860 protein-coding genes, 7 tRNA genes, 3 other RNA genes, 16 pseudogenes, 5 riboswitches and 1 other annotated feature (2 of these 892 running past the window's edge) are annotated in these 914631 nt (G+C 54.7%); of the genes and pseudogenes, 404 read left to right on the top strand and 482 right to left on the bottom strand.

Features of this window, described 5'->3' with window-relative positions; all coding sequences use genetic code 11:
- On the top strand, positions 1-828 hold the 3' portion of the coding sequence (locus tag PGR10_RS00280) for a DMT family transporter (RefSeq protein WP_113374225.1). 99 nt of this gene lie to the left of the window's left edge; only the last 828 of its 927 coding nucleotides appear in the window; its start codon lies off the left edge, out of view; it ends in the stop codon at positions 826-828.
- A 45-nt stretch (positions 829-873) separates the two neighbouring features.
- Here PGR10_RS00280 and rutG read toward each other — a convergent pair whose 3' ends face one another.
- The 7 genes from rutG to rutA are packed head-to-tail and all read right to left on the bottom strand — an operon-like array spanning position 874 to position 6299.
- The gene (gene rutG, locus PGR10_RS00285) at positions 874-2196 is read right to left on the bottom strand and encodes a pyrimidine utilization transport protein G (protein WP_316424521.1); all 1323 of its coding nucleotides are present in this window, start codon (positions 2194-2196) and stop codon (positions 874-876) included.
- 21 nt (positions 2197-2217) lie between these two features.
- Entirely contained in the window at positions 2218-2712 is a 495-nt protein-coding gene (gene rutF / locus PGR10_RS00290) for an NADH-dependent FMN reductase RutF (RefSeq protein ID WP_087858038.1), read from the bottom strand.
- Positions 2713-2722: 10 nt separating this feature from the next.
- On the bottom strand, positions 2723-3313 hold the full coding sequence (locus tag PGR10_RS00295) for a malonic semialdehyde reductase (RefSeq protein WP_213317056.1): 591 nt from the start codon (positions 3311-3313) through the stop codon (positions 2723-2725).
- The gene (gene rutD, locus PGR10_RS00300) at positions 3310-4113 is read right to left on the bottom strand and encodes a pyrimidine utilization protein D (protein WP_430922734.1); all 804 of its coding nucleotides are present in this window, start codon (positions 4111-4113) and stop codon (positions 3310-3312) included. Before rutD ends, PGR10_RS00295 begins: the two co-directional genes overlap by 4 nt.
- Positions 4110-4502 carry a pyrimidine utilization protein C gene (gene rutC / locus PGR10_RS00305; RefSeq protein WP_213793815.1) on the bottom strand — a complete coding sequence of 131 codons (393 nt, stop codon included), beginning with the start codon at positions 4500-4502 and terminating at the stop codon, positions 4110-4112. Before rutC ends, rutD begins: the two co-directional genes overlap by 4 nt.
- Positions 4495-5205 carry a pyrimidine utilization protein B gene (rutB, locus tag PGR10_RS00310; protein WP_430923087.1) on the bottom strand — a complete coding sequence of 237 codons (711 nt, stop codon included), beginning with the start codon at positions 5203-5205 and terminating at the stop codon, positions 4495-4497. Before rutB ends, rutC begins: the two co-directional genes overlap by 8 nt.
- A gap of 2 nt (positions 5206-5207) precedes the next feature.
- The gene (gene rutA / locus PGR10_RS00315; protein ID WP_087858035.1) at positions 5208-6299 is read right to left on the bottom strand and encodes a pyrimidine utilization protein A; all 1092 of its coding nucleotides are present in this window, start codon (positions 6297-6299) and stop codon (positions 5208-5210) included.
- Between the two features lie 284 nt (positions 6300-6583).
- On the opposite strand from rutA, the gene rutR reads away from it, so the two are divergent.
- Entirely contained in the window at positions 6584-7222 is a 639-nt protein-coding gene (gene rutR / locus PGR10_RS00320) for an HTH-type transcriptional regulator RutR (RefSeq protein WP_015367241.1), read from the top strand.
- On the opposite strand, the gene PGR10_RS00325 is transcribed toward rutR, so the two are convergent.
- Together PGR10_RS00325 and putA are read right to left on the bottom strand one after the other, a co-directional pair.
- A complete protein-coding gene (locus tag PGR10_RS00325; RefSeq protein ID WP_087858034.1) occupies positions 7219-7614 on the bottom strand; it encodes a lysozyme inhibitor LprI family protein in 396 nt (131 codons plus the stop codon). The two genes, rutR and PGR10_RS00325, sit on opposite strands and share 4 nt — an antisense overlap.
- A 181-nt stretch (positions 7615-7795) precedes the next feature.
- The gene (gene putA, locus PGR10_RS00330; protein ID WP_047050552.1) at positions 7796-11758 is read right to left on the bottom strand and encodes a trifunctional transcriptional regulator/proline dehydrogenase/L-glutamate gamma-semialdehyde dehydrogenase; all 3963 of its coding nucleotides are present in this window, start codon (positions 11756-11758) and stop codon (positions 7796-7798) included.
- Between the two features lie 422 nt (positions 11759-12180).
- On the opposite strand from putA, the gene putP reads away from it, so the two are divergent.
- Positions 12181-13689 (top strand): sodium/proline symporter PutP, encoded by a 1509-nt coding sequence (gene putP / locus PGR10_RS00335; RefSeq protein WP_045365591.1) that lies wholly within the window; start codon positions 12181-12183, stop codon positions 13687-13689.
- 97 nt (positions 13690-13786) lie between these two features.
- Here putP and PGR10_RS00340 read toward each other — a convergent pair whose 3' ends face one another.
- Positions 13787-14875, bottom strand: coding sequence for an AI-2E family transporter (locus tag PGR10_RS00340; RefSeq protein ID WP_430922735.1), 1089 nt, complete (start codon positions 14873-14875; stop codon positions 13787-13789).
- 241 nt (positions 14876-15116) lie between these two features.
- Between PGR10_RS00340 and PGR10_RS00345 the strand changes: the two genes are divergently transcribed.
- The gene (locus PGR10_RS00345) at positions 15117-15551 is read left to right on the top strand and encodes a DUF3574 domain-containing protein (protein ID WP_087858032.1); all 435 of its coding nucleotides are present in this window, start codon (positions 15117-15119) and stop codon (positions 15549-15551) included.
- A gap of 33 nt (positions 15552-15584) precedes the next feature.
- Here the strand turns inward: PGR10_RS00345 and PGR10_RS00350 are convergent, their stop codons facing one another.
- Positions 15585-16769 carry a NupC/NupG family nucleoside CNT transporter gene (locus PGR10_RS00350; RefSeq protein ID WP_113374216.1) on the bottom strand — a complete coding sequence of 395 codons (1185 nt, stop codon included), beginning with the start codon at positions 16767-16769 and terminating at the stop codon, positions 15585-15587.
- 274 nt (positions 16770-17043) lie between these two features.
- Between PGR10_RS00350 and efeU the strand changes: the two genes are divergently transcribed.
- From efeU to PGR10_RS00375, 5 genes are all read left to right on the top strand, one after another.
- Positions 17044-17874 carry an iron uptake transporter permease EfeU gene (efeU, locus tag PGR10_RS00355; RefSeq protein ID WP_430922736.1) on the top strand — a complete coding sequence of 277 codons (831 nt, stop codon included), beginning with the start codon at positions 17044-17046 and terminating at the stop codon, positions 17872-17874.
- A gap of 53 nt (positions 17875-17927) precedes the next feature.
- Positions 17928-19055 carry an iron uptake system protein EfeO gene (gene efeO / locus PGR10_RS00360; RefSeq protein WP_087858030.1) on the top strand — a complete coding sequence of 376 codons (1128 nt, stop codon included), beginning with the start codon at positions 17928-17930 and terminating at the stop codon, positions 19053-19055.
- A gap of 4 nt (positions 19056-19059) precedes the next feature.
- A complete protein-coding gene (gene efeB / locus PGR10_RS00365) occupies positions 19060-20343 on the top strand; it encodes an iron uptake transporter deferrochelatase/peroxidase subunit (RefSeq protein WP_430922738.1) in 1284 nt (427 codons plus the stop codon).
- 510 nt (positions 20344-20853) lie between these two features.
- On the top strand, positions 20854-21642 hold the full coding sequence (gene phoH / locus PGR10_RS00370) for a phosphate starvation-inducible protein PhoH (protein ID WP_015367231.1): 789 nt from the start codon (positions 20854-20856) through the stop codon (positions 21640-21642).
- Between the two features lie 106 nt (positions 21643-21748).
- Positions 21749-21901 carry a hypothetical protein gene (locus PGR10_RS00375; RefSeq protein WP_316424528.1) on the top strand — a complete coding sequence of 51 codons (153 nt, stop codon included), beginning with the start codon at positions 21749-21751 and terminating at the stop codon, positions 21899-21901.
- A gap of 298 nt (positions 21902-22199) precedes the next feature.
- On the opposite strand, the gene PGR10_RS00380 is transcribed toward PGR10_RS00375, so the two are convergent.
- From PGR10_RS00380 to PGR10_RS00390, 3 genes are all read right to left on the bottom strand, one after another.
- A tRNA-Ser gene (locus tag PGR10_RS00380) sits at positions 22200-22287 on the bottom strand.
- Between the two features lie 146 nt (positions 22288-22433).
- A complete protein-coding gene (locus PGR10_RS00385; protein WP_015367229.1) occupies positions 22434-23111 on the bottom strand; it encodes an isochorismatase family protein in 678 nt (225 codons plus the stop codon).
- Between the two features lie 19 nt (positions 23112-23130).
- A complete protein-coding gene (locus tag PGR10_RS00390; protein ID WP_430922739.1) occupies positions 23131-23991 on the bottom strand; it encodes a pirin family protein in 861 nt (286 codons plus the stop codon).
- A 115-nt stretch (positions 23992-24106) separates the two neighbouring features.
- On the opposite strand from PGR10_RS00390, the gene PGR10_RS00395 reads away from it, so the two are divergent.
- Positions 24107-25012 carry a LysR family transcriptional regulator gene (locus PGR10_RS00395; RefSeq protein ID WP_015367227.1) on the top strand — a complete coding sequence of 302 codons (906 nt, stop codon included), beginning with the start codon at positions 24107-24109 and terminating at the stop codon, positions 25010-25012.
- 392 nt (positions 25013-25404) lie between these two features.
- Here the strand turns inward: PGR10_RS00395 and PGR10_RS00400 are convergent.
- Positions 25405-25492 (bottom strand) — tRNA-Ser (locus PGR10_RS00400).
- A 268-nt stretch (positions 25493-25760) separates the two neighbouring features.
- On the opposite strand from PGR10_RS00400, the gene ghrA reads away from it, so the two are divergent.
- From ghrA to ymdB, 7 genes are all read left to right on the top strand, one after another.
- On the top strand, positions 25761-26699 hold the full coding sequence (gene ghrA, locus PGR10_RS00405; RefSeq protein WP_113374210.1) for a glyoxylate/hydroxypyruvate reductase GhrA: 939 nt from the start codon (positions 25761-25763) through the stop codon (positions 26697-26699).
- An 85-nt stretch (positions 26700-26784) separates the two neighbouring features.
- On the top strand, positions 26785-27522 hold the full coding sequence (locus PGR10_RS00410) for a phosphatase (protein WP_162750207.1): 738 nt from the start codon (positions 26785-26787) through the stop codon (positions 27520-27522).
- Positions 27523-27545: 23 nt separating this feature from the next.
- A complete protein-coding gene (locus tag PGR10_RS00415) occupies positions 27546-28100 on the top strand; it encodes a TorD/DmsD family molecular chaperone (RefSeq protein WP_113374208.1) in 555 nt (184 codons plus the stop codon).
- Positions 28101-28202: 102 nt separating this feature from the next.
- On the top strand, positions 28203-28685 hold the full coding sequence (locus PGR10_RS00420) for a DUF1097 domain-containing protein (protein ID WP_080961886.1): 483 nt from the start codon (positions 28203-28205) through the stop codon (positions 28683-28685).
- A gap of 286 nt (positions 28686-28971) precedes the next feature.
- Entirely contained in the window at positions 28972-29268 is a 297-nt protein-coding gene (locus PGR10_RS00425; protein ID WP_228302313.1) for a fimbrial assembly protein, read from the top strand.
- 228 nt (positions 29269-29496) lie between these two features.
- On the top strand, positions 29497-29799 hold the full coding sequence (locus PGR10_RS00430) for a type 1 fimbrial protein (protein ID WP_430922740.1): 303 nt from the start codon (positions 29497-29499) through the stop codon (positions 29797-29799).
- A 90-nt stretch (positions 29800-29889) separates the two neighbouring features.
- Entirely contained in the window at positions 29890-30414 is a 525-nt protein-coding gene (ymdB, locus tag PGR10_RS00435; RefSeq protein WP_087858022.1) for an O-acetyl-ADP-ribose deacetylase, read from the top strand.
- A gap of 44 nt (positions 30415-30458) precedes the next feature.
- Here the strand turns inward: ymdB and mdoC are convergent, their stop codons facing one another.
- The gene (mdoC, locus tag PGR10_RS00440; RefSeq protein ID WP_430922741.1) at positions 30459-31619 is read right to left on the bottom strand and encodes a glucans biosynthesis protein MdoC; all 1161 of its coding nucleotides are present in this window, start codon (positions 31617-31619) and stop codon (positions 30459-30461) included.
- A 252-nt stretch (positions 31620-31871) separates the two neighbouring features.
- On the opposite strand from mdoC, the gene mdoG reads away from it, so the two are divergent.
- The 3 genes from mdoG to PGR10_RS00455 all read left to right on the top strand — a co-directional run bounded on the left by mdoG (position 31872) and on the right by PGR10_RS00455 (position 36235).
- Positions 31872-33425 (top strand): glucans biosynthesis protein MdoG, encoded by a 1554-nt coding sequence (gene mdoG / locus PGR10_RS00445; RefSeq protein ID WP_045393624.1) that lies wholly within the window; start codon positions 31872-31874, stop codon positions 33423-33425.
- Entirely contained in the window at positions 33418-35946 is a 2529-nt protein-coding gene (gene mdoH, locus PGR10_RS00450) for a glucans biosynthesis glucosyltransferase MdoH (protein WP_113374206.1), read from the top strand. Before mdoG ends, mdoH begins: the two co-directional genes overlap by 8 nt.
- 61 nt (positions 35947-36007) lie before the next feature.
- Complete coding sequence (locus tag PGR10_RS00455) at positions 36008-36235, top strand: YceK/YidQ family lipoprotein (protein ID WP_087858019.1); 228 nt, start codon at positions 36008-36010, stop codon at positions 36233-36235.
- Here the strand turns inward: PGR10_RS00455 and PGR10_RS00460 are convergent, their stop codons facing one another.
- The 3 genes from PGR10_RS00460 to PGR10_RS00470 form a co-directional block, all read right to left on the bottom strand.
- A complete protein-coding gene (locus tag PGR10_RS00460) occupies positions 36236-36622 on the bottom strand; it encodes a MysB family protein (protein WP_316424533.1) in 387 nt (128 codons plus the stop codon).
- A gap of 91 nt (positions 36623-36713) precedes the next feature.
- On the bottom strand, positions 36714-37964 hold the full coding sequence (gene mdtG, locus PGR10_RS00465) for a multidrug efflux MFS transporter MdtG (RefSeq protein ID WP_430922742.1): 1251 nt from the start codon (positions 37962-37964) through the stop codon (positions 36714-36716).
- A gap of 174 nt (positions 37965-38138) precedes the next feature.
- Complete coding sequence (locus PGR10_RS00470; protein WP_087858016.1) at positions 38139-39059, bottom strand: Kdo(2)-lipid IV(A) acyltransferase; 921 nt, start codon at positions 39057-39059, stop codon at positions 38139-38141.
- Positions 39060-39266: 207 nt separating this feature from the next.
- Between PGR10_RS00470 and PGR10_RS00475 the strand changes: the two genes are divergently transcribed.
- Positions 39267-40331, top strand: a complete 1065-nt coding sequence (locus tag PGR10_RS00475) for a rhodanese-related sulfurtransferase (protein WP_087858015.1) — start codon at positions 39267-39269, stop codon at positions 40329-40331.
- Here PGR10_RS00475 and PGR10_RS00480 read toward each other — a convergent pair.
- The 7 genes from PGR10_RS00480 to mdtH all read right to left on the bottom strand — a co-directional run bounded on the left by PGR10_RS00480 (position 40317) and on the right by mdtH (position 45671).
- Positions 40317-40430 (bottom strand): YceO family protein, encoded by a 114-nt coding sequence (locus PGR10_RS00480; RefSeq protein WP_015367210.1) that lies wholly within the window; start codon positions 40428-40430, stop codon positions 40317-40319. The two genes, PGR10_RS00475 and PGR10_RS00480, sit on opposite strands and share 15 nt — an antisense overlap.
- A 58-nt stretch (positions 40431-40488) precedes the next feature.
- A complete protein-coding gene (gene solA, locus PGR10_RS00485; RefSeq protein ID WP_430922743.1) occupies positions 40489-41607 on the bottom strand; it encodes an N-methyl-L-tryptophan oxidase in 1119 nt (372 codons plus the stop codon).
- A 124-nt stretch (positions 41608-41731) separates the two neighbouring features.
- The gene (gene bssS / locus PGR10_RS00490) at positions 41732-41986 is read right to left on the bottom strand and encodes a biofilm formation regulator BssS (protein WP_015367208.1); all 255 of its coding nucleotides are present in this window, start codon (positions 41984-41986) and stop codon (positions 41732-41734) included.
- Positions 41987-42291: 305 nt separating this feature from the next.
- Entirely contained in the window at positions 42292-42537 is a 246-nt protein-coding gene (gene dinI / locus PGR10_RS00495; protein ID WP_087858013.1) for a DNA damage-inducible protein I, read from the bottom strand.
- Between the two features lie 73 nt (positions 42538-42610).
- The gene (gene pyrC / locus PGR10_RS00500; protein WP_308959000.1) at positions 42611-43657 is read right to left on the bottom strand and encodes a dihydroorotase; all 1047 of its coding nucleotides are present in this window, start codon (positions 43655-43657) and stop codon (positions 42611-42613) included.
- Between the two features lie 130 nt (positions 43658-43787).
- Complete coding sequence (locus tag PGR10_RS00505) at positions 43788-44348, bottom strand: lipoprotein (RefSeq protein ID WP_087858011.1); 561 nt, start codon at positions 44346-44348, stop codon at positions 43788-43790.
- A gap of 114 nt (positions 44349-44462) precedes the next feature.
- A complete protein-coding gene (gene mdtH, locus PGR10_RS00510; protein WP_015367204.1) occupies positions 44463-45671 on the bottom strand; it encodes a multidrug efflux MFS transporter MdtH in 1209 nt (402 codons plus the stop codon).
- Between the two features lie 227 nt (positions 45672-45898).
- On the opposite strand from mdtH, the gene rimJ reads away from it, so the two are divergent.
- From rimJ to murJ, 4 genes are all read left to right on the top strand, one after another.
- Positions 45899-46483 (top strand): ribosomal protein S5-alanine N-acetyltransferase, encoded by a 585-nt coding sequence (rimJ, locus tag PGR10_RS00515; RefSeq protein WP_087858010.1) that lies wholly within the window; start codon positions 45899-45901, stop codon positions 46481-46483.
- A gap of 9 nt (positions 46484-46492) precedes the next feature.
- Positions 46493-47140 carry a YceH family protein gene (locus tag PGR10_RS00520; protein ID WP_430922744.1) on the top strand — a complete coding sequence of 216 codons (648 nt, stop codon included), beginning with the start codon at positions 46493-46495 and terminating at the stop codon, positions 47138-47140.
- A gap of 2 nt (positions 47141-47142) precedes the next feature.
- Positions 47143-48066 (top strand): Gfo/Idh/MocA family protein, encoded by a 924-nt coding sequence (locus tag PGR10_RS00525; protein ID WP_430922746.1) that lies wholly within the window; start codon positions 47143-47145, stop codon positions 48064-48066.
- 113 nt (positions 48067-48179) lie between these two features.
- A complete protein-coding gene (gene murJ, locus PGR10_RS00530; RefSeq protein WP_015367200.1) occupies positions 48180-49715 on the top strand; it encodes a murein biosynthesis integral membrane protein MurJ in 1536 nt (511 codons plus the stop codon).
- A gap of 55 nt (positions 49716-49770) precedes the next feature.
- On the opposite strand, the gene PGR10_RS00535 is transcribed toward murJ, so the two are convergent.
- Complete coding sequence (locus PGR10_RS00535) at positions 49771-50985, bottom strand: MFS transporter (RefSeq protein WP_430922747.1); 1215 nt, start codon at positions 50983-50985, stop codon at positions 49771-49773.
- A gap of 109 nt (positions 50986-51094) precedes the next feature.
- Between PGR10_RS00535 and PGR10_RS00540 the strand changes: the two genes are divergently transcribed.
- Positions 51095-52033, top strand: coding sequence for a LysR family transcriptional regulator (locus PGR10_RS00540; RefSeq protein ID WP_430922748.1), 939 nt, complete (start codon positions 51095-51097; stop codon positions 52031-52033).
- A 39-nt stretch (positions 52034-52072) separates the two neighbouring features.
- Here PGR10_RS00540 and rne read toward each other — a convergent pair whose 3' ends face one another.
- A complete protein-coding gene (gene rne, locus PGR10_RS00545; RefSeq protein ID WP_430922749.1) occupies positions 52073-55276 on the bottom strand; it encodes a ribonuclease E in 3204 nt (1067 codons plus the stop codon).
- A gap of 825 nt (positions 55277-56101) precedes the next feature.
- Here rne and rluC point away from each other — a divergent pair.
- Positions 56102-57055, top strand: coding sequence for a 23S rRNA pseudouridine(955/2504/2580) synthase RluC (gene rluC, locus PGR10_RS00550; protein ID WP_430923088.1), 954 nt, complete (start codon positions 56102-56104; stop codon positions 57053-57055).
- Positions 57056-57095: 40 nt separating this feature from the next.
- On the opposite strand, the gene PGR10_RS00555 is transcribed toward rluC, so the two are convergent.
- Complete coding sequence (locus tag PGR10_RS00555; RefSeq protein ID WP_087858005.1) at positions 57096-57680, bottom strand: Maf family protein; 585 nt, start codon at positions 57678-57680, stop codon at positions 57096-57098.
- Between the two features lie 141 nt (positions 57681-57821).
- Here PGR10_RS00555 and yceD point away from each other — a divergent pair, with 141 nt between their 5' ends.
- The 22 genes from yceD (at position 57822) to PGR10_RS00665 (ending at position 76755) form a co-directional block, all read left to right on the top strand.
- The gene (gene yceD, locus PGR10_RS00560; RefSeq protein ID WP_015705036.1) at positions 57822-58343 is read left to right on the top strand and encodes a 23S rRNA accumulation protein YceD; all 522 of its coding nucleotides are present in this window, start codon (positions 57822-57824) and stop codon (positions 58341-58343) included.
- Between the two features lie 16 nt (positions 58344-58359).
- A complete protein-coding gene (gene rpmF / locus PGR10_RS00565) occupies positions 58360-58533 on the top strand; it encodes a 50S ribosomal protein L32 (protein ID WP_000290724.1) in 174 nt (57 codons plus the stop codon).
- Between the two features lie 146 nt (positions 58534-58679).
- A complete protein-coding gene (plsX, locus tag PGR10_RS00570) occupies positions 58680-59780 on the top strand; it encodes a phosphate acyltransferase PlsX (RefSeq protein ID WP_087858004.1) in 1101 nt (366 codons plus the stop codon).
- Between the two features lie 53 nt (positions 59781-59833).
- A complete protein-coding gene (locus PGR10_RS00575; protein WP_045393676.1) occupies positions 59834-60787 on the top strand; it encodes a beta-ketoacyl-ACP synthase III in 954 nt (317 codons plus the stop codon).
- 15 nt (positions 60788-60802) lie between these two features.
- Entirely contained in the window at positions 60803-61732 is a 930-nt protein-coding gene (fabD, locus tag PGR10_RS00580; RefSeq protein ID WP_087858003.1) for an ACP S-malonyltransferase, read from the top strand.
- A gap of 12 nt (positions 61733-61744) precedes the next feature.
- Positions 61745-62479, top strand: a complete 735-nt coding sequence (gene fabG, locus PGR10_RS00585) for a 3-oxoacyl-ACP reductase FabG (protein ID WP_015367190.1) — start codon at positions 61745-61747, stop codon at positions 62477-62479.
- A 210-nt stretch (positions 62480-62689) separates the two neighbouring features.
- Positions 62690-62926 (top strand): acyl carrier protein, encoded by a 237-nt coding sequence (gene acpP, locus PGR10_RS00590; RefSeq protein ID WP_000103754.1) that lies wholly within the window; start codon positions 62690-62692, stop codon positions 62924-62926.
- An 88-nt stretch (positions 62927-63014) separates the two neighbouring features.
- Positions 63015-64256 (top strand): beta-ketoacyl-ACP synthase II, encoded by a 1242-nt coding sequence (gene fabF / locus PGR10_RS00595; RefSeq protein ID WP_087858002.1) that lies wholly within the window; start codon positions 63015-63017, stop codon positions 64254-64256.
- A gap of 128 nt (positions 64257-64384) precedes the next feature.
- Positions 64385-65194 (top strand): aminodeoxychorismate lyase, encoded by an 810-nt coding sequence (gene pabC / locus PGR10_RS00600; RefSeq protein WP_430922750.1) that lies wholly within the window; start codon positions 64385-64387, stop codon positions 65192-65194.
- A 2-nt stretch (positions 65195-65196) separates the two neighbouring features.
- On the top strand, positions 65197-66219 hold the full coding sequence (gene yceG, locus PGR10_RS00605) for a cell division protein YceG (RefSeq protein WP_113374197.1): 1023 nt from the start codon (positions 65197-65199) through the stop codon (positions 66217-66219).
- The gene (gene tmk / locus PGR10_RS00610; protein ID WP_113374196.1) at positions 66209-66850 is read left to right on the top strand and encodes a dTMP kinase; all 642 of its coding nucleotides are present in this window, start codon (positions 66209-66211) and stop codon (positions 66848-66850) included. The genes yceG and tmk overlap by 11 nt, the downstream gene beginning before the upstream one ends.
- The gene (holB, locus tag PGR10_RS00615) at positions 66847-67851 is read left to right on the top strand and encodes a DNA polymerase III subunit delta' (RefSeq protein ID WP_087857998.1); all 1005 of its coding nucleotides are present in this window, start codon (positions 66847-66849) and stop codon (positions 67849-67851) included. The genes tmk and holB overlap by 4 nt, the downstream gene beginning before the upstream one ends.
- Before the next feature lie 10 nt (positions 67852-67861).
- Positions 67862-68656: a metal-dependent hydrolase gene (locus PGR10_RS00620; RefSeq protein ID WP_430922751.1), complete on the top strand. Its 795-nt coding sequence runs from the start codon at positions 67862-67864 to the stop codon at positions 68654-68656.
- A gap of 297 nt (positions 68657-68953) precedes the next feature.
- Positions 68954-70387 (top strand): PTS glucose transporter subunit IIBC, encoded by a 1434-nt coding sequence (gene ptsG, locus PGR10_RS00625; protein ID WP_045393695.1) that lies wholly within the window; start codon positions 68954-68956, stop codon positions 70385-70387.
- 257 nt (positions 70388-70644) lie between these two features.
- A complete protein-coding gene (gene hinT / locus PGR10_RS00630) occupies positions 70645-71001 on the top strand; it encodes a purine nucleoside phosphoramidase (RefSeq protein WP_087857996.1) in 357 nt (118 codons plus the stop codon).
- A 4-nt stretch (positions 71002-71005) separates the two neighbouring features.
- Positions 71006-71380, top strand: coding sequence for a YcfL family protein (locus PGR10_RS00635; RefSeq protein WP_087857995.1), 375 nt, complete (start codon positions 71006-71008; stop codon positions 71378-71380).
- A gap of 21 nt (positions 71381-71401) precedes the next feature.
- A complete protein-coding gene (lpoB, locus tag PGR10_RS00640) occupies positions 71402-72040 on the top strand; it encodes a penicillin-binding protein activator LpoB (RefSeq protein ID WP_213316802.1) in 639 nt (212 codons plus the stop codon).
- Positions 72021-72848, top strand: coding sequence for a thiamine kinase (gene thiK / locus PGR10_RS00645; protein ID WP_113374194.1), 828 nt, complete (start codon positions 72021-72023; stop codon positions 72846-72848). The genes lpoB and thiK overlap by 20 nt, the downstream gene beginning before the upstream one ends.
- 23 nt (positions 72849-72871) lie before the next feature.
- On the top strand, positions 72872-73882 hold the full coding sequence (gene nagZ, locus PGR10_RS00650) for a beta-N-acetylhexosaminidase (RefSeq protein WP_430922752.1): 1011 nt from the start codon (positions 72872-72874) through the stop codon (positions 73880-73882).
- Between the two features lie 36 nt (positions 73883-73918).
- A complete protein-coding gene (gene ycfP / locus PGR10_RS00655) occupies positions 73919-74461 on the top strand; it encodes an alpha/beta hydrolase YcfP (RefSeq protein ID WP_087857991.1) in 543 nt (180 codons plus the stop codon).
- A gap of 244 nt (positions 74462-74705) precedes the next feature.
- Positions 74706-76010, top strand: coding sequence for an NAD(P)/FAD-dependent oxidoreductase (locus tag PGR10_RS00660; protein ID WP_087857990.1), 1305 nt, complete (start codon positions 74706-74708; stop codon positions 76008-76010).
- Positions 76011-76215: 205 nt separating this feature from the next.
- Positions 76216-76755, top strand: a complete 540-nt coding sequence (locus PGR10_RS00665) for a glycine zipper 2TM domain-containing protein (protein WP_430922753.1) — start codon at positions 76216-76218, stop codon at positions 76753-76755.
- 57 nt (positions 76756-76812) lie between these two features.
- On the opposite strand, the gene PGR10_RS00670 is transcribed toward PGR10_RS00665, so the two are convergent.
- The 3 genes from PGR10_RS00670 to PGR10_RS00680 form a co-directional block, all read right to left on the bottom strand.
- The gene (locus tag PGR10_RS00670; protein WP_087857989.1) at positions 76813-79002 is read right to left on the bottom strand and encodes a TonB-dependent siderophore receptor; all 2190 of its coding nucleotides are present in this window, start codon (positions 79000-79002) and stop codon (positions 76813-76815) included.
- Positions 79003-79227: 225 nt separating this feature from the next.
- Positions 79228-79863, bottom strand: a complete 636-nt coding sequence (locus tag PGR10_RS00675; protein WP_087857988.1) for a TetR/AcrR family transcriptional regulator — start codon at positions 79861-79863, stop codon at positions 79228-79230.
- Positions 79860-79979: a hypothetical protein gene (locus PGR10_RS00680; RefSeq protein WP_161801890.1), complete on the bottom strand. Its 120-nt coding sequence runs from the start codon at positions 79977-79979 to the stop codon at positions 79860-79862. The genes PGR10_RS00675 and PGR10_RS00680 overlap by 4 nt, the downstream gene beginning before the upstream one ends.
- A 133-nt stretch (positions 79980-80112) precedes the next feature.
- Between PGR10_RS00680 and bhsA the strand changes: the two genes are divergently transcribed.
- Complete coding sequence (bhsA, locus tag PGR10_RS00685; protein WP_045375056.1) at positions 80113-80370, top strand: multiple stress resistance protein BhsA; 258 nt, start codon at positions 80113-80115, stop codon at positions 80368-80370.
- Positions 80371-80600: 230 nt separating this feature from the next.
- Here the strand turns inward: bhsA and ldtC are convergent, their stop codons facing one another.
- Together ldtC and mfd are read right to left on the bottom strand one after the other, a co-directional pair.
- Positions 80601-81560: a L,D-transpeptidase LdtC gene (gene ldtC, locus PGR10_RS00690; RefSeq protein WP_087857987.1), complete on the bottom strand. Its 960-nt coding sequence runs from the start codon at positions 81558-81560 to the stop codon at positions 80601-80603.
- A 165-nt stretch (positions 81561-81725) separates the two neighbouring features.
- Positions 81726-85172 carry a transcription-repair coupling factor gene (mfd, locus tag PGR10_RS00695; protein WP_430922754.1) on the bottom strand — a complete coding sequence of 1149 codons (3447 nt, stop codon included), beginning with the start codon at positions 85170-85172 and terminating at the stop codon, positions 81726-81728.
- A 338-nt stretch (positions 85173-85510) separates the two neighbouring features.
- Here mfd and lolC point away from each other — a divergent pair, with 338 nt between their 5' ends.
- The 6 genes from lolC (at position 85511) to PGR10_RS00725 (ending at position 90935) form a co-directional block, all read left to right on the top strand.
- A complete protein-coding gene (gene lolC / locus PGR10_RS00700; RefSeq protein ID WP_087857985.1) occupies positions 85511-86710 on the top strand; it encodes a lipoprotein-releasing ABC transporter permease subunit LolC in 1200 nt (399 codons plus the stop codon).
- Positions 86703-87404 (top strand): lipoprotein-releasing ABC transporter ATP-binding protein LolD, encoded by a 702-nt coding sequence (lolD, locus tag PGR10_RS00705; RefSeq protein WP_087857984.1) that lies wholly within the window; start codon positions 86703-86705, stop codon positions 87402-87404. The genes lolC and lolD overlap by 8 nt, the downstream gene beginning before the upstream one ends.
- Positions 87404-88648: a lipoprotein-releasing ABC transporter permease subunit LolE gene (gene lolE, locus PGR10_RS00710; RefSeq protein ID WP_087857983.1), complete on the top strand. Its 1245-nt coding sequence runs from the start codon at positions 87404-87406 to the stop codon at positions 88646-88648. The genes lolD and lolE overlap by 1 nt, the downstream gene beginning before the upstream one ends.
- A gap of 103 nt (positions 88649-88751) precedes the next feature.
- Positions 88752-89663, top strand: coding sequence for an N-acetylglucosamine kinase (gene nagK, locus PGR10_RS00715; RefSeq protein WP_087857982.1), 912 nt, complete (start codon positions 88752-88754; stop codon positions 89661-89663).
- Between the two features lie 14 nt (positions 89664-89677).
- Entirely contained in the window at positions 89678-90508 is an 831-nt protein-coding gene (gene cobB / locus PGR10_RS00720; protein WP_430922755.1) for a Sir2 family NAD+-dependent deacetylase, read from the top strand.
- Between the two features lie 91 nt (positions 90509-90599).
- Positions 90600-90935: a hypothetical protein gene (locus PGR10_RS00725; protein ID WP_430922756.1), complete on the top strand. Its 336-nt coding sequence runs from the start codon at positions 90600-90602 to the stop codon at positions 90933-90935.
- A gap of 140 nt (positions 90936-91075) precedes the next feature.
- On the opposite strand, the gene PGR10_RS00730 is transcribed toward PGR10_RS00725, so the two are convergent.
- The 6 genes from PGR10_RS00730 to potA all read right to left on the bottom strand — a co-directional run bounded on the left by PGR10_RS00730 (position 91076) and on the right by potA (position 96964).
- Positions 91076-91702 carry a DUF6708 domain-containing protein gene (locus PGR10_RS00730; RefSeq protein ID WP_430922757.1) on the bottom strand — a complete coding sequence of 209 codons (627 nt, stop codon included), beginning with the start codon at positions 91700-91702 and terminating at the stop codon, positions 91076-91078.
- Between the two features lie 261 nt (positions 91703-91963).
- A complete protein-coding gene (locus PGR10_RS00735) occupies positions 91964-92839 on the bottom strand; it encodes a DUF6708 domain-containing protein (protein WP_430922758.1) in 876 nt (291 codons plus the stop codon).
- Between the two features lie 322 nt (positions 92840-93161).
- Positions 93162-94208 (bottom strand): spermidine/putrescine ABC transporter substrate-binding protein PotD, encoded by a 1047-nt coding sequence (gene potD, locus PGR10_RS00740; protein WP_020079135.1) that lies wholly within the window; start codon positions 94206-94208, stop codon positions 93162-93164.
- On the bottom strand, positions 94205-94990 hold the full coding sequence (potC, locus tag PGR10_RS00745; protein WP_012968557.1) for a spermidine/putrescine ABC transporter permease PotC: 786 nt from the start codon (positions 94988-94990) through the stop codon (positions 94205-94207). Before potC ends, potD begins: the two co-directional genes overlap by 4 nt.
- Positions 94987-95844: a spermidine/putrescine ABC transporter permease PotB gene (gene potB / locus PGR10_RS00750; protein ID WP_113374186.1), complete on the bottom strand. Its 858-nt coding sequence runs from the start codon at positions 95842-95844 to the stop codon at positions 94987-94989. The genes potC and potB overlap by 4 nt, the downstream gene beginning before the upstream one ends.
- On the bottom strand, positions 95828-96964 hold the full coding sequence (gene potA, locus PGR10_RS00755) for a spermidine/putrescine ABC transporter ATP-binding protein PotA (RefSeq protein WP_087857978.1): 1137 nt from the start codon (positions 96962-96964) through the stop codon (positions 95828-95830). The genes potB and potA overlap by 17 nt, the downstream gene beginning before the upstream one ends.
- 254 nt (positions 96965-97218) lie before the next feature.
- On the opposite strand from potA, the gene pepT (PGR10_RS00760) reads away from it, so the two are divergent.
- Positions 97219-98442, top strand: a complete 1224-nt coding sequence (gene pepT / locus PGR10_RS00760) for a peptidase T (RefSeq protein ID WP_087857977.1) — start codon at positions 97219-97221, stop codon at positions 98440-98442.
- Positions 98443-98550: 108 nt separating this feature from the next.
- On the opposite strand, the gene PGR10_RS00765 is transcribed toward pepT (PGR10_RS00760), so the two are convergent.
- The 8 genes from PGR10_RS00765 to rluE all read right to left on the bottom strand — a co-directional run bounded on the left by PGR10_RS00765 (position 98551) and on the right by rluE (position 106428).
- On the bottom strand, positions 98551-99672 hold the full coding sequence (locus PGR10_RS00765) for a cupin domain-containing protein (RefSeq protein WP_015367148.1): 1122 nt from the start codon (positions 99670-99672) through the stop codon (positions 98551-98553).
- 85 nt (positions 99673-99757) lie between these two features.
- Positions 99758-101224 (bottom strand): two-component system sensor histidine kinase PhoQ, encoded by a 1467-nt coding sequence (gene phoQ, locus PGR10_RS00770; RefSeq protein WP_430922759.1) that lies wholly within the window; start codon positions 101222-101224, stop codon positions 99758-99760.
- Positions 101221-101895, bottom strand: a complete 675-nt coding sequence (phoP, locus tag PGR10_RS00775; protein WP_047046826.1) for a two-component system response regulator PhoP — start codon at positions 101893-101895, stop codon at positions 101221-101223. Before phoP ends, phoQ begins: the two co-directional genes overlap by 4 nt.
- A gap of 167 nt (positions 101896-102062) precedes the next feature.
- A complete protein-coding gene (purB, locus tag PGR10_RS00780) occupies positions 102063-103433 on the bottom strand; it encodes an adenylosuccinate lyase (protein ID WP_045393751.1) in 1371 nt (456 codons plus the stop codon).
- Between the two features lie 3 nt (positions 103434-103436).
- Complete coding sequence (hflD, locus tag PGR10_RS00785; protein WP_015367144.1) at positions 103437-104078, bottom strand: high frequency lysogenization protein HflD; 642 nt, start codon at positions 104076-104078, stop codon at positions 103437-103439.
- A 56-nt stretch (positions 104079-104134) separates the two neighbouring features.
- Positions 104135-105241 (bottom strand): tRNA 2-thiouridine(34) synthase MnmA, encoded by a 1107-nt coding sequence (mnmA, locus tag PGR10_RS00790; protein WP_430922760.1) that lies wholly within the window; start codon positions 105239-105241, stop codon positions 104135-104137.
- A gap of 56 nt (positions 105242-105297) precedes the next feature.
- On the bottom strand, positions 105298-105756 hold the full coding sequence (locus PGR10_RS00795; RefSeq protein ID WP_015367142.1) for an NUDIX hydrolase: 459 nt from the start codon (positions 105754-105756) through the stop codon (positions 105298-105300).
- A gap of 21 nt (positions 105757-105777) precedes the next feature.
- Positions 105778-106428 carry a 23S rRNA pseudouridine(2457) synthase RluE gene (gene rluE, locus PGR10_RS00800; protein ID WP_430922761.1) on the bottom strand — a complete coding sequence of 217 codons (651 nt, stop codon included), beginning with the start codon at positions 106426-106428 and terminating at the stop codon, positions 105778-105780.
- A 239-nt stretch (positions 106429-106667) separates the two neighbouring features.
- On the opposite strand from rluE, the gene icd reads away from it, so the two are divergent.
- The 3 genes from icd (at position 106668) to yajD (ending at position 108892) form a co-directional block, all read left to right on the top strand.
- Positions 106668-107918: an NADP-dependent isocitrate dehydrogenase gene (gene icd, locus PGR10_RS00805; RefSeq protein ID WP_015705065.1), complete on the top strand. Its 1251-nt coding sequence runs from the start codon at positions 106668-106670 to the stop codon at positions 107916-107918.
- Positions 107919-108110: 192 nt separating this feature from the next.
- Complete coding sequence (locus tag PGR10_RS00810; protein WP_113374181.1) at positions 108111-108410, top strand: hypothetical protein; 300 nt, start codon at positions 108111-108113, stop codon at positions 108408-108410.
- Positions 108411-108544: 134 nt separating this feature from the next.
- Positions 108545-108892: an HNH nuclease YajD gene (gene yajD, locus PGR10_RS00815; protein ID WP_015367133.1), complete on the top strand. Its 348-nt coding sequence runs from the start codon at positions 108545-108547 to the stop codon at positions 108890-108892.
- Positions 108893-108925: 33 nt separating this feature from the next.
- Here yajD and PGR10_RS00820 read toward each other — a convergent pair whose 3' ends face one another.
- The 4 genes from PGR10_RS00820 to PGR10_RS00835 all read right to left on the bottom strand — a co-directional run bounded on the left by PGR10_RS00820 (position 108926) and on the right by PGR10_RS00835 (position 111732).
- The gene (locus PGR10_RS00820; RefSeq protein ID WP_213316708.1) at positions 108926-109885 is read right to left on the bottom strand and encodes a YbgA family protein; all 960 of its coding nucleotides are present in this window, start codon (positions 109883-109885) and stop codon (positions 108926-108928) included.
- Positions 109886-110033: 148 nt separating this feature from the next.
- Positions 110034-110762, bottom strand: a complete 729-nt coding sequence (locus PGR10_RS00825; RefSeq protein WP_430922762.1) for a MerR family transcriptional regulator — start codon at positions 110760-110762, stop codon at positions 110034-110036.
- Between the two features lie 88 nt (positions 110763-110850).
- Entirely contained in the window at positions 110851-111255 is a 405-nt protein-coding gene (gene tolA / locus PGR10_RS00830; RefSeq protein WP_430922763.1) for a cell envelope integrity protein TolA, read from the bottom strand.
- A 117-nt stretch (positions 111256-111372) separates the two neighbouring features.
- Positions 111373-111732 carry a helix-turn-helix domain-containing protein gene (locus PGR10_RS00835; protein ID WP_045393772.1) on the bottom strand — a complete coding sequence of 120 codons (360 nt, stop codon included), beginning with the start codon at positions 111730-111732 and terminating at the stop codon, positions 111373-111375.
- A gap of 328 nt (positions 111733-112060) precedes the next feature.
- Between PGR10_RS00835 and PGR10_RS00840 the strand changes: the two genes are divergently transcribed.
- Positions 112061-113236 (top strand): efflux RND transporter periplasmic adaptor subunit, encoded by a 1176-nt coding sequence (locus PGR10_RS00840; protein ID WP_430922764.1) that lies wholly within the window; start codon positions 112061-112063, stop codon positions 113234-113236.
- Between the two features lie 23 nt (positions 113237-113259).
- Complete coding sequence (gene oqxB, locus PGR10_RS00845; protein WP_430922765.1) at positions 113260-116412, top strand: multidrug efflux RND transporter permease subunit OqxB; 3153 nt, start codon at positions 113260-113262, stop codon at positions 116410-116412.
- A 63-nt stretch (positions 116413-116475) separates the two neighbouring features.
- Here oqxB and PGR10_RS00850 read toward each other — a convergent pair whose 3' ends face one another.
- Both PGR10_RS00850 and PGR10_RS00855 read right to left on the bottom strand, forming a co-directional pair.
- On the bottom strand, positions 116476-116955 hold the full coding sequence (locus tag PGR10_RS00850; protein WP_015705070.1) for an RrF2 family transcriptional regulator: 480 nt from the start codon (positions 116953-116955) through the stop codon (positions 116476-116478).
- Between the two features lie 104 nt (positions 116956-117059).
- Entirely contained in the window at positions 117060-117950 is an 891-nt protein-coding gene (locus PGR10_RS00855; protein ID WP_430923089.1) for an oxidoreductase, read from the bottom strand.
- A 171-nt stretch (positions 117951-118121) separates the two neighbouring features.
- On the opposite strand from PGR10_RS00855, the gene PGR10_RS00860 reads away from it, so the two are divergent.
- Both PGR10_RS00860 and PGR10_RS00865 read left to right on the top strand, forming a co-directional pair.
- A complete protein-coding gene (locus tag PGR10_RS00860; RefSeq protein ID WP_113374177.1) occupies positions 118122-118604 on the top strand; it encodes a cold-shock protein in 483 nt (160 codons plus the stop codon).
- A 50-nt stretch (positions 118605-118654) separates the two neighbouring features.
- Complete coding sequence (locus PGR10_RS00865) at positions 118655-119194, top strand: DUF2058 domain-containing protein (protein ID WP_045375126.1); 540 nt, start codon at positions 118655-118657, stop codon at positions 119192-119194.
- Between the two features lie 107 nt (positions 119195-119301).
- Here PGR10_RS00865 and PGR10_RS00870 read toward each other — a convergent pair whose 3' ends face one another.
- Positions 119302-119460: a hypothetical protein gene (locus PGR10_RS00870; RefSeq protein ID WP_316424555.1), complete on the bottom strand. Its 159-nt coding sequence runs from the start codon at positions 119458-119460 to the stop codon at positions 119302-119304.
- 34 nt (positions 119461-119494) lie between these two features.
- Here PGR10_RS00870 and PGR10_RS00875 point away from each other — a divergent pair, with 34 nt between their 5' ends.
- The 4 genes from PGR10_RS00875 (at position 119495) to PGR10_RS00890 (ending at position 122426) form a co-directional block, all read left to right on the top strand.
- Entirely contained in the window at positions 119495-119752 is a 258-nt protein-coding gene (locus PGR10_RS00875) for a YjhX family toxin (protein ID WP_015705074.1), read from the top strand.
- A 10-nt stretch (positions 119753-119762) separates the two neighbouring features.
- A complete protein-coding gene (locus PGR10_RS00880; protein ID WP_430922766.1) occupies positions 119763-120521 on the top strand; it encodes an SAM-dependent methyltransferase in 759 nt (252 codons plus the stop codon).
- 155 nt (positions 120522-120676) lie between these two features.
- The gene (locus PGR10_RS00885) at positions 120677-121702 is read left to right on the top strand and encodes an LLM class flavin-dependent oxidoreductase (RefSeq protein WP_430922767.1); all 1026 of its coding nucleotides are present in this window, start codon (positions 120677-120679) and stop codon (positions 121700-121702) included.
- A gap of 160 nt (positions 121703-121862) precedes the next feature.
- On the top strand, positions 121863-122426 hold the full coding sequence (locus tag PGR10_RS00890) for a YagU family protein (RefSeq protein ID WP_045393784.1): 564 nt from the start codon (positions 121863-121865) through the stop codon (positions 122424-122426).
- 81 nt (positions 122427-122507) lie between these two features.
- On the opposite strand, the gene ychF is transcribed toward PGR10_RS00890, so the two are convergent.
- Both ychF and pth read right to left on the bottom strand, forming a co-directional pair.
- Entirely contained in the window at positions 122508-123599 is a 1092-nt protein-coding gene (gene ychF / locus PGR10_RS00895; protein ID WP_015705079.1) for a redox-regulated ATPase YchF, read from the bottom strand.
- Between the two features lie 117 nt (positions 123600-123716).
- Positions 123717-124301, bottom strand: a complete 585-nt coding sequence (gene pth / locus PGR10_RS00900) for an aminoacyl-tRNA hydrolase (RefSeq protein ID WP_015705080.1) — start codon at positions 124299-124301, stop codon at positions 123717-123719.
- Positions 124302-124572: 271 nt separating this feature from the next.
- On the opposite strand from pth, the gene ychH reads away from it, so the two are divergent.
- A complete protein-coding gene (gene ychH, locus PGR10_RS00905) occupies positions 124573-124848 on the top strand; it encodes a stress-induced protein YchH (protein WP_045393789.1) in 276 nt (91 codons plus the stop codon).
- 43 nt (positions 124849-124891) lie between these two features.
- Here the strand turns inward: ychH and dauA are convergent, their stop codons facing one another.
- The 4 genes from dauA to lolB form a co-directional block, all read right to left on the bottom strand.
- Positions 124892-126583 carry a C4-dicarboxylic acid transporter DauA gene (gene dauA, locus PGR10_RS00910; RefSeq protein WP_213793785.1) on the bottom strand — a complete coding sequence of 564 codons (1692 nt, stop codon included), beginning with the start codon at positions 126581-126583 and terminating at the stop codon, positions 124892-124894.
- A gap of 124 nt (positions 126584-126707) precedes the next feature.
- Positions 126708-127655, bottom strand: a complete 948-nt coding sequence (gene prs / locus PGR10_RS00915) for a ribose-phosphate diphosphokinase (RefSeq protein WP_015367113.1) — start codon at positions 127653-127655, stop codon at positions 126708-126710.
- Positions 127656-127836: 181 nt separating this feature from the next.
- A complete protein-coding gene (ispE, locus tag PGR10_RS00920; RefSeq protein ID WP_430923090.1) occupies positions 127837-128688 on the bottom strand; it encodes a 4-(cytidine 5'-diphospho)-2-C-methyl-D-erythritol kinase in 852 nt (283 codons plus the stop codon).
- The gene (gene lolB / locus PGR10_RS00925; RefSeq protein WP_015705083.1) at positions 128688-129302 is read right to left on the bottom strand and encodes a lipoprotein insertase outer membrane protein LolB; all 615 of its coding nucleotides are present in this window, start codon (positions 129300-129302) and stop codon (positions 128688-128690) included. The genes ispE and lolB overlap by 1 nt, the downstream gene beginning before the upstream one ends.
- A 271-nt stretch (positions 129303-129573) precedes the next feature.
- Between lolB and hemA the strand changes: the two genes are divergently transcribed.
- The 6 genes from hemA to kdsA are packed head-to-tail and all read left to right on the top strand — an operon-like array spanning position 129574 to position 134903.
- Entirely contained in the window at positions 129574-130830 is a 1257-nt protein-coding gene (gene hemA / locus PGR10_RS00930; RefSeq protein WP_015367110.1) for a glutamyl-tRNA reductase, read from the top strand.
- A gap of 40 nt (positions 130831-130870) precedes the next feature.
- Positions 130871-131953 carry a peptide chain release factor 1 gene (gene prfA / locus PGR10_RS00935; RefSeq protein ID WP_015367109.1) on the top strand — a complete coding sequence of 361 codons (1083 nt, stop codon included), beginning with the start codon at positions 130871-130873 and terminating at the stop codon, positions 131951-131953.
- Complete coding sequence (prmC, locus tag PGR10_RS00940) at positions 131953-132804, top strand: peptide chain release factor N(5)-glutamine methyltransferase (protein ID WP_430923091.1); 852 nt, start codon at positions 131953-131955, stop codon at positions 132802-132804. Before prfA ends, prmC begins: the two co-directional genes overlap by 1 nt.
- Positions 132801-133193 carry an invasion regulator SirB2 gene (sirB2, locus tag PGR10_RS00945; protein WP_430922768.1) on the top strand — a complete coding sequence of 131 codons (393 nt, stop codon included), beginning with the start codon at positions 132801-132803 and terminating at the stop codon, positions 133191-133193. Before prmC ends, sirB2 begins: the two co-directional genes overlap by 4 nt.
- 3 nt (positions 133194-133196) lie before the next feature.
- Positions 133197-134009, top strand: a complete 813-nt coding sequence (gene sirB1, locus PGR10_RS00950; protein ID WP_045393803.1) for an invasion regulator SirB1 — start codon at positions 133197-133199, stop codon at positions 134007-134009.
- A 39-nt stretch (positions 134010-134048) separates the two neighbouring features.
- Positions 134049-134903, top strand: a complete 855-nt coding sequence (kdsA, locus tag PGR10_RS00955; protein WP_015367105.1) for a 3-deoxy-8-phosphooctulonate synthase — start codon at positions 134049-134051, stop codon at positions 134901-134903.
- Positions 134904-134981: 78 nt separating this feature from the next.
- On the opposite strand, the gene chaA is transcribed toward kdsA, so the two are convergent.
- Complete coding sequence (chaA, locus tag PGR10_RS00960) at positions 134982-136082, bottom strand: sodium-potassium/proton antiporter ChaA (RefSeq protein WP_430922769.1); 1101 nt, start codon at positions 136080-136082, stop codon at positions 134982-134984.
- 265 nt (positions 136083-136347) lie between these two features.
- Here chaA and chaB point away from each other — a divergent pair, with 265 nt between their 5' ends.
- On the top strand, positions 136348-136578 hold the full coding sequence (gene chaB, locus PGR10_RS00965; RefSeq protein ID WP_015367102.1) for a putative cation transport regulator ChaB: 231 nt from the start codon (positions 136348-136350) through the stop codon (positions 136576-136578).
- A 148-nt stretch (positions 136579-136726) separates the two neighbouring features.
- Complete coding sequence (locus tag PGR10_RS00970; RefSeq protein WP_015705085.1) at positions 136727-137407, top strand: gamma-glutamylcyclotransferase; 681 nt, start codon at positions 136727-136729, stop codon at positions 137405-137407.
- A gap of 28 nt (positions 137408-137435) precedes the next feature.
- Here PGR10_RS00970 and PGR10_RS00975 read toward each other — a convergent pair whose 3' ends face one another.
- Complete coding sequence (locus tag PGR10_RS00975; RefSeq protein ID WP_015705086.1) at positions 137436-137678, bottom strand: DUF1883 domain-containing protein; 243 nt, start codon at positions 137676-137678, stop codon at positions 137436-137438.
- A 228-nt stretch (positions 137679-137906) separates the two neighbouring features.
- Positions 137907-138260 (bottom strand): DsrE/DsrF/TusD sulfur relay family protein, encoded by a 354-nt coding sequence (locus PGR10_RS00980; RefSeq protein ID WP_430922770.1) that lies wholly within the window; start codon positions 138258-138260, stop codon positions 137907-137909.
- A gap of 66 nt (positions 138261-138326) precedes the next feature.
- Between PGR10_RS00980 and nasR the strand changes: the two genes are divergently transcribed.
- The 7 genes from nasR to PGR10_RS01015 all read left to right on the top strand — a co-directional run bounded on the left by nasR (position 138327) and on the right by PGR10_RS01015 (position 150886).
- Complete coding sequence (gene nasR / locus PGR10_RS00985) at positions 138327-139523, top strand: nitrate regulatory protein NasR (protein ID WP_087857958.1); 1197 nt, start codon at positions 138327-138329, stop codon at positions 139521-139523.
- A gap of 234 nt (positions 139524-139757) precedes the next feature.
- Entirely contained in the window at positions 139758-141014 is a 1257-nt protein-coding gene (locus tag PGR10_RS00990; RefSeq protein ID WP_213793781.1) for an ABC transporter substrate-binding protein, read from the top strand.
- A gap of 1 nt (position 141015) precedes the next feature.
- Entirely contained in the window at positions 141016-141900 is an 885-nt protein-coding gene (ntrB, locus tag PGR10_RS00995) for a nitrate ABC transporter permease (RefSeq protein ID WP_087857956.1), read from the top strand.
- Positions 141901-141909: 9 nt separating this feature from the next.
- Positions 141910-142698: an ABC transporter ATP-binding protein gene (locus PGR10_RS01000; RefSeq protein WP_213316718.1), complete on the top strand. Its 789-nt coding sequence runs from the start codon at positions 141910-141912 to the stop codon at positions 142696-142698.
- Positions 142699-142704: 6 nt separating this feature from the next.
- Positions 142705-146772 (top strand): nitrite reductase large subunit NirB, encoded by a 4068-nt coding sequence (nirB, locus tag PGR10_RS01005; protein ID WP_430922771.1) that lies wholly within the window; start codon positions 142705-142707, stop codon positions 146770-146772.
- Positions 146772-149378 (top strand): molybdopterin-dependent oxidoreductase, encoded by a 2607-nt coding sequence (locus PGR10_RS01010; protein WP_430922772.1) that lies wholly within the window; start codon positions 146772-146774, stop codon positions 149376-149378. The genes nirB and PGR10_RS01010 overlap by 1 nt, the downstream gene beginning before the upstream one ends.
- Before the next feature lie 131 nt (positions 149379-149509).
- Complete coding sequence (locus PGR10_RS01015) at positions 149510-150886, top strand: YchO/YchP family invasin (protein ID WP_213793777.1); 1377 nt, start codon at positions 149510-149512, stop codon at positions 150884-150886.
- On the opposite strand, the gene narL is transcribed toward PGR10_RS01015, so the two are convergent.
- Positions 150883-151533 carry a two-component system response regulator NarL gene (gene narL, locus PGR10_RS01020; RefSeq protein ID WP_015705094.1) on the bottom strand — a complete coding sequence of 217 codons (651 nt, stop codon included), beginning with the start codon at positions 151531-151533 and terminating at the stop codon, positions 150883-150885. The two genes, PGR10_RS01015 and narL, sit on opposite strands and share 4 nt — an antisense overlap.
- 10 nt (positions 151534-151543) lie before the next feature.
- Positions 151544-153322, bottom strand: a complete 1779-nt coding sequence (gene narX / locus PGR10_RS01025) for a nitrate/nitrite two-component system sensor histidine kinase NarX (protein ID WP_087857951.1) — start codon at positions 153320-153322, stop codon at positions 151544-151546.
- 311 nt (positions 153323-153633) lie between these two features.
- On the opposite strand from narX, the gene PGR10_RS01030 reads away from it, so the two are divergent.
- From PGR10_RS01030 to narI (PGR10_RS01050), 5 genes are all read left to right on the top strand, one after another.
- Positions 153634-155022: a NarK family nitrate/nitrite MFS transporter gene (locus tag PGR10_RS01030; RefSeq protein ID WP_045375160.1), complete on the top strand. Its 1389-nt coding sequence runs from the start codon at positions 153634-153636 to the stop codon at positions 155020-155022.
- A gap of 387 nt (positions 155023-155409) precedes the next feature.
- Positions 155410-159153, top strand: a complete 3744-nt coding sequence (locus PGR10_RS01035) for a nitrate reductase subunit alpha (protein WP_430922773.1) — start codon at positions 155410-155412, stop codon at positions 159151-159153.
- Complete coding sequence (gene narH, locus PGR10_RS01040; protein WP_087857950.1) at positions 159150-160685, top strand: nitrate reductase subunit beta; 1536 nt, start codon at positions 159150-159152, stop codon at positions 160683-160685. Before PGR10_RS01035 ends, narH (PGR10_RS01040) begins: the two co-directional genes overlap by 4 nt.
- On the top strand, positions 160682-161392 hold the full coding sequence (gene narJ, locus PGR10_RS01045) for a nitrate reductase molybdenum cofactor assembly chaperone (protein ID WP_045375167.1): 711 nt from the start codon (positions 160682-160684) through the stop codon (positions 161390-161392). Before narH (PGR10_RS01040) ends, narJ begins: the two co-directional genes overlap by 4 nt.
- Entirely contained in the window at positions 161392-162069 is a 678-nt protein-coding gene (narI, locus tag PGR10_RS01050) for a respiratory nitrate reductase subunit gamma (RefSeq protein ID WP_015367083.1), read from the top strand. The genes narJ and narI (PGR10_RS01050) overlap by 1 nt, the downstream gene beginning before the upstream one ends.
- Here narI (PGR10_RS01050) and PGR10_RS01055 read toward each other — a convergent pair.
- Positions 162066-162962: a DMT family transporter gene (locus tag PGR10_RS01055; RefSeq protein ID WP_430922774.1), complete on the bottom strand. Its 897-nt coding sequence runs from the start codon at positions 162960-162962 to the stop codon at positions 162066-162068. The genes narI (PGR10_RS01050) and PGR10_RS01055 overlap by 4 nt on opposite strands.
- A gap of 107 nt (positions 162963-163069) precedes the next feature.
- On the opposite strand from PGR10_RS01055, the gene PGR10_RS01060 reads away from it, so the two are divergent.
- The gene (locus PGR10_RS01060; protein ID WP_213316726.1) at positions 163070-163513 is read left to right on the top strand and encodes an Lrp/AsnC family transcriptional regulator; all 444 of its coding nucleotides are present in this window, start codon (positions 163070-163072) and stop codon (positions 163511-163513) included.
- Positions 163514-163629: 116 nt separating this feature from the next.
- Here PGR10_RS01060 and PGR10_RS01065 read toward each other — a convergent pair.
- The 6 genes from PGR10_RS01065 to PGR10_RS01090 form a co-directional block, all read right to left on the bottom strand.
- Positions 163630-163762: non-coding RNA, RtT sRNA (locus PGR10_RS01065), on the bottom strand.
- 43 nt (positions 163763-163805) lie between these two features.
- Positions 163806-163937, bottom strand: a non-coding RNA gene (locus PGR10_RS01070) — RtT sRNA.
- 43 nt (positions 163938-163980) lie between these two features.
- Positions 163981-164065 (bottom strand) — tRNA-Tyr (locus PGR10_RS01075).
- 143 nt (positions 164066-164208) lie between these two features.
- Positions 164209-164293, bottom strand: a tRNA-Tyr gene (locus PGR10_RS01080).
- A 159-nt stretch (positions 164294-164452) separates the two neighbouring features.
- On the bottom strand, positions 164453-165295 hold the full coding sequence (gene purU / locus PGR10_RS01085; RefSeq protein WP_087857947.1) for a formyltetrahydrofolate deformylase: 843 nt from the start codon (positions 165293-165295) through the stop codon (positions 164453-164455).
- A 44-nt stretch (positions 165296-165339) separates the two neighbouring features.
- Complete coding sequence (locus PGR10_RS01090) at positions 165340-165798, bottom strand: YchJ family protein (RefSeq protein WP_430922775.1); 459 nt, start codon at positions 165796-165798, stop codon at positions 165340-165342.
- A gap of 110 nt (positions 165799-165908) precedes the next feature.
- On the opposite strand from PGR10_RS01090, the gene rssA reads away from it, so the two are divergent.
- From rssA to galU, 3 genes are all read left to right on the top strand, one after another.
- Positions 165909-166808, top strand: a complete 900-nt coding sequence (gene rssA, locus PGR10_RS01095; protein ID WP_430922776.1) for a patatin-like phospholipase RssA — start codon at positions 165909-165911, stop codon at positions 166806-166808.
- An 89-nt stretch (positions 166809-166897) separates the two neighbouring features.
- Entirely contained in the window at positions 166898-167911 is a 1014-nt protein-coding gene (rssB, locus tag PGR10_RS01100) for a two-component system response regulator RssB (protein ID WP_213316728.1), read from the top strand.
- Positions 167912-168109: 198 nt separating this feature from the next.
- Entirely contained in the window at positions 168110-169012 is a 903-nt protein-coding gene (gene galU, locus PGR10_RS01105) for a UTP--glucose-1-phosphate uridylyltransferase GalU (protein ID WP_045397556.1), read from the top strand.
- Between the two features lie 124 nt (positions 169013-169136).
- Here the strand turns inward: galU and hns are convergent, their stop codons facing one another.
- Positions 169137-169544, bottom strand: a complete 408-nt coding sequence (gene hns, locus PGR10_RS01110) for a histone-like nucleoid-structuring protein H-NS (protein ID WP_004103116.1) — start codon at positions 169542-169544, stop codon at positions 169137-169139.
- 546 nt (positions 169545-170090) lie between these two features.
- On the opposite strand from hns, the gene tdk reads away from it, so the two are divergent.
- The gene (tdk, locus tag PGR10_RS01115) at positions 170091-170711 is read left to right on the top strand and encodes a thymidine kinase (protein ID WP_045397553.1); all 621 of its coding nucleotides are present in this window, start codon (positions 170091-170093) and stop codon (positions 170709-170711) included.
- A gap of 184 nt (positions 170712-170895) precedes the next feature.
- Here the strand turns inward: tdk and adhE are convergent, their stop codons facing one another.
- On the bottom strand, positions 170896-173574 hold the full coding sequence (gene adhE, locus PGR10_RS01120; RefSeq protein WP_087857943.1) for a bifunctional acetaldehyde-CoA/alcohol dehydrogenase: 2679 nt from the start codon (positions 173572-173574) through the stop codon (positions 170896-170898).
- A 478-nt stretch (positions 173575-174052) separates the two neighbouring features.
- Between adhE and PGR10_RS01125 the strand changes: the two genes are divergently transcribed.
- The 7 genes from PGR10_RS01125 to PGR10_RS01155 all read left to right on the top strand — a co-directional run bounded on the left by PGR10_RS01125 (position 174053) and on the right by PGR10_RS01155 (position 181922).
- Positions 174053-174700 (top strand): YchE family NAAT transporter, encoded by a 648-nt coding sequence (locus tag PGR10_RS01125; protein WP_045397549.1) that lies wholly within the window; start codon positions 174053-174055, stop codon positions 174698-174700.
- Between the two features lie 753 nt (positions 174701-175453).
- Complete coding sequence (oppA, locus tag PGR10_RS01130) at positions 175454-177085, top strand: oligopeptide ABC transporter substrate-binding protein OppA (protein WP_045397547.1); 1632 nt, start codon at positions 175454-175456, stop codon at positions 177083-177085.
- Between the two features lie 84 nt (positions 177086-177169).
- A complete protein-coding gene (gene oppB / locus PGR10_RS01135; protein WP_015367069.1) occupies positions 177170-178090 on the top strand; it encodes an oligopeptide ABC transporter permease OppB in 921 nt (306 codons plus the stop codon).
- A 14-nt stretch (positions 178091-178104) separates the two neighbouring features.
- On the top strand, positions 178105-179013 hold the full coding sequence (gene oppC / locus PGR10_RS01140) for an oligopeptide ABC transporter permease OppC (RefSeq protein ID WP_087857941.1): 909 nt from the start codon (positions 178105-178107) through the stop codon (positions 179011-179013).
- Between the two features lie 11 nt (positions 179014-179024).
- Complete coding sequence (locus PGR10_RS01145; protein ID WP_113374162.1) at positions 179025-180038, top strand: ABC transporter ATP-binding protein; 1014 nt, start codon at positions 179025-179027, stop codon at positions 180036-180038.
- Positions 180035-181039, top strand: a complete 1005-nt coding sequence (gene oppF / locus PGR10_RS01150; RefSeq protein ID WP_059304977.1) for a murein tripeptide/oligopeptide ABC transporter ATP-binding protein OppF — start codon at positions 180035-180037, stop codon at positions 181037-181039. The genes PGR10_RS01145 and oppF overlap by 4 nt, the downstream gene beginning before the upstream one ends.
- Before the next feature lie 16 nt (positions 181040-181055).
- The gene (locus tag PGR10_RS01155; protein ID WP_162750197.1) at positions 181056-181922 is read left to right on the top strand and encodes an ion transporter; all 867 of its coding nucleotides are present in this window, start codon (positions 181056-181058) and stop codon (positions 181920-181922) included.
- 68 nt (positions 181923-181990) lie between these two features.
- Here the strand turns inward: PGR10_RS01155 and PGR10_RS01160 are convergent, their stop codons facing one another.
- Both PGR10_RS01160 and cls read right to left on the bottom strand, forming a co-directional pair.
- A complete protein-coding gene (locus PGR10_RS01160; RefSeq protein WP_015367064.1) occupies positions 181991-182320 on the bottom strand; it encodes an HI1450 family dsDNA-mimic protein in 330 nt (109 codons plus the stop codon).
- A gap of 34 nt (positions 182321-182354) precedes the next feature.
- Positions 182355-183815, bottom strand: a complete 1461-nt coding sequence (gene cls, locus PGR10_RS01165; protein ID WP_045397543.1) for a cardiolipin synthase — start codon at positions 183813-183815, stop codon at positions 182355-182357.
- 144 nt (positions 183816-183959) lie between these two features.
- On the opposite strand from cls, the gene PGR10_RS01170 reads away from it, so the two are divergent.
- On the top strand, positions 183960-184133 hold the full coding sequence (locus PGR10_RS01170; protein ID WP_086538044.1) for a YciY family protein: 174 nt from the start codon (positions 183960-183962) through the stop codon (positions 184131-184133).
- A gap of 52 nt (positions 184134-184185) precedes the next feature.
- Here the strand turns inward: PGR10_RS01170 and PGR10_RS01175 are convergent, their stop codons facing one another.
- Positions 184186-184482 (bottom strand): YciI family protein, encoded by a 297-nt coding sequence (locus tag PGR10_RS01175; RefSeq protein ID WP_015367051.1) that lies wholly within the window; start codon positions 184480-184482, stop codon positions 184186-184188.
- Positions 184483-184692: 210 nt separating this feature from the next.
- Here PGR10_RS01175 and tonB point away from each other — a divergent pair, with 210 nt between their 5' ends.
- Positions 184693-185433, top strand: a complete 741-nt coding sequence (gene tonB, locus PGR10_RS01180; protein ID WP_271031887.1) for a TonB system transport protein TonB — start codon at positions 184693-184695, stop codon at positions 185431-185433.
- Between the two features lie 43 nt (positions 185434-185476).
- Here tonB and PGR10_RS01185 read toward each other — a convergent pair whose 3' ends face one another.
- The 3 genes from PGR10_RS01185 to pfkB form a co-directional block, all read right to left on the bottom strand.
- Complete coding sequence (locus tag PGR10_RS01185; RefSeq protein ID WP_087857938.1) at positions 185477-186337, bottom strand: fructosamine kinase family protein; 861 nt, start codon at positions 186335-186337, stop codon at positions 185477-185479.
- A 105-nt stretch (positions 186338-186442) separates the two neighbouring features.
- On the bottom strand, positions 186443-186727 hold the full coding sequence (gene ghoS, locus PGR10_RS01190) for a type V toxin-antitoxin system endoribonuclease antitoxin GhoS (RefSeq protein WP_087857937.1): 285 nt from the start codon (positions 186725-186727) through the stop codon (positions 186443-186445).
- A gap of 87 nt (positions 186728-186814) precedes the next feature.
- A complete protein-coding gene (pfkB, locus tag PGR10_RS01195) occupies positions 186815-187747 on the bottom strand; it encodes a 6-phosphofructokinase II (RefSeq protein WP_087857936.1) in 933 nt (310 codons plus the stop codon).
- 358 nt (positions 187748-188105) lie between these two features.
- Here pfkB and PGR10_RS01200 point away from each other — a divergent pair, with 358 nt between their 5' ends.
- From PGR10_RS01200 to ihfA, 9 genes are all read left to right on the top strand, one after another.
- On the top strand, positions 188106-188864 hold the full coding sequence (locus tag PGR10_RS01200; protein ID WP_015705111.1) for a DUF481 domain-containing protein: 759 nt from the start codon (positions 188106-188108) through the stop codon (positions 188862-188864).
- A gap of 430 nt (positions 188865-189294) precedes the next feature.
- Positions 189295-191223 (top strand): threonine--tRNA ligase, encoded by a 1929-nt coding sequence (gene thrS, locus PGR10_RS01205; RefSeq protein ID WP_430922777.1) that lies wholly within the window; start codon positions 189295-189297, stop codon positions 191221-191223.
- A 3-nt stretch (positions 191224-191226) separates the two neighbouring features.
- Positions 191227-191769 (top strand): translation initiation factor IF-3, encoded by a 543-nt coding sequence (infC, locus tag PGR10_RS01210; RefSeq protein ID WP_004189469.1) that lies wholly within the window; start codon positions 191227-191229, stop codon positions 191767-191769.
- Between the two features lie 90 nt (positions 191770-191859).
- Positions 191860-192057 (top strand): 50S ribosomal protein L35, encoded by a 198-nt coding sequence (rpmI, locus tag PGR10_RS01215; RefSeq protein ID WP_001124225.1) that lies wholly within the window; start codon positions 191860-191862, stop codon positions 192055-192057.
- Between the two features lie 50 nt (positions 192058-192107).
- Positions 192108-192464 carry a 50S ribosomal protein L20 gene (gene rplT / locus PGR10_RS01220; protein WP_004102963.1) on the top strand — a complete coding sequence of 119 codons (357 nt, stop codon included), beginning with the start codon at positions 192108-192110 and terminating at the stop codon, positions 192462-192464.
- A 118-nt stretch (positions 192465-192582) separates the two neighbouring features.
- Positions 192583-192707 (top strand) — a sequence feature (Phe leader region).
- Positions 192588-192632, top strand: coding sequence for a pheST operon leader peptide PheM (gene pheM / locus PGR10_RS01225; protein ID WP_001386830.1), 45 nt, complete (start codon positions 192588-192590; stop codon positions 192630-192632). (Overlaps the previous feature by 45 nt.)
- Before the next feature lie 63 nt (positions 192708-192770).
- Complete coding sequence (pheS, locus tag PGR10_RS01230) at positions 192771-193754, top strand: phenylalanine--tRNA ligase subunit alpha (RefSeq protein WP_015367044.1); 984 nt, start codon at positions 192771-192773, stop codon at positions 193752-193754.
- Between the two features lie 15 nt (positions 193755-193769).
- Positions 193770-196157: a phenylalanine--tRNA ligase subunit beta gene (pheT, locus tag PGR10_RS01235; RefSeq protein WP_113374159.1), complete on the top strand. Its 2388-nt coding sequence runs from the start codon at positions 193770-193772 to the stop codon at positions 196155-196157.
- Positions 196158-196161: 4 nt separating this feature from the next.
- A complete protein-coding gene (gene ihfA, locus PGR10_RS01240; RefSeq protein WP_015367042.1) occupies positions 196162-196461 on the top strand; it encodes an integration host factor subunit alpha in 300 nt (99 codons plus the stop codon).
- Between the two features lie 57 nt (positions 196462-196518).
- Here ihfA and PGR10_RS01245 read toward each other — a convergent pair whose 3' ends face one another.
- The 3 genes from PGR10_RS01245 to PGR10_RS01255 are packed head-to-tail and all read right to left on the bottom strand — an operon-like array spanning position 196519 to position 199087.
- Positions 196519-196872, bottom strand: coding sequence for a RidA family protein (locus PGR10_RS01245; RefSeq protein ID WP_430922778.1), 354 nt, complete (start codon positions 196870-196872; stop codon positions 196519-196521).
- Positions 196869-198134, bottom strand: a complete 1266-nt coding sequence (locus tag PGR10_RS01250; RefSeq protein ID WP_430923092.1) for a D-amino acid dehydrogenase — start codon at positions 198132-198134, stop codon at positions 196869-196871. Before PGR10_RS01250 ends, PGR10_RS01245 begins: the two co-directional genes overlap by 4 nt.
- A 38-nt stretch (positions 198135-198172) precedes the next feature.
- Positions 198173-199087 carry a LysR family transcriptional regulator gene (locus tag PGR10_RS01255; protein ID WP_015705115.1) on the bottom strand — a complete coding sequence of 305 codons (915 nt, stop codon included), beginning with the start codon at positions 199085-199087 and terminating at the stop codon, positions 198173-198175.
- A 277-nt stretch (positions 199088-199364) separates the two neighbouring features.
- Between PGR10_RS01255 and PGR10_RS01260 the strand changes: the two genes are divergently transcribed.
- Both PGR10_RS01260 and btuC read left to right on the top strand, forming a co-directional pair.
- A complete protein-coding gene (locus PGR10_RS01260) occupies positions 199365-200798 on the top strand; it encodes a gluconate:proton symporter (RefSeq protein ID WP_113374157.1) in 1434 nt (477 codons plus the stop codon).
- A 127-nt stretch (positions 200799-200925) separates the two neighbouring features.
- Entirely contained in the window at positions 200926-201912 is a 987-nt protein-coding gene (btuC, locus tag PGR10_RS01265) for a vitamin B12 ABC transporter permease BtuC (RefSeq protein ID WP_213316735.1), read from the top strand.
- Positions 201913-201948: 36 nt separating this feature from the next.
- On the opposite strand, the gene PGR10_RS01270 is transcribed toward btuC, so the two are convergent.
- Positions 201949-202749, bottom strand: a complete 801-nt coding sequence (locus tag PGR10_RS01270; RefSeq protein ID WP_087857930.1) for a MetQ/NlpA family ABC transporter substrate-binding protein — start codon at positions 202747-202749, stop codon at positions 201949-201951.
- 231 nt (positions 202750-202980) lie between these two features.
- Here PGR10_RS01270 and PGR10_RS01275 point away from each other — a divergent pair, with 231 nt between their 5' ends.
- From PGR10_RS01275 to selO, 4 genes are all read left to right on the top strand, one after another.
- On the top strand, positions 202981-203532 hold the full coding sequence (locus tag PGR10_RS01275; RefSeq protein WP_087857929.1) for a glutathione peroxidase: 552 nt from the start codon (positions 202981-202983) through the stop codon (positions 203530-203532).
- Entirely contained in the window at positions 203532-204281 is a 750-nt protein-coding gene (btuD, locus tag PGR10_RS01280; RefSeq protein ID WP_087857928.1) for a vitamin B12 ABC transporter ATP-binding protein BtuD, read from the top strand. Before PGR10_RS01275 ends, btuD begins: the two co-directional genes overlap by 1 nt.
- 81 nt (positions 204282-204362) lie before the next feature.
- Complete coding sequence (locus PGR10_RS01285) at positions 204363-204827, top strand: NlpC/P60 family protein (RefSeq protein WP_045374354.1); 465 nt, start codon at positions 204363-204365, stop codon at positions 204825-204827.
- A 113-nt stretch (positions 204828-204940) separates the two neighbouring features.
- Positions 204941-206383: a protein adenylyltransferase SelO gene (gene selO / locus PGR10_RS01290; protein WP_430922779.1), complete on the top strand. Its 1443-nt coding sequence runs from the start codon at positions 204941-204943 to the stop codon at positions 206381-206383.
- Positions 206384-206411: 28 nt separating this feature from the next.
- Here selO and hemP read toward each other — a convergent pair whose 3' ends face one another.
- The 3 genes from hemP to ppsR all read right to left on the bottom strand — a co-directional run bounded on the left by hemP (position 206412) and on the right by ppsR (position 208795).
- Complete coding sequence (hemP, locus tag PGR10_RS01295; protein ID WP_162750204.1) at positions 206412-206591, bottom strand: hemin uptake protein HemP; 180 nt, start codon at positions 206589-206591, stop codon at positions 206412-206414.
- 169 nt (positions 206592-206760) lie between these two features.
- Positions 206761-207807, bottom strand: coding sequence for a 3-deoxy-7-phosphoheptulonate synthase AroH (aroH, locus tag PGR10_RS01300; protein WP_047078818.1), 1047 nt, complete (start codon positions 207805-207807; stop codon positions 206761-206763).
- A 154-nt stretch (positions 207808-207961) separates the two neighbouring features.
- A complete protein-coding gene (gene ppsR, locus PGR10_RS01305; protein WP_087857925.1) occupies positions 207962-208795 on the bottom strand; it encodes a posphoenolpyruvate synthetase regulatory kinase/phosphorylase PpsR in 834 nt (277 codons plus the stop codon).
- Positions 208796-209125: 330 nt separating this feature from the next.
- Between ppsR and ppsA the strand changes: the two genes are divergently transcribed.
- The gene (gene ppsA, locus PGR10_RS01310; protein ID WP_015367026.1) at positions 209126-211504 is read left to right on the top strand and encodes a phosphoenolpyruvate synthase; all 2379 of its coding nucleotides are present in this window, start codon (positions 209126-209128) and stop codon (positions 211502-211504) included.
- Between the two features lie 82 nt (positions 211505-211586).
- On the opposite strand, the gene rprA is transcribed toward ppsA, so the two are convergent.
- Both rprA and ydiK read right to left on the bottom strand, forming a co-directional pair.
- Positions 211587-211694: antisense sRNA RprA (gene rprA / locus PGR10_RS01315), an RNA gene on the bottom strand.
- Positions 211695-211864: 170 nt separating this feature from the next.
- Positions 211865-212989: an AI-2E family transporter YdiK gene (ydiK, locus tag PGR10_RS01320; protein ID WP_113374151.1), complete on the bottom strand. Its 1125-nt coding sequence runs from the start codon at positions 212987-212989 to the stop codon at positions 211865-211867.
- Between the two features lie 218 nt (positions 212990-213207).
- On the opposite strand from ydiK, the gene ydiJ reads away from it, so the two are divergent.
- Both ydiJ and menI read left to right on the top strand, forming a co-directional pair.
- The gene (gene ydiJ / locus PGR10_RS01325; RefSeq protein WP_430922780.1) at positions 213208-216264 is read left to right on the top strand and encodes a D-2-hydroxyglutarate dehydrogenase YdiJ; all 3057 of its coding nucleotides are present in this window, start codon (positions 213208-213210) and stop codon (positions 216262-216264) included.
- Positions 216261-216671, top strand: a complete 411-nt coding sequence (menI, locus tag PGR10_RS01330) for a 1,4-dihydroxy-2-naphthoyl-CoA hydrolase (RefSeq protein ID WP_308958603.1) — start codon at positions 216261-216263, stop codon at positions 216669-216671. The genes ydiJ and menI overlap by 4 nt, the downstream gene beginning before the upstream one ends.
- A 37-nt stretch (positions 216672-216708) precedes the next feature.
- Here the strand turns inward: menI and PGR10_RS01335 are convergent, their stop codons facing one another.
- On the bottom strand, positions 216709-216897 hold the full coding sequence (locus PGR10_RS01335; protein ID WP_087857922.1) for a YegP family protein: 189 nt from the start codon (positions 216895-216897) through the stop codon (positions 216709-216711).
- Between the two features lie 167 nt (positions 216898-217064).
- Between PGR10_RS01335 and PGR10_RS01340 the strand changes: the two genes are divergently transcribed.
- Positions 217065-217313 carry a GlsB/YeaQ/YmgE family stress response membrane protein gene (locus PGR10_RS01340; protein WP_087857921.1) on the top strand — a complete coding sequence of 83 codons (249 nt, stop codon included), beginning with the start codon at positions 217065-217067 and terminating at the stop codon, positions 217311-217313.
- A 486-nt stretch (positions 217314-217799) separates the two neighbouring features.
- Here PGR10_RS01340 and PGR10_RS01345 read toward each other — a convergent pair whose 3' ends face one another.
- A complete protein-coding gene (locus PGR10_RS01345; protein WP_228302309.1) occupies positions 217800-218414 on the bottom strand; it encodes a hypothetical protein in 615 nt (204 codons plus the stop codon).
- Positions 218415-218574: 160 nt separating this feature from the next.
- Between PGR10_RS01345 and PGR10_RS01350 the strand changes: the two genes are divergently transcribed.
- A complete protein-coding gene (locus PGR10_RS01350; protein WP_430922781.1) occupies positions 218575-219381 on the top strand; it encodes an MBL fold metallo-hydrolase in 807 nt (268 codons plus the stop codon).
- 402 nt (positions 219382-219783) lie between these two features.
- Here PGR10_RS01350 and PGR10_RS01355 read toward each other — a convergent pair whose 3' ends face one another.
- Positions 219784-219903, bottom strand: a complete 120-nt coding sequence (locus tag PGR10_RS01355) for a small membrane protein (RefSeq protein WP_411325710.1) — start codon at positions 219901-219903, stop codon at positions 219784-219786.
- 554 nt (positions 219904-220457) lie between these two features.
- Between PGR10_RS01355 and sufA the strand changes: the two genes are divergently transcribed.
- The 7 genes from sufA (at position 220458) to ldtE (ending at position 227066) form a co-directional block, all read left to right on the top strand.
- Positions 220458-220835 carry a Fe-S cluster assembly scaffold SufA gene (gene sufA, locus PGR10_RS01360; RefSeq protein ID WP_063443660.1) on the top strand — a complete coding sequence of 126 codons (378 nt, stop codon included), beginning with the start codon at positions 220458-220460 and terminating at the stop codon, positions 220833-220835.
- Positions 220836-220837: 2 nt separating this feature from the next.
- Positions 220838-222325, top strand: coding sequence for a Fe-S cluster assembly protein SufB (gene sufB / locus PGR10_RS01365; RefSeq protein ID WP_113374145.1), 1488 nt, complete (start codon positions 220838-220840; stop codon positions 222323-222325).
- A gap of 16 nt (positions 222326-222341) precedes the next feature.
- Positions 222342-223088 (top strand): Fe-S cluster assembly ATPase SufC, encoded by a 747-nt coding sequence (gene sufC, locus PGR10_RS01370; protein ID WP_047050190.1) that lies wholly within the window; start codon positions 222342-222344, stop codon positions 223086-223088.
- Complete coding sequence (sufD, locus tag PGR10_RS01375) at positions 223063-224334, top strand: Fe-S cluster assembly protein SufD (protein WP_430922782.1); 1272 nt, start codon at positions 223063-223065, stop codon at positions 224332-224334. The genes sufC and sufD overlap by 26 nt, the downstream gene beginning before the upstream one ends.
- Positions 224331-225551 (top strand): cysteine desulfurase SufS, encoded by a 1221-nt coding sequence (gene sufS / locus PGR10_RS01380; RefSeq protein WP_430922783.1) that lies wholly within the window; start codon positions 224331-224333, stop codon positions 225549-225551. The genes sufD and sufS overlap by 4 nt, the downstream gene beginning before the upstream one ends.
- A gap of 11 nt (positions 225552-225562) precedes the next feature.
- Positions 225563-225979 carry a cysteine desulfuration protein SufE gene (sufE, locus tag PGR10_RS01385; protein ID WP_015705132.1) on the top strand — a complete coding sequence of 139 codons (417 nt, stop codon included), beginning with the start codon at positions 225563-225565 and terminating at the stop codon, positions 225977-225979.
- Positions 225980-226079: 100 nt separating this feature from the next.
- Positions 226080-227066 (top strand): L,D-transpeptidase LdtE, encoded by a 987-nt coding sequence (gene ldtE / locus PGR10_RS01390; RefSeq protein WP_087857911.1) that lies wholly within the window; start codon positions 226080-226082, stop codon positions 227064-227066.
- A 60-nt stretch (positions 227067-227126) separates the two neighbouring features.
- Here the strand turns inward: ldtE and PGR10_RS01395 are convergent, their stop codons facing one another.
- From PGR10_RS01395 to PGR10_RS01405, 3 genes and pseudogenes are all read right to left on the bottom strand, one after another.
- Complete coding sequence (locus PGR10_RS01395) at positions 227127-227363, bottom strand: major outer membrane lipoprotein (RefSeq protein WP_002908860.1); 237 nt, start codon at positions 227361-227363, stop codon at positions 227127-227129.
- A gap of 311 nt (positions 227364-227674) precedes the next feature.
- The gene (pykF, locus tag PGR10_RS01400; RefSeq protein ID WP_047056319.1) at positions 227675-229087 is read right to left on the bottom strand and encodes a pyruvate kinase PykF; all 1413 of its coding nucleotides are present in this window, start codon (positions 229085-229087) and stop codon (positions 227675-227677) included.
- Between the two features lie 7 nt (positions 229088-229094).
- A pseudogene (locus PGR10_RS01405) lies at positions 229095-229229 on the bottom strand (hypothetical protein); the annotation flags it as partial.
- Here PGR10_RS01405 and PGR10_RS01410 point away from each other — a divergent pair.
- Both PGR10_RS01410 and fumD read left to right on the top strand, forming a co-directional pair.
- A complete protein-coding gene (locus PGR10_RS01410) occupies positions 229225-229356 on the top strand; it encodes a hypothetical protein (RefSeq protein WP_161799851.1) in 132 nt (43 codons plus the stop codon). The pseudogene PGR10_RS01405 and the gene PGR10_RS01410 overlap by 5 nt on opposite strands.
- A gap of 235 nt (positions 229357-229591) precedes the next feature.
- Positions 229592-229804 (top strand): fumarate hydratase FumD, encoded by a 213-nt coding sequence (fumD, locus tag PGR10_RS01415; protein ID WP_087857910.1) that lies wholly within the window; start codon positions 229592-229594, stop codon positions 229802-229804.
- 26 nt (positions 229805-229830) lie between these two features.
- Here fumD and PGR10_RS01420 read toward each other — a convergent pair whose 3' ends face one another.
- Positions 229831-230469 carry a TetR family transcriptional regulator gene (locus tag PGR10_RS01420; protein WP_087857909.1) on the bottom strand — a complete coding sequence of 213 codons (639 nt, stop codon included), beginning with the start codon at positions 230467-230469 and terminating at the stop codon, positions 229831-229833.
- A 127-nt stretch (positions 230470-230596) separates the two neighbouring features.
- Here PGR10_RS01420 and PGR10_RS01425 point away from each other — a divergent pair, with 127 nt between their 5' ends.
- The 4 genes from PGR10_RS01425 to PGR10_RS01440 all read left to right on the top strand — a co-directional run bounded on the left by PGR10_RS01425 (position 230597) and on the right by PGR10_RS01440 (position 235494).
- The gene (locus PGR10_RS01425; protein WP_271031875.1) at positions 230597-232447 is read left to right on the top strand and encodes a bifunctional sugar phosphate isomerase/epimerase/4-hydroxyphenylpyruvate dioxygenase family protein; all 1851 of its coding nucleotides are present in this window, start codon (positions 230597-230599) and stop codon (positions 232445-232447) included.
- Positions 232448-232523: 76 nt separating this feature from the next.
- Positions 232524-233846: an MFS transporter gene (locus PGR10_RS01430; RefSeq protein ID WP_213793758.1), complete on the top strand. Its 1323-nt coding sequence runs from the start codon at positions 232524-232526 to the stop codon at positions 233844-233846.
- 15 nt (positions 233847-233861) lie between these two features.
- Positions 233862-234698 (top strand): shikimate dehydrogenase family protein, encoded by an 837-nt coding sequence (locus tag PGR10_RS01435; protein ID WP_213793757.1) that lies wholly within the window; start codon positions 233862-233864, stop codon positions 234696-234698.
- Between the two features lie 58 nt (positions 234699-234756).
- Positions 234757-235494, top strand: coding sequence for a substrate-binding domain-containing protein (locus tag PGR10_RS01440; RefSeq protein WP_430922786.1), 738 nt, complete (start codon positions 234757-234759; stop codon positions 235492-235494).
- On the opposite strand, the gene PGR10_RS01445 is transcribed toward PGR10_RS01440, so the two are convergent.
- The 3 genes from PGR10_RS01445 to PGR10_RS01455 are packed head-to-tail and all read right to left on the bottom strand — an operon-like array spanning position 235481 to position 238282.
- Positions 235481-236230: an ABC transporter ATP-binding protein gene (locus tag PGR10_RS01445; protein WP_430922787.1), complete on the bottom strand. Its 750-nt coding sequence runs from the start codon at positions 236228-236230 to the stop codon at positions 235481-235483. The genes PGR10_RS01440 and PGR10_RS01445 overlap by 14 nt on opposite strands.
- On the bottom strand, positions 236227-237234 hold the full coding sequence (locus PGR10_RS01450; RefSeq protein ID WP_430922788.1) for a FecCD family ABC transporter permease: 1008 nt from the start codon (positions 237232-237234) through the stop codon (positions 236227-236229). Before PGR10_RS01450 ends, PGR10_RS01445 begins: the two co-directional genes overlap by 4 nt.
- Positions 237224-238282, bottom strand: a complete 1059-nt coding sequence (locus tag PGR10_RS01455) for an ABC transporter substrate-binding protein (protein WP_430922789.1) — start codon at positions 238280-238282, stop codon at positions 237224-237226. Before PGR10_RS01455 ends, PGR10_RS01450 begins: the two co-directional genes overlap by 11 nt.
- A gap of 136 nt (positions 238283-238418) precedes the next feature.
- On the opposite strand from PGR10_RS01455, the gene PGR10_RS01460 reads away from it, so the two are divergent.
- Together PGR10_RS01460 and PGR10_RS01465 are read left to right on the top strand one after the other, a co-directional pair.
- Positions 238419-239138, top strand: coding sequence for a polyphenol oxidase family protein (locus PGR10_RS01460; protein WP_113374134.1), 720 nt, complete (start codon positions 238419-238421; stop codon positions 239136-239138).
- 80 nt (positions 239139-239218) lie between these two features.
- Positions 239219-240622, top strand: coding sequence for a DUF7594 domain-containing protein (locus tag PGR10_RS01465; protein ID WP_430922790.1), 1404 nt, complete (start codon positions 239219-239221; stop codon positions 240620-240622).
- Between the two features lie 54 nt (positions 240623-240676).
- On the opposite strand, the gene PGR10_RS01470 is transcribed toward PGR10_RS01465, so the two are convergent.
- Both PGR10_RS01470 and PGR10_RS01475 read right to left on the bottom strand, forming a co-directional pair.
- Positions 240677-242257 (bottom strand): rhodanese homology domain-containing protein, encoded by a 1581-nt coding sequence (locus PGR10_RS01470; RefSeq protein WP_430922791.1) that lies wholly within the window; start codon positions 242255-242257, stop codon positions 240677-240679.
- Positions 242250-242855, bottom strand: coding sequence for a cysteine dioxygenase (locus tag PGR10_RS01475; RefSeq protein WP_113374131.1), 606 nt, complete (start codon positions 242853-242855; stop codon positions 242250-242252). The genes PGR10_RS01470 and PGR10_RS01475 overlap by 8 nt, the downstream gene beginning before the upstream one ends.
- A 107-nt stretch (positions 242856-242962) precedes the next feature.
- Here PGR10_RS01475 and PGR10_RS01480 point away from each other — a divergent pair, with 107 nt between their 5' ends.
- From PGR10_RS01480 to PGR10_RS01510, 7 genes and pseudogenes are all read left to right on the top strand, one after another.
- Positions 242963-243856: a LysR family transcriptional regulator gene (locus PGR10_RS01480; protein WP_430922792.1), complete on the top strand. Its 894-nt coding sequence runs from the start codon at positions 242963-242965 to the stop codon at positions 243854-243856.
- Positions 243857-244001: 145 nt separating this feature from the next.
- Positions 244002-245106, top strand: a pseudogene (locus tag PGR10_RS01485) (LLM class flavin-dependent oxidoreductase).
- Positions 245107-245140: 34 nt separating this feature from the next.
- Positions 245141-246235 (top strand): acyl-CoA dehydrogenase family protein, encoded by a 1095-nt coding sequence (locus tag PGR10_RS01490; RefSeq protein WP_430923094.1) that lies wholly within the window; start codon positions 245141-245143, stop codon positions 246233-246235.
- Positions 246236-246240: 5 nt separating this feature from the next.
- Positions 246241-247215: an ABC transporter substrate-binding protein gene (locus tag PGR10_RS01495; protein ID WP_430922793.1), complete on the top strand. Its 975-nt coding sequence runs from the start codon at positions 246241-246243 to the stop codon at positions 247213-247215.
- Positions 247212-248249, top strand: a complete 1038-nt coding sequence (locus PGR10_RS01500) for an ABC transporter substrate-binding protein (protein WP_430922794.1) — start codon at positions 247212-247214, stop codon at positions 248247-248249. The genes PGR10_RS01495 and PGR10_RS01500 overlap by 4 nt, the downstream gene beginning before the upstream one ends.
- Positions 248230-249225 (top strand): ABC transporter permease, encoded by a 996-nt coding sequence (locus PGR10_RS01505; RefSeq protein WP_430922795.1) that lies wholly within the window; start codon positions 248230-248232, stop codon positions 249223-249225. The genes PGR10_RS01500 and PGR10_RS01505 overlap by 20 nt, the downstream gene beginning before the upstream one ends.
- Complete coding sequence (locus PGR10_RS01510; RefSeq protein WP_430922796.1) at positions 249219-249995, top strand: ABC transporter ATP-binding protein; 777 nt, start codon at positions 249219-249221, stop codon at positions 249993-249995. The genes PGR10_RS01505 and PGR10_RS01510 overlap by 7 nt, the downstream gene beginning before the upstream one ends.
- 95 nt (positions 249996-250090) lie before the next feature.
- Here PGR10_RS01510 and PGR10_RS01515 read toward each other — a convergent pair whose 3' ends face one another.
- Positions 250091-252163, bottom strand: coding sequence for a TonB-dependent siderophore receptor (locus PGR10_RS01515; RefSeq protein ID WP_430923095.1), 2073 nt, complete (start codon positions 252161-252163; stop codon positions 250091-250093).
- Positions 252164-252668: 505 nt separating this feature from the next.
- Here PGR10_RS01515 and PGR10_RS01520 point away from each other — a divergent pair.
- The 8 genes and pseudogenes from PGR10_RS01520 (at position 252669) to PGR10_RS01555 (ending at position 259820) form a co-directional block, all read left to right on the top strand.
- Entirely contained in the window at positions 252669-253490 is an 822-nt protein-coding gene (locus tag PGR10_RS01520; protein WP_430922797.1) for an ABC transporter ATP-binding protein, read from the top strand.
- Positions 253487-254512: a FecCD family ABC transporter permease gene (locus PGR10_RS01525; RefSeq protein WP_113374124.1), complete on the top strand. Its 1026-nt coding sequence runs from the start codon at positions 253487-253489 to the stop codon at positions 254510-254512. Before PGR10_RS01520 ends, PGR10_RS01525 begins: the two co-directional genes overlap by 4 nt.
- Positions 254509-255561: a FecCD family ABC transporter permease gene (locus PGR10_RS01530; protein ID WP_430922798.1), complete on the top strand. Its 1053-nt coding sequence runs from the start codon at positions 254509-254511 to the stop codon at positions 255559-255561. Before PGR10_RS01525 ends, PGR10_RS01530 begins: the two co-directional genes overlap by 4 nt.
- 11 nt (positions 255562-255572) lie before the next feature.
- Positions 255573-256525: pseudogene (locus PGR10_RS01535) on the top strand (iron-siderophore ABC transporter substrate-binding protein).
- Positions 256470-257421, top strand: a pseudogene (locus tag PGR10_RS01540) (MurR/RpiR family transcriptional regulator). The pseudogenes PGR10_RS01535 and PGR10_RS01540 overlap by 56 nt, the downstream one beginning before the upstream one ends.
- A gap of 95 nt (positions 257422-257516) precedes the next feature.
- Positions 257517-258284 carry a basic amino acid ABC transporter substrate-binding protein gene (locus tag PGR10_RS01545; protein WP_020079063.1) on the top strand — a complete coding sequence of 256 codons (768 nt, stop codon included), beginning with the start codon at positions 257517-257519 and terminating at the stop codon, positions 258282-258284.
- A gap of 62 nt (positions 258285-258346) precedes the next feature.
- Entirely contained in the window at positions 258347-259111 is a 765-nt protein-coding gene (locus tag PGR10_RS01550; protein WP_020079062.1) for an amino acid ABC transporter permease, read from the top strand.
- The gene (locus PGR10_RS01555) at positions 259098-259820 is read left to right on the top strand and encodes an amino acid ABC transporter ATP-binding protein (protein ID WP_032715551.1); all 723 of its coding nucleotides are present in this window, start codon (positions 259098-259100) and stop codon (positions 259818-259820) included. The genes PGR10_RS01550 and PGR10_RS01555 overlap by 14 nt, the downstream gene beginning before the upstream one ends.
- Positions 259821-259874: 54 nt before the next feature.
- Here the strand turns inward: PGR10_RS01555 and PGR10_RS01560 are convergent, their stop codons facing one another.
- Positions 259875-261074: an MFS transporter gene (locus tag PGR10_RS01560; RefSeq protein WP_042896330.1), complete on the bottom strand. Its 1200-nt coding sequence runs from the start codon at positions 261072-261074 to the stop codon at positions 259875-259877.
- A 257-nt stretch (positions 261075-261331) separates the two neighbouring features.
- On the opposite strand from PGR10_RS01560, the gene PGR10_RS01565 reads away from it, so the two are divergent.
- Entirely contained in the window at positions 261332-262489 is a 1158-nt protein-coding gene (locus PGR10_RS01565; protein WP_072382968.1) for a M20 aminoacylase family protein, read from the top strand.
- An 84-nt stretch (positions 262490-262573) separates the two neighbouring features.
- Here PGR10_RS01565 and PGR10_RS01570 read toward each other — a convergent pair whose 3' ends face one another.
- The 3 genes from PGR10_RS01570 to PGR10_RS01580 all read right to left on the bottom strand — a co-directional run bounded on the left by PGR10_RS01570 (position 262574) and on the right by PGR10_RS01580 (position 265020).
- Complete coding sequence (locus PGR10_RS01570; RefSeq protein ID WP_430923097.1) at positions 262574-263320, bottom strand: SDR family NAD(P)-dependent oxidoreductase; 747 nt, start codon at positions 263318-263320, stop codon at positions 262574-262576.
- Between the two features lie 70 nt (positions 263321-263390).
- Positions 263391-264080, bottom strand: coding sequence for a helix-turn-helix transcriptional regulator (locus tag PGR10_RS01575; protein ID WP_430922799.1), 690 nt, complete (start codon positions 264078-264080; stop codon positions 263391-263393).
- A 40-nt stretch (positions 264081-264120) separates the two neighbouring features.
- Complete coding sequence (locus PGR10_RS01580) at positions 264121-265020, bottom strand: LysR family transcriptional regulator (protein ID WP_101705696.1); 900 nt, start codon at positions 265018-265020, stop codon at positions 264121-264123.
- 295 nt (positions 265021-265315) lie between these two features.
- On the opposite strand from PGR10_RS01580, the gene PGR10_RS01585 reads away from it, so the two are divergent.
- From PGR10_RS01585 to leuE, 5 genes and pseudogenes are all read left to right on the top strand, one after another.
- The gene (locus tag PGR10_RS01585) at positions 265316-266545 is read left to right on the top strand and encodes an MFS transporter (protein WP_430922800.1); all 1230 of its coding nucleotides are present in this window, start codon (positions 265316-265318) and stop codon (positions 266543-266545) included.
- 13 nt (positions 266546-266558) lie between these two features.
- Positions 266559-267587, top strand: coding sequence for an alpha/beta hydrolase (locus tag PGR10_RS01590; RefSeq protein ID WP_430922801.1), 1029 nt, complete (start codon positions 266559-266561; stop codon positions 267585-267587).
- 204 nt (positions 267588-267791) lie between these two features.
- Positions 267792-268445 carry a LysE family translocator gene (locus tag PGR10_RS01595; RefSeq protein ID WP_015366973.1) on the top strand — a complete coding sequence of 218 codons (654 nt, stop codon included), beginning with the start codon at positions 267792-267794 and terminating at the stop codon, positions 268443-268445.
- Between the two features lie 257 nt (positions 268446-268702).
- Positions 268703-269243: pseudogene (locus tag PGR10_RS01600) on the top strand (GNAT family N-acetyltransferase).
- Positions 269244-269378: 135 nt separating this feature from the next.
- Positions 269379-270023 carry a leucine efflux protein LeuE gene (gene leuE, locus PGR10_RS01605; RefSeq protein ID WP_430922802.1) on the top strand — a complete coding sequence of 215 codons (645 nt, stop codon included), beginning with the start codon at positions 269379-269381 and terminating at the stop codon, positions 270021-270023.
- Positions 270024-270191: 168 nt separating this feature from the next.
- Here leuE and PGR10_RS01610 read toward each other — a convergent pair whose 3' ends face one another.
- A complete protein-coding gene (locus PGR10_RS01610; protein WP_161798772.1) occupies positions 270192-270548 on the bottom strand; it encodes an ASCH domain-containing protein in 357 nt (118 codons plus the stop codon).
- A gap of 338 nt (positions 270549-270886) precedes the next feature.
- On the opposite strand from PGR10_RS01610, the gene PGR10_RS01615 reads away from it, so the two are divergent.
- The 3 genes from PGR10_RS01615 (at position 270887) to PGR10_RS01625 (ending at position 273163) form a co-directional block, all read left to right on the top strand.
- Positions 270887-271435, top strand: coding sequence for a GNAT family N-acetyltransferase (locus tag PGR10_RS01615; protein ID WP_015705173.1), 549 nt, complete (start codon positions 270887-270889; stop codon positions 271433-271435).
- A gap of 252 nt (positions 271436-271687) precedes the next feature.
- Positions 271688-272308, top strand: a complete 621-nt coding sequence (locus tag PGR10_RS01620) for a histidine phosphatase family protein (protein ID WP_113375037.1) — start codon at positions 271688-271690, stop codon at positions 272306-272308.
- Positions 272309-272578: 270 nt separating this feature from the next.
- Positions 272579-273163 (top strand): helix-turn-helix domain-containing protein, encoded by a 585-nt coding sequence (locus PGR10_RS01625; RefSeq protein ID WP_316424616.1) that lies wholly within the window; start codon positions 272579-272581, stop codon positions 273161-273163.
- Positions 273164-273182: 19 nt separating this feature from the next.
- Here PGR10_RS01625 and PGR10_RS01630 read toward each other — a convergent pair whose 3' ends face one another.
- Both PGR10_RS01630 and PGR10_RS01635 read right to left on the bottom strand, forming a co-directional pair.
- Positions 273183-273626, bottom strand: a complete 444-nt coding sequence (locus PGR10_RS01630) for an acetyltransferase (protein WP_430922803.1) — start codon at positions 273624-273626, stop codon at positions 273183-273185.
- A 359-nt stretch (positions 273627-273985) separates the two neighbouring features.
- Positions 273986-275587: an aldehyde dehydrogenase family protein gene (locus tag PGR10_RS01635; RefSeq protein WP_430922804.1), complete on the bottom strand. Its 1602-nt coding sequence runs from the start codon at positions 275585-275587 to the stop codon at positions 273986-273988.
- 279 nt (positions 275588-275866) lie between these two features.
- Here PGR10_RS01635 and PGR10_RS01640 point away from each other — a divergent pair, with 279 nt between their 5' ends.
- Positions 275867-276877 (top strand): AraC family transcriptional regulator ligand-binding domain-containing protein, encoded by a 1011-nt coding sequence (locus PGR10_RS01640; RefSeq protein ID WP_430922805.1) that lies wholly within the window; start codon positions 275867-275869, stop codon positions 276875-276877.
- Positions 276878-276936: 59 nt separating this feature from the next.
- Here PGR10_RS01640 and fdhF (PGR10_RS01645) read toward each other — a convergent pair whose 3' ends face one another.
- Together fdhF (PGR10_RS01645) and PGR10_RS01650 are read right to left on the bottom strand one after the other, a co-directional pair.
- Complete coding sequence (gene fdhF / locus PGR10_RS01645) at positions 276937-279087, bottom strand: formate dehydrogenase subunit alpha (protein ID WP_046883917.1); 2151 nt, start codon at positions 279085-279087, stop codon at positions 276937-276939.
- A gap of 244 nt (positions 279088-279331) precedes the next feature.
- Complete coding sequence (locus PGR10_RS01650; protein ID WP_271031847.1) at positions 279332-280423, bottom strand: malate/lactate/ureidoglycolate dehydrogenase; 1092 nt, start codon at positions 280421-280423, stop codon at positions 279332-279334.
- A 373-nt stretch (positions 280424-280796) separates the two neighbouring features.
- Between PGR10_RS01650 and PGR10_RS01655 the strand changes: the two genes are divergently transcribed.
- Positions 280797-281420 carry a DUF2272 domain-containing protein gene (locus PGR10_RS01655; RefSeq protein WP_213316786.1) on the top strand — a complete coding sequence of 208 codons (624 nt, stop codon included), beginning with the start codon at positions 280797-280799 and terminating at the stop codon, positions 281418-281420.
- Positions 281421-281474: 54 nt separating this feature from the next.
- Here the strand turns inward: PGR10_RS01655 and PGR10_RS01660 are convergent, their stop codons facing one another.
- Both PGR10_RS01660 and PGR10_RS01665 read right to left on the bottom strand, forming a co-directional pair.
- Positions 281475-282167: a hypothetical protein gene (locus PGR10_RS01660; protein WP_430922806.1), complete on the bottom strand. Its 693-nt coding sequence runs from the start codon at positions 282165-282167 to the stop codon at positions 281475-281477.
- Between the two features lie 2 nt (positions 282168-282169).
- On the bottom strand, positions 282170-282844 hold the full coding sequence (locus PGR10_RS01665; protein ID WP_430922807.1) for a hypothetical protein: 675 nt from the start codon (positions 282842-282844) through the stop codon (positions 282170-282172).
- A gap of 522 nt (positions 282845-283366) precedes the next feature.
- On the opposite strand from PGR10_RS01665, the gene PGR10_RS01670 reads away from it, so the two are divergent.
- The 3 genes from PGR10_RS01670 (at position 283367) to PGR10_RS01680 (ending at position 287414) form a co-directional block, all read left to right on the top strand.
- Positions 283367-284455: an ABC transporter substrate-binding protein gene (locus PGR10_RS01670; protein WP_032707865.1), complete on the top strand. Its 1089-nt coding sequence runs from the start codon at positions 283367-283369 to the stop codon at positions 284453-284455.
- 126 nt (positions 284456-284581) lie between these two features.
- Positions 284582-286351 carry an ABC transporter permease gene (locus PGR10_RS01675; RefSeq protein WP_045361202.1) on the top strand — a complete coding sequence of 590 codons (1770 nt, stop codon included), beginning with the start codon at positions 284582-284584 and terminating at the stop codon, positions 286349-286351.
- Complete coding sequence (locus PGR10_RS01680) at positions 286344-287414, top strand: ABC transporter ATP-binding protein (RefSeq protein WP_271031843.1); 1071 nt, start codon at positions 286344-286346, stop codon at positions 287412-287414. Before PGR10_RS01675 ends, PGR10_RS01680 begins: the two co-directional genes overlap by 8 nt.
- Before the next feature lie 7 nt (positions 287415-287421).
- On the opposite strand, the gene PGR10_RS01685 is transcribed toward PGR10_RS01680, so the two are convergent.
- Entirely contained in the window at positions 287422-287793 is a 372-nt protein-coding gene (locus PGR10_RS01685; RefSeq protein WP_020079032.1) for a VOC family protein, read from the bottom strand.
- Positions 287794-288304: 511 nt separating this feature from the next.
- On the opposite strand from PGR10_RS01685, the gene PGR10_RS01690 reads away from it, so the two are divergent.
- From PGR10_RS01690 to PGR10_RS01710, 5 genes and pseudogenes are all read left to right on the top strand, one after another.
- Positions 288305-289054: a gluconate 2-dehydrogenase subunit 3 family protein gene (locus PGR10_RS01690; protein ID WP_026612334.1), complete on the top strand. Its 750-nt coding sequence runs from the start codon at positions 288305-288307 to the stop codon at positions 289052-289054.
- A gap of 2 nt (positions 289055-289056) precedes the next feature.
- Entirely contained in the window at positions 289057-290841 is a 1785-nt protein-coding gene (locus tag PGR10_RS01695; RefSeq protein WP_430922808.1) for a GMC family oxidoreductase, read from the top strand.
- Between the two features lie 10 nt (positions 290842-290851).
- The gene (locus PGR10_RS01700; protein WP_161801909.1) at positions 290852-292195 is read left to right on the top strand and encodes a c-type cytochrome; all 1344 of its coding nucleotides are present in this window, start codon (positions 290852-290854) and stop codon (positions 292193-292195) included.
- 79 nt (positions 292196-292274) lie between these two features.
- Positions 292275-294434, top strand: a pseudogene (ccmI, locus tag PGR10_RS01705) (c-type cytochrome biogenesis protein CcmI); the annotation flags it as partial.
- A 27-nt stretch (positions 294435-294461) separates the two neighbouring features.
- Positions 294462-294980: a tetratricopeptide repeat protein gene (locus tag PGR10_RS01710; RefSeq protein WP_430923098.1), complete on the top strand. Its 519-nt coding sequence runs from the start codon at positions 294462-294464 to the stop codon at positions 294978-294980.
- 184 nt (positions 294981-295164) lie between these two features.
- Here the strand turns inward: PGR10_RS01710 and PGR10_RS01715 are convergent, their stop codons facing one another.
- From PGR10_RS01715 to budA, 3 genes are read right to left on the bottom strand one after another with little or no spacing between them, the layout of a single operon-like run.
- Positions 295165-295935, bottom strand: coding sequence for a (S)-acetoin forming diacetyl reductase (locus PGR10_RS01715; protein ID WP_087857867.1), 771 nt, complete (start codon positions 295933-295935; stop codon positions 295165-295167).
- A gap of 22 nt (positions 295936-295957) precedes the next feature.
- Positions 295958-297637, bottom strand: coding sequence for an acetolactate synthase AlsS (gene alsS, locus PGR10_RS01720; protein WP_047046546.1), 1680 nt, complete (start codon positions 297635-297637; stop codon positions 295958-295960).
- A gap of 9 nt (positions 297638-297646) precedes the next feature.
- On the bottom strand, positions 297647-298426 hold the full coding sequence (gene budA, locus PGR10_RS01725) for an acetolactate decarboxylase (protein WP_015366940.1): 780 nt from the start codon (positions 298424-298426) through the stop codon (positions 297647-297649).
- Between the two features lie 106 nt (positions 298427-298532).
- On the opposite strand from budA, the gene PGR10_RS01730 reads away from it, so the two are divergent.
- Positions 298533-299405 carry a LysR family transcriptional regulator gene (locus PGR10_RS01730; protein ID WP_048228686.1) on the top strand — a complete coding sequence of 291 codons (873 nt, stop codon included), beginning with the start codon at positions 298533-298535 and terminating at the stop codon, positions 299403-299405.
- A 63-nt stretch (positions 299406-299468) separates the two neighbouring features.
- On the opposite strand, the gene PGR10_RS01735 is transcribed toward PGR10_RS01730, so the two are convergent.
- The 6 genes from PGR10_RS01735 to PGR10_RS01760 are packed head-to-tail and all read right to left on the bottom strand — an operon-like array spanning position 299469 to position 305194.
- Positions 299469-300239 carry a 3-hydroxybutyrate dehydrogenase gene (locus PGR10_RS01735; RefSeq protein WP_032707870.1) on the bottom strand — a complete coding sequence of 257 codons (771 nt, stop codon included), beginning with the start codon at positions 300237-300239 and terminating at the stop codon, positions 299469-299471.
- A 23-nt stretch (positions 300240-300262) separates the two neighbouring features.
- Entirely contained in the window at positions 300263-301654 is a 1392-nt protein-coding gene (locus PGR10_RS01740) for a GntP family permease (protein ID WP_430922809.1), read from the bottom strand.
- 47 nt (positions 301655-301701) lie between these two features.
- Positions 301702-302625: a 3-hydroxyacyl-CoA dehydrogenase family protein gene (locus PGR10_RS01745; RefSeq protein WP_113375023.1), complete on the bottom strand. Its 924-nt coding sequence runs from the start codon at positions 302623-302625 to the stop codon at positions 301702-301704.
- Between the two features lie 11 nt (positions 302626-302636).
- Positions 302637-303818: an acetyl-CoA C-acetyltransferase gene (locus tag PGR10_RS01750; protein ID WP_087857862.1), complete on the bottom strand. Its 1182-nt coding sequence runs from the start codon at positions 303816-303818 to the stop codon at positions 302637-302639.
- A 9-nt stretch (positions 303819-303827) separates the two neighbouring features.
- On the bottom strand, positions 303828-304484 hold the full coding sequence (locus PGR10_RS01755; RefSeq protein WP_430922810.1) for a CoA transferase subunit B: 657 nt from the start codon (positions 304482-304484) through the stop codon (positions 303828-303830).
- A gap of 2 nt (positions 304485-304486) precedes the next feature.
- The gene (locus PGR10_RS01760) at positions 304487-305194 is read right to left on the bottom strand and encodes a CoA transferase subunit A (protein WP_430923099.1); all 708 of its coding nucleotides are present in this window, start codon (positions 305192-305194) and stop codon (positions 304487-304489) included.
- A gap of 140 nt (positions 305195-305334) precedes the next feature.
- Here PGR10_RS01760 and PGR10_RS01765 point away from each other — a divergent pair, with 140 nt between their 5' ends.
- Positions 305335-306225 carry a LysR family transcriptional regulator gene (locus PGR10_RS01765; RefSeq protein WP_020079025.1) on the top strand — a complete coding sequence of 297 codons (891 nt, stop codon included), beginning with the start codon at positions 305335-305337 and terminating at the stop codon, positions 306223-306225.
- Between the two features lie 46 nt (positions 306226-306271).
- Here the strand turns inward: PGR10_RS01765 and PGR10_RS01770 are convergent, their stop codons facing one another.
- A complete protein-coding gene (locus PGR10_RS01770) occupies positions 306272-306412 on the bottom strand; it encodes a hypothetical protein (protein WP_015705194.1) in 141 nt (46 codons plus the stop codon).
- 315 nt (positions 306413-306727) lie between these two features.
- Here PGR10_RS01770 and PGR10_RS01775 point away from each other — a divergent pair, with 315 nt between their 5' ends.
- Both PGR10_RS01775 and PGR10_RS01780 read left to right on the top strand, forming a co-directional pair.
- Entirely contained in the window at positions 306728-307642 is a 915-nt protein-coding gene (locus PGR10_RS01775) for a DUF535 family protein (RefSeq protein ID WP_087857858.1), read from the top strand.
- Positions 307643-307962: 320 nt separating this feature from the next.
- Complete coding sequence (locus PGR10_RS01780; protein ID WP_430922811.1) at positions 307963-310362, top strand: membrane-bound PQQ-dependent dehydrogenase, glucose/quinate/shikimate family; 2400 nt, start codon at positions 307963-307965, stop codon at positions 310360-310362.
- A 68-nt stretch (positions 310363-310430) separates the two neighbouring features.
- Here the strand turns inward: PGR10_RS01780 and PGR10_RS01785 are convergent, their stop codons facing one another.
- Positions 310431-310889 carry a winged helix-turn-helix transcriptional regulator gene (locus PGR10_RS01785; protein WP_087857856.1) on the bottom strand — a complete coding sequence of 153 codons (459 nt, stop codon included), beginning with the start codon at positions 310887-310889 and terminating at the stop codon, positions 310431-310433.
- A 60-nt stretch (positions 310890-310949) separates the two neighbouring features.
- On the opposite strand from PGR10_RS01785, the gene PGR10_RS01790 reads away from it, so the two are divergent.
- Positions 310950-311180, top strand: a complete 231-nt coding sequence (locus PGR10_RS01790; protein WP_213793714.1) for a tautomerase family protein — start codon at positions 310950-310952, stop codon at positions 311178-311180.
- 17 nt (positions 311181-311197) lie between these two features.
- Here PGR10_RS01790 and PGR10_RS01795 read toward each other — a convergent pair whose 3' ends face one another.
- From PGR10_RS01795 to PGR10_RS01825, 7 genes are all read right to left on the bottom strand, one after another.
- Positions 311198-312190: an ABC transporter ATP-binding protein gene (locus PGR10_RS01795; protein WP_430922813.1), complete on the bottom strand. Its 993-nt coding sequence runs from the start codon at positions 312188-312190 to the stop codon at positions 311198-311200.
- Positions 312187-313167 carry an ABC transporter ATP-binding protein gene (locus PGR10_RS01800; RefSeq protein ID WP_430922181.1) on the bottom strand — a complete coding sequence of 327 codons (981 nt, stop codon included), beginning with the start codon at positions 313165-313167 and terminating at the stop codon, positions 312187-312189. Before PGR10_RS01800 ends, PGR10_RS01795 begins: the two co-directional genes overlap by 4 nt.
- Positions 313164-314111 carry an oligopeptide ABC transporter permease gene (opp4C, locus tag PGR10_RS01805; protein ID WP_430923100.1) on the bottom strand — a complete coding sequence of 316 codons (948 nt, stop codon included), beginning with the start codon at positions 314109-314111 and terminating at the stop codon, positions 313164-313166. Before opp4C ends, PGR10_RS01800 begins: the two co-directional genes overlap by 4 nt.
- Before the next feature lie 2 nt (positions 314112-314113).
- Positions 314114-315070, bottom strand: a complete 957-nt coding sequence (locus PGR10_RS01810; RefSeq protein WP_430922814.1) for an ABC transporter permease — start codon at positions 315068-315070, stop codon at positions 314114-314116.
- 43 nt (positions 315071-315113) lie between these two features.
- On the bottom strand, positions 315114-316817 hold the full coding sequence (locus PGR10_RS01815; RefSeq protein ID WP_430922815.1) for an ABC transporter substrate-binding protein: 1704 nt from the start codon (positions 316815-316817) through the stop codon (positions 315114-315116).
- Positions 316818-317000: 183 nt separating this feature from the next.
- Complete coding sequence (locus tag PGR10_RS01820) at positions 317001-317651, bottom strand: CatA-like O-acetyltransferase, family 1 (RefSeq protein ID WP_430915227.1); 651 nt, start codon at positions 317649-317651, stop codon at positions 317001-317003.
- Between the two features lie 29 nt (positions 317652-317680).
- Positions 317681-318064 (bottom strand): VOC family protein, encoded by a 384-nt coding sequence (locus PGR10_RS01825; protein WP_113375034.1) that lies wholly within the window; start codon positions 318062-318064, stop codon positions 317681-317683.
- A gap of 92 nt (positions 318065-318156) precedes the next feature.
- Here PGR10_RS01825 and PGR10_RS01830 point away from each other — a divergent pair, with 92 nt between their 5' ends.
- From PGR10_RS01830 to PGR10_RS01840, 3 genes are all read left to right on the top strand, one after another.
- Positions 318157-318927 carry a DeoR/GlpR family DNA-binding transcription regulator gene (locus PGR10_RS01830; protein WP_430922816.1) on the top strand — a complete coding sequence of 257 codons (771 nt, stop codon included), beginning with the start codon at positions 318157-318159 and terminating at the stop codon, positions 318925-318927.
- Between the two features lie 289 nt (positions 318928-319216).
- Positions 319217-322432 carry a molybdopterin cofactor-binding domain-containing protein gene (locus tag PGR10_RS01835; RefSeq protein ID WP_430922817.1) on the top strand — a complete coding sequence of 1072 codons (3216 nt, stop codon included), beginning with the start codon at positions 319217-319219 and terminating at the stop codon, positions 322430-322432.
- Between the two features lie 43 nt (positions 322433-322475).
- Complete coding sequence (locus PGR10_RS01840; RefSeq protein WP_015366918.1) at positions 322476-322934, top strand: (2Fe-2S)-binding protein; 459 nt, start codon at positions 322476-322478, stop codon at positions 322932-322934.
- Positions 322935-323322: 388 nt separating this feature from the next.
- On the opposite strand, the gene fdhF (PGR10_RS01845) is transcribed toward PGR10_RS01840, so the two are convergent.
- From fdhF (PGR10_RS01845) to PGR10_RS01855, 3 genes are read right to left on the bottom strand one after another with little or no spacing between them, the layout of a single operon-like run.
- Positions 323323-325470, bottom strand: coding sequence for a formate dehydrogenase subunit alpha (gene fdhF, locus PGR10_RS01845; RefSeq protein WP_430922818.1), 2148 nt, complete (start codon positions 325468-325470; stop codon positions 323323-323325).
- Between the two features lie 11 nt (positions 325471-325481).
- Positions 325482-325610, bottom strand: coding sequence for a hypothetical protein (locus tag PGR10_RS01850; protein WP_015366915.1), 129 nt, complete (start codon positions 325608-325610; stop codon positions 325482-325484).
- Between the two features lie 2 nt (positions 325611-325612).
- Complete coding sequence (locus PGR10_RS01855) at positions 325613-327082, bottom strand: nucleobase:cation symporter-2 family protein (RefSeq protein ID WP_430922819.1); 1470 nt, start codon at positions 327080-327082, stop codon at positions 325613-325615.
- A gap of 532 nt (positions 327083-327614) precedes the next feature.
- On the opposite strand from PGR10_RS01855, the gene ygfT reads away from it, so the two are divergent.
- Positions 327615-329552 carry a formate-dependent uric acid utilization protein YgfT gene (gene ygfT / locus PGR10_RS01860; protein ID WP_430922820.1) on the top strand — a complete coding sequence of 646 codons (1938 nt, stop codon included), beginning with the start codon at positions 327615-327617 and terminating at the stop codon, positions 329550-329552.
- The gene (locus PGR10_RS01865) at positions 329552-330028 is read left to right on the top strand and encodes a 4Fe-4S dicluster domain-containing protein (RefSeq protein WP_430922821.1); all 477 of its coding nucleotides are present in this window, start codon (positions 329552-329554) and stop codon (positions 330026-330028) included. The genes ygfT and PGR10_RS01865 overlap by 1 nt, the downstream gene beginning before the upstream one ends.
- A gap of 132 nt (positions 330029-330160) precedes the next feature.
- On the opposite strand, the gene ssnA is transcribed toward PGR10_RS01865, so the two are convergent.
- The 3 genes from ssnA to PGR10_RS01880 all read right to left on the bottom strand — a co-directional run bounded on the left by ssnA (position 330161) and on the right by PGR10_RS01880 (position 335435).
- A complete protein-coding gene (ssnA, locus tag PGR10_RS01870; protein WP_430922822.1) occupies positions 330161-331495 on the bottom strand; it encodes a putative aminohydrolase SsnA in 1335 nt (444 codons plus the stop codon).
- Positions 331492-334596 (bottom strand): putative selenate reductase subunit YgfK, encoded by a 3105-nt coding sequence (gene ygfK / locus PGR10_RS01875; protein WP_430922823.1) that lies wholly within the window; start codon positions 334594-334596, stop codon positions 331492-331494. Before ygfK ends, ssnA begins: the two co-directional genes overlap by 4 nt.
- Positions 334597-334865: 269 nt before the next feature.
- Positions 334866-335435: an NTP transferase domain-containing protein gene (locus PGR10_RS01880; protein WP_430922824.1), complete on the bottom strand. Its 570-nt coding sequence runs from the start codon at positions 335433-335435 to the stop codon at positions 334866-334868.
- Positions 335436-335469: 34 nt separating this feature from the next.
- Between PGR10_RS01880 and yqeC the strand changes: the two genes are divergently transcribed.
- Positions 335470-336228 (top strand): selenium cofactor biosynthesis protein YqeC, encoded by a 759-nt coding sequence (yqeC, locus tag PGR10_RS01885; RefSeq protein ID WP_087858452.1) that lies wholly within the window; start codon positions 335470-335472, stop codon positions 336226-336228.
- A 42-nt stretch (positions 336229-336270) separates the two neighbouring features.
- Positions 336271-337896 (top strand): selenium-dependent molybdenum cofactor biosynthesis protein YqeB, encoded by a 1626-nt coding sequence (yqeB, locus tag PGR10_RS01890; protein ID WP_430922825.1) that lies wholly within the window; start codon positions 336271-336273, stop codon positions 337894-337896.
- A gap of 80 nt (positions 337897-337976) precedes the next feature.
- Here yqeB and arcC read toward each other — a convergent pair whose 3' ends face one another.
- From arcC to ygeW, 5 genes are all read right to left on the bottom strand, one after another.
- Entirely contained in the window at positions 337977-338909 is a 933-nt protein-coding gene (gene arcC, locus PGR10_RS01895) for a carbamate kinase (protein WP_087858454.1), read from the bottom strand.
- Between the two features lie 11 nt (positions 338910-338920).
- On the bottom strand, positions 338921-340327 hold the full coding sequence (gene hydA, locus PGR10_RS01900) for a dihydropyrimidinase (RefSeq protein WP_316423811.1): 1407 nt from the start codon (positions 340325-340327) through the stop codon (positions 338921-338923).
- A 51-nt stretch (positions 340328-340378) separates the two neighbouring features.
- Positions 340379-341590 carry a YgeY family selenium metabolism-linked hydrolase gene (locus PGR10_RS01905; protein ID WP_087858456.1) on the bottom strand — a complete coding sequence of 404 codons (1212 nt, stop codon included), beginning with the start codon at positions 341588-341590 and terminating at the stop codon, positions 340379-340381.
- A 63-nt stretch (positions 341591-341653) separates the two neighbouring features.
- Positions 341654-342853 carry a diaminopropionate ammonia-lyase gene (gene dpaL, locus PGR10_RS01910; RefSeq protein ID WP_411324797.1) on the bottom strand — a complete coding sequence of 400 codons (1200 nt, stop codon included), beginning with the start codon at positions 342851-342853 and terminating at the stop codon, positions 341654-341656.
- 59 nt (positions 342854-342912) lie between these two features.
- Complete coding sequence (gene ygeW / locus PGR10_RS01915) at positions 342913-344100, bottom strand: knotted carbamoyltransferase YgeW (protein ID WP_015366901.1); 1188 nt, start codon at positions 344098-344100, stop codon at positions 342913-342915.
- A 485-nt stretch (positions 344101-344585) separates the two neighbouring features.
- Here ygeW and PGR10_RS01920 point away from each other — a divergent pair, with 485 nt between their 5' ends.
- The 4 genes from PGR10_RS01920 (at position 344586) to PGR10_RS01935 (ending at position 349863) form a co-directional block, all read left to right on the top strand.
- Complete coding sequence (locus PGR10_RS01920; RefSeq protein WP_087858459.1) at positions 344586-346364, top strand: sigma-54 interaction domain-containing protein; 1779 nt, start codon at positions 344586-344588, stop codon at positions 346362-346364.
- Between the two features lie 280 nt (positions 346365-346644).
- On the top strand, positions 346645-348294 hold the full coding sequence (locus PGR10_RS01925; protein ID WP_308958300.1) for an OFA family MFS transporter: 1650 nt from the start codon (positions 346645-346647) through the stop codon (positions 348292-348294).
- Between the two features lie 148 nt (positions 348295-348442).
- A complete protein-coding gene (locus PGR10_RS01930; protein WP_015366898.1) occupies positions 348443-349078 on the top strand; it encodes a carbonic anhydrase in 636 nt (211 codons plus the stop codon).
- A 110-nt stretch (positions 349079-349188) separates the two neighbouring features.
- Complete coding sequence (locus PGR10_RS01935) at positions 349189-349863, top strand: carboxymuconolactone decarboxylase family protein (RefSeq protein ID WP_430923102.1); 675 nt, start codon at positions 349189-349191, stop codon at positions 349861-349863.
- A gap of 89 nt (positions 349864-349952) precedes the next feature.
- On the opposite strand, the gene PGR10_RS01940 is transcribed toward PGR10_RS01935, so the two are convergent.
- The 3 genes from PGR10_RS01940 to PGR10_RS01950 all read right to left on the bottom strand — a co-directional run bounded on the left by PGR10_RS01940 (position 349953) and on the right by PGR10_RS01950 (position 351335).
- Complete coding sequence (locus PGR10_RS01940; RefSeq protein ID WP_430922826.1) at positions 349953-350162, bottom strand: YdgH/BhsA/McbA-like domain containing protein; 210 nt, start codon at positions 350160-350162, stop codon at positions 349953-349955.
- A gap of 114 nt (positions 350163-350276) precedes the next feature.
- Positions 350277-350627 (bottom strand): antibiotic biosynthesis monooxygenase family protein, encoded by a 351-nt coding sequence (locus PGR10_RS01945; RefSeq protein WP_032711514.1) that lies wholly within the window; start codon positions 350625-350627, stop codon positions 350277-350279.
- Positions 350628-350648: 21 nt separating this feature from the next.
- Positions 350649-351335 (bottom strand): B3/B4 domain-containing protein, encoded by a 687-nt coding sequence (locus PGR10_RS01950; RefSeq protein WP_430922827.1) that lies wholly within the window; start codon positions 351333-351335, stop codon positions 350649-350651.
- 43 nt (positions 351336-351378) lie between these two features.
- Here PGR10_RS01950 and PGR10_RS01955 point away from each other — a divergent pair, with 43 nt between their 5' ends.
- Complete coding sequence (locus PGR10_RS01955; RefSeq protein ID WP_087858464.1) at positions 351379-351981, top strand: cupin domain-containing protein; 603 nt, start codon at positions 351379-351381, stop codon at positions 351979-351981.
- A 101-nt stretch (positions 351982-352082) separates the two neighbouring features.
- On the top strand, positions 352083-352400 hold the full coding sequence (locus PGR10_RS01960) for a putative quinol monooxygenase (RefSeq protein WP_113374665.1): 318 nt from the start codon (positions 352083-352085) through the stop codon (positions 352398-352400).
- A 53-nt stretch (positions 352401-352453) separates the two neighbouring features.
- Here the strand turns inward: PGR10_RS01960 and PGR10_RS01965 are convergent.
- The 3 genes from PGR10_RS01965 to PGR10_RS01975 all read right to left on the bottom strand — a co-directional run bounded on the left by PGR10_RS01965 (position 352454) and on the right by PGR10_RS01975 (position 352690).
- Positions 352454-352530: transfer RNA gene (locus PGR10_RS01965), tRNA-Val, on the bottom strand.
- 3 nt (positions 352531-352533) lie between these two features.
- A tRNA-Val gene (locus PGR10_RS01970) sits at positions 352534-352610 on the bottom strand.
- A gap of 3 nt (positions 352611-352613) precedes the next feature.
- Positions 352614-352690 (bottom strand) — tRNA-Val (locus PGR10_RS01975).
- A 249-nt stretch (positions 352691-352939) separates the two neighbouring features.
- Here PGR10_RS01975 and PGR10_RS01980 point away from each other — a divergent pair.
- Entirely contained in the window at positions 352940-353509 is a 570-nt protein-coding gene (locus PGR10_RS01980; protein ID WP_430922829.1) for a TIGR00730 family Rossman fold protein, read from the top strand.
- 85 nt (positions 353510-353594) lie between these two features.
- Here PGR10_RS01980 and mdtK read toward each other — a convergent pair whose 3' ends face one another.
- Complete coding sequence (gene mdtK, locus PGR10_RS01985) at positions 353595-354968, bottom strand: MdtK family multidrug efflux MATE transporter (RefSeq protein WP_087858465.1); 1374 nt, start codon at positions 354966-354968, stop codon at positions 353595-353597.
- Positions 354969-355198: 230 nt separating this feature from the next.
- Between mdtK and PGR10_RS01990 the strand changes: the two genes are divergently transcribed.
- A complete protein-coding gene (locus tag PGR10_RS01990) occupies positions 355199-355834 on the top strand; it encodes a riboflavin synthase subunit alpha (RefSeq protein WP_087858466.1) in 636 nt (211 codons plus the stop codon).
- A gap of 50 nt (positions 355835-355884) precedes the next feature.
- Here the strand turns inward: PGR10_RS01990 and cfa are convergent, their stop codons facing one another.
- Both cfa and punC read right to left on the bottom strand, forming a co-directional pair.
- A complete protein-coding gene (gene cfa, locus PGR10_RS01995; RefSeq protein ID WP_015705219.1) occupies positions 355885-357033 on the bottom strand; it encodes a cyclopropane fatty acyl phospholipid synthase in 1149 nt (382 codons plus the stop codon).
- 298 nt (positions 357034-357331) lie between these two features.
- Positions 357332-358516 carry a purine nucleoside transporter PunC gene (gene punC / locus PGR10_RS02000; RefSeq protein ID WP_308958302.1) on the bottom strand — a complete coding sequence of 395 codons (1185 nt, stop codon included), beginning with the start codon at positions 358514-358516 and terminating at the stop codon, positions 357332-357334.
- 112 nt (positions 358517-358628) lie between these two features.
- Here punC and punR point away from each other — a divergent pair, with 112 nt between their 5' ends.
- Entirely contained in the window at positions 358629-359540 is a 912-nt protein-coding gene (punR, locus tag PGR10_RS02005) for a DNA-binding transcriptional activator PunR (protein WP_087858468.1), read from the top strand.
- Between the two features lie 19 nt (positions 359541-359559).
- Here the strand turns inward: punR and purR are convergent, their stop codons facing one another.
- Complete coding sequence (gene purR / locus PGR10_RS02010) at positions 359560-360585, bottom strand: HTH-type transcriptional repressor PurR (RefSeq protein WP_015366884.1); 1026 nt, start codon at positions 360583-360585, stop codon at positions 359560-359562.
- Positions 360586-360880: 295 nt separating this feature from the next.
- On the opposite strand from purR, the gene PGR10_RS02015 reads away from it, so the two are divergent.
- Both PGR10_RS02015 and PGR10_RS02020 read left to right on the top strand, forming a co-directional pair.
- A complete protein-coding gene (locus PGR10_RS02015; protein ID WP_032705726.1) occupies positions 360881-360970 on the top strand; it encodes a YnhF family membrane protein in 90 nt (29 codons plus the stop codon).
- 159 nt (positions 360971-361129) lie between these two features.
- Positions 361130-362296: an MFS transporter gene (locus tag PGR10_RS02020; protein ID WP_087858469.1), complete on the top strand. Its 1167-nt coding sequence runs from the start codon at positions 361130-361132 to the stop codon at positions 362294-362296.
- Positions 362297-362345: 49 nt separating this feature from the next.
- Here the strand turns inward: PGR10_RS02020 and sodB are convergent, their stop codons facing one another.
- Positions 362346-362927, bottom strand: a complete 582-nt coding sequence (gene sodB, locus PGR10_RS02025) for a superoxide dismutase [Fe] (protein ID WP_015366881.1) — start codon at positions 362925-362927, stop codon at positions 362346-362348.
- A 478-nt stretch (positions 362928-363405) separates the two neighbouring features.
- On the opposite strand from sodB, the gene PGR10_RS02030 reads away from it, so the two are divergent.
- A complete protein-coding gene (locus tag PGR10_RS02030) occupies positions 363406-363861 on the top strand; it encodes a helix-turn-helix domain-containing protein (protein ID WP_087858470.1) in 456 nt (151 codons plus the stop codon).
- Here PGR10_RS02030 and PGR10_RS02035 read toward each other — a convergent pair.
- Positions 363858-364733 carry a C40 family peptidase gene (locus PGR10_RS02035; RefSeq protein ID WP_087858471.1) on the bottom strand — a complete coding sequence of 292 codons (876 nt, stop codon included), beginning with the start codon at positions 364731-364733 and terminating at the stop codon, positions 363858-363860. The two genes, PGR10_RS02030 and PGR10_RS02035, sit on opposite strands and share 4 nt — an antisense overlap.
- A gap of 339 nt (positions 364734-365072) precedes the next feature.
- Between PGR10_RS02035 and PGR10_RS02040 the strand changes: the two genes are divergently transcribed.
- Entirely contained in the window at positions 365073-365420 is a 348-nt protein-coding gene (locus tag PGR10_RS02040) for a Grx4 family monothiol glutaredoxin (RefSeq protein WP_045392486.1), read from the top strand.
- A gap of 52 nt (positions 365421-365472) precedes the next feature.
- Here PGR10_RS02040 and rnt read toward each other — a convergent pair whose 3' ends face one another.
- The 4 genes from rnt to PGR10_RS02060 form a co-directional block, all read right to left on the bottom strand.
- Positions 365473-366117: a ribonuclease T gene (gene rnt, locus PGR10_RS02045; RefSeq protein WP_047040933.1), complete on the bottom strand. Its 645-nt coding sequence runs from the start codon at positions 366115-366117 to the stop codon at positions 365473-365475.
- Positions 366118-366221: 104 nt separating this feature from the next.
- On the bottom strand, positions 366222-366629 hold the full coding sequence (gloA, locus tag PGR10_RS02050) for a lactoylglutathione lyase (RefSeq protein WP_045373539.1): 408 nt from the start codon (positions 366627-366629) through the stop codon (positions 366222-366224).
- A 79-nt stretch (positions 366630-366708) separates the two neighbouring features.
- Entirely contained in the window at positions 366709-367806 is a 1098-nt protein-coding gene (locus tag PGR10_RS02055; protein WP_015366875.1) for an alkene reductase, read from the bottom strand.
- A 53-nt stretch (positions 367807-367859) separates the two neighbouring features.
- The gene (locus PGR10_RS02060) at positions 367860-368459 is read right to left on the bottom strand and encodes a TetR/AcrR family transcriptional regulator (RefSeq protein ID WP_045392477.1); all 600 of its coding nucleotides are present in this window, start codon (positions 368457-368459) and stop codon (positions 367860-367862) included.
- Positions 368460-368596: 137 nt separating this feature from the next.
- On the opposite strand from PGR10_RS02060, the gene PGR10_RS02065 reads away from it, so the two are divergent.
- The 3 genes from PGR10_RS02065 (at position 368597) to sodC (ending at position 370373) form a co-directional block, all read left to right on the top strand.
- Complete coding sequence (locus PGR10_RS02065) at positions 368597-368836, top strand: DUF1289 domain-containing protein (RefSeq protein ID WP_087858472.1); 240 nt, start codon at positions 368597-368599, stop codon at positions 368834-368836.
- Positions 368837-368884: 48 nt separating this feature from the next.
- Positions 368885-369781 carry an aldo/keto reductase gene (locus PGR10_RS02070; protein ID WP_430922830.1) on the top strand — a complete coding sequence of 299 codons (897 nt, stop codon included), beginning with the start codon at positions 368885-368887 and terminating at the stop codon, positions 369779-369781.
- 70 nt (positions 369782-369851) lie between these two features.
- Positions 369852-370373 (top strand): superoxide dismutase [Cu-Zn] SodC, encoded by a 522-nt coding sequence (gene sodC, locus PGR10_RS02075; RefSeq protein WP_113374668.1) that lies wholly within the window; start codon positions 369852-369854, stop codon positions 370371-370373.
- Here sodC and PGR10_RS02080 read toward each other — a convergent pair.
- Genes PGR10_RS02080 through PGR10_RS02090 form a run of 3 tightly spaced genes read right to left on the bottom strand, consistent with a single transcriptional unit; the run spans position 370366 to position 373533 of the window.
- On the bottom strand, positions 370366-372390 hold the full coding sequence (locus tag PGR10_RS02080) for an FUSC family protein (RefSeq protein ID WP_430922831.1): 2025 nt from the start codon (positions 372388-372390) through the stop codon (positions 370366-370368). The genes sodC and PGR10_RS02080 overlap by 8 nt on opposite strands.
- Positions 372390-373286 (bottom strand): efflux RND transporter periplasmic adaptor subunit, encoded by an 897-nt coding sequence (locus tag PGR10_RS02085; RefSeq protein ID WP_213317649.1) that lies wholly within the window; start codon positions 373284-373286, stop codon positions 372390-372392. The genes PGR10_RS02080 and PGR10_RS02085 overlap by 1 nt, the downstream gene beginning before the upstream one ends.
- A 10-nt stretch (positions 373287-373296) precedes the next feature.
- Positions 373297-373533: a DUF1656 domain-containing protein gene (locus PGR10_RS02090; RefSeq protein ID WP_015366868.1), complete on the bottom strand. Its 237-nt coding sequence runs from the start codon at positions 373531-373533 to the stop codon at positions 373297-373299.
- Between the two features lie 172 nt (positions 373534-373705).
- Here PGR10_RS02090 and slyA point away from each other — a divergent pair, with 172 nt between their 5' ends.
- The gene (gene slyA / locus PGR10_RS02095; protein ID WP_087858477.1) at positions 373706-374146 is read left to right on the top strand and encodes a transcriptional regulator SlyA; all 441 of its coding nucleotides are present in this window, start codon (positions 373706-373708) and stop codon (positions 374144-374146) included.
- Positions 374147-374183: 37 nt separating this feature from the next.
- On the opposite strand, the gene PGR10_RS02100 is transcribed toward slyA, so the two are convergent.
- Both PGR10_RS02100 and slyB read right to left on the bottom strand, forming a co-directional pair.
- Positions 374184-375539, bottom strand: coding sequence for a sensor domain-containing diguanylate cyclase (locus tag PGR10_RS02100; RefSeq protein WP_430922833.1), 1356 nt, complete (start codon positions 375537-375539; stop codon positions 374184-374186).
- 219 nt (positions 375540-375758) lie between these two features.
- Positions 375759-376226: an outer membrane lipoprotein SlyB gene (gene slyB, locus PGR10_RS02105; RefSeq protein WP_045392464.1), complete on the bottom strand. Its 468-nt coding sequence runs from the start codon at positions 376224-376226 to the stop codon at positions 375759-375761.
- Positions 376227-376489: 263 nt separating this feature from the next.
- Between slyB and anmK the strand changes: the two genes are divergently transcribed.
- The 5 genes from anmK to pdxY all read left to right on the top strand — a co-directional run bounded on the left by anmK (position 376490) and on the right by pdxY (position 381065).
- Positions 376490-377614: an anhydro-N-acetylmuramic acid kinase gene (gene anmK / locus PGR10_RS02110; protein WP_087858479.1), complete on the top strand. Its 1125-nt coding sequence runs from the start codon at positions 376490-376492 to the stop codon at positions 377612-377614.
- A gap of 91 nt (positions 377615-377705) precedes the next feature.
- A complete protein-coding gene (gene mliC / locus PGR10_RS02115) occupies positions 377706-378029 on the top strand; it encodes a C-type lysozyme inhibitor (protein ID WP_087858480.1) in 324 nt (107 codons plus the stop codon).
- Between the two features lie 57 nt (positions 378030-378086).
- Positions 378087-378743, top strand: coding sequence for a pyridoxamine 5'-phosphate oxidase (pdxH, locus tag PGR10_RS02120; RefSeq protein ID WP_032706215.1), 657 nt, complete (start codon positions 378087-378089; stop codon positions 378741-378743).
- A gap of 125 nt (positions 378744-378868) precedes the next feature.
- Positions 378869-380143, top strand: a complete 1275-nt coding sequence (tyrS, locus tag PGR10_RS02125) for a tyrosine--tRNA ligase (RefSeq protein WP_430922834.1) — start codon at positions 378869-378871, stop codon at positions 380141-380143.
- Positions 380144-380204: 61 nt separating this feature from the next.
- Positions 380205-381065: a pyridoxal kinase PdxY gene (gene pdxY, locus PGR10_RS02130; protein WP_087858481.1), complete on the top strand. Its 861-nt coding sequence runs from the start codon at positions 380205-380207 to the stop codon at positions 381063-381065.
- A gap of 37 nt (positions 381066-381102) precedes the next feature.
- Here the strand turns inward: pdxY and gstA are convergent, their stop codons facing one another.
- The 13 genes from gstA to blr form a co-directional block, all read right to left on the bottom strand.
- Positions 381103-381708, bottom strand: a complete 606-nt coding sequence (gene gstA / locus PGR10_RS02135) for a glutathione transferase GstA (protein ID WP_087858482.1) — start codon at positions 381706-381708, stop codon at positions 381103-381105.
- 108 nt (positions 381709-381816) lie between these two features.
- Positions 381817-383322, bottom strand: coding sequence for a dipeptide/tripeptide permease DtpA (gene dtpA, locus PGR10_RS02140; protein ID WP_430922836.1), 1506 nt, complete (start codon positions 383320-383322; stop codon positions 381817-381819).
- Positions 383323-383978: 656 nt separating this feature from the next.
- Complete coding sequence (nth, locus tag PGR10_RS02145; RefSeq protein ID WP_113374672.1) at positions 383979-384614, bottom strand: endonuclease III; 636 nt, start codon at positions 384612-384614, stop codon at positions 383979-383981.
- Position 384615: 1 nt separating this feature from the next.
- Positions 384616-385314 carry an electron transport complex subunit E gene (locus tag PGR10_RS02150; RefSeq protein ID WP_087858486.1) on the bottom strand — a complete coding sequence of 233 codons (699 nt, stop codon included), beginning with the start codon at positions 385312-385314 and terminating at the stop codon, positions 384616-384618.
- Positions 385315-385317: 3 nt separating this feature from the next.
- Positions 385318-385938 (bottom strand): electron transport complex subunit RsxG, encoded by a 621-nt coding sequence (gene rsxG, locus PGR10_RS02155; RefSeq protein ID WP_113374673.1) that lies wholly within the window; start codon positions 385936-385938, stop codon positions 385318-385320.
- A gap of 9 nt (positions 385939-385947) precedes the next feature.
- Positions 385948-387000 carry an electron transport complex subunit RsxD gene (gene rsxD, locus PGR10_RS02160; RefSeq protein WP_213794736.1) on the bottom strand — a complete coding sequence of 351 codons (1053 nt, stop codon included), beginning with the start codon at positions 386998-387000 and terminating at the stop codon, positions 385948-385950.
- The gene (gene rsxC, locus PGR10_RS02165; RefSeq protein WP_430917983.1) at positions 387001-389097 is read right to left on the bottom strand and encodes an electron transport complex subunit RsxC; all 2097 of its coding nucleotides are present in this window, start codon (positions 389095-389097) and stop codon (positions 387001-387003) included.
- Positions 389090-389668: an electron transport complex subunit RsxB gene (gene rsxB, locus PGR10_RS02170; RefSeq protein WP_045392444.1), complete on the bottom strand. Its 579-nt coding sequence runs from the start codon at positions 389666-389668 to the stop codon at positions 389090-389092. Before rsxB ends, rsxC begins: the two co-directional genes overlap by 8 nt.
- A complete protein-coding gene (rsxA, locus tag PGR10_RS02175) occupies positions 389668-390249 on the bottom strand; it encodes an electron transport complex subunit RsxA (protein ID WP_015366851.1) in 582 nt (193 codons plus the stop codon). The genes rsxB and rsxA overlap by 1 nt, the downstream gene beginning before the upstream one ends.
- A gap of 78 nt (positions 390250-390327) precedes the next feature.
- Positions 390328-390768, bottom strand: a complete 441-nt coding sequence (locus PGR10_RS02180) for a DUF2569 domain-containing protein (protein ID WP_015366850.1) — start codon at positions 390766-390768, stop codon at positions 390328-390330.
- 78 nt (positions 390769-390846) lie between these two features.
- Positions 390847-391062, bottom strand: coding sequence for a transcription modulator YdgT (gene ydgT / locus PGR10_RS02185; RefSeq protein ID WP_015366849.1), 216 nt, complete (start codon positions 391060-391062; stop codon positions 390847-390849).
- 214 nt (positions 391063-391276) lie between these two features.
- Entirely contained in the window at positions 391277-392647 is a 1371-nt protein-coding gene (locus PGR10_RS02190) for a GH1 family beta-glucosidase (protein WP_430922837.1), read from the bottom strand.
- A 109-nt stretch (positions 392648-392756) separates the two neighbouring features.
- Complete coding sequence (blr, locus tag PGR10_RS02195) at positions 392757-392894, bottom strand: division septum protein Blr (RefSeq protein WP_015366847.1); 138 nt, start codon at positions 392892-392894, stop codon at positions 392757-392759.
- Positions 392895-393064: 170 nt separating this feature from the next.
- Here blr and PGR10_RS02200 point away from each other — a divergent pair, with 170 nt between their 5' ends.
- Positions 393065-394105 carry an oxidoreductase gene (locus PGR10_RS02200; RefSeq protein ID WP_087858490.1) on the top strand — a complete coding sequence of 347 codons (1041 nt, stop codon included), beginning with the start codon at positions 393065-393067 and terminating at the stop codon, positions 394103-394105.
- Between the two features lie 33 nt (positions 394106-394138).
- On the opposite strand, the gene add is transcribed toward PGR10_RS02200, so the two are convergent.
- Positions 394139-395143: an adenosine deaminase gene (gene add / locus PGR10_RS02205; RefSeq protein WP_087858491.1), complete on the bottom strand. Its 1005-nt coding sequence runs from the start codon at positions 395141-395143 to the stop codon at positions 394139-394141.
- Between the two features lie 237 nt (positions 395144-395380).
- A complete protein-coding gene (locus PGR10_RS02210) occupies positions 395381-395776 on the bottom strand; it encodes a DUF1398 domain-containing protein (RefSeq protein ID WP_087858492.1) in 396 nt (131 codons plus the stop codon).
- Positions 395777-396121: 345 nt separating this feature from the next.
- Here PGR10_RS02210 and metQ point away from each other — a divergent pair, with 345 nt between their 5' ends.
- Positions 396122-396937 (top strand): methionine ABC transporter substrate-binding lipoprotein MetQ, encoded by an 816-nt coding sequence (gene metQ / locus PGR10_RS02215; protein WP_087858493.1) that lies wholly within the window; start codon positions 396122-396124, stop codon positions 396935-396937.
- Here metQ and PGR10_RS02220 read toward each other — a convergent pair whose 3' ends face one another.
- Positions 396938-397366 carry a MerR family transcriptional regulator gene (locus PGR10_RS02220; RefSeq protein ID WP_087858494.1) on the bottom strand — a complete coding sequence of 143 codons (429 nt, stop codon included), beginning with the start codon at positions 397364-397366 and terminating at the stop codon, positions 396938-396940.
- Positions 397367-397446: 80 nt separating this feature from the next.
- Between PGR10_RS02220 and PGR10_RS02225 the strand changes: the two genes are divergently transcribed.
- Complete coding sequence (locus PGR10_RS02225; RefSeq protein WP_430922838.1) at positions 397447-398673, top strand: NADH:flavin oxidoreductase/NADH oxidase family protein; 1227 nt, start codon at positions 397447-397449, stop codon at positions 398671-398673.
- Positions 398674-398706: 33 nt separating this feature from the next.
- Here the strand turns inward: PGR10_RS02225 and yedF are convergent, their stop codons facing one another.
- The 5 genes from yedF to malX all read right to left on the bottom strand — a co-directional run bounded on the left by yedF (position 398707) and on the right by malX (position 403434).
- A complete protein-coding gene (yedF, locus tag PGR10_RS02230) occupies positions 398707-398940 on the bottom strand; it encodes a sulfurtransferase-like selenium metabolism protein YedF (RefSeq protein ID WP_015366840.1) in 234 nt (77 codons plus the stop codon).
- Complete coding sequence (gene yedE, locus PGR10_RS02235) at positions 398937-400148, bottom strand: selenium metabolism membrane protein YedE/FdhT (RefSeq protein WP_087858495.1); 1212 nt, start codon at positions 400146-400148, stop codon at positions 398937-398939. The genes yedF and yedE overlap by 4 nt, the downstream gene beginning before the upstream one ends.
- A gap of 164 nt (positions 400149-400312) precedes the next feature.
- A complete protein-coding gene (ydfZ, locus tag PGR10_RS02240; protein ID WP_015705242.1) occupies positions 400313-400516 on the bottom strand; it encodes a putative selenium delivery protein YdfZ in 204 nt (67 codons plus the stop codon).
- A gap of 92 nt (positions 400517-400608) precedes the next feature.
- The gene (locus PGR10_RS02245; RefSeq protein WP_430922839.1) at positions 400609-401793 is read right to left on the bottom strand and encodes a MalY/PatB family protein; all 1185 of its coding nucleotides are present in this window, start codon (positions 401791-401793) and stop codon (positions 400609-400611) included.
- Positions 401794-401841: 48 nt separating this feature from the next.
- On the bottom strand, positions 401842-403434 hold the full coding sequence (malX, locus tag PGR10_RS02250; protein ID WP_213317640.1) for a maltose/glucose-specific PTS transporter subunit IIBC: 1593 nt from the start codon (positions 403432-403434) through the stop codon (positions 401842-401844).
- 173 nt (positions 403435-403607) lie between these two features.
- Between malX and PGR10_RS02255 the strand changes: the two genes are divergently transcribed.
- The gene (locus tag PGR10_RS02255) at positions 403608-404636 is read left to right on the top strand and encodes a Mal regulon transcriptional regulator MalI (RefSeq protein ID WP_430922840.1); all 1029 of its coding nucleotides are present in this window, start codon (positions 403608-403610) and stop codon (positions 404634-404636) included.
- A gap of 57 nt (positions 404637-404693) precedes the next feature.
- Here PGR10_RS02255 and PGR10_RS02260 read toward each other — a convergent pair whose 3' ends face one another.
- Entirely contained in the window at positions 404694-406187 is a 1494-nt protein-coding gene (locus PGR10_RS02260; RefSeq protein ID WP_430922841.1) for a YdgA family protein, read from the bottom strand.
- Between the two features lie 97 nt (positions 406188-406284).
- On the bottom strand, positions 406285-407463 hold the full coding sequence (gene manA, locus PGR10_RS02265; RefSeq protein ID WP_430922842.1) for a mannose-6-phosphate isomerase: 1179 nt from the start codon (positions 407461-407463) through the stop codon (positions 406285-406287).
- Between the two features lie 196 nt (positions 407464-407659).
- Here manA and fumA (PGR10_RS02270) point away from each other — a divergent pair, with 196 nt between their 5' ends.
- Positions 407660-409306, top strand: a complete 1647-nt coding sequence (fumA, locus tag PGR10_RS02270) for a class I fumarate hydratase FumA (RefSeq protein WP_032714392.1) — start codon at positions 407660-407662, stop codon at positions 409304-409306.
- 144 nt (positions 409307-409450) lie between these two features.
- Positions 409451-410851, top strand: coding sequence for a class II fumarate hydratase (gene fumC, locus PGR10_RS02275; protein ID WP_430922843.1), 1401 nt, complete (start codon positions 409451-409453; stop codon positions 410849-410851).
- Here fumC and tus read toward each other — a convergent pair.
- Complete coding sequence (tus, locus tag PGR10_RS02280; RefSeq protein WP_430915508.1) at positions 410841-411773, bottom strand: DNA replication terminus site-binding protein; 933 nt, start codon at positions 411771-411773, stop codon at positions 410841-410843. The two genes, fumC and tus, sit on opposite strands and share 11 nt — an antisense overlap.
- 73 nt (positions 411774-411846) lie before the next feature.
- A complete protein-coding gene (gene rstB / locus PGR10_RS02285; protein WP_087858501.1) occupies positions 411847-413148 on the bottom strand; it encodes a two-component system sensor histidine kinase RstB in 1302 nt (433 codons plus the stop codon).
- Between the two features lie 190 nt (positions 413149-413338).
- Between rstB and PGR10_RS02290 the strand changes: the two genes are divergently transcribed.
- Positions 413339-413920 carry a hypothetical protein gene (locus PGR10_RS02290; protein WP_430922844.1) on the top strand — a complete coding sequence of 194 codons (582 nt, stop codon included), beginning with the start codon at positions 413339-413341 and terminating at the stop codon, positions 413918-413920.
- Positions 413921-413926: 6 nt separating this feature from the next.
- On the opposite strand, the gene rstA is transcribed toward PGR10_RS02290, so the two are convergent.
- Positions 413927-414643 carry a two-component system response regulator RstA gene (gene rstA, locus PGR10_RS02295; protein ID WP_032707933.1) on the bottom strand — a complete coding sequence of 239 codons (717 nt, stop codon included), beginning with the start codon at positions 414641-414643 and terminating at the stop codon, positions 413927-413929.
- 125 nt (positions 414644-414768) lie between these two features.
- On the opposite strand from rstA, the gene PGR10_RS02300 reads away from it, so the two are divergent.
- Entirely contained in the window at positions 414769-415104 is a 336-nt protein-coding gene (locus tag PGR10_RS02300; RefSeq protein ID WP_015366825.1) for a GlpM family protein, read from the top strand.
- Here the strand turns inward: PGR10_RS02300 and folM are convergent.
- From folM to ydgH, 3 genes are all read right to left on the bottom strand, one after another.
- Positions 415101-415823: a dihydromonapterin reductase gene (folM, locus tag PGR10_RS02305; protein ID WP_047064908.1), complete on the bottom strand. Its 723-nt coding sequence runs from the start codon at positions 415821-415823 to the stop codon at positions 415101-415103. The two genes, PGR10_RS02300 and folM, sit on opposite strands and share 4 nt — an antisense overlap.
- Before the next feature lie 37 nt (positions 415824-415860).
- Complete coding sequence (locus PGR10_RS02310; protein ID WP_015366823.1) at positions 415861-417243, bottom strand: amino acid permease; 1383 nt, start codon at positions 417241-417243, stop codon at positions 415861-415863.
- Between the two features lie 177 nt (positions 417244-417420).
- On the bottom strand, positions 417421-418371 hold the full coding sequence (gene ydgH / locus PGR10_RS02315) for a DUF1471 family protein YdgH (RefSeq protein WP_032711543.1): 951 nt from the start codon (positions 418369-418371) through the stop codon (positions 417421-417423).
- 519 nt (positions 418372-418890) lie between these two features.
- Between ydgH and pntA the strand changes: the two genes are divergently transcribed.
- From pntA to PGR10_RS02330, 3 genes are all read left to right on the top strand, one after another.
- Positions 418891-420420, top strand: coding sequence for a Re/Si-specific NAD(P)(+) transhydrogenase subunit alpha (gene pntA, locus PGR10_RS02320; protein ID WP_113374689.1), 1530 nt, complete (start codon positions 418891-418893; stop codon positions 420418-420420).
- Between the two features lie 10 nt (positions 420421-420430).
- Positions 420431-421819 carry a Re/Si-specific NAD(P)(+) transhydrogenase subunit beta gene (gene pntB / locus PGR10_RS02325; RefSeq protein WP_020078971.1) on the top strand — a complete coding sequence of 463 codons (1389 nt, stop codon included), beginning with the start codon at positions 420431-420433 and terminating at the stop codon, positions 421817-421819.
- 131 nt (positions 421820-421950) lie between these two features.
- Positions 421951-422139, top strand: coding sequence for a YdiH family protein (locus PGR10_RS02330; RefSeq protein WP_045392396.1), 189 nt, complete (start codon positions 421951-421953; stop codon positions 422137-422139).
- Between the two features lie 135 nt (positions 422140-422274).
- On the opposite strand, the gene uspE is transcribed toward PGR10_RS02330, so the two are convergent.
- The 3 genes from uspE to ogt all read right to left on the bottom strand — a co-directional run bounded on the left by uspE (position 422275) and on the right by ogt (position 424839).
- Positions 422275-423225, bottom strand: a complete 951-nt coding sequence (gene uspE, locus PGR10_RS02335) for a universal stress protein UspE (RefSeq protein ID WP_045392393.1) — start codon at positions 423223-423225, stop codon at positions 422275-422277.
- 151 nt (positions 423226-423376) lie between these two features.
- The gene (fnr, locus tag PGR10_RS02340; RefSeq protein WP_004862555.1) at positions 423377-424129 is read right to left on the bottom strand and encodes a fumarate/nitrate reduction transcriptional regulator Fnr; all 753 of its coding nucleotides are present in this window, start codon (positions 424127-424129) and stop codon (positions 423377-423379) included.
- Positions 424130-424323: 194 nt separating this feature from the next.
- A complete protein-coding gene (gene ogt / locus PGR10_RS02345; protein ID WP_087858504.1) occupies positions 424324-424839 on the bottom strand; it encodes a methylated-DNA--[protein]-cysteine S-methyltransferase in 516 nt (171 codons plus the stop codon).
- A 479-nt stretch (positions 424840-425318) separates the two neighbouring features.
- Between ogt and PGR10_RS02350 the strand changes: the two genes are divergently transcribed.
- On the top strand, positions 425319-425411 hold the full coding sequence (locus PGR10_RS02350) for a phosphatidate cytidylyltransferase (RefSeq protein WP_372585015.1): 93 nt from the start codon (positions 425319-425321) through the stop codon (positions 425409-425411).
- 32 nt (positions 425412-425443) lie between these two features.
- On the opposite strand, the gene abgT is transcribed toward PGR10_RS02350, so the two are convergent.
- The 3 genes from abgT to PGR10_RS02365 all read right to left on the bottom strand — a co-directional run bounded on the left by abgT (position 425444) and on the right by PGR10_RS02365 (position 429841).
- Positions 425444-426970 carry a p-aminobenzoyl-glutamate transporter gene (gene abgT, locus PGR10_RS02355; protein ID WP_087858505.1) on the bottom strand — a complete coding sequence of 509 codons (1527 nt, stop codon included), beginning with the start codon at positions 426968-426970 and terminating at the stop codon, positions 425444-425446.
- A gap of 115 nt (positions 426971-427085) precedes the next feature.
- The gene (locus PGR10_RS02360) at positions 427086-428531 is read right to left on the bottom strand and encodes a M20 family metallopeptidase (RefSeq protein WP_087858506.1); all 1446 of its coding nucleotides are present in this window, start codon (positions 428529-428531) and stop codon (positions 427086-427088) included.
- Complete coding sequence (locus PGR10_RS02365; RefSeq protein ID WP_430922845.1) at positions 428531-429841, bottom strand: M20 family metallo-hydrolase; 1311 nt, start codon at positions 429839-429841, stop codon at positions 428531-428533. The genes PGR10_RS02360 and PGR10_RS02365 overlap by 1 nt, the downstream gene beginning before the upstream one ends.
- Before the next feature lie 166 nt (positions 429842-430007).
- Between PGR10_RS02365 and PGR10_RS02370 the strand changes: the two genes are divergently transcribed.
- Positions 430008-430916 carry a LysR family transcriptional regulator gene (locus PGR10_RS02370; RefSeq protein WP_087858508.1) on the top strand — a complete coding sequence of 303 codons (909 nt, stop codon included), beginning with the start codon at positions 430008-430010 and terminating at the stop codon, positions 430914-430916.
- 102 nt (positions 430917-431018) lie between these two features.
- Positions 431019-431582 carry a DNA endonuclease SmrA gene (gene smrA / locus PGR10_RS02375; RefSeq protein WP_087858509.1) on the top strand — a complete coding sequence of 188 codons (564 nt, stop codon included), beginning with the start codon at positions 431019-431021 and terminating at the stop codon, positions 431580-431582.
- Here the strand turns inward: smrA and PGR10_RS02380 are convergent.
- On the bottom strand, positions 431579-432385 hold the full coding sequence (locus PGR10_RS02380; protein WP_015366809.1) for an IclR family transcriptional regulator domain-containing protein: 807 nt from the start codon (positions 432383-432385) through the stop codon (positions 431579-431581). The two genes, smrA and PGR10_RS02380, sit on opposite strands and share 4 nt — an antisense overlap.
- Before the next feature lie 167 nt (positions 432386-432552).
- Here PGR10_RS02380 and PGR10_RS02385 point away from each other — a divergent pair, with 167 nt between their 5' ends.
- Genes PGR10_RS02385 through pcaC form a run of 6 tightly spaced genes read left to right on the top strand, consistent with a single transcriptional unit; the run spans position 432553 to position 437617 of the window.
- Positions 432553-433239, top strand: coding sequence for a 3-oxoacid CoA-transferase subunit A (locus PGR10_RS02385; RefSeq protein ID WP_032707939.1), 687 nt, complete (start codon positions 432553-432555; stop codon positions 433237-433239).
- 10 nt (positions 433240-433249) lie between these two features.
- Complete coding sequence (locus PGR10_RS02390) at positions 433250-433906, top strand: 3-oxoacid CoA-transferase subunit B (RefSeq protein ID WP_087858510.1); 657 nt, start codon at positions 433250-433252, stop codon at positions 433904-433906.
- 10 nt (positions 433907-433916) lie between these two features.
- Entirely contained in the window at positions 433917-435119 is a 1203-nt protein-coding gene (pcaF, locus tag PGR10_RS02395; protein WP_430922498.1) for a 3-oxoadipyl-CoA thiolase, read from the top strand.
- 9 nt (positions 435120-435128) lie between these two features.
- A complete protein-coding gene (locus PGR10_RS02400; RefSeq protein ID WP_430922846.1) occupies positions 435129-436481 on the top strand; it encodes a 3-carboxy-cis,cis-muconate cycloisomerase in 1353 nt (450 codons plus the stop codon).
- A complete protein-coding gene (gene pcaD / locus PGR10_RS02405) occupies positions 436471-437238 on the top strand; it encodes a 3-oxoadipate enol-lactonase (protein WP_430922847.1) in 768 nt (255 codons plus the stop codon). Before PGR10_RS02400 ends, pcaD begins: the two co-directional genes overlap by 11 nt.
- Positions 437228-437617 carry a 4-carboxymuconolactone decarboxylase gene (gene pcaC, locus PGR10_RS02410; protein WP_015705266.1) on the top strand — a complete coding sequence of 130 codons (390 nt, stop codon included), beginning with the start codon at positions 437228-437230 and terminating at the stop codon, positions 437615-437617. The genes pcaD and pcaC overlap by 11 nt, the downstream gene beginning before the upstream one ends.
- Before the next feature lie 485 nt (positions 437618-438102).
- Here the strand turns inward: pcaC and PGR10_RS02415 are convergent, their stop codons facing one another.
- The 3 genes from PGR10_RS02415 to PGR10_RS02425 all read right to left on the bottom strand — a co-directional run bounded on the left by PGR10_RS02415 (position 438103) and on the right by PGR10_RS02425 (position 443082).
- On the bottom strand, positions 438103-439719 hold the full coding sequence (locus PGR10_RS02415) for a mechanosensitive ion channel family protein (protein ID WP_308958785.1): 1617 nt from the start codon (positions 439717-439719) through the stop codon (positions 438103-438105).
- Positions 439720-439868: 149 nt separating this feature from the next.
- Entirely contained in the window at positions 439869-441521 is a 1653-nt protein-coding gene (fumA, locus tag PGR10_RS02420; RefSeq protein WP_213317628.1) for a class I fumarate hydratase FumA, read from the bottom strand.
- A gap of 55 nt (positions 441522-441576) precedes the next feature.
- Complete coding sequence (locus PGR10_RS02425; protein ID WP_032707943.1) at positions 441577-443082, bottom strand: anion permease; 1506 nt, start codon at positions 443080-443082, stop codon at positions 441577-441579.
- A 640-nt stretch (positions 443083-443722) separates the two neighbouring features.
- Between PGR10_RS02425 and PGR10_RS02430 the strand changes: the two genes are divergently transcribed.
- The gene (locus PGR10_RS02430; protein ID WP_430922849.1) at positions 443723-446500 is read left to right on the top strand and encodes a flavocytochrome c; all 2778 of its coding nucleotides are present in this window, start codon (positions 443723-443725) and stop codon (positions 446498-446500) included.
- Positions 446501-446562: 62 nt separating this feature from the next.
- Positions 446563-447513, top strand: coding sequence for an FAD:protein FMN transferase (locus PGR10_RS02435; RefSeq protein WP_430922850.1), 951 nt, complete (start codon positions 446563-446565; stop codon positions 447511-447513).
- Here PGR10_RS02435 and dcuR read toward each other — a convergent pair.
- Both dcuR and PGR10_RS02445 read right to left on the bottom strand, forming a co-directional pair.
- On the bottom strand, positions 447494-448213 hold the full coding sequence (gene dcuR, locus PGR10_RS02440) for a two-component system response regulator DcuR (RefSeq protein WP_430922851.1): 720 nt from the start codon (positions 448211-448213) through the stop codon (positions 447494-447496). The two genes, PGR10_RS02435 and dcuR, sit on opposite strands and share 20 nt — an antisense overlap.
- Positions 448210-449826 (bottom strand): sensor histidine kinase, encoded by a 1617-nt coding sequence (locus PGR10_RS02445; RefSeq protein ID WP_430922852.1) that lies wholly within the window; start codon positions 449824-449826, stop codon positions 448210-448212. The genes dcuR and PGR10_RS02445 overlap by 4 nt, the downstream gene beginning before the upstream one ends.
- Before the next feature lie 304 nt (positions 449827-450130).
- Here PGR10_RS02445 and PGR10_RS02450 point away from each other — a divergent pair, with 304 nt between their 5' ends.
- The 3 genes from PGR10_RS02450 to PGR10_RS02460 all read left to right on the top strand — a co-directional run bounded on the left by PGR10_RS02450 (position 450131) and on the right by PGR10_RS02460 (position 454035).
- Entirely contained in the window at positions 450131-451051 is a 921-nt protein-coding gene (locus tag PGR10_RS02450; protein WP_430922853.1) for an N-acetylmuramic acid 6-phosphate etherase, read from the top strand.
- A 244-nt stretch (positions 451052-451295) separates the two neighbouring features.
- Positions 451296-452951, top strand: coding sequence for a malate dehydrogenase (quinone) (mqo, locus tag PGR10_RS02455; protein WP_316423838.1), 1656 nt, complete (start codon positions 451296-451298; stop codon positions 452949-452951).
- 157 nt (positions 452952-453108) lie between these two features.
- A complete protein-coding gene (locus PGR10_RS02460; RefSeq protein ID WP_213317623.1) occupies positions 453109-454035 on the top strand; it encodes a LysR family transcriptional regulator in 927 nt (308 codons plus the stop codon).
- Here PGR10_RS02460 and mdcH read toward each other — a convergent pair.
- The 9 genes from mdcH to PGR10_RS02505 form a co-directional block, all read right to left on the bottom strand.
- Positions 454025-454927, bottom strand: coding sequence for a malonate decarboxylase subunit epsilon (gene mdcH / locus PGR10_RS02465; RefSeq protein ID WP_430923103.1), 903 nt, complete (start codon positions 454925-454927; stop codon positions 454025-454027). The two genes, PGR10_RS02460 and mdcH, sit on opposite strands and share 11 nt — an antisense overlap.
- Positions 454927-455544 (bottom strand): malonate decarboxylase holo-ACP synthase, encoded by a 618-nt coding sequence (locus tag PGR10_RS02470; RefSeq protein WP_271032604.1) that lies wholly within the window; start codon positions 455542-455544, stop codon positions 454927-454929. Before PGR10_RS02470 ends, mdcH begins: the two co-directional genes overlap by 1 nt.
- 3 nt (positions 455545-455547) lie before the next feature.
- On the bottom strand, positions 455548-456507 hold the full coding sequence (locus tag PGR10_RS02475) for an AEC family transporter (RefSeq protein ID WP_004148291.1): 960 nt from the start codon (positions 456505-456507) through the stop codon (positions 455548-455550).
- Positions 456508-456643: 136 nt separating this feature from the next.
- Positions 456644-457444, bottom strand: a complete 801-nt coding sequence (gene mdcE / locus PGR10_RS02480) for a biotin-independent malonate decarboxylase subunit gamma (RefSeq protein ID WP_430922854.1) — start codon at positions 457442-457444, stop codon at positions 456644-456646.
- On the bottom strand, positions 457444-458277 hold the full coding sequence (locus PGR10_RS02485; protein ID WP_012541866.1) for a biotin-independent malonate decarboxylase subunit beta: 834 nt from the start codon (positions 458275-458277) through the stop codon (positions 457444-457446). Before PGR10_RS02485 ends, mdcE begins: the two co-directional genes overlap by 1 nt.
- The gene (gene mdcC, locus PGR10_RS02490; RefSeq protein ID WP_008805033.1) at positions 458270-458569 is read right to left on the bottom strand and encodes a malonate decarboxylase acyl carrier protein; all 300 of its coding nucleotides are present in this window, start codon (positions 458567-458569) and stop codon (positions 458270-458272) included. The genes PGR10_RS02485 and mdcC overlap by 8 nt, the downstream gene beginning before the upstream one ends.
- 17 nt (positions 458570-458586) lie before the next feature.
- A complete protein-coding gene (locus tag PGR10_RS02495; RefSeq protein WP_430922855.1) occupies positions 458587-459429 on the bottom strand; it encodes a triphosphoribosyl-dephospho-CoA synthase in 843 nt (280 codons plus the stop codon).
- A complete protein-coding gene (gene mdcA / locus PGR10_RS02500) occupies positions 459429-461084 on the bottom strand; it encodes a malonate decarboxylase subunit alpha (protein ID WP_430922856.1) in 1656 nt (551 codons plus the stop codon). The genes PGR10_RS02495 and mdcA overlap by 1 nt, the downstream gene beginning before the upstream one ends.
- Before the next feature lie 225 nt (positions 461085-461309).
- Positions 461310-462344, bottom strand: a complete 1035-nt coding sequence (locus PGR10_RS02505) for an AI-2E family transporter (protein ID WP_087858529.1) — start codon at positions 462342-462344, stop codon at positions 461310-461312.
- Between the two features lie 448 nt (positions 462345-462792).
- Here PGR10_RS02505 and mdtJ point away from each other — a divergent pair, with 448 nt between their 5' ends.
- The 3 genes from mdtJ to PGR10_RS02520 all read left to right on the top strand — a co-directional run bounded on the left by mdtJ (position 462793) and on the right by PGR10_RS02520 (position 465729).
- On the top strand, positions 462793-463155 hold the full coding sequence (gene mdtJ, locus PGR10_RS02510; RefSeq protein ID WP_087858530.1) for a multidrug/spermidine efflux SMR transporter subunit MdtJ: 363 nt from the start codon (positions 462793-462795) through the stop codon (positions 463153-463155).
- Positions 463142-463471: a multidrug/spermidine efflux SMR transporter subunit MdtI gene (mdtI, locus tag PGR10_RS02515; protein ID WP_087858531.1), complete on the top strand. Its 330-nt coding sequence runs from the start codon at positions 463142-463144 to the stop codon at positions 463469-463471. Before mdtJ ends, mdtI begins: the two co-directional genes overlap by 14 nt.
- Positions 463472-463572: 101 nt before the next feature.
- Positions 463573-465729, top strand: coding sequence for a putative bifunctional diguanylate cyclase/phosphodiesterase (locus PGR10_RS02520; RefSeq protein ID WP_430922857.1), 2157 nt, complete (start codon positions 463573-463575; stop codon positions 465727-465729).
- Here PGR10_RS02520 and PGR10_RS02525 read toward each other — a convergent pair whose 3' ends face one another.
- On the bottom strand, positions 465730-466542 hold the full coding sequence (locus PGR10_RS02525) for a trypsin-like serine peptidase (RefSeq protein WP_162750230.1): 813 nt from the start codon (positions 466540-466542) through the stop codon (positions 465730-465732).
- Between the two features lie 653 nt (positions 466543-467195).
- On the opposite strand from PGR10_RS02525, the gene PGR10_RS02530 reads away from it, so the two are divergent.
- The gene (locus PGR10_RS02530) at positions 467196-467453 is read left to right on the top strand and encodes a hypothetical protein (protein WP_183269045.1); all 258 of its coding nucleotides are present in this window, start codon (positions 467196-467198) and stop codon (positions 467451-467453) included.
- A gap of 158 nt (positions 467454-467611) precedes the next feature.
- On the opposite strand, the gene asr is transcribed toward PGR10_RS02530, so the two are convergent.
- Together asr and PGR10_RS02540 are read right to left on the bottom strand one after the other, a co-directional pair.
- Positions 467612-468031 (bottom strand): acid resistance repetitive basic protein Asr, encoded by a 420-nt coding sequence (gene asr / locus PGR10_RS02535; RefSeq protein WP_430922859.1) that lies wholly within the window; start codon positions 468029-468031, stop codon positions 467612-467614.
- Positions 468032-468203: 172 nt separating this feature from the next.
- Positions 468204-469691 (bottom strand): carboxypeptidase M32, encoded by a 1488-nt coding sequence (locus tag PGR10_RS02540; RefSeq protein WP_430922860.1) that lies wholly within the window; start codon positions 469689-469691, stop codon positions 468204-468206.
- Positions 469692-469885: 194 nt separating this feature from the next.
- Between PGR10_RS02540 and PGR10_RS02545 the strand changes: the two genes are divergently transcribed.
- Positions 469886-469978 (top strand): KPN_01571 family protein, encoded by a 93-nt coding sequence (locus PGR10_RS02545; protein ID WP_020078946.1) that lies wholly within the window; start codon positions 469886-469888, stop codon positions 469976-469978.
- A 35-nt stretch (positions 469979-470013) separates the two neighbouring features.
- Here PGR10_RS02545 and PGR10_RS02550 read toward each other — a convergent pair whose 3' ends face one another.
- Positions 470014-471264 carry an MFS transporter gene (locus PGR10_RS02550; protein ID WP_307858951.1) on the bottom strand — a complete coding sequence of 417 codons (1251 nt, stop codon included), beginning with the start codon at positions 471262-471264 and terminating at the stop codon, positions 470014-470016.
- 131 nt (positions 471265-471395) lie between these two features.
- Between PGR10_RS02550 and PGR10_RS02555 the strand changes: the two genes are divergently transcribed.
- From PGR10_RS02555 to bioD, 3 genes are all read left to right on the top strand, one after another.
- Positions 471396-472298 (top strand): LysR family transcriptional regulator, encoded by a 903-nt coding sequence (locus PGR10_RS02555; RefSeq protein ID WP_213317617.1) that lies wholly within the window; start codon positions 471396-471398, stop codon positions 472296-472298.
- Positions 472299-472421: 123 nt separating this feature from the next.
- Positions 472422-473642, top strand: coding sequence for a sugar metabolism global transcriptional regulator Mlc (mlc, locus tag PGR10_RS02560; protein ID WP_087858535.1), 1221 nt, complete (start codon positions 472422-472424; stop codon positions 473640-473642).
- 127 nt (positions 473643-473769) lie between these two features.
- Positions 473770-474465 carry a dethiobiotin synthase gene (gene bioD, locus PGR10_RS02565; RefSeq protein WP_087858536.1) on the top strand — a complete coding sequence of 232 codons (696 nt, stop codon included), beginning with the start codon at positions 473770-473772 and terminating at the stop codon, positions 474463-474465.
- Here the strand turns inward: bioD and clcB are convergent.
- The 6 genes from clcB to PGR10_RS02595 form a co-directional block, all read right to left on the bottom strand.
- The gene (gene clcB / locus PGR10_RS02570) at positions 474418-475713 is read right to left on the bottom strand and encodes a voltage-gated ClC-type chloride channel ClcB (RefSeq protein ID WP_430922861.1); all 1296 of its coding nucleotides are present in this window, start codon (positions 475711-475713) and stop codon (positions 474418-474420) included. The genes bioD and clcB overlap by 48 nt on opposite strands.
- Positions 475714-475814: 101 nt before the next feature.
- On the bottom strand, positions 475815-476423 hold the full coding sequence (dmsD, locus tag PGR10_RS02575) for a Tat proofreading chaperone DmsD (protein WP_430922862.1): 609 nt from the start codon (positions 476421-476423) through the stop codon (positions 475815-475817).
- Positions 476424-476465: 42 nt separating this feature from the next.
- On the bottom strand, positions 476466-477323 hold the full coding sequence (locus PGR10_RS02580; RefSeq protein WP_430922863.1) for a DmsC/YnfH family molybdoenzyme membrane anchor subunit: 858 nt from the start codon (positions 477321-477323) through the stop codon (positions 476466-476468).
- 1 nt (position 477324) lies between these two features.
- Positions 477325-477942 (bottom strand): DMSO/selenate family reductase complex B subunit, encoded by a 618-nt coding sequence (locus tag PGR10_RS02585; RefSeq protein ID WP_430922864.1) that lies wholly within the window; start codon positions 477940-477942, stop codon positions 477325-477327.
- A 10-nt stretch (positions 477943-477952) separates the two neighbouring features.
- Positions 477953-480388 (bottom strand): selenate/tellurate reductase subunit YnfE, encoded by a 2436-nt coding sequence (ynfE, locus tag PGR10_RS02590; protein WP_430922865.1) that lies wholly within the window; start codon positions 480386-480388, stop codon positions 477953-477955.
- Positions 480389-480536: 148 nt separating this feature from the next.
- Positions 480537-480809, bottom strand: coding sequence for a DUF1161 domain-containing protein (locus PGR10_RS02595; RefSeq protein ID WP_430922866.1), 273 nt, complete (start codon positions 480807-480809; stop codon positions 480537-480539).
- A gap of 103 nt (positions 480810-480912) precedes the next feature.
- On the opposite strand from PGR10_RS02595, the gene PGR10_RS02600 reads away from it, so the two are divergent.
- Positions 480913-481623: a YnfC family lipoprotein gene (locus tag PGR10_RS02600; protein WP_087860675.1), complete on the top strand. Its 711-nt coding sequence runs from the start codon at positions 480913-480915 to the stop codon at positions 481621-481623.
- Here the strand turns inward: PGR10_RS02600 and speG are convergent.
- Positions 481617-482177: a spermidine N1-acetyltransferase gene (gene speG, locus PGR10_RS02605; protein ID WP_015366764.1), complete on the bottom strand. Its 561-nt coding sequence runs from the start codon at positions 482175-482177 to the stop codon at positions 481617-481619. The genes PGR10_RS02600 and speG overlap by 7 nt on opposite strands.
- A 51-nt stretch (positions 482178-482228) precedes the next feature.
- The gene (locus PGR10_RS02610) at positions 482229-482570 is read right to left on the bottom strand and encodes a DUF1283 family protein (protein ID WP_015366763.1); all 342 of its coding nucleotides are present in this window, start codon (positions 482568-482570) and stop codon (positions 482229-482231) included.
- Positions 482571-482683: 113 nt separating this feature from the next.
- Between PGR10_RS02610 and PGR10_RS02615 the strand changes: the two are divergent.
- The 7 genes and pseudogenes from PGR10_RS02615 to PGR10_RS02645 all read left to right on the top strand — a co-directional run bounded on the left by PGR10_RS02615 (position 482684) and on the right by PGR10_RS02645 (position 490624).
- Positions 482684-483045: pseudogene (locus PGR10_RS02615) on the top strand (YnfA family protein).
- Between the two features lie 132 nt (positions 483046-483177).
- Positions 483178-484461, top strand: coding sequence for an MFS transporter (locus PGR10_RS02620; protein ID WP_047048077.1), 1284 nt, complete (start codon positions 483178-483180; stop codon positions 484459-484461).
- Positions 484462-484603: 142 nt separating this feature from the next.
- Positions 484604-485818, top strand: a complete 1215-nt coding sequence (gene manD / locus PGR10_RS02625; RefSeq protein ID WP_087860676.1) for a D-mannonate dehydratase ManD — start codon at positions 484604-484606, stop codon at positions 485816-485818.
- 10 nt (positions 485819-485828) lie between these two features.
- Complete coding sequence (locus PGR10_RS02630; RefSeq protein ID WP_430922867.1) at positions 485829-486848, top strand: Zn-dependent oxidoreductase; 1020 nt, start codon at positions 485829-485831, stop codon at positions 486846-486848.
- A gap of 42 nt (positions 486849-486890) precedes the next feature.
- The gene (locus PGR10_RS02635; protein WP_087860678.1) at positions 486891-488273 is read left to right on the top strand and encodes an MFS transporter; all 1383 of its coding nucleotides are present in this window, start codon (positions 486891-486893) and stop codon (positions 488271-488273) included.
- Between the two features lie 208 nt (positions 488274-488481).
- Positions 488482-489945, top strand: coding sequence for a mannitol dehydrogenase family protein (locus PGR10_RS02640; RefSeq protein ID WP_430922868.1), 1464 nt, complete (start codon positions 488482-488484; stop codon positions 489943-489945).
- A 247-nt stretch (positions 489946-490192) separates the two neighbouring features.
- Positions 490193-490624, top strand: coding sequence for a universal stress protein (locus tag PGR10_RS02645; RefSeq protein ID WP_430922869.1), 432 nt, complete (start codon positions 490193-490195; stop codon positions 490622-490624).
- A gap of 45 nt (positions 490625-490669) precedes the next feature.
- On the opposite strand, the gene PGR10_RS02650 is transcribed toward PGR10_RS02645, so the two are convergent.
- Both PGR10_RS02650 and ydfG read right to left on the bottom strand, forming a co-directional pair.
- Positions 490670-491356 carry a GntR family transcriptional regulator gene (locus tag PGR10_RS02650; RefSeq protein WP_087860681.1) on the bottom strand — a complete coding sequence of 229 codons (687 nt, stop codon included), beginning with the start codon at positions 491354-491356 and terminating at the stop codon, positions 490670-490672.
- A 93-nt stretch (positions 491357-491449) separates the two neighbouring features.
- The gene (gene ydfG / locus PGR10_RS02655) at positions 491450-492199 is read right to left on the bottom strand and encodes a bifunctional NADP-dependent 3-hydroxy acid dehydrogenase/3-hydroxypropionate dehydrogenase YdfG (protein WP_213794103.1); all 750 of its coding nucleotides are present in this window, start codon (positions 492197-492199) and stop codon (positions 491450-491452) included.
- 172 nt (positions 492200-492371) lie between these two features.
- On the opposite strand from ydfG, the gene dcp reads away from it, so the two are divergent.
- From dcp to PGR10_RS02670, 3 genes are all read left to right on the top strand, one after another.
- Complete coding sequence (dcp, locus tag PGR10_RS02660; protein WP_430922870.1) at positions 492372-494411, top strand: peptidyl-dipeptidase Dcp; 2040 nt, start codon at positions 492372-492374, stop codon at positions 494409-494411.
- A 356-nt stretch (positions 494412-494767) separates the two neighbouring features.
- On the top strand, positions 494768-495028 hold the full coding sequence (locus PGR10_RS02665) for a hypothetical protein (RefSeq protein ID WP_015705301.1): 261 nt from the start codon (positions 494768-494770) through the stop codon (positions 495026-495028).
- Between the two features lie 24 nt (positions 495029-495052).
- Positions 495053-496168, top strand: a complete 1116-nt coding sequence (locus PGR10_RS02670) for an AAA family ATPase (RefSeq protein WP_087860684.1) — start codon at positions 495053-495055, stop codon at positions 496166-496168.
- A 4-nt stretch (positions 496169-496172) separates the two neighbouring features.
- Here PGR10_RS02670 and PGR10_RS02675 read toward each other — a convergent pair whose 3' ends face one another.
- On the bottom strand, positions 496173-497438 hold the full coding sequence (locus tag PGR10_RS02675; protein WP_430922871.1) for an MFS transporter: 1266 nt from the start codon (positions 497436-497438) through the stop codon (positions 496173-496175).
- A 41-nt stretch (positions 497439-497479) separates the two neighbouring features.
- The gene (locus PGR10_RS02680; protein WP_430922872.1) at positions 497480-500587 is read right to left on the bottom strand and encodes a beta-galactosidase; all 3108 of its coding nucleotides are present in this window, start codon (positions 500585-500587) and stop codon (positions 497480-497482) included.
- A gap of 207 nt (positions 500588-500794) precedes the next feature.
- Here PGR10_RS02680 and PGR10_RS02685 point away from each other — a divergent pair, with 207 nt between their 5' ends.
- The 3 genes from PGR10_RS02685 (at position 500795) to PGR10_RS02695 (ending at position 503488) form a co-directional block, all read left to right on the top strand.
- The gene (locus PGR10_RS02685; protein WP_087860687.1) at positions 500795-501859 is read left to right on the top strand and encodes a LacI family DNA-binding transcriptional regulator; all 1065 of its coding nucleotides are present in this window, start codon (positions 500795-500797) and stop codon (positions 501857-501859) included.
- Between the two features lie 382 nt (positions 501860-502241).
- Positions 502242-502490, top strand: a complete 249-nt coding sequence (locus tag PGR10_RS02690; RefSeq protein WP_430922873.1) for a hypothetical protein — start codon at positions 502242-502244, stop codon at positions 502488-502490.
- 41 nt (positions 502491-502531) lie between these two features.
- Entirely contained in the window at positions 502532-503488 is a 957-nt protein-coding gene (locus PGR10_RS02695) for a sensor domain-containing diguanylate cyclase (protein WP_087860689.1), read from the top strand.
- A gap of 120 nt (positions 503489-503608) precedes the next feature.
- Here the strand turns inward: PGR10_RS02695 and mgtS are convergent, their stop codons facing one another.
- The 3 genes from mgtS to ftrA all read right to left on the bottom strand — a co-directional run bounded on the left by mgtS (position 503609) and on the right by ftrA (position 505125).
- Positions 503609-503704 carry a protein MgtS gene (gene mgtS / locus PGR10_RS02700; protein ID WP_004102377.1) on the bottom strand — a complete coding sequence of 32 codons (96 nt, stop codon included), beginning with the start codon at positions 503702-503704 and terminating at the stop codon, positions 503609-503611.
- Between the two features lie 139 nt (positions 503705-503843).
- Positions 503844-504059, bottom strand: coding sequence for a DUF4177 domain-containing protein (locus PGR10_RS02705; protein ID WP_015366741.1), 216 nt, complete (start codon positions 504057-504059; stop codon positions 503844-503846).
- A 61-nt stretch (positions 504060-504120) separates the two neighbouring features.
- Positions 504121-505125 carry a transcriptional regulator FtrA gene (gene ftrA / locus PGR10_RS02710; RefSeq protein ID WP_411324854.1) on the bottom strand — a complete coding sequence of 335 codons (1005 nt, stop codon included), beginning with the start codon at positions 505123-505125 and terminating at the stop codon, positions 504121-504123.
- Between the two features lie 68 nt (positions 505126-505193).
- Between ftrA and PGR10_RS02715 the strand changes: the two genes are divergently transcribed.
- Both PGR10_RS02715 and PGR10_RS02720 read left to right on the top strand, forming a co-directional pair.
- Positions 505194-505607, top strand: coding sequence for a rhodanese-like domain-containing protein (locus tag PGR10_RS02715; RefSeq protein WP_113373449.1), 414 nt, complete (start codon positions 505194-505196; stop codon positions 505605-505607).
- 142 nt (positions 505608-505749) lie between these two features.
- Positions 505750-506853 carry a cobalamin-independent methionine synthase II family protein gene (locus PGR10_RS02720; protein ID WP_015366738.1) on the top strand — a complete coding sequence of 368 codons (1104 nt, stop codon included), beginning with the start codon at positions 505750-505752 and terminating at the stop codon, positions 506851-506853.
- A gap of 29 nt (positions 506854-506882) precedes the next feature.
- Here PGR10_RS02720 and PGR10_RS02725 read toward each other — a convergent pair whose 3' ends face one another.
- Both PGR10_RS02725 and ydeE read right to left on the bottom strand, forming a co-directional pair.
- Positions 506883-507353, bottom strand: a complete 471-nt coding sequence (locus PGR10_RS02725) for a helix-turn-helix domain-containing protein (protein WP_087860693.1) — start codon at positions 507351-507353, stop codon at positions 506883-506885.
- 117 nt (positions 507354-507470) lie between these two features.
- Positions 507471-508655, bottom strand: a complete 1185-nt coding sequence (gene ydeE / locus PGR10_RS02730) for an efflux MFS transporter YdeE (protein WP_430915193.1) — start codon at positions 508653-508655, stop codon at positions 507471-507473.
- Positions 508656-508848: 193 nt separating this feature from the next.
- On the opposite strand from ydeE, the gene eamA reads away from it, so the two are divergent.
- Positions 508849-509748: an O-acetylserine/cysteine exporter gene (gene eamA / locus PGR10_RS02735; RefSeq protein WP_411324856.1), complete on the top strand. Its 900-nt coding sequence runs from the start codon at positions 508849-508851 to the stop codon at positions 509746-509748.
- Positions 509749-509790: 42 nt separating this feature from the next.
- Here eamA and PGR10_RS02740 read toward each other — a convergent pair whose 3' ends face one another.
- The 5 genes from PGR10_RS02740 to marR form a co-directional block, all read right to left on the bottom strand.
- A complete protein-coding gene (locus tag PGR10_RS02740) occupies positions 509791-510282 on the bottom strand; it encodes a YbjP/YqhG family protein (RefSeq protein WP_430922874.1) in 492 nt (163 codons plus the stop codon).
- Positions 510279-510650 (bottom strand): NlpC/P60 family protein, encoded by a 372-nt coding sequence (locus PGR10_RS02745; RefSeq protein ID WP_087860697.1) that lies wholly within the window; start codon positions 510648-510650, stop codon positions 510279-510281. The genes PGR10_RS02740 and PGR10_RS02745 overlap by 4 nt, the downstream gene beginning before the upstream one ends.
- 173 nt (positions 510651-510823) lie before the next feature.
- A complete protein-coding gene (marB, locus tag PGR10_RS02750) occupies positions 510824-511030 on the bottom strand; it encodes a multiple antibiotic resistance protein MarB (RefSeq protein ID WP_087860698.1) in 207 nt (68 codons plus the stop codon).
- Between the two features lie 29 nt (positions 511031-511059).
- Entirely contained in the window at positions 511060-511443 is a 384-nt protein-coding gene (gene marA, locus PGR10_RS02755; RefSeq protein WP_015366733.1) for an MDR efflux pump AcrAB transcriptional activator MarA, read from the bottom strand.
- A 17-nt stretch (positions 511444-511460) separates the two neighbouring features.
- Positions 511461-511895, bottom strand: coding sequence for a multiple antibiotic resistance transcriptional regulator MarR (gene marR / locus PGR10_RS02760; RefSeq protein WP_015366732.1), 435 nt, complete (start codon positions 511893-511895; stop codon positions 511461-511463).
- A 262-nt stretch (positions 511896-512157) separates the two neighbouring features.
- Between marR and PGR10_RS02765 the strand changes: the two genes are divergently transcribed.
- Positions 512158-512826, top strand: a complete 669-nt coding sequence (locus PGR10_RS02765; protein ID WP_045394562.1) for a MarC family NAAT transporter — start codon at positions 512158-512160, stop codon at positions 512824-512826.
- Between the two features lie 99 nt (positions 512827-512925).
- Here the strand turns inward: PGR10_RS02765 and PGR10_RS02770 are convergent, their stop codons facing one another.
- Positions 512926-514125: a sugar transporter gene (locus PGR10_RS02770; protein ID WP_213316010.1), complete on the bottom strand. Its 1200-nt coding sequence runs from the start codon at positions 514123-514125 to the stop codon at positions 512926-512928.
- A gap of 194 nt (positions 514126-514319) precedes the next feature.
- On the opposite strand from PGR10_RS02770, the gene PGR10_RS02775 reads away from it, so the two are divergent.
- The gene (locus PGR10_RS02775) at positions 514320-515117 is read left to right on the top strand and encodes a PhzF family phenazine biosynthesis protein (protein ID WP_087860700.1); all 798 of its coding nucleotides are present in this window, start codon (positions 514320-514322) and stop codon (positions 515115-515117) included.
- Positions 515118-515159: 42 nt separating this feature from the next.
- Here the strand turns inward: PGR10_RS02775 and PGR10_RS02780 are convergent, their stop codons facing one another.
- The 6 genes from PGR10_RS02780 to PGR10_RS02805 form a co-directional block, all read right to left on the bottom strand.
- On the bottom strand, positions 515160-515837 hold the full coding sequence (locus PGR10_RS02780; protein ID WP_430922875.1) for an SDR family NAD(P)-dependent oxidoreductase: 678 nt from the start codon (positions 515835-515837) through the stop codon (positions 515160-515162).
- The gene (locus PGR10_RS02785; RefSeq protein WP_430922876.1) at positions 515834-516307 is read right to left on the bottom strand and encodes a YhcH/YjgK/YiaL family protein; all 474 of its coding nucleotides are present in this window, start codon (positions 516305-516307) and stop codon (positions 515834-515836) included. Before PGR10_RS02785 ends, PGR10_RS02780 begins: the two co-directional genes overlap by 4 nt.
- Positions 516304-517470, bottom strand: a complete 1167-nt coding sequence (locus PGR10_RS02790; RefSeq protein WP_087860703.1) for a sialidase family protein — start codon at positions 517468-517470, stop codon at positions 516304-516306. The genes PGR10_RS02785 and PGR10_RS02790 overlap by 4 nt, the downstream gene beginning before the upstream one ends.
- 2 nt (positions 517471-517472) lie before the next feature.
- Entirely contained in the window at positions 517473-518885 is a 1413-nt protein-coding gene (locus PGR10_RS02795) for a sodium:solute symporter family protein (RefSeq protein WP_113373440.1), read from the bottom strand.
- 73 nt (positions 518886-518958) lie between these two features.
- Positions 518959-519843, bottom strand: a complete 885-nt coding sequence (locus PGR10_RS02800; RefSeq protein WP_316423856.1) for a dihydrodipicolinate synthase family protein — start codon at positions 519841-519843, stop codon at positions 518959-518961.
- Positions 519844-521010, bottom strand: a complete 1167-nt coding sequence (locus tag PGR10_RS02805; RefSeq protein ID WP_430922877.1) for an iron-containing alcohol dehydrogenase — start codon at positions 521008-521010, stop codon at positions 519844-519846. It lies immediately after the preceding gene.
- 175 nt (positions 521011-521185) lie between these two features.
- On the opposite strand from PGR10_RS02805, the gene dtnK reads away from it, so the two are divergent.
- The 3 genes from dtnK to PGR10_RS02820 are packed head-to-tail and all read left to right on the top strand — an operon-like array spanning position 521186 to position 524163.
- The gene (gene dtnK, locus PGR10_RS02810; RefSeq protein ID WP_430922878.1) at positions 521186-522421 is read left to right on the top strand and encodes a D-threonate kinase; all 1236 of its coding nucleotides are present in this window, start codon (positions 521186-521188) and stop codon (positions 522419-522421) included.
- A complete protein-coding gene (locus tag PGR10_RS02815) occupies positions 522414-523400 on the top strand; it encodes a D-threonate 4-phosphate dehydrogenase (RefSeq protein WP_308957950.1) in 987 nt (328 codons plus the stop codon). Before dtnK ends, PGR10_RS02815 begins: the two co-directional genes overlap by 8 nt.
- 1 nt (position 523401) lies before the next feature.
- Positions 523402-524163, top strand: coding sequence for a DeoR/GlpR family DNA-binding transcription regulator (locus tag PGR10_RS02820; protein ID WP_430922879.1), 762 nt, complete (start codon positions 523402-523404; stop codon positions 524161-524163).
- Between the two features lie 10 nt (positions 524164-524173).
- On the opposite strand, the gene ptrR is transcribed toward PGR10_RS02820, so the two are convergent.
- A complete protein-coding gene (gene ptrR / locus PGR10_RS02825; RefSeq protein WP_015705323.1) occupies positions 524174-525052 on the bottom strand; it encodes a putrescine utilization regulator PtrR in 879 nt (292 codons plus the stop codon).
- Positions 525053-525157: 105 nt separating this feature from the next.
- On the opposite strand from ptrR, the gene sad reads away from it, so the two are divergent.
- The 7 genes from sad (at position 525158) to PGR10_RS02860 (ending at position 532287) form a co-directional block, all read left to right on the top strand.
- Complete coding sequence (gene sad, locus PGR10_RS02830; protein ID WP_430922880.1) at positions 525158-526543, top strand: succinate-semialdehyde dehydrogenase; 1386 nt, start codon at positions 525158-525160, stop codon at positions 526541-526543.
- 80 nt (positions 526544-526623) lie between these two features.
- Positions 526624-527550 carry a glutaminase B gene (gene glsB, locus PGR10_RS02835; RefSeq protein ID WP_045394518.1) on the top strand — a complete coding sequence of 309 codons (927 nt, stop codon included), beginning with the start codon at positions 526624-526626 and terminating at the stop codon, positions 527548-527550.
- Entirely contained in the window at positions 527550-527918 is a 369-nt protein-coding gene (locus tag PGR10_RS02840; RefSeq protein ID WP_430922881.1) for a DUF4186 domain-containing protein, read from the top strand. The genes glsB and PGR10_RS02840 overlap by 1 nt, the downstream gene beginning before the upstream one ends.
- Before the next feature lie 114 nt (positions 527919-528032).
- On the top strand, positions 528033-529454 hold the full coding sequence (locus PGR10_RS02845; RefSeq protein ID WP_162750147.1) for a GGDEF domain-containing protein: 1422 nt from the start codon (positions 528033-528035) through the stop codon (positions 529452-529454).
- An 81-nt stretch (positions 529455-529535) separates the two neighbouring features.
- Complete coding sequence (locus PGR10_RS02850) at positions 529536-530075, top strand: GNAT family N-acetyltransferase (protein WP_087860712.1); 540 nt, start codon at positions 529536-529538, stop codon at positions 530073-530075.
- A 103-nt stretch (positions 530076-530178) separates the two neighbouring features.
- Positions 530179-531630 carry a tagaturonate reductase gene (locus PGR10_RS02855; RefSeq protein ID WP_087860713.1) on the top strand — a complete coding sequence of 484 codons (1452 nt, stop codon included), beginning with the start codon at positions 530179-530181 and terminating at the stop codon, positions 531628-531630.
- 216 nt (positions 531631-531846) lie between these two features.
- A complete protein-coding gene (locus tag PGR10_RS02860; RefSeq protein ID WP_113373431.1) occupies positions 531847-532287 on the top strand; it encodes a GNAT family N-acetyltransferase in 441 nt (146 codons plus the stop codon).
- 159 nt (positions 532288-532446) lie between these two features.
- Here PGR10_RS02860 and denD read toward each other — a convergent pair whose 3' ends face one another.
- The 5 genes from denD to otnK (PGR10_RS02885) all read right to left on the bottom strand — a co-directional run bounded on the left by denD (position 532447) and on the right by otnK (PGR10_RS02885) (position 537503).
- The gene (denD, locus tag PGR10_RS02865) at positions 532447-533430 is read right to left on the bottom strand and encodes a D-erythronate dehydrogenase (protein ID WP_087860715.1); all 984 of its coding nucleotides are present in this window, start codon (positions 533428-533430) and stop codon (positions 532447-532449) included.
- 19 nt (positions 533431-533449) lie between these two features.
- On the bottom strand, positions 533450-534766 hold the full coding sequence (locus PGR10_RS02870; RefSeq protein WP_087860716.1) for an MFS transporter: 1317 nt from the start codon (positions 534764-534766) through the stop codon (positions 533450-533452).
- A 63-nt stretch (positions 534767-534829) separates the two neighbouring features.
- Positions 534830-535609, bottom strand: coding sequence for a 2-oxo-tetronate isomerase (gene otnI, locus PGR10_RS02875; protein ID WP_430922882.1), 780 nt, complete (start codon positions 535607-535609; stop codon positions 534830-534832).
- On the bottom strand, positions 535609-536238 hold the full coding sequence (locus PGR10_RS02880) for an aldolase (RefSeq protein WP_430922883.1): 630 nt from the start codon (positions 536236-536238) through the stop codon (positions 535609-535611). Before PGR10_RS02880 ends, otnI begins: the two co-directional genes overlap by 1 nt.
- Positions 536235-537503, bottom strand: coding sequence for a 3-oxo-tetronate kinase (gene otnK / locus PGR10_RS02885; RefSeq protein ID WP_430922884.1), 1269 nt, complete (start codon positions 537501-537503; stop codon positions 536235-536237). The genes PGR10_RS02880 and otnK (PGR10_RS02885) overlap by 4 nt, the downstream gene beginning before the upstream one ends.
- A 221-nt stretch (positions 537504-537724) precedes the next feature.
- Here otnK (PGR10_RS02885) and PGR10_RS02890 point away from each other — a divergent pair, with 221 nt between their 5' ends.
- Positions 537725-538498 carry a DeoR/GlpR family DNA-binding transcription regulator gene (locus PGR10_RS02890; RefSeq protein WP_015705335.1) on the top strand — a complete coding sequence of 258 codons (774 nt, stop codon included), beginning with the start codon at positions 537725-537727 and terminating at the stop codon, positions 538496-538498.
- Here PGR10_RS02890 and tam read toward each other — a convergent pair.
- Positions 538488-539252, bottom strand: a complete 765-nt coding sequence (gene tam / locus PGR10_RS02895; protein ID WP_430922885.1) for a trans-aconitate 2-methyltransferase — start codon at positions 539250-539252, stop codon at positions 538488-538490. The two genes, PGR10_RS02890 and tam, sit on opposite strands and share 11 nt — an antisense overlap.
- 177 nt (positions 539253-539429) lie before the next feature.
- Between tam and PGR10_RS02900 the strand changes: the two genes are divergently transcribed.
- Positions 539430-540230 (top strand): MBL fold metallo-hydrolase, encoded by an 801-nt coding sequence (locus tag PGR10_RS02900; RefSeq protein WP_430922886.1) that lies wholly within the window; start codon positions 539430-539432, stop codon positions 540228-540230.
- Between the two features lie 6 nt (positions 540231-540236).
- Here PGR10_RS02900 and PGR10_RS02905 read toward each other — a convergent pair whose 3' ends face one another.
- Together PGR10_RS02905 and PGR10_RS02910 are read right to left on the bottom strand one after the other, a co-directional pair.
- Positions 540237-540527, bottom strand: coding sequence for a hypothetical protein (locus PGR10_RS02905; RefSeq protein WP_015366702.1), 291 nt, complete (start codon positions 540525-540527; stop codon positions 540237-540239).
- Between the two features lie 215 nt (positions 540528-540742).
- Entirely contained in the window at positions 540743-541927 is a 1185-nt protein-coding gene (locus PGR10_RS02910; protein WP_087860723.1) for an MFS transporter, read from the bottom strand.
- A gap of 190 nt (positions 541928-542117) precedes the next feature.
- Between PGR10_RS02910 and PGR10_RS02915 the strand changes: the two genes are divergently transcribed.
- Positions 542118-542351: a hypothetical protein gene (locus PGR10_RS02915; protein ID WP_430922888.1), complete on the top strand. Its 234-nt coding sequence runs from the start codon at positions 542118-542120 to the stop codon at positions 542349-542351.
- Positions 542352-542402: 51 nt separating this feature from the next.
- Here PGR10_RS02915 and PGR10_RS02920 read toward each other — a convergent pair whose 3' ends face one another.
- A complete protein-coding gene (locus PGR10_RS02920; RefSeq protein ID WP_430922889.1) occupies positions 542403-543281 on the bottom strand; it encodes a DMT family transporter in 879 nt (292 codons plus the stop codon).
- Positions 543282-543379: 98 nt separating this feature from the next.
- Between PGR10_RS02920 and PGR10_RS02925 the strand changes: the two genes are divergently transcribed.
- Together PGR10_RS02925 and PGR10_RS02930 are read left to right on the top strand one after the other, a co-directional pair.
- Positions 543380-544708, top strand: coding sequence for a PLP-dependent aminotransferase family protein (locus PGR10_RS02925; RefSeq protein WP_430922890.1), 1329 nt, complete (start codon positions 543380-543382; stop codon positions 544706-544708).
- 181 nt (positions 544709-544889) lie between these two features.
- A complete protein-coding gene (locus PGR10_RS02930; protein ID WP_045387789.1) occupies positions 544890-546056 on the top strand; it encodes a YbfB/YjiJ family MFS transporter in 1167 nt (388 codons plus the stop codon).
- Here PGR10_RS02930 and PGR10_RS02935 read toward each other — a convergent pair.
- The gene (locus PGR10_RS02935; RefSeq protein WP_046883603.1) at positions 545988-546875 is read right to left on the bottom strand and encodes a LysR family transcriptional regulator; all 888 of its coding nucleotides are present in this window, start codon (positions 546873-546875) and stop codon (positions 545988-545990) included. The genes PGR10_RS02930 and PGR10_RS02935 overlap by 69 nt on opposite strands.
- A 91-nt stretch (positions 546876-546966) precedes the next feature.
- Here PGR10_RS02935 and PGR10_RS02940 point away from each other — a divergent pair, with 91 nt between their 5' ends.
- Complete coding sequence (locus tag PGR10_RS02940) at positions 546967-548013, top strand: NAD(P)H-dependent flavin oxidoreductase (RefSeq protein ID WP_015705345.1); 1047 nt, start codon at positions 546967-546969, stop codon at positions 548011-548013.
- Between the two features lie 18 nt (positions 548014-548031).
- Here PGR10_RS02940 and PGR10_RS02945 read toward each other — a convergent pair whose 3' ends face one another.
- Genes PGR10_RS02945 through PGR10_RS02960 form a run of 4 tightly spaced genes read right to left on the bottom strand, consistent with a single transcriptional unit; the run spans position 548032 to position 551329 of the window.
- Positions 548032-548691 carry a methionine ABC transporter permease gene (locus PGR10_RS02945; protein WP_161798788.1) on the bottom strand — a complete coding sequence of 220 codons (660 nt, stop codon included), beginning with the start codon at positions 548689-548691 and terminating at the stop codon, positions 548032-548034.
- Positions 548688-549479, bottom strand: coding sequence for a methionine ABC transporter ATP-binding protein (locus PGR10_RS02950; RefSeq protein WP_213292570.1), 792 nt, complete (start codon positions 549477-549479; stop codon positions 548688-548690). The genes PGR10_RS02945 and PGR10_RS02950 overlap by 4 nt, the downstream gene beginning before the upstream one ends.
- On the bottom strand, positions 549476-550282 hold the full coding sequence (locus PGR10_RS02955) for a MetQ/NlpA family ABC transporter substrate-binding protein (RefSeq protein WP_015366692.1): 807 nt from the start codon (positions 550280-550282) through the stop codon (positions 549476-549478). Before PGR10_RS02955 ends, PGR10_RS02950 begins: the two co-directional genes overlap by 4 nt.
- A gap of 18 nt (positions 550283-550300) precedes the next feature.
- Positions 550301-551329, bottom strand: coding sequence for an isopenicillin N synthase family dioxygenase (locus PGR10_RS02960; protein WP_113373476.1), 1029 nt, complete (start codon positions 551327-551329; stop codon positions 550301-550303).
- Between the two features lie 296 nt (positions 551330-551625).
- Here PGR10_RS02960 and PGR10_RS02965 point away from each other — a divergent pair, with 296 nt between their 5' ends.
- Positions 551626-551901, top strand: a complete 276-nt coding sequence (locus PGR10_RS02965) for a VF530 family DNA-binding protein (protein ID WP_047048980.1) — start codon at positions 551626-551628, stop codon at positions 551899-551901.
- Positions 551902-551907: 6 nt separating this feature from the next.
- Here PGR10_RS02965 and PGR10_RS02970 read toward each other — a convergent pair whose 3' ends face one another.
- The gene (locus PGR10_RS02970; RefSeq protein ID WP_213794073.1) at positions 551908-552867 is read right to left on the bottom strand and encodes an AraC family transcriptional regulator; all 960 of its coding nucleotides are present in this window, start codon (positions 552865-552867) and stop codon (positions 551908-551910) included.
- 104 nt (positions 552868-552971) lie between these two features.
- On the opposite strand from PGR10_RS02970, the gene PGR10_RS02975 reads away from it, so the two are divergent.
- Positions 552972-554171: an MFS transporter gene (locus tag PGR10_RS02975; RefSeq protein ID WP_430922893.1), complete on the top strand. Its 1200-nt coding sequence runs from the start codon at positions 552972-552974 to the stop codon at positions 554169-554171.
- 193 nt (positions 554172-554364) lie between these two features.
- Here the strand turns inward: PGR10_RS02975 and PGR10_RS02980 are convergent, their stop codons facing one another.
- Both PGR10_RS02980 and PGR10_RS02985 read right to left on the bottom strand, forming a co-directional pair.
- A complete protein-coding gene (locus PGR10_RS02980; protein WP_015366686.1) occupies positions 554365-554613 on the bottom strand; it encodes a hypothetical protein in 249 nt (82 codons plus the stop codon).
- Positions 554614-554888: 275 nt separating this feature from the next.
- On the bottom strand, positions 554889-555872 hold the full coding sequence (locus tag PGR10_RS02985) for a zinc-binding dehydrogenase (protein ID WP_430922895.1): 984 nt from the start codon (positions 555870-555872) through the stop codon (positions 554889-554891).
- A 174-nt stretch (positions 555873-556046) separates the two neighbouring features.
- Between PGR10_RS02985 and PGR10_RS02990 the strand changes: the two genes are divergently transcribed.
- Complete coding sequence (locus tag PGR10_RS02990; RefSeq protein WP_430922898.1) at positions 556047-556961, top strand: TIGR03571 family LLM class oxidoreductase; 915 nt, start codon at positions 556047-556049, stop codon at positions 556959-556961.
- On the opposite strand, the gene PGR10_RS02995 is transcribed toward PGR10_RS02990, so the two are convergent.
- The gene (locus tag PGR10_RS02995; protein ID WP_430922900.1) at positions 556958-557842 is read right to left on the bottom strand and encodes an SDR family oxidoreductase; all 885 of its coding nucleotides are present in this window, start codon (positions 557840-557842) and stop codon (positions 556958-556960) included. The two genes, PGR10_RS02990 and PGR10_RS02995, sit on opposite strands and share 4 nt — an antisense overlap.
- A 458-nt stretch (positions 557843-558300) precedes the next feature.
- Here PGR10_RS02995 and PGR10_RS03000 point away from each other — a divergent pair, with 458 nt between their 5' ends.
- The 6 genes and pseudogenes from PGR10_RS03000 to PGR10_RS03025 all read left to right on the top strand — a co-directional run bounded on the left by PGR10_RS03000 (position 558301) and on the right by PGR10_RS03025 (position 560738).
- Positions 558301-558486 (top strand): general stress protein, encoded by a 186-nt coding sequence (locus PGR10_RS03000; RefSeq protein ID WP_004143718.1) that lies wholly within the window; start codon positions 558301-558303, stop codon positions 558484-558486.
- Between the two features lie 89 nt (positions 558487-558575).
- On the top strand, positions 558576-559076 hold the full coding sequence (locus PGR10_RS03005; protein WP_015366681.1) for a ferritin-like domain-containing protein: 501 nt from the start codon (positions 558576-558578) through the stop codon (positions 559074-559076).
- 26 nt (positions 559077-559102) lie between these two features.
- Positions 559103-559318, top strand: a complete 216-nt coding sequence (locus PGR10_RS03010; protein ID WP_032705768.1) for a hypothetical protein — start codon at positions 559103-559105, stop codon at positions 559316-559318.
- 24 nt (positions 559319-559342) lie between these two features.
- Positions 559343-559849, top strand: a complete 507-nt coding sequence (locus tag PGR10_RS03015) for a ferritin-like domain-containing protein (protein ID WP_015366679.1) — start codon at positions 559343-559345, stop codon at positions 559847-559849.
- 264 nt (positions 559850-560113) lie between these two features.
- Positions 560114-560440: pseudogene (locus PGR10_RS03020) on the top strand (alpha-amylase family glycosyl hydrolase); the annotation flags it as partial.
- A 22-nt stretch (positions 560441-560462) separates the two neighbouring features.
- Positions 560463-560738: a hypothetical protein gene (locus PGR10_RS03025; protein ID WP_213794120.1), complete on the top strand. Its 276-nt coding sequence runs from the start codon at positions 560463-560465 to the stop codon at positions 560736-560738.
- Positions 560739-560743: 5 nt separating this feature from the next.
- Here PGR10_RS03025 and PGR10_RS03030 read toward each other — a convergent pair whose 3' ends face one another.
- Entirely contained in the window at positions 560744-561190 is a 447-nt protein-coding gene (locus PGR10_RS03030; protein WP_213794070.1) for a DUF421 domain-containing protein, read from the bottom strand.
- A gap of 11 nt (positions 561191-561201) precedes the next feature.
- Positions 561202-561705: a hypothetical protein gene (locus PGR10_RS03035; protein ID WP_430922901.1), complete on the bottom strand. Its 504-nt coding sequence runs from the start codon at positions 561703-561705 to the stop codon at positions 561202-561204.
- A gap of 144 nt (positions 561706-561849) precedes the next feature.
- Here PGR10_RS03035 and PGR10_RS03040 point away from each other — a divergent pair, with 144 nt between their 5' ends.
- Complete coding sequence (locus tag PGR10_RS03040; protein WP_015366670.1) at positions 561850-562254, top strand: YdeI family stress tolerance OB fold protein; 405 nt, start codon at positions 561850-561852, stop codon at positions 562252-562254.
- A 15-nt stretch (positions 562255-562269) separates the two neighbouring features.
- Entirely contained in the window at positions 562270-562434 is a 165-nt protein-coding gene (locus PGR10_RS03045; protein ID WP_015705356.1) for a hypothetical protein, read from the top strand.
- 37 nt (positions 562435-562471) lie between these two features.
- Here the strand turns inward: PGR10_RS03045 and PGR10_RS03050 are convergent, their stop codons facing one another.
- A complete protein-coding gene (locus PGR10_RS03050) occupies positions 562472-563617 on the bottom strand; it encodes a trans-sulfuration enzyme family protein (RefSeq protein WP_430922902.1) in 1146 nt (381 codons plus the stop codon).
- A gap of 9 nt (positions 563618-563626) precedes the next feature.
- Positions 563627-565003, bottom strand: coding sequence for a pyridoxal-phosphate dependent enzyme (locus tag PGR10_RS03055; protein ID WP_430922904.1), 1377 nt, complete (start codon positions 565001-565003; stop codon positions 563627-563629).
- Between the two features lie 95 nt (positions 565004-565098).
- On the opposite strand from PGR10_RS03055, the gene PGR10_RS03060 reads away from it, so the two are divergent.
- Entirely contained in the window at positions 565099-565272 is a 174-nt protein-coding gene (locus tag PGR10_RS03060; protein ID WP_213794067.1) for a hypothetical protein, read from the top strand.
- 83 nt (positions 565273-565355) lie between these two features.
- Complete coding sequence (locus PGR10_RS03065) at positions 565356-565841, top strand: E3 ubiquitin--protein ligase (RefSeq protein WP_213316046.1); 486 nt, start codon at positions 565356-565358, stop codon at positions 565839-565841.
- Between the two features lie 50 nt (positions 565842-565891).
- On the opposite strand, the gene PGR10_RS03070 is transcribed toward PGR10_RS03065, so the two are convergent.
- Entirely contained in the window at positions 565892-567226 is a 1335-nt protein-coding gene (locus PGR10_RS03070) for a gluconate:H+ symporter (protein WP_316423879.1), read from the bottom strand.
- Positions 567227-567297: 71 nt separating this feature from the next.
- Positions 567298-568368, bottom strand: coding sequence for a mannonate dehydratase (gene uxuA / locus PGR10_RS03075; RefSeq protein WP_316423880.1), 1071 nt, complete (start codon positions 568366-568368; stop codon positions 567298-567300).
- A 262-nt stretch (positions 568369-568630) separates the two neighbouring features.
- On the opposite strand from uxuA, the gene PGR10_RS03080 reads away from it, so the two are divergent.
- Positions 568631-568789 carry a YqaE/Pmp3 family membrane protein gene (locus PGR10_RS03080; protein WP_002903230.1) on the top strand — a complete coding sequence of 53 codons (159 nt, stop codon included), beginning with the start codon at positions 568631-568633 and terminating at the stop codon, positions 568787-568789.
- Positions 568790-568843: 54 nt separating this feature from the next.
- Here the strand turns inward: PGR10_RS03080 and PGR10_RS03085 are convergent, their stop codons facing one another.
- From PGR10_RS03085 to PGR10_RS03100, 4 genes are all read right to left on the bottom strand, one after another.
- Positions 568844-569944: an NADH:flavin oxidoreductase/NADH oxidase gene (locus tag PGR10_RS03085; protein ID WP_430922906.1), complete on the bottom strand. Its 1101-nt coding sequence runs from the start codon at positions 569942-569944 to the stop codon at positions 568844-568846.
- A 118-nt stretch (positions 569945-570062) separates the two neighbouring features.
- Positions 570063-571676: an FAD-NAD(P)-binding protein gene (locus tag PGR10_RS03090; RefSeq protein WP_430922907.1), complete on the bottom strand. Its 1614-nt coding sequence runs from the start codon at positions 571674-571676 to the stop codon at positions 570063-570065.
- A 71-nt stretch (positions 571677-571747) separates the two neighbouring features.
- Complete coding sequence (locus tag PGR10_RS03095) at positions 571748-572233, bottom strand: GNAT family N-acetyltransferase (protein ID WP_430922908.1); 486 nt, start codon at positions 572231-572233, stop codon at positions 571748-571750.
- A complete protein-coding gene (locus PGR10_RS03100; RefSeq protein ID WP_015705366.1) occupies positions 572221-572487 on the bottom strand; it encodes a DUF1778 domain-containing protein in 267 nt (88 codons plus the stop codon). The genes PGR10_RS03095 and PGR10_RS03100 overlap by 13 nt, the downstream gene beginning before the upstream one ends.
- 272 nt (positions 572488-572759) lie before the next feature.
- Between PGR10_RS03100 and PGR10_RS03105 the strand changes: the two genes are divergently transcribed.
- On the top strand, positions 572760-573995 hold the full coding sequence (locus PGR10_RS03105) for an MFS transporter (protein WP_047067471.1): 1236 nt from the start codon (positions 572760-572762) through the stop codon (positions 573993-573995).
- A 43-nt stretch (positions 573996-574038) separates the two neighbouring features.
- Here PGR10_RS03105 and PGR10_RS03110 read toward each other — a convergent pair whose 3' ends face one another.
- The 6 genes from PGR10_RS03110 to surE all read right to left on the bottom strand — a co-directional run bounded on the left by PGR10_RS03110 (position 574039) and on the right by surE (position 579273).
- Positions 574039-574536: a GlcG/HbpS family heme-binding protein gene (locus tag PGR10_RS03110; RefSeq protein WP_087860748.1), complete on the bottom strand. Its 498-nt coding sequence runs from the start codon at positions 574534-574536 to the stop codon at positions 574039-574041.
- 95 nt (positions 574537-574631) lie between these two features.
- Positions 574632-575249, bottom strand: coding sequence for a response regulator transcription factor (locus tag PGR10_RS03115; RefSeq protein ID WP_430922909.1), 618 nt, complete (start codon positions 575247-575249; stop codon positions 574632-574634).
- Positions 575249-576568 (bottom strand): sensor histidine kinase, encoded by a 1320-nt coding sequence (locus PGR10_RS03120; RefSeq protein WP_430922911.1) that lies wholly within the window; start codon positions 576566-576568, stop codon positions 575249-575251. The genes PGR10_RS03115 and PGR10_RS03120 overlap by 1 nt, the downstream gene beginning before the upstream one ends.
- Complete coding sequence (locus PGR10_RS03125; protein ID WP_213316051.1) at positions 576565-577152, bottom strand: hypothetical protein; 588 nt, start codon at positions 577150-577152, stop codon at positions 576565-576567. Before PGR10_RS03125 ends, PGR10_RS03120 begins: the two co-directional genes overlap by 4 nt.
- Positions 577153-577173: 21 nt before the next feature.
- The gene (locus PGR10_RS03130) at positions 577174-578127 is read right to left on the bottom strand and encodes a hypothetical protein (RefSeq protein WP_087860752.1); all 954 of its coding nucleotides are present in this window, start codon (positions 578125-578127) and stop codon (positions 577174-577176) included.
- 276 nt (positions 578128-578403) lie between these two features.
- Positions 578404-579273, bottom strand: a complete 870-nt coding sequence (surE, locus tag PGR10_RS03135) for a 5'/3'-nucleotidase SurE (protein ID WP_430922912.1) — start codon at positions 579271-579273, stop codon at positions 578404-578406.
- A gap of 360 nt (positions 579274-579633) precedes the next feature.
- On the opposite strand from surE, the gene PGR10_RS03140 reads away from it, so the two are divergent.
- The 6 genes and pseudogenes from PGR10_RS03140 to PGR10_RS03165 all read left to right on the top strand — a co-directional run bounded on the left by PGR10_RS03140 (position 579634) and on the right by PGR10_RS03165 (position 586889).
- On the top strand, positions 579634-580428 hold the full coding sequence (locus PGR10_RS03140) for a histidine phosphatase family protein (RefSeq protein ID WP_430922914.1): 795 nt from the start codon (positions 579634-579636) through the stop codon (positions 580426-580428).
- A gap of 61 nt (positions 580429-580489) precedes the next feature.
- Complete coding sequence (locus tag PGR10_RS03145; protein ID WP_430922916.1) at positions 580490-581797, top strand: OprD family outer membrane porin; 1308 nt, start codon at positions 580490-580492, stop codon at positions 581795-581797.
- Between the two features lie 563 nt (positions 581798-582360).
- A pseudogene (locus PGR10_RS03150) lies at positions 582361-582546 on the top strand (site-specific integrase); the annotation flags it as partial.
- Positions 582536-584086: a site-specific integrase gene (locus PGR10_RS03155; RefSeq protein WP_375547238.1), complete on the top strand. Its 1551-nt coding sequence runs from the start codon at positions 582536-582538 to the stop codon at positions 584084-584086. The pseudogene PGR10_RS03150 and the gene PGR10_RS03155, both read left to right, overlap by 11 nt.
- Complete coding sequence (locus tag PGR10_RS03160) at positions 584083-586446, top strand: hypothetical protein (protein ID WP_430922918.1); 2364 nt, start codon at positions 584083-584085, stop codon at positions 586444-586446. The genes PGR10_RS03155 and PGR10_RS03160 overlap by 4 nt, the downstream gene beginning before the upstream one ends.
- Complete coding sequence (locus PGR10_RS03165; RefSeq protein ID WP_077272010.1) at positions 586446-586889, top strand: hypothetical protein; 444 nt, start codon at positions 586446-586448, stop codon at positions 586887-586889. The genes PGR10_RS03160 and PGR10_RS03165 overlap by 1 nt, the downstream gene beginning before the upstream one ends.
- Positions 586890-587118: 229 nt before the next feature.
- Here PGR10_RS03165 and PGR10_RS03170 read toward each other — a convergent pair whose 3' ends face one another.
- The 3 genes and pseudogenes from PGR10_RS03170 to PGR10_RS03180 all read right to left on the bottom strand — a co-directional run.
- Positions 587119-587214 carry a DUF1778 domain-containing protein gene (locus tag PGR10_RS03170; protein ID WP_430922919.1) on the bottom strand — a complete coding sequence of 32 codons (96 nt, stop codon included), beginning with the start codon at positions 587212-587214 and terminating at the stop codon, positions 587119-587121.
- A 1264-nt stretch (positions 587215-588478) separates the two neighbouring features.
- A pseudogene (locus PGR10_RS03175) lies at positions 588479-591692 on the bottom strand (AAA domain-containing protein); the annotation flags it as partial.
- Between the two features lie 80 nt (positions 591693-591772).
- Positions 591773-592338 (bottom strand): annotated as a pseudogene (locus PGR10_RS03180) (phosphoglucomutase, alpha-D-glucose phosphate-specific); the annotation flags it as partial.
- 137 nt (positions 592339-592475) lie between these two features.
- Here PGR10_RS03180 and PGR10_RS03185 point away from each other — a divergent pair.
- Positions 592476-592853, top strand: a complete 378-nt coding sequence (locus PGR10_RS03185) for a VOC family protein (protein ID WP_430922920.1) — start codon at positions 592476-592478, stop codon at positions 592851-592853.
- Positions 592854-592910: 57 nt separating this feature from the next.
- Here the strand turns inward: PGR10_RS03185 and PGR10_RS03190 are convergent, their stop codons facing one another.
- The gene (locus PGR10_RS03190; protein WP_430923104.1) at positions 592911-593234 is read right to left on the bottom strand and encodes a gamma-glutamylcyclotransferase family protein; all 324 of its coding nucleotides are present in this window, start codon (positions 593232-593234) and stop codon (positions 592911-592913) included.
- 116 nt (positions 593235-593350) lie between these two features.
- Here PGR10_RS03190 and gcvA point away from each other — a divergent pair, with 116 nt between their 5' ends.
- Entirely contained in the window at positions 593351-594253 is a 903-nt protein-coding gene (gene gcvA, locus PGR10_RS03195; protein ID WP_430922922.1) for a transcriptional regulator GcvA, read from the top strand.
- Positions 594254-594381: 128 nt separating this feature from the next.
- Here the strand turns inward: gcvA and arsC are convergent, their stop codons facing one another.
- The 3 genes from arsC to PGR10_RS03210 are packed head-to-tail and all read right to left on the bottom strand — an operon-like array spanning position 594382 to position 596474.
- Positions 594382-594807 carry a glutaredoxin-dependent arsenate reductase gene (gene arsC / locus PGR10_RS03200; RefSeq protein ID WP_047041439.1) on the bottom strand — a complete coding sequence of 142 codons (426 nt, stop codon included), beginning with the start codon at positions 594805-594807 and terminating at the stop codon, positions 594382-594384.
- Between the two features lie 12 nt (positions 594808-594819).
- A complete protein-coding gene (locus PGR10_RS03205) occupies positions 594820-596109 on the bottom strand; it encodes an arsenic transporter (RefSeq protein WP_047041442.1) in 1290 nt (429 codons plus the stop codon).
- A 44-nt stretch (positions 596110-596153) separates the two neighbouring features.
- Positions 596154-596474, bottom strand: coding sequence for a transcriptional regulator (locus tag PGR10_RS03210; protein WP_047052019.1), 321 nt, complete (start codon positions 596472-596474; stop codon positions 596154-596156).
- Between the two features lie 85 nt (positions 596475-596559).
- Here PGR10_RS03210 and arsH point away from each other — a divergent pair, with 85 nt between their 5' ends.
- Positions 596560-597258: an arsenical resistance protein ArsH gene (gene arsH, locus PGR10_RS03215; RefSeq protein WP_047052018.1), complete on the top strand. Its 699-nt coding sequence runs from the start codon at positions 596560-596562 to the stop codon at positions 597256-597258.
- A gap of 224 nt (positions 597259-597482) precedes the next feature.
- On the opposite strand, the gene PGR10_RS03220 is transcribed toward arsH, so the two are convergent.
- The 5 genes from PGR10_RS03220 to PGR10_RS03240 all read right to left on the bottom strand — a co-directional run bounded on the left by PGR10_RS03220 (position 597483) and on the right by PGR10_RS03240 (position 602065).
- A complete protein-coding gene (locus tag PGR10_RS03220; RefSeq protein ID WP_430922923.1) occupies positions 597483-598610 on the bottom strand; it encodes an NADH-dependent flavin oxidoreductase in 1128 nt (375 codons plus the stop codon).
- Positions 598611-598649: 39 nt separating this feature from the next.
- Positions 598650-599483 carry an SDR family NAD(P)-dependent oxidoreductase gene (locus tag PGR10_RS03225; RefSeq protein WP_430922924.1) on the bottom strand — a complete coding sequence of 278 codons (834 nt, stop codon included), beginning with the start codon at positions 599481-599483 and terminating at the stop codon, positions 598650-598652.
- A 72-nt stretch (positions 599484-599555) separates the two neighbouring features.
- The gene (locus PGR10_RS03230) at positions 599556-600194 is read right to left on the bottom strand and encodes an SDR family oxidoreductase (RefSeq protein WP_430923106.1); all 639 of its coding nucleotides are present in this window, start codon (positions 600192-600194) and stop codon (positions 599556-599558) included.
- Positions 600195-600212: 18 nt separating this feature from the next.
- Complete coding sequence (locus tag PGR10_RS03235; RefSeq protein WP_079791412.1) at positions 600213-601145, bottom strand: alpha/beta hydrolase; 933 nt, start codon at positions 601143-601145, stop codon at positions 600213-600215.
- The gene (locus PGR10_RS03240; RefSeq protein WP_430922925.1) at positions 601142-602065 is read right to left on the bottom strand and encodes an alpha/beta hydrolase; all 924 of its coding nucleotides are present in this window, start codon (positions 602063-602065) and stop codon (positions 601142-601144) included. Before PGR10_RS03240 ends, PGR10_RS03235 begins: the two co-directional genes overlap by 4 nt.
- 138 nt (positions 602066-602203) lie before the next feature.
- Here PGR10_RS03240 and PGR10_RS03245 point away from each other — a divergent pair, with 138 nt between their 5' ends.
- The 3 genes from PGR10_RS03245 (at position 602204) to PGR10_RS03255 (ending at position 604556) form a co-directional block, all read left to right on the top strand.
- Positions 602204-603103 (top strand): LysR family transcriptional regulator, encoded by a 900-nt coding sequence (locus tag PGR10_RS03245; RefSeq protein WP_221695461.1) that lies wholly within the window; start codon positions 602204-602206, stop codon positions 603101-603103.
- A gap of 476 nt (positions 603104-603579) precedes the next feature.
- Positions 603580-604083 carry a DUF1543 domain-containing protein gene (locus tag PGR10_RS03250; RefSeq protein ID WP_160184393.1) on the top strand — a complete coding sequence of 168 codons (504 nt, stop codon included), beginning with the start codon at positions 603580-603582 and terminating at the stop codon, positions 604081-604083.
- Positions 604084-604265: 182 nt separating this feature from the next.
- Positions 604266-604556: a DUF2623 family protein gene (locus PGR10_RS03255; RefSeq protein ID WP_085522079.1), complete on the top strand. Its 291-nt coding sequence runs from the start codon at positions 604266-604268 to the stop codon at positions 604554-604556.
- Between the two features lie 45 nt (positions 604557-604601).
- Here the strand turns inward: PGR10_RS03255 and PGR10_RS03260 are convergent, their stop codons facing one another.
- The 6 genes from PGR10_RS03260 to PGR10_RS03285 form a co-directional block, all read right to left on the bottom strand.
- The gene (locus tag PGR10_RS03260; protein ID WP_085522081.1) at positions 604602-605033 is read right to left on the bottom strand and encodes a TOBE domain-containing protein; all 432 of its coding nucleotides are present in this window, start codon (positions 605031-605033) and stop codon (positions 604602-604604) included.
- A gap of 717 nt (positions 605034-605750) precedes the next feature.
- Complete coding sequence (locus PGR10_RS03265; RefSeq protein WP_085522162.1) at positions 605751-607070, bottom strand: NAD(P)/FAD-dependent oxidoreductase; 1320 nt, start codon at positions 607068-607070, stop codon at positions 605751-605753.
- Between the two features lie 214 nt (positions 607071-607284).
- Positions 607285-607986: a GntR family transcriptional regulator gene (locus tag PGR10_RS03270; RefSeq protein ID WP_032707853.1), complete on the bottom strand. Its 702-nt coding sequence runs from the start codon at positions 607984-607986 to the stop codon at positions 607285-607287.
- Between the two features lie 95 nt (positions 607987-608081).
- On the bottom strand, positions 608082-608390 hold the full coding sequence (locus PGR10_RS03275) for a hypothetical protein (RefSeq protein WP_227525227.1): 309 nt from the start codon (positions 608388-608390) through the stop codon (positions 608082-608084).
- On the bottom strand, positions 608365-609867 hold the full coding sequence (locus tag PGR10_RS03280; RefSeq protein ID WP_085522070.1) for an aldehyde dehydrogenase: 1503 nt from the start codon (positions 609865-609867) through the stop codon (positions 608365-608367). The genes PGR10_RS03275 and PGR10_RS03280 overlap by 26 nt, the downstream gene beginning before the upstream one ends.
- A 9-nt stretch (positions 609868-609876) precedes the next feature.
- Positions 609877-610773 carry a dihydrodipicolinate synthase family protein gene (locus tag PGR10_RS03285; protein ID WP_101881619.1) on the bottom strand — a complete coding sequence of 299 codons (897 nt, stop codon included), beginning with the start codon at positions 610771-610773 and terminating at the stop codon, positions 609877-609879.
- Positions 610774-611168: 395 nt separating this feature from the next.
- On the opposite strand from PGR10_RS03285, the gene yddG (PGR10_RS03290) reads away from it, so the two are divergent.
- Positions 611169-612080, top strand: coding sequence for an aromatic amino acid DMT transporter YddG (gene yddG / locus PGR10_RS03290; RefSeq protein ID WP_063411111.1), 912 nt, complete (start codon positions 611169-611171; stop codon positions 612078-612080).
- Between the two features lie 263 nt (positions 612081-612343).
- Positions 612344-613726: an MFS transporter gene (locus tag PGR10_RS03295; RefSeq protein WP_085522072.1), complete on the top strand. Its 1383-nt coding sequence runs from the start codon at positions 612344-612346 to the stop codon at positions 613724-613726.
- A gap of 63 nt (positions 613727-613789) precedes the next feature.
- On the opposite strand, the gene PGR10_RS03300 is transcribed toward PGR10_RS03295, so the two are convergent.
- Together PGR10_RS03300 and PGR10_RS03305 are read right to left on the bottom strand one after the other, a co-directional pair.
- Positions 613790-614806: a GlxA family transcriptional regulator gene (locus PGR10_RS03300; protein ID WP_430922927.1), complete on the bottom strand. Its 1017-nt coding sequence runs from the start codon at positions 614804-614806 to the stop codon at positions 613790-613792.
- Positions 614784-615272, bottom strand: coding sequence for a MarR family winged helix-turn-helix transcriptional regulator (locus tag PGR10_RS03305; RefSeq protein WP_032707845.1), 489 nt, complete (start codon positions 615270-615272; stop codon positions 614784-614786). The genes PGR10_RS03300 and PGR10_RS03305 overlap by 23 nt, the downstream gene beginning before the upstream one ends.
- Positions 615273-615368: 96 nt before the next feature.
- Between PGR10_RS03305 and PGR10_RS03310 the strand changes: the two are divergent.
- Positions 615369-615945: pseudogene (locus tag PGR10_RS03310) on the top strand (UbiX family flavin prenyltransferase).
- Between the two features lie 10 nt (positions 615946-615955).
- Entirely contained in the window at positions 615956-617422 is a 1467-nt protein-coding gene (locus PGR10_RS03315) for a UbiD family decarboxylase (RefSeq protein ID WP_430922929.1), read from the top strand.
- Between the two features lie 349 nt (positions 617423-617771).
- On the opposite strand, the gene PGR10_RS03320 is transcribed toward PGR10_RS03315, so the two are convergent.
- Together PGR10_RS03320 and PGR10_RS03325 are read right to left on the bottom strand one after the other, a co-directional pair.
- The gene (locus PGR10_RS03320) at positions 617772-617966 is read right to left on the bottom strand and encodes an MbcA/ParS/Xre antitoxin family protein (RefSeq protein WP_126478507.1); all 195 of its coding nucleotides are present in this window, start codon (positions 617964-617966) and stop codon (positions 617772-617774) included.
- A gap of 895 nt (positions 617967-618861) precedes the next feature.
- Entirely contained in the window at positions 618862-621852 is a 2991-nt protein-coding gene (locus PGR10_RS03325) for a DEAD/DEAH box helicase (RefSeq protein ID WP_430922930.1), read from the bottom strand.
- A 1448-nt stretch (positions 621853-623300) separates the two neighbouring features.
- Here PGR10_RS03325 and PGR10_RS03330 point away from each other — a divergent pair.
- On the top strand, positions 623301-624194 hold the full coding sequence (locus tag PGR10_RS03330; protein WP_026612317.1) for a GntR family transcriptional regulator: 894 nt from the start codon (positions 623301-623303) through the stop codon (positions 624192-624194).
- A gap of 44 nt (positions 624195-624238) precedes the next feature.
- Here PGR10_RS03330 and PGR10_RS03335 read toward each other — a convergent pair whose 3' ends face one another.
- Both PGR10_RS03335 and phbB read right to left on the bottom strand, forming a co-directional pair.
- Positions 624239-625576 (bottom strand): CitMHS family transporter, encoded by a 1338-nt coding sequence (locus PGR10_RS03335; RefSeq protein WP_277474668.1) that lies wholly within the window; start codon positions 625574-625576, stop codon positions 624239-624241.
- Between the two features lie 73 nt (positions 625577-625649).
- On the bottom strand, positions 625650-626393 hold the full coding sequence (gene phbB / locus PGR10_RS03340; protein ID WP_020078869.1) for an acetoacetyl-CoA reductase: 744 nt from the start codon (positions 626391-626393) through the stop codon (positions 625650-625652).
- Positions 626394-626704: 311 nt separating this feature from the next.
- Between phbB and PGR10_RS03345 the strand changes: the two genes are divergently transcribed.
- Positions 626705-627796: a lactonase family protein gene (locus PGR10_RS03345; protein WP_049003603.1), complete on the top strand. Its 1092-nt coding sequence runs from the start codon at positions 626705-626707 to the stop codon at positions 627794-627796.
- A gap of 10 nt (positions 627797-627806) precedes the next feature.
- Here PGR10_RS03345 and PGR10_RS03350 read toward each other — a convergent pair whose 3' ends face one another.
- The 7 genes from PGR10_RS03350 to PGR10_RS03380 form a co-directional block, all read right to left on the bottom strand.
- Entirely contained in the window at positions 627807-628742 is a 936-nt protein-coding gene (locus PGR10_RS03350) for a LysR substrate-binding domain-containing protein (RefSeq protein WP_430922931.1), read from the bottom strand.
- 2 nt (positions 628743-628744) lie between these two features.
- Complete coding sequence (locus PGR10_RS03355; RefSeq protein ID WP_430922932.1) at positions 628745-631393, bottom strand: aconitate hydratase; 2649 nt, start codon at positions 631391-631393, stop codon at positions 628745-628747.
- 123 nt (positions 631394-631516) lie between these two features.
- The gene (locus tag PGR10_RS03360; RefSeq protein ID WP_277474671.1) at positions 631517-632194 is read right to left on the bottom strand and encodes a transporter substrate-binding domain-containing protein; all 678 of its coding nucleotides are present in this window, start codon (positions 632192-632194) and stop codon (positions 631517-631519) included.
- Positions 632181-633560, bottom strand: a complete 1380-nt coding sequence (locus PGR10_RS03365; protein ID WP_277474672.1) for an MFS transporter — start codon at positions 633558-633560, stop codon at positions 632181-632183. Before PGR10_RS03365 ends, PGR10_RS03360 begins: the two co-directional genes overlap by 14 nt.
- A 14-nt stretch (positions 633561-633574) precedes the next feature.
- Positions 633575-634462 carry an amidohydrolase family protein gene (locus PGR10_RS03370; RefSeq protein ID WP_277474673.1) on the bottom strand — a complete coding sequence of 296 codons (888 nt, stop codon included), beginning with the start codon at positions 634460-634462 and terminating at the stop codon, positions 633575-633577.
- A gap of 37 nt (positions 634463-634499) precedes the next feature.
- Positions 634500-635153, bottom strand: a complete 654-nt coding sequence (locus tag PGR10_RS03375) for an arylsulfatase (protein ID WP_430922933.1) — start codon at positions 635151-635153, stop codon at positions 634500-634502.
- A gap of 51 nt (positions 635154-635204) precedes the next feature.
- Positions 635205-636275, bottom strand: coding sequence for an isocitrate/isopropylmalate dehydrogenase family protein (locus PGR10_RS03380; protein WP_020078861.1), 1071 nt, complete (start codon positions 636273-636275; stop codon positions 635205-635207).
- A 324-nt stretch (positions 636276-636599) separates the two neighbouring features.
- Here PGR10_RS03380 and otnK (PGR10_RS03385) point away from each other — a divergent pair, with 324 nt between their 5' ends.
- From otnK (PGR10_RS03385) to PGR10_RS03395, 3 genes are read left to right on the top strand one after another with little or no spacing between them, the layout of a single operon-like run.
- Positions 636600-637859, top strand: coding sequence for a 3-oxo-tetronate kinase (otnK, locus tag PGR10_RS03385; protein ID WP_020078860.1), 1260 nt, complete (start codon positions 636600-636602; stop codon positions 637857-637859).
- Positions 637852-638490: an aldolase gene (locus PGR10_RS03390; protein WP_023318252.1), complete on the top strand. Its 639-nt coding sequence runs from the start codon at positions 637852-637854 to the stop codon at positions 638488-638490. The genes otnK (PGR10_RS03385) and PGR10_RS03390 overlap by 8 nt, the downstream gene beginning before the upstream one ends.
- Positions 638491-638520: 30 nt before the next feature.
- Positions 638521-639873 carry an SLC13 family permease gene (locus PGR10_RS03395; RefSeq protein ID WP_430922934.1) on the top strand — a complete coding sequence of 451 codons (1353 nt, stop codon included), beginning with the start codon at positions 638521-638523 and terminating at the stop codon, positions 639871-639873.
- A 222-nt stretch (positions 639874-640095) separates the two neighbouring features.
- Here the strand turns inward: PGR10_RS03395 and PGR10_RS03400 are convergent, their stop codons facing one another.
- The 3 genes from PGR10_RS03400 to PGR10_RS03410 form a co-directional block, all read right to left on the bottom strand.
- On the bottom strand, positions 640096-640485 hold the full coding sequence (locus tag PGR10_RS03400; protein ID WP_020078857.1) for a DUF190 domain-containing protein: 390 nt from the start codon (positions 640483-640485) through the stop codon (positions 640096-640098).
- Complete coding sequence (locus PGR10_RS03405; protein ID WP_430922935.1) at positions 640482-641855, bottom strand: voltage-gated chloride channel family protein; 1374 nt, start codon at positions 641853-641855, stop codon at positions 640482-640484. Before PGR10_RS03405 ends, PGR10_RS03400 begins: the two co-directional genes overlap by 4 nt.
- 75 nt (positions 641856-641930) lie before the next feature.
- Positions 641931-642000: riboswitch (Fluoride riboswitch) on the bottom strand.
- A 212-nt stretch (positions 642001-642212) separates the two neighbouring features.
- Positions 642213-642791 carry an undecaprenyl-diphosphatase gene (locus PGR10_RS03410; RefSeq protein ID WP_074091246.1) on the bottom strand — a complete coding sequence of 193 codons (579 nt, stop codon included), beginning with the start codon at positions 642789-642791 and terminating at the stop codon, positions 642213-642215.
- Positions 642792-643006: 215 nt separating this feature from the next.
- Positions 643007-643083, top strand: a riboswitch (Fluoride riboswitch).
- A 42-nt stretch (positions 643084-643125) separates the two neighbouring features.
- Here PGR10_RS03410 and PGR10_RS03415 point away from each other — a divergent pair.
- From PGR10_RS03415 to PGR10_RS03440, 6 genes are all read left to right on the top strand, one after another.
- Positions 643126-644088 carry a DHHA2 domain-containing protein gene (locus PGR10_RS03415; RefSeq protein ID WP_074091245.1) on the top strand — a complete coding sequence of 321 codons (963 nt, stop codon included), beginning with the start codon at positions 643126-643128 and terminating at the stop codon, positions 644086-644088.
- Positions 644089-644091: 3 nt separating this feature from the next.
- Positions 644092-644526, top strand: coding sequence for a universal stress protein (locus tag PGR10_RS03420; RefSeq protein ID WP_074091244.1), 435 nt, complete (start codon positions 644092-644094; stop codon positions 644524-644526).
- A gap of 15 nt (positions 644527-644541) precedes the next feature.
- Positions 644542-645828 (top strand): phosphopyruvate hydratase, encoded by a 1287-nt coding sequence (eno, locus tag PGR10_RS03425; RefSeq protein WP_074091243.1) that lies wholly within the window; start codon positions 644542-644544, stop codon positions 645826-645828.
- Between the two features lie 318 nt (positions 645829-646146).
- Positions 646147-646833, top strand: coding sequence for a 2,3-bisphosphoglycerate-dependent phosphoglycerate mutase (locus tag PGR10_RS03430; RefSeq protein WP_074091242.1), 687 nt, complete (start codon positions 646147-646149; stop codon positions 646831-646833).
- Positions 646834-646867: 34 nt separating this feature from the next.
- Positions 646868-647242, top strand: a complete 375-nt coding sequence (gene crcB, locus PGR10_RS03435) for a fluoride efflux transporter CrcB (protein ID WP_074091241.1) — start codon at positions 646868-646870, stop codon at positions 647240-647242.
- A gap of 115 nt (positions 647243-647357) precedes the next feature.
- Positions 647358-649688, top strand: coding sequence for an HAD-IC family P-type ATPase (locus tag PGR10_RS03440; RefSeq protein WP_074091240.1), 2331 nt, complete (start codon positions 647358-647360; stop codon positions 649686-649688).
- A 63-nt stretch (positions 649689-649751) separates the two neighbouring features.
- Here PGR10_RS03440 and PGR10_RS03445 read toward each other — a convergent pair whose 3' ends face one another.
- The 24 genes and pseudogenes from PGR10_RS03445 to PGR10_RS03560 all read right to left on the bottom strand — a co-directional run bounded on the left by PGR10_RS03445 (position 649752) and on the right by PGR10_RS03560 (position 679146).
- Complete coding sequence (locus tag PGR10_RS03445) at positions 649752-651272, bottom strand: MutS-related protein (RefSeq protein WP_074091239.1); 1521 nt, start codon at positions 651270-651272, stop codon at positions 649752-649754.
- On the bottom strand, positions 651269-652807 hold the full coding sequence (locus PGR10_RS03450; RefSeq protein ID WP_074091238.1) for a MutS-related protein: 1539 nt from the start codon (positions 652805-652807) through the stop codon (positions 651269-651271). Before PGR10_RS03450 ends, PGR10_RS03445 begins: the two co-directional genes overlap by 4 nt.
- Positions 652808-653043: 236 nt before the next feature.
- Positions 653044-653463 carry a universal stress protein gene (locus tag PGR10_RS03455; RefSeq protein WP_052747016.1) on the bottom strand — a complete coding sequence of 140 codons (420 nt, stop codon included), beginning with the start codon at positions 653461-653463 and terminating at the stop codon, positions 653044-653046.
- Positions 653464-653514: 51 nt separating this feature from the next.
- A complete protein-coding gene (locus PGR10_RS03460) occupies positions 653515-654714 on the bottom strand; it encodes a cation:proton antiporter (RefSeq protein ID WP_033128511.1) in 1200 nt (399 codons plus the stop codon).
- Between the two features lie 124 nt (positions 654715-654838).
- Positions 654839-654899: riboswitch (Fluoride riboswitch) on the bottom strand.
- A 1061-nt stretch (positions 654900-655960) separates the two neighbouring features.
- Positions 655961-658171 (bottom strand): AAA family ATPase, encoded by a 2211-nt coding sequence (locus PGR10_RS03465; RefSeq protein WP_430922937.1) that lies wholly within the window; start codon positions 658169-658171, stop codon positions 655961-655963.
- Between the two features lie 199 nt (positions 658172-658370).
- Complete coding sequence (locus PGR10_RS03470; protein ID WP_430922938.1) at positions 658371-661892, bottom strand: DUF4020 domain-containing protein; 3522 nt, start codon at positions 661890-661892, stop codon at positions 658371-658373.
- Between the two features lie 86 nt (positions 661893-661978).
- On the bottom strand, positions 661979-663658 hold the full coding sequence (locus tag PGR10_RS03475; protein ID WP_430922939.1) for a hypothetical protein: 1680 nt from the start codon (positions 663656-663658) through the stop codon (positions 661979-661981).
- A 10-nt stretch (positions 663659-663668) separates the two neighbouring features.
- Positions 663669-664202: a hypothetical protein gene (locus tag PGR10_RS03480; protein ID WP_038980719.1), complete on the bottom strand. Its 534-nt coding sequence runs from the start codon at positions 664200-664202 to the stop codon at positions 663669-663671.
- A 542-nt stretch (positions 664203-664744) separates the two neighbouring features.
- Positions 664745-665692 carry a patatin-like phospholipase family protein gene (locus PGR10_RS03485; protein WP_430922940.1) on the bottom strand — a complete coding sequence of 316 codons (948 nt, stop codon included), beginning with the start codon at positions 665690-665692 and terminating at the stop codon, positions 664745-664747.
- Between the two features lie 81 nt (positions 665693-665773).
- Positions 665774-667105 carry a hypothetical protein gene (locus PGR10_RS03490; protein ID WP_430922942.1) on the bottom strand — a complete coding sequence of 444 codons (1332 nt, stop codon included), beginning with the start codon at positions 667103-667105 and terminating at the stop codon, positions 665774-665776.
- Between the two features lie 441 nt (positions 667106-667546).
- A pseudogene (locus tag PGR10_RS03495) lies at positions 667547-667732 on the bottom strand (integrase core domain-containing protein); the annotation flags it as partial.
- Between the two features lie 539 nt (positions 667733-668271).
- Entirely contained in the window at positions 668272-668664 is a 393-nt protein-coding gene (locus tag PGR10_RS03500) for a DUF1090 domain-containing protein (protein WP_430922943.1), read from the bottom strand.
- Between the two features lie 66 nt (positions 668665-668730).
- Positions 668731-668874, bottom strand: a complete 144-nt coding sequence (locus PGR10_RS03505; protein WP_430922944.1) for a DUF3789 domain-containing protein — start codon at positions 668872-668874, stop codon at positions 668731-668733.
- 201 nt (positions 668875-669075) lie between these two features.
- Positions 669076-669786: a DUF1120 domain-containing protein gene (locus tag PGR10_RS03510; RefSeq protein ID WP_430922945.1), complete on the bottom strand. Its 711-nt coding sequence runs from the start codon at positions 669784-669786 to the stop codon at positions 669076-669078.
- Positions 669787-669806: 20 nt separating this feature from the next.
- Positions 669807-670319 (bottom strand): hypothetical protein, encoded by a 513-nt coding sequence (locus PGR10_RS03515; protein ID WP_430922946.1) that lies wholly within the window; start codon positions 670317-670319, stop codon positions 669807-669809.
- 38 nt (positions 670320-670357) lie between these two features.
- Positions 670358-672787, bottom strand: a complete 2430-nt coding sequence (locus PGR10_RS03520) for a fimbria/pilus outer membrane usher protein (protein WP_430922947.1) — start codon at positions 672785-672787, stop codon at positions 670358-670360.
- A gap of 21 nt (positions 672788-672808) precedes the next feature.
- The gene (locus PGR10_RS03525) at positions 672809-673504 is read right to left on the bottom strand and encodes a fimbria/pilus chaperone family protein (protein WP_430922948.1); all 696 of its coding nucleotides are present in this window, start codon (positions 673502-673504) and stop codon (positions 672809-672811) included.
- A gap of 279 nt (positions 673505-673783) precedes the next feature.
- Positions 673784-674476, bottom strand: coding sequence for a DUF1120 domain-containing protein (locus tag PGR10_RS03530; RefSeq protein ID WP_430922949.1), 693 nt, complete (start codon positions 674474-674476; stop codon positions 673784-673786).
- 11 nt (positions 674477-674487) lie between these two features.
- Positions 674488-675174 carry a DUF1120 domain-containing protein gene (locus PGR10_RS03535; RefSeq protein WP_430922950.1) on the bottom strand — a complete coding sequence of 229 codons (687 nt, stop codon included), beginning with the start codon at positions 675172-675174 and terminating at the stop codon, positions 674488-674490.
- Between the two features lie 135 nt (positions 675175-675309).
- Positions 675310-675867, bottom strand: coding sequence for a hypothetical protein (locus PGR10_RS03540; protein WP_430922951.1), 558 nt, complete (start codon positions 675865-675867; stop codon positions 675310-675312).
- Positions 675868-676296: 429 nt separating this feature from the next.
- Positions 676297-676806 (bottom strand): hypothetical protein, encoded by a 510-nt coding sequence (locus PGR10_RS03545; protein WP_087860765.1) that lies wholly within the window; start codon positions 676804-676806, stop codon positions 676297-676299.
- Positions 676787-677518 (bottom strand): winged helix-turn-helix domain-containing protein, encoded by a 732-nt coding sequence (locus PGR10_RS03550; protein WP_430922953.1) that lies wholly within the window; start codon positions 677516-677518, stop codon positions 676787-676789. Before PGR10_RS03550 ends, PGR10_RS03545 begins: the two co-directional genes overlap by 20 nt.
- Positions 677519-677917: 399 nt before the next feature.
- Entirely contained in the window at positions 677918-678394 is a 477-nt protein-coding gene (locus PGR10_RS03555) for a hypothetical protein (protein ID WP_113373392.1), read from the bottom strand.
- On the bottom strand, positions 678391-679146 hold the full coding sequence (locus PGR10_RS03560; protein ID WP_430922954.1) for a winged helix-turn-helix domain-containing protein: 756 nt from the start codon (positions 679144-679146) through the stop codon (positions 678391-678393). The genes PGR10_RS03555 and PGR10_RS03560 overlap by 4 nt, the downstream gene beginning before the upstream one ends.
- A 302-nt stretch (positions 679147-679448) precedes the next feature.
- On the opposite strand from PGR10_RS03560, the gene PGR10_RS03565 reads away from it, so the two are divergent.
- The 5 genes from PGR10_RS03565 (at position 679449) to PGR10_RS03585 (ending at position 685294) form a co-directional block, all read left to right on the top strand.
- The gene (locus PGR10_RS03565; protein ID WP_087860769.1) at positions 679449-680198 is read left to right on the top strand and encodes a fimbrial protein; all 750 of its coding nucleotides are present in this window, start codon (positions 679449-679451) and stop codon (positions 680196-680198) included.
- A gap of 76 nt (positions 680199-680274) precedes the next feature.
- Positions 680275-680781: a CS1 type fimbrial major subunit gene (locus tag PGR10_RS03570; protein ID WP_087860770.1), complete on the top strand. Its 507-nt coding sequence runs from the start codon at positions 680275-680277 to the stop codon at positions 680779-680781.
- Positions 680782-680855: 74 nt separating this feature from the next.
- Entirely contained in the window at positions 680856-683573 is a 2718-nt protein-coding gene (locus PGR10_RS03575; protein WP_430922955.1) for a TcfC E-set like domain-containing protein, read from the top strand.
- Between the two features lies 1 nt (position 683574).
- The gene (locus tag PGR10_RS03580) at positions 683575-684732 is read left to right on the top strand and encodes a CfaE/CblD family pilus tip adhesin (RefSeq protein ID WP_430922957.1); all 1158 of its coding nucleotides are present in this window, start codon (positions 683575-683577) and stop codon (positions 684730-684732) included.
- A gap of 10 nt (positions 684733-684742) precedes the next feature.
- Entirely contained in the window at positions 684743-685294 is a 552-nt protein-coding gene (locus PGR10_RS03585; protein WP_087860773.1) for a LuxR C-terminal-related transcriptional regulator, read from the top strand.
- Here PGR10_RS03585 and PGR10_RS03590 read toward each other — a convergent pair.
- The gene (locus PGR10_RS03590; RefSeq protein ID WP_430922958.1) at positions 685277-686200 is read right to left on the bottom strand and encodes a LysR family transcriptional regulator; all 924 of its coding nucleotides are present in this window, start codon (positions 686198-686200) and stop codon (positions 685277-685279) included. The two genes, PGR10_RS03585 and PGR10_RS03590, sit on opposite strands and share 18 nt — an antisense overlap.
- A 130-nt stretch (positions 686201-686330) precedes the next feature.
- Here PGR10_RS03590 and PGR10_RS03595 point away from each other — a divergent pair, with 130 nt between their 5' ends.
- Positions 686331-687719, top strand: a complete 1389-nt coding sequence (locus PGR10_RS03595) for an MFS transporter (protein ID WP_430922959.1) — start codon at positions 686331-686333, stop codon at positions 687717-687719.
- 43 nt (positions 687720-687762) lie between these two features.
- On the opposite strand, the gene hpxK is transcribed toward PGR10_RS03595, so the two are convergent.
- From hpxK to hpxU, 7 genes are all read right to left on the bottom strand, one after another.
- Positions 687763-688989: an allantoate amidohydrolase gene (gene hpxK, locus PGR10_RS03600; protein WP_430922960.1), complete on the bottom strand. Its 1227-nt coding sequence runs from the start codon at positions 688987-688989 to the stop codon at positions 687763-687765.
- Entirely contained in the window at positions 688986-690227 is a 1242-nt protein-coding gene (locus tag PGR10_RS03605) for a pyridoxal-phosphate-dependent aminotransferase family protein (protein ID WP_430922961.1), read from the bottom strand. Before PGR10_RS03605 ends, hpxK begins: the two co-directional genes overlap by 4 nt.
- A gap of 14 nt (positions 690228-690241) precedes the next feature.
- Positions 690242-690979, bottom strand: a complete 738-nt coding sequence (locus PGR10_RS03610) for an amino acid ABC transporter ATP-binding protein (RefSeq protein ID WP_015705410.1) — start codon at positions 690977-690979, stop codon at positions 690242-690244.
- Entirely contained in the window at positions 690960-691616 is a 657-nt protein-coding gene (locus PGR10_RS03615) for an amino acid ABC transporter permease (protein ID WP_162750154.1), read from the bottom strand. Before PGR10_RS03615 ends, PGR10_RS03610 begins: the two co-directional genes overlap by 20 nt.
- Positions 691616-692281 (bottom strand): amino acid ABC transporter permease, encoded by a 666-nt coding sequence (locus PGR10_RS03620; RefSeq protein WP_032714492.1) that lies wholly within the window; start codon positions 692279-692281, stop codon positions 691616-691618. Before PGR10_RS03620 ends, PGR10_RS03615 begins: the two co-directional genes overlap by 1 nt.
- A gap of 9 nt (positions 692282-692290) precedes the next feature.
- On the bottom strand, positions 692291-693076 hold the full coding sequence (locus tag PGR10_RS03625) for a transporter substrate-binding domain-containing protein (RefSeq protein WP_430923107.1): 786 nt from the start codon (positions 693074-693076) through the stop codon (positions 692291-692293).
- A gap of 212 nt (positions 693077-693288) precedes the next feature.
- Complete coding sequence (gene hpxU / locus PGR10_RS03630; protein ID WP_430922962.1) at positions 693289-694128, bottom strand: MurR/RpiR family transcriptional regulator HpxU; 840 nt, start codon at positions 694126-694128, stop codon at positions 693289-693291.
- A 177-nt stretch (positions 694129-694305) separates the two neighbouring features.
- On the opposite strand from hpxU, the gene hpxW reads away from it, so the two are divergent.
- From hpxW to hpxZ, 4 genes are read left to right on the top strand one after another with little or no spacing between them, the layout of a single operon-like run.
- Positions 694306-695889, top strand: a complete 1584-nt coding sequence (gene hpxW / locus PGR10_RS03635; RefSeq protein WP_430922963.1) for an oxamate amidohydrolase — start codon at positions 694306-694308, stop codon at positions 695887-695889.
- Between the two features lie 10 nt (positions 695890-695899).
- Complete coding sequence (hpxX, locus tag PGR10_RS03640; protein WP_032708053.1) at positions 695900-696088, top strand: oxalurate catabolism protein HpxX; 189 nt, start codon at positions 695900-695902, stop codon at positions 696086-696088.
- Positions 696085-697482: an AtzE family amidohydrolase gene (locus PGR10_RS03645; protein ID WP_430922964.1), complete on the top strand. Its 1398-nt coding sequence runs from the start codon at positions 696085-696087 to the stop codon at positions 697480-697482. The genes hpxX and PGR10_RS03645 overlap by 4 nt, the downstream gene beginning before the upstream one ends.
- A complete protein-coding gene (gene hpxZ, locus PGR10_RS03650) occupies positions 697479-697868 on the top strand; it encodes an oxalurate catabolism protein HpxZ (RefSeq protein ID WP_213794049.1) in 390 nt (129 codons plus the stop codon). The genes PGR10_RS03645 and hpxZ overlap by 4 nt, the downstream gene beginning before the upstream one ends.
- 163 nt (positions 697869-698031) lie before the next feature.
- Here hpxZ and puuE read toward each other — a convergent pair whose 3' ends face one another.
- Genes puuE through PGR10_RS03665 form a run of 3 tightly spaced genes read right to left on the bottom strand, consistent with a single transcriptional unit; the run spans position 698032 to position 700436 of the window.
- Positions 698032-698964, bottom strand: coding sequence for an allantoinase PuuE (puuE, locus tag PGR10_RS03655; protein ID WP_430922965.1), 933 nt, complete (start codon positions 698962-698964; stop codon positions 698032-698034).
- Positions 698965-698979: 15 nt separating this feature from the next.
- Positions 698980-699720 (bottom strand): allantoin racemase, encoded by a 741-nt coding sequence (gene hpxA, locus PGR10_RS03660; RefSeq protein WP_015705420.1) that lies wholly within the window; start codon positions 699718-699720, stop codon positions 698980-698982.
- On the bottom strand, positions 699720-700436 hold the full coding sequence (locus PGR10_RS03665) for a GntR family transcriptional regulator (protein ID WP_430922966.1): 717 nt from the start codon (positions 700434-700436) through the stop codon (positions 699720-699722). Before PGR10_RS03665 ends, hpxA begins: the two co-directional genes overlap by 1 nt.
- A 143-nt stretch (positions 700437-700579) precedes the next feature.
- On the opposite strand from PGR10_RS03665, the gene PGR10_RS03670 reads away from it, so the two are divergent.
- Both PGR10_RS03670 and guaD read left to right on the top strand, forming a co-directional pair.
- Positions 700580-702076 (top strand): NCS1 family nucleobase:cation symporter-1, encoded by a 1497-nt coding sequence (locus PGR10_RS03670; protein WP_015366599.1) that lies wholly within the window; start codon positions 700580-700582, stop codon positions 702074-702076.
- Between the two features lie 84 nt (positions 702077-702160).
- Positions 702161-703474 carry a guanine deaminase gene (guaD, locus tag PGR10_RS03675; protein WP_430922967.1) on the top strand — a complete coding sequence of 438 codons (1314 nt, stop codon included), beginning with the start codon at positions 702161-702163 and terminating at the stop codon, positions 703472-703474.
- A gap of 43 nt (positions 703475-703517) precedes the next feature.
- Here guaD and uraH read toward each other — a convergent pair whose 3' ends face one another.
- From uraH to PGR10_RS03690, 3 genes are read right to left on the bottom strand one after another with little or no spacing between them, the layout of a single operon-like run.
- Positions 703518-703844: a hydroxyisourate hydrolase gene (gene uraH / locus PGR10_RS03680; protein WP_087860786.1), complete on the bottom strand. Its 327-nt coding sequence runs from the start codon at positions 703842-703844 to the stop codon at positions 703518-703520.
- Positions 703841-704341 (bottom strand): 2-oxo-4-hydroxy-4-carboxy-5-ureidoimidazoline decarboxylase, encoded by a 501-nt coding sequence (uraD, locus tag PGR10_RS03685; RefSeq protein WP_430923108.1) that lies wholly within the window; start codon positions 704339-704341, stop codon positions 703841-703843. Before uraD ends, uraH begins: the two co-directional genes overlap by 4 nt.
- On the bottom strand, positions 704319-705701 hold the full coding sequence (locus PGR10_RS03690; RefSeq protein WP_430922968.1) for a nucleobase:cation symporter-2 family protein: 1383 nt from the start codon (positions 705699-705701) through the stop codon (positions 704319-704321). The genes uraD and PGR10_RS03690 overlap by 23 nt, the downstream gene beginning before the upstream one ends.
- A 359-nt stretch (positions 705702-706060) precedes the next feature.
- On the opposite strand from PGR10_RS03690, the gene hpxO reads away from it, so the two are divergent.
- Positions 706061-707215: an FAD-dependent urate hydroxylase HpxO gene (gene hpxO / locus PGR10_RS03695; RefSeq protein WP_430920804.1), complete on the top strand. Its 1155-nt coding sequence runs from the start codon at positions 706061-706063 to the stop codon at positions 707213-707215.
- Here the strand turns inward: hpxO and hpxR are convergent.
- Positions 707194-708129, bottom strand: a complete 936-nt coding sequence (hpxR, locus tag PGR10_RS03700) for a LysR family hpxDE operon transcriptional regulator HpxR (protein ID WP_430917599.1) — start codon at positions 708127-708129, stop codon at positions 707194-707196. The genes hpxO and hpxR overlap by 22 nt on opposite strands.
- Positions 708130-708254: 125 nt before the next feature.
- Here hpxR and hpxD point away from each other — a divergent pair, with 125 nt between their 5' ends.
- Both hpxD and PGR10_RS03710 read left to right on the top strand, forming a co-directional pair.
- Positions 708255-709292, top strand: coding sequence for a molybdenum cofactor-independent xanthine hydroxylase subunit HpxD (gene hpxD, locus PGR10_RS03705; RefSeq protein ID WP_430922969.1), 1038 nt, complete (start codon positions 708255-708257; stop codon positions 709290-709292).
- 15 nt (positions 709293-709307) lie between these two features.
- Positions 709308-710276 carry a PDR/VanB family oxidoreductase gene (locus PGR10_RS03710; RefSeq protein WP_430922970.1) on the top strand — a complete coding sequence of 323 codons (969 nt, stop codon included), beginning with the start codon at positions 709308-709310 and terminating at the stop codon, positions 710274-710276.
- Between the two features lie 39 nt (positions 710277-710315).
- On the opposite strand, the gene PGR10_RS03715 is transcribed toward PGR10_RS03710, so the two are convergent.
- On the bottom strand, positions 710316-710921 hold the full coding sequence (locus PGR10_RS03715) for a hypothetical protein (RefSeq protein ID WP_430922971.1): 606 nt from the start codon (positions 710919-710921) through the stop codon (positions 710316-710318).
- Between the two features lie 40 nt (positions 710922-710961).
- Positions 710962-712221 (bottom strand): mechanosensitive ion channel family protein, encoded by a 1260-nt coding sequence (locus PGR10_RS03720; protein WP_087860792.1) that lies wholly within the window; start codon positions 712219-712221, stop codon positions 710962-710964.
- Positions 712222-712445: 224 nt separating this feature from the next.
- Here PGR10_RS03720 and ivy point away from each other — a divergent pair, with 224 nt between their 5' ends.
- On the top strand, positions 712446-712895 hold the full coding sequence (gene ivy / locus PGR10_RS03725) for an Ivy family C-type lysozyme inhibitor (protein WP_047049054.1): 450 nt from the start codon (positions 712446-712448) through the stop codon (positions 712893-712895).
- Positions 712896-712952: 57 nt separating this feature from the next.
- Here the strand turns inward: ivy and PGR10_RS03730 are convergent, their stop codons facing one another.
- From PGR10_RS03730 to PGR10_RS03925, 40 genes are all read right to left on the bottom strand, one after another.
- The gene (locus tag PGR10_RS03730) at positions 712953-713540 is read right to left on the bottom strand and encodes a hypothetical protein (RefSeq protein WP_430922972.1); all 588 of its coding nucleotides are present in this window, start codon (positions 713538-713540) and stop codon (positions 712953-712955) included.
- A 14-nt stretch (positions 713541-713554) separates the two neighbouring features.
- Entirely contained in the window at positions 713555-713947 is a 393-nt protein-coding gene (locus PGR10_RS03735) for a DUF4150 domain-containing protein (protein WP_087860795.1), read from the bottom strand.
- 10 nt (positions 713948-713957) lie between these two features.
- On the bottom strand, positions 713958-714563 hold the full coding sequence (locus PGR10_RS03740) for a DUF3540 domain-containing protein (protein WP_430922973.1): 606 nt from the start codon (positions 714561-714563) through the stop codon (positions 713958-713960).
- Positions 714564-714574: 11 nt separating this feature from the next.
- On the bottom strand, positions 714575-715645 hold the full coding sequence (locus PGR10_RS03745; RefSeq protein ID WP_047042645.1) for a pentapeptide repeat-containing protein: 1071 nt from the start codon (positions 715643-715645) through the stop codon (positions 714575-714577).
- A complete protein-coding gene (locus PGR10_RS03750; RefSeq protein ID WP_430922975.1) occupies positions 715642-718182 on the bottom strand; it encodes a DUF2169 family type VI secretion system accessory protein in 2541 nt (846 codons plus the stop codon). The genes PGR10_RS03745 and PGR10_RS03750 overlap by 4 nt, the downstream gene beginning before the upstream one ends.
- A gap of 45 nt (positions 718183-718227) precedes the next feature.
- Entirely contained in the window at positions 718228-718599 is a 372-nt protein-coding gene (locus PGR10_RS03755) for a hypothetical protein (protein WP_045394322.1), read from the bottom strand.
- A gap of 19 nt (positions 718600-718618) precedes the next feature.
- Positions 718619-718999, bottom strand: coding sequence for a DUF3592 domain-containing protein (locus PGR10_RS03760; RefSeq protein ID WP_430922976.1), 381 nt, complete (start codon positions 718997-718999; stop codon positions 718619-718621).
- 278 nt (positions 719000-719277) lie between these two features.
- A complete protein-coding gene (locus PGR10_RS03765) occupies positions 719278-719535 on the bottom strand; it encodes a DUF3592 domain-containing protein (RefSeq protein ID WP_430922977.1) in 258 nt (85 codons plus the stop codon).
- A gap of 9 nt (positions 719536-719544) precedes the next feature.
- Positions 719545-719796, bottom strand: coding sequence for a hypothetical protein (locus tag PGR10_RS03770; protein WP_430922978.1), 252 nt, complete (start codon positions 719794-719796; stop codon positions 719545-719547).
- 68 nt (positions 719797-719864) lie between these two features.
- Positions 719865-720242 (bottom strand): hypothetical protein, encoded by a 378-nt coding sequence (locus tag PGR10_RS03775; protein ID WP_430922979.1) that lies wholly within the window; start codon positions 720240-720242, stop codon positions 719865-719867.
- Positions 720243-720315: 73 nt separating this feature from the next.
- On the bottom strand, positions 720316-720690 hold the full coding sequence (locus PGR10_RS03780) for a hypothetical protein (protein WP_430922980.1): 375 nt from the start codon (positions 720688-720690) through the stop codon (positions 720316-720318).
- Between the two features lie 32 nt (positions 720691-720722).
- Positions 720723-721121, bottom strand: coding sequence for a hypothetical protein (locus PGR10_RS03785; protein ID WP_430922981.1), 399 nt, complete (start codon positions 721119-721121; stop codon positions 720723-720725).
- 12 nt (positions 721122-721133) lie between these two features.
- Positions 721134-723392 carry a type VI secretion system Vgr family protein gene (locus PGR10_RS03790; RefSeq protein WP_430922982.1) on the bottom strand — a complete coding sequence of 753 codons (2259 nt, stop codon included), beginning with the start codon at positions 723390-723392 and terminating at the stop codon, positions 721134-721136.
- Positions 723393-723430: 38 nt separating this feature from the next.
- On the bottom strand, positions 723431-723805 hold the full coding sequence (locus PGR10_RS03795; protein WP_045394304.1) for a DUF3592 domain-containing protein: 375 nt from the start codon (positions 723803-723805) through the stop codon (positions 723431-723433).
- Positions 723802-724191 (bottom strand): hypothetical protein, encoded by a 390-nt coding sequence (locus PGR10_RS03800; protein ID WP_020078763.1) that lies wholly within the window; start codon positions 724189-724191, stop codon positions 723802-723804. The genes PGR10_RS03795 and PGR10_RS03800 overlap by 4 nt, the downstream gene beginning before the upstream one ends.
- Before the next feature lie 94 nt (positions 724192-724285).
- Positions 724286-725710, bottom strand: coding sequence for a serine/threonine protein kinase (locus PGR10_RS03805; protein ID WP_064736556.1), 1425 nt, complete (start codon positions 725708-725710; stop codon positions 724286-724288).
- A gap of 24 nt (positions 725711-725734) precedes the next feature.
- The gene (gene tssH, locus PGR10_RS03810; protein WP_430922983.1) at positions 725735-728347 is read right to left on the bottom strand and encodes a type VI secretion system ATPase TssH; all 2613 of its coding nucleotides are present in this window, start codon (positions 728345-728347) and stop codon (positions 725735-725737) included.
- Positions 728348-728396: 49 nt separating this feature from the next.
- Positions 728397-729440 (bottom strand): type VI secretion system baseplate subunit TssG, encoded by a 1044-nt coding sequence (tssG, locus tag PGR10_RS03815; RefSeq protein ID WP_430922984.1) that lies wholly within the window; start codon positions 729438-729440, stop codon positions 728397-728399.
- The gene (tssF, locus tag PGR10_RS03820; RefSeq protein ID WP_430922985.1) at positions 729437-731308 is read right to left on the bottom strand and encodes a type VI secretion system baseplate subunit TssF; all 1872 of its coding nucleotides are present in this window, start codon (positions 731306-731308) and stop codon (positions 729437-729439) included. Before tssF ends, tssG begins: the two co-directional genes overlap by 4 nt.
- Before the next feature lie 2 nt (positions 731309-731310).
- Entirely contained in the window at positions 731311-731874 is a 564-nt protein-coding gene (gene tssE, locus PGR10_RS03825) for a type VI secretion system baseplate subunit TssE (RefSeq protein ID WP_015705452.1), read from the bottom strand.
- On the bottom strand, positions 731871-732665 hold the full coding sequence (locus tag PGR10_RS03830) for a type VI secretion system accessory protein TagJ (RefSeq protein ID WP_430922986.1): 795 nt from the start codon (positions 732663-732665) through the stop codon (positions 731871-731873). The genes tssE and PGR10_RS03830 overlap by 4 nt, the downstream gene beginning before the upstream one ends.
- Before the next feature lie 9 nt (positions 732666-732674).
- Positions 732675-733655, bottom strand: coding sequence for a hypothetical protein (locus tag PGR10_RS03835; protein WP_430922987.1), 981 nt, complete (start codon positions 733653-733655; stop codon positions 732675-732677).
- 21 nt (positions 733656-733676) lie between these two features.
- Positions 733677-734471: a PP2C family protein-serine/threonine phosphatase gene (locus PGR10_RS03840; protein ID WP_430922988.1), complete on the bottom strand. Its 795-nt coding sequence runs from the start codon at positions 734469-734471 to the stop codon at positions 733677-733679.
- A complete protein-coding gene (tagH, locus tag PGR10_RS03845; RefSeq protein ID WP_430922989.1) occupies positions 734471-736198 on the bottom strand; it encodes a type VI secretion system-associated FHA domain protein TagH in 1728 nt (575 codons plus the stop codon). Before tagH ends, PGR10_RS03840 begins: the two co-directional genes overlap by 1 nt.
- Before the next feature lie 80 nt (positions 736199-736278).
- On the bottom strand, positions 736279-736686 hold the full coding sequence (locus PGR10_RS03850; RefSeq protein WP_213794026.1) for a putative T6SS immunity periplasmic lipoprotein: 408 nt from the start codon (positions 736684-736686) through the stop codon (positions 736279-736281).
- A 9-nt stretch (positions 736687-736695) separates the two neighbouring features.
- Positions 736696-736875, bottom strand: a complete 180-nt coding sequence (locus tag PGR10_RS03855) for a hypothetical protein (protein WP_113373352.1) — start codon at positions 736873-736875, stop codon at positions 736696-736698.
- Positions 736876-736930: 55 nt separating this feature from the next.
- Positions 736931-737413 (bottom strand): Hcp family type VI secretion system effector, encoded by a 483-nt coding sequence (locus PGR10_RS03860; protein ID WP_015366565.1) that lies wholly within the window; start codon positions 737411-737413, stop codon positions 736931-736933.
- Positions 737414-737592: 179 nt separating this feature from the next.
- On the bottom strand, positions 737593-738015 hold the full coding sequence (locus tag PGR10_RS03865; RefSeq protein ID WP_113373351.1) for a T6SS amidase immunity protein Tai4 family protein: 423 nt from the start codon (positions 738013-738015) through the stop codon (positions 737593-737595).
- A complete protein-coding gene (locus PGR10_RS03870) occupies positions 738012-738518 on the bottom strand; it encodes a type VI secretion system amidase effector protein Tae4 (protein ID WP_182941316.1) in 507 nt (168 codons plus the stop codon). Before PGR10_RS03870 ends, PGR10_RS03865 begins: the two co-directional genes overlap by 4 nt.
- A 16-nt stretch (positions 738519-738534) precedes the next feature.
- Positions 738535-738921 carry a Rap1a/Tai family immunity protein gene (locus PGR10_RS03875; RefSeq protein WP_430922991.1) on the bottom strand — a complete coding sequence of 129 codons (387 nt, stop codon included), beginning with the start codon at positions 738919-738921 and terminating at the stop codon, positions 738535-738537.
- Positions 738922-738980: 59 nt separating this feature from the next.
- Positions 738981-740480, bottom strand: coding sequence for a type VI secretion system contractile sheath large subunit (gene tssC, locus PGR10_RS03880; RefSeq protein ID WP_015705459.1), 1500 nt, complete (start codon positions 740478-740480; stop codon positions 738981-738983).
- Between the two features lie 3 nt (positions 740481-740483).
- Positions 740484-741008 carry a type VI secretion system contractile sheath small subunit gene (gene tssB, locus PGR10_RS03885; RefSeq protein WP_015366559.1) on the bottom strand — a complete coding sequence of 175 codons (525 nt, stop codon included), beginning with the start codon at positions 741006-741008 and terminating at the stop codon, positions 740484-740486.
- Between the two features lie 75 nt (positions 741009-741083).
- Positions 741084-742094 (bottom strand): type VI secretion system protein TssA, encoded by a 1011-nt coding sequence (gene tssA / locus PGR10_RS03890; protein ID WP_430922992.1) that lies wholly within the window; start codon positions 742092-742094, stop codon positions 741084-741086.
- Between the two features lie 11 nt (positions 742095-742105).
- Positions 742106-742813, bottom strand: coding sequence for a type VI secretion system-associated protein TagF (gene tagF, locus PGR10_RS03895; RefSeq protein WP_430922993.1), 708 nt, complete (start codon positions 742811-742813; stop codon positions 742106-742108).
- A gap of 16 nt (positions 742814-742829) precedes the next feature.
- Positions 742830-746441: a type VI secretion system membrane subunit TssM gene (gene tssM / locus PGR10_RS03900; protein ID WP_430922994.1), complete on the bottom strand. Its 3612-nt coding sequence runs from the start codon at positions 746439-746441 to the stop codon at positions 742830-742832.
- A gap of 2 nt (positions 746442-746443) precedes the next feature.
- Complete coding sequence (locus PGR10_RS03905) at positions 746444-747673, bottom strand: DotU family type VI secretion system protein (protein ID WP_032714535.1); 1230 nt, start codon at positions 747671-747673, stop codon at positions 746444-746446.
- Positions 747674-747687: 14 nt separating this feature from the next.
- Positions 747688-749031, bottom strand: coding sequence for a type VI secretion system baseplate subunit TssK (tssK, locus tag PGR10_RS03910; protein ID WP_015366554.1), 1344 nt, complete (start codon positions 749029-749031; stop codon positions 747688-747690).
- A 24-nt stretch (positions 749032-749055) separates the two neighbouring features.
- Positions 749056-749562, bottom strand: a complete 507-nt coding sequence (gene tssJ, locus PGR10_RS03915; protein WP_015366553.1) for a type VI secretion system lipoprotein TssJ — start codon at positions 749560-749562, stop codon at positions 749056-749058.
- Positions 749563-749586: 24 nt separating this feature from the next.
- Positions 749587-750081, bottom strand: coding sequence for a hypothetical protein (locus tag PGR10_RS03920; protein ID WP_015366552.1), 495 nt, complete (start codon positions 750079-750081; stop codon positions 749587-749589).
- A gap of 647 nt (positions 750082-750728) precedes the next feature.
- On the bottom strand, positions 750729-751043 hold the full coding sequence (locus tag PGR10_RS03925; RefSeq protein ID WP_087860815.1) for a DUF2502 domain-containing protein: 315 nt from the start codon (positions 751041-751043) through the stop codon (positions 750729-750731).
- Positions 751044-751323: 280 nt separating this feature from the next.
- Here PGR10_RS03925 and PGR10_RS03930 point away from each other — a divergent pair, with 280 nt between their 5' ends.
- Positions 751324-752607 (top strand): glycoside hydrolase family 10 protein, encoded by a 1284-nt coding sequence (locus tag PGR10_RS03930; RefSeq protein WP_430923109.1) that lies wholly within the window; start codon positions 751324-751326, stop codon positions 752605-752607.
- A gap of 74 nt (positions 752608-752681) precedes the next feature.
- Here the strand turns inward: PGR10_RS03930 and PGR10_RS03935 are convergent, their stop codons facing one another.
- Entirely contained in the window at positions 752682-753659 is a 978-nt protein-coding gene (locus tag PGR10_RS03935; protein ID WP_113373346.1) for a nitronate monooxygenase, read from the bottom strand.
- A gap of 162 nt (positions 753660-753821) precedes the next feature.
- Between PGR10_RS03935 and PGR10_RS03940 the strand changes: the two genes are divergently transcribed.
- Positions 753822-754706 carry a LysR family transcriptional regulator gene (locus PGR10_RS03940; RefSeq protein ID WP_316423926.1) on the top strand — a complete coding sequence of 295 codons (885 nt, stop codon included), beginning with the start codon at positions 753822-753824 and terminating at the stop codon, positions 754704-754706.
- 47 nt (positions 754707-754753) lie between these two features.
- Here the strand turns inward: PGR10_RS03940 and PGR10_RS03945 are convergent, their stop codons facing one another.
- The 6 genes from PGR10_RS03945 to PGR10_RS03970 all read right to left on the bottom strand — a co-directional run bounded on the left by PGR10_RS03945 (position 754754) and on the right by PGR10_RS03970 (position 760137).
- Positions 754754-755302: an RNA polymerase sigma factor gene (locus tag PGR10_RS03945; protein ID WP_430923110.1), complete on the bottom strand. Its 549-nt coding sequence runs from the start codon at positions 755300-755302 to the stop codon at positions 754754-754756.
- Positions 755303-755319: 17 nt separating this feature from the next.
- On the bottom strand, positions 755320-755742 hold the full coding sequence (locus PGR10_RS03950) for a hypothetical protein (RefSeq protein ID WP_430922995.1): 423 nt from the start codon (positions 755740-755742) through the stop codon (positions 755320-755322).
- A gap of 109 nt (positions 755743-755851) precedes the next feature.
- Entirely contained in the window at positions 755852-756805 is a 954-nt protein-coding gene (locus PGR10_RS03955; RefSeq protein WP_430922996.1) for a hypothetical protein, read from the bottom strand.
- Positions 756806-756871: 66 nt separating this feature from the next.
- Positions 756872-757978: a DUF4056 domain-containing protein gene (locus tag PGR10_RS03960; RefSeq protein WP_045366070.1), complete on the bottom strand. Its 1107-nt coding sequence runs from the start codon at positions 757976-757978 to the stop codon at positions 756872-756874.
- A 66-nt stretch (positions 757979-758044) separates the two neighbouring features.
- Positions 758045-758998, bottom strand: a complete 954-nt coding sequence (locus PGR10_RS03965) for a hypothetical protein (RefSeq protein WP_221694444.1) — start codon at positions 758996-758998, stop codon at positions 758045-758047.
- A 14-nt stretch (positions 758999-759012) separates the two neighbouring features.
- On the bottom strand, positions 759013-760137 hold the full coding sequence (locus PGR10_RS03970) for a BamA/TamA family outer membrane protein (RefSeq protein WP_430922997.1): 1125 nt from the start codon (positions 760135-760137) through the stop codon (positions 759013-759015).
- A gap of 257 nt (positions 760138-760394) precedes the next feature.
- A riboswitch (TPP riboswitch) is annotated at positions 760395-760498 on the top strand.
- A 66-nt stretch (positions 760499-760564) separates the two neighbouring features.
- Between PGR10_RS03970 and PGR10_RS03975 the strand changes: the two genes are divergently transcribed.
- The 6 genes from PGR10_RS03975 to PGR10_RS04000 all read left to right on the top strand — a co-directional run bounded on the left by PGR10_RS03975 (position 760565) and on the right by PGR10_RS04000 (position 766860).
- A complete protein-coding gene (locus PGR10_RS03975; protein ID WP_087860820.1) occupies positions 760565-761260 on the top strand; it encodes a TenA family protein in 696 nt (231 codons plus the stop codon).
- The gene (locus tag PGR10_RS03980; RefSeq protein ID WP_162750143.1) at positions 761257-761982 is read left to right on the top strand and encodes an ABC transporter ATP-binding protein; all 726 of its coding nucleotides are present in this window, start codon (positions 761257-761259) and stop codon (positions 761980-761982) included. Before PGR10_RS03975 ends, PGR10_RS03980 begins: the two co-directional genes overlap by 4 nt.
- Positions 761979-762719, top strand: a complete 741-nt coding sequence (locus PGR10_RS03985; protein WP_308959049.1) for an ABC transporter permease — start codon at positions 761979-761981, stop codon at positions 762717-762719. Before PGR10_RS03980 ends, PGR10_RS03985 begins: the two co-directional genes overlap by 4 nt.
- A gap of 27 nt (positions 762720-762746) precedes the next feature.
- Positions 762747-763676 (top strand): ABC transporter substrate-binding protein, encoded by a 930-nt coding sequence (locus PGR10_RS03990; RefSeq protein ID WP_230249658.1) that lies wholly within the window; start codon positions 762747-762749, stop codon positions 763674-763676.
- A 307-nt stretch (positions 763677-763983) separates the two neighbouring features.
- A complete protein-coding gene (locus tag PGR10_RS03995; protein ID WP_015366536.1) occupies positions 763984-765369 on the top strand; it encodes a diaminobutyrate--2-oxoglutarate transaminase in 1386 nt (461 codons plus the stop codon).
- A 9-nt stretch (positions 765370-765378) separates the two neighbouring features.
- A complete protein-coding gene (locus tag PGR10_RS04000; RefSeq protein WP_430922998.1) occupies positions 765379-766860 on the top strand; it encodes a pyridoxal phosphate-dependent decarboxylase family protein in 1482 nt (493 codons plus the stop codon).
- A gap of 67 nt (positions 766861-766927) precedes the next feature.
- Here PGR10_RS04000 and PGR10_RS04005 read toward each other — a convergent pair whose 3' ends face one another.
- The 4 genes from PGR10_RS04005 to PGR10_RS04020 all read right to left on the bottom strand — a co-directional run bounded on the left by PGR10_RS04005 (position 766928) and on the right by PGR10_RS04020 (position 771375).
- Complete coding sequence (locus PGR10_RS04005; protein ID WP_430922999.1) at positions 766928-768118, bottom strand: cytochrome c biogenesis protein/redoxin; 1191 nt, start codon at positions 768116-768118, stop codon at positions 766928-766930.
- Positions 768119-768206: 88 nt separating this feature from the next.
- Positions 768207-769559, bottom strand: coding sequence for an ATP-binding protein (locus tag PGR10_RS04010; RefSeq protein ID WP_430923000.1), 1353 nt, complete (start codon positions 769557-769559; stop codon positions 768207-768209).
- A complete protein-coding gene (locus PGR10_RS04015) occupies positions 769559-770296 on the bottom strand; it encodes a response regulator (protein ID WP_430923001.1) in 738 nt (245 codons plus the stop codon). Before PGR10_RS04015 ends, PGR10_RS04010 begins: the two co-directional genes overlap by 1 nt.
- Before the next feature lie 86 nt (positions 770297-770382).
- Positions 770383-771375 (bottom strand): alpha/beta fold hydrolase, encoded by a 993-nt coding sequence (locus PGR10_RS04020; protein ID WP_430923003.1) that lies wholly within the window; start codon positions 771373-771375, stop codon positions 770383-770385.
- Positions 771376-771622: 247 nt separating this feature from the next.
- Between PGR10_RS04020 and PGR10_RS04025 the strand changes: the two genes are divergently transcribed.
- From PGR10_RS04025 to pqqF, 7 genes are all read left to right on the top strand, one after another.
- The gene (locus PGR10_RS04025; RefSeq protein ID WP_430923004.1) at positions 771623-772642 is read left to right on the top strand and encodes a dipeptidase; all 1020 of its coding nucleotides are present in this window, start codon (positions 771623-771625) and stop codon (positions 772640-772642) included.
- Between the two features lie 138 nt (positions 772643-772780).
- A complete protein-coding gene (gene pqqA, locus PGR10_RS04030) occupies positions 772781-772852 on the top strand; it encodes a pyrroloquinoline quinone precursor peptide PqqA (RefSeq protein ID WP_002905689.1) in 72 nt (23 codons plus the stop codon).
- 54 nt (positions 772853-772906) lie between these two features.
- Complete coding sequence (gene pqqB / locus PGR10_RS04035) at positions 772907-773824, top strand: pyrroloquinoline quinone biosynthesis protein PqqB (protein ID WP_113373334.1); 918 nt, start codon at positions 772907-772909, stop codon at positions 773822-773824.
- Between the two features lie 2 nt (positions 773825-773826).
- Positions 773827-774582, top strand: coding sequence for a pyrroloquinoline-quinone synthase PqqC (gene pqqC, locus PGR10_RS04040; RefSeq protein ID WP_045394234.1), 756 nt, complete (start codon positions 773827-773829; stop codon positions 774580-774582).
- 2 nt (positions 774583-774584) lie between these two features.
- Positions 774585-774863: a pyrroloquinoline quinone biosynthesis peptide chaperone PqqD gene (gene pqqD, locus PGR10_RS04045; protein WP_015366526.1), complete on the top strand. Its 279-nt coding sequence runs from the start codon at positions 774585-774587 to the stop codon at positions 774861-774863.
- Entirely contained in the window at positions 774850-775992 is a 1143-nt protein-coding gene (gene pqqE / locus PGR10_RS04050) for a pyrroloquinoline quinone biosynthesis protein PqqE (RefSeq protein ID WP_020078732.1), read from the top strand. Before pqqD ends, pqqE begins: the two co-directional genes overlap by 14 nt.
- Positions 775992-778289: a pyrroloquinoline quinone biosynthesis protein PqqF gene (gene pqqF / locus PGR10_RS04055; RefSeq protein ID WP_430923005.1), complete on the top strand. Its 2298-nt coding sequence runs from the start codon at positions 775992-775994 to the stop codon at positions 778287-778289. The genes pqqE and pqqF overlap by 1 nt, the downstream gene beginning before the upstream one ends.
- Before the next feature lie 5 nt (positions 778290-778294).
- Here the strand turns inward: pqqF and mrdA are convergent, their stop codons facing one another.
- Complete coding sequence (gene mrdA / locus PGR10_RS04060; protein WP_183269073.1) at positions 778295-780214, bottom strand: penicillin-binding protein 2; 1920 nt, start codon at positions 780212-780214, stop codon at positions 778295-778297.
- 186 nt (positions 780215-780400) lie between these two features.
- Complete coding sequence (locus PGR10_RS04065) at positions 780401-781033, bottom strand: LysE family translocator (RefSeq protein WP_087859615.1); 633 nt, start codon at positions 781031-781033, stop codon at positions 780401-780403.
- A 17-nt stretch (positions 781034-781050) separates the two neighbouring features.
- A riboswitch (ZMP/ZTP riboswitch) is annotated at positions 781051-781130 on the bottom strand.
- A 363-nt stretch (positions 781131-781493) separates the two neighbouring features.
- On the opposite strand from PGR10_RS04065, the gene katG reads away from it, so the two are divergent.
- Positions 781494-783671, top strand: a complete 2178-nt coding sequence (katG, locus tag PGR10_RS04070) for a catalase/peroxidase HPI (RefSeq protein ID WP_087859614.1) — start codon at positions 781494-781496, stop codon at positions 783669-783671.
- 76 nt (positions 783672-783747) lie between these two features.
- Here the strand turns inward: katG and zapE are convergent, their stop codons facing one another.
- On the bottom strand, positions 783748-784770 hold the full coding sequence (zapE, locus tag PGR10_RS04075) for a cell division protein ZapE (RefSeq protein ID WP_430923006.1): 1023 nt from the start codon (positions 784768-784770) through the stop codon (positions 783748-783750).
- Positions 784754-785362 (bottom strand): TetR/AcrR family transcriptional regulator, encoded by a 609-nt coding sequence (locus tag PGR10_RS04080; RefSeq protein ID WP_087859612.1) that lies wholly within the window; start codon positions 785360-785362, stop codon positions 784754-784756. Before PGR10_RS04080 ends, zapE begins: the two co-directional genes overlap by 17 nt.
- 168 nt (positions 785363-785530) lie before the next feature.
- Between PGR10_RS04080 and PGR10_RS04085 the strand changes: the two genes are divergently transcribed.
- On the top strand, positions 785531-786400 hold the full coding sequence (locus PGR10_RS04085) for an arginase family protein (RefSeq protein WP_213794007.1): 870 nt from the start codon (positions 785531-785533) through the stop codon (positions 786398-786400).
- Between the two features lie 98 nt (positions 786401-786498).
- On the opposite strand, the gene mgtU is transcribed toward PGR10_RS04085, so the two are convergent.
- Genes mgtU through mgtA form a run of 3 tightly spaced genes read right to left on the bottom strand, consistent with a single transcriptional unit; the run spans position 786499 to position 789442 of the window.
- Positions 786499-786585, bottom strand: a complete 87-nt coding sequence (gene mgtU, locus PGR10_RS04090; protein WP_257880777.1) for a magnesium transporter protection protein MgtU — start codon at positions 786583-786585, stop codon at positions 786499-786501.
- Positions 786586-786596: 11 nt separating this feature from the next.
- Positions 786597-786689 carry a protein MgtR gene (mgtR, locus tag PGR10_RS04095; protein ID WP_020078726.1) on the bottom strand — a complete coding sequence of 31 codons (93 nt, stop codon included), beginning with the start codon at positions 786687-786689 and terminating at the stop codon, positions 786597-786599.
- Positions 786690-786709: 20 nt separating this feature from the next.
- The gene (gene mgtA / locus PGR10_RS04100; protein WP_213794005.1) at positions 786710-789442 is read right to left on the bottom strand and encodes a magnesium-translocating P-type ATPase; all 2733 of its coding nucleotides are present in this window, start codon (positions 789440-789442) and stop codon (positions 786710-786712) included.
- Positions 789443-790129: 687 nt separating this feature from the next.
- On the opposite strand from mgtA, the gene PGR10_RS04105 reads away from it, so the two are divergent.
- Positions 790130-791251, top strand: coding sequence for a polysaccharide pyruvyl transferase family protein (locus tag PGR10_RS04105; RefSeq protein WP_213794004.1), 1122 nt, complete (start codon positions 790130-790132; stop codon positions 791249-791251).
- A gap of 39 nt (positions 791252-791290) precedes the next feature.
- Here the strand turns inward: PGR10_RS04105 and PGR10_RS04110 are convergent, their stop codons facing one another.
- Positions 791291-791809: an anti-virulence regulator CigR family protein gene (locus tag PGR10_RS04110; protein WP_087859608.1), complete on the bottom strand. Its 519-nt coding sequence runs from the start codon at positions 791807-791809 to the stop codon at positions 791291-791293.
- 272 nt (positions 791810-792081) lie between these two features.
- Between PGR10_RS04110 and PGR10_RS04115 the strand changes: the two genes are divergently transcribed.
- Complete coding sequence (locus PGR10_RS04115) at positions 792082-793488, top strand: MFS transporter (protein ID WP_430923007.1); 1407 nt, start codon at positions 792082-792084, stop codon at positions 793486-793488.
- On the opposite strand, the gene PGR10_RS04120 is transcribed toward PGR10_RS04115, so the two are convergent.
- Positions 793485-793685 (bottom strand): hypothetical protein, encoded by a 201-nt coding sequence (locus PGR10_RS04120; protein ID WP_228302254.1) that lies wholly within the window; start codon positions 793683-793685, stop codon positions 793485-793487. The genes PGR10_RS04115 and PGR10_RS04120 overlap by 4 nt on opposite strands.
- On the opposite strand from PGR10_RS04120, the pseudogene PGR10_RS04125 reads away from it, so the two are divergent.
- A pseudogene (locus PGR10_RS04125) lies at positions 793618-794346 on the top strand (substrate binding domain-containing protein); the annotation flags it as partial. The gene PGR10_RS04120 and the pseudogene PGR10_RS04125 overlap by 68 nt on opposite strands.
- Here PGR10_RS04125 and PGR10_RS04130 read toward each other — a convergent pair.
- Both PGR10_RS04130 and PGR10_RS04135 read right to left on the bottom strand, forming a co-directional pair.
- A complete protein-coding gene (locus PGR10_RS04130; RefSeq protein WP_087859606.1) occupies positions 794343-795239 on the bottom strand; it encodes a LysR family transcriptional regulator in 897 nt (298 codons plus the stop codon). The pseudogene PGR10_RS04125 and the gene PGR10_RS04130 sit on opposite strands and share 4 nt — an antisense overlap.
- A gap of 161 nt (positions 795240-795400) precedes the next feature.
- Positions 795401-797701 (bottom strand): FdhF/YdeP family oxidoreductase, encoded by a 2301-nt coding sequence (locus tag PGR10_RS04135; RefSeq protein WP_430923008.1) that lies wholly within the window; start codon positions 797699-797701, stop codon positions 795401-795403.
- A 453-nt stretch (positions 797702-798154) separates the two neighbouring features.
- Between PGR10_RS04135 and PGR10_RS04140 the strand changes: the two genes are divergently transcribed.
- Genes PGR10_RS04140 through PGR10_RS04150 form a run of 3 tightly spaced genes read left to right on the top strand, consistent with a single transcriptional unit; the run spans position 798155 to position 800737 of the window.
- On the top strand, positions 798155-799564 hold the full coding sequence (locus PGR10_RS04140; RefSeq protein ID WP_015366505.1) for a cytochrome ubiquinol oxidase subunit I: 1410 nt from the start codon (positions 798155-798157) through the stop codon (positions 799562-799564).
- A 1-nt stretch (position 799565) separates the two neighbouring features.
- Entirely contained in the window at positions 799566-800576 is a 1011-nt protein-coding gene (cydB, locus tag PGR10_RS04145; RefSeq protein WP_015705494.1) for a cytochrome d ubiquinol oxidase subunit II, read from the top strand.
- Positions 800576-800737: a DUF2474 domain-containing protein gene (locus PGR10_RS04150; protein ID WP_064568862.1), complete on the top strand. Its 162-nt coding sequence runs from the start codon at positions 800576-800578 to the stop codon at positions 800735-800737. Before cydB (PGR10_RS04145) ends, PGR10_RS04150 begins: the two co-directional genes overlap by 1 nt.
- Positions 800738-800775: 38 nt before the next feature.
- On the opposite strand, the gene PGR10_RS04155 is transcribed toward PGR10_RS04150, so the two are convergent.
- The 6 genes from PGR10_RS04155 to PGR10_RS04180 form a co-directional block, all read right to left on the bottom strand.
- Complete coding sequence (locus PGR10_RS04155) at positions 800776-801693, bottom strand: bestrophin family protein (protein ID WP_087859604.1); 918 nt, start codon at positions 801691-801693, stop codon at positions 800776-800778.
- Positions 801694-801952: 259 nt separating this feature from the next.
- Complete coding sequence (locus PGR10_RS04160; RefSeq protein WP_430917518.1) at positions 801953-802897, bottom strand: Dyp-type peroxidase; 945 nt, start codon at positions 802895-802897, stop codon at positions 801953-801955.
- 70 nt (positions 802898-802967) lie between these two features.
- Complete coding sequence (locus PGR10_RS04165) at positions 802968-803894, bottom strand: cation diffusion facilitator family transporter (RefSeq protein WP_430923009.1); 927 nt, start codon at positions 803892-803894, stop codon at positions 802968-802970.
- A gap of 166 nt (positions 803895-804060) precedes the next feature.
- Positions 804061-804930 (bottom strand): oxygenase MpaB family protein, encoded by an 870-nt coding sequence (locus PGR10_RS04170; RefSeq protein ID WP_213316125.1) that lies wholly within the window; start codon positions 804928-804930, stop codon positions 804061-804063.
- A 117-nt stretch (positions 804931-805047) separates the two neighbouring features.
- Positions 805048-805479, bottom strand: coding sequence for an OsmC family protein (locus tag PGR10_RS04175; RefSeq protein ID WP_430923010.1), 432 nt, complete (start codon positions 805477-805479; stop codon positions 805048-805050).
- A 44-nt stretch (positions 805480-805523) separates the two neighbouring features.
- Complete coding sequence (locus PGR10_RS04180; RefSeq protein WP_015366496.1) at positions 805524-806408, bottom strand: LysR family transcriptional regulator; 885 nt, start codon at positions 806406-806408, stop codon at positions 805524-805526.
- A gap of 112 nt (positions 806409-806520) precedes the next feature.
- Between PGR10_RS04180 and PGR10_RS04185 the strand changes: the two genes are divergently transcribed.
- From PGR10_RS04185 to PGR10_RS04230, 10 genes are all read left to right on the top strand, one after another.
- Complete coding sequence (locus PGR10_RS04185; RefSeq protein ID WP_430923011.1) at positions 806521-807372, top strand: Vmh family MBL fold metallo-hydrolase; 852 nt, start codon at positions 806521-806523, stop codon at positions 807370-807372.
- 174 nt (positions 807373-807546) lie between these two features.
- Complete coding sequence (gene sra, locus PGR10_RS04190) at positions 807547-807687, top strand: stationary-phase-induced ribosome-associated protein (protein WP_015366494.1); 141 nt, start codon at positions 807547-807549, stop codon at positions 807685-807687.
- Positions 807688-807872: 185 nt separating this feature from the next.
- Entirely contained in the window at positions 807873-809570 is a 1698-nt protein-coding gene (locus tag PGR10_RS04195) for an NAD-dependent malic enzyme (RefSeq protein WP_015366493.1), read from the top strand.
- Between the two features lie 175 nt (positions 809571-809745).
- On the top strand, positions 809746-810471 hold the full coding sequence (locus PGR10_RS04200) for a glycosyl transferase (RefSeq protein WP_430923012.1): 726 nt from the start codon (positions 809746-809748) through the stop codon (positions 810469-810471).
- Positions 810461-811147, top strand: coding sequence for a hypothetical protein (locus tag PGR10_RS04205; protein WP_395226277.1), 687 nt, complete (start codon positions 810461-810463; stop codon positions 811145-811147). The genes PGR10_RS04200 and PGR10_RS04205 overlap by 11 nt, the downstream gene beginning before the upstream one ends.
- Before the next feature lie 308 nt (positions 811148-811455).
- A complete protein-coding gene (locus PGR10_RS04210; protein ID WP_213316127.1) occupies positions 811456-812502 on the top strand; it encodes a LacI family DNA-binding transcriptional regulator in 1047 nt (348 codons plus the stop codon).
- 142 nt (positions 812503-812644) lie between these two features.
- Positions 812645-813952 carry an MFS transporter gene (locus PGR10_RS04215; RefSeq protein WP_015705501.1) on the top strand — a complete coding sequence of 436 codons (1308 nt, stop codon included), beginning with the start codon at positions 812645-812647 and terminating at the stop codon, positions 813950-813952.
- Between the two features lie 17 nt (positions 813953-813969).
- Positions 813970-814734, top strand: a complete 765-nt coding sequence (locus PGR10_RS04220; RefSeq protein WP_087859597.1) for an SDR family NAD(P)-dependent oxidoreductase — start codon at positions 813970-813972, stop codon at positions 814732-814734.
- 45 nt (positions 814735-814779) lie between these two features.
- A complete protein-coding gene (locus PGR10_RS04225) occupies positions 814780-815193 on the top strand; it encodes an RbsD/FucU domain-containing protein (RefSeq protein WP_045360957.1) in 414 nt (137 codons plus the stop codon).
- Between the two features lie 322 nt (positions 815194-815515).
- Positions 815516-817231, top strand: a complete 1716-nt coding sequence (locus tag PGR10_RS04230; RefSeq protein WP_430923013.1) for an ABC-F family ATP-binding cassette domain-containing protein — start codon at positions 815516-815518, stop codon at positions 817229-817231.
- A 45-nt stretch (positions 817232-817276) separates the two neighbouring features.
- Here the strand turns inward: PGR10_RS04230 and PGR10_RS04235 are convergent, their stop codons facing one another.
- The gene (locus PGR10_RS04235; protein WP_059443947.1) at positions 817277-818218 is read right to left on the bottom strand and encodes a bifunctional helix-turn-helix transcriptional regulator/GNAT family N-acetyltransferase; all 942 of its coding nucleotides are present in this window, start codon (positions 818216-818218) and stop codon (positions 817277-817279) included.
- Positions 818219-818468: 250 nt separating this feature from the next.
- Here PGR10_RS04235 and adhP point away from each other — a divergent pair, with 250 nt between their 5' ends.
- The 7 genes from adhP (at position 818469) to PGR10_RS04270 (ending at position 826747) form a co-directional block, all read left to right on the top strand.
- Entirely contained in the window at positions 818469-819479 is a 1011-nt protein-coding gene (gene adhP / locus PGR10_RS04240) for an alcohol dehydrogenase AdhP (RefSeq protein ID WP_015366486.1), read from the top strand.
- Between the two features lie 158 nt (positions 819480-819637).
- Positions 819638-821260, top strand: a complete 1623-nt coding sequence (locus PGR10_RS04245; RefSeq protein ID WP_430923014.1) for a TIGR04028 family ABC transporter substrate-binding protein — start codon at positions 819638-819640, stop codon at positions 821258-821260.
- A 9-nt stretch (positions 821261-821269) separates the two neighbouring features.
- Positions 821270-822214, top strand: coding sequence for an ABC transporter permease (locus tag PGR10_RS04250; RefSeq protein ID WP_411324946.1), 945 nt, complete (start codon positions 821270-821272; stop codon positions 822212-822214).
- Complete coding sequence (locus tag PGR10_RS04255) at positions 822211-823062, top strand: ABC transporter permease (RefSeq protein WP_430923015.1); 852 nt, start codon at positions 822211-822213, stop codon at positions 823060-823062. Before PGR10_RS04250 ends, PGR10_RS04255 begins: the two co-directional genes overlap by 4 nt.
- A complete protein-coding gene (locus PGR10_RS04260) occupies positions 823059-824660 on the top strand; it encodes a dipeptide ABC transporter ATP-binding protein (RefSeq protein ID WP_430923016.1) in 1602 nt (533 codons plus the stop codon). The genes PGR10_RS04255 and PGR10_RS04260 overlap by 4 nt, the downstream gene beginning before the upstream one ends.
- The gene (locus PGR10_RS04265; protein ID WP_183269077.1) at positions 824660-825646 is read left to right on the top strand and encodes a putative FMN-dependent luciferase-like monooxygenase; all 987 of its coding nucleotides are present in this window, start codon (positions 824660-824662) and stop codon (positions 825644-825646) included. The genes PGR10_RS04260 and PGR10_RS04265 overlap by 1 nt, the downstream gene beginning before the upstream one ends.
- A gap of 9 nt (positions 825647-825655) precedes the next feature.
- Positions 825656-826747, top strand: a complete 1092-nt coding sequence (locus PGR10_RS04270; RefSeq protein WP_113373313.1) for an alkylhydroperoxidase domain protein — start codon at positions 825656-825658, stop codon at positions 826745-826747.
- Here PGR10_RS04270 and araJ read toward each other — a convergent pair whose 3' ends face one another.
- The 6 genes from araJ to PGR10_RS04300 form a co-directional block, all read right to left on the bottom strand.
- Positions 826748-827929: an MFS transporter AraJ gene (gene araJ / locus PGR10_RS04275; protein ID WP_430923018.1), complete on the bottom strand. Its 1182-nt coding sequence runs from the start codon at positions 827927-827929 to the stop codon at positions 826748-826750.
- A gap of 84 nt (positions 827930-828013) precedes the next feature.
- Positions 828014-828730 carry an ABC transporter ATP-binding protein gene (locus PGR10_RS04280; protein WP_348854703.1) on the bottom strand — a complete coding sequence of 239 codons (717 nt, stop codon included), beginning with the start codon at positions 828728-828730 and terminating at the stop codon, positions 828014-828016.
- Positions 828730-829602: an ABC transporter ATP-binding protein gene (locus tag PGR10_RS04285; RefSeq protein ID WP_087859586.1), complete on the bottom strand. Its 873-nt coding sequence runs from the start codon at positions 829600-829602 to the stop codon at positions 828730-828732. Before PGR10_RS04285 ends, PGR10_RS04280 begins: the two co-directional genes overlap by 1 nt.
- Positions 829599-830885, bottom strand: coding sequence for a high-affinity branched-chain amino acid ABC transporter permease LivM (gene livM, locus PGR10_RS04290; protein WP_087859585.1), 1287 nt, complete (start codon positions 830883-830885; stop codon positions 829599-829601). Before livM ends, PGR10_RS04285 begins: the two co-directional genes overlap by 4 nt.
- A gap of 9 nt (positions 830886-830894) precedes the next feature.
- Positions 830895-831809, bottom strand: coding sequence for an ABC transporter permease subunit (locus PGR10_RS04295; protein WP_032711708.1), 915 nt, complete (start codon positions 831807-831809; stop codon positions 830895-830897).
- Between the two features lie 111 nt (positions 831810-831920).
- Positions 831921-833036 (bottom strand): branched-chain amino acid ABC transporter substrate-binding protein, encoded by a 1116-nt coding sequence (locus PGR10_RS04300; protein ID WP_015366474.1) that lies wholly within the window; start codon positions 833034-833036, stop codon positions 831921-831923.
- 561 nt (positions 833037-833597) lie between these two features.
- Here PGR10_RS04300 and PGR10_RS04305 point away from each other — a divergent pair.
- Together PGR10_RS04305 and PGR10_RS04310 are read left to right on the top strand one after the other, a co-directional pair.
- Positions 833598-833876, top strand: coding sequence for a hypothetical protein (locus PGR10_RS04305; RefSeq protein WP_087859583.1), 279 nt, complete (start codon positions 833598-833600; stop codon positions 833874-833876).
- 53 nt (positions 833877-833929) lie between these two features.
- Positions 833930-834115: a hypothetical protein gene (locus PGR10_RS04310; protein ID WP_430923020.1), complete on the top strand. Its 186-nt coding sequence runs from the start codon at positions 833930-833932 to the stop codon at positions 834113-834115.
- 13 nt (positions 834116-834128) lie between these two features.
- On the opposite strand, the gene PGR10_RS04315 is transcribed toward PGR10_RS04310, so the two are convergent.
- Positions 834129-834437 carry a monooxygenase gene (locus PGR10_RS04315; protein WP_430923021.1) on the bottom strand — a complete coding sequence of 103 codons (309 nt, stop codon included), beginning with the start codon at positions 834435-834437 and terminating at the stop codon, positions 834129-834131.
- A gap of 194 nt (positions 834438-834631) precedes the next feature.
- On the opposite strand from PGR10_RS04315, the gene ppk2 reads away from it, so the two are divergent.
- The 3 genes from ppk2 (at position 834632) to PGR10_RS04330 (ending at position 836146) form a co-directional block, all read left to right on the top strand.
- A complete protein-coding gene (ppk2, locus tag PGR10_RS04320; protein WP_430920904.1) occupies positions 834632-835450 on the top strand; it encodes a polyphosphate kinase 2 in 819 nt (272 codons plus the stop codon).
- Between the two features lie 187 nt (positions 835451-835637).
- The gene (locus tag PGR10_RS04325) at positions 835638-835823 is read left to right on the top strand and encodes a hypothetical protein (protein ID WP_113373308.1); all 186 of its coding nucleotides are present in this window, start codon (positions 835638-835640) and stop codon (positions 835821-835823) included.
- A complete protein-coding gene (locus PGR10_RS04330; protein ID WP_430923022.1) occupies positions 835820-836146 on the top strand; it encodes a CcdB family protein in 327 nt (108 codons plus the stop codon). Before PGR10_RS04325 ends, PGR10_RS04330 begins: the two co-directional genes overlap by 4 nt.
- A gap of 51 nt (positions 836147-836197) precedes the next feature.
- On the opposite strand, the gene fdnI is transcribed toward PGR10_RS04330, so the two are convergent.
- Genes fdnI through fdnG form a run of 3 tightly spaced genes read right to left on the bottom strand, consistent with a single transcriptional unit; the run spans position 836198 to position 840790 of the window.
- A complete protein-coding gene (gene fdnI / locus PGR10_RS04335) occupies positions 836198-836854 on the bottom strand; it encodes a formate dehydrogenase-N subunit gamma (RefSeq protein WP_213793984.1) in 657 nt (218 codons plus the stop codon).
- Positions 836847-837731: a formate dehydrogenase subunit beta gene (fdxH, locus tag PGR10_RS04340; protein ID WP_045414098.1), complete on the bottom strand. Its 885-nt coding sequence runs from the start codon at positions 837729-837731 to the stop codon at positions 836847-836849. Before fdxH ends, fdnI begins: the two co-directional genes overlap by 8 nt.
- 11 nt (positions 837732-837742) lie before the next feature.
- On the bottom strand, positions 837743-840790 hold the full coding sequence (fdnG, locus tag PGR10_RS04345) for a formate dehydrogenase-N subunit alpha (RefSeq protein WP_430923023.1): 3048 nt from the start codon (positions 840788-840790) through the stop codon (positions 837743-837745).
- A gap of 224 nt (positions 840791-841014) precedes the next feature.
- Between fdnG and yddG (PGR10_RS04350) the strand changes: the two genes are divergently transcribed.
- On the top strand, positions 841015-841893 hold the full coding sequence (gene yddG / locus PGR10_RS04350; RefSeq protein WP_113373304.1) for an aromatic amino acid DMT transporter YddG: 879 nt from the start codon (positions 841015-841017) through the stop codon (positions 841891-841893).
- Here yddG (PGR10_RS04350) and PGR10_RS04355 read toward each other — a convergent pair.
- The 7 genes and pseudogenes from PGR10_RS04355 to PGR10_RS04385 all read right to left on the bottom strand — a co-directional run bounded on the left by PGR10_RS04355 (position 841890) and on the right by PGR10_RS04385 (position 848139).
- Complete coding sequence (locus PGR10_RS04355; protein WP_271032596.1) at positions 841890-842663, bottom strand: 1,6-dihydroxycyclohexa-2,4-diene-1-carboxylate dehydrogenase; 774 nt, start codon at positions 842661-842663, stop codon at positions 841890-841892. The two genes, yddG (PGR10_RS04350) and PGR10_RS04355, sit on opposite strands and share 4 nt — an antisense overlap.
- 9 nt (positions 842664-842672) lie before the next feature.
- The gene (gene benC, locus PGR10_RS04360; RefSeq protein ID WP_113373302.1) at positions 842673-843689 is read right to left on the bottom strand and encodes a benzoate 1,2-dioxygenase electron transfer component BenC; all 1017 of its coding nucleotides are present in this window, start codon (positions 843687-843689) and stop codon (positions 842673-842675) included.
- Between the two features lie 9 nt (positions 843690-843698).
- A complete protein-coding gene (benB, locus tag PGR10_RS04365; RefSeq protein WP_087859573.1) occupies positions 843699-844184 on the bottom strand; it encodes a benzoate 1,2-dioxygenase small subunit in 486 nt (161 codons plus the stop codon).
- Positions 844184-845566, bottom strand: coding sequence for a Rieske 2Fe-2S domain-containing protein (locus tag PGR10_RS04370; RefSeq protein WP_430923024.1), 1383 nt, complete (start codon positions 845564-845566; stop codon positions 844184-844186). The genes benB and PGR10_RS04370 overlap by 1 nt, the downstream gene beginning before the upstream one ends.
- A gap of 111 nt (positions 845567-845677) precedes the next feature.
- Positions 845678-846604: a catechol 1,2-dioxygenase gene (catA, locus tag PGR10_RS04375; protein WP_430923025.1), complete on the bottom strand. Its 927-nt coding sequence runs from the start codon at positions 846602-846604 to the stop codon at positions 845678-845680.
- 69 nt (positions 846605-846673) lie between these two features.
- On the bottom strand, positions 846674-846964 hold the full coding sequence (catC, locus tag PGR10_RS04380; protein WP_015366454.1) for a muconolactone Delta-isomerase: 291 nt from the start codon (positions 846962-846964) through the stop codon (positions 846674-846676).
- 12 nt (positions 846965-846976) lie between these two features.
- A pseudogene (locus PGR10_RS04385) lies at positions 846977-848139 on the bottom strand (muconate cycloisomerase family protein).
- Between the two features lie 170 nt (positions 848140-848309).
- Here PGR10_RS04385 and PGR10_RS04390 point away from each other — a divergent pair.
- Complete coding sequence (locus tag PGR10_RS04390) at positions 848310-849146, top strand: IclR family transcriptional regulator domain-containing protein (RefSeq protein ID WP_271032587.1); 837 nt, start codon at positions 848310-848312, stop codon at positions 849144-849146.
- Between the two features lie 2 nt (positions 849147-849148).
- Here PGR10_RS04390 and PGR10_RS04395 read toward each other — a convergent pair whose 3' ends face one another.
- On the bottom strand, positions 849149-850639 hold the full coding sequence (locus PGR10_RS04395; RefSeq protein WP_047067687.1) for an MFS transporter: 1491 nt from the start codon (positions 850637-850639) through the stop codon (positions 849149-849151).
- A gap of 121 nt (positions 850640-850760) precedes the next feature.
- On the opposite strand from PGR10_RS04395, the gene PGR10_RS04400 reads away from it, so the two are divergent.
- The 6 genes from PGR10_RS04400 to narI (PGR10_RS04425) all read left to right on the top strand — a co-directional run bounded on the left by PGR10_RS04400 (position 850761) and on the right by narI (PGR10_RS04425) (position 859644).
- Positions 850761-851342 carry a TetR family transcriptional regulator gene (locus PGR10_RS04400; protein WP_087859567.1) on the top strand — a complete coding sequence of 194 codons (582 nt, stop codon included), beginning with the start codon at positions 850761-850763 and terminating at the stop codon, positions 851340-851342.
- Between the two features lie 180 nt (positions 851343-851522).
- On the top strand, positions 851523-852911 hold the full coding sequence (locus tag PGR10_RS04405; RefSeq protein ID WP_430923026.1) for a NarK family nitrate/nitrite MFS transporter: 1389 nt from the start codon (positions 851523-851525) through the stop codon (positions 852909-852911).
- Between the two features lie 55 nt (positions 852912-852966).
- A complete protein-coding gene (locus PGR10_RS04410; RefSeq protein ID WP_430923027.1) occupies positions 852967-856707 on the top strand; it encodes a nitrate reductase subunit alpha in 3741 nt (1246 codons plus the stop codon).
- The gene (gene narH / locus PGR10_RS04415; RefSeq protein ID WP_047080849.1) at positions 856704-858248 is read left to right on the top strand and encodes a nitrate reductase subunit beta; all 1545 of its coding nucleotides are present in this window, start codon (positions 856704-856706) and stop codon (positions 858246-858248) included. The genes PGR10_RS04410 and narH (PGR10_RS04415) overlap by 4 nt, the downstream gene beginning before the upstream one ends.
- Entirely contained in the window at positions 858248-858967 is a 720-nt protein-coding gene (narW, locus tag PGR10_RS04420; protein WP_430923028.1) for a nitrate reductase molybdenum cofactor assembly chaperone, read from the top strand. The genes narH (PGR10_RS04415) and narW overlap by 1 nt, the downstream gene beginning before the upstream one ends.
- The gene (gene narI, locus PGR10_RS04425) at positions 858964-859644 is read left to right on the top strand and encodes a respiratory nitrate reductase subunit gamma (protein ID WP_015366445.1); all 681 of its coding nucleotides are present in this window, start codon (positions 858964-858966) and stop codon (positions 859642-859644) included. The genes narW and narI (PGR10_RS04425) overlap by 4 nt, the downstream gene beginning before the upstream one ends.
- A 162-nt stretch (positions 859645-859806) precedes the next feature.
- Here the strand turns inward: narI (PGR10_RS04425) and nhoA are convergent, their stop codons facing one another.
- The gene (nhoA, locus tag PGR10_RS04430; protein ID WP_213316148.1) at positions 859807-860652 is read right to left on the bottom strand and encodes an N-hydroxyarylamine O-acetyltransferase; all 846 of its coding nucleotides are present in this window, start codon (positions 860650-860652) and stop codon (positions 859807-859809) included.
- Between the two features lie 174 nt (positions 860653-860826).
- On the opposite strand from nhoA, the gene PGR10_RS04435 reads away from it, so the two are divergent.
- Positions 860827-861408: a flavin reductase family protein gene (locus PGR10_RS04435; RefSeq protein WP_015366443.1), complete on the top strand. Its 582-nt coding sequence runs from the start codon at positions 860827-860829 to the stop codon at positions 861406-861408.
- A gap of 42 nt (positions 861409-861450) precedes the next feature.
- On the opposite strand, the gene PGR10_RS04440 is transcribed toward PGR10_RS04435, so the two are convergent.
- From PGR10_RS04440 to PGR10_RS04495, 12 genes and pseudogenes are all read right to left on the bottom strand, one after another.
- On the bottom strand, positions 861451-862044 hold the full coding sequence (locus PGR10_RS04440; RefSeq protein WP_430923111.1) for a LuxR C-terminal-related transcriptional regulator: 594 nt from the start codon (positions 862042-862044) through the stop codon (positions 861451-861453).
- Positions 862045-862110: 66 nt separating this feature from the next.
- Complete coding sequence (locus tag PGR10_RS04445) at positions 862111-862545, bottom strand: winged helix-turn-helix domain-containing protein (protein ID WP_015705537.1); 435 nt, start codon at positions 862543-862545, stop codon at positions 862111-862113.
- Positions 862546-862900: 355 nt separating this feature from the next.
- Positions 862901-863128, bottom strand: coding sequence for a tautomerase PptA (gene pptA, locus PGR10_RS04450; protein ID WP_015366439.1), 228 nt, complete (start codon positions 863126-863128; stop codon positions 862901-862903).
- Positions 863129-863196: 68 nt separating this feature from the next.
- On the bottom strand, positions 863197-863814 hold the full coding sequence (locus PGR10_RS04455; RefSeq protein WP_047058692.1) for a glutathione S-transferase family protein: 618 nt from the start codon (positions 863812-863814) through the stop codon (positions 863197-863199).
- 35 nt (positions 863815-863849) lie between these two features.
- Positions 863850-864548: a YoaK family protein gene (locus PGR10_RS04460; protein WP_430923029.1), complete on the bottom strand. Its 699-nt coding sequence runs from the start codon at positions 864546-864548 to the stop codon at positions 863850-863852.
- 73 nt (positions 864549-864621) lie between these two features.
- Complete coding sequence (locus PGR10_RS04465) at positions 864622-865491, bottom strand: transporter substrate-binding domain-containing protein (protein ID WP_015366436.1); 870 nt, start codon at positions 865489-865491, stop codon at positions 864622-864624.
- A gap of 20 nt (positions 865492-865511) precedes the next feature.
- The gene (locus tag PGR10_RS04470) at positions 865512-866288 is read right to left on the bottom strand and encodes an amino acid ABC transporter ATP-binding protein (protein ID WP_015366435.1); all 777 of its coding nucleotides are present in this window, start codon (positions 866286-866288) and stop codon (positions 865512-865514) included.
- Complete coding sequence (locus PGR10_RS04475; protein WP_430923030.1) at positions 866272-867192, bottom strand: amino acid ABC transporter permease; 921 nt, start codon at positions 867190-867192, stop codon at positions 866272-866274. The genes PGR10_RS04470 and PGR10_RS04475 overlap by 17 nt, the downstream gene beginning before the upstream one ends.
- A 9-nt stretch (positions 867193-867201) precedes the next feature.
- Positions 867202-867711 carry a GNAT family N-acetyltransferase gene (locus tag PGR10_RS04480; protein WP_087859555.1) on the bottom strand — a complete coding sequence of 170 codons (510 nt, stop codon included), beginning with the start codon at positions 867709-867711 and terminating at the stop codon, positions 867202-867204.
- Positions 867712-867722: 11 nt separating this feature from the next.
- A pseudogene (locus tag PGR10_RS04485) lies at positions 867723-869986 on the bottom strand (NtaA/DmoA family FMN-dependent monooxygenase).
- Between the two features lie 25 nt (positions 869987-870011).
- Entirely contained in the window at positions 870012-871133 is a 1122-nt protein-coding gene (locus PGR10_RS04490; RefSeq protein ID WP_087859552.1) for a M20 peptidase aminoacylase family protein, read from the bottom strand.
- Positions 871130-872131: an MsnO8 family LLM class oxidoreductase gene (locus tag PGR10_RS04495; RefSeq protein ID WP_213793966.1), complete on the bottom strand. Its 1002-nt coding sequence runs from the start codon at positions 872129-872131 to the stop codon at positions 871130-871132. Before PGR10_RS04495 ends, PGR10_RS04490 begins: the two co-directional genes overlap by 4 nt.
- A 205-nt stretch (positions 872132-872336) precedes the next feature.
- Between PGR10_RS04495 and PGR10_RS04500 the strand changes: the two genes are divergently transcribed.
- Together PGR10_RS04500 and ansP are read left to right on the top strand one after the other, a co-directional pair.
- Positions 872337-873224: a LysR family transcriptional regulator gene (locus PGR10_RS04500; protein WP_213793965.1), complete on the top strand. Its 888-nt coding sequence runs from the start codon at positions 872337-872339 to the stop codon at positions 873222-873224.
- Positions 873225-873411: 187 nt separating this feature from the next.
- Entirely contained in the window at positions 873412-874869 is a 1458-nt protein-coding gene (gene ansP, locus PGR10_RS04505; RefSeq protein WP_045382500.1) for an L-asparagine permease, read from the top strand.
- 51 nt (positions 874870-874920) lie between these two features.
- On the opposite strand, the gene PGR10_RS04510 is transcribed toward ansP, so the two are convergent.
- A complete protein-coding gene (locus tag PGR10_RS04510) occupies positions 874921-875142 on the bottom strand; it encodes a YgdI/YgdR family lipoprotein (RefSeq protein WP_015366425.1) in 222 nt (73 codons plus the stop codon).
- A 139-nt stretch (positions 875143-875281) separates the two neighbouring features.
- Entirely contained in the window at positions 875282-876343 is a 1062-nt protein-coding gene (locus tag PGR10_RS04515) for a YncE family protein (RefSeq protein WP_087859548.1), read from the bottom strand.
- A 264-nt stretch (positions 876344-876607) separates the two neighbouring features.
- On the opposite strand from PGR10_RS04515, the gene pqqU reads away from it, so the two are divergent.
- Positions 876608-878719 (top strand): TonB-dependent receptor PqqU, encoded by a 2112-nt coding sequence (gene pqqU, locus PGR10_RS04520; protein WP_430923031.1) that lies wholly within the window; start codon positions 876608-876610, stop codon positions 878717-878719.
- A 72-nt stretch (positions 878720-878791) separates the two neighbouring features.
- Here pqqU and PGR10_RS04525 read toward each other — a convergent pair whose 3' ends face one another.
- The 3 genes from PGR10_RS04525 to PGR10_RS04535 form a co-directional block, all read right to left on the bottom strand.
- Positions 878792-879085, bottom strand: coding sequence for a DUF406 domain-containing protein (locus PGR10_RS04525; protein ID WP_047054792.1), 294 nt, complete (start codon positions 879083-879085; stop codon positions 878792-878794).
- Positions 879086-879234: 149 nt separating this feature from the next.
- Positions 879235-880272 carry an NADP-dependent oxidoreductase gene (locus tag PGR10_RS04530; RefSeq protein ID WP_430923032.1) on the bottom strand — a complete coding sequence of 346 codons (1038 nt, stop codon included), beginning with the start codon at positions 880270-880272 and terminating at the stop codon, positions 879235-879237.
- Positions 880273-880337: 65 nt separating this feature from the next.
- Positions 880338-880913 (bottom strand): XRE family transcriptional regulator, encoded by a 576-nt coding sequence (locus tag PGR10_RS04535; RefSeq protein ID WP_113373281.1) that lies wholly within the window; start codon positions 880911-880913, stop codon positions 880338-880340.
- A 159-nt stretch (positions 880914-881072) separates the two neighbouring features.
- On the opposite strand from PGR10_RS04535, the gene PGR10_RS04540 reads away from it, so the two are divergent.
- Positions 881073-881591 carry a GNAT family N-acetyltransferase gene (locus PGR10_RS04540; RefSeq protein WP_015705550.1) on the top strand — a complete coding sequence of 173 codons (519 nt, stop codon included), beginning with the start codon at positions 881073-881075 and terminating at the stop codon, positions 881589-881591.
- On the top strand, positions 881588-882037 hold the full coding sequence (locus PGR10_RS04545) for a DMT family transporter (protein WP_015705551.1): 450 nt from the start codon (positions 881588-881590) through the stop codon (positions 882035-882037). Before PGR10_RS04540 ends, PGR10_RS04545 begins: the two co-directional genes overlap by 4 nt.
- Positions 882038-882045: 8 nt before the next feature.
- On the opposite strand, the gene PGR10_RS04550 is transcribed toward PGR10_RS04545, so the two are convergent.
- Together PGR10_RS04550 and PGR10_RS04555 are read right to left on the bottom strand one after the other, a co-directional pair.
- The gene (locus PGR10_RS04550; RefSeq protein ID WP_045414123.1) at positions 882046-882279 is read right to left on the bottom strand and encodes a YdcY family protein; all 234 of its coding nucleotides are present in this window, start codon (positions 882277-882279) and stop codon (positions 882046-882048) included.
- Positions 882280-882296: 17 nt separating this feature from the next.
- Complete coding sequence (locus tag PGR10_RS04555) at positions 882297-883895, bottom strand: ABC transporter substrate-binding protein (protein WP_430923033.1); 1599 nt, start codon at positions 883893-883895, stop codon at positions 882297-882299.
- A 233-nt stretch (positions 883896-884128) separates the two neighbouring features.
- Between PGR10_RS04555 and PGR10_RS04560 the strand changes: the two genes are divergently transcribed.
- A complete protein-coding gene (locus tag PGR10_RS04560) occupies positions 884129-884797 on the top strand; it encodes a hypothetical protein (RefSeq protein WP_087859541.1) in 669 nt (222 codons plus the stop codon).
- A 188-nt stretch (positions 884798-884985) separates the two neighbouring features.
- Positions 884986-886419: an aldehyde dehydrogenase gene (locus tag PGR10_RS04565; RefSeq protein WP_348854717.1), complete on the top strand. Its 1434-nt coding sequence runs from the start codon at positions 884986-884988 to the stop codon at positions 886417-886419.
- Between the two features lie 121 nt (positions 886420-886540).
- On the opposite strand, the gene PGR10_RS04570 is transcribed toward PGR10_RS04565, so the two are convergent.
- Positions 886541-886714: a GhoT/OrtT family toxin gene (locus tag PGR10_RS04570; protein ID WP_015366412.1), complete on the bottom strand. Its 174-nt coding sequence runs from the start codon at positions 886712-886714 to the stop codon at positions 886541-886543.
- Positions 886715-886907: 193 nt separating this feature from the next.
- Between PGR10_RS04570 and yncL the strand changes: the two genes are divergently transcribed.
- Positions 886908-887000: a stress response membrane protein YncL gene (yncL, locus tag PGR10_RS04575; RefSeq protein WP_064571558.1), complete on the top strand. Its 93-nt coding sequence runs from the start codon at positions 886908-886910 to the stop codon at positions 886998-887000.
- A 51-nt stretch (positions 887001-887051) separates the two neighbouring features.
- Here the strand turns inward: yncL and PGR10_RS04580 are convergent, their stop codons facing one another.
- Positions 887052-887336 carry a hypothetical protein gene (locus tag PGR10_RS04580; protein WP_259678461.1) on the bottom strand — a complete coding sequence of 95 codons (285 nt, stop codon included), beginning with the start codon at positions 887334-887336 and terminating at the stop codon, positions 887052-887054.
- A gap of 451 nt (positions 887337-887787) precedes the next feature.
- On the opposite strand from PGR10_RS04580, the gene PGR10_RS04585 reads away from it, so the two are divergent.
- Complete coding sequence (locus PGR10_RS04585) at positions 887788-887910, top strand: small membrane protein (RefSeq protein ID WP_087859538.1); 123 nt, start codon at positions 887788-887790, stop codon at positions 887908-887910.
- Positions 887911-888137: 227 nt separating this feature from the next.
- Here PGR10_RS04585 and patD read toward each other — a convergent pair whose 3' ends face one another.
- The 6 genes from patD to PGR10_RS04615 form a co-directional block, all read right to left on the bottom strand.
- Positions 888138-889562: an aminobutyraldehyde dehydrogenase gene (gene patD / locus PGR10_RS04590; RefSeq protein ID WP_087859537.1), complete on the bottom strand. Its 1425-nt coding sequence runs from the start codon at positions 889560-889562 to the stop codon at positions 888138-888140.
- A gap of 21 nt (positions 889563-889583) precedes the next feature.
- Positions 889584-890390, bottom strand: a complete 807-nt coding sequence (locus PGR10_RS04595) for an ABC transporter permease (protein ID WP_113373273.1) — start codon at positions 890388-890390, stop codon at positions 889584-889586.
- Positions 890380-891309, bottom strand: a complete 930-nt coding sequence (locus tag PGR10_RS04600) for an ABC transporter permease (RefSeq protein ID WP_430923034.1) — start codon at positions 891307-891309, stop codon at positions 890380-890382. Before PGR10_RS04600 ends, PGR10_RS04595 begins: the two co-directional genes overlap by 11 nt.
- A gap of 1 nt (position 891310) precedes the next feature.
- Positions 891311-892324 (bottom strand): ABC transporter ATP-binding protein, encoded by a 1014-nt coding sequence (locus PGR10_RS04605; protein ID WP_430923035.1) that lies wholly within the window; start codon positions 892322-892324, stop codon positions 891311-891313.
- A gap of 17 nt (positions 892325-892341) precedes the next feature.
- A complete protein-coding gene (ydcS, locus tag PGR10_RS04610; RefSeq protein ID WP_087859531.1) occupies positions 892342-893487 on the bottom strand; it encodes a putative ABC transporter substrate-binding protein YdcS in 1146 nt (381 codons plus the stop codon).
- A 318-nt stretch (positions 893488-893805) separates the two neighbouring features.
- Entirely contained in the window at positions 893806-895218 is a 1413-nt protein-coding gene (locus PGR10_RS04615) for a PLP-dependent aminotransferase family protein (protein ID WP_087859530.1), read from the bottom strand.
- An 866-nt stretch (positions 895219-896084) separates the two neighbouring features.
- Here PGR10_RS04615 and PGR10_RS04620 point away from each other — a divergent pair.
- The 4 genes from PGR10_RS04620 to PGR10_RS04635 all read left to right on the top strand — a co-directional run bounded on the left by PGR10_RS04620 (position 896085) and on the right by PGR10_RS04635 (position 899017).
- Complete coding sequence (locus PGR10_RS04620) at positions 896085-897482, top strand: cytochrome ubiquinol oxidase subunit I (protein ID WP_087859529.1); 1398 nt, start codon at positions 896085-896087, stop codon at positions 897480-897482.
- Positions 897482-898492: a cytochrome d ubiquinol oxidase subunit II gene (gene cydB / locus PGR10_RS04625; protein WP_430923036.1), complete on the top strand. Its 1011-nt coding sequence runs from the start codon at positions 897482-897484 to the stop codon at positions 898490-898492. The genes PGR10_RS04620 and cydB (PGR10_RS04625) overlap by 1 nt, the downstream gene beginning before the upstream one ends.
- Positions 898492-898617, top strand: a complete 126-nt coding sequence (locus PGR10_RS04630) for a DUF2474 domain-containing protein (protein ID WP_087859527.1) — start codon at positions 898492-898494, stop codon at positions 898615-898617. Before cydB (PGR10_RS04625) ends, PGR10_RS04630 begins: the two co-directional genes overlap by 1 nt.
- Before the next feature lie 163 nt (positions 898618-898780).
- The gene (locus PGR10_RS04635) at positions 898781-899017 is read left to right on the top strand and encodes a DUF2554 family protein (protein WP_087859526.1); all 237 of its coding nucleotides are present in this window, start codon (positions 898781-898783) and stop codon (positions 899015-899017) included.
- Positions 899018-899026: 9 nt separating this feature from the next.
- Here PGR10_RS04635 and PGR10_RS04640 read toward each other — a convergent pair whose 3' ends face one another.
- Complete coding sequence (locus tag PGR10_RS04640) at positions 899027-900988, bottom strand: peptidase U32 family protein (protein ID WP_271032626.1); 1962 nt, start codon at positions 900986-900988, stop codon at positions 899027-899029.
- 232 nt (positions 900989-901220) lie between these two features.
- Positions 901221-901766 carry a helix-turn-helix domain-containing protein gene (locus PGR10_RS04645; protein ID WP_045414130.1) on the bottom strand — a complete coding sequence of 182 codons (546 nt, stop codon included), beginning with the start codon at positions 901764-901766 and terminating at the stop codon, positions 901221-901223.
- 88 nt (positions 901767-901854) lie between these two features.
- Here PGR10_RS04645 and PGR10_RS04650 point away from each other — a divergent pair, with 88 nt between their 5' ends.
- Positions 901855-903027, top strand: coding sequence for a benzoate/H(+) symporter BenE family transporter (locus tag PGR10_RS04650; protein ID WP_430923037.1), 1173 nt, complete (start codon positions 901855-901857; stop codon positions 903025-903027).
- On the opposite strand, the gene PGR10_RS04655 is transcribed toward PGR10_RS04650, so the two are convergent.
- Complete coding sequence (locus PGR10_RS04655; RefSeq protein WP_430923039.1) at positions 903004-903873, bottom strand: helix-turn-helix domain-containing protein; 870 nt, start codon at positions 903871-903873, stop codon at positions 903004-903006. The two genes, PGR10_RS04650 and PGR10_RS04655, sit on opposite strands and share 24 nt — an antisense overlap.
- A 183-nt stretch (positions 903874-904056) precedes the next feature.
- Between PGR10_RS04655 and PGR10_RS04660 the strand changes: the two genes are divergently transcribed.
- Positions 904057-904953: a DMT family transporter gene (locus PGR10_RS04660; RefSeq protein ID WP_213316169.1), complete on the top strand. Its 897-nt coding sequence runs from the start codon at positions 904057-904059 to the stop codon at positions 904951-904953.
- A gap of 45 nt (positions 904954-904998) precedes the next feature.
- On the opposite strand, the gene PGR10_RS04665 is transcribed toward PGR10_RS04660, so the two are convergent.
- Both PGR10_RS04665 and PGR10_RS04670 read right to left on the bottom strand, forming a co-directional pair.
- Positions 904999-905667, bottom strand: coding sequence for a DUF3313 domain-containing protein (locus tag PGR10_RS04665; protein WP_087859521.1), 669 nt, complete (start codon positions 905665-905667; stop codon positions 904999-905001).
- 135 nt (positions 905668-905802) lie between these two features.
- Complete coding sequence (locus PGR10_RS04670; protein ID WP_183269070.1) at positions 905803-907395, bottom strand: ABC transporter substrate-binding protein; 1593 nt, start codon at positions 907393-907395, stop codon at positions 905803-905805.
- Positions 907396-907507: 112 nt separating this feature from the next.
- On the opposite strand from PGR10_RS04670, the gene pepT (PGR10_RS04675) reads away from it, so the two are divergent.
- Positions 907508-908737 carry a peptidase T gene (gene pepT, locus PGR10_RS04675; RefSeq protein WP_271032629.1) on the top strand — a complete coding sequence of 410 codons (1230 nt, stop codon included), beginning with the start codon at positions 907508-907510 and terminating at the stop codon, positions 908735-908737.
- Here pepT (PGR10_RS04675) and tehB read toward each other — a convergent pair.
- Positions 908734-909330 (bottom strand): tellurite resistance methyltransferase TehB, encoded by a 597-nt coding sequence (gene tehB, locus PGR10_RS04680; protein ID WP_087859516.1) that lies wholly within the window; start codon positions 909328-909330, stop codon positions 908734-908736. The genes pepT (PGR10_RS04675) and tehB overlap by 4 nt on opposite strands.
- Positions 909331-909332: 2 nt before the next feature.
- A complete protein-coding gene (gene tehA, locus PGR10_RS04685; RefSeq protein ID WP_430923040.1) occupies positions 909333-910331 on the bottom strand; it encodes a dicarboxylate transporter/tellurite-resistance protein TehA in 999 nt (332 codons plus the stop codon).
- Between the two features lie 111 nt (positions 910332-910442).
- Between tehA and ydcK the strand changes: the two genes are divergently transcribed.
- Positions 910443-911423, top strand: a complete 981-nt coding sequence (gene ydcK / locus PGR10_RS04690; protein ID WP_325899150.1) for a YdcK family protein — start codon at positions 910443-910445, stop codon at positions 911421-911423.
- Positions 911424-911427: 4 nt separating this feature from the next.
- Here ydcK and rimL read toward each other — a convergent pair whose 3' ends face one another.
- Positions 911428-911988, bottom strand: coding sequence for a 50S ribosomal protein L7/L12-serine acetyltransferase (gene rimL / locus PGR10_RS04695; RefSeq protein WP_087859512.1), 561 nt, complete (start codon positions 911986-911988; stop codon positions 911428-911430).
- A gap of 67 nt (positions 911989-912055) precedes the next feature.
- Positions 912056-913711, bottom strand: a complete 1656-nt coding sequence (locus tag PGR10_RS04700; RefSeq protein ID WP_087859511.1) for a glucan biosynthesis protein D — start codon at positions 913709-913711, stop codon at positions 912056-912058.
- 322 nt (positions 913712-914033) lie between these two features.
- Between PGR10_RS04700 and PGR10_RS04705 the strand changes: the two genes are divergently transcribed.
- Positions 914034-914631 carry the 5' portion of an NAD(P)-dependent alcohol dehydrogenase gene (locus PGR10_RS04705; protein ID WP_045382581.1) on the top strand. The gene runs 491 nt beyond the window's last position, so 598 of the gene's 1089 nt are visible here — the first part of the coding sequence; its start codon is at positions 914034-914036; the stop codon falls past the right edge of the window.

Genomic DNA, 914631 nt, shown 5'->3' on the forward strand with positions numbered 1-914631 from the left:
AGCTTTAGCGGGCCGTTTTTCTTCGTCGGCCTGCGCTTCGCCACCGCCGCGCTGGCGGTGGCGCTACTGTCGCTGCGTACGCTACGCGGCCTGACCTGGCTTGAGGTTAAGGCCGGTGTGGCGATTGGCGTAGCGATTGCGCTCGGATACAGCCTGCAAACCTGGGGCTTACAGTCCATCTCCAGCAGTAAATCGGCGTTTATTACCGCCATGTATGTGCCGCTGGTGCCGCTGTTGCAGTGGCTCTGTCTGGGGCGCATGCCCGGCGTCATGTCTTGCGTGGGCATCGTGCTGGCGTTTATCGGGCTGATCCTGCTGGCGGGGCCGGAAAACAACCTGCTGGCTTTGGGGATTGGCGAAATGATTACCCTGGCAAGCGCGGTGGCTATCGCTGCCGAGATCATTTTAATCAGCGCGTGGGCGCGTCAGGTCGATGTGCGCCGGGTGACGGTGGTACAGTTGGCGACTGCCTCGCTGGTGGCTTTTGCCGCGATGGGCCCGGCAGGGGAGTCTATCCCGCCGATGCGCCCGGAACTGCTGGCCGTCGCGCTGGGACTGGGGATTTTCAGCGCCATTATTCAGGTCACCATGAACTGGGCGCAGCGTAGCGTATCGCCGACGCGGGCGACGCTGATTTACACCGGCGAGCCGGTTTGGGCTGGCGTGTTTGGTCGTATCGCCGGCGAGCGTCTGCCGCTGCTGGCGCTGGTGGGCTGTCTGTTTATTCTCGCCGGGGTGCTGGTCAGCGAGCTGAAGTGGAAGAAAAAATCGCGGCCGCAGATCGTGGCGGAGGAAGCACCAGAGCTCGCGGATCGGCGCGAGCCCTAATTTTCGCCCCGGCAGCCGCGCCGCCGGGGCGAACCAATACTCACGTTATACCGTAGTGGCTTTCGCCACCTTTTCCTGATGCTGGCGGCGGTTAAGCAACGCATGCAGTAGAATAGCGCCGAAAGTCGCCGTGCCAATCCCGCCCAGGCGAAAGCCCCCCAACGACAAGGTAAAATCGCCTGCGCCCAGAACCAGCGTCACCGCCACCATGATTAAATTCGCATTCTGGCTGAGATCGACCCGATTCTGCACCCATATCCGCGCCCCGGTGACCGCAATCAAACCAAAAACCACGATTGACGCGCCGCCTATTACCGGGCCTGGGATCGTATGAATCAGGGCGCCGAACTTGGGCGAAAAGCCGAGCAGGATGGCGATCAGCGCCGCGGCGACAAACACCAGCGTTGAATAGACTTTGGTTACCGCCATGACGCCGATATTCTCCGCATAGGTGGTGACGCCACTACCGCCGCAGGCGCCGGAAAGCAGGGTCGCCAGCCCGTCGCCGACAAACGCGCGCCCCATCCAGGGATCCAGATTACGCCCGGTCATTCCCGCTACGGCCTTCAAATGCCCCAGGTTTTCCGCCACCAGAATAATCGCCACCGGCGCAATCAGCAGCATCGCCTGGGTGTCAAAGGTGGGCGAAGTAAAGTGCGGGACCCCAAACCATGCCGCCTGAGCGACAGGGGCAAAATCCAGCGGTTTGCCAAGACCGAATCCGTTGGCCAGCAGCGCATAGAGCGCACAGGCGATAATAAGCCCCATCAGGATCAGCAGACGCTGCAGCAGTCCTCGGGTAAACACCGCGACGGCGCCGATACACAGCACCGTCAGCATCGCCATCCAGCTGTCGAAGGCATTGGCGGAAACGCTGTGCACGGCAATCGGCGCCAGGTTAAGACCGATCGCCATCACCACCGCGCCGGTTACCGCCGGCGGCATCAGACGCTCTATCCAGCCGGTGCCGATTTTTATCACCACCAGACCGATCAGGGTATAGAGCAACCCGCAGGCGATAATACCGCCGAGGGCGATGCTGAGATGAGGATTCAACCCCTGACCGGTAAAGCCGGTCACGGTGATGACCACGCCGACGAAGGCGGCGCTGGAGCCAAGATAGCTCGGTACCCGGCCGCCGGTGACGACAAAGAACAGCAGAGTGCCCACTCCCGACATCAGGATAGCCAGGTTCGGATCAAGCCCCATCAATAAAGGCATTAATACGGTTGCGCCAAACATTGCCACGGCGTGCTGAACGCCCATGATCAGCGTTTGCCCGGCGGATAGACGTTCATCCGGGGCGACAACGCCGGCATCCGTGGCGGGGGAGGTCAACTGCCAGCGAGGAAAATTGAAGAGTGCCATGATGATATCCCGGGTGAGAGGTTAACAAACGGGCCGCATAAGCGTGTGGTAGCTGCGGTCAAACCACATCAAACCTCGCGGTTCCTGTTGGCGGGTGATGGCCACGACCTGGCAAAACAGAATGTCATGGGTGCCGACCTGCAGCCGCTGGTCGATGCGGCAGTCAAAACTGACCAGCGCCTCTTTCAGCCGCGGGCAGCCGGTCGCGCCGGTTTGCCAGTCGGCGGCGGCGAAACGTTCCGCCATCGGGGTTTTGCCGCCAAAAGTATTCGATAATGTCTCCTGCCCTGCCGAGAGGGTATTGACGCAAAGGGTTTGATGTTCGCTGAATACCGGCCAGACTGACGCCGAACGGTTGAGACATACCAGCAGCGTCGGCGGGGTATCGGTTACGCTGCATACTGCGCTGGCGGTAAAACCGGCGCGCCCGGCAGGCCCTTCAGTGGTGATGATGTTGACCGCCGCGCCGACATGAGCCATGGCGTCACGAAAACTGTGTTGATCCGCTACGTTCATTACTGTCTCCTTATGCCAGCAGGCAGGCTTCATCAAAGCTCAGGCGCGGCAGCCGGTCGTACAGTTTGTCGGGGTCGCCATAGCCGATATTCACCAGCAGATTGCTTTTCCAGCCGCTGTCGGCGAAAAACGCCGCATCGACTTTCTCGCGGTCGAACCCCGACATCGGACCGGTGTCGAGGCCCAGCGCGCGGCAGGCGAAAATCAGATACGCCGCCTGCAGCGAGCTGTTGCGAAAGGCGGTTTCCTCGGCCAGATGCGGGCTGGAAGTAAACCAGCTCCGGGCGTCGCCGTGGGGAAACAGCGCGGGCAAGCGGTCGTAAAACGCGCTATCCCAGGCCACGATGGCGGTGACCGGCGCCTGCATGGTTTTTTCCATATTGCCGCTGGAGAGCGTTGGGCGGAGTTTCGCTTTGCCCTCGGCGCTGCGCACAAAAACGATTCGCGCCGGTGAACAGTTGGCCGAGGTCGGCCCCATTTTCATCAAGTCGTAAATCTCCTGCAGTTGCCGATCGCTAACCGCCTGTTCGCGCCAGCCGTTGTAGGTTCGGGCGTGGGTGAATAGCGTCTCGCAAGCCTTTTGGTTGATTGCTTCGCTCATATATTCTCCTCGGCGACCGGCAGCAGGGCCGCCAGTCCGTCGCATAAAAGGGGGTTAAACGTCTCGCTGTCGGTAACGTTACAGGCGTGGCCGCCCCAGGCCATTTCCACGAGTCGGCTATTGGGGATAGACGCCCGCAGCATTCGCGAGCAGGAGGCGGGTACCAACAGGTCGTCGGCGGCGCTGATGATAAGCGTCGGGCAGGCGATAGCCGCCGCGCGGCGCGAAAAATCCGCCTGTTTCAGGGCCTGCAGCCGTTTCAATAGATTCTCCTTGCCCTGGAAATGGCTAATGGCCAACGCGTCTTCAGCTTCGAGACGCGGCAGGCGGGCCGCCATCCACTCCGCCGGATAGAGAAACAGCGGTTGAGCCTCGACCCACGCCTGAGCGCCGCCGGCATGCAGCAGGCGTTCGCGAACCTCAAAGCAGCGGCGGGTATGCGGGGAAAGGGTTAGCCAACCGTTAACCAGCACCAGCGCGCGGACCGCGCGCGGATAGTCGAGCGCAAGCTGCATCCCAATCAGCGCCCCCAGCGCGTGGCCAACCAGCGCGAAGCGCATGAGACCGGCCGCCTGCAGAGCGAGGAAAAGCTCCTGCGCCATCGACGCCATGCTGTAATTTTCCGGCAACGGGCCGTTGTTCTCCCCGGTACCGTTATGGTCATAGAACACCAGTTGATAATGCTGTGCCAGCGCCGCCCGCTGCGCCAGCCAGTACGCGCCACCGCCGCCAAGACCGGCGCTCAGCACCACCACCGGCGCGCCGGGCCACGGCGGTGGGGCAATATTGAGCCTCATCATATTGGAGTACCGATATGGGCGACGCTGGCAATCTCCACCAGCGCATCGGGTTTCACCAGCCCGCACTGAATACAGAAACGCGCCGGTTTATCACCGGGGAAAAACTCGGCGTAAACCTCGTTAATCGCGGCGTAATTTTGCCAGTCGGTGATAAAGATACTGTTGAAGGTCACATCCGCCATACTGCCCCCCGCCGTTTCGATAACGCTTTTGATAATCTCCAGCACGTGACGGGTTTGCGCTTTTGGGTCGCCGGGGTAGAGCACATTGTTTTGCTTATCAAACGGCAGAGTGCCGGAGACATATACCACCCCGTCGGCGAGCGTCCCAGGAACAAAGGGGGCAATCGGCGTAGCGGTGCCGGGGGGAATAATCACCTGTTTAGGCATAGCGTTTCTCCTCGGTAAAAGCGAGCGGGGCGGCGCCTTCTATGGCACGACAGAAGCTACCGACATCGCTGACCCAGCCGAAAAAGGTTTCAATGTTGAACAACGCCGCCTGTTGCGCGAAGGCGGGGCCTGCCTGATGGGTAGCATCTTCCAGCACCACGCCGAAGTATTCGAGGAAGAAGCCATCGCGCAGCGTCGATTCGACGCAGACGTTGGTGGCGATGCCGGTGAACACCAGGTGGCGAATACCGCGGCTGCGTAAAATGCTGTCGAGCGGGGTATTGAAGAAACCGCTGTAGCGGGGTTTCGGCAGGATGATATCGCCCTCACGGGGACGCAATTCGTCAACCAGTTGATAATCCCAGCCGCCTTTTGCCAGCAGCTTGCCCTGCAGTTCCGGGCGTTGGCGCATGGTCTTCAGCGCGTTGGATTTATGGTAATTCGGCGAGCCGGGGCCGCCGGCTTCCACATACTGTTCGTCCCAGCCATTCTGGAACCAGATGATTAACATGCCGGCGGCGCGGGCGGCGGCCACCGCGAGATTAATATTATCGATAACCGGCCGGGTGGCGGAGACGTCAAAACCGGCGAGATCCAGGTATCCGCCGTGGCTTGCATAGGCGTTTTGCATATCGACCACGATCAGCGCGCTGTGCTGCGGCGACAAGGTCAGCGATTCCGGGCGAGCGGGAAGGGTAATCATCATCAGGCCACCTCGCGGTTAATGGGAGCAATGTGGTCACGGCAGCGCATCAGCGGCTGAATACGTTCGCCGAAGGCGTCAATGCCCTGCAGGAAATCATCGAAGGTCAGCAGTACACCGTCGGTACCGGGGACCGCCGCCACCTCATCGAGCATACGGGCGACGTTGGCATAAGAGCCGACGAGGGTGCCCATATTGATGTTGACCGCGGAGGTGGGGTCGGCCATCTGGCGGACGTTGGTATCGCTGCCGGAGCGGGTATCTTTCTGGCTCTGTTCGGTCAGCCATGCCAGCGCCTCGTCATCCGCGCCGGCCTTGTAGTGTTCCCATTTAGCGCGGGCCGCTTCGTCGGTTTCGTCGGCGATCACCATAAACAGCACGTAGGAGCCGACGTCGCGACCGGTTTTTTCCGCCGCCTGCATCATACGTGCGGCGGTGGGCGCGAAGGCGGCGGGGGTATTAACCCCTTTGCCAAAGCAAAAGTTGTAGTCGGCGTGTTGGGCGGAGAATGCCATGCCGGCGTCGCTTTGCCCGGCGCAGATAACCTTCATCGGCTGCGAGGGCCGCGGGCTAACCCGGCAGTCGTTCATGGTGAAGTAATCACCTTTAAAATCGCTGCGCCCGGTGCCCCACAGATCGCGCAGAACCGTAACGTATTCAGTCAGGTAGTCATAGCGGCTGGCGAAGTATTCGTCGCCGGGCCAGATCCCCATCTGGTCATATTCCGGTTTTTGCCAGCCGGTCACCAGATTCACGCCAAAACGTCCGCCGGAGATAGAGTCGATAGTCGAGGCCATGCGGGCGACGATGGCCGGAGGGAGCGTCAACGTCGCGGCGGTGGCATAAATCTCTATCTTCGACGTCACCGCTGCCAGACCGGCCATCAGGGTGAACGATTCCAGGTTGTGATCCCAGAACTCGGTCTTCCCTCCGAAGCCGCGTAGTTTGATCATGGAGAGCGCGAAGTCGAAATGGTAGTGCTCGGCCTTCTGCACAATCGCCTTATTCAGTTCGAAGGAGGGCATATACTGCGGTGCATGGGTGGAAATTAACCAGCCGTTATTACCAATGGGAACGAAAACACCGATTTTCATAACTACCTCTCTGTCGTCATGGAAGATGAAATTGCGCGGTGCGGCATCCTGCCTCTCCCCGAACCACCTCGCAGTCGACATAAAGCAAAGGTAATGCCAGTTTTAAAAAAGGTTTTGTTATTAATGTGTTGCGTAATGGTTGCCGGATTTGATGATGAAAATGTGGACCGAATGGTCAAAATCAGTGCACGAAAAAGCGGCAGTCATGCGCGATCGGAGTGCGCAGGGTCGTGTCGGCGAGGGGCTTTTGCTATGCTGAAGACGACTAGTGAAGGAGAAGACGTATGGCACAGGGCGCCGTGAAAAAAACCGGCAAGCGTTCACAGGCGGTGAGCGCCAAAAAAGAGGCCATTCTGGCCGCTGCGCTGGAGACCTTCTCGCAGTTCGGCATTCACGGTACGCGGCTGGAGCAGGTCGCTGAACTGGCCGGGGTGTCGAAAACCAATTTACTCTATTACTACCCGTCAAAAGAGGCGCTGTACGTTGCCGTGCTGCAGCGGATCCTCGCCATCTGGCTGGCGCCGCTGCGGGCATTTCGCGAAGATATCAGTCCGCTGGTGGCGATCCGCGAATATATTCGCCTCAAGCTTGAGGTATCGCGCGATCATCCTCAGGCCTCCAGGCTGTTCTGTCTGGAGATGCTGCAGGGGGCGCCGCTGCTGATGGGCGAACTGACCGGCGATCTAAAGGCGTTGATAGATGAAAAGTCGGCGATAATCTCGTCATGGATTGATAGCGGCAAGCTGGCGGCGGTCGATCCGCAGCACCTTATCTTTATGATCTGGGCGACGACGCAGCATTACGCCGATTTCGCCACTCAGGTGGAGGCGGTGACCGGCGCAACGCTGCAGGATGAGTTGTTTTTCCAGCAAACCGTGGATAACGTGCAGCGGATGATTATCGAAGGGATCCGCGTACGTTAATTGGCCGGCGGCAGCGGGCAGTTTTGGTCGCCGTCTTCGCACTGAAGCAGCGAGGCGAGGAAGGCTTCGCGCTCGACGCTCTTATCGGTCATACACTGGCTTATCAGCATCGGTTGCATACTGCCGCCTTCCGCGCCGGAAGCGAGAAACGCGCAATCGGCGTCACGCAGGGAAATCCACGCCTGCTGGGCTTTTTTCAGCAATTCCAGCTGTTGGCCGGAGGCGCGTTTCAGCGCCTGCTGCCAGGTCTCATTCAGCTTTTTATCGGCCGCCTGATATTGTGCGGCGGCACACTGATTCATTTCGGTTTGCGTGTTGGCGTTGCTGCAGTCATCCGCCCACGCCGCACCGCTGGCTAATAGGGCAGCCACGGCAATTAAAGTGCGTTTCATCGTTCTACTCCCATAAAAAAAGCTCCCATCCGGGAGCCTTAATTAAGCACAGCTGACGTCGGCTGTCATTAGTTGAACACGCCGTAGATTTCCCGGAAGACGGCGCACAGCGCCTCATCCGGGCTACCCTTTGGCGGGGTTATGTAGCCCCGGTAAGCGTAGCGCCACCGGGGAGCCCGTTTTAGCCGATGGTCATGAGGCTGGCGTTACCGCCTGCCGCGGCGGTGTTGACGCTCAACGAACGCTCGATATACAGGCGCTCCAGCAGCAGATTGGTTTCGCCGCGGGCAAAGCCCTGCACCGATACAATCGCCCCGTCGCGCGCCGCCACCTGCTCACACAGTTCGCGCAACTGATCGGAATCACCGTGATAAATGACCGCGTCGAAAGCCTGGCTGGTCAACTGATCCGCTTTCGCAAAATGAATCCGCTCGCTGACCTCACGCGGCAGTTTCTTCGCCAGTTCGCGCTGCAGGGCGCTATCCGGCCACAGCACTTCACAGCCAACCGCCATCGCCGCCGCCAGCTGAATCAGCGCGTCCTGCTCGTTATCCGCCACGCACAATACGCGTTCGCGCGGCATCAGCGTCAGGGTATTACGCTCGCCGGTTGGTCCTGGCAGCAGGCGTTGAGTGCCGCTTTGCGCCAGCTCGCTGTATTGCTGACACAGCGCCTGCAGTTCAGGACGGCCTGCCGCCCACTGCTGCAGCGCCTGCAGCGGTTTTTCCAGCAGCGTTTTCAACTGGGCGTCCAGCGGACGCTCCGCATCCTGGCGGGCGAAAGTGACGCCGACCGCGCCCTGCGGGCGACTGGACAGCAGGCGATACAGGTACAGCGGGCCGCCGGCTTTCGGGCCGGTACCCGATAACCCTTCGCCGCCGAACGGCTGTACGCCGACCACCGCGCCAACCATATTGCGGTTAACATACAGGTTGCCGACTTTCGCGCTGCCGGTGACCTGAGCGATGGTTTCGTCGATGCGGGTATGCACGCCGAGGGTCAGACCGTAGCCGGAGGCGTTAATCTGCTCGACCAGCTTATCCAGTTCGTTACGGTTATAGCGCACCACGTGCAGAACCGGGCCAAAGACCTCTTTTTTCAGTTCGTCGAAGCTCTCGAGTTCGATAAGTGTCGGCGCGACGAACGTACCGTGATTCCATTCGCGGGCATCTTCGCTATTTTCACGTACCGCCTGGAAGACATTGCGGCCTTTCGCGCGCAGCGCCTGAATATGGCGTTCGATATTCTCTTTGGCTTCCGCGTCGATTACCGGGCCGATATCGGTGGTCAGGCGACCCGGATTACCCATCCGACATTCGCTCATTGCGCCGCGCAGCATGGTTAACGTATGGTCGGCGACTTCTTCCTGTAGGCACAGCACGCGCAGGGCAGAACAGCGCTGGCCGGCGCTGTCGAAAGCCGAGGCCAGTACGTCGATCACCACCTGCTCGGTGAGCGCCGACGAGTCGACGATCATCGCGTTCATGCCGCCGGTTTCCGCGATAAGCGGCGTCGGACGGCCCTGCGCATCAAGGCGGTTAGCGATGTTGCGTTGCAGCAGCGTCGCTACTTCGGTCGAACCGGTAAACATTACGCCGCGAACGCGTTCATCTGAGGTTAGCGCGGCGCCGACGGTTTCCCCGCGGCCCGGCAGCAGTTGAATCACCCCCGGCGGCACGCCGGCTTCCAGCAGAATCGCCACGCCTTGCGCGGCGATAAGCGGCGTCTGCTCGGCCGGTTTGGCCAGCACGCTGTTGCCTGCCGCCAGCGCCGCGGCAATCTGGCCGGTGAAGATCGCCAGCGGGAAGTTCCACGGGCTGATACAGACGACCGGGCCCAACGGGCGGTGGGTTTCATTATCGAAATCGTCGCGCACCTGACCGGCATAATAGTGCAGGAAGTCGACCGCTTCGCGCACTTCAGCAATGGCGTTGCTGAAGGTTTTGCCAGCTTCGCGTACCAGGATCCCCATCAGGGTCGGCATCTGGCTTTCCATCAACACGGCGGCGCGCTCAAGAATGGCGGCGCGTTCCTGCGGCGGGGTGGCGAACCAGATTGGCGCGTTATTGATAGCACTGGTTAGCGCCTGCTGCACTTCGGCATCGCTGGCTTCGCGCACGTAGCCGACGATATCTTTCGGTTCCGCCGGGTTGATGACCGGCTGCATTTCGCCTTCGGCCACCGGCTGCTCCAGCATCGGTAGCGCCTGCCATTTGTGCAGCGCGCTGTTAAGCAGCGAAGAGGAGAGGGAGGCCAGTCGGTGTTCGTTAGCCAGATCCAGACCGGCGGAGTTGCTGCGGCCGTTACCGTAGAGATCGCGCGGCAGCGGAATTTTCGGATGCGGCAGACCGGCCTGGCCTTCCTGCTGCGCCAGTTTTTCTACCGCGCTGACCGGATCGGCCACCAGTTCGTCCAGCGGCAGGGTATTATCCGCGATACGGTTAACGAAGGAGGTATTGGCGCCGTTTTCCAACAAACGACGTACCAGATAAGCCAGCAGCGTTTCATGGGTACCGACCGGCGCGTAGATACGGCACGGACGGTTTAGTTTGCCGTCGGCGACTTTGCCCACGACCTGCTCATACAGCGGTTCGCCCATGCCGTGCAGGCACTGGAACTCATACTGGCCAGGATAGTAGTTTTGCCCCGCCAACTGGTAGATAGCCGCCAGCGTATGGGCGTTATGGGTGGCAAACTGCGGATAAATCAGGTTCGGTACCGCCAGCAGCTTTTTGGCGCAGGCGAGATAAGAAACGTCGGTGTAGACCTTACGGGTATAAACCGGATAGCCTTCGAGGCCTTCCATCTGCGCGCGTTTGATTTCGCTATCCCAATAGGCACCTTTCACCAGGCGGATCATCAGGCGACGACGGCTGCGGGTCGCCATGTCGATCAGCGAATCAATCACAAACGGGCAGCGTTTCTGGTAGGCCTGGATAACAAAGCCGATTCCGTTCCAGCCGGCCAGCTCCGGTTCGAAGCACAGTTTTTCCAGCAGATCGAGGGAGATCTCCAGACGATCGGCCTCTTCGGCGTCGATGTTAATACCGATGTCGTACTGGCGCGCCAGCAGCGTCAGCGATTTAAGGCGCGGATAGAGCTCTTCCATGACCCGGTCATACTGCGCGCGGCTGTAGCGCGGGTGCAGCGCGGAGAGTTTAATCGAGATACCCGGACCTTCATAAATGCCGCGGCCGTTGGAGGCTTTACCGATGGCGTGGATCGCCTGCTGATAAGAGACCATGTAGGCCTGCGCATCGGCGGCGGTCAGCGCGGCTTCGCCGAGCATATCGTAGGAGTAACGGAACCCTTTCTCTTCCAGCTTGCGGGCGTTGGCCAGCGCTTCGGCGATGGTTTCCCCGGTGACGAACTGCTCGCCCATCAGGCGCATCGCCATATCGACGCCTTTGCGGATCAGCGGTTCGCCGCTCTTGCCAATAATGCGGTTCAGCGAGCGGGAGAGGCTGGTCTCGTTATGGGTCGACACCAGTTTCCCGGTAAACAACAAGCCCCAGGTGGCGGCGTTGACGAACAGCGACGGGCTACGGCCGATATGCGATTGCCAGTTGCCGTTGCTGATTTTGTCGCGGATTAGCGCATCACGGGTGGCTTTATCCGGAATACGCAGCAGCGCTTCGGCCAGGCACATCAGCGCCACGCCTTCTTGTGAGGAGAGTGAGAATTCCTGCAGCAAGCTTTGCACCATCCCGGCGCGGCCGCTGGCGGTTTTCTGATTACGCAGTTTTTCCGCCAGTTGGTAAGCCAGCTTGTGCGCCTGTTCGCCTAACGGCTGCGGCAGACGGGCCTGTTCCAGCAACATCGGTACCGCATCGGTTTCCGGGCGACGCCAGGCCGCGGTGATCGCCGCGCGGCTGACCGACTGCGGCAGGATTTGTTCGGCGAATTCGAGGAACGGCTGATACGGCTCGTCCGCCGGAGCGCCTGCTTCATCACTTTCATTGGCGGCGCCGGAGAGGAGCGCCGGCAGTTCCGGCAGCGTCTCGTCGTTTTCCAGCTTTTCCAGATAGTTGAAAATGGCTTGCTTAATCAGCCAGTGCGGCGTGCGGTCAATACGGCTCGCGGCGGACTTAATGCGTTCGCGCGTGGCGTCGTCAAGTTTTACACCCATGGTGGTGGTGCCCATTGCGGGAACTCCTGTTAGCTATGTAATGCCCTTTTATCGGTTGCGTAGAAATATCACCTATGTTGCAACTTTGTGCAACCTTGTTAATTGTGACCTGGCTAGCAAGCTGAGAAATGAATGAATTGTTAATGGTGTTGATAAGATTTTCCAATAAATAGCCTCATTCAAATAACGTATTTATCTGCGTTGCTTAACAGTTTTTTCAGGTGCAACCCGTAAAAACGTGAGGGAGTGCAACCTATAGAAAATTGCTATTTTTCCTGAGACAACTTTCGTGTAAATGCTGTGTTAAATCGTTTGTGAAATACCGACGCATCCGTCAGGATACGCTCGCCCAATACAACCAATACGCCATTACCCCGTTCCGGTAGTGGCTAAAACGACAAAGTTGGACGTTGTCGAAATAAATTCTGGAGATTTGCATGGCTATTAGCACACCCATGTTGGTGACGTTTATTGTTTATATTTTTGGCATGGTACTGATAGGTTTTATTGCCTGGCGCTCAACCAAGAACTTTGACGATTATATTCTCGGCGGCCGCAGCCTTGGGCCATTTGTGACCGCGCTCTCTGCCGGTGCATCGGATATGAGCGGCTGGCTGCTGATGGGGCTACCGGGAGCGATTTTTCTCTCCGGGATTTCCGAAAGCTGGATCGCCATCGGCCTGACCCTGGGGGCGTGGATTAACTGGAAACTAGTGGCCGGGCGTCTGCGCGTGCATACCGAAGTCAACAACAACGCCCTGACGCTGCCGGACTATTTTACCGGCCGTTTCGAAGATAAAAGCCGCGTGCTGCGTATTATCTCCGCGCTGGTTATCCTACTGTTCTTCACTATTTATTGTGCTTCCGGGATTGTTGCCGGCGCGCGTCTGTTTGAAAGCACCTTCGGTATGAGCTATGAAACCGCGCTGTGGGCCGGCGCCGCCGCGACAATCATTTATACCTTCGTGGGCGGTTTCCTGGCGGTAAGCTGGACCGATACCGTGCAGGCCAGCCTGATGATCTTCGCGCTGATTTTAACGCCGGTGATGGTGATTATCTCGGTCGGCGGTTTCGGCGATTCGCTGGAAGTGATTAAGCAAAAAAGCATCGAAAATATCGACATGCTCAAGGGACTGAACTTCGTGGCGATTATTTCGCTGATGGGTTGGGGTCTCGGTTATTTCGGTCAGCCGCATATTCTGGCGCGCTTTATGGCGGCGGATTCTCACCACAGCATTGTTCATGCGCGTCGTATTAGTATGACCTGGATGATCCTGTGCCTGGCGGGCGCGGTATCGGTTGGTTTCTTCGGTATCGCCTACTTTAATAACAACCCGAGCCTGGCGGGCGCGGTTAACCAGAACGCCGAACGGGTATTTATCGAGCTGGCGCAAATCCTGTTTAACCCGTGGATTGCCGGGATACTGCTGTCGGCTATTCTGGCGGCGGTCATGTCGACCCTGAGCTGCCAGCTGCTGGTCTGCTCCAGCGCTATTACCGAAGATCTGTATAAAGCCTTCCTGCGTAAAAACGCCGGTCAGAAAGAGTTGGTCTGGATCGGCCGCTTTATGGTGCTGGTGGTGGCGCTGATTGCGATTGCGCTGGCTGCTAACCCGGAAAACCGCGTACTGGGTCTGGTTAGCTACGCATGGGCAGGCTTTGGCGCCGCATTTGGCCCGGTGGTGCTGTTCTCGGTGATGTGGTCGCGTATGACCCGTAACGGCGCGCTGGCCGGGATGATTATTGGCGCGGTCACGGTTATCGTCTGGAAACAGTTCGGCTGGCTGGGACTGTATGAAATCATCCCTGGCTTCCTGTTCGGCAGTATCGGGATTGTGGTCTTCAGCCTGCTGGGCAAAGCGCCATCGGCGGCGATGCAACAGCGTTTTGCCGAAGCGGACGCGCATTACCATTCCGCGCCGCCGGTACGTGCTACCGCTGAATAAAAGTAGCGAGCATCAGAAACCGCAACGGCTCCCATCAGGGAGCCGTTTTTTTTCGCCGCCTGTAAGGCCCGGCGGAAAGCGACTGGCGGCAAGGCGGTTACTTCGCCGCGCCTTCGTTTACCCAGTTCATGAAGATCAGATACCCGATGGAGAGCAGGGTGGCGCCAATAAACATCCCGAGAATGCCATCGGTGGCCATGCCGCCCAACGCGCCGAGCAGAACGATCGGCATCGGCGCATCTACGCCGCGGCCCAACATCAGCGGTTTGAGGACGTTATCGACCATCCCGGCGACAATCAGCAGGACGGTAAACACGACATTCACCGCGGTGCCGTGGTCGCCGGTCATCCACATAATGGCAATCGCCGGGGCGGTAACCAGAATCACCGGGATTTGCGCGATGCCGAGCACCAGCGCCAGCACGAAGAAGATGCCGGCGGCCGGGATCCCCGCCAACGTAATGATAATTCCCGTCAGCAAGGCCTGAATCAGCGCCACGCCAATAACCCCCTGCGCCACGGCGCGAATGGTGCCGGTGCACAGGCGACTCAGGGCAAGACCTTTATTTTCATCGGTGATACGGATGGCGATACGTTTGGCGCTGTTGGCGCCCGCCGCGCCCCAGGTCATGATGGCGCCGGCAACAATAAAGGAGAGAACAAAGCCCAGCAGCCCGCCGCCCATACTTGCCAGCACGCCGAGCACCAGTTTCGCCGCCTCGCCAATTTGCGCGTGATAGCTACTCAGTACGGCAGGCAGGTCCACTGAGGCTTTCAGCCAGAACGCATATAGCTTACCGCCGACAAGGGGAATAGAGGCGACGTTAGCCGAAGGCGGCGGCAGCGTCAGATCGCTGCCGCTGACTTTATCAATCAGGCTACCGGCGCTTTCGCCAAGCGAGGTCACCATGAAAATGGTCGGAATGACGATAATCAGCAGGCCGAATAATACTAATATGGTCGATGCCAGCCCCTGCCGCCCGCCTATGCGTCGCGCGATGTGTTGATGTAAAGGATAGAGGGTGACGGCCAGAATCAGCGCCCACAGCATCATGTTCAGGAACGGCGAGAAGACGGTAAAGCAGAAGGAGGCCAGCGCCAGTATCAAGCCGAACTTAATAAACATATCGAGAAAGCGGGTGACAATTCTTTTCTCAATATTAGCTAACTCATTATTTTCTATCATGAATTATTCCAGTTGTTATTTTACGCGGCCGCCAGGCCAGTTAAAAACGCTCAACTATAGAGAAGTCTTTGAAATAAAAAACGCAGGAAATAATTTAAAAAAGAATTTCGCCCAGGCTGTGTTTATCAGTGTAGAACAAAAGAAAATACGCCGTATCGCCAGAGAGTAATGTTCGCGCATCTCTTGCTAATTCACTGAAAATACGCTGATATCTGTGTACAAAAAACCATGAGGATAGCAAATGAAATTACCCCAGGGCGCTGCGGCGCTGATCGTTGCCGCACTATTGGCAGGATGCGTGGCGCCATCCGAAAAAAGCGCCGCGCACGTTGATAATAACGCCTGCCCGGCGGACAACACGATGGTGCAAACCACCCTTTATTTTGGCCTTAGCCGGCCGGCGGGGAAAGATATTACCGCCCAGGAGTGGCAGCAGTTTGTCGACCGCGATGTGACGCCGCGTTTTCGCGATGGCCTGACGGTTTTTGACGCCCGCGGCCAGTGGTTAGGCAACAATGGCGCAGTCGCCCGCGAGTCCAGCAAGGCGCTCATGCTGATTCATAGCAAAGATGCGAAAAGCGAGCAGGGGATTGAAGCGCTGCGTAATACTTATAAGGCGCGGTTCGCCCAGGAGTCCGTTATGCGCGTTGATCAGCCGGTGTGTGTACATTTCTGAAGAACAGGGCGGGGAGAGCCCCCGCCCGACGAGTTACAGCACCAGCCCGGCAAAACTGGCTGACAGCAGGCTCACCAGCGTCGCGCCATAGACCAGACGCAGGCCGAAGCGGGAAACGGTGTTGCCTTGTTGCTCGTTAAGCCCTTTAATCGCCCCGGCAATGATGCCAATGGAGGCGAAGTTGGCAAACGAGACGAGGAACACCGAAAGGATCCCTAGCCCGCGCGGCGTCATGCTGGCGGCAATTTTCTGCAGCTCGATCATCGCCACGAATTCATTGGCAACCAGCTTGGTAGCCATAATACTGCCGGCATTTAACGCGTCGCTTAAAGGAATACCCACCAGCCATGCCAGCGGATAAAAGACGTAACCGAGGATTTGCTGGAAGCTTAGGCCGAAGACGGTCGCAAATAACGCATTAACGGCGCTAATCAGGGCGATAAAGCCGATTAGCATCGCCAGAATAATCATCGCCACCTTAAATCCTGCCAGGATATATTCACCCAGCATTTCAAAGAAGCTCTGCGATTCATGCATCTTTTCAAGCTTTATTTCTGCTTCGCTACCGGGGCGCGTAGGATTAATAATCGACAGCACAATAAAGGTGCTGAACATATTAAGAATCAACGCCGCCACCACGTATTTCGCATCAAGCATGGTCATATACGCGCCGACGATCGACAGCGATACCGTTGACATGGCTGTCGCCGCCATCGTGAACAGGCGACGCGAAGAGAGGTCGCCGAGTACGCCTTTGTAAGCAATAAAGTTTTCCGACTGGCCGAGGATCAGCGAGCTGACGGCGTTGAAGGATTCCAGCTTGCCCATGCCGTTCACCTTCGACAGTAGGGTGCCGATAAGACGAATAAAGATCGGCAGAATACGCCAGTGTTGCAGAATACCTATCAGCGCGGAAATAAAGACGATCGGACACAGTACGCCGAGGAAAATAAAGGCCAGTCCTTTTTCACCCATTCCGCCAAATACGAAGTTGGTCCCTTCAGCGGCGAACCCGAGTAACGAAGCAAAAAAGCCAGAGATATTTTTCACTATCCATAAACCGCTTTCGGCGTGAAGGAAAAAGAAAGCCAGGGCGATTTCAATAATAATTAACTGCAGAATATAGCGAATGCGGATTTTTTGTCGGTCATAGCTGGCAAGCCAGGCAAGGCCAAGAATAACCGCCAGCGCCAGCAGGAAGTGCAAAATTTGAGTCATGTTATTTATTTCGCAGATAAATCAGGACCGCCATTTAGCCACAGCGCTCAAGCCCGGTAAATATGCGACATAAAAAATCATGCTATATGCCATTTTAATGCTTAGCTGGTGAGATATTTTCGCAAGTGACTATTTTGTAGCGATTAATTTACAACTAGTCATCATTCCCTGAACATTTCGCTTGTGTTTCTCATTGTTGTAATGATAATCACTATCAGAAATATTTACCTATCTTTGCATCCGTTGACTGCGGTTCACATTTAAGGGTTTCGGCATGTTTGTTCCATTTCTCATCATGTTACGCGAAGGGCTGGAAGCCGCGCTGATTGTCAGCCTGATTGCCAGCTATTTAAAACGAACCCAGCGCGGCAGCTGGATCGGCGTCATGTGGATTGGCGTATTCCTCGCGGCGGCGCTCTGTCTCGGGCTGGGGATTTTTATTAACGAGACCACCGGAGAATTTCCGCAGCGCGAACAGGAGCTGTTTGAAGGCATCGTGGCGGTGATAGCGGTATTTATCCTCACCTGGATGGTGTTCTGGATGCGTAAAGTGTCGCGCAACGTCAAACAACAGCTGGAACAGGCGGTGGATAACGCGCTGCAGCGCGGGAATAACCACGGCTGGGCGCTGGTGATGATGGTGTTTTTTGCGGTTGCCCGCGAAGGCCTGGAGTCGGTCTTTTTCCTGCTGGCGGCATTCCAGCAGGATGTCGGCATCTGGCCGCCGCTGGGGGCGATGCTCGGCTTGGCGACGGCGGTGGTATTAGGTTTCCTGCTTTACTGGGGCGGTATCCGCCTTAATCTCGGCGTGTTCTTCAAATGGACCAGTCTGTTTATCCTGCTGGTGGCGGCCGGTCTGGCCGCCGGGGCGATTCGCGCTTTCCATGAGGCGGGACTGTGGAATTATTTCCAGAACGTCGCCTTTGATCTTAGCAACGTGGTATCGACGCATACGCTGTTCGGCACGTTGCTGGAAGGCATCTTTGGTTATCAGGAGACGCCAACCGTCAGTGAAGTGGCGGTTTATCTCCTCTATTTGATCCCGGCGCTGGTGTGCTTTGCCTTGCCGCCGGGCAGCAAAACGACATCATCGCGAGCCGCGTAATTCAGGCGCCGCTGATTAATATAGTTACAACATACTTTTCGAAAGGGATGGTCATGATAATTCATTTTCGCCGTACTGCGCTGCAGTTAACCGTCGCCGCGCTGTTTAGTTCCGCATTTTACGCTCAGGCTGCGGATATCCCGCAGGTGAAGGTCACCGTCAACGACAAGCAGTGCGAACCGATGAATGTGACGGTGAAGGCGGGTAAAACCCAGTTCATCATCCAGAACCACAGTCAAAAAGCGCTGGAGTGGGAGATCCTGAAAGGAGTGATGGTGGTCGAGGAGCGTGAAAACATCGCGCCAGGATTTACGCAAAAATTGACGGCCAACCTGCAGCCGGGCGAATACGATATGACCTGCGGCCTGCTGACTAACCCGAAAGGTAAGCTTATTGTCACCGGTGAAACCAGCAAAGATGCGGCAAAAGCCAATGCGGTGCTGAGTCTTGGCGAGGCGATTACTGCCTATAAAGCTTACGTTACCGCGGAAACCGCGCAGCTGGTTAGCGGCACTAAAGCCTTTACCGATGCCGTAAAAGCCGGTGATATCGAGAAAGCGAAGGCGCTGTACGCCCCGACCCGTCAGCACTACGAGCGCATCGAGCCGATTGCTGAGCTGTTCTCTGACCTCGACGGCAGCATTGACGCCCGTGAAGATGATTTTGAGAAAAAAGCTGAGGATCCGAAATTCACCGGTTTCCACCGCCTGGAAAAAGCGCTGTTTGGCGATAACAGCGTGAAGGGAATGGAAAACTATGCCGAACAGTTGAACAGCGATGTGCTGGAACTGCAAAAACGCATTAGCGAGCTGGCTTTCCCGCCGTCGAAAGTGGTAGGCGGCGCGGCTGGGCTGATCGAAGAAGTGGCGGCCAGCAAAATTAGCGGCGAAGAAGATCGTTACAGCCATACCGACCTGTGGGACTTCCAGGCTAACATCGACGGCGCGCAAAAAATCGTTGACCTGCTGCGCCCGCAGCTGCAAAAAGATAATAGCGCGCTGCTGGCTAAGGTTGACGCCAACTTTAAAAAAGTTGATGCCATCCTCGCTAAATATCGCACGAAAGACGGTTTCGAGACCTATGACAAGCTCACCACCGCTGACCGTAATGCGCTGAAAGGGCCGATCACGACGCTGGCAGAAGATCTGGCACAGCTGCGTGGGATTTTGGGCCTGGATTAATTCGATGACACAACAAAAATCACGCGACGTGAATGAACCGTCACGTCGCCGCTTACTGAAGGGGATCGGCGCGCTTGGCGGCGCGCTGGCCATCAGCGGTGGCTGCCCGATGGCGCAGGCGGCGAAAGCGGAAAGCTCTCCCGGTACGCTTGCACCGGATGCGCGTCAGGAAAAACAGCCATTTTATGGCCCGCATCAGGCGGGCATCCTGACGCCGCAGCAGGCCTCGATGATGCTGGTGGCGTTTGATGTGCTGGCGGCGGATAAAGCCGACCTCGAACGCCTGTTCCGCTTGTTGACCCAGCGGATCGCCTTTTTAACCACAGGCGGTCCGGCGCCGGATACCCCGAATCCCCGATTGCCGCCGATGGATTCCGGGATTTTAGGGCCGTGGATTGCGCCGGATAACCTGACTATCACCGTCTCGGTCGGCCATTCGCTGTTCGATGAGCGCTTTGGATTAGCGGATAAAGCGCCTAAAAAACTGCAGGCAATGACGCGTTTCCCGAATGATTCGCTGGATGCCGCGCTGTGCCATGGCGATCTGCTACTGCAGATTTGTGCCAATACCCAGGATACGGTCATTCACGCACTGCGTGACATTATCAAGCACACGCCCGATCTGCTGAGCGTGCGCTGGAAGCGGGAAGGGTTTATTTCTGATAGCGCGGCCCGTAGCAAAGGCAAAGAAACGCCTATTAACCTGCTGGGCTTTAAAGACGGTACCGCTAATCCGTCGAGCCAGGATAAAGCGCTAATGGATAATGTGGTGTGGGTTACTGCCGACCAGGGCGAACCGGCCTGGGCGATCGGCGGTAGTTATCAGGCTGCGCGTATCATTCAGTTCCACGTTGAGTTCTGGGATCGTACGCCGCTGAAAGAGCAGCAGACTATTTTTGGCCGCGATAAACATTCTGGCGCGCCGTTAGGGATGCAGCATGAACATGATGTTCCGGACTATAGTCGCGATCCAAACGGCGAAGTGATTGCCCTTGATAGCCATATTCGCCTTGCGAACCCGCGTACGCCGGAAACGCAGTCCAGCCTGATGATGCGCCGCGGTTACAGCTATTCGTTGGGAGTCACCAACTCGGGGCAACTGGATATGGGGTTGTTGTTCGTCTGCTATCAGCACGATCTGGAAAAGGGATTCCTGACGGTGCAGAAACGGCTGAACGGCGAGGCCCTGGAGGAGTACGTTAAACCGATTGGCGGCGGATACTTCTTTGTATTGCCCGGCGTGATGAATAACCAGCATTATCTTGGACAATCGCTGTTGCAAACCTGATAGACGTCCTGCCGGCGAAGGCAGGGCGTTTTCTGCTGTTTTTCTCGGATTCAATATATTTCCTGCCATGTGTTATATTTCTGTAATACAAATGACGGATAGTTTTCTACAATGATTTTAGAAACCATTGTTGCGTCAATGTAAAAAATAAGTTGCATTAAGAATAATTTTTGATGTACTTATTACATACGCGGTAGTTCCCGGCAGTGATGTCGCTCACTATGGAGATCGCGAATGGTAAGGTCCTGTAGCGGACAACGTAAAACCACATACCGTACTTTCCAGCACGGAGGCCCAGCTTCCGGCAGCGATTTTCACTCTGTAACCCCAATCTCTTCCACTACTAATCAGGCTAACTCTGGCAGGGTACGCGGTGCGCGTAGCCGCGACTCGTTGTCCATTCAATCGGCAAGCAATGGCTTACAAGGAAGCCAAACCTCAATCGTTCGTGCGCATAATCGCGTTGCTCTTGACGCGCGTGATGTAAACCAACAACGCAAGGTGCTATCCATGGGAAGACAAAAAGCAGTGATCAAAGCTCGTCGTGAGGCAAAACGTGTGCTGAGACGGGATTCGCGTAGCCATAAACAACGTGAAGAAGAATCGGTCACATCGCTTGTGCAAATGAGTGGCGTAGAAGCAATCGGCATGGCGCGGGATAGCCGCGATCTTTCACCGATTGAGGCGCGTAATGAAGCTCAGGCGCATTATTTGAATGCCATCGACAATAAACAGCTGATTTTCGCCACCGGCGAAGCCGGGTGCGGGAAGACCTGGATCAGCGCGGCTAAAGCAGCTGAAGCCCTGATCCATAAGGATGTGGACAGAATTATTGTTACCCGTCCCGTTCTGCAGGCCGACGAAGATCTCGGCTTCTTACCGGGAGATATCGCCGAAAAATTCGCTCCCTATTTCCGACCGGTATATGACGTGCTGGTGAAGCGGTTGGGCGCTTCCTTTATGCAATACTGCCTGCGTCCGGAAATCGGCAAGGTAGAAATCGCGCCGTTCGCCTATATGCGCGGACGCACCTTTGAAAACGCGGTGGTGATTCTGGACGAGGCCCAGAACGTGACCGCGGCGCAAATGAAGATGTTTTTGACCCGCCTCGGGGAGAACGTCACTGTTATCGTCAACGGCGATATTACCCAGTGTGATTTGCCCTCTGGCGTAAAATCGGGTCTGAGTGATGCGTTGTCGCGTTTTGAAGAAGACGACATGATTGGCATCGTACGCTTTACCACCGATGACTGCGTGCGTTCAACGCTCTGCCAGCGAACGTTGAAAGCCTATTACTAAACGCTAGTGAGTGTGCAAAGCCCGGGATATCCCGGGCTTTGTTGCTTTTGCAGCATTTCCCCGGCGGCGCTGCGCTTGGCCGGGCTACTGGCTAATGGTGCGGCCTGTGGGATACCCGGCGACGCTGCGCCTGGACTGGCTACTCGTTGGCGGTGCGGCCTGTGGGATTCCCGGCGGCGCTGCGCCTGGACTGCTACTCGTTGGTGGTGCGGCCTGCGGGTTTCCCGGCGGCGCTGCGCTTGGCCGGGCTACTGGCTAATGGTGCGGCCTGTGGGATGGGTAGCCCGGGCGAGGCATTTATGCCGACCCCGGGAAGGGCGGCGGTGCCACATGCGAAAAAAGCCCGTACTTTCGTACGAGCTCTCATCTCGAATATGGCGGTGAGGGGGGGGATTGACTCGCTTCGCTCGCCCCTGCGGGGCAGCCCGCTTACTGCGTTCGCGGTCTGTCCAACTGGCTGCGCCAGTTGTCGAACCCCGGTCGGGGATTCTCATCCCCCTGCGAGTGCCACATGCGAAAAAAAAGCCCGTACTTTCGTACGAGCTCTTCTTAAAATATGGCGGTGAGGGGGGGATTCGAACCCCCGATACGTTGCCGTATACACACTTTCCAGGCGTGCTCCTTCAGCCACTCGGACACCTCACCATATTGTCTTGCTGCTCACCTTGGGTGGGCAACGGGGCGCTACTATAGGGAGTTGAGCTAAAACGGTCAAGCATATTTTTTTCTTTCTTTACCGTTCGGTTAAGCAATGAACACTGCCCCGTCGATTCATCGACGGGGCAGCTATTTTAACGCTGGGAGTCCAGCTTTTCGTTATTCTTCACGACGTCCTGCGCCTTGCTGTAGCTTTCAATCAGCAACTGATACGCCGGGAAGACTTTGGTGTACACCTCAGCCCACTCGGCGGCATCCGGACGGTTCCAGGTGCGCTGCAGTTCTGAGGCTACCGCGGCAGTATCCATTGGCACTACACCGGCCTGGACTACGCGGGCCAGGGTGATCTCCTGCGCCATTTTGCTATAGGTACCCGAGGCGTCGATAACGGCAAACACCTTATAACCGTCGGCGACGGCGGCAATCGCCGGGAAAGCCATGCAGACGCTGGTAATAGTACCGGCAATGATTAAGGTTTTACGCCCGGTGGCTTTCACCGCGGCGACAAACTCCGGGTTATCCCAGGCGTTGATCTCGCCTTTACGCGCAATATACTTCGCATGCGGCGCATTCTCATGAATTTCCGGAATCAACGGACCGTTCGGGCCCTGCGGCACGGAAGCGGTGGTGATCACCGGGATCCCGGCAAGCGATGCCATTTTCGCCAGCGCGGCGGCGCGAGCGCGCAGTTCCGGCATCGGCATATCGCCAACGGTCTGGAACAGGCCGCTTTGGTGGTCAATCAACAGCATCGCGGTATCGTTAACATCAATCACCGGACGAGAACCGTTAAAGTTAGCTGGAGTAGACATATTCTTCACCTCAATTTCGTTAGATTTGGCCAAAACGGCCGCTGTTAAAATCGCGAATTGCTTCGGCAATTTGCGTTTTGGTATTCATCACAAACGGGCCGTAGCCCACGATCGGCTCCTGTAGCGGCTCGCCGGCCATCAGCAGAACCTTCGCGTTGGAGCCCGCTTCCAGATGGAAGGCTTCACCTTTTTGGCTCAGCACTACCAGCTGTCCTTCCCGTGCGTTTTCGGTACCGTTGACGGTGACTTCGCCCTCGAGTACGACCAACGCGGTGCTCCAGCCTTCCGGCTGATGCAATGTCACATCGTGACTTTGTTTGAGCTGCATATCCCACACGTTCAACGGTGAGAACGTATGCGCTGGGCCGGCGACATCGCCGTAACGCCCGGCAATCACTCTGACGCTCCCGGCATCTTCTTCCAGCGCCGCTTGCGGAATGACGTCTGCGGTAATGCTCTGATAGCCCGGAGTCGTCATCTTGTCTTTCGTCGGCAGGTTGACCCACAGCTGCATCATTTTCAGTTCACCGCCGGAGCGGGTGAACGCTTCCGAGTGGAACTCTTCATGCAGGATCCCGGCGCCAGCCGTCATCCACTGCACGTCGCCAGGGCCGATAACGCCGCCTCTGCCGGTTGAGTCGCGATGCTCTACTTCACCGGAGTAGACAATGGTGACGGTTTCGAATCCGCGATGCGGATGTTCGCCGACGCCGCGTTTACCGTTTCCCGCCGGAAAAGTATGCGGACCGGCATAGTCGAGCAGTAAAAATGGGCTCAGTTGTTCGCCGTGGGTCTGGTAAGAAAACATTGAGCGAACCGGGAAACCGTCGCCCACCCAGTGCTGCGAAGGGGCGGTGTAAACGCCAGTAATCTGTTTCATGGTTATCTCCTGCGTGTCTGTATATGATGTGAATAAGCTTATATCTTGGGCTAATATTCCGGTAGATAGCGAAAATGACCTATACTGTTCTAAAAATGGAACGATGGAGAAAAGGATGCAGGATCTCAACGACCTGGCATGGTTTGTTCAGGTGGTAGACCATGGCGGTTTTGCCGCTGCCGGTCGGGCGCTCGACCAGCCTAAATCCAAACTCAGCCGCCGCATTGCGCAACTGGAAGAACGCTTGGGCGTGCGCCTGATTCAACGAACTACCCGACAGTTCGCCGTCACGGAAGTCGGCCAAACTTTCTACCAACATTGCAAGGCGATGTTGATAGAAGCCGAAGCGGCGCATCAGGCGGTAGAAACGCTGCAATCTGAACCGCGCGGCAGCGTCAAGCTCACCTGCCCGGTAACCCTGCTGCATGCCCATGTTGGCCCGATGCTGGCACGCTTTATGGTGCGATACCCTGGAGTAACGCTGCATCTGGAAGCCACCAATCGGCGGGTGGATGTGGTGGGCGAGGGGGTTGACGTGGCCATCCGCGTGCGGCCAAGGCCATTTGAAGATAGCGACCTGGTCATGCGGGTGTTGGCCGATCGCGGTCATCGCCTGGTGGCGAGTCCGGCGCTGATCGCTCGGCTTGGGCGCCCACAGGCGCCGGCGGAATTGAGTACCTGGCCGGGGCTAAGTATTGGCGCCGGAAAACATCAGCATAAATGGCAGCTGACCGGCCCGGAGGGGGCGCGAGCCGAGGTTTATTTCACGCCGCGGATGGTGACCAGCGATATGCTGGCGCTGCGCGAGGCGGCCATGGCGGGCGTTGGCGTGGTTCAACTTCCTTTATTAATGGTGCGCGATCAACTGGCGTCAGGGGAGCTGGAAATCGTGCTTGATGAGTGGCAACCGCGTCGGGAAGTCATTCATGCGGTGTTCGCCTCGCGGCGCGGTTTATTACCTTCAGTCAGAGCGCTGGTGGATTATCTCAGCGAAGAGTATCAGCGGATGGAAGAGGATTAGCTTCGTTTTTTCCCGGCGGCGCTGCGCTTGGCCGGGCTACTAGTGGTGCGGCCTGTGGGGTTCCCGGCGACGCTGCGCCTGGTCGGGCTACTGGTGGTGCGGCCTGCGGGATGGGTAGCCCGGGCGAGGCATTTATGCCGACCCCGGGAAGGACGGCGGTGCCACATGCGAAAAAAGCCCGTACTTTCGTACGAGCTCTCATCTCGAATATGGCGGTGAGGGGGGGATTGACTCGCTTCGCTCGCCCCTGCGTGGCAGCCCGCTTACTGCGTTCGCGGTCTGTCCAACTGGCTGTGCCAGTTGTCGAACCCTGGTCGGGGGTTCTCGTCCCCCCCAACGGAGAATATAAAAGAAAAGAGCCCGTACTTTCGTACGAGCTCTCATCTCGAATATGGCGGTGAGGGGGGGATTCGAACCCCCGATACGTTGCCGTATACACACTTTCCAGGCGTGCTCCTTCAGCCACTCGGACACCTCACCATATTGTCTTTCCCGTTGTTGCTGGGAACGGGCGCTAATGTAGGGAAATACGTATCTCCCGTCAATCAACTTTTTTAAAAAAAGATGCGTTTAGCCAAACTTCAAACAACTTGCTTCTTAATCGCGCGGTAATCGTTTTTTTTGTCGCCATTCTCTTTATTGCTCGATAGCGATGCGGAATTTGTTATGCTGGCAAACCAATACAAAACAAAGAGTAAAACACGACGCAAACCTCAACCTACTCACGCGTCAGTAATCAGGAGTCATTATGGAGATTATTTTTTACCACCCAACGTTCGATACCCCATACTGGATAGCAGAACTGGAAAAACATCTGCCGGGAGCGCGCGTTCGTGAGTGGAAACCTGGCGACAATCAACCAGCCGACTATGCGCTGGTCTGGCATCCACCGGTAGAAATGCTGCAAGGCCGCGAATTGAAAGCGGTTTTTGCCCTCGGCGCAGGCGTGGATTCCATTCTTAGCAAGCTGCGGGAACATCCGGAAATGCTGCCGCTTTCGATTCCGCTGTTCCGCCTCGAAGATACCGGCATGGGCCTGCAGATGCAGGAATATGCGGTAAGCCAGGTATTGCACTGGTTCCGCCGCTTTGATGATTATCAGGCGCTGAAGCAGGAATCCCGCTGGCAGCCGTTGCCGGAATATCGTCGCGAGGATTTCACTATTGGTATCATGGGGGCAGGGGTGTTGGGCGGCAAAGTCGCGGAAAGCCTGTTGCGCTGGGGTTTCCCGCTGCGCTGCTGGAGCCGTAGCCACAAATCCTGGCCGCAGGTTGAGAGTTTTGCCGGTCAGGAAGAACTGGGCGCGTTTCTACAAGAAACCCGAGTGCTGATCAACCTGTTGCCCAATACGGCCGAAACCGTCGGCATCATTAATGAAACCTTACTTTCTCAACTTCCGGATAACAGCTATGTTCTGAATCTCGCCCGCGGCGTGCATATCGTCGAGCCGGATTTACTGGCGGCACTTAATAGCGGCAAACTGAAAGGGGCGATGCTGGATGTCTTTAGCCGCGAACCGTTGCCGAAAGAGAGCCCGCTGTGGGCGCATCCGCGCGTGGCCATGACGCCGCATATTGCCGCCGTTACCCGTCCGCAGGAAGCAATAGCCTATATCGCCAGCACCATTAGCCACCTGGAGCGGGGTGAAACGGTCAGCGGGCAGGTCGACCGCCAGCGCGGCTACTAATCGATAACCCCGCTACGGCGGGGTTTTTACTGATCATGACTCCTGATTCCTGCTATTCTTGCCACAAATAGAGGAGGAGATTGTGATGTATCCTGTTGACCTGCACATGCATACCGTCGCCAGCACCCACGCCTACAGTACCCTGCATGACTATATTGCCGAGGCCAAACGTAAAGGCATTAAACTATTTGCGATAACCGATCACGGCCCGGATATGGCAGATGCCCCGCACTACTGGCATTTCGTCAATATGCGTATCTGGCCGCGTCTGGTTGATGGCGTCGGCATTCTGCGCGGTATTGAAGCGAATATCAAAAATACCCAAGGTGAAATTGACTGTACCGGACCAATGCTGACTTCGCTGGATCTGATCATTGCTGGATTTCATGAGCCAGTATTCCCGCCCCAGGATAAAGCCACTCATACTGAAGCGATGATTGCCGCGATTGCCAGTGGCACAGTCCACATGATTAGCCATCCGGGTAATCCGAAGTTCCCAATCGATATTCCAGCGGTAGCCGAAGCGGCGGCAAAGCATCATGTGGCGCTGGAAATTAATAATTCCTCATTCCTCTCATCGCGTATTGGTAGTGAGGATAATTGCCGGGCGATCGCCGCCGCAGTGCGTGATGCGGGTGGTTGGGTGGCGCTGGGTTCGGACTCGCATACCGCCTTTACCCTTGGCGAATTTACCGAATGCCGCAAAATCCTTGACGCGGTGAATTTCCCGGAAGAGCGGATCCTAAACGTCAGTCCGCGTCGACTATTGAATTTCCTCGAATCACGCGGAATGCCGGCGATTGCGGAATTTGCAGACCTTTAATTTGAACCACTGGAACATATTGTATGAATGAATTTTCAATCCTCTGTCGCGTGCTGGGCTCGCTGTACTATCGTCAGCCGCAGGATCCGCTGTTGGTGCCGCTGTTCACGCTGATTCGCGATGGCAAGCTGGCCGCCAGCTGGCCGCTGGAACAGGATGAATTACTGGAGCGTCTGCAGAAGAGTTGTGATACCCAGCCGTTAACCGCTGATTACAACGCCCTGTTCGTTGGGGAAGAATGTGCGGTCTCGCCTTATCGCAGCGCGTGGGTTGAAGGTGCAACTGAAGCGGAAGTTCGTGGTTTTCTGACGCAACACGGCATTCCTACTGGCGAAGGTCCAACCGATCATATTGGATCCTTACTGCTGGCCGCATCCTGGCTTGAAGATCATGCCTCGGATGACGAAAGCGAAACGCTGGAAACGTTGTTTGCCGATTATCTATTGCCGTGGTGCGGCACCTTCCTTGGAAAAGTGGAAGCGCATGCGCAAACTGCATTCTGGCGCACCATGGCGCTATTAACGCGTGAAGCGATTTCCGCGATGTGGGATGAACTACAGGAAGAAAACGACGAATAAATGTGACACATGTCACTTTTGATGTGAAACAGCAAACTCACGCATTCATATTGTGTGTTCTGGATCGCATTTGGTTGCCGCGTATCTGCTATGATACGCGGCATGAACATACTCTTCGCAATCGCACTCACGACGGGCATTCTCTCCGGCATTTGGGGATGGGTGGCGGTCTCACTTGGCCTGCTGAGCTGGGCCGGATTCCTCGGCTGTACGGCCTATTTCGCGTGCCCACAGGGCGGTCTGAAAGGGCTGTTGATTTCCGCCTGCACGGTCATGAGCGGCGTGATATGGGCGCTGGTGATTATTTACGGTAGCGCGTTGGCGCCGCAGCTGGAAATCCTCAGCTATGTGATGACCGGAATAGTCGCTTTCCTGATGTGCATTCAGGCGCGCCAGCTGCTGCTCTCTTTTGTTCCCGGAACCTTTATCGGCGCCTGCGCGACGTTTGCCGCGAGCGGCGACTGGCGCATTGTCGTGCCGTCTCTGGCGCTGGGATTGGTCTTTGGCTATGCCATGAAAAATAGCGGGCTGTGGCTGGCAGCGCGAGCGGCAAAGAATAAATCTTTGGCTAACGATCACGTCTGATTTTCTTCACATTTCCTCGATGACGGGAGCAAGCTTCCCGTCACGCCTACATGAAAGCCTTTTCGCATCAACCCCTCTTCGATTGTTTTTTCCTCTTAATGCAGACATTTTGAGCAAACAAACCATAATAATTTGATACCGTTTGCAAAAACGAAGAGAAAAAAGTATCAACAGGTACTTCATATATATACTGATTTTGTATGTAGTTGCTTGTATTCAACTGCGCTCATGGATGATTTGTAAGGTTTTTTTGACCGTTACGCAGAGGGGTTTTGCCGTGAAAAAAATGACTGGCGTACTACTTGCTACAGTTTGTTTCCTTCCCGCTTTATTGACTTTTTCGACTACCTCTAGCGCCGCAAGCGGCGTGATTCGTTTCCACGGCGGCGTTGTCGAACCGCCTTGTCAAATTCGTTCTTCAGAAGATCAGGTCTCGATGGCCTGCGCTAAGCAGAAGTCAGTTACTTTTTCTGCTCAGCAGGTGGCCCGAGGGGATCTGCAACATGCCAATATCAAATCTACGCAATTAACCTATATTAATCCTCAGCACACCAACGCTATCCTCGAAGTGAATTATCGTTAACAGTACAGCCCCTGCCGAACCTGCAGGGGTTTTCCCGTCTCTCATCTGATATTCCCACGCAGATTTTTTGTAGCAAAATCAAGATGAATCGGTTTTGTTATCAAAAAGAAAACAAAAAGTAATATATTTGTGTTTTATAACGCAATCATTGCCTTGCCGTAGTCTGGCGGCGCAGTGCGCTCAGGGATGGCCTGTTGCTTCTTTGCTATTCATACAGAGGAGTCTGCCGTGATAAAAAAAATCCACGCCTTAGCGGTGCCATGTCTGATGTTGTCATGCTTATTTGGCTCAGTGAATGCCGCGCCGACCGGCGGCGTTGTCGCCATTTACGGGCAGGTCGTTGACCCCTCCTGCGAAGCCAATAGTGTGGGTGATAAGATTGAAATGGCCTGTCCGCGGCTGCGTACCCATACGGTTTCGCCGCAGGTGCTGACGACGGGGAATTACAGCAATGACTCCGTCCATTCGGCACAATTAAAGTATATTGATCCGCAACATACCCGCGCTATCCTCGAAGTGAATTATCGCTAAATACTGGCCCTCAGGCTTCCGCCTTGGGGGCTATCATGCCATAGTAGACATCACGCTAGGTATGAAGACGTTTGCCGACAGGAGGGGGAAATGGTTGTTCAACCTGAAGTGGTTCTCGGCGATATTACGACGTTGCAGGTAGATGTTATTGTCAACGCGGCCAACCCATCGTTACTGGGCGGCGGTGGCGTTGATGGCGCCATTCATCGGGCTGCGGGTCCGGAATTACTGGCCGCCTGCAAAATAGTCCGTCAGCAGCAGGGCGAATGTCCGCCCGGGCATGCGGTTATCACCAGCGCCGGTAATTTACCGGCCAGCGCGGTGATCCATGCGGTCGGCCCCGTCTGGCACGGCGGCGGCGAGCAGGAAGCTGAATTACTGGCGGATGCCTATCGCAATAGTCTGTTGCTGGCGGCAGCCAATAATTATCGTTCTATTGCTTTTCCGGCTATCAGCACCGGCGTATATGGCTATCCGAAACAGGCGGCGGCGGAAATTGCGGTAAAAACGGTGAATGCTTTCCTCACCCGATATAATCCGCTGGAACGGGTCTATTTCGTCTGTTTTGATAAAGAAACGGCGGAAATTTATCAGCGATTATTACAGGCAGAATGAATCTTGATACCGACAGCGCGCGGGCGCGCTGTCGGTTGCAGATTTTAGTTAACCGACACCGGCGCTTTCGCCGGTTTTTGTTGCGGTTTACCTGAGAACAGGAAGCGCAGCAGCGGAATACGTAGATGGATTTCGTACAATATCAGCGCAATCCCCACCACAAATACCAGTCCGGTGATAAAACCTAACAGGTTCGATTTTATTATCGGCGTAATCCATGCCCCATACAGCAGGGTGAGCGGATGGTGCACCAGGTAGATAAACAGCGAAGCGTTGACGAAGTAAGTCACCCGAGCGGACTGGAAGTTAAGCAGGCGGTGGCCCAGTGAGAAGACCACGTTTACCATCCACAGCCCCAGCACCATCGTAATCACCGATTCGGTTTCATACATCCAGCCATCGCCAGAACCATACTGCTGGTTAAGACGATAGGCGATAAAGCCCAGCAGTGCGCCAACAAAACACCAGGGTGACGAGGTGGTGAACATCGCTTTTAGCCGCGGATTGATGAACGTCTGCGCGCCGAGAATAAAGAACGGCAGATAAAACAGGGTCTGCATAACGATAAAGTTAAACAGTCCGTTGCTGAGAATCGGCGGGTATACGATAAAAATGGTGCGACGGATCACCGCATACAATACGCCAAGCCCCAGAAAAATCAGCGATAATTGACTGAATGTGACGGTGTCACCGAAGCTGACGGTCTGCGTTTTTCGCCGATTGGCCAGCCACTTAAACAGCACTACCCCGGCGGTGGTCAGCACCACGAGCACCAGCAAAAACCACAGATGGGAGATAAGCTCCCAGGCCAGGGTGTTGAATTTGTCATAGCCGGAGAGCGTATGCCAGTCCTGGGCTTTACCATTGACGTATTGCAGCATCAGAAACTGCGGCAGGGTGAGCAGCGGGATCGCGGTGAGCATCGGTATGCCAACTCGCTCTACACGCACTTTCCACCATTTCTTCAGCGGATAGCGGAGAAAGAGCATGTATGAGAAATAGCCGGAAATAACAAAGAAGACCTGCATACGGAAGGCATGGATAAAATCGTTGAACAGCGTTAGCCCCCAGGAGGGCTCCAGGCTATTCACATGCCAGCTGTGGCTGGAGTAGATAAGTGAGATGTGAAACGGGATCCCCAACAGCATCAGCCAGGCGCGGATACTGTCGAAGAAATATTCACGTTCTACTGGTGTTTTATTCATAAATTCACAACAATCTCAGACAATTCGTCTTATCACTCAGGGCGATAACGGTTACATTGCCAGCAACCCTACATGAACTCAGGGTATCTGTCTCCAGGATAAGTACGCAAAGTGCAATATGGGACAGAGAACTGTTTATTCCCTGGTCCGCTAAGCTGAACAATGCAGGGATTATGTTGTCGGATTGCCTGAGTTTCCATTAAAATAGATCGGATCGATTTAAGCACACAAAGGGGGAAGTGCTTACTTACTATGAAACATAAACCACAGATGATGAAAATGCGTTGGTTAAGCGCAGCCGTAATGTTGTCCCTGTGTACTTCATCTGCATGGGCATTCAGCATTGATGACGTAGCAAAACAGGCGAAAACGTTAGCCGGAAAAGGCTATGAAGCGCCAAAAAGTAACCTGCCCTCCGCCTTCCGCGATATGAAATACGCGGATTACCAGCAAATCCAGTTCAATCACGATAAAGCCTACTGGAATAATCTGAAGACCCCATTCAAGCTGGAATTTTACCACCAGGGCATGTATTTCGACACGCCGGTTACTATTAATGAAGTGACCAGCACCAGCGTACGTAAAATTAAATATAGCCCGGATTATTTTAATTTTGGCAATGTTCAGCACGATAAAGACACGGTGAAAGACCTTGGTTTCGCCGGTTTTAAAGTACTGTATCCGATCAATAGCAAAGACAAGAATGACGAAATCGTCAGCATGCTCGGGGCCAGCTACTTCCGCGTTCTGGGCCAGGGTCAGGTCTATGGGCTTTCCGCCCGCGGCCTGGCTATCGATACCGCGCTGCCGTCCGGCGAAGAGTTCCCTCGCTTCCGCGAGTTCTGGATTGAGCGTCCGAAAGCGACCGATAAGCGCTTAACCATTTATGCGCTGCTGGATTCCCCGCGTGCGACCGGCGCCTATCGCTTTGTGATTATGCCCGGGCGCGACACCGTGGTTGATGTGCAGTCGAAGGTTTACCTGCGCGACAAAGTCGGCAAGCTTGGCGTGGCGCCGTTGACCAGTATGTTCCTGTTTGGGCCGAACCAACCGTCGCCGACCACCAACTATCGTCCGGAATTACATGACTCCAACGGTCTGTCGATTCTTGCCGGTAACGGCGAGTGGATCTGGCGTCCGCTGAATAACCCGAAACATCTGGCCGTCAGTAGTTATGCGATGGAGAACCCGCAAGGGTTTGGCCTGCTGCAGCGTGGCCGCCAGTTCTCCCGATTTGAAGATCTCGACGATCGTTACGACCAGCGCCCGAGCGCGTGGATCACTCCGAAAGGCGACTGGGGTAAGGGTAAAGTCGAATTGGTTGAAATCCCGACCAACGATGAAACCAACGATAATATCGTCACCTACTGGACCCCGGATCAGCTGCCGGAACCAGGCAAAGAGATGAACTTCAAGTACTCTATTACCTTCAGCCGCGATGAAGACAAACTGCATGCGCCAGACAGCGCTTATGTGGTGCAGACTCGCCGCTCAACCGGTGATGTGAAGCAGTCTAATCTCATTCGCCAGCCAGATGGCACCATCGCTTTCATCGTTGATTTCACCGGCGCTGACATGAAAAAAATGGCGGCGGATACCCCGGTAACGGCGCAGGCGAGCATCGGCGATAACGCCGAAATCGTGGAAAATTCGGTCCGCTATAATCCGGTTATCAAGGGTTGGCGTATGACCCTGCGCGTGAAAGTGAAAGATCCGAAGAAAACCACGGAAATGCGTGCGGCGCTGGTCAATGGCGATCAGACGCTAAGCGAAACCTGGAGCTATCAGCTGCCTGCCAATGAATAAGATAACGAATTATATCGACGCATTGCCGCTGTCGGATGCAGAAAAAGCCGCATTACCTGATACGAGCCTGCAAGCCGTACATGAAGCGCTTGACGCAGAGCATCATCATTTTTCGCGCGATGAAGATTCCCCATTAGGATCGGTAAAAGCGCGGCTGGAGCATAGCTGGCCGGACTCTCTGGCCGGCGATCAGCTGGTGAAAGATGATGAAGGACGCACTCAGCTTCATGCGATGCCGAAAGCGAAACGTTCCTCGATGATCCCCGACCCGTGGCGTACCAACCCGGTAGGCCGCTTCTGGGATCGTCTGCGTGGCCGTGATGTGACTCCGCGCTATCTCTCTCGTCTCACGCAGGAAGAGCGCGAAAGCGAACAGAAATGGCGTACCGTCGGCACCATTCGCCGCTATATTTTGCTGCTGCTGACGCTGGCGCAAACGGTGGTGGCCACGTGGTATATGAAGACCATCCTCCCTTATCAGGGATGGGCGTTGATCAATCCATCCGATATGGTTGGCCAGGATCTATGGGTCTCCTTCATGCAGCTACTGCCGTACGTGTTGCAGACCGGCATCCTGATCCTCTTCGCGGTACTTTTCTGCTGGGTCTCGGCCGGTTTCTGGACCGCGCTGATGGGCTTCCTGCAACTGCTGATCGGGCGTGATAAATACAGTATTTCGGCATCCACCGTTGGTGACGAGCCGCTGAACCCGGAACACCGGACGGCGCTTATTATGCCAATCTGCAACGAAGATGTTGACCGCGTGTTTGCCGGCCTGCGCGCCACCTGGGAATCGGTGAAAGCGACGGGTAACGCTGCGCATTTTGACGTTTACGTGCTAAGCGACAGCTACGACCCGGATATTTGCGTTGCCGAGCAAAAAGCGTGGATGGAGTTGATTGCCGAAGTGCAGGGTGAAGGCCAGATCTTCTATCGTCGCCGTCGCCGTCGCGTGAAACGTAAAAGCGGCAACATCGATGATTTCTGCCGTCGCTGGGGTAGCCAGTATAGTTACATGGTGGTGCTCGACGCTGACTCAGTGATGACCGGCGAGTGCCTGAGCGGGCTGGTGCGCCTGATGGAAGCGAATCCGAATGCCGGGATCATCCAGTCTTCGCCGCGCGCCTCCGGTATGGATACCCTTTATGCGCGCTGCCAGCAGTTCGCCACCCGCGTGTACGGCCCCCTGTTTACCGCCGGGCTGCACTTCTGGCAGTTGGGTGAATCGCACTACTGGGGTCACAACGCCATTATCCGCGTGAAGCCGTTCATCGAACACTGTGCGCTGGCGCCGCTGCCGGGCGAGGGTAACTTTGCCGGTTCGATTCTGTCGCATGACTTCGTGGAAGCCGCGCTGATGCGCCGTGCGGGTTGGGGCGTATGGATCGCCTACGATCTGCCGGGCTCCTATGAAGAGCTGCCGCCGAACCTGCTGGATGAGCTGAAGCGCGACCGTCGCTGGTGCCAGGGTAACCTGATGAACTTCCGCCTGTTCCTGGTGAAAGGGATGCACCCGGTACACCGTGCGGTGTTCCTGACCGGCGTCATGTCTTATCTGTCGGCGCCGCTGTGGTTTATGTTCCTCGCGTTGTCGACTGCGCTGCAGGTCGTGCACGCCCTGACCGAGCCGCAATACTTCCTGCAACCGCGCCAGCTGTTCCCGGTATGGCCGCAGTGGCGTCCAGAACTGGCTATCGCGCTGTTTGCCTCGACCATGGTACTGCTGTTCCTGCCGAAACTGCTGAGTATCATTCTGGTGTGGTGCAAGGGGCCGAAAGAGTACGGCGGCTTCTTCCGCGTGACGCTTTCCCTGCTGCTGGAGGTGCTGTTCTCGGTGCTGCTGGCGCCGGTGCGCATGCTGTTCCACACCGTGTTCGTGGTCAGCGCGTTCCTCGGTTGGGAGGTGGTGTGGAATTCACCGCAGCGCGATGATGACTCAACGCCCTGGGGCGAGGCCTTTATGCGTCACGGCTCGCAGCTGCTGCTGGGTCTGGTTTGGGCGGTTGGTATGGCGTGGCTGGATCTGCGTTTCCTGTTCTGGCTGGCGCCTATCGTCGTGTCGCTAATTCTCTCTCCATTTGTCTCGGCGATTTCCAGCCGCGCGACGGTAGGTCTGCGTACTAAACGCTGGAAATTGTTCCTGATCCCGGAAGAGTATTCGCCGCCGCAGGTACTGAAAGATACCGATGCTTACCTGACTCTGAACCGTCAGCGTTCGCTGGGCGATGGCTTTATGCATGCGGTGTTTAACCCATCGTTCAACGCCCTGGCGACGGCAATGGCAACGGCGCGTCATCGCCACGGTCGTATTCTTGATATTGCCCGTGAACGCCACGTTGAGCAGGCGCTGAATGAAACGCCTGATAAACTTAACCGCGATCGTCGTCTGGTTCTGTTAAGCGATCCTGTAACGATGTCGCGTCTGCACTACCGCGTGTGGAACTCCCCGGAGAAATACTCTTCCTGGGTGGGGGAGTATCAGAAACTCACGCTGAACCCGCTGGCGTTGAAAACGAAGTAAGCCGTACGTTAAGGAAAATACCGGCAATTGTGCCGGTATTTTTTTGCCTGAGAGGAAGTGAATGAGAATATTTGTGCTTATCGCCATGACGCTGGTACTCAGCGGCTGCGGCAGCATTATTAGCCGTACGGTACCGGGGCAGGGCCATGGCAACCAATATTACCCCGGCGTACAGTGGGATGTTCGCGATTCAGGCTGGCGCTATCTGACCATTCTCGATCTGCCATTCTCGCTGGTATTTGATACGCTGTTGCTGCCGTTAGACGCCAGCCATGGTCCCTATGAGTAATTAACGCTCGTCCCACTCATCGGCTGCGGTCTGCCCCTCTTCGGTATCCAGGGAAGGCTCCAGCTGAAACTCGCCTTCATCCCATTCGTGTAGCGTATTTTCTTCCACCCACTCCTGGCGTAGCTCGATTTCGTCAAAATCACCGTCAAATACGCTTTGCGCCGCTTCACCACTGAGCATGGGGAGACACTCGCCTTCTTCATCTTCGCTGGCGAAGAATTCAGCCCGCCAGGCGATATCACCGTCCTGGAGTACGTACTTCTGCATATTGAACTGTTCAATATCGGCAGTTTCTTCATCGCTATCGGGATTATCGGCCAAAAACTCTTCCCGGGCGGCGTCGATTGCCTCTTCGAGCGTGGCGTAGAAAACTGATTCCGTTGACATAGCTAACCCCCTAAGAAGAATGAAAAAGGAACACGTTTCAATCTATAGAAGGCGGTTAGCCTGGCGTCAAGGCAGAGAAGCGCTGAAGCGCTTAATTTACCGAACGTTTACCCGGGCCTCCGTCATCCGCTGAAGCGTTATGCCGTGGGCGACGTAGACTGATGGTCGAGTAAAAAGCGTTAAACAGGACGACGCAGGCGGTGACGAGGAACACGGCGCGGAAGCCGTAGTTGGCCGAGACCGAGGCGCCGATTAACGGCCCGGTGACGTTGCCAATATCGCGAAACGACTGGTTATAGCTGAAGATACGCCCCGATATCTGGCTGGTGGAGTTGTACACCAGCAGAGTTTGTACGGCGGGTAATAGCGCGCCGTCGGCGGCGCCGAGCAAAAAGCGCAGAATGCCTAGCTGCAGCGGCGTCTGAACGAATGACATTGGGACCAGCAGCAGCATGGAAATAACCAGGGCAACGATCAGGATCTTTTCCGGCCCAATACGATCGCCGAGCTTGCCTAAACGTGGCGCGCTCAGCAGGGCGGCAATGCCGGGTACGGAGGCAATCATACCGCTAATAAAGGCGATATTGCTGACGTTACCCGCCAGGTCGCGCACGTAGAGCGTCAGGATCGGCGCAATGGAACCCGTCGCCACCTGGATAATCAATGAGGTCACGAACAAGCTGAGCACCAGTTTAGGGTTCTTGAGCGAACCGAAAACGTCCCTGGCATTGAGCATCTCTTTTTTGTTCACCGGAACAAAGTTTTCGCGAATCAAAAACAGAGTGAACAGGAAGCAGATAAACAGCACCGTGGCGGTCATGAAGAAGACGGTGCGCAAACCCCAGTGGTCGGCAAGGAAACCGCCCGCCAGCGGGCCAAGGAGGGCGCCGCTTACCGCGCCGGTTGAAAGCGTTCCTAGCGCCCAGCCGCTTTTCTGACGCGGGATCTGGGTTGCGATCAGCGCATTGGCATTGGGGATAAAACCGCCCAGTAAACCCAGCAGCGCGCGCAGGATCAGGAATTGCCAAATGTTTTGCGCCATGCCCATCAGCATCATGACGATGGCCATCCCCAGCGCTGAACGGAGCAGCATAATCTTACGCCCTTTACGGTCGGCCAATCCGCCCCAGAACGGCGAGGCAACGGCGGAAAACAGGAAGGTAATGCTAAACACCAACCCTGACCACATATTCAGCGCGCTATGGCCGGTCACACCCAACTGTTCGACATAGAGTGGTAAAAAAGGCATCACGAGGCTAAAGGCGGCGCCGGTTAAAAAGCAGCCAAGCCAGGTGACGGTAAGATTTCGTTTCCAGTTAATAGGCGTATCAGCAGACGACATAAGGTCTCACTGGCCCGCGGCGCGGGTCAAAATAAAGGAAAATATGAGCCTGCTAATTATGCGCCTGAGAAATGGTTGTCGCAATGGAGCGTAGCTTTTAAAGCTAAAGGAGTATTAAAAAGGATCGGCGGTAAAAATATATCCGGGCAGGGGACCACCCGGATAATGAGTCAATCAGTAGCGCGAAGGCACGCCTTCCGGACGCGTCTTAAAGCGACGATGCAGCCACATATATTGCTCTGGCGCCATCATGATGCATTGTTCGACGATTTTGTTCATCCATGCGGCGGTGGTCTCCGCGTTATCCAACGGCGGATCGCACTCCGGCGGCAGCATGATGAGCTCATAGCCTTTGCCGTTTGGTTTGCGGCGCGGAACAAATGGCACAATGCAGGCTTTGGACATTTTCGCCAGCATCCAGGTACCCGAAGTGGTGGCGGCCTGGTCGACGGCGAACAGCGGCGCGAAGACGCTGGCGGTCGGGCCGTAGTCGTGATCCGGGGCGTACCAGACCACTTCGCCTTTTTTCAGCGCGCGGATCATGCCTTTGAGATCTTTACGGTCAATCATATCTTTGTTGGAACGCAGGCGGCCCCAGGTCTGCAGCCAGTCGATAACCGGATTGTCATTCGGGCGATAGACGCCGATACCGGGCTCGTTCATGCCGAACATGCGCGCGCCCATTTCCAGCGTCAGGAAATGAATACCAATCAACAGAATGCCGCGCTGTTGTGCCTGCACGTCGCGGACATATTGGAAGCCGATGGTGTCTGTCCAGCGCGCAATGCGTCGGGTTGGCCAGAACCATGCCATCCCGGTTTCCATCAGGCCCATGCCGACGGACTCAAAGTTTTGTACTACCAGCTGATGACGCTCTTGCTCGCTCTTCTCAGGAAAGCAGAGTTCAAGATTGCGATAAGCGATTTTTGCGCGGCGTTTCATAAAACGCATTGCCAGGCGACCAATGGCATTACCGAGACGGTAGATAACCGGATAAGGGAGTTGGACAACTAACCACAACAGGCCTATGCCCAGCCAAAGCAGCCAGTAGCGCGGATGGAGCAGCGCGGCGGAAAATTTCGGTAAATGGGTCATTTCATACCTGTCTGATTTAACAACGCGTTCTATTATCGCATTTTTTTGCGCTGCCGCCAAAAGCAGTCTCCTGCTGAAGCAGATTGTTAACGGCTGAAAATTGCGTGGCTGAAATGTAGCGTAAAATGTAGGGATGTAAATTAACGGTGTTTGCTATATGATGCCCGCCGTTTATTTTACTCATTTCCTATGTCGAGCAGGTACACCATGCCAGTGTTACACAACCGCATTTCAAATGAGACGTTAAAGGCGCAGATGCTGGCTGAAACCGAGCCGCGCACGACGATCTCGTTCTATAAATATTTCACTATCGTTGACCCGAAAGCGACCCGCGACGCCCTGTGGCTGGCGCTGACTAAGCTGAATGTCTTTGGCCGCATCTATCTGGCCCATGAAGGTATCAATGCGCAGATCAGCGTGCCGGAAAGCAAGGTCGCGGCGTTACGTGAGTTTCTCGATGGTTTTGACCCGGCGCTGAAAGGGTTACGTCTGAATATCGCGCTGGATGATGACGGTAAATCCTTCTGGGTCCTGCGCCTCAAGGTTCGCGACCGTATTGTGGCCGACGGTATTGATGACCCGACTTTTGATCCCTCTGACGTGGGCGAGTACCTGAAAGCGGCGGAAGTGAACGCGATGCTGGACGATCCGGACGCGGTATTCATCGATATGCGCAACCATTATGAATACGAAGTCGGTCACTTCGAGAACGCGATGGAAATTCCGGCGGATACCTTCCGCGATCAATTGCCGAAAGCGGTTGAGATGATGCAGGAGTACAAAGACAAGAAGATTGTCATGTACTGTACCGGCGGCATTCGCTGTGAGAAAGCTAGCGCCTGGATGAAACATAGCGGTTTCAATAAGGTGTGGCACATTGAAGGCGGGATTATCGAGTACGCGCGCCGCGCCCGTGAACAGGGCTTGCCGGTACGCTTTATCGGTAAGAACTTTGTTTTTGACGAGAGAATGGGCGAGCGTATTTCTGATGATGTGATTGCCCACTGCCATCAATGCGGCGCACCGTGCGACAGCCACACCAATTGCCTCAACGACGGCTGCCATTTGCTGTTTATTCAGTGCCCGGCTTGTGCCGAGAAATTTGCCGGTTGCTGCAGCGAAGCCTGTATGGAAGAGCATAAACTGCCGGAAGAGGAGCAGCGCAAATTGCGGGCGGGGCGAGAAAATGGCAATAAGATTTTTAATAAATCCCGCGGCCGTCTTAATACCAAACTAGGTATCCCGGATCCCGACCCGTCAGTAAAACCATAACCAGATGAGGTCGATTACTGCTAGCAGCAGCCACAGCGCGAGATAAATCATAAAGTGCTCGCGTACGTTGTTGACTAACCAGTGGTACAGGCGACGCATACACGCTCTCTGAGATGAAACGGCCTCAATCGAGGCCGTTTTGTTTTATAGCTGGCTATTATTGTGAAAATCGCGCCAGCGAGAAGGGAGTCAGATCAAACTCCGTCGTTTCACCTTGCGCAAATTGCGTCGCAATTTCGCCAAGTACCGGCGCAAACTTGAAACCGTGACCGCTTAAACCGGTAATGAGTAATGTATTGTCGTGACCGGGAAGGGTATCAATGATGAAATCTTCATCTGCCGTATTATCGTAAGTACAGGAGGCGCCGTGCAGGCAGCCGCCGATTCCGGGCAGCACGTTGCGCAGGAAGTTGAACGACTCAGAGCCATCGCTGGCGACAGCGCCAAACGGTTTCCGCTCGCCCGGCTCGGAAATCAGCTGGCCGCCATTATGCTTGCCGATCTTCAATTCGTTGTCTTCCGCCGGGAAGCCATAATACTGATCGCCATTCGGCAGCTCGCCGGTGAAAGCCGGGAAGTTATTTTTCGCGCTATAGCGACCATCGGCCTGGAACCAGGCGAAGACTTTACGTACCGGTTGAATGGGCAGTTCCGGCAATAATTTTGTTACCCAGGTCCCGGCGCTGATCAGCAGTTTTTTGCCGCTGTAGCTACCATCGGCGGTATCAATGGTCACACCGTCGGTGTGATGGTGAATTGCGGTAACCGGGCAGTGGAACAGTTGGGCGCAGCCCGCTTCGCGCGCCAGGCGAATCCAGGTTTCTACCGCCAGCTCGCTGCGTAACACGCCGGAAGCCGGTTCAAAAATAGCCCGGTAATCTTGCGGGATACGAATCTCCGGCCAACGTTTCATAACCGCCTCAGCATCCAGCTCTTCCACGTTAAGCTCAAACTGACGCGCGCTGTGGGCCACGTTATTGAGAAAATCGGAGCCGGCGGGGCCAAGGTTAATAACCCCGGTTTTTTCGAATACGGCCTCGCCGCTGTCTTGTGCGAATTCGTCCCATAGCTGCTGGGCGCGTAGCACCAACGGTACGTATTTTTCGCCCTCGCCATAGGCGTGACGAATCAGCCGCGTGTTGCCATGGTGGCTGCCTTCCAGGTGCGGCGGTTTGTGGGCATCGGTCATCAGGACATTCAGACCGGCGCGGCGGGCGTAATAGCCGGCGGCAGCGCCAACGGAGCCGCTACCGATAATGATGAGGTCGTATTGCATGGTGAGTTCCGGGTTATTGTTTTATTAGCAGGGTAATTAACATCAGCCGGATGTACAAGCGCGAAAAATAATTCAGGCACCCGCAGGTGCCTGTTCAGTGAATATTTAGACATCATCGGTGATGCTAATGTCTGCGATACTCATTTGCCTGGTAATCGCCAGATTCTATCTTCGCTATTCCTGCTTCCAGAATAGAAATAAACTGACGTGCGACATCCGTCGTTAGCCATAGCGTCTGGCCAATTTCTGCTTCTTTATCGCTTTCTTGGGTGGGGTTTTGGTAGTGCAGGCGCAACATCAGCGCATCGTAGCTATCAACGGTGCTGATGTCCCATCCGACGAGGGGATGGGTCTGGATGACTTCATTATTCTTTTCCATCATAACCCCTTATTCATATGTTAAAAGACAACAATTCTCGAGGTTTAATGCTTGTTTTCTGAAGCAGGTTAATTATATCAGCAGTTAAGTGCAAACTCGAGAAAATAAATAATTAGAGACAAATTTTACGCTGATCGGTGGTTTTTTGCGCGGATTTCATCCTGGGGCTCATTATTTTTTAAGGAATTTATCAGGATATTAAGGAAAGTCTTAGTTATAAGCAGAGATAAAAAAGCCGGGGCGACCCGGCAAAAAAAAAGCACAATGAGGGAGCAAATTGATTTTGCGTAAGCAAACCCGGAGGCTTAGTCGTGGATAAACCAGTCGTCGGCGCTTTCCCAGGTTTCCTGCAGGATTTCGCTAATCCGGTCTTTGTCTTCTTTCAAACCACCGATGACGGACAAATTATTGCCGGCGGCGTAACGTACCGTGACCTGGTTTTCTCGTTCCGGATAATGTTGAGCGATACGCTTAGCGAGTTCGTTATTCAGCGCTTCCAGCGCGCCGCTGGGTAAGGCTGTGGTTTTGGCAATTGACACTTCGATGCGCATAATGGCCCCCTGGGTAATATACTGTTTATTTATACAGTAACGCTTGCGCATTTACAACAGGGGGCAAAAAACTTTATTTTTTCATCGTCCAACGCACGGTTTCACCGGCCAGGAACGGCACCAACGTATCGCCTGGAAGAGCGATACTTTCGGCAACGGTGCTCTCTTCACGTACCAGTTCAACGTAGCTTTCATTCACCGGCAGGCCGTAGAAACGCGGGCCATTCAGCGAGCTGAAAGCCTCAAAATGCTCCAGCGCATTCATCTCTTCAAAGACGGTGGCGTAGCTGCCGAGCGCGGTGGGGGCATTGAAACAGCCCGCACAGCCGCAGCTGGCCTCTTTACGGTGGCGCGCGTGCGGGGCTGAGTCTGTGCCGAGGAAAACGCGGTTGAACCCGCTGGCGACCAGTTCACGCAGCGCCTGCTGGTGGACGTTTCGCTTGAGGATTGGCAGGCAGTATAGATGCGGACGAATACCGCCAACGAGCATATGATTGCGGTTAAACATCAGATGCTGCGGCGTGATGGTGGCGGCCAGCAGTTCGTTGCCGTCGCGCACGTATTCAGCAGCATCTTTGGTGGTGATATGTTCGAAGACCACTTTTAACCCCGGCAGCCGTTTGCGCAGCGGTTCCATCACCGTCTCGATAAAGCGCGCTTCGCGATCGAAGATATCGATATCAGCATGGGTAACTTCGCCGTGCACCAGTAGCGGCATGCCCAGTTTTTCCATCCGTTCCAGTACCGGCATGATGGCGTCGGTGCTGGTTACGCCGTGACTGGAATTGGTAGTGGCGTTTGCCGGGTAGAGCTTGGCTGCGGTGAACACGCCTTCATGGAAACCGCGCTCCAGTTCGTCCGGGTCGAGCGTGTCGGTCAGGTAGCAGGTCATCAGCGGCGTGAAATCATGCCCGGCGGGAATTGCATCGATGATGCGCTGGCGGTAAGCAATGGCAGCAGCGACGGTCGTTACCGGCGGTACCAGATTCGGCATCACGATCGCCCGGCCATAAAACTCACTGGTGTAAGGCACGACGGTTTTCAACATATCATCATCGCGTAAATGAATATGCCAGTCGTCAGGGCGGCGGATTTTCAATACCTGGGGTTGTGCTGTCATGGAAGGCTCCGGCTAATTGGTTCAGTCATCAGGGCTGTTTTTTGCCGGGCACTAAGGATAAGCGTAAACGTTTTCCTTTGCACTCATTTCCGTAAAAAATTAAGGGCGCCATATTCAGCGCCCTTATCGTTTAGTCAGTGAAGGGGATGATTATCTCGCCCGGTTTCACTTCGATGCCTTTAGCGTATTTCTTCGCTAAGGCTTCGCCGGTGCTGGCATCTTCACGCAGAACGTAGGCCGGTTGCTGGTTGAAATAGCTGCGCAGCGACTGATTCAGATAAGGGATCAGCGTCTGTACCACGGAGGTGAGCTTTTCCGGCTTAACTTTCGCATCGACGACTTCCATTTCACGCAGATAAATCGCGCCTTGCTCTTTATTGAACACCGGCAGCGCTTTGAGCTTCAGGTCGATGGTCGCTTTCTGATTGCCAAACAGCGAATTCAGATCCAGATTAGCGGTTCCGCTCAGCGCCACTTTATTCGGCTCTTCACGACCGATGGCGCTGGTCAGGTTTTGCAGTTCAATATGCGCATCCGCTACGCCAGGCAGGCCGATATCTTTGGCGAAGTGATTACGTTTCTGCAGCGCCTGGTTAATCTCCTGCTCGCTAACGGAGTATTGCGTAAGCTGGTTACATCCGCTCAGAAGGCCGCCGACAATCAGCGCGGCCGCGATCAACATCTTTTTCATTGGGTTCCTTAACGTCATGCCATAGCTAATCCTGACACAAAGCAGCATGGTCTGCTAGCCCCGCTTGTACTAGCGGAAAATGCTGAAAAAAAGGATTACCACTTTGGCCGAGCGTCAGGTGCGCGGTTCCAGCATGCCGGAAGCCGATCGTTTTTGGCTGAACTGCCACCACAGCGCAATGAATGTCGCAAAGCCGATAATGCCCAGCATCAGCCACGGCAGCTCGGGCTGATTGAGCACTTTACCGGCGTCAAACAGCCAGCCGCCGCCGGCGTACCCCAGCGCGCCGCCGAAAGCCAGTCCAAGGCGGCTGAAGCCCATATAGCTGCCGCGAGCGCGGGCATCGGCCAGTGACGCGCCCAGCGTTTCGCGCGCGGGTTCGGCAATGATTGAGCCGATATAAAAGATACAGATTAGGGTAAACAACTGCTGCAGTGTGCTGGTTAAGCCAATCGGCAGCATCGCCGCCGTCATCACCAGCAAACCCGCCATCAGACGATGCTCGAGGCGAAAACGTTTCTCGCTCCAGCGGGCGATGGGGTACAGCAGCGTCAAGGAAATTGTCGCTTCAATGGCATACATCCATTTCACCGCCGCCGGAGAGCCTGCAATATCGTTAACCATAATCGGCAGCATGAGCATCACCTGCACGGCCAGCATGTAGTAACCGGTCAGGGTCAGCACGTAAGTGACAAAGCGCTTATCGCGTAACACCAGCCCCAGTCCTTCGCGGATTGGCGTTTTGACCGTCGAGAGTTTCCATGCCGGCAGATACCAGGCGTTAAACGCGGCACAGGCAATAAAGAGCGCTGCCCCTGCGCTGCACACCAGACGGAAATCGTACTGTAAGAGCCAACTGCCCAGCAGAGCGCCGATGACCGCGCCGGCGCTATCCTGCATCATCAGGATAGAGAAGAAGCGACCACGTTGATGCGGGCGCACCAGTTTGACCACCAGCGCCGCTCGCGGCGGGTCGAACAGGGTGCCGCCGAGACCGGACAAAATGCATGAAAGCCAGAGCACCCAGGGCTCATGGGCGACGGCCATCGCCGCGAAACCGCCGGCGCGCATCAGCATCCCGGTGACAATCATCGGTTTGGCGCCGAAACGGTCGGCAATCGCGCCGCCGAAGATGCCTAAACCTTGTTGCACCAGTTGACGTAGACCGAGGGCAATACCGACCATCAGCGCCGCCCAGCCCATTTGGTCGACAAAACGGATCGATATCAGGGGGAATACGACAAAAAAGCCGAGCACAACCAGCATGTTATCGACCAACAGGAAATATTTACCCAGGCTCCTTGCCTGCGATACGCGGGACATTTCCCCTCCAGGGAAAAAGAAAGATAAGCTTAGATATTCTGCGGTGGCGGCGGTTATTTTCCCAGCATACTGGCGACAATATTTTTTTATCAAAAAGCAAGATCGATTGAGGCTATTCATCGAAAAACGGAGGTGGTGCAGAAAATGGTATGTTGCTGTTTTCCCACCTTCACTCAGGGAAGGTATAGTGAAAGATATCAGTTTGGGGCAGGGAACAGGAGTGAGGAATGTTTGGCTATCGCAGTAACGTACCCAAGGTGCGTTTGACGACGGACCGGCTGGTGGTGCGGCTGGTTCACGATCGTGACGCCTGGCGTCTGGCCGATTACTACGCGGAAAATAAAGGGTTCCTGAAACCCTGGGAGCCGGTGCGCGATGAAAGCCACTGTTATCCCTCCGGCTGGCAGGCGCGGTTATCGATGATTACGGAGTTTCACAAACAGGGTTCGGCATTTTATTTCGCGCTACTCGATCCTGATGAGAAAGAGATTATTGGCGTAGCGAATTTCTCAAACGTGGTGCGTGGTTCATTTCATGCCTGCTATCTCGGCTATTCCATTGGTGAAAAGTGGCAAGGGCAGGGGCTGATGTTTGAAGCGCTGACCGCGGCGATTCGCTATATGCAACGTACGCAGCATGTCCACCGCATCATGGCCAACTATATGCCGCATAACAAACGCAGCGGCGATCTGCTCGCCCGGCTCGGATTCGAAAAAGAGGGTTACGCAAAGGACTACCTCCTCATTGATGGACAATGGCGAGATCACGTATTGACGGCGTTAACGGCCACTGACTGGACCCCAGGGCGCTAAGGAGACAACATGAAATATCAGCTAACCGCGCATGAAGCGCGCATCATTGGTTGCCTGCTGGAGAAGCAGGTAACCACGCCGGAACAGTATCCGCTATCAGTGAATGCGGTGGTTACCGCCTGTAACCAGAAAACCAACCGCGAGCCGGTGATGTCGCTGGCGGAAAGCGATGTCCAGGATTTGCTGGATGAGCTGGTTAAACGCCACTACCTGCGTACGGTAAGCGGTTTTGGCAACCGGGTAACCAAATATGAACAGCGCTTCTGCAATTCCGAATTTGGCGACCTCAAATTAACGGCGGCGGAAGTCGCCATCGTTACGATGCTGCTGCTGCGCGGCGCGCAAACGCCAGGCGAGCTGCGCAGCCGCGCGCAGCGGATGTATGAATTCCGCGATATGGCCGAGGTGGAAAGCACGCTCGACAATTTGGCCAGTCGTGAAGACGGTCCTTACGTCGCGCGCCTTCCGCGCGAGCCGGGTAAACGCGAAAGCCGCTATATGCACCTGTTTTGTGATGACATGGATTCGCTCATTACCGTCGTGGAAGCCGTGTCCCCGCCGAATGACGATTTGCAGGCGCGCGTTGAGGCGCTGGAAAGTGAAGTCGCTGAGCTCAAAATACGTCTTGATTCCCTGCTAGCTCATTTAGGAGAGTAACCGTGACGGCGAAATTACGTGTTGGCGTGGTGGGGCTTGGCGGCATTGCACAAAAGGCATGGCTGCCGGTGCTTGGCGCCGCTGATGGCTGGACGCTGCAGGCCGCCTGGTCGCCGGGGAAAGAGAAAGCGTTACGCATCTGCGAAACCTGGCGTCTGCCTTATGCCGATTCTCTGGATGCGCTGGCGGCGCAATGTGATGCGGTATTTGTTCATACATCAACCGCTTCACATTATGAAGTGGTTCATCATCTGCTGAATGCAGGCGTTCATGTTTGCGTGGACAAGCCGCTGGCGGACAAGCTCAGCGAAGCCGAATCACTGGTTGAACTGGCAGCGCGTCGGCGTTTAACGTTAATGGTGGGATTCAATCGCCGCTTTGCGCCGCTGTATCGTGAATTGAAAGCGCATCTCAATGATGCGGCGTCATTGCGCATGGATAAGCACCGTAGCGATAGCGTCGGCAAAGAACTGCGTTTTACCCTGCTGGATGATTATCTGCATGTTGTTGATACCGCACTGTGGCTGGCAGGAGATAAGGCGCGGGTGAATGGCGGGATCCTGCAAACCACTTCTCAAGGGGAAATGCTCTACGCCGAGCATCACTTCAGCGCGGGGCAACTGCAGATAACGACCAGCATGCATCGTCGCGCCGGAAGCCAGCGTGAGTGGGTGCAGGCGGTAACCGATGGCGGGCTGTATGAGGTGAGCGATATGCGCGAGTGGCGCGAAGAGCGGGGCAGCGGAATCTTGCAGCGCCCGGCGCCCGGCTGGCAGACAACGCTTGAGCAGCGCGGATTCGACGGCTGCGCACGGCACTTCATTGAATGCGTGCAAAATCAGACGGTTCCGGAAACCGCCGGCGAGCAGGCGCTTTTAGCCCAGCGGATCGTGGAAAAGCTCTGGCGTGAAGCGATGAGCGAATAACTGGTTGTAACAACTGACAGTAGTAATTCATTGCGAACCCGGTAGACTATCGCCACTTTCCAGCGCCCGCTTTTGCGGGCGTTTTACTCCATGGGTTGTGGAATAAGACAGTAATGAATCTATTAAAATCATTAGCGGCAGTCAGCTCGATGACCATGTTCTCGCGCGTGCTGGGGTTCGCCCGCGATGCTATCGTCGCGCGTATTTTTGGCGCCGGGATGGCGACCGACGCCTTTTTCGTGGCCTTCAAACTGCCAAACCTTTTGCGGCGTATTTTTGCCGAAGGCGCCTTTTCTCAGGCCTTTGTGCCGATCCTCGCTGAATATAAAAGCAAGCAGGGCGAAGACGCGACGCGGGTGTTCGTCTCCTATGTTTCCGGGCTGTTGACGCTGGTTCTGGCGCTGGTCACCGTGGCGGGGATGCTGGCTGCGCCATGGGTGATTACCGTAACCGCTCCGGGCTTTGCCGATACGCCGGATAAATTTGCCTTAACCACCCAACTGCTGCGTATCACCTTCCCCTATATTTTATTGATTTCGCTGGCGTCGCTGGTGGGGGCTATCCTTAACACCTGGAACCGCTTCTCGGTTCCCGCCTTCGCGCCGACCTTCCTTAACGTCAGCATGATTGGTTTTGCCCTGTTTGCCGCGCCTTATTTTCATCCGCCAATGTTGGCGATGGCCTGGGCGGTCACGGTTGGCGGTATCCTGCAACTGGCGTACCAACTGCCGCATCTGAAAAAAATCGGTATGCTGGTGCTGCCGCGGGTTAATCTGAAAGATGCCGGGGCGATTCGCGTGGTCAAGCAGATGGGGCCGGCGATTCTCGGCGTCTCCGTCAGCCAGATTTCGCTGATTATCAACACCATTTTCGCCTCCTTCCTGGTCTCAGGTTCGGTCTCCTGGATGTATTATGCCGACCGTCTGATGGAGTTCCCCTCCGGTGTGTTGGGCGTGGCGCTGGGGACCATTCTGTTGCCATCCCTATCAAAAAGTTTCGCCAGCGGCAATCACGATGAGTACTGCCGACTGATGGATTGGGGGCTGCGCCTGTGCTTCCTGTTGGCCTTGCCAAGCGCGGTTGCCTTAGGCATTCTCGCCAAACCGCTGACGGTATCGCTATTCCAGTACGGTAAGTTTAACGCTTTTGATGCGGCGATGACCCAGCGCGCGCTGGTGGCTTATTCGGTTGGTCTGATGGGGCTTATCGTCGTGAAGGTGCTGGCGCCGGGCTTCTACTCGCGCCAGGATATCAAGACGCCGGTTAAAATCGCCATTGTTACCCTGATTATGACCCAGGTAATGAACCTGGCGTTTATTGGTCCGTTGAAGCATGCCGGTTTGTCGCTGTCTATTGGTCTGGCCGCGTGTCTGAACGCCGCGCTGCTTTACTGGCAACTGCGTAAGCAGAAAATCTTCACCCCGCAGCCGGGCTGGTTCGTCTTCCTGCTGCGTCTGGTCATCGCGGTGCTGGTCATGGCGGCAGCGCTCGTCGGCGTGATGTATCTGATGCCGGAATGGTCGCAGGGGACGATGCCGTTCCGCCTGATGCGTCTGATGGTAGTGGTAGTCGCCGGCGTTGTCGCCTATTTCGCGACCTTGCTGCTGCTCGGCTTCCGCCTGAAAGAGTTTGCCCGCCGCACGATTTAAATTCATCGTTACGTCGGGCCTAATTAACCCGTTCCGCTATGCGGAGCGGGTTTTTTTATCTCACGGCGCGTTCAGCGGCCTGTAGACGGTCATTTTCCAGCAGGCGGATAATCAGAGCAATCGCGCCGCTGCTCACCGCCAGAATCACCACGCCATTCCAGCCAGCCAGCACGTACAGTTTACTTCCCAGCACCGATCCCAGAGCCATACCGATGAAGACCACGGTAAACAGCAAGGCGTTAAGCCTGCCGCGGGCCTGTGGCTCCAGGCTGTAAACCAGATTTTGATGCGCTACCAGGCTTGATTGCAGACCAAGGTCAAAACCGATAGCCGATAACGCAATCAGCGCCAGTTGGCCGTGTACCGGCAGGGCGGGCAGCAGCAACATCAGGGCAAAGGAGACGGTGACGAATGCCGCGCCGAGCTGGGTGACTCTCCCCGCGCCAACTTTATCCGCCAGACCGCCTGCCAGCGGTGCCGCCAGGGCGCTTGCCGCGCCCGCGATACCGAAGCCGCCGGCGACCGCGCTACCCATCTGATAACGTTCGGCGAGCATGACCGCCAGCGTCGACCAAAACGCGCTAAAGGCGATAGATAAAAAGCCCTGGGCGAATGCCGCGCGGCGCAGCGCGGGGTAGCGTTGCCACAAATGGGCCATTGACTTCATCAACTGCGGATAACTGAGGGTAGAGTGGATCTCAAAACGCGGCAGAACACGCCACATTAACAGGCCGATGAAAGCGATACTGACTGCCGCAGCCTGGTACATGACCCGCCAGCCAAATAGCGCGCCGACCAGCCCGCTGACGGTACGCGAAAGCAGGATCCCGAGCAGCAGGCCGGTCATCACCGTACCGACCATTTTCCCTTGTTTGCCCGCCGGCGCCAGAATCGCCGCCGCCGGGACAATATCCTGCGCCATGGTCGCCGCCATGCCGATCAGCAGGCTGACGACCAGCAGCGAGGTAAGCTGACCGGTCACGCTGCAGAGTAGCAACAGCGCCGCCAGCACGGCGCTTTTCAGCAGGATAAGCGTTCTGCGATCGTGGCGGTCGCCGAGCGGCAGCAGAAATAATATTCCCAATGCATAGCCTGCCTGAGTCAACGTGGGCACCAGCCCCATTCCCTCTACGCTGAGATGCAGGTTGGCGCCGATTAACGGCAGCAGCGGTTGGGCGTAGTAGATGGATGCGACGCTAAAGCCTGCGCCGAGCGCGAGAATAAAAATAACCCATCCGGCCTGGCGGGTGGATAAAGGAAGCGGTGTCATGGTAATGCCCTCGTAAATGCGTTGGCGCTATTGTTCCCCGAAGCGGACTGGCGCGGAAGATAGGGTAGTGGTAAAACGGTTATACGTAGCACGTATAGGCAAAATATAAATGAAGAAACAAGAGCGTATAGATCGGATTGAGCTGATGCGGACGTTTATTCGCATCGTCGAAGCGGGTTCGCTCTCGGCGGCAGCTCTCCAGATGAGTACGACACAGGCGACCGTTAGCCGACGCTTGCAGTCGCTGGAGACGTTACTTGGCGCAAGGCTTATTCTGCGCACGACCCATGCGATGAAACTGACCGATGACGGCGAGCGTTGCTATCAACATGCGCGACGGCTGGTGGAGAGTTGGCTGGCGCTGGAAGATGATCTACGCATCGAGGAAGACCGACCGGTTGGCGTGCTGCGGGTGCGGGCGCCGCACGCGTTTGGGCAACAGCAGTTGCTGGGCCCGCTGGTGAGTTTTCTGCAGCGATATCCTGAGCTCTCCGTTGAGTGGATGCTGAATGATAAAACCGTCGACTTTCTGAGCGATAATATTGATTGCGCGATCCGCGTCGGTGCGGAGGTCGATCCGGCAACGGTATCGGTACTATTGGCTGTGGTTCCCCGGAGCCTGGTGGTTGCGCCTGAGCTATTGGCGCGCCACCCGGAACTCAGCGAACCTCAGACGCTCTCCACGCTGCCCTGGGTCGCTATCAGCACTTTTTACCAGCATGAAGTCACGCTACAGCATCAGGTGGGCGGGCAGTTGATGAGCTTCCCGATTGTCCCTTGTCTGAGTATCGATAGCGTCTACGTTGCGCGTAACACCGCGCTGGCGGGGTTGGGGGCGGCTATTGTTTCCAGTTGGGCGGTGGAGGAGGATATTGCGGCAGGCCGGCTGATTGAGCCGTTTGCGCAGTGGCGGGCTTCGCCGCTGCCGGTGCATCTGGTTTACCCCTGGGCGCGCTATTATCCGACGCGGCTACGCAAGTTTCTCGATTTGATGCGCGAGGTAATGCCGCAGGTGGCGGGGATGCAGCGTCCGGACGAGAAGAAATAAAAAAACCGGCCAGTTGGCCGGTTTTTTAGTGGTGCACCGTTACTCTACAGGTTGCGGGCGAGTCGCTTCCGCCGTGGCCTGATGAGTGGCGCTATGGCCGCCTGCAGACCCTTTACCCTCAAAGGCAAACGGAGGACGAACCCAATCGCTTTGGCGCGGTGCTTCCGGCACGTATTCCGGAGCCGGGGCGCGGGTCATCGGCGCGGTCGCGTGGCGAGTCGCAGTGGATGTCGGTTGCGCTTTCACCACTGGCGCGGCGTTGACGACCGGTGTCGGTTCAACAACCGGCGCGGCTTCTTCAACGGCGGCAACGGTGGTTTCTTCGACAACAGCGGTTTCTTCTGCGACGGTTTCTTCAGTAGCCGGAGCAGGAGTCGTCTCAGTTTCTTCGGCTACCGTCTCTGTTGGTTCACTGACCTCTGCCTGCGGCACAACGTTTTCCGCAACAGCCGCAGTCTCTTCAACCACCGCCGTTTCTTCGACGACCGGCGCTTGAGCTACAGTCGCTTCTGGGGTCGGTTCGTTGGCCACTGCCGGTGCGGCAGTTTCAGCCGCGACGGTTTCCGCAACGACAACCGGAGCGATAGTCTCCGCGACGACTGGCGTAATGATAGGCTCAACGCTGGCGGTTTCTTGTACCGGTAACTCTTCCTGCTGCTGATCCTGCACGCGAGCAATCGGATAACGGATCCACGCTTTACCAGATGCCAGCTCAGGCGATGCGCAGGCGATAGCCAACGGCATCGGCGACTGGGTCGGATAACGCTCATCGCGGTAACGGCGACGACGCTGACCGCTTACGCGCAGGTGACGCGGAGAGCGACGTGAACGGCGAGGCATACCGTTAGATTCACGAGCGTCGCCGTTTTCATCCTGCTCAGCGGCAGTTTCAACGACGGCCGGCAGATCGACTTTTGCCAGTTCGGTACGCGGCGTAGTGGATTCCACCTGCTGCTCGGCAACGGCTTCGACAACCTGCTCGGTTTCTACGGATTCAAAGCGGACTTTCTGCGCCAGCTGACGCGGCTTACGACGCGGCATGCTCTGAACGCGTTCTTCCTGCTCGGTTTCCTGCTGGACTACCGGTTCTTCACGGGTCTGAGCTTTCGCTTCCTGCTGTGCCTGGCGCTTGTCATCATTACGACGACGGTTGCGTTCACGGCGCGGTTGCTGCTGCTCATCACGTGATTTGCCGGTATCAGCCTCATTGCCTGCGGTTTGACGAGATTCGCGCTGTTCAACGTTCTGCGGTTGTTTCTCACGGCGATTACGGCGGTTTTCCTCACGAGACTCACGAGAGTCGCGACCTTCAGCGTTTTCTCCACGGTTATCGCGATTGTCACGATTATCGCGGTTATCGCGGTTATCACGACGGTCATTGCGATCGCGGCGATTATTAGAACGCGGTTTACGACGCTCTTGCTGACGTTCCGGTTTCTCTTCTGTTTTTTGCTCAGTCTTGACTTCCGCCGGTTTGGCTTCTTCTGCGCCAGCAAAAATGTTTTTCAATGCGCCAAAGAAGCGGGACAGCAGGCCAGGTTGGGCAGGCGTTGCTACTTTTGCGGCTGGAGCGGCGGCGGCTTTCGCTGCGACCGGGGCGGCTGAGGTTTCTTCCTGTACCGGTACTGGCGGCGCATCCGGCATCACGAAAGCGGCCAGCGCAGGTTCCTCACGGCGTTTACGCTCAGCAGGTTCCTCGTCGGACGGCATCGCCATCTCTTCTTCGTGCAGTTTCGGCAGCAAATAGCTCAGGGTTGAGGTCTCTTCGCCTTTACGCACGCGCAGTACGGAGTAGTGCGGGGTTTGCATCTCGTCGTTCGGGACGATGATGACGCGAATGTCGCTCTGACGGGTTTCAATCGCGCTGACTGCGGCACGTTTTTCGTTAAGCAGATAAGACGCAATGGGGACCGGAACGATCGCGTGGACTTCTTTGGTGTTCTCTTTCAGCGCTTCTTCTTCAATCAGACGCAGGATAGAGAGCGACAGCGATTCGTTGTCACGCACGGTACCGGTGCCGCTACAGCGTGGGCACACGTGGTGGCTGGATTCACCCAGTGACGGGCTCAGACGCTGGCGGGACATCTCCAGCAGGCCGAAGCGCGAGATATGGCTGATCTGGATACGCGCGCGGTCCTGGCGGACGGCTTCACGCAGGCGGTTTTCAACCGCGCGCTGGTGGCGTACCGGGGTCATATCGATGAAGTCGATAACGATCAGGCCGCCAAGGTCGCGCAGACGCAGCTGGCGTGCGATTTCGTCAGCCGCTTCGAGGTTAGTATTGAACGCCGTTTCTTCGATATCGCCGCCGCGGGTCGCGCGAGCGGAGTTGATGTCGATAGCGGTCAGCGCTTCGGTACTATCAATAACGATAGAACCACCGGATGGCAGGCGAACTTCACGCTGGAACGCGGATTCAATCTGGGATTCAATCTGGTAGTGGCTGAACAGCGGGATTTCACCGGTGTACAGTTTGATTTTGCTGCTGAAATCCGGACGACCGAGGGCGGCGATATGCTGGCGCGCCAGCTCAAGCACTTTCGGGTTATCGATCAGGATTTCGCCGATGTCCTGGCGCAGGTAGTCGCGGAAGGCACGTACGATAACGTTACTTTCCTGGTGGATCAGGAATGGAGCAGGGCGGCTCTCCGCGGCTTTCTGAATCGCTTCCCAGTGCTTCAGGCGGAAGCTCAGATCCCACTGCAGCGCTTCAGCGGATTTGCCGACGCCCGCGGTACGTACGATAAGACCCATGCCGTCCGGCAACTGCAGGCTCGCCAGCGCTTCTTTCAGCTCGGTACGATCGTCACCTTCGATACGGCGTGAAATACCGCCGGCGCGAGGGTTATTCGGCATCAGTACCAGGTAGCTGCCTGCCAGGCTGATAAAGGTGGTCAGCGCAGCGCCTTTATTACCGCGCTCTTCTTTATCAATCTGAACAATGACTTCCTGACCTTCGCGCAGAACGTCCTTAATGTTAGGGCGGCCATGAGAGCTGTAATTGGCTGGGAAGTATTCGCGGGCAATTTCTTTGAGGGGGAGGAAACCATGACGCTCAGCGCCGTAATCGACAAACGCGGCTTCAAGGCTAGGTTCAATACGTGTGATTTTGCCTTTGTAGATGTTCGCTTTTTTCTGCTCGTGCCCGGGGCTTTCGATATCCAGGTCGTACAGGCGCTGCCCATCAACAAGAGCGACGCGCAACTCTTCCTGCTGAGTTGCGTTGATTAACATTCTTTTCATCGTAACTTACTCATTATTCTTACATTGACGACTAAGCTACGGGCAGAGTAACGCCTTACCGGGTGAAAACCGATGGCCTCGAGTCTGGTTCACGTCGCCAACCTCACGGTTGTCGCGCGCTTAAGAGGCGCAGAGTGTCGGTCGCCTGTGTTTCAAACGGAAACACAGCGCAATTATTCAGGGGAACAGCCTGGGATGTATCACCAGAGAATATTCCATTTATACACTTCATCCTTTAAGTGATTTCGCGTTGGCCGCGCTTGTTCACTTCAATCGATTGCTTGTACAACCGACTGAAGATTCTCTCTTTTGCAGCCTTGACGCACCTCAAACGATGTTGCGTATATTCTCATCGTCTCTCACGTCGCAGGGGTAATGGCTTAACCTGTTCACCTCAATCGGAGGATTCAGATGAACTCCCGGTAGTCCCGGAGTCGTCGCCGTCCTGCCACGCAAAAATCTTATAGAGCCTGTGCCGGTAAGGACTGCAACCCGCAGCCCGCTAACTGTCTGAAAGATCAATACGTCTTACGCCATTGCTGCGTGGATGATCGGTCAGACAAAATTGGTCATTCCGCTAATTTCTTGTTCTAACAAGTGTCAACACGGAAAACAGCCTCATTATTCCATTGCTAACCTTGTTATAGCAAGTTCACTTTTACCTTTTATCACCGGGTTACTCACAGTTTTTTCACCAGCGTCTACAGATTGTTCTAATAACAAACAAAACGCCGATGAAGCATGCGATGAAATCCGGATACTGATAAATATAAGCATATAAAAATGAGTGGCGCTAATGCCCTCGGCTATTTAGAATCGCCGACCATGAAAACTGAGACTCCAACCGTAAAAATGGTTGCCATTTCCGCCGATGAAGCGGGGCAACGTATCGACAACTTTTTGCGTACGCAACTTAAGGGCGTACCGAAGAGCATGATTTATCGCATCCTGCGTAAAGGCGAGGTGCGGGTAAACAAAAAACGCGTCAAGCCGGAATATAAACTGGAAGATGGCGATGAAGTGCGTATCCCGCCAGTGCGTGTCGCCGAGCGCGAAGAAGAGGCCGTTTCGCCGCACCTGCAAAAAGTGGCGGCGCTGTCGGATGTGATTCTCTATGAAGACGATCATATCCTGGTGCTGAATAAACCTTCCGGCACCGCAGTGCACGGCGGTAGCGGTCTGAGCTTCGGCGTGATTGAAGGGCTGCGCGCGCTGCGCCCGGAGGCCCGTTTCCTTGAACTGGTTCACCGTCTCGATCGCGATACTTCCGGCGTGCTGTTGGTGGCGAAAAAACGTTCGGCGCTTCGTTCGCTCCACGAGCAGCTGCGTGAGAAAGGGATGCAGAAGGATTATCTGGCGCTGGTGCGCGGTCAGTGGCAGTCGCACACGAAGGTGGTACAAGCGCCTCTGCTGAAAAATATTCTGCAGAGCGGCGAGCGTATCGTGCGCGTGAGCCAGGAAGGTAAGCCCTCCGAAACGCGCTTTAAAGTAGAAGAGCGTTACGCATTTGCCACGCTGGTGCGCTGTAGTCCGGTTACCGGGCGTACGCACCAGATTCGCGTTCATACGCAGTATGCGGGACATCCGATTGCTTTTGACGATCGCTATGGCGATCGCGAGTTTGACAAGCAGCTTTCATGGACTGGCTTAAACCGCCTGTTTTTGCATGCGGCGGCGTTGAAATTCACCCATCCTGGCACCGGAGAGGTGATGCGTATTGAAGCGCCGTTGGATAACCAACTGAAGCACTGCTTACAGGTTTTACGTAATAGCAAATAGGTAAAGCGGCGGATTTATACTCCGCCGCTTTCTTTTCTGACTAACTGAGTAACGGGTTGTAGCCTTCCCGGCGCAACATCTGGCATAGCGCTATTAGCGGTAACCCAACCAGCGAATTAGGGTCGCGTCCTTCCAGTCGTTCAAATAGCGTAATACCTAATCCTTCGCTTTTAAAACTCCCGGCGCACTGCAGAGGGTTCTCTTTACGGATATAGGCCTCGATCTCCTGATCGCTTAAATGCCGAAAATGGACGTCGAAAGGTTCGCATTCCGTTTGCAGGTGTCCGTTGGCGGAATTATAGAGCGCCAGTCCGGTATAAAAAGTGACAATCGTGCCGCTGGCTTTGCGTAGCTGACGGTGGGCGTTTTCTTCAGTGTGTGGTTTACCGGTAATTTCGCCGTCTAAGACGCAAACCTGATCGGAACCTATAATAAGGTGCTGAGGGAAGCGGGATGCCAGCGCCTGGGCTTTGGCTTGCGCCAGACGCACAACCAACTGGCGGGCGGATTCGCCGGGCAGAGGCGTTTCATCAACCTCAGGCGCTGCGCATTCGAACGGCAGCGAGAGTTTTTCCAGCAGCATCCGCCGCCACGGCGAGGTTGAGGCCAGGAGAAGATTAGACATATTTTTTCATCCACATATAGCGCTTCGCAGAGCATCATTTTAAACTATGCGCCGCAATGTGTGCGAATAAATGGCAAAAGGCAACCTGAGGCTGCCTTTTTCTTTGACTCTATGACATTACAAAGTTAATATGCGCGCCCTATGCAAAAGGTAAAATTACCCCTGACTCTCGATCCGGTTCGCACGGCTCAAAAACGCCTTGATTACGAGGGTATCTACGCCCGTGATCAGGTTGGCCGTGTCGCCGATTCAGTCGTCAGCGTGGACAGTGATGTGGAATGCAGCATGTCGTTCGCTATCGATAACCAGCGTCTCGCCGTTATTACCGGTGATGCGAAGGTATCGGTAACCCTCGAATGTCAGCGTTGCGGGAAACCGTTCCCTCATCATGTTCACACAACGTATTGTTTCAGCCCTGTCAGAAATGACGAACAGGCAGAAGCACTACCGGAAGCGTATGAGCCGATTGAGGTTAACGAATTCGGTGAAATCGATCTGCAGGCGATGGTTGAGGATGAAATCATTCTTTCCTTGCCGGTAGTTCCGGTGCATGATTCTGAACACTGTGAAGTGTCCGACGCGGACATGGTCTTTGGCGAACTGCCTGAAGAGGCACAAAAACCAAACCCATTTGCCGTATTAGCCAGCTTAAAGCATAAGTAATTGAGGAGTAAGGTCCATGGCCGTACAACAGAATAAACCAACCCGTTCCAAACGTGGCATGCGTCGTTCCCATGACGCTCTGACCGCAGTCACCAGCCTGTCTGTAGACAAAACTTCTGGTGAGAAACACCTGCGTCACCACATCACTGCCGACGGTTTCTACCGCGGTCGCAAGGTAATCGCTAAGTAATCACGCCTTACTCCGTGGATTTCACGTTGCAAGAAAACGTAATTAACGTCCTTGTAACGTGAAAGACAAGAGTAAAAGCGTGGTGAAGCTTAGTGAGGATCTCCCCAGGTAACTGGGGAATAACCGAACCGGGCAGCGACGATACCTTGACACGTCTAACCCTGGCGTTAGATGTCATGGGGGGCGATTTTGGCCCATCCGTGACAGTGCCTGCAGCACTGCAGGCACTGAACTCTAATTCGCAACTCACACTTCTTTTAGTCGGCGACCCCGACGCCATCACGCCATTACTTGCCAAAGCTGATTTCGAACAACGTTCGCGATTGCAGATTATTCCTGCACAGTCAGTTATTGCCAGTGATGCGCGGCCCGCTCAGGCTATCCGCAATAGTCGCGGTAGCTCGATGCGCCTGGCGCTGGAGCTGGTAAAAGAAGGCCGGGCCGAGGCCTGCGTTAGCGCGGGAAATACCGGCGCGCTGATGGGACTGGCGAAATTATTGCTCAAACCCATTGAGGGAATTGAGCGCCCGGCGCTGGTGACGGTGCTACCGCATCAGCAAAAGGGCAAAACGGTGGTGCTGGATTTAGGCGCCAACGTCGATTGTGATAGCACGATGCTGGTACAGTTCGCGGTGATGGGCGCAGTGTTAGCTGAAGAAGTCGTAGGGATTAAAAATCCACGCATTGCGCTGTTGAATATCGGCGAAGAAGAGATGAAAGGTCTCAATAGCATCCGTGATGCGTCGGCGATTCTCAAAAAGCTGCCGTCCTTCAACTATATTGGTTACCTTGAAGCTAACGAGTTGCTGACGGGTAAAACGGATGTTCTGGTTTGTGATGGATTCACGGGCAACGTCACATTAAAGACGATGGAAGGTGTTGTCAGAATGTTCCTTTCGCTGCTGAAATCACAGGGAGAGGGAAAAAAACGGTCGTGGTGGCTGATTTTATTAAAGCGTTGGTTACAAAAAAGCCTGAGCAGGCGATTCAGTCACCTCAACCCCGACCAGTATAATGGCGCCTGTCTGTTAGGATTGCGCGGTTCTGTGATCAAAAGTCATGGCGCTGCCAACCAGCGCGCATTTTGCGTCGCAATAGAGCAGGCAGTGCAGGCGGTGCAGCGGCAGGTTCCACAGCGGATCGCCGCTCGCCTGGAATCGTTATACCCAGCAGGCTTTGAACTGCCAGGGAGCAGCAGCGGTAACGGGAATGCCCGACGGCACAACGGGACCAACGGATACGACTGACGCCCTGCGGTTTGAACAACGCGGGTATATTACCCAAGAGTGACTGAGCGTACATGTATACAAAGATTATTGGCACCGGCAGCTATCTGCCTGAGCAAGTGCGTACTAACGCCGACCTGGAAAAAATGGTTGAAACGACTGACGAGTGGATTGTCACGCGTACAGGTATTCGTGAACGCCGTATTGCCGCAGCGAACGAAACAGTTGCTACGATGGGCTTCGAAGCCGCAAAGAAAGCGCTTGAAATGGCGAATGTCAACCCGGAGCAAATTGGTCTGATCGTTGTTGCGACCACCTCGGGCACTCATGCCTTCCCGAGCTCTGCGTGCCAGATTCAATCTATGCTGGGCGTAAAAGGTTGCCCGGCGTTCGACGTCGCAGCCGCCTGCGCGGGCTTTACCTATGCCCTGAGCATCGCCGATCAGTACGTGAAAAACGGCGCCGTTGATTATGCGCTGGTGATCGGCGCTGACGTGCTGGCGCGCACCTGCGATCCAACCGATCGCGGTACGATCATTATCTTCGGTGACGGCGCGGGCGCGGTAGTGCTCGGCGCTTCTGAAGAGCCGGGGATTATCTCCACGCATCTGCATGCCGATGGCCGCTACGGCGACCTGTTAACGCTGCCGAACGCCGATCGCGTTGAGCCGGAAAACCCGATTTATCTGACGATGGCCGGTAACGAAGTGTTTAAAGTTGCGGTCACCGAACTGGCGCATATCGTTGACGAGACGCTGGCGGCCAACAATCTTGAGCGCTCGGCGCTGGATTGGCTGGTGCCGCATCAGGCTAACCTGCGTATCATCAGCGCGACGGCGAAAAAGCTGGGAATGTCGATGGATAATGTGGTGGTCACGCTCGATCGTCACGGTAATACTTCCGCGGCCTCGGTTCCTTGCGCGCTCGATGAAGCCGTTCGCGATGGCCGTATTCAACGCGGTCAGTTGATTCTGCTGGAAGCCTTCGGTGGTGGTTTCACCTGGGGTTCCGCGCTGGTTCGTTTTTAGTATAAGGATTTAAACATGACGCAATTTGCTTTTGTGTTCCCGGGACAGGGCTCTCAGGCTGTCGGTATGCTGGCAGATATGGCCGCGACCTGGCCAGTTATTGAAGAGACCTTCGGCGAAGCTTCCGCAGCGTTGGGTTACGATCTGTGGGCGCTTGCCCAACAGGGCCCGGCAGAAGAACTGAACAAAACCTGGCAAACGCAACCGGCGCTGCTGACCGCGTCCGTCGCGTTATATCGCGTATGGCAGCAGCAGGGCGGTAAAGCGCCGGCGCTGTTAGCCGGTCATAGCCTGGGCGAATACTCTGCGCTGGTCTGCGCAGGCGTTATCAATTTCGCTGATGCTGTTCGTCTGGTTGAACTGCGTGGTAAATTCATGCAGGAAGCGGTACCGGAAGGTACCGGCGCGATGTCTGCAATTATTGGCCTTGACGACGCGTCCATCGCTAAAGCTTGTGAAGAATCTGCGCAAGGGCAGGTGGTTTCGCCAGTGAACTACAATTCACCGGGCCAGGTGGTTATCGCCGGGCACAAAGAAGCCGTTGAACGCGCGGGCGCCGCGTGTAAAGCCGCAGGCGCCAAACGCGCGCTGCCGCTGCCGGTCAGCGTACCTTCGCACTGCGCGCTGATGAAACCTGCCGCTGAAAAACTGGCGGTAGAGCTGCAGAAAATCACTTTTAACGCGCCGACCGTTGCGGTTGTGAACAACGTCGACGTGAAGTGCGAAACCGCGCCGGACGCTATCCGCGACGCGCTGATTCGCCAGCTGTACAGCCCGGTGCAGTGGACTAAGACCGTTGAGTTTATGGCATCTCAGGGCGTCGAGCACCTGTATGAAATGGGCCCGGGTAAAGTCCTCACCGGCCTGACCAAACGTATTGTTGACACCCTGACTGCTTCTGCGCTCAACGAGCCGGCTGCGATGTCTGCGGCGCTTGAGCAATAAAAGAGGAATACCATGAGTTTTGAAGGAAAAATCGCGCTGGTTACCGGCGCGAGCCGCGGTATCGGCCGCGCTATTGCTGAAACCCTCGCCGCGCGCGGCGCGAAAGTTATCGGTACTGCCACCAGCGAAAGCGGCGCGCAGGCAATCAGCGACTATTTAGGCGCCAACGGTAAAGGTCTGATGTTGAATGTGACCGACCCGGCATCTATTGAATCTGTTCTGGAAAATGTTCGCGCAGAGTTTGGCGAAGTTGACATCCTGGTCAATAATGCCGGGATTACTCGTGATAACCTGTTAATGCGAATGAAAGATGATGAGTGGAACGATATTATCGAAACCAACCTGTCATCGGTATTCCGTCTGTCAAAAGCGGTAATGCGCGCTATGATGAAAAAGCGTCATGGACGTATTATCACTATCGGTTCTGTGGTTGGTACCATGGGAAATGCTGGTCAGGCTAACTACGCTGCGGCGAAAGCGGGTCTGATCGGTTTCAGTAAGTCACTGGCACGTGAAGTTGCGTCTCGCGGTATTACTGTAAACGTTGTTGCTCCGGGCTTTATTGAAACGGACATGACGCGTGCGCTGACCGATGAGCAGCGTGCGGGTACGCTGGCGGCAGTTCCTGCGGGGCGCCTTGGCTCCCCAAATGAAATCGCCAGCGCGGTTGCATTCTTAGCCTCTGACGAAGCGGGTTACATCACTGGTGAAACCCTGCACGTCAATGGCGGGATGTATATGGTCTGACCGAGATTTGCGCAAAATGTTCAGGAAGCGCGCAGTCTGCACGCTTGCGGGTACTGTTTTGTGCGAAATCATTTGCGTTATTAGGGCAAACAGCCGCAAAATAGCGTAAAATCGTGGTAAGACCTGCCGGGATTTAGTTGCAAATTTTTCAACATTTTATACACTACGAAAACCATCGCGAAAGCGAGTTTTGATAGGAAATTTAAGAGTATGAGCACTATCGAAGAACGCGTTAAGAAAATTATCGGCGAACAGCTGGGCGTTAAGCAGGAAGAAGTTACCAACAATGCTTCCTTCGTTGAAGACCTGGGCGCTGATTCTCTTGACACCGTTGAGCTGGTAATGGCTCTGGAAGAAGAGTTTGATACTGAGATTCCGGACGAAGAAGCTGAGAAAATCACCACCGTTCAGGCTGCCATTGATTACATCAACGGTCACCAGGCGTAAGTGAACATCTCCAGGCGGTCATTCGACCGCCTGAGTTTTATCTTTTTTTGTCCCACAAGAATCTATTTTCCCTCCCTGGAGGACAACCGTGTCTAAGCGTCGTGTAGTTGTGACCGGACTGGGCATGTTGTCTCCTGTCGGCAATACCGTAGAGTCTACCTGGAAAGCTCTCCTTGCCGGTCAGAGTGGCATCAGCCTGATCGACCATTTCGATACTAGCGCCTATGCAACGAAATTTGCTGGCTTAGTAAAGGATTTTAACTGTGATGATATCATCTCGCGCAAAGAACAGCGCAAGATGGATGCCTTCATTCAATATGGAATTGTCGCTGGCGTTCAGGCCATGCAGGATTCTGGCCTTGAAGTGACGGAAGAAAACGCAACCCGCATCGGCGCCGCTATCGGTTCCGGTATTGGTGGCCTTGGCTTGATCGAAGAAAACCACAGTTCGCTGGTAAATGGCGGACCGCGGAAGATCAGCCCGTTCTTCGTACCGTCCACAATTGTTAACATGGTGGCCGGTCATCTGACCATCATGTTCGGTCTGCGTGGACCGAGTATCTCCATCGCGACCGCTTGTACTTCAGGCGTACACAATATCGGCCACGCGGCGCGTATTATCGCTTACGGCGATGCCGATGCGATGGTTGCCGGTGGTGCAGAGAAGGCGAGTACGCCGCTGGGCGTAGGCGGCTTTGGCGCTGCGCGCGCGCTGTCTACCCGCAATGACAATCCGCAGGCGGCAAGCCGTCCGTGGGATAAAGAGCGTGATGGCTTCGTGCTGGGTGACGGCGCCGGTATGGTCGTACTGGAAGAGTACGAGCATGCGAAAAAACGCGGCGCGAAAATCTACGCTGAGATCGTCGGCTTTGGTATGAGCAGCGATGCCTACCATATGACGTCTCCACCGGAAGATGGCGCTGGCGCTGCGCTGGCGATGGTTAACGCCATTCGCGACGCAGCAATTGAACCGGGCCAGATTGGCTACGTCAACGCCCACGGAACTTCTACGCCAGCGGGCGATAAAGCAGAAGCCCAGGCGGTGAAATCCGTGTTTGGCGATGCGGCACGCCGTGTGATGGTGAGCTCCACCAAATCCATGACTGGCCACCTGTTAGGCGCGGCTGGCGCAGTAGAGTCTATCTACTCTATTCTCGCGCTGCGCGATCAGGCGGTTCCGCCGACCATCAACCTGGATAACCCGGATGAAGGTTGTGACCTTGACTTCGTTCCTCATGAAGCGCGTCAGGTTTCCGGTATGGAATACACCCTGTGTAACTCCTTCGGCTTTGGCGGTACTAACGGTTCGATTATCTTCAAAAAAGTATGATCAACCGCTAATGCTGGTTTAAGCGTTGACGAAAGACCCGCCTGGCGGGTCTTTTTTTATTCGGTTTTCTCCGCTTGTTCTCTGCTTTTTATCCTGAGACACTGTGCCACCGGTGAGAGGAGCCCTCTATGTTCTTGATAAATGGTGTCGAGCAGGATGTGCTGGCAGCAAACGACCGCGCAATTCAATTCGGTGATGGCTGTTTCACCACCTCGCGAATCATCAACGGCCAGATAGCCTTTTTCAATGCCCATCTGGGCCGTTTGCAGGATACGTGCGAAAAACTCTTTATACCTTTTACTGAATGGCGAACGTTGGCCGCAGAGATGCAAGAACTGGCAAAGCCGCACAGTGAAGGCGTCCTCAAAGTGGTCATAACGCGTGGCTCAGGAGGCCGGGGATATAGCGCGACAGGCTGCATGCAGCCGAACCGCATGATGAGCGTTTCTTCTTTCCCCTCGCATTATGCGCGATGGCGAGAAGAGGGAATAACCCTGGCGTTAAGTCCGATCCGCCTGGGGCGCAATCCCTCGCTGGCCGGGCTCAAACATCTTAATCGTCTGGAACAAGTCTTGATTCGTTCTCATCTTGAGCAGACAGACGCCGATGAGGCGCTGGTCCTTGACAGCGACGGGTGGCTTACGGAATGCTGTGCCGCGAATGTGTTCTGGCGTAAAGGAAGCCATGTGTTCACGCCGCGCCTCGATCAGGCGGGCGTCAATGGCATTATGCGCCAGTACTGTATAGCCAAGTTGGCACGTTCGCCTTTTGATGTTGTCGAAGTATCCGTGCGCCCCGATGTGCTGCGCGATGTCGATGAAGTGCTGATTTGCAATGCGCTTATGCCGCTAGTACCGGTTCGTCGTTGGGATGACATCTGTTGGTCCGAACGCGAGCTTTACCATTTTTTAGCCCCATTGTGTGAGCTGCCTGGTTAGTCATGAAGAAAATGTTACGTTTTGTCTTGCTGTTAGTGGTGGTGTTCGGTATTGCCGCAGCGGCAGGGATGTGGAAAGTCCGCCAACTGGCAGACAGCAAGTTGCTTATTAAAGAAGAGACCATCTTCACCCTTGAGCCAGGAACCGGACGAGTGGTGCTTGGCCAGCAGCTTTATGGCGATAAAATTATTAATCGTCCGCGCGTATTCCAGTGGTTGCTGCGCGTCGAACCCGAACTTTCTCATTTTAAAGCGGGTACTTACCGCTTCACACCGCAAATGACGGTGCGCGAAATGCTGCAGCTACTGGCAAGCGGCAAAGAGGCGCAGTTCCCGTTACGTTTTGTTGAAGGGATGCGCGTTAGCGACTATCTGCATCAGCTGCGCGATGCGCCGTATGTAAAACACACTTTAGAAGACGATAGTTACGAAACGGTGGCCAAAGCGCTGGGGCTTGAGCATGCCGATTGGGTTGAAGGCTGGTTCTGGCCGGATACCTGGATGTACACCGCCAATACCAGCGATATCGCCATTCTTAAACGCGCGCATCAGAAAATGGTCGCTGCGGTAGCGAAAGCCTGGGAAGGGCGGGCGGATAATCTACCGTATAAAGATCAAAACCAATTACTGACCATGGCCTCTATTGTTGAGAAAGAGACCGCGGTTCCTGCCGAGCGCGATCGCGTGGCTTCGGTCTTTATCAACCGCCTACGTATTGGCATGCGTTTACAGACCGACCCTACCGTGATTTACGGCATGGGTGAGCGCTATAATGGTAAACTGACGCGCAAAGATCTGGAAACGCCGACCGCCTATAACACCTATGTGATTAGCGGTATGCCGCCAGGGCCCATCGCCGTGCCGGGCGAAGCGTCTCTCAATGCGGCCGCGCATCCGGCGAAGACGCCGTATCTCTATTTTGTTGCCGACGGAAAAGGCGGCCATACGTTCAATACCAATTTGGCCAGCCATAACCGCTCGGTTCAGGACTATTTAAAAGTACTTAAGGAAAAAAATGCGCAGTAACTATATCGTCATCGAAGGCCTGGAAGGGGCGGGGAAAACGACCGCACGCAATCTGGTCGTTGAGACACTCGAACAGCTGGGTATCCGCGATATGGTGTTTACCCGTGAGCCGGGCGGCACCATCCTGGCTGAAAAACTGCGCAGCCTGGTGCTGGATATCCAGTCTACCGGCGATGAAGTCATTAACGACAAGGCGGAAGTACTGATGTTTTACGCCGCCCGCGTACAGTTGGTTGAAACCGTTATCAAGCCGGCGCTGGCCCGCGGTCAGTGGGTCATTGGCGACCGTCACGATCTCTCAACTCAAGCCTACCAGGGCGGCGGGCGCGGTATCGATCAGGGAATGCTGGCGACGCTACGCGATGCGGTGCTCGGCGATTTCCGTCCTGATTTAACGCTCTATCTTGACGTGACGCCGGAGGTCGGCCTCAAGCGCGCGCGCGCGCGCGGCGATCTGGATCGGATTGAACAGGAGTCGATGAACTTCTTTAATCGTACCCGCGCGCGCTACCTTGAACTGGCGGCGCAGGATCCGACTATCCGTACGGTGGATGCAACGCAGCCTCTGGAAGCGGTTGAACGTGATATCCGTTCTGTCATCACACAATGGGTTGCGGAGCAACGCGCATGAAATGGTATCCGTGGTTACGCCCGTCCTTCGAGCAGCTAGTGGCTGGTTATCAGGCAGGACGGGGTCACCATGCGTTATTACTGCAGGCGTTGCCGGGGATGGGCGGCGATGCGCTCATCTACGCGTTATGCCGATTCCTGATGTGCCGCCAGCCGGAAGGGCATAAAAGCTGCGGCCATTGTCATAGCTGCCAGCTTATGCAGGCCGGCACCCATCCTGATTACTACACGCTTGCCCCGGAGAAAGGCAAGAGTGCGCTAGGTATCGATGCGGTGCGCGGCATCACTGAAAAACTCTATGAGCGCGCGCGTCTCGGCGGCGCGAAGGTGGTGTGGATCAACGATGCGACGTTGTTAACCGATGCCGCCGCCAATGCTTTGCTGAAGACGCTGGAAGAGCCGCCGGAACACACCTGGTTTTTCCTGGCCTGTCAGGAGCCGGCGCGGCTGCTCGCTACCTTGCGTAGCCGTTGCTTCTCATATCATCTTGCCCCGCCCTCTGAAGCCTGGGCATTAGGGTGGTTAGAGCGCGAAGTGACAATGTCACAAGATGCTTTGTTGGCCGCTCTGCGCCTCAGCGCTAACGCGCCCGCAGCAGCGCTAGAGTTACTGCAAGAGGCCAACTGGGCGCCGCGACAACAGCTCTGCCAGGCGCTAGCCAGCGTGTTAACCAGCGGCGACTGGCTGTCATTATTACCGGTTCTGAATCACGAACAGGCTCCGGTGCGTCTGCACTGGCTGGCATCGCTGTTGCTGGATGCGCAAAAAAGGCAACAGGGTATTTCGCTTCTGAGTAATCCGGATGCCTGGACGCTGGTTAACCAGCTGGCGCAAACACTCTCGGGCCCGCGTCTTGAAGCTATCACGCGCGATGTTAGCGCCTGTCGCGAACAGTTACTGAGCGTGGTCGGCGTCAACCGCGAACTACTACTCACCGAGCGCCTCCTGCGCTGGGAACATTACCTGCAACCCGGGGCGGTTTTGCCCGTCTCGCATCTCTGAGAATAAGAATATGTTTTTAGTCGATTCCCACTGCCATCTTGATGGCCTGGATTATCAAACGTTGCATAAAAACGTCGATGATGTTCTGGCGAAAGCCGCCGCGCGTGATGTCAGGTTTTTCCTGGCGGTCTCCACGACGCTGCCGGGATACCGCGGGATGCGTGAATTAATCGGCCAGCGCGATGACGTCGTGTTTTCTTGCGGCGTGCATCCCCTGAACCAGGATGAAGCTTATGACTTTGAGGAACTGCGTACGCTGGCAGCGGAAGAGGGCGTCGTAGCGATGGGGGAAACCGGGCTCGATTACTTCTATACCCCGGAAACCAAACTGCGCCAGCAGGAGTCTTTCCGTCAACACATTCGCATTGGCCGCGAATTAAATAAACCGGTGATTGTGCATACCCGCGATGCGCGCGCCGACACGCTGGCAATTTTGCAGGAAGAAAACGTGACGGATTGCGGTGGCGTACTACACTGTTTCACAGAAGATAGAGAGACTGCGGGTAAACTGCTCGATATGGGATTCTATATTTCGTTTTCCGGTATCGTCACATTCCGTAATGCCGAACAGCTACGAGATGCCGCGCGTTATGTGCCGCTCGATCGTCTGCTGGTGGAGACCGATTCGCCGTATCTGGCGCCGGTGCCGCACCGCGGCAAAGAGAACCAGCCGGCAATGGTTCGTGATGTCGCCGAATACATGGCGGTGTTGAAAGGCGTGCCGTTGGAGCAACTCGCGCAACAAACCACCGAAAACTTTGCCAGCTTGTTCCACATCGACCCTGCCAGACTGCAACCTGCCTGATCTTTCTATTATTTTAAGGCTCGTAATTAATACTTAAAGCGAGTAAAGTTCACCGCCGCGACAGAGGCGGTGAACGCATTTTTGCAACATACAGATACACATTATGTAAATCAGTGTAAATTTTTATATGTTGACTGAATGAAACGTGATAGCCGTCAAACAATCTCCGCGTTAATTATTTTACTCTGTGTAATAAATAAAGGGCGCTTAGATGTCCTGTCCACGGCCCGGTTCTCCCCCCGAGCCAATGCGTGAAAACGTAAAAAAAGTACCAAATACTCAGGAGCACTCTCAATTATGTTTAAGAATGCATTTGCTAACCTGCAGAAGGTCGGTAAATCGCTGATGCTGCCAGTATCCGTACTGCCTATCGCAGGTATCCTGCTGGGCGTCGGTTCTGCCAACTTCAGCTGGCTGCCAGCCGTGGTTTCTCACGTCATGGCAGAAGCAGGCGGTTCAGTATTCGCCAATATGCCGCTGATCTTCGCAATCGGTGTTGCGCTTGGCTTCACCAATAACGACGGTGTATCCGCACTGGCTGCAGTCGTAGCTTACGGCATCATGGTGAAAACCATGGCGGTAGTCGCGCCGCTGGTTCTGCATTTACCTGCTGAGGAAATCGCAGCGAAACACCTGGCTGATACCGGCGTGCTTGGCGGTATTATCTCCGGTGCGATTGCAGCCTACATGTTCAACCGCTTCTACCGTATCAAGCTGCCTGAATATCTGGGCTTCTTCGCGGGCAAGCGCTTTGTGCCGATTATCTCTGGTCTCGCTGCTATCTTCACCGGCGTGATCCTGTCCTTTATCTGGCCGCCGATCGGTTCCGCCATCCAGACCTTCTCTCAATGGGCGGCTTACCAGAACCCAGTAGTGGCGTTCGGTATCTACGGCTTCATTGAGCGCTGCCTGGTACCGTTTGGTCTGCACCATATCTGGAACGTACCTTTCCAGATGCAAATTGGTGAATACACCAACGCTGCAGGCCAGGTGTTCCACGGCGACATCCCGCGTTACATGGCAGGCGACCCGACTGCAGGTAAACTGTCTGGCGGCTTCCTGTTCAAAATGTACGGCCTGCCGGCTGCAGCTATCGCGATTTGGCACTCTGCTAAACCAGAGAACCGCGCCAAAGTCGGCGGTATCATGATCTCCGCTGCGCTGACCTCGTTCCTGACCGGTATTACCGAGCCGATCGAGTTCTCCTTCATGTTCGTCGCGCCGATCCTGTATATCATTCACGCGATTCTCGCAGGCCTGGCATTCCCGATCTGTATCCTGCTGGGTATGCGTGACGGGACTTCGTTCTCTCATGGTCTGATCGACTTTATCGTTCTGTCCGGCAACAGCAGCAAACTGTGGCTGTTCCCGATTGTCGGTATTTGCTACGCGATCGTGTACTACGTCGTCTTCCGCGTGCTGATTAAAGCGCTGGACCTGAAAACGCCGGGTCGTGAAGATGCAACAGAAGACAGCAAAGGCGCCGCTACCAGTGAAATGGCCCCGGCTCTGATTGCTGCTTTCGGCGGTAAAGAGAACATCACTAACCTCGACGCATGTATTACTCGTCTGCGCGTGAGCGTGGCTGATGTAGCGAAAGTTGATCAGGCTGGTCTGAAAAAACTGGGTGCTGCTGGCGTAGTTGTTGCAGGTTCTGGCGTTCAGGCCATTTTCGGTACCAAGTCCGATAACCTGAAAACCGAAATGGATGAATACATCCGCAACAGCTAAGACGTAGTGTGGGGAGACTAAGGCAGCCAAATGGCTGCCTTTTTTACGTCGGTATTCTGGTCATTGTTTGGCAATATCCGGAAAATGGGGAGAAATGCTTATTCCCTCAGCAGCTAAGTCTATAGTTGAATAAGAAAAACTGCATTCAGGTTGAAAGAGAGGGAGGAAGTCGCTCATACTCTTAGCTGATCCTGTGCATTCGTGTTTATCTGCAGAGGCAGGCCGGAGCACGGTATAAAACTAATAAGGAATCAGTCATGGCAGAAGAAACGATTTTCAGCAAAATCATTCGCCGGGAAATCCCGTCGGATATTGTTTATCAGGATGAGCTGGTCACCGCTTTTCGCGATATCTCTCCGCAGGCGCCGACCCATATTCTGATTATCCCGAATATCCTGATTCCGACCGTAAACGACGTCACTACCGAGCACGAACTGACTTTGGGCCGTATGATGACCGTCGCGGCCAGGATTGCCCGTGATGAAGGCCTTGCTGATGACGGCTACCGCCTTATCGTTAACTGCAACCGCCACGGCGGCCAGGAAGTCTACCATATTCATATGCACCTGCTGGGCGGTCGTCCGTTAGGCCCGATGCTGGCGCATAAAGGCTAAACCGATGCGCGCTGCTTATTCAGGCGTTTTGATTCTGACGGCGCTACTGGCCGGATGTAGCTCGCGCCCGGAAATTCCGGTTGGCGAACAGCAGACTTTGGTGATGGAATCCAGCGTTCTGGCGGCGGGTATCAGCGCCGATCCGCCGTCGGTCACCGCCTCGGAAATCCAGGCCACCGCTACCTCAAGATTATTTAATGAACGGCAACAGCCCATAACCGTGCACTACCGTTTCTTCTGGTATGACGCCCATGGGCTGGAGATGCATCCGCTGGAACCTGCGCGAAGCGTGACGGTTCCAGCCCACTCGTCCGTGGTGCTCTACGGCAGTGCCAATATTCTCGGGGCGCACAAAGCCCGTCTTTATCTTTATCTCTAAGAGGTCATCATAATGATTAAAATGTGTCGCTATGCGTTAATCACTGCACTGGCGATATTCCTGGCAGGCTGTGTGGGGCAACGAAATGAACCTGCGCCAGTCGAGGAGGCCAAGCCGAAGCCGGAACAACCTGCGCAGCCGCAGCCGACGGTACCTGCCGTGCCGACGGTGCCAACGCAGCCGGGTCCAATCGAACACGGCGGTGAACAGCCTTCGCAGCCGTCCCAGCCCGCGCCGCGCGTTCGCCACTATAACTGGGACGCCGCTGTGCAACCGATGGTCGGTCAGATGCTGCAGGCGGGCGGCGTGAACGCAGGTAGTATTCTGCTGGTGGATAGCGTCAACAACCGTACCAACGGATCGCTGAACGCATCCGAAGCGACGTCCGCGCTGCGCAATGCGTTGGCGGGCAACGGCAAGTTTACGCTGGTCTCCTCGCAGCAGCTCTCCGTAGCGAAACAACAATTAGGTCTTTCGCCGCAGGATAGTCTCGGCAGCCGCAGCAAAGCGATGGGAATTGCGCGCACCGTTGGCGCTCAGTATGTGCTGTATTCGAATGCCACCGGCAACGTCAACGCGCCGGAGCTGAAAATGCAACTGATGCTGGTGCAGTCCGGCGAGATTATCTGGTCAGGCAAAGGTGCGGTTCAGCAACAATAAGCTAACGCGCGACGAGCTCTTGTCGCGCTTTTTTCCCCGCTATTCGCCTGTCGCCGCGCTGACTGAAAACGGTCTTAGCGGCGGCAGCTGTATTATCAGCGATGGCGTTCGTCGGCTGGTGTTGCGCCAGCCACACGATCCGCTGGCGCCGCTCAGCCATTTTCTACGCCAGTACCGCGTGCTTCAGCGCCTTCCCGCGACCCTTTCCCCGGCGCCGGTGTTCTTTTCGCCGTGCTGGATGGTGGTGGAGTATTGCACAGGGGAAGTGAAAAGCGGGCTGCCGGAATGCCCCTCGCTTGCCGGGTTATTGTATCATCTGCATCAACAGCCGCGTTTTGGCTGGCGTATCGAGCTGGCGCCGTTGCTTGAATTGTACTGGCAGCAGTGCGATCCGGCGAGGCGTACGGTTTTCTGGTTACGCTGGCAGAAACGGTTATTACGCCGGCGAGAACCACAGCCGTTGCGTCTGGCGCCTCTGCATATGGACGTCCACGCCGGCAATATAATTCACCGCGACGACGGGCTGCGCTTGATTGATTGGGAGTATGCCGGAGACGGCGATATCGCACTGGAACTGGCGGCGGTATGGTGCGATGCCCCTACGCGTCGTCAATTGCTTAAAGCCTATTCACGGCTCGCGCATCTTGATGAGCGTCAGCTGCGGCGGCAAATACAACGCTGGCGACCGTGGGTGCTCATGCTGATGGCGGGATGGTATGAACGGCGCTGGCAGCAGAGCGGCGACCGGCAATTTATTACGCTGGCGGATGCGACATGGCGTCAGCTAAAAATAGAAAATAAAGGATAAGAGAGGTCTGTGTGGGTCCGGTAATGTTGGATGTCGAAGGTTTTGAACTGGATGCGGAAGAGCGTGAGATTCTGGCTCATCCTTTGGTCGGCGGCTTAATTTTGTTTACCCGCAACTACCACGATCCGGCGCAATTGCGTGAACTGGTACGTCAAATCCGCGAGGCCTCGCGTAATCATCTCGTGGTGGCGGTAGATCAGGAAGGCGGACGCGTGCAGCGTTTTCGCGAAGGTTTTACTCGCCTGCCGGCTGCGCAGTCTTTTGCCGCTCTGCTGGGGGTGGAAGAGGGCGGTAAACTCGCCGCTGAGGCCGGTTGGCTGATGGCCAGCGAAATGATCGCCATGGATATTGATATCAGCTTTGCGCCGGTGCTGGATGTCGGCCATATCAGCGCCGCGATCGGTGAACGCTCCTGGCATGAAGACCCGCAAAAAGCGTTGGCGATGGCGCGTCATTTCATCGACGGTATGCATGCCGCCGGCATGAAATCCACCGGTAAACACTTCCCGGGCCACGGCGCGGTGACGGCGGATTCACACAAAGAGACGCCGTTTGACCCGCGTCCTGCAGCGGAAATTCGCGCCAAAGATATGGCGGTGTTCAAAAGTCTGATCGATGAGCAACGCCTGGATGCGATTATGCCGGCGCACGTGATTTACTCTGAAATCGATCCGCGCCCGGCCAGTGGTTCAGAATACTGGCTGAAAACGGTGCTGCGCGGCGAGCTGGGCTTTGATGGCGTCATCTTCTCTGACGACCTGTCGATGGAAGGGGCGGCGATCATGGGCAGCTATGCTGAACGTGGACAGGCATCGCTCGATGCCGGTTGCGATATGATCCTGGTCTGCAATAATCGTAAAGGCGCGGTGAGCGTATTGGATAACCTGTCCCCGATCAAAGCAGAGCGTGTTACAAAATTGTATCATAAAGGTTCATTTACCCGTCAGGAACTGCGAGATTCCGCGCGTTGGCAGACGGTCAGCGCACAGCTGGAGGCGCTCCATGCGCGCTGGCAAGAAGCGAAGTCTGCGTAATTAACCTGAAGGGCGTTGTTGTCTGGTGAGGATACGATGATTATCTATTTACACGGTTTTGACTCTAACAGCCCCGGTAACCATGAAAAGGTGCTGCAGCTGCAGTTTATCGACCCGGACGTGCGGTTGATTAGCTACAGTACGCTCCATCCAAAACATGATATGCAGCATTTGTTGAAGGAAGTCGACAAAATGCTGCAGCTCAATGCCGACGATCGGCCGCTGATATGCGGTGTCGGGTTAGGTGGCTACTGGGCGGAAAGGATTGGTTTCCTGTGCGATATTCGCCAGGCCGTGTTCAACCCGAATCTGTTCCCTCACGAGAACATGGAAGGGAAAATCGACAGGCCGGAGGAGTATCAGGATATCGCCACCAAGTGCGTGAACAACTTCCGTGAAAAAAATCGCGACCGTTGCCTGGTAGTGCTATCACGCCATGATGAGGCGCTGGATAGCCAACGCTCGGCTGACTTGTTGCATCATTATTACGAAATCATCTGGGATGAAGAACAGACGCACAAATTTAAAAGTCTTTCACCGCATCTGCAGCGAATAAAGGCTTTTAAGACCCTCGGCTAACCTTGTTTTCACTTACTCAGCCCGCCGCGTGCAAACGCCGCGGGCTTTTTCTTGTCCATAATTGACGTTGTTCGTTTAAAAAATATGCGGTAAAACTTGATGCACATCAATTTTGGTATGACCAATGTTCCGTTCATGCTATTCTCGGTGCTGCTGAATGGTTTCATCGCTGCAACCTATTGTTAACTAAGAGCTATTTAAATAACTTTTACTTAACAATTGGTTAATAATTTTAGGGGGTCTTGTGACTACGCCATTGAAAAGAATCGTTATTGTAGGTGGTGGTGCCGGCGGACTGGAACTGGCTACTCAGTTGGGTAGAAAGCTGGGCCGCAGCAAAAAAGCGAAAATTACGCTGGTGGACCGCAACCATAGCCACCTGTGGAAGCCGTTGCTGCACGAAGTGGCGACCGGTTCTCTGGATGAAGGCGTTGACGCGCTGAGCTACCTGGCGCATGCGCGCAACCATGGTTTTCAGTTCCAGTTAGGCTCGGTGGTGGATATCAATCGCGAAGGGAAAACCATTACCCTCGCGGAACTGCGTAACGAGAAAGGCGAGCTGTTGGTTGCCGAGCGTAAGCTGCCGTACGACACGCTGGTAATGGCGCTGGGCAGTACCTCCAATGACTTTAACACGCCAGGGGTGAAGGAAAACTGTATTTTCCTGGATAACCCGCACCAGGCGCGCCGTTTCCATCAGGAAATGCTTAACCTGTTCCTCAAGTATTCTGCAAACCTCGGCGCCAACGGTAAGGTCAATATCGCCATCGTTGGCGGCGGGGCTACCGGGGTTGAGCTGTCCGCCGAGCTACATAATGCGGTGAAACAGCTGCATAGCTATGGTTACAAAGGGTTGACCAACGAAGCGCTGAACGTGACGCTGGTTGAAGCCGGCGAACGTATTCTTCCGGCGCTGCCGCCGCGCATTTCCGGCGCCGCGCACAATGAACTGACCAAGCTCGGGGTTCGTGTCCTGACGCAGACCATGGTGACCAGCGCAGACGTTAACGGCCTGCACACTAAAGATGGGCAGTTTATTGATGCCGATCTGATGGTATGGGCGGCGGGTATCAAAGCGCCTGATTTTATGAAAGAGATTGGCGGCCTGGAGACCAACCGTATTAATCAGCTGGTGGTGGAGCCGACGCTGCAGACCACCCGTGACCCGGATATTTACGCCATCGGCGACTGCGCCTCCTGCGCTCGCCCGGAAGGTGGGTTTGTCCCACCGCGCGCCCAGGCGGCGCACCAGATGGCAACCTGCGCGCTGAATAACATTCTGGCGCAGATGAAAGGCAAAGCGCTGAAACCGTATGTCTACAAAGATCACGGTTCACTGGTGTCGCTGTCGAACTACTCCACCGTTGGCAGCCTGATGGGCAACCTGATGCGCGGCTCGATGATGGTTGAAGGGCGAATTGCGCGCTTCGTGTATATCTCGCTGTATCGCATGCATCAGATTGCGTTACACGGCTATTTCAAAACCGGCCTGATGATGTTGGTAGGACGTATTAACCGCATCATTCGTCCGCGTCTCAAGCTGCACTAAGCGGCAGGCAATCAGGATAGCGTCATCGCGGCGCTATCCTGAAAACACAGCATATCCTTCTGCCAGAATCGCTAATTCCTGTTAGGAATCCTCTGAATCCCCTTGATTTGCCGTAGGTTCCCGCATTTTTCATCCGCTTTCTGATTTGCATACCCCCTGAGCAGAACGCAGAATTGCTAGTAACAGCAATGAAGGAGGAACTCCCGTGAATAAATCAATGTTGGCGGGTATTGGGATTGGCGTTGCCGCCGCGTTGGGCGTCGCCGCCGTTGCCGGTCTCAATGTATTAGATCGTGGCCCGCAATATGCGCAAGTGGTGTCCAGTACGCCAATAAAAGAAAGCATAAAAACGCCGCGTCAGGAATGCCGTAACGTGACCGTTACCCATCGTCGCCCGGTTCAGGATGAAAACCGTATTGCCGGTTCCGTTCTCGGCGCGGTCGCCGGCGGCGTGATCGGCCATCAGTTTGGCGGCGGTCGCGGTCGAAGCGTAGCGACCGTTGTCGGCGCGTTGGGCGGCGGCTATGTCGGCAACCAAATTCAGGGCTCAATGCAGGATAACGACACCTATACCACTACCCAGCAGCGCTGTAAGACGGTCTACGATAAGTCGGAAAAAATGCTCGGTTATGACGTCACCTATAAAATCGGCGACCAGCAGGGCAAAATCCGCATGGACCACCAGCCGGGGGCGCAAATCCCGCTGGACAGCAACGGTCAGCTGATTCTGAATAACAAAGCGTAAAACAGCAGTTTTAAGCTATTAGCCCCTCAATCACTCAGGCTGAGGGGCTTTTTTTTATCAGAACGTTAACGCGTAGTTCAGGCCGAAGGTCCGGCCGCGGCCTTTATATTCGTACAGCCCGGCGCTGCCATAGGTTGGACTATACAACAGCGGCGCACGCTGTCCCCAGATGGTGACGTAATCCTCATTCAGCAAGTTCTCGATGCTAAAGGTCAGTTTACCCACCGGGAGCAGATAGCTACCGATAAAATCGACGGTGTTGTACCCATCAAGTTTATTCCCGCTGGCATCGCTTAAATCAAATACCTGCTGGCTTTGCACACGCAGCGACCACGGGTCCGGCGCCCAGCCGACCCAGGCAGTAGCTTTCGACGGCGAGGCCAGGGTGACGTCCCACTTCTGCCAACTGCCATCAGTTTTTACTTGCGATTTCAGCACGTTGAAGTTAGCGCCCAGACTCCAGTCGCTATCAGGCACGAAGTAGTCCACCGCGCCTTCCACGCCGTAAATGCGTCGTTTATCCGATTGCACATCAATGGTCATATCGCTGCGGTTAACCACGATGGTTTTGTCTGATGTCGAGTAATAAGCGGCAAGCTGGGTGCGCAGGTTGTCGCCGGTGTAGCGCCAACCCAGCTCCCAGGAGTTAACTTTGATCCCCTGCAGCGGCGAGTCGCCGACGTTAACACTGGAGACCAGCGGCAGATGGCCGTTGACCGCGGCGCCGTAGCTGCCGATACCGTAATATTTACCCGGATCCGGGAGTTCGACGCCCTGAGAGAAGTTAAACCAGGTCTGCTGGCGTTCGGTAATGTGGGCGACGATCCCGGCGTTAAAGAGGAAGTTATCATAATCGGTCTTGCCGCCAGGAATGGCGTCAGCCGACCGGTATTTACCTTTGGCCACATCCTGCTGTTGCGCATAGCCGACAAAATCATCAACCCGATTTTCCGTCCACTGATAACGGACGCCGCCGCTAAGGGTGAAGATGTCGTTCAGGTCATAACTGCTTTGCAGGAACGGCGCGAGATTGGTGATGCTGTAGCCAGGGTAACGGCCCGTGGTATAGGCTGACTGGTTGTTCAGGCCGCCGGAAGCCATCGCTTTATCCAGATCGAAAAACATCTGGTTGGAATTAAAGGTTTCATGGTCGGCATCAACGCCCCAGGTTAGATCCCATCCCGTTAGCGGCTGGCTGTTGAAGGTAATTTTAGCGCCGTACTGGTCGGTATCCTGCTGTGAGGCGGAAAAACTGCTGATTTTACCTTTGCTCAAGGCCGGGAAGGGGTAGAAGGTCAGCGATTCGTCGCGATAGTAAATCTGGCTGACCAGGTTCTGACCGAAGAAGTCGGCGTCGGAATATTGCAGGCTGATCAAATGACGTTCGGTGCCGGGTACGCGGTCAGAGTTAAGCCCGTTAGAGGTCCAGGCTTTACTTTCGCCAAGTACCGCCGACATATCTTTGCCCAGATTCAGGCCATAATCATCGCCCTGGCTTTTATAGTACTGCGTGACTAGCTGGAGCTGACGCTGGTCATCGATTTCTATGGTACCGGTGCCCATCACGTCGAGTCGGTCTGAATGCTGTAAGCCGGTTTGCGTATTATCGAGGATCAGCGCGTCATTGTTGCCGTCATACCAGCCGCCGAAGCGCTGATAGGCCACCGATAGACGGCCGGAAGCATGATCGGTACCACCGCTGACGGCCGCCGCCACCCGTTCATCATGGTCGTTGCTATTGGCAAAGCCGGTTTTACCACCCAGCTCCAGATCCACCTGGCGTTCCTGCTGGCCTTTTTTCGTAACGATATTAATCAGACCGCCGGTACTACCGCCACCGTATAACGACGTCGCGCCGGAAATAACTTCAATATGCTCGATGTTAAACGGATCGATGGCATCAAGCTGGCGGCTATCGGTGCGCGATGAATTGAGGCGCACGCCGTCGATCAGCACGACGATGGCGCGTCCGCGCATGTTCATGCCGTAGTTGGTACGCCCCTGGCTGCTGACATCTATCCCGGGGATCAGCTGCGCGAGGACATCTTTAAACTCTTTACCACCCTGAACCTGTTGCTCGATTTCCTGGCCTTCAATCACCCAGGTGGTTTGCGCCATCTCAGCGACGGTACGGTGGTTACGGTTGGCGCTGACGATAATATCGTCTTCATCGGCAGCCTGCGCAGTAAACGCTGGCAGAGCGGTGGCCAGCAGCAGAGGATTGAGCAGCCAGAGGCGCTTGTTCATTCGCATTCCTTGATATGAGTTAGTCAGTACTGTTGTTATTTTTTTCAGCCACAGGCGCGGCTGTTACAGCGTGAAACATATAGAAAGACAAATGCGAATTTTGCACATATTGATTATCGTTATCAATATCATTTACAACAAATCAACATAATGAAAATATTGAGAAAAGTAAGGGTATTCAGCAGAAGGGGAAAAAACCGGCGAGCGATGGTCGCCGGTAGGGGATTAAGGTTGCAGGATTTGCGGCCACAGGCGCAGCGTAGTGTCGCTTATTTGTTTCAGGGTAGCGAAATCAGCGCCTTCGCGCGCGCTGATTGACATTCCTTGCAGCACGCAGTTTAAAAACTGCGCCAGCTGCAAGACATTGCCCTGCGCAGGGAGCTCGCCGCGCTGCTGGCGTTGCTGTAAAAATTGCGTCAGCGTTTGTTCCTGCACCGCGTGGCGCGACTTAATGGTGTTGGCGATATCGGTTGACGAGGCGGCCAGCGCCGCGGAGGTGTTAATCATAAAACAGCCTGCTGGGGTATCTTTGCTGGTAAAGCAGGTGGCGACGGCGGTGAAATAGTCGCGCAGCGCCTGATCGACGGTTTTAGCGTCATCGAATAGCAGGGCTTCGTGTTTGGCGGCGAAGCGGGAAATGTAGCGATCCAGCACCGCGCGGAATAAGCCTTCTTTGTTCACGAACTCGGCGTACAGCGTCGGGGCTTTCGCACCGGTCGCTTCGACGAGATCGGCCAGCGAAGTTGCTTCATAGCCGTGCTGCCAGAAAAGTGTCATGGCCTTGTCCAGCGCCGCGTCCCTGTCGAACACTTTAGGTCGGCCACGGCTTTTTTTTGTGCAACTTTGAACGTCAGTTGTCATGATGCCGTTGTACCTATGTTGGGTTGTTGAACGGCCATTATAAAAATAAACGTGTCATGCTGCCAGCGGCAGAAGTCCAAAAATAAATAATTCATATATGTATGAAAATTAAGCATTTTATAAATAGTTAAATGATCGTTATAAAAATGAGTTGACCTGTGACGTGGATCACATTATCATTTACCTATCGATCGTTAAGTTAATTCTTACGACCCTACTATAAAAATCATCTGCATAGGTATAATAATCATGAAAAACGTCCAAAAACTGGCACTTGCCGCCGTACTGAGCTCACTCTCATTCGCAAGTTTCGCCGCTGTTGAGGTGCAATCCACCCCAGCAGGTCAACATAAAATCGGTACCGTTTCCGCATCCGCCGGCACCAATCTGGGTTCGCTTGAAGATCAGCTGGCGCAGAAAGCCGACGAGATGGGGGCGACCTCTTACCGTATTACTTCGGTAACCGGTCCTAACACCCTGCACGGTACCGCGGTTATCTATAAATAAATGTTGTAACCCCTGTCATGCCACTGACAAAACGCGTTCCTGACCCCCTTCAGCAGAACGCGTGTAGTAAGCAGTAAAAGTCGTTCCCTTTGTTATGCCACTCTCGCGACGCGGTCCACACCCCTTCATGGGACCGCGCCCCGCGAAACCTCGTCAGCGACGCTGACGATTGCCACAAAAAAACCCGCCGTGCCTGGCGGGTTTTTTACTTTCTGCAATTCGGAAATGCATTACAAGGCTTGCTCGGCGGAAACCTGATGGCGGGTCACATCGATCGGCATTCCTGAACGCAGCTCCATCGCGCTTTCCATCACCTGCTGATTGGTCTGCGGCGCCTGTTTAAAGTTCTTCATGCTGGCGTTCAGGACGATTGGCAGCGTCTGCGGATCGTCATTGATATGTTCGGACAGTGGCTGGTGGACTTCCACCAGACGGGTACCGTTTGGTTCTACCGAAACTTTGATTGGTTCGTTGATGATATTCACCCTGGTGCCCGGCGTGATTTTGTTATACAGCGACTTGATATCGGCATCGCGCAGGCGGATACAGCCTGAACTGACGCGCATCCCGATACCAAAATCGGCGTTGGTGCCGTGCAGCAGATAGACGCCGCCGTAGGCCGCGAGACGAATCGCGTGATGCCCCATCGGGTTATTCGGCCCGGCAGGGACTACGGCTGGCAAATCGATCCCCATCGCTTTATATCGTGCGCGGATGTTGGCGGTTGGTGTCCAGGTGGGGTTGGCGCGCTTATCGGAAACGGTAGTGACCATCGTCGGGGTCAGAGTATCGCCGCCAAGCTGGCCGATACCGATCGGATAAACGGTCACGCTATTCTGTCCCGGCGGATAGTAGTACAGGCGCAGCTCGGCGATATTGAGCACCAGACCTTCACGGGGGGCGTCAGGCAGCAGCGTCTGTAGCGGGATAGTCAGCACGCTCCCGGCGCGCGGCACATAAGGATCGACCCCTGGATTAGCCTGCAGCAGCGCGAGAAAACCGACGTTGTATTTTTTAGCAATCGCTTCCAGCGATCCGCCGTTATCCTGCACCACATGAAACTGATTCTGCCCGACCAGCCGGCTACCGCTCGGCGGTAGCGGCCAGGTATTGGCGCGGGCGGGAAGGGCCAGCGTCGCCGCGAGAGCGAATGCCGTAAGCCAGGTTGAAACACGCGAGATATTTATCATTACCATAATTCCACAATAAACAAACGGTTATTTTTATAAGATAATCAATGTCAATTATGGCGCGGGAGAGTGTTGGGAAATCCAGGTGGATTGCAAAATGTTTGTAAAGTTTGCTAACTGTGACAGGTAACGAAATGCGGTTCTGACAACCGCATCTCTTTTTTATCAAGCGGTGGCGTTTTCTGCCAGCTGACGCATAAACTGGTTTACCCATTCCATGCGCGTTTTACGCTCATCAAGCTCCTGGAAGAATTTGAGCCTTGTCGGCCCATCCAGCCGGTAATGCTGCGGCTGTTTCTGCAGTAGACCGATAAGCCAGACCGGGTTAACGTTATTTTTCTCATTAAACTCGATCACGCCGCCTTTTTCATTGCACTCCAGCTTGCGGATCCCCAGCTTTTGCGCCTGCTGGCGTAGGCGCGCGATATCCAGCAAATTACGCGCCGCATCCGGCAATGTGCCAAAGCGATCGATCAGCTCGACTTTGATTTCATCGAGATCGTGTTCATTTTTGGCGCTGGCGATACGCTTATAGAATGACAGGCGGGTGTTAACGTCGGGAATAAAGTCATCCGGCAGCAGCGCCGGCATGCGCAGCTCCACTTCCGTCTGCTGGCTGGTGAGATCTTCCAGCGACGGCTCGCGACCCTCTTTCAGGGCATCGACAGCGTTCTCCAGCAATTCCATATACAGTGAAAAGCCGATAGTTTCCATCTGCCCGCTCTGACCTTCTCCCAGCAGTTCGCCAGCGCCGCGGATTTCAAGATCGTGGGTCGCGAGGGCAAAGCCGGCGCCAAGGTCTTCTAACGACGCGATAGCTTCCAGGCGTTTCTGCGCGTCGGTGGTCATGGCTTTCGGATGCGGGGTGAGCAGCCAGGCGTAGGCCTGATGGTGCGAACGACCCACGCGGCCGCGCAGCTGGTGCAGCTGGGCAAGGCCGAAGTGATCGGCGCGCTCAATGATGATGGTATTGGCGGTCGGGATATCGATGCCGGTTTCAATGATTGTCGTGCAAACCAGCACATTAAAACGCTGGTGATGGAAATCGTTCATCACCCGTTCCAGTTCACGTTCGCGCATCTGGCCGTGACCGATGGCAATTCGCGCCTCCGGTACCAGTTCAGCCAGACGATCCGCCGCTTTCTGAATATTTTCAACATCGTTATACAGATAGTAGACCTGGCCGCCGCGCAGGACTTCACGCAGAATCGCCTCGCGAACCACCAGCGCGTCGTATTCGCGGACAAAGGTTTTTACCGCCAGACGGCGAGCTGGCGGGGTGGCGATAATGGACAGATCGCGCATTCCGCTCATCGCCATATTCAGCGTACGTGGGATCGGCGTGGCGGTCAGCGTCAGGATATCGACGTCCGCGCGCATCGCCTTGATACGTTCTTTATGACGCACCCCGAAGCGGTGTTCTTCATCGACGATAAGTAGACCCAGGTCGCGCAGCTTGACTTCATTTTGCAGCAGCTTATGGGTACCGATCAAAATATCGATTTTACCCTCAGCCGCCTGTTCGAGGATCTGCGCCTGCTCTTTAGCGCTGCGGAAACGCGATAGCATCTCAATGCGTACCGGCCAGTTGGCGAAGCGGTCGCGGAAGTTATCGTAGTGCTGCTGGGCGAGCAGGGTGGTCGGCACCAGCACGGCCACCTGTTTGTGGTTTTCGACGGCGAGGAAAGCGGCGCGCATCGCCACTTCGGTTTTCCCAAAGCCAACGTCGCCGCAGACCAGACGGTCCATCGCCAGCGGCTGGCACATGTCGCTGAGGACGGCGTTAATCGCCTGTGCCTGATCCGGCGTGGTTTCGAACGGGAAACCGTCGCAGAATAATTGATACTGCTCGCGGTCATGCTTAAAGGCGAAGCCTTCTTTGGCCGCGCGCTGGGCGTAAATATCCAGCAGTTCGGCGGCCACGTCGCGCACTTTCTCCGCCGCTTTTTGCCTTGCCCGCGCCCAGGCGTCGCCGCCGAGTTTATGCAGCGGCGCATTTTCTTCCGCGCCACCGGCGTAGCGGCTGATCAGATGTAGCGATGATACCGGCACATACAGTTTGGCGTCGTTGGCGTAGGTCAGCATCAGGTATTCGCCTTTGATGCCGCCCGCTTCGAGGGTGGTCATCCCGGCATAACGACCCACGCCGTGTTCAAGGTGCACCACCGGCTGGCCGATATGCAGTTCCGCCAGGTTGCGAATGAGCGTATCGGGGTTGATGGTACGGCGGGAATCCTGACGGCGGCGGGCGACGCGTTCGCCCAGCAGATCGCTTTCGCAAATCAGCGCAAGATTGGCCTGACTGTCGATAAATCCGTGCTCGGCGGCGCCGATCATCAGGAAGCGGCCATTTCCGGTGGCTTCCTGCAGGCGCAATATATGTTTTGGCGCAATTTTGATGCGCGCCAGCATTTCGCCCAGCGCCTCGCGGCGGCCTTCGCTTTCAACTGAGAAAATCACCGGGCCGCTGAAGGATTCAAGGAAGCGACGCAGATTGTCCAGCGGCGCTTTATTCTGCGCCTGGATCGCCAGCTCGGGCAGGGGTTGATAGCCGAGGTTAGTATTAGCGGCTTTCTCCGCCAGACGCTCGGTTTTTAACTGGATCCGCGGCCATTTTTTCAGCTCGCTAAAAAGCTCGTCGCTGCGCAGCCACAGTTGTTCCGGCGGTAGCAGCGGGCGCATCGGATCGACGCCGCGGTTTTCAAAGCGGGCGCGGGTTTCATTCTGGAAACGCTCGGCGCTGTGCTCCAGATCGCCGGTATTCACAATCAGCGTACTGGGCGGGAAATAGCTAAACAGCGGCGGCAGCGGTTCGTTGAAGAACAGCGGTTGCCAGTATTCGATCCCGGCGGGCAGGGTACCTTTGCTCACCTGCTGGTAGATATGTTCAGGATCGCGCTTCACGTCAAAACGATCGCGCCACTGGCTGCGGAACAACTCGATCGCAGCCTGGTCGGTCGGGAACTCATGCGCCGGCAGCAGATTGATGGCCTCGACTTCTTCCAGGGTACGCTGGCTATCAACATCGAATAACCGCAGGCTGTCTATTTCGTCATCAAAGAAATCAAGGCGATAGGGCTGCTCGCTACCCATCGGGAAAAGGTCGAGCAGCGCGCCGCGGGTCGCGTATTCGCCGTGTTCCATCACCTGATCGACATGGCGGTAACCGGCGCTATCTAACTGCGTGCGTAGTGCATCGCGCGACAGACGCTGCCCTTTTTTCATTACCAGCGCGTGACCGTGCAGATAATTATGCGGGCAGACCTTCTGCATCAGAGTGCTGACCGGAACGATAAGCACGCCGCGCTGCATGGTCGGCAACTGGTATAAAGTGGCAAGGCGCGAAGAGATAATATCCTGATGGGGCGAAAAGCTATCGTAAGGCAGGGTTTCCCAGTCAGCGAGGCTTATCACCATGCTATCGGTAAATTGCCTGATTTCATCATTCAGACGCAGGGCGTTTTGCATGTCGGGCGCCACCAGCACCACCGGGCCGTGATGGCGTTCGGCCATTTCGGCTACCAGCGTGGCGCAGGCGGCGCCGGTGAGTTCGCCAAGCTGGCGCTGATCGCCGGCTTTGACCGGCAGAGTATAGCGATATTGTTCAGGCATAACGGTTGTCAGGATCCCTTAGCGCCTATCCCATCAGGCGATTGTTTGTACTGTTTGGCCGCAGTCGGCCAACTCGCTCTACGATGTAGGGGCAAATTGCTGATATTCAATGTCTCTGATTATCCGCAATTGGTCCGATTTCGCCAACCCGAATGGCCTTCCGCGCCAGGTTTTCTACAGCGCGTGGCGATTGATAAATATATACACTCTAAATTAACTTACTGATTTAAAACTATTATTTTGTTATTTTGGCGAAAAAATCTACCGTATCAGCGATTTACGCGTTGGGCTATGCCATATATACTCGAACATCGGCTATCAGCAACCAGATGGATTACATGTACCAACCTGCCGCACTATTTATCGGCCTTCGCTACATGCGCGGGCGCGCAGCCGACCGCTTCGGCCGTTTCGTCTCCTGGCTTTCGACCATCGGCATTACGCTTGGCGTGATGGCGCTGGTGACCGTCCTGTCGGTGATGAACGGTTTTGAGCGCGAGCTGCAAAACAACATCCTGGGGCTGATGCCGCAGGCTATCATTAGCGCCCAACAGGGCTCTATCAACCCGCAAAAAATGCCGGAAAGCGCCGTTAAGCTGCAGGGCGTGACGCGCGTCGCGCCGCTCACCACCGGTGATGTGGTGCTGCAAAGCGCCCGCAGCGTCGCCGTCGGCGTAATGCTGGGCATCGACCCGGCGCAAAAAGATCCGCTGACGCCTTACCTCGTCAACGTCAAACAGAGCGATCTGCAGGCAGGTAAATATAACGTCATTCTCGGCGAACAGCTGGCGGGTCAGTTGGGGGTTAACCGCGGCGATCAAATTCGCGTCATGGTGCCTTCCGCCAGCCAGTTTACGCCGATGGGACGCGTGCCGAGCCAGCGTCTGTTTAACGTCATCGGCACCTTCGCCGCCAACAGCGAAGTTGACGGCTATCAAATGCTGACCAATATCGATGATGCCTCTCGACTGATGCGCTATCCGCTGGGCAATATTACCGGCTGGCGATTGTGGCTTAGCCAGCCGCTGCAGGTTGACACCCTCAGCCAGCAGACGCTGCCGGAAGGTACCAAATGGCAGGATTGGCGCGAGCGTAAAGGCGAGCTGTTCCAGGCCGTGCGGATGGAAAAAAATATGATGGGGCTGCTGCTGAGCCTGATCGTCGCCGTCGCCGCTTTTAACATTATTACCTCGCTTGGCATGATGGTGATGGAGAAGCAGGGCGAGGTGGCTATTCTGCAGACCCAGGGGCTGACGCCGCGGCAGATCATGGCCGTCTTTATGGTACAGGGCGCCAGCGCCGGGATCGTAGGCGCGCTGCTTGGCGCGCTGCTCGGCGTGCTGTTGGCCAGCCAGCTTAATAATTTAATGCCGATTATCGGCGCGTTTTTGGACGGTGCGGCCCTGCCGGTGGCGATTGAACCGCTGCAGGTGATTATTATCGCTCTGGTGGCGATGGCGCTGGCCCTGCTGTCTACGTTGTATCCTTCCTGGCGCGCTGCCGCCACCCAACCCGCTGAGGCTTTACGTTATGAATAAGATCCTGCTGCAATGCGACAACCTGTGCAAACGCTATCAGGAAGGCAACGTGCAAACCGATGTGCTGCACGATGTCAGCTTCAGCATTCAAGAGGGTGAAATGATGGCGATTGTCGGCTCTTCAGGCTCCGGCAAAAGTACGCTACTGCACCTGCTTGGCGGGCTGGATACGCCGACCTCCGGCGATGTTATTTTCTCCGGTCAGCCGATGAGCTCGCTCTCCGCCGCGGCTCGCGCCGATCTGCGTAACCGCGAGCTCGGGTTTATCTATCAGTTCCACCATCTGCTGCCGGATTTTACCGCGCTGGAAAACGTGGCGATGCCGCTGCTGATTGGTAAGAAAAAAGCGGCGGATATCGAACGCCAGGCGAAAGCGATGTTGCAGGCGGTCGGTCTGGAGCACCGTAGCCACCATCGTCCGTCGGAGCTTTCCGGCGGTGAGCGCCAGCGCGTGGCGATTGCTCGCGCGCTGGTGAACAAACCGCGGCTGGTACTGGCGGATGAACCGACCGGCAACCTCGACGCCCGCAATGCCGACAGCATTTTTGAGCTGCTGGGCGAGCTTAACGTGTCGCAGCGTACCGCTTTCCTGGTGGTGACCCATGACTTGCAGCTGGCGAAACGAATGAACCGCCAGCTGGAGATGCGCGATGGCCGCCTGACGGCTGACCTGACCCTGATGGGGGCCCAGTAATGGCTTCACCGTTATCGTTACTGATTGCGCTGCGTTTTAGCCGCGGCAGACGCCGCGGCGGTATGGTCTCGCTGATTTCCGTCATCTCTACTATTGGCATCGCATTAGGCGTGGCGGTACTGATCGTCGGCCTGAGCGCGATGAATGGTTTCGAGCGCGAGCTCAACAACCGCATTCTGGCGGTGGTGCCGCACGGTGAAATCGAGCCGGTTAACCAGCCGTGGAATAACTGGAACGAAGCGCTGACGAAGGTTGAAAAAGTGAAAGGCATCGTCGCCGCTGCGCCTTATATCAACTTTACCGGGTTGGTGGAGAGCGGCAGCAATATGCGCGCCATTCAGGTCAAGGGCGTCGATCCGCAGCAGGAGAGCCGCCTGAGTTCATTACCAAACTTTGTGCAGAACAATGCCTGGGCTAGTTTTAAGGCCGGCGAGCAGCAGGTGATTCTGGGTAAAGGCGTCGCCGATGCGCTGCACGTGAAGCAGGGCGATTGGGTGTCTATCATGATCCCCAATTCAGATTCCGAGCACCAGCTGTTGCAGCCGAAACGCGTCAGGCTACACGTGAGCGGCATTCTGCAACTGAGCGGCCAACTGGACCATAGCTTCGCGATGATCCCGATGGCGGACGCCCAGCAGTATCTGGATATGGGCAGCAGCGTGACCGGCATCGCCATTAAAGTCACCGACGTCTTCCACGCCAATACGCTGGTACGCGACGCCGGCGAGGTAACCAATAGCTACGTCTATATCAAGAGCTGGATCGGCACCTACGGCTATATGTATCGTGATATTCAAATGATCCGCGCCATTATGTATCTCGCCATGGTACTGGTGATTGGCGTCGCCTGTTTTAACATTGTCTCGACGCTGGTGATGGCGGTGAAAGATAAAAGCGGCGATATTGCAGTGCTGCGCACGCTTGGCGCGAAAGACGGCTTAATCCGCGCGATTTTCGTATGGTATGGTTTATTGGCCGGTTCGGTCGGGAGCCTGATCGGGGTGGTTATCGGCGTGGTAGCCGCGCTGAAGCTGACATCGATTATCAACGGTATCGAAGCGTTGATCGGGCATAAATTCCTTTCCGGCGACATCTATTTTATTGACTTCCTGCCGTCTGAATTGCACTGGCTGGATGTCGTTTATGTGCTGGTGACAGCACTGTTGCTGAGTTTGCTGGCCAGCTGGTATCCCGCCCGCCGCGCCAGTCGTATTGACCCGGCGAGGGTGCTGAGTGGCCAGTAATTTATCGTCGTGGCCCTTCAACGCTGCATCTATTAAGCCAATTCTGTGACAGCAGAGGCCGCCCAAAGGATGTGGGGTTGGGGCTAATAAGAGGAATGGCTAAATGTATTACGGATTTGACATTGGCGGCAGCAAGATAGCGTTGGGGGTGTTTGATAACGCCCGGCAACTTCAGTGGGAAAAACGCGTTGCCACTCCAACGGAAAGCTATGAGGCTTTCCTGCAGGCGATTGAAGCGCTGGTTCGCGAAGCCGATCGGCGCTTTGGCGTGGAGGGCGCGGTCGGTATCGGTATCCCCGGCATGCCGGAAACCGCGGACGGCAAGCTGTATGCCGCCAACGTACCCGCCGCCAGCGGCCACCCGCTGCGCGTTGATCTCAGCGCGCGCCTGGGGCGCGAAGTACGTCTTGATAATGACGCTAACTGCTTTGCGTTATCTGAAGCGTGGGATGATGAATTTACCCAATATCCGCTGGTGATGGGATTAATCCTCGGCACCGGCGTCGGCGGCGGGATCGTGCTTAACGGCAAATCGATTACCGGTCACAGCTACATCACCGGCGAGTTCGGCCATATTCGTCTACCGGTGGATGCCCTGGAAGTGGTGGGGCGCGATTTTCCGCTGACCCGCTGCGGCTGCGGCCAGCTCGGCTGCATTGAGAACTATCTTTCCGGCCGCGGATTCGCCTGGCTGTATCAGCATTTTTATCACCAATCCTTAACTTCGCCGCAGATCGTCGATCTGTGGCTGCAGGGTGATGCGCAGGCGCGGGAGCACGTCGAGCGTTATCTCGATCTACTGGCCGTTTGTCTGGGCAATATCCTCACCATTGTCGATCCGGATCTGCTGGTGTTGGGTGGCGGATTATCTAATTTTACTGCTATAACCGAAGGGCTGGCGCAGCGCCTGCCGCGTCATTTGCTTCCGGTCGCCCGGGTGCCGCGCATTGAGCGCGCGCGTCATGGCGACGCCGGAGGTATGCGCGGTGCGGCCTTCCTTCATTTGACTCATTAATTACAGGGGTAGCTATGCTGTCGCGCCGCTTACATCGCTTAAGCCGTTTCCGCCGTAAAAAACGCCAGTTACGCGATCGCTTACGGCAACGTGTCTTCTTCGGCGAAGACAAAACGCCGCCGCAGGCAATAGATAAACCGCGGGTGGTGGTGTTAACCGGCGCCGGTATTTCGGCAGAGTCGGGGATTAAAACCTTCCGCGCCGCCGACGGCCTGTGGGAAGAACACCGGGTGGAGGACGTGGCGACACCGGAAGGTTTTGCCCGCGACCCGGCGCTGGTGCAGGCGTTTTATAACGCCCGCCGCCGCCAGTTGCAGAGCGCAGAAATCGCGCCTAATGCCGCGCATCTGGCGCTGGCGAAGCTGGAAGAGGCGCTTGGCGATCGTTTTCTGCTGGTGACGCAGAACATCGATAATCTGCACGAGCGCGCGGGTAACCGCCGGGTTATCCATATGCATGGCGAGCTGCTGAAAGTACGCTGTTCGTGGAGCGGGCAGGTGCTGGAATGGACCAGCGACGTGACGGCGGATGATAAATGCCACTGCTGCCAGTTCCCGGCGGCGCTGCGCCCGCACGTGGTATGGTTTGGCGAGATGCCGCTGGGCATGGATGAGATCTACAGCGGGCTGGCTGAGGCCGATATCTTTATCGCTATCGGAACCTCCGGTCACGTCTATCCGGCGGCGGGGTTCGTCCATGAAGCTCGTTTGCACGGCGCGCATACCGTCGAGCTTAACCTTGAACCAAGCCAGGTCGGCAGCGAATTCGCTGAGAAACATTACGGGCTGGCAAGCGAAGTGGTGCCCGAGTTCATAGATAAGCTGCTGCAGGAAAACTCGCTATAAACTGAAGCAGCCTGCCAGGTAGCATGGGCACAGCCCATTGCTTCCGGCAGCGCTGTTGACAAGGATGAAACGTCATGACAGGAGTCAGACTATGCATAATCCGCTGGTTATCGAAGCGATCATGTTGATCGCGGCCATTGTCGTCGGCGTATGGAGCCAGAGAGCTTTACCTATATACGCCGATAGTCGGCCGATTCTCTTTATACTGTGCTTGTTCATCAGTATCGGCAGCTCATTGGGCCTGCTGCTCGATGGCTTAGCCCTGCTCCTCACCGGCCAGGTAGCAACAGGTATTGTACGGATATATGGCCCCCTGCTGCTGCTGGTGGTGCTGTGGAAACCCATTAATGCGGTCTTCGGTATCATTGAAGATTTTTTGCAGCGCAGAGAAGCCAGGGGGAAATCCCGGCGGCGAAAGCGAAATTAGAAACGTCTTAACGGTCGGAAGTTTCCGACCGCGATGAGTTATTGCTTAAAAAAATTGATTACCTGTCTGCCTGAATATTATGGACAAATTTTAATGCTCGCAAGAATAGGTCTGTAAGCCACTCTGGCTACTTCTAACATTTAACTATCCAACGTCGATTCCGTCTGCGCGGAGTCAGACCACGGGGTGTCGGGTTTTATTCGTAACACCACATACGTTATTAATGCATCAGGTATCATTATTGGCAGCATGAAAAGAGCCAGAATCCAGAAGAAAGGGTTCCGGAAAGGAATAATAGTTGACCATTTATCATTTATATCAGCACGCAGGAAACCCCGACTAACTAATAACATGCAATATTTAAATGAGTGTTGAGGCTCTGGTGGTAAAATATGGACAGGCGTCATCATGCCGCGCATGTAGTTTTCACACCATGCCCATGATTTCGCATAGCTAAAGAGAAAATCTTCGTTTTCAATGGTAAAACGTGAAAATAGCGAAGCACTATGATCGGCGCTAATAACAAATTTTCTTTGGTAACCGCTGGGTTCAGTAACACGCCACTCATACCACGTACAACCGCAGCTTTTCCCGGATCCGGTCTTAAAGTTAGCGACTATCTCTTTCCAGTCATAAGTCAGCGTTTCGATAGGCCATCTGGCAAAGATGTTATAGGAAGTATTATGATGTTGAATATACACCCGCTGTTGCTTGCGATTCAGTCTGATGATTAAGCTTTTAGGCTGTGTTATGGCCACGCGTAGCACATATATACTGTAGTATCATATAAAAATAACGAATAGTATGGCGTAAAAGATTTCATCGGAATGGGTTAGTAGAGGCCCCACCAGAAAAAGAGAGTAAATAGTTCCAATTATTAAAAATAACCATATGGTTACGCCGGTTCCATTTCCTCGGAGGATGTTTCTATTAATATCACAGTAAGTGTCATTCACGAATACCACACCAAAAAGCGGTGGCGATTTAATTTTTATTTTATTTGACATTATTGTTTTCTCCTGGTTTTGTCAGTGTTCAGTTGTGGATTCTAACTCGGTGATTTCTGACAATGGAGTGGCGGGAAGTCTTCGCAGAATACTGCGCAGCGCCAGCGCATCGATTAATATAATTGGCACAAAAAGAAATGATATCAACCAAAAGAATGGATTACGGATAGGGAAAATGGTGGTCCAGCGATCGCTATCATCGACGCGTGATAACAATCTATTGCTCAGCGTCGTTACGCAGTATTTAAAGGTGGCGCGAGGTGGTGTCAAAAGAGTAACGGGAGAATTTATACCATTCATATAATCGTTACACCATTGCCAGGACTCGGCATAGCTAATAATCGTATCCTCAATGCTAATGAAGTAACGTGATGCGTAAAAAAATAAAGGTATATTATCATCGCTGATGATAATTTTGACCTTTGGGCTGTCAGGTGGATTAATATGCCAGGCATACCACGTCCGTGAACTTGCCGAACCGGAACCGTTTCTGAAACTGGGGCGAATAACGTCACTCCAGTCGAAAACTAGCGTTTCAACGGGCCATTTAGCAAAAATATTATGGTTATGGCGATGCTTCTGGATATATATTTTCTGCTGGCGGCGATTTAGCCGAATTATCATATCCTTGGGCTTGCTAATGAAAAGGCGTAGTGCATGTATTGCGCTATATAACAACAGGATAAGTATTGGCACAACAAATATAAGCTCCTGAAGGTAACCAACCAAAGGCACGATAATAAAAAGGCCTAACAGAGAAACAAAAACTAAGGCAAAAGGTAAGGTGACGCCTAACCACTCACTTCGTGGTAAATTTCTACTGATATCACAGTAAATATCATTAACTTCCGTAACGCCGAAGAGTGGCGGGGCTTTAATTTTTATGTTGTTTTTCATTCCATGTCCTTATGTAATGTCGAGGTTAATCCTTTAGATATTCATTTCGGTTATGCTTGGCATGCTAAATAATGACGATTATCTCTTTCAGCGTTACCTTGTTTTATTTATGCAGATTAGCGCCACCCGTAAAGCAGCAAGAACGATGTAGAATAACGACAGCGCGAGTGAGAAGCAATATATATAGCTATTGAATAAATTCGGGCGGAATGAATAACCCACAGCACTTTATTTGTATATGCTTATTAGCGGATAATTGGTAGTGAATATATTAATTTTTTATATGCTGGATAACATCGCGCTATCCAGCATAGTATTACAATTAGCGCCCGGCTTTCAGTTTCTGGTAATACTCTTCATAAATGGCGCTGGCGCTGCCGACGTCATTTTGCCATTCGCCTTTTTCGATAGTGGCGGCATCCGGATACAGCGATTTATCGTTGGCGACTTCCGGGCTGAGCATTTTGCGCGCGGCCAGGTTTGGCGTCGGATAACCGATAGTTTCGGCTACCTGTTTCGCGACATCAGGGCGCAGCAGGAAGTTAATCAACTTCAGCGCGCCGTCAACGTTTTTGGCATTCGCCGGAATCGACAGGCTATCCATCCAGAAAATGCCGCCTTCTTTTGGCCAAATCACTTCCAGCGGGGTGCCAGCCTGACGCGCGACATAAGCGGAACCGTTCCAGACCATGCCAAGGTTCACTTCGCCTTCCATATACGGGTTTGCCGGGTTATCGGAATTGAACGCCGCGACGTTTGGCATCAGCTTTTTCAGCTCGTTATAAGCCGCTTCAATCTCTTTTGGATCGGTGGTGTTGCCGGAATAGCCCAGTTTGCGCAGCGCCATCTGGAACACCTCGCGCGCGTCGTCGGTCAGCAGCAGGCTGCTTTTATATTCCGGTTTCCACAGGTCGGCCCAACTGGTTACGGTTTTCGGGTCGATAGCATCGCTATTGACGCCGATTGCCGTCGCGCCCCAGATGTAGGGAATCGAGTAGTCGTTATTCGGGTCGAAAGGTTTGTTCAGCATCTGCGGATCGAGGTTGCTGAAGTTACTCAGCTTGCTCTTGTCAATCTTTTGCAGCATGCCTTCTTTGCGCATTTTGTCGACGAAATAGGTTGATGGCACCACCAGATCGTAAGCGCCATCTTTATAGGTTTTGAGCTTGGCGTACATGGTTTCATTCGACTCGTAGGTCGAATAGATCACCTTGATGCCGGTCTCTTTGGTGAACTGTTCCAGCAGGCCTGGCGGCACGTATTCGGTCCAGTTATAGAAGTAGAGCGTTTTGCTATCGTCCGCCTGCGCGGCGCCCATGCCCAAAGCCAGAGCGCCCGCAGCGAGCAGGTGGCGTGACCATTTTTTCATTTTAACGTCCCCTGAGTTTTATCACGTGCAATTAACTGACTGGCGATAACCATCACCAGCGAAAGAACCAACAGAATCGTCGCCAGCGCGTTCACTTCTGGTGAAACGCCGACCTTCACCATGGAGTAGATCTTCAGCGGCAGGATTTCATAACCCGGACCCGTAACGAACGAAGAGACCACCACGTCATCCATCGACAGGGTAAAGCTCAATAGCCACCCGGCCGCTACCGCCGGCAGCGCCAGCGGCAGGATGATTTTGCGCAGGATGGTCATCTCGCTGGCACCGAGATCTTTCGCCGCTTCCAGCATGCGCACATCAAAGCCTTTCAGGCGAGAGAACACGGTCACCACCACGAATGGCAGACAGAAGGTGATATGCGAAAACAGCAGCGACCAGAAGCCCAATTGAATACCGATCAGCATAAACAGCACCAGCAGGGAGATAGCCATCACGATATCCGGCGACATCATCACGACGAAAAGCATTCCGCTGACGAACGGCTTACCGCGAAAACGGTAGCGATACAGCGCCACGGCGGTGAGCGAGCCGATAAGCGTGGCGAAGGTTGCCGACAGCACCGCCATGGTCAGCGAGTGCTGGGCGGCCTGCAGCAGGCTATCGTTATTCATCAACAGGCTATACCAGTCGGTGGTGAAGCCTTGCCAGTTGATACCAAAGCGTGAACGGTTAAACGAGTTAACGATCAGAATAATAATAGGGATGTAGAGATACGCGTAAATGGCGGTCATAAAGCCGCCGCGCAGCAGTCGACCGATCATTCCAGCTCCACCTTTTTATTCAGCAGGCGCGCCGCGCGCCAGTAAATCAACAACATCAGCCCCATCACCAGCGTTAAGGTAATACTGGTTGCCGCGCCGAATGGCCAGTCGCGGATATTAAGGAACTGACTCTTGATAACGTTGCCGATCAGCAGATTTTTGGCGCCGCCCATCAGGTCTGAGACGTAAAAGAGCCCCATTGCCGGCAGCATCACCAGCAGACAGCCGGCGATAATTCCCGGCATGGTCAGTGGAATAATGATGCGGATAAAAGTCTGCAGCTTGCTGGCGCCGAGATCTTTTGCCGCCTCCAGCAGCGGGCGGTCCAGTTTCTCAATGCTGGAGTAGAGCGGCATCACCATAAACGGCAGCAAAATATAGACCAGGCCGATGATCACCGCTGACGGCGTGTACATAATGCGTACCGGCGTATCGATAATCCCTAACCACAGCAGGAACTCGTTCAGATAGCCTTTGGTACTGAGGAAAATCTTCAGCCCATAGATGCGGATCAGCGAGTTCGTCCAGAACGGGACGATCAGCAGGAACAGCAGCAGCGGGCGTACCTTTTGCGGCAAGCGCGCCAGGAACCACGCGAACGGGTAGCCCAACGCCAGGCAGGCGAGGGTCGCCAGCAGCGCCATATTCAACGAGTGCAGCAGCACATCGTAATAGAGCGGATCCAGCAGCCGCGAGTAGTTATCCAGCGTGAAGACCATTTTGACGAAGTTCGCATCGTCGCGGGTCAGGAAGCTGGTGGCGATGATCATCAGGTTGGGCAGAAAGACGAACAGCACAAGCCAACCCACGATGGTGGCGATCACCACATTTTGGAATTTACTGGTGTTCTTCATCGGCCAGCACAACCTCCCAGCTTTCTACCCAGTTAATCGCCATTTTCTGGTCGAGTGAGTGGTCAAAGTCCGGATCGTCTTCATTGAAGAATTCGCTGACCATAACCATCTTGCCGTTTTCCAGCTCAACAACTGACTCAAGGGTCATCCCCTTGTAGTTGCGTTCGCGCACGTAACCGATAAGGCCATCCGCTTCGCTGCCGTGATGAATTTCATCAACGCGGAGATCTTCCGGGCGCAGCAGAACGTTCAACTGTTGCCCTTTTTCAACGGCGAAGTTGACATAGATATTGCACTCGCGGCCTTCGACGCAGGCGCGTACGCGCTGTTCATCCAGGCGTTCAATAACGGTCGCGTTGAAGATGTTGATTTCGCCGATAAAACTGGCGACGAACAGATTCTTCGGCTCTTCGTAGATTTCACGCGGGGTACCGTCCTGCTCGATTTTGCCATCGCGCATCACCACAATGCGGTCGGACATGGTCAGGGCTTCTTCCTGGTCATGGGTGACGAAAACAAAAGTGATGCCGAGCTTGCGCTGTAGCGCTTTGAGTTCGTTCTGCATCTGCTTACGCAGCTTGTAGTCGAGCGCCGAGAGGGATTCATCAAGCAGCAGCAGACGCGGTTTGTTGACCACCGCCCGGGCGATGGCGACGCGCTGCTGCTGGCCGCCGGAGAGCTGGTGAGGCTTACGCTGGGCAAACTCTTCGAGCTGTACCATTTTCAATGCGTCCACCACCCGCGGGGTGATTTCTGCCGCCGGGGTTTTCTGCATCCGCAGGCCGAAGGCGACGTTTTCGAATACGGTCATGTGCGGGAAAAGCGCATAGCTTTGGAATACGGTATTGACGTGGCGGTTTTCCGCCGGGACATGGGTGATATCCTGGTCTTCCAGGTGGATACGTCCGATATCGACGCTTTCCAGACCAGCGATTAGACGAAGAACGGTTGTTTTACCGCAGCCAGAGGGGCCAAGCAGGGTGAGAAATTCACCATTATTGATGGTTAAGTTGAGATCGGAGATAACGGTCTTACCATCAAAGCTTTTGCGAATTCCCGCCAGTTGTACCAGCGGAGAAAGCGAACGCGGTTGTATATTCAATTTTTGACTCTGTCCCATGTAGACGCAACGGAAAAGGGATCGCTGCGGGGTTTGTGATTAACCACCTTTGGGGTTGCACATAATTAATAAGGGCCAGCATTTTACGGCAAACGATTGTAATCGCCAATCATTGTTGTACCGCGGTGTATCACCTTTACACATAATGCACGTAAATGTATTAAATTTTGGTTTACGGGCTAAAAATGACCTGACGCAATATTTGTCTTTTCGCCCTTATTGATAATGTTGTCACAAAAAAAGAGGGTGGCCACATGGATAAATTGCTTGAGCGTTTTCTGCAGTATGTTTCTTTAGATACGCAATCGAAGCCTGGCGTGCGTCAGGTTCCCAGTACCGAAGGACAGTGGAAGCTGCTGCGCTTGCTGCAGAACCAGCTGGAAGAGATGGGGCTGGTCAACGTGACGTTAAGTGAGAAGGGCACGGTGATGGGGACCCTGCCGGCCAACGTCGCAGGCGAAATCCCGGCCATCGGTTTTATTTCCCACGTTGATACCTCGCCGGATTTCAGCGGTAAGAACGTGAATCCGCAAATTGTCGAAAACTACCGCGGCGGCGATATCGCCCTCGGCATCGGCGATGAAGTGTTGTCGCCGGTGATGTTCCCGGTTCTGCATCAACTGTTAGGCCAGACGCTTATCACCACCGACGGTAAAACGCTGCTCGGCGCCGACGATAAAGCGGGCATCGCAGAGATCATGACGGCGCTGGCGACGCTGCAGGCGAAAAAGATCCCTCACGGCGATATTCGCGTCGCCTTTACGCCGGATGAAGAAGTCGGCAAAGGCGCGAAGCACTTTGACGTCGCCGCGTTTGATGCCCGCTGGGCGTACACTGTGGATGGCGGCGGGGTCGGCGAACTGGAGTTTGAAAATTTCAATGCCGCCTCGGTGACCATTAAAATTGTTGGCAATAATGTGCATCCCGGCACCGCGAAAGGGGTGATGGTTAACGCTTTATCGTTGGCGGCGCGTATTCACGCCGAAGTGCCGGCCAGTGAGGCACCGGAAACCACCGACGGTTATGAGGGCTTTTATCACCTGACCAGTATCAAGGGCAGCGTTGACCGGGCGGAGATGCACTACATTTTGCGTGATTTCGATCGCAAGCAGTTTGAAGCGCGCAAACGCAAAATGATGGAGATCGCCAAAAAGGTCGGTAAAGGGCTACATCCGGATTGCTACATCGAACTGGTGATCGAAGATAGTTATTACAACATGCATGAGAAGGTGATTGCCCATCCGCACGTAGTGGACATCGCGCGTCAGGCGATGGTGGACTGCGATATCGAGCCGCAGATAAAGCCAATCCGCGGCGGTACCGACGGCGCCCAACTCTCTTTCATGGGGTTACCATGCCCGAATCTGTTTACCGGCGGCTATAACTATCACGGTAAGCACGAGTTTGTCACTCTGGAGGGTATGGAAAAAGCCGTGCGGGTGATTGTGCGGATTGCGGAGCTGACGGCAAAACGCTAAATCCAGAGCCCGGTCCTGTAGGCCCGGTAAGCGCAGCGCCACCGGGCAGGGTGTGGTTGATGCCGTTGTAGGCCCGGTAAGCGTAGCGCCACCGGGCAGGATGCCGACTCAGTCCTCAAAGAACCAATAGCCGCTGTTGACCAGCGCCGCCAGCATGGCGAGGAACGACGGGTCTTCCAGCGCATCGCCGAAATGTTCGGCGCGCAGCGACAGATGCGTTGCCAGCGCGTCAAGCGCCGGGCGGTGCGGGGAGTCGATTTTTTCGCCGTTGACGAACACTTCGCCATCGATCCGCAGCACGCGCAAACCGCCAAGGCGGGCGAGCTTATCGCCCTGCTGCAGCGCATCGTAAATTTCGTCCGGCTGATAAGGCGGCTCCGGCGGCGCTACGTCAAGTTCGTGGCGGGATTGGGTAATGAACTCGCCAAACCACTGCTTAAAGTGCTCAGGTTGGTTAATCAGCCCCAGCATCATCTCACGCAGGCGATCCAGTTCAACCGGCAGAATATCGGCCGGATGGTCGCGGGATGGCACGTCCGGGTCGGCGTAGCGCTGGCTGCCCAGCTCTCGTTGCAAAATATAGTCAGCAAAGCCGCTGAACAGCTCGCGGGCATTCGGCGCACGATAGCCGACCGAATAGTTAAGCGAATTTTCCAGCGAATAGCCTTCATGCGGGAATCCTGGCGGAATGTAGAGAATATCGCCAGGTTCCATCTCTTCATCGATGATGGCTTCAAACGGATCAACCTGCAGCAGATCCGGATGCGGGCAATGCTGCTTCATCGGCACCTTTTCGCCCACGCGCCAGCGCCGGCGACCGGTACCCTGAATAATAAACACGTCGTATTGATCAAGGTGCGGGCCCACGCCGCCGCCGGGGACGGAGAAAGAGATCATCAGGTCGTCGATACGCCAGTCCGGCAGGGCGCGGAAGGGGTGCATCAATGCCGCCGTCGGCTCGTGCCAGTTGTTCACCGCTTGCACCAGCAGCGACCAGTTGTTTTCGCTAAGATGATCGTAGCTTTCAAATGGACCATGGCTGACCTGCCATTTTCCGTCCTGATGACTCACCAGACGGCTGTCGACCTCGCTCTCCATGGCCAGGCCGGCCAGTTCATCCGGGCTGATTGGGTCGATGAAATTGGCGAAGCCGCGCTTTAACACTACCGGGCGTTTTTGCCAGTAGCGTTCGATAAAGTCGGGCCAGTTTAGCGTTAATTGATAGTCCATATTTATATTCCACAGCAGGTGTCTGTCTGGGATTATAACGGATGCGGCGCCGCGGCGATGCAGGCGCCGTTAAAAAACTGTTGCGTTAGCTCTCTTTATCATCAGGAAGCTGGCGGCCAAAGATAACTTCCATGCAGGCGCCGCCGAGCAGGCTGTCGCCGGTCAGGATATCGCCATCGTACTGTTCAACGATATCGCGGGCGACAGACAGGCCGACACCCTGGCCCGGGCGCAACGTATCGGCGCGCTGGCCGCGATCGAATACCGCCGTGCGCTGGTTGCGGGCAATTCCGGGACCGTCGTCCTCCACCAGAATATGCAACTGGTTGTCGTTGGTCTGGCGTACCGAGACTTCGACAAACTCCAGACAATACTTGCAGGCGTTATCGAGCACGTTGCCCATCACTTCCATAAAGTCGTTCTGCTCACCGACAAAGCTTATCTCCGGCGAAATATCCAGCGTGATGTTAACCCCTTTACGCTGGTAGACCTTATTTAAAGCAGAGGTCAGGCTATCCAGCAGTGGGGCGATCGGGTGTAGTTCGCGGCTGAGAAGCGCATTGCCGCTGCGCATGCTGGCGCGGTGCAGATAGTAGCCGATTTGCTGCGATATGCGGCTAATCTGCTCCAGCATCACCGGCTCCGCTTCGCTGACGCTAATTTTCTCGCCGCGCAGCGAACGTAAGGTGCTTTGCAGCACCGCCAGCGGTGTTTTCAGGCTGTGGGTTAAGTCAGTGAGGGTGGTCCGGTATTTGTCGTAGCGGTCACGTTCGCTTTTCAGCAGGCGATTGAGGTTACTGACCAGGCCGGTAAGTTCACGAGTGGTGTGAGAATCGAGTCTCTCACGATGATGTTCTTCCAGCTCGCGGACCTCTTTCGCCAGTGATTCGATAGGGCGTAAACTCCACCAGGCGGCAAGCCACAGCAGCGGGATGACCAGCAACAGGTTGGCCGCCAGCACGTAGATAAACCAGCTCCACACCATGTAAGAGCGTTTTAGCTCCACCGGAATGGTGTCGACCACCACAATGCTTAATTGCGGCATCTTCGCGGTGGCCGGATAGAGATTAATCGCCACCGAGTGCGTCATCTCCGAGGAGTCATCTTCCTCGCGGATGGCGTCAAGCTGCTCGCGAATTTCATCATTATTGCGCAGCAGCATACTACTGCTGCCTACATCGGCTTCGATTTCATGAAAGCCGTTGCTTTTCAGCCATTCAGGTTGGATCCGCTTCACCAGCCAGGGGACGTCATGCTGTGCCCACAGCAGTTTACCTTTGGCGTCGTAAATCAGCGTCACCGTCGGGCTCTGCATATTCAGGTGTTCCGGAATATCGACATCGATGTGGTTATTTTCCCACTTCGCCAGCATGTAGAACAGGTTGCTCTCGCCGCGCAGCAGGCGGAAAGTGGTTTTATCGAAACTGACGCTGTAGCCTACCAGCGCAACCATGCCGTACGCCAACGACAGGATCAGTACCACGGCGGCGGTCGCCAGCAGAAAGCGGACGCGCAGCGAAAGCGGGAGAATATGTCGCAACACGCCTTTCATCCGCGCAGTTCGAATAAGTAGCCCTGACCGCGCACGGTGGTGATCACCTCTTGCGGATATTGCGTCTGGATTTTCTTACGCAGCCGTCCCATCAGTACATCAATAGTGTGGCTTTCGCGGAGTTCGGCATCCGGATAGAGCTGCAGCATCAGCGAATCTTTGCTCACCACTTTGCCGCGGTTGCGGATTAGCGTTTCCATAATGGTGTACTCAAAGGCGGTGAGCTTAATCGGCTGGTCATTGACCGATAATTCGCGGCGCGATAAGTCAACCTGGAAAGGCGGAATCGAAATTACCTGTGACGCCAGGCCGCTATTGCGACGCAGCAACGCCTGCATGCGGGCGGCGACCTCTTCGATATGGAAGGGTTTGGTGACGTAGTCATCGGCGCCGGCGCTCAGCACCTCGACTTTATCCTGCCAGCCTTCACGGGCGGTCAGTACCAGTACCGGTACCGATACGTCGTGACTACGCCAGCGGCGGATCAGCGACAGGCCGTCTTCATCCGGCAGGCCAAGGTCAACGATGGCGACATCCGGGATATGCTCGCCCAGGTAGTAATCTGCTTCCTTTGCATCTTCCGCGGCATCCACCTGATGCCCCAGTTCCTGTAGCTGGACCTTGAGGTGATGGCGCAGCAGAGCATTATCCTCAACGACGAGTACGCGCATGCCCATTCTCCATTTCATTTTCGATTTGAATAGTTTAACGCGATTATGTGGCGCTGGGGGTAAACATTATTTAAACCAGGCGGGAGAGAGATTTTTTTGCGTGGAAAGTGGAAGGTTGCCAGGTAGCATGCGCGAAGAGATTGCCCATGCTACCTGAGGCAGGCTGGTTACTTCAGCTCGTCGACCATGGTGATCGCGCGGCCGATGTAGTTAGCCGGGGTCATCGCCTTCAGGCGGATTTTTTCTGCTTCCGGCAGCGGCAGGCCGTCGATGAACTGCTGCATACCTTCGGCGTCAACGCGCTTACCGCGGGTCAGCTCTTTCAGCTTCTCGTACGGCTTTTCGATACCGTAGCGGCGCATCACCGTCTGGATCGGCTCAGCCAGCACTTCCCAGTTGTGATCCAGTTCGTCCAGCAGACGATCCTGGTTCAGCTCCAGCTTGCTCACGCCTTTCAGGGTGGATTGGTACGCGATCAGCGCATAGCCGATGCCCACGCCGAGGTTACGCAGCACGGTGGAGTCGGTCAGGTCGCGCTGCCAGCGGGAAACCGGGAGCTTGCTGGCCAGGTGCTGCATCACGGCGTTCGCCAGGCCCAGATTGCCTTCGGAGTTTTCGAAGTCAATCGGGTTCACTTTATGCGGCATGGTTGAAGAGCCGATTTCACCCGCGATGGTTTTCTGTTTGAAGTGGTTGAGCGCGATGTAGCCCCACACATCGCGATCGAAATCGATCAGGATGGTATTGAAGCGCGCGATGCAATCAAACAGTTCGGCGATGTAGTCGTGCGGCTCAATCTGGGTGGTGTACGGGTTCCACTGGATACCCAGCGAGGTAACGAACTCTTCGCTGAACTGATGCCAGTCAACTTCCGGATAGGCGGCGATGTGGGCGTTGTAGTTACCGACCGCGCCGTTGATTTTACCGAGGATTTCCACCTGGTTCAGCTGACGGTACTGGCGCTCCATACGGTAGGCGACGTTAGCCATCTCTTTGCCCATGGTGGACGGGGTCGCCGGTTGACCGTGGGTACGAGAAAGCAGCGGCACGTCACGGTATTGGGTCGCCAGATCTTTAATCGCGTCAATCAGCTTGCGCCAGTACGGCAGCACCACTTCGTCACGGGCGGTTTTCAGCATCAGCGCGTGCGACAGGTTGTTGATGTCTTCAGAAGTACAGGCGAAGTGAATGAATTCTGACACCGCGTGCAGCTCGGCGATATCGGCGACTTTTTCCTTGAGGAAATATTCTACCGCTTTCACGTCGTGGTTGGTGGTGCGTTCGATGGTTTTGATACGCTCCGCGTCCTCTACGCTGAAGTCGGCAACGATTTTATCAAGGAAACCGTTTGCGTCGGCAGCAAAAGCAGGAACTTCCTTGATCGCTGCGTGCGCGGCCAGTTTTTGCAGCCAGCGGACTTCTACCTGTACACGGAATTTCAGCAAACCGAATTCGCTGAAGATACCGCGCAGCGCGCTGACTTTATCGCCGTAGCGGCCGTCTACGGGGGAAACGGCGGTCAGTGAGGATAATTCCATAAATCATAACTCCGGGGTTAAATGAGCAAGAATTTGTTTTGCCTGGTTAACCAGACGATTGCGAGAAAACATGAGCTGCAGACGTCCGCCGCCAACCTGATGCCAGAGCACGGCGGAACGAATGCCGGCGAGTAGGGTAGAGCGTACCTTCGCCTGAACCTGCGGGCTTTGCAGCACGGCAGGGGAACCTGTGACCTGAATGCGAGGCCCCAGCGGGCTGATGACGTCAACGTAAATGCCGGCCATCGCGCTGAGCAGCGTTTCAGATTGTAGATCAAAATGTTCTAACTGACGGCGCAGGCCGCCGATGCGGTTGCCGAGGGTATCCATCGCCCCTTTGCTGGCGGCGAGTTTACGTTCCAGCACCATCAGGCTTAATGTGTAGCGGGTGAGTTCCGCGTTGAGGCCCTGACGGCTGCTGGTATTCAGCACGCCGAGCAGAGTCTCAAGCCCGAGACGAAGATTGGCTTCACTACCACCGAATACCGCCAGCGTTGAATCCGGGTCGAGATCGATGATGCTGTTCAGCGAAACGTGCAGGGCGTCGCTGTCGCAATGCCCCTGATGCGCCAGTTGCTGAACCAGCCGCGCTGCCTGGCATACGCCCGCCAACGCCAGAGTGATGTCATAATAATTCTTCGCCACGCTTACTCCTTGTAACCCGCCGGGCGTTAATCAGGCATCCAGCGGAAAATGGTCGTTCAAGACGCCAGCGGCAGGCGCTGTTCGATAATTCCGCCGCCGAGACACACTTCGCCGCTATAGAAAACAGCCGACTGTCCCGGCGTCACGGCGGCGACGGATTCATCAAAGATAACCTCGATGCGGTCGTCATCCAGCGCCTTCACGGTGCAGGGGATGTCGGTCTGGCGGTAGCGGGTTTTTACGGTACAGCGAAGGGTGCCCTGCAACGGCTGACGATCGACCCAGTGTAGCTGCTGGGCAATCAGGCCGACAGACATCAGACGCGGGTGATCGTGACCCTGGGCGACGATGAGCACGTTGTTTTCCACGTCTTTATCGACCACGTACCATGGATCTTCGCTGCCCTCTTTAGTGCCGCCGATGCCGAGCCCTTTACGCTGGCCGAGGGTGTGATACATCAGCCCCTGGTGTTCGCCTATCTCATCGCCATCGACGGTGATGATTTTGCCCGGCTGCGCAGGCAGATAGCGGCCAAGGAAGTCGCGGAATTTACGCTCGCCGATAAAGCAGATACCGGTAGAGTCTTTTTTCTTCGCGGTGATAAGATCCAGCTCTTCGGCGATTTTACGCACCTGCGGCTTTTCCAGCTCACCGACCGGGAACAGACTTTGCGCGATTTGTTCGTGGCTGAGGGTGTAGAGGAAATAGCTCTGGTCTTTATTGCCGTCGAGCCCGCGCAACAGTTGGCTTTTGCCGTTGACATCGGCGCGGCGCACGTAGTGGCCAGTGGCGATGTAGTCAGCGCCGAGGTCTTCTGCGGCGAACTCAAGGAAGGCTTTGAATTTGATCTCTTTGTTGCACAGGATATCCGGGTTCGGCGTACGGCCTGCTTTATACTCTTCGAGGAACAGCTCGAAGACGTTATCCCAGTATTCTGCGGCAAAGTTGACGGTATGCAGTTCAATACCGAGCTTATCGCAGACGGCTTGCGCGTCGGCGAGGTCGGCAGCGGCGGTGCAGTATTCCTCACCGTCGTCTTCCTCCCAGTTCTTCATGAACAGGCCTTCCACCTTATACCCTTGCTGTTGCAGAAGGTAGGCGGAAACAGAGGAATCGACGCCGCCGGACATGCCGACGATCACTTTTTTTGGACTTTCTGACATTGGAATACTCACCACATTGAACTTCAAGGCGGCGTATTCTAGCACGCGCCAACCGTTCAGGCACCCCCTGTGAACGGCCAGTTAAATTCCGCAATCAGCGACAGCGGATGCCGCGGATCCTGCTGATAGCTGCGGATGCTTTCCGCCACCAGCGGCGAGCGCAGGTTTTTTGCGTTAAGAATTTCCTCAGCACTGAGCCACAGACAGCGGTCGATGTCGCTGTCGTGCGGTTCAGTAGCGCACGTATCGTTAAGCTCAATGGCAAACAGAAAGCGCAGGAACGGCGTATTATCCGGGGCTTGCCACTGGTGCATGCGGATGAAGTGCTGCGGCGCGGCGCGAATACCGGTCTCTTCCCACAGTTCACGCTCGGCGGCCTGCGCCAGAGTCTCATTGGCTTCGAGATGACCGGCTGGCTGGTTCCATAGCGCTTTGCCGTTAATCGTCTCTTCAACAATCAGGAATTTGCCTTTGGCGTGTACCACGCAGGCGACGGTGACGTGCGGTTTAAACATCGAGCTTCCTTATGAATGCGGTTATTCGGTTTGGCGCCATTCGCCGTTGGCTAAGCCATCAAGCGTATAGCCGCCCATGGCGTAGCGAATCAGCCTTAGCGTCGGAAAACCGACATGGGCGGTCATCCGACGAACCTGACGGTTGCGCCCCTCATGGAGGGTAATTTTTAGCCAGCGAGTGGGAATCGATTTACGCTCGCGAATCGGCGGATTGCGCGGCCAAAGCCAGGCGGGTTCATCCACCAGCTCCACGCCGGCAGGTAGGGTAGGTCCATCGTTTAGCGTCACTCCGTCGCGCAGCGCGCTGAGCGCGTCTTCTGTAGGTTCGCCTTCCACCTGAACGTAGTAAATTTTGCCGGTGCGCTTACCGGGCTGGGTCAGTTTTGCCTGTAGCGCGCCATCGTTGGTCAGCACCAGCAAACCTTCGCTGTCGCGGTCAAGACGACCGGCGGCGTAAACGCCGGCGACCGGAATAAAATCCTTCAGCGTGCTGCGCCCGGACTCGTCGGTAAATTGCGGCAACACATCGTAGGGTTTATTGAACAAGATCACAGTTTTAAGCTGGCGTTCTTTACGTTGTCTGGTCACTTGTTGTGTGCTGAATCGCTCAACGCGATGTTTTCTAAATGAAGTTTTCTGCATGGTATTTTCAGGCTCTCTCAATTGCCGCATTATAGCCTAATTACGAATGCCTTTCATGGACGCAAACATTCAGGTAGTATTGACATGCTCATTACAAATTATTAACAAAAAATTGCTCAAACCGATTCGCAATACAGGCAGGAAGGCAACACGGACGCGAATCTCCGGTTAGCGGGGCGACCCGGTACTCAGGAGTAGGCCGACTAAGCCAACACCAGGCTCGCGTGAAGAGGGAAGAGCAGAACCAGAAGCGCTCGAAGGAGAGGTTAATGGAAAGCAAAGTAGTAGTTCCGGCGGAAGGTCAGAAAATCACCCTGCAAAACGGCAAACTGAACGTCCCTCATAACCCGATTATCCCGTTCATTGAAGGCGATGGTATCGGTGTTGACGTTACCCCAGCGATGCTGAAAGTGGTTGATGCCGCCGTTGAGAAAGCCTATAAAGGCGAGCGTAAAATTTCCTGGATGGAAGTTTACACCGGTGAAAAATCTACCCACGTTTACGGCCAGGATGTCTGGCTGCCTGCTGAAACCCTCGATCTGATTCGTGATTACCGCGTTGCTATTAAAGGTCCTCTGACGACGCCAGTTGGCGGCGGCATCCGTTCTCTGAACGTGGCGCTGCGTCAGGAGCTGGATCTCTACGTTTGCCTGCGTCCGGTACGTTACTATCAGGGCACCCCGAGCCCGGTTAAACACCCGGAGCTGACCGATATGGTTATCTTCCGTGAAAACTCCGAAGATATTTATGCGGGTATCGAGTGGAAAGCAGATTCTGCCGAAGCTGACAAAGTTATCAAATTCCTGCGCGATGAGATGGGCGTGAAGAAAATTCGCTTCCCGGAACATTGCGGTATCGGCATCAAGCCGTGCTCTGAAGAAGGTACCAAACGCCTGGTACGCGCCGCTATCGAATACGCGATCACCAACGATCGTGATTCCGTGACCCTGGTGCACAAAGGCAACATCATGAAGTTCACCGAAGGCGCGTTCAAAGACTGGGGTTACCAGCTGGCTCGCGAAGAGTTCGGCGGTGAGCTGATCGACGGCGGCCCGTGGGTGAAAATCAAGAACCCGAACACCGGCAAAGAGATCGTGGTTAAAGACGTGATCGCCGATGCGTTCCTGCAGCAAATCCTGCTGCGTCCGGCTGAATACGATGTTATCGCCTGTATGAACCTGAACGGCGACTACATCTCTGACGCCCTGGCGGCGCAGGTTGGCGGTATCGGTATCGCGCCGGGCGCCAACATTGGCGACGAGTGCGCGCTGTTCGAAGCTACCCACGGTACTGCGCCGAAGTATGCCGGCCAGGACAAAGTGAACCCAGGTTCCATCATCCTGTCCGCAGAAATGATGCTGCGTCACATGCAGTGGTTCGAAGCCGCAGACCTGATTGTTAAAGGCATGGAAGGCGCTATCGCCGCTAAGACCGTGACCTATGACTTCGAACGTCTGATGGAAGGCGCTAAGCTGCTGAAATGCTCTGAGTTTGGCGACGCGATCATTAAAAACATGTAATCCGGTTTCCTGGATTAATGCGAAACGGGAGCCTAAGGGCTCCCGTTTTTATTTGCTTTGTACCGGGTTATCCATAATTAAATAACAGTGAGCTATTCATGCCCACTGCCGCTTGCTACGGTAAATCATCCATTGGCTTTATTGATTGCCATATTTTGCCTGGTTATCCAGGTTATTATTAGAGGTGATATTATGAAAAAGATTATTTTGACCCTGGTATTAGCATCAGCGAGTATTTCTGCCTTCGCGGGTTACCATCCGGTCGCAAGGACCGCAGCCGTAGCCTCAGCCGATCATCCGGTGGCGGTAGCGGCGGCAACCGGCGATAACGGTAACCATCCGGTGGCGCGCACCGCGGCTGTCGCTTCGGCTGACCATCCGGTGGCGGTGGCGGCGGCAACCAGCGATAACGGTCGCCACCCAGTTGCGCGTACCACGGTTGTCGCTTCAGCGGATCATCCGGTCGCGGCGGCGGCAGTGACCAGCCATTAATAATCCTCTTCCCGGCGCCACGCCGGGATTTAGCTACTGCTCACGTCTGCGCATCGATTTCCTTTCCTGCTCCGTTTTACGCTATATTGGCGCTATTATCGTAAATTATCTCTTTATCACAGGTAACATCTGCCATGGCTTTGATCCCTAAAAACTATGCCCGCCTGGAAAGTGGCTATCGCGAGAAGGCGCTTAAAATTTATCCATGGGTCTGCGGACGCTGCTCGCGCGAGTTTGTCTACTCCAACCTGCGTGAATTGACGGTACATCACATCGATCACGATCATACCAATAACCCGGAAGATGGCAGCAACTGGGAACTATTGTGTCTGTATTGTCACGATCACGAGCATTCCAAGTACACTGAGGCCGACCAGTACGGTACAAGAGTGGTGGCCGGTGAAGATGCGCAAAAGGATGTCGGTGAAGCCACCTACAATCCTTTTGCCGATTTAAAAGCCATGATGAACAAGAAGAAGTAGCTACGCTTCGTCGTAATGCACACAGCCTGGCTGCTAATTGACGCCCAGACGCAGGGCTAAATCCTGCGGGTAGGGATCAAAATAGTTCTGCGTCTGCAGATAGCGGTCGGGATATTCGGCCAGGTAGTGCTTAAGCAGCGTCAGGGGCGCCAGAATAGGGAGCAGCCCCGCGCGATAATGCAGTATCACGTCACGCAGCTCGCCGCGCTGACGGCTATTCAACCGTTCGCGGAAATAGCCCTGAATATGCATCAGCACATTGGTGTGGTTTTTCCTGGAGGCGGTATTTTTCAGGATCGCCATCAGTTTATCGCGGTAGGCGACGAAAAAGGCATCCAGGTCCTGCCATTGATGCATCGAGGCGACGAAAGGGCCAATTTCGCGATAGCCGGCCTGATGATGCGCCAGCAACTGCAGTTTATAGCGGCTATGAAAATCCATTAACGCCCGACGGGTCAGGCCATTGGCCCGCAGCGTATTCAGTTCATGTAGGGCGAAAAGACGCTCGACAAAATTCTCTCTTAACTGCGGGTCGTGCAGTCGTCCATCCTCTTCTACCGGCAACCACGGATAGGCTTCCATCAACGCGCGGGTAAACAGGCCGGTACCTTCTTTGCGCCCACGGTTGCCTTTTTCATCATACAGGCGCACGCGTTCCATACCGCAGCTCGGTGATTTGGCACAGACGATAAAGCCTGCTAATTCGCCGAGCCCAGGCAGGTAACCGGCGGTAAAATTCTTCATTTTGCCCGTGACATCGTCGTGCGGGTCGCTGCTAAAACGCATCTGAATCTCACCTGCGCCGGTCTGCACCAGGCGCAGGGCCGGTCGAGGAGAGCCCAGGCCGATGGCCATTTCCGGACAAATGGGTTTGAAGGTTACCCACGACGCCAGTTCATCCATCGCAAATGGCGATCGTTTATGTCCGCCATCAAAGCGCACGGACGAGCCGGTTAAACAGCCGCTGATGCCAATGACAGGTTGCTTATTCATGGCGTACTCCTCGCTTTGTTCTCACTGGATGAGCCGTCCCGCAAAAGCGTTCGACCCGATATATTAAACTTACACAATCATGATTTTTTGTCCAAGTTTTTGGTGTGCTTTTTTAGCGGAGAACATCGCGCACAGGTGCAAAGCTTTTTTACAGCGAGATAACGTCCAGAGAGGCAACGTGCTGGCGCCAGAGGTCTATCTGCCTCTGGCGTGCGGCGGTGAGCTGGCCCGAGGTCACCAGTAACCAGCGGCGTTGAGGGAATATTTCCGGGGCCAGCGCGGTGGGCGGCATCGGCAGCACATCAATGCGATGACCTTGTCCGGTGCGCATGAGCGTTTCCAGCCAGATTTCACATGGGTCGCTCAGGTGCCAGCCGGTAATCAGATAGTTATCGCCCGGCGCGCGTTTATCGCCTTCAAGACAAAAGGAGGTGTAGGAGATGATAATGCCGTCGAGGAGCTCACGCAGGGTCTGCATCGCCGGCACATTAGCCGATACCTTACTGCGTAACGGGCGCAATACGTTGGTAACCAGCTCAGGGCGGGGATATTCCCGACCGGCGTCGTAAATCAGCTGGCGCAGGGATTCGATTTTTCCCTCTTTCAGCCGCTGCAGCATGTTGTCCTGCAGGACAAGCCAGTTATTGCCTGGGCCGCTATCAGGGCGGGTCAACAGCGGTTTGACCTGGCTTACGGGAACACCTTTTTTTACCCAGTCGAGAATTTTCAGCGCCAGCTGGACATCGTTATCGTTATAGAGGCGGTGGCCTCCATCGGTGCGCTCGGGTTTAAGCAGGCCGTACCGGCGTTGCCAGGCCCGCAGCGTGGTTGCGTTGATGCCGCAAAGACGGGAAAATTCGCCGATGGAGTAAGACATTGCAATTACCTGATAACCGAGATTGCTTCTAATATACTACGGATGACGGCCGGTTGAATGCCGTATTGCTGGTAATTAAGCGCTGGTCTTATGGTTTAAAATCGACCGTGACATTATTAAATCCTTGATAAGCTTCATCATCAGGCGCAGCAGGAATTTTGGCCTGCTTAATTGCAGCTAATAGCTTGTCGCAGAGTTGCCGATCGCCTTTTTCTACGCTGGTGGAACTCACCGTGCCATCGCGCTGAAGCGACATACGAAGTGTACAGGTTTGCCCGGAATATTCCGCGGAATCAGGCATTTTGGCTTTGACGGCGGTCATTATCTGATACGCGTAGGTAGCCCGACTTGATGGCTTCGTCGAAGGGAGGCTGGCGAAAAGGTCGTCTACTTCGGTGGCGCTCGCCGCCGCGCGCGGCGTGGGCTGAGGATGATGACAGCCTGCCAGCAGTAAAGGGAACAATAACAACACCAACGGCGATTTGTTCAGCATGGTAACGCGTCCTTGTTTGTTTGGTATGGGCCAATCATAACGGTAGGCGCTACGACCTGATAGCTGCTAAACATAGGTGCTTCTACCTTTCGCTCACCGATTCCCTGAGGACGATTATCACGACGGTAAGCGCAGTGGTGGCGTTTGAGAGCCGGAGACGCTTCGTCGCCAGGCGCCGGGCGCCTGACCATACTGGCGTTTGAAGCTGCGGTTAAAAGATTGCTGGGAGTCGAAACCCAGCGCTATCGCTACGTTTAAAATGGGCTCGTCGCTGTTGGCTAAGCGCTCGACCGATCTTTGCAGCTTATGCATGCGAATATATTCAGCGAGAGGGTAACCGGTGTGCTCCTTGAAGATCCGCTGCAGGTGCCATTTCGAATAGCCCGCGCGCCTGGCAACGGTCTCGATATCCAGACGGCTCTCGAGATTATTGTCGATCCAATCGAGTAGATCATGAATTACCGCAGCAGTATTCATCTTGCGCTCCACGTAATTATAAAGCATCTTTAATTGTTGCATTTAAAAGTGGCTCGTTTTGGCATTAATTGCAAGTTTTATTGTTGCAATTAATTCATTGCCGTAAACAGGCCTTTCTACAGCCAGAGGAATAGCACAGAAAGTGCAACAATTATTCTTGCACTTAGTTAAGCGCCTTCCTACAATCGCCGCGATAGTGTATTCGCAACTGTTACAGTTTTGTGGCGATGAACGGCACAAATGGCCTCAAGCCTGCCCGGACAAAGGAAGTGGCGCGGCGTCTCCCGCAGCGTCTTGCCCGGCGGCGACAATTACCGGAATAAAAATAATGAGCCTGCAAAAAATCTGGGGAAAACGTCATCTGACTGCAGTAGGTATGGTGCTACTCTCGGCGCTGCTCGCCGGCTGCGATGAAGGCGTCGCGCAAAACGCCGCGCCGCAAGCGCCTGCCGTCAGCGCCGCTGAGGTGGTGGTGAAATCCATTAGTCAGTGGGATAGCTTTAATGGCCGGATTGAGGCGGTGGAAAGCGTGCAGCTACGTCCCCGCGTCTCTGGCTACATTGATAAAGTGAATTACACCGACGGTCAGGAGGTGAAGAAGGGGGAGGTGTTATTCACCATTGACGATCGAACCTATCGCGCCGCGCTGGAACAGGCGCAGGCAAGCCTGGCAAGAGCGAAAACGCAAGCCAGCCTGGCGCGCAGTGAAGCAAACCGCACCGATAAATTAATCAATACCAACCTGGTATCCCGGGAAGAGTGGGAGCAGCGCCGCTCCGCCGCGGTCCAGGCGCAAGCGGATATTCGCGCCGCGCAGGCGGCGGTTGATGCCGCGCAGCTTAATCTGGACTTCACCAAAGTGACCGCGCCTATCGACGGCCGCGCCAGCCGCGCGTTAATCACCAGCGGTAATCTGGTCACCGCCGGCGATACCGCCAGCGTTCTTACCACGCTGGTGTCGCAGAAAACGGTTTACGTCTACTTTGACGTGGATGAGTCTACCTATCTTCACTATCAAAATCTTGCCCGCAGGGGGCAAGGGGCCTCCAGCAGCCACCAGGCATTACCGGTTGAGATCGGCCTTGTGGGCGAAGAGGGCTACCCTCATCAGGGCAAAGTGGATTTTCTGGATAATCAGTTAACGCCGAGCACCGGTACGATCCGCATGCGCGCGCTGCTGGACAATTCGCAGCGTCTGTTCACGCCGGGACTCTTTGCCCGCGTCCGCTTGCCGGGTAGCGCTGAATTCAAAGCCACGCTTATCGACGACAAAGCGGTACTGACCGATCAGGACCGTAAATATGTCTATATCGTTGATAAAGAAGGTAAAGCTCAGCGTCGCGATATCGCGCCGGGGCGGCTGGCTGCCGGTTTACGTATCGTCAAGCAGGGGCTGAACCCAGGCGACAAAGTTATCGTCGATGGCTTACAAAAAGTGTTTATGCCGGGGATGCCGGTTAACGCGAAGAACGTTGCCATGACTACCAGCGCCGCCCTCAACTGATCCCTTATCTGAGAATCCGATCTATGGACTTTTCCCGCTTTTTTATCGATAGGCCGATTTTTGCCGCCGTGCTGTCGATTTTGATTTTTATCACCGGCTTGATCGCCATTCCGCTGTTGCCGGTCAGCGAATATCCTGACGTTGTACCGCCCAGCGTGCAGGTGCGGGCGGAATATCCCGGCGCCAACCCGAAAGTGATTGCGGAGACCGTGGCGACGCCATTGGAAGAAGCCATCAACGGCGTCGAAAATATGATGTACATGAAATCCGTCGCAGGCTCTGACGGCGTGCTGGTAACTACCGTCACTTTCCGTCCGGGAACCGACCCCGATCAGGCGCAGGTTCAGGTGCAAAACCGGGTATCACAGGCCGAGGCGCGTCTTCCGGAAGATGTGCGGCGTTTAGGCATCACCACCCAGAAGCAATCGCCAACCCTGACGCTGGTTGTGCATCTGTTTTCACCCGGCGGTAAGTACGATTCACTGTATATGCGTAACTACGCCACGTTGAAAGTCAAAGATGAACTCGCGCGTCTGCCCGGCGTCGGGCAGATCCAGATTTTCGGCTCGGGTGAATATGCGATGCGCATCTGGCTGGATCCCAATAAGGTTGCGGCGCGCGGGTTAACCGCATCGGATGTGGTGACGGCGATGCAGGAGCAAAACGTTCAGGTTTCCGCCGGACAGCTGGGCGCCGAGCCGCTGCCGAAAGAGAGCGATTTTTTGATCTCTATTAACGCCCAGGGGCGTCTGCATACGGAAGAAGAGTTTGGCAATATTATTCTGAAAACGGCGCAAGACGGTTCGCTGGTGCGCCTGCGCGACGTGGCGCGTATCGAAATGGGCTCGGGTAGCTATGCGTTACGTTCCCAGCTTAACAATAAAGACGCGGTCGGGATTGGTATTTTCCAGTCGCCGGGGGCGAATGCTATCGATTTGTCTAACGCCGTACGCGCGAAAATGAACGAACTCTCCACCCGTTTCCCGGAAGATATGAAATGGGCGGCGCCGTACGATCCGACAGTGTTTGTGCGCGATTCGATTCGCGCGGTGGTGCAAACGCTGCTGGAAGCGGTAGTGTTGGTGGTGCTGGTGGTAATTTTGTTCCTGCAGACGTGGCGTGCGTCGATTATTCCGCTGATTGCGGTGCCGGTATCGGTGGTGGGCACCTTCAGCATTCTTTATCTGCTGGGCTTTTCGCTGAATACCCTGAGTTTGTTCGGGTTGGTACTGGCGATCGGTATCGTCGTGGATGATGCCATCGTGGTGGTGGAAAACGTCGAACGAAACATTGAAGAGGGGCTGGCTCCGCTAGCGGCGGCGCATCAGGCGATGCGCGAAGTCTCCGGGCCGATTATCGCTATCGCGCTGGTGTTGTGCGCGGTGTTCGTGCCGATGGCATTCCTCTCCGGGGTAACGGGACAGTTTTACAAGCAGTTTGCGGTGACGATTGCGATATCGACGGTGATCTCCGCCATCAACTCGCTGACGCTCTCGCCGGCGCTGGCTGCGCTGCTGTTAAAACCGCACGGTGCGACGAAAGATTTCCCGACCCGGCTTATCGATCGCTTGTTCGGCTGGATTTTCCGTCCGTTTAACCGTTTTTTCCATCGTAGCTCAAACGGCTATCAGGGGCTGGTGGGCAAAACGCTCGGGCGACGCGGCGCGGTGTTTGTGGTCTACGTCCTGCTGCTCTGCGCGGCTGGCGTGATGTTTAAAGTCGTACCCGGCGGATTTATTCCGACGCAGGATAAACTGTATTTAATTGGCGGCGTGAAAATGCCGGAAGGCTCTTCACTGGCGCGCACCGACGCCGTGATCCGCAAAATGAGCGAAATCGGTATGAATACCGAAGGCGTGGATTATGCGGTGGCCTTTCCGGGGCTTAATGCCCTGCAGTTCACCAATACGCCGAATACCGGGACGGTCTTTTTTGGTCTGAAACCGTTCGACCAGCGAAAACATACCGCTGCGGAAATTAACGCCGAGATTAACGCCAAAATCGCGCAAATTCAGCAGGGCTTTGGTTTCTCGATTCTGCCGCCGCCGATTTTAGGACTGGGTCAGGGTTCCGGCTATTCGTTGTATATTCAGGATCGCGCCGGTCTGGGTTATGGCGCGTTGCAAAACGCGGTGAACGCGATGTCGGGTTCAATTATGCAGACGCCGGGAATGCATTTCCCTATCTCGACCTACCAGGCGAACGTGCCGCAGCTGGATGTGCAGGTCGATCGTGATAAAGCGAAAGCGCAGGGCGTGTCGTTGACCGACCTTTTCGGTACGCTGCAAACCTATCTGGGGTCATCGTATGTGAATGATTTTAACCAGTTTGGGCGTACCTGGCGCGTGATGGCGCAGGCCGATGGGCCGTTCCGCGACAGCGTGGAAGATATCGCTAATTTACGCACCCGCAATAATCAGGGCGAAATGGTGCCAATTGGCAGTATGGTGAATATTAATACCACCTACGGGCCGGATCCGGTGATTCGCTACAATGGCTATCCGGCGGCGGATTTGATTGGCGATGCCGATCCCCGCGTGCTCTCGTCCACGCAGGCGATGACGCAGCTGGCGGGCATGTCTAAGCAGATACTGCCGAACGGGATGAATATTGAGTGGACGGATCTCAGCTTCCAGCAGGCCACGCAGGGCAATACGGCGCTGATCGTCTTCCCGGTCGCGGTCCTGCTGGCGTTCCTGGTGCTGGCGGCGCTGTATGAAAGCTGGACGCTACCGCTGGCGGTTATCCTTATCGTCCCGATGACCATGCTCTCCGCGCTGTTTGGCGTCTGGCTGACCGGCGGCGACAATAACGTATTTGTGCAGGTGGGGCTGGTGGTGCTGATGGGGCTGGCGTGTAAAAACGCGATTCTGATTGTCGAGTTTGCCCGCGAACTGGAAATTCAGGGTAAAGGGATTATGGAAGCGGCGCTGGAAGCCTGTCGCCTGCGTTTACGCCCGATTATCATGACCTCGATTGCCTTTATCGCCGGGACGATCCCGCTGATTCTTGGCCACGGCGCGGGGGCGGAAGTGCGCGGCGCCACCGGGATCACGGTGTTCTCCGGTATGCTCGGCGTGACGCTGTTTGGCTTGTTCCTGACGCCGGTGTTTTATGTGACGCTGCGAAAACTGGTGACGCGTGGCAAACAGGCAAGGGACGTCCTGCCCGCGTAGGTCGCTGCTAATAACAAAAAACCGCCTTTTCGTTTAAGGCGGTTTTTTTCGCAACAAGAAAAGTTAATGCGCTTCTTTATAGCGGGCAGTCAGCTCAGGCAGCGGATCGCAGCCGCTGGTATCGGCTTTTTTGACCTCTTCCAGGGCGCTTGCCACGGTGTGGCGAGCTAACACCGCGAGCGACGCCTGCTCGGCTTCATCGGCTACGGACTTAAAGTACCAGCAAGCATTGGCGCTGACCACGCAGCGAGCCGGGACGTCAGGGCGAGACGCCCACAGTTTTTTATCTTCAATAACGGAAAGATAGATATCACGTAGCGTAATTTGGTCGGCAGGGCGGCCAAGATGAATAGAGCCGTTGCGGCCAAGCGTGGAAACGATGATACCGTCGCGAGTGAGCGGAACCATGAGTTTACGGATAAAGCTCGGGTTGGCCTCCAGGCCGTAGGCCAGAATCGCGCTCGTCGAACGTTCACCCAATTGCTCCGCCATCGCTACGCTGAGAACCATCTGCAAAGCTGTCGGGAAGCGGTAATCTAACATTTTCTTATCCTGGGTTGCGGTGAATCTTGTTCTTTTTGGCACCGCAGAGGTAAATAATCAGTGAGTAACACTATAACAAATACGGTAATTTTTTTGAAGCAATCTTAGCCAGGTCCCTCGCTTGCGGCCGCCAGCAGCGGCACGACGACATCGCTGATGGGTGTGGCAACGCCCAACCTTCGGCCATAGCGTTGTATGACTCCGTTACGGATGTCCCATTCCAGCGGACGATTGGCCTGACGGTCGGCGAGTATCGAGGTGCTTAAATCCGCCGGCGCCTGATGAAACCCATCAACAATTTCCTGCGGCACGCTATCGGCGAGTACCGCCCCTGCGGCGCGCGCCACCGCCAGACACTCGTGAAGATAGGCCAGCGCCAACCCGGTGATGTCCTGGCGCGAAAACATCCCGGCGCGGCGATTCGCCAGTACCATCAGGCCAGCGACGGCATTTTGCAGCAGTTTCCGCCAGGCGACCGAGGTGAAATCTGCCGTCAACTCAACCGCGCAGCGGGTACCGTTGAGAACCTCGACTATCCTCTTCACCTGCGGCGTATCGGGTAGCGTCAGGCGCGGTTTGGCACGTAACCATACCGAAGCATCCGCCTCTCGTTGTGCCGGAAACCAGACAACCGAAGGCAACACCTTTGCGCCGTTAACATAGGAGTCAAGCAGGCTTTCCTGTTCAACGCCGTTCTGTAGCGCGCAGACCACCGTGTTTTCATCACACAGCGCGTTAAGCCAGCCCGCGCAATCCGCTACCTGGGTGGTTTTCACCGCCACAAACAGCAACTCAACCGGGCGTTCCAGCGTATGCGGATCGGTCAATACGGGCCCTGGAAGGATCGTTTCGCCGTCATCCCGGCGTAAAATCAATCGCTGATGTGCGGTGCGTCCGCAGAGCAGCGGTTTACGGCCCGCTTCATGCAGCACGGCGGCAATGGTTGTGCCAATAGCGCCAGGACCTAGCAACGCGACGGAGGAAAAGTTAGACATCATGCATTCTCCTGATTGAAGCCTACCCATTAATGATACAAATTTTCGGCAAAAGCCAGGATCAATTGCCGATATCGGGCAACACTTAGAGCAAAGGCATGGTCTATGCTGGCATTGTGCTTTAAACTGCGCGCTGCAAAATTGAGTAGATAAACGATTAATCAGGCGGTAATGGCGATGAACGGTACGATCACAACGTGGTTTAAAGATAAAGGTTTCGGATTTATCAAAGATGAAAATGGTGATAACCGCTATTTTCACGTGATTAAGGTCGCCAATCCGGATCTGATTAAGAAAGACGCGGCAGTCACGTTTGAGCCCACGACTAATAATAAAGGTCTCTCGGCTTACGCGGTTAAAGTCATCCCGGAAAGCAAACATCTGTATATTGCCGGTGAGCGTGTGAAGCTGACATCGATCAAGTCTTACCTGGTATACAGTGAGGAAGTGCCGGCCGATACGCGTATCGACAAGGAAAATGCGGTGCTCTCCGTGGGACTACTGATGAACAGCATCAAGCCGAAAGAGAGCGTGAAGCCGGGCGAAATGCGCACGCTGAAAAAGTTGGCGATCACTACCTTTCAGGGCACAACGCTCATCTTCTCTGAAGATGAAATCGACATCGACGCCACGGTGAAGCTCCTTAAAGTCTAATCCTGATTTACCGTATCCGAAGCAGAATTCAAACGATTGTAGAAACGACGATGACAAAACTTACCTTACAAGAACAGATGCTGAAAGCGGGTCTGGTCACCAGTAAAAAGATGGCTAAGGTTCAGAGAACGGCGAAAAAGTCACGCGTTCAGGCGCGTGAAGCCCGCGAGGCCGTTGAAGAAAACAAAAAAGCCCAGCTTGAGCGCGACAAGCAGCTCAGCGAGCAGCAAAAGCAAGCGGCTTTAGCAAAAGAGTATAAAGCGCAGGTTAAGCAGCTGATCGAAATGAACCGAATCACGATTGCGAAAGGTCAGATCGCTTTTAACTTTACGGATAATAATCTCATCAAAAACATTGATGTGGATAAAACCACCCAGGCGCAGCTCATTAGCGGCCGTCTGGCGATTGCCCGCCTTGCTGTTGATAATAACGGAAAATACGAATACGCGATTATTCCCGCCAGCGTGGCGGATAAAATCGCCCAGCGCGACGCCGAAAGTATTGTGTTGAACAGCGCCCTGAGCCAGGAAGCCGAGGACGAAGACGATCCGTATGCTGACTTTAAAGTACCTGATGATTTGATGTGGTAATCCGGGTCAGTACGCTGAAGCTAGTCATTGTGCGTCTTCCGTCATGGAGCGGGGGGCGCAATTTCAGATATCGATCACAATTTTCCCGTTCATAAATATCCTTTCTGTCACTGGATGTTATTATCCGGCTGGTAAATACCTTTCAACTCTACCGAGGCTTTGATGCTGGAGAATGTAATCATCTGATAATCAGTTTGCCGACCTTTCAGGCCGGGCTGGTTATCAATGCGCTGAAATCGAATGCGGGCACCGCTGCGTGTTTGCACGTTTTGCACATGATGATTAAACAGGTTTTCCAGTATGAATTTATCCCGTCAGGAACAACGTACCTTACACGTTCTCGCGAAAGGCGGACGTATTGCGCACATTCGCGATACCTCAGGCCGCGTCATCGCCGTGGAGTGCTATAGCCGCGAAGGGCTACTGCTCAGCGACTGTACGCTCGCCGTCTTCAAAAAACTCCGCACTAAAAAACTGATTAAATCCGTTAACGGCCAGCCGTACCGCATCAACACCAGCGGGCTGAATAACGTTCGCGCTCAACCGGATAACCGCTAAGGAGAGTGGTATGACCACAACAATCGATATTCCCCGTATCTTTACCATCAGCGAAAGTGAACATCGTATCCATAACCCCTTCACGGCGGAAAAATATGCCACGCTTGGCCGCGTACTTCGCCTGCAGGCGGGGGCGCAGATCCTCGACCTTGGCAGCGGTTCTGGCGAAATGCTCTGCACCTGGGCGCGGGACCATGCTATCGGCGGTCTGGGCATTGATATGAGCCCATTGTTTACCGCGCAGGCTAAACAACGCGCCGCAGCGCTTGGCGTTAGCGATCGCGTCACTTTTCTCCATAGCGATGCGGCAGGTTACGTTGCCGAACGGCAATACGATGTAGCGGCCTGTATCGGCGCGACGTGGATAGCCGGCGGCGTCGCCGGAACCGTGGCGCAGTTAGCCCGAAGCCTTAAGCCTGGCGGTATGCTACTTATCGGGGAGCCCTGGTGGCGTAAGGTACCCGCCACAGAAGAACAAGCGCGCGCCTGCGGTGTTTCTGCGGTGGCTGATTTGTTGCCGCTTCCGGCGCTGGTCGCCTCTTTTGGCGAACTGGGCTATGACATTGTTGAGATGGTGCTGGCTGACCGCGAGGGGTGGGACCGTTATGAAGCCGCTAAATGGCTGACGATGCGCCGTTGGCTGCAGGCGCATCCGGATGATGAATTTGCGGTTGAGGTCCGTGCGGAGCTCAATGCCGCACCACTTCGCCACGTCACTTATACCCGGGAATATTTCGGTTGGGGCGTTTTTGCGCTGATGCAGAAATAGCCATCGTTACATTTGGTCAATTTATTTGAACCATTCTGTTAAATAAACGCCATTTATACATTTTGGTTAAGGGGTAGAGTAGGGGGAACCACCAACAGACGCGGAATATTATCTCCGCGTCTGCTGAATGTTTTGCCAAACCAGGGTCTATCCTCATGAAAAAGATTGGATTTTTGTCATTTGGCCACTGGACGCCATCGCCGCAGTCGGCGACTCGTTCCGCTGCCGACACGCTTTTACAATCCATCGATCTGGCCGTTGCCGCCGAAGAGTTAGGCGCGGACGGCGCCTATTTTCGGGTGCACCATTTCGCCCGCCAGCTCAGTTCACCGTTCCCGCTACTGGCCGCTATCGGCGCGAAAACTAAGAAGATTGAGATCGGCACCGGCGTTATCGATATGCGCTATGAAAATCCGCTATATATGGCGGAGGATGCCGGCGCTGCAGATTTGATCGCCGGTGGGCGTTTACAGCTTGGCATCAGCCGGGGTTCGCCGGAACAGGTGATTGATGGCTGGCGTCATTTCGGTTTTCAACCGCAGGATGGCGAGTCCGACGCTGACATGGCGCGGCGCCATACTGAGGTTCTGCTGGACGTGCTGCGCGGCGAAGGTTTCGCTAAACCTAACCCGCAACCGATGTTTCCCAACCCGCCGGGATTGCTGCGTCTTGAGCCGTACTCCGCCGGACTACGTGAGCGTATCTGGTGGGGCGCGGGCTCTAATGCTACGGCGATGTGGGCGGCGAAGCTCGGCATGAACTTGCAAAGCTCGACGCTGAAAGATGATGAGACGGGCGAACCATTCCATATTCAACAGGCGAAACAGATCCGCGCCTATCGTCAGGCCTGGACTGAGGCGGGGCACACGCGTACGCCGCGGGTATCGGTCAGCCGAAGTATTTTTGCCCTGATGGACGATCGCGACCGAATGTATTTCGGCTCCAGCCGGGATACTAGCGATAGTATTGGTTTTCTTGATGAGAAAACCCGCGCCATTTTCGGCCGCAGCTATGCCGCTGAACCCGATAAGCTCGTCGAACAACTGAAACAGGATGAAGCGATCGCAGAAGCTGATACTTTATTGCTGACGGTGCCGAATCAGCTGGGCGTGGATTATAACGCTCACGTGATTGAGTCTATTCTGAAGCACGTTGCGCCGGCAATGGGATGGCGTGATTAAAAGAATGCCTCGCGGGGCATTAATTGATGCCCCGCGATAATTTAAAAGTATTATCTTTGTTTATCTTTTGAACAAAAAGTGTGATCTTGATCAAGCCATACCCGCGCAGACTTAAAGAATATTGCAATGCTGTAACAATATTATTCATGGCGAGGGATTTATGGCAATTAAGGATTTTTTTGTACAGACTGCACCTGGTCGGCGTCGCTATGGCGTCGCCTTATTGGTTGGGGTTATTGCCGGAATCATGTCGGCATTCGTTAAGTGGGGGGCGGAAGTGCCTCTGCCGCCGCGAACGTTTTCCGGCGGGCGTGATGAATTCAACCCTCCTTATCTCTTTCTACGCGACTATCTTGGTATTGACCCAACGCATACCGTTTACACCTTTTCTGAGCATATCATCAACCCGGTGATGGTCACGCATATAATCTTCTCGTTGGTGTTTGCGATTGGCTATTGCGTGGTGGCGGAGATATTCCCAAAAGTTAAATTATGGCAGGGCGTGTGGGCCGGCATTGTCGCCACCATTGCGGTTCACTGGATATCTTTCCCGCTATTAGGACTTACGCCGTCGTTATTCAATATTCCGGCTGATGAATATATTTCCGAACTGCTTGGCCATATTTTTTGGTTCTGGGCAATTGAAATGATTCGTCGCGATCTGCGTAACCGAATTACCCACGAGCCTGACGCAGAAATTCCGTTAGATGCGCCGTTCAGATAATTTAAAACCTCGCGAGTTATAAAACCTGCGAGGCTTTGAAATGAAAAATCCGCGCCGGGGCGCGGATTTTATCGGCAGGGATTAGACGTTGAACAAGAAGTTCATCACGTCGCCATCTTTAACGATGTAGTCTTTGCCTTCCGCACGCATTTTACCGGCTTCTTTCGCGCCTTGTTCGCCTTTGTAAGCAATGAAGTCTTCATAGGCGATGGTCTGGGCGCGGATAAAGCCTTTTTCGAAGTCGGTGTGGATTTTACCGGCAGCCTGCGGCGCGGTCGCGCCAACCGGAATAGTCCATGCGCGAACTTCTTTCACGCCGGCGGTGAAGTAGGTTTGCAGGTTCAGCAGAGCGTAGCCTGCGCGGATTACGCGGTTCAGGCCCGGCTCTTCAAGGCCCAGCTCGGCCATAAACTCATCACGCTCTTCGTCGTCCAGCTCGGCAATGTCGGATTCAACGGCGGCGCAAACCGGAACTACCACAGAACCTTCTTGCTCAGCGATAGCGCGAACCTGGTCGAGATACGGGTTGTTTTCAAAACCGTCTTCGTTAACGTTGGCGATGTACATGGTTGGCTTCAGGGTCAGGAAGCTCAGATAGCGGATCGCTTCTTTCTCTTCTTTGCTCAGATCCAGCGCGCGCAGCATGCCTGCTTTTTCCAGCTGCGGCAGACATTTTTCCAGCGCGGCCAGTTCAACTTTAGCGTCTTTATCGCCGCCTTTGGCTTTCTTGGAAACGCGGTGAATGGCGCGTTCGCAGGTATCGAGGTCGGACAGCGCCAGCTCGGTGTTGATAACGTCAATATCTTCCGCCGGATCGACTTTACCCGCGACGTGGATAATATTGTCATTTTCAAAGCAGCGAACTACGTGGCCGATGGCTTCGGTTTCACGGATATTGGTCAGGAACTGGTTACCCAGACCTTCGCCTTTGGACGCGCCTTTAACCAGACCGGCAATATCAACGAATTCCATGGTCGTCGGCAGGATACGCTGCGGCTTGACGATCTCTGCCAGTTTGTCCAGACGCGGATCGGGCATCGGTACGACACCGGTGTTCGGCTCAATGGTACAGAACGGGAAGTTGGCCGCTTCAATACCTGCTTTGGTGAGCGCATTGAACAGGGTGGATTTGCCGACGTTGGGCAAACCGACGATACCGCATTTGAATCCCATGATTTAAATCACCTTAATCTTTGGATAATCAGTCTGTTATGAATAACAGACTGTAGAAAAGTAAATAGCTTCGCCTATTATACACGGTGTGCGGCAAAAATTCCGCACGTCGAACGCTTATTGCGCTTTAAACGCGTGTAAACGGTTGGTTGCTTTAGTTAAACCGTCTTTCAGCCACACCTCGGTACAACGCGCCGCTTCATCAACCGCTTCGTCAATTAACTTCTGTTCGCTGGCCGGTGGTTTACCCAGCACAAAGCCGACAACTTTGTTTTTGTCGCCCGGATGGCCAATTCCGACGCGTAAGCGGTGAAAGTTTGGGTTATTGCCCAGCTTGCTGATAATGTCCTTCAGGCCATTATGACCGCCGTGCCCGCCGCCAAGTTTGAATTTAGCGACGCCGGGCGGTAAATCGAGCTCGTCGTGGGCGACCAGAATTTCATCCGGATTAATACGGTAAAAGGTAGCCATCGCGGCCACCGCTTTGCCGCTGAGATTCATAAAGGTGGTCGGCACCAGCAGGCGCACGTCTTCCCCCGCCAGGTTGAGGCGCGAGGTATAGCCGAAGAATTTGCTCTCTTCTCGTAGCGGCGCGCGGTGGCGCTCCGCCAGTAAATCTACGTACCAGGCGCCAGCGTTATGGCGCGTTGCCGCGTATTCCGCGCCGGGGTTAGCCAGGCCGACAATCAGTTTTATCGTCACTTTTTATTCCTGCATGGGTCGTTCTTTGCCGCGTAGTGTACTGCCTGCGTCGGCGCTTGACAAAATTCTGCCGGCGAAACGCTACCCTTACTGATAATTTCCCCTTTGAACCATTAGAATTTGATGTTGTTCAGTGGCTTATTTGTAAACTTTTGTTGATCAGATGTTCCCGAATGTGATCACTAACGCAATCACTCATATCTCCATTGTCTATACTTAACCTATAAATTTTGGGGATATTCCCATGCAGCCCAAGGTCCGGAGGTGACATATGAAACGCAGAAACGCTTCGTTACTCGGTAACATACTGATGGGTTTAGGGTTGGTTGTGATGGTGGTCGGCGTTGGTTACTCTATTTTAAACCAGCTTCCACAGCTTAACCTGCCGCAATTCTTTGCTCATGGCGCCGTGTTGAGTATTTTCGTCGGCGCCGTTTTGTGGCTGGCGGGCGCTCGCGTAGGCGGTCATGAAAGAGTCACCGACCGCTATTGGTGGGTTCGCCATTACGATAAACGCTGCCGCCGCGATCCGCACCGTCACAGCTAACGGAATTCAGCTCGCCGGATAGCCTTTCCGGCGAGCCTCTCATTTATTGCCCTAATTCTATATCCGCCAGTGCCGCAGTACGGTCTGGGTAGAAGCTCAGGCGTCCCGGAATTGGCTGAACCCCTGCGCGAGCCAAAGTACGTAGCGGCTGGAATTCAAGGTTCGATACCCGAAGCTCGCAGCCTTCCGGCAGGCGTTTCACAAAGCGCAGGAACGCGTCAAGACCACCGGCATCCAGCACCGGTACCGCATCCCACTTCAGCACCACCACGCGTTTGCCTTCAATCCGGCTTTCCAAATCGGTAAATAGTCCTTCCGCCGCGGCGAAAAACAGCGGGCCGATAACTCGCAGCACCAGAACATCATCCGGTACTTCAACGTTCACCGGCGCAAGGCGCGTCATGCGCGCGATGCGGCGCATAAACAGCAGCGAAGCCAGCACGATACCGACGCTAATGGCGATGACCATATCGAACAGCACGGTCAGCGACATGCACATCAACAGTACGACGATGTCATCTTTTGGTCCGTGGCGTAGCAGGTTAATCACCTTATGCGCTTCGCTCATGTTCCACGCTACCATCAGCAGCAGGGCGGCCATGGCCGACAGCGGCAGCCATGAGAGCAGCGGGGCGAGGATTAACAATGCGAGGATCACCAGCAGGGCATGGATCACCGCGGAAATCGGCGAAGTTGCGCCAGCGCGCACGTTAGCCGCGGAGCGGGCAATCGCCGCGGTGGCGGTGATACCGCCAAAGAACGGCGCGATGATATTGCCAAGGCCCTGGCCGACAAGCTCGCTGTTCGCTTTGTGCTTGGTGCCGGTCATACCGTCGAGCACCACCGCGCAGAGCAGTGATTCAATGGCGCCCAGCATCGCCATAGAGAAGGCGGCAGGCAGCAGCGCGCGCAGCGACGACCAGCTCAGGGTAAACTCCGAACCCGGCATATCCCACGGCAACACCAGTTGCGGCAGCAGCTGCGGGATACCATTGCCCTGGCTGCCGTCGGCGAGTACATAGTGGAACTGCGAGCCGATGGTCGCCACATGCCCGCCAAGCACATTAACGATACCCATCACCGCGCAGCCCGCCAGCAGCGCCGGCAGGTGCCCCGGCAAGCGGATGCCCAAACGCGGCCAGAAAATCAGAATACCCAGCGTCACGATACCGATGGCGGCATCGCCAACGTTAATTGTCGGCAGCGCCATCACCAGCGCGCCGACTTTCTGCAGATAGTGCTCTGGGACATGCGCCATCTGCAGACCAAGGAAGTCTTTAATTTGCATGGTACCGATGGTGATGCCGATACCAGAGGTAAAGCCAAGGGTGACTGAAAGCGGGATATATTCAATCAGACGGCCAAAGCGGGCGAGGCCGAAAAGGATTAAGAAAATACCCGACATTAGCGTCGCCACCAGCAGGCCGGCAAGGCCAAACTGTTGTGACACCGGATAGAGGATCACCACGAAGGCCGCGGTGGGGCCGGAAACGCTAAAGCGCGAACCGCCGGTCAGGGCGATGACAATCCCCGCCACCGCCGAGGTGTAGAGTCCATATTGCGGCGCTACGCCGCTGCCAATTGCTAACGCCATCGCCAGCGGGATAGCGATGATCCCGACGGTTATCCCGGCGATGAGATCGCGGGTAAAGCGCGATGCGGTGTACTTTTCTTTCCAGCAAGCGTCGATGAGGGCGCGGAAAGGCATCACATGTGAGGAAAATAATCTATTCACAATAATGTTTCATCCATGAGCGCATCATCTGTCAACTGAATGGCAGGTGAAGGAGGCATTAGTCATACAAATATGAACCAGAGACAAAAAAACCCGCCGCAGCGGGTTTTTCGGCTGGGCTCGATTAGTGCTCGAACATAGCAGAAATGGATTCTTCGTTGCTGATACGACGAATCGCTTCGGCCAGCATACCAGACAGGGTCAGGGTACGGACTTTGTCCAGCGCTTTGATTTCTGGCGTCAGCGGAATGGTATCGCAGACGACGAATTCATCAATCACAGAGTTTTTAATGTTCTGGATAGCATTGCCGGAGAAGATCGGGTGAGTCGCGTAGGCGAAGACACGTTTCGCACCGCGTTCTTTCAGCGCTTCCGCTGCTTTACACAGGGTGCCGCCGGTATCGATCATGTCATCAACCATCACGCAGTCACGGCCAGCGACGTCGCCGATGATATGCATCACCTGAGAAACGTTAGCGCGCGGGCGGCGTTTATCGATGATCGCCATGTCGGTATCGTTCAGCAGCTTTGCGATAGCGCGAGCGCGAACCACGCCGCCGATGTCCGGAGAAACCACGATCGGGTTGTCCAGATTCAGCTGCAGCATATCTTCGAGCAGAATTGGGCTACCGAATACGTTATCAACAGGAACATCAAAGAAGCCCTGAATCTGTTCAGCGTGCAGGTCAACGGTCAGAACGCGGTCAACGCCGACACTGGACAGGAAGTCAGCGACGACTTTTGCGGTGATTGGCACACGAGCGGAACGTACGCGACGGTCCTGGCGGGCATAGCCGAAGTAAGGGATAACAGCGGTGATACGGCCTGCAGAAGCGCGACGCAGGGCATCAACCATAACAACCAATTCCATCAGGTTGTCATTGGTGGGAGCACAAGTGGACTGGATGATGAAAATATCACCACCGCGTACGTTTTCGTTGATTTGTACGCTGACTTCGCCGTCGCTAAAACGACCTACAGCGGCGTCGCCAAGAGAAGTGTACAGGCGGTTGGCAATACGTTGTGCTAGTTCCGGGGTGGCGTTACCAGCAAAAAGCTTCATATCAGGCACGAGAAGAACCTCAGGCATGCGTCCAGTGGTGGATGAAACGGGCCATTAAACTGTGCGGGCCGGCGCCATCTCATCCAGGCGGTGTATTAAAGAGCACGATGCAACGTCTGGAACAGGGTGACGTTGTCACCGATACTCTGTTTGCCCGGCAAACTTGCCGTTATTCATGCAAAAAGCAGAATTACTTCAGTAGGGCTTGCTTCAGCGGCGAGACATTAATTCCTCGCGCAACAAAGCCTTGCAGCCATTCCGGGGCTTTTTCCAGCACCTGACGAGCGGCGGATTCGGTGTCAAATTCAGCAAAGACACAGGCTCCTGTGCCAGTCAGGCGCGACGGCGCGTATTCTAACAGCCAGGAAAGCGTTGCATCAACCTCACGAAAACGTTTTCTTGCGATAACCTCGCAATCGTTGCCGAATTCACAGTTTAGTAAGGTATTAATTGACCTGCTCGGGGTATTTCGTGGTAACTCCGGATCGCGAAAAATGATCGGCGTCGGGATACTCACGCCCGGATGGGCGACCAGATACCATTTTTCCGGCGGATCGACCGGGGTGAGAATCTCGCCAACCCCTTCGGCAAACGCCGCGTGGCCGCGAACGAAAACCGGGACATCGGCGCCGAGCTGTAGCCCAAGCGTCGCCAGTTGGTCTTCGCTAAACCCGCAGCCCCACAGATGATTCAGCGCTACCAGCACCGTCGCGGCGTTAGAAGAGCCGCCACCTAAGCCGCCGCCCATCGGCAGGCGTTTGTCGATGCTGATATCCGCGCCGCTGCCAGCGGGGAGTTGACCGTGAGACTCCGCCGCCGCCATCAGTAGCCTGGCGGCGCGAATAATCAGGTTCTCTTCATCCGGCACGCCGGCGACCGGCGTTAACAGCCGCAGTTTCCCGTCGCGGCGTGGTTCAATAGTCAGCATGTCGCCATAGTCGAGAAACTGAAACAGTGTCTGCAGCGTGTGATATCCATCGGCGCGTTGACCGGTGATATACAAAAACAGATTCAATTTTGCAGGGGCGGGCCAGCGACTCATCATTTCACAATCCAGTTATCCATTTTCAGCTTGATGCGCTGGCTGCCGTTGTTGAGTTCCATATTAGACGGCAGGGTTGGTTTGGTGTCGCTGGTGTAGCCGCTGTAGGTCACGTGCCAGGTTTTACCGTTCTGCGTGTAGTTGAGTTCGCGCAGGCGGTACTGGTCATCCAGCGAATAGTCGGTGGCATCGCCCGGCAGGCCGATAATCCACTGACGCAGGCTGTTAAGCGGGATCGGCATGCCGGTCAGGCGGCCAATCATCTCTTCGGCATCGGTGGCGTTGTAGGTCTGGCCTTTGTTGTCAATCAATTGGACGCCGCCCGGCTGCGCGGTTAATGACAGTTCGGTGCTGCCAAGCGGGTTGGTCAGCAGCAGGCGGTAGCGGTCCTGGCCGGTTTGTTGCCAGAAGAAACGGGCATACACTTTCTGCTCATCGGACAGATAGGCAAACGCCCCGCGAGTCTGGAACTGGTTAAGGTTGCGGACATCCTGCTGGTGCTGGCGCCACTGCGGGGAATCCGGGCTTTTGCCGGGCCCTTGCGGCGGAGTATTGATTGCACAGGCGGTCAGAACGAGGCTTGCCAACGGCAGCAGGCGGAACAGTCGATTCATAATGATGACAAATCCTTGATGTCTACAGTGAAATGCGGCGACTGATGGTTCGCACACCGATTTGTGTAGCGGGTTGCAATAATAACCCTTAATGCTAGCGTCGCTGGCCGATAGCGTCTACGTTCAAGTTGTCTGAAATCAAAAAATTACCGTTAGTGGCTATTAAGCCCTGACTATTACTCCAAAAGGGGGGCGTCTCTTTTATTGAGTACGCGCATCCTGTATGATGCGCTCAGACTAACCTTAGCAACGCTGGTACTATTCCCTCACCATGACCCTTTTAGCTCTTGGCATCAACCACAAAACAGCTCCGGTAGCGCTGCGAGAACGCGTAACGTTTTCGCCGGATACGCTCGACAAGGCGCTGGAGAGCTTATTGGCTCAGCCAATGGTGCAGGGCGGGGTGGTGCTATCAACCTGTAATCGCACGGAGCTGTATCTCAGCGTTGAAGAGCAGGACAACCTGCAGGAAGCGCTGATCCGCTGGCTATGTGACTTCCACGGCCTGAATGAAGAAGACCTACGTAAAAGTCTTTATTGGCATCAGGATAACGACGCCGTCAGCCATCTGATGCGTGTCGCCAGCGGCCTGGATTCACTCGTGCTTGGCGAGCCGCAAATCCTCGGGCAGGTGAAAAAAGCGTTTGCGGATTCCAGCCGCGGCCATCTGAACGTCAGCGAACTGGAGCGCATGTTCCAGAAATCGTTCTCGGTGGCTAAGCGCGTACGGACCGAAACCGATATCGGCGCCAGCGCCGTTTCCGTTGCTTTCGCCGCCTGTACGCTGGCTCGGCAAATTTTTGAATCGCTCTCCAGCGTCACTGTGTTACTGGTTGGCGCGGGGGAAACTATCGAACTGGTCGCCCGCCATCTGCGCGAACATAACGTTCGCAAAATGGTGATTGCCAACCGCACCCGTGAACGCGCCCAGGCGCTGGCGGATGAAGTCGGCGCGGAAGTTATCGCCCTCAGCGATATCGACGAGCGCTTAAAAGACGCCGATATCATTATCAGTTCTACCGCCAGCCCGCTGCCGATCATCGGCAAAGGGATGGTCGAGCGCGCGCTGAAGGCGCGCCGCAATCAGCCGATGCTGCTGGTAGATATCGCGGTGCCCCGCGACGTCGAGCCGGAAGTCGGCAAGCTGGCCAACGCCTATCTGTACAGCGTTGATGACCTGCAAAATATCATTCAGCACAATCTGGCGCAGCGTAAGGCCGCGGCGGTGCAGGCGGAATCGATCGTCGAGCAGGAAACCAGCGAATTTATGGCCTGGCTGCGCGCCCAAAGCGCCAGCGAGACTATCCGCGAATATCGTTCCCAATCCGAGCAGGTTCGCGAGGAGCTGACGGCGAAAGCGCTTGCCGCGCTGGAGCAGGGCGGCGATGCGCAGGAAATTATGCAAGATCTGGCCCGTAAGCTGACCAACCGCCTGATCCACGCTCCAACCAAATCTCTTCAGCAGGCTGCCCGTGACGGGGATGATGAACGCCTGCATATTCTGCGCAACAGCCTCGGGCTGGAATAGCGCACATTTCTCTATTTAAAGACAGGGTGAATTCACGCCTATGAAGCCTTCTATTGTTGCTAAACTGGAAGCTCTGTACGAACGCCATGAAGAAGTTCAGGCGCTGCTTGGCGACGCCGCCACCATTGCCGACCAGGACCGTTTCCGCGCGCTGTCGCGCGAGTATGCGCAGCTTGGCGATGTCGCCCGCTGCTATACCGACTGGCGCCAGGTGCAGGACGATATCGAAACCGCGCAGATGATGCTCGACGATCCGGAAATGCGCGAAATGGCGCAGGAAGAGCTGCGCGATGCCAAAGAAAAAAGCGAAGCGCTGGAACAGCAGCTGCAGGTGCTGCTGCTGCCGAAAGATCCAGACGATGAGCGCAACGCTTTTGTCGAAGTTCGCGCCGGCACCGGTGGCGATGAAGCGGCGCTGTTCGCCGGCGATCTCTTCCGCATGTACACCCGCTACGCCGAAGCCCGCCGCTGGCGGGTCGAAATCATGAGTGCTAACGAAGGCGAACATGGCGGATTTAAAGAAGTGATTGCCAAGATCAGCGGCGATGGCGTCTATGGGCGGCTGAAATTTGAATCCGGCGGCCATCGTGTCCAGCGCGTTCCGGCGACCGAATCGCAGGGGCGTATCCACACCTCCGCCTGTACCGTGGCGGTGATGCCGGAGCTGCCGGAAGCCGAAATGCCGGATATCAACCCGGCGGACCTGCGTATCGATACCTTCCGTTCCTCGGGGGCGGGCGGCCAGCACGTCAACACCACCGACTCCGCTATCCGTATTACCCACTTGCCGACCGGTATCGTCGTTGAATGTCAGGACGAACGTTCGCAGCATAAAAACAAAGCCAAGGCGCTGTCGGTGCTGGGCGCGCGTATTCGCGCCGCCGAAGTCGCCAAGCGTCAGCAGGCGGAAGCGTCTACCCGTCGTAATCTGCTGGGCAGCGGTGACCGCAGCGACCGCAACCGTACCTACAACTTCCCGCAGGGCCGCGTGACCGACCACCGTATCAACCTGACCCTTTACCGTCTGGATGAAACCATGGAAGGCAAACTGGATATGCTGATCGAACCGATTGTGCAGGAATTCCAGGCTGACCAGCTGGCGGCGCTTTCTGAGCAGGAATGATGACCTTCCGACAGTGGCTCACTCAGGCGATAGCCCGGCTCGGCGCGAGCGAAAGCCCGCGTCGCGACGCCGAGATCTTACTGGGGCACGTCACCAGCAAAGCGCGGACCTGGATCCTCGCTTTTGACGAAACCCTATTGACGGCGAAACAGTTGGCGGAACTGGAAGCATTGCTGGCGCGCCGCGCCAACGGCGAGCCGGTGGCGCATCTGGTGGGTCAGCGCGAGTTCTGGTCGCTGCCGCTGTTTGTCTCGCCGGCGACGCTTATCCCGCGCCCCGACACAGAATGCCTGGTCGAGCAGGCGCTGGTACGCTTGCCGCAGACGGCCTGCCGCATCCTGGATCTTGGCACCGGCACCGGCGCTATCGCTCTGGCGCTGGCCAGCGAGCGGGCGGACTGCGAGATTATTGCCGTTGATTTTATGCCTGACGCCGCGGCGCTCGCCGCGCGCAATGCCGCTCATCTCGCTCTCAACAACGTGACCGTGCTGCAAAGCGACTGGTTTAGCGCGCTCAAGGAGCAGCGGTTCGCGATGATTGTCAGTAATCCCCCCTATATCGATGAAACCGATCCGCATCTTGCCGAAGGGGATGTCCGCTTCGAGCCGAGGACGGCATTGGTCGCCGCCGACCAGGGGCTGGCCGATTTAGCGCATATCATCCGTGAAGGACGCAACTACCTGCTACCCGATGGTTTTATGCTACTAGAACATGGCTGGAAACAGGGCGAGGTGGTACGCGCATTGTTTAATGAAGCAGGATATCGCGACGTCGAGACCTGCCGCGATTATGGCGATAACGAACGTCTGACTCTCGGGCGTTGGCCGCACAAGGAGCAAGCCGGCGAATGAATTTATTTACTACAGTACTCTATTTGCATATTGCCTGCGTGGTGACATCCGTCGGGCTTTTCGTGTTGCGTTACTGGTGGACCTACAGCGGTAGCGCGATGCTCAATCAGCGCTGGGTACGTATTGCGCCGCATTGTAGCGATACGCTGCTGTTCCTCAGCGGCGCGGGATTAATGGCGATAACGCACTATCTGCCGTTTACCGAAGATGGCGCATGGCTGACTGAAAAGCTGTTTGGCGTTATCATTTACATCGCATTAGGATTTATTGCGTTGGGCCGACGTCGCCCGCGCCGCCAGCAGACCCGGTTCATCGCCTTTCTGCTGGCGCTGGTGGTGTTGTTCTTCATCGTTCAACTCGCCATCACAAGAATACCGTTACTGGGGTAAGGCATGAGGTCATTAGCTGATTTCGAATTTAACAAAGCGCCATTATGCGAAGGCATGGTCCTCATTTCTGAATTGATCCGCGACGACTTTCCGACGCACTTTGTGCAGGATGAGCTGCAGCGGTTGTTAACACTGGCGCAGGAAGAGATTGCCACCTCCTGGGATCAGGAGCGTCAGCTCGACCGGTTGCTGGAATTGTTCTATCACGAGTGGGGCTTCGGCGCATCGCAGGGCATCTATCGTCTGTCCGATGCGCTATGGCTGGATAAAGTGCTGGTGAATCGCCAGGGAAGCGCTGTGTCGCTGGGGGCGATTCTGTTATGGATTGCCCAGCGTCTGGATCTGCCGGTGGTGCCGGTTATCTTCCCGACGCAGATGCTGCTGCGCGCCGACCCGGACACCAGCGAAGAGATGTGGCTGATTAACCCATTCAACGGCGAAACGCTTGATGAACACACGCTTGAGGTGTGGCTGAAGGGAAATATCAGCCCGGTGGCCGAGCTGTTTAATGAAGATCTCGATGAGGCCGACAACGCCGAAGTGATCCGCAAACTGCTCGATACGCTGAAATCGGCGCTGATGGAAGAGCGGCAGATGGAACTGGCGCTGCGCGCCAGCGAAGCGCTGCTGCAGTTTAATCCAGAGGACCCGTATGAAATTCGCGACCGCGGGCTTATCTACGCCCAACTGGAGTGCGATCACGTGGCGCTGCTGGATCTCAATTATTTCGTTGAGCAGTGCCCGGAGGATCCGATTAGCGAGATGATCCGCGCGCAGATCAACACGATTTCACATAAACAAATTACATTGCATTAGTCTGGAACCATTCCGGTTACACCCTGATAAGGCGATCTTATGAAACAAAAAGTGGTTAGCATTGGTGATATCAACGTAGCAAACGACCTGCCGTTCGTGCTGTTTGGCGGAATGAACGTGCTGGAGTCCCGCGATCTTGCGATGCGTATCTGCGAACATTATGTGACCGTCACGCAAAAGCTGGGCATTCCGTACGTGTTCAAAGCCTCTTTTGATAAAGCCAACCGTTCTTCCATCCACTCCTATCGTGGGCCAGGACTGGAAGAAGGGATGAAGATTTTCCAGGAGCTGAAGCAGACTTTCGGCGTGAAAATCATCACCGACGTTCACGAAGCCAGCCAGGCGCAGCCGGTGGCCGACGTGGTTGACGTGATCCAGCTGCCAGCGTTCCTCGCGCGTCAGACTGACCTGGTGGAAGCGATGGCTAAAACTGGCGCTGTCATCAACGTCAAGAAACCGCAATTCGTCAGCCCGGGCCAGATGGGCAACATCGTTGATAAATTCATCGAAGGCGGGAACGACAAAGTGATCCTGTGCGATCGCGGCGCTAACTTCGGCTACGACAACCTGGTCGTTGATATGCTCGGCTTCGGCGTAATGAAGAAAGCGTCCAACAACTCGCCGGTCATCTTTGACGTGACCCACGCCCTGCAGTGCCGCGACCCGTTTGGCGCTGCCTCAGGCGGCCGCCGCGCTCAGGTGACGGAACTGGCTCGCGCCGGGATGGCGGTGGGTATCGCCGGACTGTTCATTGAAGCGCACCCGGATCCGGACCACGCGAAATGTGATGGCCCGTCCGCGCTGCCGCTGGCTAAACTGGAACCGTTCCTGAAGCAAATGAAAGCGATCGACGATCTGGTGAAAAGCTTCGACGAGCTGGATACCAGCAACTAAGTTTCGTTGAGCAGTAAAAAAGCCTGCCGGTTTCGCCACCGACAGGCTTTTTTTTGGGCTTTATTGCTGATTACCCGGTCAGGCAAATATCGTCATCAGGTAGGCGGCGAACAGCGCCAGATGCGCCGCGCCGTTGAGGACATTGGTGCGTCCGGTTGAGAACGAGATATGGCACAGCACCAGCGACGCCACCATCACCACCATTTCCGACGCTCCCAAACCGAAGCGGAGTTCATTGCCGGTAAGGAAGGCGATAAGCGTGACGACAGGCACCGTCAGGGAAATCGTCGCCAGCACCGAACCAAAGAAGAGATTCATTGCGCGCTGCACCTGATTATTCAGCACCGCTTTCAGTGCGCCGAGTCCTTCCGGGGAGAGGATCAGCAGCGCCACCAGGAAACCGGTAAAGGCTACCGGCGCGTTCATGCTGGTCAACAGCGTTTCCAGCGGATTAGCGTTCATTTTGGTAACGGCGATAACCGCAACCAGGTGTACCAGTAACCAGGCTGTGTGCCAGCCGCTACTGTGCGCCGATGGCTTACCGTGATGCGGGTCGTCATCATCGCTGTCATCTTCATGCTCGTACACAAACAGGCTCTGGTGCGTTTTGGTCTGAATGAGCAGGAATACGCCGTACATGGCGGCGGAAATCAGCGCCACCAGCAGCGCCTGGCCAGTGCTGAAATTGGCGCCCGGCAGCGCCATAGGGAATACCAGTACGATAATCGCCAGCGGGAAGAGGGCGATCAGGTACTGCTTGATACCAAACAAATTCATATACTGCGTGGCGAATTTACGCCCGCCCAGCAGTAAAGAGAAGCCGACCAGACCGCCGGTGACGATCATAATGATTGAATATAACGTATCGCGCATTAGCGTTGGCGCGGCGTCGCCGGTCGCCATTAATGCGGAAATCAGGCTCACTTCAAGAATGACCACTGACAGGCTCAAAATTAATGAACCATAGGGCTCGCCGAGACGGTGAGCAAGAACGTCGGCATGGCGAACCACGCTAAATGCGCTACTCAGAATCCCGACCAGCGCCAGAATATTAATCGCAACGACCACTGGTAGTGATTGACTGCTTCCCCAGAGAAACAGCACCACCAGTGCTAAAACCGGAAAAACGAGGGAGGTCTCCTTGTGGCGGGTCTTAACCGCCTCATGTGCATGTGTCATGAACCATCTCCATTTATGCAGGTGTTATAATTATAGATAACGTAAGTTGATAAAATAACAGACATTGATAGGTTTAATTTGTATTTTTACTTAAATTTACCACTCTTGCATAAGAAATGCGTTGGTCTGCTAAAAAAAGCTGTTACGTATGTTTTATATATATTTTTCAGATGATTACTAAAATTCATTTCTCAATGTTCCTGCCATTTGCCAACCTGGCAATTGTGTTCCAGACTTAGCTTTTACCCTGATTCTGGAGGTCATTATGCCTTACCGTAGTAAACAAGAACTTCCCGATAGCGTTCAGCACGTCTTGCCGGAACACGCGCAGGAAATTTATAAAGAAGCTTTCAATAGCGCGTGGGACCAATATAAAGACAAAGCCGACCGTCGCGATGATGCCAGCCGTGAGGAGACGGCGCATAAAGTCGCCTGGGCGGCGGTGAAAAATGATTATCAAAAAGGCGATGACGACAAATGGCATAAGAAAAAGTAATCACTTTTGCGATCTAATTTTTTGTCAGCCCCCTTGTCAACGCTCCGTTAATTGCTTATTGAGTAATAAAGCTGGATAATAATTCAGCAATATTCACGGATGGCACAGATTATCGCCGGGAAGCAGGCAGTGGCGGAGGTAGTAGAAAGTGTTAACTCGTGATTTCTTGATGAATGCGGATTGTAAGACGGCGTTTGGCGCGATTGAGGAATCGCTGCTGTGGTCGGCTGAGCAACGGGCGGCCTCGTTGGCGGCGACTCTGGCCTGTCGTCCGGACAACGGTTCGGTGTGGATTTTTGGCTACGGTTCGTTGATGTGGAACCCGGCGCTGGAATACAGCGAATCCTGCACCGGTACGCTGCCGGGTTGGCATCGCGCGTTTTGCCTGCGCCTGACCGCCGGTCGCGGCAGCGCGCATCAGCCGGGCAGGATGCTGGCGTTGAAGGAAGGCGGGCGTACCACCGGCGTGGCCTATCGTCTGCCGGATGAGACGCTGGAGCAAGAGCTGACGCTACTGTGGAAGCGAGAAATGATCACCGGCTGCTATTTGCCAACCTGGTGCCGTCTTGAGCTCGACGATGGGCGCACGGTGAATGCGCTGGTGTTTATTATGGATCCGCGCCACCCGCTGTATGAATCCGATACCAGCGCACAAACCATCGCGCCGTTAATTGCCCGCGCCAGCGGGCCGCTTGGCACCAATGCCCAGTATCTCTTTTCGTTGGATCAGGAATTACGCAAGCTTGGCATGCGCGACGCCAGTCTTGACGATCTGATTATCCAGGTGCGACATCTGGTCGGCGAGGCGAGCCAACCCGGGCTCGCATAAAAACGCCCGGTCCGCCGGGCGTGGAGATTCAGGCTGGAACGTAGCTAATGGAGTGCTCCAGCGACTGGCTATGGCTATCGATCAGCACGTTCCAGGTGCCGCTGTAGGGCACGGTGAGATAAGCGCTATCCCTGTCCTGCACGCTAAAAATATCGGCGTGGCTGTCGCCGGCGGCCTTGGCGCTCATTAAGTGAATATGACAGCGCTCCGAACAGCGCACCACCAGCGTATCACCGCCGAATAACGTTAAACTTGCTTTTACCATTGCCATTTTCATAACCCCGTTTCTGTCTCTGAATACATCAACCCGCGCGTGATATTGTTCACACTTTGCTCGTTGCATAACACCAAAGGGGGAGCGCGTGGATGATGATTTCGATCAACAAAATGGATAACGATTAAACAAAAATGACAATCTTCCTGAAAGCGTTCAGGTGGCGTACTTTTGCATCAGCAATAGCCGCCAGCCTGACATTTAATCCTGTTAATGGCGATTAATTCAGAAGGTCAGCACTTTATCCGCCGCCAGCGTCCACTGCGCCAGCTCGACCAGCGTTCCCACTTCCACGCCCTCTACTAATGGCAAATGGGTGATCCCGCGTCCGTCCGTACAGGTCTTGCAGAGTTTTACCGGCACATTCTGCGCGGTGAGGATCTCAAGCATCTGCTGGATGTTATAGCCTTCCGCCGGTTTCTGTCCGCGAAGCCCGGCGGTCACCGCATCGGACATTAAAAACAGCTTCAGATCGAGGTCTGACTCCTGCTCGCGCAGGGCGATAGCCAGGCGCAGGCTATTAAACAGAGATTCGCTGCCGTAGGCGGCGCCGTTGGCGACAATCACAATACGTTGCATAAAGACTCCTTTTATCAGGCACGGTTATTGCTTAGCTTTACCTAAAGACGTAATTCGGGAGAGGGTATGAATAATACGACCGGCATGACGCCTGAAGCAATCGGCTGGTTTCATTATGCGCGCCAACTACAAAAACAGCAGCTCCGCCAGCTAACGCAGCAAGGGGCGCTGGCGAGCGAAATAAGTGGGTTGGTTCATATGCTGCAGTGCGAGCGCGGCGTCTCCAATATGTGGCTCTCTTCCGATGGCCGCTTGTATGACGCCGAACGCCGGGCTGGCGGGGCGCTGGTGGACGCGCGCTTAAGCGCTTTTTATGCTGCGCTGCAACCGGCGCGGGAATCCGCCAGTAGCGCGCTCTGTTGGCGAATAGCCAGCGCGGTGTGGTATCTGGCGCAACTTCCGGCGCTGCGAGCGGCGGTGCAAGGCCGCACGGTGGACGCTCAGGAGGCCACTCAGCGCTTTAGCCGTATTATTCGCCATTTATTGAATATCGTGCCGCAGTTGAATGACAGCATAGACGATCCGCAGATCGCCAGGCGTATGGTCGCCCTGTACAGCTTTATGCAGGGTAAAGAGCTGGCCGGCCAGGAGCGCGCGCTGGGGGCGTTGGGCTTTGCGCGAGGCCAATTTAACGGCGAGCTCCGTCAGCAGCTGGTTGACCGCATTGACGGTCAGCAGCCCTGTTTTGACAGCTTTCAGGCGCTCTCCGGTCTGCCACGGGCGCTTGAGCTTCTGCAGGGTTGCGAAGCCGGGCGCGAGATAGAGCAACTGCGGCGCATCGCCTGTACCCGCCAGCCCTCGGCGGACGAAGGGGCCGCGGCGCAGCGCTGGTTTAGCCTGCAAACTGAACGGCTTGAGCAGATGCGCGGTCTGGAGGAGGCATTGATTGCCGACCTGCTCAGCGCGACCCGGCAGTTGCTCGAACGTGGAGAAGACGATATGCCTCCGCTGCAATGGCCTGAAGAAGAAGGCGGCGATAGCCTGACTTTGCGCCTGGATAAGCAGCTGCTGCCGCTGGTCCGCCAGCAGGCGTGGGAACTTGAGCAACTTTCCGGCCAACTGGCTTCACTGAAAGCGACGCTTGAAGAGCGCAAGATTATTGATAAGGCGAAAGCGCTGCTGATAAGCCATCAAGGGATGCAAGAAGAACAAGCCTGGCAGGCGCTGCGTAAAATGGCGATGGATAAGAACCAGCGGATGGTTGAAATCGCCCGCGCGTTGCTAACGGTGAAAGCCCTGCTGCCGGACTCATCGTCAAATTGAATGCACAATCAGCGGGCAGGCATTGCCTGACGATGGTGCAATAGTTTACGCGGGGAGCGGTAAAACAACGTCTGGCGGGCAATGATAAATTGGCATCCGCTTTGCATTACTGAATTTGAGTGAATCAACAATTTGAGATAACGGACCAACGGCGGTCTGAGGGTCTCTGGATAAAGGCGTCCTGCGGTGCGAAAGCACTGCCGGGCGCTTTTTTTTGCGCGTTCTGGAGCGGCTATGGGCGATAAAGTTTTTATTTCACGACGGCGTTTTTTGCAGGCCGGGGCGGCGCTGGGCGGCGCTATGCTGCTGCCCGGCGTGATGCAGGCGGCGTGGGCGGCGGGTTCCGATAAACCGGAGTTGGCCACCGTGCGGGTTGGATTCATCCCGCTAACCGACTGCGCGCCGCTGGCGATCGCGGCACTGAAAGGATTCGATAAAAAGTATGGCATCAGCCTGCAGCCAAGTAAGGAGGCCAGCTGGGCGGCGGTGCGCGATAAGCTGGTTGCCGGCGAACTCGATGCGGCGCATATCCTCTACGGCATGCTGTATGGCCTTGAGCTTGGTATCGCCGGCAAGCCGCAGTCGATGGCCAACCTGATGACCCTGAACCGCAACGGTCAGGCGATCACCCTCTCAAGTGACCTGCAGGCGCAAGGCGTGAGCGATAGTCATGGGCTCAAGCGGCTGATCGACCAAAAAGCGCCTGGCAGCTACACCTTCGCCCACACCTTTCCTACCGGCACCCATGCGATGTGGCTCTATTACTGGCTGGCTAATGCTGGTATCGACCCCTTCGCCGATGTGCGCATGGTGGTCGTGCCGCCGCCGCAAATGGTAATGAACATGCGCATCGGCAATATGGTTGGCTTCTGCGTTGGCGAACCGTGGAACGCGCGTGCGATTAACGATCGCATTGGCTTTACGGCGGCAACCAGCCAGCAGATCTGGCCGGATCATCCAGAAAAAATCCTCGGCGCGCGCAGCGATTGGGTGGCGCGCTACCCAAATACCGCAAGGGCGCTGGTGGCGGCGCTGCTGGAGGCACAGCGCTGGATTGAAGCGTCTGCCGAAAACACCCGCGAAACCGCGCGGATCCTCGCCAGACGCGCGTGGCTCAACACCAAAGAACAGTACCTTAGCGGTCGAATGCTTGGCGAATACGACAACGGCATCGGCAAACGCTGGCGCGACGATCACCCCATGCGCTTCTTTCAGCAGGGCGAAGCCAGCTATCCGTGGCTCTCCGACGGCATGTGGTTCTTAACCCAATTCCGCCGCTGGGGCCTGCTGAAAAACGCGCCGGATTACCAGGCGGTAGCGCAGCGTATCAACCGCATCGACCTGTGGAAAGAGGCGGCGCAGGCCGTGGGCGGTATCACTGCGCCAACGCAAACGCTACGCAGCAGCACGCTGCTGGACGGCAAAGTGTGGAACGGCGTCGACCCGGAAGGGTACGCCGCCAGTTTCGCCATTCAACATAAGGGGGCATGAGATGAAACCAGCCATTAACACGCAGCCGCGCACGCAGACCTCACCCGCGCCGGGCGAAATCATTGTCCTGCCGCCGCTGCAGGTGCGCAAAGCTACGCCGTCCGCCAGTCGCTGGCTGAACGCCGCGCTGCAACGTCTGCTGCCGCCGCTACTGGGCCTGGGTCTGCTGCTGCTCGGCTGGCAGCTGGCGGCGCTTGGTACGAAAGGCTTCCCGACGCCGCTGAGCACCCTGGATTCGGCGCTGACGCTGTTTTCCGACCCGTTCTACCGCGACGGACCGAACGACATGGGCATCGGCTGGAACGTGCTGGCTTCGCTGCAACGGGTCGCGGTGGGCTTTGGTTTGGCGGCGCTGGCCGGTATTCCGCTGGGCTTTCTTATCGGCCGCTCGCTGTTCTTTGCGCGAATGTTTAATCCGCTTATCGCGCTGCTGCGCCCGGTGAGTCCGTTGGCGTGGTTACCGATTGGCCTGCTGCTGTTTCAGAAGGCGGAGCCGGCTTCCAGCTGGACCATTTTTATCTGCTCTATCTGGCCGATGGTCATTAACACCGCGGAAGGCGTCAGGCGTATCCCGCAGGACTATCTCAATGTGGCTCGCGTGCTGCAGCTGTCGGAATGGACGGTGATGCGCAAAATCCTCTTTCCGGCAGTGCTGCCCGCGGTATTAACCGGCGTGCGGTTGTCGATAGGCATTGCCTGGCTGGTGATCGTCGCCGCCGAGATGCTGACCGGCGGGTTGGGTATTGGGTTTTGGATCTGGAATGAATGGAACAACCTCAATGTGGAAAACATCATCATCGCTATCGTCATTATCGGCGTCGTCGGCCTGCTGCTCGAACAGGGGCTCATATTGCTCGCTCGCCGCTTCAGTTGGCAGGAAAAATAAGGAGTCGCTATGAAACCATTAATTCAGGTGCAGGCCGTCAGTCAACGCTTTAACACCGCCAGCGGCGAGTTCCTGGCGCTGCAAAACGTCTCATTTGATATTCACGAAGGGGAAACCATCAGCCTGATTGGCCACTCCGGATGCGGCAAATCCACGCTGTTGAATCTGATTGCCGGGATTACCCAGCCCACTGAGGGCGGGCTGCTATGCGATAACCGTGAAATTTCCGGGCCGGGGCCTGAACGGGCGGTGGTGTTCCAGAACCATTCGCTGCTGCCATGGCTGAGCTGTTTTGACAACGTGGCGCTGGCGGTGGATCAGGTGTTTCGCCGTACCATGAGCAAGGCAGAGCGCCGGGAGTGGATTGAGCACAATTTACAGCGAGTACAGATGGGGCACGCGCTGCACAAACGTCCGGGGGAGATCTCCGGCGGTATGAAGCAGCGCGTTGGCATCGCGCGCGCGCTGGCGATGAAGCCAAAAGTGTTACTGCTTGATGAGCCTTTTGGCGCGCTGGACGCGCTCACCCGAGCCCATCTGCAGGATGCGGTAATGCACATCCAGCAGGAACTAAACACCACCATTGTCGTGATCACCCACGACGTCGATGAGGCGGTACTGCTTTCCGACCGGGTGTTAATGATGACCAATGGCCCGGCCGCGACGATTGGCGAGATCCTTGACGTTAATCTGCCGCGTCCACGTAACCGGGTCCAACTGGCGGATGATAAACACTACCACCACCTGCGTCAGCAGATCCTCCATTTCCTCTACGAAAAGCAGCCGAAAGCGGCGTAAGGCGGAATGATGCGGCGACTGGTGATTATCGGCAACGGTATGGCGGCAACCCGGCTGGCTGAGAAGCTGGCGGCGCGCGCGCAGGGGCGTTTCATCATCACGCTAATCGGCGATGAACCGCAGCCGGCCTACAACCGCATTCAGCTCTCGCCGGTACTCGGCGGGGAAAAAACGGCGGCGCAAATACAACTGCTGCCGACGGAGTGGTACGCCCAGCATGGTGTCCGCGTGCGGCTTGGCGAGGCGGTCAGCGAAGTGGATGTCGCCGGGAGAAGACTACGCGTCGGCGGCGACTGGCTGGAATGGGATGAACTGGTGTTCGCCACCGGGTCGCAGCCGTTTATCCCGTCGCTGCCGGGTATTGAGCGCCCGCAGGTATTCGCCTTTCGCACCCTGGCGGATGTTAAAGGCATCCTGGCAATCCCCGGCCCGGCGGTGGTAATCGGCGGCGGCGTACTGGGCGTGGAGGCCTCGGCGGCGCTGCGTCGTCACGGTGGGGAAGTGACGCTACTCCATCGCGGTAGCGGTTTGATGGAGCCACTTACCGATGCTTTCGCTGCGGAACAGTTAAAACAACAGCTTGAGGCACGCGGCATCCGCTGCGTGCTGGAGAGCCGAATTGCCGCTATTGACGAACAGCATGTGCGGCTGGAAGACGGGCGCGCTTTTGCCGCAAGCCGGGTGGTGTTAGCCACCGGCGTGTGGCCGGATATCCGTTTGGCGACGCGCAGCGGCGTAGCCTGCCAGCGGGGTATTATCGTCGACCGCCGGATGGCGACCTCGCTGCCAGGGATCAGCGCTATCGGCGAGTGTTGTGAGATTGACGGCCAAACCTGGGGACTGGTGGCTCCCTGTTTGCGCCAGGCCGATGTGTTAGTTGAACGCCTGTGCGGGGCTCCCGGCGAAGAGTTCAGCTGGCAGGACGGCGGTACCCGGTTGAAGGTCACCGGTATCGAGTTTTTTAGCGCTGGCGAACAGCAGGCCGGCGAGCAGGACCAGATCTACAGCAGTTGGGACCCCATCGATCGCCACTACCGTCGCCTGCTGATCCGCGATGGCCGGCTGCACGGCGTGCTGCTGCTGGGCGACTGCCAGCAGGCGGCGCCGCTTACCGCGCTGCTCGGCAGCGATAGGTCTCCTTCAGCGGAGTGGCTTTTTGACCCTTCTATAACGCAGCCGCGGGCTGCAGGAAAAATGACGATGACTAAACCTGTATTAGTGCTGGTCGGACACGGCATGGTCGGCCACCATTTTCTTGAGCAATGCGTGAGCCGGAACCTGCACCAGCAGTACCGTATCGTGGTCTTTGGCGAAGAGCGCTATGCCGCCTATGACCGGGTTCATCTCTCGGAATATTTCGCCGGGCGCAGCGCAGAGTCGCTATCGCTGGTAGAGGGAGACTTTTTTAGCCAGTACGGGATTGAGCTGCGGCTAGGGGAGACGATCGCGGAAATCGATCGTCCGGCGCGAATCGTGCGCGATGCCCACGGCCATGAAACCCATTGGGATAAGCTGGTGCTGGCGACCGGCTCCTATCCCTTCGTGCCGCCAATCCGCGGTAACGATGAAGAAGGCTGCTTCGTCTATCGTACCCTTGACGATCTTGACCGCATTGCCGCCCGCGCCGCCACTGCGCAGAGCGGGGTGGTCATCGGGGGCGGGCTATTGGGGCTGGAAGCCGCCAACGCGTTAAAACAGTTGGGGCTCAAGACCCATGTGGTGGAGTTCGCCGCCAACCTGATGGCGGTGCAGTTGGATAACGGCGGCGCGGCGATGCTGCGGGAGAAAATTCTCGATCTGGAGGTTGGCGTGCACACCAGCAAAGCGACGACCGCGATAGTGCGCACCGCCGAGGGGCTGCAGCTTAACTTTGCCGATGGCGATACGCTGCAGACCGATATGGTGGTCTTTTCCGCCGGGATCCGCCCGCAGGATGCGCTGGCGCGCGGCGCAGGCCTGGCAATCGGCGAACGCGGCGGTATCGGTATCGATGACCACTGCCGGACCTCGGACGCAGATATATTGGCGATTGGCGAATGCGCGCTGTGGGACAACAAAATTTATGGCCTGGTGGCGCCGGGCTATCACATGGCGCGCACCGCAGCGGCGCAGTTGGCTGGCGAAGCGGCCCGCTTTAGCGGCGCCGATATGAGCACCAAACTCAAACTGCTCGGCGTGGATGTGGCGTCGTTTGGCGATGCTCACGGACGTACAGCTGGTTGCCAGAGCTATCAATGGACCGATGGTCCGCGGCAGATCTACAAAAAGATCGTTGTTAGCGCTGATGGCAAAACGCTGCTGGGCGGCGTACTGGTGGGCGATGCCGGTGACTACGCGACGCTGTTGCAGATGATGCTGAACGGCATGGCGCTACCGTCTCGTCCGGAAAGTCTGATCCTCCCCGCGATGGATGGGGCCACGACGAAAGCGCTGGGCGTGGCGGCGTTGCCGGATAGCGCGCAGATTTGCTCTTGCCATAACGTCAGTAAGGGGGACATTTGCCAGGCGGTCAGCGCCGGAGCGGGCGATATGGCGGCGATAAAAAGCTGCACTAAAGCGGCGACCGGCTGCGGGGGCTGTAGCGCGCTGGTCAAACAGGTGATGGAACACCAGCTTACCGGACAGGGCGTCGAGGTAAAAAAAGATATCTGCGAGCATTTTCCGTGGTCGCGGCAGGAGATCTATCATCTGGTACGAGTCAACCACATCCATACCTTCGATCAGCTCATTAGCCGTTACGGGCAGGGCCACGGCTGTGAAGTGTGTAAACCGCTGGTGGCGTCGGTACTGGCCTCCTGCTGGAATGAGTATCTGCTGAAACCGGCGCATCTGCCGCTGCAGGACACCAACGATCGCTACTTCGCCAATATTCAGAAAGACGGCACTTACTCGGTGGTGCCGCGGATGGCCGCAGGCGAAGTGACACCGGATGGGCTTATCGCTATTGGCCAGATCGCCAAACGTTACCAGCTGTACAGTAAAGTGACAGGAGGACAGCGTATCGACCTGTTTGGCGCGCGGCTGGAGCAACTGCCGGACATCTGGCGCGAACTGGCGGCGGCTGGATTTGAAACCGGACACGCCTATGGCAAATCATTACGCACGGTAAAATCCTGCGTCGGCTCGACCTGGTGCCGCTATGGGGTTCAGGATTCAACGGGGCTGGCGGTAAGGCTTGAACATCGTTACAAGGGGCTGCGCGCGCCGCACAAAATCAAAATGGCGGTCTCGGGCTGTACCCGCGAATGTGCCGAAGCGCAAGGTAAAGACATCGGGGTTATTGCGACTGAAAAGGGCTGGAATCTATACGTCTGCGGCAACGGCGGGATGAAACCGCGCCATGCGGACTTCTTTGCGAGCGACCTTGACGACGCCAGCCTAATCCGTACCGTCGATCGGTTGTTGATGTTTTATATTCGCACCGCTGACCGCCTGCAGCGCACCAGTAGCTGGATGGATAACCTTGAAGGCGGCGTGGCGTATCTACGTGAGGTGATCTTGCACGATAGTCTCGGTATCGGCGATGAGCTGGAGCAGGAGATGGCGCGGGTGGTGGATAGCTACCAGTGCGAATGGCAGACCACCCTGAACGATCCACAGCGGCTGGCGCTATTCCGTTCCTACGTTAACAGCGATGAGGCTGATGAGGCGGTGCAGCGGCAAATCCTGCGCGGTCAGCCGCAGTTGGTGGCGCCGCAAGGGCTTGGGCAACCGGTCCTGCCGTCGCGACCGTGGCAGGCGATCTGCGACCTGGACGCGATCCCACCGCAGGCGGGGATCGGCGCGCGCCTCGGCGAACGGCAGATTGCGCTGTTCCGCTTCGGCGAGCAAGTTTATGCGCTGGATAACCAGGAACCCGGCAGCGAGGCCAACGTGTTATCGCGCGGTATTTTAGGCGACGCGGGCGGCGAGCCGATCGTCATTTCGCCGCTCTATAAACAGCAGATTCGCTTGCGAGACGGTCGCTTGTACGACAGCGGCGAGCCGTCGGTGCGCGCGTGGCCGGTGAAGATCGAACAGGGAAAAGTGTGGGTCGGCAACCAGGCATTGCTGCTGCGCGCGGAGGCGAGCTGATGAGCGAAACCCGAACCACCTGCCCATACTGCGGCGTCGGCTGCGGGGTTATCGCCCGCGTTGAACCCAGCGGAACCGTCACGATTCGCGGCGATGAAAACCATCCTGCCAACTTTGGCCGCTTGTGCGTAAAAGGGGCGGCGCTTGGGGAAACGACCTCGCTTACCGGGCGATTATTACATCCTGAAGTCGATGGCCGGGCGGTCGGCTGGCCGCAGGCGCTGGCGGAGGCGGGTTCACGTCTGCGCGACATTATTGAGCGCTACGGCCCGCAGGCGGTCGCGTTTTACGCCTCAGGCCAGCTGTTAACTGAGGATTATTACGCCGCCAACAAGCTGATGAAGGGCTTTATCGGCGCCGCCAATATCGATACGAATTCGCGGTTATGTATGTCATCGGCGGTCACCGGCTATAAGCGGGCGTTCGGCGCGGACGTCGTGCCGTGCAGCTATGAAGATGTCGAGCAAAGCGATCTGGTGGTGCTGGTGGGCTCCAACGCCGCCTGGGCGCATCCGGTTCTCTATCAGCGGTTGGCGCAGGCGAAACGCGATAATCCGCGGTTGCGGATCGTGGTGGTGGATCCGCGACGCACCGCGACCTGCGATATTGCCGACGATCATCTGGCCTTGGCGCCCGGTAGCGATGGCGGGCTATTTGTCGGCCTGCTTAATGCCATTGCCGCCAGCGGTGAAATGGCGGCGGGTTTTCGCGACCAGCGGCAGGCGCTGACCATCGCCGCGCAATGGAGCGTGGAAAAAGCGGCCGCTTTCTGCGGCCTGCCGCCGGCGCAGGTGGCTCGCTTTTATCGTGATTTTATCGCTGCGCCTCGCGCCATCACGCTGTACACCATGGGAATTAATCAGTCCGCCAGCGGCAGCGATAAGTGCAACGCGATTATCAATGTCCATCTTGCCAGCGGGAAGTTTGCCCGCCGCGGCTGCGGGCCGTTTTCGCTGACCGGTCAACCCAACGCCATGGGTGGGCGTGAAGTGGGGGGATTGGCGACGATGCTGGCGGCGCATATGAATTTTGAGCCGCAGGATCTGCAGCGATTAGCGCGCTTTTGGGGCAGCGAGCGACTGGCGCAGACGCCGGGGCTAACCGCCGTCGAACTCTTCGCCGCGATTGGACGCGGCGAGGTCAAAGCGGTGTGGATTATGGGGACCAATCCGGTGGTCTCACTGCCCGATAGCCACGCGGTGAGTCAGGCGCTGTCCAGGTGTCCGCTGGTGATGGTCTCCGATGTCGCCGCCAATACTGACACCGGTCGCTTTGCCCATATCCGCTTTCCGGCGCTGGCATGGGGCGAAAAAAACGGTACCGTGACTAACTCGGAGCGGCGAATTTCGCGTCAGCGGGCTTTTTTGCCGCCGCCGGGGGAGGCGAAAGCCGACTGGTGGATCATTTCCCGTCTCGCCGCCGAATTAGGTTATGCCCGGGCTTTTTCATGGCAACATCCGCATGAGGTGTTTTGTGAACACGCGGCGCTCTCAGGGTTTGAAAATGACGGTCAGCGGGCGTTTGATATTGGAGGGCTGGCGGACCTCAGCCGGGAGGCGTGGGATGCCCTGGCGCCGGTGCGCTGGCCGGTGAGCCGCAGCGCCGCGCCCTGGCGGTTAACGGAGGGCTGGCACGGCGACGGCAGGTTGCGGATGGTGCCGGTGTCGCCGCAGCCGACCCGGGCGCGGACCGAGGCATTTTATCCATTAATCCTCAATAGCGGACGTATTCGCGATCAGTGGCATACCATGACCCGCACCGGCGACATACCGCGGTTGATGCAGCACATTGCCGAACCGGTCGTCGAGGTGGCGCCTGCCGATGCTCGTCGCTTTGAATTACGTGAGGGAGAACTGGCTCGCGTCTGGTCGCGCCACGGCGTGATGATTGCAAAGGTGATAGTTAGCGAAGGGCAGCGCGCCGGTTCGCTCTTTGTGCCGATGCACTGGAATAATCAGTTTGCCCGCCAGGGACGGGTCAATAATTTACTGGCGGCGGTCACCGATCCGCATTCCGGGCAGCCGGAGAGCAAGCAGTCGGCGGTGGCGATAGCGCCGTGGCGGCCGGCGTGGCAAGGGGAGCTATTATCTCGCGAGCCCTTGCCGTTGCCATCCTCGCTGCACTGGCGGCGGCGGGCGGCGGTAGGGATCAGCCATTTGTCGCTGGCCGCGGATACCGGCCCGCAAAGCTGGCTGAGCGAGTGGTGTCGCAAACAGGGATGGCAGTTGCAAATTGCCGAGGGCGGTGGGCTGTGGAACCTACTGGCCTGGCACGACGGACAATTGATGCTCGGCTGCTGGAGCGATATTAAGCCGCCGCAAATCGATGCTGAATGGCTGTATACGGTGTTCCGGACGCCGCCGCAGACCGCCGGGCTACGCCATGCGTTGCTCAGCGGCCGTAAGGGCGGCGACAGCGCGCCGCGTGGGCAGACTATCTGCAGTTGCTTTAGTATCGGTGAGCGGCAGATAGGCGAGGCGGTTGCCGGCGGTTGCGTCAGCGTAGAGGCGCTTGGCGCGAAGCTCAAGTGCGGCACCAACTGTGGTTCCTGTATTCCGGAACTCAAAGCGCTGCTGGCGGCAAATCAAACTCGAACGCCGGTTTGATGATAGGGGAAAGCAAACGCCAACCGGTTTCAGTTTATTCCTGGAATGGCCCACAGGGCTGCGGGGAAGGGCAAAAAACGATAAACTAACGTGATGTTGTTATTCCCCGTGAGCTTACGTTAATCCGTTTGATGCCTTTGCCGTACCGCTTAACCCCATCACTGACGCTTCTCCTGCTGCTGACAGGCGCTCCCGCCTGGGCGCTGATTGCCAACGATAGCAGTATGCCGCCGCAAACTACGCTGCCCGATTTAGGGATAGCGCCGCAGGTCGACGACGATGCCAAACATTTCGCCGAGATGGCCAAGAAATTCGGCGAAGCCAGCATGAGCGATAACGGACTCACCACCGGCGAGCAGGCGCGAATGTTCGCCATCGGCAAAATCGGCAATGAGTTCAGCCATCATCTGGAAAACTGGCTGTCGCCGTGGGGGAATGCCAATATCGACCTGTTGGTGGATAAAGAGGGTAACTTCACCGGCAGCAAGGGGAGCTGGTTTGTGCCGCTGCAGGACAATGAACGTTACCTCACCTGGAATCAATATTCGGTTACCCGGCGCGAGAACGATCTGGTGGGCAATGTTGGGCTCGGCCAGCGCTGGCGTGTCGGTGGCTGGCTGCTGGGCTATAACTCCTTTTACGACAAAGTGCTCAGCGAGAGTCTGGCGCGCGGCAGTATCGGCGCGGAAGCCTGGGGCGAGTACTTGCGCTTATCGGCCAACTATTACCACCCACTTGGCGACTGGCAGTTGCGGGAAAATCAGACCCAGGAGCAGCGGATGGCCGTCGGTTATGACGTGACTGCCCAGGCACGATTGCCGTTTTATCAGCACATCAATACCAGCGTCAGCGTCGAACAGTACTTCGGCGATAGTGTCGATCTGTTTCATTCCGGTACCGGATACCATAATCCGGTGGCGGTTTCGGTGGGACTGAATTACACCCCGGTACCGTTGGTGACGGTTACCGCTAAACACAAACAGGGTGAAAATGGCGTCAGCCAGAATAATGTCGGCCTGAAGCTGAATTATCGTTTTGGGGTTCCGCTGAAACAGCAACTGGCGGCGGATGAAGTGGCTATCAGCAACTCGCTACGCGGCAGCCGCTACGATAGCCCGGAACGCGATAATCTGCCGGTAGTTGAGTATCGACAGCGTAAGAATCTGACGGTCTATCTGGCGACGCCGCCGTGGGATCTGCACTCAGGCGAAACGGTACAGCTGAAGCTGCAAATTAATAGCCTGCACGGCATTAAATCACTGCATTGGCAGGGGGACACTCAGGCGCTAAGCCTGACGCCGCCGGTTAATGCCAACAGTGCGGATGGCTGGAGCATCATTATGCCGGTGTGGAACAGCGAGCCGGGCGCGGTGAATCGCTGGCGTCTGTCGGTGGTGGTTGAAGATAAATCGGGTCAGCGCGTCTCTTCCAATGAGATCGCACTGGCGCTGACCGAGCCGCTGGTGACGTTTACGGCTCCCGACGTTTCCTGGACGGAATCGCCTTAGAAGATCCGTTCCTGGTGAACCCAGACGGCGGCTTCAACCCGTGATTTCAGCTTCATTTTCTTCAGCATGTGTTTCACGTGCACTTTAACGGTGCTTTCGGTGATATCCAGGCGGCGGGCAATCATTTTGTTCGGCAGGCCCTGGGCAATCAGCTTCAGGATATCGCGCTCGCGCGGGGTCAGCTGGCTGATGTCGCGGTCGGACGTGGCGCGATTAGCGCGCAGGCTGGCGGCCAGTACCGGGGTTAACGCTTCGCTTAATACCATTTCGCCTGCAGCGGCCTGCTGCAGCGCTTTCAGCAGATCTTCTGGTTCCATATCTTTCAACAGGTAGCCGTCGGCGCCGCGTTTCAGGGCGGTCACTACGTCCTCTTCATGATTGGAGACGCTGAATACCACTACGCGGCCGGAGAGCGATTTTTCCCGCAGCTTGTCGAGCGTTTCGAGGCCGTTCATGCCCGGCATATTAAGATCCAGTAGAATCAGGTCCGGATCCAGCGATTCCGCCAGTTCGATACCTTGTTCGCCATTACTGGCTTCGCCGATAACCTGAATGTCCGGCGCCATGCTAACCAGTTGCTTTACGCCAGTGCGCAGCATGGGATGATCATCAATGAGAAGGATGGTTGCCCGTTCCTGTTGACTCATAGGGGTCTCCTTATTGGATTGAAAACGATTTTTCCGGGATAAACGTCACCACGACTTCGGTACCGCCGGTCTCCCGGCGGCGCACCTGACAGTCGCCGCGCAAGCTTTGCGCGCGATCCCGCATAATAATTAAACCGTAATGGTTACTTCGCTCCGCGTTTTCCGGTACCCCGCGGCCGTTATCGGCAACGACTAAACGTACCTGATTATCGCGTTGTGACACGGTCACGGTGACTTCCGTCGCGTTGGCATGCTTCAACGCATTGCTTAACGCCTCGCGGGCGATCTGCAGCAGGTGAATCGCCTGATGCGACGGGACAAAACGCGGCGGCAACTGATAATCCAGTTGTACCGTGAAACCAAAGTGCGCGCTGTACTCCTGACAGCTGGCCTCCAGCGCCGGGCGCAGACCCGCCTCGGTAAGCTGCAGACGGAAGGTGGTTAACAGCTCCCTTAACTGCGCCCATGAGGTGTTGAGTTCGTTGCGGATCTGCCCCAACAGCAGCCGGCTTTCATCCGGCAGGCTATCGCCCTGCATCTGCAGACAGCTGACCTGCATCTTCATGCACGAGAGCGACTGGGCGATAGAGTCGTGAAGTTCGCGGGCGATGGTGGCTCGTTCTTCCATCACGATGAGCTGCTGCTGTTTTTCCTGATGGCGGTCCAGCGCCAGGGTGCTGGTCAACTGCTCCACCAGCGTGTCGACCAGTTGCTGTTGGTCGTGGCTCAGGTGGCGGCCAACCGGCAGCGTTGCCAGCAGGATGCCATACTGGTTATGCGCGTCTGATAGTCGCCATTTCAGCGTTGTGCCGCCATCCGGCAGCGGGGGAAGATCGCGCGGACACAGATAGCAGCCTTTATCATCGCATTCGATATCGGAGTGGCAGGCAAACTCCTGATGATTGTCTTCATCCTCAAGGTCATAAACCCGCACTTCAATATCACGTAGCAACGTCAGCCCTTGCAGACCGTTCAGCACCGGTGAGATGCGCTCACACAGCGGAGCGCTGGAGTGTAACCGACGGTTGGCCTGCCATAAAAAGGCCAGGATCTCGTTTTTCTGCTCGAGCCCGGCAGTCTTTTCCTGTACCCGTCGTTCAAGCACGGCGTAGCTTTCCGCCAGCTCTTCCGACATGTTATTCAACGCCATGCCGAGGGTCGCCATTTCGTTGCGCCCGCTAATGTGCGCGCGCTGGGTAAAGTCGCGCTGGCTGACCGCCCGCGCCATACCCAGTAACTGTTTCCACGGTCGCAGCAGACGGGCGCGTAGCCAGATGATGGTAAAGATCAGCAGCAGCGCCATGCCAACGGCGAGGATCCGGTGGATCCAGACCACGCGCTCGATACGTTGTTCGGTGGTGTGGTCGAAGGCGGTCACCAATTGGTCAATACGGTCGACAAAATCGGCGACATCCTGTGCCACGTCGCTTTGCCTGACGGCCTGTTTCATACCTGGTCCCAGCGACAACTGCCAATATTGCTGTAGCGCTTTCAGCTGGACTTCCTGGCCGTCACGACGCGCGGAGTATTGCAACTCCGGGCTGAAAACGGTAGCGGTCATATCGTTAAACAGTTTTTGATCGTTGGCCGTTAGCGGAATAGCCGCCAGCAGGCGGTAGCTCTGCATACGCAACGAGCCGGCCTTGTTAATGGCGTGGGCGCTGCCCTGCACCCCATGCACCAGGCGGGCGGATATCGCCATGCCGGCCACGCCGATGATGGTGGCGAGCAGCACGATTAACGCCAGCTGATTAACCAACGTGAGCGGCGTAAAAAGACGTTTTAACATGGAATGGGTGGCTCCTGATGGGTCATCTCTCCGGGAGTGGCGCTTATTCTCAGCTATCCCCTGGAGTATACCCATACCCCTAAGGTATTACTCCTTAATTGTCGGTGGTAGACGCCGTGGTGGGAGGGATAACCAGAAACCCGGCAGCCGCGTGAAAAACCACACTTTTTTTCTCATAATTATCTACTCACTTCGGAGCATGATTTATTTTTGCACAAAATGGCCCGCGCTTTTCCTTTGATTTATATCAACTTACAGCCTTGAGCAACCCCTAAGGTAGCATCAGGAAATATGAATAATCAGAGGTATCTATGAGTCACTCTTCAATCCCGGAGAAGGCTAACAGCTCAGTCATCACCGACTGGCGTCCTGAAGATCCTGAGTTTTGGCAACAGCGCGGCCACCGTGTGGCGAGCCGTAATTTGTGGATCTCCGTTCCCTGCCTTTTACTGGCGTTCTGCGTCTGGATGTTGTTCAGCGCCGTCGCCGTGAATCTTAATAAAGTTGGCTTTCAGTTTACTACCGATCAGCTGTTTATGCTGACCGCGCTCCCGGCCCTTTCCGGCGCATTGCTGCGCGTACCTTATGCCTTTATGGTCCCGCTGTTCGGCGGCCGCCGCTGGACGGCGTTCAGTACCGGTATCATGATTATTCCGTGCGTATGGCTGGGCTTCGCGGTACAGGATACCTCTACGCCGTTTAGCGTGTTCGTGATTATCTCTCTGCTGTGCGGCTTTGCCGGCGCTAACTTTGCATCCAGTATGGCGAACATCAGTTTCTTCTTCCCGAAAGAGAAGCAGGGCGGCGCGCTGGGCGTTAACGGTGGGCTTGGCAACATGGGCGTCAGCGTGATGCAGCTGGTTGCGCCGCTGGTGGTCTCGCTCTCTATCTTTGCCGTATTTGGCGGAAGCGGTAGCGAGCAACCGGATGGCTCAATGCTGTATCTGGAAAACGCCGCGTGGATCTGGGTGCCTTTCCTGATTATCTTTACCCTGGCAGCGTGGTTCTTTATGAACGACCTGTCGGCCTCGAAAGCGTCACTGAGCGAACAGCTGCCGGTACTTAAACGCCTGCATCTGTGGATTATGGCGCTGCTGTATCTGGCGACCTTTGGTTCCTTTATCGGTTTCTCCGCCGGGTTTGCGATGCTGTCAAAAACCCAGTTCCCGGACGTGCAGATCCTGCACTACGCCTTCTTCGGTCCGTTTATTGGCGCGCTGGCGCGTTCGATGGGCGGGGCGATTTCCGACCGACTCGGCGGGACCCGCGTGACGCTGGTGAACTTCGTGGTGATGGCGGTTTTCTGCGCGTTACTGTTCCTGACTCTGCCGACCAACGGTCAGGGCGGCAACTTCATCGCCTTCTTCGCGGTATTTATGGTGCTGTTCCTGACCGCCGGACTGGGCAGCGCCTCTACCTTCCAGATGATTTCCGTTATTTTCCGTAAGCTTACGATGGATCGCGTGAAAGCGCAGGGTGGTAGCGAAGCGCAGGCGATGCGTGAAGCGGCAACGGATACCGCCGCGGCGCTGGGCTTTATTTCGGCGATTGGCGCGATCGGTGGTTTCTTTATTCCGAAAGCGTTTGGTATTTCGCTGGATCTGACCGGCTCGCCGGCCGGGGCAATGAAAGTCTTCCTCGTGTTCTATATTGCCTGCGTAGTGATCACATGGGCGGTATACGGCCGTAAACAGAAATAAGTCTTTTCTTAACGGTAAGTGACAGGGCGCGCCACAGGGTGCGCCCTTTTTATTATTTGTTGTTAGTTACAACATACTTTTAATCTGCGCAAGGTTGTTGAATTCAGGGAGATAACTATCGATATGCTATCTACCACTTAATACCTAAGCGTGGCATAAATCCCGGTTAACATTCTGTCATATTTAAAATAATCCTTATAAAACAATTGGATATTTAATAAATATCGTTACTACTTTGGTGGTATCTGCGGGTTGGGTGCGGATTTATAAGCTATTTCGCATTGATCGCCATCAATTCTCCTCCTCCGACATGGCGCTATTTTCGCTGCAAATCCAGCAATGTCGATTTATCAGAGAGCCGTCAGGCTCCATATCAGGAGAAACCCGATGAGTAAATTTCTGGACCGGTTTCGCTACTTCAAACAGAAGGGTGAAACCTTTGCCGATGGGCACGGCCAGCTTCTTGAAACCAACCGGGATTGGGAGGATGGATACCGCCAGCGTTGGCAGCATGACAAAATCGTGCGTTCCACTCACGGTGTGAACTGCACCGGCTCATGCAGCTGGAAAATTTATGTCAAAAATGGCCTGGTCACCTGGGAAACCCAGCAGACCGATTATCCGCGCACCCGCCCCGATCTGCCGAACCATGAGCCACGCGGCTGCCCGCGCGGCGCCAGCTACTCCTGGTATCTGTATAGCGCTAACCGCCTGAAATATCCGCTGATGCGTAAGCGTCTGATGAAGATGTGGCGTGAAGCGAAAGTTCAGCATAGCGATCCGGTTGAGGCATGGGCTTCTATTATTGAAGATGCCGATAAAGCGAAAAGCTTTAAACAGGCCCGCGGCCGTGGCGGTTTTGTTCGTTCTTCATGGAAAGAAGTGAACGAACTGATTGCCGCCTCAAACGTCTACACCGTCAAAACTTACGGTCCAGACCGCGTGGCAGGCTTCTCGCCAATCCCGGCGATGTCTATGGTTTCCTACGCGTCCGGCGCCCGTTACCTGTCGTTGATTGGCGGTACCTGCCTGAGCTTCTACGACTGGTACTGCGACCTGCCGCCGGCCTCGCCGATGACCTGGGGCGAACAGACCGACGTGCCGGAATCCGCCGACTGGTACAACTCCAGCTATATCATCGCCTGGGGTTCCAACGTCCCGCAGACCCGTACCCCGGACGCGCACTTCTTTACCGAAGTTCGCTACAAAGGGACCAAAACCGTGGCGATTACTCCGGACTATGCCGAAATCGCCAAGCTGTGCGATCTGTGGCTGGCGCCGAAGCAGGGTACCGATGCCGCGATGGCGCTGGCGATGGGCCACGTCATGCTGCGTGAGTTCCACCTCGATAAACCGAGCCAGTACTTCACCGATTACGTACGTCGCTACACCGACATGCCGATGCTGGTCATGCTCGAAGAGCGCGACGGCTACTATGCCGCTGGCCGTATGCTGCGCGCTGCCGACCTGGTTGACTCTCTGGGCCAGGAGCAGAATCCGGAATGGAAAACCGTCGCCTTTGACGAGAAGGGCGAAATGACCGTACCTAACGGTTCTCTGGGCTTCCGCTGGGGTGACAAAGGCAAGTGGAACCTCGAGCAGCGCGATGGTAAAACCGGCGAAGAGATTGAACTGCGTCTGAGCCTGCTTGGCAGCCACGACGATATCGCCAACGTCGGCTTCCCATACTTTGGCGGCGAAGGTTCCGAGCATTTCAACAAAGTCGACCTCGAAAACATTCTGCTGCACAAACTGCCGGTAAAACGCCTGCAGATGGCCGACGGCTCCACCGCGCTGGTGACCACCGTTTATGACCTGACCATGGCGAACTACGGCCTGGAGCGCGGTCTGAACGATGAAAACTGCGCCACCAGCTACGATGACGTCAAAGCGTACACTCCGGCCTGGGCAGAAAAAATCACCGGCGTACCCCGCGCGCATATCATCCGTACCGCTCGTGAATTTGCCGATAACGCCGATAAGACCCATGGCCGCTCGATGATTATCGTCGGTGCGGGCCTGAACCACTGGTTCCACCTGGACATGAACTACCGCGGGCTGATCAACATGCTGATCTTCTGCGGCTGCGTTGGCCAGAGCGGCGGTGGCTGGGCGCATTACGTTGGTCAGGAAAAACTGCGTCCGCAGACCGGCTGGCAGCCGCTGGCGTTCGCCCTCGACTGGCAGCGTCCGGCACGCCACATGAACAGTACATCGTACTTCTATAACCACTCCAGCCAGTGGCGTTATGAAACGGTCACCGCGCAGGAACTGCTGTCGCCGATGGCGGATAAATCCCGCTACAGCGGACATCTGATCGACTTCAACGTGCGCGCTGAGCGTATGGGCTGGCTGCCGTCGGCGCCGCAGCTGGGCGTGAACCCGCTGCGTATTGCTGACGAAGCGAAGAAAGCCGGCATGACGCCGGTCGATTACACCGTGAAATCGCTGAAAGAGGGGTCTATTCGCTTTGCGGCCGAACAGCCGGAGAACGGTAAAAACCATCCGCGTAACCTGTTTATCTGGCGTTCCAACCTGCTGGGTTCCTCCGGTAAAGGCCATGAATACATGCTCAAGTACCTGCTGGGTACCGAGAATGGTATTCAGGGCAAAGACCTTGGCAAGCAGGGCGGCGTGAAGCCGGAAGAAGTTGAATGGCGGGATAACGGTCTCGACGGCAAACTGGATCTGGTCGTTACGCTCGACTTCCGTCTGTCGAGCACCTGTCTGTACTCTGACATCGTGCTGCCGACCGCAACCTGGTACGAAAAAGACGACATGAATACTTCGGATATGCATCCGTTTATTCACCCGCTGTCTGCCGCCGTTGACCCGGCCTGGGAATCCAAAAGCGACTGGGACATCTATAAAGGTATCGCTAAGAAATTCTCTGAAGTCTGCGTAGGCCACCTCGGCAAAGAAACCGACGTCGTGACGCTGCCGATTCAGCACGATTCCGCCGCGGAAATGGCGCAGCCGTTTGACGTTAAAGACTGGAAAAAAGGCGAATGTGACCTGATCCCAGGTAAAACCGCTCCGCATATTATTCCGGTCGAGCGCGATTACCCGGCGACCTACGAGCGCTTCACCTCTATCGGCCCGCTGCTGGAAACCATCGGCAACGGCGGTAAAGGTATCGCCTGGAATACCCAGAGCGAGATGGATCTGCTGCGTAAGCTTAACTACACCAAGGCGGAAGGCCCGGCGAAAGGCCAGCCGAAGCTGGAGACCGCTATCGACGCCGCCGAGATGATCCTCACTCTGGCGCCGGAAACCAACGGTCAGGTAGCCGTGAAGGCGTGGAAAGCGCTGAGCGAATTTACCGGCCGCGAGCATGCGCACCTGGCGCTGAATAAAGAAGACGAGAAGATCCGCTTCCGCGACATTCAGGCGCAGCCGCGTAAGATCATCTCCAGCCCGACCTGGTCTGGCCTGGAAGACGAACATGTCTCCTATAACGCCGGTTATACCAACGTTCATGAGCTGATCCCGTGGCGTACGCTGTCCGGCCGTCAGTCGCTGTATCAGGATCACCAGTGGATGCGCGACTTTGGCGAAAGCCTGCTGGTCTATCGTCCGCCGATTGACACCCGTTCGGTGAAAGCGGTGATGGGCGAGAAGTCCAACGGCAATCCAGAGAAGGCTCTTAACTTCCTGACGCCGCACCAGAAGTGGGGGATTCACTCGACCTACAGCGATAACCTGCTGATGCTGACCCTGTCGCGCGGCGGGCCGATCGTCTGGATGAGCGAAGCGGACGCGAAAGATCTGGGTATCGAAGATAACGACTGGATCGAAGTATTTAACGCCAACGGCGCCCTGACGGCACGTGCGGTAGTGAGCCAGCGCGTACCGGCCGGAATGACCATGATGTACCACGCGCAGGAACGTATCGTTAACCTGCCGGGCTCTGAAGTCACCGGTCAGCGCGGCGGTATCCACAACTCGGTTACCCGTATTACGCCAAAACCGACCCATATGATCGGCGGCTACGGCCACCTGGCGTACGGCTTTAACTACTATGGCACCGTCGGTTCCAACCGCGATGAGTTTGTTGTGGTACGTAAGATGAAGAACATTAACTGGTTAGACGGCGAAGGTAATGACCAGGTACAGGAGAGCGTAAAATGAAAATTCGTTCACAAGTCGGCATGGTGCTGAATCTCGATAAATGCATCGGCTGCCATACCTGCTCCGTAACCTGCAAAAACGTCTGGACTAGTCGTGAAGGGATGGAGTACGCCTGGTTCAACAACGTAGAAAGTAAGCCGGGCGTCGGTTTCCCGAACGACTGGGAAAACCAGGAAAAATGGAAAGGCGGCTGGATCCGCAAAATCAACGGAAAACTGCAGCCGCGTATGGGCAACCGCGCGATGCTGCTGGGTAAAATCTTCGCCAACCCGCATCTGCCGGGAATCGATGATTACTACGAGCCGTTTGATTTTGACTACCAGAATCTGCATAACGCGCCGGAAAGCAAACATCAGCCGATCGCCCGTCCGCGCTCGCTGATTACCGGCCAGCGGATGGACAAAATTACCAGCGGCCCGAACTGGGAAGAGATCCTCGGCGGCGAGTTTGAAAAACGCGCCAAAGACCAGAACTTCGAAAACATGCAGAAGGCGATGTACGGCCAGTTCGAAAACACCTTCATGATGTATCTGCCGCGCCTGTGCGAGCACTGCCTGAACCCGGCGTGCGTCGCGACCTGCCCGAGCGGCGCCATCTATAAGCGTGAAGAGGACGGTATTGTCCTGATCGACCAGGACAAGTGCCGCGGCTGGCGTATGTGCATCACCGGTTGCCCGTACAAGAAGATCTACTTCAACTGGAAGAGCGGGAAATCCGAGAAATGCATCTTCTGCTACCCGCGTATTGAATCAGGCATGCCGACGGTGTGTTCCGAAACCTGTGTGGGCCGTATCCGCTATCTCGGTGTCCTGCTATACGACGCGGACGCGATTGAAAACGCCGCCAGCACCGAGAACGAGAAAGATCTGTATCAGCGTCAGTTGGACGTCTTCCTCGATCCAAACGATCCAAAAGTGATTGAGCAGGCGTTAAAAGATGGCGTCCCGCAGGGGGTCATTGAAGCCGCGCAGCAGTCGCCGGTTTACAAAATGGCGATGGACTGGAAGCTGGCGCTGCCGCTGCACCCGGAATATCGTACCCTGCCAATGGTCTGGTATGTGCCGCCTCTGTCGCCGATTCAGTCCGCCGCCGATGCGGGCGAACTGGGTAGCAACGGGATCCTGCCGGATGTAGAAAGCCTGCGTATTCCAGTCCAGTATCTGGCGAATCTGCTGACCGCGGGCGATACCCAGCCGGTACTGTTGGCGCTGAAACGTATGCTGGCGATGCGCCACTTCAAACGTGCGGAAACCGTCGACGGCGTCGTTGATACCCGCGCGCTGGAAGAGGTGGGGCTGAGCGAAGCGCAGGCGCAGGAGATGTACCGCTATCTGGCCATCGCTAACTACGAAGACCGTTTCGTGGTGCCGAGTAGCCATCGTGAACAGGCCCGCGATGCCTTCCCGGAGAAGAGCGGCTGCGGCTTTACCTTCGGCGATGGTTGCCACGGTTCTGATAGCGAATTCAACCTGTTCAACAGCCGTCGTATCGACGCCATTGACGTTACCAGCAAAACGGAGCCGCACTCATGATTGAACTCGTGATTGTGTCGCGTCTGCTCGAATACCCTGACGCTGCCTTATGGCAGCATCAGCAGGAGATGTTCGAGGCTCTCGCGTCATCGGAAAAACTCGCCAAAGAAGATGCCCAGGCGCTGGGCGTTTTCCTGCGCGATTTAGTGGCTCAGGATCCGCTGGACGCCCAGTCTGCGTACAGCGAGCTGTTTGACCGCGGCCGTGCTACTTCGCTGCTGCTGTTTGAACATGTCCACGGCGAGTCCCGCGATCGCGGGCAGGCGATGGTCGACCTGATGGCGCAGTACGAACGCCACGGCCTGCTGCTGGATAGCCATGAGCTGCCGGATCACCTGCCGCTGTATCTGGAGTATCTGGCGCAGCTGCCGGAAGAGGAAGCGCTTGGCGGCCTGCGGGACGTTGCGCCGATCCTCGGCCTGCTCAGCGCGCGTCTGCAACAGCGCGAAAGCCGCTATGCGATGCTGTTCGAGCTGCTGTTGAAACTGGCCAATACTCAGGTCGATAGCCAGAAAGTGGCGGAGAAGATCGCCGACGAGGCCCGCGACGATACGCCGCAGGCGTTGGATGCCGTTTGGGAAGAAGAGCAGGTCAAATTCTTTGCCGACCAGGGCTGCGGCGAGTCGGAGATTTCCGCTCACCAGCGTCGTTTTGCCGGAGCCGTGGCCCCGCAATATTTGAATATCTCTAACGGAGGACAGCACTAATGCACTTCCTGAATATGTTCTTCTTTGACATTTATCCGTACATTGCGGGTTCGGTGTTCCTTATTGGCAGCTGGCTGCGCTACGACTACGGTCAGTACACCTGGCGCGCCGCCTCCAGTCAGATGCTGGATCGTAAAGGGATGAACCTGGCGTCAAACCTGTTCCATATTGGGATCCTGGGTATTTTCGCCGGTCACTTCCTCGGCATGCTGACCCCGCACTGGATGTATGAGTCCTTCCTGCCGATCGACGTGAAGCAGAAGATGGCCATGTTTGCCGGCGGCGCGTGCGGCGTGATGACGCTGGTCGGCGGCTTACTGCTGCTCAAGCGCCGTCTGCTGAGCCCACGCGTTCGTGCCACCACCACCACAGCGGATATTCTGATCCTCTCGTTGTTGATGGTGCAATGCGCGCTGGGACTGCTGACCATTCCATTCTCCGCCCAGCATATGGACGGTAGCGAAATGATGAAACTGGTCGGTTGGGCGCAGTCGGTGGTCACCTTCCACGGCGGAGCTTCGCAGCATCTCGATGGCGTGGCGTTTGTCTTCCGCGTTCACCTGGTGCTGGGGATGACGCTGTTCCTGCTGTTCCCGTTCTCTCGTCTGGTTCACATCTGGAGCGCGCCGGTCGAGTACCTGACGCGCAAATACCAGATTGTGCGCGCGCGTCGCTAGTTCATTCGCGACGGCTGACTTACCCCGCCATGGCGGGGTTTTTTTTCGCCCCAACCAAGGTTGTTGCCGGCAGCGGCAAGCAGAATCAGTACCCCTCCAGCCAACTGCAGCGGCGCCAGCGCATGATGGAAAACCAGATAGTCAACCAGAATGGCCACCAGCGGATAGATAAACGAGAGCGAACCGGTGACCGGCGTCGGCAATTTTTGAATCGCGCTATATAAAAGCTGGTACATAATCCCGGTATGGACGATGCCGAGGATTAACAAATAGCGCCAGGGAAAATGGCTGTTAAATTCGGGGTGATGAACCAGCGGTAAAAGCATCACCGTGCCGACGATAACCTGAATAAAAGCGATATGCTGCGCCGGTAGCGGCTGCAGTTTGCGGGCGATAATGGCGGTCAGGGCATAGAAAAATGCCGCGCCTAACGCCAGGATAATACCAGTGACGAGATTATCGTTGTGGGAGGGAGTCAGTTCGCTCGACAGCAGAATCACCACGCCGCCAAAGGCCAGGAGTAACCATCCCCATTTTACCGCGCTTACCTTTTCACCCAGCATCATGCTCAGTAATACCAGCATAAAGGGCTGGGTATTGTAGACCACGGTGGCCATCCCGATAGAAACGCGTGAGTAGGCGGCAAAAAGCAGCAGCCAGTTGATGACCAGCGCGACGCCGCCAAGGATTGCCAGCGCCAGGGTGAGACGCGTCAGGCGGCTGAAGGGCTGTCGGCTTAACAAAATAAACAGCAATAATGTGACTGCGCCAATAAGACAACGCCAGAACACCACATCAATCACCGGTAACCCTGAGAGCAGCACGAACGCGCCAATCGAGCCGGAAATTATCATCGCCAGACTCATTTGCCAGACTCCACTAGAAAGTTGCATATTTCACCTCCAGAAGTTTTCCATTATTGTCGTGAAAAGCCTGACAGCTTGATATATCTGGAATAAGGTAAACACAGATGAATGCCTTTATTAATTAGGTGAAATAAATGGAATACATAATTGATGAAATAGACCGGGCGATTCTTGCCTGCCTGACGCAAGATGCCAGAGTTTCGCTTAAGGTATTGAGTGCGCAGGTGGGATTGACCTCGCCGAGTACCGCCGAGCGGGTAAAACGCCTTGAGGAAAAAGGGGTGATTCAGGGTTATAGCGCGCGGGTTAATCTGGCGGCGTTGGGATATAGCCTGCAGGCATTAGTTCGAGTGAGACCGCTACCGGGATTGCTGCAAAAAGTGGATAAATATATCCAGGCGATGCCGGAGTGTATTGAAAGCGACAAGGTCACCGGAGAGGATTGTTTTGTTATGCGTCTCGTGGTCCGTGATATTGAGCAGTTGGATACGATATTGGATGGCCTGGCTGAATATGCCCAGTGTAATACCTCTGTGGTGAAAAGCTCGCCGGTCAAAAGGCGATTGCCCCCGCTGTGAGTTTTCCCGGAGGCGGTGCTGCGCACCTGTCCGGGCTACCAAACGGCACCACCTGTAGCCTCGCTAAGCGAAGCGCGAGCGAGGGGATGGCAGAACCGGTGGCTGAGAGAGTGCAACAGGAGTGGGGGAAGGATTACTCGGCGCTAAAGCGCCTCGCCCTTCGGGCCGTTGCCTGCGGCAACGTTCTCTCGCTGACGCTCGAGTCGAACCTTGGTCGAAGCTTCTCATCCTTCCCCGTAGGGCATAATATAGAATATCGTAGGTAGATTAAGCTGGGTATTACAAGGAGAGATGGTGGTGGGGGAAGGATAACTCGTCGCTAAGCGCCTCGCCCTTTGGGCCGTTGCCTGCGGCAACGTTCTCTCGCTGACGCTCGAGTCGAACCTTGGTCGAAGCCTCTCATCCTTCCCCGTAGGGCAGAATATAGAATATCGTAGGTAGATTAAGCTGGGTATTACAAGGAGAGATGGTGGTGGGGGAAGGATTCGAACCTTCGAAGTCGATGACGGCAGATTTACAGTCTGCTCCCTTTGGCCGCTCGGGAACCCCACCAGGGGTAAAATCAAATTGTAGGCTATTCAGCAAAATGAATGGTGGTGGGGAAGGATAACTCGTCGCTATCGCTCCTCGCCCTTCCCGCTAAGTGCAAACATCGTTTACGCTTTTCGGGAAAACCATATCACTGTAGTGAATAATGGTGGTGGGGGAAGGATTCGAACCTTCGAAGTCGATGACGGCAGATTTACAGTCTGCTCCCTTTGGCCGCTCGGGAACCCCACCACGGGGTAATGCTTTTTACTGGCCTGCTCCCTTCTCGGGAAGCGGGGCGCATCATACCAAATGACGCGCCCCTGTAAAGCATTCCTTTGACAAAATTAAACTGGTTGCCTGATTTTTACGCGTAACGCCGTAAAGCTAACCAATTCATTTCGCTGTTGATTAAAGAATGATCGTCCGGTTGCCGTAAACAAAGACGCGCTGCGCCAGTACCTGATATAGCGCACGGCTTAAGACGTTTTTTTCAACGTCACGGCCCGCGCGCATCATATCTTCGGCGGTATAGGTATGATCGACGTGAATCACGTCCTGCATGATGATTGGGCCTTCATCCAGATTATCATTCACATAGTGGGCGGTGGCGCCAATGATCTTCACGCCGCGCTCATAGGCCTGGTGATACGGACGCGCGCCGATAAACGCCGGCAGGAACGAGTGGTGAATATTAATGATTTTGTTCGGGAAACGAGCGACAAACGCCGGAGTAAGCACGCGCATGTACTTTGCCAGTACCACGTAGTCCGGATCGTGGGCGGCTATCGCATCGCCCATCTGCTGGTCGTGCTCTTCGCGGCTCAATCCTTCATGGCTCACCAGCTCAAAGGGAATACCGAAACGTTCCACCAGCGTGCGCAGCGTTTCATGGTTGCCGATAACCGCGGCGATCTCGACATCCAGCCCGCCGTAGTTGGCTTTCATCAGCAGATCGCCGAGACAGTGCGCTTCTTTAGTGACCAGAATCACCACCCGGCGACGGCCGGCCGGGTTGAGTTCACGGATTGAACCTTCCGGCAGCGCGCTATCGAGGTCGGCCAGCAGAGTGGCGTCGTTAAAGATACCTTCGAGCTCGGTACGCATGAAGAAACGACCGGTACGGTGGTCGACAAACTCATTGTTCTGCACGATGTTTAACTCGTGCTTGTAGCAGATATTCGTGATACGCGCGATGAGGCCTTTCTGATCAGGGCAAATGGTGCGTAGTACTTTACGTTGTAATGAATGCATCGCGGGGGAAATCCTGTTGTGTTTGCAATTGCTGATGCCGGGCCTTATTGGCCGCAGCATTTTTTAAATTTTTTACCTGAACCGCAAGGGCAGGGGTCATTACGGCCAATTAATGGTCGGGTGCCGTCAATATAGTACCACTGTCCGTTTTCTTTTAAGAATCTGGAACGTTCAATAATCGCGCCGGGGCGGTTATCTTCAGTAAAACGTGCGATAAAACTGACGAAGCCTTCGTCGGGGCTACGCCCGTTATCGGTAGCGAAAACGGTTAAACCGAGCCACTGCGTGTTAGCAAAGCCTTTTTCGATATCGGCGCGAAAACGTGGTGCTTCACAGCCTGGATGCCAGGTTTTGATTAAATAATCGACATCTTTCATCACGAATGCGCTATAACGGGAACGCATCAGCTGTGACGGGCTCGGCGCTAGCTGACCGCCGTCCAGATATCGCTGGCAACATGAGCTATACTCGAGAGCGCTGCCACAGGGGCATAATTGCGACAAAATCGCCTCCATGGAAAAGAATAACGGCGCCAGAGCGCCAACCTGCATTATGTTAACTGAGCGATGGCGCTAATGTCATGCTCGGAGTGGAAGGATATGTATCTGTACTAATGAGAAAGTTGAAGATTGGTTTAGCGCTAGGGGCTGGCGCCGCGCGCGGTTGGTCGCATATCGGCGTGATAAAAGCGCTGCATCGGGCAGGAATTGATGTCGATGTAGTGGCAGGATGTTCTATTGGTGCCTTAGTCGGTGCGGCATACGCCTGCAATCGTCTCCCTGCGTTGGAAAAGTGGGTTAGCTCCTTTAGCAACTGGGATGTGCTGCGATTGATGGATCTCTCCTGGCGGCGCGGCGGTTTGTTACGCGGCGAGCGGGTGTTCAATCAATACCGGCAAATTATGCCCGTTGCGCAAATCGAAGAGTGCGAACGTCGTTTTGCCGCCGTGGCGACTAACCTGAGTACCGGGCGAGAATTATGGTTTACGGAAGGTGACCTGCACATGGCGGTCCGCGCTTCTTGTAGTATGCCGGGCCTGATGTCGCCGGTGATGTATAACGGCTACTGGCTGGTGGATGGCGCGGTGGTCAATCCGGTTCCGGTCTCGCTAACGCGAGCCTTGGGGGCGGATATTGTGATTGCCGTCGACCTCCAGCATGACGCCCATCTTATGCAGCAGGACCTGTTATCAATCGAATCGCCGCGTCCGGAGCCAATAGAGGAGCTCAGTTGGCATTCCCGCCTGCGATCCCGGTTGGGGAGAATGAGCTCTCGTCGTGCGACAATAACCCCCACGGCGATGGAGATTATGTCTACCTCGATTCAGGTGCTGGAAAACCGTCTGAAACGTAATCGTATGGCAGGCGATCCGCCAGATATCCTGTTACAGCCGTTTTGTCCGCAAATTTCCACTCTTGATTTTCATCGTGCTGGCGAAGCGATGGCCGCAGGACAGCTGGCCGTTGAGAAAAAAATGGATGAATTATTACCCTTGGTGCGCACTTCCGCGTAGCGCACTTGTCCAACACTTAAGTAAATTCTGACAGGCGATAGCGTGAATAGCGTGCCACTATTTAATTATCGTCAGCCAGGGGAGAGAACATGACGCAGCCATTGGCGGGAAAACAGATTCTGATAGTTGAAGACGAACCCGTTTTCCGCTCTCTTCTGGATAGCTGGCTCACTTCACTGGGGGCGACCATCCGCCAGGCGGAAGACGGCATTGAGGCGCTGCAGCAAATCGCGATTTCGAAACCAGATCTGATGATTTGTGATATCTCGATGCCGAGAATGAACGGCCTGGAGCTGGTTGAACAGGTTCGCAACCAGGGTGAACAACTTCCTATTTTGATGATTTCCGCGACCGAAAACATGGCGGACATTGCCAAAGCGCTGCGTCTTGGCGTTCAGGACGTCTTACTGAAGCCGGTAAAAGATTTTAATCGCCTGCGTGAAACGGTGTATGCATGTCTCTACCCGACAATGTTTAGTTCTCGAGTAGAAGAGGAAGAGCGATTATTTGAAGACTGGGATGCGTTAGTTAGCGATCCCCTGGCGGCGTCAAGGTTATTGCAGGAGCTTCAGCCGCCGGTACAGCAGGAGATATCCCATTGTCGCATTCATTACCGTCAGCTTATCTCTGCAGATAAACCGGGGCTGGTGCTGGATATTGCGCCGTTATCAGAAAACGATCTGGCGTTTTATTGCCTGGATGTTACCCGTGCCGGTGATAATGGCGTTCTGGCGGCATTATTATTACGCGCTTTGTTTAATGGCTTGCTGCAAGAACAGCTCGCTCATCAGGGGCAGCGCCTGCCGGAAATGGGCGCATTGTTAAAACAAGTTAACCAATTACTGCGCCAGGCCAATTTACCAGGTCAATTCCCATTGTTGGTTGGTTATTATCACAGCGGATTAAAAAATTTGATTCTGGTTTCTGCAGGTCTTAACGGCACGTTGAATACCGGTGAGCATAAAATTCAAATTAGTAACGGCGTTCCGTTAGGAACGTTGGGCAACGCATACCTCAACCAAATTAGCCAGCGCTGTACTTCATGGCAGTGCCAAATTTGGGGCGCGGGGGGACGTTTACGACTGATGTTGTCTGCAGAATGAACAATTCTATCTATTTTTAGTAGGTGGGATTACCGGGCCTACATTTCCGGTGGTACTATCACTGCGTTTTATGCGTAAAAGTCCTAATTCGAGGGTATCCAAACCTTTTCAGACCAGGTTTAACTGATCAGACTGATATACTCGATGCGTTATTTATTGACGATTAAGTTCAAAAAACGAACAGTCCAGGAGATTTCAATGGCTGCCCTTAATTCTAAAGTAAGAAAAGCTGTTATCCCGGTAGCGGGATTAGGCACCAGGATGCTACCCGCCACCAAGGCTATTCCGAAAGAAATGCTGCCACTGGTAGATAAACCATTAATCCAATATGTTGTTAACGAATGTATCGCCGCTGGGATTACTGAAATTGTTCTGGTGACACACTCTTCGAAAAACTCTATTGAAAACCATTTCGATACCAGCTTCGAACTCGAAGCGATGCTGGAAAAACGTGTAAAACGTCAGCTTCTGGAAGAAGTTCAGTCTATTTGTCCGCCGCACGTTACCATCATGCAGGTACGTCAGGGGCTGGCTAAAGGTCTGGGTCATGCGGTGCTGTGCGCGCATCCCGTTGTCGGCGACGAGCCGGTTGCGGTTATTCTGCCGGACGTTATTCTGGACGAATATGAGTCCGATCTGACCCGTGATAACCTGGCGGAAATGATTGCTCGCTTTGACGAAACGGGCGCCAGCCAGATCATGGTTGAGCCGGTTGATGACGTTACGGCTTATGGTGTTGTTGATTGCAAAGGCGAAAGCCTGCAGCCTGGCGAAAGCGTGCCGATGGTTGGCGTTGTTGAGAAGCCGAAGGCAGACGTCGCGCCATCTAATCTGGCGGTTGTCGGCCGTTATGTACTGAGCGCCGATATTTGGCCGCTGCTGGCTAAAACCCCTCCGGGAGCCGGCGATGAAATTCAGCTGACTGATGCTATTGATATGCTGATCGAGAAAGAGACCGTGGAAGCCTACCACATGAAAGGCAAAAGCCATGACTGCGGTAATAAGCTCGGTTATATGCAGGCCTTCGTAGAATATGGCGTTCGCCATAAGACTTTGGGCGAAGACTTTAAAGCCTGGCTTGAGCAAGCTGTCGCGAAGTAATATTCGTCGCCAGAACAACCGGGTCGCCTGATAGCGATCCGGTTTTTTTATGCCTGATACTTTAGCGCGTAGCGATAAAAAAAATCCCGCCGAAGCGGGATTTTTATATCAAGCATAAAGCTAATTAGAGCAGGAAATCGTCCAGTGTTTTACCTTGCTCATCCATTGCTTTCTTGATGACTGCCGGAGTACGACCCTGGCCAGTCCAAGTTTTAGTTTCGCCGTTTTCATCAACGTAGCTGTATTTAGCCGGACGTGCAGCACGTTTAGTTTTGGTGCCAGCTTTAACTGCCGCCATGGTGCTCAGCAGTTCATTCGGATCAATACCGTCAGCGATCAGCATTTCGCGGTACTGTTGCAGTTTACGAGTACGCTCTTCAATTTCTGCAGCAGCGGCGCTTTCTTCTTCGCGACGTTCGTTAACAACAACTTCTAATTTTTCCAGCATCTCTTCAAGCGTTTCAAGGGTGCATTCTCTTGCCTGCGCACGAAGAGTACGGATGTTGTTCAAAATTTTAAGTGCTTCGCTCATTGTAGTAATCTCAAACTTATATTGTGGGGTGGTTTGTTGAAGTAATAATAGAGCGATAAAATCAGATGTGCAATAGGGGAGAATGTAAGGAATTCAAAATTACTTGTTATTTGTCTGGTTGATTAAATAATTTAAGTTAAATTTTCGCGCGACCTCACATCTTCTCGCTTATAGCTTAAGCATACGCACTGGCGCTAAAACCATGAGTCAGGATGATTTTCCCGCGTTTCGAGAGTAAATTTATACTTCACGTGGATAAATATCGCTCTTCAGTTTTAGCGCATTAGTTACGGTGATGCTTAATATAAATTGGCGGCCAAAACCCATTATAGTTGTCCGGAGAATGGCGGTTTAAGCACAAAACGACAATGATTTGTATCCGCTGGCGCGGCGACGGTGGTGCCTGACGCTATTCATTCGCTGGCCGTTTCATTTTTTGTAAAGCATTATCAGCCTGCCAGCAATACCCCCTGTGAAAGCACGGTCGGCTCGGTAATATATGATACAATTGCGCGGTAAAACACATTGATTGGGGTTACGCAGCCGATGGCACAACTTTATTTTTACTATTCTGCAATGAATGCCGGTAAGTCTACTGCGCTGTTGCAGTCTTCGTACAATTACCAGGAACGAGGGATGCGTACCGTCGTTTATACCGCTGAAATTGACGACCGTTTTGGTTCTGGCAAAGTGAGCTCGCGAATCGGGCTCTCTTCGCCGGCGCGGCTGTATAATCCTCAGACGTCGTTATATGCCGATATCGCGTCGGAGCATGCCCGCCAGCCCATTCATTGCGTGCTGGTGGACGAGAGCCAGTTCCTGACCCGTGAACAGGTCCACGAGCTCTCTGAAGTGGTGGATGAGCTCGATATCCCGGTATTGTGCTACGGATTGCGTACGGACTTTCGCGGTGAGTTATTTAGCGGTAGTCAGTATTTGTTAGCATGGTCAGATAAGCTGGTTGAATTAAAAACGATTTGCTTCTGTGGGCGAAAGGCAAGCATGGTTTTACGTCTTGATCAGGAAGGGCGCCCGTACAATGAGGGGGAGCAGGTGGTTATTGGCGGTAATGAGCGCTACGTTTCCGTCTGTCGTAAGCATTATAAAGAGGCGCTGAATATCGGTTCGTTAACCCAGGTGCAAAGTAAGCTGCGTCACTGCGAATAATTCTTTAATTTCATTATCTTCAGGCGCCTGTATGGCGCCTGTTGTCTTTTATGGAATCGGTTCCTGTATTCAGATATTACCAGGTTTATTGTCTTTTGTACTTCTGTAGGCAAACGTTAATAAAGTATGAAAATAAAAAAAGCCCCATCAATAGATGGGGCTTCGTTCATATCAATGCCGTGAATTAAGCGGATTTTTTCGCTTTTTTCTCTGCTTTGACTGGAGCGGCTTCTTTTTTCACAGCCGCAGCTTCGCCTTCGACAAAGTCACGACCGTAGTAGGTATCCAGCAGAATCTGTTTCAGCTCGGCGATCAGAGGGTAGCGCGGGTTAGCGCCGGTGCACTGGTCATCAAAGGCGTCTTCAGACAGCTTATCAACGTGAGCCAGGAAGTCAGCTTCCTGAACGCCGGCTTCGCGGATAGATTTCGGAATACCCAGTTCAGCTTTCAGGCTTTCCAGCCATGCCAGCAGTTTCTCGATTTTCGCAGCAGTGCGGTCGCCCGGAGCGCTCAGACCCAGGTGGTCTGCGATCTCGGCATAACGACGGCGCGCCTGCGGACGGTCATACTGACTGAATGCGGTCTGCTTGGTCGGGTTGTCATTCGCGTTATAGCGGATAACGTTGCAGATCAGCAGGGCGTTTGCCAGACCGTGCGGAATGTGGAACTGCGAGCCCAGTTTGTGAGCCATTGAGTGGCACACGCCCAGGAAGGCGTTAGCAAACGCGATACCAGCGATAGTGGCGGCACTGTGCACACGTTCGCGGGCTACCGGGTTTTTAGAACCTTCATGGTAAGAGGCCGGCAGATACTCTTTCAGCAGTTTCAGCGCCTGCAGAGCCTGACCATCGGAGAATTCAGAGGCCAGTACGGAAACGTAAGCTTCCAGGGCGTGAGTCACGGCATCCAGACCACCGAAGGCACAGAGAGACTTCGGCATATCCATGACGAGGTTGGCATCGACAATCGCCATATCCGGAGTCAGCGCGTAGTCGGCCAGCGGATATTTCTGTCCAGTTGCATCGTCGGTTACCACGGCGAACGGGGTAACTTCAGAACCGGTACCGGAAGTGGTGGTAATGGCAACCATCTTGGCTTTGACGCCCATTTTCGGGAACTTGTAGATACGTTTACGGATATCCATAAAGCGCAGCGCCAGTTCTTCGAAGTGGGTTTCCGGGTGCTCATACATGACCCACATGATTTTGGCAGCATCCATCGGGGAACCGCCGCCCAGCGCGATGATTACGTCTGGTTTGAAGGAGTTGGCCAGATCCGCGCCTTTACGCACGATGGTCAGCGTTGGGTCAGCTTCAACTTCAAAGAATACTTCGGTTTCTACGCCAGCCGCTTTCAATACGGAAGTGATCTGGTCTGCATAACCGTTGTTGAACAGGAAGCGGTCAGTCACAATCAGCGCGCGTTTGTGACCATCAGTAATCACTTCATCCAGTGCGATTGGCAGTGAGCCACGACGGAAGTAGATAGATTTCGGAAGTTTATGCCACAACATGTTTTCAGCTCGCTTAGCAACGGTTTTCTTGTTGATCAGGTGTTTCGGACCAACGTTTTCAGAGATGGAGTTACCACCCCAGGAACCACAACCCAGAGTCAGGGAAGGTGCGAGTTTGAAGTTATACAGGTCGCCGATACCACCCTGAGAAGCCGGGGTGTTGATCAGGATACGCGCGGTTTTCATCATCTGGCCGAAGTAGGCCACGCGAGTCGGCTGGTTGTCCTGGTCGGTGTACAGGCAAGAGGTATGGCCGATACCGCCCATGGCGACCAGTTTTTCTGCTTTATTGACCGCGTCTTCGAAATCTTTCGCACGGTACATTGCCAGCGTCGGGGACAGTTTTTCGTGAGCGAACGGTTCGCTTTCGTCAACGTCGGTAACTTCGCCGATCAGAATCTTAGTGGTGGCCGGCACGGTGAAGCCCGCCAGTTCGGCGATTTTTGCCGCTGGCTGACCAACGATAGCCGCGTTCAGCGCGCCATTTTTCAGGATAATGTCCTGAACGGCTTTCAGTTCTTTGCCCTGCAGCAGGTAGCCGCCGTGGCTGGCAAAGCGTTCGCGAACGGCATCGTATACAGAGTCAACGACGACGACAGACTGTTCAGAAGCACAGATAACGCCGTTATCGAAGGTTTTTGACATCAGTACGGACGCTACTGCGCGTTTAATATCGGCAGTTTCATCGATGACAACCGGCGTGTTGCCTGCGCCAACGCCGATAGCTGGTTTACCAGAACTATAAGCGGCTTTAACCATACCTGGGCCACCGGTGGCGAGGATCAGGTTGATGTCAGGGTGGTGCATCAATGCATTAGACAGTTCTACTGAAGGTTGGTCGATCCAACCAATCAAATCTTTCGGCGCGCCTGCGGCAATCGCCGCCTGCAATACAATATCCGCCGCCTTGTTAGTTGCGTCTTTAGCACGCGGGTGCGGAGAGAAGATGATGGCGTTACGCGTCTTCAGGCTGATCAGCGATTTGAAGATTGCCGTTGAGGTTGGGTTGGTAGTCGGGACGATACCGCAAATAATACCGATTGGTTCAGCAATGGTGATGGTACCGAAAGTGTCGTCTTCAGACAGGACGCCACAGGTTTTTTCATCTTTATAGGCGTTGTAGATATATTCGGAGGCGAAGTGGTTTTTGATCACTTTATCTTCAATAATACCCATGCCGGATTCGGCAACGGCCATTTTTGCGAGAGGGATTCGAGCATCTGCAGCGGCCAGAGCGGCGGCACGGAAGATCTTATCAACTTGTTCTTGAGTGAAACTGGCATATTCACGCTGGGCTTTTTTTACGCGCTCTACAAGTGCGTTAAGTTCAGCGACATTAGTAACAGCCATAATGCTCTCCTGATAATGTTAAACTTTTTTAGTAAAACAGTAGCTCGATTCGACATTATAGACAGGCTGTTAACAGCTTGCATGTAAATGTTAACGTAAAGATTTCTAACGCTTTGAACACACTGATTTACTAAAAAAGCTTTGTCTTACTACGCACTCAGGTACTTCGGCCTTTCACTCTGTTGGTGTAGCCAAGATTACTCACTTCTGAGTATGAATTACGTGATTTGGATCAATATTTGGCGATGCTGATACCTTTCAGCAGGGCAATAATTGACCAGTTAAATCATGAGGAGTGATAAGGTATGCATATTTAATGAATAAAGCGCATACATTAAACAAATATATAACAAATAAAATCAATCAGCCGCGGCTGCATATTTGAGATGAATTGTGGCTATGAAAAGGGTATCTTCTGCCAAATTAATTCGTACTGACGCTGTCAACAGCCTTTTTTAATGGTGCTGCGGAGTTCACTGTGACCCTACCGTTGTTTGATTTCGCTGTTTATTTTAAATTTTTTATCGGCCTGTTCGCGCTGGTCAATCCGGTCGGCATCATTCCGGTTTTCATTAGTATGACCAGTTATCAGACGGCGCTGGTACGTAATAAGACGAATCTGACGGCTAACCTGTCGGTGGCTATCATCCTCCTTACCTCGCTTTTCCTCGGTGACGGAATCTTGCAAATTTTCGGCATCTCAATTGATTCTTTCCGTATCGCGGGGGGGATCCTGGTGGTGACTATCGCCATGTCGATGATCAGCGGGAAACTCGGCGAGGATAAACAAAACAAACAGGAAAAGTCGGAGACGGCCATTCGTGAAAGCATCGGTGTCGTACCGTTAGCGCTGCCTTTAATGGCGGGGCCGGGGGCGATAAGTTCCACGATCGTGTGGGGCACGCGTTATCACTCAATTGCCCATCTGATCGGTTTTTCAATCGCCATTGCGCTGTTTGCCGCCTGTTGTTGGGGAATCTTTCGCATGGCCCCATGGTTGGTCAGATTGCTGGGGCAGACCGGAATTAACGTCATTACGCGTATCATGGGTCTGTTGCTGATGGCTTTAGGGATCGAGTTTATCGTCACCGGGATTAAAGCGCTGTTTCCTGGATTAACAGGGTGACTGACGCAGCAGACGCGGGGCGCTGAGCCTCGCGTTTGAAAGATTATTAGCAAAACTTATCCCTGTCGTTGCTATAAATGGCAAGCGATAACTTTTGCTGATAATGATTTTATTTTATATTTATCATATTGTTAGTTGTTTTTATTCTATCTCGTCAGACTGTTTTTCTCCCCTCATCACTGTTATTTTTGTCACATCATTCTCTGGCGCTTGCTGTCGGATCATCGAAATGATATTAGTAATTTCTTCGAGACAGCAGATTAATGTGCTAAAAATTAGACAATTGTTAAATTTTTGTGCAAAAAAGCAACTTTGCGTACAGAGCGGGAACGTAAAACGACAGGGTGTTCCTATCCGTGTGATTTTAAACGCTATTTTTTATTTTTAAACGTCATAAGTCTCAGGTTAAGCACGGTAAAAAAAACAATAAAAGAGAATCCGGTAACATATTTGCAAATTGCATTGGCGGACAAGAAACCGTTTTGGTACTTTCCGGCCTGATCGCTAACTAAATAATGTGCACAAATGAGAATTATTATTACATAACTCATTGTGCCGGCATTCCCCCTCTGGACAGGGGATAAAGAATCGACGTCAAGGCTGCCGTTTGAGCGGTCGTAATAAATAAGTCGGTGATAGCAAGCAGTAGAATCTGACAGCGGCAAAGACTCCTGCACTGTACAGAATCCCTATAAGGGAAAAATAACAGGCTGGTTAAATAACCAGTAATTATAATGAGTGGAGTAACAACACATGACCATCATCACTAAAAAAAGTCTGGTAGCGGCGGGAATTTTATCTGCGCTCATCACCGCAAATGTTGCTATGGCAGCTGATGTCCCTGCCGGGGTGCAACTGGCGGATAAACAAACGCTGGTACGTAATAACGGGGCAGAGGTGCAATCTCTGGATCCGCATAAAATTGAAGGTGTACCGGAGTCCAACGTTAACCGCGATCTGTTTGAAGGGTTAGTGATTGGCGATCTTAACGGCCATCCAGTTCCGGGCGTTGCCGAATCGTGGGATAACAAGGATTTTAAAGTCTGGACTTTCCATATTCGCAAAGATGCCAAATGGTCCGACGGTTCACCGGTTACCGCGCAAGATTTCGTTTATAGCTGGCAGCGTCTGGCCGACCCGAAAACGGCATCACCTTACGCCAGCTATCTCCAGTACGGCCATGTGGCTAACGTCGATGAGATTATTGCCGGCAAAAAACCGGCAACCGATCTCGGCGTCAAAGCAATCGATGACAAAACATTTGAAGTCACGCTGAGCGAACCGGTCCCGTATTTCTATAAACTCCTCGTCCATCCATCCGTTTCTCCAGTACCAAAAGCCGCCATCGAAAAATATGGCGAGAAATGGACGCAGCCTGCGAATATCGTCACCAACGGCGCCTATAAATTAAAAGACTGGGTGGTGAACGAACGTATTGTGCTCGAGCGTAATACGAATTACTGGGACAACGCCAAAACCGTTATTAACCAGGTAACTTACCTGCCAATTTCTTCTGAAGTTACCGATGTCAACCGCTACCGCAGCGGCGAAATCGACATGACCTATAACAACATGCCGATTGAACTGTTCCAGAAGCTGAAAAAAGAGATCCCGAAAGAAGTTCACGTCGATCCTTATCTGTGTACTTATTATTACGAAATCAATAACCAGAAAGCGCCGTTTACCGACGTACGCGTCCGTACCGCGCTTAAGCTGGCGCTGGATCGCGATATTATCGTTAATAAAGTGAAAAACCAGGGCGATCTGCCGGCTTACAGTTATACCCCGCCATACACCGACGGCATGAAACTCGTTGAGCCGGAGTGGTTCAAATGGTCTCAGGACAAGCGTAATGAAGAAGCGAAAAAATTGCTGGCGGAAGCCGGCTATACCGCTGATAAGCCGCTGACCTTTAACCTGCTGTATAACACCTCTGATTTACATAAAAAACTGGCTATCGCCGTGGCGTCCATCTGGAAGAAAAACCTTGGCGCTAACGTTAAGCTGGAAAATCAGGAGTGGAAAACCTTCCTCGATAGCCGTCATCAGGGCACCTTCGATGTCGCTCGCGCCGGCTGGTGCGCTGATTACAACGAGCCGACATCGTTCCTGAACACCATGCTCAGCGACAGCTCTAACAACACGGCGCATTATAAGAGCCCGGCATTCGATAAGATCATCGGCGATACTCTGCAGGTCACCGATGAAGCGAAACGCGCCGAGCTGTACGCGCAGTCCGAACAACAGCTGGATAAAGATTCCGCGATTGTTCCTGTTTACTACTATGTGAACGCACGCCTGGTTAAACCGTGGGTTGGCGGTTATACCGGTAAAGACCCGTTGGATAATATTTACGTGAAGAACCTTTATATTATCAAACATTAATGGCAAGACGTGGGGCAGGCTGAGCTTGCCCCACCGTGTCTGAATTCATCGCACTCGATAGGCACAGGCCAGAAGGTACGGGCAATGTTAAAATTCATATTACGTCGCTGTCTGGAAGCGATTCCGACGCTATTTATTCTTATTACTATCTCTTTCTTCATGATGCGCCTCGCGCCGGGCAGTCCTTTTACCGGTGAACGCACGCTGCCGCCGGAAGTCATGGCGAACATTGAAGCGAAATATCATTTAAACGACCCCATCATGACCCAGTACTTCAATTATCTGAAGCAACTGGCGCACGGTGATTTCGGTCCTTCCTTCAAATATAAAGATTATTCGGTGAACGATCTGGTTGCATCAAGCTTCCCGGTTTCCGCCAAATTGGGCCTTGCAGCCTTCTTATTAGCCGTGATTCTTGGCGTTAGCGCCGGGGTTATTGCCGCTTTAAAACAGAATACCAAATGGGACTACGCGGTGATGGGGGTGGCAATGACCGGCGTCGTCATACCGAGTTTCGTGGTGGCGCCGCTGCTGGTGATGATTTTCGCCATCACGCTGCACTGGCTGCCTGGCGGCGGCTGGAACGGCGGGGCGCTGAAATTTATGATCCTGCCGATGGTGGCGTTATCGCTGGCCTATATTGCCAGTATCGCCCGTATCACCCGCGGTTCGATGATTGAAGTTTTGCACTCTAACTTCATCCGCACCGCGCGGGCGAAAGGCCTGCCGATGCGCAGAATTATCTTCCGCCACGCGCTGAAGCCTGCGTTGCTGCCGGTGCTTTCCTATATGGGCCCGGCGTTCGTTGGCATTATCACTGGCTCAATGGTTATCGAGACAATTTACGGCCTGCCGGGTATTGGCCAGTTATTCGTCAACGGCGCGCTTAACCGCGACTACTCGCTGGTGCTCAGCCTGACGATTCTGGTCGGCGCGCTGACCATTCTGTTTAACGCGATCGTCGACGTGCTGTACGCCGTCATCGATCCGAAAATTCGCTACTGAAGCCGGAGTTCGCCATGATGTTAAGTAAGAAAAATAGCGAGGCGCTGGAGAACTTCAGTGAGAAACTGGAAGTTGAAGGCCGTAGCCTGTGGCAGGATGCGCGTCGCCGCTTTATGCATAACCGCGCGGCGGTGGCCAGCCTGATTGTGCTGGTGATTATTGCGCTGTTTGTGACTATCGCTCCAATGCTGTCGCAGTTTTCCTATTTCGATACCGACTGGGGGATGATGTCTAACGCTCCGGATATGGAGTCTGGTCACTATTTTGGCACCGATTCATCCGGTCGCGACCTGCTGGTGCGCGTGGCGATTGGCGGACGCATATCGCTGATGGTTGGCGTGGCTGCGGCGCTGGTGGCGGTGATCCTCGGCACCCTCTATGGTTCGCTTTCCGGTTATCTCGGCGGCAAAGTGGACTCGGTGATGATGCGTTTACTGGAAATCCTCAACTCCTTCCCGTTCATGTTCTTCGTGATCCTGCTGGTGACCTTCTTTGGTCAGAACATCCTGCTGATCTTTGTGGCTATCGGGATGGTGTCGTGGCTGGATATGGCGCGTATCGTACGCGGTCAGACCCTGAGTCTGAAACGTAAAGAGTTCATCGAAGCCGCGCAGGTCGGCGGGGTCTCCACCGCGAATATCGTTATTCGTCATATTGTGCCGAACGTCCTGGGTGTGGTGGTGGTTTACGCTTCACTGCTGGTACCCAGCATGATTCTGTTCGAATCCTTCCTGAGCTTCCTCGGCCTTGGCACCCAGGAACCGCTGAGCAGTTGGGGCGCGTTACTCAGTGATGGCGCCAACTCAATGGAAGTCTCGCCGTGGCTGTTGTTATTCCCTGCCGGGTTCCTGGTGGTAACGCTGTTTTGTTTTAACTTTATCGGCGATGGCCTGCGTGATGCCCTCGACCCGAAAGACCGCTAAGGAGCGCCGTCATGAGCACAATTGAAATGGCTAAAGCGCCGCAGGCCGCGCAGCAAAGCGGTCTGCTGCTGGATGTGAAGGATCTTCGGGTGACGTTTAAAACGCCGGACGGCGATGTCACCGCGGTTAACGATCTGAATTTTAACCTGCGGGCCGGCGAAACCTTAGGAATCGTCGGTGAGTCAGGTTCCGGGAAATCGCAAACGGCATTCGCGCTAATGGGGCTTTTGGCCGCGAATGGTCATATTAGCGGTTCCGCCACTTTTAACGGTCGCGAAATCCTTAATTTGCCCGAGCGCGATCTGAATAAGCTGCGTGCCGAACAGATTTCGATGATTTTCCAGGACCCGATGACGTCGTTGAACCCTTATATGCGGGTTGGCGAGCAGCTGATGGAAGTGCTGATGCTGCATAAAGGGCTGAGCAAAGCCGCGGCTTTTGAAGAGTCGGTAAGAATGCTCGATGCGGTGAAGATGCCGGAAGCGCGTAAGCGCATGAAGATGTTCCCGCACGAGTTCTCCGGCGGGATGCGCCAGCGCGTGATGATTGCCATGGCGCTGTTATGTCGGCCAAAACTGCTGATTGCCGATGAACCGACCACCGCGTTGGACGTTACCGTGCAGGCGCAGATCATGACCCTGCTTAACGAGCTGAAGCGCGAGTTTAACACCGCGATTATTATGATTACCCACGACCTCGGCGTGGTAGCGGGGATCTGCGATAAGGTTCTGGTGATGTATGCCGGGCGTACCATGGAATACGGTCAGGCGCGCGACGTCTTCTATCAACCGTCGCACCCGTACTCGATTGGTTTACTCAATGCGGTACCGCGTCTCGATGGCGAAGGCGATTCCTTGCTAACGATTCCTGGTAACCCGCCGAACCTGCTGCGTCTGCCGAAAGGCTGCCCGTTCCAGCCGCGCTGCCCGCATGCCATGGAAATCTGTAATAGCGCTCCGCCTCTGGAGTCGTTTGCGCCAGGCCGCCTGCGCGCTTGCTTTAAACCGGTAGGGGATCTGCTATGAACGCCGTGATCGAACAAAGAAAAGTGCTGCTCGAAATTGCCGATCTGAAAGTGCATTTTGATATTAAAGATGGCAAGCAATGGTTCTGGCAACCGTCAAAAACGCTCAAAGCGGTGGATGGCGTTACTCTGCGCCTGTATGAAGGTGAAACGCTGGGCGTGGTCGGCGAATCCGGCTGCGGTAAATCGACCTTCGCCCGCGCCATCATCGGCCTGGTGAAAGCTACCGACGGTAAAGTCGCCTGGCTTGGAAAAGATCTGTTAGGCATGAAGCCGGAAGAGTGGCGCGACGTGCGCAGCGATATCCAGATGATCTTCCAGGATCCGCTGGCCTCACTGAATCCGCGTATGACCATTGGCGAAATTATCGCTGAACCGCTGCGGACCTATCATCCTAAGATGTCTCGTCAGGAAGTGCGCGATCGCGTGAAGGCGATGATGATGAAGGTCGGCCTGTTGCCGAACCTGATTAACCGCTATCCGCATGAATTCTCCGGCGGCCAATGTCAGCGCATTGGTATCGCTCGCGCGCTGATCCTTGAGCCTAAATTGATTATTTGCGATGAGCCGGTATCGGCGCTGGACGTTTCCATTCAGGCGCAGGTGGTGAACTTACTACAGCAGCTGCAGAGGGAGATGGGGCTATCGTTGATTTTTATCGCCCACGACCTGGCGGTAGTGAAACACATTTCCGACCGCGTGTTGGTCATGTATTTAGGCCATGCGGTGGAGTTGGGCACCTATGATGAGGTGTATCATAATCCGCTGCATCCTTATACCAAAGCGCTGATGTCGGCCGTACCGGTGCCGGATCCGGATCTGGAGAAGAATAAAACCATCCAACTATTGGAAGGGGAATTACCTTCACCGATTAATCCGCCTTCGGGTTGCGTATTTCGCACCCGATGTCCATTGGCCGGGCCCGAATGCGCCAAAACGCGGCCGGTGCTGGAGGGCAGTTTCCGCCATGCGGTTTCCTGCCTGAAGGTAGACCCGTTATAATCACTCGGGCTGACTGATGTCAGCCCTTTTTTATTGTGAGGTTAACGTGGCAGTTTCGCTCTCCGCCGCCCGTTTGCGGCTATACCATCTACTCTTCGATCAAACTCGTCGCTCTGGCCGTCGTTTTGAAGGGCTTTGCGGTTTATTCGCCCTGTTAAGCGTGGTCATTATTTTTGTTGAGTCCGGACTCGGCTCGCAATATCACCTGTCGCTTGATGAGTGGCATGTTTTTGTTTGGCTGGAGCTGGGGGTTACCGCGGTCTTCACCGCAGAATATATTCTACGCGTTATAAGCTGGCCGAATCCGCTACGCTATATCTTCAGCTTCTGGGGATTTATCGATCTGGCGACCGTTTTACCGCTGTATGTGATGTGGTTATGGCCGGAAATGAGCCTCGAGTATGTCTTTGCCTGGCGGGCCATGCGGGTTATCCGGGCGCTACGTATTCTCAAACTGCTGCGCTTTATGCCGTCGCTGAATATTTTTTGGCGGGCTATCGTCAGCGCCCGTCATCAGCTCATTCTGTTTTACTCGTTTATTGCTATTGTGATGGTGATTTTCGGCTCGCTGATGTATTTAATTGAAGGGCCGCAATACGGGTTTACCACCTTAAATGCTTCGGTCTATTGGGCAATCGTCACCATTACTACCGTGGGATACGGCGACATTACGCCACATACTCCATTAGGGCGGATACTCGCCTCTGTACTTATTCTCATCGGTTATTCTATCATCGCCATCCCAACCGGGCTGATAACGACGCATATGACTACGGCGCTGCAAAACCGACGCGCTCGCCGCGTTTGCCCAAACTGCAATAACGCCGAGCATGATAAAAATGCCCGTTTCTGCCACGCCTGCGGAACAGAATTACCGCAATAACGTATAAAACAAAAAGCCTGCCGATATTACTGTCGGCAGGCTTTTTTACAGGCGCATTAGCTTAATGCTTATTCGCGCCACAGAATGTGGCACAGCTTGTGATCTTTTTCCCGGCATAGCAGAACGCGAGCGAAAATATCGTTGATCTCGCCGCCATCGGTATCGGCAAGGCCAATAACGACTTCGGCGAAGAAATCTGGATTGAGGTCGTAATCGACATGCTCTTGCCAGTCTTCCGCCGGGTCAAACAGTTCGGCGCCGCCGCGCTCCTCAAACTGCAGGTTGAAAAGGATGATATCTGCCGGGTCGAGGTTATCCGCCGCCAGCTCAAGAAAGATATCGTAGGCCTGTTCGAGCGTTTCGTCTTCGGTCAGGCGATTGTTTAAATCCATATCCATGATTGCTACCCGTTAAGCATCTGATGGGCACGTTTTACAGCAACGGGCTGAAGAAGTAAAACAGTCGCTCTGCGATCCGCTGCCATAGCGGTCGTTTGGCCCACAATTTTGCATCCAGCAGGCGTGAACGGGAGATGTAATCGTCCTGCACCGCCGCCAGGTCGCCGCCGAAGCCCACGTCGTCGATCGCCAGCGTGATCTCGAAATTAAGCCACAGGCTGCGCATATCGAGATTAACGGTACCGACCAGGCTCAATTCGCCATCCACCAGCACGCTTTTGGTATGTAGCAGGCCGCCTTCGAATTGGTAAATTTTCACGCCAGCGGCAAGCAGTTCAGTGAAGAAGGCGCGGCTGGCCCAGCCTACCAGCAGGGAGTCGTTTTTGCGCGGCATAATAATACTGACCTCGACGCCGCGCTGGGCTGCGGTACAGATGGCGTGCAGCAGGTCATCGCTGGGGACGAAGTAGGGGGTGGTCATAATCAGGTGTTCTTTCGCCGCATAGGCTGCGGTTAACAACGCTTGATGAATCAAATCTTCCGGGAAGCCGGGACCGGATGCAATGGTATGAATGGTATGCCCGTTAGCCTCTTCAAACGGCATGATGTTGACGTCCGGCGGCGGGGGCAAAATTCGCTTGCCGGTTTCAATTTCCCAGTCGCAGGAGTATACGATCCCCATCGCCGTGGCCACCGGGCCTTCCATTCGCGCCATCAGATCGACCCACTGACCGACGCCGGAATCCTGTTTGAAGTAGCGCGGATCGACCATATTCATGCTGCCGGTGTAGGCGATATAGTTGTCAATCATCACCATTTTACGGTGCTGACGCAGATCCATACGACGTAAGAATACACGCATCAGGTTAACTTTAAGCGCTTCAACCACCTCGATACCGGCGTTACGCATCATGGCCGCCCACGGGCTGCGGAAAAAGGCGACGCTACCGGCTGAATCGAGCATTAGTCGACAATGCACGCCGCGACGCGCGGCGGCCATCAACGATTCCGCCACCTGGTCGGCCATCCCGCCGGGCTGCCAGATGTAGAACACCATTTCGATGTTATGCCGCGCCAGCTGGATGTCTCGAATCAGCGCCTGCATCACATCATCAGATTCGGTCAGCAGCTGTAGCTGGTTACCTTTTACGCCAGCGATCCCCTGGCGACGTTCACAGAGTTTGAACAGTGATTCGGCAACCGGGCTATTTTCTTCAGCAAAGATATGTTTGCAGCTTTTCAGGTCCGTTAGCCATTTGGCGGTGGAGGGCCACATGGCGCGAGCGCGCTCGGCTCGACGCTTACCAAGATGCAGTTCGCCGAAGGAGAGGTAAGCGATAATTCCCACCAGCGGCAGGATATAAATAATCAGTAACCATGCCATGGCGGAAGGTACCGCGCGGCGTTTCATTAGAATGCGTAATGTAACACCGGCAATCAACAGCCAGTACCCCAGAATGACCAGCCAGTTTACGACCGTGTAAAAGGTTGTCATAGATGAAAAATCCTTTTGAATAGCCCGATGCCATGAGTTTACGCATCATCATCCATCTGGCAAATAAAAACGCAGCGAAAGCGATGGTCAGACAGATTCATCGGTTTATAATGAGGGCTGTTTTTCACTCGTAGAGTAGTAGCAATGAAGCGTAGTAGAACGGAAGTAGGGCGCTGGCGCATGCTTAGACAGGTAAGTCGCCGTAAATCGCGCTGGCTGGAAGCCCAATCTCGCCGCAACATGCGGATTCTTTCAATCAGGAAGTGCCTGGTCAAACGGCAACGTCATGCTTTGCTGTTCACCTTCTCTGAATTCTGAGAGTTAAAACGAAAGGCACCGCTTGCGGTGCCTCTGTGTTTTAAGCGCTTGATTAAAATACTTTCTTGTAAGGTTTTACCGAGACGTGCTGATAGACGCCCGCGGCGATATAGGGGTCATCGTTGGCCCAGGACTGCGCCGCTTCCAGCGATTCAAATTCTGCGATAACCGTTGAGCCGCTAAATCCTGCCGCGCCAGGTTCATTGCTATCTACCGCGGGCATCGGGCCTGCGGTCAGTAAACGGCCTTCATCATGTAATAGTTGTAGGCGCGCCAGATGGGCAGGGCGCACCGCCTGGCGTTTTTCCAGAGAATCGGCGATATCTTCTGCGTAGATGACGTAAAGCACGGCAAGGCTCCTTAATCAAAAAATAGGCAAATCACGTGACGTGAAAGCGTTATGAGCAGCAATGTAAGATGCGCACGCCTTTAGCATGCCACGGCACGCCGGTTTTTTTCCACAAAACGAGGCAAAATTTGATGCAGGATAACACGCCTTATTGAATATGATTGCTATTTGCATTTAAAATCAGGGCATCATTTTTCAACAGAAACGACTATGAGCGCAATGACCCTTGATTTACCTCGCCGCTTTCCGTGGCCAACGCTGCTGTCCGTGGCTATCCACGGTGCCGTTGTGGCGGGGTTGCTTTATACCTCGGTACATCAGGTTATTGAAAAGCCTTCGCCTTCACAGCCAATCGAAATAACAATGGTGGCGCCGGCGGATTTAGAGCCTCCGCAGGCGGCGCAGCCGGTCGTTGAACCCGTTGTTGAACCGGAGCCGGAACCGGAGCCTGAAGTGGTGCCTGAGCCGCCAAAAGAGGCGCCAGTGGTTATTCACAAACCGGAACCGAAGCCCAAGCCTAAGCCGAAACCAAAGCCTAAACCAGAGAAAAAAGTCGAGCCGAAACGCGAGGTGAAACCCGCTGAGCCGCGCCCGGTCTCGCCGTTTGAGAACAGCAATACGGCGCCTGCGCGTACCGCGCCGAGTACGACGGCGGCAACGGCAAAACCGATGACTACCGCGCCGAGCGGTCCTAAAGCGTTGAAACGCGGCGACCCTTCTTACCCGCAACGTGCCCAGGCGCTGCGTATTGAAGGTGATGTGCGCGTGAAATTTGATGTTACTGCCGATGGTCGCGTGGAGAATATTCAGATACTCTCTGCGAAGCCGGCCAATATGTTTGAGCGTGATGTCAAAACAGCGATGCGCAAATGGCGCTACGAGGCAGGCAGGCCGGGCACTGGTTTGACGATGAACATCAAATTCCGCTTAAACGGCGTAAAAATGGATTAAACTTGCTGAAGAAAAAGGCCCCTTTGAGGGCCTTTTTTTACGCTTATTGCAGGGCTTCATCGAGCGCTTTTTGCGCGGTGACCAGGTGCTGGCCGCCGAACAGAATCGCCCGATTAAGTAAGGTATAAAGCTGGTAAATCGGTTGTCGTTCAAGGAAGCCAGCAGGCAGCGGCGAGACCGACTGGTAGCCGTCGTAAATCTGCGGCGGCTGTTCCGGATGCAGAGGCAGCATTGCCAGATCGCATTCGCGATCGCCCCAATAACATGCCGGATCGAAAATATACGGCCCATTGGGCCCTAGCGCGCAGTTACCGGACCACAAGTCGCCATGTAATAAAGAGGGCTGCGGCTGATGATTGCTGAGCCGCTGCTGTACGGTGTCGACAATGCTGTCGATATCGCCGAAGTGCAGTCCTTTTTCCGCCGCTAACTCCAGCTGCCAGCCAATGCGTTGTTCAGCGAAAAACGTTGACCAGCGGCGCTGCCAGGCATTCGGCTGCGGGGTCGTCGACAGATCGTTGTCAAAATCAAGGCCAAATTGCGGCTGGTCGCTCCACTGATGTAAATGGGCAATTTGCTGACCGAGCAGAAACGCGTTATGCGCGTCCAGCGGTCGCGGCGGTAAATATTCCATCACCAGAAAGCTGTAATCCCGATCGCTGCCGACGGCAAAGACCTGCGGAACGCTGACGGTTTTACAGCGCGAGAGCAGCTCCAGTTGATCCGCCTCCGCGGTAAAAATGGGGAGCAGCTCGCGTTCATCGCATTTGACGAAGTAGTCTTTCCCGCCAAAACGTAAATGCCAGGCGGCATGGATTTCCCCGCCGGGTAGCTCGTTGCGCAGTTCGATTTCAGCGCCGTCAGTGTGCTGCTCGCTTAACAAATTGCTAATAGCTTGCCACATGCTGTCTCTCCCCATGTTTTCCACCATATCATAAGGTTAGCGTATAACCTGGCCGTAAAGTTCGAGCTAACGCACAACTGGCGCCTTCCACGATGGCGATCGCACTTATTGAGCTTTTAACCATTCGCTAAATGTGGTGATGGCTATCTCTGCTGGTCTGCCTAGAGCGGTTTCCGCAAGGCCTGCGCTTAAAGCCCGCACGTCGTCGGCGCTCTGCGCGCTCAGCAGGCCAAACGTGTTGGTGCCTAATTCATGCGTTTTGCCATCTTCGTCGTTGAGCGTCAGGACAAAACCTGCGCGGATGAAATGATTGCTGAGCTCATTTATCTCGGTCAGCGTCTGTTCCTGAAATTTAACGGTGATCACGTGCGCGGTAATATCGTTGCTCATTTTTCACTCTGTTGTTATGCATGGAATTTCTAGCATAGACCATGATAGCGAATTGACCCCCTTCACCGGAGCGAAGGGGGGGCGAGACTAGCGGGCACACAGGTAATCGTAGATTTTTTGCGTATTGGCTAATGAACACAGGCGGGTGCCGTGGTTAATCGTGGCGGCGCTACCGGCGGCGACGCCAAAGCGGACCATATCTTCCAGCGAGGCGTGCTCGGCGAGACGCAAAGTCATCGCGCCGACCATACTGTCGCCGGCACCTACGGTGCTTTGGCTTTTCATCGGCGGCGGCACCACCTGTACGCTGCCGGAGGCATCAACTCCCAGCGCCCCCTGCGGGCCCAGCGAAACCACAACCCGGCGAACTTTTCCGGAGCGGATGAGCTCCAGCGCGGCATTGCGTACGTCGTCAGGCTGGCTAAGGTCGCGCTGTACCAGCGCGCTAAGCTCTTTCTGGTTCGGTTTGACCAGCTCAATGTTGCCGACGTCCAGCGCGGCGGCCAGCGCATCGCCGGAGCTGTCGATGATGCAACGTAGCCCGTGCTGCTGGGCATTTTTTACCAGTTGAGTCAGATGCTCGACGCTGATACCGGGAGGCAGACTGCCGCTGATAACCAGTAGCGAACCGGGCTCAATCGCCAGCACTTTCTCTTCCAGGCGGCGGAACTCATCCTCGGTTAGCGCCGCGCCGGGCATGACAAAGCGATATTGTTCACCGCTGGCATCGACATGCACATGTAAGTTTTGCCGCGTCCAGTCGCGGGTTTCTATTGTTTCGACCGGAACCTGCTCGTCTGCCATCAGGGCGGTAAGATGCTCGCCGGTGGCGCCCCCAACCGGGAAAATCGCCGTCGCTTTACCACCCAGAAAGGTAATGGCCCGGGCGACGTTGATCCCGCCGCCTCCAGGTTCGAATACCGGTGCGCTACAGCGTAATTTGCCTTCGGGGTAAATTTGCGGCGTCAGCGTTGCGCTGTCGAGTGATGGGGCCAGCGTGAGCGTATAAATTTTGGTCATCCTGTTCCTCCTTAAATACGAATAAAGCTGCTTTTTTAAGCATGGCACCGAAATGGAGTGAGGGGAAGCGGGGTGGGCGGCGGATTTGCAAAGATGTCTGTGTTTTTATCTTTATGAAATAAAGATTGTTTTGGGAACCGTCTTATTCAAAAAACGAAATAGCAATTGATTGCTAAGTTATTCGTGCCTTTTTATAATCAAGCGCCTTTCTTAGGACTCGCATTCAGCGCGCCTCGCGAAAGTTTCCGGGACCTGTCGGGTCTCCTTAAATGTTGTACGGACTCTAAATTCAATGAAGGGATCTCTGGTCCATTCATCATTTGTACTGTCCTGAAGATATGTATTTTAGAGAGTTATAATGAAGCTTTTGAAGACAGTACCCGCAGCGGCATTGCTGGCGGGGGGGCTTTTTGCGTCTGTAAACGCACTGGCCGATGATTCCGTTTTTACCGTCATGGATGACCCTTCCACTGCCAAAAAACCTTTCGAAGGTGCTGTGAATGCGGGTTATCTCGCTCAGTCCGGCAACACGAAAAGCTCCTCAATGACCGCTGACTCCACGCTGACCTGGTACGGCGACACGACGGCCTGGTCACTGTGGGGCAATGCGAGCAATACGTCCTCTAACGATCAACGCTCTTCGGAAAAATATGCCGTGGGCGGCCGTAGCCGTTATAACCTGACCGATATGAACTACGTATTTGGTCAGGCCAGCTGGCTGACCGACCGCTACAACGGTTATCAACAGCGCGACGTACTGACCGCCGGTTATGGTCGCCAGATCCTCAACGGCCCGGTTCACAGCCTGCGTTTTGAATTTGGTCCGGGCGTGCGCTATGACGAATATACCGATGGCGATAACGAAACTCAGCCGCTGGGGTACGCGTCCGGAACCTGGGCGTGGCAGATGACCGACAACGCTAAATTTACTCAAGGTGTTTCGGTATTCGGGGCTGAAGACACGACGCTGAATTCGGAAAGCGCATTAAACGTGGCCATCAACGCCCACTTTGCGCTGCGCGTCGCCTATAACCTGACGTGGAACTCGCAGCCGCCGGCCTCGGCGCCTGAGCATACCGACCGCCGCACCACCTTGTCGCTCGGTTATAAAATGTAATTTACAGGCCGGGCAACCGGCCTGATTCCTGTTATTTCCTGCCGGGTATGAATACTCACTATAACGGATGATTTTTTCATTCGTTTTTTAGCGGTGGGGGGATTTATTTATGTATGCAGGTAATTTATCGATTAATTAACCGCGTGGTATGAGCGGGAATTGCCACGATAAATTGTCAGCGCCCCTTGCTATTTAAAAGAAGAATAACCATTTAGTTATTACGTCTTTAATCGCGCACTAATGATGTGTACACTAACCCTCGGTGTTATCAACGAGCGGCTGCAGGTGAGGGCGGTTCAATAGATAGACGGGCGTACTCATATTTTCGCAGAGTGAAGCGGGAGCTGAGCCACAACTCGTTGATAATTATGATTATATTGTTTTGTATGTGCTCTTTCGTGTGGGGCACCACTGCAAATAAGGACATAAAATGCCTGTAATTACGCTTCCTGATGGCAGCCAACGCCATTTCGACCACGCAGTTAGCCCGATGGATGTGGCTCTGGATATCGGTCCAGGCCTGGCGAAAGCCACCATCGCCGGACGTGTAAACGGTGAGCTGGTTGACGCCTGCGACCCGATCGAATCTGACTCCACGCTTTCTATTATCACCGCAAAAGATGAAGACGGTCTGGAAATCATTCGTCACTCCTGCGCTCACTTGTTAGGTCATGCGATCAAACAGCTGTGGCCGAACACTAAAATGGCCATTGGCCCGGTTGTCGACAACGGTTTTTACTATGATGTCGATCTGGACCACACCCTGACTCAGGAAGACATCGACGCGCTCGAAAAACGTATGCACGAGCTCGCCGAGAAAAACTACGATGTCATCAAGAAGAAAGTCAGCTGGCACGAAGCGCGTGAAACCTTCGTGAAGCGCGGCGAAACCTATAAAGTTTCTATTCTTGACGAAAACATCGGCCATGATGACAAGCCAGGCTTGTATCATCACGAAGAATATATCGATATGTGCCGCGGCCCGCACGTACCGAATATGCGTTTCTGCCATCACTTCAAACTGATGAAAACCGCTGGCGCGTACTGGCGTGGCGACAGCAACAATAAAATGTTGCAGCGTATCTACGGTACCGCGTGGGCAGATAAAAAAGCGCTGAACGCCTACCTGCAGCGTCTGGAAGAAGCCGCTAAGCGTGACCATCGTAAAATCGGTAAACAGCTTGACCTGTATCATATGCAGGAAGAAGCGCCGGGTATGGTGTTCTGGCACAATGACGGCTGGACTATCTTCCGTGAACTGGAAACTTTCGTTCGTTCTAAACTGAAAGAGTACCAGTATCAGGAAGTCAAAGGCCCGTTCATGATGGACCGTGTGCTGTGGGAAAAAACCGGCCACTGGGACAACTACAAAGATGCGATGTTCACCACCTCTTCCGAGAACCGTGAATACTGCATTAAGCCGATGAACTGCCCGGGTCACGTGCAGATCTTCAACCAGGGGTTGAAATCTTACCGCGATCTGCCGCTGCGTATGGCTGAATTCGGTAGCTGCCACCGTAACGAGCCGTCGGGCGCGCTGCATGGCCTGATGCGCGTCCGTGGCTTTACTCAGGATGATGCGCATATCTTCTGTACTGAAGATCAGGTTCGCGATGAAGTGAACGCCTGTATTCGTATGGTTTATGATATGTACAGCACCTTTGGCTTCGAGAAAATCGTCGTCAAGCTGTCTACTCGCCCGGAAAAACGTATCGGTAGCGATGAGACCTGGGATCGCGCGGAAGCGGATCTGGCGGTGGCGCTGGAAGAAAACAACATCCCATTTGAATATCAACTGGGCGAAGGGGCGTTCTACGGCCCGAAAATTGAATTTACCCTGTATGACTGCCTCGATCGTGCATGGCAGTGCGGTACTGTACAGCTGGACTTCTCCCTGCCTCAGCGTTTAAGCGCCTCTTATGTTGGCGAAAACAACGAGCGTCAGGTACCGGTAATGATTCACCGCGCGATTCTCGGCTCGCTGGAGCGCTTCATCGGCATCCTGACCGAAGAGTTCGCTGGCTTCTTCCCAACCTGGCTTGCGCCAGTGCAGGTAGTGGTCATGAATATTACTGATTCTCAGTCTGAATACGTTAACGAATTGACGCGTAAACTACAAAATGCGGGCATTCGCGTAAAAGCGGACTTGAGAAATGAGAAGATTGGCTTTAAAATCCGCGAGCACACTTTACGTCGTGTCCCGTATATGTTGGTCTGTGGCGACAAAGAAGTCGAAGCCGGCAAAGTGGCCGTGCGTACCCGTCGCGGTAAAGACCTCGGCAGCATGGACGTAAATGAAGTGATCGAGAAGCTGCAACAAGAGATTCGCAGCCGCAGTCTTCAACAACTGGAGGAATAAGGTATTAAAGGCGGAAAACGAGTTCAAACGGCACGTCCGAATCGTATTAATGGCGAGATTCGCGCCCAGGAAGTTCGCTTAACTGGTCTGGAAGGTGAGCAACTGGGTATTGTGAGTCTGAGAGAAGCTATCGAAAAGGCTGAAGAGGCTGGAGTAGATTTAGTTGAAATCAGCCCTAACGCCGAACCGCCAGTTTGTCGTATCATGGACTACGGCAAGTTCCTTTATGAAAAGAGTAAGTCTTCTAAGGAACAGAAGAAGAAGCAGAAAGTTATCCAGGTTAAGGAAATTAAATTCCGCCCTGGTACTGATGAAGGTGACTATCAGGTAAAACTCCGCAGCCTGATTCGCTTTCTCGAAGATGGCGATAAGGCCAAGATCACGCTGCGTTTCCGCGGTCGTGAGATGGCCCACCAGCAGATCGGTATGGAAGTGCTTAATCGCGTGAAAGACGATCTGGTTGAACTGGCAGTAGTCGAATCCTTCCCAACGAAGATCGAAGGCCGCCAGATGATCATGGTGCTCGCTCCGAAGAAGAAACAGTAAGGCCATCAAGTAACATTCCGGTGGGCTTCGGCTCACTGGTTTGTTCGCCTTTGTTTCGTTTATTAACAATGCGAAGTGGAAGTTATTAAAATGCCAAAAATTAAGACCGTACGCGGTGCTGCAAAGCGCTTCAAAAAAACCGGTAAAGGTGGTTTTAAGCACAAGCACGCTAACCTGCGTCACATTCTGACCAAAAAAGCTACCAAGCGTAAACGTCACCTGCGTCCGAAAGCCATGGTTTCCAAAGGCGATCTGGGCCTGGTAATCGCGTGCCTGCCGTACGCATAAGTCGTTAACCCTTTTAACTTTTTAATTAGAATAGATACAGGAGAGCACATATGGCTCGCGTAAAACGTGGTGTAGTTGCCCGTGCACGTCACAAGAAAATTTTGAAACAAGCTAAAGGTTACTACGGTGCGCGTTCTCGCGTATACCGCGTTGCCTTCCAGGCTGTTATCAAAGCTGGTCAGTACGCTTATCGTGACCGTCGTCAGAAAAAGCGTCAGTTCCGCCAGCTGTGGATTGCGCGTATCAACGCAGCAGCACGTCAGAACGGTATTTCTTACAGCAAATTCATCAACGGCCTGAAAAAAGCCTCTGTTGAAATCGACCGTAAGATCCTGGCTGACATCGCTGTATTCGACAAATTAGCGTTCACCGCTCTGGTCGAAAAAGCGAAAGCAGCTCTGGCATAAGCCAGTTGAAAGAGGGAGCTTGTCTCCCTCTTTTCGTTTCAACACTATCAATACATTGACTTTTATCCGTGCAGGCTTTTCAATACAGGTCTGACGTTTCTTACCAAACAAGGTAATGCAAGCATGAATGCTGCTATTTTCCGCTTCTTTTTTTACTTTAGCACCTGAACTCAGGAGGCTAGCGCGTGAAAGAAGAAACGGAAAACAGCGCCAGAAAGCCTCCCCTGTGGAGGCTTTTTTCGTATATAGATTCGGGATATTTGTTTCACTAAAACCGGTGTCTGCACCGACATAATGAGGAAAACCATGTCACATCTCGCAGAGCTGGTTGCCAGTGCCAAGGCAGCCATTAACGAGGCATCAGATGTTGCCGCGCTGGACAACGTCCGCGTTGAATATCTGGGTAAAAAAGGGCATCTGACCCTGCAAATGACCACCCTGCGTGAGCTGCCGCCGGAAGAGCGTCCGGCAGCGGGTGCGGTCATTAACGAAGCGAAAGAGCAGGTGCAGCAGGCGCTTAACGCGCGTAAGGCTGAGCTGGAAGGCGCCGCGCTCAATGCCCGTCTGGCCGCAGAGACTATCGATGTCTCCTTGCCGGGACGCCGCATTGAAAATGGCGGTTTGCATCCGGTTACCCGCACCATCGATCGTATCGAGAACTTCTTCGGCGAGCTTGGCTTCACCGTGGCGACTGGCCCCGAAATCGAAGATGATTATCATAACTTCGATGCGCTGAACATTCCGGGTCACCATCCGGCGCGCGCTGACCACGATACTTTCTGGTTCGATGCGACCCGTCTGTTGCGTACTCAGACTTCTGGCGTACAGATCCGCACCATGGAAAACCAGCAGCCGCCAATTCGTATTATCGCGCCGGGCCGCGTCTATCGTAACGATTACGATCAGACCCACACCCCGATGTTCCATCAGATGGAAGGTCTGATTGTTGATAAGAACATCAGCTTCACCAATCTGAAAGGTACCCTGCACGATTTCCTGAATAACTTCTTCGAAGAAGATCTGCAGGTACGATTCCGTCCGTCCTACTTCCCGTTCACCGAACCGTCTGCAGAAGTTGATGTGATGGGTAAAAACGGTAAATGGCTGGAAGTGCTGGGCTGCGGCATGGTGCACCCGAACGTGCTGCGTAACGTCGGTATCGATCCGGAAGTATACTCCGGCTTCGCCTTCGGCATGGGCATGGAGCGTCTGACCATGCTGCGTTATGGCGTGACCGATTTGCGCGCATTCTTCGAAAACGATCTGCGTTTCCTCAAACAGTTTAAATAAGGGCAGGACAGAACAATGAAATTCAGTGAACTGTGGTTACGCGAATGGGTTAACCCGGCGATCGACAGCGACGCGCTGTCCGATCAGATTACCATGGCGGGCCTGGAAGTTGATGGCGTTGAGCCGGTGGCCGGTAGCTTCAACGGCGTGGTCGTCGGTGAAGTGGTCGAGTGCGGCCAGCATCCGAATGCTGACAAACTGCGCGTGACCAAAATCAATGTCGGCGGCGAGCGTCTGCTGGACATCGTCTGCGGTGCGCCGAACTGCCGTCAGGGCCTGAAGGTGGCCGTCGCGACCATTGGCGCCGTACTGCCGGGTGATTTTAAAATTAAAGCGGCGAAACTGCGCGGCGAACCGTCAGAAGGGATGCTGTGCTCTTTCTCCGAGCTGGGTATTTCCGACGACCATAGCGGTATCATCGAGCTGCCGGCCGATGCGCCGATCGGTACCGATATTCGCGAATACCTCAAGCTTGACGATAACACCATTGAAATCAGCGTCACGCCAAACCGCGCCGACTGCCTGGGTATCATCGGCGTGGCGCGCGATGTCGCTGTGCTGAACAAAGCGCCGCTGAACGCGCCGGAAATCACTCCAGTTGCCGCGACTATTGACGACGTGCTGCCGATTCAGGTTGACGCGCCGCAGGCGTGCCCGCGCTATCTGGGCCGGGTGGTGAAAGGCATCAACGTCAAAGCGCCCACTCCGCTGTGGATGAAAGAGAAGCTGCGTCGCTGCGGTATCCGTTCCATCGATGCGGTGGTTGACGTGACCAACTACGTGCTGCTCGAGCTCGGCCAGCCGATGCACGCCTTTGACCGTGACCGCATTGAAGGTGGTATCGTGGTGCGGATGGCAAAAGAGGGCGAAACGCTGGTACTGCTGGACGGCTCTGAAGCTAAGCTCGATAGCGATACGCTGGTCATTGCTGACCACAAGAAAGCGCTGGCGATGGGCGGTATCTTCGGCGGCGAACATTCCGGCGTTAACGATGAAACCCAGAACGTGCTGTTGGAATGCGCGTTCTTCAGCCCGCTGTCTATCACCGGTCGCGCGCGCCGTCATGGCCTGCACACCGATGCATCCCACCGCTACGAACGCGGCGTCGATCCGGCCCTGCAGTATAAAGCGCTGGAGCGTGCGACCCGTCTGCTGATCGACCTGTGCGGCGGGGAAGCCGGCCCAATTATCGATGTGACCAACGAAGAGACGCTGCCAAAACGCGCCACTATCACCCTGCGCCGTAGCAAGCTGGATCGCCTGATTGGCCATCATATTGATGACGCTCAGGTGAGCGACATTCTGCAACGCCTGGGTTGCGAAGTGACCATTGGTCAGGACGAGTGGCAGGCCGTGGCGCCAAGCTGGCGTTTCGATATGGAGATCGAAGAAGATCTGGTTGAAGAAGTGGCCCGCGTCTACGGCTACAACAACATTCCTGACGAGCCGGTACAGGCGGGGCTCATCATGGGAACCCACCGTGAAGCGGACCTGTCGCTGAAGCGCGTGAAAACGCTGCTTAACGACAAAGGTTATCAGGAAGTGATTACCTACAGCTTCGTTGACCCGAAAGTACAGCAGCTAATCCACGCCGGTGAAGAGGCGCTGATTCTGCCAAGCCCTATCTCTAGCGAAATGTCGGCGATGCGTCTGTCGCTGTGGACCGGTCTGTTGGGCACCGTCGTCTACAACCAGAACCGTCAACAGAGCCGCGTGCGCATCTTTGAGAGCGGTCTGCGCTTCGTGCCGGATACGCAGGCGCCGCTGGGTATTCGTCAGGATGTGATGCTGGCCGGGGTGATTAGCGGTAACCGTTACGAAGAGCACTGGAACCTGGCAAAAGAAACCGTCGATTTCTATGATTTAAAAGGCGATCTGGAATCTGTTCTTGATCTGACCGGTAAATTAGCCGATATCGAATTCCGTGCAGAAGCGGCTACCGCACTGCATCCGGGACAATCCGCGGCGATTTATCTGAAAGGTGAACGCATTGGTTTCATTGGGGTTGTTCATCCGGAACTGGAACGTAAACTGGATCTTAACGGCCGCACTCTGGTGTTCGAAATCGAGTGGAACAAGCTTGCAGACCGCGTGGTGCCTCAGGCGCGCGAAATTTCTCGCTTCCCGGCGAACCGTCGCGATATCGCGGTACTGGTCGCGGAAAACGTCCCTGCAGCCGATGTTTTGGCCGAATGTAAGAAAGTTGGCGTAAATCAGGTAGTTGGCGTAAACTTATTTGACGTGTACCGTGGTAAGGGTGTGGCGGAAGGCTTTAAGAGCCTTGCGATTAGCCTGATCCTTCAGGATACCAGCCGTACACTCGAAGAAGAGGAGATTGCCGCTACCGTTGCCAAATGTGTAGAGGCATTAAGAGAGCGATTCCAGGCATCATTGAGGGATTGAACCTATGGCGCTTACAAAAGCTGAAATGTCAGAATATCTGTTTGATAAGCTTGGGCTTAGCAAGCGGGATGCCAAAGAACTGGTAGAGTTGTTTTTCGAAGAGATCCGTCGTGCTCTGGAAAACGGAGAACAGGTAAAACTCTCCGGGTTTGGCAACTTCGATTTGCGTGATAAGAACCAACGCCCGGGACGTAACCCGAAAACGGGGGAAGATATTCCCATTACAGCCCGGCGTGTGGTGACCTTCAGACCCGGACAGAAGTTAAAAAGCCGTGTCGAAAACGCTTCACCCAGAGAGAAATAATCTGGACTGACTAATTAAAAAGGCCGCTATGCGGCCTTTTTTCTTACCTGTTTTATCTTACGCTTTTACGGCGGTGACCATGATTTCCACCAGGATGTCGGGCCGCGCCATCTCGGCCTGAACGGCTGCCCGCGCCGGGCTATGACCTTCCGGCATCCACGCTACCCAGACCTCATTGAACGTGGCAAAATCGCGTGAGATATCTTTAAGCCAGATCTGTGCGGAAAGGATGTGCTGCTTGTCGCTACCGGCGGTAGCCAGCAGGGCGTCGATCTTCTCCAGAACTTCACGGGTTTGCAGCGCAATATCATCAGTACTGCTTTTCGGCGTTTGTCCGGAGAGAAACACCAGGTTGCCGTACTCGACGCTGGCGGAAAGTCGGGGTTGCGGATTATTACGAATAATTGTCATGCGGATTGTTTCCATGTCAGACCATCTAAAGAAATTGCCGGCGCTTCGCCATCGAGGAGCGCTCCCAGTACCACGGCGCTGCCGGCCGCGAGGGTAAAACCGAGGCTACCCTGGCCGAGATTCATCCACAGATTCTGGTATCCGGCACGCCCTAGCATCGGTGGGCCCGCGGGCGTCGACGGACGCATACCGGTCCAGGCTTCAGCCTCATCCAGTCCCTGCAGTTCGGGAAAGCTGCTAGCGACGATTTTCTTCAGCGCCTGAACGCGGCTATCACGTAGTTCATCGCCGTCGTAACCGATATCCACCATCGCCGCGATGCGTAACCGATCGCCCAGGCGGGCGTAAACGATTTTGTGTCCGTAGTCGGTCACGCTGATATCCGGCGCGATCCCGGATTGCTTAGGGTAGGGAAGGGTCAGGCTGTATCCCTTCAGCGCGCACAGCGGCACGCGCACGCCCAGATGACCCAGCAGCGGGCCGCTGCCGTTGCCGGCGGCGACGACATAATCATCGCCGGTTATCGTACCGCGGCTGGTCTCAAGTGAACTGATGCGCCCGTCGCGCTTATTGAGCCGCAGCACCTCGCAGTGGGTGAGCAGGCTGAAGTTGCTGCTGGCATTGAGTTTGTCGAGCAGCGCGAGACAGAATTTATGGCAGTCTGCCGTTTCATCTCCTGGCGAATAAATCCCGCCCTGTAGCGAATGGCTGATGTGTTTCAGCGCCGGTTCAAGCTGCAGGCAGGCTTCGGCGCTCAGCGCATGCTGGTATTGGGGGTTAATCCCTTTTGCCGCTTTATGAAAATCATATTCCCGGCGATGGATGATGAGTTTGCCGCTACGCCGCCAGTGAAAATCAGCAAGATTATCTTCATCAAGCCACGACTGCATGACCTGACGGCTGAGCAGTGATAAACGTAAAATATGATCGCCGTTAATTTTGTTGCTTTGGCTATTGCAGGCGCGCAGAAACTGCAACAGCCAGCGCCACTGCTGGAAAGACATTTGCAGGCGCATATTCAGCGGTGAATCGGCTTTGCCCATCCATTTAATTCCCTGCAGGGGAACGCCGCGGTCGGCTAGCGGCGCCACGTAGCGGTAGCTTAATTGCCCGCCGTTGGCGAAACTGGTGGCGCTGCCCGGCTCGGCGTTGCGCTCCAGTAGCTGCACCTGGTGTCCGCTCTTAATTAATACCCAGGCGGTGGCCAGCCCCACCACGCCGCCGCCGATAATCACAATGCGTTTTTTCATAACCTGATATATCCACCGCTGATAAATATCTTGCGGTTATGTCAAAGCATTTACCCCAGCGGCGCAATTGACTTTTTATGGTCAGGGTATAACTGCAGGTTAATTTCTTTGAGCTGTTGGCGCAGCTGTTTACACAGAAAATCGACAAATTTCTGCGTGATTGGGCTGAGTGAAACATCGGCGCGACGCAGCAGGCAAAGGTTGATTTTCATCGGCGGCGTAATCGGGTGAATCATCTCCGGCGACAAATTATGCCGCGCCGAGAAGATATCGGTGATACTGCAGCCGATGCCGCGCTTCACGAACTCGGTGGCCATGTAGTAGGTCTGCACATTAAGCCGGGTAGTGGAAAAATCACGGCGGGTGGCGATGGCGGCAGAGAGCGAATGCGGCCCCGGCGAGATCCAGCGCTGCTGATCGATCTCTTTGATGTCCACCGCGCCTTGTCGGTAATCGCGGTCGATATAGACCAGCGGCACTTCGGCAATCAGGGTGGTGATGATCTCCCCCTGCTGGACCGGCTGCAGCGTCAGCGCTAAATCTATTTCGCGCAGATCCAATTTCTTGACCAACGTCTCAGTATGCTCGGTGGTTAAGGTCATCACCAGATTACTGTTTTGCTGATAAAAATCGGTCACCAGCTCCGGCACCAGGCTTAATCCGAGGCTTGGTAAACAGCCTAAGGTGATTTTGGCGCGCGGATCGCGGGCCAGATTATCCGCCAGCAGGCGCAGGTTATCGAGATCCTGATAAATGCTCTGCGCTTTTTCAAAAAGTGTGAGCGCTTCGCTACTTGGCAGCAGCTTACCCCGTACCCGCTGAAACAGCTTAAAACCGAGCTTAAGCTCGGCGTTTTTTAATGCTTTACTGGCGGCCGGCTGGGAGATATTCAGCGATTCCGCCGCACGTGAAAGAGAGCCGCAAGTCATCACGGCGTAGAAGATTTCCAGATGGCGCAGTTTCATGAACAGTTAACTCAGGGTTATAGCTTGCCGATAAAAAGTCATTTTCTACTAACACTAAATTAACATAAATTTAATCGCCAATCAGCGCTCCGGTTACATATTGTGCTGCTGGTACCGTCTTCAGACGGACTTTTACGTTCTCAGAACCATTCCCTTTGTTCCCTACAAACCCTCAGGCCATCGAGCCAATAATGATAACGAGGGGGGATATTTTCTGAGCAGGCCCGAATACGCCAACCTGCAAGTGCGGTCGGTTTTAATGGCTTTAAGGAGTTATATGAGTGACTCAACGCTCGCTGGCAATACCCTCGCCAGACGAAATATCACAAGAAAAAACGTTATTATTGGCCTGTTATTGGTGATTTTTGTGTTGACCGCGTGGTGGTGCCATGGCCGGCCGAGTAATGAACTCGGCCTGTTGGGTTTTACGCCATTAGTGGCGTTAGCGGTGCTGTCGCTGGTCGGCGTCGACATTGTTCTGGCGGTGATTTCTTCGATTATCATCGCCATGATTATGACCTCGACCGGGTTGCCGGAAATGGGCACCATGCTGGCGAAATCCACCGGTTCATTTATCGCCACCGTCGGGCTGATTATTATGCTCGGCGCCGGGGTGGGCGAAGTCGCCACCCGTACCGGCGCCGCAGTTGAGTTGGTGAAATTTGTCGTTCACCGCATCGGCCTGTCCAGCCAGACCCGAGTGAAGTTTGGCATTGTGGTGTCCTCGATTTTAATCTGCGGCTCGCTGGGGACGATGGCCGGTGGTAACGCGATTATTGTCGCGGTAATCATCCCGGTAGCGGCAGCGGTACGCCTTACTCCGCCGACGGTAGCCGCGCTGATGATGACCGCCGGCTCCGTAGGATTGTTTACCGGGCCGTTTACCCCTAGCACCGTGACTATCCTGAGCCTTGGTGGATTAAGCTATCCGGATTATCTGCTGTACGTGGGGCTGCCGATGAGCGCGGTGACGTTGCTGGCCGGCTGGGTGATGGCGGGACGGATCCAGAAGATGACCGAAGGCAAACTACGCTATGAAGTCGATCTCACGGAGAAGCCAACAGAAGCACTGAGCGCCGCGCAGCTGCGTCGGCGTAAGCTCAGCGCGCTGGCCTTCGCGGCAACGATTATTGTGATGGCAGTCATTGGCGTGGTGATTAAAGCCGGATTCAGCTTTGCGATTATCGTGATGCTGCTGGTGGCCCTGATTACCGGGCTGGTGGGCGGCCTGCGCCCGACGCAGATCCTGCAGGCGCTGTACCACGGTTGTGGCCGTCTGGTGTGGATGTTTATCCTCTACTGGCTGTATAACCCGATCCTGGAGCTGATGGATGGTCTTCATGCCTACCAAGGGCTGCTCGACTATACCCAGCCGCTGCTGGAAGGCATTTCGCCTGCCTGGTTGTGCTTTTGCATCTTCGCTTTCAATATTATTGGCCACGTACCGGGGGCGGCGGTGGCGCAGATGACCTTCACCCACAAAATATTCGGCCCGATGCTGATGGCCGCCGGCGTACCGCCGCAGGGAACGACTGCGGTGCTGCTGGCCTCTTCGCAGGTCGACTGGTTTGGCCCGTTCCCCTCTTCGGATATGTTTGGTCAGATGGGGCTGGCGCAATCTACCCATCTGAAATATATGCTTTATAACGGCTGGGCGATTGTGGTGGCGAATATCATTCTCTTCGCGCTACTGTTCCAGGTATTGGTGTAAATTCCATTCCCACGCTGGCGTCTCGAGGAGCGCCAGCGCCAGCGTGGTGATAACTCAGAGTTTTTCCTTTTCTCCCCGCCATCGCCACCGTAAAATCAATCACCTCGCTCACTTGTCTCCGGGACTTATGCAGACCTTCGCCGATATTCAACAGCGCCATAACCGTCGTTGGCTAACCGCCTTAACGCTGATCCTACTTGTCACATTGACAATTAGCCTGTGCGCCGGTGACCAATGGATCGCGCCGCAGGAGTGGTTTAGCGCTAAAGGCGAGCTGTTTATCTGGCAAATCCGTCTGCCGCGCACGCTGGCGGTGCTGTTAGTGGGGGCGGCGCTGGCGCTTTCCGGGGCGATCATGCAGGCGCTATTTGAAAACCCGCTGGCGGAACCGGGTCTGCTGGGTGTTTCTAACGGCGCGGGCGTTGGGTTGATTGCCGCCGTGCTGTTAGGTCACGGCGTGTTACCCATGTGGGCGCTGGGGCTGTGCGCCATCGCCGGCGCGCTGCTGATTACCTTTATTCTGCTCCGTTTCGCCCGACGTCACCTGTCCACCAGCCGTCTGCTGCTGGCAGGGGTGGCGCTCGGCATTATTTGTAGCGCGTTGATGACCTGGGCGGTCTATTTCTCAACGTCTTTTGATCTGCGCCAACTGATGTACTGGATGATGGGCGGTTTTGGCGGCGTCGACTGGCAGCAGCTGTGGCTGATGCTGGCGCTGCTACCGGTGCTGCTGTGGGTATGCTGGCAGTCGCAGCCGCTGAACTTACTGGCGTTGGGCGAAGTCTCGGCGCGTCAGCTCGGCCTGCCGCTGTGGCTATGGCGAAAACTACTGGTGGTGGCCACCGGCTGGCTGGTCGGCGTCAGCGTGGCGCTGGCGGGAGCGATTGGCTTTATTGGTCTGGTGATCCCGCATATTTTGCGTCTGTGCGGCCTGAGCGATCATCGGGTGCTGCTTCCCGCCTGCCTGTTAGCTGGCGCCAGCGCGCTGCTCGGCGCCGATATCATTGCCCGTCTGGCATTATCGGCGGCGGAATTACCGATCGGCGTGGTGACGGCGACGCTGGGGGCGCCGGTATTCATCTGGTTGCTGCTGCGTTCGGGACGGCGGGGGTAGGGAGACGCCGTCGTAATGGACGGCGTCGGGTGACGATTACCAGCCTTTGATGGCATCGCCTTTATAGACTTCCTGTGCTTTATCGGCGACTTCCTTGGTCTGGAAGGCCTCTTTCAGCTCCTGGATTTTCTTGCTGTCTTTATTGTCTTCGCGAGAGACAATCGCATTGACATAAGGTGAATCCGGGCCTTCCATAAACAGGCCATCGCGGGCGGCGGATAAACCGACCTGCGCCGAGAAATTAGTGTTGATGATGGCAAGCGTTACGTTCGGATCGTCGAGCGTACGGGTCAGCTGCGGAGTATCGACTTCAACAATCTTCAGGTGTTTTGGGTTATCAATGATATCCAGCGTAGTGGGCAGATAGCCTACGCCATCTTTCAACTTGATTAATCCTTGCGCCTGTAACAGCAGCAGGCTGCGGCCAAGCGTGGTGGTTTCGTTAGAGATAGAGACGGTCGCGCCGTCAGGCAGTTCGCTGATATTTTTGATTTTGCGCGAATAGGCGGCAATCGGGAAGACGAATGTTTTACCGACGATGGCGAATTTATAGCCGCGCTCTTTCGACTGCGCTTCGAGATAGGGCAGCGTCTGGAAGGCGTTGGCGTCGACATCTTTATTATTTAACGCTTCATTCGGCAGGACGTAATCATTGAAAGAGATAACCTCAACGTCGAGGTTATATTTGTCTTTTGCTACCTGCTCCACGACTTTCCAGATAGCTTCATCCGGGCCGGTATTGATCGCGACTTTAACCTTATCGTTATCGTCCGGAGAGCAGGCGGATAACAGCGCCACCGATGTGGCGATTAATACCGAGCTTAATAACTTCTTCATCTATAAAAACTCTCATAAATTAACAAGTAACGAAACACTATTACATCTGTTTCACACTGTACACTGATTTGTCCATTGCTGATATTGAGAGGAATTCATGTTGCCGGTGGCAAACGCAGCGGTGTTACATCAAGCGACATTTGCCCATGAATCAAAGTAGAATCAGCCGCGTTGAATCCGCTACAGTAGATAGGGATCTCCTTAACCTGCATTATTGACTGAGGGAAGGCTATGCAACACGACATTCTAAATACCGAAGTGACGACCATCGATGGCGAGAAAACCACCCTGGCAGCGTATGCCGGAAAGGTGCTGCTGATCGTCAACGTGGCCTCAAAATGCGGCCTCACGCCGCAGTATGAGCAACTGGAAGCGCTGCAAGAAGAGTTTGCCCCGCAGGGATTCAGCGTCCTTGGCTTTCCTTGTAATCAGTTTCTCGGCCAGGAGCCGGGCAGCGAAGAAGAGATTAAAACGTTCTGCAGCGTGACCTACGGCGTCACTTTCCCACTGTTCAGTAAAATTGACGTCAACGGCGAACATCGCGCGCCGCTGTATCAAAAACTGATTGCCGCCGCCCCGAAAGCCGTCGCGCCGGAAGGGAGCGGCTTTTATGAGCGGATGGCCAGTAAAGGCCGAGCGCCGCTGTACGTTGACGACATCCTGTGGAACTTTGAAAAATTCCTCGTGGGCCGCGATGGCCAGGTCATTCAGCGTTTCTCTCCGGACATGACGCCGGACGACCCGCAGCTACTGGCTGCGCTAAAAGGAGCATTAGCGCAATAATGCCGTTTTTGATGCAGCTACAGGATGTAGCGGAAGCGGGGCGGCTGTCGCCGTTTACCGCTGACGTTCGGCCCGGAGAGATAGTCCATCTGGTGGGGCCGAACGGCGCGGGTAAAAGTACCCTGCTGGCGCGGATGGCCGGGCTGACCACCGGCCCCGGCCTGATTACGCTTAACCAGCGGGCGCTGGATAAGTGGCCCGCGGCGGAGCTTGCCCGCCATCGCGCCTATCTGAGCCAGCAGCAGCTCCCGCCCTTCGCAATGCCGGTGTGGCACTATCTGTCGTTACATATGCAGGATAGCGCCCCGCAGGGGTTGCTCAACGAGATCGCCGGGCAACTGGGGTTAAGCGATAAGCTGGGGCGCCAGGTCAACCAGATCTCCGGCGGCGAGTGGCAGCGGGTGCGTCTGGCGGCGGTGATCCTGCAGATTCACCGCCGCGCGAATCCAGCCGGCCAGCTGTTATTATTGGATGAACCGATGAACAGCCTCGATGTCGCGCAACAGGCGGCGCTGGATAGCGTGTTGGCGTCGCTATGCGGGCTGGGGATCGCTATCGTGATGAGCAGCCACGATCTCAACCATACGTTGCGACATGCGCAGAGGGCGTGGCTCATTTGTGGTGGGCAGATGATTGCCAGCGGGGAAACGTATGAGGTGCTGAGTGAGGAAAATTTGACCGCCGCTTATCATATCGCTTTCCAGCGTGTGGAAGTCGCGGGTCATCTTATGCTCGTGGCGTCACAGTAGCAGGTAAGGATCTTGCCTGTACGCCGCTAAACAGGCTAAATTATTGCAATAACAGGACAGGGAACAGAGGAATCGTCTGAGATGCGTTTGTGGTTCATTTTTATTGCGGCGATGGTGCTGGCTGGCTGTAGCAGCCACCGGGCGCCGCCGCCGAATCCGCGGCTGGCTGATTCCATTACCGTGGTGGCGAATCTGAATGAGCAATTGCGCAACTGGCGTGGTGCGCCGTACCGTTATGGCGGCATGACGCCGCGCGGCGTTGACTGTTCGGGCTTTGTGGTACGCACGTTTCGCGACAAATTCGCCATGCAGTTGCCGCGGGAAACTCGCGAGCAGGCGGAAATCGGCACCCGCATTGATAAAAGCGATCTATTGCCCGGCGACCTGGTATTCTTCAAAACCGGATCCGGCGAAAGCGGCCTGCACGTCGGTATCTATGATACCGACAATCAATTTATTCACGCCTCTACCAGCCAGGGCGTTACCCGCTCGTCGCTGGACAACGTCTACTGGAACAAAAAATTCTGGCAGGCGAGGCGCATTTAACCCGCATTCGGTGAAAAAGGGGAGCGATGGCTCCCTTTTTTAATTGTCATAACCCTGCAGTTCGCCCGTGTTAATACCCTGCTGAAGGCACTACACTGGCGGCAGGAGGAACCATGACCCTGTCTTTTACTACTCACTGGCGCGATCGGCTGCCGGGTTTTTACACTTCTCTGGCGCCCACGCCGCTGGAGAACGCGCGTCTCATCTGGCGCAACACCGCTCTGGCGCAAACGTTGGGCGTCCCGGAAACGTTATTCGAACCCGAGCGCGGAGCGGGCGTCTGGGGTGGCGAAGCGTTGCTGCCGGGGATGTCGCCGCTGGCGCAGGTCTATAGTGGCCATCAATTTGGCGCCTGGGCCGGTCAGCTTGGCGATGGGCGCGGCATTTTGCTTGGCGAGCAGCAGTTGCCGGATGGTCAACGTTTTGACTGGCATCTTAAAGGCGCTGGTCTGACGCCCTATTCGAGAATGGGCGATGGCCGGGCGGTACTGCGTTCAACTATCCGCGAAAGCCTTGCCAGCGAAGCAATGCATGCGCTTGGGATCCCAACCACCCGCGCGCTGGCGATGGTGACCAGCGACACGCCGGTTTACCGCGAACGCGAAGAACGCGGCACCATGCTGATGCGCATCGCCGAAAGTCACGTACGCTTTGGCCATTTCGAACATTTTTACTATCGTCGCGAAGCGGGAAAAGTGCAGCAGCTGGCCGATTATGTGATTGAACACCACTGGCCGCAGCTGCAGCAGGATGCGGATAAGTATATCCTCTGGTTCCGTGACGTTGTCACGCGTACCGCGGAAATGATCGCCAGCTGGCAGACCGTTGGCTTTGCCCACGGGGTGATGAATACCGACAATATGTCGATTCTTGGCCTGACCATGGATTATGGTCCGTATGGCTTCCTCGATGATTTCCAGCCCGGTTTTATCTGTAACCACTCTGATTACCAGGGGCGCTACAGCTTTGATAACCAACCGGCGGTAGGGTTGTGGAACCTGCAGCGTCTGGCCCAGTCGCTCTCGCCGTTTATCAGCGCCGACGCGCTGAACGCGGCGCTGGATGACTATCAGCATGCCTTGTTGACCGCCTACGGCCGCCGCATGCGCGACAAACTCGGCTTCTATACTCAGCAAACCGGTGATAACACTCTGCTTGATGGACTGTTCAGCCTGATGGAGCGTGAAGGGAGTGACTACACTCGTACCTTCCGGATGCTGAGCCAAAGCGAGCAGCATAGCGCGGCATCGCCGCTGCGCGATGAGTTTATCGACCGCGCGGCGTTTGATAGCTGGTTTGCTGACTACCGGGCGCGGCTGCGCGATGAACAGATCGACGATAGCGAACGCCAGCAGCGGATGCAGGGCGTCAACCCGGCGGTGGTGCTACGCAACTGGCTGGCGCAGCGGGCAATAGAAAAAGCCGAAGATGGCGACATGCGCGAGCTGGAACGTCTGCATGAGGCCCTCGCGCAGCCGTTTGCCGATCGTTCAGATGATTATGGCAGCCGCCCGCCTGACTGGGGTAAACATCTGGAAGTCAGCTGCTCCAGCTAACCGTAAAGCCTCGCCATCGCGCGAGGTTTTATTTGGTCAAAATTAGCTTACCGGCGTGGGTCTGGCGCAGCAGATAGCGCTGGCCGTCATGTTCGATCACCACGCGGCCTTCCGCGCCCAACAGCGTCCGGCTGCTGATTTGGCGATCGCTGGCAATAGGATAGGGAGCATTGTCTTTCGTTTTCTCAGCTGTGGCAGTGTTATCCATACGCGTCATAGCACCAAAGTAAAAATAAAAGCAACAATGATAATCATTATCAGTAATGTTAATTTTCACGGCAAGCCTTTTTTGTCGTGGCTTACCATTTCAGGTAGCTATTGCGCAGAGGATGAACGGCGAGCGATGAATACCCGCCGCGAGCGCGGCGGGGGAAGGGTTACAGCCGTGTAGCGGTGGCAGCAGCCAGTTCGGCGAGCATTTTTTCGCTATCTTCCCAGCTCAGACACGGGTCGGTAATCGACTGGCCCCAGGTCAGCGGCTGACCGGGGATCACTTTTTGCGTCCCTTCGGCGAGGAAGCTCTCCGCCATAATCCCGGCAATGGCGGTAGATCCATCGCGGATCTGCTGGCAGATATTGGCGCACACTTCCAGTTGCCGGCGATGCTGCTTCTGACAGTTGCCGTGGCTGAAGTCGACGACCAGTTGCTCAGGGAGATCGAATTCCCGTAGCGCTTCACCGGCGGCGGCGATATCCGCTGCATGATAATTTGGCCGTTTACCGCCGCGCATAATGATATGGCCGTACGGGTTACCGCTGGTCTGGTAGATGGTCATCTGGCCCTGTTTATCCGGCGACAGGAACATATGGCTGGCGCGCGAAGCGCGTATCGCGTCGACCGCGATACGGGTGTTGCCGTCGGTACCGTTTTTAAAACCAACCGGGCAGGAGAGCGCCGAGGCCATCTCACGGTGGATTTGACTTTCGGTGGTGCGCGCGCCGATGGCGCCCCAGCTAATCAGATCGGCAATAAACTGCCCGGTCACCATATCCAGGAATTCGGTGGCGGTGGGGATACCCAGCTCGTTGACCTGAAGCAGCAGACGACGCGCCAGTTCAATACCGTGGTTGACCCGGTAGCTGCCGTTGAGGTCAGGGTCGGAAATGAGTCCTTTCCAGCCCACGACGGTGCGCGGTTTTTCGAAATAGGTGCGCATGACAATTTCCAGCTGCGGCTGGTAACGTTCGCGCATGCCCTGCAGGCGGCGCGCATATTCCAGCGCCGCTTCGGGGTCGTGAATGGAGCAGGGGCCGATAATCACCAGCAGGCGGCGGTCTTCGCCGTTGAGGATTTTTTCAATCCGCCGGCGGGAGGCGGAGACGTGGGCGGCAACCTCGGCCGACACGGGATGGCGCTGCGCCAGTTCCGCGGGCGTTACCAGGCTTTCAATGCGCGCGGTACGCAATTCGTCTGTTTTATTCATTGGGGTCTCAAAAATCTGTTTCTTCCGCGGCGAAAATGCCGGGAAGTGATGCGCATCACGATAAACCAATCCCTGCTTATTGCAAGAGCAGGGCATGATCCTGTATAGGCCACGAGCGATAGCATAAACAAATTTTCAATAATGTACTAGTGTGTTAGTACATTCTGCGATTAAGCCCCATGATATCCATGATTTTGGTAGCAATTTCCTCTACCGAATAGTTGGTACTGTTAAGGCAGGGGATCTTGTTTTTGCGATACAGCGCTTCGACTTCGGTTACTTCCATACGGCACTGGCGCAGCGAGGCGTAACGGCTGTTTTCCCGGCGCTCTTCGCGGATTGCCGCCAGTCGCTCCGGGTTAATCGTCAGGCCGAACATCTTGTGCTGCAGCGGCTTTAACGAGGCCGGGAGAACCAGATTGTCCATATCGTCGGCGATAAAGGGGTAGTTAGCGGCGCGAATGCCATACTGCATTGCCAGATACAGGCTGGTCGGCGTTTTGCCGCAGCGCGATACGCCGAGCAGGATCACCTGCGCCTGATCGAGATTACGCAGCGAAATGCCGTCGTCATGGGCGAGCGTGTAATCGATGGCGGCGATACGCGCATCGTATTTAATCAGGTTACCGGGGTTCAGGCCATGGGTGCGGTGAGCCACCGGCGTGGGATCCAGATGTAACTCTTGCTGCAGCGGGGCCACCAGCGCCTGCACGATATCCTGACAAAAACCCTCGCTTTGCAAAATAATGTCGCGAATTTCGGGGATAACGATGGAATAGAAGACCAGCGGGCGGATGCCGGTTTGTTGATAAATGGCATCGATTTGTTCTTTTACCGCCCGGGCGCGGCTGACGTTTTCAACAAACGGCAACGTCACGCTACTGATGGCCACCGGGAATTGCGACATTACCGCATGACCTAAAACTTCCGCCGTAATAGCGGTACCGTCAGAAATATAAAATACGTGGCGATCTACAGCACTGTCCATTTTGACCATCCGGTATAATTATCTAAAAGCAGAGTAAATTTAAGCACAGAGCTTTAACCTTTGTCTCACTTAAAAAAATGAAACGCTATTTTTGTTTTTAATGAAATGGCAGGTTCAGTTTCGGGTTTTGCACACTATTTGTATCAGATATCAATAGAATCCATTTTAATCATATAGTTAGGGAATTCCGGAAAACAATCCTAAAAACAGAAAATTAATTTGCTTGAACGATTCACCGTTTTTTTCAGCGGCATAAATATGTCAGGATGAATACCGTAGTCGATCGTGTGTTTTCTATAATTTGTATTAAATCACAAAAGGATTGTCTCGATGTCCAACAATGGCTCGTCACCGCTGGTGCTTTGGTATAACCAACTCGGCATGAATGATGTAGACAGAGTTGGGGGCAAAAATGCCTCCCTTGGTGAAATGATTACTAACCTGTCCGGTATGGGTGTCTCCGTACCAAACGGGTTCGCCACCACCGCTGATGCTTTCGATCAGTTCCTGGACCAAAGCGGCGTTAACCAGCGCATTTATGCACTGCTGGATGAAACCGACATTGACGACGTTTCCGCATTAGCGAAAGCGGGCGCGCAGATCCGTCAATGGATCATCGACACCCCCTTCCAGAGCGAACTGGAAAACGCGATTCGCGAAGCTTATGACCTGCTGTCCGCCGATGACGCCGAGGCCTCGTTCGCCGTTCGCTCTTCGGCGACGGCGGAAGATATGCCAGATGCTTCCTTCGCCGGCCAGCAAGAGACATTCCTCAACGTGCAGGGCTTTGACGCCGTGCTCGTTGCCGTGAAGCACGTCTTTGCTTCACTGTTTAACGATCGCGCGATCTCCTATCGCGTGCATCAGGGTTACGATCACCGCGGCGTGGCGCTATCCGCCGGGGTGCAGAGGATGGTGCGCTCCGATCTGGCCTCCTCCGGCGTGATGTTCTCCATCGATACCGAGTCCGGTTTCGACCAGGTGGTGTTTATCACCTCGGCGTGGGGGCTTGGCGAGATGGTGGTGCAGGGCGCGGTGAACCCCGACGAATTTTACGTCCATAAACCGACCCTGGCGGCTAATCGCCCGGCTATCGTGCGCCGTACCATGGGGTCGAAAAAAATCCGCATGGTTTACGCGCCGACTCAGGAACACGGCAAGCAGGTGCGCATCGAAGATGTGCCGCAGGCGCAGCGCGATGTTTTCTCGTTAACCAACGAGGAAGTGGAAGAGTTGGCGAAGCAGGCGGTGCAGATCGAGAAGCACTATGGTCGCCCGATGGATATCGAGTGGGCTAAAGATGGCCACACCGGTAAGCTGTTTATCGTCCAGGCGCGTCCGGAAACCGTCCGTTCGCGCGGTCAGGTGATGGAGCGTTATACCCTGCATGCCCAGGGGCAGATCATCGCCGAAGGGCGAGCTATCGGCCACCGCATCGGCGCCGGCCCGGTTAAGGTTATTCACGATATCAGTGAGATGAACCGCATTGAGCCCGGCGACGTGCTGGTCACCGATATGACCGACCCGGATTGGGAACCGATCATGAAGAAAGCCTCGGCGATTGTCACCAACCGCGGCGGACGTACCTGCCACGCGGCGATTATCGCCCGCGAGCTGGGGATCCCGGCTGTGGTCGGCTGCGGCGATGCAACCGATCGCATCCAGGAAAACCAGAACGTCACCGTCTCCTGCGCCGAAGGCGACACCGGCTACGTCTACGCAGAGCTACTGGACTTCAGCGTGAAGAGCTCCAGCGTCGGCGAGATGCCGAACCTGCCGCTGAAGGTGATGATGAACGTCGGCAACCCGGATCGCGCCTTTGACTTCGCCTGCCTGCCGAATGAAGGCGTGGGGCTGGCGCGGCTGGAATTTATCATCAACCGCATGATTGGCGTTCACCCGCGCGCGCTGCTGGAATTTGACGACCAGGAGCCGGGCCTGCAGAACGAAATCCGCGAGCTAATGAAAGGCTACGATTCGCCGAGAGAGTTCTACGTTGGCCGCCTGACCGAAGGGATCGCTACCCTTGGCGCCGCCTTCTACCCGAAACGCGTCATCGTGCGTTTGTCCGACTTTAAATCTAACGAATACGCCAACCTGGTGGGCGGCGAGCGTTACGAGCCGGAAGAAGAGAACCCGATGCTTGGCTTCCGCGGCGCCGGACGCTACGTTTCAGAAAGCTTCCGCGATTGCTTCGCGCTGGAGTGTGAAGCGATGAAACGCGTGCGTAACGACATGGGCCTGACCAACGTGGAAGTGATGGTGCCGTTCGTACGTACCGTCGCGCAGGCGAAAGCGGTGGTTGAAGAGCTGGAACGTCAGGGGCTCAAGCGCGGCGAGAACGGGCTGAAGATCATCATGATGTGCGAAATCCCGTCGAACGCGCTGCTGGCGGAGCAGTTCCTCGAGTATTTCGATGGCTTCTCGATCGGTTCGAACGACATGACGCAGCTGGCGCTGGGTCTCGATCGCGACTCCGGCGTTGTGTCTGAGCTGTTTGATGAACGCAACGACGCGGTGAAAGCGCTGCTGTCGATGGCCATCCGCGCGGCGAAAAAACAGGGCAAATACGTGGGCATCTGCGGCCAGGGGCCGTCCGACCACGAAGACTTTGCCGCCTGGCTGATGGAAGAGGGGATCGATAGCCTGTCCCTGAACCCGGATACCGTGGTGCAAACCTGGTTAGGTCTGGCTGAACTGAATAAATAAGTTCAACGCGGATAGCCCAATCCCTGGCAGAAATGCCGGGGATTTTTTTGCCTTCAGCAACGTTGCGTTTTTTGATTTTGACGTAAAAAAAAGCCCATCGTGGGAGATGGGCAAAGACTACACACAGCAATTCGTTGTTTCACTCAGGGGATTTCCATGCTTATAAATCAATATCTTGATCTATAACCGTGGGCTAATAGTAGGCATCAGGGCTGTTGACGTCGATCGGATTCTTCTCAATAGTTAAATCAGTGTGAAGAATATGAGAGGTAAATATCGAGCTGGAACATGAATATGCCGGAAGTGGCAGGGGATTGATAAATTTAGCTTAAGTTTAAGGCGGGTTTCCCCGCCTTTCTGTTACTTTTCGCTTTTGTTATGGCTGGCATTAAGTTCGGCGAGCTCCGCCAGAACCAGATCCGGGTCCAGCGGCGGCGCTGGAACTTCCTGCACCCAGGCGTCGTAAAGGCGCCAGGAGACGGCCAGAAGCACCGGACCGATAAACAGGCCAATCATGCCGAAGGCGATCAGGCCGCCGATAACGCCGGAGAGGATCAGAATCATCGGCAGGTCGGCGCCCATGCGAATCAGCACCGGGCGAATTACGTTATCCATCGTACCAACCACGCAGCTCCATACCAGCAGCACCGTGCCCCAGGTCGTATCGCCGGTCCAGTACAGCCAGATAATCGACGGCACCAGCACGATAAGCGGCCCCAGCTGTACCAGACAGGTGAAAATCATCACCACGGTCAACAGCGCGGCGTAAGGTACGCCGCTTATCGCCAGCCCGATACCGCCAAGAACCGCCTGCGCCAGCGCGGTGACAACCACGCCCAGCGCCACGGCGCGAACCGCCTGTCCGGCGAGGACCACCGCAGCATCGCCACGCTTTGAGGCCAGACGGGTCGCGAAGTAGCGGAAACCATAGGCGACCCGCTCGCCGCGCCAGTAAAGCAGGGCGCTGAACAATAGCATCAGTCCGCAGTAAACCAGCAGTTTACCAATATGCGCAGCCTGGCCGACAAACCAGGTGGTGGTGGCGCCGATATAAGGTCGGACCTTGGCCATAATCGCCGCGCCGCCCATCTCCAGCAGGCTATGCCAGGCGGAATAGAGTTTATCGCCGATCAGCGGAATCGAGTTCAGCCAGGCGAAATCCGGCAGCGTTACCTGGCCGGTACTGACGATTTTAATCAGCGGGGCGCTATTATCGACCAGGCTATTCACCAGTAAGGCAATGGGAATGACGAATAGTAAAAACAGCAGTAGCGTCATCACCAGCACCGCCAGCGCGCGTTTGCCGAACAGCAGCTTTTGCAAACGAAGCAGCACCGGCCAGGTGGCGATGACCACGGTACCGGCCCAGGCGAAGGAGAGAATAAATGGTTGCACAACCCACAGGCAGGAAATAATTATCAGGGACAAAAACAGCACCGACAGCAGAATTTGCGGTATGTCCCGGGGCTGATGTTGGTTAATCATAGAGAAAATTTACCTTTCCAATCGCGTCTCAATGCTGACGCAGCGTAATTCCATGTACAGATAATAATATCAATAATTTCGCGCGCCTGATTTTGCCCGTAAATCTCGTGGGCGGATATGAAAAAAATGTGATAAAAAGTTGAGTGCGCCACGCAAACGTTTAATTTGCGCATTATTACATCATCTAAACACAACATATTCAGGCAGGGTCAAGCGTCATGATCCCACAGATTTCTCAAGCGCCGGGCGTCGTTCAACTGGTGCTGAATTTTTTGCAGGTACTGGAGCAACAAGGTTTCACCGGCGATACCGCCACCAGCTATGCCGACCGGCTCACTATGGCGACCGATAACAGTGTCTATCAGCTGTTGCCGGACGCCATTCTGTTTCCCCGTTCCACCGCAGACGTCGCTTTACTGGCGCGACTGGCGGCGGAACCGCGCTTTAAATCGCTGATTTTTACCCCTCGCGGCGGTGGTACCGGCACCAATGGTCAAGCGCTGAATGCGGGGATCATCGTTGATATGTCGCGCTATATGAACCGTATTATCGAAATCAATCCTGAAGAGGGTTGGGTACGGGTCGAAGCCGGGGTAATCAAAGACCAGCTTAACCAGTTTCTTAAGCCCTACGGCTATTTCTTCGCCCCAGAGCTGTCGACCAGTAACCGCGCGACGCTCGGCGGAATGATCAATACCGATGCCTCCGGACAGGGGTCATTGGTTTACGGTAAAACCTCCGATCATGTGCTCGGGGTGCGATCGGTACTCATGGGCGGCGATATCCTTGATACTTTACCAATTCCCGCCGCGCTGGCGGAAACGCTGGGGCGCGAGCAGTCAGCGATTGGCCGCATCTACCGTACCGTCTATCAGCGCTGCAAAGCGCAGCGTCAGCTGATCATCGATAAATTCCCGAAACTGAACCGCTTCCTGACCGGCTACGATTTGCGTCATGTGTTCAATGATGAGATGAGCGAGTTCGACCTGACGCGCATTCTGACCGGCTCCGAAGGCACGCTGGCATTTATCACCGAAGCGCGGCTCGATATTACGCGTCTGCCGAAGGTGCGCCGCTTGGTTAACGTCAAGTATGACTCCTTTGATTCGGCGCTGCGTAACGCGCCTTTCATGGTTGAAGCGAAGGCGCTGTCGGTGGAGACCGTCGACTCGAAGGTACTTAATCTGGCGCGAGAAGATATCGTCTGGCACTCGGTAAGCGAACTGATCGCCGATGTGCCGGATAAAGAGATGCTGGGGCTCAATATCGTTGAGTTTGCCGGTGATGATGCTGAATTAATAGACGGTCAGGTTTCCACCCTGTGTCAGCGTCTTGATGAGCTCATATCGCAGGGCGCCGCAGGAGTGATTGGCTGGCAGGTCTGTCATGAACTGGATGGCGTCGAGCGCATCTATGCCATGCGTAAAAAGGCGGTTGGTCTGCTGGGCAACGCCAAAGGCGCCGCTAAACCGATTCCTTTCGCTGAAGATACCTGCGTGCCGCCTGAGCATCTGGCGGATTACATCACCGAGTTTCGCGCTTTACTCGACGGACATGGCCTGAGCTACGGCATGTTTGGACACGTCGATGCCGGCGTGCTGCACGTTCGTCCGGCGTTGGACATGTGCGACCCGCAGCAGGAGGTGCTGATGAAGCAGATCTCCGATGAGGTGGTGGCGCTGACGGCCAAATATGGCGGCCTGCTGTGGGGCGAACACGGTAAAGGGTTCCGCGCCGAGTACAGTCCGGCCTTTTTTGGCGAGGAGTTATATAGCGAACTGCGTAAAGTGAAAGCGGCATTTGATCCGGATAACCGATTGAATCCGGGGAAAATTTGCCCACCGGAAGGCGTCGATGCGCCGATGATGAAAGTCGATGCGGTGAAACGCGGCACCTACGATCGCCAAATTCCCATTGCCGTGCGTAGCGCCTGGCGCGGCGCGATGGAGTGTAATGGTAACGGTCTGTGCTTTAACTTCGATGTAAAAAGCCCGATGTGTCCGTCAATGAAGGTCAGCAATCAGCGCATCCATTCGCCGAAAGGCCGCGCGACGCTGGTGCGTGAATGGTTACGCCTGCTGGCCGACCGTGGTATCGATCCGAACAAACTGGAGCAAGAGCTTCCGGAAAAAGGCGTGAGCCTGCGCGCCCTGATCGAGCGTACCCGCAACAGCTGGCATGCGCGTAAAGGCGAATATGATTTCTCGCATGAAGTGAAAGAGGCGATGTCCGGCTGCCTGGCCTGTAAGGCCTGTTCAACCCAGTGTCCGATTAAGATCGACGTGCCGGAATTCCGTTCCCGCTTCCTGCAGCTGTATCACAGCCGCTACCTACGACCGGTACGTGATCATCTGGTGGCGACGGTCGAGTCCTACGCGCCGCTGATGGCCCAGGCGCCGAAAACCTTCAACTTCTTTATCAATCAGCCGTGGATGCGCAAGCTGTCGGAAAAACATATCGGCATGGTCGATCTGCCGCTGCTCTCCGTACCGTCGCTCAAACAGCAGCTGGCAGGCCACCGCTCCGCCAATACCACGCTTGAGGAGCTGGAAGCGATGAGCGTCGACCAGCGTGCGAAGAGGGTGCTGGTGGTACAGGATCCGTTTACCAGCTACTACGAAGCGCAGGTGGTAGCTGACTTTGTCCGCCTGATTGAAAAAGTCGGCTATCAGCCGGTGCTGTTGCCGTTCTCACCGAACGGTAAAGCGCAGCATATCAAAGGGTTCCTGACGCGCTTTGCGCGTACCGCGCAGAAAACTGCTGATTTTCTCAACCGCGTAGCGCGGCTGGATATACCGATGGTTGGCGTCGACCCGGCGCTGGTGCTTTGCTATCGCGATGAATATAACCAGACGCTGGGCGAGAAACGCGGCGATTTTCGCGTGATGCTGGCGCATGAGTGGCTGACCCAGGCGATAGCGCCATCGGCCGGCCAGGACAACAGCGGCGAACCCTGGTATCTGTTTGGTCACTGTACAGAAGTGACGGCGCTACCGGCCGCGCCCAAACAGTGGGCGGAAATATTTGCCCGTTTTGGGGCGAAAATGGAGTACATCAGTACGGGTTGCTGCGGTATGGCCGGTACCTATGGTCATGAAGTGAAAAACCATGCCAACTCGCTGGCGATTTACGCGCTTTCCTGGCAGCAGGCGATGGCGCGTTTACCGCGCAGCCGCTGTCTGGCCACCGGTTATTCCTGCCGAAGCCAGGTGAAGCGTATCGAAGGTAGCGGAGTGCGTCACCCGCTGCAGGCTCTGCTGGAGATTATCGGATGATTTGGAAACGTCAGGCTTCGCTAGCGCAGCTTAACGCGATGGGCGAGGGGAACATGGTGGGTCTGCTGGATATTCAGTTTGTGGCCATCAACGATAACGCCATTGAAGCAACAATGCCGGTTGATCACCGTACGCATCAGCCATTTGGCCTGCTCCACGGTGGCGCATCGGTGGTTCTTGCGGAAACGCTGGGTTCGGTTGCGGGCTATTTGTGTACCGAAGGGGAACAGAAAGTGGTCGGCCTGGAAGTGAATGCCAACCATATTCGTTCAGTGCGCAGTGGGCGGGTGCGTGGGGTTTGTACCGCGCTGCATGTGGGGTCGCGCCATCAGGTGTGGCAAATCGATATCTCCGATGAGCAGGGGCGTTTGTGCTGCTCATCACGGCTGACCACCGCGGTGGTGTAACAGTATTTCAGGGGATGCATTAGCATCCCCTGATTGTTTATTGCGTGTCGTCCTTGATGACATCGCTGGCGCCGTTTTTCTGCACCGAGGCGATACCCTTTTTCGCCGCATCTTTCGATGAGTACATCTCGCTGGTGGCGATGGTCTCGTGGTTATCGGCCTTCAGCAGAAAATACCACGGCTGCGAGACGTTCTTATCAGACTTTTTCAGTACGTAATATCCCATTTCTCACTCCTTCGGCGTTGATGAGCACTGAATAATCTGTAGACCATGGCTAACGCTACGGCAAGCAATCATCCAATAAATATATATTTGTTAAATCATTCGTTGTAATTATGCTACTATTTTAATTACGAATTACATTCACGGTAACAAAGAGGACGGAGTTAACCATGGGTATCATTTCCTGGATCATTTTTGGTTTGATCGCTGGTATTTTGGCTAAGTGGATTATGCCGGGCAAAGACGGCGGTGGATTTATTGTCACCGTGATCCTCGGTATTATCGGTGCGGTAGTTGGTGGCTGGATCAGTACCTTATTCGGCTTTGGCAAAGTTGACGGTTTTAACTTCGGTAGCTTTGTCGTGGCGGTAATTGGCGCACTTGTTGTGCTGTTTATCTACCGTAAAGTGAGGAGTTAATACGCCAGGCGTACATTGACTCTGAGAAAGTAAGCCGCCGTGAACCACGGCGGTTTTTTTATGCCTGCGACACAAAAAAAGCCCGCAGGATACCCGCGGGCGAACCCATTTTGGCAAATTTTTTCGGCTGCCTCCTGACAAAGGGCGTAAACACCGTTTTGCCGGATGGTAAGGCGCAGCCTGACCGCTTCCCGGCTGGAGAAGCAGTGAGGTAATTTTATGTCCAATTCAGGGGGAAAATAAGCTGACAAAAACAGTAGGGGCCGCGCTTATTCTAGCAACACGCTCATCACCAATAGCACAACCATGCACATCGACATAATACTGATATCAATCATCCTGTACGACACTCGCTCCCAAAACAATAGCCCGGCCTTGCACCGGTAAGTATTCACAAAGGAGAGGGATTGTACATGAGTAAACGCTGTCTTAACCAACCCTGCTTTTAAGAATTAACCGATCACATCACAAAACGTGAACGTTCTATTACTCGTCAGCAGCACCGATTGGCACTTTGGCGAAAACCTGTAGTCGGGCTTCGGATGCGTAAAATGGAATCAGCAGAAAAGCTAAACCTGCGCCACCGGTTGCATACTGCACTGCCAGGTCGGCGCTGTGGGTGATAAATATTTGATGTCCACCCCAGCTACAGCCTACGCTCATATCCGGCGTACAGTTTTTCCATTTACTCAGTAACTCGCCACTTTTCGTCAGGTATAAGTACTTCGTGTCCGAACCCGATGGCGGCGTCGCGGATTCGGCTAACAAGATGAACGTTTGAGTGCTTACTACTTTCCCTTGCCCGTCTAACGATGAGGCTTGTAGCGTTGCGGTGGGGTAATTGAAGCGTAATTCAATGCTTGCGGCATTTTTGTCACTGACGTAAAAAACCTGCGTTAAATTATCCGCCCCCCAATATTTTCCACCGCTGGATTGCAGCGGTTTTATCTTAAATCGGTATACGTTCCGCTTGCGTATATCCTGGTGCTGGGAGTATTCGGCATTGTATTGCGCGCTTTGCGGCGCGTTAACCGAGCAGCCGGTAAGTAACCCTATTAATAGTAATGCTGAAAATTTGCGCATTCTTTTCCCGTCCATCATTCATATACTGCTGACGGTCGATTATGCCCGTTATGACAAACGATAAAAAATACAGAACGCTACCAAACCCGGTAGGTCGTTGCATCTCGCACTATCTGACATATGCTTAAAATAAGCATGTGCCATGCTTGTTATCAGATGCTGGGATAGAGGGGAAGATATGACGATTACGCTGTGCAAAGCTTGTGGTACCTCCTATGAATTTAGCGGAGGCCCTGCGCAACATTGCCCGGTATGTGAAGACGAGCGTCAATTTGTTCCTGTGGGCGGGCAGCAGTGGATTGCGTTAAATAAGTTCACCGCATCGCATAACAATAAATGGCAGCAGCATAGCAGTGGGCTTTTTAGCATTCGCACCATCCCCAGTTTTGCCATTGATCAGCGCGCATTTCTGCTGCGTACGCCGCAGGGCAATATTCTGTGGGACTGTATCGCCAACCTCGATGAGGCGACCAAAACGCTGGTTTCCGCGCTAGGTGGGCTGAAGGCTATCGCCATCTCGCATCCGCATTATTACAGCTGTATGCAGGATTGGGCGGCGGAATTCAAGGCGCCAATCTATCTGCATGGGGATGACCGGCAGTGGATCATGCGTGATAGCCCGTGGATCAGCTTATGGGAGGGCGAAACTCTACAACTGACCGCTGGCGTCAGCTTGATTCGTCTGGGCGGGCACTTCGCCGGCGGCAGCGTGCTGCACTGGGCACAGGATGACGGTCTGTTATTATCCGGCGATATAGTCCAGGTGGCGCCCGGAGCTAACGCCGTTTCTTTCATGTGGAGTTACCCCAATATGCTGCCGCTGCCGGCTGCTACAGTGAGTGATATCATCCGACGTCTCGACGAGCTGAAGTTTAGCCAAATCTACGGCGCGTTTGAAGGACGGGAGATTCTGGTTAATGCACAAGAAATCGTACGTCAATCGGGGAAAAAGTATGTGGCATGTTTGGCCAGACATAGCGTCTAGTCATGCCGGGCTAAATACTGAATTGAAAGTATTCTTGAACCCGTAATATGCCAGGCGAAAGATTATGAAGAATTGGTCATGCATATTTCTGGTTTTGAGCGACACATATTATTTCGTGTCAATGTTACTGGTTTTTTTTACCACGAAAATGATAATGGATAGTCTGCTTTTGGCATTGCTTGTAGCGGTTTTTTACAATGGGGTTTATATCATTGTTTTCTTCGCCAGCGAGTCACTTACCGTGGTGCAATAAATAATCTATGGAAAGTCATTAAAGGTATGGCGAAGAGCGTCAGCGTGAGGGGAGGCTTCTTGTTGTGTCTGTATGCCCCTGTGATGGGGCATGATTGAAAATTATGATAGAAAGTCTTTTGATAGAAGTTGGTAATAATATTTTGGTTATTAATATTTCTTTTTGAATGTGTTTTTTTGTTTTTTTCGATCCTTGATATAGGAAATGAAAACAGCAATGGCAAGTAGAAAAAGAATTATCACAATAATAACGAAAAATAAATTTTCCATTTGAGATATCCTCAGAAATGAAGATCGGTAATTTTATTGTTATGAGGAAGAATCTACATCTACACCAGGAAAAATCCTAGTGAAAAACACACTTCAGATAACAAAAAGTATAACTGAATGATGGTTGTTAATTGAGGTGGCATATAATTCCGAAATCCAGCGGCAGAAGCGCTATTTTCTATAGCTAATTACTATTATTTTTCACTTTAATGACATCCTGATGGCGCAAGCGATGCTAATCCTGGCGCTGGCAAGGAAGCTGCCTGTTGCTACCACATAGACGGGTCATTTGCCTATCTAATAAATAGGTATTTTCGATACATCTTTTTTCATTGCCGCTTTGCCTAAGTCTTTTCCCTGCTAATTTATTATTTATCATTGAGTTAGATGAAGAAAATGCTGCCTGATAACCCCTCTGCCAGGGTCTATGCTTATAGAAAAGCCCAGGAATGGGCGAAATGGACGAATACCCCTGCTATGGCAGGGTTGAAGTGATAATCATTATCACTAACATGAGGGTATGGCCCGATAGCGGCAATCGATGAGGTAGAGCGATGGAACTACAAACAAACACCTTTAATCCCGACGATTTCAACTGGCAGGGGCTCACGATGACCCCCGCTGCGGCGGCCCATATCCGCGAACTGATGCATAAACAGCCGGATAAGCAGGGGCTGCGTCTGGGAATCAAAACCAGCGGTTGCGCCGGTTTTGGCTACGTGCTGGAAATGATTGCCGAACCGGCGGACGACGACCTGCTGTTTGAGCGCGACGGCGCGAAGCTGTTTGCGCCGCTGCAGGCGATGCCGTTCATTGACGGTACCGAACTGGATTATGTTCGCGAAGGTTTAAATGAAATATTCAAATTTCATAACCCGAAAGCGCAGCACGAATGCGGCTGCGGCGAAAGCTTCGGGGTGCAGGCGGAGTAACTATGTCTCGAAATACTGAAGCAACTGACGATGTCAAAAGCTGGACCGGCGGCCCGCTCAACTATAAAGAAGGCTTTTTTACCCAGCTACAAACCGATGAGCTGGCCAAAGGCATCAACGAAGAGGTGGTGCGCGCGATCTCCGCTCGTCGTAATGAACCGGAGTGGATGCTCGAATTTCGTCTCAACGCCTTTAGGGCGTGGCAGGAGATGGAAGAACCGCACTGGCTGAAAGCGCATTACGATAAGCTCAATTATCAGGATTATAGCTACTACTCGGCGCCATCCTGCGGCAACTGCGACGATACCTGTGCCTCCGAACCCGGCGCGGTGCAGCAAACCGGGGCGAACACTTTCCTGACAAATGAAGTCGAGGAAGCCTTTAACCTGCTCGGCGTACCGGTACGCGAAGGCAAAGAAGTCGCGGTGGACGCTATTTTCGACTCGGTATCGGTGGCGACCACCTATCGCGAGAAGCTGGCGGAGCAGGGGATCATCTTCTGCTCCTTTGGCGAAGCGATTCACGATCATCCGGAACTGGTGAAAAAGTACCTCGGCACCGTAGTGCCGGGCAACGACAACTTTTTCGCCGCGCTGAACGCCGCGGTCGCTTCCGATGGCACCTTTATCTACGTGCCGAAAGGCGTGCGTTGTCCGATGGAGCTGTCGACCTATTTCCGCATCAACGCCGAGAAAACCGGCCAGTTTGAACGTACGATTCTGGTCGCCGACGAGGGTAGCTACGTGAGCTATATCGAAGGCTGCTCGGCACCGGTTCGCGACAGCTACCAGCTGCATGCGGCGGTGGTTGAAGTCATCATTCATAAAGATGCGGAAGTGAAGTACTCCACCGTGCAGAACTGGTTCCCCGGCGACAACAATACCGGCGGTATCCTTAATTTCGTCACCAAGCGCGCGCTGTGCGAAGGCGAAAACAGCAAGATGTCGTGGACCCAATCGGAAACCGGCTCAGCCATTACCTGGAAATACCCGAGCTGTATTCTGCGCGGCGATAACTCGATCGGCGAATTCTTCTCGGTGGCGCTAACCAGCGGCCATCAGCAGGCGGATACCGGGACCAAAATGATTCATATCGGCAAGAACACCCGTTCGACCATTATCTCGAAAGGGATCTCCGCCGGCCACAGCCAGAATAGCTATCGCGGGCTGGTCAAAATTATGCCGACCGCGACGAACGCCCGGAACTTCACCCAGTGCGATTCGATGCTGATCGGCCCGGACTGCGGGGCGCATACCTTCCCGTACGTCGAATGCCGCAATAACAGCGCCCAGCTGGAACACGAAGCCACCACCTCGCGGATTGGTGAAGACCAGCTGTTCTACTGCCTGCAGCGGGGTATTAGTGAAGATGACGCGATCTCGATGATCGTCAATGGATTCTGTAAGGACGTGTTCTCAGAATTGCCGCTGGAGTTCGCCGTCGAAGCGCAAAAATTGCTGGCTATTAGCCTTGAACATAGCGTCGGCTGATAATTAAGGAAAAAAGATGTTAAGTATTAAAGATTTGCAAGTCGCCGTTGAAGACAAAGAGATCCTGCGCGGGCTGAACCTTGAGGTACGCCCCGGTGAAGTCCACGCGATCATGGGCCCTAACGGCTCAGGGAAAAGTACGCTCTCGGCGACGCTCGCCGGACGGGAGGATTACGAAGTCACCGGCGGCAGCGTCGAGTTTAAGGGAAAAGACCTGCTCGAACTCGCCCCGGAGGATCGCGCCGGGGAGGGCATTTTTATGGCTTTCCAGTATCCGGTGGAAATCCCCGGCGTCAGTAATCAGTTTTTCCTGCAAACCGCGCTCAACGCCGTACGCGGCTATCGCGGCCTGGAGGCGCTGGATCGTTTCGATTTCCAGGATTTAATGGAAGAGAAGATCAAACTGCTGAAGATGCCGGAAGATCTGCTGACCCGTTCGGTGAACGTCGGTTTCTCTGGCGGCGAGAAAAAACGCAACGATATTCTGCAAATGGCGGTGCTTGAGCCTGAGCTGTGTATTCTGGATGAATCGGATTCCGGACTGGATATTGATGCCCTGAAGATTGTTTCGGAGGGGGTTAACTCGCTGCGTGACGGTAAACGAGCCTTTATTATCGTCACCCACTATCAGCGTATCCTTGATTACATCAAACCGGATTATGTCCACGTGCTGTATCAGGGGCGAATCGTCAAGTCGGGCGATTTCACTCTGGTTAAACAACTGGAGGAGCAGGGCTATGGCTGGCTTAGCGAACAGCAGTAACGCGCTGCAGCAGTGGCATCATCTGTTTGAAGCTCACGGCGAAGAACGCGCGCCGCAGGCCAATCAGCATCTGCAACAGCTGTTGCGTCTGGGGTTGCCGACGCGCAAACATGAAAACTGGAAATACACCCCGCTGGATACGCTGCTAAGCGGCACTTTTGTTGCACGTTCGGCGACGCTCAGCGTGGCGCAGCGCGACGCGCTGGCGCTCAACCTCGACGCCTGGCGGATGGTGTTTATTGATGGCCGCTTCAGCCCGGCGCTCAGCGACGATCTCGCCGCTAGCGGTTTTGACGTTAGCGTTGGTAACCAGCGCCAGCATCTGCCGGACGCGGTACAGCCGGAAGTGTTTCTTCATCTCACCGAAAGTCTGGCGCAGACGGTAACCCGCATCGACGTGAAGCGCAATCAGCGTCCGGAGAAACCGCTGTTGCTGATGCATATTACCAGCGGACTGGCAGGCGACGAGCTTAATACCGCTCACTATCGCCATCATCTGGCGTTGGAGAGCGGGGCGCAGGCGACCATCATCGAGCACTATATTAGCCTTGATGAGCAGCGGCATTTCACCGGCGGACGCCTGACCATGGCAGTGGCGGATAACGCCCATCTGCAGCATATCAAGCTGGCGTTTGAAAATGGGCAAAGCTACCACTTCGCCCATAACGATCTGCTGCTTGGCCGTGATGCTTCGGCATTCAGCAGCAGCTTCCTGCTGGGCGGCGCGGTGTTACGACACCATACCAGCACCCGTCTGGCTGGTGAAAACAGCAATCTGCGCATTAACTCGCTGGCGATGCCGGTGAAAAACGAGGTCTGCGACAGCCGTACCTGGCTCGATCACCGCGTTGGCTACTGCAACAGCCGTCAACTACACAAAACCATCGTCAGCGATAAGGGGCGGGCGGTATTTAATGGCCTGATTAACGTCGCGAAACACGCGCTGAAAACCGATGGTCAGATGACCAATAACAATCTGTTGTTGGGAAGGCTGGCGGAAGTCGATACCAAACCGCAGCTGGAAATTTACGCCGACGACGTCAAATGCAGCCACGGCGCCACCGTCGGACGTATTGATGACGAACAGCTGTTCTATCTGCGCTCGCGTGGTATCGATCAACAGGCGGCGCAGCAGATGATCCTTTACGCCTTCGCCGCCGAGCTTACTGAAGCCATTAGCGATGATGCGCTGAAACAACAGGTGCTGGCGCGTATTGGCAAGCGCCTGCCGGGAGGAGATGCATGACATTTTCAGTGGAACGCCTGCGCGCCGATTTCCCGGTGCTGAGCCGTGAGGTTAATGGTCAGCCGCTGGTCTATCTCGATAGCGCCGCCAGCGCGCAGAAACCGGAAGCGGTGATTAACGCAGAAGCCGAGTTTTACCGCCACGGTTACGCTGCCGTCCATCGTGGTATCCACACGCTGAGCGCCGAAGCGACGGCGCGGATGGAGCAGGTACGCCAGCAGGCGGCCGTTTTTCTTAATGCCCGTTCGCCGGAAGAGCTGGTATTCGTACGGGGTACCACCGAAGGCATCAACCTGGTAGCCAATAGCTGGGGCGGGGCTAACGTCGGGGCCGGCGATAATATCATCGTCAGCGAAATGGAACATCACGCCAATATCGTGCCGTGGCAGATGCTCTGCGCCCGCGTCGGCGCCGAGCTACGAGTGATCCCGCTCAACCAGGACGGAACCCTACAGCTCGATGTTATCCCTGGCCTGTTTGACGACCGCACCCGGCTGCTGGCGATAACCCAGGTGTCGAACGTGCTGGGGACGGAAAACCCGCTATCGGCGCTGATCCCGCTGGCGCATCAGCATGGCGCGAAGGTGCTGGTGGATGGCGCGCAGGCGGTGATGCATCACCCGGTGGATGTGCAGGCGCTGGATTGTGATTTTTACGTCTTCTCGGCGCATAAGCTGTACGGGCCGACCGGTATTGGCGTGCTATATGCCAAAGAAGTGTTGCTGCAGGAGATGCCGCCGTGGGAAGGGGGCGGGTCGATGATTGCTACCGTCAGCCTGAAGGAGGGCACCACCTGGGCGAAGGCGCCGTGGCGCTTTGAAGCCGGTACGCCGAATACCGGGGGAATTATCGGCCTCGGCGCCGCGCTGGACTATGTTAGCCAGATTGGGCTTGAGCAGATTGGCGAATATGAGCAGACATTAATGCGTTATGCCCTGCAGGAGCTGAAAAAGGTGCCGGATTTGGCGCTTTACGGCCCGCAACATCGGTTGGGCGTCATCGCTTTTAATCTCGGGAAACATCATGCCTACGATGTCGGCAGTTTTCTTGATAACTACGGCATCGCGGTGCGCACCGGTCACCACTGCGCGATGCCGCTGATGGCGTTCTATCAGGTGCCGGCGATGTGCCGGGCGTCGCTGGCGATGTACAATACGATGGAAGAGGTGGATCGGCTGGTGGCCGGGCTGCAGCGGATCCACAAATTACTGGGTTAAAGGACGCGAATATGGCGGCATTACCAGACAAAGACAAATTGCTGCGCAACTTTTCTCGCTGCGCTAACTGGGAAGAGAAGTATCTCTACATCATTGAACTCGGCCAGCGCCTGGCGCCGCTCAGCGCGGAAGAACACATCGCGCAGAACATTATTCAGGGCTGCCAAAGCCAGGTGTGGATCGTGATGGAGCAGGAGCCATCCGGCGTGATTACCCTACGCGGCGATAGCGATGCGGCCATCGTCAAAGGGCTGATTGCGGTAGTATTCATCCTTTATGACCGCATGACCGCGCAGGATATTAGCGAATTCGATGTACGCCCGTGGTTTGAAAAAATGGCGTTGACCCAACATCTTACCCCCTCCCGCTCGCAGGGCCTTGAAGCGATGATCCGCGCAATTCGCGCGAAAGCCGCAAATCTTAGCTAGAATAAACAGGTAGATTTCATTCTGTTACGTGCGACGAAGGCGAACGCTTTCGTCGCCGCGCAGATCCTGGCGTTTTATCAGCGAAAGAAGGAATCTCAGTATGAAACGCGCGTCTCTCATCACGATGACCCTTCTCGCAGCTCTGAGCGCGCAGCACGGCGCCTGGGCTGTCGATTATCCACTTCCCCCTGCCAACAGCCGTTTGATTGGCCAAAACCAATACTGGACGGTACAGGAAGGGGATCGCAACCTGCAGGCTATCGCCCGCCACTTCGACACGGCGGCGATGCTGATTCTTGAAGCCAACGATACGATTGCGCCGGTGCAGCCGAAGCCGGGCACACGGGTCTTAATCCCATCGCAGATGCTGCTGCCGGATGTCCCGCGTGAAGGCATTGTCGTCAACCTGGCCGAGCTCCGGCTGTACTATTTCCCGCCGGGGCAAAATCAGGTGCAGGTTTATCCGCTCGGCATTGGCCAGTTAGGGCTGGAAACGCCGGAGATGACCACCCGCGTCGGGCAGAAAATCCCTAACCCGACCTGGACGCCGACTGCCGGTATTCGCGCGCGCTCGCTGGAGAAGGGTATTAAGCTGCCGCCGGTGATCCCCGCCGGGCCCAATAACCCATTAGGCCGCTACGCGCTGCGACTGGCCTACGGTAACGGCGAGTATCTGATCCACGGTACCAACGCGCCTGATAGCGTCGGGCTACGGGTGAGTTCCGGCTGTATGCGAATGAACGCTGACGACATTAAGGCGCTGTTCAGCCAGGTCCGCGCGGGCACGCCGGTACGGATTATCAATCAGCCGGTGAAGTTTGCGGTAGAACCCGATGGTAAACGCTATGTAGAGGTCCACAGGCCGCTTTCGCAAACTGAAGGGGAAAATACCCGGACAATCTCTTACACGCTTCCTGCCGCGTTTCAGGCCTTTTCTGACGATAAAGCGGTGGATGACCTGCAGCTGAAAAAAGCGCTGTCGCGAAGAGCGGGATATCCGGTGGTGGTTTCTGAAGGGGCGGGCAGCGCGACGACCGAGCTGTCAGCGCAGAATAGCCAGCAGAATGACACTAAACTGACGCAGTAGGGTAAAACAACAGGCAAAAAAAATGGCGCACAATGTGCGCCATTTTTATTACCAGAACTCTTACTTACGGTAAGAGTGAGCCTGGTTGTCCAGACGCTGGTTAGCGCGAGCTGCGTCGTCTTTAGCAGCCTGAACGTCAGAACGCATTGCGTTCACGTCGTTGCTCAGCTGGTCAACTTTAGCGTTCAGAGTCTGAACGTCAGAAGACAGCTGATCGATTTTAGCATTGCTGGAGCAACCAGCCAGCAGAGTAGAACCCAGGATTACCGCGCCCAGTACCAGTTTAGTACGATTCATTATTAATACCCTCTAGATTGAGTTAATCTCCATGTAGCGTTACAAGTATTACACAAACTTTTTTGGGATGAGAATATTTTTTTTATCCGAATGCACTTATTTTTGATCGTTCGCTCAAAGAAGCATCGAATTCGTCGATTTGGTTTAAAAAGCGCTGTGAAAACAGAAGGCTTCCATCGGATTCATCTTAGATAATCTCTTATTAAATAGTAAAATCCGATTTGCATTTTTATTAAGAACAGCTAGGGAATGAATAAAAAAAAGCGCCCCAGAGGAGCGCTTTAAAAAAAGATAAAATAACCTGTAAATTATTACAGCACGTGCACGGAGGCTGTGTTGGTGGTGCCGCTTGGAACCAGCGCGCCAGAAACCATCACAACCACGTCGCCTTTACGCGCCAGGCCGCTCTGCAGCGCCAGCTCTTTACCCAGGTGGTAGAAATCATCAGTAGAGGCGATCTCTTTCACCAGCTGCGGTACCACGCCTTTGCTCAGGACTAACTGACGAGCGGTGGTTTCGTTGGTGGTCAACGCAAGGATGGTGGCGTCCGGGAAGTATTTACGCACGGCGCGTGCGGATTTACCGCCCTGGGTGGCGACGACAATCAGCGGCGCTTCAAGTTTCTCAGCGGTTTCAACTGCGCCGCGGCAAACCGCTTCGGTAATGCGCAGTTTGCGGTTGTCGTTGTTGTAATCCAGGCGGCTGGTCATCACGCGGTCGGTACGCTCGCAGATGGTCGCCATAATGGTAACGGCTTCCAGCGGGTATTTACCTTTCGCGGATTCGCCGGACAGCATTACGGCGTCGGTGCCGTCGAGGATGGCGTTAGCGACGTCGCCTGCTTCAGCGCGGGTCGGACGCGGGTTTTTGATCATGGAATCCAGCATCTGGGTCGCGGTAATAACGACTTTGCGCGCGCGGATACATTTTTCGATGATCATCTTCTGCGCGAAGATAACTTCTTCTACCGGGATTTCAACGCCCATATCGCCACGAGCAACCATGATGCCGTCAGACGCTTCGAGGATTTCGTCGAAGTTGTTCAGGCCTTCCTGGTTTTCGATTTTGGAGATGATCTGGATGTTTTCGCCGCCGTGCGCCTTCAGGTGCTCGCGGATTTCAACCACGTCAGAACGTTTACGGATAAAGGAAGCGGCTACGAAATCAACGCCTTGCTCACAACCGAAGATCAGGTCCTGCTTGTCTTTTTCAGCCAGCGCCGGCAGAGCGATAGAAACGCCCGGCAGGTTAACGCCTTTGTTCTCGCCGAGGTCGCCGTTGTTCAGCACTTTACAGATAACTTTGTTACCTTCGATCGCGGTCACTTCCATACCGATCAGACCATCGTCGACCAGCACGGTGTTGCCGACGCTCAGGTCGGTGGTGAAGCCTTCGTAGGTCACCGCAACGATTTCATTGTTGCCGATTACGGATTTATCAGTGGTGAAGGTAAAGGTCTGGCCCGCTTTCAGGGAGACGTCGTTGCCGCCTTCCAGCTTGATGGTGCGGATTTCCGGCCCTTTGGTGTCCAGCAGGATTGCGGCTTTCTTACCGGTTTTGTTCATCACATTGCGCAGGTTCTGGATGCGCTGACCGTGTTCCGCATAGTCGCCGTGAGAGAAGTTCAGACGCATGACGTTCATGCCCGCGTCCAGCATTTTGGTCAACATCTCTTCGGATTCGGTTTTCGGACCGATGGTGCAAACAATTTTGGTCTTTTTCATGACAGTCTTAGTCTTTAAGTTGTGAAGGATATGGAAATCTCGCTCCGAGGGCGCACTGCCGCGGAGTCAAACCTGTGTTACGAAAGTTGCAATGCCACGCTCTAAGGATAGGTGACAACAAAAGAGCGTGCAGAAGAATGTGTGCTGGCGGTTCAGCCCATGAAAAGTGGCAATGTTTTGTACGTTTTTTTGTGCAGTCCAATGCGCTGAAACCATTCAAGAAAGAATCGAGGCGCATTATACGCTGCCGAAACGAAAAAGGAAAATAAAAACGGCGTTTCATTTTTAATGTGATTAATGTAACAAAATTCACACGATTCGCTCGCGAAGCTGCAACACACTTTTGCCGCTGCGGATCAGATTAAACGGTGTTTTATCATATTTACAAACCTATTAAAGGCAGTAAAACGCTTCATTGAGTGGAAAAAAATAGCGCAGTTTGCTTTATTATAAAATCGTATCAATAATGAATTGATTGATAATGATAATTTACGAGTCTTAATAATGGGAAATAAAGCGAAAGACGACGAGCTCTATCAGGAAATGTGCCGCGTAGTGGGTAAGGTGGTATTGGAAATGCGCGATCTTGGCCAACAGCCAAAACATATTGTTATCGCCGGTGTCGTACGCACCGCGCTGGCAAATAACAAAATTGAACGTTCAGCGCTGACCCGCGAGGCGATGGAAAGGGTGATTCACGCGTTATCGGGGCACTAAACGTCGCGCCCCAACATAAGCAGCGCTTAAGAGATTACGAACCTAATCACCGCTTTTACCGCGATTTCGCAGTGGTGCGAGACCATCTCTTCGTCGTCGATTTCTGGCAGCGGATCGTCGAGATACAGGCTGCTGAAAGTATAAAAATTCGATACCTGATAGAAGCTAAAACTACTGATCAGCCTATGCACGTCGCGCGCTTGCAGACCAGCCTGGAAAATCCCCTGTTGCTGGCCGCGTTGCAGAATATCTTCGATAATCGACAGCGCGGTACGGTTAAGCGGCTTCAGCTCTTCTGAACCTTTCAACCACTTGCCGCGCTGCATGTTTTCCATGCAGATAACCCGCATGTAGTCGGCGTGAGTGGCGTGATAGCGCACGCTCCATTTCACCAATTGCACCAGCGCCTCAACCGGCGGCAGGTGCTCCAACCCCAGCTGTTGCTCCGTTTCACGGATCCGCGCATACACATGTTGCAGTACCGCCTGGTACAGCTGCTCTTTGCTCTTGAAGTAGTAGACCACCATGCGTTTGGTGGTTTGCGCCTCGATGGCGATCTGCTCCATACGCGCGCCGGGAAGGCCATATTCGGCAAACACGGTAATGGCGGCGGCGAAGATGCGCTCCTTCAGGGATTGTGCTTCATCATGAGCAATGAGGGACATAACGACTCCTTTTTCTGTGGAGACAAAAAATACACATATTGATCACAATTCAGCAACCAAATCTGGCGCCTGTGAACCAAATGATACATAGTCAGTGCTCATGTCGATTGATGACCCGAGGACTCTTATGTTGCGTTCCATCGCTACCGTTTCGATATCCGGTACTTTACCCGAAAAGCTGCATGCTATTGCTGCGGCCGGTTATCAGGGCGTTGAAATCTTTGAAAACGATCTGCTCTATTATACGGGCACGCCGCGCGATATTCGCAACCTTGCCGCTGAATTAGGGCTAAAAATCACGCTTTTTCAGCCCTTTCGCGATTTCGAGGGCGCCAGCCGCGCGCAGTTTGCCGCTAACCTGCAGCGGGCTAAGCGGAAATTCGCTCTGATGCATGAATTAGGCTGCAATACCATGCTGCTCTGTAGCAATGTCCAGCCGGACTGTTCCGGCGATATCGAACTACAGGTCGCCGACCTGCGCATGCTGGCCGATCTTGCCGAGCAGGAAGGGATCGTCATTGGCTACGAAGCGCTGGCGTGGGGAACCCACGTTAACCGCTGGCGTCAGGCATGGGAACGGGTGCAGCGGGTGAACAGCCCGGCGATGGGCATCGTCCTTGATAGCTTCCATATTCTGTCGCTCGGGGATGATCTACAAGGACTTGCCGAGGTGCCGGTTGAGAAAATCACCTTCCTGCAGCTGGCTGACGCGCCGTTGATGAAGATGGATGTTCTCGAATGGAGCCGTCATTTCCGCTGCTTCCCGGGCCAGGGGCAACTGCCGCTGGTGGATTTCGCCCGTGAACTGACCCTCTGCGGCTATCGCGGACCCTGGTCGCTGGAGATATTCAATGACGGCTTTCGCGCCTCACCCAACGGCGCCACGGCAAAAGATGGCTACCGGTCGTTGCTGTGGCTCGAGGAGCAGACCCATCGGCAGCTTGCCGATTGCGATGCGGCGTTATTTTCACCACCTGCGCTACCGCGCTATGACGGTCTGGAATTTATTGAGTTCGCCGCCAGTCCGGCGGAGTCTATCGCGCTTGGCCAGCGCCTGACGCAGTTGGGTTTTAAGCTCCAGGGCAAGCATCGGTCTAAGCAGGTTGCGCTCTGGCGCAATGGTGAGGCGCGGGTGATTGTTAACGCGCAGCCGCACAGCTGGGCCGACCATTTTCATCAGCGCCACGGCATCTCGTTGTGCGCAATGGCGCTGCGGGTGAGCCACAGCGCGCCGGTTGTGGAGCGCGCCCGCGCCTACGGTTATGCCACCTGGCAGGGGGATGCCGGGCCTAATGAGAGTTCGATCCCGGCGGTTTGCGCCCCGGATGGCAGCCTGATCTACCTGGTTGAAACCGGTGACGACATCTACGCCCGCGATTTTCATTTACAGGCAGCAGCGCCGCGCGACGATTACAGCGGTATTGACCATCTGGCGTTAGGCATGGAGGCCGACAGCCGCGACAACTGGATTATCTTTTTCCGTACGGTTTTCGGCTTCAGTCTCGAACATGAACAGACGCTGCCCGATCCATACGGCCTGGTACGCAGCCTGGCGGTTCATAGTCCGCAGGGCGATATCCGTCTGGCGCTGAATATTTCGCAAAGTCGAGCCACGCAGATTGCGCGGTCGGTCGCCTGTTATCAGGGCGCCGGGCTACAGCACGCCGCTTTCGCCTGTCGCGATTTACCCGCAACGCTCGAAAGTCTGCCGCAGGCCGCGCTGAGCGCGCTGCCGATCCCGGCGAATTACTATGAGGATCTGCTGGCGCGCTTCGGGGGAGAGCCGCAGGTAGAGACGCTGCAACGCCTGCAAATCCTCTATGACCGTGACGCCCACGGCGGCGAATTCCTGCATCTCTATACCCGGCCATTCGCGGCGGGGCGCTTCTTCTTCGAATTAACCGAACGGCGCGACGGTTACGCCCAGTACGGCGCGGTGAATGCCGCTGTCCGCCTTTCGGCCATGCAGTACAGCTAAACGTAGCAAATGGTTCACAACACGACATCGCAAACACAATAACAACATTCATCTGTACTCAAGACAGGACACGACTATGAACTCTTATAGCCATAACCAGGCGACGGCGGCGGATACCGCGACCATCGTGCCTCGCTCCCGGCGGCGTATCGGGATCCTGGCGCTGCTGGCCGTCGGCACGATGATTAACTATCTCGACCGCACGGTGCTTGGCATCGCCGCGCCGAGACTGACCGCCGAGCTCGGCATTGATGCCGCCATTATGGGAATTGTTTTTTCGGCCTTTGCATGGACCTACGCGCTGGCGCAAATTCCCGGCGGTATTTTCCTCGATCGTTTCGGCAATAAGGTGACCTATTTCCTCTCATTGGCGCTGTGGTCGCTGTTCACCTTATTTCACGGTATGGCGATTGGCTTAAAAACGCTATTGCTGTGCCGCTTCGGTCTTGGCGTCAGTGAAGCGCCCTGTTTTCCGGTCAACAGCAGGGTAGTGAGTACCTGGTTTCCGCAGCAGGAGCGCGCGAAGGCCACGGCGGTCTACACCGTCGGTGAATATCTCGGGCTGGCCTGTTTCTCGCCGCTGCTGTTCTGGATTATGGGCAGCTTCGGCTGGCGCGCGCTGTTTATCAGCGTCGGGGTTGTTGGCATCCTGTTCGCGCTGGTCTGGTGGCGTTGCTACCGCGAACCCCATCAGGACAGTCGCCTGAGCGACAGTGAACGCGAACATATTCTTCGCGGCGGCGGGCTGGCTAGCGCGCAGCGGCAAAAAAACGCTTTTAGCTGGCCGCTGGTGCGCCAACTGTTGGCAAAACGACAGGTGATTGGCGCCAGCGTGGGTCAATTCGCTGGTAATACCGTGCTGGTCTTCTTTCTGACCTGGTTTCCAACCTACCTGGCGACCGAGCGCCACATGGCATGGTTGAAAGTGGGCTTCTTCGCCATCCTGCCGTTCCTCGCCGCGGCGGGAGGCGTGCTGTTTGGCGGCTGGCTCTCCGACAAGCTATTGAAAGCCACCGGTTCGGCCAATCTGGCGCGTAAGTTGCCTATCGTCGTCGGGCTGATGATGGCCAGCAGCATTATTTCCGCCAACTGGCTGCCGAGCGACCTGGCGGTGATCCTGATGATGTCTTTTGCCTTTTTCGGTCAGGGTATGGTTGGCCTCGGCTGGACGCTAATCTCCGATATCGCGCCGCAGGGGCTTGGCGGGATAACCGCCGGCATCTTTAATTTCTGTACCAATCTGGCGGGGATCCTCACGCCGCTGATTATCGGTTTTATCGTTGCCGCTTCCGGTAGTTTCTTCTACGCGCTGGTCTATATCGGCGGCGCGGCGCTGCTTGGCGTAGTGGCCTATCTGTTTATTCTTGGCGATGTTAAACGCATCGAACTTTCGCAGTAACGACAGGAGTAAGGCATGATCATTAGTGGTCATACGCGGCTGATAGCGCATCTTGGTTATCCGACCGCTAGTTTTAAAGCGCCGATGATTTATAACCCATGGCTGTCCCATTGTGAGGCGGACGTCAAAGTGGTGCCGATGGGGGTGAAACCAGCGGATTACGCGGCGCTGGTGCCAGCGCTGTTTTCCATGACGAATATCGTCGGCGCGCTGGTCACCATGCCGCATAAAATGGCTACCTGCGGGCTGGTAGACCAGCTGAGCCTGACGGCGGCAATCGCTGGCGCCTGTAATGCCATCCGTCGCGAAGTCGATGGCAGCCTGCGCGGCGATATGTTCGATGGCGAAGGTTTTGTTCTGGGGATTAAGCGCAAGGGCTTTCAACCACAAGGGGCGAGAGCGCTGGTGATCGGCTGCGGCGGCGTCGGCTCGGCGATTGCCGCGTCGCTGGCGGCCGCAGGGGTCAGTACCTTGACGCTGTTCGACACCTGTGAAGCCGCCGCCGAGGCGCTGGCGGAGCGGCTGCATCAGCACTATCCACGTCTGGAGCTCGTCCTGATGCAGCGCGATCCCATCGCGCAGGATCTGGTGGTCAACGCCACGCCGCTGGGTATGAAAGCGGATGATCCGCTACCGCTGGACGTTTCGCGCCTGTCGCCGCGCACCTGGGTTGGCGAGGTGGTGATGAGTGTTGAATACACTCCGCTACTGCGGGCGGCGCAGACGTTGGGGTGCCCGATTCAGCGCGGTACCGATATGCTATTCGAGATGATCCCGGCCTATCTCGAGTTCTTCCAACTCCCGGTGGCGACGCCGGAACAACTGCGCGAACGGGCCGAAATTCGCTACTGAATCAGCAAAAAAGGCGTTACCCTAGCGTTATGTTTTTGTCTTTATAGCGATTCGTGTGATGACCACTTCATTGACGCTGCTGGCGGCGGGGAGCCTGAAAAGCGCTTTCCTCCCGCTGCTGGCGCGATTTCAGCAACTTAGCGGCATTCCTGTCGAGGCGCAGTTCGGCCCGGCCGGTCTGCTGCGCGAACGCATTGAAGGCGGTGAACGCTGCTCGCTGTTCGCCTGCGCTAATACCGAACACCCTCAGGCGCTGCTGCAGGCCGGGCTTGCGAAAAATTGCTGTTCGTTTGCCGCCAACCGGCTGATGCTGACCGCGCGCCGCACGCCTGACACCGATCGCGCTGACTGGCTGGCGTTGCTTCGCGACGGGCGACTGCGGCTGGCGACCTCCACGCCGGGCTGCGATCCCTCCGGTGATTACACATGGCAGCTTTTCGCTCGCCTTGAGGCCAGCTTTCCGGGGCTCGGACGGGCGTTGATGGCCCGGGCACAGCAGCTGGTCGGCGGCCGGGCGTCGCTGACTGTGCCGTCGGGCATTACCGCTGGGGCGTGGCTGATTGGCGAAGGCTTTGCCGATCTGTTTATCGGTTACGCCCACTATGCGGTTCAGATGACGGAGAGCGCGCAGTTTCGCACGTTACTCATTCCCGAGCCGTGGAATATACGCTGCGAATATCAACTGGCGGAAATTGAGGAAAGCGCCGCCGCGCGGCAGCTACGGCGCTTTATCACCGCGGAAGAAGGGCAGAACTTTCTGCGCGCGGCAGGTTTTTTGGCCGTTAACGATGGATAGTAAACTGCGGCGCCAGTAACGGCACCGCGCTACCGGGATGATGGATTTTGTGGACCGGCAGGCCGTAGGCGCGGCGCAGGTTTGTCTCGCTGAGCACTGCGAATGACTCTCCCGCCAGCCATTCGCCGCCGGGCAACAGCAGCAGGGTATGGCTGGCGACCTGCAGGGCGTGAGTCGGATCATGGGTGGTGAACATCACCGTGCGTTTCTGCCGATGAGCAAGGTCGCTAATCAGCTGTAACACAATCTGTTGATTGGCCAGATCCAGCGCTGAGCAAGGTTCATCTAACAGGATGTTCTGGCTGGCGCTGACCAGCGCGCGGGCTATGAGCGCCAACTGCTGCTGACCGCCGGACAGGGCGCGAAAAAGCTGATTGGCCAGCGCGTCGATCCCCAACTGCGCCAGCGCCTGTTGAACCTCCCGTTCATCTTCCGGCCCCGGCTGCGCGAACAGATCGACGTGGCGGGCGCGCCCCATCAGCACCACATCGCGCACTTGCCAGCCAAACGCCGGACGAAATGACTGCGGCACGATGGCGACGCCGCCGTCCACGCTAAATTTCCCGCCGAGCGGCGGCAGAACGCCGGTCAGGGTATCCAGTAGCGTGCTTTTACCACGACCGTTGGCGCCCAGAATTGCCCAGATTTGCCCGTGACGGCACTGCATTGATAGTGGGGCGAAGAGCGGCTGACGATGACCATAGCGCAGGGCGTCCAGTGATAAGGAAATGTTCATTGGGCCACTCCGCGGCGTTGAGACTGAATCAGTAAAAGGGTAAACAGCGGCGCGCCGAGCAGGGCGGTAATAATGCCAATTGGAATCTCCGCCTGGGTTAAGGTGCGCGCCAGGTCGTCCACCACCACCATAAACGCGCCGCCGAGCCAGAATGCCGTTGGCAGCAGGCGGCGGTGATCGGCGCCGACCAGCAGTCGCGCCAGATGCGGAATCACCAGCCCGACCCAGGCGATGCTGCCGCTAACCGCGACCTGGGCGGCGACCAGCACCGCGCAGCAAACCAACACTCCGCGGCGCAATTTGGCCACCGAAACGCCAAGACCGTGCGCATCTTTATCCTCCAGCGCCAGCAGGTTGATACGCCAGCGCAGCTTTAGCAGGATAACGGCGGCGACGGCGACCGGCAGCGCCATGGACAGCACTTTGTGCCAGTTGGCGGTGGCAAAGCTGCCGAGCAGCCAGAAAACGATATTCGGCAGGGTTTCTTCCGTATCGGCAAGGTACTGCATCAGGCTGACCAGCGCGGCAAAGAAACCGCTGAGAATAATGCCGGAAAGGATCAGCGCCAGCGTGTTTTCACGCCCTTGTAGCCTGGCAATCAGATAAACCAACATCAGCGCGGCGAGGCCGAAGAAGAAGGTGCAACCCATCATCGATATGATGTCAAAACCCAGCAGGATCGCCAGCGTGCCGCCGAAGGCGGAGCCGGAGGTCACACCGATGATATGCGGGTCGACCAGCGGGTTGTGGAATACGCCCTGTAAAGTCGCGCCGCATAGCCCCAGCGAGCCGCCGGCCAGCAGCGCCATCGCTACCCTGGGAAGTCTGACTGACCAGACTATCTGCCCGGCGACGGCGCTGGCGGACGCGCTATGCGTAAGCTCATGAAAGACCTCATTCAGGCTGAGGGGGTACTGCCCCAGGCATAGCGAAGCGATAGCGATAAATAACGTTGCCGCCGCCAGCCCGCCGTGCAGCAGGGCCCAGTGAAGGTTACTGCGCATTCGGCGTCCATTTCACGCGGTAGAAGCGTTGATAGTAATCCTGCGCTTTGGCATCGACATCGACGTTCCGGTAGCGGGAAGGATAGAGCTTTTTCGCCATCCACAGTTCGCCTATCGCCAATGCCTCTGGCATTGGATAGCCCCAGGCCTTGGCGTATTCCGGCATCAGCCATACGCGGTGGTTTTTCACCGCGTCTATCGTCTGCCATTGCGGGTCGTTTTCAATCTGTTTGACCACCTGCGGATAGCGGTCCTGGACGAAGATCACCTCGGGGTTCCACTGCAGAACCTGTTCCAGCGAGACCTGACGCGCCCCCTTAACCGTCGCGGCCGCAACGTTCAGCGCCCCGGCATGCTTCATCATCAGACCGGTATATTTGCCGGAGCCGTAGGTGTTGAGATCCGGGTTGGCCATGTACACGCGCACCCGCTGATTCTCAGGGATACCGGCGACCGGGGCGTTAGCTTCTGCCCGCGCCGCGAAGGTGTAATCAATCAGCGCTTCGGCCTGGCTTTGGCGTTCGACGACTTCGCCAATCAGGCGGATCCCTTGTTTGAGCCCGTTGTTATAGGCCTGCTCTTCATTGGCCATCGTCGGATTCATTTTGCTTTTCTCTCCCGCCGCGTCCTGGCGCAGGGATATCGCGACGACCGGAATACCGGCATTTTGGATCTGCTGGATCATCGCCTGCGGCGCGTAATTAGCGACGAACACCACCTGTGGATGCAGCGCCAGCAGGCTTTCGATATTGACCTGCGTTAAATCACCCGGCGTTGGCAGCTTTTCAATAGCGGGCATAAAGCGGACAAACTGCGGCCCGAGCTGTTTTTTCCAGCTGCTTAACACGCCAACGATATCGTCGCCGGCATTCAACTGGACCAGCAGATTAAGCGTCTGGTGCTGCAGGACGACCGCGCGGGTGATGTGATCCGGAAGCGTAACCTGGCGACCCAGCTGGTCGGTAACGGTGCGGTCGGCAAAGGCCTTGCTGGTGAACAGGCTGGCGCTACACAGCGCCAGGCCTAAAAGTAAACGGTGTGGTGACATGGATTAACCCGGTTGGATAAGAATAATCGATATATACTAAATTATATAGCGATGCCAAAAACAAAGCATCAACATCTTGCGTAGCGAGCAGCCTTGGCCTACGGTAAATCCACCACCAATCCATTCATGCGACGTTATGTCTTATCCATCCCGCTTGTTAAGTGATATTCCCGGTATTCGTTACGCTTTTCTTGATGTGCACGAAACCGCCGCCTTTCCGTACAGCGAAATGGCGCCGGTTAAGCTGGTGCACGGCAATGTTGTTCATCACTATCAGGAGCCGCAGGCAGAGCGGCCGCATGCCGATGCGGTGTTTACGGCGCTGCGTGGGCAAAAGGTCGGCGTCGTCACCGCCGACTGTTTACCGCTGTTAATGGCTTCGCGGGATGGGCGCTATGTTTGTAGCGTGCATGCCGGCTGGCGCGGAGCGGCGAGCGGCATTATTGAAAACAGCCTGGCGCTGTTTCACCAGCATCAGGTGGCGACAGAAGAGATTGTGGTGGTCTGCGGGCCGCATATTCACGCCTGCTGCTATGAGGTTTCGGCCGATTTTTATCGAACGCTGTTGACCATGCCGGCGGGCAAGCTGGCAAAACGGTACAGCGACGAGCTCTTTCATCAGCGCCTCGCCCCACCAGGAACCGGGCAAGCGCAGGCGACCGGTAGCGATAATCTGTGGTTCGATCTCCGCGCGCTGGCGCAACGGGTGTTGCAACAGGCCGGGGTGGCGGCGGAAAATACCGAATGGCTGGGAAGCTGTACCTACTGTACGCCGCAGGCGCTCGGCTCCTACCGTCGGCGTACCCATTTTCCGGCGGCCAAAACCTTCCAGTATTCATGGATTATGCGTGAATGAGATAAAATGATGTTTGCTGATGTGTAACATCGGCGCACGCTTGCTATCTCTACGGTCCTTCAAACAAGGAGGATCGTAAAATGAAAGCTAACTCAGTTGTACTGGCCCTGACGCCGCTGCTGGCCGCCAGCGCTTTTTCCGCCCATGCAGGACCGCAAGCCCAGGCGGTATGCGGCTATAGTCACACCCTTGGCGACGACGCGATTATGATGTTCGGCATGCCTAACCAGGCGATGTGGCATGATTTCTTCGGCAATAGCCACACCGACGCGGTCTCAACCTATCAAACCCTGCGCGCACAGCCGGAAACCACCTGTGATAACAAGGCCGACAGTTCTGCATACTGGGCGCCGTCAATGAAGTTGCCGGATGGACAAATTGTCACTCCGGCTTATCAGAAAACCTATTACCAGGCGACCAAAGTCGAACAGTATCCGCTGCATCCTTTCCCGTCGGGGTTAGAGCTGCTGGCTGGCGACCACCACGGCTCCGCGCCGAGCTCGCGGATAACCTTCCTGTGCGCCAACGGTAAAGGCTATAGCAACAAAGCCGGTGAGGTTTGCGGCCTGCGTAAAGCGGGCGATGCCGTACAGTTTAATATCGGTATTCAGTTCCCCAACTGCTGGGATGGCGTCAACCTCAAACCGAGCCACGGTCACAGCAATGCCGCCTATGATGTCAACGGCGCCTGCCCGGCCGACTATCCGGTAAAAATCCCGACGGTTAATATGAATATCGCCTACGTGCTGCCGCAGATTACGTCTCTGGACACGGCAAAAATTGAGCTGTCGATGGACCCGGTTATGAAGGGCGATAAACGTGAAGAGAAGTGGGGCAGCATCTATACTGCCCATGCGGATTTCATGAACGGCTGGACGGTCGAGGGCGCGCACTTCATGACCGAACACTGTATGAATGACGGTATGGATTGTGGGACCAACGTGCCTTATAGCTTCTCGCTGGCGGAAGAAAATGCGGTGGTCGAGAGCGCGCAGCCGAATGTTAACTTCGGGGCGCCTGAAGCGCTGCAGATTTCCGATAACTGGAAGAACGGCGGCCGTACCAGCAACCCGGAAACCCTGACCCTGGTGAAGTTTAAAATCCCGGCGCTGCCGAAAGATCAGGATGCGTCGCTGTTTAAGTATCGTCTGCGTCTGTACGGCGGCAAGGTTGAAACCAACGGCGCGGATCAGATTTTCTTCTATCCGGCCAGCAATAGCTGGAGCGCGTCAAGCGTGACCTGGAAGCATCGCCCGACCTGCAGCTACAATTCAGATGCTCAACTGTATCTCAATTCATCTCGTGAGTATCGGATGGTGGATATCGATAAAGCGGTGCGTAAGGCGCTGGCGGAAGGGAAAACCGAAATCTCCTGGTACATCGGCGGCGACCGTCAGGGCAACCACTATCAGTTTGACGCCGCAGCGGCGCAGAAGCAGCCGATCCTGATGCTGGTTGGTTTTAAAACCACCCCGGAAATTTAATTCGCAATAAAAGGTAAGCTATTCCCGGTGGCCGTGTCGCCACCGGTTTTTGACTTACAACACCTTAAAGCCGTGGGTACCATCGCGCGCTAACTGTTCCACCAGACCAAACTCCCAGTCGAGATAAGCCTGCATCGCCTCAGCGGAGTTATCGGTTCCTTCATAAGGCCGTCGATAGCGATCGCTGCGCGCTGTTGCCAGATGCGTCTCGCCCTGTTCCAGCGCCAGCCCGGCATCAATCCACGCCAGCGTCCCGCCGCTTAACAGTTGCACCGGCTTACCGGTCAATGCCGCGACTTCAGGCACGGCGTAGCGGGCCAGCAGGCTGCTGCCACAGGTGACAACGTAACGTTTTGCGGGAGGGATGAGCTCAAGCGCCTGGCGCAGCTGTGAACGCACCAGCCACCAGGCGCCGGGGATATGCCGTGCGACATAGTTCGCGCTGGTGGTGAAATCCAGTACCACGGTGCCGGGTTCGCGCAATTGTTCCGCTAACTGCGCTGGGGTTATCTCCTCAGCCTGCGGCGCCGGCGGTACGCTGACGGGCGGAACGCCGCGTTCGCTCAATTGCTCAACGCGGACATCGCGTAAAACCGCCACTTCCCAGCCCATCTGCGCCAGCCAGGACGCCGCGATCGGCGCGCGGATCTCATCATCGGCGACCAGCACAATCCGCGCTCCGCGTACGCTGGCGTAATGATCGGTTTCCTGCACCAGCTGGCCGCCAGGGGCATTCACGCTGTGCGGCAGATGGCCTGCGGCATACTCCTCGGGGCTGCGAACATCAAAGAGATAGGTGGTGCGGCTCGGCTGCTGTTGCCAGCGGGCTAAAGTCGGGGCATCAATGAAGGCCACGCCAGCGCGCTCGGCCAACTGCGTCACCGCAGCCACGCGCTGCGCTGAGGCGCGGAAATCGCCGTCGTAGCGCCGCTGTTGGCCGTGCTCGAGTTCCAGTCCGGCTAAGGTCCAGCCGATGGTACCGTTGCGCAGTGCGTATACCGGATTGGCTAAGCCGGCATTGCGCAGCGATTGGGTACCGACAATGCTGCGGGTACGGCCGGCGCAGTTAACGATCACTGTCGTTTGCGCCGACGGCAGCAGGCCTTCGATGCGTAACGCCAGCTCCCCGCCGGGCACGCTGATGCTGCCGGGAATATTCATCGTTTGATATTCATCGAAACGACGCGCGTCGACCACCACGACCGGCTGTGGCCCCTCGATCAGCGCCTTCACTTCCTCAGCGCTCAACGAGGGAGTCTGGCGCTCGCTCTCTACCAGCTCGCCGAACGCTTTGCTCGGTGAGTTAACGTCCTGAAAGAGCTCACCGCCGCTACGCTGCCAGCCCGTCAGTCCGCCTGCCAGTAGCGCGACATCCTGATAGCCCCAGCGTTGCAGCCGTTCAAGGGCCTGCTCCGCGAGACCTTCGCCGTTATCGTAGAGGGTAATCGGCGTCGTCAGGCGCGGCACGCGGCGAAAAATCTCCAGCTCCAGCTTGCTGAGCGGCAAATTAGCGGCAAACAGCGGATGGTTAGTGGCAAATGCGGCCTCTTCGCGAACATCGATGAGCGCCACTTCCGCGCCATCGATTAGCGCCTGGCGCACCTCGGCTGGCTGGCGGTAATTGTAGTCAGGCATATTCATTATCCTTTGAGAGATCCCAGATATTGGGCAAGTGGCGGTTGGAGTAACCGGAGACGAAAGGTTTGGCGATCCCATCCGCGGTATAAACAGCACGCCGGACGCCGCCAATGTTAGCGCCGTAGACGTGAATACTGATTGAGACGTGGTCCGCGAGCGCATTACTCACCCGATGAATATCGCCATCGCGGGAAGAGACTTTTTCCACCTTGCCGGGTGAAAGCCGTTCAGCAGGACCAGTGGCGATCGGTAAACCGCGTTCGTCGAGTCGGTAGCGCTGGTTCTCCTCCGCGCCGCGCAACATACCGATGGCTCCCCAGACCCGATGGTCGTGGATCGGCGTCGATTGCCCCGGCCCCCAGACGAAGCTGACAATCGAAAAACGTTGGCCGGAATCGGCATGCAGCAAATACTGCTGATAGTGGTGGGGATGCGGTAGGGTGTACTCTTCCGGTAACCAGTCATCTTTTTGCACAAGCGAAGCCAGGCGCACGGCGACGGCGTCGAGCAGGGGGGCCTCATCGGTAAACTGGCGATGCAGGGCATCAAGGTCTTGAATGAACTGGCGTAATTTTTCCACTCGCGGTGCGGTCATGGTGGTTTCCTGTTGTCGGGACTGGTCATTACGCTAGCAAAGGCGTTAATATAATTAAAATGCAATTTCCGCATATATTAATATGCAAAAATCACATTAAGGATTGTATGCGTATCGACGACATTGATGCTCTGCTGGCTACCGTGCAGTTTTCCTCCCTAAACCAGGCTGCGGAATATCTTGGCATTACCCAATCGGCCATTACCCGTCGGCTTCAGCGCCTTGAGCAAACCCTCAATGTGACGCTGCTGGAGCGCCAGACCAGGCCCCTGACGCTCACCGCCGCCGGGCACCGGGTGTATGAACAATGTCTGAGCATCAAGCGGGAAACTAAAAAGCTGTACGGTCTGCTTGACCCGGAGGCGGAGCCGCAGGGCGTTCTGCGTCTTGGCGTGCCGCAGAGCGTGGCGGAAATCGCCCTCCAGCCGGCGCTGAGCGCGCTACGCCAGCAGTTCCCAGCTCTGGAGCCGCAGGTGACCTGCGGCTGGAGCGGGCTGTTGCAAAAACGGCTGGAGAGCGTCGAACTGGATGGTGTTCTGGCGATGGGACCGCAACAGCAGCGCTTTGCTGACGGCTACAGCGGGAGGCTGCTGTGTCCGCTGGATATCGTGGTCATCGCGGCGAAAAGCTGGCGACTGCACGCCGGAGCGCTGCGCGACTGTGCGCAGCGAGGCTGGATACTGAATCCCGACGGCTGTGGTCTGCGGGCCGGGCTAATCCGCGAACTACAATCGCAGGGGCTGCGGCTTGCGCTGAACGTCGAGACCGCCGGCGCCCAGTTGCAAATCAGCCTGGTGGCGCAGGGGCTGGGGCTTGGCCTGGTGCCTCGCGCCGCGCTGGCGGCCAGCCCGTGGCGCGACGAAGTAGCCACGCTTACGCTCGCGGATTTTCAGCCGCAAGTGCATCTGTGGCTGGTACATGCGCTGAATCTGGCTAACCTCAGCCAGCCGCTGACTTTTTTCGCCGGAAAAGTGGTCCAGCAACTTAACGCATCTTTCTGATACGTATATGTTATTTTAAGAAATGCTTATCTTGCATATTAAGTTATGATAAAAATGCATTTTGTTCATTAAGTGCCTGTGTATAGGGTAATGAAAACGCGCCGCCGCCGCGGCCCATTCATTACCTTGCTACCAGGAGTTCTGTATGAGCATTCAGTTTCTCGGCATGATCGGCCACCGCCTGTCGTCAGAAACCATCGCCCCGGTAGGGCCGATTTTTGACCGTGATTATATTGCGCGCTTCGCGCAAACACATGAAGCCGCGGGGTTTGACCGTCTGCTGGTGGGGCATTGGTCCGATCAACCCGATGGCTTTTTGGTGACCGCGCTGGCGGGGTTGTCGACACAAAAGATAGCTTTCCTGCTGGCGCACCGCCCCGGTTTTGTCTCGCCAACTCTCGCCGCGCGTAAATTCGCCACCCTCGAACATCTGCTCGGCGGCAGGCTGGCGGTACATATCATCAGCGGCGGCAATGACGCCGAGCAGCGCCGTGACGGCGATTATCTCGACCACGACCAGCGCTATGCGCGCACCGACGCCTTCCTCGATACCATCCGCAAAGTCTGGACCGCCGAACAGCCGGTGGACATCGATAATGATTTTTATCAGGCGCAACAGGCCTGGTCAGCCATTCGCCCGCTGCAGAAACCGCATATTCCCCTCTATTTCGGTGGTTCATCGGAAGCGGCAATTACGGTTGCCGGTAAACACGCTAACGTCTTCGCGCTATGGGGGGAGTCGCTGGCGCAGACTGCGGAAACTATCCAGCGGGTACGTGCCGAAGCGGCAAAACATCAGCGCGAGATCGATTTCAGCGTGTCGTTCCGGCCGATTATCGCCGATAGCGAAGCGGAAGCCTGGGAGAAGGCCGAGCATATTCTGCATGTCGCCACCGAGCGGGCGGCGCAGAACCAGGGGGGCTTTAAAGCCAAGCCCGATAGCGTTGGCGCGCAGCGTCTACGCGCTACGGCGGCGCAGGGCAAGGTGGTGGATAAACGCCTGTGGACCGGCATCGCGCAGCTGGTGGGCGGCGGCCACAACTCCACCGCGCTGGTCGGCACGCCGGAACAGGTTGCCGATGCGCTGCTCGACTACTACGACCTCGGCGTGCGTAACTTCCTGATCCGCGGCTTCGATCCGCTGAACGATGCACAGGAGTATGGCAAAGCGCTGCTGCCGATTACCCGCGAAAAAGCCGCGCTGCGCGCCGTGGCGGAGCGCGCATCGTGAGGCAACACCCTATTGCTGATTGGCCGCGGCAGCTTGCCGAGATCCGCCATCTGATGGCAGAAGAGGCGGCCAGCCTTGATGCCAGCGGCGATTTTCCCCGCCGCAATATTGACGTTCTGCGTCGGCGCGGATTTTTAAGCCTTGCCGTACCATCGCAGTATGGCGGTGCAGGCGCCAGTTTAGCCGAACTGCAACAGGCTATCGCCGCCATCGCCTGGGGCGAACCGGCAACCGCGCTGATTGTCTGCATGCAGTATCTGCATCATCTGCGGCTGGCGGAAAATACGCACTGGGCAGAGCCGCTACGCCAGCGCGTATTTGATGATGCGCTCACAAACGGCGGGTTGATCAATAGCCTGCGCGTCGAACCGGATCTGGGCTCTCCGGCGCGCGGCGGCCTGCCGCAAACGATAGCCAGCCGTAACGGCCGGGGCTGGCTGATTAACGGTCACAAAATTTATACCACCGGTATCGAAGGGTTGAGCTGGCTGGCGCTGTGGGCGCGCAGCGACGACAACCCGCCGCTGGTCGGTAGCTGGCTGGTCCATGCCGACAGCGAGGGCATCAGCGTAGTGAAAAGCTGGGATCACGTAGGCATGCGGGCCACCGGCAGTCACGAGGTGGTGCTGAAAAACGTGCAGGTATCCGCCGGGCACGCGGTAGACGTTTGGCCTGCCGACGAGCCGCCCGCGCCGGACGCCGAACAATTTCGTCTGTTTGCTAACCGTCATACGGCGTTGCTGGCGGCGATTTACGACAGTGTAGCCCGCGCGGCGCGCGACTGGCTTGTCGCGTGGCTTGGTGCGCGGGTTCCCGGCAATCTTGGACAACCGCTTTCCAGTCTGCCGCGGGTACAGGAAAAAGTGGGGCAGATAGAGGGGCTACTGCTGGTTAACCGCGCTCTGCTGGAGAATACCGCGGAGCTGGGCTTTTCCGCTATTGAGGCCAATCTGGCGAAAGTCACTATCACCGATAACGCCATTCTGGCGGTCAATCTGGCGCTTGAACTCACCGGCAATCATGGTTTAAGCCGGCAAAATCCTCTGGAACGCCACTATCGCAACGTCCTGTGCGGGCGGGTACATACGCCGCAGAACGACAGCGCGTGGCAGGCGGCGGGTAAACACGCTTTTCAACAACAAGGATAATTAAGATGCGCATACCTCATTTTACCCGCATAGCCGGGGCGCTAATGCTATTGACGCTGAGCGGCTATGTTGCGGCTCAGGAAAGAATCACGCTGCGAATTGCCGATCAAAAAGGCGGCATGCGGTCGCAACTGGAGGCTGCTAACGCCTTGCAAAACCTCGCTTACGATATTAAATGGGCCGAGTTTCCTGCCGCCGCGCCGCTGGCTGAAGCGCTCAACGCCGGCGCGGTTGACGTGGGGATTATCGGCGATGCGCCGCTGCTGTTCGCGCTGGCGAACGGCGCGCCGGTAAAAGCGATTGCCGTCGATAAGAGCAACCCGGCGGGGACCGCCGTGCTGGTGCCCCCCGGCAGCGCGTTAAAAAGCGCGGCGGATCTGAAAGGTAAACGCATTGCCACCGGTAAAGGATCAATTGGCCATTTTGTGGCGCTGAAAGCGCTGGAGCAGGCGGGGGTCTCGCCGAAGGATGTCCAGTGGGTATTCCTTGGCCCGGTGGATGCGAAAGTCGCGCTGCTTAACGGTTCGGTAGATGCCTGGGCGACCTGGGAGCCCTATACCACGCAACTGGTGAAAACCGCCGAAGGGCAGATTCTGGTGAGCGGTAAAGGGCTGTTGCCGGGTAATACCTTCCTGGCCGCCACCGATAATGCGCTGAAGGATCCACAAAAGCGCGCGGCGCTTCAGGATTATCTCACCCGACTGGCCGGCGCCGAGCGTTGGGCATACGCCAATCTCGATAGCTATGGCAAAACGCTGGGGGAGATCATTCGCTTCCCGGCGGAGATCGCCCGCGCGCAGTTTGCCAACCGCCAGTCGCAGTGGCAGCGGCTGGACGCGCCGACGGTCGCCCAGCAGCAGTCGACGGCGGACTTTTATCTTGCCAACGGCCTCATTCGCGCAAAGCTCGATGTAACGCCGACATTTGATAACAGCTTTAACGTGCCGGTCGCGCCGGTTCATGCGGAGGCGGCGCCATGATGACCACACGTTTTACCCGTCGTCGTTTCTTACAATTTACCGGCGGTCTGGCGCTGGCCGGGGCGTCTGTGCCGCTATGGGCTCACGATATGGCGGAGATGGCGAGCGGCGATGAACATCCGGCGCTGCGTCTGGCGCAGCCTTACAAAATCAAGCTGGCGATCAACAAAAGCGCGGTGTGCCTGGCGCCGGTCGCCGTTGCGGAACAGCAGAGGATTTTTAGTAAATATAATCTCGACGTTGAGTTTGTTAACTTTGGTAACTCGACGGATGTACTGCTGGAAGCGATTGCCACCGGCAAGGCTGACGCCGGGGTAGGCATGGCGTTACGTTGGCTGAAGGCGCTGGAGCAGGGGTTTGACGTCAAACTTACTGCCGGAACGCACGGCGGCTGCCTGAATTTGTTGACGGCCAAAAACTCGCCTTTTAGCGGTCTGGAGAGCCTGAAAGGGCAAACCATTGGCGTCACCGATATGGCCGGGCCGGATAAAAACTTCTTCGCCATCTTGCTGAAACGCCACGGTATCGACCCGATTAGCGATGTGCAGTGGAAAGTCTATCCGGCCGACCTGCTCAGCGTGGCGCTGGATAAACGCGAAATCGCCGCCATTAGCGGCAGCGAACCCTTTAGCTATCGCCTGCTGGAAACCGGGAAATATCAGCTAATCGCCAGCAATATGACCGGCGATTACGCCAATCTTAGCTGCTGCGTGCTGGGCGTCAGCGGCTCCCTTGCGCGCGATCATAAACCGGCGGCGGCCGCGCTTACCCAGGCGATTCTGGAAGCGCACAGTTATGCCGTCGCGCACCCGGAAAGCGTGGCGCAATCTTTTCTCGCCCATGCGCTAAATACTAACGAAGCGGAGGTGAGCGGCATTCTTCACGGCCAGGGGCACGGCCATCATGCGGTGGGCGAGGCTTTTGTTAAAGAGCTGACGCAGTATGCCGTGGATCTTCAGCGGGTACAGGTCATCAAACCGGGAACCGATCCTCATCAGTTTGCGGAGAGTATTTATGTCAACGTTTTCGCCTGACCGCGCGCTCGCCCGACCGGGGCTCGGCGCTCTGCTCTGGACGGAGGGCGGGCTTGCCGCCGCGTTATGGCTGCTGGGCGGCCTGTTCACGCAGGCCTGGCCCGATGCCGGGCGGCGCTGGCCATATAGCGAGGAGTGGGCGCTGGCGCAGTTCACTCTCGGCGGCGGACTGCTGTTACTGACGCTGAGTTACCGTTACTGGCGCCAGCGGGGCGCGCGTTTGCAGCGTGCCGGAAAATGGCTGGCGCTACTGCCGGTGCTCTTCGCGCTATGGGAAGGGCTGACGGCCAAGACGGCGTTTTTGCCGGTGCCGTTTTTCGCTCCGCCGCAGGCGCTGATTGAAGTGCTGCACGATGACTGGCCGCGGCTGCTTGATAGCCTGCTGCATTCGCTGGGGCTGCTCGGGCTCGGAGTGCTGCTTGGCACCAGCTGTGGGTTTATCAGCGGGCTGGCGATTGGTTGGTCTCAGCGTATTGGCTATTGGGTGCATCCAATTTTACGCCTGCTGGGGCCGGTGCCTTCCACCGCGCTGCTGCCGCTGTGCCTGTTTATCTTTCCTTCCAGCTTCGGCGCCAGCGTGTTTTTGATTGCGCTCAGCACCTGGTTCCCGGTCACGGTATTGACCTGGTCCGGGGTCATCGGTATCGATAAAGCGTGGTATGACGTGGCGCGAACGCTAGGAGCCAGCCAACGGTTCCTGATCCTGCGCGTGGCGATCCCCGCCGCGCTGCCGAACGTGTTTGTCGGCTTATTTATGGGGCTTGGCGCGTCGTTTTCAGTGCTGATTGTCGCCGAAATGGTCGGCGTCAAATCCGGGATCGGTTTTTATCTGCAGTGGGCGCAGGGCTGGGCGGCCTATCCGAATATGTACGCGGCGCTATTCGTGATGGCGTTGTTATGTTCCGGCCTGATTAGCGGGCTATTTATGATTCGCGATCGGCTGCTGAGCTGGCAGCGCGGAGGAATGCAATGGTAAGTGCCCAGACAATTTCGACCGGTGCGGCGGTGGCGGTACGTCATCTTCATCATGCTTTTACATTGGGCAAACAGACGGTGCCGGTGCTGGAAAATATCAGCCTGCAGCTGCGCCCAGGGGAGAGCGTTGCGCTGCTTGGCCCCTCAGGATGCGGTAAATCGACGCTGCTGCGTCTGCTGGCGGGGCTGGAGCCACAGCAAAGCGGGCATATTGAGATTGACGATGCGGCGATAGGCGGGCCGGGGCCGGAACGGATCCTGGTTTTCCAGGACCCAACGCTTTATCCGTGGCTGACGGTGCGGCAAAACGTGCTGCTGGGGCCGCAGGCGCAGGGGAAAAAGGGGCAGGAGCCGAAGGCCGACGCGCTGATTTCACGGATCGGGCTGCAGGCGTTTAGCGAGGCGTGGCCGCGGCAGCTTTCCGGCGGGATGGCGCAGCGTGCGGCGCTGGCGCGCGCGTTGCTCAATGAACCGCGTTTACTGCTGCTTGATGAACCGCTGGGTAAGCTGGATTCGCTTACCCGTATCAGCATGCAGCGCGAACTGATTGCGCTGTGGCAGCGGCAGGGTTATACCAGCCTGCTGGTGACCCACGATATTGAAGAAGCGCTGCTGCTCTGCGAGCGGGTACTGGTGATGTCGCCGCGGCCGGGGCGCATTATCGCTGAATTTACGCTTCCGCTGGCGTTTCCCCGCCATCGCGACAATCCACTGCTATTGCAGCATCGGCAGGATATTTTGCGTATCCTCGGCCAGGAAGAGGATTGGTAAGCCAAATGCATCATCCGGTATTTCCCCGCAGCAGGGGCTGAGGGGAGGTAGCCCGGATAAGGCGCAGCGCGCCGCTATCCGGGGCAGGGTAAGGCTTAAAAATCCATTTTCACCGTAAACTGCACTTCACGCGGGTCGCCAATCTGGTTGCCGAGATTATTGGTGCCGATTGACGAGGTATAATAGGTCTTATCGAACAAGTTCTTCACATTCACCTGTAGCGTTACCGGATACTGCAGCTTCATTTTGTAGGCCGCGAAGACGTCGGCCACCGCATAGCCCTGCAGATAATAATCCGCGCCGTTGGTGCCGGACCGTTTGCTGACCGCGTGGCCGCCGCCGCCAACGGTCAGGGTGTTGCTGTTATAGACGTTATGAATGTCATAGGTCAGGAACAGCGAACCGGTATGTTTTGGCACGTTCGGTAGCGGTTTACCGGCATAATCAGGGTCTTCCAGCACTTTGGCATCGGTATAGCCGTAGCTGGCGATGACGCTGAGGTTATCGGTGATCGAGCCCGCCAGATCCACCTCCACGCCGCGCGAGCGAACCTTACCCGCGGTCTTCGCCACCGTCTCGTCGCCGATACTTTCGGTATACAGCACGTTACGTTTATGAATATCAAATAACGCGATATTGGCGGTAATACCCTCTAACAGGTCGAATTTCGCGCCAACTTCGTAAGAGGTGGACTCTTCCGGCGGCAGTTCGCCGATATAGCTGGCAATCGACGACTGCGGCATAAATGACTGGGCGACGTTAGCAAACAGCGACACATTTGGCGTTACCTTGTAGACCAGGCCAGCCTTTGGCGTCCATTTCTCATCGCGGCTATCGGTATTGACGTTAAACGGACGGCCTTTACCGGCATACTGGGTGTAATACTGGTAGCGTACGCCGGCCACGGCAATCCAGTTATCGGTCAGGTACAGGGCGTCCTGCAGATAGGTCGCATAGCTCTCCTGCTTGATGCGCTGATCGCTATCGGCAGCGGAAACGGTATTACAGGTATCGAGAGTGCCGTAAACCGGATGATAAATATTAAAGCCTTTCACGTTCTTACAACGCAGCATATCGGTACGCAGCAGATCGTAATTCTCATAGGCGACGCCGGTCAGCAGTTCATTATAAAAGCCGCCGATCACCACGTTGCCTTGTAGATCGGCGCGGGTGGAATGCATCTTTTGCGTTGAGCCATGCGTGCCGTCGACCCGGCGGGTCAGGTTGCCGGTCGCAGAATCATAGGCCATTACCCTGGCCTGGTTATCGTTGTAGTGATCCTGGCTGTAGCTGTAATCAAAGCGCGCGGTCCAGGCGCTGTTAAGACGATACTCGGCGTTCAGTTGGGCAATATCGGAATAACCATCGGTGATATTAAAGGCTTCATCGAAACGGGTTTTACGGTCGACGTTGACCGCGTGGCCGGTATTGAGATCGAAAATCGTGCCGCGGTCAAAGGGGGCGCTGTAATCGCGATGTGAATACGAAGCGGTAATGGTCGCGCTATCGCCAAACCAGGTCAGGGAAGGGGCGATAAAGCTGCTTTTGTTCTTGCCGAAATTACGCCAGTAATCTTCATTTTGATATTCGCCGATCAGTCGATAGGCCAGATTTGTGCCTTCGATTGGCCCGGTCACGTCGAAGATACCCGTGCCGCCGCCAAAACTGCTGGAGGTGGCGGAAACCGAACCAGAGAACTGGCGCTCGGGGCGTTTGGTGACCACGTTTATCAGCCCGCCGGGGTCGAGAATGCCGTACAGCGTCGAGGCCGGGCCCTTCAGAACTTCAACCCGCTCGGTAGCGGCGTTAAAGCTGCGCGGTAGAACGGTACGCAGGCCGTTGGTCATGATAGAACCGTCGCGATTGGCGCCGAAGCCGCGGCGGGTAAACGCATCCTGGGTACCGCCGAGGGTATTGGTCTGCACCACGTTGGCGACGTTATACAATGCTTCATCCAGCGAGGTAGCGTGCTGATCTTCCAGCACCCGGTCGCTGACGGTATTCACCACCTGCGGAATATCCAGCAGCGGCATTGAAGTCAATGTCGCCGTGGACGAACTCAGCGGCTGATAACCGCTGGTGGCGTTCTGCTGGCGGCCGTCAGCCACTACGGTAATGGTGTCCTCCGCGTCCTTGGTATTCTTTGCCGCGTTATTTTCTGCGGCTATTAATCCCGGTGAGGCTAAAAAAAGAAGCGAAAAAAGCGCGCGCCCTTGCAATGTCCTGCAGGCGACATGGGATTGAGTCATTATCTGTTTCTCGTGAACGAATCTGCCTTTGCGGTCAGATAAAGCCAATTAAATCATTGCCCTGAAAATAAAACCTATCCGTTAAGCGTCTGAATGCGCCTTCAGATATGTAATTGAGAATCATTCAAACACGAAGAAATGTAGTAGTAAATGTTATGTAAGATAAAAAATCTTCGCAGAAGAAAAGCGCGATTTCGCAGCCTGTCGTAGGTAGTGAGATGCTTTTATTTTATTGATTATAAAAACTATTCATAAAATTTATTTTGTGTCGCCGCGGGGTAGTGAACGTAACGATAACAACATGAAGCACAGTATTGACTACTACATTCATCCCCTTCATGATCAAAAGAGAATGAGATTTATTTTGATTTGACTGCAGAACGTCGAGGGCTGATGCCGGAACGCTGCGGCGCAGGAGCGAGTTATGCCACAGCGGGTAAACCCTGCAGAAAAGGGGATCGTCCTGGAATCCCTGTCGGCCGGGTATGGCCAGACGCTTATCGTCGATGACATTAATCTGACGATCCCCAGCGGTAAAATGACGGTGCTTGCCGGGGCTAACGGGTCCGGCAAATCAACGCTGTTATCGACCATCGCCCGGATGCTAAAACCGCTTGGCGGCTGCGTCCGTCTGGATGGAAAGGCTATCCACGACATGCCGACCAAAACGGTTTCCCGCCAGTTGGGGATCCTGCCGCAATCGCCGCTGACGCCGGAAGGGCTTACGGTGTTCGAACTGGTATCGCGCGGGCGCTACCCGTGGCAGGGGCTGATGCGCCAGTGGTCTGAAGCCGATGAACAGGCGGTGGAAGAGGCGCTGCAATTAACCGGCACCGCCGAATTCGCCCATCTGCCGGTCGATAGCCTTTCCGGCGGTCAGCGTCAGCGCTGCTGGATAGCGATGGCGCTGGCGCAGCAGACGAAAACCATTTTACTGGATGAGCCCACCACCTGGCTCGACCTGCGCTATCAGGTCGATATTCTTGAACTTCTGCAGAGCCTGACCCGTCAGCATGGCCGCACGGTGGTAACGGTCCTTCACGACCTGAACTTTGCGGTGAACTACGCCGACCTGCTGGTATTTCTCAAAAAAGGGCGGATAGCCGGGACCATTTCAGAACACGAAATCTGCAGCCCTGAACTGATTAAAAACGTCTTTGATGTTGATGTGCAGATGTCAATCAATCCGCAAACCGGCAAACCTTTCTTTATGCCGTTTCGCGCAAGCCAGGCCGTTGCCCTATGAGCGCCGCCGTGCTGTACGCCACACGGCGTCGTACTCGTCCGCGGCTGGCGATGCTGCTGTTAGCTCTGCTACTTATCATCGGTTCGCTGATTCATCTTGGCTTAGGCGCCCGCTGGATCGCGCCGCAGACGGTCCTGCAGGCACTGCTCGAGTACGACCCGCGAAACTTCGATCACCGTATTATTGTTGATTTACGTCTGGTTCGGCTGGCAGCGGCGCTGTTGACCGGCGCGGCGCTTGGCGTTGCCGGGGTGCTGCTGCAGACGGTGATCCGCAACCCGCTTGGCGAGCCGCATATTCTTGGGCTCAACGCCGGCGCCTCGCTGGCGATGGTTGCGACCTCGGCGCTGGGCCTCTCTCTCGGCGATTTTCCAGCGGCACGCCCGCTAACCGCCGCCTGTGGCGCGGCGCTGCTGTTCGGCGGGGTAATGGCCCTGGCTTCTGCCGGCCGCGGCGGGGCGACGCCGCTGCGCATCACGCTATGCGGCGTGGCGATCTCGGCGTTTGCCTCGGCGGTGACGGCGGCGATTTTAATTCTTGATGAACAAACGCTGCTGGCGATGCGCACATGGCTTGCCGGCGATCTGGCCGGATTGAACTGGGCTACCCTACAGGCGGCGCTGGTGCCGGCGCTTTCTGGCATGGGACTGGCGCTGCTCCTCGCGCCACGTCTGAACGTGCTGGCGCTGGGCGATAAAGCGGCGCTGGGGCTGGGGGTGAATCTGGTGCAGACCCGGCTGCTGGGGCTGGCCGCTATTGCGCTGCTGTGCGGCGCGGCGGTGGCGGTGGCCGGGCCTGTTGGGTTTGTCGGGCTGGTGGTGCCGCACGTGGTGCGCCGTCTGATAACGCAAGATATTCGCCTGGCGTTACCGCTGGCGGCGCCGGTAGGGGCGCTGGTGCTGGTGCTGGCGGATATCGCCGCTCGTACCCTCGTCGCTCCGCAGGAACTGGCGACCGGCGCGATGACCGCGCTGGTGGGGGCGCCGCTATTTATTTTTATCGCCGCGAGGTTTTTTAAATGATACGCGCCGTTCATCGCGCTGGATTTCGGCCTCTGGGGTTCGCTTCAAGGCATCTGTTGCTGCGTCCGGCAGCATTGAAAATTGCCGCCTTCATGCTGCTCTTTTTGCTGGCGCTGGGGCTCTATAGCCTCAGCCGCGGCAGCTTTCCGCTGCCATCTTCGACATTGGCGCGTGCGCTGCTGGCGCCGGAGAAGCTTGGCGAGCAGCAACGTTTCATTCTGTTTGACATCCGCCTACCGCGAATTTTGATGGCGCTGCTCTGCGGCGCCATGCTTGGCCTGGCGGGAGCGGCAATGCAGAGCATTACCCGTAACGGCCTGGCGGACCCCGGCCTTATTGGCGTCAAAGAAGGGGCCAGCATTGTGGTGCTGGCGCTAATTCTGTTTTTTCCGGCCGTAGGGCTGGCGTGGCGGCCGCTGGCGGGAATGCTCGGCGGCGTGCTGGTGGCGCTGTTGGTGCTGGCGCTGGCGCGTGATTGTTCACGTCCGCGCTTTATTCTGATCGGCATCGGCGTGTCATGGACGCTGGCGGCGGCGGTTGGCATTTTTATGACCACCGCCGACGTACGCGATGTACAGACGGCGATGATCTGGCTCTCCGGCAGCCTGCACGCGGCGACCTGGCCGCTGCTGGCGGTGGCGTTTTGCTGGGCGCTGCCTGGCGCATTGATTCTGTTTTGCACCGCCCGCGCGGCGGATGTGGCGCTGCTGGGCGATCGTACTGCCATCGGTCTTGGCGTACGTTTGCCGCAGCTCACGCTGCTGCGTTTCTTCGCCCCCGTGCTGCTAACCTCTGCCAGCGTTTCCTGCGTTGGCAGTCTGGGTTTTGTCGGTCTGATGGCGCCACATATGGCGCGTTTCGTCCTGCGCGGCGGTCAGGTGGCGCTGCTCTGCGGCAGCGCGCTGATTGGCGCGTTGCTGGTGCTGGCAACCGATACGCTGGGGCGGCTGGCGTTTGCGCCGCTGCAGATCCCGGCGGGGATTGTCATTGCGTTGGTGGGGTGCCCATTTTTTATCGCTCTGCTTTGGCGTCGCCGTGATGCCCTGTAAATCAAAAAGGATTGTTATGCGTTGGTTCGTTTCTCTGCTGGTGCTGTGCGCGGGCGCTGCCGCGGCTGCCGATTCGCAAACCTTCACCGACGATTTAGGTCGTACGGTGAGCGTACCGCTGCATCCGCAGCGTATCGTTTCGATGCACGATCTCGATATTACCATCCCGCTAATTGAGCTTGGGGTACCGCCGGTGGCCAGCCATGGCCGCACGCGCCCGGACGGCAGCCACTACCTGCGTTCCAGCGCCCAACTGACCGGCGTCGATTTCGACAATAGCGAGATTCGCTTTATTGGCACCGCCGATATTGACCTTGAAGCGGTGGCCGCGGCGAAACCGGATCTGATTATTACCGAGCCCAGCCGCCATGTCTCGGTGGAGCAACTGGCGAAAATCGCGCCAACGGTCAGTATCGATCACCTGCAGGGCAGCGCGCCGCGGATTTACCGCAAACTGGCGCAGCTCACCGGCAGCCAGGCGCGGCTGGCGGTGCTTGAACGTCGTTATCAGGAACAAATTAAACAGCTAAAGGCCACGGTCGATCCGCAGCAGTACCGCGTGTCGGTGATTCAGGCGAATAACGGCAAGGTGACGGTACACTACTCCTATCACGCGCTGGGGCGAGTTCTGCGTGACGCCGGGTTCCGCTTCCCGCCGTTGATCGACAAGATCCCCGATGGCCAGCGGATCGACGTCAGCGCCGAACAGCTACCGGAGCTGGATGCCGATTTTGTTTTCGCGACCTGGCGTTCGGACACCGGCGGTAAGCCGCAGGATGAGCTAAAGGCCATGGAGGCGGTAATGCCCGGTTGGTGTGACTTCATGCGCGCCTGCCGAACTGGACGCTATATTTTGCTGCCGCGCGAAGAGGTTATTTCTAATTCGTACGCCGCATTGACGCTGATGGTTGCTCAGGTGCAGACGCACATCGCCGGGCGGCCGATTCCGGCGGGGGCGAAATGAAAGCGGGAGTGAAAAAAGAAAAGGGCAGAGTCGATCTGTTTGGCGAGCGTTTTCGCGCTCGCGCGCATCAGCTTTCGCCCCGTTTACGCGAAGTGGCAAACTACATCAATGATAATCGCGAGGTGGTACTGGAACGCACGGCGATGGAGATCGCCACCGCTACTCACACCTCCGATGCCACCGTGGTGAGGGCAATTCAGGCATTGGGTTTTGCCGGGCTACGCGAGTTAAAAGAGACCATGGCGCGCTGGTTCGGGCCGTCAGCGACCTCGTCGGAAAAGATGCGCTCGACGGTGGGGGCACTCTCCTGTGATGTCAATTCCAGCATCGATTTTGTGCTCGATGGGCATCAGCGCGCCTGTGAGGTGCTATCGCGTGCGGATAATCGCGCGGCGGTAGCCCAGGCGGTGGCGCTGCTGGGCGATGCGCGTCAGGTGGCGATATTTGGCATCGGGGCGTCGGGGATCCTCGCCGAGTACACCGCGCGTCTGTTTAATCGTATTGGCTTACCTGCCTGTACCCTCAACCGTACCGGCTTCAGTCTTGCTGAGCAGTTGATTAGCCTGCAGCGCGGCGACGTGCTGATTATGATGGGGCAAAAATCACCGCACCGGGAGGGCATGACCACATTGCGTGAGGCGCAGCGGCTGGGGATCCCAACGATATTACTCACCCAGGCGCTGGATTCGCGCTTCAGTCAACTGGCACAGGTGGTGATTGATGTTCCGCGGGGCGGCGATAACGGGCGGGTGCCGCTGCATGGCACGGTGCTGATTTGCCTTGAGATGATCGTGCTGTCCGTCGCCTCGACCGCGCCGCAAAAGACGGTCAAATCAATGAAGCGAATCAATGAATTGCATCGAGCCATCGGCAAATCAGGTGGTCAACGCGGTTGAACAAAAGATAATTCGCTATCCAGACGCTTTCCGGTTGCATGCTATGCTAAGTATGTGTATTTTTATGCAAAATAAATGCATAAAAAGGATGTCTCATGGTCAAGAATTTGCTCAAAGCGTGTTTCATGATGGCCGCGCTGGCGGCAGCCGGACAGGCGGCTGCGGAAACCTATACCGTCGGTTCCGGCGGCACCTACCGTCCCTTTGAATTCGAAAATAGCCAAAAGCAGCTGGAAGGCTTTGATATCGATATCATTAAAGCCATCGCCAGGGCCGAAGGTTTTGACGTGAAGCTGGTCAACACCCCTTGGGAGGGCATTTTCGCCACCCTGGGCACCGGCGATCGCGACATTATCATCTCGGGTATTACTATCACCGATAAACGCAAACAGATGGTGGATTTCTCCGCGCCGTACTTCCCGGCCGAACAGTCGATTGTGGTGCCGGAAGGTTCAAAAGTGAACTCACTGGCGGCGTTAAAAAACGAAAAAGTCGGCGTGGTGAACTCCAGCACCGGCGATATTGTGGTTTCGCAGGAACTGGGTAAAAACAGTACCTCCATTAAGCGCTTCGACAATACGCCGCTGATGCTGCAGGAGCTGTTTGAAGACGGCGTCAGCGCCGCGGTAGGCGACGTTGGGGTGGTTAAATACTACATCAAGCAGCACCCGGAAAAGCAGTTCAAGCTGGTGCCTGACGCTAAATTTGAGCGCCAGTATTTCGGCATCGCCGTCGCTAAAGGTAACAGTGAACTGCTGGGCAAAATCAACGCCGGTTTGCAGAAAATCGTTGCCGACGGCACCTACGCCAAAATCTATAAAACCTGGTTCGATGACAACGTGCCGACGCTGCCTGCGCAATAACACCAATTTTCAGTGACCGCGGCTGTCGCTCAGGCGATGGCCGTATTTTTTAGGGAAGGACTATGACGGGATTCCGTTGGGAGATCATCGAGGAGTATGGCCCGCTGTTTATGGACGGCGCCTTGATGACGATTAAATGTACCATTATCTGCGTGATCCTCGGGACGCTGTGGGGGTTAACGCTTGGACTGGGGCGGATGGCGAAGGCCGAGCACGGGCCATGGAAATATATTCTGCGTTATCTGGTGCAGTTTCCGGTGCGCTTCTACGTCAGCGCCTTCCGCGGTACGCCGCTGTTTGTGCAGATCATGGTGGTCCACTTTGCGCTGGTGCCGCTGTTTATTAACCCGCGCGACGGCCTGCTGGTCACCAGCGGAATAATGAGCGCCGATTTCGCCCGCGAACTGCGTTCTAACTACGGCGCGTTCCTCTCCTGTATCGTGGCGATTACCCTCAACGCCGGGGCCTACGTGTCGGAGATCTTCCGCGCCGGGATCCAGTCTATCGACAAAGGGCAGATGGAAGCCTCGCGCGCGCTGGGTATGCCGTGGTGGAAAACCATGCGTAAAGTGATCCTGCCGCAGGCATTTCGCCGCATTCTGCCGCCGCTTGGCAACAACGCTATCGCTATTGTTAAAGACTCATCGCTGGCCTCGGCTATCGGGCTTGCCGATCTGGCCTACGCGGCGCGAACCGTCTCCGGCGCTTACGCCACCTACTGGGAACCCTACCTGACTATCTCGCTGGTCTATTGGGTGATTACCTTCCTGCTGGCGCAGCTGGTTAACCGTCTGGAAAAGAGGTTTGGCAAAAGTGATTCACATTAATAATCTACATAAGCGCTTTGGCGATAGCCACGTGCTGCGCGGCATCAGTTGCGATATTAAACCACAGGAAGTGGTGTGCATTATCGGGCCCTCCGGCTCTGGCAAAAGTACCTTTTTGCGCTGTATGAATGCGCTGGAAACCGTGAGCGAAGGCGAAGTGGTGGTCAATGGTTTTGCCGCCCATGACCGGACGACCGACCTCAACAAGATGCGCGAAAGCGTGGGCATGGTGTTCCAGCGCTTCAACCTGTTCCCGCATATGACAGTGCTGGAAAACCTGCTGATGGCGCCGATGAATCTGCGCAATATGCCGCGCCAGCAGGCGGTCGACCTGGCGGATGCCTTGCTGGCGAAAGTGGGCCTCAGCGATAAGCGCGATGCCTGGCCTTCCAGCCTCTCCGGCGGTCAGCAGCAGCGGGTAGCGATTGCCCGCGCGCTGGCAATGAAGCCGTCGATCATGCTCTTTGATGAGCCCACCTCCGCGCTGGATCCGGAACTGGTAGGGGATGTGCTGGAAGTGATGAAAAATCTCGCCAGCGAAGGGATGACGATGGTTATCGTGACCCACGAAATGGGCTTTGCCCGCGAAGTGGCCGACCGGGTGATTTTCATCGATCAGGGCGTGATTCAGGAAGAGGGCAAACCGGCGCAGATCTTTAGCGCGCCGACCAATCCGCGCACCGCCGCCTTCCTCAGTAAGGTGCTGTAGCCATCAGCAAAACGGGCAGGTGGAGTCCCGCCTGCCCGTTATCAACAACCTCCGCTATTGCGCGGTCTCGGTAGCCTCTTCCATGTCTTCTTCCTGCTCATTGGCGAGCAGCGTTTTTTCATTCTTGCTAAGACACTGGATCAGCAGGAACAGCACGCCGCTGGCGAACAGGGTGATGATCAAACCGTCGTAGCCGGAGACGCCAATCAACAAGCCACTGACAATCGGCCCGGCCACGCTACCGGCGGACCAGAAAAAGCCAAACAGGGCGTTAATCATGATGAGCTTTTGCCCGCTAAAGGTTTTCCCCGCCCGCACCAGCGACAGGGTGTAAAGCGCGCCCGCCGCGGCGCCGAGCAGTAGGCAGATAGCCATCAGCTGTACGCGCGAGGCGAGCATAAACGGCAGCGCCAGTAGCGACAGGCTAAAGACAACCGCGCAGATAAGATGCACGCGACGGATGCCGAAGCGGTCGGCAACCCAGCCCAGCGGCGCCTGGAACATAGCGTCGCCGGTGAGGACGACGGTGACCAGCAGTACCGCCATCGTTTCATTTAAACCTTTATCGATGCCGTACAGCGGCAGTAGCGCGAGAATACTGGCGTCGAAGAAGGCAAAGCAGAATACCCCAGAGGCCAGCACCGGTAGAAACGCCCCCAGGCTGCGCCAGCTGGCGCGCTCGGCAAGGCTTTCGCGACTGCCGCGCGGCAGATGACGCAGCATTAGCAGGCAAACGGCGGTAATGGCGACAATGGCCATCAGCGCCGCGTGTTGCCAGGCGGGGCCGACGGAGATAAGCAGCGGGCCGGCGAGCTGGCAGCCGGTAAAGGCCGAGGCATAGATGCCGGTGAGAGTAGCGCGATTACTGCCCGCCGCGCCGCCGGTTATCCAGCTTTCCCCCAATACGATAATGACGCCGGAGGCGAGTCCGGTCAGCAGACGCGGCACCAGCAACAGCGTCATGTCGGTGGTCATGCAGGAGGCGATGGTCGCCAACGCCAGCAGGATCAGGCTAACGCTGAGCAACGCGCCCATTTCAAAACGACGGCACAGCGCGGGAGAAAGAAAAGAAGAGAGCATCATTCCAGCGGGCGGCAGCGCGGCCAGCAGGCCGACATAAAGCGGAGCAACTTGCTGCTGCGCCAGCTCGAGGCTGATTAATGGCACCGTATAGCCGGTGATAAATCCCACAAGTGAAGCGGCCATGATCATCGCCAGCGTGGGGGCCAGGCGATTCTGGTCTGGGTTAAACATTGTATTCCCGATAACGGAAGGTTGCAGGTGGATAATCCGGCAAGACGCCGACCAGTCTGCATGATAATTAATCAGCTGACGGAAGTCACCGCTGAAACAGCTACTATTTTTGATATCGATAAAACGATCCGCTGGTGAATAGACAAAAATCATCATCGCTGAAGTTGTCAGCCGCGGGGGCGAAAGGATATAACGAAGGGTGCCGCCTGGAAGCTGCAGGACGGGGACCACTCATTCAGTAATGGAAGGAACAGGACATGGCGGTATCGTCTTCACTGATTGCCGAAGCTATCGGCTGGCGTCGCGATTTTCATGCTCATCCGGAGCTCGGGTACCAGGAGCAGGAGACCTCGCGTCGGGTTGCCGGGCTACTGGCTTCGTTCGGCCTGCAGGTACATGTCGGGCTGGCAGGTACCGGGGTGGTCGCGACGCTTGAGAACGGCCCGGGGCCGGTGATTGGCCTGCGCGCCGATCTGGATGCGCTACCGATCGCTGAACAGGGGACGGTGGAATATCGTTCGCGTCGTGCTGGCGTGATGCATGCCTGCGGTCATGACGGCCACACCGCCATGCTGTTGGCTGCCGCCGCGCACCTTGCCCAGACCCGCAACTTTGGCGGCACCGTGCATTTTGTTTTTCAGCCGGCGGAGGAGAACCTCGGCGGCGCGCGCAAAATGGTGGAAGAGGGGTTGTTCGAGCGCTTCCCGATGGACGCCATTTACGCGTTGCACAACTGGCCAGGCTTGCCGCTGGGGCATGTGGCGGTGAATCCCGGGGCAATGATGGCCTCGCTTGACGCCTTCGAGATAACGCTCACCGGTAAAAGCTGTCATGCGGCGATGCCGGAGAGTGGCGCCGACCCTATCGTCGCCGCCGCCCAGCTGATTATGGCGCTGCAGACGATTCCGTCGCGCCGCCTGTCGCCGCAGGATTCCGCGGTGGTCAGCATTACCCAGATCAACGGCGGTGAGGCGATCAACGTGCTGCCGGACCGCGTGGTGCTGCGCGGGACTTTTCGCTGCCTGAGCAATACGGTGCGCGAGCGGGTAAAAAACCTGATTGAGCAGTACGTGCATACGCAGCCGCAGGTTTCCGACGTTGACGGTCAGATTTCGTGGTATCCGGGCTATCCGGTGACCAAAAATGATGCGCAACAGGCGCTGAAGGTGCGCGAGGTGGCGCAGGCCGAGCTCGGCGAAGCCGCGGTGCGCTGGCAGATCAATCCTTCCATGGCGTCGGAGGATTTTGCCTGCATGCTGGAAGTGTGTCCCGGCGCCTATTTCTGGATAGGCACAGACGGCGAAACGCCCTCCAGGCCGCTACACAATGCCAGCTACGATTTTAACGACGATCTGCTGGCGCCCGGCGTGGCGCTGTGGACGGCGCTGGTGGAATCACTGCTGCCTGCCGGGTAGGGCTAAGTTTTCGTGTGCCGCGGAAAGCGGGTCAAGGGTCTCCGGGCGCCAACATCTTGCAGTTAAAAAAGCCTCGATGGGAGTTCACTCAGCTAAATAACCCCCATCGATGGGATAAACGCCGCTGGTACAGAACGCCGCATTTTCTGACAGCAAAAACAGTATGAAGTCTGCTATTTCTTGCATTTTTGCCATCCTCTTCATTGGGTGGCTATTGGCGAAACTACGTACGATATTGTCAGGGAATTCACTCATTCGTGGCGTTTGGACGTAGCCCGGAGCGACGGCATTGATTCGAATACCTTGCGTTGCAAACTCTAATGCTGCGGTTTGGGTCAAACCGATGATACCGTGTTTAGCGACGGTGTAAGGCGCTAATCCTGGAATGCCAACCAGACCATTGACTGCAGATAAATTAACGATAGAACCGCCAGATTTTATCATCTCAGGTATTTCGTATTTTAGGCAGTAAAAAACGCCGCTCAATGAAGTGGCAATAACTTTTTCCCAGTTTTCAACCGTCTGCTCTGTTATATTTTTACCATGCTCACCTGTTATGCCCGCATTATTTACAGCATAATCAAGTCTGCCGAAATGTTTGATAACATCAGCAATCATTTTCTCTACTTGTTCAGGTTGCGACACATCGCATCCGATCCCCAGCGCCTGTTGCCCCTGTGAAGATAATTGTTTCGCTTTTTGGATGGCCTGCTCTGGCGAGCGGGAGACAATAACGACCTTAGCACCATGTTGGTGTAATTGCTCTGCGACTGCCTCACCTATCCCTGTAGTACTTCCTGTGATGACAGCAACTTTATTCTGGAAATTCATCATTCCCCCTATGACGTAGAATTGAGTCTTTCATCTGGGGGAGTATACAAAATCGCTGTGACAGTTTTTGTCAGTACTCTTTCTCCTCGTCGATCCCTTCTTTTATTCTCCATTTTTTCAATAAAGCCATCCGGCTTTCCCTGTACATAGAGTCCAGTTGTGCCATCTCTGAAATTTTGTCAGTTCTAAAGTGACGAAAATCATTTCTCATTTCACACCATGCAACCAAAAGCCAACATGACTGCATATATGCCAATCCAATGGGCCATATCACGCGAGAAGAGTAAGCGCCTTTCTTGTCACAATATTTTATTTGGACCCTCCTTTGCTTTTTAATAGCATCGCGAATGTTTTTGAAAAATACCTCATTGCTCTCGGAAGGACCGATCACATAGGATTGGCTTTCAATAAGATTTTTTAATTCGTCAGGAATGACGGCGTGTATTTTGGCAAGCGCATTCCTTGCTACGTTTTTGAAATCATCATCCGTGCTATGAGATACCCAGTTTAGCCCAAGGGTAATGGCATTGATTTCTTCATGAGAAAGATTTAAGGGCGGCAAATGAAAATCGGACTTAACGATATAACCCATTCCGGCCCCACCTTCAATGCGAACCCCTTGATGCTGTAGCGTTTTTATATCTCTATAAAGCGAGCGCACGCTTATTTCTAATCTTTCTGAGAGCGTGGATGCCGTGATGGGATATCTTTGCGCCCTTAATATCTGTAGTAACTCGAGAAGCCTCTCTGTTCTGGTCATATTGATAAATCCATCCTGATACTGCGAAAAAATCTTAAACCTAAAGTTTCCCGTTCATGCGCAGCGCATCAACAACGAGTGAGAAGGCAGGGGAAGGCTGTTTGCGGCTGGGATAATAAAGATAGTAGCCCGGAAAAGGATGACACCAGGACTCAAGCACCCGCACGAGACGACCTTCTCTGATGTGTGAGCCGAATTCCTCTTCAGGTAAAAAGGCGATGCCTAACCCGGCCAGGGCGGCGTCGACAACATGATCCGACGTGTTAAACGTCAACTGTCCATTAACCCGGACCTTCAACTCTCCTCCCTCGCGATCGAATTCCCAGACATAAATCCCGCCGGAGCGGACCATGCGCATATTAATACACTGATGCTGCGTCAGATCATGAGGCGTTTTCGGCACCGGGTATCGTGCGAAATAATCTGGCGAGGCGGCTGCTGCCATGCGCAGTTTCGGGCCGATTGGCATCGCTATCATATCTTTATCAATCGTATCGCCAAGCCGCACGCCCGCATCAAACCGATCCGCCACGATATCCCGGAATCCGTGATTAGCATCGAACTCAATATGAATATCCGGATATTCGCGGAGCAGCGGCGCAAGCTTGGGCAGCAGGGTCGTTTTCAGCACGTTCGGCCCGCAGGTGATTCGGACGGTGCCTGCAGGTTTGTCCCGCAGTTCAGTCAGCATGTCCAGCTCAGCCTCTATCTCGTCAATACGATGGCCCACCGATTGCAACAGCCGCTCGCCGGCGGCCGTCGGGGATACACTGCGGGTGGTCCGCGTCAGCAGGCGGATTTGCATCCGCTCTTCCAGCCCGGAAATCGCCTGGCTCAGCGCAGGCTGGGTCACGCCAAGCTGCGCGGCGGCACGCGTGAAGCTGCCTTCCCGCGCCACGGTGACGAAAGAGAGTAAATCGTTGAGGTTGCGTCTTGCCATGTTGGTTTCCAGGCTATTTATAAATTTTACTTATAAAGCTATTAAGCATTCATTAGCTAGTTTCACCGCTGCCTATTGGTAACAATAATGCGATGAAAAAGTCAACGCTAAACGAGATGGAAAATGCTCACCGTAAAACGACACGGCTGATGCTCCTCCTTGCCGGATTCAGGAGCGTGGATTGAGCCATCGAGCCTTCCATATCCATCGTTCTCTTTAACTCACGCGCTTATCCCCCACGTCGCCGTTTCAGGAGGGGGAGGGCATCGCATTATCAACAGAAAAGAAAGGCTAAATGCGTAATCAGAAAACTGAAACCAGAAATCAGAACGGAATCAGTGAAAAACAACAGGCTCACTGGGGCGGCGTGTTTGCTATGACGCTGTGCGTCTTCGCCCTGATCGCCTCCGAGTTTATGCCGGTCAGCCTCCTGACATCGATGGCGCAGTCCCTGAAAGTCACCGAAGGCATGGCCGGGCAGGGGATCGCCATTTCCGGCGCGTTTGCGGTGGTGACCAGCCTGTTTATTTCCCGACTGGCAGGCACGCTTAACCGGAAAAACCTGCTGCTTGGCCTGACGTGCATCATGGCACTTTCGGGGGGCGTCATTGCGATGGCACCTAATTACCTGACCTATATGACCGGCCGGGCCCTGATTGGCATCGTAGTCGGCGGGTTCTGGTCGATGTCGGCGGCGACAGCGATGCGTCTGGTGCCGGTGCACCGTGTTCCGCTGGCGCTGGCCATTTTTAACAGCGGCAACGCGCTGGCAACCGTTGTGGCCGCGCCTCTGGGCAGCTGGCTGGGTTCCGTCATCGGCTGGCGGGGAGCCTTTTTGTGCCTGTTACCCGTCGCCATCGTGGCGTTTATCTGGCAACTACTCAGCCTGCCCTCGATGCCGGTTACCCGCCAGCCAGCGGGGGCCGGCAACGTCTTTGCACTGTTACGCCGTCGAGTGGTCACGCTGGGCATGCTGGGTGTGGGGATCTTCTTTATGGGACAGTTCACGCTTTTTACCTATATCCGGCCTTTCCTTGAGACGGTCACAAAGGTGGACGCCTCAGCGGTGACCCTCATCCTGCTGGTCATCGGGATGGCGGGTTTCATCGGCACCACGCTGATTGGCCGGGTATTGAAGCGCGGATTCTACCCGACGCTAATGGCCATTCCCGTGCTGATGGCGACCGTCGCGCTGGCCCTGATCGCGTTTGGCAGCCAGGCGGCCATCGTGACGGCCTTGCTCGGGCTGTGGGGGTTTATTTCAACTGCCGCGCCCGTGGGATGGTGGGCATGGGTTCCACGCACGTTCCCGCAGAATGCCGAAGCGGGCGGCGGGCTGATGGTGGCGATGGTGCAATTGTCCATTGCGCTGGGATCCACCGTGGGGGGCGTACTGTTCGACCATCATGGCTACCAGAGCACCTTCCTGGCCAGCGCCGCGATGTTGATTATCGCAACCGTACTGATTTTCCTGACCTCACGTGCAGACGCCTCTGCCGATGGTCTTTCATCACACTCGTCCTGACAAGGAAACTATCATGAATAAATTTGCGTTAGCCCTGGGAATGTTCATCAGCGCATTTGCCGCCTCGGCGGCGGATATGTCCAGAGGCGCTGATAACTTTTATAAAAGCGAAAAAGTGACGCAGCAGAAAGTCACTTTTAAAAATCAGTATCAAATGAACGTGGTCGGCAATCTGTTTATGCCGAAAACGATAAATCATAACGCCAAAAACCCGGCGATCGTCGTAGGTCATCCAATGGGCGCGGTCAAGGAACAAAGCGCAAACCTATACGCGCAGAAGCTGGCGGAGCAGGGGTTTGTTACGCTGGCGATCGATCTCTCGTTCTGGGGAGAAAGCGAAGGCAAGCCGGGGCACCTGATTTCACCGGAAATCTACGCGGATGATTTCAGCGCGGCGGTGGATTACCTCAGTACACAATCGTTTATTGATCCAGAAAATATCGGCGTGCTGGGCATCTGCGGCAGCGGAAGTTTTGTCATCAGCGCCGCGAAAATTGACCCGCGTATGAAAGCTATCGCCACCGTCAGCATGTATAACATGGGCGCCGCGTTTCGTAACGGCCTTAACCACTCCCAGACGCTGGAACAGCGTAAGGCCTTTATCCAGTCGGCCATTGAGCAGCGGTTTGCCGAATTCAAAGGAGGAGAGAAAACTTATATTCCGGGCACTGTGAATAAGCTGGACGCTTCCACGCCGGAAATTCAGCGCGAGTTCTTTGATTTCTACCGTACCGAACGCGGCGGTTATACCCCGCAGGGCGAGGAAGAGGAACTGACGACAAAACCGATGCTGAGCAGTATCGGTAAGTTTATGAACTTCTACCCGTTCAATGATATTGAAACCATTTCGCCGCGTCCGATGCTCTTTATTACCGGTGACCAGGCCCATTCAAAAGAGTTCAGCGAGGACGCTTTTAAGCGCGCCGGTCAACCTAAAGAGCTGTATGTCGTTCCGGGGGCAGGGCACGTCGATCTGTATGACCGCACGGACGTGATCCCCTTCGACAAGCTGACGAACTTTTTCCGCAATAATCTTAAATAACGCGTGGTAATGGGTTGTATTAACAGCTACCGGCCTTCGGGTCGGTAGTGGGGCGTAATTTGCTCAAAAGGACAAAATGCTGCCGCATCACTGAGAGTTCAAATGTCTGTGTAGTGCCACAGGCGGAGGCTGCAATATATTCCGCTTTCGGCATGAATCAGACTGAGGTAACGTAGCGAAAATATTTTTCTGGACTCAATCACGATGCCTTCCATCGAAACGTTTATAACTTTCCTTCTCGCGCTGACGCTGCTGGAGATTTCTCCTGGGCCAGACATGATGCTGACTATCGCCAGAGGTGTCGGTCAGGGAAGACGTATTGCGCTGCTTACGGTCCTGGGCAATGTATTTGTAGCAGGTTTTGTGCAAGTTTCTTTTCTTGTCCTCGGGCTGGTAACCGTTGTTCATGCCTGGCCGGTTGCGCTGGATCTGTTACGGTGGGTCGGTGCGGCTTATCTGATGTGGCTGGGCATAAAAATGATTGCGACTTCAGGTACTGATACGCGGCTGCGAAAAACGGCAAAAATTTCTGACTGGAATGCCGTTAAGGAAGGCGCTCTGAACAGCCTGACTAACCCAAAATCCCTGCTGTTCATGTTTGCTTTTCTTCCTCAATTTGTTGATCCCGCAGCGGGTCCAGTTTGGCTGCAATTGCTTGTCCTTGGCAGTATCCAAAAGCTGGCAGGAATCGTGTCTCTGGGGTCAGTCGCGATGGCATCAGGCACATTTGGAAACTGGCTAGGTAAACACCCAGGCGTTATCAAATGGCAGGAACGATTTACAGGTGTTGTCATGATTGGCCTGGGTATCCGCATGTTGTTTAGCGGGTCCGGCATAGTATCAAAATCTATCCGTTAGGTTATACAGAACCGGTAAATCCGGTGTGCGCTTCTCACTCAGACTGGATCTTAAATTCAGTTGGTTGGTTTGCTTTGTACCAGGAGCGAACAGTTTAGTTCTGGAGCATCATTTTTATTGACCGATTGCCGATAGTGATGCGTACAAATGATTTATTGTGGGAAGACGGCATTGTTGATTTTATGTTAATGCTATAGGCTGGCTGCAATTTATACTAATAAACCAGACTATGTAACCTGACTAATCAAGGGGATATAATGATTTTTCAGCAGGCACCTCAACTAGAGACTGAGCGCTTAATTCTAAAACATTTCACGTTAGAGGATTTTTCCGCTCTTCAGGCATGCTGGGCTGATCCAGAAATGGTTAAGATAAATGGCGGAGAAGTTCCCACGGCAGAAGCAGTATGGGCCCGCTTGTTACGTTACATAGGTCACTGGCAAGCTTTAGGTTATGGATACTGGGCTGTTTTTGAAAAAGCAACACATCTTTATATTGGCGCGTTTGGGTTTCAGGATGCGCATCGCAATACTGAGCCAACATATAAAATATCCAGAAGCGGGATGGACAATCATCGCTGAAATGCGCGGAAAGGGTTACGCCAATGAAGCATTGGCAGCGATTTTAGGTTGGGCAGACCAGACATTTACCTCCCCGGTATGCTGTATTATTGCGGAAGAAAACCAACGTTCAAATTATTTAGCTGAGCGATTTGGTTTTCAATACCAGAGTCATGTTACATACCGTAATAAAAAGGTACGCCTGCTAATTCGTCCGAAATTCGCTATTCAGTCTTAATAAACGTTTGCTCGTCCGCTCTATGCCAGGAGTGGAAATTGGCTATTGGCTGAGTAGAAAGCAGCCGTGATGTGTTTTCATTAACGCTGGTTACGTTAGAATAGCCTCGATAAAAACGAGAGAACTGGAGTAAAAATGTTTGCTGATTTTGGTATCGTGAATTTCTGGACGTATCTGCTTGGTGCGACACTGATAGTGCTTGCTCCTGGCCCTGAGACCATGTTCGTGATCAAAACAAGCATTACGAGCGGCGTCAAACGAGGCTTTGCTGCAATATTTTCCATTCTGATGAGTGACGTACTTCTGGTTCTGCTGGCATGGTGTGGGCTGGCTGCAGTCATAAGCTCAACTCCAGCCTTATTTAACGCCATCAAATACGCAGGTGCTGCCTATCTTTTCTATCTCGGTGTCCAGACGATACGCGCTATCTTTAAGCCCACTGTCGAAGCGAGTGAGGAAAAGAAATCTTCAGCTGATGCTAAGGGGATCATAGGGCGTGGAATGCTGGTTACGCTACTGAATCCAAAGACACTGCTGTTCTATATCTCTTTCTTCGCCCAGTTCATCAATGTTCAGGCTGAACATTCCTGGGTGGCGTTTATTATTCTTGCTGCGGTGATGTTCTCGATTACTCTCGTCTATTTCGGTTTCCTTGTTTTCTGCGGCTCTTATCTGCTAAGCCGTTTGAAAGGCAACCGTAGATTATCAACCATTGGAAACGCGCTGGTGGGTATGTTCTTCATCGGATTTGCCGCACGACTCGCAAGCGCAACATCCTAACTAGACAGCTAAACCGTCTCACCGCGGTTTTTTTACGTTCTTACGCCGGATGGGACGACCGCTGTTCGCTCACAGCAAACCTCGCAATGCTTCAGGCGGTCCGCTTAGTGCCAGGAACGGACGTTTATGAAAAGGGTGATAGATAAACATCAGCAATTTTCTCTCCGATTACAGCACCTCAACCACTTCGAATTCTTCTGCGATCAACTCCATATCCTCAGAAAAATGACCTTCACGGATGAAAAATCGCTGATGCTCTTTCTTCCAGTATTCAAGACTTAAATCGCCTTCACCCTCTTTGCGAGCGAACTCCTCATTAATATCGCAAAAACGCACCAATTGTAGCGAAACCAGCCGGATCACGCATACCGGGACATTCTGTCCATCAAGAATTATGTTATAGCTGCCAATCCTCGGAGCAGATTCTTCCTGTTGGTAAGAGGCAAAAGATCCACAAGAGGCCGTTTTGATTCCTTTTTTAATAAGGTTAGCAAGCTCGCTTGCCAGTTCTGGACTGTCTCCCATTTGCCAGGCCCCTGCGCCTGGATATTTCATTTCTATTTCCTTAAGCTTAACCATTAATGCATCTGCCTAATCGTTGATGAAAAAAGTAATAATAGTATTAGCATTAATGGGTTCACCATTAACAGTAATACGTTACCTCAGATAGTGTGGTTTGCTCTTCGCTCAGACTGGAGCTTAAACTCAGTTGGTTCATCCGCGCAGTGCCAAAAATTGCCCCTGACTGCTTGTTAACCGCTCCTTCTATAGTATGGATATTTTCTGTACATCAAGATACATTGAGATAGCTATTTAATGGCTTAAACAGTAATAGACACTAAGTTCAGGAAGGAAAAGTGCTGATGCCAATACCTATACTCTATACAGAACGCTTACTGTTAAAACCATTATCCTCAGAAGATGCCTCACAAATTCAGATACTTTATCCTCGCTGGGAGATTGTTCGGTACATGGTCTCATCAGTACCGTGGCCCTATCCGGATAATGGCGCCGAGAATTATGTCAATAACGTTGCCTTGCCTGATATAGCAAACGGAATCGCTTGGATCTGGACTATTAGGCATCGTGAAACACCTGACAACATGGTAGGTTTAATCTGTCTTTATGATGTTGAGGATAACAACCGAGGATTTTGGTTAGCACCGGAGCATCAGGGCAAAGGTTTTATGCGTGAGGCCTGTAACGCAGCTACAGATTATTGGTTCAATTCCTTAAATAAGACTATATTGCGTGCGCCGAAAGCGGCTCTCAATAACCGCTCCAAACGTATCTCACAAAGCAGTGGCATGAGGCTCATTAGGACTGAAAAGAAAGCATATGTCAGCGGTCTGCTAGATTCCGAGCTATGGGAAATCACACGTGATGAATGGAATGCTCGTAAAGGTGGCTGATAAGCTGATGGTATGTCCGCTAAGCGCTCCCAGCGGACCTCCAGCTTCGTTAACACGTCCGCTCCGTGCCAAAAGCGGAAGTTAACTACGGATAAAATTCAGCGCCCCACACCCAGAGCCGCTGCATAACGGCAATAAGCTACACTTGTTCATTATTTCCACAACAGGAAAGCCTTCCGCTGCTTCAACGGTGTGTGTTTGACATCGCGCAGTTGGGACATTTTGATCAACAACGAGCATGGCCAGCTAACGATGAAATTGCTACTTGTTCGACACGCAGAAACAGAGTGGAATTTGGAAGGAATTATTCAGGGGCACAGCGATAGCTCCTTGACCTGTCGGGGCTTGCGTGAAACATCCGTCCTACTAGCAGCGTTTAGTGCAAGTGAGTATCAAATAGAGCGTGTTTACGCTTCTCCGCTTGGACGTGCCTGGCAAATGGGGCAAAGCCTGGCTGAACACTTTCACTGTTCACTGACGGCTGAACCGGCCCTTAAAGAGCAGGCCTTTGGTCAGTTTGAAGGTATGCCGTTAGAACTACTCAGACAAAAACATCCAAACTATGCAAATGCATTATTCAGGCTTGATGCAGAGTATTGTCCACCAGGGGGGGAGTCACTGGCGCATGCTTCTCAGCGAGTTATGCGTTTTTTACAAAACCTGGAAGATACCTCATCACATCAACAAACAATATGTATTGTGTCTCACGGGCATGTCAGTCAGGGCACTCTCGCAATTCTTAAAGAAGGGACTGTTAATAGTTTCCCTCGCTATGCTCATCCCAATGCAAGTTATTCTGTTATCGACCTGATTAATGGAAAATGTATTGGCCTAAAGTGGGGGATTGCTACACATTTACGTCACCTGAATTAGTGGCTACCTTCCAGACATTGAAAACCCATCCTGCCAGAGTCATCATTATTTAAGCACAATGTCCGCTCCTCGCTCATAGCGGACCTCCAGCTCATTAACTTACCCGCGTTGTGCCGGGAGTGCGCATCGCAAACTCATGCTCTTCTGATGACGTAGGTACTTAAAATGATTGTCCAGCTATTGAAACCTGACTTTTTCACACTGACACAATCAATGATTCCAGCCTAATTTAGCTAATGGCATAATCAGGCTGGCGAAAGTGAGGGTGAAATGGATAAAAAAGATAAAAATCAGATAGTAGATAGCGACATTGCACAGTTATTACTAAAGCACAGGAAAGCTCGTAACTGGACGGTAACGGAGCTTGCTCAACGCTCAGGCGTCAGCCAGGCGATGATTAGTAAGATTGAACGAGGCGTCTCCAGTCCCAGCGCGACTATCCTTAGTCGTTTAGCGAACGCCATGAATATTACGCTATCAAAACTTTTCGCCGAGCTTGAGGAACATCAGAATTCGCTGGTTCGTTTCGCTCACCAGCAGCAGCATTGGACAGATGAACAATCAGGCATTATCCGTTGGACATTGTCCCCGGCGGGCGCCAGTCCGGAACTGATAAAAGTTGAAATCCCTGCAATGGGTCAACTGACGATCCCCGCCTCCGCTATTGAGCATCTTTGCGGGCAAACACTTTGGATGCTGAGCGGCAACCTTGATTTTAGGGTCAATCATCAGACTCATCATTTGCAAGCGGGTGACTGTCTTGCTCTTACCTTTGCAGGCGAGTGCCAAATGACCAACCCGGATAGCGAACAGAGCTGTACATACATCGTTGCGTTTAGCCAAAAAAACAGATGATATTTTCCCTGGCAAACGGTTAGACGCCATTCCCTTTACTAAGGTGCAGCAGGGGATAAGGTCTTCCCTGACTATCCTGCCCGGAGCGCCCTGAAACCTGAAAGCCCATATGTTGATAAAACCCGACGGCCTGTTGGTTTTGTTCATTGACGTCGACGCTTAAATCAGGATGAAGAGCAAGGGCATGGGATATCAACTGTTTTCCGACGCCAAGCCCGCGAGCAGAGGCATCTACGAACAGCGCCTCCAGATGGCCATCATGTAAAAACATAAATCCGAGCGGAAGGTCTTCATCATTTGTCGCTACCCATACAGGGGTTTCTGAAAAAAAGCCGACCACCTCTTTTTCGATCTCTTGCCGGTCGTGAGCTGTCAGAAAATCGTGCGTAGCATCGACAGAACTTTTCCAAATTTGGATGATGTCTTCCGCTTCACAAGGTCGTGACATTCTGATTTTTATCATCTTTTCTGCCTTAAAGTGGACATGATTTTGGGTAATTACCTACAAAAAGAATCCACGTAATTTACTATGGTGTAATTAAATTCACAATAGTGATGATGTCGCCATGTCTATCGTTGCTAGCCTCACTTTCAGGTGCAGAATGCCACGACCGGCGCTGGCCTGATAGCGCTCAAACTGGCGTACAAGCCGTTTGAGCGTATGGAAAGCCGCGATGAGTTCCGATTTTATTGTTGTGGAGCTCACCCTATGCATGTCCTCAAGGTCACATTCACTGCCCCGGCTATGAAGCAGACTCGCTACAACTTAGTCGAGTAAGGGGCAGTTAGATAAGGCCTTTCAGGCCGATGTGTTGTACTGACTCAGAAATCTTTTTTACGGAAGCTATCGCGGATGGCGTCCCCCATCAGACAGGTCAGGTTCATCCAGGTAGGCTCGACTGCGAAATTCGCCATGTTTCCAGCCATATTGTCGAACGCTCGCTTGTTGGTGTAGAGCATGTGCCCTGGTGACATAAACTTTGCCTCCATGATCGATTTCTCAACGTTCTCGTAATTGAGTAGGTTGCCAAAGTTGCCGCGACCAGAAACGAACGTCTTGCCTGCCTCATTTCCACCCCAGGTCAGATAGGGGTTGAGAAAAATGAAGGACGGCATGCTGTTGATGGCGACCGCACCATATTCCAGGTCAGACACCGCCTGCTCAAGTAATTTCTGATGGGCCTTTCTGGTGTCCTCATCGATAAGTATCGCACTGGCGAGCGTGCCCAGGAGCTGGGTGTTGGCGAACTTGACGGCGCCGGGGAGAAAGTGCGCGGCATTGGCTGGCAGGTCAAGCGGCACTTCAGCGAGCACCAGGCTGAACGCTTCATGTGAAGTGGCGTAGCCACCGGGCTCAACGTCTGTGAGTAATATGACATCGGAATGCGGATACTTGCCGCCCTCGGGGCTCAGTACTTCCGCATCGGGATAGGCCTGGCGAAAACCATCCACGACCTTGTCGGCACCGGGGTAGTACATACCCATGGCTGGAGTAGTCTCCGAGATAGCGACCCGCAGCGCGTCGAGGAATTCCTTGCGCTGCGGCCAGTGCTTGCTTGTCACCAGAGTTTGGGGACGACCGCAGTTCGCGCCACCATTGAACTTTGCCATGGTGGCTATCTGCACTGCCTGGTGCTCAATTTCCTTCTTTGTCCATGGCCGGTCGCCCGGCACGATGATGCATGGGTTATTACCGCCGCATTCGGAGATCAGCGGCGTCTCTGTCGCTGACATGATAGCCTCGGCCGTCGCGGTTCCACCAGTAAAGTAGATCCTCGAGAGGCGGGGGTCTACTGTCAGATCATGTCCCCGATCGGCATCGCAGAAGCTCAGAACGCGCCGATCAATCAGCGGCTGCATGATCTTTGCCCAAATCCTGTCGGTTTCTTCGTTCAGGTGATGCGGTTTGTGTACGACCGCACAGTTCTCGAAGAAGATCGCTTTCAACACCTCGAGCGCTGAGCTGTAGTTACCGGCACCCAGCACGGCAATAATACCCGCGGGCTTTTCCATCGGATTGATTTGTTTCGGTGCGCCTTTCACACGGATGCGACTCTTCTGATCCGCGTACATCAACTTGTCTTTCCTCTCCTGCGGAAAGACATAAATGTCGTAGAGATCCTCACTCACTTTTTCCACGCTCAGCGGCTGTGGCATCTTGCCGTCGAGAATGGATTCATAAAGGATGATGGCTGCCGAGACGGTACTCGCCATAGGAACGACGGTAGCAACCTTAGACATTGGGTATGAAAAAAGAGGCGCCCCGAGGATGCCATTCTTCATCTTGCTGTCGGCGAAGGCGAGGTCATCACCGTACTTCTTCAGGTTTGCACGGATTTCCTCCAGCAGACGCAAACGTTCTGCGGGAGATGTTGTGGTCCATTTTTGGGGATCCAGTTGGTCGATAGCTTCGGTAGCATTCATTGGGATTTCTCTATTGTTCAGATTGGACCGCCAGGACAGGTGGAACGTGTCCAGGCTGGTGCGATGTTTACATCTCACTATAGGAAGCAAGCCACGACAACGCTCTGGCAATCCGCGCCAATTTTAATGCGAGAGATGCCAGCACAGGGAGTTGAGTCGCGGATGTTACAGATTGGCGCAACGTGCAGTCATTGTGGCGCGGTTTGACGGGGGTTAAGCGCACGACTGCTCTATACTCTGAGCGTCGGTTGAATGAGCAATAGTGACGGAGTTCTGAAGGTGCAAAACAAAACTTTTCCCATGGATATTGGCTGGCTGGCAATACTGAAGGACTTAGGTGTTCAGCCTGGCCATGTATTACGTCGGGCCGGCCTTCCAGACGATTTACTCTCCCGTACAAGACAGGGGCTTTCTGGCGAAGACTATTTTCGTTTCTGGCGCGCTTTAGAGGCTGAGGCAAGTGATGCCATGTTTCCCTTACGCCTCGTCGAGACTCTCTCGGCTGATTCTTTCAACCCACCACTGTTCGCTGCCCTGTGCAGCGCGAATCTGGTACAGGCTATGCAGCGCCTCGCCAAATACAAGCAACTTGTGGCGCCCATGAGCCTGGAAGTCAATACGGGTGACGCAGGCGAACTGGCCGTGACGCCTCGCTGGTTGTCGATACAAACCGAGGTACCTTACTCGCTGCAAGTGGCCGAGATTGCGTTTTTCGTGCGACTAGCCAGACTGGCTACCCGTGAGCACATTAAGGCGTATCGCGTTATCCTGCCGCGACTTCCATCCAGTCATTATCTCCGGCGTTACGAGAATTTCTTCGGCGTACCTGTGCAAAAGGGAGAGTATCCAGCAATCGCTTTCGCCGCTGTGGATGCTTTGCGTCCATTCCTGACGGTCAACGAAAGCATGTTTCACGCGTTCGAACCCGATCTTCGCCGTCGGCTCAGTGAACTCGATTCGACGGCGTCAACGGCGGAACGTGTGCGTGCTGTCTTACTGGAGCTGTTGCCTGGTAACGCGGCTACCATTGAGAAGGCCGCGGAACGACTGGGCTTGAGCAAGCGTACGCTTCAACGTCGGCTCGAGGAAGAGGGGGAAAACTTTCGCGCCCTGGTCAATATGGTGCGGGAGAGCCTTGCCCGACACTACCTGGCAAATACCACGATGTCCGGCGCAGAGATCGCTTTCCTCCTTGGATTCGAAGATCCCAATTCCTTTTATCGCGCATTCCAGGGGTGGACTGGAAAAACACCTGACAGCGTCCGTCATGCCAAAGAAGGCCTATTTTGATGTCAATCCAGACAACGTCAGATTCCAGGGAGAAGCTAAGCTTCTCCCTGAATTTACCCTCAGGCGTTTGCCGCCGCCTTTAACCGCGCCTTCATCAGGCTATAGGTCGTCCAGGCGTACCGTTCCGCCCAGTCCTGGTCGGCAATAGCCTCTACCTTTACCGCGCAGTACTTGGTTTCCGGCGTTTTCGAGATAGGATCCAGATTATCCTGGGTCAGCTCATTACAGGCACCGACCCACCACTGGTAGGTCATGTACACCGCGCCGGGGTTGATCCGCTCGCTGAGATCGGCGCGAGTCATCACTTTGCCGCGCCGCGAACTCACCCATACCAGCTGACGATCGGCGATACCCGCCCGCTCGGCATCGGCTGGGTGCATTTGGATCCGGCCCGGTTCGTCCGCCAGCGACTGCAGCGCCGCGCAGTTGCCGGTCATTGAACGGCAGGAGTAATGGCCGACTTCGCGCACCGTGCAGAGCACCAGCGGGAAATCATCGTCCGGCGTTTCCGCCGGCGCGCGCCACGGCGCGGCGAACAGTTGCCCTTTGCCCGATGGAGTATCAAAGTGATTATCCTGATACAACCATGGCGTACCGGGGTGATCGAGCGTTGGGCACGGCCACTGCACGTGGCCCATATCGCCCATTTTCTCCCAGGTTACGCCGTAGAACAGCGGACAGAGTTCGCGCATTTCATCCCAGATTTGCTGGTTACTGGCGTAATGCATTGGATAGCCCATCTCGCTGGCCAGCAGGCTGATAATTTCCCAATCGCGTTTCACATTACCTGTGGGCGGAATAGCCTGTTCGAAACGCTGGAAGCCGCGGTCGGCGCAGGTAAAGACGCCGCCGTGCTCGCCCCAGGACGTCGCCGGCAGCAGCACGTCAGCCACTTCCGCCGTTTTGGTCATAAAAATATCCTGCACCACCACGAAATCCAGCGCTTCCATCCCTTTGCGTACCAGACCCAGATCGGCCTCGGTTTGCAGCGGATCCTCGCCCATGATGTAGTAGGCTTTGATTTCTCCCGCCAGCGCTTTATGCGGGACTTCGGTGATACGGGTGCCGATTTGCGTATCCATCAGCGCCGGATCGATGCCCCAGGCATTGGCGAATTTGGCGCGCACCGCGGCGTCGGTGACGTCCTGATAGCCCGGGAACTGGTTGGGTAACACCCCCATATCGCAGGCGCCCTGGACGTTATTTTGTCCGCGCACCGGGCCGACGCCGACGTTAGCCCGCCCGAGGTTGCCGGTCAGCAGCGCGAGGCTGGCGAGACCGCGGACGACATCAACCGCCTGGCCGAACTGGGTTACGCCCATTCCCCACATAATGGTGGCGGAAGGGGCGGCGGCGAAGGTGCGCATCGCCCGGCGAATGGCCAGCGCCGGGACGCCGACCAGCGCTTCCACGGCTTCGGGAGAGTAGTCTTTCACCGCCTCACGATAGGCCTCCAGCCCTTCGGTATAACGCTCAACGTAATCGTGATTGTAAAGATCTTCTTCCAGCAGGACATAGGCGAAGGCGTTGACCAGCGCCATATTGCTGCCATTGTTGAGCTGCAGATGCTGGTCGGCGATGCGGGCGGTTTCAATGCGCCGCGGATCGCAGACGATGATTTTCGCGCCGTTGTCGCGGGCTCTCAGTACCCTTCGCGCCACGATAGGGTGAGAATCGGCGCAGTTATAGCCAAAGACCAGCAGACATTTTGAGTTCTCAATATCGCTTATCGAGTTGCTCATCGCGCCATTGCCGAGCGAAGCCTGCAGCCCGGCGACCGACGGCCCGTGGCAAACGCGGGCGCAGCAGTCGACGTTATTGGTATTGAGTACAGCACGGGCGAATTTCTGCATCACGTAATTGGTTTCATTCCCCGTGCCGCGGGACGATCCGGTGGTCATGATGGCGCGCGGGCCATATTTGGCCTTGATCTCGCGGAGCCTAGCGGCGGTATAGCGAATCGCTTCTTCCCAACTGACCGGAGTGAACGGGCCGCCTTTCTGATAACGAATCATCGGCTGCTTCAGGCGAGGTGTGAGAAGCTGCGTGTCATTGAGGAAATCCCAGCCGTAGTAGCCTTTCAGACATAGCTGGTTTTGATTGGTGACGCCGTCGGCGGCCTCGGCGCGAATGATTTTATCATTTTCGACAACCAATTTGAGTTTACAACCCGCCCCGCAATAGGGGCACACGCTGGTAATTTTATTCATCAGTAACAGACCTGTTAACAGTGAAGATAGGGCGATAGCGCGCCGGGCCCGGCAGGCTACCGTCAGCAAACGCACGACGTTAAACGTCGTGCGATGCACTTCGATTGCATAATGCGTGCCAAAGTGAAAATAGCGCTGATGACGGGGGATGAAGGTGATGAAGACGCGGGAAAATCACTGACGTCGTCACAAGTGACGATGACGCGGGACGCCGTGGCTGACGATCGCCCCGCGGGGGCTGAGGTTAAGCGTTGACTTCCATGTTCTGCTGCAATTGGTTCAACGTCTCCTGCGACATCCCGGCCTGCCGCGCGGCGGCACAGATCGCCTGCCAGCTACTGGCATCGAGCGGAATACCGTTTGCCAGCCGCTGCTGACGATTGGCCGCTTCCCACTCACCCGGCGCCAGAATAGGCGTATCGGCATCGTGCGGCGACCGTTTACACCAGTCGATAAAGGCCTCGGTTTCGCGCTGCATCTGCGGCGCATCGAAGGCTTCCGGGCTGAGAATAATGGTAGTCATGCAGTTGAAGATGGCGTCGACGCAGCCCTGCAGGCTATCCTGATGGGTCGTTTGCCCGCCCGAGACCGCGCCGCCGAGCACCTCGCACAGCGTCGCCAGGGCATAACCTTTGTGTTGGGCAAAGGTGAGCAGGGCGCCAAGCGGCGAGGTCTGCATCACCGCCGGATCGGTGGTCGGTTCGCCGCGAGAATCAATCAATGAGCCGGCAGGCACCGCTTCGCCTTTATGCCATGCGACGCGGGTTTTGCCAAAAGCGATGGCGCTGGTGGCGTAATCGAGCAGCAGCGGCGGGTGGCCTTCACGCGGGAAGACCACGCAGAGCGGGTTAGTGCCGAAGCGGCTATCTTTGCCGCGAAATGGCGCCACCATCGGGTCGCCGACGACGCTGACGAAATGAATGGATATTAACCCCTGTGCGGCGCACTGTTCCGCCCAGTAACCGATGCGCCCGATATGGTGAGCATTGCGCAGCGCCACGGCGGCCAGGCCGTGCTGTTTGGCTTTTTCAATCCCCAACTGCATGGCTTCATGGGCAACGACCTGACCGAAGCCGGCGTTACCGTCGAGGGTGACGACGGCGCCGGCGTCTTTCATCACGCTGGCATGGCGGTTAAGCTGCAAAAATCCTTCGCTATGGGATTTTACGTAACTCGGGATCATGCCGACGCCGTGGGAATCGTGTCCGGCAAGGTTGGCGGCGATCAGGTGGTCTGCGACCAGCGCGGCTTCGGTTGGCGTACTGCCCAGCTGCGTGAACAGGGTGGTGACGAAGTGGTGTAGCTCCGTGGGGCGAAATCGATGTCCTGTAGGCACGGATAGTCTCCTCGATGTATGTTGTTGTTTTGTTGCGTTTGCCGTTCCATGCTGCGCCGCAAGGCGCAGAAGATCAAGGAGCTAGCCGTAGAATTTAGGTTTAGAGATAATAAATCGGTATACTTATTAGTGTGAAAAAAATAACCGATATATCATATGGATACGATCTTCTTAGCAAAGTGTTGTTTATAGAAGAAAGTAAATAGCGATACCGCCTTTATTTATTGAGGCTTTATATCTAGAGTTATATTTGTGACGCATTAAATGCGCACCAGACATTCGCCTGTATACCAATAAATATGCTCAGATTATTTTCTTAAAGCATGGAAAACTCACACTAATGATATTCTACCTTATCATATAGAGGTTTATTATGCCGATTTCTGCACAGCAATTATCTCAGGTTGTTATTAATGAGTGGGACAAATGGGGAACCTATCCAGGAACGCCGAATTTAAAATCGCAACATTTGGAGTCACAGGCTAAGTTCTCGCCTATTGTTCATCAATACTGGCAATCTATAGGTGCTGATTTGGACGGAACGAGCCCTTATGCATGGTCGGCTGCTTTTATTTGTTTTTGTATAAAACAGATAGGCTATACTGGCCATGATTTTCCACTAAAATCGTATCATTCCGAATATTGCGCCTATATCTATGCGGGGAAATATCCAAAATTTTCATTGTTAGATCCAGAACTTACCCCAGTGCAAGTAGGCGATATCATTTGTAAAAGACGGCCTGATGCAAATGGCAACTATCATGAGCCATTAACCTACTATAGTGCAATTTCTTTTTATAATAACATTCTTGTTGACGATAATAATAATTTTGATTCTCACAGTGATATTGTTATTGAGGTTAACAATGGTACGATTTTAGCCGTAGGGGGAAACGTTAGCGATGCAGTTGCTTCATCAACCTATGATCTGACAAGTAATGGCGGACTGAACATGAATGATGCTCCTTTTTTAGCTATTATTAGAATAAACTCATAATAGAGCTAAGATAAATGACAGGAGAACATCAATGATGTTCTCCTTGTTTATATCCTAGTTCAGTTTGGTTTCGCATTTTTTCATTTCATTCAATAGCTCGTCGGTTTCCGCTTGAGACATGTTAGAGCCACTATTTTTATTATTTTTTGTAATGACAGGGGGTGGCATTTTATATGGGTTGTTAATAATAGCGATTAAGCCAGAAATATCGGGGGTGCCGAGTACCATCGAATATTGCAACTGTCTTAACTTCCCTCTGACATTAGTTAATGAGTCCAGCGCTGCGTTACGAATGGCATGGTTATCAGGAAACCTACGGTCTTTGAAAGGAAATGTTGCCATATATAGACACTGCATCGCCTGAGAAGCCAAATCGTAATTATGCGATTGCACTTCAAGGCGGTATCGCTTGCTGTATAGGGTTCCTGCCGCACCCACTGACGCGCCGGCAATCACCGTCTCAGGGGATTTAGTGGCTAGTCCGACAGCACTGGCCAGTAATCCGTAAAAGGTTATTTCATCTGCTGTTTGCGACTCCAACTTTTTGGTATCGGCAACGTGTTCCCATTTTATGGCGAAGGCTTTGTATGCACCAACTACCTTTTTAAAAGAATCCAGACCATCGGCATAATTATGACATGTACGAGCGTTCTGAATACACTCTTTATCGGCATCAATAACCGGAACCGGGAGTGGTGAGCTGCAGGATATAAGCATTGATAACCCGGACAACAGCCAGTATTTCATAGTTAATGATGCTTGGTGGGGAGTAACGGGAATCCCGGAGTGGCTTTACCGGGCCAAATTTCATACCTGACGGCGATTTCATCAATACCTCCGTGTCGCGGATTTCCGCTTACCCCTAGCGCCTCTGCTGCAGCAATACTTAATTCACCAATACCATTGCCGCTACTATCTGCAACCACGCAATTTATAGATTTATCTTTCCATGTTACTCTCGCCTGGCATCCAATCACTGTGCCTTTTGTTTGCGCGATCACTATCTTTGGTACGGCAATGTAAAGAACTGTCGCTGCATCGATATAAGCTTTGGGGTCATCTAATGAAATATGTTGATAATGTAATGATGTTTTAGATGCAATAATTCCGTGCGGAAATATTTTGGGTTGACCATTGCTTTCTAAGATGGCATTAACTCCACTTGTAGGGTTTATTTTGTGGAATACACCATTGGAATCTATTTTTAAATTAAGGCTAACTAAACGATCGCTGCCGATTTCCTTAAAATGGTCATTTATTTGGTAAGCAGCGGGAGAGCCGTTTTGCCCATTGGCGCCATCCGCATCAATACTGGCATCCGCCGTATAATAGACGTATTCGCCTTCCTCAGTATTTTCAAGGTGTATATCAACCGGGGTTTTGTGTTCTTTTTGGACGACATAAAGTGTACCAATAATAGGCATAAGATTTTCTCCAGCTTAAATGGGAATAGATGACTTGTTAAAAGTAAATGGAAATGCACTCGCTTAAAATATTCAACATCAACAGACTGATAGCCGCAAATTGCTATCAGGTGATTTATGAAAAACGGTCAACGAAAAATACGGCAGATAAAAATGTTATTGTCGATTAAAATGAGTCTGGCACAAAAGCAATAAAATACAATGCTGGCCGTTAAAAATAATTTCGCATAGTAACTTTATGTATTTATAAGAAATTACCATGATGACTGTATAGGCTCGTGACTGAGACCCGCAGTTAGTGGACGACTGTAGGCGCTGGATAAACAGGCTTCAATACGCAGCATTAATCTGTGACCTCGCTCGCTGTTTTCACTATTCGCTGAATAAACTCCATAAACACCACTTTTTAAACTACACCACTGTCACAAAAGCCATAAAAACCCCACCCGCAGCGTTGCAGAGGGTGTTGTAGCACTATATGTTAAATTTATGTTTAATTATTGATGCTTAAGGGTTGATTTTATGTATAAGAAAATCGGCGGTTTAGTGGTTTCACTGACGACAGTCTTCTCGTACTCCGCGCTGGCGGAGCTGCCGCAGGGCTACCCGGCAGATTATCAAAAAGTCGTTGATGCCGGGGTGAAAGAGGGCAAAGTCGTGGTTTATTCCACAACGGACACCAAAGCGGCAGGGCCGTTAATTAAAGGCTTTGAAGCGCAATATCCTGGGATTAAAGTTGAATATAACGATATGAACAGCACCGAGCTGTACAACCGTTATATTAGTGAACAAGCCGCCGGCGGCGGGAGCGGCGACGTGGTGTGGAGCTCTTCTATGGACACGGCGCTGAAATTAGCCACCGATTATGCGCAAGAGTATGCTTCACCAGAAGTCGGCAAGCTGCCGAAATGGGCGGTCTGGCAGCAAAAAGCCTACGGCACAACCTATGAGCCGGTGGTCTTTATCTATAACAAACGGCTGATCCCACAAAATGAAGTGCCGGATTCACATACCGCATTGGCCAAACTTATCGCCGGGCAGGCTGATAAATTTAAAGGCAAAGTCACCACCTACGATATCGAGAAATCGGGGCTTGGTTTTATGCTGGCGGTGCAGGATAGCAAGGCTGACGGCAATTACTTTGCCGACCTGGCGAATATCGCCAAAGGCGGCCTGACGGTGCAATCCTCTACCGGCACCATGATGGAGCGCGTCTCCTCCGGTGAAAACCTGATCGGCTATAACATCCTGGGATCCTATGCCGAAGCGCGCGCTAAAACCGACCCGTCATTAGGCATCGCCTATCCGAAAGACTACGTGCTGGTGCTGTCCCGCGTCTCATTTATCACCGCGGAAGCAGGGCATCCTAATGCGGCGAAACTGTGGTTCGACTATGTACTGTCGGAAAAAGGGCAAACGATTCTTGCCTCTCAGGGCGATATCCCGTCAATTCGCAACGACATTGAAGGTAAAAATGATATCGACGGGATGACCAAATTACTGGGCAATGCGCTGAAGCCGATTCCGGTGGATGAAAGCCTGCTGCAATATCTGCAACCCAAACAGCGTCTGGAATTTATTAAGCAATGGCGTGCCGCTGCTGCGAAATAAAGTAATTACCTGTGAAACTTCCCCCTGGAATGTATCCGGGGGAATGATCGTATCAGTATTCAGTAAATAAGTACTCATTATCTCTTCTTGATAATTTATCTCTGCACTTTGCCAGGGGAATTAAAGATGAACATTTTACGCAGAAAGTGGCAAGGGCTACCGCGTGGCATGGTGGTATTGATAGCGGCACTGGTAATTTACGTTCCGCTATTATTTATCGTGGCGCAAAGTTTTCTTTCCGCACCATTTTTTGCCCGCTCTAAAGAGTGGAGCCTCGAAGCCTTCGGTTTTATTTTTACCGACCCGGATTTTTACCTGGCCTTACGCTCTGGATTTATCCTCGCTTTTGGTCTTGTCATTATCGCGATTCCGCTGGGCGGAATTCTGGCCTTTTTAATGGTACGTACCGATTTACCCGGTAGGCGCTTTATTGAGCCGCTGATCCTGGTGCCGATTTTCGTCTCGCCTATGGTGTTGGGCTTTGGTTATGTGGTGGCCGCCGGGCCGGTCGGTTTCCTGTCGCAGTGGGCGCAGGCGTGGCTGGGTTTTGTGCCCTGGAATATCTACTCGATGTTCAGCATCGTGGTAATAGCCGGTTTAACGCACGTCCCGCATGCCTATCTTTATATCTCCTCGGCGCTACGTAGCGTCGGTTCGGATGTGGAAGAGGCGGCGCGTACCGTCGGCGCCACGCCGCTGCAGGTGATGACCTCGGTGAGCCTGCCGATGGTACGGCCATCCATTCTTTACGCCTGCGTGCTGCTGTTCTTCCTCGGCCTGGAGGTCTTCGGCCTGATGCTGGTGCTCGGCGATCCGGAAGGCAACATGGTGCTGGCGACCTATCTCTATAAGTTGACCAATAAACTGGGAACGCCCTCTTACCATCTGATGGCGGCGGTCGCGGTGGTGTTAATCTGCATTACCATTCCGCTGGTCATGTTGCAGCGCCGGTTGATGCGTACCGCCAACCGCTTCGTGACCATGAAAGGTAAAGCGTCGCAGTCGCGCGCCTTGCCGCTGGGGAAATGGCGTTGGGTCGCGGGCGCGGTCGTGGTGGCGTGGCTGACGGTGACCATCGGCGTCCCGCTACTGGGTGTGGCGCTACGGGCCTTTATTTCCAATTGGGGCGTTGGCGTTTCGTTATGGGATGAGCTGTCGCTGGCGACTTTCCGCAACATCTGGCAGCAGCCGAACCTGCTGCGGGCGATCGTCAACTCGATGGCGATCGGGATTATCGGCGGCGCGCTGGCGGTGGTGTGCTATCTGTTTGTCGGTATCGCCATGCACCGCAAGCCAGATAACGTGACGCGCTTTCTCGACTACAGCGTGCTGGTACCGCGCGCGGTGCCGGGCCTGTTGGCTGGTCTGGCGTTTCTGTGGGTGTTTCTGTTTGTGCCGATGTGGCTCGATCAGTCATTGAAAAACGGCTGGCTCTCGGCGCTGCCGGTCGCCGACTGGCTGCGCGAACACCTTATCGTGCAGCTGCGCGCGCTGCGCAACACCATTTTCAGCGTCTGGTTGGCCTATACGGTGGTGTGGATGGCCTACGGCCTGCGCCTTATCTCATCAACGCTGCTGCAGGTGGCGCCAGAGCTGGAGGAGGCCGCGCGTAGCACCGGCGCCTCTCGCGGGCAAATCACCCGCCACGTCACCGTTCCGCTGGCGCGCTACGGGCTTATCGGCTCCTGGCTGCTGATGTTCCTGATCTTTGAACGCGAATATTCAACCGGCGTTTATTTGTTGTCGCCAGGGACCGAAACGATCGGGTCGATGCTGGTTTCGCTGTGGGCGGCGGGCGCCATTGATATCGTCGCGGCGCTATCGTTTATCAATATTCTGCTGGTGGTAGTCGGTCTGGGTATCGCCCTGCGCTTTGGAGTGAAATTACATGATTGAGTTATCGGTAGACAATCTGCATCTGACCTATGGCGACAACCCGGTGCTGAAAGGGGTGTCGATGGAGCTCAAACGCGGGGAGGTGGTGTCGCTGCTCGGCCCTTCAGGCAGCGGGAAAACCACGCTGCTGCGCGCGGTTGCCGGTCTGGAGAAACCGACCGCCGGGCGGATCACCATCGGCAATAACGTGGTTTATGACGGCAGTCCGCGTAGCGAGATCCCGGCGGAAGAGCGTAATCTCGGGCTGGTGTTCCAGTCCTACGCCCTGTGGCCGCATAAAACGGTATTCGACAACGTGGCCTATCCGCTGAAACTGCGTAAGGTGGCCAGCGGCGAGATTAAACAGCGGGTGCAGAGCGTACTCGATCAGCTAGGTCTGGGACATCTGGGCAACCGGCACCCGCATCAGCTTTCCGGCGGCCAGCAGCAGCGCGTGGCGATAGGACGGGCGCTGGTCTATAACCCACCGGTTATTCTGCTGGATGAGCCGCTATCTAACCTCGACGCCAAGCTGCGCGAAGAGGCGCGGGTATTCCTGCGCGAGCTCATTATTAAGCTGGGCCTGTCGGCGCTGATGGTCACCCACGATCAGAATGAAGCGATGGCGATCTCCGATCGCATTTTGCTGCTTAACAACGGCGTGATTGAACAGCAGGGGACGCCGCAGGAGATGTACGGTAACCCAGCCACCCTGTTCGCCGCCGAGTTTATGGGCAGCAATAACCGCCTGCACGGTAAGGTGACGGCGCTGGAGAATGGACGAGCGCGGGTTGAAGGCGCCAGTTGGGCGCTATGGGGGCGCGCGGGCGAGGGGGTCAGCGTCGGTCAGCCGGCGACGGCGGTGATCCGCGTCGAACGGCTGCGCCTTGACTGCTCGCCGCAGGACAACAGCCTGGAACTTCCGCTGCTGACCAGCATGTACCTCGGCGATCGGTGGGAATATCTGTTCCGTACCGAGGGCGATGACTTTGCTATCCGCGCCTACGGCACGGCCCTGCGTGATGCCGAACATTGTCATCTGACGTTGCCCGCGGATGATGTGTGGATTTTCCCGCAGCGATAAACTTTGCTTAGGGCGCCAGATGACATACCGCTTCGATATTGTGTCCATCTGGCGCAATGACAAAGGCGGCGTAGTAATTGGCGTGGTAATTAGGCCGTAATCCCGGCGCGCCGTTATCCTTGCCTCCGGCGGCCAGCGCCGCGTGCCAGAAGGCATCAACCTGCTCGCGGCTGTCGGCGCAAAAGGCGATATGCAGCGGCGCGGGTTTATCTTCGCTTTGATAGAGGCATAAAGAGGCGTCGTTCGCTCCGGCTAACTCCGCGCCGTAAGCTGGCTCGCCTTCGCCTGCCAGCGTCACGCCGAGCGGCGCCAGCGCCTGTAAAAAGAATGCCTTGCTCGCGGCATAATCACTGACGCCAAATTTGACATGATCGAACATAAATTCTCCTTGTGGTTGGGAATATCTGTACGACATCACCGTGTCGTTAAATTGATAAGGGAACCAGCATCTATTTAATTAACAACGGTGATTAACTAATTTAACAGCTCGAATTGTTTAATTATTCATTAAGCGAGTATTTACAGGTGCTTAATCTGCCATGTACCATAAACAAAAAATAACAAATGTGATACATATCACCCTTTATTGGCGCTTTGGTAAAACCAAAGGCGCGAAATTTCCGCATGACTTACCGCACTCAGGTTATTAAATGCCCGATCTTATCGTGACAACCCGGTGAATATTTGCGCCATTTTCCCGCGTTGCGTTGAGAATCGTCTAATATTCAAACGATAACCCTATAAATCTTATCGCTATTGGCGATTTATTGTACGTCTTATTGGCCAAAGCCAGACGGTCTGTTTCGCAACAGTTCAATGGTATCGGTACCAGAGCGGGATTTGCTGGGCTTGTAAGCGACAAAACAGTATTTTTAATTGACAGGAATGTGATTATGTCGAGCGAGAAAACCAACAATTCAAGGCGTGATTTTTTAGTAAAATCAATGGCCTTGATTCCAACGGTAGTCATCGGCGGCGGCAGCGTGGGCGCCATTGGCGTGGCGGCGAGCGCCACGGCACAGGCGGCCTCCGCACCCTCTGCCGGTGGCAACGCGACATCCAGCGACTGGAAGCCGCAATTCTTCAACGATCGCGAGTGGCTGTTTATCAACGCCGCCGTCGCTCGCTTAATCCCAGCCGATGAACTCGGTCCAGGTGCTAAAGAGGCCGGTGTGCCGGAGTTTATCGACCGTCAGCTCAACACCCCTTATGCCACCGGTTCCATCTGGTATATGCAGGGGCCATTTAACCCCGACGTGCCGAAAGAGATGGGCTACCAGCTGCCGCTGGTACCAAAGCAGATTTATAACCTCGGTATCGCCGATGCCGAAGAGTGGTGTCAAAACCAGTATCACAAGAGCTTTGCTGAACTGAGCGGCGAACAGCAGGATGAGGCGCTCGGTCTGTGGGAATCCGGCAAGGCGCAGTTCAAACAGCTGCCGGCCTCGCTGTTTTTCTCCTATCTGTTGCAAAACACCCGCGAAGGCTTCTTCAGCGACCCTATCCATGGCGGCAATAAAGGCATGGTCGGCTGGACGCTGATTAATTTTCCCGGCGCGCGCGCCGACTTTATGGACTGGGTTGAACGAGGCGAACGCTATCCCTTCCCGCCGGTATCAATTAATGGGGAGAGGGCGTAATCATGGCGACCGTATTGAAAAAAAACGATGTGGCGATCGTTGGCTTCGGCTGGGTTGGCGCGATCATGGCCAAAGAGCTGACGGAAGCGGGGCTCAACGTCGTCGCGCTGGAGCGCGGCCCGATGCGCGATACCTGGCCGGACGGCGCTTATCCGCAGGTTATCGATGAGCTGACCTATAACATCCGCCGCAAGCTGTTCCAGGATCTCTCTAAAAGCACGGTGACGATTCGTCACAACACCAGCCAGCAGGCGGTACCCTATCGCCAACTGGCCGCCTTCCTGCCGGGGACCGGCGTTGGCGGCGCGGGTCTGCACTGGTCCGGCGTGCATTTCCGAGTCGATCCGATCGAACTGCGTATGCGCAGCCACTATGAAGAACGCTACGGCAAAAACTTCATTCCCCAGGATATGATCATCCAGGATTTCGGCGTCACCTACGACGAACTGGAACCGTTCTTCGATAAAGCGGAAAAAGTCTTTGGCACCTCCGGTACCGCCTGGTCGGTTAAAGGGAAGGTTGTCGGTAAAGGCCGCGGCGGTAACGCCTTCGCGCCGGATCGCTCGGACGATTTCCCGCTGCCGGCGCAGAAAAATACCTGGTCGGCGCAGCTGTTTGAAAAGGCGGCGCTGGAAGTGGGATATCATCCCTATAACCTGCCTTCCGCAAACACCTCCGACTCCTATACCAACCCGTATGGCGCGCAGATGGGGCCGTGTAACTTCTGCGGTTTCTGCAGCGGCTACGCCTGCTACATGTATTCGAAAGCCTCGCCGAACGTGAACATTCTGCCGGCGCTGCGCCAGGAAAAACGCTTTGAACTGCGCACTAACGCCAACGTGCTGAAGGTTAATCTGACCGACGATAAATCCCGCGCCACTGGTGTGACCTATGTCGACGGTCAGGGCCGTGAAATGGAACAGCCGGCGGATCTGGTGATTATCGGCGCCTTCCAGTTCCATAACGTGCATCTGATGCTGCTTTCCGGGATCGGTAAACCGTACAATCCTGAGACGGGCGAAGGGGTGGTCGGGCGTAACTTCGCCTATCAGAACATGACCACTATCAAGGCCATTTTCGATAAAGATACCTTCACCAACCCGTTCATCGGTGCGGGCGGCAACGGCGTCGGCGTCGATGACTTCAACGCCGATAACTTCGATCACGGCGCGGCGGGCTTCGTCGGCGGTTCGCCGTTCTGGGTCAACCAGGCGGGGACTAAACCGATCTCCGGCGTGCCGGTGCCTCCGGGTACCCCGGCGTGGGGCAGTAAATGGAAATCGGCGGTGGCCGACACCTACACCCACCACCTGTCGATGGATGCCCACGGCGCGCATCAGTCCTATCGCCAGAACTATCTCGATCTCGATCCGAACTACAAAAACGTCTTTGGTCAGCCGCTGCTGCGCATGACCTTCGACTGGCAGGAAAACGACATCAAGATGGCGCAGTTTATGTTCGATAAGATGGCGCCGATCGCCAAAGCGATGAAGCCGAAATATATGCTCGGCAGCCCGAAAAACGCCAATAGCCACTTTGACACCACCAGCTACCAGACCACCCATATGAACGGCGGCGCGGTGATGGGCGAAGATCCGAAAACCAGCGCGGTGAACCGTTATCTGCAGAGCTGGGACGTGCATAACGTCTTCGTCATCGGCGCTTCCGCTTTCCCGCAGGGGCTGGGCTACAACCCGACGGGGACCGTTGCCGCGCTGGCTTACTGGTCGGCGAAGGCTATCCGCGAACAGTACCTGAGAAATCCGGGTCCATTGGTGCAGGCATAAGGGAAAGCAAATCATGAAAATGCAATGGTTATCGGCACTGGTTCTCGGTGCGTTAAGCTGTGCGGCGTTCGCCGAAGAGGCGCCTGCGGACAGTAATCTGATTAAGCAGGGCGAATATCTGGCGCGCGCCGGCGACTGCGTGGCCTGCCACACCAACGGTAAAGAGGGCAAACCTTTTGCCGGCGGTCTGCCAATGGAAACACCGATCGGTACCATTTATTCCACCAACATCACGCCGGACAAAGCGCACGGTATTGGCGGTTATACCTTCGAAGAGTTTGACGACGCGGTGCGTAAAGGCGTGCGTAAAGACGGCTCAACGCTCTATCCGGCGATGCCGTATCCTTCCTTCGCCCGTATCAACGAAGCGGATATGCGCGCCATGTACGCCTACTTTATGCACGGCGTGGAGCCGGTAAATGTCGCTAACAAAGACACGGACATTCCGTGGCCGCTGTCGATGCGCTGGCCGCTGGCGTTCTGGCGCGGCATCTTCGCCCCGACGCCGAGCGACTTTGTCGCCAATCCGCAGGTGGACCCGGTACTGGAGCGCGGCCGTTACCTGGTGGAAGGCCTTGGCCACTGCGGCGCCTGCCACACCCCGCGTAGCCTGACGATGCAGGAAAAAGCGCTTAGCGAAAGCGAAGGTGATAACTACCTGGCGGGTAGCAATGCGCCGATTGACGGTTGGGTGGCATCCAGCCTGCGCGGTGAAAATCGCGACGGGCTGGGAAGCTGGAGCGAGGCCGAACTGGCCGAGTTCCTGAAAACCGGGCGCAATGATAAATCCGTGGTCTTCGGCGGCATGAGCGACGTGGTTGAGCACAGCCTGCAGTATCTCTCGAATGACGATATCACCGCTATTGCTCGCTATCTGAAGTCGTTACCGCCGCGCGGCGGTAAACAGACGCCAGCTCCGGTGGAAGATAGCGTGGCGAAAGATCTGTGGAAAGGCGATGACAGCAAAACCGGCGCAGCGCTGTACGTCGATAACTGTGCCGCCTGCCACCGTACCGATGGTGTCGGTTATAAACGCGCGTTCCCGTCGTTGAAAGGCAACCCGGTGGTGCAGACCGAAGATGCGACCTCGCTGATTCACATCATTCTGACCGGCAACACCACGCCGGCGGTGAAGGATGCGGTCTCGAACCTGACCATGCCGTCATTCGGCTGGCGTCTTGACGATCAACAGGTCGCGGATGTGGTCAACTTCATCCGCACCAGTTGGGGCAACAACGCGCCGCCGGTGAGCGCCAGCGATGTGGCGAAAGTACGTAAAGATAAGTCGATGATTCGCGATGAGAAGGCGTTAGGTAACGCCGACGTCTCGAAACTGCCGGCTGCTGCAGAGTAACTGGGCCGGGGCGGGGCACTGGATTCGCCCCGCCTGAGGTAAAAAACGTGATGACACCTGAACAACAGGGGACACAGCCATGATGCCGGAACTGGGCAACTATCTGCTGTGTCTGGCGGCAGGGCTGGCGCTGCTGCTAAGTACCTTTCCGCTATGGGGCGCGGCGCGTCAGGAACGATGGCTGATGGCATTAGCCCGGCCGCTGGCCTGTGCGCTGTTTATCTGCATCATCGGCGCGTTTGCGCTGCTGGTGCATGCCTTTGTAATCAATGACTTCACCATCCGCTACGTGGCGGAAAACTCCAACAGCGCGCTGCCGGTGTGGTACCGGGTGGCGGCTACCTGGGGAGCGCACGAAGGCTCTTTGCTGCTGTGGGTGCTGCTGCTCAGCGTGTGGACGTTCGCCGTCGCGCTCTTCAGTCGCCAGATGCCGCCCGACGCGGTAGCGCGGGTGCTGGCGGTGATGGGAATGATCGCCTTCGGTTTCCTGCTTTTTATCCTGTTCACCTCCAATCCGTTCAGCCGCAGCCTGCCGCTGTATCCCGTAGATGGCCGCGATCTAAATCCCATGCTGCAGGATATCGGGATGATTTTTCATCCACCGATCCTCTACATGGGCTACGTTGGCTTCTCGGTGGCCTTCGCCTTCGCGATTGCGTCACTGCTGGCGGGGCGGCTGGATACCGCGTGGGCGCGATGGTCGCGCCCGTGGACGCAGGCGGCGTGGATGTTCCTGACACTTGGGATCGTGCTGGGCTCGGCGTGGGCCTATTACGAACTGGGCTGGGGCGGCTGGTGGTTCTGGGACCCGGTGGAAAATGCCTCGTTTATGCCGTGGCTGGTTGGCACCGCGTTGCTGCATTCACTGGCGGTAACCGAAAAGCGCGGCAGCTTCCGCGCCTGGACCGTGCTGCTGGCGCTGGCTGCGTTTTCGCTATGCCTGTTGGGGACTTTCCTTGTGCGATCTGGCGTGCTGGTATCGGTGCACTCCTTTGCCTCCGATCCGGCGCGCGGGATGTTTATACTGGCTTTGTTGACCCTCGCGATTGGCGGCTCGCTGCTGCTGTATGCGGTGAAAGGCGGGCGAGTGCGGGCGCGAGTGGAACATACGCTCTGGTCGCGCGAGTCGTTCCTGCTTGGCAACAATATTCTGCTGATGGCTGCGATGCTGGTGGTGCTGTTAGGCACGCTGCTGCCGTTGGTGCATAAAGCGTTGGGGCTGGGGACGATATCGATCGGCGAACCGTTCTTCAATACCATGTTCACCGCGCTGATGGCGCCGTTTGCGCTGCTGCTGGGGCTAGGGCCGCTGATTCGTTGGCGCCGCGATGAGCCAGGTAAACAGCTTAAACGACTGGCGATATCGCTTCTTGTGACGTTGTCACTTTCTCTGGTCTTACCATGGCTTCTTCAGGACCGCATCACCGCGATGGCGGTTATCGGCCTGATGATGGCGCTGTGGGTGCTTATCTTCGCGCTGATTGAAGTCCATGAACGGGCCACGCATCGCCACGGCTTCTGGCGCGGCCTGCGTACCTTAACGCGTAGCCAGTGGGGCATGGCGCTCGGCCATGTTGGCGTGGCGGTAACCGTCATTGGCATCACCTTCAGCCAGAACTATAGCATCGAGCGCGATGTCCGCATGCGGGCTGGCGACAGCCTCGATATTCATCGTTATCACTTCGTCTTCAAGGGCGTGCGTAATATCGTCGGGCCGAACTGGAGCGGCGGCGAGGGGGTGATTGCCGTCAGCCGGAACGGTCGCCCGGAAGCCACGCTGTATGCCGAAAAACGCTTTTACACCGCCAGCCGGATGATGATGACCGAAGCGGCCATCAGCGGCGGGTTTACCCGCGATCTTTACGCCGCGCTGGGAGAAGAGCTGGATGATGGCAGTTGGGCGGTGCGTCTGTACTACAAACCGTTCGTGCGCTGGATCTGGTACGGCGGCGTACTGATGGCGCTGGGAGGGCTCTGCTGCATGCTCGATCCGCGTTACCGCCGGTCGCGGCAACAGAAAACAGCAGTGGATCGCAATGACATAAACCGCTCGCTGTACCAGTCCCGACTGCGCGAACTTGAGCAGGAGCGTACTGACGGTAATGAGGAGATGATTGTCGAGCTGCAACGTACGTTGCTGGCGGATATCTCGCCGCAGGAACCAACGCGCGTTCGGCCGCTTAGCCGCTGGTTGCTGCTACCGGGGGCGCTATTGTTGGTCTTCGTCAGCGGCGGGCTCTATCTGAAAACCAGCGATGTGGGTCAGGTGCTGCTGTGGCGACAAAGCGAGCATCATTATCCCGCGCTGCTGGCGCAGGCGAAGGATCCGACCGCTGCGCCGCTGCGGAGGGATGAGTTGGCTCAACTGAGGCTTGGGCTGCGCAGCCATCTGCAGGATAGCCCTGACGATCTCGCCGGCTGGCAACTGCTTGGGCGGCTCGGCCTGCTGCTAAACGATGGCGAGACGGCGATCGGCGCTTTTGGACGGGCGCATAAGCTGGCCCCGGCTGACCCGGCGGCAGGCTTTGATTATGCCAGCGCGCTGGTGCGGGCGGGCGATAACGCGCAGATGCGGATGGGCGAGCTGTTGCTGCGCGAGCTGCATCAGCGGCAGCCGAAAAACCTGCCGGTGCTGGAGATGCTGGCGCTCAGCGCTGTCCGCAATGAAGACTATCCGCAGGCGGTAGCGGCGCTACAGCAACTGCTGATGTTGTTGCCGGAGGGCGATGCCCGCCGCGAGGCGATTGCCCGCCAGCTGGCGCAGGCGCAGCAGCAGGCGCGGTAAATATTTGCTTTTTCTGCACTGCTCCCCGGTCGCGCTGTCGCTTACCGGGGCTACAAATGGCAGTGACCGCGCGAACGGTAGGCCGGATAAGGCGCAGCCGCCATCCGGCAAAATAACGCCGTAACAGACGAAAAAAAGCCCCTGCGAACAGGCAGGGGCAAACCATGTCAGAGCTTATTTTTTATTAATTGAACACCATGCCGCCATCGATCAGCAGCGATTGACCGGTCATATAATCGGAATCCGGGCTGGCAAGGTAAGAGACGCAGGCGGCGACATCTTCTGGTTCCGACAGGCGGCCGAGGGTGATGCGTTTGGCGAATTCGGCGGTGCCATAGCCCAGAGGTTTACCGGCCGCTTCGGAGACCTGACGATCGATCTCGGCCCACATCGGCGTTTTCACAATCCCCGGGCAGTAGCCGTTGACGGTAATACCCAGCGGCGCCAGGTCGCGGGCGGCGGTTTGCGTTAAACCGCGTACGGCGAATTTGCTCGAGCTGTAGACCGCCAGTTCCGGGTTGCCGACGTGACCGGCCTGGGAACAGGCGTTGATGATTTTGCCGCCGTGACCCTCTTTTTTAAAGGCATCGACTGCCGCCTGAATCCCCCAGATCACCCCTTTAACGTTGATGTTGTAGACCTTGTCGACAATCTCCGGCGTAATGGATTCGATAGGCGTTGATGGCGCAACCCCGGCGTTGTTGACGATGACGTTGAATCCGCCCAGCGTTTTCCGCGCCTGTTCGACGGCGGCAAACACCTGCTCGCGGTCGGAAACATCGACTTTGACCGCGATTGCTCGCCCACCGTGCTGATTGATTTCATCCGCCACGGCTTTTGCCGTAACGTCATTGTAATCGGCGATCGCCACGGCAAAACCGTCCTTCACGAGGCGTAACGCGATAGCTTTACCAATGCCCTGACCGGCGCCGGTGACAAGTGCGACTTTTTTCATTTCCATTTCCTTTTGTGATGACTTAAAGAATCTGACTCAGATGTAGCTGGCCCATCAGCAGCGGGTTATCGCGGTAATCTACGGGGATGGCGACCACCGCCGGGCCGTCGACATCCATCGCCGCGCGTAGCGTTGGCTCCAGCGCATCAGCGCTTTCCACCGCAAACCCTTTCGCGCCGAAGGATTCGGCATAGGCTTTAAAATCCATTGGTCCGAACTCGACGCCGGACAGGCGTTGATATTTTTTCTCTTCCTGGATAGCGACCATGTTGTAGCCGTTATCGACCCAGATAAGATGCAGGATGTTGGCTTTCAGGCGGACCGCCGTTTCCAGCTCCATACTGGATTGCAGAAAACCGCCATCGCCGGAGACCGAGACCACTTTGCGCTGCGGATTGACCAGCCAGGCCCCGATGGCCCACGGCAGGGCGACGCCCATGGTCTGCTGACCGTTGGAGATCATCACCTGACGGGCTCGGAAGCTGTAGAGATAGCGGGCGATCCAAATATGAAAGCTCCCCATATCGACCGTCAGCGTGACGTCGCTATTCACGATATCCTGCATGGCGCGGACGATGCGCAGCGGGTGCAGAGCAAACTGATTCAACTGCGCCCCGCGGCGATCGAGCAGTTCGCGCTGATGCTGGCGGTCGTGGAGGATTTCAGCGGCCTGCGGCGAGAGCACCAGCCGATGATCGATATTTTGCGCCAGCTTATTCAGCGTGCCGGCGATATCGCCCACCAGCTCGACATCCGGCGTGTAGTTACGCTCTTCATAGGCGGGCAGTACGTCGATGTGTACCAGCGTCGCGTTGCCGCTGTTCCACATCGCTGGTTCGTATTCCACCGGGCTATAGCCGATGCAGATGACCAGGTCGGCCAGTTGCAATAAGCGGTCACCGGCCTGATTGTTAAACAGCCCGACGCGTCCGGCGAAGCGCGAGAAGTTATCCTGATTGACCGCCCCGGCGGCCTGATAGGTGCTGGTGACCGGAATATGGCTGGTTTCCAGCAAACGATGCAGCGCGGCGCTGTTTTCCGTCTGGCTGGCCATTAATCCAAGCAGGAACACCGGATTCTTCGCCTGGGCAATCAACTTCGCAACCTGATTGATTGCCTCGTCAGGCGCGGCGCCCATCTGCGGCGCGCTGCTGGCGGGCAGCACTTTGCCGGTCGCCGGGCCATCGACGACATCCTGCGGCAGGCTGACGAAGGCGCTGCCCGGGCGACCCTGCTCGGCGGCGCGAAAGGCATTGGAAACCACCTCGGCCAGCGCATCCGGTGAGGTCACTTCTACGGCGTATTTGGTGACCGGGCTGAACATCGCCACCGTATCCATACTTTGGTGTACCTGTTTGGCTTTATCGGCGCGTTTGACCGCGCCACCCAGCGCCACCACCGGATCGCCTTCACTGTTAGCGGTGGCCATCCCGGTTATCAAGTTGGAACAACCGGGTCCGGAGGTCACCAGCGCGACGCCCGCTTTGCCGGTAATGCGCCCGACCGCGGCGGCCATAAAGGCGGCGTTGGCCTCGTGGCGCACCGGAATAATGCGGATTGAGGAGTCCAGTAACGAGTCGAAAACCTTATCGATTTTAGCGCCGGGGATCCCGAAGACCTGGCGTACGCCTTGCGCTTCCAGTTGGCTGACGACCAGATCGGCGCCGTGCGCCCACTGGCGCAGCGGATACTGTTTGTCCATGTGAACCTCCTAACTTTCTACTGAACGGATGGCGGCATCGAGATTATCGGGATGCAGATTGGCCTGCAGGAACGCGCTGTCGGCGGGAAGGTCGATCATCAGCTTATGAATTTCGCCGAAGGTCAATACCCCACGGTCGAGCTGGTAGTCCAGCAGGTGGCCGCCGCCCTGGCGGTCATCGGTGATGAAGTGTTCGTGATAGCCGGCGACGTTTATGCCCTGCATATGCTGCGGGGTACGAAAACCGACCAGTACGCCGTCACGCTGGTTAAAGCGGAAAACCGGCTGATCGTCGAGCACGTCGGTCATCGCCCGGTAGGGCGGCGTCTGACGAGGCACGGTGCGGGTATGGGCGTGGCGGAAATGACCATCGATTCGCAGCGCGCAGAACAGATTGTCGGAAGGAATTTGCTGGTCAATAACCTCATGCAGCTGCTGGCGGCTGACCGGATGGTCAAAGGTTTTACGGTACTGCGGCTGGAACCAGGTCATCACCGCAAACGGCGTTTTCTGTTCCGGCCGCGCTTTACGCGCGCTGCCGTCGGCACGCAGTTGATACACCTGGCTGCTAAACGCGATCAGCTCGCCGTCGAGTTCATTAAAGGTGCCGAGGCCGAAATCGCCGTGCTTCAGCAGGTCCGCAATGGTGGTGGTACCTTCGTAGACGCCGCTGAGCAGGGCGCTCATCAGCGAAGTTTGATATAGCACGCTATCGGGATGCTGGGCGGAAAACGCGCGTAGCGTTTCACACAGACTCTCTTCGCAGGTGCAATCTGAAGCATGATTCATGAGCCACTTCCTCGTTCAACAAATATAAGAAAGGTTAAATAAAGGTTGACCCGATTCAGCTCACAGTTCCAATATAGAAACCATGCTGGTTTGAGACGTTTTCGATATGGAACTTCGTTATCTACGCTATTTTGTCGCCGTCGCCCGGACGCGGCACTTCACCCGGGCAGCGAAAGAACTGGGTATCTCACAGCCACCGTTAAGTCAGCAAATTCAGCGACTTGAGCGTGAGGTTGGTACTCCGCTGTTGCGTCGGCTAACCCGCGGGGTGGAGCTGACCGAAGCCGGGGAGTCCTTTTATGAGGATGCCTGCCAAATCCTCGCGCTGAGCGATGCGGCGCTGGAAAAGGCCAAGGGCATTGCTCGCGGAATGAACGGCAGCTTGTCATTAGGCATTACCAGTTCTGATGCTTTCCATCCGCAAATCTTCACCTTGCTGCACCGTTTTCAGCTCGATCACCCAGGCGTCGTCCTCCATCAACGGGAGGGCAACATGGCGAATTTGATGGCGGCGCTGAGCGAGGCGGAGATCGATATCGCCTTTGTCCGTTTGCCGTGCGAAAGCAGTAAGGCGTTTAACTTGCGTATCATTGATGAAGAGCCAATGGTCATTGCGCTCCCGCGCGATAATCCATTGTCAGCGGAACCGACGCTGGCGCTGGAACAGTTGCGGGACGTCGCGCCGATCCTCTTCCCGCGCGAAGTGGCGCCGGGCTTGTATGAGCTGGTGTTCAATAGCTGCCTGCGCGCCGGTATAGATATGAACCGCGCCAGGCAGTCGTCGCAGATTTCATCGTCGCTGAGTATGGTTAACGCCGGATTTGGTTTCGCGCTGGTGCCGCAGTCGATGACCTGCATCGCGCTGCCCAACGTCAGCTATCAATCGATACAGGGGACGCCGGTCAAGACCGATATTGCCATCGCCTGGCGGCGCTTCGAGCGTTCGCGTACGGTGAAGCGATTTTTAGAGATGTTCTAATTCCCGGGACGCATAGCGCGACCCAACGGAGATACGCTGATCTTTTCTCCGTTGGGTTACCCGTTACTGCGCCACCCAGCCGCCATCCATATTCCACGCCGCGCCGCGCACCTGCGCGGCGGCGTCGCTGCATAAAAATAGCGCCATTTCACCCAGTTGCTGAGGCGTCACGAATTCTCCGGAAGGTTGTTTTTCGGCAAGCAGCTGCGCTCTGGCCTGCTCCGGGTCGGCCCCCTCAGCGATACGTTTATCGATCTGCTGCTGAACCAGCGGCGTCAGTACCCAGCCGGGGCAAATCGCGTTGCAGGTTATACCGGTACGCGCGGTCTCCAACGCCAGCGTTTTGCTAAAGCCAATCACCCCATGCTTGGCGGCAACGTAGGCGGATTTCTCTTTCGAGGCGACTAACCCATGCACGGAGGCAATATTAATAATCCGCCCCCAGTTGCGCTCGCGCATGCCCGGCAGCGCCAGGCGGCTGGTGTGGAAGACGCTGGACAGATTTATCGCCAGAATATCGTTCCATTTTTCCACCGCGAACTGCTCCACCGGCGCCACATGCTGGATCCCGGCGTTATTAATCACAATATCGACGCCGCCAAATTCGCTTTCGGCATAGCGCATCATCGCTTCAATTTGCCCGACGTCGCGCAGGTCGGCATCGTGATAGCCGGGAATTTTACCCAGCGCGGCAACCTCGGCTCGCGCGCTCGTGCTGTCGCCAAAACCATTCAACACCAGCTGCGCGCCGGCCTGCGCCAGCACTTTGGCAATGCCTAAACCAATACCGCTGGTGGAGCCGGTGACCAGCGCTGTTTTACCGTTCAAATTCATTTCGTTACTCCTTAAATCAGGCATCAGACAATGCCGGTTAAATAGAACACGGCAATGACAAACAGAACCGCGAGGCTTTTGATAAGCGTAATGGCGAAAATGCCGCCGTAAGCCTGGCGATGGCTTAAGCCGGTGATTGCCAGCAGCGTGATGACGGCGCCGTTATGCGGCAGGGTATCCATGCCGCCGCTGGCCATTGACGCGACGCGGTGCAGTACCTCAAGCGGGATATTGGCGGCGTGGGCGGCGGCCACGAAGGTATCGGACATTGCCGCCAGCGCGATGCTCATTCCGCCGGAGGCGGAGCCGGTGATCCCCGCCAGCACGGTCACGCTAATCGCCTCGTTTAACAGGGGATTGGGAATAGCGGTCAGGGCTTTCGACAACACCAGGAAACCCGGCAGGGCGGCAATCACCGCGCCGAAACCATATTCAGAGGCAGTATTCATCGCCGCGAGGATCGCGCCGCCGACCGCCGTACGGCTGCCTTCCGCCAGACGGCCGCGGATATTGCGAAATCCGAACAACAGCACCACGACGATACCGGACAGCAGCGCGGCCTCGACGGCCCAGATAGCGGTGATTTTACCGACCTCGGTGACGATGGGTTTGGCAAGCCCAGGTAGAGTCAGTTCGTGGCTGGCGCCATACCACTGCGGGATCCAGCGGGTAAACAGCAGGTTCAGCACGCCGACCAGCAGCAGCGGGGCAATGGCGATCAGCGGATGCGGCAGATTGATGTTATCCGGCGTCTGCGGCTCGTTTTGCAGATCGGCACCGTAACCCTCGCCATTCGCGAGCGCTTTACGCCGCTGTCGTTCCAGCCACAGTAAACCGAAGGTGATGATAAACAGTGAACCTATCAACCCAAGCCAGGGGGCCGCCCAGGCGTTGGTGCCAAAAAAGCTGGTGGGGATAATGTTCTGGATCTGCGGGGTGCCCGGCAGGGCATCCATGGTGAATGAGAACGCGCCCAGCGCGACGGTTGCCGGGATCAGCCGCTTCGGGATACCGCTTTGGCGAAACAGTTCGGCGGCAAAGGGATAGACCGCAAAAGCCACCACGAACAGCGAAACGCCGCCGTAGGTCAGCAGGGCGCAAACCAGCACAATCACCGGGATCGCATGTCGCCGCCCGAGAATCTGAATCGCGGCGGCGACGATGGAGCGCGAGAAGCCCGATAGTTCAATCAGCTTGCCAAAGACGGCGCCGAGCAGAAATACCGGAAAATAGAGCTTCACGAATCCGACCATTTTTTCCATAAACAGGCCGGTAAAGGTCGGGCCTACCGCGCTCGGGTCGGTGAGCAGAACCGCGCCAAGCGCGGCGATAGGGGCAAACAGGATAACGCTATATCCACGATACGCAGCCAGCATCAATAATGCCAGCGCGGCCAGGGCGATCAACACACTCATTACGACTCCTCACTATCATTGTTATTGTCGGGGTACAAAACGAGAAGTTACGGTTTCAGGGCATAGCGCAGCTGATGTTCGCGGCGCGACTGTATTCGTTTCTGCCGGGTCTCATCCCAGCGATAAAAACCTTGCCCGCTGCGGGCGCCGGTATCGCCTTGCGCGACTTTGTCGGCGACCAGCGACATCATGTCGCTGCCCGTGGCCAGTTCCGGCAGCAGGTGCTGGCAGATATCCTGAACCGTCGCCAGACCGGTCATATCCGCGGCTTCCAGCGGGCCGACCATCGCGTAACGGCGGCCGAGCGAGGCGCGCATCACTTTGTCGACCACTTCCGGCGAAGCGATGCCGCTCTTGACGATATGCAGCGCTTCGCGCAGCAGGGCGAACTGTAGTCGGTTGCCGACAAACCCCGGCGCGGCGCGGTTGAGTACCACCGCTTCCAGCGCGCAGGAGGATAAAAAGTCGCTGACCTGGTTGGCGAGATGCGCCAAGGTAGCGCTACCCGGCACCACTTCCACCAGCGGGATAAAATGCGGCGGATGCCAGAAGTGGGCGATTAACAAGCGCTCCGGATGCCGCATACCCTGCGCCAGCCGATCCGGCGGTAGTCCGCTGGTGTTGCTGGCGATGATGGCTTCGTCTGCGATCAGCGTTTCCAGTTCGCGGTATAAGGCGTGCTTGAGCGCCAGACGTTCCGGAATCGCTTCGATCAGCAAGGTCGCGTCAGCAAGATCGCCTAATGCCGTGGTGCCGGAGAGGAGCGAGAGCACCGACGCACGCTGAGCGGCGTCAAACTGCCCGCACTCTTCGAGCTCGCGCAAAATGGCGGCGGCGACGCTCTCGATCTCGCTAATGCGCGCCGGGTCGGTGTCGTAGAGGCGTACGGCGTGGCCGTGGCGGGCAAAATGGCAGGCGATGCCGACGCCCATCAGGCCAGCGCCCAGTACCGCCAGTTGTGGTGTAAACATAGTGGCTCCTGTTAACGTTCTATGGTCATCGCGATACCCTGACCACCGCCGACGCAAAGCGTCGCCAGGCCTTTGTTGACATCGCGGCGCTGCATCTCGTGCAGCAGACTAACCAGAATGCGACATCCTGAGGCGCCAATCGGGTGGCCGAGCGCGATAGCGCCGCCGTTGACGTTGACTTTCTGGCTGTCCCACTCCAGCAATTTGCCAACGGCCAGCGCCTGCACGGCAAAGGCCTCGTTGGCTTCGATGAGATCCACCTCATCCAGCGACCAACCGGCGCGCTGCAGCGCCTTCCGGCAAGCGCTTACCGGGCCGATACCCATCACGGACGGATCGACGCCGGCCACCGCAGAGCTGACAATCCGCGCCAGCACCGGCAACCCAAGCTGCCGTGCTTTATCGACGCTCATCAATACCACTGCCGCCGCGCCATCGTTGAGCGAAGAGGCATTGCCCGCGGTGACACTGCCATCTTCCGTGCGGAAGGCCGGGCGTAACTGCGCGAGCTGTTGTTCGCTGGTTTCCGGGCGCGGCTGTTCGTCTGCGTCCACCATGCGCGGCGCTTTTTTACCCTGAGGGACGCTAAGCGGCACTATCTCAGCCTGAAAGCGCCCGGCGGCTATCGCGGCGGCGGCTTTGCGCTGCGAAAGGGCGGCGAAGGCATCCTGCTGGGGGCGGGAGATGTCAAAGGCGTCGGCGAGATTCTCGGCGGTGATGCCCATGTGATAGTCGTTAAACGCATCCCATAATCCGTCCTGAATCATACTGTCCTGCATACTGGCATGGCCGAAACGCAGGCCATCGCGCGCCCCCTGAACCAGATACGGAGCATTGCTCATGCTCTCCTGGCCGCCGGCGATCGCGATCTCCGCCTCGCCGCTGCGAATGGCTTGTACTGCCTGTTGCACGGCTTTCAGCCCGGAACCGCAAACCAGATTGATGGTAACGGCCGGAGTTTCAACCGGTAGCCCGGCGCGCAGCGCGGTTTGTCGCGCTGGATTCTGTCCGCAGCCGGCAGTTAATACCTGGCCAAAAATCAGTTCGTCAACGGCGCTGGCCGGTAGCTGTGTGCGTTCAAGCAAACCACGCACTACGGCGGCGCCAAGCTCGACGGCGGAAAGGGAAGATAAGGCGCCGCGAAAACTGCCGATTGGCGTACGTAGCGCGCAGACGATAGCGACTTCTTTCATATTGTCTCCTTAGTTGAAGCGCATTTCGCGGACGTCATCGGCAATGACCAGCCGTCCAGCCGTTTTATGGGCAATTTCGTCAATGCTGACGCCGGGGGCGTATTCGCGCAGAACAAAGGCGCCGTCGCTAATTTCCAGCAGCGCGAGATCGGTCAGTACCCGGTGAATACAGCCCGCGCCGGTGAGCGGCAGGGTGCACTGCGCCAGCAGCTTGGATTCGCCGTTTTTCGAGGCGTGAGTCATCACCACGATGATGTTTTGCGCGCCCGCCACCAGATCCATGGCGCCGCCCATGCCTTTCACCATTTTTCCTGGGATCATCCACGAGGCGATATTACCCGCGACATCGACTTCAAAAGCGCCAAGGACCGTGAGATCGACGTGGCCGCCGCGGATCATGGCGAAGGACTGGGCGGAGTCAAAGATAGCCGCCCCGATTTGTGCGGTAACGGTCTGCTTACCGGCGTTAATCATGTCGGCATCAAGCGTTGACTCATCGGGAAATTCGCCCATCCCCAACAGGCCGTTTTCCGACTGCAGCATCACTTCAATACCGGCGGGAATATAGTTTGCGACTAGCGTGGGAATGCCGATACCGAGATTGACATAATCGCCGTCGCGCAGTTCCTGGGCGACGCGCATCGCCATTTGTTCGCGAGTTAACATGTTCAGTTCCCTCCGGCGCGCAGCGTGCGCTGTTCAATTCGTTTTTCGAATAGCCCGACGATCAGCCGGTCGACATAAATACCGGGCGTGTGGATGGCGGAAGGGGGGAGTTCGCCCGGCGCGACGATTTCTTCGACTTCTACTACCGTGATGCGTCCGGCGGTGGCCATCAACGGGTTAAAATTTTGCGCGGTATGGCGGTAGACCACGTTGCCGTACCAGTCGGCTTTCCAGCCCTTCACAAGGGCGAAATCACCGCGAATGGCTTCTTCGAGAATGTAATTTTTACCGTCGAACTGACGCACTTCTTTGCCTTCCGCCACCGGCGTGCCGTAACCGGTCGCGGTATAGAATCCGGGGATCCCGGCGCCGCCGGCGCGAATTTTCTCGGCAAGCGTCCCTTGCGGGGTCAGTTCCACCGCCAGCTCGCCGCTCAGTACCAGGTGTTCAAAGAGGGCGTTTTCTCCCACGTAGGAAGCCACGACTTTGCGCACCTGGCGCGTTTCCAGCAGCATGCCGAGACCAAAGCCATCAACGCCGCAGTTATTAGAGACGACCGTCAGCCCCTGTACCTGGCGGCGTTTGACCTCGGCGATTAAGTTTTCCGGGATGCCGCATAGGCCGAAGCCGCCGGCCAGTAACGTCATACCATCGGTTAATCCGTCCAACGCCGCTTCATAGCTGGCGACGCGCTTATCCAGTCCTGCCATCATTTTTCTCCTGCCTTGCGATGGCTCTATCATTAAAGGTGCGAACTGATTTGATAATTTTGAATTTGTGACTCACTCATTTGGTTTTTTTATTAATTTATCGTTAACTAAATTCTTTCAATTAGTTAACAGGCAGAAAAATGAGAATGAGTGTCAAACAGTTACGCGCGTTTCTAGCGGTAGCTCACACTCTTAATTTCGCCCACGCCAGCGAGCGCCTGAACCTGTCGCAGCCGGCGCTGAGTTTGACCATTAAGGGGCTGGAAGAGGCGCTTGGCGGAGCATTGCTGCAACGCAGCACCCGCAAAGTGACCTTAACCCAGGAGGGAGAGACCTTTTTGCCGATGGCCCGCCAGCTGCTGGCGGACTGGGATAATGCCGAAGAGGCGATGCGGCAAAGTTTCACCCTGCAACGGGGAAAGATCTCCGTTGCCGCCATGCCGTCGTTTGCCGCTAACGTGCTGCCGGAAGTGCTTAAAGCCTTTCGTGACCGCTATGCGGGAGTCAACGTCACGGTGCATGACGTGATTAATGAGCAGGTCATTGAGATGGTGCGCGAAGGCCGGGTGGAGATGGGGATCGCGTTTGAGCCATCGCCCGGCAACAATCTGTTGTTTACGCCGCTGGCGGTGGATCGCTTTGTGGCGATCGTGCCAAAAACGTCGCCTTTGGCGAGCAAAAAGCAGTTGAGCTGGCGTGAACTACTGACGCTGGATTTTATTACCCTGCAGCGGCCGTCGGCGGTGCGTTTGATGTTGGAAGAAGAGCTGGCGCGTAGCGGCAGCCAGTTAGACGTGGCGCTGGAAAGTCATCAGTTGGTCACCGTCGGGCGGATGGTCGCCAGCGGTTTGGGCGGCAGCGCGGTGCCCGCGTTATGCCAGTCGCAGATGCAGTCGCTGGGAGCGGTTTGTCTACCATTAAGCGATCCGCCGATTGAAAAGTGTATTGGCGTTATTCACGCCGGACATATGCAGTTGTCGAAAGCGGCGCAGGCGCTGCTGGAAACGCTGAAGGGTTTTTTGCCCGCTTAGGTCGTTTACAGATAAAAAAAACCGGCCTCTTTAGCCGGTTTAATCATCAGATTTTGCAGGCATCGCCGCAATCATCATCGGCAACAATCGCCTGTGCTTTTTTGTCCGCTTCATCCAGGCGTTCAGCGTTACGTTCTTCCGCTTCTTCCAGGCCGCTAAACACCAGGTTGTCGAGATCAATTTCCATGAGTTACCCACTTTGCTACTGTTTTGACTGTCGGCAGAGTATAGGTCAAAACGATGGAGGGTGGCACCCCACGGCCGAAGCTATCGCACAGAGCGTTAATCGTCAGCTTGTTTCAGATAGCGGAGCGGCGGAGCATGAGTTAATAACCGCTATTATTTATAGTTGACATTATTTGTTTATTATAATGAGAGCATAAAAGGATAATTTTCAGATTGTTTCTTAAATGAAATGACAACGAACCAGTAAATAACCATTGACCCGTTTCAGATATGGTAATATGGCCGCGATTATGGATGAGTCTATGGATCTTGATCAATGGTATCGATAACAGCATCTGCCATCAAAGAATGGCGGAGAAATAATAAAGTCATTTGTCACGTTAAACTTAAATATAAAAAGGTGTTGCGTAAATGCCGCGAAATACCTTTAACAGGAGGTAAGTACAAGGAATATCAACGGCTTTGCCAGACATTCAGCTGTGCAAAATTGACCAGTGCGACGCCTGGACTGGTACATTTTGAAGATAAGCCTTTCAAGGCTTATTTAAATAAGCGAATGTCGAAAAGAGCTAAACTGAATATTGCCCATGGCGCTTTGAATTTTATTGAAAAAAGCTTTCAGGCGGAAATATTACCGCAGTTGTATAATGTGTCAGCGTTCGGTTGTTCGATGATTGCCATCCCGCTGAAGAATGGAACCAGCCTGGAAGTGAAACTTCTGGCCTCGCCGTTCCAGGAAGAGGGGGAACTGATGCTGCAGATGTTCTTTGAAAATAAACGCGTGTATAGCGTCTGTTTTTCCTGTACGGATCAGGGCAGCGCGTGGATTGGCGGTATTCAGGGCGGTAAAGACATTAGCAACGACGAAGTGAAAGCGTTGACCAAAGAGCTCTATGGCACGCGGCCAAAAAACCTGATTATCACTTTGCTGTACGGGTTCTTGCGCCACTTTAATATCCGCGAGATCTACGCCATCGACAGCGACTACCATGTGAAGAGCGACAAGGTGAAAGCCAGTTACTCAGAGTTGTGGTTAGAAATCGGCGGCGAGAAGCAGCGGCGCGGTTGGTACAAATTACCTGCGCAAGAGATTAAAAAAAGTCTTGAAGAGGTGAAAAGTAAACATCGCAGCCAGTTCATTAAACGTGAAAATTTAAAAGAGCAGGCGCAGTTGGAGCTGATCGCTGCATTACGCCAGATTAGCGTCGGTGAAAACACCACCCAACCATAATACTGGATTGCCGATTCGCCGGGGGCGGCGGGTCGGCAAGCCATGATTGATGCCAGCTCCTTCCTTGCGTCTCCGTCTAACACTGCTCACCTTTACAACCTGCTCATCTATCAAATCCAGTTTATAAATTAAAAGATTTTAAACATTTTATGCGGTTAAATTTTACATAAAATTTACATGTCCATATACTTTCTTACGTTCTTCGCCCTGGTTTGGGGCGTCCAACCAACAGGTTAACTGCGCTGTACGGCATCGCTTATCGATCGGCGCTTTAAAATAAATGCTTTGGTTATATCGACATATGTCGAATGGGATGAAATATGGACGAACAAAAAGGTCATGGTCGAAGGATCTTCTTCACCATATACCGATTGCTTTTTGTGTTACTGAGTTTTGGCATTGGGATTTTCTTAACTATCTGGGGGGGCAAGCTGCTCTCGCTCGGCGGCAGCGCCTGGTATCTGTTAGCCGGTCTCGCTTATCTCATCATCGCCGTCGGTTACTTCACTCGTAGTCAATACGCGCTTCCTCTTGCTGTTCTTACCTTTCTGTTAACGCTGGCCTGGGCACTGTATGAAGTGCAGCTCAGCTACTGGGGCTTGATCCCTCGTCTGGTGATTCCTGCGCTCATGCTGATGTTGGCTCTGTGGCTGGCGGCGGCGATGCCGGTGGCTCGCGTGCGTCTGGCGAACTGGAGCGCCACGGTTATCTTTATTGCGCTGCTGGCGACGCTGGTTTCGGCATTCTACCCGCACGGCGGCTTCCATAATGGCGTCGTGAAAGCGGCGAATGGCAACAGCGCGACGCAGGCGGCAAAAAGCGATAACTGGGAGTTCTTCGGCCGCGATGCCTCCGGCACCCGTTTTGCGCCGTATACCGATATTACCCCGGAAAACGTACATAAGCTGAAAGTCGCCTGGACCTACCACACAGGCCGCCGCCTGACCGGCCCGGCCATCGGCGTTGACGAAAATACGCCGCTGCAAATTGGCGATACGCTGTATTCCTGTACGCCGCTCAACGTGGTGACCGCCATTGATGCCGATACCGGTAAGGCGCGCTGGCGCTTTGACCCGCACGCGCAGACGGCGGAACATGTGACCTGCCGCGGCGTGGGTTACTATGATGTGCAGAGCGACGATACGCTCAGCGCGGAAGAAAAAGCGAGCCCGGCGCTGCAACAGTGTCCGCAGCGGATCATGGTATCGACCGTGGATGCGCGCCTGCTGGCGCTGAATGCAAAAACCGGCGAACTGTGCGATGACTTCGGCGACCACGGCAGCGTGGATCTGAAGCAGGGCATGGGCGACACCGAAAACAGCAAACGCTACCATCCGACTTCAACGCCGGTGATCATGGGGCACATTGCGGTGCTGGGCGGCTGGGTACGCGATATCGTACACGGCGAGCCATCCGGGGTCGTACGCGCATTTGACGTACGCGATGGTAAAGTCGTCTGGGCCTGGGATGTCGGCAAGCCGGAGAATATCACCGACCCGGAAAAAGGCCGCGTTTATACCCTCGAAACGCCGAACGTGTGGACCATTCCCGGCTTTGATAAAGAGCTGAATCTGGTTTATCTGCCGACCGGTAACGGGCCGCCGGACTACTGGGGCGGCGATCGGAATGAAGCGAAAGAGAAATATGGCTCCGCGGTGGTAGCGGTGGATGCCAGTACCGGTAAAACAAAATGGGTCTTCCAGACCGTTCACCACGATATCTGGGATTATGACCTGCCATCGCAACCAGTACTGTTCCACATGAAAAACGAGCAGGGCGAGGACGTCCCGGTTCTGATCCAGACCACCAAAACCGGACAGATATATGTGCTCGACCGCCGCACCGGCAAACCGGTGACCCGCGTCGAAGAACTGCCGGTCGCTCATCAGGGGGCGGAGGGCGAACATCTGTCTGCCACCCAGCCGTTCTCCACCGGCATGCCGCAGTTAGGCGTCGAGCCGCTGAGCGAAAAATCAATGTGGGGCGTGACGCCGTTCGACCAACTGATGTGCCGTATCGATTTTAAAGAGTCGACCTACCTTGGCATGTATACGCCGCCGTCGGAGAAACCGTATATCGAGTGGCCAAGCCTGCTCGGCGGCATGAACTGGGGCGGCATCACCATCGATGAACGTACCGGTACGCTGTTCGTCAACGATATGCGTATGCCGTTGCGGATGTCGCTGGTGCGCAAGGAAGAGATGGCGAAATACAAAGTCTCCACCGACGAAGTCCCTGGCTTTATGGGCACCGTTCGCCCGCAAGTTGCCGGGCCTTACGGCGGCGTGCGTATCGATATCCTGCAGTCCGCGCTGGGCGTGCCCTGTAATACCCCGCCGTTTGGTACCATGAGCGCCATTGACCTGAACAGCCGTCAGCTCCTGTGGCAGGTGCCGATGGGCTCGGTAGAAGATACCGGGCCGCTGGGGATGAAAACCCATCTGCATATCCCGCTGGGAATGCCGACGTTGGGTGGCCCAACTTCCACCGCCTCGGGCCTGGTATTCTTCGCCGGTACCCAGGATAACTATCTGCGGGCGCTGGATTCCGCCAGCGGTAAAGAGCTGTGGCGCGCTCGCTTACCGGTTGGCGCGGTAGCGGCGCCGTTGGTCTACAAATCGCCGAAAACCGGCAAAGAGTACGTGCTGATTTCCGCCGGCGGCGCCAGCCACTCACCGGACGTCGGTGACGATATCATCGCCTACGCGCTGGAGGAATAACCTTCCTACACGAAACAGGTCCCGGAAACGGGACCTGTTACTGGCTGACAGCCCGCGCGTTGCAGGGGTCAATCCTGGACTTTTACTATCTGAACATCGCTCTGCGCAATACGCTGCCCTGCGGCATTGACGTAGGCCAGAGACACCGGCGCACCGGTGGTTTTATCGACTAACTGGATATGCGGCGACGTATGCAGGAGTTGCTGATGTCCCCATTCCATCAGGGCAAAAAGGACCGGCGCCAGGCTGCGGCTCTTTTCGGTGAGCGTATATTCATAACGCTCGCGCGCACCCGCTTCGCGATAGGGGAGCTTGCGTAGTAGCCCCACATCAACCATCAATTTTAAACGCTGAGTTAACGTCTGTTTGCTCATTCCGGTATGAGCGCGAATCGTTTCGAAACGCGTCACGCCGTAAAACGCCTCTCTTAAAATCAATAAAATCCATTGATCGCCAACAATTTTAGCGCTCTCCGCCAGCCCGCAAAGTTCCGCAGGCAGATAGGGGGATGAATTATCTTTTGACATGATATAGGTTATCTCCTAACCTGAGTTTGAAATATAGACTAAGTTAATCAGGAGAATACTGTGCCTTTTGTTAATGTGCAAACGATTAAAGGGATCATGACCGCTGAGCAGAAGAATGAACTACTGCGTCGCATGACTGACCTCATGGTGGAAATTGAAGGCCGGGGCGATCCGCAATTCCGCCAGTCAGTCTGGGTCCGCATTGATGAACACGAGCCGGAACAGTGGAGCCTCGGAGGAATACAGCCAACGTCAGAGATGATAGCGGCAAAATTTGCCGCTAAACGATGATTTTATTGCCGTTATTGTTATGCGATAACCACGCGTGATTCAGCCTCAATTTCATGACAGGCGACCTTGTGGCCCGGCGCGATTTCGCGAAGACGCGGCGGCTCGCGACGGCAACGGTCGTTTGCCAACGGGCAGCGAGACCAAAAACGGCAGCCTGCAGGCGGTCGGGAAGGGTCGGGAATTTCCCCCTGAACGACCGCCTGCGGTTCGCTTTCGGGATCGAGTGTGGGTACCGCGGCCAGCAGCGCCTGGGTATAGGGATGAAGAGGGCGGCTAAACAGCGCATCGCGGCTGGCGGTTTCCACCAGTTGACCGAGGTACATCACCGCCACGTCGTCGCACAAATGCTCTACAACTCCAAGGTCATGGGAGATGAATAGAAAGGTGACTCCACGCTCGTCGCGCAGGTCGGCAAACAGATTGATAATCTGCGCCTGAATCGACACATCGAGTGCGGAAATGGGTTCATCGGCGACGATAAAGTCCGGATTGAGGATAAGCGCGCGGGCGATGCCGATGCGCTGCCGCTGACCGCCGGAAAACTCATGCGGAAAACGGTGGTAATGCTGAGGCGCCAGCCCGCATATCTTCATCACCGCAATGACTTTCTCATAGAGTTCAGCGCGCGTGCACAGTTTATGCTGCAACATCGCTTCGCCAATCGCCTCGCCAACGCGGATGCGTGGGTTTAGCGAGCTATAGGGATCCTGAAACACCAGCTGAATTTTTGGCCGTAGGGCCTGTATTGCGGCCGCTGGCAGTTCGGATAACTCCTGACCGCGGAATTTAATGCTGCCGGCGGTTTTGTCATACAAGCCAAGCAAGGTACGGCCAACGGTCGTTTTGCCGCTACCGGATTCTCCGACGAGACCGAAAATCGTTCCCGGACGGATATTAAAACTGACGTCATCAACCGCGCGCAGTTCACCGGTCTGTTGGCCGAACAGGCCGTCGCGCAGCGGGAAATACTTTTTCAAACCATTAACTTCAATGATATAGGGCTGATTCATGCCACCGACTCCGCGAATTCACTATAAAAACAGGCCGCCTGGTGAGAAGACCCCAAAAGAGGTGGTGTGTCCTGACGGCAGCGCGCGGTTGCCTGTTGGCAGCGGTCGGCAAACGCGCAGCCTGCAGGCAGTTGCGCGAGATCCGGCACCTGGCCGGGAATGGAGTACAGCCGCCGGCGCCGCGCGCCAGGCACCGGGCGAGAGGCGATAAGCCCGCGGGTATAGGGATGCTGGGGCTGGCGCAGTACCTCGGCGGTGGTTCCCTGTTCGACGATCCGCCCGGCATACATCACCACTACCCGTTCGGCCATCTGTGCGATCACTCCCAGATCGTGGGTGATCAGCAGCATCGCCATCTGGCTTTCGCGCGCGCGGTCGCGCAGCAGGCGCAGGATCTGCGCCTGTACGGTGACATCCAGCGCGGTCGTCGGTTCATCTGCTATTAATAATTGTGGCCCGCAGCTCAACGCCATGGCGATCATCACCCGTTGCAGCATACCGCCGGAAAGCTGGTGCGGATAGTTCGCCATCAGGCTTTCGCTGCGTGCCAGCCCCACCTCGTTTAACAGCCGTATTGCGTGCTGCCAGGCGGCTTTCGGCGAGTCGCCGCGATGGCGGATGAGCGGCTCGCAGAGCTGTTCGCCTATGGTCAGTACCGGGTTGAGCGCCGACATCGGCTCCTGGAAGATCATCGCCAACTGGTTACCGCGCAGATCGGCCATTTGACGGGCTTTCAGCTTGAGCAGATCGCGTTCTTCGAAAAGGATCTCGCCGCCGTCAATACGCGCGGCATGGGGAGGCAGCAGGCCCATTAGCGACATCGCGGTCACGCTTTTGCCGCAGCCGGATTCACCGACGATACCTACCGTTTGCCCGGCCTGAATCGAGAAAGAGATCTCCTGTACCGCGCGTACCCGGCTACCTTCAGCAGCAAAAGAGACAGAAAGTTGCTTAAAAGAAATTAATGGTGCGCTCATTTCAGCCTCTGTTTCATTTTCGGGTCCATCGCGTCGCGCAGGCCGTCGCCCAGTACATTAATGGCAATCACGGTAATAAAGATGGCAATACCCGGAGGCATCCACAGCCACGGTCGCCGCTGAAAATCAATCAAGCTGTTAGCGGCATCCATCATATTGCCCCACGATGGCGTCGGCGGTACTACGCCGAGACCGAGATAGCTCAGCGCCGATTCGCTCAGAATGGCGTTAGCGACCGCCATTGTCGCCATTACCACCAGAATCGGGATGGTATTGGGCAGCAGGTGACCGAACAGCCGGCGACGCGCCGACAGTCCCAGTACCTGCGTCGCCAGCATAAAATCGCGTTCGCGTAGCGACAGGCACTGCCCGCGTACCAACCGCGCCAGCTTCGGCCACTCCAGCAGGCTGAGCATAATAACCACCATCCAGATGCGGGAATCCGGCGAAAAGTCGAGCTCGGAGAGCATCGCGCCTGCAACGATTAACAACGGCAGGCCGGGTATCGTCATCACCAGGTCGGCCAGACGCATAATCAGTTTATTGGTGACGCCGCCGACATAGCCCGATAGCGCTCCCAGTAGATAGCCAAGGGTAACCGACAGCAGCATAGTCAGCAGGCCGATTATCAGTGAAATGCGCCCGGCCAGCAGCAAACGTGTATAGATATCGCGGCCAAGAAAATCGGTACCCAACCAGTGTTCGGCGCCTGGCGGCTTGTTGATCATCAGCGCATCGGTGGCGTCATCTTTCCATGGCGACCATATCGGCCCGAGTACGCACCACAGGGCCATCACCACAAGCAGGATTAAACACAGCATCGCCATCCGGTTGCGGCGTAGCTGGCGCCAGGCCTGATACCATGGAGAGGGCGTTATTTGCGCAAGCGCGGGGATTGTCGCCTGGCGCAGGCGGCGACGGTGGCCAAATAGGGAAGTTATCATCATTATCTCACTCGAATGCGCGGATCGGCCCACGCGTAGAGCACATCGGCCAGTAAATTACCGATGATCGTCAGTACCGCCAGAAATAGGGTAAACCCCATCAGTACCGGATAATCGCGGGCGGCCAGCGAATCGATATGAATGTGCCCGGCACCCGGCCAGTTAAATACTTTCTCGGTAATGATGGCGCCAGAGAACAATCCCGGCAGTTCGAAGCCAAGCAGGGTGATGACCGGCAGTAACGCATTGCGTAGCGCGTGTTTCATAATAACCGTGCGTTCTTGCAACCCTTTAGCACGGGCGGTACGAATGAAATCCATCTTCACCACGTCAAGCATGCTGGCGCGAAAATAGCGCGTCAGGCTGCCGGCCTGCAGCATTACCAGCGCCAGTACCGGCAGTACCAGATGAGCGGCGACCTGCAGCACGTACCGCCAGCCGCTATCGTCGCTACCGGTATTGGTCATCCCGCCTACCGGCAGCCAGTGCAGGTCGACGGCAAACCACTTAATCAGCAGCAGGCAGAGGAAAAAGGTGGGAAAGGACATGGCGGCAAACACCGCGATACTCACCAGATGATCGAACCATGAATTAGGTCTGAGCGCGGAGACCACGCCAACCGTCAGGCCGATACCCCAGTAGAAGACCAGCGCCACGCTTGCCAGCAGGAAGGAGTTCCAGATGTACTGGTTCAGTAACTGGCTGACCGGGATCTGGTATTGCAGCGAGAAGCCTAAATCCCCGCGCAGCAGTTGCCCCAGCCAGTGAAGGTAGCGGGTGAAAAGCGGTTGGTCGAGGCCGTATATCGCCTTCAGTTCGGCGGCGCGGGCGGCCGTCAGGGTGATGTTGCCATCGATAAAATCGCCGGGGGTTTTAGCAAAGAGCATAAAAATGATAAAGGAGGCCAGCAGCAGCATCGGCAGCGTTTGCAATATGCGCCTCAGGATGAAATTTTTCATAACATTCTCACATCAGCCGCCGGGTGGCCGGCGGCTGGGGGATTTACTTCACGATTTTCACGTCCGGCAAACTGCCGGTGAGGCCGTTATAGATATCCGGCTTAAAGCCGGTCACCCGGGCGCTGCTGGCGGAAAGAATTTCCCGGTATCCAAGCAGGATAACCGGCGGATCCTCGGCCAGCACCTGGTACAGCTGGTGATAGATAGGCTTGCGTTGTTCGACATCCAGCACCGCGTTGCCCGCATTGATAAGCTTATCGACTTCAGCATTGTGGTAGCCCGACTCTTTGGCTTCGCTGCTGTAGAAGTCCCACACGCCGTCATGTGGATCGTTGAGAGTGCTGGTGCTAAACGACGCCAGATCGTAATTACCCGCTTTGCGCTGCGCCATCAGCGCGTTGAAATCAACCACCTGCGGTTTTAGCAACACGCCTATCTGCCGCCAGTTCTCTTTAGCAATCGGGATCAGCGCATCGTTAATGATTTTTTTGCTCGCAAGCAAGGTCAATTCCAGCCGTTTTCCGTCTTTCACGCGGATGCCATCGGCGCCAGGCAGCCAGCCCGCTTCATCGAGCAGTTTTTTCGCCTGCGCCGGATCGTAATGGTAGGGGTTGACGCCTTGCGCGTTGAAGGCCCAGGAGATAGGCGCGATCGGTTCAATGGCTACCTTGCCGTACCCCTGATACACCACGTCGATTAACTTCTGCCGGTCAAGCCCGTAAATCAACGCCTGACGCACTTTTTTATCCTGTAGCGCCGGGCGATGGACGTTGAACTCCACCTGGCTGTAGTCGCTGGAACCGTAGAGGTTAATATTGGCAAAACCGAGCATCTTAAGCTGCTCAATATCATCCGGGCGCGAGGTGAAGGCGTCGTAGTCGGTTTCGCCGGTCTGGAATAACTGGAAATTGGTAGACGGATTGGTCACGCGATAGATAAAGCGCGGCGTGGGCGGCGTACCGCGGTAAAAATGCGTGTTGGCGTGGAAGCGAATCTCCTGACCGGGAATATATTTATCGTAGACATAAGGGCCGTTACCGAGCGGTTTTCCGTGCAGAGAACGCAGATAATCCAGATTTCCGCGTTGATACCCTTTACCGTACCAGGCTTTCGATAATACCGGACCGCCGATTTTCGCCAGCGTTGTCGCGCCAGGCTGGGTGGTAGTAACCTGCAGGGTCAGCGGATCGATAACTTTCAGGCCGCTCACGCTATCGGCTTTACCGGCTTTATATTCCGCGCCGCCGGCGATATTAGCCAGAGTAATATCGGTGTCGCCGTCATATTTCGGGTCGAGCAGAACGGTCAGCGTAAAGGCGACATCTTCCGCGGTGAGCGGCGATCCGTCGCTGAAGGTCAGGTTAGGGCGCAATTTGATGGTATAAACTTTGTTATCCGCGCTCACCGTCCAGCTCTCAGCTAGCCCCGGCACCAGCTTACCCTGACTGTCCCAGTCAATCAGGCGCGAGAAAATAACGTTGGTGACGTTCTCATCCCAGCCGTTGACGAAGAAGTAAGGGTTAAAGATCCCCTGCGGTTCGGAAATGCCGGCCACCACCGTGTCTTTACGCAGTTTGGCGCTGGCCGGGATCTGGCTGGCATCGGTTGCGGGAGTGATCCCTTCTTTGAGAATATCGTCGGCGTTGGCGACAGAAGAAAATGCCACCATGCTACCGAGTAGCGCCACTTTCAACGCCAGCGCGAAGCGCGTTTGTCTGGTTTTTAATCCTTGCCGTAATCTGGACAAAAGTGCTACCTCATCAAATGATTGCGTTGTTATTTACAATTCATGACGAAGATAAGAGGCGCGTTGAATACTGTCTAACAACGAAACGCTATGGTTTATAGCCATTTCGCATTAGCAAAAAACCGGCAATATAATGCCGGTTTTCGGGGAAGTCATAGTGGATTGTTCTTTATGCCGCGGCAGCTACTCGCGGGCCTCAACCGGCAGCCACAGGGCCTGCGGGTTAGCGAAATAATATTCGACTTCGGCATAAAAACGGCTGGCGTGCAGGCCATCCACAAAAGCGTGATTAAATCGGCCGGCAACCGGAATGATGCCATTTTTCAGTTTTCCCCACGTCAGGGCGGGCACCGCCGCGCCAACGTAGTATTCCGCATGGGTCATGGCGCTAAAGTGCAGCCACGGTAGGCAACTGGCGCAAAAGAAATTTTCTTCTTCCACAATAAGCGGTGAGGGATTGGTGCTTCTTGCGGCCTCAATGCGCGGCGTCGCGGCGGCGCTAAACGCGGGGAAATTAGCGGCGTTATCGCACCATACCTGGCGAAAACCTTCGCTAGCGGTCATGATCGGCGTCATCACCGAGATGGCGTCATATTCGATGATATCGTCGTTGCGCAGGCGCTGTTTCAACTGCGGTACGGCGTTGGCCGCGCGCAACAGGCCGAATAATGCCAGTTGGAAGAAGGAGACGCCCCGGTCCTTCGCGCAGGTGTACAACTGTTGCGCTTCTACCGGTACGCACAGATTGAAGCTGGGATTGGCAAAGGTACGGTAGAACGTAAAATGATCCAGGCGAGGCCAGCTCGCTTTATCAATGACGCGATAATGTGCCACGGTCGACTCCTTCATGTGGATTTGCCTTACTATGCGACGATTTCCACCAGGTTTCCATCAGGGTCTTTAATAACCGCCTCATAATAGCCATCGCCGGTAGTGCGCGGGGCAGAGACTAAAATGCCCGCCATTTCAGCGCGTTTGGCTAACGCATTAACCTGATCGACGCCGCCGACGGCGATCGCCAGATGCGCCCACCCCGTATGGTTGTTATCGCGGGGCGAGTCCTGTAAGCCGGGTTTGCTCATTAACTCAATTGCCACGTCAGAGCCAATTTTTACAAAGTAGGATTCAAAACCAGGATTGGTTTTACTGCGGTACTTTTCGTTGATTTCGCCAGCAAAAAATTCCACCCAAAAGCGTGCTTGCTGCTCAAGATGACGGGTCCAGAGGGCGATATGGGCAACTTTCATGGTTTACCTCGTAAAGGGTCGGGTTGACAGCATGCGCATGAGTGAATGATTATGCTCTTTGCTGCTCGTTATGTTTATTTAAAGGAGTTATTGTGCTCGATTATGCTGCTTTCCCTCAGCAACGACAAGCGCTGATTTGTCAGATCCTGCAGGAGGACGGTAGGGTCGTCTGCGCCGATCTGGCCCAGCGCTTACAGGTCTCTGAACACACTATTCGCCGCGATCTTCATGAGCTAAGCAAAGACGGATATTGTAAGAAAGTCTACGGCGGTGCGGTGATGACCCTGCCGGAATCCATGGAGTACAACGAACGTAAAGAGAAAAATAGGGCAACAAAGAGCAGGGTCGCTCAGAAATGCGCACAGCTAGTGAAACCGGGCGGCTGTATTTTTATTGATACCGGCACCACCAATCTGGCAATGGCGGAAGCGCTACCGGGCGAACTGGCCTTAACCGTGGTTACCAATTCCCCGGAAATTGCGGCGGTTCTGCTTAAAAAACCGCTTTATGAGGTAGTGATGCTTGGCGGTCTGGTGCAACGCGCGGCTGGCGGTTGTGTCGGCGCATCGGCGGTGGCTCAGGTGCAGGGGATCCTCTTCGATCAGGGATTTATTGGCGGCTGCGCGATGGCTCCGGAGTCAGGTTTAACCGGTTTTGATCACGCCGATTGTGAATTTAAGAAAGCGGTTATCAAGCAGTGCAGTGAAATTATCGTTGGCTTAACCTCAGATAAAATCCCCGCCGTCGCGCGTTTTGTGGTAGCTGAAAGCAGCGCCATTGACGTGCTGGTCGTGGAGGAAAACATCAGCCGTAAATACCGGGATGCTTTCCGTCAACACGAGATCCGTATCTATACCGTCTAGCACACGGGAAAATTATTAATTTGAGAAAACCGGGCTATCACTTTGATAAAAATGGCGGCGAAATGTTACTGACCTGCGAGCCGCGGCCTCAGCAGCGCTATTTTCTCCGCACTTTAGCCGCATTTTGCGCGGCGACTCACAAAAACGAAGCTCAAGCAGCACCTCATTGATTTCTGGCACAAATCTTGGATTTGTTATCGCTGATGTGGCTTTTCCCGTGGGTTGTGGATAGCGCGACGTTTAGCGAACCCGGGATTGCCCGCAACGGATAATCATTGAGGGGACTGTTATGTGTGCTTCACCTTCAGCGCCGCTACGGCGCGTGGATGGACTGGCGAAAGTCAAAGGAACGGCCGTTTATGGCGACGATATTACCTTACCGGGCATGCTGTATGGCGTTTGCCGCTTTGCGGATATACCCGCCGGGAAAATCGAGGCGATAGATCTTAGCGAGGCGCTGAATGTTGCAGGCGTAGTAAAAATCGCCACCTGGCAGGATATCCCCGGTACACCGGTCGTAGGGATCATCGTCAAAGATTATCTGCCTATCGTCAAAGACGAGGTGGTCTTCCACGGCGATGTCGTTGCCGTGGTGGCGGCAACCAGTTATGAAGCCGCCTGCGAAGCGGCGGATAAAATACATGTGCGCTATACGCCTTATGAGCCGCTAACGGATGTAGAAGCCGCGCTGGAGGCGGACGCCCGGCGAATTCACCCGGAGCGCAGCGATAATATCGCCGCCCATCACCACACCGTTAAGGGCGACATCGCCAAAGGCTTTGCCGAAGCCAGTCACGTGATTGAACGTGAATATGAAGTGGGCTTCCAGGAACACGCCTACATCGAACCGGAAGTCGTACTGACCTGGCTTGATCCTACCGATGGTAGCCTGATTATCTCCGGCTCCATTCAGAACCCGCACCGCGTACGCAGCTTCGTGGCTAAGTTTATGGGCTGCCCGCAAAGCCAGATTAACGTCAAACGCGCGGTGATGGGCGGCTCGTTCGGCGGCAAAGATGACATCATCGATCATCTGGCCTGCCGTTCCGCATTGATGACGTGCCTGACCGGTCGCCCGGTGAAGTTTGCCTACACTCGCGAGCAGTCCATTATCGAAAGCTGTAAGCGCCACCCTTATAAAATGAAGTATCGGGCCGGGGTGGACGACAACGGACGCATTCTGGCGATCAAAATCGATATTCTTGCCGACAGCGGCGGCTATGCGGCGTCCTCCCCGTTTGTCACCTGGCGTTCTTCGGTGCAGGCCGCTGGGCCGTACAATATTGATAACGTCCATATCGACGTTAAAGCCGTCTATACCAACAACAGCTATACCTCGGCGATGCGTGGTTTCGGTTCACCACAGGTGGTTTACGCCAACGAATCCTTTATGGATGAAATTGCCGACGTGCTCAATCTCTCGCCGGTGGCGGTGCGTGAAGTGAACGCGCTGCGTCAGGGCGATACCTCGGTCACCGGCCAGCGGTTTGATAAACACACCGTCTCGGCGATTGAAGTCCTGAGCAAGGCGGTGAATGCCTCGGAATTTGCGGCAAAACGCCAGCACTATCGTGAATTGAACCAACAAGGCGATGTTTATCGATATGGTATTGGCCTGGCGCTGAGCTACCGCGGCTGTTCCATCGGCGCTGAAGGGGTAGATACCTCGACGGCGCTCATTCAGGTGAATGAAGATGGTAGCGTCAATCTGGCGACATCGGTATCGGAAAACGGTCAGGGTCTGCAAACCGCGATGTCGCTAATCGCCGCGGAAGCCTTTGGTATTCCTCTATCGGAACTGCATTTTATGGAGCCGCCGACCTCGGTTATCGGCGACGGCGGATCGACGGCGGCCACCCGCGGAACGATGGTCGGCGGCGGGGCGATTCTTGACGCCGCCGACAAGATAAAGCGCCGTATTCTCAGCGTCGTCGGCGACAGCATCGGCACCCGCGAGTTGGAAGAAACCCTGTGGCAGGATGGCTTTATCATCAACGCCCAGGACAGTGAACGGCGTATTGACTTCAAAACCGCGGTCAATAGGACCAAATGGGCCAGCGTCAGCCTGACCGAGTACGGCTGGTTTGTGCCGCCGCCCATTCATTGGGATGAAGAAAAAGGCTGCGGCAGCCCGTACTTTACCTGGGTCTACGGCTGCCAGGTGGCTGAGGTACGGGTGAACACCAGCACTGGTAAAACCGATTTGCTGCACGTTACCGCCGCCCATGACGTGGGCCGGGTACTCAACCCGGTGGGTTTTGAAGGCCAGGTTTACGGTGGGGTGGCGCAGGGTTTCGGCTATGCGCTGCTGGAAGACTTCAACATTGAAAACGGCCAGGTCAAATCGGAAAACTTCGACAGCTACCTGCTGCCGACGATGAAAGACATTCCGCCGATGACGATTATCGGCGTAGAAAACCCGGATATCGCCGGGCCTCTGGGGGCGAAGGGGATTGGCGAGCCGGCCACTGAACTCGCGGCGGCGGCTATCAATAACGCGGTGAGTTTTGCCCTTGAGCAGCGGTTTAATAAATTACCGCTGACCCTCGAACAGGTGATCCTCGGCTACAACCTGAAGAAGCCGGTTCGCCAAAGCGAAATGATGCTGGAGGCGGAAAACAAGAAGCAGGTGCTGCGCCTCACTGATGTGAAAGTTACCCGGGCGAAAAGCCTGCAGGAGGCGTTAACCCTGCTGGCGCAAGAGGGCGTGACGGCTATCGCCGGCGGTACCGATGTGATTGTGCAGGGGCGTTTGCAAACCCGCGCGATGCGGTTGGTTGATATTTCCCGTCTGCCGGAGTTGACGCAGGTGAGCGAGGATCCGGTCAGCCATGAGGTCATCATTGGCGGAGCGATGACCTTTAACCGTATTACCGATCATCCGCTGCTGCGCGAACGTTACCCGCTGCTGGTGCAGGCCTGTCATACCGTCGGTTCGCACCAGATCCGCAACCGCGCCACCATCGGCGGCAATATCGTCAACGCCGCGCCCTGCGGCGATTCCATTCCACCTGCCATCCTCTATGACGCGCGCATCGAACTGCGCTCGTTAAATGGCGTACGTACCCTCGGTCTGGCCGAGTTCTTGCTGTCTGGCTACAAGACCCAGCGCCAGCCGGATGAGCTTTTGACCAAAGTGATACTGCCGCCACCGGCGCGTCCGCAGGCCAAAGGTTTCTATCACCAGTTAGGGCGGCGCAACGCGCTCAACATCACCCGTCAGAGCCTGAGCGCGCTGCTTGATTTTGCCGATGATGGCACGGTGAGCTACTGCCGTCTGGTGGATGGCGCGCTGTTCAGTAAACCGCAGCGGCTGCTGGATATTGAACGATGCCTGCTAGGGAAACCGTTAAATAGCGACACGATTAATAGCGCCTGCGAGATGCTGGACAAGCTTATCTATGCGGCCATTGGTAAGCGCTGGTCGGCGGCATATAAGCAGCCGGTATTCGTCAATATGTTCCGCGACATGATGGCCGAGGCGCAACGGGCCTCAGGGATTTAATGATTCAATCAGGGCGCCAGAGCGCCCTGTACAGGATAGAGCTATGAGCACAATTAAAGTGAAGGTAAACGGCAAGCTGGTGGAAGCAAAAGTAGAAGGCAATATGCGCTTATTGGATCTGGTGCGGGATACATTGCATCTTACCGCTACCAAAGAGGGATGTTCGATTGGCGAATGCGGCGCTTGCACGGTGCTGATGGACGGTAACGCCGTTTGTTCTTGCCTGGTACTGGCCGAACAGTGTGATGAAGCGGAGATCGAGACGCTCGAAGGGTTAAACGATAATCCGATTACGCAAAAATTACAGGATGCATTTATTGAGAAGGGCGGTGTGCAGTGCGGGTTCTGTACGCCAGGAGTATTGGTGAGCGCCACCGAATTATTAACCAAAGAGCCGCATCCGGACGAAGCGCAAATAAAGGATGTATTAGAAGGCAATATGTGCCGCTGTACCGGCTATCAGCCGATTATTGACTCCATTCAACACGCGATTAAATCGTGATCTTATACCGGGGTTACGGCGTTGTGTGACTTGGTAGCCGGCAAAGAGCAATGCGCCGCCTCGGGGAAAACCCCCGGTGGCGCTAGTGTACGACCGGGGCTACAGGGTGGTGCGATTTGGTAGCCCGGAGAAGGCGCAATGCGCTGCCACCGGGGAAAACCCCCGGTGGCGTTAGCGCTTACCGGGGCTACAGGATTATGCGATTGGGTAGCCCGGACAAGGCGCCATGCGCCGCCTCCGGGAAAATCCCCGGTGGCGCTAGCGCTTACCGGGGCTACAGGGTGGTGCGATTTGGTAGCCCGGACAAGGCGCCATGCGCCGCCTCCGGGAAAATCCCCGGTGGCGCTAGCGCTTACCGGGGCTACTCAATGGTACAAAGGCTCGAACCTTAACCCATCACGCTTTCGCGCAGGCGGGCTTTCAGCTTGTTGTACTCGTCGATCACGTACTGTTCCGCCGCGCGCTGATCGGCAATCCGCTCAACGTTGACCGCGCAGTACTTGTACTCCGGCGTTTTGGTTATCGGGCTCAGGTTCTCCGACACCAGCTCGTTACAGGCGCCGATCCACCACTGGTAGGTCATGTACACCGCGCCTTTATTCGGCCGTTCGCTGACCTGTGCGCGGGTGATGATGCGGCCCTTACGTGAGTTGACCCACACCAGCGCTTCATCCTCGATGCCTAACCGTTCGGCGTCGGCGGTGTTGATTTGCGCATAGCCCGGTTCATCGGCAAGCCTGCTTAAGGCCGCACAGTTACCGGTCATCGAACGGCAGGAGTAGTGACCGACTTCGCGTACCGTTGAGAGCACCATCGGGTACTCGTCGGTGAGCTTATCGATCGGCGCGACCCAGTCGCAGGTGAAAAACTGGGCTTTACCGCTCGGTGTAGAGAATGTCTCTTTAAACAGATACGACGTCCCCTGGTCGGCGTCGGACTCATCGCGGCATGGCCACATGACATAGCCAAGCTCGCCCATTTTTTCATAGGTGGCGCCGTAGAAGTCCGGGCACAGATGCCGCAACTCATCCCAGATCTCCTGGGTGTTGTTGTAGTGCATCGGATAGCCCATCCGGGTGGCGATTTCGCTGATGATCTGCCAGTCGGTTTTCAGGTCCCACTTCGGCTCCACCGCTTTAAAGAAGCGCTGGAAGCCGCGGTCCGCTGCGGTATACACGCCTTCGTGCTCGCCCCACGAGGTGGACGGCAGGATGACGTCGGCCGCGGCGGCGGTTTTGGTCATGAAAATATCCTGGACGATAACCAGTTCCAGCTGTTCAAACGCCTTGCGTACCGCGGAAAGCTCGGCATCGGTCTGCAGCGGATCCTCGCCCATAATATAGGCCGCGCGGACTTCGCCGTGTTCGGCACGGTGCGGCAGCTCGCTGATGCGATAACCGGTATGTTCCGGCAGGCTGTCGACGCCCCAGGCTTTAGCGAACTTCTCGCGGTTTTCCGGGAACTTAACGTACTGGTAGCCCGGATAGGTATCCGGCAGCGCGCCCATGTCGCAGGCGCCCTGGACGTTGTTCTGCCCGCGTACCGGGTTGACGCCGACGCTTGGCTTGCCGAGGTTGCCGGTGAGGATCGCGAGGCTGGTCAGCGAGCGCACGGTCTCCACGCCCTGGTAGAACTGGGTGACGCCCATGCCCCACAGGATGGCGGCGGATTTGGCGCTGGCGTACATCCGGGCGCAGGCGCGGATCTCCTGAGCGCTGACGCCGGTTATCTCTTCCACCGACTCCGGCGTGTAGCCTTCGACGATTTTGCGATACTCCTCGAAGCCTTCGGAACGGCTGGCAACGAAGGATTTATCGTACAGATCCTCTTCAATAATGACGTGGCCAATGGCGTTGAGCAGCGCGATATTCGAGCCGTTCTTCAGCGCGATGTGCATGTCGGCGATGTGCGCGGTTTCAATTTTGCGCGGGTCGCAGACGATGATTTTCGCCCCGTTGCGTTTGGCGTTAATGACGTGATTCGCCACGATAGGGTGGGAATCCGCCGGGTTGTAACCGAAGATAAACACCAGATCGGTGTTATCAATCTCCGTGATGGCATTACTCATGGCGCCGTTACCGACCGACTGGTGCAGACCTGCAACCGAAGGGCCGTGTCAGACGCGAGCGCAGCAGTCGACGTTATTGGTGCCAATAACGGCGCGCGCGAATTTTTGCATCACGTAGTTGGTTTCATTACCGGTCCCGCGGGAGGAGCCGGTGGTCTGGATCGCGTCCGGGCCATATTTTTCTTTAATGGCGCCAAGGCGGGTGGCGACATAATCGAGCGCCTCGTCCCAGGAGACGGCTTCCAGTTTGCCGCCACGTTGGCAACGGATCATGGGGGTTTTGAGACGCGGGGTCAGGATCTGGGTATCGTTAATGAAGTCCCAGCCATAATAGCCTTTCAGACACAGGGTTCCCTGATTGTTTTTCCCCATGGCCGCTTCGGCGCCGACGACCATGCCGTCGTCCGTAACCAGCCGCAGCTTACAGCCAGCGGCGCAGTAGGGACAGACGGTGGTGACTTTTTCCATCGTGTGACTCCTTAAAAATAGTACGGCAACAGATAGATAAAACGGCTGTTAATTCCGAGGGTAATGGCGTCCTGGATGGCGGGAACCGCCATCAGTGCCATCATCAACAGTGCAAAAAGCAGACGTTGCGACATAGACATAATCACTCCTGGCCGTCAGCGGCGGTTTGACCTTTCTGTACCTTGCGCAGCAGCAGCCACATGCGCACCGTACGCACGGCCATGTTGCGGGCAGCCGCGCTCGGCGGCGCCGGGTCCGGTTCCGGGACATCGTGAGAAATACGGAACGGCACGCTGCCGTTCAGCGTCAGGTTGGCGACAATTGCTGTCAGGGTGCCGATAGTGATGCCGCTATGCAGAAACAGCTGCATCATTGGCGGGAACTGGGTAAACAGATTCGGCACCAATACCGGCATCATGCCGAGACCAAGGGTGAGTGCGACGACCATCCCATTGTTATTGTTGCGATAGTTGACCTGACCAAGAGTACGAATACCGGAAACGGCAACCATGCCGAACATAACGATACCGGCGCCGCCGAGGATCGGTTTCGGAATCAGTACCACCAGCGCCGCCATTTTGGCGAAAATGCCCATCAGCATCAGAATGACGCCGGAGACCGACACCACGAAGCGGCTGCGTACGCCGGTCAGGCCAATCAGGCCGACGTTCTGCGCGAAGGCCGCGTAGGGAAACAGATTGAAGAAACCGCAGATTGTCGTCGCCAGTCCGCAGGTATTCAGGCCATTACGCAGCATGCTGGCCGTGACCTGTTTACCAACGATATCGCCGGTGGCCATGATGGACGACATGGTTTCGACCATCACCACCACCATCACCATCGACAGCAGGGCGACCGGCACGATATGAAATTCAGGCCGGGCGAACTGCATCACCTGTGGCAGATGCAGCCACGGCGTAGCATTGACGAGGTTAAAATCCAGCGGCTTGAAGAAGCTCCATAAAATAGTGCCGATCACCAGCCCAATCAGCACCGAGGTGTTTTTGACCACGCCGGTGGCGAAGGTATACAGGTTAAGAATAATGACCAGCGTGATGGCCGCCATCAGCAGCGAGAAGAGATCGCCGAAACCGGCCATCTCGCTGCTGCCGCCGCCAATCCATCCTCCCGCGACCGGCATAATAGAGAGGCCGATCAGCGTTACAATGCCGCCCATCACCACCTTCGGAAAGAAGCGAATGAGACGGCTAATCCACGGCGCGCAGCAGAGGATAAAAATACCCGAGACGATAACCGAGCCGGAGATCACCCCGATACCGTACTCTTTACCAATAAGCACCATCGGGATCAGCGCGGCGAAAGTACAGCCCTGGATCAGCGGTAGGCGGCAGCCCAACCACTGCTTGATGCCCATCGATTGCACGATGGTCGCGGCGCCGCAAATAAACAAATCGGCGCTGATTAATAAAATAATATGCTCCGCAGGCAAACCGACCGCGTTGCCCACCACCAGCGGTACCGCCACCGCCCCGGCGTACATCACCAGCACGTGCTGCAATCCATAGAGAATCATTTGTGTAATTGGCAGGACCTCATCGACCGGCGCGACAGTCGCCGTATTGCGTGAGGCCGGAATGGCAAAATCTTTCATGAAGTAGTTGTCTCCTTTACGACTTCCGCCCGTGCCGAACTGAAAGGGGAGAAGTTACGATTCGAAGGCCATTGCCTCCCTCTGCTGATGATGTTCACCAGCGTATAACGCGCACGGAGTTGCTTATGCGTTAGGAAGGTTATGCGTAAGCTGTGCCAAAAATGAGCGATGCGGCAGTGGAATAATATATTTGTGAAATCAATCACGGGTTGGCATGTTTATTTCTTGCTGGCCTGTTTAGCGCTGCGAGCGGGCATCAGAAATAAAAATGACGAATATCAGTTTGAGATATATGCAGTCTCATTTTGGTAGGCGAAATAAGCGCTAAGAAGATAAAAATGATAAAAAGTCAGGGCTGGCTTGAGATGCCATCCCGGTGATTTGATGAGCTTTTATTTATTCGTGAGTGACAGGAGAGTAATAATTTGAGCTGACTCGCAAAAATGAATAGCAGCAGAAGGTGAGCGCCCAATATCGCCCGAATATTGCAATCCATCCCTAAGACTATTCCAGAAGAATAAAAGGGAAGCAAATGAATCGATTTATTGTGGCCGATGTTGCGAACTGTATTGGATGTCATGCCTGCGAAGTAGCCTGCGTCACGGCGCATCATCAGAATGCCTGGCCGGCACAGCGCAGCGCGTTTGTTCCGCGCATCCATGTTGTCTTCCACCGGAATACCAGTACTGCGACCACTTGCCACCATTGCAACGACGCGCCTTGCGTCACCTCCTGCCCGACTCAGGCGCTGTATGTCGCCAACGACAGCATCCAGTTTACCCAGTCCGAGTGTATCGGTTGCAAAAACTGCGTTGTCGCTTGCCCATTTGGCGCAATTGAGATGGTCGCCAGCGGGGAAGATGGCCCGCAACTGGCGCAAAAATGCGATCTTTGTCGCGATCGCCCCTCAGCAGAGCAGGCCTGCGTGGCCAGTTGCCCGACTCAGGCGCTGCGCGTAATGGACGAGAGCGGGCTGAAACGGTTGCAGCGGGAAAGACAAATCCGCTCCGCCCAAGGGCAGCCGCCGGCCGAGCGTCGTGGCGCAAGGCGCGAAGCGTTCCTGGATAAAGCGCCGCGGGTGGGGGCGAAGAAGCTTGCCGCGGAGGAGCGAAAAGGGCATTTTGCCGAGATCTACCAGCGCCTTAGCGAATGTGATGCCGAATATGAAAGCGAGCGTTGCCTGTACTGTGCGCAAAAAGCCTGGTGCAACTGGACCTGCCCGTTACACAACCACATTCCCGATTTCATCAAACTGGTACGTGAGGGAAAAATTATTGAGGCCGCAGAACTCTGTCATCAAAGCAGTTCACTGCCGGAAATTTGCGGCCGGGTCTGCCCACAGGACAGGCTATGTGAGGGCGCCTGTACGTTGAAAAACGAAGGCGGCGCGGTGGCGGTTGGCAATCTGGAGCGTTATATCACCGATACCGCGCTGGCGATGGGCTGGCGGCCAACCACAGGCGAGGTCACGCCGCGTCGGGAGCGAGTGGCTATTATCGGCGCCGGCCCGGCGGGACTGGGCTGCGCGGATATTCTCGCGCGCGCCGGGGTACAGGTTGATGTTTTTGATAAACATCCTGAAATTGGCGGGCTGCTGACTTTCGGCATTCCGTCTTTCAAGCTGGAAAAAACGGTAATGGCGCTGCGGCGCGAGATCTTCAGCGATATGGGGATTCGTTTCCATCTCAATCAGGAAGTGGGGCGCGACGTGGACTTTAGCGAACTGCTGGCTAACTACGATGCGGTCTTTTTAGGTGTCGGCACCTACGGACTGATGGGCGCGGGTCTCGATGGCGAAGACGCGCCGGGCGTCATTCAGGCGCTGCCGTTCCTGATTGCCAACACCCGTGAGGTGATGGGGCTTGAAGAGAGCGCCGAATATCCGTTAACCGACATTAAGGATAAGCGGGTGGTGGTGCTCGGCGGGGGCGATACGGCGATGGACTGTTTGCGCACCGCGGTGCGTCGCGGAGCCGAGAGCGTGACCTGCGCCTATCGTCGCGATGAGTTAAGCATGCCGGGCTCGAAAAAAGAGGTGGTGAACGCGCGAGAGGAGGGCGTGGCGTTTCAGTTTAATGTTCAGCCGCAATATATCCTGCGTAACCGTAAAGGCCAGGTCAGCGCCGTCGGGATGATCCGTACCGAAATGGGTGAACCAGGGCCGGATGGCCGCCGCCGCCCGCGGCCAATTGCCGGTTCAGAATTCGAACTCCCGGCCGAAGTGCTGGTGCTGGCGTTTGGTTTCCAGGCCCACGACATGCCTTGGCTGCGGGGGCACGGCATCAAACTTGACCGCTGGGGGCAGATTGTGACGGGCGGCAAAGGTCGCGGCACCACGCAGACCAGCCATGACAAAATCTATGCCGGCGGCGATGCGGTACATGGCGCCGATCTGGTGGTGACGGCAATGGTTGCCGGGCGCCAGGCCGCAAGCGAAATGCTGGCGCGATTTGACCATAAGGAGCGGTGATGACCCATTTTATTCTTGCCAATTCACAGGCCTGTATCGGCTGTCGTACCTGCGAAGTCGCCTGCGCACTGGAACATGTAGCGGAAGGGACGGAATTTCATCCGCGATTGAAGGTGATGCGACTCGATGCGTTGAGCGTGCCGGTGATGTGCCATCAGTGTGAAAACGCGCCATGCGTCGGGGTCTGTCCGACCGGCGCATTGGCGATGGGCGCTGAGCGGGTAGAAGCCGATGCCGGGCGCTGCATTGGTTGCCAGAGCTGCGTCGTCGCCTGCCCATTTGGCGCGATTACTATCGAGACATCGGCAGTGCATCCGCCGGTTATCGTGAAGTGCGATCTCTGCGAGCAGCGAGAAGATGGCCCGGCCTGTGTATCGGTGTGCCCAACGGCGGCAATATCGCTGATGACCGGTGAGGCGCTGACGGCGCTGCAGAAACAGAGAACTATCGCCAGCGCTAGCTTATTGAGCTTGTAGGAGAGCCCCGGATGGCGACGCGCTGCGTCTTATCCGGGCTACCTAACGATGTTCCTGCGCTATTTATAGCCCCGGTAGAAGCCAAAAAATAAACCCGGTACAGCGACCGGGTTTTGTTTTTGCGTGATGGGATTATGGCAATGCATCCATCCGCTGCCACATCTTCTTCGCCACCTTCCGCGCTTCGGCGAAAATCGTATCGCAATCAATAGCGAACTGCCGATCCTCATAGATCATGACGCCATTCACCATCACGCTATGAACGTGGCTGGCCCCCATACCGAAGGCGATGTGCCCGGCGAGATTCGCCGCCAGCAGCGGCGTCGGCGGAATATAATCGCTGATGGTTAAATCCGCCTTATAGCCCGCCTCAATACGGCCGAAACGGTCGTTAAAGTTGCGGCTAAGCAGCGTGTTGCCGTTGCTTAATGCCCGCGCAAAGCTATCCGGCCACAGCGGCCCGCCGGCATCACGGTGTTTAAAGAAGGCGAACTTGAGCTCTTCAAACATATCGGAGCCGATACCGTCGGTGCCCAGCGCCAGGTTGCGAAATGCCGTCAGCTGCTGGTTATAGCCAACATGGTTGTTCATGTTAGAGCGGGCGTTATGGACAAGAAAACCATCGTGCGCGTTCAGTAGTTCAATATCAGCTTCCGACAGATACAGCCCGTGCGCTACCAGCGTTTTACTATCGATGAGATCGAACTCCGCCAGGCGTACCAGCAGATCTTTACCGTAGTGATGGTGGCTATGAGAAACGTCGTAACGGTCTTCCGCCATATGAATATGCAGGCCGCGCCCGGTTGTTTTTAATGCTTCGCGAAGCATTAATAGCCCCTCATCAGGAACCGTAAACGGCGCATGAGCCCCGATATGCGCTTCTACCAGATACGGCTCGTCGCCGCTTTCCCGCGCCCGATCGATTTCGCGGGCAAAGCGGATATTTTCCTCGACGCTTGCCTGAAGTTCCTGCAGCCCGCCGTTACGGTCGGTGGTTTCAAAACAGGTCATGCCGCGCAGGCCGACCTTGATGAAAGCGTTACGTAACTGACTTAATGACCCAGCGATATAGTTTGGCGACGCGCTGTGGTCAATGACGGCGGTGCAGCCGCTGCGAATGGCCTCCAGCGAACAGATAAGCCCGCTGTAGTATAAGGATTCCTCATCGAGCGCGCGGTCCAGTCGCCACCACAGATTTTTCAGCGTCGAGATAAAATCGGGACTCGGCGCGATATTGGCCTGGATCCCGCGCGACAGGCCGGAATAAAAATGGTTATGCGAGCAGACCATTCCCGGCATCACCAGTCGGCCGTGCATTTCCTTAATACGCGCCTGCGGATAACGCGGGCTCAGGTTCGCGCCTGTTTCGAGAATTCTGTCATTTTCGATGACGATATCGACACCTTCTTCCACTTTTGCCGGATAAAGCTGTGCAAGGGTGGCATTTTTAAGCACTAAGATACTCATACTTCGACGGCTCCCAGCAAATAGTGATGATGTTGATGGACGTGGCTGATGATGCGGCACATGGCATCCAGCTGCGGCGGTACTTCAACGAACTGACCCTGAGTATCGATTTCCAACTGCCAGATCAGACCGTCCTGGCGGACATGAACCCGCTGCTGTTCCACGAGGAAACCCGGATTACTGCTGTTATTGAAATCCTGTTCGAGGCTAAAAACGGTGACTTTGTCTTTATAAGGTTTGCCTTGCCATGGGCAGAACTGCGCGCAGTTGCCGCATTCGTTGCAGTACGCATCGAGGTGCAGCGTCTGGAAGCGGTTGTCGAACCCCGGTACCGCAATTGAGACATTGGCGCGGTTCGGGCAGACATCAACGCACTTGCTGCAGACGTAATTACATTCGAGGCAGCGTTCCGCCTCCTGCGCGACAAAAGCATCGCGGTCGTCTTTATCAACCTGAGCGATAGCAATGGTCCCTTTGCGGCGGTAGATGTCCGCGGGATCGACGTTATTCCACTGTTTATCGCCGAAGTGGCTGCGGATATTCTCGCGCTTAAGGATTGCATCGCTGGCGCGACGGGCGTTGCCTATCGCCGAGACGATTGAAGAAGGGCCACGCTGTACGTCGCCAATCAGGAATACATTAGCCAGCCGGCTTTCGCCATCAGCGTTGACTTCAGGCCAACCGCGATCGTTGAGCGGGATCCCCATAGCCGCCAGCGCTTCGCCATCCTGCTGTTCACCGATGGCGGTAATCAGCGTATCGACCTGCAGCGTCCAGGTTTCATCGGTGGGCATTGGGCGACGTCGACCTTGTTCATCAGGCTCGCCGAGGGCCATGGTGCGGACGGTCAGCGTGCCGTCAGCGGCGAAATGCTCCGGGTTACTGAGAAAACGGAACGTAACGCCATCCTGAAGGGCTTCTTCGTACTCCTCGCGCCATGCCGGCATCTCCTGCTGGGAGCGGCGATAAATCACCGTCGCTTTCTCAACGCCCGGGATGCGCAACGCCGCGCGGGCGCAGTCCATTGCGGTGTTACCCGCACCGACAATGGCCACGTGTTTACCCACGTTCAGGCGATCGCCTTGGTTGAACGCGCGCAGGAAGTTGAGCGACTTATGAATATTCGGGTTATCGCCGCCAAGCTTCACGCCGCTGTTTTTGTCGGTGCCGGTGCCGATCAGTACATAGCGATAACCCTCCTGACGGAGTTTTTCGACGGTGAGATGCGGGTCGCAGCCGTAGACAATATTGACGCCGTGATTAACAACGAACTCAATATCCTGCTGGATAAGTTCAGCGGGAATGCGGAAATGCGGAATGATATTTTTTACCACTCCGCCAGCGTTGGCTTCGCGCTCAAATAGCGTGACCGGGTGGCCGGCGCGGGCGAGGAAGTAACCCGCCGCCAGCCCCGCCGGGCCTGCGCCAATCACCGCAACCGGATTTCGGCTGCCGGAACCTGCCGGTTTATGCCAGCGGCGTTGGTATTCCGGCCAGCCTTTCTCAAGGGCGATTTTTTTCAGCTCGCGGATATTTAACGCGCTGTCATAATCAAGACGCGTACAGTTGTACTGGCACTGGTGATCGCAGATATGGCCGGTGATCGCCGGCAACGCGTTACGTTGATAGATAAGCTCCAGCGCATCGGCATAGCGCTGCTCGCCCATCAGGCGAATGTATTCCGGAATATCCTGTTTGATGGCGCAGGCGCTGACGCAAGGGGCGACGTAGCAGTCGGTTAACGGCAGCGGCTCGCCAACGTCGATGCGATCGTCTGGCTTCCAATGTTTTTGCGTGTACTCCATGCTGACCGCTTTTTCCGCCAGCGCGTTCAGGCGCTTGACGTCGACCTGATTCATTTCCCAGCCATCGGCCTGCTCCAGCTCGCGCATGCACTGGCTAAGACGCAGATAACCCCCGGGTTTCAGCAGGTCGGTCGCCATGGTAATGGGGCGGATCCCGGTTTCAAAGATATCGCGAATATTGAGCTGGCTGGCGCCGCCGGAGTAGGAGATCGGGAGTTTGCCGTCGAATTCACGCGAGAGCAGCGCCGCAACGTTGATGGAGAGCGGGAACAGCGCGCGGCCGGACATATACATCTCATCGCCGGGCAGTGCGCCTTTATTGTTGACCGTGCCGAGGGTGTTGGTCAGCTTCACGCCGAAGCCAAGTTGTTTACTTTTCGCCAACGCCATCAGGCGCGTCAACATTTCCAGCGCCTGGCCGATTTTAAGATCGTGTTCAAAAGATTCTTCATTCAGACCGATATAGTCAAAGCCGCAGGTGTCGAGAATTTCGCGTACCCGCGGGTAGCCCAACAGCGTCGGATTGAGCTTCACGAAGGTGTTGAGCTGCTTCTCTTCCAGCATATAGCGGCAGATCGCTTCGATTTCATCTGGCGGGCAACCATGCATGGTCGAGAGAGTAACCCCTTGTACCAGTTTTGCCGGAATGCGCTCCGCGAGCGTCGCCAGCCGTGGGCGAATATCATCCAGCGACAAGCGGGTGAGGAAGGCGTCATCATGCAGCCAGCGGTTCAGCGTGTCGCGGTACTGGGTAAATTTGGGTTGCCCGGCGGCGTTCATCATATTATCGATAAACTGCTGCATCGGCGGTTGCTTGATCCCTTCCAGGTTATAACCGACGCTCATATTGAAAATAAAGGACTTACCGTTCTTCGCCGGCGTGAACGGGAAAACCTCTTCCAAAAGATGCAGAATAAACCATGCTTTAAGATACTCATCCCACGCTTTTTGCAGCGTAAATTCCGTAGACCATTCGGTGTTAAAGCATTCGTCTTCAGCATCGATGCAGGGTTTTTCCAGCTCAAGCCGGTCGAGGATCTGTACGGTTTTCAACTCGATAAATCGCCCACCGGTGAGCCAGGCGGTGATGATGTTCTGCGCCAGTTGGGTATGTGGCCCGGCGGCGGGGCCGATTGGGGTGGCGCAGCTTTCGCCGAAGACGCTTACCCGGCGTTGGTTGGCAGGCGAATAGAACTGCTGCTCAGGAATACCAAAAATGGAATGGTGTTGTTGATACTCATCGAAAATGCGCGTCAATAATTCCTCAAACGGGACGGGACGCATGATATCCCCCATAACCCTCTCCTTTATTTGTGCAATCAAATTTGCCGGTTAGTGGTGCTTATTCCGACGGATAGTTAAGGAGGAGCAACAATCGAACCAGTTATTAAAGGCAGAAGGTTTGAATAATTAAAAATGTGAGAGAGATCTAAAGAACACCTGGCTTTGTGAATAGGCTCACGCTATGGTAATGAGAATTAAAATCACTCTATATTTTTATTCGGCGGGATTTCTCAAAATAAACGGCGAAATATCACAATGATAATTTCCCGACAAAGGCATGATTAATCCTGGTTTTGCAGGCGAATAAAATCAGCAGGGGTATCGATATCCCAGACCATTTGCGGAAAATCTAACTCCAGGCAGCGATGGCGGCTTTGTAATAACCGTTTGCGCATTGAGCCTGGTCCCTCGAGAGTGATAAGTTGGCGCAAGTGCGCGCCGGCAATAAGAATGGGATGGCCCGGTACGCCTTGATATTGCGGAAGAAGAGCGCTGTCTCCGCGATGTTGCCACAGCCGCTGGAAAAGTGCAGCCGGCAGGCAGGGTAAATCGCCGAGGGTGATAAAACAGTAGTTGTTTCGCACCTGGCTTGCGCCGGCGCAAACAGAAGTAAACAGACCCTGCTGATAGTTGGGATTATAAACCAGGGTTATTTGCGGATGCGCCGAATAGCGTTGATGTAACTCCTCTGCGCGAAAACCGCTCACCAGAATAATACGCGAGCAGAATTGCAGGGCATTTTTTATACTTGCATCAAGTATTGTCGTTCCACGCCAGGGTAACATCATTTTCCACTGTCCCATCCGGGAGGACAATCCGGCGGCGGTAATAATACAATCGACCTGTCTCATACTCCTCCCTGAATAATGGAATCCTGGCCAGCGCATGGAAAATATACCGCATATGCAATCGCTGTTTTGTGATTTAGGCGTAAATGATGGTCCGCTGCTCATTTCCGCCGTCGGCGCGGGAGGCAAAACCAGTACCTTAATGTGGCTGGCGCAGCGTTTTCTTGAGTCTGGCCGGCGAGTTCTGCTCACCACGACCACCCATATGTATCTCCCGGCATCACTACCTGTGGTGATTTGCCGCGAACCGCTGGCGCTGCCTGTCGAGGTTTGGCAGCGGCCGCTGCAGGCCTGTTACGCCTCATGGCTCGCCCCTGCGGGTAAGGTTCGTGGGTTTAGCCCGCAACAGCTTGATGCGCTGGTTGCCGCGGGGCGCGTGGATGTGGTGCTGGTAGAAGCTGACGGGGCTCACGGTTTCGCCTTAAAAGCGCCAGCTGAGCACGAACCTTGCATACCTCAATCCTGTTGCTGCGTTATTGCCGTCATGGGGGCCTGGAGGCTCGGGCAAAACGTTGGGCCAGCGACCGTTCATCGCTGGCCCCTTTTTTCCCGGATCACCGGCGCGGCGCCGGATACGGCGCTGAGTTGGCCAATGCTGCATCGCTTAATTACGCATCCGCAGGGAGCGTTTAAAGGTGTTCCGCCATCCAGTCGCCGGATCCTGCTGCTGAATCAGCTTTCTCAAAATGAGAATTTACCGGAGGAGGCGCTGTTGCAGCAGTGGGGGATTAACGCCCTGTGGGCGGGAGCGGTACAAGAGCAACCCGCGATAACGCGACGACGAACAACAGAGTGACGCCCCGGCTTGGGCGCATAGCGGATATCCATTGAGGTTGTTATGAATATTTTCTCTGAAGCGGCAAAACTCGAAGCACAGAATCGCCCGTTTGCGCTGGCGCAGATTGTCGATAGCCGCGGCTCAACGCCGCGCCATTCGGCGCAGATGTTAATTCGTGAAGATGGTTCGATAGTCGGCACCATCGGCGGCGGCATGGTTGAGCGCAAAGTGATTGAACAGGCGCTGGAAGCGCTCAGCGAAAAAGCGTCGCGCATGTTTCATGGGCGGATGGCGCGCAGCGGCAGCGATGCGGTCGGCTCCGATTGCGGCGGGGCGATGTCGGTCTATATTAGCGTACATGGCCTGCGCCCGCGTCTGGTGCTGATCGGCGCCGGGCACGTGAACCGCGCGGTGGCGCAAAGCGCGGCGCTGCTCGGTTTTGAGGTGTCGGTGGCCGATATCTATCCAGAGAGTCTGAACCCCGACTATTTTCCGCCGGCAACGCAGTTGCTGCATGCCGAAACCTTCAGTGAGGCGGTGGAAAATCTGGCGATCCGCGGCGATGACTTTGTGTTAATCGCCACCAATAACCAGGATCGTGAAGCGCTGGATAAACTGATTGAACAACCGGTCGCCTGGCTTGGGCTGCTGGCGAGCCGCCGTAAAGTCCAGGTGTTTTTACGCCAGCTGCGGGAGAACGGCGTTGCCGCAGAACATATTGCCCGCCTGCACGCGCCGGTCGGCTATAACATTGGCGCCGAAACGCCGCATGAGATAGCGATTAGCATTCTGGCGGAAATCCTGCAGGTAAAAAATCGCGCGCCAGGCGGCCTGCTGATGGCGGCTGCCACGCCTGCGCAGCAGCAGTTGGTCGCTATTCGCGGCGCCGGCGATATCGCCAGCGGCGTGGCTCTGCGCCTGTGGCATGCCGGGTTCAAAGTGGTGATGCTGGAAGTGGCGAAGCCGACGGTTATCCGCCGTAGCGTCGCTTTTGCCCAGGCAGTCTTCGACGGTGAAATGACGGTAGAAGGGGTGATGGCGAAGCGGGTGTCATCCGCTCAGGAGGCCATCCGGGTAATTGAAAATGGCGTGATTCCGGTATTGGTGGATCCGCTGTGCGAATCGCTGACTGAACTGCGCCCTGTCTGCGTGGTGGATGCCATTCTGGCGAAAGAGAATTTTGGTACGCAACGAGAAATGGCGCCAGCGGTTATTGCGCTGGGTCCTGGTTTTTGCGCCGGCGTGGATTGCCATGCGGTGATTGAAACCAATCGCGGTCATTGGCTGGGGCAGGTGATTTACGATGGCAAAGCGCAGGAGAACACCGGGGTTCCAGGTAATATTCTTGGCCATACTTCCCGGCGGGTGATCCGCGCGCCGGGGGCCGGGGTGATGCGCGCGAAGGTGGCGCTGGGTGATATTGTGAACGAAGGTGATATCATCGCCACCATCGGCGAGGCCGAGATTATTGCGCCATTAAGCGGTATGGTGCGCGGTTTGCTCAGCGATGGGTTAGTGGTCGAGAGCGGCTTTAAAATTGGCGATATCGACCCGCGCGGCGCCAGCGCCGATTTTACCAGCGTCTCCGATAAGGCGCGCGCCATTGGCGGCGGGGTGCTTGAGGCGCTGATGACGCTGATGAATAAAAGAGTAAAAGAGAAGAGTGAGTTATTGTCGGTGGCGTAGATAGCAGCACGAAGCCGGTGTTGATGGCCTCAAAATCCCCGGTGGCGCTACCGCTTACCGGGGCTACATTCGGTGCCTTTTTACCCTTCAATGACCGTACCGGTTTTTCCTTCAATCCCTTCTTTGGCTTTATTTAATACGGTGATGAGCGCTTTGCGTCCCGGACGTGAACGGGCGAATGACGCGGCGGCCTCAACTTTCGGCAGCATTGACCCCTTAGCGAAGTGGCCTTCACGAATGAACTGCTCGGCATCGCTGAGCGACAGCTTATCCAGCCACTGCTCGTTGGGTTTGCCAAAGTTGATTGCCACTTTCTCGACCGCGGTCAGGATGATCAACATGTCGGCGTCGATCATCGCCGCCAGTTTAGCGCTGGCCCAGTCTTTATCAATTACCGCGCTGGCGCCGCGCAGATGATTGCCTTCGCGGATTACCGGGATCCCGCCGCCGCCCGCGGTGATCACCACGTGGCAGGCATCCATTAGCGCTTTGACCGTCTCTTTCTCAATAATATCAACCGGCTGCGGCGAGGCGACAACCCGGCGATAGCCGCGTCCGGCATCTTCTTTCATGATGTACCCCTGACGCGTCAGCTGTTCCGCTTCCTGTGCCGTGAAAAAAGAGCCGATAGGTTTGGTCGGATTTTTGAACGCCGGGTCGTTGGCGTCGACTTCCACCTGGGTGATGATTGTCGCCACCGGGATATGCATCGATCGCGACAGCAGCTCCTCGCGCAGGGCGTTTTGCAGGTCATAGCCGATATAACCCTGGCTTAGCGCCACACAGACCGACATGGGCAGCATCGGGGTATGGGCCTCGGTTTTGGCAGCGGCTTCGAAGGCAAGGTTAATCATCCCAACCTGCGGGCCGTTGCCGTGGGTCACGACCACCTGGTGGCCCTGAGCTATCAGGTCGACAATAGCCTGCGCGGTTTGTTTGACGGCCTGCATTTGCCCGGCCAGATCCTCGCCAAGCGCGTTACCGCCGAGGGCGAGTACAATTTTCTTACTCATGAATGCCTCACTTAAGATGTGGTTCCGCTGACCGGAAGGTGAGCGGTAGAAAAGGGATCGCGGCGTAAGAAGCGCCCTTGGCCAGCGCTGCCGGTAAAGGTGCCATTATCAAAAATGACCCGACCATGCGATAAGGTCTGGCGAATCGCGCCCTGGCAAATAAAGCCCTCCCAGGGTGAATAGTCGGCGTTGTCATGCAACATCTCATGGCGGATCGTGGTGGTGCGCTGCGGATCGATAATGACGACATCGCCGTCTGCGCCGGGCGCTAATCGTCCTTTTTTCGGCCACAGGCCAAACAGCTTCGCGGGAGTGGCGCTGGTTAGCGCGACGAAACGCTGCGCTGAGATCCGCCCGGTCATGACGCCGTGGGAAAACATGAGCAACAGGCGGTTTTCCACCCCCGGTAGGCCGTTCGGACAGCGGCTGAAATCGCCTCCGGAGAGCTGCTGGCGTTGGGCCATCGAGAAAGCGCAGTGATCGGTCGCCACCACGTCGATCGAACCATCGGCGATACCACACCACAGCGCATCATTGTTGCTGGCGTTGCGCAGCGGCGGGCTTAACAGATATCCCAGCGCGTCTTCGCGTTCATAGCACCGGTCGTCAAGCAGCAGATATTGTGGACAGGTTTCAATCCACACCGGCTGGTGCCGCCGCTGGGCGAGACGCAGATAATCCAGCCCCAGGCCGTTGGAGAGATGAACGATATACAGCGGCGCGTTGTCGGCGAGCTGGGCGAGGTTGATCATTCGCGCGATAGCCTCCGCTTCACACTCCAGCGGGCGGCTAAGGGCGTGGTAGCGCGGCGCGGTTTTACCGGCCGCCAGAAATTCGGCCCGTTTACGGGCGATAGCGGCGTCGTTTTCCGGATGAACGGTGGTTAGTGCGCCGGCGCGGTGGAGATGGCGCATCGCCTGAAGCACTTCATCATCGTTCAACTTATACTGGTAGGTCAGGTAGAGCTTGAAGCTGCTAATCCCGGCTTCAACCATCATCGGGATTTCATCGAGGATGGCATGGTTGATATGCTGGATAACGCCGTGAAAACTGTAGTCGATCACCGCTTTGTAGGCAGCATATCCGTGATAGGCCTCTAGCTGATGACGAAGGCGGCAGCCGGCGGGGCCGAAGCCCATATGATCGACGATAGTGGTGGTACCGCCGCAGGCGGCGGCGCGGGTGCCGGTGAAGAAATCATCGCAGCTGCGGGCATGCCCGGTATCAATATTAAAATGAGTATGAACGTCAATGCCGCCGGGCATGACATAGCAACCTGCGGCATCGATAGTCTGGCAAGGTTCGGTCGGGGTAATCCGTTCGGCGAGCTGGCTGACCAGGCCGTTTTCAATGAGCAGATCCTGTTTTGCCTGGCCGTCGGCGTTGACCACGATGCCGTTTTTAATCAGTACGCGCATAAAAACTCCAGACTCCCGCCGACGCGCGGCGGGAGGAATAACCGTACAAACTTACTCTGTGGCCAGCCAGCTCAGCGGGATTGCGGCGTACATTGCGGCGCAGGTCACCAGATGCTGTTTCCAGGTTTTTTCATTTGGCGCATGGGCTTCCGGCTCTTTACCCGGACCGAAACCGATAACCGGGATGCCGTGACGGCCCATGATGGAAACGCCGTTGGTGGAGAAGGTCCACTTGTCGACCACCGGCGCTTTACCGAACAGCCCTTCATAAGCGTTGCAGAGCGCGCGCACGGTGAAATGATCCTCTTCCACTTTCCAGGTCGGGAAGTAGCATTCCGTTGGATAAACCAGCCCAGTCCATGACGGACGCTCATAGTTGTACATTGAGACCACGGCGCCGGCCTTCTGCACGGCAGGCAGGGCGCGGATTTCATCCAGCGCGCCTTCCCAGGTTTCGCCCCAGGTCAGACGGCGGTCGATAGAGACCGCGCAGCTGTCGGCAACCGCGCAGCGGCTTGGCGAGGTGAAGAAAATTTCTGAAACGGTGAGGGTGCCTTTACCCAGGAACTCATCGTTGCCCAGGTTATGGGAGAGCTCCTGCAGCTCGTTAAGAATCGGCCCCATTTTGAAAATCGCATTATCGCCGCGCTCTGGCGCCGAGCCGTGGCAGCTGACCCCCTGGACATCGACACGAATCTCCATACGCCCGCGCTGGCCGCGATAGATTTGGCAATCCGTCGGCTCGGTACTGACCACGAATTCCGGGCGAATGCCGGACTGTTCGATGATGTACTGCCAGCACAGACCGTCGCAATCTTCCTCCTGAACGGTACCGGTCACCAGCAGGGTATATTCATCTTCCAAACCGAGATCTTTGATGATTTTTCCAGCGTAGACCATCGACGCCATCCCGCCTTCCTGGTCAGACGCGCCGCGCCCACCGATCAGTTCGTCGGTTTCCATTCCCTGATAGGGGTCAAAGGTCCAGTTCTTGATGTTACCGATGCCAACGGTATCGATATGCGCGTCCATGGCGACCAGTCGCGGGCCGTGGCCGATATAGCCCAGCACGTTGCCCATCGGGTCGATCTCGACTTTATCGAAGCCGACTTTTTCCATCTCTTCTTTAATACGATGCACGACGCGTTTTTCGTCACAGCTTTCGCTGGGGATGGCGATCATATCGCGCAGGAAGCGGGTCATATCCTGCTGGTAGTGGTTTGCTTTTTCGACAATCAGTTTGAAAGGAATGTGCTTAGCCATGAATTAACTCTCCGGTCCTGGTTTCCCGCTTCGCGGGATGAATATGTTGAATAAGTTGAACGTTTAGTGTGCTGCCGGCAGTTTGCCTTCCCAGACGACCTCGCGGTAATGCTGCACGTCGGTGTCGCCTTCAGTGCTGATGACCAGCACCACGGAGTGAGTATCAAGCCCCAGCTTGTTCATTAGCGCCTGGCGCTCGGGATGGAAGTGGACGGCGGCCAGCGTTCCGAGCCCGACGGCGCCGGATTCCCCGGAGATAACCCGGTGGTCATTGCCGACAGGATTACCGAGTACGCGCATACCGAGGGCGGCCACGGCATCCTGGCAGGAGATAAATTGGGTGGCGCAGTTGCGCAGGATTTCCCAGCCCAGCGGGTTAGGTTCGCCGCAGGCCAGTCCTGCCATGATGGTGGCCATGTCGCCGCCGACGTTGACGATGTCGCCTTTTACCCCGGAGCGATAGATGCAGTCCGCCAGTTCAGGTTCCACAATCACCGAGTGCAAATCGCGGGCGCCGAAGACGTCGACCAGATAGCCGAGCACGCCGCCTGCCATCGCGCCGACACCGGCCTGCAGGAAGACGTGGGTAGGGCGAGCAATGCCCATCGCCGCCATCTGTTCTACCGCTTCATCGGCGAGGGTGGCGTAACCTTGCATAATCCAGGTCGGGATTTTGGTGTAGCCTTCCCATGCGGTGTCCTGTACCACTTCCCAGCCGTTTTTCTGTGCGGTTTGCATGGTAAAACGCACGGTATCGTCGTAGTTCATATCAGTAACGATACATTCCGCGCCGAGGCGCAAAATGGCATCCACGCGTTCCTGCGCTGACCCTTTCGGCATGTACACCACCGCGTTTTGCCCTAGCTGCTGGGCGGCCCAGGCGACGCCGCGCCCGTGGTTGCCATCGGTGGTCGTGGCGAAAGTCATCTTCTCTTTGATGGTGGATTTGAGGGTATCAAACGAGAAAGCGTTAATATCGAGATGGTATTTTTCGCACAACAGTTGAGCGATGGCGTAGGCGCCGCCGAGCATTTTGAAGGCGTTGAGGCCAAAGCGCTGGGATTCATCTTTTACCAGGATGTTCTTTACGCCGAACAGCGTCGCCAGTTCCTTCAGGGCATACAGCGGCGTCGGTTGGTAACCGGCGATTTTTTGATGAAAATGGCGCGCCTGTTGCGCCTGCTGACGAGAGAACAGCGGCGAAGTTTCACCGGTAAAGAAACGGTTGTCGGCAATATCCATTTTCAGCGAAAAAGCAGACATATTCTGTCCTTATCCTTCTTTGGAGTCGGGAAAGCCGGCCCGCAGACCGGCTCGCGAAGTTATTTGATGCGTTTTTGCGCGTCCTGTAGCAGTTGTTCCAGCAACTGACCGGGTTTGGCATATTTGCGACAGAGGATCATGGCGGCGATGATGTATGGCTTCCAGCTGGCCTCTTTATAGGTGGCGATACGGTATTTCTCGAACACCGCTTCGGTGACTTCGCCCTCCTCGCAGGAGACGCCGGTAATATCCGCCGGCAGGCAGTGCATATACAGCGCGTCACCGTCTTTGGTGTGCTTCATCATCTCTTCGGTACAGTGCCAGTCCTTGTGATTGGCGTTCTGGGCGAGACAGGCTTTTTCCAGTGCTTTCAGCCCGTCATGGTCGTTGGCGCGCAGTAGCTCGGTGCGCTGTTCCATCACTTTGTATGGCGCCCAGGATTTCGGGTAAACGATATCGGCGTCTTTAAAGGCTTCCGCCATATCGGTGACCTGACGGAAGCTGCCGCCGGATGCCGCGGCGTTTTTCTTCGCCACTTCGATAACATCCGGGATCAGATCGTAGCCCTCAGGATGGGCGAGGGTGACGTCCATACCGAAGCGGGTCATCAGGCCGATAATCCCCTGCGGAACGGAAAGCGGTTTGCCGTAGCTTGGTGAGTAGGCCCAGGTCATGGCAATTTTTTTACCTTTCAGATTTTCCAGCGAGCCGAAGTGCTCACGCAGCCAGGCCAGGTCGGCCATCGCCTGTGTCGGATGGTCAATGTCGCACTGCAGGTTAATTAATGCCGGGCGCTGCGGCAGTACGCCCTGTTTGTGGCCGTCATCCAGCGCTTCGCCGACTTCACGCATATAGGCGTTGCCGGCGCCGAGATACATATCGTCGCGGATACCGATAGCGTCAGCGCAGAAGGAGATCATATTGGCGGTTTCACGTACCGTTTCACCGTGGGCTATCTGCGACTTACCTTCGTCGAGGTCCTGCTGCGCCAGGCCGAGCAGGTTTAACGCCGAGGCATAAGAGAAGCGGGTGCGGGTGGAGTTATCGCGAAAGACCGAAATACCCAGCCCGCTGTTAAAAACTTTTGTCGCGATGTTTTCCGCCCGTAACGTTTTCAGCGCTGCGGCGACATCCAGCACCTGCTTCAGCTCGTCCGGCGATTGCTCCCACGTCAGCAAAAAGTCTTTTTCATGCAGGTTAGAGTTGAGCTTATTGATATCCTTGATCAGTTCGTTAACAGTTTTCATATTTCGATCCTGGTAGTGAATGACGGCTTATTGATTGCTGTGCAGTCGAAATGACATTGATGTAAGTGGCGACGGCCAGCGCTGTATTACCACTAACAATAAGCGTGCCAGTTATAATTGAGCCGCGGTGGCTGAGCGGAAAAACCGGAAATTATGCGAGGCGGGTCACGAAAAATGGCTTATAACGCTCGCTTGATGGAAATGAAATTCATTTGCCAGTTGTTACGGCAAATTAAATTTGAGCCATCAGACAAGCGTAGATATCGATCTGCGACGATGAGTTTGTCACCAAAATGATAATTTTGACCTGCGGATTATCATATTGAGAGGAAAATGTGATACCTCTTCCATATTTTCTTTAAGCTGTAAAAAAGCGCAGGGTTGGCACCTTTTTTCAGGTCGGCCGGCGGTAGTATGATAAACGCAGAATAAAAAGAGTCGATCTTCAGCATTTTCTTTCGGCTACTGATATTAAAAGGTCAATTATGATTCCCTCCAATTCGCTATCCGTTTTAATGCAGATTCAGCCAACGATTCAACGTTTTGCCCGCATGCTCTCCAGCGTGTTACAACTCGAAGTCGAGATTGTCGACAATACGCTGTGCCGGGTCGCCGGTACCGGCGCCTACGGTAAATTCCTGGGGCGAAAATTAAATACAGATTCGCGACTTTTACGTTACATAATAGAAACAAAAAAAGAAAAGGTCGTGACTCATTCGCGTTTTGATCCCTTGTGTAAAGGTTGTACCAATAAAGAGAACTGTAAAGAGAAGGCATTTCTGGGTACCCCGGTGATTTATCAGGAACAGTGTGTCGGGGTTATTAGTCTGGTCGCCTTAACTCGCGAACAGCAGGAGCGCATTAATGACAACCTCCACGAGTTCTCAGATTATGTACGCCACGTTTCTTCAATATTTGTCTCCCGCCTGTTAGAAGACCAGGGTGGGGGAGACAATATGCTTAAAATGTTTTCCACCATGATTGAAAACATGGATCAGGGCGTGCTGGTGGTTAGCCAGGATCAAAAAGTTAAATTTGCCAATCAGGCGGCGATGAAAATCCTTGGTGCGAATCACGGCAGTATGATTGGCAAAACTATTCATTTTCGTCCGCTGACTTTTGCGCAAAATTTTATTCGCGGCCATGTTCAGCACGTGATTTCATTTGATGATAAGAAAGAACTGATTATCGGTCAGCTGCACGCTATTCAGGATCAATGGCTGTTCTTAATGGCCTTCCACCAGTCGCATTCGTCAGCCGATCTGGCGCCACCGCAGGATGGCCCGCAGATTGAACAGATGGTTGGCGAATGTCGGCCAATGCGTCAGCTGAAAAAACTGATTACCCGCGTGGCGCCAAGCCCGTCGAGCGTGATGATCGTCGGTGAAAGTGGGACCGGCAAAGAGGTGGTCGCTCGCGCGGTGCATAAGCTGAGCGACCGACAGGCGAAGCCTTTCATCGCGATCAACTGCGCGGCCATCCCCGAGCAGCTACTGGAGAGCGAGCTCTTTGGCTATGTCAAAGGCGCATTTACCGGGGCCTCGGCCAACGGTAAGACCGGTCTGATTCAGGCGGCTAATCACGGCACGCTGTTTCTTGATGAAATCGGCGATATGCCATTAACCCTGCAGGCCAAGCTGCTGCGGGCGATTGAATCGCGCGAAATTCAGCCGGTGGGCGCCAGCCACCCTGTACCGGTCGATATCCGCATTATTTCGGCCACCAACCAGAACCTTGAGCAGTTCATTGCCGAAGGGAAATTCCGCGAGGATCTGTTCTATCGGCTTAATGTCATCCCACTGCGCCTGCCGCCGCTGCGCGAGCGTCAGGATGATATCGAATTGCTGATTCACTATTTCCTGCATCTGCACACCCGTCGGCTGGAGCTGGTCTATCCCGGCGTGTCCCCGGAAGTCATCGCCTTACTGAAGAACTACCGCTGGCCGGGCAATATTCGCGAGCTGAGTAACCTGATGGAGTATCTGGTTAACGTGGTTCCCTCCGGCGAGGTGATTGATCTTTCTCTGCTGCCGCCAAATCTTATCAGCAGCGGCAAAGTCACCGAGCGGGAAAGCACCCGGGCAGCGCCAGCCAGCGTTGCGAAAGAAGAAGAGGGGGGAACGGCGCTGGAGGAGATGGAAAAACAGATGATCCGCGACGCCCTGACGCGCTATAGCAATAAAAAGCAGGCCGCCGATGAGCTCGGGATCGGCATTGCGACGCTGTATCGCAAAATCAAAAAGTATGAGCTGGTCGGGGTTTGATAAGCCGTATCACTCTGAGAGCAACGTTTATCAAAATCGCCGATCGTTATTGATCTGGCAACGAAAATGCCCTTATACGCGGAAAAGAGAAAATCACTACCGCTGATTTTCTCTTTTTTTACGCCTTTGAACTTCATCTCGTTAGTCCTTATCCGCTCTGCTTGCTCGCTTCAGTCACCATTTTCTGTTCGTTTTTTCAGCGGCTGGCATTGTTCTTGCCTTTACCGTTTGCCATCGGCTGCTGCGATAGCCGGCAAACAAACATGATAAGGACAGGAACATGGTGCAGATAAATGAGAATCTCGCGACTCCGCCCGTTTCATCGTTGAGTCGTTTTTTTGCGAAGCCCCGCATTATTGCTAAACCTGGATTTAACCGCTGGCTGGTCCCACCCGCGGCGCTGGCGGTGCATTTGTGCATTGGTATGGCCTACGGCTTTTCCGTCTATTGGCTGCCAATGTCGCAGCTGATCGGCGGCAGCGCGCCGCTGCAGTGTCCGGTCGATATGTCGTTCTGGCAGCAACTGGTTACCCGCCAGTGCGACTGGAAAATTTCCCTGCTCGGCTGGACCTATACGCTATTCTTCGTTTTTCTCGGCTGCTCCGCGGCGCTCTGGGGAAGCTGGCTGGAGAAGGTTGGCCCGCGTCTGGTGAGTTTTGTCGCCACCCTCTGCTGGTGCGGCGGCCTGCTGCTGGCGACCGCGGCAATCTATTTTCATCAGCTGTGGCTACTGTGGTTGGGCGCCGGCGTGATTGGCGGCATTGGCCTGGGGCTTGGCTATATCTCGCCGGTCTCAACGCTGTTGCGCTGGTTCCCTGATAAGCGAGGGATGGCCGCGGGAATGGCGATCATGGGCTTCGGCGGCGGGGCGCTGGTGGGAGCGCCGCTGGCGAATTGGCTGATCAATTTTTTCGCCGATGGTCAGGAAAGTGGGGTATGGCAAAGCATCCTGGCGCTGGCGGCGATTTATGCGCTGTTCATGCTCTGCGGCACTTTTGGTTACCGTCTGCCGCCAATGGGCTGGCATCCGCGCGGCGCGAAGGCGCAGCAAGCCATCAGCAAACAGCCAACCATTCAGGTTCACGTCAGCGTCGCGTGGCGTACCCCGCAATTCTGGCTGCTGTGGCTTGTGCTGTGGCTCAACGTTACCGCCGGGATTGGCATTCTCGGCATGGCCTCGCCGATGCTGCAGGAGATTTTTGCCGGAAAGCTACTATCCCTGGATCTGGGCTGGCAGGAACTCAATGCAGAACAACTGAAGCGCATCGCGACAATGGCGGCGGGATTTACCGGCCTGCTCAGCCTGTTTAATATTCTGGGGCGCTTTTTCTGGGCTTCTGTTTCCGATATGTGCGGCAGGAAAGCCACCTTCGCGCTGATCTTCTTTCTGGGAACCCTCCTTTACGGCACACTGCCGTTGATTAACCACGGCGGCTACGTGGCGTTTTTTGTCTGTGCGCTCTGCGTGATTATCTCTATGTACGGCGGCGGTTTCGCGACCATCCCGGCATATCTTGCCGATGTATTTGGCTCACAAATGGTTGGCGCGATCCATGGTCGTCTGCTGACTGCCTGGTCGGCGGCCGGGATCAGCGGCCCGGTGCTGGTCAACTATTTGCGCGAGTACCAGCTGGCGCAAGGCGTGGAACCCGCGAGAATTTATGACATCACGCTGCTGGCGTTGACCGGGTTGCTTATCATCGGCTTTATTTGTAATCAGCTGGTTCGGCCGATTCCGCAGAAATATGCCATGACCGCGGAGCAACAGCAGCAGGCGAGGGGGCTGTATACTATCAATAAAGACGCGCAGCTGAGCTGGGAACCGACGCCCGCGCCGCTGCTGCTGACGCTAAGCTGGCTGGCCGTCGGTATACCTTTGCTGTGGGGAATGGGCACCACCTTGCAACAAGCGGTGAAGTTCTTTATGTAGACCCACAGAGGCAAGCACCCAACGGGCAGGTTGGGTGCTTATTGCACAGCTATTATCAATTACGATTCCCATTCTGCGCTTCGGTGATACACTAGCTAAATGTGATCTTTGTCATATCGTAATTACTACAGAGAAAAGAGACACTGCTATGCAACATATCATTGAGGGCTTCCTCAACTTCCAGAAAGAGATTTTCCCGCAACGCAAAGAGCTCTTCCGCAGCCTGGCGTCGAGCCAAAACCCAAAAGCGTTGTTCATCTCTTGTTCTGATAGCCGCCTGGTCCCGGAGCTGGTTACCCAGCAGGAGCCAGGGCAGCTGTTCGTTATTCGTAATGCCGGTAATATTGTTCCCTCTTTCGGGCCGGAGCCGGGCGGCGTGTCTGCAACTATTGAATATGCCGTTGTCGCCCTCGGTGTGACGGATATCGTTATTTGCGGTCACTCTAACTGCGGCGCGATGAAAGCCATCGCCACCTGCCAGTGTCTGGAACCAATGCCTGCCGTTTCCCACTGGTTACGCTACTCCGACGCGGCGAAAGCGGTGGTAGAGAAGAAAACCTGGGCCAGCGAAACCGATAAAGTGAACGGTATGGTGCAGGAAAACGTTATTGCCCAGTTGAACAACATTAAAACGCATCCGTCGGTTGCGGTTGGCCTGCGCGACAAAACCCTGCGTCTGCACGGCTGGTTCTATGATATTGAAAGCGGCGATATTCGCGCGCTGGATAAAGACACCAAAACCTTCGTCTCACTGTCGGAAAACCCGGAAGTCTACTTCGAATAATATCCCCCAGGGCAAGGAAGCCCTGTGCATCGTTATAAATAATTCATGAACCCATCTCATAGGTCTGTTCGTTTTTGCCTGGCTAATCAATCCCCTGCCAACTTTCTATAATCTTTTTCTCCTGTCGATACTTTCCGTTTGGAGAACAAACGATGCAAAACCCATTGAACTCGCGCCAACAGGCGCTGATCCCGGTTGCCGCCCTGGCCGCTGAAGGCAATATCGAGTCGCTGGGCCCGGCGCTGGAGACCGCGCTGGATACCGGCCTGACGATAAATGAGTTAAAAGAGACGCTGGTGCAGCTGTACGCCTATTGCGGCTTTCCGCGTAGCCTGAATGCGCTCTCCTGCCTGATGAAGGTGATAACCGAGCGTCAGGCGCGAGGCGTTATTGATAACGAGGGGGCGACAGCGACCCCGTTACCGGAGAATTGGGATAGCCTGCAGGCCGGTAGCCGTAATCAGACACAACTGGTAGGGCAGACGGTCAGCGGGCCGCTATTTGATTTTGCGCCAGCCATCGACTGCTATCTGAAGGCGCATCTGTTTGGCGATATCTTCCAGCGTGACGTCCTGGATTGGCCGACGCGCGAGCTGGCGACGATCTCAATGCTGGCCGCACTAACAGGCGTGGAAAGCCAGCTGAAGAGCCATTACGCGATTAGCCTGCACAACGGGCTGACGGCGCAGCAGCTGCGTGGATTTATTGACGTGCTGGAGACAAAAGTCAGCGCCGAAATAGCGGAAAAGGCCTCGGCGGTACTGGAGCAAGTGGCAGGTAGTTGAAGCATCGGTGGAGAGGACAACGACATTGTCTTCGCTGAAAAGCAGCGCGGCGCGCCAGAGATAAAGCCTGGCGCGTCACACTCGCACTATTATTTGCTCAGTTCCGCAGTCATATAGACGCGGTTATTGAACTGGGCGCTGGTAATCTTATAAGACGCGCCTTGCTCGGCAGCCTGGGCGGCAATTTTCGCTTCCGCACGGTCGAGGGTTGAAGCGGTTGCCGTCACGCTCTGGGCAAAAGCACCGAATGACATCAGGGACAGCACGGTAACTGCAGCAAAATTTTTGATGGATTTCATGGTCATATTCCTTAAAGATTTTGTTTGGTGAGGAGCGCTGTTGCTCCGATGTGATAAGAATAGAACCAATGATGATTGTTTAAAATCGAAACAATTTTCCTATCTTGTTCAAAATCACTGATGTTGTGCTTGATAGCGTAGTGGATACTCCGCAAGTGGATGGGGCAGGTTCATATTGTGGCTGCCCTCAATCTCGGCAACGATGGTTTGATAACCGGCGATCCAGCGTTGCCCCTGAGCTTTGGCCTGCTGGTGTTGCAGATGGTTCATCATCATTTCCATAGACTGTCGGTCGCGCCAGTAGTAGTTGTTGATGATTCGGCCGCTGGCAGCATCATGATAGCTCTCCATACCGATAAATCCCTCCAGCGACTGGGTATAGCGCTCGATCTCGCCGTCCAGTTGATAAAAGTCATCGTCGTACTCTTTCTTCTCAAATATAAAACTGGTTAAAAATAGTGACATTACCTGCTCCTGTGTCTGACTTTATAGGCTGATTAGCGTGGACTGGTGGCTCAAACCGGGCATCATCTGCTCCAGCCCCCCGGTAAGCATGCGGCCGGCCTCATGCAGCGCTTCGAGCGGCATCTCTGGCAGGCTTTCCAGAATAAACCACATCTGCGGGTCGCGAGCGCTCAGGCGGGTACGAACCCCCTGTCGCCAGTTCCAGCGGCGGCAGGTCACGCCGCGATCGTCACGCCAAATGACCTCTCCCGGTTCCGGTGATTCAACGGCGGCTAAGCCTTCCTTCATCGTATCAAAGGGCTCAGAGCCGTCGGCGATGACCAGACGCGGCGCGCCGCAATAGGCGGCGATGTTCTCGCCGCCGACTGGAACGGCATACCGCAGGCTGACGGCATTGTAGAGGTCAACGACCGGGTCAATTGCCGGCATGGCGCCATCGCGAAGTACGCGTTTACGCAACGCCTCTGCGGAACAGGGCGTGCGTTTCGGTTTAGCGCCAAACGCTTTGAATACGGTAGACCATGCCGCGAGATGGTCCTCCGCCCATGCGGGATCTCCGGCTAATACCGCCTGACAGGCTGTCGCCAGTGCGGCTTCACCGATAGAAGCATCACGTAGCGGCGCAGCGTTGACGGTAATACTCAGCGCCCGAAACCCCGGGGCGATCGCGGCTAACTGTGGGCTAATTGACGGTAATGGGTGAGACATTGCATAATCCTGTAATGACTGATTTAGAGCATAATATCGACCGATGAACGATAAAGTCAATATAACGACCGATAACAGCAACGATCTCAGCCGCATTAATGAGGCGGTATCGCGGCGTATTAAGCAGTTTCGACGCGAAAAGAAGATCTCTCTCGACGAGCTTTCTCGCCGCGCCGGCGTCAGTAAAGGGATGCTGGTGGATATCGAAGGATGTAGGGCGAATCCCAGTATCGCGCTGTTGTGCAAAATCGCTGCGGCGATGGGGGTATCGGTGGCGGAGTTTGTCAACGTTGCCAGTGAGCCGATGGTTCATCTTATCGACCGTGATGCGATTCCGGTATTATGGCGCGGCGAGCAGGGCGGCAGTGCCAGGCTGCTGGCCGGCACCAGCGGACCGGATATGCTTGAACTCTGGCAGTGGCGGATGTTGCCTGGCGAATCGTTCCGTTCACCGGGGCATCCGGCCGACACCTACGAACTGCTATACGTGACCGAGGGAGAACTCACCCTGACGGTGAATAATGACCCATATCAGGTGGCTGAAGGGTGTTCTGCGGTAGCACGTACCGATGTGCCACATGAATATTGTAATTTCAGTCAGTTGCCCGTCGTCTTTACCATGACGGTGTATGAGAAAGGGCGCTGACGCGGACTCTGGCGTAATTCTGGCTTCACCACTACGCTGAATAATTCACGCCCTGGATAGATATAGCCTCCAGGGGAATACGGTGAGCCAGAGGAAACCTTATGAGTGAAGTCAAAATTGTTGCCACGCTAACTCCCCATCCTGAATATATCGATACCATCAGAGAGGCGGCATTAGCCATGGTGCCGCCGACGCACAGAGAAGCAGGGTGCCTGCAATATGACCTGCACGAAAGCCGGGAGATCCTTGATGTCAGACAGCTTTCCCGGCAAGGAAAGATCTCATTTGTGTTTATTGAGCGTTGGCGTTCGGAAGACGATCTGAAACAGCACGTTGCGATGCCCTATCATGACGATTTTCTGGCGATTCTGGAGGGGAAACTGGAGAGTATTCAGGTACAGCGACTGATGGCGTTATAGATAAAAGTAAGAGGAAATAGGAGAAATGCGCACCAAATCAATAATGATTGAAATGGTGCGTCCGAGTGGACTCGAACCACCGACCCCCACCATGTCAAGGTGGTGCTCTAACCAACTGAGCTACGGACGCAAATGGTGCGTTTAATTGGACTCGAACCAACGACCCCCACCATGTCAAGGTGGTGCTCTAACCAACTGAGCTATAAACGCAAATGGTGCGTTCAATTGGACTCGAACCAACGACCCCCACCATGTCAAGGTGGTGCTCTAACCAACTGAGCTATGAACGCAATGTTGTGGTGACAACGGGGACGCATATTAACGGCAGGGAGGCCGTGTGGCAAGAGGCAAACGTCACTTTTCTTGCAGAATAGACGCGTTTGCAGAACTTTTATCCATGTCGCCCATATTTTACTGATGATAAAGGATATTTCTTCAACAATCTCCTGCTCCGTTGCGTTTTTCTGCCCGGATTGGCAGGGGAGACGCTCACCAACTTTATGCTAGAGTGTGCGGCAAATAAACGACGGAGCGCAGTAATGAAAGCAATTGGCATTTTTTGTGGTTCTTCTACCGGGGAAAACCCGATTTATCAGGTTTACGCGCAACAGGTTGGCAAGGCGCTGGCGCAAGCCGGGGTGGAGCTCGTATATGGCGGCGGTAAAGTAGGACTCATGGGCGCCGTGGCAGACGCCGCATTAGAACACGGCGGGCGGGTCATTGGCGTAATGCCGCGCGGGCTGGTGGAGCGTGAAATTGCGCATGGCGGATTAAGCGAGCTGCATGTCGTTGAGAATATGCATGAGCGCAAAAACAAAATGTCGCTGCTGGCTGACGGCTTCATAGCCATGCCGGGCGGAGCCGGAACGCTGGAGGAGATTTTTGAACAGTGGACCTGGGCCCAGCTCGGTATTCATGAAAAACCCTGCGCATTTCTGAACGTGAACGGCTATTACAATCCACTGCAGGCAATGGCGGAGAAAATGGCCGCCGAAGGGTTTATGCACCGCCGCTATGCTGAGATGCTGACTTTTAGCGATGATGTACAGGAGATTTTAACCGCATTCCATCGCTATACGCCGCCGCAGCGCAAATGGCTTGAGAAGTAGCGCTATTTTTTAGTCGGTTTATTATTTAACGCCAAAAAAAGGGCAAACCGTTTCAACGGCTTGCCCTTTTCTTTAGCGTTTCTGGTTAGCGCGCGGCGCGCTGCAGGATCACGCTTGACGGCTGACGTTGCAGGAAGCGCATGCGCAGCATCATCATGATGGCAGCGGAGGTCAGGCCGATGATAAATCCGCACCAGAATCCCGCAGGCCCCATCCGCGGCACCACAATATCGGTCAGCGCCAGCAGATAACCGCTTGGCAGGCCTAGCACCCAGTAAGCGGTAAAGGTAATAAAGAAGATCGACCGGGTATCTTTATAACCGCGCAGAATACCGCTGCCGATCACCTGGATGGAATCGGAAATCTGATAAATCGCCGCCAGCAGCATCAGCTGTGAGGCCAGTAACACGACCTCCGGGTTATCGTTGTAAAGCAGGGCAATCTGCTTACGCATCAGGATCGTGAAAATCGCGGTGATCATCGCCATGCAGACGCCCACGCCGACGCCGGTACGCGCTGAAGTCTGGGCATCCAGCGTCGAGCCCTGCCCGAGGCGAAAGCCAACGCGGATGGTCACCGCCGCCGCCAGTGAGAGTGGCAGAACGAACATCAGCGAACTGAAGTTAAGGGCGATTTGATGCCCTGCGACATCGATAATCCCCAATGGCGAAACCAGCAGCGCCACAACCGCGAACAGCGTGACTTCAAAAAACAGCGCCAGCGCGATCGGCAGGCCTAACTGTACCAGCCGTTTTAATACCGAAAAATCAGGTTTACTGAAACGCTCAGCGCAGCGGATATCGCGCATTGAGCGCGCGCGGCGCACCCAGGCCAGCATGCTGGCAAACATGACCCAGTAGACCGAGGCGGTCGCGACGCCGCAGCCGATGCCGCCAAGTTCCGGCATACCGAAATGACCATAGATAAAAATGTAGTTCACTGGAATGTTGACCAGCAGGCCGATAAACCCCATCACCATTCCGGGCTTGGTTTTTGCCAGCCCTTCGCACTGGTTACGCGCGACCTGGAAGAACAGATAGCCCGGCGCGCCCCATAGCAGCGCACGCAGATACCCCACCGCTTTGTCGGCAAGCTGTGGGTCGATGTTGTGCATCGAGCTGATGATATAGCCTGCGTTCCACAGCACCACCATTACCAGTACGGAGACAAAGCCCGCCAGCCAAAAACCCTGGCGTACCTGCTGGGCGATGCGATCGCGGCGACCGGAACCATTAAGTTGGGCGATAACCGGCGTTAACGCCAGCAGCAGACCGTGGCCAAACAGGATGGCAGGTAGCCAGATCGAGGTGCCGATAGCCACGGCGGCCATATCGGTTGCGCTGTAGCCGCCGGCCATCACCGTATCGACAAAGCCCATCGCCGTCTGGGCGACCTGCGCCAGAATGACCGGGATAGCCAATGCTAATAACTGACGCGCTTCTATAAAGTACTTCTGCACGTGAACACCTTTATATTGTTGTTATTTTGAGACTAAAAAAGCCGCCTTAAATGGCAGCAAGAAGAAAATACAGGAGGAATTTCCAGTCTATTGTAGCGAGGATTAGCCATTAAGCCAGTGAAAAAATGGTGGGGGCACGATGCGCGCTGGCAACCTGTTTGGTCAACTGTTATTGTTCCGCGTATATATAACGGTAATGATACCGTCACGATTCTCAACAGGAGCAAAGTATGTTTACTGGTATTGTACAGGGGACTGCGAAAGTGGTGTCCATCGATGAGAAACCGAATTTCCGCACCCACGTGGTGGAGCTGCCGGCGCATATGCTCGACGGCCTGGAGACCGGTGCTTCGGTGGCGCACAATGGCTGTTGCCTGACCGTTACCGAAATTGACGGCCCGCGAATCAGCTTTGATTTGATGAAAGAGACGCTGCGTATCACTAATCTTGGCGCTATCCATGAAGGTGATATGGTCAACGTCGAGCGAGCGGCGAAATTCAGTGATGAAATTGGCGGTCATTTGATGTCGGGCCATATTATGACCACCGCCGAGGTCGTTAAAATCCTCACCTCGGAAAACAATCGCCAGATTTGGTTTAAGGTGCAGGACCCGGCGTTGATGAAATATATCCTGTATAAAGGGTTCATTGGCGTCGACGGTATTAGCCTGACGGTTGGCGAAGTGACCCCGACTCGTTTCTGCGTGCACTTGATTCCGGAAACGCTGCAGCGCACGACGCTTGGCGTGAAAAAACTCGGCGATAAAGTGAATATCGAAATCGATCCGCAGACTCAGGCGGTCGTGGATACCGTGGAGCGCGTGCTGGCGGCAAAAGAAGCGGCGCAAAAAACCGCCGAGGAATAATCAAAAAAGCCCCCGTAGAAGCGTATTTCTGCGGGGGCTTTTTTGCGAGTCTAGCGGGCTACGCGCAGGCCGTGTTCAACACCGCGCGAGAAGACGACCTGCCAGAGCTGAATATCGCGGGCGCGGAAGGCACCGGCGCAGGCATTCAGATAATAGGTAAACATGCGTTTGAAACGGTCTGAATAGTTATCGGCAATATCCGGCCAACTGGCAAGAAAACGCTCGTACCAGGCCATCAAAGTAGTGTCGTAATCGGCGCCAAAGTTATGCCAATCTTCCATCACAAAATGCTTCTCGCTGGCATCGGCAATATGGCGTACCGACGGCAGGCAACCGTTAGGGAAGATATATTTATTAATCCACGGGTCGACGTTGTGATCGGTAATTTTTGAGCCGATGGTGTGCAGCAGAAAACGACCGTTTGGTTTTAAATTACGATCGACAACTTCAAAATAAGTGGCGTAATTTTTAGGCCCCACGTGCTCGAACATCCCGACGGAGACGATACGGTCAAAACTCTCATGGAGATCGCGATAGTCCTGCAGCAGAATATTGACATCTAATCCTGCACAGCGCTCCTGCGCCATTTTTTGTTGTTCGGCCGAAATGGTCACGCCCGTCACGCTGACGTTATAGTTTTTGGCCATGTAATAGGCCAGTCCGCCCCAACCGCAACCGATATCCAGCACTTTCATTCCCGGCTCAAGCTGCAGTTTGCGACAAATAAGATCTAATTTATCCTGCTGCGCCTGCTCCAGATTTTCGGCCTCTTTCCAGTATCCGCAGGAGTATTGCATATAGGGATCGAGCATGCGGTGGAAAAGGTCGTTGCCTAAATCGTAGTGTTCTTTACCCACAATCCAGGCGCGTTTTTTACTTTGCAGATTGAACAGGCGAGCGCCAGCGATACGTAGCGTATCTTTGAAATGGTGGGGGAGTTGCTTATCCAGCCCGGCGCGCAATACCTTGTGAAAGAATATATCCAGGCGTTCGCATTCCCACCAGCCGTCCATATAGCTTTCGCCTAATCCGAGAGACCCTTCCTGTAACACACGTTTAAAAAAGAGCGGGTTTTTTACCCGGATATCGGAGGGTGCGGAACCATTGATTTCAATTCCGGCACGGCCCAATAATTCAGCTGCAATCCGGTACCAATCATCGTTTGGTACACTTACTTCTTCTATACACGATGAACTCATAGCTTCTCCATCACGCCCAAGTGATCAGAACCTTAAAACAGCGTAGACGCTTTTTTGGCTTTGTGAGAAATCTCACGAAAAAATCGTGAGGGTGCTATCCGACGTAGAACAGAGGAAGGGAGATAACCCTTGCCGAAAGGCCTTCCATGGTGAAACGGGCTGCTTCCTGCCCCCGTTAATATCTAAAAAACTTTCTATTTATGTGATGCCGGATCCAGTATAGGCCGCTAAAAACCGCCTTTCAATAAAAATATATTAGCAGGCTAATGACTGGTCCGGGATTTCCTTTAAAAAATCATCAAGCGTGAGAGGATTCGTTCACTAACTGCACGCGTCGTTGCTGCATCCAGAAACCGATGCCTGCCAGGACGATGGAAATCAACATCACGCTGGTGGTGGTCAGAAGCGGAGTGGCGATAAGGCTTGATACCAGCAGGCTTGCCAGGAAGCACAGGCCAAGCTGCAGCGTATTCTGCAGGGCGGCGGCGCGGCCGGTCGCTTGTGGAAAAGGTTTCAGCGCCTGGGCGACGACGATAGGGTAAATACCGCCATTCACAATCGCCATGATGCAAAACGGAATCATTAGCGCAACCAGCGACGGATGAGCCTGCATTCCGGCAAGCCAGGTCGCCGCCACGCTCAGCGCAAAAACAACCAGCAGCCAGGGCAGCATCTGATGACCCTGCCATTTTTGCAGCGCCGCGCGGCAGCCGTAACCGCCGATCAGGAAGGCAATAGTTTGCGGCACGTAGCTGAGACCAATCACCGTTGGGCCATAACCCATTTCATGAAGGATAAACGGCGAGCCGGTGAGCCAGGCGAAGAAGCTGGCGGAACACGCCGCATAAATGAGCACGTTACCGCTATATTCACGTGAACGCAGCAGGGCCATAAAGGTGAGTTTTTGCGGCGTTTCGCCAGCAGGTTTGACCACCGCCTTCAGACGAAAAGCCGGCAGCATCAACAGTAAGGTGATAGCGAACAGGGTGGCGAAAATAGCCTGCCATTCCAGATGAACTAACAGCCAGCTGCCGAGTAACGGCGCCAGCGCCGGAGAGAGCCCGACCAGCGGCATGATCGTCGCGAAAATGCGGTTGGTGCGCTGGGCTGGATAGTAGTCGGTCACCATCGCCTGCCAGGTCACCGCGGCGGCGCATACGCCAATCGCCTGGACAAAACGCAGTACCAGCATCAGCGTCGCGTCGCGTACCCACAGCATCCCAAGACAGCCAAGAGCGAAGATAGCCAGCCCGGCGAGCAGAATCGGTTTTCGGCCATAGCGGTCCGACAACGGCCCCCAGAACAGCTGGCCGAGCGCGAAGCCCGCGAGGAATAAGCTCAGGCTGGCGCTAACCGATGCGGCAGAGGTGTTGAGGTCTTGCTGAATGGCGGCAAAAGCCGGTAGATACATGTCGGTGGCCAGAAAGCCAAGCACGCTCAGGCCGCCCAGCCACACTAAAAATCCTTTCCCAGGTTGTTGCATAACGTTCTCTTTCTACTGATGCAGGTACGATGCCGCAGAGTGTAGGGAGTGTAATCCGCCTTGTGAAACGCTATTATTTGTCACATGCATTCAAAAATTTTGCAGGCAGAATATGTGGTCTGAATATTCCTTAGAAGTGGTTGATGCTGTAGCGCGTAACGGAAGTTTCAGCGCCGCGGCGCAGGAGTTGCACCGCGTACCTTCGGCGGTGAGCTATACGGTGCGACAACTGGAGGAGTGGCTTGCGGTTCCGCTGTTTGAACGCCGCCACCGTGATGTTGAACTAACCCCCGCCGGGCACTGGTTTTTGCAGGAAGGGCGTTCTGTTATCAAAAAAATGCAGATCACCCGCCAGCAGTGCCAGCAGATTGCTAACGGCTGGCGTGGCCAGTTGTCCATCGCGGTGGACGATATCGTTAAACCCGCGCGTATGCGCCAGATGATCGTTGATTTTTATCGCCATTTTAGCGATGTCGAACTGATCGTTTTTCAGGAAGTTTTCAACGGCGTCTGGGATGCGTTAGCCGATGGACGGGTAGAATTAGCTATCGGCGCGACGCGTTCGATTCCGGTGGGCGGGCGTTACGCTTTCCGCGATATGGGGATGCTGAACTGGCACTGTGTCGTTGCCAGTAGCCATCCGCTGGCGCAGATGGATGGGCCGCTCAGCGATGATGTGTTGCGCAACTGGCCGTCCCTGGTGCGCGAAGATACCTCGCGCTCGTTGCCGAAGCGCACAACCTGGCTGCTGGATAACCAGAAGCGGGTAGTGGTGCCGGACTGGGAATCTTCAGCCACCTGTCTTTCTGCGGGATTATGCGTCGGGATGGTGCCTGGCCATTTCGCCCGCCCGCATATCGATAGCGGGGAGTGGACGGCCTTGACGTTGGAAAACCCATTCCCGGATGCTGCCTGCTGCCTGACCTGGCAACAAAGCGATGCTTCACCCGCTTTAAGCTGGCTGCTTGACTATCTTGGCGACAGCGAAACGTTGAATCGGGAGTGGTTGCGGGCGCCGGAATAACCGGCGCCGGAGGAGGGCGTTAGCGGCGATAATCGACGAACGGGCCGTCGGCTACCGAGCGGCGCTCGATAAGACGTGGATGCACCTCGATGGACTGCGACTCTTCACGTTTATTAACGATACGATCGAGCAGCATATTGAATGCCGCTTCCCCGAGCGAGTCCTTGGGTTGATGTATTGTGGTCAGCGCCGGGCTGAAGTAGCGAGCGTTACGCACGTTATCATACCCGATCAGCGAAATGTCCTGCGGCACGCGCAGGCCCATTTCGTCGGCGGCGCAGATAGCGCCCATAGCCATGATGTCGCCGCCGCAGAACACGGCGGTTGGGCGATGCTGCTGATTAAGGATCTGCTGCATGGCGCGGTAGCCGGATTCCGGTTCAAAGTCGCCCTGCACAATCCAGTTTTCCGGCACATTGATATGCGCTTCTTTCATTGCCTGCATGAAGCCTGCCAGGCGTCCGGCGCCGGTGTTGCGTTCAAGCGGGCCCGGAATAACGCCAATTTCGCGGTGGCCGCGTTCAATCAGGTAACGGCCGGCGATATAGCCGCCTTCAAAGGCATTATCGATAACCGAGTCGGTAAAGTCCGCCTTGGCTTCGCCCCAGTCCATCACCACCATCGGAATATGACGATACTCTTCCAGCATGCTGAGTACGGACTCCGGGTACTCGGAACACATCACCAGCAGGCCGTCGACGCGCTTTTGCGCCATCATCGACAAGTAGGCGCGCTGTTTTTCCGGATCGTTCCAGGCGTTGCCCAGAATCAGGGTATAGCCTTTCTGGAAACAGCTCTTTTCTACGGATTCGATAATTTCAGCGAAATAGGCCGCTTCGCTGCTGGTGGCCAGCAAACCGATCGATTTAGTGTGATTGACTTTCAGGCTGCGAGCCACGGCGCTTGGCGAATAGTGGAGTTCTTTAATTGCCGCCCACACCGCATTGCGCGTCTCTTCCGCCACGAAACGGGTTTTGTTAATCACATGTGATACAGTTGTAGTGGAAACGTTTGCGCGTTTCGCTACATCTTTAATAGTTGCCATTACTTCTCACTCCAGACCTTGACCTGATCGTCTGATTATCGATACGTAAACGTTTGCCTATACACACCCTGTATACAATGCTCAACATTGCAACACCTGGGAAAACGACACAGAACGACAGGAAGGGGTCAATGGCCGATACGCTTTCAAATTAGCGTGGGATTTTGTCCTATCTCGAAGCAAAGGGGAAGAGCAAAAATGTGCATCACTCTAAATCCGGGAAGATTTTTGCATATTTTTGTGCAAAAATGAGCAAGCTCACTTTCTATGTGGGGATAATCAGGGGAGAAAATTGATGGACACAAATTTAAAGTTTTCGCTGACAACGACGGTTATTGTTTTGGGTCTGATCGTCGCCGCCGCGTTGACCGCGGTACTGCACTGATTCCAGCAGGGAGGGGGCTTCCCCTCCCATCCCGCCATTATTAGCAAATCTGCAAAAATCTTTTGTCATTTCGTTTACTTCTGTTTTTCTGTGATTGATGTCATGCTTTTGGCTTCTGATGTAATGCCGAGTCCTGAATCGGCCTGATGGAGTCTCTGAATGAAAATCAACTTTCCCTTACTCGCGTTGGCGATCGGTGCCTTTGGTATCGGTACCACCGAGTTTTCCCCGATGGGATTACTGCCGGTTATCGCCAAAGGCGTAGATGTTTCTATTCCGGCCGCGGGGATGCTGATTAGCGCCTATGCCATTGGCGTGATGGTCGGCGCGCCGTTAATGACGTTACTGCTGTCGCATCGCGCTCGCCGCAATGCATTGATCTTCCTGATGGGGATCTTCACCCTCGGCAACGTGCTCTCTTCAATTGCGCCGGATTACACGACGCTACTGCTGTCGCGTATTATCACCAGCCTCAATCATGGCGCGTTCTTCGGCCTCGGCTCGGTCGTTGCCGCAAGCGTGGTGCCAAAACACAAACAGGCCAGTGCGGTCGCGACCATGTTTATGGGGCTGACCATTGCCAATATCGGCGGCGTACCGGCGGCTACCTGGCTTGGCGAAACCATCGGCTGGCGAATGTCTTTCCTCGCCACGGCGGGTCTGGGATTAATTGCGATGGTCAGCCTGTGGTTCTCCCTGCCGAAGGGTAGCGCCGGCGAGCGTCCGAACGTGAAGCGCGAGCTGTCGGTGTTGATGCGTCCTCAGGTACTCTCCGCGCTGTTGACCACCGTGCTGGGCGCCGGGGCGATGTTCACGCTGTATACCTACATTTCTCCGGTACTGCATACCATTACCAATGCTTCACCGCTGTTTGTTACCGCCATGCTGGTATTAATCGGCGTCGGTTTCTCACTTGGCAACTATCTGGGCGGTAAATTTGCCGACCGTTCAGTCTCCGGAACGTTGAAAGGGTTCCTGTTGTTACTGATTGCCATCATGTTGGCCATTCCGCTGCTGGCGCAATCGCAGTTGGGTGCTGCCGTCAGCATGGTCGTGTGGGGCGCGGCAACCTTCGCGGTGGTTCCGCCGCTGCAGATGCGCGTAATGCGCGTGGCGCACGAAGCGCCGGGTTTGTCATCGTCGGTGAATATTGGCGCTTTTAACCTCGGTAACGCGTTGGGTGCGGCGGCGGGCGGCGCGGTGATTTCCGGCGGTCTCGGTTATGCTTTTGTGCCGGTAATGGGGGCGATTATTGCCGGGCTGGCGTTGGCGGTAGTGCTGTTTGGCGGGCGTTCTCAACCAGAAGAAGCGTTAGCGAATCACTAAGTTGTACTAAGAAAAAACCGCAGCGGGGCAAGCCTGCTGCGGTTTTGTTTTATGCTGCCAGGTTGGCGGCAACAAATTTCCAGTTTACCAGCGCCCAGAAGTGTTCCAGATAATTAGGACGGGCATTGCGGTAGTCGATGTAGTAGGCGTGTTCCCAGACATCAACGGTCAGCAGCGGCGTCGCATCGGTAGTCAGCGGAGTGCCGGCGTTGCTGGTGGAGACGATAGCCAGGCTGCCGTCTGCGTTTTTAACAAGCCAGGTCCAGCCTGCGCCGAAGTTTTTCGCCGCGGCATCGGTGAATTTCGCTTTAAAATCAGCGAAGCTACCGAAAGATTTGTTAATCGCTGCGGCCAGTTCGCCTTCCGGCTCACCGCCGGCGTTCGGCGCCAGGCAGTTCCAGTAGAAAGTGTGGTTCCAGACCTGCGCTGCGTTATTGAAAACGCCGCCTTCAGAAGAGCGAACGATCTCTTCCAGAGATTTGCCTTCAAAAGCGGTGCCTTTGATCAGGTTGTTGAGGTTGGTCACATAGGCCTGGTGATGCTTACCGTAATGGTATTCCAGGGTTTCTGCGGAAATGTGCGGCGCCAGGGCGTCTTTTGCATATGGTAATGCAGGTAATTCGAACGACATTGCTACTCTCCTTATAACTTTTTGTTTTTTCTCACATTAATTAGGTGAATGTTCACCTGAATATCGTATCTACTGTGTAACGCTGTCGCGAGTGTTACATGTTATTGTGTTGAGAATGTTAACATTTGCTGAAGTCAGTTAAAAGACTTACAACAACAAAGGTTATTCATTGCTAACGCGACTGATTAAGCCTTCGCCAGTCTGGCGCATGACGAGCGATATGATTCGCAAAGTCCCCATCGACGCTCCTGCATACGACTAAAACGCTGCATATCCTCACCGCTTGTTATCTTTTTAAAATGCGATAAATCATTAGCTTGTTAGCATTATGCGTAATAGGAATGACTTTCATGCCCAATAATCATTGGGATCTATTTTAATTGTATGACAAATATAATTGTCTCTGCAGGCAACGGACCTCGGAGTAAGAAATCGTTATTGAACAAGCATAAAGCTCATAATTGATGGATGAAAAGAGATGGCGCACAAACATGAAATGGTCAGCGGACATATTATCCCGATCGTCATAGATATTATCGAATGGATCGAAGACAACATTTTTACCGCGCTCCCCGTTACCGCGATCTCGAGGAAATCGGGTTATTCGCACTGGTACTTTCAGCGCCAGTTTGCGCTGATTACCGGTTATACGCTGGGAACGTATGTTAGCCGACGCAAAATGACTATTGCCGCCGGCATTCTCAAACAGACGAAGGATTCGGCGTTGAGTATCTCATTGCTGCTCGGGTTTGAAGGCCAGGCGACATTCTGCCGTACTTTCCGTCGTCATTTTGGTATGTCGCCGACCAGTTATCGCCGCCACCCCGCGCAACTGGAGGAGCGAATGCAGTATCCGCTGAATCTGGAAGAGGGGGGGGATGTACAGAAGAGCGGTTTGCCGGCGCAGCGGCAAACCGAGGCCAGCGTCTCTTAACGAATGGTTTTTGGCGTCATTACGCGGCGCGCGCCGACGTAGTGGCGAACCCAATAATCTTCGCTTAAGGAGGTTATCTGAATATCACGACCGGTACGCGGCGACTGGATAAACTTACCGTTTCCAACGTAAACGCCTACGTGGTCGGCGGTGCCGCGTCCACGGGTACGGAAGAAGACCAGGTCGCCGCTTTGCAGTTCATCGCGGTCAACCGGCCGGGCATCGCGCAGGTGGTACATTTCGTTAGCGGTGCGCGGAATATGAATTTTTACCAGATCTTTATAGGCGTAATAAACCAGCCCGCTGCAGTCGAAACCGGTACGCGGTGAGGAGCCTCCCCAGCGATAAGGCTTGCCCAGCTGATCCATGAGTTTATTCATTGCGGTACTTTGCGCTTTTTGCACGCGGGCTTTGTGTGCGTCGGCAATCGTCAGATTCGGCTCGTCGACAACGGGCTTACAGCGTTTTTTGTAGCCTTTACGCACTACGCATTTGCTTTTCACGTTGTTCAACGCCAGCGTCGATGCTTCGCCGGATTTTACCGTTTTCGCACACTGTTTTTTATAACCTTTGCGCAACACGCATTTTTTGGTGGCGCCGGCGGCTTGACGATTAAGCGCGGTTTGGCTTGCTGCGGTAGTGCGGGTAGGGAGCTTAGAGCTGGAGGTTTTTTTACGGGTAGTTTTAGCGGTGGATTTGGATTTATTCTGTGCCGCTTTCTTCTTACGCTCGGCGGTGGAGCCTTTTGCCGGATGCGCCTTCGGCGTAGCCGAAGCGTGCGTATGCCCTGAAGCATGCGCCAATGGCGTAAGCGAGATAGATGTAAACAGTAATGCACAGAGCGATATCGCGATTTTATTGAGCCGCGCCACTGAGCAATCCCCTGATTAAATTACAGACATATACTAATGCCTGACGGTGAATGACAAACCGGAATGATTCTAAAGCATAAAAAGCCAGAAAGTTAATACTCTTTTGTATCTAAAATGTCGTTTGGTTAACGATTGCAAAAAAATAAGTCAGAGAATCGCCGCTGCGTACAAAAAATGCGCAATCCGCCCCGCACTGACGTCGCAAAGTGATATTTTTAAGGCAACTTCAGACGACAGAAGATAAAATGTGGCGAGTGAAAAAAATGTTATTATCGGTCCTGCGTCCAGGACGCTACAATGACAAATTACTGCCGTAAAGATGTTTAAGGAAGCACGACAATGAGCACCACTTTAGAAACAATCCAACGTCAAATCGCTGAAAACCCGATCCTGCTGTATATGAAAGGTTCTCCGAAGCTGCCGAGCTGCGGTTTCTCCGCTCAGGCAGTACAGGCGCTTTCCGCTTGCGGCGAACGTTTTGCCTACGTGGACATCCTGCAGAATCCGGATATCCGCGCTGAATTACCGAAATACGCTAACTGGCCGACCTTCCCGCAGCTGTGGGTTGACGGCGAACTGGTTGGCGGTTGCGACATCATCATCGAAATGTATCAGCGCGGCGAACTGCAGCAGCTGATCAAAGAAACGGCAGCCAAGCACAGCGCTGACGAGCCGAAAGCAGAGTAATTCTTTGCAGCAAAGAAAAAGCGACTTCCCCGGAAGTCGCTTTTTTTATCGCTTATGCTTCAAGCGCAGGTAAGGGCCAACCGCCAAGGCGCTTCCAGCGGTTGACGATTTCGCAGAATAGCTGGGCGGTTTGCTCGGTATCATACAACGCAGAATGAGCCTTGCTGCCATCAAACTCCATTCCCGCGGCAATGCAGGCTTTAGACAATACCGTTTGCCCTAAGGCCAACCCGCTCAGCGCGGCGGTATCGAAGGTCACGAAAGGATGGAACGGGTTGCGTTTCAACCCGGCGCGCTCGGCGGCGGCCATCGTAAAGCTATGATCGAAAGTCGCATTATGCGCCACCATAATCGCGCGGCTACAATCGCTCTCTTTCATCCCTTTGCGGACCATTTTAAAAATGGCGTGCAGCGCATCGTATTCGCTTATCGCGCCGCGCTCAGGATCGTTTGGGTTAATTCCATTGAAAGCCAGCGCTTCCGGCTGCAGGTTGGCCCCTTCGAAGGGAGCCACGTGAAAATGCAGCGTTTCGTCCGGCATCAGCCAGCCCTGCTCATCCATCTTCAACGTAATAGCGGCGATCTCCAGCAGGGCGTCGGTTTTGGCATTAAACCCGGCGGTCTCAACATCAATCACCACTGGGTAAAAACCGCGAAAACGGCCGCACAGACCATTAAGTTGAGCGTTCTCGGACATCAGATTCTCTTAGCTGGAAAAAAGTAGCGCGCATTATGGCAAATTTTGCCGCGGCTTGCAGCAGGTAGGGATAAAACATCGGGCGCGAACGCGCCCGAATTAACTTAGTTGCCGAGACCTTTTCCGGCATCTTTCTCTTCGATCAGCTCAATTTTGTAGCCGTCCGGATCTTCAACAAAGGCGATAACCGTGCTGCCGCCTTTCACCGGGCCGGCCTCGCGAGTGACGTTGCCGCCGTTCTGGCGAATACGTTCGCAGGCTTCCGCCGCGTTGTCGACGCTCAGCGCAATATGGCCATAGGCGGTACCGAGCTCGTAGCTATCCACGCCCCAGTTATAGGTCAGTTCGATAACCGCGGTATCGCTCTCTTCGCCGTAGCCGACGAAAGCCAGCGAGTATTTATATTCAGGGTTTTCGCTGGTACGCAGCAGCTTCATGCCCAGCACGTTGGTATAAAACTCGATAGAACGTTGCAGGTCGCCAACGCGCAGCATGGTGTGAAGTAAGCGCATAATTTCCCCTATGCAGTTTGTTTTGATACATCAGAGTCTTGAGTATAGCGGCGTTGGTACGCCGCTATCAATGGAGGGATTACAGGGTTGGATAATCGGTATAACCTTCCGCGCCGCCGCCGTAGAAGCTTTCCGGGCGCTGCGGGTTTAGCGCCGCTTTCTTCTGCAGACGGGCCACCAGATCCGGGTTGGCGATGTAATCGCGGCCAAAGGCCACGGCATCGATCAGCCCTTTATTAATAAGGTCGTTGGCTTTCTCCACCGTATAGGCGCCAGCGCCGATAATCGCGCCAGGGAAACGATCGCGGACTTTCTGACGGAATTCGTCGCTATACGGCTGGCCGCCGGCCCAGTCTGGTTCGGACATGTGCAGATAAGCGATACCGCGTTTTGCCAGTTGCTCAATAAGATAGAGCGCATCGGCTTCTTCGTTCGGGCCGTTATCGACGTTCTGGAAACTACCGATTGGCGACACGCGGATACCGATACGGTCGGCGCTCCACTCTTTGCTGACGGCATCGACCACTTCGAGCACCAAGCGGGCGCGGTTCTCAACGCTGCCGCCGTACTGGTCGGTACGCTGGTTAGAAGAAGGCGACAGGAACTGGTGCAGCAGATAACCGTGCGCGGAGTGCAGCTCTACCAGATCGAATCCGACATCACGGGCATTGCCTACCGCCTGACGGAAATCATCAACGATGCCTGGGATTTCGTCCGTTTCCAGCGCGCGCGGCATTGACGTATCAACGCGAATCGCATGGCCGTTTTCATCACGCAGCGAAGTACGCGTGCCTGCGCTCAGTGCCGATGGCGCGACCGGCGCTGCGCCGCCCGGTTGCAGGCTGTTATGGGAAATCCGCCCGGTGTGCCACAGTTGCACGGCGATATGACCGTTTTCAGCATGAACGCCAGCGGTGATTTTTTGCCATGCGGCCATTTGCTCTGCGCTATGCAGGCCCGGCGCGCCGGCATAACCTTTCGCTTGGGCGGAAATTTGCGTCGCTTCGGTGATAATCAGGCCGGAGCTGGCGCGCTGACGATAGTACTCAGCCATCAGCGGAGTAGGGATGTCGCCAGGTTCGATGCTGCGCAGACGGGTCAGCGGAGCCATAAATACGCGGTTAGGTACGGTCACCGCACCGACTTTTAACGGGCTGAACAATTTAGATTCTGACATAATGACTCCTGAGTAGACCGGTCGTCTTGTAACTGGTTAAATAAAAACGCCTGTTAAACCGCAGGCGCTGCAATGATCTGTTTGGCGTGAGCAAGAGCGCTTTCCAGCGGCGTTGCGCTACGCGTAATTTTGGCCTGTAGATTGGCCCCCAACCACAACGAGTACAGCACCTGTGAAAGGGTGATAGCTTCCCCCTCAAACAGCAGGCTACCCTCCAGACGGCCTTTTTCCAGTGCTTCGCCCAATAGGGCGATAATCTGACTGGCGCCTTTATCCATGGCGGTACGCATATCTTCCGACAGGTCGCACACTTCCGCCGACAGCTTCACGGTTAAGCAGCCGCTGATAATGCCCTGTTGGCAAAACTGATTCAGCGTGTGCTGATAGTAGGCCAGCAATCGGTCGCGGTAGTTGCCTTCGCCATGGTCGAAGTGGTCAACCAGGCGCTGCAGATAGCCGGTGTAGTGATGTTCAAGCAACGCGACGCCGAAGGCTTCTTTTGAGCGAAAGTAATGATAGAAAGAGCCTTTCGGCACTTCCGCCGTTTTCAGAAGTTCACTTAAGCCCATTCCGGTAAAACCACGATGCATGCATAGTTGTTCGCCGGTGACGAGGATGTGTTCTCGGGTATCGCATTCGCTGTGTCTGTTCATGCGGCACACTGTAGTAGACCGATTGGTCTAATGCAAGCAAAATGATCATTCTGCGAGGATAACAAACTAACAAAAGTTGCGCGCGAGCGGCAGAGCGTCTTCAATGAGAAGCAGAGAGAACAAACAGGAGATCGGTTGTGGCAGAGCAGCTTGAGTTTTTCCCGGTACAAAGTCCGTGTCGGGGAATATGTCAGTCCGATGAACGCGGGTATTGCCGTGGCTGTTTTCGTAGCCGTGATGAGCGCTTCAACTGGCAAAAACTGAGCGATGCGCAAAAACAAGAGGTTCTGCGCCTGTGCCGTCAGCGATTACTGCGTAAAATTCGAGCGGCTAAGCCGGAGCCGGCGGAAGAACCGCAGCAACCCTCACTGTTTTGAAGATAAATATGCGTATACTCAGAGCACTTTTTTGTCGAGGAAGCGTTTATGGTTCAGCGTATTGCTATGGCTCCGCAGGGGCCGGAATTTTCACGTTTTGTTATGGGTTACTGGCGGCTAATGGACTGGAATATGTCCGCCGAGGCGCTGGTCGGCTTTATTGAGCAGCACCTGGATCTGGGAATTACTACCGTCGACCACGCCGATATCTACGGCGATTATCAATGCGAATCTGCCTTTGGCGAAGCGCTTAAACGAGCTCCGCATCTACGTAGCCGAATGGAAATCGTCAGCAAATGCGGCATTGCTACCAAAGCGCGTGCGGAAAATACCATTGGCCACTATATTACTGACCGTGACCATATCATTCTCAGCGCCGAGCAATCCCTGCGCAACCTGGCGACCGATCATCTCGATTTACTGCTGATTCACCGCCCGGATCCATTGATGGATGCCGACGAGGTCGCTGAGGCTTTCCTCGCGCTACATCATAGTGGGAAAGTGCGCCACTTTGGCGTGTCTAACTTTACGCCGGCGCAGTTTACGCTTTTACAATCGCGCCTGCCTTTCACCCTGGCGACTAACCAGGTCGAGCTCTCGCCGGTATATCAGCCGCTGCTGCTTGACGGCACCCTCGATCAACTGCAGCAGCTACGCATTCACCCGATGGCCTGGTCCTGCCTCGGCGGCGGACGCCTGTTCAACGACGAGAGCTTCCAGCCGCTGCGCGACGAACTGGCACAAATTGCCCAGGAGCTTAACGCCGAAAGCATCGAACAGGTAGTTTACGCGTGGGTGTTGCGCCTGCCGTCGAAACCGTTGCCGATTATCGGCTCGGGGAAAATCGAGCGCGTGCGCTCGGCGATTGTCGCGGAAAAACTGCATATGACGCGCCAGCAGTGGTTCCGCATTCGCAAAGCGGCGCTGGGATACGACGTCCCATAAGCCAGATTACGCCTCCGGATGCCGCTGCCTGGTTTACACTTATCAGGGAAACAGCCAATCCGGAGGTGTTATGCAACGATGTTTACTCGCTATTTTCACTCTCGCATTTTGCGCTGGCGCTCAGGCCGCCAGTGAAGATGTCACCCTCAATCTTGTCACCAGCCAAAGCGTTGGCCAGGCCGTCGGCAGCGTTAAAATTACTGAAACCGACAGGGGACTCGAATTTGCTCCTGATTTACGCGCGTTACCGCCGGGTAAACACGGTTTTCATATTCATGCTGAAGGGAGCTGCCAGCCGGCGATAAAAGACGGTAAAGCGGTCGCCGCCGGCGCGGCGGGCGGGCATTTCGACCCGCAACATACCGGCAAACATGAAGGGCCATTAGGGGCGGGGCATCTCGGCGATCTCCCTCTGCTGGTGGTGAACGACGATGGCGTGGCTAATCAACCAGTTATTGCCCCGCGCCTGAAAACGCTCGCGGAAGTGAAGGGCAAAGCGCTGATGGTGCATGTCGGCGGCGATAATATGGCCGATAGCCCGCAGCCGCTGGGCGGCGGCGGCGAGCGTTTTGCCTGCGGGGTGATTAAGTAGCCCGTTCGGTAATGGTGCCGGCAATCGGCGCTTGTTCTAATTGCGATAGCGAGCAGTATAACCGCCAGATAATCGCCGCCAGCTCTTTAGCCGCCGGCTGATGATGGTGATTAAGGGTGTCGCAAATCCGCTGCAGTTCCAGCAACGTCGAGGCAAGTGGGCGTTGCTGGACGCCGCGTTCGCTCATGACGTCGCGTAGCAGGCTAATACACAAGTCGCGCACTTGTGAAAGCGGATCGGAGCGTGTCTCCCAATCACGTAGTTGCCACACGACATGCGAGCAGTTGAGCAGCACCACGCCCCAGCGCAGCAGCCAACGTCGCGCCAGCGCGTCCTGGCTGCTGCTTAACTGGCTAATGTGGTGATACACCAGTGACTCAAATTCGTGCTCGCTATGCTGCGGGCGGCGGCTCAGCTGATCGACGAAGTGACGCCGTAACGCACGAATATGGCGGCGGCTTTTCCGCGCATCCGAACCGGGACTGATAATCGCAAAGGCAAGCCATGCAAGACCGACGCCGATGATTTTGCTGAGATTATCATTAAGAAACGAGGCGAAGTCATAGACCGGAGGGTTGGTGACCGAAATAAACGATCCCATAAAGACGATTAACTGCCCCCATAGCCCTGCGAACTTCGGCATTTGAAGTTTTAATAATTGCATGGTGGTGAGCAGCGGGAACAGAAACAGTAAAAACTGCCACAGGTCGGTTATCTGCACCATTAAGCCAAACTTCACCACAAAGCTGAACAGCGACAACAGCACCAGGGTACGCATCAATAAGGTGAGCGATTTAAAAGGCGAAGGCGACACCGAGTACAGTACGCAGCTAATGGCGGCAAGGGTGAGCGCGGCGGCGCAGGCCTGCCATTGGGTGCTGATGCCCCAGGCACCCACGGCCACCAACGCGCAGAAGGTACGCAAGCCGTTCCATAACGCTTCCGCCTGATCGGTATGGCGCGACAGCGCGGGCGCCGAAGGGACATTGAACACCGTGATAGCGCTGGCGTTCTCGATGCGGCGGATCCAGCGGCTGCTTTCGAGATAGATACGACAGAAATAACGCAGCCGTTTCCAGAACGCCAGATGGCGATAGTCGGCGTTAGGGCCGGGGGCTAGCGGCACCAGAATTCGCGCCACGCTATAAACATTTGCGTGCGGATTGGCGAGCTCGCTAAGTAACGTTTCCAGCACCGCCCGCGTATTACCAGGCGCATCCGGCCAGTTCAATAACATTCGCCGCAGGCTGGAGATGACGCTGGTCATTCGCAACTGCTGGTGTAGCAGATAATTCAGCAAGGGGTTCTGCCGTCTGAAACGATAATGGCTCCAGAAGGCCTGGATACGCAGCAGATTCATGGTCAGGATCTGGCCGATGACGCTTTCATGAGCGCTACGAATCGCATCGGTGGTTTCCGGCACCCACAGCAGGCTGGCATGCTCTAATAATCGGGAGTGCATATTCTTCAGTGCCGTCAGCAGCGTGACGCCATCCGAGGTACTGGGCAGGATCATCATCATGAACCCGCCGGACAATATCCCCACAATCACTTCACAGACACGCGACTGAGCGATAGTCCACAGTTCATTCGCGTCGGTAACATTAATAACCGGGAAGGCGATAATGGCGCAGGTATAGCCTGCCAGCTGAAAGGCGTAAGCGACATTATTGGTAAACATCGCACAGGCCCAGGTACAGAGCGCAATCCAGGCTGAGATACTGAATAGGAATAGCCAGGGGTCATTAAGGGTATGGCCGGCCAGTAGCAGGGCGGCGCAGGCGCCGAGCAGGCTGCCGGCGATACGGCCAAAGCTCTTACTGATAACGCCGCCGACGGTCGGGAAGCTGACTACCGCGGCCGAGGTCATCGCCCAGTAAGGCTCATCAAGGTCCAACGCATAGGCGATGCTGAGCGCCAGACACATGGCAATACCGTTGCGCAATGCGTAGCGCCATTGCGGGCGACTGGCCTTAAACCACGGCAGTGATTGCCAGCGCAGAGCCTGCAGCTTCATTATTGTCCGCCAATTGACACGGTACAGGTGGTACCTGAAACCAACGTGACATCCGCAGGGAGTTTATCGAACTCGATACGTACCGGTACGCGTTGCGCAAGGCGTACCCATGGAATGTTGGGTTTAATATTAGCGACCAGCGCCGAACCGCCTTCAACGCTCTGGTCAACGATGGCGCGGCCGATACTGGAGACGTGACCTTGTAACGTTTGTTTGCTGCTATAGAGAACGACCTGAGCGCTATCACCTTCGCGGATGTGACGTAGTTTGGTCTCTTCAAAATAACCCAGGACATAGAAAGAGTGGCTGTCGACAAGGGCAAATACGGGATGGCCGACGGAGGCGTAATCCCCGACCCGCGTTGACAAATTAGTTATCCAGCCATCAACCGGGGCTTTAACCACGGTTTGCGCCAGCTGCCACTGCGCATGCTCCAGCGCGGCTTGCGCCACGCCAACGACCGCTTTAGCCGCCTCATAAGTCGTATTGGCGGTATTCAGGGCGGTATTGACGGTTTCCATATCTTCAGCGGAGATGAAGTTTTGCGACAGACTGCGGCGGCGAGTAACGTCGCTGGCGGCTTTAGTCTGCTCGGCTTTGGCTTTTGCCAGTTCGGCTTTGGCTTTTGCCAACTGCGCTTGTGCGTTTAATACCGAGATGCGATACGGCGTATCGTCAATACGGAACAGCACGTCGCCGGCTTTGACCAATTGGTTATCTTTAACATTCAACTGCAAAATACTGCCGGAAATCTGCGGGGTGATACCGACCTGTTCGGCGCGAATTTTGCCATCGCGCGTCCACGGAGACTGGGTGTAGTAGTTCCATACCAGCCAGGCGGCGATAATCGCAATGGCGGCAATAATTAAGGTTGAGAGATATTTTAGTTTCTTCATGAAATGAGCATCACAAGAGAGTCAGGAGAACCAGCGCCAGGCAAACGGCCAGCGCAAACAGGGAAAGGTCCATCAGCAGGGGATGCCAGATTTCGCCGGCATACATCCAGTCGCGTAGCTGACGATGAACGATTAACCAGATAAAGAAACCAAGCACGACGGCTTTAAATAACGGGGGAAAATAGATAGAAGCGCCGAACACCAGGTCCTGTAGCGACAATCCGGGAGTGTTAAGACTCAGTTTCACAAGCAAAAATCCTTTGCCGTTGCAGGGATAATGTTCTTGGTGATGAATTAGTTCACATTGTAAATCATTGTCTTGAATTTAGTGAATCAAGTAATTCATTTGTTTTGGTAATTTAAATGCTGCACACTATTCTAAAAGCAGTATAATAACTTAGCAAGCTAATTATAAGGAGATGAAATTGGAATCGCCACTTGGTTCTGATCTGGCACGTTTGGTACGCGTTTGGCGCGCGCTGATCGACCATCGCCTGAAACCTCTGGAGTTAACGCAGACGCACTGGGTCACGCTGCATAACATTCATCAGCTACCTCCTGAGCAGTCGCAAATCCAGCTGGCCAAGGCCATTGGTATCGAACAGCCCTCTTTGGTGCGCACGCTGGATCAACTGGAGGAGAAAGGGCTCATTTCTCGCCAGACTTGTGCAAACGATCGCCGGGCGAAACGTATTAAGTTAACGGAAAAGGCTGAACCGCTGATCAATGAAATGGAAGCGGTGATTGGCAAAACGCGTGATGAAATCCTTGCGGGTGTCTCAAAGCAGGAAGTCGAAACGCTACTCAACTTAATCCGTAAACTTGAAAACAATATCCTCGATCTTCAGGCAAAAGACTAGCCGGGAAAAGGGCTTTGCGTTCGCAAAGCCCTTTCTATTATTCCTGCCAGACCACCACGCGGTCGCGGCCACCGTTTTTCGCCGCGTACATAGCCGTATCCGCGCGCTTGACGCATTCCTCAGCCCCAATGCTTGAGCTTGTAACGGTGTAAACACCCATGCTAATGGTCATTCGTTCCGGCAGCGATGTCTGTCCGGCGCTGACCATCTGACGAATTCGCTCGGCTATCGCCAGCGCATCATCAGCATGGGTATTTACCAGCAGCAGGGCGAACTCTTCGCCGCCGATGCGCGCGGCAATATCATCATGGCGCACGTGCGTCCGTAATACGTCGGCGGTAAACTGAATCACCTTGTCACCCTGAACATGACCGTAGTTGTCGTTGATACGCTTAAAGTGGTCGAGATCGCTGACGATAACCGACAGCGGTTGTGTTGCTGAAACTTGCGGCAGCAGACCGTTGAGCGTGTCGTAAAAGTAGCTGCGGTTGTACAGTCTGGTCAGCGGATCGCGGATAGAGTTCTGATATGAATTGATGTATTTATTGTTAGAGTCGCGATAGAGAAGAAAAACGTCGCTTAACAGGACGAACAGCATAAATAAGGTACTTAAGGTTTCGAACAGGCGTGCCTGATTCCATGCGATGATATGTTGGCTATTTGTCGCTGTGAGTAATACGTTTAGCGTAAACAAATAGGCGGCGCAGAAAAATGCCCCGCTGTACCAGAATATATTTCTTAGCCGGGTGAGAGTAACCAATAATACCAATGTCACTACCCAGACTAAAAAAAGCAACCAGCCCATCCAGTTATGCCATAACGGAGTAAAAGTGCTGGTGAGATCGTCGATGAAATCGATGCTTAATAATGGACTATTACTGGAATGTAGCCACGACAAAATAAGAATGATAGCACTAAAAAGAAAACACCCCGTCAGTACTATAGTATGTGCGCCGGACGCTTGATTAAGATACTGACGAAAACGGTATATAACAATAGCGGTGATGAACAACACCGCCATCAGGATATTACGGAATGAATAAAAGATCAGTGCGTCATTTTGTTTAACAATATATTCGCTGTTGTACAATAGCCAGCCGGGATAGCTGCTCAGGGTACCCAGCATCAGCAGGGCGGAGCTGGCAAAGGCGATGGCGATAGGCATTAGATACAGGCGGTTTTTATCACACCAATATTTCATGCTCATGAAACAGGCAATAGTAATATGAAAAATCATTAATATTATTGTCAACAAAGGAAAAAGTGGTGATGAAGTCGTAGGAATACGATTAACGACTGAATGAGATAGTAAATCAATCGTAATAATTGCCAGGCTGCAGGCAAAGATATAAGCAAATAAGCGGTGCGATAACCGGTTTAAATTCAGAGGCACAGGCAAACTCCCGCGATAAAAGGGCGGATAAAAACGACGCGCTGGTCGCTAAATGAAAAACATCTTCAGGCTAACGAATTAATCAACGGGAAATATTGCGCAAACGCAAGTTGCTGTGCAGAAACATCAATAATATTGATATATGTATGATGAATGTTTTGGTGATAAATAATGAATCTGGGGAATTAATGCGGCCAATTAAGGCCGCATTAGGGAGGCTTAACGCGGGGAAACCGTCACTTGACTACCGCTGCCGGCAATGGCTACGCGCTGGCCGACGGAGAACGGGGTGCTGCCCTGTTTCTGAACCACCATGATGGTATTACCGTCATCTTTGCGGATCTCCAGCTCAACGCCCTGCGTTTTGTTCATCGCGCCCTGTACGCCCTGACCGGCTACGCCGCCGGCAACCGCGCCTGCAGCAGTTGCAAGAGAACGACCGGTACCGCCGCCGATGGTATTACCAAGGAAGCCGCCGAGTACCGCGCCGCCAATCGCGCCGATAGCATTGCTGTCATCGCCGCTTTGGATCTGGACCGCACGGGTATGTACGATGGTACCGTAGGTCACGCTTTGCACCTGCTTGGCTTCTGATGCTGTGTAAACATCGCCGGATAGACCGCTGCTGCTGACGCAACCCGCCAGGGTTAAGCCAATCATCGAGACAGCCAAAACACGTAAAATCATTTATGAATCTCCTGTGTACCAAAATGTTCCAGTGAACTTCCATGTGGTCAATTATATGGCATTTAAGCGTTCGCTGGCATAGCTTCCTTATGGACTGTTTAAAAATAATAAGGTTCGCTTTAACGACGGATAAACGTAAGTACTTTACATAACAAATTGTCGCGGCAGAACTATTGTTAAAAAGTATTAGTGCGCCATAGCATTGCACGCTGCTTTATGATGCACTGATGGCACTGCAAAAGTCATGGAATGAGGGTAGGCGTATGAAATCAGGTCGTTTTATTGGCGTAATGTCTGGCACCAGCCTTGATGGCGTTGATGTTGTTCTGGCGGCAATAAATGAAAACATGGTGGCGCAGCAGGCGAGCCTCTCGTACCCCATCCCGGTCAATCTGAAAGAAGATATTTTAGCGATTTGCCAGGGGCAACAGCTGACCTTGTCGCAACTGGGGCGACTCGATACCCGTTTGGGACGGCTTTTTTCGGATGCAGTATTAGCGCTGATGCGCCAGCAAAATCTTCAGCCTGAGGATGTTGTCGCTATCGGTTGCCATGGCCAGACGGTGTGGCATGAACCGACCGGCGATGCGCCGCACACGATGCAAATAGGCGATAACAACCAGATTGCTGCACATACCGGCGTGACCGTGGTGGGGGATTTCCGCCGCCGCGATATGGCGCTTGGCGGCCAGGGTGCGCCCCTTGTCCCGGCTTTCCATCAGGCGCTGCTGGCGCACCCGGTTGAAAGACGTATGGTGCTTAACATCGGCGGCATAGCCAACCTTTCCTTGCTGGTTCCAGGGCAGCCGGTACGCGGTTACGACACAGGACCGGGAAATATGTTGATGGACGCCTGGATTTGGCGCCAGTGCGGTAAACCCTACGATAAAGACGCGCAATGGGCCAGTGAAGGCAAAGTATTGCTACCGCTGCTGCAGGATATGCTAAGCGACCCGTGGTTTGCGTTACCCGCGCCGAAGAGCACCGGTCGCGAGTATTTCAATTATGGTTGGCTGGAAAAACATCTGGCGCGTTACGCTAATCTGCGAGGGCAGGATGTTCAGGCCACGCTGACTGAACTGACGGCGGTGACCATCAGTGAGCAGGTTTTGTTAAGCGGCGGCTGCGAGCGTTTGTTAGTTTGCGGCGGCGGGGCGCGTAATCCGCTGTTGATGGCGCGTCTGGCGGCGCTGCTGCCAGGAACGGAAGTCACGACCACCGATGACGCCGGCATCAGCGGTGACGATATGGAAGCGTTGGCTTTTGCGTGGCTGGCATGGCGTACGCTTGCCGGCCTGCCGGGTAATCTTCCTTCCGTCACCGGCGCCAGCGAAGCGACCATTCTTGGCGCCATTTATCCCGCGAATCGAGCGCAGAATCAGAGTTAACTGAAGTCGCTATTTTTTATTTACCGGTAAACTGGACGAAATTCCGGGAGGGCGGTTTGCCCTCCTGACCGGGAAAGTCGAAGGCATACTCATGAAAAAATTTCTTATTGCGGTAGTTCCTTTTATGCTGGCGGGGTGTAGCTATTACAACCAATTCGTTGAACGGATGCAGACCGACACCCTTGAATATCAGTGCGATCAAAAACCGCTGACCGTCCATCTGAACAACGCTCGTCAGCAGGTGAGTTTTATCTATGATAATCAGCAACTCAATCTGACCCAGGGGCTCTCGGCTTCCGGTTCTCGTTACACTGATGGCGTTTATGTCTTCTGGTCGAAGGGCGACAGCGCCACCGTGTATAAGCGCGACCGCGCCGTACTGGACAACTGCCAGTTACAAACCGCCAAACGTTGAGATTTCCGTAGCGGGGGCGCACAATAACGCCACCCTATGACAACGATCTCAATGGTTATGTCTGATAACGACGAATTGCAGCAAATCGCGCATCTGCGCCGTGAATATACCCGTGGCGGCCTTCGTCGCCACGATCTTCCCGCTGAACCCCTGACGTTATTTGAACGTTGGTTGCGTCAGGCCTGCGACGCTAAGCTCGCCGACCCGACGGCGATGGTAGTCGCGACCGTTGATGAAAACGGCCAGCCCTATCAACGCATCGTATTGTTAAAGCACTATGACGAAAAAGGGCTGGTGTTCTATACCAACCTGGGCAGCCGTAAGGCGCACCAGATCGAAAAAAATCCCCATATCAGCCTGCTGTTTCCCTGGCATATGCTGGAGCGCCAGGTGATGGTAATAGGCCAGGCAGAACGTCTGTCGACGCTGGAAGTGGTTAAGTATTTCCACAGCCGACCGCGCGATAGCCAGATTGGCGCCTGGGTCTCCCAACAGTCCAGCCGTATCTCCGCTCGAGGGATCCTGGAAAGTAAATTCCTCGAGCTTAAACAGAAATTCCAGCAAGGCGAAGTCCCGTTGCCAAGTTTCTGGGGCGGTTTCCGCGTCAGTATTGAACAAATGGAGTTCTGGCAGGGCGGTGAACATCGTCTGCACGACCGCTTTTTATACCAGCGGCAAAATGATGGCTGGCAAATCGACCGTCTGGCGCCATAAAGGACGCAAAATGTTGTTTTAAGCGCTGGTGCTACGTGCTCCGGCGCTTTATTCTATGTACCTTTCGCGTCTGGCGAAAAGTCGTGTACCGGCAAAGGTGCAGTCGTTTATACATGGAGAATTTGATGGCAAGCAGTAACTTGATTAAACAATTGCAAGAGCGGGGGCTGGTAGCCCAGGTGACGGACGAGGAAGCGTTAGCAGAGCGACTGGCGCAAGGCCCGATCGCGCTCTATTGCGGCTTCGATCCTACCGCTGACAGCTTGCACTTGGGGCATCTTGTTCCATTGTTATGCCTGAAACGCTTCCAGCAGGCAGGCCATAAGCCTGTGGCGCTGGTCGGCGGCGCGACCGGTCTGATTGGCGACCCGAGCTTTAAAGCCGCTGAGCGTAAACTCAATACCGAAGATACCGTGCAGCAGTGGGTGGATAAAATCCGTAAACAGGTTGCGCCATTCCTCGATTTCAACTGCGGCGACAACTCGGCGATTGCCGCGAATAACTACGACTGGTTCGGCGGCATGAACGTGCTGACCTTCCTGCGTGATATCGGCAAGCACTTCTCTGTGAACCAGATGATCAACAAAGAAGCGGTGAAGCAGCGTCTGAACCGTGACGATCAGGGGATCTCTTTCACCGAGTTTTCCTATAACCTGCTGCAGGGTTATGACTTTGCCTGCCTGAATAAACTGCACGGCGTGGCGCTGCAAATCGGCGGCTCCGATCAGTGGGGCAACATCACTTCAGGTATCGACCTGACTCGTCGTTTGCACCAGAATCAGGTCTTTGGTTTGACCGTTCCGCTGATCACCAAGGCCGACGGCACCAAGTTCGGTAAAACAGAAGGCGGCGCGGTATGGCTGGATCCGAAGAAAACCAGTCCGTACAAATTCTACCAGTTCTGGATTAACACCGCCGACGCAGACGTTTATCGCTTCCTGAAGTTCTTCACCTTCATGGACATTGCCGAGATCAATGCGCTGGAAGAAGAAGATAAAAACAGCGGTAAAGCGCCGCGCGCGCAGTACGTGCTGGCAGAGCTGGTGACGCGTCTGGTCCACGGCGAAGAAGGCCTGGAAGCGGCTAAGCGCATTACCGAAAGCCTGTTTAACGGTAATCTGAGCGACCTGAGCGAAGCAGATTTCGAACAGCTGGCGCAGGATGGCGTGCCGATGATCGAAATGGAAAAAGGCGCCGATCTCCTGCAGGCGCTGGTGGATTCCGAGCTGCAGCCGTCCCGCGGTCAGGCGCGTAAAACCGTAGCCTCTAACGCGGTGACCATTAACGGTGAAAAACAGTCCGATCCGGAATATGTATTCAGTGATAGCGACCGCCTGTTCGGCCGCTACACCTTACTGCGTCGCGGTAAGAAGAATTACTGCCTGGTCTGCTGGAAATAAAAAATAAAACCAGGGCGTGGGAAACCACGCCCTTTTTTCTTTTTAGGGTTGTGGTAAGAAAATGAAGAACATCCTCGCCATTCAGTCTCACGTTGTGTTTGGCCATGCGGGCAACAGCGCCGCTGAATTTCCGATGCGCCGCCTCGGCGCCAACGTCTGGCCCCTCAATACCGTTCAGTTCTCCAACCATACGCAGTACGGCAAATGGACCGGCTGCGTCATGCCGCCTTCGCATCTGACCGAAATCGTGCAGGGGATTGCCGATATCGATAAGCTGCAGAGCTGCGATGCGGTACTGAGCGGCTATCTTGGCTCCGCCGAGCAGGGCGAACATATTCTCGGCATCGTGCGTCAGGTTAAAGCGGCGAATCCGGCAGCGAAATATTTTTGCGACCCGGTGATGGGCCACCCGGAAAAAGGCTGTATCGTCGCCCCTGGGGTGGCTGAATTCCACGTACGCTATGCGCTGCCGGCCAGTGATATCATCGCGCCGAATCTTGTCGAATTGGAGATCCTGTGCGGCCATCCGGTAGCCAACGTTGACGAAGCCGTTAGCGCGGCGCGTGAGCTGATAGCACTAGGGCCACAGGTGGTGCTGGTGAAGCATCTGGCGCGGGCCGGTATGAGTATGGATCGCTTTGAGATGTTGCTGGTGACAGCGGATGAGGCCTGGCATATCAGCCGCCCGCTGGTCGATTTTGGCAGCCGTCAGCCGGTCGGCGTGGGCGATGTGACCAGCGGCCTGCTGCTGGTTAAGCTACTGCAGGGCGCCAGCCTGCGCGATGCCCTTGAGCACGTTACTGCGGCAGTGTATGAAATCATGCTGGCCACCAAAAATATGCACGAGTATGAATTGCAGGTGGTGGCGGCGCAGGACCGCATTGCCAAACCGGAGCATTACTTCAGCGCTACGCAGCTGTAAGCGCGATGGCATGCCCGCAAGCGGGCATGCCAATGGTTTACTTCAGACCTTCCGCCGACAGCGCCGCCGCAACGGACGGCCGCGCCGCGACGTGCGCCATCCAGGCGCCAATATTAGCGTACGCTTCCATATTCAGTTTCACCGCATAGCCCCAGCGCAGGACCGTAAACAGGTAGCCATCGGCGATGGTGAAGCGATGCCCATTCAACCACTGTTTATCCTGCAGCGACTCATCGACATACTGCAGCTTTTTCTCCAGCAGCGCGCGCACCGTCGGCTTGTAGTCTTCCGGGGTGTCCGGGCGGAACAGCGGGGTAAAGCCTTTATGTAATTCGGTGGCGACGTAATTCAGCCATTCCAGCGTCTGATAGCGGGCAATGGTGCCCACTGGGGCCAGCAACTGACGGTCAGGTACGCGGTCGGCAATGTACTGCATGATGGCCACGCCCTCGGTCAGCAGCATGTCGTCGTCAAGCAGCAGCGCGGGAACCTGACCCTTAGGGTTAATCAGCAGGTAGTCATCGCCGTTTTCGAGGCGTTTCTTCGCCAGGTCGACGCTATCGATGGTAAAGTCGAGGCCGCTTTCGCGCAGGGCGATATGAGAGGCAAGGGAACAGGCGCCGGGCTTGTAGAACAGTTTCATCAGTAACTCCTCGTGGCTGCAGTTTCCTGTATGTTAGTCCCCCGTGGGGCAAAAAAAAAGCCGCTAACAAACGTTAGCGGCCTAAATTTATTGGTTTTCCCGGAGCATTTAAGCGGTTGCGGTTTCGCGCGCTTTGGCGACAGCGTCGTCGTCCAGCGTCATGCGGTTCAGCTTCGGCGCGGTCAGCATCATCAGGAAAGCGATGACTGCGGTCGCGATACCAATTTGCAGGAACACGTGGCCGTAAACGTTCAGAGAAACCAGCGGGTCGGTGACGTTTTCCGGTACTGCCATCAGGTTAGCTATTTTACCTGCAATGATGGCGGCGCCTGCGGTGGTCAGGAACCAGCTACCCATGATGAAGCCCATCAGACGTTGCGGTACCAGTTGAGCCACCATCGCCAGGCCGAGGCCGGAAATCATCAGTTCACCGATACTCTGCAGCGCGTAGCTGAGGATCAACCAGTTGACGGAGACGATACCGGCATCGCTGGCGAATTTGGTACCCAGCGGCAGCACCAGGAAAGCACCGGAGCACAGTACCATACCGATGGCGAACTTATGCGGCATCGGCAGACGGTCACCCATCTTGTTATAAATCGCCGCCAGAATCGGGCTACCAATCATAATCCAGAACGGGTTCAGCGCCTGATACTGCTCAGGTTCGAACGCGATACCCAGAATTGAGTGCTCAACGTTACGGATCGCGAAGAAGTTCAGCGAGGTTGGCATCTGGCTGTACAGTACGAAGAAGACAATCGCTTCAACCATCAGCAGGAAAGCAACGATCATTTTACGACGCGCCGCGCCCTGCAGCGCCATGGCTTCTTTAGCGAAGATGATAACGATGCCCAGTGCGATGACGCCCAGCGCCATACGTGCGATGCCCTGGTTGTGCAGCAGCCAGGTGGCAATAGCAACCAGAACTACCACGCCGACGATGGTCGCCAGCAGTTTGCCGACATGTACCGGAGCGAAGTCAGGTTTAGAACCGTACTGTTTAACCCACTTCTGGCAGAAGGCGAAGTTAACCACGGTAATCAGCATGCCCACTACGCTCAGCGCGAACGCCACGCTCCAGCCGAACTTCGCCGCCAACCACGGTGTGGCCAGCATAGAGAAGAAGGAACCGATATTGACGGACATGTAGTACATGGTGAATGCACCGTCCAGACGCGGGTCGTTCTTGTCGTAGCATGTAGAGAGCAGGGAGGACGGGTTGGCTTTAAACAAGCCGTTACCGACGGCGATAGTCGCCATACCCATATAGACGATGGCGGCATCGTGACCGGACCAGGCAACCAGCGCATAGCCGATAGCCAGTACAATCGCGCCAAGCATGATGACGCGTTTGGTGCCAAGTACCTTGTCGCCGAGCCATCCGCCGATAGCGACCAGGCCATAAACCAGTGCACTAAAGGAAGAGAACAGGGTGATAGAATCCGCTTCCGACATACCCAGCTGTTTTACCAGGTAAACGGCCATGATCCCTTGCAGGCCGTAATAACCAAAACGCTCCCATAACTCAATGGAGAAAATGAGATAAAACGCTCTTGGTTGTTTGAAAGCGTTCAAACTCACGCTTTCTGCTGGTTTATTGTTTGCAGTTGACACATATACCTCTTTTTTTACATCCCATATTAACGGGGGCTGTTTGGGGCGCAATCCCGGAGGACCGCCGCCTTTATAGTTATTCTTGGAGGGAAAACGGCAAGTAATGTTCACTATCCTGCCCCATCAGGCAATAGCTTTGTAATACTCTGTTACACATAACTAAGCCACTATAATTAACCGGTCATACAAATGTTATACAGAGTTAAATTTCACCTTTTTGCTAAACCTGATATTTTAATCTGTGATTGGCCGTCGCCGCGGGGATAAAGGCGATATATTCTGCTTTTTGACCTTGAAGGTAGTGAGATGGCCTATATTCCTAAAAATAAGCAGGCTATTGTCCTGGCGTGTAAGGCTCTGATATTGAAATTGCTGGCTTTTTGCAGCATTTTTGCAACAGTAATTTAACGATGAGTTGCGTGGATGATCTTGATCACAAATATATAGAAAATTTTCAACGGTAAAAAACGAATGCGCTGATTGCTGGTTATATAACCGCATAATTATCCATCTAAACGGCAAAAGTATGGAGTGATTATCGGTATGATTGATAAATAATAGAGCCATAACCATAGGTTAAGTTATGGCTCCTGGCGGTCAATGAGGAAAATAGCGGCGACTGGGGAGAGCGGTCGTATTCAGCAGATATGCAGAACTCAGGACTCTACCTTCTCTTTATACTCGCACAAATCTTCAATCAGGCAGGAACCACAGCGCGGTTTTCGCGCGATACAAGTGTAACGGCCGTGAAGAATAAGCCAGTGGTGGCAGTCAACTTTAAACTCTGCAGGAACCACCTTTAACAACTTTTCTTCGACTTGTTCAACGTTCTTGCCGGGAGCAAATTGTGTCCGATTGCAAACGCGAAAAATATGGGTATCGACGGCAATAGTCGGCCAGCCAAAGGCGGTATTCAGCACGACATTAGCGGTCTTACGCCCGACCCCCGGTAAGGCCTCCAGCGCCGCCCTGTCTTCCGGTACTTCACCGTTATGCTGCTCCAGCAGGATGCGGCAGGTCTTAATGACGTTTTCGGCTTTACTGTTAAAAAGACCAATGGTCTTGATATAGGACTTCACGCCGTCAACGCCAAGTTCCAGCATCGCCGCCGGCGTATTGGCGACCGGATAGAGCTTCGCCGTCGCTTTATTGACGCTCACATCGGTGGCCTGCGCCGACAGCAGCACCGCAATCAGTAACTCGAACGGCGAGGTAAAATTAAGTTCGGTGGTTGGGTGCGGGTCGTTATCCCGCAGCCTGGTCAGGATCTCCAGGCGTTTGGCTTTATTCATCTTACGCTTTCCCTGTCACATCAGTTGGGGCGACGGAGACGGCCTGCGCCGCTTTCGCCTTACGCTGCTTAGTACGCTCATCGATGAGGTATTTTACCGCCAGCATCATACCGAGGCCAATGAAAGCGCCCGGCGGCAGCATCGCCAGCAGGAACGGCGTATCGGTATGGAAAACTTCGATGCGCAGAACTTTCGCCCAACCGCCTAATAAGCTATCGGCGCCATCAAACAGCGTGCCATTGCCGATTATTTCGCGCAGCGATCCCAGCACAAACATGGCGCAGGTCGCGCCCATACCAATGGAAAAACCATCAAGCGCCGACAGCGCCGGTCCTTTTTTGGCGGCGAACGCTTCGGCGCGCCCCACCACGATACAGTTGGTGACGATAAGTGGAATGAAGATACCCAACGATTGATACAGGCCGAAAGCGTATGCGTTGATAAGCATTTGTACCACGCTAACTACCGAGGCGATAATCATCACGTAGATCGGAATACGGATCTCCGCTGGCGTCCAACGGCGCAGGCTGGAGATAGTGAGGTTAGTTAGCGTCAGTACCAGCGTGGTCGCCAGACCGAGGCCCAGGGCATTGGTAGCCGTTGAGGTAACCGCAAGCAGGGGACACATACCCAACAGCTGAACCAGCGCCGAGTTATTCTTCCACAACCCTTGAACAATGACGTCTTTTACTTCGCTCATGGTTTAGTCTCCGCAGGCGGTGAATTCAGGGATCTGCGCGGGCAGCGTTTGCGCATACAGTCCCGCGCGTTTAACGGCGTTTACCACCGCGCGGGGGGTAATGGTCGCACCGGTGAATTGGTCGAAATCACCACCGTCTTTTTTCACCGCCCAGTGGCTATCATTTTGACCATGGATAACCTTGCCGCTGAAGTGGGTGATCCAGTCAGAAATACGCAGTTCGATCTTATCGCCGAGTCCGGGGGTCTCATGATGCTCGGTGACACGTGATCCAAGAACGGTGCCTTTAAAGTCAGCTGCGACCAGCAGTTGAATCGCCCCGGAATAACCATCCGGCGCCGTGGCTTCCATCACCGCGCCGACCGGCGTATCGTTCTGTTTTGCAATCCACACTTTATGCTGACCTTTGCCTAACTGCGACGCGGTCACCAGATAACAGCTTTTCAGCAGATCGTTATTATAACTCTCCGCTGGCAGGACCTGATCGAATAGGGCCTTTTGCTGCAGCGCGGCCTGCTGCTCGATGGTGTTTTTGGTTAACTCATTAATGGCGGCCGTTAGTCCGGTCGAGCCAGCGGCAAAGAGCGCCAGCGTGATGCCATGTTTACGCATGCTGTTTAACATCGCGACTCCTCAACGGTGGCCATACACGCGCGGGCGCGTGTAGTAGTCAATCAATGGGACGGTAATATTCGCCAGCAGCACGGCAAAGGCGACCCCGTCCGGATAACCGCCGAAGCTGCGGATTAGCCATACCAGTAAACCGGCCAGCGCGCCGAAAATCAGGCGTCCGCGGTTGGTGGTGGATGCCGTCACCGGATCGGTAAGGATAAAGAATGCCCCGAGCATGGTGGCGCCGGAAAGCAGATGCATTTGCGGCGATGCCAGGCTTTCCGGTGAGAAAATCCAGCCGAGAGTGGCGCAGACGGCAAGGCTTAGCAGGAAGCTAACCGGGATATGCCAGCGAATGGTTTTTTGCCAAAGCAGGAACAGCCCGCCAGCCAGCCAGGCGAGGTTAACCCACTGCCAGCCGAGACCAGCCAGTTGGCCGCCATAAATTGGATACTGCAGGATCTCTTTTGCGCTGTGTCCGGCATGCAGCGACGTTTTAAATGTATCCAGCGGAGTAGCCTGGCTGATACCGTCGATTCCCATGCGCAGGCTGTTCATATCGCCACCGCTGGCGGTGTGGCCGCCGAAAATGACCTGCAGCGCATCCATAAAACCAGGAACCTGAGCGGCAATCTCGTGAGGTGGTAACCAGGAGGTCATCTGCACCGGGAAAGAGATCAGCAGGACGACGTAGCCGATCATTGCCGGGTTGAAGGGGTTATGCCCTAATCCGCCGTACAGTTGCTTGGCAATCACCACCGCGAATGCGGTGCCCAACACCACCATCCACCACGGCGCCAGCGGCGGAATACTGACTGCCAGCAACAAACCGGTCAGCAGGGCGGAGTTATCCGCAAGGGTTGCCGCAATATTTTGTTTGCGCAACTTGAGAATAGCCGCTTCGGTTCCCCATGCGGTGAAGGCCGCAAGGATAATCTGCAACAGGGTACCCCAGCCGAAAAACCAGCTCTGGACGACAATACCAGGGATCGCCGCCAGCAGCACCAGTAGCATAATTCGCGAGGTCTGGCGCTGGTTGTGGGTATAAGGGGAGCTTGCGATTCTGAAAACCATTTATTCCTCGTTAACTGCCTGCTGTGTTGCTTTACGTGCCTGAACGCGAGCGATAGCTGCCGCGACGGCCGCTTTACGCGGGTCGTCATTGGCCGCGTCCGGCGCGGTTTGTTGTTCTACTTGCTGTGCGGCCTTACGCGCTTTTGCACGGGCGATAGCGGCTTCAACGGCGGCTTTACGCGGATCGACCGCGGGCGCAGCCTCAACCGTTGTTTCACTTTCGGCAGACGGTGCGGCGTTTTCAACCTGCTGCGCAGCCTTACGCGCTTTGGCTCGGGCGATAGCGGCTTCAACGGCGGCTTTACGCGGGTCGACCGCGGGCGCTGCCTCAACCGGAGCTTCACTTTCGGCAGACGGTGCGGCGCTTTCAACCTGCTGCGCGGCTTTTCGTGCTTTGGCGCGAGCGATGGCGGCTTCAACGGCGGCTTTACGCGGATCGGGAGCATCGGCTGTCGAGTCGACAGCAGTTTGCTGTGCGGCTTTGCGCGCCCGAGACTCGGCTTTACGCGCTTCGCGGGCGGCAATCGCTTCGCTGTTGTCCGGTTTACTGCCGGATTGAATGACAATCGGCTGCGCCGCATCACGCTGCTTATCACGCACCCGGGCCAACGCGGCGTTAATAGCATCCTGATCTTTCGCCGCCGGTTGGACGGCAGCTTTTTTGTGCCGCTCCTGACGCGCGGCTTTTTCGCGCTCAAGACGCGCCTGTCGCGCTTCAAAACGAGCTTTGGCCTCGGCGGCGCGCTGTTCTTCCAGGCGAATGGCGGCAATTTCCGCTTTTTCCTGGCGGAAATATTGCACTAGTGGAATATTGCTAGGACAGACCCAGGCGCAGGCGCCGCATTCGATGCAGTCAGCTAAGTTGTGGGTGGTGGCTTTATCGTGCTGCTGGCCTTTACTGAACCAATATAGCTGCTGGGGGAGGAGATCTGCCGGGCAGGCATCGGCGCAGGCGCTGCAGCGGATACAACCTTGCTCTTCCTGCGTTTCGCCCATCTCAGTCACCGACGGCGCCAGCAGGCAGTTAGTGATTTTCACGACCGGAACGTCGAGCCAGGGCAGAGTGAAGCCCATTAGCGGCCCGCCCATGATGACCATCGGCTCCGCGCTGGCGCAGAAACCGGCATCGCTCAGAAGATGGCGCACCGGCGTACCAAGGCGTGCCCAAACGTTGCCCGGACGGCTAATCGCTTCACCGGTGAGGGTTACGACGCGCTCGGTCAACGGCTCGCCGTCGATCACCGCGCGTTTAACTGCATAAGCGGTGCCAACGTTCTGCATCAGGACGCCAATATCGGAGGAGCGTCCGCCGTGCGGCACCTGCTTTCCGGTGAGGATTTGCGTGAGCTGCTTCGCGCCGCCGGAGGGATATTTGGTTGGGATCACCCGCAATGCTATGCCATGGGCGTCGGTTAATACCGCGCGCAGCATGGAGATGGCCTGCGGCTTGTTATCTTCGATACCAATCAGCACCTGTTTGGGCTGCAAAATATGCGCAAGGATGCGGATCCCCTCCACAACCTGCGCCGCGCAATCCTGCATCAGGCGATCGTCAGCGGTGATATAGGGTTCGCATTCGGCGGCATTGATAATCAGTGTGTCGATTTTATCACCGCCGCCGCGCAGTTTTGTTCCCGTAGGGAAGCCGGCGCCGCCGAGTCCGGCGACGCCAAACTGGTGGATACGTTCGATCAGTTCTTCACGCGACTTGTTGTGGTAGTCGCTCCAGCCCTCGCGCTCAATCCAGCAATCTTCGCCATCGGCGTCGATAATAACGCTCAGTTCCGCCAGCGCGGAAGGATGAGCGGTCGAGTGAGGCTCGATAGCCGTCACCGTTCCGGAAGTCGGGGCATGAACCGGCAGCATTCTGCCAAAACCGCGGGTCAACGGTTGACCGCGCAGAACTTTGTCGCCCGGTTGTACGCACAATTCGCCTTCAGCACCGATATGCTGCTTCAGTGGAATGACGAAACGCTGCGGCAGCGGAACCTGACGCAGCGGCGTGCCGTTGGACTGAGTTTTCATTTCAGGCGGATGAATACCGCCGTTGAAATCCCAGATTTTGTCTTTTCGGAAAGCGGAAAATAACTTAAACATGTTGTTCCACAGGAATATTGCGTACTGGGATGGTTTGCAGGTCCCATTTCCAGGTTTCGGTGGTCTGAGCGACTGGACGCAGGTCAATACACTGAGTCGGGCAGGGGGCCACGCAGAGATTACAGCCGGTACACAGGTCGCTCATCACCGTATGCATGGCGCGGGTCGCGCCAACGATGGCATCGACCGGGCAGGCCTGAATACATTTGGTGCAGCCAATGCAGTTGGCTTCATCAATCACCGCCAACATGCGAACCGGCTCTTGCTGCTGCTCGTCGCCGTCAATAGGCTGCGGATCGACATTCAATAATGCGGCGATTTTTAACATAACCGCTTCGCCGCCGGGGGCGCAGCGGTTAATTTTTTCACCTTGAGTCCCAACGGCTTCCGCGTAGGGACGACAGCCAGGAAAACCGCATTGGCCGCATTGACTTTGCGGCAGCAGTTCATCAATTTTTTCTACCACCGGATCGTCTTCCACCGCAAAACGGCGCGACGCGTACCCCAGTATTAAGCCGAAAATCAGCCCGAGCAGGCTGATGGCGATCACGGCTATCCAGACAGCGCTCATTACAACTTCACCAAACCACTAAAGCCCATAAATGCCAGCGACATTAATCCTGCGGTCACCAGCGCAATCGCGTTACCGCGAAACGGCGCGGGAACATCGGCAACTACTAGTCGTTCGCGAATGGCGGCGAATAACACCATCACCAGCGAGAAACCGACGGCGGCGGCGAAACCGTACAGCGCGGACTGCAGGAAATTATGCCCGAGGTTAATATTCAGCAATGCCACGCCAAGCACCGCGCAGTTGGTGGTGATTAACGGCAGGAAGATCCCCAGCAGGCGATACAGCGCCGGGCTGGTTTTACGGACCACCATCTCGGTAAATTGCACCACCACCGCGATGACCAGGATAAAGGCCAGGGTGCGCAGATAAACAAGGTTTAGCGGGATAAGGATCCAGGTGTCGATCAACCAGGCGCAAATCGAGGCCAGCGTCATCACGAAGGTGGTGGCCAGTCCCATCCCCATAGCGGTTTCCAGCTTTTTGGAAACCCCCATAAACGGGCACAATCCAAGGAACTTCACCAGCACGAAGTTATTAACAAGGACAGTACCGACAAAGAGCAGTAAATAATCAGCCATTATTGGACCTGAAACGAAAAAAAGCCGCCTATTATCGAATAAATCGATACCGGCGACAACAGGTGAACTGTGTGGTTATTACGGATTGACGAAGGTCCGCTTAACCCGCGCAGAGCGTCGAAAATAGGGCGCAAACAGTGCTGCGGCAAGCAACGGAAACAGCAGTTGTCGCATGGCCAGAAGATCCGAAATCGGCGAAAAAGCGAACGCCTTAATCGCCAGCAGCAGCGAAATAAGCAGCCAGATAATGTAGTGTTTGGGTACCACCGCGCGGCGTTTGAAAAAAGCGATTGTCAGCCACAGGGTATAATACCACATCGCGACGGCGAACAGCAGCGAGGCCAGCCATAGCGCCAGGTGGCCGAAGCTCATCGCTTTCAGCAATGCCCAGGTCTGCGGCGCCATCAGCGCATTCGCGTACAGTATTAATGATAGGGAGGTGCTGAGCAGCGCGAGCAGTAACCACGCCAGCGGCGCCAGTAGCCATCCGCCGATACGTTCTGCAGATTGAGAGGACATCGTAACCCCCGGATTCAACGCCAGTTAGTTAATTTCAGGGCGGGAAGTATAAGCAACTGGCGTGAATGATAACAGTCTTTATTGCACGTAACGCCATACCGACTTCGGCACCTGGCCGACATCGAACAGTTTTCCGCCAGAAACTAACTCGGCGCGGCGGTGATCGGCGGCGCGATACATGTTGACGATTTCATTGGTGTCAGAGAGAGAATAGTTAAGATGATCAAAAAGTTTTTCTAGGCTTTCCAGCGAACTAATTTTGCGGAATTTTAATAAATAATCCTGAACGGTCATTTGTGTATCCATTTAATAATCGGAATTAAGTCGAATATTACCAATTTTCTGTAAACCGTGTTTCAACTAACAGCGCCTTCTTGATGGGCCGGCGGAATTATTTCGGTTGCCAATACTAAAAACAAGAACTGATTAGGATCCTGGCATCGTAAAAAGAAATTTAAGAATATTCTACAACCAGATCAGGCGCCGGACGGCGCCTGAGGGGGGAAGATTAACGCTGTTCGCCTCGGCTGGCAATAACGTTTTGGTACCAGAAATAACTCTTTTTTCGTTTGCGGGCGCGGTTCTGCTGGTGATCGACGTAGACAAAGCCATACTGCTTCTGATAGCCGTTGAGCCAGCTTAGCAGGTCAATAAAGGACCACGGGTAAAAACCGCGGACATCCGCACCTAATGCTATTGCTTTTTCCAGCGCATTAATGTGGCTACTCAGATAGTCAATTCGCGGATCGTCGACAATTTCACCGTCAATTATCGGATCTTTTGCCCCCAAACCATTTTCGGTGATATAGATTGGGATATCGCCATAGCGCTCTTTTATCATCATGATGCCGTCGGTTAATCCCTGCGGCCAAATTTCCCAGCCCCATTCAGTATAAGTACTTTGCGGATTGCGGACGAAATAAAATAATCCATCCACGCCGGACTCGCCGACGCCTGGACCTTCTTGCGGCGTGGCGGAGACCGTCTCCCGACGATAATAATTCAGGCCGATAAAATCACAGCGGTTTTCCTTGAGCAGCGCATCGTCGCCCGGCGCAAGAAGGGGTACATTCCACAGCGCCTGAGCCTGACGGAGCAAATCGGCTGGATAGACGCCTTTCAGTACCGGATCGTATAGCCAGTGGGTATGGATAGCATCGGCCAACGCGGTGGCCTTGATATCCTCGGCGCTTTGCGTCAACGGCGTATGGGGCTGCAGGACATTAACGAAACCGATCTGGCCGTTAATGTTCATTTCACGGAAGGTCTTAACGGCCAGCGCGTGGGCGACAAAGACATGGTGACAAGCCTGGATGGCGCGAGCCGGGTCGCGTACCGCCGGTGGATGGCAGCCATTAATATAACCGTGGCCGATAAATACGATGGTTTCGTTAAAGGTTGCCCACAGCTTGACCCTGGAACCGAAGCGCTGATAGCACAGACGAGCGTATTCGGCGAAGGCTTCCGCTGTGCTGCGAGCCTCCCAACCCCCTTCGTCCTGCAATGCCTGCGGTAAATCCCAGTGATAAAGGGTGATCATTGGTTCGATATTGTGCGCCAGCAGTTCGTCGATCAAATCGCTGTAAAACTGTACGCCGGGTTCATTGACTTCGCCACGGCCATGAGGCAATAACCGTGGCCAGGAGATAGAAAAACGGTAGCTTTGTAGCCCCATTTCAGCCATCAGGGCGACATCTTCACGAAAACGATGATAGTGATCGACGGCGATATCGCCATTGGTGCCCTGAAAGGTGGTTCCCGGCTGGTGCGAGTAAATATCCCAAATAGAAGGGCCTTTGCCATCGGCATCGTGCCCGCCTTCAACCTGGTAGGCGGCCGTTGCTGCCCCCCAGAGAAAATCTTGCGGAAATGCGGCCATTAAAAAACTCCTTATCAAGTGATAAGGAGAGTGTATTGAATGGCGCGACAAATCTGCAACCGGTTTCTGAAACCGGTTGCAGATTTGCGGCGAGTATCACTTTTTGCCTTTATTTCGCCTGTACGGTGCTAGCCGGGGGCGGGGACTGATAATCATCGATTTGATGCGCAACCACCAACAGTACAGCCGAAACGCCAAACACAACCCAACCAATAAGTTCTACAATGCGGGTAAAAACAGTCGTCATAATTCTAAAGCGGAAAGTTAAAATGGATTGAAATGTTACTAAACCGCGGAAACAACGCAAGTATTACCGCCCATGCATTGCGCAACTGACGCAAAGATGAACAGCGTGCACGGATAAGCGGAAGATTAAGGTTTATAGTAGAAGTCATGGTTGCCTGCGAGGATGACGCCATGAGTGATGCTATAAGGGTAGGACTGATAGGCTATGGTTATGCAAGCAAGACATTTCACGCGCCATTGATTTCCGGTACACCGGGTATGGCGCTATCGGCCGTGGTCAGTAGCGACGCGCAAAAAGTACTGACAGACTGGCCGGCGACCCAGGTGGTGGCTTCAGCGAGTTCGCTATACGCTGACCCTGATATCGATTTGATTGTTATTCCGACTCCCAACGATACCCATTTCCCTTTGGCGCGAGCGGCGCTGGAGGCGGGTAAACACGTCATTGTTGACAAACCTTTTACCGTGACACTGTCACAAGCACGCGAGTTGGATGCTATCGCCAGAAGCCGCGGGCGGCTGTTATCGGTGTTCCATAATCGCCGTTGGGATAGCGATTTTCTCACGCTGAAGGCCTTGATTGCCGCAGGGGATTTGGGGGAGGTCAGTTATTTTGAATCACATTTCGATCGTTTTCGCCCGCAGGTTCGTGACCGCTGGCGTGAGCAGGGCGGCCCTGGCAGCGGTATCTGGTATGACTTAGGCCCGCATCTGCTGGATCAGGCGGTCAATCTGTTTGGCCTGCCGGTGAGTATTGCCGTCGATCTGGCGCAGCAGCGCCCCGGCGCGCAGGCGACGGATTATTTTCACGCGGTGTTAGTTTATCCGCAACGGCGAGTGATTTTGCACAGCACGCTGCTGGCGGCGGCAGAAACGGCGCGATATATCGTCCATGGTTCACGAGGAAGCTATGTGAAATATGGTCTCGATCCGCAGGAAGAACGTTTGAAAAACGGCGAACGGTTGCCGCAGGAGGATTGGGGCTACGATATGCGTGACGGTATATTGACCCGCGTTGAAGGCGAAGAGCTCGTCGAGGAAACCTGGCTGACGCTCCCCGGGAACTATCCCGCTTATTATGCGGCGATTCGCGATGCGCTCAACGGCAGCGGAGAAAACCCGGTACCCGCAAGCCAGGCGATTCAGATTATGGAACTGATTGAACTGGGGATTGAATCGGCACGGCACCGGACGGCGCTGTGCCTGATTTAACAGCATGCTCCGCCTGCACGGCGGAGCTTTGGCTTAATTAGCCTTTAGAACGCGTTGGATCAGCGCCTCTTTTTCCTGACGGCTGAGGAACGCCAGTTCCAGACCGTTAATTTGCGCCTGACGGATCTGCTCGCGGTTGAGGCCCGCCGCCGGTGCGGCGACATTGTACTCGTGAATAATATCCACACCCTGTACCGCCGGATCGTCGGTGTTAATGCAGGCCAGCACGCCGTGATCGAGGAAGGTCTTCAGCGGGTGCTGCGCCAGTGAGGCGACGGTACTGGTCTGGATGTTCGACGTCAGGCAGGATTCAATGCCAATACGTTCAGCGGCGAGGTAGTCCATTAGCTTCGGATCCTGCACGGCCTTCACCCCATGACCGATGCGTTCGGCGCCCAGTTCACGAATGGCCTGCCAGATACTTTCCGGCCCGGCTGCTTCACCTGCGTGGACGGTAATACGCCAACCCGCGTCACGCGCGCGACGGAAATGATCCATAAACAGCGCGCCAGGGAACCCCAGCTCATCGCCAGCCAGATCCAGCGCGGTGATCCCATCGCGATGGGCCAGCAGGGCGTCGAGTTCCTCTTCACAGGCCGCTTCGCCGAAGGTGCGGCTCATGATGCCAATCAGACGCGCCTCGACGCCGAAATCACGGCAGCCTTCGCGTACTCCGGCAATTACCGCTTCGACGACGCCGGCGACCGGCAGCTGATGGGTCATCGCCATATAACGCGGAGAAAAACGCAGCTCAACGTAGTGCAGGCCGTTGCGCGCGGCGTCTTCAACGTTTTCCCAGGCAACACGGCGGCAGGCTTCCAGAGAAGCCAGCACCTTCACGCCCCAATCGAGTTTCGCCAGGAAGCTAACCAGGTCTGGTTCATTGCTGGTGACCTGCACATGCGGACGCAGCGTTTCAAGGGTATCTGCCGGGAGAGTAATATTGAACTGGCGGCCAAGATCGAGAATGGTTTGGGCACGGATGTTGCCGTCAAGATGGCGGTGAATGTCTGTTAAAGGCAAAGTTGAATCAATCATGGTCGCACTCATTTTTTAGTTGAAGTGCACGATATTATACATCAGCAGCGTAACCGTTTAAAAGTACGGAAAAAATCCTATGGATACAGGGAGATGGGGGGGCAAAGTCTGTTATTTGCGCAAATAAAAAGCCATTTCCCTTTTCTGTTGCGCAAATTGAGGTGTTGAGCGGCCCCAAGCGTAAACTAACTTCCGGGCCGTCTGAATATCTGGATGAGCGTTTAATAATTTCAGCGATTAAAAGGGGAGAATCATATTTTCCATATGCAATAATGTGTTGTCTTTTGACCAGTAATGGCGCGTTTTTTCATTAAGATCAACCACCCATTTAAATACCCCGGCATTTGCCAGTTCGGCGCAATAGTTATCAAAAGGAGTGACACCACTAAAGTGGCGTCGCGCAGCTTCTCGGGTGAGCGTTCTGCAGGCCTGCGAGTTAACACGCAGCAACTTTCTGTTGCTTTTCAGGGAAACGAAAGTATCTGATGACATAACAAAATTCACATTCCCGGTAGCAACAAAATAGATGTAATAAGAGACATTATTTTCAATGAGTACTTCAGTAAATGAAATAAAATCCGCATCAGTACGTACTCGCTCAAAAATGGTTCTGAGCAAATCCAGAAGCTCCATGGTTTTCCTTGTGGGTCGTGTGTGCGTGCGATACGGCTTTATATACAGCTAGTGTATATAAAACGTTCACTTATCTATTTATTATAATGCTAATTATATAAACTTAATTTTAATGTGTGTAATGGTATTGGAACAGTGTTTCAAGTGTTACAAAGTATTGCTTCAGCGCAAGAAATCAGCAGTTCCACTGGCGGGGGAGTAAAAGCAGCGTGGCGACTTATCAATAGCGTTTCGCTATTAGTCATAGAGAATCAGTATTTAATCTTAGTAAGACGCTTATATATAGTGTCCCGGACTGAAATTCCTGCCATCGTCAGCAGGCTATATTAAAAGGACACCGGGAAAATGGCTTTTTCACTTAAAGGTTTTACTCATTCATTGGCTCTCGTTGGCGCGTTGCTACTGGCGGGTTGTGGGCCAAAAGATCGGGATCCTAATCATATTAAGGTGGGGATTAGCGCGGGTATCGATCAGCAAGTCTGGGCGGTGGTGCAAAAAGTCGCCAAACAAAAATATAATCTCGATGTCGAGGTGGTGACTTTCAATGATTTCGTTCTGCCAAACGAGGCGCTGAACAATGGCGATCTTGATATCAATGCTTTCCAGCATAAACCCTATCTGGATAAACAGATTCAGGAGCGCGGCTATAAGCTGGTGGATGTTGGTACCACATTTGTCTATCCGATAGCCGCTTATTCAAAGAAAATCACCGCTATTTCGCAGCTTCCGGACGGCGCCCAGGTGGCGGTGCCTAACGACCCAACCAACCTTGGACGCTCACTGCTATTGCTGGAGAATCAGGGGCTTATCACTCTGAAAGAGGGAGTAGGCCTGCTGCCAACCGCGCTGGATATCGTCAATAACCCAAAGAAGCTGAAAATCGTCGAGATTGAAGCGCCGCAGCTGACCCGTGCGCTGGATGATAAACAGGTGACAATGGCTATCATTAATACCACCTTTTCCAGCCAGATTGGCCTGTCGCCGACGCGTAATGGTCTGTTCATTGAGGATAAAAATTCACCGTACGTCAATATCTTTGCCAGCCGCGAAGATAATAAAGATAGCGCAAAGGTGAAGAACCTGGTGAAAGCCTACCAGACCGACGAAGTCGCCAACGCCGCCGCCGAATTGTATAAAGGCGATGCGGTGAAAGGCTGGTAGCTATTCTTCCTTCGCCGTCCGGTCCTGCACATCCAGCACCTGAGATAACACGCGCCGCGCATTAGCGGCGCAGTCAATGTCATCCGGCTTCTGTTGTATCTCATCAATAACGCTTACCAGCTGCGCTTTACCGTACGCGAGTTTCTGTTCCAGTTTTTCAATATCCGCCACTTTTTGTTGCAGGGTGGTGAGTAGCGTTTGTCGGTCCCAGTGGTTGAGATCGGACGGTAACAGGGCGGCGATTTCTTCAAGAGTAAATCCCGCCGCCTGAGCGGTAGTAATCAGTCCCAGCACGACCAGCGTTTCTTCCGGATAGCTGCGATAGCCATTGGCTTTACGCTGCACGGTTTTGAGGATCCCCGCCCGCTCGTAATAACGGATCCGCGAAGGAGCCAGGCCGCTGCGTTTTGCCAGTGTACCGATATTCATTTTTATTCCTCATAAGCTGCTTGACCTTAAACTTAACTTTAAGGTTATGGTTTGTCCAGTTCACTGACTGGAGCCCTGACATGACCCTTTTTACCCCTCTACGACTGGCCTCTGGCGTCGTCATTAACAACCGCATCGCTAAAGCGGCGATGGAAGAAAATATGGCCGATGCCGATCATGCGCCGTCAACGGAATTATTCATGCTTTATCAGGCCTGGGCGCAGGGCGGCGCCGGGGTGATTATTACCGGTAATGTGATGGTGGACGCCCGGGCGATGACAGGCCCGGCAGGCGTGGTGCTGGAAGATGAACGACATCTCGACAAGTTCCGCGCCTGGTCGCAGGCGGCACGGGCGAATGGCGCGCAGGTGTGGATGCAGATCAATCATCCTGGGCGACAGATGCCTGCGGGCCTGGGACAGGAGACGCTGGCCCCTTCGGCGTTGGCGCTGGATCTTGGGTCGCAATCTTCGCGCTTTCGCCTGCCGCGGGCGATGGATGAGAAGGATATCACCGATGTGACGCGACGGTTCATCACCACCTCCCGGTTAGCGGAACGCGCTGGATTTCACGGCGTCGAAATCCATGCCGCCCACGGTTATTTGCTGAGCCAGTTCCTCTCGCCGCTCAGTAACCAGCGCACCGACCAATATGGCGGGAGCATTGAAAATCGCGCCCGTCTACTGCTGGATATCGTGCGCGGCGTCCGCGAGACGGTGGCGGCGGATTTTACCGTGGTGGTTAAACTCAACTCAGCGGATTTCCAGCGCGGCGGCTTTTCGATTAACGATGCGAAGAGGGTGGTGCAAATGCTGGCGGAAAGCGGCGCCGATCTGGTCGAACTTTCCGGCGGCAGCTACGAAGCGCCGGCGATGATGGGCGCCATGCGTGATGAGCGAACGCTGGCGCGGGAAGCTTACTTCCTGCAGTTTGCCGAGCAGATCGCCGAAGTGGCGACCATTCCACTAATGGTCACCGGCGGCGTGCGGCGGCGTGAAGTGGCGGAAAGGGTGGTGAATAGCGGAGTTGCGCTGGTGGGGATCGCCACGGCGATGGCGATTGTGCCCAATTTGGCGCAGTACTGGCGTGAGGGGGAGTACGATGCGCCACTGCTGCGTCAGGGTAACTGGAAGAACAAGGCCATTGCCGCCAGCGCGCATATGGCGGCGGTGAAATATCAGCTGCAGCGGTTAAGCCGCCACCGCGCGGTGCGGCCGCAGGTCTCACCACTGTGGGCGTTGCTGACGGCGCAACTGACGGCGAAACGGCAGGCTAAACGTTATCGGCGCTGGATGGCGGGCAAGTAATGACAGCCGGTAGCGCGCTACCGGCCCTTCTCGTCACTTTTGAATCAGATAGCGGATCGTCGGCCCATCCTGCTGAATATCCAGCACGGTATAGCCGTGATTTTTAGCATCGTGCGGGATGTTGTTGATTGACTGCGGACAGTCGCTCACCACTTCAAGTATTTCCCCTTTTTTTAGTGCCGGCATTGCTTCAAGCGTGGCCACGGCTGGGTAGGGGCAAGGTTCACCAACCATATCGAGGCGGTAATCAGGAACGATCTCTTTCATGCGGTTTCCTTAATACGGGTCGCCGAAGTGTTTTTCTGGCGAAAGAAGTGTTTTTCCCAGGCGATGACCAACATCAGCGCGATAAATAGCAGCAGGTAGGTGATAAGCAGGCCGCCGAACGGACCAAAAGTCGTCAGCAGGTTAATCTTATCCCAGTTGGTGGCAAGCGTCGGCGATAAATCATCCCAGAAGTAAGCCAGCAGGGTGGAGCCGATAACGTTGCCTAACCCGACCCACCAATAATGTACTTGGCCTTCAACGGCGCGATACATCCAACCGGTTTCGCAACCACCGGCCAGTACGATGCCGAAACCGAACAGCAGGCCGCCAATTACCGCGTTCGGCCCGGCCCACATGATTTTGGGCTCCATGCCGAGCTGCACATAGCTAAAGATACCGATGGCGCTGGCCGCCATCCCGAAGATGATTGCTTTGGCCATATAGGTGCGCCCGGTCACCCACATATCGCGAAAGGCGGAGGTGAAACAGATTTGCGCTCGCTCGATGAGCAGGCCAAAGGCAACGCCGAACAGCAGGGCCAGGCCCAGTTTAGGCTGATTGGCGGCGGTCAGTAGCCCCCAGCCGATCATAGCGACAAATACCAGCATTCCCAGACGAAAGCGGCGGCGGGCCTGCGCGGGTTTTTGAGTTAACGGTGAGGCCGCGGAGACTTTCTCAATTTTGACCGGAATACGGAAAACAGGCAGCAGCGTAAAGCGCGCGCCGAACCAGGTCCCGATGGCGGTGGCGATGGCGAAGAACCATGCGTGCAGGGAAAACTGCGGGATCCCGGTGAAGAAAGCCGCCAGGTTACAACCCATTGCCAGCCGGGCGCCGAAGCCCGCGATAATGCCGCCGGCCAGCGCCTGGAAAATGCGAATGCGGCTACGCGGCATCCGCAGCTTGACGTTATTCGCCCACAGCGCGGCGGCCAGGCAGCCGCCAAACATGCCAAGGATCATCATACCGTCGATACGCGTTAACGGCGTACCTTCGAGATGGATTAATTGGTAGTAACCCCAGTTTTCGGCCGGGACGCCCATCATCTGCAGCAGCTGGCCGCCCCAGCGGGTAAATTCGCCGGTGACTGCCCAGAATGTACCGGTAATGCCAAAATAGTAAGTAGAAAGAATACCGGCGGCGATCACCGCAGGCGCTGGCGCCCAAAACTTAATTAGCCAGGCTTGTTTGAATTGATGCCATGTCATAGAAATGCCTCTGAACTCAGAAGGTAATTCGCCCCGAAAGGGCTTGAAGAGCCGCGATAATACGCCGCTTAGCTTTCAGAATCACTCGACGAGATCAAAAGCGGGAAGAATGCCTCATGAAAAAGGCCGCCAGTCAGGGCGGCCTTAAATCAACAACGCTGGAATTAATTAAAGCCCAGGCGAATAAGATTCAATGGGCAATACAATTCATGACTACCGTCTAATTCTACGCAGTCACTGCGGCGCAGCTGTTCGCTGTTTTTATTGGCGCCATGAATGGCCTTAATCACTCCCGTCGCGCCGCTGTCGGCCACCATGACCCGGCTGCCAGCGTCAATAGCATTACGGTTACGATCGTAGGTTTTCATCATTTCCTCCTCTGCAGTGTCATTCGGACGTGATTGTTTCGCGTTGTTTTAATACTCCTGTGTGGTTAAAAAGTTTTTGAGGTATATCAAAATTATTTTAATTCAGGGCGCAATGATCGCAGAGCGGCAATCAATCCTTGAACTCCTTTCTCAAGCTTCACCTGCGGGCATCCGGCATTTAGCCTGATGAAACCGTTACCCTCTTCGCCATAGGTATAACCCGGCATGATCGCGACTTTTTGCTCTTCAATCAGCGCTTTTTGCAGCGCGCGATCGTCGATACCGAGTGGACGCAGATCGATCCACGCCAGATAGGTGGCTTGTGGCGGCTGCCAGTTTAGCTGCGGGAAGGCCTGATTCAGCTGCTCGGCGATATAGCGCATGTTTTCCTGCAGATAATCGCGTAACGCATCCAGCCATGGCGCGCCCTGACGATAGGCGGCGATATGCGCGACCAGCGCCGGAACCGACGGAGAAGATAGACCATCGCGGCCTTTCAGCGCTTGCAGATAGCCATCGCGCGAAGCGGTATCGGCGATGAGCCCATAGGCGCCGGTAAATGCCGGGATATTGAAGCTTTTTGAGCCCGACGTGAACAGCGCCCAGGGGCCCTGCGCAACGGCGCACCAGGGGGTATGACGATGTTCGCCCCAGGTCATATCCATATGAATTTCATCGCTAATAACCCGGACGTTATGCTTCGCGCACAGCTGCGCCATGGTGGTCAGTTCGTCGCGGCTCCAGACTTTGCCCGTCGGATTGTGCGGGCTGCACAGCAGCAAAATGCGGTTGTCGGGATGGGCGAGCGCGGCTTCCAGTTCGTTCATATCGCAGCGCCACTCACCCTCATCAAGCTTGAGGACGACTGGGGCAATGCGTCGCTGGTTGCCGTCGATAGTTTTGTAAAACGCGTCGTAAGCCGGAGTATGGACCACGATGCCGTCGCCCGGATTGGACCATTGCCGAATCATTTCGGCCACCATGTAGATAACCGACGGGCCGTAAACGATGGCCTCGTGGTCAATGGGGCTATGAAAACGGCTGGCGAACCAGTGGCTGACGGCCCCGAGAAATTCGTCGTTTTTCCAGCGGCTATAGCCAAAAACGCCGTGCGCCAGGCGCTGGCTGACGGCGTCGATAATACAAGGGGCCGTAGCGAAATCCATATCGGAGATAGTGAACGGCAGCAGGTCGGCGGCGCCGAAACGGTCGGCTACGTAATCCCATTGGGTGCACCAGGTCCCGTGGCGGTCCACTGGCGTGGCAAAATCAAACATCTGAATTTCCTTCGCGAATGCCCCCTCCGGGTGAGAGGGGGCGTATGTTTAGGCCTGAACGGTATTCATCAGGGTGGCCATTTCATCTTTTACCGACTGAACCTGTGGGCCGATGACCACCTGCAGGTTGTGATCGTTAAGCTGGACCACGCCGATTGCGCGGTTGGCTTTCAGCGCGGCGGTATCGACTTTGCTCATGTCGTTCACCGACAGGCGCAGGCGGGTAATACAGTTATCGAGCGTGACGATATTATCAGCACCGCCGAGCGCGGCCAGAATCGCCGGCACGTTATAACCTGATTTGCCAATCGTTCCGGCAACTGCTTTTTCGATGTTGGCCGCCGTTTCGATATCGCGGCCCGGCGTTTTCAGGTTGAAGCGGGTGATGGCGAAACGGAAGATACCGTAGTACACCGCGAACCAGATGGCGGCGACAACCGGCACCATATACCACTTGGTCGACAGCCCGTGCAGGATGCCAAACACCACGAAGTCGATAATGTTGCCGTCGGTGTTGCCGATGGTGACGCCAAGTACCGCCATGATAGTGAAACCAAGGCCGGTCAGCAGGGCGTGGATGACGTACAGTACCGGTGCGACGAACAGGAACAGGAATTCCAACGGCTCAGTGGTACCGCCGACCACGCAGGCAATGACGCCGGAAATGAGCAGCCCTTTAATTTTATGACGGTTTTCTGGGCGGGCGCAGTGGTACATCGCCAGCGCCGCGCCGGGCAGGCCGCCGAGGAAGGCGGGCATTTTACCCTGTGACAGGAAGCGGGTCGCGCTTTCAGAGAAGCCGTGCGTCGTCGGGCAACTCAGCTGCGCCTGAAAGATAGTCAGCGCGCCGCTGACGCTGTGGCCGCAAACGTCCATGGTGCCGCCCGCTTCGGTAAAGCGGATCAGCGCCACCAGAATATGGTGCAGGCCAAACGGCAGCAGCAGGCGTTCTCCGGTACCGAAGATCATCGGGCCAAAATCGCCGGCGCTATTGATAACATGTCCTAGTCCGTTGATACCCATCGCGAACACCGGCCACACCAGCGGAATGACCAGACCGACCAGGCCTAACACCACGGTGGTAATGATCGGCACAAAGCGCGTGCCGCCAAAGAAGGCCAGCGCATCCGGCAGACGGATGTTGTGGAAGCGTTCGTGCAGCATCCAGACGATAATACCGGCGATCACCGCGCCGAGGATCCCGGTGTCGATCGACTGAATACCGATAATATTCTGAATGTTGTTGGCCTTGAGGATCGCCGCGTCGGTCGTCGGCAGGATGCCTTTCGCCGTCAGCCAGAAGTTGACCGCGAGGTTCATGACCGCGTAGCCGACGAAGCCCGCGAAAGCGGCGACGCCTTTGTTTTCACGCGCCAGGCCGAGCGGGATAGCGATACAGAACATGACCGGCAGGAAGCTAAAAGCAAATGAGCCGACTTTACTCATCCAGACAAAAATCGCCTGCAGCAGCGGCACGTTCAGCCACGGCAGCAGCGTAATCACATCGTGGCTGCTTAACGAGCTGCCGATCCCCAGCATGATCCCGCAAAACGAGAGCAACGCCACGGGCAACATAAAGGTTTTTCCTAACTGCTGGAAAAACTCCCATAAGGTAATTTTTGGTGCTGTTTTCGCCGTCATACACGAATCCTGGTTCTGAAAAGGGTCGATAGGATGTAACGTAGCGGCAAGATAAAACGTTTTACCATTTTTTAGTGCGATAAAAATCACATAATCAAGCGATAATAAGGTTTATAAAGATAACATACTGATAAAACGTTTTATCGAAAGGCAAAGGGAGTCAGCCAGTCGTTATGGCTATCGCAAAAAAGACAACCATCAATGATGTGGCGCTGGCGGCTGGCGTCTCGGTCAGTACGGTATCGCTGGTGCTCAGCGGTAAAGGGCGCATCTCTTCGGCCACCGGCGAGCGCGTCAATCAGGCCATTGAGCAGCTCGGGTTTGTGCGTAATCGCCAGGCGGCGTCGCTCCGCGGCGGGCAAAGCGGGGTAATTGGCCTTATCGTTAGCGATCTGTCGAAGCCGTTTTATGCCGAGCTAACCGCCGGGTTGACCGATGCGCTGGAATCACAGGGTAAAATGGTATTTCTCACCCAGGGCGGGCATCGCGGCGAGAAAATGCTCCAGCGCTTCGAAACCCTGGTCTCACAGGGCGTGGACGGGGTGATTATCGCTGGCGCTATCGACAAGGGCGGCGAACTGCGCGATCGTGCCGCCGAAGTGGGGATGCCGCTGGTTTTTGCCTCCCGCGCCAGCTATCTGGACGATATTGACCTGATCCGCCCGGATAACATGCAGGCGGCGCAAATGGTAACGGAACATCTGATTCGCCGCGGTCATCAGCGCATCGCCTGGCTTGGCGGACAAAGCGCGTCCTTGACCCGCGCCGAACGGGTGGGCGGTTATTGCGCCACCTTATTGAAGTACGGCCTGCCGTTTCATAGTGAATGGGTTGTCGAGTGTGGCTCCAGTCAGCAGCAGGCGGCGGAAGCCATGATCGCGCTGCTGCGGCAAAATCCGACCATCAGCGCGGTACTTTGCTATAACAGCGTCATCGCCACCGGGGCGTGGTTCGGTCTGCTGCGCGCCGGGCGGCAGAGCAGCGAGGGTAGCGTGGAAAGTTATTTTGAGCAACGCATCGCGCTGGCGGCCTTTGCCGAAGTGCCGGAAGCGGCGCTCGATGATGTCCCCTTGACCTGGGTGACCACCCCCGCGCGTGAGATGGGGAACAGCCTGGCGGAGTGTATTTTACGCCGCCTCGAGGAGGGGCAAGGCAGCGCGCGTAATCAGATTATGCCGCCGCGGCTGGTTATCAGAAAGTAGGGGCCGCCATCGATTAAGGTGTTCCCGGGCTACCTGACTGCAGCCCGGGACATTTTTTTACTGCTGCGGTACGGCGGTGGGGAGCGTCAGGCCGAACATGGCGGCGAAATCAGCCAGCGGCATTTTCTGCCCGTTTAGCGTGACCTGGCCGTCGGCGTACTGCAGGCTGGAGGTAATCGCGTTATCTTCCATTGTGGTCAGACGGAACATCTGCCCCATCGCCGCCAGCCCTTTGACCTGCTGATCGGCAAGTTTCGCCGCATCCTCCGGCTGGTAGCCTTCCAGCCCGGCAATCTGCGTCATCAGGGCGGTGGCCATATCCACCGGGATCACCAGCTTGCCGTCCAGCAATTTAACGCTGCGGTCCAGTTCATCGGCGACGGTCTGCGGCGCGGCGGTCGTTTGCGCCGGATCCTGCATCAGCACCGACAGATTCAGGGTGCTTTCGCCTTTGGCGTTTTGCCAGCTCAGCGGAGAAATCGTCAGCGACGGATTACCTTTCAACAGAATTGGCAGCGAGCTAAAGAAGATCTCGGTTAACGCCTGCTGATAAAGCTCCGGATTCTGCGCCAGCTCGGGTTTCGCCATCAGCGCCTGCGCCTGGGCGTTATACTGCTGACTGAATTGATGCCACGCCTGACCGTCGAGATTATCCAGCTTAACGGTGAGTTTGCCGCGGCCCATATCCTGGTTTTGCAGTTTCAGGCTGTTAAGGTTGTAATCAAGCTGGCTATTGATACGCTTGCCGTCATCGGAGAGCGTAGAGCGGCCGTCGATATTCATGCCTTCCAACAGTGCCAGCTCTTTACCTTCAACGCCGATAGCCAGTTTATCAAGGGAAATCTTCTGCTTGCCGATACGTTCCTCAAAGGAGGTCATTTCGGTGGCGCCGTCAGCCTTCAGGTTGCTGAAACTGAGCTGAACTTTCTGGTTGTATTCGTTGACCGCGTTGATCTGCCCGCTGGCCGCTTCGCCGCTCAGGCTAATAGTTTTGCCATCGCGATCGGCATTGAGCTGGAACTGGCCGCCGCTAAAGATAACTTTTTCATTGTCTTTAGCGTAATCCAGCGGGTTAAGGAAGATGGCCGACTGAGTATCGCCGCTGTAGGCAATGCGGGTGTCGATGTTAAACGGCGTTTGTCCTTTAGCAATATCGAACAGCGCTTTGCTGGCATCGTTATTCACGAGGGTGGTGTTGACGGAGGCCATTGCCGGCGCAAGGTTAAACGATTTTAACGAGGCAAGCGGGAAGGGACCATGATCGACCTTTTCGTCAAACACCAGGCTTTGACCGGCGGCCAATAGACTGTGTTCTTTACCGGCCTGCGGCTTCACCACTAATTGCAGATGGCTGCTGAATAACCCGCGCTGGTAGTCTTGATAGCTCAACTCTACGCCAGCTTCCGGCGCGTTGCTCTGCAGTTGGGCATTCGCCTGCTGTACCATTTCTGCAATACGGTTTTCCAGTTGCTTACCGGTAAACCAGGCTCCGCCTGTCCAGACGACTCCGAGCGCGACGATAACTCCCGCGGCGACCAACGTTTTTTTCATAGCATTTGTCCATAAATGAAACCAGGCGGAACATGCCGCCTGGTTGTGTTGTCATGATGGGGGAAGTCTAGCAACTGCGGATTAAAAGTTCAGTAACTTACTTAAGCTTATTGAACACGCGCGCCAGACGACCGTTGCCGCTGACCTGTACCGGTGATTCGTTGCAGGCGATAAACGCCGATTCACCCGGCTGCAGGGTCAGGCGCTGCTCGCCTTTACGTAGCGTTGCTTCGCCTTCCACGCAGAACAAAATCGCGGCGCTCTCTTGCGCCAGAGAGTCCTCATTACTGGACAGCTCGTGCAACGAGAAGGCGAAATCATCGACCGGGATTGGGAAATCCAGCTCGCTGCCGTGTTGTTCCGGCTGAGTCAGCAGCTCAGAGGCAGGTTTGGCGACAAATTTCACGTTCGCCACCAGTTCCGGAATATCGATGTACTTCGGCGTTAGACCGGCGCGCAGCACGTTATCCGAATTGGCCATCACTTCCAGCGCGACGCCCTGCAGGTAGGCGTGCGGGGTCTCGGCGAACAGGAACATCGCTTCGCCAGGGTTCAGTTTCACCACGTTGAGCAGCAGCGGGGAGAAGAGGCCGCTGTCATCCGGGTAGAATTCAGCGATCAGACGAATGGTCTGCCACGGTTCGCCCTGTTGGCGGTCGAGGGCGTTTTGCAGCACGCTGAGCGCATGCGCTTTTTCCTCACCTTTCATATTCAGCAGGCTGGCGAACAGCTGGCTTAAACGCCCGGCATCCGGCTGTTGAATGAATTCGCCGATGGCAGGATGCGCCCCGGCAACCGGCTGCAGCAGCGCGACAATTTCATTAAATTCGCGGAACGCGTTCATGGCGAGGAACGGCGTCAGGGCGAAGACTAGCTCCGGCTTGTGATTGGGATCTTTATAGTTGCGCTCGGCGGCATCCAGCGGAATACCCGCGGCGTTCTCTTTGGCAAAGCCAATTTCCGACGCGCGTTTGTTCGGGTGAACCTGGATGGAGAGCGGCTGGGCGGCGCACAGTACCTTGAACAAGAACGGCAGTTCGCCAAAACGCTCTGCGACGTTAGCGCCGAGGAGGGCATTTTTATCGGCCTCAATGACCTCGCGCAGCGACTGCGGCTGGCCGTTGGCGTTTAGGATCCGCGAACTGCTTTTGGGATGTGCGCCCATCCACAATTCCGCCATCGGCAGGTTGTCCGGATTGGCGATACCGTAAAGGTCGGTTAACGCGGTGTGACTTCCCCATGCATAGTTTTGCACTGAGTTAATGAGCTTCTGCATTCTCAATCCCTGTTTCCACATAAAAATGTTGGCTCTATTAAACCAACAAATCGTCGAGAAGCAACTGCTGAAAGAAAAAGTCGTCCTTGTCTCAGTTTTTGTTAAAAAATTGTGTAAGATTGATCGACTCGCTTTTCTACAGGCAAATGGAGTGTCTGCCTGAAACATAATCAGCCAAGCAGTAAGTGAGAGTACAATGTCGAACAAACCGTTTGTTTATCAGGATCCTTTTCCGCTTAAAAAGGATGACACCGAGTATTATCTCCTCAGCAGTGATTACGTCTCCGTCGCCGAATTCGCCGGCCAGGAGGTTCTGAAGGTTGAACCTCAGGCGCTAACCTTACTGGCCCAACACGCGTTCCACGACGCCTCCTTTATGCTCCGCCCGGCACACCAGCAGCAGGTCGCGGATATCCTCAACGACCCGGAAGCCAGCGAAAACGACAAATACGTCGCGCTGCAATTCCTGCGTAACTCCGATATCGCCGCCAAAGGCATTCTGCCGACCTGTCAGGACACCGGCACCGCGATCATCATGGGCAAAAAGGGACAGCGCGTATGGACCGGCGGCGGCGATGAAGCCGCGCTGGCGCAGGGCGTGTACAACACCTATATCCAGGACAATCTGCGTTACTCGCAGAACGCGCCGCTGGATATGTATAAAGAGGTCAACACCGGTACCAACCTGCCGGCGCAGATCGATCTTTATGCTACCGATGGCGATGAGTATAAATTCCTCTGTATCGCCAAGGGCGGCGGCTCCGCGAACAAAACGTATCTCTACCAGGAAACGAAAGCGTTAATCACCCCGGCGAAGCTGAAAAACTACCTCGTCGAGAAGATGCGCACACTCGGTACCGCAGCTTGTCCGCCGTACCATATCGCCTTTGTGATTGGCGGCACCTCTGCGGAAGCCACGCTGAAGACGGTGAAATTGGCCTCGACCAAATACTACGATGGCCTGCCGACCGAAGGTAACGAACATGGCCAGGCGTTCCGCGATGTGCAGCTGGAGCAAGAGCTGCTGCTGGAAGCGCAGAACCTCGGCCTCGGCGCGCAGTTTGGCGGCAAATACTTCGCCCACGATATCCGCGTGGTCCGCCTGCCGCGTCACGGCGCGTCCTGTCCGGTGGGGATGGGGGTCTCCTGTTCTGCCGACCGTAACATCAAAGCTAAAATCAACCGCGACGGCATTTGGCTGGAGAAACTGGAGAGCAATCCAGGGAAATATATCCCTGAACATCTGCGCCAGGCCGGTGAAGGCGAAGCCGTGAAGGTGAACCTCAATCAGCCGATGAGCGAGATCCTGGCGCTGCTGTCGCAGTATCCGGTGTCGACTCGTCTGTCGCTGAGCGGCACAATCATCGTGGCTCGTGATATTGCCCATGCCAAGCTGAAAGAGCTTATTGATAATGGCGAAGCGCTGCCGCAGTATGTCAAAGATCACCCTATCTACTACGCCGGCCCGGCGAAGACGCCGGATGGTTACGCCTCCGGTTCTCTGGGGCCGACGACCGCTGGCCGCATGGACTCGTATGTCGATCTGTTGCAATCGCATGGTGCGAGTAAAATCATGCTGGCCAAGGGTAACCGTAGCCAGCAGGTGACCGATGCCTGCCACAAACACGGCGGTTTCTATCTCGGTAGTATCGGCGGCCCGGCGGCAGTTCTTGCGCAGCAGAGTATCCGCAGCCTTGAGTGCGTGGCTTATCCGGAGCTGGGAATGGAAGCTATCTGGAAAATCGAAGTGGAAGATTTCCCGGCCTTTATCCTCGTTGATGATAAAGGTAACGACTTCTTCCAGCAGATCCAGACATCGCAGTGCTCGCGCTGCGTGAAGTAAACGACACCGCCCTTCGGGGCGGTTTTTGTTTGGGCCGCTTTAGCGGCACGAACGACTAAAACAACTAATAATTCTGGTTAATACTTAATCCTTTAAGCAGGTGAGCTTGTCGCTATGACGCACTTTGAATCCAAGGAGAAAGTAATGACAACGCATCGCAGTGAAAAAGACTCGATGGGCGCCATCGACGTCCCGGCCGATAAACTTTGGGGCGCGCAGACCCAGCGCTCGCTTGAGCATTTCCGTATCTCAACGGAGAAAATGCCTGGTGAAATGATCTACGCGCTGGCGCTGACCAAGCGCGCGGCGGCGAAGGTGAACCAGGACCTGGGCCTGCTGGCGGCGGACAAAGCGGGCGCCATCATCGCCGCCGCCGATGAAGTTCTCGCCGGCAAGCATGCGCAGGAGTTTCCGTTAGCTATCTGGCAAACCGGCTCCGGTACCCAAAGCAACATGAATATGAACGAAGTACTGGCTAACCGTGCGAGCGAGTTGCTTGGCGGCGAGCGCGGCATGGCGCGCAAAATTCACCCCAATGATGACGTCAATAAAAGCCAGAGCTCGAATGATGTTTTTCCTACAGCGATGCACGTCGCGGCGCTAATCGCGCTGCGCGAAAAGCTACTCCCACAGCTACAGGTGCTGCGGGACACGCTACAGGAAAAGTCGCTGGCCTTCGGGGACATTGTTAAAATTGGCCGCACTCACTTGCAGGACGCTACGCCGCTGACGTTAGGGCAGGAGATCTCCGGTTGGGTCGCGATGCTGGAACATAATCTCCGGCATATTGAACACAGCCTGCCGCATCTCGCTGAGCTGGCGCTGGGCGGTACGGCGGTTGGTACCGGCTTGAATACGCACCCGGAATATGCGGTGCGGGTGGCGGCGGAACTGGCATCGCTTAGCGGGCTACCGTTCGTCACCGCGCCCAATAAATTTGAAGCGCTGGCCACCGTGGATGCGCTGGTTCATGCCCACGGCGCGCTGAAAGGGCTGGCGGCTTCGCTGATGAAAATCGCCAACGATGTGCGCTGGCTGGCCTCCGGGCCGCGCTGTGGCATAGGGGAAATCGCCATTCCGGAGAACGAACCGGGATCCTCCATTATGCCCGGCAAAGTCAACCCGACGCAGTGCGAAGCGTTGACCATGTTGTGCTGTCAGGTGATGGGTAACGACGTGGCGGTGAATATCGGCGGCGCGTCAGGCAACTTTGAGCTTAACGTCTATCGGCCAATGGTCATCCACAACTTCCTGCAGTCGGTACGCCTGCTGGCGGACGGTATGGAGAGCTTTAATGAGCACTGCGCGGTGGGCATTGAGCCAAACCGCGAGCGGATCGGCCAGTTGCTTAATGAGTCGCTGATGCTGGTGACCGCGCTCAATACCCATATCGGCTACGATAAAGCGGCGGAGATCGCCAAAAAAGCGCACCATGAAGGGCTGACGCTGAAAGCCGCGGCGCTGTCGCTTAATTACCTGACGGAAGCCGAATTCGATAGCTGGGTGCGCCCGCAGGATATGGTTGGCAGCCTTGCTACTCGCTAGCCAGCCATAAATGCAGACGCGGGATCAGTAATCGTAACGACTGCGCCTGCGGCTTGTGGCGGTACTGCACGTTATCGGCATCGTAATTCAAAAGTTCGCCGAGATCCGGCACGCTTACCCCATGCGTGCCGGAGATAAGCGCAATTAGCGGGCCGGGGCAGGCGTACTGCACCTGCTTCTGCTCGCCGGCATACCACACTCTGGCAATCGGCTGTACCTTGACCGGGCGTTTGATTTTCAATTTTGCCCGCTGCGGCAGGGCGGCGATATCCTGAAATTCCCTTTCCAGCTTGCTTTGCCACTGTTCGCGGGTCCAGGGCGGCACCGCGCGCGGCGATTGCAGGCTCTTCTCTAGCTGCATTAATACTTCATCGCGGGTCAGATTTTTAATCACATGCTTATTGGCCCAGCCGAAGCGGATGGTGCTGGGGTCGAGCAGCGGCGTCAGGGTACGATAGGCGCTAAGGGTAATCAGGCCGGGCAGATGGCGGTGAACCCATTCGAAACGCGCGGCGGCCGGCAATCCGGAATCGACGGTGACGCTTTTCTCAAACGCCGCTTTCAGCGCGTTAATGGCGCTGATTTTCTCCAGCAGCTCCGCCTGCTGTTGCGTATCAACCGCCAGGCAAATCGCCCCGGGGAGGCGTACCGCCGCCTTGCTGCTGCGGTTTTCCGACTGCTGTTGGATAAACAGGTGGCTGTAGTGCCTGAGCGCCATCTCCAGCGCGCTTTGCCCGACGTGCTGGGTGACCTGAATGGTATCCAGCGGCGCGTGCTCCGCCTCTTTACTTACCGCCGGTAATTCGAAAACCCGCGCCGCCAGCAGACGGCAGCGGCTCAGCGACGCTTTGAAGGTTTGTAGTTCGCGCTCAAGCTCACGAAAGGTGTCATTTAAGCGCGCAACGAGGTCGTAGCTAGCCATGATTACCGCCTTAGTTACAACATACTGTTTGAGTATAAACTATACGCAGGCCGTGACGCCTGCGCAAGTTCAGCTAAGCAGAGGTAAAAGCGGGAAGCTGGTGGTAAATGGGCCAGCTGAAAATGAATGCCGCGCCGCCAAGCGAGCTTTCGTCGCAGTGGACTTCACCGGACATCGCCTGAGCAATACTGTGTACAATCGCCAGCCCCAGGCCGCAGCCGCCGGTGGCGCGATCGCGGCTGGGATCGAGACGGACAAACGGCTCGAATACCCGTTCGCGTTCTTCAAGGGCGATACCCGGGCCATCATCTTCCACTCGCAGCGTCGCCCTTGAACCGGCCAGCGACAGGCCAATTTGAATATGTTGCTGACTGTAGCGCAGGGCATTATTAACCAGGTTATCCAGCACGCGCTCCATTAAACGCATATCCAGCGCGCCGTAGTCGCCCGCCGTAAGCTGGCGCAACGCGACTTCACGCTGCGGATTGACCAGTTGTATATCCTCGACGTGCGCGCGGATCCAGGCCGGGAAATCCGGGGTAGTCAGGTTGAGTTCGTTCTGCGGGCGATCGAGGCGCGCGTAGGTGAGCAGTTCTTCAATCAGCGCTTCTAGTTGCCCGATATCGCGGTTGAGAGCCAGCGACTCGGCCTCGGTCAGATTTTCGCTCATCTCCAGGCGATAGCGCAGGCGCACCAGCGGCGTGCGTAGTTCATGGGCGATACCGTCAATAAGCTGTTTTTTACTGGCTATCAGGGCGTTGATATTATCCGCCATCTGGTTAAAGGCCACGCCGAGTCGCTCGAAGCTCGACATGCTATCGAAATGGATGCGCTCGCTAAAATGGCCTTCGCCGAAGCGCTGTGCGGCGGTTTCGATACGCAACATATCCTGCCAGTGCGGACGCATCCAGATAAACACCGGGAAAGCCAGTGAAATAGCGATAAACGCCATCAGCGCGACGTCCAGCAGGCGCATCTCATGCAAAAAATAGAGATAGGGCACCGGGCCGACCGACAGGACGTAATGGCTGCGCGGGATGCGTTGAATAAAGGTGTACTGATCGTCCAGCGCCACGATATCGCCCGCGCGCAGATGCTGCATCGAGCTTTCCGAGAGCTTGAACTTGCTTAACGGTTCAATGTGCAGATCGAAAGAGAGGTTGAGGTCCAGCTCTTTCAGCGTGTTGCTCCAGTCGCGCGGCGGGATCTCGCGCAGTTCGCTGCGCATCAGATAGAGCGAGCTTTTCATCAGATCGTCCAGCGACTGGCGTCCGGCGCGCTCGGCGGTGAATTTATACACCAGGCCGACCAGCATGGTCATGACCAGGAAGCAGACGAACAGCAAAAGGTAAAACTGCACAAACAGTTTTTTCATTAATCATCACCGGTCATTAACTGGGTTATCTTGCGTCAAAAGATTCTACAGGAGAAGGATCCCGCTCGGCAAAGTTCTCACCGACACGCCAGGCCAAATGACCGATAGCCGTATTGTGCCATTTCCCCGGCCTGTCAGGTGCCAGCCTCTCTGTTAATTTAAGCGCCCCTTAAATGATGGAGAGCGCCAGATGACTCAGCCCGTGTATTTGCATACTGGTAATGATGTTGAGATTTTGAAAACCTTCGATATGGTCCTGAGCCATATGCAGGCGATCGCCGACCCTTATCAGTGGAAGTGGGTGATTACCGGCTGGCACAGCATCCTGCAGAACGCGATGGTGTTGGCGCTGTGTCAGGGCAATGACTTTCAGGTCTACCTGGCCGACGGTAAAGCGTCGACACAAGAAATCTTCCAGCAAATCTGTAACGACGATTTCTCCAACATCAATAAACTGCAGCTGCCGTCCTTCATGGCGCTATACCGTGCGACGAGGGAGAGCAGCGCCTTCACACCCAGCGAAGTCTGTACGGTGGCGGTGGGCAAGCTTCACCAGCTGCGTAACGATTTCATCCATTATCATCCGGGAGGCTGGAGTCTACAGGTCGATGGCTTACCGCAATGGATTCAGGCGAGCGGCGAACTACTGGATCATTTCCTCGCCAGCGGTGAGGTCGTACGCTGGTATGACGAAAACGACGAAATGGCATTCAGAGAGAAATACGCTGAATTTCAAGACCGACTACACGGTGTGATGTCGGTCTATTCCTGACGCGGATTAATTATCCCAGGCGTGCGGGGCAAACAGATAGCCTTTGTTGCGCACCGTCTTGATGCGGTAGGGCTCGGTGGCGTTGTCGAGCAGCTTTTTACGCAGGCGTGAAATCGCGACATCGACGCTGCGATCCATGCCGTCGTAGCTGACGCCGCGGAGATTTTTCAACAGCGCATCGCGATCCATAATCTGCCCGGCATGGGTCGCCAGTTCCCACAGCAGGTCGAAATCGGCGGTGGATAAAGCCACGTTGTCGCCGCCGAGCAATACCTGACGGTTAACCGGGTCGATCGACAGCGAACCAAAAACAATGGCTTTATGCGGCGTCAGGGTTGCGGGAGCGGGCATCGACGGCGAAGCCACGTGCTGGCGCAGATGCAAACGCAAGCGGGCCAGCAGCACCGCAGGTGGGGTGGTTTTGAGGATGTAATCACTGGCGCCCATCTCCAACGACAGAATATGGTTCATATCGCTATCGAGCGAGGTCAGCAACACGATCGGACCCTGCCACTGGCTGCGCAGGTCGCGGCACAGCGTCATCCCGTCTTTGCCAGGCAGCATGATATCCAGCAGTACCAGATCGGGTTGTTCACGAGCAATAACCTCTTCGGCCCGGTCGCCGCGCGGCTCAACAACCACGTCCATATCATGTTTTCCCAGATAGGCGGCGATAAGCGCGCCAACTTCGGGCTCATCCTCAACAAAAACGATCTTATTCATATCTTACGCGTATAAATTAAAAAGCTAACATACACCGCCCGCAAATTGCCTGCCATTAATCTTTCATAAACAAATGTTCTTCCGTTATGCTGGTAGAAATTGTTGTTCAAATGTTAAGGCATAAAATGGGGCTGTTGATTAAAGCGCTGCTGGGAGCGCTGGTGGTGGTACTGATAGGCGTACTGTCAAAAACCAAAAATTACTATATTGCCGGCTTAATTCCGTTATTTCCGACCTTCGCGCTTATTGCCCACTATATCGTCGCCAGCGAGCGCGGCATTGAAGCGCTACGCACGACTATTGTCTTCGGTATGTGGTCAATCATACCGTATTTTATCTACTTACTTTCGTTATGGTACTTCACTGGCGTAATGCGCCTGCCTTACGCGCTGGCAGGCGCGGTGATCTGCTGGAGCCTAGCGGCCTGGCTGCTCATCCTCGGCTGGAGCCGTTTCCACTAGCGCAGCGGTCGGCCGCCGTCGACAGCGAAAGAGCGGCCGGTGACGTAGCAACTGGTGAACAGATAATCGATGAGGTCGATAATCTCTTTTTCACCCGGCGCGATTTTCATCAGCGATTTATCCAGCGCCTGTTTACGATATTCAGCGTCATCATGCTCGTTGAACATAATCAGCGATGGCGCGATGGCGTTGACCTTTACTTCCGGGGCCAGCTTACGGGCGAAAGAGCGGGTCATATTATCAAGCGCCGCTTTACTGGCGGCATAGGCGATATGCTTATCGCTGCCGCGTTCCACTACGTAGTCGGTAATATGAATAATATCGCTGGCCGCGTGACCAAAACCGCGCAGCAGGCTCTCCAGCGCGTGGTTAAGCAAATAGGGCGCGTGGACATGAATTTGCATCATCCGCGATATCACCGTGGATAACGGCACACCGGGTTTTTCCGCCATCCAATCACTGGCGTTATGAATAATCGCACGCAGCCCGCTGGTCTGCGCTTTCACCGCTTCCGCGAAGGTAAGAATACCGTCGTCGCTGCTGAAATCGGCCTGCAGACACACCGCGCCGGCTTCGCGCAGGGTGTCAATCGAAGGATAATGCTGGCGATAGCTGACGATCACCGGTTGCTGCTGGTTTAAAAAATGGTGTGCCAGAGCGAGGCCGATACGGCGGCCTGCTCCCGTGATCAGGACCGGACGAGGCTGTGCTTCAGCCATGGGTATCTCCTTTCAAGTTCAGCGGTAGGGCAACCGCTTACCCCACCAGCATCCACGTTGCCGGAACGGCGGCAACCAGCAAAAAACCAATTAATGCCATTTCACGGCGTTTGAGCATGCGATCGTGCTGGTGAGTACGCCGGGCGTACAGGAAAACCAGAAGACCCGGAGCGTAAAGTACCACCGACAATAGCAAATGCACAGGACCGGACGCATACAATAACCATAAGCCATAAACGCACGCGCCGACACCCACGGCTTTGTGTAAAGGACGCACGGCAATCTTAAGCAGGAAAGCGCCGACGAGGAAATAGGGCACCAGAATCATTTCTGAGGCGATGGTTAGCAGGGTACCGTAGTCAGATCCGGTAAGCCAAATCAGCACCAGACAAATCTGCACGCTGATGTTGGTCAACCACAGCGAGGAAGAGGGCGCATTATTCTTATTAGTTTTGGCGAACAGGCGCGGGAACGCTTTGTGCGTCGCCGCCAGATACGGCACTTCGGCGGCCATAATGGTCCAGCTTAAATAGGCGCCGCAGACGGAGATAATTAATCCCGCGGCGATCACTACCTCGCCCCATGACCCCATCATCTTGACCATCAGGCCAGCCATCGACGGGTTGCGCATTTCAGCCAGTTCTGGGCGGGCGACAACGCCCAGCGACAGCAGGGTGACCAGCAGATAAACCGCCAGCGCCGAGACCACCGCCAGTAGCGTCGCGCGACCAACGTCGCGCTTATGACGGGCGCGGGCGGAAACCACGACCGCGCCCTCCACGCCGATAAATACCCACAGGGTGATCAGCATGGTGTTTTTCACCTGTTCCCATACCGGTACGCCGAGAGCGATACCGCTGAAATCGAGGCGGAAAGTATCGAGCCGGAACGCGATAGCGGCCAGCGCTACGAAAGCGCCGAGCGGCAACAGTTTAGCCAGCGTCGCCACCAGGTTAATGCCTGCCGCGGTCTGGACCCCACGCAGCACCAGAAAATGCACCACCCATAGCAGCACGGACGCGCCGACGATCGCCTGCCAGGTGTTACCGTCACCAAAAATACGCATCTCCGGCGTATCGGTGAAGAAACTCAGGGCCGAGAAGACGATTACCAGGTAGGAGACATTGGCAATCACCGCGCACAGCCAGTAACCCCAGGCGGAACAGAAACCGATCAGTTCGCCAAAACCTTCGCGAGCATAGGTAAAGATACCGCCGTCCAGTTCCGGACGGATTCGGGTCAGCAATAGCATGGCGAAAGCGAGGAATAAAATCCCGACGCCGGTGATGGCCCAGCCGATAAGCAGAGCGGATGGGCTGGCAACGGCAGCCATGTTTTGCGGCAAACTGAAAACGCCCGCGCCCAGCATGGAGCTGAGTACCAGTGCGGTCAGGGCGCTAAGGCCCAGTTTCTTTTCCATTGTATTCCCGAGGTGGCAACAGTGAATCAAGAATATTTATTTGGCGAAATCGCATAAAAATGGAGGATTACGCTAAGGCGCGGGATTTTACGGAGTGTCTTGTACGCATGCAATGGCGGCGGGCGAAAAAATGCAAAAAGGCGACGTGATGTCGCCTTTTTGAGCAGCTGAAACCGATTACTTATACAGGTCGGCGCTGATGGTGATATTACCGCCACGTTCCTGCCACTGGCGGGTGATGTGGTAGTATTTCGCCCCTTTCTTGGCCGCGCGTTTCGCGGTCTGATAGGAGATTTCCGTCATGTTGCCATAGTTACCGGTGAATTTGATGCTATCAAACGGCACCATCTGCGCGGCGGTGATTTTGTTCACCTCTTCAACTTTCGTGCCGTCCGGCAGGGTGACAGTGTAACGTCCGCCTTTCGACGATTGGGTTTCGTAGAACAGACCTACGCCGGTACCGGCGCCGACCGCGGCGGAGGAGGCCACGCCTGGGATTTCGACGTTTTTAGCCGCTTCGCCGCCTTTCGCCAGAGCGGCGCGACCGGCTTCAGAATCAGCAGGAATCGCATCCGGGCTCTGTAGTACGCGCTTCTGCGCATCCTTTTTATAAATATAAGCGGTGATGCGCTGGTTGCCGCCCTGGTTGGCGTCAACCTGGCGGACGATGAAGAAGGCATACGCGCCTTTAGCTTTTGCCGCTTTGGCGATGGCGTCGTTGACTTCCGGCTGGCTACGATAGAAGCCCTGCACGGTCACGGTGTCATATGGCATCAGCGCGACGGCCTGATCTTTCGGCAGTTCCATCACGCCGTTAATAATACGGTTTTTCGGGGTATCCGCCTGCGGGGCGTTTTCTTTATAAAAATCCGCCGTTACGCGCCAGTTGCCGCCGTTGCCGAAATCTGAGGTGTCGACAACATAAAAGGAAGCTGCGCCATCTTTATCCGCCTTACGGGAAACCGCCTGTACGGCATCGCCAATCGCGTTAAAACGGCCAGTGACGACGACGCGGTCATAGGGCTTCAGCGCTGCCGCTTGCTCCGGAGTCAGCTCGGTCGCTGCATGGGCAGACAACGCGGTGGTAGCCAGAAGAGCAGACGCCAGGAGTGTGTTCTTAAGCTTCATAAAAATAATCCTTTGCCTTGCGCAAACCATGTACTGGTATTGTTGTTGACTGAAAACAGGTGATTATTGCATTTAAACAACGTAACTGTCTGCGTCATTTTTCACTTCCCGCCCGAATCGTTCGTTACAAAAATATAACAAATACTGATATGTTGAAAAAACAGCCCCTTGAACAGCAAAATCGATAATCAATATCACTTTTATAAGTTAACGTAATGTTAATGCAATGATACTGGCGGTAATAAATGGCGAATTAATCCCAAAGGTAAGCGAATTATCAGGTTCTCGCATAAAATTAAGGCAAATATTGCTGCCTGACGCAGTCAGGACTAATTTTTCTCAATAAAATCAAAAATTCTGTTTTAACGATGTAGATCACAATCGGTATTTTCAGTAGGTTATAAAAAGTTTGTTACTGTTTCATTTTCCAGATGAATACCTGTGCGGCGTTTTTGCGCCGCCGCTGGCGCATTTGTGAAAAAAATAAACCATCATCAAAAACCGATGGAAGGGAAAACTATGCGAATTGGGATACCAAAAGAGAGCTTAGCTCAGGAAACCCGGGCCGCTGCGACGCCGAAGACGGTCGAGCAGCTGCTTAAGCTCGGGTTTAGCGTGGCGGTCGAGAGCGGAGCCGGGAAACTGGCGAGCTTCGACGATGAAGCCTTCGAACAGGCGGGCGCGGAAATCGTCAGCGCGGATAACGTCTGGCACTCCGACGTCATCCTCAAGGTTAATGCGCCGAGCGATGCGGAAATTGCGAAGCTCAACCCGGGCACTACGCTGGTGAGTTTCATCTGGCCGGCGCAGAATCCGGATCTCATGGAAAAGCTGGCCGCTCGCGGTATCAACGTGATGGCGATGGACTCGGTGCCGCGTATTTCCCGCGCCCAGTCGTTAGATGCGCTGAGTTCGATGGCCAACATCGCTGGTTATCGCGCGATTGTCGAAGCGGCGCACGAATTCGGTCGTTTCTTTACCGGGCAGATCACAGCGGCAGGTAAAGTACCGCCGGCGAAGGTGATGGTAATCGGCGCAGGCGTTGCCGGCCTGGCGGCGATTGGCGCGGCGAACAGCCTCGGCGCCATCGTCCGCGCCTTCGATACCCGTCCGGAAGTGAAAGAACAGGTGCAGAGTATGGGCGCCGAGTTCCTTGAACTGGACTTTAAAGAAGAAGCGGGCAGCGGCGACGGTTATGCCAAAGTCATGTCTGAAGCCTTTATCAAAGCCGAAATGGCGCTGTTCGCCGCACAGGCTAAAGATGTCGATATCATTGTCACCACCGCGCTGATCCCGGGTAAACCGGCGCCGAAGCTGATTACCCGCGAAATGGTTGACTCCATGAAGTCGGGCAGCGTAGTCGTCGACCTGGCGTCGCAAAACGGCGGCAACTGTGAATACACCGTGCCGGGCGAAGTCGTGACCACCGCTAATGGCGTGAAAATTATCGGTTATACCGACCTGCCGGGTCGTCTGCCGACGCAATCTTCTCAGCTCTACGGCACTAACCTGGTAAACCTGCTGAAGCTGCTGTGCAAGGATAAAGACGGGAATATCACCATCGATTTCGACGATGTGGTGGTACGTGGCGTTACCGTGGTCCGCGAGGGCGAAATTACCTGGCCGGCGCCGCCGATTCAGGTATCCGCGCAGCCTCAGGCGGCGACGAAAACCGTCGAAGCGCCAAAAGAGGAGGCCAAACCAGGTTCGCCGTGGCGTAAATACGCGCTGATGGCGCTGGCGATTATCCTCTTTGGCTGGCTGGCGAACGTCGCGCCGAAAGAGTTTCTTGGTCACTTTACCGTCTTCGCGCTCTCCTGCGTAGTCGGCTACTACGTGGTGTGGAACGTGTCGCACGCGCTGCACACGCCGCTCATGTCGGTAACCAACGCCATTTCAGGGATTATTGTCGTTGGGGCATTGCTGCAGATAGGGCACGGCGGCTGGGTCAGCTTCTTGAGCTTTATCGCGGTGCTGATCGCCAGCATTAATATTTTTGGTGGTTTCACCGTCACTCAGCGCATGCTGAAAATGTTCCGCAAAAACTAAGGGGTAGCACATGTCTGGAGGATTAGTTACAGCTGCATACATTGTTGCCGCTATTCTGTTTATCTTTAGCCTTGCGGGGCTGTCAAAGCACGAAACGTCGAAGCAGGGCAACCTGTACGGCATCGCTGGGATGGCGATTGCGCTGATTGCCACCATCTTTGGGCCGGACAGCGGTAATGTCGGCTGGATAATCGTGGCGATGGTTATCGGCGGGGCGATTGGTATCCGCCTGGCGAAGAAAGTCGAAATGACCGAGATGCCGGAGCTGGTGGCGGTACTGCATAGCTTCGTTGGTCTGGCGGCGGTGCTGGTTGGCTTCAACAGCTATCTCGACCACGGACCGGGCCTCGATCAGGTGCTGGCGAATATTCACCTGACCGAAGTGTTCCTCGGCATCTTTATCGGCGCCGTGACCTTCACCGGCTCGATCGTTGCCTTTGGTAAGCTGCGCGGCAAAATTTCGTCAAAACCGCTGATGCTGCCGAATCGCCATAAGCTGAACCTGGCGGCGCTGGTTATCTCCTTCCTGCTGCTGGTGGCCTTCGTGCGTACCGACAGCACCGGAACGCAGGTACTGTGCCTGCTGGTGATGACCATTATCGCCCTCGCGTTCGGCTGGCACCTGGTGGCGTCTATCGGCGGCGCGGATATGCCGGTCGTGGTATCGATGCTGAACTCGTACTCCGGTTGGGCGGCGGCGGCGGCGGGCTTTATGCTCAGCAACGACCTGCTGATCGTGACCGGCGCGCTGGTGGGTTCTTCCGGTGCGATCCTCTCCTACATTATGTGTAAGGCGATGAACCGTTCGTTTATCAGCGTTATCGCCGGCGGTTTCGGCACCGATGGCGGCAGTTCCAGCGGCGATGAAGAAGTCGGTGAGCATCGTGAAATCAGCGCTGAAGAAACGGCGGAAATGCTGAAAAACTCGCATTCCGTGATCATCACCCCGGGCTACGGTATGGCGGTGGCGCAGGCGCAGTATCCGGTCGCGGAAATCACTGAGAAGCTGCGTGCGCGCGGTATCAAGGTGCGCTTCGGGATCCATCCGGTCGCCGGGCGACTGCCGGGGCACATGAACGTGCTGCTGGCGGAAGCGAAGGTTCCGTATGACGTGGTGCTGGAAATGGACGAAATCAACGATGATTTCGCCGATACCGATACCGTACTGGTGATCGGCGCGAACGACACCGTCAACCCAGCGGCGCAGGACGATCCGAAGAGCCCGATCGCCGGTATGCCGGTGCTGGAAGTGTGGAAGGCGCAGAACGTGGTGGTCTTCAAACGTTCGATGAACACCGGCTATGCTGGCGTGCAGAATCCGCTGTTCTTCAAAGAGAACACCCACATGCTGTTTGGCGACGCTAAAGCCAGCGTGGATGCCATTCTGAAAGCGCTGTAATAGCGCAACGCTCTAAGCCGTCTCTGTTGAGACGGCTTTTTTATATAGGCAGTGAAACCATGATTTTGCTCATAAAGTGAACGGTGATGGGTGTTATACTATGCCTGTTTTTTCACCACACTGAGGATATTATGGATACCGAGTTAACCCCCACGCAGATGGCCATCGAGTACCTGCGCCGCGACACTTCCGTTATGACTCCCGCGCAGTACCTGAAGAAGCTCAAACTCCTCGAGCTCGAGTTTGCCGATCTGATGTCGCTTTCATCGATGGAGCTGAAAGAAGAGATCGACCTGGCCTGGCGTTTAGGTATCCACTAACGCATTCTGTAAGTTTATTAAATTAGCGTTGATATCCCGGGCCGTAAGGCCCTTTTTCTTTTTTGCGGGCGCGGCAAAAAAATCCCCCGGCGGGCGGGGGACGTTAGATAATATTTCAAACCTGATGAGACGCTGTTAGTCGTCGTCTTCATCGTCCAGTTCAACTGGAGTTTGATAAGCTTCAGGTTTCAGTACCAGCAGGTCGCAGCGCAGGTGGTCGATAACCTGTTCCGCGGTATTGCCGAGAAACGCGGCAGAGATGCCGGTGCGGCCAACGGTGCCCAGCACCACAATCCCGGCCTGCAGGTGTTCAGCTAAATCAGGGATAACCTCTTCAGGCAGCCCTTTCTCTACGTGGGTGCGGCTTTCATCAATGCTGAATTTCTGGCGCAGCGCTTTCATTGCCAGTAGATGCTGGCCGCGAATCGCATCGTTATAGATGCTCGGGTCAAAATCAGGTAATTCAATGGCGATGTTGATAGGCGTCACCGGATAGGCGCCAACCAGATGTACTTCGGTATGATTAACCTGATCGGCGAGGGCGATGGTCTCCCGCACCAGTTTTTCATTGAGGGCGTTGTGATAGTTCTCTTCACTGGCCAGATTAACCGCCACCAGCGCTTTACCGCCTTCCGGCCAGGGCTGATCTTTAACCATCCACACCGGACATGGACATTTGCGCAGCAGGTGCCAGTCGGTCGGTGTGAAGATGACCGCTTCGAGTTTGTCGTGCTGATGGGCCATTTTCAGCAGCAGGTCGTGTTTATCGCTGATGATTTCCTGAATGATGGCTTCAAAGGGGCGGTTGTGCCATACCACTTTGATATCGATTGGCACCCCGGATTCAATATAAAACTTGGCCTGTTCACGGATCCAGGCGCTGCGTTGGCTAATCACGCCCTGGCGCATCGCCGTCCGCTCGTCGGGCGACAGCAGGGTGGTCATTTCGTAGGAAAAATCATAGATCGGCAAAAAGGCTTTGATGCGTCCACCAATCCGTTGGTGCAGATACACCGCGCGCCGTAATGCAGGCTGGTCGTCCTGGTTAGGGTCGATTACTACCAGCATGTTCTGATACTTCGCCATACAGGGTCTCCTTACAGCTGTAGCTACAGTCAGTATTTAAAAAGATAACCTATATGGATGAATTGAAACAGGGGATGACCCTGGCCAGATCAACAAATTAGAAAAAAATGTCGATCCGGCACAAGGTAGAAGAAAGTCTAGCGGAGATAAATCAGGCGACGTTGCGCGCCTGGCCTGCCAGTTGCGCCAGCAGATCGCTGTTTTCGATGGTGATATATTTCCCTTTCACCGCCAGCATACCGCTTTTCTGGAAACGACCGAGCAGACGGCTGATGGTTTCTACTGTCAGGCCCAGATAGTTGCCGATGTCGCCACGCGTCATGGTCAGGCGAAACTCACGTGGTGAGAAGCCGCGCTGCGCGAAACGGCGGGACAGGTTGTAGATAAACGCCGCCAACCGTTCTTCTGCGTTCTTTTTGGAAAGCAACAGGATCATGTCCTGATCGCCTTTGATCTCGCCGCTCATCAGGCGCATCATCTGCTGACGCAGGTTCGGCATTTTACCGGAAAGATCATCCAGCGTTTCGAACGGAATTTCGCATACCATCGAGGTTTCCAGCGCCTGCGCAAAGCTTGGGTGCAGGGCGGTGCCAATGGCGTCAAAACCGACCAAATCACCCGCCAGATGGAAGCCAGTAATCTGCTCATCGCCTTGTTCGGTGATGGTGTAGCTTTTGATGGTCCCTGAACGGATAGCGTACAGCGACTTCAGCTCATCACCCGCTTTGAACAGGGTTTGCCCTTTCTGAATAGGCTTCTTGCGCTCGATGATATTATCAAGCTGATCCAGCTCATGTTCGTTCAAAGTAAAGGGGATGCAGAGCTGGCTAATGCTGCAATCCTGACAATGGATTGCACAACCACCAGACTGAATGCGTCGTATAATTCGCTTTTCCGGGATCATATGTCTGCTCAAGCTTTAATTGATATTGGTCAATTTTAACATCTTTTTGAGGAGCAAGTAAGTCTCGAAACCCGGAAAGACGTAATATTAGAAGGGTAAATATATCACTCGCCATATCTCTTTGATAATAAGAAAATTATTAGGCGATTAATTATTGTAAAGTTACCTGTAATTTCCAAAAAAGGCATTATCTGTCAAAGCAGCAAATAGCCCTCATGGCGCAATAACCACTCTTTTCGCTGTACGCCCCCGGCGTAGCCGGTCATGGTGCCGTTACGGCCAATCACGCGATGGCAGGGAACCACGATGCTGACCGGATTGGAACCATTTGCCGCACCGACCGCGCGTGCTGCGCCTGGACGGCCAAGAACCTCGGCTAACTGACCGTAGTGCATGACTTGTCCGCAGGGAATCGTACGCAGCGCTTGCCACACCTGGCGTTGAAACGGCGTACCGCCGGTTGCGGTCGGCAGGGTATCGATAATCGCAAGATCGCCGTCGAAGTATTGCCGCAGCTTCGCGCTCAGCCCGCCCGGATCGCGCGCATCAACGCGATTATAACCCTCGTGACGGTAGTGGATGTCCAGCAGTTGCTCCATACGATCACGGTGCTGATCCCATTCCACGGCGCGCAGGTTAAATTGTTCATCGCAAATGACCCACAACGGCCCCAGCGGGGTGTCGATTTTATCTTGCAGCAGCGTCAGCATCGGTCTTCCTTCTACGAGGTTATTTCGCCAAGGGCACACCATATCATGACGTGCGGCCTGCAAACTATACCTCCGAAAGGTCAGCAAATAATGAAACCTGTACTATTAATTTATAAATACGAATCGCAGTCATTTAAATTCAGTCATTCCATTGCCCGATCGCAAATTGCAGGAATAAAGGAAGGGGTGAAGTAATGTTTATTTTTGCATTAACTACCAGGCGCGTCGTGAAGGGCATTTTGCTACCTTTGTCTGGCGGCGAATTTCCCTGTGCGGAGAAGCGTTCAGTTCAAATTCCTATGCAGTTTGTCATACGCACGCGGATTAGTGTGAACTGGCTAATCCACCGGGAGGCACCCGGCGCCGCAGATAAATATACAGGCATTCCTTGAGTCAATTATTTTTCCAGCGCTTTGGCGCTGGTTTTTTTTAACCAACAGAAAGGTGGCGATATGCAATACATATTAACAGGGGTTGTTGTGTTGATTATCAGTGGGTTAGCTATCAATTTGCTGTCGGTGGTCATCGAAAGCCTGTATAAAACGTTCCTGCATCGCAGCACATCGCGTTAACGCCCGCAGGCCCTCCCTGGCCTGTCGCTGCGTTAGGGTAAGCGTGGATAAATACCTGGGCCAATCGGTAGCCCTACCAGATACCAGCCCACCAGCAGCAGTAGCCAGACGGCTAAGAAAATGAGCGGGTAGGGTAATACCAGCGAATAGTAGGTGCCCAGTCTGGCTTCGGGCCGGTAGCGCTGTAAAAAGCCGAGAAACAGCGGCACAAACGGCGATACCGGCGCGAGCGGCAGCACGGAAGAGTCAGCGATACGAAACAGGATCTGCGCAAACGCCGGGTGAAAGCCCAGCAGCATGAACATTGGTACAAAAATGGGCGCCAGAATCGACCAGATAGCCGAACCGCTGGCGATAAACATACACAAAAACGCCGACAGCAGCGCCAGGCCGACAAACGCCGGCACGCCATTCATTCCCGCGCTTTCCAGCACATCGGTTAGACCAACGGCCATGAATTTACCCATATTGCTCCAGTTAAACATGGCGACAAACTGGGCCAGTGGGAAGACCATCACGATAAATCCGGCCATCTCCTTCATCGGCTCGATCATTAACTGCGGCAGGTCAGCCTGACGGCGAATTTTGCCGGTAGCGATGCCGTAAGCCAAAGACACGACAAAAAAGAAAAAGATAATCAGCGGCACAATGCCTTTAATAAAGGGCGAGGGCATCACGGTATGTTTGATGGGATCGCGCAGGATGCCGTTTTCCGGCACCACCATCAGCGCGATAACCGCCACAAACAGCAGCGCCGCGATACCGGCAATACGCAGCCCGAACCGCTGTTCCGCCGTCAGCGTCTGCAGCGTTTCATCACTCTGGCCCTGCCACTTTCCTAACCGTGGCTCGACCAGTTTATCGGTGATTAATCCGCCGACCAGCGTCAGAACGATGACTGAGGTGGCCATGAAATACCAGTTGTCGATAACGCTAACATGCAGCGAGGCATCAAGCGTTTTCGCCGCTTCGGTACTGATACCAGAGAGCAACACGTCGGTGGTGACAATAAGTAAATTTGCCGTAAACCCGCAGCCGACGCCGGCGATTGCCGCCAGCAAACCGGCTACCGGATGGCGGCCCACGGCGAGAAACATTAACGCCCCCAGCGGCGGCATAATGACCAGCGCCGCATCGGAAGAGATGTGGCTGAAGAAGGCGATAAATAACACCATGTAACTGGCGTAACGCGCGCTAACGTGCGATGACATCTTGACCATCAGCGACGGCAGCAGGCCGACCCGTTCGGCAAAACCAGCGCCGAGCACCAGCGCCAGAATCGCCCCCAGCGGCGCGAAGCCGCTAAAGTTTTTAATCACGTTTGGCAGAAACCAGTGCAGCCCTTCAACGCTGAGCAGATTCTTTACCACCACTCGCGAACCGTCGGTAGGGTTCTGTACGCCGACGTTTAGCGCCGACAAAATGGCGGTGGCGGCCATCAGCGCGACGATCAGATAGATAAACAGCAAAAATGGATGCGGAACCTTATTACCTATTTTTTCAACCCAGCCATACAGCTTACCGGTGGGGGAATGCGACGGTATGGATGACATACTCATGGGCGTTCCTCAGTTGTCGTTGTTGTGTTGGTTGCGGCATGCCTCATGGGTTGTCAGCTGTTGTTTTTATTGGCGATTGCCATGCGCTGTACGCTATCCCAGAGGCTAATTTTTCTTATTTTAAAATTGATGGTACGACGTCACGCGGGATCGGGCACTGATATGGGCTAACCGCCAGTACCTGAGCCAGTTCCTGCTGGCTTGCTTCGAGCAACGGCCTGTCGCTGAACAAACGAATCGCCGTCGCTCCCAGTATCTTACCCGCCAGCAGCATCCCTTTATGGGCAATGGACGTTCTTCCCTGGCTCACCAGTTGCCAGCTATGCAGCGGCGTACCGATGGCGAAGCAGGGGCTAAAACACTGGGCCACCGGCGCTTTCCAGCTCACGTCGCCGACGTCGGTAGAGCCGGCCAGCACGTTTTCCGTCGCCGCCCACGGCGCGACTTCATCAATCAACACCGTGTCCTGATGGCGGCGGGCAAACGCTTTTCCTTCTTCACCGCTGGTGCCGGCAATATTCTTCAGGCTGTTATTTATATCGTTCACGCCGAGCGTGGCGCGAATATCCACCGCGAAAGCGCGCTCTTCGTCACTCCATTGCGGCGTACCGTAATGACATACGGCCTGATACATTGCCGCTTCCAGCGTGCGATTAGGGAGATAGCTGGAACAGGCTTTTTCAAAACGGCAACTGACGCTGGTTTCGGTCATCAGCGCGGCGCCCTGGGCGATTTTCTCAATGCGGGCGAAGATTTGCTGCACGTCGGCCATTTCCGGAGCGCGAATTAAATACAGCACTTCAGCCTGCGCCTGCACCACGTTGGGCGACACGCCGCCGGTATCGGTAATGGCGTAGTGCACACGCGCCTTCTCGATAATATGCTCATTGAGGAAGTTACTGCCGGTGGTCATCAGCGTGACGGCGTCCAACGCGCTACGCCCCAGATGCGGCGAGTTTGCCGCGTGCGCGGCGGTTCCGGTAAAGCGCCACGCCGCCTGAATATTGGCCAGCGTGCTGGTGCTGAACATCCCGGCCCAGGCTTCCGGATGCCAGGTGAGGGCGGCGTCGATATCATCGAATAGTCCCTCGCGCACCATAAAGGTTTTACCCGAACCGCCTTCTTCGCCCGGGCAGCCATAAAAGCGCAGGGTGCCCGAGCCGCCATGCTGCTGCAGCCACTGTTTCGCAGCGACGGCGGCGGCGAACGCCGCGGTGCCGAGGAGATTATGCCCACAGCCGTGGCCGTTTTCCCCCGGCGTCGCGGATGTTGGTTCAGCACTGTGCGCCTGTTGGCTGAGTCCTGCCAGCGCATCAAACTCGCCGAGCAGGGCGATGACTGGTTTACCCTCGCCAAAGCTGGCGATAAACGCATTGGGGATTCCACCAGCGTGACGGCTTAGTTGAAAACCTTCCGCTTCCAGCGCGTCGGCCAACCGCGCGGCGGACCAGAATTCCTGGAATCGGGTTTCCGGATGATCCCAGATATCATCGGCAATAGCGCAAAAATCGTCGCGTCGCGATTCAATGATGTCATCAACAAATTGATAGATCTTTTCCATCACACACCTCGCTGCCAGGGAAAGTTGAGCGCGATGCGCGCCAGCGTCTCGACCGCGATGGTCATCACGCCTTCGTCGAAATCAAATTTCTCATTGTGATGTCCGGCGCTCAGTTCAGTACCGAAAATCATGTATGAAGCCAGCCCGCCGCGTTCCTGTACGCGCGCCATCATCAAAGTGGCATCTTCGGATCCCGCCGGCGCGGCAATATGATCGACCGCCTCTACCACCCCCGGCACCTGTGCTGCCTGCTCACGCAGGTATCGCACCCACGCCGGAGAGGGCGCGCTGGAGGTCGCCGCGCCCATGAGCCGAAGTTCATAGCGGGCTTCATACATCGCTGCGGCGCCGGCAATCACATTTTGCGCCCGCTCAAACACATACTGGTTGATAGCTTCCGTCTCGCCGCGGGTTTCCACTTTTATCAGCGCGGAAGAAGGGACCACGTTGCGCCCGGTGCCGGCCTGCATAACGCCGACGTTAACCCGCGAGGCGCCGGCGCTGTGCGGCGCGATGGCGTGTAATGCGAGGGCGGCCTGCGCGGCGGCCAGTAGCGCGTTGCGCCCATCTTCCGGTTTGCCGCCGGCGTGTGCCGCGACGCCCTCGAATTGCACGTCGAATTTGGTGGTCGCCATAAAGTTGTCACCGCCGCAGACCACGGTGCCGCTGGGGACGCCGGTGCCGATATGAATGGCGGTAAAGTAGTCCACGTTATCGAGCACGCCTGCCGCCACCATCGCGCGCGCGCCGCGGGTACCTTCTTCGGCAGGCTGGAAAATCAGCTTGATGATCCCGTTGAGCCGATCGGCATACTGCTGTAGCACATGCGCTAAACTCAGCCCGATGGCGGTATGGCCGTCATGGCCGCAGGCGTGCATCATCCCGGCGTTGCAGGAGGCGAAACCCGCGCGATGCGGGCGATGGCAATCGTCGTGTTGTTCGTTAAGATCGAGCGCGTCCATATCGACGCGAAACGCCAGCGTCGGGCCGGGGCGGCCGGTGTCCAGGGTGGCGACGACGCCGGCGAATCCGCCTTCAAAAGCCGTTAGCCAACGTTCCGGCGCTCCCTGTTCGCGGGCTCGCTGGAATGCCTGTGCCAGGGTGGCGTCGTCGGGCAGCCCCATTCGGCTGTCGGCATCGATAACGTCGCGCCCCAGCGCCAGTTGATAACCGAGGCCGTCTAAGATCCCGGCAACCTTGCTGGCGGTGCGAAATTCCAGCCAGCCGGACTCCGCGTGCAGGTGAAAATCACGACGCCATTGCGTCATTTCCGGCGCCAGTTGGCTGATGAATTCATGAAGTTGCGGCATAACCCTTCCTGTCATAATTAAAAAGTGTGACGGCGTTCACGAAGTGATAGCTTTTGCTTATCACATACGCCTTTCATGCAATCTCACCCTTAACCTGCCACAGCATGTTCGATTACAGTAGATGTCATTTTCTTCTGTCTGATAAGCAATGGTTATCACCTAAAACATGTCATTTCAGATTAAATTTCATCAAATTCGCGCTTTCGTTGAGGTTGCCCGCGAGGGGAGTATTCGCGGCGCCAGCCGGGCGCTTGCTATCTCGCAGCCCGCGTTGACCAAAGCGATTAAAGAGCTGGAAGAAGGGCTTTCCGCCCAACTGTTTGTCCGCCGCAGCCAGGGGGTGGCGCTGACGGAAAACGGCGAAAGTTTTTATCAACATGCGAGCCTGATCCTTGAAGAGCTTCGGGCGGCGCAGGATGAACTGCTGCAGCGTCAGGGCGAGCAGGCCGGGCAGATTAATATTGGTCTCGGCGCCAGCGTCGCGCGGTCGCTGATGCCATCGGTGATTTGCCGCTTTCATCAGCAGCATCCGCTGGTGAAGGTACGGATCATGGAAGGGCAACTCCTGGCGATGATTAATGAACTGCGGCAGGGTGAGCTTGATTTCACTATCAACACCTACTATCCCGGCCCGTACGATCATGAATTCAGCTTTGAAAAACTGTTTGAGAAACCATTCGCGGTATTCGCCCGCGCCGGACATCCGGCGGCGCGCGCCACTTCCCTGACTGAATTGCTCGAACACCACTGGACGATGCCAACGCCGCGCGGTAGCTACTTTAAACAACTGCAGGAGATGTTTAACCAGGCCGGGCTGGCGCCCAAGGTCGATATCGTGTGTGAAACCTTCTCTTCGTGCATCAGTCTGGTGGTGAAGAGCGATTTCCTCAGCATTCTGCCGGTAGAGCTCGGAAACGATCCGATGATGGCGGATAAACTGGTGATGATCCCCATACGTGAAACGTTGCCCAGGGCAACCTACTACCTGATCCAGCGGCGCGACACGCGACAGACGCCGTTAACGGCTTCGTTAATCACCCTGTTTCGTCGTCAAAGCCGTCAATTGTTTCCTTAAATATCCTGCGTGGGGCTATTTGTCGGCAGTGGCGGCTAAACGCGTTGAGGGGCAGGCGCGAGGCGGCTATAGTAGCAGGCGATAGCCGCTGGAGGAGTGACCATGAACCTTGACGACAAATCCCTGTTTCTTGACGCCATGGAGGATGTCCAGCCTCTGAAACGTAATAATGATGTGCACTGGCATCGTGAACGCCCCGCGCGCGCGCCGCAGCGCATCGATACCCTGCAGCTCGATAATTATCTGACTACCGGCTACCTCGATATTGTGCCGCTCGCCGTACCGCTGGAGTTCAAACGGGAAGGGCTGCAAAGCGGAGTGCTGGAAAAGCTGCGGCGTGGAAAATACAGCCAGCAGGCAAGCCTGTCGCTTCTGCGCCAGCCGGTCGAACAGTGCCGGCAAATGCTGTTCGCCTTCGTGATACAGGCGCAAAAAGAAGGGCTGCGTAATTTACTTATCATCCACGGCAAAGGCCGTGATGACCAGGCCCATGCCAATATTATTCGCAGCTACCTGGCGCGCTGGCTGCCAGAGCTGCCTGAGGTACAGGCGTTTTGCGCCGCGCTACCGCACCACGGCGGCAGCGGCGCCTGCTATGTTGCGCTGCGTAAATCAGAGCAGGCCAAACAGGAGAACTGGGAGCTGCACGCCAAACGTAGCCGCTAGCGCAGCAGCAGCGTTAGCTCGCGGGCGGCTTTTTGTAGTTCCGGCAGCACCCGGTCCAGCATTTCGCGGGTCGACATCTGGCCCGCGTGAACCCCGACGTTTAGCGCCGCTTCCACCTGTCCCTGCGGGTTATACAGCGGTACCGCCAGCGAACGCAGCCCCATTTCCAGTTCCTGATCGTTCAACGCATATCCCTGCTGATGCACGCGTTTTAGCTCCGCGCGCAGCTTATTCACCGAATCTACCGTCTGCGGGGTGTAGCGAATCATCGTCACCCGGCCCAGCATGTCGTTCAGCCGTTCTTCCGGCTGATGGCTTAACAGCACGCGCCCCATGGAGGTCGCCCACGCCGGCAGGCGGCTGCCGATATCAAGATCGATCGTCATAATTCGCGAACTGGAGGCGCGGGCGATATACAGGATATCGTCGCCATCAAGGGTGGCGATTGAGCAGGACTCATTGAGCATTTCGCTCAGATGTTTGAGCACCGGCTGCGCCGAGCGCGCCAGCGGCGTTGAGGCCAGCCAGGCGTGACCAAGGGCAAGTATCCGTGGACGCAGCTGGAAATTCTTACCGTCTTCGGCGTAGACGAATCCCAGTTTGCTTAAGGTATACAGGCAGCGCCGTACCGCCGCGCGAGGAATGCCGGTTTTCTGGCTGATCTGCGAAATCGACAGCACCGGGCGCTGCGGGGTAAAAGCCTGAATGACTTCCAGCCCCCGCGCCAGCGACGCCATAAAGTTCGGGTCGCCCTTAAACGGATCGCCGTCGCCCGCCACTACATCATCTGGATGCTTGTCCATTTTGTTCTCCGTATTTGCCATCGATCACATTCTTTCGCTAAAGATATACGATGTTCGATTATCGCACCATATTTCGATTATCGCCCTTGACCAGCATCGTTAAGCGGGTCACATTTTGTGCGAACAACGCATATAAGTGCGATTACCGCACGTTAAGGAGCGACCTGATGATTGATAAAAGCGTGTCGACGCTGAGTGAGGCCATTGCCGGGATCCACGACGGCGCGACCATCATGATTGGCGGATTTGGCCCCGCCGGGCAGCCGACGTACCTGATTGATGCTCTGATTGAACAGGGCGCCCGCGACCTAACCATTATTAATAACAACGCGGGCAATGGCGAAGTGGGGCTGGCGGCGCTGCTCAAAGCCGGACGGGTGCGCAAAATGATCTGCTCATTCCCGCGTCAGGTGGATTCACAAATTTTCGATGACCTCTATCGCCGCGGCAAGGTTGAGCTGGAACTGGTGCCGCAGGGCAATCTGGCGGCGCGGATCCAGGCCGCTGGCGCGGGTCTCGGCGCAGTCTTTACCCCGACGGGCTACGGCACGCCGCTGGCGGAAGGCAAAGAAACCCGGGAAATCGACGGCCGCCACTATGTGCTTGAGTATCCGATTAAAGCCGATTTTGCTCTTATTAAAGCCCATCAGGGCGACCGCTGGGGCAACCTGGTATATCGCAAAGCGGCGCGCAACTTCGGCCCGATTATGGCGACCGCCGCCAAAACTACCATTGTTGAAGTCTCGCAGCTGGTCGCCCTTGGCGAACTCGACCCGGAAAACATCATCACCCCGGGGATTTTCGTCCAGCGCGTATTCTCGCTGGAAAATCTGTCCGTCGCGCAAAGCGCCTGAGGAGCCGAACATGCAAAAACTGACTCGTGACGAAATGGCCCAGCGCGTCGCCCGCGATATTCCAGAAGGCGCTTACGTAAACCTCGGTATTGGCCTGCCAACCCGTATCGCCAACTATCTACCTGCCGATAAAGAGGTGTTCCTGCACAGTGAAAACGGGCTACTGGGAATGGGGCCGAAGCCGCAGTCCGGCGAAGAGGACCCGGAACTGATCAACGCGGGTAAAGAGTATGTCACTCTGCTGCAGGGAGGCTGTTTTTTCCACCATGGCGACTCCTTCGCCATGATGCGCGGCGGGCATCTCGATATCTGCGTGCTGGGCGCCTATCAGGTTTCCGCCAGCGGCGATCTCGCTAACTGGAGCACCGGCGCGCCGGATTCGATCCCGGCGGTTGGAGGGGCGATGGATTTGGCTATCGGCGCCCGCCAGGTGTTTGTGATGATGGACCATCTGACCCGCGATGGCGAATGCAAACTGGTCGAACAGTGCAGCTACCCGCTGACCGGCGTCGGTTGCGTCAGCCGTATCTATACCGATCTGGCGGTCATCGATATTACCGACCGCGGCCCGGTGGTGCGCGAAATCTTTAATGGCCTCTCATTTGAAGAGCTACAGCGCATCACACCGGTGGCGCTGACTTTTGAACAACTGGCGGAAAGCGCGTAAGGAACCTATGATGAATCAGGCATTTATCTGTGATGCGGTACGTACGCCGTTTGGCCGTTTTGGCGGCGCATTATCGAGTATGCGCGCTGACGATCTGGCGGCGCTGCCGCTGAAAGCGCTGCTGGAGCGTAATCCGGGCCTCGATCCGGCGCTAATTGACGATGTTATCTACGGCTGCGCCAACCAGGCCGGAGAAGATAACCGTAACGTGGCGCGTATGGCGTTGTTGCTGGCCGGGCTGCCGCAGAGCGTTCCCGGCAGCACGATTAACCGCCTGTGCGGCTCGAGCCTTGATGCGATCGGCGTCGCGGCGCGGGCCATTAAAAGCGGCGAAACTCAACTGATGATCGCCGGTGGGGTGGAGAGTATGTCGCGCGCGCCGTTTGTGATGGGGAAAGCCGAGAGCGCCTTTAGCCGCTCGATGCAAATGGAAGATACCACCATTGGCTGGCGTTTTATTAACCCGCAGATGAAAGCGTTGTACGGCGTGCACTCGATGCCCGAAACCGCGGAAAACGTCGCCGATGAGTTCGCCATTTCTCGCGCCGACCAGGACGCTTTTGCGCTTCGTAGCCAGCAGCGTACCGCCGCGGCGCAGGAGGCGGGGCGTTTCGCCGATGAACTGATCGCCGTGTCGGTACCGCAACGCAAAGGAGAGCCGCTGCGCTTCAGCCGCGATGAACACCCGCGCAGCACCTCGCTGGAAGCCCTGGCTAAACTGCGCGGCGTGGTTCGCGCCGACGGCAGCGTTACCGCCGGTAACGCCTCCGGCGTCAATGACGGCGCCTGCGGGCTGCTGTTGGCCAGTGAGCAGGCGATGTCGGCGAATGATTTACAGCCGCTGGCGCGAGTTGTCGGCGTGGCGACGGCGGGGGTGGCGCCGCGAATTATGGGCTTCGGCCCGGCGCCGGCGGTGCGTAAAGTGTTAGCGCAAACCGGGCTGACGCTGGCGCAGATGGATGTCATCGAACTGAATGAGGCTTTTGCCGCGCAGGCGCTGGCGGTTACCCGTGATTTAGGCCTGCCGGATGATGCTGCCCACGTTAACCCCAACGGCGGGGCCATCGCGCTGGGTCATCCGCTGGGAGCTTCCGGCGGACGTCTGGCGATGACCGCCGCTTATCAGTTGAAGCGTACCGGCGGCCGCTATGCGCTGTGCACCATGTGTATCGGCGTGGGCCAGGGGATTGCGCTGATTATTGAACGCGTTTAAGGAGTCGCGATGAGTTTGTTGACCCCCATGTTGCGCAGCAGTCCGCTAACCGACTGGTTTAGCGATGCGCAGCGGGTACAGGGCATGCTGGATTTCGAAGCCGCGCTGGTGCAGGCGCAGGCCGACTGCGGGCTGGTGCCGCAGGCGGCAGTCTTGCCGATAGTCAACGCCTGCCGGCATGCGCTTATTGATTTCGACGCGCTTGGACAGGCTGCGGCCAGCGCCGGCAATCTGGCTATTCCGCTGGTCAAACAGCTGACCGCGCGGGTGAAAGCACAGGATCCGGACGCCGCGCGCTATGTCCATTGGGGCGCCACCAGCCAGGACGCTATCGATACCGGCTTTGTTCTGCAACTGCGCGGCGCGCTAGCGGCGACGGATAGCCTGCTACAAATCCTGATTGACGCGCTTGCCGAACAGGCGCAGCGCTATCAACATACGGTGATGCCGGGACGCACCTGGATGCAACATGCGCTACCGATCACCTTTGGCCTTAAACTGGCGGGGACGCTGGATGCGCTGTTGCGCTGGCAGCAGCGGTTGATTGAGATGCGCCCACGGGTGCTGGCGCTGCAGTTTGGCGGCGCGGCGGGCACGCTTGATTCATTGAAACAGCAGGCGCCGCAGGTGGCGCAGGCATTGGCGCAAACCCTTGACCTACAATTGCCGGATACGCCATGGCATAGCCAGCGTGACCGTTTCCTCGAGGTCGGCGCCTGGTTCGCTGGCGTTTGCGGTACCTTGGGAAAATTCGCCAATGATTTTTCGCTGCTGATGCAAACCGAGGTCGCTGAAGTCGGCGAACCGCTGGCGGAAGGGCGCGGGGGCTCCTCGACCATGCCGCACAAACGTAACCCGGTCTCCTGCGCGGCGATTTTAACCGCGGCGCAGCGCACGCCGGGGCTGGTCGCCACCCTTTACGCCGGTCAAATCCAACAGCATGAGCGCGCGCTCGGCGGCTGGCAGGCCGAATGGGAAACGCTACCGGAACTGATCATGCTGGTGGGCGGGGCGCTGGCGCAAACCGACATGCTGGTGCGCGAGATGCAGGTTTTCGTGCATAAGATGCGTGCCGACCTTGATATTACCCACGGGCTGATTATGGCGGAAGCGGTGACCCTGGCGCTGGCGGAGTTTATTGGCAAAGCCGAGGCGCATCATCGTGTAGAAGCGCTGTGCCGCCAGGCTCTGGACAGTTACGGTTTACTTGTCGATCTGCTGGCGGCTGACCCGCAGGTCAATCAGTATCTCTCCCGCGAACGTTTAAACTCGCTACTGGATCCGGAAACGGCCACCGGTAGCGCCGAACGCTTTGTGCGCCAGGTACTGGCGCGTTATCAGGAGCAACATCATGAATCTTGATTATCAACTCGACGGGCCGGAAGGCGCGCCGGTTATCGTGCTGTCGAACTCGCTTGGCACCACGCGCGCCATGTGGCAACCGCAAATGGAGGCCCTGACGGCGAATTTTCGCGTACTGCGTTATGACACCCATGGCCATGGTAAAACGACGAAAAACGGCAAGGTGACCCTGGCGCAACTGGGCGAAGACGTACTTGCGCTGCTCGATCATCTTAATATCGGTAAGGCGCTGTTTTGCGGTATTTCGATGGGCGGGCTGACGGGATTATGGCTGGCGCGCTTTGCGCCGGAACGTTTTTACGCGGTGGCGGTGGCTAATACCGCGGCGCGGATCGGCGATCAGTCGGGCTGGCTTTCCCGCGCCCGCGCGGTGCGTCAGGAAGGGATGGATGTGGTTGCCGCGGGAGCGGCGGACCGCTGGTTTACTGATAATTTCCGCCAGCGCGCGCCGGAGGTGGTCGAGGCGTTATGTCACCAACTGACCCATAGCGACGCTGAAGGCTACTCCGCCTGCTGCGAAGCCCTGGCGGCGGCAGACCTGCGGGGAGAGGTCGGGCAAATTTCGATTCCGGTGCTGATTATTGCCGGGGAAAGTGACCCTGTCACGACTGTCGCCGACGCTAACTTCCTGCATCAGCAGATTGCCGATTCACAGGTGGTGGTGGTGCGCGCGTCGCATCTGTCGAATATCGAAGCGCCAGCCGCCTTTAACGCCGCGCTGAACGGCTTTTTGCTGGGGGAGCAAAATGGAAGATAAACAACGTTATCAGCAGGGAATGGAGGTTCGCCGCAAGGTATTAGGCGATGCTCACGTTGACCGTACTCTGCAGAATCTGACGCCGCTGAACGAGGAGTTTCAGGATTTCATCACTCGTTACGCCTGGGGAGAAACCTGGACCCGTCCGGGTCTCGATCACCATACCCGCAGCATGATCACCATCGCCATGCTGATTGCGCTGAACCGCGAGGCGGAACTTAAGATGCATCTGCGCGCCGCCTTTAATAATGGCGTGACCCGTGATGAGCTGAAAGAGTTGATTATGCATTCGGCGCTGTACTGCGGTTTACCGGCGGCGAACGCCACGTTGCATCTGGCGCAGCAGGTGTTTGCCGAAATCGACGCCGCGCAGGCGTAGCGGGGAACTGCTTCGCGGCGCTGATTTGTTGTCGATGCGGTTGTTGATACTGTTATCGTTGGCAACTTTTTAGCTTCAGAAAAGCGTTTATCCCGTTTCGCTCCAGAGCATCTTGCGCTCCCGGTTAATTCTTCTGCAATATGTTTTCCGTGGCGCAGGGAGCGCACAGGGGGCGGCCAGTCGCCGCCGCCCCCTGTACCCCCAGGCTCTGGCCGCCAAAATCGCCACTTCGTGGTACCTTCGACTTATCCCGGCAGGCTTCGGGTCGGGCCGAGGCAGCGTCCTTGCAAAACACGGCCCTCAGCCCGCATCCATGCGGGCTGCCCCGGCCTTCCGGGAACGTCTCAGCGATTTTGAGGCCACCAACACCGGCAGTTGCAGCCAGCATGGGGAATAAATTAAAGGCAGGCTGCACGGATCGTAGGCCGGATAAGCGCAGCGCCATCCGGCATTGCCTGATGAAGCTGCGTCGTCGTGGGATGATGTTACCTGTCGCGCTCCTGCGGCGCGACGGCCGGGGCGGTATACCAATCCTCTTTGGCGACCACCACCGCGCCTTTCGGTTGCATAACAAAATTGGGCGACATAATCTGCACGCCAAATTCGTTAAACACATCGATAATGCTGCTGTGCAGCGCGTTGCGCCCCTCCGGCAGCGTCGTTTCCGGTAACAGCCGCACCTGCAGTTCATACGACGTATACCAGTCGAGCAATCCCAGTTTGCGAACCACCGGCGCCACCTGATGATCCACTCCCTGGGCGCGGTGGGCCGCCAGTTCCAGCATCGCCTGTACCTGCCGCCACGGCGTGTCGTAACCAATGGTCACGCCGGTGGTGAGGTTGATTCCCTGTTGCGGGTCATTGGCGCTGAGATTGGTGATTTTACCGCTGACCACCACCGCGTTCGGCAGGGTGACAATATAGTTCTCGCGGGTCAGGATTTTGGTCGCCAGCATGCCGATCTCGCTGACCTGGCCTTCGTTATCGGCGATGCGGATCCAGTCGCCTTTATGCAGCGCGCGGGTATAAATCAGCACCAGGCCGCTCATGGCGTGATTCATCACCCCCGCTGAGCCCAGCGTCAACATCAGGCCGAAAAATACGCTAATCCCCTTGAAGGCCAGAGAGTTTGCCCCTGGCAGGAAAGGATAGGCGGCGGAGAGCGCAAAGAGCCAGATAACCACGGCGATAAGCTTTCGCGTGGCGCCGACGGTTTCCGGATGCAGACCGGGGATCTGCAGACGCCCGGCGGCGACCTGATCCAACACCACCTTCAGCAGGCGGATGATAAACCACGTAATCAGAAAGATAAGCAGTACGATCATCAATCCCGGCAGCGCCGACACGATGGACAGCGAAATATCACGAATTACCCCTACCGACCACTCACCGAGCGATTCTCCCCATACCCGGGTCCACGGAAACAGGCTGAATACCCAACTCAGCCAGACATAACCCGCCAGTACCCCAAGCAGTAGGACCAGCATCGCGTATAACCGGCTTTCAATGTTGCCGAGAAAACGCCGCCAGTTATGTGGGATCATGCTGCGTTTTTCGAGGATCCGCAGATGGAAAAAGCGCCGTACTCGACGCCACGAACGGAACGCGAGATAACCAGCCAGGGCGAGGAGCAACGCGCCGGCGGCGGATTTTAGCGCCGCCAGCAGCAGATAGCGGGTATTGTACTGTTCACGCAGCGACGTCCGTTGCGCTTCCATACGGGCAAGAACGCGCTGCGCCGCCTGATCGAGGGTAAGATCGTCGCCTTCATCAAGGTCGGCCTGGCTTAGCAACATAATAGGTTTGCCATTCATCAGAAACAGCCGCCCCGGCTGGTTGTAGCGGGTGACTGGCACCACCTGCAGCGGCTGGCTGATATCGGCCTCGGTGAAGGCGCGTAACGTATTGCGGATGCGCAGAACCCGTTCTTCCGGCGTGGTCTGACCGAATGTCGCCTGTAGCATGACGATCGGTTGATGGAAAATCGCGACGGTTCGCGCCTGCTCGCGAGCGGTGGGCTGCTGACGAGGTTCTGCCGCCGAAAGCGGAAAGGCCAGCCATAGCAGAAAACACGCCGTTAATAACGCCTGGATCCTGTTCATATGCGACACCGGAAAAGGGGGAATTATTGTTATTTTTCAGCTGGTCAAACTCTGAGCGGCTGCTGGATTGAGCATAGTTCAGCGTCGGGTGAATTCAAGAATAAAGGGGGAGAATACGCCCGACGATGAGCCGCCGGGCGGGGAGGGAATTAGCCGTGTTGTTTACAACCGGCGCACTGCTGATTTTGGATCTGTTGGAAGAAATCGTTACCTTTATCATCAACGAGAATAAAGGCCGGGAAATCTTCGACTTCGATTTTCCAGATAGCTTCCATACCCAGTTCCGGATAGGCCACGCACTCGAGGCTCTTAATGCTCTGTTGCGCGAGGACTGCCGCCGGGCCGCCAATACTGCCGAGGTAGAATCCCCCGTGTTTATGACAGGCATCGGTCACCTGCTGGCTGCGGTTGCCTTTGGCCAGCATTACCATGCTGGCGCCGTGCGATTGCAGCAGATCGACATAAGAATCCATACGTCCCGCGGTGGTCGGGCCGAGGGAACCGGAGGCATAACCGGCCGGCGTTTTGGCCGGGCCGGCATAGTAGATCGGGTGATCTTTCACGTACTGCGGCAGCGCTTCGCCGTTATCGATAAGTTCCTTCAGCTTAGCGTGGGCAATGTCGCGGGCCACGATAATGGTGCCGTTAAGGCTCAGACGCGTGGAGACCGGGTGCGCCGACAGCTGCGTGAGGATCTCGCTCATCGGCTGGTTCAGATTGATACTAACCACATTGCCTTCGCCCTGCTGGCGCAGGTGTTCAGGAATGTATTTCCCCGGGTTGCTTTCCAGTTTTTCAATCCAGATGCCGTCGCGGTTGATTTTAGCTTTGATATTGCGGTCGGCGGAGCAGGAGACGCCCATGCCGATCGGGCACGAAGCGCCGTGGCGCGGCAGACGGATGACGCGGATATCGTGGGCGAAATATTTCCCGCCGAACTGCGCGCCGAGACCGAGGTTTTGCGCTTCTTGCAGCAGCTCTTGCTCCAGTTGCACATCGCGGAACGCCTGACCGTGCTCGTTGCCCGCGGTCGGCAGGTCGTCATAGTAGCGGGCGGAAGCCAGCTTAACGGTCTTCAGCGTCGCTTCCGCCGAGGTGCCGCCAATCACAAAGGCGATGTGGTAGGGCGGGCAGGCCGCGGTACCAAGGGTACGCATCTTTTCGACGAGGTAGTTTTTCAGCTTCGCCGGGGTGATTAACGCTTTGGTTTCCTGGTACAGATAGGTTTTGTTGGCGGAACCGCCGCCTTTCGCCATACACAGGAATTTATATTCGTCGCCATCGACGCTGTAGAGATCGATCTGCGCCGGCAGGTTGGTGCCGGTGTTGACCTCTTTATACATATCCAGCGGCGCATTCTGCGAGTAACGCAGGTTGTCTTCGGTATAGGTGTTATAGACGCCCTGCGCCAGCGCGGCTTCATCGCCGCCGCCGGTCCATACGCGCTGGCCTTTTTTACCCATGATGATGGCGGTGCCGGTATCCTGGCAGGTTGGCAGCACGCCTTTGGCGGCGATTTCGGAATTACGCAGGAATTGCAGCGCGACGTATTTGTCGTTTTCGCTGGCCTGCGGGTCGAGCAGGATGGCCGCGACCTGCTGCTGATGTGAGACGCGCAGCATGAAAGCGGCATCGTGGAAGGCCTGCTGCGCCAGCAGGGTTAACGCCTGTGGTTCAACTTTCAATACTTCCTGACCATCGAATTCGGCGACCGAGACGTGCTCTTTGCTGAGCAAATAGTATTCGGTATCGTCATGCGCCATCGGGAACGGGTCTTGATAAACAAAGGGTTTCGTCGACATATTCACATACTCCATAAAGATAAAAACCGCCGGGGGAAGACCCGGCGGTTATGAATCAGAACATCATGGACATCCACGGATAGCCAATCAGCAGCAGGGCGGCCAGGAAGATGGCGCCGAAGATGGTGCCGAGGCGCCAGTAATCTTTGGTCGGCAGATAGCCGCTGCCGTAGTAAATCGGGCTCGGGCCGGTACCGTACGGAGTGATGATGCCCATCACGCCCAGCGAGGTCACCATCAGCAGGACGAAGACTTCCATATTCATTCCCGGGATAGTCGAAGCGATGGTCAGCATGGCCGGCAGCAGCGCGGTAGTGTGCGCGGTGGTACTGGCGAACAGGTAGTGCAGCAGATAGAACGCCAGCAGCAGGACGATGGTCGCAACGCCCGGAGAAATACCGCTCATCAGCGCGCCGCCTTCTTTACCCAGCCAGGCGATGAAGCCTGTGGAGGAAAGACCGTCAGCCAGCGCGACCAGCGTGGCGAACCAGACAAAGGTATTCCATGCCGCTTTGTTATTGGTGATATCGCTCCAGGACAGCACGCCGGTCCACAGCATCAGCACGATAACCAGCAGAGCAGCCAGCGCCGGTTCAATCCAGTCGGCGGCGAAGATCCACATCATCAGCGCGAAGCAAACAAACACCAGCAGCAGGATTTCATTGCGCGACAGTTTGCCCAGTTTCTCTAATTCACGAGCGGCCCACAGCGGTACTTCGTTATTGATTTTAACTTCTGGCGGATAGAACCAGTACGCCAGCAGCGGCATGGCCAGAATCAACAGGATACCGAGCGGCAGGAAGGCGATAAACCAGGTACCCCAGGAGATGTTGATACCGACGATGCTTTTTACCAGCGCCAGCGCCAGCAGGTTCGGCGCCAGCGCCGACAGGAACATGGAACTGGTGATACAGGCGGCGGTAATGGCGACCCACATCAGATAAGAGCCAATACGGCGTGCGCTCGGATCGTTAGGTTTAGAACCGTACAGCGGCGGCAGGTTAGCGATGATCGGGTAGATGGTCCCGCCGCTACGTGCGGTGTTGGATGGGGTAAACGGCGCCAGCAGCAGGTCAGCGAAGGTAATGGCGTAGCCCAGCGTCAGGCTGCGGCGGCCAAGATATTTTACCAGAATCAGCGCCAGACGGCGGCCGAACTGGGTTTTGTCATAGCCCGCGGCGAACATGAACGCGCCGAAGATAAGCCACACGGTAGAGTTGCCAAAGCCGCTCACCGCCCATTTAAATGACGCGCCGGCCAGCTTAAAGCTTGGCGCCGCCATCTGTTCCGGGCTGAACAGCAGCCACTGGCTACATAAAGCAATCACCACCACCCCGGTGATACCGATAACGGCGCCCGGCAGCGGTTCGAAGATAAGGCCGACGATGACGCCGACGAAGATAGCAAAATAGTGCCAGGCGAAAGGTGGTAAGCCGTCAGGCACCGGGACAAACAGCAGCAGTACGGCGACGATAATGGGCAACGCCATCATGATCAGACGTTTATACGCCGCGTTAGACGCGGCACCGGCAGGCGGTATGGTTGTCTTTTTCTCTTTCATAATGAGTATCTGCTAGTAGTTGAAAATACGGTTCCGTCTTCGCTTACAACGCTCGATTTTTTTTAGTTGCGAAAGTTTCTTTAATTATTAATGGTCGAGATTGCTTATTGCTTAAACGGTTATTTAACGCGTTTTGCGCGGCGTTAAATTAAATTCATTGGGTATTTATATATTGCGCTTTCACGTTGCATTGCAATTGATCGAGATCAAAAAAAACAGGTGATCTGGATCTTTTTTTTCGTTTGGCAATAACCACATATGATGATGTGGTTATTATCCGTAAGAAACGTCAATTGTTAATGGAACGCTTAAATAATAATAAATGGCTAAACAGATTTGTTATTTAAGTTATTGAAATAATGTGTTTTATTTTTGTTTTGCGCGTTTTTCTAGCGTTAACAAAAGTGACCGAAATGTTATCATTCATTTGTATTATGTAAATGCGATATATAAATTTAATAATACAATGGAGGTATTGCTGTTATTGCAGGTATTAAATAGTTTTTTAACTAACGTAATTAATTTAGTAACTAAAAAACACGCTATATTATTGGCATGACAACAGGAATGAAAATAAACAATCAATAAAATTTCCGTCACCCAATTCTGAATTTCAATATTTAAAATCTGGAGTATTAATATGACCAGTAACGAACGAATTCTGCAGCCATTTACTTTACCGAATGGGACTGAACTGAAAAACCGTTTGCTAATGGCGCCAATGACCACCTGCACCGGTTATTTCGATGGTACCGTCACCAGCGAGCTCGTTGAATACTATCGCGCCCGCGCTGGCAGCATCGGAACTATCATCGTTGAATGCTGCTTTATTGATGATTATGGTCTGGCCTTCCCGGGCGCTATCGGCATTGATAACGATGAAAAAATCGCCGGGTTGGCGAAAATCGCCGAAGCGATTAAAGCGGAAGGCTCAAAAGCGATTCTGCAGATTTACCACGGCGGCCGCATGGTTGACCCACAGTTGATTGGCGGTCGCCAGCCGGTGGCGCCGAGCGCTATTGCCGCGCCGCGCGACGGCGCCGCCATGCCGCGCGCCCTCAGTGGTGAAGAAGTCGAAGGCATGATTGCCAAATTTGGCGACGGCGTTCGCCGCGCCATTCTCGCCGGTTTCGACGGCGTCGAAATCCACGGCGCCAACACCTATCTTATTCAACAGTTCTATTCGCCGAACTCCAACCAGCGTGACGATGAGTGGGGCGGCAGCCGCGACAACCGCGCCAGATTCCCGCTGGCGGTACTGGACATCACGCATAAAATGGCCCGCCAGTACGCTGACGATGCCTTTATTATCGGCTATCGCTTCTCGCCGGAAGAGATGGAAGTCCCGGGGATCCGCTTCGATGACACCATGTATCTGCTGGAGAAACTGGCCGCCCGCGGCGTTGATTACCTGCACTTCTCGGTTGGCGCGACGCTGCGCCCGTCTATCGTAGATACCAGCGATCCGACGCCGCTGATTGAAAAGTACTGCGCCATGCGTTCTGAAACGCTGGCGCAGGTACCGGTGATGGGCGTCGGCGGGGTGGTTAACGCAGCCGACGCCGAACAGGGCCTCGATCACGGTTATGATCTGATGGCCGTCGGCCGCGCCTGCATCGCCTATCCGGACTGGGCTTCACGTATCGCCGCCGGCGAAGAGCTGGAACTCTTTATCGACAGCACCCAGCGCGAGGCGCTGCATATTCCGGAACCGCTGTGGCGTTTCTCGCTGGTCGAAGCGATGATCCGCGACATGAGCATGGGCGACGCGAAATTTAAACCGGGGATGTTTGTCGAAACCGTTCAGGACGATGCCAACGAACTGGTCATTAACGTCAGCCTCGAAAACGATCGCATTGCGGATATCGAGCTGGCCGCAAGCCCAGTACAGAGCGTTGAATTTACCACCAGCTTCGAAGAGATCCGCGAACGTATTCTGACCGCCAACACGCCGCACGTCGATGCTATCTCCGGCGCGACCAGCCAGAGCGAAGCGGTGAAAAAAGCGGTGTCCAAAGCGATGCTGAAATCCAGCAAAGCGCTGGCCGCGGAAGAGGGCGGCAACGATGCCGCGCCGAAAAGCTATGACGTTGTGGTGGTGGGGAGCGGCGGCGCCGGTCTGGCCGCGGCGATTCAGGCCCACGACGAAGGCGCCAGCGTGCTGATCGTCGAAAAAATGCCGACTATTGGCGGCAACACCATCAAAGCTTCCGCCGGGATGAACGCCGCGGAAACCCGCTTCCAGCGGGTGAAAGGTATCGAAGACAGTAAGGAGTTGTTCTACCGGGAAACCCTGAAGGGCGGCCACAATAAAAATAACCCGCAGCTGTTGCGCCGTTTCGTTGAAAACGCGCCGCAAGCCATTGAATGGCTGGCGGACCGTGGGATTATGCTTAATGATATTACCACCACCGGCGGGATGAGTATCGACCGTACCCACCGTCCGCGCGACGGATCGGCGGTTGGCGGCTACCTGATTAGCGGTCTGGTGCGTAATATCACCAAACGCGGTATCGATGTACTGCTGGATACCTCGGTAGAGGAGATCCTGATGCGCCACGGTGAGGTGAGCGGCGTGCGTCTTATCAACGATGAACAAGAGATCATCGACGTGCAGACCAAAAGCATCATCGTGGCGACCGGCGGCTTCAGCGCCAACAGCGCGATGGTGGTGAAATATCGTCCTGACCTCGAAGGCTTCGTGACCACCAACCATAAAGGGGCGACCGGTAGCGGTATCGCGCTGCTGGAACGCATTGGCGCCGGCACCGTGGACATGGGCGAAATTCAAATTCACCCGACTGTCGAACAGCAGACCTCGTATCTGATTTCCGAATCGATTCGCGGCGGCGGCGCTATTCTCGTTAACCAGCAGGGGAACCGCTTCTTCAACGAGATGGAGACCCGCGATAAGGTGTCTGCGGCGATTATCGCGCTGCCGGAACACTATGCTTACATCGTCTTCGACGAGCATGTGCGGGCGAAAAACAAAGCCGCCGACGAGTATATCGCCAAAGGCTTCGTCACCAGCGCCAGCTCGCCGCGTGAACTAGCGGAGAAACTGGGGATGGATTACCATGCGTTCCTCGCTACGCTGGAATGCTACAACGGCGCAGTGGAAAAACAGCACGATGAAGCGTTTGGCCGCACAACCGCGCTGCGCGCGCCGATTAACGAAGGTCCGTTCCACGCCATTCGTATTGCCCCAGGGGTGCACCACACTATGGGCGGCGTGACCATTAATACCGATGGCGAAGTGCTGAATGTGGCGCAGCAGCCGATTCGCGGCGCCTACGCCGCGGGTGAAGTGGTTGGCGGTATCCATGGCGGTAACCGCATCGGCGGTAACGCGGTCGCGGATATCATCATCTTCGGTACCCTCGCGGGCCATCAGGCGGCGAAACGTGCCAGAGGATAATAGGTAAATGCTGATGCCGGGCTGGCTTAGCCGCCCGGCTTATCCCTTCTAAGGAGAGCCCAATGTCCGATAACCGCGTCTATAGCTACTCCGCCGTGTTGATGGGCTCGCCCATCCTGCTCAAACTCTATTCCCACGATGAGGCGCTGGCCTCCCGCGTCTTTCAGTTAATTAAACGCTACGAAGATCTGCTCACCGTTAACCGCGCACAGTCGCAAGTGATGGATATCAACCATGCCGCCGGGCATCTTCCCGTTACCGTTAGCCGTCCGGTGTACCAGCTGATTAAGTGCGCTAAAGCCGCCAGTATGGTGCGCGACAGCGCCTTTAATCTGGCTATCGGCCCGCTGGTTAAACTGTGGCGCATTGGCTTTCAGGGTCATAGCGTGCCGTCGGCGGCGGATATTGCGGCGCGGCTGCCGTTAACCCGCCCGCAGGATGTCATTCTTGATGACGAAAAGCAGAGCGTGTGGCTGGCACAGGCCGGAATGGAAATTGACCTTGGCGCAATCGCCAAAGGATATATCGCCGACCGGGTACGCGATTACCTGGGCCAGCAGGGGATTGAAAAGGCGCTGATTAACCTCGGCGGCAATGTACATACGTTAGGGGAATGGTCGATTGGGCTGAAAAAACCCTTTGCCGCTGAGCAGGAACTTATCGGCTCGATTGCCGTTGCCGGGCAGTCGGTTGTCACTTCAGGCACCTATGAACGCTATTTCGAGCAGGATGGCAAACGCTGGCACCATATCCTCGATCCGCGCAGCGGCTATCCGCTGGATAACGAACTCGACAGCGTCACGGTCATTTCCGCGGATTCACTGGACGGCGATATCTGGACCACGCTGCTGTATGGCCTTGGCGTGGAGAAGGGTTGCGCGGCGCTGCGCCAGCGGGACGACATTGAAGCGATTTTTGTCACCAAAAACCGCGGCGTGATTCTGTCGTCACCGCAGCGCATCCGCTTTCAACTGCTCGACAGCGGCTATCAGATTACTGACTGTACTGCTTGAGCAGGCCGTACTGCTCGGCGACCAGCCGATAGCGGTACACCGGTCGGCCGGTCGCGCCGTAATGAATGGTAGTGTAGAGAATATTGATCTGCGCGAGCCAGATCAGATACTTGCGGCAGGAGACGCGCGAGATATTTACCGCCGCCGCCAGTTCATCGGTAGAGAACTCCACATCAGGGTGGCTATCAATCCACTGGCACAGCGTGCGTAAGGTCTGCGCCGTTAAGCCTTTCGGCAGCTTACGCGCGTCAACCGCTTCCGGCGTGCCGCCGTGCAGTAGACGATCGACATCCGCCTGCTCGTAATAGGGCTGGCCGGTCATCAGTTTACGTTTTTCACGCCATGCGGTCAGCGCCTCTTCAAAGCGCGGGAACTGGAAGGGCTTAATCAGATAATCCACCACGCCATAGTGCATAGCGGTTTGAACGGTGGCTGCATCGGCGGCGGAGGTTATCATAATCACGTCGATGGCGCGGCCGCTGGCGCGAATGGTCGGCAGCAGATCGAGGCCGCTATCCTGCTGCATGTAAACGTCCAGCAGCACCAAATCGATCGCCATCTGCGGGTCGTTAATCATCTCCTGGGCTTTGCCGAGCGTCGACGCGGTGCCGCAGCAGCTGAAACCGAGGATGCGCGCCACGTACAGGCGGTTCAGCTCGGCAACCATCGCATCGTCGTCAACAATTAATACATTTATCACGCTTTTTTCCTTTTACTATCCCAGGGCAGGTGAACAAAAAATTGAGTAAATACGCCAGGCTCGGACTCGACGGACAACGTGCCGCCGAGTTCGTGGAGCTGCTGGTTGGCGAGAAACAGGCCGACGCCGCGATTCTCGCCTTTGGTGGAGAAGCCCTTATTAAAGATGGCGTCGATATTAGCCGCCGGGATCCCCGGGCCGTCGTCGCTCACTTCGCCGCTTAACCAGCCATCCTGATAGTGCAATAGCAGGCTCACTTCGCCTTCCGTCTGGCCGCTCATCGCGTCCAGCGCATTTTCAATCAGATTGCCCAACACCGTCACCAGCACGGTGACCTGTTTTTCATTGGGACAATCCGGCACCAGGCTCTCTTCGGCGAGGTTCAAAGAGAAGCCTCGCTCTTTGGCGCGCTGGATTTTACCAATCAGGAAGCCGGCGACCACCGGCGATTTTATCCGGTGCTGAATTTCGCCGATGTCGGCCTGATAGGCATGGGCGGTCTGCAGCACATATTCTTCCAGCTTGTCATAGCTTTTCATATTCAGCAGGCCGAGGATCACGTGCAGCTTGTTCATAAACTCGTGCGAAGTGGTGCGCAGGGCATCAACGTAGCTCATCATGCCGTCCAGACGCTGCACCAGTTGACTCATCTCGGTCTTATCGCGGAAGGTGCTGATGGCGCCGACGATGGCGTTCTGGCTGCGCACCGGGACGGTATTGCTGATCAGCAACAAGCCATTACAGCCGAGCGCGCGGTCATAAATGGGTTCACCGCTGCGCAAAACTTCCTGCAAGTCCGCCAGCAGCGGGGTGCGATCGATGCTTTTATCCGGCCCGCTGAGTAACATGCCGCGGGCGGCCGGGTTAATCAGCGTGACCTGGCCGCAGCTATCCACGGCGATCACGCCTTCTTTCAGCGAGTGCAGCATCGCCTGGCGCTGCTGAAACTGGGTGGAGATATCCTGCGGCTCCAGCCCGAGCAGAATGCGTTTCAAGCCGCGCACCAGGCTCCAGGTGCCGATAGCGCAGACCAGCGCGCTGAACAGAATGGTCAGCAGGACGTCCCAGCGGCTATTGGCGATCTGTTCGTCGACTTTACTCAGCGAAATACCTACCACCACCACGCCAATCTGCTGATGTTGTTCATTGAATACCGGGGTGAACACGCGCAGCGCCGGCGCCAGTACGCCGTGGTTAATCGCCACGTTTTCCCGCCCGGCGAGGGTCGGGCGGATATCCTCGCCGATAAACGGTTTACCGATGATGGCGCTATCCGGATGCGAATAGCGAATGCCGCGCATGTCGGTCACAATCGCGTAAAGCAGATCGTTACGCCGGGTAATGGCCTGCGCCAGCGGCTGAATGATATTACTCTGCGGCGGCTCGCCGAGACCACGCTTTACCTGCGGCATATCGGCCATGGTGCGCGCCACCGCCAGCGCCGTCTCTTTTAAGCCGTCGCGGGTGGCGTTGCTGATCTGCATAAACCATAGCGCGTAGACCAGCAGAAGCACCGCGCCGATAACGCTGCCAATCATTAGCGTGACGGCGGTACTTAATTTCAGGTTGCGGGCGCGCTTGCGGGCGGGCGGCTGTAGCTCGGCTTCCTTCATGACAACCCCGATCGATTCGTTGAACGATCATTATCGCCGATAGGGCGGCTTTCATAAAGCCGTGTAATAACAGTAAAACCGCTTTCTGGATATCCGCTGCCTGACATGCGTAGCCCTCATGCTCGGATAACGCGCAGTCGCGCCGCGATTAGGTGTCGAGTGAACAAACTGTGACCCCCGTGGCGGTAAAGCCGTGGATGAAGGCTTTACACTGGCTGCATCAATCAAATAGCCGTGATGAATGAATGGATATTTCACCGCTGTTGATGTAGCCGCAGTGAGTTCGGTTTTAAATGGAGGTTTTATGAGCAGTAAGCCAACCGCATCAATGCTGGAACGACGCCACCCGCAAACGCGCCATATCGATACGCTCGCCACCCTCGATATGCTGACCCTGCTGCAGCAGGATAACAAACAGATAGCCGTTGCTATCGATGCCTGCCTGCCGCAGATTACCCGGCTGGTGGATAACGCCGCGGCGACTCTGAGCCGGGGAGGACGGCTGGTGATCGTTGGCGCCGGGGCATCCGGGCAGGCGGCGTTGCAAACGGTTAATGACTATTCCCCTGAAGCCAATCACTCACTGGTGGCGATGATCGCCGGTGGTGAAGGGAGCGCGCTGCAGGCCGCCGAGCGGGCGGCTAACGATTATGACGCGGGCTTACGGGATATGCAGCTATTGTCCCTGAGCGCCAACGATATGCTGCTAGCGCTCACCGTCAGCGGCAAAACGCCGTGGGTGTGGGGGGCTATGCGTCACGCCTGGTCGCTGGGCACACCGATTGCTATCCTGACGCAGCAGCCTCATAGCGAAGCCGCGCAGCTGGCGGATATTATGATTGCGCCGCAGACCGGGCCGGAAGCGGTGGCGGGTTATGGCAACCCGAAAGCGCAACTGGCGCAGCGGCAGATCCTCACCCTGTTAACCACCGGCCTGGCGGTACGCAGCGGCAGGGTGTTCGGCAACCTGCGCGTAGACCTACAGGCAACCAGCCCGCGCTGGGAGGAGCGGCAAATCGCCATGGTGATGGCCGCCACAGAGTGTACGCGCGCGCAAGCCAAAGTCGCGCTGGCCAGTTGCAATCAGCATTGTCGGACGGCGATTCTGATGCTGATGACGGGGCTCGATGCCTGGCAGGCGCGGGATCTACTCAGCGAAAACAACAACCATTTGCGTATCGCCTTACGTGAAGCACAAGAGAAAACGCCAAGTAACGTCAATTAAACTCCTCGCCGCGCCGGTTTGTTAAATAACTAAATAAACCGGCGCCAGATTTCTTATCGCCTGAATCATCCTGATTTTCCGCCGATATTTTCACAATGAATGCCAGTGAAATAAATAAACTGCTTTTTTAAGTTAAAAAACTGTTTGCATTAAAATATCGAAGTGTAAATGATATTTTAAAATAAAGTAAAAGTGCGTTAATATGGCGGTTCTTATTACACTTTTGCTACGCGATATTTCTATTATGCCTGCAATTAAAAAAACGATTATATCTATGACCGCATTAGCGATGTTCGTCAGTACGGCGACCTACGCAAATGGCGATACCTCGAAAAAAACTGACTTTCTGCTGATCGGCGGCGGCATCATGAGCGCCTCGCTGGGCACCTGGCTGCAGGAGCTGCAGCCGGAGTGGAAACAGGTGATGGTGGAGAAACTCGACGGCGTCGCGCTGGAGTCCTCCAACGGCTGGAATAACGCCGGTACCGGTCACTCGGCAAATATGGAACTGAACTACACGCCGCAGCGTGCAGACGGTTCTATTGATGTCAGCAAAGCGCTGGATATCAACGAGCAGTTTATGATTTCGCGCCAGTTCTGGTCGGCGCAGGTCAAACGCGGTATTTTGCACGACCCGCATTCGTTTATTAATTCCACGCCGCATATGAGTTTCGTGTGGGGCGATAATGTTGATTATCTGCAAAAGCGTTATAACGCGCTGCAGCAGACCACCTTATTCCAGGGAATGAAATTCTCCACCGATCACGCGCAAATTAAACAGTGGGCGCCGTTGGTCATGGAAGGACGCGATCCGCAGCAAAAAGTGGCTGCCACCTGGACGCCGGTCGGTACCGACGTGAACTACGGCGAAATTACCCGTCAGCTAATCGGCAGCCTGAAAAAGAGCAGCAATTTCTCTCTGCAGACCTCTTCTGAAGTCACCGATTTCAAACGCAATGCCGACAACTCCTGGCACGTGACGATTAAGAACGTGAAGAGCGGTGAAGAGCAGGCTATCGACGCCAAATATGTCTTCATCGGCGCCGGCGGCGGCGCGCTGAAGCTGCTGCAGAAAACCGGCATTCCGGAAGCGGACAACTATGCGGGCTTCCCGGTAGGCGGCTCGTTCCTGATGACCGAAAACCCGGAGCTGACTAAACTGCACCAGCAGAAAGTCTATGGTCAGGCCTCGGTTGGCGCGCCGCCGATGTCGGTACCGCACCTGGATGCTCGTTACCTCGATGGTAAGCGCGTGGTGCTGTTCGGGCCATTCGCCACCTTCTCCACCAAGTTCCTGAAAAACGGTTCGTTCTTCGATCTGCTGAGCACCACCACCACCAGCAACGTACTGCCGATGACCCACGTTGGCCTCGACAACTTCGATCTGGTGAAGTACCTGATTAGCCAGGTTATGCTCAGCGATGATGACCGCTTTGCGGCGCTGAAAGAGTACTACCCGAACGCGCGCAAAGAAGACTGGAAACTGATTCAGGCCGGTCAGCGCGTGCAGATCATCAAAAAAGACGCGGAGAAGGGCGGCGTTCTGAAGCTCGGTACCGAAGTGGTGGTCGATCAGCAGAAAACGATTTCTGCGCTGCTCGGCGCATCGCCAGGTGCTTCCACCGCCGCGCCGATCACCCTGAACGTTCTCAAGCAGATGTTCCCGCAGCAGTTTAACTCGCCGGAATGGCAGAGCCGCATTCGCGCTATCGTGCCGAGCTACGGCGAGAAGTTGAACGGCAACGTGGCCCTGACCCAGCAGGTTTGGGATGACACCGCCGCGGCGCTGCAACTGACCAAGCCTCCGGTCATTCAGATGCCAGAGTCCGCGCCGACCGCGACCGCCAAACCGGCAGAGACGCCGCGCGAAGCCTCGCCGCAGCACGATATGGCGCTGTAACGACGCATCCGGGCAGTGAACAAAAGGGAAGACCATGGTCTTCCCTTTTTTGCGTTATTTACCGGCTGAGGCCGCGCGCTGCCTGCAACTTTGGCCTCATAAAAGATATACTGGTTTGAATTGAAAAAGAAAATTAAACCAGGAGTGTGGAAGGGCTATGAGAGACGATATTAACCAGGAGATCACCTTCCGCAAGCTATCGGTCTTTATGATGTTTATGGCGAAGGGCAATATCGCCAGAACCGCCGAAGCCATGAAGCTCAGCAGCGTTAGCGTTCACCGCGCGCTGCATACGCTCGAAGAGGGTGTCGGCTGCCCGCTGTTTGTTCACAAAGGGCGCAACCTGCTGCCGCTGCAGGCGGCGTGGACGCTGCTCGAATACTGCCAGGATGTGATGAGTCTGATGAGCCGCGGGCTTGAGGCGACGCGTAAAGTCGCCGGCGTCGGTCAGGGGCGATTGCGCATCGGTACACTCTATTCGCTGACGCTGGAAACCGTTCCGCGCATCATTATGGGGATGAAATTACGCCGCCCGGAGCTTGAACTAGATCTGACGATGGGCTCCAATCAGATGCTGCTGGATATGCTGGAAGACGATGCCCTTGACGCTATCTTAATCGCGACCAATGAAGGCGAATACAATAATTCGGCTTTCGACGTAGTGCCGCTGTTTGAAGACGATATCTTTCTCGCCGCGCCGGCGACGGAACAGCTGGATACCACTCAGCTCGCCGATCTACGCGATTACGCCGATCGCAAGTTTGTCTCGCTGGCGGAAGGATTTGCGACTTATGCCGGGTTTCAGGAGGCCTTTCAGGTAGCCGGTTTTGAGCCGGAAATTGTGACCAGGGTGAATGATATCTTTTCGATGATAAGCCTGGTGCAGGCGGGCGTGGGCTTCGCGCTGCTGCCGGGGCGGATGAAGAAAGTCTATGAAAACGATGTGCAGCTGTTAAAGCTGGCGGAACCCTATCAGATGCGCCAGCTGATCTCTATCGTCTATTCACACCATCGCGAGCGTGATGCCGACCTGCTGGCGCTGGCGGCGGAAGGGCGCATGTACGCCCGCAGTATTAATCGCTAAGCCGCTGCGCCAGATGGCGGGCGACGTCCACGCCGCTGCGCTCCAGCGAAATGGTCTCGCCGCGCCAGCCCGCCTGGCGGGTCAGGCAGGTGAGCACGCCGCCGGGCGGCATCTCGATTGCCAGCCTCGCGTCGCGTTCATCGGCGGCGATCATCGCCTCCTGCCAATGTACGGTGCGCGCCATGTTCATCGCCAGATCGTCGGCGATCCGCTGCGGATCCCACAGCACGCGCGCCGTCGAGCCGCTTAAATAGGCGCGCTGAGGGCGCGTTAAGGTGACGTCGGTAAAGGCTTTTGCCAGGGCGGCGGCAGGTTTAGCCAACAGCGCGCAGTGCGACGGCACGCTGACCGCCAGCCGTTGGGCTTTACTGGCGCCAGCCTGTAGCGCCAGCTGCGCTACCTCGGCCATGGCTTCATCGCGCCCGGCGATCACTATCTGCGTTTCGGCATTCAGGTTGGCGAGATAAACCTCGTGGCCCTGCATCAGCGCCTCAACCCGTGGGCGGGTCAGCCCCATAATCGCCGTCAGCCCGTAACCTTCGGGATAAGCCTGCTCCATTAAATCACCGCGTAGCGCCACCAGGCGCAGCGCGCTGGCGAAATCGAGCGCGCCGGCAATCACCGCTGCCGGAAACGCGCCGATAGAGAGCCCGCTGACCATCTGCGGATCCACGCCCTGGCGTTGTAGTTCGCGCGCCCAGGCTACTCCGGCGATCAGCAGACAGAGTTGTACTGCACGGGTATGCTTTAGCGCGTCGGCGCTATCGAGAGTATCGACTTCATCCCCCAGCACGGCGCGCGCCTGGGAGAGGATAGCCTCGCGATCGGGGATTGCCGCCAGCATTGCGGGGCGCTGGCCGCCCTGACCGGGAAAAGTAAATATAATCTTCATCATTCCTCCCTGTGCCACGGCGTCGCGGTTAAGCGTGCGCCGCGGGATGTTTTCAGTAGCGCGCGGCCATCGCGCAGCCACTCATTAAGGGCGAAGGCGCCGTAGGGCGTTTCTACCTGGGTATCGGCGCGGCACGGTAGTTGGGCAACTCGGGCCTGCCATTCCAGCAATGCCTCGCGGTCCAGCGGCTGCGGCGCGCGGATCAGCAGATCCAGATCGCTTGCCGCATGCAGCACTGGGATTTCGGTTGCCAGCGCGTAGCCGGTACTACCGGTGATGCCCCAGCGCCAGGGCCAGCGGTGTAAGGTAAGGGCGATAGCCGCCTGGATCGGCGGCTGCGAAACAAAAGGCGAATGGAGTAAGACCTCACGTTCAACAAGCATCTCCGGGCTGACGCTGCGCACGATATTGTGCGGCTGAACCCAGCCGGCGGCGCGTTGTTCGCGCTTCATGCCCCGCACCCCAACCGGGATGCGGGCCTGGCCGTCAACGTCGCGTCTCACCACCACCGGCAGCGCGGCTCGCCACTGCTGAACCACCCACGGCTCGGCAATGTCTTCCAGGGCGCTGGCGTGGTTTAACCAAACTAAATCGTGGGGACGCGGCGTTGATGACATGGTTTACAGTCCTGAAGTCAAAGAGATAAACAGCGGTAGCGACAGGATACACAGAACCGAGCTCAACAGCAGCACGGCTTCAGCATCCGGAGACTGCACGCCGAAGCGGTTGCCGAAGACCACGCCGAAGAAGCCGGCGGCCAGCGCAATCATCAGGATCGCGGTAATGGCGATAGAGCCGTGCAGACCAAGTAACATCACCAGGCCCCAGGCAATAAACGGCTGCACCAGCAGTTTCACGATGGTTGATGTAGCGATCAGCGCATTGAGCTGCAGTTTACGTGCCGACAGGATCACCCCGGTGAGGAACAGCGCGGCGGCGGTGGCGGCCAGTCCCAGCGGTTTGATCGACGCCAGCAGCAGGTCCGGCATTTTAATGCCGATAGCGGAAAGTACCACCCCAAGCAGCGGGCCCCAAACGATCGGTTTTTTCACCGAACGCCACATCAGCACCGGCAGCATCGCCAGCGTAGAACCGCTGTTTTCACCCGCGGCGCGTGCTTTTTCACGTTCCAGAATCAGCAGGCAGAACGGGGTCATCAGTACCGAGCCGCAGGCGATAGAAACCGCCACCGACAGTGAGGTTGATGCGCCTTCACCCAGCACGCTGCCGAGGATCGGCAGACCCAGCGCGGCATAGTTTGGCAGGGCGACGGTGAGGGTCAGCACCGCGGCATCCTGCGGCGTGCGTTTGAACACGCTGGTGGCGAGGAAGTAGATCGCGGCATAGGTGATCCACATCGCGCCGGTCAGCACCAGCACTAGCGGCGACTGGGCGACGATACCTGCCCACGGCGTTTGTACCGTCGCGCTAAATAGCGTGGCGGGTAAGGCAAAATCCATTACAAAAATATTAAGCAGCGAGACGTTTTTGTTATCTACCATCCCGGCCTTTCCGGCCCAGAAACCCAGCAGCATGATAACGAAAATGGGCGCGAGAGCATGAATAATCACATAAGTCATAAATCACCTGTAAATAAAATAGAGTACTGGCGCGATTGTTATTTTTTCTAAAAGCCGTCCCTTCCCGGAGCGTTTATTCCGCGCTCCGGGAGACTGCTTCCGGCAGGTTTTCTTCTACTACTTACGTACGAACGTCTTACCAGCTGGCGCGCATGCGATCGCGAACCAGCTGTGAGCTGCGGCGGTTTTCCGCGCCCAGGCGACACTTCAGTGAGGTATCGGTGCGCGCGTCAGCGATGGCGTCGCGCAGGGTACGGCTGACCAGCGACAGATCGCCTTCGTCTGGCGCATCCGGATTGCTGATATCGAGCAGGGCGGAAAGCAGGCCGAGCGTAGCGTAGTTGCTGACGTCATAGGCCATCGGCGGGATCGTCGCCGCCAGTTTCTCCAGCGCCTCTACGGTACGCAGCGTAATGCGCGCTGCCGATTCTTTACCCATCGCGTGGACCAGCACGCCGCTATCGTTAAAGGCGATCAGGCGGTTGGCCTGATAGCCGTGGGCCAGAAACGCCCCGGACATCGCTTTTCCGACGATCAGGCCAATCACCGGGTGGCCGGCAAGACGGGCTTTGGCGTAGGCGCCTGCTGCTCCGGCCAGCGCCTGGTGGATGCCGAAGGCTTCTTCACGGCGACCATAGGCCTGGCTCGGGACATCAATTACCGCGACGATCGGCCGTTTGACAGGCAGATCGGCGTCGGCGGCGATGGTTTCGTTGACCACTTTCGCCAGCGTCCAGCCTTCCAGCAGGCCGACTTCGCCACCGGCAGCGCGCGGGTAATGGTTGTTGGCGTCAGGCACCACGGCGATAAAACGGACGTTTTCGCCATTAATCTGGCCATCTGCGACCTGTACCGAAGGGCATAGCCCGCTCATCAGCGGCGCGTTGGGCGCCAGTTTGTTCAGCCATAGCGCGGCGCGGTTTGGGAACTGACTCATTATTTATCCTCCCGGGCAAAAAGCTGTTTAATCTGCGCGGTGTCCGCCTGCTGGCGGGTATCGAATTGGCTCAAGCGACGCAGATAATCGTCATAATTGTCGCTGCGGTGCTGTGCCGGTACGCCTTTAGCGATGGCCTCGTTCATTGCGGTTTTAACGGCGTTAACGCCATCGTTAACCAGCGCATCGACCAACCCGCTGGCGGCGCGAATTTCACCCCCGGTCATACTCCAGATAAACGGTCGGTTGCGGGAGTCATACTCTTCAATACCGGCCTCCTGCTCGATAACCTGCGGGCCGTTGAGGCCAAGACGGGCTTCACGGGTAACGATAAGGTAACTGCACAGCGCCGCGGCTATGGACATGCCGCCGAAACAGCCGACGGTACCGGTAATAATGCCGACCACCGGGGTGTAGCGGCGCAGGTCGACAATCGCGGCATGAATATCGGCGATGGCGGCCAGACCGAGGTTGGCCTCCTGCAGACGTACGCCGCCGGTTTCGAGGCACAGTACCGCCTGCGTCGGGATACCGTTGCGGTTATCTTCCGCCGCCAGCTCCAGCGCGGCGGCCATTTTGGCGCCGGAGACTTCGCCCATACTGCCGCCCTGGAAGGTGCCTTCGATGGCAATCACCACCGCAGGTTGGCCGTTGATAGTGCCTTTGGCGACCACCATACCGTCGTCGGACTGCGGGACGATGCCTTGTGCGCCAAGCCACGGCGACATAATGCCTTCAAACGGGTCCAGCAGTTCGCGGTAGCTGCCATCGTCCAGCAGGGCGTGGGCGCGTTCGCGAGCGCGCAGTTCGATAAAGCTGCGATCGTTACGCATGAGCGGCCTCCTCAAATACTTGTTCAATACGAATACGGGCGACGCCCGGCGTGGCGCCGAAGTCGTGGATAATCAACTGCCCGGCGGGCAGGCCGTTGATCAGGTTCAACCTGTCGAACAGCGCCTGCCAGCGCGCCTGGCTGTTATCCACTGAGGTGGTGATCTGTACGTTGAGCGTGGCGCCCTGTGCGGCGGTATAAAGCACTTCCATATCGCCAGAACCTACGACCCCTGCCAATGCTTTGCCGCTGAGGGCGCGGTTGGCAGGAAATGACAATGTAATCTGTTCCATAACATCCTCTGAATGCGTTAGCCGGAAACCCGGTCGAGAAACAGGGTGGCGGCAAGGAGATCGGCCGCGCCACCCGGCGAGGCGTTTTGCGCCAGCATCTGCGCGTCAAGGCGCGCCAGCGCGGCGCGACCGGCGGCGCTGGCGCAACCGCCAGCCGCCAGAACCTCGCGGGCGCCTTGCTGCATGGCGTGCAGGCCGTTCATGCCGGCACGCGACAGCACGCAGGTATCGCTCAGCGAGGTCATGATGGCCATCAGCGCGTCGAGACGCGCCTGCGGCTCGCTGGCGCCTCGCGCCCGGCTTTGTTGCAGTTGCGGCAGCGCCAGGGTGATAACATGCGGAAATCCGCGCTGCGCTTCCTCGCGTGCGCCCGGCACCTGCCAACGGCGGCTGGCGCGCAGCCCCTTACTAAAGCTTTTCGGCGCGAAGCCGTCAGGTAGGCGGGCGAGGGCGGCGGCGGCGGCGGCGATCGCCTGTGATTGACCCTCTCCACCCAACATCGCCACCGCGCTGACCAGCAGGCCCAGCGCCCAGATGGCGCCGCGGTGGGTATTGACCCCGCCGGTGGCCATCATCATCTGCGCTTCGCCTTCGCGACCGAGGCGGCCGACGGTTTCGCGCAGGGCGATATCCGCCGGACGCTGCCAGCTTTGCTGCGCCAGCGCGTGAAAGGTCGGCTGCAGGCTGCGGGCGGAGCGTTCCATCAGTTCCAGATTGAGATCCTGATGCGCGCCGCTGCCGCGACTATCGACCAGTCCCGGTTTCGGACTCAGACGGGCTTCGTCAATCAGACACGTGCTGGCGGTATGCGCCAGCCAGCTGACGCGGCTTTCTGCGTGTAGGGGGGAGAGATTTTTCATTACCAGCTCCGGAATTTTGCCGGTGGGTTGTACAGTCCGTCGGACCATTCCACCAGGTCGGCGACGCTGCCGGCGGCCAGTAGCGAGCGGGTGGCATCGCTGCGGCGAATGCCGATATCTTCCGGGTAGACGACTTTGCCGCTCTGGCGCAGCGCGGCGACGCGTTTGGCGTCCACCCCGAGGCCAATATCGGTGATCCCGGCCACCGCGGCGACCATCGCCCGGCGCTCTTCAAGGCTATCCGCCCGGTACAGGTAGGCGATACCCTCTTCGGTCAGCACGTGGGTTACGTCATCGCCATAAATCATCACCGGCGCCAGCGGCATGCCGGAGGTTTTGGCGACGTCGACCGCATCGAGCGTTTCAACGAAGGTCGGTTTCACGCCGGCCTGGAAGGTTTCGACCATCTGCACCACCAGTTTTTTACCGCGCTGCATCGGGTCTGGTTCAGTGATCATATTGAGCCAGGCCGGGGTGGCGTGGCGACGACCGTGCGGGTCGTGACCCATGTTCGGCGCGCCGCCGAAACCGGAAAGACGACCGCGGGTGACGGTTGAGGAGTTAGCCAGACCATCAACCTGCAGGGTCGAACCGATAAACATATCTACCGCGTACTGACCTGCCAGCTGGCAGAAGGCGCGGTTGGAACGCATTGAGCCATCCGGGCCGGTAAAGAAGATATCCGGGCGGGCGCGGATATACTCTTCCATCCCCAGTTCGCCGCCGAAGCAGTGCACGCTTTCCACCCAGCCGCTTTCGATGGCCGGGATTAAGGTAGGATGCGGATTCAGCGTCCAGTGTTTACAGATTTTGCCTTTCAGTCCGAGCTGTTCGCCGTAGGTGGGCAGTAACAGCTCAATGGCGGCGGTATTAAAGCCGATACCGTGGTTAAGCGACTGCACCTGGTGTTCCGCGTAGATGCCTTTAATCGCCATCATCGCCATCAGAATGTGTTCTTGCTTAATCAGACGCGGGTCGCGGGTGAACAGCGGTTCAATGAAGAACGGTTTATCGGCGACCACCACGTAATCAATCCACGAGCCGGGAATATCGACGCGCGGCAGATCGCATTCGTCGTCCACCAGTTCGTTGACCTGGGCTATCACAATGCCGTCATGGAAGGCGGCGGCTTCGACCAGCGCCGGGGTATCTTCGGTACTTGGCCCGGTGTACAGGTTGCCTTTACGGTCCGCTTTATAGCCGGCGATCAGCGCGATGTTTGGCGACAGATCGACATACAGGCGGGAGTAGAGTTCGATATAGGTGTGGATGGCGCCGATTTCGAGCAGACCATCTTCCAGCAGCTGCGAAATTCGCAGGCTCTGCGTGCCGGAGAAAGAGAAATCCAGTTTACGGGCAATGCCTTTTTCAAACAGGTCCAGATGCTCGCTGCGCCCGACGCTTGGCATAATCATATGCAGGTCGTGGATTTTTTGCGGATTAACCTCGGCGAGCATGCGGGAGAGGAAATCAGCCTGTTTCTGGTTGTTGCCTTCCAGTACCACCCGATCGCCCGGGGCGAGCAGATTTTCCAGTACGCTGACCAGTTGGTCAGTGGGAATGACTTTGCCGGCAATCTTCGCTTCGGCCAGCCGCCGCTGTTTTTCCGTCCGGCGACGGTTCCAGACCCGTCCCGTCGTTTGTTCAGCATTCATTGTTAACCTCCTGATTCGACAAATCGTTTCGTTTGTCCTGGTGGAAGTTAGTGTGCGCGGCGCGGCGCTGCGCATCAATTAAGCACGCCAGCTAATCGTTAGCTTTAGAGTAATGATTGGATGTGCCCATTTGTGATGGGGATCAATAATAAGAAAGGAGTAACGGTCTAAGCGGAAAAGATGAAAAGAGGAGAAGGCTGGCGGATAAGCCAGCCCGATTGCCGGTTATTCTTTACTTAAGTCACTAAGTAAGAAAGCAATACTCTGCCCGCCGTTGGTTTGCTCAAGGGCGATTTTCACAATGATGGTCAACGGCACCGACAGCAACATGCCGACCGGGCCAAGTAACCAGCCCCAGAAAATTAACGACAGGAACACCACCAGCGTGGAGAGCCCCAGCCCGCGGCCCATGATACGCGGCTCGAGAATATTGCCGAACACCAGGTTGATAATCAGGTAACCGGCAGTGACGATCAGCGCCTCATACAGGCCGCCAAATACCATCACCTGCAGAATCGGCGGGATGGCCGCCAGTACCGAACCGATATTGGGAATATAGTTCAACGCAAAGGCCAGCAGCCCCCACATAAAAGCAAAGCGGACGTCTAACAGCGCCAGCATGCCCCAGACCACCAGCCCGGTGACCAGGCTTATCGCGGTTTTCAGCACCAGATAGTGGGACACGCTATCAATCGCCCGCTGAATGGCGCCCATCCCCTCAACCGGCCGCGACATCAGTTGCTGGAGCTTGGCGGGCAGCTGCGGCACTTCCAACAGCATGAATACCACGGTGAGAAGCAACAGGAAAATGGACGACATCGCATTCGACAACTGGGTCAGTAGACTGGTCACCAGCGTCATCACCGCGTTAGGGTCGATATACTTATTCAGCTCAATGGCGGAGACGGTAAATCCAAAGCGCTGTAGCCATGGCGTGACCGTTTTTAGCGGTTCGGCCAGCGACGTGCGGTATTGCGGCAGGGTACGCGCCAGTTCGTTAAGCGATGTGCCAAGCGACGCCAGCAGTACCACCGCCAGCAGCACGATGGCGCCCACCAGTAGAGAAATCGCCAGCACCCGGGGCACCCGGAAGCGCACCATCAGCTGGACCAGCGGGTTAATGACCACCGCCAGAAACAGCGCTAAGATAAAGGGGACGATAATATCGGCGGCAAAGCGGATGCCGGTAAGGATGATAACCAACATGCCCAGCATGATGACGATCTTGAGTCCATTAAGGGTGATGATGGGTTTGGCCATTGGGTTCCTTACGCTGGAGATGAAAACGTCCTTGATCATAGCGACTTTGCTATTCGCGTTTATGATGGAGATCAGTTTGAGAAAATACTAATCGAAATCGCACCTTGGACGTAAAGAATTGCAAAGACTTTGAGTTAATATTAACACTATGGTACAAATTTACTTGTGTTTAACTACCGAGGACAATTTTTTTCCGCAATGACGAGAAGCAACACCGCGGATAATTGTAATTTTATGAACAATCAGTTCAGCCTTTATTTTTCGACTCATCACGCATTACCTTTCATCCTTTCCCGATTTGCTGGCGAACAGCACTGGCGCTCAGCGCTATAGTCCCATTCTCTCTGCCTGAGCTGGCGCACCGCGCACGGCTATAACTACGTCAGAATTTTTTCGGTTTACCTTCGTAAGCCGTCATGGATTGTATTCTCAAGCAGGAGAAGGGATTATGTTTTATTGGATTTTATTAGCCTTAGCTATCGTTGCTGAAATAACCGGCACGCTGTCTATGAAATGGGCCAGCGTCAGCGGCGGTCATACAGGCTATATTTTAATGCTGGCAATGATTGCGCTTTCATATATTTTCCTGGCCTTCGCCGTTAAAAAAATTGCTCTCGGTGTGGCGTATGCGCTATGGGAAGGTATCGGTATTTTATTAATTACCGTATTCAGCGTGCTGCTGTTTGACGAAAGCCTGTCTATCGTAAAACTGGCCGGGCTGGCAACGCTGGTCGCGGGTATTGTGCTGATTAAGTCCGGCACCAGGAAAGCGGTGAAACAGCGCGAGGAGAAAGCTCATGCAACAGTTTGAGTGGATTCACGGCGCCTGGCTGGCGCTGGCTATCGTACTGGAAATTACCGCGAACGTATTTCTGAAGTTTTCCGACGGTTTCCGTCGTAAGACCTACGGTATTCTGTCGCTGGCGGCGGTGCTAGGCGCTTTCAGCGCCCTGTCGCAGGCGGTAAAAGGTATCGACCTTTCCGTCGCTTATGCGTTATGGGGCGGGTTTGGGATCGCGGCGACTATCGCCGCCGGCTGGATCCTCTTCGGACAACGCCTTAATCATAAAGGCTGGGTAGGCGTCGTGCTGCTGGTAGCCGGCATGGTATTGATAAAACTGGCTTGATATGATGCCGCCTGCGTAGGCAGGCGGCAAATTCTGTCCTCTGTATTACGCTTAAAAAGCAGATTCGGCTTCCTTTCTGTAGGCCGCTATGAGGACAGCGCATGATCCCTTTGCCTGGCTGGCGGAATATCCCCTCTGCCAAAATTCTTTCCGTACTGGTCTTTCTCGCCGGCCTGGGGCTGGTGGTCTCCGTTATTTCTCTCTTCTATTTGTCACAACACCTGGTCAGTATTAAAACCAACGAAATTGATAAGCACCGTACGATGCTCTCGGTGGAAGGGGCTGTACAGACATCGGTTAATCGGGTGCTGTCATTGGTACTGGATAATTCGATTTGGGATGATGCGGTTAAACAAACCTATACGCCCCATCTTGACTCACACTGGCTGTATGATTCGTGGGGATCGGGTTTTAAGATTAATAATCTCTACGACGGCACTTTTATCCTGGATGAAAACTACCGCATCCTGTGGGGCGCTTTTCGCAGCGAGCCATTTACCGAATCCGATATTGGTTTTTTCGGCAGCGGGTTGCGAACCCTCATCGAGCAGCACGCGGATGCGCTGAGACGCGGTGAAAATGCCTTTGCTGGTATTACCCGTACTCGCGCAGGTATCGCGTTTGTCGGTATCGGCTTGATTCGCCCGACGATCGGCCGCTTGCCGGTTTATGACAAGACCCGTCGCTATCTGGTCATTACCCGACACATTAATCCGACCATGCTGGAAACCCTGGGGACTACTTTCCAGATTAATCGCCTGCATACGACGCAGTTCGCCGGCGAATACAGCGTACCATTACGTACAGAAGGCGGCGAAACGCTGGCATATCTGAGCTGGCAGCCGCGTCTTCCTGGTGCTGAGGCGGCGCGCGCCGCGTCAAACAGCATCAGGCTTATCGCCATTCTGGCGGCGAGTTTAATTCTGCTATTCATTCTGCTCAGCAGCCTGGGGCTATACAAACTGGCGCGCGGCGAACAGCAGGCGCGAAAAAATGCGTTGACCGATTGGCTGAGCCGTTTGCCGAACCGTCGGGCGTTGATCGAACGTTTGAATACGATGGGCGACTGCGGCAAGAATGAAATGCAAAGCGTGGTATTTATCGATCTCGATGGTTTCAAAGACGTTAATGATAACTACGGCCATGACGTTGGCGACGCGCTGATAGCGCATATTGCCCGCGAACTGCAGGATCGGGTTCCGGCGGGGGCGATGCTGGCGCGGATGGGCGGGGATGAATTCGCCATGACCGTCAGCGGTGAACAAGCGGTTAATCAGGCTTCGGCGTTTGCCTGGGCGGTACTGGAATTATTAAAATCGCCCATTGAACTCAGCGCGCGCAAAATATATATCAGCGCCAGTATCGGTATTGCCAGTGGCGTGCCGGCGGTTTGTTCCAGTACCGAATTGTTTCGTCGCGCAGACATGGCTATGTACCACGCGAAGAAGAGCGGTAAGGGGAGAGCGGCCTGGTATGATGACACCCTTAACGAAACGCGCCAGCACCAGCTACACATCGAAAATGGCATCCGCGAAGGTCTCGAAAAAGGCGAATTTGATGTCTGGTATCAGCCGATTGTCAACGCCGATACGCTGGTGATGGAAGGCGTAGAGGCGTTGCTGCGCTGGTCGCGGCGCCCTGAAGGCCCGCTGGCGCCGGATGCTTTTATTCCCATCGCCGAAAGTAGCGGATTGATCTACGCGCTTGGTCAGTTTGCGCTAGCGCAAGCCTGTTACGATTTACAGCCGATGGGAGATCTGCTCCTTTCCGTCAATATCTCACCGGCGCAGTTCCGCGACCCGGAATTTGAAACGCGGGTGATCCAAACCCTGGGACGCTGTCAGTTTCCTGCGCGCCGCCTGCAGCTTGAGGTGACCGAAAGCTACGTACTGGAAAACCCGGAGCGCGCCCGCATGGCTATCGAGAACCTGAAATCGTTGGGGATCACCGTCGCGCTGGACGATTTCGGTATTGGTTATTCCAGTATTGGTTATCTACGCAGCTGTCGTTTTGATAGTCTGAAGATTGATAAGTCGTTAGCCGGCTTGGTGGATGTCGACCCGCAGGCGGCAGAACTGGTGCGCGGCACGGTACGTATCGCTAATGCGCTGGGGATCACCGTGGTTGCCGAAGGGGTTGAAAGTCAGCAGCAGCTGGCGCTGCTGCGGCGGGCGGGATGCGATCGACTTCAGGGATATTATTTCAGTCAACCGATGCCGATCGATTCATTGCTTCAACTGCGCCAGCAGCAGGGATAATCACTCATTGGCCAGCGCTTCCAGCTTGTCGAGAAAACCGGTCACGGCAATAGCCCGGTTATCGGCGCGATAGCGATCTTTCGGGCCCGGCGCCGAGCTTTGCACCGCAATGACCTGCCAGCCGTTTTCCGTTTTTAACAGCAGCGGAGAACCGCTGTCTCCCGGTAGCGTATCGCATTGATGTGATAGAACTGAGGCCTGCGCCCATCCCGTCACCAGACAATCCTGATGGCTATAGAGGCTATCCAGATGATCTTCCGGGTAGCCGGATTGCGTCACTTTGCGGTCCGTTGCTTTCAGCGCCGCGGTTAGCGCTTCTTTATCACCGCGGAAAACCGGAACTGGCGTAATGCCGCCGGGCGCGTAGCGCAGGACGATCAGGCCAAAGTCCCAGGGGGCTGCGGAAGACGGAACAATCCAACCATCGCCGTCCGCTTTAAGCCGTTTACCCAACGACGGATCGGTACGGCCATCAATCCCGTGAATTTCATAGACCCAATTACCTTTACGCGAGATAAAACGCAACGCGACGGCCTTATCCGGCTTGCCTTTCGGCGGCTGCAGCAAACAGTGACCGGCGGTGAGGGCCAGATGCGGCGAAATCAGCGTTGCGGTACACAAATTACCGCTGGCGGTTTCTAACTGGCCGATGGCATCCCAGGGGGAACTGGCCGGGTCGCTGACCGCTTTACGATCGTCATGGCCGAAAAAAAGCGTTTTGATATCTTTCGCGCTCATGCCGTCATCATCGGCGTGAGCAAACAGAGGAAAAATACAGAACGAACACAGTAATAACAGTACGTCTCTACGCATATCACTCTCTGGGGAGATAATTATGTCTATTGAAAGTAGCAGGAGATTTAAGTTTATGAAAGTTAAGAATAATTTTTATTAAGCCAAACGGCAGTTAAAATGAATCCTGAAGTCATTTCATCTATGCAAGAACCATGTGAATTCAGAGGGTTAACGCATTATCTCTGCTGTTGTCATTTCCGCAGAAAGCGGCGGGTAACGCAACATAATTCGTGTATCGGAACGTACATAAAGCGCGGGAAAAATAATCACTTTGCCTTGCAGGACATTCGCAAAGCGCAATTTTTTGCGGGTGTTTTAGTCGCCTTGCGAGCACGAAAGTTCATCGTCATTGGCGTTTTTTTACCATCTTCTCAATTATTTTCACTACGAAACATTTTCTCACTGTAAACATCGTTTTCGCTGGTTCCCATTGAGTGAAATGTGAGGTTGACCCGGCCATCATAAGCGCAATGTCATTTCCCGCAGTGGGAGGGTGTATGTCTAAACAAGGTATTCGCGCATTAGTTTATGTTTCGCTGGTTTCAATTTTTATGTGGGGCGCGATGGGCTATCTCGTCATTGAGGCGGTACATGCCCTGTAATGACCCGCCAGCGCCGTGAGGTGGCGTGGGCTATAATATCCGCCAGTGAATGCAGAACTGGCGGATATGATGACTATCGATGAGACGCGATTACGGGCGGTGATTGCAGGAGCAGATAGCGAAGTGTCGACCGCTGAATTGGCGGTGGAGCTGCTGGCGGCGCGGCAAAAAATTAGCGAGCTGGAACGTCAACTGGCGACGCCGATTCGCTTACCTTTCTCCAGCGCGAGCCCGGTATGCGAAATTGAAGCGGGATATGCGGCGGGAGTCAGCGATTGCCGTCAGGCGATACGTGCAGCCGGTTTTCCCATTGAGGGGGATGAATAGCGACGCCTAGTAGAGGAAAAAGCGGGTTGCCACCAGCGCGCAGATTATCAGCAGTATCAGGATGAGCTCAAAACGATAACGTCGCAGCATAGCGCTCTCCAGAAAAAAACGGCGCTGAAACAGCGCCGATTTATACAAAACCAGACTAACCGGAAAGATTATGCAGCCGGCTGAGCAGCAGGTTTAGCTGCGGTGTGTTTAGTGGTTTTGTGGTGTTTTTTGGCAGCCTGAGCTTTCTGCGCTACTGGTTTAGCGGCAGTTTTGTGGTGCTTTTTGGCAGCCTGAGCTTTCTGCGCGGCCGGTTTAGCGGCGGCTTTGTGGTGTTTTTTCGCAGCCTGAGCTTTTTGCTCTACTGCAGGTTTTGCCGTGGCTTTTTTGTGTTTCTTGGCAGCCTGGGCCTTCTGTTCTGCAGCCGGTTTGGCGGCAGCTTTGTGATGTTTCTTATGGTGAGTGGTCTTGGCAGTGGTGCTGTGAGTTGCAGCAGCAGGTGCCTGAGTGGTGCTTACTGCATCAGCAGCGAAAGCAGCGGAAGACAGACCCATAGCAGCGGCAACGACCAGAGCTAATACTTTTTTCATTCTGATATCCTCGAAAAGGTTTCTTCATTTCAACCCCACTGCGGGGCCGTTGAAGTAACTATATGCTTGTCTTTTCGAGCTTTCCGTGAGTGTTTGGTATCGGCGTGTAACCGTTTGTACAATATCCGTCTGGTCAGGCGAAACGCGCCGGAGCAGGCCCCGGCGCACAGGCTTAGAGATAACGGGCGGTAAGATGCTGGCGGAAATACTCGCTGTTGAGATCTTCGCCGGTGGCATTTTTAATCAGCTGCGAAGTGGTAAAGCGGCTGCCGTGTTGCCAGATATTTTGCCGCAACCAGTCGAACAGGGCGTTAAAATCGCCGCCGGCGATATCCTGCGCGAGATTCGGTAGCGCGCGTCTGGCGGCCGCCATTAACTGTGCGGCGTACATCGCCCCCAGCGTATAGGAAGGGAAATAGCCGAAACCGCCATCGGTCCAGTGAATATCCTGCATACAGCCGTCACGATAGTTGCCGAGGGTCGAAATACCCAGCCAGCTCTGCATTTTCTCATCCCACAGGGCTGGAATATCGTCTACTTCAATATCGCCGTCGATCAGCGCCCGCTCGATTTCATAGCGCAGAATGACGTGCGCCGGGTAGCTGACTTCGTCGGCATCGACGCGAATGAAGCCCGGCTTCACGCGCTGGTTCCAGGCGATAAAGTTTTCCGCGCTGAACGCCGGCTGGTCGCCAAAGCGTTGACGCACGGCGGGCAGCAGGCGGTTGAGGAAGGCTTCGCTGCGGCCAAGCTGCATTTCGAAGAACAGACTCTGAGATTCATGAATCGCCGTTGAGCGAGCCAGCCCAACCGGCTGATCGACCCAGTTACGCGGGAGGTTCTGTTCATAGCGCGCGTGGCCGGTTTCGTGGATCACGCCAAATAGCGCGCTGAGCAGATCGTTTTCGTTATAGCGGGTGGTGATCCGGACGTCCTCTGGCACCCCGCCGCAGAAGGGGTGTGCGCTAATATCCAGACGCCCGCCGTCAAAATCAAAGCCTAAAACCCGCATCGCTTCCAGCCCCAGCTCGCGCTGATCGGCGATGGCGAAGGGCCCCTGCGGCTCGAGCAGCGTTTTCTGCGCTTGCTTATCGACGACGTTTGCCAGCAGCGACGGCAGCCAGGATTTCAGATCGGCGAATAGCACGTCAAGACGCGCGCTGGTCATGTCGGGTTCAAAAATATCCAGCAGGGCGTCATAGCGGGAACACCCTTTAGCATCGGCTCGGATCTGCGCCTCTTCGCGGCTGAGCTTAATGACTTCGCGCAGGTTTTCGGCAAATCCCTGCCAGTCGTTAGCCGGTCGCTGGCTGCGCCAGGCATGTTCGCAGCGGCTGCCGGCCAGTGATTTCGCCTCCACCAGGCTTTCCGGCAGTAGCGCCGCCTGCTGATACTGCCGGGTCATTTCGCGCAGGTTAGCTTGCTCCAGATCGTTAAGGTCTTCCTGTTGGGCGTGCCGCAGCCATTCGCCAACCTTCTTGTCGGTCAAAATTTGGTGCTGCAGCACCCCGAGCTCCGCCAGCGCTTCGCCGCGCGCGCGGCTGCCGCCGGGCGGCATCATGGCGAACATATCCCAGCCGGCGATGGCGGCAAGGTGAGAGAAGCGGGAGAGCCGTTGGAATGTGCGGGTGAGCTGCTGATAGTTGTTGTTTTCAGTCATAGTCTCTGCTGGCCTGTGGCGAGTGAAATAAATCTGTTGTCAGAGGGTACACTAGCGCGTCGGGGGGATTTGGTCGAGTCGTGGGAACGACATTTTGCGTGCGGCGAAAAATGCGTATGTGAATACCATAACGGACGGCGCGCCTCGCCAGCGACTACACTAATTACAGGCGCTGGCTGTCAGCGGAGGCGAGTATGAATCCGTTCACGTGGGTGTTTTTCGCACTGCTTTCTATGGATGCTCTCAGAGAACTGTTGGGGTTGCCATCGGTGCTCGGGCTGTGGTGAGCGGACGTGACCCGTAAGGTCACGTCGTTTAACGATTATTTCAGGCGGTTGTGCAAACAGGCGCCGGTCAGCAGCGCGGCCATTAACAGGAGCGCGATAAAGCCGCCGACGCCGTTCCAGCCGTAATGATGCCAGAAGACCCCGCCGAGCGTCCCCGCAATACTGGAACCGAGATAGTAACTGAACAGGTACAACGAGGATGCCTGGCCGCGCGCGCGACGCGCCCGTGGTCCGATCCAACTGCTGGCGACCGAGTGCGCGGCAAAAAAGCCGGCGGAGAACAGCAGCATGCCGATGAAAATCAGCCACAGGGGCGAGAATAGCGTCATCAGCAGGCCAAACAGCATCACCGCAATAAAGAACAACATCACCGGCCCGCGGCCATAGCGCACCGTCAGCGCGCCGGCTTTTGGCGAACTCCAGGTCCCGGTCAGGTAGGCGACCGACAGCAGGCCAACCACCGCCTGGTTCAGCGACCATGGCGACATCATCAAGCGGTAGCCAATATAGTTGAACAGGGTCACAAATGCGCCCATCAGCAGGAAACCTTCGAGGAACAATAGCGGCAGTCCGCGATCGCGCCAGTGCAGATGGAAGTTAATCAGCAGCGTTTTCGGTTTCAACGAAATAGGGCGAAAATGGCGAGACTCCGGAAGAATACGCCAGAACATAATTGCCGCTGCGAGGGCGAAGGCGCTTATCACCGCCAGCGCCACGCGCCAGCCGAAGAAATCGGTAAAGACCCCGGTGAGCAGGCGGCCGCTCATGCCGCCTATTGAGTTACCGCTGATGTAAAGCCCCATCGAAAACGCCACCACGCTTGGGTGGATCTCCTCGCTGAGATAAGTCATTCCCACGGCGGCCACGCCGCTGAGCGACAGGCCGATCAACGCGCGCATGATCAGAATACCGTGCCAGCTGGTCATCATCGTTGATAATAATGAGCAACACGCCGCCAACAGTAAGGCGGTGACCATCACCGGTTTACGACCAATGGCATCAGACAGCGGTCCGGTGAAAAGCAGCCCGACGGCGAGCATCGCGGTGGAAATCGATAACGAAATACTGCTGCTGGCAGGGCTTACGCCGAACTCGCCCGACAGCACCGGCAGAATAGGCTGCACGCAGTAGAGCAGGGCGAATGTCGCCAGTCCGGCGGAAAACAGCGCCAGGGTGACGCGAATAAACGCCGGGGTACCGCGTTTAATAAATTGATTTGGCTGGTTTACGGCCTTATCGCTGGCGCTGCTCACCGGCGCGGTGCCGGCGGTTGTTGTGTTACTCACGGAGAATTCCTTGCTTATATACCGCTGGATTACAAACAAACTGATGTGACCATTCAGCTCACATTTTTAGAGTATAAAATTGTAAATATTCCGTCTAATATATTAATAATCTCAAATAAGATGTTTTAAATATGAATATCGAGCTGCGTCATCTGCGTTACTTCGTCGCCGTAGCAGAAGAGCTACATTTTGGCCGCGCGGCGGCGCGCCTCAACATCTCCCAGCCGCCGTTAAGCCAGCAAATTCAGATTCTCGAACAGCAAATTGGCGCGCGGCTGTTTGCCCGCACCAACCGTAGCGTTAGCCTGACTCCTGCGGGGAAGCAGTTCCTCGCCGATAGCCGACAAATTCTGTCGCAGGTTGAAGACGCCGCCGCCCGCGCCGGGCGCCTGCATCACGGCGAAACCGGTGAACTGCGTATTGGCTTCACCTCATCCGCGCCGTTCATCAAAGCGGTTTCCGATACGCTTTCTACTTTTCGTCGGCGATTTCCCGATGTTCATATTCAAACCCGCGAAACCAACACCCGCGAACAGATAGTGCCGTTGAATGAAGGGGCGCTTGACCTTGGCCTGATGCGCAACACGCAACTGCCGGATACGTTGTGCTGGGAAAAGGTGCTGCGCGAACCGCTACTGGCGATGGTGCCCAGCGATCATCCTTTGGCTCGTCAACAGGCGGTCAGTCTGCTTGAGCTGGCGCGCGAGCCGTTTGTCTTTTTCGATCCGCATGTTGGTACCGGCCTGTATGACGATATTCTCGGGCTGATGCGTCGCTACGGTACCGCGCCGGTTATCACCCAGGAGGTCGGCGAAGCAATGACCATCATCGGCCTGGTGGCTTCTGGTCTTGGGGTATCGATCCTACCGGCGTCGTTTAAGCGGGTGCAATTGAATGAAATGCGCTGGCTGCCGATTAGTGAACCCGATGCGGTATCGGAAATGTGGCTGGTGTGGGCCAAACACCGCGAACAGGGGCTGGCGGCGCAGCGTTTTCGCGATTATCTTCTCGCCGCCGCCGCATTAGCAAAATGAGACAAAAAAGAGCCAAAAATGTGCGGTAAATCACAAGGCTAAGTAAAAATTTGACGTGTACCATCGAAGTGCTTCACCATAGCCGGAAGTTTATTTCGAAGCGCGAAAATAAGGGAGTCAATGGTGGTAGCGGACAGTCAACCAGGCCATATCGATCAAATAAAGCAGACCAACGCAGGAGCAGTGTATCGCCTGATTGATCAGCTTGGCCCGGTATCGCGTATCGACCTTTCCCGATTTGCGCAACTGGCGCCGGCCAGCATTACCAAAATTGTTCGCGAGATGCTGGAAGCGCATCTGGTGCAGGAGACAGAAATCCAGGAGCCGGGGAGCCGCGGCCGCCCTGCGGTCGGGCTGATGGTTGAAACGGAAGCCTGGCATTATTTGTCGTTGCGCATCAGTCGGGGGGAAATCCACCTGGCGCTGCGCGATTTGAGCAGCAAGCTGGTGGTGGAAGAACAACTGGATCTGCCGCTGCAGCATGCGCAACCGCTGCTGACGCGGATCATCGAGCAAATCGATCAGTTTTTTATTCGCCATCAGCACAAGCTTGAGCGCCTTACCGCTATCGCCATCACCTTGCCGGGGATCATCGATACTGAAAACGGCATCATTCACCGGATGCCATTTTACGATGATGTGAAAGACATGCCGCTTGGCGAAGCGCTGGCTAATCACACCGGGGTGTCGGTCTATATACAGCACGATATCAGCGCCTGGACTATGGCCGAATCGTTGTTTGGCGCATCACGGGGCGCGCGCGACGTTATCCAGGTGGTGATCGACCACAACGTAGGCGCGGGAGTGATCACCGATGGCCGCCTGCTGCACGCCGGCAGCAGCAGCCTGGTGGAGATTGGCCATACCCAGGTCGATCCTTATGGTAAACGCTGCTATTGCGGCAACCATGGCTGCCTGGAAACCATCGCCAGCGTCGAAAGCGTGCTGGAGCTGGCGCAGATGCGCATGGCAAAATCGATGAGCTCTATGCTGCATCAACAGCAGTTAAGCGTTGAATGGTTATGCCAGGCGGCGCAGCAGGGTGATTTACTGGCGCGGGATATCATTACCGGCGTTGGCGCCCATGTAGGGCGTATTCTGGCTATCATGGTCAACCTGTTTAACCCGCAAAAAATCCTTATTGGTTCGCCGTTCAACCAGGCGTCCGATATTTTGTTTCCGGCAATTTCTGACTGTATTCGGCAACAGGCGCTACCGGCCTATAGTCGTCATATCGCGGTTGAGAGTACCCAGTTCTCAAACCGCGGAACGATGGCTGGCGCGGCTTTGGTGAAAGACGCCCTCTATAACGGATCGCTCCTTATCCGACTGTTACAGGGTTAACATTTTTTCATAGTCGCACCAAAAATTGCGCTATCTCAATCTGAGCCCCGGCGGCTTCGCGTAGACTTTTCCCACTGTTGATTATTTCTCTTATGTATCTTTCGTATACACAACTTTGGGGTTAGTGATGTTTAAGCGTTTCTTTATAACAGGTACTGACACTGCTGTCGGGAAGACGGTGGTTTCCCGCGCGCTGCTGCAGGCACTTGCTGCCAGCGGTAAAAGCGTCGCCGGGTATAAGCCTGTGGCGAAGGGCAGCAAAGAGACGCCGGACGGACTGCGTAATAAAGACGCGCTGGTCTTACAGAGCGTGTCGACGCTGTCGCTGCCGTATGATGCTGTCAATCCCATCGCGTTAAGTGAAGAAGAAAGCAGCGTGGCGCACAGCTGCCCGATCAACTACGGCTTATTAAGCGACGGCCTGCAGCAGCTCAGCGGCAAAGTGGATCATGTCGTGGTGGAAGGTACCGGCGGCTGGCGCAGCCTGATGAACGATTTACGCCCGCTCTCCGAGTGGGTGGTGCAGGAGCAACTGCCGGTGGTGCTGGTGGTGGGCATTCAGGAAGGGTGTATCAACCATGCGTTATTGACCGCTCAGGCGGTGGCCAACGATGGTCTGCCGTTAATCGGCTGGGTCGCCAACCGCATTAACCCTGGTCTTGCGCACTACGCTGAAATCATCGATGTGCTGAGCAAAAAGCTGCCCGCGCCGCTGATTGGCGAGCTGCCTTATCTGCCACGCGCCGAACAGCGTGAACTCAGCCAGTATGTTGATTTAGACGTTCTCGGCAGCGTAATGGCGATAGATCGAATCCCGGCGTAACGTCCGCGACAGTACCGACGCCAGTACGCAGGCGATCAATAAACCGGGCAGCAGCACATACTGCCCGGTCATTTCACAAATCATCAGCGTCGACATCATCGGCGCATGCGTTGTCGCGGCGAGAAACGCCGCCATTCCGGTTAAACCAATCATAATCGCCATATCGCGATCCCCGTGCAGCCACAGACCGCTAAAAGCAGCGAACAGCATTCCTATTGCCAGCCCGACGAATAGCGTCGGGGTAAAAACGCCGCCCGGCGCGCCGGAGCCGCTGCTGGCCAGTACCGCCAACAGCTTACAGACAAAGACGATGATAATGACGCTAAATAGCGGCGGCGATAGCAGATAGCTTTGCACCACGCTATAACCGTTGCCCCACACCGCCGGGGTAATAAGCGATAACATGCCGACGATGAGGCCTCCTAGCGCCAGCTGCCACGGCGGCGACAGTTTCAGTCTCACGAAGCCACGGTGGCTGTAGTCCATCAGCCAGATGAATAGCGGCCCGCACAGCCCGGCCAGCAGGCCGGTTGCCAGCATTAATGCGTAATGCAGCGCGGTCAGGTTTTGCTGAAAGACGACGTGGTACAGCGGCGCGGCGCCGCCGTTGAGTAGATTGGTCAGCAGCAGGGCGATCACCGCAGAGATCACCACCGGCCCGAGCGAGGCCAGCATCAGGGTGCCGAAGAGAATTTCGGCAATAAACAGGCTACCCGCCAGCGGCGCATGATAGGCGCTGGCCATCCCGGCGGCAGCGCCGCAGGCGACCCACAGCTTCCATTCAGCGCGCGGCGTAAAACGGCGGGCGAACAGCGAGGCGGCCAGCGCGGCCAGCAGGATCATGGCCCCTTCGCGGCCAATGGCGCTGCCGGTTACAACCACCAGCAGCGACGCCAGCGATTTCACGAGGCTTGCCGGCGTATCGAAACAGCCATCGCCGGTTTCCAGCGCTTCCATGTAATCGGTCGGGGCGTGCGGACGCGAGACGCTACGCCGTTGCCATAGCCACAGCAATGTCCCGGCGGCGAGCCCGCCAAGCGCTGGCGTCAGCAGCCGACGCCACCACGGCAGCGACTGCGCGGCGTTCACCAGACTGCCGCTATCATTACCGAGAAATATTGTTTCCAGTGCCACCATCGAGTGGCGAAACAGCGCCACGGCCAGCGCTGCAAAGATGCCGACGAGCGTGGCGATGATCAGGCGACGGAACATCACCTGCACATCAGGGTAGTTATGAAGACGATGCATAGGCGGGAGTGAAATTGGGAGTCATAGCGTTATTGTGATAGGGAATAACCTTAGATGCAAAAGCTATAAGTGCCGCGCCGGGGATCGACGCGGCGGGTGAGTTAACGATACAGCTGCTTTTCCGTCACCGCGATGGGCAAATATTCCTGCCAGTTAGCCAGCGTCGACTGCGCCAGTTGGCCCAGCGCCCGATAGAACGGATGCCCGGCGTTTTCCATAAAGACGCTCAGAAAACGCCCGGACCACGGCAGTAGATGCCAGGCCAGCAGTTGCGCAAACAACTCATCCTGATTTGTTTCACACAGCCATGCGGCCAGCAGCAGCAGTGTTCCGAAGTGGTCTTCGGGTTCGTTGCGCTCAAGATCCAGCGCAATACCGCTGGTGCGCATCCACTCGCGCAGCGCAAGCGTTGAGTCGCCGAATAACACCGACTCTTTATCCAGCCACACCGAACCCCACGGCGGAGCGGGAAGCGCCCATGGACCGATAAACAGACGCTGCCAGGCTTGCGGCAGCGCCTCGTCGCTGCTGCCGGCGAAGTCTATTGCCAGTGAATCGGAGACCGGGAACGGCCACTGCGGCTGCCAGCTACCATCGAGAAAAGCGGCGACCAGCGGCGCGTTTTGCTCGCTATTCGGCGCAAAAGAGAACAGCGCGCCCAACGTGCGGGCGCTTAGTGCGACGGCGTCGCGATTTGGGATCTGCATCATTACCCTATTCCTTACTGCGGCGCGCACAGGCGCGCCGTCTCGTTAACCCGCAACCGCCATACCCACGGTCATATGCAGGCCATAAAACAGGCCGCGGCCTATACACTCCGCGACTAAAACCAATACCAGCCCGATGAATAACCCGGCGGCGCGCGGCGGCTGGCGGCGGATCAGCGGACACAGCCAGCAGCCGAGACCGAGAGCCAGCAGGAGCAGCCGTAGCACCTGCAGTCCGCCGTAATCCGGGAGAAGGGCGTTCGCCTGTTGTACTGAACTGTGGATCGTGGCGAGGTCAGCGCTTTGCAAGACAACAACGGCCACGCTGATGATGAGGGCGGCAACGCTAATCGCGGCAAAAAACCAGCCGTTGAAGTCAACTTTCGCCAGCTTCAGCAGCAGGGCGGCGAACAGCGGCCCGCTGAGTAGTACCGTCAGGAAGAACGCGCTGGTAGTGTAGCCATTGTACCACGTCGGCACGGTGTCAATCTGGTAGACCCGGGTCATCGCCATCACAAACAGCAACCCCAGCAGCATGGTGAGAAACAACCAGATTTTGCCGAGCGCCGCCGGCATTTTTCCTGGCACCGCCAGTAGCCACCAGAATCCGCCAACGGCGAAGAAGAGGGCGCCGCTGGCGATTTCATTACTGAGCGCTGAAGCGCCAACGCGGTTCAGTGAATTAAATGCGCGTAGCGGCGAGCCGAGATGGATTACAGACGCGAGAAAAGCTATTCCCATCAATAGCCAGATAAAGAACATACTGCGCACCAGCCGCTCTCGCGATTCGCGCTGACCGGAGAGCGACACCCAGCCCAGGCCGCTGACGATGACTGCGCCAGCTACGCATTGCCCCAGTACCGTAAACAGAACTAGCGGCCATTCATGCCATCCATTTCCCATTTCAGACCTCCTTCGGATTGGCCAGATAGCCGGTGGTATCGCCGCACGGACGGCTGTTGGCGTTTGGTTTTATCACAATGCTCGGCCTGGTGAAGTGCGCTGACGGCAGCGGCGCCACGGCGGCCAGTTGGCCGTGCTTTTCACGCAGTTCGGCAATCGGCCCGAACTCCAGTGCCCGCAGCGGGCAGGACTCGACGCAAATCGGCTTTTTGCCTTGTGCCACACGCTCGTGACAGCCATCGCATTTGGTCATATGCCCTTTAGCGGCGTTGTACTGCGGCGCGCCGTACGGGCAGGCCATATGGCAGTAGCGACAGCCAATGCACACCTCTTCATTAACCACCACAAAACCATCTTCGCGCTTGTGCATTGCCCCGCTCGGGCAGACCTTGGTGCACGCCGGGTCTTCGCAGTGGTTACAGGCGATAGAGAGGTAGTAGGCAAAAACGTTCTGATTCCAGACGCCGTTGTCCTCCTGCCAGTCGCCGCCGGCATACTCGTAGATACGACGGAAGCTGACGTCCGGCGTCAGGTTCTTGTAGTCTTTACAGGCCAGCTCGCAGGTTTTGCAACCGGTGCAACGGGCGGAATCGATAAAAAATCCGTATTGAGCGCTCATGGTTTACTCCTTAAACCTTCTCGATTTCGACCAGGTTGGTATGCTGCGGGTTTCCCTTCGCCAGCGGTGAAGGCCGCTGGGTGGTGAGGGTGTTCATGCAGGCGCCGTAGTCGACGCGATCGCCGGCCATATTGGCATCGTGCCACGCTCCCTGACCCATCGCCGTTACCCCTGGCATAATGCGCGGCGTGACCTTTGCCGGAATACGCAGCTCGCCGCGCTGATTAAAGACGCGCACCATGTCGCCGTTTTTAATTCCGCGTTTTTCAGCATCGATGGGGTTAAGCCACACTTCCTGACGGCAGGCCGCTTGTAAGACATCGACGTTGCCGTAGCTGGAGTGGGTACGCGCCTTATAATGGAAGCCAAACATTTGCAGCGGGAACTGGTTGCGCAACGGATCGTCCCAACCTTCAAAGGTGGAGGCATAGACCGGCAGCGGGCTGATGACTTCGCCTTTTTCCAGTTGCCAGCGGGCGGCAATCTCGGCGAGGCGGCTGGAGTAAATCTCAATTTTGCCGGAAGGCGTTTTTAGCGGATGCGCTTCAGGATCGCGACGGAAATCGCGATAGGCGACGAAATGGCCGTTCGGATCTTTACGCTTGTAGATGCCCATTTTTTTAAGCTCGTCATAGCCCGGCAGCGCTGGGTCTTTGGCGACCATTTTGGCGTACAGATACTGTAACCACTGCTCCTGAGTCCGTCCTTCGGTGAAGCGCTGATGCACATCGTCGCCAAGGCGTTTTGCCACTTCACTTAAGATCCAGTAGATAGGCTTGCGTTCGAACTTCGCCTTAGTGGCGGGCTGGATGAAAATCAGATAGCCCATATTGCCGGCATAGTCGTTAGGAATAATATCTTCCTGTTCTACGGTCATCAGGTCCGGCAGCAGAATATCGGCATATTTTGCCGACGAGGTCATAAAGTTTTCGATAACCACGATCGTCGAGCATTTGCTCTCGTCCTGCAGGATATCGTGGGTTTTATTGATGTCGGAATGCTGATTAATGATGGTGTTGCCAGCATAGTTCCACAGAAATTTGATAGGGACCGTCAGCTTCTCTTTGCCGCGCACGCCGTCGCGGGTTGCGGTCATCTCCGGCCCACGGGCGATAGCGTCGGTCCAGCTAAAGCAGGAGATGGCGGTTTTTACCGGATTTTCCAGTACCGGCAGGCGCTCAATGGTGATGGTATAGGTCGATTCGCGGGCGCCGCTGTTGCCGCCGTTAATGCCGACGTTGCCGGTTAAAATCGGCAGCATGGCGATAGCCCGCGCGGAGAGCTCGCCGTTCGCCTGGCGCTGTGGGCCCCAGCCCTGGCAGATATAGGCGGGTTTGGTCATACCAATTTCGCGCGCCAGCTTAATGATGCGATCGGCGGGAATACCGGTAATGCGCGAGGCCCACTGCGGCGTCTTGGCGGTAGCGTCGTCCCCCTGGCCAAGAATATAGGCCTTATAGTGGCCGTTGGCCGACGCGCCGGCCGGCAAGGTTTTCTCATCGTAGCCGACGCAGTATTTATCGAGGAACGGCTGGTCTACCAGATTTTCATTAATTAATACCCAGGCGATACCGGCGACCAGAGCGGCATCGGTACCGGGACGAATCGGGATCCACTCATCTTCACGCCCTGCCGCGGTATCGGTATAGCGTGGGTCGATGACGATCATACGGGCGTTGGAGCGCTCGCGGGCCTGCTCCAGGTACCATGTAATGCCGCCGCCGCTCATGCGGGTTTCCGCCGGGTTATTGCCGAACATCACCACCAGTTTACTGTTTTCAATATCCGAGGTGCTGTTGCCGTCGTTACTGCCGTAGGTATAGGGCATGGCGCAGGCGATCTGCGCCGTACTGTAGGTGCCGTATTGGTTGAGCGATCCGCCGTAGCAGTTCATCAGCCGCATCACCGGCGAGGCGGAAGGGGAAGAGCGGGTCATATTGCCGCCGACAATTCCGGAAGAGTAGTTAATATAGACCGCTTCGTTGCCGTACTCTTTCACCACGCGTTTCAGACTTTCTGCGATGGTATCCAGCGCTTCGGTCCAGCTAATGCGCTCGAACTTTCCTTCGCCGCGTTTGCCGACGCGTTTCATTGGGTAGTTAAGACGATCGGGGTGGTTGATACGCCGGCGAATAGAACGCCCGCGCAGGCAGGCGCGAACCTGATGATCGCCGTAGATATCGTGGCCGGTATTATCGGTTTCCACCCACACCACTTCGTCGTCGCGGACGTGCAGGCGCAGCGCGCAGCGGCTGCCGCAGTTAACCGAGCAGGCTCCCCAGACGGTTTTTTCTTCTGCCCCGGTGGCTTGCTGCACGGCGGCGGCCGCGGCGCGTAGACTGAAAGGCAGGGACAGGCCGCCGGCGGCCAGGGCCAGTGAACCGATTGCTGAGGATTTTATGAGGGTGCGACGGCTGACGCCGCCGGGATGTTCAGGGTTGGACATTGTGCTCACTCCATGATTTTTATTATGCAAAATGCCGCTGGCAACCGCGGGGCTGCTGGCGCATGGGTGAGGAATAATACTTAAATAGGGGTAGGCGAATCTTATCTCCGGTCAACCAGAGATAAGATCCTTCACTCGAAAGCGGCGGTTATTGCCCGTCCGAATCGGTCGCCGCCGCGTCGCCGCTGCGGGTATAGATTATCTTGAAGGTGTCGTTAGCGCAGTGGCCCACCACCTGAGCGCCGGGTTGGTCTGGCTGATCGTTCGGCACTATGGCCAGGCTAAAACCGTCGGCCGGTACGCCGTTGTTGATAATCTTCTGCTGGATCTCGCCTTTTACCCGCTCGCAGGAGTCCGGCGCTGCCAGTGCGGATGCCGAAGCCAGCAGCAGGGCCGCGCACAACCATGGGGATAGTTTCATCATAAGCTCCTTATTGATGTCATCCAGTTTTAAGCATAGCAGAATTGGTGTAAACAATTGTATTTGCTAAAATGATTGGAATGTTCCCAAAAAGGTAGCGGCTGTGAATAAACTGTTTTTGCTGATCCCGGCGGCGTTGCTGCTCAGCGCCTGTGATAAGCCGTCAACGCCGGCGGCGTTTACCCCGGAGATGGCCAGTTTTTCCAATGAGTTTGAGTTCGACCCGCTGCGCGGCCCGGTTAAAACCTTTACCCAAATTCTGTTTGATGACCAGGGGGAAATGGTGAAGCGCGTGCGTGCGCAGGTGTCGGCAGAAGGCTGTTTCGATCTGCTGGATTTTACCGACCTCGAAAACAAAACCGGCGCCACGCTAGTACTGGACGCGAATTACTATCTCGATGCGCAAACGCAGGAGAAACGCCTGCGGCTGCAGGGGAAATGCCAGCTCGCCGAGATGCCGGCGGCGGGGGTCAGCTGGGAGACTGATGACAACGGGTTTGTGGTGAAGGCTCTTGGGAAAGAAAGCACTTCCAGCTATCGCTACGACAGCGAAGGCTATCCGCTGGGCAAAACCACCACCGCGAAAGATGAGCGCTTCAGTGTCGTATCGACGCCGTCCACCGATCCGCGTAAAAAGCTCGATTACAGCGCGGTGAGTGTATTTAACGATCGCGCGTTAGGTAAGGTGAATCAAACCTGTGACTATGACGATCACGACAACCCGATCCGCTGCGAGATGCAGGTTGTCGATGAAAGCGTCCAGCCGGCGGTGACGCGACACTACAGCATCAAAAACACTATCGACTACTACTGAGCCGTGGGCTTGAGTAGCGTCTGGCCTTGAGGACGATGTTTCTCAAGGTACTGATGCTGGAACAGGCACATGCGAATGGTATTGCGGTATTCGCCGTTGATAAAGAACTCGTGAATCAGCTCGCCTTCGACCATAAAACCGAGTTTGCGGTAGATGTGGATCGCTTTTTCGTTTTCTTTATCGACAATCAGATACAGCTTATACAGATTCAGAACGGTAAAGCCGTAGTCCATTGCCAGCTTAGCGGCGCGCGTCGCCAGCCCTTTTCCCTGATATTCCGGGGAGATAATAATCTGGAACTCGGCGCGACGGTGAACGTGGTTTATCTCCACCAGTTCAACCAGCCCGGCTTTTTCGCCATCACATTCGATGACGAAACGGCGTTCACTTTGATCGTGAATATGTTTGTCGTAAAGGTCAGAGAGTTCGACGAAGGCCTCGTAAGGTTCTTCAAACCAATAACGCATTACGCTGGCGTTATTATCAAGCTGGTGGACGAAGCGCAGGTCTTCGCGCTCAAGCGGGCGGAGTTTGACGTGAGGGGCGTCAGACATGGGAAATCCTGTGTGCATTAATAGAGGATGGCGCCCACGGGCGCCGGGGAATTATGGCGTAATAACGCGACCGGTACGGCGGTCAAGACAGCGCAGGGTGTTAGGTTCCCAGTAGGCGTTGACGTTGGCGCTCTTCTGGCAGTTATCCTGCGCATCGAAGGCGACGTCGGTTTTGTCCCACTCTTTCTCCGCACGTTTATTCACCTTCTGCCGTAGCGAGCGGGTATCGTTCCACTGCTCTTTTTCCATTGCGGCTTGCTGACGGCTCTGCGCGCTGTCGCCGGACTCGATCACCAGTTTGTCGGTTTGCGCGAAGGACGAAGCGGTATAGACCATTGCGCTTGCCGCCAGCAGGGCGGTCAGGCACCAGCGTTTATTGCGTGTCATTTTCATCACGATTTCCTTTGAGTGATAAAAAGGGTTATCCAGTTGGACAAGTTTACTACAACTCGCCACCCGCGCCTACCGGACAAAATGGCATGGGTTCAGGCACATTATCGCGTACACTGGTGCAACAAATTGTCTCATTTACCAAACTTTAATGCTGAAAACCACGTTACTTTTCTTTGCTACCGCGCTGTGCGAAATCATCGGTTGTTATCTGCCGTGGCTATGGCTGAAGCGGGAAGGTTCGCCGCTGCTGCTGATCCCGACCGCGATGGCGTTGGCGATGTTCGTCTGGCTGCTGACCCTGCACCCGGAGGCCAGCGGCAGAGTGTATGCCGCCTATGGCGGCGTCTACGTCTGTACTGCGCTGTTGTGGCTGCGTTTCGTCGACGGCGTGAAGCTGAGCCACTATGATTGGGCGGGCGCGGCGATTGCGCTGTGCGGCATGCTGATCATCGTTGCTGGCTGGGGGCGGGCTTAACGTCGCGCAGCAGGATAAAAAATCGCCCTTTGTGATCATCCACGCTAATTTTAACCTTGATTCTTGTATGGTAGCCGACTAGTTGCCTTACTTACCCTAACCGCATCGTGCTGTTTATCGTAAGAGGCAATTATGGCTACACAAACCCTTGCCAGCGAAGCTGGCGCCAAACCCGTGCGCATTGGCCGGGTGCAAAAAGTCACCCTGACGCTGCTGTTTATCGCCGGTATCGTCAACTTCCTCGATCGTTCGTCATTAAGCGTCGCCGGAGAAGCCATCCGTGGCGATCTCGGGCTCAGCGCGACCGAATTTGGCGTACTGCTTTCCGCCTTCTCGCTATCATATGGTTTCGCGCAGCTGCCCTCGGGTATTTTGCTCGATCGCTTCGGCCCGCGAATTGTATTGGGGGCGGGGCTGATTTTCTGGTCACTGATGCAGGCGCTGACCGGGGTAGTGAACTCCTTTAGCCACTTTATTTTGCTGCGCATTGGCCTTGGTATTGGCGAAGCGCCGTTTATGCCGGCGGGGGTAAAATCCATTACCGACTGGTACGTACAAAAAGAGCGCGGCACCGCGGTCGGCATTTTTAACTCGTCAACGGTGCTTGGCCAGGCGATCGCGCCGCCGGCGCTGGTGCTGATGCAGATTGCTTGGGGCTGGCGCACCATGTTCGTGGTTATCGGCCTTGCGGGGATCGTAGTGGGCCTGTGCTGGTACGCGTGGTATCGCAACCGCGCGCAGTTCGACCTGCAACAGGAGGAGCGCCAGTATCTGGCGGCGCCGGAAAAAGCGCGCCCAACGCTGGTATTCAGCGAGTGGTTGGCGCTGTTCAAACGGCGCACCACCTGGGGCATGATTTTAGGCTTCTCCGGGGTTAACTATACCGGCTGGCTGTATATTGCGTGGCTGCCGGGTTATCTGCAGGCGCAGCAGGGATTGAGCCTCGCGAAAACCGGCTGGGTGGCGGCGATCCCGTTCCTGGCCGCGGCGGTGGGCATGTGGGTCAACGGGCTAGTGGTCGATGCGCTGGCGCGCCGCGGTTACGATCTGGCGAAAACGCGCAAAACGGCGATTGTGGTTGGCCTGACGCTTTCCGCGCTCGGCACGCTGCTGGTGGTGCAATCGAGTTCGCCGACCCAGGCGGTGGCGTTTATCTCCATGGCGCTATTCTGCGTCCACTTTGCCGGGACCTCGGCCTGGGGGCTGGTACAGGTGATGGTTAGCGAAAATAAAGTCGCGTCGGTGGCGGCGATCCAGAACTTCGGCAGCTTTGTTTTCGCCTCTTTTGCGCCGGTCGTCACCGGTTGGGTGGTGGATACCACGCACTCCTTCAACCTGGCCTTGGTTATCGCCGCCTGCGTGACCTTTACCGGGGCGCTGTGCTATTTCTTCATCGTAAAAGACCGCATCAATTAATCGCTAACGGGGGGCGCCAGTCGCCCCCCGCAACCAAACCCGTTTGTGATCCTTCGCATCTTTTTTAAATATCATACTTGTATGGTAGTAGGTCTGGTGATTTAATTTTGATCACTAACCGTACAGATGCAAGGAATTACCCATGAAGATCGTTGCCGCCGACGTGTTCGTTACCTGCCCAGGGCGTAACTTCGTCACCTTAAAAATCACCACCGATGAAGGGATTGTCGGCCTCGGTGATGCCACGCTCAACGGCCGTGAATTGTCGGTCGCCTCATACCTGAAAGATCACCTTTGCCCGCAGCTGATTGGCCGTGATGCTCACCGCATCGAAGATATCTGGCAGTTCTTCTACAAAGGTGCCTACTGGCGCCGCGGCCCGGTGACCATGTCGGCGATTTCCGCCGTTGATATGGCGCTGTGGGATATCAAAGCCAAAGCCGCCGGAATGCCGCTTTACCAACTGCTGGGCGGCGCCTCGCGCGAAGGGGTGATGGTCTACTGCCACACCACCGGTCATTCCATTGATGAAGTACTGGATGACTACGCCCGCCATCAGGAAATGGGTTTTAAGGCGATTCGCGTGCAGTGCGGTATTCCGGGGATGAAAACCACCTACGGCATGGCCAAGGGTAAAGGTCAGGCGTACGAGCCGGCGACCAAAGGCGTGTGGCCGGAAGAGCAGCTGTGGTCAACGGAAAAATATCTCGATTTCACCCCGCGCCTGTTTGCCGCCGTGCGCGAACGATTTGGTTTCAACGAGCACTTACTGCACGACATGCACCATCGCCTGACGCCGATCGAGGCGGCGCGCTTTGGTAAAAGCGTTGAGGAGTATCGTCTGTTCTGGATGGAAGATCCGACACCGGCAGAGAATCAGGACTGCTTCCGCCTAATTCGCCAGCATACCGTCACGCCGATTGCCGTCGGCGAAGTCTTTAATAGCATCTGGGATTGCAAACAGCTGATTGAAGAGCAGCTCATTGATTATATCCGCACCACCATTACCCACGCCGGCGGGATCAGCGGCATGCGGCGTATCGCCGATTTTGCTTCGTTGTACCAGGTACGTACCGGTTCTCACGGGCCGTCCGATCTCTCTCCGGTATGCATGGCGGCGGCGCTGCATTTCGACCTGTGGGTGCCAAATTTCGGCGTGCAGGAGTACATGGGCTATTCCGAACAGATGCTGGAGGTCTTCCCGCATAGCTGGCGTTTTGACAATGGCTATATGCATCCGGGCGATAAACCGGGGCTGGGCATCGAATTCGACGAGAAGCTGGCGGCGAAATACCCCTATGAACCCGCCTGTCTGCCGGTGGCGCGCCTCGAAGATGGCACGCTGTGGAATTGGTAAGGAGAGAAAAATGAAAAGCATTGTTATCCAACAGCCAAACGCGCTGGCGATTGAAGAACGGCCGCTGCCGCAGCCTGGAAATGGAGAAGTGCGGGTAAAGGTGAAACTGGCGGGAATTTGCGGCTCAGATAGCCACATCTATCGTGGACATAACCCGTTCGCCAAATATCCGCGGGTCATCGGCCACGAGTTTTTCGGCGTGATTGATGCCGTGGGCGAGGGCGTGACGGATAAAATCGTAGGCCAGCGGGTGACGGTTGATCCGGTTATCAGCTGCGGCCACTGTTATCCCTGCTCGGTTGGTAAGCCCAACGTCTGCGCTTCGCTGGTGGTGCTGGGCGTCCATCGCGATGGCGGGTTTAGCGAATACGCGGTGGTACCGGCCAAAAACGCCTGGCCGGTACCGGAGAATGTGAGCGACCATCACGCGGTAATGGTGGAGCCCTTTACCATTGCGGCGAATGTCACCGGCCAGGCTAAACCACGCGAACAGGATATCGCGCTGGTCTACGGCGCCGGGCCAATGGGGCTGACCACCATTCAGGTGCTCAAGCGCGTCTATAACGTGCAGCAGGTGATCGTCGCCGATCGGATCCCCGAGCGGCTGCAGATGGCGCAGCAAAACGGCGCTGACTGGACCATCAATAATCAGGAACAGCCGCTGGCGCAGGCGCTGGAAGCGCAGGGGATCCGGCCGACGCTGATTATCGACGCCGCCTGCCATCCGGCGATTTTTGCAGAGGCTATCGCACTGGCTTCGCCAGCGGGCAGGATCGTACTGATGGGTTTTTCTACCGAACCTTCAATGGTGGCTCAGCAGGGGATCACCGGCAAAGAGCTCACTATTTATTCATCCAGACTTAATGCCAATAAATTCCCGCTGGTTCTCGAATGGTTGGCAAACGGATTAATTAATCCTGATCGGCTAATCACCCATCAGTTTGCTTTCGAGCATGTTGTCGATGCCATGACGTTATTTGAAGAAGACCGCAAGCATTGTTGTAAGGTGTTATTAACCTTCAACGCATAAATATAAATAACCTCGCTGTATCCTACTTTAGAGATTATTATTATGACGACAGCTAAAAATGAGAGAAGTACCACGGATCTTATCCGCGCCGCGGTATCCGGTTGGCTTGGCACGGCACTGGAATTTATGGATTTCCAGCTTTATTCTTTAGGCGCCGCGCTGGTCTTTCATGAGATATTTTTCCCGGAACAGTCGGCGGCCATGGCGCTGATATTAGCGATGGGAACCTATGGCGCAGGATATATTGCGCGGATCGTCGGCGCTTTTATATTCGGTAAAATGGGGGACCGCATCGGGCGTAAAAAAGTTCTGTTTATTACCATCACCATGATGGGAATTTGTACCACGTTAATCGGCGTTTTACCTACCTATGCGCAGATTGGCATTTTTGCTCCAGTGTTACTGGTGACCCTGCGTATTATTCAGGGGCTGGGGGCGGGTGCTGAAATTTCCGGCGCCGGCACCATGCTGGCGGAGTATGCGCCAAAGGGCAAACGCGGCATCATCTCTTCTCTGGTGGCGATGGGCACCAACTGCGGGACGCTGAGCGCCACGGCCATCTGGGCGATAATGTTCTTCCTGCTCGATCGCGAACAGCTCATCGCCTGGGGCTGGCGTATTCCGTTCCTCGCAAGCGTCGTGGTAATGATCTTTGCCATCTGGTTGCGTTTGAATCTGAAAGAGAGCCCGGTATTTGAACAGGTCAATGAAGCCGATGAAATTCAGGCTAAAGCCGCCGCCGCGCAAAATACGTTCGGCGCGATGTTAAAAAGCAAATCATTCTGGTTGGCGACCGGGTTACGCTTTGGACAGGCCGGTAATTCCGGTTTGTTGCAAACATTCCTCGCTGGATATCTGGTACAGACTCTATTATTTGATAAGGCTATTCCGACCGATGCCTTAATGATTAGCTCAGTGATTGGTTTTATTACTATCCCGCTGTTAGGCTGGCTATCGGATAAAGTTGGGCGCCGTCTGCCTTATATTATCGTGAATATTTCCGCCATTATTCTGGCCTGGCCGATGCTGGCTATTATTGTCGATAAAAGTTACAGCGCCAGCACGATTATGCTATCGCTGATTGTCATTCATAACGTGGCGGTGCTGGGCTTGTTCGCGCTGGAAAATATCACTATGGCGGAAATGTTCGGCTCGCGTAATCGCTTCACCAGAATGGCTATCTCAAAAGAGGCCGGCGGTCTGGTGGCGGTGGGATTCGGGCCGGTACTGGCCGGTATCTTCTGTAACGTAACCGGTTCGTGGTGGCCGATTGTCGCGATGCTGATTTGCTATTCAGCTATCGGTCTTATCTCGTCATTACTGATGCCGGAAGTGTGCGACCGTGACCTGAGTCTGGACCATGATGCGGCAGACGCTGGTACACGTCAGGCGCTAAGCGCGAACCGCCAATACGCGAAATCATAATCATATCGTTAACCCTTGATAGCCGGGTTTACTCCCGGCTTCATTCCCGCCATTGCGCGCAGGATCACGAAACGCGACAGCGCTGAATCTTCTTGTATGGTAGTTGATGGAAATCAAAGATGTCATACCAATTGCGTGCGATGGTTTACCTCACCAAAACATTCTGTTTGAGAATGATTTATCAGTCATCATAAAAATGAGAGACACCATGGAAAACACGCTTTTAAACGCTAGGGCAACGCTTCCTTCTTACGATCGCAGCAAGCTGGTTTCTCGCATCGTTCATCTCGGTTTTGGGGCTTTCCACCGCGCCCATCAGGCGGTTTACGCTGATATCCTTGCCGCCGAACACGGCAGCGACTGGGGCTATACCGAAGTGAACCTCATTGGCGGTGAGCAGCAGGTTGCCGATTTGCAACAGCAGGACCTGCTCTATACGGTGGCTGAAATGTCCGCCGATGCCTGGACCGCGCGCGTCGTCGGCGTGGTGAAGCAGGCGATGCATGCGCAGGTCGACGGCCTGGAAAGCGTGTTGGCAAAAATGTGCGAACCGCAGGTGGCGATTGTCTCGCTGACCATCACCGAAAAAGGCTACTGCCACTCTCCGGCCACCGGCCAGCTGCAGCTCGATAACCCACTGATTGCCGCCGATCTGCAAACTCCACACCAGCCGAAATCGGCTCCGGGCGTGGTGGTAGAAGCGCTGGCGCGCCGCCGCGCCGCCGGTCTGCCGCCTTTCAGCGTCATGTCCTGCGATAACATGCCGGAAAACGGCCACGTAATGCGCAACGTAGTTTGTGCGTATGCCCGCGCCGTTGATGACGAACTGGCGCAGTGGATTGAGCAGAACGTGACGTTCCCTTCCACAATGGTCGACCGGATCGTTCCGGCAGTGACCGCTGATACGCTGGATAAAATTGAACAACTCACCGGGGTGCGCGACCCGGCCGGCGTGGCCTGTGAACCGTTCCGCCAGTGGGTTATCGAAGATAATTTCGTGGCTGGTCGTCCGCAGTGGGAGAAAGCCGGGGCGGAGCTGGTCACTGACGTCGTGCCGTTTGAAGAGATGAAGCTGCGAATGCTCAACGGCAGCCATTCGTTCCTCGCTTATCTGGGCTATCTCGCCGGTTATCAGCATATCAATGATTGCATGCAGGATGATAACTACCGCCGCGCCGCGCAGGCGTTAATGTTGCAAGAGCAAGCGCCGACGCTGAGTGTACAGGGCGTGGATCTGGCGCGTTATGCTGGTTTGCTCATTGAGCGTTATAGTAATCCGGCGCTTAAGCATCGCACCTGGCAGATTGCGATGGACGGAAGCCAGAAGCTCCCGCAGCGTATGTTGGACTCCGTTCGCTGGCACCTGGCGCATCACAGTGATTTCAGCCTGCTGGCGCTGGGTATTGCCGGCTGGATGCGCTACGTGAGCGGCGTCGATGATCAGGGGCAGGCAATTGAAATCAGCGATCCGCTGCTGCCGGTAATTCAACAGGCGGTGCAGGGCAGTAAAGAGGGTAGCGAGCGCGTGCAGGCGCTGCTGGGTATTAAGGCCATTTTCGGCGATAGCCTGCCGCAGGAACCGCGTTTTGTCGATGCGGTGACGGCGGCGTATCTCTCTTTACAGATTCACGGCGCGAAGGCGACCGTTGCCGAATGGGCTAAAGGCCAGTAAAAACGTCCGACGATGAATAGCCCGGCAACGTATTGCGTGCTGGGCTATTTTTGTATTAGCAATACGAATATCTTGTGATATTCCCCGCCTGTACATAACTCTAAATATCTATAATTAATTATATATTGTTGAAGTTTATTTTTATTACTGAAGTATTTATTTGGGTGATTGATCGTATTCCCATACGTTTAAATATGGCAGAATAAAATCACCCCAACGGTTTCTTCAGGACTAAGGAGCTCAGGCTATGTACAAAAAAATACTGTTGCCGGTCGATGTTTTTGAAATGGATTTAAGCGATAAGGCCGTTCGTCACGCGGATTTTTTAGCATCTGCCGAAGAGGGTGAAATCACGTTGCTGAACGTGCTGCCTAACAGCACCAGTTCTTTGCTGCGCGGCTTTACGGCGGATATTCGTAAATTTGAAGCCTATATGAAAGAGGAGTCGGAAAAGAAAATGCGCGATCTCTCGCGGTTGTTTTCTACCCCGGCGACGCGGATCCATACCCGCATTGTTTTTGGCAATGTGCGCGATGAAATATTAGCGCTGAGCGAAAAAGAGAATTTTGACGTTATCGTTATTGGCTCTCGCAAACCGGGTATTTCAACCCATCTTCTTGGTTCAAACGCTGAATCCGTTTTACGCTATGCCAAAGTTCCGGTGTTAGTGGTGCGGTAATCTATTTTACGGCAGCTGACGCAACGTTGGCTGCCGTTTATCCCATTATTCTTCGCTGAACCACTCGCTATTTTCCTGACGAATCAACAAAACCGACTCGCTAATTTCATGTAGATGGATATTCATCGCCTGTTCGACGGCATCAAGATCGCGTTTTTCCAGCGCTTTAAAGATATCGAGATGTTGACGCAGCAGCATATCCGGCGGGGTCACGTGATCGAGACTCATATAACGCACCCGGTCGATGGTTGCTTTGATATTTTCAATGGTGTCCCACGCCAGCTGGCAGTCGGCGATAAGAGACAATTTCTGGTGAAATTCGTCATCGAGCTGGAAAAAATCATTGAGCTGCTGACGCTCTACCGCCACACGCTGCTGGTTGAGGTTTTGCTCCAGCTGATAGAGCTGTTCATCGTTTATCATCGATCCCGCGCGGCGCACTACCGCGCACTCAATGGCCTGGCGCACGAAACAGCCGTTACGCACCTGGGTCATCGAGATTTTATTCACATAGCTGCCGCGCTGTGGGCGGATCTGAATCAGCCCGTTTTCCGCCAATTTGATAAAGGCTTCGCGTACCGGCTGGCGAGAGACATCAAATCGCACCGACACCTCTTTCTCCGACAGCGGGGTTCCCGGCGGGATCAGGCAATGGACAATATCCCGGCGAAGGATGCGATAGATTTGCTGATTGACGGGCTGGGTCGGATTCAGTTGCGTTTCTGCGGCCATTGATGATTACTTTTTAATGGGTTATGAGCATTATTTTACTCGTTTTTTGCCGTTCCGCCCAGACCTGGCCCGCAGGCCAGGCCGCAGAGGACGTTAGCCCTCACGATGGACGCTGAGACCGGCAAAGCTCTGGCTGACCGGCATCATTTCCAGCGTGTTAATGTTGACGTGTTTCGGCAGATTCGCGACCCACCACACCGCTTCGGTGACATCTTCCGGCGTCAGCGCCTGGGTGTTCTCATAAGTTTTACCGGCTTTCGCATCGTCGCCTTTAAAACGCACGTTGGAGAACTCGGTGCCGCCTACCAGGCCCGGCTCGACATCGGTGACGCGAATCGCGGTACCGTGCAAATCGGTGCGCAGATTCAGACTGAACTGGCGCACGAACGCTTTGGTCGCGCCGTAGACGTTACCGCCAGCGTAGGGCCAACTGCCGGCGGTCGAACCGATATTAATAATATGGCCGCGATTACGCTCAACCATCCCCGGCAGCACCGCGCGGGTCATGTACACCAGGCCTTTATTATTGGTATCGATCATGTCTTCCCAATCTTCAACGCTGGCGCGATGGGCGGGTTCCAGACCTAACGCCAGGCCGGCGTTATTCACCAGAACATCGATAGCCTGCCACTGTGCAGGCAACCCGGCGATCATCTCTTCGATGGCGGCGCGATTACGCACGTCGAGTTGCGCGGTATACAGGTTATCGCCAAGCTCCTCTTTGAGCGACTTCAGGCGCTCTTCACGACGCCCGGTGGCGATAACTTTGTGGCCATTAGCGATAAAACGACGAGTAATACTTTCGCCAAATCCAGCAGTTGCACCAGTCACCAGAATAATCATCTTACTGTTCCTCAACGCTTTTTGTGTTGTCATAACATAGCACGCGATAACGCCGCGCGGTAAAGGAAAATCGTATCGTCATCTGTTGGTATAACGCGCTGGCTGGATAAATCATTGCGGCCAATCAATGAGTTGCCTAATCTTAGTGGATACCCGCGTTCAGGAGAGAATGATGTCGGACAATAACCCCTTTTTACACGTCAGCCTGCTGCCGTACCAGGCGCCGCATTTTGATTTGATTGAAGATAGTCATTATCGCCCGGCTTTTGATGAGGGCGTACGGCGCCAGCGCGAGGAGATTGCGGCGATAATCAATAACCCGGCGCCGGCGGATTTTGACAATACCATGGTCGCGCTGGAGCAGAGCGGTCAGTTGCTGGGGCGGGTGACCCGAGTCTTTTTCGCGATGGCCGGGGCGAATACCAATCCGCTGATACAGCAACTGGACGAACAGTTTTCCGCCGAGCTCGCCGAGCTTGGCAACGATATCTGGCTCAACGAGGCGCTATACCAGCGTGTTAAACAGGTCTGGCAGCAGCGCGACGCCCTGAGTCTGGATCCGGAGTCGCGTCGTCTGCTCGAGGTGAGCTGGCAGCGTTTTCAGCTGGCGGGAGCCGCGTTGGCGCAAGAGCAGAAAACTGCGCTAAAAGCGTTGAATACCGAGGAAGCGTCACTGCAAAGTCAGTTCCAGCAGCGTCTGCTGGCGGCGGTGAAGTCCGGCGGTCTGGTCGTTGATTATCAACACCAGCTTGACGGACTGGCCGCGGATGAGATTGCCGCCGCCGCCGATGCCGCGCGCGACAAAGGCCTGCACGACCGTTGGCTGCTGGCGCTGACCAATACCACCCAGCAACCGGCGCTGCAGGCACTTGCCGATCGCCAGACCCGGCGCAATTTGTTCGCCGCGGGCTGGACGCGTAACCAGAAGGGCGATGCCAACGACACTCGTGAACTGGTTTTGCGGCTGGCGGAAATCCGCGCGCGTAAGGCTGAATTGCTGGGCGTCGCCGATTACGCGAGCTGGTCGATGGCCGACCAGATGGCGAAAACGCCGTCTGAGGCGCTTGCCTTTATGCGCCGCATCGCGCCTGCGGCCCGCCGCCGCGCCGAACAGGAGCTTGCCGACATCCAGCGGGTTATTGATGAAGAGGGCGGCGATTTTCAGGCTACGGCCTGGGACTGGTTATATTACGGCGAGCAGGTGCGGCGCGCTAAATTCGCCATCGATGAAGCGCAGCTAAAACCCTATTTCGCTCTGGACCGGGTGCTGGAAGATGGCGTTTTCTGGACCGCCTCCCAGCTGTTTGGCATCCGTTTTGTCGAACGTTTTGATATTCCGCTTTACCATCCCGATGTGCGGGTATGGGAAATCTTTGATGCCAACGGCGAAGGCATGGCGCTGTTTTACGGCGATTATTTCTCGCGTGACAGCAAAAGCGGCGGGGCCTGGATGGACGTGTTCGTCGAGCAATCGACGCTGCGTGCCCAGCGTCCGGTAATTTACAACGTTTGCAACTACCAGAAACCAAAAGCCGGCGGCTGCGCGCTGCTATCGTGGGATGACGTCATCACGCTGTTCCACGAATTTGGCCATGCGCTGCACGGCCTGTTCGCTAACCAGCGCTATGCGAGCCTTTCAGGCACCAACACGCCGCGCGATTTCGTCGAGTTTCCGTCGCAGATTTATGAACATTGGGCCCGCGAGCCGCAGGTCTTCGCCCATTATGCGAAGCACTACCAGACCGGCGACGCTATGCCGGACGATCTGCGCGACAGCATGTTCCGCGCCTCAACGTTCAATAAGGGTTATGACATGAGCGAACTGCTGGCGGCGGCGCTGCTGGACATGCGCTGGCACAGCGTCACCACGCAGGCGCTGCCGCAGGATGTCGATGCTTTTGAACAGCAATCGCTGCGCGAGGAGCAGATGGATCTGGCGGCGGTTCCACCGCGCTATCGCAGCAGCTATTTCTCACATATTTTCGGCGGCGGTTATGCGGCGGGCTACTATGCCTATCTGTGGACGCAAATGCTCGCCGACGACGGTTATCAGTGGTTTGTCGAGCAGGGGGGATTAACCCGGGAAAACGGTCAACGTTTCCGCGAGGCGATCTTATCGCGCGGTAACAGCAGCGATCTCGACGCGCTGTATCGCGACTGGCGCGGGCACGATCCGCTGATCGAGCCGATGTTGAAAAATCGCGGCTTGTAGATACTGTGCGACCCGTCGCCGCCAGGGTTTTTCCCCGGAGGCGACGCTTTGCGCCTTGTACGGGCTATCAAAACGCACGGCATGCCACTGTAACCAATGTACATTTTGCGACCATTCTCAATGCCCGGCGCAACAAATAAGAGTTGTTAAGATTCACAATTCCACTTTTTTCCTTCATCATTTGTCGGCCTTTACTACTAATAATGCGTGCTTACAAAGTGCAATTTGTTTTTTTTTATATTCCAGGCCGCTATGAACTATAAAAAAGTACTTACGACGATGTTTTTTCCTGCGACGCTTGGGCGTGGCCTGGGACTTGTTCAATGACATTTTTGACCCCACTCGGGAGGAACACAGTGCACCCGTTAATTAAGGTCATGCTGGTAGGCGGCAAAGCAGATGGTCTGCTGGTCAGCGTCGCCGACACCGCGACGGAAGTTTCCGTCACCCCTGCGCAGTACGGCGCGCCATCCGGGCTGCCGCTGAACTACCGGGTGGTGTCGCAGGTTATTGATAATGAACGCCTGTTTTTCGGCGTGTTTAGTGATACACACCTGGATGCCGATAAGCTCGCCAGAGTCGCCTTAACGCGTGGCATGAAAAAATCGCTCAGTTGAGCGTCGGCGCGCCTGAGGAATGGCATGATTAACCGTATTCGTATTAACAACTTCCGTTCAGTCAGAGAGATTGAACTGGAACTGGGGCCGCTGAACATTGTGTTCGGCCCTAACGGTTGCGGAAAATCGAATATCTACAAAGCGATCCATCTGTTAACCGCCTCGGCTGACGGCCAGTTTTCCAGCTATGTCAGCGAGGAGGGCGGACTGGAGAATATCATGTGGTCGGGAAAGCAGGCGCCAACCGATCGCCATCCGCGGCGTCTGCAAATCGCCTGCCTGACCGATGAATTTGAATATGAATTGCAGGTCGGATTTCCGGAAAAACTGCCGTATCCGACGCAATTCATGCTCGATCCGATCGTTAAAGAAGAGAATATCTGGCTGTCGGGCTTTAACCGCCGGCCGTCGTCGCGTGTACTGCAGCGGAAAAACCAGGCGGCGTTCCTGGTCGACGTCAACGGTGAAAAAAGTACCTTCACCGATACTATTTACGAAAACGAGTCTATTTTCGGCCAGCTAGGCGAGCCGCATCGTTTCCCGGAAGTGTCGCGCGTGCGGGAGACCATGCGCCGCTGGCGTTTTTACCATGAGTTTGCCATCGGCAGGCTTTCACCGCTACGCCAGCCGACGGTCGGCTATCGTTCACCGGTGCTCGATAGCGATGGCGGCAATCTGGCGGCGGCCTTTCAGACTATCGTCGAAATCGGCGCTGAGGAGTTGCTGCATGAAATCCTCGGCGAAGCGTTTCCCGACTGTACCTTTTTCTGCGAGAACGAAAACTCGCGTTTCGTGATGAAGATGCGCCGGGAGGGGATTTATCGGCCTCTGCTGGCGGCGGAGATGTCTGACGGCACCCTGCGTTTTTTGTGCCTGGCGGTAGCTTTGCTCAGCCCACGGCCGCCGGCGTTTCTCGCCATTAATGAGCCGGAAAACAGCCTGCATCGCCAGATGTTCCCGGCGCTGGCGCGACTGATTGTCGAGGCATCACGCTATAGCCAGATCTGGCTCACCAGCCATTCGGCTGAGCTGGCGCAATTGATCTCGGCGCGAGCGGAGTGCCGCCTCTACGAACTGGAAAACAACGGTGGGCAAACGCAAATTAAAGCGGCGTTGCCGTCATCCCTGACGGAACGTTAATCTCTCAGGCCGCGTTGTTATACTCTGCCGCGGGTAGCAGCGTCTTACCGCCTTTTAAGGTAAACAGCGATATCAGGGTAAAGCTCAGGGTGATTGAGCCGAGGATAAGGTAGGCCTGGTGAAAACCCACGGTGTCGTACATCCTCCCGACCCAGGCCGAAAGCACTACGCCGGAAAGCTGTTTCGACAGGTTAAAGCCGATTAAAAATAGGGTGGCGGAAAGCTTAGGGTTAAATGCGGAAGATATATATTTGAAGGTCCCGACCAGCAGGAACGGTAATTCAAACATGTGCAGCATTTTTAAAATGACCACTTCCACCGCCGAAGTCGCAAATGAAGATCCGAGAATGCGCATCGACATAATTATGCCGGCCGTCAGCAGGGCGTTTTTCGCACCGATACGGTTAATAATTGCCGGGGCGCAGAACATAATCATCGCGTTGAGTAATTCACCGCCGGTGGTGACAAAGCCGAAGACCTCGGTCCCGCGCTGCGGTGTGGCGAAAAAGCCTTTAAAAAAGTTTGCGAACTGCTGGTCGAAAACGTCATACACGCTGGCGACGCCCACCACATAAATAATAAATCCCCAGAAGCGCGGCATTCGCAGCAGTTCGGCCGCCGTACGTAGAGAAAAGGCCTGGCGGTTGGCGCCGATGGCGTCAATAACCTGCGCGCTGCTGCTGGCTTCCGGACGCGATAGCCATAACAACACGCCAAGCACCAGCGCAAAACCGGAGGCTATCCAGAAGGTAATATTCGGGTCGATGCCGAATAAGATACCGGTAATTGACGCGCAAAGCGCCCAGCCGACGCAGCCCGAGACGCGCACTTTGCCATATTCAAAACGGTTGGCGCGGCTGACGCGTTCAATATAGGCCTCGACAGCGCCAGAACCGCTGGAAAATACCACGCCTAAATAAACGCCCCCCACCAGAGCGCCGGCGATAATGTTTATTTGCAGCAGCGGCGAGAAGATAAAAATAAAGAACGGGGCGAATAAAATAAGCAGTACGGTAATGGTCCACAGCAGATGTTTACGCAGCCCGAGCTTATCGGAAATCAGGCCAAACACCGGTTGGAAAATTATCGCGAACAGCGAAATGGAGGAGAAAACAATCCCTGTTTCGGTTTTCGTTAAATGGTTTACTTCCGCCAGCCACACCGGAAAAAAGGGAAAGTAAGCCGACATAATGAAATAGTAAAAGAAAAAGAACAGCATGAAATAGATAAAATTGTGCCGTTCGCGGGGCGTGAGTTCAGAGAGTTTCATATCTTATTATACCTGTGCGGTGGGGGCCGAAGCCCCCGTTATTATTGACAATGAAGCGTAACCTGATAGCGCCATTGGGCCTCGAGCAGCAGCCACTGTGGCAGAACGCTTGGTGTCCAGGAATCATCGCCGCCCACGCCCATATGCTGGCCGTCGAGCGTGATCCAGACGCCTTTTTCCGGCGCCATGCGATGCCAGTGATCGGTCGTCATCAGCTGTTCCGTACTGTACGGCTGCACCGAAAAGTGGAACTGGCCTGCGACGTGCCAGCGTCCCCAGTCCAGCGCTTTGCAATCGCAGCGCAGACCGTTTTCGCTGGGGAAGATATAGGGCGTGCTCATCTCGCGCAGCGGCTGTTGCCAGCGTGAAAAACAGGCGCTACTTTTGCGATCCGGATAGTTTTCGTGCGGCCCTAATCCCAACCAGCTGACCTCAGCGTGCTGATCGGCGACCTGGAAGCGCAGCCCGACGCGCGCCAGCGGCGGTAACGTTGCGGCTCGTTCGCCATCAACGGTGAGCTGGAGCTTGCCGTCGGCGGTGAAGGTCATGCGCCAGTGGCTGGCAATGACCGTCTCTTCGCCGTGCAGATAGTGCCAGTAGCTATCAACTATCACCTCCCGCGGTAGCTGTTGCGCCTCGCATTTCACACAGCGGGTCGTCAACTGGTACAGACCGGCGTTCTTCCAGCGCTCGACCCAGGCGTTCGGATCGATACGTTCGACTTCGCTGACGCCAATATCATTGTCCAGCGGCGCACGGACAAACTGATCCTCCAGCGGCGTCAGCAGTTGCTGTTCTCCCGCGCAATACCATTCGCTTAAACGTCCGCTTTGGCGATCGATAACCCAGCGCTGGGATCCGACGCTGACCTGATAGAGCGTGGGCTCAATCGTCAGGACGGGCGCCGGGCCTTCGGCGGAGGTCTCTGATAGCGCCAGCGGCGCGGCAAGCGTTAGCTGCTGCCAGGCGACGCGATGACCGGGCTCAGACCATGACGTCGCCTGTGGCTGGATCACTTCGAGCTGCAGCCAGACATCGCGGGCGCCGCGCGGCAGGGACAGGCTGTCGCTAAGGGTGAATTCCGCCCGTTCTTGCGGCGCCAGCGTCAGCGCTAAGTCGCCGCTGGCTATCGTTTCTCCGGCGCACTCTACGCGCCAGCGCAGCGTTTCGTTATCGGTGGCGCGGAACAGGTATTCGCTGGTGATAGCAATCCGCAGCGGATTTTGTTCGAGCAAGGCGAATTGGAAATACTGTTGCGCATGTTTGGCCTCGATAAGCGAAGGATGGGCGCGCCGGTCGGGGAATACCAGGCCATTCATGCAGAACTGCCGGTCGTTAGGCTTATCGCCGAAATCGCCGCCATAGGCCCAGCCGACGCTACCATCCGGGAATGTTTTCTCGATTGCCTGGTCGGCCCAATCCCAGATAAAACCGCCCTGCAGGCGTGGATAGTCGCGGAAGGCTTGCCAGTAATCGGCGAAATTGCCCAGGCTATTGCCCATCGCGTGGGCGTATTCGCAGAGGATCAACGGACGCTGTTCGCCAGGCATCCCGATCCACTTCTTGATCGACCATTTGGGCACCGCCGGGAAGGGCTGGTCGCGCTCTACGCGGGCGTACATCGGGCAGATAATATCGGTGGCGCTGCTGTCGGCGCCGCCGCCTTCATACTGTACCGGCCTCGAAGGATCGTTGTGCTTCAACCATTGGTACATGGCCTGATGGTTGTCGCCGCAGCCGGACTCATTACCCAGCGACCAGATAATGATCGAGGGATGGTTGCGGTTGCTCTGGACCATACGGGTGACGCGCGCGCTGTAAGCGGCAAGCCAGGTCGGATCGTCAGACAGCCGATTCATCGGCACCATGCCGTGAGTTTCGATATTGGCTTCGTCTACCACGTACAGGCCGTAGCGGTTGCATAGCTCGTACCAGCGCGGGGCGTTGGGGTAGTGCGAACAGCGCACGGCGTTGAAATTGTTCTGCTTCATCAGCAGAATGTCCTGCACCATATCCTCTTCGTTGACCACCTGGCCGCGCTGATGATGATGTTCGTGGCGGTTGACGCCGCGAATCAGCAGCGGCTTGCCATTGAGTAACAGTAGCCCGTCACGGATTTCGACCTGGCGAAAACCCATGTCCCAGGCTTCCGCTTCCAGCAACGTCTCGCCGCGCCATAGCGACACCACCGCGCGGTAGCAATGCGGCTGCTCGGCGCTCCACAGTCGCGGGCGCTCGACGTCGAGATTGACGATTGCCCGCTCGCCGTAGCTGCCGCGTTCATCAACAATCGGCGTACCCAGCGGCTGGCGCTGGCTGGCAATCCGTGTCTCGCCATCCCACAGCGCGACCTCCACTTCCAACGCCGCCAGCGCTTCAGGCGCGGCCTCGACGCTAAGTTTGACCTGCAATTGCGCGTCGCGATATAGAGCATCGAGCTGCGGGGTTAATTGCACATCGCTGAAGCGGGCCTGCGGTTTATGCAACAGCCAGACCGAACGGAAGATACCGCTCATGCGCCACATATCCTGATCTTCAAGCCAACTGCCCGCGCTCCAGCGCATCACCATCACGCACAGGCGGTTGGCGCCTGGCTGCAGATACGGGCTTAAATCAAAGGCGGCGGGCAGGCGGCTATCCTGGGAGTAGCCGACCCACTCGCCGTTGCACCACAGATGAAAGGCGGAGTTGACGCCATCAAAGATAATTTGCGTTTGCCCTTCGGCCCGCCACCCCTCATCGACGGTCAACTGTAACGAATAGCAGCCGGTAGGGTTGTCTTCGGGCACCCGCGGCGGCACGGTATCAATCGGATAGCGGACGTTGCTGTATATCGGCGCGTCATAGCCCTCCATTTGCCAGTTTGAAGGCACCGGCGTCGGGCGGCTGTCGGGCAGGTCATGCAGTAGCCAGCTGGCATCCACCTGAAATGGACTGCGGGCATAGGAAAATTGCCATTCGCCGTCCAGTTGACGACGTCGGTCAGAAGGGCGGTTGTCGCGCGCCGCATCGGCATCGCGCCAGCTGGCAAAAGAGGGATGAGCGGGCAGTCGGTTGAGGTGAGTGATAGTCTGGTTCTGCCAGTCCTGGCGGGCCAGAACTTCGTGAAAAGCGGGGCCGCGAGCGGCGCCTGAATCATATCGTTGCATACGCATACCTGACGGATAATGGCAATAAATGTTATTCGCTAAACAATCTCATCGGGTTATCGGGTATTTTTCACCGGCCCGCAATATTGGTGAAAATGAAACCCATTCACGATCACGAATCACGGCTGAAATAGCAGATTTCTGTCGTAAGGAAGACATAAAATGTTAGCGTAAGACATTAAGCCTTTTCACTGACAGGAGTATGCGATGCAGCGCCGTTCAGCCACTTTAGAAGATGTCGCCCGCGAGGCGGGCGTATCGCAGCAGACGGTTTCGCGGGTGGTGAATAACCCGCAGATTGTGGCGCAGCGCACCCGTGAAAAGGTGCTGCGTGCGATGCAGACGCTGCACTATGTGCCTAACCGTTCGGCACAGCTATTGGCGGGCAAAGCGGCGGCATCGATAGGGCTTATCACCGCGTCATTGACCTTACACGCGCCGTCGCAAATTGCCGCGGCGGTGAAACGGTATGCCGGTGAGCAGGGGCTGGAGGTCGCCATTGCCATGCCGGCGCAAAGTGATTATCCGGCGCTGCAGGCGCGGCTGGATGAGTTTCGCGCCCAGCATATTAGAGGCGCCATTATCAGCCTGCCGCTTGAGAGCAGCGTCGCCGAACGGCTGGCCGCGGAAAATACGGATATCGCCTGTCTGTTTCTCGATGTCTCGCCGGAGACGGATGTCTCCTGCGTGCGTTTCGATCATCGTGATGGCTGCGGCGCCTGCGTGCGCCACCTTTGGGAATTAGGACATCGCGAGTTCGGCCTGTTGGCCGGGCCGGAAAGCTCGGTGTCGGCGCGGATGCGCCTTGGCAGCTGGCGCGAGACGTTGCACCGGCTGGGGGTCAGTCAATCGATCACGGTATTCGGTGACTGGAGCGCCGCCAGCGGCTGGCAAAAAACCTTCGAGTTGCTGCATAAAAACCCGAAATTAAGCGCGATTGTGGTCGCCAACGATCAGATGGCGCTTGGGGTGTTAAGCGCGCTGGCGCAGCTTAATCGACGCGGCAGCCAGGCGATTTCGGTGACCGGTTATGACGATACGGCCGATAGCCTTTACTTTCAGCCGCCGCTTACCACTGTCGCCCAGGATTTTGATCTGTTAGGCCGCCGGGCGGTGGAATTACTGATGCAGCAGATGGCGGCGCCGACCGGCCGCCTGCGCGAACTGCTGCCGGCGCGGCTGGTGGTACGCCAGTCGACGTGGCCGCTCGGGACGCAGGATAGTACCGCGCCGCTGATCGCGGAACTTAAAGCGCTGGTGGAGAAGCTATGAGTACGTCTGCGGTTTAAGATTTATTGAACAAGGGCGTGCTAGCCTGCGAGTCAGACGTAGGAAGTCCCGACGCTTTTCTACGAAAACGCTAAATACAATCTACGATCTATCCATGCAAGCATTTATTCACCGCCAGTCACATGGCGGTTTTTTTTTGCCCATTCGCCCAGGCCTCGTCGCTTGTCGATTTTATTATCTTCTGCTGGTTGCCGGTAATTTGCGCTGATAGCAGCGTAAACACGTTGTTTTTTATGGCGTAGGTCTCGGGTTTTCCGCGGGCTGTATTTTTGCAGGCAGCATAAAATGCTGATAGCTATTGGGATGGAAAAAACGGCCAGGGCTAACCATACTGATGACAATGTAACAGGAGGTGGTGCTCTCAATGAACGATGATTTTCAGGCGATTAAGAACGAATTTGCTAAGTATGCCGATACGGCGCAAGGGACCGCGGTGGCTTTCGCCATGTATGAAGAGTTAGCCCGACGGCTGGCAAATTACTTCCACAACCTCGATCAGCTCAATAAACGCCGTTTTCTGCTGAAGCTGGAGGAGGGGGAACGCGAAATTGGTACCCAGGGCAGCTATGACTGGTATGGGGCGCTGACGCGCTTTTCATCTGCTGCTCATTAATCCCGCCACCTGATTTTTTCGCTTTATTGCAATGAGGTTTTATGAAATTCCCAGGCGTACCGGAAAATGAAGAAGAAAGACTGAAATCGCTGTATCTGGCGGACCTGCTGGATACCCGTGATGATGAGCGTTTCGAACGCCTCACCCGGCTGGCTAAAAAAATTTTTCAGGTGCCGGTGGTACTCATCAGCCTGCTCGACCGTGAACGGCAGTGGCTGCTCGCCTGTCAGGGATTGGGGATTCGCCAGACCCGGCGCGATATCTCTTTTTGCGCCCACGCCATCTTGCAGGACGGCGCCTTCATCGTTAACGATGCGGTCAATGACGATCGTTTTTATGATAACCCGCTGGTGACGGGCGAACCCTATATCCGCTTCTACGCGGGCTATCCTGTCCATCTGCCCGATGGCGCCGTGGCCGGCACGCTATGTCTGATTCATACCACGCCGCGCGAGTTTAACGATGAAGAGATCGCCGTACTCAAGGATCTGGCGTATATCGTCGAGGATGAGTTCCAGGTGATTGGCATGGCGATGACCGACAGTCTGACCGGCATCGCTAACCGACGCGGCTTTTACCGCATCGGCGATAAACGTTTCCGTACGCTTACGAGTCACTCAACCCCGTTTAGCCTGGTCTTTTTTGATCTCGATAAATTCAAACCCATTAACGATCTGTGGGGGCATGCGGAAGGTGACGAGGTGCTAAAAACCTTTGCGGCGTTTCTGGCGCAACATCTGCTGCCAGGCGAGGTTGTCGGCCGTTTAGGCGGCGATGAGTTCGCCGCGATGATTACCCGCAACGGGCGTGCCGACACATTCCTGCAAAAGCTGCGTGAGAGTGTCGATCATTACAACCAGACGTCAGGTAAGCCCTATAACATTAATTACTCTTACGGCGAGCTACAGAGCGATGCCAGCCGTTATCCGACGCTTGGGGATATGCTTAAACAAAGCGATGAAGTGATGTATTCGCGCAAGCGTAGAAAAACCTTATAAGCGGCAGTAAACAGGCGGTGGGGATGATGTGGCAGGCGTTCGAAGAAGTGACTTAAAGCAGAACGCCCCCTGGTGCAACAGCAGCAGGGGGCGCTTACGGGTGGGGATTATCGTCGTTCATCAGTCATCCCATTTGTGGCTTAGATACGCGGCCAGAAAACCAAAGAACAGGATTGTTCCCAGTACGGCCATAAAAACATGCATATTTCCCAGCATGGTCTACCTCCATCTTATTTATGCGCTAATGTTGTCCTCATTGAACAGGGTTTACGGTTGTTGAATAGATAGTATCCTGGTCAATCTAAACAAACGATTAACCAGAATGGCGTTATGTTATATGAAATAAATTAACGCATCAGATGGCGCGTTCGAGCACAAATAAATACGCTTCGCGCGACCAGAACAGGGCGCTGCGGCGGCGTTCGACCGCCATGGTTTTGACTTCCCAGCCCTGCTGCGTGTACTCAGTGAGGAACCGGCTCATTTTATCGGGATCGGCCTTGGCTTCGCCGAAAAACATACTGCCCAGCAGTCCCTCTTTATAGATAACGACGCGACACTCTTTTTTCATCAGCTTAATCCTTGCAGGTGTAATTCAACGACGCGAATTATTGTCGCAGGCCATCTTAATATTACCACTGACCGGTGGAAAACTTTTTTCGATATTGCAGCGGGCTCACGGCGAATTGCTGGCGAAAGTGATGACGTAGCGTACTGGCATTAGCGAAACCGCAAATTTCGGCGATTCTGTCGATGCTGAGACGGCTATCGGTGAGATGCTGGCGGGCGCGAAGCAAGCGCTCATCAAGCAGCCAGCGGGCCGGTGATTTGCCGGTCGCCTGCTGAAAACGGCGCAAGAAAGTACGCGGGCTCATATCCATTCGCTGCGCCAGCGAGGCAAGGGTATGGCTCTCAGCGAGATGCTGATGCAGGTAATCAAACAGCTGGCCGAGGCGCTGGCTTTCACGCGCTGTCGCCACCGGGCGAATCACCTGCTGCGCTTGCCCACCGTCGCGGTGCGGCGACACCACCAGCCGCCGGGCGACGATATTCGCCGCTTCATGGCCGAAATCTTCACGCACCAGATGCAGACAGAGATCGATGCCCGCGGCGCTGCCGGCGGAGGTCATCAGCCGCGCATCACCGACGTACAGCACGTCTTCCACCACCTCAATCAACGGAAAACGCTCCTGCAGCCGGGCAGTATAACGCCAATGGGTGGTGGCCTGCCGTCCATTGAGCAATCCGGCGGCGGCGAGCACAAATACACCGGAACAGATAGAGACGATTCTGCAGCCGCGCGCATACGCTGCCGCCAGCGACTGGCACAAAGCCTGAGGAACATCGCTTTCTATGCCTCGCCAGCCGGGTACGACGATGGTGTCCGCTTCATCAAGCAGCGCCAGTCCGCCATCGCTGACGATACGGATACCACCGGTGGCGCGAAGCTCGCCATCATCGACGGCGGCGACCGCGAACCGATACCAACTTTCGCCCATTTCCGGGCGCGGGAGGCCAAAAATCTCCACCGCCACGCCGAACTCAAAGGTACACAGGCCGTCATAGGCCAGAACGACGACTTTTAGTGGTGACAGTGTCACATTGTGGGTTGTCAGGATTTCAGCGTTTTCTGTCATCAATGGGGGCGGTGTTCCGGGTACGGTGGTGGTTAAAGTAGTGTTACCACAGACAAGGAGAATACGCCATGAGTGTAGTAAGCCAATTTACGCCAGCCGCCCCGGCCGATGCCGCTGCCTGGTTTGCCCATAAACTGAGTGTCGAAACCGACTGCGCGGATGTCCATCACGCCATGCAGCATGGCGAACAGGACTTTGTGCTGCTGCACGTTATCGGCAGTCAGGATGTTTTCGCCCGTCGCCACCTGCCTGGCGCGCTGCATCTGCCGCATCGCGAGATCAATGCCGCGCGAATGGCGCAGTGGCCCGCGGAAACGCTGTTTGTTGTCTATTGCGCCGGGCCGCACTGCAACGGCGCGGATATTGCCGCCTTAAAGCTGGCGCAGCTTGGCCGACCGGTAAAAATGATGCTCGGTGGACTGACCGGTTGGGCGGATGAGGGGTTCGCATTTAGCGTCAGCGAAACGAGCAACATGAAATAAATTCAATAGCCATGAATTTTTCTCGTTTGCTGATGCTCCCTCTGCATGACAGTATTTGGACATATAGACATCCAGAAGTCTAAAAATTCAAATAATGAATTATCACGGCGGGCAACTACCTGTCTGCCGTTAAGGAGAGAACATGCAACGTCACCAGGCCCCGTTCCGCGCAGATATCGTCGGCAGTTTTTTACGTCCTAACGCCATTAAGCAGGCGCGCCTGCAGCTGGCGGAAGGCAATATTGATGCCGGTCATCTGCGTGAAATTGAGAATGAAGCCATCCGCCAACTGGTTCAGCAGCAGTGCGATTGCGGCCTGCACGTGGTGACCGACGGTGAGTTCCGGCGCGCGTGGTGGCACTTCGACTTCTTCGACGGTCTGGAAGGCGTTGAACGTTACGATTCAGAGAAAGGTATTCAGTTCAACGGCGTACAGACTAAAGCGCACGGCGTACGCGTGACCGGTAAACTGGGCTTCGGCAACCATCCAATGCTGGAAGATTTCCGCTTTTTGAAAAGCGTCAGCGGTAATGCGCAGCCGAAAATGACCATCCCCAGCCCCAGCGTGCTGCACTTCCGCGGCGGGCGTAAAGATATCGATAGCACGGTATACCCGGACCTGGCCGAATACTTCGACGATCTCGCAACCACTTGGCGTGACGCGATCCGCGCTTTCTATGACGCTGGCTGCCGTTATCTGCAGCTTGATGATACCGTCTGGGCCTATTTATGTTCAGACGAACAACGCCAGCAGGTACGCGAGCGCGGTGACGATCCGGACGAACTGGCGCGTACCTATGCCCGGGTGCTGAATAAAGCGCTGGAAGGGAAACCACAGGATCTGACCGTTGGTCTGCACGTTTGTCGCGGAAACTTCCGTTCGACCTGGATTTCAGAAGGCGGCTACGAGCCCGTGGCGGAAATTCTCTTTGGCGGCGTCAATATCGATGCGTTCTTCCTCGAATATGATAACGATCGTTCCGGCGATTTTGCCCCGCTGCGTTTTATTCGTCCAGGTCATCAGCAGGTGGTACTGGGGCTGATTACCACCAAGAATGGCGAACTGGAAAACCCGGAAGGCGTGAAGGCGCGCCTGCAGGAGGCGGCGCAGTATGTGCCGCTGGAGCAGATTTGCCTCAGCCCGCAGTGCGGCTTTGCCTCCACCGAAGAGGGCAATTCGTTAAGCGAAGCCCAGCAGTGGGATAAAGTGCGGCTGGTCACAGGGATCGCCGCCCAGGTCTGGTAAGGAGATAGCCCGCTTTAAGCGGGCTTTTTCTATTTGCGCAGCAGGCGCTGTAGTCGCGCCTGTCGCCACTGGCGGATCCACCCGGCAAAGACAAACAGACGTAATCCCCGCAGCAGCAATAACGCGCCCCAGACGATCGCCACCCACACTGACCAGTAGACATCGGGTTGGGTAAAACGGTTAATCACCAGCAACAAAACGCAAACCGTGACCGCCACGCTCAGCGAGCGAAAAAAACGGCTCTCCTGATGCAGGCGGCTTTTCGCTTCTTCGATACGTAAATCGAGCGATGCTTCGTGACCGACGGGAGCATCGTCGCTGAGTTCGGCCACATTTATCTCAAACACTGCCGCCAGGGCGCTCAGGGTTTCTAACCCCGGACGATCGCCGTTTTCAATCCGTTGGATAGTGCGAACGCTGACGCCAGCCAGTTCGGCAAGCTGTTCCTGGGACCAGGCGCGCTGCAGACGTAATTGCTTTACTCGGGTGCTGCTGTTCATGATGTTAATCTCCGGATGGGAACCTGAGACCAGTGTGGTTTTTTTAGCCTGCCGGGCGCCACGACGGGCACCCGACAGACAGGCGACAGCAACCCGACAGCCGCATGACGCCTGGGTTTACGCCTGTACGGTTTGCCAGGGACGCACATTCATCCCGCGGAAAATCATCAGCCAGGCGGCGACTATCGCCAGCATTAAAATGAAGAATAGCGACCAGTGCGGCAGATGGGTAAGGATTATCCCCGTTAGCATCGGATTGAACGCCGCGCCTAACCAGCCTAACGACTGGGCGGAAAAATAGCTGGCTTTCATGCCGGGTGGGGCAATCTGATCGATCAACATATATTCTCCCGGTGCATAAATAACTTCGCCAAGGGTAAAGATAGCGGCGGAAACGCCCCACATCAGCAGATTATGACCGGAGAGGATAAATCCGCCGAGTCCTACTACATAGCACAGGGTGCCGAAGGTCATCAGCGGGCGGATGTTTCGCGCCGAAAGCCGTCGCCCGACGGCATATTGCAAGGCGACGACCACCGCGGCGTTGACCGGCAGCACTACCGCGACCACCTTTTCCGCGAAGTCGCTGGTGCCTGCGGCCAGCACATACTGTGAAATGCAGGAGGCGAAAGAGCCGCCGACAAACGACGCCAGCAGGCCGGAAAAGGTAAACCACAGCAAGGCGCGGTCGCGCAAAAGCACCGACGGCGTCCACTGCGGCGCGGCGCCTTCCACGCAGGCGGCAGAGGTGCGCTCGACGAAGAGCTGGATAAACACCAGCGGGAAGGCGGCGCACAGCGCGGCCAGCCAGAAAGGCAGGTTAATGCTCTGCATCACCAGCAGGGTGCCGATTGGCGGCCCAACGGTCCAGCCGATATTGAGGAAGGTATAGTTGAGCGAAAAGATGCGCGCTTTTTTCTCCGGCGTCAGCACGTCGGCAAACCAGGCTTTCAGCACGGTAGAAAAAACCGAATAAGCGCAGTTGATTAATGAGAAAAAGAACACCACCAGCGCCACGCTATTGACCGCGGGGATGGCGATAAATCCCGCGATAAACGCCGCGATGGCGATCAGCATATAGCGTTTTTTGTCGAACTTATCGGCAAGAATACCGAAGCCCATGCTGAAGATAACGCCGACGACCAGCGCGACGGAGAGCGCATAGCCGATGACATCGACTTCCAGTTGGAACCGACGGGTGAGATAAATCGTCATAAAAGGAAGCGTTGCGCCGCGGCCGATGGTTAACAGCAACGACGACGCCAACAGCGCTATCGTTGAGCGCCTGATGGTGGTTGTCATTTTTTCCTTGCCTGATGAAGTGTTTTATTTTTGTTGTGCCCGATCACAAATAGCATGCTAACTGAGCCTTGTATAGCGGGCTCCGTGTCGGAAAGTGCCTTCAGCACCTGCTAAAAATAATGATCTGTTCGAGCGGCGGGAATTTGGTTACTTTGACGGTGGTCATCGTTGACCAGAAAGACAGGGGCATCGTATGACGCGCAGAGATGGACTGCTGGCAATGCTGGTAGTGGTGGTGTGGGGGCTTAATTTTGTGGTGATTAAGCTCGGATTACACAATATGCCGCCGCTGATGCTGGCGGGGTTACGTTTTTTGCTGGTGGCGTTTCCGGCGCTGCTGTTCGTTGCGCGGCCCAAAATACCGCTGCGTCTGCTGTTGGGCTACGGCCTGACCATCAGTTTCGGCCAGTTCGCCTTTTTATTCTGCGCGATCAACCTCGGTATGCCAGCCGGGCTGGCATCTCTGGTGCTGCAGGCTCAGGCCTTTTTTACTATTGTGCTGGGCGCTTTTGTCTTTGGCGAGCGGTTACAGGGAAAGCAGGTCGCCGGTATCGCGCTGGCGATTTTTGGCGTACTGGTACTGGTTGAAGCCAGCCTTGGTGGCCAGCATGTGCCGCTGGTCGGCTTTATGCTGACTCTGGCGGCGGCGTTTAGCTGGGCCTGCGGCAACATTTTTAACAAAAAGATTATGTCTCAGCAGCACAAGCCGCCGATTATGTCGCTGGTGGTGTGGAGCGCGTTGATTCCGGTGTTACCGTTCTTGCTGGCATCGAGTATTATTGATGGGCCGCAGGCGATGGCGACAAGCCTGGTGAATATCGACGCGACGACCGTGCTATCGCTCATGTATCTGGCGTTTGTCGCCACCATCGTCGGTTACGGCATCTGGGGGGCGCTACTCGGGCGTTATGAAACCTGGCGGGTGGCGCCGCTGTCGCTGTTGGTACCTGTGGTAGGGATGGCCAGCGCGGCTCTGCTGCTCGGCGAACGGCTCAATGGTCTGCAGCTGCTGGGGGCGGCGCTGATAATGGGCGGGCTCTATATTAACGTGTTTGGCCTGCGGCTTTTGCGTACCACGGCAGGGCGGGGATAAATCAAGCCCCGGTATGTGCCGGGGCTTGACGCTGTCGACCCATTAATACTTGTTTTGGGCAGCAGATTTTGCCTGGGCTATTGCTCCGGTATTAAATATCGGTTGCTCATAATGATGGCTTACATCCCTTACGCGATATATTTTCCACTTACCATTTTCGCAGCGCATATATGCTTCAAGGTGTAAAACATCACCGTTTTCAATACCGATCCATACCGGAATAACCGTTCCCCCCATTAAAGCGCGGGCATGACCAATCTTAAGATTTGCTATCCAGGACGAATCATAATCCTGAACATAAGTAAAATAATCAGATCCGACAATCTCTTGCTCAGGAATAGCCTCGATATTACCAAGTCTGCTCAGAGTATCAGCCGAAATATATTCTTGCAGCTGATAATATTCATCATTACTGCTTGCCAGAAACTGCAGATACGATGAGTAAAACGCCTCAGCGCGGTTAGCCGGACTCTCTTGAGGATGGCCCACACACGCTGTGAGTAAAAATAGTATCATTAAGGGGAGAGTTCTCATTGATTCATCCTGTATACCTTGAACGCTGGCTGTAGACGACGATAGCCAGGACCTGGATACATGCTTCGTTGGGTGAAGTCGGATATCCACTGCTTGCCGTCATACATTGTCATGTGCCCGCTAGGGTTGCCTCCCGCATAAGGCTGAATCACTGCGACATCGCCGCGCAGTATCGTCGAACCCGGTGGCACTTCTTTAAATCCGGCGCGCAATAATATTGGCCCATAATCTTTGGCGTCGCGCGTGCGCTCAAGTTTAATTCCTCCGGCTTCTATAGCCTGGCGGATGTATTTTGCACATTCATAATGAGATTGCTTATGGGCATGCGAGCGGAGATGGGTAATAGACGTTTGCTTATTCCAAGCCACTTTTATTCTTCCCTGTATCAAATTTACAAACAGGGAATTAATACATAAATGACCGCGTCAGGATATCTGAAAATGCAAAAAAGCGAGCAAGACTAAAAAAGCTGATGCGCTAAGGAGTGGAGAACCCTCAGCACATCAGCCGAATCAATAATTATTGGTGAATGATATGGGCGTCAGTTGTAATACGGTACGCCCAGCTCATCCGATTTGTCATTGCCGGCAGCCATGTGATTAAAATCAAACGGCGAGTCGTTATGTTCGGAAGGGATAATCATCGCATCCCGGTTATTGTGGCGAACCGGAGTGGTGGTTTGCTCCGCATAACTCTGACCGGTGGCCAGCGCCATTAGCACGATGGCGGCGGTAGCGAATAATTTCATGATTTCCTCAATACGTCTTTTGCAGGCGATTAACAACAATAATTATTTAGCGGCATCAGGTAGCGGGATTCACCCGGAACGTTGGTGATGCGATATTTATGCGGCGGTACATCGAAATAGTTTTTAAACGTCCGCGTCAGCGTCTGCTGCGATTCAAAGCCGTAGCGCTCGGCCAGATACAAAATCGGCTCATTACTCTGCTTGAGTTTTTGCGCGATTTCCGTCAACTTGCGGCTGCGGATATACTGGCCCAGCGAGTGGCCGGTCTCTTTCTTGAACATTCTTTGCAGGTGCCATTTGGAGTAACCTGAGCGCTCCGAAACTTTCTCCAGCGACAATGGAGATTCCAGGTTCTCTTCGATCCACGACAAAATACTATGGATAGTGATGGCGTCGTTATTGCGTCTGGACATCATCTTACCTCTTCTTATTACGGCAGGACTTTCTTGAGCAGTTGCTCAAGCATGACCACTTCGTCTGCCGTTAGATTTTTTGTTAGTTCCTGGTGCAATTTTTGACCCACAACCTGATGACAGTGCTCACAAAGGGCTGCGCCTTCTGGAGTCAGTTGCACCAGAATGCCGCGCTTGTCATTGGGGTTGGGCAACCGTTCTATCCAGCCTTTGCAGACGAGTCTGTCGAGCATGCGCGTCATTGCGCCTGGATCGACCGACAGAACGGTCTTCAGCTCAACGGGTGTGGTACAGACTTCACAGCGAATGGAGCAGAGCACCCGGAATTGGGTGGCGGTGATATCCATGGGTGAAAGATAGTCGTTGAGCAGTCGATCTTTTTTCTGGTTAACCATCTGGATCAATCGGCCAAGAGGGATCATCTCATTGAACAGATTGTTGGTGTTTTCCATGATAGTTGCCCAGGCAATTATTTAGTTGCGATGGATATTATTGCCGCGGCAATCATAAGTCAACATTATGAATTCGCCGATGCCACGATTTGCTAAAGATTGATAGTTTGATGCCGGTCACTTTTTTCCATTTTACTAACGCTTGTTATTTTTTATCGACGTGATTTTTTCAGTGGGTGTGGCATCTGAGTCGCTGCTGTCGATATACTCACGGGGTGAAACTGTACTGAAAAAATGATACTTAACGGGATGTTGACTCACTATGCTGGAACTCTTTAAAGCAATAGGGCTCGGTCTGGCGGTGATTTTACCGCTGGCGAATCCGCTCACCACCGTGGCGCTGTTCCTCGGCCTGGCGGGCAATATGAACAATGCCGAGCGTAACCGGCAATCGTTGATGGCATCGGTATATGTCTTTGCGATCCTGATGGTGGCGTGGTATGCCGGCCAGGTGGTCATGAATACCTTCGGCATTTCCATTCCCGGCCTGCGTATCGCCGGCGGTCTGATCGTAGCGTTTATTGGTTTTCGCATGCTGTTTCCGCAGCAGAAAGCCCATGATTCGATGGAAGCGAAAATCAAATCGGAAGAACTGCAGGATGAACCCACGGCGAATATCGCCTTCGTGCCGTTGGCGATGCCCAGTACCGCCGGGCCAGGCACCATCGCGATGATTATCAGCTCCGCCTCGACGGTAAAACACGGCGTTGATTTCCCGGAATGGGTCGTGCTGGCCGCGCCGCCGATTATTTTTGCGCTGGTGGGGATCATTCTGTGGGGCTGCCTGCGTAGCTCAGGGGCGATCATGCGACTGGTGGGCAAAGGCGGTATCGAGGCGATTTCCCGCCTGATGGGTTTTCTGCTGGTCTGTATGGGCGTGCAGTTCATCATTAACGGCGTGCTGGAAATTATCACCAACTATCACGCCTGATCGCGGTAACTTTCTGAAAGGCCCGGCGACGTGTCTGTTTCGGGCCTTTTGGGGATAGGATGTCGGCGCCGCGAGCGGCATTGACCGCCCGCGGCGTTATCATGAGTGATGCGCTTGTTGTTCATCCAGCGGCGAAGGCCAGCGGCGAAAAATCATCACTGCCCAGACCAGCGCTACCAGCGCCGGCACTGCGCCAACGTAGCCTATCGCCGACATTGACAGCTGCGTACTCACCTGGCTGCCGACCAGCGCGCCGGCGCCAATACCAATATTGAAAATCCCCGAAAACAGCGACATCGCGACATCGGTAGCATCCGAAGCCAGCGCCAGCACTTTCACCTGCATGCCGAGGCCGATGACCATAATCGCGATCCCCCAGAATACGCTGAGCAGCATGAGCTGATTGGCGTTCCTTGAGGCGGGTAGCAGCAACAGCAGGCATATCAGCAGCATGGCGATAGCGGTCGTAATCAGTCCGGAAGCATGTTGATTGCCCAGCTTGCCGAAGACAATACTGCCGATAATACCCGCGCCGCCGAGCACTAACAGCAGTAGGGTGGCGAAGTTACCGCTAAGGCCTGCGACGGTTTGAACGAAGGGTTCAATATAGCTGTACGCCGTGTAGTGGGCGGTTACCACGATAACCGTCAGCAGATAAATGCCGAGCAGCGCCGGACGGCGGAACAGCACCGGCAGGCTCTTCAGCGAACCGGAATGTTCGCTTGGCAGCGCCGGCAGGAGTTTCGCCAGGCACACCAGCGTCGCTAAAGCGCCAAGACCAATGGCCAGGAAGGTGGTACGCCAGCCGAAATATTGCCCGACGATACGGCCAATAGGAATGCCGAACACCATGGCCAGCGCGGTACCGGTGGCGATAAGACTTAGCGCCTGGGCGCGCTTGCCGGGAGGGGCCATACGGATAGCCAGCGCGGAGGTTATCGACCAGAACACCGCGTGGGCGAAGGCGATACCAATGCGGCTCACCACCAGCACCGTGAAGTTCCACGCGAAAAACGACAAGACGTGGCTGGCGATAAATAACACGAACAGGCCAATGAGCAGGCGACGGCGTTCCATCTGGCTGGTCAACAGCATGAACGGCAGCGACATCAATGCCACTACCCAGGCATAAATGGTCAGCATGATCCCGACCTGGGCCGTTTCCATGCCGAAGCTGTCGGCAATATCGGACAGCAAACCGACCGGGGCAAATTCCGTGGTATTAAAGATAAAAGCGGCAATTGCCAGCGTGACGACCCGCAGCCACGCGACTTTGCGTGAGACCGTATTTGTAAGCATAAATTCCGGGCTGGTAGTAATGAGAAGAAGAGGAGACGATCTTAAAACGAATGCTGCTGAAAATACAATCACTTTGTGATCTGCGTCTCATTTTATGCTGACGTCTGTGCCTGCTAACAACTTAATTTTTCAGCTAATAGTGTGCACCCGCGCTTTCTGTGTCATGTTGATAGACGATAAAAAAGGGGAGCACGATGAAAGAAATTAGTTTTTACCTGGTCGATGCCTTCAGCGATCGCAATTTTGGCGGCAACGCGGCGGCAGTGTGCCCGCTCAGTGAATGGCTGCCTGATGAAACGCTTTTAAAAATGGCGCAGCAGCATAATCAATCCGAAACGGCGTTTTTTGTCCGCACTGATAGCGGCTATGAGCTACGCTGGTTCACGACCCTTGATGAGATTAACCTCTGCGGCCACGCCACGCTTGCGGCATCGCACGTGATTTTTGAATATCTCGATCATCCCACGGCAACTATCGTATTCAGCACCCGTTTTGTCGGTGAACTGCGGGTGACGCGCAGCGGCGATTGGCTGACGCTGGATTTCCCGGCCTGGCAAACGACGCCGGTGCGTGACGTACCGCCGGCGCTGTTCGCCGGGTTGGGCATCGATGACGCGCTGGAGGTGCGGGAAGGGCGTGATTATCTGGTGGTTCTGCGCGACCGGGCGCAGGTTGAAGCGGTACGCCCTAATATGGCGCTGCTGGAGACGCTGGATAAAATGATTTGCATTAGCGCCGCCGACGAAGAGTATGACTTTGTCAGCCGCTTTTTCTGCCCCGGTGAAGCGGTACCGGAAGATCCGGTAACCGGTTCAACCCACAGTATGCTGATCCCCTACTGGGGAGCTAAGCTCAATAAAACCGACCTGCTGGCGCGCCAGGTGTCGGCGCGCAGCGGTGAGCTGCGCTGCCAGTGGCGCGATGACCGCGTATTGATTAGCGGCCAGGCGACCACCTATCTGCGCGGCACGGTCTATTTGCGCGAAGGTTGATGATAGTTTCCCCCGGCTGGCGCGACGTTGAGCCGGGTTCACCTAGCCAAGCGAGGCGCCGCCACACATCACCAGTTCTTGTCCGGTCATCGCCGCGGCCCCTTCGCTAAGTAGCCAGCTCACCAGCGACACCACCTCCTGTGGCTTAATCAATCTACCGAGCGGCGGCGTCTTCGGCGGCGAACTTTCGCGCCCTGGCTGGCGCAGCATTGGCGTATCGGTGGCGCCGGGGGCGACCACGTTCACGGTAATGCCTGCCGCGGCAAGTTCCGCCGCCCAGCTTCTCGCCAGCGCCACCAGCGCCGCTTTGGTTGCCGTATACTGAGAACGGCCTGCCGCTCCGCGAGAGGTTCGGCTACCCAAAAGGATAATCCGACCGCCGCGCCCCATAACGGGCGCAAAGCGGTTGGCTAAGGTCTGCGCCGCATCCACATGCAGACGCCATAACGTCTCGCCACGCTGTGCGTCAAGTTCTCCTAGCGGCGCCGCCGCCATCACACCGGCGGCATGGATAATCGCCTGCGGCGGCGGTACCGACGACAGAGCATCAACCAGCGCCTGGCGGTCGCTCACATCGACCGACAGATGCGTGAAGCCTTCATGGGTAAGTGGCGGCGCGGAGCGGCTTAGCCCAAGCACCTGCCAGCCCTCCGCCAGCAGTTGCCCCACAATCGCCGCGCCGATCCCCGAACTGGCGCCCGTGACCAGTGCCTGTTTCATGGCGCCTCCAGCATGCTGCGCGGCACTTTAAACACCGCTTTTTTCACCGGGGCGGGTGTTGCAAAGGCGCATAGCGCCTGGTGCGGTTCGCCGGGGAGAAAGACCGCGAAGTCGCCGACGCGCAAATGCAGCGTGACGCTGTGCGGCGTCTGCTGGCTGATAAAGAGATCCGGTTTACGCTGTTCATCGTCGGGTTGGCCGCTGTACAAGGTACCGGCATGAATTATCTCCTCGCCGGCTAAAATGACCTGAATATCGGCCCATTGGAGGTGATATTCGGTATGTCGCTGTTCTGCCGCCTGGGTTTGCGCGGTGCCGATGGTGCAGTACCAGTCGCCATCAGCAGGTTGGAAACGGCCATCTTCATGGGTTGTCAGGGCGCTAAGAGAACATTCAGCGCGGCAAAGGATTTGCCGTAACGCCAGCGGCAACCCCGCCTGAGGCAGGGCGTTCAGATTACCGATGATCATGCGATTTCTCCTTTCACCCACTGCGGCGACACGCGGACATACTTAATGGCCTGCCGGTACCAGGTATAGGCAATGTGTAAATCACCATCTTCACCCTGTTTAATACTGGGATAGGAGAATTCACGGTTTAGTTTTTGCTCTGAATTGTTGGTCATACAGTAGCCGTCGCCCTCATCAAGGTTGCGCATCCACGGCCAGCTTCTGCCGCCGTCGGCGGAGATAGCCACGGTCATTGGCGCACGCGGCGCGCCCCAGAAGGCGGTTTTGCCAGTGCATTCAGGCTCTTTACGGCCGTCATCATCTTCTATTTCATCGTATAACGACGCCCGACGCTCGCTGGCGCCTGCTGCGCTCATGTTATTGAATACCAGCGCCAGATCGCCGTTGCTCAACGTGGTAGCCTGAATGGACGAGTTATTGTTTGGCAGCGTGGTGGGGATAGGCGCTGACCAGCTTTCGCCAAAATCTGTCGACCGGCTGTACCAGATATGATCGGCCCAGCGGCTGCGGAAGAAGGCGGCCAGCGAGCCATCGGCCAGCGGGGTGATATTCATATGCACGCAGCCGAGGCTCTGCGGTACCGCCACGTCGCGCCAGCTCTTGCCGCCATCGGCTGAGATTTTTACCGCGCTCACATCATCGTTACCGACCCATTTCTCCCCCGGCCGGGTACGACAATAGAAAACCGGCAGCAACCAGTTACCGTTGGGCATTACGGTTATGGGCTGCCGGATAAAGGTGCCGGGTTCATCGAGCAGGGTGGCGATTGCGCCCCAGTGCTTTCCGCCATCGCGCGACTGGCGATAACGCACAATAGCGGTGTCCTGATTACCGGCATACTGCGCGGTCCATAACAGCCACAGTACGCCATCAGGATCCTGAAACAGTACCGGGTTTTGTTCCGAACGCTGCGGATCGTCGGATAACTTTGTCGCTTCACTCCACGTTGTGGCGCCCGGCGCTAAACGCGCCCCCCAGACTGAAATATCCGCTTTTCCTTCCTGCGAACCGCCGAACCACACGCACATCAGCGTGCCATCGGGCAGCGGCAAAAGATTGGCGGCATGGTTTTGCGGGCAGCCGGAGGGCAACATTGCCCATGCCAGATGAGGATCCAGTTGGTGTTGGCGAATTACGCCGTCAAAAGTTGGGGTGGTGGTCATTTTTACACTCCACGTTGTTCAATGGGGGCCGGGGATGATTGTTGCGTTTTATTGGGGATCAGACGGTCGATAACCATAATCAGGGCCGGGGTGATCAGCGCGATGTACATGTTATTGATGCCGAACGGATCGCCGAGCAAATACCACACCGAGGTCACCACACAGGCGCCAATGAGGCCCGCGTTCGCGCCGCGGGCGCTTTTAAAGAACGGCGCATAGAAGGCGATGACCGCGACCACGGTGATAGAAAGCCTGATGGCGCGGGTAAAGAAGGAGAGCTTCAGCACTTCCGGTACCAGCAGCACAAAAATAAGCGGCAGAAAACCGATGATAAGCGAGGCCCAACGGGTGGCTTTAAACTCTTGCTCCGGCGTTGGATTGCGCCACGGTACGTAAAAATCTTTTACCACCAGCGAGGCAATCGCCAGGGCAACGGTACTAACGCTAACGAAAATTGAAGCTACAAGTGACGTTGTCACCAACCCGGCAAGCCATGGGTTCATATCCTGCAGAAACACCGGCAGGGCGTACAGGCTGTTGATTTCCGGGTGAAGAAACTTCGCCGCCACGCCGATAATGGCGATCGCGAAGGCGATAGGCAGGCAGAAGAAAAAGGCAATCCAGGTAGAGCGTTTCGCCGATTTTACGTTTTTTGTCGAGCTGATCGCCTGAATGACAAACTGGGTGCAGAAGATGGAGCCGATGGTGCCGATAAGCCAGGCGCAGATCGTGCCGGCGCCAAAATTACCATCCCAGGTCCAGTAGTAATCAGGCATCTTCTCGATCATCGGCGTAAAGCCGCCGGTTTTTGCCAGCGCGAAACCCATAATAATGAGTAGACCGGCATATTTTAATGCGCTGTGCAGCATGGTGACCCAGGCCACGCCTTTCATACCGCCGAAGGCAAAATAGAAAGTACTGACAATGGCGGTAATAAACGCCGCGAGGGGTAAATTGATCTTTAATACCGTGGAAATTGCCGCCGCGCCGCTGACGTAGTTGCCGACGTTCACCAGCAACAGGGCGTAAATCATAATGATGGAAATAATATTCTTGGTGCTGGTGCCGTATCGCTCGGCAATCGCCCCGGAAATAGTAATTTTGCCAGTGTTATAGATGCGTTTAACCAGTATCAGGCCAAACAATGGAAAGCCAATAGCGGCGCCCAACACCGACCAGGAAGCGGCAATCCCGCTCTCAAACGCGGCCTGTGCGGTTCCGATAGTCGACTTGGCGCCGATATATTCCGACATCAGCAGGATACCGACGATAAAGGCCGGCATCGCGCGCGAGCCCTCCATAAAATCCCCGGAGTTTTTACTTCTAATGCGGAACGTCAGCCAGGTGGTAAATAAGATATAGGCGATAACAATGCCGACAATAATAAAGGTATCTTCAGTGGTAAAATGATTCATCTTAGCCTCTCTTTGGGCGTACGAATCCTGGGCACACAGGTACCCGGTCTATTTTGTTGAAGAAACGCAGCGTTTAATTAAGATACTGCGCGATGATTCCACGTATTTGCTGCAGTTGAGATGCGCTAAACTGAACCGCGTAGCGGCTATCGCCGACCTCATGGCCCATCAGCTGCAATACTTTTTTCACCGCGGCGGGGGAAAAGGCGACTTTGTAGAGATCGGTACGCAGGCCGGTGACGTTTTCTTGCGCCAGCCTTGAGGCTTCAATATCGCCGGCCTTGAAGGTTGACCAAATCGCGTTAATCTCCCGTGGCGCAACGTTAGCCAACCCGGAAATGCACGCTGAACAACCATCAACGAACCCCTGATGAATCAGCGAATCCGGCCCGTTCAGGACATTAAAACCGTCGATACCCTTCACCGCATCAAGAAAGCCCTTCAGGCTGTCATAACTACCGGCGCTATCTTTTATGCCAATAATGTTGTCATGCGCAGCCAGCTGACGTGCGGTTTGCGGTTCAATGGTGTTGCCGGTGCGCGCCGGGATGTTATACAGAAATACCGGAACGCTTAGCGCATCGGCGATCGCCGTGTAGTGGCTTACCAGCTCATCTTGTTTTAGCGGCACGAACCACGGGGTGATGACCGACACCGCGTCGACGCCTAATCTCGCTATCTGCTGACCAAGACGAATGGTTTCCCGCGTCGACACTTCGCCAATATGCGCCACCACCGGCGCGCGTCCGGCAACCGCCTCGACGCAGGTTTCGGCAACCGCAATTTTTTCCGCCTCATTAAGGACGAAAAACTCGCCGTTGGTTCCGCCGCAGAAAATGCCATTACCGGCGGCCAGCTGACGTTCTACCTGTTGGCGCAGCGCCGTCAGGTTCAGTTCACCGCTTGCGGTAAAGGGGGTAACAATGGCGGTTAACACGCCGCGAATGGAATGATGCATTTATTTCTCTTCTCCCTGATGAGATGACTGTGGAAACAGCGTCTGGTAAATCGCCTGGACTTCGTCATGGTTCACGCTGCATGGGGCATTGTTCATTAATCGTTTTACTTCCAGCGCCGCGGCGCTTAGCGTTTCAATACTCTCTGGCGGTACACCCAGCCCGGCGAGGTTGTCCGGCAGCGCCAGGCGTTTCACCAGTTGCGCCAGCCAGCGGACCAGCGCATGAGATTTCTCCTCGTTATTCAAGGTCAGATCGGCGTCCGGGATCAGATCCCAGACCTGAGCGAATTTATCTACCGCGTGCGGGCGTACGACCTGCATACAGGGGGCCAGCAGAATGGCGTTTGCGACGCCGTGTGGTAAATGCCAGGTGCCGCCAAGCGGGTAGGAGAGCGCGTGCACCAGATGCGTGCCGGCATGATTGATAGCCACGCCGCCATAGTACGAGGCCCACAGCATCTCCAGTTTCGCCGTAAGATCCTGCGGGTGGGTCACGGAACGCTCAATATGCCGCACCAGCTTATGCAGGCCGATTAAGGCGGCGTTATCGCTCACCGGGTTCGCGACGGTTGAAGTAAAGCACTCCAGTAGATGACACAGCGCATCGATACCGGTGGAGGCGGCAATGGCCGCAGGCATGCTGGTAGTCAGTTCCGGCAAAAGGGCCACGAAATCCGGCAGCAGTACCGGGGAGATAATCCCCACTTTGGTATTACGTTCGGGAATAGCCAGGATGGCATTTGGCGTCGCTTCCGAGCCGGTGCCGGCGGTGGCGGGTATCAACAGTGACGCCAGACGCAGACGCGGTTTCTCGCCGTCAATCAGCGCGTTGAGCGTAGGGGATGCGGGGTGTAGTAGTACCGAGAGCAGCTTAGCCACATCGAGGACGCTACCGCCGCCGATACCGACGACCATCTGTGGCTGCGTTCCCGCGAGTTGGGCAACAATCTGCGCCACATCATGTTGACTGGGCTCTGCCGGCACGGAATCCACGATCCTCACATCAACGTTAGTCTCGTCCATCAGATGTCGGATCTGTTTGGTCGCTGCCAACTTACCTACGTTCGCATCGGTGACCAGCAAAATGCTTTTTTTACCTGCCAGCACTGGCTTCAGGGCTGATATGGCGCCCGCGCCGCTGATAATCGTGCTGTTAATCGTCGCCACGTCTCACTCCTCTATTGTTATGATTGAATTCAATCAATATGCGTAGTGTTCACTCATTTCAATGAGCAAAAGTTATAATTTATACGGACGTTTAATAACTTGAGCTTGCTCACATTTAATCAAATATGATTGAATATAATCATTAGCGATTCCGATAAGCGATGAAGGAAAGAGAATGAGCTGCGGCGATAATCCTGTTCTGGTGCTGGCAGATGACTTTACCGGGGCCAATGATGCCGGTGTCAGTCTGGCAGAAGCGGGTTTAGCGGTTGAGGTGGCGTTTAGCGCCGGCTATCAGCCGACCACCCGGGCGTTGGTTCTCAATAGCGATAGTCGGGCGCTTTCCGGGGCGCAGGCAGCAGAGAAAGTGAACGCGATACTCCGTGATGCGGCAAATTTCGCCGCCGTCTGGCAGGTGAAGAAAATCGACTCCACCCTACGCGGCAACCCCGGCGCGGAACTGGAGGCGATGATGCGTGCGCGGGGCTGCGTCACCGCGGTCGTCGCGCCGGCCTTTCCAGCGGCAGGGCGCATAACCCGCGGCGGACGATGTTATGTCCACGGCGTGGCACTCGATAAAACGGAATTCGCCAGCGACCCCAAAACCCCGGTCAGTAGCGCCGATATTGGGCAATTGCTCGCCATGCAGAGCCAGCTGCCGTACCGTTCGCTTGACGTACAGCAGTTGACCGCCGCCCTCGCGGAAGAGAGCGACCAACCGCGTGTATTGATTATTGATGCTGAAGAAGACGCGCAGCTGGATGAGGTTATCGCTGCGGTAGCCAGCCGCGCGCGGCAAACGCTGCTGGTGGGCTCTGCGGGGATCTGCGAGGCGCTTTCGCGCTACCTGTTCCGGGATGCGGCCGGGCCGTTGCTGGCGGTGATCGGCTCAATGAGCGAAATAGCGCAGGCTCAGGTCGCCGCTTTGGCCGGCCATCCGCGAGTCGGGCGGATCGGGATTGATGTTGCCCGCGCCTTTAACGGCGATGCGTTGGCCGATGCCCGGCGAATCGCCGAGGTGCTGGCGGCAAATCATCATTGCGTGGTCACCACCTGCGCGGATAACGCTGTCCGGCACGGTATTGAGACGCAGTGCCGTGAACGCGGCTTGAGCCGCGCTGCGCTGGGAGAACAGATCTGCGCTTATCTCGCGCAGGTCACCCAACTTGCCGTTGAGTTACGTGCGCCCGGGGCGCTTTATCTGTCCGGCGGCGATGTTGCGATCGCCGTCGCTCATGCGCTCGGCGCGCAGGGGTTTCATATAACCGGCCGGGTGGCGCAATGCGTGCCGTACGGCCATTTTCTCGGAAGTCGCTGGCCGCGTCCGGTGATGACCAAAGCAGGGGGATTCGGTACGGAGACCACGCTGCGGGATGTCGTGAATTTTATTGAGGAGAAACTGAGTGTCTAACATGATTGCGGTAACGATGGGCGACCCGGCGGGCATTGGTCCGGAAATTATTATTAAATCGCTGAGCGAAGGCGAACTGAGCGGTGCGCCGGTGGTGGTCGTGGGCTGCGCGCAGACGCTGCGGCGGATCCTGGCGCTGAACATTACCCCGCGTGCGGAGTTGCGAATTATCGAACACCCGCGCGAAGCGCAGTTTTCACCCGCAACGATTAACGTGATTGATGAACCGTTAAGCGATCCTCAGGCCCTGCGGCCCGGCGCAGTCCAGGCTCAGGCCGGCGATTTGGCGTATCGCTGCATCAAGCGCGCCACCGCGCTGGCGCTGGCGGGGGAAGTTAAAGCTATCGCCACCGCGCCGTTAAATAAAGAAGCGCTACATCTGGCCGGGCACCATTTCCCGGGACACACCGAACTGCTGGCCCATCTGACGCAGACCAAAGATTATGCCATGGTGCTGTACACCGATAAGCTTAAGGTGATCCACGTCACCACCCATATCGCGCTGCGCCGTTTCCTCGATACCCTAAGCCAATCGCGGGTGGAGACGGTTATCCGGGTTGCCGATGATTTTTTACGCCGCGTGGGGTATTCGCAGCCGCGCATCGCGGTCGCTGGCGTGAACCCGCACGCCGGTGAAAACGGTCTGTTCGGCGATGAAGAAATCCGTATCGTTGCCCCAGCGGTTGCGGCGATGGAGGCGCAGGGCGTTCATGTCGTCGGACCGTGCCCGCCGGACACCGTCTTCATGCAGTGTCACGAAGGCATGTACGATATGGTGGTGGCGATGTATCACGATCAGGGGCATATTCCGCTCAAGCTGCTCGGGTTCTATGATGGGGTGAATATCACCGCCGGGCTGCCGTTTATCCGCACCTCCGCGGACCACGGCACCGCCTTTGATATTGCCTGGACAGGTAAAGCGAAGTCTGAGAGCATGGCAACCTCCATTGAGCTCGCCATGCAAATCGCACAGGAATAACATGAAGGGATATAATCGGTTAGAGCAGATTATGGACTTCCTGAAAAGCCATAATCTGGTAACGGTCGACCAACTGGTTGCGGTAACTAACGCCTCGCCGGCGACCATTCGTCGCGATCTGATTAAACTCGATCAGGAAGGGGTAATTAGCCGCACCCACGGCGGCGTGACGCTCAACCGATTTATTCCCACACAGCCGACGACGCTGGAAAAAGCGCAGCGTAGCCCTCAGGAGAAATACGCTATCGCCAGGGCGGCGGCGTCGCTTATCAGGGCCGGCGATGCCATTGTGCTGGACGCCGGTACCACTATGATTGAACTGGCGCGACAGATTACGCATCTGCCGCTGCGGGTCATCACCAGCGATCTGCATATCGCGCTGTTTCTGGCTGAATTCAAACAGATTGAAGTGACGATTATCGGCGGTCGCATCGATGACAGCAGCCAGTCGTGTATTGGCGAACATGGGCGACGCTTGCTGCAGAATGTGTGGCCTGATCTGGCATTCGTCAGCTGTAACGGTTGGGATTTGCAAAAGGGCATTACCGCGCCGACGGAAGAAAAGGCTGCGCTGAAACGCGATCTGATCGCCAATGCCCGGCGGCGGATCCTGCTGGCCGACAGTTCGAAATACGGCGCCTGGTCGCTGTTCAATATCGCGCACCTCGACTCGCTCACGGACATCATCACCGACGGGCATTTGCCGGGGGAAACCCGCGATGCGCTTCAGGAACTCTCGCCGCGGCTGATTATCGCCGATTAACGTCCGGCCATCATGTTGCGCTAGCCGCCTGACGATCCTCGTTCAGCAATTCAATAAATGCCTCCAGCTGGCGCGTCTTCGCGCCGCGTCGCCACACAAGCCAGGTCGTCAGCCAGCGCCACTCTTCGGCGAGCGGCCAGGCGGAAACCTGCTGATGCCCTGGCATACTCTCCAGCATACTGCGTGGGATAAGCGCCAACCCGGCGCCGGCGATTACGCAGGCTAACATGCCGTGATAGGACTCCATCTCATGGATCCTTCCGGGCGTCGCGCGGTCGGCGTGAAACCAACTCTCAAAATGACGACGGTAGGAGCAGTTGGCGCGAAATGCGTAGACGTTCGCGCCGTTGACCTCGCTGGCGCGGGTTACCGGCGCATGGCCATAAGGGGCGACGATCATCATCTCTTCCGGGAACACCGGTAGCCCCTCCAGACCGGGATGAACCAGCGGCCCGTCGACAAACGCCGCGCTGAGCGCGCCTTCCAGCACGCCATCAATCATGGTGCCGGAAGGGCCTGTGGACAACGCCAGGTGGATTTTCGGGTAGCGCTGGTTGAAAAGGGCTAACGTGGTTGGGATGCGCACCGCAGCGGTGCTTTCCAGCGAGCCGAGGGAAAACAGCCCCTGCGGCTCATCGCCGGCGACCACCATCCGCGCTTCATCGACTAACGCCAGGATTTGCTGGCTGTAGCGTAAAAAGCTGTGTCCGGCGGGCGACAGACGCAGCCGTTGGTTCTCGCGAATAAATAGCTCGACGCCGAGGTCGGCCTCCAGTTGGCGAATACGGGTGGTCAGATTCGACGGGACGCGGTGCACCTTCTGCGCGGCCTGGGTAATACTGCCGGTACTGGCGACGGCGTTAAACATCTCAAGTTGGGTAAGGTCCATAGTATTCTTCTTTTGTGAATGCTTTGCTTAATATTATTCATTTTCAATGAAAGCAAGGGTAGGCCACAATATCCACACTTCGCAATCCCTACAGAGAGAATAACCATGAATTTATCTGCCACCCATGCGGTTTCCGTTAACCCGACCACTGGTGAAGTCGTGTCGTCTCTGCCGTGGTCAACCGAACAACAAGTAGATTCAGCCATTGCCCAGGCGCAACAGGCTTTTCGCCAGTGGCGCCAGGTCGCGCTCGCCGATCGCGCCGCCGCGCTGCGTAAAGTCGGCAGCGTAATGCGCGCCCGCGGCGAAGAGCTTGCGCAAATGATTAGCCTTGAAATGGGTAAGCCCATCGCCCAGGCGCGCGGTGAAGTGAGTAAGTCAGCCAACCTCTGCGACTGGTATGCCGAACATGGCCCGGCGATGCTGGCGACCGAAGCCACCCAGGTAGAAGATAATAAGGCGGTGATTGAATACCGGCCGCTGGGGCCGATACTGGCGGTGATGCCGTGGAACTTCCCGGTATGGCAGGTTCTGCGCGGCGCGGTACCGATTCTGCTGGCAGGGAATAGTTATCTGCTGAAACACGCGCCGAACGTGATGGGCAGCGCGCAGCTGCTGGGCGAACTGTTTGCCGAAGCGGGACTGCCGACGGGCGTCTTTGGTTGGATCAACGCCACCAATGAAGGCGTCTCGCAAATTATCAATGATGATCGTATCGCAGCGGTCACGGTGACCGGTAGCGTACGCGCCGGGCGGGCAATCGGCGCTCAGGCCGGCGCAGCGCTGAAAAAATGCGTGCTGGAGCTTGGTGGTTCCGATCCCTTTATCGTGCTCAACGATGCCGATCTGGACGAAGCGGTGAAAGCCGCCGTTGTCGGCCGTTATCAGAACAGCGGGCAGGTCTGCGCGGCGTCGAAACGCTTTATCGTTGAGGCGGGTATTGCCGACGCTTTTACTAAAAAATTCGTGGACGCCGTGGCGGCGCTGAAAATGGGCGACCCGCGCGACGAGCAAAATTACATCGGCCCGATGGCGCGTTTCGATCTGCGTGACGAACTGCATCAGCAGGTTGAAGCCACGCTGAAGGAAGGGGCGACCTTATTGCTTGGCGGCGAGAAAATCGCCGGCGCCGGCAACTACTACGCGCCAACGGTGCTGGCGAACGTTACCCCGGAGATGACCGGTTTCCGTCAGGAGTTGTTTGGTCCGGTGGCTACCATCAGCGAAGCCCGCGACGCGGCTCATGCCCTTGAACTGGCTAACGATAGCGAGTTTGGCCTTTCGGCAACCGTCTTTACGTCAAGCAGCGCGGAAGCGGAGCGTTTTTCTCGCGGTCTGGAGTGCGGCGGGGTGTTTATCAATGGCTATAGCGCCAGCGATGCTCGCGTGGCGTTCGGCGGCGTGAAGAAGAGCGGCTTTGGTCGGGAACTGTCGCATTTCGGTTTGCATGAGTTTTGCAATATTCAAACCGTATGGAAAGACCGTCGCTAATCGACGTTAGCGCCTGACGTCCGTCGTCATGCTCTGCTATACTCGCCACCCGAATTTCGATGGTGGGCAAGGAGCCGAGTGTGGCGACGGTTATTAATAATGCAATGCTGGATGCCGTTCTGGCAGAAATCAGGCCGCTGATAGGGCGCGGCAAGGTAGCGGACTACATTCCTGCCCTGGCGCGCGTCAGCGGCAATAAACTTGGCGTCGCCATCTGTACGGTTGATGGGCAGCACTATAGCGCCGGCGATGCCCACGAACGCTTCTCGATCCAATCTATCTCGAAAGTGCTAAGTCTGGTGGTGGCGATGAACCATTATCAGGAAGAGGAGATCTGGCAACGCGTCGGTAAAGATCCCTCCGGCCAGCCCTTTAACTCCTTACTACAGCTGGAAATCGAGCAGGGCAAACCGCGTAATCCTTTTATCAACGCCGGGGCGTTAGTGGTCTGCGACATGCTGCAAAGCCGCCTGAGCGCGCCGCGTCAGAGAATGCTGGAGATCGTGCGTCGGCTGAGTGGAGTGGACGATATTGCCTATGATTCAGTGGTCGCGCGCTCCGAGTTCGAACACTCCGCGCGTAATGCCGCCATCGCCTGGCTGATGAAATCTTTCGGCAATTTCCATAATGATGTCGCCACGGTGCTACAAAACTATTTCCACTACTGCTCGCTTGAGATGAGCTGCGTCGAACTGGCGCGGACCTTCCTGTTTCTCGCCGATCGGGGGATTGCCCCGCATCTGGCGGACCCGGTTATCGCGCCGATTCAGTCGCGGCAGGTTAATGCGCTGATGATGACAAGCGGTATGTACCAGAACGCCGGAGAGTTCGCCTGGCGAGTCGGGCTGCCGGCAAAATCCGGCGTCGGCGGCGGTATTGTGGCGATTGTGCCGCAGGAGATGGCGATAGCGGTGTGGAGTCCGGAACTTGATGAAGCGGGTAACTCGCTGGCGGGGATCGCTGTACTCGAGAAACTTACCCAACGTTTAGGAAGATCGGTGTTCTGATGTCTGTAATGGAAAATCTGTTCGCCAGGCTTGGGCGTTCAACGTTCCGCTCTCGTTTCCACCTCGGGGTGAAAGAGCGGCAGTATTGTTATGATAAAGGGCCGGAGATTATCGACAGCCACGCGGCGGATTTTATCGCCAAACGGCTGGCCCCGGCGCAGATTGCTAATGACGGTAAGCAGACGCCGATGCGCGGGCACCCGGTATTTATCGCCCAGCACGCTACAGCGACCTGCTGCCGCGGCTGTCTGGAAAAGTGGCATGCGATCCCGCGCGGGCGGGAACTGAGCGGCGAGGAGCAGCGTTATGTCGTAAAGGTAATTCACCACTGGCTGGTGATGGAAATGAACGCGATTACCAACCGTTAACCTGTCTCGCTCAGGCATGGCAGTATGCCTAACAAATATTCTCATGCTATGATAATCCGCTAACTAATTATTTACATAATAATTGCCTGAAACAATTAGACGGATAATTACTGAATGTCTTCACTGTCGATTCGGTCATTCACGCTATTTCGCGAGGATCAACCGGTGCGCGATGCGCTGGTGTTATTCACGCTGACGATTCTGCTGCACTTTATGGGCGCTATGTTGCGTCTGGTGCAGGAGCTTTCGTTTTTTTGGCCGCTCAATGCCGTTATGGCAGGTATTTTCGCACGCTACGTCTGGCTAAATCGCAGCTATTTCTACGCTATTTGTTTTGCCGCGATGCTGGTTTATGACGGCCTGACTTCCCGTTGGGGCATGGGCTTTGCGTCGCTGCTGATTAACTTCTCCAATATCGTCTTTATCGTCATTCTGGCGCAGCTGGTGCTGTGGGATAAGCGGCGCGCCGATTCGATGCCGGGGCCAATTAACGCTCTGAATCTTTTTTGTTATTGCCTGCTGGCGGCGCTGGTGTGCGCCGCGGTAGGCGCATTGGGCTCGGTTGATGTTGAACGGGCGACTTTTATTCCGCAACTGGCGGACTGGTTTAGCGAGCAGTTCTCGACCGCGGTCCTCATCTTGCCGTTTATTCTGACCCTGACGCTGCCATCGGTGCTGGGCCGCTTTCGCTTTAGCCAACTACTGCCGGTAATAGCGCTGGTGCTATCGATGGCGCTTGGGGTGGCGGTAGGCGGCGCCGGAAGCCTGACTTTCCCGCTGCCGGCGCTGATCTGGTGCGCGATTCGCTATCCGTTGCCGCTGACCTGCCTGCTGACGTTTATTACCGGTATCACTGAGATTTTGCTGGTGGCGAACTCGCTTATTCATCTGTCGCCGGATGCGCGTCCGCAGCCGTGGCAGCTGTTTTCAACCCGTCTTGGCATGGCGGCGATGCTGATAAGCCCGGTTATCGTGGCGACCAGCGTCGAGGCTATCAACAACCTCGTCAAACAGCTGGCGCTCCGCGCTGACTTTGATTTTCAGACCCGCGTTTACTCTCGTTCCGGGTTGGGCGAAGCATTGAAACGCCAGGCGCCGCAGACGGACAAACTGCTCTCGGTGATGGTGCTGGACATCGATGGTTTTAAACGAGTGAATGATACCTGGGGTCATGAATGCGGCGACTGCGTGCTGGCCCAGTTCGCCCAGCGGGTGCGTGAACTGGCGGGCGATGAGGGAATGGTGGCGCGTATCGGCGGGGAAGAGTTTGCCGTCGCGGCGCTGCTCGATAATGCTCAACAATCCCATGTGCTGGCGGAAAAAATTCGTCAGGGGATAGAATCGGAAACGTTCACCTGGGGGCAACAGCGTATTCGCCTGACGGTGAGTCTCGGCCTGCAGTGCCGTGAAGTTGGTGAAGGACGAATCGCCGAGCTGTTTAATCAACTGCTAATGGAAGCGGATGACCTGTTAGTCAACGCCAAGCAGGCCGGGCGCAATCGTGTTTGCGTGCAGGCGCTGCCTGACGGCGTGTGATAAGAAAATCCAATGGTCTTTTTGCTTGAGTTAAATATTAGTTAAAAACATAGTGATGTGGTCATTTTCAGGGAGCAACCTATGGCCACACCTATTTCACTTCGCACGCTGACGCGTGAATCTATTCTTGAATCTCTTCCACAATTAAATGAAATCCTCGCCAGCTGCGTGAACGGCGGGGCTTCGGTCAGTTTTATGCAGCCGTTTTCGTCGGACACCGGCGAGCGCTTCTGGCAGCGGATGGCGCAAAGCGTCGCCGCCGGCGAGCGGATTGTGCTGGCGGCCGAAAACCAACAACGGCAGATAGTGGGGACCGTCCAGTTGATTATCGACCAGCCGGAAAACCAGCCGCACCGCGCCGATGTCGCCAAGCTTTTGGTTCACCAAAATGCGCGCCGACAGGGAGTCGCCGGGTTGCTGATGAGCGAGCTTGAGGCTATTGCACTGGCGTACGGGAAAACGGTACTGGTGCTGGATACCGCCACCGGCAGCGGCGCGGAACGCTTCTATCAGCAGTGTGGCTGGCAAAAAGCGGGGGAAATTCCGCAGTTTGCCTTAATGCCTGATGGGGAAATGACGGGCACCACGCTGTTCTATAAGATCCTCCCGGCGACAGAATAATGCGACGAGGTTTGATCAAAACGGGGTTTCGCCAACCATAAAACCTGATAACTTATTGGACCAATTACTCAGGTTGTATGACTACTCTAAGAGGGAACCCATTGTGAAAACCTTAAACCGTCGTGATTTCCCCGGCGCGCAGTACCCTGAACGTATCATCCAGTTTGGCGAAGGTAACTTCCTGCGCGCGTTTGTTGACTGGCAAATTGACCTGCTTAACGAGCATACTGACCTGAATGCTGGGGTGGTCATCGTCCGACCCATCGCCAGCGATTTCCCGCCGTCGCTGAGCACTCAGGACGGCCTCTACACCACAATTATTCGCGGACTGAATGAAAAGGGCGAAGCAGTCAGCGATGCGCGTCTTATTCGTTCGGTAAACCGCGAAATTAGCGCCTACGCCGACTATGAGGAATTTCTGCGTCTGGCGCACAATCCGGATATCCGCTTTGTCTTCTCCAACACCACCGAGGCGGGTATCAGCTACCATGCCGGGGACCATTTTGACGATGCCCCGGCGGTGAGCTATCCGGCGAAACTGACCCGGCTGCTATATGAGCGTTTCAGCCATTTTGCCGGCGCCGCTGATAAAGGCTGGGTTATCATCCCTTGTGAACTCATTGATTATAACGGCGAGGCGCTGCGTGAACTGGTGCTGCGCTATGCGCATGAATGGGCGCTGCCGGCAGCTTTCGCCGCCTGGCTTGCAGAGGCGAACACCTTCTGTTCGACGCTGGTGGACCGTATCGTTACCGGCTATCCGCGCGATGAAGCGGAGCAGATTGAAACGCAGCTTGGCTATAAAGACGCCTTTCTTGATACCGCTGAGCACTTTTACCTGTTCGTGATCCAGGGACCGAAATCGCTTGCCGCCGAACTGCGCCTCGATAAATTACCGCTCAACGTGCTGATTGTTGACGATATCAAACCCTATAAAGAACGGAAGGTAGCGATTCTTAACGGCGCGCATACCGCGCTGGTGCCGGTAGCCTGGCAGGCAGGCCTGGATACCGTCGGTGAAGCGATGAACGACGCGGAAGTCTGCTCATTTGTCGAAAAAGCGATATATCAGGAGATTATCCCGGTTCTCGATCTGCCGCGCGATGAGCTGGAATCATTCGCCAGCGCGGTAACAGGACGCTTCCGCAATCCCTATATCAAACACCAACTCTTATCCATCGCCCTCAATGGCATGACGAAGTTCCGTACACGTATCCTGCCGCAGCTGCTGGCAGGGCAGAAGCAAAGCGGTAAATTGCCACCGCGCCTGACTTTCGCGCTGGCGGCATTGATTGCCTTCTACCGCGGAGAGCGTAACGGTGAAGTCTACCCGGTTCAGGACGACGCGGAGTGGATCGCTCGCTTTCAGACGCTGTGGGCGCAGCATCGCGACGGCCAGCTTGCAACGCGGGACCTGGTAACGTCGGTGTTGTCGGTAGAATCGCACTGGCAGCAGGATCTGACGCAGGTGCCAGGACTGACGGCGCAGGTAACGGCCGATCTGGATGCTATCTTACGTGACGGCATGCGCAGCGCCGTAAAACCGCTGTGCTAACACGCCAACTGAAGCGACCCGGCATGTAGCCGGGTTAATTTCTGTCATTAGTTACAACATTCTGGTTGTTACTAGCAGTAAGCCGTTGCAGTAACATCGTACCGGCATCGCTTCGCAGCGGGGAAAGGGATGAAATGTGCACTCGGCGCTTGAAGTCATTTTCAGAAAGCAAAATAATGACTTAACGATGACGTTTAGCGTGCGGAGATCCCATCAATGAATATCGACATACGTGAACCTACTGACCGGGATTACAGCGCCTGGCGAGCGTTATGGGAGGGGTACACGCAGTTCTATAATAGCCCGCAGCCGGACACCGTCACCGAACATACCTGGCGGCGTCTGCTGGATCCGCAGTCTCCGGTAATAGGCCGGGTAGCCGTGGTTGATGGTGAGGTACTGGGGTTTGCTATTTGCGTACTGCACGAAGGCACCTGGGTGACGACGCCTATCTGTTATCTGGAAGATCTGTTTGTCGCGCCAAAAGCTCGCGGACGGGGAGTCGCGAGAACGCTGATTCAAACCCTGCAGGCTGAAGGTAAAATTCAGGGATGGTCGCGGCTGTACTGGCACACCCGTCACGATAATCCTGCCCGCCGTCTGTATGATGAATTTACCCCTGCGGACGATTATGTTCGATATCTGATGAAGCTCTAGCTGTGCGACACAGGAGAAGCAACATGGAAAAACGAATCGAAACTACCGTTAATCTGATTATGTTTCTGTCGTTACTGGCCACCGCCTGGGATCTTTCGCTGGTTCACGACTTCCCCTGGTAACATGCAGCGGCGCCGTCGGGCGCCGCTGGTACCGAACCTATTTGAGGTAATCCGCCATATACTCTTCGATCATTTCGCTGAAGCTGTGGTTGGCGCTAAACCCAAGACGCTGAGCATAGCGCGTGTCGAAATCGCCGGGCCACGAATTGACAATGCGTTCAATGGCGGCATCGGGCGTGAAGGTGATACGCTGTGCGACTTCACTGCCGGCAACCTGGCGCAACGCCACGATCATCTGTTCGACGCTGACCGACAGCCCGCAGAGATTAATCACCCGACCGTCCGTCAACTGTGCCTCAGCCAGTTCGTGCCCGTGAATTAAAGCCTTAATTGCGTTACGGGGCGACAACAGCCACAGACGGGTATCCGCCGTGACCGGGCAAACGGCGGATTCTCCATTAAGTGGCTCGCGGATAATACCGCTGGCAAAACTCGATGCCGCCTGATTGGGCCTCCCCGGGCGCACGACGATGGTGGGCATGCGCAGGCTTCTGCCATTAAGCCAACCGCGACGGCTGTAATCCGCCAGTAACAGATCGCAAATGGCTTTTTGCGTGCCGTAAGAACTTTGCGGCAACCATACCTGTGAATCACTGACTTTTTCCGGTAAGTCGCCGCCGAACACCGCCACCGAACTGGTGGTCACCAGTTTGACGTTCTTCGGCAACTGACGCAGATGCTCCAGCAGTTGACGGAAGGCATCAACGTTGATTTTCATCCCCAGCTCGAAGTCTTGTTCAGCCTGGCTTGAAACGATGGCGGCTAAATGGAAGACGCTATCGACCTGCGCTGGAATCGCGCTACGTAACCATTCGCTATCGCTGATGTCGCCGGTTAATACCTGTAAACGGCTATCGTCGATCCCCTGTAACGCCACGCGGTCGATAGCGATCAGTCTACCGATTTCTTGCGTTTCGCCCTGCGGGCCGCTCAACGAACCGCGCTGAAGCAGCGCCTTGACCAGTTGGGTGCCGAGAAATCCGGCGGCGCCGGTGACGGCAATCGTTAATGTATTATTCATGGTGATTTTCTCAATATTATTAATGGTTAACCATACGGGCAGGAATACGGAATATCGCAGCAGCGCCGATAAAAAGCGTCGCGGAGATGATTAAGGTGCCGGTTAGCGTCGAATGGGTCATATCGGTGAGCAGGCCCATAATCCACGGCGCGACAAAGCCGGCAAGGTTGCCAAAGGAGTTGATTACCGCGATACCGACCGCGGCGGAAGCGCCGCCAAGGAAGGCCGTCGGTAGGCTCCAGAATAACGGTAGGGTGCTTAATCCGCCCGCTGCGCCAATTGTTAACCCGATCATCGCAATCACCAGATCGTGGCTGAACAGCGCCGCAATAATCATGCCCAGGCCGCTCATGACCGCGATGGCGGCGAGATGCCAGCGACGTTCTCTGCGTTTATCGGCGCTGCGCGAAGCGGCAATCATGGTGACTATCGCTGCGGCATAAGGAATAGCGGTTAACAATCCGACTTTCAGCACATCGCCTTCACCGGCGTTATGAATCAGCGTTGGCATCCAGAAACTGACGGTATAGAACCCGGCAATCAGGCAGAAATAGATAAAAGTCAGTAACCAAACCTTCGGATTCTTCAATACAGCCAGCATTGAACCATGCTGTTCGGTCTTATGGCTGCCATCGCTGCGCAGTCGCGCCTCGAGCAACGCTTTTTCGTCATCTGACAGCCATTTCGCCTGAGAAATGCGGTCGGTCAGCAGAAATATCACCAGCACGCCAATCAGCAGAGATGGCGCGCCTTCAATAATGTACAACCACTTCCAGCCGGCGAGACCGCCGTACTCATGAAAATGGCCCATAATCCAGCCGGAGAGCGGAGCGCCGAGGATCCCGGAAAGCGGTACGGCGGTAGCGAAGAGGGCGAACATCCGCCCGCGGCGATAGCTGGGGAACCAGAAGGAAAGATACAAAATTACCCCGGGATAAAAGCCTGATTCCGCTACGCCTAAAAAGAAGCGCACGGTATAAAACTCCAGCGGCGTACGCACGAATGCCGTCAGCGGCGCGATGAGCGCCCAGGAAATAAGTAAACCGCCAAGCAAACGTCTGGCGCCAAAGCGATGAAGGATCATATTGCTGGGAATTTCAAAAAAGAAAAAACCGATGAAAAATATACCCGCGCCGATACCGTAAACGGTGTCGGAAAATGCCAGATCGCTCGACATTTGTAATTTAGCGATACTGACGTTAACCCGGTCAAGATAGGCCAGAATATAGCAAATCATTAATAATGGCAGCGTGCGGCGGACAACTTTCTTCCACACTAACTCTTCATTTATGGCAGGCGCAGCGCCCTCCAGGCTCAACGCAGAGTGGTTTGACATAGTTCTATCTCCAAAAAATGAGCGCGCATCGGCGCTCACTGAGGCATTGATATTATGTAGGTTTTAGTTATTTAACCAGGCCTGCGCCCAGTGCAGTCCGGCTTGCGTTCCGGCGCGCGGACTATATTCCGCGGCGACGTAACCATCATATTTTTCCTGCTCGAGTACGGCGAAAATCCATTGATAATCTACTTCGCCGTCAATCGGCTCCTGGCGCGCCGGTACAGATGCAATCTGGATATGGCCGATATACTCTTTATAGTTTTTCAATAAATAAGTTAGATTGCCATCGACCTGCTGGGCGTGGAAAATATCAAGCTGCAGTCGAATATTGTCGCGGTCCGCCTGGCGAATATATTCCATCGCCTGGTATTGGCTGGAAAATAAATAACCCGGACGGGTGGCGGGCGATAAACCTTCAAGCAAAATAGTGATGTTATGCGCTTTGGCTCGCTCCGCCGCGTAGCGTACGTTGTCAATAAACGTGTCCGCACAGTGCTGCCGGTCGAATCCTTCGGTGACCCCCGCCATAACATGTATCGCCGGGCACTGCAGAGCCGCAGCATAATGAATGGCTAAATCAATGGCTTTGCGGGCTTCCTCTTCACGGCCAGGTAAAGCCGATAATCCCCATTCGCCGCGTGCGGTATCGCCTGCCGGAGTATTAATGCCGATAAGCTTGAGGTGATGTTTCTCTAATTCGCGGGAGACGGTCTCTACGGGATATTCGTAAGGGAACCACATCTCAACGGCATTAAAACCGGCCCTGGCCGCCAGGGAGAAGCGCTCCAGAGGCGGATTTTCGCCGAATAACATCGATAAATTGGCAGCAAGTTTCAACATTATTGCATTCCTCGAAGCACAGTCAGTTGTTGATAATTGAGATAGTTCACCGGGCTGTTTTTTAACGTGAAGAACAGGCGGGCGGACGCTTCCATCTCTTCCAGATTGTCGGCGGCATCGCGTAGCGATTTACCCACCACCACCGGACCATGATTAGCCAGTAAAAAAGCCTTATGCTGCGCGGCGCGTTCACCGAGCCATTGGCCAATCTGCGGGTCGCCTGGGCGGAAATAGGGGACCAGCGGTATTTCACCGACCCGCATGACCACATACGGCGTACAGGCCGGAAGGGTATTCGCCGGATCCAGATCCTGCAGGCAGGATAAGGCCGTCAGGTAATGGCAATGCAGATGGACGACGGCGCGGCACTGCGGATTGTTGCGGTACAGCGCGAGATGAAAACTCACCTCTTTTGAGGGTTTTAACCCTGAGAGCAGTTCACCGTTCAGGTTCACGTGCGACAATTCTTCGGCGTTAAGCTCGCCAAGACAGGAGCCCGTCGGGGTAGCCAGAATCGTGCCGTCAGCAAGCTGGACGGAAAGATTGCCCGCCGAACCGGTTGCGTAGCCGCGCTGAAAGAAAGAGCGTGCGATAGCCACCATCTGTTGGCGTAGGGATGACTCGTTCATGCGCAAACCTCCGCGGACTGCGCGCGAGCAAAGAAATTGTCATCGCCAAAATTGCCGGATTTGAGCAGCAGGAAAAGCGGTCGGGAATCTGCCTTGATCCACGGAACGCCGGGTGAGACCGCGGCGCCAATAGCGAAATGGCGAATATCCAGCGCTTGCGTTACCGCGCCGGAGGTTTCTCCACCAGCGACGATGAACCGGCTCACGCCTTGCTGCGCGAGTTGTTTTGCCAACAGAGAAAACAGCGCCTCAACCATCAACCGACTTGGCTCGGCGCCATAGCGCTGCTGGATGTTGTGCAGCTTGGCGACCGAAGTGGTGGCGTAAACCATTGGCGCCATGACCGCGTCAGACTGCTGGTACAGCCATTCAACGATCTGGCCGCAATACTCATCAAGCGTCCAACGTTTATCAAGCAAACCTGCAACATCCACGGCCAGCGCTGGCGCCAGTTGGCGGTATTTTTCTACCTGCGCTTGTGTTCTGATAGAACAGGAGCCGGATAATACTACCGTGGTGGCTGCTGACGTGGTGACGTGAAAGGGAAGGGACGTCGCCGTGGCGTTGGCCCAGCTACGCGCGAGACCGGCAGCTAAACCGGAACCCCCGGTAACCAGCTTCATATCGTGCAGCGCTTGTCCCTGAATTTGCAGGTGTTTATCGTTTATTGCGTCCAGCGCGATGTAACGATAACCCGAGGCGGATAAAGTTTGGATCTCGTCGCGCACGGCTGCCTCGCCGGACTCCAGAATCTGCACATTGATAAGAGCGCATGTGCCGCGAGACTGGCGTTCCATCAAACGGCGTAGATCGCTGTCATCCATGGGGTTGACCGGATGGTTGCGCATACCGGATTCCTGTAACAGGCGGTCTTCAACGAATAAATGCCCCTGATACACCGTACGACCGTTAATGGGCAACGCCGGGGAGATAACCGTGGTTGCGACGCCTAGCGCATCCATTAAGGCATCGGTTACCGGCCCGATATTGCCCTTGATCGTGCTATCGAAGGTGGAGCAGTACTTAAAATAAAAGCGATCGCACCCCTGTTGTTGCAACCAGCGCAACGCATTCAGTGACAGTGTCACAGATTCTTCGGCTGATACAGAACGTGATTTCAGACTCACGACTAATGCGCGAGCATCACCCTGGCAATCTTCCCCGGGGACACCGCTAAACAGGCTGGTCGCTATTCCGTTGTTGGCCAGAAAACTGGCGATATCCGTCGCGCCGGTAAAATCATCGGCAATTATGCCTGCTCTCATATCCTGTCCTCTTCATACAGCGAGTGTTAATTTACGGTACTATCTGTTGTTAAATGTTAATATCAATGATTGATGTGATGAATACAGCGATCTATATCACAATAAATAACATTTATTATCTATTTTTCACACCATATGACGCGGTCAATCCGATGTACAGCCTAATGTGATGTGATAAAATGTGAAAATATGAGATAACGAGACACCATCAGGAGAAACCGATGCTGCCGTTGGAAAGACAAGAGAAGATACTGGAAATCATTAAAGATAAGGGGGTCGTCAGCGTCGTCGAACTGGTCGAGGCGCTGGGCGTGTCGCATATGACTATCCGGCGCGATATTCAGCGCCTGGAGCAGCTTAACGTGCTGGCCAGCGTATCAGGGGGCGTGGCCCTGCCGCAACGAACCCGCCTGCTGAACGAACCTTCGCATCGCGATAAAACGCTGATGTTCCCCCAGGAAAAGGAGGCTATTGGTCTGGCGGCGCTTAAGCACATTCCCGCCAACAGTACCGTCTATCTGGATGCCGGGACCACGACGCTCGCGCTGGCCGAAAACCTGGTTGAGCGTCAGGACTTGCTGATCATCACCAATGATTTTGCCATTGCCAATTTGATGATTGAACGCGGGCAATGTGAATTGATCCATACCGGCGGACGCTTATGCCGTGAGAATCAGTCGACCGTTGGCCACCTGACGGCGAAAATGCTGGAGAACCTGTTTATCGATGTCGCGTTTATTTCGGCGTCATCATGGAATTTGCGCGGACTGTCGACGCCCAACGAAAATAAAGCCATCGTGAAACAGACCGTGGCGAAGGTAAGTGAAAAATGTATCCTGCTAAGCGATTCATCAAAATATGGAAAAATGGCGAATTACCTGATCCTGCCGCTCAGCGAGCTTGATGTCATCATCAGCGATGACCGGCTGAGCGGCAGTGTGGTAAATCAGCTGAATGCGCTTAACGTTGACGTCGAACTGGCGACTACGCGTTAGCCAGGCGTCGCGCGACAATAAACAGTCGCGGGAACAATAACAGCACTTTTCCGTTACACTGTAACGGATAGTGTTGTTGCAACAGCGTCAGATAACGCTCTAAAAACACGTTCTTTTCTGCTTCATCAAGATGTTGCAAATACGGACGCAGACCGGTCGCCTGCAGCCAATCAACGATAGCCTGGTGTGACTCCAGAGGGTGATAATAGGTGGTGCGCCAGATATCCACCTCGCAGCCGCTGTTGGTCAGCATGTCGTAATACTGCTGGACGCTGGGGAGCGGCTGTCGGCCGCTATCTGGAAATCCCAGCTCTTCCGCTACCTGGCGCATCAGGGTATGAGAGGGCTCTTGCCAGTTATCCGGCATCTGCACGGCCAGCACCCCATTATTGGCTAACTGTCTGACCAGTCGCGGGAACAGCGTTTGATGTTCACCGAGCCATTGCAAAGAGGCGTTGGCATAGATCACGTCTGCGGGCTCAGATGGCTGCCAGTCTTCTATATTTGCGGTGATAAACTCACAATCGGGAAGCGCTTGCGCCGCCTGTGCCAGCATGGCGTCGGAATTATCAACGCCAATAATTCGCGCTTCAGGCCATGCTGCACGCAGTAAGGCCGTGCTATTGCCTGGACCGCAGCCCAGATCCACGGCCACCTTAACCGGCTGTTGCGCAATACGCGCTGTTAACTCAGACGCCGGTCGGGTGCGCTCATCAGCAAATTTCAGATACAGCGAGGGATTCCAGTCTGCCATAGATAACCTCAAGTGAACTATCCGAGTCTATCAGCATAGAGGACATGCTGCGGTTGTGAAGCTGTTTTTTAGTGACGGTGTCACTTTTTCGAGGCGAAGGGTGCGGCGTTCATCACACCGATAGCAGGGTTTCTTCGTTACACTGGCTGCGCATATATAACAGGGATGAATGAAATAATGGCCTTAACCATCAGGGTATTACTGGAAAATCGCCTTGCGGCGCACGCCGATCCGGCGTTGACAGCCAAAGCCGGACTTAGCCTTCTCCTTGAAGATGAAACCAGCAAAGTGCTATTTGATACCGGGCCGGACGGTAGTTTTCTCAAGAATGCGCAGCGGATGGGGATCTCACTGGATGACCTGACGGCGACGGTATTATCACACGGCCATTACGATCATTGCGGCGGCGTCCCCTGGCTGCCGGAAGAGAGTCGAATTATCTGTCATCCACGGTTTGCCGAACCGCGCTATGCCGCTATCAGTGTTGGCAGGCATGTCCGCAAAATCAAAAAACTTTCGCTTGAGCTCGACTATTCCCGCTTTCGCATGGAATGCTACCGGCAGCCGTTTGCTCTCAGCGAACGGCTGTTGTGGTCGGGCGAGATCGTGGTAAACCGTCCGCAATCCTTTGGCGTTTTAGCCAGCTCGCCGCTAACGCCTGATTATATCGTTGATGAAGGCGTCCTGATTTATCTCTCTGACCATGGGCTGGTCATCATCTGCGGCTGCGGACATCGCGGCGTAGAGAATATCGTGCGGCATTGTCAGAATATCACCGGCATTGAGCGGGTCCACGCGTTGATCGGTGGGCTACACCTGCGCGCCGCATCCGTCGCCAGGGTCTGGCAGGTCCGAAGTTATTTACAGCAGCTGCAGGTGGAGAAAATTTTGGCCTGCCACTGTACCGGCGCTTGGGGAAAACTGTGGCTCGCCGGCGCACAGGCGCCGGCTACAGGGGATATTTTGCAGCTAGCTTAATAAGGATCAGTCGGCATCTTTGAGCATTTCGGCGCGCCGGGCAGTGGCATAGACGAATTCCAGCATCGGTTCAAGGTCTGTATCATGACCGGCCTGGATAATTTTACCGCGTAGCCATTCGATTTCGCTGGTGATATCCGGGTGAAAGATGTTGTTGTCCTGCGCTTTACGCAACCATTTGAGAAGAAAGTTATTTTTTCCTCTCGCTCCACCCGATTTTTTCGTTTTTACGTGGATTTTCAGCGCGACCAGAATGCAGTAGTAAAAATGGACTCGCTGGTTGAAACTTTGATGCATGTCGGTATTTCCCGCCAGGGTAAGCCACTCGCCGCGGCAGGCGACGAGTCGAATGGAGCCAGGTCACGGGGGGATCGTTTTGTTGACGACCTCTATCACTGCACCCGTACCGCCCGGCATCCAAGACTGGATGCTCGCGGAATGGTGGCACGGATATTAAAGCGTCGTCAATTATTGATTAAATTGTTACCAGTATCATGATTAATCGGCATACATCATACGTTCGACCTGGTCTGTTGCAGACGAACCCGAAGCAGCAGGATAAACGCCATGGCGACTACCACCGCAGCCAGCAGATACAGCGTATCAAGCGCATAATAACCCGCCACCCAGCCGGCCACCGGGCCGGTCAAACCCAGCGCCAAATCGAGAAAGGCTGAATAGGTACCCAGCGCCGTGCCCTGGTTTTGTTCTTCTACCTGTTTCACCGCCTCGACGCCCAGCGCCGGAAAGACCAGCGAGAAACCAGAACCGGTGAGGAATGCGCCAATACCAGCGACCCACGCCGACGGCGCCTGCCAGATAATCAATAATCCAAGACACTCCACTACGAAGCAGACAAGCGACACCGGCACGCCGCCGTAGCGGGTAATGGTGTTGCCAAGGATCAGGCGTATACAAATAAAACCGATACTGAAAAGAGAGAGGGTGAAGGCCGCGCCCTGCCAGTGGTGAGCCGAAAAATAGAGGGTGATAAAGGTGGCAATGACGCCAAAACCTACCGTACCCAGCGCCAGCCCCAGGCCATACGGCCAGATTCTGCGAACCACCACATGAAACGGCGCTCTCACTCCGGCAGTCACGCTGACATCCAGGCGGGTGCGGGCAAAGAGCAGGCCAATTAGCGCAACCAGCACTACCACTACGGCAAAACCGCTGATGCCAAAATAACTATTGAGCATCACCCCCAGCGGCGCGCCGACGGCCATTGCCACGTAGGTCGCGACGCCATTCCATGAAATCACCCGTGAGGTATGAATCGCGCCAACGGTTTTAATACCCCATAACGTTGCCCCAGTGGCGGTGAAGCTCTCTCCCACGCCGAGGAAAACCCGTCCAATCAACAGGGCGCTGACGGCGAGAAGCGGTATAGTTTGCAACATCACCGCCGCGAGGGTGAAGAGTCCGCTTAGCATGCAGCAGATGATGCCGAGGCTAACGACCTTTTTTGGCCCCCAGATATCGGTATAGCGGCCAGCATGCGGGCGGCTTACTAGCGTTGAAATGTACTGCAGGCTGATAACGACTCCGGCGATTAGCGTACTGTACCCGAGCTGATAGTGGATGTAGCCGGGAAGCACCGCCAGCGGCAGGCCGATGGAGAGATAGCAGATACAGGTGAAGACAACGATGGAAATAATTCGCAGGTTAAGCTGAGTGGTGCTGACAGAAGTAGTCATAACGCTAAGTGTTTACAACGAAAGGGAGGATAAGCATAGCGCAAGCGCGGCGACTCCGGCGAGCGGACGAGCATTTTATGCCAACGCTCGGTTCATTTATTGGCAAACTGACCGATAATATAGCTATACAGGTGATAAATGACGCCCATATTATTTCTTAGAGTGATGCCTGAGTTTGAAAGGGAAATGGATGAGTGGCCAGTCTCAGCACGGAGCATGGCAATCTATTCGCTTCCCGGAGGTCATCTCGATGAAAAAATTACTTATATTGCTCATTGTTTTTGCAGCATCCGCTTGTTCCGGTGGTTCATCATCCTCTTCAGGGATGGCCCCCGGTCAGGGCTTTGATTCGCAGGCCTGCATGAACGACACCATCGACGCTAACAGCGCCTGCGGTCATTCGGTCGCGCCACAATTTAATTGATATGAGACAGCCTGATGGAGGAACACGCCTCACATCAGGCCGCCGACTATTTTAACGGGCAAAGCGCTTCGAACCGATCACGCAGAAAATGATGCCAAGCGTGACGACGACCATCAACGGGCTCACTGCTTCATGAAGGAGCAGTGCCGCCAGCGACAGACCAAAAAAGGGCTGCAATAGCTGGAGTTGACCGACCGCCGCAATACCGCCGATTGCCAGTCCCCGGTACCAGAAGATAAAACCGATCAGCATACTGAACAACGAGACATAGGCCAGCGCCGTCCATGCAGACGTACTGATACCCCTGAGACTGACGGGAAGCGTTAAGCCGCAGGCTATCAACATCAGGGGTAGGGACAGGAGCAGCGCCCAACAAATGACCGCCAGCCCGCCAAGCTCTCGGGTGAGGCGCGCCCCCTCGGCATAACCCAATCCGCAGACCACTACCGCCGCCAGCATTAGCAGGTCGCCTGAAACGGACATCCCGGCACTACCGGCCAGCGCGAAACTGGCCACCAGTACGCTGCCCAGTAACGAGAATCCCCAAAAGGCAGGGCGCGGTCTCTCACCGCCGCGGATCACCGCGAAAACCGCCGTCGCCAGCGGCAATAAACCAATAAAAACAATTGAGTGTGCGGATGTCACCCGCTGCAGCGCCAGCGCCGTCAGCAGCGGAAAACCGATGACCACGCCGCCGGCAACCAGCGCCAGTGAACGCCATTGTCCCGCCTGCGGGCGCGGCAGGCGTAAAACCCAGATCAGGCCCAGCGCAAGCACCCCGGCAATCGCCCCACGACAGAAAGTCAGGAAAAACGGATCGAATTCCTGCACGGCGATGCGGGTGGCGGGTAGCGAGCCGCTAAAAATAGCGACGCCGATAAAGCCGTTTATCCAGCCGGATATGGAAGTGGAAGCGCGATGGTTGTGCACGTGTGACCTCTTTGTAGTAATCGTTAAGGTGGTTGACCGGGTCGATAGTAGGTCGCACAATCCATGACAATCAAATAATTGTCATGGATACAATGACGATGAAAAACCGCTATAAATCTCTGGTTGATCGCTATGCGGCAGCAATCCGCAGCGGTGCGCTGGCGGCTGGCAGCCAACTGCCGACCCATCGGCAATTGGTCGTTGAACACGGAATTTCTCTGGCTACCGCGACGCGGGTCTACAGTGAACTGGCGTTAATGGGGCTGGTCAGCGGCGAAACGGGACGCGGCACCTTTGTGCGTGAACTGAGCTTGCCGCCGGGACTGGGTGTCGATCAGCACGCCATTGCCCCGGATATGATCGATCTTAATTTCAACTCTCCGGCGTTGCCGGAACAAACCGTTCTCCTGCGCGAGGCATTAAAAAAACTCTCTGGCGCGGGCGATCTGGAAGCGTTGTTACGCTATCAACCGCACGCCGGACGCATGAGCGAACGGGAAATAGTGGCCCAGCATCTTAACAGACAGGGTATGGCGGCCAGCGCCGGGCAGGTCGCTATCGTTAACGGCGCTCAGCATGGGCTGGCGGTCACGCTCGGCGGCCTGCTGCGTCCCGGCGATGTGGTTGCGGCAGATGCCTTGACCTATCCGGGATTTCGCGCTCTCGCCAGGCTCTATCAACTTGAACTGGTTGCTATTCCGCACACAACACAAGGGCCGGATCTCGATATGCTTCGCAGCCTGTGTGAAAAACGGCGGGTAAAAGCGATTTACACCATGCCGACGCTGCATAACCCTCTTGGCTGGGTAATGAATCTGGCGCAGCGTAGTCAACTGGTTGATATTGCCCGCCAGTTCGATTTGTTCATCATTGAGGATGCCGCCTATGCGTGGTTGATTGAAAACGCGCCGCCGCCGCTGATGTCGCTGGCGCCTGAGCGTACGGTCTATGTGTGCGGTTTTTCAAAAAACATCGCCACCGGTTTACGGGTTGGCATGGTGGTATGCCGCGAAGCGTTAATGCCGGCGATAGAGCGGACGATCCGCGCCACCAGCTGGAATACGCCGGCCTTAACGACGGCGCTGGTCTGCGGCTGGATCCAGGATGGGACGCTGGCCCGGCTCGAAACCATAATGCGCGCAGATGCGCGGCGGCGGCAGGCCATCGCCCGTCAGGCGTTGGCTGGCTTACCAATGATCGGCAATGAAAATGCCTGGTTCCTTTGGCTGCCGTTGGGCGAGGAGATCCGCGCCGATCGCGTCGTGAAACAGCTGCTAACCATGAATATCGCTATTTCCACCGCCGAACCTTACAGCGTCGGTCGTGATGTGCCGCATGCTTTGCGTCTGGCGCTGGCGTCACCGAGCCTCGATAAACTGAGCGCTGCGCTGAAGATAATGCGGCCTATTATCGAGTACGGCGTTTAACGACCGTGCGCTTTTGACAACCATCCTTCGTCGCTAACCGAAGTATCCTCTGGTTGGTGCTTTTACTCTTTGCCCTGGCGCGGCGGCTTGCTCGTCGCATCACGCTAATACATAATAAAAAGAGAATTAAAATTAATTAATATTCTCTTTTTAAGATTAAACTGTGCGAGGGGTAACGCAGATGCGACAAATCAGGCCGGAGATAAATGCTTTCTTATTAGCGATGGCAGGGGCGACGGTATTAATGATTGGTATGGGTTACGGCCGCTTCGCCTTCACCGGGATCCTGCCGGTGATGTTAAGCGATCAGATCCTGACGCTGCGTCAGGGGAATCTGGCCGCCTCTGCTAATTATGCCGGGTACCTGCTGGGGGCATTGTTACTGGCGAAGGCAAAGCCGGAGCAGGCGACCAGAATGAATATTGTCTCGGTCATTCTGACGCTAATTTGTCTGGCGCTACTGGCCTGGCTGCGTTCGCCGCTGGCTATCATTATCCTGCGCGGGTTGGCCGGGGTACTCAGCGCGGTAACGCTTATCTCCGCCTCGTTATGGCTACTGCAACATATGAAACATCATAACGGCGCGCCGGTGCTGTTTGCCGGTGTCGGGATGGGGATCTTTTTGTCGGCGGAGTTTATTGCCGCCGGTAAAGCGCTGGCGTTTAGCAGTCAGCAAATCTGGCTACTGTGCGCCATCACGGCGACGATGCTGTTTTTATGCGCCTTGCGCGGATTATTAAGCCCGGCGGATTCGCTGCTGGCGTTAAACAGCGGGCCCGCAACAACGATGCCGAGCGACAATGGGCGCATGAGCGATGCGGTAAAATTGCTGCTGATTTATGGCCTCGCGGGCTTCGGCTACATCATCACCGCGACCTATTTGCCGCTGTTTTTGCACGGCGCGCTATCGGGTATCGACCCGGTGCACCTGTGGGCGGTATTTGGTCTCGCGGCGGTACCTTCCTGTTTTATCTGGCACCAACTCGTACTGAAAATTGGCTATCAGCGGGCATTTTGTAGCAATCTCGTTATCCAGGCCTTCGGCGTGGCCTTACCGGCGTGGAGCCACTCATTCACCTTTTGTTTGTTGAGCGCGCTGCTGGTTGGAGCGACCTTCCTTGGGACGGTAACCATCGCCTTGTCAGAGGGCAAGCGGCTAAATCAGGCGGTAAAATTTAATATGATCGCCGCGCTAACGGCGACTTACGGCGTCGGACAGATAATCGGGCCGCTGGTCGCCGATGGGTTATACAGCCTGACGGGATCGTTTAACCCTTCACTATTGACGGCCAGCGGCGTGTTGCTGGGAGCCGCCGGGCTGGTTGCCTGCGGCCGGCGCCAGCAATAACTGGCGCAGGGCGTCGAGAATCGGCGATACATACCCGCGGCGCCAGATAAGCTGGGTGGCGGCCTGGGTGACGTATTGCGTCTGGCAGCCTGCGGGTAGCGTGAGCAGGGCCAGAACGCTTTCCGGGAGCAAACAGGCGTAGCGACCAGTGGCGACGTTAGCCATCATCGCGTGATAGGAGCTGACATCGACGATGTCCACGTGTGCTCCCGTCTGCTGCAGATACTCGATGCCGCGCTGGCGGTAGGAACATCCTGCCGGGAAGGCGGCAAAACGGTAGTTGCGCCCCTCGACAGGGGCGATAAGGACCAGTTGTTCGATAAAAAGCGGGAGATATTCAAGCGTCTGTGGGCATTGAAGGCTGCCGTCCGGACCGGCCGGCAGTGAAACCAGCGCGCAGTCCAACGTGGAGTTTTCGACCAGTTCAGTCAGCTGACGGGTGGGCATGGTACGCAATGTCAGGTCGGCGTCCGGGCAGCGTTGCTGAAACAGCGGCAATATGGCCGGCAGGCGGCTGGCGGCACAGGCTTCCATCGCGCCGAGCTTTAACGTTCCCGCGGGCCGAGCCGGGTGCAGCGCCAGTTTGGCTTCTTCGGCAAGGCTTAAAATTCGCCGCGCGTAGCTGAGGAAGTTTTGCCCGGCGGGAGAAAGCAGCATCTTCTTGTTTCCGCGTACGAAAAGCTCGGCTTCCAGCTCCTCTTCAAGCTGCTGAATGCGCGTGGTGATATTGGACTGCGCGCGACCAAGTTGTTTCGCCGCCTGAGTGACGCTTTGGGTTTCGGCCACCAGTTTAAAGATCAGTAATGTGGTGTGGTTCATATTTTTCTTCTCAATATGACAATATGGTTGATCTTAACATCTTAAAAAGAGATGGTTAATGCCTCACATCGCAAATTGCACAGGATCGCCAATGAATCAGCATTTACCGCGATTACTTAATATTCGTTATCCGATTATTCAGGCGCCGATGGCAGGGGTGTCGACACCGTCCCTGGCTGCAGCGGTAAGCAACGCCGGAGGATTGGGTTCGCTGGGGCTCGGCGCGTCGACGGTTACGCAGGCGCAGGCGCTTATTGAACAAACCCGGCAGCTCACCGATCGTCCCTTTAACGTCAACCTTTTCTGTCATACGCCGTCGCGCCGCGATGCCGTTCAGGAAGCGCAGTGGCTGGCGCGGTTGGCTCCGGCGTTTGCCCGTTATCACGGCACGCCGCCGAAACAGCTTAACGAGATTTATCAGACCTTCCATCAACATCAATCCATGCTCGATATGCTGCTTGAACAGAAGCCGGCGGTGGTGAGTTTTCATTTTGGCGTGCCGTCGTCAGAGGTTATTCGCCGCTTCCAGCAACAGGGAACGGTGACGATGGCGTCCGCCACCTGCGTCGACGAAGCGCGATTAATTGCGCAAGCGGGTATTGATGTCGTTATTGCGCAAGGGTATGAGGCCGGTGGCCATCGGGGGATTTTTGACCCACACGGCGACGATCGTCAAATGAGCACCTTCACTCTGCTTCAGGCTCTAAAGCAGGCTGTCGATTTACCCATTGTCGCCGCCGGCGGCATTATGCATGGGGCGGCGATAGTCAGCCTGATGCAGCTCGGCGCGTCGGGCGTTCAGCTGGGAACCGCATTTTTATTGTGCCCGGAAGCGGCTATAGATAGTGGATATCGACAGGCGCTCACGCAAAATAGTGACGTTGTCACATTTTTGACAGCGGCTATTTCGGGTCGGCCAGCACGCTGCGTTAAAAATAGCTGGCACGAAATCGGCGAAGGAGAAATTCCCGCCTATCCGCTCGCTTATGATGCCGGAAAAGCGCTGGCGACGGCGGCAAAAGCGCAGGGCGATCATGGTTTCGGCGCGCACTGGGCGGGACAAGGGGTGGCGATGATCCGCGAAATGCCGGCGGCAGAGCTGGTCAGGGTTCTCGTGGAGGAAGGCGGCCTGCAGTAGCCGCCTGCGAATGAGAACTTAGCGGCGATGGGCAAGCTGTCGTACCAGCCTGTCGCCGATCATTTGTACGCCCTGAACCATCACCACCAGAATCAGTACCGTACCGACCATTACCTGATCGTTAAAGCGCTGATAACCGTAGCGAATCGCCAGGTCCCCAAGACCGCCGCCGCCAATGACGCCCGCCATCGATGAAAAGCCAATCAGCATCACGATAGTCAGGGTGATCCCGGCAAGCAGGGTCGGTAGCGCCTCCGGCAGCAGCGATTTAAAGATAACGTGCCACAGATTACCCCCCATCGACAGAATGGCTTCAATGCGTCCGTAATCCACTTCGTCGAGCGCGTTTTCGGTCAGTCGCGCGAAGAACGGAAAAGCGCCGATGGTAATCGGCACGACGGCGGCGGTGCTGCCTAAGGTGGTGCCGATAATCAAACGCGTGAAGGGGATCAGCGCAATGAGCAGTACAATAAACGGCAGCGAGCGGCCAAAATTGATAATCGCCCCCAGCAGCGCATTCAGTTTCGGCATCGGCGCCAGGCCGTTGCGCCGGGAGACAAACAGTAACACGCCGACCGGCAGGCCGATTAAAATGGTAAACAGCGCCGCCAGCCCTACCATATAGAGGGTTTCCAGGCTGCCTTCCCATAATAAGGGCCATAAATCTTCCCAGCTCATGCGACTACGCATAAAGGCCTCCCGTGAAAGCCGTGGCGGGCGAGGAAATCCTGCTCCGCCTGCGGATTATGCAGTAACGACTGACGTAATCTGGACCAAGGCGCCACCAGCAGGTCGGCGATTTTCCCGCTCTCGATGACTTCGCCATGCTCCAGCAGCGCCGCGTGATCGCACAGCGTTTTGACGACTTCCAGCTCATGGGTAATAAGCACAATGGTCAGATTGAGCCGCTGATTGATATCGGCCAGTAACGCCAGCACCGAGGCGGTGGTTTCCGGATCGAGGGCGCTGGTTGCTTCATCACATAGCAGCACATCCGGGCCGGCCGCCAGCGCGCGGGCGATGCCGACGCGCTGCTTTTGACCGCCGGAAAGCTGGGATGGAAAGGCGGTTGCTTTATCCGCCAGTCCAACCAACTCCAGCAACTCGAGCACGCGTTCGCGGCGCGCACGTTTGTCGACACCGGCGATTTCCAGCGGTACCGCGACGTTGTCAGCCACGTTGCGGGCATGCAGCAGGTTGAAGTGCTGGAAGATCATTCCGGTACGCAGACGGTGCTGACGTAAACCGGCTTTGTCTAACTGAGTGATATCTTGCCCGTTCACCACAATCCGGCCCGTAGAGGGCCGTTCGAGTAAATTGAGACAGCGGATCAGCGTGCTTTTGCCTGCGCCGCTGCGCCCGAGAATGCCATAAATCGCGCCTTTCGGGATCTGCAGCGACACGTCGTTCAGCGCCGGTCGGCCTGTTCCGGCATAGGTTTTACTCAGCCCGACGACCTCAATCATGATTGCGGCGCAACCGGGATAACCGAGCCGTTATAGTTTTTGCGAATAAACTCGGCAACCTGCGGCGAGGTGAGATCTTTGGCCAGCGCTTTAATGCGTGGGTCATTAGCCAACTGCGGCGTCGTCACCAGGATATTGGCGTAAGGGTTGTTATTCGCGCTCTCCAGTCCTAACGCATCTTTCGCCGGTACCAGTCCTGCTTCCAGCGCGTAGTTGCCGTTAATGACCGCTAAATCGACATCGTCTAAGGAACGCGGGATCTGCGGCGATTCAATTTCTAGGATCTTCAGATGTTTGGGGTTTTCCACGATATCTTTCGGGGTAGCCAGGGTGGTCGCCGGGTTGGTGAATTTAGCGCCGAGTTTGATTAATCCCTGGCTTTGTAGCAGGAACAAGGCGCGACTGAGATTGGTAGTGTTGTTCGGCACCGCGACGGTCCCGTTTTCCGGGACGGAATTAAAGTCTTTGTGCTTACGGGAATAAATACCCAGCGGTTCGATATGCACCGTAGCGGCGACGGCAAAGGTCTTACCCAGCGCTTTTTCCTGATCCTTCAAATAGGGAACGTGCTGGAAGTAGTTGGCATCAACATCTCCATTCGCCAGCAGCTCGTTGGCGTTAACGCCGCTGGTGAGTTCAACCACTTTGATATCGAGGCTGGGATCGATTTTTTTGATGTAATTGAGGATCTCAGCGTGCGGCACCGGGTCAGCGGCAACGCGCAGCGCGGCAGCCTGCGCGGATGTCCATGCCAGAGAAAGAGATAAAGCGACCCCTGCCAGTTTGAATGCGGCATATTTCATGTTGTTATCCTTATTAAATTAAACGATCAGTTGCTCAGTACGTTCGCGAAAAACATCCTGGTAATAACGTTCGGCGACGTCTGGGTGGGAACGCAGCCGCCCTTTGAGGTAATTCCAGCCAACATCCCGCAGCAGCGGATTTTGCGGATCGCTATCCGGGCCGAGCGCTTCCTGCGCCAGATGGGCGGGCAGGCGGTACACCGGCACTACGGCATCGAGCTGTGCGCCAAGAAAGAAGGCGATAGAGAGGCGTTCCTGTTCTGCCGGCGGCGAGACCACGCGATGAACGGTGGCGCGCAGGTAACCGTTAGTCGCCAGCTCAAGTAGCTCGCCGATATTCACCACAAAGCTGCCCGCCAGCGGCGTGGCATCGATCCAATGGTCCGGCGCGACTTCCACCTGCAGTCCTTTTTGCTCGTCCTGTAACAGGAAGCTTAAGAATCCAGAATCTTTATGCGCCCCAACGCCTTGGGCGCTTTTCGTTTCACGCTGGCCAGGGTAGCGAATCAATTTGATATGTTCATTCGGCTTATCGCCATACAGCGCGTCAAAGGCGTCGGCAGGCAACTGTAGCGCTTCGGCAAACGCGCGCAGCAAGGTCATCCCGACGCCGGTCATCGCCTGCTGCCAGCCCAGCAGAGTGGGTTTCAGCGACGGTAGCGCGGCGGGCCATAAATTCGGTCCCTGCAGGCGCTGCCAACGTGGCGCGTTTTCGGCGAGGGTTAAAGCCGGGCGTTCAGCGCCGATATCAAACTGTTCGCGCCAGTCCGGCTGGCCGCGAGTGAGCTCGGAAGCCGCGCGGTTATAGCCGCGAAAGTGCGGGGAGTGAATCATCGCCACCTGCTGCTTTTCGCTATCATCAAGGGCAAAAAAGCGTCGTGCCTGGCGTTGAACTTCAGTTTGCAATCCGGCGTCCACGCCGTGATTAATAAGATAAAAGAAACCAATATCGCGAGCGGCCTGGCGGAGGTCGGCAAGAAAACCGGCCTTTTCAGCAGGATTGGTATAGCGGGCCAGATCGAGAATCGGCAAAGTTGTGGCGTTCATTGTGTTCTCCGAGAACGGGATACGGGTCATTGGCTATGAAGTGATTCTGGGTTCGGCAACAACAACGGCGCATGATGATTTCCTCTGTCGGGTAGATGCGCTCAGCTTGCCTTAGCGCAATTTTTTCGACCAATAACGTTCTTTTCTAATTTATGACCGCGGTGGGTTCAGTGCTTTTGCGAAAAACAGATAAGGAGTGGGGAAACCGCGTGGATGTGATGTAAAAAAGTGGCGGGATGTTGCATGATGCCGCCGCGGTCCGTATGGTGAGCGAAATTTTTCATGCAGGAAAAACAATGCACACGTCAAAAGATCCGCTTCACGGCGTGACGCTCGAAGCGTTACTCACTGACCTTGTGGCCAGATATGGCTGGGATGAACTGGCCAGACACATCAAAATCAACTGTTTTAAAAGCGATCCGAGCATTAAGTCGAGCCTGAAATTTCTGCGCCGCACGCCGTGGGCGCGTAAAGAAGTGGAAAACTTTTATCTCGATTCGCTGGAAGGGCTTATCGACAAATCTACCGCCTCTGCCGACGCTGGCCCGTGGGCCAACTGGCAGAAGAAATAACGCTTATCAGGTTACCGCTTGTTCATTGACCCCATTGCGTAGCGCTCCCGGCGCTTTGCCGGTAATGCGTTTAAAGGCGCGGCTAAAGGCGGCGAGCGAGTTGTAGCCGAGGCGGAAGGCGACTTTTTCCAGCGCTTCGCCTTCATGGCTGATGTATTGTACCGCCAGGCGCATGCGTAATTCCGTCAGGTAGCGGGCCGGCGTGGTACCGGTGGCGGTGAGAAAACGTTCGGCGAACACCGAACGCGACAGTCCGGATTCGCGGGCTAAGTCCTCTACCTTCCAGTTGACGCCGGGCTGTTGATGCATAGCGTATATCGCGCGCGAAAGCTTCGGGTCACGCAGTACCTGTACCCAGCCGGTGGCGTTACCGCAGCCGCATTCCACCCAGGCGCGGACGATCAGCGCCGCGACGACGTCGGCGAGACGTGCCAGAATACCGGCATAGCCCACCTGACGCGTCAGGGATTCACGCTCCATTGCCGCCAGCAGCGGCTGAATTTCCGGGCGGGTGCTTAACAGGCTACTGACCAGCATCACCTCCGGCATGGCCCGAACCAGCGGCTGCATTCCGCCTAATTCAAAATCCATACATGCGCTGAAGATAACCGCATTCTCTTCGGTATTAACGCAGCCCGCGTTTTTGATGCAGGAAACCGTCCCGCAGACCGGTTTGCTGTCGAGCTCCATCACGTTCACCCGCGCGGCTTTGCTATCTGAGAGCAGAGCGTGCGCGTCGCTATTGGGAATAAACACGGCATCACCGCTCTCAAGCGAGAACTGTTTGCCGTTGCTCATTTGTAGCAGCAGCGGGCCGCGGCTGACGAAATGAAACTGCGCTTTGCCAGGAACCGAATTAAACTCCACGCCAAAAGGACGCGAGGTTTCAATCCGTCGGTATTTCACTCCCGACAGCCGCATGCCCTGTAGCAGCTCGCTGGTCAGATCTAACGTTTGCAGGCTCATCTTTTTTCCGGACGAATAATCAATAATTGCAGAGTATGTATCATATATCGTCTTAACGGAAGCCACTAAGCTTGGCGAATGTTAATGATTCTGGAGAGATGTATATGAGTTCTTGCATTGTCGCTGAAGAGAGCGCAGTTAACGCCCGCCCGGCGTGGCGCGCCGTGTATGCGCTGGCGCTGGGGGTCTTTGGCCTGATCGTCGCTGAATTTCTACCGGCCAGTTTACTGACGCCGATGGCCAGCAGTCTTGGCGTCAGCGAAGGGATGGCCGGACAGGCGGTGACCGCCACGGCGTTAATCGCTCTGGTGACGGGGTTGTTGATTACCTCTGCAACCCGCAATATCGACCGGCGTTGGGTACTGATGTTCTTTTCCGTATTGCAAATCATCTCCAGTCTGATCGTGGCCTTTGCCGGTTCACTGGAGTTACTGCTGCTGGGACGCCTGCTGCTTGGTATCGCTATCGGCGGCTTCTGGGCGATGTCGACGGCAACGGCGATGCGGCTGGTACCGGCGGCGATGGTGCCGAAAGCGCTGGCGATTATCTTCTCGGCGGTGTCGATTGCCACCGTAGTGGCGGCGCCGCTGGGTAGCTATCTTGGCGCGCTCATTGGCTGGCGTAACGTCTTTATCATCTGCGCCGTACCGAGCCTGGTCGCGCTACTGTGGCAGCTATGGGTACTGCCGTCGATGCGTCCGGAGAGCGCAGGCAGTTTCAGTACGTTGTTTAAAGTGCTGCGCCGGCCAGGGATGGTTGGAGGCCTGCTGGCTTCGATTTTGATTTTTGGCGGCCACTTCGCTTTCTTTACCTATCTGCGGCCATTTCTCGAAACCGTGGCGCTGGCAAGCGTAGAAGGGGTGTCGTTGATTTTGCTGGGGTTCGGCGTGGCCAACTTTATTGGCACCTCGCTTGCCGGGCATCTGCTGGCGCGCAGTTTGCGGATGACGCTGGCGCTGGTTCCACTGGCGATGAGCGTGCTGGCGCTGATGATGGTGCTGTATGGTCATATTGCGCTACTGGATGGCCTGTTGGTCGCCCTGTGGGGATTTGCATTCGGCCTGGTGCCGGTGGCCTGGTCAACCTGGCTTGCCACTACGGTACCGGATGAAGCGGAAAGCGCAGGGGGATTATTAGTCGCGGCGATCCAGCTGGCCATTAGCGCCGGGGCTGCCGGCGGTGGGGCAATATTTGATATCAGCGGCGCCAGCGGCGTATTTACCGGCAGCGGGCTGTTATTATTAAGCGCCATGCTGATTGTCTTTATTGGCGTCAGGGTGACGCCGCCGGTCAGAAACAATTAATGATTAAACGCGCCGACTGGCGCGTTTATTTTTCTTCAGGCGCAGCGAGTACTCATTTTATTTTTATAAAACGAGCGGGTAATTGATGAGTTGAAAACTATTTATGCTTTCCCGCATGAATGCGGCTGCTGGCCTCAGCGTTTTGTCAGGTGGCTTCCATCACAGATTGGGCGCTATGTTATTAATTATTCTGTTAAATAGCGTCTGTCAGTTGGTCAACGATAACTTTACCGCTGTTATCAAACTGGGTAATGCGGAAATTGACATTCCACGAGCGACGAGTATTAAATTTATCAAACAGGGAGACGCGGCCTTTTTTCTTACCCTCTTTATTGAGGATCACCCACTCAGTCACTTCGGTATACTGCTGGCTAGGTTGATGACCGCTTTGTTGTTCAACTAATTGGTCTTCAGAATCCAGTTTTAAATAATCGCGTAACATTTTGCACCTCTTTGTTAATGTTTTTTTAACGTTACTCCTTTTTTTGATTCTTTCAATCTGAATTTTTAATCGACAGTGGTAACTATTAGGTAGCAATCTAGCTGTTATATTTTCGGTAATACTCTGCTGAATCCCAGGCTCTTGTAACCATTCAGCACCACACCGACCTACGGAAGAGAAGCGATGGATGCCTCATCCAGCGGAAAGAGGTCCGTTGGATGTGGCATTGATTACCCGGTTTTTGGGATTGAGGTTATTCATCGTGCTGATGAATATTACAGCACCGCTACGTACTTAATACCGTTATTGTTCTGTTTTAGCCTTTCCAGCGCCTGTGGGAGCTCGTCGAAACTGACGCTTTCTATCGGCGGCATCATCAGTTCGCCGCGGCCAATTTGCTGCAGCATGTTTTCCCCGGCCTGACGTAATCGACTCCACTGCCTCTGGGTTCCGTAAGGATGGATTGCCGCAAGCGCGACTTCATGCAATGAGATACTGGTAGTAAATGCCGGTAGCGGCGCGTGCTCGAGCCGGTCCTGTATACAGACCAGATGGCCGTAGTAGCCGAGCAACCCAGCAAGCGAAAGAGCATTTTGCTGATTTACGGTATCGAAAGCGGCATACAGCGATTTACCCGCCAGCGCGCGTTTTAGCTCCTGCGGCCAGGAAGTATGGTGATAATCAAAGGCCTGAATCACCCCACGAGCCAGTAGTTTCGGGTGATGCGTGGCGCTGGCCGTGACGTAGACGTTAGCGCCACTCTCAATCAGTAATTGGCTTAGCAGACTGCCGGCAGCGCCGCCGGCGCCGCTGACCAACACATTCTCGCCAGCCGGAAGGGGGATCTTTTGCGCTGCCTGCCACGCTGTCAGACCAGGGCACGGCAGCGCCGCAGCGGTAAGGTCGCTAATGTGGTCGGGAACTGCAATCACCGCCTGGGCGCTGACTAACGTATGGCGGGCAAAGCTACCGTCAAAACGCAGGTCGGTGTGATACATCACACGCGTGCCGGGACGAAGGTGACGGGCGTTGCGGCCAACGGCGGTAATCACCCCCATACCGTCGACGCCGGGGATCTGATCCTCCTGCCAGGCGTCGGAGAGACCGGCCATCAGCTTCCAGTCGACCGGATTAAGACCAATGGCGCGGTTCTCGATCAGCACCTGATCGTCAGCGGGCGTGACTAATGTTTTCTCATGGCGTTCAAGCAGAAGCGGGGAGGCGTGCTTTTTCCACAGCCAGGCGTCGGTTTTTATCATTGTTTCTTCCTCTGGTGTTGGTGAGCGGTCCATTAAAACAAAATCAGAACTAAAGATAATTCCATAAATAGCAATTATCTATTGCGATTAGTGCTGTTTATCGCAATAGCATTCCATGAAACACTTTGCTCATATTTTCAACGTGATACCGCCCGGCGGTTGACGGAGTGACTCATGAGCATCGAAAAATTAACCCAGCAGCCGCTAACGATTGGCGTTGAACTGCCGCTGGACAATGACTGGTCGACCAGCGGACAGCTAAAACGGCAGCGCGACGGGCGACCGTTTGGCGTGCCGGATATGAGCGAGCACGCGGAGCGCATTAAACTGGCGGATACGCTCGGGTTTCGAGCTGCCTGGATCCGCGATGTTCCGCTGTACGATCCGCAGTTTGGCGATGCGGCTAACGTCTTTGAAGCCTTTACCTACCTCGGCTATTTATCGAGCCTGACGCAAAATATTTTGCTGGGCACGGCGGCGGTTGTGCTGCCGCTACGTCAGCCATGGCTGGTACGTAAAGCCGCCGCCACGGTGCAGGCGCTCAGCGGAGACCGGCTGCTATTGGGCATCGCCAGCGGCGACAGGCCGGTCGAATACCCGCTATTTGGTGAAGACTACGCCAGCCGCGGCGAGCGTTTCCGTCACGGCGTGAGCGTGCTGAAGGGCGAGACCGATCGTCAGCTGGCGCCGGGCCTGGAGTTGCTGCCAGCCAAACCGACCCCGCCGCTGCTGGTTGCTGGTTTGGCGCAACAAACGGCGCAATGGGTAGGCAGCAATATGGATGGCTGGCTTGCCTATCCAGGCCAGCCTGACGAGCACGTTAGCCGCGTCAAGCTGTGGCGCCGGGTAGCGGGCGAGAAACCCTATATCAGCTTTATCCATCTGGATCTGCAAGATGACCCCAATGCGCCGATTCAGCGCCATCGTTTCGGCATCAGCAGCGGCCGCCATGGTCTCATTCAGGAATTAAATGCGATGCGCGATGCCGGCGTGAACCATATCGGTCTGCATTTTCGTCGCAACCAGCGTCCGCTGGCCGAGACGATGCAGGAGATTGGCGAACTGGTGCTGCCGGCATTCCATTATTAAAGTACGCCGTCACCGCCGTCTGAACACCAGACCTGGCCGGAGGCATACGAGCAGGCATCAGAGGCGAGAGTCACATACAACGGGGCGATCTCAACGGGTTGCCCTGGCCGCCCCAGCGGCGTATCGCCGCCAAAGTTTTGCACTTTTTCCGCCGGCTGTCCGCCGCTTGACTGCAGCACCGTCCAGTACGGGCCGGGAGCGACTGCATTGACCCGGATCCCACGCGGCCCTAACTGCTTAGCCAGCGATTTAGTGAATGCCACCAGGCAGGCCTTGGTCTGGGCATAATCCAGCAAAATAGGGCTCGGTTTAAAAGCCTGTACCGAAGAGGTGTTGATAATCACGCTTTGGGCTTTGAGGTGCGGCAGCGCGGCTTTGGTTATCCAGAACGGCGCATAGACGTTGGTTTTGAAGGTTGCATCGAAATCGGCGGTGGTGAGTTGCTCAATTTTTTCACAGTATTGCTGACGACCTGCATTGTTCACAACAATATCCAAACCGCCAAGACCGCTTACCGCTTTTTCCACCAGCGTTTCACAGAAGGATTCCACGCGAATATCGCCCGATATCGCCACCGCCGTACGGCCTTCCGCTTTGATAAGCGCGATGACGGCGTCCGCATCGCTCTGTTCTTCCGGAAGATAGTTAATGGCAACATCCGCGCCTTCGCGGGCAAAGGCGATGGCCACGGCGCGACCAATACCGGAGTCTCCGCCGGTAATCAGCGCTTTCTTACCCTGTAGTCGTCCTGACCCGCTGTAGCTGACTTCACCATGATCCGGTGTGGGTTCCATTTCGGCGGCCAGGCCGGGAGGCGTTTGCGGTTGATCGGGGAAAGGGGGGTGTGGCCAATGGTTGGTACGCAGTTTGTCATTATCCATAGCAATCTCCTTCACAGAAAAGAGTAATGATAGAAGGTATGCGGTTGTTGCGATAAATGTAAATCTTTGCCCAATGGGTATATTCCAGATTTTCTTTAGCCAACATACTGATATAAGGCGATTTATATGTGATTATTCATTTTATTATTTTTCGGATTATTCAATGAAATATTTAAAAATAGAATATTTAATCTTATTTACAGTTCTTTTTGCTCATTCGTCAGGCACTAAAAATTCTGGCTTTGCCGGCGCGTTTATTTCATCTGATTAATATGATCTTAGCGAGATATTGGTTATTTTTGTCGTTCCGTTATTTATTTTTGTATTAATTATGTAATGACTGTTAATATATTTTATTTGAGTTGCATATTTCACTTATTGCTCCAGACTTAACTCTCGACGGCGATGATTTAGAGCGTTAAATCATCTTTTACTAACCAAGCTAAAAGGTAAACGTTATGGCAGAGCACAGAGGTGGTTCAGGTAATTTTGCAGAAGACCGGGAAAAAGCATCTGAAGCCGGACGTAAAGGCGGACAGCACAGCGGCGGGAATTTTAAAAATGACCCGGAACGTGCATCCGAAGCCGGTAAAAAAGGCGGTAAAAACAGCCATGGCGGCGGCCGTAAATCCGGTGATAGCTAGCTTGTGAATATAAGTAATTTGATCTGGTAGCTGCTGTTAAAAATACCCTGCGGGTCATCCGGCCCGCAGTTTTTTAAAAGGTGTGACTTATGAAAATACAAACCATTGAAGATATTTTTATCCATTTATTATCGGATACCTACAGCGCGGAAAAACAGTTAACCCGCGCGCTGGCTAAGCTATCCCGCGCCAGCGCATGTGAAGAGCTACAAACGGCATTCAGCGCTCACCTCGAGGAAACGCAGGGCCATATAGAACGTATCGATAAACTTCTCGAACAGAATGATCAAATTCGCCTGAAACGGATGAAGTGTGTGGCGATGGAAGGGCTTATCGAAGAGGCCAACGAAGTGATCGAAGCGACGGAAAAGAACGAGATCCGCGATGCTGCGCTGATAGCCGCCGCGCAGAAAGTTGAACACTATGAAATTGCGGCCTACGGTACGCTGTGTACGCTGGCGGAGCAGCTCGGCTATAAAGCCGCGGTGAAACTGCTGGCGGAAACGCTGGAAGAAGAAAAAGACGCTGATATGAAATTAACGGACATCGCCGTTGGACACGTCAATCAGGATGCCCAACAGTCCGCTTAATCCTATCTAAGGCATCAGGCAAAAAAATGAGTCTTAGTCCGGTTGTAATAAAAAGGTGTCATCTCGTCGCGGCGATAATGTGGTTTGTACTGGCTATACCGTCGGTAATATGGTGGAAAGACAGTGTCCTGTGGGTCATCATTATTAGTATTTATGCAAATATTGTCGGCCACTTATCCGGGTATAGCGCAGCGCGAGCCGACCAGGCCGCAGAAGAAAATGAAGATAAGGCTGAAGAGTAATTATCTTGTTATAAAGAGGTTGTTATGACTGATATTGAAAATTATCACGATTGGTTGCGTGACGCGCACGCTATGGAAAAGCAGGCCGAATCGATGCTTGAATCGATGGTCAAACGCATCGACAGCTACCCGGAATTATGCACCCGCCTTGAGCAGCATCTTTTTGAAACCCGTCGGCAAATTACCGTGCTGGATGATATTATTGCGCGCAACAATATTTCCCGCTCGGTTCTTAAAGACTCAATGAGTAAAATCGCCGCGATGGGACAATCTATTGGTGGAATGTTTCCACAAGATGAAGTGGTGAAAGGGGTGATCAGCGGTTACGTTTTCGAGCAGTTTGAGGTCGCCTGTTATACCTCCTTATTAACCGCCGCGCAAAAGGTCAACGATCATGATTCGATTGCGGATTTAGAAAGTATTCTGGCGGAAGAGAGAGGCATGGCCGAATGGTTGCTGCAACATATTCCGGATATTACCGAGCAATATATTATTCGCTCCGAAACGCCGGGTTTTGATGCCAAGCGTTAGCGGCAAAAGGTCTGTAAATGCTTCGTCTCCTTGCTATCTTGTCGCGTATTAACGATAGCGCGCCGCCGCTGACGGCAGCAGGGCGGCAAATTACGTTAGAGATAAATTTTGACGCGCACTGTCAGTGCCCGTCGTTGACCCCGAGGCAGCAAATTCTGGTAGATAAACTGGCCAGACGCTCGAAGCCCGCGCAGAGAAAATAAGAGCTTATATCTCGGGTATGCTTCGGGCGCTCGTGATGTTCTGCTGATACGAGGGGGAATAATGCCTCGCCAACCGTGGTTTCAAAACGCTGTAATTTATCAGGTTGATACCTCGCTGTTTTATGATGCCAATGGTGATGGCTGTGGCGATCTGGCCGGGATAAGGCAAAAACTCTATTACTTACGTAGCTTTGGGGTGACGGTATTGTGGTTAACCCCCTTTTATCTGACGCCATTTCTTGATGACGGTTACGACGTGCAGGATCATCTGCAGCCCGATCCGCGTTTTGGGCAAATCAGTGACGTTATTCAACTGATTGATGAGGCGCGGGAACTGGGGATACGCGTTATCATTGAGTTGGTTATCCAGCATACCTCTTACCGCCATAGTCGCCTCAATTGATCTGAACATGGCATTTCGCCATGGTGTAGTGGTCACTGAGTACTTGAGTATTATTGATTCATTGCTGGCTGGTGGTCGGAAATATCCGAGAGTACTTATTATGGCTAACAGGCGACATTATTTATTATGGCAATGGCCAAATTTCATGACAACGCTACAATTTATCATTCAATGCCGCAAAGTTGGAGGTGGTATGTATATTAATTATGTTACTGAAAAAGAAGAGGACGACCCGACACGGGCACCTGAGTCAGGCGATAAACAACCGGAACGCGATAAGTAACGTCTCTACGCTTCGGTCGGAATGATTGAAATCTGGCCGTTACGTTCGAGGATCGCAAATTTAATCTTCTCAAGTTGATATATACCATGGTGCTGTCGCGCGGCGAGCAATATGTCATCCACAGAGATATTGACCATTTTCATTTTATCGTCAGCGACAACACCATTTTCTACGACGATCGTCGGCGAACCATCAAGATAATTCTCAGCCTGCGCAAAGCGCTTCTTAATATAGCCAAATAAAATATCCACGCTGACCAGCGTAACAATAGTCAGCATTGAACCGGTAACAGAATAGTCGGTGCTGAGCATGGCCTGCTGGGTGGCCTCACTGATAATCAGCAGTAAAATCAGATCAAAACTGGTGAGTTGCATAAGCGTTCTTCTGCCAGCAACTTTAAAAATAATCAATAAGATAAGATAGATTGCGACGGCTCTGAGCACCATTTCCATCGTTGTGGCTCCTACGGAAAGACAAATTGGTTAAAGGTGACGGCGGGTTGCCGGTTCGCCTGCAGTGTCGTGGAAAGGTTGCCAAATGTTTTTGGCGTGATAGATAACCACAGCGAAAGCGGCGCGCCACTGCTATTTTCATTGTAAACCAGGATCAGATGACCGTTAGCGCTGTACATTTTATCGGGCTGCGGTCGAATATCGCCAATTTGGTAATGGCTTAATAACGTGGGTGAGAAATCCACTGAGGTATGAGTGAGGCCACTGTTTTTTACCTGAACATTGACTTCGGTTTCGCTCATTAGCCTGGCAAAACGGTCATAGTCTACCGTTAATGATGAAGCTGAATTCTCATGATGGGCGGAGCTCAGGAAGCCAGATGAAAATAAACCGCATAATGCAGCAATGATAATAATGGCGAGAAAAACTACCCCATAGCGCCGGAAGTTATACTCGAAGCGTAACGCCTGTAGATTCTCGTTTATCTCTGGCGGTTCCTGTTGATTATTGTCCATCTTTCGGCTCCAGCATGATGTTTATATTCAACGATACGATAGCGACGTTGTTATTTTAGCTGATATCAGAATTATTGACGTTGTTAAAATCGCTATCCGCGGCCAGACTTTAATAACAGTCATGCTGACATGAAAGGTGAAATAATGAGGAAAAAGCTAATCGCGACACTCTGTTTGTTACTCACCGCTGGCGTCTGGGCTGAAGAAAAGGGCGGTTTTAAAAACGATGCCGCACCGCCGCCGCCGCACCAGCTGGATGACGGCTATCGCGGTATGGAGGATGGCCGGATCATGACCATTGAGCAGGCGAAAACCATGCACGACGGCGCGACTATCTCCCTGCGCGGCAATGTGATTAAGCATGAAGGCGACGACCGCTATCTGTTCCGTGATAAGACCGGAACCATTGCGGCCATAATTCCGGCAGCCGTTTTCGATGGCCAGGACATCAAGCCAGACAAACTGGTGAGCATCAACGGAAGCCTGGATAGCAAAATGACGCCGCCGCTGGTGCGGGTTGATAAGCTGCGCAAACAAGCGCCCAATTAACCGGAGAGCCTGAGTATGAGCAGAGCGCATCACCATGAACTCGATAAACGCGGTAAACACCCGGCGCGAGAAGAGCCGGGTAAACACGGTGAGATCCCGCGGAAACGGGATGATAGCGACGATCACCGAAGCGATCCCTATCATCCGACGGAAAACGCCAAAGCGGTATGTTTCTGCTGAGGGTAATGAAACCCCGCGCGGCGCGCGGGGTTAGCGTTTACTCACGTAGCGCGTTTCGCCAGTCAGCAATCAGGTCCTGCGGATCTTCAATACCTACCGAGAGTCGGATCAACTGCGGCGTTATGCCATTCGCCAGCCGCTGTTCCAGCGGAATGGAGGCGTGGGTCATGCTGAATGGCTGGCTCACCAGGCTTTCCACGCCCCCCAGGCTTTCCGCCAGGGTAAATAACCGTAGCTTCTTGATGATGCGCCCGGCGTAGTCATCATCTCCCTTGACCACAATGGAAATCATACCGCCTGGCAGGGCCATCTGTCGGCGAGCCAGAGTGTGATGAGGATGGCTGGCGAGCCAGGGGAACCAGACTTTCTCGACCTGCGGCTGCTGCTCCAGCCATTCCGCCAGCAGCAGAGCGTTGCTGCTATGACGTTCTACCCGCAAAGCCAGAGTGCGAATGCCGCGCAGGGTCAGGAAGCTGCTGAATGGGTCAAGTACGCCGCCGACGGCGTTTTGCAGATAGCCCAGCTTCTCCGCCAGCGCGGGGTTGTCGCCAACCACCGCCAGACCGGCAACGACATCCGAATGTCCATTGAGATATTTGGTCGCTGAATGGACTACGATATCAAAGCCCAGCTCGATAGGGCGATGGATGACCGGCGAAGCAAAGGTATTATCGGTGACGCTGATAATGTTATGTTGACGGGCAATCGCGGCAATGGCCGCAAGATCCGCCAGCTTGAGTAACGGATTGGTCGGCGTTTCCACCCAAATCATCCGCGTATCAGGGCGGATCGCGGCTTCGATGCCTGGCAGATCGTCAGGTTTGACCCAGGTCACCTGCAGACCGGCGCTACGACGGCGAACATTTTCGATCAGCCGGTATGTGCCGCCATAGACATCATCTACCGCCACCAGATGACTATCCTTATCCAGCAGTTCCAGTACCGTGGAAATGGCCGCGAGGCCTGAAGCAAAAGCAAAACCCCGGCTACCGCTTTCCAGCTCCGCGATGGCCGTTTCCAGCGCGTGGCGGGTTGGATTACCACTACGTGAATATTCATAGCCGGTATGCTGACCCGGCGCGGGCTGGGCAAAGGTGGAGGTGGCGTAAATTGGTGGCATCACCGCGCCATGCTGGTCGTTAAAAATGCCGCTATGGACGCTGAGCGTCTGTAAGTTTTTCATGTTCGTTCCTTATTGTTCCAGTCGGTTACGCCAGGTGGTCAGGACGTCGCTACGGGTGATCAGGCCGATAAACCGATCGTTATCGGTGACGACCACGACGTGTCCACGGTCGAAGATATCTTTAAGCGCGCTTTCCGGGGCGTGCTTATCCAGGGTTTCGACATGGCGGGTCATCGCCTCTCTGACCGGCAGCGCGAAACGCCGGCTGTCGCCCTGGACGTGGCTTATCAGATCCCATTCATCGACGATGCCAACCACGTGGCCGTTTTCAAGCACCGGCAGTTGTGAGAAATCGTACAGGCGCATACGAGCAAGGACGGCAGCCAGCGTATCGTCGGGCGCGGCGGTGACGGTTGCGCCTTCGTCATGACGCAGGGCGATAAAATCGCTAAGATCGCCGCGCGTCGGGCGGCTTAGCAGACCTTGCTGGCGCATCCAGTCGTCGTTGAACATTTTCGACAGGTATTTGTTGCCGCTATCGCAGGCGAAGGTAACCACCCGTTTAGCGGTGGACTGCGCCCGGCAGTAGCGCAGGGCTGCTGTCAGCAGGGTGCCCGTTGACGATCCGGCGAGGATGCCTTCCACTTGCAGCAGCTGCCGGGCGGTGGCGAACGCTTCACGATCGGTCACACGCCACGCTTTGCGTACTTTCTCCAGATGGGCGAGCGGGGGAATAAAATCTTCGCCGATCCCCTCCACCAGCCAGGAGCCGGTTTCGCCGTATTGCCCGGTCTCTACCTGGTCCGCCAGAATCGAGCCCGCAGGATCGGCAAGAATAAATTCGGTTTTCGGCGAATGTTGCGCAAACCACGCCTGCAAACCGCCCAGGGTACCGCCTGAGCCGACACCGACCACCACGGCGTCAATATCGCCATCGAGCTGCTCAAACAGCTCCGGCGCGGTAGTGGTGGCATGAGCTAACGGGTTGGCTTCATTGTTGAACTGGTCAATATAAAACGCGCCCGGCGTTTCCTCCGCCAGACGGCGGGCGTAGTCCTGATAATAGGCGGGATGACCTTTGTTGACGTCCGAGCGGGTTAACTGCACGGTGGCGCCGAGCGCACGCAGATGGAAAATTTTCTCGCGGCTCATTTTGTCCGGCACCACCAGGATCAGTTTGTAGCCTTTCTGCGCGGCAATCAGCGCCAGCCCCAGCCCGGTATTACCGGCGGTGGCTTCAATGATGGTGCCGCCGGGGCGCAGTTTTCCCTGGCGCTCGGCTTCATTAATCATCGACAACGCCACGCGATCCTTTATCGAACCGCCGGGATTTTGGTTTTCCAGTTTCAGGAACAGGCTGCACGGGCCGGTATCCAGTTTATGCAGTTGTAACAGCGGGGTATGACCAATCAGGTCGCTTACAGAGTGAAAGAGTGACATAACCATTTACCCATTCGTATCGAGATAGCTGAATGGTAGAACTGTAAAAACGGCATTTTAAAGAACATAAATCTGCTGTTTAGCGCAAAATGGAATATAAGATGCTTTTTAGCCATCCAGAAGGAAAGCAGGTTATCCGCCCGGGCGTATTGATTGCTGGAATAGTGGTTTTTTGTCTTGTTTTTAAGCAAATTAGCCGCCGTCGTTGGCTGATCTATGCATTTTCCGGCAAAGCATTACTGAAAATTATCGATAGCTTGACTCTCCAGGCATAGCGATTATAAATAAATTGACTGTGCCGATACGGCAAGGCTATGACCGTCACTGGATTACCACCTGGACCGATAAGGGAATACTGATGAAACTGTGGAATAAAACGCTGATTACCTCTGCATTGTGCCTGGCGTTGTTTGGCTGCGATGACTCATCGAAAGTCGACAATAAACTGGATCAGGCCAAAGATAACGCGGAACAAATTAAAGATGCGGCCGCCGATAAAGCGCGGGCCATTAAGCAAGAAGCGGATAAGCAGATCGACGACATCAAAACGCAGGCCAATAATGAAGCGGATAGCCTGAAAAACCAGGCCAGCAGTATTAAATCTGAAGCCGACAAGAAGGCCGACGCGATTGCCCAGGATGCGAAAAATAAAGCGGATGCGGTAAAACAGGATGCGCAGCAAAAAAGCGATGCGATCATGAAAGAGGCGGGAAAAATTAAAGATAACGCTATCGTTGAAGCCAACCAGCTTTCCGCTGATGCCGCCAATAAAACCAAAGAAATAAAAGAGAGTATCGCGCCGGAGCAAGCGCCAGCGCAGCAGGCGCCGGCCAGCCAGCAGTAATATACTGGACTGCTACCGCGGCGATACCATTCTCGCCGCGGTGTATTTTATCAGGAAATAAACAGACTCAGTAATAACACCATCAACAGACCCACCACCGAGTTGATTAGCTCCAGTAAGCCCCAGGTCTTAAAGGTATCGCGCATCGAGATGCCAAACGTTTCCTTAAAGAGTAAAAAGCCGCCGTCATACATCAAAGTAATGGTATTGCTACCGCAGGCCACCGCCAGGCACATCAGCGCTGGATTAAGATGAAATGCGGTAACCATCGGCGAAACAATCCCGGCTGAAGTAATTGCCGCCACGGCGCCCTGGCCGGTAAGAATACGAATAATAGCCGTAATCAGCCAGGCGATGATAAACGGCGACAGCGGGACGTGGCTCATCATCGTGACGATATGGTCGCCGACGCCGGAATCGATAATAACCTGTTTAAGAATGCCGCCGGCGCTGATGACGAACAGGACGTTGGCAATTCTGGCGACCGAATCCGTTACGCAGTGGTTAACCTGAACGGCGTTCATACCGCGGCGGCAGCCAAGCAGCCAGATTGCGGCGCCGGTCGCCAGCAGCATGCTAATTTCCGCGCTACCGAGGAACTGGAAGAATTTTGCCGCAGAAGAGGCCGCGCCAAACAGCGACTGAATCAGCGAAGACGCAATCATTAATATCGCGGGGATCAGCGGAATAGCAATGCTGACCGCAAACGACGGCAGCGCCTCGGCAGGTTTCTCCTCCTGCGGTTTAATCATGGCATTCAGCTTCATCTCGCGGATACCCGGAAGCCAGGCGGGTAACAGGATCCCCGCACAGAACAGCGCCGGGACTATCACGATAATGCCGTACAGATAAACCTGAACAATATCCGCCTGGAAGGCACTGACTAATGCAACCGGCCCCGGCTGTGGCGGAAATAAACTATGGCCCATGGTGGCGCCGACGACCGTCGGTATAACCAGTTTCATCCACGGGATATTGGCTTTGCTGGCGATGTTGAGAACCAGCGGCATGGCAATCAAAAACGCCACTTCATAAAACATGGCGATGCCGAAGATGACGCCGATAAACATCAAGCCGACCGCCAGATAACGGGTACCGCAACGCCTGATGACCGTATCGGCAATCTGCTGGCTGGCGCCGGATTCAGTCATAAATTTGCCGATGATAGCGCCGAATATAATGATCAGCGCCAGGTGTCCCATTATTCCGCCCAGTCCTTGCTGAACCATCGAGACGATTTTATCGAGGGGCACGCCCTCCATAATGGCGACAAACAGGCCGGCAATTAACAAGGCGAAAATATTGTGGACTTTGTATTTCAGATTCATGATGACCAGTAGCGCAATACCGACCACCACCCATAGCAGAGCCAGGGCTGGAGACATGGCATCCTCCCAACAGAGATTTTATTATATTTTCAGTGCCGGAGAACTCCGGCACCTGAGTGAAGAGCGGATCAGGCGTGCTGGTTTTCCAGCGCTTCCCATAATCCCAGTAGGTAAGTGGCGCCGAGCGCGCGATCGTATAAACCGTATCCCGGACGGCCGGTTTCTCCCCAGATAAAACGGCCATGATCGGGACGAATATAGCCGTCGAAGCCGTTGTCGTGCAGCGCCTGCATCACCCGGTACATATCGAGCGAGCCGTAGCGGGTAGGGTGCGCCGATTCGTAGAAATCTTTGTCTTTTATGATTTTAATATTTCTGACATGAGCGAAATGAATGCGCCCGCGCTGGCTGAATTCCGCGAGGATTTGATAAACGTTATTTTGCGGCTCCTCGGCAATAGAGCCGGTACATAAGGTAATACCGTTTGCCGGTGAATCCACCGCGCGACACAACCAGTCGAGATCGTCGCGGTTTTTAATAATGCGCGGCAGACCAAAAATGGAGTACGGCGGATCGTCAGGATGAATGGCCATTTTCACGCCGACCTCTTCGCAGACCGGGATAATTTTCTCCAGGAAATAGAGCAGATTTTCTCGCAGTTTGTCGTCATCGACCGCTTTATAGCTGTCGAATAGCGTCTGTACCTGCGCTAAACGTTCGGGCTCCCAGCCCGGCAGGGCATAGCCGTTGGCGTTGCTGAGCACTTCCGTAACGACCTGTTCCAGCGTTTTATCGATGCCGGCTTTTTCAAAAGCCATCGTCAGCGACCCGTCCGCCAGCCGGTAGTTCATGTCGGTTTTCATCCAGTCGAAAACCGGCATAAAGTTGTAGCAAATGACCTTAACGCCAAAGGCGGCGAGGTTACGGATAGTTTGCTGATAGTTGGCGATATAGCGATCGCGCTCCGGCAGCCCGATTTTAATCGCGTCGTGAATATTCACGCTTTCGATAACTTCCATCGTCAGGCCGTTAGCGTGGGCCTGCTCGACTAACGCCTTAATTTTCTCCCGTGGCCAGACTTCGCCAACCGGAACGTCGTACAGCGCGCCGACCACACCTTCCACCCCCGGAACCTGACGGATCTGCTCAAGAGTGACTTTATCTTCGTCTGGTCCAAACCAGCGCATCGTCATTTGCATGAAAACTTTTCCTTACCGCGTTGTTTATAGTCTACTACCATACAAGTTAGATTAAGGATAACGACAATGCGGTGAGGGGGACATGATCGAACTCACAAAACCATACATCGGCTGAATTGCACACTCACTGAAGGAATACTCATTACAAGATGCGTAAAATCGGGTAAAAGGGGCGGCTAACGTGGCGGCATCAGGTAGAATTACTATGCTTAGAGACGAGGTCTCTTTTTTAAGTCGTTAATTTTGTTTGTATGGAGAGTGTATGGGTTTCTGGAGAATCGTATTTACTATCATCCTGCCGCCGCTGGGCGTACTGCTGGGTAAAGGTTTCGGCTGGGCATTCATTCTGAATATAATTCTGACCTTGCTGGGCTACATTCCTGGTCTCATCCACGCGTTCTGGGTGCAAACCCGCGATTAACCCTGCCGTAATCTAGCGGCGCTGATGCGCCGCTATCATTCATATCGTTAAGCTTCAGCGATTAGCTTTTAACGTGCCTTTCAGCCCATGCGGTTCTGAACGCAGGTATTGCGGCGGCACGCTAACCTGGGCCCCCAGAGCCGCCGCAGCCTGCCACGGCCAGTGTGGGTTGTAGAGCGCTGCGCGGGCGATGGCAATCAGATCGGCGTCGCCGTTTTGCAGTGCATCTTCAGCCTGCTGCGGTTCGGTAATTAACCCTACGCCAATGACCGGAACGTTAACCTGCTGGCGGATTTCATGGGCGAACGGTAATTGATAGCCAGGACCGACCTGAATCGCCTGCTGCGGCGACAACCCGCCGCTGGAGACGTGAATATAGTCGCAACCCAGTGCTTCAAGCTGCTGACTAAAGACGATGGATTGCGCGGTATCCCAACCGCCGTCTACCCAGTCTGTCGCCGAAAGTCGCACGCCGACGGCGATATTTTCGCTGACCGCCTCCCGTATTGCCTGGAAAACCTCCAGCGGGAAACGTAAGCGGTTTTCCAGTGAACCGCCGTATTCATCTGTACGCTGGTTGCTCAACGGAGAGAGGAACTGATGCAGCAGGTAGCCGTGCGCGGCATGCAGCTCTATCAGTTCAATTCCCAGGCGTTCGGCGCGCCGCGCGCTATCAACAAAGGCTTGCTTAAGCCGCGCCAGATCGTCATGGCTCAGCGCTTTTGGCGCCCGGTCGCCGTCATGAAATGCCAGCGCGGATGGGGCGACGGTTTGCCAGCCGCCGTTATCCAGCGTCAACTGACCGCCGCCAAGCCAGGGTGCAGCGACGGAGGCTTTGCGCCCGGCATGTCCCAGCTGGATACCGATGCGGGTTGTTGAATAGGCGCGAACATCTTCCAGCACTCGGTACAGGGCGGCTTCGGTTTCATCGTCCCACAAGCCGACGTCCGCCGGGGAAATGCGGCCCGCAGGCTCGACGGCGCTGGCTTCAATAATCACCAAACCGGCGCCGGAAAAAGCCAGCTGTCCAAGATGAATGCGGTGCCAGGCGGTCGCCTTGCCATTATCCGCGGAGTACTGGCACATCGGGGCGATGACAATACGGTTTTCCAGCTCCAGTTTGCCAATTCGCGCAGGGCTAAATAGTTGACTCATAAGTACCTCGTAAGAGTTGTGCTGCCTGATGACCTTTAGTTGTAACATGCCTGAATGACGGCCTCTTTTCCGTTGTTGCGCTTAAGAGGCTGTTAGTTGTTAATCGCATGCTAATGGATCACCAATCATGACTGAACCACAGCTTACGCCGATGTCCGCTGGCCTGCTGTGAAACCGCTCTGGCCATTGCGGCGCCGATCTCCGCGCTGGCGACGAGCCCCTGAACGAAAGGACGGTCATGCATCAGCCACGGCAGCGCGCCGAAGGCAATGCGGCCGCGAGCGCACGCTGGCGCCTGCAGGGTGTAGTCATCACCGATATCCGGGATTTCATCACCGCAGGCGAGAAGCTGCTGGCGCAGCGTCGGGAAAGGGATGTCTTTACTCTTCAGCGCCTTTTGGCCTCTGGCGTCAATAAAGACGTCAAATTCGCTGCGTTGGTTATGGTGGTGGATGACCGTCAGCTGTGGTTGAACCTCCAGTTGATAATCGGACCCCAGCGGCAAAATACTAATAACCCCGGCCTCCCGTAACGCCAGCAGACGGCGAATCGATTCCGACGGAATGGCCGCGTAATTATCGATAAATATCCGGGCGAGCCCTGTTTTAAAGCGTTCGCGGTCGCGTTCATCAAGATGCGGCGTAATCGTCTCAATGACTTCATGCAGACGAAGAATGGTATACCGCCACGGCACGGTATGCTGTTGCTGTTTATTGCGTTCCACTTCCTGCAAATTGACATGTGCCCAGGCGAAGGGATCGTGTCGTTTTCTGTCGATAAACCAGGCGTCGCTGAACGTATCCGCGGTCAACTGGCGCAAGCCTATCTGCCTGCACCATTGCGGCGCGGCGAGCTCCAGCTCTTTGACGATAAGCTGGAATACGCGATCCAGCAATCCCTCGCTCCCCTCAGCGATGGCCGCTTCCAGCGCCTGATGGGTGACTATCTCCAGCGGTTCATAGGGGATGGGGCAGTAGAAATCGGCCTCGGGCAGAATGCCATTTCGCGACATCAGTGTGATGTGGAGTTTATGGCTCGCGTCATTCAGCCGAAAATGGACGCTCTCATCGGCGTCAGCCGAAAAATGGCCATGCTGAATGACGACGGCGACGGCGGCATCAATACCGCTGAGTGACGTTCCCATAATACCGACCCGACACGGCGCGATCTGCGCCTGCATCAGACCGCTCCAGGGGCTGGGATAATATTCGCGGGGGGAATCATCGTCCTGCGGCCAGAGATGTCCGGTGGCGATAACGGCAAAATCCGCGCGTTCCGCTGTGGGCGCATGGTTAACCCACAGTTTGACGCCATCCTGTTCCGCCTGGAGATCGGTCACCTCGCAGGACTCGCGCACGCTAACGTTGAAACCCGCTAACCTTGCTTTCTCCAACACCGCCAGGAACCGATCGCGATAATAGTCGCCGAGGATCACGCGCGGTAAAAATTGCCGCTCATGTAAGGCCTCACGCTCAATGCCATGCCGGGTGAGCCAGTCTTCGCTCTGATTTTGTAGCCACGTCAGATAGGTAATATAGATGGGGGGAATTTCGATACTGGCGATATTCGCCAGCATTTGCGCTGAGTTATGCTCATCGTTATAAGGCATTCCGACGCCAGCCTCTTCACCCTGCTCGTAGAGCACTATCTCCAGCGGCTCACCCCGTTCAACCAGGGAATGAAAAGTATAGATCCCGGTCGGTCCAATGCCGACAATCGCCACTTTCTTCATCGTTATCCTTCCTTTGGTGTGATTCCCGAACTGAAAGATAAGTGTGGTAGAGAAAATGACGAAAGGTGGAGTTATTTAGGCAACGCGAGGAAAAGAGTGCGTTCCTGGGTGGTTGAGGCTTTAAATCCGTGGTGTAGATAGAATCGTTTCGCGCTATCGGTCAGGGCATGGACCATCAGGGCACGTACGCCAACATTTTCGGCAACGCGATAACTGCGTAACAGCGCATCATGGAGTAGATCAGCCCCCAGCCCCTGTCCGTGAAAAGCGCAGTCGATCGCCAGGCGGGCGAGAATGATGACCGGGATAGGATCGGGCATATTACGCCGCAGGCCGCCAGTGGCTTCCGTGTGATTAACGCTGCCGGTTGCCAACGAATAAAACCCCACCACCTGGTGGCTATCTTCCTTGGAGACCACGAAGGTTCTCGCGGCGCCCTGAGCCTGGTTTTTCATTCCTCGCTGTTTTAGCCATTGATCGAGAACCGTTTCTCCGCAACAAAATTCCGCAATCTGATGGTATGAGGATAGCGGTGCAGGCGCGCTTACTTTTCCCATTGCGGCTTTCTCGCCAGCAATTTATCGAGAGCGGGGTTAGCTTCAACCGGCGCATCCAGCATGTCGATAAATTCGGCGTATTGCTCATCGCTTAAGTTAAACACCCGACGGTCGAGAATAACGTTTTCTGCCGCCTGGCAGGCCATCTCAAGGATAAAGTCGGTCCGCGATTTGTGCAGAATTTCAGCGGCCGCATCAATCAGCGCCCGCTGGGACTCCTTCGCCCGGATGTTGAGTTGGATATCTGATTTCATATTCTTTTCCTGTATAGCAATTGGTATACAGCTCATTGTAGAACAGCCGTATATCAAATGCTATACATTCTGCCAGCGCGGAATATCAGGGGACATATACTTAATTTGAAACAAATTAGCATGCTAATTAACTTGCAGCCATACGATTATTGGGTGTATTTAACATATGGGTAACTTAAGAAACTTTACATTTACATATGCAGTTGGCCCTGCATGTTCATTCGGGTAGCTGCTACATCTCCAGGCCGCTGTGCCAGGATAGGGATAACACGATGTTAGGCTGGACTTCACTACAGCGCAATGCCGCCATTGCCAGCTTCTTAAGCTGGACACTTGATGCCTTCGATTTTTTCCTCCTTGTATTCTTACTGAGTGACATTGCTCAGACGTTTCACGTTGGGCTGGAAAAGGTCACGCTGGCGATATTACTGACGCTTGCCGTACGGCCTATCGGCGCGCTCATTTTTGGACGGCTCGCCGAGAAATATGGCCGTAAGCCGATCCTGATGTTGAATATCATCTTCTTTTCGATATTCGAGCTGCTGTCTGCTGCGGCGCCCTCATTAACAATTTTTCTGGTTTTAAGAGTGCTATATGGCGTGGCGATGGGCGGTATTTGGGGCGTGGCGTCGTCGCTGTCAATGGAAACTATCCCGGACCGTTCCCGTGGGCTAATGTCGGGAATTTTCCAGGCCGGTTATCCGTTTGGCTATCTGATTGCCGCCGTCGCTTATGGGCTGCTATTTGATTTACTCGGCTGGCGCGGGATGTTTGTCATCGGGGCTGCGCCTATTTTGCTGCTGCCGTTTATCTGGTTTTGCGTGCAGGAGTCACCGGTATGGCTAGCGTCACGGGCGAAAAAGGAGAGCACGGCGCTACTGCCGGTACTGAAAACGCACTGGAAATTGTGCTGTTATCTGGTGGTACTGATGGCGGCGTTCAACTTCTTCTCCCACGGCACCCAGGATCTGTATCCGGTATTTTTGAAAGTGCAGCATGGCTTTGATCCGAAAACGATCAGTATTATTGCGGTCACTTACAATATTGCGTCGATCATCGGCGGGGTGCTGTTCGGTTCGCTTTCCGAGAAGATTGGCCGTAAAAAGGCCATTATTACCGCCTCGCTGCTGGCGCTACCGGTTATCCCGCTGTGGGCATTCGCTAGCGGTTCACTGATGCTGGGAATCGGCGCATTCCTGATGCAGTTTATGGTTCAGGGCGCCTGGGGCGTGGTCCCGACCTATCTAAATGAACTGGTTCCCGCGAATACCCGGGCGGTGCTGCCGGGCTTTGTGTATCAACTGGGTAATCTTATCGCTTCGGTTAATGCGACTTTACAGGCGACGATTGCGGAACACCATGGACAGAACTATGGGCTGGCGATGGCAATCGTTGCCGGTACGGTGGCGATCATTATCGCGATACTGACCTTCTTTGGTCAAGAAAGTCGGGCGAAGAAGATAAGCGGGGCGGTTGAGCAAAACGCCATGCAGCATGTGAGTCGGTAACACGCTATGGCAAAGCGGGTAGCAATAGTCTACCCGCTTTGGATTAGCCCTGGTTAAGTTCGCCTTCGATAGATTTCAACCCAGCCATCGCGCAAGCTTCGTCGAAATTTCCCCCCGGCGCGCCGCCGACGCCAACCGCGCCAATGACCTGATCTCCCATCTTAACCGGCACTCCTCCAGCTAACAGCAGGAAGTCTGGTATATCACGCAGGTTCGCGGCCCCAGCGTTAGACTGAGAACCTTTCATGACATTGCTGGTGGCATTTTTAGTGGTTAGCGCGGTGAACGCTTTCATACGGCTGGCTTCGACGGTGTGCGGGCCGGCATTATCCATTCTCTTCATTAATAGCGGCGTACCGGCACGGTCGACCACAGTAACGGCGACGTTGTAGCTGTCTTTGGCGCAGGACTGTAGCGTGCTTTGCGCGATTTTATCCGCGAGCTCCACTGACAAATTTTTCTGGCTGAGAACGCCCGTGGCGGCGCTTGCGGTAGTGACCAGGCTGCCGAGCAGGATGGCGCTTAGAAGGATACGTTTCATAGTGATGCTCCGTCGTGTTGAGTGGCGATAGGGCAATACTAGAGGGCAGGGAGCATGGCGACTATTGCCGCGAATACGGAACGTACCAGGTATTTTTACTTAGACGTGCTGGCGACATCAGCGTAAATCTTCAACAGTTTGGGCAGCGAGTTAACTTCAAGCTTGCTAAAAATATTGGCGCGATGCGCTTCGACGGTACGCGGCGAGAGTGAACATATACGGGCAATTTCTTTACTGGAGTAGCCCTGGATCAGCTGCTGGAGCATTTCATGCTCGCGTGCAGTTAGGGTGGCGAGTTTTTCCTGCAGCGGCAGTAATTTCTGTTGTTGTTCGAGGTGCGCGCTTTGCTGCGCCATCGCTTCGCCAACCACTTCGAATAACAGGTCGGCATCAATGGGTTTGGTTAAAAATTCAAATGCGCCATTTTTGAAGGCGCGACGGCATAAATCAATATTACCGTGCCCGGTCATAATAATAACCGGTAAGGTTAGACCTAACTGGCGCCACTCATCGAGCAGCGTCAACCCGGTTTTCCCCGGCATGCGAATATCCAGCAGCATACAACCGGTTAATTCGGCGAGATTCCCTGCCTGATGTTGAAAAGCGTGTGCGCTATCAAACGCCTGCGTCTGCCAGCCAACGGTTGAGAGCAGCAGACTTAATGAATCGCGTATTGCCGCATCGTCATCAATTAACCAGATATACTGCTCCATCACTTCTCCTCATTGCGCAGCGGAAACCATAACCGGAAGCAGGCGCCTTGTCCGGTGATATTGCTCGCTTCTATCGTGCCATTAAGACGCTGAACAAGGGTATCCGCAAGGGCCATGCCGAGTCCCACACCATCAGTACGGGTGGTATAAAACGGTATAAAAACCTGCTCAAGCGCTTCAGATGACAACCCTGGTCCGCCATCAGTAAGAGTTAAGGCGATACCGTTATTGACCCGCTCGGCTTGCAGATGGATCCACGCGCTACCTGGAACATTTGCGCTTTGCGCCTGAATGGCATTGCTAACGATATTATGCAGAATTTGCTCTACCCATAGCAGCGGCGCTGGAAGCGCGGGTAGGTCCGACGGAAAATGGCTGGAGACGCGAACTTTCCCCGCGCTGATCTCGTTATCCAGCAATTCGCAAACGCGTAGCCACAGAGACGGAAGGTCCACCGGCTGATATTCGGCGCGCTTACTAGTGAGCTTGAGACGAAACTGGCTGAGCAGGGCGTCAATGCGTTTTATCTGCAACACTGAGGCCTCAAGCAGTTCGGGGATCTTTACGGGATCGTTTTTTTTAATCAGGCGCACAGCCGCCTGGTTATAGCTCATGATGGCGGTCAACGGTTGATTAAGCTCATGTACGATGCCGGCGGCCAGTTCGCCCATGGTATTAAGACGAGTGAGTTCGCCATAGCGAGAGCGTAAATCGGCGATATCCCGTCGGCGTTTATTGGTTCGATACTGATTAACGAGATAGATAATCACCGCCCAGAACAGTGCTGGTGAAAGTATCAGCCACCACGGCAGTTGATGCCACTGCGGGTTATCGCCTGCGCTAATTAGCAGAGGTTGTGTTGGGCTGGCGACAGTTTTCTCCCAACGCCACCAGGTGTTGGCAGAGGCGGTACCTTCCTCAAACAACGTGGTACCGTCCCAACGAATGGCAAGATGTTTGAACGTTTTTTTCTCATTGAGACTGTTAAGTAGGGTGTTCAAATCAATCAGCAGGGAGATGCCCGGAAGATTCAGCCAGTAGCGTGCGGGGCTTTGCGCGACGATGGGGCGTCGCGGCTCCAGGGAATCATAGCGCCGCCATTGCACGATCTGCGGCAGGATCTGCTGGACTTCGGCGGCATTTTGACCGGCCGGAAGTAGGGGGATGATGGCATCGTGCTGCGACACCTTTACCGTGATTTCGCGATACAGGATGCGGAAGTCGGCGGAGCGCGCGTCATATTGCTGTTGAAGAAACCAGGCGCCAAGCCCCGTTGCGCTTAGCAGTGTGAGTATGAGCCAGCAGAGGATTTTTATCATATCGCATTTTGTGCATGATGTTTTAATTGCCAGCGCCAAACTCGATTATGTAAATAAAATGCTGAGGTTTTTACAAACATAGCGCTGTTAATCAGTTTGATGCTCCCAGCGCTAAACAATACACCAACCAAAGCGCTTATAAGCAAACCGGCATGCCCACCAAATATGAATACCGAAATGAATGCGTAAATGAGATTTCCCGCGGCGAGCGCGGCGGTCAGGAAAATCAGACCTAGATAGAACTTAAGCGCCGCCAGAAAACCTCGAGAGAACAGCGTCATCGACGGGAAGATCAGCAGACAGTAGAGTAAACCTGTGGGGATGATACCAGCAAAAACAGCATGCGCGGGCCAGGAAAACCACTGAAAGATGGCTCCCCAAAGCGTTAGCTGCGGCATAGCAAAACTTATTACGCTTAACAGCGCGCTTAAAATAAAAGGCACGCCAGCCGTATGCAACCCGACAGGGGTTTCCATACGCTCCATCAAGTACATTTTCGCGGACTCTAACTGCTTAGGATCCTGCTCCTTTATCCTTTGCTCAACGATGGTGCCCAGTTTGAGACTGTCATTAATATATTTCATTATGCCGAGTGCTTTAACTATCTAAAATGAGAACGACTGTATAACGCCGATGACGTACTTACCGGATTGCGACACATTTTGCGGATGGCGTATTGTTCCGGTGAGCGCGCTCCCCGCGAAGGCTGAGGTATTAATAACCGCATTCGTTAATTCGCGCTGCAAAGAACGCTGTATTGCCTCAGACGGGAAACGCTTAGGGTAAAGCTGCGCCTGCATGGCCGCCTTAATTCCACCGTTAGAAATTCCTGGATTTTGGGCGCGGATGATTTCTTCTGTAATACGCTTACGTTCGGCCCGGCTCAGACTTTTGAGCCAGTTTATCGCCCCGGAGGAGGAACTGGCTTTCATTAATTTATATGTTGCAATGGTACTTTTTAAACCCGCCCCAGCGCCAGCTAAAGAAACGATATCCAAGGCTGTTGAGGTTGCGGTATACCAGTCCTGGCTGTCAAGCCAGGCAATATCCTCCTCATGGCCGATACCGATAGCTAACAGACGTCCGCTACCGATAAAACACTGTAAACCGGTAGCCACACCACCTGCAGTGATCATTGCTGCCACCACGCCTGAGGCTCCGGCGGTGAGGGGGATGGCCGCGCCAGCTCCAAGCGCTAAAAAGACAGTGACCACGGCAGCACCGCAGGCTATAGCCGTGGAGGTAATTTCATTAGCCAGTGACGGTGCTTGTAGCGTTTTGATCGTGGCTTTTGCGGCATTGTGCGGCGTCGAGGATGCAATTTTTGTCACGATAACATGGCTAACGCTACTTTGGTTTGGTGTGGCGATTCTACGTGAAGGGCGCACAAGCCAGCGATTCATTCCGTCGGAATAGATTATCCCGGCTTGAGAGAAATCACGGGAGCAGTCCAGTTGTGCGGCCAGCGCGGTAAAATCAAAATCACTACCAGAGGCTAGTCCCAGGCTACGAGCAAACCCATAGTCGGGCAGATTTGAAGAATGTGCAGGGAAGGTCATGAGCTGCTCGCTACGTGAATTGTGGAATTATAGAAAAATGAGGTTAGATGTTAAAAAAACCATAAACAACCAGGAATAGTCCGAAACAGACTAACTTTTGAACTCAATCAAGTATTTACCTGATATTGGAACGGTACGCGTCATACAGTACGGATGAGGGCTTAAGCAATATAATTAGGCGGTGATGAAAAATTGAAAACATCGCCTGCCAGCGATTTAGTGTGTCGCCGGCAGGAACGAAGTGGATGGTACAAAGTTGTGAAATAAACTGGTGAATTATTTATTCAGCAGTTCTTCATATTGCGCCTGAAATTGCGGCGCGTTCGTTGCCCCATCAAAGAGGGTGTAGGTGATATAACCTTTATTAAGCCAGCCGGAATCGGTATCGTTCTCAACGTTCTTTAACGATGCCGGGTTGATGATTTGTTTGGCGCGTCCATCAGGCAAAATATCATAACCAATCTGTGGGGTAGGGAACATCTCATTTTCGATATAGTGTACACCTTTAATTTTTGATTTTGGCAGCGGCGGATAGTTAATGCTTAAGCCCGATCCTTTAGGCACTAAAGGTGAACCAGGAACATGATTACGATTCAGCGTATCAACAACCTCAACCACATAATCCACCGCATCAGGCCAATATTTATGTGTGCTTGGCCATTTATTCTTCATTTCATCTTCGGTAAAGATATACCCAATGCTGGCCGCAATCGCCGGGAAACCATAACGTACAGCCCTGGCTGCCGCACTTACCGTCCCTGAATTGACCTGGGCCATCCCGGTATTCGGGCCATCGTTGACGCCAGAGATAACCAGGTCCGGCTGATTATTAATGAGTAGTCCCCGTAAGCCGAAATCAACCGCATCAGCGGGCGTTCCCGGGAAGCAGTAGCGTTTATCAGCAGCTTTCTTTACATCAAAGATTTTACCCGTTTTGAAGGTAATGGCCGAACCGATGCCGCTCTGATTGGTGGCAGGAGCGACCATCCATACCTCAAAACCTTTTTGCATGAGTTTTTCCTGAAGCGAAATACTGCCCGGGGATTCGCAACCATCGTCGTTGACAATCAAAATTTTTAGCGGCGCGGCGCTTGCGGTAAAGGCGAATGCAGAGACCAGCGCAACGGCAATACATGATTTATTCATCGTAACTCCTGTTATTCATGAGGGTAACTAAAATGCAAAAAAAAACCTAAGGCCGCTCCTGCAACGAGTACAGAAACGGCCTTAGGTTTTGCCTGAAACAGTAACAATCCCAAGAGAATTTAAAATACGTACTGCAGATATTAACGTCCAGATGGGAATACGGTTGATATGAGGAGGATCACAATTATATAAATCATCGTTATAGATTAAGTGCAATTCAAAAGCATTAGTGATAGGGTCCGTAATAGCTGGATTGTTACTGTATCAACAGGCAAAACCTACGTTTTCTTCTCCACCTGCATGCCAGGGCGCTGAAGAGTACGTAGGTTTTTTTTTGGCTATGAAAAAGGATTCTTTAAAATGAATAAATTATTTCTGGGTGTCTTAATGGCAGTTACTGCCATTACCAGTCCACTGCTGATGGCGAAAAGTAACGATAAAAATGACCAGGAGGTCATCAATATTTATTTTGCGCGTCATGGGAAAACGCTGCTTAATTCGTTTGACCGCGTGCAAGGTTGGATTGATTCCCCATTGACCAAGGATGGGGTGCAGGTTGCTCAATATTTAGGTGAGGGACTCAAAGGGATAAAGTTTGATCGTTTTTATTCCAGCGATGCCGGACGGCAGCGCGAAACCATGGCAGTGATTCTTAAACAGGCTGGCGTAACGGATTATCATTTAACAGAAATGACAGGCCTGCGAGAGGCGTTTTTTGGTGGTTTTGAAGGCGGTTATAATGTCGACATGGCCAATGCAGGCGCACACGCACTTGGAATGACGGACAGTGAATCGCTTTTTAAGGCGATGAAAGCAGGCACGCTCTCGGTAAGGGAAAGTCAGAACGCGCTGGCCAAGTCCGATCCAAAACAGCTAGCGGAAGACTATGAGCAAGTAAAAGAACGGACACAAGCTGCACTGGCAACTATTGTAGAAAATGCCCAAAAAGAGGGTGATAAAAATATTCTGGCCATTTCTTCAGGTACCGCGATTCAGATAATGATTTCCGATCTGACGGACGACCCGGCCAAAAATCTGCCATTGTCGAATGCTGCGGTGGTGAAAATCACTTATCACGATGGTAAATACAGTGTGCCAGAAATTGGCACCATGAAATACGTTGAAGCAGGCAAGGCTTCACTAAACCATAAATAATCTGACAGTTTAGTTTTCCGCCATAAATGTGCTATGGCGGATCTTTTCTCAGGAAATAAAAATGTTTAAAAATATAACTGCCGCGTTAATAGCGTGCGGGCTGGTTACGCCTGTATGGGCCGCTACAGACGCTATTTTTGAAGATCCTTTTTTTACTGACTCACAGCTCACTGTCTCTGCAAAGAATTATTGGAAATATCTTAAGGAGGAAAATACCAACCCGAAACATGTACACAACGCCTGGGGGCAGGGATTTTCAGCAGAATACCAGTCTGGTTATTTATCCGATATTATCGGCTTCGATGTGTCATATTATAGCGCGATAAAGTTGGGCGCCAGCGACTATTTCAACTCCCGCGGCGTACTTTATAATAATGGTACAGGTAACAAAAAAAGCAACGCCGAAGGGTATTCAAAGTTCGGCCAACGTAACGTGAAGCTTAACTACACGCTTTCTGGGGCTCAGTTAAACGCGCGCTGGGGATGGCAGATGCTGAAAAATTATGGCGTTATTTCAACGTCCAACCGGCTTTCTCCAACAACGTATTCCGGCGTAAGCAGTGCTGTAAGCTACGGCCCATTTACCATAAGAGGGGCCTGGCTTGAAAATTCCATGGACAGAAACTCACCAGATAAAAAGCGATTTCAGACTAATACCGGTGAATATATTAGCCACCTGGCAAGCGGAGAAATTCTTTGGCGGGGGAAAATTTTTGATGCACAGTATGCTTATGGTGAGAGTAAAAACTACCTGCAACGGCACCTGCTGTTTACTCAGTTTCGGGCGGATTCGCAGCTAACGATTGGAACGCAAGTCTACGGCACCCACGCGTTGGAAAGTTACCGCGCAATGCCCGCGAGTAAACGGGATTTTGACAATAATGCCTGGCATTTTGCGCTGGATGCGACCTGGAAAGGTGAACGCTGGAATAGCAAAATGGGCATTGGCTACACCAATGCTAAAAAAACAGGTGAAGTCGGGTTTTATCCACGCCACATGAGTAAAAATTCCCGGGGAACATTTATTTCCATGGCCTACGCTGGCGACGATTACATGCGTGATGGGGAACTGGTGCTGGCGAACATCACCGAATATCGATTAACCCCTGAATTAGCCGTTGGCCTGGCGGGAAACATCGGGCAATTTAACTATAAAGGGAATCACGTGCGCACCGGGGAGATCAATGCCTTTAGCCGTTGGGTTCCAACGCAGTCCATGTTTAAAAACTTCACTTTTTGGGCGATGTTCGGGCCAGGATGGTCATACAAGACGCAGGGAAAAACGCCAGTCCTTACGGACGGCTATTACACACGTACAAACACGCTGTCGTCGGAAGTGATCATGGAATATCGATTCAAGGTGTTCTGATTGCGATGGTATGCAAAACGATGCGAAGCCGCTCGGAAGCGATAGCGAACGATGAGCGGTGTTGATAACGATTTTTAAACGCGGTCAGCAAACGTTGTTGTCCGCGATTAATCTGACAACTGGCGATTGCCGTTGGCCAAAGTGCAGCCGACGCCATGGGAAAAAAGCGACATGTCAGGGTGAGGATATCAAAGGCTGGAAGTTAATCGAAACAGGAAGAACAACGATAGATGACTGTCAGTACGAGATTGGAACCAGCGCAGGCCAGCAATAACCAAAGCAAATCCACACGGCAAACGCCGTTATCTACCACAATCAATTTTGGTGCGCATAATGTATATTATGTTAAATAACCTTCATGGGTAGTTTACTTCATGGTTTTTTGGTACAACCACAGAAATCAGCATGTTGTGAATTTTGAGGTACCTCCCTTTTATTCCGTTATGTCTGTCGTACATACACGGCATACATGGGCTTACTTAACTATGAAGAAATTATATAATTTACAAAATAAAAAACTCAATGACTCTGGTAATAATCTTGTCAAAAACTCACTTTCAATGGGGCGAATGGATGAGGTAAAAGAGGCTCTCCGTTTGCTTGGCGGTTGGAGTATAAAAAGCCAAATGCCTGATCTTTATGCCAAAAGATTTTTATCTGAGCAAGCTAATGCAGCAAATATCCAGCGATTATTTCAACATGACTCTGATATAGATTTCTTAACAAAGGAGTTGTTTAATGGATGTTAAGCCTAATATACTGCTCCCGCAAGGTTCTGAAATGTATGATGAGAACCTCTCTTCAAAATTAAAATCTTTATTTATTCCCGAGAAAATTTTTTTGAAATCCAGCAGTGATTTTGATGATAAGCATATTAATAATGAGGGGGATAAGTGGGTTTTTTATTATTCAGGAAGTAAGCGGTACGTATATTTTAAGCTTGATGACTTAACAAACACGCTCTTGAAGTATTTTTGTTTTAAATATGCGTCAACAATGTTCCCAACTTTCTTGCCAGTACTGTCATATCAATGGGCACAAGCCTTCAGCTACTGCAGAGGGAATGGTGGTTTTACATTACATATATTGCGACAGTTTTTAGAAAACGATGCACTCAATGCCAGATCCTTCTATTTTATATTATTCGGGTTGAAGATCCTTTGTTCTGAAGAGTTCCCTGGATTCACTTTGGAAGACTATGAGGACCTTGAGTTTATTCCTAGACCAAATGCATATAACTGGGAGATTTATAAGGACATTGACAATCTCCTCGACCCTTTTGAAAAAAACATGATAAGCAAAGGTTTATTTGAAATGGCAACGGCATTGGCCAGAGGGAAGTCTTATGATATCAGAGAGTTAAAACAAGCCACAATACTCGGGTTAAGTTATGTCACTGGTGCTCGTCCTGTGCAGCTGGCAAAGCTAGCTGTTCGAGACTTGCGTATTGATACATATAACACTAATACTGGGCTAATTCGATATAGCATTCTACTACCCTACGTCAAACAAAGACGCCTTACGACCGAGCGTTTACTGCTGGCTATTCCGCCGGAAATTGGTGCATTAATCAAGCATTATGTGGACAGAGCTCAGTTATTATCTAATGACAAAATGTTCGACATGGGGGGGGACGCCCCTGCTTTTGTCTCTCAGTCTATTAGACAAACCATTCTAAACTTCAGCCCCCCTGATTATCAAAATGCCGTAGCTCGCGGAGAAGCAGCTCCGCCATCAATCACACCAACTGATCTACGCCACAACGTTGGTCACTCGTTGGCTATGCATGGCGTCAGTGCGGAGGAAATTGCTCATATTCTCGGCCATTCATCTGTAGTTGTAGCAAAACATTACATCCTGGCGACGCCAGCTTTGGCATTGATTCGCGCTAAAGCTCTCGGTTCTAACCCCGTATGGCAAAATATGGTAGCTATGATGCTGACAGGTAAGTTGGTCCCTTCAAAGGAATGGTTAGGTCGACGTGTAGTTGGCATGGTTGGAGATCGATTGCACTATGAGATTGGTGGTTGTGCGAGAACCGATGACGAATGCCCTTTCTGTGAAGTCCGTTGCTGCTATGGTTGCCTATATTACCGCCCTTTCCTTGATGGCCATCACCAGGATGTATTAGATAGCATCTCTAAAGAAGTCGATGAGCTGATAGCTGTGTCAGATAGTGTCGGCAATGCTCACAATCCACTAATTTCTATCCACGAGACGACGCAAATAGAAATAAAGTCAGTGATTGCCCGTTGTCATTTGCATAAAGTCAGAGGTTGTGGGAAATGAAAAAAAATGTAGAGAATTTTGACACTTTTATCCTAGAGCAGAAAGCTTGGTTCGAAAAGAATCTGGCAGCAGATTTTGCAGAATCATGGGATAGCGTTGTCTGGATATGTGGAAAAAAAGGTTCCGGCTGGCTACGTGGTAATGGTGTTAATGTATTGCGATTTGATGAGATTAACCGGCTAAAAGGAATCGACGAACACCATACTGTATCCGATACTTATCAGTTGTTTATGAAAGCCATACTGGTACTCGTCTATCGAGGCAGAAATCGCAGCATTTCCCCTGCAGTTGCTGTTGCAACTCTGATTATTATGAAACGCTGGTACTGCGCGCTGATTAAATTAACCGGGCAAACTCATCCAATCTATCTGACTACAGATGTTGTACGTAGTGCGATGGATACTATGAGTGCAGCATCCAAGCCAGGTGATCCTAACATAGCCAACTATAAGGGGCGTTGCGTTAAGATTGTAAAATTAGTAAATCATCACGCTTTCACATTGGTAACGCTACAATATGTGTCAGACGAAAATTATACTAACCGGACCAATTTGACCCGGAAAGCCCGGGAAACAATAGCCCTCAAACACAAGGACAGACTGGATGATACAGCCACTGATGGTGACGATGCACTTATTACAATTCGAGGATTCCTCAATATCGTGTCACTTATCAAGTGTGTAGAAAGCGGCACTGAAAAGATAGTGCTCAATTGCCTTCTGCTACTCATCATCACGGGTTTTCGGTCCGTTGAAGCATTCAATCTTAGGCAGGATGCGTTGGTCAAACGAAAGATAGAAAACTCTGACATCAGCAGACGTCTACGCGATAAAGGGTTGCCGGATTATTTTCTTGGCATTCGCTATGTTGGTGTTAAGGGCGCTGGTGAGCGAACACATTGGGTCGAACCCTTAGCTGTTCCTTTAGTTGAAAACATATTCAAATCGGTTAAGTCGCTAACATTTGAGTTACGAAAGCATCTCACAAACTTACGTTCAAAAGGATTTGCTGATTATTTACCGGAGGCGATCAATGATATTGCAGGTGAACTTGTTGAACTTGATGATATTGTAGAACACATAGCCCAATCCTCATCAGAGCTTCGGGGTCGTGCCGGATTACGTGATAAAGCATCAAAAGCGTTAGCGAAACGAGGCTGTATGCCGGTTGAAGTCATTCTCTTTCCAGGCAATGAAAAAAGGAAATACTATTCAAAATCAGACCTTAATCTTTACCTTAAAAATGAATTTGGTGATAGCAGCGCAAATACTCCCTGTACTCACGCATGGGTAGAAAATGGCAAAAGATTTGAGATTATGTATGAGGATTTATTGTTCCTTTACCCCAAAGGGACTATGACGTTAAAAAGATCATTGGGGCTAAAAGCAACACCTCTACCACTGAGTAATGCTGGCGTAAACCAGTTTCTCGGTAATGTAGACGGCTATGCTTCGGTCTTCAGTAAATACAGACTTCTCGAAGATGACGGTCGCCCTACCCAGCTTCGCACTCACATTCCTCGTCACAATATAAACACTTTTCTCGCTATTGCTGAAATTTCAGACCACTTACAAGCCATGTTGATGGGGCGTGTTGATATTACTCAAAATAAGTATTACCAGCATCTGGCTCTTAAGGAACGTCGAAAGACTGCTTCTCTTATTCCGTTAGTTCCGATCGTACAGGAGCAGACGACACTAACTGCTATTGACGCAGATACACCGCTCGATGTGGTAAAAAAAAGTGGTATGATGGTATTTAGCAGCACGAAGAATATGGAAACCAATATAAAGGCGAATCTGCATTCCTTCGATAATCGTGACGATGTTGCAGGATTCATTGAAGCGTCGTTAGGCGATGGATTATTCGAAGACATAGCCGCTGCGTTCGAGGATATCAGTAAAAATGAAGGGCCATCGCAAGCGTCCGAAATGGTGCAAAGGCACGCGGTACTGCATCCATTGAAATTGGGCTCCTGCATGAGAGATGTAAATTTGTGGGGATGTCCTTATCGAATGAAGTGTCAGGCATTGAAGCCCTGTGAGCATTTCACTTTAACAGGTCGTATTGATGAGTACTCTACTGTTGAAGCCAAAGGTCGGGCATTAAACGAGGCTACGCTTGTTTTTAAACAGTATACCGCAGCCCTTCCGGGCAACCAGCTAATGCAAGGCAATATCGAAGAAAATCTAGCACAACTAGATGCCTTAACTAAGCAATTACGCAATCGCTCAAACTCGCTGCAAGTAATCCCCTCTCAGGTGGTCCTGTCCGGAGAGATAAAAGTAGAAGGTGAAATTCGTACTCTGGCTCAACTATTTTCCCTAGAGTACCAAAAAATCAAACAAGGAGACGACTGATGCGTGGTAAAGAATTGGATACTCAGATTGAGCATGAGCTCCAGCTGATGTTGATCGAAGGGTTTGATAAATCTCCTATCTCAGCTAAAAGCTTACATTCCAGACTTAAATCAAAAGGCATCATCAATGGTGGCTTAAGTACATTAAGTAGCATTCAACGAAAGCGTCTTATTGCAGCCTATATCGATCAACAACTGTCCTCTTTAAATCTTCGCCCTAAGGAAAAGCAGCAGTATGTGAATCGTAAGACTCGTCAGGCTCTTCTTGGTCGTAATCAGCAGCTACAGGTAGAGAATAAAGAGCTTCGCGAACAGCTCGCACAGAATACCCTCTCATTGATTGAAATTGTTAAAGCAGTAAAATTAAATACGGTTATACCAGTAGAGAGCCTTCTTGCTCCTCACTTGATCAGGGAGTTACACGAAAGAAAAAAGGATCAATAATCTGATATAGCAATAATTTTGCGCTTCGAACGCATGAATAAATGCCATGCGCTATTCTAAAATGAGCATGGCAAATTTCACCCTCTATTTTTGTCTATAATTTCAAAGGCTTGCTTTAAGCTCAATGCTTGGTTGAGTATATTGCATCATTTTAATACTGCACTTTCATTACCTTCAAAAATCGCGATAACCTGCAGAAGTAGGTCATGTTTTGTCAATATGTATTATTCTAATGCTCAATAATTTCCACCGCACACTCATAAGCACATCGAAAAATAAACTTCGAAACAGTCTCACCAGCGATTGCAGCTGCTTCCTCAATCATTTCAAAGAATTACTGGGTAATGTAATAGATATACTCTCATGCATCATCTCCCCACCGTCTTTTAATCTTGCAAATAGCATGATATATCAATTTCAGGCGGCACCCAGAAAGGAAGAAAGACAATAGGCAATAGTTCTGTTGAGTATAAATAATAATCATAAGCAAAATTACCTTTCCAATCATTGCATGGGACAACAGCATAGCCTTTATGAAACTTAACCTTTTCCCAATTAAGAAAGGATGGATGCCGTCGTTCGATTCTAATCACATTTCGCTTCCGATTAACCGCCTTAAGAAATTGAATCTCATCATACATTGGCAAATGTTGGCATGATGAGGATTTATAGATAACATTTAACCATCTCTTATTTCTTTTTATTAATTTTCTTTTCATATCACAACACTAATTATTCAACTGATAAGTTCTTAGTTATGGTGTTACAGTATATGCAACTTTTGATGCCTTGATAATATAAAAAATAAATTATTTTAAAAAGAAAGTAAAAAAACTGATGTGAGGAAAAAAGAGTGCGCAAAATCTCCGAGGTAGAGATCTCCCCAGAAATTTTTGCCCGCATACTTTCCTGTATTGATGCAAACTTAGGTGCGAAAAAGAAAACATGATGAACATAAATCTCTTCACATTTTTACATCATGGCAAAACCTTTTTTAATTATTCGGTAGTTTCATGAATAAAAGCTCTCCGGATTTCTTCTGCGTCCTGCGATTCGGGACACAGGGGATCCATGTTATGTGAACTGACAAAGCACTTTCCCAGTGATTTTGGTTAACCAGAAATCATTGGTGCCGTACAATGTGGTAGATACTGTAAATAGTTCACCACTTTATAACAGCTAAAAACAACCCCCTTGTTCGCAGCATCACCTCATATTCTAATGGCCAATACTTCCTAAAGATGAATTTTCCCCGAACCACAAACTGGCGCTTATGTATATATGCCAACTTTTAGTTACCAGTTTGGACTGACCCCATGCCCGTAGACAAATTCTGTCCTCACGATGGGGCTGTTCGCCTCCAAGATGACGGTGGCGCCGGGCGGGGTCAGTCCACTTGCCAAATAACAAAAACGGTGTACAGTCAGCGTGCTGCTTCATACAAACACCCTGTTCAACATACCAATGCCCAGTCAAGAACCGGTTTCATGGATAATACGTTCATTGATGTATTGTACTGCCTCGGAGATCGCCATTACACCGTTTACGACATTCGTAACTCCCTGACCTATGATAATTTCTGCCTGCCTCAGATTAAATACTTCGTCATAAGGGTAAATCGCTAGGTTTACCTTAATCCCGCTTGTCCTGTAGAAATGAGGCAGCAATTTTCTCAGAGCATCGGTCGAGGGACTCGGTAAAATGAGCATATTCAAAGTGGCGTTACTTTCCGGGGACTGACTACTCTGGCCACACCAAGGAAACCCGACATTTGGTATAATCGTTGAGCACTCACCTTGTTCCGTGGGCTGTCGAATATGATCCGCAATCATTCTCCCCAACCGCGCGTAATTCATCTGGTAATTAATCACACCAGCACATGTAGTCGGAAGAGTATCACTGAGCTGAACAATCGGTGGACAGTCGCGGGCGCTACCAAACCAGGCTGCCTGCATTATCGCACGTGTTTTCTCGCTATTCTGAGTAATAAATACGTCGGGCGGACTAGTAAGGAAAAAATCAAACGCCACAGTGTGGCACTCCCCCGACCGTGTTGATAAGAAAGTTACTTTCGTAGCCGGGCTCAACGTACAGCATATTCCCTGTATCGCAGTTGTAAAACGCTCGCTATGGGTAAACTCAATTGGTTCGCAAAAAACACCAAGATTGGGTTTTTCCGCCGCCCAGGCTTTCGCCCCCTGGCTTTTTATGTTGCCTCCCAGCACGAGGATAACCACTGCAGCTTCCTTACCCTGTGTTTTATGTACAGTGCCCGTTCTGTCCATCCTGAATCCCAGTCTCTTTGCGATCCGACTAAGCTGCTTAGCGCAATCCCGGAATGGCGAGATCAGAAACACGTCGTCAGGTGTGAGTGAATGCTGATGACGCAACGCCAAAAGTAACTTTTCCACCGCCACCCCTTCCTCCGCTACCCAGTTTCCTTCGCATGTTCTCCCTTTCACATCCAGCCATCCACTTTCAGGAAAATCCGCCAGGCCCGGCTTTTTCCCGTGGACCATGAGCCCGTCATAGGCAATATGGTTACTGATACTGAACATTGGTTCATCACAGCGCCGGTGAACCCGTAATGGACAGCCCACCCAAATCTGTTCAGACTCCGGGTCGGGCAGATAGGTGCCAACATCCATCGTCTGGTCTGCCAGTATCTGTGCTGAGACTTTTCCGGGCCACCAGCAGGAAGGGATCTGATAGTGTTTTGCCAGCACCCCCTCTACAGTGGACGGAATACTGCTGACCGGCTCCAGTTGTTTTGGGTCACCTACCAGAACCGTGCGTTTTGCTCTCCAGATAGCCCCAATCGCATGCTGAGGTTGTGCCTGTCCGGCTTCATCAATCAGCAACCAGCCTATCGCTTCCTGACCTGTATCCCTGAACATCCGGGGCATGGACGCAAAGGTGCTTGATATAACCGGGACGACCAGAGATAAGGAGTCGAGGGTCAGAGCCGCCTGTTTTTCGGTCAGTTTTCGCCCTTTTAACCAGTCCATTGCAAGCCCTATATTGGCGGCCATTTTTACGGGGTTATTTTCAATAAACGCCCGGTGAACGTCTAATGCTGCGATAAACACGTCTTCCCTCGCCTTTCTCCAGCGCTCATGAAGCCATGGTGCTGACAACTCCCTTTGCTCATCTGTTGCATCCCGCTCCGGCCAGGAGGCTCCTAGATCGGATATAGCCTGCTTCAGCAATGTATTATTCTGTTCCTGCTCTTTACAGACCGCCTGACAGTTGCTGATCACCTGAGTGAGCTCACGCTCCAGGCTCCTGAGTTCATAGTCTGCATTATGTTTTTCTAATTGCGCCTGCTGCTGTTCCTGCCGTTGCTGAGTCAACGTCGCCCGCAAAGCATCTGATTCGTCTGTCAGCCGTTGATAACGATCCCACCATGTTTTCGATATCCTCCCCAGCGAAAAGAGATTAGCCAGAAGGCCGGGTTTATTTTTTTCATGCTGGTGGATGCGCTGATCGAGTTCGTCCCGTTCTCCACTGGACAGGGTCAGGGTCATTTCCATCGCGGCGAGTCTGTAGCGCGTTCCGACATTCCTCAATCTGAAGCGTTGCGGTTTGCTTCCTTTCTTCCCATTCTCTTCGTTGTTCTTCGAGCCTCTCAATTTTATTCGTTAGCCCTGAACTGACGACCAGTTGCTGACGCTCGGCTTCCTCCACCGCCTGTGCCTGTTCAAAACGTGTGACAGCCTCAGTCCAGGTCAGTGCAGGCTCTCTGACTTTCCGGGGCGGTCGCAGTAAATTCAGATGGTATTTCAGCCCCTCTCCACGTTCGGGTGAAAACTTCTCAGGAGGTGCTTCATCGCCTTTTTCACTTTTCTGCAGATTTCCCCACCACAGTGTGTTAACGAACTGCTCTCTGTTACTTTTATTGCCCAGTCTTGCCGCCAGAAGCCCCCAGGCAGGCCTGTTAAGTATTACGGTAGCCAGCCCGGCAAAGTAATCGCTGCGATCTGACACATTCTCCGGTACCGCCTCCATCCCGGGGAGCTCAAGTGAGATATTCTCCACGGCTCCGTTATTGGACGATGCAATCACGATGGCACTCCCCGCCAGGGACGGGTGAAGCGAATAATAGGGTATCAGCCTGTCATTGTATTTGAGGCTGTCTTTGGCTTTAAATGCAGAGTCTCCGAGTTTAACCAGTTTACTCGCCCGATCGGTGACGACTGCGGCCACCACATCACGCAGGAGTGTTGTCTTCCCCGTTCCCGGAGGACCATTAACAGCAAAAATACCCGGTTCAGTGTGATTTCTGGTCCAGGTTTCATTGACGGCCAGCTGCTGGCTGAATGCCAGCGGGTACTTTGAAGGCCAGGAGCCAGCTGGTGGCTGTGTGGGCAACAGTTTCTCAAAGGCGAAATCCAGGCCTTCTTCAGTGCGTATATCGAGGCGCTGTTGGTTATCCCGGGTTATCGCCATGATAAAGTCTTTAAAACCGGCTCCACCCCCTCCTTGCCTCCACTCCGCGTCGAGCTTTCGCAGTTCCTGAATGAAAAAACTGTTAATAAGGTCATCGGGCACCGCTTCTTTCTTTTTATTGTCTTTCTTTGCACTGTCTTCCTGGATGACTTTTGCCTTCCTGGTCAGGGAACACTTAACCACACTGACGATTGACGTATCCATGGCTTCTTCCGGAAAATACAGTTTTGCGATGACCAGTTTCTCAAGCGTCTTCAACCATCCTGTATCGGCCTTCTGTCCCTCCTCCTGTAATCGATAAGCCTCAATGTCCACCCACTGCATGAGATGAAGGGTTAGATTATCAAAATCGTAAACACACCCGTTTTAGTTCCTCGCACTTTTTGAGATTTCCGGTGTTTTTGACCCTGGCACTGTTTTCAGGGAGGAGATCACTTAGACAGCGCCGCTTTCAGAATAGACGTCGCGGAAGCCTGAAGACGGTTGTAGCTTGGCGCACCAAAGCGCTCTGCCAGCTAGTCGTAGTGCTCCTGCGGGTTTTTGCCGGTGACTGCGGTGATTTCCGCCGCCAGCAGGCACATGATGATGCCGTCTTTGTCGGTAGACCACTGCGTTCCGTCAAAACGCAGGAACGAGACGCCCGCACTCTCTTCCCCGCCGGAGCCGAAGCTGCCGTCGAACAGGCCGTCAACAAACCATTTAAAGCCCACCGGCACTTCAACCAGCCTGCGGCCGAGGTCGTTCACCACGCGGTCGATCATCGCTGAAGAGACCAGCGTCTTGCCCACCGCCACATCCTGGCCCCACAGCGGGCGATGCTGGAACAGGTAGTAAATCGCCACCGCCAGATAGTGGTTCGGGTTCATCAGCCCGGCCTGCGTGACTATGCCGTGACGGTCATAGTCCGGGCCAGATCGAACTTATCACGCAGTGCCAGCAGGCCCGCCATCGCACACTCCGAAGAGCAGTCCATGCGGATCGCGCCGTCTTTATCGAGATGCTTACAGTCTGCTTTGAGCGAAGAGCAGAATTCTATAAAACAAAGATTTACATCTCGGCTACAATTGTTCTTGTTTAGATAACAAACTAAACTTAATCCTGATTTCGCAATGCATTATTCCATCTGGAGTCTTTTTCTTGATAGATAAACTCGATCATTTAGTACTCACATGCCGCTCAATTGAGCAGTGTATGGATTTCTATACTCGTATTTTGGGTATGGAGGCCGTAATGTTCAGCAATAGCCGTAGGGCTCTTCTTTTTGGTAACCAAAAAATCAATATCCATGAGTATGGTAAGGAGATTGGACCTAAGGCTCACCTGCCAGTACCCGGTTCTCTTGATCTGTGTTTTATCGTGGACAAATCAATCCCCGAGGTTCTGTTACATCTTAAAGGACATAATATTGATGTCCTCGAAGGCCCCGTTACCCGAACAGGTGCAAAAGGTGAAATAATTTCTGTGTATATTCGCGACCCAGATTTAAATCTCATAGAGCTAGCAGTATACAAATAAACGAATTGAAATTTGTAAAAGGCTATCAGGCCCGCTGAATATCGGGCCGAAAGTACATTATTTGAGTATATATATGAAGGATTTAACATTGCAGCCATTAGAGAGAGTGACTTCAACGGGTACCCGTTCATACTCAAAACCTTCGAACTCATCGAGTATGTGCCAGTGAAGATGCAAATTCTCTGACGTGAAAATAAAACCCTGTACACGATTACCGGAATCATCCAACACGATCCCCGGATATCCCATCTCTGTACCCCAACCTTTATCTAATAACGAACCACCAACGTGGCCTTCCTGCCATGTCCCCCCAATCTTTTCAAGAATATGAGCATTAGGTCGGCCAGGACCCAGCGTCCCGTAAACAAACAAGCTTTCCATCATTCCTCCGATTATCGTAAAGCCAATGTGAATGTTCTGTGTGATAATTTTGATTTTCGGACTCTGGCCTGACAAATCATTTGTTCTCACAATACGCGTGAATTATAATCACACGTATGATATTTGATCGCCTCCCTCCATTGCAGACTCTGCGTGCTTTTGAAGCCGCAGCCCGTCTCTCTAGTATGACACTGGCTGCAACAGAGCTGCACGTAACGCATGGCGCGATAAGCCGGCAAATCCGGAAGCTTGAAGAGCATCTGGGGTTAAAACTATTTTTCAGGCTGACCCGACAGATAATACTGACTCAGGAAGGGGCTGAATATCATCGCACTGTTACCCGCCTTTTGAGTGAGTTAATGATGGAATCTGAGCGTCTGCGCAGAAGGAATCCTGCAAAAAGTTTACGTGTCAGTACAACGGTTTCATTTGCCAGCAAGTGGCTGGCACCGCGTCTGAGCCGGTTCAAACAGAGATATCCTGAAGTTGATATTCAGCTGGATGTTACTGACAGTAATGTGGATCTAAATGATGGTCAGATAGATGCAGCCATTCGTTACGGTCTTGGCCATTATCGCGACGTTTCGTATGAGCGTCTCTTTGATGAAACAGTGACCCCCGTCTGTAGCCCGGGTTTTCTTAAAGAACATAATGGTCTGACAGAAATTAAGGAACTTTCAAACTGCGTTCTTCTTCATGAATACAGAATGCTGGCGAACTGGGAGGCATGGTTTGCACTGGCCGGAGAAAAAAAATTTTGCTGCCATCATGGTCCCTTATGGACCCTTGGCAGCATGGCGACTGAGGCCGCTATACGTGGCGAAGGTGTGGCTCTTGGACGCAGTACTCTGGTTGCAGATGATGTAGCAGCTGGAAGGCTTGTTGTTCCGTTTCCGCAATACAAACTTAAGGCTGAGCGGGGATACGATTTAGTTTATCGCTCGGATAATCAGGATTCATTTAAAATACGAATTCTGAGACAGTGGCTCTCTGAAGAAATGAGTTTGCTGGAAGATTGAATGGCCATCTTAAAATAGTTCATTCCTTGCACGGAGCGGACTACCTCACTGAGTGTGAGGTCCGCTATGAGCGAAAAGCGGACGCCCGCATAGCGTAAACAGGCGTCCGATATTTTGAAGTGGGTAGATTAATTAACCCGCTTCCCCGTTTCGTCAATGACCGTCTCGCCATCCTCTTTGATAAACGCTCCTTTCTGGCCTTCCGGTAGAATATCCAACACTATTTCTGAAGGGCGGCAAAGACGAGTGCCAAGCGGCGTAACGACAATCGGCCGATTAATCAGGATCGGATGCTGAAGCATAAAATCAATCAACTGCTCATCAGAAAATTTGTCTTCATCAAGACCCAACTGCTCATAAGGTTCGACGTTCTTACGCAGCAATGCACGTACTGAAATACCCATATCTGAAATCAGTTTGCTAAGTTCATCACGAGTCGGGGGAGTATCGAGATAATAAATAATGGTTGGTTCGTTACCGCTGTTACGGATCATCTCCAGCGTGTTACGTGAGGTGCCACAGGCTGGATTGTGATAGATGGTAATGTTGCTCATATCTGTATCTCATTACAAAGTGATGGAGAGCCGCAACGCCAGCGCGGCCAGAGTGATAAACAGCACGGGCAGAGTCATGATAATGCCGGTGCGGAAGTAATATCCCCAGGTGATCGTCATATTTTTCTGGGCAAGCACATGCAGCCACAGCAGGGTTGCCAGACTGCCTATCGGGGTGATTTTCGGGCCTAAATCACAGCCAATCACATTGGCATAAATCATTGCCTCTTTGACGACGCTAGTCGCCGTACTACCGTCAATCGACAGCGCGCCAATCAGCACCGTCGGCATATTGTTCATCACTGATGAGAGAAATGCCGTCAGAAAGCCGGTGCCGAACGTCGCTGCCCATAACCCCTTGTCTGCCAGCAGATTCAGCACACCAGACAGGTACTCCGTGAGTCCTGCATTGCGCAGGCCATAGACCACGAGGTACATGCCCAGCGAGAAAATAACGATCTGCCATGGCGCACCGCGCAGGACTTTCCCGGTGTTGATGGCATGGCCTCGTTTCGCCACCACAAACAGCACTGCTGCGCCAGCCGTTGCTATCGCACTGACCGGGATCCCCAGCGGCTCCAGAACAAAGAAACCGACAAGCAGCAATAACAGAACAATCCAGCCCGCCCTGAAGGTTGCCGGATCCTTGATTGCACTGGCAGGCTTCTTCAGCAGCGAAACGTCATACGTTGCCGGAATATCCCTGCGGAAGAAGAAATGCAGCATGATCAGCGTGGCCGCAATCGCTGCCGCATCCACGGGGATCATAACGGAAGCGTACTGCGTAAAACCCAGACCGAAGAAGTCCGCCGAGACGATATTAACCAGGTTAGAAACAATGAGTGGCAGGCTGGCCGTATCTGCAATAAATCCTGCAGCCATGACAAAGGCCAGTGTCGTGCCCTGGCTGAACCCCAGTGCGAGCAGCATCGCAATCACAATCGGCGTCAGGATCAGCGCAGCACCATCATTGGCGAACAAAGCAGCGACAGCGGCACCGAGCAACACTATCCAGGTAAACAGCAGGCGACCACGTCCGTTCCCCCAGCGGGAGACGTGCAGTGCGGTCCACTCAAAGAAGCCGGCCTCATCGAGCAGCAGGCTGATGATAATGACAGCAATAAATGCCGCTGTCGCGTTCCAGACGATATTCCAGACAACGGGAATATCAGTGATATGGATGACACCGGTTACTAGCGCCAGCACAGCCCCGATACTCGCACTCCAGCCAATGCTCAAGCCTCTGGGTTGCCAGATCACCAGTATCAGCGTCAGTAAAAATATACTCCCTGCCAAAAGCATCTCAGACTCCGTTATATATGATTATGTAAATGTGTTTTCTTTTCTCAGCATGAGGTGCAGGCTGATTTATCCAGCCATTCACGCACATCCTCCCGCATACACTGCCAGGACGTCGTGATTGTCTCAGCAGCCCATGCCGGTATGTGGGGGGACAGACGATAGTGGATCCATTTGCCTTCACGACGATCCAGAACCAGCCCAGCCTCGCGAAGGATAGCCATATGTCGCGAGACTTTGGGCTGCGATTCGGAAATGGTTGCACAGATATCACAGACGCATAGTTCTCCTGACTCCCGGAGAATCATGATGATGGCGAGCCGGGTTTCATCCGACAGGATTTTGAAAAGCTGAACAGGTTGTAGCATTTTTCACTCCGTTCCCTTTAGAATATATATATGGTAAATCATATATATTAAATTTGAAATCTTCTGATCTCTCCGGAGTAGAAAAATGGAACAATTTCCAGCCCTGAATAGTGAATGCTTTGATCAACACATCGCCGAGCGCCTGCACCTGCACGAGCCGCCGCGGATTCTGATCCTATATGGCTCAGTTAGAGAGCGCTCCTACAGCCGCTTTGCCGCGGAAGAAGCTGGTCGCCTGCTGACGGCGATGGGCGCGGAGGTAAAAATCTTTAACCCCTCAGGTTTACCCCTGCCGGATGATGCACCGGACACGCATCCTAAAGTCACCGAGCTGCGCGGTCTGGTCAGATGGTGTGACGGGATGGTGTGGAGTTCTCCGGAACGGCACGGGGCTATGAGCGCAGTTATGAAGGCGCAGATTGACTGGATACCATTAAGTGAAGGCGCAGTTCGTCCTTCACAGGGAAAAACACTTGCGGTAATGCAGGTCTGCGGTGGTTCCCAGTCCTTCAATGCAGTGAACCAGATGCGTATTCTGGGTCGGTGGATGCGGATGTTTACGATCCCCAACCAGTCCTCCGTAGCCAAGGCATGGCAAGAGTTCGACGAAAACGGCCGAATGAAACCTTCGTCATGGTATGACCGCATCGTCGATGTAGCCGAGGAGCTGTTTAAAATCACACTGCTGCTTAAGGGACAAACCGGTTATCTTGCGGATCGTTACAGCGAGCGAAAAGAGAGCCATCATGAGCTTTCATCCCGTGTCAATCAGGACAAAATATAACGTCTGTTCTTCGTGAATCCATACTGCATGAGCTTAACAACGTCCGCTATTGGCACGAAGCGGACGTGTTAACGAAGCTGAAGGTCCGCTGGGAGCGAGAGGCGGACCTTCTCGCCCTGTACGGATAGAAAGCTACAAATTGATGTTTCATCTTCCAGATAGTTACAGGCAAAACGGTATATTCCAGAATTACATGTACTCAGGTCTGATTACTCAGGTCTTATTTATGTCGGGAACCATCCGGGCGTCTTCTGAATCACTTGCCATAGTTTTTCAGGGATCGCCAGTTCGTCTGAGTGTTGCGACAGGATAAGCGTGTTTTTTACCTTATCCTCATGGCCTGCCTGCACCAGCTCCAACCAGTTGGGATTCATGACAATCGTCCGGCCTAAGGCAACCAGTGACAGTCCGGCCTCCAGAGCCTGTTGAGCCGCCTGTGACGAAGTAATTTTTCCGGCTGCCAGCAAAGGTAAACGCCCATTAAATTGTTCTACAAACCGCGCCAGAATAGTTTCCTTATCCTCACTACCCTGCGGCCGATCGGTCAGTACGTCGTGGAGTGAGATATGGAGATAGTCAATGAGAGTCTCTTTCTCTAACTGACACACCAGAGCCTGGGAGTCATTAATCCGTAATCCTCCTTCTCCGGACTCTTCCGGCGATAACCGGTAACCCAGTAAAAAGGGTTTTCTGGCATGAGTTTCAATAACCCGCCGGACTTCCCGAACGACCTCCAGCGGGAAACGCATCCGGTTTGCTAATGAACCACCCCATTCGTCAGTACGCTGGTTAAACCAGGGGGAGAAGAAGTTCTGGATAAGAAAACCATGTGCGCCGTGCAATTCGACACCATCAAATCCGGCCTCAATTGCGCGGCGAGTGGCTTCGCCGAAGTCATGAATGACATCAAGAATTTCGTCATGTTCCATCGCCCGGCTGGCTTGTTCTCCGCGATTAAAAGGGCCAGCCGGAGCGGCCAGGGCGCTGGCGCTGACCAGCTCTCCACCAGGGATGAGTTCGGGAACCGCTTTATTACCGGCATGAAACAGTTGCAGGATTGCCAGCGCCCCCCCGCTTTTTGCCGCATCAGCCAGTTTCCTCAGACCCGGGATAAAACGATCATCGTAGGCTGCGAATTCATTGGTGAAACCCACTCCGTTTCTCTGAACATGAGCGCATCCCGTTATCACTAATCCCACACCGGTAGCGCGTGCCCGATAATAGTTTACTTCTTCATCTGAAATAGTTTCATCGTCATTAGCGGACCAGGTGGTCATCGGTGCCATAACGACGCGGTTACGCATCCTGAGGCCATTTTTAAACGTGAAGGCCTGGGTTAATAAGTCAGTCATTGTACTCTCGATATTTAAAACATCGGGTGCTTACACCCATTAATCAAAATCGGTTGTATTACTCAGCGCCGCAAATTCGCGTATCTCTTTAATACGGGCTTCCAGCGAAGGCATTACATAACTGATAGCATCATTCCCTATAAGCAGCTGTCGAGGTGGGTTCTCCATTTCAACCACCTGACAAACGACCTGTGCAAGTTTGGCCGGGTCCCCTTGCTGTTGACCATCTGCGGATGCCAGTAACTCACGCGCATCGCCGAAATCGGCATAGTCCTCAATCTTTTTTTCGCCATAGTGGGCCGAACTATTACTGAGAAACTCTGTGCGGAAGAAACCGGGCTCAATCGCGGTGACATGAATACCAAGCGGCGTAACTTCATCGGCAAGTGCCAGGGTCATACCTTCAACGGCAAATTTCGATGCAGAATAGAATGTAGCGTTTGCGACCGCTTTGACACCCGCGATCGAGGACGTATTAATAATGCGTCCGCTACGCTGCTGGCGCATGATCGGTAAGACAGCGCGTAGCACATTGGCCGTGCCGAACACGTTAGTGGCAAACTGCAGCTCTATTTGTTCAGCGGTTGCCTCTTCAAAGCGACCCAGCAGGCAGAATCCTGCGTTGTTAACCAGAACATCAATACGCCCGAAACGGCGAACAGCGGCATCTACAGCAACCTTAGCCTGGTGCTCATCGCGAATATCAAGCTCCAGCAGCGCAATATTCTCCGCCGCTACCGTGCTGAATATTTGGCGTAATTTGTCCATATTACGCCCCGTTGCCACCACACGATCTCCCTGTTGCAAAGCGGCATTCACTATACTGACCCCCATACCGCGGGCAGCCCCGGTTACAAACCAAACACGATTCATCTCAGTTCACCTCGATAAGTTTAAGAACCCGTACTGCAATACAAGCTGTACGGGTAAAAGGGCATGATTGATTTACATAAAGTACGGCTTGTCGCCGTCGGTCCCGGGCTGGTTAACACCGATATTTTCACCGATATGTTTTTCAGGTTTATCAATCATATCGGCGATTAATGCGGCAACGCTTTTGCGGGATACAACCGTGCCTTTGAACGGCTCATTGCGGGTAGTGAGTTCATAATCAATCGTATCTTCATCCGTCAGCCAGGCCGGTCGCAGGATGGTATAATCCAGACCGGAGGCTTCAATCGCATCAGCCGCACGGCGGAATGGCCTGAGAGGTTCGCCAATAGTGGCGTTATTCCACTCGCCGAATTTTCCCGGGACTTCATCATAAATACCGAGAGAAAGGACGAAAATCAGGCGTCTTACGCCACCGGCTTTCATCGCCGCAATCACCGGCTTTGCCTGTAGATCCAAATCCTCCCCGGTCAGATTGGCGTAAACCACATCCTGACCCACCATGGCCTGTTCCAGCGCCGCAGGGTTTAACACATCGCCCATGATAATCCGGCTATTGGCCGGGTGAGGCTGGGTGATTTTTTCTGGCTGACGGGCAAATAACGTCTGTGTGACGCCTGGTTTATCGGCCAGTTGGTCGATAACATGGCGGGCAATCTGCCCGCTGGCGCCAAGTACCAGGACTTTTTGAATGATGTTTTTCACAGGGCATTACTCCAGGTGTTCGGCAAAGAATGGGAGCACTTTTACCATTGCTTCATGAACCGCTTCCGGTTTGTCATACAGTTCGTAATGCGAAAAATCGGCTAATGAGACCAGCTGACGGTCACGCGAGGCTGCAGCCCGGCCATAGATTTCCATCCCGTCACGGTAAGCGCCGAAAGCACCAACTTTTTCACCAACTACCACCATTACTGGCTGAGTCAGAAACACTTCGGCGAAAGCGAAGGCATCCCAGGCCAGCGTTTTCTGCGCATGAGAGAACACCATCCGCGTTGCCCCACCTGGCTGCTGGCCGCGTGGCGTTTTGTAGTAGTCTGTTGCCTCAAATACGTCACGCTCAGTCAGCCCACTGGCCTTCGCCATTTCCGGGCTGGCGGGGAGCAGTTCATTAACCTGAACCTCCCCCCCACGGGCTTCATTTGTACGCTGAGCCGCCATCGCATTCAGCGCGCCAATAGGGTCGTAATTGCTGAAGCCTTCGCGAAAAAGACGGCCGATATTTACGCCGGTGATGCTCACCACGGCTTTAATCCGTTTCTCCGTCAGTGTGGCATTAATGGCATAGCCACCGCCGCCGCAAATACCCAGCACGCCAATCCGTTCAGCATCGACGTAAGGCAGCGTTACGGCGTAATCAATAACCCGACTGATATCTTCCACGCGCTGGGTCGGATCCTCCACCCAGCGTGGAGAGCCGCCGGACTCCCCCTGGAAGCTGGCGTCATAGGCGATCACGACATAGCCTGCTTCAGCCAGCGCTTTTCCGTAGACATTGCCGGACGTCTGCTCCTTACAGCTGCCAAAAGGGTGGACGCTGATAATTGTCGGATACTGTTTTGACTCATCGAACGTAGGTGGAAACTGAACGTTGGCGGCAACATGCCAGGCCATATCGGCATTCTGGATTTGAACATGTTTCATGACAGCGTCTCCTCGAAGAATGGAGCTAATACGGAAACGGCTTCAGCGACGTAGGCTTTACCGTCATACAAATCCATGTGGTTAGCACCTTCGACCATGTGGTACCGCTTGTCCTGGCTTGAGGCGCGATCGTACAGGTCGTCGCTCATCCATTTACTTCCCGCCGCGCTACCCGCAACAATTTGCAGCGGCTGGGTCAGGTAAACCTCCGCCATATGGTAAGCGTCATAGGTAATGATCTGATTGAGGCTTCGCAGCGTGGCGTATCCGGGGGCGGTCGGATACTGTGCCCGTGGCGTATGGTAATACTCCCAGGCCTGGCGCAACTCTTCATTTGGAGCATCAGACTCCTTCATGGGAGCCAGCGGCATGGTGGCATGTGCACCGCTACTGATATCACCGGTACGGGCATTTGAACCCGCCTCAACATACAGCAGCGCATCAATGGATTTCACATTGTTTTCCCAGCCATTTCGGAACATCGAACCGATATTGACGGCGCTGACCGTTCCGATGGATTTGATGCGACGATCCTGAATTGCGGCATTGGCGGTATAGCCTGCACCGGCGCAAATTCCCATTGCGCCAATTCGCGCGGTGTCGACATAAGGCAGTGTAGTCAGGTAATCAATCACTGCGCTGACATCTTCAGTACGGATGTACGGGTTTTCCAGCTGGCGCGGTTCGCCGCCACTTTCGCCCTGATAAGACGCATCGTAAGCTACCGTCACAAACCCTTTTTCTGCCAGCTTTTCGGCATAGGTACCGGCGGTTTGTTCCTTAACGCCGCCCCCCGGATGAGAAACCACAATAGCCGGGTACTTGCGGCTTTCATCAAATGCGGGTGGGAAATAAAGTACAGCGGACAAAGAAATTGTCGGGATATTGCTGTTGGTGAAGCTGATTTTCTGGTTCATCATCCGGTTCCTCATTGGGCTGTCGGTTATCTGTCATGCTTGATGGGATAACTATAGCCATTGATTATTAAGATGATTAGACCCAAAATAATGATTGGACTTATCATTTAAATGATTAATTGCCCGGATAAAAACACATAGATGAAACGCGATGAGATAGCAGATCTGATGGCATTCGTGGCCGTCGCCGAAGAGCGTAGCTTCACCCGGGCTGCAGCCCGTCTGGGCATGGCCCAGTCTGCATTAAGTCAGATAGTGCGTCGCACGGAAGAGCGATTAGGGTTACGGCTTTTAACGCGAACCACACGCAGCGTTGTTCCCACAGAGGCGGGTGAACACCTCTTGTCTGTTCTTGGCCCAATGCTGAACGACCTGAATTCCGCGTTGACTTCCCTGGGAGACCTGCGCGATCGCCCGTCCGGCACCATACGTATTACCACAGTGGAACATGCCGCAAAGACCATATTGTTGCCTGCCATGCGCACGCTGTTGAAATCTCACCCTGACATTAATGTGCAGCTCCTTATCGATTACGGGCTGACTGATGTCGTCTCTGAGCGCTTTGATGCCGGAGTTCGCCTGGGGGGAGAGATGGATAAGGATATGATTGCAGTTCGAATCGGGCCCGATATTCCGATGGCAATTGTTGGCGCGCCGGATTATCTCTCGCGAAAAGGTATTCCAGTGTCTGTGGCGCACCTGGTCGATCATCAGGCTATTAATCTGTACCTCCCCTCATCGGGCACCGCAAATCGCTGGAGATTAATGCGCGGGGGGCGCGAAGTCAGGGTTCGCATGGAAGGCCAGCTTTTATTGAATACGATAGACCTGATCTTCGATGCAGCTATTGACGGGCACGGCCTCGCGTATCTGCCTTATGACCAGGTTCAGCAGGCTATTCAAGAAAAAAAACTGACCCGCGTTCTGGAGAAATTTACGCCAGACTTACCAGGGTATCATCTGTACTACCCACACCGCCGCCATGCGGGTTCGGCATTTTCTCTGTTAATTGATGTGCTGAGGTATAAAGGGGATGTTTAACTATTCTTTTTGATGGAGGTTTTAGACGTTCAGAGGGTACTAATACACTTTAGTGCAACGTCCCATTCTGGCACGGAGCGGACGGACCAACTGAGTTGAAGATCCGCTATGAGCGAAAAGCGGAATATCAAGTGAGCTTTTTATTTCCTGGCGATTCGTCTTTCGGGATCAAAGAAGACCATTGGCAGGTGAATGTCACGGCAGCAGCGTGCATCAGCGTAGTCCCTGTAGGGAAAACCAGAGGAGGCGTCAGTAGAGGAATCATTATCAGTCTTTCGCCCATCAACCGTTGACAGCCGATGGCTTGAATCTACCGCCATAACACCGGCATGCCGATAAAAATGATGATAATGCTAAGCGCCAACACCCTCATACCAGAATCTTAAATTTATTATCACCAAAACCTGTCGTACAGTTGTAGCTTAATTCGTTATATAGTTAACTATATGACGAATATTATCATTACAGAGGGCTGTATGAATTTGTATATGTTTTATGTAGGCGGAAACGCCGGTAAATCAAATATTGAAGTGCATGACATTCAGTTTGTTGCAGCCAGCGCTCCAGAGGATGCATGGCCTGCGCTGCGCGAAGCATGGTTTGGCGATAGAGATAAAATTCATATTGATGGTTATAGCCGTGTTACTTGGGCCGACGGGTTTTCGGTCTCGCTTTCTCCAGAGCCTCCCCAAACCACGCAAAGATTATTTTTTGTCAATGCGGGCGGTTACAGGCCGGATACACTTGCTGAGCTGCATGAATACGATCTGTTCGTCGCCGAAAATGCCCGCCAGGCTAAAGAGAAAGCGTTGCAGACTCTACTCTGCGATGTCGATCAACAGCATAAGGATAATTTAAAAGAGGTTGACGACTGTCTGTTGCTTGAAAAGGTCGGAGAATTGTTTATTCATCTGACGCCCTGTGAAACAGGATGTCGCGATCTTCCGGAGTGGCAGGGATTTCTACCTATAGGAGCCTAACACAGTGATAAGAGACGCTTCGCTTCGTCCCTTATCAGTTTTGCTCAGGAAACCATTCAGAGAGTGTTCATAAAGTCGCTATGGTAATTCTAAAGCACTATTGCTGATGTAGTCCTTACGGAGTACTTCAAAAAAAAACCCAATCGTTATGTAGTTTGTTATATAGCGATTGAGGGTATGGTATGAATAATCATTTTGGAAAAGGCCTGATGAAGGGTGTGAACATGGCTGGTCCCTGTTCTGAAGCGATGCCTGCGAAATTTTGTAATGAATATATACGTGGATTTGTAATAGGCTATTGCTATCAGCTGGAACAGAAAACTGGGGAGAAAAGCGTTGCAGCTCTTGAAGCGGGAAGACTGACGAGACGATACAATCTTGACAGGGAGATCATGGCAGAATTCTTCCAGGAATTCAGATCGGATAAATTTTTACACTATTTCAACATTGGATATTATGATGGCTTGAAGTAGGACGCTTGCAATGAAACGTCCTGTAGCATTTTGGCTGGTTGGTATTTAGTTTTTTTTCACCGCAAGCAGCACGGAAGAAGCTTTAATCAGGGCGATAATTCTTTTGCCTTCGCTGATATCCATCTCATTCATGCTTTCGTTCGTAATGACTGCAGTAAGATTTGAACCGTCATCTGTCAGAATATGAACGGTTGCGTTTACAGCGCCTTTTTCAAGCGAGGTGACCTGGCCTGAAAACTGGTTACGGGCTGAAAACATTAAATTGTTATCCTCAGAAGCAAGAATAATCCATGGGGCTTTAATCAGCGCAACAACCTCTTTTCCTTGCTCCAGGCCAAGCCTGATTCGACTGTTACTGGTTACTACAGAAACTAGTTTTCCCCCTTCATTAAGGGAGATTTCAATTTCATCATTCACGGAACCGGGGTGTATCGCAGAAACTTTGCCGTGCAGCTGATTACGAGCGGAAACTGACATGTCATTCTCCTTTATGAAAAAAGATAATATTCCTCTGAAGTGTACATAAAAACTGGTGCTATATATTGTTGCCTCTGTCCGCTTCTGGCACCTAGCGGACAGAAAGCAAGGTCCCAAAGTCCGCTATGAGCGAAAAGCAGACGTTGCTTTTAGCTGTAAATCTAAATATGTATACATTGATACTGGTGTCCCTGTGCGCACAAAGCTATTCAATTAACGCAAAAAAATTAAAGATGGGGACAGAAATACCCACACATTGGATTTCAATTTGTCCTCTTTGAATCGTAAGTTGTGTCCCGCGGGCTTATTACCCTGAAGTCTTTGCGTACCTACACTGGTCCCCATTTAATATATCTAGTCCACGTAGTTTATGAGTACGAGAATTATCCTTTATCCCATTTTACTGGTCGTTTCACTTAACGCCGTCGCGTCGTCCACCTGGGTGGATAACCGTTACGCACAAAAAAACCAGTACAAGATTGGTGGACAAGGAATCACTGAATTACACAAACAGCCTTATAACAAGCTGCACGCCAAGCAAGGAATCCGAGCAACTCTATCACTGGCCGCTGGGAAGACGTCCTGACGATCACCCGAGTCTGAGCGATCCTACACTGTAAGGCATTCAGTAAGAGCGTCGGGTGGCGCTGCGCTTACCCGACCTGGATACTCCGTAGGCCTGATAAGCGCAGCGCCATCAGGCATTTTAACGGAATGCTACACCTCCAGTCCGGCGCGGAACTGGCCCCACTTCAGCACCGAGTTCACCCCAATCGACAGGAACGGCTCCGGCGGGGTTCTGTTCGGGCCCGGCGAGGCCACTAGGAAATCGATCAGCTCGTTGCGCTCCCCGGCGATCATATCCGCCAGCAGTTTGCCGGTGGCGGTGCCGCGGGTGATCCCCAGACCGTTACAGCACAGCGCGCCATAGACGTTCGGCGCCAGCTGGCCGAAGAAGCCTTCGTGATTGTCTGACAGGCAGATGGCCCCGCTCCAGGAGTATTCGAAATCAACCCTATTCAGCATCGGGAAGCGGCGCTCAAACGATTTACGGTGGGTCTCAATATTGTGCTTCAGCTGTTTTTCACGCGGGCGACCGTCGGGATGGAAGCTAAAGCTGTTGCGCATCAGGATGCGATTATCAACCGTGCGGCGCACGGTGCTGCCAAACGGATGCGCCGGAATAACGCCCCACACCGGCTTACCGCCAAGCTGCGCCTGCTCTTCGATGGTCAACGGACGGGTCAGGCTGCCATAGAGGAAGGTCGGCAGCAGGCGACCGCGCAGAAAACCAAAGTGCGCAGCAAAGGCGTTGTTCGCCAGGATCATCGTGTCGGCGGTGATGCTGCCGTGGTCATGCACCAGCGTCACTTTGTCGCCATAGTCGATGGACGTGATCGGCGTATTTTCATGCAGGGTCACGTTAGAGGGCAGGCTGTCCGCCAGTCCTTTCACCAGCGCCGAGGGCTGGAGCAGAATGGTGCCCGGAATGTAGAGTGCCTGCTGGTAGTATGAGGTGCCGATATGGTCCGGCAGATCCTTCCCGGGGATCATCTCCGCGTGACGGCCAATTTTATCCAGCCCGCTGCGGTAAGCCTCGAGAATAGCGATCCCCTTCTCCCCCACCGCGGCCTGATATTTACCGGAATCGCTCATCTGACATTCAATACCGTGCTCCTTCACAATCTCACGCAGGTAGTTCTGCCCGAGGGTGTTGAGCTTGAGGATCAGATTCGCGGTGGTGACATCACCGATATAGTCCTTCGCCCCGATATCGTGCGGGACATCAATGGCGAAACCGGCGTTGCGCCCGGAGGAGCCGTAGCCCACGTCCTGCGCCTCAACCAGCACCACTTCATCATCCGGGAAGTTGAGCGCCAGCTGGCGGGCCGCGGCCAGCCCGGTTAATCCGGCTCCGACTATCGCCCAGCGGGCATGCTTTTGCCCGACGTGGGCAGGACGCGGGGTACGCGGTTGACTGGTGTGATACCAACCCGGCAGGGCGTCGTCAGCAGGTAGAGAAGTGATCTTTTGCACGTAGGTTACTCCGGTAAGTAGCGTTGAATCAATGTTAGCCATCCCGAGAAAATGTGTATGTGATGTATATCTCATGTATACATTAAGTATAAAAATAGTTGCAAGAATGATAAAAAAGGCGTGCGAAGCCCGGCGCAGCGGGGCGTCAGAGAAGAAATACGAATGGGGAAAGGAGGCCTGTCAGCGGGTGCCAGCAGGCCTTAGCGGGATGCGATCAGCGGTTATCGCCCTCAGGGAAAGGGGCGAAGTTATCGGCTTTCAGGCCCTGGGGCGCGATGAAGATCTCCATGTTTTCCCGCGACAGTTCCCAGTGCTCAAACACCAGATCGACAACAGCCTGTTCGTCACGCGCTTCGATGGCAGCAATAAAGGCGTCGTGATGATCCGCAGCCAGCTGTAAACGGCGCTCCATGTCCTCGTTTTGCGGCCGGAAGAAGGTATGTCCGATGCGACAGTGGTCGATCAGCAAACGCCCCAGGCTCGGCTGCAGATAGGGGTTGGCCGCCATCTCGCCCATGATCTCGTGAAAACGGTTGTTCTCCAGCGCCAGCGCTTCGGCATCGCGGGTTTGCACCGCCTTACGAAAGCGTTTCTGGGTCTCTTTCAGCGCCTTAAGCTGCGCCGGTTTGTAGTGCTGCACGGCAAGGCGTCCGGTGGCGGCATAGATCATCGGTGCCACCAGGAAGAAATTACGCAGCGTCGAGTGGCTCATCGGGATCACCCGTACGCCGCGTTTTTCCACAATCTCGAGATACCCTTCCCCCGCCAGGCGCTGGAATACTTCACGCACCGGCGTACGGGAGAGACCGTACTGCGCGGTCAGCGCGGCTTCATCCAGCAGCTCGTCCGGATCCAGCTCCATGGTGAGAATATGTCGCTTGAGATCCTCATACAGCGCTACCTTTCCCGTTCTCATTGCCGCCTCCTGAAAATCGACCTGTGATGCTTAACTATGATGTTGCTTAACCTACAGATAAAGATGTGCAACAGCAAAATTATTAGCCACAGCAATCATGCTCTGTGCATCTCGCTGGCAGTTTGATAGATCAGCCTCAGGAGGGGCTCCGGATCCCGGTCCGGTGGATGGCGCAGGATCTCCCCACGCAGCCAGACAATTTCACTGCCAGCCACGTGGCGAAACGGCGGCAGCTGCCCGGCATTTTTTAGCCACTTCATAATAAAGGCATTTTTCTGCCGGTTTGAGCAGATGCGTCCCTGCTTTCTCGACAGGCCAACCGCCACCAGAAGACAGAAATAGAAATGAATTCTCTCTTCCAGACCGTTAAAAACGGCTTCAGGCGTCGTCTTCAGAGAGATCAATCCACAGGGTCTTCAGTTCGGTGTACTGGTCGAGGGCGAAGACAGATTTATCGCGCCCGCCAAAGCCCGACTGCTTGTAGCCGCCAAACGGGGTGGTGGCGTCGCCTTCCCCGAAGCAGTTCACCGTCACCGTGCCGGCGCGAATGGCGCGCGATACGCGAATGGCCCGGTTCAGCCTGCCGGTGTAAACCGACGCGGCCAGTCCGTACTGGGTATCGTTGGCCAGCTCGATGGCCTCGGCTTCGGTTTTGAACGTGGTGACGCACAGCACTGGGCCGAAGATCTCCTCCCGGAACAGCGCGCTCTCAGGCGTTACGCCATCGATAATGGTCGGCTGGACGTAAGCGCCCTGCTCGGTGTCGCCGCCCTGCACCATCCGCAGCCCTTCCTGGCGGGCGGTGTCGAGATAGCCGCTCACCTTGCTGAAATGCTCCGTCGAGACCATGGCCCCCAGCCGGTTGTTCGGATCGAGCGGGTTGCCCATCGGCCAGTCGCCGATCTGTTTGGCCATCTCGGCCAGCAGCGCCTCTTTGACACTTTCCTGCACCAGCAGGCGCGAGGTGGCAGAACAGTTCTCGCCCATGTTCCAGAATGCGCCATTCAGCACGTGGCTAGCCACGGTCACCAGATCCTGAGCATCGTCAAAGACAATCGCCGGGTTTTTACCGCCGCACTCCAGCACCACCTTCTTGAGGTTGGACTCTGCCGCATAGTGCAGGAAACGCCGTCCGGTGGCGGTGGAGCCGGTAAAGCTCACCATGTCGATATCCGGATGCAGGCCAATCGGTTCACCCACTTCTTTGCCGGTGCCGGTGACGATATTCAGCACGCCCGCCGGGACGCCCGCCTCAAACGCCATCCCGGCGACCCGCAGCGCGGTGAGCGAGGTTTGCTCCGCCGGTTTCACGATCACCGAGCAGCCAGCCGCCAGCGCCGGGCCGATTTTCCAGGCCAGCATCAGCAGCGGGAAGTTCCACGGCAGGACGCAACCCACCACGCCAATCGGCTCGCGCACCACCAGCGCCATCGCGCCGTTACCGACCGGGGCAGTATGGTCGTAGAGTTTGTCGATGGCTTCGGCGTGCCATTTCAGCACGTGAATGGTTTCCGGCACGTCCACCGCCAGGCATTCGCTGACCGGTTTGCCGCTGTCGAGGCTCTCCAGCACCGCCAGCTGGTCGATCTCCTGCTCCATCATCGCTGCCAGTTTCAGCAGCACAGCTTTGCGTTCGCCGGGTGCCCGCTTGCTCCAGCTTCCGGCCTCGAACGCGCTGCGCGCCCCTTCCACCGCCGCGTTAACGTCGGTGGCGTCGCAGGCGGCAATGTGGCCGATGGTCTCTCCGGTAGCCGGGTTAGTAGTCGGCAGCGTTTTGCCGGATTGCGCGGCCACGAAGCGCCCGTTGATAAAGGCCTTACTCGCCAGGGAGAGTTCCCGTGCAATGGCCGTTACGTCGTCCAGGGTCTGCAACTGACTCATAGTGCCTCCTTACAGCGCCGCAGCGACGTTGCGTTTCACATCGGCAATCACCGCTTTCAGCTGCACTTTCTCTTCTTCATTCAGATCCTGCAGCGGCGCGCGCACCGTGCCGGAGGTCAGGCCGTTCAGCTCGCAGCCGTAACGGATCGACTGCACGAACTTACCGCCGTCGAGGAAGTTCATCAGCGGCATCATCGCAGCCATGATCTTGCGGCCTTTGGCGAAATCTTTCTCCACCACGCAGGCTTCATACAGCGCCACGTGTTCACGCGGAATAAAGTTGGAGCCGGCGCAGACCCAGCTTTGCGCCCCCCAGGCGAAGAATTCGAGAGCCTGATCGTCCCAGCCGCAGGAGAGCGCGATGTTCGGGAACTTGCAGGCCAGCAGGTGCAGGTTATTGAAATCGCCGGAGCTCTCTTTGATGGCGACCACGTTCGATGAGCGGCTCACTTCGCGGAAATAGGTTTCGCCCATGGTGATGCCCATGCGACCCGGGTAGTTGTAGAGCATGATCGGCAGCTGCGCAGCTTTATCCACGGTCAGCGCATGATGGGCGTTTTCCAGCTCGGTCGGCAGGGCGTACGGCGGTGAGGTCACCAGAATGGCATCGGCTTTATGCTCACGGGCATGTTTAGCGTACTCGACCGCGTCTTCAGTACGGGTAGCCCCGGTGCCGACAATCAGCGGCAGGCGGGTGCCAATCACCTGGCGGGCATGTTCTACCAGCGCTTTACGCTCTTCCGGGCTCTGGGCGTAGTATTCACCGGTAGAGCCACCGATGATGATGCCGTGTACGCGGGCCTCGATCAGCGACTCCAGCACGTCGGAAAAGCGTGCAAAATCAATGCTGCCATCGGCCGCGTAAGGGGTAATTGCCGGGGTGTAGATACCTTCAAATGTCAACACGATAACCTCCAGGGGGAATTCACGACCATCACAGTCTGCTACGCAACCCTGATGGACTGCGTTTGTTAAAAATTTGCATACGGGGGGGCAAAAGGTCAATGAATGAATATTTTTTGTATACATCAAAAATACAAAGAAAATACGTAATAACAGAAGATTATGACAAATACTGAAAATTTATATTATATAAATCAATAAATTAAATAGTTTATTTCATCGTAGTAATTTTCTATATGATTTCCGATAGCGATCACATTCCCGAATTATCACCCTCTGAGACGTATTTACAGCGCCTTTCCGGCGGCATAGTTTTAATGCTGTAGTTAACCAAGATTTAACAAATCGGCACGCCGGAACGCCGGATTATGACCAGAATGTAAACAGAGGTACAGGGCATGCCCCATAAGAAAGCGACACTCATCGGCCTGATCGCCATCCTGCTCTGGAGCGCGATTGTCGGCCTGATCAAAAGCGTGAGCGAAGGCTTTGGCCCGGTGGGCGGGGCGGCACTGATCTACACCTGCAGCGCGGTGCTGCTTCTGTTTACCCTTGGCTTTCCGAAGATCAAAAAATTCCCGGTGAGTTACCTCATCATCGGCAGCGTACTGTTCGTCTGCTATGAGCTGTGCCTGTCGCTGTCGCTGGGCTTTACCCACTCCGGGCGGCAGGCGATTGAAGTGGGGATGGTGAATTATCTCTGGCCGAGCATGACCATTTTACTGGCGGTGATCGTTAACCGGCAGAAAACCAGCCCGTTAATTATTCCCGGGGTGATTTTAGCCATCGTCGGAATAGGCCGGGTATTAGGTGGCGACGGCGGGTTTTCGCTGACGGAGATGATGAATAACGTTATGGATAATCCGTTGAGTTACGGGCTGGCATTCAGCGGAGCGGTGATCTGGGCGATTTATTGCGTAGTCACCCAGCGTATCGCTCAGGGAAATAACGGCATTACCTTGTTCTTTATCTTAACGGCGCTGACGCTGTGGGTAAAATATCTCACCTCACCCCAGCCGGAATTTAATCTTTCGTGGCATGCGTGGATCAGTCTGATGCTGGCGGCGATGGCGATGGGCTTTGGCTACGCCGCCTGGAACGTCGGGATCCTGCACGGCAACGTCACGGTGCTGGCGGCGGCGTCCTACTTTATTCCGATTATCTCGGCAGTACTGGCGGCCTTTATGCTGGACTCACACCTGACGCTGGCCTTCTGGCAGGGAACGGCGATGGTCAGCCTCGGATCGCTAATCTGCTGGTGGTCGACGCGTACGGTTGCCGTAAAACGCTTATCTGACGAAGCGTCTTAAAATAACAAACACAGTAACAACATAATAAATATAAATAACATCTTATCCGACCATCCTGCAGCGGAGGAGTATTTGTCATGAATTACGCGAACTAACGCACGCTCTTATTTAACGCTTGAACCTTCTTAGACCTATATTTATTCCGTAATCGATGATTAATGGAAAGCGGTTTCGCTCGGCCTGAATAAACATTCATCGCTAATGATGTTTATTCCTGCTGTGACCCATTAATTCAACGATATCGGGGAAAGACAGGAGTTACCATGTCAAATACCGTTTCTGTTGAAGACGTACCACTCAACCGCTTTCACCGTCTGCTGACCGTTCGCTCAGGCGGCGGCTCCTTCGTCGATGGCTATGTGCTGAGCATTATCGGCATCGCCATGATGAAGGTCTCCCCGGCCCTGGGGCTGACCGCCTTCTGGGAGGGGCTGATTGCCGCATCGGCGCTGATCGGCATCTTCTTTGGCGGTTTTATCGGCGGCGCTCTTACCGACCGGCTGGGCAGACGGATGCTCTATTTCGTTGGCCCGACGCTGTTTGTGGTCTGCTCCGTGGCGCAATACTGGGTGCAGAGCGGCGAGATGCTGTTTGCCCTGCGCTTTTTAAACGGCGTGGCGGTGGGCATTGAATACCCGGTGGCGACCGCCTTCCTGGTGGAGTTTTTGCCGAAGAAAAACCGCGGGCCGTGCCTGGCCACCCTCACCATCCTGTGGTTTGCCGGTGCCGCCGCAGCCTATATGCTCGGCGAAGCGCTGCTGCACTTTGGCGGCCCGGACGCCTGGCGTCTGACCCTGGCCAGCACTGCGGTCATTGGTGCGCTGCTGTTCCTGGTGCGTATGGGCACCCCGGAATCCCCGCGCTGGCTGATCAGCAAAGGCCGTCACGCAGAAGCCGAAGCGATTATTCGCAAGGTGTATGGCCCTGACTTTGGCCTGGGCAACCTGCCGGAGCAGGCGGAAAGCAAAAACCTCTCCTTCTTCAACCTGCTGCACTCAGGTTACGGTAAACGCATGGCGTTCGTGGCCATCTTCTGGACCTGCTCGGTGATCCCGGTCTTCGCGGTGTATGCCTTTGCGCCGAAAGTGCTGGATGCCCTGCACCTGAGCGGTAAGTGGGGCTCCTACGGTTCCGTCGCCATCACGTTGCTGTTCGTGGTCGGCTGCGTTATCGCAACCCGGCTGGTGAACACTCTGGGCCGCCGCAAGCTGCTGCTGCAAAGCTTCCTCTGGTCGGGACTGGCGCTGCTGCTGCTGGGCCTGCTGCGTGACGGTCCGTCGATGATCATTCTGCTGATGTTCGGTGCCTACGCGCTGTTTATCGGTGGAGCGCAGGTGCTGCAGCTGGTCTATCCGAACGAGATCTTCCCGACGGAGATCCGTGCCGGTGCGGTGGGCGTGGGGACCTCGCTGTCGCGCATTGGTGCCGCGGTCGGGACCTGGCTGGTGCCCGCCTCGCTGCAGAGCCTGGGGATCGGCACAACCATGTACATCGCCGCGGCGATCACCTTTGTGGGACTGGTCGTCTCCTGGTGGCTGGCACCGGAAACCAACGCCCGCAGCCTGGCCGATGCGTCCTCGCTGGATAATGAGGCCTCGCAGAAAGCGCGCGTGCCGGGGCATATGGCGAAGCGGCATATGTTGTAGTTGTGCCGTCTGTTGTGCCGGGTGGCGCTACGCTTACCCGGCCTACAAAAGGGCGAAGGCCCTTTACTCTTTCACTAGTTTTTCCACTTTCCTGCGCCGCTTTCTGAATGAACTGGGGGTTTCACCGTACTGCTTACGGAACCAGGCGATCAGGTGCGAGGCATCCGCAAAACCGGTGGCCGTGGCAATGGCGTTAATGCTGTTGCTGGAGTCGGCCATCAGCTTACGCGCCTGCTCAAGCCGCATCCGCCGCCAGTACACCGCCGCCGAGTGGCCGGTACACTGGGTAAAGATCAGATTGAGCTGGCGGAAGGTTACCCCGGCAAACTCTGCCACCTCCGCCAGCGGCACCGGCGAGTCGAGATGGTGCTTCATAAACTCAATCACCCTGGTGACCAGCGGGTTCTCGTAAACGTCGGGTTCGATGAGCGACGCTTTGTACTTCGCTTTCGGCGTGAGCACCTCATCCACCAGCAGATATTTCAGCACCTTCTGCGAGCGCACCAGCCCGCAGTGCTGGCGGATCAGATCCGCCGCCAGGTCAATCGCCGTGCCGCCCGGACAGGAGATAATCCCGCCGTCCTTGATGTAGGTTTTATCGATCACCGGAATGGCATTCGGGAAGCGCAGCCGGAACTCATCCCGGGTGGTGAAGTGGATCGCGCAGTGGCGACCGTCCAGCAGCCCGGCGTTACCGGCGACAAAGGCCCCGCTGCACAGGGTAATGATCGGGATATTGCGGGCATGCAGGTCCCGCAGGGCCTGCAACAGCCACTCCGGCGACTGGCGGGTCTCTTCCAGCAGCCCGCCCGCGACCACGAAGTAATCCCACTCTTTTGAGAAATCGAGCTTAGCGGTGGGTGACACCGGCAGACCGCAGCTGGCGGTAATCGGCTGGTCATCGCAGGTCATCCACTCCCAGCGGCAGAAGATCTGCCGGCTGGAGAAGGACTCGTCCGCCGCAAAGCGCAGGGACTCCACCAGCCCCGCCACCGAGGCCAGCGTAAAGTGCTTCATTAGCAGAAAGCCGATCGTCAGATCGGGCTTCGGCTCACTGTCAGGCAATTTCGTTGGAGGCATAGTCATCAGGCTCCTGCAATCCCCCCAGCTTGCTCAGCAGACGCTTCAGGTCCGCGATATCCTGGGAATTCAGACCAGCGGTAATCATCTTCTCGGCGCTTTTGGCCTGCTCAATCATCCGGGCCAGCATCGCCTCACCCTCTGCGGTCATGGAGACCTGCTTGCGGCGGCGGTTGGCGGGATCGGTCTCTACCGTCAGTAACCCACTTTTGGTCATACGATCAATCACATAGGTGCCGGTGGCTTTATCAAACCCGGCGCGGCTCCCTAGCGTTTGCTGGTCGCAGGTGGTTTCTTCCGCCAGCACTACCAGTATGGCGTACTGCACGGCAGATAACCCGGTATCGACGCACTGGCTCCAGCAGGTGGTGGAGTGCTGCCCTGCGCGGCGCATCAGGTGCATTAATGAACAATCGCCGTGCGGCCACAGGGGCGCGGCAAGGATTAAGTCGCGATTTTCTGCCATCGACTCTCTTGACTCCTGAAAATGACAATCATATTGTTCGAGAGCAAACAGTTTGAACTCAAACTATACATGAAAGAATACATTCAGAGAACCCGCATGAAGCTTGTTGTAGGCATGACTGGCGCTACAGGCGCTGCAATTGGCGTTCGTTTACTGGCCGCGTTGAAAACTCTGGACGTCGAAACGCATCTGATCATCTCCAAGTGGGCGCGCGCCACCATTCAACTGGAAACGCCCTACAGTGTACAGGAGGCTGTCGCCCTCGCCTCGAAGACTTATAGCAAGCACGACCAGGCGGCCGCCATCTCCAGCGGCTCATTCCGCGTCGACGGCATGATCGTCGTGCCGTGCAGCATGGAAACCCTTGCCGCCATCCGCTGCGGCTACGGCGATGGCCTGATTGCCCGCGCCGCCGACGTGACCCTGAAAGAGCAGCGCAAGCTGATGCTGGTGCCACGGGAATCGCCGCTCAACGCCATCCACCAGGAGAACATGCTCGCCCTGACCCGCGCCGGGGCGATGATGCTGCCGCCGATGCCCGCCTTCTATAACAACCCCACCAGCACGGACGACATCATCAACCACCTTTGTGTCGCGCATTCTGAATCAGTTCGGCCTGGATAACGCTTTAACAAAACGCTGGGGTGAATCTCACTCCACCCCACCGGCTTAAGGAGAGCCTGATGAACTATTACGGTGATTTACGCAGTTATATCGATGCCCTCGACGCCATGGGCGACATCATGCACGTGACCCGCGAAGTGGACGGTGATTTTGAGCCAAGCGCCATTACCCGCCGCAGTTATGAGATCCAGTCCCCTGCCCCGCTGTTCCATAAGGTGGCAGGCGTGGCCCCCGGTTTCCGCCTGTTCGGTGCCCCGGCCAGTCTCTCCTCCCGTCAGGAGATGCCTTATGCCCGCGTGGCGATGTCGCTCGGCCTGGCCCCGGAATCCACCGGGCCGCAGATCGTCGAAGCACTGTCGGCGGCGCGCCATAAGCCCGGCATTCCCCCGGTGCGGGTGGAGTCTGCGGATGCCCTGTGTCATCAGAACATCCTGCGCGGTGAAGAGGCGAACCTCGATCGCTTCCCGATCCCCTTTGCCCACGACAAGGACGGTGGTCGCTACGCCAACACCTGGGGCACGCTGATCGTCAAAACGCCGGACGGCAAATGGGTGAACTGGTCCATCGCCCGCGTGATGAAGGTCGACGGCAAACGGATGGTGGGGCTGATTGTGCCGAGCCAGCATATCGGCCAGATCTGGACTGAGTGGGTCAAACTCGGCCAGCCGATGCCTTACGCCCTGGTGCAGGGCCCGGCTCCGGCGATCTCGTGCGTGTCCGGCATTCCGATCCCGGCCCACGCCGACGAGGCGGATTACATCGGCACCCTGGCGGGCGATCCGGTGCCGTTGGTGAAAGCGGTCAGTATAGATCTGGACGTGCCTGCCACGGCAGAGATTGTGATTGAGGGCCATGTCTCGATCAATCGCGATTGCCAGGAAGGCCCCTACGGCGAGTACGGCGGCTATCTTGGCGAGGGCTCGTCTGCCCAACCGACCTTCCACGTCGAGACCATTACCCACCGGGACGACCCGATCTGGCCGATGTCGATCACCGGCCGGCCGACCGACGAGTCGCACACGCTCTGGGCGATGGGACTGGCCGCCGATGCCCTGACGTATCTGCGTGAAGCGGAACTGCCGATTGTCACCGCCTGGATCCCGGAGGATTCCACCGTCCACTGGCTGCTGGTGGTGGTGCCGCAGAACTGGCGCGAGCTACTGCCGGGCGTCAGCAGCGAAGCCCTGGCCCAGCGCATCGGCGAAGTGCTATTTAAGACCGACGCGATGGTATTTATTCCGAAGGTCTACGTGGTAGACGATGATTTTGATCCCACCAACCTGCGCGAAGTGGTGTGGGCGCTCTCAACCCGCGTTCACCCGGTTGGCCGCCGCGTGGTGTTCGACGATCAGCGCGTGATCCGCTTGCCGCAGTGTTATGAAGAAGAAGAGTATGTGGCAGGTAAGGGGGCAAAAGTGGTGTTTGATACGCTGCAGTCCACCCGCCATCTGCATGCCTCATTTGAGAAGGGGTATCCGGAAGAGGTACGCCAGCGCGTACTGGAGAACTGGCCGTCGGAGTTATAAGTCTCTTAAGCCTGTCTGTTTAAACAACTGACAGGCATGTCCGGGTTTCCCATCGCCCACTTATACGGCGATGAAAAACGACAAGGTCAAGGCTATTGTCGCCTTCGAGCCTGGCAGCAGCTCTGTATTCCCGGAAATATCTTGAGTATGTTGCCAGTCGTACCTGCCTGTGGCGTTTATCTCAGTAATACCTGAATCAACTGAAAGAAGATATACACTGACCTGCTCCCCACAGATTGATGCAAATAGATGTTAGTAACGTCCGCTCTTGGCACTGAGCAGCCTATCTGATTAGGTTTAGATCTGAGTTATAGCTGTGTCAGGTCACATCTGAGCTAATACAAGTAACTCATGAATATACGCCATGTTCCATTCGAAAAATGAGCATGGCAACTTTTGACGCCCCCTCTTCTGAGTCCATTATTTCTGAGGGAGTCTTCCACTGTAATGCCCTGTTTGGTTCATAGCACCAGTCTAATACTGCACTTTCGTTACCTTCAAAAAGTTCAGTAGCCTTTTGTATAACATCATTTTTTGTCAGCATGCTCTACACCTGAAGACGTTTTGAGTGCTTCGATAAGGTTACTTCGCTCTTCCTCGGTCATCCGGGAGATGAGTAATGCAAGTTCTGCTGTTGTCTGATCATCACAAAAAATATAGGAGGAGTCTATGGGCACACCGCGTTTTATCCCTGAATTTATGGTAGAGGCTGCCCGCCAGGTAACCGAGCGTGGGCGCTCCATAATGTTTGTTTCGATGAAAAGATAATGAGTTCATAAAGCCCACGATGCCATTCTGCGCTCGTGTGGCTTGGCCCTGGTGCTCGAACATATTCAGCACCATAACGTGCTCTATCCCTTCAGAATGCGTGTCGAGCCACTCTACCGCCTCTCCAGGAGACATATGGTTGCAACCGGACACATTCTGTATTAGGGAAAGGATTTTCTTGTTCAACACGCTCATTTCCTTATAGAGGGTCAGTACTCCGCTGAGCGAGCAAGGGCGCTTTGCATCGGGGTTAGCGGGCCGTCAATACGGGAGTTAACGAGCACACAACCAGCCGTGAAGATCCTCGCGTCATAGCGACATAGAGGTGCCGCGCATCCATTTCTTCCGGGGATGTGATGACTGCCACCTCCCCTTCCAGCCCCTTTAGCAACAATGTGCTACCGATTACACGCCGGGCCAGCGGTCGACTTTCGTGACGATTGCGTTCGCGCTCATTTTCACCAAACCAGAAACTGGCGGTTATGTATACATGCCAACTTTTAGTTATCAGTTCCTCCTGAAGTGGGAGCAACTGGCATTTATGCCTAAGGCAGGGGTGTCATCAGACTCCCCTGCCACCCGTCTGTCAGTGCCATAATTTGGCTTTCCGTCTGAAGAAATAATTATTTTCTAGACACCCCCTAGATGGAGACACTGCCTTCGTTCACATACTATTCGTTAACTATCACTCGCAACTTAACACCTGTTACATCATCAATATAGGCTTCAGTTGCCCCCAGAATAATGAGTTGCTCACGTGTCATAACATTTTTTGAAACCGCAGGCTGTACCACAGAGATACCCAATTGGAAGGTTGAATATCTTGCAACTCTTGCGAAGTGAATTAGATCCTCATACTTACCCTTGTCTATTCTTGATGCTAATCCTTTAGCAAGGCGTCCTTTTTCTCTCTCCATAAGACGCAGAATAAGTTGTTCTTTATTAGAAAACCATCTGATACTTTTAACAGCTTGACCAACAACTTGATATATATCATCCACTCTCGCGCCTGGCTTTGCCACTCCGTTCGTTTTAGAGCAATATTTGCAATGATATAAATGAATAACTAACTCTGTGTCATTGATGTTTTTAATTGCAACAATATCAGCCACTTCACCTGAACCATCGTCATCAAATATAAAGTCGTAATCCTGATAAATTTTTTTAATAGTATAATATTGTATGGATTGAGGAAGTCTTACTGGTGTCTGTGACTCAACAGATATATCTACATTTTCCCATTTCCAGCCTTCAACATTATCAATCGAGTACAAATATTCATAATCCTCATGAGGAAGGACTCTCAATCCACCATCGATAAATGAGGTATCCTCCAAAAACAGAATTGGAGGGTACTCATTGAAAAAATCTGTTAGCAGAAAACTCTGTTCACCGAATTTTATTTTCAAGTCATCGTTTGAGTCAAATCGGATCTCTCCTTTAGCTGTAAATGTTCCTGTAATGCTACAGATTAAATCTCTCGCTTTAAGTTCAAGATTAAACGATTTTTTATCCAAGGGTTGGGTATTGGCCAACAAAAGTTCACAATATAAAATACTCTCCTCCCAATTATCGGATGTTATAATTGTTTTTTGTTCGTTCTTTCTGAGTATTTCATTGGGCCACTCAACAGTTATTACTTTCAGGCTCGGTAATTCATCAATTTCATCCATACGCATTGCAGTAGTTAGAACAGTATTTGTATCAATGGTGTTGTCTAGGATTTTTACTGCCAACTTATCACACCACAATATCCATTTCTCTATAGAATCACTGTCCATCGACCATATTTTCCCCTTGTGGGAACCACCAATGGTTACTAAGACCCCATCTTCATATCCTTTCCCAAATATATTAGACTTCGTGGCTCTTTTAGCTTCAATATCAGGAATTTGCTCGTTTATTTCTGTCCCAGTGTGCATGCTGTAACGTAAGCCTTTTCTGTTTTTATTCAAGCCTACATTCTGTAGCTTAAGTCTTTTTATTCCATGAAACGTTCTAAACACTCTTTCCCCTTGAATGCGAGTTGCATTTGGAGCAATAATCTTAACCAATCTTGTCACTAAACCATCTTTAGCAGATGAGTGGAGGAACAATAATTTTCTTTTTTTATCATAATAAGCAATGTATAAATCCCAAGACTCATCAAATAACTCCTTTGAGTCTGTCCATCCGACAGGCGTAAAAGACTTTACTGAAAACACAAGTAAGTTCTCTTCATCATTAATATTTGAATCGTAAATATTAAAATTATTTTTTCCACTCTTTAATATTTTCTCTGGGTACCAGTTAGATAGCTGCATGTTATAAATCACAGTGCTGATGTTGGGTGTTAAACCAAGCTCAAGTAATTTTCCTGGGTTAGAAAAACCAGATTTGAACAACTCATAATCCTTTTCATTTTGTATTTTTCGTGAGCTAATATTACTTATAAGACTATTCCAGTCAGAATCTTCCCTATATAATTCATCCAAGCTTTCACCAACATCAACATTGGCTATATTAGCAACGAATTTGGCATCACCAACACCAAGTGTATTTCGTGTAAATCTACCGGTAAATTGAAGCATAACATTTATGCTCTTATGTGGATCATGAATTGCGGAGATCTTTAGTTGCGGTAAATCGAAGCCTTCACCAAGCATATCTACACAAACAATGACTCGATGCTTACATGATTTTATATCCTCGATTACCTTCTTTCTCTTTTTAGTAGTATTATTTATGATGATTGGATTTAAATCAGGGTGTTTTTCGTAATAGGTAAAAACCTCTTTTGCTCGAGATATTGTAGAAGCCCGCGCCATGATTATATGATCAAATCCATTAGCAAGATCTTTTCGTAGCAAGCAGATGGCTTTTTCCGCGATTGCATTATCAGCGTTTTCTTCTATAAACTCTCTTACAGGATGGAACTCTATCGGTTTAAAGTATTTATCTTCCTGAGCCTTTTTCAAAGGGTAATTAAAAATTATTTTACCCTCTATCCTTGAACCATCAGTTCTAAATGGAGTAGCAGTGAATTGAAATACTTTATTCTTTTGAAATTGTTTTTTCACCCTCGCCCAAGTGACAGCCGTTACATGATGGGCCTCATCAACAATAAGATGTGAACATTCATTTGTCAATTTTGAAATTCCATCGTCAGAAAAATGACTCAATGCAGCGGCAGAAGCAACAATAACATTCGCATTAATGATTTCATTTAACTCCACATCCTCCTTTATTCCATGGTTGATCACCGCAACTTTAGGATTCTCGGTAGAAGAGTTAATTAGACCAAATTTACGTAGAAGTTCATATTCCAATAATTTTTTTGATATTTGAGTTCTCAGCGCATCTGATGGTACAACAACAAGAGTTTTATCAAACTTACCCGCAATGATTATTGAAAGAATCGTTTCTGTTTTCCCTGTCCCTGTGGGCATAACGATTGTGGCTGAGTAATTACTGTCAGATCGCTCATGCCCTAACGCTGCATAAATCCCGCCAATCTGAGGTGGGCGCAGTCCATTTTTATTACCATCCGAACTCTCTTCCTTAAATATAAAGTCATTGTTTTTCCAAGTGCTTAATATATCTTGTGGGGTTAAATCACCCTCTGTTAATGGCATCCATGAAATAGTGCTTTTTCCAACTTTCCTGACACATAGGTTAACCATTATTTAATTTCCTTTTAATATATTGAAAACATTGATTGACTCTGATTTTATGATAGACATTTAATAACACTTCTGCTTTATTCTATAAAAGTAATATTAAACATATATAAAATACATTGGAGAATGTTGCCTGGTTAAAATCTTCGATTACTGACTATATCTTAGATAGACAATGATGAAATATTTATCTTTGACCCTTTCTGTTTCCAGACGATCACTTCTTACAAAAATTCATATTAGTGCCGTGGATTTTGCACACCTTTGGAGGGGAGTCTTTCAGAATCCAGTGATGGTTCATCCAATTTATTTACAATGATTGTATTGCATAATTTACCTATGAATTCTGTTAATACCGTTTCTTCCTCCCACATAATGATTACATATTGAACTACTACTATAGCGGCAGACCTCACCATTATAACGGTGGGCTGATGCCAAAAGAGTCAAAGAACAGATACTATTTTTACTGTAAATCCGTGGACAATATTACTTGACAATGTATGGATACCTTGGGTAAGGCAAGTACTGGTTCGATGCTGTTTGCGTCTATATATCCGGCGTCGTTAGTATGCTCAATGACCTGCGTCATGATGTTATCCGAACTTTTTTCTAATCACTACACCGGTATTTGATTACCCAGGTCAAATTCAGGCTGACAGTAAAAGTATGGCACTAGCTGCTTCAAGAAAGGGCGTCCATCACATCACTACACAGATCCCCATCTGGCAAACCAAGCAGATTTAACAACGCTACCGCCCTCAGAGATATCAGTTTTGATTAAGTATTGGCTTCTATAAATGCTACCGCAATTCATGGATTGTTCAACAATGCAATCAGATATCGCCCAAAACTTGATGAGCCTGGTGTTGCCTTTGCGGATGGTAATGGTTCACTAACCTAAGTAAAGCAGGCTGTCAGTAAAAGCTCATAAGAAGAGGATTTTCTGTTAGTTCATTAAGTTATCTTGAAGTGATTTTTTATTAAAAATACCACTATAAATCAATGAGTTATGATTTATTTTTCAGACTGTTTATTCATACAGCATGAGTTAAATATCAATTACTTGCATTATTATCGTGACATGAGTTGATGTGTTTTTCGTGTCGTGACAGCAGAATCAGAGATGTATCCACTAACGAGGCAAGAACAAAGTTAATGAACAGAACAGCTCAAGAAGTACAGACCCGCTGGCTTGAAAGTCGGCAGCCTGAAGACCTTACCGGTAATGGAGCGGAAAAATTTTCGGATGAATGCTGGGAGAACGGTCTGCGGCTGGATAATTAATTACTTGCGATAACACCATGAAAACATTAACTTGCCATTTCCGTGCCACGTTTCACTTTAAATGTGATGCCTCTCTGATAATTAACCATTGACAATATTGCTTTTAATTAAACCAAAATGCAATAATAATTCATAAATTTGCATTTTCTACTCAGGGCGCTTACATGAAAATCAGTGCACTATCTGAACGAATCTCACAAAAAATCATGGGGTTAGTCGATAATGGCGAGATGACTCCAGGTTCACATTTAAGTGTACCGAAGCTGGCCGAGACCTTTGATGTCTCCCGCTCCCCTGTTCGCGAAGCACTCGTTTACCTTGAACAAAAGGGAGTGCTACTCCAGAAGCAAAACCGCGGTTTTTTTGTTAAAGATGACTACACTCCGCAAGCCGATAGCAGACAAGAACTGTCAGAAGAACTCGACTTACCCGAATATTATCAATTGGCTGAGGACTGGCTGCAGGATGAAATCGAATCTGAAGTGACCGAACTTTTCCTGATGAAACGCTACAATCTCACCAAGAGCCAGTTGTCTACAGTGCTCGCCAGGGGCATCAGTGAGGGATGGGTTGAACGTAAGCAAGGTTATGGATGGCGCTTTCTACCTGTGGCAAAAACCAAGACCGCGCTGGAGCAGATTTTCAGTTTCCGTATGGTCATAGAACCTATGGCCATTCTGGAACCGACGTTCAATGCCCCCCAGGAGAAGATTAACGAGATCCGACGCGAGCTGGAAATGCTGCTGGAAAGCGGAATTGAACGCCTCTCCCCTACCCAACTGCAGCTGGCAGGCTACCGCTTCCATGAAACGATTATCGCATTTTCCAACAACCCCTTTTTTGAAATATCGCTGCGCAATGTTAACCGAATGCGTCGGCTGATGGACTATCGAATCATGGATGACCGCAACCGTTACTACGCTGAGGTCAAAGATCATATGCGCATACTCGCCATGATCGAAGCCGGGCAGCGCATCGAGGCGTCCTACACTATGAAACAGCACCTGTCTGTTGCCCTTGATAATAAAAAAATGCGCCGGATTAGCGTGGAAAGTTAACCCCTGCCAAAAAAAATCGGCCCACACTGTGAGCCGATTGTCTGTTAACTGGCGACCGAATAGAGGGGATAAAGCCCCAGCAATAATCCCGATGCCAGGAATATCATGCACAGCAGGAACGCCCACTTGAAGGTGTATTTTTGATGGTCGCTGAACTCGACCCCTGCCAGCCCCACCAGAAGATAGGTGGAAGCCACTAGCGGGCTTAACAGGTGCACCGGCTGCCCCACCAGTGATGCCCGCCCAATTTCAACCGGATCAATACCATAAGCTTTTGCCGCCTCAGCCAATACCGGTAACACACCATAATAGAAGGCGTCATTGGACATAAAAAACGTGCCCGGAAGGCTGATAAGCGCGGTAATCGGTGCCAGATAAGGCCCCCAGGACTGCGGCAGGATGTCCAGCAGGGTGTTGGACATGGCGTTCACCATTCCCGTCCCCGACAGAATTCCCGCGAAGATGCCGGCCGCGAGGAAAATAGACGTCTGATTTAGCGCTGCGGGCGCATGAGCCGCGATACGCTGGCGCTGGGCATCCAGATGCGGGTAGTTAATCAGCAGCGCAATGGCAAACGCCACCATAAACAACACCGACAGTGGGAGAAGCTCCATCACCAGCGAAGCCATCAGCGCAAGCGTCAGCACGGCATTAAACCAGAACATTTTTGGCCGACGCAATTCGTCACTTACTTCATTGATAGCAGGCAGATAGCTTTCGGCATCTTCTTCAATTACCGCGCCATGTGCATTGGTCTGGATACTCAGTTTACCCAACCGACGGCGTTCGCGAATGCCTATATACCAGGAGAGCGCCAGTACCCCTACCAACCCGCAGATCATTGATGGGATCAGCGGTATGAACAGCTCGCTCGACTCCACCTTTAACGATGCCGATACGCGTGCCAACGGACCGCCCCAGGGAAGCAGGTTGGTGACGCTCCCGGAGAGGAAGACCACACAGGTCAGAGCCAGAGGGTCGAGACGAATACGTTTAAACAGGGGTAGCATCGCCGTAACGCAAATCATGTAGGTGGTGGAGCCATCCCCGTCGAGGGAGACCATCGCCGCCAGTAGCGCGGTACACATCACTGCTTTTACCGGATCGCCATCAATAATACGCAAGAAGAAACGAATAATCGGATCGAATAAGCCAGTATCGAACATGGTACAAAAATAGAGGATCGCGAAAATAACCATAATCGCGGTTGGTGCGACCTTCTTTATCCCCTCAATCATCATATCGCCCATCTCACCGCCGAAACCGGCAATAAGCGCAAACAAGATGGGAATAATAGTCAGGGCGGTAAGCGCGGATAATTTTTTGGTCATGATGAGGATCATAAAGACCACAATCATGCCGTAACCCAGGAATGAGAGCATAAGAGTCTCCGACGCAGATATTGCTAACTGCGTAATGAAAGAATGTACGTTATTAAATTATTGGGGAGAGCGATTAACTCATGTGCATACCGCCGTTGACGGAGAAGTTCGCCCCGGTGGCATAACCCGCTTCATCGGATGCCAGCCAGGCACAAATAGAGGCAATTTCTTTTGGCGATCCCAGACGACGGACCGGAATTTCCTGAACAATCTTGTCGATAACCTGAACGGGAGTGACCGTCTTCAGTTTACTAGTGGCCAGATAGCCGGGAGAGACGGTATTAACCGTGACGCCGCGCGCCGAAACCTCACGCGCCAGGGCGCGGGTAAAGCCACGCACGGCATATTTTGCGGTGGAGTAGTTAACCTGCCCGACGGTGCCAATCTGCGCATTCAGGGAGGAGATATTTATAATGCGCCCCCAGCCGCGCGCCATCATGCTATCCACCACCTGACGCGTGACGTTAAACAAGGAGTTCATATTGGTATCGATAACCGCCTGCCACTCCTGGGGCTGCATATCGCGGAATAAAACATTGCGCGCGGTCCCGGAATTATTAATCAGCACATCCACCTCTCCCACCTCGGTGCGGATTTTTTCGAAGGCTTTGACCGTTGAATTCCAGTCTGCAACATTTCCCTCAGAGGCAATAAAATCAAAACCTAACTTTTTGTTATCTTCCAGCCAGACGTCCTTTCTTTTTGAATTAGGCCCACAACCGGCCACGACAATAAAGCCGTCCTGCGCTAACCGACGACAAATAGCCGTACCGAGACTACCCATTCCAGATGTGACATACGCGATACGTTGGGTCATAGCCCTCTCCCGTTGCAGTTTATTAACATTCACTCACTTCTTATTAACATTAAGCGGGGGGTTAAGGGATTCCGCAACATGACCTTGTTGGAAATGTGAGCAGGATCGTTCCTTTTTTGCATTTAATGTTATTCAAATGCAATTTAAGGAATAAACAAAAAACTACACTCATGCTCACCATAACGATTAACAACGACAAAATCCGCTAAAAACAAGGAAAAAAAGGGAGGCCGCACAAAGAATTGAGATAAGCATCACATCATATAATCTGCATTTATAATATAAAAAATGCACATAAAACAGGAGTTATGATGACAACCTATGCTTATATTGGCTGCCGCACTTCAGCATGGCGCGGTGCGCGTGGTAAGGGAATCAGCGTCTACCGGATTTCCGATTCCGGAACGTGGGAGCTGTTACAATCCATTGCTTCCGTACAGGAAAACCCCTCCTGGCTGACGCTCGATCCCGGCCGTAACCGGCTCTACGTTCTACACGGCGATGGCGACCGCGTGGCGGTATTTAATCGCGATCCCAATACTGGCCTGCTGAGCCTTCATCAACATCAAACCACCGGCCCACGTCACAGCAACCCGGACCTCGATCCCGCCCGCAGAAACAATCCGGTTGCCGCCTCGCTGACGCCTGACGGGAACACCCTGCTGATCGCCAATCATGAGGGAGGCAACATTGCCGCCCTGCCCGTCAGCGACGAGGGTCTGGAGCCGCCAGTGCACTTTGCCGCCATCGAAGGCCATACCGACGCGCATAACACGCTGTCGCGTCCGCATGAAATCGTTTTTGCGCCCGGTAGCCCGCTGTTTGCGGTGCCGGTTCAGGGCCGAACGGCTGGCAACGGCATCGATATGATCCGTCTGTACCACTGGGAGCAGACCCACTCATGCCTGGCCGATGAGGTTCATCTCCCGGAAGGCAGTTGGCCACGTCACGTCGATTTTCATCCCAACGGGAAATGGCTGTATGGCATCAGCGAGCTGAGCAGCACGGTCACGGTTTATCATTTCGACCAGGAAAAAGGTACTATCTCACTCAGACAAACCCTTAGCGCGTTGCCTGCTGGCTACGAGGGCCGGAGCGATGCCAGCGAGATAGAGGTGCACCCATCCGGGCGCTTTGTCTATGCCGCTAATCGGGGCCATGATTCCATCGCCGTGTTCAGCATCAATCAACAGGATGGTTCGCTGATGCCCATTGGATGGGTGCCCTGCGGCGGGAAAACGCCCCGCTTCACCACCCTTTCGCCCGATGGCTCACGCTGCTTCAGCGCGAATGAAGACTCCGACACCATTCAGGTGTTCGACGTCGACAATGAAACCGGCATGCTTTCCGCAACAGAAATCGTCATTGCAACGGCCAGCCCAACCTGCATCTGCTTTGCCTGATCCCGCAGGCTCAGCGTCGCTCTGCCTCTCCTTCGGGTTGCGCAGCCTGCTCCGCCGGAAGCAGGCTGCCGATTAAGGTTTTCACCGACGGCGAAGCCTGCCCGTAATCCCGCACGCCGACAAGCAGCTCCCGTCTCGCCCAGGGCTCCGCTAACGGAATGACGCGGACGCCGCTGTGCAGGGTGGCGGATGCCACCTCATTCACCGGCAGCACCGCAATCCCCAGTTGCTGCGCCACCAGCTCTGCCATAGCAATAAAGCTGCTCACGCGCAGCCCCACGTTAAGGGTCTTACCCAGAGCGCGCGCCTGGCGTTCAAGGATATAGCTCACGGCACTGTTGCGGTGCGAGCCGATCAGTTTTTCATTCACAATATCGGCAAAGGTTAACTCGCTGCGCACCGTCAGGGGGTGAGAGGGCCAGACCAGTACAGAGAGGAGATCGTGCTGCCAGGGCCAGTACTCAATCCCTGCCGACGGGGTCCAGCTGGAGAAGAAGCCAACATCGGCCTCGCCAGCCAGTAGTCCCTGCACAACGCTCATCCCGGTCTGTTCTTCAATTTCAATGTCGGTCTGCGGGTAGTGCGAAAGATAGTCGCTCACCACCCGCGGCAGGTAATTCATCAGGGCCGCTGAGATGGTGTAAATCCGGATGTGTCCCCGGATGCCCGCGGCATAATCGCTGAGTTCCTCTTCCATCTTCTCCAGATTGCGGAACACCTGGCGGGCATGGTAGAGCAGAGAATGACCCGCGGGGGTCAGGGTTATGCCCCTCGGCATACGCAGCATCAGCTGCGTCCCCACCTGCTGCTCCAGCTCGGCGATACGTTTGCTGACCGCAGATACCGCGGTGTGTTTTCTGCGGGCTGCATGGGTGAGATTTTGCGTCTCCGCGACCGCCACAAAGAGAGACAAAGAGACCAGATCAAAACGCATCGTTTTATCCATAGTTAATGCTTCAGTGTTTGCTGAATGACGTAAGGCAGAATGCCGCCGTGCCGGAGATATCGCAGTTCCTGCTGCGAATCGAGGGTCAGCGTGAGCATGAATTCGCCCAGCAGCGTTGTGCCGCGTCGGATCTGCATCTTCAGGGCCGTGCAGCCCGTCTGTAACTGATCCAGACCGTCTACGTTAATCTCCTCGCGCCCGTCCATCTCCGGTAAACGCGCCGCCTCGTCAGGCGTGATATGTAACGGCAAAATCCCCATCCCGATAAGGTTGGTGCGGTGGATACGTTCAAAACTGTGCGCCACTACCGCCTTAACCCCCAGCAGCGCCTGCGCTTTGGCGGCCCAGTCCCGGCTGGAGCCTGCGCCATACCGTTCACCGGCAAAGATCACCAGCGGGGTTTCACGCCGGAGCCAGCTTTGCGCCGCTTCATACGCTGGCAGGATCTGCTGATGTTGCGCATCCCAGGTCTTGCCACCGCCGCTGCGCTGCGCCTGCGGAAGCAAGCGGTTGACCAGCGCGGTATTGGTGAACGCGCCGCGAACCATGACTTCGTGGTTACTGCGCCGCGTGGAATAGAGGTTCAGGTCTTGCGGATCCTCATGGTGCTCAACCAGCCATTGTCCCGCCAGACTCGCAAGCGGGATCGCCCCGGCCGGCGAGATGTGATCGGTAGTGACATCATCGCCTAACCACAGGAAAAGATGCGCGCCAGAGAGGGTCAGCGGCGCGGCGGGATCCCGGGGCAGGCGTTCAAGATACCCCGGCCGGCGCAGATAGGTGGAGGTCGCCTCCCAGGGATAATGCACGCTTCCGGGGGCCATAATCTGCTGCCAGTGCGGGGTCCCCTGCCAGATAATGTCCCGGCGTTTGACGTAGTGCTCCGGTTTCATGATCCGTCCGAGCCACATTTCCACCTCTTCCCGGGACGGCATTAAATCGCGCATGGTGAGTGGCTGCCCTGCCTCGTCAACGCCCAGCGGGTCGTTAACCATGTCATGAGAGATATGTCCGGCTATCGCCCAGGCAATCACCAGCGCCGGAGAGGTGAGATAGCCGTGCCCGAGCGAGGGGTTCACGCGACGGGGGAAATTACGGTTTCCGGACAGAACGCATACCGCCTGTAGCCCGTCGCTGACCAGCTCCTCCATTGCCGGTTGCAGAGCACCCGAGCTGCCAATGCAGGTCATGCAACCGTAGCCCGTGACGTCAAAGCCCACTTTTTCCAGTTCGATCAGCAAACCCGATGCGCTGAGGTAGTCGGTGACCGCTCTGGAACCCGGCGAAAACGAGGTTTTAACCCACGGCTTGGGCCGCAGCCCATGTCTGGCGGCATTGCGGGCAAAGAGGGCTGCCTGAATGACAAGCCAGGGATTCGCCGTGGTCGTACAGCTGGTAATAGCAGCAATAGCTACCGCGCCCTGGCGGATCGGTTCAGGGTATTCAGACCGCGACCAGTGGCGATCCCGCATTTTCGCACTGAGCGTGTCGGTGAAGCTGCTGGCCGCCTGGCCCAGCGGGATCTGTTGATGGGGATTAACCGGCCCAGCCATGCATGGCTCAATGGTCGAGAGGTCGAGCGCAATAAGCTGGCTGAATTCAGGCTGCGGTGCATCAGCCGTCCGCCATAGATGCTGCGCCTGCATGTAGGCGCTGATGAGGTACTGCTTCTCTTCGCTACGCCCGGTTAACGCCACGTATTCAGCGCTGCGTTCGTCAAAGGGAAAGAACACCACCGTTGCGCCGTACTCCGGAGCCATATTGGCGATGGTGGCCCGTGATTCAACGGACATGCTGGCTAACGCAGGCCCGGTAAATTCGACAAACTTACCGACAACGCCGGTTTCGCGCAACAGGCGGGTGATATGCAGGGCCAGGTCACTGTCGCTGACATCGGGTGACAGCGCGCCTGCTACCGAAATGCCAATCACCTCGGGGAAGCTCAGGGTGACGGGTTCCCCCACCAGCGCGGCCTGCCCTTCGAGCCCGCCCACGCCCCACCCCAGAATGCCCAGGGAGTTGATCATCGGGGTATGGCTGTCGGTGGCGATCATGCAATCCGCATGCAGGAGCGGCACCGGCGCGCTGTTATCCACCGTCACCACCTCGGCAATGGTTTCAAGGTTCATCAGATGAATAATTCCAGTGCCCGGCGGGATCACGCGAAAGTTATCCAGGCTCTTTTCGGCCCAGCGGATAAAGCGGTAACGCTCAGCGTTACGGCGAAAATCAAACTGCAGGTTATCTTCCAGCGCAGAGGTGGAGGCATAGCTTTCGACAATCACCGAATGATCGATAGTCAGTACTGCAGGAATGCGCGGATTGATCGCCGTGGCATCGCCGCCCAGCTCGGTTGTTAAATCACGCATCGCCGCAAAATCCGCCAGCGCAGGCAGACAGGTGGTGTCGTGAAACATCAGCCGATCGGGATAGAACTCCACCTCGCCTTTGTCAGCCGCCCCGGCCAGCATCTGCAAAAATTGTGGCAGAGACTCCGGAGAGCGCAGCGCGACGTTTTCCAGCAGCACGCGCAGGCTGAAAGGGAGCGTCTGCAACTGCGCCAGGGGTAACAGCTGGGTGAGATCCACAAAATGATAACGCTGATGATGAATCACCAGGTCAGAGCGTTCGAGAACCAGGGTTGATGTCATAGGGTCTTCCGTCACAGCAGTAATGTTATGTTCGTCAGGGGATAACGTGCCATGTCCGGGGCTGGGCGAAAATTGAACTTTTGATAAGATAGCGTTCTCGAAAAGAGAACGCTAAGAGGGAGATCACGCTGCGGCTAATTCTCTGTCGATAATCTGCTGTATGCTGCCTTCCGCCTGCCAGAGGGTCAGAAGTGCGACAAGATCCTGGTAGTGCTGTTCGTTACCCCGAGGAACGCAGATAGCCTGGTTTATCTGACCGAAGTTATCGGGCAGGACCCGATATCCCGTGTTCTGTGCGGCTGTCCGCTCCAGCGGCTGACGGATCCCCGCCGCCATATCCCCTTCGCCGTTCAGAAACGCATCGATAGCAGCCTGAGAGGAGCTAAGCCGGTTCAGGGTGGCGTTCTTTAGCTGACGCGTAAGATAGAGATCGTAGGCCGCCCCTTTCCCGACGTTGATCACCACCCCGGTTTTATCCATTTGCGCCACGCTTTGCCACGGGCTGCTTTCGTTGACCAGAACCGTTCCCTGGATCTGGATATAGGGCTGGGTAAAGTGCAGCACCTCTTCGCGCTGAGGGTCGACCGCCAGAAATGCGATATCCCAGAGTCCCTTCTGCGCGTCATCCACCACCTTTCCGGCGGTCGGATAGGTTTTGAATTGCGCCGTTATGCCCCACTCCGCGGCGATTCTATGCGCCAGTTCCACAGTGATCCCGCCCGGACTGCCGTCCGTCAGTTCCTTTGCAAGCACGGCATTACCCAGATTAATGGCAAAACGCAGGGGTTCAATGGCTGACATGGGGCTCCTCCGGAAGACCGTTACGGTCATTATGTTCGGTATCAAAACTCAGGCGCTGGATTTTGCCGGCGACAAATAAATAACAGCACAAATTCAGGAAAGCGCAGACGCCAACGAAGATCAGCGCGCCGTTAAATGATCCGGTGTCTTTAATAATGTAGGCAATGATAATCGGCGTGAAGATCCCCGAAATATTACCGATCATATTAAACAGCCCGCCGCTCAGGCCGACCGCCTCTTTCGGCGAAAAGTCGGAGACCACACACCACCCCATCGCCCCAAATCCTTTTCCGAAGAAGGCCAGGGACATGATCGCCACGACAATCCAGGCAGAGTCCACGTAGTTACAGATCACCATGCTGACGGCCAGCAGCATACCGACAACAATCGGCGTTTTACGGGCCGCAGAGAGGCTAAAGCCACGAGAGAGCATGTAATCCGACAATACGCCCCCCAGCAGCGCCCCGGCGCAGCCGCACAGCGCGGGTAAAGAGGCGACGAACCCGGCTTTCAGAATAGTCATTCCGCGATCGTGAACCAGATAAACCGGGAACCAGGTCAGGAAGAAGTACGAAAGTACGGTAAAGAAGAACTGCCCCATGTAGACGCCGAGCGCCAGCCGGTTGGTCAGCAGTTTGCGGGTATAGCCCTTGCCCGTGGTGTCGCCCTTTTTGGTGGCCTTCAGGTTGGTCAGCCCCCCGCCCGACTGGATATAATCCAGCTCTTCGCTGTTAACCAGCGGATGGACCTTCGGGGTGTCGGCAAGGACCCGGTGCATAACAAGTGCAACCAGGATCCCCAGCCCGCCCATAAACCAGAACACCGACTCCCAGCCGAAGCGATAAGAGAACCAGCCCATCAGGGGTAAAAAGACCACCAGCGCGAAGTACTGCGCCGCCGTGGTAAACCCGGACGCCTTACCGCGTTCGCGCGCCGGGAACCAGGCAGCAAGAAAGCGCGAGTTGGCAGGCAGGGTCGGCGCTTCGATTAACCCCATCATAAAAATAAAGCCGAAGATCATGATGCGGGTGACCCAGACGTTGTCAAATGAGGTGCTGAACCCCACCAGGAAAACAAACAGTGACCAGGTAAAGACCCCGGTGACCAGCACCCGTTTGGAGCCAAAACGGTCGAGTAACCAGCCGCCCGGATACTGCCCAAGCACGTACGCCCAGGTAAAGGTGGAGATCAGATAACCCAGCGCCACAATATCCAGGCCAGCGGCTTTGACCATATCGGGTCCGGCAATAGAAAATGTGGCGCGATCGCCATGGTTTAACGCGATACTTAAGAACACCATCAATAAAATCATATAACGATAGTGCGTGGGTCTTTTTTTTGATGAAGCAGGATCAGGAGTTGTCATTCTTTTCGGCCTTATCAGGAAGACGAAGAGTTAAATCCGTAAAGTTCAGTCGGGTTATCGACAAATAATTTGTGCCGTACCCGCTCATTACTTGCCCAGTGAAAAATATTGGAAAGAATTAACGCGTCATCTGGCATCTTCTTATTTGCGCTAATGAGATTCGGGTGCGGCCAGTCGCTTCCCCAGACCACGCGCTCAGTGGCTTCATGTAAAAAAACTTTGATCACGTCCGCCATGTCCGACACGTCATCCCGCTGTGACTGATGGTAAAGCGCCGACAGTTTTACCCAGCAGTGACCAGTACTAATGAGATCCCAGGCGAGCTTCCATGCCGGATGGGACATCGGCTCGGGCTGCGGCAGGCGGAAGAAATGGTCGATAACCAGCCGCCCCGGAAGCTGGGTTAGTAAAGTGCGCAGATCCCAGAGCTGGTCGGCGGTGGCATGGATTTGCACATGCCAGCCGCGTTCGGCTACCCGGGAGGCCAGCGGCATCAGCATCTCCGGGGTGGTGATACTGCCCGCGCCAAAATTGAAACGGATGCCGGTCACCCCGGCGGCGGCAAGGCAGTCCAGCTCCGCGTCACTAACGATATCCGTGACCACAGCTTCGCCGCGCGCAACCGGGCCAAAGGACTTTAGCGCATCGAGTAAACAGCGGTTATCTGCACCGTAAGAAGAAGGTTGAACAAGGACGTGGCGAGTAAACCCAAGCCAGTGTTTAAACGCGCGATAATCGCTGACGGTGGCAGCGGGTAATTTGCGTTTATCATCGGGCGCATAAGGGTAACGCCTGTCAAAAATATGATGATGGCAGTCACAGCTATTCGCGGGTAATACAACACCGGGTAGAGACGTAATATGGCTGTATTTAATCTCTGCCTCTGTTTTCTCATTATTCACGACGGAGCCTTACTCTTTATGCCGTGCGTGCAGCACGTTAATTCATTAAACGCTTTAATTTTTTTACAGCGGACTGCGGACTACTTAATACCGCGCAGGAGACAGCGGAACTGACCTGCGGGTAAGCAATTTCCATAGAAAAATGCGCCAGAAGAATTGCGTCGGCCTCCTGATGTTGCTGGGCCGCCTCGACAATAAGCTGGTTATGCAGGCTGGCATTGCCGGCGTTCAGGGCATCGCGGGCACCTGGTACCACATAGCTGCTCAGGGTGGCATCTGAGTGGCATGCTGCCGCCAGTTCCCTGAACTCGTCTTCCATTCCTTTTACCGCAGGCCCGAAGGTGGCCAGCATGACGATATTCCGCCCTTTTTTCAGCGCATCCTCGAACATCGCCTCGTTAGGCTTGAGTACGGGTAGCGATTTTTCACGCGCGCTGGCTTCGATGGCGGCGCCAAAAGCTGAACAGGTAAACAGCACCGCTGCTGCATCAATGCTAATGGCATATTCCACTAACGCATTGATACGGTTGTTCAGGCATGGGGTTAGCGTGGACACTTTCGCGCGATCTACGCTCAGGGCATCGTCAAGCAGGTTGCTGATTTCAGCGTCAGGCCACAGCTGCTTAAAGGTATCATTGATAGGTGCCACGGCCAGAGGCGTGGCATGGATCAGGACAATACGTTGGCTCATGGCTCTCTCCAGATAACGGGCTGCCCGATTCCGGGCAGCCAGAACTTATGCTCAGGAACGAATAGCCGCTGCCACTTTATCAGCAAAGGCTTTAGTACCGCATGTGCCCCCCAGATCCGGAGTGCGGGTCGCCGGGTTCTCCAGCACTTCGTCCACCGCGCGGTTGAGCTCATCCGCTGCTTTCAGGAATTTCGGCTGGTTATGCTTCTCGGCATACCACGCCAGCATCATTGCCGCGGAGAGGATCATCGAAACCGGATTAGCTTTATCCTGATTTTGAATATCCGGCGCAGAACCATGCTGTGCCTGCGCACAGCAATGGGTATCGCTGGCCATAATGGAGCCCGCTAAGCCCAGGCTTCCGGAGAGTTCGCTTGCCAGATCGCTGATGATGTCGCCGTAGAAGTTGGTAGCAACCAGCACGTCAAAGCGTTCCGGGTTACGCACCAGATGTGCGGTGGATGCATCTACCAACAGGTCATCCAGCTGTACTTCCGGGAACTCTTTCGCCACGGTGCGCACCGCTTCCAGGAACAGACCATCCGTCATATGGAAGCTGTTGGCTTTGTGGATAGCCGTCACTTTTTTCTTACGCTGCATCGCCAGTTCAAAAGCTTTACGCGCAATACGCTCAGAGCAGTGACGGGTGATTTTGCGGGTAGACAACGCCATATCCGGGCTCGGCATTACCTCACCCCAGCCGCGCGTCATATTACGATCCGGGTAAAAACCTTCTGTGGCTTCACGCATGATCACGAGATCCATGGTTTTGCCTTCTTTCATGTTCGACGTCAGGAATGGACGCGTGCGGGCCGGGCGAACGTTCGCATACAGGTCCAGACCGATACGAAAGCCCGCTGAGACATTGCGTCCACCCTTTTCAGGGGCTGGATAGTCCGCGTGGGACTGGGTACCGAGAATAATGCCATCGTAGGTTTTCGCTCTGTCTAACGACTCCTGACGAAGCGTGGTGCCATATTTTTCCAGGCTCTTGAAACCCACATCTTCGTAGTCAAATTCAAAATCCAGGCCGAAGGCTTTATCCAGTGAATTCAGCACTGTTACTGCAGCTGAGGTGATTTCAGGACCGATACCGTCACATGGCAGAACCAGAATGCGCATAAAAACTCCAATAGGTTGTTTGCTTACGATTGCATTTTTATATCAATAAATGCATATGCAGTAAGGTGATGGCGATCACATTAATCTGATAAACATTTATTAATTTAGCATTTTGTTTACCTTTCATGCACTTGCGGGCAGCAATTCTTTGCGGCCATAAGTGCATGCTGCAGTTGCATCTCCGCATTAATGGTTGATATACACATGAGATCTCTGGAACGCCGGAAAAGTGTGATCTTAACCACGCTTTAACAACCACCTCATTTGCATTTATAAGCGTATAAAAGCAATATAACCCAATCAATGGATTTCAGAGGAATGAACATGACTAAGTTAGGCGTCATCGCCGACGACTTTACCGGGGCCACAGACATAGCCAGCTTTATGGTTAACGCAGGCTGGAAGGTGGTGCTGTTTAATGGCGTGCCAACGAGCGCTTTCGACGCGCAGGATGCAGATGCCATCGTGATTGCCTTGAAGAGCCGCTCGATCCCGGTCAACGAGGCGGTGGAACGGTCGTTATCGGCCTCGGCCTGGCTAAAGGCGCAGGGGTGCCAGCGACAGCTCTTTAAATATTGCTCCACCTTTGACTCGACTTCTCAAGGTAATATCGGCCCGGTGACCGATGCGCTGATGAAGTTCTTAAATACGCCCGCCACTCTTGTCTGCCCGGCGGTACCGGATAATGGCCGCACGATAGTGCACGGCCATTTGTTCGTTAAGGGTGAACTGCTTAATGAAAGCGGTATGGAACATCATCCCGTCACGCCGATGAAACATTCCTCCCTGAAAAAACTGATGGAAGCGCAGTCCGTGGGGCTGTGCGCGATGATTAATCTGGAGAGGGTGAAAAATCACCCGGATGACATAGCGTTTGAGATGGAAAAACATCTGGCAAATAAAGCCCGTTATTTCATCTTCGACGTCCTTGATAATCAGGATCTGCTGACTGTCGCCCGGGCTACCGCGAATTTCCCGCTAGTGACCGGCGCCGCCGGACTGGGGTATGCCATCGCCACCCTGGATGGGCAGAACACATTGTCCGGAAAACAGGCCATGCACATTGATGCCAGCGGAGCCAGCGTGGTGCTTTCTGGCAGTTGTTCAGCCATGACCAATCAACAGGTGGATTTCTATCAGCAGCGCGCCTCCGCTCTGGCGCTGGATGTGGAAAAAATTATTCACGATCCCGCCTATCTGGAGTTCGTGGCGCAATGGGCAATCGCCCATGCCGGTGAGCCTCTGGCACCGATGGTCTACGCCACCCAACCGCCGCAAATCATTGAGCTGATCCAGAAGAACTACGGGGCTGAGTACGTCAGCGACCGGATTGAAACCTTTTTCTCTTCGCTGGCCCAGGCGCTGACCCAAGCTGGCTTTAACAAGTTTATCGTCGCGGGAGGCGAAACTTCGGGCGCGGTAACGCAGGGATTGAACATTGAGGGGATGATTATTGGTGAATCGGTCGCGCCGGGCGTGCCCTGGACCCAGACCCTCAACAAACAGCAGTGGGTGATTCTCAAATCCGGGAACTTCGGTAGCCAGGATTTCTTCCAGAAAGCACAGGAACATTATCATGAGTGAAAAACAGTTAAGAGAGGATATGGTTCGCTATGCACGTTCCATGTTTGAGCGCGGATACAGCAGCGGTGGCGCGGGCAATATCAGCCTGAAACTTCCGGATGGTAATATTCTTGCGACGCCCACTAACTCCAGCTTTGGCGACCTCGATGCAGACGAGCTGAGCAAAGTCACCATGCAGGGAGAGCTGCTGTCCGGCCAGAAAGCCTCTAAAGAGGTGCTGATGCATCTTGCGATGTATCGCCAACGCCCGCACTGTGGCGGCATCGTTCATCTGCACTCTCCCTGGCTCACCGCCCTGTCGTGCCTGCCAGGTATCGACCCTGAAAATGCCCTGCCTCCCATTACCCCTTATTACGTAATGCGGGTGGGTAAACTGCCGGTGGTGCCTTACATTCGCCCGGGTTCACCGATAATTGCAGAGCACGTTGAAAAGCTGGCGGCGGAACATAATGCCATTCTTTTAGCGAATCACGGACCTATTATTTCTGGAAAAGACATCCGCGAGGCGGTATTTAATGCCGAAGAGTTAGAGGAGACGGCAAAACTTTATTTTATGCTCAAACCATTTGGCATGAATACCCTGACTCAGGAAAATGTTGAAGAGCTTAACGCCACATTCAATATGAAGTAAGTAATAGCAATAACGCCCTGCGTTAATTTATTGCGCAGGGTTTGCCCTGCCCGTGTAACCAAAATTATAATAAGGTCGCCTATGTCTCTTATGCTTATCACCGGGATAGTTATGTTTATTATATTAACCTGGTGTCTTCTGAAAAACATATTCCCTCCCAGTATTTTATTTATACTTCTGCCTACCGCTGCCGCATTAGTATGTGGTTTCGGTTTTAAAGAGTTAGGCGAGTATGTCGCTCAAGGGTTGAAATCTGTCGTGGGAACAGCAACGCTCGTTGCCTTCAGCGCCATGTTCTTCACCCTGATGAAAGAAGCGGGTGTGTTCGACGTAATCGTTCGCTTTATTCTGCGGTTCATTACCCCCTCCACATTTTCAGTCTTACTCGCGACGCTGGTGATTGCCTCCATTTGCAGTCTTGACGGGAATGCCTATGCCACCCTGCTGGTCACAGTGCCTGCTCTGCTGCCAATCTATGAAAAGATGAACATCAGTAAAAAGACATTGTTACTGCTGATCACTGTGGGGGTGGGTGTAACCGGGATCACCCCCTGGGGCGGCTCGCTCAACAGAGCGATCGCGGTGACACATCTGGATATTCTGGACGTCTACTATCGGCTGATCCCGTTACAGGCGATCCTGTTTGTGCTGGGGGTTATTCTTTGCTGGTTTATGGCGAGGATCGAAAACAGAAGCGGTTCGGGTATTTCGCCGGATGGATTCCATCTTATGCGAGCCGATATGCTCACCTGTAAAACAGATCATAATTCCTGGTTGTTGAAACTGAATTTTGCCTTAGTCATCGCCACCATTGTTATTCTAGTCTCAGGTCTGGTTGCCGGGAATTATCTGTTTATGATTTCCTTTTCTCTGGCGATGATTATTAATTACCCGGATGTGAAAACTGCGCAACAAAAAATCAAAGAATATGCCCTGACGATATTCCCGGTGATCGTTATATTTTTAACCATCGGCGTATTTGTGGGTATTCTGCAAAACACAGGTATTATACAAGTGTTGGTGAGCGAGATTGCCGACATTTTCCCCGCCAGTCTTGGGCCGTATCTGTACCTTATTCTCGCGGCCTTCAGCGTGCCGATTGTGATTCTGATTGGTTCTGATGCGTTCTACTTTGCGCTGTTACCTCTCGCGGTCGGCCTGGGCCAGAGCTTCGGCATATCACCTTTACACGTTACAATTGCAATGCTCATTACAGAGCAGATAGGATTGCTACTGAGCCCCGTCATTCCAGCCACGCATCTCGGACTGAGCCTACTTAATTTACGGGTTGATGAACATATCCGATATTCTATGATGAAGGTCTGGATTATGAGCGTCTGCGCACTCGTTGCAGCACTGGTAATCGGAACGATACCTGTATGAGATAAAGATATTTTCAGTCTTATAGAACTTAGCGAGTAAATAAAGGGGCAGAATAATATCTGCCCTTATAACTATAGGGCAGGATCATTTACCGGGGCGGGTTCAGTCCAAAAATTGTAGAAATCTTGTTGTGACTAGTCGAAAAAATTAAGCTGTCATTTTATTACCACTTTATATCCAGGGAACTCTCCCTGGATATTTAACATGCTTACTTTCCTGTATTCAGGCAAACTCAGGTGCATGAAGAGAAATATGATGAGCATGAGGCTCTTCACATTTTAATAGCACGGCATAAACCTTTTTTAACTCTTCCGTATTTTCCTGAAGGAAAGCTCTCAGATTTTCTTCCGAGTCCAGTAATTCGAGACACTGGGGATGTGTCATATTAGTTAACTCCGGATGATGGTGAGATAATCGTTTTCCGGGAAGATAACCGGAGGTGACATGATGTAATGTCGCCACTTTAATGTGTGATTTCTTCGCCACGGAAAGAAGATGCTGCGCCAGCTGGGGAGCAAGTAATCTGTGCCAGAAACGTCTGGCACTGGCTTTGGTCGCGACTGGAAAATATAATCTTAATGCGGCTAAAGTCTGGGCTGCATCTGCACTCATTTAGAACTCTCCATTGTGACTTCTTTGTCATTTTTAGATTGTTTTTTTATTTCATTTTCTTCACGTGATAACGCGAAATATTTCTTCCTGCGAACAGCTGAAATTTCAGAAATACGTAGATCAGACGGAATAAGTGTGCGGTATCGGCGGCTTTTGGCATGACCGACTCGCTGGGCATGATAAATCCCGGTATGTCCTGAAAAAAGATATGCCGTAAAGCAGCCGACGGCAGAAAATACTGCCATTTCGGTACCGAACAGTTCCATCGCCATAAAGGTTGTCGCAAGCGGGGTATTTGCCGCACCGGCAAATACAGCCACAAAACCTATCCCGGACATAAAAGCAAATGGCATGTGCAGAAGAGGAGCGAGAGCATTACCCAGAGTGGCACCAATGTAAAACAGAGGTGTGACCTCACCCCCTTTAAATCCTGTCGCCAGAGAAACGATGGTAAAGCCCATTTTTCCCATAAAATCCATCGGATATAGCGGTTCTTTAAAGGCTCGTACAATTTCCGGAATACCAAGACCAATATAACGGTCAGTACCGATAAACCAGACGGCAGCAGCAATCAGTATCCCTCCGAAAAAAGGACGCAAAGGAGCATACTTAATGTAACGTTTAACGATCCCACTGGCCTTTCCGGTCGCGACAGAGAATACCATTCCTGCCAGCCCGAATACGGCACCCGCTATGACAACGGACAGGAAACTCCATATAGTAAATGCCGGGATGAAATCGATGCGGTAATGTGTATGATGTACCCCCCATGCCAGACAGACCTGATCGGCAAGCACTGCGGCAACCAGACAGGGGAACAGCGCGTCATAACGAATTCGCCCTATTGCCAGTACTTCCATCCCAAAAATAGCACCAGCCATAGGGGTACCGAATACCGACGAAAAGCCCGCGCTCATCCCTGCCATCAGCAGGATCCGACGAGCGTCTTTCTTCACTTTAAACATATGCGTAAGCTGATCGGCCAGGGCTCCCCCCATCTGAACCGCCGTCCCTTCGCGCCCTACCGAAGCGCCAAACAGATGCGATATGAGAGTTCCGCCAAGAACCAGTGGCACCATCCTTATCGGAACCACCTTTCTCGGATCGTGTATCTCATCGATAATCAGATTATTGCCAGCGTTGACGGGCTCGCCATACCAGCTGTAAACCAGTCCGACCACAAGACCTGCCAGTGGAAGCAACCATATCATCCAGGAATGGGATTCCCGCCATGCCGTGGCATTATCGAGTGAGAGAAGAAATAATGCGGATGCAGTACCTGCCAGTAATGCGATAAGACTCGCAGTAACTAACCATGTCCCTACATAGGAAAATAATTCAATTTGATCGTGGTGTTTTAGTCGTTTCATTGGTCCTGGCTCGTGAGTTTCAGGGCTGACCAATGGGGAGTGCAGAAAATAGCCTACAGTACCGACAAAGGTCAGTGTTCTGTAGGCGTCATTAACTGTCAGAAAAACAGTGGTTATAAGGAGGAACGCCATCTCCGCGGGGAAGTATACCTGTTCTGCCCAACTTTGACCATGATTTTTCCAGTTTCGTCTGCGGAATCAACCTTCTCTCATCCTCAAAGCCGTAACAGATCGCAGGATAATGGAGTGATCTGGAGATTATTTGCCAGTGAAATATTATTCAGGATAGACAGACCAGGATACAGAAAATGTAGATGACTGTTTTAAAATACCGCTACTGCCATCTCCCACCCTTCATTAAAATTTGAATAATTTTAAGCTGATTACTTTAAAAAAAGAGAGTATATATTCACCTTTATCTTTCCATAACCGGCAGAAAAGAGCATTAGACACCATCCCCGTGATTGCAGCACCTATCATATCGAGAGGAAAATGTACGCCAAGATAGATACGTGACCAGGCGACCAGAATACTAATGCCTAACACCAGCAGTCCTGTACGTACTGCCTTTGCGCTGATCAGCGCAAGTGCAAAACACACAAAAATGGTCATATGATCACTCGGGAATGAGTAATCTGCCGTATGCGAAAACCAGACATAGCCCAGCGGAACCATAAATGGTCTTGGATGCGGCCAGAGGGTTCCAATAATCAGGCTCAACACAACACCAATGACCATTGTTAACGTTGAGCGAAGCGCCAGTATCTTTCCTTTTTCTTTACCGGCAAAACATAAAAAAATAATAATAAATGGTATGGCATAAATAAGGGTATTCGCAAAAAAATTCGCAATAACCAGAGCTGAATCAGGCGTTCCAGGCTTAGCGTTCATAGCAAGGAAAATTTTTCTGTTCAGAGTTTCAATTTCATTCAGCATAAATGTTAATTACCCAGCAAAAAGAAGCATAATACTGCCTGATCCTTAATATTAACTTAAGAAAAATCCATGATGGCTGGCAGATCCTCCCAGATTCTCACCGTTCATTCTCGCTGAAGCCCTGGAGGGATAGGATGACACCGCACGTAAGGAATAACCTACACAACAGAGAACAACAATTGATATTGATTTATTGCAACGGTCCATATAAGATTGATCTACAAGGTGATGGTGCTCCACCTTACCCAACCGCCGGTTTCTTCAAAAACCGGATGATGACGCCTGATATACAGTTGAATTAGTCCTTTTATAGGCATGTATGTCAGGTATCGCTATGAAAAATCAAACCACATTACCGCTTACCTCAGAATCTCTCTCTTTTCAAAGAGATAATCCAATTTATGTCTTCGGTCATCGAAATCCTGACAGCGATGCTATCTGCAGCGCGCTGGTTGTGGCTGACTGGCTTAATTATACTGGTCGTCCCGCAACGCCCTGGCGCCTGGGGGATATCACCCCGGAAACCCGTTACATCCTCAATGTCGCGGGTGTTTCACAACCTGATTTACTCACCGCCGACCTGACTGATAAAACCGTATGGCTGGTTGATTTTACGGATGCGGAGCAGGGACCATCCTCGTTGATGGACAGCAACGTCATCGGCATCATTGACCATCATCGTATTGGCACCCTCATTACCCGCAATCCACCGGATGTCTGGGTGCGGGCGGTAGGATGCTGCGGAACCGTAATTCTCTCAATTCTGATGCATGACATTCCCATGCCGATTACGGCATCTCAGGCAGTGTTGCTGATGGGGGCGATCCTCAGTGATACCGTTGCGCTGACTGGCCCCACCACCACCACTCAGGATCAGGAAGCCGTAGCAGTTTTGCGTGAAATCGCCGGTATCGATTATGACCAGTTTGTGACAGGGCTACTGCGTGCCAAAACAGATATAACCGGGCAATCCACATCGGTATTACTCAATCGTGACGCCAAAAATTACCGGATCCATGAAGTGTCGCTGTTGTTGTCACAAATTGAGGTACGCGACATGGCTGATATTACTCCCCTGTTGCCCGCGCTGCTGCAGGAAATGGATAAAACCTGTAAAGACAGTTCGCTGGACATGGTTATTTTGATGGTGACAGACCTCACCAACCGGAACTCCGTTTTACTTTTTTCAGATAGCAGCCTGACAGGCTCTCTCCAGGTGTCGCTGCCCGGTATGACAAGCCGGAAGAAAGAAATCCTGCCCTGGCTGACCGACCGCTTCGCTTCTTATAAGAGGTGATTTATGCAAATTTACCGGCATGCCTTGTTACTTGTACAAAATGAAACCGATGGTCTGCTGTTGCTTGAACAGGCAGAACGTCTGGCAAAAGAGATGGGCACCCGTATTACTGTCGGCCATCTCAGCGCTGACTACCGGGAACTGGACTATACCAGTGATTCATTAACCAAGGATCGTCAGTCCCGCGAAGTTATTGATGCAAAGGCAATGCTGAGCCGTCTGGTGGAGTCCAGCAGTATTGACCTCAAAGTCCGGTCCATCGTCAGCATTCATCGTTTCCGGGACGTCGAAGCCGTTGTTCTACATGAAGATATCGATCTGGTCATGCTGGGGCATAAAAACCGCCTGTTCGGGGTTTTTTCTTCCTTTTCTTTCGAATTCATCAATCACCTCTCTGTTGATGTTCTGATTAAACACATTCCAACCCCATACCCATAAAAGAAGGTCAAACTTATGAGCTTTGAAATTGAAAGTATTATTGCAAGAGAAATTCTGGATTCCCGTGGTAACCCGACCGTAGAGGTTGAAGTGACTTCTAAGGATGGCAGTATGGCTCGTGCCTCCGTTCCTTCCGGCGCCAGCACCGGCTCCCGTGAAGCCATTGAACATCGCGATGGCGACAAAACCCGTTTTGGCGGTAAAGGCGTACAGGATGCGGTCCGCAGCATCAATACCGAAATTAACGATGCCCTGCAGGGCTACGATGTACGCAGTCAGAAGGAAATCGACAACTGCCTGATTACCCTTGATGGCACAGAAAATAAAGGCCGCCTGGGCGCCAATGCGATCCTTGGCGTGTCGCTGGCAGTATCCCGCCTGGCAGCACAACTTTCCTCTACCCCGCTCTACCGCTATCTGGGGGGTGTCGGCGCGAATCTGCTGCCGGTTCCCTGTATGAATATCATTAACGGCGGGGTTCATGCCCGCTGGCAAGGCGCTGATTTTCAGGAGTTTATGATTGCACCATGGGGAGCTTCTTCCGTACGTGAAGCTATTCGCTGGGGTAGCGAGGTCTACCAGGCACTGCGTCAGGTCCTGCTGGAAAAAGGTTTATCCACCGGCGTGGGCGATGAAGGTGGTTTTGCCCCGGCCGTTTCCTCAAACCGCCAGCCGCTGGAGCTTATCGTCGAGGCAATTAGCAAGGCGGGATACCGCCCGGGTGAAGATATCGTTATTTGTATGGATCCGGCCTCCAGTGAGTTTTATGCAGATGGCAAATATACCCTGCGTACTGAAAACACTCAGCTCAGTGCTGAAGAAATGACCCGTTACTATGAACAGCTGGTGAATGACTTCCCGATTGTGCTGATTGAAGATGGCCTGGCGGAGGACGACTGGGCCGGCTGGCAAATTCTGCATGCTGCTCTGGGCGGTAAAGTTGAACTGGTCGGTGATGATATTTTTGTGACCAACGTGAAATATATACAACGCGGCATCGATGAAAACCTGGCCAATGCCGCATTGATTAAACTGAACCAGATAGGCACCCTGAGTGAAACCATTGAAGCCATCCAGTTGTGTCAGGATAACAACTGGGGAACCTTTATTTCACACCGGAGTGGGGAAACAGTGGACAGCTTCATTGCGGATATGACCGTAGGCCTACGAGCCGGTCATCTGAAAACCGGCGCCCCCAGCCGCGGGGAGCGCATTGAGAAATATAATCAACTGATGCGCATTGAAGATGAATTAGGTGATGCCGCCATCTTTGCCGGTAAAACCGCCTTCAAAAAACGCTGATTCCGTCACCCTTCCCGTATGCTTATCTACGGGAAGGGGTAAGGTGGTCCTGTGAATGGAAAAATACTCATACTGTCAACAGCAACGGGGATCCTGGCAACCTGTCTGGTTTTCCTGATCGCTGATGTCTTTTTTAATGTACTGCCAGATGATACCAGCGCCGTTGTAATCGCGCTGTTCATCGGGAGCTGCGCCCATCTTCTGATGCGTTACCTCCTTGACCGGAGACCAGGTAAATTCAGGTAATCAGTACAAACAACTGAACAGGTTCAGGTCCTTCAGGTTGAGTCGCTGTGGGTGACAGACAGGTGGTTGCTTATGGGAAAAATTATTTTACTCCGTCATGGAGAAAGTGAGTGGAATCAGCAAAATCGTTTTACCGGATGGGAAGATGTTCCGCTGACGCAGAAAGGAGTGGAAGAAGCCAGGCGCGCAGCAAACCTGATGAAACGCTCCGGGATCATCATTGATGGTGCCTGCACATCCGTTCTGAATCGGGCAATTCATTCACTCTGGCTGATAATGGAAACGTTGAATCAATTGTGGTTACCGGTGGACAAATCATGGCGGTTAAATGAACGCCATTATGGTGCGCTTCAGGGAATGGATAAGGATAAAGCCGCTCAACAGATTGGCCAGAAAATCGTTTATCACTGGCGGAGGAGCTATCGTGGTATCCCGCCTCCGTTACTGGATGCGCCTGCTTTACTTCATCGTGAGGCACGTTATCGCCATGTGTCCCTGACGGATCTACCGGCGGGTGAAAGTCTGGAAATGACGCAGCGAAGGCTGCTGCCTTACTGGCACCACGTCATTGTCCCGCGAGTTGTCAGTGGTGAAACCATGCTGCTGGTCAGTCATGCTAATGCATTGCGTGCGCTGACCATGTTTATTGAGCAGATTGACGAAAACAAGGTTCCCGATCTGCATGTCCTGACGGGTACCCCCGTACTGTATGAAATGAATGAAAATCGGGTCATCACCGCACGTTATTCCCTTGAATGACGGTCTGATGGTGCCCTGATTTCTGCGAGGTGATATGTACAAATCATTATTCGCGGTAGTGATAGGCGGCTCGATCGGCTGTGTGATCCGCTGGATACTGTCCATGCGTCTCAATGCACTTTTCCCCAATCTTCCACCTGGCACCCTGGTGGTTAATCTGGTTGGCGGATTTATCATAGGCATAGCACTGGCCTTCTTTGTCCGGCAGCCTCATCTCGATCCCGCCTGGAAGTTTTTTATTACCACCGGCTTATGCGGCGGTATGACCACCTTTTCCACCTTTTCTGCTGAGGTGGTGGTTCTTCTTCAGAATGGTAATTATGCATGGGCTGTCATTTCCGTACTGACACATGTAACTGGCTCGCTTCTGATGACTGCAGCAGGTTTTTTTGTGATGACACTGTTGTAAAAACATATGCGTCAAACACTTAACCGGCGCCGTGTCTCCATCAGATTTTCATTATATCGCCATAACAACACACCTGATTTACCGGGTTAGATTTTCCGATGGAGGATGTAAGGGGATGACTATTGAGAATAACGTGAAGGGACTTTCCAAAGCCGAGGTGCGGACCAGTCTGGAGCAATATGGCTATAACGTAGTGAGTGAGCAGCCTCATGGCCAGTTGCGTGAGATCCTCAAACGTCTGTGGGGCCCTATACCCTGGATGCTCGAAATTGCGCTGATAATCGAAGTGTCCCTGGGGAGGACGATTGAACCCGCTATCATTGCAGGATGGCTTGCTTTCAGTGCGATCCTTGGCGGCATTCAGGAACGGCGCGCACAGTCAGCACTTGACCTGCTGCGTAGTCGGCTGAAAGTTAATGCCAGTGTATGCCGTGATGGCACCTGGCGCTTGATACCGGCCCGAGAGCTTGTCCCCGGTGACTTTATCGCCTTAACGGCGGGGGACCTGGTCCCTGCCGACTGTGTGATTGATGAGGGAACAGTGGAAGTTGACCAGGCGGCCCTGACCGGGGAGTCGACCCCGGAGTCATACAACAAGGGCGATACTCTCTATTCAGGATCAACGATTACGAGCGGTAAGGCGACAGGAACCGTAACTGCCACCGGCACCCGAAGCTACTTTGGGCGTACGGCAGAGCTGGTACGGACGGCCAACTCTGCCAGCCATCTTGAACAGCTTCTGTTCGATGTTGTGCGTTATCTTGTGACCATTGACGCCGTGCTTGCGGTCATTCTGGCCGTTTTTGCACTCTGGCGCGGTGAAGATTTGTTACCCCTCGTCCCCTTTTTTCTTGTTCTCATTATTGCGACCGTCCCGGTGACAATGCCAGCAGCCTTTACGGTCGCCAATGCCGTGGAAGCCCGGCGGCTGGCGAATCAGGGGGTACTTGTCACCGGCCTGTCGGCGGTACAGGAAGCGGCAACCATGGATGTGCTCTGTATCGACAAAACCGGGACACTGACCAGAAACCAGCAGTCAGTTGCCGGCATAACGGCGCTTCCGGGAGAGAATGAGGACGAGGTACTGGCCTGGGCTGCCGCGGCCTGCGACGAAACGATGCAGGGGCAACTTGAGATGGCGATTCTGGGTGCGTTACGACACCGGGGGGGAATGCCGCCCATCCGTGAGCAGTTCATCCCGTTCGATCCTGCCACGAAATGTTCCGAAGCCCGTGTGTGTTCAGACAATGACGGATCGTCCGTTCACGTCATTTTGGGTTCACCGATGGTCGTTGCATCACTCGCCGAATCTCCTCCTGAGTTCACCACGATCCAGCAGGCCATGGCGGCGTCTGGCGCCAGGATCCTGGCAGTCGCAACCGGCACCGACGGCCATCTCCGTATCCGCGGGTTGCTGGCACTAGTCGATGTACTACGCGATGATGCCGCAACCCTCGTCAGGGATATCCGGGCACTGGGTATCAGGATAATCATGGTCACCGGTGATACAGTTGATACCGCCAGAGTTATCAGCCGCCAGGCAGGGCTCGGAGACCGCTTCGGCGATGCAGTCAGGGATCTGCAGACACCTCTCCACTTTGATGGTTTTGCTAACTTCTATCCGGAAGAAAAATTCCGTCTGGTGCAGTCCTTGCAACAGATGGGCTGTATAGTCGGCATGACGGGTGATGGTGTGAATGATGCGCCGGCACTGAAACAAGCCGGAGTGGGCATTGCTGTACAGACAGCGTCTGACGTGGCAAAAGCAGCTGCTCAGGTGGTGTTGACCCACCCCGGGTTAGATGGTGTTGCCGCCGTTGTATCAGGGGGCCGCCGTGTGTTTCGCCGTATGCTGACCTGGACAATAACGAAAATATCCCGTACCGTTGAGCTGGCGGCCCTGCTGACCATCGGCTATATCGCGACAGGATTCTTCGTCACACCGCTGGTTCTGATTGCCGTGATTGTGGTTCTCAATGATGTGGTGACCATCACGCTGGCGACAGACCGGTCATGGATTTCTTCATCACCGGAAAGATGGAACGTTGGTAAAATTGCCTGGCTGGGAGGTGTCCTGGCCACAGGCTGGCTGATTCTGGCATTCATGATCCTATGGTTCGTCCTTACCCGGTTGCAGCTTCCTGTCCCGCAAATCCAGGCCCTGATGTTCGCCTATCTAATGTATACGGCCCAGATGACGATTTATCTTTCACGAACGCCAGGCCGCTGCTGGTCACTCCGGCCAGGCCGGTTTGTTGTGTTGGCCACGGTGGGTAATATCATCATTGCCACCGTACTGGCTGCCGGTGGTTTTCTTATGACGCCGGTGTCACTGACACTGCTGGTCATCATGTTTGCTCTGGTTTTACTGGCCACCCTTCTGCTCGATCAGATCAAAATATGGCTCTTCGCCAGAAGACCTGTTGAGGGCTCACCGAAAAGCTGAACACAGATTATAACCGTTGCCATAGCCCGAGCGGTTATCGTCTGTCGGGCTATGAGGGGGCATTCAGCAACGTTCAGCGGGTTGTGCCGGAGGCGTGAAGACCTCCCGGTAGAGGTCTTCACCATAACTGGTATCCAGTGGCGCCCCTTCCGTCATGCGGAACGTTCTTTCGCCATCTGCACGCCTCTCCGCGCACAGATAAACCGTATCCTGGTGATACTCCTGATAAAATGCACAGGCAAATTCCGACGTGTGTGTAACGAAAAACAGCTTCACATGACGTTCTGCCAGCGCGGTCACTATCCCCCTGATAATGCCTGCCCCTTCCCGGCTGTTGGTGGCGGAAAACGATTCATTAAACAGCACCAGATCATCCGGCTTCAGATCGCTGACGATATCCCGCATGCGTCTGAGCTCTTCATCCAGCTTTCCGCTGACCATATGGCTGTCTTCTTCACATTTATAATGGGTGAAAATCTGCGGGCAGATATCGGTACTGAAACATTCTGCTGACACAAACATTCCCGTCTGCATCATGAGCTGGGCCAGACCGATGCTACGCAAGAATGTCGATTTACCTCCCTGGTTAGCCCCGGTAATAATAAAGGTGTTTTTATTATCCGTTTTCAGGCTATTGCTGATGACGGTATCCGGAGAAGTCAGCACCAGACAGGTATCAAATAATGAATCAAAGACCAGATAACGTTCCCTTTTGTAGATCGGAACCGGAAAACACTGTGGCACATTCCGGTGATTCAGCACCTCAGCAAGATTCAGGCAGGCGATATAGAACCCCAGCTCAGCACGCAACGCACGAAAGAAATTGAGCAGATGTGCTGTAGACTGGGCCATTGCGCTGGCAACCAGCACCAGTCCCTCATCCTGCAGGTTACTGAGTGCCCGGAACCCATTTTCATCCCGCGGAGCAATCTGTACGGTATAATGTTCCGGTTTGGGGGAAAACAGACGCCGGAACCAGTTTCTGCTCTCCGCGGCAGGCTGGCGAAGCACGTAACCCTCCCCCCGGTTTCCCGCCCCCAGTCTGGCACTCAGCAATACCCCTTTTTTAAATGTCATCTGCCTGAGGTGTTCCTCGATCACCTCAAGGTATTCATCATTCAGCTCCTGCATAATCATGACAAACAGGCGTTCCATACCGGATGAGGCGACATGAAGTAGGTTTTTCTCCGCTATCCCCCTGACCTTACGTAAATTGTCCAGCAGAAAACGGGTGAACGAAATGGACTGATGAAGAATGGCGGAAGGGTATCGCCCGAAAATACCGTAATGGAGTTTTTCCTTTTCCATTAACAGGCAATCCACCACAATTTTATAAAACTCCCTGAAAATTTCAGGATTGTAGAGACAATCGCGCAGTATAGCCTGCCGGTATTCAATATCCTGAACCTCTGTCAATGGCTGTGAACATGCTTTTCTTACCACCGAATACAGAAAATCATCCCCACCGGAAAGCGCCTGAAAGAGGACATCCAGCTCAAGGTCTTTAGCCAGAAGGGTAAAGTGGGCAGGAAATGATTCATCCACGATAAAATCATCACGTTTATACATCAGGTATGCTTTCATCCGTTTAACCCCGCTTTTATTTTTTCGTAGGTCAGCCCATATTTCTGTACCAGGGTGACCGACCATGCCACGCCATCAGCAGGTTTCCTGATAATTATATAGGTCCGGGAGGCCTCATTATCCTCTTCCACCGTACTCATCATGCTGACGACTGACGTATCCAGTACCGTCAGTTCATCGATAAATGTTACACAGACACAAAGGGCATCCAGTTCAATCACCTTTTCAATGACCCGGGTACCCAGAAAAATTGCATCGTGTGAGGTTGTGGAGGTAAATATCTCATTCATAATGATGAGACTGCGGGTAGTAGCTTTATCCAGTATGGCTTTAATCCTCACCAGATCGTCATACAGTTTTCCACGTAAATTATGAATATTTTCACTTTTTTCAAAGTGGGTAAAAATATTATCAACCAGATACAGCGTTGCCTGTTGCGCGGGAACGTATAACCCCAGCAAGGCAAAATAGTGTAACTGTCCGATCATTCTGGCAAACGTGGTTTTCCCGCCCTGGTTAGGACCGGAAATCACTAAAATACGTTCTCTCCCGTGGAGATAAAAATCATTACAGACAACCGGTACCTGTTTATTAAGCAGACTGTCAGCAAGCGCCAGATCAAAAGCTGACGTGACCGTAATATCTTTTCTTTCACTATTAATCTCTGGAATACAAAATGTTAATCCTGCCGCCTGAAACTGGCGGATATAATGGATACTGGCAAGATAAAACTGAACCTCTCTTTCAAAGACCTTCAACGTATGTTCCTGATAATCAGAGTGAGCCACAATGAAGGCATCAAGCTCTGCGAAAACAGCGGGAAAAAGTTTCGCCACACAGTCCAGAATTCTGGCTTCAAGATTATTCATGATGCCATCATGGCTCCTGAAATCGACATCAACCTGGACATCATGCTGTTTAAATCTGGAGAAAACGCGCAGGACTTCATGACTGTAATTTATCTCATCCGCATAATGTTCCACGCTGATGGTGTCGCCTTTGATCCTCAGACTGTAGCGGATATCGTCGAGTTGCCTTCTGATGGTCTGAGCAACGGTAGATAAATCAGTAAAACCGTCACTGTTCATATATTCAGACAGATAATTTCTGAAATTCGTCATCCCGCAGGACGTAAATGGCAGGTTTTCCATCTGTTCATGTAACGCGGTCACGGCGCGACAGTACAGCAAAATACACTCCAGATCCCATCGCCGTTGCTGGTAGTGGTAGTAGCGATTTTCCTTCCGCACACCAATTTCCCTTATTTTCTGCATTGTAGCTGAAAATTCTACCAGGGCATTGTAGATATTGTCCTTAGCCATATCCTGAATAACCCCCTGTCGGTAGTAGATATCCTCAGGATATTCCAGAGGGGTATAAAAAAAAGGAGAAATATCATACTCTTCCCGTCCTTTGACAACCGCCGTCACAACCTTATCAAGATTCAAATCAACAAAGTGCTCAGGCTGCCGGGTGTTTATTTTATGTTTTCGGTTTTCATCAAGCGTCGCGAACAATATGCTGATAAATTTCATAATCCCTCCGGAATGACTTTCCTGAGAATTCAGTTTAAAAAAAGAGTCTCGCGTATATACCCCGAGGTGTCCTGCTATACTCATTTCATGCAATGAATGGAGGTCATCATGGATTATGTCTTAATCGTATTCGTTATCATGATTCTGGCCCTTATATGTGTATTCGCTTTCGCATTATGGTCACAACAGCGTGTGGCGCGAAAAAAACATAAAAAGTAATTAATTTCGTCAGAACATTATTTTCTGACCACAGTGACCGGACACAGGGCGTGGTCAACGACCTGGCGGGCAACGGATCCCAGCAGCCAGCGAGAAAACAACGTTTTGCCACGGTGGCCGACCACGATATGATCGATACTGTGTGTATCAGCATAACGAAGTATTTGTTCGGCAGGATGGCCCATTGCCACATGAAATTTGGTCTCTTTTTTCAGCTCAGGATACTGTTTTTTCAGATTCCGCATCATCTGGTTAAAGTAGGATTGTGTCCGGCTGACAAAATCCTGCATCTCCACCTCCCCACCAAACTCCGGCAGCTGGCATACGGCAATAACGTACAATTCACTGTTATAATGACGGGCAAGTTCTGACGCAAAACTCATCGCCTCTTTTGCGGGATCAGAGCCATCATAGGCAACCAGTATTCGGTTCATCATGATTATTTCCTCTTCAACGTAACGGACACTGAACATCGACAGTTGCGAACATTATTCCCCTTTATTCACCCCTTCATTCGTCACTCGCCGGGTATTGTCATTTTCCGGCAGTAAGTGGCGTGGTAAGAAAAATGCATTCGCGATCAGCGTCGGAAGCACGGCGCTGCCGATCACCGCAGCGACCAGCGATGAGTACTGCGCCTCATTTATCAGGTGATGCGACAGGCCAAACAGTGCCGAAATCGTGCCGAAGGTCAGCCCGGTGGACATCAACAATGTGGTGTACATACTTTCCTGATGGGGAGAACCATACCAGCGGCACACCGGATAAACCCCGGCAAGTTTGGTGAGCATTTTTACCAGCAGCAGGATCAAAAAAGCGCCAGGTGCGCCGGCCAGTGCCGGAAGAGAAACCAGCGAGCCCGCCCGGATAAAATAGAACGGAGTCAGCAGGCCGAACGTCATCGTCCTGAGGCGACGTATCAGCACATGGTCCTTACCGACAGTTCCCGCCAGCACCATCCCGATAAGATACGCCGGCAGTACCGCTTCACTGTCTGCCCAGGTGGCCAAGCCACCGAGGGCAAACAGACATAACATTAAAAACTTGGCCTCCAGTTCGGAAGGCCGATCTCCAAATCGTTTGAAGAAACGGGGGGTAAGCCAGGGAAGGAGAAAAGCCGCAACCACCATGGTGCCGGTAAATGCGACGGTTCTGAGAGTAAAGGGGGCGAAAATTAGCCCCAGAGCAATAACGGTCGCCAGATCGGTGACAAAGCAGGCGGCAAGAACCGTTTTCCCGTATCCAGAGGTATTGATCCCAAGCTCCAGCATCACGGCATACACAACTGCGACTGATGTCGTAGACATGGCGATCCCGGCAAGCCAGCTCGCTTCGGGCATCCAGCCCAGACACCATCTGGCCAGCGCCGCACAGAGGAAAAACGGCAGGAAAAAGCTTATCAGACCGATAATCAGCGCCTGTTTCCATTGTTTTCTGAAGACGCCCGGGTCGAGCTCCGCTCCGGCAAGAAAAGTCAGCAGTATTGCGCCTGCACCGGATAAAAACTGCACCCAACTGGCATCTCCAGCCAGTATGCTGGCACCTAACAGGGCACCAATAATGAGCTGCGCAATGGTGCCCACCACAATTTCGGAGAGCGCTGTCGCGATACGCAGGTATATGGACAGGATAGTAGCGATTAATGCAAGACCCAGCCACAGTGCAGCCTGGAACCAGATTTCAGTCATATAAACTCCCGATGGTAACCGGTGGTTTGCAGAACTGACAGGCAATGAAAGGGGCCAGAAAAAGTAAGCGGCATATTGGCTCCTACACAATGCAACTTCTCACCCGCAACGGTGTGAACAGTCAGAATGTGTAGGCATCATCAGCCGGAAGGCGGTTAGAGGAGAATGCCATCTCCTGTAAAAACCCTAGCAAAAAATACTACTGTTTGCCAGCAGTTGAAGACAGGGTTTGAATAATGTTTGTCAGATATGCCTCTGCTGACTGTGACAAACACCCTCACCTCCTGCTAAAGAGGATGGAACAGGTACAAAAATCAAAATAGCCCTAAAAGCGGCTATTTGATGCTAGTTCATGAAGTATATTTCTAGTAAAACGGTTTTTAATGATAAAAACGGTGAAAAAACAATAATTACCAGCACTATCATCCGTGAACTAGGATTGTGCTTAACATAAGTTAAATTTAGTCCGTCGTCCATTTAGTTCATAACCACCCGCAGACCACGATCAATCATACACTTACCTGTCCCTCCATCTTCTTCTTGCAGGACGTTATGTTTGTTGGTTACTTTGTTCATACACATACTGTTTATGAGGATAAGACTCCATAGGGCTACTGTGCTTTTTAACTAACTGTGGGTAGGATTTTTCAGTAAAGGAGGGATTATGTGCAATTTATGCAGGACGGACGGGAATTACTTCCATACTCCGGAATGCGTGTATGACCAGCTGGTCAGTGAGTACCCGTGATGTGGCTGCGGGACTCGACCCGGATTGGCACCTGCTACACCCTCCTGTAGCCTGACAGCAGCCCTGATTTCTGCCCTGCTGGTCCTCATCACTCCGGAAATATTCTGTTTCCGGCAAATCTCAGGGCTTGCCGGGTGTCTTACTCCCCTAGCCATCCCGAAACGGGCATGAAGACTGGCTGCGACCGCCGGACCGTCAGAATCGCGCATTCCCCCTGTTTTTATTAAGGAAATGGTTTACCTCCAGCCGGTGAAGTGCCTATAATTGGGTATCGTCACCTCGGGTATTCCCCCTGCGCTTTTTACCGCCTGTAAATGGTTACAGGGACTTCCGGCAGTAGCCGGACTGTAACAGGATGACCCGCCATGAAACCGAAAATAGTACCCGTTGTACGGTATACTCGTTTTCGTTTCGGGCGCGTAGAGCATGTGCGTAATCACATGCGCTCGCTCCCGACGCGTTAAATGAACGGTACCCGCAGGTGACGATGCCTCCTGTTTAAACGCCCGCCTCTGGCAGTCCTTCAGACTCCCCCATCATTGCAAGATAGTGCTCATCATCATCCGTCTGAATAAACACCCTCCTGAACATTTTCAGATAGCGGTCCTTATCGATGACGCCGGTCGAAAAGATATTTCTTCCATCAGAATGAGAGTGCCGGTTGATTGCACGGTAGAATGAATCATATTCCCCGGCATCACTGTATTCACCTGCCAGAGACTCCAGAGCGTCTTTCAGCTTTTCGGTTTTGCAGGCGAAGCTGAAATAATACTCAAGAATGTTTCTCATGGTGTTAAACAGCACCACCGGCTGGGTTTTCTCATCCCTCACATCCTTCAGGGTCTGCCATAACGCCTGATATTCATTGAGCATTTCGTGCATCGAAAGCTTTTCGCAGGCACTGTAATCCGATTTAACAATCCTGAGCAGGGACCAGTTTACCGGCGCTTCTCTGTTATCCTGTAGACGACCGCTGTTTAACAGTATTTCCTGGAAGAAAAACATGTTGTGAGTGAGTATAACGACGTGTCTTGCAGCCCCTGCCTTAATGATTTTGCGCTTAATGAGCGCTGCGACCTCATAGATATAATTATGCGACAGGCTGGAAATAGGATCGTCAATGACAATGAGTTTATTATCAGGATGAATGGTTTCGGGAGTGAGACTGCCCGAACATGATTCAATGAAGTAGAGGAAAGAAACGATGGTTTTCTCACCCTCACTGAGGGATTTGAAGACTTCCGCCTTATCAGGTTCGTTGGCCCGGCGCAGCCGGTAGAGCTTCAGTTCATCATCATGGCAGATGATTTCAAACCCGGTGATCCCCAGCAGTCTCAGGTTAGCATTGATAATGTTGATGGTTGGCTGGATGTCGGAGAGCTGTCCGGTCAGCGCGCTTGTTTCATCATCCAGAGTTTTCTTACGGGCGGCCATCGACTCCACTTCGCGCAGTCTGGTTTCAGTTGCGCTCTTGAGCTCGCCAAGTTGCCTGTCACGTTCCTGAAAGAACTCATCACAAATGCTTCTCAGGTGCGCCATGACATCCGCATTCAGCGTTTTCTTTTCCTGGGTATAGTTCTCTGCCAGCCGGTTGTTTTCACGCACGCGGGTGTTGAAAGCGGTGACTTCATTCTGAAGAAGCGTCAGGGGTTCCTGTATGTTTTCAGGCGTGATCACCAGTGAGGGTTCTTTTATTTTATTGAGGAACTGCTGCAGGAGGATCTGAAGGCCTTTATTTACGGTCCTGACCAGCGAAAGGATATGGCTTCCCTCATCAACGAAAGCATGGGTCGCGACACGGCGCTCAAATCCGGCCAGGTTGTCACAGTCCTCTGCGAGCCGTTCAGCTACCTGACGCAGGGTATCCAGCGATGTCTGATATGTTTCATCAAACATTTTACTGAGTTCAGTCTTAAAACGCGGGACATCAAACGACTGCTGGCAAAACGGACACAACTCGTCGTGTATGTAGTGCTGCCCCTGGCGTACCCAGTCAGCATTGCCGATTTTCTGAATGAGTGCAGAGAACTGGGTACTGTTTGCTGGCATAACAGGTTCCTGCATCAACGTTATGACATCTTCCGTTACCGTGGCTGTAGGGGGGATATGCACTTCAGGGACCAGCGTGCCTTCGCTCTGACTTAACAGCTTCCACCTGTCCACCAGGGTTTCGGTGGTGGTATGCACACCCGGGGGTGCGGTGGCCACCATACGTTCGTAGAACGATTTTTTTATCCTGGCGCCATCAAGAAAATCGCTGAGACTTTTCCTGTCATTGACTGTCCTGTTAAACATGTCTTTGGCACAACGGTCGATAACCTTCTCTTTCAGGCCATTTTTTTCTGCAATCTCTGCATTCAGTTTATCGATGCGGGCACCCAGTCGCGCACTTTCTTTATCATTACTGTTTATTTTTTCCTGGCTTTCTTCATTTGCCTCGCTAAGTGTGAATATCCCTGGCTGACAGTCAGCACGGGCGAACTTGCTGTCGATGTATTCCTGATTAAAAACCTGAAAGTGCCTGACATGACGGCTGTCAAACGAACAGTGCCGGTATTTATCGGCCTGAGGCTCATAAAAATAGCCCGACACCGTGGATTTACCGGATCCATTCTGGCCATAGATAAGCGTCACTTTGTTGCTGAGGTCAAAACAGATATCCCTGTCGGGCGCGTAGCTTCTAACTCCCCTGATACTGAGTGTTGCCAACGTATTCTCCTTGTCCCTGAGTTTTATGAACCTTTTATCGTAACGCACATCACCGATCCCGCGCAGGGACACACGACACAAAATGTAAAATCATCCTCAGCGGTCAATGCGCCTGTATGTTACGTCCCCGTATCCCATGACCCGACGAGATCAGTTTAAAGACTTTGTCCTCCGGTCAGCTGCATAAAATCGACTGTAGCTATTCCCCCCTTATCAGACCTGCGTGGGCAAATGCCTCATCGAGGCTACTACGAACATGTGCAGGTATAAGGGGTAAACGCATCTCGATTTTTATCAGGTCATTCGCATTATAACCAAAAGTACAGCTTGAAAGATAAACCAGCAGCTCCGCTGTTTCAGTTGGGAATCGTGTTACCAGCTCACTGTTGCACAAGTCATAAAAAACATGACTGTGCCCTATTCGGATTTTGGGGCTGCGAATAGCCAAAGCCACGGCCTCCGGAAATTCGTCGCCAAGGTGTGGTAACCACTCCAGCATCTTGCCAATCTCTGTTTCGTCCAGGACAGCAAACACTCCTTGTAATCGATTTTGCCAGTAGCGATGTAGCCAAACATCCCAAAGTTGTTTTTTGGCTGGCTGTTGCATTTGACTCAGGATTTTTCTGAGATGTGATGCGAACGTTAATCGATCTTCCAAAGATCCATGTTGAAAAAGCGTAGGTAACAGTTGATGCGTTGGATCTGATACATAGAATGCGGCGAGCGCGGTATAGAACTCGATAAATCGCTGGCGATGGCTGTTTAAGTCGGCATCAAGTCTTGACATCGCAGCAACGAAAGCTGACAACATAGCATCAACAAGGGCTGGATATAAACGCCCCCACATGAGAAAACCCTCCCACGCCTGCGCAAATGTGTGCCGCTTAAGGTCACTGAACAATGGGATAATGTGGTGGCGGGTCCATGCTTCATCTAAACCGAAAAGGAATGCTGTTTGACTGGCCAGCAAACAACACCCCATCCCTCCTTTTGTGGTAACGTCTTGCACCACCATTGTAAACCACTGGCGGTAACGCTCAGGCATAATACGTTCAGCACCCACCTTACCATGTACAAACAACGACAGGCCGTTGATCCAGAATTCTACAATAAGGCCAGCTGGATGATTGATGGCCCTGGATAGCCAATCTTCAATATCTACGCCTTCTTCCGCTACATCAGCATCTATAGCCTGCCAGACGGACAGTGAGATGATGCAAGCTTGCTCCAGCAAATCAAGCGCGAATGGTTTACCTCCGTCCCTTACCAAAGAGTAAAGGAGGTCCGCAATATCGTAGGAATGCTCCGACTGTAGTATCGACTTTGATACTAAATTTAGTAAGTCCTGCCAACTTTCTTTGGATAATTCACTTTCCCACAATCCTCGAAGTAGCACTGGCCAAAGATCTGATGACCACAGTGCCTGTTCAGTTAGGGTCTGTCCAAGCATAAAAGCCCAACTCGCGTTCTGCTTGCATGCCTCGCGGGTATTGGTCAACAAGCCCTCTCGGCTTGGGCTATTGAAGCCACCATCCCTGAAACTCAACAATTCATTGAGTTGTTCGCGAGGTTCACGAGCGAGGAGTTGCTCGACCGACCACGGGCTCTCCGACCCTACCCATTCCGCAGATCCCATCCAGTGAGTAAAGTCTGGATGCTCCGGTGACCGCCATTCAGGATATTGTTCTTCGAGCTGGGATAAGGCCTCGCACACCAGGACACAATCAGGTTTCGCCTGGTGCAACCATGATAGCCAGTCGAAATGTAAGCGTGCTGAACGCTCCTCGGCAGATAAGTCATCGGAAGCCGGCAGGCTATGTGCAAGGATTGCTTCAACAAAGGCCTTTCGTGTGAGCTCCGCAGCACTTGGATAATTCAACGCGACAGCTCTATAGACTTCATGATGCCCGGAAACCCTATCACGATCTATGTGATCCAGTAACCAATTCAGGCGCTGTTCAGGAGATAGCTCGGGGTGCATTGTTATCGCGTGTATAGCCAGCCGACGCAATAGAGAAGCATCAGAGATCACTAGTCGCTCGATCCAAGCACTGAGTAACGTAGGGGAATCTACTGCGAGTTGCTCCAGAGCGTCGCGCGCGGCGTCAATCAAAACGTCGACGGCATCAGGATATTTGTCTTGCTCATGCGGTTCGATAGCCGAACGCCTAAAACTGAGTGCATCCCATTTACGCGATGCTTTGCCCCAAACAGTCAATTCGTCATGCATCATCTCAAGGCGCAGCGCAATACTCGACAATAGTTGCTGTCCCAGGTGCGGCAAAAATGGCTTCAAATGTTTAGTCCACACATCGTTTAGCAGCCAGTGGTCGGCTCGCAAAGGACACTCAGCCTCTAAACGATTGTGCTCATTACTCTCATCATCGGGCCACACAAAACCGGGTTTGATGCTGAGTCGATGTTCGCTCATTACCATGAAGACTGCCAGAATCAGTTCGATACATCCCTGGCTCGCGCAGCGTTCAGCCAACCACATTAACACATGGGGGTCTGCATTTTTTGGTGCGCTTGCAAGCAGAATTGAGATCCAGCGTTTGAGCGCTGAAACTTCCAGCGGCTTTTCTATCATGACGCCGAGCTCACGACCGATAGACCACCAAAGAACAGGATTCATCTGCAATCCATGCGCCGCAATAATACCTAAAACTATATCGGGGTGTTCTATCGAGAAATGCTGCGCAAGCCACTGAACAAGTAACCCATCGCGCTCGTTGAGGTTAACACTGCCAAAAAGTGCATCAAGATGCTTACGCCTATTCAGCCACTGAAGCCATTCAGGATCTCGCACAACGTTGATTAAAAAACGGGTCGTGTGCACTTCACGTAGTGCCTGTTCGATTTCACTGATTGCTTCTTCATCTGTTGGTGGCGGGCGGTTGCCTAGTTCAGCCAGACGCGACTGCCAGTCGAGCGCTCCACGGAGGTTTCGCTCAGCGAGTCGATGCACCCCTTCAAAGAGTTCCTTGAATGGCTCCATGCCGGAGTGTTTCTCGAAGCGAACAGGAGTAATACCCAGCAAATCCCAGCTCCCCTCCTCATCCGTCAAGGCAAATCGACCCGCAACGCTATCTACCGGTAACGCTCGAGCCAGATAATTCATTACGACATCGTTGTGGCTATAGCCAACAAATAACACCGTGTATTTGCGAAAAACATCCACAAGAAATCTCCGTGCCCATCCCTCAGTCAGATAGGCCCGACCGAAATCCGCGTCCGTTAACACCAAATCCTGCGCCTGGGGCAAAGCGCCGTGGACGTGGACTATGCCTGAAAAATCGTAGCCTCGGGGCAAAGCTGGCGCTCTATATACATCAGGAACCGTACCGAACAAATCATTGGCTGCTGTTACAAAGTGTTGATCAAAGTTAGTAGTAACCAATCTGACGCAGTCCGCAGTCCTGAACAGTCGTAACAAATCATAATGTAGGGCGTTAGGGGCACTTCCTGTAGGTGAAAGGAGTTGTGCGGCACGTTCATGAACTGCAACATTACGATGATGCAATTGTCCTAGAAACCGATCCAATGGTTCGCTGGGAACGTATCCACTACCCTGAGCAATATCACTGGTCAATTTCCAAAAACTGGAAAGATTCGACGGCGGCCCCATTGAAACACCGGCACCAGCGAAGACAACAATCTGACCATCTCGAAGGGCGTCAATAATACGATCGTCAAAATTGATGGTACCTAGCTTTGTCATATATGAAAGTTTCTCCAAAATAGGTGCTGCACCACGAATCGACATTAGGTGACGATTGTTATATGACAAGGTACCAACGAATGCCACTAACTTAGTTGAGCTTTCAGGGCGTCAATCCCGGCCTGGGTGGCAGCGATTTCCTTAGTCAGCAATTCGTCTATACGTTGCCCTTTTAGTTTTTTATTTGTGCCGAACAAGTCCAGTTTATCCAGAGAAAGCATGAGAATGGACGTGATAACGGCGGTCAGGACTGATGCCAGCAGGATTGATATCGGACCAGGAAGCCCCAGGCTGCATAGCCATGTTTCAATTCCTATTGCGCTGAATATTGATAAAGAGCCTGCCACGAGTTTCAGTATGGCATCGCCTTTTTCAGCCATTGAGCTTTTTTTGCTGGCAAGAATGGAGACTGACTGAATTAATATTCTCAGACCCTCTTTTGCCAGTTTCATGATGTTTTTGAATGCACCAACAAAACAATTAACGATGCCTTCGGCAAGCAGTGAAATGAAGTTCTTAATAAAACCGACAGCGACATCTTTAATAAGTGTAACCGCATTTTCCAACACGTATTTTTTCATGCGGGCCATGCGGATCTTAAGAGCTTCGCTGAAATCTTTAGCCCCGACCCCGGCCTCGATGCCCTCTGAAAAGCATGAGCGTAGCTCGTAATAGAGCGGCTTGATAGCAAACATGATCAAATCACCCAGCGACTGGTGAGCGGAACCTTTAGCCGCGTCTGTCGAAAGTAACTTTTGTACTCCCCAGTCAGATTTGATATTTTTCGCAACTGTTTCATTTGTTTTTTTATTTACCGCTTCTTGCGAGGCATTCATTTTGGCAATTTGATTCTTCCTAGTCTCAATCTGTTCCGGGGTGAGAGGAGTTTTTTTGCCATTTTTATCCTCAACATATCCTTGCTTTACTTCCTGCTCAATTTCTTTGACTGTTTTTGCAAACTTACCTACTGTTTTCCCACGATTATTTGTCCTAGAAGTGACGGCGTAATTCTCATCAATATTTGCAATGTTTTTGATGTCCTCAGGATTAAGCGCTTTATTGCCTTTAAGCTGTTCAAATATTTCTGAACAAGAAATAGCATGGTCAGTTTCTGCGGCCTGACCATCCTGCTCCTTACTTTTGGCAAACGTTTTTGTTTTGTAAATGTCATCACCGCCGTATTCGTCAGCGCCAGTCCAACTATCACCGAAGTAAGCTTCTTTGTGCTTATCCATTTTCTTACCATTACGGAGGTCGACAGTTTCGCCGTTTCGCGTCATTTTCCCTTCGTTATAACTGGCGGTTTTACCGTAAGCAGTGATGTTTTCCCGTTCTAGAAGCTGCTCAGTGTAACCGTCAAGCATGAAATCAGTTTTGGGGTCAGAGTCATATCCAAAGAACTTACATTCCTGGTACAGCCTGGACGGGGTTATGCCCTGGCGCACACCGATATTGCAGGCCCGCATGGTGCCGTCTATTAAACTCATAAACACCGGCTCAAGCACGGTGTCGAGAGCATTACCTTTCGAAATAAACTCCAGACGCAACAGCACTTCGTCGTTACTGATGGCCCTATTCAAATTTTCCAGGCTGAATTTTTGGCTGTATTGCTTACTCAGATTATTGCTTGCTACAAGTTCAGCATCGATCTCGCCAGATAAATGGACTGCTATTGAGTCCGTTGAAGCCAGAGGGGGGAGCTTGGGTAATGAACCCCTCATACGCCGTTTAATACTTCTAACCAGGCGATCGTTTCTTTCGCTCATTTTTTTGTCCTCAGGCAGCAACAAGGGTTTGCCAGGCAGCGATAAAGTCTGAAGCTGCTTTACCTTTAGTCTCATCCATCTCGTACATAGCATCTATGACAGCGCTGAACCTGTCCGTGTAGTATTTGGCCATAAGCTCATTATCTTCAATCATCGCCCAAATGGTGGGCAGATTAGGCGGGCTAACTATATATTCATTCATTTTTGCTCGAACTAACGGTGCGAGCATACCGCTGCCACTCAAGCCTGATACATACTCATCCAGAAAATCAATGTTGCCAGGCGTGTACAGGTCAAAGCTTTTAAGGCAACGAAGCCCCAGCGCAAAACCTATCAGGATAAAAGTATCTCGTTTGCCTTCTCTTGCGGCAATGCTGAATAAATCCTTTAAAGTTTCAGACAATTGCTGAGAATACTCTGCTTTAGCCCGTTGGGCCTCTTCAGCCACGCCGTTTTTCTTGCCCTTGTTGTAAAGGAGCTTACCCGATACAGCCGCGCCGACGGCGGTTGCCACTCCAGCAATAATTCTGAATAATAATTGCATTTTCAGCCTCTCATTCAGGCGCTATCAAACAAAAAGACCATGTATTTAATTGGTTATCTCGCAACCTTTTCTGAAGCAAATCAAGGCCTGTTAAAGCGGTTTCGAGCGCCCTGATGAGGCATCGGCTAAGGTTATGCTGCACACTAGTCTCGTAAGGTTTTCTGAAGCAAAAATTTAAAGCACTGCTTGGTTAAGGCGGGGAACACGAAGTCGACAGCACCAGTCGTTTTGCTCTAAGAACCTCCATACTCCAGCTACCCTCTTTCGCCCAAGCGGCACGGTCGTTACGGCTATTTGTGATTCACAGCCATATGCGTCCAGCAGTTTATGGAGTGTCAGTTTTCCCTTTTAGCTCTGCCCACCGGGCAAACCGCATATAGTTAGTCATTAAAAATCATCATTAATTTGCAAACGAACATCGAGTTAAACCAGCGGCGATTCAGACAATGCATGTGACACAGGTTCGCCTAGTTCAGTATCAGTGTTGTTCTGGGGTGAACATATCACCTCGATTTAGGTGGTTAAATTCACTAAAAATTTGTTTACATCACGTATTTTAAGAGTTCACTCTCATGCGAAGAAAATGACTCTCTTCCTCGTTGAAAGAGAATATTAAGTTTTTTGATATCATGCTCGAGTAAGCCGGTTGCCATTTCAGGTGCAACATATGAGTCACTGATCCGAATAGTTGGAACATCATCAAACATTATTTGACGAAGTTGATCCATAGACTGCGTATTTATCTCTAATGTTTTTTGCAATAATTGTACACTAACCAAGTACTTTTTAGCCAGATGCATGAGTAACCTAGGCTTAGGCTCTGGGTAATTACCGACCCCAATATTGACAACACGAACATTATGCCGGTCAATGTTATAAGCTTTGATTGCGTCTGCGATAGCATATAAAGTAGGGTTATTAGCGCAGTATCCACCATCAATAAGTTCTATCTCCTCTCCTAAGAAGGTCCGAACGATAGTACGTTCAAAAAATGGATAAGCGGAGCAAGACGCTTTGACTGCATCGGCGATACTAACACCAAATCCCGGAATGAAAGATTTTCTCCGTCCATGAGCCTGCATTATATTTCCTTTGAAAATCATAGGGCGTTCAGTTAACCACTTAGCAGTCACAATTCCTATGCCTGTTTTTACATCTTCAAACATTGCATCACCGAAAACCTCGTGTGCTAACGCCTCTAAAGCGACAGATCTTTCATAAGCGCTCTTTTTTGACATTATAGCGGGGACATATTTTCGATAAAGCTCTAAAATTGAGTCAATATTATAACCCAAAGAAATTAATGATGCGATTATTGCTCCAGTACTAGTGCCAAAGATTAAATCGAATTTTTGATGTAATGGGGTTTCTATCAAGGACTCTATCTCTTTAAGTACGCCAAGAGTATAGAAACCTTTTGCTCCTCCGCCGTCCAAAGAAAGTATCCGAAATTTTTGCCCTTCATTATTTTTTTCCGTAAAATTAACCATTTCGACTCCAGCCTAATTTTCAACAACTGCACACAAAAATACACTATAAATTTCACCTTTAGAAATTTAAATATAATTGAGTTATAAGGTGGTTTTGATTTTACCTTGATGAAATATTTTTATGCTACCATCCTGTGATACTTTAATGGCTACTCCGTTTTTTGATAAATATCCTGCAACTTTTTCACCTGTTCCACTAAGTGGCCCCGCAATATTATTATCATGACTAATCATCGTGGAGAATGAAATTAGGCTGCCATTTTTTGATAAAATAATAGTTCCATCACTTGAAAAAATCCTTGTTATAATTGCCTTGTGATTTACATTTGTTATGGTAATTTCATCCTTTGTAAGAATATTAATGTTATTTGTGATACTTGTGATTTCTTTCTCTTTTTCCGGTATCCAAATAATACTACTAGTTCTTCTTTTGGATAATAAAAAAAGATAATTCAATAAGCTTTCCATCACAGTACGTTCACCTTTCAATAACGAGCAAAGCATGGATATGTACCATTCTAAATTACGAAAAATCCATTTACCTTCCTTATAATTAAAATCTATTCCTTTAGGGGTTGTAATTGAAAATTCAGCACAACCAGTAACTCTGAAAAGAATATCATTACCCTTCATTGTTTTGACTAAGTTGTAATTATCCACAAATCCGTTGTTTCTGACATCGCTAGACTCAAGAGTGAAATAATTTTGTATTAACGTTTTACCGCGATGCATCGTTGCAAGGAAAAAAGTCGACTCACCATCTACTAAAAACCAAAGCCGCTTATTCACTGTAGTACTACCTATAATTACCAACTTTGAATGAAGTTCAGATAAAAATCCCCCTCTTTCTTTTAAACTTTTATTCTTTATAAAATCGACATATGATTTCGTTAGAAGTAAACCTGTTGTGAAGGGATTCCCTTCATATTGAAAGGAGGATATTTTATGAAATGATTGCATCAACACTTGCAACGCGCTCTGATTATAATATCCTTTACCTAAGAAGTGTATAATAGTTCTTTCCAGTAATTGATCCCCAAAGAAAAAATAATCTTCAGCTAACTGAAGGCAAGTATTATTGCTTAATTTGCGAGCAATCACAGCTTCCAGTGAATTTAAAAAACTAGGTACATATGATAAATTTACACCTAGTATTTCTATCGAAAAAATATATTCAACCGTTTTGTTTTGTATGAATTTTCCCAAAACAACTGTTTTTTCATCATCAATAATATAAACACCTCTATTTGGCAACAGGCTAACATCAAGACCGTATTTATCCTTTAAGTAATTCATCGGTGAAGGGTCGTATTTTATTCTTGCACTAAAAAATGAACCTAATGAATCAACCAGTGTTGGAATAACTCTAAACTCTAACTTTTTATACCCTTTCATTTCTGAGTAGTTTTTCAAAATTAAAATCTCTTTCTTGATTATGTTATCAGGCTGAAGTGTTCATACCTGATCTGCTACCCGTTGATTAATACACCGCAATGTTAGTAATGTATTCATAAGCCACATGAGGACATCCTTAACTGACGGTCGTATCTAATACTGGGGCCAGGTCGGTAATGCCACTTAAACAAAACGTACCAACGTGCCATTGGCGCTCGCTTCACCCCTCTCGACCTACTTAGATATCAATCTAATAGATAGGACAGATACGCCTCAGGCAAACCCAGCCTTGACAACGCTACCGCCCTCAGAATAATCAGTTCTGATAGGTATTGGTGTATATAAATGTCATCTAACTTCATGAATTATTCAAGAAAAAATCAGACACACCCTAAAAAGTGGTGGGCCGGGTTATGTGATTAGGTAATCCCCCAATTTTAACAGAGGTGATAAACAGAATCAGGTCATGCGTTGAATATGCTGCATTGGCGTAAAACGATTCAGTGCCATATTCGGACGCTCGTGATTATAAAACCAGTGCCAGCGCTTGGCATAGTCCTATAATTCGTCCAGTGAGGAAAACAGGTGCTGCCCCAACCAGTCATAGCGCACTGTCCGGTTATATCGCTCAATATAGGCATTCTGGTTAGAGTCTGGCTAATCACCCGACTAGACGTAAACGTCCACTCTAAAGAGTCCTTCAAGCTTATCTCACTTCAGTCGACTTCTCAACTATGGCTAATCTTTTGGATTCAAGAAGTTAAGGTCTGTGCAAAAACACTGTCAATTGTTATATGGGATGACCTGATTTCTACAGGGCCACTGATTTGAGAAGACTGATGTCTGTAAAACAGGTTCAAACGTTAGTTCATGAAGTTAGTAATTAATTGATAGTTACCGATATTAAAAATTTATTACCAAAACAATGAAATAGTGACTATATCATCCATGAACTAATATTTTACTCAACATATGTTAAATCAGGTCCATCGCTCATTTAGTTCGCTACCGCCGCAGATTACGATACCCCATTCCCTCATTCAATTTAATATCAAACAACGACTGCGTCTTTGGGTACTGATGAGTGCAAGCGATTTGTATGTTGCGCTCTCCTGGGGGCAAAATCTGGACTGCCCCCGCGACCGTAGACAAATTCTGTTCTCACGATGAACTGAAACTTGTGATTAACGGTGCAGTTCCGCCCGGGCATCGGCTAGATCCTGCTGCGCTTCTTCCAGCTTACGGGTCGCCTTACGCACCTTGTCTGTCCGTCCATCACGACGGGCTTCCTGAAGCGCGTCCTCCCGCTCAGCCACTTTCCGTTCCTGTTTCCGGATATCCGCTTCCCGCTCCCGCTGAAGAGAACGGTCTGTACAGTGCGCCGATGTTTCCTTGAGCGCCTTTTTCAGGCCTTCCAGACGATAGGTATTTCCGTGCAGTTGTGCATAGTCTATCTGGCTCTGTATTTCCGCTCGTTTGGCCTCACAGCCAGTCAAGTCGTTTTGCGCGATAGCAGACAGCGTGGGTAGCGTAAAAACCATCAGGGCAATTGCCCGAGTTATTAGGGTATTGTTCATCAGATTTCCTTATTATTTCTGTTATTTTTCTGTAGTCAGGAAAGACCACGGAAATACAGGATAATGTCATGACTGGTTTAACGATTCGCCAATGTCGTTATTGGCAGTGACGTTTTTTGAGCGGGCAGAAACCCGGCACAAACACATTGTCAGTACCCCTACCCAGCCGCCGATAAAAAGTCCGATGATGATCCCTGTGATAAATGTCATAACGTCTCCCTGTAGGATTTAAGTCATGTTCAGTCGTTCAACTGTACGGAATAGTGAATTGCTCTTACTAATAGGTAAGAAAGGGGAAAAAGCCCCGGCATAGGACACCGGGGAAGTGGGACAAGGTGTTCGTTACCCTCCCGGTTCGAAGAGTATTTTTTTACATTGCCGTCCCTCCCATCGGTAATCCCACGGGTCGTTTCATAAATAGACCATCTCAATAGTGACAGACCCATCCAGTTGGACAGGATGCACTAAGTCGAGTGTGGATGACGGAGCCACTGCTGCCTGTACTTCTAGCGTTCCGTTTAGCACAGTGAATGCTAAAGGAGAACTTCCAATACTGTGATCCGGATTGCCAACAGAGGTTGCGTAGGGACCAGGGTAGTTTTTAAACACCATATCTTCCGGATTTGCATATACCCAGGCGTCCTCCAGATTGGGCGTCACATTAGTGATTGCCGCAACCGATTTTCCATCCGCTTTCATTTCACTAAGCCTGGCAAGCCAGGCTCCCAGCGGTTGTCCTTTACTGTCTGTCCCCAGACCAAGCCATACAGGCCCGCCGTTTATATAACTTTCACCAACGAGGCTGATGTAAGTACTCGCCCACTGTATTTGTGTACCGGCACGGTTGTCCGTAAGCCGGAAGGCCATTTTCATAGGGGCAGAACAGCGTACCGAGAATGCTGTACTTTTTACCGGTAGTAAGGTTTCAACGGTCAGGGATAACGAACTGGCCGGCAAACTCCCATAGTCAAACGTATCTCCGCCAGCGAATACTGCCTGGCAGGCAGCCGGCACAATTTTCCCCGTCACGTAAATACTGAAGCTGTCCGCAGCTCGGGCAGCACCGCCACCTGCGATGCATACCATCACAGCCCAAACTAAACACTGAAAAAACAGATGCATATGTATCTCCCTTGCTCGCTTCAATCTAAGGTCACCGTCAGCGGTAGCCGGGGTTCAGCCCGTTGTCGCGGCGCTGCCATTCCGACATCTCTGTCCAGCGTGACGGTCACATCGAACGTCAACAGCTGGCCGCTTTCCCGACCGCCATCCGGAACCACACGCATACCGGAAACAGCGGCCAGAACCGGCAGCCCGGTTCCCGGCGACGCCAGATCCTGACGTAGCGAAACCGCGCGATTATCCAGCCGGGCGTTGCTCAGGGTAAGGCTGAGCTTTCCGGCCTCATCCAGCACAAACCCGCGCCCCGGCAGCCCACCGTCGAGGCGCAGCCGCATCCGTTCCGGATGGCGGCAGCTCACCGCCATGCTGATATTTCTCGTCACCGTGGTGGCCTTATTCAGCTCCCCAAAATCGATATCGCTCTGCGATCCCGTCACCTGACATTCCTGGGGTAACAGCGGCTGGACCGGCGGCACAGCCAGTGCCGCGCCGCTCACCATCAGCATCATGCTGAGTAAACTTGTACGGACCATCTTTAGATCCTCCTGTGTGATCCCGCGGCCACCGCCGGCTATGGCCGGCAGACCGCGGTGAGTTCTTCATATAAACCGGTATTCTCAGGACGCTGCGCGGGCAATCCTGATAAGGACAGGCGGCAGCTGCCTGACGGCGCTTCGATTTCCAGCACCATGCCTGGACGGGCATCGCTGATAAACACCGTCCCGTCCTCGCTGGTCACGGACATAAACTGTCCCTGATCGTTGTAAACCGTGGCGCGGGGCGGTAACCGTCCTCCCCGGGTGTCGGTCACCCTGATCAGCACCCGCCGGGTGGAGACCACCGCAAAGCCCACCCGGCTGACGGCACCGCGGGCCAGCCGGACCTCTTCATAACCGTTCACCACGTCGCTACCTTTATTCAGTGACGTCGCATCCAGACTGACCGTCGAGGTCTGCCAGCCTGACAGTGACGGTAGCACCGCCTTCCCTTTGCGGTTGGTCCATACCGGGCCAGCCGGCGTCTCCACCCGGACCCCTGACATGCCGTCCACGCTCACCGTGCCGAACGTCTCCGTAATACGGTAAGGCGAGAAGAGAACGTCGCCGTCGCTCAGCAGGACGCCACCACTGCTCTGCAGGGACACACTGCGCGTCTTGTCAGAGTTGGTGCTCACGTTTCCGCTCAGCTGGGTCCACGGCGTGACCGTATTCACCGTCCCGGAAAATGACCGCTTGCCGTCAGGACGGGACTGCTCGGCCGACACACTCCCGTTCATGCGCTGGCTCTGGCGCCAGGTATACCGGCTGCCGTAACGGGTCTGGTTACTGCTGTTATGCACATAGCCGGTCAGGCTGCCGTTTTTCCCCAGCGGGATCTGCAGGGAGGCATACACCCTGTCCTCCTGGCGGCCGTTCACGCTGTCGGTACTCCGCCCGGCGGTGACGCTCAGGTACGCGCCGCCGATCCGCCGGGTCCAGCCGAGCTGGGCATAATCGCTGTGCCGGCCGTCGCTCGTCAGGCTTCTGACCCATGACAGCGAGGTGCTGCCCACCCACGGGTGCGACCAGCTGACGGCGGGCCCGAACTGGGCACGATTACGGACCGACTCCTGGCTTTCCGACAGCGTTTCCGTAAACTCCCGGTAGGTATCCGACTGCCACGAACCGTTCAGGCTCAGGCTGACCTCCCCGGTGAGGGGTTGCGAGACGGATGCGGAGGCCAGCAGGCCGTTTTTTTCTTTTGCCCGCGAGGCGGTCACGCCGGCGGCGATCCCCTGCCCGCCGGGTAACAGCGTGTCGGTGCTGAGATTCAGTGCTTGATACGCTTTCGCCACAAAGGCATCGCTCTGTATCCCCAGTCTCGGCATCAGCTGCCAGCCTGCCGACAGCGCTCCCACCCAGGGATGTTCCCGGTAGCCGTCCTGATCCCAGCGACCGAACCCCCAGCTCAGTCCGGGGCGGACGGTGCTTTCGCCGGTCCGGTACACTGCCGGCGGCACGCTGTACTCACGGCGGCTGCCATCACTGTTGACCACCGTGACCACCAGGTCACTGGTGAGGTTAAGCAACGTGAATCCCCGCAGCGCAAACGGTCCCTGAGGCACCGAGGTACGGTGCAGCAGGACATTCTGTTGCCGGATCTCCACCACCGAGGTGTCATCTGCAATACCGGTCACCACGGCGGCCCCCGCTTTTCCGTACAGGGCCGTTTCCGGGGTCACCTGCATCCCCAGCACCCGTCCTCCGCCGGTCGCGCCGACGGCCAGGTTGATCCGCCCGGCTTGCAGCACCGATTTATGGTCGTAGAGGGTTTTCTGCACCCAGGCATTCTGGTGGCGAAACTCGCTGCCCTCGCTGAAGTCGCTCCAGTTCTGGGTGCTACGCACGATCCAGTCAGCCCCATTGAATCCGGCTTCCGTCTGGACCTGCCGGTAGCTCAAATCGCTGAGCGTTGAACGGCTTTTCATATACTGTGCGCTGTAGTTCAGCAGGACACCGTGTCCGCCGTGTTCCCAGGAGAGGTAATCCTCACCGTTCAGGATGGCGCCTTCGGGAACAAACAGCTCCAGCGTGCCGTCACCGGGCAGCGCCCGGACGTCTGCCTGTGGCCACAGGCTCCCGGCGGTCACACAGCGCTCCGGGGTCACCTCAGTTTCCCCGCCGGACCAGGTCAGCTGTCCCTGCCGGGCCAGGGCTTCGGTCAGACAGGCCTCTCCTTCCGGGGTGAAACGCACGTTGGCTTTACCCCGGTCCTGACCATTCACCATCAGTTTTATCCGGTTCATCCCCGCCGGAAAGCGTGCCCCCCGGCGGAACTCTTCGGCAAGGCGCGGGTCGAGCCCCCGGGCCTGCAGGGTATCGGTATCAAACTCCACCTCGGTGGTGTCGGCCAGCGCCGGCAGGCAGGCGGCCAGCGCCAGCCAGAGTCCCGATAAGGCAAATCTGCTGCAGGAGGGGCTTCGCATGTATTCTTTCTCCTTTACCTTGTCGTGATGTTCCATCAGTCCTGTCTGCACATCGCGTTAGCGGATCACCGGGGCCTCAAACGTATCTACCGAGAATCCCCATGTGGTGGCCGGCGACAGCCGCACTTTCTCCGGGGCGGTCGGACGGCCTTTCCCGTCCGCTTTCAGCGTCAGCGTCTGTGACGGCAGGATGTAGCTCTGTCCCATCTCCCAGTTGCGGTTGTCCGGCAGGGACTGCACCGACTGCGATAGCCGCACCACATACGGGCTGTTGTTGACGACCGTCAGCGCCCCGTTGCGGAATGACCAGCTCAGTCTTTTCCACGGGGCGTTGTCACGGGCCAGCCCCGCCGGGCGGATGACCACCGGCAGGTTCTGGCTGATGTTCACCTGCACCACGTTCTGGCCCTTGTTCTTCGGTGACACGCCTTCAAAGATGACGCGACGGAGATGCTCGGTTTTCAGCGGGGTTTTGTTGGTCAGGAAGAAGCGCACCGTCTGGTTTTTACCGCCCTCCACCCGGACGGCCGGCGGGGAAACCTGCAGAATATTGCCCCGGTCCCCGTCCACCTCTTTGAGGGTGGTGACCAGCAGCAGCGGTTTGCTGTCGGTGTTACGCACGGTCATAGTGGCCTCCCCGGTTTCCTCTTCCACCACCACCACCGAGGAGGACGGCAGAATACCGGAGGCCTGGCAGAACAACGGGGTCATAACCGCCGTCAGCGCGAGCATGCGAAATAAAGAACGTTTCATGATTAACCACCTTATAAAATGAAATAAAAAATAAACGGGTAATATTGTTCTGCCTGTCGCCAGACATGCCGGTGCCCTCCGGGAAATAAACCGGATATAGGTAGAACAAAAATCACTGCTATTCAGAGGTCAGGATGTAATATATGTTGAATAAGTCAGCGTGCTTTATTTTTATCGTCTGGCTCTGATGACGGGAGGGATATTTCCCTCCCGGTATATTAACGAAGCGGGTTGCCGCAGGAATAAATAGCTTCCTCTCCCGTGGTCATCCGGCAGCCTTTACAGATAAACCATCTCCACCGTCACCGAACCATCGAGGGTGACGGGCTGCGACAGGTCGAGCGTGGAGGCCGGGTTAATAACGGCCTGCACCGCCAGGGTTCCGGTGAGCGTGCTGAAGGCCGCCGGAGTTGAAGTATCTGCCGCTGAAATACTATTTAATCGATTTACGGTACTTAAAGGTATAAATACAATGTCACTGTTATTTTTGGTCCAGGTTAATCCATTATCACGAGAATATATAAAGTTCGGACTGGATACAGTGTCTGAAGTCAGGTTAATAATCTCAGCGCTCCATCCACCAATATTATTTCCCCGGCCATCCACCCCAAGCCCGTTCAAAGCGGGTCGATCCCAAGAAATCCCCGACTCCATCGCAATCAAAGGACCTGGTGCCATTTTTGATGCCGCACGGTTATCCACGGTCCGGAACCCCAGTTTCGCCGGTGCATCGCAGGTAATGGTGAAACCCGTCTGTCTGGCCGGTAATAAGGTTACAGCATCCGCCTTCAGCGTACTGGCCGGAATGGTGCCGTAATCAATGGTTTCGCCGCCGGTAATATTCGCCTCGCAGGCGGCCGGGCTGATAACGCCGGTGACGTTAATATTAAAAATGTCTGCCGCACGGGCCGACAGGGACAGGCCTGATGCAATCAGGACCAGGCATGCCAGGTGATTTCTTCTGAATGTCATGATCGGACTCCTTATAAATACACCATTTCCACCGTCACCGAACCGTCAAGGGTGACGGGCTGCGACAGGTCCAGTGTGGAGGCCGGATTGATAACCGCCTGCACTGTCAGCGTGCCGGTGAGCGTGCTGAAGGCCGCTGGAGTTACAGCATCCGCCGTTGAAATTGTATTTATTATTCCAGTGTCACTCAAAAGAATAAATGGGTTTCCACGTATGACCCAGGTAATTCCATTGTCTGTAGAATATATCGATGCCGGAGTGGCGGCAGTGTCTGAACTCAGGCTAACAATTTCAGTGCTCCATCCGCCAATGTTATTTCCCTGTCCATCCACCCCAAGTCCGTTTAAATATTCTCGGTTCCAGCTACTCCCCGAATCAAACTGAATCGAGGGGCCCGCTTGCATTTTTGATGACGAACGGTTATCCACGGTCCGGAATCCAACCTTCGCCGGCGCATCACAGGTAATGGTGAAGGCGGTCTGTTTTGCCGGTAATAAAGTCACGGCATCTGCAGACAATTTATTTGCCGGAATGGTGCCGTAGTCAATGGTTTCGCCACCGGTAATATTCGCCTCGCAGGCGGCCGGGCTGATAACACCGGTCACGTTAATATTAAAACTGTCTGCCGCACGGGCCGACAGGGACAGGCCTGATGCAATCAGGACCAGGCATGCCAGGGTATTTCTTTTCAGTTCCATCGTTTATTTCTCCGATAAATAAAAGGGCCTGTTTGTTACAGGTAAAGCAGGCCGTTTCACACAACGAGCGTGACGTTTTTAATTGTCTTTCTTCTTTTTTATTCTGCCGTTTTACACCGGCTTGTTATGGTATATTTATCCCAGCTGAGCCAGGCAGGAATAGATTAATAAATTCCGGCAGTTCGTCCGGCCGGATAATCCCAGTCGTGCCAGCCCTTCCGTTTTATGACCATACACCCGTTTTTCCGTAATATGCAGGGCACTGGCAATCCGGGAAAGTGAGCCGCCCCGGACCAACCCCTCCAGCACATAACGCTGCGGGAAGGTCAGATATTTCACCACTTTCCTGACGCGATTGTGGCGGACCGATTTCGCCACCTCGCTGATGAGCGCCGGAGCCGGGATTTGCCGGCGGATGACCCCGTTGAACCCGGCATGGTGCTCACCGTCGTGCGCCATCTTCAGAAACAACGCTATGCGGGTTTTTTTCGCCGCCAGCTGGCGTAAAAGTAGCCGCAGCACCATCATGTTCTCCACCGCCAGCAGCAGAATATCGTTGTCGCCCAGCTCACGTATCCGGGCCAGCGTCTCCTCTCCGGGTGAAGGAAGGATCCTTACAGCGTGACCGGCGATGTCAAAGACCGCCCGGACACCCAGTGAAAAGTAATGGTCATCGGACATCACGTATATCATTCGATTCCCTCCCTGCCATTGCATGACTGCCTGCCGCAGTCCATGTTTCCACTGCAGAACGGGGCTGAGCCGGTCTGCACTGTGTTGAGAGAATTATCCTGGATGAAATATCGAAGTGGAATAAAAAACTGATAAACAAACAACATTAATGATATTACTCTGATGCGAATAAAAAATGCATCGCCAGGAATTTTTATCTGCTGTTTATCATGATGATAAAGGGGCGAATGCTGAGCCCTGCCGCGCCGCCGGGGAGTGGGAATGTTACGCAAATGAGGTGGATGTTGAGGAAGGGTTGCAGGTCTGAAACGATAGGTTTATCCGCGTGCAGACCGGGAGGCCCCGTCCGTGGAGAACGCCCCCAGTCAGCGGTTGCGCACGAGTCCCGGAAGGGGCATTCCGAACAGCGTGGCCGGGGGGCGGACGGTCTTAGCTGTCAAACTGGCAGACGTATAGCGGCGAGAAATAGGTGCCGATCACCACCGTATCCGGAGTCAGCTGTTCCACTTTATAGCGGCTGCCATTTTTCTGCAGCGTCCCGAACAGGCGTTGGTCTACGATTTGGTCGGGAGCGTTATCACCAGGGTATTTTTCACTGCGCAGAAAGGCCGACTGCACTTCCTGAATAGTCCCCCGCGTGGTGCGCGTCATGGCATACACGATACGCCGGGCGATATTATAGGTACCCTGCTTCGTGGTCAGTTTACCGTTCACCGAGAGGATGAGCTGGCCATTTTTCTCGCTGAACAGATAGAACACCCCTGCTGACGCCACCGGATCCGTGGCCGTTTCCAGGCTGATGGCATAATCCGAGCGGCAGGCCTGTTCTGCCGGCGCCGCCTTGCGTGCAGTATACCCCAGCAGGCTGAGCCATACCCCGCCAGCCAGCAGGCAGAGTGAAAGGAGCGTCAGCAGACGATTATTTCTGGGTATAAACATAGATCCCCCGGCATTTATTCAATGAGTCGCAGAGAGTGGTAAAACGCCAGGCCTGCGTTGGGGTGTCATTCCGCCAGAGGGTAATTTTCACGGGTTCACGGCAGTTCACCGTTTCCCCCTGACGGCTCAGTTCACTGATGACTTCGGCGGGCGGAAAATACCGGGTACCGCTGGTAAAGGTAATTTCACACTTCAGGTAATGCTCGGTTTTAAAGACACTCACGTTCGGCCGGGAAATATGTGGTTCCGGGGCCATAAAATAATATCCGGCCGCCGCCAGACAAAAACAAAATGACAGGCAGAAGAGGATAGTATACCCGCGTGAAAATGTTCTTACCGACTGCCGTGCCGGGGCAGACAATGTTTCCTGCGCGGGCGATTGTTCAGGCATTCCGGTATATTCCTGGGAACCTTCCGTTTCCGCCCTGGGCTCTGTCGGACGGACCGATACATTGCCGATTTTAAAACCGTTTCTTGGAACAGTAATAATCACGTCCGCGTCACAGTGCACATCGGTAAATGCCCTGCGGAGTACCATAATATGGCGGTTGAGATTGCCGTCAGATGCGGAGGAATTATTCCGGGTGAACACCGCATCCAGCAGTTCATTGCGTCCGCAGATCCTGTCCGCGTGCTGCAATAAATAGACCAGCAGCTGCGCTGCCACCAGGTTCAGCCCGGTTTCGGTGCCGGTTTCGGTATTTATCAGCACCTGCTGTTCCGGCAGAAACTCAATATTGTTGTTAATCAGAAACATCATCCCGTATCCCTGTACGTTGACCCTTATCCCGCAGGGATAGCCACCACCGCGATTAAGATTTCTCCCTGTCAGTATATCTGATATGCGCCGCTGTCGGTATTCATCCGCTTTCCGTTTCCGTCGTCCCAACCGGAGAGACTTCTCTTGTCACAGGGATAACAATGACGTGGAATTATGTATGAATAACGCAATAATCCCCGTATCACAACAATTTTTCACTCAGCATAAGTTGAATCAACTTAACCACGCGTACCGATGCCTCATGCTTTCCCTTATTCTTGCCCTTCCCTTGTCGGCAGATTCTCTAACCGTAAAAGGAGAATACCACCGGTATTCTCCTTCGTTTATGTGTTAATCACCCCGGCATATATAAGTGGGATAATGTCGGTCCTGGATCAGCCACACCGATGGCGAAACCTCGGAGATGGTCAGATAGTAACGGGCGGTTGGATTGGCGAAGCTTCCCCATTGCGCATCCGGCGTGTTGTCATTGTGCCTGCGCCAGGTTTTGGTATAGCTCAGTACCACCACTTTATCATCCTCCCGCCGCGACCACACAAAATCGACGTCTCTGTCGACGATCATGCTCTGGCCATTTGCCCAGGCGGCCCCTTTATAGGCTGTCAGGCCAGTGCCGTCGCGGTGAAAATAGAACTGAGCAACGGTATTAACCCGCACTTCACTGGCCTTACCTTCGTTGCGCGTAAAATTAAACACTGTACTGCAGGCCAGTACATCCCGCTTACCAACACCGGTGGAACAATAATAAAGCGCCAGTGCGCCACCTAACAGAAAAATGCTGAGGCCGCCGATGAGTTTAATTTTCATTTCTCAGCCCCGCTTTTATAACGAATGGTTTTACACAAACTGTCTTTATTGACCGGGCATGCGCCGATAAACACTTCATCCGCCGCGACAAGGGAAAAACGAGCGCTGAAATAATAGACACTGTACTCTTCTCTCTGGCACGCCACGTTGTTTTTATCCAGCAACGCGGCTAATTTAGATAGCACCAGCGGTCGCCCATGATCGTTAATAAGCCAGATGCTACATTTTGCAATTTTTTGCTCAACGGGCTTTAGCTTTAGCGGAGTCGTTATATTCTGCTGCTGGCGAATAATTATACCAATGCCGAATACCGACGCTAATAATGCCGTAAATACCAGCCACCATTTCAGACGCGGTCGCTGCTGCCACTTTTCAGTTTTTTGTGTCTTCGGTTGAGGTTCGCTGACGTAATTGTTTTGCGCAGGTTGAAAAATAACATCCGCATCAAACCGGAAACCATATCGCGGTATGGTCACAATCAATTCATGATGTTCTCCCAACGCCTGGAAACTTTTGCGTAACTCACTTATCGCTTTGTTGAGATTATTTCCCGAGGGCGTAAAACCAAACTCTTGCCATACGCGGGTAATCAACTCCTCACGGCTGAGTTCGCTTCCTTTATGACGAATAAACTCCTGTAACAGACGCACGGCGGGTGCCGAAAGCGTTAATACGGATTCAGGTTGTCCAACAATACTTATTGTGTGAGCTTCAGGATCAAATAACAACGAATTGTTGCATATAAAAAACATATTATATTCTCGGCTGTTGCCGCTTGCTTTTTATCCCTGTAACTGCAGGCAAGAAAGCCCCTCCTGAATTAGCTTGTTTTTTCATCAGTAGGAATTTTCTCCCCATCCTGGGTTGCGGCATTTTCTTTTAACTATACAACTTTAAAGCCTGGATTGCAGGATAAAGAACTGTATTTTTTGAGTTAACTAATACAAATTTTCACAACCTGCTGTTCCGGTTAAAGTTTCCCTGTCCTGAAGCGATACGAAAGCAGACGGTGTCGTGGTGTCAAAACGTTGTACATGAACTCAGAGCAGGCAGAATGAATGTGAAAGTAAAAAACAGAGTAAACAAATCCACTGCGCTTTATCTCGCTGCCCTGTCGATGTCATTTTTCGCAGAAATGACACAGGCCAATATGAGCGTCTACCCGATGGAACTTAACGTCGACAGTTCCGGGACGGCCCAAATCAGAGTGGCCTCTAAAAGCGATGATATTCAGTTCATTCGGGTGAGGCAAAAGAAAATTCTTAATCCGGGTACGCCACAGGAAAAAGAAGTTGAGATGGCAGCCTGGAAAGACGGAGGCGTTGTCGTCACCCCTGAAAAATTTGCTTTAGCGGCAGGCGCTTTACGTATCGTGAGGCTGGTATCTCTGACGCCGCCTGAAAAAGAAAGTACCTGGCGCGTTTATTTTGAAGGTGTAAAACAGCCGGATAGCATTCTGCCCGTACCATCCGCGGGAACGCCGGCTTCGGCCAAACTCGGCGTTAACGTTATCTGGGGAGCATTGGTACATTTGGCGCCGGAAAAGCCGCTGGTTTCCCTGCGAATAAATCCCGCGTCAGGAACATTAAAAAATGATGGCACGTTGCGGGTACCGTTGAAAGAAATTGGCGCATGCGATGTTAATGATAAATGCCAATGGTTTAAAGAAGACGCGACCATTTATCCTGACACTGAGCGAAAGTTAAAAGTGCTCGCTAAGGCTCGCGGCCAAAAATATAAATTCCGCTATTTCAACTGGATTAATAAAACAGCTGAAGAAGCAGACTTACCCGTCGTGCAATAACACGACATCACTGTCAAAACCACGAGTGGTTTGTTTAAAGAGCTAATGGAGCTCGTTTATAAATATGGAGATATCAATGAAGAAGTATATTAAACCTCTGATGATCGTTGCTGCGATGTCTACTGCGTTCAGCGCAATGGCTATTCAGAAGGATATTACGGTTAATGCCAACGTCGATTCCCAGTTGGATATGACCCAAGCCGATAATACGCCGTTACCAGCCAGCATCGATATGCAATATCTGCCGGGCCGTGGGCTGGAAAGCTACCGTCTCAATACCAAAATCTGGTCGAACTCAGCCACCAGCAACGTAAAAGTCCGTCTGGTTAGCGCCGCGAATCTGACCAATGCCGAGGGCGCCGAGACGGTACCGATGACCGTAAAACTGGGCGATAAGACCCTGAACACCACCGATGCAGAATTTACCGGCAGCGAACTTTTCCCGGGCAGCGTTGAAAACGGTTCTGCGGTCCTGCCGCTGACCATCTCTCAGACCACCAAAGGCATTCTGAAAACTGGTCAGTACAGCGGCGTGGTCAGCCTGATGCTGACTCAGGCGACTACCGCGGAAGGCGGCGCGTAACTCCATAATACGTATAAGGAAGTACATCAGAGGGCGCCTGCCCTCTGATGTCAGGATGACGTCGAGGCTCGTTCATGGCTTTTCACAGAAATGCTCTTCTTTTTGTCGTTTTGTTACCCGCTTCCGTTCAATTAGCCAGCGCCAGTGTCGTCGTACCTGCGGGTTTTGAAGATCTGGCGAAAACGCAGCGCCTGTGGACGGAAGTCAGTCTGTATGGCGCGTCGCTCGGACTGTTTGAAGCCGATATTACGCTTGAAACGGTCACCTTTGTGGCGCCGGAAACGCTTGTCGCGGCAATTAAACGTCAGTTCAACGATGATCCTGCCTTGATCGCCTCTGTGACCGGCGCCCTTTCCTCTCCGCTTGCGCGTAACGGCAATCTCGCCTGCAGCAGCAATGGTTCCGCGCCGGGTTGCGATTTTATCGACACCAAAAGCGTGGCCCTGATTTATGACGAGAACAACGCGCGCATAAACCTGTTTTTCGACAGGCAGTATCTACCCAAACAAACGGCGGAAAATCAGTGGTATCAGCCTACGCGCAATACTGAAAATGCGTTGATCCACCAGCAAAATATCAATTTCGTGGCCGACGAAAACTATCAGTCGATGACCGTGCAGGGAAATGGCGCGCTGGCCATGACTGAGGACGGGTATTTTAACCTCGACTGGACCTGGCTTGGGCAGCGCTCTCGCCATCAACAGCAGCAGGAGATCACGGTCAACAACGCCTGGTTCCGTCAGGATCTGTGGCATGAATATTACGTGCAGTTAGGGGAAATGGATACGCGCGATCTCTTCAGCGCGGCGGGCGGCAATATCAACCTCAGCCAGTTACCGCTTGGAAAAATTCGCGGGCTGCGTACCGGCTCGACGCGGGCGTGGATCAACCCCGTTCAGCAGTCCAGTGGAACGCCCATTACGGTGCTGCTTTCCCATGACGCGCGTATCGACGCCCGCCGAGGCAATCAACTGCTGGCCAGTTTTTATCTTAATGCCGGGGCGCAAACCCTGGACACCCGTTCGTTTCCGGACGGGAGCTATACCGTGACGCTGGCGATTTATGAAAACAACCGCCTGACCCGCACCGAGCAGGTTCCGTTTACCCGCACCGGCATCACGCCATTCGACCGCGTCGAGTGGTTTATGCAGGCCGGTGAAACCGATAACGACGATATGAGCGACGAACGCAGCGCCGTGGCGCAAGCGGGCATTCGCCTGCCGGTGACTTCTACGCTTGCGGTCACCAGCGGCGCAACGGTGAAAAAGAACCAGCGTTTTGTGGAAAGCGCCGTCGACTGGAGCCGCGGATTCAATACCGGCCCCATTGATGGGGTACTCAGCACACGCTTTAGCTACCTTTATGGCAGCCAGGGCCAACGCGGCAATATCCAGCAAATCAGCTATAACGATGGCTTTTCACTGAGCTTTTATCGCAATGCCTTATCGGCCGACAACTGTAATTCCAACAGTACCGGATTTGACGCGGTGAATGGTTGCTACCGAAGCCTTTCGGTGATGTTCTCCGTTCCTGTCGGCTCGTGGTATGCCAACCTGGGTTATTCCGATAACCGCAATGAAGGCCGTTATGTCTCGCGGCGTGAATTACCGAATAATGACGATCGGCGCGACGACGGTTTGCCCTGGGAATCGGTGTATATGACCCGTTCCCGTTCGCAGGCATGGCAGGCCGGACTTAGCAACGCGTTCAGCACCCGCGGATTGAATATCAACAGCAGCATAAACCTGTTTATGCGTAACGATCATTCTGGTGATGGTAAGGATAAAGGCGGCTTCCTCAGCGTAAGCCTGTCGCTGGCACATAATCGTCAGGGCGATGCCTCCAGCTACACCTCGGTGGGGGCCACGTGGCAACAGCAGAAGCATGAAAAAAATCAGCTCAACTATAACATCGCGCACAACTGGTACACCGACGCGCGCGGTGAAAATGAGTATGGTCTCAACGCATCCGGGATTAATAGCGACTCGCTGAATACTTCAGCCTATACCCGTCAGGGCGGCCGATTTGGTAACGGAAGTTTGACCGTCAGTGATTCGTGGGATCGCCAGGATCATCGCCACCGGTTCAGCAGCAGCGGAAACTACAGTTCTACGCTGGCGTTATCTCGTTCCGGCCTGTGGTTTGGCCGCTGGGGTGACGGACGCCCGGCGTCAGCCATTGCGGTCAACGTCGCCACACCGGAAGCGACTCCTGATTCTCGCATAGCTGTATCGCTTGATAACAGCGGTAGCGCCGATATCCCGGCAAACGCCCGTGCGTTGTTCGCCCTGCCCGGCTATCAGCAAACCACGCTGACTATTAATGAGTCGACGGACATTTCCCACGGCGCCAACAGTGAAATCACGCAGGGCTCAGGAAGCAGAACGGTATTTATGGTGCCAGGAAAAATGCTGCACAGAGAGGTGCAAACCACCACGCGTTACACCTGGCTTGGCCAGTTGACCGATGAACAACATACGCCGTTTATCGGCGGTATGCCGCTTAACGTCAGCGGCTGGAGCGATTTGGGTAACGGCGGCTTTAGCGCGGAAAGCGACAGCCTGATCCAGTCGCTCTACCTGGTAAAACAGCAGCAGTTTTACCAGTGTGCGCTGAAGGTGAGGACCATGCGTGACGTCGTGCGCTATGTCGGCACGGTGACCTGCGAAGAACTGACTTATTCCGCGTTACCGGAAACCGTGCAGCAGCAGGCGCAATTACTGCTGGCTGGCCGTACGCCGGCGGTCAGCCCAACGGCGATGAATAACTCTACTCTCTCTACAGGAAAATGATGTGATAACGCGTCTTTTGATTTTACTGCTCGCCAGCATCTGTTTTGCCGAGGCTCAGGCCGGTAGTCCTGCCGGCAGAAATACCAGCGTGGCGTTTGCTTTCGATCGCCAGTCTCCGCCTGCCCGGATGGATATCTGGCTGCACGAATCCGGCGGTTATGATATGAGCGATCCGCAAAAATGGGGACGAAATACCCTGACCTGTCAGTCACGTACCGATACAACCTATGGCGCCTGCATGACCGCGCCGGTATGGTTTCCTGCGAACCCGGCCGCGCCGTATCCGATAAATCTGCGCTTTACCCACGCAATAACCAACAAGACGGTGGATGTAAAAGTCTATGGTGAACACCATATGTTCATCAATAACAGAACCTTTGTTTTCGCCAGCTACGTAACGGGCGGAACAGTAGATGCGTCAGCCTGGAACAGTGCGCCGTATTTCGATTTTTACATCGTTCGTAGCGAATTAAATAAACTCGATCAGGCCGGTATCTGGACGGCGACGCTGAAGCAGGATTTGCGCGAATGGGGAAGCGCCAGCTGCGGCGGTGACTTCAATAACGTCAATATTGGTTGTCCGGGTTATCTCACCATCGCTAAATGGCAGGCTAACCTGCGTATTGAGGTGGTCGACCCGGGCAATCAGCAGATTTATTTACCGGCATTTCCGCACTCCACACCGGTGGTGAACCTCAACCTCACCAATTTCCCCGGCAGACCCGGCGGCAGTGAAATTAAGGGCGAAAACTCGTTGGATATGTGCCTCTATGATGGCAACAACAGCACCAGTTCGCGGGCGTTTCTACGCTTTGAAGACGATGAGCCTGACGCGACCGGGCGTGCCGAAGGGGCATTCTCCATCCGGCGGCGAGGGGGCAGCCAGACAGACCCAAGAGATCGTCTCGATTATCAGGTGCTGGTGACCAACCCGACCACCGGCGCAACTGAAGTTGCCGCTAACGGTAAGACGTTGGTCTGGGAGGGCACCAATAATCGCCGCTATTTGCGCCAGGTGGTATTGCCGGGCGGCCGCGAAAGCGTGTTATGCATCCCGGCCCCCATTACCCTGAAGACCCCCGCCTTTGCCGCCAGCAGCAAAAACGCGGGTGACTATACCGGTACGTTACGCGTTATCTATACCCCCAGTACGTTATAAAGAGGCTACTGTGAGCTACGTTGTTCTTGATAATAATCGCTTTTATGCGGAGGGGCTGCGCTACGCCCTTCTCCGTCGTAACGTTAAGACGAAAGTGCATAGCGGCACGGTGCAGTGGCAGCCCTTACTGTTAGAGAGCACCACCCTTGTTATTCGCTGCCGTTTCTCCATTACCGGTACGCATCAGTCGCTGGTTGATATTTTACTTACCCTCGAAGCCCATGGCTGGCAGGGAACGGGCTACCTGGTGTGTAATGAAAAAAGCTGGGGGCTGGCCACCTATCTGCGCAAGCGTTTTGAAACGTTAACGTTGCATATCATTGATGACCGCATCTCCGTGGCGGATGCTGCCTGGCTGTTATCTAAAGAGCCAAGGCGGATCCGCACCCTGCGCTGTTGCCTGACTGAGATGGAATTTAACGTCCTCGACAGGCTGGTTAAGGGGCAGTCGGTAAGATATGTCGCGCATATGACGAAGATGAGTGAAAAACAGGTCTCGACCTATAAATGTAATGCCCTGAAGAAACTCAATGCGAATAATCTTCTACAGCTTCTGGTGTAACGACTTGTCCACGCGGCATATCGCCACAATTTTCTCTCTGAGCCAGCGGTGAGCGGGATCGCGTTCCATTCTCGGATGCCACATTTGCGAGACGGTAATCTGCCGGCTTTTAAACGGCAGCTCAAAAAGATGTACCTGCTCCATGACCTGCTGATTGACTAAATAGAGAGCGGGGATCATGGCGATAAGATCCGATTGCAGCGCCACGGAAAGCGCGGTCGGAAATCCGGGGACGACGCTGGCGATTTTGCGTTTCATGCCGAGCTCGGCCAGCACATCATCAACCGAACCGTGCAGCGTACCTTCTGGTGAGGCCACCACATGACCCCAGGCGACATAATCCGCCACGGTTATCTCTCTCAGGGCGGCCAGCGGGTGCCCCTTACGTACAATCCCCACAAACCGATCTTCAAACAGTCGTTGCAGACGTATTTCAGGCCCCATATTGCTCTGGACGCCAATCTCCAGATCGACCAGCCCTTCCCGTAGATAGCGTGACGTTTTTTCGGGCTTAGGCGCAAAGCGTAGACAAACATTGGGCGCGGCTTCGGCTACTGCCGCAATGAGCGAAGGGCCAAACGCCACCACAAAACCATCGTTTGCCCTGATGGTGAAAAGACGCTCCAGATTTTGTACGTTGAGCGCTTCGGCCGCTGGCTGCAGCACCGCCTTCGCCTCGAAGACCGCGCGACGGGCGCGATCGCGGGTCGCCTCCGCCCACGGCGTCAGCACCATGTTACGCCCGGCGCGAACCAGTATCGGATCTCCGGTGACGTCGCGTAACCGGCTTAGCGTGCGGCTCATGGCTGACGTACTGAGATTCAAACGACGTGCCGCGCCCGCCACGCTGGCTTCGTTCAGTAATACATCGAGTGCAATCAATAAATTAAAATCGGGGTCTGACATGACCACAACTCCTGCAACATTCAGATAAGGCGTTTCATGCAACTATAGAGTGTAAATGGTGCACCTTCCGCCCGGTAAAAGCCATCTTTATAGTTTCGTCATCCAGATATCCTCTGCAGGAGACAACACGATGACACTATTTTCCAGCCAACCTGGCGATGACGGCCTGCCAGGCCCGGCGCGAGCGCGGGTTATGGCCGCGGTAATGACCACCACCTTAATGGGCGTCTTTGATGGCACTATGGTAAACATTGCTCTGCCGTCGATGGCGCAGGAACTGCAGGCGTCAGCCAGTACCGCCGTCTGGTTCGCCAACGGGTATCTGCTGGCGGCGGCGATGACGCTGGCGATATTCGCCGCGCTGGCGGCGCGCTTCGGCTACCGCCCGGTGTTTCTGGCCGGACTGACGACATTTATTGTGGCATCAGCAGGTTGCGCGCTGGCGACGACGCCTGAGCTGCTCATCGGCATGCGGGTGCTGCAGGGGATCGGCGGCGCGGCAACGCTCAGTATCGCACCCGCCATATTGCGCTCCATTTTTCCGGCGCGACTGCTGGGGCGTATTCTCGGGATACACGCCCTGCTTATCGCTTCAAGCTCCGCCATCGGGCCGGTTCTGGGCGGCACGATCCTGCATACTTTGAGCTGGCAATGGCTGTTTGCAATAAACGTGCTCCCCGGTACCGTCGCCTTACTGCTGGCGGTCAGAGCGCTCCCGCGGCCGACAGTTGGCGGCCAAGCCGCTTTCGATACTCCCGGAGCGATATTGTCGGCGCTGCTATTGGGTTCAACGATCATGGCGGCGAATAGCATGCAGAGCGCTTCGCATCATATCGATAGTCTGTACTGGACGTTACTTGCGGCAATAAGCGGCACCGCCTTTATCTGGCGCATCCGGCAGACGGACAACCCGCTGCTGCCGCCTGCGATGTTTAAGAATGAACGCTTTACCCTTTCGGCCTTTACGTCGCTGATCGCCTTCGTAAGCCAGGGGATCACTTTTATTGCGCTGCCGTTCCTGTTCCAGAACGAGTATGGCTATAGTCCGGTGCTCTCGGCGATGCTGTTTACTCCGTGGCCATTAGGGATAGTGCTGATCGCACCGCACGCCGGCCGCTGGGCGGACTCAATCTCTGCTCCGCTCATTTCGACGCTGGGATTGATGATTTTTGTCGCGGGTTTAATCCTTCTGGCGATGCTGCCCGCTACGCCCGCCGCGTGGGATATCTGCCTGCGGAGCCTGGTATGCGGTATTGGCTTTGGCTGCTTCCAGAGCCCGAATAACCGGGAAATGCTGTCAAACGTGAGTCGCGAACAGGCGAGCTATGCCTCGGGCGTTTTATCCATCATGCGCACGTTCGGGCAGTGTCTGGGCGCCGCCGTGATGGGCGTACTGTTGGCAAAAGACGAAAGCGCCGTTCATCTTGCGCTGTGGATTGCCGCAGCGGCCTCGGCGTTGTCGGCGGCCGTTAGCGCCAGCCGACTGCGGAAAATAGCTTCTCCTGCAGGGGCGAGATAAGTCTGCGGCGCATCCCCGAAAAGAGGATGCGCCCGTTAGTGATTTACCCGGCAAGTTTTATCACCGCCCGGCTGAAGGCATCAATCGCCAGTTCGACATCGGCTTCGCTGACCGATTCCGCCGGATGGTGACTAATTCCCCCTTTGCAGCGCACAAACAGCATCCCCACCGGCCAGCGCTCCGCGATAGCAATCGCATCATGTCCGGCGCCGCTTGGCAGCGTCAATGCCGCTCCCTGTACCTCGCATACCGCTTTGGCAATCACCGCCTGTAATCGCGGATCGCAGGCGGTTGCCGCTATGCGATAGAACTCCTCAGCGGCAAACTGCAGGCCGCGACGCCCGGCAATCTCTGCGGCGGCCGCCAGCAATGACTCCAGTAATGCATCCAGCGGTTGATCCTGCGGACCGCGGATATCCAGAGTCAACGCGACTTCGCCGGGGATCACATTGACCGCTGCCGGCGAGCAGCGCAATGTCCCGACGGTGGCGACCAGGTTGCCTCCCTGCTGGCGCGTCGTGCTCTCAATATACAGCATCCACTCCGCGGCGGCGGCAAGCGCGTCGCGGCGCTGGTCCATCGGCACCGTGCCTGCATGACCTGCCTCGCCGGTAAAACAGCAATTGAGCCGCCGCGCGCCGTTGATCGCCTCGACCACGCCGAGTGCCGAACCGGCCTGTTCCAGCCTGGGCCCCTGCTCGATATGCAGTTCCAGATAGGCGGAAAAATCTTCCGCCGGGCGCGAGGCTGAATGGACACGTGATGGATCCAACCCGGCGCTGACCATCGCCTGCGCCAGGCTAATGCCTTCGGCATCGCGCTGGTCCAGCCAGGTTTGCGGCCAGCTTCCCGTCAGCCCCTTGCTGCCCAATAGCGTGATACCAAAGCGCGTTCCTTCTTCATCGCAGAAGCCGACGATTTCGATGGCCTGCGCCAGGCGGCGCGCCTGATTATGTAAGCTCTGCACCACTTCAATGGCGGCTAACACCCCCAACATGCCATCATATCGTCCGGCGTTGCGTACCGTATCGAGATGCGATCCGAGCAAAATCGCCGGCGCCCCTTCTTCTCTGCCTTCATAGCGCCCGCAAATATTGCCGACGCTGTCCTGCCAGACAATCATGCCTGCCTGACGCATCCAGTGGGCAACCTGCTGATTAGCTTCAAGATGTTGTGGCGAAAGGTAAACCCGCGTCAGGCCTTCGGGCGTTTCGCTTATCGCCGCTAATCTCTCTGCCCGCGCCATCACTCGCGCTGCGGCCAGGTTCATAGCGGTTTCTCGCTGCGATAATGATCCCACGCCGCCTGCATGGCTGCCCCTTGCGTGGTGGGGAATTTCAGGTAATTGAGTACTGATTCCAGCGCGCTGAGGGTGGTCATGACGCAATCTTTGCGTGCGTTGTAACCCATTGTGCCTATACGCCACACTTTGCCGTGCAGCGGGCCGAATGAGGTGCCAATCTCAATGGCGAAATCTTCCAGCATCAGTTGGCGTACCTGGTCGCCATTAATGCCCTGCGGGATGATCACGCCCAGTACGTTATTCATTTTGTGTTTCAGGTCGCCAAAAATTTCCAGCCCCATCGCCTGAATCCCTTTCACCAGCGCGTCGCCGTGCAGTTTGTGGCGGGCAATGCCGTTATCGAGCCCTTCTTCAAGCATCAGGCGCGCGCATTCTCGGGCGGCGAACAGCGCGGATGTCGCTTCCGTATGATGGTTAAGGCGTTCTGGCCCCCAATAATCCATCACCATTCCGAGATCGAAATAGTTGGAGTAAACCATCTCATCGACGCCATCAAGGTGCTCGGCGGTGCGGATCCCCTGCTCAACGCATTTACGTCGACGAATAGTCTCTTCCATCCGCGGGCTCAGGGTAATGGGCGAGGTGCCGGAGGGGCCGCCGAGGCACTTTTGCATTCCCGCCGATACCGCATCCAGCCCCCAGGCATCGGTCTCAAGCGCATTGCCGCCCAATGAGGCGGTGGCGTCGGTATAAAACAGCACATCATAACGACGGCAGATCTCGCCCAGCTCCGCCAGCGGCTGCAGCATGGTGGTCGAGGTGTCTCCCTGCACCGTCAGCAGCATACGTGGACGCACCCGTTTGATCGCATCTTCAATCTGCTCGGGAGAGAACACTTCACCCCACGGCACCTCAATGGTATGCACTTCCGCCCGGCAGCGGCGAGCAATTTCACATAACAGATGGCCAAAGCGGCCAAATACCGGCACCAGTACTTTGTCGCCGGGGCGGATCGCGGAGATCAGAATGGCTTCAATCCCCGCTCGTGAGGTGCCATCCACCAGCATGGTCCAGCGGTTGCTGGTGCGGAATACCCCGCGGTATAACGCCATGACTTCGTTCATATAGTGCGTCATAGCCGGATCGTATTGGCCGATAAGCTGGCTGGACATCGCGCGCAGGACGCGCGGGTCGGCGTTGATCGGCCCCGGCCCCATCAGCAGACGATGCGGAGGATTGATTGGTGAAAATTGAGCGATATCCATCGTAGATTCCTTTATTAATTCAGTCCGCGCACGGAGGAGATAAATTGTTTGAGTTCATTGGTTTGCGGCTGGCTGAACAGCGTTTTGCTGTCGCCCTGCTCCCAGACTCGCCCCTGGTGCATAAACACCACCCGGTCGCCGACTTCACGGGCAAAATTCATTTCATGGGTAACCAGAATCAGCGTCATTCCTTCCGCGGCCAGCTGTTCCAGCACTTTGAGCACCTCGCCCACCAGTTCCGGATCCAGCGCGGAGGTGATTTCGTCGCAGAGTAAAACTTTTGGCGACATCGCCAGCGCGCGGGCGATAGCTACCCGCTGCTGTTGCCCGCCGGAGAGGCTGGAGGGATAGAAATCCAGCCGATCGCCAAGCCCGACTTTAACCAGCATTTGCTGCGCCAGTTCGCGGCATTCGGCAGGTTTTTTTTTCAATACCCGCCGCGGCGCCAGCATCACGTTTTCCAGCGCCGTCATATGCGGAAATAAATTGAAGTTCTGGAATACCATGCCAACGGAGCGGCTAATCTCCCGCGCCTGCGAATCGCTGTCGGTAATGGTCATGCCGCCGAGCTTAATACTGCCTTCCTGGTACCCCTCCAGCCCGTTAATGCAGCGCAATAAAGTGCTTTTCCCCGAGCCGCTTCGGCCGATGATGGAGATCACCTCACCCATATTGATATCGAGATCAACTCCCTTCAGCACGTGATTATCGCCGTAGAATTTCTGCACCTGATTAATGGTGATGAGCGGCATTGAATTTATTCTCCAGATAGCGGCTGTAACGGGACAGCGGATAACACAAGATGAAGTAGCCCAGCGCGACCAGCGCGAAAACCTTAAACGGCTGATATGTCACGTTGGTGAGCATGGTGCCAGCCTTGGTGAGCTCGACGAAACCGATAATCGACGCCAGCGCGGTGCCCTTTATTACCTGTACGGCGAAACCCACGGTGGGGGCGATGGCAATACGCACCGCCTGCGGCGCCACCACGCGACACAACGTCTGGGTGAAATTTAACCCCAGACAACGCGATGCCTCCCACTGTCCTTTCGGCAAGGCACGGATACTGCCGTACCAGATATCCAGCAAAAAGGCGCTGGTATAGAGGGTCAGCGCCAGGGCGGCGGCGGTCCACGGCGACACATCGATCCCGAATAACGCCACGCCGAAAAAGGCGAGAAACAGCTGCATCAGCAATGGCGTCCCCTGAAAAAGCTCGATATAGCCGCGAATGAGGCGCTGCAGCCACAATTTACCCCGCAGGCGCAGCAGCAACAGCGGTAATGTCACCAGCGCGCCGCCAATAAAGGCCGTCAGCGATAGCAGCACGGTCCAGCGTCCGGCCAGCAGCAGGTTGCGTACGATGTCCCAGTCGGTAAAGGTTGTCATCATGCCTGTACCCTCAGCCATCTACGTCCAGCCGCCATTAGCAGCTGGCGCATCGCTATCGATAACGCTAAATAGAGACCGGTCGTCACCAGATACACCTCGAAGCTCAAAAACGTTCGCGATTGAATTAAGTTGGCGGCAAAGGTCAGCTCTTCATAAGAGACCTGCGATACCACCGACGATCCGAGCATTACGATAATGCACTGGCTCACCAGCGCCGGGTAAATACGCTGCAACGCCGGCGGTAAAACCACCTGAATAAAGGTCTGACTCCGGCTGAGCCCCAGTACCCGGCCGGCCTCCCACTGCCCTTTTGGCGTCACCTGGATCCCGGCGCGGACGATCTCCGTACTGTAGGCGCCCAGGTTGACGATCATCGCCAGCAGCGCCGCTTCGCCCGCCGTCATCTTCAATCCCAGATTCGGCAGGCCGAAGACAATAAAGAACAGTTGAACCACGAACGGCGTATTACGGATAACCTCAACGTAAGCCCCCCATATCCGACTTAGCCAGCTTGCCCGCCCGCTACGCAGAGCGGCACCGATGATCCCGATAGCCAGGCCGCCGAGCGTGGCGAGTACCGTGAGTTGGATAGTGACCCAGAGTCCCGCAACGAGCTCCGGCCAATAAGGCCAAAGCGCGGAAAAATGTAATTGCTCCGTCATCGCCGTACCTTAAGCGGCAAAGTCGCTGGGCAACGGCGCTTTCAGCCACTGCTGCGATAACGTATTGAGGGTGCCGTCCTTAATGCCCTGCGCGATTAAGGCATTCACCTTTTCCTTCAGCGCCGGTTCATTTTTTTTCAGGCCAATCACGCACGGTGAATCCTTAAGCATAAAGTTGGCGACCGGGGCTTTCGCCGGGTTTTGCCGCGAGATAGCCGCCACCACCAGATTACCCGTCGCCACGTATTGCACCTGACCAGAAAGCCAGGCCGACAGCGTGGTGTTGTTATCTTCGTAACGCTTAATCTGCGCCGCTTTCGGCGCAATGCTGGTCAGGACCATATCTTCCACCGCGCCGCGGGTCACGCCGATGCTCTTACCGCTCAGTTCGGCTGCGTCTTTCAGGACAGCTCCCTGCGGGCCGAAGACGCCAAGGAAAAACGGCGCGTAGGGTTGGCTGAAATCAATGACCTTTTCCCGCTCGGCGTTTTTACCCAGGCTTGAGATCACCAGATCCACTTTATCGGTCTGCAGATACGGTACCCGGTTGGCGCTGCTCACCGGAACCAGCTGCAGTTTTAGCTTCATCTGCTTTGCCAGATAGCGGGCCATATCAATGTCATACCCCTGTGGCTGGAGATCGGTGCCGACAGAACCAAACGGCGGGAAATCCTGGGGAACGGCGACGCGGATCACGCCGCGTTTTTCAATATCCTGGAGTTGGTCCGCGTGTGCGGCGGTGATTTGTGTCAACAGACAAGCGACCCCGGTCAGCGCAATCAGCAGTTTTTTCATCATCATTACCCGTTACGTTAGTATGAAACAAAAGATTCTTTAAATAAACTTCTGCAACTAATGTGCCAGATACGGACAAAAGAAATTTGCGCTGCCTAATCGGCTTTTAGCGAGAAATGACGCGAATATTAACCATGGCGGTAAGAAGAGTCGCCCTTCTCCTTACCGCACTTTGGCACCAAAAAGGTGCAAAGCACCAGACTGGCTCCCCATTATCGTTGTTCAAGCTCATCCAACTGCTGGTATAACGTGGCGATGTCATGAATGCGCGGGCGACCGCTATCGAGAATTTCATGTAGCAAGGCGTTCGCCAGCAGGTTGATAAGACTATTGGCCGACGCGTAGCTGTCGAAAGCCGAAACGCTATCCAGCGGGGCGCATAACCGCCAGCACGCCAGCGGAAACAGGCTATGCGCCTGCGGCTCGCAGATTAGCAGTTGCGGAACTCCCCGCTGTTGCAGTTGCTGCATCAGAGGACGAATAATTCGCGGCCGACGGCGAAACGCCATCACCACCACGATATCTTCCGCGCTTAAATCGACCAGCTCTTCACTGAAACTTTGCCCCGGTTGCGGCAGCACCACCACTTGCCCGCGCGCCTGAAGCAACTGCTGGCGCAAATGCAGCGCCAGCGGCCAGGAGTTTCGCATGCCAATAATGACGACGCGCCTGGCCTTGACCAGCGCGTTAATGGCTTCGGCAAACTGCCGGGCATCCAGCGCGTTTACCCACTGCGTCAGGTTTGCCATCTCCTGTTTATAATGCCGCGCCAGCAGCGTATTACCCTGCACCGCCTCGCGATGATCGGTCAACGGCATCCCGCTCTGGCGTAACGTGCGCAGCTCATCGCGCATATCGCGATACTTTTCATATCCCAGCCGTTTAAACAGACGGCTTACTGTCGCTTTTGATACCCCGCTCAGTTGGGCCAGCTCGGCGCTGTTGTAGCTAATCAGGTCATCAAAGTGGTCGACAATGAAATCCGCCACCCGCTGCTCCTGGGGTGACAACGACGCATATTGCGCCTTCAGCCGTTCATCGAGTTGTTCCATAGCGCCTCTGTAACTTTTGTTTCACTGAACTATACCGCTAACCCCCTTCACAATGCATGCCACAATGAGAAAAGAAAAAGACAACCACAACATTGAAACTTTCTTTTCAAAGTGGAACAGCTTTTGCACGGATAGCATTTGCAGCAGTGGCTGCATGATTCGTTACGAGGATAAGTTATGCAGAGTCATTTCTCGACCCAGGGGATGGCGGTCGCCCCCCATCATCTGGCTAGCCAAAGCGCGCTGTCCGTGCTGCGCGAAGGCGGAAGCGCAATAGAAGCGATGGTCGCCGCCGCCGCGACCATCGCGGTGGTCTATCCGCATATGAATGGTTTAGGCGGCGATGGGTTCTGGCTGATCGTACCGCCGCAGGGCGATCCGATCGCCATTGACGCCAGCGGCGCCGCGGGTTCACTGGCGACGCCGGAAGCCTATGCCGGGCTAACGCACATCCCGCATCGCGGCCCGCAATCCGCCCTGACCGTCGCCGGCACCGTCAGCGGCTGGGATGAGGCGCTGAAAGTTTCACACTCGCTGACCGGTAAATCACTACCGCTTTCGCGCCTGTTACAGGACGCGATCGGCTATGCCGATAACGGTATTCCGGTGACCGCCTCGCAAGCCAGCGCCACCGCCGGAAAATTAGATGAACTTCAGCGCCAGCCGGGCTTCGCTGAGACCTTTCTGGTCAATGGCCGCCCTCCGCAAAGCGGCAGCCGCTTTTGTCAGCCTGCGCTGGCCTCCACGCTAAAACGGCTGGTTGCGGAAGGGCTTGATAGTTTCTATCGCGGCTCTCTGGCGGAACAACTGGCGGCCGGCATGGCCCGTTATGGCCTGCCTATTACGCTTGACGATCTGCGCCAGCATCGCGCGCGCCGCCCGCAACCACTGCGGCTACAGCATCAACATGGAGAGTTATGGAACCTGGCGCCGCCGACGCAGGGGCTGGTATCGCTGGCCATCCTCGGCATCACTGACCGGCTGGCGATGGAGCAGACCGACGATGCGCAGACTATCCACCGTATCGTGGAAGCGACAAAACTGGCCTTCAGCCTGCGAGATAAACATATTACCGACCCGCAGCATCTGGACGTGGATATTCAAAGCCTGCTGTCCCCGCAGGCGTTACAACCGCTGGCGGAGAAGATCGACGACCAGCGCGCCGCGCCATGGGGCGCAGGCAAAGGCCCCGGCGATACCGTCTGGATGGGCGTGATGGATAGTAGCGGGCTGGCGGTTTCCTTTATCCAGAGTCTCTATCATGAGTTTGGCAGCGGCGTGGTGCTGGCGGACAGCGGTATTGTCTGGCAAAACCGCGGTGCGTCGTTCAGCCTCGACCCGGCGCATTTGCTGGCCCTGGCGCCGGGCAAGCAACCCTTCCATACCCTTAATCCCGCCGCCGCGCGCCTGAACGATGGCCGGGTGATGGTTTATGGCTCAATGGGCGGCGACGGGCAGCCGCAGACGCAGGCGGCGCTTTTCACCCGCTATATCCTGCAGAATGTCCCGCTTCAGGAGAGTATTTCTCGTCCGCGCTGGCTGCTTGGACGCACCTGGGGACAGACCTCGGACTCACTAAAAGTAGAAGGCCGCTTTGCGCCGCAAACCCTCGCCCGGCTCAGGGACCTGGGGCATGAGGTTGAGGTACTGGCCGACTTCAGCGAGGCCATGGGACATGCCGGGGCTATTGTCCGCCATCCTGACGGCCTGTTTGAAGGCGCGTCTGACCCGCGCAGTAACGGCACCGCCGCTGGCTATTAGGGGGAGAAGCATGAAACAAACCGAAAAAGAGTGGCGCGACTGGCTTCGACAGATGGAACAGATCCTCGCCCTTGAACTGGATGAATCGCGCCGCGCTGAGCTGCTGGCGCAATTTCGCCGCATTGCCGATATGGCTGAACCGCTGATGGCCTATCCGCTCGATCAGCGTCTGGAAATCGCCGGAGTGTATAAAGCATGAAGCTACATCAGATGACCATTGCCGACATTCAGCAGTCGCTGAGTCGCGGTGAATTTAGCGCCAGAGAGCTAGCTCGCCAGACGCTTGATGATATTGCGCAAAGTAACCCACTGCTCAACGCCTGGACGACAGTCACCGGGAAACGGATGCTCGACGAAGCGGACGCTATTGATGCCCTACGGCGAACGAATCAGCCGCTGCCTGCGCTGGCAGGCATTCCCTACGCGGTCAAAAATCTGTTTGATGTCGCGGGAGAAACCACCCTCGCCGGCGCGCAACTGTTCAGCGATAACCCGCCTGCCCGCGTCGATAGCTGGGCGGTAAGTCAAATCCAAAGCGCAGGCGGCCTGCTCAGCGGGATGCTGAATATGGACGCCTATGCTTACGGTTTTACCACGGAAAATAGCCACTATGGCGCGACGCGCAATCCGCACGATCTTAACCGCATTGCCGGCGGCTCCTCCGGCGGCTCAGCGGCGGCGGTCGCCGCCGGGCTGGTTAATTTTTCGCTCGGTAGCGACACCAATGGTTCGATTCGCGTTCCGGCATCCCTGAGCGGGATTTTTGGTCTCAAGCCAACCTTCGGCCGTCTGTCGCGTACCGGCAGCCACCCTTTTGTTCCCAGCCTCGATCATATTGGTCCGTTTGCCCGTACGGTAGAGGATTTAGCCACAGTCTACGATGTTCTTCAGGGGCGAGACGTTAATGACGGTTTTCAGGCCGAACGCGGCGTCACCCCAGCTACGCCGCATCTGCGATATGGCCTCCAGGGGCTGCGTTGCGCGGTTTTAGGCGGCTATTTCAACCGCTGGTGCGATGACGATGCCCGCGCGGCGGTAGCTCGCGTCGCCCGCTATCTCGAAGCCTCTGAAGAGTATCTCTTCCCCGAGGCGGAGCTGGCGCGCGCTTCTGCTTTTATCATTAGCGCTTCTGAAGGCGGAAACCAGTACCTGCCAGCCTTACGGCGTGAGCCGGAGCGCTTTGAACCGCACTCGCGCGAACGTCTGCTGGCGGGTGCGATGATCCCTTCCGCCTGGTACCTGCAGGCGCAGCGCTTCCGTCGGCACGCCCAGCGGCAAGTCGCGTCGCTATTCACCCATGCCGACGTGCTCATCGCCCCGGCAACACCATGCAGCGCCACGCTTATTGGCGAGCAGACGATGGAGATCAACGGCGAGTCTTTACCGATACGCGCCAGCATGGGCATGCTCACTCAACCAATCTCCTTTATCGGTCTGCCGGTGGTAACCGTTCCGCTACGTACCGCGACAGGGCTGCCTGTCGGCGTGCAGTTAATTGCCGCACCGTTTAATGAACAGGCCTGTCTGCGCGCCGCCTATGCGCTGGAAGCGATGGGAATGACCGATTCCCGCCCAGTGGAGGTAGCCGCATGATCGCGTCGCAAGAAATCAATATTCCGCAGGTGGTCGCTGAAGTAACGGCGGCTTTTTATCGCTATGAACAGGCGCTGGTGAGTAACGATATCGCGGTGCTGGATGCGTTGTTCTGGCACGATACGCGCACGGTTCGTCTCGGCGCCGGAGAGAATCTGTATGGTATTGATGAGATCCGCGCCTTCCGCGCCGCGCGCCCGGCCGCAGGGCTTGCGCGGGAGTTACGCCATACGGTGATCACCACCTATGGGGAGGATTATGCGGTATGCAGTACCGAGTTCACCCGTGAAGGCAGCGATCGTATCGGCCGTCAGCAGCAAACCTGGGTTCGTTTTTCCTGCGGCTGGCGTATCGTTGCCGCACAGGTTAGTTTGATGGGACATTGATGCCGTTGTCGCCCCCTGCTTGCGCTGCGCTTAGCAGGGCTACCAACTTAGCATGACCAACCGAATACCGAACCGTAGCCCGGATGAGGCTTTAGCCGAAATCCGGGGAACCCCGCGATAAGCGCAGAGCCACCCGACAAATAACGGCGCAATGGGTCTGCCGCTATGGCTGGTACGGATGCACCCGCCGCCAGTGGTCGGCAATCTGCTGGCGGGTACAAATCCACACGCGCTCATGCTGCTGCACGTAATCGAGAAAATGTTGCAGAGCGCGGAAGCGTCCGGGGCGGCCCAGCAACCGGCAGTGCATGCCGATAGACATCATTTTCGGCGACGTTTCACCTTCCGCGTACAGCACATCAAAGCTGTCTTTCAGATAGGTATAAAACTGTTCAGCGGTATTAAACCCCTGAGCGGTGGCAAAGCGCATATCGTTGGCATCGAGCGTGTAAGGCACGATGAGATGCGGTTTACGCTGCCCGTCGGCGCAAGGCACTTCCGTCCAGAACGGCAAATCATCGCCATAATAGTCGCTGTCGTAATCAAATCCGCCATGTTCGACCACCAGTTGCCGGGTGTTAGGGCTATCGCGCCCTGTGTACCAGCCGGTGGGCGGTTTGCCAAACAGATCGGTCAGCACCTGCACCGCTTTATGCAGATGGTCGCGCTCCTGTTCAATCGCCATATGCTGATAGTGGATCCAACGCCACCCGTGGCTGACCACATCGTAGTTGGCCGCTTTGATCGCCGCGACGATATCCGGATGACGCGCCAGCGCCATTGCCACGCCAAACACCGTCAGCGGTAACCCCCGCTCCTGAAAGGCATGATGGATACGCCAGAAACCCGCGCGGCTGCCATATTCATACAATGAGTCCATCGACATATGGCGGTCGGGATAGCTGGCAGCGCCGATGATATCGGAGAGAAACTGTTCAGAACCCGCATCGCCGTGCAGGACGTGATTCTCGGCGCCCTCTTCGTAATTAAGCACAAACTGCACCGCGATACGCGCCTGGTTTGGCCACTGCGCGTGCGGCGGCTTTCCCGCGTAGCCGCGCAAATCGCGCGGATATAATTCTGCTGCTGGTATCATCTCCCACCCCTTCATTTAATCATTAAACACGGCAAATTTACCGCTAAGCGTTTTACGTTCCGGATAAGCTAAATCGCCGTGCTTGCTGGTTGTCAGGCCTAGCGACACCAGAGATTCCACCATCTTCACCGCCGCGCTGACGCCATCAATAACGGGTACCTGAAGTTCCCGGGTCAGTTGCTGCGCCAGGGTCGCCATGCCGCCGCAGCCCAGCACGATAGCGCCGCAGCCATCCTCCTGTAGCGCCTGAATACAGCGGGCGCGTACTTTTTCCTGCGCCACGCCGCTGCCATCTTCCAGCGCCAGCACCGGTAGATCGATCGCATGCAGACCGGCGCAATGCTCATGGAAACCATACTGATGTAGCAGATGACGAGCGATAATCAGCGTGCGCGGTAAGGTAGTGACCACCGAGAAGCGGGTAGCGACCAGCGTCGCCATATGCATCGCCGCCTCGGCAATACCAATAACCGGTCCCTGGGCCAGTTCACGGGCGGCCAGTAATCCCGGATCGCCAAAACAGGCGATAACGTGCCCGGAAACGCCCTGCTGCCGCCCGGCTTTTATTTGCTCCAGCACGCCGACGGCGGCGATGGCTTCGTCAAAATGCCCTTCAATCGACGGCACGCCGTCTGGTGGACAGACCGCGACAATATCGGTTCCTGGCGACGCCGCGGCGCGGGCAGCCTCGGCGATGGTTTGCGTCATACCGGGATCGGTATTGGGATTGATAACTTGTATACAGATGGTGGACATTACCGCTCCTTATAGCCGGCGAACAGCCGGGCGAAATCGGGAACCGACTCCCCCGTGCAGGAAAAACATAAACTGGCAACGATGTGTTCAAAGTGATGGTTGAGCGCCTCGGTCAGCGCGGTTAGCGCTTTTTCGCGGAGCAGGCCGACAAGGCGCTCGTGGTCATCGCAGCGGCACCCCTGCCGCCACGGCGCGCCCCAGGCGGCAATCACCAGCGATGAGCGTTGACTGAGTCGGGTGACCATCTCCGTTAGTACCTGGTTGCCGGAAATGGCCTGTAACTGAATATGAAAATTAGCGGAATGGCGGATAGCGGACGGGCCATCATAGGCCTCATGCGCCAGTTGCTCCTGCTGAATAATGGCTTCCAGCGCCGCCAGATGTGGAGGCTGGCAGCGTTGCAGTACATCCGGCAGATTCGCTACTTCCAGTAGCGCACGGGTGCGGAATATTTCCCGTGCCTCGTCAACCGTCGGACTGGCGACCTGTGCACCACGTTTGGGCGTTAATGTCACCATTTGCACAGCGGCGAGTCGTTGCAGCGCTTTGCGTACTCCTGTGCGGCTGATGCAGAACACCTCCGCCAGCGCCTCTTCCGGCAATTTGCTGCCAGGCAGCAGTTGTTGCTCGACAATCGCGGTCAGCAAGGCCTCGTAGATAGACTCATCCTTGTCATGCAGTCCGGCTGCGGCCTGCAGCGGATTTTCATTGCCCATTGGTCTACTCCACTTTCCATTTTGATATCAAATCGTATACATAAAATAAATATTTTGTATACAAGATTAACCATTCTGGCCTGGATCCTGCAACGCCTTCCGCTATCAACGGCAAAACGTTTGTCTTCAGAGGAGCAGGATCCATGCCAAATACACAAAACACGCATCAGCTCAACGCCGGAGACCCGGCATCAGGCTACAGCCCGCGTCTTTGCAACGAGGATCTGGCGCCGACGCGCGAGCAAAACTGGAACTGGTACAACATTTTTTCTTTCTGGATGTCGGACGTGCATAGCATGGGCGGCTATGTGGTGGCGGCGAGTTTCTTTACGTTGGGTCTGGCGAGCTGGCAGGTACTTATCTGCCTGTTGGCCGGAATTGTTATCGTCCAGCTTTGCGCCAATCTGGTGGCCAAACCCAGCCAGATTGCCGGCGTGCCCTATGCGGTCATCTGCCGTCAGGCGTTCGGCGTCTTCGGCGCCAATATTCCGGCGGTGATACGCGGGCTGATTGCTTTCGCCTGGTACGGGATCCAAACTTATCTGGCTGCGAACGCCTTAATGCTGGTGCTGCTGAAGTTCTGGCCCTCGCTGGCGGCAATGACGCAAACGTCATTGCTGGGTCTTTCATCGCTTGGCTGGATCTGTTTCGCCACCATGTGGCTGTTGCAGGCGATGGTGTTCTGGCACGGCATGAGCGCGATTAAGCGCTTTATTGATATCGCCGGCCCGGCGGTATATGTGGTGATGCTGGCGTTAGCGGGCTGGATTGTATACAAGACAGGCCTCGATGGTATCTCCTTTACCCTCGCCAGTAAGACGCTGACCGCCGGTGAGCAAAGCTGGCAGATGATCACCGCCACCGCGCTGGTGGTCTCCTACTTCTCCGGTCCGCTGCTTAATTTTGGCGATTTCTCCCGTTACGCCAGAAGCATGGGCGAAATTCGCCGCGGCAACCGCTGGGGGCTGCCGTTTAACTTCCTGCTGTTCTCGGTAGTGACCGTAGTAATCGTCTCTGGGACTCAATCTTTATTTGGCCGGATGATCACCGACCCGATTGAAACGGTGAGCCATGTGGGTAACGATCTGGCGGTGGCCATCGGCCTGCTGACCATGATCACCGCCACTATCGGCATCAATATTGTCGCCAACTTCGTCTCGCCGGCATTTGATTTTTCCAACTGCGCGCCGCAAAAAATCAGTTTCCGCACCGGCGGGATGATTGCCGCCGTCGGCTCGATACTGCTCACCCCGTGGAACCTGTTTAACTCCCCTGAGCTTATCCACTACACCCTGGACGTATTGGGAGCGTTTATCGGGCCGTTGTTCGGCATTCTGCTGGTTGATTTCTATTTGATTAAACGCGGACAGGTATCGATCGACGATCTTTTCGATGATACCCCGAAAGGCAAATACTGGTACCGCAACGGCTTTAACCCGAAGGCCATCGCCGCGCTGCTGCCCTCGGTGGCGGTCGGCCTGATTATCAGCTTTATTCCCGCTCTGCATGAGGTGGCCAATTTTAGCTGGTTCATCGGCGTGCTGCTAAGCGGCAGCCTGTATCGCTGGATTGCCCGCGACGAGCGGCAGGCTGCTTCCTCCGCCCGCTTTACCCCCGGCGCGTTGGCGCAGAAAGAATAATCCCAACCGGCCGCGGCGCCTGCCGCGGCTTCCTGGCATTAAATTTGCACAACGGATACATCACCACTCAAATAAGGCGGCACCATGCTGGAATACCACACCGCGCTACGCGGTGCGTTTTTTGATATTAGCCAACCCGCCGCCAGCGCTGACGATATCACCCGCTACGCGCGATATATTGATGATGGCGTGCTGTTTATTTACGCCGGGAAGATTCAGGCGCTACTGCCATGGCAGGAAGGCGAAGCATTACTCGATCCACATAAAGGCTATCGCGATCTGCGCGGTAAACTGCTGCTGCCGGGGTTTGTCGACGCCCATATTCACTATCCTCAAACCGAAATGATCGGCGCCTTTGGCGAACAGCTGCTGGAATGGCTGACCACTTATACCTTTCCGGTGGAAAGCCAGTTTGCCGATGAACGGTACGCGGCAGATATCGCCCGTTTTTTTGTCAACCAGTTGCTCAGCCATGGCACCACCACCGCGCTGGTGTTTTGTACGCTTCATCCGGCGTCCGTGGAGGCTCTGTTTACCGAGGCATTACGTCTGAACATGCGCCTGCTGGCCGGTAAGGTGATGATGGATCGCCATACGCCGGAGTATTTAACTGAAACCGCCGAACAAAGCTATTGCCAGACCCGCGAACTGATCCAGCGCTGGCACCGGCGCGGCCGTCTGGGCTACGCTATTACGCCGCGTTTCGCTCCCACTTCCACACCGGAGCTGCTACAAGCAGTTCAGCGGCTGCGGGAGGAGTTTCCTGATACCTGGCTGCATACCCATCTGAGTGAAAACCTTAATGAAATCGCGTGGGTAAAGCAGTTATGGCCGGAGCATGAGCACTATCTTGATGTTTATCATCACTATCAATTGACCGGTGCGCGCAGCGTCTTCGCCCACGGGATCCATCTGGCGGAGAAAGAGTGGCGGTGTCTGCATGAGACCGGTTCGGCAATCGCCTTTTGCCCGACGTCAAACCTGTTTCTGGGTAGTGGGCTATTTCGCCTGCCCGCCAGCTGGCAACATCAGGTCCGGATTGGCATCGGCAGCGATGTTGGCGCCGGAACCACCTTCAGCCTACTACGCACCCTCGGCGAGGCCTATAAAGTGGCGCAGCTACAGAGCTATCGCCTGCGCGCTAGCGAAGCGTTTTATCATGCGACGTTGGGCGGCGCGCACGCGTTACGCCTGGATGACAAAATTGGTAATTTCCAGTCGGGAAAAGAGGCCGATTTGGTGGTTATCGACCCGGCGGTAACGCCGCTACAAAAGCTGCGCGGCGCACGCTGTCATGATGTCTATGAGCAGCTGTTCGTATTGATGACCTTAGGCGATGAACGGAACATTAGTGAAACCTGGGTCAATGGCCAACAGGTATGGTGTAACGAAGGCTGAACCGCTGCCCGGCGCTTCATTCTGGCCGGGCGGCGGACTCAACTTAACTTCCGCGATAGGTCGACCAGCCGCCGGGGGCAATTAAAAATGGCAGATGAAAATGGTCTTTGTCATCAATGGTAATCATAAAATCGATCTGCGCCTGCCGGTACAGGGTCTGGCGGCCATCGCGCGCAAACCACGATTGCAGTTCGGCCACCAGCTGATAGTTTCCGGGACGCAGTTGTCCCGTCGCCAGCTCGCCCAGGCGGCCATGGCTGTCTGTCACGCCTGATGCCAGGCTACGCCCTTCGCAGAACAGGGTGACCGCCACGCCTTGTGCAGGCTTGCCGGTAGAAATATCAAGAATATGGGTGCTCAGGGTGATCATTCGCTAATAACTCCCGCCAGTCTGAGTAAGGTGATTTCACGTAATTGTTCCAGCGCCGCTTCAATTTCCTGCGCGTCATTATGGGTCAGCCGTTGGGTCAGCGCCTGCAGGATCTCGGCGGCGCTGCGGCCTTTGGCGCGGATCAGAAACACGCGGTCAAAACGGGCTTCGTAACGGGCGTTCCCTTCTTTCAGCGCCCGAGCGATAGCGGCATCGTCGGCATTAACCTCCGCCTGCTCCTGGCGAGACAGCGCGGCATGCGCTTCCCCGCCCGTCGGCTTTTCCCCGATCCGCGGATGGGCGCAGAGCGCCCGCGCCAGATCTGCCTCTCCCCAGTGCTGCATCAGTTGATGTGCGCGATCCGTTAAGGCCGTCAGTGTGGCATAGGGCCGCTCCAGCGCCAGCGCTTCGCGCCAGGCGGGGAGCGCCACGCAGGGTTCAAGCTGGCGAATGGCTTCCGCCTGCGGCAGCTGATTAAAGTGGTTGAGTGTTATCATCATTGCTCCTTGCCGCTGCCGTCATGGCGGCTTTCTCTTGCGGAATAATCAGATTCAGTACAATCGCCACCAGCCCACCGCTGGTGGCCGCAGATCCAAACAGGTTGCCGATGATAGGCGGGAAATGGGCAAGGAAAGCGGGAACCGCCTCAATGCCGAGGCCAAAACCAAATGCCAGGCCAACAATCAGCATATCGCGGCGGGTTAGCGGGTTCTGGGTGATGATGCGGATCCCGGCCGCCACGACACAGCCAAACATGACCATCGTCGCGCCGCCTAACACCGGCGTGGGGATCTGGCGCAGGATCTCACCAAAGGGAGGAAACAGCCCAAGCAGAATCAGCAATACGCCAATATAACGCCCGACATAGCGGCTGGCGACGCCGGTCATCTGGATGACGCCGTTATTCTGCGCGAAGGTGGTATTGGGAAACGCGCAGATCGCCGCGGCGATCAGGCAGCTAATGCCATCCGCGAGGATCCCGCCTTTCAGGCGTGAGCGAAACGCGCCGTCATCAATGGACTGTTTTGAGATCAGGCAGTTGGCGGTTAAATCGCCGACGGCTTCAAGAATGCAAACCAGCGATACCAGCGCGACCGGTAAAAATATGGCGCTATTAAACTGAAAGCCAAAAGGAAATGTCGCCGGCAGACGAAACCAGCTATCGCCGATCGGCGCCAGATGAAATTTTCCGCTTAGCGCGGCGGCGATACAGCCCACCGCCATGCCGATGACCACCGACGATAAACGCAGCCAGCGGTTTTTCGCGCAGCTCAGCACCACGATAATCCCTAACGTTATGCCGCCCAATGCGATATTGCCCGGGCTGGCGAAATCCTTCGCGTGATCGCCGCCGCTCCAGTTAATAATACTGACCTTTATCAGGCTAATGCCGATCAGCGCAATGACGCTGCCGGTAATAATCGGGGTAAAGAGTTTTTTCAGCGGTTCGATAAAGCGGCTGACGACGACCGGTACCAGCGCGGCAACAACGTTAACACCGAACAGCATGGCCATAATGTCCTGCGGGCCGCCACCCTGTGCTTTTACCCACATGCCGCCGGCAATCGCTACGCCGAGAAAAGCGAAGCTGGTGCCCTGCATACAGATCATCCCCGCACCGATCCCCCAGACGCGGTTAGCCTGAAGAAAGGTGCCAATCCCGGAAGCCATTAGCGACATACTAATTAAATATGGCAGCCATTCGCCAAGTCCCAGCGCGGCGCCAATAATCAGCGGCGGCGTAATAATGCCGACCAGCCCCGCCAGCACGTGCTGTAAGGCGCTAAAAAAAGCCGGTAGCAGCGGGATGCGCTGCTCCAGGCCATAAAGCAGGTTGCTGTTCTTTTCATCAGACATGGGGTCACCGTCTCGTCGTGGATAAGCGTTGACGATGTAGTGCACAAAGCAGGCCACATTGCTTATTCCCTCTATCTTTATCCACGTAAAAATCGTTTTATCTTTTATTTATCAGTGAAATAGCCAAATTAAAGAGCGGGTGTTCTGTAACGAACGTTGGCGCGGGACGTTGAAACTTTTGATTCCTTAATTCACTAAAAGAAATCTTTGATTCATAAAAAGGCAACATAATCGCAACTTTGCCCTTCTTTGGTGCACCTCCCCGCCATCACCCGTCTGTTTTCCGCTGATTTCGCAGGTTCTGGTACCTGGTACGCAAATTGCTGAACCCCTTAAACAACACACCTAAGGGGAAGACAATGAAAGCAATCGTGATTGGCGCGGGAATCGGCGGGTTGAGCGCCGCGGTGGCGCTACGTAATGCAGGCATAGCCTGCGAAGTGTTCGAAGCGGTAAAAGAGATTAAGCCGGTTGGCGCCGCGATCTCTATCTGGCCCAACGGCGTCAAGTGTATGAACCGCCTGGGGATGGGCGAGATCATCGACGCTTATGGCGGCCCGATGCATTATCTGGCGTATAAGGAGTATCAACGCGGGGAAACGCTCACCCGCTTCAGCCTCGCGCCGCTGGTAGAACGTACGCAGGGCCGCCCTTCGCCAGTGTCGCGAACTGAACTGCAGCGCGAGATGCTCGATTTCTGGGGGCGTGAGCAGGTGCAGTTCGGCAAGCGGGTCACCCGCGTGGAAGAACATACCGACGGCGTCACCGTCTGGTTTACCGATGGTAGCGAGGCGCACGGCGATATGGTCATCGCCGCCGACGGCAGCCATTCGGCGCTGCGGCCATATGTGCTCGGCTATACGCCGGAACGCCGCTATGCCGGTTACGTTAACTGGAATGGTCTGGTCGATATTGATGAGTCCATTGCTCCCGCCGATCAGTGGACGACGTATGTCGGCGAAGGGAAACGCGTGTCGCTGATGCCGGTGGCGGGCGGACGTTTCTACTTCTTCTTCGATGTGCCGTTGCCGGCCGGGTTAGCGGAAGATCGCCTCACCCTGCGCGACGATTTAACCCGCTACTTCGCCGGCTGGGCGCCGCCGGTGCAAAAGCTTATCGCCGTACTCGACCCGCAGACCACCAACCGGATAGAAATTCACGATATTGAACCTTTTGATAAGCTGGTGCGTGGCAAGGTGGCGCTACTGGGCGATGCCGGGCACAGCACCACGCCGGATATCGGCCAGGGCGGCTGCGCGGCGATGGAGGACGCGGTCGTGCTGGGTAATGTACTGCGCGACAATAGCGATATTGTCACCGCGCTGCGCCAGTACGAAGCATTGCGTTGTGAACGGGTGCGTGACCTGGTGCTCAAAGCGCGTAAACGCTGTGATATCACCCACGGTAAGGATATGGCGTTAACCAAAGCCTGGTATCAGGAACTGAAAACGGAAACCGGCGAGCGTATTATCAACGGCTTGTGCGAAACCATTCAGGGCGGGCCATTAGGCTGAGAGTGAGCAGCGCTACGCATCTCCTCCATCACCAGCGTTAGTTTTTGAATCGCCATTTGCGCCGGACGAGATAGCTGGCGCGATGGCGCGGTGCATAGCGCCAGGGTCAAAGGTCGCAGCAGCTTATTACGTAGCGGCACAAACGCCAGCGAACCGTTGTTTACCTCGTCCTGCACGTCCAGCAGGCTCAGGACCGTCACCCCGCCGCCTTTAAGCACCAGCGATTTAATCAGACGAATATCATTGCAGCTAACGGTGTTGGGCGGCGAAAAATCATAATGGCGATAGAGCATTGCCACCCGGTCATGCACTATTAACGGCGCGCCGGGAATAATATGCCGTTCATCGCTAAGTTCCCCCAGCGAGATCGCGGGCGCGGCGGCAAAAGGATGGTGCGGATGCAGTACCACCCCGACTTCCATTTCAATAAACGCCAGTACGTTGAGACCCGCCTGACCTTCAGGATCGAGGATCAGACCAAAATCGACATCGGACTGACGTACTCTGTCGCTGATGCTCTGGCTATCGGCGACCTGCAACATCAGTTCCAGCCACTCGCACTGGTTGATAATCTCTGCCAGCGCCGCGGCAAAACTCCCTTCGGCCAGCGCCTGCACCATACCGACATTCACCGTTCCGCGTTTTAGCCCCTGCAGTTCATCAAATTTCTGTTGGGTCACGCGAAACTCTTTTTGCCAGCGCAGCAGATTGTCATACAACAGCTCGCCTGCGGTGGTCATCCGCAAACCTTCCGGCAGCCGCTCAAATAGCGGCGTGCCGAAGGACGCTTCAGCCTGCAGTATCTGGCGATTAATCGCCGAAGCTGAAATATGCAGTTTTTCCGCCGCCCGGCGCAGGCTGCCGCTGCGGGCCACTTCCATAAAATAATTCGCAAAGCGCGAGAAAGGACTCATCGGTTACCTGTACTGATTTTTGCAACGGATAGCTGAATTAATGCTGATGGATGTCAACACCCTACTATGGCAACAATAAACTCACAACAATTAAACAATCACTTTAGCCATCAGGAAGCAAAACGATGAACAGACAACCGCTCACGCCCCCTGCGCATTGTACCTTTGAACTCCAGGACTGGCTGCGGCTGGCAAAATGCTGGCATCCGGTGGCGCGTAGCGCGGATATCGGCCCGCAACCGGTGAAAGCCACCCTGCTGGATGAAAAACTGGTTATCTATCGCCTGCACGAACGAGTCGTCGTCGCCCGCGATGCCTGTCCCCACCGCGGGGTACCATTGACGTTAGGTTTTCATGACGAAGAAGGTATCATTTGCCCTTATCACGGCCTGCGCTTTGGGGAAGATGGCCGCTGTAACCGAATCCCCTCCAGCCCAAATCAGCCGATACCGGCGAAATTAAATCTGACCTGCTACGCGGCGGAAGAACACTATGGTCTGGTGTGGGTGTGTCTCGATTATGATGCTGACAATCCCCCGCGGTTACCGACCATGCCGCACTGGGCAGACGACGGATTCCAGCAACTGACCTGCCCGGCGTTTGAGGTCAATGGCTTTGCAGGCCGTCAGGTGGAAGGGTTTCTTGATGTGGCGCATTTTGCGTGGATCCATACCGCCACCTTCGCCGATGCTGAGAATCAACAGGTTCCTGACTACCTGCCTGAGGAAACGGAAAACGGGTTTGTCGTCGACTACTGGAGTACGGTCGGCAATTATCCGGCAAGCGCCGGCTACCGCGCTCCGGAGGGTTTTCAATGGCTACGTCGCTTTGAGATGCATCTGCCCTTTACCGCTACCCTGACGATTCATTTCCCCGGCGAAGCCCGACTGGTAATAATGAATGCCGCCTCGCCCGTCTCATCACGGGTCACGCGAATGTTTGCCCCTATCGCCCGCAATTTCGACCTGCATGTGCCGGTGGAGGAAGTCTACGCTTTCAACCTTCGCGTGTTCGAAGAAGACCGGCTGATGGTTGAAAGCCAGCGCCCGGAGACGCTACCTCTGGATCTTACCCTAGAAGCACATATTCCAGCCGACCGTAGCTCAATTGCCTACCGTCGCGGCTTGAAGCGGCTGGGTTTCGGTGAGTTTTTCCTGGTCTGAGCAAGGAGTTATACGATGAGTACTCTAATTGAGGTGGTTGTCGATGGTCTCTGGCGTGAAGGCGAACATAATCTGGCGGTCACGTTGGTGACGACTGACGGCGCCCCATTACCCGCATGGCAGCCCGGCGCCCATATCGATCTGCATCTGGCGAACGGCGTGACCCGTCAGTACTCACTCACCGGGAGCCATCGCAGGCTGGAACGTTATCTGATTTGCGTGGCGAGAGCGGCAGAGTCGCGCGGCGGTTCGCGCTACATCCATGAGACGCTGAGACCTGGTCAGAGGCTGATGATATCACCGCCGAGAAATCAGTTTGCCCTGCAGACGGCGCGACACGTCACCCTGCTGGCCGCCGGGATTGGCATTACGCCGCTGTATAGCATGGCCCGGGCGTTAGCGGCGCAAGGAAAGCCATTTACCTTACAGTATTACCTCAACCGACGGGAAAACGGCGCCCTGGTAGCCGCGATTGCCCGCAAGCTGGCACCTGAAAACGTGAGGATTTATAGCTCAGCTGAAGGCGAGAGCCCGCGAGAAAATTTGCCAGGAAGGTTGAGCGTTCCTCATCGTGAAGATCGGCTTTACGTGTGTGGTCCGGCGGGATTTATGGCCGCCGCGCGCCAGGCGGCGGCCATACAAGGCTGGCAGGCTGAGCAGATCCATGAGGAGGCGTTTCAGGCGTCAATGCCCGCCAACGACGTTCGGCAGGAAGAGACGTTTACAGTGACGCTCGACTCTTCTGGCCAGTGCTGGCCTGTCGCCGCCAATCAAACCATCGCACAGGTATTGCAGGAAAATGGTGTGGCAGTGCCGCTTTCCTGTGAGATGGGGATTTGCGGCGCCTGTCTGACCAGGGTGGTTGAGGGAGAGGTGGATCATCGTGATACGGTGCAGTCAGCAGCAGAAAAATGCGCCATCGTGCAGCATGTCGCGCTGTGCTGCTCCCGCAGCCACAGCACGAATTTGCTCATTGATTTATAAAATAAGGCCAGGCTAAAACTGGCCTGTTGCCGCCCTTTTCTAACGTGAAGCGCGGCGCAGCGTCTGGCGCTGAATATTAAGCTGTTTTCGCCAGACCCTGTTATGTAAATAAAGGGCGTTTGCACGGTAAAAAGTCTGGCTATTAATGCATCGGATACCGCCTAAAATGAATACTAGCCCCAGCACGGCGCTAATGAGAAATCCTGGTTTTAGTCCGGCGCCGAATAATGCCCCCAGGCAAACAGAAAGAAAATAAACAATCGCAACCAGACCGCTAAAAGCCATCAAAACCAGTGATAATTTAAGCGCCAGAAAATTGCCTCTGGCAACGAAGTACATCGTCAGAACCATTATCAGACTATAAATTAGCGATACAGGCACAATCGCCGCCATCACGGCATACTGCGGCAGCCCAAATAGCTCGAACACCGCCAACCAGAGATAAGGTTGAGCCAGGGCAAAAGCGAACATGCTCAGAATCATAGCCCCTACCAGCGGTATTCCTGACATATGCCAGCCGACCGGAATACCCATCCGGTCTTTTAATCTGTCTTTAAGCTTTTCAAGCAGCTGCGGATCGTTGGTTTTTATTCTGTCCCTGACGGCCGCACTGAGCAGCAAACTGTATTTAATGAACTTCAGCATCCTCTGAACATCCTGTTGCCGAGATGGATATACGCGCCAATTATGGCCCTTCCGTCGACGGCGGTGTCGTCGTCCGTGAACTGTTTTCCTGCGATAAGCGCCAGAAATCATGCCCGGCGGGATACTGGTAAAGACGCAGTGAAAACTGCCCGGCCACGGCGGTAATGTATTCAAAAATAGCGGACTGAGTGTTCTCGTAATCCATCCATAACGTCGAGGAGGTAAAGCAGTAGATTTCCAGCGGCAGCCCGGACGGCGACGGTTTTAACGTTCGCGCCACGATGTACATATCTTTAACGATATCTGGCCGTTCGGCGAGATAGCTCATCAGGTAATGGCGAAACAGCGTCAGGTTAGTCAACCCGTTATCAATAAACCAGCGATCCGCGACGCCGCCCGGATCCCGGCCATCCAGTAATTTACTGAGCGGTTCACTCACCCCGCGGATTGCCAGCATCGGGGTTAACATCTCCTGATTCAGGAAGGTCACCGAGTGCTGATCGATATTAATACTGCGCATGATCCGCCGTGCGCCGGACGAGAACATCGCCTGCCAGTTGGTATACGTTTCTGTAAGGAAATTCTTGGTCGGAATACGCGAAATGGTGTTGTCCCAGTTACGGATAGTAATGGTATGCAGCGCGATATCCGTCACTTCCCCGCTCAGGTTCTTGTCGGGCATTTCGATCCAGTCGCCCAGTTGCAGGACATCGTTGGACGATAGCTGGACGTTGGCCACCAGCGACAGCAAGGTATGTTGAAACACTAACATCAGCACCGCCGCGACGGCGCCGAGGCTGGAAATGATAATCACCGGTGATTTATTCGACATCACGGCGAGGATCATAATTGCGGCCAGAATGTGAACTAAGATTTTGCCTATCTGGATATAGCCTTTGATGGAGTGGTTTTTGCGCTTGGTTTTACGCAGATAAGAGCTATTGACGATATCCAGCATTTCGTTGAAGAAGATCGACAGAAAAATAAAAAACAAGATTCCGCAGATGGTATTAATCGCCGTTACCAGCGATGCCGGCATATTGGGCATAAACTGCAGAACGTAGTAGACGATAATAACCGGAATGAAGTTTGACAGTTTCTCGGCGATACGGCGGTCTTTTTCCAGCGGTACGTCCTGCTTATGGCTGGCGAAGAACACCTTGCGTATCACTTTAATCAGCAAAAACTTGCACAAAAGATGGGCAAATATGCCAGAGACGACCAGCAGAATAAGGTTAAAGCCGATCGCCAGTGCCGGATTACTTTCAATAAACGTCAACAGATGATTCAAATACGCCATGCGTTATCGCCTGAATAAATATGCCCTTTTGTATTAGCCCTTCACTCTCGGCTATTAATACAAAAATTTAACCAATGTGCATCATGACATGTCAAAGCCGGATAAGTCCACGCTTTGCGCGGGCGATGACATTCATTGTATAAATATGTTCATTTGCATTAATGATGCTCTGCCCCCACTATTAAGGGGCCCGAAATGAGGACATATCAACTCCAGGAGGAAACATGTTCAAAGCACTTGCCGCCATCGTCGCACTCACCGCATCCGCCAGCGTTATGGCGCAAAGTGATGTCACGCTGACTTCACTTGCCAAAGATAATGCGACCAAAGCGTCGTTCAGCCAGATGGTGAAAGGCCATAAACTCCCGGCCTGGGTTAACAGCGGCGGTACCGGTTCTCCGGCACAGACCGTGAAACTGGGCTCTGAGTCCTGGCAGGTATTAAGCGCCTGTAAACCACACGATTGCGGAAGCGAACGTATCGCCGTGATCTGGTCGGAAAAATCCAAACAGATGTCGGGCGTTTTCTCGGTGGTTGATGAGAAGACATCGCAGGAAAAACTGACCTGGCTTAATGTCAGCGATGCGCTGTCGATTGATGGCAAAACCGTGCTGTTTGCCGCGCTGAGCGGCAGCCTTGAAAACCATCCTGACGCGTTTAACTACCCGCAATAAACAAAACCCCTGGCTATCCGTTGATAGTCAGGGGTTGCTCACCGTCTTCGCCGCTCTCTATCTGCGCTTCTGACGTAGTTTGCCTGAGAGAAGAGCCAACCGCTGGCTACGACAATAAATCGCGAACAGCACGAATCCCTGGCGGTTAAATATTAGCCGGCAACACAGTAATGCCAGCGCGGCGAACGCCAGCGGCCAGAGACTTTCACCTGCGCTGACCATCGCTCTCAACGCTTGCGCTGCCGTTGACGCTGAGAGGATTAGAAATAGCGCCAGAAATCCCTTCAGCCCGAGGGTATAACCGCGAGCCAGCAACACGCCGCTGGTCAACAGAACAATAACCACCATAAGCGCTGGTACAAAGAAACTCACTACCCGTATCGGCGCAGAGAATGGCGGGAGCGTCTGCAAAAATGGTAGCAGATTGAATGCAAAAGCCACTAAGAACAGTGGGAATAGCGCGGCGACCGGAAATGGGTTTTGCCGGGGACGTTCGCCAGGTGGACGCGAAAAGTAGCGTTCAAGTTCTGGCGTAGAGTGATTCAGCAAGCTGGCGTCCCGGCGTGCAATAGCGCGGTCGATCTCCCGGCCATGCTGCAGGAGATCGTAAAAAGGCTTCCCGAGAATGATGTTCAGGTATGGCATCTGGAACGTGTTTCCTACGGCGCCAGCATCAATACCTTGAACTGGCTGGGGACGATGCGCATACCGACCGCATTTGTCGAATTTTGCAGGCTAACGCTGGTTAGACGCGTCGCCGGCGTGCCTTTTAGCAGCACGGTAAATGAACCGGTCAGATGACGCGACGGCCCCATCACCGTACCTGACGCCACCCCGGTCGCCACGCCGGGGTTATCGCCGTTAGTGAGCGGCGTCACCGTCGCCATATTGTGCGCGGGCATGCCCATAAACAGAATATTGAGCGCGTTAGGGATCGCCGTCGGTCCCAGCGCGATGTCCGGATAGGGAATCGGCGTCGGCGCCGGCATCGGCGTCAGACAAACGTCGGGGAAGGCTAAATCGACACCGAATAGCTGGCAGTTAGCAAACATGATTAGCTCCTTAACCCATGTGGATCTGTTCTGAATCGACTTTGGTAATCGCTTTTGAGGTGATAACCGTATTGTGCGCATGCAGGCGGGCGTAATCTTCCGCTTTCATATCCAACTGCCCGGCGCGCACCTGCTCGGTCTGTCGGGTAGTGCGCAGCAGATTGTGGCTAATTTGCGTCACCGTTTGCCAGACCGATTCGGCACGTTTGCCTACAATACGTGACAGTGTCACCCATGCCGAGAGCTTATCGCCGCTGTAGTTCATCTCGCTGATATGGCAGTCCCCCTGCGCAGCATTGACGCACAGGCGCTGACCGCTGAGGCTGAGTTCTCCCTGACTTTGAATATGCAGGTCACCCGGTACGCTGAGCTCCGCCTGGCGGCTTTCATCACGCTCCAGCACCGCTAACAGCCAGATCTGGTTGTCCACGCTGCTGATGAGTACGCGATCCCCAGCCTGCGGCGCGATCAGACAACTGACCGCTCGCCGACAGTGCCAGCCGCGCCCTTCGCTCTCGACGGTCACGCTACCGTCGGCAAAGCAATGGGTCACCGTGCCGGAAGCCTGCGCCGGCGGCATCGCTGCCTGGACCAGTTTGTGATTAATGGTTGTCATCTGTTGTCTCCTTAACAACGGCTGTGGCGCTGGGCGCTCCACGCCTCAGCGGCTAATAACTCTTCATCGTATTCCAGGATCCCCTGGCGGCCGGTAAACAGCGCTTCGTCCTGGCGGGCGCGATGCAGTCGGGTGCGGGAAAAGGTCGCACCGCGCAGATCCGCCTGGCGCAGGTCGGCGGCGGAAAAATCGCTCCACGTCAGATCGCAGAGCGCGAATCGCGCCCCGGCGGCCTGAACCCGCTGTAAAACGCTCTGGAATAACCTGCTCTGGCTAAAGTCGGCCTGCTCCAGTATCGCGCCGACAAATATCGCCTGGTCGAACAGGCTGCCGCGACACTGGGCGCCGCGCAGATCGGCCTCCATAAACAGCGCCTGGCTGGCGTTCACCTGATTGAGCTCTGCTTCACGCAATGACGCGCCTTTGAAATTGCACTGGGTTAGCTGGGCGCCGTTAAACTTCGCGCCGTCCAGCGGACAATCGGTGAACTGGCAGCCGGTAAAACCCTGCCTTGAATAGTCTTTGCCGCGCTGATCGCACTGGAAAAATACCAGCCGGTCGCACTGCATTCCGTCCAGCGCGGTGTCCCGCAAATCGATATGGTAAAAGGTGGTCAACAGACCGCGGCTTTGCGCAAAGCTGGCGTGAGTCAGATCAGCCTCATAAAACACGCTGCGTTCCAGCGTTGAACCGCGAAAACGGCTCCTGCTCATCTGGCAACGCATAAACTGGCTGCTTTGCAGCGTCGTCGCCGAGAAATCGCTCTCTTGTAGGTCGCACTGATTAAACACGCAACTATCAAGCGTGGTTTCGGCGGCCTGAAGATGGGCCATTTCACACTGATTGAAGGTCGTCTGCTTAAGTTGGGCGCCTTGCAGCTGCAGGTTCTGCAGCTGGCACTCGGTAAACAGGGCTTCATGCAGATTGGCGTTTTGCAGATTAGCGCCGCGTAGCGACACCTCCTGAAACAGACCGCCGGAGAGATCGCAGCCCTGCAGGTTGATACCATCCAGCGATATTTCATTGAGTGGCTCGCCGTTTTTGATGCGCTGCACGATCTCCTCCGGGCTCAGTATCGTCATATCACTTCTCCATCGCGCTTCGGCAGGGTTTTAATGCGTTTGGTCCACGCGCCATCCAGCCGCGTGGTTTTACTGGTAAAGGATTGTGAAAGATCGGCGCGGAACAGATTGGCGCCTTCGAAATTGGCCCCGGCCAGCTGGCTTTTTTGCAGCAGCGCGCCCATCAGGTTGGCGTCGGTAAAATCGGCCTCGCGAAAATCGGTGCGAACAAACAGACTGCCGACCAGATTCGCGCGCACAAAGCTGGCATCACGGCAATCGGCCTCACTCAGATCGCTGTTTTCGATTTTTGCCAGCGCAAAGCGCGCGCCCTGTAATGGCGTCTGGCGCAAATTGCTCTGCTGCAGCGTCGCGTGGCTGAAGTCGGCGCCGATAAGTGAGCATTCCGAAACCGCAGCGCTGGCTAGCCATGTTGCAGCGCTAAAATCAGCGCGCTCCGCTATGGTCTGCACCAGCGAACAGCTTTCCAGCGTCGCCTGATGGAAAATGGCATGCTCCAGTTCAGATTGTAAAAACGAGCATTTGTGCAGCCGCGCGTGGCTGAAATCAGGTTGTGCCAGCGTCAGTTCCATAAAGACGCAGCCATCCAGCTCGGCGCGCTGAAAACGGCAGTCAATCAGGCTGATTTCTCGAAGGATAAGCGTTTTTAGCGTCGCGTTATCGAAAATGCATTGCGCAAACAGCGCGTTCTGTAGCTGACTATCTTCAAAGCGAGCGCCGGTGAAGTCGCTTTGATGGCACTCCGCCAGTACCAGGCTGGCGCCGCTAAAATCACAGTTACGCAGCGACGAATGTTGTAGCTCCGTTCTGGCCAGCACGGCCCCCTGAAAAGAGGCGTTATCCAGCTGACAGTGGCTGAGGTCCGCGCATTCCAGTAACGCCTTTTCAAAATTGGCGCCGCGAAAATCCATGCCGGAAAAATCAACGCCGGTCAGATCCATCCCGCTAAAATTGCCGCCCTGCGCCATGGTACGCTCGGCGCGTTGGCGCAGGATCATCGCCAGATCGCCCTTCAGCCGGACCGCCGGCGGCTGATGTTGCACCGCGGCCAGGTACATCTGATGTAGCGCCTCGCGCGTTTGCGCGCGCTTTTTCTCGCTCAGTTCGTGCTGGTGCTGATGCAGCATCTCCTGCATCCGGTGCATGGATTCGGGGCCGCGCGGTTGGTTTTCATCGTTATTCAACTGCGGATAGTGCGCCTCCATCTCACGCTTGCGCTGTTGTGCATCATTCTCCATTTCCTGCGCCTGACGCTCCATGTTGGCGATAAACTCCGGCAGGTCTTCAAGCTTAGGCAACGTGGGGTCGTCGATATCCGCCAACAGGCTATCGATATCACCGCCGCAGGCTTCAATGGCGGCGCGGTGCTGTTCACGCAGCAGACGAGCGCGGTTTTTCATATTCTCCTGCTGCGGACTCGGCGACTGTTCAATTTCATTGTCGATCCACGGGCCGATGGTCTCTTCCGGTATGAGATCTTTTTCACGAAAGGAGAAGAGCGCGCCCTTCTCTTTATCCATTCGCTGGGCCAGTACCTTGCGATAGTGATTAAGCGAACGGGCGGCGCCCTCTTTTTCCAGCGCCGGGATCAGCTGCAGGACGTCGGCGGCATCGTCTTCATTGATACGAATGTGCCCCTGCCAGATAAGCATCATCTGTTCCCGATGGGGAAAGAACCATACCGTGGTGGCGCGTAAGGCAATTTCTTCAAATAGCGTTTCATCCGCGCGCTGGCGATGAATAAAACAGCGAGCCTGCCACGGCGGCAACTGGCCCTCCTGCATTGGTTTCTCAGGATGCATATTCCAGATCCGCCATTTCGCCCCTGGCGGCAAGGTATCCCGATCCTCCCACCATTGGTCCGGACTGGCGGCGTTAAAGACTTTCCAGTCAATATCGCGGGCAAACCCGGGAAACTCCTGTTGTAGCCAACTGGCATCATATTTTTTGCCCATTCGGCTAAAGCGCCGCGGCCACTGGATATCCAACGGGCCAAAACTTGCCGGTTGCGGTTTCTGCTGCGGCGAGCTTACTCTTCCCTCCAGCTGTTCAATATTCGGCAGAGGATGATGTTCGCGCCCCTGCTGTTTTACCGGCGCGACACCAAGCCCGTGCGGGTTGTCGGCATAATCACCGCCGCCAAAGGCGCGGCTCCAGTCGAGGCGCATTTCGCTAAACGGCTGCGGTCGGGTCATACGTTGCCCCGTCCACTCGCGATCGCCGAACACCACCAACGACTTACTCAGTTTGTCGATATCGATGCGCGCCACGCAGGCGCTTTTTTCCTGCTGATGACGGGTATAGGCAAAACCGGTGGCAAGAAATTCGGCGCGGACTTTAGGGATGGCCATATCCACCACGCCGCCGCTGGTTTGCAGTTCGTCGGCGGCAAGCTGCCACAGTTCCATCTCGGGGCGCAGCTGCGGGTTTGGCCCCATATCCGCCAATGCCAGCACCGAAACGCCAAGATAATTTTTGCCCTGCCAGCGGAATGGCCGGTTCAGTACGCTCAGGCGTAAGGGTTTAATGATTTTCATATAGCCCTAATGCGATAGGTTCTTAAGGGGAATTGATGCTTAGCATCAGACATTACGATAATCGAGGTAGTAGAAATGTTGTGGGTCGTCCTGGTGAACGCGAATATTGATTAATTGATTCACCTGAACCTCAGATTGGTCTTGCGCGGGGAATATAACGCCGCGGATGCCCTGCAGTTCTTGCTCATGCCAATGATAACGAAGGGTCAAAATGGCTGAGTAGTGATTATTAATTCGCTGGTCGCGATCGTATTTGATCTGCAGGATGGTGGCCTTAACATTGACACCATTCATTTTCGTTTTTTTATCTTGTCGCGCAGAGCGTATATTCTGCATCGCAACCCAGGCCACAAAGAGCAATACTACCAGCGGAATGGCCCATGCCATGGTTAGCATTATGGTAGAGACGATTTCCATGTTATCTCTTGATTAGCTGTCACAAAAAAAGCGGCCTGTCATATAGCGCAATTCTCTGCGGGTTCGCCGGATCGTATTTAATCGTTGTGCCATTACCCGGCTTAAAACGCTCAATGTCGCTGAAATTCAGGGTGTAATTCAGGCTAGCCTGGACTTCCACCTGCTCGCGGGTCTTAAATTTAAAGGTGAGACGATAGACCGGTTTACTTCCGCTCCAGGCGCTGGTCTGGTGTGCGGCAATGATATCCGCGTTGACCGCAATGCCGGATTGCAGGACCTCACTGTGGGTGAAACTATCCTTTAAATGCGGATAAACATCCTGATAAAGAAAGCGGGCCATGGGATAGACACCAAACACCAGGGCAATCAACCCCATGACGACAAAAAAGAGTATATCCATAGTGAATTAACCAGACTCCCCAATTTGCATTGCGGCAATTTTATTGCCACGCCCTTTTTTAACGACAATAGGTAACCCTTCATGTAATAAATGTATTTGTGATGGTGATATTAGCGCCTTGGCGCAAAGCAATGGGGGATGCCATCGATGCTAAAATATATATCGAAAAATAGATTATTACCGAGCATTTCACTCCATCTCCCAAGGTGTTGGTAATAACTTTTTGGGATTATCAGGCATGTAGTAGATGTAAATAGTATTGTTTCTCATGATTTTTACTATATTTGCGGGGAAATATATTGTTTAGCCGTTGCCGTCACCGGCCCTGAGTCAGTATTGAAAGACAATTCCATTTTAAGTTTAGTGCTCCCTCCGCCACCCGCGCCAATTTTTTCCATGCTTAATATTTTAGCCTCGGTACGAATGCCATTTGCCTTAAATTTATCATAATTGGAGCCTGAACGATAACAATATAAGAACAAGCCAAACAAAATCACAATGGCTAGTATTAATGTTCCCCACATAGAGTCAAACATAATGATCCATTAATAATGAAGTTCACCACAAATTAGAAATTCTAAATGGTATATTGGCTTATTTCCACCCCACATACTAGTTTGATGTGCAGCAATAATATCGGCATTTACTGCGATTCCTGTTTTAAGAACAGCACTTTCAATAAACCCTGTTTTAATCATAGGGATAACGGAACTACGAAAATCTCGCCCAATAATATAGAATGCTATAAGGCATGCCGCAAGCAGAATATAAAACCACTTCGTATTTAAAAAATCCATTTAATCAATTCCAGGTTATGATTTTATAGGCAGAATAAAACATCGAATATTACAGCGCCATTTAACATTTAATAATTAACGGAAGTAACCGCTATCTTTACAGGCGTATCATTACTGTACTTTACTGATAATAACATTCCTTTCTTTAATTTATGAATGTCATTAGGTCTCACAATGCCTTTCGCAATGTATTTTTTCACAGAGCCGGTTATATTCGCACTAAAATAGAAATCATAAATATGATCATTGCCGTACTTTGTTTCTGTCTGACGCCATGATTCTACCGGAACCTGGATTGTTTGACCGGACCACTTATCTCTCGACAACCAGTTTTTAATTGCTGAAACTTCAGTTTTATTCGGTTTGAATGCAGCAAATGATATACCTAATGCTATGATTGTTATCATAATGCCAAAGATAAAAGATGGTTCCGTGATGACACTCATAGGGTTGCATCCGTTCTATTAACAAAAACATCATCGACAGTTTACTCCATATTATGTCGTGCATCGACTAGTATTAGCCTACGCTCATGACTGCTGTTTTTTTGGGGGGGACTCCCTGGTATTTGAACATTACAGGCATATCCTTTTTTAATTTAATGACTTCAGAGGTCTTTAACACAGTTGCTGCTTTATATGTCAGAGCTTCACCACTCAAATTAGACTCGATAGTAAAAATATAGAAATGGTCAAAATTATTGGTAGTTGATGTTTGTTTCCATTCTTTTAATTTTCCTGTTGCTAATTCGCCGTTCCAGTTGTCTCTTGCAACCCAATTTCTTATTTCACTAAAATCTTCCTTCTGTCCCTTTAATCCTCTGAGACAGATGAAGATGAATATCAACATTACACCTAATACTATAGGTCCTGAGTATTCAGAAAGAAAATTCATACCTGCACCTGGCATGTTAAAACGCGTCGTTTCTAGCGAGGCGCATTAGAAATTGCCAAAGGTTTCCCATTGGAAGGGTCTGTAACAAAAACAATAGATTTAGTTTTACTATCTAGTTTAGCTCTATAAATCGAACCAACCTGGTAAGCATCAAGAGCTATTAATTGTATGGTTTCATCATGTTTTTCGAGTAGCCATGTTTTGTTATCAGCAGCATTTGCCACCCTCAAGTCCATTGTTACTACAGGATTATTGTTTATGAAAACCCCGCTTTGCTTCATTGATAAAATTGTAACATAAACATCGTCTCCCTGTTCCATTATACTGTGCTCTCTCTGTTGTGAATTTTTCACTATTCTATTTGCGAAATAAAAACACACAAAAATAATTAAAAACGTCAATACTGCATTTATAACCCAAGAGATAGACATATAATCCTCTGACTACATTAACATATGAAGTGCAAATAATGCGGTTCTTAGACTGCCGCTGTCAACCCGAGCCCCTTCGACTCGTTGAGCATTGATAACGGTACGACCAAATGTCATTCCTTGATGTGAAATATTTATTCCTGTTGCTGCATAGCTAACACCCTTAAAGGCGACACTTCCTGTTGAAATTGTAACATATTGGCCGATGAAATCCATTGCATTTTGGGCAAAGCTTTTCTTTTCTACATCGTTATGTTCAAAAACAGGAGAGTCAATAAAAACTTTTGTTTTGCTTTTTATTACTATTTCTTCTGGTGATTCAATCTTCACTTTTCCTGTAACGGCTTGCATCCAGGTGCCATCTATATCTACATTAACTTCCCCCTGAATATTTTGTTTTTGCCCTCCAGATTTTATAGTGAATACATCTCCGTTACCAATTGTCGTTTCTTTTTTTCCATTGATATGAATGGTTTCATTGGAGAGAACTTCCTCATTGTTATTCCCATCCAGAGTTAGCTTGCGATCACCTTTAATTTTTCGGATGTCACCTCCATTTTGTATATCTGTTTTTCGACCGTTTTTAATTATAGTTTCTTCACCATTATTATATTCTTTCAGCTCCAGATCTTCTACCTTAGTTGTTCTTTTCTTCTGATAATGAAAGGATGAATCACCAACGACAGTATCGCTTTGCTCTTTACCTATTGTGGTAGTACGGCAACCATCAATATTGACATGTTTATCATTCTCTACCGAGATCTTCATATCTTTCTCTGAATGCATCTCGACAGATTCATTGCCCGGATTATCTTCGAAGAACAAGAAACTGCTGTTATCAATATTCCCATCCTTACTCCGCGTCATAAAGCCCATCCGGGTGGCGTCGCCGGGGAGATCCCATGGCGGCATGCTGGCTTCATTATACACACGTCCGGTGACGATCGGGCGGTCAGGATCGCCGTTGATAAAATCAATGACCACTTCATCGCCGACGCGGGGAATTTGCACGCCGCCAAAGCCCTGGCCTGCCCAGGCGCTCGACACGCGAACCCAGCAGGAGCTGGTATCATCGCCTTTGGCGTGGCGGTCCCAGTGAAACTTCACTTTGATGCGGCCATACCTGTCGGTCCAGATGCTTTCCCCTTCAGGCCCGACAACTTTCGCCGTCTGCGGGCCATAGGTTCGCGGCCAGTCGGTTACCTGCGCCGGGCGATAGACTACCGAAGAGGGGATCACTCTAAAATGGATTTGGTGCGAGATATCGCTATTACCGCCGCTGGCGTAGCTGTTCTCTTCAAACAAGTAATCTGCGGCCGTCGTCAAATATTCGCCGTTATCGCTAAAGAATGGCGCATTGGTTAGGGTAAACGTTGCGCCGGGAGCGATGCCTACCGCGGTGGCGGACGCCTGGATCTGCTGATGTTCCACCTGCCAGCGCTCCTGGCGGATACGCGCGTAGAATTCACCGTGTCCGTGATCGACAAACCGCCCCGGCCAGTCGTACACGTCGATACTGCCCGGCGAGGGCGATGCCGGGTTCTGCCGCGCCTGAAACAGCCAGGCGTTAGGTTTACGGAAATCATAGTCATCGAGGCTGTAAATCCCCGGCGTCACGCTATCTTCCAGCGCCCACTGACCGATCCCCTCTTCAGTAGTAATACCGCCCGATGCTGTCTGGTGGTAGGGAATGGTTTCATAGCCGCTTACCGGTTGATGCTGGGTGGCTGAATCGGTCAGAACCATCGTATGTTTACCCGCCTCGTGACGGAAATAGTAGGCAATCCCCTCCAGCTCCATCAGGCGGCTGATAAAGGCGAAACTACTTTCCTGATACTGGACGCAGTAATCCCAGACGCGGTAACTGCCGTTCAGCTTATCCTCAACGTTGACCTGGTATTCACTCAGCAACGTATTGATGATCTGCGGTACCGTCTGCCCCTGGAATATACGCAGGTTGCGGTCGCGTTTCATTGGCCATAAGTCGGGTTCAACGCTCAGTTGGTAAGCGGCGTAGCGGATACCGCTCAGCTCAACGGCGCTCACCGCCACGCGGGTAATTTTACCGTTGAAATAACGCGAACTCAGCGCGTTTTGCGTCGGAATGGTCACGGTGACCGGCTGGCCAAGCAGTTTGCTGCGATCCAGACGCGCATCGCTGCCAAGCAGCGTTAAGCTGAGCTCGAACATTTCCGACATGGCTTCATGTCCGCTGAGTTTCCAGAAAAGCAGCCCCTCAACGGGGAGCTGAACGGTGATCCTGTTAGACATAATATTATTCCATTCAGGGGGATACAGTTTGTGCAGCGCTAGCTGCGCGTTAACAGTGGGTTCGGCAGATCGACCAGCACCTGTTGCGGGTCAAGGCGCAAGTAGCGTAACGGAATCGGCTTTCCCGGTTGAAAGTTTTGGATACGCGTAATATCAATAACGATATCCCGCTGACCGGTCAGCAATTCACCTTTTTCGTTAACGTAATTAAAATCGACGCTAATATTAATAAACCCGGAATTACCGCCCGAGCGGCTTCTCACATTTGTGATGGTGCCAGACACCGCAACGCCATCATTGTGGATAGCCGCTTTGATTTTTTTATTTTTCGCATCGCGAATCAGTAATGACGCAAAAATATAAATAAACAGTAGGACCACGGCCAGAACGATTACGTTAGTAAAAATATTCATCTTCCACTCGTCAGTTTTGGCTTATCGTTAATATCTCTTACAAACACAATGGCGTTATCTTTTGGCTCGAGTTTTGCCTCATAAGTCACTCCGACCTGCCAGGCATCGAGGGTAATTAGCAAAACCGTTTCCTGGTGCTTTTCCACAAGCCACGTTTTTCCATTATTTAAATCCTGTACCCGCAGATCCATATCAATGACAGGATTGTTGTTGATAAATAATCCGGTTTGCCGCATTGCGAGTATCGTAACCTGGATATCGTTCCCGTTTTCGATAATCCGCTGCTCTCGCCGTTGCGAGTTTTTTACTATGCGGTTCGCAAGGTAAAAGCCGATGAAAATAATAACAAACGTCAATACTGCGTTGATAATCCAGCCTGGGGTCATTAAACACTCCTTGTTGATCAGTGATATCTCGCTAAATGATTATCCCACCCGCCGTGCATTGCTGGCGGGTGGATTTCGCTCTCAATTGCGCCATCTAGCTCGATGGATTAATAAGCCAGGTTCCCGGTTTGGCGATCTCCAGCGTCTGCTCGCGGGTTTGTCCATTACCCTGCAGGGTAATTTCATAATGTCCCGGCGCCAGTTTCAGCGAGGCGAAGCCGTTTGTGGCCGGTTGCGTGTTATGAGGTTCGCCATTGAGTTTGAGCTTTTCCCCTTCCCGCATGCGCACGTAAACCTGAGCAACAGGCGCCGCCGCGGCGGCAGGTTTGCTCTCTTGAACGGCAACGGGCGGAGCGGTCTGCGCGTTAGCGGTCTGCGTTGTTACCGGCGGCGTAACCGCCGCTGGCGGCTGGGTGCTGGCGCTCTGTGCTGGTTGCGCCTCGCTGCCGCCGCCGCTGAACAGCATACCGCCGGCAATAATGCCGACCAGTACGCCTGCGGCGACCATCCCCGGAACCTTATAGCGCCGCCAGTCTGTCACGGCCGGCGCCTGTTCTTCCTCTTCGACCAGCGCCAGCATGGTGCCGGTTTTTTTGACCGACAAGACGTCATCGATACTGGACACCGGCATTTCAATCAGCTCGGCAAACGCGTCGATTGACTGGGGACGATCTTCCACCCGCAGCGCCAGAGCTTTATCGACCGCCTGTAGCAGCGGCAGCGAGTAACCCGCCGGCTTCAGTTCCGCCAGCGGCTGATAGTTGTCCTGAATACTCCGCACCACGCTCACCGGCGGCGGTGAACCCACGATCAGCGTATGCAGCACCGCGCCGACGGCATAAATATCGGTCCAGGCGCCCTGTTCGCTGTCATTATCGTCGGTATACTGCTCGATAGGCGCATAACCCGGGCGCAGCATGGTTTCGGTTTCGTCGGAGAGATTACCGATGGTCCGGCGCGCCGAACCGAAATCGAGTAGCACCGGCAGGCCGTTATCCTGGATCTGGATATTTTCCGGTGAGATATCACGGTGCAAATAGCCGGCATCGTGAATGGTTTTAATGGCGCCGAATAGCATCGGCAGCATCCGACGGATCCATGCCTCATCGATGAGGTTTGGCTGCTGCTCGCGCAGGCGGCTCAAGGTGGTGCCGCTATAAAACAGCGTGCCCATATAGGCGGTGTCGTTCTGAACCCAAAAGCGCAGCACGTGCAGCAAGTTGGGATGATTAAAGCGCGCCAGCAGCCGCGCCTCCTGGATAAAGCTATTTAATCCGGCGGAGAACGCTTTGCTGAAGCGCTCGCTACGCAGTACCAGGGTCATATCTTCGTTACGTACCGCCAGCGACGAAGGCATAAACTCTTTAATCGCGATGGTACGTTCCAGCTGATGGTCCCAGGCGCGATACACAATGCCGAAACCGCCGCCGCCAATCACTTCCTTTATTTCAAATTCGTTAAAACGATACCCGACCGGCAGCGCGTTCAGGACAGTCCGATTGTTTTCGTGATCCGTCATCTTAAGACTCACTTTCTGATGGTGTTACGCGGCAAACTGACAATGAAACTCGCCTTGCGCATAGCTGATGCGCAGTTGCGTAAACTGCTCATCGTTACGGTTGGCGGTTAACAGAATTTGGCTCATCTGCGGCAGCAGCGTGTTGGTCAGAATCGCATCGACCATACGCCCGCCGGATTCCACTTCGGTACAACGCTGAACCACCTGCTCGACAACGCTGTCGTCAATTTCGCAGACAATGTTGTGATTGTCCTGCAGACGGCGCTGAATACGCGCCAGCTGCAGACGCACGATTTGCCCCAGCATCGCATCGCTCAGCGGGTAGTACGGCACCACCAACAGGCGGCCAAGCAGCGCTGGCGGGAAGACCTGTAACAGCGGCTGACGCAGCGCGCCGCTCAGCGCTTCCGGCTCGGGCATCAGATCCGGATCGGCGCACATAGCGCTAATCAGCTCGGTACCGACGTTAGACGTTAAGATAATGATTGTATTGCGGAAATCGATATGGCGGCCTTCACCGTCTTCCATCCAGCCTTTATCAAACACCTGGAAGAAGATTTCGTGCACGTCCGAATGCGCCTTCTCGATTTCATCCAGCAGCACCACGCTATACGGGCGGCGGCGTACCGCTTCAGTCAGCACCCCGCCTTCGCCGTAACCCACGTAACCCGGCGGCGCGCCCTTCAGGGTCGAGACGGTATGCGCCTCCTGGAACTCACTCATGTTGATGGTGATAACGTTCTGTTCGCCGCCGTACAGCGCTTCCGCCAGCGCCAGCGCGGTTTCGGTCTTACCTACGCCGGATGGCCCGCAAAGCATAAAGACGCCGACCGGCTTATTGGGATCGTCGAGCCGCGCGCGTGAAGTGCGCACACGTTTGGCGATCAGATCCAGCCCGTGGCGTTGGCCAATCACTCGCTGGTTGAGCGTGTCGGCCAGGCTCAGTACGGCGTCAATTTCATTTTTGACCATCCGCCCCAGCGGAATGCCGGTCCAGTCAGCGACCACCGCCGCCACTACGTTCTCATCTACCGCCGCGAACAGCAGCGGCATCTCACCCTGCAGGGTTTTTAGCGCCAGCTGTTTTTCATTAAGCGTCTGGCGCAGCGTCGGCTGGGCGTCGTCATCAGCCTCCTGCAATTGCGCGCGCAACGCGATGACTTCATCAACCAACGCACGTTCCTGCTCCCAGCGACGACTCAAGGTATCGCGTTCAGTTTCCTGCTGCTGACGCGCCTGTTTGAGTTGCTCAATGCGCTGGGCACCGCCAATCGCCACCCGGTTTTCGCGTTGGGCAATCTCTAGTTCCACATCCAGGGCGGCAATGCGCTGTAGACAATCTTCTAACTGAGGCGGCGGCGCGCTTTGGCTGACGGCGACGCGGGCGCAGGCGGTATCCAGCAACGCGACCGCTTTATCCGGTAATTGCCGCGCGGGAATATAACGATGCGACAGCTTCACCGCCGCGTTGACAGCTTCATCAAGCAGCAGCACACGATGGTGTTTCTCCAGCGGCGATACGGTACTGCGCAGCATCAGCAACGCTTTCTCTTCATCCGGCTCGTGGATTTGCACCGTCTGGAAACGGCGGGTCAGCGCCGGATCTTTTTCAATATATTTTTTGTACTCCGCCCAGGTGGTCGCGCCGATGGTGCGTAACTGTCCGCGCGCCAGCGCCGGTTTCAGCAGGTTCGCCGCATCGCCGGTGCCCTGCTGGCCGCCTGCGCCAATCAGGGTGTGGATTTCGTCGATAAACAGCACGATCGGCGTCGGGCTGGATTGCACTTCGTTAATTAATGCCTGAAGACGGGCTTCAAATTCGCCTTTCATGCCCGCACCGGCCTGCAGCATGCCGATGTCCAGCAGCCACAGCTCAATATTACGCAACGGCTGCGGGACATCGCCTGCGGCGATCCGCCGCGCCAGCCCTTCCACTACCGCGGTTTTACCGACGCCGGCTTCCCCGGTCAGCAGCGGGTTGTTCTGCCTGCGCCGCATCAGGATATCCACCATCTGGCGGATCTCTTCATCGCGGCCAACCACCGGATCGATCTTGCCCTCCTGCGCCCGCAGCGTCAGGTTCTGTCCGTACTGAGCCAGCGTGCCCTGCGCCGTCGGCGTCGCGCCCGTGTTGGCCGTCTCCACCGCCGCCTGCTGGCTCTCTTTACTGGCGGCCAGCAGCGTCTCAAAGCTCTCGCTCAAGGCATCGACATTGATTTTGCTAAACTGCGGCGAAATGCCTTTCAGAACGTTAGCCAGATTCCAGGTTTTCAGCAGCCCTATTAACAAATGGCCGCCGCGAATGCGGTTGACGCCATATTTCAGCGAGCCATAAACCCACGCGCGTTCGACGGCGCTATCGATATGCTCAGAAAGGTCGGAGACCGAGCTGGCGCCGCGCGGCAGCGCATCCAGGGCCGCGATGATATCGCGGGTCAGCGCCTGCTCATCAAGGGCGAAATGGCGGATAATGTGTTGCAGATCGCCGTCCTGCTGCTGCATCAGTTGGTGCAGCCAGTGCACCAGCTCAACGTAAGGGTTGCCGCGCAGTTTACAAAAGGCGGTTGCGCTTTCCAGCGAGGTAAACAACAGCGTATCCAGTTTGCCGAAGAGTACGGCACGGCTGATTTCTGACATGTTCGGTTCCATTGATAACATTAATAAAGGTGTCAGAGAGCAGACAACATCAGGCGTCGCTCTGCTCCACGCTAAACACTAAATCGCCACGCGGCACGGGGGCTGGCTGGTGGCCAAGCCAGGTGCTATAACCCAGTTTGCCGTCGCCGCTGAGGACCGTACCGGGTATTTCATCGCCGCGGATAAGTACCCTGACATCCCATGCATACTCGATCCCAAGATACTGACGGATCCAGTCGCGTAATTCGTTCACCGCGTTTTCGCCCGGCAGAAAACGGGCGTATTCGGCGGCGCTAAGCGGGCCGATTTCAAGGCGGAATTTATGCTGAACATCGCGTACCGCGACGCCGAGAAACGCCGAGACGCCCAGGCGAGGTAAACGCCTTCCCGCTCCCAACTGCGCTTGTTCTCGCGAGGTCAACGGCATCCACTGCGGCACGTTGCTGATAATGTTGACCGGGACTTTGAAGTAATTTCGCAGGATCTTCTCCAGCCCTTCCGGATCCCGACCATGGCGGCTGAGATGGCCTGCGTGGGTGAAACGCGCATGCGGGCTCAGGTCGCCCTTCTCCAGTTGCCCCGGCTGACCCATGCCGATGAGTGAGGCGAGATAGCGCTCAAAGCGGCGGTTATCCGCACGGTCTAACGATACCGTTGGCTGCGCGTCGGCCCAGGCGCGGTAGAACAGTAGCGTCAGGCGGTGGTGAAAGAGATCGGCAAAAGCGCTCAGGCTGTCGTCCTGATGATGATGAATACGCTCGCGGGCGTATTCGGTCATATGAACCGGCAGCGGGCCATTGGGGCCGAACAGACCGAAGCTGAGAATCGATATCTCATGCACCGCGCTATTTTCCCGTTTTTGCGCGCTGGCCAGCGTCGCGGGCGCAAACCCCATTGATGGCGTTTGCCCGATGCGCAGCGATTCAAATTTCGGCAGCGGCGCGCGCCCAAGCGGGTAACGTTCGCCCCCTTGCGCGTCAATGCGGCGCAGCAGATGAAAAAGATCGTAGCGCCAGGGCGCGGCGGTAACCTCGCGCCAGAAAACGTCCGCCAGCGGCGTCAGGCGATGAATGGTAGCCAACGTCTCACTCATATCAGCGCCCTTTTCCCCATTCGTGGCGCCCAGTAACCGATTTCGCCGCGCTGCTGGCTACATAAGGTGAATTCGGTAAAGCTGTTGAGCGACACCAGCCGGGCAAAGACCCGTTCCAGTACGCTGCCAAACAGCCACGGGCTGGCGCCGGAAAAAGCGCGCTCATCTACGGTTAAGGTGATGCCGATACCGCGGGCGAAGACGATCGGCCCCGGCTCCGGCACCCGGCGATGAACCGGCTCCAGCACGCAGTGGCGTACCCCTTCGATTTGGCGGGCCACGGCGGTCTCCGCCAGCCCGGCATACAGCCCAAGCAACTGGCGCAGCGCCGCGGCGCCTTCGCCATTTTCACCGTCCATCAGGCTGAGATAGTTCATCTGCAGCTGGCTTATCAGCCGCCAGGTGCTGAGCCCTTCCGCCAGCGCCGGTCGCGGCGGCGTCGGGCCGCTACGCATTTTCAATGTTTTTACCGGTAGGGAATCCGCCAGCACGAATTGCCCCAGCTCCTGTTGTAGCATCAACGGCAGATCGCGGCTGGTGCACAGCACCTCGGCGGTGATGTAACGCAGATCTTCCTGCCACGGCGCATGCTGCTCATCGACCAGTGAGACAAAGGTCTCAGAGCCGGTATAGCCGGTACGCGTGCCATAGCGCAGCGCGTGTTCGGAAAGCACCCGCTGTTCGCGGCGCAGTGAAAAATAAGCGCCGTAATCTCCGGCATCCTTGCTCCATGAACTCCAGAATGGACGGAACTCGCGATCGTCGCGGTGACCATCGGCACTGCCGTGAATTTTACTCACCGAATAGATTTCATAATCCAGCGGGCGGATGTTATCGACCACCAGATGGTATTCATGTTGGCTGTCGCTCAGCGACTGGCGGGCGGCGATTTTCGGAAACAGGTTAATCACCGGCGTGCAGTGCAACGCGAAGTGGTTAGCTTCCACCACTTGTTCCAGCCGGTCGTCGGTTTTATCCAGCAGAACAATAATATCGAAGGATTTTTCTTCCTTGCACTGACCGATTAACTTGCTGAGGCCGTTAATACTGATAAAGCGGAAGCGCGCCGGGAAGGCAAAGTATTCGTGCAGCAACCGGTAGCCGTCAAAATTGCGAAGATCTTCCGGTAACAGCGCCTGATTGGCGGCGAAACCCTCTTGTTGTATAGCCTCTTCGCTCAGCGAAAAACGCAGCGGATCGCGCCCGGTGGTCTGGCACACCACGCCGACCTGGTGGGCAAGAATCAGCTCCAGCAGGCGTAGCGCCTCAATATCCGGGCCACTTAAGAAAAACGCCAGCCGGTCAAAGGTCAGATGGCCAAGATGTTGAGCCCCTTCACAGGTGATACGCAGGCGCAAAGCGCTGACGGCGCCGCGCTGGCTTAGCCCAAGCGCGGCCAGCGGCACATCGGCGGGGATCCCGCCGAGTTCGGCTTTCTCAATACGCAGCGGCAACAGCGTGACATCGTGCGCGGTGGTATAGCTACAGGTGACGCCGTTTTTCTTCAGTACCTGGCTGTCCATCATCGTACCGCGTGGTACCACGAAACCTTTACTCAGATCGCCCTTATTGATGTCCGGCTGCAGTTCGGCTATCGCCATCGACGGCGTAGGCGCCAGATAATTGGGCGCGATCATCTCCAGCAGACGTTGTGAAAAGCGCGGGAATTCGGCGTCCATTTTTAGCTGCACGCGGGAAGTCAGAAAGGCGAACCCCTCCATCATCCGCTCAACGTAAGGATCGGCGACCTCAATACCGCGCATGCCCAACCTGCCGGCAACCTTCGGATAGCGTTCGGCGAATTCAGCGCCCATCTCACGCAGATAGGCCAGCTCGCGGTTGTAATATTCAAGCAGTTTGCCTTCCATCGTTACCCCGCGTCTTTCAATTCAAAGTGGCCATTTTCGAGATCCACATCGGTACGGAACAAAAACTCTAATGGATACGGTACGCACCACAGACGCCCTTTAATTTCAATCGACAGGACGTTATGTAAATCCAGTGACTGGGTATCAGAAATACAGCGGACCTGCAGCCCCTGCGGCAGAATACGCGGTTCGAAGCTAATAATCGCCTCGGTAAGTTTGCGTTGTATATCCTGCCATTCAATATCCGACATCCGTTTCCCGGCCAGCGGCGCGACGCCGAAATTAACCACCGAACGGCGCACGTGCGCCAGCGCGGCCAACGCCTGCGGATCGTCATGATTGATGGTATTGAACAGCCACTGCAGATCGCGCAGCACGTGACGGCGCAGCGTACTGTGGGTGATCAGGTTGCTGTTAAGAGGCTCCGATTTTTTCTGCGGCTGATTATCGGTCAGGCGGTCGAGCAGCGACGGCTGCATCTTATCGCGGGCGCCAATGGTCTCTTGCTTACTACGCGCCTGCCAGCCGCTGCGCAGCGCGTCACCGTCGCGTACCGGTTTGTTCATGCAAAACTCACCACGTCGAGAGAGAGAATCGGGAATTCATCGTTATTGTTAAGCCACACTTTCTGCCCGTGGCCCTGATACAGCGCGCCTTCGTCGTCCAGCGGCTGCCACTCGGTGGCGCGGCCCAGCTGGAAGCGCGCCTCCGCCTGCGGCGTGACAGGGTAACGCGCGGGGATCTGACACACTTGCTCGCTACCATCGGTCAGGCGCACCAGCGCATGGCGCCACACCAGATCGGTGACGCTCGCCGGGGCCTGAAAACGAATTTCGGCGATAGCGGTAAAAGGCAGCCAGCAATACCGTCCATTGAAGATAAGTTCGCAAACCGGGCCCAGACGCGCGTCGCCGTCCATCAACCAGTGAAAAGCGACCGCGGGGGTATCCGCCTGATTGAGATTACCAGGATTAAGGGGCGCCTGTTCAAAGGCGGCCAGCCGCTGTCGCTGGGCGGTTTCTGAATCAGCACAAAGCGCGGAGGCCAGCGCAGACAGCCACGGCCACTGGCTGTCCGGCATCTGCGGGCGGGCGCTGCCGGCAAATACCGCATCTCGCTGCTGCTCGCCCTGAATGCTCTGTTCCAGCAGGGTGACCGTTGGCCTGGCCTGCGGCTTCAGCGCCAGCCAGCTTTTTAGCTGCGCCAACGCGCGCGTCCAGTTACCGCTCAGGCATAGAAACTGGACGAACGCCGCACGTAAATCGGCATCGGCGGGACGGCTTTTGATCTCGCTTTCCAGGCGCTGCAGCGCCGCGCCGACGCTTTCGCCAGCCAGCTGTTGATATAGCGTGTTCATCGTCGCTCCTTAGTTCGCCGCGCGCCATGCGCCTGCCGCCGGGTTACGCAGCAGCGGGTGCAGGCCGTCGATCAGCACAACGTTGAGTTTGATATCCGGCGCCAGCCACGGCGTCCAGACACTACGCGCCGCCTCTATCCGCGCCTGTAGACGCGACGGATCGTTGGCCAGTTCGCGAGACATTTCGATAGCCAGCGTGCCGGTCATCTGCCAACCGTTTTGCCCGGGGTCATAAGGCAGGATCATCCAGCTTTGTTGAGCGTTTTCATTGCTGACTACCATGCGTTGGTTATTGACCGCGGTGATCAGAAGTTTGTTGGGGTCAGCGGCGGCATTGAGACCCACCACCGGGAAGCCGTGCACAAACGTCACGGTGCTCTGCTTTTCTTTACCGTTAACGGATTGAGTGATGACGGTGCGACCGCTCAGCCAGCCGCCCTTTTCGCAACTACCGGATTCAACAGCGGGAATGAATAAGGCGGCGGCGCTTTCCTGCCAGAAGGTGCGCAGTCGACAGCCGCCCTGCAATGTGAACTCCTGCCACGGCGTACGGTCGGCGGCGGGAGACAGTTTTTCCGCCTTCTCTTCCGGCGGCAGCCAGGCTGGCGCGACGGGCTTTTCCGCCGCCGCGGTATCGGCCGGCGCGACTTTTACCGCCCATTTTTTGTTTTTCGCCGCGCTCCCCTGAGCGATATGCCCATTGTTAGCGTCAACCAGCGTCCAGTTCAACTGCTGCAAACGCGAACACTGATGCTCCATTAATGCGCCGACGCGCGGCAGGAAGTTATCCAGTATCTTGACGTTCTTGTTGCCGTTGGCGACGATGCGTAGCGGCACTTCATTAGCGCACCAGCTCTGCGCGGTATTGCCCTTGATGTTATCGATCCAGACATCCAGTTTTTGCGAAGGCGATTGCACGATACGGTAGTTTTCCGCCTGCGCGACGCCGGTGGCGGCAAATATTGCAGCACCCAATATCCAATGTTTCATAAAAATCCTTCTTAGCCTGTCTCAATCCCGCAGGGGGAAAAATTGTGCGGCGTCGGCCAGCGAGTGCAGCAGCGTCGCCTCTTCCGGACTGCCCATCCATACCGCGACGGCGCTGTAGTTGTCTTGCGAAGCCTGGTTGCCGTCATTGTTTCTCTGAAGATACTGATTCATCAGGGTTAACCACTCCTGCGGGGTATTAACCATCTGCAGGGAGGATTTCATCTGCTCTTCGCCGACGCCGTGCCAGAAACCGTCGGTACAGAGCAAAAAGGCATCGCCATCTTCTACCGGCACCACATCGCTATAGCTGGCTTCCGCACCGTCGCTGGCCATGCCTAACGCCCGGTACAGTAGGTTGCTGTTAATATCGTCGGTCTGATGTCCGGCATCTTTCATCTGTTGGACCAGACTGTGGTCAGTGGTGACGTGGTACAGCCAGCCGCGGCGAAACAGGTATAACCGGCTATCGCCGGCGTGGGCCCAGTAGGCCAGCTTATAATCGCGATCGATAAACAGGCTCACCAGCGTGGTGCCCATTCGCCGATAATCCGGCGTCGCCTGCTGTTGCTGGAGAATGGCGCCGTTGGCCTGCTGTACATACTGGCGAATGGTCTGGGCGTTCAGATGATTATCGCCGTCAAACCGATCCAGAATCGCGTTGCGCGCCAGTTCCGCCGCCACCTCGCCGCCGGGCAACCCGGCAATGCCGTCGCAGACCACAAAGCAGGCGGAGCGCTCACCGACGCATTCGCCGGTCTGATCCTGATTGCTGGCGCGCGTTCCCTGGCGGGAAAGAGAAGCCGTGGTAATGTCCATTATTCTTCCGATCCGCTCTGTGAGTCTTTGTACTGATTCACTTCCATGTCATAGGCATAGAGGAATGCTTCGCCAAACAGGGTGTGGAAATCGTCTTCAATTTCTCCGGCGGTTTCGCCGTAGGTACGGACAAAATAGTCCCATAACGCCGCTTTACGGCTGGCCGGAAGCGCCAGGCGCGAAGTATGGCCATCGCGCTTAGCCTCTTCTTCCAGCTGCTCGGGATTAAAGGACTGCAGCATCGCGGCGATAATCGCGCGGATCCCCGAGATCATCCCTAACTGATGGGCCTGCAGGTCAATCAACGCATCGCGTACCGATTTTTTCGGCGGCATAAAGCCCGGCATCCGCGCGCCGAACATCTGCATCAGCACGGTTTTGCCCGAAGGCAACAGCTTGAACGGGTTATTGGCGTCGTCCAGTACCATGGTCATATCGGCTTTGACGCCGCGTTTGAGGATCGAACGCGAAGAGAGCAGCGCGACGGTTCCCTGCGAGAACATGCTCAGCATTTGGCCGAGCTGCCGCATATTCTCTTTGTCGAACTGCGGGACCGGCTGCATATCGCCGAGCCCCATGCCTTCTAGTAAGGCTTCCAGTAGTTCTCCCTGCAGCACTTCGCCGTTACCCGGCTGCGGCGTGCTGGTCGCCTGATGTTCATGACGCACGGGATCGATACGCAAGCGCCCTTTTGGCGTTTGGGCGGCTTGCCGCGCCACGGCCTGCGGCGTCGGTAAGGTTATTTCCGGCGCTTCTTCACGCGCTGCCGCGGGCGGCTCCTGCGGCGGCTGGGCCATCAATAATGGCGAATCAAAAGCGGCATCAGGCTCGTCGGCAACCGTTTTAGCAGGCTCTTCGTTGCTGAAGGCATCTACCGATGTCAGCGGCGCGCCGCCCATTAGCCCCAGCGGATCGTCATGACGCGCGGTTTTGGCGCTAACGTCGCCGCCAAAGAGCGCCAGCGGATCCAATTCTGCCTGCGGCTCATCGGTGACAGGCTGAGCCGGTTTTTCAACTGGCGGCACCAGCGTCGTTGGCGTAACGTCGGCAAAAATACTGTCGCGATCAAATGGGGTGTCATCGGCAAACAGGTCGTCCGTCGCCACCGGCGGGCGCTCAAACAGCGGTTCGCTATCAGCGAACATCGCCAGCGGATCTTCCGGATTACGTTCGGCAGGCTTCGGCTCAGCGAAGGGATTCGGCGCGTTATCGGCCTGCGGCTTAGCCCGGCTGCTGGAGATGCTGTCGGCAATCGAGAATTCCTGCATCAGGCTATCCCAGATTTCTGACGGTACCGCGGTTGGCGCGGCTTCCGCCACGGTGGGCGCTGCGGATGGCGCTGGTGTCGACGGTTTCGTAGTGACAGGCGGCTGACCGCTCGCCGCCATTCGGCTTATCGGTTGGCTATCCTGCAGCAGATCGCTGACTTCGATGTGATAGTCGTCAATGGCGAGGATATCGCCATCCTGGAGTTCAACCTGACGCCCCCGCTCCAGCGGGATCTCGTTGAGTACCACCCGCGTCACGTTGCCGCGATTGGTAATTTTGCACTCGCCGTCTGCCGCCACGTGGACGATGGCCTGCAGGCGAGATATGGCGCGGTCGTCATCCGGCAGCACCAGGTTATTGTCCGTGCCGCGCCCAATGGTACCGCCCGGCGCGTAAAAGTCACAGCTGCCCTGCGGGGGCTGATGACCGGCTTTGGTCGAAATAATCGTGAATCGCATAGCCTATTCCTGCTGATATGATTGGCGCACAAACGCTGCCGCTCTCGAAATAAGAACGGCGGCGTTTGCGGGGGCACATTTTATTCAGTCTGTGTAAGCTTAAATTGCCCTGAAGCACTTTCTACTAAGGAGAATCGAGCACCATAACGAACGGAATCGTTTTTACCAGACACTTTTAGTGCAACATCATATTCTCCAGCTTGCCATGTAATACCACTCCATTGGTGACACTGCTGGCTATTTAACATCGCGGTAGGGCTGAACGTCGCTGGCGGTGATATTGGTTTCCATTCATTGGCCGTTTTTTTCATAATGGTGGGCGAAGAACTAGTGATAGGCGCATCCAGCCCTGAGTTAACGGGGAGAGCAAAACAAGGTTCATTGTTTTTTAGTGTTACTGAAAACGTCTGATATTGTGCCGGGTGAGGTACACAGGCGTTTATCATGATTGTGAACGCCAATATAATAAAAAATTTACTCATAACCATGCCCGCCGATCAATACATTTCACCATTAGGCGTCATTACAACATTATTTGATTGCATGTTAAATGGTAAGTAAATTTTATTATGTCCTTTAACTTCAGAATATTTTATTGCGTCGCCAAAAACCAAACGTGCTAATGCTATCTCGCCGATAGTAAGAGAACGATAACCCCCTTCCTGCAAATTTGCCATGTATCCTTCCTCCTTGATTGAGAATGGCCGGGGAAAATCCCCGGCACGTAGGCAATTATGCTTCTTTATTTTCTTTGATATTCCAGCCGGCGCTGCTTTCTGCCCCTTTACCGCCAGCGGAAGTCTGCTCCCAGTACTGCTGTTTCACTTTCGCCGCCTGGAAGGCATAGGTTACGCCAACGGTGTCGCCGTTATCGGCGCCGGTGTACTGCACGGAAGTCACCAGTACATCTTCGAGGGTGATTCGCGCATATTCAACCTGCTGACCACCGGCTTTGCAGACCGAAAGTTCAACTTTGGTCAGGTGCTTGCCGCTGGAGCAGTGCTTCAGAATCGCGGTGGTGGATTTGTCGATCAGCGCATTTACGTGCAGGTCGTTGAAATTCACTTTACCCGCACCGCCACCGCCGCCCACGCTCATATTACCCGGCTGGGATGCGCCCCAGGAAAAAGAGGTAATATCAGTCCAACCGGTGTGATTAGAATCTTTTGATTCACCGGTTACACCCTCGACCTTCAGAAACATATCAATAGCCATAATATCTACTCTTCGTTAATGAAAATTATTGCTTTCGAAAAAGCACTTATATGGCAAACAGGAAAGCATGGGGCTGAATAAAACCATCCATATTTTACCTCTGCCTCAGAGCAACAGGCTTAAGCCCATTGCTGGTCTTAACACTCATGCTGTGAAATAGCAGGAATGCAAAGTTGAAATTAATGCGGGTTATCCTGATTCCAGGTTTTATTAGGATCACCGATGATTATCTGCGAAGTTAATTGATCCAGTTCCGTACTATGATAAAGGCGCAAACAATTCAAAGTGACGCCCTGAATTGCGGGTTGTCTCTCGGAATGAAAGTCATTGGTGGCACTTTTGTATTTAGTAATAATGGCGTTAATTTTGTCATTACCGTTTTCAATATCGAAAGGCACCCACTCCAGCAACGCATTGCTACTGCGCGCAGCATCCACAGAAAACTGACTTTTATCATCGGCTACCTGCGCCAGACAGCGGGATAAAACCACGTCTTTAACAACCTGCTTATAGGGTAGCTGTTTAACAAACAATACCGGGTCGTCCCAGGCATAAGCCGACGCACTGCTAGCAAGCAGCAGACTGATAATGATTCTGTTCATGGCAACTCCCAAAAATTGGCTTTGGTCGTCGTGTAATTAGTGTCCTGGGCATTGAAATAACAGTGATCCGAACAGGTTAAGCCATTCCAAAAAGTGGCATGGCCAGCGGCATCGCTCCAGCCCTGTACTTCGAACAAAATCACGCCTTTTGTATTAGCCAACTGCTGAACGGGTAAAGAAGGATAACTAACGATCATATCGGGGTTACCCCACTGGCGGGTCAGCCAGGCGATAACATCTTTAACCCGGAAGAAATACCATTTGTTATCTGCGCCAGATACTGTCAGTCCGGCAATACGCGGCACTGGATGCCCGGTATAGTTCAACACATAGCTCATGCGTACGGCACAGCTATTTGACCAGCCACCCTGCTGTTCCGGTATTTCAAAGTTGTGTTTCACTTTTCCACCGATGACTCGCTTAACTTTACCAATAGGATCGTTAGCGTCGTAAATGCGCGTTGCCGCCGCCCATGCGGCAACAAAAGAAGGTCTGGCGTTCATTTTTATTCTCCAGTGGTTATCCATGACAAGGCAACTCCTTCGCCAACGCTTCGGTAATCAGCATCGCCGCAGGCTGTTTTATTCGCTCGTCGGGCAGCTTTTTGAAATAGCTGTAGACGCTTTCTCGAAGCGATCCCGGCAGTGCCTGCTGATAACCGCACCAGGCTTTACCTTCTGTTGCATCCATCACGCCAAGCAGATACATATTGGCCTTTAACTGCTGCTGGGTATTGTCTTGCGCCAGCCAGGCCTTGAGAAACTTTTCGCCGCTCAACCGCACATCATTACGTGATAGTTGATTGGGATCGCTTAGTAAATTGGCGGAATCATCAGCCGCCTGGACGACAGTAAATGGCGTCAGCACCGTGAGCAGTCCCAGCGTGCAGAGTGGTAATAATTTCATTTCTTTACCTCCTTCCATGGCGTTGTACCTGCCGGGAGTCGCCTCCCGGCGGCATCATATTACGCTTCCTTGGTTTTCAGCGACGGCAGCTTGGAAACCAGACGCAGCGACACAGTAAGCCCTTCCAACTGGTAGTGCGGACGCAGGAAGAACTTCGCGGTGTAGTAACCCGGGTTGTCTTCGATCTCCGCTACCTGCACTTCAGCCGCCGCCAGCGGTTTGCGCGCTTTGGTCTCCTGCGACGAGTTAGCCGGATCGCCATCAACGTAGTTCATCACCCAGTCGTTCAGCCAGCGTTCCATGTCATCGCGCTCGCGGAAGGAGCCGATTTTGTCGCGCACAATGCACTTCAGGTAGTGAGCAAAACGGCAGCAGGCGAACAAGTACGGCAGACGCGCGGCCAGACGTGCATTCGCCGTGGCGTCGGCATCATGATATTCCGCCGGTTTCTGCAACGACTGCGCGCCGATAAAGGCGGCAAAGTCGGAGTTTTTGCGATGGATCAGCGGCATAAAGCCGTTTTTCGCCAGCTCCGCCTCGCGGCGATCGCTGATGGCGATCTCGGTCGGGCATTTCATGTCCACGCCGCCATCGTCGCTCGGGAAGGTGTGGCAAGGCAGATTTTCCACCGCGCCGCCGGATTCCACGCCGCGAATGGAGGTGCACCAGCCAAACTCTTTGAAAGAGCGGTTAATGTTCGCCGCCATCGCATACGCCGAGTTGGCCCACGCGTAATTGTTGTGATCCGCGCCGTCGGTCTGCTCTTCAAAATCAAAACTGTCCACCGGGTTGGTTCGAATCCCGTAAGGCAGGCGCGACAGGAAGCGCGGCATCACCAGCCCCAGATAACGCGCGTCTTCCGACTCGCGCAGCGAACGCCAGGCGGCGTATTCGGTATTCTGGAAGATTTTGGTGAGGTCGCGCGGGTTCGCCAGCTCCTGCCAGGACTCCATCTGCATCACTTCCGGTGCGGTACCGGTAATAAATGGACAGTGCGCAGCCGATCCGATACGCGCCATTTCACCCAGTAATTCCACATCCTGCGGACTATGGTCGAAATAGTAATCGCCGACGATGCAGCCGAATGGCTCGCCGCCAAACTGGCCGTACTCCTGCTCATAAATTTTCTTAAAGATCGGGCTCTGGTCCCAGCCCACCCCTTTGTAACGTTTCAGAGTGCGCCCCAGCTCCTGCTTGGAGATGCTCATAAAGCGGATTTTCAGCATCTCGTCGGTTTCGCTGTTGTTGACCAGGTAGCTCAGGCCGCGCCATGCGCTTTCCAGTTTCTGGAACTCGTCATGATGCAGGATCTGATTCACCTGGCGCGACAGCTGTTCATCGATACCGGCAATCAGGTTCTGGATGGTGCGATAGGTGTCGTTGGAAAACGTGACGGTGTTTTCCAGCGCCTGCTGCGCGAGGGTTTTTACCGCGCTCTCAACGGCGGAACGCGCCTGGTCGGTTTTCGGGCGAAACTCTTTGTTCAGCAGCGCGCTGAATTCATCCTGGCTAAAGGCCTGGCTGGACTGCTGCTCATGTTGTTGAGTCGGGTTGCTCATCGATTACTCCTCGCTACCTTTCGCACTGTCATCTTGTTTCGGCATCTGGCTCAACGATTTGAGCAGCGTCGGATCCTGCAAAATTTTGGCAATCAGCTCTTCCGCGCCGTTTTTGCCGTCCATATAGGTGAGCAGATTCGAAAGCTGGGTACGGGCTTCCAGCAGTTTGTTCAGCGGCTCCACTTTGCGGGCCACGGCATCCGGCAGGAAGTCGTCCATGCTGTCGAAGGTTAAGTCGACGTTCAGTTTGCCTTCGTTGGTCAGCGTATTGTCGACCTGGAAAGCGACGCGCGGTTTCAGCGCTTTCATACGTTCGTCGAAGTTATCAATGTCGATGTCGAGGAACTTACGTTCATCGACCGCCGGTTGATTGTCGACCGGTTTACCCACCAGATCCGCCATCACCCCCATTACAAACGGAAGCTGGATTTTGCGTTCCGCACCATAAATCTCTACGTCGTACTCGATCTGTACGCGGGGCGCACGGTTGCGTGCGATAAATTTCTGCCCACTTTTACTTATTGCCATGATGTTCTCCATCGAAGATGCGCGGTAAAGGTTGAGCGCCAGACCTTATGCCTGTCGCCATAATGTCCGGACGCGTCAGTCGCGACGTCCAAAAATGTTTTCCAGTTGGTGAACGCCGTCCGGCGCTAAATCGCGGATGATGTCCATAAAATCCAGCTCAATCAGCCGCTGTACCCGTTCAATCATCAGCGGCGCGGGGTGACTCGGTTCGTGCTGAGCGAAGTACTGTTTTACTTTTTCCAGCATCTGCTGCGCCTCGGCGCGGCTGCTGATTTGCGCGCTGCGCCAGTCAACGGCTGACGGCGGCGGCACGTCGGAAATCGCTTGATGTTCACTCACGGCACTCTCCTCGCGGGACGCGTGAAAGGACGAAATATCGGTTATCTGGCAGGCGCCGGCGACGATACCGACGGTCTTCTGCAGTTGTTCCATTTCCGGCACGCCGCTTTCACCCAGACAATCGCTTAATATTTCGCGGATGGTCTGCAAGCGCTGGTGAATGGCGAGGATGGCGTCAATCCCCGGCTGTCCGCCGCGGGCCAGTTCATCAATCAATCGCGAACGGCCGCCGGGATAATCCGCGCATTCGGTTTTACTGCCATCGAGCAGCGCCTGCGCATCGCGCAATAGCAGTTCATCGCCATTACTGCGTAACAACACGGCATTGCGTAACGCGCTGGTCAGCGCTGATTTATCGCTTAGCCCCGCGAGCGCATTGATGCGGTAAAACGGATCAGTTTCGCCATACTCTTCCAGCAGCGGATAGATAGGCTGCCAGTAAAGCGACAGCGCCTGTTGCACCAGCAGCAGGCCATCCGCGTAACCACTCAGGCCGCGGCGTTTTGTCCACGCCTGAGTCAGCGCCAGCATGACGCGCAAATCTTTGGTGCGGCTAAGTAGCCCAGCCGCCAGCTTTTCTACCGTCGTCCAGTCAGCGGGTTCCGCCGGGATAATGGTGTCGCCAAACTGCTGCTCGGCTTTACCCTGCATCGCTTGTTCCATTGCCTGGAAGTCGGCGTCATATTCGAGGTTTTCACCGCAGGGCTGCTCCGCGCTAACCGGAGCAAGGAATTCATCAATATTCATGGCCTACCTGCTTATTCAAACATCGGCGGATACAGACCGTGACGGCCCGGTCTCGCGCCCCCGGCGGGATCAAACAGCAGCGTGAACAGCTGGCCGGTCAAATTACCGCTATGGACGTGGGTATAGAGCGGATAACCATCGGCGCGGTTGGTCCACCAAAAACTGGTCTGACGCTGCGGATCAAAACAGTCCGCCGCCTGCTGCCAGCCAAGGGAGCTTTGCCCATCTTGCTGATAGCCAATCACGTCGAGTATTTCCGAACGCTTTTCCGCCTCTACCAGCTTTGGCGCCGGAATGGCGAGTAGCGCCTGGTCAAGTTGTTCAGCGGAAAAGCCATTACGTACCGCATGCAGCAGCGATCTGCCCACCTGTTGATACCACTCTCCGGCCTGAGTGAGGATTGAAGGCGACCACTCCAGCGGGTTGAAGGCCATTTGCGCGCAGATGGGATACTGGCGGCCTACCCGATCGCGTCCGGGGATCAGACACCCCATCTGCACCATCTGGCCGCTCAACATCGGCGGGACGATAAAATTCCACACCGGCGCGTTGCTGAACTGGCGTTCGCCGCTACGCTGTTGCTCCTGTTGCCAGGCCAACAGCCCCACCTGAAACCATTGCGACCACTGGCGAACCAGCATGTCCGGAAATCGACGTTGTAAAAAATCGCCGGTACTGGGGAGTTTCCCGTACCAGCTCATCGCAGGGGCGTGAGTCATTCGGCTTTCCTTGCGGTTATGGACATGAGAAACGGGGAAGCTGGAACGGATTGCGAATACTGTTCGGCGCAAACTCCAGCGTGACCTGATAACCATCGACGTTAAACGTTGCCTGACGGCTCAAACTGCTGCTGCCGGGCGCGGTGCGCGCTTTATCAAAGAAGCGGTTCAGCGCCCATGAGCCGCTGGTCACCAGCGTCGAGGTGGTACCATCGGCCAGACCGAGTTGCATACGCACCTGATTGGTGCCGCCCGGCCCCGGCCAGCTCATCATTTGCACCGCCTGCGGACCGTGGCTGTAGCGCAACTGCTGACCATCAACATCCAGCGTCAGATTGAGGATCCGGTTGTCCATACTGATGGTGCGCACCGTCACTTTAAATGACGGCGTGGTCGCGCCATTGGCAAAGAACGCGTCGCGGATCGATTGCGCCTGCTGGAAAGGCCTTAATAACCCTTCACTACCCGGCAACGTTTTGCCATCGATGCCGGGCATAAAACGCCAGCTGGACTGCGTGGTATCGACTTTATTGGTCAGGTTGTCACGGAAGAAGGTATCCATCATGCCGGTGCCCGGCGCGAACATACGCGCCAGATCGTCCGGCGTGACTTCGCTACTGGCGCTGCGAACCAGCGGATAGCGCCCGGCGATAGCCTGGCGGCAGAAACCGCCGACCTCCACGCTAATCCGTTTACGTACGTTATCGAGATCGCGGCGCTGGGTATCACTACTGGCGCCGACCGCCATTTTGCTGAACATGGTTTGCAGGCCGCCCGGTAAGCGGCCGGCGCTGGCCTGCAGACGGCTAATCGCATCGCCGCCCGGCGGTTGCATACCGCTGTTGGCGGCATCCTGTACCGCCGTCAGGTAGCGATAAAGTTCGTCGATCTGTTTGAGGAAATCATCGAACACAATCGTTTTGCCGCCCTTTTCCAACGGCTGCGCCAGTTCGATCAGCGGCGCGTAGTGTTCCGTTACCAGCTGTTCCGGCGTCTGGCTAAGCGCCGCGCCCTGGGTTGCGCCGCCCTCATCATGGCGGAAAAGCGCTTCCAGCGTTCGGGTCGCACGGTTGCCCTGCTCGGCTGAACTTTCGCTTTTAACCGTATCCGGCTCGGCGCGCGCCAGGTTCAGCACCTGACTCAGGTTGATAACCAGACGGCGCAGCGGCGAGTTACTGGCTGAAAGCAGACGCGCGGTGTTGATCCGCGATGACAAATCGGCGCTATTGTTGAGCTGAATATCGGCAAGGAAGCGATCCCAGTTGGCGATAAAATCACGCATATAGAGCTGACGGACGGCGTTATCGGTTTGCTGTTTATCTTCCGACGCGCTGGCGGCGCCCAGCACCCAGATATCATCTTCATGCAGCGCGCTGGTCACGTTATCGATCTGTTTATTGAACACCTTCCAGTAGCCATCTGGCGTGTACAGACCGGGCACGCCTTCCGCGATCGGCGTACCGCTTTTACGCGAGAACACCAGTTCGCTCTGCGGCCCGCCGAGCGTCGCCAGCGAGACCGCTTTCAGATTGTCGTCATGCTCAAGCAGACGTTTCAGCCGACCATACACTCTTGAGGAGAGCGGCTGCTGGTTAATCAACGCCCGTTCGCGGGCGATCAGCGCATCGTCTTTGGCATACGGCGAGGACTGGATTTGCGGTTCCAGTAGCTGGACCAGATGCCCTTCCAGCTGCTGAAGCTGCGTCTGCGTCACGTTTTGCGGCAGGTTACGCTGCAGGTTAAGCATCACCCAGGAGAGTAAAAACTTGCCGTCATACTGCTTGGGCTGATAGAGCATTTGATAGGCTTTCAATGCCTCGTAGCTATATTCGGCGTCACTGCCATTGTCGTTGCGCAACCAGGTAGTGATTCGCATGGCGACATCCGGTAGCAGCATTTGCTGCAGCGCTTTTTGATACAGCGTCTGCGAGGCGTCGCTGACATCATTACCGCGGTAGAGCCCCATCCGGCGGCTAACCGGCGGGTCGTTGACGTCAAAGTCGGCGCTCTTCGGCAATTCCAGCAGGCCGTTGAGTAGCGGCAGCATGGCGAACAGATCGCGCTGCTCGGGGTTTTGCAGCGCTTTGCTCTGCTGCTCAACCTGCGGCACCTTCGCCGAGACTTCTTCCAGGTAGGCCTTATTTTTGCCGTAACTTGTCAGCCATAGTACGCATGAAATGATTAACAGCGCCGCGAGCGCCGCATAGCCTGACCAGATCGCTGCGCGGTTACGCAGTTCCCACCAACGGTTCTGCCCGGCGATGCCGGCTTCCTGGAAAATCACGTTTTGCAGCAGGTTTTTAATGAAATAACTCTGGCCTTTGGCGCCGGGGATCGGCGCTTCTTTACTGACCGAGTCCCAGTTGTCGTTTTCATTTCCCTGCGGCAAAGATAGCGCGCGATTGAGTTCACCCATCACGCGGTCGAACGGTAACCCTTCCTGGGTGCCGCTGGCGAAATAAATGCCGCGCGGCGAAAACTCGGTTTCAAAGTTAGAGCGGGCAAAGACGGTACTAAGATAGTCCGCTAACAGCGGCCGCAACGCCGCAAACTCTTGCGGGAACAGCCAGGCTTCGGCGCGGGTTTTGGCGTCATGCTCTTGCAGCATTGTATCCGGCAGCCCGGCTTCAAGCCGCTGTTGCAGTAACGCAAACTCCTGGGTAAAGCGGCCCATCAGGTCGAAGTCAGCAACGCTTGCCTGCTCCCACGGGAAAGTGAAGCCCCAGATTTGATCGCGCTGCGCCTTGTCGTAATCGGCAAACCAGGCGCGGAAGCCTTTAAGCAGGTCGGCCTTCGTCACCAGTACGTACACCGGGAAACGAATACCCAACTGTTCATGTAGTTCAGAGAGACGCTGGCGCAGATTAACCGCCTGCTGCCGCGAGGCCTCCGTCGATTGCGTTAACAGGTCGGAGACACTTACCGTGACGATAACGCCGTTAATCGGCTGGCGGCGGCGGTATTTACGCAATAACCCCATGAATTTCAGCCACTCGCTGGCGTCCTGCGCCTGCTCGCTCTCCTGGGTGGTATAGCGCCCGGCGGTGTCCAGCAGCACGGCTTCGTTGGTAAACCACCAGTCACAGTTGCGCGTGCCGCCGATGCCGCGTAACGCCGTTTTACCGAAGCGATCGGCCAGCGGAAACTGCAGCCCGGAGTTGGCTAAGGCGGTGGTTTTACCGGATCCGGATGCGCCAATAATCACATACCACGGCAGCTGATACAGATAGTGGGTGCTAAACCGCTGGGTCCACTGACCATTGCCGGTTTTGCTGAAGTGCGCTTTTTTCAACATTTGCGCGGCTTCATCAAAGCGATCGGCGAGGATCTGGTCTTCGCTATTGAGGCGCTGCTGCGGATCGTTGCCCTTCGGCGTGTCTTCCTTCAGGTTATCCATCAGCTTGCGGTTGAGCCAGGCGTTGTACAGACGCGGCAGAATGTGGCTTTGCGCCCAGATGAGGTACACCAGCGCAATAGATATAACGCGGTTTTGTTCCGACTCCAGCGGCCGGGTATCGACAATCGACAATAGCGGGCCAATCATCCAGATGACGGCCGCCACCGCCGTGGCGCCGAGAAAACCCCACAGCAGCCGGTTGGTCAGTATGGAAAGCAGAAGTGTCAGCATCCTTAATTTCCTTGGGGCAATCCGTTCAGCTCAGCCCGGGTATTATCGGGCGACACCAGCAGAGTAATTTCCACACGGCGGTTACGGGCACGGTTCTCAGGAGTGGTATTCGGCGCGATGGGGTTCATTTCCCCTCGCCCTTCGGCTTTTACGCGTTCGGGCTGCGTCAGATGATTTTGCAGCTGTTTTTGTACCGAACGCGCGCGTTCCAGGGACAACTCGTAGTTCGAGGCAAAGCGCGCGCTGCGGATAGGCACGTTATCGCTATAGCCGACCACCAGAATGCGGCCGCTGACGTTGTTCATCGCTTGCGCAATGCGGTCAATGACCGGGTCGTAGCGATCGCGCACCACCGTTGAGGCCGAAGCAAAGAGCCCGTCGCCTTTGAGGATCACCACGCTGCGGTCCGCTTCATCACGGACCGCAACCAGCCCTTCGGCAATTTCCGGGCGCAGAAAACCTCGCAGGTTAAGTACCGCCGGCAATTTTTCCGCCGGCTGAGCAATCGACGCTTCCGGCAACGGCGTCTGGTAAATTTTCGCCAACACCGGGTTGGTAGCATCGCCAAGCCGCCAGTTAAGAATGATATAGAACAGACAGGCGGCGAACCCCGCCAGCGCGACGCAGGCCCACAGCGGCACCACCGGACGCCACAGTTTACGCAACACCGGGCGATCCTCGCCGTGAACCGATAACGGCGGCGCATAGCCGCCGCGTACGCCGCAAATCATCTGCCACAGGCGCTGCTTGATGGTCTCCAACTGCGTGCGGCCGTTATCCATTACCCGGTAGCGCCCTTCAAAACCGAGCAACAAACAGTAGTTGATCAGTTCCAAAAGATTGATGTGTTCGCGTGGATTCTGCGACAGGCGCGCCAATAGCTGGAAGAACTTCTCCCCGCCCCAGGTTTCGTTATGAAAGGTCACTAAAAGACCGCTGCCCGACCAGACGCCGCTACTCCCCCATGGCGTTAAGGCCGCAGCCTCGTCCAGCGCGGTACACAGGCAGTAACGAGCGCCGACTATCACCTCGTAGGGTAACCCCGCCTGCTGACCGCGCACTTCAAAACGGCGGATTTCATCAATCAAACGCTGGCGCAAACCGGCCTGGTCATCGTGCGATACCGAATGACGGATCTGGGGAATCGCATTTAGCAATGGGTTGGCGGCCGTCACCAGGGGATTATTGCCGCTTACGCCATGGCTGGCAGCGGCCTGTTGTTCCTGCATCATCAACGCTCGCTTTCTTATTCCGACGGGCTACGGATAGCCCAAAATTCCATATCCAGGCCGGGGAACTCGCCTGCCAGATGCAGGGCGAAGGCGCCAGATTTCTCCATGTCGTTCCACAGCTCGCCGCCCTTCTCGACTGCAAAGTAGTTGTAACCGGCATGCCACGGAATTTGCGGCGGCGCGGCGGGCATAGCGCGCAGAATTAAACCCGGAAGCTGTAGTTGCACCAGATCGCGAATTTTGCTCACCGGCGCGACTTTCATCTGCGCCGGGAAGTGCGTTTGCAGTACATCACCCGGTACGCTGGCTTTAACCGCCAATACGAATCCGAAATCACGCACCATGCTGCTCTCGGGTACCGTCGCGATGTTCAACCCATGCGATCGTTCTATCAGCGGTAGTTGGATGGCGTTGTCTTCCATTACCTGTGATAACCCCTGGCGCAGCAACAGCATCAGTTTGCCGAAGCAGCTCGCGAGATCGTCATGGTCGTAAATCGGCAGCGCAGCATCCGGACCGCGCTGCGCCATCCAGGTCGTCAGCTCGGCGGCGAACGGCAGCCAGCTATTCCACAATGACTCGGGATGAACTAACGGCAGCGTTTTGAGATGTGAGAGATGGCCGAGATGGCGATTGACCAGCGCAAGTAGAGTGAACTCAATTAATTCGGAAGTATTAAAACGCCCCGGCTGTCGGAGCCGGCTGCCGATTTGCTGGCTACGCTGCGCCAGCAGACCATGCAAGTCGTTGATCATCGCGTAAATCAAAGGATGATTGATGCCGTTAAGCATCGGCGGGATGTAGCCATTATCGAGTTTTACGGCGTTATCGTTGCGCTTCTCGGCGATGAACGCCACGCCGATGGCCGTCCACTCGGCGGTCAAATCCTTTTCCAGCATCAGGGTGAGCCGCGGGCGGGCAAACTGCACGGTGGCATCGCCGACCGACAGCGCATTGTCATCTTCCACATCCTGTTCAAACGCGGTAAATCGCGCCAGCGAGTCTTTTTCCTCGCTGAAGATAACCTCTTCCCGACCGCCGCGACGAACCGGCAAGGCCAATACGACTTTTTCGCCCGTGACGTTATCCGGGATTTGCAACGGCGCCGGGCCCTGACGAGCATCGCGAAACTGGAAGAACGTCCCATCCGGCAGCAGGCCGCTGGCATAGCTCAGGGCAATACAGCCCTGACGCAGCATCGCATCATCAAGTTCAATCTCGAGAAAACCCCATAGCCAGGAGCGCTGTAATCCGCCCCATTCGCGAATTTGCGTTTGCAGGTAGCTTTCTGCCCGCTGAAAGTGATGCGGACGCAAAAACATGCCTTCGGTCCAGACCACCTTTTCTGCTTTATTCATACAAATTTCCTGTTAGGGCTCGCGCTATTGCTGCACGACGCGGATCCCGTTAACGTCAAGATATAAATTGGCTTGCAGTTGATCTGCCGACAGTTTCCAGAACTGCCAGAAAGGGGTTTCGCCAGGCGTTGGCAGAGGAAGAGAAATGCGCCACTTTTTACCATCGAGAGATTGGTATTCCGCCATCACTCCGATATAACGCGCCTCCGGCGAGGACTGCCCGCTGAGTTTTTTTGCCAGTTGCCCCGGCATCAGGAAAAATTCATCGCTGTTAAGCAGGTTGCCGGCGAGAACTTTTTGCGCGTTATTTTGTAAGGAGTAGAAATCGGCGGACATGAATTCCGCGTCGGATTTCAGCACTAACACTCTGACCTTTAATGGCGCAGAACGGTTAATTTGCGGGTGGGCCTGGAACTGAAGATTGTATCGGGCAGGGTCGCTGTGTGAAGACGAACCACATCCACTAACCAACGTAAAAAGAAACAAATAAAACGCCAGCATGACCTGGCGTAAAAGAGAGTTATTATTCATACGGTGTCGCTCGTAAAGGCGGGATTAATCCAGAATCCAGGTACCGTTATTGCCGTTTTTGCAGGCTTTGGTATTTCCGTCGACGCTCACGCAGGTCGCTTTCTTACGCGCCTTCGGGCGCTTCGACTGTTCGCGAACCGTTTTATCATACAGCTCACTTTTGACAACGGCATTGGCCGGAGCATAGCCAATTAAATTTTCCTGACCTTCATTGGCTAACGCTATCCAGCCGTCCTGGGCCTGTCCCAATGCAATATAATTAGCACCTGGAACTAATTGCACAATCACTTTGCCGCCATACCCGGCCTGGCTCATTACCGCGGCGGAATACAGCGCGCGATATTCTGCGTTAATCGGGGTAAATTCCGTTGGAGGAACAACAATATGGCGATGGGTCAAATTGACGCCGTTAACCTGCGTGGTTTCAATGGTGTCATCGGTAATTTGCGGCTTCGGCGGCGCTTCGCACCCTGCCAGTGAAACCGCAATCATAGCGGCTAAAAACACTCGCGTTTTCATATGCTTTTCCATTGCAATGCTATTATTTTCTTAAGGGTTATCCCTGCTTGAATAACAAGTCTGAATATCCTTAATCACTGTGCGTAAAAGGGTTCCAGCTGTGATATGGCCATAGCTACCGCACGAATCTTCACCGCAGTGGATCCCTTTATTACATTTCATTAACTATCACCACACAATTTTACAGATCGATCGAGTCAATTCAATACGCAATTTCGCCTCGTAGTTATGGGTGGTTAGCGTATTTAAATTTTTAGGATTAATCTCACTCGCTCTTTTAGCGCAGAAAGTCGAACAATCGCCGAAAAAGTGTAATACCAGAGACCATACAAAAGAAAGTGTAGTTTAACCATGTGATTTAAAAGATATATTTAATTATTTTGCAAATCGGATTTTTCATTCGCTGTGAATATGGAATAGTCTTAAAAAACATTTCGCGGTAAATTTGCCCACCAATCTTGGTAGGCTATTTTTATTTTCATCAGGTAATACTGATGCTGTAAAAAATCAAAGTGATATTTGACATTATTGCGGGAGGCTTCTAAAGACAGTTTACGCAAACCATCGACAGCAGCGAATAATGAGTTGAATCTTGAGGGGTGAATTGCAGTAGCTAAAAAACGGAGCCTGATGGCCCCGTTAATGTTTTAGTGATGATGCTTCTTGTGATGTTTATAGTATTCTTTCTCACGCTTCTTCGCGTCTTTACGACCGTCGTGGTAGCCCTTCTCGTAGGCTTTACGCTGTTTTTTCTCTAGCTTTCGCCAGTGCTTGTCGCGATATTCATAATGACGATGCCAGTAGTCTTTATCACGCCAACGGCCGCCGTCCCAGTAATGACCGTAGGAATCCCGGTCGCCTATCTGCAGTTTAATAGCCGGCAAAAGCGTAATCTCTTCGGCTTGGGTGACGATCGGTGCGGATGCCAGCAAAACGGCGGCCAGCAATAATATTTTTCGCATCGGATTCTCCTTAGCTGTGCGTCTCGTAATATGTTGTAACACAACTGGCCAGCTAATTATCCAGGTTAATTCTGCTTTTTCAGCTAACTGCTGTGAAAGGTTGTCGTTAGTTCTGCACGTAACGCGTACAGATACCAGACAAAAGGCATTTTCTTTTTCTTTGCATCGGAGCGCGGCTTGCCCTGGTGGGGGAATCATAAGACAATGTGATTTTTCAAGCGTCTACATGCCTACGGGAGTAATGATTATCGCTTCTCGTCGCCTTCTCTCCGTCACCTGCATGACCCGGCTCGGCGCGGTTGCTGCCGCCGTATTGCTGCTCGTGACTTGCACCAGTAAAGCGCCAAAATCGCTGGTGACCGCCAGCAAACCGACCGTTACGCAAAAATCGGCAAAAAATCAGCAGCCAGTACGCGGCGTTTGGATCACCACGGTTTCCCGTCTCGACTGGCCGCCGGTGGGTTCAATTATCGCCAGTAGTCCGGAAAGCCGTATCAGCCAGCAGAAACTGGCGCTGATCGCCAAACTCGACAATCTGCAACGCCTGGGCATCAATACCGTCTTCTTCCAGGTCAAACCTGACGGCACCGCGCTGTGGGATTCCCACATCTTGCCGTGGTCAGACATGTTGACCGGCAAAATTGGCGAAAATCCCGGCTACGATCCGCTGCAGTTTATGCTCGATGAAGCGCATAAACGCGGGATGAAAGTTCACGCGTGGTTCAACCCGTATCGGGTATCGGTTAATACCAAACCCGCTACCATCGCCGAGCTTAACCACACCCTGACTCAGGTCCCCGCCAGCGTATTTGTCCTGCACCGCAACTGGATACGCACCGCCAGCGATCGCTTTGTGCTCGACCCTGGGATCCCGGAAGTCCGTGACTGGATCACCAGTATCGTGGCGGAGGTGGTGCAAAACTATCCCATCGACGGCGTGCAGTTTGATGACTATTTCTATACTGAGACGCCGGGATCGACGCTGAACGATAATCAAACCTATCAGCGATATGGTCAGGGTTATGCCTCAAAAGCCGACTGGCGGCGTCATAACACCCAACAGTTGATAGCGCAGGTCTCACAGACCATCAAGAAACTGAATCCGCAGGTTGAGTTTGGCGTCAGCCCGGCGGGGGTATGGCGCAACCGCTCCCACGATCCGGCCGGCTCTGACACCCGCGGCGCGGCGGCTTATGATGAGTCCTATGCCGATACCCGCAGTTGGGTTCAACAAGGGCTGTTGGATTATATCGCGCCGCAGTTGTACTGGCCGTTCGCCCGCGACGCCGCGCGCTATGATGTGCTGGCTAAGTGGTGGGCCGATGTCGTGAAACCCACTCACACCCGGCTCTATATCGGCGTGGCGCTGTATAAAGTCGGCGAGCCGTCAAAAAATGAGCCAGACTGGATGGTCGACGGCGGCGTGCCGGAGCTGAAAAAACAGATCGACCTCAATGAAACCACACCGGGTATTCAGGGGACTATTCTGTTTCGTGAAAACAACCTTAACCAGCCGCAAACCCAGCAGGCGGTTCAGTATCTGCAGCAGCGCTGGGGTAGCTAATTCCGGCTAATCACCTTCCCCGTTGTCGCAAACGGGGAGTTTCTGTTTTCCGCATGAGAGCACGGGAAGGCAGATTAAACCGTCAGTTCCTCCACCACTTCCGCTACGCTCTTAATCCTCTGAATACTGCCGATGCCGGTTCCCAGTGAAATGTAGCCTTCGTCAGTGTTGCCCTCCAGCATACCAATTCGCAGGCCCCGCAGGCCGCCCATTTCCGCGGCTATGGTTTCATTACTGGCGCCGGATTTATCTAACGCCACCAGCCTGGCGGCTAATTTACCCGGCAGCGAACGATAGTAATCTGGCAATGTGCGAAATAGCTGCAAGTCCAGACCGTTAGCTTGCACGATCATCTCTTTCACCGATGGCGGCACGCGGCTCTCGGTGGTGCTGATAAACACGGAGCCGGCAAATACCCCCTGCGCGCCCAGCGCGTGGGCGGCCCTGGCGGTGCGCCGGTCGGTAATCCCGCCAGCCGCCAGCACCGGCACACGCTTCACCGCATCAACAATCAATGGCACGATTGAAAACGTCCCTAGCGCCGTTCCCGGAAGCGTTCCGCCTTCGTCGAAGCCGGTGGCGACAATAACATCAGCGCCCATCTCTTCGGCCTCGCGGCTGTTTTCCGGTGTTGGGTTAATATCACGATAAATAATGCTGATCCCGGCCTGCTTAAGCGTGGCAAACAGCGAGGGAATGATAGCTCCTTGACCATAGCCGGTATAAACCACCGCTTTAACCCCCTCTTCTTTTACTACTTCTACAATCGGCGGCGTCCAGATATCGTTTTCAACCGTCGGAATGAGATTGACGGCAAAAGGTTTCTCGGTGAGTAATTTCGTTTTACGGATCTCTTCACGCATCTTTTCTGCCGTCTCCTGCGGCGTCGTGACGGCGGTTTGCGCGGTTAAACCCGCATTCGGCCCTAATACGCCAAGCCCGCCGGCATTACTGACTGCGGCGACTAACCGGGCGTCGGTTAGCCAGGATAGCGGCCCCTGAATGACAGGTTTTTCAATACCGAGAATATGGCTAACAGAATGGTTTTGCATGATGCGGCTTCCTTAGTGTGTTTTCTGGCGCTTAGCGCTGGGATGACGCCACTGTAGGCCGCTTTATTGTTGGGAAAAATAGTAAAAGTTATCCTTCACTGTTATTAAATAAGTAATAATCAAAGTGAAATACGATGTTGTCATCGGAGCACATTGGCACAAATGAACTTAAATCTGTTTGAATCTATTAAGATTTTTATCGAGATTATCGAGTCTGGCAGCTTTACGCGCGCCGCCGAGAATCTGCAGATCCATCGCCCGGCGGTCACGAAAGCGCTACAGCAGCTTGAGCAGCACTGCGGCGTTCGGCTTCTGCAGCGTACCACCCGACAGATCCACCTCACCCCTGATGGCGAGGCGTTTTATCGTCGTAGTAAACCTCTGCTGGCGCAGGCCGATGATCTTATGGAGTCTTTCGCCCCGCAGCGTCCGCTACGTGGTCAACTGCGCATAGATATGCCTATCGCTCTGGCGAAGTTAGTGGTCGTGCCGAATCTCCCCGCCTTTTATCAGCAACATCCGGAGATTGAAATTGTGCTGAGCAGCTCCGACCGGCGGCGGGATATGCTTCGCGAGGGCCTCGATTGCGTCCTGCGCATTGGCGAGCTTGAAGACGGTGACTATATCGCACGTCATCTCGGTACCGTCGGTATGAAAACCTGCGCCAGCCCGGCCTATCTGGCGAAATACGGCGTTCCCGCAACCCTTGACGACCTGCGGCATCATCAGGCGATCAACTGGCTGAATAACAGTAATCATCAGACCATGCGCTGGGTGTTTCAAACTGACGCCGGGCAGCAGGACATTTCGCTAGCGGGTAAACTGGTGGTCGATAATTCAGAGACTTACATCGCCGCTGGCCTTGCTGGACTCGGCATTATGCAGGGTTTGGATCTTTTCCTTCAACCCTGGTTGAAAAGCGGCGAGCTGGTTGAAGTCCTGCCAAATAATCCGGTACCCTCCAGGAAGTTATCGCTTATTTATCCCCATCGTCATGTATCGCGCAAGGTGCGCGTCTTCGCCGAGTGGCTAGCGACAATGTTATAGGAGTACGGATAAAATAAAGCCCGGCGCTATCTGCCGCCGGGCATGAATTAAGGTGCGGTAAGTTCATCGTAGAGCGTTCGCAAACGGCTGCGCAGAAACAGCACCGCTTTGTGTTTACGCGACAGCCACGCCTGCTCGCTAGCGCCGCTCTCTGCCGCCAGCTCCCTGTAGCTATAGCCCTGCAGCTCGGTTTTCTCGAAGGCTTCACGCTGCAGCGGCGGCAGCTCCGCCAGCGCCTCGGTTAAAGCCTCCCACAGCAGTTCTTTAAGGTATGCTTCCTCCGGCGTCTGCGCGACGCCAAACAGCGTTTCCGCCAGCTCATCCTCGGCAAAGCCGCCATCGCCATCTTCATCGATGTCAAACGCTAATGGCAGCTCGCGCTTCTTGCGCGACCGGTCGGTCATTTCGTTACGCGCCGCCCGGAATAACCATGCCGCGACGTTCTCCACCGGTTGCTCGACCTTCATCAATTGCAGGGTGACCTCCTGCAAAATATCATCGGCATCGTCACGCACGGCGGTTCTACCGCGAATAAACGCGCTTAGTCGCGCACGGCAGGCGGCAAGCGCGGACAGCAGCCGTAATTCCCCCGCCATCGCGTTTTTCACCTCGTTCACTCGGCATCCGGCGTCTTCGCCGAGGTGTTATCGTTAGTCGGTTGCCCGCCGCGACGTTCATGCCAACCGCAGCGGCCGTGATGTCCGTGGCGGCCAAAACGTTGAGCAAACTCCTCTCGCTGCTCCGGGGTCATGGTCATCCAGCGTTCATGCATGCGTCGACGCGCCTGCGCCATACCAAACATACCGCGATGAAAACCTAAACCGCCAAACAAAATACGGCACAGCGCCAGCAACCCCAAAGCCTGCCAGAAACCGATGCTTTTCACCCCGAAGATAGCCGGCAGCAATGCGTTCCATAGCGACATCACGACCAGACTCAGTACCACAACAATCAGCGCGCCGATAATCAGCGGTCGCGCCAGTCTATGACGTCCAAAACCCTGGTGATGATGCCCGTGTCGTTCAAAATCTCTCATCGTCAATTACCTCATTAAAATGTATGTATCGAGGTAGACGAATCAGCGAAGAAAATATTGCCAACAAAATGAAAAAAAATAGCGCAACCACTGAAACGGGTAATATCACTCAGAAACTCATCGCTAAACCGAGGCCATACCCTTCGGTGTTATTACCGAACATATAGCGGGCCACCAGTCGGGTGCGGGTGATGAATACCGGATACTGGCTGCTGTCGAGCTCCAGGCCAATGCCGAGCGAACTCAGGCTATCAAAGCCGAGTTCACCGCGCTGGTCGCCAAGATAGATAGTATGAGCCCCTTCCAGCACATAGCGTACCGGGCTTTTCAGCAACATCCAGTCAGCTATCGGCGCGCGTCGACGAAGGTAGATACCCAGATTTTCGGCACTGGCCTGCCCCTGAACCGCTTCTGATGTGCTACCGAAGGTTTGCAAATTCATCGCGGAATAGCGCGCTTCTATGTCAATATCCTGCGTGTTGGAAAACAGTTCATAATCAAGCGTTAACGACCCGCCCAACCCATAAGCGTTCAGTCGCCCACCATCGAGGAAGCGAATATCGGCATCCGTTTTACGTTCGAGCGCCCAGCGACCGAGGCGCGCATCACTGGCCATGGTGCCCAGCATCATATTGAAGATAGGCCGTAGCACCAGTTTTCCGCCCCATCGGTCCTGATACAATGGAAAGTCCCGGCCGACGCCGCCAGTAGCGGTCAGACTGTTCCATTTGGTGGGAATGGTACGGCTCTGGGCACCATCGCTGACCACAAATTGCGGATCGTAGCGACTGTAACCGAGGGTGCCTTCCAGATAGAGCGGAAAATCCTCACTCAAGGTGGCGCCGCCGCCAAATTGCGTGAGGGTTAGTTCGTTTTTCTCATTCGCGCCGGAGCCAATATTCAGATCGCTGGCGGTAACGTCAGGTACCACGGTGTAACTCATTAAGGTGAGCACCGCGTCCGCGCGCTGCTTTAGCCGACTGCCGTCGAGGGCATAGCCAGCCTGGCTGACTAATAGCACCGCCAGCAGTAGCCAGGACGCGCGCGGAACGATAAATACCATGGTCTGATGCTACCTCAACGGGGGGATTCGTTTGATTGAGTATAGCCAGCAGCGTCCAAACGTTAGTTATTTTTCAATACGCTGCAGCTGAATGGCATCCGCCTGCTGCGCTTTATCAGCGAGCTCCTGGAACTGCTGCGGAGAATAAAAATTATGCGGCGCTGGCAGCGACTGCATATCCTGCCCCGGATGGATTTGCAGTTGACCCAGTTCCGCGAGCGTAAACCCGGCAACTTCCTTTGGCATCGTCAGGCGATACGGCGGCGTGCGTTCAAAAGGAACCGGCGTTGGCAGGCGATTTTCGCTGAGATCGTAATTCCGCTTCAGCACCAGAAATTTATCCGGCACTCGCCGTTTACTGTTCCACCAGTCGCCGTCGACTTCACGGAACATCCTCTCGGTCTCACTTTGCGGCGCGACCAGCAGTTTGACCAGCGCCTGTTTTAACGCCGCTTCCATCGCCCGGTTGTAGGCATCGACTGAACCCGCTTGCCCTTGCAAAATAACGTTAATCGCCAGACGCGCGCCAAGCAGATTGGAATAGAGGTCCTCCGGCGAAAAGGCGGAAATTTCTTCTGAAAAACCCGGAACCGACTGGAAACCATACCATTGGGCGATCTCATGCCATTGCGCAATTTCGAAGGCCAGATGGCCGGCAAGCCAGGCGGCAATCGTATATCGCTGCGGCATTGAAGCCGGCGGCGTAAAGGCATTTAACTGGACGCGGCGTACGCCCAGTTCCTCGCTATAAAAGATGCGTCCTGACTGTCCTAGCGTCGGGTAAATTCGGCTGAATAAATAAAAGGTGTAATCAGCGGTATCACGCACATGGGCAATATCAATAAAACCGCCGCGGCGGGTATAAATAAGACCATTGTGCTCATCGCTTAAGCCAACCAGATTTTTGACCGCGCCGAGCGCGCTATCGTTGTAATGATGTTCACCTAAGGTATCGAGCGTCAGCACATTACCAATCTGATAAACCGGGATCGGCACGCCAATGGCACGCACCCGCAGATCGAAACCGAAGGCGCAGCATGGGCGCAGCGATTCCGGCGGCGATAGTTCACCCACTACCGGGCTGACATGGTTAACGGGAATCGTCGGTAATACCGGGTCCTGGGCAAATACCGAAAAAGCAGCCGCCAATAACCACCACAAACTCTTACGCATCAAAAGCGTTCTCCATGACACAAAAACAGCGCGCATCATACTCGCCGATGGCTACACGCCGTTAAGTCAAAAACGGTATTCACCGGCGACAAAGAAACTATTGCGATCGTTAAAGCCAAATTCGGTCAGAACGTTGAAGTTACGCGTGATTTCGTACTGGGCGCCGATCAGCATATTCCATGGTGAAGTGAGTTTCTGTTTGACATCAAACTTGCCGTCGCCGTCTTTATTGACCGCGGCAATCAATGGCTGCAGCTGTGGCGGCATATGCAAATCGGCCAGGTTGCCTTTAAATTCCTGCTGCACATCCTGATACATACTGCCGACCCACACGCTGAGATGCGAAGGGCCGGAAATCCCCTGAAGGTTGAAGCGATAGCCAACGCGAGGTGACACTGTCACGGCAGAAATACTGCCGTCGAGAATATCGAAATCGGTGCGGGTGTAGTTTGTATCGACGAGGGCAAACCAGTTCTCATAGCCGCCAGCCAGCGTGAACCCGCCCCCCCAGGTGGTACCTTTGAAATCGAGAACAAAATCGATATTTTGCAACTCGCCACTTTGATTAAGGTTATGCACCGCGCCGGCGATGATGCGATCCAGACCGCGGTATTGCGTTGGGTCGGCATCGACCGACACATTCGACACCGACGAACCGCGGGTGTGGCCTAAAATCCCGTAGACATTAAGGAAGGGAAACACCCACATATCGAGACGAAGATTCTCGGTTTTGCTCTTCTCCCGCGTGTGCCCGGCATCAATGGCGAACATATCGCTGGGGATCGGATGGTTACCCAGCTTCAGTCCGGAAAAGGTGATGCTGTCGACCATAATATCCTGGCGCATATTCATATAGCTGAGATTGACGCCAAACGGCAGCGGGATGGAATAACCGCGGGCGCGGGCTTCGTCTCCCCAGATGGGAAAGTAGCTATCACTGTCGTCAATTTCCGCCGCACAGGCATTCCACACGGCGCCAGAGGTCAACAGCAGCGTCATGACGGTTATTTTCCATCTCATTTTTATTCGTACCTTTACAGTCCGGAACCCACGTTAAAATAGACCGCCTGTTCGTGTTCGCTAAATGCGACATCGACGCCGGTAAATAAACCATACTGACGGGCGACCAGATAACGAAACCCGGAGCCCCACGCCACTTCGGTTTGCTGCCACAGCGACCCCGCCTCATCGCTCGCGCTGCCGATACCGACAAAACCTTGCAGGATCCAGCGCGGCGCAAATTGCCAGGCCAGTTGCGTCTGGGCGACAGCGACATAATCGCCCTGATAGCGAAAACGCGAGATGCCGCGCAGTTCGATGTAAGGCCGGGCCATTGGCGTTAGATGCTTGTCATGATGAGTCAGCGACTGATAATTTGCCGCCAGCGCCAGGGTTAAGGTCGGCGCCAGCGGTAGAAAGTATTTACCATCCAGCGACAACTGATTGTAATGATAGTCGCCGCCGAGAAGAGCGCGGTAAAAACGGTACTCGCCCTGCAGTGATAACCCTTTCTTAGGGTAGAAAAAATTATCAGTGGTGTCATATTCCGCCACCACGCCCAAGGCCGAAGAGGTGCTGTTTTCCCCCAGCACCCGCTGCCACACCTTGTTGATCAGCTGATTGTCCGCGGTCACATCGGTGTGCGCATAGAATTGCGAGGCGCCAAGAAAAACCGGTGAATCCCCCACGCGGAATAACAGCTTTTGTAAACCGCCAAAGCCTTTGGTATGGGTTTGCACTGCCACATTTTTGTTAAACCCGGCAATGTCACCGGAGTAGATATCGAGATTCACATTGGCGTAACCCGCGCCAACCAGATAACGAATACTGTCGTGATTCCAGGTATGACGATGCGCGGCGCCGATGAACCAGGTCCCATTTTGCGTCCCACCACCGCCGAACCCGGTCAGCGCCGGTGGAATAAAACGATCGCCCTCGCGGGAGCCTTTACCATGCAGAAATAAACCAAACAGACCGCCGCCGTAGCCGATAGCCGGCTCGGTAATCATCACAGGTACCGGCAGAAAACCGTACGGGTTATCCTGCAGATACTGGCTCATATCGAGCATGCCGTCTTCAGGGTCGAATAATTGCGCTGCGATAGACGCGCCAGGCGCGAGGGCAAGCATCAGTAAAAGAGTAAGGCCTGCCAGCTTCATGCGGTCTCCAGCCCTGACGCATTCATAAGAGGATATTAATGTAATGTGCTAAAAATATATCGTAAGCCCTTGTTCTACGCCAACTTACCCTCTCCTTACTTTGCTTATTTTTGGATAAAAAAGCGTGGTTAATCACACAAATTGATAAATGTTATTTATCGATCCGTCCCCTCGCTCCTTAAAAGTGACGGCGTCACAGATATCGCCATTTTTTACCTTGCCGCCGTTGTAATCAAAAAGTGAATGACGTATAACATGTCGCAACCGAGGGGTGTCCCGTGAGGGCTGAGATGGCGTAAAAGCCGAACCCTTTGAACCTGATCTGGGTCATGCCAGCGAAGGGACGGGTCGGCATGTTCGCCAGTTTTCAGTTTTGCCTGTTCACACTTCTGCACGCCCGGATCTCCCCCTATTTTCAGGAGGTCCCATGATGATTCCCGCTTTTACCCAAGGTCTTTACGGCCGACTGCGCGAGCAGGCCGGTGGCGAATGGCAACGCTACGTGTCGCACCCTTTCCTCCAGCAATTAGCCGCGGGCACGCTACCGCAGGCAGCCTTTCGTCGTTATTTGACCCAGGATTATCTGTTCCTGATCCATTTCGCTCGCAGCTACGCCCTGCTGGTCAGCAAACTTCGCACATTACCAGAGATGCGCGCCGCCGCCGCCTCGATGAATGCCATCCTTGCTGAGCTACCGCTACATGTAGGCTATTGCGAGCAATGGGGATTAAATGAAGACGCTATGGCCCTGCAAAGCGAAGCGATGGAAACCGTCAACTACACCCGTTACGTTCTGGATATCGGTCACTCCGGCGACGCGTTGGATCTGCTGGCGGCGCTGCTGCCCTGCGTTGCGGGTTATGCGGAAATCGGGCTCGGTCTGTTGCACAACCCACAAACCAACTTGCACGATAATCCCTATGCTTCATGGATCCGCAACTACGGCGACGAGAGCTATCTACAGGGCGTCAATGCAGCGATCGGCCTGCTGGAAACGCTCTGGCAACAGCGCGGCGCGGAATCACGGTTCGCCGGGCTGAGCGACATATTTACTACCGCTACCCGGCTGGAGGGCAATTTCTGGCAAATGGGACTGAATGCCGCCGGGCAGGACAAGGCGTGATGGCGCCAGGTATTCACGTTCGCGATTTATGTCTGCGTTTTGGCTCGCGGGAGATCTTTCGCGATCTCTCTTTCGATATTGCCGCCGGGCAATGGGTGTCGCTGCTGGGGGCCAGCGGCGCGGGCAAAACCAGCCTGTTGCGTATTATCGCCGGGCTGGCGGCGCCAACCCGCGGAACCGTAATCGCCAGCGATGGCCTTCCCGTCACTACACGACTGGCGTGGATGGGGCAAAAAGATCTGCTCTATCCGTGGCTTAACGTGCGGGAAAATGTCGCCCTCGGCGCCAGGCTGCGCGGTGAGAAGGCCGATAACGCGCGGGTAAACGAGCTTCTTGAGCTGGTCGGGCTGGCCTCCTGCGCTGATGAACGCCCGGCCGCGCTGTCTGGCGGGATGCGCCAGCGCGCGGCGTTGGCGCGCACCCTTTATGAAGATCGCCCCATTGTGCTGATGGATGAACCGTTTTCCGCTCTCGATACGCTTACCCGCACACGCATTCAGACCCTGGCCGCGCGCTTACTGACCGGACGTACCGTGGTGCTCATCACTCATGACCCGATGGAAGCCTGCCGCCTCAGCCATCGTCTGCTGGTGCTTTCGCCGACGGGCAGGATTGATGATAGCCATCATTTAAGCGGAATCCCGCCTCGCGCCCCGGATGATCCCGCGCTGCTGGCAAGCCAGGCGCAGCTGCTGCAGCAATTGATGAGAGCGAACGGATGAGGGGCAAGTTACTGCGCGGAGCTGGGGTATTTTGCGGATTGTTGTTGCTCTGGCAACTGGCGAGCTACAGCGGCATTCCCGCTTTTTTGTTGCCTTCTCCGGCGGCGGTCGCTGAAGCGCTGTGGAATAACCGCAGCTATCTGGCCAGCCACACTCTGGTCACCCTAAGCGAAATTCTCAGCGGAATGGCGCTCGGCGTCGCGCTCGGTATGGTGCTGGCGCTCTGTATGACCATGTCGCCGCGATTACAACGCTGGTTGATGCCGCTGGTACTGACCAGCCAGGCCATTCCGGTATTCGCCCTCGCCCCGCTATTGGTACTGTGGTTTGGTTTTGGTATGAGCGCCAAGGTCATGATGGCGGTGCTGGTTATCTTCTTCCCCGTTACCTCGGCTTTCTTTGACGGTCTGCAACGGGTCAATCGCGACTATCTCGATCTGGCCCGCACCATGGGCGCCTCCTTTGGCGCTCAGTTGCGTCATGTTCGACTGATGGCGGCGCTACCCGCGCTAGGTTCCGGACTGCGGATGGCCGCCGCCGTCGCCCCCATTGGCGCGATTATCGGCGAATGGGTCGGCTCCGCCGAGGGGCTTGGCTACGTAATGCTGAATGCCAATGCTCGCCTGCAAACCGATATCTGCTTCGCCGCCTTGTTCATTTTAGTGCTGCTGACCATCGCGCTGTGGTTGGCGGTCGACGCCTTTTTGCACCGGCTGATCAATTGGTCGCCGGAATAACTTATCAAGAGATAATAAGGAAGAGATATGCGTATACCTCTGTTGGCCGGCCTCACTCTGCTGGTCTGCGGCCAGGCATCGGCAAATGAAAAGTTGACCCTGGTACTGGACTGGTACATCAACCCGGATCATGCGCCCATTATGGTGGCGGAACAGATTGGCGCCTTTCGGGATGCCGGGCTGGATGTCAACATCATCCCCCCTTCCGACCCGGCGCTCCCTCCGCGTCTGGTTGCCGCTCGCCAGGCGGATTTAGCGATAACCTATCAACCGCAGGTTCACTTCTTCGCCGATGAAGGACTGCCGCTGGTTCGCGTCGGGACGCTGATCCATTCGCCGCTGAATACCGTGATTGCGCTGGATCCGCGCATCAAATCTCCGGCCGATCTGCAAGGGAAAAAAGTGGGATACTCGGTGAGCGGTATTGAACAAGCGACGCTGGCCACCATGGCGCAGCACGCCAACATCGACCCTAACAGCATTAAACTGATCAACGTTAATTTCCAGCTCACCAGCGCTCTGCTGGCCGGCCAGGTCGATGCCGTTATCGGCGGTTATCGCAATATCGAAGCGCTGGAACTCAAACTTCAGGGCAAAAAACCGGTGGTTATGAACGTGGAAGACTATGGCGTGCCCGCTTACGACGAACTGGTGATCGTGGCAAACAAAGCCGAGGTCAACGCCCCTAAAATCAAAAAATTCCTCGACGCCTTACAGCAGGGAGTGAGTTATTTGCGCGCGCATCCGCAGCAAACCTGGCAGCGGTTTGCCAAAGCGCATCCGGAACTCAATACCGAACTGAACCAGCAGGCGTGGTTGCAGAGCGTGCCGCTGTTCGCCACCGATCCGGCAGCGTTAGATAAGCCGCGCTACGACGCGTATGAACAATTTTTATATAACAATAAGTTGGTGAAAAAAGTAACACCTTTAGCAAATTATGCGATCGAACTGCGTTGAGTAACCATAAAACTGACGGAAGTATTTCCGTCAGTCATTCAGCGAAGCGGTAATAAAAATATATAGACTTTCTCACTAATAATTACACTTTCCATGGTTTTAAAAACAATTGAAATTTAGCTTTTAAATCAGCCAATTATATTGACATTCCTGTATGTAATAATCGCGTCAAAATAGCGCCTTAAATTAAAGATTGAATGCGGATTTAAAAAGCCATATATTGTGCGCGCTTTATGAATGCCGATTCAATTTTCTAAACCTTTTTATTCAACCAGAGTTCAAACGTAACGCTGGTTGTGGGAGTGATATGATGACGGATAAAGTCCGTATTGATACTTTAAGTGCAGATTTATTGGACGCGAACAACGAAACCTTTTTGGCTCGTCAGGCTGAATTCGAATCGAATGTCAGGAGTTACCCTCGCAAGTTACCGCTCGCCATCACCAAAGCCGAAGGCGTTTGGCTGACCGATGCGGATAACAAACAGTACCTGGACTGCCTCGCCGGCGCCGGGACCCTCGCTCTGGGCCATAACCATCCTGAAGTACTGCAGAGCATCCAAAGTGTCATTACCAGCGGCTTGCCGTTACATACCCTCGATCTGACAACACCGTTAAAAGATCGCTTTTCTGAATACCTGCTCTCCTGCCTGCCAGGCGAAGGGAAAGAGTATTGCCTGCAGTTCACCGGACCTTCCGGCGCTGACGCCGTTGAAGCCGCGCTGAAGCTGGCGAAAAAATACACCGGCCGTACGGCGGTGATCAGCTTCTCCGGCGGTTATCACGGGATGACCCACGGCGCGCTGTCTGTGACCGGTAATCTGTCGCCAAAAGCCGCGGTCAACGGCATGATGCCGGAAGTCCAGTTTATGCCTTATCCGCACCTGTATCGTTGCCCGCTGGGCATCGGCGGCGAAGCGGGCGTGAAGGCATTGACCTATTACTTCGAAAACCTGATCAACGACGTGGAAAGCGGCGTTCGCAAACCTGCAGCGGTTATCCTTGAAGCCGTGCAGGGTGAAGGCGGCGTGAACCCGGCGCCGGTTGAGTGGCTGCAACGCATCCGCAAAGTCACCAAAGAGCACGGCATTCTGCTGATCATCGATGAAGTTCAGGCAGGCTTTGCCCGTACCGGTAAATTCTTCGCCTTCGAACACGCCGGCATCGAGCCGGACATCATCGTGATGTCGAAAGCCGTTGGCGGCGGTCTGCCAATGGCGGTTCTGGGCATTAAGAAAGAGTTCGATGCCTGGGAACCTGGCCATCATACCGGTACCTTCCGCGGCAACCAGCTGGCGATGGCCACCGGCCTGACCACCCTGCGCCATCTGCGTGATAACAAGATTGCCGACAAAGTCGCCGCCCAGGGCGAATGGCTGAAAGGCAAACTGGCGGAAATGCAAAAACGCTATCCGGTTATCGGTCACGTACGCGGTCTCGGTCTGATGATCGGTATCGAAATCGTGAAGCCGAACGAGGCGCAGGATCATATGGGCTGCTACCCGGCTGACGGCGAACTCTCCGCGCTGCTGCAGAAGAAATGCTTCGAAGCTGGCCTGATCCTGGAACGCGGTGGCCGTCACGGTTGCGTACTGCGTCTGCTGCCGTCCCTGCTGATTAGCGACGCGGAGCTGGAAGTGTTCCTCGATAAGTTTGAACAGGCCCTGCTGGCCGCCGGCGTAAAACCGGTCTGAGTGGAGTAAGTGACCGCAATGTCCAAATTGAATCCGATTCTGGCTGGGTCCGCGGCAAGCATTGACGCTTACCAGCAGGTCATTTCCCAGACCAGCCAGGCGGTTGCGCAGTGGCTGCAACAACCTGAAATGTATCAGGGGAAAAGCGTTGATGAACTCCGTGAGCGCATCACCCTTGATTTTAACGAACAGGGTCTGGGCAACCAGGCGGCGATTGAACGTGCGATCGAGTACTTCCTGAAAGACAGCCTGTCGGTGCACCATCCGCAGTGCGTGGCGCACCTGCACTGCCCAAGCCTGGTTATCAGCCAGGCGGCGGAAGTGCTGATCAACGCCACCAACCAGAGCATGGACTCCTGGGATCAGAGCCCTTCAGCCACCATCATTGAGATGAAGCTGATCGAATGGCTGCGCGCCCAGGTTGGTTATCCGGCTGGCGATGCCGGCGTCTTCACCAGCGGCGGTACCCAGAGTAACCTGATGGGCCTGATGCTGGCGCGCGACGCCTTCTTTGCCCGTCAGGGGCATTCCATCCAGCAGGATGGTATTCCGGGCGACATTCGTCAGTACAAAGTACTGTGCTCGGAAAACGCCCACTTCTCGGTGCAGAAGAACATGGCGCTGATGGGGCTTGGCTATCGCTCGGTCACGTTGGTGAAAACCGATGAATTCGCCCGTATGGACGTCACCGACCTGAAGGCGAAGATTGCGCAAGCGCAGGCCAACGGCGAGCAGATCATGGCCATCGTCGCCACCGCCGGTACCACCGACGCGGGCGCGATTGACCCGCTGCGTGATATTGCCGGTATCGCGGCGGAGCACCAGATCTGGCTGCACGTTGATGCCGCATGGGGCGGCGCGCTGCTGCTGTCCGAGCAGTATCGCGATTACCTCGACGGCCTGGAGTTAGTGGATTCCGTTACCCTGGACTTCCATAAGCAGTTCTTCCAGACCATTAGCTGCGGCGCCTTCCTGCTGAAAGATGCTCGCCACTACGAGCTGATGCGCTATCAGGCGGCCTATCTGAATTCCGAGTTTGATGAAGAACACGGCGTTCCGAACCTGGTCTCCAAATCGCTGCAGACCACCCGCCGCTTCGATGCGCTGAAGCTGTGGATGGGGCTTGAGGCACTGGGCAAGAAACAGTACGCTTCAATCATCGATCATGGCGTGACGATGGCGAAAAACGTCGCGGAATTCGTGAAGTCTCAGCCAACGCTGGAGCTGGTCATGCAGCCGCAGCTGGCAAGCGTGCTGTTCCGCTCACGTCCGGCGCAAATGGCTGGTAGTGATACCGCCGCGATCGCCCTGCTCAACCAGCGCGTGGGCGACGCCCTGCTGGAATCCGGCCGCGCCAACGTCGGCGTGACCGAGCATAACGGCGTAACCTGCCTGAAGCTGACGCTACTCAACCCGGTGGTAACGCTTGAGGATGTGAAGGTTCTGCTGAGCCTCGTTGAACGCACCGCCCAGGAGCTGCTGGCGAAATAAGACGCTGCCGATTAGCGAGTGTTCTCCAAAGCCGATAACTGTCGTTATCGGCTTTTTTATTTCCCTCTCACGTCCGCGCTTCGCGCAGCAGTTGTTGGATCACCTGCTCCTGACGGGCATAATCACCTTCGCCAAAGGCGGTATAACGCAGTTGTCCCTGCGCGTCGAAGAAATAATGCGCCGGCCAGTACTGATTACCAAACGCATTCCAGATGGCGTAGTTGTTATCTGCGACAACCGGATAGTTTAGCTGCCGCTGGCTGACCACTGCACGAAGCTGCGGCAACGACCGTTCCCACGGATATTCCGGCGTATGTACGCCAATCACCACCAGCCCCGCATCGCGATACTTATTGGCCCACGCCCGTACATAAGGCAGCGTATGCTGACAGTTGATGCAATCGCGGGTCCAAAAATCAATCAGCACCACCTTGCCCTTTAACGCCGCATTGGTAAGGGGTGGGCTATTAATCCATGCGGTACCGCCTTGCAATTCCGGCATAGCGCTGGTTGGCCGCGGCGCAACGATCGGCTCCAGCCGAACTCGTTGTTGATCCTGGGGCATAAACGCGCTGAGCCGCTGCTCCAGACGATGGGTTAAACCGCTGGCGCCCTGCAGATAACGATCGCTACCGCTGGCGATTAATGCCACTGCGGCCAACATTGCCACGCCAGCCAGTTGGCGTAACCGCCCACTTATCACCTGACCACCGCGCAAACGGGAAATCAGCCGCGCGCCGAACCACCCCAATAGCAGCAACATCAGCGCGCATCCGCTGGCATAGGAAAGCAGCAAGATGCCGGTAGTCACTGAATTTCCTTGCAACAACGCCAGGCTAAATATCGCCCCCAGCACCGGTCCCGCGCACGGCGCCCAAAGTAGTCCAATCGCCAGTCCGGCGAATACTGAAGCGAGCCCACTGCCATAACGATAGCTCTGTTGGTTAAGTTGATTACCCAGCGCCACCGCTGGCGATCCGAGCCAGCCTGCAACGCGTGATGACAGCAAACTGATGGCCACAACGACCAAAAAGCCCAGCGCCAGCCAACGCCCGACGATAGTCAGATTGACTAACCATCCCCCTGCCGCCGTGGCCAGCAGCGATACAGCGGTAAACATCAACCCCATACCGAACAACAACAGGATGAGTTGTCCCTTACGCCCGCTTACGCTGGCAAACACCAGCGGGATCACCGGTAAGGTGCAGGGGCTAAGCAGCGTCAACATACCGGCCAAAAATGCAATCACAACAGCCATGATCATTCTCCTTCGCAACGTTGCCGAAATGGCAACGTCAGCATTACAACAGGCGATTGTATGGCGGATATGTCCGTGAAACGGCGGTTTAGTATAGGGATTTATCTGCAGTTGGAATGGATACAGAAGGATACAAAGCGGCGGCATTGAGACGTACCCGCGCCTCAAGACCGCCCTGTTGAAGATTGTGCAGGGTCAAACTTCCCTGCATCTGCCCGGCGAGCTGGGCGGCGATTGCCAGCCCCAAACCGGTACCGCCGGTATCGCGATTACGTGACTGCTCGAGGCGATAGAACGGCTGCAGTACGGCGGTGAGCTCTTCTTCCGGGATGCCGGGGCCGTCATCAACAACGTGAATGATAACATCGCCATTCGGCGAATAACTCAGGCTGATTTCCACCTTTTCGGCGTATTTCAGCCCATTATCGATTAAATTACTAATGATTCGCCGCAGCGCCTGCGGCTGAAGCGCCATGACGTCCGCCCCTTTAGCGGCATGAAAACTGACCGCTTTATCGATGTCGGCATAATCACAGGCGATGCTATCCAGTAATGCATTGAGACTCATCCGCTGCGGCGCTTCTGCCAGCGGTTCGGCCGATCGTGCCAGCGCGATGCCTTCACGGACCAGCCGGGTCATGCTATCGAGATCCTGTAACAGCTTATCGCGGAGTGCCGGTTGCTCGGCCATCTCGACCCTTAGCTTCATACGGGTAATCGGCGTCTGCAAATCGTGGGAGACCGCCGCTAGGATCCGCGTGCGCTCCTGCAAATGGTCCTGTATTCGCTTTTGCATCGCGTTGAAGGCGCGCGCCGCGCGCTGCACCTCTTGTGGTCCCTTCTCGGCCAGCGGCCCTGCAGCCGGAGTAGCCGGTTGCAGCGTATCAATGGCGCGGGTAAAGCGGGTCATCGGCGCGACCACCTGGCGGACGGCGTACCAGGCGCAAAATAGCAGTAACAGAAACTGCGCGACCAGCACCAGCGGTAGCCAACGTGCGATGGCCGGCAGCTTTGGCCACAGGTCAATGCTGAGCGGCGCGCCGTCGCGCAGGGTGACGTGGGCCTGAATATGTTCGCGCGGTCCAGGGACGGCGATAATACTCACAGGATAGCGACCGCTCAGGGCTTCCTGTAACGAGCGTACCGCATCGCGGGTACGCCAGCTGGTGGGATAATCGCCAGTTTGTCCGGCAGAAAGCTGATAGCGGTAGTTACCGCGCGCCAGACGCGGCAACCAATGCGGCCGTTCTTGCGCAGGAAGACGATCAAGGATAGCCACGCTGGTGGCGACATCGTATTCAAGGTTGCCCAGCATGACGCTACGGGCGCTGCTCATGCGCTCGTAGAGCAGAAGCGATAGCGTCAGGGCATTCGCGAGCAGCAGAGCGAGGAAAATCATTATCATTAAGCGCGACTGCAATGACGCCGGCCACACTTTCATTATCGTGCCTCGCGGATCGTCACCGGCACTGACAGCACATAACCCTCGCTGCGCACGGTTTTGATATAAGCGGGTTCACGCGCGTCCTCTCGCAGGCGCTGACGCAGACGGCTCACCAACAGATCGATAGACCGTTCAAACAGTTCGGCATCACGCCCCTGGGTAAGATTCAACAACTGATCGCGGTTGAGCACCCGTTGAGGATGATCAAGAAACACCCGCAGCAGGCGATATTCCGCCCCGCTTAGCGCCACAATTGTGCCACTCTCGTCCAATAGATGCCGCGCCGAGGTATCCAGCAGCCAGTCGCCAAAGGCGATAAGCCTGCCGGCTTCGCTGATTTGTAAATTGGGGGGAAGCGCGCGGGCGCGGCGTAAGATGGCTTTGATCCGCGCCAGTAGCTCCCGCGCCACGAAGGGTTTCACCAGATAATCGTCGGCCCCCATCTCGAGACCAAGTATACGGTCGCTATCTTCGCTACGCGCGGTCAACATCAGCACCGGGATATCCTGTTGGTCATCATTGCGCAACTGGCGACAAAGGGTTAAACCATCGTCGCCGGGCAGCATGATATCGAGGACAATCAGATCGATTTGATGGTTTTTAAGTACAGACCACATCGCTTTGCCATTCGCTGCACCGCTGGCGCGATAGCCCGATTTCTCCAGATAACCCACGATCAGTTCGCGGATATCGCGATCGTCATCGACAACCAGGATGTGGTCAATACGTTCCAAAGGCGTCTCCTGCGGAAAAATAAGCTCATGAAAAGCATATGCGGCTTCTCCGTAAGCGCAACTCTGCGCTTGCGGCGCGGTGAGGCTTATAAGCGATCGGCGTCAATAACCGCCTGAACAAATTCCGCTGGCACCTCCTGCGGCGGGTTATGTCCCACTGCGCCTTTGAAATCCCGATGCTCATATTTACCGGTGAATTTCGCCCGATAGCTATCCGGCGCCGGATGCGGCGCGCCATTGTTTTCCCCTTCGATGGTAATCGTGGGTACGATAATCGCCGGCAGTTTCGCGAGTCGCTGTTCGTAGGCCGCATATTTCGCTTCACCCTGCTCCAACCCCAGGCGCCAGCGGTAGTTGCTGATGGTGACGGCAACGTGATCCGGGTTATCCAGCGCTTTCGCGCTATTGGCGAACGTGGCATCCGTGAATGTCCACCGCGGCGAAGCCTGATGCCAGATAAATTTGGCAAAGTCATGGGTATTTTGCCGGTAGCCCGCCTCGCCGCGCGGGGTGGCAAAGTAGAATTGATACCACCACGACAGTTCCGCCTGAGGCGGTAACGGCTTCTCGCCAATTTGCTGGCTGCTAATCAGATACCCGCTCACCGATACCAGCGACTTAACCCGCTGCGGCCAGAGTGCCGCGACGATATCCGCTGTACGCGCGCCCCAGTCAAAGCCGGCGAAATCCGCTTGCTTAATATTTAGCGCATCCATCAGATGCACAATATCCGCCGCCATCGCCGATGGCTGACCGTTACGCGGCGTTTTTTCCGACAGGAATCGGGTGGAGCCGTAGCCGCGCAGATACGGCACGATGACCCGGTAACCCTTCTGCGCCAGCGCCGGGGCCACCTGCACGTAGCTTTGAATATCGTACGGCCAGCCGTGCAGCAAAATTATCGCCTGGCCATCGCGTGGCCCCATATCGACATAACCGATATTCAAATCGCCGGCGTTGATTTGTTGCACCTTGTCGAAAGCGCCTGCGTCTTCAGCAGCGCACACGCTGGCAGACCATAGCGTGGAGAGACACAGCGCCGCCGCGCTGACATGACGGATTGCGGATAATCTGTTCATCCTCATTTCACCTTTTATCTGGAAGTGTTAAGCAAGTACGTGAACAGTTAATCAGGCCTGTGTATCCAGCATGTGTGGGATTTATCGTGTTTTTGCATCGCCATGTATGTGGATTGCCGATTGATACAGTGTGATACAAACGCCAGATTTGGCGATTGTTGCTAAGTTGTGAATTTCCGCTTGCCGCAGCGAACAAATCAGTTACCGTGTCAGGCATTTCCAGTACAACCAGCAGATGGAGCGCGCTATGGCGATTTTTGATGGTCACAATGACCTGCTGCTCAATTTATGGCTTCACCATCGCGAGGATCCTGCAACCGCTTTCTTTGCCGGGATTGAGAACGGTCATCTCGACTATCCGCGCATGCAGCGAGGCGGATTTGCCGGCGGGCTATTCGCACTATTCGTGCCACCGCAGGAATATATTGCCCGTATGGCGCCGCAACACGCCAACCAACGGTGGGATCCGATCGCTATCCTCTGGCAGCAACTGGCCATTCTGAAGCAACTTGTCGCGCAGTCCGCTGGACGCGTGAGATTGTGTCTGAGCGCGGCGGATATCGAACGCTGCCGCCAGGATAATGTACTGGCGATGGTGGCGCATATTGAGGGCGCCGGGGGTTTTGATGGCGAGGGCCGCGACCTGCAGGCCTTTTATGCCGCCGGGGTACGCAGCATTGGTCCGTTCTGGAATATTGCAAACCGCTTCGGCAGCGGCGTTAACGGTTCGTTTCCCGGTAGCCCGGACACTGGACCTGGACTCACAGCGGCAGGTATCTTTCTGATTAAGCAGGCCAATGCCTTGAAGATGCAGATTGACGTGTCTCATATGAATGAAAAAGCGTTCTGGGATACCGCCCATCACTCGACGTCTCCGCTGGTCGCCACCCACTCTAATGCCCATGCGCTATGCCCGCAGCCGCGTAATCTTACCGATGAACAACTGCTGGCGATTCGCGACAGCGGCGGCGTGGTCGGCGTCAATTTTGGCAACGCCTTCCTGCGCGCCGACGGCAAACGCGACAGCGATACTCCATTACGTACCATCGTTCACCATATCGACTATCTTATTAACATCATGGGCGTCGATCACGTGGCGCTGGGTTCCGATTTTGACGGCATTACGCTACCGGACGAATTGGGCGACGTCAGCGGTTTACCACGGCTAATCAACGCATTGCGCGATAGCGGTTATGAACAATTGGTGCTGGATAAACTGCTGTGGGGTAACTGGCAAAGCGTATTAAAAAATGTTTGGCAACAATAGGTTATATTGTAAACATAAGGTTAAATACTTACATGTTGCCGGTTGACCTTTATCCCCCTGAGGGGCAATATTTGATTGCCATCACAAAACCGACACAACCGACGATGTTGATGTCGCATTTTTATAGAGGAAAAAACAATGTGGAAGAAACCTGCTTTTATTGATTTACGTCTGGGTCTGGAAGTTACGCTGTACATTTCCAACCGCTAATCGCTCCGCCCGCCGTCCGTGCGGGCATTTTGTTTTTTTATCTGGTCCGTCTTCATGTTTATAAAAGTCCTCGGTTCCGCCGCTGGCGGAGGCTTTCCCCAGTGGAATTGTAACTGCGCCAACTGTCAGGGTCTGCGCAATGGCACGATTCAGGCCACCGCCCGTACTCAATCTTCCATTATCGTGAGTGATAACGGTAAAGAGTGGGTGCTGTGTAACGCCTCTCCCGATATCAGCCAGCAGATTGCCCATACGCCAGAGTTAAATAAACAAGGCGTTCTGCGCGGCACGCATATTGGCGGCATTATCCTTACCGATAGCCAGATTGACCATACTACTGGACTACTGAGCCTGCGCGAAGGCTGCCCCCATCAGGTCTGGTGCACGCCGGAGGTACATGAGGATCTCAGCACGGGTTTTCCCATTTTTACCATGTTACGGCACTGGAACGGCGGCCTGATTCACCATCCTGTGACCCCGTTGAATCGCTTTACCGTTGACGCCTGTCCCGACCTGCAGTTTACCGCCGTCCCCATCGCCAGCAATGCGCCGCCCTACTCGCCGTTTCGCGATAGGCCGCTGCCGGGCCATAACGTGGCGCTGTTTATCGAAAATCGCCGTAACGGCCAGACGCTGTTCTATGCGCCGGGGCTTGGCGAACCGGACGAAGCGCTCCTGCCGTGGCTGAAAAAAGCGGACTGCCTGCTGATTGACGGCACCGTCTGGCAGGATGACGAACTGCAGGCTGCCGGCGTCGGGCGCAATACCGGTCGTGATATGGGCCACCTGGCGCTTGGCGATGAACACGGAATGATGGCGCTGCTGGCCTCACTCCCGGCAAAGCGCAAAATTCTGATTCATATCAATAACACTAATCCGATCCTTAACGAGCAATCGCCGCAGCGCAAGGCCCTGACGCAACAGGGAATTGAGGTGAGCTGGGACGGGATGCCTATCACGCTTCAGGACTAACTATGCAGATACGCGAAACCCTATCACCACAGGCGTTTGAACAAGCGCTACGGGAAAAAGGCGCCTACTACCATATCCATCATCCGTACCATATTGCGATGCATAACGGCGAGGCCAGCCGCGAACAAATCCAGGGCTGGGTGGCGAACCGTTTTTACTACCAGACCAATATCCCGCTAAAAGACGCGGCGATTATGGCGAACTGCCCCGATCCACACACCCGCCGCAAATGGGTACAGCGGATCCTCGACCACGATGGCAGTCACGGCCAGGAAGGCGGTATTGAAGCCTGGCTGCAGTTGGGTGAAGCCGTGGGGCTAAGCCGCGATGAGTTACTCAGCGAGCGCCACGTGCTGCCCGGCGTGCGTTTTGCCGTCGACGCCTACGTCAATTTTGCCCGCCGGGCCAACTGGCAGGAGGCGGCATGCAGTTCACTGACCGAACTGTTTGCCCCGCAAATCCATCAGTCGCGCCTCGATAGTTGGCCGCAGCACTATCCATGGATCAAAGAAGAAGGCTATTTCTACTTCCGCAGCCGCTTAAGCCAGGCCAATCGCGACGTTGAACATGGGCTGGAACTGGCGAAGATCTACTGCGATAGCGCGGAAAAGCAGAACCGGATGCTGGAGATCCTGCAATTTAAGCTCGACATTCTGTGGTCGATGCTGGATGCCATGACCATGGCTTACGCGTTGCAGCGCCCTCCCTATCATACGGTCACCGACAAGGCGGCCTGGCACACAACCCGACTGGTATAACTATGCAAAAGAGCGCAATCATTGCCTTTCGTCGCGGCTACCGTCTACAGTGGGAAGCCGCTCAGGATAGCCACGTGATCCTCTATCCGGAAGGAATGGCGAAACTGAATGAAACCGCCGCCGCGATCCTCGAACTGGTCGATGGTCAACGCGACGCGGCAAAAATAATCGCCGAACTCAACGCCCGTTTCCCGGAAGCGGGCGGCGTCGATGACGACGTCATCGAATTCCTGCAGATAGCTTACCAACAGAAGTGGATTATCTTCCGTGAGCCAGAATAAACCCGCCGTTAATCCGCCGCTGTGGCTACTGGCGGAGCTGACCTATCGCTGTCCGTTGCAGTGCCCCTACTGCTCTAACCCGCTGGACTTTGCTCAGCAGGAGAAAGAACTCACCACCGAACAGTGGATTGAGGTCTTTCGCCAGGCGCGGGCCATGGGTAGCGTGCAGATGGGGTTCTCCGGCGGCGAACCGCTGACGCGTAAAGATCTGCCGGAGCTGATTCGCGCCGCGCGCGATCTCGGTTTTTACACCAATCTGATTACGTCAGGCATTGGGCTCACCGAGAGCAAACTCGACGCCTTCAGCGAGGCCGGGCTGGATCATATCCAGATTAGCTTCCAGGCCAGCGATGAAGTGCTTAACGCGGCGCTGGCGGGCAACAAAAAAGCGTTCCAGCAGAAGCTGGCGATGGCGAAAGCGGTAAAAGCACGCGACTACCCGATGGTGCTGAACTTTGTCCTGCATCGCCACAACATCGACCAGATCGATAAAATCATCGAGCTGTGTATCGAGCTGGAAGCGGATGACGTTGAGCTCGCCACCTGCCAGTTTTACGGCTGGGCGTTCCTCAATCGTCAAGGGTTACTGCCGACCCGCGAACAGATCGCCCGTGCTGAACAGGTCGTTGCTGATTACCGACACAAAATGGCGGCTAACGGTAATCTGACCAATCTGCTTTTTGTCACCCCGGACTACTACGAAGAACGACCCAAAGGCTGTATGGGCGGCTGGGGCTCGATATTCCTCAGCGTAACCCCGGAAGGCACCGCACTGCCGTGCCACAGCGCTCGCCAGTTACCGGTCGAGTTCCCGTCGGTGCTGGAACAGAGTCTGGAATCGATCTGGTATGACTCATTTGGCTTCAACCGCTACCGCGGCTTTGACTGGATGCCGGAGCCGTGCCGTTCCTGTGATGAAAAAGAGAAAGATTTCGGCGGTTGCCGCTGTCAGGCCTTTATGCTGACCGGCAATGCCGATAACGCTGACCCGGTGTGCAGCAAATCGCCGCACCACCATAAAATCCTCGAAGCGCGGCGCGAAGCGGCCTGCAGCGACATCAAAATCAGCCAGCTGCAGTTCCGCAACCGCACCCGTTCACAGCTGATTTATAAAACCCGGGAATTGTGATGACCACCGCCACCCGCATCGTGGAACTGGCAGGCGGCATGCGCGCAACGCTGGTTCATCAGCCGCAGGCGACGCGTGCTGCGGCGTTGGTTACGGTGGGCGCCGGAAGCCATCACGAAACCGATGCCCTGCCGGGGCTGGCCCATTTACTGGAACATTTGCTGTTTCGCGGCAGCCAGCGCTATCACGATGATGAGCGATTAATGGCGTGGATCCAACGCCAGGGCGGCAGCGTCAACGCCACCACCCTTGCCCGCCACAGCGCCTATTTCTTCGAGGTCGCCCCCAATAGTCTGGCCGAGGGCATCACCCGTCTACGGGATACGCTCAAGGCGCCGCTGCTGTCGCCTGAAGATATCCGTCAGGAACTGGCGGTCATCGATGCGGAAAATCGGCTTATCCAGCAGCACGATCCCTCCCGCCGTGAAGCCGCGGCCCGTCACGCGATGGCGGCGCCCACGGCTTTTCGCCGTTTTCAGGTCGGCAGCATGGATTCGCTGGGCGGAAACTTGCCTGCGTTGCAGAGCGCGCTCGGCGAGTTTCATCAGCGCTATTATGTCGCCAGCCATCTGCAGCTATGGCTTCAGGGGCCGCAGTCGCTTGATGAATTAGCCAAATTGGCCCATTTTTTTGCCGCGGGGTTCCCTGGCGGCCTGCCGGCGGAAAGTCCGTCGTCTGCGTATTTTAGCAATAATGTGGATTTTCAACTGGCCGTTGAAGACAAACCGGCGGTATGGCGTTGTCCGCTGATCGAAATAAGTGACAACGTCACTACTTTTCGCGAATTCTTACTGGATGAAGCGCCCGGCAGCCTGCTGGCCGGGCTGCGTGAATGCGGGCTCGCGGACGATATCGCGTTGAACTGGCTTTATCAGGATGAACGCGTCGGCTGGCTGGCGCTGGTATTTAGCAGCGGCCATCCCGACGCCATCTATCAGCATGTCGAGCGATGGCTGCAGGCATTGCGGCACACCTCGCCTGAACAGCAGATGCACTATTACAGGCTGGCGCAACGGCGTTTTGACGCACTGACCCCGCTCGAACAGCTCCGCCAGCGGGCATTGGGTTTTGCGCCCGATTCCCCGCCCGTCGATTTTGCTGGCTTCTGCGCCAGCTTGCTGTCTGCACCGGCCTCTTCGCTGGTTTGCCGCAAAATAGCGGCTGGCGATGGCGTAGCAACCCAGGGCTTTACCTTACCGCTCAGCCGCTGGCAGCCACGGACAGTCGTGATTGATCCGCTGGCATTTAGCTTTTATCCGCAGGCGGCGACCGTTGTTACATCTGACCTGCCGCCAACGACCAGCCCGCTGTTGCACGTCATTGCAGGTAATCAAACGCCAACGCTGATCGTTCGCAAACCTTTCTATAGCGTGCTTAGCCAGGCGCAAGGGATGGCGATAAGCCAGCAGATCCGTCCCTTGCTCGCGCAACTTCGCCATACAGGCGGCAGCGGCGAGTGGCAAACGGTGGACGGCAACTGGCAGCTTACTCTACAGCTACCGGAATCCGACAGCGTAGCGGAGCGCGTCGTCACCGCGCTCATGCGCCGATTATCTCAACCCGCGCCGGGGACGGTGGTTGCACCTGAAACCATCGCCATTCGCCAGCTACTGCAACAATTACCTGAACAATTGGCTATCGCTCCGCCGCAGGAGGGTTGGCTGGCGGCGATGGTAGGCGGCAGCGGCAATCTGGCGCGGCAGGTTGCCCGTCTGTTGAGCTTGCTCAACGCCCCGGTCAACGCCGAGCTTCGCTCTTCGGCGGGCTGTCGCAGCGGTATTCAGCGTATTCCTCACGCCAGCTCTGATAGCGCGCTACTGGTTTTTATTCCATTGCCTGAGGGGGCATCACTGGCCGCGCTGCAACTGCTGGCGCTACTTTGCGAGCCGCAATTCTTCCAGCGTCTGCGGGTCGAACAGCAGATTGGCTACGTGGTGAGCTGCCGTTTTCAGCGGATCGCAGATCGCGATGGCCTGCTGCTGGCGCTGCAATCGCCCGACCGTTCCGCCGGTAATCTACTACGCTGCTGTAAAATCTTTCTCCGCCAGTTAACGCTGTGTGGGCAAGCTGAGTTCAGCCAGTTACAACACCAGCTGGCTGAGCAGAACGGTCAGGCGCGGGACGCCAGCGCAACCGCGCTCGCCGCCCTGCGCCAGCGCTATCATCTACCGTTAGCCACGCCGCAGGACGTTAACGAGCTGCAGTTGGGCGAGGTCATCGCGCTATGGCGTGAGATAACTCGCCGTCGCCGTAGTTGGCAAATCTTATATAGCGCGCCGACGACTTCCACCACTTAAGGTCGTTACTGCGCATCAGCGCTTTCGACCTGCGGAACGTTGCTTTGCGCGCTATCCGCAGCTGGCGCATTCGCCGGGTCGAAGATATGGTCGAGAATCGCGCGCGCCGTCGGGCCAGCGACAACGCCATCGCCGCCGCCATTTTCGAGAATGAGCGCCATCGCCACTTTCGGATGCTGATACGGCGCAAACAGGGTATAAAAAATGTGGTCGCGCAGACGCACCGGGATCATTTTGGCATTGTAGGTTTGATTCTCCTTCAGGCTAAATACCTGCGAGGTCCCCGATTTCGCCGCAATCTGGTACGGCGCGGTATGGAACAGCTTATATCCCGTTCCGTTCGGCAGGTTCGCCATCCCATACATACCATTGCGGACAATCCCCCAGTATGGCGATTTCGGGTCGCCGACCTGCGGTAAATTGGCCGGCTGCTGGAAGCGTTCGACCTTATTCCCCTGCTTCATTGAATACAAAAGATGCGGGTTTTGTACCTTGCCGTTGTTGATTAGGGTGGTCAGCGCTTTCACCATTTGAATAGGAGTGGCGATCCAGTAGCCCTGGCCGATACCGACGGAAATCGTATCGCCCTGATACCACGGTTTTTTATGGACCCGCTGTTTCCATTCGCGGCTCGGCAAAACCCCGGCGTATTCTTCATTGAGATCGATTCCGGTCGATTGTCCGTAGCCGAACTTACTCAACCACTCGTGTATGCGATCGATGCCCATTTCAAAAGCGACCTGGTAGAAGAACGTATCCGCCGACTCTTCAATCGCTTTGGTCACGTTCAACATGCCGTGCCCCGTTTTTAACCAGTCGCGATAGCGGCGCTGAGTACCGGGTAACGTCCAGGTTGGTGCGCCAAAGAAGGTGGTATTTGGCGTGATCACCCCGGCAGAAAGGGCTGAGAGCGCCATATACGGCTTGACCGTAGAAGCCGGGGGATACAAGCCCTGAGTGACGCGGTTAATGAGCGGGCGATCCTGGTTATCGAGCAGTGATTTGTAAGCCTGGTAGCCAATCCCCTTAACGAAGGGATTAGGGTCATAGCTGGGGCTCGACACCATCGCCAGTACGCCGCCGTCGCGCGGATCGACGGCCACGACCGCGGCGCGCTGGCCCTTCAGGACCGACTCAATATACTGCTGCAAATGCAGGTCGAGCGTCAGATAGATATTTTTGCCGGCGACCGGCGGGACTTCTTTCAATAGGCGAACAACGCGGCCATGATTGTCTACCTCGACTTCCTGATAACCAGTGGTGCCGTGTAGTTCTTTTTCGTAATAGCCTTCAATTCCCTGTTTGCCGATATTGCGGTCAGCCGCGTAGTTTTCTGCTTCGCCGTTTTTCGCCAGCCGTTGCAAATCGTTATCGTTAATTTTAGAAACGTAACCGACGACGTGCGCCAGTTCCGCGCCATAGGGATAACTTCGCTGCTGGTAGCTCTCGACGGTGACGCCTGGAAAACGGAATTCGTTGACCGCGAAGCGCGCCACTTCCACATCGGTAAGATCGGATTTCAGCGTCACTTCTTTATAGCGGCTATTGTGGTGCATATCGTCGCGGAAACTGGCGATATCATCCGCCGTCAGGTCGACAATCGGGCTTAACGCCTGGAGCAGCGCCGACATATCGGCAATCTTGCTGGGGATCACCTGCAGGCGATACAGGGTGATATTTTGCACCAGCGGAATACCGTTGCGGTCGAAAATCAGCCCCCGGCTTGGCGCGATCGGCAGCATTTTAATGTCGTTTTGATTCGAACGAGTCTGATAAAAATCGTGCTGCTCTACCTGGAGATGGTAGAGATTGAAAATCAACACGCCAAAGCAAACCACCACCAACAGGAAAGCAATAACGGCGCGGCGGATAAACAGCATCTCTTCTGCCGAGTGGTCGCGGATCTCATCTCTCAATAGGGGCATTGGCGGCAATTTACCTGCGTCACTGGAAAGCACAAAAAATAAAGGCGGGGAAGAATAGCTTTATTGACGCATTAGCCCTACAGAAAGGTTGCTAATGAACTGGCAGAAATGTATCAGTATGTTAGGACGTGAGATGCCTTTCTCCGGTTGAGAAAGGCATAAGCATGCGGGGTTTGCCAGCAACGGTTATTTTCTGGCCTCAAAAGCTATTTTCACGGCCATTCCGGCAAGTACCGTCGCCATCAGCCAACGTTGAAATTGTTGCCAGCCCGGCCGCCGCCCAAGAAAAAGCGCCACCTGCCCGGCCAGCATAATAATAAGTCCGTTTACCGCCACGCTTATTAGCGCCTGGGTGCAGCCTAGTATGAGCGACTGACTCAGCACGCTGCCGAGTCCGGGGGTGATAAACTGCGGCAGCAAAGACAAATACATAATAGCCACTTTAGGATTCGCCAGGCTGGTAAGAAAGCCCATCAGAAACAGCTTACGCCCGCTATCTGCCGGTAAGTCGCGTACCGCGAAAATCGGCCGCCCGCCGGGTTTAATCGCCTGCCACGCTAAATAGAGTAAATAAGCCACTCCGCAAATTCGCAACGCATCGTAGGCATAGGGTACGGCGAAAACCAGCGCGGTTATGCCAAAAGCGGCGCACAGCATATAACAGAAAAATCCCACCGCAACGCCAGCAAGAGATATAAAGCCGGCGCGTTTTCCCTGGCAAATCGACCGTGAAGTGAGGTACATCATGTTGGGGCCAGGCGTTAACACCAACCCCAACGCCACCGCGGCAAAAGCCGATAATGAAGCTAATTCAGGCATAACTTATCTCCAGATAGGGGTAATGCCCAGGCGCGCGGCGTACTTGACCATGCTCCCCAACAGTATTCTGTCTTTAGCGCCAGTCACATGGTGTCTAAGTATTAGCTTATTCCCGTTCGGTCGACAACCATTTCGCCCTTCCCGACCGTTTGGGTTTACCGGCGTTTTCGGCACTCCGCTTGACTGGCAACGCTAATCCTTTCATCGCAGTAAAATTGTCATATCTCAAACAATTAGCGATCCGTAGCGGTTAACGCATCATAACGTTTCCTTTACCGCTGCGTTACGACTATGTTTAAAGGTGTGGTTTTGAATTTCGCCGATTACACACAATAAAACGCTGGTTTTATTTATGTTTGTTGAACGGTAAAAGCTATTAAATCCGTAGACTCATTCAAATATCGCTTATTGGTAGCAGTGTATATCGTAATGGCATTCACAAAAGCAAACGGAGCCTGATATGAGCACGTCAAATGATCCCACTAACAACCCATCCGCAGGGAAATGCCCTTTCCACGCCGAGACGCCGAAGCAAAGCGCCGGCAGCGGTACCGCTAACCGTGATTGGTGGCCCAACCAACTTCGTGTTGACCTGCTGAATCAGCACTCCAACCGTTCTAACCCGCTGGGTGAAAACTTCAACTATCGGGAAGAGTTTAAAAAGCTCGACTACTCCGCATTAAAAGCCGACCTTCGCGCACTGCTGACCGACTCCCAGGAGTGGTGGCCTGCCGATTGGGGTAGCTACATTGGCCTGTTTATTCGCATGGCGTGGCACGGCGCGGGGACCTACCGTACCGTTGATGGCCGCGGCGGCGCGGGTCGCGGGCAGCAGCGTTTCGCTCCGCTTAACTCCTGGCCGGATAACGTCAGCCTTGATAAAGCCCGTCGTCTGCTGTGGCCGGTAAAACAAAAATACGGTCAGAAAATTTCCTGGGCCGACCTGTATATGCTGGCGGGTAACGTCGCATTAGAAAACGCCGGCTTCCGTACCTTCGGTTTCGGCGCAGGCCGCGAAGACGTGTGGGAACCAGACCTCGACGTTGACTGGGGCGATGAAAAAGAGTGGTTGAAGCACCGCCACCCGGAAAGCCTGGAAAAACAAGCGCTGGGCGCCACCGAAATGGGTCTGATCTATGTCAACCCGGAAGGCCCTAACGCCAGCGGCGATCCGCTTTCCGCCGCGGCAGCCATTCGTGCCACCTTCGGCAATATGGCGATGGACGATGAAGAAATCGTCGCGCTGATCGCCGGCGGCCATACGCTGGGTAAAACGCACGGCGCCGCACCGGCAAGCCACGTTGGCCCAGAACCAGAAGCCGCCCCGCTGGAATCTCAGGGTCTCGGCTGGAGCAGTACTTACGGCAGCGGTGTAGGCGCGGACGCTATCACTTCGGGTCTGGAAGTGGTATGGACGCAAACCCCGACCCAATGGAGCAACTACTTCTTCGAGAACCTGTTCAAATATGAATGGGTGCAGACGCGCAGCCCGGCGGGCGCAATTCAGTTTGAAGCGAAAGATGCGCCGGAGATTATTCCCGATCCGTTTGATCCGAATAAAAAACGTAAACCGACGATGTTGGTAACGGACCTGACGCTGCGCTTCGACCCGGAATTCGGCAAAATCTCACGCCGTTTCCTGAACGATCCGCAGGCCTTCAACGAAGCCTTCGCACGTGCCTGGTTTAAGCTGATTCACCGTGATATGGGGCCAAAATCCCGTTATCTCGGCCCGGAAGTGCCAAAAGAAGATCTGATTTGGCAGGATCCATTACCGGCACCGACACATAACCCAACCGCCTCCGATATCGCCACATTGAAAACGGCCATTGCGGATTCAGGCCTGTCGGTTAGCGAACTGGTCTCCGTTGCCTGGGCTTCCGCCTCAACCTTCCGCGGCGGTGACAAGCGCGGCGGCGCTAACGGCGCGCGTCTGGCCCTGCTGCCACAGAGAGAATGGCCGGTAAATGCCATTGCCAGCAAAGTGCTGCCAACGCTACAGGCAATCCAGAAAGCATCCGGTAAAGCTTCGTTGGCGGATATCATTGTTCTGGCGGGCGTCGTGGGAGTTGAGCAAGCCGCTGCCGCTGCCGGCGTTCGCGTAAACGTGCCATTCGCGCCGGGTCGCGTTGATGCGCGCCAGGATCAGACCGATGTTGAAGCAATGGATCTGCTGCAGCCGCTGGCCGACGGTTTCCGTAATTACCGTCGCATCGAAGGCGGAGTGTCGACGGAAACGCTGCTGATCGATAAGGCGCAGCAGCTCACCCTGACGGCGCCGGAAATGACGGCGCTGGTCGGCGGCCTGCGCGTGTTGGGCGCTAACTTCGATGGCAGCCAACATGGCGTCTTCACCGATCGCGTCGGCGTCCTCAGCACTGATTTCTTCGTCAACCTGCTGGATATGGGCACGGTCTGGAAAGCCGCTGATGATCAGGCGGAGCTGTTTACCGGTCGCGACCGTAAGAGCGGCGAAGAGAAATATACCGCCACTCGCGTCGATCTGGTGTTCGGTTCTAACTCGGTCCTGCGCGCGTTGGCCGAAGTCTATGCCTGCGCCGATGCGCAACAGAAATTCGTCACGGATTTCGTTGCCGCGTGGACGAAAGTGATGAATCTGGACCGCTTCGATCTGTAATTCCCCTGCCCGCCGGTGAATAACCAGCGGCAGGTTACTCGGTTAAAGCGCCGCTCATTATCGAGAGGCGCTTTTTTTATGCTTCCCGCGCGAGCTGCTGTAACCGACTAAAGGTGCGTTGAATATCATCCAGCTCCACATCCGCCACCAGTGTTTCCAGCCCGCAATCGGTAATTAATATTAAGCGGCACTGCTTTTCATACAAGATATCCACCACGTTGATAAAACGCTGCTGCGCCGCAGGGCTAACTCGCCCCAACGGTGGAACATTCTCGACGAGCCAGTTCTTATGCTGCTCACATATCGTCAGGTAATCCATGACCGAGGTAGGCGCAAGGCAGAGCTGGTCGAAAGTGAAATGTAAAAAAGCGCTGCCTTGCGATGCCGTTTGCAAGGTCCGGTAACCCACCTCCAGAGTCTGCGCCTGCTGGGCAATATCCGGCAATCCGAGCGCCGCGCGGGTGCTGAGAGTTGGCTGTTCCAGCAGCTTCCCCCGGCAGAAATCATTCTCCAGCGAGGTATGTCGCTCGCGATAATCCTGTTCGCCGTTTAGCGCCGTTACCCTCATATGGTGTTTAATGAGGTTAATGGAAGGCAAAAAGCGTTCGTGATAAAGCGGATTCGCCAGCAAACGGTCGGGCGGATAATTGGAAGTCGCTAATAAGACGATATTTCGCGCGAACAAATGCTCCAGTAGCACCTTTATCAACATCGCATCAGCCGGGTCATGAAGATGAAACTCATCAAAACAGAGCAGACGACAGTTGTCGGTCATTTGCGCGACGACTTGCGGCAATCGCGGCGCCGAAGGGGCGTTCAGCCGCTGATGGAGCTCGCGGAAAAAGTGATGAAAATGCACCCGCCGCTTTTCACGCAGCGGCAAGCTGGCAAAGAAACTATCGAGAATAAAGCTCTTCCCGCGCCCGGTTCGCCCCCAGACGTACAATCCTTGTATTGCCGTTTGCTGCCGGAATAACTGCTGGCTCAGCGTTTGCAAGTTGGCGACCAACGCGAGCTGGTCGGCATCAAGGGTGAGATTTTCTTTTGCCGCCCGTTGGGCCATCACGGCGCTAAAACAGAAATCAGCGTACTGTGGCATGCGATTCACTGGCGCTATTTTTATCGAGAATGGCCGCCATGACGTTGTCAAAATGCGGCAGATCCGTAGCCACGCTAAATGCGGGATTCATCGCTTTACGGCCAATCAGGCCATCGATGAACGCAAAGATGGTGAGCGTTGCTTCTTCGACGTTAACGTGTGGGCTGAGCTCGCCTGCGGCAATTCCTTGAGCAATAATCTGTGCCATTCCGTCGCGCATAACCCTGTCGCTTTTGACGAAAATCTGCCGCAGCGCCGGCTTTCTTGCCGATTCCGCAATAATTTCCACCCACAGCTGATGCGAAGAGGGATACCCCACTTCTTCTATACAGGAAACGGCTAAGGCGCAAATCTGCGCAAAATGGGAACCTTCGAAGCGCTCCTGATGCTTAGCTAATGCCGATTTTTGCTCTTCAAGGATAATCGCCTCAATGAGTTCATCTTTGCCTTTGAAGTAGGTGTACATCGCGCCGAGGCTAATACCTGCGCGCAGTGCAATTTCGCGCACGCTGGTTCCATTAAATCCTTTTTCGGCAAAGCACGCCGCCGCGGCGACAATCAGCTTATGGTACGTTTCTGAATTATTTAACATTTCAACTACCTCCGGCGATGGGCAATTCTACCTGCTTCAACCACTTTTTGGCTAGCAACCTAATGTTAGGGTAAATAACCATTTTTACTTGCCATCACCGACAGTGCGCTTCATTATAAATGAATGAACGTTCGTTCATTTATAATGATAAATATGAGGAGAACCATGATGCCAAATACCCAAGCCAGTCTGCGTTTACTTTTCCCGCAGTGGCAAGGCGGTAACAATCCGCCCTACTTTTTCGGTTCGCAGCTACTGGCCTGGCTGGCGCCCCCAGCGCAAGGCGTCGTTCTGGAAATCAGCGTACCTGAACCCACAGACGCTGAACTGGCAAATGAAGAAGGTATTGTCGGCCGCCGGGCGATCGTTGAACAGTTGCTTGAGGCACAAGACAAAATCACGCGAAATCAGCCAGAGACCATCGTCACCTTAGGGGGCGATTGCCTGGTCTCTCTGGCTCCTTTTGCCTGGCTTGCGGAAAAATATGGCGATAAATTGGGGGTGTTATGGATTGATTCTCACCCTGACGTCATGACGCCCCAGCAGTACCCACATGCCCATGCCCACGTTCTTGGGGCGTTAATGGGCAATGGCGACGTGGAACTAACCCAGGTGGTCAGAAAGCCATTATCGCCTGGCAAAGCCCTTATTGCCGGGATCCATAGCCCGCTGGATGTTGAAAGGCAGTTTATCAGCGAACACGGTATTACGACCTTGAGCCCGGCAGAACTACGCCAACATCCTCAAGCACTAGACGAGTGGATTGCGCGGGAAGGTATTGAGTACCTTGCCGTCCACCTCGATCTGGATGTCCTCGACCCGGCCCTGTTTCGCGCGGTGCTGTTTGCCCGACCGGGGCGCGGCGTACACGATTTTGGCGACGTCGCAGAAGGGAAATTAACAATTGACGAAGTGGTTAACCTTATCCACAAGGCCGCCGTGCAGGCCAAACCGGTGGGGCTCACCGTCGCCGAACACTTGCCCTGGGATGCCTTAAACCTGAAGAATATGCTCGAAGCTCTACCATTATTGAGCTAATCGTCGTGGGAAGTGTCTTTTGCCATGTTGCAGGCGCCAGAGCGAATACCGCAGGGACGTTACATCATGCCCGGAGCAATAATGCCCCGGGCCTTAAACTACCTAATCCAGACGGTGAGTAAGACTATCACCACCATCATCAACACAGCCTGGATAAAGATTGGGTCTAACGACGTTTTGCGCATAGTCCCCTCCGCTATTCAAAGATTTGCCGTATCGCCAGCGCCAGTACCAGCAAACCGGCCAGTAAAAACATCCAGGCGATGAGATCCTCCGGTGAACGATTCATCGTCATCCTCCTTTTTGTCATCAGAACCACTGGCCGAAGCGCTTGATATAGAAACGTTTCATACCCTGCGCCACCAGGCAGTAGCTCAGCAGCGTGGCAACCAACCACGGAAAATAACTTAGCGGCAGCGGCTCAAGCCCCACCATGGCGCCAAGCGGCGAGAATGGGATATAAATGCCGATGGCCATAATAGCGGCGGTGGTGAGCAATACAGGGAGCGTCGCGCGGCTTTGGATGAACGGTATTTTCTGCGTCCTCAACATATGCACCACCAGCGTCTGCGACAGCAGCCCTTCGATAAACCAGCCGGACTGGAACAAGGCCTGCGCCTCAACATGATTGGCGGCGAAGACGTACCACATCAGAGCAAAGGTGGTGATATCGAATATCGACGACGTGGGGCCAATCCACAGCATAAAGCGGCCAATGTTCTTCGCATCCCACTTGCGCGGTTTACGCAAAAACTCCTTATCCATTTTGTCCCACGGCAGCGACAGCTGTGAGATGTCGTACATCAGATTCTGGATCAGCAGATGAATAGCCAGCATCGGCAGGAACGGGATAAAGGCGCTGGCGACTAACACCGAAAACACGTTGCCGAAGTTGGAGCTGGCGGTCATGTTCAGGTATTTAATAATGTTGCCAAAGGTCTCACGTCCTTTAATAACGCCCTCTTCCAGCACCATCAGGTCTTTTTCCAGCAGAATAATATCCGATGACTCCTTCGCGATATCCGCCGCGCTATCGACGGAAATACCCACATCGGCATCGCGCAGCGCCGGAGCGTCGTTAATGCCATCGCCCAGAAAACCAACGGTATGGCCATTTTTCTGTAGCATCTGCAGAATGCGCGACTTCTGCAGCGGCGTCAGTTTGGCGAACACCGCGCGTTTCTCCACCTCCTGCTGAAGCTGACGGTCAGTCATTGACTCAACCTGTTGGCCGGTGAGAATGTCGTGCGCATCAATACCCACTTCAAGACAAATCCGCGCCGTTACGACCGGGTTATCACCGGTAAGCACCTTAACCGCGACACCGTTATCACGCAGTGCGGTAATGGCTTTGCCCGCGCTTTCCTTCGGCGGGTCGAGGAACGTCAACATGCCTTCGACAGTGAGCCCCTGTTCATCGGCGGCAGTGAGGGGTACGCTTAGCGCGGCATCATCCAGCTTGCGGGTAGCGACCAGCAATACCCGGAAGCCCTGAGCGTTATAATCTTCGGTTTTCGTCAGCAGTAGTTCCCGGCGCAGCGCGTCCAGTTCAACGACCTTGTCGCCCTCACGGATATGGGTCGCGGCTTCGAGCATCTCTTCAACCGCCCCTTTGCAAATCAGGCTCTTATCGCCATAGCGGCTATCTTCCACCGAGACCGATACGCGGCGGCGAACAAAATCGAACGGCAGTTCATCGAGCTTCACAAAGCGCTCTTTTTCCGTCGGCGCCAGCCGTCCTTCTCCATAACGAAGCACGGCTCTATCCATCAGATTGCGCGCCCCGCTTTGGCTACTGCTATTCAGCCACGCCAGCATTAATACCCGATTGCTTTCCGCGCCGCCGACGTCGAGATGATGCTCAAGGATGATATTATCCTGGGTCAGGGTGCCGGTTTTATCCGTACACAGCACATCCATTGCGCCGAAGTTTTGAATGGCATTGAGACGCTTAACGATCACTTTGCGTCGCGACATGGCGATCGCGCCCTTCGCCAGATTCGAACTGACGATCATGGGTAACATTTCCGGCGTTAAACCGACCGCCACCGCCAGGGCGAAAAGCGAGGCTTCCACCCAATCACCTTTACTGAAGCCGTTAATCAACAACACGATCGGTACCATGATCAGCATGAAGCGAATTAACAACCAGCTGACGCTATTCACGCCGCGATCGAAGGCGGTCTGCGTACGGGTGCCGACGATCGATTTTGCCAGTGAGCCAAACCAGGTTCGGTCGCCGGTCGCCACCACTACCGCCTGCGCTCTACCGCTGGTAACGTTCGTCCCCATCAGACAGATATTACCCATCTCTAACAGACTGTTATTTTTATCCGGCGTCGGTAAACGATCGCTGCATTTACCCGACACGCTGGCCATGAGATCATATTTTTCTACCGGTAGTGATTCACCGCTAAGAATAGACTGACTGACAAAGAGGTCCCGTGATTCCAGCAGACGAACATCTGCCGGCACCAGATCGCCTGCGGCAAGAAATATAATATCTCCCGGCACCAGCTCTTCTATGGGTATTTCCTCCTGGCTGGGGCCAATATTGCCCGGCCCGCGGCGCAGTACCGTTGCGGTGGTACGGACCATGGATTTCAGCGCCTGCGCGGCTTTGTTGGTCCTGAACTCCTGCCAGAAGCGTAATAAACCGCTCAAACTTACCATCGTCAGGATAATAATGACGCCGGTAAGATCGGTCTCTTCACCGTTACGCAGCGGTAGCCAGTAATCGGTAATAAAACTGACCGCCGCCAGCGCCATCAGCACGTAAATAAACGGGTTATTAAATGCCTGCAGTAATTGAATAAAAAACGGCGGCGCGGTTTCTCGTGCCACTTCGTTACGGCCATAGTCTTCCAGCCGCTCCAGCGCATCGGCGGTCGTCAGCCCCTGCCGACTGCTATTTAAACGCGCCAGCGTGTGATCCGGGCTATTAAAGGCCTCCGTTTCAATCGCAAAGCACTTTTTATGCTGCTTATCATTTTCTGACGCAGACCGGTTGGTATTCCGGTTTTCTAATTTCATGTCAGTCATGATTCATCCCCAAATTTAGATGTGGTTGTCCCTGCATAAATAAATCATGCATAGCTAGATATTATTTTTTTCACACTCACCAATTCCGCGCAGTAAATATCCCTACGTAGTTTGCTAAACCGCAGTGAGATAGCCTTAAGGGCCTGTGTGAGCGTGTATTACCGCGTCAAAGGCGGAGGGAACAGCGCGTAGAAAAATAATAGCATGGTGAATTACCTCGCAAAAAAGCGAATTCCAGTTCTCAGGAGGCAATCAGGGTCGGGAAAGGATTGCTGCCTGCCGGTTGGCAAACAGCGCAGAGTAGATAGCGTCAGTTTGCCTTGATGTTTAAATAAGGGTGACTGTCCAACATATCTCTCCTGTGTAAAGTTGTGCTTAGTATAGACGTGACTTGCAAGGAGTAAAGTGCCGCAAGCCCGTCAGTGAGGTTTGGTTTAGATTCGAGTTCGTTCAAAGCCTCTCGTTGGAGGGGGCACAGCGCGCATTCAGCCGACGCCTCACACGCCCGGCCGCCAGCATGCTGCAGTCATTGTGAACATTGTGCCACCCACATCACCAAATCAGACTACATACCTATACGATAAACATTATTTATATTAACATCTTAAATATTCGCATTATTTATTTATCTGTACGAAATACCATCATAATTTAAGCAAATTTACACAACTACATAAAGGAAACGGTATGAGCAAGAGAGTTTATTTGGTTTCATGTTCCGGAAGACCAAATTATGGCGATGAATTAATCACCGCCACTTGGCTATCTTTCCTTTATAAAAATTATCCACAGTATGAAGTTTGGCTTGATACCCCTGAACCGGGTAACGTGCAATCGTTGTTTATGAAATATCACCCAAATTTCAAAGCCATTAATACTCTGTGGAAAATATGCTGGCGTTCCGTCAACGATCTTAAGGATATAAATCATAAAACCGCCAGTCTTATTAAGGATTATGGTTCTCCTGATATTGACCTGAATATCGATATTTTACGCTCGGCTGATATTGTTCACATTCTCGGCGGCGGCTATATCAATGCCAACTGGAAGGAAAACTATGCCATCCTGTTCGCTTGCCAGGCGTTAAAACAGGTCTCTCATGCTAAAACGATTGCTACCGGCATCAGCATTTACCCGCACGAAGAGTTCCTTGCCGCTGAAATTTTTAACGATGCGATAACCTCTTTTGATTACTTTTCCGTTCGCGATCCTGCTACTGCCAGTCGATTTGCGGTTGAAAATACTCAGGACGATGTGTTCCTAGGTTATGACCTGGATGTGGTATACAAAAACGATAGCCCCGATCTGCCGGATATTTTATGCTGCATTCAGAATGAACTCTCTGAAGACGATATATTTCAAAAACTTGTTTCCCAGGTTGCCGATTACCTTCAGCAACAGCATCAATGCGGCAAGAAAATAGGTTATATAGAAGCTATTCCAGGCGCCGACAACACGGCATTTGTCGAACTGCAGAAGGCCATCCCTGATATTGAGTTTTATCCTTTCTCGCATGTCTGGCATGGAGGAATCCCGGTTCAGGCTGATGGTGAGATGATTAGTACCCGTTTTCATCACCATCTGGTAGGCGCTTGCCTTGGGATCAAAGGCACCGCACTTAATATTGATAGTGAATATTATAAGAACAAGCACGAATCGTTGAGCCTGCTGGGAACCGGCTGGAATGTGCAATCGGCAGACACCCTTGCTGGTAATTTACACTCAACCATCAATGACGATTTTCAAGCGCAACTCAGTAATATTGCCTCTGCCAAGTCAAAAAAGGCTTTGGCGCTGTATCAGGAATAACGGCACTCCAGTCCCCCGGCAACGCCGGGGGCTTCAGGTTTAATCAAATACGCTATTAATAATCGCGGTGACCACAGCGGTACTCAGCGCAATCAATACCAGATCGTCACCGACGACCCGCCACTCATAGCCAGGATAATAAGGTAATTGGTTGAGCATCGAGGCGGGCACCGCTTTTTTAGCGATGCCCGGAGGTAATGGTTTTCCTCGTGCAAGATTTTTCGCAATCCCCGGAGGCAGCGCCTGATAGCCGGTTAAACCATAGTTCACCGCCAGCGCGCGAGCAGTGGTATAGCTGATATCACTGTTGACGTGATCCGGTTTGCCGTAGTTCTTACGTTGTCCCTTGCCTGCGGCGTTATCGCTTTGGCTGGCGCTATGGCCATTGTTGCCTTTGTCTCCATGGTTGCCGTTATTACCACTATTACCATGGTTGCCGCTATTACCATGACCACCGTTGCCATTACCGTTTCCGGGATTAGCAAGCGCCGGTGCCGCGGCCATTGTTAGCGACAGCACCATAGCCAATGTCGCTTTCACTACCTGACGCTTTAACATGATCTTTTCCTTTAAATGCACAGAGTACACGCTGCAAATGTAGGTGATATTCGCCAACGATACCATTTCACTTATTCTGATTTCTATCGCCGGTCGTTTACTTCAATTCCGCCGTGACTCCAGGCAAAAAACCAGCATATTCGCCATCCATAAACGCATTAAGCATGATTTCTGACTGTTAAATCGTGATGGCGCTAACAATTAAAAATTTAAAACCATTAACAACCAATTAACATTAGCAGGCAAACATTTCTCCTGAGGAAAATAATAATATGTCTACCACCCAGGTTCTCGGCGAGGCCTCCTTTAGCCCGCCAGGACAACATCACGACAGCTTAACCGCGCGTATCGACGCTTTGCCCTCCTCGCCCGGTCTTTGGTCTTTTATCACCCTGCTGGCATTAGGCGGTTTTTTCGAACTCTACGACCTGTTCCAGACCGGTTATATCAGCACTGGCCTGCTCGCCGAGAATATTTTTCATACCGGAAAAGACGGGGTATTCGGTATTGCCGATCAGGCAGCCTTCGCTTCCTCGACCTTTATGGGGTTGTTTATCGGCGCCAGTCTGCTCGCGCCGCTCGCGGACAGGCTCGGACGCCGCCTGACCTTTATGTTCGCGCTGGCATGGTATGGCATCTTTTCGCTGATTATGGCGCTACAAAATAGCGCTGAAGGGGTCATTTTCTTTCGTTTCCTGGTCGGGGTCGGCCTGGGGATTGAACTGGTAACAATTGATACTTATCTCAGTGAGTGGATGCCGACGCATTTACGTAATAAAGCCTTCGCCTACGCCTTCTTTATTCAGTTTCTCTCGGTCCCGACGGTCGCGCTGATGTCCTGGCTACTGGTGCCAATGACCATCCTCGGCCTGAGCGGCTGGCGTTGGGTGATTATTCTTGGCGCCCTGTGTTCATTGGTCATTTGGGTCATCCGTAAAAAGCTGCCGGAATCCGCCCGCTGGCTGGAAAGCAAAGGCCGCCACGATGACGCGCACCGGGTGATGTGTGAAATGGAAAAGCGCTGCGGTTTATCGCCTTCCCGACGCCCTGCCACGTCGGCGGTAGCGGCGCCGCAGCGCGGTAATTTTAAAGAAATTTGGGCGCCGCAGTACCGGCAACGTACCCTCATGTTAATGGTGATGAACTTTTTCCAGGCCATCGGCTTCTTTGGTTTCGGTAACTGGCTGCCCGCGCTGCTTTCCGGCCAGGGCGCCAGCATTACCCACAGCCTGCTGTACGCCTTCTTTATCACCCTTGCCTATCCGCTTGGTTGCCTGTTCTGCACTCGTTTTGTCCATCGTTTTGAAAACAAATGGCAAATTGTCCTGTCAGCGCTGATGACGGTGATCTTCGGCACACTGTTCGCTTTACAAAATAACCCAGTACTGCTGGTTATCTGTGGCTTTATGATCACCTGGTCTAATGCCTGGCTCACCATCAGCTATCACGCGTATCAGGCCGAAGTGTTCCCGACCCACATCCGCGCTCGGGCGGTAGGTTTTTGCTACTCCTTTAGCCGTCTGTCTACCGCGGTCACCAGTATTATGATTGGTGTGATCCTGCAATATGCCGGTACCCCGGGAGTAATTAGCTTTATCGTCGCCAGTATGTTGATGGTCATGTTGTCGGTAGGCATGTTTGGGCCAAGAACCCGGGGAATTCGCCTGGAGAATATTTAAACCTCACTAACGCCGCCGGGCGCCCGTTCGGCGGCGTTGCGTACGAGTATTTTTTCTTGATAGCGCAGTAAACATGGCAGCAGCAAGGCGCTAACTCCGCTAAATGCAATCAAGCCAGTAGACGCCTGCCGACTCATCTCGCCATCGGCCAGCCACAGTGAGCAGAGCATAAAAGCAAGCGCGGTACTGAATGACATGAAACCTCCTTGCAGTCAACAGCAGGCCGATCCTGAAGGACTGTTGCGCTTATGTCTGCCCAACGAGATTGGACCGACGATTTTTGGCCCCCTGCTGGCGCAGTTCGCCATGCGTTATCCCAACATTGAAGTAAGCTGTGTGGTCAGCCTTGCCGGAGCCGACGCGCTTAAAGAGGATATTGACATTGCCGTCGCCATCGTTCGTGGCAAGATGGATGATGCCAGCTATATCGCCAGGCCGTTAGCGACATTTCCCTGCTGTGTTGTCGCAGCACCTTCTCTGTTAGAAAAATACGGCCAACCAGTACGTTGCGAGCAGCTTGCCTCGCTTCCCTGTATCACCACCGTCAGCGCGCTGAAGGGGCAAGCCTGGCAATTCATCACCGCACGGAACGTGTTTAAAAAAGTGAACGTCCAGGCCCACTTTCGGGTGAATAGCGGAGAGATCGCCCTTCATGCCGCCGTCGCTGGCGTGGGTTTCGCCATCCTTGCTGAACAGGCTTGCCGCCCGTTTATCGCCTCAGGTCAATTAAAGGTGATTGAACTGGAGCTACCGCCGGCGCCGCTACATCTGGTGGCGCTGTATCGCGAACGCCATTTTTTACCCGCCCGATCTCGCGTCTGGCTCGATTTCATGCAACAACATTTTGCCGCCGATTAAGTGTGCGGCGTTTCGCTAAAGATCGCCTGTGCATCGGCGAAACATTTTTCCGCCAGCGACGACACCGGCTCCTGATTGCGCATGATGAGCGCAAGCGTGGAATCTACTTCGGTTTCCGCGATGGGAATAATCGCCAGATTGTCGCTCAGCGCTTCCAGGCCGTTATTGAGCGGCATGATGGCGCAACAGATCCCGGCCTGTACCGCCTGGATTATCTGAAATGTCGAATCGCTTTCAAAGACATATTTCGGCGTTAGCCCTTTGGCTTTGAAGCTCATTTCGATCGATTCACGATAATACATTCCCTTGGTAAGGAAACCGAGCGGTAGCCCCGCTAATGTCTCCCACTCGGGTATGCCTGCGTCAAACTGGAAATGGCGACTGTCATGCAGCAGGCCCATTCGCGTTTTCGGTAGCCAGGTGACGTTAAATAATTCGCTATCGACGTGGTGCAAATAGCAGATGCCAAGATCGAGCTGGTTACGGCTGACGCCGTCAATAATTTGCTCAGAGGTCATCGACAGCAGACTGAACTGCAGTTCTGGGTATTTTTCCGCCAGCGGTTTGATCAATTGCATCGGGTTCAGGCTGGCTAAGGGCACCATGCCTACGCGTAACTGGCCCACCATCTGGCCGCGACAAATCGCCGCTTCAGCCGCCAGGCCGTCGTGCGCAGCCAGTAGCGCCCGCGCCCAGGCGAGGATGCGTTCCCCTTCAGGGGTGAAGCCTTCGAAGCGTTGGCCGCGCTGAATCAGCGTGAGATTAAGTTCGTCTTCCAGGTTGCGAATGCGCATTGAAAGCGTCGGTTGGGTGATATGGCAGGCCGCCGCGGCCTGGCCGAAATGGCGCGTCTGATCGAGCGCGATCAGATATTTCAGCTGTTTAATGTCCATCTTAACTTCCAGAATAGTGACGTCCGCTGGTCATTCGTGGACGCGATGCAGAACACAGCTGCGATAAGATATGTTATTTAAATGTTACTTGCGGTAGGGGCTTATTTCAAGATGCCATTTGCCAGTGGCCCGGTCTTAGGCCACTGGCAACATTCAGCAAATTAACGCAGACCGGGGACGGCGCGCACCTCTTTAGAACGCAGCGTCAGGCGGATAGGAACTGACTTGTACGACGGCGTTCCGCTCTCTTCATCGATGTAATCCAGCGGCACCAACACGTTGGCTTCCGGATAATAAGCGCCCACGGTGCCCGACGCGATGCTATAAGCAACCACGGTGATATCCTCAAGGCGCAGGTCGCTATTCGGGAGCGCGGTGAAAATGTCGACACGGTCGCCATGCTCCAGCCCCTGCTCGGCCATATCCTGCTCATTCATAAACAGCACATCGCGGCGGCCAAACACCCCGCGATAGCGATCGTCCATCGCGTAAATCGTGGTGTTGTACTGATCGTGACTGCGCAGCGTAACCAGGCGCATCACGTCGTCGCCATCAACGCGGGTGTTCTCATGGACGCCTTTGAACACCGAGAACATCGCTTTGCCGGTCGGCGTCGGCCAAATCCGCTCGGTTGGCGGCAGCGGCATACGGAAACCGCCCGGATGACGAATACGTTCGTTATAATCCTCGAACCCGGGGATAGTCTGCTCGATGAGATCGCGAATGCGGTCATAATCCGCCACCAGCGATAACCAGTCGATCTTGCTGTTCGGCAGCGTCGCCGACGCCATCCCGGCGACAATAGCCGGTTCCGAGCGCAGTCGGTCAGAGGCCGGTTTCAGTTTACCTGATGAGGCGTGGACCATCGACATCGAGTCTTCTACGGTGATTGACTGGCGTCCGCTCTCCTGCATATCGAGTTCGGTGCGGCCCAGACAAGGCAGAATAAAGGTCTCTTTGGCTACCAGCAGATGCGAACGGTTCAGTTTGGTGCCGATGTGCACGCTAAGATCCAGCCCACGCATCGCCGGGAACGCCCGCTCATGATCCGGCATCGCCACCGCAAAATTACCGCCAAGGCAGATCAGCGCTTTCGCTTCACCGGCAACCATCGCCTGCAGGGCTTTTACCGCATCATGGCCATGTCCGCGCGGTGCGACAAAGCCGAACACGCTTTCAAGATTATTCAGAAAATCGGCACTCGGTTTTTCGGTAATACCAACGGTACGGTTGCCCTGAACGTTAGAGTGACCGCGCAGCGGGCAGATCCCGGCCCCCGGTTTGCCGATATTGCCGCGCATCAGCAGAAGGTCGGCGATCAATCGGACGTTAGAGGTGCCTTTGTTATGCTGGGTGATCCCCATGCCATAGGTCACGATAGTGGCGTTGGATTTGGCGTAGGCAACGGCAACGCGCTGCAGATCGTCGCGGGTTAATCCGGACTCACGCTCAATTTCCGGCCAACTAGTCTGACGTAAATCTTCGGCAAAAGCGTCGAAGCCGAGGGTGTGCTCGTTAATAAACGTCTGGTCCAGCACCTGGCCCTGGTCCGCCTCAATCTCCAGTAACGCCTTAGCGATCCCTTTCAGCGCCGCGGCATCGCCGCCCGCTCTCACCTGGAAATAGGTTGAGGCGATATTCGTCGAGCTGTAGGTCGCCATTTCAATAACGTTCTGTGGGTCGGCAAAACGTTCCAGCGCCCTTTCACGCAGCGGGTTAAAGACGATAATCGGCACACCGCGGCGAGACAGTTCATGCAACGTGCCCATCATGCGCGGATGGTTGGTTCCGGGGTTGTGACCGATGGAAATAACCAGTTCCGTTTTGTCAAAGTCGTCCAAAGACACCGTGCCTTTACCGATACCGATCGATTGCGGTAGACCGACGCTGGTTGCCTCGTGGCACATATTGGAGCAGTCCGGGAAGTTATTGGTGCCGAACTCGCGGGCGTAAAGCTGGAACAGATATGCCGCTTCGTTAGAGGCGCGCCCGGAGGTATAGAACTCAACTTCATCGGGCTGCATGCCCTGTAATACTTCGCCAATGCGGGCAAACGCGCTTTCCCAGGAGACCGGGCGCAGCGTGTCGCTTTCGCGATCGTAAGACAAGGGATGGGTAATACGTCCGTAACCTTCCAGTTCAAAGTCGCTTTTCGCCAGCAGCGAGGTCACGGTATTGGCGGCCAGGAACTCTGGTGTCACGCGTTTGCTGGTGGCTTCCCAGGTAACCGCCTTCGCGCCGTTCTCACAAAACTGGAAGGTTGATTTATGTTCTTTATCCGGCCAGGCGCAGCCGGGGCAGTCAAAACCGTCAGGCTGGTTGGTACGCAGCAGCGTGACCGGGGCGTCAAGCGCGTCCATTTGCGTACGCACGGCGATGGCGGTCGCTTTTAACGCCCCCCATCCACCCGCTGGGCCATCATAGGGATGAACACCGGGGACAGCGCGTTTTTTCTTATTCATATGAACTCCTGAATACTCTCTTCAGCTAACGGATGTTATTAACAACATTGGTCACGTTTTTTTGCGGTGATGTTAAATAACCACATTAATTAAGCGGGAAATACCGCATTTCATTTTCCAATGAATAGCAAATGACAGGGTTAACTCGTTGTTTTTAATCTTTAACTAAATGTCTGGTTAAAATGAAATGAGTAACTTTACTCGTTAACTAAATAATAACATCTCATTTCGTGTTGTATAATAGATGTTATCTATCGGGTGTTAAATTTAACCTATTTGATAATTAAAGAATTATTTTTAAACTTTATTATCAAGGGCATTAACATATTTCAATGCCCGTCAACGCCGTAATTTAATTGTCATCAACAGGAGGCTTTGCGCAGGTAAAGCCGTATCCGCTATGCAGAAAATATTCCATAAATACAATGAAGTAATGTCGTACAGGGGTGAGCCATGTTCGGATTAGATGCCTTTTATTTAGCCCGGATACAGTTTGCATTTACTGTATCTTTCCACATCATTTTCCCCGCTATTACCATTGGCCTCGCCAGCTACCTTGCGGTACTGGAAGGGCTGTGGTTAAAAACAAAAGAGGATACCTACCGCCAGCTCTACCATTTCTGGTCAAAAATATTTGCCGTTAATTTTGGTATGGGCGTCGTTTCCGGACTGGTGATGGCCTATCAGTTCGGCACTAACTGGAGCGGGTTCTCGCAGTTCGCCGGTAGTATTACCGGGCCGCTATTGACCTATGAAGTCCTGACCGCCTTCTTCCTCGAAGCCGGCTTTCTTGGCGTCATGCTGTTCGGCTGGCATCGCGTCGGCCGCGGCCTGCACTTCTTCGCGACCTGTATGGTGGCGCTGGGCACGCTGTTTTCCACTTTCTGGATCCTCGCGTCCAATAGCTGGATGCATACGCCGCAGGGCTACATTATCGAGAATGGCATCGTGGTGCCGGTAGACTGGCTGAAGGTCGTTTTTAACCCTTCATTCCCGTATCGCCTGCTGCACATGTCCACCGCCGCCTTCCTTGCCAGCGCCTTTTTCGTCGGCGCTTCGGCGGCCTGGCATCTGCTGAAAGGCAATGACACGCCGGCAATCCGCAAGATGTTCTCGATGGCGCTGTGGATGGCGCTGATCGTCGCCCCCATTCAGGCGATGATTGGCGATGCGCACGGCCTGAATACGCTCGAACATCAACCGGCAAAAATCGCCGCGATTGAAGGACACTGGGAGAATAAACCGGGTGAGGCCACGCCATTAGTGCTGTTTGGTCTGCCGGATATGGATGAGGAGCGCACCAAATATAAAATTGAGGTTCCCTATCTTGGCAGCATCATCCTGACCCATAGCCTCGATAAACAGGTTCCGGCCTTAAAAAGTTTCCCGAAAGAAGATCGCCCAAATTCCACCATTATCTTCTGGTCGTTCAGGGTGATGGCCGGGCTCGGTATGTTAATGGTACTGCTCGGCGTGGTCAGCGCCTGGCTGCGCTGGCGTGGCCGACTTTACACGTCAAAACCGTTCCTGCGTTTTGCCCTGTTGATGGGTCCTTCCGGGCTGGTCGCGCTACTGGCAGGCTGGTTTACCACTGAAATTGGCCGCCAGCCGTGGGTAGTCTATGGCGTTCAGCGCACCCGGGATGCGGTCTCCGCCCATGGCGATCTGCATATGTCCCTCAGCCTGCTGGCCTTTATCGTGGTTTACGCCTCGGTGTTTGGCGTCGGCTACGTGTATCTGATTCGCCTGATAAAAAAGGGGCCGGAAAGTGCGCACACGCCGGAGGACCCGACTCAGAACCAAACCCCTGCCCGCCCGCTGTCAGCGGTACGCGAACCTATGAATACTTCGGGGAGAAAATAATATGGGTATCGACCTGTCAATTATCTGGTTCACGATCATCGTTTTTGCCACTCTGATGTATATCGTGATGGACGGTTTCGATCTCGGGATCGGCATTCTGTTCCCGTTTAATAAAAATGAAACCGACCGCGACATGATGATGAATAGCGTGGCGCCGGTATGGGACGGCAATGAAACCTGGATGGTGCTGGGCGGCGCGGCGCTGTATGGCGCGTTTCCACTGGCCTACGCGGTGATTATCGATGCGCTCAGCATCCCGTTAACCGCCATGTTACTGGGGCTGATTTTCCGCGGCGTAGCTTTTGAGTTTCGCTTTAAGGCGACGCCGGAACATCGCCCGTTGTGGGATAAGGCGTTTATCGGCGGTTCGCTACTGGCGACGTTTAGTCAGGGGATCGCCGTAGGCACCCTGCTCAACGGCCTCAGCGTCACGGGTCGCGAATTTAGCGGCTCAACCCTCGACTGGCTGGCGCCCTTCCCGCTGTTTTGCGGCGTCGGGCTGGTGATTGCCTACGCATTACTCGGCTGCACCTGGCTGATAATGAAAACCGAAGGCGCTTTGCATCGCAAAATGTCCGAGCTGGCGATCCCGCTGACGCTGGCGTTGTTAGCAGTGGTCGCTATTATCAGCATCTGGACGCCGCTGACTCACCCGGAAATCGCTCACCGCTGGTTTACGTTCCCCAATATCATCTGGTTTATGCCGGTGCCGTTGTTGGTGCTGGTTTGCTGCTGGGGGATTGTCCGTAGCGCCTATAATCGTCAGGCCAGCTATGGGCCGTTTTTACTCACCCTGGCGCTGGTGTTCCTCGGGTTTAGCGGCCTTGGGATCAGCATCTGGCCGAATATTATTCCACCGGCAATCTCTATCTGGCAGGCCGCTTCGCCGCCGCAGAGCCAGGGCTTTATGCTGGTCGGCGGGCTGCTGATCATTCCGGTTATTTTGATGTACACCTGCTGGAGCTACTACGTGTTCCGCGGCAAAATCAAACCCGATGAGGGGTATCATTGATGGCGACTCAATCTGATAAAACGTTAACGACGCATCATCGTCCGTTCTGGCACAAACTGATGTGGCTGGTGATTATCTGGGGGGCCAGCGTGCTGGCGCTCGGCGTGGTCGCCACCTTCTTTAAGTTATTGATGACGGCGGCAGGAATGCGCACTCACTAATACTCAACGCCGGACGGGCTGACCCGCCCGGCGTTTTTTTATGTAAGGTTGTAATAACGGTCAGGCTGCATTTTTTCCGGCAACGGATGTTGCCCGGTCATATCCATCAAATTACGTTCAATGGTATTGCACATTGCATTGAGCGGTAGGTCGTTTGCCGAAGTGCCAAACGGATCCTCCAGCTCTTCCGCCAGGGAATCCCATGACAGGAAGGTGTAGGATATAAATACCGAAACAAACGGCGTCATATAATGCAAATCGCCCACCAGCGCGAACGGCAGCAACGTACAAAAAAGATACACCGTGCGCTGTAAAATCAAGGTGTAAGCAAACGGCACCGGCGTACTCGCCAGACGCTCGCAGCCGCCCAGGACATGGGCTAACTCGTCGAGTTTATTATCCATCAAGCCGTAGGTAATATCGCTGAGCATACCCTGCTCGCGCAGCTTCCCTAACTCATTACCAATCAATAATAAAATTCGGTTAGTCGGCATTGAGCTGGCGAGAATTTCCGCCACTTTCTCTTTCGGCAACAGGCGATACAGGTCGATCGCCGGGTCGGTTTTACGCAACTGATGCTTAAGGCTCCAGCTGAACGCCACCAGGTAACTGACTAACGTTTTATGCGTTTCCGCCTCGGCTGGAAGGATATTTTTCAGCTGCCGCACCAGCGTTCGTTCGGCAATCAGCACGGTTCCCCATAAATTACGCGCCTCAACGAAGCGGCTGTAGCTCGCGCTATTACGAAAGCCGAGAAAAATCGCAATCGCGATCCCCAACAGGCTAAATGGCGCAACGGTTAAGTGAATGCCAAGTTGTTCATACCATTGATAGCTGATGATGGCGATGACCGACATCAGGACGTTCAATAGCAGGCGGAAAACAATTTTTGACAGCACGGAACCGTGCCAGTCAAACAGACGAAAAAACCAGTGTTGTTCTGGCCGGATGATCATTGTATTACTTCCTGAAGACCCAATGATGCTCAGTGCATACCCTAATGAAAGATGATGGGTATAGATATTATCTATTAAGCCATTGGTTAATTTTATTGTACACAAACACGACATCGCGTTGATAACCGCCATTAATTAGCGATGAATTAATGGTGGTTTAATTATGGGCTGTTTTTATTTTTCACGCAATATTCGGCCTGCAAAGCAGGCCGGAGAAATAAACCATCAGCGGCTGCGTAATGGCGGATATTATGCAGGGTTATTCAGCCTGACGACTGGATAATTCTTCAAGTAGCGTCGCAGAAGGTACAAAGAACAGACTGCCGGTAACCGGGCGGCTATAATCGAGCAGTCGATCGTAATTACCGACTGGGCGACCGACAAACATGTTTTCCAGCATCTGTTCGATGGGCGCCGGGCTGCGCGCATAACCGATAAAATAGGTACCAAACTCGCCCATGCCGGGTTTGCCGAACGGCATGTTGTCGCGCAGGATTTTAATCTCCTCGCCGTTCTCTTCAAGGGTGGTGAGCGAACTGTGCGAACAGCTTGGTTTGACGTCGGCATCCAGTTCGATGTTGGTCATTTTTTTACGCCCGATAATACGCTCCTGCTGCTCGACGGTTAACGCATTCCAGCCCGCCATATCGTGCAGATATTTCTGCACAATCACGTAGCTACCACCGGCGAAATCCGGGTCTTCATCGCCGATAATGGTGAAATCCGCCGCCGCGCGCCCCTGCGGATTTTCACTGCCGTCCACAAAACCGATCATCGCCCGACGGTCGAAATAGCGGAAGCCGTGCACTTCATCGACAACCGTTACGGCATCCCCCAACTTGTCCATCAACTGCGTCGCCAGTTCGAAGCTAAGCCCCATATCATCGGAACGGATATGCAGCAGCAGATCGCCCGGCGTAGAGACCGCCACGCGCTCTCCGCTGCCCACGCGGCGAAAAGGATGCAGCTGCTGCGGGGTGGGCTGGCCAAACAACTGCGGCCAGATTTCAGCGCCAAATCCGCAGATGCAGGAAATCCCCGCCTCCGGCATGCGGGTACCAACGGAACGCACCACCGCGGCGAAATCATCGCACCAGTCGCGCACGCGGCTCAGGCTCTCTGCGCTGCGCGCTACGGTCGCGACGATAAATATCGCCGTTCGCGGCAGGGGTAAAGTAATCGCCTGAGGTTCGTTAATTTTCATATCATCCTCTGTTATTGCCAATTAACGGCAAGGTAGCGTTGGCTCCTGCAGGCAGGAGTCGAAATGTTGTTTACGCGTGAGCCGGTTCGCCGCCGGGCGCTTCGTAGGGATCAATGTGAATCATCACCTGTAGCACCTCATGGCGCGCGAGCACATTTTCCCGCACCGCCAGCGCGATAGCATGGCCTGCGCGAACCGACAGCTCGCCCGGAACTTCTATATGGACATCGACGAGGATCAGGTCGCCCGCCTTACGAGTTTTTAGATCATGCAGACCCACTACGCCGCCGGTTGCGGCGATGGTGTCGCGTATCGCATTCTGGGTTTGCGCGTCGACCGAGCGATCCATTAAATCATGTAAAGCATCGCCGGCAAAAGTGTAACCCATTCGGGAAATCAATACCCCTACTAACAATGCCGCTACAGGATCCAACCAGACCATCCCCGCGAGATTGCCAACGATCCCCACCGCCACCACTACCGACGATGCTGCATCCGAGCGCGCATGCCAGGCGTTCGCAATTAATAATGACGATTGAATGCGCTTTGCTACCGCCAGCATGTAACGGAACAGCGTCTCTTTTGCGATCAGCGCCGTCAGGGCCACCCAAAGTGCCGTAATATGCACGGATTGAATGGTTTCCGGATGGAGTAGTTTATCCACCGCCGACCACAACATGCCCACGCCGACAACCATTAAAATCGCGCCCAATATCATCGACGCGCCATTTTCGTAGCGCCAGTGGCCATAATGATGATCGCTGTCGGAAGGTTTACGGCTTTTCTTATTGGCAATCAGAACTACAAAATCAGCAATTAAATCGGAAAGAGAGTGGATGCCATCGGCAATAAGTCCTTGCGACCCTGAAAACAGGCCGGCGATAATTTGCCCGGTCGATAAAAACAGATTAACGACTACGCTGACCTGGGTGCTTTTTCGCGCAGCCTGTGAACGCTGATGATATTTATTATCACTCTGCTGTTTTTTATTTTCCATCATCCCTCCCGAATAAAGTGTGGATGATAGCCTGATATGAATCAGCGATATTCAATATTAATAGCTTGTTGATAATAAATTTAAAATAAATAGCCTGAGTTATAATATATAAATGCGAATGATTGCGCTTTAAAAATAGCCGACATTGAGCGGCTATTTTTTATTTTTATGACGTTGCCATTCGACGCATAGCGCAGTGATAAGCCCCATTGCGCACCGAAGCGCGGAGCACCCGCGCCACGCCATTGACCGCCACTCTGGCTGTTCGCCGCTGCAACGGATTGATGGGGATCGCCAGCATCTGCTGCGCCCAATCGGGGAGCAGATCGATTCCGGCGACCATCATCCAGCGTCCTACCGGCTGGCTTAGCCGGCCCGGCAGACGGGTGGTGAGCAGCACCTGCGCCACCTCCCGCGTTCGCTCATCACAACGTAACTGAGGGCGCATATCCTGCAAATACTCCGCCACCTGACGTGGCGTTTCGGGGATGTCTTCGGCGCCAAGTCGCCGGGCGACTTCCGCCGCTTCGCGGTAGTATTGCTCCTGCCGCGCGGCAGTGACGATGGTGCGCTTATAACGCAGATGAGAGGCCATAAAGCTGCTGCATTCGGCCACGTGAACCCAGGTTAAGAGCGCCGGATCGCTGGCGCGATAAGGCGTACCGTCCGGCGCAACGCCGCTGATACGCTGATGGATCCCCTGTACTTTAGCGATTAATCTTTCGGCATCGTCGGTAGTGCCAAACGTGGTGGCTGAGATAAATTGACTGGTTCGGCGCAGGCGGCCAAAGATATCTTCACGAAAACGCGAATGATCCCACACACCGGCCAGCGCCAGCGGATGCAGCATCTGTAACAGTAGCGCGCTAATGCCGCCGCAGAGCATTGAGGTAAAGTCGCCGTGCACCTGCCAGATAGCCGACTGCGGGCCAAATAAACCCGGCTCGCCCTTGGGGTTTTCAAAATCAATCTCTTTTAGCGCCATCCCGGTTAAACCCAGGACCTGCGATTCAATCATGCCGCGTATGCTGGTCATTGCGTTATCCGTCGCTATCCGTAACGCCACCAACATAACACCATTCGCGGCGGCAGGCATTTGCCGACGGTGACTTTAAACGCCAACGCGCCCGCGCTACCGCGGGCGCGCCACGGATTAAGCGTTGAGCTGATAATCGAGGGAGATGTCGGCTTTCAGCACCTGCGAAACCGGGCAGCCAGCTTTGGCTTTTTGGATAATCGGATCAAAGGCGGCTTGATCGATACCCGGCAGGACAATATTGCTCTGCAGCGCGATCTTCGTGATGGCGAAGCCACCGCCGCTCTTATCCAGCGTGACCACCGCAACGGTATCGATAGAGGTCGCCGTATAGCCCTCTTCGCTGAGCATTAATGACAGCGCCATTGAGAAGCAGGCAGCATGGGCCGCGCCGATAAGCTCTTCCGGGTTAGTCCCTTTAACGCCTTCAAAGCGGGTATTAAAACCATAAGGTTGTTGGTTCAGCGCACCGCTTTCCGTCGAGACGGTGCCTTTACCGCTTTTCAAATCCCCTTCCCAATGCGCCTGACCTTTCTTATGAATTGCCATCGTTTCACTCCTTTTTGACGTTAAAGGATTAAGTATAGACAGCTCTAGCTGACCTGGGACAACTGTTGCTGAATGGCCTCCAGAAACAGCGGCAGCGCGCTGGGCTGATAATCTCGTGACAGATAGATACCATAGACGGCCAGGGATTTTGGCGTATAGCCAGGCAGCACCTGTTTTAGCGCGCCGCTGTTAAGCGCGCGCCGGGCTTCCAGTTCCGGCAGCATGGCGATGCCGCACCCCGCCACCGCCGCTTCCATCAGCAGAGAGGAGATCCCGGCGCTCAGATTGCCGGAGACGGCCACCGACACGGGTTCGCCCTGCGGATCGGTAAACTGCCATGTCGGGGTGGCGAAATGGCTATAGTGCAGACAGTTATGTTGACTAAGCTCCTCCGGCGAATTTATCTGGCCATGCTGCTGTAGCCACCTCGGCGAGGCGCAGAGTACCGAGCGGCAGATGCCAAGCCGCCGCGCTATCGCCCCCGGCTCCGGATTATCGGTGATCCGGATGGCGACATCGATACGCTCGCCAATCAGGCTTACCGGATGGTTATTGATATCCAGTTCGAGACGCAGTTGCGGGTAGCGGGCCAAAAACTCCGGTAGCAGCGGTGAAAGCAACTGCATGGCGGTAAAGTGCGCGCAGGCGACCCGCAGCGTGCCGCTCGGCACCGCGCGTTCCGTCTGCCCCGCTATCTCATCCGCCAATTGCGTGAGGCTACGCGTTTTCTGCAAAACCTTTTCGCCAGCGCTGGTTAAGGTCAGTTTGCGCGTCGAACGATGAATGAGCCGGGTTCCGGCCCAGTGCTCCATCTGCTCCAGATAGCGACTCACCATCGGCCGCGACATACCAAGCGCCCTGGCAGCCGCGCTCAAACTGCCCAGCTCGCATATCCGCATATATACCTGGGCGGCGATAACTCGATCCATATCCGTATCCATCTGCACGTTTTATGAAACTCAGCATCTCTTTTTTCAGGAATTTTCACAAATCAAGAATGACGTAAAATAAACCTATTCACCTGAAAGAGAGAAAACCAACATGAAAGTATCTGCCCTGGCCATCGCCACCGCCCTGTTCAGCACCACCGCTTTTGCCGCGCCGTTGACCCTGCAAACCTACAACCCGCAGGAGAACGCGATCTTCGCGGTGAACTCCACGCTGGCCTCCGGCCCGCACGAGGCGGTGCTTTTTGACGCCCAGTTCAGCGTTAAGGATGGTGAAAAGCTGGTTGAGATGATCAACAAAAGCGGTAAGAAGCTCACGCACATTGTGATCACCTCGGGCGATCCGGATTTCTATTTTGGCCTCGAGCCGCTGGTAAAAGCCTTCCCGCAGGCCAAAGTGGTGGCGACCCCTCAAGTGGTTAAGCATATTGAAGAGACCAAAGCGGCGAAGCTGGCTTACTGGGGCCCGCAGATGAAAGACGGCGCGCCGAAGCAGGTCTATGTTCCACAGGTATTAGCCGCAGATAGCTTCACCATCGACGGCGAGAAAGTGGAAATTCGTCAGCCGCAGAACTACGGCGCATTCGTCTGGATCCCGGCGAATAAAGCGATTCTTGGCGGCACCGGCGTCGCCTGGGGCATGCACGTCTGGACCGCCGATACCCAAAGCGCGGCGAGCCGTCAACAGTGGCGCCAGACCCTTAGCGATATGGCCGCGCTGCATCCGCAACAGGTGATCCCGGGCCACTACCTCGGCACGCCGCCGGCGGGCGACAAGGCTATCGTCTTTACCCGCGACTATCTGGAGAAATTCGAGCAGGCGCTGAAAGCGCATAAAGATTCCGCCAGCGTCATCAAAGCCATGCAGGCGCAATATCCGGGTCTCGCTGAAGAAAGTTCGCTGGAGCTGAGCTCGAAAGTGAACACCGGCGAAATGAAGTGGTAATCGGCCACGCCTGAATCGAGAACGCTCTTAATCTGCCGACGCAAGGTTGCTATTCGCAAAAAAATGGACCACGATAATCCCGTCGCGTTAAAAAGCGCGGCGTACTTAGGGTTACGTTTCGTCCGGCTTGCGTCGGGCTTGTCCTTGAAACCAGAACAGGATTAAGGAGTAAGAATGAAATCGAACCATCAGGCACGTCATCTTCTCGGTCTGAACTACAAGCTTTCCCGCCAGAAAAAAGTGGTGCTGGAAGGCGACGAAGAAACTACCGTTAACCATATCCATGCTACGGGCCGCAAACGCCGCGGTGGTTAATTTTCCAGCTGAGTGATGATAAAAACACCATCCGCTAAACAGGATGGTGTTTTTTTAAGACAATCCCACGCTTCGCATCCTTCTTTTGTTACCATCTGCTCTATACTCTGCCCGCTGCATTTCCTGCCAGCCCGATCGCTTATCGCCGCGCCCGGGTCTGAAGTGAACATCAAGGAGTTAGTGCGATGCAATTCATCTATAAAAAAAACCGTTCTCTTTATATCCCGTACGCTGGCCCGGTTCTGCTTGAGTTTCCGTTACTCAACAAAGGAAGCGCCTTCAGCATGGAAGAGCGTAGCAGCTTCAACCTGCTGGGCCTGCTGCCGGAAGTGGTCGAAACCATCGAAGAACAAGCTGAACGCGCGTGGATCCAGTATCAGGGATTTAAAACCGAGATCGATAAGCACATTTATCTGCGCAACATCCAGGACACCAACGAAACCCTGTTTTATCGCCTGATTGGTAATCATCTCGATGAGATGATGCCGGTTATCTATACCCCCACCGTCGGCGCCGCCTGTGAGCGTTTCTCGGAAATCTACCGTCGCGCGCGCGGCGTGTTCATCTCCTACCAGAATCGGCACAACCTCGACGATATCCTGCAAAACGTACCGAACCATAACGTCAAAGTGATCGTGGTGACCGACGGCGAGCGTATTCTCGGTCTCGGCGACCAGGGTATCGGCGGTATGGGCATTCCTATCGGTAAGCTGTCGCTCTATACTACCTGCGGCGGTATCAGCCCGGCCTACACCCTGCCTATCGTGCTGGATGTCGGCACCAACAACCAGCAACTGCTCGACGACCCGCTGTATATGGGCTGGCGTCATCCGCGCGTTACCGACGACGAGTATTATCAATTCGTTGACGACGTTATCCAGGCTATCAAAAACCGTTGGCCGGACGTGCTGCTGCAGTTTGAAGATTTCGCGCAGAAAAACGCCATGCCGCTGCTTAACCGCTACCGTAACGAGATTTGCTCGTTTAACGATGATATTCAGGGCACCGCGGCGGTCACCGTCGGCACATTGATCGCCGCCAGCCGTGGCGCGGGCAGCCAACTCAGCGAGCAAAAAATTGTCTTCCTCGGCGCGGGCTCCGCCGGTTGCGGTATTGCTGAACAGATCATCGCGCAAATCATGCGCGAAGGGCTAAGCGAAGAAGAAGCCCGCCAGCGCGTATTTATGGTGGACCGCTTCGGCCTGTTGACCGACGGTATGCCGAATCTGCTGTCGTTCCAGAGCAAGCTGGTGCAGAAGCGCGAAAACCTGCAAGGTTGGGATACGACCAACGAAGCGCTTTCGCTGCTCGACGTGGTGCGTAATGTGAAGCCAAATATTCTGATCGGCGTCTCCGGCCAGCCGGGGCTGTTCACGGAAGAAATTATTCGTGAAATGCACAAGCACTGCCCGCGGCCGATCGTCATGCCGCTGTCGAACCCGACCTCCCGCGTCGAAGCCACGCCGCAGAATATCCTGACCTGGACCGACGGCGAAGCGCTGGTGGCCACCGGCAGTCCGTTCACCCCGGTGACGGTTAAGGGAAAACAGTACGCCATCGCGCAGTGCAACAACTCCTATATATTCCCGGGCATCGGCCTTGGCGTGATCGCCGCGGGGGCATCGCGCGTCACCGACGAGATGCTTATGGCGGCAAGCGAAACCTTAGCCAACCACTCGCCGCTGGTGAATAACGGCGAAGGCCCGGTACTGCCGGAACTGAAAGATATTCAGGCCGTGTCGCGCGCTATTGCGTTTGCGGTCGGTAAAGTGGCTCAGGAACAGGGCGTGGCGGTGAAAACATCGGCCGAAGCGCTGCTGCAAGCCATTAGTGATAATTTCTGGCAACCGGAATATCGCAACTATCGCCGAACCTCGATTTAATACGTTATCTCTAACCGGGCCAAATATCGGGCCCGGTTTTTTTGTCCAATTCGCCTGCCGCTTATTTATATTTTTCCTCCTGATATTTCTTACACCAATATATAAATAAAAATACTTGCTACTTTTCCTTACCCATGCAACATTTCAAACCCCACATCAAACAAAGGAATGCAAAGTGGAAAATGTGACTATCAAAGAAAACAAAAAGACACAAACGATGATTCGCATCGTATTAATCCTGATAGGTTTGACCGCTATCTTCGCGGGTCTCTCTCTCCTTAGTGGCGATATGTGGCGCATCATACCCGATGCCGACTCGGAAAAAACCACTGCCGGTACTCTTGTTGGTCTTATTGTATATTCACCCAGCAAATTCTTTTTTGCGTTGTTATATATTTTTATCGCCCCTCTAATATGGCTTTTGCTTATTCGTAAAATTAATATTCGTCGCCTGCACCACCCTGTTATCCCTGTAACGCTGTTTCTCTGCGCAGGTGTCTTTGTTTTTTTGCACCCAGAAGTGACACCGGGCGAAGACTTGAGCATTCAGTACAGTCGCCACAATAGTTATCATACTTCTATGTTCTGGCGAGAAAGAATAACTCGTATCTATCTTAATAATACAATTAAATACGAAACATTTATCGAGGCTAAAGATTCCAGATGGGATTTTAGCAAGCATAATATTAAAAGTGCCTGGAACTGTAAAACAATACAATACTCAAGCTTTTTAACTTTAGGATTCTATGAAAGCTGGTTCCCGGGTAGCGATCCTCAACTGCTGGCCACCAACTGTAGCCAAATTACGGACATTGAAGGACTCTCTGAAGAAACACTCTACAGTACCCATCCTATTTCAACTCAAAATGATCAAGCGGGCGTACAGAAAAATGAACAATAAAGAAACAATTCTCAAACCTGCATTAAGAGTTTGGCTTGCGCTGTTTGGGGTTATAGTTTTGGCAAGCGTTTTGAGTGCTATTAATGGGAAACACTTGTATTTGGGTAACAGAGTCGATTTTTTGTTGGCAGAAACAGGAGAAGTTATTATTAATGAACTGTATATCCCTGCTAAGGTTTTTTTTGCTCTTATCGCTTCCTTTATCCCGCCGATTCTGTGGCTACTGTTCTTGAACAATAAGCCGCAACGCCCATTTTTTTCCATAATCCTTCCGCTGTTACTATTTTTATCAGGGCTATTATTTTTCTTTCTTAAACCTCAAATCATTCCCGGCGAAGAAACAACCGCCTACCGCTACGGCCTCTCTGATCTAAATTATCAGACTATCCGTTGGCAGAAAATGGTTCCCGGAAAATTTATTGATACACATTCAAAATTTCAAATTTTCCTCGAGTATCTGGACCTTATGGCAGGGGAGACCTCCGACAATATAAAAAATGCTTATATCTGTGAAACTGAACGGGAGACTCAGTTTTATACTTTAACTATCAACCAACGATGGTTGCCGGATAAATACCCTCACATTCTGGATGCCCATTGCAGCCAAATAAAAGAAATCAATTCACTGACGGAATCTACCCTTTCACAGGCGCATTGGTTCCTGACAAGAGATTAATACGTTAACCAGACTGGCAGGATAGCTTCCACACTACTCCTGCCATTTTTGCGGCTATAGTAACCAACCGCCGTCCCACATTACTCTCCGGATTGCCATCGCCGAAAAAAAACAGCACTGCCGCGCTTCATTTTCATACCCCCTGTTTACTAAACACCTGCCCATCCTTACGAGGCGCTTCACAGATGTTTTATTTCACTCGCTTGGCGGGTGGTAAATACCTTGCCCGCCTGTTCGCTCACCGATAAATTAGCAATCAGATACCGCGGCGCTGAAATAAGCGCGCAGCAAAAAGAGAAGGTTTTGGTATGGCGAATATTCGTGATGTCGCCCGGCGGGCCGGAGTTTCAATTAGTAGCGTGTCCAACGTACTTAATAATCGCACGCAACAGATGCGCGAAGAGACCCGACAGCGGATCGTCAAAACGATGGCTGAGCTAAATTACCGCCCTGCGCGTTGCGCCCCGCCGGTCGCCGACTCAGCAACCAAAATGCTCGGCCTGATGGTACCGTCTATCGTCAATCCCAGCTTTTCAGCGCTGGCACATGAACTGGATACTGCGGCACGCGCGTTTCGCCACCGGCTGTTATTAGGCATTTGCTGCCGCGATGCCGCCGAGGAGTCAGCCTTTATCGCGGATATGTTCTCCCACGGCGTACGCGGGTTGATTGTCGCCGCCAGCGACGTACGCAAAACCCACTTTGTGCGTGCAGCGGAACAAGGCATGACCATTATTAGCTATGATAACCGGTTGGCCGAAAGCGTCCCGCCTCGGGCACGCTACTTCGATAGTGTCTCAATGGACAACGTTGAAGCGGGACGTCTGGCGGCGCAACATCTGCTGGACAACGGTTGCCGTAATATCGTCTTCGCCACCGAAAGCGGGTTAACGCTGGGACGCAGCCATAAAATCCTCGGCTTTCAGTCCGCGCTTGCCCAAAGTGATACAGCGGCCAGGGGCGTGGTGATAGAAGGCAAAGGCAATCGGGAGTTCGGGGACGCCGAAATGTTCGAACTGGGCGTAAGCCTGGCGCAAAAAATTAGCGCCCTAACGCCGCGAGTGGATGGCGTAGTAGCGATTAACGATGCTCTAGCCATCGGTCTGATGGTTGGGCTACGCGCGCAGGGCCTGAAAATAGCGCAAGATATTTCGGTGATTGGCATCGATAACATCTCCCTGTCGGCGTTATCGTCACCGGGCCTCACTTCGGTAATGGCCCCGCTTTCGGCAATGGCGTCGATGATGGTTGAGCGGCTCGTCCAGAGAATTGCTGAGCCGGGATTACAAACCGACGAATTTATATTTGCTCCGGAAGTTATTCAGCGGCAGTCGGTAAAAATAAAGCAACCATAGTTGTTTTTATAAAAATAGCATGATGCAGATAACATTTATTATCTGCAGGGAGGCTTACACCCCATCACATTTAAAACGCATATTAATGTCGGGATTCCCATCCCATTCTTTTGTACTTTAACGAGTATAACCGGAAATAATGATGAACCTACAATCTGCGCAAGATATAGAAAAGAGCGCCATTAAGAAATTGACATGGCACATTGTTCCATTAATGATATTGCTTTATTTTCTGGCTTTTCTTGATCGTAATAATATGGCCTACGCCGCAATGGCGCTGGAAGATAGCCTTGGCCTGACGGCCACCGCCTTTGGCTTTGCTTCGGGAATATTTTTCATCGGTTATTTTATGTTTGAAATCCCCAGCAACGCCGGCACGATTAAGTTCGGTCCGCGGCTGTGGTTTGCGCGTATTCTGATAACCTGGGGAATCTTTGCTACTTTGATGGGTTTCGTCAGAACGCCGACCGAACTCTATATCTGTCGTTTTATGCTCGGCGTGTGCGAAGCCGGTTTCTTCCCTTCGGTGGTGTACTACTTCACGATCTTTTTTCCGCCCGCCTGGCGGACCAAAATTCTCGGCATGTTCATTATTGTTCAGCCGCTATCCAATGCCGTCGGCTCACCGATTTCAGGCTTAATTCTGCATATCGATAACGGCTGGTTTGGCCTTGAATCCTGGCAGTGGTTATTTATCCTCGAAGGTATTCCGCCGATCGTTATCGGCCTGTTCATCCCTTTTATTATTAAGAATTCACCGCAAGAAGTCGGCTATCTCAACGCTGAAGAAAAGGCGTGGTTAATGAGTAGTACAAACCGTTCAAAATCAGGTAGCAAAGTCTCGCTGGCTGAGTTTGCCAGCGGTATTAAAAATCCCAAATATCTGCTTTATGCGCTGCTGAACTTCGGGATGGTTTGCGGGATTTACGGCTTCGGGATGTGGCTACCGTCGATTATTACCGCCATTTCCGGCGATGATATTCTGCGCGTTAGCCTGATTGCCCTCATCCCCTACGGCCTGGCGGCGCTACTGGTTTATCCATGGAGTATGCTGGCCAGTAAAACGCGAAAAATCGCCGTTTTTGCCGGTATCAGTATGGTCGTTGCCGCATTAGGACTCGCCGGCGCGGTGGTGTTCTTTAAGTTCAACGTCGCGATTTCACTCTCATTCCTGACCATTGCCGCCATTGGTATCTATACCGCGGTACCGTGTTTCTTATCGATGCCTGCCAACGTCTCGGCAGGCGCAGCGACGGCCGCGGGTCTCGCCGTGGTGAGCTGCATCGGCAACCTGGGCGGCTTCGTCGCTCCCTACGTGGTCGGCCTCCTTAACGATTTCAGCCACAGCAGCACGCCGGGCCTGATATTCCTCGCTATGTGCCTGCTGATCACCGGCCTGATTTGCATTTTCTACTGCGCCAGACAGCGCGAAGGCGTCATTCAATCCTGAAAATTTAAGGAAACATCATGGGAACTCTTATTGGAAAAAAAGCATTTATCACCGGCTCTGAACAAGGTATCGGCTGGGCTACGGCGGAAAAACTGATTCTGGCGGGATGCGATGTCTTTTTGCACTATCACAGCGGAGAAGAAGGCCCGCAAAAATTGGCGGCTATCGCCAGCGCGCGAGGGCAAAAAGCGGCCTGGCGCTATGCGGATTTGATTGACACTGAGGACGCGACCGCCTGCGTGCAGGCCGCCGCGGAATTCCTCGGCGGTATCGACATCCTGGTGAATAACGTTGGCGGGATCGTCGGGCGTAAGTGGCTTGGCGAAATTGATCGTCAGTTCTGGCAAACGGTGTTAGACGTCAATATGACCACCATGCTTAACGTCACCCAGGCGGCGCTTCCCTGGCTTAAATCGGCAACGGATGGCGCCAGCATTATTAACCTCGCCTCGCTGGCGGGGCGCTCCGGGGGGCATGCCGGTTCTCTAGCCTATTCAACCACAAAAGGGGCAATTCTGACCTGGACACGCTCGCTGGCGGCTGAGTTGGGCGAGCACGGCGTGCGCGTCAATGCGGTTGCGCCAGGACTTATCCTCGGCACCCGTTTTCATAACCGCCACACCACACAGGCTTCGGCTGACGAAACCATCCGGCAAATTCCGCTTAAGCGCGCGGGAACGCCCGATGACGTCGCCCGCGCTATCACTTTCCTTGCCGGCGAGTATGACGGATTTATCTCCGGCGCCACTATCGACATTAACGGCGGAATTTATCGCATGTAATGCAAACCGGGCGGCCAGAAATCGCCGCCCGCCAGGGAGTTCCTGATGATCAAATTCGAAATTATCCATCCACAACTGCTGGCTGCTCTGGCGTGCTGCGGCCATAAATCACAAATTCTCATCGCGGATAGCAATTTTGCCTGTCGCGTTAATGCCAATGCCGATGCCACGTTGATTCAGCTCAACCTCGCGCCAGGCATGGTTCCGGCAACTTACATCGTCGAAAAACTGCTTACCTGCGTTAATGTCGAACACGCGACGCTGATGGCATCGCCAGCGGAATTCACTAACACCATCGCCAGTGAATACCGGGAACTTCTACCGACAAACTGCCCGCTTGAATATGTCGAACGCGAAGCTTTCTACGCAAAGTCCCGGTTGCCATTGACCCAACTGGTCATTGCTTCCGGCGAACAGCGTCGTTTTGCCAACCTACTTCTCACCGTGGCCCCGGCCTAACCGTCATACCCGCCGCCGATGAGACCGGCGGCGCGATCCTCAATGCTGGTATCTGGTCAAAAGACAATTTAGCCACTACACTCCCTGCATCCATCAACCTACTGAAAAAATAAGGAGGATCCCCATGCTGTACTGTGAACTGTTTAATGTTTCACATACATTTGGCGATCGCACCAGCTCAAGCGTTATCGGTATCGTGCTGCGATAACTTTAGCTTGAGCGAAGAAGCCAACGTCTAAATCCCTTCCTCGGGCTTACCGGGTTATCGTCAGCGATGTTTGACGAGGCATTCTCATGCCTGTAACTCTTGAGTAAGTTCACAATGAGCACACTTTTAAGCGCACAATCTCTCCACGTTGATACGGCCTTTGGCCCACTTTTCAACGACCTCTCCTTTACCCTGAAAAAAGGCGACCGCATTGGCCTTATCGGCTATAACGGTTGCGGGAAAAGCACGCTATTGCAGGTGCTGGACGGCACTCTCACGCCGAATTCAGGCAGCGTATCGCGGGCTAATCACTGCCTGCTGGCGCGCGTGGAACAACATCTGCCTGACGCCCTACTCAGCCAACCGCTATTGCAGGTGGTACTGGAAAAACTGGCGCCTGGCGAACGGGATTCGCTGCGCTGGCAAGCGGAGCGGCTGCTCGCTGAAATGGGTTTTACCGTTCAACAGACCCAACAGCAAGCCGCCACCCTGAGCGGCGGGCAACATACCCGTCTGTTGCTCGCCCGCGCGTTGATCCAACAACCCGATTTGCTGTTACTGGATGAGCCTGGCAACCATCTCGATCTGCCGACCCTGCTGTGGCTGGAAAGCTTCTTGCAAACCTGGCAGGGGAGCTTCGTGGTGGTGTCGCACGATAACCTCTTACTGGATGCTGTAACTAATACCAGTTGGATTTTACGCGATAAAACGCTGCACGCTTTCTCGCTACCGTGCAGTGCCGCCCGTCGGGCGTTGGAGGAGCAAGATGCAAGCGATGCTCTGCGCCACAAAGCGGAACAAAAGGAGATCGACCGCGTCGCTGCCAGCGCTAAACGGCTGGCCATCTGGGGCCGGGTTTACGATAACGAAGATCTGGCGCGTAAAGCCAAGCAGATGGAAAAACAGGTTTCACGCTTGAAGGATAGCCAGACGGAGCTCACCGCCGGCACGCCGTGGCGTCTGGAGGTGCATGGCGACGCCGTTCGCGCCGATCGTCTGCTGGAGATGGAAAATCTCCCCGTGCCGCCGGCGCCCGGTCTCCCCGCCCTGTTCACCACCGGTCTGGCGCGGCTGCAAAGCGGCGACCGGGTAGCGATAATGGGGCGCAACGGCGGCGGGAAATCGTCGCTGCTGCGCCTGTTATGGCGGCAAATGCAGCAACCGGCTACCGAAGCCGGGTTGCGTTTACATCCGCGGCTACATCCGGGTTATTACGATCAAACCCTGCATCAACTGGCGGATGAGGCCAGCCTGCTGGAGGCGCTGGAGCCCTTTGAGCCTTCGCCGGAAACGCGCAAGCGCGCGCTGATTTCCGCCGGCTTCGGCTGGGCGCGACACGGACAGAAGGTCAGCACTCTCAGCGGCGGCGAACGTTCGCGGCTGCTATTTGTCGGCCTGTCGCTGGCGAGCTATAGCCTGCTGCTGCTCGATGAACCCACCAACCATCTGGATATGGAGGGTAAAGAGGCGCTGGCGGCGACGTTGCGGGATTATCCCGGCGGCCTGCTGCTGGTTAGCCACGATCGACAGCTCATCAGCCAGAGCTGTAACCGCTTCTGGTTAATTGATGAAAACGGGTTAAGCGAGTGGCACGACGTCGACGAGGTGTACGCCCGTCTGCGCGGCAACGAGCGCCTTCAGAGCCCGGCGACGCAAACGCCGCCGCAGTCGCCGCCCGTCGACGACCTGCAAGAGGATTTGCTGGAACGTCTGGTGATGCTGGAACAGCTATTGGCGGACGATCTGCAGCGTAAGCCGAAGCATCAGAAGCCGCAGCTACAGGCGCTGTGGCGTCAGGAGATTGAGGAGATAAATATACAGTTGAGTTAAATGCCTATGCCACCGGAGCGTCAGCGCCCCGGTGGCATGACGGCTTTAGCGGCGGGTAAACTGCTGCTCAAGCATGGTCTTCCCCCATTGATCGCCCTGCCACTCTTTACTCAGCGTAAACCCAAAGGATTCATATAATTTACGCGCCGCCTGCAAGCCGCTAAACGTCCATAGCTGAACCGCATCGAAGCGCTGATTATCACAAAAGTTGATAGCTTCAGTCAGCAAGCGGCGCCCCACGCCGCTGCCCCGACAGCCATCGCCGAGAATAAACCAACGTAGATGCGCTTCATTATTACCAAGATCTTCGCCATCAATGGCGACAGAGCCGACGATGACGCCATTTTTGACCGCCAGCCAAATCTGGTTACGTTGATTGTTCAGCCTGCCAGAAAATTCAGCCAGACCGCTGGCGACTTTACCTTCAAAAAAATGCCCGAAGCCGTAATGACGGGCGTAATACTCACCGTGCATTTGCGCAATGCGGCCAATCATTCCCGGCTGATAGCCGGTAACTATCGTGATGTCGTTTGGTCTGCTCGTGACCGGCTGCTGACGACAGCGCTCAAGCGCCCACGAATAGGCCGTCAACCCCTCGGCAACGATCTGCTGCTGTGCGCTATCCAAATGCGCCAGCGCCTCAATCACCCGCATGGCGCCGTACTCATGAATGCGGGCGACCGTCGCCTGCCCTTTGGTTGTCAATGAGAGTTGTTTAAAACGCCCGTCATCAACACAACCATTTTCCTCTATCTCGTTAGCGGTCTGCAGGCGCGATAACATTCGGCTGACGCTCGATTTGTCCAGCCCCAATACCTGCACCAGTTGCGCGGCGGTCAGCGCGCCATGAGTAGAAATCTCCAGCAGCGCATGCACCGCTGAAGGTGAATAGTCGGTCGCCGCCAGCGTGCTGTTCATAAAGCCGAGCTCGCGCACCATCAATCGTGATGCGGAACGAATTTGATTGATAAGTAAAGTGTCAGGCATGGTAATATCCGCGAAAGGTGGTTGCATTATACAACCATTATCAACACGCCCTGTCAATGACCCTGGCATACTCAGCTCCTTTCGGGTTGCGCCCCCTAAAATTGGTATAAACGGATGAATATTGTGTCAAATATGCGGCAAATCCCCCCATTCCCAACCATACCGCTTGTAATTAGCGACATAAGATCTAATCCTTAATGAGTATTATTTTCGCTGTTAGCACCTTCGTATCATTAACAAGGAGAAACGCATGAAAGCTGCTGTAGTCACCCACGACCACCAGATTGATGTAACCGATAAAAAGTTACGCCCGCTGGAGCATGGCGAAGCGCTGCTGAAAATGGAATGCTGCGGGGTCTGCCACACTGACCTGCACGTGAAAAACGGCGATTTCGGCGATAAAACCGGCGTCATTCTCGGCCATGAGGGCATCGGCATCGTGGAAAAAGTCGGCCCTGGCGTGACGTCGCTGAAGCCGGGCGATCGCGCCAGCGTGGCGTGGTTCTTTGAAGGCTGCGGCCACTGCGAATACTGTAACAGCGGCAACGAAACCCTGTGCCGCTCGGTGAAAAATGCCGGTTATACCGTCGATGGCGGGATGGCCGAAGAGTGTATCGTCACCGCCGATTACGCGGTCAAAGTGCCGGATGGACTGGATTCCGCCGCCGCCAGCAGCATCACCTGCGCCGGCGTCACCACCTATAAAGCGGTGAAGGTCTCACACATCAAGCCCGGCCAGTGGATTGCCATTTATGGCCTCGGCGGCCTGGGTAACCTGGCGCTGCAATATGCCAAAAACGTCTTTAATGCCAAAGTGATCGCCGTTGATGTCAACGACGGGCAGTTGGAGCTTGCCGCCTCTATGGGCGCCGATCTGACCGTGAATTCACGCAATGAAGACGCCGCCAAAATCATTCAGGAGAAAACCGGCGGCGCCCACGCGGCCGTGGTTACCGCCGTTGCCAAAGCGGCATTTAACTCCGCCGTGGATGCGGTTCGCGCCGGTGGCCGCGTCGTCGCCGTTGGCCTACCGCCAGAAGCGATGAGCCTCGATATTCCGCGCCTGGTGCTGGACGGAATTGAAGTAGTAGGTTCGCTGGTAGGTACCCGTCAGGATCTGATTGAAGCCTTCCAGTTTGCCGCCGAAGGCAAAGTGGTGCCGAAAGTCACTCTGCGACCGCTTGGTGATATCAACGCCATCTTTAAGGAGATGGAACAGGGGCAAATCCGCGGCCGCATGGTTATCGATTTCCGCCGTTAATTCTGTCTGACTCTGCCAGACGAAAAAGTCTAACCTGCTGACTATTCCCGCATCTTGGGAATAGTCAGATTTCGCAAATGCTTAGCGCAAATCGTTGGTTCCTTTGTATTCCGTCGCGCCCGATGATGGCAAGACAATAGATAACAAAGGAATTCACCATGCAAAATCGCTTTCGCCTGCCTACGCTTGCCGCCCTTTTTATCGCAGGCGCGTTTTCGGTTTCGGCTGCGCAAACGCCGCTCAAAGGCGGCACCTTAATTTATCTGGAACAACAGCCGCACACCAATCTCTATCCGCCGGCCGGCGGTTTTTACCCTAACGGCGGGATCCTCAATCAGATAACCGACAAGCTAACCTGGCAAAACCCGGAAACGCTAGCTATCGAGCCGTGGATCGCCGAAAGCTGGAGTAGCAACGACGAGAAGACCGAATATACCTTTAAGCTGCGGCCTGGGGTCACCTTCTCTGACGGTACCCCGCTCGATGCCAATGCGGTCGCAAAGAATTTTGATACCTACGGTTTGGGCAATAAAGCACTGCGCCTGCCGGTTTCCGAAGTGATCAACAATTACGATCGTAGTGAAGTCATCGATCCGTTGACCGTCAAATTCTATTTCAAAAAGCCCTCACCGGGATTCCTGCAAGGGACCGCAACGATTGGCTCCGGGCTGGTTTCCCTCAGCACCCTGGCGCGGAGCTTTGAGGCGCTGGGCGATGCCCGCAATATCATCGGTTCAGGCCCCTTTACGGTAAAAGATGAAAAACCGGGACGCGAATTAACGCTGGTGGCGCGTAAAGATTATCAATGGGGGCCGAAAAATCTTGCTCAGCAAGGCCCGGCGAACCTCGACGGCATTACCTATATCGTAACGCCGGAAGATAGCGTACGTATTGGCGCGCTGCTGGCGGGACAGGCCGGATTTATTCGCCAGGTGCAGGCCTATGATGAAAAACAGGCAACCGACCAGGGCTTTAATATTTATGCCGCGCCGACGCGCGGCGTTAACGATAGCCTGAGCTTCCGTCCGGATAACCCGCTGGTTGCCGACCAGCGAGTACGCCAGGCATTACTGCATGCAACCAACGCCAAACAGATTGTTGAGACCCTTTTCTCGCCAAACTATCCGCAGGCAAGTTCCGTTATCGCCCGCACCGCGGCGGGATACGTCGATTTGAGCGACAAACTGGCCTTCGATCAGCAGAAAGCTAAACAGCTGCTGGATGAGGCGGGCTGGACGGCGGGCGCGGATGGTATCCGACAAAAAGCGGGACAACGGCTGGCGCTAACCGTCTATGAATCCCTACCGCAGCCGCAGAACAAAGAGGTGCTACAGCTGGTCGCGCAGCAATGGCGTCAGGTTGGCGTGGCCTTAAGCGTGAAAGCCGGCGACGCCGGCAGCCGGGTACTGGATAATCTCGACCCGCTGAAAACACCATTGACCGTTTCTGAAGTCGGCCGCGCCGACCCGGATGTGGTGAAGAGTATGTTCTTCCCCGCCAACCGCGATGCCCTACTGCAACAGGGCGGTTCGAGCGACAAAGTAAAAACCTTCCGTGACGATAAGCTCAATGCCCTGTTAACCGCAATCTCTGCCGAAGTGGATGCGCAAAAGCGTCTGCAGTTAACTGGCGATGCGCAGCGTTATCTGCTGGATAACGCCTACGTCATTCCCATCTTTGAAGAACCGCAGGTCTTTGCCGGCGCACCATGGGTAAAAGGCGTACGTTTTGAAGCCGTGGGCCGTCCGTCGTTTTACGGCGCATGGCTGGATAAACACTAAGGGGGCGCCATGAGCCACTATCTTTGGCGACGGTTGGCACAAGGCGTACTGGTGCTGTGGGCAGCCTTCACCCTGACCTTTTTTCTGCTGCAGGTACTGCCCGGCGACGCGATTTTGATTAAGTTTCAGAACCCCGATCTGGGGCTGAGTCCGCAACAGATCGCCGAAATGCGCGTGGCCTATGGTGCTGACAGTCCGCTGTGGCGGCAATATTTCCACACTTTATTGGCCATGCTGCGGGGAGATTTCGGCTATTCACTGCAAGCGGGACTGCCTGTCAGTTCCCTGATTGCCAGCAATTTACCCGACACGCTGGCGCTGGCGTTGCCGGCCTTTGCGCTGGCGGTTCTGCTGGCCTTTGCGATTGCTATCGCTTCGCGTTTGCCGGGGCTACGCGGTATCAGCAATTTGCTACAGTCGTTGCCGGTGCTGTTTATTTCACTGCCGACCTTTTGGCTCGGCATCGCCTTAATCCAGATCTTTTCATTCCAATTGCACTGGGTCCCGGTTATCAATCCCGGACCACTGCAAGGGCTGGTGCTGCCGGTTATCGCGGTGGCGATACCGATTTCCGCGCCGCTGGCGCAAATTCTGTTACGCGCCATGGATCATATCGCCGCACAACCCTTCGTTGCCGTTGCTCGTGCCAAGGGAATGAGCGAAACGCGGGTGTTATGGCGGCATGTCATCGGTAATGCCCTGTTGCCGACATTAAACATTGCCGGCCTGCTATTGGGAGAACTGATCGCCGGGGCCTTAATTACCGAAACCGTTTTTGGCCGCAGCGGGCTCGGCCAACTGACGCAACAGGCGGTGAATAATCAGGATATTGCCATTCTTCAGGCCGTGGTGATGATTTCAGCGCTGGGCTTTGTCGCGATCAATCTGCTGGTCGATCTGCTGATGCCGATGCTCGACCCGCGCTTAAAACCCCTGCGCGGAGGTGCGCTATGAGTCTGGTCGATTACGCCTCGGCGGTGCGACGCCGTCCGGTCAACTGGCGCCGTTTTTCCTTCCAGCCGGGGCTGTGGCTGGCATGGTCGGTGATGACGGTTGCGGTACTAATGGCTTGCGCGCCGCAATGGTTCACCGCGTTTAATCCGCTCGACGGCATCGCCGGCGCTCAGCGTCTGGCGCCGCAGGCCGGACACTGGTTGGGTACCGACCAGCTCGGGCGCGATGTGTGGAGCCGCATCGTCTACGGCGCTGGGCATTCGCTTTCCGCGGCCCTGGCCGCCGTCGCCATGGGACTGGTTGTCGGCACCGCGTTGGGCACCGTTGCCGGCGCGTTGGGCGGACGGGTCGAAGCGGTCGTCATGCGGATTGTCGATATTCTACTGGCTATCCCCTCGCTCCTGCTTTCGCTAACGGTAATCATACTGCTCGGTTTTGGCACCCTGAACGCCGCCATGGCGGTCGGGGTTGCCGCTATCGCCAGTTTCGCCCGTCTGTCGCGCGCCGAAGTCGTCCGCATTCGTCACAGCGACTATGTCGAAGCGGCCTACGGAAGTGGAGGCACTTTTTTAGCCGTATTCTGGCGGCATATTCTGCCTAACTCGCTTTCGCCGGTGCTGGTTTTCGCCACCCTACAATTCGGCCAGGCTATTCTCGCCCTCTCAACCCTGAGTTTCCTCGGCTACGGCACTCCGCCGCCGGTGCCGGAATGGGGATTACTCATCGCCGAGGGACGTAACTATCTTTCCACCGCCTGGTGGCTCACCACTTTCCCAGGGATCGCGGTCATTGCCGTGGTACTGGCAGCCAATCGTATCAGCCAACAACTCAATAGGGATCGCCGATGAACGTGCTTAGCGTAGAAAACCTGACCATTAGCTACCGCTCGGGCGGGCAGTGGCGCGAAGTGGTTCATCGGGTGAGTTTTACGGTTAAACGCGGCGAAATGCTGGCGTTCGTCGGCGAATCCGGTTCGGGTAAAACGACAACCGCTCAGGCGATTATCGGCCTGCTGGCGGAAAACGCCCGCCTCGATGCCGGGGCGGTTCGCCTCAACGGTGAAGAGATTAGCCGCTGGTCTGGCAAGCGGCTGGATAGCCTGCGCGGGGCCAGAATCAGCCTGGTGCCGCAGGATCCCGGCAACTCGCTGAACCCGGTGCAAACCATTGGCGCGCAGGTCGGCGAAATACTCCGCCTGCATCAAAAAAGCAGTAAAACGGAGCGTCGACAGCAGGTTATCGCCCTGCTGGAAAAAGTCGGCTTAAGCCATCCTGAGCTGCGCGTAGACCAATATCCGCACCAGCTCTCCGGCGGTATGAAACAGCGGGTGCTGATCGCCATTGCCATCGCCCTGAAGCCGGATTTGATTATTGCCGACGAACCCACCAGCGCGCTCGACGTGACGGTCCAAAAAAGAATCCTCGATCTGCTCGATCATCTGCGTCGTGAATCCGGCACCGCGGTGCTATTTGTCACTCATGACCTCGCGCTGGCGGCGCAGCGTGCCGACCGGCTGGTAGTCTTTCGTCACGGTGAAATTCAGGAGCAGGGCAATACGGGTGATGTGATTCGCACCCCGCAGCACGGCTATACCCGCCAGTTGCTGTGCGATCTGCAGGGACAGAACCTGCACTTAACCACCGCCATTCGCCCGTTTGTTACGCCGGCAATACGGGTTGAAGGCCTGAGCAAACGCTTTGCGTTAGGGGGGAGTCATCTCCAGGCGCTGGATAACGTAAGCTTTATTTTACCGCGTGGCAGTACCCATGCGCTGGTCGGCGAATCGGGTTCAGGAAAAACCACCCTCGCCCGCATCTTGCTGGGTTTTGAGCAGGCCGATAGCGGACAGGTGACCATCGATGGTATTGCCAGCGGACAATTGAGCCGCGAGGCCCAGCGCCAGCTGCGGCGCAAAATTCAGTTTGTTTATCAAAACCCTTTCGCCTCTCTCGATCCCCGCCAGACCCTGTTCGACATCATCGAAGAGCCGTTGAAGAATTTTCAGCGCCTGACCAAAGATGCGCGGCGTCAGCGGGTAGAGTCCGTCGCCGCCCGCGTCGCGCTAGCGCCGGAGCTACTCAACCGAACCGCTCGCGAGCTCTCCGGCGGCCAGCGTCAGCGGGTCGCTATCGCCAGGGCGTTGATCCTCGACCCCACGATTCTGGTGCTTGATGAGGCCACCTCAGCGCTGGATGTCACGGTGCAGGCGCAAATTCTCGCCCTGTTGCTGCAATTACAGCAACAGCTAGGGTTGAGTTATCTGTTCATCACCCACGATCTGGCGACGGTAAGCCGCATCGCCCATAGCGTGACGGTACTGCGCGCCGGGCAAGTCATCGAACAAGGCGAGGTTAAGCAGTTGTTCGCCGCGCCGCAGCGTGACTATACCCGCGAGCTGCTTGCCGCCATTCCTCATTATCACGCACCCAGCACGGAGATTGCATGATGCCTAAACGCCTCGGATTTTTCACCCGCCTACTTGACCGCGCCACGCCGCAAGAGCGCTATCGCCTGGCGACAGAGCAGATCCGCCACGCGGAACGGCTGGGCTTTGATAGCGCCTGGGTGGCGCAACACCATTTCCATGAAAATGAAGGCGGTTTACCGTCGCCACTGGTGTTTCTTGCCCACGCGGCGGCCCATACGCAACGGATCCGTCTCGGTACCGCCATCATTACACTGCCGATGGAAAACCCACTGCGCGTCGCGGAAGACGCGGCAGTGTTGGATTTACTCGCTGATGGTCGCCTGGAAGTGGGTTTTGGTTCCGGCGGGACGCCAACCTCCTTTCTCCCCTTTGGCCTGGCCTGCGAACAACGCGGCGCGGTCTTCGCCGATCATCTGCATTTGATTGAAAGCGCCTGGCGCGGCGATACGTTGGCTCATCCTGACAATCATCTTTATCCGCCCGCGCCGCAGCTGGCGGAGCGAATTTGGATCGCCACCTTTTCGATTGAAGGCGCTATTCGGGCCGCTAAATCCGGCCATGGGTTGATGCTATCGCGCACGCAGCCGCGCCCTCCAGGTCAAAGCGAGCTGCCGCTGGATGCGATTCAGAACCCGATTATCGATGCCTACCTCGCCGCGCTGCCTGCCGGCGTGTCGCCGCGAATTCTGGCCTCCCGTACCGCGTTTATTGCCGACAGCCAGGCGTACGCGCTACAGACCGCGGAGCCAGGATTAAGTAAACAGGCGGCAGCCCATCGCGCTGCCGGTCATGAGATCATTGGTGACAACGTCACGGATTATGCCCGCCAGCTTGATGCCCACATTGGCGATGCGCCACATGTGCTTGCATCGCTTGCCAAAGATAGCGTGCTAACCCGCGTGACTGACATTTCGTTTCAGGTCCATTCGGTGGAGCCATCGCATCAGGACACGCTGCGTTCTATCGAACTCATCGCTAAACACATTGCCCCGCAATTCAGATAAGGAGTCGCTATGAGCTTAAGTCAGGATATTTTGGCTGAACTGGCGGAGATCGCCGCCGATTCACCGCTAGGCAAGGCCCGCGCGTTGCGCGACGCTGCGACCCGCCACGCCCAGGGAAGCTACGAGGTGCTATTTAGCCAACAGGATGAGGATTTTCCGCTCGAGGAACGTTTCGCCATCGCCGCAAAAGTGGCCAGACTTCATCAGGCAGATGCGCTGGCGGCGCATTACGCCGGTTTCGGCCTTGCCGACCCGACAACCCCACGGCTTGCCGCCGCGCTGGGATTTGCCCGCCTGCTGACCTTTACTCCGGTGGAAGCGACGCCAGCGGCGTTACAAACGCTTAGCGACGCGGGCTGGAGCCTGCGCGGCATTGTGACGCTGGCACAGCTTATTGCGTTTGTCAGTTTTCAAAGCCGATTGCTGAGCGGCTTGCGTTTGTTAAATGGTAAATCAATTTCCGAAGCCGAGACCCCGGTGGTCGCCGGATACTGGCACACTCATCCCCGGACGGCCAGCGGTAAACCTGCGCCGGTGGCCTTTACGCGCGATGAATTACACTGGGAACCGTGGATTGCCGATAAGCCGCTCGCTGAATTTAATTCCGCCGAGCAGGCGCTACTGGCGCAGTTCGGCCACAGTGACTCCCCCTACTTCCGCCTGCTGGCGCGCAACCAACCGGTGCTTGAACAGCGCACGCTAACCGATAAAGGGATCTTCTATACGCCGGGGGGGTTGCCGCGTGCCGAACGTGAACTGGCGGCAACGGTGGCCAGCAAAATCAACGGCTGCATCTACTGCGCGTCGGTACACGCGCGCAAGGCGGCGCAGTTGTCAAAAGATGAGCGAGCGGTGGAGACCCTGCTGGCGGTGACGCCTGGGGAAAATCTCAGCGATGGTCAAGGGCCGCGTTGGCAGGCGGAGATTGACGCCGCCGCCGCGCTTTCCGTTACCCCGCCCGCGATAACCCCAGCGCATCTCAGCGCGCTGGAGAAGCAAGGGCTGGATATCGTCGAACAGCTGGACCTGCTGCAATCGGCGGCATTCTTCGCCTGGGCTAACCGCCTGATGCTAACCCTTGGCGAACCGTGGCGAGATTAATCAGGCCTGCTCTGCCTGAGTAACGCGATGACGCGTTACCCGCCGCTGATATCGCGCATACAGCAGCAATGAACTCATCGCCAGGAACGACAGCGCTGCCGCCGGCAGCGCAACCGAACGCCAACCCGCGCCAAAGGTAATCATCATCCCGCCGCAGTAGGCGCCAATCGCGCTGCCGAGGTTAAACGCTATCTGCCCGCCCGCCGCTCCGAGCATTTCGCCGCCTCTGGCATTTTGTAGCAGTAATATTTGCAGCGGCGCGGCGAGTGCGAAGAGCCCGGCGCAGCAGATAAACGCCAGCGCCAGCGAAGCCAGAGGCTGTATGCCGAAGGCAAAGATGAGCAGTAACGCCGCGACAATGACGCCGTTGGTCATCGCCGCAATACGCAGCGGACTATAGCGCCCAGAGATCCTACCGCTAAAGAGATTACCTAAAACCATCCCCAATCCGACCAGCATCATAATGAACATCATCGCCGACTCGCTAAAGCCGGAGACATTCATCATGAAGGGCTTGATATAGCTAAACCAGGCAAAAACGCCGGCATTGCCGAACATCGTGGCGGCGAAAATAAACCACGGCGCCGGGGATTTAAGGAAATTGAATTGTTCGCTGAGCCGGGAGGCGGATTTGTCATATAGCGTCGGCACCCAGCGCAGTATCGCCAATAGCACCAGCACATCAAATAGCGCGATGGCCGTGAAGGTATAGCGCCAGCTGAACTGATGGCCAAGCCAGGTGCCAGCCGGTACGCCAAGCTGGTTTGCCACCGTCATTCCCGCTATCATCCCGGCGACCGCCGCGGTAACCCTGCCCGGCGAGGCGATTTTCGACAAAATAATCGCCCCGACGCCAAAATAAGCGCCGTGAGGAAAACCTGAAATAAAGCGACCGAGCGCCAGCATGGGATAACTTGAGGAGCAGGTAAATAACGCGTTGCCTGCCACACATAGCGCCACCAGAAACAGCATCACCGATTTCAGCGAAAAACGGCTGGAAAACAACGCCATGACAGGCGCGCCAAACACCACGCCAAAGGCGTACCAGGAGATCATGTTGCCGGCCGCGGGGATGGTAATACCGACATCATGGGCGATTTCCGGCAATACCCCCATGATGCCAAACTCCGCCATTCCGAGGCCAAAGGTTCCCAGCGCTAAGGAAAAAATCGTTTTCTTCATCTAGTCGGTCACTTTAATGTGCATTCACGACGTTAGTGTAACCGATTTCACACCCTGTTTTCTCCCCCTACGACTGACGAAAACTTAACCCATCCCCAGGTAAGCATTTCTGACTTCCGGGTTATCCAGCAACTCTGCGCCGCTACCGCTCAGACGTATTTCGCCGTTGACCAGCACATACGCGCGGTTAGCCAGTTTTAGCGCGTGGTACGCATTTTGCTCCACCAGTAGCAGCGTCATCCCCTGGGCGGTCAACTCGCGCAAGATGCTGAAAATCTGCTTCACCACCAGCGGCGCCAGACCCAGGCTCGGTTCATCTAATAGTAATAGCTTTGGCCGACTCATCAGCGCGCGGGCGATCGCCAGCATTTGCTGCTCGCCGCCGGAGAGCGTCATCGCCCGCTGCGCGCGACGCTCTTCCAGCCGTGGAAACAGCTGATACATCCGCGCTTTATCTTCATTCTGATAACGATTACCAATGGGAATAGTGCCCATCAGCAGGTTCTCTTCCACCGTCATATCGGCAAAAATGCGCCGTCCCTCCGGCGCCTGGGCAATACCGTGGGTGGCGATATAGTGCGTCGACTGGCGGCTAATATCATGTCCGCGATAGATAATACTGCCATCGGTAATCCGCGGCTGGCCGAAAATGGACATCAGCAGCGTGGATTTTCCGGCGCCGTTAGCGCCGATTAACGCCACCGTTTCGCCTTCATTGACCGTTAGCGATACCGACTTCAGCGCCTGGATTTGCCCGTAAAAAACATTAACCTCGCGAAATTCCAGCAACGGTTGGCTCATCAGGCGATCTCCTGTTCATCGGTACCAAGGTATGCGGCGATCACGCTCAGGTTGGATTGGATCTCAGCCGGGGTGCCATGAGCAATAACATCGCCGTGGTCGAGTACAATCACACGATCGGAGATTTCCATCACCATGCTCATATCATGTTCGATCAGCAGTATGGTGACGCCATGATGTTCTCGCAGAAAACGAATAATCCGGCTCAGGGCGCGCGTTTCCGCCGGATTGAGTCCGGCTGCGGGTTCGTCAAGACACAGTATTTCCGGCCCGGTACACATCGCGCGGGCGATCTCCAGTCGCCGCTGCTGGCCATAAGAGAGCGTTCCCGCCAGTCGATTGGCGCAGTCGACCATCTCCACCACTTCCAGCCAGTAAAAGGCCCGCTCTAATGCGCGGTTCTCCGCCTGCCGATAGCCTCGGGTATTCAGGATCCCGGCGATCAGATGGCGGTTGACCTGCATATGCTGGGCCACCATCAGATTTTCAATCACCGTCATTTCGCGAAACAAGCGGATGTTCTGGAAGGTACGCGCCAGCCCGGCGCGGTTGACCAGATGCGCGCCGCCGAACATTTTGTAGTACATCCGCCGCCCCAGGCGCGCGGGATGGAAAAAATCATCGGCATGCAGCTTCTGCCCGAGAACCTGAATCACATCGGTTATTCGTTGCCGGGCATTAAGACGAATGGCGCCGCCGCTGGCGCGGTAAAATCCGGTCAGGCAATTGAACACCGTGGTCTTGCCCGCGCCGTTCGGGCCAATCAGGGCGGTGATCGATCCGCGTTCAACCTCGAGATTGACATCATTCAGCGCTTTAATCCCGCCAAAATGCATCATCAGATGCTCGACCTGCAATATTGCATCGCTCATGGCGCGACTCCTTTGCGGATTTCCACCCCGGTACGCCCGGTACGCACCAGCCCGCGCGGCCGCCAGATCATCATCAGGACCATCAGCACGCCAAAGAGCAGAACCCGGTATTCGTCAAAGCCACGCAGCAGCTCCGGCGTGACAGTCAGCACGAAAGCCGCCAGCACAACACCTAATGTCGAGCCCATGCCGCCTAATACCACGATAGCGAGAATCAGCGCCGACTCGAAAAAGGTAAACGACGTCGGGTTCACGAAGCCCTGATAAGTGGCGAAAAAGACCCCGGCGATGCCGGCCGTCGAGGCGCCGAGCATAAACGCGGACAGCTTAACCAGCACGTGATTCAGCCCCATCGCCCGGCAGGCGATTTCATCTTCCCGCAGCGCCTCCCAGGCACGTCCAATCGGCATTCGGGTCAGGCGGTGCTTTATCAGCAGCACCATCAGTACCACGATAAACAACACGGCATAGATAAAAATAAATTTAAGGTTGGGGTTGTAGGCAATATGCAGAAATTCATGAATCGGGGTACCGCCCTCTTTGGCTCGCCGGGCAAACTCGAGGCCGAAGAGCGTTGGCGACGGCACCGAAACGCCGTTGGGGCCGCCGGTGAAACTTACCCAGTTGTTGAGCACCAGACGGATGATTTCGCCGAATCCCAGCGTCACAATAGCCAGGTAGTCGCCATGCATTCGTAAAACCGGAAAACCCAATAACGCCCCCGCCAGCGCCGCCATCACCGCCCCCAGCGGCAGCATTGCCCAGAACCCCAGGCCAAGGTATTGATAGCCGAGCGCCAGACCGTAGGCGCCAATGGCGTAAAAGGCGACGTACCCCAAATCAAGTAACCCCGCGAGACCCACCACGATGTTTAATCCCAGCCCCAGCAGGACGTAGATAAGCCCGAGGATCGCCACGGTGAGCAGGTATTTACTGGCCATTAACGGGAAAGCGATAGCCGCAATCGCCAGCAGCGGCAGGACAAAACGTAGCCGACTACGATAGCCAGGGGGGCGGACGAATACCCCCTGGTCGTTGCCTTCAAAACGTCCGACAAACCGCTTTCCCCTGCGGGTTTGCAAAAGCAGGCTGAGCAGCAGACGCCCCACCATTACCACCGCTACCAGCACGATGACGCGCTGTGGGGAAAGCGTAAAACTGTACCCCTTCAGCACGATCCCCACGATCGGGCCAAAGACTATCAGCGCGCATAAACCGGCCAGCACGCTATCGATAAGGCTGCGCTTGACGTCGATGCCGTCTAAACGGGAAATATCGGTCATATGCCCCCCTTAGACCTTGGCCACAACAGGACGGCCTAACAGCCCTTGCGGACGGAAAATCAGAATCGCCACCAGCAATGCGAACGAGAAGACATCCTTATAATCCGAGTTTACTAACCCGGCGAACTGCGCCTCGGCGACGCCCAGCAGCAGGCCGCCAAGCATCGCCCCCGGCAGCGAACCGATCCCGCCCAGTACCGCGGCGGTGAAGGCCTTAATGCCGATAATAAAACCGATATAAAAATCAAACGTGCCGTAATTCATGGTCACCAGTACCCCGGCGAGTCCCGCCATGGCCGCGCCAATCATAAATACCAGCGAGATCACCCGATCGGTGTTAATGCCGAGAATGGCCGCCATCCGCCGGTCCTGCTGGGTCGCGCGGCATACCCGCCCAAGCTGCGTATGGTTGATTATCCAGCTCAGCACCACCATGCCGACGAAAGCGGCGAGCAGGATGAAGATTTTGGTCCAGGTGATTTGCACCACGCCATCACCTACCGTAATCCGCAATACGCCGTGCATCAACGTCGGGATCCCCTGTTGATTAGGGCCCTGACTCAGTTGCACGTAGTTTTGTAAAATCAGCGACATGCCGATTGCCGAAATCAGCGGCGCCAGACGCGTTGAATTCCGTAGCGGCCGATAAGCAATGCGTTCGATGGCCCAGCCGTACACCCCGGTGACGATAATCGTAAACACCAGCGTGCCGAAAATAAGCAGCGGGAAAGAGTGAATACCGAAGTAGGCCAGCAGCGCCAGCCCGATAGCGCACAGGTAGGCTGAGACCATATATACCTCGCCGTGGGCGAAGTTAATCATACCGATGATGCCATAAACCATGGTGTAGCCAATGGCGATAAGCCCATATACCGCGCCAAGCGTTAAGCCATTGATCAGTTGTTGCAGAAAGAATGCCGCCATAGGAACCATCCTGCCAGTCAAGGTGCAGCAGACGCAGAGGCCTTAACGTCTGCTGCTTACGGTGGTACGACGCCCCTCTGATGAGGGCGTTATGCGCACTACAATCCCGGGTTACAGCTGATGATATTTGCCTTTATCATCCCATTGATAAACCACGTAATCCGATACTTTCAGGTCGCCTTTGCCGTCCCAGGCTTTTTTACCCATCACGGTATCGACGCTGTGGTTTTTCAACCATTCGCTGGCTTTGGCATTATCGGTACCGGCAGCGTTATAGGCCGCGGCGATAGCCTGGATTGAAGCATAGGCGTAAAGGGTATAGCCCTCCGGTTCAAAACCGCTGGCGCGGAATTTGTCGATCACCGCTTTACCTTCAGGAATGGTGCGCGGATCTTTACCGAAGGTCATTAACACGCCATTGGTAAACTGCGGCCCGCCCGCGGCGGTAACCAACTCTTCGGTCACCACGCAGTCGCCGGAGAAGAACTTAGCCTGGACGCCCTGCTCGCGCATCTGGCGCACCAGCGGGCCGGCTTCCGGATGGCAGCCGCCGAAATAAACCACATCCGGTTTCAGGGCGCCGATTTTGGTTACCAGGGCATTGAAATCTTTTTCCCCGCGGGATAGGCCTTCATACAACACCTCTTTCGTCCCGCGTTTAGCGAGCGCCGCGCGCGTCGCGTCGGCTAATCCCTGACCGTAGGTATCTTTATCGTGAATGACGGCGATCTTCTTCGCCTTCAGCACATCCAGCATGTAGTTGGCGGCAATCACCCCTTGCTGGTCATCGCGCCCGCACATGCGGAACATATCTTTCATTCCGCGTTCGGTGATCTGCGGATTGGTGGAACCCGGCGTGATGGTCAGGATGCCGGCTTCGTCATAGACCTCGGAGGCGGGCATCGTCGAGGAAGAGCAGAAGTGACCCACCACCGCCGAGACGCCGGAGTCGTCAACCAGGCGGTTAGCCACCGCCACCGCCTGCTTGGGTTCACAGGCATCATCGCCCTGCACCAGCACAATTTTTTCGCCTTTGATTCCCCCGGCGGCATTAATATCAGCCGCCGCCTGCGATGCCCCTTTCCAGTATTGGGCGCCATAGGTCGCATTCGGCCCGGTAAAGGGGCCGGCCACGCCAATCTTCACATCCGCCTGTGCGTAAAATGCCGCGCTCAAACAACCTGCTATTGCAAAATGCAGAGTCAACTTTTTAAGTTTTAAAGACATTCGGATAGTCCTCAGCGATATCGAACAGACGCCACAAACTGGCGCAGTAAAAACCACTTACAGCGTAACGTGCCAATGCTGGAATAAGCCGTAGCGGCTTCGGTAGATAAAGCAAAAAACCCGCCAGGAAGAGAGGTATCGCCAGATCGATTACTAATAGTCGCGTAGCGTGACCGCAATCGGTACCACCCGGCAATACGCCAGTCTTTACAGGTCAGGAGGTCTGTTGCCGTCACGTGGCCTGCCGGGAACGCTGGTGTCCATACCGACAGTGAGCTAAACATAGAACGACTTTAGCAACCTTGCGCACCGGGCTGGTGCAAAAGTGCGGAGATGATCAAAACTAGTGAAAATTTTGCTGCATTAATGTGAAATTAACGACAAGGGCATGGGGAATGCTCGGTAATACAAGTAGCTACCATAAAGAATTGCCGATGAATAGCAACTTTATACTAGCAGAGGGCGATTACGCTTTGAAACATTAACTTCTTTTACGTATTATCTTAACCCTTGCTCTTTTTACCTGCCGCCGTGGCGGGTTTCGTCTCATGGATGAAAAGTATGACTTTAAAAAAATTAATTATTATCGCCATCAGCGCGCTTTCTATTAACGCCAGCGCCTTCGCGGCGGGCAGTCTCGCCGACCAGTTACACTATACGCCGCCGGAACCGGCAGACCTTGCCGCTAATCCACAGACAGAATCGCCTGAATCGAAAACGGAACAACCAAAATTAACGATGACTCCCGACGTTAATGCCTACACCTATTACAACGAAAAGGTGAATCCTGTCACCAATGATATTGACCGTATTGAACAAGGCGGCGTCGTTGAATTCTGATTTATACCGGCGCAGCGTTCGCGCCGGTAAACATTGACCACGGAGTATTCGCCATGATGAAGGATTATCTGATCATTGCCTGGATTACTATTGTCGCCTGCTGGCCCATTACGTTACCGGTGTTAGCCGTGGTCGCGGGAATACTTTTCTATTCCCACCATCGCGTGGCGGGAATCGTGGTATCCGGGCTGTTTATCCTCGAAGCCGTGGCGGCCTGGCAGTTTGAACGCTATATGTAACCACGGTCTCATTTTAATTGAGCGGCCCGTGGTTAATCTGGCTTAGCGGTAAATTGACGTCGAAAATTTTGTAGAACATCTCCTGCACACCAAATTGCTGCAGGCGGGCGGCGTGTTTTTTCGCATAAGCCTGCGCGCTTTGTTCATCTTCAAACAGATATATGCCACCGGCTTCCTGCGTAGCGCTATTCTCCGTCCAGATCTTCCAGATAAAACCGGGCTCGTGGTTAATAGATTGCGCGAGTTCGGCTAATTGCGTCGACATTTCATCGCCAAACGGGCCGCTAAAAGCAAAGTTCACTTGCAGAAGTTTATTCGACATACTCTCTCCCTGAATGATTTTAGTAAATTGACGAGACTATCCTACCCGATTCCTGATTAAGCAACAGTGAGTTGATGCGCTTAATGGCTATCTTGCGCCCTCCACTGGATGAGAAGTTTTCCGCCGCTTTGTCTGGCTCTGATTACACTTTAAACAGCGACCTGCCTTTCAGGCCACCACGCATGAGGACAGCCATGGGAAACAAAAAGAACACCGTTGCGCCCGTCATACCCGCCAAAACGGAGCCGTTAAGCGAGAAAGCGTATCAGCAGGCGTTACGTAAACTGCACGTCGAGTTGGTCAAGCTACAGCGGTGGGTCGTGCATAAAGGGCTTAAGGTATGCATCGTATTCGAGGGACGCGATGGCGCCGGCAAAGGCGGCACCATCAAAGCGATAACCGAACGCGTCAGCCCGCGGGTTTTCCGCGTTGTCGCCCTTCCCGCGCCAACCGAGCGCGAACGCAGCCAGCTCTATTTTCAGCGTTATATCAAACATCTTCCCGCCGCCGGCGAGATAGTGATTTTCGATCGCAGCTGGTACAACCGGGCCGGCGTTGAACGGGTGATGGGATTTTGTACCGAGGAGGAGGTGCAAAAATTCCTCGACGGCGCGCCAATGGTGGAGCGTGGGATGGTCGATTCCGGCATTATTTTACTGAAATACTGGCTGGAGGTGACGCCGCAGGAACAAGAACGGCGCCTGCGCGACCGTATTGATGACGGACGCAAAATCTGGAAACTATCGCCGATGGATATTAAATCTTTCAACCGCTGGGATGATTACACCGCAGCGCGCGATGCGATGTTTGCCGCAACCGATACCGCCTGGGCGCCGTGGTTTGTCGCCCGCTCGGAAGATAAAAAACGCGTGCGCCTGAATATTATTACCCACCTGCTTTCGCAGATCCCCTACGAGTCTCTACCAACGGAACACATTACCCTACCGAAACGTAAAATTGGCAAAGTGAAACCGACTCATTTTCCTTTCCGGTTTATTCCTGAGAAATTTTAATGGAATGGTTTTATCACCTTTGCGCAGTATTCCCCCTGCGCAAAGGGTTATTACAACAAACGTTAATATTTCATCTGTTGCGTTGCGCTGGAATCCGCCTCGCAAAATAAATATTAAACTTACTGCTGAGGTTTATTTTTATGTGAGTAAAGAGAATAATCACTGAACCACCAGTAAGGAGCCTACGATGAAAAGTAATACGCTACGTAAAAGATGTATTGACGTGCCAGCCCAGAAGGAGTCAGCGCAGGCAGGAAAGGATTTACGAGAAGCCGATAAACAGCAACAGCATAAGGAATTCATTGCCGCAATGAATGAATTTATTGCAAAAGCAGGTACTCTCACAGATGATGAATTTTTCAGGGTGCTATGATGCTTGAACAATTCAATGTCTATCGAAATTGTTCTGCACAAACAAATAACACCCTGCCGTATTATATGATAGTGCAGAATGATTACTATGCTGACCTGGCCACTAGAGTCATTATTCCTTTAATGCGGGCGCGACAGTTACCTCGTTGGCATCAGCATGTCGCCCAAAGGATAAATATAGAGTTTGACAGCTTTTTACTTTGTACGCCGATGATCAGTAATTTAAATAATAAACGAATCCAGCCACAGGATTTCGTCTGTAATCTGAGTTGTGCACGTCAGGGGGTCATTGATTCAATCGATACACTTATCACTAACTGCTGAATGCCGGGAGCCCGCCCCAATATCTTCGGAGCGGGTTTCCCCCGTAAAGGCTTACTTCATTCCCTCACGGCTCTCTTTTTGCGCTTCCAGACGTTCGACATCGCGATACCAACGCGGGTGATGCTTCTTCGCCCAACGGCGGCTGACCTTACCTTCAATCATGCCTTTAATCGACCCTTTAACCCAGAATGCCATATACATATGGATGAGGATCGCATGGATCAGGATAATTGCCGAAGTGGCGTGTATCAGCAGGCTGTAACGGATAACCGGAATCGGAAAATAGTCCGCAAAATACGGGCGCCAGATAATCATCCCGGTCACCAGCAGCACAAAAATCATGCTCATAATGGTCCAGAACATCATCTTCTGCCCGGCGTTATATTTCCCGACGCGCGCGACCTTATGTTCGTTGCCTTTCAGAACCTCCACGATGCCTTTCAGCCAGGGGATATCCTGTTTATCAGGGATATTGTGGTGGACAAAACGCACAAACATAAACATCAGCGCGACAAAAATCAGCACGCCGAAAAACGGATGCAGGATACGCCCCATCTGCGGGGTGCCGAAGGTTTCCGTCAACCATTGTAGCGTCGGGAAGAAAAACGAAATCCCCGACAGCGCCACCAGGAAGAAACAGATAACCACCGTCCAGTGACAGGCGCGGTCGATGAATTTGGTGCGCACTATCATTTTCGATTTACTCATCGTGTTCCTCCTCGTCATCGTCAACTTCCTTGTTCGGCCCGATACCAATGTAGTGGTAAATCAGCCCGGCAAAGGTGGCGATAAAGCCCGCCGCCGACAGCGGTTTCAGCGCCCCCTTCCACAGATTGATACTGGTATCGATCTGCGGCGCTTTCGGCAGCTTGTGATACAGCTCCGGCTGGTCGGCATGATGCAGTACGTACATCACGTGGGTGCCGCCTACGCCCTGCGGGTTGTAGATCCCGGCGTTGGTATAACCGCGTTTTTTAAGCTTATCCACCCGCTCCTGCGCCACTTCCAGCATCTCTTTTTTCGTGCCGAAGTGGATTGCGCCGGTAGGACAGGTTTTCACGCAGGCCGGTTCCTGACCGACGCTGACCCTATCCACGCACAGCGTGCATTTATAAACCCGGTTATCCTCTTTATTGAGGCGCGGAATATTAAACGGACAGCCGGCAATGCAGTAGCCGCAACCAATGCAGTTTTCCTGCTGGAAATCGACGATGCCGTTGGCGTACTGAATAATCGCCCCGGCGGACGGGCAGGCTTTCAGGCAGCCCGGCTCCTCGCAGTGCATACAGCCATCCTTGCGGATAAGCCACTCCAGCTTGCCGTTCTGTTCGGTCTCGCTAAAGCGCATTACCGTCCAGGATTTAGCGCTGAGATCCGCCGGGTTGTCGTACACGCCGACGCAGTGCCCCACTTCATCGCGAATGTCATTCCACTCGGAACAGGCCACCTGGCAGGCTTTACAGCCTACGCAGGAGGAGACATCGATAAGCTTGGCGACTTCCGCCTTATAGTCCCGCGCGCGTGGCGCGGGAGTTATCGGGTTGGTCGCGGAGCGTTTAATAATGTCTTGTGTTTCCATCGCCATTTAATCGCTCCTTACGCTTTCTCGATGTTGACCAGAAACGCCTTATACTCCGGCGTTTGCGAGTTGGAATCGCCGACATTAGGCGTCAGGGTGTTGGCGATATAGCCTTTACGGGCCACGCCTTCAAAGCCCCAGTGCAGCGGGATACCGACGGTTTCTACCTGCTGGCCGTTGACGTTCAGCGTGCGCAGTCGACGGGTCACTACGGCAACCGCACGAATAAAGCCGCGCTTGCTGCTGACTTTCACCCAGTCACCATTAGCGATACCTTTGCTTTTCGCCAGCCCTTCGCTGATTTCGACAAACTGTTCCGGCTGCGCAATCGCATTGAGCAGCGCGTGCTTGGTCCAGGTATGGAAGTGTTCGGTCAGACGATAGGTAGTACCGACATACGGGAACTTATCCTTCTTACCTAAGCGAATGGCGTCATCTTCGTATAAACGCACCACCGGGCTGGAGACCACATTGGGGTGCAGCGGGTTGGTGCCAAGCGGCGTTTCCATCGGCTCGTAGTGTTCCGGGAACGGCCCTTCCGCCAGTTTATCGAGCGCAAACAGGCGCCCAAGCCCCTCTTGCTGCATAATAAACGGCCCGGTGTTACTCCCCGGCGGCGCGGTATTGAAGTCCGGAATATCATTACCGACCCACTTACTGCCGTTCCACTGGATCAGCATCCGCTTCGCATCCCACGGCCTGCCGTTAATGTCAGCTGATGCGCGGTTATACAACACGCGGCGATTGAGCGGCCAGGCCCAGGCCCATCCCAGCGTATTGCCAAGTCCCGAAGGATCGGCGTTATCGCGATTCGCCATCTGGTTACCCTGCTCGGTCCAGCAGCCGGTGTAGATCCAGCAGGACGATGCGGTGCTGCCGTCATCGCGCAGCAGCGCGAAGCTATTCAGCAACTCTCCTTTTTTCGCCAGCAGCACCCCATTACCATCGTAGAGATCCGCCAGCGCATAGCCGTTGTTCTCTTTTGCTACTTCTTCCGATTCCGGATGATCTGGCTGCTTATAGCTCCAGCTCATTTTCAGCAGCGGTTCCGCGCCCTTACCGCCTTCGCGACGGTACAGCTCACGTAGACGGTGATAGATCCCGGCAAGAATTTCGCCATCGTTGCGCGCTTCGCCCGGCGCGTCCTGGCCTTTCCAGTGCCACTGCAGCCAGCGCCCGGAGTTGGCGATCGAGCCATCCTCTTCGGCAAAGCAGGTCGACGGCAGACGGAAGACTTCGGTCTGAATCGCCGACGGGTCGACATCATTAGACTCGCCGTGGTTCTGCCAGAAGGTGGAGGTTTCGGTCACCAGAGGGTCGATAACCACCATATATTTCAGCTTACTGAGGCTACGCACCACTTTGTTTTTGTCCGGGAAGGACGCTACCGGATTGAAGCCCTGGCAGATATAGCCGGTAACGTTGCCGTTATCCATCATATTGAAGTACTTGATAACGTCGTAAGCCTGATCCCATTTCGGCAACCAGTTGAAGCCCCAGTCGTTCTCTTTCTGCGCCGCATCGCCGTAGAACGATTTCATCAGGCTGACGAAGAATTTCGGGTAGTTGCTCCAGTAGTTCACCTGGTCGGCCAGCGTCGCTTTCGGCGTGTTGGCGCTAAGATAACTTTGCAGATCGCTCTGTTTATCGGACGGCAGCGTCAAATAACCCGGCAGGCTGGTCGACAACAGGCCCAAATCGGTCAGCCCCTGAATATTGGAGTGTCCGCGCAGCGCGTTGACGCCGCCGCCTGCCATACCCATATTGCCGAGCAGCAGCTGGATCATCGCCATGGTGCGGATGTTCTGCGCGCCGACGGTGTGCTGCGTCCAGCCCAGCGCATACAGGAAGGTGGTGGTGCGATCCGCGACGCTGGTTGAAGCCAGTACCTCGCACACTTTGAGGAAGTCTTCTTTCGGCGTACCGCAGATATTTTCGACCACTTCCGGGGTGTAGCGGGAAACGTGCTGCTTGAGCAGATTCCACACGCAGCGCGGATGGGAGAGCGTTTCATCGCGTTTCGCGTAGCCATTTTCATCGAACTGGTAGTTCCAGGACGATTTATCATACTGGCGCTTTTCCGCATCGTAGCCGCTGAACAGGCCATCTTCGAAGGTAAAATCATCCCGTACCAGCAGGCTGGCATTGGTGTAATGCTTTACGTACTCGGCATTGATCTTATTATTTTCGATCAGGTAGCGCAGCACGCCCGACAGGAACGTAATGTCGGTACCGGAACGAATCGGCGCATAGATATCGGCCACCGACGCGGTACGCGTAAAGCGTGGGTCGACAACGATAAGCGTGGCATCGTTATTGTTCTTCGCTTCCATCGCCCAGCGGAATCCCACCGGATGCGCTTCCGCGGCGTTGCCGCCCATCACCATTACGACGTTAGCGTTTTTGATATCAACCCAGTGGTTGGTCATCGCACCGCGACCAAATGTTGGAGCAAGACTTGCTACCGTTGGTCCGTGTCAGACGCGCGCCTGGTTGTCTACCGCCAGCATGCCGAGCGAGCGCACAAATTTTTGCGTCAGCATGCCGGTCTCATTACTCGCCGCCGAGGCGCACAGCATCCCGGTGGAAAGCCAGCGGTTAACCGTCACGCCCTGCTCGTTCTTTTCAATAAAGTTGGCGTCGCGGTCGGCTTTCATCAGTTTGGCGATGCGGTTAAAAGCTTCATCCCAGGAGATGCGCTGCCATTTATCCGAGCCCGGAGCGCGGTATTGCGGATAACGCAGGCGATTTTCGCTGTGGACGTAGTCCAGCAGACCGGCGCCTTTCGGGCACAGCGCGCCGCGGCTTACCGGATGATCCGGATCCCCTTCGATATGATAAATCGCTTCTTTGGCGTTTTTCGCGCCGTCGCCCAGGCTATACATTAATAGCCCGCAGCCCACGGAGCAGTAAGTGCAGGTGTTGCGGATCTCTTTTGCGCGCAGCAATTTGAAATTGCGTGCCTGAGCCAGCGCCATTTTTGGGGCGAAGCCCAGTGCGGCAGCTGTTGTTCCGGCCATACCGCCTGCGCAGATTTTAAAAAACTTTCTGCGGCTGACGTCCATTGATTCCTCCATGCAGGATGTGTGTTCATCGCGCGGAGGAAACTAACAGCAATGTCCCTTTTTTTATTGCGTCAAATCAAGGTCGCCAACGCTCGCCCCCTAAAGAGTCAGCGCTAGCGAGTTTGACTAACCCCAAAGAGTTATGCGAAGCGGAAAAGATCGACCGCCGGGAGCGAAAAGATGTTATAAATTCTGGCTGCGTGTGAGTCACTATCAGGTTAAACATGGAAAAAAAGAGAGCGACGTCAATCGGCTTCGCCGCCATTATATTATGGAGCACGATGGTCGGTTTGATCCGCGGCGTCAGCGAAGGGCTAGGCGCTGTCGGCGGCGCGGCGATGATTTATAGCCTCAGCGGCCTGCTGCTCATTTTCACCGTCGGCTTTCCCAACCTGCGCCAAATCCCGCGCCGCTATCTGTTGGCCGGCAGCGTGCTGTTTGTCAGCTACGAGATCTGCCTCGCCCTGTCGCTGGGTTTCGCCGCCACCCGCCAGCAGGCCATTGAAGTGGGGATGGTCAATTACCTGTGGCCCAGCCTGACTATTTTATTCGCCATTCTTTTTAACGGTCAGAAAAGCAGCTGGCTGGTGATCCCCGGCTTACTACTGGCGCTGTTCGGCGTGAGCTGGGTGCTCGGCGGCGAGCACGGACTCAACCTCAGTGAAATTATCAATAACGTCATTTCGAGCCCGCTGAGCTACTTTCTGGCATTTATCGGCGCATTTATCTGGGCAGCCTACTGCACGGTGACCGCGAAGTATGCCAAAGGCAAAAATGGCATTACCCTCTTCGTCTTATTAACGGCGCTGACCCTGTGGCTGAAGTTTTTGGCCAGCACGCAGCCGCCGATGCAGTTTAGCTGGCCGGTAGTCATTAAGCTGATTACGGTCTCCGTGGCGCTGGGGCTGGCCTACGCGGCGTGGAACGTTGGCATCCTGCACGGCAACGTCAGCCTGCTGGCGGCGGCCTCGTACTTCACGCCGGTACTCTCCTCCGCACTGGCGGCAGTACTGCTCAGCGCCGCGCTCTCATGGTCCTTCTGGCAGGGAGCCGGGATGGTGTGTCTCGGCTCCCTGCTCTGCTGGTATGCCACCCGCCGCTAGCCGAGATCGCCGCCCGCCACCGGTATCGTTACGCCGGTGATATAGCTGGCCTCATCGCTGGCGAGAAACAGGATCGCATTCGCCTGTTCCGCCAGCGTGCCGTAACGATGCATCAGGCTGCTCTCCACCGTCTGATCGACAACCTGCTGATACCACGCCTTTTCCTGCTCGCTCGGCTGCTCATCGTTGCGCGGCGTTAGGCGCGGCGGCGCCTCCGTGCCGCCCGGCGCGACGGCGTTAATCCGAATGCCGCTGCCGCTGTACTCCATAGCAATCGACCGGGTCAGCGCGTTAACGCCGCCTTTCGCCGCCGAGTATGGCACCCGGTTCACCCCTGCCGTCGCCACCGACGAGATATTGACGATGCTGCCTTTCCCCTGCTTCAGCATCCAGGGGAGCGCCGCGCGGCAGCCCCACAAGGTAGGGAACAGCGAGCGGCGGATCTCTTTCTCAATTTGTTCTGGCTGATACTCGGCGAAAGGTCGCGCCCAGATGGTGCCGCCGACGTTGTTGATGAGCACGTCGAGCCGGCCGAAATGCGCGACCCCGGCGGCAAACGCCTGTTCGGTACTCTGCCACTGCTCCAGGTCAGCCTCCAGCGCCAGTACCTGGCTTCCGGCCTGGGCTAAAACGGCAGCCAGTTCGTGCACGTAAGGCGAGCGGTCAATCAGCAACAGGGCGGCGCCTTCAGTTGCCGCCTGTTCCGCGGTCTGGCGACCAATGCCCTGCGCCGCGCCGGTAATAGCGACGACTTTATCGGTAAAACGCATCATGCCTCCTTATGCCGCCGCGCTCTGGCTGGCGATAAATTTCTCATACCAGAACCCTGCCGGGGAAATTCCTCTTTCGCGCAGCGCCGTGGCGACCGCATTCACCATCGGCGGCGGTCCGCAAAGATAGATGTCGACGTCGCCGTTATTCAGCATGGCATCGTCAAGATGTTCAGTCACAAAGCCGCGCTGCGGGCAGGAACTGCTTTCATCCGCCACCACCGGCAGCCAGCGATATCCCGTCAGTTGCTGGTTAAACGCATCCAGCGCGTCGGTTTTCACCAGATCGTCGTCACGGGTCACCCCGTACAGTAATGTCACCGAACGCGGGCTACCCTGTGTCTGCAGGGTGTGTAACATGGACAGCAGCGGCGCCAGCCCGGTGCCGCCCGCCAGCATGAGCAGCGGGCGTTCGCCGCTGCGTAAATAGAAGCTGCCCATGGGGCCGCTGAGAGTCAGACGATCTCCGGGCTGCGCCTGCTGGGTTAACCACTGGCTCATCATGCCGCCAGGCACGTTACGAATCAGAAAACGCCCTTCGAGAGAACCCGGTAGCGAGCTGAATGAGTAGGCGCGCACATGAGGCGTGCCCGGTACCTGAATGTTGATGTACTGCCCCGGTAGAAAAGCCAGCGGCTCATCCAGCGCGACCACCAGTTCGATGGCGGTATCGGACAGTAAATTCACCTGTCGCACCTGCGCCCCGGTGTTGGTCAACGCGGTTTTACACTGCGCGGCGGCCACCGGCACATCGATCACACAATCGCTGGTCGGTACCATCTGGCAGGTCAGCACCTGGCGAGCCTGCGCTTCGTCATCGCTTAACGCCTCGTCGAGATAATCTTCACCCAGATCGTATTCACCGCTGGCGCAGTGGCATTTGCAGGTGCCGCAAACGCCGTCCGAACAGTCCATCGGCAGGTTTACCTTCTGGCGATAGGCCGCATCCAGTACTTTCTCCCCAGCATTGCATTGAATAAAGCGGGTAATGCCGTCCTCAAAATTAAGAGCAATATTAAAAGTCATAAGCGCCTCTTAAATGTGGTACACGTCGATAACCTGACGGATATAGTCGTTATTCAGGCGTACCGTTTTACGAACGATCTGCGGCCTGCCGTCCTGCTCAATTAGCGTGCAGCAGGTAGAGCCAAAATAGGCATCCGTGTGTTGATAGCGATGGCTCCACGTAACCCAGTTGTAGCGCACCGCAAGCCCCTCATCGCTCTCGCCCATCAGCTCGACATTGCTGATAATGTGCGTGGTACGCGGCTCCGGCGTGCTGGCGCCGGAACGTTCGGTTTTAATGCGGTAGACACGATCCTCCAGTCCTTCCCGGTTGGGGTAGTAGATAAGGGAAATCTCTTTTTGCGGGTCGCGCGTCAGCTGGTCATCGTCGCCCCATGCCGGCATCCAGTAGACCACCTGCGGGCTGTAACAGCTCAGCCACTCATCCCACTGACGGTCATCTAACAGACGGGCTTCGTAATAGAGAAACTGGCGAACTTGTTCGATATTCAACATCAGGCCACCTCCACGCGCTGGGTAATGGACTGGTCGTAACGCTGCTGTTCCTGTTCCAGCGCCGCCAGCATGACCGTTTGCCAGTGGTGGTGATGAGCGATATACAGCGCTTCATCTTCCGATTTCACCCCGCTTAGCCGCGGCGAAAAGCCCGCGTGCATGGCGTGTTCATCCGGGCCGTCGACCCAACGTAGCGCGCCGCGGCTGAGGTCGCTCCATGGCAGATTTTCGCCAAGATAGCCGCGCTGACAGGCGCTGAACTCTTCCAGATCGTCCGGCGTCCCCATTCCGCTGACGTTAAAGAAATCCTCGTACTGGCGGATGCGTAACGCCCGCGCCTGGTCGGATTCCCCTTTCGGCGCAAAACACCAGATAGTGACTTCGGTTTTATCGACCGCAATCGGGCGGATCACGCGGATCTGGGTAGAGAACTGATCCATCAGGTAGACGTTGGGATAAAGGCACAGGTTGCGGGTTTCGTTAACCATCTGGTCGGCGCGCAGTTCACCGAACTCCGCCTGCAGACGCTCGCGGTGGGCATAGACCGGGCGCACTTCCGGGTTCAGCGCCCGGGTCCACAGCAACATGTGACCATTGTCAAAACCGTAGCCGCCGCCGACGCTCTTTGACCAACCGTTGGCATCAACCGCATGCGTCCCTTCCGCTTCATAGTTGCGGCGTGACATGGTAGAGGCGTAGTTCCAGTGCACCACGCTGACATGATAACCATCGGCGCCGTTCTCCGCGCCCAGCTTCCAGTTGCCTTCGTAAACATAGCTCGACGAGCCCTTCAGCACTTCCAGCCCTTCCGGCGCCTGATCGACGATCAGATCGATGATTTTGCGGGTTTCGCCGAGATACTCCTCCAGCGGCTGCACGTCCGCATTGAGGCTACCGAATAAGAAGCCGCGGTAAGACTGAAAACGCGGCAGTTTTTGCAAATCGTGAGACCCTTCATGTTTGAAGGTATCGGGATAGGCGCCGGTGTTCTCATCTTTGGCTTTTAATAATTTACCGTTATTGCTGAAGGTCCAGCCGTGGAACGGACAGGTGAACGAATTTTTATTCCCGGTTTTGCGTCGGCATAACATGGCGCCGCGGTGGGCACAGCTATTAATTAATGCATGTAATTCATTCTTTTTATCGCGAGTAATAATAACCGGCTGCCGTCCCAGCGTCAGGGTATAATAGTCTCCCGGTTCGGCAATTTGACTTTCATGGGCAAGAAAAACCCAATTACCTTCGAAGATATGTTTCATTTCAAAATCAAATAACTGCTGATCGGTAAATATAGAACGGTGGCAACGGTAAATATGATTTTCACGGTCGACAATTAACGCGTTGTTAATTTTGTCTTTAAGCGCTGATAGCGTTTTTTGCATGAGTTAACTCCTCCTGCAGGATTCAGGATTAAAGATATTTGGCGAATGTGGTGACTATCGGGTGCAGAGCGCAGCCCGGGCCAGCAGCGTAGCCGGGGCCGCTAAAGCAGATTACTCTTTGGCGCGCAGACGGGCGCCGCGGTGCTCTTCGTCGGGGCTCAGCGCTTTACAGAGGGTGAAATCAAAGCGCACTTCGGTGTGTTCTCCGTCCAGTTCACGCTGTGCAATCGTCTGGCGGTCGCTCACTTTCACCGGGTCGGCAATCAGACCATCGCGGGTGGCAAAGGCAAAATCATCCCACAGGTATTTGTCGCCGCTGAGGTTGATCTGGCTGGTCAGATGTTTATGGCCCGGCGCGGAGACGAAGAAGTGAATATGCGCAGGACGGTTGCCGTGGCGACCCAGTTGGTCCAGCAGTTTCTGCGTCGGTCCATCCGGCGGACAACCGTAGCCTGACGGCATGATGCTGCGTACGCTGTAACGGCCATCGGCACCGGTGCGGATACGACGACGCAGGTTGTAATCGCTCTGACTCTGATCGAAGAACGAATAATTACCCAGAGTATTGGCATGCCAGATATCAACGATGGCATTAGCGATCGGCTGGCCCTGGCTATCTTTAACCTGGCCGTGCAGCCACATCACTTCGCCGGCATCGGTGCCATCATCCATGCGGGCATGGCTGTCGGCCAGCGGCGCATTGGCTACATACAGAGGCCCTTCGATGGTGCGCGGGGTGCCGGTTTCACGATGCGCTGCCGCGTCGATAGCGTCCTGACGCAGGTCGAGGAAATGCTCAAGGCCTAGCCCTGCCGCCAGCAGCGCCGCTTCCTGGCGCCCACCCAGCTCGTGCAAATAGTTTACCGCGTGCCAGAACTCTTCTTCTGTGACGTTATAGTCATCGATCAGCGTGCAGATATTTTCCAGCAAACGGTGGACAATGGCTTTAAAGCGTTCGTTGCCGCCAGGAACATTTAACCCCGCGCCTTCACGTAATAATTTCTGCACGGCTTCTTGTTGTACGAAAGCATTACTCATAATTATTCTCTCTTATCGTTGTAGGATATTTGCCGGGTGACCCCGGCATGAGGTCATGGGTTATTATTATTAGCTATCGTCTTCACGAATAGACGAGGGATGACGGCACAGCGCCTCTACGCGAATATCCATAAATGGATATAACGGCAATCCCATTAAAATTTGATGCAACTCTTCGGCATCTTTTACATCGAAAATGCTGACATTGGCGTAAAGACCGGCGACGCGCCAGATATGTCGCCATTTGCCTTCACGTTGTAATTGTTGCGAATAAGCTTTTTCGCGTTGTTTAATTTCATCCGCCTCGGCGGCGGGAAAACCGATCGGAATATTAACGGTCATATCAACTTTAAATAGCATTATTTTCTCCTGTTATGCTTTACGGGAATAGAAGCGCAGCTTGTCTTCATCCAGCTCCACACCTAGCCCTGGCGTTTGCGGCAACACCACCTGACCGTCGGCAAAGGTCAGCGGTACGCTGACGATATCGTCTTTGAGTAGCAGCGGGCCGAACATCTCGGTTCCCCACTGCAGCGACAATGTCGACCAGGCGTGCAGAGAAGCGACGGTCCCCACGGTCCCTTCCAGCATCGTGCCGCCATACAGGCCAATCCCCGCCGCCTGCGCGACGCGGGCCAGCGCCAGCACGCTATTCGGCCCGCCCGCCTTGGCGATTTTCAGCGCGTAAGCGCCGGTAAAGCCCTGCTGCGCCAGTTGGTAACCATCGTAAGCGGTCGCGACCGCTTCATCCGCCAGAATCGCGGTCTCGATTTGCTGGCTCAGGCGCACCAGTGCGGCATTATCCTGCGCGCTCACCGGCTGTTCGATGAGATCGACCCCCATCGCCGCCAGCTCGCGACAACCTTTCGCACCGGTTGCGGCATCCCAGGCCTGGTTAACGTCAACGCGAATGCTGGCGCGATCGCCTAAGGCTTCGACAATGGCGCGGGTATGGCGGAGGTCGGTGGCTAATTCCCGTGCGCCAATCTTCAGCTTGAATGCCTGATGACGGCGCTCGGCTAACAGCTTTTCCCCTTCGGCAATATCTTTTACGGTATCGCCGCTGGCTAACGTCCACAGCACCGGCAACGACGTTTGCAACGCGCCGCCGAGCAGCGCCGAAACCGGTAGCCCTAAAGCTTTGCCCTGGGCGTCCAGCAGCGCGGTTTCAATGGCAGACTTTGCAAAGGTATTGCCTTTAATGGCGCTATTCATCCGCGCCGTAAGCGCATTCAGGTTATCCGCCGGCTGCCCTTTCAGCAGCGGCGTTAGATAGTGGGTCAAGGCCGATGAGATAGCCTCCGGGCTCTCGACGCCGTAGCTCAGTCCGCCGATGGTCGTCGCTTCACCGATACCGCATACGCCATCGGAACGGGTAATGCGCACGATGACCAGCGTCTGGCAGCCCATGGTGGTCATCGATAATTTATGTGGCCGGATAGTCGGTACATCCACTAACCAGCTCTCAATGCGTTCTACGGTCGCAGTCATTTTTTGTTCCTGAAAGATGCATAACTTTTTGTACCCACATCCATAACGGGGATGTCTGTGCTTTGACAATAGGGTCCAGCCTGGCGGATGGTCAACGGCGATAATCGAAATGTTGTGCGATTATCGGTACGCTTGTTAAATTGCGGTTAATAATGTGATCGAGGTGGTAAAACAGGCACAATTCGGCGCGCCCTGGTTTGCGCGCGGTATAGTGATGCCCCGTGAGCTTTTAGTTGCAACGGAGAAAGATGCAATGAGCGACAATACCCACACTACGCTGAGCGCCAGGCAGGCCGAGCACGACCCCAATTTTATGCTGTCTCTCGCCCGCGGGCTGGAAGTGCTCAATGCTTTTACTCCGCAGCGCCAGCGGCTGACCATTTCGCAGTTAAGTCAAAAAACGCAAATTTCCCGCGCGGCGGTGCGCCGCTGCCTGTATACCCTGGCGGCGCTGGGGATGGTGCACAGCCCGGACGGCCGCAGCTATGAACTGCTGCCGCGCGTGCTGGCAGTGGGCCATGCCTATCTGGCGGGAACCCCGCTGGCGAAGGTGGCGCAGACGGCGCTGGACAATCTTGGTAAGACGTTAGGTGAAAGCTGCTCCGCCGCCACCCTTGATGGCGACAACGTGCTGTATATCGCCCGCGCGGCGGTCAATAACTTACTGAGCGTCGATCTGGGGCGCGGCAGCCGCCTCCCGGCATGGACGACTTCAATGGGACGGGTATTGCTGAGCGCGCTGCCAGAAGAACAACTTGAAGTGACACTGTCACGAGCACATCTTATGCGCTATACCCCGTATACCCTGTGCGACCCCACGGCATTGCGCGTGGAAATCGCCAAAGTTCGCATGCAGGGCTATGCGCTGGCGGACCGACAAATTGAAGTTGGATTATGCTCGCTCGCGGTACCGCTGCTGTCGCGCAGCGGCCAAGTGGTGGCAGCGCTAAACGTTGGCGTTCCCGCCTCTTCGATGAGCGCCGCGGCGCTGAAGGAGAAAGCCCTGGCGCCGCTGCGTCGCGCGGCGATGGAGCTTTCTCTTCAGCTATGACATTACCGTGGCGCCGGCGTATTGGCCAGCCCGCGCCAGATCCCCAGCGCCAGTAACAACAGCAGAACGCCAGCCGTTGCCAGAGAAATGCTGTGAGCGCTGATGAATGCGGTTTTCGCCGCCGCGATTAGTGAATCCGCCGGTATCGCAGGTAGGGATTGCGCGACCTTCATCGCCTCGCCGATGGACGATGAGGCCTGTACCGCTGCTTCACCGCCAATCCCGGCAGGCAGTTCAATCGCCGAACTGTAGCTGCGGGTCAGGATCAGGCCGAACAGCGCAATACCGAGCCCCGCGCCCAGTTCATAGGCCATGGTCTCAATGGCGCCTGCCGCCGAAGCCTTTTCTTTCGGCGCCGCCGCCATGATCGCCGACGTTGACGCCAGTAGCGCGCTGGCGGCGCTAAAGCCCAGCAGCGTCATTAACCCCCACGCCTGCCACTGTTGCGTGCTGAAGTCGGTCATCGACAGTCCTAAAAAGCTTAAAGCGCTCAGTAACATACCGCCGGTCGCCACCTGCCGCAGCCCCAGCTTCGACACCAGCATTCCGGCAATCGGCCCGCTAAAGCCGCTGGCGACCATCACCGGTAGCATAAACAGCCCGGCCTCAAACGGCGTTTTCTGATGCACGAACTGCAGCTCCTGCGCCATCAGCAATTCAAAACCGACCAGCGTAATGAGCGCGGTCATCGCCATCATCACCCCGCTCAAAATAATGCGGTGGGTGAAGAGACGCATATCCACCATCGGCGTGGGCATCGACAGCTGCTTGCGGACAAACCAGGTCAGCATAGCCGCGCCGCCGATGGCCACCAGCGCAATCAACCACAGCGCCAGTTGCCCCTTTAACGCTGACTTAGCGCTAAATACCAGCATCAGAATGGCCGCAATCAGGATCAGCGCCTGCGGCAGATTCAGCGGCTGCTCGCGGCGTGCGGGCTGACGGGGCACGACCTTAGCGTTGATGGCGATGACCAGCAGCACGATTGGCACATTGATCAGGAAAACAGATCCCCAATAGAAGTGTTCCAGCAGCATGCCGCCCACCAGCGGGCCAAATGCCGCGCCGCCTGAGCCCACGGCGGCCCATAATCCCAGCGCCATGTTACGTTGGCTGGCTTCGGCGAAAGTGCCGCGGATCCCGGCAAGCGTCGCCGGCACGATCATCGCCGCGCCAACCGCCAGCAGCGCCCGGGAGATAATCAGCGTTATCGCCGACGGCGACAGCGCGGCGCACAGCGAAGCGATGCCGAAAATGGCGCTACCGAGCAGCAGCAAGCGCTTAAAGCCGATTTTATCGCCTAATGCGCCCATCGGCAGCACCATACCGGCCATCACCAACGAATAGATATCAATGATCCACAGTAGCTCATTGCCGCTGGTGCCAAGCGCGACGCTGAGCGTCGGGGCGGCCACATGCAGCACCGTTGCGTCAATTGCTACCGGGATATAAACCAGCAAAATCGCCATCAGCGTTAACCATTGCCGAGACATACTACTTTTCCTCAATTTTCGAAATTGGACACGCGTCCAGGATTGCGATCCTGCCGGATTGTTGAACGTCTGTCCAACTTTTTGTTACCATCGCCCTATCACCTTTTTGTCACGGGTCGCTATGCACTACTTAAATCGGGAAGCGCGTCGGGAAGTTATCATGCAGGCCGCCATGCGGGTGGCGCTAAACGGCGGATTCAGCGCCATGACCGTGCGCCAGATAGCCAGCGAGGCCGGCGTCGCCGCAGGTCAGTTACATCATCATTTTGCCTCGACCGGCGAGCTAAAAGCGCAGGCCTTTGTCCGCTTGATCCGCGAAATGCTCGATATCCAATTGTTGACCGATGACGCCTCCTGGAGCGAACGCCTGTTTTCATTACTCGGCAGCGAAGATGGCCGTCTAGAGCCCTATATCCGCTTGTGGCGGGAAGCGCAGATTTTGTCCGATAGCGATGAGGAAATTAAGGCCGCGTATCTGCTTACCATGAGCATGTGGCATGACGAAACGGTAACGGCGATTAATCGCGGCGCCGACGCCGGTGAATTTAAGCCGCAGGATACAGCAGAAAATATCGCCTGGCGTCTGATTGCCCTGGTTTGCGGGCTGGATGGCATTTACGCGCTGGGGATGCAAGCGATTGACGATGCAGCGTTTACTCGTTATTTAACACATTACATAGCGCTAGAGCTGCCTCAAGCTTAGGTTACATTTAGTAACAATTGACCACCCTTCATTGCCGGTGTGAATTCTTTCACGTCTCGAATCTTATCTATTCTCAAACAATACAATTATTAAAAACAGCTGAGCCTTAATTCCAGCCTGCACAGCTTCAGCTGTTTTTTTATTTATCCTTTTGATCTCGTACGCTTTAGTGAGGGTGTTATGTCGATAGAAGGTGATAAAAAGAATCATTATCTTTTAAAGGATTGGCGACCAGAAAATGACGACTTCTGGGAAAATAAAGGAAAAGCCATTGCACGCAGGAACTTATGGATTTCCGTATTTTGTCTGTTACTCGCCTTCTGCGTCTGGATGTTATTTAGCGCGGTTGCGGTCAATCTCAATAAAGTGGGTTTTAATTTCACTACCGACCAGCTTTTTTTATTAACGGCGCTACCTTCGCTTTCTGGCGCAATATTACGCGTACCCTACTCCTTTATGGTACCTATAATGGGTGGGCGCTACTGGACGGTTATTAGCACGGTTATTCTGGTGATTCCTTGTTTATGGCTGGGGTTGGCAGTACAAAATCCAACTACCCCGTACTGGGTATTTATCGCTATTTCGTTACTTTGCGGTTTTGCCGGCGCCAACTTCGCCTCCAGTATGGGCAATATCAGCTTCTTCTTCCCCAAAGCCAAACAAGGCAGCGCGTTAGGGATTAACGGCGGGCTCGGCAATCTCGGGGTCAGCGTGATGCAACTGGTCTCCCCCATTTTTATCTTTCTGCCGATTTTTACCTTTCTGGGCGTGCGCGGCGTTGAGCAACCGGGCGGCGCCATGCTGTGGCTCGGCAACTCACCGCTGCTTTGGGTGCCGCTACTGGTCATCGCCACCGTTTTCGCGTGGTTCGGCATGAACGATATTGCCAGTTCTAAAGCCTCGATTCGCGATCAGCTACCGGTGTTGAAGCGCCCGCATATGTGGCTGCTAAGTCTGCTGTATCTGGCCACCTTCGGCTCGTTTATTGGCTTCTCCGCCGGCTTCGCGATGCTGGCGAAAACCCAGTTTCCGGATGTCGATATCCTGAAACTGGCCTTCTTTGGCCCGTTTATCGGCGCGCTGGCGCGCTCCTTCGGCGGCATCATTTCCGACCGTCTGGGCGGCGTGCGGGTGACGCTGGTCAACTTCGTTCTGATGGCGGTCTTTACCGGCCTGCTTTTCCTCACCCTGCCGGGATCCGGTTCCGGCAGCTTCCTCGCTTTCTACGTGGTGTTTATGGGCCTGTTCCTAACCGCCGGTCTCGGTAGCGGATCCACCTTCCAGATGATCGCCGTGATCTTCCGCCAGCTCACCATCGACAGTGTGAAAAAGCGCGGCGGCAGCGACGAACAGGCCCAGCACGAAGCGGTGACCGATACCGCCGCCGCGCTCGGTTTTATCGCCGCTATCGGCGCCATCGGCGGCTTCTTTATCCCAAAAGCCTTCGGTACCTCTCTGGCCATGACCGGCTCGCCGGTAGGCGCGATGAAAGTCTTTTTTGTCTTCTATGTGGTTTGCGTGCTGGTGACCTGGCTGGTCTACGGCCGCCGTAAACCAGCACAACCATAACGACCTATTTACCGGATGGCACGATGCCGGACATTAGCGGAGCAGGAGAAATGTCATGAGTAAATTACTGGATCGCTTTCGCTACTTTAAGCAGAAACGCGAAACCTTCGCCAACGGCCACGGTCAGGTCTACGACAATAACCGTGACTGGGAAGATAGCTACCGGCAACGCTGGCAATTCGACAAAATTGTCCGCTCCACGCATGGGGTGAACTGTACTGGCTCCTGCAGCTGGAAAATTTATGTCAAAAACGGCCTGGTCACCTGGGAAACCCAGCAGACCGATTATCCGCGCACCCGGCCGGACCTGCCAAACCATGAACCGCGCGGCTGCCCGCGCGGCGCCAGTTACTCCTGGTATCTCTACAGCGCCAACCGCCTTAAGTACCCGCTGGCGCGTAAACGGCTAATTGAGCTGTGGCGCGAAGCCCTGGCGCAGCATCCCGACCCGGTACTGGCCTGGGATAGCATCATGCAAGACCCGCTGAAAACCCGCAGCTACAAAGAAATTCGCGGTAAAGGCGGCTTTGTTCGCTCCAGTTGGAAAGAGTTAAATCAACTGATCGCCGCGGCCAACGTCTGGACCATTAAAAACTACGGTCCGGATCGCGTCGCGGGTTTTTCGCCGATCCCGGCGATGTCGATGGTTTCCTACGCCGCGGGTACCCGCTATTTATCGTTGATCGGCGGTACCTGCCTGAGCTTCTATGACTGGTACTGCGATTTACCGCCCGCTTCGCCGATGACCTGGGGTGAACAGACCGACGTGCCGGAATCCGCCGACTGGTACAACTCCAGCTACATTATTGCCTGGGGTTCAAACGTCCCGCAGACCCGAACCCCGGACGCCCACTTCTTCACCGAAGTGCGCTACAAGGGCACCAAAACCATCGCCATTACTCCGGATTATTCGGAAGTCGCCAAGCTCTGCGACCAGTGGCTGGCGCCGAAGCAAGGTACCGACAGCGCGCTGGCGATGGCGATGGGCCACGTGATCCTCAAAACTTTCCACCTCGATAATCCGAGCGATTACTTTCTCAACTACTGCCGTACCTATACCGATATGCCGATGCTGGTGATGCTCGACCGTCGAGATGACGGCAGCTATGCGCCGGGCCGTATGCTACGCGCCGCCGACCTGCTTGACGGATTGGGAGAAAGTAATAACCCGGAATGGAAAACCGTCGCCTTTAACGCTGACGGCGAACTGGTCGCGCCGAACGGCTCCATCGGCTTTCGTTGGGGCGAAAAAGGCAAATGGAATCTCGAACAACGGGCTAACGGCCGGGACGTCGAATTAAAACTATCGCTGTTGGATATGCACGATAGCGTGGTGTCGGTCGGCTTCCCCTATTTCGGCGGCAACGAAAACCCGCATTTCCGCAGCGTGAAGCAGGAGCCGATAACGCTTCATCAACTGCCTGCTAAACAACTGCCGCTAGCCAGTGGAGAAAACGCTCTGGTAGTGAGCGTGTATGACCTGGTGCTGGCTAACTACGGTCTGGATCGCGGCCTTGACGATGCCAACACCGCGCGTGACTTCGCGGATGTCAAAGCCTATACCCCGGCATGGGCTGAGCAGATCACCGGCGTACCGCGTCAACATATCGAACAAATCGCCCGCGAGTTCGCCGATACGGCGCATAAAACCCATGGCCGTTCGATGATTATCCTCGGCGCCGGTGTGAACCACTGGTACCACATGGATATGAACTACCGCGGGATGATCAACATGCTGGTATTCTGCGGCTGCGTCGGCCAGAGCGGCGGCGGCTGGTCGCACTATGTCGGCCAGGAGAAACTGCGCCCGCAGACCGGCTGGCTGCCGCTGGCGTTCGCGCTGGACTGGACTCGTCCGCCGCGGCAGATGAACAGTACCTCCTATTTCTACAACCATGCCAGCCAGTGGCGCTACGAAAAACTAACCGCTCAGGAGCTGCTGTCGCCGCTGGCCGACACCAGCAAATTCAGCGGCCATATGATTGACTTCAACGTTCGCGCCGAACGCATGGGATGGCTGCCCTCCGCGCCGCAGCTTAACGTTAACCCGCTGAGCATCAAGCAGCAGGCCGACGCCGCCGGGCTATCCCCGGCCGATTTCACCGTCCAGTCGTTAAAAACAGGCGATATTCGCTTTGCCGCCGAGCAGCCGGATAGCGGCAACAACCACCCGCGCAACCTGTTTATCTGGCGTTCGAACCTGTTGGGATCGTCCGGTAAGGGCCATGAGTACATGCTCAAGTATCTGCTCGGTACCGATAACGGTATTCAGGGCGAGGAGTTTGGCTCCTCCTCTGACGTGAAGCCGGAGGAAGTCGAGTGGCAGACCGCGGCGATTGAGGGCAAGCTCGATCTGCTGGTGACCCTCGATTTCCGTATGTCCAGTACCTGCCTGTTCTCCGATATCGTCTTGCCGACCGCCACCTGGTATGAAAAAGACGATATGAACACCTCGGATATGCACCCGTTTATCCACCCGCTTTCCGCCGCCGTCGACCCGGCCTGGGAGGCGAAAAGCGATTGGGAAATCTATAAGGACATTGCAAAAAGTTTCTCTGAAGTGTGCGTCGGCCACCTTGATAAAGAGACCGATGTGGTACTGGTGCCGCTGCAGCATGACTCTCCGGCTGAGCTGTCACAGCCGTTCGATGTCCTCGACTGGCGCAAGGGCGAATGCGATCTCATTCCAGGCAAAACCGCGCCGTCAATTGCGCTGGTTGAACGTGACTACCCTGCCACCTGGGAACGCTTCACCTCGCTGGGGCCATTACTCGATAAGCTCGGCAACGGCGGTAAAGGCATTTCGTGGAATACGCAAAGCGAGGTCGACTTCCTCGGCAAACTTAACTATGTCAAGCCCGACGGTCCGGCTAAAGGTCGTCCGCGTATCGACAGCGCTATCGACGCCAGTGAAGTCATCTTAAGTCTGGCGCCGGAAACCAACGGCCAGGTGGCGGTGAAAGCCTGGCAAGCGCTGGGAGAATTTACCGGCCGCGACCACACCCATCTGGCGCTGAATAAAGAGGATGAGAAAATCCGCTTCCGCGATATTCAGGCGCAGCCGCGCAAGATCATCTCCAGCCCAACGTGGTCCGGCCTGGAAAGCGAACATGTCTCTTATAATGCCGGTTATACCAACGTTCACGAACTGATCCCGTGGCGCACCCTCTCCGGACGGCAACAGCTGTATCAGGATCATCCCTGGATGCGCGCCTTCGGCGAAAGTCTGGTGGCCTATCGCCCACCGATCGATACGCGCAGCGTCAGCCAGATGAAAGAAGTGCCGCCAAACGGCTTCCCGGAAAAAGCGCTCAACTTCCTGACCCCGCATCAGAAATGGGGTATCCACTCTACCTATAGCGAAAACCTGCTGATGCTGACGTTGTCGCGCGGCGGGCCTATCGTCTGGCTAAGCGAAACCGACGCAAAAGAACTGGGGATTGAAGATAACGACTGGATTGAAGCCTTCAACGCCAACGGCGCCCTCACCGCGCGTGCGGTGGTAAGCCAGCGCGTGCCGCCGGGCATGACCATGATGTATCACGCCCAGGAACGCATTATGAATATCCCAGGTTCGGAAGTGACCGGTCGTCGCGGCGGTATCCACAACTCCGTCACCCGCGTCTGTCCAAAACCCACGCATATGATTGGCGGCTACGCCCAACTGGCTTACGGCTTTAACTACTACGGCACCGTCGGTTCCAACCGCGACGAGTTCATTATGATCCGCAAAATGAAAAACATTGACTGGCTGGATGGCGAAGGTCGCGACCAGGTACAGGAGGCGAAGAAATGAAAATACGTTCACAAGTCGGAATGGTGCTGAATCTGGATAAATGCATCGGCTGCCATACCTGCTCCGTCACCTGTAAAAACGTGTGGAGCAGCCGCGAAGGGATGGAATATGCGTGGTTCAACAACGTGGAAACCAAGCCTGGTATCGGTTACCCCAAAAACTGGGAAGATCAGGACGAGTGGCAAGGCGGCTGGATCCGCGGTATCAGCGGCAAGCTCACTCCGCGTCTGGGCAACCGCGTCAGCGTGTTGTCGAAGATTTTCGCCAACCCGGTACTGCCGCAGATTGACGATTATTACGAACCCTTTACCTACGATTATCAGCACCTGCACAACGCGCCGGAGGGCAAATACTTGCCTACCGCCCGCCCGCGTTCGCTGATTAGCGGCGAACGGATGGATAAGATCACCTGGGGGCCAAACTGGGAGGAGTTACTCGGCGGCGAGTTTGAAAAACGCGCCAAAGACCGTAACTTCGAAGCGATGCAAAAGGAGATGTACGGCCAGTTTGAAAACACCTTCATGATGTATCTGCCGCGTCTTTGCGAACATTGCCTCAATCCGAGCTGCGTGGCGACCTGCCCAAGCGGCGCCATCTACAAGCGCGAAGAAGACGGTATCGTGCTGATCGACCAGGATAAATGCCGCGGCTGGCGGATGTGCATCAGCGGTTGTCCGTACAAAAAAATCTACTTTAACTGGAAGAGCGGCAAATCGGAAAAATGCATCTTCTGCTATCCGCGCATTGAGTCCGGGCAACCGACGGTGTGCTCCGAAACCTGCGTCGGCCGTATCCGCTATCTCGGCGTGCTGCTGTACGATGCGGACCGCATTGAAGAAGCGGCCAGCACCGAGCATGAAACCGACCTCTACGAGCGCCAGTGCGATGTGTTCCTTAATCCGAACGATCCGGCGGTCATCGAAGAGGCCTTGAAACAGGGTATTCCGCATAACGTGATTGAAGCGGCGCAGAAATCACCGGTGTATAAACTGGCGATGGACTGGAAGCTGGCGCTACCTCTGCACCCGGAATATCGCACCTTACCGATGGTCTGGTACGTGCCGCCGCTGTCGCCGATTCAGTCAGTCGCGGACGCCGGCGGCCTGCCGAGCAACGGCAACATTCTGCCGGCGGTAGAAAGCCTGCGTATACCGGTACAGTATCTGGCGAACCTGCTGAGCGCCGGCGATACCGGCCCGGTCCTGCGCGCGTTAAAACGCATGATGGCGATGCGCCATTACAAACGCTCGCAAACCGTCGAAGGCGTGACCGATACCCGTGCGATTGAAGAAGTGGGTCTTAGCGTCGAGCAGGTGGAAGAGATGTATCGCTACCTGGCGATCGCCAATTATGAAGACCGCTTCGTGATCCCCACCAGCCACCGCGAACTGGCGGAAGACGCCTTCCCTGAACGCAACGGCTGCGGCTTTACTTTTGGCGATGGTTGCCATGGTTCTGATACTAAATTCAATCTGTTCAACAGTCGGCGCATCGACGCGATTGATGTAGGAGACGTACGTCGACATGGGGAGGGCGAGTAATGCGGATCCTCAAAGTCATTGCTCTGTTGCTGGAGTATCCCGACGACGCGCTGTGGGATAACCGCGAGGAGGCGCTGTGGGATAACCGCGAGGAGGCGCTGGCGCTGGTCAGCGCCGATGCGCCCGCCCTGACGCCGTTTGTTAGGCGATTACTGGCGGCGCCGCTGCTCGACCGTCAGGCCGAATGGTGTGAGGTGTTTGAGCGTGGTCGCGCCACCTCGCTGCTTCTGTTTGAACACGTACACGCCGAATCGCGCGACCGCGGCCAGGCGATGGTCGATCTGATGAACCAGTATGAACAGGCGGGCCTGCAGATCGATTGTCGCGAACTACCAGACCACCTGCCTTTATATCTTGAATATCTCAGCACTCTCCCATTGGCCGATGCCCGTGAAGGACTGCAGAACGTCGCGCCTATTCTGGCGTTGCTTGGTGGACGCTTAAAGCAGCGCGAATGCGATTACTATCAACTCTTTGACACCCTTCTTGCGCTGGCGGATAGCCCACTTAATAGTGACAGTGTCACCAGGCAGGTAGCGAGTGAGAAGCGTGACGACACCCGCCAGGCGCTGGATGCGGTGTGGGAAGAGGAACAGGTGAAGTTTATTGAAGATAATGCAACCGCTTGCGATAGCTCGCCAATGCAAGCTTATCAACGACGCTTTAGCCAGGATGTGGCGCCGCAGTACGTCGACATCCGCGCCGGAGGCCCGAAATGATACAGTACTTAAACGTCTTCTTTTACGATATCTACCCTTACCTCTGCGGTACCGTGTTCCTGGTGGGCAGTTGGCTGCGCTACGATTACGGGCAGTATACCTGGCGCGCGTCATCCAGCCAGATGCTCGATAAACGGGGCATGGTGCTGTGGTCGAACTTATTCCATATCGGCATCCTCGGCATCTTCTTCGGCCACTTCTTCGGGATGCTAACGCCGCACTGGGTCTATTCATGGTTCCTGCCGATGTCGCAGAAACAGGTGATGGCGATGGTGCTGGGCGGCGTCTGCGGCGTGCTGACCCTGGTCGGCGGCATTGGCCTGCTGGCGCGCCGTCTGACCAACCCGCGTATTCGCGCCACCTCCACCACCGCGGATATCCTGATCCTGTGCATTCTGCTGATTCAGTGCGCGCTGGGGCTAACGACTATACCGTTCTCAGCCCAGCATCCGGACGGCAGCGAAATGCTCAAACTGGTGGATTGGGCGCAAGCGGTGGTCACCTTCCACGGCGGCGCATCAGCGCATCTGGACGGCGTCGCGTGGGTGTATCGCGTCCATCTGGTGTTGGGGATGACTATCTTCCTTATCTTCCCGTTCACTCGACTTGTTCACGTCTGGAGCGCACCGATAGAGTATTTCACCCGCCGCTACCAGGTGGTGCGCTCCCGGCGCTGAGAGTTGGCGGCAGACATGCCCGTTTACCGGTAGCCCGGACGAGGCGCCTGCGCCGACTCCGGGTCATATTTATCGGACCTGGCTCCAGCCTGTATGCCGGATGGCGGCTACGCCTTATCCGGCCTACGACGACAATGCGCTTTCCTCGTCCCGTTATAAACGTTATTTCCCGGCTTCAGGATGGGTATCGAATGCCGCCATTACCGCTGCCAGCGCGGCTTCGCTGAACCCGTGTTTTGGGTCGTCTACACCTAATCCGAAGCGGGTTTGCAGCGCTTCATACAGCGCCGACACGTCCGCAAGATCCACCTTCTCCACCACGTGGTTCTTGTCCCAGTGGGTAAAATGGAAATTGGTCAGCGTCATTTTTCCGCCGTCCGGCAGATGACGACACATCAGCAGATGGTGACGAAAATGGGACTGCGGCCAGTGCGCCGACCAGAAGTTGCCCATCACATAATCAGAAGCATACTGCCGCCCCAGATCAAAATGGTACATCGATTGCCAGTGTTCATGATGATTGAACTGCAGTGTCCACTCATCGCCTTCATGCACCAGTCGATATACACCATGCGGTGTATGCTGCGGAATATCGGCCAGTAGCTTAATCGGCGCGGTCAGCGTCTGGCCGCCGAAGCCGACGTCGGCAATCCAGCGTTCGCCTTCGACCTCTACCAGCAGCAAGCGATGGGTACGCGGCGGCATTTGCGGCGGATTAGCCAACACCACGCGCCCCAGCAGGCTGCGAACCGAAAAACCGATCTCGCTTAACGCCCGCTGCAAAAGCCCGTTCTGTTCAAAGCAGTAGCCGCCGCGGCGGGCGGTGATTAACTTCTCTTCCAGCGCGCGATCGTCAAGATGGATTTCACGCGGCAACAATACATCCAGGTTCTCAAACGGGATCGCGCTATTGTGATGGCTATGCAATTCCCGCAGGGTGTCTATGGAAACATCGGGGGTTCCCGTCCAGGCCAGACGAGTAAAATACGCGCTTAAAAATGGGGTCATCAACGCCTCCAGTTTTTGGTGTCCGACATTTATAGCGTATTTTTGCCACGCCACGGCGTATTTTGTGCGATCGCGCCCGCTGAGATCTCATTTACGTCGCGGTTGACGTATTGATTACTTTTGTATTGTGAATAAACTACTTACAGGCATTCGCCCACTCACCAAGGAACGCTTATGAGCCGTTTTCGCCACGTGGAACTTCAGTACGCCAGCCGCCTGCTCAACCACGGCCCGACCATTATGATCACCAGTTATGATGCGCAATCCGGACGCCGCAACGTGATGTCCGCCGCCTGGTCGATGCCGGTTGAGTTTGCCCCGCCGCGAGTAGCTATTGTGGTGGATAAAAGTACCTGGACGCGCGAGATCATTGAGCGTAACGGCGCCTTTGGCATAGTGGTGCCGGGCGTGGCCGCCGCCAGTTGGGTCTATGCGGTCGGCAGCGTGAGCGGGCGTGATGAAGATAAGTTCAATGCTTACGGTATCCCGGTGGTGAATGGGCCCGAACTGGGGCTACCGTTAATTGAAGAGAAATGCCTGGCGTGGATGGAATGCCGTTTGCTCCCCGCCACCGCGGCACAAGAGCAATACGATACGCTGTTTGGCGAAGTGGTTGCCGCCGCGGCCGATGAACGAGCCTTCGTCAGCGGGCGCTGGCAGTTTGATGATGACAAACTCAATACTATTCACCATCTCGGTACCGGCAATTTTGTCGCCAGCGGCCGTCACGTGCAGGCGAATACGCCACATAATTAACAGAACGACGGCAACTCTGCCGTCATTCCCTTTCACCATCTTTTAGAGTAAGTGATAAGACGGCGGGCTTATCATGAAGCGATGAAAGTGACTTCCACCTTTAAGGTTGAAGTTAGCTTTAATTTTATCTAAATGCGCATAAATGGTTTTTACCCGCAGTCCCAACGCTCTGGCAATGGCGTTCACCGGAGTGCCTTTGGCGACATGACCAATAATCATCATTTCTCTTTCGCTGAGCGGAGCCCCATCTTTTGCCTTCATTACACTAAAATCCGGTTGACCATCATGATGATATAATTGCCGATGCTTGATCGTTAACAATAATTTTTGAACATTGTCTATGGTTTCACGACTGCTTATCCATAATATATTTTGGCGAAATAAAAGCCGCCGTGAGTGAACGTTTCTGGAGGTGCTCACACCCAGAATCATGCCCTGATAAAATTGAGATAGCGCATAAATATGCTTGTAATCTTGATAGCCATGTAACGGCAATATAATGAGATCCGCTTGCTGTATAGAATGATTACAAAAATCCAAATCAGCGTAATCGATCTCATTATCGTCAGAAGCTATCTGTTGCAGACAGTGTTCCACGCCCAGTCGGAACCAAATATCCTTACTATTAATTATCACCTTCAATTTTATAACCTTAACATGAAAACGACAGGCATACCTTGAATACGGCAGACCCTATGGCTATTAATTTAGCTCGGACAGCTCACAAAGCTGAACGGTCGCATCATTATTCTGGCAGAATGGTTTATGAGTTCTTACCGAATAAACACTCGTAACGTAATGACTATTGATATAATAACCCTGAGTCTTAACGCGTAATATAATATCTTGTTCGATGCCGATATCCTTCAGGATCCGACGTAAATTTTGCATCACTTGCCATAAACGTTGTGATGAGGGCCTTAAATCATTTTTCTCCCAGACATGTACCATCAACTCTTCATCACTAACCATTCTTTCAAGACCATGTTCGAATAAATACTCAATTAAACAGGCCATCGTTTTTCGTAGACGGATGTTTTTTCTATTACCACTTACAGTAGCTATTTCCCGGTACTTCAAGAAGTAAAAAAAATCATCCTCTAATTGGTAACCAAGTAACGCACTACCTATTATCATTCATCTCTCCATGATAAAAATCATCATTTCAAAGGCAGGTTACATGGCAAATCAGCAATCGCCTAAACAATTTTGATATGCATAATAATCAAAACATAAAACTACATTTAAATACATACAAAGCGCAATGCACTATATAGTGCAGTATTATCAGTTATTTATGTTGATTAGGATTATTCTTAAATGGCCAATTACTTTACAAAAGGTAAATTAATGAAAGGTATGGAAATCAAAAAAAAGCCACTTTTATTGATCTGGATCAATAAAGTGGCATATCTTTCGCTCAAGTAAAATTGACCTCGGCCGATGGTAGTCTATTTAGCGTGACGAAAATGCGCTAACGGCGGCCGGTCTTTTACATTCGGTATCCCGGTTTCTTAATCAAAGAATCCATCTGCGGCGCGATTTCATTATCCCATACCTGCTGCCAGTCGCTCTGCTGCACCTGATTGAGCGCAACGCTAACTGAACTGTCTTTTGTACTAAGATGGCGGATCAGAACTTCAGTGATTTCCGCAGCCAGCGCATTTTTTTGCTCTTCGCTCAGTTCACGGGGAAAACATTTAATATCAACATGTGGCATAGCAGGCTCCTTATTATTGGGAATTTAAAACTATCACAGGTTTCCTGATGCAAGTCACAATTAGTGCTTTAAAGAAGATTGTTATCACGCAGTACCTGCTGCAGTTCCGTACGGCGATAAACCGCCTGCGCCACGGCGGCAAACTTTGGCGTATGCGCCGCGAACCACTCTCGGCGCGGCCCCCAACTGTACATCGCGGCAATATAGCAATCCAACAGCGTGATATCCCCGCCCAAGGCGTAAGGCGCGGCAGCCAGCTGTTGTTCCAGCCATAGATACAGTGATTTGCGGTATTGCTGACAGCTCTCACGCAGTTCGTCAGGCGCTGAGGCTGTCCAGCGTTCGGGATAGTCGGCATAGGTGAAGGTAGGATAAACGTTTGCCACCAGCCAGATCAGCAAACGTTGAAACTGCCGGCGCTGTGGCGTACCGGCTGGCGGCGCCAGATCCGGGCGCTCGTCGAGGATCATCAGCGCTATCGCCGCCGACTCCGTCATTACGCTGCCATCAGCCAGCAGCAAAGTGGGCACCTGACACAGCGGGTTGATCGCCAACAGTTTCTCTCGCTGCGCGCCTGGCTGGTCAAAGCCATCGACATTGATAAATTGATAAGGGATATTGGCCAACGTTAGCATCATCTCGCTTATCGCCGAGCCCCACCCCGGCACGCCATACAATTTCATCATCGTCAGCTCCCGCGTAGAAAACTTTTAGCGTAGCACTAATTCCGCGCGGCGCTGAATTCGCGCCAGGCGACGATGGCCACCAGTACCACCGGAATAAGTACCGAGTAAAAGCCCGCCAGGATGTAGCCCAGCGCTCCGAGCCCTGCGCCCAGCAGAAAACCGAGCACCGAAGCCCCCGATTTTTTGATTTTCTCTCTATTCTCGCTGTTAGGCGCCAGGCACCAGTTCACCACATCGATGGTTAACTGCGTGACGTTGCCGGTCATCATCGTACTCGGGCTGGTGGTGGGTAATAATAAACGGGTGGTTGCATTTCTCACCCCCATCGCCATTACGCCTGCCATACCGGTGATTAACGCGGTCGCGCTATCCGCGCCGACAAAGGGCTGCCACAGCAGCCCCAACAGGCCGAAAAGCAATAACAGCAGGATCTCGACGACGAACAAGCCGCCAAGGAAGCGTGGCGTGATAATTTTTCGACGTTTGATAACCAGCGTAACGATCGCCACCGCCAGCATAAAAACAGGAATGGCGAGCAGTTTGGATAAAATACCTTCGCTGTTGGTGGCCAGTGCTGCACCGGCCACCACCAGGTTTCCCGTGACGTGGGCGGTAAACAGGCCAAACAAGGTGATGAAGCTGATGGTGTCGATAGCGCCGCCGGAAGCGGCGAGCAACGCGGGTTCACGATGGTGCTGCCAGCGTTGCTCCAGTAAGAGTTGGTTTTCAGCCACAGTGATTAATCCATTAAAAAGACACACGATGTAGCCATGAGTATAGCAATCCCTGCTATGAATAATCATTGCATCAATAGGTTATCCCCGGCGGATTGACCTCCGATTGCCTGACTTCCTCCCCCTGTTCCCCCCAGCGCGCGAGCACCTGCTGATACTCGCCGCGAGCGATCGCGCCGTTTAGCGCCGCCTGCAGCGCGTATACCAGCCCATTGCCTTTTTTAGTAGTAGTCGCCACCCAGGCTTTTTTGGGTCCCAGCCCGACGACTTTAGTTTTCCCGTTTAATGCAGCCTTATAAGAGGCCACCGACTGCGGGCCAAAAAAGATATCCGCCCTTCCCGACTGAATATACAAATTGCCGGAGGCATCGTCAGTAAGATAAACCGGTAACGCCGGCTGACGGCCGGCGGCTTCGTTTTCCGCATTCCACCCCAGCAGGATCCGCTCCTGGTTGGTGCCAGAACCGACAATGACTTTACGCCCCGAGAGATCCTGCGCATTTGAAATCCGCGTGATCTCACTGGTTGATTTGACCGAAAAGGCCAGCGAGTCAACGCGGTAGGTGGCGAAATCGAACTTCTCTTTGCGCTTCTCGGTCACCGCAATGTTAATCAACGCCACATCGTAACGCCCTGACGCGATCCCCAAAGGCCAGTCCTCCCAGGCCGTAGGCACCAGCTTCAGTTTCAGTCCAAGGCTACCCGCCAGTAAACGGGCAATGTCCGGGTCGCTGCCGATGCGCGTACGGTTGTCGCTGGCCAGCAGCGCCAGCGGCGGCGAATTTAACGCCGAAATCGCCACCGTCAGCACGCCGGGCTCCACAAAACGATAGTTCGGCGGGATTTTGCTAATCGCGTTATCATCTCGCGTCACCGGCAATGGCCGTTCATTGGCGCGCAAATCAAGTTCGGCGCGCGCCTCGCCGATGCTCAGGAGCAGCATGAGAGCGGCAGCTAATTTCCTCATGCCAGCACCCGTGATAAAAATTGCCGGGTGCGCTGGTGTTGCGGATTATTTAACACTTCATCGCTGCTGCCCTGTTCAACGATTTTGCCATCGACCATAAACACCACCTGGTCGGCAACCTCGCGGGCAAAGCCGATTTCATGCGTTACCACCACAAGCGTCGTCCCGGAGCGGGCAAGTTTTTTAATTACATCGAGCACTTCGCCAACTAGTTCTGGATCCAGCGCGGAAGTAGGTTCATCAAACAAGATCACGCGCGGATTGAGCGCCAGCGCGCGGGCGATGGCGATGCGCTGCTGCTGGCCGCCGGAAAGATGCCGTGACCAGGCATCGGCTTTGTTGCGCAAACCGACAATGTCCAACAGTTCATACGCACGAGCAATCGCCTCTTTGCGACTGGCCTGTTTATGGGCAATCGGCGCTTCAATCAGATTCTCCAGCACCGTCAGATGCGGGAACAAATTGAAGTTCTGAAATACATAGCCCACGTTAACCCGCTGGCGGAGGATCTCTTTTTCTTTCAGCTCATACAGCTTGTCGCCTTGACGGCGATAGCCGATATAGTCGCCATCAATCTGGATAAACCCTTCATCGACCCGTTCAAGATGGTTAATGGTGCGCAGCAGCGTCGATTTTCCCGAACCGGACGGCCCCAGGATCACCGTCACCGTTCCCGGCGCAATCTCCAGGGAGACATCATCCAGCGCTTTATGACGACCAAAGTATTTACTGACCCCGGTTATCGAAATATGACCATTACGAGAGTTGAGCATGGACGGCCTCCTGCGGCTGACGAGCCGGTTGGTTAACGCGATTATTACGCACGCTGTTCACCGCTGAGCGCCGTTCGCTGCGCGCCAGCGCGCGTTCAACCAGGTACTGAATTGCAGAAAGCACGCTGGTAATCACCAGGTACCACGCGGCGCCCACCATCAGTAACGGGATCACTTCCTGGGTGCGGTTATAGATCATCTGAATGGTGTAGAACAATTCCGGCATCGCCAGCACGTAAACCATCGCCGTCCCTTTTGCCAGGCTAATGATTTCATTGAACCCCGCAGGCAGAATGGTGCGCAGCGCTTGCGGCAAAATGATCCGCAGCGTACGTCGCCAGGCGGGGAGTCCCAGCGCGGCGGCGGCCTCATACTGCCCGTGATCCACGCCCAAAAAGCCTCCGCGGATAATTTCGGCAGTATAGGCGCTCTGCACCAGCGTCAGACCGACCACTGCCGTGGAAAACTGCCCCAGTACGTTGATAGTCTGGTAGCTCGCCCAGGTTATGCCGGTGAAGGGGATCCCCAACGATAAGCTGTCGTAGAGATATGAAAAGTTGTACAGAATGATCAACACCACGATTAGCGGCAGCGAACGAAACAGCCAGATATATCCCCATGCCAGGCTGCTGAGCAGCCACGACGACGACAAGCGGGCCAGCGCCAACAGGCCGCCGAAGATGACGCTTAAAAAGGTACCAAGTAGCGTGAGCAGCAGCGTTTGCCCCAACCCCTCAAGGATCACCGGATCGAAGAACCAGCGGGCGAATACCCCCCACTCCCAGCGCGGATTGAATGCGACCGACTGCAAGACAATCGCCAGCACCAACAGGGCCAATATCGCCCCGGCAACTCGCAGCGGGTAGCGAGCAGGAACCACTTTGATCGTTTCAGATGATTGCATGATGCCTCCTTAAGCGCTGTGGCTGAGGGTGCTAACCGCCAGCGCTTTACTGAACCGCAACCGCCCGTCATAGGGCGGGCGGCTGTATTCTTCCGGGTCGCGAGTGAGATCAAATTGCGCCTCGTACCCCTGGCTTAAATAGAGCTTTACCGCTTCCGGCTGGCGAAAACCGGTGGTGAGAAAAATATGGCTATAGCCTGCCAGCACCGCCCGGCGCTCCAGTTCCTGTACAACCCTGGCAGCCAGCCCCTGTTGACGCAGGCGTCGATGCGTCCAGATCCGCTTAATTTCCGCGGTGTGCGTGTCTTTCGGCTTGTAGGCGCCGGTGGCGATGATTTCACCGTCACGCTCCAGCACAATAAACAGCCCCTGCGGCGGCAGATACCATTCGGTTAATTCCACTTCCGCATCACGAGAAAAATAGTCGCCGTAACGGGCGGCGTACTCGGCAAATAGGCCGCTAATAATCGGCTGTAGCTCCGGCGCGTCCGGAGAGATATCACGGAATGCTTCGCTCATAGCGCCTCCTGTTAATCGCCCAGCCCGGCGGGGTTAATTTCCGATTGTGGAATGCTCTCCACGCCTTCGCCCCAACGATTGAGCACTTTGGCATAATCGCCGCTGGCGATAGCGCCATTCAGCGCCGCCTGGACGGCATTGACCAGCCCGCTGCCTTTCTTCAGCGTCACCGCGATATGCGCCGCCTTCGGCCAGCCGCCGTCCACGCTGCCCACCAGCTTGGTTTTGCCAGTAAGGGCCGCTTTCCAGGCGCCTATGACGTTAGGGCCAAAGTAAGCATCGGCGCGGCCCGTTTGCAGAGCCAGCGTCTGTGCGGCGTCATCCTTGGTGTAGACCGGTATAAACGGTTTAAGCCCGCGCTTAACGTTTTCCGCATTCCATGCGAGTAAGATTGCCTCCTGATTGGTGCCGGAGCCGACGATAATCTTCAGCCCGGCAATATCTTCCGCTTTGTCGATCTTGTTCAGTGGGCTGGTGCTTTTAACGTAAAAACCCAGCGAATCTTTACGATAAGTGGCGAAATCGAACTTCTCTTTGCGCTCTTTGGTGACGGTAATATTGCTGATCGCGGCATCATATTTGCCGGAGGCGACGCCAAGCGGCCAGTCTTCCCACGAGGTCGGAACAACGTTGACTTCGAGGCCGAGGCTGTCAGCCACCAGACGCGCAATATCCGCCTCGCTACCGAGCAACGTTTTGTTATCATCAGAAAACACCGTCAGCGGCGGCGAGTTTAGCGCCGCAACCGCGACGGTAAATTTCCCCGGCACCGCCAGGTGCAGATCTTTCGGCAACAGCGCAATTGCCTGCGGATTTTTTGCCGTATGAATCGGGGTTTTATTGGCTTCCAGGCTAACTCCGGTGCCATTGATATTGACGTCCTGCGCCCACGACGGGGCGCTAATTGCCAACGCGAAGGCCAGCAATAGCGTTGATTTCTGCATAGCGCGGTTCTCTTTTATTATTTTTCGAATTGGTTAATGGGCAGATCCAGCCCCAGGCTTTCCCGCAGCGTGGTGCCTGGATAGTCGCGGCGGAACAATCCGCGCGCCTGCAGCAATGGCACCACTTCATCAACGAAACGCGGGAAGGTTTCCGGCGTGCCGCCCTGAATAATGAAGCCATCGGCGGCGCGTTGCTCGAACCACAGCTGTAAGCCGTCGGCGACGTCGCTGGCCGTGCCGGAGAAGCGCGGGCGTGGACTGGCGGCCTCCAGTGCCACCTGGCGCAGGGTTAATCCCCGTTCACGGGCATTGCGTTTAATCTCATCGGTGGTGCTGCGGAAGCTGTTTTGCCCAAGGTCGCCAATATCCGGGAAGGGTTCATCCAGTGGATATTGCGCAAAATCATGATGCTCGAAGTAACGACCCAGGTAATTCAACGCGTCGTCGATCGAGACCAGCGCCGCCGTGGTCTGGTATTGACGCTCCGCATCCTCCGCGTCGTCACCGACGATTACGCTGACGCCCTGGAAAATATGCAGTTGATCCGCACTGCGCTGATAGGCAGCCAGTTGGCTTTTGACATCCTGATAAAACGCCTGCGCCTCGGCTAACGATTCCTGGTGGGTAAAAATGGCATCGGCGTGGCGAGCGGCTAATTTTTTGCCGTCATCGGAGGCGCCGGCCTGGAAAATAATGGGCCGTCCCTGCGGCGTGCGGGCAATATTCAAAGGACCAGCGACTTTAAAGAAATCGCCATGATGATTAAGCGTATGCAGTTTATTTTTATCAAAAAACTGACCGCTCTCTTTATTACGCACAAAAGCGCCGTCTTCCCAGGAATCCCATAATCCTTTAACCACCTGAAGATATTCGTCGGCGATGCGATAGCGCAGCGCATGATCGGGATGCTGGGCGCGGGAGAAGTTTTTCGCCGAGCCTTCCAGCGGCGACGTCACCACGTTCCAGCCAGCGCGCCCGTGGCTTAAATGGTCAAGGCTGGCGAACTGTCGCGCGGTCGTGAACGGTTCACTATAGGAGGTGGAGAGCGTGCCGACCAGCCCCAGACGATCGGTCACCGCCGCCAGCGTTGATAATACCGTTAACGGCTCAAAACGATTTAAAAAGTGCGGGATGGATTTTTCGTTAATATATAACCCGTCGGCGACAAAAATAAAATCGAGTTTCCCCTGCTCGGCTTTTTGCGCCGTATCTTTCACAAATCCAAAATTAATACTGGCATCCGCCAGCGCCGCCGGATGACGCCAGGCAGACATATTTCCTGAGGCGCCATGTAAAATCGTCCCCAGACGTAATTGCCGTTTTTCAGACATAGTGCCCCCTTCCCCTGTCAAAAAATTAAATATGGTGTAATGCCTGTTCCGCCAGATCCGCGAAATAACGTGCGGCTGGGGCAATGACGTTTTCATCCGGATTAAAGGCCGGGTGATGCAGGCCGAATTCACTGGCGCTACCAATGCTGACGAAAGCGCCCGGGATATGCTGCAGATAGACGGCAAAGTCTTCGCCGCCCAAGTGCAAATCGGCGTGATGCGTGCGATAACCGAAGCGGTCGGCCGCCTCGCCGGCAAATGCCGCCCAACGTTCATCATTGACCAGCGCCGTTGGCCCGGCGTACCAGAAGACATCGATTTGCGCGCCGAAGGCGCTGGCGAAGCCGGCGGCGATTTCGCTGACTCTCACCTTAACCCGCTGCTGCACCTCACTGCTGTGGGTGCGCAGCGTTCCTTCGAGCTCGACGCTTTCCGGCAAAACGTTCCAGGTATTTCCCCCTTGGATGCGCGTTACGCTAAGCACCACCGAATCCAGGGTATTCACTTCGCGGCTGGCGACGCTCTGCAGCAGCGTCACCAGTTGACTCGCCAGCAGGATGGCATCTTTTCCTTCATGCGGCCGGGCGGCATGCGCCCCTTTGCCGGTCACTTTGAATACGAAGCGGTCGACGTTGGCGTAAAACGGGCCGCCGCGGGTGGCGAATTCGCCAACGGGTAAATTGGGCTCATTGTGCATGCCAAAGATGGCCGATACGCCGTCAAGCGCCCCAACGCGGATCAGCGTTTTTGCGCCGCCGAAACTCTCTTCCGCTGGCTGGAACAGGATCCGCACTCGCCCCGGCAGTTGCGCTTCTCGTTCCTTTAACAACAACGCTGCGCCAAGCATTACGCTGGTATGTATATCGTGACCGCAGGCATGCATGACGCCGGGATTTTGCGAGCGGAACGGCAGCCCGGTGGCCTCTTCTATCGGTAGCGCGTCAATATCGGCCCGCAGGGCGATGATTTTGTCGCCGCTACCGACTTCCGTCACCACGCCGGTGGTTAACTCGTAAGGTAGCAGCGGGAGGCCGCCGCTTTGCAACCAGTCGCGAATACGCGCGGTGGTTGCCACTTCCTGTAACGAGAGTTCCGGGTTCTGATGCAGTTCGCGCCGCCAGCTAATCAACTGTTGTTCGAAATTCATGGCGTTACCTCCGCGCCAAGATGCGCCTGCGCCAGCAACCCCAGCGATTCCAGCCGCGCACGGCCTTCGGCAATAGGGGTATCGATAATAAACTCATCAATTCCCCACTGCGCCTGAAGGGCATCGAGTTGTGCTTTAACCTCGTCTGCAGTACCGAATAACAGAGAAGACTCGCGGCGTTCGATGCGTGTGGGCGGACTCCCCGCCTGACGGGCAAAGGCCGCTGCCTGAGCTTCGCTACCCACCGTTACCCGCTGGCCGTTTGCCAGCTCGACGCCCCAGACTTCCACCTGCTTCGCCAGTTCGGCCGCGCTGGCGGTGTCTTGCGCAACAATTACCTGTACAGCCACGATGACCTCGCGGCGGCTCAACTCACGCCAGTTCGTCAGCACCTTCTGCAACAGATTTTTATCGCCATTGAGATGCGCGGCGAAAACGAAGTTCCAGTCCAGGCTCGCCGCCAGACGCGCACTTTCAACGCTGGCGCCGAGCAGGAAACCGTCCGCGCGGCGCGGCGGGATGGGGGTCGCGCGCAGGCTCTCCTCACCCTGACTTTCGGTCAACGTTAGCCAGTTATCAAGCTGGGCAAGCTGTTCGGCAAAACTGCCCTTCTCATACTGATGGACGCCCTGTTGTAGCGCGCGAGTGGCGAGCGGCAGACCGCCTGGCGCTTTACCAACGCCGAGATCGACGCGTCCTGGCGCAATACTGGCGAGCAAATTGAAGTTTTCAGCGACTTTGTAGGGGCTATAGTGCTGGAGCATCACGCCGCCGGATCCGACGCGGATCTGCCGGGTTTGCCCGAGGATCCAGGCAATCAGCAGCTCCGGCGACGGACTCGCCAGTTGTTCCGCGTTGTGATGCTCGGCAATCCAGAAACGATGATATCCCCAGCGTTCCGCCTGTTGCGCAAGCGTTAACGTACGCGCCAGCGCCTGAGCGGCAGTTTCGCCGGGAGCCAGAGGACTTTTATCCAGGATACTGATTCGATAAGACATTTCGCAGGCTCGTTTTAATTAACATGCCTGCATTATTAGAATCTGCAGCGCGTGCTGAGAAACAATTTATTCACATGTACTCTGCCGGAAATTAGATATGCGCAATAAAAGACGCGTGCAATAGGGTGTCTTCGTGGCGGATCTGCCGCACAAGGTTTAGACTCAACTTCCAGCCATGAATCAAATTCATTAATGCGGAATAATAATGCTAAAAGATAACTTCAACGATCTCCTGTCGTTTATGGTGGTCGCCCGCGAACGCAGTTTCACCCGCGCCGCTGCCCAACTTGGGGTGTCGCAATCTGCGCTGAGTCATGCGATGCGCAACCTCGAAGCCCGGCTTGATGTTCGTCTGCTAACCCGTACCACCCGCAGCGTCGCTCCCACCGAAGCGGGTGAAAAATTGTTCCAGAATTTACGTCCACATCTCACGGAAATTGAACGCGAGCTCGGCGCCTTGAGGGATAGCCGCGCCCTTCCGGCGGGTAATATTCGTCTTAACGCCGGTGAACACGCCGTCAGCGCGGTATTATGGCCGGCATTAAAACCCTTTATGTTGCGTTATCCCGATATCAATATCGAAATTACCGTCGATAACGGCCTGGCCGATATCGTCGATGGCCGCTTTGACGCCGGCGTACGCCTTGGCGATCAGGTGGCAAAGGACATGATTGCGGTGCGCATCGCCCCGGACATGCGCATGGTTGTCGTGGGCTCGCCCGATTATCTACAACGCTACGGCGCCCCGCAGACGCCCTATCAACTGGATCAGCACCGCTGTATTAATATGCGCCTACCTACCCGCGGCGGGATTTACGCCTGGGAATTCACCGACGATGGTAAAAGTTTTCAGGTTTATGTGGATGGCCAACTGACGCTGAATAGTTTGCCGCAACGCATTGATGCCGCTGAATCTGGTCTCGGCCTGGCCTATGTGCCGGATGATTGCGTCGAGGAGGCGCTGGTTGCCGGTCGTTTAGTGCGGGTGCTCGATGCCTGGACACCCTCCTTCCCTGGTTATCATCTGTATTATCCCAGCCGCCGTCAGCATACCGCTGCGTTTGCGCTACTCGTCGACGCGTTGCGTCATTGAACTCATTGATATTTAAGTAAGTGCTGTAGTGAAATGTTTTACGTGCGTCACTATCACGTTACGTGTAGGATGCAGCGCCGTGCCTGATTTATCTCTACGACAGAATAGTGAGAAAGCCAGCACGATGTATCGCCGCTGCGCGATACGACAACCACTCATGGACATTGACAGGAAAATGGGTACATCAATGAATAACAAACACACTGACGCGGCGGAACATCATGCCGCGAAACGCCACTGGCTCAACTCGCACGAATCGGGTTACCACAAAGCAATGGGCAACCGTCAGGTACAGATGATCGCCATTGGCGGCGCCATCGGTACCGGTCTGTTTCTCGGCGCCGGGGCGCGTTTACAAATGGCAGGCCCGGCGCTGGCGCTGGTTTATCTGGTTTGCGGTATCTTCTCCTTCTTCATCCTTCGCGCCCTCGGCGAACTGGTTCTCCATCGCCCCTCCAGCGGTAGTTTCGTCTCTTACGCTCGTGAATTTCTCGGTGAAAAAGCCGCCTACGTCGCCGGCTGGATGTATTTCGTCAACTGGGCAATGACCGGTATCGTCGATATCACCGCCGTCGCCTTGTATATGCACTATTGGGGCGCTTTCGGCGATGTCCCGCAGTGGGTCTTCGCCCTTGGCGCGCTGGCGATCGTCGGCACCATGAATATGATCGGCGTGAAATGGTTTGCTGAGATGGAGTTCTGGTTCGCGTTGGTGAAAGTACTCGCTATCGTTGCGTTCCTGGTTGTCGGCACGATTTTCCTCGGTACCGGCAAACCGCTGGATGGCAATGCCACCGGCTTCCATCTGATTACCGACAACGGCGGTTTCTTCCCGCACGGTCTGTTGCCGGCTCTGGTACTGGTTCAGGGGGTCGTCTTCGCCTTCGCTTCTATCGAGCTGGTGGGTACCGCGGCGGGCGAATGTAAAGATCCGGAAACCATGGTACCGAAAGCGATTAACAGCGTGATCTGGCGTATCGGCCTGTTCTACGTCGGTTCCGTCGTACTGTTGGTGCTGCTGCTGCCGTGGAACGCCTATCAGGCAGGACAAAGCCCATTCGTCACCTTCTTCTCGAAGCTCGGCGTACCGTACATCGGCAGCGTGATGAACATCGTGGTGTTAACTGCCGCCCTCTCCAGCCTGAACTCCGGCCTGTACTGCACCGGGCGCATTCTGCGTTCGATGTCGATGGGAGGTTCAGCGCCGAAGTTTATGTCGAAGATGAGCCGCCATCACGTCCCTTACGCCGGGATCCTCGCGACACTGGCAGTTTACGTGGTGGGAGTCTTTCTCAACTATCTGGTGCCGTCGCAGGTATTTGAGATCGTACTTAACGTCGCCTCTCTGGGGATTATCGCCTCATGGGGCTTTATCGTGATCTGCCAGATGCGTCTGCGTAAGGCTATCAAGGAAGGAAAAGCGGCGGATGTAAGCTTCAAGATGCCGGGCGCGCCGTTTACTTCATGGCTGACGCTGCTGTTCTTGCTGAGCGTACTGGTGTTGATGGCTTTTGACTACCCGAACGGCACCTATACCATCGGATCCATTCCGCTGCTGGCGGTGCTGCTGGTCGCTGGTTGGTTCGGCGTACGTAAACGCGTGGCTGATGTTCACAGCACGGCGCCGGGCGTTGAAAAACGCTAAGCGCCACTCCATAACGGTTTGCCCCTCTGCGGGCAAACCGTCACCGCAAAATTAATTATCTTCCACCAGTTGAGCAACGTCGCTGCTGTTGATTTCGCGTTTGTTGCCAGACTCATCGATATAGCTGGTCATGCCGGTCTCTTTATCCAACTGCGGTTTACCGTGGGTCACAATAGTTTGCCCACTTTTTGTCGTCATGACGTAATTAGAGCTGCAGCCTGCCAGAAGCGCCAGCATTGCCGCCGCGCAGATCACCATATATGGCTTTTTCATAATTTCTCCAGAATGATTACCACTTTCCCGCCGCGCGCGGGAAAAAGTAAGTGTATAACCTTTATAGTAATCAGGCTAATAGCGGTTTGTAACAGAGGATGAGACCCGGAGTAAGGAGGGGTCGCCCCCTCCCTGGAGATTACAGGGCAATGCGGATTACGTCGTCCGGCGCGGTGGCCTCTTTCTGACGAGTTGACTCCTGTTTCACGCTAACAAACAGCGTTTTTCCATCGGCGGACAGCGCCAGGCTATTCGGGAAGGTTGGCGTTTTGAAGGTTTTAACGACCTTATAGGTCTTAGCATCAATGACGCTGACTTCACCCGCTTTACGATGGGTGACGTAGACTTCGTTGCGGGCCGGGTTAAACAGTACCGCCAAAGATTCCGGCGCGGCGATTTTTTGCAGTACTTTCCCGTCACGAATATCTACCACCAGCACTTCCGGCTGCTTGCTGTCGGTAATGAAAGCACGGTGACCAGCTGTATCCAGGCTCAGGTTCAGGTAGAAATGCTCTTTACCGTCATCCTGCAGCTTCTTACGCGAGATGATCTTATTGCTATCGGTATCGATAGTCAGTAGTTCGCCATCGGCGTTGGTCGTATAAAGACGTTTCGCGTCAGCATCGATTGCCAGCCCGGTCGCCATCGCGCCGGTATTGGCGATGGTATCTTTCAGCGTCAGCTTGTCGCCATCCACCACCCAGATGACGCTCTCTTTACCCAGCCCGGAGATATACACGGTATTGGTTTTCTCATTCACCACCAGCTCACGCGGCTGCAGCGGGCGTACGGTATCACTACGTTTACGGTCATCGAGCACCAGTCGCCCTTTCACCACGCTGGTTTTGGCATCTATTGCGGTGACGCTGCTATCAACGGTGTTGCCAAACCACAATGTCTGGGTGGTGTTATTGATGGTGGCGCCGAACGGTTTCAGGTCGTTATGAATAACCTGGGTGATGTCGAGCGTAGTCGGATCCAGACGATAGACGATGCCGCCCTTATCAAGGGAACGGCTTTGCGAGGTCGCAACCCACAGCGCATTTTCCTGCTGGCTATACGCCATTTCGTACGCGCCTTTACCAACCGCTTTGCGCAGGAGCTCTTCGGCGGCGTGGGCGCTGAAGCTGCCTGCCAACAGTAACGACGTTAATAACAGAGAACGACGCAGACGCGGCGCGGATAACTGACGTAATGACATAACGATTCCCTTTATAGAACAATTAATTACCGGTTAGAGATGGCTTCCACAGCGTAAAGTTTAACTTCACTCGTTTTGTAAATGAGAATAGTAATCATTATTTATCTTAATGTGGAGCGTTAATTGTCTTTTTTGCTTAAAAGAATCACCTTTGCTGGCTATTACTTAACGACTGGTTAGTTAATTATTTTCAAAGAATTTACAAACGGTGTAACATATATACATATGTTCCATTTGGTACGTTTCTCTTTGCGAGTCGCTTTGATGAAGATTATTGCCATGCGCACGGTCGCGCTCCCCGCTTTATTACTCCCTCTCGTCGCCAACGTGCATGCCAGCACCAACGACGAACAAACCATGGTCGTCACGGCAACGCCTACCGCGGTTTCCGAACTGGATACCCCTGCCGCCGTCAGCGTAGTGAATGGCGATGATATGCGACAGGCCGCCCCGCGAATTAACCTCTCGGAATCGCTCGGCGCGGTACCCGGTTTACAAGTACAAAACCGGCAAAACTATGCTCAGGATTTGCAGTTGTCGATTCGTGGTTTCGGTTCCCGCTCCACCTACGGCGTCCGTGGCTTGCGGCTATACGTTGACGGTATCCCTGCCACCATGCCCGATGGCCAGGGGCAGACATCGAATATCGATATCGGCAGCATCGATAGCCTGGAAGTGTTACGCGGACCTTTTTCCGCGCTCTATGGCAACTCTTCCGGCGGCGTAATTAACGTCAATACCCAAACCGGCAGCCAGCCGCCGACCATTGAGGCCAGCAGCTACTACGGCAGCTTCGGTACCTGGCATTATGGACTTAAAGCTACCGGCGCCGTCGGCGACGGCACTCAGGCAGGCGACGTCGACTACACGGTGTCTACCAACCGTTTCACTACCCATGGTTCACGCGACCATAGCGGCGCGCGGAAAAATCTCACCAACGCAAAATTAGGCGTGCGTATTGATGACGTCAGTAAATTAACGTTGCTGTTCAATAGCGTGGATATTAAAGCTAACGACCCGGGCGGATTGAGCCACGACGAGTGGCAGAATAACCCGCGCCAGTCGCCCCGCGGCGACCAGTACAACACACGTAAAACGGTGAAGCAGACTCAGGCCGGACTACGCTATGAGCGCCAGCTTAGCCAGCAGGACGATCTGAGCGTGATGATGTATGCCGGCGAGCGCGAAACCACTCAGTACCAGTCAATCCCCATGGCGCCGCAGCTGAAGCCCTCGCATTCCGGGGGAGTCATCGATTTGACTCGCCATTATCAGGGGATCGACACCCGCTGGACCCACCGCGGCGAATTGCTGGTGCCGGTGACCTTTACCACCGGTCTTGATTACGAAAATATGAGCGAACGGCGTAAGGGTTATGAAAACTACGTTCTGGTGAACGGCGCGCCGCAATATGGCGAACAGGGCAACCTGCGCCGTAATGAACGTAATCTGATGTGGAACCTGGACCCATACTTGCAAACCCAGTGGCAGCTGACCAACAAGCTCACATTCGATGCTGGCGTTCGCTACAGTTCCGTGTGGTTTGACTCTAACGACTATTACGTCACCCCAGGTAACAGCGACGATAGCGGCGATGCCAGCTATCACAAATGGCTGCCAGCCGGTTCATTGAAATATGCCGTCACGGATGCCTGGAATATCTATCTTTCCGCCGGGCGCGGTTTTGAAACGCCGACGATCAATGAGCTCTCTTATCGTTCTGGCAACCAGAGCGGATTAAATTTCGATCTTAAACCTTCCACAAATGAAACCGTGGAAATTGGCAGCAAAACGCGGATAGGCAACGGACTGTTCACCGCCGCGCTTTTCCAGACCGATACCGACAATGAGATTGTGGTCGATTCCAGCAGTGGCGGTCGCACCAGCTATAAAAACGCCGGTAAGACCCGTCGTCAGGGAATGGAACTTGGCCTCGACCAGCAGTTTGGCGACAGTTGGAAATTAAAAGCAGCATGGACCTGGCTCGACGCCACCTATCGCACGAACGTTTGCGGTTCGTCGGACTGCAACGGCAATCGTATTCCGGGTATCGCCCGCAATATGGGCTACGCGTCTTTCGGTTATCAACCGGAACAGGGCTGGTACGCGGGGAGCGATATCCGTTATATGGGCGACATTATGGCCAACGACGCCAACACCGCCAAAGCGCCATCGTGGACCGTGGTTGGCCTGACCACCGGCTATAAGTGGAGCTACGGAAAAATGGATATGGATCTGTTTGGCCGCGTCGATAACCTGTTTGATCGCAATTACGTGGGCTCAGTGATTGTCAACGAATCCAATGGTCGTTATTACGAACCAGCGCCGGGCCGTAACTTCGGCATCGGTATGAATCTCGCCTGGCGTTTCGAGTAACTACGCCCGCCGATGGGTGATGATAAAAAAGGGATCCCAATTGGGATCCCTTTTTGATTCCGCCGCAGTCTGTTAGAACGCGCTTCTCAAGGACAATTCGAAAATAATTTTTTCCGCCTGGCAGGAGAAATTCACCGCCGCGTCCAGTTTCGCCTCATTACCCACCGGTTCAATAGTGTAATCCACGGTCGGCGTTTCGCTGGCGGCGGCAACGGCGCGTTCACGAATGGCCGCTACCGCGGACTCCGCTTCTTCACGGGTAGGGAAAAGTTTCTCGACCCGGTAAACGCAGTCTTCGTTATCGATAATGGTGCCAACATCAATGGCGCAGCCTTTGGTACTGCATTTATCAACTACATCTTTCATCGCATTAACCTCTTAAGTTTCCTTAAGGATAAAAAGCCGCTCACGGAAAAGCAAACCATTAATAAAAGTATGGATTAATCATTTTTTGGTTAAAGGCGGCGAAAGCGCCCCCGCATGCTTCTTCGGGGGCATTGGAGAAAACGGCGACGTTACTCGTCCGCTGCGACGTTAATCACCACTTTGCCGAAGTTTTCCCCCTTCAGCAGGCCAATCAGCGCCTGCGGCGCCTGCGCCAGGCCCGCAATCTGCTGCTCGCGATATTTGATTTTACCTTCCTGTACCCAGCGCCCCATTTGCTGCTGGAACTCGGCAATGCGATGGCCATAATCCTGGCCGATGATAAAGCCCTGCATACGAATGCGTTTTTTAAGGATGGTCGCCATCAGCAGCGGCAGCCGATCCGGGCCATCCGGTAACGCGGTGGCGTTGTAGCCGCTAACCAGTCCGCACACGGGAACACGCGCCGCAGTATTCAGCAACGGCAGAACCGCATCAAAGACTTTACCGCCGACGTTTTCATAGTAGACATCGATTCCCTGCGGACACGCCTGCGCCAGCTGCTGGCTGAAATCCGCAGCGCGATGGTCAAGACAAATATCAAAGCCTAACGTCTCTACCGCATAACGACATTTCTCGGCGCCGCCGGCAATACCGACGGTGCGGCAACCCTTAAGTTTGCCAATCTGCCCGACGGTGGCCCCCACCGGCCCGGTTGCCGCCGCCACCACCAGCGTTTCGCCCGCTTTCGGCTGGCCGATATCCAGCAGCCCCATATAAGCGGTAAATCCCGGCATGCCTAACACCCCCAGCGCCCAGGAAGGGTGTTCAGGATTGTCGCCGAGCTTAACCAGATCGCTACCATCGGAAAGCGTATAATCCTGCCAGCCACTATAGCCAAGCACCCACTCACCGGGTTTAAAATCTGGGTGATTAGAGCTCACCACGCGACTTACCGTCCCACCGACCATCACCGCGCCAATGTCCACCGGTGGCGAATAAGAAGGCGCATCGCTCATCCGTCCGCGCATATAAGGGTCGAGTGACAAATAAATAGTCCGCAGCAGGATCTGATTCGCCCCCGGCGTTGGTAGATCGCCCTCTTCCAGTCTGAAATTTTCGGCGGTAGGTTCACCGTGCGGGCGCGAAGCCAATACCCAGCGGTGATGGCGTTGTGGATTAGCGGTCATAGCAAACTCCTCTTGTTAACGGCCTGTACTGAGGCTAGCCGTTTTATGCTTAACGCGCTTTAACATTATGAGCCGGATTGATTCAGACGCACTACCAGATAGACGCAAGTCTCGCTGGACTCATTGATAAACCGGCAATCGTTGGGCGGCCCCAATTCCAGACAATCCCCCGTCTGCATCTGATGGCGAGTGTTCCCTTCAACAAAAACTAACTCACCCTGCTGTAGCCAGATGAGCTGTCGCGCCAGCGCGTACGAAGAAGCAGGCATCGGTACATCGCTGCCGGCCGGCAACTCTATTTGCACCAGATCGATCGGCAGATCGCTGCGCGGCGAGACGTGACGGCGCAAATAGTGGCTTTGTGGATCGCGCCACACCGGCTGGTTGGCAAAGCGCAAAAGCTTACCCTCCTGCATCTCTGCACGCGCAATCAACGTCGACATGCTGATACCAAACGCGCCAGAGAGACGGCCCAGCATCGTCGCGGTGGGGCTACTTTCGCCACGTTCAATTTTATGCACCATTGCCCGCGAGGCCCCTGCGCGTTCAGCCAGATCGCTTAGCGACCAGCCGCGGGACTCGCGTTCGATACGAATGCGTGCGCTAATGCGCTGATTGAGATTGTCTTCTATAGTATTCATGACGTAACAATATAGTGCGCACTACCGTATTACACAACTGTCCGCTATCCCCGATACTGCGCTGTTCCACGTAAAATTTATCGTAAAATTGATGACAGCCGGACGTTCATTATTGTAATAATACCGTACTACTATAGTGTACAAACTTTGAGGCTTGCTATGTCCATCCGCCATGCCAGTAAAGACGATTGCGCGGCGATCGCCGAAATCTATAATCACGCCGTACTGCATACCGCCGCCATCTGGAATGACAAAACCGTCGATATCGATAACCGTATTGCCTGGTTTGAGGCCCGGCAGATTGCCGGCTATCCGGTGCTGGTGAGTGAAGAAAACGGCGTGATTACCGGGTACTCCTCGTTCGGCGACTGGCGCGCATTTGACGGTTTCCGCCATACCGTTGAACATTCGGTCTATGTCCATCCCGATCATCAGGGTAAGGGGATCGGCCGTAAGTTGTTAGTCGCGCTTATCGCTGAGGCGCGGCGCCTGCGTAAACATGTGATGGTGGCCGGAATTGAATCCCGCAACCATGCTTCGTTACATCTGCATGAAACCCTGGGTTTTATCACCACTGGACAGATGCCGCAGGTGGGAACTAAATTCGGTCGCTGGCTGGATCTGACCTTTATGCAGCTACAGCTCGACGATCGCCAGGATCCGGACGGCGAGGTATGAATCAGTCGCTCACCCTTGCCTGCCTGATAGCGGCGGGCGTCGGTCTGGTTTTGCAAAACACCCTGATGGTCCGCATTACCCAATCCGCCTCGACGATTCTTATCGCCATGCTGCTCAATTCGCTGGTGGGAATTGTTATTTTTGTCACCATTTTGCTATTGCGCCACGGCGCGGCAGGCTTTCAGGAACTGGCGCTCAACGTCAAATGGTGGACCCTTATTCCCGGCCTGCTGGGTTCGTTTTTCGTCTTCGCCAGCATCAGCGGTTATCAAAACGTAGGGGCGGCGACAACCATTGCGGTGCTGGTGGCCAGTCAGCTGGTTGGCGGACTGGTTATTGATTTGATTCGCGCCCAGGGCGTGCCGATTCGGGCGTTAATCGGGCCAGTATGCGGGGCGGTGATGTTGGTGGTGGGCGCCTGGCTGGTGGCCAGGCGCCAGTTCTGACGTCATCCTTAAAGGATCTCGCCGCCTTTGGTTAACTGCTCGCGGCGTGCTTCCTGCTCTTCATGATGTTGCCGCCCGTGATGGGCTATCGCTGTCCGCAGGCGCTGCTGCTGGGTATAACGCTCTTCACGGCCCAGCTCAGCATCATCGCTTAACGCGATCAGTAGCTCGTTCATAGGGGCAATCACGCCCCCGGCAATGGTCTCATCGACCCTGGCAATGACATCGTCCAGATGTGCCATTCTGTTCTCCTTTTCGATCAATTCAGCTTAGCTTTGGAAAAATCGCTTCCCATCAGACTCACGCTATAACCGCTGACGTTACTGCGGGTGGCGTAGAAAGTTTTCCCCGTCGCCAGCGTGATCCACGGCGCCTGCTGATAGAAGATTTCCTGGGCCTGTTGGTAAAGTTTAGCCCGCGCCTGCGGATCGCTTACCAGAAGCGCTTTTTTCACCAGCGCGTCATAGGACTTATCACACCAGCGCGCTACGTTGGAGCCGGTTTTGATATTATCACAGCTGAGCAGCGTACCGGCGAAGTTGTCCGGATCGCCGTTATCGGACATCCAGCCAAACAGCGCGCTATCATGCTCGCCCTTGCGCATACCGGACAGGTATTCGCCCCACTCATAGCTGACGATTTTCGCTTTAATGCCGACTTTGCTCCAGTCGTTCTGAATCATTTCAGCGATACGTTTCGAGTTCGGGTTATACGGGCGCTGTACCGGCATCGACCACAGAGTCACTTCTGCGCCCTGCGCCACTCCCGCCTGCTTAAGCAGCTCTTTCGCCTTCTGTGGATTGTAGTCGTAATCCGGTAAATCCTTCTTGTAACCGAGCATATTGGCCGGGATCGGCGATTTCGCCACGTTGCCGGAATCCAGGAAGACCGCCTTCACGATCGCCTGCTTATCGGTGGCGTAGTTCAGCGCCTGACGTACCAGCACGTTATCAAACGGTTTCTTTTCAGTATTAAATGCCAGATAGCCCACGTTCAAGGCTTCCACCGCGTGTAGCGCCAGATCTTTATTCCCTTTAATTACCGGAAACTGTACCGGCGATGGCGCGGGAATGATCTGGCATTCGTTGGTTTGCAGCTTAGCCAGGCGGGTTTCAACGTTCGGCGTGATGGAGAAGATCAGATGTTTAGTCGGCACCTCGCCTTCCCAATAGTGCGGGTTGGCGATATAACGGATTTGTGAATCTACCTTGTACTGCTGCAGCGCGTAAGGGCCGGTGCCAATAGGCCAGCTATCAACGTATTCCGGCGTCCCCTTTTTCAACATCGCGTCGGCATATTCCGCAGAAAGAATCGAGGCGAAGTCCATCCCCCAGTCGGCGAGAAACGCCGCATTGGGTTCGCTCAGCACAAACTGAACGTGATAATCATCAATCTTCTTCACTTCTTTAATCAGCTTATCAAGACCAACGTCGTGGAAATATTCATAATTGCCCTGCGACACGTTGTGATATGGATGCTGCGGATCCTGCTGGCGCAGCACCGAGAACAACACATCATCCGCATTGAAATCGCGGGTCGGTTTAAAGTATTTATTGCTGTTGAACTGCACGCCTTTACGCAGCGTAAAGGTCCAGGTTTTACCATCCGCAGACACTTTCCATTCGGTCGCCAGCGACGGAATCGGCGTGTTTTTAAGCGGATCAAAGGTTATCAGGCGATTATAAAGTACCTGTGAGCTGGCAACGAATGAAGGACCAGAGCTGGCGATTTGCGGGTTAAAGGATTCCGGCGAGGCTTCCGAACAGTAGACCAACGTGTCGTTGGACGCAGCCAACGCGGCGCCGGTCGGCAACAGCGCGCTTAAGGCCAGCGCAAGTAGTGATTTCCCTGTAGACATGGTTATAAACCTTATAAATTTGTTATATGCACACTAATAACAGCACAGTGGAATACAACCAGCAAATAATGAATCGCTATTAGATTCACACTTTAACTCATAAGGTTAGTGCTGTTTGCTTTGCTTAACGGCACTATCATCGGCTACGCCCGCACCGGTACGACAAAATGATTATTTACGACTAAGATCCAATCGCGTGCCGCATTGTCCCTTTTCAGTCAAAGGAGCGTTACATGACGAATTCGATTTATCAGCCTATCACCCTCAACGATCCGCGGTTGTTGCAATTTGCCGAACAGTTGAATCCTGGCGCCAGTCCGATCTATCTCCCGGTCATTGATAGACCTGGGCCTGAGGGAAACGCCTATTGGAATGTCAGCGCGGCGATCGAACAGGTCGGTGGAAAAATGCTGCTGGGCTGGGAGATAAACTACTGGCCGGGCTGTTTTCTGGTCGCAACGCATCACGCCGCCTTACAGGCCGATGATGGCGGTGTCTATGATGTGACTCAACGTTCGCAAGCCGCGGCGGTCCCTAACGTTAATCTTTTTGTTCCCGACGACTCAATTGCTATTGATCTTGATAAAACACCGGCGGTCAAATCACGATTTTACATATTACATTCCGCCGTCCAAATTACGGACTATCTCCGGGCATATGATAATCTCAACGCTTTCGAGAAAAAGCTAAGCGATAAGCTATATGATATCGGCTATCGTTGTGAAACGAATAAAGCGTTGGCGAGCGGTGTCGTTGGCGCAACGCCTGCCTTCACGGAAAACAGTTCGGTCGATGTTGACGAAATAAAAATGAATATTTCGGAATTAAGCTGGATATTAAAAGATAAAATTAAAAAGCTAAAACAATATTCTGACGCACTACAGGTACAGCCATTACATTAACTGTCCTCTTTGGGCCGTGGCGAATGGATTATGTCTGCTACGGCCCATGTTCACCGTTCTCATTATTGTACTAAGTTGTGACCCGCTGAGTAATCTGCAAAAAAGTTGTGCGATAACCGCCCTTTCGCCGCTGCGCAATGAGGTAAGGCGGTAGACTCGACACTCCGCAGACCAATGAGGTTACGCTAATGACAATAACCTGCAGCTTATATAGCGGCGGCCGCTGGCATGATGCCGAAGGCCACGCTACTTTCACTCGCCGACATCCGCAAAATAGCGAGATAGTCTCTACCGCCGCAGCGGCCAGCCTCAATGACGCCCGTCGCTGCGCAGAAGCCGCCGCCGCCGCATTCCCGTCATGGCGCGACACCATCCCCTCCGAACGTCGCCGTCTGTTGTTGGAAGCCGCCGAGCAAATGCAGCGTAGAGAGGCGAAATTTATCGCCACTATGGCGGCGGAGACCGGCGCGACAGCGCACTGGGCCGGATTCAACGTGCACCTGGCGGCAGATATTTTGCGTGAAGCCGCGGCCTTGACCACGCAAATCGAAGGTCAAATTATTCCCTCCAACGTGGCCGGCAATCTGGCGATGGGCGTGCGTCAGGGGGCCGGCGTGGTGCTGGCTATGGCGCCGTGGAACGCGCCGCTCATTCTGGCAACCAGAGCCATCGCTACGCCGCTGGCCTGCGGCAATACGGTGATACTCAAGGGTTCGGAACTCTCGCCCGCCACGCAAAGCTTAATCGTCGATGCCCTTGCCGCGGCGGGCTTTCCCGACGGCGTGGTGAATTATCTCACCTGCTCGCCAGCCGAAGCGCCTGCGCTGGTGGAGACGCTGATTGCTCACCCCGCCATACGACGCGTCAATTTTACCGGGTCGACCCCGGTTGGGCGCATTATTGCCCGCACCTGTGGAGAACACCTTAAGCCTGCGATACTGGAGCTGGGCGGCAAAGCGCCTCTACTGGTACTGGATGATGCCGATCTGCAGCAGGCAGCGGCGGGCGCGATTTTCGGCGCTTTTGCCAACGCCGGGCAGATTTGTATGTCCACCGAGCGCATTATTGTCGATGAGAGCATCGCGGATGACTTTGTCGCTTTAATCAGCCAACGAGCTTCCGCGCTGCCTGCTACGCTTCTCGGCCCGGTGGTCGATTTGAAAACGGTACAACGCTGCAACGCGTTGATTGATGATGCGCTAAGTAAAGGCGCACATTTACTCTGCGGTGGAAAAGCGGATTCGACGCAAATGCGCGCCACCCTGCTGGATGGCGTAACGAGCGAAATGCGCATATGGCATGAAGAATCTTTTGGCCCGGTCAAATCGGTGATCCGGGTTAACGGTGAGGAAGAGGCGCTGGCCGTGGCAAACGATAGCGAGTACGGGCTGGCGGCAGCGGTTTATAGCCGCGATACCGCTCGCGCCTGGAATGTGGCGCAAAACCTGCAAACCGGTATTTGCCATATTAACGGCCCTACCGTACATGATGAAGCGCAGATGCCGTTCGGCGGCTGTAAAGCGTCCGGCTATGGCCGCTTCGGCGGACGCGCCGGGATCGCTGAATTCACCGAGCTTCGCTGGATAACCATGCAAACTCGCCCGCGCGAATTACCGTTCTGATTTACCACGATGCTTTCAGGCCAGCCCGGCAATCGCGCGCGCCAGCGCGGCCGGGTTTTCCCATGCCACCGAAATGGCCTGCCAGTGGTACCACAGCCCATGCCGGGTCAGAAATCACCGTTCAGAACAGTGAAACCAGCAACGCCATAGGAAAGCTGAACGGCCATGTCGCACCAATCAACAGCGCCGCCAGCAGGCGAATGCAGCGGCTTTCCTTAGTTAAGAACCAGCTTATCAACGCACAAATACAGCCCATTACGGCATAAAAAACCAGCATCTTCTGGTATAAAGTCATTTTTTTCCTTCCCTGTCAGACATCGCGCCATACGCGTTATCCTGTCCCGCACCACTTAGCACGTCAGAGATCAATACTTCACAAAACAAATCGCTACAAAGACCATGGAAAAACGGTTGATTCAGTGTTGTCCGATAGCGCAACTCTACGCCACCGACTATAAATGTAGGGGCTTACTCATAAAGGTGGCGTTATGGATGTTTCCAGCAAAACCGTAATTCTGATTAATGTCGGCGCAGCGCTTGCGCTTATTAGCCTGTTATCCGTTCGTTTTGGTTGGTTTTAGTAATTTTTTCAGCAACTAAACCTAAAAAAGCAGCCTCAGCGGCTGCTTTTTTTATGATTTAACTGTCGCGCGTTTCCCGGCGCCTGACTGCTGAAGCGCAGCAATAGTCTTAAGATTTTCCGGGTTATATTGCGGCAAGAAATTCAGCTTTTCGTTATCCCACTCTACCGATGCGCAAACGTCCTCATTTGCCCCCAGGCTTTCACAGTCACTAATACGCTGGGCAGGGAGATTGCCGTAAAGCATCGCGCTTACGCCGGTGAGTAACAGGAGAAATACTAGCTTTTTCAAAACCAATTCAACTTCAGAATAACAAATTTTGTAAAATTTTCTCATGAGCGATGCGATAAAGTCAAATCACATACATGCAAACAACGGCCCGGTGGCGATCTCTACCCATATTTAACATTATTGCTACAACCATTACCTTCCAGAAGCGCGTTTCTAAGAAGTGGGATCCGCCATGCCCGCACCGCCAGGGAGAGAATATTTATATAATTGGAAATAACAAATTGATCTGGTTTTTCGTATACCGGATTATTGATATTTAACTATACTTGGCTTTAAGGGGTGAGGATTTTCTTAAATTGACTGCGCAAAATAATCAGCAATCGACTTCTGATCCTTACGCTTAATGCGGACTGTAGATTTTCTACTTGTTATTTTGTGCTGTATATTGCGGTAGGTGAACGAAATTATTATTTGCAAATTCACGGATTTCCGCATAGTTTCATTACTATTCGTTATAACGTATTTGCTTTTTTTCTCACTTATTTTGAGGTCGCTTATGTCAGGAATAGTTGCCCTGCTAATGGCTTTAGTTCTATTGGTGATCGCAATCTACAGCCTTGTCTCTTATATTCGTGAGCGCCGCCACTCGGGCCTGCCATCTAAAAAAGATAAACATTAATTATTGCATCGCTCTTAAAAGTCGATACAAAAAAAATCCCCGCATCATCCTGCAGGGATCTAACAATTAATAACATGCTTAGTAGTTTACACCCCATCCGGCGCTTATCTCCGGCACTCACAATGGCTTAGCTCTTGAAGGGGTATAAGAATACTCTCATATTACCCCTTATCTTTTTTAACAATTGTTGCTATTGCAACTATTAGCCTGGTAATGCTGCCGGTACGTTAATGTTTCACCATCACATGGCGAACCACCGTGTAGTCCTCCAGCCCATACATCGACATATCCTTGCCGTAACCAGAAAGCTTCTGTCCGCCGTGCGGCATTTCGCTCACCAGCATGAAATGGGTATTCACCCAGGTGCAACCGTACTGCAAACGCGCGCTCAGACGATGGGCGCGGCCAACGTCCTGCGTCCAGACCGAGGAGGCCAGACCATACTGTGAATCATTAGCCCAGGTTAATACTTGTTCCTCATCGCTAAACGACGTTACGCTGACTACCGGACCAAAAACTTCGCGTTGTACGATAGCATCATCCTGCTGCGCGCCAGCCAACAGCGTGGGCTGGAAATAGTAACCATTCCCCGCCGCGCGACTGCCGCCGGTCACCACTTTAATATGCGGTAAGGCGCGTGCGGCGTTTACAGCCGCGGTCACCCGTTCAAGATGGGCAAGAGAACTTACTGGCCCCAGCTCCGTGGACGGATCGTCAGGCTGCCCCATTTTCAGGCTGGCCACGGCAGCGCCTAGCTTTTCAACCAGCCGTTCGTAGACGCCCTGTTGCGCATAAATACGGCAGGCGGCGGTACAGTCCTGGCCCGCGTTATAAAAACCAAAGGTACGAATGCCCTCAACGACGGCATCGATATCGGCATCATCAAAAACAATGACCGGCGCTTTACCGCCCAGCTCCATATGGGTGCGTTTAATCGACGTCGCCGTGTGACCAATAATATGGGCGCCGGTGGCGATCGAGCCAGTCAACGAAACCATACGCACTTTACTATGGCCTGTGAGCGGATCGCCAACAGTCGGGCCGCGGCCAAAAAGCACGTTAATGACGCCAGCCGGGAAAATATCCTTCGCGAGCTCCGCCAGCTTCAATGCCGTAAGCGGAGTGATTTCCGAAGGTTTAATCACCACGCAGTTACCAGCCGCCAGCGCGGGCGCCAGCTTCCAGGCCGCCATCATCAGCGGATAGTTCCAGGGTGCAATCGAGGCCACTACGCCAACCGGGTCGCGGCGGATCATTGAGGTATGCCCCTCAAGGTACTCTCCGGCCGCCATTCCCGGCAGGCAACGCGCGGCGCCGGCGAAGAAGCGAAATACATCGGCAATCGCCGGCATTTCATCATTGATAACACAATGTAGCGGTTTACCGCAGTTTAAAGACTCCAGTTTGGCGAGCGTTTCTGCATGTTCAGTAATCACATCCGCCATTTTCAGCAAACATTCGGCGCGGGTTTTCGGCGTTGTCTGGCTCCAGCTGACAAACGCACGATCTGCAGCATTGACGGCGGCATCAACCTGCGCCTCGGTCGCCTCCGCAATCTCAATAATCGTTTCGCCATTGGCAGGATTGAATACCGGCAGCACCTCGCCTTCACCCGCCACTAATTGACCGTTTATCAAAAGGTTATGTTGCATAGCATGATCCTGTAAAGTGTATTATTTTCCGCTTTCGGCGTTATTCTCACCGTCACGGGTTAGCCACCAGGCCCCCAGGATGGGTACAGTCGTCACTAACATCACCAACAGAGCGACGACGTTGGTGACCGGCACATCGCGCGGACGCCCCAGCTGATTTAGCAACCACAGAGGAAGCGTCCGTTCATGACCGGCGGTAAAGGTAGTGACGATAATTTCATCAAAGGACAGGGCGAACGCCAGCATGCCGCCTGCCAGCAGCGCCGACCCCAGATTGGGTAGCACCACATAGCGGAAGGTTTGCCAGCCTGTTGCGCCGAGGTCCATTGATGCTTCTACCAGACTCCATGATGTCCGGCGAAATCGGGCAATAACGTTGTTAAACACTACGACTACGCAGAAGGTCGCATGACCCACCACGATAGTTAGCAAGCCAGGCTCAAGATTAACGGCTTTAAATGCCGTCAACAGCGCCAGGCCGGTAATAATGCCGGGGAGCGCAATAGGTAACAGCAACAGCAGCGACACGGCATTCTTACCAAAAAACGTACTCCGCCACAGCGCGCCGGCAGCGAGAGTACCTAACACCAGGGCAATCCCCGTAGATAAAGCGGCGATCTTAAGTGACAACGTCACTGATTCAATGATATCTGCACGAGCGGCAGCCTCGCTGAACCAGCGGAGCGTCAGCCCTTTCGGCGGGAAGCTGAAAGCGGCATCCTCTGTATTAAAGGCGTACAAGGCGATAATCAGCAGTGGAAAATGGAGAAATATCACCCCGCCCCAGGTGGCAATTTTGAGAAACAACGGTGCGCGTTCAGAGTGCATCAAACGCTCCCAGGCGCTTAACAAACGCCAGATACAGTGCAATAAGAACAATCGGCACCAACGTGAACGCCGCCGCCATCGGCATATTGCCAATCGCGCCCTGCTGCGAATAGACCATGTTGCCGATAAAGAAACCGGGCGGCCCCACCAGTTGTGGGACAATAAAATCCCCAAGCGTGAGGGAAAAGGTAAAGATAGAACCTGCCGCGATACCCGGTATGGCTAAAGGCAGTACCACGTAGCGGAAGGTTTGTTGCGGTCGGGCGCCTAAATCGGCTGAGGCCTGCAACAGCGATGGCGGCAGACGTTCCAGCGCCGCCTGCACCGGCAGGATCATGAACGGTAGCCAGATATAGACAAATACCATGAATCGCCCGAGCCCGGAGGTCGATAAGGTATTGCCGCCGACCGCCGGGATGGTCAATACCATATTTAACACGCTCTCCAGACCAAGGTGGCCGAGGAACCATTGCGCCACGCCATCTTTCGCCAGCAATAGCGTCCAGGCGTACGCCTTGACGATATAACTTGCCCACATCGGCAACATCACCGCGATATAAAAGAAGGCTTTCATCTTGCCGCGGGTATAACGCGCCATATACCACGCCATCGGCAATGCCAGGATTGCGCTGGCAATAGTCACGCAGACGGCCATCACCAGGGTACGAACAATGATGTCGTAGTTGGCGGGATTAAACAGAGCCTTCAGGTTAGCGAGCGTCAAATCCGTGGTGACCGACATCGTAAAGTCATCAAAGGTATAGAAGCTTTGCCACAACAGCGTCAGGAGCGACCCCAGATAGACAATGCCAAACCACATCAGCGGACCCAGCAGCAGTAAAAACAGACCCAGTGCGGGTTTTCGCCACAACAGCCCTGACACTCGCCCGGTCGTTGGTTGCACAAGCGCCATCGTCATCTCAGCCTCCGCTTTCCAGGGAAACCATCGCCGTACGCGACCAACAGGCCAATACCTGTTGCCCCAACTGTGGCGCGCTCAACGCTGCCCCGCCATCGACGTTGGCCTGACTGACTAGCAGTTTATCGCCCGCAGCAAGTTTCAGTTCAATACGCGTTGACGCCCCCTGAAACTGCACCGCCTGCACGGTCCCCTGAACCTGGATATCACCGCCACTATTCAGTCGAATATGTTCAGGACGCAACGACCAGGCGCCGGGCAAGCCGCATAGGCGCTGAGAAACGTCTGGGGTAAAAACGTTCGCGGTGCCGACAAATCCGGCAACAAAGGCGGTTTTAGGCTGTAAATAGAGCGAGTGCGGCGAGTCGACCTGTTCAATACGCCCATTGTTAAACACCGCCACGCGATCGGACATCGACAGCGCCTCACCCTGATCGTGAGTAACAAAAATGAAAGTGATGCCCAACGACTGCTGAAGTTTTTTTAACTCCACCTGCATCTGTTCACGCAGTTTTAAATCCAGCGCGCCAAGCGGTTCATCTAATAACAGCACACGAGGTTGGTTGACCAGCGCGCGAGCTATGGCGACCCGTTGCCGCTGACCGCCGGACAGTTGCGCAGGCTTGCGCGCGTGAACGAACCCAAGCGCTACTTTTTCTAAGGCTTCCTGGGCGCGAAGCTGACGTTCTTTTTTGCTCACGCCTTTCACCATCAGCCCATAGGCGACGTTGTCGATAATCGACATATGCGGAAATAGCGCGTAATCTTGAAAAACCGTATTGACGTCACGCTGCCATGGCGGTAATTCGCTGGCCTGCTGGCCAAAGATACGAATCGAACCGCCGGATAGCTGTTCAAAGCCCGCAATTAAGCGCAGGCAGGTGGTTTTGCCGGAGCCGGACGGCCCCAGCATGGAAAAAAACTCACCATCGCGAATGGCGATAGTCACGCCATCTACCGCGCGCACGTCACCGTAAAGACGCGAAACGTCATCAAACTCTACCGCGTACGTCATGTTCAGTCTCCAGGCGCTTAGCGGCCACCCATAATCGCGATATAGTCCTGGGTCCAACGGCTATAAGGAACATACTTCCCGCCTTCGGCAATCGGCGTTTTCCAGAACGCAATCTTGTCGAATTGGTTGTAGCCGTTGGTTTCGCAACCTTTGTCTCCCAGTAACGTACTGGCTTTACAGCCCTGTGGCACCACGGGCAGCGATCCAAACCAGGCGGCGACATCGCCCTGTACTTTCGGCGTCAGCGACCAGTTCATCCACTTGTAAGCGCATACCGGATGCTTTGCCTCACTATGCAGCATCGTGGTATCGGACCAGCCGGTTACACCTTCTTTTGGGAACACGGTAGCAATAGGCTGACCTTCGCCTTTCAGACCATTGGCCTGATACGGCCAGGAGCCCGAAGCAACCACTCCTTCGTTTTTAAAGTCGCTCATCTGCACGGTCGCATCGTGCCAGTAACGGTGAACCAGCGGATGCTGATCCTGCAGAACCTTCAACACCGCCTGATACTGCGCTTCAGTGAGTTCATAGGGGTCGTTAATTCCTAACTGCGGCTGTGTTGCTTTGACAAATAGCGCCGCATCAGCGATATAAATCGGACCATCATAGGCCTGAACTCGCCCCTGGTTGCTTTTTCCGTCCGGCAGGTCCTGTTTGACGAAAACCACTTTCCAGCTATCAGGCGGTGTCGGGAAAGTTTTAGTGTTGTACATCAGCAGGTTCGGCCCCCATTGATAGGGCGTGCCGTACACTTTATCGCCGACGTTAAACCACGCGCCTTTGGCAACTCGCGGGTCAAGCGTTTTCCAGTTTGGGATCAGCGCGGTATTAATCGCCTGTACACGCTTACCCATAATCAGGCGTAACGAGGCGTCGCCGGAGGCGGTCACCAGGTCGTAACCGCCCTTCGCCATCAGGCTGACCATTTCGTCAGAGGTGGCGGCAGTTTTCACATTAACCTGACAGCCGCTCTCTTTTTCAAATTGGCTTACCCAGTCATAATTCTTATCCGTCTGACCGCGTTCGATATAACCCGGCCAGGCAATAATATCGAGCCGCCCTTCGCCTTTATCCAGCGAAGTCGGCGGTTCAGCGGCTTGCGCTGTCAGCACAACCATACTCAGCGCGCACAGGCTGCCACGGGCAAATTTTTTGCTCATTTGAACTTACTCCTGTCAGAATAAAAGTAGCGGCAGCCGTGCCGTAAAAATATCTCCCTTAATAAGGGTAGACGGCGGCCTGCGGGGCTCTGGGGAAATTTCCTCAGGTTGTGACCAGGTGCGCATTCCGCAAAAATCGCCACCACGATTCGATAATATGGATTATAGACAAAGAGTTATGTCAAAAGGACGAGTATGCATATTCCCTATGACGACCCGCTAATGGTGGATATTTTAAGCTGATAAATGAATACGAGAATGAAGGGGATAAATTGCCGGGAAAATAAAAGCCGGCAATTAAAAAAAGCGATGAATAAACTAAGGCAAAAGTTGACGTATAAGTTCGCCGAGCCGTTTCACACCCTGCTCTTCTTTTTCTCCCCAGCCCCAGGCGGTATTAAAACGGAAAAATGAGGTCCAGTCGGCCGTGGTCGAAAACATTTTACCCGGTGCAATACTGATGTTATCCCGCAACGCCAGTGCGCTGAGTTCGCCTGAATCGATACCAGCGGGCAACTCCAGCCACAGGAAATAGCCGCTGTCGCTATGATGAATTTTGACCTCTGCGGGTAAAAAGCGCAGTAGCGCTTGCCAGGCCAGCTGTTTCCGCTCAGCAAGCTGACGACGTAAACGGCGCAAATGCGCGTCATAGCGTTTGGTAGAAAGATAATCGACCAGCGCCAACTGCATTGGCGAACTCGTAGATAGCGTACTCATCAGCTGTAACTGCTGAATACGGCGGGCATGTCGGCCAGCAGCGACCCAGCCGATACGAAACCCCGGAACCAGACATTTTGAAAATGAGCTACAGTGCAACGTCATCTCATCACGATCCCAGTACTTTGCGGGTAGCGGTTTTTCCCGACCAAAGTACAGCTCACTGTAAACGTCATCTTCAATTAACATGACGTTGTAGCGCGTCAATAGCGACACCAGCCGCGCTTTTTTGTCCGCCGTCAGCGTAAATCCGAGCGGGTTTTGGCTATTGGTCATCAGCCAGCAGGCTTTTACCGGGTAGCTCTGCAAAGCCTGTTCCAGCGCCGCCAGATCGATCCCCTCTTTCACATCGCTGGCCACCGATAGCGCTTTTAGCCGCAAACGTTCAAGCGCCTGCAGCGCGCCGTAAAAGCACGGATTTTCTACGACGACCCAATCGCCGGGTTCAGTCACCGCCTGCAGGCTGAGGTTTAATGCCTCCAACGCACCGGCGGTGATGACTATCTCATCCGGCGATACGTTCATTCCCTGCAACGCATAACGCCGGGCAATCGCATGACGAAGCTCATCATTACCCGGCGGCAGGTTCTCAATCACACTCATGGCGGTAGCAGTTTTACTCACCTGCGCCAGAGAACGATTTAGCTGCTGTAAGGGGAACAGGCGCGGGTCGGGAAAGGCGGAAGCAAAAGGCAGCATCGAAGCCTGACGGCTTGCCTGCAGGACGTCGAAAATATAGGTGTTGATATCCACCGACTCATGGCGCGTGACTTGCGCCGGAGGTTCAGGCTGGCGCTGTTTTACCGGCTGCGGCGCCACATAATAACCCGATTGCGGGCGAGCGATAATTCGTCCCTGACTTTCCAGTAACTGGTAGGCATGGCTGACGGTCATAAAACTCATTCCGCTGCTGACAACCTGCTCGCGTAATGAAGGTAGGCGATCGCCGGGTTGCCAAACGCCGAGCGCGATCTGTTCCGTGAGCCGTTGCGCAAGCTGCTGATATTTTTTCATTACCGCATCCATTTAACCAACGAGACCCGTATCTTATAACAGATGGTCAAAAATGGCAGGTTTTAAAAACTGATATAGCTAATAGCTATCACCGGATAAATACTGGTTTCGCACTGCAAGCGATGACGCTGATGTTCAAATAACATGAGATTGTATTATCACTAATGAAATATGCGCATTTGAGAATAGTAATAAAATATTATCCGAGCCAGAACGTCATGAGGCATATCCATTAAACGCACGGTGTATCAATGCAAAACCCAATCGTTTGAACGTTGATATGCGTTGTTTCTCATGTTGTGAACCAACGATTAAAAAAGCTCGCTAACCTCGCATGAGATAAATTCATCACGCATCTAAAAATGAAGTGATTTCATGCTGAGGATAATAATAACTCAAATCATCAGATAGACTCCGCCGCCCACAGCAAGCCAAAAAATAGTCATTATCAACAATGAGATAAGTAAACTTCGCAGTCCTTTCTTTGACAAACCGTCTCCCTTTTTTCATCAACTTAATATATAAAACTACAATGAATAACCAATTCACATAATAAATATGGATATTTAAAAAGCAAACCCTGCAGCTAAACTCAGCACCGTTACAGGCTAGCAGAATAATTAATGAAATACAGCGCAAGCAATAAGGAAAATCGTAAACAAAAATGTGAAGTATCACAGGAATAAATTCACAATACGTAATTTATTATTTATAGTGACATGAGAATTGACTTCACAAATATGAAACAGAGATAGAAAGAATAACAATCCGCAACTGTTATCATAAAAAAGCGCTTTTCTGCCTCTGCTATCACTCCCCGCCACCCCTTAAAATTGCGCTGAATCAATTTTGTTGTGGAGTCCTGCATGTTCGGTCTTGATGCATTTCATCTGGCGCGGATCCAATTCGCCTTTACCGTCTCATTTCATATCATCTTTCCCGCGATCACCATCGGTCTTGCCAGCTACCTGGCGGTACTTGAAGGATTGTGGTTAAAAACAAAAAATCCTGTCTGGCGCTCGCTATATCATTTCTGGTCGAAAATCTTTGCCGTCAACTTTGGTATGGGGGTGGTCTCGGGGCTGGTTATGGCCTACCAGTTCGGCACCAACTGGAGTGGTTTCTCGCAGTTCGCAGGCAGCATTACCGGCCCGCTGCTAACTTATGAAGTTCTTACCGCCTTCTTCCTTGAGGCAGGTTTCCTTGGCGTGATGTTATTTGGCTGGAACCGCGTCGGCCCCGGCCTGCATTTTTTCGCCACCTGCATGGTGGCGCTGGGCACCATCATTTCCACGTTCTGGATCCTGGCCTCAAACAGCTGGATGCAAACGCCGCAAGGTTTTGAAATCGTTAACGGCCAGGTGGTACCCGTTGACTGGTTGGCCGTTATCTTTAATCCCTCTTTCCCCTACCGCTTATTCCATATGTCCGTTGCTGCGTTTCTTAGCAGCGCGTTATTCGTGGGCGCCTCCGCCGCATGGCATTTGCTTCGTGGCAACCGAACGCCTGCTATCCGCGCGATGTTCTCTATGGCGCTATGGATGACGCTGCTTGTCGCCCCCATTCAGGCATTAATCGGCGATATGCATGGGCTTAACACCCTGAAACATCAACCAGCGAAAATTGCCGCTATCGAAGGCCACTGGGAAAATCCGCCCGGCGAACCGACGCCGCTGCTGCTGTTCGGCTGGCCGGACATGCAACAAGAACGTACCCGCTACGGGCTGGAGATACCTGCCCTCGGCAGTCTGATCCTCACCCACAGCCTCGATAAACAGGTGCCGGCGCTGAAGGAATTCGCCCCGCAAGATCGCCCTAACTCAACCATTGTCTTCTGGTCATTTCGTCTGATGGCGGGCCTGGGAATGCTGATGATTCTGCTTGGCGTCATTGCCCTATGGCTGCGCTATCGCCAGCGTTTGTATACCTCAAAACCATTCCTGCGCTTCGCGTTATGGATGGGGCCTTCCGGACTAATTGCGATTCTGGCTGGCTGGGTGACCACCGAAGTCGGCCGCCAGCCGTGGGTGGTCTACGGCGTACAGCGCACTTCCGAGGCCGTATCAGCTCACGGCGATCTGCATATGACCATTAGCCTGCTGGCCTTTATTGCCGTCTACAGCTCGGTATTCGGTGTTGGCTATAGCTATATGCTGCGCCTGATCCGCAAAGGGCCGCAAGAGCAGGTACCTGTGCCATCAGGAACGCCCGCGCGTCCGCTTTCTGCCGTTACGGATGGTTTTCAGCACAAGGAGTCCCGCTAATGGGTATTGATTTATCGGTTATTTGGTTTGTTATCATCGTGTTCGCCACCCTGATGTACATCGTCATGGACGGTTTCGACTTAGGGATCGGGATACTATTTGCCGCCGTACGCGGCGGTGAAGAGCGCGACGTGATGGTTAACAGCGTCGCACCGGTATGGGATGGCAATGAAACCTGGCTGGTGCTTGGCGGCGCAGGCCTCTTCGGCGCTTTTCCGCTGGCCTATGCGGTGATTATCGACGCGCTGTCGGTGCCGCTCACCCTGATGCTGATCGGGCTTATCTTTCGCGGCGTGGCCTTTGAGTTTCGCTTCAAAGCCACCCCCTCGCACCGCCCTTTCTGGGATAAGGCTTTTCTGGGCGGATCGCTACTGGCGACATTCACCCAGGGCATGGTCGTCGGCGCGGTCATTCATGGTTTTCCGGTCAGCGGTCGCAGCTTTAACGGCGGAATGTGGGATTGGCTCACGCCATTTACCCTATTCTGCGGTCTCGGCCTCACCGTAGCCTACGCGTTGCTGGGCGCCAGTTGGCTGGTAATGAAAAGCGAGAATCCGCTGCAGAATACCATGCGCAGAATTTCACGCCTTCTGCTGCTGGCCTTACTGATAGTGATAGCGGCGATTAGTCTGTGGACGCCGCTCTCTCAACCGGCGATCGCCGAGCGCTGGTTTAGCCTGCCGAATCTGGTTTACCTGCTGCCGGTACCGCTGCTGGTTATCGCCATCAGCGCCTGGCTATGGCGCACGCTTGGGCAACGCGACGGTCATTGCCTGCCGTTCGTGTTGACCCTGGGGCTCGTTTTTCTTGGGTTTAGCGGACTTGGGATCAGCATTTGGCCGAATATTATCCCGCCGGGGATCACGTTGTGGCAGGCCGCGGCGCCGCCGCAAAGCCAGGGCTTTATGCTGGTTGGCGCGCTACTGATTATTCCCGTCATTCTTGGTTATACCTTCTGGAGCTACTACGTCTTCCGCGGCAAAGTTCAACCTGGCGAGGGATATCACTGATGGAGAGATCATGGATAAAACGGCTGTTATGGCTGGCGGCCATATGGGGAGCTAGCGTGCTGGCGCTGGGCGCCATCAGCATGATTTTCCGTCTGCTGATGAACGCCGCCGGGCTTCGCGCCTGAAAAAAATCTATTCCCTGGCCTGGCGCTTATCGCGTCAGGCTTTTTTTTCATCTTTCTTCAGCCTTGCCTGACAAAGCCTTGCGCTTCTTTGATAACCAGGCAGAAAAACCAATATTAAATCAATCATATTAATCATGCGTTATTTATTGATATGGAAAATGATATGTGGCGGAGAGGAATAGCGGCAGTGGTGCTGATGTGCGGATTATTCTCCGGGCATCTGCTCGCCCAACGTCAGGGGCATGATTATTTCCCGGTGCAAAGCCTCGAACAGCAGTTACTGCACGAGGCTGATTGCGATGAGCTACGCAGCCGGGCTGAGGATACCGCCAGCTCGCTGCGCGAGCATCACCACCGGCAGTATGCGCGCAAAGCAAAGGCGCATAACTGTCCGCCGTGAGAACGGCCCTTACGCGCCTTTACGCTTGGGCAACGTTTTCATCAGCTCGTCAGGACTGACGGAGGCGACGATACTGCCCGGATGCGGCATCTTGAGGATGTGATTTTTGATTTTACCCACCACGTGCATTTCGCATGGACGGCAATCAAATTTCAGCGTTAACACTTCGTCACCATGGATCAGCTGCATCGGCGTCGCCTTCCAGCTCTTTATCGAACCTTTGGCCTGCTTCGGACACAGGTTGAAGGCGAATCGCAGGCAATGCTTGGTGATCATCACCGGCACGTCGCCTTTCTCTTCATGAGCTTCATACGCCGCATCGATCAGCTGAACGCCATAGCGCTGGTAGAAAGCGCGCGCTTTGTGGTTATAAACGTTCGCCAGGAACGACAAATGCGTTTCCGGATACACCGGCGGCGGTACGGAGACCGGTTTACGCGTACCGCGCTGCCAGGCATCGAGACGCGCCCGATCGAGCATCTCTGCCGTTTCGCGGCGCAGTTGGTTGAGCATACTGTTCGGTACAAACAGCGCCGGTAGATTAATCTGCACATCACGCGGGTAGTAAATGGTCTGGCCGAGCTTCGCCACGCCATCTCGTAAATTGGCCAGCGCTTTTTCCGCCTGGGTCGCTTCGGCGAATTCACCATCCAGTGTATGCGTGACGCTGACGCCGTCTTCGCAGGTCATGGTCAGCACCAGTTGTTCCTGCCAGCCGCTCAGCACGATATCAACCGCAATGCGGCGCTCGCTGGAAGTTTTCAGTAGCGCCTGCTGCCAGTTATGATCGAGGTTACGATTAAGCGCCTCATGCGGACGTACTTTATGCAGGTCGGCCGGCATTTCGTTTGGCCAGACGCGATAACGATTTTCCCCCGTTTTCTCCACCGTATTGGCGCGGAAGCCGACAACTTCACGTTTGATCATCACATTGAGGCCGTCGCCGTTAGTCAACGCGTCGGTCACTTCGACATCGAGATAATCTTTTCCGACTTTTAATACTTCGCCTACCGGCAGGCCGATAAATTTCGGCGAATCAAACGCGCCGATATCGCCCTTACGCGCGTTAACAAAATAGTCGGTGCTGCCGCGATGGAACGTTTTATCGGTCGACGGCACGAAGAAGTGTTCGGTGCGCCCGGCGGAAGAACGCGCGAGATCGCCGCGGTCTTCAATAATACGATCCAGCATCTGACGATAGTGAGCGGTGATATTTTTCACATAACTCATATCCTTATAACGCCCTTCAATCTTAAAGGAGCGCACGCCGGCGTCGATCAATGCCGCCAGGTTGGCAGTCTGATCGTTATCTTTCATCGACAATAAATGTTTTTCATAGGCCACGACGCGCCCCTGATCGTCTTTCAGGGTGTAAGGCAGGCGGCAAGCCTGAGAGCAGTCGCCGCGGTTGGCGCTACGTCCGGTTTGCGCATGAGAAATATAGCACTGACCGGAATAGGCTACGCATAAGGCGCCGTGAATAAAGAACTCGATAGTCGCGTCGGTATTGTCGTAGATCGCTTTAATTTGATCGAGGTTGAGTTCGCGGGCCAGAACAATCTGGCTGAAGCCTGCATCAGAGAGAAACTTAGCCTTCTCGACGCTGCGAATATCGCACTGGGTGCTCGCGTGCAGCTCAATCGGCGGCAGATCCAGCTCCATAATCCCCATATCCTGCACGATCAGCGCATCAACGCCGGTCTCGTACAGATCGGTAATCAGCCGTTGCGCGGGTTCCAGTTCATCATCATGAAGAATGGTATTCAGCGTCACAAACACCTTCGCGCCAAAGCGATGCGCAAAAGGCACCAGGTTGGCGATATCGCTCAGGCTATTGCTGGCATTATGCCGCGCGCCGAAGCCCGGCCCGCCGATATAGACCGCGTCGGCGCCGTGTAAAATCGCTTCACGGGCGATCCCGGCATCGCGGGCAGGACTAAGAAGTTCAAGATGATGGTTTTGCAGGCGCATACGCTCGTCGTTATCCGTTATAGGGGTCGAAATGGCGGCTATTGTAGTCAGAACTGGGCGCAGACGAAAACATTTTCCGCCGCGCCCACACAGCGAATTTGCAGAAATCGGCAAAGCATTGAAGAAAAAGCTATTTCTCATGAAAACCCGGCAAGGTTACAGTGGCTGCGTATTCCGGATTTTCCTCGTCACGTTGTGAATTTTAGTCTCAGTCATCTTGATTGGCCGCGGATTAATCCGCGGCTTTTTCTTTTGGATAATGAATCAGTGAATGAAAGTGCGCCGTCTGCGCGCCGCTATTGCGGTAAGCGTGCGTCAGGTCGCCGGCAAAGCGCCGCCCTTCTCCCGCCTGCAATGAATGCCACTGCCCCTGCAGACATAAATCCAGCGTACCGCTAATGACCACGACATGTTCAATGACGCCGGTCTCATGCGGCGTCGATTCGCTCAGTGCGCCGGGGGCGAGGGTAATCGAAAAATGGTCAAAACGCAGTTCAGGATCCCATGGGAAGATGGGCGTCACCACCATCGCCTGCTGCTGTGGGTCGAAGGCGGCGGGCGCAGCCGTCTCATCGGCAACGATGAACGTCGAAAACGCCACATTGAGGCCAGTGGCTATCTTCCACAACGTCGCGACCGTTGGACTGGATTCATTACGTTCAATTTGCCCGAGCATCGCTTTCGATACCCCGGTTTCTTCCGCCAGCCGCGACAAACTCCAGCCGCGCTGCTGACGCAGGCTTTTCAGCGTCGTTGCCAGATGTTGCGCAATATTCATGGATGGCTCCTCATCATTTTCTTGATATTACCAGTTGTACGCTATAACGCACAATGCTACCTTCGTCGTATGTTATAACGCACAAGAGGTGTTCATGCGCTCCTTTACCCTTCCCATCCCCACGCTGCTCGCGGGATTTGTCGCCGTGCTGGTAGGCTACGCCAGCTCCGCCGCCATCATCTGGCAAGCGGCCGCCGCCGCTGGCGCCGACGCCGGGCAAATAGCTGGCTGGATGACCGCCCTTGGCCTGGCGATGGGCGTCAGCACGCTGGTATTAACGCTATGGCGGAAAGTCCCCATCCTCACCGCGTGGTCAACTCCAGGCGCGGCTTTACTGGTCAGTGGATTACAGGGAACGACGCTGGCGCAGGCGGTGGGAATATTTGTCTTCGCCAACGCCCTGATTCTGCTATGCGGCGTGACGGGACTGTTTGCCCGCCTCATGAAGATCATTCCGCATTCGCTGGCGGCGGCAATGCTGGCGGGGATCCTACTGCGTTTTGGTCTGCAGGCATTTGGCAGTTTGCAGGATAATCTCCCGCTATGCGGCGGGATGTTCGCCGCCTGGCTGTTATGCAAAGCGCTCTACCCACGTTTTGCGGTCGTTGCGGCGTTAGCGGCGGGCGGGATCATCGCCCTGCTAACCGGCGCGCTGTCGCCAGTGGCAAACGATATGGTTTTTGTTGCTCCGCAGTGGATTACGCCGCAGTTCACCCCTTCGCTACTGCTCAGCGTCGGTGTACCGTTTTTCCTTGTCACCATGGCGTCACAGAACGCGCCCGGCCTGGCGACCATTCAGGCATCAGGATATCGGGTTCCGGTCTCGCCGCTAATCGTATTTACCGGCGCGCTGGCGCTGCTATTCTCACCATTTGGCGTCTATTCCGTGTGCATCGCCGCCATTACCGCCGCCATCTGCCAAAGCCCGGATGCGCATCCGGATGCGGATAAGCGCTGGCTCGCCGCAGCGGCGGCCGGTGTGTTTTATCTGTTGGCGGGGCTATTTGGCGGTTCGATAACCGCGCTAATGGCGGCGCTGCCGCCGGTGTGGATCCAGATGCTGGCGGGGCTGGCATTGTTAGGAACCATTAGCGGCAGCCTCTATCAGGCGCTGGGGCATGAAAACGAGCGCGACGCCGCAGTAGTAACATTTTTAGTCACCGCCAGCGGTGTTAGCCTTGCAGGCGTCGGCTCGGCCTTTTGGGGGCTGGTCCTCGGCGGTATCAGCTATATGCTGTTAACCACGCTGCGCCGCGCGTAGCTGGCTTGGCGTAAGACCCGTGGCGCTCTTAACCCGGTGGCTAAAATGGCTGGCGGAGCTAAACCCGCAGGCCAGCGCTATCTCGGTCAACGGCCGTTGGGTGTGGCAAATCAGATGTTGCGCCTTGATCATCCGCCGCTGCATCACATACTGGTGCGGCGCCATATTCATTGACTGGCGGAACATCCGCGCAAAATGGTATTCGCTAAGCGAAGCCTGGGCGGCAAGGTCGGCGAGCGTAAGCGGCTGCTCGAGGTGCTCCTCAATCCACGCCAACAGATTACGCAACAGATGCGGCGCCAGGCCACCGGTAACCGTCGGCATGCGCCACTGGACGTTCGAATAGTTTTGAATCAGATGCGTTAACAGCAGCGTACTGGCCGAGCTTAACAGTAATTGATTAGCCTGCTGGCGCCAGTCGTTATCGAGCAGAAACTGACGATAAACCGCGGTAATTTTGTCATCGCTGGCGAAGGTTTTTTCCTGCAAGGTGAAAGACGCCGGGCTGCGGTCCCAAATTTGCTCGCCGACGCGGCGCAGGTGCTCATCGGTGCAATAGAGATGAACGAACGAAAGATCGCCGCGAATATCCCAGGTGCTTTCGTCCCCCTTTGGCATCAGACAAAAACGATCCGGCCCGCCGCCGTTCCTCCAGCCGTAGGGCGTTTTTTGGTAGCTTTCGTAACCATCGGCGACATACAGGCTCAACGTGTGGTGGTCGCTGCGCACCGTGATCCGGTCAAGGTCGTTGTACCACGCGGCAAGCTGGATCCCGGAATTGAGTTCTACGGTCCCCCGCAGCACCGCATTTTGTTGTTGTAATGTTTCGAACGTCCCGTATGCCATAGCCTTCACATCGTTTTTAATCCGCAGACCTCTAGTCTATGAATTGTCATCACCGCTTACCAGCATTGACCATGAGCTTGTGAAAAATAAGCGCAAGATTTTGCAAGTCAGCAACAAAACGGTGACAGCGCTTTGCCAGGAAAAATCGCACACTTACGCCAGGCATATTAAAGGAGAGACATTTTGAACGCATTACTCTACGGGCTGGTGGTGGTTATCTGGGGTACCACATGGATTGCTATCTTTTTACAACAAGGGCCCGTCGCCGCGCCGGTATCGATTTTCTGGCGCTTTGCCGTCGCCAGCGTCACTATGCTGACAATTTTGCTGATTACCCGCCGCCTGCGCCCGCTGGCAATGCGCGATCATCTGTTTTGCATGCTGCAAGGCTGCTGCGTCTTTTGCTTTAACTTCTGGTGTTTTTATACCGCCGCGGCGCATATCAATACCGGTCTTGAGTCGGTCATCTTTTCGATGGCGGTCTTATTTAACGCGATCAATAGTTTTATTTTCTTCCGCCAGCAGCCACCGGGGCGCTTTTGGCTGGCTGCGGCGCTGGGGCTCGCAGGAATTGTCACCCTTTTCTGGGACGATCTCCTCGCCAATGGTCTAAACGCGTCGCTGCTGTGGGGAATTGGCCTGAGCGCCCTGGGAACGTACGGTTTTTCATTAGGCAACATGTTGAGTATTCGCCACCAGCGCCGCGGGCTTGAGACATTAACCACCAATAGTTGGGCCATGTTTTACGGCACCCTGGTGATGGGGGCGATCGCGCTGCTGCGCGGCGATAATTTTACGCCACAGTGGACCTGGAGTTATATGGGCGCCCTGCTGTATCTGGCGTTGTTCGGTTCGGTTATCGCGTTCGGCGCTTATTTCACTCTGGTAGGCCGTATTGGGGCCAGCAAAGCGGCCTATAGCACGCTGCTTTTCCCGCTGGTGGCATTAACTATCTCCACCTTCTACGAAGGTTACGTCTGGCATAGCAATGCGGTGATAGGTCTGGCGTTAATACTGGTAGGAAATCTGGTGATGTTCGCCCGCCCCGAACAGCTGTTTTTGCGCCGCCGGCTGGCCTAATAATAAGCCCGTCAGGCATCGTGCCAGACGGGCTTAACGCATCAATTACTTCTGTGACGGATCGAATTTCACCGCGTCGATCGCCATATCATCAATCACCTGTTTCAACGTATCAGCGGTCAGCGGCGTGCTCTCATTAGACAGCGTTTTGCCTTCGCCCTTACGTACAACTTTAATAACCGGTTTATTGGTCTTCGCGTCGATCAGTTCGCCTTCGAAGTAGAGATTCGTGTCCATCGTGCGATGGCCGGTTGCCGCCTGGGTACCCGCGACAATCATCGCCACCGGGATCACTTCATAGAACTGCAGACCTTCTTTACTGGTATCAACACCGGTGATTGCGCCGCGGAAAATCAAGCTGCGCGGGCCAGCCGTAGTCGCCAACGGTTTACGTTCGCTGATGGCCTGTTTCATCTGCTTGTTGGTGTAATTGAGGATGTCCTGCAGCGCTTTCTCCCCTACCTGAGTCGTTGGTTTCGGCACCGGGTAGTAGGTGATTGGACGGTAGACAACATTGTCGTAATTGCTCGGATTGTAGTCCGGGGAGATCCAGCGCAGCTCTGGTTTGCCGGAAGCCGAGGTAGTCTCTTTTAACTTAGAGTAATCTTTTAAGAACCCGGAATACTGATTCGGTTGCGCCAGTTTGGATGCACAACCGGTTAATGCCAGTAGCCCGGCCAGAGCGGCTACTTTAAATAACGTTTTCGTACGCATGGATGATCCCTGTAAATGCAGTTTGTCGGCAAGATTTATAACAAATTCCCACGCTAAGTTTTGTGACAAAAAAGGTGGTCCGTCAACTCCTTGAAAAAAATAAATCCGCCAACGCGGCGGATTTATTTATGGTGTTTATTTTACGTCCACTTGATAAAAAATATGTTTACCAAACGGGTCGATTTCATACCCGGTCACCGATTTACTTACCGGCTCAAAAATAGTTGAGTGCGCAATCATCACGGCCGGCATTTGATCGTGCATCATCTGCTGCGCCTGTTTATACAAAGCTTCTCGTTGTGGCCTGTCGGTGATGGTTTTGGCTTCGGCGATAATTTTATCAAACGGCGCGTAGCACCATTTCGCCGAATTAGAACCGCCGTTGGCCGACTGGCAGGTAAATAATGGGCCAAAGAAGTTATCCGGGTCGCCGGTCGCGGTGGTCCAGCCCATCAACGCCGCCTGATGCTCGCCGTCTTTCACCCGCTTAAGGTATTCGCCCCATTCATAGGTGGTGATTTTGGTCTGCACGCCGATTTTAGCCCAGTCGGCCTGGATCATTTCCGCCATCCGTTTCGCATTCGGGTTATAGGGACGCTGAACCGGCATCGCCCACAGGTCGATGGTGATGGGACCCTTCACGCCGGATTCACGCAGCAGCACTTTGGCTTTTTCCAGATCCCAACTGTAGTCCTGCAGATCGGCATCTGCACTCCAGACGCCAGGCGGCAGCAGATTTTTCGCTACCGTACCAGTGCCGTGGAACACCGCGTCAATAATTGCCGGTTTGTTGATAGCCATAGCCAATGCCTGGCGTACCTTAACGTTATCCAGCGGCGCTTTCTGCGTGTTGAAGGCAAGGAACCCGGTATTAAGCCCGGCTTTGCTCATCAGATTGATCTGCGGATTCTCTTTCATCCGCGGTAAATCGGCGGGATTAGGGAATGGCATGACCTGACACTCATTTTTCTCGAGTTTAGCGTAACGCACCGAGGCATCAGGCGTAATACTAAATACTAGACGATCGATTTTCGCTTTTCCCTGCCAGTAATCAGGGAATGCGGTAAACAAAATCCGCGAATCTTTTTGGTATTGCGCCAGCTTAAATGGCCCGGTACCGATGGGATCCATATCAACGCGCTGCGGGGTTCCGGCTTTCAGCATCGCATCGGCATATTCCGCAGAGAGGATTGAAGCAAAATACCAGCCGAGATCAGCGACAAAAGGCGCCTCGGGGTGCGCGAGGGTAAAACGCACCGTATATTCATCCGGTTTATCAATTGCGGTAATTAACGAACCAAACTCCAGGCTTTCAAAATTGGAGTAGTTGCCATTAGAGACGTTATGATAAGGGTTATTCGGATCCTTTTGCCGCATAAAGGAAAAAATAACGTCATCGGCATTAAAATCACGGGTCGGTTTAAAATACTTATTACTTTGGAATTTAACGCCCTTGCGTAAGTGGAAAGTATAAACTTTGCCATCGTCGCTCACCTCCCAGCTTTCCGCCAGGCTGGGCTGCAATTCCGTGGTGCCAACTTTAAAGTCCACCAGCCGGTTATATATCGGTACCGCGCTGGCATCGACGCTGGTCCCGGAAGTATAAAGCTGCGGATTAAAGTTTTCCGGCGAGCCTTCAGAGCAATAAACCAGTGTTTTCGCATTCACAGCGGAACTCACCGCTAATGCCGCTATCGTCAGAGCTATTGAAGTAAATGTGCGTTGCATGCGTTTCCCTTTTCATTTTTTGACTAATGAATAGCTTTTTGTTTTATTGCCCATAGATAACACTAAAGCCAGATTGCAAACACCCGAAATAATAAATTAAGAAGGAAACACTATGGCCTCGCCCTTAACCAGACAATTAACCCAGCGCTTCTTTCGCTATCTGGCTATCACCAGCCAAAGCGATCCACGAGCAACCACGTTACCCACGACGCCCGGACAACATCAGATGGCGCAGGCGTTAGCCGACGAGCTACGTCAGTTTGGCCTTGACGATATCGTTGTCGACGAGCACGCGACCGTGACGGCGGTTAAAAAAGGCACCGTCCCCGGTGCGCCGCGGATCGGCTTTATCACGCATATTGATACCGTTGATGTCGGACTGTCGCCGGATATTCATCCACAAATCCTGCGATTTACTGGCGAAGATCTCTGCCTTAACCCGGAACAGCAAATCTGGCTGCGGGTTGACGAGCATCCGGAAATTCTGGCCTACCGTGATGAAGAGATTATTTTCAGCGACGGCACCAGCGTACTGGGCGCCGATAACAAAGCAGCGGTGACCGTTGTCATGACTCTGCTGGAAAACCTGACCGCCGAACATAAGCATGGCGATATCGTCGTGGCGTTCGTCCCGGATGAAGAAGTGGGTCTTCGCGGGGCAAAAGCGCTGGATCTCTCGCGTTTTGCCGTCGATTTTGCCTGGACCATCGACTGCTGCGAACTGGGCGAGATCGTTTATGAAAACTTCAACGCAGCCTCCGCGGAGATACGGTTTACCGGCGTCACGGCGCACCCAATGTCCGCCAAAGGCGTATTAGTTAACCCGCTGTTAATGGCTACCGACTTTATGAGCCATTTCGACCGCCGGCAGACGCCGGAGCACACCGCCGGGCGCGAAGGCTACGTGTGGTTTAATGGTATTCATGGCGATCAGAACAGCACGCGCTTGCAGGCTAATATTCGCGATTTCGATCTGGACAGCTTTAACCGACGCAAACAACAGATTGGCGAAGTGGCAGAGAAAATCGCCGCCCAGTACCCCACTGCCAGGGTTGAATTCACGATAAGCGATACTTACAGCAATATCAGCAACGCCATTGGCGAAGACCGCCGGGCTATTGACCTGATGTTCACCGCGATGGAAAGCCTCGGTATAACGCCAAAACCCACGCCGATGCGCGGCGGTACCGACGGCGCAGCGTTATCGGCAAAGGGGCTGCTGACGCCGAACTTCTTCACCGGCGCGCATAATTTCCATTCGAAATTCGAATTTTTGCCGCTGCGCGCCTTTGAGGCCTCCTATCTAACCGCCCTGCAGCTGTGCCTGCTGGCGGCGGATTAAGCCGGTTTACGCGCCAGCATCGTGGCGAAGCGTAGCTTGATGCGGTTGCCGCTGGCGTCGGTGCGGTGCAATTCGCCGACATCTTCGTTGTACTTGAGGAACTGCCAGCCAGCATAATAGTCGCGCAGTTCTTCAGGTTTGAAGGCGAACGGGAAACCCACGGTACAAGGGTAATCTTCGGTATCCATGGCTGCCACAATCAGGTTATAGCCGCCAGGCTTCGTGCAGCGCTGCATGTTGGCGATAAGACCAGGGATGGTTTTGGCTTCCAGGAACATCATCACCACGGTAGAAAGAATAAAATCATACTCGTCATCAAAACTCAGCGTATTCAGATCCTTAATCGCCGTCTGCAGGTTTTCCAGCCCTTCTGCCTGACGAATGGTCTCCAGATTATCGATACTCATGGGATTCTTATCCCACGCGGTGACGTTGTAACCTTTCGCCGCCAGATACAGGCTGTTGCGACCATTGCCGCAGCCGAGGTCAAGCGTTTGGCCCGGCTGCATCAGCGAGGCGGCATACACCACTTCTGAGTGGGTGCGCGTGAGGCCATATTTTTCTGTAAAGTAGTTTTCGTCACGAGTCGTCATGATTAATCCTTGTTTGGCAATAAAGTGGCACGGTCTACGCGAATTAACAGTTTACCCCGCACCAGCAGAAGAAAGGTACGCAGCAGCAGCAGGCCGATAATCAGGTTGCTAAAAATAAATAAGGGGATCGCCAGCGTATGGAAAAAACCGTGCGGCTGACCGTGCCCCAGATGCAGGCCGGTGGTCGCCAGTGCGGAAATCCCGAACGAGAAGCTCCAGAATGAAGCATTAAACGGCTGCTGCAGATACCACGGCATCAGGCGCAGCATAAATAGCAACTGCAACAGCCCGTAACCAAATAACATTTTGGCAAACGTATCACCGTCGCCGCCATTGACGCTGAGCCACGCGCTACAGGCCACCAGAGCAGGCGCCAGCTGGATACCCAACGATGTCCGCAATGCCGCCGGTAGCTCGCCGTTGCTGCGCAAACGCTGTAGGATTACCGGCTCCAGGCTGAGCCAGGAGAAGACGCCGGCGCCGAGAAACACCAGTCCGGCATCGCTGAATCCCAGCGCGCCGCAGGCCATGGCGCTGATAAAATTGTTGGCGACAGTCGGCAGATATAAACCGGGCGTCGTCGCCTCTCCCGGATGTTTACCCCGCCACAGCCCGGCGCTCTGCCAGGCCGCATAGCATAGCTGCAGCACTACCCCGATAATAAATAACCCCAATGATAACGCTCGGTACCAGGGGACAAAGCCGATTGCCACCAACAGCGTTGTCGCCGGAAGCAAACTGACAAAACTGCTGGCCACTGGATGACGCATCTCCTGTAGCACGCTCCACGGGAAACGGATGGCCCGTGCAATAAACGCTATCATTAATAGTGCCCAAATAATCGTCGCCAGCACCACCAACGCATCGCCAATAATCCTGCTCACCGGCCAGATGGTACTGGCATAGCGCCAGGCGAATCCCATGCCAATAATTCCCAGCACTATACCAAAATAGCCAGCCGGTAGATTCAGCACCCGGTCGCTTACTGCGTTTTTATTCATTTTATTTAAACTTTCAATTTAATTTTAAGTTGCATTTTAAAGGAACCTTATAAAACGCGCTACGGAGATTTTTGCTATGTTTATGTTAACCAACGGTAAAGAGAAATACTGATGAATAAATATCGTCTGAGTGAGCACGTCCGCCTGTATCATTTCGAAGAAGACGGAATTAAACATAGCGTAAATCTGCGGCAAATCGTGGCGCTGATTGATTTCTCGGACGTTAAGGCGGGTAGCGAAGGTGGCTGGCTCGATGATGAAGCCGCTTTAAGCCAGGGCGGCGACTGCTGGATATATGACGCCAATAGCGTCGTCTTTGCTGGCGCGCGCGTTGACGACAACGCGCGTCTGACCGGCACCTGCGTAATAAGCCACGGGGCGACGATTAGCGATAACGCCTGGCTTGATAATGTTGAGGTAAGTCACGGCGCCAGGATAAGTGACAACGTCACTATAAAGCAATCGCAAATCCGTGGTGTCTGCCGAATCGCCGACCAGGCGCGTATTCTCCCCCATTGTCTGGTGATTGCCGCTCAGGGGCTGACTTCTGATGCCGACAAAGTGCTGCAAATTTATCAGCGCGCCACGGTCAGCGCCTCACGGATTGTTCATCAGGCGCAAATCTACGGTGATGCCGTAGTTGAGCATGCTTTTGTTGAACACCGTGCCGAAGTGTTCGATAACGCACGTATTGAAGGTAATGAAGATAACGATGTATGGATATGTGACAACGCCCGGGTCTACGATTGCGCGCGACTGGTTGCCGGGCGCGGCGAGGATCAAATCCCGACTCTGCGCTATAGTGCGCAAGTGGGTGAAAACGCCGTGGTCGAAGGCAACTGCCTGTTAAAGCATCGCGTCATGGTCGGCGGGCACGCCCATCTTCTCGGCGGGCCCATTCTGCTGGATGACGAGATACTCATCGAAGGACATGCGACGATTCGTGGCGATGTGATTATCGAACATCAGGTAGAAATCTGCGGTAACGCCTGTATCGAAGCGCTGGAGGGTGACAAAATTCATCTTCGCGGGCGCAAAATCGTCAGCGGCGACGAGCATATCACCCGTACGCCGCTGCTGGGTTCGCTGTAGCCGCTTATTGCGGGTCGATAATCCGCGCGTAGATATTCTGATCGTCATACGCGCCATTTAAAAACTCGGCCTGCTTCAGACAACCTTCCAGTTGGAAACCATTGCGCAGCGCCACCTGATTACTGCGCTGGTTGGCGACCCGACATTTAATAACGAAACGGCGCACGATGCCCGTTTGCGCATAATGGTGGATAAACGCCTGTAACGCCTGTGATAACAGTCCCTGCCCCTGATGGTTTTGATCGATCCAGTAGCCGATATAGGCCGTCTTGTTCAACGGTTCAATCTGGTTAAATGACAGTACGCCGATCATCTGCCCCTGTAAAAACAGCAGGAACATTTTTGCATAACCGCGCTGGTGCAGCATCACGTTTCCCTGCACATGGCGCCGGGTTTCATCTTCACTCAGCACTTCCGCAGGCCAGCTTAACGTATGCTGCAACCAGTCACGGTTTTTGAGCACCAGTTGATGTAGCTCACTGACGTAACGTTCGTCAACCGCACGCAGCTCCAGCTGTTCGTTGACCGGGATAGTTTCGATGGTGGGGCCGTTTTCGGCAGTCATGACAATATCTCACTGATAAACAACAACGCCCGCAGTAGCGCACCGCGGGCGGGTATCAACGACCTGGTTATTTCATAATCCGGTCATCAACGTAGTTACGCCGATCCGCCGCAGGCGGGAAGTACTGATACAGCCACGTTTCGCTGATAGCGTCGCCACGGCAGCGCAGGAACATGCGCATCTCCACCGGATCGGTGGAATCTGAAGTCGGATACCAGTCAAAGAGAATTCGATAGCCGTCAAACGGCTCGACGTAGAGGATCTCTACCTGCTTAGCCTCGCCGCTGGAGAGCGTAATCACCGGCTCAATGCCTTTCGGCGCCGCGGCTTTCAGGTCGCCGCCAACAAAATCGATAGCAAAGCGGCGCGCCCATTTGTCCGGATAATGTTCACCCGGCGCCCATCCTTCCGGGAAGCCGCCCATTCCGGTACGTGTCGCCAGCACTCGCGCCAGCGGAGAGCGTACCGGCGGTTGCGCGCTCCAGTACAAGCGGTAGCTAAAGTCCAGTTGATCACCCGCTTTTACCGGTTTTTCCGGCTGCCAGAAGCAGACGATATTGTCCAACGTTTCGCCGGTAGTCGGGATTTCCATCAGGCTAACGGCCCCTTTTCCCCACTGATTACGGGGCTCCACCCACAGGCTCGGGCGCTTGTTATACCAGCCCATCACATCCTGATAATGGCTGAAATCGCGATCCAGCTGCAGCAGGCCAAATCCCTTCGGGTTTTTATCCTGGAACGCGTTGAACTGCAGCTTTTGCGGATTATTCAGCGGACGGCAAATCCACTCGCCGTTGCCGCGCCACATCGACAGGCGGTCAGAATCGTGGATTTGCGGATGGATGGTATCGCACATCCGGCGTTCGTTATTACCGCAGCTGAACATGCTGGTCATCGGCGCAATGCCCAACTGCTTAATGTCTTTGCGCGCATAGAGATGATTTTCGACATCCATGATCACCTGCGTTTCCTGGCAATTCACGGTGAACTTATAAGCGCCGGTGACGCTTGGGCTATCGAGCAGCGCGTAAACGGTGAACACCGTCGCGCCAGGTTTGACGGTTTCAAACCAGAATGACGTGAAATCCGGGAACTCTTCCGGCGTATCGGTAAAGGTGTCGACGGCCAGACCACGCGCCGACAGGCCGTACTGGTAAGTGCTGTCGACCGCGCGGAAGTAGCTGGCGCCCAGGAAGGCGACGATATCGCGGCGCGCCAGTTCCGGCGCCTTAAACACGCGGAAACCGGCGAAACCAAGATCGGTCTGCCCTTCCAGCTGTTTGGTGTCAACGCCGGCGTCGTTGTACTGGAACAGCTCCGGACGGAAATGTATCTCCCGCGCCTGCTGAGACTGCGCGTCCAGCGAGAACATGCGCACCCGGCGGCGGAAGCCCATACCAACATGGAAAAACTGGATATCCAGCTTGCGCTCTTCAACGTTATTCCACAGCGAATGCGCCGCATCATACTGGATGCTGTTATAGGCCTGAGGGGTCAGATTCGCCAGCGTCGGCGGCAGGTCACGCGGCGCGCCGCCCCACGGCTGGCGGGCTAAGTCATGAGCCATCGCCTGCAGGACGGAAAAGTCAAAGCGGCGCGTCTGGCCATCGGCGATAGCAGAATCCGCGGCGAAAGCCGCTTTAGTGAATAACGAGGCGACTCCTGACGTTCCGCATACGGCGGCAACAGCCATGGATGATTTAAGAAAACGTCTGCGGTTCATGCCTGGAAAAGCGTCCTTTTTGAGAGTTCGACGGATACGCAACGTTGCAAACATCTGCGTCGTGAATTCCGCTCACTCTAGACAAAAATGATTGATAATCCAATTGTTGGCAGGCGAAAAGCATGAAAAAAAAGATGTCCACCGGAACAGACTGAATAACCACCCAGCGATCGCTATCGCTGAGCTGTTTTGGCGAACACGCGCCGATCCGATACCTAACCGTTTTTACCCGCATTTTGTTTATTTTCAGCACGAACAGGATAAATTTTCATCACGCCAGGTGTAATCTCTACTCTCCAGGGAAAAATGTTAGGAGTATCTAATGAAAGTAAAAGCCGCCGTGACGTTGGGTTATCAACAGCCATTTAGCATTAAAAATATTCAGGTTAGCGCCCCTAAAAAAGACGAAGTGATGGTAAAAATTGTCGCCACAGGCGTTTGTCATACCGACGCGGTGATCCGCGATAACGCCGGGATCCTGCCGATGCCCGCCATTCTGGGCCACGAAGGCGCAGGTATCGTGGTTAACGTCGGTGATGCCGTTCGTGGGGTCGAAATTGGCGATCACGTGGTACTGAGCTACGCCGCCTGCCATCACTGCGAAAACTGCCTCACCAACCATCCTTCCGCGTGCGAAAGTTTCAATGACTTAAACTTTGGTGGACGCTTAGACGATGGCACCACCCCTTATCGTCTGGATGATCAAGAATTATCCGTCTTCTTCGGTCAATCTTCGTTTAGTCAGTATGTGGTCACCAAAGCGACGAATGCTATTGTTGTCGACCGTGAAGTCGAACTATCGCTTCTTGGTCCGCTGGGTTGCGGAATTCAAACCGGTAGCGGCACGGTGTTAAATCGACTAAAACCGGTGGCCGGGGAATCGTTAGTGGTATTCGGCTGCGGCGCGGTTGGTTTAAGCG

The sequence above is a fragment of the Klebsiella sp. 141198 genome (genome assembly GCF_050600785.1).
GTDB lineage: Bacteria > Pseudomonadota > Gammaproteobacteria > Enterobacterales > Enterobacteriaceae > Klebsiella > Klebsiella aerogenes.

What these genes read in the sequence shown, in the direction of transcription:
- rutG (WP_316424521.1), bottom strand. Translation starts at nt 2,196, where the DNA reads ATGGCACTCTTCAATTTTCCTCGCTGGCAGTTGACCTCCCCCGCCACG.
- rutF (WP_087858038.1), bottom strand. Translation starts at nt 2,712, where the DNA reads ATGAACGTAGCGGATCAACACAGTTTTCGTGACGCCATGGCTCATGTC.
- PGR10_RS00295 (WP_213317056.1), bottom strand. Translation starts at nt 3,313, where the DNA reads ATGAGCGAAGCAATCAACCAAAAGGCTTGCGAGACGCTATTCACCCAC.
- rutD (WP_430922734.1), bottom strand. Translation starts at nt 4,113, where the DNA reads ATGATGAGGCTCAATATTGCCCCACCGCCGTGGCCCGGCGCGCCGGTG.
- rutC (WP_213793815.1), bottom strand. Translation starts at nt 4,502, where the DNA reads ATGCCTAAACAGGTGATTATTCCCCCCGGCACCGCTACGCCGATTGCC.
- rutB (WP_430923087.1), bottom strand. Translation starts at nt 5,205, where the DNA reads ATGATTACCCTTCCCGCTCGCCCGGAATCGCTGACCTTGTCGCCGCAG.
- rutA (WP_087858035.1), bottom strand. Translation starts at nt 6,299, where the DNA reads ATGAAAATCGGTGTTTTCGTTCCCATTGGTAATAACGGCTGGTTAATT.
- rutR (WP_015367241.1), top strand. Translation starts at nt 6,584, where the DNA reads ATGGCACAGGGCGCCGTGAAAAAAACCGGCAAGCGTTCACAGGCGGTG.
- PGR10_RS00325 (WP_087858034.1), bottom strand. Translation starts at nt 7,614, where the DNA reads ATGAAACGCACTTTAATTGCCGTGGCTGCCCTATTAGCCAGCGGTGCG.
- putA (WP_047050552.1), bottom strand. Translation starts at nt 11,758, where the DNA reads ATGGGCACCACCACCATGGGTGTAAAACTTGACGACGCCACGCGCGAA.
- putP (WP_045365591.1), top strand. Translation starts at nt 12,181, where the DNA reads ATGGCTATTAGCACACCCATGTTGGTGACGTTTATTGTTTATATTTTT.
- PGR10_RS00340 (WP_430922735.1), bottom strand. Translation starts at nt 14,875, where the DNA reads ATGATAGAAAATAATGAGTTAGCTAATATTGAGAAAAGAATTGTCACC.
- PGR10_RS00345 (WP_087858032.1), top strand. Translation starts at nt 15,117, where the DNA reads ATGAAATTACCCCAGGGCGCTGCGGCGCTGATCGTTGCCGCACTATTG.
- PGR10_RS00350 (WP_113374216.1), bottom strand. Translation starts at nt 16,769, where the DNA reads ATGACTCAAATTTTGCACTTCCTGCTGGCGCTGGCGGTTATTCTTGGC.
- efeU (WP_430922736.1), top strand. Translation starts at nt 17,044, where the DNA reads ATGTTTGTTCCATTTCTCATCATGTTACGCGAAGGGCTGGAAGCCGCG.
- efeO (WP_087858030.1), top strand. Translation starts at nt 17,928, where the DNA reads ATGATAATTCATTTTCGCCGTACTGCGCTGCAGTTAACCGTCGCCGCG.
- efeB (WP_430922738.1), top strand. Translation starts at nt 19,060, where the DNA reads ATGACACAACAAAAATCACGCGACGTGAATGAACCGTCACGTCGCCGC.
- phoH (WP_015367231.1), top strand. Translation starts at nt 20,854, where the DNA reads ATGGGAAGACAAAAAGCAGTGATCAAAGCTCGTCGTGAGGCAAAACGT.
- PGR10_RS00385 (WP_015367229.1), bottom strand. Translation starts at nt 23,111, where the DNA reads ATGTCTACTCCAGCTAACTTTAACGGTTCTCGTCCGGTGATTGATGTT.
- PGR10_RS00390 (WP_430922739.1), bottom strand. Translation starts at nt 23,991, where the DNA reads ATGAAACAGATTACTGGCGTTTACACCGCCCCTTCGCAGCACTGGGTG.
- PGR10_RS00395 (WP_015367227.1), top strand. Translation starts at nt 24,107, where the DNA reads ATGCAGGATCTCAACGACCTGGCATGGTTTGTTCAGGTGGTAGACCAT.
- ghrA (WP_113374210.1), top strand. Translation starts at nt 25,761, where the DNA reads ATGGAGATTATTTTTTACCACCCAACGTTCGATACCCCATACTGGATA.
- PGR10_RS00410 (WP_162750207.1), top strand. Translation starts at nt 26,785, where the DNA reads ATGTATCCTGTTGACCTGCACATGCATACCGTCGCCAGCACCCACGCC.
- PGR10_RS00415 (WP_113374208.1), top strand. Translation starts at nt 27,546, where the DNA reads ATGAATGAATTTTCAATCCTCTGTCGCGTGCTGGGCTCGCTGTACTAT.
- PGR10_RS00420 (WP_080961886.1), top strand. Translation starts at nt 28,203, where the DNA reads ATGAACATACTCTTCGCAATCGCACTCACGACGGGCATTCTCTCCGGC.
- PGR10_RS00425 (WP_228302313.1), top strand. Translation starts at nt 28,972, where the DNA reads ATGACTGGCGTACTACTTGCTACAGTTTGTTTCCTTCCCGCTTTATTG.
- ymdB (WP_087858022.1), top strand. Translation starts at nt 29,890, where the DNA reads ATGGTTGTTCAACCTGAAGTGGTTCTCGGCGATATTACGACGTTGCAG.
- mdoC (WP_430922741.1), bottom strand. Translation starts at nt 31,619, where the DNA reads ATGAATAAAACACCAGTAGAACGTGAATATTTCTTCGACAGTATCCGC.
- mdoG (WP_045393624.1), top strand. Translation starts at nt 31,872, where the DNA reads ATGAAACATAAACCACAGATGATGAAAATGCGTTGGTTAAGCGCAGCC.
- mdoH (WP_113374206.1), top strand. Translation starts at nt 33,418, where the DNA reads ATGAATAAGATAACGAATTATATCGACGCATTGCCGCTGTCGGATGCA.
- PGR10_RS00455 (WP_087858019.1), top strand. Translation starts at nt 36,008, where the DNA reads ATGAGAATATTTGTGCTTATCGCCATGACGCTGGTACTCAGCGGCTGC.
- PGR10_RS00460 (WP_316424533.1), bottom strand. Translation starts at nt 36,622, where the DNA reads ATGTCAACGGAATCAGTTTTCTACGCCACGCTCGAAGAGGCAATCGAC.
- mdtG (WP_430922742.1), bottom strand. Translation starts at nt 37,964, where the DNA reads ATGTCGTCTGCTGATACGCCTATTAACTGGAAACGAAATCTTACCGTC.
- PGR10_RS00470 (WP_087858016.1), bottom strand. Translation starts at nt 39,059, where the DNA reads ATGACCCATTTACCGAAATTTTCCGCCGCGCTGCTCCATCCGCGCTAC.
- PGR10_RS00475 (WP_087858015.1), top strand. Translation starts at nt 39,267, where the DNA reads ATGCCAGTGTTACACAACCGCATTTCAAATGAGACGTTAAAGGCGCAG.
- PGR10_RS00480 (WP_015367210.1), bottom strand. Translation starts at nt 40,430, where the DNA reads ATGCGTCGCCTGTACCACTGGTTAGTCAACAACGTACGCGAGCACTTT.
- solA (WP_430922743.1), bottom strand. Translation starts at nt 41,607, where the DNA reads ATGCAATACGACCTCATCATTATCGGTAGCGGCTCCGTTGGCGCTGCC.
- bssS (WP_015367208.1), bottom strand. Translation starts at nt 41,986, where the DNA reads ATGGAAAAGAATAATGAAGTCATCCAGACCCATCCCCTCGTCGGATGG.
- dinI (WP_087858013.1), bottom strand. Translation starts at nt 42,537, where the DNA reads ATGCGCATCGAAGTGTCAATTGCCAAAACCACAGCCTTACCCAGCGGC.
- pyrC (WP_308959000.1), bottom strand. Translation starts at nt 43,657, where the DNA reads ATGACAGCACAACCCCAGGTATTGAAAATCCGCCGCCCTGACGACTGG.
- PGR10_RS00505 (WP_087858011.1), bottom strand. Translation starts at nt 44,348, where the DNA reads ATGAAAAAGATGTTGATCGCGGCCGCGCTGATTGTCGGCGGCCTTCTG.
- mdtH (WP_015367204.1), bottom strand. Translation starts at nt 45,671, where the DNA reads ATGTCCCGCGTATCGCAGGCAAGGAGCCTGGGTAAATATTTCCTGTTG.
- rimJ (WP_087858010.1), top strand. Translation starts at nt 45,899, where the DNA reads ATGTTTGGCTATCGCAGTAACGTACCCAAGGTGCGTTTGACGACGGAC.
- PGR10_RS00520 (WP_430922744.1), top strand. Translation starts at nt 46,493, where the DNA reads ATGAAATATCAGCTAACCGCGCATGAAGCGCGCATCATTGGTTGCCTG.
- murJ (WP_015367200.1), top strand. Translation starts at nt 48,180, where the DNA reads ATGAATCTATTAAAATCATTAGCGGCAGTCAGCTCGATGACCATGTTC.
- PGR10_RS00535 (WP_430922747.1), bottom strand. Translation starts at nt 50,985, where the DNA reads ATGACACCGCTTCCTTTATCCACCCGCCAGGCCGGATGGGTTATTTTT.
- PGR10_RS00540 (WP_430922748.1), top strand. Translation starts at nt 51,095, where the DNA reads ATGAAGAAACAAGAGCGTATAGATCGGATTGAGCTGATGCGGACGTTT.
- rne (WP_430922749.1), bottom strand. Translation starts at nt 55,276, where the DNA reads ATGAAAAGAATGTTAATCAACGCAACTCAGCAGGAAGAGTTGCGCGTC.
- rluC (WP_430923088.1), top strand. Translation starts at nt 56,102, where the DNA reads ATGAAAACTGAGACTCCAACCGTAAAAATGGTTGCCATTTCCGCCGAT.
- PGR10_RS00555 (WP_087858005.1), bottom strand. Translation starts at nt 57,680, where the DNA reads ATGTCTAATCTTCTCCTGGCCTCAACCTCGCCGTGGCGGCGGATGCTG.
- yceD (WP_015705036.1), top strand. Translation starts at nt 57,822, where the DNA reads ATGCAAAAGGTAAAATTACCCCTGACTCTCGATCCGGTTCGCACGGCT.
- rpmF (WP_000290724.1), top strand. Translation starts at nt 58,360, where the DNA reads ATGGCCGTACAACAGAATAAACCAACCCGTTCCAAACGTGGCATGCGT.
- PGR10_RS00575 (WP_045393676.1), top strand. Translation starts at nt 59,834, where the DNA reads ATGTATACAAAGATTATTGGCACCGGCAGCTATCTGCCTGAGCAAGTG.
- fabD (WP_087858003.1), top strand. Translation starts at nt 60,803, where the DNA reads ATGACGCAATTTGCTTTTGTGTTCCCGGGACAGGGCTCTCAGGCTGTC.
- fabG (WP_015367190.1), top strand. Translation starts at nt 61,745, where the DNA reads ATGAGTTTTGAAGGAAAAATCGCGCTGGTTACCGGCGCGAGCCGCGGT.
- acpP (WP_000103754.1), top strand. Translation starts at nt 62,690, where the DNA reads ATGAGCACTATCGAAGAACGCGTTAAGAAAATTATCGGCGAACAGCTG.
- pabC (WP_430922750.1), top strand. Translation starts at nt 64,385, where the DNA reads ATGTTCTTGATAAATGGTGTCGAGCAGGATGTGCTGGCAGCAAACGAC.
- yceG (WP_113374197.1), top strand. Translation starts at nt 65,197, where the DNA reads ATGAAGAAAATGTTACGTTTTGTCTTGCTGTTAGTGGTGGTGTTCGGT.
- tmk (WP_113374196.1), top strand. Translation starts at nt 66,209, where the DNA reads ATGCGCAGTAACTATATCGTCATCGAAGGCCTGGAAGGGGCGGGGAAA.
- holB (WP_087857998.1), top strand. Translation starts at nt 66,847, where the DNA reads ATGAAATGGTATCCGTGGTTACGCCCGTCCTTCGAGCAGCTAGTGGCT.
- PGR10_RS00620 (WP_430922751.1), top strand. Translation starts at nt 67,862, where the DNA reads ATGTTTTTAGTCGATTCCCACTGCCATCTTGATGGCCTGGATTATCAA.
- ptsG (WP_045393695.1), top strand. Translation starts at nt 68,954, where the DNA reads ATGTTTAAGAATGCATTTGCTAACCTGCAGAAGGTCGGTAAATCGCTG.
- hinT (WP_087857996.1), top strand. Translation starts at nt 70,645, where the DNA reads ATGGCAGAAGAAACGATTTTCAGCAAAATCATTCGCCGGGAAATCCCG.
- PGR10_RS00635 (WP_087857995.1), top strand. Translation starts at nt 71,006, where the DNA reads ATGCGCGCTGCTTATTCAGGCGTTTTGATTCTGACGGCGCTACTGGCC.
- lpoB (WP_213316802.1), top strand. Translation starts at nt 71,402, where the DNA reads ATGTGTCGCTATGCGTTAATCACTGCACTGGCGATATTCCTGGCAGGC.
- nagZ (WP_430922752.1), top strand. Translation starts at nt 72,872, where the DNA reads ATGTTGGATGTCGAAGGTTTTGAACTGGATGCGGAAGAGCGTGAGATT.
- ycfP (WP_087857991.1), top strand. Translation starts at nt 73,919, where the DNA reads ATGATTATCTATTTACACGGTTTTGACTCTAACAGCCCCGGTAACCAT.
- PGR10_RS00670 (WP_087857989.1), bottom strand. Translation starts at nt 79,002, where the DNA reads ATGAACAAGCGCCTCTGGCTGCTCAATCCTCTGCTGCTGGCCACCGCT.
- PGR10_RS00675 (WP_087857988.1), bottom strand. Translation starts at nt 79,863, where the DNA reads ATGACAACTGACGTTCAAAGTTGCACAAAAAAAAGCCGTGGCCGACCT.
- PGR10_RS00680 (WP_161801890.1), bottom strand. Translation starts at nt 79,979, where the DNA reads ATGCTTAATTTTCATACATATATGAATTATTTATTTTTGGACTTCTGC.
- bhsA (WP_045375056.1), top strand. Translation starts at nt 80,113, where the DNA reads ATGAAAAACGTCCAAAAACTGGCACTTGCCGCCGTACTGAGCTCACTC.
- ldtC (WP_087857987.1), bottom strand. Translation starts at nt 81,560, where the DNA reads ATGATAAATATCTCGCGTGTTTCAACCTGGCTTACGGCATTCGCTCTC.
- mfd (WP_430922754.1), bottom strand. Translation starts at nt 85,172, where the DNA reads ATGCCTGAACAATATCGCTATACTCTGCCGGTCAAAGCCGGCGATCAG.
- lolC (WP_087857985.1), top strand. Translation starts at nt 85,511, where the DNA reads ATGTACCAACCTGCCGCACTATTTATCGGCCTTCGCTACATGCGCGGG.
- lolD (WP_087857984.1), top strand. Translation starts at nt 86,703, where the DNA reads ATGAATAAGATCCTGCTGCAATGCGACAACCTGTGCAAACGCTATCAG.
- lolE (WP_087857983.1), top strand. Translation starts at nt 87,404, where the DNA reads ATGGCTTCACCGTTATCGTTACTGATTGCGCTGCGTTTTAGCCGCGGC.
- nagK (WP_087857982.1), top strand. Translation starts at nt 88,752, where the DNA reads ATGTATTACGGATTTGACATTGGCGGCAGCAAGATAGCGTTGGGGGTG.
- cobB (WP_430922755.1), top strand. Translation starts at nt 89,678, where the DNA reads ATGCTGTCGCGCCGCTTACATCGCTTAAGCCGTTTCCGCCGTAAAAAA.
- PGR10_RS00725 (WP_430922756.1), top strand. Translation starts at nt 90,600, where the DNA reads ATGCATAATCCGCTGGTTATCGAAGCGATCATGTTGATCGCGGCCATT.
- PGR10_RS00735 (WP_430922758.1), bottom strand. Translation starts at nt 92,839, where the DNA reads ATGAAAAACAACATAAAAATTAAAGCCCCGCCACTCTTCGGCGTTACG.
- potD (WP_020079135.1), bottom strand. Translation starts at nt 94,208, where the DNA reads ATGAAAAAATGGTCACGCCACCTGCTCGCTGCGGGCGCTCTGGCTTTG.
- potC (WP_012968557.1), bottom strand. Translation starts at nt 94,990, where the DNA reads ATGATCGGTCGACTGCTGCGCGGCGGCTTTATGACCGCCATTTACGCG.
- potB (WP_113374186.1), bottom strand. Translation starts at nt 95,844, where the DNA reads ATGAAGAACACCAGTAAATTCCAAAATGTGGTGATCGCCACCATCGTG.
- potA (WP_087857978.1), bottom strand. Translation starts at nt 96,964, where the DNA reads ATGGGACAGAGTCAAAAATTGAATATACAACCGCGTTCGCTTTCTCCG.
- pepT (WP_087857977.1), top strand. Translation starts at nt 97,219, where the DNA reads ATGGATAAATTGCTTGAGCGTTTTCTGCAGTATGTTTCTTTAGATACG.
- PGR10_RS00765 (WP_015367148.1), bottom strand. Translation starts at nt 99,672, where the DNA reads ATGGACTATCAATTAACGCTAAACTGGCCCGACTTTATCGAACGCTAC.
- phoQ (WP_430922759.1), bottom strand. Translation starts at nt 101,224, where the DNA reads ATGAAAGGCGTGTTGCGACATATTCTCCCGCTTTCGCTGCGCGTCCGC.
- phoP (WP_047046826.1), bottom strand. Translation starts at nt 101,895, where the DNA reads ATGCGCGTACTCGTCGTTGAGGATAATGCTCTGCTGCGCCATCACCTC.
- purB (WP_045393751.1), bottom strand. Translation starts at nt 103,433, where the DNA reads ATGGAATTATCCTCACTGACCGCCGTTTCCCCCGTAGACGGCCGCTAC.
- mnmA (WP_430922760.1), bottom strand. Translation starts at nt 105,241, where the DNA reads ATGTCAGAAAGTCCAAAAAAAGTGATCGTCGGCATGTCCGGCGGCGTC.
- PGR10_RS00795 (WP_015367142.1), bottom strand. Translation starts at nt 105,756, where the DNA reads ATGTTTAAACCGCACGTCACCGTCGCCTGCGTGGTACACGCCAAAGGC.
- rluE (WP_430922761.1), bottom strand. Translation starts at nt 106,428, where the DNA reads ATGCGGCAATTGAGAGAGCCTGAAAATACCATGCAGAAAACTTCATTT.
- icd (WP_015705065.1), top strand. Translation starts at nt 106,668, where the DNA reads ATGGAAAGCAAAGTAGTAGTTCCGGCGGAAGGTCAGAAAATCACCCTG.
- PGR10_RS00810 (WP_113374181.1), top strand. Translation starts at nt 108,111, where the DNA reads ATGAAAAAGATTATTTTGACCCTGGTATTAGCATCAGCGAGTATTTCT.
- yajD (WP_015367133.1), top strand. Translation starts at nt 108,545, where the DNA reads ATGGCTTTGATCCCTAAAAACTATGCCCGCCTGGAAAGTGGCTATCGC.
- PGR10_RS00820 (WP_213316708.1), bottom strand. Translation starts at nt 109,885, where the DNA reads ATGAATAAGCAACCTGTCATTGGCATCAGCGGCTGTTTAACCGGCTCG.
- PGR10_RS00825 (WP_430922762.1), bottom strand. Translation starts at nt 110,762, where the DNA reads ATGTCTTACTCCATCGGCGAATTTTCCCGTCTTTGCGGCATCAACGCA.
- tolA (WP_430922763.1), bottom strand. Translation starts at nt 111,255, where the DNA reads ATGCTGAACAAATCGCCGTTGGTGTTGTTATTGTTCCCTTTACTGCTG.
- PGR10_RS00835 (WP_045393772.1), bottom strand. Translation starts at nt 111,732, where the DNA reads ATGAATACTGCTGCGGTAATTCATGATCTACTCGATTGGATCGACAAT.
- PGR10_RS00840 (WP_430922764.1), top strand. Translation starts at nt 112,061, where the DNA reads ATGAGCCTGCAAAAAATCTGGGGAAAACGTCATCTGACTGCAGTAGGT.
- oqxB (WP_430922765.1), top strand. Translation starts at nt 113,260, where the DNA reads ATGGACTTTTCCCGCTTTTTTATCGATAGGCCGATTTTTGCCGCCGTG.
- PGR10_RS00850 (WP_015705070.1), bottom strand. Translation starts at nt 116,955, where the DNA reads ATGTTAGATTACCGCTTCCCGACAGCTTTGCAGATGGTTCTCAGCGTA.
- PGR10_RS00855 (WP_430923089.1), bottom strand. Translation starts at nt 117,950, where the DNA reads ATGTCTAACTTTTCCTCCGTCGCGTTGCTAGGTCCTGGCGCTATTGGC.
- PGR10_RS00860 (WP_113374177.1), top strand. Translation starts at nt 118,122, where the DNA reads ATGGCGATGAACGGTACGATCACAACGTGGTTTAAAGATAAAGGTTTC.
- PGR10_RS00865 (WP_045375126.1), top strand. Translation starts at nt 118,655, where the DNA reads ATGACAAAACTTACCTTACAAGAACAGATGCTGAAAGCGGGTCTGGTC.
- PGR10_RS00875 (WP_015705074.1), top strand. Translation starts at nt 119,495, where the DNA reads ATGAATTTATCCCGTCAGGAACAACGTACCTTACACGTTCTCGCGAAA.
- PGR10_RS00880 (WP_430922766.1), top strand. Translation starts at nt 119,763, where the DNA reads ATGACCACAACAATCGATATTCCCCGTATCTTTACCATCAGCGAAAGT.
- PGR10_RS00885 (WP_430922767.1), top strand. Translation starts at nt 120,677, where the DNA reads ATGAAAAAGATTGGATTTTTGTCATTTGGCCACTGGACGCCATCGCCG.
- PGR10_RS00890 (WP_045393784.1), top strand. Translation starts at nt 121,863, where the DNA reads ATGGCAATTAAGGATTTTTTTGTACAGACTGCACCTGGTCGGCGTCGC.
- ychF (WP_015705079.1), bottom strand. Translation starts at nt 123,599, where the DNA reads ATGGGATTCAAATGCGGTATCGTCGGTTTGCCCAACGTCGGCAAATCC.
- ychH (WP_045393789.1), top strand. Translation starts at nt 124,573, where the DNA reads ATGAAACGCAGAAACGCTTCGTTACTCGGTAACATACTGATGGGTTTA.
- ispE (WP_430923090.1), bottom strand. Translation starts at nt 128,688, where the DNA reads ATGAGTCGCTGGCCCGCCCCTGCAAAATTGAATCTGTTTTTGTATATC.
- lolB (WP_015705083.1), bottom strand. Translation starts at nt 129,302, where the DNA reads ATGAATCGACTGTTCCGCCTGCTGCCGTTGGCAAGCCTCGTTCTGACC.
- hemA (WP_015367110.1), top strand. Translation starts at nt 129,574, where the DNA reads ATGACCCTTTTAGCTCTTGGCATCAACCACAAAACAGCTCCGGTAGCG.
- prfA (WP_015367109.1), top strand. Translation starts at nt 130,871, where the DNA reads ATGAAGCCTTCTATTGTTGCTAAACTGGAAGCTCTGTACGAACGCCAT.
- prmC (WP_430923091.1), top strand. Translation starts at nt 131,953, where the DNA reads ATGACCTTCCGACAGTGGCTCACTCAGGCGATAGCCCGGCTCGGCGCG.
- sirB2 (WP_430922768.1), top strand. Translation starts at nt 132,801, where the DNA reads ATGAATTTATTTACTACAGTACTCTATTTGCATATTGCCTGCGTGGTG.
- sirB1 (WP_045393803.1), top strand. Translation starts at nt 133,197, where the DNA reads ATGAGGTCATTAGCTGATTTCGAATTTAACAAAGCGCCATTATGCGAA.
- kdsA (WP_015367105.1), top strand. Translation starts at nt 134,049, where the DNA reads ATGAAACAAAAAGTGGTTAGCATTGGTGATATCAACGTAGCAAACGAC.
- chaA (WP_430922769.1), bottom strand. Translation starts at nt 136,082, where the DNA reads ATGACACATGCACATGAGGCGGTTAAGACCCGCCACAAGGAGACCTCC.
- chaB (WP_015367102.1), top strand. Translation starts at nt 136,348, where the DNA reads ATGCCTTACCGTAGTAAACAAGAACTTCCCGATAGCGTTCAGCACGTC.
- PGR10_RS00975 (WP_015705086.1), bottom strand. Translation starts at nt 137,678, where the DNA reads ATGGCAATGGTAAAAGCAAGTTTAACGTTATTCGGCGGTGATACGCTG.
- PGR10_RS00980 (WP_430922770.1), bottom strand. Translation starts at nt 138,260, where the DNA reads ATGCAACGTATTGTGATTGTCGCCAACGGCGCCGCCTACGGCAGCGAA.
- nasR (WP_087857958.1), top strand. Translation starts at nt 138,327, where the DNA reads ATGAATAATACGACCGGCATGACGCCTGAAGCAATCGGCTGGTTTCAT.
- PGR10_RS00990 (WP_213793781.1), top strand. Translation starts at nt 139,758, where the DNA reads ATGGGCGATAAAGTTTTTATTTCACGACGGCGTTTTTTGCAGGCCGGG.
- ntrB (WP_087857956.1), top strand. Translation starts at nt 141,016, where the DNA reads ATGAAACCAGCCATTAACACGCAGCCGCGCACGCAGACCTCACCCGCG.
- PGR10_RS01000 (WP_213316718.1), top strand. Translation starts at nt 141,910, where the DNA reads ATGAAACCATTAATTCAGGTGCAGGCCGTCAGTCAACGCTTTAACACC.
- nirB (WP_430922771.1), top strand. Translation starts at nt 142,705, where the DNA reads ATGATGCGGCGACTGGTGATTATCGGCAACGGTATGGCGGCAACCCGG.
- PGR10_RS01010 (WP_430922772.1), top strand. Translation starts at nt 146,772, where the DNA reads ATGAGCGAAACCCGAACCACCTGCCCATACTGCGGCGTCGGCTGCGGG.
- PGR10_RS01015 (WP_213793777.1), top strand. Translation starts at nt 149,510, where the DNA reads ATGCCTTTGCCGTACCGCTTAACCCCATCACTGACGCTTCTCCTGCTG.
- narL (WP_015705094.1), bottom strand. Translation starts at nt 151,533, where the DNA reads ATGAGTCAACAGGAACGGGCAACCATCCTTCTCATTGATGATCATCCC.
- narX (WP_087857951.1), bottom strand. Translation starts at nt 153,322, where the DNA reads ATGTTAAAACGTCTTTTTACGCCGCTCACGTTGGTTAATCAGCTGGCG.
- PGR10_RS01030 (WP_045375160.1), top strand. Translation starts at nt 153,634, where the DNA reads ATGAGTCACTCTTCAATCCCGGAGAAGGCTAACAGCTCAGTCATCACC.
- PGR10_RS01035 (WP_430922773.1), top strand. Translation starts at nt 155,410, where the DNA reads ATGAGTAAATTTCTGGACCGGTTTCGCTACTTCAAACAGAAGGGTGAA.
- narH (WP_087857950.1), top strand. Translation starts at nt 159,150, where the DNA reads ATGAAAATTCGTTCACAAGTCGGCATGGTGCTGAATCTCGATAAATGC.
- narJ (WP_045375167.1), top strand. Translation starts at nt 160,682, where the DNA reads ATGATTGAACTCGTGATTGTGTCGCGTCTGCTCGAATACCCTGACGCT.
- narI (WP_015367083.1), top strand. Translation starts at nt 161,392, where the DNA reads ATGCACTTCCTGAATATGTTCTTCTTTGACATTTATCCGTACATTGCG.
- PGR10_RS01055 (WP_430922774.1), bottom strand. Translation starts at nt 162,962, where the DNA reads ATGCAACTTTCTAGTGGAGTCTGGCAAATGAGTCTGGCGATGATAATT.
- PGR10_RS01060 (WP_213316726.1), top strand. Translation starts at nt 163,070, where the DNA reads ATGGAATACATAATTGATGAAATAGACCGGGCGATTCTTGCCTGCCTG.
- purU (WP_087857947.1), bottom strand. Translation starts at nt 165,295, where the DNA reads ATGCATTCATTACAACGTAAAGTACTACGCACCATTTGCCCTGATCAG.
- rssA (WP_430922776.1), top strand. Translation starts at nt 165,909, where the DNA reads ATGAGAAAGTTGAAGATTGGTTTAGCGCTAGGGGCTGGCGCCGCGCGC.
- rssB (WP_213316728.1), top strand. Translation starts at nt 166,898, where the DNA reads ATGACGCAGCCATTGGCGGGAAAACAGATTCTGATAGTTGAAGACGAA.
- galU (WP_045397556.1), top strand. Translation starts at nt 168,110, where the DNA reads ATGGCTGCCCTTAATTCTAAAGTAAGAAAAGCTGTTATCCCGGTAGCG.
- hns (WP_004103116.1), bottom strand. Translation starts at nt 169,544, where the DNA reads ATGAGCGAAGCACTTAAAATTTTGAACAACATCCGTACTCTTCGTGCG.
- tdk (WP_045397553.1), top strand. Translation starts at nt 170,091, where the DNA reads ATGGCACAACTTTATTTTTACTATTCTGCAATGAATGCCGGTAAGTCT.
- adhE (WP_087857943.1), bottom strand. Translation starts at nt 173,574, where the DNA reads ATGGCTGTTACTAATGTCGCTGAACTTAACGCACTTGTAGAGCGCGTA.
- oppA (WP_045397547.1), top strand. Translation starts at nt 175,454, where the DNA reads ATGACCATCATCACTAAAAAAAGTCTGGTAGCGGCGGGAATTTTATCT.
- oppB (WP_015367069.1), top strand. Translation starts at nt 177,170, where the DNA reads ATGTTAAAATTCATATTACGTCGCTGTCTGGAAGCGATTCCGACGCTA.
- oppC (WP_087857941.1), top strand. Translation starts at nt 178,105, where the DNA reads ATGATGTTAAGTAAGAAAAATAGCGAGGCGCTGGAGAACTTCAGTGAG.
- PGR10_RS01145 (WP_113374162.1), top strand. Translation starts at nt 179,025, where the DNA reads ATGAGCACAATTGAAATGGCTAAAGCGCCGCAGGCCGCGCAGCAAAGC.
- oppF (WP_059304977.1), top strand. Translation starts at nt 180,035, where the DNA reads ATGAACGCCGTGATCGAACAAAGAAAAGTGCTGCTCGAAATTGCCGAT.
- PGR10_RS01155 (WP_162750197.1), top strand. Translation starts at nt 181,056, where the DNA reads ATGTCAGCCCTTTTTTATTGTGAGGTTAACGTGGCAGTTTCGCTCTCC.
- PGR10_RS01160 (WP_015367064.1), bottom strand. Translation starts at nt 182,320, where the DNA reads ATGGATATGGATTTAAACAATCGCCTGACCGAAGACGAAACGCTCGAA.
- cls (WP_045397543.1), bottom strand. Translation starts at nt 183,815, where the DNA reads ATGACAACCTTTTACACGGTCGTAAACTGGCTGGTCATTCTGGGGTAC.
- PGR10_RS01170 (WP_086538044.1), top strand. Translation starts at nt 183,960, where the DNA reads ATGAAGCGTAGTAGAACGGAAGTAGGGCGCTGGCGCATGCTTAGACAG.
- tonB (WP_271031887.1), top strand. Translation starts at nt 184,693, where the DNA reads ATGAGCGCAATGACCCTTGATTTACCTCGCCGCTTTCCGTGGCCAACG.
- PGR10_RS01185 (WP_087857938.1), bottom strand. Translation starts at nt 186,337, where the DNA reads ATGTGGCAAGCTATTAGCAATTTGTTAAGCGAGCAGCACACTGACGGC.
- ghoS (WP_087857937.1), bottom strand. Translation starts at nt 186,727, where the DNA reads ATGAGCAACGATATTACCGCGCACGTGATCACCGTTAAATTTCAGGAA.
- pfkB (WP_087857936.1), bottom strand. Translation starts at nt 187,747, where the DNA reads ATGACCAAAATTTATACGCTCACGCTGGCCCCATCACTCGACAGCGCA.
- PGR10_RS01200 (WP_015705111.1), top strand. Translation starts at nt 188,106, where the DNA reads ATGAAGCTTTTGAAGACAGTACCCGCAGCGGCATTGCTGGCGGGGGGG.
- thrS (WP_430922777.1), top strand. Translation starts at nt 189,295, where the DNA reads ATGCCTGTAATTACGCTTCCTGATGGCAGCCAACGCCATTTCGACCAC.
- rpmI (WP_001124225.1), top strand. Translation starts at nt 191,860, where the DNA reads ATGCCAAAAATTAAGACCGTACGCGGTGCTGCAAAGCGCTTCAAAAAA.
- rplT (WP_004102963.1), top strand. Translation starts at nt 192,108, where the DNA reads ATGGCTCGCGTAAAACGTGGTGTAGTTGCCCGTGCACGTCACAAGAAA.
- pheS (WP_015367044.1), top strand. Translation starts at nt 192,771, where the DNA reads ATGTCACATCTCGCAGAGCTGGTTGCCAGTGCCAAGGCAGCCATTAAC.
- pheT (WP_113374159.1), top strand. Translation starts at nt 193,770, where the DNA reads ATGAAATTCAGTGAACTGTGGTTACGCGAATGGGTTAACCCGGCGATC.
- ihfA (WP_015367042.1), top strand. Translation starts at nt 196,162, where the DNA reads ATGGCGCTTACAAAAGCTGAAATGTCAGAATATCTGTTTGATAAGCTT.
- PGR10_RS01245 (WP_430922778.1), bottom strand. Translation starts at nt 196,872, where the DNA reads ATGACAATTATTCGTAATAATCCGCAACCCCGACTTTCCGCCAGCGTC.
- PGR10_RS01255 (WP_015705115.1), bottom strand. Translation starts at nt 199,087, where the DNA reads ATGAAACTGCGCCATCTGGAAATCTTCTACGCCGTGATGACTTGCGGC.
- PGR10_RS01260 (WP_113374157.1), top strand. Translation starts at nt 199,365, where the DNA reads ATGAGTGACTCAACGCTCGCTGGCAATACCCTCGCCAGACGAAATATC.
- btuC (WP_213316735.1), top strand. Translation starts at nt 200,926, where the DNA reads ATGCAGACCTTCGCCGATATTCAACAGCGCCATAACCGTCGTTGGCTA.
- PGR10_RS01270 (WP_087857930.1), bottom strand. Translation starts at nt 202,749, where the DNA reads ATGAAGAAGTTATTAAGCTCGGTATTAATCGCCACATCGGTGGCGCTG.
- PGR10_RS01275 (WP_087857929.1), top strand. Translation starts at nt 202,981, where the DNA reads ATGCAACACGACATTCTAAATACCGAAGTGACGACCATCGATGGCGAG.
- btuD (WP_087857928.1), top strand. Translation starts at nt 203,532, where the DNA reads ATGCCGTTTTTGATGCAGCTACAGGATGTAGCGGAAGCGGGGCGGCTG.
- PGR10_RS01285 (WP_045374354.1), top strand. Translation starts at nt 204,363, where the DNA reads ATGCGTTTGTGGTTCATTTTTATTGCGGCGATGGTGCTGGCTGGCTGT.
- selO (WP_430922779.1), top strand. Translation starts at nt 204,941, where the DNA reads ATGACCCTGTCTTTTACTACTCACTGGCGCGATCGGCTGCCGGGTTTT.
- hemP (WP_162750204.1), bottom strand. Translation starts at nt 206,591, where the DNA reads ATGGATAACACTGCCACAGCTGAGAAAACGAAAGACAATGCTCCCTAT.
- aroH (WP_047078818.1), bottom strand. Translation starts at nt 207,807, where the DNA reads ATGAATAAAACAGACGAATTGCGTACCGCGCGCATTGAAAGCCTGGTA.
- ppsR (WP_087857925.1), bottom strand. Translation starts at nt 208,795, where the DNA reads ATGGACAGTGCTGTAGATCGCCACGTATTTTATATTTCTGACGGTACC.
- ppsA (WP_015367026.1), top strand. Translation starts at nt 209,126, where the DNA reads ATGTCCAACAATGGCTCGTCACCGCTGGTGCTTTGGTATAACCAACTC.
- ydiK (WP_113374151.1), bottom strand. Translation starts at nt 212,989, where the DNA reads ATGATTAACCAACATCAGCCCCGGGACATACCGCAAATTCTGCTGTCG.
- ydiJ (WP_430922780.1), top strand. Translation starts at nt 213,208, where the DNA reads ATGATCCCACAGATTTCTCAAGCGCCGGGCGTCGTTCAACTGGTGCTG.
- menI (WP_308958603.1), top strand. Translation starts at nt 216,261, where the DNA reads ATGATTTGGAAACGTCAGGCTTCGCTAGCGCAGCTTAACGCGATGGGC.
- PGR10_RS01335 (WP_087857922.1), bottom strand. Translation starts at nt 216,897, where the DNA reads ATGGGATATTACGTACTGAAAAAGTCTGATAAGAACGTCTCGCAGCCG.
- PGR10_RS01340 (WP_087857921.1), top strand. Translation starts at nt 217,065, where the DNA reads ATGGGTATCATTTCCTGGATCATTTTTGGTTTGATCGCTGGTATTTTG.
- PGR10_RS01345 (WP_228302309.1), bottom strand. Translation starts at nt 218,414, where the DNA reads ATGATGGACGGGAAAAGAATGCGCAAATTTTCAGCATTACTATTAATA.
- PGR10_RS01350 (WP_430922781.1), top strand. Translation starts at nt 218,575, where the DNA reads ATGACGATTACGCTGTGCAAAGCTTGTGGTACCTCCTATGAATTTAGC.
- PGR10_RS01355 (WP_411325710.1), bottom strand. Translation starts at nt 219,903, where the DNA reads ATGGAAAATTTATTTTTCGTTATTATTGTGATAATTCTTTTTCTACTT.
- sufA (WP_063443660.1), top strand. Translation starts at nt 220,458, where the DNA reads ATGGAACTACAAACAAACACCTTTAATCCCGACGATTTCAACTGGCAG.
- sufB (WP_113374145.1), top strand. Translation starts at nt 220,838, where the DNA reads ATGTCTCGAAATACTGAAGCAACTGACGATGTCAAAAGCTGGACCGGC.
- sufC (WP_047050190.1), top strand. Translation starts at nt 222,342, where the DNA reads ATGTTAAGTATTAAAGATTTGCAAGTCGCCGTTGAAGACAAAGAGATC.
- sufD (WP_430922782.1), top strand. Translation starts at nt 223,063, where the DNA reads ATGGCTGGCTTAGCGAACAGCAGTAACGCGCTGCAGCAGTGGCATCAT.
- sufS (WP_430922783.1), top strand. Translation starts at nt 224,331, where the DNA reads ATGACATTTTCAGTGGAACGCCTGCGCGCCGATTTCCCGGTGCTGAGC.
- sufE (WP_015705132.1), top strand. Translation starts at nt 225,563, where the DNA reads ATGGCGGCATTACCAGACAAAGACAAATTGCTGCGCAACTTTTCTCGC.
- ldtE (WP_087857911.1), top strand. Translation starts at nt 226,080, where the DNA reads ATGAAACGCGCGTCTCTCATCACGATGACCCTTCTCGCAGCTCTGAGC.
- PGR10_RS01395 (WP_002908860.1), bottom strand. Translation starts at nt 227,363, where the DNA reads ATGAATCGTACTAAACTGGTACTGGGCGCGGTAATCCTGGGTTCTACT.
- pykF (WP_047056319.1), bottom strand. Translation starts at nt 229,087, where the DNA reads ATGAAAAAGACCAAAATTGTTTGCACCATCGGTCCGAAAACCGAATCC.
- PGR10_RS01410 (WP_161799851.1), top strand. Translation starts at nt 229,225, where the DNA reads ATGTGTGCTGGCGGTTCAGCCCATGAAAAGTGGCAATGTTTTGTACGT.
- fumD (WP_087857910.1), top strand. Translation starts at nt 229,592, where the DNA reads ATGGGAAATAAAGCGAAAGACGACGAGCTCTATCAGGAAATGTGCCGC.
- PGR10_RS01420 (WP_087857909.1), bottom strand. Translation starts at nt 230,469, where the DNA reads ATGTCCCTCATTGCTCATGATGAAGCACAATCCCTGAAGGAGCGCATC.
- PGR10_RS01425 (WP_271031875.1), top strand. Translation starts at nt 230,597, where the DNA reads ATGTTGCGTTCCATCGCTACCGTTTCGATATCCGGTACTTTACCCGAA.
- PGR10_RS01430 (WP_213793758.1), top strand. Translation starts at nt 232,524, where the DNA reads ATGAACTCTTATAGCCATAACCAGGCGACGGCGGCGGATACCGCGACC.
- PGR10_RS01435 (WP_213793757.1), top strand. Translation starts at nt 233,862, where the DNA reads ATGATCATTAGTGGTCATACGCGGCTGATAGCGCATCTTGGTTATCCG.
- PGR10_RS01440 (WP_430922786.1), top strand. Translation starts at nt 234,757, where the DNA reads ATGACCACTTCATTGACGCTGCTGGCGGCGGGGAGCCTGAAAAGCGCT.
- PGR10_RS01445 (WP_430922787.1), bottom strand. Translation starts at nt 236,230, where the DNA reads ATGAACATTTCCTTATCACTGGACGCCCTGCGCTATGGTCATCGTCAG.
- PGR10_RS01450 (WP_430922788.1), bottom strand. Translation starts at nt 237,234, where the DNA reads ATGCGCAGTAACCTTCACTGGGCCCTGCTGCACGGCGGGCTGGCGGCG.
- PGR10_RS01455 (WP_430922789.1), bottom strand. Translation starts at nt 238,282, where the DNA reads ATGTCACCACACCGTTTACTTTTAGGCCTGGCGCTGTGTAGCGCCAGC.
- PGR10_RS01460 (WP_113374134.1), top strand. Translation starts at nt 238,419, where the DNA reads ATGTCTTATCCATCCCGCTTGTTAAGTGATATTCCCGGTATTCGTTAC.
- PGR10_RS01465 (WP_430922790.1), top strand. Translation starts at nt 239,219, where the DNA reads ATGAAAGCTAACTCAGTTGTACTGGCCCTGACGCCGCTGCTGGCCGCC.
- PGR10_RS01470 (WP_430922791.1), bottom strand. Translation starts at nt 242,257, where the DNA reads ATGCCTGACTACAATTACCGCCAGCCAGCCGAGGTGCGCCAGGCGCTA.
- PGR10_RS01475 (WP_113374131.1), bottom strand. Translation starts at nt 242,855, where the DNA reads ATGACCGCACCGCGAGTGGAAAAATTACGCCAGTTCATTCAAGACCTT.
- PGR10_RS01480 (WP_430922792.1), top strand. Translation starts at nt 242,963, where the DNA reads ATGCGTATCGACGACATTGATGCTCTGCTGGCTACCGTGCAGTTTTCC.
- PGR10_RS01490 (WP_430923094.1), top strand. Translation starts at nt 245,141, where the DNA reads ATGGCAGAAGAGGCGGCCAGCCTTGATGCCAGCGGCGATTTTCCCCGC.
- PGR10_RS01495 (WP_430922793.1), top strand. Translation starts at nt 246,241, where the DNA reads ATGCGCATACCTCATTTTACCCGCATAGCCGGGGCGCTAATGCTATTG.
- PGR10_RS01500 (WP_430922794.1), top strand. Translation starts at nt 247,212, where the DNA reads ATGATGACCACACGTTTTACCCGTCGTCGTTTCTTACAATTTACCGGC.
- PGR10_RS01505 (WP_430922795.1), top strand. Translation starts at nt 248,230, where the DNA reads ATGTCAACGTTTTCGCCTGACCGCGCGCTCGCCCGACCGGGGCTCGGC.
- PGR10_RS01510 (WP_430922796.1), top strand. Translation starts at nt 249,219, where the DNA reads ATGGTAAGTGCCCAGACAATTTCGACCGGTGCGGCGGTGGCGGTACGT.
- PGR10_RS01520 (WP_430922797.1), top strand. Translation starts at nt 252,669, where the DNA reads ATGCCACAGCGGGTAAACCCTGCAGAAAAGGGGATCGTCCTGGAATCC.
- PGR10_RS01525 (WP_113374124.1), top strand. Translation starts at nt 253,487, where the DNA reads ATGAGCGCCGCCGTGCTGTACGCCACACGGCGTCGTACTCGTCCGCGG.
- PGR10_RS01530 (WP_430922798.1), top strand. Translation starts at nt 254,509, where the DNA reads ATGATACGCGCCGTTCATCGCGCTGGATTTCGGCCTCTGGGGTTCGCT.
- PGR10_RS01545 (WP_020079063.1), top strand. Translation starts at nt 257,517, where the DNA reads ATGGTCAAGAATTTGCTCAAAGCGTGTTTCATGATGGCCGCGCTGGCG.
- PGR10_RS01550 (WP_020079062.1), top strand. Translation starts at nt 258,347, where the DNA reads ATGACGGGATTCCGTTGGGAGATCATCGAGGAGTATGGCCCGCTGTTT.
- PGR10_RS01560 (WP_042896330.1), bottom strand. Translation starts at nt 261,074, where the DNA reads ATGTTTAACCCAGACCAGAATCGCCTGGCCCCCACGCTGGCGATGATC.
- PGR10_RS01565 (WP_072382968.1), top strand. Translation starts at nt 261,332, where the DNA reads ATGGCGGTATCGTCTTCACTGATTGCCGAAGCTATCGGCTGGCGTCGC.
- PGR10_RS01570 (WP_430923097.1), bottom strand. Translation starts at nt 263,320, where the DNA reads ATGAATTTCCAGAATAAAGTTGCTGTCATCACAGGAAGTACTACAGGG.
- PGR10_RS01575 (WP_430922799.1), bottom strand. Translation starts at nt 264,080, where the DNA reads ATGACCAGAACAGAGAGGCTTCTCGAGTTACTACAGATATTAAGGGCG.
- PGR10_RS01580 (WP_101705696.1), bottom strand. Translation starts at nt 265,020, where the DNA reads ATGGCAAGACGCAACCTCAACGATTTACTCTCTTTCGTCACCGTGGCG.
- PGR10_RS01585 (WP_430922800.1), top strand. Translation starts at nt 265,316, where the DNA reads ATGCGTAATCAGAAAACTGAAACCAGAAATCAGAACGGAATCAGTGAA.
- PGR10_RS01590 (WP_430922801.1), top strand. Translation starts at nt 266,559, where the DNA reads ATGAATAAATTTGCGTTAGCCCTGGGAATGTTCATCAGCGCATTTGCC.
- PGR10_RS01595 (WP_015366973.1), top strand. Translation starts at nt 267,792, where the DNA reads ATGCCTTCCATCGAAACGTTTATAACTTTCCTTCTCGCGCTGACGCTG.
- leuE (WP_430922802.1), top strand. Translation starts at nt 269,379, where the DNA reads ATGTTTGCTGATTTTGGTATCGTGAATTTCTGGACGTATCTGCTTGGT.
- PGR10_RS01610 (WP_161798772.1), bottom strand. Translation starts at nt 270,548, where the DNA reads ATGGGAGACAGTCCAGAACTGGCAAGCGAGCTTGCTAACCTTATTAAA.
- PGR10_RS01615 (WP_015705173.1), top strand. Translation starts at nt 270,887, where the DNA reads ATGCCAATACCTATACTCTATACAGAACGCTTACTGTTAAAACCATTA.
- PGR10_RS01620 (WP_113375037.1), top strand. Translation starts at nt 271,688, where the DNA reads ATGAAATTGCTACTTGTTCGACACGCAGAAACAGAGTGGAATTTGGAA.
- PGR10_RS01625 (WP_316424616.1), top strand. Translation starts at nt 272,579, where the DNA reads ATGGATAAAAAAGATAAAAATCAGATAGTAGATAGCGACATTGCACAG.
- PGR10_RS01630 (WP_430922803.1), bottom strand. Translation starts at nt 273,626, where the DNA reads ATGATAAAAATCAGAATGTCACGACCTTGTGAAGCGGAAGACATCATC.
- PGR10_RS01635 (WP_430922804.1), bottom strand. Translation starts at nt 275,587, where the DNA reads ATGAATGCTACCGAAGCTATCGACCAACTGGATCCCCAAAAATGGACC.
- fdhF (WP_046883917.1), bottom strand. Translation starts at nt 279,087, where the DNA reads ATGAATAAAATTACCAGCGTGTGCCCCTATTGCGGGGCGGGTTGTAAA.
- PGR10_RS01655 (WP_213316786.1), top strand. Translation starts at nt 280,797, where the DNA reads ATGCCGATTTCTGCACAGCAATTATCTCAGGTTGTTATTAATGAGTGG.
- PGR10_RS01660 (WP_430922806.1), bottom strand. Translation starts at nt 282,167, where the DNA reads ATGAAATACTGGCTGTTGTCCGGGTTATCAATGCTTATATCCTGCAGC.
- PGR10_RS01665 (WP_430922807.1), bottom strand. Translation starts at nt 282,844, where the DNA reads ATGCCTATTATTGGTACACTTTATGTCGTCCAAAAAGAACACAAAACC.
- PGR10_RS01670 (WP_032707865.1), top strand. Translation starts at nt 283,367, where the DNA reads ATGTATAAGAAAATCGGCGGTTTAGTGGTTTCACTGACGACAGTCTTC.
- PGR10_RS01675 (WP_045361202.1), top strand. Translation starts at nt 284,582, where the DNA reads ATGAACATTTTACGCAGAAAGTGGCAAGGGCTACCGCGTGGCATGGTG.
- PGR10_RS01680 (WP_271031843.1), top strand. Translation starts at nt 286,344, where the DNA reads ATGATTGAGTTATCGGTAGACAATCTGCATCTGACCTATGGCGACAAC.
- PGR10_RS01685 (WP_020079032.1), bottom strand. Translation starts at nt 287,793, where the DNA reads ATGTTCGATCATGTCAAATTTGGCGTCAGTGATTATGCCGCGAGCAAG.
- PGR10_RS01695 (WP_430922808.1), top strand. Translation starts at nt 289,057, where the DNA reads ATGGCGACCGTATTGAAAAAAAACGATGTGGCGATCGTTGGCTTCGGC.
- PGR10_RS01715 (WP_087857867.1), bottom strand. Translation starts at nt 295,935, where the DNA reads ATGAAAAAAGTCGCACTTGTCACCGGCGCCGGTCAGGGCATTGGTAAA.
- alsS (WP_047046546.1), bottom strand. Translation starts at nt 297,637, where the DNA reads ATGGACAAACAGTATCCGCTGCGCCAGTGGGCGCACGGCGCCGATCTG.
- budA (WP_015366940.1), bottom strand. Translation starts at nt 298,426, where the DNA reads ATGAATCATGCTTCAGATTGCACCTGCGAAGAGAGTCTGTGTGAAACG.
- PGR10_RS01730 (WP_048228686.1), top strand. Translation starts at nt 298,533, where the DNA reads ATGGAACTTCGTTATCTACGCTATTTTGTCGCCGTCGCCCGGACGCGG.
- PGR10_RS01735 (WP_032707870.1), bottom strand. Translation starts at nt 300,239, where the DNA reads ATGAATTTGAACGGTAAAACAGCGCTGGTCACCGGCTCCACCAGCGGT.
- PGR10_RS01740 (WP_430922809.1), bottom strand. Translation starts at nt 301,654, where the DNA reads ATGAGTGTGTTGATCGCCCTGGCCGCGCTGGCATTATTGATGCTGGCT.
- PGR10_RS01745 (WP_113375023.1), bottom strand. Translation starts at nt 302,625, where the DNA reads ATGTTTACACCACAACTGGCGGTACTGGGCGCTGGCCTGATGGGCGTC.
- PGR10_RS01750 (WP_087857862.1), bottom strand. Translation starts at nt 303,818, where the DNA reads ATGAAAGAAGTCGCTATCGTCTGCGCGCTACGTACGCCAATCGGCAGT.
- PGR10_RS01755 (WP_430922810.1), bottom strand. Translation starts at nt 304,484, where the DNA reads ATGTTAACTCGCGAACAAATGGCGATGCGCGTCGCCCAGGAACTGCGC.
- PGR10_RS01760 (WP_430923099.1), bottom strand. Translation starts at nt 305,194, where the DNA reads ATGGCAGGACTGGATAAGCGCGTCGCCAGCTATGAAGCGGCGTTGGAC.
- PGR10_RS01765 (WP_020079025.1), top strand. Translation starts at nt 305,335, where the DNA reads ATGAGAATGAGTGTCAAACAGTTACGCGCGTTTCTAGCGGTAGCTCAC.
- PGR10_RS01770 (WP_015705194.1), bottom strand. Translation starts at nt 306,412, where the DNA reads ATGGAAATTGATCTCGACAACCTGGTGTTTAGCGGCCTGGAAGAAGCG.
- PGR10_RS01775 (WP_087857858.1), top strand. Translation starts at nt 306,728, where the DNA reads ATGGTATCGATAACAGCATCTGCCATCAAAGAATGGCGGAGAAATAAT.
- PGR10_RS01780 (WP_430922811.1), top strand. Translation starts at nt 307,963, where the DNA reads ATGGACGAACAAAAAGGTCATGGTCGAAGGATCTTCTTCACCATATAC.
- PGR10_RS01785 (WP_087857856.1), bottom strand. Translation starts at nt 310,889, where the DNA reads ATGTCAAAAGATAATTCATCCCCCTATCTGCCTGCGGAACTTTGCGGG.
- PGR10_RS01795 (WP_430922813.1), bottom strand. Translation starts at nt 312,190, where the DNA reads ATGAATCAGCCCTATATCATTGAAGTTAATGGTTTGAAAAAGTATTTC.
- PGR10_RS01800 (WP_430922181.1), bottom strand. Translation starts at nt 313,167, where the DNA reads ATGAGCGCACCATTAATTTCTTTTAAGCAACTTTCTGTCTCTTTTGCT.
- opp4C (WP_430923100.1), bottom strand. Translation starts at nt 314,111, where the DNA reads ATGATAACTTCCCTATTTGGCCACCGTCGCCGCCTGCGCCAGGCGACA.
- PGR10_RS01810 (WP_430922814.1), bottom strand. Translation starts at nt 315,070, where the DNA reads ATGAAAAATTTCATCCTGAGGCGCATATTGCAAACGCTGCCGATGCTG.
- PGR10_RS01825 (WP_113375034.1), bottom strand. Translation starts at nt 318,064, where the DNA reads ATGAAAGTTGCCCATATCGCCCTCTGGACCCGTCATCTTGAGCAGCAA.
- PGR10_RS01835 (WP_430922817.1), top strand. Translation starts at nt 319,217, where the DNA reads ATGTGTGCTTCACCTTCAGCGCCGCTACGGCGCGTGGATGGACTGGCG.
- PGR10_RS01840 (WP_015366918.1), top strand. Translation starts at nt 322,476, where the DNA reads ATGAGCACAATTAAAGTGAAGGTAAACGGCAAGCTGGTGGAAGCAAAA.
- PGR10_RS01850 (WP_015366915.1), bottom strand. Translation starts at nt 325,610, where the DNA reads ATGTCTATGTCGCAACGTCTGCTTTTTGCACTGTTGATGATGGCACTG.
- PGR10_RS01855 (WP_430922819.1), bottom strand. Translation starts at nt 327,082, where the DNA reads ATGAAAGATTTTGCCATTCCGGCCTCACGCAATACGGCGACTGTCGCG.
- ygfT (WP_430922820.1), top strand. Translation starts at nt 327,615, where the DNA reads ATGAATCGATTTATTGTGGCCGATGTTGCGAACTGTATTGGATGTCAT.
- PGR10_RS01865 (WP_430922821.1), top strand. Translation starts at nt 329,552, where the DNA reads ATGACCCATTTTATTCTTGCCAATTCACAGGCCTGTATCGGCTGTCGT.
- ssnA (WP_430922822.1), bottom strand. Translation starts at nt 331,495, where the DNA reads ATGAGTATCTTAGTGCTTAAAAATGCCACCCTTGCACAGCTTTATCCG.
- ygfK (WP_430922823.1), bottom strand. Translation starts at nt 334,596, where the DNA reads ATGGGGGATATCATGCGTCCCGTCCCGTTTGAGGAATTATTGACGCGC.
- PGR10_RS01880 (WP_430922824.1), bottom strand. Translation starts at nt 335,435, where the DNA reads ATGAGACAGGTCGATTGTATTATTACCGCCGCCGGATTGTCCTCCCGG.
- yqeC (WP_087858452.1), top strand. Translation starts at nt 335,470, where the DNA reads ATGGAAAATATACCGCATATGCAATCGCTGTTTTGTGATTTAGGCGTA.
- yqeB (WP_430922825.1), top strand. Translation starts at nt 336,271, where the DNA reads ATGAATATTTTCTCTGAAGCGGCAAAACTCGAAGCACAGAATCGCCCG.
- arcC (WP_087858454.1), bottom strand. Translation starts at nt 338,909, where the DNA reads ATGAGTAAGAAAATTGTACTCGCCCTCGGCGGTAACGCGCTTGGCGAG.
- hydA (WP_316423811.1), bottom strand. Translation starts at nt 340,327, where the DNA reads ATGCGCGTACTGATTAAAAACGGCATCGTGGTCAACGCCGACGGCCAG.
- PGR10_RS01905 (WP_087858456.1), bottom strand. Translation starts at nt 341,590, where the DNA reads ATGGCTAAGCACATTCCTTTCAAACTGATTGTCGAAAAAGCAAACCAC.
- dpaL (WP_411324797.1), bottom strand. Translation starts at nt 342,853, where the DNA reads ATGTCTGCTTTTTCGCTGAAAATGGATATTGCCGACAACCGTTTCTTT.
- ygeW (WP_015366901.1), bottom strand. Translation starts at nt 344,100, where the DNA reads ATGAAAACTGTTAACGAACTGATCAAGGATATCAATAAGCTCAACTCT.
- PGR10_RS01920 (WP_087858459.1), top strand. Translation starts at nt 344,586, where the DNA reads ATGATTCCCTCCAATTCGCTATCCGTTTTAATGCAGATTCAGCCAACG.
- PGR10_RS01925 (WP_308958300.1), top strand. Translation starts at nt 346,645, where the DNA reads ATGGTGCAGATAAATGAGAATCTCGCGACTCCGCCCGTTTCATCGTTG.
- PGR10_RS01930 (WP_015366898.1), top strand. Translation starts at nt 348,443, where the DNA reads ATGCAACATATCATTGAGGGCTTCCTCAACTTCCAGAAAGAGATTTTC.
- PGR10_RS01940 (WP_430922826.1), bottom strand. Translation starts at nt 350,162, where the DNA reads ATGAAATCCATCAAAAATTTTGCTGCAGTTACCGTGCTGTCCCTGATG.
- PGR10_RS01945 (WP_032711514.1), bottom strand. Translation starts at nt 350,627, where the DNA reads ATGTCACTATTTTTAACCAGTTTTATATTTGAGAAGAAAGAGTACGAC.
- PGR10_RS01950 (WP_430922827.1), bottom strand. Translation starts at nt 351,335, where the DNA reads ATGTCTCACCCATTACCGTCAATTAGCCCACAGTTAGCCGCGATCGCC.
- PGR10_RS01955 (WP_087858464.1), top strand. Translation starts at nt 351,379, where the DNA reads ATGAACGATAAAGTCAATATAACGACCGATAACAGCAACGATCTCAGC.
- PGR10_RS01960 (WP_113374665.1), top strand. Translation starts at nt 352,083, where the DNA reads ATGAGTGAAGTCAAAATTGTTGCCACGCTAACTCCCCATCCTGAATAT.
- PGR10_RS01980 (WP_430922829.1), top strand. Translation starts at nt 352,940, where the DNA reads ATGAAAGCAATTGGCATTTTTTGTGGTTCTTCTACCGGGGAAAACCCG.
- PGR10_RS01990 (WP_087858466.1), top strand. Translation starts at nt 355,199, where the DNA reads ATGTTTACTGGTATTGTACAGGGGACTGCGAAAGTGGTGTCCATCGAT.
- cfa (WP_015705219.1), bottom strand. Translation starts at nt 357,033, where the DNA reads ATGAGTTCATCGTGTATAGAAGAAGTAAGTGTACCAAACGATGATTGG.
- punC (WP_308958302.1), bottom strand. Translation starts at nt 358,516, where the DNA reads ATGCAACAACCTGGGAAAGGATTTTTAGTGTGGCTGGGCGGCCTGAGC.
- punR (WP_087858468.1), top strand. Translation starts at nt 358,629, where the DNA reads ATGTGGTCTGAATATTCCTTAGAAGTGGTTGATGCTGTAGCGCGTAAC.
- purR (WP_015366884.1), bottom strand. Translation starts at nt 360,585, where the DNA reads ATGGCAACTATTAAAGATGTAGCGAAACGCGCAAACGTTTCCACTACA.
- PGR10_RS02015 (WP_032705726.1), top strand. Translation starts at nt 360,881, where the DNA reads ATGGACACAAATTTAAAGTTTTCGCTGACAACGACGGTTATTGTTTTG.
- PGR10_RS02020 (WP_087858469.1), top strand. Translation starts at nt 361,130, where the DNA reads ATGAAAATCAACTTTCCCTTACTCGCGTTGGCGATCGGTGCCTTTGGT.
- sodB (WP_015366881.1), bottom strand. Translation starts at nt 362,927, where the DNA reads ATGTCGTTCGAATTACCTGCATTACCATATGCAAAAGACGCCCTGGCG.
- PGR10_RS02030 (WP_087858470.1), top strand. Translation starts at nt 363,406, where the DNA reads ATGGCGCACAAACATGAAATGGTCAGCGGACATATTATCCCGATCGTC.
- PGR10_RS02040 (WP_045392486.1), top strand. Translation starts at nt 365,073, where the DNA reads ATGAGCACCACTTTAGAAACAATCCAACGTCAAATCGCTGAAAACCCG.
- rnt (WP_047040933.1), bottom strand. Translation starts at nt 366,117, where the DNA reads ATGTCCGAGAACGCTCAACTTAATGGTCTGTGCGGCCGTTTTCGCGGT.
- gloA (WP_045373539.1), bottom strand. Translation starts at nt 366,629, where the DNA reads ATGCGCTTACTTCACACCATGCTGCGCGTTGGCGACCTGCAACGTTCT.
- PGR10_RS02055 (WP_015366875.1), bottom strand. Translation starts at nt 367,806, where the DNA reads ATGTCAGAATCTAAATTGTTCAGCCCGTTAAAAGTCGGTGCGGTGACC.
- PGR10_RS02060 (WP_045392477.1), bottom strand. Translation starts at nt 368,459, where the DNA reads ATGAACAGACACAGCGAATGCGATACCCGAGAACACATCCTCGTCACC.
- PGR10_RS02070 (WP_430922830.1), top strand. Translation starts at nt 368,885, where the DNA reads ATGGTTCAGCGTATTGCTATGGCTCCGCAGGGGCCGGAATTTTCACGT.
- sodC (WP_113374668.1), top strand. Translation starts at nt 369,852, where the DNA reads ATGCAACGATGTTTACTCGCTATTTTCACTCTCGCATTTTGCGCTGGC.
- PGR10_RS02080 (WP_430922831.1), bottom strand. Translation starts at nt 372,390, where the DNA reads ATGAAGCTGCAGGCTCTGCGCTGGCAATCACTGCCGTGGTTTAAGGCC.
- PGR10_RS02085 (WP_213317649.1), bottom strand. Translation starts at nt 373,286, where the DNA reads ATGAAGAAACTAAAATATCTCTCAACCTTAATTATTGCCGCCATTGCG.
- slyA (WP_087858477.1), top strand. Translation starts at nt 373,706, where the DNA reads ATGAAATTGGAATCGCCACTTGGTTCTGATCTGGCACGTTTGGTACGC.
- slyB (WP_045392464.1), bottom strand. Translation starts at nt 376,226, where the DNA reads ATGATTTTACGTGTTTTGGCTGTCTCGATGATTGGCTTAACCCTGGCG.
- anmK (WP_087858479.1), top strand. Translation starts at nt 376,490, where the DNA reads ATGAAATCAGGTCGTTTTATTGGCGTAATGTCTGGCACCAGCCTTGAT.
- mliC (WP_087858480.1), top strand. Translation starts at nt 377,706, where the DNA reads ATGAAAAAATTTCTTATTGCGGTAGTTCCTTTTATGCTGGCGGGGTGT.
- pdxH (WP_032706215.1), top strand. Translation starts at nt 378,087, where the DNA reads ATGTCTGATAACGACGAATTGCAGCAAATCGCGCATCTGCGCCGTGAA.
- tyrS (WP_430922834.1), top strand. Translation starts at nt 378,869, where the DNA reads ATGGCAAGCAGTAACTTGATTAAACAATTGCAAGAGCGGGGGCTGGTA.
- pdxY (WP_087858481.1), top strand. Translation starts at nt 380,205, where the DNA reads ATGAAGAACATCCTCGCCATTCAGTCTCACGTTGTGTTTGGCCATGCG.
- gstA (WP_087858482.1), bottom strand. Translation starts at nt 381,708, where the DNA reads ATGAAACTGTTCTACAAGCCCGGCGCCTGTTCCCTTGCCTCTCATATC.
- nth (WP_113374672.1), bottom strand. Translation starts at nt 384,614, where the DNA reads ATGAATAAAGCCAAACGCCTGGAGATCCTGACCAGGCTGCGGGATAAC.
- PGR10_RS02150 (WP_087858486.1), bottom strand. Translation starts at nt 385,314, where the DNA reads ATGAGCGAAGTAAAAGACGTCATTGTTCAAGGGTTGTGGAAGAATAAC.
- rsxG (WP_113374673.1), bottom strand. Translation starts at nt 385,938, where the DNA reads ATGTTAAACAGCATGCGTAAACATGGCATCACGCTGGCGCTCTTTGCC.
- rsxD (WP_213794736.1), bottom strand. Translation starts at nt 387,000, where the DNA reads ATGGTTTTCAGAATCGCAAGCTCCCCTTATACCCACAACCAGCGCCAG.
- rsxC (WP_430917983.1), bottom strand. Translation starts at nt 389,097, where the DNA reads ATGTTTAAGTTATTTTCCGCTTTCCGAAAAGACAAAATCTGGGATTTC.
- rsxB (WP_045392444.1), bottom strand. Translation starts at nt 389,668, where the DNA reads ATGAGCGCTGTCTGGATAGCCGTGATCGCCATCAGCCTGCTCGGGCTG.
- rsxA (WP_015366851.1), bottom strand. Translation starts at nt 390,249, where the DNA reads ATGGCTGATTATTTACTGCTCTTTGTCGGTACTGTCCTTGTTAATAAC.
- PGR10_RS02180 (WP_015366850.1), bottom strand. Translation starts at nt 390,768, where the DNA reads ATGTCCTCTCAATCTGCAGAACGTATCGGCGGATGGCTACTGGCGCCG.
- ydgT (WP_015366849.1), bottom strand. Translation starts at nt 391,062, where the DNA reads ATGACCGTTCAGGATTATTTATTAAAATTCCGCAAAATTAGTTCGCTG.
- PGR10_RS02190 (WP_430922837.1), bottom strand. Translation starts at nt 392,647, where the DNA reads ATGGCCGCATTTCCGCAAGATTTTCTCTGGGGGGCAGCAACGGCCGCC.
- blr (WP_015366847.1), bottom strand. Translation starts at nt 392,894, where the DNA reads ATGACGACTGTTTTTACCCGCATTGTAGAACTTATTGGTTGGGTTGTG.
- PGR10_RS02200 (WP_087858490.1), top strand. Translation starts at nt 393,065, where the DNA reads ATGAGTGATGCTATAAGGGTAGGACTGATAGGCTATGGTTATGCAAGC.
- add (WP_087858491.1), bottom strand. Translation starts at nt 395,143, where the DNA reads ATGATTGATTCAACTTTGCCTTTAACAGACATTCACCGCCATCTTGAC.
- PGR10_RS02210 (WP_087858492.1), bottom strand. Translation starts at nt 395,776, where the DNA reads ATGGAGCTTCTGGATTTGCTCAGAACCATTTTTGAGCGAGTACGTACT.
- metQ (WP_087858493.1), top strand. Translation starts at nt 396,122, where the DNA reads ATGGCTTTTTCACTTAAAGGTTTTACTCATTCATTGGCTCTCGTTGGC.
- PGR10_RS02220 (WP_087858494.1), bottom strand. Translation starts at nt 397,366, where the DNA reads ATGAATATCGGTACACTGGCAAAACGCAGCGGCCTGGCTCCTTCGCGG.
- PGR10_RS02225 (WP_430922838.1), top strand. Translation starts at nt 397,447, where the DNA reads ATGACCCTTTTTACCCCTCTACGACTGGCCTCTGGCGTCGTCATTAAC.
- yedF (WP_015366840.1), bottom strand. Translation starts at nt 398,940, where the DNA reads ATGAAAGAGATCGTTCCTGATTACCGCCTCGATATGGTTGGTGAACCT.
- yedE (WP_087858495.1), bottom strand. Translation starts at nt 400,148, where the DNA reads ATGACATGGCATCAATTCAAACAAGCCTGGCTAATTAAGTTTTGGGCG.
- ydfZ (WP_015705242.1), bottom strand. Translation starts at nt 400,516, where the DNA reads ATGAAAACCTACGATCGTAACCGTAATGCTATTGACGCTGGCAGCCGG.
- PGR10_RS02245 (WP_430922839.1), bottom strand. Translation starts at nt 401,793, where the DNA reads ATGTTTGATTTTGCCACGCCAGTGGACCGCCACGGGACCTGGTGCACC.
- malX (WP_213317640.1), bottom strand. Translation starts at nt 403,434, where the DNA reads ATGACGGCGAAAACAGCACCAAAAATTACCTTATGGGAGTTTTTCCAG.
- PGR10_RS02255 (WP_430922840.1), top strand. Translation starts at nt 403,608, where the DNA reads ATGGCTATCGCAAAAAAGACAACCATCAATGATGTGGCGCTGGCGGCT.
- PGR10_RS02260 (WP_430922841.1), bottom strand. Translation starts at nt 406,187, where the DNA reads ATGAAAAAAACGTTGGTCGCCGCGGGAGTTATCGTCGCGCTCGGAGTC.
- manA (WP_430922842.1), bottom strand. Translation starts at nt 407,463, where the DNA reads ATGCAGAAGCTCATTAACTCAGTGCAAAACTATGCATGGGGAAGTCAC.
- fumA (WP_032714392.1), top strand. Translation starts at nt 407,660, where the DNA reads ATGTCGAACAAACCGTTTGTTTATCAGGATCCTTTTCCGCTTAAAAAG.
- fumC (WP_430922843.1), top strand. Translation starts at nt 409,451, where the DNA reads ATGACAACGCATCGCAGTGAAAAAGACTCGATGGGCGCCATCGACGTC.
- tus (WP_430915508.1), bottom strand. Translation starts at nt 411,773, where the DNA reads ATGGCTAGCTACGACCTCGTTGCGCGCTTAAATGACACCTTTCGTGAG.
- rstB (WP_087858501.1), bottom strand. Translation starts at nt 413,148, where the DNA reads ATGAAAAAACTGTTTGTGCAGTTTTACCTTTTGCTGTTCGTCTGCTTC.
- PGR10_RS02290 (WP_430922844.1), top strand. Translation starts at nt 413,339, where the DNA reads ATGACTCAGCCCGTGTATTTGCATACTGGTAATGATGTTGAGATTTTG.
- rstA (WP_032707933.1), bottom strand. Translation starts at nt 414,643, where the DNA reads ATGAATAAGATCGTTTTTGTTGAGGATGAGCCCGAAGTTGGCGCGCTT.
- PGR10_RS02300 (WP_015366825.1), top strand. Translation starts at nt 414,769, where the DNA reads ATGGGGCTGTTGATTAAAGCGCTGCTGGGAGCGCTGGTGGTGGTACTG.
- folM (WP_047064908.1), bottom strand. Translation starts at nt 415,823, where the DNA reads ATGGCTGAAGCACAGCCTCGTCCGGTCCTGATCACGGGAGCAGGCCGC.
- PGR10_RS02310 (WP_015366823.1), bottom strand. Translation starts at nt 417,243, where the DNA reads ATGGAAAAGAAACTGGGCCTTAGCGCCCTGACCGCACTGGTACTCAGC.
- ydgH (WP_032711543.1), bottom strand. Translation starts at nt 418,371, where the DNA reads ATGAAGCTTAAGAACACACTCCTGGCGTCTGCTCTTCTGGCTACCACC.
- pntA (WP_113374689.1), top strand. Translation starts at nt 418,891, where the DNA reads ATGCGAATTGGGATACCAAAAGAGAGCTTAGCTCAGGAAACCCGGGCC.
- pntB (WP_020078971.1), top strand. Translation starts at nt 420,431, where the DNA reads ATGTCTGGAGGATTAGTTACAGCTGCATACATTGTTGCCGCTATTCTG.
- PGR10_RS02330 (WP_045392396.1), top strand. Translation starts at nt 421,951, where the DNA reads ATGGATACCGAGTTAACCCCCACGCAGATGGCCATCGAGTACCTGCGC.
- uspE (WP_045392393.1), bottom strand. Translation starts at nt 423,225, where the DNA reads ATGGCGAAGTATCAGAACATGCTGGTAGTAATCGACCCTAACCAGGAC.
- fnr (WP_004862555.1), bottom strand. Translation starts at nt 424,129, where the DNA reads ATGATCCCGGAAAAGCGAATTATACGACGCATTCAGTCTGGTGGTTGT.
- ogt (WP_087858504.1), bottom strand. Translation starts at nt 424,839, where the DNA reads ATGCTGACGCTGCTGCAAGATAAAATCGACACCCCGCTGGGGCCGTTG.
- abgT (WP_087858505.1), bottom strand. Translation starts at nt 426,970, where the DNA reads ATGAGTATGTCATCCATACCGTCGCATTCCCCCACCGGTAAGCTGTAT.
- PGR10_RS02360 (WP_087858506.1), bottom strand. Translation starts at nt 428,531, where the DNA reads ATGGAAAAGATCTATCAATTTGTTGATGACATCATTGAATCGCGACGC.
- PGR10_RS02365 (WP_430922845.1), bottom strand. Translation starts at nt 429,841, where the DNA reads ATGCCGCAACTTCATGAATTCATCAGCCAACTGGCGCCGGAAATGACG.
- PGR10_RS02370 (WP_087858508.1), top strand. Translation starts at nt 430,008, where the DNA reads ATGTCATTTCAGATTAAATTTCATCAAATTCGCGCTTTCGTTGAGGTT.
- smrA (WP_087858509.1), top strand. Translation starts at nt 431,019, where the DNA reads ATGAACCTTGACGACAAATCCCTGTTTCTTGACGCCATGGAGGATGTC.
- PGR10_RS02380 (WP_015366809.1), bottom strand. Translation starts at nt 432,385, where the DNA reads ATGGACAAGCATCCAGATGATGTAGTGGCGGGCGACGGCGATCCGTTT.
- PGR10_RS02385 (WP_032707939.1), top strand. Translation starts at nt 432,553, where the DNA reads ATGATTGATAAAAGCGTGTCGACGCTGAGTGAGGCCATTGCCGGGATC.
- PGR10_RS02390 (WP_087858510.1), top strand. Translation starts at nt 433,250, where the DNA reads ATGCAAAAACTGACTCGTGACGAAATGGCCCAGCGCGTCGCCCGCGAT.
- pcaF (WP_430922498.1), top strand. Translation starts at nt 433,917, where the DNA reads ATGAATCAGGCATTTATCTGTGATGCGGTACGTACGCCGTTTGGCCGT.
- PGR10_RS02400 (WP_430922846.1), top strand. Translation starts at nt 435,129, where the DNA reads ATGAGTTTGTTGACCCCCATGTTGCGCAGCAGTCCGCTAACCGACTGG.
- pcaD (WP_430922847.1), top strand. Translation starts at nt 436,471, where the DNA reads ATGAATCTTGATTATCAACTCGACGGGCCGGAAGGCGCGCCGGTTATC.
- pcaC (WP_015705266.1), top strand. Translation starts at nt 437,228, where the DNA reads ATGGAAGATAAACAACGTTATCAGCAGGGAATGGAGGTTCGCCGCAAG.
- PGR10_RS02415 (WP_308958785.1), bottom strand. Translation starts at nt 439,719, where the DNA reads ATGAACAGGATCCAGGCGTTATTAACGGCGTGTTTTCTGCTATGGCTG.
- fumA (WP_213317628.1), bottom strand. Translation starts at nt 441,521, where the DNA reads ATGTCGACGAAACCCTTTGTTTATCAAGACCCGTTCCCGATGGCGCAT.
- PGR10_RS02425 (WP_032707943.1), bottom strand. Translation starts at nt 443,082, where the DNA reads ATGAAAGAGAAAAAGACAACCATACCGCCTGCCGGTGCCGCGTCTAAC.
- PGR10_RS02430 (WP_430922849.1), top strand. Translation starts at nt 443,723, where the DNA reads ATGACCAGTAACGAACGAATTCTGCAGCCATTTACTTTACCGAATGGG.
- PGR10_RS02435 (WP_430922850.1), top strand. Translation starts at nt 446,563, where the DNA reads ATGTCCGATAACCGCGTCTATAGCTACTCCGCCGTGTTGATGGGCTCG.
- PGR10_RS02445 (WP_430922852.1), bottom strand. Translation starts at nt 449,826, where the DNA reads ATGAAGGAAGCCGAGCTACAGCCGCCCGCCCGCAAGCGCGCCCGCAAC.
- PGR10_RS02450 (WP_430922853.1), top strand. Translation starts at nt 450,131, where the DNA reads ATGAGCAGTAAGCCAACCGCATCAATGCTGGAACGACGCCACCCGCAA.
- mqo (WP_316423838.1), top strand. Translation starts at nt 451,296, where the DNA reads ATGCCTGCAATTAAAAAAACGATTATATCTATGACCGCATTAGCGATG.
- PGR10_RS02460 (WP_213317623.1), top strand. Translation starts at nt 453,109, where the DNA reads ATGAGAGACGATATTAACCAGGAGATCACCTTCCGCAAGCTATCGGTC.
- mdcH (WP_430923103.1), bottom strand. Translation starts at nt 454,927, where the DNA reads ATGAAGATTATATTTACTTTTCCCGGTCAGGGCGGCCAGCGCCCCGCA.
- PGR10_RS02470 (WP_271032604.1), bottom strand. Translation starts at nt 455,544, where the DNA reads ATGTCATCAACGCCGCGTCCCCACGATTTAGTTTGGTTAAACCACGCC.
- PGR10_RS02475 (WP_004148291.1), bottom strand. Translation starts at nt 456,507, where the DNA reads ATGACTTATGTGATTATTCATGCTCTCGCGCCCATTTTCGTTATCATG.
- mdcE (WP_430922854.1), bottom strand. Translation starts at nt 457,444, where the DNA reads ATGAGTCAGTTCCCAAACCGCGCCGCGCTATGGCTGAACAAACTGGCG.
- PGR10_RS02485 (WP_012541866.1), bottom strand. Translation starts at nt 458,277, where the DNA reads ATGCGTAACGATCGCAGCTTTATCGAACTGCGCGCTCGCGAACGCGCC.
- mdcC (WP_008805033.1), bottom strand. Translation starts at nt 458,569, where the DNA reads ATGGAACAGATTACATTGTCATTTCCTGCCAACCGCGCCCTCAGCGGC.
- PGR10_RS02495 (WP_430922855.1), bottom strand. Translation starts at nt 459,429, where the DNA reads ATGAAAAATCTCTCCCCCCTACACGCAGAAAGCCGCGTCAGCTGGCTG.
- mdcA (WP_430922856.1), bottom strand. Translation starts at nt 461,084, where the DNA reads ATGAATGCTGAACAAACGACGGGACGGGTCTGGAACCGTCGCCGGACG.
- PGR10_RS02505 (WP_087858529.1), bottom strand. Translation starts at nt 462,344, where the DNA reads ATGGCCAAACCCATCATCACCCTTAATGGACTCAAGATCGTCATCATG.
- mdtJ (WP_087858530.1), top strand. Translation starts at nt 462,793, where the DNA reads ATGTTTTATTGGATTTTATTAGCCTTAGCTATCGTTGCTGAAATAACC.
- mdtI (WP_087858531.1), top strand. Translation starts at nt 463,142, where the DNA reads ATGCAACAGTTTGAGTGGATTCACGGCGCCTGGCTGGCGCTGGCTATC.
- PGR10_RS02520 (WP_430922857.1), top strand. Translation starts at nt 463,573, where the DNA reads ATGATCCCTTTGCCTGGCTGGCGGAATATCCCCTCTGCCAAAATTCTT.
- PGR10_RS02525 (WP_162750230.1), bottom strand. Translation starts at nt 466,542, where the DNA reads ATGCGTAGAGACGTACTGTTATTACTGTGTTCGTTCTGTATTTTTCCT.
- PGR10_RS02530 (WP_183269045.1), top strand. Translation starts at nt 467,196, where the DNA reads ATGACTATCGATGAGACGCGATTACGGGCGGTGATTGCAGGAGCAGAT.
- asr (WP_430922859.1), bottom strand. Translation starts at nt 468,031, where the DNA reads ATGAAAAAAGTATTAGCTCTGGTCGTTGCCGCTGCTATGGGTCTGTCT.
- PGR10_RS02540 (WP_430922860.1), bottom strand. Translation starts at nt 469,691, where the DNA reads ATGACTGAAAACAACAACTATCAGCAGCTCACCCGCACATTCCAACGG.
- PGR10_RS02545 (WP_020078946.1), top strand. Translation starts at nt 469,886, where the DNA reads ATGAATCCGTTCACGTGGGTGTTTTTCGCACTGCTTTCTATGGATGCT.
- PGR10_RS02555 (WP_213317617.1), top strand. Translation starts at nt 471,396, where the DNA reads ATGAATATCGAGCTGCGTCATCTGCGTTACTTCGTCGCCGTAGCAGAA.
- bioD (WP_087858536.1), top strand. Translation starts at nt 473,770, where the DNA reads ATGTTTAAGCGTTTCTTTATAACAGGTACTGACACTGCTGTCGGGAAG.
- clcB (WP_430922861.1), bottom strand. Translation starts at nt 475,713, where the DNA reads ATGCATCGTCTTCATAACTACCCTGATGTGCAGGTGATGTTCCGTCGC.
- dmsD (WP_430922862.1), bottom strand. Translation starts at nt 476,423, where the DNA reads ATGATGCAGATCCCAAATCGCGACGCCGTCGCACTAAGCGCCCGCACG.
- PGR10_RS02580 (WP_430922863.1), bottom strand. Translation starts at nt 477,323, where the DNA reads ATGGGAAATGGATGGCATGAATGGCCGCTAGTTCTGTTTACGGTACTG.
- PGR10_RS02585 (WP_430922864.1), bottom strand. Translation starts at nt 477,942, where the DNA reads ATGAGCGCTCAATACGGATTTTTTATCGATTCCGCCCGTTGCACCGGT.
- ynfE (WP_430922865.1), bottom strand. Translation starts at nt 480,388, where the DNA reads ATGTCCAACCCTGAACATCCCGGCGGCGTCAGCCGTCGCACCCTCATA.
- PGR10_RS02595 (WP_430922866.1), bottom strand. Translation starts at nt 480,809, where the DNA reads ATGAAACTATCCCCATGGTTGTGCGCGGCCCTGCTGCTGGCTTCGGCA.
- speG (WP_015366764.1), bottom strand. Translation starts at nt 482,177, where the DNA reads ATGTCTGACGCCCCTCACGTCAAACTCCGCCCGCTTGAGCGCGAAGAC.
- PGR10_RS02610 (WP_015366763.1), bottom strand. Translation starts at nt 482,570, where the DNA reads ATGAAAATGACACGCAATAAACGCTGGTGCCTGACCGCCCTGCTGGCG.
- PGR10_RS02620 (WP_047048077.1), top strand. Translation starts at nt 483,178, where the DNA reads ATGGCTACACAAACCCTTGCCAGCGAAGCTGGCGCCAAACCCGTGCGC.
- manD (WP_087860676.1), top strand. Translation starts at nt 484,604, where the DNA reads ATGAAGATCGTTGCCGCCGACGTGTTCGTTACCTGCCCAGGGCGTAAC.
- PGR10_RS02630 (WP_430922867.1), top strand. Translation starts at nt 485,829, where the DNA reads ATGAAAAGCATTGTTATCCAACAGCCAAACGCGCTGGCGATTGAAGAA.
- PGR10_RS02635 (WP_087860678.1), top strand. Translation starts at nt 486,891, where the DNA reads ATGACGACAGCTAAAAATGAGAGAAGTACCACGGATCTTATCCGCGCC.
- PGR10_RS02640 (WP_430922868.1), top strand. Translation starts at nt 488,482, where the DNA reads ATGGAAAACACGCTTTTAAACGCTAGGGCAACGCTTCCTTCTTACGAT.
- PGR10_RS02645 (WP_430922869.1), top strand. Translation starts at nt 490,193, where the DNA reads ATGTACAAAAAAATACTGTTGCCGGTCGATGTTTTTGAAATGGATTTA.
- PGR10_RS02650 (WP_087860681.1), bottom strand. Translation starts at nt 491,356, where the DNA reads ATGGCCGCAGAAACGCAACTGAATCCGACCCAGCCCGTCAATCAGCAA.
- ydfG (WP_213794103.1), bottom strand. Translation starts at nt 492,199, where the DNA reads ATGATTATTCTGGTGACTGGTGCAACTGCTGGATTTGGCGAAAGTATT.
- dcp (WP_430922870.1), top strand. Translation starts at nt 492,372, where the DNA reads ATGTCGGACAATAACCCCTTTTTACACGTCAGCCTGCTGCCGTACCAG.
- PGR10_RS02670 (WP_087860684.1), top strand. Translation starts at nt 495,053, where the DNA reads ATGATTAACCGTATTCGTATTAACAACTTCCGTTCAGTCAGAGAGATT.
- PGR10_RS02675 (WP_430922871.1), bottom strand. Translation starts at nt 497,438, where the DNA reads ATGAAACTCTCTGAACTCACGCCCCGCGAACGGCACAATTTTATCTAT.
- PGR10_RS02680 (WP_430922872.1), bottom strand. Translation starts at nt 500,587, where the DNA reads ATGCAACGATATGATTCAGGCGCCGCTCGCGGCCCCGCTTTTCACGAA.
- PGR10_RS02685 (WP_087860687.1), top strand. Translation starts at nt 500,795, where the DNA reads ATGCAGCGCCGTTCAGCCACTTTAGAAGATGTCGCCCGCGAGGCGGGC.
- PGR10_RS02690 (WP_430922873.1), top strand. Translation starts at nt 502,242, where the DNA reads ATGAACGATGATTTTCAGGCGATTAAGAACGAATTTGCTAAGTATGCC.
- PGR10_RS02695 (WP_087860689.1), top strand. Translation starts at nt 502,532, where the DNA reads ATGAAATTCCCAGGCGTACCGGAAAATGAAGAAGAAAGACTGAAATCG.
- mgtS (WP_004102377.1), bottom strand. Translation starts at nt 503,704, where the DNA reads ATGCTGGGAAATATGCATGTTTTTATGGCCGTACTGGGAACAATCCTG.
- PGR10_RS02705 (WP_015366741.1), bottom strand. Translation starts at nt 504,059, where the DNA reads ATGAAAAAAGAGTGTCGCGTCGTTATCTATAAAGAGGGACTGCTGGGC.
- ftrA (WP_411324854.1), bottom strand. Translation starts at nt 505,125, where the DNA reads ATGACAGAAAACGCTGAAATCCTGACAACCCACAATGTGACACTGTCA.
- PGR10_RS02715 (WP_113373449.1), top strand. Translation starts at nt 505,194, where the DNA reads ATGAGTGTAGTAAGCCAATTTACGCCAGCCGCCCCGGCCGATGCCGCT.
- PGR10_RS02720 (WP_015366738.1), top strand. Translation starts at nt 505,750, where the DNA reads ATGCAACGTCACCAGGCCCCGTTCCGCGCAGATATCGTCGGCAGTTTT.
- PGR10_RS02725 (WP_087860693.1), bottom strand. Translation starts at nt 507,353, where the DNA reads ATGAACAGCAGCACCCGAGTAAAGCAATTACGTCTGCAGCGCGCCTGG.
- ydeE (WP_430915193.1), bottom strand. Translation starts at nt 508,655, where the DNA reads ATGACAACCACCATCAGGCGCTCAACGATAGCGCTGTTGGCGTCGTCG.
- eamA (WP_411324856.1), top strand. Translation starts at nt 508,849, where the DNA reads ATGACGCGCAGAGATGGACTGCTGGCAATGCTGGTAGTGGTGGTGTGG.
- PGR10_RS02740 (WP_430922874.1), bottom strand. Translation starts at nt 510,282, where the DNA reads ATGAGAACTCTCCCCTTAATGATACTATTTTTACTCACAGCGTGTGTG.
- marB (WP_087860698.1), bottom strand. Translation starts at nt 511,030, where the DNA reads ATGAAATTATTCGCTACCGCCGCCATCGTGCTAATGGCGCTGGCCACC.
- marA (WP_015366733.1), bottom strand. Translation starts at nt 511,443, where the DNA reads ATGTCCAGACGCAATAACGACGCCATCACTATCCATAGTATTTTGTCG.
- marR (WP_015366732.1), bottom strand. Translation starts at nt 511,895, where the DNA reads ATGGAAAACACCAACAATCTGTTCAATGAGATGATCCCTCTTGGCCGA.
- PGR10_RS02765 (WP_045394562.1), top strand. Translation starts at nt 512,158, where the DNA reads ATGCTGGAACTCTTTAAAGCAATAGGGCTCGGTCTGGCGGTGATTTTA.
- PGR10_RS02770 (WP_213316010.1), bottom strand. Translation starts at nt 514,125, where the DNA reads ATGCTTACAAATACGGTCTCACGCAAAGTCGCGTGGCTGCGGGTCGTC.
- PGR10_RS02775 (WP_087860700.1), top strand. Translation starts at nt 514,320, where the DNA reads ATGAAAGAAATTAGTTTTTACCTGGTCGATGCCTTCAGCGATCGCAAT.
- PGR10_RS02780 (WP_430922875.1), bottom strand. Translation starts at nt 515,837, where the DNA reads ATGAAACAGGCACTGGTCACGGGCGCCAGTTCGGGGATCGGCGCGGCG.
- PGR10_RS02785 (WP_430922876.1), bottom strand. Translation starts at nt 516,307, where the DNA reads ATGATCATCGGTAATCTGAACGCCCTGCCTCAGGCGGGGTTGCCGCTG.
- PGR10_RS02790 (WP_087860703.1), bottom strand. Translation starts at nt 517,470, where the DNA reads ATGACCACCACCCCAACTTTTGACGGCGTAATTCGCCAACACCAACTG.
- PGR10_RS02795 (WP_113373440.1), bottom strand. Translation starts at nt 518,885, where the DNA reads ATGAATCATTTTACCACTGAAGATACCTTTATTATTGTCGGCATTGTT.
- PGR10_RS02800 (WP_316423856.1), bottom strand. Translation starts at nt 519,843, where the DNA reads ATGCATCATTCCATTCGCGGCGTGTTAACCGCCATTGTTACCCCCTTT.
- dtnK (WP_430922878.1), top strand. Translation starts at nt 521,186, where the DNA reads ATGAGCTGCGGCGATAATCCTGTTCTGGTGCTGGCAGATGACTTTACC.
- PGR10_RS02820 (WP_430922879.1), top strand. Translation starts at nt 523,402, where the DNA reads ATGAAGGGATATAATCGGTTAGAGCAGATTATGGACTTCCTGAAAAGC.
- ptrR (WP_015705323.1), bottom strand. Translation starts at nt 525,052, where the DNA reads ATGGACCTTACCCAACTTGAGATGTTTAACGCCGTCGCCAGTACCGGC.
- sad (WP_430922880.1), top strand. Translation starts at nt 525,158, where the DNA reads ATGAATTTATCTGCCACCCATGCGGTTTCCGTTAACCCGACCACTGGT.
- PGR10_RS02840 (WP_430922881.1), top strand. Translation starts at nt 527,550, where the DNA reads ATGTCTGTAATGGAAAATCTGTTCGCCAGGCTTGGGCGTTCAACGTTC.
- PGR10_RS02845 (WP_162750147.1), top strand. Translation starts at nt 528,033, where the DNA reads ATGTCTTCACTGTCGATTCGGTCATTCACGCTATTTCGCGAGGATCAA.
- PGR10_RS02850 (WP_087860712.1), top strand. Translation starts at nt 529,536, where the DNA reads ATGGCCACACCTATTTCACTTCGCACGCTGACGCGTGAATCTATTCTT.
- PGR10_RS02860 (WP_113373431.1), top strand. Translation starts at nt 531,847, where the DNA reads ATGAATATCGACATACGTGAACCTACTGACCGGGATTACAGCGCCTGG.
- denD (WP_087860715.1), bottom strand. Translation starts at nt 533,430, where the DNA reads ATGAATAATACATTAACGATTGCCGTCACCGGCGCCGCCGGATTTCTC.
- PGR10_RS02870 (WP_087860716.1), bottom strand. Translation starts at nt 534,766, where the DNA reads ATGTCAAACCACTCTGCGTTGAGCCTGGAGGGCGCTGCGCCTGCCATA.
- otnI (WP_430922882.1), bottom strand. Translation starts at nt 535,609, where the DNA reads ATGTTGAAACTTGCTGCCAATTTATCGATGTTATTCGGCGAAAATCCG.
- PGR10_RS02880 (WP_430922883.1), bottom strand. Translation starts at nt 536,238, where the DNA reads ATGAACGAGTCATCCCTACGCCAACAGATGGTGGCTATCGCACGCTCT.
- otnK (WP_430922884.1), bottom strand. Translation starts at nt 537,503, where the DNA reads ATGAGAGCAGGCATAATTGCCGATGATTTTACCGGCGCGACGGATATC.
- PGR10_RS02890 (WP_015705335.1), top strand. Translation starts at nt 537,725, where the DNA reads ATGCTGCCGTTGGAAAGACAAGAGAAGATACTGGAAATCATTAAAGAT.
- tam (WP_430922885.1), bottom strand. Translation starts at nt 539,252, where the DNA reads ATGGCAGACTGGAATCCCTCGCTGTATCTGAAATTTGCTGATGAGCGC.
- PGR10_RS02900 (WP_430922886.1), top strand. Translation starts at nt 539,430, where the DNA reads ATGGCCTTAACCATCAGGGTATTACTGGAAAATCGCCTTGCGGCGCAC.
- PGR10_RS02905 (WP_015366702.1), bottom strand. Translation starts at nt 540,527, where the DNA reads ATGCATCAAAGTTTCAACCAGCGAGTCCATTTTTACTACTGCATTCTG.
- PGR10_RS02910 (WP_087860723.1), bottom strand. Translation starts at nt 541,927, where the DNA reads ATGACTACTTCTGTCAGCACCACTCAGCTTAACCTGCGAATTATTTCC.
- PGR10_RS02915 (WP_430922888.1), top strand. Translation starts at nt 542,118, where the DNA reads ATGAGTGGCCAGTCTCAGCACGGAGCATGGCAATCTATTCGCTTCCCG.
- PGR10_RS02925 (WP_430922890.1), top strand. Translation starts at nt 543,380, where the DNA reads ATGAAAAACCGCTATAAATCTCTGGTTGATCGCTATGCGGCAGCAATC.
- PGR10_RS02930 (WP_045387789.1), top strand. Translation starts at nt 544,890, where the DNA reads ATGCGACAAATCAGGCCGGAGATAAATGCTTTCTTATTAGCGATGGCA.
- PGR10_RS02935 (WP_046883603.1), bottom strand. Translation starts at nt 546,875, where the DNA reads ATGAACCACACCACATTACTGATCTTTAAACTGGTGGCCGAAACCCAA.
- PGR10_RS02940 (WP_015705345.1), top strand. Translation starts at nt 546,967, where the DNA reads ATGAATCAGCATTTACCGCGATTACTTAATATTCGTTATCCGATTATT.
- PGR10_RS02945 (WP_161798788.1), bottom strand. Translation starts at nt 548,691, where the DNA reads ATGAGCTGGGAAGATTTATGGCCCTTATTATGGGAAGGCAGCCTGGAA.
- PGR10_RS02950 (WP_213292570.1), bottom strand. Translation starts at nt 549,479, where the DNA reads ATGATTGAGGTCGTCGGGCTGAGTAAAACCTATGCCGGAACAGGCCGA.
- PGR10_RS02955 (WP_015366692.1), bottom strand. Translation starts at nt 550,282, where the DNA reads ATGAAATATGCCGCATTCAAACTGGCAGGGGTCGCTTTATCTCTTTCT.
- PGR10_RS02960 (WP_113373476.1), bottom strand. Translation starts at nt 551,329, where the DNA reads ATGAACGCCACAACTTTGCCGATTCTCGATCTGGCCCGCTATACCAAT.
- PGR10_RS02965 (WP_047048980.1), top strand. Translation starts at nt 551,626, where the DNA reads ATGCACACGTCAAAAGATCCGCTTCACGGCGTGACGCTCGAAGCGTTA.
- PGR10_RS02970 (WP_213794073.1), bottom strand. Translation starts at nt 552,867, where the DNA reads ATGAGCCTGCAAACGTTAGATCTGACCAGCGAGCTGCTACAGGGCATG.
- PGR10_RS02975 (WP_430922893.1), top strand. Translation starts at nt 552,972, where the DNA reads ATGAGTTCTTGCATTGTCGCTGAAGAGAGCGCAGTTAACGCCCGCCCG.
- PGR10_RS02980 (WP_015366686.1), bottom strand. Translation starts at nt 554,613, where the DNA reads ATGTTACGCGATTATTTAAAACTGGATTCTGAAGACCAATTAGTTGAA.
- PGR10_RS02985 (WP_430922895.1), bottom strand. Translation starts at nt 555,872, where the DNA reads ATGATAAAAACCGACGCCTGGCTGTGGAAAAAGCACGCCTCCCCGCTT.
- PGR10_RS02990 (WP_430922898.1), top strand. Translation starts at nt 556,047, where the DNA reads ATGAGCATCGAAAAATTAACCCAGCAGCCGCTAACGATTGGCGTTGAA.
- PGR10_RS02995 (WP_430922900.1), bottom strand. Translation starts at nt 557,842, where the DNA reads ATGGATAATGACAAACTGCGTACCAACCATTGGCCACACCCCCCTTTC.
- PGR10_RS03000 (WP_004143718.1), top strand. Translation starts at nt 558,301, where the DNA reads ATGGCAGAGCACAGAGGTGGTTCAGGTAATTTTGCAGAAGACCGGGAA.
- PGR10_RS03005 (WP_015366681.1), top strand. Translation starts at nt 558,576, where the DNA reads ATGAAAATACAAACCATTGAAGATATTTTTATCCATTTATTATCGGAT.
- PGR10_RS03010 (WP_032705768.1), top strand. Translation starts at nt 559,103, where the DNA reads ATGAGTCTTAGTCCGGTTGTAATAAAAAGGTGTCATCTCGTCGCGGCG.
- PGR10_RS03015 (WP_015366679.1), top strand. Translation starts at nt 559,343, where the DNA reads ATGACTGATATTGAAAATTATCACGATTGGTTGCGTGACGCGCACGCT.
- PGR10_RS03025 (WP_213794120.1), top strand. Translation starts at nt 560,463, where the DNA reads ATGGCATTTCGCCATGGTGTAGTGGTCACTGAGTACTTGAGTATTATT.
- PGR10_RS03030 (WP_213794070.1), bottom strand. Translation starts at nt 561,190, where the DNA reads ATGGAAATGGTGCTCAGAGCCGTCGCAATCTATCTTATCTTATTGATT.
- PGR10_RS03035 (WP_430922901.1), bottom strand. Translation starts at nt 561,705, where the DNA reads ATGGACAATAATCAACAGGAACCGCCAGAGATAAACGAGAATCTACAG.
- PGR10_RS03040 (WP_015366670.1), top strand. Translation starts at nt 561,850, where the DNA reads ATGAGGAAAAAGCTAATCGCGACACTCTGTTTGTTACTCACCGCTGGC.
- PGR10_RS03045 (WP_015705356.1), top strand. Translation starts at nt 562,270, where the DNA reads ATGAGCAGAGCGCATCACCATGAACTCGATAAACGCGGTAAACACCCG.
- PGR10_RS03050 (WP_430922902.1), bottom strand. Translation starts at nt 563,617, where the DNA reads ATGAAAAACTTACAGACGCTCAGCGTCCATAGCGGCATTTTTAACGAC.
- PGR10_RS03055 (WP_430922904.1), bottom strand. Translation starts at nt 565,003, where the DNA reads ATGGTTATGTCACTCTTTCACTCTGTAAGCGACCTGATTGGTCATACC.
- PGR10_RS03060 (WP_213794067.1), top strand. Translation starts at nt 565,099, where the DNA reads ATGCTTTTTAGCCATCCAGAAGGAAAGCAGGTTATCCGCCCGGGCGTA.
- PGR10_RS03065 (WP_213316046.1), top strand. Translation starts at nt 565,356, where the DNA reads ATGAAACTGTGGAATAAAACGCTGATTACCTCTGCATTGTGCCTGGCG.
- PGR10_RS03070 (WP_316423879.1), bottom strand. Translation starts at nt 567,226, where the DNA reads ATGTCTCCAGCCCTGGCTCTGCTATGGGTGGTGGTCGGTATTGCGCTA.
- uxuA (WP_316423880.1), bottom strand. Translation starts at nt 568,368, where the DNA reads ATGCAAATGACGATGCGCTGGTTTGGACCAGACGAAGATAAAGTCACT.
- PGR10_RS03080 (WP_002903230.1), top strand. Translation starts at nt 568,631, where the DNA reads ATGGGTTTCTGGAGAATCGTATTTACTATCATCCTGCCGCCGCTGGGC.
- PGR10_RS03085 (WP_430922906.1), bottom strand. Translation starts at nt 569,944, where the DNA reads ATGAGTCAACTATTTAGCCCTGCGCGAATTGGCAAACTGGAGCTGGAA.
- PGR10_RS03090 (WP_430922907.1), bottom strand. Translation starts at nt 571,676, where the DNA reads ATGAAGAAAGTGGCGATTGTCGGCATTGGACCGACCGGGATCTATACT.
- PGR10_RS03095 (WP_430922908.1), bottom strand. Translation starts at nt 572,233, where the DNA reads ATGGGAAAAGTAAGCGCGCCTGCACCGCTATCCTCATACCATCAGATT.
- PGR10_RS03100 (WP_015705366.1), bottom strand. Translation starts at nt 572,487, where the DNA reads ATGAAATCAGATATCCAACTCAACATCCGGGCGAAGGAGTCCCAGCGG.
- PGR10_RS03105 (WP_047067471.1), top strand. Translation starts at nt 572,760, where the DNA reads ATGTTAGGCTGGACTTCACTACAGCGCAATGCCGCCATTGCCAGCTTC.
- PGR10_RS03110 (WP_087860748.1), bottom strand. Translation starts at nt 574,536, where the DNA reads ATGAAACGTATCCTTCTAAGCGCCATCCTGCTCGGCAGCCTGGTCACT.
- PGR10_RS03115 (WP_430922909.1), bottom strand. Translation starts at nt 575,249, where the DNA reads ATGGAGCAGTATATCTGGTTAATTGATGACGATGCGGCAATACGCGAT.
- PGR10_RS03120 (WP_430922911.1), bottom strand. Translation starts at nt 576,568, where the DNA reads ATGATAAAAATCCTCTGCTGGCTCATACTCACACTGCTAAGCGCAACG.
- PGR10_RS03125 (WP_213316051.1), bottom strand. Translation starts at nt 577,152, where the DNA reads ATGAAATATATTAATGACAGTCTCAAACTGGGCACCATCGTTGAGCAA.
- PGR10_RS03130 (WP_087860752.1), bottom strand. Translation starts at nt 578,127, where the DNA reads ATGACCTTCCCTGCACATTCTTCAAATCTGCCCGACTATGGGTTTGCT.
- surE (WP_430922912.1), bottom strand. Translation starts at nt 579,273, where the DNA reads ATGAATAAATCATGTATTGCCGTTGCGCTGGTCTCTGCATTCGCCTTT.
- PGR10_RS03140 (WP_430922914.1), top strand. Translation starts at nt 579,634, where the DNA reads ATGAATAAATTATTTCTGGGTGTCTTAATGGCAGTTACTGCCATTACC.
- PGR10_RS03145 (WP_430922916.1), top strand. Translation starts at nt 580,490, where the DNA reads ATGTTTAAAAATATAACTGCCGCGTTAATAGCGTGCGGGCTGGTTACG.
- PGR10_RS03155 (WP_375547238.1), top strand. Translation starts at nt 582,536, where the DNA reads ATGGATGTTAAGCCTAATATACTGCTCCCGCAAGGTTCTGAAATGTAT.
- PGR10_RS03160 (WP_430922918.1), top strand. Translation starts at nt 584,083, where the DNA reads ATGAAAAAAAATGTAGAGAATTTTGACACTTTTATCCTAGAGCAGAAA.
- PGR10_RS03165 (WP_077272010.1), top strand. Translation starts at nt 586,446, where the DNA reads ATGCGTGGTAAAGAATTGGATACTCAGATTGAGCATGAGCTCCAGCTG.
- PGR10_RS03170 (WP_430922919.1), bottom strand. Translation starts at nt 587,214, where the DNA reads ATGATTGAGGAAGCAGCTGCAATCGCTGGTGAGACTGTTTCGAAGTTT.
- PGR10_RS03190 (WP_430923104.1), bottom strand. Translation starts at nt 593,234, where the DNA reads ATGGAAAGCTTGTTTGTTTACGGGACGCTGGGTCCTGGCCGACCTAAT.
- gcvA (WP_430922922.1), top strand. Translation starts at nt 593,351, where the DNA reads ATGATATTTGATCGCCTCCCTCCATTGCAGACTCTGCGTGCTTTTGAA.
- arsC (WP_047041439.1), bottom strand. Translation starts at nt 594,807, where the DNA reads ATGAGCAACATTACCATCTATCACAATCCAGCCTGTGGCACCTCACGT.
- PGR10_RS03205 (WP_047041442.1), bottom strand. Translation starts at nt 596,109, where the DNA reads ATGCTTTTGGCAGGGAGTATATTTTTACTGACGCTGATACTGGTGATC.
- PGR10_RS03210 (WP_047052019.1), bottom strand. Translation starts at nt 596,474, where the DNA reads ATGCTACAACCTGTTCAGCTTTTCAAAATCCTGTCGGATGAAACCCGG.
- arsH (WP_047052018.1), top strand. Translation starts at nt 596,560, where the DNA reads ATGGAACAATTTCCAGCCCTGAATAGTGAATGCTTTGATCAACACATC.
- PGR10_RS03220 (WP_430922923.1), bottom strand. Translation starts at nt 598,610, where the DNA reads ATGACTGACTTATTAACCCAGGCCTTCACGTTTAAAAATGGCCTCAGG.
- PGR10_RS03225 (WP_430922924.1), bottom strand. Translation starts at nt 599,483, where the DNA reads ATGAATCGTGTTTGGTTTGTAACCGGGGCTGCCCGCGGTATGGGGGTC.
- PGR10_RS03235 (WP_079791412.1), bottom strand. Translation starts at nt 601,145, where the DNA reads ATGAAACATGTTCAAATCCAGAATGCCGATATGGCCTGGCATGTTGCC.
- PGR10_RS03240 (WP_430922925.1), bottom strand. Translation starts at nt 602,065, where the DNA reads ATGATGAACCAGAAAATCAGCTTCACCAACAGCAATATCCCGACAATT.
- PGR10_RS03245 (WP_221695461.1), top strand. Translation starts at nt 602,204, where the DNA reads ATGAAACGCGATGAGATAGCAGATCTGATGGCATTCGTGGCCGTCGCC.
- PGR10_RS03250 (WP_160184393.1), top strand. Translation starts at nt 603,580, where the DNA reads ATGAATTTGTATATGTTTTATGTAGGCGGAAACGCCGGTAAATCAAAT.
- PGR10_RS03255 (WP_085522079.1), top strand. Translation starts at nt 604,266, where the DNA reads ATGAATAATCATTTTGGAAAAGGCCTGATGAAGGGTGTGAACATGGCT.
- PGR10_RS03260 (WP_085522081.1), bottom strand. Translation starts at nt 605,033, where the DNA reads ATGTCAGTTTCCGCTCGTAATCAGCTGCACGGCAAAGTTTCTGCGATA.
- PGR10_RS03270 (WP_032707853.1), bottom strand. Translation starts at nt 607,986, where the DNA reads ATGAGAACGGGAAAGGTAGCGCTGTATGAGGATCTCAAGCGACATATT.
- PGR10_RS03280 (WP_085522070.1), bottom strand. Translation starts at nt 609,867, where the DNA reads ATGAGTCAGTTGCAGACCCTGGACGACGTAACGGCCATTGCACGGGAA.
- yddG (WP_063411111.1), top strand. Translation starts at nt 611,169, where the DNA reads ATGCCCCATAAGAAAGCGACACTCATCGGCCTGATCGCCATCCTGCTC.
- PGR10_RS03295 (WP_085522072.1), top strand. Translation starts at nt 612,344, where the DNA reads ATGTCAAATACCGTTTCTGTTGAAGACGTACCACTCAACCGCTTTCAC.
- PGR10_RS03300 (WP_430922927.1), bottom strand. Translation starts at nt 614,806, where the DNA reads ATGCCTCCAACGAAATTGCCTGACAGTGAGCCGAAGCCCGATCTGACG.
- PGR10_RS03305 (WP_032707845.1), bottom strand. Translation starts at nt 615,272, where the DNA reads ATGGCAGAAAATCGCGACTTAATCCTTGCCGCGCCCCTGTGGCCGCAC.
- PGR10_RS03315 (WP_430922929.1), top strand. Translation starts at nt 615,956, where the DNA reads ATGAACTATTACGGTGATTTACGCAGTTATATCGATGCCCTCGACGCC.
- PGR10_RS03320 (WP_126478507.1), bottom strand. Translation starts at nt 617,966, where the DNA reads ATGCTGACAAAAAATGATGTTATACAAAAGGCTACTGAACTTTTTGAA.
- PGR10_RS03325 (WP_430922930.1), bottom strand. Translation starts at nt 621,852, where the DNA reads ATGGTTAACCTATGTGTCAGGAAAGTTGGAAAAAGCACTATTTCATGG.
- PGR10_RS03330 (WP_026612317.1), top strand. Translation starts at nt 623,301, where the DNA reads ATGAAAATCAGTGCACTATCTGAACGAATCTCACAAAAAATCATGGGG.
- PGR10_RS03335 (WP_277474668.1), bottom strand. Translation starts at nt 625,576, where the DNA reads ATGCTCTCATTCCTGGGTTACGGCATGATTGTGGTCTTTATGATCCTC.
- phbB (WP_020078869.1), bottom strand. Translation starts at nt 626,393, where the DNA reads ATGACCCAACGTATCGCGTATGTCACATCTGGAATGGGTAGTCTCGGT.
- PGR10_RS03345 (WP_049003603.1), top strand. Translation starts at nt 626,705, where the DNA reads ATGACAACCTATGCTTATATTGGCTGCCGCACTTCAGCATGGCGCGGT.
- PGR10_RS03350 (WP_430922931.1), bottom strand. Translation starts at nt 628,742, where the DNA reads ATGGATAAAACGATGCGTTTTGATCTGGTCTCTTTGTCTCTCTTTGTG.
- PGR10_RS03355 (WP_430922932.1), bottom strand. Translation starts at nt 631,393, where the DNA reads ATGACATCAACCCTGGTTCTCGAACGCTCTGACCTGGTGATTCATCAT.
- PGR10_RS03360 (WP_277474671.1), bottom strand. Translation starts at nt 632,194, where the DNA reads ATGTCAGCCATTGAACCCCTGCGTTTTGCCATTAATCTGGGTAATGCC.
- PGR10_RS03365 (WP_277474672.1), bottom strand. Translation starts at nt 633,560, where the DNA reads ATGACAACTCCTGATCCTGCTTCATCAAAAAAAAGACCCACGCACTAT.
- PGR10_RS03375 (WP_430922933.1), bottom strand. Translation starts at nt 635,153, where the DNA reads ATGAGCCAACGTATTGTCCTGATCCATGCCACGCCTCTGGCCGTGGCA.
- PGR10_RS03380 (WP_020078861.1), bottom strand. Translation starts at nt 636,275, where the DNA reads ATGCGCATTCTGGTTCTGCCATGTGACGGTATCGGTCCTGAAATCACC.
- otnK (WP_020078860.1), top strand. Translation starts at nt 636,600, where the DNA reads ATGACTAAGTTAGGCGTCATCGCCGACGACTTTACCGGGGCCACAGAC.
- PGR10_RS03390 (WP_023318252.1), top strand. Translation starts at nt 637,852, where the DNA reads ATGAGTGAAAAACAGTTAAGAGAGGATATGGTTCGCTATGCACGTTCC.
- PGR10_RS03400 (WP_020078857.1), bottom strand. Translation starts at nt 640,485, where the DNA reads ATGAGTGCAGATGCAGCCCAGACTTTAGCCGCATTAAGATTATATTTT.
- PGR10_RS03405 (WP_430922935.1), bottom strand. Translation starts at nt 641,855, where the DNA reads ATGAAACGACTAAAACACCACGATCAAATTGAATTATTTTCCTATGTA.
- PGR10_RS03410 (WP_074091246.1), bottom strand. Translation starts at nt 642,791, where the DNA reads ATGCTGAATGAAATTGAAACTCTGAACAGAAAAATTTTCCTTGCTATG.
- PGR10_RS03415 (WP_074091245.1), top strand. Translation starts at nt 643,126, where the DNA reads ATGAAAAATCAAACCACATTACCGCTTACCTCAGAATCTCTCTCTTTT.
- PGR10_RS03420 (WP_074091244.1), top strand. Translation starts at nt 644,092, where the DNA reads ATGCAAATTTACCGGCATGCCTTGTTACTTGTACAAAATGAAACCGAT.
- eno (WP_074091243.1), top strand. Translation starts at nt 644,542, where the DNA reads ATGAGCTTTGAAATTGAAAGTATTATTGCAAGAGAAATTCTGGATTCC.
- PGR10_RS03430 (WP_074091242.1), top strand. Translation starts at nt 646,147, where the DNA reads ATGGGAAAAATTATTTTACTCCGTCATGGAGAAAGTGAGTGGAATCAG.
- crcB (WP_074091241.1), top strand. Translation starts at nt 646,868, where the DNA reads ATGTACAAATCATTATTCGCGGTAGTGATAGGCGGCTCGATCGGCTGT.
- PGR10_RS03440 (WP_074091240.1), top strand. Translation starts at nt 647,358, where the DNA reads ATGACTATTGAGAATAACGTGAAGGGACTTTCCAAAGCCGAGGTGCGG.
- PGR10_RS03445 (WP_074091239.1), bottom strand. Translation starts at nt 651,272, where the DNA reads ATGAAAGCATACCTGATGTATAAACGTGATGATTTTATCGTGGATGAA.
- PGR10_RS03450 (WP_074091238.1), bottom strand. Translation starts at nt 652,807, where the DNA reads ATGAAATTTATCAGCATATTGTTCGCGACGCTTGATGAAAACCGAAAA.
- PGR10_RS03455 (WP_052747016.1), bottom strand. Translation starts at nt 653,463, where the DNA reads ATGATGAACCGAATACTGGTTGCCTATGATGGCTCTGATCCCGCAAAA.
- PGR10_RS03460 (WP_033128511.1), bottom strand. Translation starts at nt 654,714, where the DNA reads ATGACTGAAATCTGGTTCCAGGCTGCACTGTGGCTGGGTCTTGCATTA.
- PGR10_RS03470 (WP_430922938.1), bottom strand. Translation starts at nt 661,892, where the DNA reads ATGACAAAGCTAGGTACCATCAATTTTGACGATCGTATTATTGACGCC.
- PGR10_RS03475 (WP_430922939.1), bottom strand. Translation starts at nt 663,658, where the DNA reads ATGAGCGAAAGAAACGATCGCCTGGTTAGAAGTATTAAACGGCGTATG.
- PGR10_RS03480 (WP_038980719.1), bottom strand. Translation starts at nt 664,202, where the DNA reads ATGCAATTATTATTCAGAATTATTGCTGGAGTGGCAACCGCCGTCGGC.
- PGR10_RS03485 (WP_430922940.1), bottom strand. Translation starts at nt 665,692, where the DNA reads ATGGTTAATTTTACGGAAAAAAATAATGAAGGGCAAAAATTTCGGATA.
- PGR10_RS03500 (WP_430922943.1), bottom strand. Translation starts at nt 668,664, where the DNA reads ATGAACAATACCCTAATAACTCGGGCAATTGCCCTGATGGTTTTTACG.
- PGR10_RS03505 (WP_430922944.1), bottom strand. Translation starts at nt 668,874, where the DNA reads ATGACATTTATCACAGGGATCATCATCGGACTTTTTATCGGCGGCTGG.
- PGR10_RS03510 (WP_430922945.1), bottom strand. Translation starts at nt 669,786, where the DNA reads ATGCATCTGTTTTTTCAGTGTTTAGTTTGGGCTGTGATGGTATGCATC.
- PGR10_RS03515 (WP_430922946.1), bottom strand. Translation starts at nt 670,319, where the DNA reads ATGGTCCGTACAAGTTTACTCAGCATGATGCTGATGGTGAGCGGCGCG.
- PGR10_RS03520 (WP_430922947.1), bottom strand. Translation starts at nt 672,787, where the DNA reads ATGGAACATCACGACAAGGTAAAGGAGAAAGAATACATGCGAAGCCCC.
- PGR10_RS03525 (WP_430922948.1), bottom strand. Translation starts at nt 673,504, where the DNA reads ATGAAACGTTCTTTATTTCGCATGCTCGCGCTGACGGCGGTTATGACC.
- PGR10_RS03530 (WP_430922949.1), bottom strand. Translation starts at nt 674,476, where the DNA reads ATGACATTCAGAAGAAATCACCTGGCATGCCTGGTCCTGATTGCATCA.
- PGR10_RS03535 (WP_430922950.1), bottom strand. Translation starts at nt 675,174, where the DNA reads ATGGAACTGAAAAGAAATACCCTGGCATGCCTGGTCCTGATTGCATCA.
- PGR10_RS03540 (WP_430922951.1), bottom strand. Translation starts at nt 675,867, where the DNA reads ATGATATACGTGATGTCCGATGACCATTACTTTTCACTGGGTGTCCGG.
- PGR10_RS03545 (WP_087860765.1), bottom strand. Translation starts at nt 676,806, where the DNA reads ATGTTTATACCCAGAAATAATCGTCTGCTGACGCTCCTTTCACTCTGC.
- PGR10_RS03555 (WP_113373392.1), bottom strand. Translation starts at nt 678,394, where the DNA reads ATGAAAATTAAACTCATCGGCGGCCTCAGCATTTTTCTGTTAGGTGGC.
- PGR10_RS03560 (WP_430922954.1), bottom strand. Translation starts at nt 679,146, where the DNA reads ATGTTTTTTATATGCAACAATTCGTTGTTATTTGATCCTGAAGCTCAC.
- PGR10_RS03565 (WP_087860769.1), top strand. Translation starts at nt 679,449, where the DNA reads ATGAATGTGAAAGTAAAAAACAGAGTAAACAAATCCACTGCGCTTTAT.
- PGR10_RS03570 (WP_087860770.1), top strand. Translation starts at nt 680,275, where the DNA reads ATGAAGAAGTATATTAAACCTCTGATGATCGTTGCTGCGATGTCTACT.
- PGR10_RS03575 (WP_430922955.1), top strand. Translation starts at nt 680,856, where the DNA reads ATGGCTTTTCACAGAAATGCTCTTCTTTTTGTCGTTTTGTTACCCGCT.
- PGR10_RS03590 (WP_430922958.1), bottom strand. Translation starts at nt 686,200, where the DNA reads ATGTCAGACCCCGATTTTAATTTATTGATTGCACTCGATGTATTACTG.
- PGR10_RS03595 (WP_430922959.1), top strand. Translation starts at nt 686,331, where the DNA reads ATGACACTATTTTCCAGCCAACCTGGCGATGACGGCCTGCCAGGCCCG.
- hpxK (WP_430922960.1), bottom strand. Translation starts at nt 688,989, where the DNA reads ATGAACCTGGCCGCAGCGCGAGTGATGGCGCGGGCAGAGAGATTAGCG.
- PGR10_RS03605 (WP_430922961.1), bottom strand. Translation starts at nt 690,227, where the DNA reads ATGGATATCGCTCAATTTTCACCAATCAATCCTCCGCATCGTCTGCTG.
- PGR10_RS03610 (WP_015705410.1), bottom strand. Translation starts at nt 690,979, where the DNA reads ATGCCGCTCATCACCATTAATCAGGTGCAGAAATTCTACGGCGATAAT.
- PGR10_RS03615 (WP_162750154.1), bottom strand. Translation starts at nt 691,616, where the DNA reads ATGACAACCTTTACCGACTGGGACATCGTACGCAACCTGCTGCTGGCC.
- PGR10_RS03620 (WP_032714492.1), bottom strand. Translation starts at nt 692,281, where the DNA reads ATGACGGAGCAATTACATTTTTCCGCGCTTTGGCCTTATTGGCCGGAG.
- PGR10_RS03625 (WP_430923107.1), bottom strand. Translation starts at nt 693,076, where the DNA reads ATGAAAAAACTGCTGATTGCGCTGACCGGGGTCGCTTGTCTGTTGACA.
- hpxU (WP_430922962.1), bottom strand. Translation starts at nt 694,128, where the DNA reads ATGGAACAACTCGATGAACGGCTGAAGGCGCAATATGCGTCGTTGTCA.
- hpxW (WP_430922963.1), top strand. Translation starts at nt 694,306, where the DNA reads ATGCAGAGTCATTTCTCGACCCAGGGGATGGCGGTCGCCCCCCATCAT.
- hpxX (WP_032708053.1), top strand. Translation starts at nt 695,900, where the DNA reads ATGAAACAAACCGAAAAAGAGTGGCGCGACTGGCTTCGACAGATGGAA.
- PGR10_RS03645 (WP_430922964.1), top strand. Translation starts at nt 696,085, where the DNA reads ATGAAGCTACATCAGATGACCATTGCCGACATTCAGCAGTCGCTGAGT.
- hpxZ (WP_213794049.1), top strand. Translation starts at nt 697,479, where the DNA reads ATGATCGCGTCGCAAGAAATCAATATTCCGCAGGTGGTCGCTGAAGTA.
- puuE (WP_430922965.1), bottom strand. Translation starts at nt 698,964, where the DNA reads ATGATACCAGCAGCAGAATTATATCCGCGCGATTTGCGCGGCTACGCG.
- hpxA (WP_015705420.1), bottom strand. Translation starts at nt 699,720, where the DNA reads ATGTCCACCATCTGTATACAAGTTATCAATCCCAATACCGATCCCGGT.
- PGR10_RS03665 (WP_430922966.1), bottom strand. Translation starts at nt 700,436, where the DNA reads ATGGGCAATGAAAATCCGCTGCAGGCCGCAGCCGGACTGCATGACAAG.
- PGR10_RS03670 (WP_015366599.1), top strand. Translation starts at nt 700,580, where the DNA reads ATGCCAAATACACAAAACACGCATCAGCTCAACGCCGGAGACCCGGCA.
- guaD (WP_430922967.1), top strand. Translation starts at nt 702,161, where the DNA reads ATGCTGGAATACCACACCGCGCTACGCGGTGCGTTTTTTGATATTAGC.
- uraH (WP_087860786.1), bottom strand. Translation starts at nt 703,844, where the DNA reads ATGATCACCCTGAGCACCCATATTCTTGATATTTCTACCGGCAAGCCT.
- uraD (WP_430923108.1), bottom strand. Translation starts at nt 704,341, where the DNA reads ATGATAACACTCAACCACTTTAATCAGCTGCCGCAGGCGGAAGCCATT.
- PGR10_RS03690 (WP_430922968.1), bottom strand. Translation starts at nt 705,701, where the DNA reads ATGTCTGATGAAAAGAACAGCAACCTGCTTTATGGCCTGGAGCAGCGC.
- hpxO (WP_430920804.1), top strand. Translation starts at nt 706,061, where the DNA reads ATGAAAGCAATCGTGATTGGCGCGGGAATCGGCGGGTTGAGCGCCGCG.
- hpxR (WP_430917599.1), bottom strand. Translation starts at nt 708,129, where the DNA reads ATGAGTCCTTTCTCGCGCTTTGCGAATTATTTTATGGAAGTGGCCCGC.
- hpxD (WP_430922969.1), top strand. Translation starts at nt 708,255, where the DNA reads ATGAACAGACAACCGCTCACGCCCCCTGCGCATTGTACCTTTGAACTC.
- PGR10_RS03710 (WP_430922970.1), top strand. Translation starts at nt 709,308, where the DNA reads ATGAGTACTCTAATTGAGGTGGTTGTCGATGGTCTCTGGCGTGAAGGC.
- PGR10_RS03715 (WP_430922971.1), bottom strand. Translation starts at nt 710,921, where the DNA reads ATGCTGAAGTTCATTAAATACAGTTTGCTGCTCAGTGCGGCCGTCAGG.
- PGR10_RS03720 (WP_087860792.1), bottom strand. Translation starts at nt 712,221, where the DNA reads ATGGCGTATTTGAATCATCTGTTGACGTTTATTGAAAGTAATCCGGCA.
- ivy (WP_047049054.1), top strand. Translation starts at nt 712,446, where the DNA reads ATGTTCAAAGCACTTGCCGCCATCGTCGCACTCACCGCATCCGCCAGC.
- PGR10_RS03730 (WP_430922972.1), bottom strand. Translation starts at nt 713,540, where the DNA reads ATGCCATACCTGAACATCATTCTCGGGAAGCCTTTTTACGATCTCCTG.
- PGR10_RS03735 (WP_087860795.1), bottom strand. Translation starts at nt 713,947, where the DNA reads ATGTTTGCTAACTGCCAGCTATTCGGTGTCGATTTAGCCTTCCCCGAC.
- PGR10_RS03740 (WP_430922973.1), bottom strand. Translation starts at nt 714,563, where the DNA reads ATGACAACCATTAATCACAAACTGGTCCAGGCAGCGATGCCGCCGGCG.
- PGR10_RS03745 (WP_047042645.1), bottom strand. Translation starts at nt 715,645, where the DNA reads ATGACGATACTGAGCCCGGAGGAGATCGTGCAGCGCATCAAAAACGGC.
- PGR10_RS03750 (WP_430922975.1), bottom strand. Translation starts at nt 718,182, where the DNA reads ATGAAAATCATTAAACCCTTACGCCTGAGCGTACTGAACCGGCCATTC.
- PGR10_RS03755 (WP_045394322.1), bottom strand. Translation starts at nt 718,599, where the DNA reads ATGGAAATCGTCTCTACCATAATGCTAACCATGGCATGGGCCATTCCG.
- PGR10_RS03760 (WP_430922976.1), bottom strand. Translation starts at nt 718,999, where the DNA reads ATGGATATACTCTTTTTTGTCGTCATGGGGTTGATTGCCCTGGTGTTT.
- PGR10_RS03765 (WP_430922977.1), bottom strand. Translation starts at nt 719,535, where the DNA reads ATGTTTGACTCTATGTGGGGAACATTAATACTAGCCATTGTGATTTTG.
- PGR10_RS03770 (WP_430922978.1), bottom strand. Translation starts at nt 719,796, where the DNA reads ATGGATTTTTTAAATACGAAGTGGTTTTATATTCTGCTTGCGGCATGC.
- PGR10_RS03775 (WP_430922979.1), bottom strand. Translation starts at nt 720,242, where the DNA reads ATGAGTGTCATCACGGAACCATCTTTTATCTTTGGCATTATGATAACA.
- PGR10_RS03780 (WP_430922980.1), bottom strand. Translation starts at nt 720,690, where the DNA reads ATGAATTTTCTTTCTGAATACTCAGGACCTATAGTATTAGGTGTAATG.
- PGR10_RS03785 (WP_430922981.1), bottom strand. Translation starts at nt 721,121, where the DNA reads ATGTCTATCTCTTGGGTTATAAATGCAGTATTGACGTTTTTAATTATT.
- PGR10_RS03790 (WP_430922982.1), bottom strand. Translation starts at nt 723,392, where the DNA reads ATGTCTAACAGGATCACCGTTCAGCTCCCCGTTGAGGGGCTGCTTTTC.
- PGR10_RS03795 (WP_045394304.1), bottom strand. Translation starts at nt 723,805, where the DNA reads ATGAATATTTTTACTAACGTAATCGTTCTGGCCGTGGTCCTACTGTTT.
- PGR10_RS03800 (WP_020078763.1), bottom strand. Translation starts at nt 724,191, where the DNA reads ATGACCCCAGGCTGGATTATCAACGCAGTATTGACGTTTGTTATTATT.
- PGR10_RS03805 (WP_064736556.1), bottom strand. Translation starts at nt 725,710, where the DNA reads ATGACGGATCACGAAAACAATCGGACTGTCCTGAACGCGCTGCCGGTC.
- tssH (WP_430922983.1), bottom strand. Translation starts at nt 728,347, where the DNA reads ATGTCAGAAATCAGCCGTGCCGTACTCTTCGGCAAACTGGATACGCTG.
- tssG (WP_430922984.1), bottom strand. Translation starts at nt 729,440, where the DNA reads ATGAGTGAGACGTTGGCTACCATTCATCGCCTGACGCCGCTGGCGGAC.
- tssF (WP_430922985.1), bottom strand. Translation starts at nt 731,308, where the DNA reads ATGGAAGGCAAACTGCTTGAATATTACAACCGCGAGCTGGCCTATCTG.
- tssE (WP_015705452.1), bottom strand. Translation starts at nt 731,874, where the DNA reads ATGAACAAACCGGTACGCGACGGTGACGCGCTGCGCAGCGGCTGGCAG.
- PGR10_RS03830 (WP_430922986.1), bottom strand. Translation starts at nt 732,665, where the DNA reads ATGAACACGCTATATCAACAGCTGGCTGGCGAAAGCGTCGGCGCGGCG.
- PGR10_RS03835 (WP_430922987.1), bottom strand. Translation starts at nt 733,655, where the DNA reads ATGAAACATTGGATATTGGGTGCTGCAATATTTGCCGCCACCGGCGTC.
- PGR10_RS03840 (WP_430922988.1), bottom strand. Translation starts at nt 734,471, where the DNA reads ATGGACATTACCACGGCTTCTCTTTCCCGCCAGGGAACGCGCGCCAGC.
- tagH (WP_430922989.1), bottom strand. Translation starts at nt 736,198, where the DNA reads ATGCGATTCACGATTATTTCGACCAAAGCCGGTCATCAGCCCCCGCAG.
- PGR10_RS03850 (WP_213794026.1), bottom strand. Translation starts at nt 736,686, where the DNA reads ATGGTTATGAGTAAATTTTTTATTATATTGGCGTTCACAATCATGATA.
- PGR10_RS03855 (WP_113373352.1), bottom strand. Translation starts at nt 736,875, where the DNA reads ATGGCAAATTTGCAGGAAGGGGGTTATCGTTCTCTTACTATCGGCGAG.
- PGR10_RS03860 (WP_015366565.1), bottom strand. Translation starts at nt 737,413, where the DNA reads ATGGCTATTGATATGTTTCTGAAGGTCGAGGGTGTAACCGGTGAATCA.
- PGR10_RS03865 (WP_113373351.1), bottom strand. Translation starts at nt 738,015, where the DNA reads ATGAACAGAATCATTATCAGTCTGCTGCTTGCTAGCAGTGCGTCGGCT.
- PGR10_RS03870 (WP_182941316.1), bottom strand. Translation starts at nt 738,518, where the DNA reads ATGAACGCCAGACCTTCTTTTGTTGCCGCATGGGCGGCGGCAACGCGC.
- PGR10_RS03875 (WP_430922991.1), bottom strand. Translation starts at nt 738,921, where the DNA reads ATGAAATTATTACCACTCTGCACGCTGGGACTGCTCACGGTGCTGACG.
- tssC (WP_015705459.1), bottom strand. Translation starts at nt 740,480, where the DNA reads ATGAGCAACCCGACTCAACAACATGAGCAGCAGTCCAGCCAGGCCTTT.
- tssB (WP_015366559.1), bottom strand. Translation starts at nt 741,008, where the DNA reads ATGGCAATAAGTAAAAGTGGGCAGAAATTTATCGCACGCAACCGTGCG.
- tssA (WP_430922992.1), bottom strand. Translation starts at nt 742,094, where the DNA reads ATGAATATTGATGAATTCCTTGCTCCGGTTAGCGCGGAGCAGCCCTGC.
- tagF (WP_430922993.1), bottom strand. Translation starts at nt 742,813, where the DNA reads ATGACTCACGCCCCTGCGATGAGCTGGTACGGGAAACTCCCCAGTACC.
- tssM (WP_430922994.1), bottom strand. Translation starts at nt 746,441, where the DNA reads ATGCTGACACTTCTGCTTTCCATACTGACCAACCGGCTGCTGTGGGGT.
- PGR10_RS03905 (WP_032714535.1), bottom strand. Translation starts at nt 747,673, where the DNA reads ATGATGCAGGAACAACAGGCCGCTGCCAGCCATGGCGTAAGCGGCAAT.
- tssK (WP_015366554.1), bottom strand. Translation starts at nt 749,031, where the DNA reads ATGAATAAAGCAGAAAAGGTGGTCTGGACCGAAGGCATGTTTTTGCGT.
- tssJ (WP_015366553.1), bottom strand. Translation starts at nt 749,562, where the DNA reads ATGAATAATAACTCTCTTTTACGCCAGGTCATGCTGGCGTTTTATTTG.
- PGR10_RS03920 (WP_015366552.1), bottom strand. Translation starts at nt 750,081, where the DNA reads ATGAAAACGCGAGTGTTTTTAGCCGCTATGATTGCGGTTTCACTGGCA.
- PGR10_RS03925 (WP_087860815.1), bottom strand. Translation starts at nt 751,043, where the DNA reads ATGCGAAAAATATTATTGCTGGCCGCCGTTTTGCTGGCATCCGCACCG.
- PGR10_RS03930 (WP_430923109.1), top strand. Translation starts at nt 751,324, where the DNA reads ATGACCCGGCTCGGCGCGGTTGCTGCCGCCGTATTGCTGCTCGTGACT.
- PGR10_RS03935 (WP_113373346.1), bottom strand. Translation starts at nt 753,659, where the DNA reads ATGCAAAACCATTCTGTTAGCCATATTCTCGGTATTGAAAAACCTGTC.
- PGR10_RS03940 (WP_316423926.1), top strand. Translation starts at nt 753,822, where the DNA reads ATGAACTTAAATCTGTTTGAATCTATTAAGATTTTTATCGAGATTATC.
- PGR10_RS03945 (WP_430923110.1), bottom strand. Translation starts at nt 755,302, where the DNA reads ATGGCGGGGGAATTACGGCTGCTGTCCGCGCTTGCCGCCTGCCGTGCG.
- PGR10_RS03950 (WP_430922995.1), bottom strand. Translation starts at nt 755,742, where the DNA reads ATGAGAGATTTTGAACGACACGGGCATCATCACCAGGGTTTTGGACGT.
- PGR10_RS03955 (WP_430922996.1), bottom strand. Translation starts at nt 756,805, where the DNA reads ATGGTATTTATCGTTCCGCGCGCGTCCTGGCTACTGCTGGCGGTGCTA.
- PGR10_RS03960 (WP_045366070.1), bottom strand. Translation starts at nt 757,978, where the DNA reads ATGCGTAAGAGTTTGTGGTGGTTATTGGCGGCTGCTTTTTCGGTATTT.
- PGR10_RS03965 (WP_221694444.1), bottom strand. Translation starts at nt 758,998, where the DNA reads ATGAGATGGAAAATAACCGTCATGACGCTGCTGTTGACCTCTGGCGCC.
- PGR10_RS03970 (WP_430922997.1), bottom strand. Translation starts at nt 760,137, where the DNA reads ATGAAGCTGGCAGGCCTTACTCTTTTACTGATGCTTGCCCTCGCGCCT.
- PGR10_RS03975 (WP_087860820.1), top strand. Translation starts at nt 760,565, where the DNA reads ATGATGATTCCCGCTTTTACCCAAGGTCTTTACGGCCGACTGCGCGAG.
- PGR10_RS03985 (WP_308959049.1), top strand. Translation starts at nt 761,979, where the DNA reads ATGAGGGGCAAGTTACTGCGCGGAGCTGGGGTATTTTGCGGATTGTTG.
- PGR10_RS03990 (WP_230249658.1), top strand. Translation starts at nt 762,747, where the DNA reads ATGCGTATACCTCTGTTGGCCGGCCTCACTCTGCTGGTCTGCGGCCAG.
- PGR10_RS03995 (WP_015366536.1), top strand. Translation starts at nt 763,984, where the DNA reads ATGATGACGGATAAAGTCCGTATTGATACTTTAAGTGCAGATTTATTG.
- PGR10_RS04005 (WP_430922999.1), bottom strand. Translation starts at nt 768,118, where the DNA reads ATGGCTGTTGTGATTGCATTTTTGGCCGGTATGTTGACGCTGCTTAGC.
- PGR10_RS04010 (WP_430923000.1), bottom strand. Translation starts at nt 769,559, where the DNA reads ATGAAAGTGTGGCCGGCGTCATTGCAGTCGCGCTTAATGATAATGATT.
- PGR10_RS04020 (WP_430923003.1), bottom strand. Translation starts at nt 771,375, where the DNA reads ATGAACAGATTATCCGCAATCCGTCATGTCAGCGCGGCGGCGCTGTGT.
- PGR10_RS04025 (WP_430923004.1), top strand. Translation starts at nt 771,623, where the DNA reads ATGGCGATTTTTGATGGTCACAATGACCTGCTGCTCAATTTATGGCTT.
- pqqB (WP_113373334.1), top strand. Translation starts at nt 772,907, where the DNA reads ATGTTTATAAAAGTCCTCGGTTCCGCCGCTGGCGGAGGCTTTCCCCAG.
- pqqC (WP_045394234.1), top strand. Translation starts at nt 773,827, where the DNA reads ATGCAGATACGCGAAACCCTATCACCACAGGCGTTTGAACAAGCGCTA.
- pqqD (WP_015366526.1), top strand. Translation starts at nt 774,585, where the DNA reads ATGCAAAAGAGCGCAATCATTGCCTTTCGTCGCGGCTACCGTCTACAG.
- pqqF (WP_430923005.1), top strand. Translation starts at nt 775,992, where the DNA reads ATGACCACCGCCACCCGCATCGTGGAACTGGCAGGCGGCATGCGCGCA.
- mrdA (WP_183269073.1), bottom strand. Translation starts at nt 780,214, where the DNA reads ATGCCCCTATTGAGAGATGAGATCCGCGACCACTCGGCAGAAGAGATG.
- PGR10_RS04065 (WP_087859615.1), bottom strand. Translation starts at nt 781,033, where the DNA reads ATGCCTGAATTAGCTTCATTATCGGCTTTTGCCGCGGTGGCGTTGGGG.
- katG (WP_087859614.1), top strand. Translation starts at nt 781,494, where the DNA reads ATGAGCACGTCAAATGATCCCACTAACAACCCATCCGCAGGGAAATGC.
- zapE (WP_430923006.1), bottom strand. Translation starts at nt 784,770, where the DNA reads ATGCCACAGTACGCTGATTTCTGTTTTAGCGCCGTGATGGCCCAACGG.
- PGR10_RS04080 (WP_087859612.1), bottom strand. Translation starts at nt 785,362, where the DNA reads ATGTTAAATAATTCAGAAACGTACCATAAGCTGATTGTCGCCGCGGCG.
- PGR10_RS04085 (WP_213794007.1), top strand. Translation starts at nt 785,531, where the DNA reads ATGCCAAATACCCAAGCCAGTCTGCGTTTACTTTTCCCGCAGTGGCAA.
- mgtU (WP_257880777.1), bottom strand. Translation starts at nt 786,585, where the DNA reads ATGCGCAAAACGTCGTTAGACCCAATCTTTATCCAGGCTGTGTTGATG.
- mgtR (WP_020078726.1), bottom strand. Translation starts at nt 786,689, where the DNA reads ATGAATCGTTCACCGGAGGATCTCATCGCCTGGATGTTTTTACTGGCC.
- mgtA (WP_213794005.1), bottom strand. Translation starts at nt 789,442, where the DNA reads ATGACTGACATGAAATTAGAAAACCGGAATACCAACCGGTCTGCGTCA.
- PGR10_RS04105 (WP_213794004.1), top strand. Translation starts at nt 790,130, where the DNA reads ATGAGCAAGAGAGTTTATTTGGTTTCATGTTCCGGAAGACCAAATTAT.
- PGR10_RS04110 (WP_087859608.1), bottom strand. Translation starts at nt 791,809, where the DNA reads ATGTTAAAGCGTCAGGTAGTGAAAGCGACATTGGCTATGGTGCTGTCG.
- PGR10_RS04115 (WP_430923007.1), top strand. Translation starts at nt 792,082, where the DNA reads ATGTCTACCACCCAGGTTCTCGGCGAGGCCTCCTTTAGCCCGCCAGGA.
- PGR10_RS04120 (WP_228302254.1), bottom strand. Translation starts at nt 793,685, where the DNA reads ATGTCATTCAGTACCGCGCTTGCTTTTATGCTCTGCTCACTGTGGCTG.
- PGR10_RS04130 (WP_087859606.1), bottom strand. Translation starts at nt 795,239, where the DNA reads ATGGACATTAAACAGCTGAAATATCTGATCGCGCTCGATCAGACGCGC.
- PGR10_RS04135 (WP_430923008.1), bottom strand. Translation starts at nt 797,701, where the DNA reads ATGAATAAGAAAAAACGCGCTGTCCCCGGTGTTCATCCCTATGATGGC.
- PGR10_RS04140 (WP_015366505.1), top strand. Translation starts at nt 798,155, where the DNA reads ATGTTCGGATTAGATGCCTTTTATTTAGCCCGGATACAGTTTGCATTT.
- cydB (WP_015705494.1), top strand. Translation starts at nt 799,566, where the DNA reads ATGGGTATCGACCTGTCAATTATCTGGTTCACGATCATCGTTTTTGCC.
- PGR10_RS04150 (WP_064568862.1), top strand. Translation starts at nt 800,576, where the DNA reads ATGGCGACTCAATCTGATAAAACGTTAACGACGCATCATCGTCCGTTC.
- PGR10_RS04155 (WP_087859604.1), bottom strand. Translation starts at nt 801,693, where the DNA reads ATGATCATCCGGCCAGAACAACACTGGTTTTTTCGTCTGTTTGACTGG.
- PGR10_RS04160 (WP_430917518.1), bottom strand. Translation starts at nt 802,897, where the DNA reads ATGAAAATTAACGAACCTCAGGCGATTACTTTACCCCTGCCGCGAACG.
- PGR10_RS04165 (WP_430923009.1), bottom strand. Translation starts at nt 803,894, where the DNA reads ATGGAAAATAAAAAACAGCAGAGTGATAATAAATATCATCAGCGTTCA.
- PGR10_RS04170 (WP_213316125.1), bottom strand. Translation starts at nt 804,930, where the DNA reads ATGACCAGCATACGCGGCATGATTGAATCGCAGGTCCTGGGTTTAACC.
- PGR10_RS04175 (WP_430923010.1), bottom strand. Translation starts at nt 805,479, where the DNA reads ATGGCAATTCATAAGAAAGGTCAGGCGCATTGGGAAGGGGATTTGAAA.
- PGR10_RS04180 (WP_015366496.1), bottom strand. Translation starts at nt 806,408, where the DNA reads ATGGATCGAGTTATCGCCGCCCAGGTATATATGCGGATATGCGAGCTG.
- PGR10_RS04185 (WP_430923011.1), top strand. Translation starts at nt 806,521, where the DNA reads ATGAAAGTATCTGCCCTGGCCATCGCCACCGCCCTGTTCAGCACCACC.
- sra (WP_015366494.1), top strand. Translation starts at nt 807,547, where the DNA reads ATGAAATCGAACCATCAGGCACGTCATCTTCTCGGTCTGAACTACAAG.
- PGR10_RS04195 (WP_015366493.1), top strand. Translation starts at nt 807,873, where the DNA reads ATGCAATTCATCTATAAAAAAAACCGTTCTCTTTATATCCCGTACGCT.
- PGR10_RS04205 (WP_395226277.1), top strand. Translation starts at nt 810,461, where the DNA reads ATGAACAATAAAGAAACAATTCTCAAACCTGCATTAAGAGTTTGGCTT.
- PGR10_RS04210 (WP_213316127.1), top strand. Translation starts at nt 811,456, where the DNA reads ATGGCGAATATTCGTGATGTCGCCCGGCGGGCCGGAGTTTCAATTAGT.
- PGR10_RS04215 (WP_015705501.1), top strand. Translation starts at nt 812,645, where the DNA reads ATGAACCTACAATCTGCGCAAGATATAGAAAAGAGCGCCATTAAGAAA.
- PGR10_RS04220 (WP_087859597.1), top strand. Translation starts at nt 813,970, where the DNA reads ATGGGAACTCTTATTGGAAAAAAAGCATTTATCACCGGCTCTGAACAA.
- PGR10_RS04225 (WP_045360957.1), top strand. Translation starts at nt 814,780, where the DNA reads ATGATCAAATTCGAAATTATCCATCCACAACTGCTGGCTGCTCTGGCG.
- PGR10_RS04230 (WP_430923013.1), top strand. Translation starts at nt 815,516, where the DNA reads ATGAGCACACTTTTAAGCGCACAATCTCTCCACGTTGATACGGCCTTT.
- PGR10_RS04235 (WP_059443947.1), bottom strand. Translation starts at nt 818,218, where the DNA reads ATGCCTGACACTTTACTTATCAATCAAATTCGTTCCGCATCACGATTG.
- adhP (WP_015366486.1), top strand. Translation starts at nt 818,469, where the DNA reads ATGAAAGCTGCTGTAGTCACCCACGACCACCAGATTGATGTAACCGAT.
- PGR10_RS04245 (WP_430923014.1), top strand. Translation starts at nt 819,638, where the DNA reads ATGCAAAATCGCTTTCGCCTGCCTACGCTTGCCGCCCTTTTTATCGCA.
- PGR10_RS04250 (WP_411324946.1), top strand. Translation starts at nt 821,270, where the DNA reads ATGAGCCACTATCTTTGGCGACGGTTGGCACAAGGCGTACTGGTGCTG.
- PGR10_RS04255 (WP_430923015.1), top strand. Translation starts at nt 822,211, where the DNA reads ATGAGTCTGGTCGATTACGCCTCGGCGGTGCGACGCCGTCCGGTCAAC.
- PGR10_RS04260 (WP_430923016.1), top strand. Translation starts at nt 823,059, where the DNA reads ATGAACGTGCTTAGCGTAGAAAACCTGACCATTAGCTACCGCTCGGGC.
- PGR10_RS04265 (WP_183269077.1), top strand. Translation starts at nt 824,660, where the DNA reads ATGCCTAAACGCCTCGGATTTTTCACCCGCCTACTTGACCGCGCCACG.
- PGR10_RS04270 (WP_113373313.1), top strand. Translation starts at nt 825,656, where the DNA reads ATGAGCTTAAGTCAGGATATTTTGGCTGAACTGGCGGAGATCGCCGCC.
- araJ (WP_430923018.1), bottom strand. Translation starts at nt 827,929, where the DNA reads ATGAAGAAAACGATTTTTTCCTTAGCGCTGGGAACCTTTGGCCTCGGA.
- PGR10_RS04280 (WP_348854703.1), bottom strand. Translation starts at nt 828,730, where the DNA reads ATGAGCCAACCGTTGCTGGAATTTCGCGAGGTTAATGTTTTTTACGGG.
- PGR10_RS04285 (WP_087859586.1), bottom strand. Translation starts at nt 829,602, where the DNA reads ATGAGCGATGCAATATTGCAGGTCGAGCATCTGATGATGCATTTTGGC.
- livM (WP_087859585.1), bottom strand. Translation starts at nt 830,885, where the DNA reads ATGACCGATATTTCCCGTTTAGACGGCATCGACGTCAAGCGCAGCCTT.
- PGR10_RS04295 (WP_032711708.1), bottom strand. Translation starts at nt 831,809, where the DNA reads ATGGCGGCATTCTTTCTGCAACAACTGATCAATGGCTTAACGCTTGGC.
- PGR10_RS04300 (WP_015366474.1), bottom strand. Translation starts at nt 833,036, where the DNA reads ATGTCTTTAAAACTTAAAAAGTTGACTCTGCATTTTGCAATAGCAGGT.
- PGR10_RS04305 (WP_087859583.1), top strand. Translation starts at nt 833,598, where the DNA reads ATGACTTTAAAAAAATTAATTATTATCGCCATCAGCGCGCTTTCTATT.
- PGR10_RS04310 (WP_430923020.1), top strand. Translation starts at nt 833,930, where the DNA reads ATGATGAAGGATTATCTGATCATTGCCTGGATTACTATTGTCGCCTGC.
- PGR10_RS04315 (WP_430923021.1), bottom strand. Translation starts at nt 834,437, where the DNA reads ATGTCGAATAAACTTCTGCAAGTGAACTTTGCTTTTAGCGGCCCGTTT.
- ppk2 (WP_430920904.1), top strand. Translation starts at nt 834,632, where the DNA reads ATGGGAAACAAAAAGAACACCGTTGCGCCCGTCATACCCGCCAAAACG.
- PGR10_RS04325 (WP_113373308.1), top strand. Translation starts at nt 835,638, where the DNA reads ATGAAAAGTAATACGCTACGTAAAAGATGTATTGACGTGCCAGCCCAG.
- PGR10_RS04330 (WP_430923022.1), top strand. Translation starts at nt 835,820, where the DNA reads ATGATGCTTGAACAATTCAATGTCTATCGAAATTGTTCTGCACAAACA.
- fdnI (WP_213793984.1), bottom strand. Translation starts at nt 836,854, where the DNA reads ATGAGTAAATCGAAAATGATAGTGCGCACCAAATTCATCGACCGCGCC.
- fdxH (WP_045414098.1), bottom strand. Translation starts at nt 837,731, where the DNA reads ATGGCGATGGAAACACAAGACATTATTAAACGCTCCGCGACCAACCCG.
- yddG (WP_113373304.1), top strand. Translation starts at nt 841,015, where the DNA reads ATGGAAAAAAAGAGAGCGACGTCAATCGGCTTCGCCGCCATTATATTA.
- PGR10_RS04355 (WP_271032596.1), bottom strand. Translation starts at nt 842,663, where the DNA reads ATGCGTTTTACCGATAAAGTCGTCGCTATTACCGGCGCGGCGCAGGGC.
- benC (WP_113373302.1), bottom strand. Translation starts at nt 843,689, where the DNA reads ATGACTTTTAATATTGCTCTTAATTTTGAGGACGGCATTACCCGCTTT.
- benB (WP_087859573.1), bottom strand. Translation starts at nt 844,184, where the DNA reads ATGTTGAATATCGAACAAGTTCGCCAGTTTCTCTATTACGAAGCCCGT.
- PGR10_RS04370 (WP_430923024.1), bottom strand. Translation starts at nt 845,566, where the DNA reads ATGCAAAAAACGCTATCAGCGCTTAAAGACAAAATTAACAACGCGTTA.
- catA (WP_430923025.1), bottom strand. Translation starts at nt 846,604, where the DNA reads ATGAGTAATGCTTTCGTACAACAAGAAGCCGTGCAGAAATTATTACGT.
- catC (WP_015366454.1), bottom strand. Translation starts at nt 846,964, where the DNA reads ATGCTATTTAAAGTTGATATGACCGTTAATATTCCGATCGGTTTTCCC.
- PGR10_RS04390 (WP_271032587.1), top strand. Translation starts at nt 848,310, where the DNA reads ATGCCCCGTGAGCTTTTAGTTGCAACGGAGAAAGATGCAATGAGCGAC.
- PGR10_RS04395 (WP_047067687.1), bottom strand. Translation starts at nt 850,639, where the DNA reads ATGTCTCGGCAATGGTTAACGCTGATGGCGATTTTGCTGGTTTATATC.
- PGR10_RS04400 (WP_087859567.1), top strand. Translation starts at nt 850,761, where the DNA reads ATGCACTACTTAAATCGGGAAGCGCGTCGGGAAGTTATCATGCAGGCC.
- PGR10_RS04405 (WP_430923026.1), top strand. Translation starts at nt 851,523, where the DNA reads ATGTCGATAGAAGGTGATAAAAAGAATCATTATCTTTTAAAGGATTGG.
- PGR10_RS04410 (WP_430923027.1), top strand. Translation starts at nt 852,967, where the DNA reads ATGAGTAAATTACTGGATCGCTTTCGCTACTTTAAGCAGAAACGCGAA.
- narH (WP_047080849.1), top strand. Translation starts at nt 856,704, where the DNA reads ATGAAAATACGTTCACAAGTCGGAATGGTGCTGAATCTGGATAAATGC.
- narW (WP_430923028.1), top strand. Translation starts at nt 858,248, where the DNA reads ATGCGGATCCTCAAAGTCATTGCTCTGTTGCTGGAGTATCCCGACGAC.
- narI (WP_015366445.1), top strand. Translation starts at nt 858,964, where the DNA reads ATGATACAGTACTTAAACGTCTTCTTTTACGATATCTACCCTTACCTC.
- nhoA (WP_213316148.1), bottom strand. Translation starts at nt 860,652, where the DNA reads ATGACCCCATTTTTAAGCGCGTATTTTACTCGTCTGGCCTGGACGGGA.
- PGR10_RS04435 (WP_015366443.1), top strand. Translation starts at nt 860,827, where the DNA reads ATGAGCCGTTTTCGCCACGTGGAACTTCAGTACGCCAGCCGCCTGCTC.
- PGR10_RS04445 (WP_015705537.1), bottom strand. Translation starts at nt 862,545, where the DNA reads ATGATAATAGGTAGTGCGTTACTTGGTTACCAATTAGAGGATGATTTT.
- pptA (WP_015366439.1), bottom strand. Translation starts at nt 863,128, where the DNA reads ATGCCACATGTTGATATTAAATGTTTTCCCCGTGAACTGAGCGAAGAG.
- PGR10_RS04455 (WP_047058692.1), bottom strand. Translation starts at nt 863,814, where the DNA reads ATGATGAAATTGTATGGCGTGCCGGGGTGGGGCTCGGCGATAAGCGAG.
- PGR10_RS04465 (WP_015366436.1), bottom strand. Translation starts at nt 865,491, where the DNA reads ATGCTGCTCCTGAGCATCGGCGAGGCGCGCGCCGAACTTGATTTGCGC.
- PGR10_RS04470 (WP_015366435.1), bottom strand. Translation starts at nt 866,288, where the DNA reads ATGCTCAACTCTCGTAATGGTCATATTTCGATAACCGGGGTCAGTAAA.
- PGR10_RS04475 (WP_430923030.1), bottom strand. Translation starts at nt 867,192, where the DNA reads ATGCAATCATCTGAAACGATCAAAGTGGTTCCTGCTCGCTACCCGCTG.
- PGR10_RS04480 (WP_087859555.1), bottom strand. Translation starts at nt 867,711, where the DNA reads ATGAGCGAAGCATTCCGTGATATCTCTCCGGACGCGCCGGAGCTACAG.
- PGR10_RS04490 (WP_087859552.1), bottom strand. Translation starts at nt 871,133, where the DNA reads ATGAATTTCGAACAACAGTTGATTAGCTGGCGGCGCGAACTGCATCAG.
- PGR10_RS04495 (WP_213793966.1), bottom strand. Translation starts at nt 872,131, where the DNA reads ATGTCTTATCGAATCAGTATCCTGGATAAAAGTCCTCTGGCTCCCGGC.
- PGR10_RS04500 (WP_213793965.1), top strand. Translation starts at nt 872,337, where the DNA reads ATGCTAAAAGATAACTTCAACGATCTCCTGTCGTTTATGGTGGTCGCC.
- ansP (WP_045382500.1), top strand. Translation starts at nt 873,412, where the DNA reads ATGAATAACAAACACACTGACGCGGCGGAACATCATGCCGCGAAACGC.
- PGR10_RS04510 (WP_015366425.1), bottom strand. Translation starts at nt 875,142, where the DNA reads ATGAAAAAGCCATATATGGTGATCTGCGCGGCGGCAATGCTGGCGCTT.
- PGR10_RS04515 (WP_087859548.1), bottom strand. Translation starts at nt 876,343, where the DNA reads ATGTCATTACGTCAGTTATCCGCGCCGCGTCTGCGTCGTTCTCTGTTA.
- pqqU (WP_430923031.1), top strand. Translation starts at nt 876,608, where the DNA reads ATGAAGATTATTGCCATGCGCACGGTCGCGCTCCCCGCTTTATTACTC.
- PGR10_RS04525 (WP_047054792.1), bottom strand. Translation starts at nt 879,085, where the DNA reads ATGAAAGATGTAGTTGATAAATGCAGTACCAAAGGCTGCGCCATTGAT.
- PGR10_RS04530 (WP_430923032.1), bottom strand. Translation starts at nt 880,272, where the DNA reads ATGACCGCTAATCCACAACGCCATCACCGCTGGGTATTGGCTTCGCGC.
- PGR10_RS04535 (WP_113373281.1), bottom strand. Translation starts at nt 880,913, where the DNA reads ATGAATACTATAGAAGACAATCTCAATCAGCGCATTAGCGCACGCATT.
- PGR10_RS04540 (WP_015705550.1), top strand. Translation starts at nt 881,073, where the DNA reads ATGTCCATCCGCCATGCCAGTAAAGACGATTGCGCGGCGATCGCCGAA.
- PGR10_RS04545 (WP_015705551.1), top strand. Translation starts at nt 881,588, where the DNA reads ATGAATCAGTCGCTCACCCTTGCCTGCCTGATAGCGGCGGGCGTCGGT.
- PGR10_RS04550 (WP_045414123.1), bottom strand. Translation starts at nt 882,279, where the DNA reads ATGGCACATCTGGACGATGTCATTGCCAGGGTCGATGAGACCATTGCC.
- PGR10_RS04555 (WP_430923033.1), bottom strand. Translation starts at nt 883,895, where the DNA reads ATGTCTACAGGGAAATCACTACTTGCGCTGGCCTTAAGCGCGCTGTTG.
- PGR10_RS04560 (WP_087859541.1), top strand. Translation starts at nt 884,129, where the DNA reads ATGACGAATTCGATTTATCAGCCTATCACCCTCAACGATCCGCGGTTG.
- PGR10_RS04565 (WP_348854717.1), top strand. Translation starts at nt 884,986, where the DNA reads ATGACAATAACCTGCAGCTTATATAGCGGCGGCCGCTGGCATGATGCC.
- PGR10_RS04570 (WP_015366412.1), bottom strand. Translation starts at nt 886,714, where the DNA reads ATGACTTTATACCAGAAGATGCTGGTTTTTTATGCCGTAATGGGCTGT.
- yncL (WP_064571558.1), top strand. Translation starts at nt 886,908, where the DNA reads ATGGATGTTTCCAGCAAAACCGTAATTCTGATTAATGTCGGCGCAGCG.
- PGR10_RS04580 (WP_259678461.1), bottom strand. Translation starts at nt 887,336, where the DNA reads ATGAGAAAATTTTACAAAATTTGTTATTCTGAAGTTGAATTGGTTTTG.
- PGR10_RS04585 (WP_087859538.1), top strand. Translation starts at nt 887,788, where the DNA reads ATGTCAGGAATAGTTGCCCTGCTAATGGCTTTAGTTCTATTGGTGATC.
- patD (WP_087859537.1), bottom strand. Translation starts at nt 889,562, where the DNA reads ATGCAACATAACCTTTTGATAAACGGTCAATTAGTGGCGGGTGAAGGC.
- PGR10_RS04595 (WP_113373273.1), bottom strand. Translation starts at nt 890,390, where the DNA reads ATGCACTCTGAACGCGCACCGTTGTTTCTCAAAATTGCCACCTGGGGC.
- PGR10_RS04600 (WP_430923034.1), bottom strand. Translation starts at nt 891,309, where the DNA reads ATGACGATGGCGCTTGTGCAACCAACGACCGGGCGAGTGTCAGGGCTG.
- PGR10_RS04605 (WP_430923035.1), bottom strand. Translation starts at nt 892,324, where the DNA reads ATGACGTACGCGGTAGAGTTTGATGACGTTTCGCGTCTTTACGGTGAC.
- ydcS (WP_087859531.1), bottom strand. Translation starts at nt 893,487, where the DNA reads ATGAGCAAAAAATTTGCCCGTGGCAGCCTGTGCGCGCTGAGTATGGTT.
- PGR10_RS04615 (WP_087859530.1), bottom strand. Translation starts at nt 895,218, where the DNA reads ATGAAAAAATATCAGCAGCTTGCGCAACGGCTCACGGAACAGATCGCG.
- PGR10_RS04620 (WP_087859529.1), top strand. Translation starts at nt 896,085, where the DNA reads ATGTTCGGTCTTGATGCATTTCATCTGGCGCGGATCCAATTCGCCTTT.
- cydB (WP_430923036.1), top strand. Translation starts at nt 897,482, where the DNA reads ATGGGTATTGATTTATCGGTTATTTGGTTTGTTATCATCGTGTTCGCC.
- PGR10_RS04630 (WP_087859527.1), top strand. Translation starts at nt 898,492, where the DNA reads ATGGAGAGATCATGGATAAAACGGCTGTTATGGCTGGCGGCCATATGG.
- PGR10_RS04635 (WP_087859526.1), top strand. Translation starts at nt 898,781, where the DNA reads ATGTGGCGGAGAGGAATAGCGGCAGTGGTGCTGATGTGCGGATTATTC.
- PGR10_RS04640 (WP_271032626.1), bottom strand. Translation starts at nt 900,988, where the DNA reads ATGCGCCTGCAAAACCATCATCTTGAACTTCTTAGTCCTGCCCGCGAT.
- PGR10_RS04645 (WP_045414130.1), bottom strand. Translation starts at nt 901,766, where the DNA reads ATGAATATTGCGCAACATCTGGCAACGACGCTGAAAAGCCTGCGTCAG.
- PGR10_RS04655 (WP_430923039.1), bottom strand. Translation starts at nt 903,873, where the DNA reads ATGGCATACGGGACGTTCGAAACATTACAACAACAAAATGCGGTGCTG.
- PGR10_RS04665 (WP_087859521.1), bottom strand. Translation starts at nt 905,667, where the DNA reads ATGCGTACGAAAACGTTATTTAAAGTAGCCGCTCTGGCCGGGCTACTG.
- PGR10_RS04670 (WP_183269070.1), bottom strand. Translation starts at nt 907,395, where the DNA reads ATGCAACGCACATTTACTTCAATAGCTCTGACGATAGCGGCATTAGCG.
- pepT (WP_271032629.1), top strand. Translation starts at nt 907,508, where the DNA reads ATGGCCTCGCCCTTAACCAGACAATTAACCCAGCGCTTCTTTCGCTAT.
- tehB (WP_087859516.1), bottom strand. Translation starts at nt 909,330, where the DNA reads ATGACGACTCGTGACGAAAACTACTTTACAGAAAAATATGGCCTCACG.
- tehA (WP_430923040.1), bottom strand. Translation starts at nt 910,331, where the DNA reads ATGAATAAAAACGCAGTAAGCGACCGGGTGCTGAATCTACCGGCTGGC.
- ydcK (WP_325899150.1), top strand. Translation starts at nt 910,443, where the DNA reads ATGAATAAATATCGTCTGAGTGAGCACGTCCGCCTGTATCATTTCGAA.
- rimL (WP_087859512.1), bottom strand. Translation starts at nt 911,988, where the DNA reads ATGACTGCCGAAAACGGCCCCACCATCGAAACTATCCCGGTCAACGAA.
- PGR10_RS04700 (WP_087859511.1), bottom strand. Translation starts at nt 913,711, where the DNA reads ATGAACCGCAGACGTTTTCTTAAATCATCCATGGCTGTTGCCGCCGTA.